At 71.2% G+C, this 912,209-nt stretch carries 848 protein-coding genes, 10 tRNA genes, 12 pseudogenes and 2 riboswitches (2 of these 872 only partly in view); of the genes and pseudogenes, 370 read left to right on the top strand and 500 right to left on the bottom strand.

From position 1 onward, the window contains the following. From HNR22_RS24110 to HNR22_RS24080, 7 genes are all read right to left on the bottom strand, one after another. Positions 1–398 carry the beginning of a hypothetical protein gene (locus tag HNR22_RS24110; protein WP_179782249.1) on the bottom strand. The gene continues 661 nt to the left of window position 1, outside the view, so the window shows 398 of its 1,059 coding nt (coding positions 1–398); its start codon is at positions 396–398; the stop codon falls past the left edge of the window. Between the two features lie 251 nt (positions 399–649). Next, positions 650–1,315, bottom strand: coding sequence for a deoxyribonuclease V (gene nfi, locus HNR22_RS24105; RefSeq protein ID WP_343060051.1), 666 nt, complete (start codon positions 1,313–1,315; stop codon positions 650–652). Positions 1,316–1,470: 155 nt separating this feature from the next. Beyond that, positions 1,471–1,764 carry a hypothetical protein gene (locus HNR22_RS24100; RefSeq protein WP_179782247.1) on the bottom strand — a complete coding sequence of 98 codons (294 nt, stop codon included), beginning with the start codon at positions 1,762–1,764 and terminating at the stop codon, positions 1,471–1,473. Between the two features lie 198 nt (positions 1,765–1,962). Beyond that, positions 1,963–2,346, bottom strand: coding sequence for a hypothetical protein (locus tag HNR22_RS24095; protein WP_343059946.1), 384 nt, complete (start codon positions 2,344–2,346; stop codon positions 1,963–1,965). Positions 2,347–2,402: 56 nt separating this feature from the next. Beyond that, complete coding sequence (locus HNR22_RS24090) at positions 2,403–6,872, bottom strand: toxin glutamine deamidase domain-containing protein (protein ID WP_179782245.1); 4,470 nt, start codon at positions 6,870–6,872, stop codon at positions 2,403–2,405. 15 nt (positions 6,873–6,887) lie between these two features. Then, positions 6,888–7,220, bottom strand: a complete 333-nt coding sequence (locus tag HNR22_RS24085; RefSeq protein ID WP_179782244.1) for a hypothetical protein — start codon at positions 7,218–7,220, stop codon at positions 6,888–6,890. After that, positions 7,217–7,639, bottom strand: coding sequence for a YbaB/EbfC family nucleoid-associated protein (locus tag HNR22_RS24080; RefSeq protein WP_179782243.1), 423 nt, complete (start codon positions 7,637–7,639; stop codon positions 7,217–7,219). Before HNR22_RS24080 ends, HNR22_RS24085 begins: the two co-directional genes overlap by 4 nt. A 79-nt stretch (positions 7,640–7,718) precedes the next feature. Here HNR22_RS24080 and HNR22_RS24075 point away from each other — a divergent pair, with 79 nt between their 5' ends. Further along, positions 7,719–8,966 carry an SUKH-3 domain-containing protein gene (locus HNR22_RS24075; protein WP_179782242.1) on the top strand — a complete coding sequence of 416 codons (1,248 nt, stop codon included), beginning with the start codon at positions 7,719–7,721 and terminating at the stop codon, positions 8,964–8,966. A 4-nt stretch (positions 8,967–8,970) separates the two neighbouring features. On the opposite strand, the gene HNR22_RS24070 is transcribed toward HNR22_RS24075, so the two are convergent. The 6 genes from HNR22_RS24070 to HNR22_RS24045 all read right to left on the bottom strand — a co-directional run bounded on the left by HNR22_RS24070 (position 8,971) and on the right by HNR22_RS24045 (position 14,326). Beyond that, complete coding sequence (locus HNR22_RS24070; protein WP_179782241.1) at positions 8,971–9,642, bottom strand: RlpA-like double-psi beta-barrel domain-containing protein; 672 nt, start codon at positions 9,640–9,642, stop codon at positions 8,971–8,973. A 58-nt stretch (positions 9,643–9,700) separates the two neighbouring features. Continuing rightward, positions 9,701–10,378 (bottom strand): M15 family metallopeptidase, encoded by a 678-nt coding sequence (locus tag HNR22_RS24065; RefSeq protein WP_179782240.1) that lies wholly within the window; start codon positions 10,376–10,378, stop codon positions 9,701–9,703. After that, positions 10,375–11,505 (bottom strand): D-alanine--D-alanine ligase, encoded by a 1,131-nt coding sequence (locus HNR22_RS24060; protein ID WP_179782239.1) that lies wholly within the window; start codon positions 11,503–11,505, stop codon positions 10,375–10,377. The genes HNR22_RS24065 and HNR22_RS24060 overlap by 4 nt, the downstream gene beginning before the upstream one ends. Beyond that, on the bottom strand, positions 11,502–12,527 hold the full coding sequence (locus HNR22_RS24055; protein ID WP_246380996.1) for a threonine ammonia-lyase: 1,026 nt from the start codon (positions 12,525–12,527) through the stop codon (positions 11,502–11,504). Before HNR22_RS24055 ends, HNR22_RS24060 begins: the two co-directional genes overlap by 4 nt. A gap of 72 nt (positions 12,528–12,599) precedes the next feature. Further along, positions 12,600–13,664: a sensor histidine kinase gene (locus HNR22_RS24050; protein WP_343059945.1), complete on the bottom strand. Its 1,065-nt coding sequence runs from the start codon at positions 13,662–13,664 to the stop codon at positions 12,600–12,602. Beyond that, positions 13,661–14,326, bottom strand: coding sequence for a response regulator (locus HNR22_RS24045; RefSeq protein WP_179782238.1), 666 nt, complete (start codon positions 14,324–14,326; stop codon positions 13,661–13,663). Before HNR22_RS24045 ends, HNR22_RS24050 begins: the two co-directional genes overlap by 4 nt. 236 nt (positions 14,327–14,562) lie before the next feature. On the opposite strand from HNR22_RS24045, the gene HNR22_RS24040 reads away from it, so the two are divergent. Genes HNR22_RS24040 through HNR22_RS24030 form a run of 3 tightly spaced genes read left to right on the top strand, consistent with a single transcriptional unit; the run spans position 14,563 to position 17,735 of the window. Further along, complete coding sequence (locus tag HNR22_RS24040; protein ID WP_179782237.1) at positions 14,563–15,846, top strand: GAF domain-containing protein; 1,284 nt, start codon at positions 14,563–14,565, stop codon at positions 15,844–15,846. 39 nt (positions 15,847–15,885) lie between these two features. Then, the gene (gene adh / locus HNR22_RS24035; RefSeq protein WP_179782236.1) at positions 15,886–17,391 is read left to right on the top strand and encodes an aldehyde dehydrogenase; all 1,506 of its coding nucleotides are present in this window, start codon (positions 15,886–15,888) and stop codon (positions 17,389–17,391) included. Beyond that, complete coding sequence (locus tag HNR22_RS24030) at positions 17,391–17,735, top strand: DUF779 domain-containing protein (protein WP_425488074.1); 345 nt, start codon at positions 17,391–17,393, stop codon at positions 17,733–17,735. The genes adh and HNR22_RS24030 overlap by 1 nt, the downstream gene beginning before the upstream one ends. A gap of 167 nt (positions 17,736–17,902) precedes the next feature. Here HNR22_RS24030 and HNR22_RS24025 read toward each other — a convergent pair whose 3' ends face one another. From HNR22_RS24025 to HNR22_RS24000, 6 genes are all read right to left on the bottom strand, one after another. Beyond that, positions 17,903–18,694 (bottom strand): G5 domain-containing protein, encoded by a 792-nt coding sequence (locus HNR22_RS24025; RefSeq protein WP_246382676.1) that lies wholly within the window; start codon positions 18,692–18,694, stop codon positions 17,903–17,905. Between the two features lie 257 nt (positions 18,695–18,951). Continuing rightward, positions 18,952–19,761: an ABC transporter permease gene (locus HNR22_RS24020; protein WP_343059944.1), complete on the bottom strand. Its 810-nt coding sequence runs from the start codon at positions 19,759–19,761 to the stop codon at positions 18,952–18,954. Continuing rightward, positions 19,758–20,666, bottom strand: coding sequence for an ABC transporter permease subunit (locus HNR22_RS24015; protein WP_179782234.1), 909 nt, complete (start codon positions 20,664–20,666; stop codon positions 19,758–19,760). The genes HNR22_RS24020 and HNR22_RS24015 overlap by 4 nt, the downstream gene beginning before the upstream one ends. Next, on the bottom strand, positions 20,663–21,817 hold the full coding sequence (locus tag HNR22_RS24010) for an ABC transporter ATP-binding protein (protein ID WP_179782233.1): 1,155 nt from the start codon (positions 21,815–21,817) through the stop codon (positions 20,663–20,665). Before HNR22_RS24010 ends, HNR22_RS24015 begins: the two co-directional genes overlap by 4 nt. Positions 21,818–21,821: 4 nt before the next feature. Continuing rightward, a complete protein-coding gene (locus HNR22_RS24005) occupies positions 21,822–23,006 on the bottom strand; it encodes a polyamine ABC transporter substrate-binding protein (protein WP_179782232.1) in 1,185 nt (394 codons plus the stop codon). Positions 23,007–23,263: 257 nt separating this feature from the next. Then, entirely contained in the window at positions 23,264–23,635 is a 372-nt protein-coding gene (locus tag HNR22_RS24000) for a DUF3499 domain-containing protein (RefSeq protein WP_088946295.1), read from the bottom strand. Positions 23,636–23,788: 153 nt separating this feature from the next. On the opposite strand from HNR22_RS24000, the gene HNR22_RS23995 reads away from it, so the two are divergent. Continuing rightward, positions 23,789–24,238: a metallopeptidase family protein gene (locus HNR22_RS23995; RefSeq protein ID WP_074316962.1), complete on the top strand. Its 450-nt coding sequence runs from the start codon at positions 23,789–23,791 to the stop codon at positions 24,236–24,238. Positions 24,239–24,373: 135 nt separating this feature from the next. Here HNR22_RS23995 and HNR22_RS23990 read toward each other — a convergent pair whose 3' ends face one another. The 6 genes from HNR22_RS23990 to HNR22_RS23965 all read right to left on the bottom strand — a co-directional run bounded on the left by HNR22_RS23990 (position 24,374) and on the right by HNR22_RS23965 (position 30,937). Next, on the bottom strand, positions 24,374–24,631 hold the full coding sequence (locus HNR22_RS23990) for a WhiB family transcriptional regulator (RefSeq protein ID WP_007455784.1): 258 nt from the start codon (positions 24,629–24,631) through the stop codon (positions 24,374–24,376). Between the two features lie 458 nt (positions 24,632–25,089). Next, a complete protein-coding gene (locus tag HNR22_RS23985; protein ID WP_179782231.1) occupies positions 25,090–25,419 on the bottom strand; it encodes a phospholipase in 330 nt (109 codons plus the stop codon). Positions 25,420–25,438: 19 nt separating this feature from the next. Further along, a complete protein-coding gene (locus tag HNR22_RS23980; RefSeq protein WP_179782230.1) occupies positions 25,439–26,836 on the bottom strand; it encodes a DUF4331 domain-containing protein in 1,398 nt (465 codons plus the stop codon). Positions 26,837–26,887: 51 nt separating this feature from the next. After that, positions 26,888–27,166 (bottom strand): hypothetical protein, encoded by a 279-nt coding sequence (locus HNR22_RS23975; protein WP_179782229.1) that lies wholly within the window; start codon positions 27,164–27,166, stop codon positions 26,888–26,890. Between the two features lie 161 nt (positions 27,167–27,327). Beyond that, positions 27,328–29,838 (bottom strand): bifunctional FO biosynthesis protein CofGH, encoded by a 2,511-nt coding sequence (locus HNR22_RS23970; RefSeq protein ID WP_179782228.1) that lies wholly within the window; start codon positions 29,836–29,838, stop codon positions 27,328–27,330. Between the two features lie 160 nt (positions 29,839–29,998). After that, the gene (locus HNR22_RS23965) at positions 29,999–30,937 is read right to left on the bottom strand and encodes a hypothetical protein (protein WP_179782227.1); all 939 of its coding nucleotides are present in this window, start codon (positions 30,935–30,937) and stop codon (positions 29,999–30,001) included. A gap of 98 nt (positions 30,938–31,035) precedes the next feature. On the opposite strand from HNR22_RS23965, the gene cofD reads away from it, so the two are divergent. Together cofD and HNR22_RS23955 are read left to right on the top strand one after the other, a co-directional pair. Beyond that, positions 31,036–31,983, top strand: a complete 948-nt coding sequence (gene cofD, locus HNR22_RS23960; RefSeq protein ID WP_179782226.1) for a 2-phospho-L-lactate transferase — start codon at positions 31,036–31,038, stop codon at positions 31,981–31,983. Beyond that, complete coding sequence (locus HNR22_RS23955; protein ID WP_179782225.1) at positions 31,980–33,065, top strand: coenzyme F420-0:L-glutamate ligase; 1,086 nt, start codon at positions 31,980–31,982, stop codon at positions 33,063–33,065. Before cofD ends, HNR22_RS23955 begins: the two co-directional genes overlap by 4 nt. 12 nt (positions 33,066–33,077) lie before the next feature. Here the strand turns inward: HNR22_RS23955 and HNR22_RS23950 are convergent, their stop codons facing one another. Beyond that, entirely contained in the window at positions 33,078–34,076 is a 999-nt protein-coding gene (locus HNR22_RS23950; protein ID WP_179782224.1) for a winged helix-turn-helix domain-containing protein, read from the bottom strand. A gap of 289 nt (positions 34,077–34,365) precedes the next feature. Then, positions 34,366–35,415 carry a hypothetical protein gene (locus HNR22_RS23945; protein WP_179782223.1) on the bottom strand — a complete coding sequence of 350 codons (1,050 nt, stop codon included), beginning with the start codon at positions 35,413–35,415 and terminating at the stop codon, positions 34,366–34,368. Between the two features lie 39 nt (positions 35,416–35,454). Between HNR22_RS23945 and HNR22_RS23940 the strand changes: the two genes are divergently transcribed. After that, positions 35,455–36,060 carry an NUDIX domain-containing protein gene (locus tag HNR22_RS23940; protein WP_179782222.1) on the top strand — a complete coding sequence of 202 codons (606 nt, stop codon included), beginning with the start codon at positions 35,455–35,457 and terminating at the stop codon, positions 36,058–36,060. Here HNR22_RS23940 and HNR22_RS23935 read toward each other — a convergent pair. Together HNR22_RS23935 and HNR22_RS23930 are read right to left on the bottom strand one after the other, a co-directional pair. Then, positions 36,029–37,120 (bottom strand): mannose-1-phosphate guanylyltransferase, encoded by a 1,092-nt coding sequence (locus tag HNR22_RS23935; protein WP_179782221.1) that lies wholly within the window; start codon positions 37,118–37,120, stop codon positions 36,029–36,031. The genes HNR22_RS23940 and HNR22_RS23935 overlap by 32 nt on opposite strands. A 63-nt stretch (positions 37,121–37,183) precedes the next feature. After that, complete coding sequence (locus HNR22_RS23930; protein WP_179782220.1) at positions 37,184–38,329, bottom strand: glycosyltransferase; 1,146 nt, start codon at positions 38,327–38,329, stop codon at positions 37,184–37,186. A 152-nt stretch (positions 38,330–38,481) separates the two neighbouring features. Here HNR22_RS23930 and HNR22_RS23925 point away from each other — a divergent pair, with 152 nt between their 5' ends. Further along, a complete protein-coding gene (locus HNR22_RS23925; RefSeq protein WP_179782219.1) occupies positions 38,482–39,171 on the top strand; it encodes a TIGR03089 family protein in 690 nt (229 codons plus the stop codon). Between the two features lie 172 nt (positions 39,172–39,343). Here the strand turns inward: HNR22_RS23925 and HNR22_RS23920 are convergent, their stop codons facing one another. Further along, positions 39,344–41,353, bottom strand: coding sequence for an acetoacetate--CoA ligase (locus HNR22_RS23920; protein ID WP_179782218.1), 2,010 nt, complete (start codon positions 41,351–41,353; stop codon positions 39,344–39,346). A gap of 142 nt (positions 41,354–41,495) precedes the next feature. Then, positions 41,496–42,014, bottom strand: a complete 519-nt coding sequence (locus HNR22_RS23915; protein ID WP_179782217.1) for an acyl-CoA thioesterase — start codon at positions 42,012–42,014, stop codon at positions 41,496–41,498. A gap of 23 nt (positions 42,015–42,037) precedes the next feature. Between HNR22_RS23915 and HNR22_RS23910 the strand changes: the two genes are divergently transcribed. Continuing rightward, positions 42,038–42,709 carry a hypothetical protein gene (locus HNR22_RS23910; RefSeq protein ID WP_179782216.1) on the top strand — a complete coding sequence of 224 codons (672 nt, stop codon included), beginning with the start codon at positions 42,038–42,040 and terminating at the stop codon, positions 42,707–42,709. Positions 42,710–42,762: 53 nt separating this feature from the next. Here the strand turns inward: HNR22_RS23910 and HNR22_RS23905 are convergent, their stop codons facing one another. After that, the gene (locus tag HNR22_RS23905; protein ID WP_425488113.1) at positions 42,763–44,061 is read right to left on the bottom strand and encodes a multidrug effflux MFS transporter; all 1,299 of its coding nucleotides are present in this window, start codon (positions 44,059–44,061) and stop codon (positions 42,763–42,765) included. Positions 44,062–44,382: 321 nt separating this feature from the next. On the opposite strand from HNR22_RS23905, the gene HNR22_RS23900 reads away from it, so the two are divergent. From HNR22_RS23900 to HNR22_RS23875, 6 genes are all read left to right on the top strand, one after another. Further along, positions 44,383–44,937: an RNA polymerase sigma factor gene (locus HNR22_RS23900; protein ID WP_343059940.1), complete on the top strand. Its 555-nt coding sequence runs from the start codon at positions 44,383–44,385 to the stop codon at positions 44,935–44,937. Further along, positions 44,934–45,731 carry a cupin domain-containing protein gene (locus HNR22_RS23895; protein WP_179782215.1) on the top strand — a complete coding sequence of 266 codons (798 nt, stop codon included), beginning with the start codon at positions 44,934–44,936 and terminating at the stop codon, positions 45,729–45,731. The genes HNR22_RS23900 and HNR22_RS23895 overlap by 4 nt, the downstream gene beginning before the upstream one ends. A gap of 34 nt (positions 45,732–45,765) precedes the next feature. Further along, positions 45,766–46,566 (top strand): ABC transporter ATP-binding protein, encoded by an 801-nt coding sequence (locus HNR22_RS23890; protein ID WP_179783700.1) that lies wholly within the window; start codon positions 45,766–45,768, stop codon positions 46,564–46,566. Then, positions 46,563–47,948: a hypothetical protein gene (locus tag HNR22_RS23885; protein WP_179782214.1), complete on the top strand. Its 1,386-nt coding sequence runs from the start codon at positions 46,563–46,565 to the stop codon at positions 47,946–47,948. Before HNR22_RS23890 ends, HNR22_RS23885 begins: the two co-directional genes overlap by 4 nt. After that, complete coding sequence (locus HNR22_RS23880) at positions 47,945–48,559, top strand: hypothetical protein (protein ID WP_179782213.1); 615 nt, start codon at positions 47,945–47,947, stop codon at positions 48,557–48,559. The genes HNR22_RS23885 and HNR22_RS23880 overlap by 4 nt, the downstream gene beginning before the upstream one ends. A 222-nt stretch (positions 48,560–48,781) precedes the next feature. Then, entirely contained in the window at positions 48,782–50,410 is a 1,629-nt protein-coding gene (locus HNR22_RS23875) for a GAF domain-containing sensor histidine kinase (RefSeq protein WP_246382674.1), read from the top strand. 3 nt (positions 50,411–50,413) lie between these two features. Here the strand turns inward: HNR22_RS23875 and HNR22_RS23870 are convergent, their stop codons facing one another. Then, entirely contained in the window at positions 50,414–51,052 is a 639-nt protein-coding gene (locus HNR22_RS23870) for a response regulator (protein ID WP_088946276.1), read from the bottom strand. Between the two features lie 189 nt (positions 51,053–51,241). Here HNR22_RS23870 and HNR22_RS23865 point away from each other — a divergent pair, with 189 nt between their 5' ends. After that, positions 51,242–52,210 carry an Acg family FMN-binding oxidoreductase gene (locus tag HNR22_RS23865; RefSeq protein WP_218906655.1) on the top strand — a complete coding sequence of 323 codons (969 nt, stop codon included), beginning with the start codon at positions 51,242–51,244 and terminating at the stop codon, positions 52,208–52,210. A gap of 183 nt (positions 52,211–52,393) precedes the next feature. Beyond that, positions 52,394–52,987 carry a DoxX family membrane protein gene (locus HNR22_RS23860; protein ID WP_179782211.1) on the top strand — a complete coding sequence of 198 codons (594 nt, stop codon included), beginning with the start codon at positions 52,394–52,396 and terminating at the stop codon, positions 52,985–52,987. Positions 52,988–53,068: 81 nt separating this feature from the next. On the opposite strand, the gene HNR22_RS23855 is transcribed toward HNR22_RS23860, so the two are convergent. Continuing rightward, positions 53,069–54,238: an acyl-CoA dehydrogenase family protein gene (locus HNR22_RS23855; RefSeq protein ID WP_179782210.1), complete on the bottom strand. Its 1,170-nt coding sequence runs from the start codon at positions 54,236–54,238 to the stop codon at positions 53,069–53,071. Between the two features lie 251 nt (positions 54,239–54,489). Here HNR22_RS23855 and HNR22_RS23850 point away from each other — a divergent pair, with 251 nt between their 5' ends. Together HNR22_RS23850 and HNR22_RS23845 are read left to right on the top strand one after the other, a co-directional pair. Continuing rightward, positions 54,490–55,917 carry a nucleotide sugar dehydrogenase gene (locus HNR22_RS23850; protein ID WP_179782209.1) on the top strand — a complete coding sequence of 476 codons (1,428 nt, stop codon included), beginning with the start codon at positions 54,490–54,492 and terminating at the stop codon, positions 55,915–55,917. Between the two features lie 148 nt (positions 55,918–56,065). Further along, the gene (locus HNR22_RS23845) at positions 56,066–60,961 is read left to right on the top strand and encodes an SCO7613 C-terminal domain-containing membrane protein (protein WP_179782208.1); all 4,896 of its coding nucleotides are present in this window, start codon (positions 56,066–56,068) and stop codon (positions 60,959–60,961) included. 148 nt (positions 60,962–61,109) lie between these two features. On the opposite strand, the gene purE is transcribed toward HNR22_RS23845, so the two are convergent. The 7 genes from purE to mca form a co-directional block, all read right to left on the bottom strand. Continuing rightward, positions 61,110–61,601, bottom strand: a complete 492-nt coding sequence (purE, locus tag HNR22_RS23840) for a 5-(carboxyamino)imidazole ribonucleotide mutase (RefSeq protein ID WP_179782207.1) — start codon at positions 61,599–61,601, stop codon at positions 61,110–61,112. A gap of 26 nt (positions 61,602–61,627) precedes the next feature. Next, positions 61,628–62,803 carry a 5-(carboxyamino)imidazole ribonucleotide synthase gene (locus HNR22_RS23835; protein WP_179782206.1) on the bottom strand — a complete coding sequence of 392 codons (1,176 nt, stop codon included), beginning with the start codon at positions 62,801–62,803 and terminating at the stop codon, positions 61,628–61,630. Positions 62,804–62,925: 122 nt separating this feature from the next. Next, entirely contained in the window at positions 62,926–64,962 is a 2,037-nt protein-coding gene (locus HNR22_RS23830; protein WP_179782205.1) for a DUF255 domain-containing protein, read from the bottom strand. A 119-nt stretch (positions 64,963–65,081) separates the two neighbouring features. Continuing rightward, entirely contained in the window at positions 65,082–65,969 is an 888-nt protein-coding gene (locus HNR22_RS23825; protein ID WP_179782204.1) for a hypothetical protein, read from the bottom strand. Positions 65,970–66,082: 113 nt separating this feature from the next. Continuing rightward, a complete protein-coding gene (locus HNR22_RS23820) occupies positions 66,083–68,614 on the bottom strand; it encodes a putative bifunctional diguanylate cyclase/phosphodiesterase (RefSeq protein WP_179782203.1) in 2,532 nt (843 codons plus the stop codon). A 179-nt stretch (positions 68,615–68,793) separates the two neighbouring features. Beyond that, positions 68,794–69,087, bottom strand: coding sequence for a hypothetical protein (locus HNR22_RS23815; RefSeq protein WP_179782202.1), 294 nt, complete (start codon positions 69,085–69,087; stop codon positions 68,794–68,796). Between the two features lie 48 nt (positions 69,088–69,135). After that, a complete protein-coding gene (gene mca, locus HNR22_RS23810; protein WP_179782201.1) occupies positions 69,136–70,017 on the bottom strand; it encodes a mycothiol conjugate amidase Mca in 882 nt (293 codons plus the stop codon). A gap of 203 nt (positions 70,018–70,220) precedes the next feature. Here mca and HNR22_RS23805 point away from each other — a divergent pair, with 203 nt between their 5' ends. Together HNR22_RS23805 and greA are read left to right on the top strand one after the other, a co-directional pair. Then, positions 70,221–70,661 carry a DUF4307 domain-containing protein gene (locus tag HNR22_RS23805; RefSeq protein WP_179782200.1) on the top strand — a complete coding sequence of 147 codons (441 nt, stop codon included), beginning with the start codon at positions 70,221–70,223 and terminating at the stop codon, positions 70,659–70,661. A 156-nt stretch (positions 70,662–70,817) separates the two neighbouring features. Then, positions 70,818–71,315 carry a transcription elongation factor GreA gene (greA, locus tag HNR22_RS23800; protein WP_179782199.1) on the top strand — a complete coding sequence of 166 codons (498 nt, stop codon included), beginning with the start codon at positions 70,818–70,820 and terminating at the stop codon, positions 71,313–71,315. 61 nt (positions 71,316–71,376) lie between these two features. On the opposite strand, the gene ilvA is transcribed toward greA, so the two are convergent. The 4 genes from ilvA to HNR22_RS23780 all read right to left on the bottom strand — a co-directional run bounded on the left by ilvA (position 71,377) and on the right by HNR22_RS23780 (position 76,530). Further along, on the bottom strand, positions 71,377–72,597 hold the full coding sequence (ilvA, locus tag HNR22_RS23795; RefSeq protein ID WP_179782198.1) for a threonine ammonia-lyase: 1,221 nt from the start codon (positions 72,595–72,597) through the stop codon (positions 71,377–71,379). Between the two features lie 183 nt (positions 72,598–72,780). After that, positions 72,781–74,190: an amidase gene (locus HNR22_RS23790; RefSeq protein WP_179782197.1), complete on the bottom strand. Its 1,410-nt coding sequence runs from the start codon at positions 74,188–74,190 to the stop codon at positions 72,781–72,783. 12 nt (positions 74,191–74,202) lie between these two features. Then, complete coding sequence (locus HNR22_RS23785; RefSeq protein ID WP_179782196.1) at positions 74,203–75,345, bottom strand: cystathionine gamma-synthase; 1,143 nt, start codon at positions 75,343–75,345, stop codon at positions 74,203–74,205. A 135-nt stretch (positions 75,346–75,480) separates the two neighbouring features. Beyond that, the gene (locus tag HNR22_RS23780) at positions 75,481–76,530 is read right to left on the bottom strand and encodes a hypothetical protein (RefSeq protein ID WP_179782195.1); all 1,050 of its coding nucleotides are present in this window, start codon (positions 76,528–76,530) and stop codon (positions 75,481–75,483) included. Between the two features lie 118 nt (positions 76,531–76,648). Here HNR22_RS23780 and HNR22_RS23775 point away from each other — a divergent pair, with 118 nt between their 5' ends. From HNR22_RS23775 to HNR22_RS23760, 4 genes are all read left to right on the top strand, one after another. Continuing rightward, the gene (locus HNR22_RS23775) at positions 76,649–77,071 is read left to right on the top strand and encodes an HIT family protein (protein ID WP_179782194.1); all 423 of its coding nucleotides are present in this window, start codon (positions 76,649–76,651) and stop codon (positions 77,069–77,071) included. A gap of 75 nt (positions 77,072–77,146) precedes the next feature. Further along, positions 77,147–77,809 (top strand): peptide-methionine (S)-S-oxide reductase MsrA, encoded by a 663-nt coding sequence (gene msrA, locus HNR22_RS23770; RefSeq protein WP_141907926.1) that lies wholly within the window; start codon positions 77,147–77,149, stop codon positions 77,807–77,809. A 366-nt stretch (positions 77,810–78,175) separates the two neighbouring features. Then, positions 78,176–79,105, top strand: a complete 930-nt coding sequence (locus HNR22_RS23765; protein WP_179782193.1) for a ribonuclease Z — start codon at positions 78,176–78,178, stop codon at positions 79,103–79,105. Beyond that, the gene (locus HNR22_RS23760; RefSeq protein ID WP_179782192.1) at positions 79,102–79,611 is read left to right on the top strand and encodes a GNAT family N-acetyltransferase; all 510 of its coding nucleotides are present in this window, start codon (positions 79,102–79,104) and stop codon (positions 79,609–79,611) included. Before HNR22_RS23765 ends, HNR22_RS23760 begins: the two co-directional genes overlap by 4 nt. 152 nt (positions 79,612–79,763) lie before the next feature. On the opposite strand, the gene HNR22_RS23755 is transcribed toward HNR22_RS23760, so the two are convergent. Together HNR22_RS23755 and HNR22_RS23750 are read right to left on the bottom strand one after the other, a co-directional pair. Then, complete coding sequence (locus HNR22_RS23755; protein WP_179782191.1) at positions 79,764–81,134, bottom strand: cystathionine beta-synthase; 1,371 nt, start codon at positions 81,132–81,134, stop codon at positions 79,764–79,766. A gap of 71 nt (positions 81,135–81,205) precedes the next feature. Then, positions 81,206–81,562: a YkvA family protein gene (locus tag HNR22_RS23750; RefSeq protein ID WP_179782190.1), complete on the bottom strand. Its 357-nt coding sequence runs from the start codon at positions 81,560–81,562 to the stop codon at positions 81,206–81,208. Between the two features lie 150 nt (positions 81,563–81,712). Here HNR22_RS23750 and HNR22_RS23745 point away from each other — a divergent pair. The 3 genes and pseudogenes from HNR22_RS23745 to HNR22_RS23735 form a co-directional block, all read left to right on the top strand. Next, positions 81,713–82,794 (top strand): annotated as a pseudogene (locus HNR22_RS23745) (SGNH/GDSL hydrolase family protein); the annotation flags it as partial. Next, on the top strand, positions 82,786–83,574 hold the full coding sequence (locus HNR22_RS23740) for an SGNH/GDSL hydrolase family protein (protein WP_343060050.1): 789 nt from the start codon (positions 82,786–82,788) through the stop codon (positions 83,572–83,574). The pseudogene HNR22_RS23745 and the gene HNR22_RS23740, both read left to right, overlap by 9 nt. A gap of 77 nt (positions 83,575–83,651) precedes the next feature. Then, the gene (locus HNR22_RS23735; protein ID WP_179782187.1) at positions 83,652–84,914 is read left to right on the top strand and encodes an acetyl-CoA C-acetyltransferase; all 1,263 of its coding nucleotides are present in this window, start codon (positions 83,652–83,654) and stop codon (positions 84,912–84,914) included. A 2-nt stretch (positions 84,915–84,916) separates the two neighbouring features. Here the strand turns inward: HNR22_RS23735 and HNR22_RS23730 are convergent, their stop codons facing one another. The 4 genes from HNR22_RS23730 to HNR22_RS23715 all read right to left on the bottom strand — a co-directional run bounded on the left by HNR22_RS23730 (position 84,917) and on the right by HNR22_RS23715 (position 87,234). After that, positions 84,917–85,237, bottom strand: coding sequence for a hypothetical protein (locus tag HNR22_RS23730; RefSeq protein ID WP_099850602.1), 321 nt, complete (start codon positions 85,235–85,237; stop codon positions 84,917–84,919). A gap of 88 nt (positions 85,238–85,325) precedes the next feature. Then, on the bottom strand, positions 85,326–86,084 hold the full coding sequence (locus tag HNR22_RS23725) for a Bax inhibitor-1/YccA family membrane protein (protein WP_179782186.1): 759 nt from the start codon (positions 86,082–86,084) through the stop codon (positions 85,326–85,328). A gap of 145 nt (positions 86,085–86,229) precedes the next feature. Further along, a complete protein-coding gene (locus tag HNR22_RS23720) occupies positions 86,230–87,045 on the bottom strand; it encodes a Bax inhibitor-1/YccA family membrane protein (protein ID WP_179782185.1) in 816 nt (271 codons plus the stop codon). Positions 87,046–87,153: 108 nt separating this feature from the next. After that, positions 87,154–87,234: transfer RNA gene (locus HNR22_RS23715), tRNA-Leu, on the bottom strand. A 101-nt stretch (positions 87,235–87,335) separates the two neighbouring features. Between HNR22_RS23715 and HNR22_RS23710 the strand changes: the two genes are divergently transcribed. Continuing rightward, positions 87,336–89,195, top strand: coding sequence for a DUF6311 domain-containing protein (locus tag HNR22_RS23710; protein ID WP_179782184.1), 1,860 nt, complete (start codon positions 87,336–87,338; stop codon positions 89,193–89,195). A gap of 170 nt (positions 89,196–89,365) precedes the next feature. Here the strand turns inward: HNR22_RS23710 and HNR22_RS23705 are convergent, their stop codons facing one another. The 13 genes from HNR22_RS23705 to HNR22_RS23645 all read right to left on the bottom strand — a co-directional run bounded on the left by HNR22_RS23705 (position 89,366) and on the right by HNR22_RS23645 (position 101,219). Beyond that, entirely contained in the window at positions 89,366–90,697 is a 1,332-nt protein-coding gene (locus HNR22_RS23705; protein ID WP_179782183.1) for an FAD-dependent oxidoreductase, read from the bottom strand. Positions 90,698–90,799: 102 nt separating this feature from the next. After that, positions 90,800–91,360, bottom strand: a complete 561-nt coding sequence (locus HNR22_RS23700) for an LPXTG cell wall anchor domain-containing protein (RefSeq protein WP_425488112.1) — start codon at positions 91,358–91,360, stop codon at positions 90,800–90,802. Between the two features lie 46 nt (positions 91,361–91,406). After that, the gene (locus HNR22_RS23695; RefSeq protein ID WP_179782181.1) at positions 91,407–92,849 is read right to left on the bottom strand and encodes a DUF58 domain-containing protein; all 1,443 of its coding nucleotides are present in this window, start codon (positions 92,847–92,849) and stop codon (positions 91,407–91,409) included. Further along, on the bottom strand, positions 92,849–93,856 hold the full coding sequence (locus HNR22_RS23690; protein WP_179782180.1) for an AAA family ATPase: 1,008 nt from the start codon (positions 93,854–93,856) through the stop codon (positions 92,849–92,851). The genes HNR22_RS23695 and HNR22_RS23690 overlap by 1 nt, the downstream gene beginning before the upstream one ends. Next, positions 93,856–94,440, bottom strand: coding sequence for a hypothetical protein (locus tag HNR22_RS23685; protein WP_179782179.1), 585 nt, complete (start codon positions 94,438–94,440; stop codon positions 93,856–93,858). Before HNR22_RS23685 ends, HNR22_RS23690 begins: the two co-directional genes overlap by 1 nt. Continuing rightward, the gene (locus HNR22_RS23680; protein WP_179782178.1) at positions 94,433–95,221 is read right to left on the bottom strand and encodes a DUF4129 domain-containing protein; all 789 of its coding nucleotides are present in this window, start codon (positions 95,219–95,221) and stop codon (positions 94,433–94,435) included. Before HNR22_RS23680 ends, HNR22_RS23685 begins: the two co-directional genes overlap by 8 nt. Before the next feature lie 21 nt (positions 95,222–95,242). Beyond that, complete coding sequence (locus HNR22_RS23675; protein ID WP_281374190.1) at positions 95,243–95,983, bottom strand: uracil-DNA glycosylase; 741 nt, start codon at positions 95,981–95,983, stop codon at positions 95,243–95,245. Beyond that, positions 95,976–96,662 (bottom strand): dienelactone hydrolase family protein, encoded by a 687-nt coding sequence (locus tag HNR22_RS23670; protein WP_179782177.1) that lies wholly within the window; start codon positions 96,660–96,662, stop codon positions 95,976–95,978. The genes HNR22_RS23675 and HNR22_RS23670 overlap by 8 nt, the downstream gene beginning before the upstream one ends. A 199-nt stretch (positions 96,663–96,861) precedes the next feature. Continuing rightward, on the bottom strand, positions 96,862–97,590 hold the full coding sequence (locus HNR22_RS23665) for an LppU/SCO3897 family protein (protein WP_343059939.1): 729 nt from the start codon (positions 97,588–97,590) through the stop codon (positions 96,862–96,864). 130 nt (positions 97,591–97,720) lie between these two features. Next, on the bottom strand, positions 97,721–98,728 hold the full coding sequence (locus tag HNR22_RS23660) for an HAAS signaling domain-containing protein (protein ID WP_179782176.1): 1,008 nt from the start codon (positions 98,726–98,728) through the stop codon (positions 97,721–97,723). Continuing rightward, positions 98,725–99,057 (bottom strand): PadR family transcriptional regulator, encoded by a 333-nt coding sequence (locus tag HNR22_RS23655; RefSeq protein WP_179782175.1) that lies wholly within the window; start codon positions 99,055–99,057, stop codon positions 98,725–98,727. Before HNR22_RS23655 ends, HNR22_RS23660 begins: the two co-directional genes overlap by 4 nt. Before the next feature lie 166 nt (positions 99,058–99,223). Beyond that, complete coding sequence (locus tag HNR22_RS23650) at positions 99,224–100,156, bottom strand: Ppx/GppA phosphatase family protein (protein ID WP_179783695.1); 933 nt, start codon at positions 100,154–100,156, stop codon at positions 99,224–99,226. A 22-nt stretch (positions 100,157–100,178) separates the two neighbouring features. Continuing rightward, positions 100,179–101,219, bottom strand: coding sequence for an ArsR/SmtB family transcription factor (locus HNR22_RS23645; RefSeq protein WP_179782174.1), 1,041 nt, complete (start codon positions 101,217–101,219; stop codon positions 100,179–100,181). A gap of 110 nt (positions 101,220–101,329) precedes the next feature. Between HNR22_RS23645 and HNR22_RS23640 the strand changes: the two genes are divergently transcribed. Continuing rightward, positions 101,330–102,208: a CE1 family esterase gene (locus tag HNR22_RS23640; protein ID WP_343059938.1), complete on the top strand. Its 879-nt coding sequence runs from the start codon at positions 101,330–101,332 to the stop codon at positions 102,206–102,208. A gap of 1 nt (position 102,209) precedes the next feature. On the opposite strand, the gene HNR22_RS23635 is transcribed toward HNR22_RS23640, so the two are convergent. The 4 genes from HNR22_RS23635 to eno are packed head-to-tail and all read right to left on the bottom strand — an operon-like array spanning position 102,210 to position 105,283. Continuing rightward, on the bottom strand, positions 102,210–102,746 hold the full coding sequence (locus HNR22_RS23635) for an amino-acid N-acetyltransferase (RefSeq protein WP_179782173.1): 537 nt from the start codon (positions 102,744–102,746) through the stop codon (positions 102,210–102,212). Further along, positions 102,743–103,300, bottom strand: coding sequence for a DUF501 domain-containing protein (locus tag HNR22_RS23630; protein ID WP_179782172.1), 558 nt, complete (start codon positions 103,298–103,300; stop codon positions 102,743–102,745). Before HNR22_RS23630 ends, HNR22_RS23635 begins: the two co-directional genes overlap by 4 nt. 28 nt (positions 103,301–103,328) lie before the next feature. Further along, a complete protein-coding gene (locus HNR22_RS23625; protein WP_179782171.1) occupies positions 103,329–103,967 on the bottom strand; it encodes an FtsB family cell division protein in 639 nt (212 codons plus the stop codon). Positions 103,968–103,999: 32 nt separating this feature from the next. After that, positions 104,000–105,283, bottom strand: coding sequence for a phosphopyruvate hydratase (gene eno, locus HNR22_RS23620; protein ID WP_088946234.1), 1,284 nt, complete (start codon positions 105,281–105,283; stop codon positions 104,000–104,002). Between the two features lie 213 nt (positions 105,284–105,496). Between eno and HNR22_RS23615 the strand changes: the two genes are divergently transcribed. Continuing rightward, complete coding sequence (locus tag HNR22_RS23615) at positions 105,497–106,189, top strand: hypothetical protein (protein ID WP_179782170.1); 693 nt, start codon at positions 105,497–105,499, stop codon at positions 106,187–106,189. Then, the gene (gene nudC / locus HNR22_RS23610; RefSeq protein ID WP_179782169.1) at positions 106,186–107,025 is read left to right on the top strand and encodes an NAD(+) diphosphatase; all 840 of its coding nucleotides are present in this window, start codon (positions 106,186–106,188) and stop codon (positions 107,023–107,025) included. The genes HNR22_RS23615 and nudC overlap by 4 nt, the downstream gene beginning before the upstream one ends. Positions 107,026–107,047: 22 nt before the next feature. On the opposite strand, the gene HNR22_RS23605 is transcribed toward nudC, so the two are convergent. From HNR22_RS23605 to mfd, 4 genes are all read right to left on the bottom strand, one after another. After that, positions 107,048–108,667, bottom strand: coding sequence for a DUF885 family protein (locus HNR22_RS23605; RefSeq protein WP_179782168.1), 1,620 nt, complete (start codon positions 108,665–108,667; stop codon positions 107,048–107,050). A 99-nt stretch (positions 108,668–108,766) separates the two neighbouring features. Further along, positions 108,767–109,777 carry a nucleoside triphosphate pyrophosphohydrolase gene (locus tag HNR22_RS23600; RefSeq protein WP_179782167.1) on the bottom strand — a complete coding sequence of 337 codons (1,011 nt, stop codon included), beginning with the start codon at positions 109,775–109,777 and terminating at the stop codon, positions 108,767–108,769. A 2-nt stretch (positions 109,778–109,779) separates the two neighbouring features. After that, positions 109,780–110,580, bottom strand: coding sequence for a hypothetical protein (locus HNR22_RS23595; protein WP_179782166.1), 801 nt, complete (start codon positions 110,578–110,580; stop codon positions 109,780–109,782). 92 nt (positions 110,581–110,672) lie between these two features. After that, positions 110,673–114,314: a transcription-repair coupling factor gene (gene mfd, locus HNR22_RS23590; RefSeq protein WP_179782165.1), complete on the bottom strand. Its 3,642-nt coding sequence runs from the start codon at positions 114,312–114,314 to the stop codon at positions 110,673–110,675. A gap of 655 nt (positions 114,315–114,969) precedes the next feature. Here mfd and HNR22_RS23585 point away from each other — a divergent pair. Then, on the top strand, positions 114,970–115,884 hold the full coding sequence (locus HNR22_RS23585) for a cyclase family protein (RefSeq protein WP_179782164.1): 915 nt from the start codon (positions 114,970–114,972) through the stop codon (positions 115,882–115,884). A gap of 36 nt (positions 115,885–115,920) precedes the next feature. Here the strand turns inward: HNR22_RS23585 and HNR22_RS23580 are convergent, their stop codons facing one another. Beyond that, a complete protein-coding gene (locus HNR22_RS23580; RefSeq protein ID WP_179782163.1) occupies positions 115,921–116,961 on the bottom strand; it encodes a S66 family peptidase in 1,041 nt (346 codons plus the stop codon). A gap of 71 nt (positions 116,962–117,032) precedes the next feature. Between HNR22_RS23580 and HNR22_RS23575 the strand changes: the two genes are divergently transcribed. Both HNR22_RS23575 and ppc read left to right on the top strand, forming a co-directional pair. Then, positions 117,033–118,085, top strand: a complete 1,053-nt coding sequence (locus HNR22_RS23575) for a hypothetical protein (RefSeq protein ID WP_179782162.1) — start codon at positions 117,033–117,035, stop codon at positions 118,083–118,085. 129 nt (positions 118,086–118,214) lie between these two features. Continuing rightward, entirely contained in the window at positions 118,215–121,001 is a 2,787-nt protein-coding gene (ppc, locus tag HNR22_RS23570) for a phosphoenolpyruvate carboxylase (RefSeq protein WP_179782161.1), read from the top strand. A 58-nt stretch (positions 121,002–121,059) separates the two neighbouring features. Here the strand turns inward: ppc and HNR22_RS23565 are convergent, their stop codons facing one another. Then, positions 121,060–121,890, bottom strand: a complete 831-nt coding sequence (locus HNR22_RS23565) for a hypothetical protein (protein ID WP_179782160.1) — start codon at positions 121,888–121,890, stop codon at positions 121,060–121,062. A gap of 54 nt (positions 121,891–121,944) precedes the next feature. Between HNR22_RS23565 and rmuC the strand changes: the two genes are divergently transcribed. Both rmuC and HNR22_RS23555 read left to right on the top strand, forming a co-directional pair. After that, positions 121,945–123,108, top strand: coding sequence for a DNA recombination protein RmuC (gene rmuC, locus HNR22_RS23560; protein WP_179782159.1), 1,164 nt, complete (start codon positions 121,945–121,947; stop codon positions 123,106–123,108). Positions 123,109–123,257: 149 nt separating this feature from the next. Continuing rightward, a complete protein-coding gene (locus tag HNR22_RS23555) occupies positions 123,258–126,554 on the top strand; it encodes a S8 family serine peptidase (RefSeq protein WP_179782158.1) in 3,297 nt (1,098 codons plus the stop codon). Between the two features lie 67 nt (positions 126,555–126,621). Here HNR22_RS23555 and HNR22_RS23550 read toward each other — a convergent pair whose 3' ends face one another. Continuing rightward, positions 126,622–127,065, bottom strand: coding sequence for a hypothetical protein (locus tag HNR22_RS23550; RefSeq protein WP_179782157.1), 444 nt, complete (start codon positions 127,063–127,065; stop codon positions 126,622–126,624). A gap of 40 nt (positions 127,066–127,105) precedes the next feature. Beyond that, the gene (locus tag HNR22_RS23545; protein ID WP_179782156.1) at positions 127,106–128,092 is read right to left on the bottom strand and encodes a 4-hydroxy-3-methylbut-2-enyl diphosphate reductase; all 987 of its coding nucleotides are present in this window, start codon (positions 128,090–128,092) and stop codon (positions 127,106–127,108) included. Positions 128,093–128,235: 143 nt separating this feature from the next. Here HNR22_RS23545 and xseA point away from each other — a divergent pair, with 143 nt between their 5' ends. Together xseA and HNR22_RS23535 are read left to right on the top strand one after the other, a co-directional pair. After that, a complete protein-coding gene (gene xseA, locus HNR22_RS23540; RefSeq protein ID WP_179782155.1) occupies positions 128,236–129,450 on the top strand; it encodes an exodeoxyribonuclease VII large subunit in 1,215 nt (404 codons plus the stop codon). A gap of 45 nt (positions 129,451–129,495) precedes the next feature. Then, a complete protein-coding gene (locus HNR22_RS23535; protein WP_030328827.1) occupies positions 129,496–129,717 on the top strand; it encodes an exodeoxyribonuclease VII small subunit in 222 nt (73 codons plus the stop codon). A 40-nt stretch (positions 129,718–129,757) separates the two neighbouring features. Here HNR22_RS23535 and HNR22_RS23530 read toward each other — a convergent pair whose 3' ends face one another. Both HNR22_RS23530 and HNR22_RS23525 read right to left on the bottom strand, forming a co-directional pair. Beyond that, positions 129,758–130,609: a hypothetical protein gene (locus HNR22_RS23530; RefSeq protein WP_099850542.1), complete on the bottom strand. Its 852-nt coding sequence runs from the start codon at positions 130,607–130,609 to the stop codon at positions 129,758–129,760. Between the two features lie 208 nt (positions 130,610–130,817). Further along, positions 130,818–131,465 carry a DUF4245 domain-containing protein gene (locus HNR22_RS23525; protein WP_099850541.1) on the bottom strand — a complete coding sequence of 216 codons (648 nt, stop codon included), beginning with the start codon at positions 131,463–131,465 and terminating at the stop codon, positions 130,818–130,820. Between the two features lie 159 nt (positions 131,466–131,624). Between HNR22_RS23525 and glpX the strand changes: the two genes are divergently transcribed. Then, positions 131,625–132,656, top strand: coding sequence for a class II fructose-bisphosphatase (gene glpX / locus HNR22_RS23520; RefSeq protein ID WP_088946216.1), 1,032 nt, complete (start codon positions 131,625–131,627; stop codon positions 132,654–132,656). Between the two features lie 2 nt (positions 132,657–132,658). Then, positions 132,659–133,624, top strand: coding sequence for a DMT family transporter (locus HNR22_RS23515; protein WP_425488111.1), 966 nt, complete (start codon positions 132,659–132,661; stop codon positions 133,622–133,624). A gap of 62 nt (positions 133,625–133,686) precedes the next feature. Here the strand turns inward: HNR22_RS23515 and HNR22_RS23510 are convergent, their stop codons facing one another. The 6 genes from HNR22_RS23510 to HNR22_RS23485 all read right to left on the bottom strand — a co-directional run bounded on the left by HNR22_RS23510 (position 133,687) and on the right by HNR22_RS23485 (position 139,021). Continuing rightward, a complete protein-coding gene (locus HNR22_RS23510; RefSeq protein ID WP_179783693.1) occupies positions 133,687–134,655 on the bottom strand; it encodes an NAD(P)/FAD-dependent oxidoreductase in 969 nt (322 codons plus the stop codon). A gap of 105 nt (positions 134,656–134,760) precedes the next feature. After that, positions 134,761–135,414 carry a rhomboid family intramembrane serine protease gene (locus tag HNR22_RS23505; protein WP_179782153.1) on the bottom strand — a complete coding sequence of 218 codons (654 nt, stop codon included), beginning with the start codon at positions 135,412–135,414 and terminating at the stop codon, positions 134,761–134,763. Positions 135,415–135,529: 115 nt separating this feature from the next. Continuing rightward, complete coding sequence (locus HNR22_RS23500; RefSeq protein ID WP_179782152.1) at positions 135,530–136,207, bottom strand: aggregation-promoting factor C-terminal-like domain-containing protein; 678 nt, start codon at positions 136,205–136,207, stop codon at positions 135,530–135,532. Positions 136,208–136,481: 274 nt separating this feature from the next. Then, complete coding sequence (gene phoH2, locus HNR22_RS23495; RefSeq protein WP_179782151.1) at positions 136,482–137,897, bottom strand: RNA 5'-3' helicase PhoH2; 1,416 nt, start codon at positions 137,895–137,897, stop codon at positions 136,482–136,484. A gap of 412 nt (positions 137,898–138,309) precedes the next feature. Then, on the bottom strand, positions 138,310–138,645 hold the full coding sequence (locus HNR22_RS23490) for a hypothetical protein (RefSeq protein ID WP_088946210.1): 336 nt from the start codon (positions 138,643–138,645) through the stop codon (positions 138,310–138,312). A gap of 31 nt (positions 138,646–138,676) precedes the next feature. Then, positions 138,677–139,021 carry a hypothetical protein gene (locus HNR22_RS23485; RefSeq protein ID WP_030328857.1) on the bottom strand — a complete coding sequence of 115 codons (345 nt, stop codon included), beginning with the start codon at positions 139,019–139,021 and terminating at the stop codon, positions 138,677–138,679. 264 nt (positions 139,022–139,285) lie between these two features. On the opposite strand from HNR22_RS23485, the gene HNR22_RS23480 reads away from it, so the two are divergent. The 3 genes from HNR22_RS23480 to otsB all read left to right on the top strand — a co-directional run bounded on the left by HNR22_RS23480 (position 139,286) and on the right by otsB (position 141,137). Next, a complete protein-coding gene (locus HNR22_RS23480) occupies positions 139,286–139,729 on the top strand; it encodes a helix-turn-helix domain-containing protein (RefSeq protein ID WP_179782150.1) in 444 nt (147 codons plus the stop codon). Positions 139,730–139,891: 162 nt separating this feature from the next. Continuing rightward, a complete protein-coding gene (locus HNR22_RS23475; protein ID WP_088946208.1) occupies positions 139,892–140,245 on the top strand; it encodes a hypothetical protein in 354 nt (117 codons plus the stop codon). A gap of 67 nt (positions 140,246–140,312) precedes the next feature. After that, on the top strand, positions 140,313–141,137 hold the full coding sequence (otsB, locus tag HNR22_RS23470) for a trehalose-phosphatase (RefSeq protein ID WP_179782149.1): 825 nt from the start codon (positions 140,313–140,315) through the stop codon (positions 141,135–141,137). A gap of 35 nt (positions 141,138–141,172) precedes the next feature. Here otsB and HNR22_RS23465 read toward each other — a convergent pair whose 3' ends face one another. From HNR22_RS23465 to HNR22_RS23450, 4 genes are all read right to left on the bottom strand, one after another. Next, positions 141,173–141,943, bottom strand: a complete 771-nt coding sequence (locus HNR22_RS23465; RefSeq protein ID WP_179782148.1) for an isoprenyl transferase — start codon at positions 141,941–141,943, stop codon at positions 141,173–141,175. Positions 141,944–141,974: 31 nt separating this feature from the next. Next, on the bottom strand, positions 141,975–143,117 hold the full coding sequence (locus HNR22_RS23460; RefSeq protein ID WP_179782147.1) for a geranylgeranyl reductase family protein: 1,143 nt from the start codon (positions 143,115–143,117) through the stop codon (positions 141,975–141,977). Between the two features lie 585 nt (positions 143,118–143,702). Then, positions 143,703–144,560, bottom strand: coding sequence for a hypothetical protein (locus HNR22_RS23455; protein WP_141907893.1), 858 nt, complete (start codon positions 144,558–144,560; stop codon positions 143,703–143,705). A 37-nt stretch (positions 144,561–144,597) separates the two neighbouring features. Next, entirely contained in the window at positions 144,598–146,442 is a 1,845-nt protein-coding gene (locus tag HNR22_RS23450) for a phosphoenolpyruvate carboxykinase (GTP) (RefSeq protein ID WP_179782146.1), read from the bottom strand. A gap of 438 nt (positions 146,443–146,880) precedes the next feature. On the opposite strand from HNR22_RS23450, the gene HNR22_RS32070 reads away from it, so the two are divergent. From HNR22_RS32070 to HNR22_RS23435, 3 genes are all read left to right on the top strand, one after another. Continuing rightward, complete coding sequence (locus HNR22_RS32070; protein ID WP_179783692.1) at positions 146,881–147,417, top strand: GtrA family protein; 537 nt, start codon at positions 146,881–146,883, stop codon at positions 147,415–147,417. 63 nt (positions 147,418–147,480) lie between these two features. Then, on the top strand, positions 147,481–148,185 hold the full coding sequence (locus HNR22_RS23440) for a GtrA family protein (RefSeq protein WP_179783691.1): 705 nt from the start codon (positions 147,481–147,483) through the stop codon (positions 148,183–148,185). Continuing rightward, the gene (locus HNR22_RS23435) at positions 148,182–148,853 is read left to right on the top strand and encodes a MaoC/PaaZ C-terminal domain-containing protein (RefSeq protein WP_179782145.1); all 672 of its coding nucleotides are present in this window, start codon (positions 148,182–148,184) and stop codon (positions 148,851–148,853) included. The genes HNR22_RS23440 and HNR22_RS23435 overlap by 4 nt, the downstream gene beginning before the upstream one ends. Positions 148,854–148,898: 45 nt before the next feature. Here HNR22_RS23435 and HNR22_RS23430 read toward each other — a convergent pair whose 3' ends face one another. Further along, complete coding sequence (locus HNR22_RS23430; RefSeq protein WP_179782144.1) at positions 148,899–149,471, bottom strand: PH domain-containing protein; 573 nt, start codon at positions 149,469–149,471, stop codon at positions 148,899–148,901. 175 nt (positions 149,472–149,646) lie between these two features. Then, positions 149,647–150,522 (bottom strand): biotin--[acetyl-CoA-carboxylase] ligase, encoded by an 876-nt coding sequence (locus HNR22_RS23425; protein ID WP_179782143.1) that lies wholly within the window; start codon positions 150,520–150,522, stop codon positions 149,647–149,649. An 84-nt stretch (positions 150,523–150,606) separates the two neighbouring features. On the opposite strand from HNR22_RS23425, the gene HNR22_RS23420 reads away from it, so the two are divergent. After that, a complete protein-coding gene (locus tag HNR22_RS23420; RefSeq protein ID WP_179782142.1) occupies positions 150,607–152,190 on the top strand; it encodes a carboxyl transferase domain-containing protein in 1,584 nt (527 codons plus the stop codon). Between the two features lie 19 nt (positions 152,191–152,209). Here the strand turns inward: HNR22_RS23420 and HNR22_RS23415 are convergent, their stop codons facing one another. The 4 genes from HNR22_RS23415 to HNR22_RS23400 all read right to left on the bottom strand — a co-directional run bounded on the left by HNR22_RS23415 (position 152,210) and on the right by HNR22_RS23400 (position 155,475). Continuing rightward, positions 152,210–153,064 carry a hypothetical protein gene (locus HNR22_RS23415; RefSeq protein ID WP_179782141.1) on the bottom strand — a complete coding sequence of 285 codons (855 nt, stop codon included), beginning with the start codon at positions 153,062–153,064 and terminating at the stop codon, positions 152,210–152,212. Then, positions 153,057–153,557 carry a sigma factor-like helix-turn-helix DNA-binding protein gene (locus HNR22_RS23410; protein WP_179782140.1) on the bottom strand — a complete coding sequence of 167 codons (501 nt, stop codon included), beginning with the start codon at positions 153,555–153,557 and terminating at the stop codon, positions 153,057–153,059. Before HNR22_RS23410 ends, HNR22_RS23415 begins: the two co-directional genes overlap by 8 nt. Positions 153,558–153,619: 62 nt before the next feature. Further along, a complete protein-coding gene (locus HNR22_RS23405) occupies positions 153,620–154,603 on the bottom strand; it encodes a ketopantoate reductase family protein (RefSeq protein WP_179782139.1) in 984 nt (327 codons plus the stop codon). A 128-nt stretch (positions 154,604–154,731) separates the two neighbouring features. Further along, the gene (locus tag HNR22_RS23400) at positions 154,732–155,475 is read right to left on the bottom strand and encodes a M50 family metallopeptidase (protein ID WP_179782138.1); all 744 of its coding nucleotides are present in this window, start codon (positions 155,473–155,475) and stop codon (positions 154,732–154,734) included. Between the two features lie 101 nt (positions 155,476–155,576). On the opposite strand from HNR22_RS23400, the gene HNR22_RS23395 reads away from it, so the two are divergent. Both HNR22_RS23395 and HNR22_RS23390 read left to right on the top strand, forming a co-directional pair. Then, positions 155,577–156,122 (top strand): Uma2 family endonuclease, encoded by a 546-nt coding sequence (locus HNR22_RS23395; protein ID WP_179782137.1) that lies wholly within the window; start codon positions 155,577–155,579, stop codon positions 156,120–156,122. Between the two features lie 124 nt (positions 156,123–156,246). Continuing rightward, a complete protein-coding gene (locus tag HNR22_RS23390; RefSeq protein WP_099850502.1) occupies positions 156,247–156,999 on the top strand; it encodes a GH25 family lysozyme in 753 nt (250 codons plus the stop codon). A gap of 83 nt (positions 157,000–157,082) precedes the next feature. On the opposite strand, the gene HNR22_RS23385 is transcribed toward HNR22_RS23390, so the two are convergent. Together HNR22_RS23385 and HNR22_RS23380 are read right to left on the bottom strand one after the other, a co-directional pair. Further along, a complete protein-coding gene (locus HNR22_RS23385; RefSeq protein WP_179782136.1) occupies positions 157,083–157,310 on the bottom strand; it encodes a hypothetical protein in 228 nt (75 codons plus the stop codon). Between the two features lie 65 nt (positions 157,311–157,375). Continuing rightward, the gene (locus tag HNR22_RS23380; RefSeq protein ID WP_179782135.1) at positions 157,376–159,367 is read right to left on the bottom strand and encodes a serine/threonine-protein kinase; all 1,992 of its coding nucleotides are present in this window, start codon (positions 159,365–159,367) and stop codon (positions 157,376–157,378) included. A gap of 90 nt (positions 159,368–159,457) precedes the next feature. Between HNR22_RS23380 and HNR22_RS23375 the strand changes: the two genes are divergently transcribed. The 6 genes from HNR22_RS23375 (at position 159,458) to HNR22_RS23350 (ending at position 164,177) form a co-directional block, all read left to right on the top strand. Further along, a complete protein-coding gene (locus HNR22_RS23375; protein ID WP_179782134.1) occupies positions 159,458–159,652 on the top strand; it encodes an acyl-CoA carboxylase subunit epsilon in 195 nt (64 codons plus the stop codon). A gap of 88 nt (positions 159,653–159,740) precedes the next feature. Continuing rightward, the gene (locus HNR22_RS23370) at positions 159,741–160,199 is read left to right on the top strand and encodes a hypothetical protein (RefSeq protein WP_179782133.1); all 459 of its coding nucleotides are present in this window, start codon (positions 159,741–159,743) and stop codon (positions 160,197–160,199) included. Next, the gene (locus HNR22_RS23365) at positions 160,196–161,563 is read left to right on the top strand and encodes a hypothetical protein (RefSeq protein WP_343059937.1); all 1,368 of its coding nucleotides are present in this window, start codon (positions 160,196–160,198) and stop codon (positions 161,561–161,563) included. The genes HNR22_RS23370 and HNR22_RS23365 overlap by 4 nt, the downstream gene beginning before the upstream one ends. A 2-nt stretch (positions 161,564–161,565) precedes the next feature. Continuing rightward, on the top strand, positions 161,566–162,699 hold the full coding sequence (locus HNR22_RS23360) for a S8 family serine peptidase (protein WP_179782132.1): 1,134 nt from the start codon (positions 161,566–161,568) through the stop codon (positions 162,697–162,699). Between the two features lie 159 nt (positions 162,700–162,858). Continuing rightward, positions 162,859–163,527 carry a Maf family nucleotide pyrophosphatase gene (locus HNR22_RS23355; RefSeq protein ID WP_179782131.1) on the top strand — a complete coding sequence of 223 codons (669 nt, stop codon included), beginning with the start codon at positions 162,859–162,861 and terminating at the stop codon, positions 163,525–163,527. After that, the gene (locus tag HNR22_RS23350) at positions 163,524–164,177 is read left to right on the top strand and encodes an O-methyltransferase (RefSeq protein ID WP_179782130.1); all 654 of its coding nucleotides are present in this window, start codon (positions 163,524–163,526) and stop codon (positions 164,175–164,177) included. Before HNR22_RS23355 ends, HNR22_RS23350 begins: the two co-directional genes overlap by 4 nt. 149 nt (positions 164,178–164,326) lie before the next feature. Here HNR22_RS23350 and HNR22_RS23345 read toward each other — a convergent pair whose 3' ends face one another. The 3 genes from HNR22_RS23345 to HNR22_RS23335 all read right to left on the bottom strand — a co-directional run bounded on the left by HNR22_RS23345 (position 164,327) and on the right by HNR22_RS23335 (position 166,872). After that, on the bottom strand, positions 164,327–165,082 hold the full coding sequence (locus tag HNR22_RS23345) for an ABC transporter permease (protein ID WP_088946186.1): 756 nt from the start codon (positions 165,080–165,082) through the stop codon (positions 164,327–164,329). Positions 165,083–165,176: 94 nt separating this feature from the next. Further along, positions 165,177–166,136, bottom strand: coding sequence for an ATP-binding cassette domain-containing protein (locus HNR22_RS23340; protein ID WP_179782129.1), 960 nt, complete (start codon positions 166,134–166,136; stop codon positions 165,177–165,179). A 124-nt stretch (positions 166,137–166,260) separates the two neighbouring features. Continuing rightward, entirely contained in the window at positions 166,261–166,872 is a 612-nt protein-coding gene (locus HNR22_RS23335; protein ID WP_179783689.1) for a PadR family transcriptional regulator, read from the bottom strand. A 139-nt stretch (positions 166,873–167,011) separates the two neighbouring features. On the opposite strand from HNR22_RS23335, the gene HNR22_RS23330 reads away from it, so the two are divergent. Then, positions 167,012–168,763, top strand: a complete 1,752-nt coding sequence (locus HNR22_RS23330) for an ATP-binding protein (RefSeq protein ID WP_179782128.1) — start codon at positions 167,012–167,014, stop codon at positions 168,761–168,763. A gap of 74 nt (positions 168,764–168,837) precedes the next feature. On the opposite strand, the gene HNR22_RS23325 is transcribed toward HNR22_RS23330, so the two are convergent. Then, positions 168,838–169,731 (bottom strand): LysR family transcriptional regulator ArgP, encoded by an 894-nt coding sequence (locus HNR22_RS23325; protein WP_179782127.1) that lies wholly within the window; start codon positions 169,729–169,731, stop codon positions 168,838–168,840. 69 nt (positions 169,732–169,800) lie between these two features. Here HNR22_RS23325 and HNR22_RS23320 point away from each other — a divergent pair, with 69 nt between their 5' ends. Together HNR22_RS23320 and HNR22_RS23315 are read left to right on the top strand one after the other, a co-directional pair. Then, positions 169,801–170,397, top strand: a complete 597-nt coding sequence (locus HNR22_RS23320) for a LysE family transporter (RefSeq protein WP_179782126.1) — start codon at positions 169,801–169,803, stop codon at positions 170,395–170,397. An 82-nt stretch (positions 170,398–170,479) separates the two neighbouring features. Continuing rightward, positions 170,480–171,919 (top strand): GuaB1 family IMP dehydrogenase-related protein, encoded by a 1,440-nt coding sequence (locus HNR22_RS23315; RefSeq protein WP_099850479.1) that lies wholly within the window; start codon positions 170,480–170,482, stop codon positions 171,917–171,919. A 113-nt stretch (positions 171,920–172,032) separates the two neighbouring features. Here HNR22_RS23315 and HNR22_RS23310 read toward each other — a convergent pair whose 3' ends face one another. Next, a complete protein-coding gene (locus HNR22_RS23310; protein WP_179782125.1) occupies positions 172,033–172,590 on the bottom strand; it encodes a TetR/AcrR family transcriptional regulator in 558 nt (185 codons plus the stop codon). A gap of 83 nt (positions 172,591–172,673) precedes the next feature. On the opposite strand from HNR22_RS23310, the gene HNR22_RS23305 reads away from it, so the two are divergent. Genes HNR22_RS23305 through HNR22_RS23290 form a run of 4 tightly spaced genes read left to right on the top strand, consistent with a single transcriptional unit; the run spans position 172,674 to position 177,457 of the window. Then, positions 172,674–173,120 carry a DoxX family protein gene (locus HNR22_RS23305; protein ID WP_179782124.1) on the top strand — a complete coding sequence of 149 codons (447 nt, stop codon included), beginning with the start codon at positions 172,674–172,676 and terminating at the stop codon, positions 173,118–173,120. A gap of 25 nt (positions 173,121–173,145) precedes the next feature. Continuing rightward, positions 173,146–173,628, top strand: coding sequence for a MarR family transcriptional regulator (locus tag HNR22_RS23300; protein ID WP_179782123.1), 483 nt, complete (start codon positions 173,146–173,148; stop codon positions 173,626–173,628). Next, the gene (locus HNR22_RS23295) at positions 173,622–175,355 is read left to right on the top strand and encodes an ABC transporter transmembrane domain-containing protein (protein ID WP_179782122.1); all 1,734 of its coding nucleotides are present in this window, start codon (positions 173,622–173,624) and stop codon (positions 175,353–175,355) included. The genes HNR22_RS23300 and HNR22_RS23295 overlap by 7 nt, the downstream gene beginning before the upstream one ends. Continuing rightward, the gene (locus HNR22_RS23290) at positions 175,352–177,457 is read left to right on the top strand and encodes an ABC transporter ATP-binding protein (protein WP_425488073.1); all 2,106 of its coding nucleotides are present in this window, start codon (positions 175,352–175,354) and stop codon (positions 177,455–177,457) included. The genes HNR22_RS23295 and HNR22_RS23290 overlap by 4 nt, the downstream gene beginning before the upstream one ends. 39 nt (positions 177,458–177,496) lie before the next feature. On the opposite strand, the gene thrS is transcribed toward HNR22_RS23290, so the two are convergent. Then, positions 177,497–178,729, bottom strand: coding sequence for a threonine--tRNA ligase (gene thrS / locus HNR22_RS23285; protein ID WP_343060049.1), 1,233 nt, complete (start codon positions 178,727–178,729; stop codon positions 177,497–177,499). A 508-nt stretch (positions 178,730–179,237) separates the two neighbouring features. On the opposite strand from thrS, the gene HNR22_RS23280 reads away from it, so the two are divergent. From HNR22_RS23280 to HNR22_RS23265, 4 genes are all read left to right on the top strand, one after another. Further along, positions 179,238–179,858 (top strand): VTT domain-containing protein, encoded by a 621-nt coding sequence (locus tag HNR22_RS23280; RefSeq protein WP_179782120.1) that lies wholly within the window; start codon positions 179,238–179,240, stop codon positions 179,856–179,858. Between the two features lie 44 nt (positions 179,859–179,902). Beyond that, entirely contained in the window at positions 179,903–180,271 is a 369-nt protein-coding gene (locus HNR22_RS23275) for a type II toxin-antitoxin system RelE/ParE family toxin (RefSeq protein ID WP_099850468.1), read from the top strand. After that, complete coding sequence (locus HNR22_RS23270) at positions 180,268–180,600, top strand: helix-turn-helix domain-containing protein (protein WP_141907871.1); 333 nt, start codon at positions 180,268–180,270, stop codon at positions 180,598–180,600. The genes HNR22_RS23275 and HNR22_RS23270 overlap by 4 nt, the downstream gene beginning before the upstream one ends. Before the next feature lie 138 nt (positions 180,601–180,738). Further along, positions 180,739–181,389, top strand: a complete 651-nt coding sequence (locus tag HNR22_RS23265) for a DUF998 domain-containing protein (protein ID WP_179782119.1) — start codon at positions 180,739–180,741, stop codon at positions 181,387–181,389. A 51-nt stretch (positions 181,390–181,440) separates the two neighbouring features. Here HNR22_RS23265 and HNR22_RS23260 read toward each other — a convergent pair whose 3' ends face one another. Then, a complete protein-coding gene (locus tag HNR22_RS23260) occupies positions 181,441–182,844 on the bottom strand; it encodes an NAD(P)H-quinone dehydrogenase (RefSeq protein WP_088946173.1) in 1,404 nt (467 codons plus the stop codon). A 106-nt stretch (positions 182,845–182,950) separates the two neighbouring features. Here HNR22_RS23260 and HNR22_RS23255 point away from each other — a divergent pair, with 106 nt between their 5' ends. Further along, a complete protein-coding gene (locus HNR22_RS23255) occupies positions 182,951–183,406 on the top strand; it encodes a gamma-glutamylcyclotransferase family protein (protein WP_030486670.1) in 456 nt (151 codons plus the stop codon). A 75-nt stretch (positions 183,407–183,481) separates the two neighbouring features. Here HNR22_RS23255 and HNR22_RS23250 read toward each other — a convergent pair whose 3' ends face one another. The 4 genes from HNR22_RS23250 to HNR22_RS23235 form a co-directional block, all read right to left on the bottom strand. Then, entirely contained in the window at positions 183,482–184,393 is a 912-nt protein-coding gene (locus HNR22_RS23250; protein WP_343059936.1) for a GNAT family N-acetyltransferase, read from the bottom strand. Positions 184,394–184,501: 108 nt separating this feature from the next. Next, a complete protein-coding gene (locus tag HNR22_RS23245; RefSeq protein ID WP_179782117.1) occupies positions 184,502–185,236 on the bottom strand; it encodes an SCO6745 family protein in 735 nt (244 codons plus the stop codon). A gap of 104 nt (positions 185,237–185,340) precedes the next feature. Further along, complete coding sequence (locus HNR22_RS23240) at positions 185,341–186,366, bottom strand: hypothetical protein (protein WP_179782116.1); 1,026 nt, start codon at positions 186,364–186,366, stop codon at positions 185,341–185,343. A 4-nt stretch (positions 186,367–186,370) separates the two neighbouring features. Beyond that, entirely contained in the window at positions 186,371–187,003 is a 633-nt protein-coding gene (locus HNR22_RS23235) for an MBL fold metallo-hydrolase (protein ID WP_179782115.1), read from the bottom strand. Between the two features lie 93 nt (positions 187,004–187,096). On the opposite strand from HNR22_RS23235, the gene HNR22_RS23230 reads away from it, so the two are divergent. Further along, positions 187,097–188,071, top strand: coding sequence for a DUF4349 domain-containing protein (locus HNR22_RS23230; RefSeq protein ID WP_179782114.1), 975 nt, complete (start codon positions 187,097–187,099; stop codon positions 188,069–188,071). Here the strand turns inward: HNR22_RS23230 and HNR22_RS23225 are convergent. Beyond that, on the bottom strand, positions 188,025–189,287 hold the full coding sequence (locus HNR22_RS23225; RefSeq protein ID WP_179782113.1) for an amidohydrolase: 1,263 nt from the start codon (positions 189,285–189,287) through the stop codon (positions 188,025–188,027). The two genes, HNR22_RS23230 and HNR22_RS23225, sit on opposite strands and share 47 nt — an antisense overlap. A gap of 439 nt (positions 189,288–189,726) precedes the next feature. Then, positions 189,727–191,310: an acyl-CoA mutase large subunit family protein gene (locus tag HNR22_RS23220; protein WP_179782112.1), complete on the bottom strand. Its 1,584-nt coding sequence runs from the start codon at positions 191,308–191,310 to the stop codon at positions 189,727–189,729. A gap of 206 nt (positions 191,311–191,516) precedes the next feature. On the opposite strand from HNR22_RS23220, the gene HNR22_RS23215 reads away from it, so the two are divergent. Together HNR22_RS23215 and HNR22_RS23210 are read left to right on the top strand one after the other, a co-directional pair. Then, positions 191,517–193,586 carry a protein kinase domain-containing protein gene (locus HNR22_RS23215; RefSeq protein ID WP_179782111.1) on the top strand — a complete coding sequence of 690 codons (2,070 nt, stop codon included), beginning with the start codon at positions 191,517–191,519 and terminating at the stop codon, positions 193,584–193,586. Between the two features lie 48 nt (positions 193,587–193,634). Beyond that, positions 193,635–195,302 (top strand): phospho-sugar mutase, encoded by a 1,668-nt coding sequence (locus tag HNR22_RS23210; protein ID WP_179782110.1) that lies wholly within the window; start codon positions 193,635–193,637, stop codon positions 195,300–195,302. A gap of 182 nt (positions 195,303–195,484) precedes the next feature. Here the strand turns inward: HNR22_RS23210 and HNR22_RS23205 are convergent, their stop codons facing one another. Together HNR22_RS23205 and upp are read right to left on the bottom strand one after the other, a co-directional pair. After that, a complete protein-coding gene (locus HNR22_RS23205; RefSeq protein ID WP_088946163.1) occupies positions 195,485–196,162 on the bottom strand; it encodes a GOLPH3/VPS74 family protein in 678 nt (225 codons plus the stop codon). A 73-nt stretch (positions 196,163–196,235) separates the two neighbouring features. Beyond that, entirely contained in the window at positions 196,236–196,868 is a 633-nt protein-coding gene (gene upp, locus HNR22_RS23200) for a uracil phosphoribosyltransferase (protein WP_179782109.1), read from the bottom strand. Positions 196,869–196,991: 123 nt separating this feature from the next. Here upp and deoC point away from each other — a divergent pair, with 123 nt between their 5' ends. From deoC to HNR22_RS23150, 10 genes are all read left to right on the top strand, one after another. Then, on the top strand, positions 196,992–197,951 hold the full coding sequence (gene deoC, locus HNR22_RS23195) for a deoxyribose-phosphate aldolase (protein WP_179782108.1): 960 nt from the start codon (positions 196,992–196,994) through the stop codon (positions 197,949–197,951). A gap of 6 nt (positions 197,952–197,957) precedes the next feature. Then, positions 197,958–199,388, top strand: a complete 1,431-nt coding sequence (locus HNR22_RS23190) for an aldehyde dehydrogenase family protein (protein ID WP_179782107.1) — start codon at positions 197,958–197,960, stop codon at positions 199,386–199,388. Further along, positions 199,381–200,205 carry an aldehyde dehydrogenase family protein gene (locus HNR22_RS23185; protein ID WP_088946159.1) on the top strand — a complete coding sequence of 275 codons (825 nt, stop codon included), beginning with the start codon at positions 199,381–199,383 and terminating at the stop codon, positions 200,203–200,205. Before HNR22_RS23190 ends, HNR22_RS23185 begins: the two co-directional genes overlap by 8 nt. 319 nt (positions 200,206–200,524) lie before the next feature. Further along, positions 200,525–200,995, top strand: coding sequence for a BlaI/MecI/CopY family transcriptional regulator (locus HNR22_RS23180; RefSeq protein WP_179782106.1), 471 nt, complete (start codon positions 200,525–200,527; stop codon positions 200,993–200,995). 10 nt (positions 200,996–201,005) lie between these two features. After that, a complete protein-coding gene (locus HNR22_RS23175; RefSeq protein ID WP_179782105.1) occupies positions 201,006–201,911 on the top strand; it encodes a M56 family metallopeptidase in 906 nt (301 codons plus the stop codon). 298 nt (positions 201,912–202,209) lie between these two features. Beyond that, the gene (locus tag HNR22_RS23170) at positions 202,210–203,460 is read left to right on the top strand and encodes a cytochrome ubiquinol oxidase subunit I (RefSeq protein WP_179782104.1); all 1,251 of its coding nucleotides are present in this window, start codon (positions 202,210–202,212) and stop codon (positions 203,458–203,460) included. Between the two features lie 10 nt (positions 203,461–203,470). Beyond that, the gene (locus tag HNR22_RS23165; protein ID WP_179782103.1) at positions 203,471–204,478 is read left to right on the top strand and encodes a cytochrome d ubiquinol oxidase subunit II; all 1,008 of its coding nucleotides are present in this window, start codon (positions 203,471–203,473) and stop codon (positions 204,476–204,478) included. After that, entirely contained in the window at positions 204,475–206,151 is a 1,677-nt protein-coding gene (gene cydD / locus HNR22_RS23160) for a thiol reductant ABC exporter subunit CydD (RefSeq protein WP_179782102.1), read from the top strand. Before HNR22_RS23165 ends, cydD begins: the two co-directional genes overlap by 4 nt. Further along, positions 206,148–207,938, top strand: coding sequence for a thiol reductant ABC exporter subunit CydC (gene cydC / locus HNR22_RS23155; RefSeq protein ID WP_179782101.1), 1,791 nt, complete (start codon positions 206,148–206,150; stop codon positions 207,936–207,938). Before cydD ends, cydC begins: the two co-directional genes overlap by 4 nt. Positions 207,939–208,007: 69 nt before the next feature. Continuing rightward, complete coding sequence (locus HNR22_RS23150) at positions 208,008–208,712, top strand: permease prefix domain 1-containing protein (RefSeq protein ID WP_179782100.1); 705 nt, start codon at positions 208,008–208,010, stop codon at positions 208,710–208,712. Between the two features lie 51 nt (positions 208,713–208,763). On the opposite strand, the gene HNR22_RS23145 is transcribed toward HNR22_RS23150, so the two are convergent. Then, positions 208,764–209,105, bottom strand: coding sequence for a PadR family transcriptional regulator (locus HNR22_RS23145; protein ID WP_179782099.1), 342 nt, complete (start codon positions 209,103–209,105; stop codon positions 208,764–208,766). A gap of 160 nt (positions 209,106–209,265) precedes the next feature. On the opposite strand from HNR22_RS23145, the gene HNR22_RS23140 reads away from it, so the two are divergent. Both HNR22_RS23140 and HNR22_RS23135 read left to right on the top strand, forming a co-directional pair. Next, positions 209,266–210,216: a DNA primase gene (locus HNR22_RS23140; RefSeq protein WP_179782098.1), complete on the top strand. Its 951-nt coding sequence runs from the start codon at positions 209,266–209,268 to the stop codon at positions 210,214–210,216. Between the two features lie 39 nt (positions 210,217–210,255). Then, the gene (locus tag HNR22_RS23135; RefSeq protein WP_179783687.1) at positions 210,256–212,805 is read left to right on the top strand and encodes a transposase; all 2,550 of its coding nucleotides are present in this window, start codon (positions 210,256–210,258) and stop codon (positions 212,803–212,805) included. A gap of 245 nt (positions 212,806–213,050) precedes the next feature. Here the strand turns inward: HNR22_RS23135 and HNR22_RS23130 are convergent, their stop codons facing one another. The 4 genes from HNR22_RS23130 to HNR22_RS23115 form a co-directional block, all read right to left on the bottom strand. Next, positions 213,051–213,644: a GTP-binding protein gene (locus tag HNR22_RS23130; protein ID WP_007455465.1), complete on the bottom strand. Its 594-nt coding sequence runs from the start codon at positions 213,642–213,644 to the stop codon at positions 213,051–213,053. A gap of 1 nt (position 213,645) precedes the next feature. Further along, on the bottom strand, positions 213,646–214,020 hold the full coding sequence (locus HNR22_RS23125; protein WP_124820399.1) for a DUF742 domain-containing protein: 375 nt from the start codon (positions 214,018–214,020) through the stop codon (positions 213,646–213,648). Positions 214,021–214,121: 101 nt separating this feature from the next. Further along, positions 214,122–214,526 carry a roadblock/LC7 domain-containing protein gene (locus HNR22_RS23120; RefSeq protein ID WP_030329023.1) on the bottom strand — a complete coding sequence of 135 codons (405 nt, stop codon included), beginning with the start codon at positions 214,524–214,526 and terminating at the stop codon, positions 214,122–214,124. Then, on the bottom strand, positions 214,523–218,128 hold the full coding sequence (locus HNR22_RS23115) for a nitrate- and nitrite sensing domain-containing protein (protein ID WP_179782097.1): 3,606 nt from the start codon (positions 218,126–218,128) through the stop codon (positions 214,523–214,525). Before HNR22_RS23115 ends, HNR22_RS23120 begins: the two co-directional genes overlap by 4 nt. Before the next feature lie 502 nt (positions 218,129–218,630). On the opposite strand from HNR22_RS23115, the gene HNR22_RS31480 reads away from it, so the two are divergent. Further along, the gene (locus HNR22_RS31480) at positions 218,631–218,924 is read left to right on the top strand and encodes a hypothetical protein (protein ID WP_231927210.1); all 294 of its coding nucleotides are present in this window, start codon (positions 218,631–218,633) and stop codon (positions 218,922–218,924) included. Between the two features lie 3 nt (positions 218,925–218,927). Here the strand turns inward: HNR22_RS31480 and HNR22_RS23105 are convergent, their stop codons facing one another. After that, positions 218,928–220,001 (bottom strand): adenosine deaminase, encoded by a 1,074-nt coding sequence (locus HNR22_RS23105; RefSeq protein ID WP_179782096.1) that lies wholly within the window; start codon positions 219,999–220,001, stop codon positions 218,928–218,930. Between the two features lie 105 nt (positions 220,002–220,106). On the opposite strand from HNR22_RS23105, the gene HNR22_RS23100 reads away from it, so the two are divergent. Beyond that, positions 220,107–220,976, top strand: a complete 870-nt coding sequence (locus HNR22_RS23100; protein WP_179782095.1) for a putative RNA methyltransferase — start codon at positions 220,107–220,109, stop codon at positions 220,974–220,976. A gap of 2 nt (positions 220,977–220,978) precedes the next feature. On the opposite strand, the gene HNR22_RS23095 is transcribed toward HNR22_RS23100, so the two are convergent. The 11 genes from HNR22_RS23095 to HNR22_RS23045 form a co-directional block, all read right to left on the bottom strand. Continuing rightward, entirely contained in the window at positions 220,979–221,659 is a 681-nt protein-coding gene (locus tag HNR22_RS23095; protein ID WP_099850418.1) for a DUF4272 domain-containing protein, read from the bottom strand. A 110-nt stretch (positions 221,660–221,769) separates the two neighbouring features. After that, the gene (locus tag HNR22_RS23090; protein WP_179782094.1) at positions 221,770–223,053 is read right to left on the bottom strand and encodes a thymidine phosphorylase; all 1,284 of its coding nucleotides are present in this window, start codon (positions 223,051–223,053) and stop codon (positions 221,770–221,772) included. Positions 223,054–223,198: 145 nt separating this feature from the next. Then, on the bottom strand, positions 223,199–223,903 hold the full coding sequence (locus tag HNR22_RS23085) for a cytidine deaminase (protein ID WP_179782093.1): 705 nt from the start codon (positions 223,901–223,903) through the stop codon (positions 223,199–223,201). A 173-nt stretch (positions 223,904–224,076) separates the two neighbouring features. Continuing rightward, on the bottom strand, positions 224,077–225,357 hold the full coding sequence (locus HNR22_RS23080) for an ABC transporter permease (protein ID WP_179782092.1): 1,281 nt from the start codon (positions 225,355–225,357) through the stop codon (positions 224,077–224,079). A gap of 3 nt (positions 225,358–225,360) precedes the next feature. Next, entirely contained in the window at positions 225,361–226,731 is a 1,371-nt protein-coding gene (locus HNR22_RS23075; RefSeq protein WP_179782091.1) for an ABC transporter permease, read from the bottom strand. Next, positions 226,728–228,275 carry an ABC transporter ATP-binding protein gene (locus tag HNR22_RS23070; protein WP_343060048.1) on the bottom strand — a complete coding sequence of 516 codons (1,548 nt, stop codon included), beginning with the start codon at positions 228,273–228,275 and terminating at the stop codon, positions 226,728–226,730. Before HNR22_RS23070 ends, HNR22_RS23075 begins: the two co-directional genes overlap by 4 nt. Before the next feature lie 249 nt (positions 228,276–228,524). After that, positions 228,525–229,592: a BMP family lipoprotein gene (locus HNR22_RS23065; RefSeq protein ID WP_179783686.1), complete on the bottom strand. Its 1,068-nt coding sequence runs from the start codon at positions 229,590–229,592 to the stop codon at positions 228,525–228,527. Positions 229,593–229,869: 277 nt separating this feature from the next. Then, on the bottom strand, positions 229,870–230,211 hold the full coding sequence (locus HNR22_RS23060; RefSeq protein WP_179782090.1) for a hypothetical protein: 342 nt from the start codon (positions 230,209–230,211) through the stop codon (positions 229,870–229,872). An 87-nt stretch (positions 230,212–230,298) separates the two neighbouring features. Further along, positions 230,299–231,228, bottom strand: coding sequence for a sugar ABC transporter permease (locus HNR22_RS23055; RefSeq protein ID WP_179782089.1), 930 nt, complete (start codon positions 231,226–231,228; stop codon positions 230,299–230,301). Beyond that, complete coding sequence (locus HNR22_RS23050; RefSeq protein WP_179782088.1) at positions 231,225–232,865, bottom strand: ABC transporter permease subunit; 1,641 nt, start codon at positions 232,863–232,865, stop codon at positions 231,225–231,227. Before HNR22_RS23050 ends, HNR22_RS23055 begins: the two co-directional genes overlap by 4 nt. Continuing rightward, the gene (locus tag HNR22_RS23045) at positions 232,865–234,115 is read right to left on the bottom strand and encodes a sugar ABC transporter substrate-binding protein (protein WP_179782087.1); all 1,251 of its coding nucleotides are present in this window, start codon (positions 234,113–234,115) and stop codon (positions 232,865–232,867) included. Before HNR22_RS23045 ends, HNR22_RS23050 begins: the two co-directional genes overlap by 1 nt. A gap of 199 nt (positions 234,116–234,314) precedes the next feature. Between HNR22_RS23045 and HNR22_RS23040 the strand changes: the two genes are divergently transcribed. The 3 genes from HNR22_RS23040 to HNR22_RS23030 all read left to right on the top strand — a co-directional run bounded on the left by HNR22_RS23040 (position 234,315) and on the right by HNR22_RS23030 (position 237,582). Further along, positions 234,315–235,361 carry a LacI family DNA-binding transcriptional regulator gene (locus HNR22_RS23040; protein WP_099850406.1) on the top strand — a complete coding sequence of 349 codons (1,047 nt, stop codon included), beginning with the start codon at positions 234,315–234,317 and terminating at the stop codon, positions 235,359–235,361. A 32-nt stretch (positions 235,362–235,393) separates the two neighbouring features. Beyond that, positions 235,394–237,028, top strand: a complete 1,635-nt coding sequence (locus tag HNR22_RS23035; protein WP_179782086.1) for a glycoside hydrolase family 13 protein — start codon at positions 235,394–235,396, stop codon at positions 237,026–237,028. Positions 237,029–237,210: 182 nt separating this feature from the next. After that, positions 237,211–237,582: a VOC family protein gene (locus HNR22_RS23030; RefSeq protein WP_179782085.1), complete on the top strand. Its 372-nt coding sequence runs from the start codon at positions 237,211–237,213 to the stop codon at positions 237,580–237,582. Between the two features lie 42 nt (positions 237,583–237,624). On the opposite strand, the gene HNR22_RS23025 is transcribed toward HNR22_RS23030, so the two are convergent. From HNR22_RS23025 to HNR22_RS23000, 6 genes and pseudogenes are all read right to left on the bottom strand, one after another. Further along, positions 237,625–238,062: a hypothetical protein gene (locus HNR22_RS23025; RefSeq protein ID WP_091394593.1), complete on the bottom strand. Its 438-nt coding sequence runs from the start codon at positions 238,060–238,062 to the stop codon at positions 237,625–237,627. A gap of 81 nt (positions 238,063–238,143) precedes the next feature. Next, on the bottom strand, positions 238,144–238,530 hold the full coding sequence (locus tag HNR22_RS23020) for a GntR family transcriptional regulator (protein ID WP_179782084.1): 387 nt from the start codon (positions 238,528–238,530) through the stop codon (positions 238,144–238,146). After that, positions 238,530–239,456: a YhjD/YihY/BrkB family envelope integrity protein gene (locus HNR22_RS23015; RefSeq protein ID WP_179782083.1), complete on the bottom strand. Its 927-nt coding sequence runs from the start codon at positions 239,454–239,456 to the stop codon at positions 238,530–238,532. Before HNR22_RS23015 ends, HNR22_RS23020 begins: the two co-directional genes overlap by 1 nt. Positions 239,457–239,535: 79 nt before the next feature. Then, positions 239,536–240,105: a 2'-5' RNA ligase family protein gene (locus tag HNR22_RS23010; protein ID WP_179782082.1), complete on the bottom strand. Its 570-nt coding sequence runs from the start codon at positions 240,103–240,105 to the stop codon at positions 239,536–239,538. A gap of 24 nt (positions 240,106–240,129) precedes the next feature. After that, on the bottom strand, positions 240,130–241,155 hold the full coding sequence (gene trpS / locus HNR22_RS23005) for a tryptophan--tRNA ligase (protein WP_179782081.1): 1,026 nt from the start codon (positions 241,153–241,155) through the stop codon (positions 240,130–240,132). Positions 241,156–241,359: 204 nt separating this feature from the next. Continuing rightward, positions 241,360–242,334, bottom strand: a pseudogene (locus HNR22_RS23000) (hemolysin family protein); the annotation flags it as partial. Positions 242,335–242,582: 248 nt separating this feature from the next. Between HNR22_RS23000 and galE the strand changes: the two are divergent. Next, complete coding sequence (galE, locus tag HNR22_RS22995; RefSeq protein ID WP_246382650.1) at positions 242,583–243,512, top strand: UDP-glucose 4-epimerase GalE; 930 nt, start codon at positions 242,583–242,585, stop codon at positions 243,510–243,512. Next, the gene (galK, locus tag HNR22_RS22990) at positions 243,509–244,678 is read left to right on the top strand and encodes a galactokinase (RefSeq protein ID WP_179782078.1); all 1,170 of its coding nucleotides are present in this window, start codon (positions 243,509–243,511) and stop codon (positions 244,676–244,678) included. Before galE ends, galK begins: the two co-directional genes overlap by 4 nt. Before the next feature lie 280 nt (positions 244,679–244,958). On the opposite strand, the gene HNR22_RS22985 is transcribed toward galK, so the two are convergent. From HNR22_RS22985 to HNR22_RS22950, 8 genes and pseudogenes are all read right to left on the bottom strand, one after another. Next, the gene (locus HNR22_RS22985) at positions 244,959–246,287 is read right to left on the bottom strand and encodes a sulfate adenylyltransferase subunit 1 (protein WP_425488072.1); all 1,329 of its coding nucleotides are present in this window, start codon (positions 246,285–246,287) and stop codon (positions 244,959–244,961) included. Next, a complete protein-coding gene (gene cysD / locus HNR22_RS22980) occupies positions 246,287–247,198 on the bottom strand; it encodes a sulfate adenylyltransferase subunit CysD (RefSeq protein ID WP_179782077.1) in 912 nt (303 codons plus the stop codon). The genes HNR22_RS22985 and cysD overlap by 1 nt, the downstream gene beginning before the upstream one ends. Positions 247,199–247,273: 75 nt before the next feature. After that, positions 247,274–248,104, bottom strand: coding sequence for an inositol monophosphatase family protein (locus HNR22_RS22975; protein ID WP_099850392.1), 831 nt, complete (start codon positions 248,102–248,104; stop codon positions 247,274–247,276). A 135-nt stretch (positions 248,105–248,239) separates the two neighbouring features. Beyond that, positions 248,240–248,854 carry an aminoacyl-tRNA hydrolase gene (pth, locus tag HNR22_RS22970; RefSeq protein WP_218906615.1) on the bottom strand — a complete coding sequence of 205 codons (615 nt, stop codon included), beginning with the start codon at positions 248,852–248,854 and terminating at the stop codon, positions 248,240–248,242. A gap of 71 nt (positions 248,855–248,925) precedes the next feature. Next, positions 248,926–249,624, bottom strand: a complete 699-nt coding sequence (locus HNR22_RS22965; RefSeq protein WP_179782075.1) for a 50S ribosomal protein L25/general stress protein Ctc — start codon at positions 249,622–249,624, stop codon at positions 248,926–248,928. Between the two features lie 344 nt (positions 249,625–249,968). After that, complete coding sequence (locus HNR22_RS22960; protein WP_030329105.1) at positions 249,969–250,949, bottom strand: ribose-phosphate diphosphokinase; 981 nt, start codon at positions 250,947–250,949, stop codon at positions 249,969–249,971. Positions 250,950–251,007: 58 nt separating this feature from the next. Continuing rightward, a pseudogene (gene glmU, locus HNR22_RS22955) lies at positions 251,008–252,621 on the bottom strand (bifunctional UDP-N-acetylglucosamine diphosphorylase/glucosamine-1-phosphate N-acetyltransferase GlmU). 110 nt (positions 252,622–252,731) lie between these two features. Then, positions 252,732–252,803, bottom strand: a tRNA-Gln gene (locus HNR22_RS22950). Between the two features lie 371 nt (positions 252,804–253,174). Between HNR22_RS22950 and HNR22_RS22945 the strand changes: the two genes are divergently transcribed. Continuing rightward, positions 253,175–254,140 (top strand): acyl-CoA desaturase, encoded by a 966-nt coding sequence (locus HNR22_RS22945; protein WP_179782074.1) that lies wholly within the window; start codon positions 253,175–253,177, stop codon positions 254,138–254,140. Between the two features lie 223 nt (positions 254,141–254,363). After that, entirely contained in the window at positions 254,364–255,077 is a 714-nt protein-coding gene (locus tag HNR22_RS22940) for a TetR/AcrR family transcriptional regulator (RefSeq protein ID WP_218908216.1), read from the top strand. A gap of 56 nt (positions 255,078–255,133) precedes the next feature. On the opposite strand, the gene HNR22_RS22935 is transcribed toward HNR22_RS22940, so the two are convergent. From HNR22_RS22935 to HNR22_RS22910, 6 genes are all read right to left on the bottom strand, one after another. Further along, entirely contained in the window at positions 255,134–255,610 is a 477-nt protein-coding gene (locus HNR22_RS22935; RefSeq protein WP_179782073.1) for a DUF4383 domain-containing protein, read from the bottom strand. Positions 255,611–255,814: 204 nt separating this feature from the next. Further along, positions 255,815–256,270, bottom strand: a complete 456-nt coding sequence (locus HNR22_RS22930; protein WP_179782072.1) for a DUF4383 domain-containing protein — start codon at positions 256,268–256,270, stop codon at positions 255,815–255,817. A 100-nt stretch (positions 256,271–256,370) separates the two neighbouring features. Further along, positions 256,371–258,179 carry an ABC-F family ATP-binding cassette domain-containing protein gene (locus HNR22_RS22925; protein WP_088951421.1) on the bottom strand — a complete coding sequence of 603 codons (1,809 nt, stop codon included), beginning with the start codon at positions 258,177–258,179 and terminating at the stop codon, positions 256,371–256,373. A gap of 120 nt (positions 258,180–258,299) precedes the next feature. Then, positions 258,300–259,250, bottom strand: coding sequence for a 4-(cytidine 5'-diphospho)-2-C-methyl-D-erythritol kinase (locus tag HNR22_RS22920; RefSeq protein WP_179782071.1), 951 nt, complete (start codon positions 259,248–259,250; stop codon positions 258,300–258,302). A gap of 87 nt (positions 259,251–259,337) precedes the next feature. Continuing rightward, positions 259,338–260,207, bottom strand: a complete 870-nt coding sequence (gene rsmA, locus HNR22_RS22915; RefSeq protein ID WP_179782070.1) for a 16S rRNA (adenine(1518)-N(6)/adenine(1519)-N(6))-dimethyltransferase RsmA — start codon at positions 260,205–260,207, stop codon at positions 259,338–259,340. A gap of 46 nt (positions 260,208–260,253) precedes the next feature. Next, complete coding sequence (locus tag HNR22_RS22910; RefSeq protein WP_179782069.1) at positions 260,254–261,153, bottom strand: TatD family hydrolase; 900 nt, start codon at positions 261,151–261,153, stop codon at positions 260,254–260,256. Between the two features lie 75 nt (positions 261,154–261,228). On the opposite strand from HNR22_RS22910, the gene HNR22_RS22905 reads away from it, so the two are divergent. Continuing rightward, a complete protein-coding gene (locus HNR22_RS22905; RefSeq protein WP_179782068.1) occupies positions 261,229–262,467 on the top strand; it encodes a hypothetical protein in 1,239 nt (412 codons plus the stop codon). Positions 262,468–262,513: 46 nt separating this feature from the next. On the opposite strand, the gene metG is transcribed toward HNR22_RS22905, so the two are convergent. Next, positions 262,514–264,316 (bottom strand): methionine--tRNA ligase, encoded by a 1,803-nt coding sequence (metG, locus tag HNR22_RS22900; protein ID WP_179782067.1) that lies wholly within the window; start codon positions 264,314–264,316, stop codon positions 262,514–262,516. Between the two features lie 581 nt (positions 264,317–264,897). On the opposite strand from metG, the gene HNR22_RS22895 reads away from it, so the two are divergent. After that, positions 264,898–265,629: a hypothetical protein gene (locus tag HNR22_RS22895; protein ID WP_179782066.1), complete on the top strand. Its 732-nt coding sequence runs from the start codon at positions 264,898–264,900 to the stop codon at positions 265,627–265,629. 41 nt (positions 265,630–265,670) lie between these two features. On the opposite strand, the gene rsmI is transcribed toward HNR22_RS22895, so the two are convergent. Further along, positions 265,671–266,519, bottom strand: a complete 849-nt coding sequence (rsmI, locus tag HNR22_RS22890; RefSeq protein ID WP_179782065.1) for a 16S rRNA (cytidine(1402)-2'-O)-methyltransferase — start codon at positions 266,517–266,519, stop codon at positions 265,671–265,673. A 132-nt stretch (positions 266,520–266,651) separates the two neighbouring features. On the opposite strand from rsmI, the gene HNR22_RS22885 reads away from it, so the two are divergent. From HNR22_RS22885 to HNR22_RS22875, 3 genes are all read left to right on the top strand, one after another. Beyond that, complete coding sequence (locus HNR22_RS22885) at positions 266,652–268,313, top strand: dolichyl-phosphate-mannose--protein mannosyltransferase (protein ID WP_246382648.1); 1,662 nt, start codon at positions 266,652–266,654, stop codon at positions 268,311–268,313. Positions 268,314–268,716: 403 nt separating this feature from the next. After that, on the top strand, positions 268,717–270,000 hold the full coding sequence (locus HNR22_RS22880; protein ID WP_179782063.1) for a VWA domain-containing protein: 1,284 nt from the start codon (positions 268,717–268,719) through the stop codon (positions 269,998–270,000). After that, positions 270,000–270,782: a peptidase gene (locus tag HNR22_RS22875; protein WP_179782062.1), complete on the top strand. Its 783-nt coding sequence runs from the start codon at positions 270,000–270,002 to the stop codon at positions 270,780–270,782. The genes HNR22_RS22880 and HNR22_RS22875 overlap by 1 nt, the downstream gene beginning before the upstream one ends. Positions 270,783–270,827: 45 nt before the next feature. Here the strand turns inward: HNR22_RS22875 and HNR22_RS22870 are convergent, their stop codons facing one another. Next, complete coding sequence (locus HNR22_RS22870; RefSeq protein WP_179782061.1) at positions 270,828–271,097, bottom strand: hypothetical protein; 270 nt, start codon at positions 271,095–271,097, stop codon at positions 270,828–270,830. A 199-nt stretch (positions 271,098–271,296) separates the two neighbouring features. Here HNR22_RS22870 and HNR22_RS22865 point away from each other — a divergent pair, with 199 nt between their 5' ends. Further along, complete coding sequence (locus HNR22_RS22865) at positions 271,297–271,953, top strand: 4'-phosphopantetheinyl transferase family protein (RefSeq protein WP_179782060.1); 657 nt, start codon at positions 271,297–271,299, stop codon at positions 271,951–271,953. 457 nt (positions 271,954–272,410) lie between these two features. Then, complete coding sequence (locus HNR22_RS22860) at positions 272,411–272,989, top strand: DUF4352 domain-containing protein (RefSeq protein WP_179782059.1); 579 nt, start codon at positions 272,411–272,413, stop codon at positions 272,987–272,989. Positions 272,990–273,054: 65 nt separating this feature from the next. Here the strand turns inward: HNR22_RS22860 and HNR22_RS22855 are convergent, their stop codons facing one another. Both HNR22_RS22855 and HNR22_RS22850 read right to left on the bottom strand, forming a co-directional pair. Further along, on the bottom strand, positions 273,055–274,074 hold the full coding sequence (locus tag HNR22_RS22855; RefSeq protein ID WP_179782058.1) for a hypothetical protein: 1,020 nt from the start codon (positions 274,072–274,074) through the stop codon (positions 273,055–273,057). 109 nt (positions 274,075–274,183) lie between these two features. Next, the gene (locus tag HNR22_RS22850) at positions 274,184–275,269 is read right to left on the bottom strand and encodes a Gfo/Idh/MocA family protein (RefSeq protein WP_179782057.1); all 1,086 of its coding nucleotides are present in this window, start codon (positions 275,267–275,269) and stop codon (positions 274,184–274,186) included. A gap of 70 nt (positions 275,270–275,339) precedes the next feature. Here HNR22_RS22850 and HNR22_RS22845 point away from each other — a divergent pair, with 70 nt between their 5' ends. Both HNR22_RS22845 and HNR22_RS22840 read left to right on the top strand, forming a co-directional pair. Next, the gene (locus HNR22_RS22845; RefSeq protein WP_179782056.1) at positions 275,340–276,086 is read left to right on the top strand and encodes a hypothetical protein; all 747 of its coding nucleotides are present in this window, start codon (positions 275,340–275,342) and stop codon (positions 276,084–276,086) included. Positions 276,087–276,204: 118 nt separating this feature from the next. Then, positions 276,205–277,026: a hypothetical protein gene (locus HNR22_RS22840; protein WP_179782055.1), complete on the top strand. Its 822-nt coding sequence runs from the start codon at positions 276,205–276,207 to the stop codon at positions 277,024–277,026. A gap of 95 nt (positions 277,027–277,121) precedes the next feature. Here the strand turns inward: HNR22_RS22840 and HNR22_RS22835 are convergent. Then, a tRNA-Ala gene (locus HNR22_RS22835) sits at positions 277,122–277,193 on the bottom strand. Positions 277,194–277,359: 166 nt separating this feature from the next. Continuing rightward, the gene (locus tag HNR22_RS22830; RefSeq protein WP_179782054.1) at positions 277,360–277,785 is read right to left on the bottom strand and encodes a winged helix-turn-helix transcriptional regulator; all 426 of its coding nucleotides are present in this window, start codon (positions 277,783–277,785) and stop codon (positions 277,360–277,362) included. 138 nt (positions 277,786–277,923) lie between these two features. Between HNR22_RS22830 and HNR22_RS22825 the strand changes: the two genes are divergently transcribed. Both HNR22_RS22825 and HNR22_RS22820 read left to right on the top strand, forming a co-directional pair. Further along, a complete protein-coding gene (locus HNR22_RS22825) occupies positions 277,924–278,412 on the top strand; it encodes an SRPBCC domain-containing protein (RefSeq protein ID WP_179782053.1) in 489 nt (162 codons plus the stop codon). 85 nt (positions 278,413–278,497) lie between these two features. Next, complete coding sequence (locus HNR22_RS22820; protein ID WP_179782052.1) at positions 278,498–279,061, top strand: NADPH-dependent FMN reductase; 564 nt, start codon at positions 278,498–278,500, stop codon at positions 279,059–279,061. A gap of 383 nt (positions 279,062–279,444) precedes the next feature. Here HNR22_RS22820 and HNR22_RS22815 read toward each other — a convergent pair. The 6 genes from HNR22_RS22815 to HNR22_RS22790 form a co-directional block, all read right to left on the bottom strand. Continuing rightward, a tRNA-Ala gene (locus HNR22_RS22815) sits at positions 279,445–279,521 on the bottom strand. 357 nt (positions 279,522–279,878) lie between these two features. Continuing rightward, positions 279,879–280,661 carry a divisome protein SepX/GlpR gene (gene sepX / locus HNR22_RS22810; protein ID WP_179782051.1) on the bottom strand — a complete coding sequence of 261 codons (783 nt, stop codon included), beginning with the start codon at positions 280,659–280,661 and terminating at the stop codon, positions 279,879–279,881. A 200-nt stretch (positions 280,662–280,861) separates the two neighbouring features. After that, positions 280,862–281,512 carry a GNAT family N-acetyltransferase gene (locus HNR22_RS22805; RefSeq protein WP_099850333.1) on the bottom strand — a complete coding sequence of 217 codons (651 nt, stop codon included), beginning with the start codon at positions 281,510–281,512 and terminating at the stop codon, positions 280,862–280,864. A gap of 109 nt (positions 281,513–281,621) precedes the next feature. Further along, the gene (locus HNR22_RS22800) at positions 281,622–282,935 is read right to left on the bottom strand and encodes a molybdopterin molybdotransferase MoeA (protein WP_179782050.1); all 1,314 of its coding nucleotides are present in this window, start codon (positions 282,933–282,935) and stop codon (positions 281,622–281,624) included. Continuing rightward, entirely contained in the window at positions 282,932–283,894 is a 963-nt protein-coding gene (locus HNR22_RS22795) for a UTP--glucose-1-phosphate uridylyltransferase (RefSeq protein ID WP_179782049.1), read from the bottom strand. The genes HNR22_RS22800 and HNR22_RS22795 overlap by 4 nt, the downstream gene beginning before the upstream one ends. 9 nt (positions 283,895–283,903) lie before the next feature. Next, the gene (locus HNR22_RS22790; RefSeq protein ID WP_179782048.1) at positions 283,904–286,216 is read right to left on the bottom strand and encodes a diguanylate cyclase; all 2,313 of its coding nucleotides are present in this window, start codon (positions 286,214–286,216) and stop codon (positions 283,904–283,906) included. Between the two features lie 112 nt (positions 286,217–286,328). On the opposite strand from HNR22_RS22790, the gene HNR22_RS22785 reads away from it, so the two are divergent. The 3 genes from HNR22_RS22785 to HNR22_RS31475 all read left to right on the top strand — a co-directional run bounded on the left by HNR22_RS22785 (position 286,329) and on the right by HNR22_RS31475 (position 288,374). Next, positions 286,329–286,979 carry a 5-formyltetrahydrofolate cyclo-ligase gene (locus tag HNR22_RS22785; RefSeq protein ID WP_425488071.1) on the top strand — a complete coding sequence of 217 codons (651 nt, stop codon included), beginning with the start codon at positions 286,329–286,331 and terminating at the stop codon, positions 286,977–286,979. 62 nt (positions 286,980–287,041) lie between these two features. After that, complete coding sequence (locus tag HNR22_RS22780) at positions 287,042–287,455, top strand: FmdB family zinc ribbon protein (protein WP_179782046.1); 414 nt, start codon at positions 287,042–287,044, stop codon at positions 287,453–287,455. 256 nt (positions 287,456–287,711) lie between these two features. Further along, positions 287,712–288,374: a flagellar biosynthesis protein FlgA gene (locus tag HNR22_RS31475; protein WP_246380993.1), complete on the top strand. Its 663-nt coding sequence runs from the start codon at positions 287,712–287,714 to the stop codon at positions 288,372–288,374. A 21-nt stretch (positions 288,375–288,395) separates the two neighbouring features. Here HNR22_RS31475 and HNR22_RS22765 read toward each other — a convergent pair whose 3' ends face one another. Next, positions 288,396–288,578: a hypothetical protein gene (locus HNR22_RS22765; RefSeq protein WP_088952184.1), complete on the bottom strand. Its 183-nt coding sequence runs from the start codon at positions 288,576–288,578 to the stop codon at positions 288,396–288,398. A 131-nt stretch (positions 288,579–288,709) separates the two neighbouring features. Here HNR22_RS22765 and HNR22_RS22760 point away from each other — a divergent pair, with 131 nt between their 5' ends. Next, positions 288,710–289,102, top strand: coding sequence for a hypothetical protein (locus HNR22_RS22760; RefSeq protein WP_179782045.1), 393 nt, complete (start codon positions 288,710–288,712; stop codon positions 289,100–289,102). A gap of 18 nt (positions 289,103–289,120) precedes the next feature. Here the strand turns inward: HNR22_RS22760 and HNR22_RS22755 are convergent, their stop codons facing one another. Further along, positions 289,121–289,603 (bottom strand): DUF2231 domain-containing protein, encoded by a 483-nt coding sequence (locus HNR22_RS22755; RefSeq protein WP_179783683.1) that lies wholly within the window; start codon positions 289,601–289,603, stop codon positions 289,121–289,123. A gap of 203 nt (positions 289,604–289,806) precedes the next feature. Between HNR22_RS22755 and HNR22_RS22750 the strand changes: the two genes are divergently transcribed. Further along, on the top strand, positions 289,807–290,235 hold the full coding sequence (locus tag HNR22_RS22750; protein ID WP_179782044.1) for a Fur family transcriptional regulator: 429 nt from the start codon (positions 289,807–289,809) through the stop codon (positions 290,233–290,235). Positions 290,236–290,295: 60 nt separating this feature from the next. Then, positions 290,296–291,159, top strand: coding sequence for an oxygenase MpaB family protein (locus tag HNR22_RS22745; protein WP_179782043.1), 864 nt, complete (start codon positions 290,296–290,298; stop codon positions 291,157–291,159). Between the two features lie 20 nt (positions 291,160–291,179). Here the strand turns inward: HNR22_RS22745 and HNR22_RS22740 are convergent, their stop codons facing one another. The 11 genes from HNR22_RS22740 to HNR22_RS22690 form a co-directional block, all read right to left on the bottom strand. Further along, the gene (locus HNR22_RS22740) at positions 291,180–292,100 is read right to left on the bottom strand and encodes a PD-(D/E)XK nuclease family protein (protein ID WP_179782042.1); all 921 of its coding nucleotides are present in this window, start codon (positions 292,098–292,100) and stop codon (positions 291,180–291,182) included. Between the two features lie 43 nt (positions 292,101–292,143). Then, positions 292,144–292,758: a MarC family protein gene (locus HNR22_RS22735; protein ID WP_179782041.1), complete on the bottom strand. Its 615-nt coding sequence runs from the start codon at positions 292,756–292,758 to the stop codon at positions 292,144–292,146. Positions 292,759–292,798: 40 nt separating this feature from the next. Further along, on the bottom strand, positions 292,799–293,671 hold the full coding sequence (locus tag HNR22_RS22730; RefSeq protein WP_179782040.1) for a PHP domain-containing protein: 873 nt from the start codon (positions 293,669–293,671) through the stop codon (positions 292,799–292,801). A gap of 57 nt (positions 293,672–293,728) precedes the next feature. Continuing rightward, positions 293,729–294,904: a hypothetical protein gene (locus HNR22_RS22725; RefSeq protein WP_179782039.1), complete on the bottom strand. Its 1,176-nt coding sequence runs from the start codon at positions 294,902–294,904 to the stop codon at positions 293,729–293,731. Positions 294,905–294,987: 83 nt separating this feature from the next. Further along, positions 294,988–295,779 carry a SigE family RNA polymerase sigma factor gene (locus HNR22_RS22720; RefSeq protein WP_179782038.1) on the bottom strand — a complete coding sequence of 264 codons (792 nt, stop codon included), beginning with the start codon at positions 295,777–295,779 and terminating at the stop codon, positions 294,988–294,990. 103 nt (positions 295,780–295,882) lie between these two features. Beyond that, positions 295,883–296,758, bottom strand: coding sequence for a PH domain-containing protein (locus HNR22_RS22715; RefSeq protein ID WP_088951386.1), 876 nt, complete (start codon positions 296,756–296,758; stop codon positions 295,883–295,885). Between the two features lie 6 nt (positions 296,759–296,764). After that, on the bottom strand, positions 296,765–296,923 hold the full coding sequence (locus HNR22_RS22710; protein ID WP_172862153.1) for a hypothetical protein: 159 nt from the start codon (positions 296,921–296,923) through the stop codon (positions 296,765–296,767). A gap of 116 nt (positions 296,924–297,039) precedes the next feature. Beyond that, positions 297,040–297,717 carry a DUF6758 family protein gene (locus HNR22_RS22705; RefSeq protein ID WP_343059932.1) on the bottom strand — a complete coding sequence of 226 codons (678 nt, stop codon included), beginning with the start codon at positions 297,715–297,717 and terminating at the stop codon, positions 297,040–297,042. A 79-nt stretch (positions 297,718–297,796) separates the two neighbouring features. Further along, positions 297,797–298,420 carry a TrmH family RNA methyltransferase gene (locus tag HNR22_RS22700; RefSeq protein ID WP_141912352.1) on the bottom strand — a complete coding sequence of 208 codons (624 nt, stop codon included), beginning with the start codon at positions 298,418–298,420 and terminating at the stop codon, positions 297,797–297,799. Between the two features lie 51 nt (positions 298,421–298,471). Beyond that, a complete protein-coding gene (locus HNR22_RS22695; RefSeq protein WP_179782037.1) occupies positions 298,472–299,008 on the bottom strand; it encodes a hypothetical protein in 537 nt (178 codons plus the stop codon). Positions 299,009–299,100: 92 nt separating this feature from the next. Then, positions 299,101–299,616: a MaoC family dehydratase gene (locus HNR22_RS22690; protein ID WP_088951384.1), complete on the bottom strand. Its 516-nt coding sequence runs from the start codon at positions 299,614–299,616 to the stop codon at positions 299,101–299,103. Between the two features lie 547 nt (positions 299,617–300,163). Here HNR22_RS22690 and trxA point away from each other — a divergent pair. From trxA to HNR22_RS22675, 3 genes are all read left to right on the top strand, one after another. Continuing rightward, a complete protein-coding gene (gene trxA / locus HNR22_RS22685; protein WP_030329190.1) occupies positions 300,164–300,526 on the top strand; it encodes a thioredoxin in 363 nt (120 codons plus the stop codon). Between the two features lie 151 nt (positions 300,527–300,677). Next, the gene (locus tag HNR22_RS22680) at positions 300,678–301,118 is read left to right on the top strand and encodes a hypothetical protein (protein ID WP_179782036.1); all 441 of its coding nucleotides are present in this window, start codon (positions 300,678–300,680) and stop codon (positions 301,116–301,118) included. Next, the gene (locus HNR22_RS22675; protein ID WP_179782035.1) at positions 301,115–302,050 is read left to right on the top strand and encodes an HTTM domain-containing protein; all 936 of its coding nucleotides are present in this window, start codon (positions 301,115–301,117) and stop codon (positions 302,048–302,050) included. Before HNR22_RS22680 ends, HNR22_RS22675 begins: the two co-directional genes overlap by 4 nt. Here HNR22_RS22675 and HNR22_RS22670 read toward each other — a convergent pair. Further along, positions 302,014–302,433, bottom strand: a complete 420-nt coding sequence (locus HNR22_RS22670; protein WP_179782034.1) for a thiol-disulfide oxidoreductase DCC family protein — start codon at positions 302,431–302,433, stop codon at positions 302,014–302,016. The two genes, HNR22_RS22675 and HNR22_RS22670, sit on opposite strands and share 37 nt — an antisense overlap. A 92-nt stretch (positions 302,434–302,525) precedes the next feature. On the opposite strand from HNR22_RS22670, the gene HNR22_RS22665 reads away from it, so the two are divergent. Both HNR22_RS22665 and HNR22_RS22660 read left to right on the top strand, forming a co-directional pair. Next, positions 302,526–304,592: an intein-containing Rv2578c family radical SAM protein gene (locus HNR22_RS22665; RefSeq protein WP_179782033.1), complete on the top strand. Its 2,067-nt coding sequence runs from the start codon at positions 302,526–302,528 to the stop codon at positions 304,590–304,592. 24 nt (positions 304,593–304,616) lie between these two features. Then, entirely contained in the window at positions 304,617–305,024 is a 408-nt protein-coding gene (locus HNR22_RS22660) for a CoA-binding protein (RefSeq protein ID WP_179782032.1), read from the top strand. A gap of 48 nt (positions 305,025–305,072) precedes the next feature. Here HNR22_RS22660 and HNR22_RS22655 read toward each other — a convergent pair whose 3' ends face one another. After that, on the bottom strand, positions 305,073–306,269 hold the full coding sequence (locus HNR22_RS22655) for an acyl-CoA dehydrogenase family protein (protein ID WP_179782031.1): 1,197 nt from the start codon (positions 306,267–306,269) through the stop codon (positions 305,073–305,075). A gap of 177 nt (positions 306,270–306,446) precedes the next feature. Here HNR22_RS22655 and HNR22_RS22650 point away from each other — a divergent pair, with 177 nt between their 5' ends. After that, positions 306,447–306,986 (top strand): DUF4190 domain-containing protein, encoded by a 540-nt coding sequence (locus HNR22_RS22650; RefSeq protein ID WP_179782030.1) that lies wholly within the window; start codon positions 306,447–306,449, stop codon positions 306,984–306,986. 28 nt (positions 306,987–307,014) lie between these two features. Here the strand turns inward: HNR22_RS22650 and HNR22_RS22645 are convergent, their stop codons facing one another. Continuing rightward, a complete protein-coding gene (locus HNR22_RS22645; RefSeq protein WP_141907811.1) occupies positions 307,015–307,920 on the bottom strand; it encodes an SDR family NAD(P)-dependent oxidoreductase in 906 nt (301 codons plus the stop codon). A gap of 117 nt (positions 307,921–308,037) precedes the next feature. Here HNR22_RS22645 and HNR22_RS22640 point away from each other — a divergent pair, with 117 nt between their 5' ends. Further along, positions 308,038–308,574: a DUF4190 domain-containing protein gene (locus tag HNR22_RS22640; RefSeq protein WP_179782029.1), complete on the top strand. Its 537-nt coding sequence runs from the start codon at positions 308,038–308,040 to the stop codon at positions 308,572–308,574. A gap of 46 nt (positions 308,575–308,620) precedes the next feature. Here HNR22_RS22640 and HNR22_RS22635 read toward each other — a convergent pair whose 3' ends face one another. Next, a complete protein-coding gene (locus HNR22_RS22635; protein WP_179782028.1) occupies positions 308,621–309,577 on the bottom strand; it encodes an HpcH/HpaI aldolase/citrate lyase family protein in 957 nt (318 codons plus the stop codon). A 128-nt stretch (positions 309,578–309,705) separates the two neighbouring features. Between HNR22_RS22635 and HNR22_RS22630 the strand changes: the two genes are divergently transcribed. Together HNR22_RS22630 and HNR22_RS22625 are read left to right on the top strand one after the other, a co-directional pair. Beyond that, positions 309,706–310,530 carry an SDR family NAD(P)-dependent oxidoreductase gene (locus HNR22_RS22630; RefSeq protein WP_179783680.1) on the top strand — a complete coding sequence of 275 codons (825 nt, stop codon included), beginning with the start codon at positions 309,706–309,708 and terminating at the stop codon, positions 310,528–310,530. A 10-nt stretch (positions 310,531–310,540) separates the two neighbouring features. Then, complete coding sequence (locus HNR22_RS22625) at positions 310,541–310,816, top strand: hypothetical protein (RefSeq protein WP_238646495.1); 276 nt, start codon at positions 310,541–310,543, stop codon at positions 310,814–310,816. A gap of 11 nt (positions 310,817–310,827) precedes the next feature. On the opposite strand, the gene HNR22_RS22620 is transcribed toward HNR22_RS22625, so the two are convergent. Continuing rightward, positions 310,828–311,787, bottom strand: a complete 960-nt coding sequence (locus HNR22_RS22620) for an EamA family transporter (protein ID WP_179782027.1) — start codon at positions 311,785–311,787, stop codon at positions 310,828–310,830. A 106-nt stretch (positions 311,788–311,893) separates the two neighbouring features. Here HNR22_RS22620 and HNR22_RS22615 point away from each other — a divergent pair, with 106 nt between their 5' ends. Further along, positions 311,894–312,613, top strand: coding sequence for an HAD family hydrolase (locus HNR22_RS22615; protein WP_179782026.1), 720 nt, complete (start codon positions 311,894–311,896; stop codon positions 312,611–312,613). Positions 312,614–312,621: 8 nt separating this feature from the next. Here the strand turns inward: HNR22_RS22615 and HNR22_RS22610 are convergent, their stop codons facing one another. Together HNR22_RS22610 and HNR22_RS22605 are read right to left on the bottom strand one after the other, a co-directional pair. Next, positions 312,622–313,131: a hypothetical protein gene (locus HNR22_RS22610; RefSeq protein WP_088951370.1), complete on the bottom strand. Its 510-nt coding sequence runs from the start codon at positions 313,129–313,131 to the stop codon at positions 312,622–312,624. A 58-nt stretch (positions 313,132–313,189) separates the two neighbouring features. After that, entirely contained in the window at positions 313,190–314,059 is an 870-nt protein-coding gene (locus HNR22_RS22605; protein ID WP_179782025.1) for a PhzF family phenazine biosynthesis protein, read from the bottom strand. 33 nt (positions 314,060–314,092) lie between these two features. Between HNR22_RS22605 and HNR22_RS22600 the strand changes: the two genes are divergently transcribed. The 3 genes from HNR22_RS22600 (at position 314,093) to HNR22_RS22590 (ending at position 317,247) form a co-directional block, all read left to right on the top strand. Further along, entirely contained in the window at positions 314,093–315,379 is a 1,287-nt protein-coding gene (locus HNR22_RS22600) for a magnesium transporter MgtE N-terminal domain-containing protein (RefSeq protein ID WP_179782024.1), read from the top strand. Further along, on the top strand, positions 315,372–316,022 hold the full coding sequence (locus HNR22_RS22595; RefSeq protein WP_179782023.1) for a DUF1003 domain-containing protein: 651 nt from the start codon (positions 315,372–315,374) through the stop codon (positions 316,020–316,022). The genes HNR22_RS22600 and HNR22_RS22595 overlap by 8 nt, the downstream gene beginning before the upstream one ends. Positions 316,023–316,098: 76 nt before the next feature. After that, positions 316,099–317,247, top strand: a complete 1,149-nt coding sequence (locus tag HNR22_RS22590) for an Mrp/NBP35 family ATP-binding protein (protein WP_179782022.1) — start codon at positions 316,099–316,101, stop codon at positions 317,245–317,247. A gap of 668 nt (positions 317,248–317,915) precedes the next feature. Here HNR22_RS22590 and HNR22_RS22585 read toward each other — a convergent pair. Further along, positions 317,916–318,338, bottom strand: a complete 423-nt coding sequence (locus HNR22_RS22585) for a twin-arginine translocase TatA/TatE family subunit (protein ID WP_088951365.1) — start codon at positions 318,336–318,338, stop codon at positions 317,916–317,918. 76 nt (positions 318,339–318,414) lie between these two features. Then, entirely contained in the window at positions 318,415–319,989 is a 1,575-nt protein-coding gene (locus tag HNR22_RS22580) for a S1C family serine protease (protein WP_425488110.1), read from the bottom strand. Positions 319,990–320,288: 299 nt separating this feature from the next. Here HNR22_RS22580 and HNR22_RS22575 point away from each other — a divergent pair, with 299 nt between their 5' ends. Next, positions 320,289–320,858: an O-methyltransferase gene (locus tag HNR22_RS22575; protein ID WP_088952177.1), complete on the top strand. Its 570-nt coding sequence runs from the start codon at positions 320,289–320,291 to the stop codon at positions 320,856–320,858. 5 nt (positions 320,859–320,863) lie between these two features. Here the strand turns inward: HNR22_RS22575 and HNR22_RS22570 are convergent, their stop codons facing one another. Next, positions 320,864–322,339 carry a M17 family peptidase N-terminal domain-containing protein gene (locus tag HNR22_RS22570; protein ID WP_179782021.1) on the bottom strand — a complete coding sequence of 492 codons (1,476 nt, stop codon included), beginning with the start codon at positions 322,337–322,339 and terminating at the stop codon, positions 320,864–320,866. A 143-nt stretch (positions 322,340–322,482) separates the two neighbouring features. Then, complete coding sequence (locus HNR22_RS22565; protein WP_007455245.1) at positions 322,483–322,650, bottom strand: DUF3117 domain-containing protein; 168 nt, start codon at positions 322,648–322,650, stop codon at positions 322,483–322,485. 190 nt (positions 322,651–322,840) lie between these two features. Here HNR22_RS22565 and HNR22_RS22560 point away from each other — a divergent pair, with 190 nt between their 5' ends. From HNR22_RS22560 to HNR22_RS22545, 4 genes are read left to right on the top strand one after another with little or no spacing between them, the layout of a single operon-like run. Next, entirely contained in the window at positions 322,841–323,659 is an 819-nt protein-coding gene (locus HNR22_RS22560) for a PaaX family transcriptional regulator (RefSeq protein ID WP_088951363.1), read from the top strand. Positions 323,660–323,663: 4 nt separating this feature from the next. Continuing rightward, positions 323,664–324,455: an enoyl-CoA hydratase-related protein gene (locus HNR22_RS22555; protein ID WP_179782020.1), complete on the top strand. Its 792-nt coding sequence runs from the start codon at positions 323,664–323,666 to the stop codon at positions 324,453–324,455. 59 nt (positions 324,456–324,514) lie between these two features. Further along, positions 324,515–325,813 carry a DUF1800 domain-containing protein gene (locus HNR22_RS22550; RefSeq protein ID WP_179782019.1) on the top strand — a complete coding sequence of 433 codons (1,299 nt, stop codon included), beginning with the start codon at positions 324,515–324,517 and terminating at the stop codon, positions 325,811–325,813. Between the two features lie 14 nt (positions 325,814–325,827). Then, on the top strand, positions 325,828–327,069 hold the full coding sequence (locus HNR22_RS22545; RefSeq protein WP_179782018.1) for a DUF1501 domain-containing protein: 1,242 nt from the start codon (positions 325,828–325,830) through the stop codon (positions 327,067–327,069). A gap of 10 nt (positions 327,070–327,079) precedes the next feature. Here HNR22_RS22545 and HNR22_RS22540 read toward each other — a convergent pair whose 3' ends face one another. Further along, positions 327,080–327,703, bottom strand: coding sequence for a hypothetical protein (locus HNR22_RS22540; RefSeq protein ID WP_179782017.1), 624 nt, complete (start codon positions 327,701–327,703; stop codon positions 327,080–327,082). A 13-nt stretch (positions 327,704–327,716) separates the two neighbouring features. Next, positions 327,717–328,298 carry a DNA-3-methyladenine glycosylase I gene (locus HNR22_RS22535; protein ID WP_179782016.1) on the bottom strand — a complete coding sequence of 194 codons (582 nt, stop codon included), beginning with the start codon at positions 328,296–328,298 and terminating at the stop codon, positions 327,717–327,719. A gap of 138 nt (positions 328,299–328,436) precedes the next feature. Between HNR22_RS22535 and HNR22_RS22530 the strand changes: the two genes are divergently transcribed. Beyond that, positions 328,437–329,330 carry a sterol desaturase family protein gene (locus HNR22_RS22530; protein WP_179782015.1) on the top strand — a complete coding sequence of 298 codons (894 nt, stop codon included), beginning with the start codon at positions 328,437–328,439 and terminating at the stop codon, positions 329,328–329,330. On the opposite strand, the gene HNR22_RS22525 is transcribed toward HNR22_RS22530, so the two are convergent. After that, the gene (locus HNR22_RS22525) at positions 329,275–329,772 is read right to left on the bottom strand and encodes an SRPBCC family protein (protein WP_179782014.1); all 498 of its coding nucleotides are present in this window, start codon (positions 329,770–329,772) and stop codon (positions 329,275–329,277) included. The two genes, HNR22_RS22530 and HNR22_RS22525, sit on opposite strands and share 56 nt — an antisense overlap. Continuing rightward, positions 329,769–330,371 (bottom strand): DivIVA domain-containing protein, encoded by a 603-nt coding sequence (locus tag HNR22_RS22520; protein ID WP_179782013.1) that lies wholly within the window; start codon positions 330,369–330,371, stop codon positions 329,769–329,771. Before HNR22_RS22520 ends, HNR22_RS22525 begins: the two co-directional genes overlap by 4 nt. Before the next feature lie 155 nt (positions 330,372–330,526). Here HNR22_RS22520 and folP point away from each other — a divergent pair, with 155 nt between their 5' ends. Further along, entirely contained in the window at positions 330,527–331,396 is an 870-nt protein-coding gene (gene folP / locus HNR22_RS22515) for a dihydropteroate synthase (RefSeq protein WP_179782012.1), read from the top strand. A 67-nt stretch (positions 331,397–331,463) separates the two neighbouring features. On the opposite strand, the gene ndhC is transcribed toward folP, so the two are convergent. Further along, entirely contained in the window at positions 331,464–331,841 is a 378-nt protein-coding gene (gene ndhC / locus HNR22_RS22510; protein WP_088951356.1) for an NADH-quinone oxidoreductase subunit A, read from the bottom strand. A 129-nt stretch (positions 331,842–331,970) separates the two neighbouring features. Here ndhC and HNR22_RS22505 point away from each other — a divergent pair, with 129 nt between their 5' ends. The 3 genes from HNR22_RS22505 to HNR22_RS22495 all read left to right on the top strand — a co-directional run bounded on the left by HNR22_RS22505 (position 331,971) and on the right by HNR22_RS22495 (position 336,563). Further along, on the top strand, positions 331,971–333,395 hold the full coding sequence (locus HNR22_RS22505; protein WP_179782011.1) for a hypothetical protein: 1,425 nt from the start codon (positions 331,971–331,973) through the stop codon (positions 333,393–333,395). 293 nt (positions 333,396–333,688) lie between these two features. Then, positions 333,689–335,536 carry a 2-oxoacid:acceptor oxidoreductase subunit alpha gene (locus HNR22_RS22500; RefSeq protein WP_179782010.1) on the top strand — a complete coding sequence of 616 codons (1,848 nt, stop codon included), beginning with the start codon at positions 333,689–333,691 and terminating at the stop codon, positions 335,534–335,536. After that, a complete protein-coding gene (locus tag HNR22_RS22495) occupies positions 335,529–336,563 on the top strand; it encodes a 2-oxoacid:ferredoxin oxidoreductase subunit beta (protein ID WP_179782009.1) in 1,035 nt (344 codons plus the stop codon). The genes HNR22_RS22500 and HNR22_RS22495 overlap by 8 nt, the downstream gene beginning before the upstream one ends. A 66-nt stretch (positions 336,564–336,629) precedes the next feature. Here HNR22_RS22495 and HNR22_RS22490 read toward each other — a convergent pair whose 3' ends face one another. Then, positions 336,630–337,274 (bottom strand): FMN-dependent NADH-azoreductase, encoded by a 645-nt coding sequence (locus HNR22_RS22490; protein WP_246380992.1) that lies wholly within the window; start codon positions 337,272–337,274, stop codon positions 336,630–336,632. An 82-nt stretch (positions 337,275–337,356) separates the two neighbouring features. Here HNR22_RS22490 and HNR22_RS22485 point away from each other — a divergent pair, with 82 nt between their 5' ends. Further along, the gene (locus HNR22_RS22485; RefSeq protein ID WP_179782007.1) at positions 337,357–337,836 is read left to right on the top strand and encodes a MarR family winged helix-turn-helix transcriptional regulator; all 480 of its coding nucleotides are present in this window, start codon (positions 337,357–337,359) and stop codon (positions 337,834–337,836) included. A gap of 36 nt (positions 337,837–337,872) precedes the next feature. Here HNR22_RS22485 and HNR22_RS22480 read toward each other — a convergent pair whose 3' ends face one another. Next, positions 337,873–338,886, bottom strand: a complete 1,014-nt coding sequence (locus HNR22_RS22480) for an NAD-binding protein (RefSeq protein WP_179782006.1) — start codon at positions 338,884–338,886, stop codon at positions 337,873–337,875. A 176-nt stretch (positions 338,887–339,062) separates the two neighbouring features. Between HNR22_RS22480 and HNR22_RS22475 the strand changes: the two genes are divergently transcribed. Together HNR22_RS22475 and HNR22_RS22470 are read left to right on the top strand one after the other, a co-directional pair. Beyond that, positions 339,063–339,560, top strand: coding sequence for a helix-turn-helix domain-containing protein (locus HNR22_RS22475; protein WP_179782005.1), 498 nt, complete (start codon positions 339,063–339,065; stop codon positions 339,558–339,560). 136 nt (positions 339,561–339,696) lie between these two features. After that, entirely contained in the window at positions 339,697–340,296 is a 600-nt protein-coding gene (locus HNR22_RS22470) for a ClpP family protease (RefSeq protein WP_179782004.1), read from the top strand. Positions 340,297–340,306: 10 nt separating this feature from the next. Here the strand turns inward: HNR22_RS22470 and HNR22_RS22465 are convergent, their stop codons facing one another. From HNR22_RS22465 to HNR22_RS22455, 3 genes are read right to left on the bottom strand one after another with little or no spacing between them, the layout of a single operon-like run. Beyond that, positions 340,307–340,966: a response regulator gene (locus tag HNR22_RS22465; protein WP_179782003.1), complete on the bottom strand. Its 660-nt coding sequence runs from the start codon at positions 340,964–340,966 to the stop codon at positions 340,307–340,309. Continuing rightward, the gene (locus HNR22_RS22460; RefSeq protein WP_179782002.1) at positions 340,963–342,117 is read right to left on the bottom strand and encodes a sensor histidine kinase; all 1,155 of its coding nucleotides are present in this window, start codon (positions 342,115–342,117) and stop codon (positions 340,963–340,965) included. Before HNR22_RS22460 ends, HNR22_RS22465 begins: the two co-directional genes overlap by 4 nt. Next, positions 342,117–342,953 carry a CPBP family intramembrane glutamic endopeptidase gene (locus HNR22_RS22455; RefSeq protein ID WP_179782001.1) on the bottom strand — a complete coding sequence of 279 codons (837 nt, stop codon included), beginning with the start codon at positions 342,951–342,953 and terminating at the stop codon, positions 342,117–342,119. Before HNR22_RS22455 ends, HNR22_RS22460 begins: the two co-directional genes overlap by 1 nt. Before the next feature lie 240 nt (positions 342,954–343,193). Between HNR22_RS22455 and HNR22_RS22450 the strand changes: the two genes are divergently transcribed. Together HNR22_RS22450 and HNR22_RS22445 are read left to right on the top strand one after the other, a co-directional pair. After that, on the top strand, positions 343,194–343,961 hold the full coding sequence (locus HNR22_RS22450; protein WP_179782000.1) for a hypothetical protein: 768 nt from the start codon (positions 343,194–343,196) through the stop codon (positions 343,959–343,961). A 132-nt stretch (positions 343,962–344,093) separates the two neighbouring features. Next, the gene (locus HNR22_RS22445) at positions 344,094–344,444 is read left to right on the top strand and encodes a DoxX family protein (protein WP_179781999.1); all 351 of its coding nucleotides are present in this window, start codon (positions 344,094–344,096) and stop codon (positions 344,442–344,444) included. A gap of 143 nt (positions 344,445–344,587) precedes the next feature. Here the strand turns inward: HNR22_RS22445 and HNR22_RS22440 are convergent, their stop codons facing one another. The 6 genes from HNR22_RS22440 to HNR22_RS22415 form a co-directional block, all read right to left on the bottom strand. Further along, positions 344,588–345,790, bottom strand: a complete 1,203-nt coding sequence (locus tag HNR22_RS22440; RefSeq protein ID WP_343059928.1) for an MFS transporter — start codon at positions 345,788–345,790, stop codon at positions 344,588–344,590. Between the two features lie 904 nt (positions 345,791–346,694). Then, complete coding sequence (locus tag HNR22_RS22435) at positions 346,695–347,195, bottom strand: hypothetical protein (protein WP_179781997.1); 501 nt, start codon at positions 347,193–347,195, stop codon at positions 346,695–346,697. 71 nt (positions 347,196–347,266) lie between these two features. Then, the gene (locus HNR22_RS22430; RefSeq protein WP_179781996.1) at positions 347,267–348,436 is read right to left on the bottom strand and encodes a 5-methylcytosine restriction system specificity protein McrC; all 1,170 of its coding nucleotides are present in this window, start codon (positions 348,434–348,436) and stop codon (positions 347,267–347,269) included. A gap of 3 nt (positions 348,437–348,439) precedes the next feature. Next, complete coding sequence (locus HNR22_RS22425) at positions 348,440–350,641, bottom strand: MrcB family domain-containing protein (protein WP_246382635.1); 2,202 nt, start codon at positions 350,639–350,641, stop codon at positions 348,440–348,442. A gap of 622 nt (positions 350,642–351,263) precedes the next feature. Continuing rightward, the gene (locus tag HNR22_RS22420) at positions 351,264–351,683 is read right to left on the bottom strand and encodes a very short patch repair endonuclease (protein ID WP_281374178.1); all 420 of its coding nucleotides are present in this window, start codon (positions 351,681–351,683) and stop codon (positions 351,264–351,266) included. Between the two features lie 8 nt (positions 351,684–351,691). Further along, positions 351,692–352,792, bottom strand: a complete 1,101-nt coding sequence (locus tag HNR22_RS22415) for a DNA (cytosine-5-)-methyltransferase (RefSeq protein ID WP_218906597.1) — start codon at positions 352,790–352,792, stop codon at positions 351,692–351,694. A gap of 152 nt (positions 352,793–352,944) precedes the next feature. Between HNR22_RS22415 and HNR22_RS22410 the strand changes: the two genes are divergently transcribed. After that, positions 352,945–354,942 carry an ATP-binding protein gene (locus HNR22_RS22410; RefSeq protein WP_179781993.1) on the top strand — a complete coding sequence of 666 codons (1,998 nt, stop codon included), beginning with the start codon at positions 352,945–352,947 and terminating at the stop codon, positions 354,940–354,942. Positions 354,943–355,796: 854 nt separating this feature from the next. Here HNR22_RS22410 and HNR22_RS22405 read toward each other — a convergent pair. Then, positions 355,797–356,471 (bottom strand): GmrSD restriction endonuclease domain-containing protein, encoded by a 675-nt coding sequence (locus tag HNR22_RS22405; protein WP_179781992.1) that lies wholly within the window; start codon positions 356,469–356,471, stop codon positions 355,797–355,799. Between the two features lie 560 nt (positions 356,472–357,031). Here HNR22_RS22405 and HNR22_RS22400 point away from each other — a divergent pair. The 5 genes from HNR22_RS22400 (at position 357,032) to HNR22_RS22380 (ending at position 360,838) form a co-directional block, all read left to right on the top strand. Next, the gene (locus HNR22_RS22400; RefSeq protein WP_151496921.1) at positions 357,032–357,265 is read left to right on the top strand and encodes a hypothetical protein; all 234 of its coding nucleotides are present in this window, start codon (positions 357,032–357,034) and stop codon (positions 357,263–357,265) included. Positions 357,266–357,274: 9 nt separating this feature from the next. Beyond that, complete coding sequence (locus HNR22_RS22395) at positions 357,275–358,369, top strand: WXG100 family type VII secretion target (RefSeq protein ID WP_179781991.1); 1,095 nt, start codon at positions 357,275–357,277, stop codon at positions 358,367–358,369. A gap of 4 nt (positions 358,370–358,373) precedes the next feature. Next, entirely contained in the window at positions 358,374–358,646 is a 273-nt protein-coding gene (locus HNR22_RS22390; protein ID WP_179781990.1) for a hypothetical protein, read from the top strand. Between the two features lie 700 nt (positions 358,647–359,346). Further along, positions 359,347–360,129, top strand: a complete 783-nt coding sequence (locus HNR22_RS22385) for a hypothetical protein (RefSeq protein ID WP_179781989.1) — start codon at positions 359,347–359,349, stop codon at positions 360,127–360,129. A gap of 43 nt (positions 360,130–360,172) precedes the next feature. Further along, positions 360,173–360,838 carry a vWA domain-containing protein gene (locus HNR22_RS22380; protein WP_179781988.1) on the top strand — a complete coding sequence of 222 codons (666 nt, stop codon included), beginning with the start codon at positions 360,173–360,175 and terminating at the stop codon, positions 360,836–360,838. A 466-nt stretch (positions 360,839–361,304) separates the two neighbouring features. Here the strand turns inward: HNR22_RS22380 and HNR22_RS22375 are convergent, their stop codons facing one another. Next, positions 361,305–361,772 (bottom strand): NUDIX domain-containing protein, encoded by a 468-nt coding sequence (locus tag HNR22_RS22375; protein WP_343059926.1) that lies wholly within the window; start codon positions 361,770–361,772, stop codon positions 361,305–361,307. A gap of 24 nt (positions 361,773–361,796) precedes the next feature. Next, positions 361,797–363,020, bottom strand: coding sequence for a helix-turn-helix domain-containing protein (locus HNR22_RS22370; protein WP_179781987.1), 1,224 nt, complete (start codon positions 363,018–363,020; stop codon positions 361,797–361,799). Between the two features lie 368 nt (positions 363,021–363,388). On the opposite strand from HNR22_RS22370, the gene HNR22_RS22365 reads away from it, so the two are divergent. Both HNR22_RS22365 and HNR22_RS22360 read left to right on the top strand, forming a co-directional pair. Continuing rightward, positions 363,389–363,661: a hypothetical protein gene (locus tag HNR22_RS22365; protein ID WP_343059925.1), complete on the top strand. Its 273-nt coding sequence runs from the start codon at positions 363,389–363,391 to the stop codon at positions 363,659–363,661. Between the two features lie 455 nt (positions 363,662–364,116). After that, the gene (locus tag HNR22_RS22360) at positions 364,117–364,842 is read left to right on the top strand and encodes a GntR family transcriptional regulator (protein ID WP_179781986.1); all 726 of its coding nucleotides are present in this window, start codon (positions 364,117–364,119) and stop codon (positions 364,840–364,842) included. A gap of 4 nt (positions 364,843–364,846) precedes the next feature. Here the strand turns inward: HNR22_RS22360 and HNR22_RS22355 are convergent, their stop codons facing one another. Next, on the bottom strand, positions 364,847–365,305 hold the full coding sequence (locus tag HNR22_RS22355; protein WP_179781985.1) for a hypothetical protein: 459 nt from the start codon (positions 365,303–365,305) through the stop codon (positions 364,847–364,849). 152 nt (positions 365,306–365,457) lie between these two features. Between HNR22_RS22355 and HNR22_RS22350 the strand changes: the two genes are divergently transcribed. From HNR22_RS22350 to HNR22_RS31470, 7 genes are all read left to right on the top strand, one after another. After that, entirely contained in the window at positions 365,458–365,886 is a 429-nt protein-coding gene (locus tag HNR22_RS22350; protein ID WP_179781984.1) for a hypothetical protein, read from the top strand. 82 nt (positions 365,887–365,968) lie between these two features. Further along, positions 365,969–366,283 (top strand): hypothetical protein, encoded by a 315-nt coding sequence (locus tag HNR22_RS22345; protein WP_246380987.1) that lies wholly within the window; start codon positions 365,969–365,971, stop codon positions 366,281–366,283. A gap of 38 nt (positions 366,284–366,321) precedes the next feature. After that, complete coding sequence (locus tag HNR22_RS22340) at positions 366,322–367,701, top strand: FtsK/SpoIIIE domain-containing protein (protein WP_218906595.1); 1,380 nt, start codon at positions 366,322–366,324, stop codon at positions 367,699–367,701. Then, positions 367,698–368,327 carry a DUF2637 domain-containing protein gene (locus HNR22_RS22335; protein ID WP_179781982.1) on the top strand — a complete coding sequence of 210 codons (630 nt, stop codon included), beginning with the start codon at positions 367,698–367,700 and terminating at the stop codon, positions 368,325–368,327. The genes HNR22_RS22340 and HNR22_RS22335 overlap by 4 nt, the downstream gene beginning before the upstream one ends. Further along, on the top strand, positions 368,324–370,105 hold the full coding sequence (locus HNR22_RS22330) for a replication initiator (RefSeq protein WP_179781981.1): 1,782 nt from the start codon (positions 368,324–368,326) through the stop codon (positions 370,103–370,105). The genes HNR22_RS22335 and HNR22_RS22330 overlap by 4 nt, the downstream gene beginning before the upstream one ends. A gap of 38 nt (positions 370,106–370,143) precedes the next feature. Next, positions 370,144–370,314 (top strand): helix-turn-helix transcriptional regulator, encoded by a 171-nt coding sequence (locus HNR22_RS22325; protein WP_377522382.1) that lies wholly within the window; start codon positions 370,144–370,146, stop codon positions 370,312–370,314. Further along, positions 370,311–371,690 (top strand): tyrosine-type recombinase/integrase, encoded by a 1,380-nt coding sequence (locus tag HNR22_RS31470; protein ID WP_179781979.1) that lies wholly within the window; start codon positions 370,311–370,313, stop codon positions 371,688–371,690. The genes HNR22_RS22325 and HNR22_RS31470 overlap by 4 nt, the downstream gene beginning before the upstream one ends. A gap of 86 nt (positions 371,691–371,776) precedes the next feature. Here HNR22_RS31470 and HNR22_RS22315 read toward each other — a convergent pair whose 3' ends face one another. The 5 genes from HNR22_RS22315 to HNR22_RS22295 all read right to left on the bottom strand — a co-directional run bounded on the left by HNR22_RS22315 (position 371,777) and on the right by HNR22_RS22295 (position 376,415). After that, complete coding sequence (locus tag HNR22_RS22315; RefSeq protein WP_179781978.1) at positions 371,777–373,702, bottom strand: DNA/RNA helicase domain-containing protein; 1,926 nt, start codon at positions 373,700–373,702, stop codon at positions 371,777–371,779. Positions 373,703–374,029: 327 nt separating this feature from the next. Beyond that, positions 374,030–374,308: a hypothetical protein gene (locus tag HNR22_RS22310; protein WP_179781977.1), complete on the bottom strand. Its 279-nt coding sequence runs from the start codon at positions 374,306–374,308 to the stop codon at positions 374,030–374,032. 218 nt (positions 374,309–374,526) lie between these two features. Then, a tRNA-Arg gene (locus HNR22_RS22305) sits at positions 374,527–374,599 on the bottom strand. Between the two features lie 314 nt (positions 374,600–374,913). Next, a complete protein-coding gene (locus HNR22_RS22300; protein ID WP_179781976.1) occupies positions 374,914–375,909 on the bottom strand; it encodes a hypothetical protein in 996 nt (331 codons plus the stop codon). 8 nt (positions 375,910–375,917) lie between these two features. Further along, positions 375,918–376,415, bottom strand: a complete 498-nt coding sequence (locus HNR22_RS22295; RefSeq protein ID WP_179781975.1) for a sigma-70 family RNA polymerase sigma factor — start codon at positions 376,413–376,415, stop codon at positions 375,918–375,920. Between the two features lie 336 nt (positions 376,416–376,751). Here HNR22_RS22295 and HNR22_RS22290 point away from each other — a divergent pair, with 336 nt between their 5' ends. Next, positions 376,752–377,141, top strand: a complete 390-nt coding sequence (locus tag HNR22_RS22290) for an STAS domain-containing protein (protein ID WP_179781974.1) — start codon at positions 376,752–376,754, stop codon at positions 377,139–377,141. Between the two features lie 173 nt (positions 377,142–377,314). Next, entirely contained in the window at positions 377,315–378,544 is a 1,230-nt protein-coding gene (locus tag HNR22_RS22285) for a trypsin-like serine peptidase (RefSeq protein ID WP_179781973.1), read from the top strand. A gap of 66 nt (positions 378,545–378,610) precedes the next feature. On the opposite strand, the gene HNR22_RS22280 is transcribed toward HNR22_RS22285, so the two are convergent. Further along, positions 378,611–379,900, bottom strand: coding sequence for a cellulose binding domain-containing protein (locus tag HNR22_RS22280; protein ID WP_179781972.1), 1,290 nt, complete (start codon positions 379,898–379,900; stop codon positions 378,611–378,613). A gap of 519 nt (positions 379,901–380,419) precedes the next feature. Here HNR22_RS22280 and HNR22_RS22275 point away from each other — a divergent pair. Beyond that, entirely contained in the window at positions 380,420–381,676 is a 1,257-nt protein-coding gene (locus tag HNR22_RS22275; RefSeq protein ID WP_343059922.1) for a PP2C family protein-serine/threonine phosphatase, read from the top strand. On the opposite strand, the gene HNR22_RS22270 is transcribed toward HNR22_RS22275, so the two are convergent. Continuing rightward, positions 381,677–382,042 carry an anti-sigma factor antagonist gene (locus tag HNR22_RS22270; RefSeq protein ID WP_179781971.1) on the bottom strand — a complete coding sequence of 122 codons (366 nt, stop codon included), beginning with the start codon at positions 382,040–382,042 and terminating at the stop codon, positions 381,677–381,679. A gap of 199 nt (positions 382,043–382,241) precedes the next feature. Here HNR22_RS22270 and HNR22_RS22265 point away from each other — a divergent pair, with 199 nt between their 5' ends. Beyond that, complete coding sequence (locus tag HNR22_RS22265) at positions 382,242–382,649, top strand: ATP-binding protein (protein WP_179781970.1); 408 nt, start codon at positions 382,242–382,244, stop codon at positions 382,647–382,649. Positions 382,650–382,682: 33 nt separating this feature from the next. Here the strand turns inward: HNR22_RS22265 and HNR22_RS22260 are convergent, their stop codons facing one another. The 10 genes from HNR22_RS22260 to HNR22_RS22220 all read right to left on the bottom strand — a co-directional run bounded on the left by HNR22_RS22260 (position 382,683) and on the right by HNR22_RS22220 (position 394,316). Then, complete coding sequence (locus HNR22_RS22260) at positions 382,683–383,891, bottom strand: low temperature requirement protein A (RefSeq protein ID WP_179781969.1); 1,209 nt, start codon at positions 383,889–383,891, stop codon at positions 382,683–382,685. A 46-nt stretch (positions 383,892–383,937) separates the two neighbouring features. Beyond that, positions 383,938–384,339, bottom strand: coding sequence for a GTPase (locus tag HNR22_RS31035; protein WP_218906591.1), 402 nt, complete (start codon positions 384,337–384,339; stop codon positions 383,938–383,940). Between the two features lie 29 nt (positions 384,340–384,368). Beyond that, positions 384,369–385,091 carry a GTPase HflX gene (gene hflX / locus HNR22_RS31030; protein ID WP_218906589.1) on the bottom strand — a complete coding sequence of 241 codons (723 nt, stop codon included), beginning with the start codon at positions 385,089–385,091 and terminating at the stop codon, positions 384,369–384,371. Between the two features lie 145 nt (positions 385,092–385,236). Next, a complete protein-coding gene (locus HNR22_RS22250) occupies positions 385,237–386,382 on the bottom strand; it encodes an alanine racemase (RefSeq protein WP_179781968.1) in 1,146 nt (381 codons plus the stop codon). Continuing rightward, positions 386,379–387,977: an IucA/IucC family protein gene (locus tag HNR22_RS22245; RefSeq protein WP_179781967.1), complete on the bottom strand. Its 1,599-nt coding sequence runs from the start codon at positions 387,975–387,977 to the stop codon at positions 386,379–386,381. Before HNR22_RS22245 ends, HNR22_RS22250 begins: the two co-directional genes overlap by 4 nt. Continuing rightward, positions 387,974–389,602 carry an IucA/IucC family protein gene (locus HNR22_RS22240; protein ID WP_179781966.1) on the bottom strand — a complete coding sequence of 543 codons (1,629 nt, stop codon included), beginning with the start codon at positions 389,600–389,602 and terminating at the stop codon, positions 387,974–387,976. The genes HNR22_RS22245 and HNR22_RS22240 overlap by 4 nt, the downstream gene beginning before the upstream one ends. Beyond that, positions 389,599–390,768 (bottom strand): ATP-grasp domain-containing protein, encoded by a 1,170-nt coding sequence (locus tag HNR22_RS22235; RefSeq protein ID WP_179781965.1) that lies wholly within the window; start codon positions 390,766–390,768, stop codon positions 389,599–389,601. Before HNR22_RS22235 ends, HNR22_RS22240 begins: the two co-directional genes overlap by 4 nt. 31 nt (positions 390,769–390,799) lie before the next feature. After that, positions 390,800–392,356: an MFS transporter gene (locus tag HNR22_RS22230; protein WP_179781964.1), complete on the bottom strand. Its 1,557-nt coding sequence runs from the start codon at positions 392,354–392,356 to the stop codon at positions 390,800–390,802. Next, on the bottom strand, positions 392,353–393,609 hold the full coding sequence (locus tag HNR22_RS22225) for an MFS transporter (RefSeq protein ID WP_179781963.1): 1,257 nt from the start codon (positions 393,607–393,609) through the stop codon (positions 392,353–392,355). Before HNR22_RS22225 ends, HNR22_RS22230 begins: the two co-directional genes overlap by 4 nt. Beyond that, on the bottom strand, positions 393,606–394,316 hold the full coding sequence (locus HNR22_RS22220) for an SIP domain-containing protein (protein ID WP_179781962.1): 711 nt from the start codon (positions 394,314–394,316) through the stop codon (positions 393,606–393,608). The genes HNR22_RS22225 and HNR22_RS22220 overlap by 4 nt, the downstream gene beginning before the upstream one ends. Before the next feature lie 81 nt (positions 394,317–394,397). On the opposite strand from HNR22_RS22220, the gene HNR22_RS22215 reads away from it, so the two are divergent. Then, complete coding sequence (locus HNR22_RS22215; RefSeq protein ID WP_179781961.1) at positions 394,398–394,958, top strand: GNAT family N-acetyltransferase; 561 nt, start codon at positions 394,398–394,400, stop codon at positions 394,956–394,958. 42 nt (positions 394,959–395,000) lie between these two features. Here the strand turns inward: HNR22_RS22215 and HNR22_RS22210 are convergent, their stop codons facing one another. Both HNR22_RS22210 and HNR22_RS22205 read right to left on the bottom strand, forming a co-directional pair. Continuing rightward, the gene (locus HNR22_RS22210) at positions 395,001–395,702 is read right to left on the bottom strand and encodes a DUF305 domain-containing protein (protein ID WP_218906587.1); all 702 of its coding nucleotides are present in this window, start codon (positions 395,700–395,702) and stop codon (positions 395,001–395,003) included. Next, complete coding sequence (locus HNR22_RS22205; RefSeq protein WP_179781960.1) at positions 395,699–397,588, bottom strand: sigma-70 family RNA polymerase sigma factor; 1,890 nt, start codon at positions 397,586–397,588, stop codon at positions 395,699–395,701. Before HNR22_RS22205 ends, HNR22_RS22210 begins: the two co-directional genes overlap by 4 nt. A 311-nt stretch (positions 397,589–397,899) precedes the next feature. Between HNR22_RS22205 and HNR22_RS22200 the strand changes: the two genes are divergently transcribed. Further along, the gene (locus HNR22_RS22200) at positions 397,900–398,085 is read left to right on the top strand and encodes a hypothetical protein (protein WP_179781959.1); all 186 of its coding nucleotides are present in this window, start codon (positions 397,900–397,902) and stop codon (positions 398,083–398,085) included. 224 nt (positions 398,086–398,309) lie between these two features. After that, positions 398,310–399,116 carry a SigB/SigF/SigG family RNA polymerase sigma factor gene (locus HNR22_RS22195; RefSeq protein ID WP_179781958.1) on the top strand — a complete coding sequence of 269 codons (807 nt, stop codon included), beginning with the start codon at positions 398,310–398,312 and terminating at the stop codon, positions 399,114–399,116. 20 nt (positions 399,117–399,136) lie between these two features. Here HNR22_RS22195 and HNR22_RS22190 read toward each other — a convergent pair whose 3' ends face one another. Both HNR22_RS22190 and HNR22_RS22185 read right to left on the bottom strand, forming a co-directional pair. Then, entirely contained in the window at positions 399,137–400,204 is a 1,068-nt protein-coding gene (locus tag HNR22_RS22190) for a DUF2855 family protein (protein ID WP_179781957.1), read from the bottom strand. A 68-nt stretch (positions 400,205–400,272) separates the two neighbouring features. Next, positions 400,273–401,487 carry a PP2C family protein-serine/threonine phosphatase gene (locus tag HNR22_RS22185; protein ID WP_343059921.1) on the bottom strand — a complete coding sequence of 405 codons (1,215 nt, stop codon included), beginning with the start codon at positions 401,485–401,487 and terminating at the stop codon, positions 400,273–400,275. Positions 401,488–401,761: 274 nt separating this feature from the next. On the opposite strand from HNR22_RS22185, the gene HNR22_RS22180 reads away from it, so the two are divergent. Next, positions 401,762–402,793 (top strand): ice-binding family protein, encoded by a 1,032-nt coding sequence (locus HNR22_RS22180; RefSeq protein ID WP_343059919.1) that lies wholly within the window; start codon positions 401,762–401,764, stop codon positions 402,791–402,793. Positions 402,794–402,849: 56 nt separating this feature from the next. Here the strand turns inward: HNR22_RS22180 and HNR22_RS22175 are convergent, their stop codons facing one another. The 8 genes from HNR22_RS22175 to HNR22_RS22140 all read right to left on the bottom strand — a co-directional run bounded on the left by HNR22_RS22175 (position 402,850) and on the right by HNR22_RS22140 (position 410,162). Further along, entirely contained in the window at positions 402,850–404,340 is a 1,491-nt protein-coding gene (locus HNR22_RS22175; RefSeq protein ID WP_179781955.1) for a glycoside hydrolase family 130 protein, read from the bottom strand. Then, on the bottom strand, positions 404,337–405,341 hold the full coding sequence (locus tag HNR22_RS22170) for a glycosyltransferase (protein WP_179781954.1): 1,005 nt from the start codon (positions 405,339–405,341) through the stop codon (positions 404,337–404,339). The genes HNR22_RS22175 and HNR22_RS22170 overlap by 4 nt, the downstream gene beginning before the upstream one ends. A gap of 44 nt (positions 405,342–405,385) precedes the next feature. Beyond that, on the bottom strand, positions 405,386–406,522 hold the full coding sequence (locus HNR22_RS22165; protein ID WP_179781953.1) for a glycosyltransferase: 1,137 nt from the start codon (positions 406,520–406,522) through the stop codon (positions 405,386–405,388). A gap of 117 nt (positions 406,523–406,639) precedes the next feature. Beyond that, positions 406,640–407,644, bottom strand: a complete 1,005-nt coding sequence (locus tag HNR22_RS22160; RefSeq protein ID WP_179781952.1) for a glycosyltransferase family 4 protein — start codon at positions 407,642–407,644, stop codon at positions 406,640–406,642. Beyond that, on the bottom strand, positions 407,641–407,814 hold the full coding sequence (locus HNR22_RS22155; RefSeq protein ID WP_179781951.1) for a hypothetical protein: 174 nt from the start codon (positions 407,812–407,814) through the stop codon (positions 407,641–407,643). The genes HNR22_RS22160 and HNR22_RS22155 overlap by 4 nt, the downstream gene beginning before the upstream one ends. Positions 407,815–408,122: 308 nt before the next feature. After that, the gene (locus HNR22_RS22150) at positions 408,123–409,154 is read right to left on the bottom strand and encodes a medium chain dehydrogenase/reductase family protein (RefSeq protein WP_179781950.1); all 1,032 of its coding nucleotides are present in this window, start codon (positions 409,152–409,154) and stop codon (positions 408,123–408,125) included. An 87-nt stretch (positions 409,155–409,241) separates the two neighbouring features. Then, entirely contained in the window at positions 409,242–409,784 is a 543-nt protein-coding gene (locus tag HNR22_RS22145; protein ID WP_179781949.1) for a TetR/AcrR family transcriptional regulator, read from the bottom strand. Positions 409,785–409,829: 45 nt separating this feature from the next. Continuing rightward, a complete protein-coding gene (locus HNR22_RS22140) occupies positions 409,830–410,162 on the bottom strand; it encodes a nuclear transport factor 2 family protein (RefSeq protein WP_179781948.1) in 333 nt (110 codons plus the stop codon). A 127-nt stretch (positions 410,163–410,289) separates the two neighbouring features. Here HNR22_RS22140 and HNR22_RS22135 point away from each other — a divergent pair, with 127 nt between their 5' ends. Continuing rightward, positions 410,290–410,799 carry a winged helix-turn-helix transcriptional regulator gene (locus tag HNR22_RS22135; RefSeq protein ID WP_179781947.1) on the top strand — a complete coding sequence of 170 codons (510 nt, stop codon included), beginning with the start codon at positions 410,290–410,292 and terminating at the stop codon, positions 410,797–410,799. Here the strand turns inward: HNR22_RS22135 and HNR22_RS22130 are convergent. Next, positions 410,784–411,665, bottom strand: a complete 882-nt coding sequence (locus HNR22_RS22130; protein WP_179781946.1) for a helix-turn-helix domain-containing protein — start codon at positions 411,663–411,665, stop codon at positions 410,784–410,786. The two genes, HNR22_RS22135 and HNR22_RS22130, sit on opposite strands and share 16 nt — an antisense overlap. Positions 411,666–411,797: 132 nt before the next feature. Between HNR22_RS22130 and HNR22_RS22125 the strand changes: the two genes are divergently transcribed. Beyond that, complete coding sequence (locus tag HNR22_RS22125; protein ID WP_179781945.1) at positions 411,798–412,664, top strand: oxidoreductase; 867 nt, start codon at positions 411,798–411,800, stop codon at positions 412,662–412,664. Between the two features lie 34 nt (positions 412,665–412,698). Here HNR22_RS22125 and HNR22_RS22120 read toward each other — a convergent pair whose 3' ends face one another. Beyond that, a complete protein-coding gene (locus HNR22_RS22120) occupies positions 412,699–413,604 on the bottom strand; it encodes a LysR family transcriptional regulator (protein ID WP_179781944.1) in 906 nt (301 codons plus the stop codon). 79 nt (positions 413,605–413,683) lie between these two features. Between HNR22_RS22120 and HNR22_RS22115 the strand changes: the two genes are divergently transcribed. Beyond that, positions 413,684–414,514, top strand: a complete 831-nt coding sequence (locus HNR22_RS22115; RefSeq protein WP_179781943.1) for an NAD(P)-dependent oxidoreductase — start codon at positions 413,684–413,686, stop codon at positions 414,512–414,514. Further along, complete coding sequence (locus HNR22_RS22110; protein WP_179781942.1) at positions 414,511–414,918, top strand: Rid family hydrolase; 408 nt, start codon at positions 414,511–414,513, stop codon at positions 414,916–414,918. Before HNR22_RS22115 ends, HNR22_RS22110 begins: the two co-directional genes overlap by 4 nt. 49 nt (positions 414,919–414,967) lie before the next feature. Here HNR22_RS22110 and HNR22_RS22105 read toward each other — a convergent pair whose 3' ends face one another. Next, positions 414,968–416,437: an MFS transporter gene (locus tag HNR22_RS22105; RefSeq protein WP_343059917.1), complete on the bottom strand. Its 1,470-nt coding sequence runs from the start codon at positions 416,435–416,437 to the stop codon at positions 414,968–414,970. Positions 416,438–416,619: 182 nt separating this feature from the next. Here HNR22_RS22105 and HNR22_RS22100 point away from each other — a divergent pair, with 182 nt between their 5' ends. Both HNR22_RS22100 and HNR22_RS22095 read left to right on the top strand, forming a co-directional pair. Beyond that, entirely contained in the window at positions 416,620–417,099 is a 480-nt protein-coding gene (locus HNR22_RS22100; protein ID WP_179781941.1) for a winged helix-turn-helix transcriptional regulator, read from the top strand. A 205-nt stretch (positions 417,100–417,304) separates the two neighbouring features. Next, on the top strand, positions 417,305–418,555 hold the full coding sequence (locus HNR22_RS22095) for an HNH endonuclease signature motif containing protein (protein ID WP_179781940.1): 1,251 nt from the start codon (positions 417,305–417,307) through the stop codon (positions 418,553–418,555). 491 nt (positions 418,556–419,046) lie between these two features. On the opposite strand, the gene HNR22_RS22090 is transcribed toward HNR22_RS22095, so the two are convergent. From HNR22_RS22090 to HNR22_RS22070, 5 genes are read right to left on the bottom strand one after another with little or no spacing between them, the layout of a single operon-like run. Then, positions 419,047–421,260 (bottom strand): DUF8189 domain-containing protein, encoded by a 2,214-nt coding sequence (locus tag HNR22_RS22090; RefSeq protein ID WP_179781939.1) that lies wholly within the window; start codon positions 421,258–421,260, stop codon positions 419,047–419,049. A 45-nt stretch (positions 421,261–421,305) separates the two neighbouring features. After that, on the bottom strand, positions 421,306–423,393 hold the full coding sequence (locus HNR22_RS22085) for an alpha-galactosidase (RefSeq protein WP_179781938.1): 2,088 nt from the start codon (positions 423,391–423,393) through the stop codon (positions 421,306–421,308). Further along, the gene (locus HNR22_RS22080; protein WP_088951314.1) at positions 423,390–424,211 is read right to left on the bottom strand and encodes a carbohydrate ABC transporter permease; all 822 of its coding nucleotides are present in this window, start codon (positions 424,209–424,211) and stop codon (positions 423,390–423,392) included. Before HNR22_RS22080 ends, HNR22_RS22085 begins: the two co-directional genes overlap by 4 nt. Further along, positions 424,211–425,128, bottom strand: a complete 918-nt coding sequence (locus HNR22_RS22075) for a carbohydrate ABC transporter permease (RefSeq protein WP_088951313.1) — start codon at positions 425,126–425,128, stop codon at positions 424,211–424,213. Before HNR22_RS22075 ends, HNR22_RS22080 begins: the two co-directional genes overlap by 1 nt. 1 nt (position 425,129) lies before the next feature. Next, positions 425,130–426,425 (bottom strand): extracellular solute-binding protein, encoded by a 1,296-nt coding sequence (locus HNR22_RS22070; protein WP_179781937.1) that lies wholly within the window; start codon positions 426,423–426,425, stop codon positions 425,130–425,132. A gap of 159 nt (positions 426,426–426,584) precedes the next feature. On the opposite strand from HNR22_RS22070, the gene HNR22_RS22065 reads away from it, so the two are divergent. The 8 genes from HNR22_RS22065 to HNR22_RS22030 all read left to right on the top strand — a co-directional run bounded on the left by HNR22_RS22065 (position 426,585) and on the right by HNR22_RS22030 (position 433,742). Then, entirely contained in the window at positions 426,585–427,331 is a 747-nt protein-coding gene (locus tag HNR22_RS22065) for an SDR family NAD(P)-dependent oxidoreductase (RefSeq protein ID WP_179781936.1), read from the top strand. Positions 427,332–427,366: 35 nt separating this feature from the next. After that, the gene (locus HNR22_RS22060) at positions 427,367–428,077 is read left to right on the top strand and encodes a FadR/GntR family transcriptional regulator (protein WP_088951310.1); all 711 of its coding nucleotides are present in this window, start codon (positions 427,367–427,369) and stop codon (positions 428,075–428,077) included. Beyond that, a complete protein-coding gene (gene dgoD, locus HNR22_RS22055; RefSeq protein ID WP_179781935.1) occupies positions 428,074–429,219 on the top strand; it encodes a galactonate dehydratase in 1,146 nt (381 codons plus the stop codon). Before HNR22_RS22060 ends, dgoD begins: the two co-directional genes overlap by 4 nt. After that, positions 429,213–430,052, top strand: coding sequence for a hypothetical protein (locus HNR22_RS22050; RefSeq protein WP_179781934.1), 840 nt, complete (start codon positions 429,213–429,215; stop codon positions 430,050–430,052). Before dgoD ends, HNR22_RS22050 begins: the two co-directional genes overlap by 7 nt. A gap of 11 nt (positions 430,053–430,063) precedes the next feature. Further along, the gene (locus HNR22_RS22045; RefSeq protein WP_179781933.1) at positions 430,064–430,684 is read left to right on the top strand and encodes a bifunctional 4-hydroxy-2-oxoglutarate aldolase/2-dehydro-3-deoxy-phosphogluconate aldolase; all 621 of its coding nucleotides are present in this window, start codon (positions 430,064–430,066) and stop codon (positions 430,682–430,684) included. After that, entirely contained in the window at positions 430,681–431,622 is a 942-nt protein-coding gene (locus HNR22_RS22040) for a sugar kinase (protein WP_179781932.1), read from the top strand. The genes HNR22_RS22045 and HNR22_RS22040 overlap by 4 nt, the downstream gene beginning before the upstream one ends. Before the next feature lie 20 nt (positions 431,623–431,642). Further along, a complete protein-coding gene (locus tag HNR22_RS22035) occupies positions 431,643–432,521 on the top strand; it encodes an SMP-30/gluconolactonase/LRE family protein (protein ID WP_179781931.1) in 879 nt (292 codons plus the stop codon). Between the two features lie 117 nt (positions 432,522–432,638). Beyond that, on the top strand, positions 432,639–433,742 hold the full coding sequence (locus HNR22_RS22030) for an L-dopachrome tautomerase-related protein (RefSeq protein WP_179781930.1): 1,104 nt from the start codon (positions 432,639–432,641) through the stop codon (positions 433,740–433,742). A 17-nt stretch (positions 433,743–433,759) separates the two neighbouring features. On the opposite strand, the gene HNR22_RS22025 is transcribed toward HNR22_RS22030, so the two are convergent. Further along, positions 433,760–434,512: a dienelactone hydrolase family protein gene (locus HNR22_RS22025; RefSeq protein ID WP_179781929.1), complete on the bottom strand. Its 753-nt coding sequence runs from the start codon at positions 434,510–434,512 to the stop codon at positions 433,760–433,762. Positions 434,513–434,675: 163 nt separating this feature from the next. Here HNR22_RS22025 and HNR22_RS22020 point away from each other — a divergent pair, with 163 nt between their 5' ends. Together HNR22_RS22020 and HNR22_RS32105 are read left to right on the top strand one after the other, a co-directional pair. After that, positions 434,676–435,080 (top strand): hypothetical protein, encoded by a 405-nt coding sequence (locus tag HNR22_RS22020; RefSeq protein ID WP_179781928.1) that lies wholly within the window; start codon positions 434,676–434,678, stop codon positions 435,078–435,080. Beyond that, positions 435,077–435,352: pseudogene (locus HNR22_RS32105) on the top strand (SAV_915 family protein); the annotation flags it as partial. The gene HNR22_RS22020 and the pseudogene HNR22_RS32105, both read left to right, overlap by 4 nt. A 59-nt stretch (positions 435,353–435,411) precedes the next feature. On the opposite strand, the gene HNR22_RS32100 reads toward HNR22_RS32105, so the two are convergent. The 8 genes from HNR22_RS32100 to HNR22_RS21980 form a co-directional block, all read right to left on the bottom strand. Further along, positions 435,412–435,525: a hypothetical protein gene (locus HNR22_RS32100; RefSeq protein WP_484502654.1), complete on the bottom strand. Its 114-nt coding sequence runs from the start codon at positions 435,523–435,525 to the stop codon at positions 435,412–435,414. Positions 435,526–435,593: 68 nt separating this feature from the next. Continuing rightward, positions 435,594–436,274 carry a response regulator gene (locus HNR22_RS22010; protein ID WP_179781926.1) on the bottom strand — a complete coding sequence of 227 codons (681 nt, stop codon included), beginning with the start codon at positions 436,272–436,274 and terminating at the stop codon, positions 435,594–435,596. Continuing rightward, positions 436,271–438,820, bottom strand: coding sequence for a DUF4118 domain-containing protein (locus HNR22_RS22005; protein WP_179781925.1), 2,550 nt, complete (start codon positions 438,818–438,820; stop codon positions 436,271–436,273). The genes HNR22_RS22010 and HNR22_RS22005 overlap by 4 nt, the downstream gene beginning before the upstream one ends. A 74-nt stretch (positions 438,821–438,894) precedes the next feature. Beyond that, positions 438,895–439,776, bottom strand: a complete 882-nt coding sequence (locus HNR22_RS22000) for a potassium-transporting ATPase subunit C (RefSeq protein ID WP_179781924.1) — start codon at positions 439,774–439,776, stop codon at positions 438,895–438,897. Next, positions 439,776–441,971, bottom strand: coding sequence for a potassium-transporting ATPase subunit KdpB (gene kdpB, locus HNR22_RS21995; RefSeq protein WP_179781923.1), 2,196 nt, complete (start codon positions 441,969–441,971; stop codon positions 439,776–439,778). The genes HNR22_RS22000 and kdpB overlap by 1 nt, the downstream gene beginning before the upstream one ends. Positions 441,972–441,991: 20 nt before the next feature. Continuing rightward, positions 441,992–443,647: a potassium-transporting ATPase subunit KdpA gene (gene kdpA / locus HNR22_RS21990; protein ID WP_179781922.1), complete on the bottom strand. Its 1,656-nt coding sequence runs from the start codon at positions 443,645–443,647 to the stop codon at positions 441,992–441,994. Next, positions 443,647–443,736: a K(+)-transporting ATPase subunit F gene (kdpF, locus tag HNR22_RS21985; protein WP_036390805.1), complete on the bottom strand. Its 90-nt coding sequence runs from the start codon at positions 443,734–443,736 to the stop codon at positions 443,647–443,649. The genes kdpA and kdpF overlap by 1 nt, the downstream gene beginning before the upstream one ends. A gap of 449 nt (positions 443,737–444,185) precedes the next feature. Then, positions 444,186–445,226 (bottom strand): TRM11 family SAM-dependent methyltransferase, encoded by a 1,041-nt coding sequence (locus HNR22_RS21980; protein WP_179781921.1) that lies wholly within the window; start codon positions 445,224–445,226, stop codon positions 444,186–444,188. 72 nt (positions 445,227–445,298) lie between these two features. Between HNR22_RS21980 and HNR22_RS21975 the strand changes: the two genes are divergently transcribed. After that, positions 445,299–446,156: a zf-HC2 domain-containing protein gene (locus HNR22_RS21975; protein ID WP_179781920.1), complete on the top strand. Its 858-nt coding sequence runs from the start codon at positions 445,299–445,301 to the stop codon at positions 446,154–446,156. 9 nt (positions 446,157–446,165) lie between these two features. Here the strand turns inward: HNR22_RS21975 and HNR22_RS21970 are convergent, their stop codons facing one another. From HNR22_RS21970 to HNR22_RS21960, 3 genes are all read right to left on the bottom strand, one after another. Next, entirely contained in the window at positions 446,166–446,840 is a 675-nt protein-coding gene (locus HNR22_RS21970; protein ID WP_343059915.1) for a CGNR zinc finger domain-containing protein, read from the bottom strand. Next, positions 446,833–447,681 (bottom strand): MBL fold metallo-hydrolase, encoded by an 849-nt coding sequence (locus tag HNR22_RS21965; protein WP_179781919.1) that lies wholly within the window; start codon positions 447,679–447,681, stop codon positions 446,833–446,835. Before HNR22_RS21965 ends, HNR22_RS21970 begins: the two co-directional genes overlap by 8 nt. Positions 447,682–447,820: 139 nt before the next feature. Continuing rightward, the gene (locus HNR22_RS21960; protein WP_179781918.1) at positions 447,821–448,474 is read right to left on the bottom strand and encodes a TetR/AcrR family transcriptional regulator; all 654 of its coding nucleotides are present in this window, start codon (positions 448,472–448,474) and stop codon (positions 447,821–447,823) included. A 177-nt stretch (positions 448,475–448,651) separates the two neighbouring features. On the opposite strand from HNR22_RS21960, the gene HNR22_RS21955 reads away from it, so the two are divergent. The 8 genes from HNR22_RS21955 to HNR22_RS21920 all read left to right on the top strand — a co-directional run bounded on the left by HNR22_RS21955 (position 448,652) and on the right by HNR22_RS21920 (position 456,634). Next, complete coding sequence (locus HNR22_RS21955; protein ID WP_179781917.1) at positions 448,652–449,818, top strand: acyl-CoA dehydrogenase family protein; 1,167 nt, start codon at positions 448,652–448,654, stop codon at positions 449,816–449,818. After that, positions 449,808–451,022: an acetyl-CoA C-acetyltransferase gene (locus HNR22_RS21950; protein ID WP_179781916.1), complete on the top strand. Its 1,215-nt coding sequence runs from the start codon at positions 449,808–449,810 to the stop codon at positions 451,020–451,022. Before HNR22_RS21955 ends, HNR22_RS21950 begins: the two co-directional genes overlap by 11 nt. A gap of 14 nt (positions 451,023–451,036) precedes the next feature. After that, positions 451,037–453,193 carry a 3-hydroxyacyl-CoA dehydrogenase NAD-binding domain-containing protein gene (locus HNR22_RS21945; RefSeq protein ID WP_179781915.1) on the top strand — a complete coding sequence of 719 codons (2,157 nt, stop codon included), beginning with the start codon at positions 451,037–451,039 and terminating at the stop codon, positions 453,191–453,193. A gap of 92 nt (positions 453,194–453,285) precedes the next feature. Next, positions 453,286–454,374: a CaiB/BaiF CoA transferase family protein gene (locus HNR22_RS21940; protein WP_343059914.1), complete on the top strand. Its 1,089-nt coding sequence runs from the start codon at positions 453,286–453,288 to the stop codon at positions 454,372–454,374. Positions 454,375–454,485: 111 nt separating this feature from the next. After that, the gene (locus HNR22_RS21935; protein WP_179781913.1) at positions 454,486–454,935 is read left to right on the top strand and encodes a YbaB/EbfC family nucleoid-associated protein; all 450 of its coding nucleotides are present in this window, start codon (positions 454,486–454,488) and stop codon (positions 454,933–454,935) included. 4 nt (positions 454,936–454,939) lie between these two features. Continuing rightward, positions 454,940–455,281 (top strand): WXG100 family type VII secretion target, encoded by a 342-nt coding sequence (locus HNR22_RS21930; protein WP_088951283.1) that lies wholly within the window; start codon positions 454,940–454,942, stop codon positions 455,279–455,281. After that, positions 455,259–456,344, top strand: a complete 1,086-nt coding sequence (locus tag HNR22_RS21925; protein ID WP_179781912.1) for a WXG100-like domain-containing protein — start codon at positions 455,259–455,261, stop codon at positions 456,342–456,344. The genes HNR22_RS21930 and HNR22_RS21925 overlap by 23 nt, the downstream gene beginning before the upstream one ends. 14 nt (positions 456,345–456,358) lie before the next feature. After that, positions 456,359–456,634 (top strand): hypothetical protein, encoded by a 276-nt coding sequence (locus tag HNR22_RS21920; RefSeq protein WP_179781911.1) that lies wholly within the window; start codon positions 456,359–456,361, stop codon positions 456,632–456,634. Positions 456,635–456,646: 12 nt separating this feature from the next. Here HNR22_RS21920 and HNR22_RS21915 read toward each other — a convergent pair whose 3' ends face one another. Continuing rightward, on the bottom strand, positions 456,647–457,489 hold the full coding sequence (locus HNR22_RS21915; RefSeq protein WP_179781910.1) for a cytochrome c oxidase assembly protein: 843 nt from the start codon (positions 457,487–457,489) through the stop codon (positions 456,647–456,649). Continuing rightward, positions 457,486–457,968: a DUF2243 domain-containing protein gene (locus HNR22_RS21910; protein WP_179781909.1), complete on the bottom strand. Its 483-nt coding sequence runs from the start codon at positions 457,966–457,968 to the stop codon at positions 457,486–457,488. Before HNR22_RS21910 ends, HNR22_RS21915 begins: the two co-directional genes overlap by 4 nt. A 184-nt stretch (positions 457,969–458,152) precedes the next feature. On the opposite strand from HNR22_RS21910, the gene HNR22_RS21905 reads away from it, so the two are divergent. The 3 genes from HNR22_RS21905 (at position 458,153) to HNR22_RS21895 (ending at position 461,172) form a co-directional block, all read left to right on the top strand. Next, a complete protein-coding gene (locus tag HNR22_RS21905) occupies positions 458,153–459,418 on the top strand; it encodes a DUF2786 domain-containing protein (protein WP_179781908.1) in 1,266 nt (421 codons plus the stop codon). A 147-nt stretch (positions 459,419–459,565) separates the two neighbouring features. Further along, positions 459,566–459,922: a YciI family protein gene (locus HNR22_RS21900; RefSeq protein ID WP_218908175.1), complete on the top strand. Its 357-nt coding sequence runs from the start codon at positions 459,566–459,568 to the stop codon at positions 459,920–459,922. Continuing rightward, entirely contained in the window at positions 459,919–461,172 is a 1,254-nt protein-coding gene (locus HNR22_RS21895) for a DUF6596 domain-containing protein (RefSeq protein ID WP_179781906.1), read from the top strand. Before HNR22_RS21900 ends, HNR22_RS21895 begins: the two co-directional genes overlap by 4 nt. A 5-nt stretch (positions 461,173–461,177) precedes the next feature. Here HNR22_RS21895 and HNR22_RS21890 read toward each other — a convergent pair whose 3' ends face one another. Continuing rightward, on the bottom strand, positions 461,178–461,762 hold the full coding sequence (locus HNR22_RS21890; protein WP_179781905.1) for a helix-turn-helix domain-containing protein: 585 nt from the start codon (positions 461,760–461,762) through the stop codon (positions 461,178–461,180). A gap of 88 nt (positions 461,763–461,850) precedes the next feature. Here HNR22_RS21890 and HNR22_RS21885 point away from each other — a divergent pair, with 88 nt between their 5' ends. Further along, on the top strand, positions 461,851–462,483 hold the full coding sequence (locus tag HNR22_RS21885; protein WP_179781904.1) for a class I SAM-dependent methyltransferase: 633 nt from the start codon (positions 461,851–461,853) through the stop codon (positions 462,481–462,483). 55 nt (positions 462,484–462,538) lie between these two features. Here the strand turns inward: HNR22_RS21885 and HNR22_RS21880 are convergent, their stop codons facing one another. The 7 genes from HNR22_RS21880 to HNR22_RS21850 form a co-directional block, all read right to left on the bottom strand. Then, entirely contained in the window at positions 462,539–464,056 is a 1,518-nt protein-coding gene (locus HNR22_RS21880; RefSeq protein ID WP_179781903.1) for an alpha/beta hydrolase, read from the bottom strand. A gap of 125 nt (positions 464,057–464,181) precedes the next feature. Beyond that, a complete protein-coding gene (locus tag HNR22_RS21875; protein ID WP_179781902.1) occupies positions 464,182–464,451 on the bottom strand; it encodes a hypothetical protein in 270 nt (89 codons plus the stop codon). Beyond that, entirely contained in the window at positions 464,448–464,795 is a 348-nt protein-coding gene (locus HNR22_RS21870; RefSeq protein ID WP_179781901.1) for an ArsR/SmtB family transcription factor, read from the bottom strand. The genes HNR22_RS21875 and HNR22_RS21870 overlap by 4 nt, the downstream gene beginning before the upstream one ends. A 162-nt stretch (positions 464,796–464,957) precedes the next feature. Further along, complete coding sequence (locus HNR22_RS21865; protein ID WP_088951272.1) at positions 464,958–465,131, bottom strand: CsbD family protein; 174 nt, start codon at positions 465,129–465,131, stop codon at positions 464,958–464,960. 74 nt (positions 465,132–465,205) lie between these two features. Next, complete coding sequence (locus HNR22_RS21860) at positions 465,206–467,461, bottom strand: heavy metal translocating P-type ATPase (RefSeq protein WP_179781900.1); 2,256 nt, start codon at positions 467,459–467,461, stop codon at positions 465,206–465,208. 12 nt (positions 467,462–467,473) lie between these two features. Beyond that, a complete protein-coding gene (locus tag HNR22_RS21855; RefSeq protein WP_179781899.1) occupies positions 467,474–468,445 on the bottom strand; it encodes a hypothetical protein in 972 nt (323 codons plus the stop codon). A 13-nt stretch (positions 468,446–468,458) separates the two neighbouring features. Then, positions 468,459–468,668: a heavy-metal-associated domain-containing protein gene (locus tag HNR22_RS21850; RefSeq protein ID WP_179781898.1), complete on the bottom strand. Its 210-nt coding sequence runs from the start codon at positions 468,666–468,668 to the stop codon at positions 468,459–468,461. Between the two features lie 98 nt (positions 468,669–468,766). On the opposite strand from HNR22_RS21850, the gene HNR22_RS21845 reads away from it, so the two are divergent. From HNR22_RS21845 to HNR22_RS21835, 3 genes are all read left to right on the top strand, one after another. Further along, complete coding sequence (locus HNR22_RS21845; protein WP_179781897.1) at positions 468,767–469,063, top strand: metal-sensitive transcriptional regulator; 297 nt, start codon at positions 468,767–468,769, stop codon at positions 469,061–469,063. 303 nt (positions 469,064–469,366) lie between these two features. Next, positions 469,367–470,737 carry a YibE/F family protein gene (locus tag HNR22_RS21840; RefSeq protein ID WP_179781896.1) on the top strand — a complete coding sequence of 457 codons (1,371 nt, stop codon included), beginning with the start codon at positions 469,367–469,369 and terminating at the stop codon, positions 470,735–470,737. Positions 470,738–470,903: 166 nt separating this feature from the next. Beyond that, positions 470,904–471,034, top strand: a riboswitch (cyclic di-AMP (ydaO/yuaA leader). A gap of 4 nt (positions 471,035–471,038) precedes the next feature. Then, the gene (locus HNR22_RS21835; protein WP_179781895.1) at positions 471,039–472,058 is read left to right on the top strand and encodes a VldE C-terminal domain-containing protein; all 1,020 of its coding nucleotides are present in this window, start codon (positions 471,039–471,041) and stop codon (positions 472,056–472,058) included. A 56-nt stretch (positions 472,059–472,114) separates the two neighbouring features. Here HNR22_RS21835 and HNR22_RS21830 read toward each other — a convergent pair whose 3' ends face one another. Continuing rightward, positions 472,115–472,843 carry a carbonic anhydrase gene (locus HNR22_RS21830; RefSeq protein ID WP_179781894.1) on the bottom strand — a complete coding sequence of 243 codons (729 nt, stop codon included), beginning with the start codon at positions 472,841–472,843 and terminating at the stop codon, positions 472,115–472,117. Between the two features lie 227 nt (positions 472,844–473,070). Here HNR22_RS21830 and HNR22_RS21825 point away from each other — a divergent pair, with 227 nt between their 5' ends. Continuing rightward, positions 473,071–473,406, top strand: a complete 336-nt coding sequence (locus tag HNR22_RS21825) for a helix-turn-helix transcriptional regulator (protein ID WP_179781893.1) — start codon at positions 473,071–473,073, stop codon at positions 473,404–473,406. A 51-nt stretch (positions 473,407–473,457) separates the two neighbouring features. Further along, complete coding sequence (gene mycP / locus HNR22_RS21820) at positions 473,458–474,690, top strand: type VII secretion-associated serine protease mycosin (RefSeq protein ID WP_343059913.1); 1,233 nt, start codon at positions 473,458–473,460, stop codon at positions 474,688–474,690. 79 nt (positions 474,691–474,769) lie between these two features. Here mycP (HNR22_RS21820) and HNR22_RS21815 read toward each other — a convergent pair whose 3' ends face one another. From HNR22_RS21815 to eccCa, 3 genes are all read right to left on the bottom strand, one after another. Next, complete coding sequence (locus HNR22_RS21815) at positions 474,770–475,048, bottom strand: WXG100 family type VII secretion target (RefSeq protein WP_088951261.1); 279 nt, start codon at positions 475,046–475,048, stop codon at positions 474,770–474,772. A 25-nt stretch (positions 475,049–475,073) separates the two neighbouring features. Then, entirely contained in the window at positions 475,074–475,382 is a 309-nt protein-coding gene (locus tag HNR22_RS21810; RefSeq protein ID WP_088951260.1) for a WXG100 family type VII secretion target, read from the bottom strand. Positions 475,383–475,588: 206 nt separating this feature from the next. Further along, positions 475,589–479,554: a type VII secretion protein EccCa gene (gene eccCa / locus HNR22_RS21805; protein WP_179781892.1), complete on the bottom strand. Its 3,966-nt coding sequence runs from the start codon at positions 479,552–479,554 to the stop codon at positions 475,589–475,591. Positions 479,555–479,719: 165 nt separating this feature from the next. On the opposite strand from eccCa, the gene eccD reads away from it, so the two are divergent. Further along, the gene (gene eccD, locus HNR22_RS21800; protein WP_179781891.1) at positions 479,720–481,117 is read left to right on the top strand and encodes a type VII secretion integral membrane protein EccD; all 1,398 of its coding nucleotides are present in this window, start codon (positions 479,720–479,722) and stop codon (positions 481,115–481,117) included. A 16-nt stretch (positions 481,118–481,133) separates the two neighbouring features. Here eccD and HNR22_RS21795 read toward each other — a convergent pair whose 3' ends face one another. Next, on the bottom strand, positions 481,134–482,318 hold the full coding sequence (locus HNR22_RS21795; RefSeq protein ID WP_179781890.1) for a type VII secretion protein EccE: 1,185 nt from the start codon (positions 482,316–482,318) through the stop codon (positions 481,134–481,136). 160 nt (positions 482,319–482,478) lie between these two features. Between HNR22_RS21795 and eccB the strand changes: the two genes are divergently transcribed. The 8 genes from eccB to HNR22_RS21755 all read left to right on the top strand — a co-directional run bounded on the left by eccB (position 482,479) and on the right by HNR22_RS21755 (position 488,990). Next, a complete protein-coding gene (gene eccB / locus HNR22_RS21790; protein WP_179781889.1) occupies positions 482,479–484,014 on the top strand; it encodes a type VII secretion protein EccB in 1,536 nt (511 codons plus the stop codon). A gap of 89 nt (positions 484,015–484,103) precedes the next feature. Continuing rightward, positions 484,104–484,472 carry a hypothetical protein gene (locus HNR22_RS21785; protein WP_179781888.1) on the top strand — a complete coding sequence of 123 codons (369 nt, stop codon included), beginning with the start codon at positions 484,104–484,106 and terminating at the stop codon, positions 484,470–484,472. Then, positions 484,465–485,748 (top strand): WXG100 family type VII secretion target, encoded by a 1,284-nt coding sequence (locus HNR22_RS21780; protein ID WP_179781887.1) that lies wholly within the window; start codon positions 484,465–484,467, stop codon positions 485,746–485,748. The genes HNR22_RS21785 and HNR22_RS21780 overlap by 8 nt, the downstream gene beginning before the upstream one ends. A 206-nt stretch (positions 485,749–485,954) precedes the next feature. Further along, positions 485,955–486,311, top strand: a complete 357-nt coding sequence (locus HNR22_RS21775; RefSeq protein ID WP_179781886.1) for a hypothetical protein — start codon at positions 485,955–485,957, stop codon at positions 486,309–486,311. 154 nt (positions 486,312–486,465) lie between these two features. Beyond that, complete coding sequence (locus HNR22_RS21770; protein WP_179781885.1) at positions 486,466–487,263, top strand: hypothetical protein; 798 nt, start codon at positions 486,466–486,468, stop codon at positions 487,261–487,263. A gap of 33 nt (positions 487,264–487,296) precedes the next feature. Continuing rightward, the gene (locus HNR22_RS21765; protein WP_179781884.1) at positions 487,297–487,638 is read left to right on the top strand and encodes a YkvA family protein; all 342 of its coding nucleotides are present in this window, start codon (positions 487,297–487,299) and stop codon (positions 487,636–487,638) included. A gap of 31 nt (positions 487,639–487,669) precedes the next feature. Then, complete coding sequence (locus HNR22_RS21760) at positions 487,670–488,077, top strand: pyridoxamine 5'-phosphate oxidase family protein (protein WP_179781883.1); 408 nt, start codon at positions 487,670–487,672, stop codon at positions 488,075–488,077. Between the two features lie 268 nt (positions 488,078–488,345). Continuing rightward, positions 488,346–488,990, top strand: a complete 645-nt coding sequence (locus tag HNR22_RS21755; protein WP_179781882.1) for a C39 family peptidase — start codon at positions 488,346–488,348, stop codon at positions 488,988–488,990. 10 nt (positions 488,991–489,000) lie between these two features. On the opposite strand, the gene HNR22_RS21750 is transcribed toward HNR22_RS21755, so the two are convergent. Continuing rightward, positions 489,001–490,410 carry an FUSC family protein gene (locus HNR22_RS21750; RefSeq protein ID WP_246380984.1) on the bottom strand — a complete coding sequence of 470 codons (1,410 nt, stop codon included), beginning with the start codon at positions 490,408–490,410 and terminating at the stop codon, positions 489,001–489,003. Between the two features lie 83 nt (positions 490,411–490,493). On the opposite strand from HNR22_RS21750, the gene HNR22_RS21745 reads away from it, so the two are divergent. Continuing rightward, positions 490,494–491,099 carry a hemerythrin domain-containing protein gene (locus HNR22_RS21745; protein WP_179781881.1) on the top strand — a complete coding sequence of 202 codons (606 nt, stop codon included), beginning with the start codon at positions 490,494–490,496 and terminating at the stop codon, positions 491,097–491,099. Between the two features lie 70 nt (positions 491,100–491,169). On the opposite strand, the gene HNR22_RS21740 is transcribed toward HNR22_RS21745, so the two are convergent. Next, complete coding sequence (locus HNR22_RS21740; RefSeq protein ID WP_218908168.1) at positions 491,170–491,340, bottom strand: antitoxin; 171 nt, start codon at positions 491,338–491,340, stop codon at positions 491,170–491,172. A 225-nt stretch (positions 491,341–491,565) separates the two neighbouring features. Between HNR22_RS21740 and HNR22_RS21735 the strand changes: the two genes are divergently transcribed. After that, complete coding sequence (locus HNR22_RS21735) at positions 491,566–492,669, top strand: AI-2E family transporter (protein WP_179781880.1); 1,104 nt, start codon at positions 491,566–491,568, stop codon at positions 492,667–492,669. On the opposite strand, the gene HNR22_RS21730 is transcribed toward HNR22_RS21735, so the two are convergent. Beyond that, the gene (locus tag HNR22_RS21730) at positions 492,670–493,323 is read right to left on the bottom strand and encodes a dienelactone hydrolase family protein (RefSeq protein WP_179781879.1); all 654 of its coding nucleotides are present in this window, start codon (positions 493,321–493,323) and stop codon (positions 492,670–492,672) included. 171 nt (positions 493,324–493,494) lie between these two features. On the opposite strand from HNR22_RS21730, the gene HNR22_RS21725 reads away from it, so the two are divergent. Then, the gene (locus tag HNR22_RS21725; protein ID WP_179781878.1) at positions 493,495–493,674 is read left to right on the top strand and encodes a hypothetical protein; all 180 of its coding nucleotides are present in this window, start codon (positions 493,495–493,497) and stop codon (positions 493,672–493,674) included. Positions 493,675–493,721: 47 nt separating this feature from the next. Here the strand turns inward: HNR22_RS21725 and HNR22_RS21720 are convergent, their stop codons facing one another. From HNR22_RS21720 to HNR22_RS21675, 10 genes and pseudogenes are all read right to left on the bottom strand, one after another. Beyond that, a complete protein-coding gene (locus tag HNR22_RS21720) occupies positions 493,722–496,094 on the bottom strand; it encodes a glycosyl hydrolase family 65 domain-containing protein (protein WP_179781877.1) in 2,373 nt (790 codons plus the stop codon). Further along, entirely contained in the window at positions 496,091–496,894 is an 804-nt protein-coding gene (locus HNR22_RS21715; protein WP_179781876.1) for a beta-phosphoglucomutase family hydrolase, read from the bottom strand. Before HNR22_RS21715 ends, HNR22_RS21720 begins: the two co-directional genes overlap by 4 nt. A 59-nt stretch (positions 496,895–496,953) precedes the next feature. Beyond that, on the bottom strand, positions 496,954–497,418 hold the full coding sequence (locus HNR22_RS21710; protein ID WP_179781875.1) for a DUF4442 domain-containing protein: 465 nt from the start codon (positions 497,416–497,418) through the stop codon (positions 496,954–496,956). 64 nt (positions 497,419–497,482) lie between these two features. Further along, positions 497,483–498,478 (bottom strand): hypothetical protein, encoded by a 996-nt coding sequence (locus HNR22_RS21705; RefSeq protein ID WP_179781874.1) that lies wholly within the window; start codon positions 498,476–498,478, stop codon positions 497,483–497,485. Positions 498,479–498,572: 94 nt separating this feature from the next. Continuing rightward, positions 498,573–499,874 carry an ATP-binding cassette domain-containing protein gene (locus HNR22_RS21700; RefSeq protein WP_179781873.1) on the bottom strand — a complete coding sequence of 434 codons (1,302 nt, stop codon included), beginning with the start codon at positions 499,872–499,874 and terminating at the stop codon, positions 498,573–498,575. A gap of 133 nt (positions 499,875–500,007) precedes the next feature. Beyond that, positions 500,008–502,218, bottom strand: coding sequence for a bifunctional glycosyltransferase/CDP-glycerol:glycerophosphate glycerophosphotransferase (locus HNR22_RS21695; RefSeq protein WP_179781872.1), 2,211 nt, complete (start codon positions 502,216–502,218; stop codon positions 500,008–500,010). 15 nt (positions 502,219–502,233) lie between these two features. Continuing rightward, positions 502,234–504,195, bottom strand: coding sequence for a DUF5941 domain-containing protein (locus HNR22_RS21690; RefSeq protein WP_179781871.1), 1,962 nt, complete (start codon positions 504,193–504,195; stop codon positions 502,234–502,236). Then, positions 504,192–504,797: pseudogene (locus HNR22_RS21685) on the bottom strand (ABC transporter ATP-binding protein); the annotation flags it as partial. The gene HNR22_RS21690 and the pseudogene HNR22_RS21685, both read right to left, overlap by 4 nt. A 142-nt stretch (positions 504,798–504,939) precedes the next feature. Continuing rightward, positions 504,940–505,767, bottom strand: a complete 828-nt coding sequence (locus HNR22_RS21680; protein WP_179781869.1) for an ABC transporter permease — start codon at positions 505,765–505,767, stop codon at positions 504,940–504,942. Between the two features lie 72 nt (positions 505,768–505,839). Continuing rightward, the gene (locus tag HNR22_RS21675; RefSeq protein WP_179781868.1) at positions 505,840–507,210 is read right to left on the bottom strand and encodes an L-serine ammonia-lyase; all 1,371 of its coding nucleotides are present in this window, start codon (positions 507,208–507,210) and stop codon (positions 505,840–505,842) included. A 654-nt stretch (positions 507,211–507,864) separates the two neighbouring features. Here HNR22_RS21675 and HNR22_RS21670 point away from each other — a divergent pair. Continuing rightward, positions 507,865–508,074, top strand: coding sequence for a PspC domain-containing protein (locus HNR22_RS21670; RefSeq protein WP_088951236.1), 210 nt, complete (start codon positions 507,865–507,867; stop codon positions 508,072–508,074). A gap of 696 nt (positions 508,075–508,770) precedes the next feature. Here HNR22_RS21670 and HNR22_RS21665 read toward each other — a convergent pair. From HNR22_RS21665 to pdxH, 7 genes are all read right to left on the bottom strand, one after another. After that, the gene (locus HNR22_RS21665; protein WP_179781867.1) at positions 508,771–509,574 is read right to left on the bottom strand and encodes a DUF4230 domain-containing protein; all 804 of its coding nucleotides are present in this window, start codon (positions 509,572–509,574) and stop codon (positions 508,771–508,773) included. Between the two features lie 156 nt (positions 509,575–509,730). Continuing rightward, positions 509,731–510,894 (bottom strand): acyl-CoA dehydrogenase family protein, encoded by a 1,164-nt coding sequence (locus HNR22_RS21660; protein WP_179781866.1) that lies wholly within the window; start codon positions 510,892–510,894, stop codon positions 509,731–509,733. A gap of 44 nt (positions 510,895–510,938) precedes the next feature. Next, on the bottom strand, positions 510,939–511,244 hold the full coding sequence (locus HNR22_RS21655) for a type II toxin-antitoxin system VapB family antitoxin (protein ID WP_030329612.1): 306 nt from the start codon (positions 511,242–511,244) through the stop codon (positions 510,939–510,941). 187 nt (positions 511,245–511,431) lie between these two features. Next, complete coding sequence (locus HNR22_RS21650) at positions 511,432–512,034, bottom strand: nitroreductase family protein (RefSeq protein ID WP_179781865.1); 603 nt, start codon at positions 512,032–512,034, stop codon at positions 511,432–511,434. Then, on the bottom strand, positions 512,034–512,963 hold the full coding sequence (locus HNR22_RS21645; protein WP_141907684.1) for an aldose 1-epimerase family protein: 930 nt from the start codon (positions 512,961–512,963) through the stop codon (positions 512,034–512,036). Before HNR22_RS21645 ends, HNR22_RS21650 begins: the two co-directional genes overlap by 1 nt. Before the next feature lie 18 nt (positions 512,964–512,981). Further along, on the bottom strand, positions 512,982–514,280 hold the full coding sequence (locus HNR22_RS21640; RefSeq protein WP_179781864.1) for an MFS transporter: 1,299 nt from the start codon (positions 514,278–514,280) through the stop codon (positions 512,982–512,984). Further along, a complete protein-coding gene (gene pdxH, locus HNR22_RS21635) occupies positions 514,277–514,906 on the bottom strand; it encodes a pyridoxamine 5'-phosphate oxidase (protein ID WP_179783668.1) in 630 nt (209 codons plus the stop codon). The genes HNR22_RS21640 and pdxH overlap by 4 nt, the downstream gene beginning before the upstream one ends. A 279-nt stretch (positions 514,907–515,185) precedes the next feature. Here pdxH and HNR22_RS21630 point away from each other — a divergent pair, with 279 nt between their 5' ends. The 3 genes from HNR22_RS21630 to sepH all read left to right on the top strand — a co-directional run bounded on the left by HNR22_RS21630 (position 515,186) and on the right by sepH (position 518,891). Further along, entirely contained in the window at positions 515,186–516,292 is a 1,107-nt protein-coding gene (locus HNR22_RS21630; RefSeq protein ID WP_030329620.1) for a citrate synthase 2, read from the top strand. A gap of 206 nt (positions 516,293–516,498) precedes the next feature. Beyond that, positions 516,499–517,626, top strand: a complete 1,128-nt coding sequence (gene serC / locus HNR22_RS21625) for a phosphoserine transaminase (RefSeq protein WP_179781863.1) — start codon at positions 516,499–516,501, stop codon at positions 517,624–517,626. Between the two features lie 185 nt (positions 517,627–517,811). Further along, entirely contained in the window at positions 517,812–518,891 is a 1,080-nt protein-coding gene (gene sepH, locus HNR22_RS21620; RefSeq protein ID WP_179781862.1) for a septation protein SepH, read from the top strand. Positions 518,892–518,946: 55 nt separating this feature from the next. Here the strand turns inward: sepH and HNR22_RS21615 are convergent, their stop codons facing one another. Both HNR22_RS21615 and HNR22_RS21610 read right to left on the bottom strand, forming a co-directional pair. Further along, entirely contained in the window at positions 518,947–519,777 is an 831-nt protein-coding gene (locus HNR22_RS21615; RefSeq protein WP_179781861.1) for an alpha/beta fold hydrolase, read from the bottom strand. A gap of 37 nt (positions 519,778–519,814) precedes the next feature. Further along, positions 519,815–520,480: a DUF4097 family beta strand repeat-containing protein gene (locus HNR22_RS21610; protein WP_179781860.1), complete on the bottom strand. Its 666-nt coding sequence runs from the start codon at positions 520,478–520,480 to the stop codon at positions 519,815–519,817. A gap of 238 nt (positions 520,481–520,718) precedes the next feature. Here HNR22_RS21610 and HNR22_RS21605 point away from each other — a divergent pair, with 238 nt between their 5' ends. Then, complete coding sequence (locus HNR22_RS21605; protein WP_179781859.1) at positions 520,719–521,480, top strand: helix-turn-helix domain-containing protein; 762 nt, start codon at positions 520,719–520,721, stop codon at positions 521,478–521,480. Positions 521,481–521,493: 13 nt separating this feature from the next. Here the strand turns inward: HNR22_RS21605 and thpR are convergent. From thpR to HNR22_RS21580, 5 genes and pseudogenes are all read right to left on the bottom strand, one after another. Further along, positions 521,494–522,077: pseudogene (gene thpR, locus HNR22_RS21600) on the bottom strand (RNA 2',3'-cyclic phosphodiesterase). A gap of 7 nt (positions 522,078–522,084) precedes the next feature. Continuing rightward, a complete protein-coding gene (locus HNR22_RS21595; RefSeq protein ID WP_179781858.1) occupies positions 522,085–522,594 on the bottom strand; it encodes a hypothetical protein in 510 nt (169 codons plus the stop codon). Between the two features lie 161 nt (positions 522,595–522,755). Beyond that, the gene (locus tag HNR22_RS21590; RefSeq protein WP_179781857.1) at positions 522,756–524,039 is read right to left on the bottom strand and encodes an MFS transporter; all 1,284 of its coding nucleotides are present in this window, start codon (positions 524,037–524,039) and stop codon (positions 522,756–522,758) included. 73 nt (positions 524,040–524,112) lie between these two features. Then, positions 524,113–524,562, bottom strand: coding sequence for a MarR family winged helix-turn-helix transcriptional regulator (locus HNR22_RS21585; RefSeq protein WP_172862146.1), 450 nt, complete (start codon positions 524,560–524,562; stop codon positions 524,113–524,115). A 116-nt stretch (positions 524,563–524,678) separates the two neighbouring features. Continuing rightward, positions 524,679–526,157, bottom strand: coding sequence for an NCS2 family permease (locus HNR22_RS21580; RefSeq protein ID WP_179783666.1), 1,479 nt, complete (start codon positions 526,155–526,157; stop codon positions 524,679–524,681). An 88-nt stretch (positions 526,158–526,245) separates the two neighbouring features. Between HNR22_RS21580 and HNR22_RS21575 the strand changes: the two genes are divergently transcribed. After that, positions 526,246–526,491 carry a DUF2530 domain-containing protein gene (locus HNR22_RS21575; RefSeq protein ID WP_179781856.1) on the top strand — a complete coding sequence of 82 codons (246 nt, stop codon included), beginning with the start codon at positions 526,246–526,248 and terminating at the stop codon, positions 526,489–526,491. 35 nt (positions 526,492–526,526) lie between these two features. On the opposite strand, the gene HNR22_RS21570 is transcribed toward HNR22_RS21575, so the two are convergent. Beyond that, positions 526,527–527,348 (bottom strand): DUF3027 domain-containing protein, encoded by an 822-nt coding sequence (locus HNR22_RS21570; protein WP_179781855.1) that lies wholly within the window; start codon positions 527,346–527,348, stop codon positions 526,527–526,529. A 106-nt stretch (positions 527,349–527,454) separates the two neighbouring features. On the opposite strand from HNR22_RS21570, the gene HNR22_RS21565 reads away from it, so the two are divergent. Beyond that, positions 527,455–529,056: an MFS transporter gene (locus HNR22_RS21565; protein ID WP_179781854.1), complete on the top strand. Its 1,602-nt coding sequence runs from the start codon at positions 527,455–527,457 to the stop codon at positions 529,054–529,056. Beyond that, positions 529,053–529,703 (top strand): futalosine hydrolase, encoded by a 651-nt coding sequence (locus tag HNR22_RS21560; RefSeq protein WP_179781853.1) that lies wholly within the window; start codon positions 529,053–529,055, stop codon positions 529,701–529,703. The genes HNR22_RS21565 and HNR22_RS21560 overlap by 4 nt, the downstream gene beginning before the upstream one ends. A gap of 1 nt (position 529,704) precedes the next feature. On the opposite strand, the gene HNR22_RS21555 is transcribed toward HNR22_RS21560, so the two are convergent. Further along, positions 529,705–530,559, bottom strand: a complete 855-nt coding sequence (locus tag HNR22_RS21555) for a helix-turn-helix domain-containing protein (protein ID WP_179781852.1) — start codon at positions 530,557–530,559, stop codon at positions 529,705–529,707. Between the two features lie 629 nt (positions 530,560–531,188). Here HNR22_RS21555 and HNR22_RS21550 point away from each other — a divergent pair. Further along, complete coding sequence (locus HNR22_RS21550) at positions 531,189–532,037, top strand: 1,4-dihydroxy-6-naphtoate synthase (protein ID WP_179781851.1); 849 nt, start codon at positions 531,189–531,191, stop codon at positions 532,035–532,037. Here the strand turns inward: HNR22_RS21550 and HNR22_RS21545 are convergent. Further along, complete coding sequence (locus HNR22_RS21545; protein ID WP_088951221.1) at positions 531,998–532,384, bottom strand: cold-shock protein; 387 nt, start codon at positions 532,382–532,384, stop codon at positions 531,998–532,000. The genes HNR22_RS21550 and HNR22_RS21545 overlap by 40 nt on opposite strands. Before the next feature lie 27 nt (positions 532,385–532,411). Beyond that, positions 532,412–533,035, bottom strand: a complete 624-nt coding sequence (locus tag HNR22_RS21540) for an HAD family hydrolase (protein WP_179781850.1) — start codon at positions 533,033–533,035, stop codon at positions 532,412–532,414. Positions 533,036–533,119: 84 nt separating this feature from the next. On the opposite strand from HNR22_RS21540, the gene HNR22_RS21535 reads away from it, so the two are divergent. Next, positions 533,120–535,603 carry a helicase-associated domain-containing protein gene (locus HNR22_RS21535; protein WP_179781849.1) on the top strand — a complete coding sequence of 828 codons (2,484 nt, stop codon included), beginning with the start codon at positions 533,120–533,122 and terminating at the stop codon, positions 535,601–535,603. A 46-nt stretch (positions 535,604–535,649) separates the two neighbouring features. Here HNR22_RS21535 and HNR22_RS21530 read toward each other — a convergent pair whose 3' ends face one another. Beyond that, a complete protein-coding gene (locus tag HNR22_RS21530; protein ID WP_179781848.1) occupies positions 535,650–535,886 on the bottom strand; it encodes a hypothetical protein in 237 nt (78 codons plus the stop codon). 98 nt (positions 535,887–535,984) lie between these two features. Beyond that, positions 535,985–536,872: a L,D-transpeptidase family protein gene (locus HNR22_RS21525; protein WP_179781847.1), complete on the bottom strand. Its 888-nt coding sequence runs from the start codon at positions 536,870–536,872 to the stop codon at positions 535,985–535,987. A gap of 172 nt (positions 536,873–537,044) precedes the next feature. Here HNR22_RS21525 and HNR22_RS21520 point away from each other — a divergent pair, with 172 nt between their 5' ends. Beyond that, positions 537,045–538,724 (top strand): DNA repair helicase XPB, encoded by a 1,680-nt coding sequence (locus tag HNR22_RS21520; RefSeq protein WP_179781846.1) that lies wholly within the window; start codon positions 537,045–537,047, stop codon positions 538,722–538,724. Between the two features lie 214 nt (positions 538,725–538,938). Here the strand turns inward: HNR22_RS21520 and HNR22_RS21515 are convergent, their stop codons facing one another. Further along, a complete protein-coding gene (locus tag HNR22_RS21515) occupies positions 538,939–540,204 on the bottom strand; it encodes a glycosyltransferase (protein WP_343059908.1) in 1,266 nt (421 codons plus the stop codon). A 4-nt stretch (positions 540,205–540,208) separates the two neighbouring features. Continuing rightward, positions 540,209–540,793 (bottom strand): tetratricopeptide repeat protein, encoded by a 585-nt coding sequence (locus tag HNR22_RS21510; protein WP_179781845.1) that lies wholly within the window; start codon positions 540,791–540,793, stop codon positions 540,209–540,211. 371 nt (positions 540,794–541,164) lie between these two features. Here HNR22_RS21510 and HNR22_RS31735 point away from each other — a divergent pair, with 371 nt between their 5' ends. Together HNR22_RS31735 and HNR22_RS31730 are read left to right on the top strand one after the other, a co-directional pair. Continuing rightward, positions 541,165–542,565: a hypothetical protein gene (locus HNR22_RS31735; RefSeq protein ID WP_218906577.1), complete on the top strand. Its 1,401-nt coding sequence runs from the start codon at positions 541,165–541,167 to the stop codon at positions 542,563–542,565. A gap of 703 nt (positions 542,566–543,268) precedes the next feature. After that, complete coding sequence (locus HNR22_RS31730; protein ID WP_218906575.1) at positions 543,269–543,511, top strand: class I tRNA ligase family protein; 243 nt, start codon at positions 543,269–543,271, stop codon at positions 543,509–543,511. A gap of 126 nt (positions 543,512–543,637) precedes the next feature. Here HNR22_RS31730 and HNR22_RS31460 read toward each other — a convergent pair. Beyond that, positions 543,638–543,787, bottom strand: a pseudogene (locus tag HNR22_RS31460) (zinc metalloprotease); the annotation flags it as partial. Here HNR22_RS31460 and HNR22_RS21495 point away from each other — a divergent pair. Continuing rightward, positions 543,786–543,953 (top strand): annotated as a pseudogene (locus tag HNR22_RS21495) (hypothetical protein); the annotation flags it as partial. The pseudogenes HNR22_RS31460 and HNR22_RS21495 sit on opposite strands and share 2 nt — an antisense overlap. A 129-nt stretch (positions 543,954–544,082) precedes the next feature. On the opposite strand, the gene HNR22_RS31725 reads toward HNR22_RS21495, so the two are convergent. From HNR22_RS31725 to HNR22_RS21475, 5 genes are all read right to left on the bottom strand, one after another. After that, positions 544,083–544,208, bottom strand: a complete 126-nt coding sequence (locus HNR22_RS31725) for a hypothetical protein (RefSeq protein ID WP_281374174.1) — start codon at positions 544,206–544,208, stop codon at positions 544,083–544,085. 199 nt (positions 544,209–544,407) lie between these two features. Next, complete coding sequence (locus tag HNR22_RS21490) at positions 544,408–544,674, bottom strand: hypothetical protein (RefSeq protein ID WP_179781843.1); 267 nt, start codon at positions 544,672–544,674, stop codon at positions 544,408–544,410. A gap of 7 nt (positions 544,675–544,681) precedes the next feature. Further along, positions 544,682–548,965: a polymorphic toxin-type HINT domain-containing protein gene (locus HNR22_RS21485; protein WP_179781842.1), complete on the bottom strand. Its 4,284-nt coding sequence runs from the start codon at positions 548,963–548,965 to the stop codon at positions 544,682–544,684. Between the two features lie 783 nt (positions 548,966–549,748). Further along, positions 549,749–550,702 (bottom strand): zinc metalloprotease, encoded by a 954-nt coding sequence (locus tag HNR22_RS21480; RefSeq protein WP_179781841.1) that lies wholly within the window; start codon positions 550,700–550,702, stop codon positions 549,749–549,751. A gap of 157 nt (positions 550,703–550,859) precedes the next feature. Continuing rightward, complete coding sequence (locus HNR22_RS21475; RefSeq protein WP_179781840.1) at positions 550,860–551,612, bottom strand: TIGR03089 family protein; 753 nt, start codon at positions 551,610–551,612, stop codon at positions 550,860–550,862. 142 nt (positions 551,613–551,754) lie between these two features. On the opposite strand from HNR22_RS21475, the gene HNR22_RS21470 reads away from it, so the two are divergent. Next, positions 551,755–552,843 (top strand): hypothetical protein, encoded by a 1,089-nt coding sequence (locus HNR22_RS21470; RefSeq protein ID WP_179781839.1) that lies wholly within the window; start codon positions 551,755–551,757, stop codon positions 552,841–552,843. Positions 552,844–553,095: 252 nt separating this feature from the next. Here HNR22_RS21470 and ligD (HNR22_RS21465) read toward each other — a convergent pair whose 3' ends face one another. After that, the gene (gene ligD / locus HNR22_RS21465) at positions 553,096–554,007 is read right to left on the bottom strand and encodes a non-homologous end-joining DNA ligase (RefSeq protein ID WP_179781838.1); all 912 of its coding nucleotides are present in this window, start codon (positions 554,005–554,007) and stop codon (positions 553,096–553,098) included. Then, complete coding sequence (gene ligD / locus HNR22_RS21460) at positions 553,997–554,938, bottom strand: non-homologous end-joining DNA ligase (RefSeq protein WP_179781837.1); 942 nt, start codon at positions 554,936–554,938, stop codon at positions 553,997–553,999. The genes ligD (HNR22_RS21465) and ligD (HNR22_RS21460) overlap by 11 nt, the downstream gene beginning before the upstream one ends. 85 nt (positions 554,939–555,023) lie before the next feature. Here ligD (HNR22_RS21460) and ku point away from each other — a divergent pair, with 85 nt between their 5' ends. The 6 genes from ku (at position 555,024) to HNR22_RS21430 (ending at position 560,375) form a co-directional block, all read left to right on the top strand. Next, entirely contained in the window at positions 555,024–556,052 is a 1,029-nt protein-coding gene (gene ku / locus HNR22_RS21455) for a non-homologous end joining protein Ku (protein WP_179781836.1), read from the top strand. 73 nt (positions 556,053–556,125) lie between these two features. Next, on the top strand, positions 556,126–556,764 hold the full coding sequence (locus tag HNR22_RS21450; RefSeq protein WP_179781835.1) for a DUF4241 domain-containing protein: 639 nt from the start codon (positions 556,126–556,128) through the stop codon (positions 556,762–556,764). Between the two features lie 110 nt (positions 556,765–556,874). Then, a complete protein-coding gene (locus HNR22_RS21445; protein WP_179783664.1) occupies positions 556,875–557,594 on the top strand; it encodes an FKBP-type peptidyl-prolyl cis-trans isomerase in 720 nt (239 codons plus the stop codon). Positions 557,595–557,783: 189 nt separating this feature from the next. Next, the gene (locus tag HNR22_RS21440) at positions 557,784–558,608 is read left to right on the top strand and encodes an SCO6745 family protein (RefSeq protein ID WP_179783663.1); all 825 of its coding nucleotides are present in this window, start codon (positions 557,784–557,786) and stop codon (positions 558,606–558,608) included. Positions 558,609–558,640: 32 nt separating this feature from the next. Then, positions 558,641–559,294, top strand: a complete 654-nt coding sequence (locus HNR22_RS21435; RefSeq protein ID WP_088951208.1) for an HAD family hydrolase — start codon at positions 558,641–558,643, stop codon at positions 559,292–559,294. Between the two features lie 70 nt (positions 559,295–559,364). Continuing rightward, positions 559,365–560,375 carry an NADPH:quinone reductase gene (locus tag HNR22_RS21430; protein ID WP_179781834.1) on the top strand — a complete coding sequence of 337 codons (1,011 nt, stop codon included), beginning with the start codon at positions 559,365–559,367 and terminating at the stop codon, positions 560,373–560,375. 188 nt (positions 560,376–560,563) lie between these two features. On the opposite strand, the gene HNR22_RS21425 is transcribed toward HNR22_RS21430, so the two are convergent. After that, positions 560,564–562,213: a fatty acid--CoA ligase gene (locus HNR22_RS21425; protein ID WP_246380975.1), complete on the bottom strand. Its 1,650-nt coding sequence runs from the start codon at positions 562,211–562,213 to the stop codon at positions 560,564–560,566. Positions 562,214–562,269: 56 nt separating this feature from the next. Here HNR22_RS21425 and HNR22_RS21420 point away from each other — a divergent pair, with 56 nt between their 5' ends. Then, positions 562,270–562,761 (top strand): NUDIX domain-containing protein, encoded by a 492-nt coding sequence (locus HNR22_RS21420; protein ID WP_179781833.1) that lies wholly within the window; start codon positions 562,270–562,272, stop codon positions 562,759–562,761. A gap of 18 nt (positions 562,762–562,779) precedes the next feature. Here the strand turns inward: HNR22_RS21420 and HNR22_RS21415 are convergent, their stop codons facing one another. After that, positions 562,780–563,814 (bottom strand): aldo/keto reductase, encoded by a 1,035-nt coding sequence (locus HNR22_RS21415; RefSeq protein WP_179781832.1) that lies wholly within the window; start codon positions 563,812–563,814, stop codon positions 562,780–562,782. Between the two features lie 127 nt (positions 563,815–563,941). Here HNR22_RS21415 and HNR22_RS31015 point away from each other — a divergent pair, with 127 nt between their 5' ends. Beyond that, positions 563,942–564,574, top strand: coding sequence for a TetR/AcrR family transcriptional regulator (locus HNR22_RS31015; protein WP_218906571.1), 633 nt, complete (start codon positions 563,942–563,944; stop codon positions 564,572–564,574). A gap of 26 nt (positions 564,575–564,600) precedes the next feature. Here HNR22_RS31015 and HNR22_RS21405 read toward each other — a convergent pair whose 3' ends face one another. Both HNR22_RS21405 and HNR22_RS21400 read right to left on the bottom strand, forming a co-directional pair. Then, positions 564,601–566,277, bottom strand: a complete 1,677-nt coding sequence (locus tag HNR22_RS21405; protein ID WP_179781831.1) for an MDR family MFS transporter — start codon at positions 566,275–566,277, stop codon at positions 564,601–564,603. Positions 566,278–566,445: 168 nt separating this feature from the next. Beyond that, positions 566,446–566,985, bottom strand: a complete 540-nt coding sequence (locus HNR22_RS21400) for a type 1 glutamine amidotransferase domain-containing protein (protein WP_179781830.1) — start codon at positions 566,983–566,985, stop codon at positions 566,446–566,448. A 145-nt stretch (positions 566,986–567,130) separates the two neighbouring features. Here HNR22_RS21400 and rfaE2 point away from each other — a divergent pair, with 145 nt between their 5' ends. Further along, a complete protein-coding gene (gene rfaE2, locus HNR22_RS21395; RefSeq protein WP_179781829.1) occupies positions 567,131–568,978 on the top strand; it encodes a D-glycero-beta-D-manno-heptose 1-phosphate adenylyltransferase in 1,848 nt (615 codons plus the stop codon). Further along, on the top strand, positions 568,975–569,853 hold the full coding sequence (locus tag HNR22_RS21390) for a glycosyltransferase (protein WP_179781828.1): 879 nt from the start codon (positions 568,975–568,977) through the stop codon (positions 569,851–569,853). Before rfaE2 ends, HNR22_RS21390 begins: the two co-directional genes overlap by 4 nt. A 1-nt stretch (position 569,854) precedes the next feature. On the opposite strand, the gene HNR22_RS21385 is transcribed toward HNR22_RS21390, so the two are convergent. The 3 genes from HNR22_RS21385 to HNR22_RS21375 are packed head-to-tail and all read right to left on the bottom strand — an operon-like array spanning position 569,855 to position 572,018. Beyond that, positions 569,855–570,961, bottom strand: coding sequence for a glycosyltransferase family 9 protein (locus tag HNR22_RS21385; RefSeq protein ID WP_179781827.1), 1,107 nt, complete (start codon positions 570,959–570,961; stop codon positions 569,855–569,857). Positions 570,962–570,969: 8 nt separating this feature from the next. Then, positions 570,970–571,515 carry an Hsp20/alpha crystallin family protein gene (locus HNR22_RS21380; RefSeq protein ID WP_179781826.1) on the bottom strand — a complete coding sequence of 182 codons (546 nt, stop codon included), beginning with the start codon at positions 571,513–571,515 and terminating at the stop codon, positions 570,970–570,972. Continuing rightward, on the bottom strand, positions 571,515–572,018 hold the full coding sequence (locus HNR22_RS21375; RefSeq protein ID WP_179781825.1) for a DUF2231 domain-containing protein: 504 nt from the start codon (positions 572,016–572,018) through the stop codon (positions 571,515–571,517). The genes HNR22_RS21380 and HNR22_RS21375 overlap by 1 nt, the downstream gene beginning before the upstream one ends. A 165-nt stretch (positions 572,019–572,183) precedes the next feature. Here HNR22_RS21375 and HNR22_RS21370 point away from each other — a divergent pair, with 165 nt between their 5' ends. After that, positions 572,184–572,801, top strand: coding sequence for an MSMEG_1061 family FMN-dependent PPOX-type flavoprotein (locus HNR22_RS21370; protein WP_179781824.1), 618 nt, complete (start codon positions 572,184–572,186; stop codon positions 572,799–572,801). 12 nt (positions 572,802–572,813) lie between these two features. Here the strand turns inward: HNR22_RS21370 and HNR22_RS21365 are convergent, their stop codons facing one another. Together HNR22_RS21365 and HNR22_RS21360 are read right to left on the bottom strand one after the other, a co-directional pair. Continuing rightward, the gene (locus tag HNR22_RS21365) at positions 572,814–573,362 is read right to left on the bottom strand and encodes a DUF4240 domain-containing protein (protein WP_343059905.1); all 549 of its coding nucleotides are present in this window, start codon (positions 573,360–573,362) and stop codon (positions 572,814–572,816) included. A 51-nt stretch (positions 573,363–573,413) separates the two neighbouring features. Next, on the bottom strand, positions 573,414–573,818 hold the full coding sequence (locus HNR22_RS21360; RefSeq protein ID WP_179781823.1) for a VOC family protein: 405 nt from the start codon (positions 573,816–573,818) through the stop codon (positions 573,414–573,416). Positions 573,819–574,122: 304 nt separating this feature from the next. On the opposite strand from HNR22_RS21360, the gene HNR22_RS21355 reads away from it, so the two are divergent. The 6 genes and pseudogenes from HNR22_RS21355 (at position 574,123) to HNR22_RS21335 (ending at position 578,958) form a co-directional block, all read left to right on the top strand. Continuing rightward, positions 574,123–574,767 carry a methyltransferase domain-containing protein gene (locus HNR22_RS21355; RefSeq protein WP_179781822.1) on the top strand — a complete coding sequence of 215 codons (645 nt, stop codon included), beginning with the start codon at positions 574,123–574,125 and terminating at the stop codon, positions 574,765–574,767. A gap of 83 nt (positions 574,768–574,850) precedes the next feature. Beyond that, entirely contained in the window at positions 574,851–575,708 is an 858-nt protein-coding gene (locus HNR22_RS21350; protein ID WP_179781821.1) for a patatin-like phospholipase family protein, read from the top strand. A 429-nt stretch (positions 575,709–576,137) separates the two neighbouring features. Beyond that, a pseudogene (locus HNR22_RS32065) lies at positions 576,138–576,389 on the top strand (tetratricopeptide repeat protein); the annotation flags it as partial. Then, complete coding sequence (locus HNR22_RS31715) at positions 576,387–576,578, top strand: hypothetical protein (RefSeq protein ID WP_343060047.1); 192 nt, start codon at positions 576,387–576,389, stop codon at positions 576,576–576,578. The pseudogene HNR22_RS32065 and the gene HNR22_RS31715, both read left to right, overlap by 3 nt. 8 nt (positions 576,579–576,586) lie before the next feature. Then, positions 576,587–577,852: a glycosyltransferase gene (locus HNR22_RS21340; protein WP_179781819.1), complete on the top strand. Its 1,266-nt coding sequence runs from the start codon at positions 576,587–576,589 to the stop codon at positions 577,850–577,852. A 371-nt stretch (positions 577,853–578,223) separates the two neighbouring features. Continuing rightward, positions 578,224–578,958, top strand: a complete 735-nt coding sequence (locus tag HNR22_RS21335; RefSeq protein WP_179781818.1) for an LPXTG cell wall anchor domain-containing protein — start codon at positions 578,224–578,226, stop codon at positions 578,956–578,958. 340 nt (positions 578,959–579,298) lie between these two features. On the opposite strand, the gene HNR22_RS21330 is transcribed toward HNR22_RS21335, so the two are convergent. Both HNR22_RS21330 and HNR22_RS21325 read right to left on the bottom strand, forming a co-directional pair. After that, positions 579,299–579,940, bottom strand: a complete 642-nt coding sequence (locus tag HNR22_RS21330) for a nucleoside monophosphate kinase (RefSeq protein WP_179781817.1) — start codon at positions 579,938–579,940, stop codon at positions 579,299–579,301. A 294-nt stretch (positions 579,941–580,234) separates the two neighbouring features. Beyond that, positions 580,235–580,311 (bottom strand) — tRNA-Thr (locus HNR22_RS21325). Positions 580,312–580,455: 144 nt separating this feature from the next. Between HNR22_RS21325 and HNR22_RS21320 the strand changes: the two genes are divergently transcribed. Next, complete coding sequence (locus tag HNR22_RS21320) at positions 580,456–582,231, top strand: metallophosphoesterase family protein (protein WP_343059904.1); 1,776 nt, start codon at positions 580,456–580,458, stop codon at positions 582,229–582,231. 125 nt (positions 582,232–582,356) lie between these two features. Here the strand turns inward: HNR22_RS21320 and HNR22_RS21315 are convergent, their stop codons facing one another. From HNR22_RS21315 to tmk, 6 genes are all read right to left on the bottom strand, one after another. Beyond that, positions 582,357–583,196 carry a PSP1 domain-containing protein gene (locus tag HNR22_RS21315; protein ID WP_179781816.1) on the bottom strand — a complete coding sequence of 280 codons (840 nt, stop codon included), beginning with the start codon at positions 583,194–583,196 and terminating at the stop codon, positions 582,357–582,359. 312 nt (positions 583,197–583,508) lie between these two features. After that, positions 583,509–584,189 (bottom strand): hypothetical protein, encoded by a 681-nt coding sequence (locus tag HNR22_RS21310; protein ID WP_179781815.1) that lies wholly within the window; start codon positions 584,187–584,189, stop codon positions 583,509–583,511. Further along, positions 584,189–584,494 carry a hypothetical protein gene (locus HNR22_RS21305; RefSeq protein ID WP_179781814.1) on the bottom strand — a complete coding sequence of 102 codons (306 nt, stop codon included), beginning with the start codon at positions 584,492–584,494 and terminating at the stop codon, positions 584,189–584,191. Before HNR22_RS21305 ends, HNR22_RS21310 begins: the two co-directional genes overlap by 1 nt. Position 584,495: 1 nt before the next feature. Continuing rightward, a complete protein-coding gene (locus tag HNR22_RS21300; protein WP_007454690.1) occupies positions 584,496–584,825 on the bottom strand; it encodes a YbaB/EbfC family nucleoid-associated protein in 330 nt (109 codons plus the stop codon). Positions 584,826–584,970: 145 nt separating this feature from the next. After that, positions 584,971–586,233: a DNA polymerase III subunit delta' gene (locus HNR22_RS21295; RefSeq protein WP_179781813.1), complete on the bottom strand. Its 1,263-nt coding sequence runs from the start codon at positions 586,231–586,233 to the stop codon at positions 584,971–584,973. Next, complete coding sequence (tmk, locus tag HNR22_RS21290) at positions 586,233–588,332, bottom strand: dTMP kinase (RefSeq protein ID WP_179783660.1); 2,100 nt, start codon at positions 588,330–588,332, stop codon at positions 586,233–586,235. The genes HNR22_RS21295 and tmk overlap by 1 nt, the downstream gene beginning before the upstream one ends. A 308-nt stretch (positions 588,333–588,640) precedes the next feature. Here tmk and HNR22_RS21285 point away from each other — a divergent pair, with 308 nt between their 5' ends. Next, positions 588,641–589,849 carry an amino acid deaminase/aldolase gene (locus tag HNR22_RS21285; RefSeq protein WP_099849979.1) on the top strand — a complete coding sequence of 403 codons (1,209 nt, stop codon included), beginning with the start codon at positions 588,641–588,643 and terminating at the stop codon, positions 589,847–589,849. A gap of 32 nt (positions 589,850–589,881) precedes the next feature. Here HNR22_RS21285 and HNR22_RS21280 read toward each other — a convergent pair whose 3' ends face one another. Beyond that, positions 589,882–590,487 carry a TetR/AcrR family transcriptional regulator gene (locus HNR22_RS21280; RefSeq protein ID WP_179783659.1) on the bottom strand — a complete coding sequence of 202 codons (606 nt, stop codon included), beginning with the start codon at positions 590,485–590,487 and terminating at the stop codon, positions 589,882–589,884. 226 nt (positions 590,488–590,713) lie between these two features. Between HNR22_RS21280 and HNR22_RS21275 the strand changes: the two genes are divergently transcribed. Further along, complete coding sequence (locus tag HNR22_RS21275) at positions 590,714–592,030, top strand: D-arabinono-1,4-lactone oxidase (RefSeq protein WP_179781812.1); 1,317 nt, start codon at positions 590,714–590,716, stop codon at positions 592,028–592,030. Between the two features lie 8 nt (positions 592,031–592,038). Here the strand turns inward: HNR22_RS21275 and HNR22_RS31710 are convergent, their stop codons facing one another. From HNR22_RS31710 to HNR22_RS21240, 8 genes and pseudogenes are all read right to left on the bottom strand, one after another. After that, positions 592,039–592,170: a hypothetical protein gene (locus tag HNR22_RS31710; protein ID WP_281374173.1), complete on the bottom strand. Its 132-nt coding sequence runs from the start codon at positions 592,168–592,170 to the stop codon at positions 592,039–592,041. Between the two features lie 25 nt (positions 592,171–592,195). After that, positions 592,196–592,612 (bottom strand): annotated as a pseudogene (locus HNR22_RS32060) (GDSL-type esterase/lipase family protein); the annotation flags it as partial. Between the two features lie 450 nt (positions 592,613–593,062). Next, entirely contained in the window at positions 593,063–595,906 is a 2,844-nt protein-coding gene (gene topA, locus HNR22_RS21265) for a type I DNA topoisomerase (RefSeq protein WP_179781811.1), read from the bottom strand. Positions 595,907–596,345: 439 nt separating this feature from the next. Continuing rightward, positions 596,346–597,068, bottom strand: a complete 723-nt coding sequence (locus tag HNR22_RS21260; RefSeq protein WP_179781810.1) for a hypothetical protein — start codon at positions 597,066–597,068, stop codon at positions 596,346–596,348. Further along, positions 597,059–597,601 (bottom strand): hypothetical protein, encoded by a 543-nt coding sequence (locus HNR22_RS21255; protein WP_179781809.1) that lies wholly within the window; start codon positions 597,599–597,601, stop codon positions 597,059–597,061. The genes HNR22_RS21260 and HNR22_RS21255 overlap by 10 nt, the downstream gene beginning before the upstream one ends. Before the next feature lie 102 nt (positions 597,602–597,703). After that, on the bottom strand, positions 597,704–600,064 hold the full coding sequence (locus HNR22_RS21250; RefSeq protein WP_179781808.1) for a sodium-translocating pyrophosphatase: 2,361 nt from the start codon (positions 600,062–600,064) through the stop codon (positions 597,704–597,706). A 320-nt stretch (positions 600,065–600,384) separates the two neighbouring features. Beyond that, positions 600,385–600,819: an ATP-binding protein gene (locus HNR22_RS21245; RefSeq protein WP_172862142.1), complete on the bottom strand. Its 435-nt coding sequence runs from the start codon at positions 600,817–600,819 to the stop codon at positions 600,385–600,387. Then, positions 600,819–601,175 (bottom strand): STAS domain-containing protein, encoded by a 357-nt coding sequence (locus HNR22_RS21240; protein WP_179781807.1) that lies wholly within the window; start codon positions 601,173–601,175, stop codon positions 600,819–600,821. Before HNR22_RS21240 ends, HNR22_RS21245 begins: the two co-directional genes overlap by 1 nt. A 188-nt stretch (positions 601,176–601,363) precedes the next feature. Between HNR22_RS21240 and HNR22_RS21235 the strand changes: the two genes are divergently transcribed. The 3 genes from HNR22_RS21235 (at position 601,364) to HNR22_RS21225 (ending at position 604,765) form a co-directional block, all read left to right on the top strand. Further along, complete coding sequence (locus HNR22_RS21235) at positions 601,364–603,736, top strand: DEAD/DEAH box helicase (RefSeq protein ID WP_179783658.1); 2,373 nt, start codon at positions 601,364–601,366, stop codon at positions 603,734–603,736. A gap of 98 nt (positions 603,737–603,834) precedes the next feature. Beyond that, on the top strand, positions 603,835–604,044 hold the full coding sequence (locus HNR22_RS21230; protein ID WP_088951168.1) for a hypothetical protein: 210 nt from the start codon (positions 603,835–603,837) through the stop codon (positions 604,042–604,044). Between the two features lie 142 nt (positions 604,045–604,186). Further along, a complete protein-coding gene (locus HNR22_RS21225; protein WP_088951167.1) occupies positions 604,187–604,765 on the top strand; it encodes an LURP-one-related family protein in 579 nt (192 codons plus the stop codon). A 339-nt stretch (positions 604,766–605,104) separates the two neighbouring features. Here the strand turns inward: HNR22_RS21225 and HNR22_RS21220 are convergent, their stop codons facing one another. The 9 genes and pseudogenes from HNR22_RS21220 to HNR22_RS21180 form a co-directional block, all read right to left on the bottom strand. Next, on the bottom strand, positions 605,105–605,512 hold the full coding sequence (locus tag HNR22_RS21220; RefSeq protein WP_179781806.1) for an Rv3654c family TadE-like protein: 408 nt from the start codon (positions 605,510–605,512) through the stop codon (positions 605,105–605,107). Continuing rightward, positions 605,512–605,907: a TadE family type IV pilus minor pilin gene (locus HNR22_RS21215; protein WP_179783657.1), complete on the bottom strand. Its 396-nt coding sequence runs from the start codon at positions 605,905–605,907 to the stop codon at positions 605,512–605,514. Before HNR22_RS21215 ends, HNR22_RS21220 begins: the two co-directional genes overlap by 1 nt. A 47-nt stretch (positions 605,908–605,954) precedes the next feature. After that, entirely contained in the window at positions 605,955–606,122 is a 168-nt protein-coding gene (locus tag HNR22_RS21210) for a DUF4244 domain-containing protein (protein WP_081883916.1), read from the bottom strand. A 23-nt stretch (positions 606,123–606,145) separates the two neighbouring features. Further along, a complete protein-coding gene (locus HNR22_RS21205; protein ID WP_179781805.1) occupies positions 606,146–606,787 on the bottom strand; it encodes a type II secretion system F family protein in 642 nt (213 codons plus the stop codon). Continuing rightward, positions 606,784–607,476: pseudogene (locus tag HNR22_RS32055) on the bottom strand (type II secretion system F family protein); the annotation flags it as partial. The pseudogene HNR22_RS32055 and the gene HNR22_RS21205, both read right to left, overlap by 4 nt. 623 nt (positions 607,477–608,099) lie before the next feature. Then, positions 608,100–609,311: a TadA family conjugal transfer-associated ATPase gene (locus tag HNR22_RS21195; protein WP_179781804.1), complete on the bottom strand. Its 1,212-nt coding sequence runs from the start codon at positions 609,309–609,311 to the stop codon at positions 608,100–608,102. After that, the gene (gene ssd, locus HNR22_RS21190; protein WP_179781803.1) at positions 609,308–610,411 is read right to left on the bottom strand and encodes a septum site-determining protein Ssd; all 1,104 of its coding nucleotides are present in this window, start codon (positions 610,409–610,411) and stop codon (positions 609,308–609,310) included. The genes HNR22_RS21195 and ssd overlap by 4 nt, the downstream gene beginning before the upstream one ends. Before the next feature lie 221 nt (positions 610,412–610,632). Next, positions 610,633–611,643 carry a CU044_5270 family protein gene (locus tag HNR22_RS21185; protein WP_179781802.1) on the bottom strand — a complete coding sequence of 337 codons (1,011 nt, stop codon included), beginning with the start codon at positions 611,641–611,643 and terminating at the stop codon, positions 610,633–610,635. Further along, on the bottom strand, positions 611,643–612,197 hold the full coding sequence (locus HNR22_RS21180) for an RNA polymerase sigma factor (RefSeq protein WP_343059901.1): 555 nt from the start codon (positions 612,195–612,197) through the stop codon (positions 611,643–611,645). The genes HNR22_RS21185 and HNR22_RS21180 overlap by 1 nt, the downstream gene beginning before the upstream one ends. 340 nt (positions 612,198–612,537) lie before the next feature. Between HNR22_RS21180 and HNR22_RS21175 the strand changes: the two genes are divergently transcribed. The 5 genes from HNR22_RS21175 (at position 612,538) to HNR22_RS21155 (ending at position 617,418) form a co-directional block, all read left to right on the top strand. After that, a complete protein-coding gene (locus tag HNR22_RS21175) occupies positions 612,538–612,927 on the top strand; it encodes a hypothetical protein (protein ID WP_179781800.1) in 390 nt (129 codons plus the stop codon). Positions 612,928–613,653: 726 nt separating this feature from the next. Further along, a complete protein-coding gene (locus tag HNR22_RS21170) occupies positions 613,654–614,460 on the top strand; it encodes an HAD-IB family hydrolase (protein WP_179781799.1) in 807 nt (268 codons plus the stop codon). 173 nt (positions 614,461–614,633) lie between these two features. Beyond that, complete coding sequence (locus tag HNR22_RS21165; protein ID WP_179781798.1) at positions 614,634–615,530, top strand: hypothetical protein; 897 nt, start codon at positions 614,634–614,636, stop codon at positions 615,528–615,530. After that, a complete protein-coding gene (locus HNR22_RS21160; protein WP_179781797.1) occupies positions 615,527–616,891 on the top strand; it encodes a methyltransferase in 1,365 nt (454 codons plus the stop codon). The genes HNR22_RS21165 and HNR22_RS21160 overlap by 4 nt, the downstream gene beginning before the upstream one ends. After that, positions 616,786–617,418 carry a TetR/AcrR family transcriptional regulator gene (locus tag HNR22_RS21155; RefSeq protein ID WP_179781796.1) on the top strand — a complete coding sequence of 211 codons (633 nt, stop codon included), beginning with the start codon at positions 616,786–616,788 and terminating at the stop codon, positions 617,416–617,418. Before HNR22_RS21160 ends, HNR22_RS21155 begins: the two co-directional genes overlap by 106 nt. Before the next feature lie 7 nt (positions 617,419–617,425). On the opposite strand, the gene HNR22_RS21150 is transcribed toward HNR22_RS21155, so the two are convergent. Continuing rightward, positions 617,426–618,172, bottom strand: coding sequence for a Fic family protein (locus tag HNR22_RS21150; protein ID WP_179781795.1), 747 nt, complete (start codon positions 618,170–618,172; stop codon positions 617,426–617,428). Between the two features lie 359 nt (positions 618,173–618,531). On the opposite strand from HNR22_RS21150, the gene acs reads away from it, so the two are divergent. The 5 genes from acs to HNR22_RS21125 all read left to right on the top strand — a co-directional run bounded on the left by acs (position 618,532) and on the right by HNR22_RS21125 (position 627,950). After that, on the top strand, positions 618,532–620,496 hold the full coding sequence (gene acs, locus HNR22_RS21145; protein WP_179781794.1) for an acetate--CoA ligase: 1,965 nt from the start codon (positions 618,532–618,534) through the stop codon (positions 620,494–620,496). Positions 620,497–620,764: 268 nt separating this feature from the next. Then, the gene (locus HNR22_RS21140) at positions 620,765–623,560 is read left to right on the top strand and encodes an immune inhibitor A domain-containing protein (RefSeq protein WP_246380966.1); all 2,796 of its coding nucleotides are present in this window, start codon (positions 620,765–620,767) and stop codon (positions 623,558–623,560) included. Between the two features lie 332 nt (positions 623,561–623,892). After that, positions 623,893–626,325 (top strand): immune inhibitor A domain-containing protein, encoded by a 2,433-nt coding sequence (locus tag HNR22_RS21135; protein WP_179783655.1) that lies wholly within the window; start codon positions 623,893–623,895, stop codon positions 626,323–626,325. A 59-nt stretch (positions 626,326–626,384) separates the two neighbouring features. Then, entirely contained in the window at positions 626,385–626,912 is a 528-nt protein-coding gene (locus HNR22_RS21130; RefSeq protein WP_179781792.1) for a hypothetical protein, read from the top strand. Positions 626,913–627,017: 105 nt separating this feature from the next. Then, complete coding sequence (locus HNR22_RS21125) at positions 627,018–627,950, top strand: alpha/beta fold hydrolase (RefSeq protein ID WP_179781791.1); 933 nt, start codon at positions 627,018–627,020, stop codon at positions 627,948–627,950. Positions 627,951–627,954: 4 nt separating this feature from the next. Here the strand turns inward: HNR22_RS21125 and HNR22_RS21120 are convergent, their stop codons facing one another. Together HNR22_RS21120 and HNR22_RS21115 are read right to left on the bottom strand one after the other, a co-directional pair. Beyond that, positions 627,955–628,320: a hypothetical protein gene (locus tag HNR22_RS21120; RefSeq protein ID WP_179781790.1), complete on the bottom strand. Its 366-nt coding sequence runs from the start codon at positions 628,318–628,320 to the stop codon at positions 627,955–627,957. Next, positions 628,317–631,205, bottom strand: a complete 2,889-nt coding sequence (locus HNR22_RS21115; protein WP_179781789.1) for an SseB family protein — start codon at positions 631,203–631,205, stop codon at positions 628,317–628,319. The genes HNR22_RS21120 and HNR22_RS21115 overlap by 4 nt, the downstream gene beginning before the upstream one ends. A 152-nt stretch (positions 631,206–631,357) precedes the next feature. Between HNR22_RS21115 and mycP (HNR22_RS21110) the strand changes: the two genes are divergently transcribed. Continuing rightward, positions 631,358–632,581 (top strand): type VII secretion-associated serine protease mycosin, encoded by a 1,224-nt coding sequence (gene mycP / locus HNR22_RS21110; protein WP_179781788.1) that lies wholly within the window; start codon positions 631,358–631,360, stop codon positions 632,579–632,581. Positions 632,582–632,666: 85 nt separating this feature from the next. Here mycP (HNR22_RS21110) and HNR22_RS21105 read toward each other — a convergent pair whose 3' ends face one another. Further along, complete coding sequence (locus HNR22_RS21105) at positions 632,667–632,960, bottom strand: WXG100 family type VII secretion target (RefSeq protein ID WP_179781787.1); 294 nt, start codon at positions 632,958–632,960, stop codon at positions 632,667–632,669. A gap of 22 nt (positions 632,961–632,982) precedes the next feature. Next, the gene (locus HNR22_RS21100) at positions 632,983–633,303 is read right to left on the bottom strand and encodes a WXG100 family type VII secretion target (protein ID WP_179781786.1); all 321 of its coding nucleotides are present in this window, start codon (positions 633,301–633,303) and stop codon (positions 632,983–632,985) included. Between the two features lie 365 nt (positions 633,304–633,668). Between HNR22_RS21100 and eccE the strand changes: the two genes are divergently transcribed. From eccE to rarD, 4 genes are all read left to right on the top strand, one after another. Further along, positions 633,669–635,507 carry a type VII secretion protein EccE gene (eccE, locus tag HNR22_RS21095; RefSeq protein ID WP_425488109.1) on the top strand — a complete coding sequence of 613 codons (1,839 nt, stop codon included), beginning with the start codon at positions 633,669–633,671 and terminating at the stop codon, positions 635,505–635,507. Between the two features lie 61 nt (positions 635,508–635,568). Next, positions 635,569–635,955 carry a phage holin family protein gene (locus tag HNR22_RS21090; RefSeq protein WP_088951145.1) on the top strand — a complete coding sequence of 129 codons (387 nt, stop codon included), beginning with the start codon at positions 635,569–635,571 and terminating at the stop codon, positions 635,953–635,955. Between the two features lie 112 nt (positions 635,956–636,067). Next, on the top strand, positions 636,068–636,565 hold the full coding sequence (locus HNR22_RS21085; protein ID WP_179781785.1) for a GNAT family N-acetyltransferase: 498 nt from the start codon (positions 636,068–636,070) through the stop codon (positions 636,563–636,565). Next, positions 636,562–637,497, top strand: coding sequence for an EamA family transporter RarD (gene rarD / locus HNR22_RS21080; protein ID WP_179781784.1), 936 nt, complete (start codon positions 636,562–636,564; stop codon positions 637,495–637,497). The genes HNR22_RS21085 and rarD overlap by 4 nt, the downstream gene beginning before the upstream one ends. Before the next feature lie 61 nt (positions 637,498–637,558). Here the strand turns inward: rarD and HNR22_RS21075 are convergent, their stop codons facing one another. Together HNR22_RS21075 and HNR22_RS21070 are read right to left on the bottom strand one after the other, a co-directional pair. After that, entirely contained in the window at positions 637,559–638,269 is a 711-nt protein-coding gene (locus HNR22_RS21075; protein WP_179781783.1) for an anti-sigma factor family protein, read from the bottom strand. Further along, the gene (locus HNR22_RS21070; protein ID WP_088952145.1) at positions 638,266–638,781 is read right to left on the bottom strand and encodes a sigma-70 family RNA polymerase sigma factor; all 516 of its coding nucleotides are present in this window, start codon (positions 638,779–638,781) and stop codon (positions 638,266–638,268) included. Before HNR22_RS21070 ends, HNR22_RS21075 begins: the two co-directional genes overlap by 4 nt. A 226-nt stretch (positions 638,782–639,007) precedes the next feature. Here HNR22_RS21070 and HNR22_RS21065 point away from each other — a divergent pair, with 226 nt between their 5' ends. After that, positions 639,008–641,134: a PhoX family protein gene (locus tag HNR22_RS21065; RefSeq protein WP_179781782.1), complete on the top strand. Its 2,127-nt coding sequence runs from the start codon at positions 639,008–639,010 to the stop codon at positions 641,132–641,134. 138 nt (positions 641,135–641,272) lie between these two features. On the opposite strand, the gene HNR22_RS21060 is transcribed toward HNR22_RS21065, so the two are convergent. After that, entirely contained in the window at positions 641,273–642,055 is a 783-nt protein-coding gene (locus HNR22_RS21060) for an IclR family transcriptional regulator (protein ID WP_088951141.1), read from the bottom strand. 154 nt (positions 642,056–642,209) lie between these two features. Between HNR22_RS21060 and HNR22_RS21055 the strand changes: the two genes are divergently transcribed. Further along, positions 642,210–643,439, top strand: a complete 1,230-nt coding sequence (locus tag HNR22_RS21055) for an MFS transporter (protein WP_099849923.1) — start codon at positions 642,210–642,212, stop codon at positions 643,437–643,439. On the opposite strand, the gene HNR22_RS21050 is transcribed toward HNR22_RS21055, so the two are convergent. The 26 genes from HNR22_RS21050 to paaA all read right to left on the bottom strand — a co-directional run bounded on the left by HNR22_RS21050 (position 643,415) and on the right by paaA (position 672,536). Further along, positions 643,415–644,500, bottom strand: coding sequence for a polyprenyl synthetase family protein (locus tag HNR22_RS21050; RefSeq protein WP_179781781.1), 1,086 nt, complete (start codon positions 644,498–644,500; stop codon positions 643,415–643,417). The two genes, HNR22_RS21055 and HNR22_RS21050, sit on opposite strands and share 25 nt — an antisense overlap. Positions 644,501–644,590: 90 nt before the next feature. Then, positions 644,591–646,144 (bottom strand): NADH-quinone oxidoreductase subunit NuoN, encoded by a 1,554-nt coding sequence (gene nuoN / locus HNR22_RS21045; protein WP_179781780.1) that lies wholly within the window; start codon positions 646,142–646,144, stop codon positions 644,591–644,593. Continuing rightward, on the bottom strand, positions 646,141–647,676 hold the full coding sequence (locus HNR22_RS21040) for an NADH-quinone oxidoreductase subunit M (protein WP_179781779.1): 1,536 nt from the start codon (positions 647,674–647,676) through the stop codon (positions 646,141–646,143). Before HNR22_RS21040 ends, nuoN begins: the two co-directional genes overlap by 4 nt. Before the next feature lie 64 nt (positions 647,677–647,740). Continuing rightward, the gene (nuoL, locus tag HNR22_RS21035; protein ID WP_179781778.1) at positions 647,741–649,666 is read right to left on the bottom strand and encodes an NADH-quinone oxidoreductase subunit L; all 1,926 of its coding nucleotides are present in this window, start codon (positions 649,664–649,666) and stop codon (positions 647,741–647,743) included. A 12-nt stretch (positions 649,667–649,678) separates the two neighbouring features. Next, positions 649,679–649,996, bottom strand: a complete 318-nt coding sequence (nuoK, locus tag HNR22_RS21030; RefSeq protein ID WP_088951135.1) for an NADH-quinone oxidoreductase subunit NuoK — start codon at positions 649,994–649,996, stop codon at positions 649,679–649,681. After that, positions 649,996–650,766, bottom strand: a complete 771-nt coding sequence (locus tag HNR22_RS21025) for an NADH-quinone oxidoreductase subunit J (protein WP_179781777.1) — start codon at positions 650,764–650,766, stop codon at positions 649,996–649,998. The genes nuoK and HNR22_RS21025 overlap by 1 nt, the downstream gene beginning before the upstream one ends. Then, positions 650,763–651,404 (bottom strand): NADH-quinone oxidoreductase subunit NuoI, encoded by a 642-nt coding sequence (nuoI, locus tag HNR22_RS21020; protein ID WP_088951133.1) that lies wholly within the window; start codon positions 651,402–651,404, stop codon positions 650,763–650,765. The genes HNR22_RS21025 and nuoI overlap by 4 nt, the downstream gene beginning before the upstream one ends. 1 nt (position 651,405) lies before the next feature. Then, a complete protein-coding gene (nuoH, locus tag HNR22_RS21015; protein ID WP_179781776.1) occupies positions 651,406–652,758 on the bottom strand; it encodes an NADH-quinone oxidoreductase subunit NuoH in 1,353 nt (450 codons plus the stop codon). Beyond that, complete coding sequence (locus HNR22_RS21010) at positions 652,755–655,262, bottom strand: NADH-quinone oxidoreductase subunit G (RefSeq protein ID WP_179781775.1); 2,508 nt, start codon at positions 655,260–655,262, stop codon at positions 652,755–652,757. The genes nuoH and HNR22_RS21010 overlap by 4 nt, the downstream gene beginning before the upstream one ends. Then, entirely contained in the window at positions 655,262–656,578 is a 1,317-nt protein-coding gene (gene nuoF, locus HNR22_RS21005) for an NADH-quinone oxidoreductase subunit NuoF (RefSeq protein ID WP_099849910.1), read from the bottom strand. The genes HNR22_RS21010 and nuoF overlap by 1 nt, the downstream gene beginning before the upstream one ends. Then, on the bottom strand, positions 656,575–657,744 hold the full coding sequence (gene nuoE / locus HNR22_RS21000; protein WP_179781774.1) for an NADH-quinone oxidoreductase subunit NuoE: 1,170 nt from the start codon (positions 657,742–657,744) through the stop codon (positions 656,575–656,577). The genes nuoF and nuoE overlap by 4 nt, the downstream gene beginning before the upstream one ends. Continuing rightward, a complete protein-coding gene (locus tag HNR22_RS20995) occupies positions 657,741–659,066 on the bottom strand; it encodes an NADH-quinone oxidoreductase subunit D (protein WP_179781773.1) in 1,326 nt (441 codons plus the stop codon). The genes nuoE and HNR22_RS20995 overlap by 4 nt, the downstream gene beginning before the upstream one ends. Positions 659,067–659,121: 55 nt before the next feature. After that, a complete protein-coding gene (locus HNR22_RS20990; protein ID WP_179781772.1) occupies positions 659,122–659,859 on the bottom strand; it encodes an NADH-quinone oxidoreductase subunit C in 738 nt (245 codons plus the stop codon). Beyond that, positions 659,856–660,533, bottom strand: coding sequence for a NuoB/complex I 20 kDa subunit family protein (locus HNR22_RS20985; protein ID WP_030486262.1), 678 nt, complete (start codon positions 660,531–660,533; stop codon positions 659,856–659,858). The genes HNR22_RS20990 and HNR22_RS20985 overlap by 4 nt, the downstream gene beginning before the upstream one ends. Before the next feature lie 14 nt (positions 660,534–660,547). After that, a complete protein-coding gene (locus tag HNR22_RS20980; RefSeq protein WP_007454588.1) occupies positions 660,548–660,913 on the bottom strand; it encodes an NADH-quinone oxidoreductase subunit A in 366 nt (121 codons plus the stop codon). A 135-nt stretch (positions 660,914–661,048) separates the two neighbouring features. After that, positions 661,049–662,326, bottom strand: a complete 1,278-nt coding sequence (locus HNR22_RS20975) for a geranylgeranyl reductase family protein (RefSeq protein WP_088951125.1) — start codon at positions 662,324–662,326, stop codon at positions 661,049–661,051. A gap of 139 nt (positions 662,327–662,465) precedes the next feature. Then, the gene (locus HNR22_RS20970) at positions 662,466–662,690 is read right to left on the bottom strand and encodes a hypothetical protein (protein WP_179781771.1); all 225 of its coding nucleotides are present in this window, start codon (positions 662,688–662,690) and stop codon (positions 662,466–662,468) included. Positions 662,691–662,777: 87 nt separating this feature from the next. Next, the gene (locus HNR22_RS20965) at positions 662,778–663,488 is read right to left on the bottom strand and encodes a demethylmenaquinone methyltransferase (RefSeq protein WP_088951123.1); all 711 of its coding nucleotides are present in this window, start codon (positions 663,486–663,488) and stop codon (positions 662,778–662,780) included. A gap of 165 nt (positions 663,489–663,653) precedes the next feature. Next, positions 663,654–664,952 carry a cell wall anchor protein gene (locus HNR22_RS20960; RefSeq protein ID WP_179781770.1) on the bottom strand — a complete coding sequence of 433 codons (1,299 nt, stop codon included), beginning with the start codon at positions 664,950–664,952 and terminating at the stop codon, positions 663,654–663,656. 419 nt (positions 664,953–665,371) lie between these two features. Beyond that, entirely contained in the window at positions 665,372–666,562 is a 1,191-nt protein-coding gene (mqnC, locus tag HNR22_RS20955; RefSeq protein WP_179781769.1) for a cyclic dehypoxanthinyl futalosine synthase, read from the bottom strand. A 149-nt stretch (positions 666,563–666,711) separates the two neighbouring features. Beyond that, complete coding sequence (locus HNR22_RS20950; protein WP_179781768.1) at positions 666,712–668,547, bottom strand: FG-GAP-like repeat-containing protein; 1,836 nt, start codon at positions 668,545–668,547, stop codon at positions 666,712–666,714. A 330-nt stretch (positions 668,548–668,877) separates the two neighbouring features. After that, complete coding sequence (gene paaE / locus HNR22_RS20945; RefSeq protein WP_179781767.1) at positions 668,878–669,987, bottom strand: 1,2-phenylacetyl-CoA epoxidase subunit PaaE; 1,110 nt, start codon at positions 669,985–669,987, stop codon at positions 668,878–668,880. Beyond that, positions 669,984–670,460, bottom strand: a complete 477-nt coding sequence (paaD, locus tag HNR22_RS20940) for a 1,2-phenylacetyl-CoA epoxidase subunit PaaD (RefSeq protein WP_179781766.1) — start codon at positions 670,458–670,460, stop codon at positions 669,984–669,986. The genes paaE and paaD overlap by 4 nt, the downstream gene beginning before the upstream one ends. After that, positions 670,454–671,179 carry a 1,2-phenylacetyl-CoA epoxidase subunit PaaC gene (gene paaC / locus HNR22_RS20935; protein ID WP_179781765.1) on the bottom strand — a complete coding sequence of 242 codons (726 nt, stop codon included), beginning with the start codon at positions 671,177–671,179 and terminating at the stop codon, positions 670,454–670,456. Before paaC ends, paaD begins: the two co-directional genes overlap by 7 nt. After that, a complete protein-coding gene (gene paaB / locus HNR22_RS20930) occupies positions 671,176–671,460 on the bottom strand; it encodes a 1,2-phenylacetyl-CoA epoxidase subunit PaaB (RefSeq protein ID WP_179781764.1) in 285 nt (94 codons plus the stop codon). Before paaB ends, paaC begins: the two co-directional genes overlap by 4 nt. Continuing rightward, on the bottom strand, positions 671,457–672,536 hold the full coding sequence (gene paaA / locus HNR22_RS20925; RefSeq protein ID WP_179781763.1) for a 1,2-phenylacetyl-CoA epoxidase subunit PaaA: 1,080 nt from the start codon (positions 672,534–672,536) through the stop codon (positions 671,457–671,459). The genes paaB and paaA overlap by 4 nt, the downstream gene beginning before the upstream one ends. A gap of 370 nt (positions 672,537–672,906) precedes the next feature. Here paaA and HNR22_RS20920 point away from each other — a divergent pair, with 370 nt between their 5' ends. Together HNR22_RS20920 and HNR22_RS20915 are read left to right on the top strand one after the other, a co-directional pair. Continuing rightward, a complete protein-coding gene (locus HNR22_RS20920; protein WP_179781762.1) occupies positions 672,907–673,899 on the top strand; it encodes a hypothetical protein in 993 nt (330 codons plus the stop codon). Continuing rightward, positions 673,899–674,861 (top strand): serine hydrolase, encoded by a 963-nt coding sequence (locus HNR22_RS20915; protein WP_179781761.1) that lies wholly within the window; start codon positions 673,899–673,901, stop codon positions 674,859–674,861. Before HNR22_RS20920 ends, HNR22_RS20915 begins: the two co-directional genes overlap by 1 nt. A gap of 67 nt (positions 674,862–674,928) precedes the next feature. Here the strand turns inward: HNR22_RS20915 and HNR22_RS20910 are convergent, their stop codons facing one another. The 3 genes from HNR22_RS20910 to HNR22_RS20900 are packed head-to-tail and all read right to left on the bottom strand — an operon-like array spanning position 674,929 to position 677,832. Next, a complete protein-coding gene (locus HNR22_RS20910; RefSeq protein ID WP_088951111.1) occupies positions 674,929–675,780 on the bottom strand; it encodes a menaquinone biosynthetic enzyme MqnA/MqnD family protein in 852 nt (283 codons plus the stop codon). Beyond that, a complete protein-coding gene (locus HNR22_RS20905) occupies positions 675,732–677,204 on the bottom strand; it encodes an MFS transporter (RefSeq protein WP_179781760.1) in 1,473 nt (490 codons plus the stop codon). The genes HNR22_RS20910 and HNR22_RS20905 overlap by 49 nt, the downstream gene beginning before the upstream one ends. A gap of 43 nt (positions 677,205–677,247) precedes the next feature. After that, on the bottom strand, positions 677,248–677,832 hold the full coding sequence (locus tag HNR22_RS20900) for an ArsR/SmtB family transcription factor (RefSeq protein ID WP_179781759.1): 585 nt from the start codon (positions 677,830–677,832) through the stop codon (positions 677,248–677,250). Between the two features lie 364 nt (positions 677,833–678,196). On the opposite strand from HNR22_RS20900, the gene HNR22_RS20890 reads away from it, so the two are divergent. Next, complete coding sequence (locus tag HNR22_RS20890) at positions 678,197–680,380, top strand: HelD family protein (RefSeq protein ID WP_218906563.1); 2,184 nt, start codon at positions 678,197–678,199, stop codon at positions 680,378–680,380. Here the strand turns inward: HNR22_RS20890 and HNR22_RS20885 are convergent. Genes HNR22_RS20885 through HNR22_RS20870 form a run of 4 tightly spaced genes read right to left on the bottom strand, consistent with a single transcriptional unit; the run spans position 680,369 to position 682,652 of the window. Further along, entirely contained in the window at positions 680,369–680,980 is a 612-nt protein-coding gene (locus HNR22_RS20885) for a hypothetical protein (RefSeq protein WP_179781758.1), read from the bottom strand. The two genes, HNR22_RS20890 and HNR22_RS20885, sit on opposite strands and share 12 nt — an antisense overlap. Further along, the gene (locus HNR22_RS20880; protein ID WP_099849887.1) at positions 680,977–681,324 is read right to left on the bottom strand and encodes a YbaB/EbfC family nucleoid-associated protein; all 348 of its coding nucleotides are present in this window, start codon (positions 681,322–681,324) and stop codon (positions 680,977–680,979) included. The genes HNR22_RS20885 and HNR22_RS20880 overlap by 4 nt, the downstream gene beginning before the upstream one ends. 9 nt (positions 681,325–681,333) lie before the next feature. Then, positions 681,334–682,260 carry a WXG100 family type VII secretion target gene (locus HNR22_RS20875; protein ID WP_179781757.1) on the bottom strand — a complete coding sequence of 309 codons (927 nt, stop codon included), beginning with the start codon at positions 682,258–682,260 and terminating at the stop codon, positions 681,334–681,336. Then, positions 682,257–682,652 (bottom strand): type VII secretion target, encoded by a 396-nt coding sequence (locus HNR22_RS20870; RefSeq protein WP_179781756.1) that lies wholly within the window; start codon positions 682,650–682,652, stop codon positions 682,257–682,259. The genes HNR22_RS20875 and HNR22_RS20870 overlap by 4 nt, the downstream gene beginning before the upstream one ends. A 131-nt stretch (positions 682,653–682,783) precedes the next feature. Between HNR22_RS20870 and HNR22_RS20865 the strand changes: the two genes are divergently transcribed. The 5 genes from HNR22_RS20865 to HNR22_RS20845 all read left to right on the top strand — a co-directional run bounded on the left by HNR22_RS20865 (position 682,784) and on the right by HNR22_RS20845 (position 686,275). Next, complete coding sequence (locus HNR22_RS20865) at positions 682,784–683,422, top strand: transporter (protein WP_179781755.1); 639 nt, start codon at positions 682,784–682,786, stop codon at positions 683,420–683,422. Further along, positions 683,419–683,730: a transcriptional regulator gene (locus tag HNR22_RS20860; RefSeq protein WP_179781754.1), complete on the top strand. Its 312-nt coding sequence runs from the start codon at positions 683,419–683,421 to the stop codon at positions 683,728–683,730. Before HNR22_RS20865 ends, HNR22_RS20860 begins: the two co-directional genes overlap by 4 nt. Next, complete coding sequence (locus HNR22_RS20855) at positions 683,727–684,668, top strand: ABC transporter ATP-binding protein (RefSeq protein WP_179781753.1); 942 nt, start codon at positions 683,727–683,729, stop codon at positions 684,666–684,668. Before HNR22_RS20860 ends, HNR22_RS20855 begins: the two co-directional genes overlap by 4 nt. A 10-nt stretch (positions 684,669–684,678) precedes the next feature. Next, positions 684,679–685,416, top strand: a complete 738-nt coding sequence (locus tag HNR22_RS20850) for an ABC transporter permease (protein WP_179781752.1) — start codon at positions 684,679–684,681, stop codon at positions 685,414–685,416. 94 nt (positions 685,417–685,510) lie between these two features. Then, positions 685,511–686,275: a VOC family protein gene (locus tag HNR22_RS20845; RefSeq protein WP_179781751.1), complete on the top strand. Its 765-nt coding sequence runs from the start codon at positions 685,511–685,513 to the stop codon at positions 686,273–686,275. Here HNR22_RS20845 and HNR22_RS20840 read toward each other — a convergent pair. From HNR22_RS20840 to HNR22_RS20825, 4 genes are all read right to left on the bottom strand, one after another. Beyond that, positions 686,225–687,079 carry an ABC transporter ATP-binding protein gene (locus tag HNR22_RS20840; RefSeq protein WP_343059899.1) on the bottom strand — a complete coding sequence of 285 codons (855 nt, stop codon included), beginning with the start codon at positions 687,077–687,079 and terminating at the stop codon, positions 686,225–686,227. The genes HNR22_RS20845 and HNR22_RS20840 overlap by 51 nt on opposite strands. Positions 687,080–687,150: 71 nt before the next feature. After that, on the bottom strand, positions 687,151–688,212 hold the full coding sequence (locus HNR22_RS20835) for a FecCD family ABC transporter permease (protein WP_179783651.1): 1,062 nt from the start codon (positions 688,210–688,212) through the stop codon (positions 687,151–687,153). Between the two features lie 134 nt (positions 688,213–688,346). Further along, positions 688,347–689,276: an ABC transporter substrate-binding protein gene (locus HNR22_RS20830; RefSeq protein ID WP_179781750.1), complete on the bottom strand. Its 930-nt coding sequence runs from the start codon at positions 689,274–689,276 to the stop codon at positions 688,347–688,349. Between the two features lie 85 nt (positions 689,277–689,361). After that, positions 689,362–689,484, bottom strand: a riboswitch (cobalamin riboswitch). A 143-nt stretch (positions 689,485–689,627) separates the two neighbouring features. Beyond that, positions 689,628–691,508, bottom strand: a complete 1,881-nt coding sequence (locus tag HNR22_RS20825) for a M14 family metallopeptidase (protein WP_179781749.1) — start codon at positions 691,506–691,508, stop codon at positions 689,628–689,630. A gap of 211 nt (positions 691,509–691,719) precedes the next feature. On the opposite strand from HNR22_RS20825, the gene HNR22_RS20820 reads away from it, so the two are divergent. Then, positions 691,720–693,057, top strand: a complete 1,338-nt coding sequence (locus HNR22_RS20820) for a C39 family peptidase (protein ID WP_179781748.1) — start codon at positions 691,720–691,722, stop codon at positions 693,055–693,057. 76 nt (positions 693,058–693,133) lie between these two features. On the opposite strand, the gene HNR22_RS20815 is transcribed toward HNR22_RS20820, so the two are convergent. From HNR22_RS20815 to mqnE, 3 genes are all read right to left on the bottom strand, one after another. After that, complete coding sequence (locus HNR22_RS20815; RefSeq protein ID WP_179781747.1) at positions 693,134–693,430, bottom strand: DUF4229 domain-containing protein; 297 nt, start codon at positions 693,428–693,430, stop codon at positions 693,134–693,136. A 73-nt stretch (positions 693,431–693,503) separates the two neighbouring features. After that, a complete protein-coding gene (locus tag HNR22_RS20810; RefSeq protein WP_179781746.1) occupies positions 693,504–693,941 on the bottom strand; it encodes a hypothetical protein in 438 nt (145 codons plus the stop codon). A gap of 23 nt (positions 693,942–693,964) precedes the next feature. Beyond that, positions 693,965–695,134: an aminofutalosine synthase MqnE gene (mqnE, locus tag HNR22_RS20805; protein ID WP_088951092.1), complete on the bottom strand. Its 1,170-nt coding sequence runs from the start codon at positions 695,132–695,134 to the stop codon at positions 693,965–693,967. Positions 695,135–695,371: 237 nt separating this feature from the next. Between mqnE and HNR22_RS20800 the strand changes: the two genes are divergently transcribed. From HNR22_RS20800 to HNR22_RS20785, 4 genes are all read left to right on the top strand, one after another. Further along, positions 695,372–696,931, top strand: a complete 1,560-nt coding sequence (locus HNR22_RS20800; RefSeq protein ID WP_179781745.1) for a C40 family peptidase — start codon at positions 695,372–695,374, stop codon at positions 696,929–696,931. Between the two features lie 114 nt (positions 696,932–697,045). After that, positions 697,046–698,698, top strand: coding sequence for a hypothetical protein (locus HNR22_RS31705; protein ID WP_179781744.1), 1,653 nt, complete (start codon positions 697,046–697,048; stop codon positions 698,696–698,698). Between the two features lie 197 nt (positions 698,699–698,895). Beyond that, positions 698,896–700,857 (top strand): DEAD/DEAH box helicase, encoded by a 1,962-nt coding sequence (locus tag HNR22_RS20790; RefSeq protein WP_425488070.1) that lies wholly within the window; start codon positions 698,896–698,898, stop codon positions 700,855–700,857. A 98-nt stretch (positions 700,858–700,955) separates the two neighbouring features. Continuing rightward, positions 700,956–701,576 (top strand): putative glycolipid-binding domain-containing protein, encoded by a 621-nt coding sequence (locus tag HNR22_RS20785; protein WP_179783649.1) that lies wholly within the window; start codon positions 700,956–700,958, stop codon positions 701,574–701,576. A 15-nt stretch (positions 701,577–701,591) separates the two neighbouring features. Here the strand turns inward: HNR22_RS20785 and cds1 are convergent, their stop codons facing one another. The 3 genes from cds1 to HNR22_RS20770 are packed head-to-tail and all read right to left on the bottom strand — an operon-like array spanning position 701,592 to position 704,055. Then, a complete protein-coding gene (gene cds1 / locus HNR22_RS20780) occupies positions 701,592–702,683 on the bottom strand; it encodes an L-cysteine desulfhydrase Cds1 (RefSeq protein ID WP_179781743.1) in 1,092 nt (363 codons plus the stop codon). A 32-nt stretch (positions 702,684–702,715) separates the two neighbouring features. After that, a complete protein-coding gene (locus HNR22_RS20775) occupies positions 702,716–703,546 on the bottom strand; it encodes an SDR family NAD(P)-dependent oxidoreductase (RefSeq protein WP_179781742.1) in 831 nt (276 codons plus the stop codon). 50 nt (positions 703,547–703,596) lie between these two features. Continuing rightward, a complete protein-coding gene (locus HNR22_RS20770; RefSeq protein ID WP_088951087.1) occupies positions 703,597–704,055 on the bottom strand; it encodes an Lrp/AsnC family transcriptional regulator in 459 nt (152 codons plus the stop codon). Positions 704,056–704,325: 270 nt separating this feature from the next. On the opposite strand from HNR22_RS20770, the gene HNR22_RS20765 reads away from it, so the two are divergent. Further along, the gene (locus HNR22_RS20765; RefSeq protein ID WP_007454516.1) at positions 704,326–704,592 is read left to right on the top strand and encodes a BldC family transcriptional regulator; all 267 of its coding nucleotides are present in this window, start codon (positions 704,326–704,328) and stop codon (positions 704,590–704,592) included. Positions 704,593–704,692: 100 nt separating this feature from the next. On the opposite strand, the gene HNR22_RS20760 is transcribed toward HNR22_RS20765, so the two are convergent. Next, positions 704,693–705,322: a UbiX family flavin prenyltransferase gene (locus HNR22_RS20760; protein WP_088951086.1), complete on the bottom strand. Its 630-nt coding sequence runs from the start codon at positions 705,320–705,322 to the stop codon at positions 704,693–704,695. Between the two features lie 162 nt (positions 705,323–705,484). Here HNR22_RS20760 and HNR22_RS20755 point away from each other — a divergent pair, with 162 nt between their 5' ends. Then, on the top strand, positions 705,485–706,447 hold the full coding sequence (locus HNR22_RS20755) for a terpene synthase family protein (RefSeq protein ID WP_179781741.1): 963 nt from the start codon (positions 705,485–705,487) through the stop codon (positions 706,445–706,447). Positions 706,448–706,481: 34 nt separating this feature from the next. Here the strand turns inward: HNR22_RS20755 and mqnP are convergent, their stop codons facing one another. Continuing rightward, complete coding sequence (gene mqnP, locus HNR22_RS20750) at positions 706,482–707,393, bottom strand: menaquinone biosynthesis prenyltransferase MqnP (RefSeq protein WP_099849853.1); 912 nt, start codon at positions 707,391–707,393, stop codon at positions 706,482–706,484. Further along, positions 707,393–708,853 (bottom strand): menaquinone biosynthesis decarboxylase, encoded by a 1,461-nt coding sequence (locus tag HNR22_RS20745; protein ID WP_099849851.1) that lies wholly within the window; start codon positions 708,851–708,853, stop codon positions 707,393–707,395. The genes mqnP and HNR22_RS20745 overlap by 1 nt, the downstream gene beginning before the upstream one ends. 268 nt (positions 708,854–709,121) lie before the next feature. On the opposite strand from HNR22_RS20745, the gene HNR22_RS20740 reads away from it, so the two are divergent. Beyond that, positions 709,122–709,991 (top strand): alpha/beta fold hydrolase, encoded by an 870-nt coding sequence (locus HNR22_RS20740; RefSeq protein WP_179781740.1) that lies wholly within the window; start codon positions 709,122–709,124, stop codon positions 709,989–709,991. A 35-nt stretch (positions 709,992–710,026) separates the two neighbouring features. Here the strand turns inward: HNR22_RS20740 and HNR22_RS20735 are convergent, their stop codons facing one another. Beyond that, positions 710,027–710,581, bottom strand: a complete 555-nt coding sequence (locus tag HNR22_RS20735) for a carboxymuconolactone decarboxylase family protein (RefSeq protein WP_179781739.1) — start codon at positions 710,579–710,581, stop codon at positions 710,027–710,029. 97 nt (positions 710,582–710,678) lie between these two features. On the opposite strand from HNR22_RS20735, the gene HNR22_RS20730 reads away from it, so the two are divergent. Then, entirely contained in the window at positions 710,679–711,155 is a 477-nt protein-coding gene (locus tag HNR22_RS20730; RefSeq protein ID WP_179781738.1) for a MarR family winged helix-turn-helix transcriptional regulator, read from the top strand. Positions 711,156–712,199: 1,044 nt separating this feature from the next. On the opposite strand, the gene HNR22_RS20725 is transcribed toward HNR22_RS20730, so the two are convergent. Together HNR22_RS20725 and HNR22_RS20720 are read right to left on the bottom strand one after the other, a co-directional pair. Then, on the bottom strand, positions 712,200–712,388 hold the full coding sequence (locus HNR22_RS20725; protein WP_179781737.1) for a DUF397 domain-containing protein: 189 nt from the start codon (positions 712,386–712,388) through the stop codon (positions 712,200–712,202). Further along, positions 712,379–713,185, bottom strand: coding sequence for a helix-turn-helix domain-containing protein (locus HNR22_RS20720; protein ID WP_179781736.1), 807 nt, complete (start codon positions 713,183–713,185; stop codon positions 712,379–712,381). The genes HNR22_RS20725 and HNR22_RS20720 overlap by 10 nt, the downstream gene beginning before the upstream one ends. 507 nt (positions 713,186–713,692) lie before the next feature. Between HNR22_RS20720 and HNR22_RS20715 the strand changes: the two genes are divergently transcribed. Further along, positions 713,693–713,902: a hypothetical protein gene (locus tag HNR22_RS20715; protein ID WP_179781735.1), complete on the top strand. Its 210-nt coding sequence runs from the start codon at positions 713,693–713,695 to the stop codon at positions 713,900–713,902. A 177-nt stretch (positions 713,903–714,079) separates the two neighbouring features. On the opposite strand, the gene ccsB is transcribed toward HNR22_RS20715, so the two are convergent. Genes ccsB through hemL form a run of 6 tightly spaced genes read right to left on the bottom strand, consistent with a single transcriptional unit; the run spans position 714,080 to position 720,105 of the window. Continuing rightward, entirely contained in the window at positions 714,080–715,051 is a 972-nt protein-coding gene (gene ccsB, locus HNR22_RS20710; RefSeq protein ID WP_179781734.1) for a c-type cytochrome biogenesis protein CcsB, read from the bottom strand. Next, positions 715,051–716,706 carry a cytochrome c biogenesis protein ResB gene (gene resB, locus HNR22_RS20705; RefSeq protein WP_179781733.1) on the bottom strand — a complete coding sequence of 552 codons (1,656 nt, stop codon included), beginning with the start codon at positions 716,704–716,706 and terminating at the stop codon, positions 715,051–715,053. The genes ccsB and resB overlap by 1 nt, the downstream gene beginning before the upstream one ends. Further along, positions 716,706–717,545 carry a cytochrome c biogenesis CcdA family protein gene (locus tag HNR22_RS20700; RefSeq protein WP_179781732.1) on the bottom strand — a complete coding sequence of 280 codons (840 nt, stop codon included), beginning with the start codon at positions 717,543–717,545 and terminating at the stop codon, positions 716,706–716,708. Before HNR22_RS20700 ends, resB begins: the two co-directional genes overlap by 1 nt. After that, a complete protein-coding gene (locus HNR22_RS20695) occupies positions 717,545–718,114 on the bottom strand; it encodes a TlpA family protein disulfide reductase (RefSeq protein WP_179781731.1) in 570 nt (189 codons plus the stop codon). Before HNR22_RS20695 ends, HNR22_RS20700 begins: the two co-directional genes overlap by 1 nt. Further along, positions 718,114–718,761 carry a histidine phosphatase family protein gene (locus tag HNR22_RS20690; RefSeq protein ID WP_179781730.1) on the bottom strand — a complete coding sequence of 216 codons (648 nt, stop codon included), beginning with the start codon at positions 718,759–718,761 and terminating at the stop codon, positions 718,114–718,116. Before HNR22_RS20690 ends, HNR22_RS20695 begins: the two co-directional genes overlap by 1 nt. A 6-nt stretch (positions 718,762–718,767) precedes the next feature. Continuing rightward, positions 718,768–720,105: a glutamate-1-semialdehyde 2,1-aminomutase gene (gene hemL / locus HNR22_RS20685; protein WP_179781729.1), complete on the bottom strand. Its 1,338-nt coding sequence runs from the start codon at positions 720,103–720,105 to the stop codon at positions 718,768–718,770. Between the two features lie 178 nt (positions 720,106–720,283). Here hemL and HNR22_RS20680 point away from each other — a divergent pair, with 178 nt between their 5' ends. Further along, positions 720,284–720,619: an STAS domain-containing protein gene (locus tag HNR22_RS20680; protein WP_088951070.1), complete on the top strand. Its 336-nt coding sequence runs from the start codon at positions 720,284–720,286 to the stop codon at positions 720,617–720,619. Between the two features lie 14 nt (positions 720,620–720,633). Here the strand turns inward: HNR22_RS20680 and HNR22_RS20675 are convergent, their stop codons facing one another. Together HNR22_RS20675 and HNR22_RS20670 are read right to left on the bottom strand one after the other, a co-directional pair. Next, positions 720,634–721,188 carry a response regulator gene (locus tag HNR22_RS20675; protein ID WP_099849829.1) on the bottom strand — a complete coding sequence of 185 codons (555 nt, stop codon included), beginning with the start codon at positions 721,186–721,188 and terminating at the stop codon, positions 720,634–720,636. Continuing rightward, positions 721,185–725,552: a HAMP domain-containing protein gene (locus HNR22_RS20670; RefSeq protein ID WP_179781728.1), complete on the bottom strand. Its 4,368-nt coding sequence runs from the start codon at positions 725,550–725,552 to the stop codon at positions 721,185–721,187. Before HNR22_RS20670 ends, HNR22_RS20675 begins: the two co-directional genes overlap by 4 nt. 341 nt (positions 725,553–725,893) lie before the next feature. Here HNR22_RS20670 and HNR22_RS20665 point away from each other — a divergent pair, with 341 nt between their 5' ends. After that, positions 725,894–727,969 (top strand): SpoIIE family protein phosphatase, encoded by a 2,076-nt coding sequence (locus HNR22_RS20665; protein ID WP_179781727.1) that lies wholly within the window; start codon positions 725,894–725,896, stop codon positions 727,967–727,969. An 18-nt stretch (positions 727,970–727,987) separates the two neighbouring features. Here HNR22_RS20665 and HNR22_RS20660 read toward each other — a convergent pair whose 3' ends face one another. Further along, positions 727,988–729,346, bottom strand: a complete 1,359-nt coding sequence (locus HNR22_RS20660; protein ID WP_179781726.1) for an FAD-binding oxidoreductase — start codon at positions 729,344–729,346, stop codon at positions 727,988–727,990. 96 nt (positions 729,347–729,442) lie between these two features. On the opposite strand from HNR22_RS20660, the gene HNR22_RS20655 reads away from it, so the two are divergent. Together HNR22_RS20655 and HNR22_RS20650 are read left to right on the top strand one after the other, a co-directional pair. Then, positions 729,443–731,539, top strand: coding sequence for a prolyl oligopeptidase family serine peptidase (locus tag HNR22_RS20655; RefSeq protein ID WP_179781725.1), 2,097 nt, complete (start codon positions 729,443–729,445; stop codon positions 731,537–731,539). A 169-nt stretch (positions 731,540–731,708) separates the two neighbouring features. Then, complete coding sequence (locus HNR22_RS20650; RefSeq protein ID WP_088951065.1) at positions 731,709–731,894, top strand: hypothetical protein; 186 nt, start codon at positions 731,709–731,711, stop codon at positions 731,892–731,894. 16 nt (positions 731,895–731,910) lie between these two features. Here HNR22_RS20650 and HNR22_RS20645 read toward each other — a convergent pair whose 3' ends face one another. From HNR22_RS20645 to HNR22_RS20630, 4 genes are all read right to left on the bottom strand, one after another. Beyond that, positions 731,911–733,434, bottom strand: a complete 1,524-nt coding sequence (locus HNR22_RS20645; RefSeq protein ID WP_179781724.1) for an FtsX-like permease family protein — start codon at positions 733,432–733,434, stop codon at positions 731,911–731,913. Then, complete coding sequence (locus tag HNR22_RS20640; RefSeq protein WP_179781723.1) at positions 733,431–734,132, bottom strand: ATP-binding cassette domain-containing protein; 702 nt, start codon at positions 734,130–734,132, stop codon at positions 733,431–733,433. The genes HNR22_RS20645 and HNR22_RS20640 overlap by 4 nt, the downstream gene beginning before the upstream one ends. Beyond that, entirely contained in the window at positions 734,129–734,665 is a 537-nt protein-coding gene (locus tag HNR22_RS20635) for a helix-turn-helix transcriptional regulator (protein ID WP_179781722.1), read from the bottom strand. Before HNR22_RS20635 ends, HNR22_RS20640 begins: the two co-directional genes overlap by 4 nt. A 153-nt stretch (positions 734,666–734,818) precedes the next feature. Further along, the gene (locus HNR22_RS20630) at positions 734,819–735,400 is read right to left on the bottom strand and encodes a TIGR03086 family metal-binding protein (RefSeq protein WP_179781721.1); all 582 of its coding nucleotides are present in this window, start codon (positions 735,398–735,400) and stop codon (positions 734,819–734,821) included. 31 nt (positions 735,401–735,431) lie between these two features. Between HNR22_RS20630 and HNR22_RS20625 the strand changes: the two genes are divergently transcribed. Then, the gene (locus HNR22_RS20625) at positions 735,432–736,229 is read left to right on the top strand and encodes a helix-turn-helix domain-containing protein (RefSeq protein ID WP_179781720.1); all 798 of its coding nucleotides are present in this window, start codon (positions 735,432–735,434) and stop codon (positions 736,227–736,229) included. Positions 736,230–736,241: 12 nt separating this feature from the next. Here the strand turns inward: HNR22_RS20625 and HNR22_RS20620 are convergent, their stop codons facing one another. From HNR22_RS20620 to HNR22_RS20595, 6 genes are read right to left on the bottom strand one after another with little or no spacing between them, the layout of a single operon-like run. Further along, entirely contained in the window at positions 736,242–737,780 is a 1,539-nt protein-coding gene (locus HNR22_RS20620; protein WP_179781719.1) for a SpoIIE family protein phosphatase, read from the bottom strand. A gap of 4 nt (positions 737,781–737,784) precedes the next feature. After that, positions 737,785–739,146, bottom strand: coding sequence for an ATP-binding protein (locus tag HNR22_RS20615; protein ID WP_179781718.1), 1,362 nt, complete (start codon positions 739,144–739,146; stop codon positions 737,785–737,787). After that, on the bottom strand, positions 739,143–740,165 hold the full coding sequence (locus HNR22_RS20610; RefSeq protein ID WP_425488069.1) for a SpoIIE family protein phosphatase: 1,023 nt from the start codon (positions 740,163–740,165) through the stop codon (positions 739,143–739,145). The genes HNR22_RS20615 and HNR22_RS20610 overlap by 4 nt, the downstream gene beginning before the upstream one ends. Continuing rightward, complete coding sequence (locus tag HNR22_RS20605; protein ID WP_179781717.1) at positions 740,153–740,572, bottom strand: ATP-binding protein; 420 nt, start codon at positions 740,570–740,572, stop codon at positions 740,153–740,155. Before HNR22_RS20605 ends, HNR22_RS20610 begins: the two co-directional genes overlap by 13 nt. Then, entirely contained in the window at positions 740,569–740,979 is a 411-nt protein-coding gene (locus HNR22_RS20600; RefSeq protein WP_179781716.1) for an STAS domain-containing protein, read from the bottom strand. The genes HNR22_RS20605 and HNR22_RS20600 overlap by 4 nt, the downstream gene beginning before the upstream one ends. Continuing rightward, positions 740,979–741,839 (bottom strand): STAS domain-containing protein, encoded by an 861-nt coding sequence (locus HNR22_RS20595; RefSeq protein WP_179781715.1) that lies wholly within the window; start codon positions 741,837–741,839, stop codon positions 740,979–740,981. Before HNR22_RS20595 ends, HNR22_RS20600 begins: the two co-directional genes overlap by 1 nt. Positions 741,840–742,003: 164 nt before the next feature. Between HNR22_RS20595 and HNR22_RS20590 the strand changes: the two genes are divergently transcribed. After that, the gene (locus HNR22_RS20590) at positions 742,004–742,360 is read left to right on the top strand and encodes an STAS domain-containing protein (protein WP_179781714.1); all 357 of its coding nucleotides are present in this window, start codon (positions 742,004–742,006) and stop codon (positions 742,358–742,360) included. Between the two features lie 11 nt (positions 742,361–742,371). Here HNR22_RS20590 and HNR22_RS20585 read toward each other — a convergent pair whose 3' ends face one another. Continuing rightward, positions 742,372–743,652: an MFS transporter gene (locus HNR22_RS20585; RefSeq protein ID WP_425488068.1), complete on the bottom strand. Its 1,281-nt coding sequence runs from the start codon at positions 743,650–743,652 to the stop codon at positions 742,372–742,374. Between the two features lie 134 nt (positions 743,653–743,786). On the opposite strand from HNR22_RS20585, the gene HNR22_RS20580 reads away from it, so the two are divergent. The 4 genes from HNR22_RS20580 (at position 743,787) to HNR22_RS20565 (ending at position 745,749) form a co-directional block, all read left to right on the top strand. After that, complete coding sequence (locus tag HNR22_RS20580; RefSeq protein ID WP_179783646.1) at positions 743,787–744,467, top strand: FCD domain-containing protein; 681 nt, start codon at positions 743,787–743,789, stop codon at positions 744,465–744,467. A gap of 39 nt (positions 744,468–744,506) precedes the next feature. Continuing rightward, on the top strand, positions 744,507–744,965 hold the full coding sequence (gene mscL / locus HNR22_RS20575; protein WP_179781713.1) for a large conductance mechanosensitive channel protein MscL: 459 nt from the start codon (positions 744,507–744,509) through the stop codon (positions 744,963–744,965). An 82-nt stretch (positions 744,966–745,047) separates the two neighbouring features. Further along, positions 745,048–745,299 (top strand): hypothetical protein, encoded by a 252-nt coding sequence (locus HNR22_RS20570; protein ID WP_030332357.1) that lies wholly within the window; start codon positions 745,048–745,050, stop codon positions 745,297–745,299. A gap of 78 nt (positions 745,300–745,377) precedes the next feature. Next, entirely contained in the window at positions 745,378–745,749 is a 372-nt protein-coding gene (locus HNR22_RS20565; RefSeq protein WP_088951050.1) for a hypothetical protein, read from the top strand. A 67-nt stretch (positions 745,750–745,816) separates the two neighbouring features. Here HNR22_RS20565 and HNR22_RS20560 read toward each other — a convergent pair whose 3' ends face one another. After that, a complete protein-coding gene (locus tag HNR22_RS20560) occupies positions 745,817–747,133 on the bottom strand; it encodes a benzoate/H(+) symporter BenE family transporter (protein WP_179781712.1) in 1,317 nt (438 codons plus the stop codon). A 57-nt stretch (positions 747,134–747,190) separates the two neighbouring features. On the opposite strand from HNR22_RS20560, the gene HNR22_RS20555 reads away from it, so the two are divergent. Then, the gene (locus HNR22_RS20555) at positions 747,191–747,751 is read left to right on the top strand and encodes a helix-turn-helix domain-containing protein (RefSeq protein WP_179781711.1); all 561 of its coding nucleotides are present in this window, start codon (positions 747,191–747,193) and stop codon (positions 747,749–747,751) included. A 5-nt stretch (positions 747,752–747,756) separates the two neighbouring features. Here HNR22_RS20555 and HNR22_RS20550 read toward each other — a convergent pair whose 3' ends face one another. Continuing rightward, entirely contained in the window at positions 747,757–748,797 is a 1,041-nt protein-coding gene (locus HNR22_RS20550) for a LuxR C-terminal-related transcriptional regulator (protein ID WP_179781710.1), read from the bottom strand. A gap of 63 nt (positions 748,798–748,860) precedes the next feature. Here HNR22_RS20550 and HNR22_RS20545 point away from each other — a divergent pair, with 63 nt between their 5' ends. The 7 genes from HNR22_RS20545 (at position 748,861) to HNR22_RS20515 (ending at position 754,956) form a co-directional block, all read left to right on the top strand. Continuing rightward, complete coding sequence (locus HNR22_RS20545; RefSeq protein ID WP_099849794.1) at positions 748,861–749,580, top strand: PP2C family protein-serine/threonine phosphatase; 720 nt, start codon at positions 748,861–748,863, stop codon at positions 749,578–749,580. Positions 749,581–749,683: 103 nt separating this feature from the next. Next, positions 749,684–750,022, top strand: coding sequence for a PadR family transcriptional regulator (locus tag HNR22_RS20540; RefSeq protein WP_179781709.1), 339 nt, complete (start codon positions 749,684–749,686; stop codon positions 750,020–750,022). Beyond that, complete coding sequence (locus tag HNR22_RS20535) at positions 750,019–750,864, top strand: ATP-binding cassette domain-containing protein (protein ID WP_179781708.1); 846 nt, start codon at positions 750,019–750,021, stop codon at positions 750,862–750,864. The genes HNR22_RS20540 and HNR22_RS20535 overlap by 4 nt, the downstream gene beginning before the upstream one ends. Further along, on the top strand, positions 750,861–751,553 hold the full coding sequence (locus tag HNR22_RS20530; RefSeq protein WP_179781707.1) for an ABC transporter permease: 693 nt from the start codon (positions 750,861–750,863) through the stop codon (positions 751,551–751,553). Before HNR22_RS20535 ends, HNR22_RS20530 begins: the two co-directional genes overlap by 4 nt. 92 nt (positions 751,554–751,645) lie before the next feature. After that, positions 751,646–752,836: a GNAT family N-acetyltransferase gene (locus tag HNR22_RS20525; protein ID WP_179781706.1), complete on the top strand. Its 1,191-nt coding sequence runs from the start codon at positions 751,646–751,648 to the stop codon at positions 752,834–752,836. A 54-nt stretch (positions 752,837–752,890) separates the two neighbouring features. Next, positions 752,891–753,640: a ZIP family metal transporter gene (locus HNR22_RS20520; RefSeq protein ID WP_179781705.1), complete on the top strand. Its 750-nt coding sequence runs from the start codon at positions 752,891–752,893 to the stop codon at positions 753,638–753,640. Between the two features lie 134 nt (positions 753,641–753,774). Continuing rightward, positions 753,775–754,956, top strand: a complete 1,182-nt coding sequence (locus tag HNR22_RS20515; RefSeq protein WP_179783645.1) for a hypothetical protein — start codon at positions 753,775–753,777, stop codon at positions 754,954–754,956. A gap of 108 nt (positions 754,957–755,064) precedes the next feature. Here HNR22_RS20515 and HNR22_RS20510 read toward each other — a convergent pair whose 3' ends face one another. Then, on the bottom strand, positions 755,065–756,147 hold the full coding sequence (locus HNR22_RS20510; RefSeq protein WP_179781704.1) for an NAD-dependent epimerase/dehydratase family protein: 1,083 nt from the start codon (positions 756,145–756,147) through the stop codon (positions 755,065–755,067). 160 nt (positions 756,148–756,307) lie between these two features. Next, positions 756,308–756,610: a hypothetical protein gene (locus tag HNR22_RS20505; protein WP_179781703.1), complete on the bottom strand. Its 303-nt coding sequence runs from the start codon at positions 756,608–756,610 to the stop codon at positions 756,308–756,310. 158 nt (positions 756,611–756,768) lie between these two features. Between HNR22_RS20505 and HNR22_RS20500 the strand changes: the two genes are divergently transcribed. Beyond that, positions 756,769–756,840: transfer RNA gene (locus HNR22_RS20500), tRNA-Lys, on the top strand. 186 nt (positions 756,841–757,026) lie between these two features. Here the strand turns inward: HNR22_RS20500 and HNR22_RS20495 are convergent. Beyond that, positions 757,027–757,752, bottom strand: coding sequence for a DUF4839 domain-containing protein (locus HNR22_RS20495; protein WP_179781702.1), 726 nt, complete (start codon positions 757,750–757,752; stop codon positions 757,027–757,029). A 186-nt stretch (positions 757,753–757,938) separates the two neighbouring features. Here HNR22_RS20495 and HNR22_RS20490 point away from each other — a divergent pair, with 186 nt between their 5' ends. The 5 genes from HNR22_RS20490 to HNR22_RS20470 all read left to right on the top strand — a co-directional run bounded on the left by HNR22_RS20490 (position 757,939) and on the right by HNR22_RS20470 (position 765,349). Continuing rightward, positions 757,939–758,841: an SdrD B-like domain-containing protein gene (locus HNR22_RS20490; protein ID WP_179781701.1), complete on the top strand. Its 903-nt coding sequence runs from the start codon at positions 757,939–757,941 to the stop codon at positions 758,839–758,841. A 205-nt stretch (positions 758,842–759,046) separates the two neighbouring features. Continuing rightward, on the top strand, positions 759,047–759,817 hold the full coding sequence (locus HNR22_RS20485; protein ID WP_179781700.1) for an IclR family transcriptional regulator: 771 nt from the start codon (positions 759,047–759,049) through the stop codon (positions 759,815–759,817). A 304-nt stretch (positions 759,818–760,121) separates the two neighbouring features. Next, on the top strand, positions 760,122–761,552 hold the full coding sequence (locus tag HNR22_RS20480; RefSeq protein WP_179781699.1) for an extracellular solute-binding protein: 1,431 nt from the start codon (positions 760,122–760,124) through the stop codon (positions 761,550–761,552). Positions 761,553–761,677: 125 nt separating this feature from the next. After that, a complete protein-coding gene (locus tag HNR22_RS20475) occupies positions 761,678–763,585 on the top strand; it encodes an ABC transporter permease (RefSeq protein WP_246380961.1) in 1,908 nt (635 codons plus the stop codon). A 177-nt stretch (positions 763,586–763,762) separates the two neighbouring features. After that, positions 763,763–765,349: a hypothetical protein gene (locus HNR22_RS20470; RefSeq protein ID WP_179781697.1), complete on the top strand. Its 1,587-nt coding sequence runs from the start codon at positions 763,763–763,765 to the stop codon at positions 765,347–765,349. Between the two features lie 474 nt (positions 765,350–765,823). On the opposite strand, the gene HNR22_RS20465 is transcribed toward HNR22_RS20470, so the two are convergent. From HNR22_RS20465 to HNR22_RS20450, 4 genes are all read right to left on the bottom strand, one after another. Then, positions 765,824–766,474 (bottom strand): dihydrofolate reductase family protein, encoded by a 651-nt coding sequence (locus HNR22_RS20465; protein ID WP_343059895.1) that lies wholly within the window; start codon positions 766,472–766,474, stop codon positions 765,824–765,826. Positions 766,475–766,622: 148 nt separating this feature from the next. Then, complete coding sequence (locus HNR22_RS20460) at positions 766,623–767,390, bottom strand: hypothetical protein (RefSeq protein ID WP_179781696.1); 768 nt, start codon at positions 767,388–767,390, stop codon at positions 766,623–766,625. Positions 767,391–767,449: 59 nt separating this feature from the next. Continuing rightward, positions 767,450–768,346: a helix-turn-helix domain-containing GNAT family N-acetyltransferase gene (locus tag HNR22_RS20455; protein ID WP_179781695.1), complete on the bottom strand. Its 897-nt coding sequence runs from the start codon at positions 768,344–768,346 to the stop codon at positions 767,450–767,452. A 10-nt stretch (positions 768,347–768,356) separates the two neighbouring features. Next, a complete protein-coding gene (locus HNR22_RS20450) occupies positions 768,357–769,520 on the bottom strand; it encodes a low temperature requirement protein A (RefSeq protein ID WP_179781694.1) in 1,164 nt (387 codons plus the stop codon). 175 nt (positions 769,521–769,695) lie between these two features. On the opposite strand from HNR22_RS20450, the gene HNR22_RS20445 reads away from it, so the two are divergent. After that, positions 769,696–770,160 (top strand): hypothetical protein, encoded by a 465-nt coding sequence (locus HNR22_RS20445; RefSeq protein WP_179781693.1) that lies wholly within the window; start codon positions 769,696–769,698, stop codon positions 770,158–770,160. Between the two features lie 90 nt (positions 770,161–770,250). Here the strand turns inward: HNR22_RS20445 and HNR22_RS20440 are convergent, their stop codons facing one another. Continuing rightward, positions 770,251–772,650, bottom strand: coding sequence for a glycoside hydrolase family 65 protein (locus tag HNR22_RS20440; protein WP_179781692.1), 2,400 nt, complete (start codon positions 772,648–772,650; stop codon positions 770,251–770,253). Between the two features lie 170 nt (positions 772,651–772,820). Here HNR22_RS20440 and HNR22_RS20435 point away from each other — a divergent pair, with 170 nt between their 5' ends. Beyond that, positions 772,821–773,450, top strand: a complete 630-nt coding sequence (locus HNR22_RS20435) for a phosphatase PAP2 family protein (protein ID WP_179781691.1) — start codon at positions 772,821–772,823, stop codon at positions 773,448–773,450. Between the two features lie 5 nt (positions 773,451–773,455). On the opposite strand, the gene HNR22_RS20430 is transcribed toward HNR22_RS20435, so the two are convergent. After that, positions 773,456–774,133 carry a prepilin peptidase gene (locus tag HNR22_RS20430; protein WP_179783643.1) on the bottom strand — a complete coding sequence of 226 codons (678 nt, stop codon included), beginning with the start codon at positions 774,131–774,133 and terminating at the stop codon, positions 773,456–773,458. 797 nt (positions 774,134–774,930) lie between these two features. Between HNR22_RS20430 and HNR22_RS20425 the strand changes: the two genes are divergently transcribed. The 10 genes from HNR22_RS20425 to HNR22_RS20380 are packed head-to-tail and all read left to right on the top strand — an operon-like array spanning position 774,931 to position 782,458. Next, positions 774,931–775,497 carry a hypothetical protein gene (locus tag HNR22_RS20425; RefSeq protein WP_179781690.1) on the top strand — a complete coding sequence of 189 codons (567 nt, stop codon included), beginning with the start codon at positions 774,931–774,933 and terminating at the stop codon, positions 775,495–775,497. Then, complete coding sequence (locus tag HNR22_RS20420; protein WP_425488067.1) at positions 775,491–776,453, top strand: hypothetical protein; 963 nt, start codon at positions 775,491–775,493, stop codon at positions 776,451–776,453. The genes HNR22_RS20425 and HNR22_RS20420 overlap by 7 nt, the downstream gene beginning before the upstream one ends. Positions 776,454–776,493: 40 nt before the next feature. Beyond that, positions 776,494–777,153: an SAF domain-containing protein gene (locus tag HNR22_RS20415; RefSeq protein WP_179781689.1), complete on the top strand. Its 660-nt coding sequence runs from the start codon at positions 776,494–776,496 to the stop codon at positions 777,151–777,153. Positions 777,154–777,155: 2 nt separating this feature from the next. Next, positions 777,156–777,956, top strand: a complete 801-nt coding sequence (locus HNR22_RS20410; protein WP_179781688.1) for a CpaE/TadZ family protein — start codon at positions 777,156–777,158, stop codon at positions 777,954–777,956. Next, a complete protein-coding gene (locus HNR22_RS20405) occupies positions 777,946–779,481 on the top strand; it encodes a TadA family conjugal transfer-associated ATPase (RefSeq protein WP_179781687.1) in 1,536 nt (511 codons plus the stop codon). Before HNR22_RS20410 ends, HNR22_RS20405 begins: the two co-directional genes overlap by 11 nt. A gap of 4 nt (positions 779,482–779,485) precedes the next feature. Continuing rightward, positions 779,486–780,385, top strand: coding sequence for a type II secretion system F family protein (locus HNR22_RS20400; RefSeq protein ID WP_179781686.1), 900 nt, complete (start codon positions 779,486–779,488; stop codon positions 780,383–780,385). Next, positions 780,385–781,254 carry a type II secretion system F family protein gene (locus tag HNR22_RS20395; protein WP_179783641.1) on the top strand — a complete coding sequence of 290 codons (870 nt, stop codon included), beginning with the start codon at positions 780,385–780,387 and terminating at the stop codon, positions 781,252–781,254. The genes HNR22_RS20400 and HNR22_RS20395 overlap by 1 nt, the downstream gene beginning before the upstream one ends. A 24-nt stretch (positions 781,255–781,278) precedes the next feature. Beyond that, positions 781,279–781,482, top strand: coding sequence for a hypothetical protein (locus tag HNR22_RS20390; protein WP_179781685.1), 204 nt, complete (start codon positions 781,279–781,281; stop codon positions 781,480–781,482). A gap of 5 nt (positions 781,483–781,487) precedes the next feature. Further along, complete coding sequence (locus HNR22_RS20385; protein WP_179781684.1) at positions 781,488–781,937, top strand: TadE/TadG family type IV pilus assembly protein; 450 nt, start codon at positions 781,488–781,490, stop codon at positions 781,935–781,937. Then, complete coding sequence (locus tag HNR22_RS20380) at positions 781,934–782,458, top strand: TadE/TadG family type IV pilus assembly protein (RefSeq protein ID WP_179781683.1); 525 nt, start codon at positions 781,934–781,936, stop codon at positions 782,456–782,458. The genes HNR22_RS20385 and HNR22_RS20380 overlap by 4 nt, the downstream gene beginning before the upstream one ends. Before the next feature lie 23 nt (positions 782,459–782,481). On the opposite strand, the gene HNR22_RS20375 is transcribed toward HNR22_RS20380, so the two are convergent. Then, on the bottom strand, positions 782,482–782,934 hold the full coding sequence (locus HNR22_RS20375) for an HIT family protein (protein ID WP_179781682.1): 453 nt from the start codon (positions 782,932–782,934) through the stop codon (positions 782,482–782,484). A 12-nt stretch (positions 782,935–782,946) separates the two neighbouring features. Between HNR22_RS20375 and HNR22_RS20370 the strand changes: the two genes are divergently transcribed. Beyond that, on the top strand, positions 782,947–783,369 hold the full coding sequence (locus HNR22_RS20370; RefSeq protein ID WP_179781681.1) for a hypothetical protein: 423 nt from the start codon (positions 782,947–782,949) through the stop codon (positions 783,367–783,369). Between the two features lie 14 nt (positions 783,370–783,383). Then, positions 783,384–784,445, top strand: a pseudogene (locus HNR22_RS20365) (LysM peptidoglycan-binding domain-containing protein); the annotation flags it as partial. A 684-nt stretch (positions 784,446–785,129) separates the two neighbouring features. Here the strand turns inward: HNR22_RS20365 and HNR22_RS20360 are convergent. Continuing rightward, the gene (locus HNR22_RS20360; RefSeq protein ID WP_179781680.1) at positions 785,130–785,984 is read right to left on the bottom strand and encodes a Rieske 2Fe-2S domain-containing protein; all 855 of its coding nucleotides are present in this window, start codon (positions 785,982–785,984) and stop codon (positions 785,130–785,132) included. A 176-nt stretch (positions 785,985–786,160) separates the two neighbouring features. Here HNR22_RS20360 and HNR22_RS20355 point away from each other — a divergent pair, with 176 nt between their 5' ends. Further along, positions 786,161–786,961, top strand: a complete 801-nt coding sequence (locus tag HNR22_RS20355; protein ID WP_179781679.1) for a crotonase/enoyl-CoA hydratase family protein — start codon at positions 786,161–786,163, stop codon at positions 786,959–786,961. A gap of 1 nt (position 786,962) precedes the next feature. Here HNR22_RS20355 and HNR22_RS20350 read toward each other — a convergent pair whose 3' ends face one another. The 9 genes from HNR22_RS20350 to HNR22_RS20310 all read right to left on the bottom strand — a co-directional run bounded on the left by HNR22_RS20350 (position 786,963) and on the right by HNR22_RS20310 (position 801,480). Further along, positions 786,963–790,661, bottom strand: a complete 3,699-nt coding sequence (locus tag HNR22_RS20350; RefSeq protein ID WP_218906549.1) for a discoidin domain-containing protein — start codon at positions 790,659–790,661, stop codon at positions 786,963–786,965. 190 nt (positions 790,662–790,851) lie between these two features. Beyond that, positions 790,852–793,239: a discoidin domain-containing protein gene (locus HNR22_RS20345; protein ID WP_179781678.1), complete on the bottom strand. Its 2,388-nt coding sequence runs from the start codon at positions 793,237–793,239 to the stop codon at positions 790,852–790,854. 140 nt (positions 793,240–793,379) lie between these two features. Next, positions 793,380–795,008: a glycoside hydrolase family 13 protein gene (locus tag HNR22_RS20340; protein WP_343059894.1), complete on the bottom strand. Its 1,629-nt coding sequence runs from the start codon at positions 795,006–795,008 to the stop codon at positions 793,380–793,382. 140 nt (positions 795,009–795,148) lie between these two features. Beyond that, positions 795,149–796,036 carry a carbohydrate ABC transporter permease gene (locus tag HNR22_RS20335; RefSeq protein ID WP_088950972.1) on the bottom strand — a complete coding sequence of 296 codons (888 nt, stop codon included), beginning with the start codon at positions 796,034–796,036 and terminating at the stop codon, positions 795,149–795,151. A gap of 11 nt (positions 796,037–796,047) precedes the next feature. Next, a complete protein-coding gene (locus HNR22_RS20330; RefSeq protein ID WP_179781676.1) occupies positions 796,048–797,004 on the bottom strand; it encodes a carbohydrate ABC transporter permease in 957 nt (318 codons plus the stop codon). Positions 797,005–797,091: 87 nt separating this feature from the next. Beyond that, positions 797,092–798,471, bottom strand: coding sequence for an ABC transporter substrate-binding protein (locus HNR22_RS20325; protein WP_179781675.1), 1,380 nt, complete (start codon positions 798,469–798,471; stop codon positions 797,092–797,094). 333 nt (positions 798,472–798,804) lie between these two features. Further along, complete coding sequence (locus HNR22_RS20320; protein ID WP_179781674.1) at positions 798,805–799,809, bottom strand: substrate-binding domain-containing protein; 1,005 nt, start codon at positions 799,807–799,809, stop codon at positions 798,805–798,807. Beyond that, complete coding sequence (locus HNR22_RS20315; protein ID WP_179781673.1) at positions 799,790–799,969, bottom strand: hypothetical protein; 180 nt, start codon at positions 799,967–799,969, stop codon at positions 799,790–799,792. The genes HNR22_RS20320 and HNR22_RS20315 overlap by 20 nt, the downstream gene beginning before the upstream one ends. A gap of 35 nt (positions 799,970–800,004) precedes the next feature. Next, a complete protein-coding gene (locus tag HNR22_RS20310; protein ID WP_179781672.1) occupies positions 800,005–801,480 on the bottom strand; it encodes an FAD-dependent oxidoreductase in 1,476 nt (491 codons plus the stop codon). A 91-nt stretch (positions 801,481–801,571) separates the two neighbouring features. Here HNR22_RS20310 and HNR22_RS20305 point away from each other — a divergent pair, with 91 nt between their 5' ends. Continuing rightward, complete coding sequence (locus HNR22_RS20305) at positions 801,572–802,648, top strand: serine hydrolase domain-containing protein (RefSeq protein WP_179781671.1); 1,077 nt, start codon at positions 801,572–801,574, stop codon at positions 802,646–802,648. Here the strand turns inward: HNR22_RS20305 and HNR22_RS20300 are convergent, their stop codons facing one another. Further along, complete coding sequence (locus HNR22_RS20300) at positions 802,649–803,974, bottom strand: FAD-binding domain-containing protein (RefSeq protein WP_179781670.1); 1,326 nt, start codon at positions 803,972–803,974, stop codon at positions 802,649–802,651. It lies immediately after the preceding gene. After that, positions 803,971–804,894 (bottom strand): squalene/phytoene synthase family protein, encoded by a 924-nt coding sequence (locus HNR22_RS20295; protein WP_179781669.1) that lies wholly within the window; start codon positions 804,892–804,894, stop codon positions 803,971–803,973. Before HNR22_RS20295 ends, HNR22_RS20300 begins: the two co-directional genes overlap by 4 nt. 65 nt (positions 804,895–804,959) lie before the next feature. Between HNR22_RS20295 and HNR22_RS20290 the strand changes: the two genes are divergently transcribed. The 9 genes from HNR22_RS20290 to HNR22_RS20250 all read left to right on the top strand — a co-directional run bounded on the left by HNR22_RS20290 (position 804,960) and on the right by HNR22_RS20250 (position 811,746). Next, a complete protein-coding gene (locus HNR22_RS20290) occupies positions 804,960–806,102 on the top strand; it encodes a polyprenyl synthetase family protein (protein WP_179781668.1) in 1,143 nt (380 codons plus the stop codon). A gap of 28 nt (positions 806,103–806,130) precedes the next feature. Beyond that, the gene (gene crtI / locus HNR22_RS20285) at positions 806,131–807,612 is read left to right on the top strand and encodes a phytoene desaturase family protein (RefSeq protein WP_179781667.1); all 1,482 of its coding nucleotides are present in this window, start codon (positions 806,131–806,133) and stop codon (positions 807,610–807,612) included. Next, positions 807,609–808,229, top strand: a complete 621-nt coding sequence (gene idi, locus HNR22_RS20280) for an isopentenyl-diphosphate Delta-isomerase (RefSeq protein WP_179781666.1) — start codon at positions 807,609–807,611, stop codon at positions 808,227–808,229. The genes crtI and idi overlap by 4 nt, the downstream gene beginning before the upstream one ends. Next, a complete protein-coding gene (locus tag HNR22_RS20275) occupies positions 808,219–809,163 on the top strand; it encodes a MerR family transcriptional regulator (protein WP_179781665.1) in 945 nt (314 codons plus the stop codon). Before idi ends, HNR22_RS20275 begins: the two co-directional genes overlap by 11 nt. A gap of 76 nt (positions 809,164–809,239) precedes the next feature. Continuing rightward, positions 809,240–810,028: a polysaccharide deacetylase family protein gene (locus HNR22_RS20270; protein ID WP_179781664.1), complete on the top strand. Its 789-nt coding sequence runs from the start codon at positions 809,240–809,242 to the stop codon at positions 810,026–810,028. A gap of 154 nt (positions 810,029–810,182) precedes the next feature. Continuing rightward, positions 810,183–810,255, top strand: a tRNA-Glu gene (locus HNR22_RS20265). A 31-nt stretch (positions 810,256–810,286) separates the two neighbouring features. Then, positions 810,287–810,360, top strand: a tRNA-Asp gene (locus HNR22_RS20260). Between the two features lie 102 nt (positions 810,361–810,462). Beyond that, a tRNA-Phe gene (locus HNR22_RS20255) sits at positions 810,463–810,536 on the top strand. A 688-nt stretch (positions 810,537–811,224) separates the two neighbouring features. Next, on the top strand, positions 811,225–811,746 hold the full coding sequence (locus HNR22_RS20250; protein ID WP_246380958.1) for a DUF488 domain-containing protein: 522 nt from the start codon (positions 811,225–811,227) through the stop codon (positions 811,744–811,746). On the opposite strand, the gene HNR22_RS31445 is transcribed toward HNR22_RS20250, so the two are convergent. Beyond that, positions 811,712–812,083: a hypothetical protein gene (locus HNR22_RS31445; protein ID WP_246380957.1), complete on the bottom strand. Its 372-nt coding sequence runs from the start codon at positions 812,081–812,083 to the stop codon at positions 811,712–811,714. The two genes, HNR22_RS20250 and HNR22_RS31445, sit on opposite strands and share 35 nt — an antisense overlap. Positions 812,084–813,353: 1,270 nt before the next feature. Between HNR22_RS31445 and HNR22_RS20240 the strand changes: the two genes are divergently transcribed. Beyond that, entirely contained in the window at positions 813,354–814,904 is a 1,551-nt protein-coding gene (locus HNR22_RS20240) for an ATP-dependent nuclease (RefSeq protein ID WP_218906545.1), read from the top strand. Between the two features lie 537 nt (positions 814,905–815,441). Here HNR22_RS20240 and HNR22_RS20235 read toward each other — a convergent pair. Next, positions 815,442–816,884, bottom strand: coding sequence for a tyrosine-type recombinase/integrase (locus HNR22_RS20235; protein ID WP_179781663.1), 1,443 nt, complete (start codon positions 816,882–816,884; stop codon positions 815,442–815,444). A gap of 803 nt (positions 816,885–817,687) precedes the next feature. Continuing rightward, positions 817,688–818,878 carry a hypothetical protein gene (locus tag HNR22_RS31700; RefSeq protein WP_179781662.1) on the bottom strand — a complete coding sequence of 397 codons (1,191 nt, stop codon included), beginning with the start codon at positions 818,876–818,878 and terminating at the stop codon, positions 817,688–817,690. 165 nt (positions 818,879–819,043) lie between these two features. Between HNR22_RS31700 and HNR22_RS20225 the strand changes: the two genes are divergently transcribed. After that, positions 819,044–819,568 carry an SRPBCC family protein gene (locus HNR22_RS20225; RefSeq protein WP_088950959.1) on the top strand — a complete coding sequence of 175 codons (525 nt, stop codon included), beginning with the start codon at positions 819,044–819,046 and terminating at the stop codon, positions 819,566–819,568. A gap of 13 nt (positions 819,569–819,581) precedes the next feature. Here HNR22_RS20225 and HNR22_RS20220 read toward each other — a convergent pair whose 3' ends face one another. Beyond that, positions 819,582–820,289: a DUF2786 domain-containing protein gene (locus HNR22_RS20220; protein ID WP_088950958.1), complete on the bottom strand. Its 708-nt coding sequence runs from the start codon at positions 820,287–820,289 to the stop codon at positions 819,582–819,584. A 127-nt stretch (positions 820,290–820,416) separates the two neighbouring features. On the opposite strand from HNR22_RS20220, the gene HNR22_RS20215 reads away from it, so the two are divergent. Further along, positions 820,417–820,857 (top strand): hypothetical protein, encoded by a 441-nt coding sequence (locus HNR22_RS20215; protein WP_179781661.1) that lies wholly within the window; start codon positions 820,417–820,419, stop codon positions 820,855–820,857. Positions 820,858–820,914: 57 nt separating this feature from the next. Here HNR22_RS20215 and HNR22_RS20210 read toward each other — a convergent pair whose 3' ends face one another. Then, positions 820,915–821,304, bottom strand: coding sequence for a hypothetical protein (locus tag HNR22_RS20210; protein WP_179781660.1), 390 nt, complete (start codon positions 821,302–821,304; stop codon positions 820,915–820,917). A 155-nt stretch (positions 821,305–821,459) separates the two neighbouring features. Between HNR22_RS20210 and HNR22_RS20205 the strand changes: the two genes are divergently transcribed. After that, on the top strand, positions 821,460–822,803 hold the full coding sequence (locus HNR22_RS20205) for an ABC transporter substrate-binding protein (RefSeq protein ID WP_179781659.1): 1,344 nt from the start codon (positions 821,460–821,462) through the stop codon (positions 822,801–822,803). A 63-nt stretch (positions 822,804–822,866) separates the two neighbouring features. On the opposite strand, the gene HNR22_RS20200 is transcribed toward HNR22_RS20205, so the two are convergent. Both HNR22_RS20200 and HNR22_RS20195 read right to left on the bottom strand, forming a co-directional pair. After that, on the bottom strand, positions 822,867–823,610 hold the full coding sequence (locus HNR22_RS20200) for an enoyl-CoA hydratase-related protein (protein WP_179781658.1): 744 nt from the start codon (positions 823,608–823,610) through the stop codon (positions 822,867–822,869). Beyond that, complete coding sequence (locus HNR22_RS20195) at positions 823,607–824,464, bottom strand: 3-hydroxyacyl-CoA dehydrogenase family protein (RefSeq protein ID WP_179781657.1); 858 nt, start codon at positions 824,462–824,464, stop codon at positions 823,607–823,609. The genes HNR22_RS20200 and HNR22_RS20195 overlap by 4 nt, the downstream gene beginning before the upstream one ends. A 175-nt stretch (positions 824,465–824,639) precedes the next feature. Between HNR22_RS20195 and HNR22_RS20190 the strand changes: the two genes are divergently transcribed. Further along, complete coding sequence (locus tag HNR22_RS20190) at positions 824,640–824,927, top strand: hypothetical protein (protein ID WP_091396025.1); 288 nt, start codon at positions 824,640–824,642, stop codon at positions 824,925–824,927. Between the two features lie 50 nt (positions 824,928–824,977). Here HNR22_RS20190 and HNR22_RS20185 read toward each other — a convergent pair whose 3' ends face one another. After that, a complete protein-coding gene (locus HNR22_RS20185) occupies positions 824,978–825,757 on the bottom strand; it encodes a methyltransferase domain-containing protein (RefSeq protein WP_179781656.1) in 780 nt (259 codons plus the stop codon). A gap of 54 nt (positions 825,758–825,811) precedes the next feature. Between HNR22_RS20185 and HNR22_RS20180 the strand changes: the two genes are divergently transcribed. Then, positions 825,812–826,201, top strand: coding sequence for a PPOX class F420-dependent oxidoreductase (locus HNR22_RS20180; protein WP_179781655.1), 390 nt, complete (start codon positions 825,812–825,814; stop codon positions 826,199–826,201). 82 nt (positions 826,202–826,283) lie between these two features. Here the strand turns inward: HNR22_RS20180 and HNR22_RS20175 are convergent, their stop codons facing one another. Both HNR22_RS20175 and HNR22_RS20170 read right to left on the bottom strand, forming a co-directional pair. Next, on the bottom strand, positions 826,284–826,493 hold the full coding sequence (locus HNR22_RS20175) for a BldC family transcriptional regulator (RefSeq protein ID WP_007073996.1): 210 nt from the start codon (positions 826,491–826,493) through the stop codon (positions 826,284–826,286). A 251-nt stretch (positions 826,494–826,744) separates the two neighbouring features. Beyond that, positions 826,745–827,584 carry a DUF8083 family protein gene (locus HNR22_RS20170; protein ID WP_088952124.1) on the bottom strand — a complete coding sequence of 280 codons (840 nt, stop codon included), beginning with the start codon at positions 827,582–827,584 and terminating at the stop codon, positions 826,745–826,747. 193 nt (positions 827,585–827,777) lie between these two features. Here HNR22_RS20170 and HNR22_RS20165 point away from each other — a divergent pair, with 193 nt between their 5' ends. Further along, on the top strand, positions 827,778–828,860 hold the full coding sequence (locus HNR22_RS20165) for a Glu/Leu/Phe/Val family dehydrogenase (RefSeq protein WP_179781654.1): 1,083 nt from the start codon (positions 827,778–827,780) through the stop codon (positions 828,858–828,860). Between the two features lie 302 nt (positions 828,861–829,162). Continuing rightward, positions 829,163–829,378 carry a DUF3073 domain-containing protein gene (locus HNR22_RS20160; RefSeq protein ID WP_179781653.1) on the top strand — a complete coding sequence of 72 codons (216 nt, stop codon included), beginning with the start codon at positions 829,163–829,165 and terminating at the stop codon, positions 829,376–829,378. A gap of 136 nt (positions 829,379–829,514) precedes the next feature. Here HNR22_RS20160 and amcA read toward each other — a convergent pair whose 3' ends face one another. The 5 genes from amcA to HNR22_RS20135 form a co-directional block, all read right to left on the bottom strand. Beyond that, entirely contained in the window at positions 829,515–829,742 is a 228-nt protein-coding gene (gene amcA / locus HNR22_RS20155) for a multiple cyclophane-containing RiPP AmcA (protein ID WP_088950950.1), read from the bottom strand. Continuing rightward, a complete protein-coding gene (gene amcB, locus HNR22_RS20150; RefSeq protein ID WP_343060044.1) occupies positions 829,723–830,814 on the bottom strand; it encodes a cyclophane-forming radical SAM peptide maturase AmcB in 1,092 nt (363 codons plus the stop codon). The genes amcA and amcB overlap by 20 nt, the downstream gene beginning before the upstream one ends. Positions 830,815–830,940: 126 nt before the next feature. Next, a complete protein-coding gene (gene purM / locus HNR22_RS20145; protein ID WP_141912148.1) occupies positions 830,941–832,095 on the bottom strand; it encodes a phosphoribosylformylglycinamidine cyclo-ligase in 1,155 nt (384 codons plus the stop codon). Between the two features lie 59 nt (positions 832,096–832,154). Continuing rightward, positions 832,155–833,693, bottom strand: coding sequence for an amidophosphoribosyltransferase (gene purF / locus HNR22_RS20140; protein WP_179781651.1), 1,539 nt, complete (start codon positions 833,691–833,693; stop codon positions 832,155–832,157). A 167-nt stretch (positions 833,694–833,860) separates the two neighbouring features. Then, complete coding sequence (locus HNR22_RS20135) at positions 833,861–834,214, bottom strand: sterol carrier family protein (RefSeq protein WP_343059890.1); 354 nt, start codon at positions 834,212–834,214, stop codon at positions 833,861–833,863. A 161-nt stretch (positions 834,215–834,375) separates the two neighbouring features. Here HNR22_RS20135 and HNR22_RS20130 point away from each other — a divergent pair, with 161 nt between their 5' ends. Continuing rightward, positions 834,376–836,448 carry a hypothetical protein gene (locus HNR22_RS20130; RefSeq protein ID WP_179781650.1) on the top strand — a complete coding sequence of 691 codons (2,073 nt, stop codon included), beginning with the start codon at positions 834,376–834,378 and terminating at the stop codon, positions 836,446–836,448. A gap of 173 nt (positions 836,449–836,621) precedes the next feature. Here the strand turns inward: HNR22_RS20130 and HNR22_RS20125 are convergent, their stop codons facing one another. From HNR22_RS20125 to purS, 4 genes are all read right to left on the bottom strand, one after another. Then, positions 836,622–837,377, bottom strand: coding sequence for a 2-phosphosulfolactate phosphatase (locus HNR22_RS20125; protein ID WP_179783635.1), 756 nt, complete (start codon positions 837,375–837,377; stop codon positions 836,622–836,624). A gap of 4 nt (positions 837,378–837,381) precedes the next feature. Beyond that, complete coding sequence (purL, locus tag HNR22_RS20120; protein ID WP_179781649.1) at positions 837,382–840,048, bottom strand: phosphoribosylformylglycinamidine synthase subunit PurL; 2,667 nt, start codon at positions 840,046–840,048, stop codon at positions 837,382–837,384. Positions 840,049–840,115: 67 nt separating this feature from the next. Continuing rightward, positions 840,116–840,799, bottom strand: coding sequence for a phosphoribosylformylglycinamidine synthase subunit PurQ (purQ, locus tag HNR22_RS20115; RefSeq protein WP_179781648.1), 684 nt, complete (start codon positions 840,797–840,799; stop codon positions 840,116–840,118). Further along, positions 840,796–841,059, bottom strand: a complete 264-nt coding sequence (gene purS / locus HNR22_RS20110; RefSeq protein ID WP_030491392.1) for a phosphoribosylformylglycinamidine synthase subunit PurS — start codon at positions 841,057–841,059, stop codon at positions 840,796–840,798. The genes purQ and purS overlap by 4 nt, the downstream gene beginning before the upstream one ends. 355 nt (positions 841,060–841,414) lie before the next feature. Between purS and HNR22_RS20105 the strand changes: the two genes are divergently transcribed. After that, positions 841,415–842,098, top strand: a complete 684-nt coding sequence (locus HNR22_RS20105; RefSeq protein WP_179781647.1) for a S1 family peptidase — start codon at positions 841,415–841,417, stop codon at positions 842,096–842,098. A gap of 24 nt (positions 842,099–842,122) precedes the next feature. Then, complete coding sequence (locus HNR22_RS20100; protein WP_179781646.1) at positions 842,123–842,686, top strand: YbjQ family protein; 564 nt, start codon at positions 842,123–842,125, stop codon at positions 842,684–842,686. 137 nt (positions 842,687–842,823) lie between these two features. On the opposite strand, the gene purB is transcribed toward HNR22_RS20100, so the two are convergent. The 4 genes from purB to HNR22_RS20080 form a co-directional block, all read right to left on the bottom strand. Beyond that, the gene (gene purB, locus HNR22_RS20095; protein ID WP_179781645.1) at positions 842,824–844,248 is read right to left on the bottom strand and encodes an adenylosuccinate lyase; all 1,425 of its coding nucleotides are present in this window, start codon (positions 844,246–844,248) and stop codon (positions 842,824–842,826) included. A gap of 61 nt (positions 844,249–844,309) precedes the next feature. Further along, complete coding sequence (locus tag HNR22_RS20090) at positions 844,310–846,682, bottom strand: hypothetical protein (protein WP_179781644.1); 2,373 nt, start codon at positions 846,680–846,682, stop codon at positions 844,310–844,312. After that, positions 846,675–847,691, bottom strand: a complete 1,017-nt coding sequence (locus tag HNR22_RS20085) for a glycosyltransferase family 2 protein (RefSeq protein WP_179781643.1) — start codon at positions 847,689–847,691, stop codon at positions 846,675–846,677. Before HNR22_RS20085 ends, HNR22_RS20090 begins: the two co-directional genes overlap by 8 nt. A 156-nt stretch (positions 847,692–847,847) precedes the next feature. Then, on the bottom strand, positions 847,848–849,140 hold the full coding sequence (locus HNR22_RS20080) for an acetyl-CoA C-acetyltransferase (RefSeq protein ID WP_179781642.1): 1,293 nt from the start codon (positions 849,138–849,140) through the stop codon (positions 847,848–847,850). Between the two features lie 55 nt (positions 849,141–849,195). Between HNR22_RS20080 and HNR22_RS20075 the strand changes: the two genes are divergently transcribed. The 7 genes from HNR22_RS20075 (at position 849,196) to HNR22_RS20045 (ending at position 856,227) form a co-directional block, all read left to right on the top strand. Continuing rightward, entirely contained in the window at positions 849,196–850,551 is a 1,356-nt protein-coding gene (locus tag HNR22_RS20075) for a 3-oxoacyl-ACP reductase (protein ID WP_179781641.1), read from the top strand. Positions 850,552–850,631: 80 nt separating this feature from the next. Continuing rightward, the gene (locus HNR22_RS20070) at positions 850,632–851,507 is read left to right on the top strand and encodes a MaoC/PaaZ C-terminal domain-containing protein (RefSeq protein ID WP_246382540.1); all 876 of its coding nucleotides are present in this window, start codon (positions 850,632–850,634) and stop codon (positions 851,505–851,507) included. Between the two features lie 80 nt (positions 851,508–851,587). Further along, positions 851,588–852,340 carry an NUDIX hydrolase gene (locus tag HNR22_RS20065; protein ID WP_141912133.1) on the top strand — a complete coding sequence of 251 codons (753 nt, stop codon included), beginning with the start codon at positions 851,588–851,590 and terminating at the stop codon, positions 852,338–852,340. After that, the gene (locus tag HNR22_RS20060; protein ID WP_179781639.1) at positions 852,337–853,308 is read left to right on the top strand and encodes a protein kinase domain-containing protein; all 972 of its coding nucleotides are present in this window, start codon (positions 852,337–852,339) and stop codon (positions 853,306–853,308) included. The genes HNR22_RS20065 and HNR22_RS20060 overlap by 4 nt, the downstream gene beginning before the upstream one ends. A gap of 9 nt (positions 853,309–853,317) precedes the next feature. Further along, complete coding sequence (locus tag HNR22_RS20055; protein ID WP_179781638.1) at positions 853,318–854,277, top strand: hypothetical protein; 960 nt, start codon at positions 853,318–853,320, stop codon at positions 854,275–854,277. Continuing rightward, complete coding sequence (locus HNR22_RS20050) at positions 854,274–855,536, top strand: adenylosuccinate synthetase (RefSeq protein ID WP_179781637.1); 1,263 nt, start codon at positions 854,274–854,276, stop codon at positions 855,534–855,536. The genes HNR22_RS20055 and HNR22_RS20050 overlap by 4 nt, the downstream gene beginning before the upstream one ends. Positions 855,537–855,606: 70 nt before the next feature. Then, the gene (locus HNR22_RS20045) at positions 855,607–856,227 is read left to right on the top strand and encodes a DedA family protein (protein ID WP_179781636.1); all 621 of its coding nucleotides are present in this window, start codon (positions 855,607–855,609) and stop codon (positions 856,225–856,227) included. Between the two features lie 12 nt (positions 856,228–856,239). Here HNR22_RS20045 and HNR22_RS20040 read toward each other — a convergent pair whose 3' ends face one another. Together HNR22_RS20040 and HNR22_RS31895 are read right to left on the bottom strand one after the other, a co-directional pair. Next, positions 856,240–856,881 carry a response regulator gene (locus HNR22_RS20040; protein WP_179781635.1) on the bottom strand — a complete coding sequence of 214 codons (642 nt, stop codon included), beginning with the start codon at positions 856,879–856,881 and terminating at the stop codon, positions 856,240–856,242. Further along, positions 856,878–858,029 carry a histidine kinase gene (locus tag HNR22_RS31895; protein WP_179781634.1) on the bottom strand — a complete coding sequence of 384 codons (1,152 nt, stop codon included), beginning with the start codon at positions 858,027–858,029 and terminating at the stop codon, positions 856,878–856,880. Before HNR22_RS31895 ends, HNR22_RS20040 begins: the two co-directional genes overlap by 4 nt. 170 nt (positions 858,030–858,199) lie before the next feature. On the opposite strand from HNR22_RS31895, the gene HNR22_RS20030 reads away from it, so the two are divergent. Further along, positions 858,200–858,865, top strand: coding sequence for a DedA family protein (locus HNR22_RS20030; RefSeq protein WP_246380946.1), 666 nt, complete (start codon positions 858,200–858,202; stop codon positions 858,863–858,865). Here the strand turns inward: HNR22_RS20030 and HNR22_RS20025 are convergent. Next, a complete protein-coding gene (locus HNR22_RS20025) occupies positions 858,840–859,478 on the bottom strand; it encodes a TetR family transcriptional regulator (RefSeq protein WP_179781632.1) in 639 nt (212 codons plus the stop codon). The genes HNR22_RS20030 and HNR22_RS20025 overlap by 26 nt on opposite strands. 67 nt (positions 859,479–859,545) lie before the next feature. On the opposite strand from HNR22_RS20025, the gene HNR22_RS20020 reads away from it, so the two are divergent. The 3 genes from HNR22_RS20020 to HNR22_RS20010 all read left to right on the top strand — a co-directional run bounded on the left by HNR22_RS20020 (position 859,546) and on the right by HNR22_RS20010 (position 862,973). After that, complete coding sequence (locus HNR22_RS20020; protein WP_179781631.1) at positions 859,546–859,998, top strand: SCP2 sterol-binding domain-containing protein; 453 nt, start codon at positions 859,546–859,548, stop codon at positions 859,996–859,998. A gap of 1 nt (position 859,999) precedes the next feature. After that, complete coding sequence (locus tag HNR22_RS20015; RefSeq protein WP_179781630.1) at positions 860,000–861,214, top strand: acyl-CoA dehydrogenase family protein; 1,215 nt, start codon at positions 860,000–860,002, stop codon at positions 861,212–861,214. Between the two features lie 196 nt (positions 861,215–861,410). Continuing rightward, positions 861,411–862,973, top strand: a complete 1,563-nt coding sequence (locus HNR22_RS20010; protein ID WP_179781629.1) for an AMP-binding protein — start codon at positions 861,411–861,413, stop codon at positions 862,971–862,973. Between the two features lie 47 nt (positions 862,974–863,020). Here the strand turns inward: HNR22_RS20010 and purD are convergent, their stop codons facing one another. The 3 genes from purD to HNR22_RS19995 form a co-directional block, all read right to left on the bottom strand. Beyond that, positions 863,021–864,271 (bottom strand): phosphoribosylamine--glycine ligase, encoded by a 1,251-nt coding sequence (gene purD / locus HNR22_RS20005; RefSeq protein ID WP_179781628.1) that lies wholly within the window; start codon positions 864,269–864,271, stop codon positions 863,021–863,023. A 90-nt stretch (positions 864,272–864,361) separates the two neighbouring features. Continuing rightward, positions 864,362–865,300 carry a type IV toxin-antitoxin system AbiEi family antitoxin domain-containing protein gene (locus HNR22_RS20000; protein ID WP_343059886.1) on the bottom strand — a complete coding sequence of 313 codons (939 nt, stop codon included), beginning with the start codon at positions 865,298–865,300 and terminating at the stop codon, positions 864,362–864,364. A 183-nt stretch (positions 865,301–865,483) separates the two neighbouring features. Next, positions 865,484–866,773, bottom strand: a complete 1,290-nt coding sequence (locus HNR22_RS19995; RefSeq protein ID WP_179781627.1) for an adenylosuccinate synthase — start codon at positions 866,771–866,773, stop codon at positions 865,484–865,486. A 124-nt stretch (positions 866,774–866,897) separates the two neighbouring features. Here HNR22_RS19995 and HNR22_RS19990 point away from each other — a divergent pair, with 124 nt between their 5' ends. Together HNR22_RS19990 and HNR22_RS19985 are read left to right on the top strand one after the other, a co-directional pair. Next, positions 866,898–868,016: a diacylglycerol kinase family protein gene (locus tag HNR22_RS19990; RefSeq protein ID WP_179781626.1), complete on the top strand. Its 1,119-nt coding sequence runs from the start codon at positions 866,898–866,900 to the stop codon at positions 868,014–868,016. A 93-nt stretch (positions 868,017–868,109) separates the two neighbouring features. Beyond that, positions 868,110–870,314, top strand: coding sequence for a chromosome partitioning protein (locus HNR22_RS19985; protein WP_179781625.1), 2,205 nt, complete (start codon positions 868,110–868,112; stop codon positions 870,312–870,314). Between the two features lie 45 nt (positions 870,315–870,359). Here HNR22_RS19985 and HNR22_RS19980 read toward each other — a convergent pair whose 3' ends face one another. Beyond that, a complete protein-coding gene (locus HNR22_RS19980; protein ID WP_179781624.1) occupies positions 870,360–870,788 on the bottom strand; it encodes a DUF3151 domain-containing protein in 429 nt (142 codons plus the stop codon). A gap of 248 nt (positions 870,789–871,036) precedes the next feature. On the opposite strand from HNR22_RS19980, the gene HNR22_RS19975 reads away from it, so the two are divergent. Then, complete coding sequence (locus HNR22_RS19975; RefSeq protein WP_179781623.1) at positions 871,037–872,230, top strand: SLOG cluster 4 domain-containing protein; 1,194 nt, start codon at positions 871,037–871,039, stop codon at positions 872,228–872,230. Between the two features lie 49 nt (positions 872,231–872,279). Here HNR22_RS19975 and fbaA read toward each other — a convergent pair whose 3' ends face one another. Together fbaA and HNR22_RS19965 are read right to left on the bottom strand one after the other, a co-directional pair. Beyond that, complete coding sequence (gene fbaA / locus HNR22_RS19970; protein ID WP_112677486.1) at positions 872,280–873,305, bottom strand: class II fructose-bisphosphate aldolase; 1,026 nt, start codon at positions 873,303–873,305, stop codon at positions 872,280–872,282. 135 nt (positions 873,306–873,440) lie between these two features. Then, complete coding sequence (locus tag HNR22_RS19965) at positions 873,441–873,824, bottom strand: phage holin family protein (protein ID WP_088950923.1); 384 nt, start codon at positions 873,822–873,824, stop codon at positions 873,441–873,443. Between the two features lie 123 nt (positions 873,825–873,947). Here HNR22_RS19965 and HNR22_RS19960 point away from each other — a divergent pair, with 123 nt between their 5' ends. Together HNR22_RS19960 and HNR22_RS19955 are read left to right on the top strand one after the other, a co-directional pair. Beyond that, the gene (locus HNR22_RS19960; RefSeq protein ID WP_179781622.1) at positions 873,948–874,160 is read left to right on the top strand and encodes a hypothetical protein; all 213 of its coding nucleotides are present in this window, start codon (positions 873,948–873,950) and stop codon (positions 874,158–874,160) included. 146 nt (positions 874,161–874,306) lie between these two features. Further along, a complete protein-coding gene (locus tag HNR22_RS19955) occupies positions 874,307–875,872 on the top strand; it encodes an LPXTG cell wall anchor domain-containing protein (protein ID WP_179781621.1) in 1,566 nt (521 codons plus the stop codon). 118 nt (positions 875,873–875,990) lie between these two features. Here HNR22_RS19955 and HNR22_RS19950 read toward each other — a convergent pair whose 3' ends face one another. Beyond that, positions 875,991–876,140 (bottom strand): hypothetical protein, encoded by a 150-nt coding sequence (locus HNR22_RS19950; RefSeq protein WP_179781620.1) that lies wholly within the window; start codon positions 876,138–876,140, stop codon positions 875,991–875,993. A gap of 129 nt (positions 876,141–876,269) precedes the next feature. On the opposite strand from HNR22_RS19950, the gene HNR22_RS19945 reads away from it, so the two are divergent. After that, positions 876,270–877,091, top strand: coding sequence for a VTT domain-containing protein (locus tag HNR22_RS19945; protein ID WP_179781619.1), 822 nt, complete (start codon positions 876,270–876,272; stop codon positions 877,089–877,091). 173 nt (positions 877,092–877,264) lie between these two features. Here HNR22_RS19945 and HNR22_RS19940 read toward each other — a convergent pair whose 3' ends face one another. The 9 genes from HNR22_RS19940 to HNR22_RS19900 form a co-directional block, all read right to left on the bottom strand. Further along, positions 877,265–877,642, bottom strand: coding sequence for an ArsR/SmtB family transcription factor (locus tag HNR22_RS19940; protein ID WP_030332125.1), 378 nt, complete (start codon positions 877,640–877,642; stop codon positions 877,265–877,267). 57 nt (positions 877,643–877,699) lie between these two features. Then, a complete protein-coding gene (gene pyrE / locus HNR22_RS19935; RefSeq protein WP_179781618.1) occupies positions 877,700–878,239 on the bottom strand; it encodes an orotate phosphoribosyltransferase in 540 nt (179 codons plus the stop codon). Between the two features lie 169 nt (positions 878,240–878,408). Next, positions 878,409–879,218, bottom strand: coding sequence for an SDR family NAD(P)-dependent oxidoreductase (locus HNR22_RS19930; protein ID WP_179781617.1), 810 nt, complete (start codon positions 879,216–879,218; stop codon positions 878,409–878,411). A 10-nt stretch (positions 879,219–879,228) separates the two neighbouring features. After that, entirely contained in the window at positions 879,229–879,885 is a 657-nt protein-coding gene (locus HNR22_RS19925; RefSeq protein ID WP_343059885.1) for a hypothetical protein, read from the bottom strand. Positions 879,886–879,957: 72 nt separating this feature from the next. Then, positions 879,958–880,722 carry a hypothetical protein gene (locus HNR22_RS19920; protein ID WP_179781616.1) on the bottom strand — a complete coding sequence of 255 codons (765 nt, stop codon included), beginning with the start codon at positions 880,720–880,722 and terminating at the stop codon, positions 879,958–879,960. Between the two features lie 92 nt (positions 880,723–880,814). Next, positions 880,815–881,420, bottom strand: a complete 606-nt coding sequence (locus tag HNR22_RS19915; RefSeq protein ID WP_179781615.1) for a DUF4178 domain-containing protein — start codon at positions 881,418–881,420, stop codon at positions 880,815–880,817. A 143-nt stretch (positions 881,421–881,563) separates the two neighbouring features. Continuing rightward, positions 881,564–881,944 (bottom strand): hypothetical protein, encoded by a 381-nt coding sequence (locus HNR22_RS19910; protein WP_179781614.1) that lies wholly within the window; start codon positions 881,942–881,944, stop codon positions 881,564–881,566. A 100-nt stretch (positions 881,945–882,044) separates the two neighbouring features. Then, positions 882,045–884,636: an ATP-dependent chaperone ClpB gene (gene clpB, locus HNR22_RS19905; RefSeq protein ID WP_179781613.1), complete on the bottom strand. Its 2,592-nt coding sequence runs from the start codon at positions 884,634–884,636 to the stop codon at positions 882,045–882,047. An 85-nt stretch (positions 884,637–884,721) separates the two neighbouring features. Then, positions 884,722–885,366, bottom strand: a complete 645-nt coding sequence (locus HNR22_RS19900) for a TetR/AcrR family transcriptional regulator (RefSeq protein WP_179781612.1) — start codon at positions 885,364–885,366, stop codon at positions 884,722–884,724. Positions 885,367–885,450: 84 nt separating this feature from the next. On the opposite strand from HNR22_RS19900, the gene HNR22_RS19895 reads away from it, so the two are divergent. From HNR22_RS19895 to HNR22_RS19880, 4 genes are all read left to right on the top strand, one after another. After that, positions 885,451–886,587, top strand: coding sequence for an epoxide hydrolase family protein (locus HNR22_RS19895; protein WP_179781611.1), 1,137 nt, complete (start codon positions 885,451–885,453; stop codon positions 886,585–886,587). Between the two features lie 254 nt (positions 886,588–886,841). Beyond that, complete coding sequence (locus HNR22_RS19890) at positions 886,842–887,342, top strand: cation:proton antiporter regulatory subunit (protein WP_030332098.1); 501 nt, start codon at positions 886,842–886,844, stop codon at positions 887,340–887,342. A 5-nt stretch (positions 887,343–887,347) separates the two neighbouring features. Further along, a complete protein-coding gene (locus HNR22_RS19885) occupies positions 887,348–888,553 on the top strand; it encodes a cation:proton antiporter (RefSeq protein ID WP_179781610.1) in 1,206 nt (401 codons plus the stop codon). A gap of 142 nt (positions 888,554–888,695) precedes the next feature. Continuing rightward, positions 888,696–889,127: a hypothetical protein gene (locus HNR22_RS19880; protein ID WP_179781609.1), complete on the top strand. Its 432-nt coding sequence runs from the start codon at positions 888,696–888,698 to the stop codon at positions 889,125–889,127. Positions 889,128–889,207: 80 nt separating this feature from the next. Here the strand turns inward: HNR22_RS19880 and HNR22_RS19875 are convergent, their stop codons facing one another. The 5 genes from HNR22_RS19875 to dnaK all read right to left on the bottom strand — a co-directional run bounded on the left by HNR22_RS19875 (position 889,208) and on the right by dnaK (position 893,951). Beyond that, positions 889,208–889,402 carry a hypothetical protein gene (locus HNR22_RS19875; protein WP_179781608.1) on the bottom strand — a complete coding sequence of 65 codons (195 nt, stop codon included), beginning with the start codon at positions 889,400–889,402 and terminating at the stop codon, positions 889,208–889,210. Positions 889,403–889,537: 135 nt separating this feature from the next. Continuing rightward, on the bottom strand, positions 889,538–889,978 hold the full coding sequence (locus HNR22_RS19870; RefSeq protein ID WP_179781607.1) for a heat shock protein transcriptional repressor HspR: 441 nt from the start codon (positions 889,976–889,978) through the stop codon (positions 889,538–889,540). A 30-nt stretch (positions 889,979–890,008) separates the two neighbouring features. Next, on the bottom strand, positions 890,009–891,190 hold the full coding sequence (gene dnaJ, locus HNR22_RS19865; protein ID WP_179781606.1) for a molecular chaperone DnaJ: 1,182 nt from the start codon (positions 891,188–891,190) through the stop codon (positions 890,009–890,011). Positions 891,191–891,275: 85 nt separating this feature from the next. After that, positions 891,276–892,034 carry a nucleotide exchange factor GrpE gene (gene grpE / locus HNR22_RS19860; RefSeq protein WP_179781605.1) on the bottom strand — a complete coding sequence of 253 codons (759 nt, stop codon included), beginning with the start codon at positions 892,032–892,034 and terminating at the stop codon, positions 891,276–891,278. Between the two features lie 48 nt (positions 892,035–892,082). After that, on the bottom strand, positions 892,083–893,951 hold the full coding sequence (gene dnaK / locus HNR22_RS19855) for a molecular chaperone DnaK (RefSeq protein ID WP_179781604.1): 1,869 nt from the start codon (positions 893,949–893,951) through the stop codon (positions 892,083–892,085). A gap of 220 nt (positions 893,952–894,171) precedes the next feature. On the opposite strand from dnaK, the gene HNR22_RS19850 reads away from it, so the two are divergent. Genes HNR22_RS19850 through HNR22_RS19840 form a run of 3 tightly spaced genes read left to right on the top strand, consistent with a single transcriptional unit; the run spans position 894,172 to position 898,976 of the window. Then, complete coding sequence (locus HNR22_RS19850; protein WP_179781603.1) at positions 894,172–896,013, top strand: ABC transporter; 1,842 nt, start codon at positions 894,172–894,174, stop codon at positions 896,011–896,013. Then, entirely contained in the window at positions 896,010–897,695 is a 1,686-nt protein-coding gene (locus HNR22_RS19845) for a GTPase (RefSeq protein ID WP_179781602.1), read from the top strand. Before HNR22_RS19850 ends, HNR22_RS19845 begins: the two co-directional genes overlap by 4 nt. Positions 897,696–897,752: 57 nt before the next feature. Then, a complete protein-coding gene (locus HNR22_RS19840) occupies positions 897,753–898,976 on the top strand; it encodes a hypothetical protein (protein ID WP_179781601.1) in 1,224 nt (407 codons plus the stop codon). Positions 898,977–899,078: 102 nt separating this feature from the next. On the opposite strand, the gene HNR22_RS19835 is transcribed toward HNR22_RS19840, so the two are convergent. Together HNR22_RS19835 and HNR22_RS19830 are read right to left on the bottom strand one after the other, a co-directional pair. Next, positions 899,079–899,702: a phosphatase PAP2 family protein gene (locus HNR22_RS19835; RefSeq protein ID WP_179781600.1), complete on the bottom strand. Its 624-nt coding sequence runs from the start codon at positions 899,700–899,702 to the stop codon at positions 899,079–899,081. A 65-nt stretch (positions 899,703–899,767) separates the two neighbouring features. Further along, the gene (locus HNR22_RS19830; RefSeq protein WP_179781599.1) at positions 899,768–900,727 is read right to left on the bottom strand and encodes a hypothetical protein; all 960 of its coding nucleotides are present in this window, start codon (positions 900,725–900,727) and stop codon (positions 899,768–899,770) included. 522 nt (positions 900,728–901,249) lie between these two features. Here HNR22_RS19830 and pdhA point away from each other — a divergent pair. The 6 genes from pdhA to HNR22_RS19800 all read left to right on the top strand — a co-directional run bounded on the left by pdhA (position 901,250) and on the right by HNR22_RS19800 (position 910,359). Continuing rightward, the gene (gene pdhA, locus HNR22_RS19825; RefSeq protein WP_179781598.1) at positions 901,250–902,425 is read left to right on the top strand and encodes a pyruvate dehydrogenase (acetyl-transferring) E1 component subunit alpha; all 1,176 of its coding nucleotides are present in this window, start codon (positions 901,250–901,252) and stop codon (positions 902,423–902,425) included. Then, positions 902,425–903,414: an alpha-ketoacid dehydrogenase subunit beta gene (locus HNR22_RS19820; RefSeq protein ID WP_179781597.1), complete on the top strand. Its 990-nt coding sequence runs from the start codon at positions 902,425–902,427 to the stop codon at positions 903,412–903,414. The genes pdhA and HNR22_RS19820 overlap by 1 nt, the downstream gene beginning before the upstream one ends. 5 nt (positions 903,415–903,419) lie before the next feature. Beyond that, entirely contained in the window at positions 903,420–904,883 is a 1,464-nt protein-coding gene (locus tag HNR22_RS19815; protein WP_218908071.1) for a dihydrolipoamide acetyltransferase family protein, read from the top strand. A 218-nt stretch (positions 904,884–905,101) separates the two neighbouring features. Further along, the gene (locus HNR22_RS19810; RefSeq protein WP_165435866.1) at positions 905,102–905,239 is read left to right on the top strand and encodes a hypothetical protein; all 138 of its coding nucleotides are present in this window, start codon (positions 905,102–905,104) and stop codon (positions 905,237–905,239) included. A gap of 342 nt (positions 905,240–905,581) precedes the next feature. After that, complete coding sequence (locus HNR22_RS19805) at positions 905,582–908,302, top strand: LppU/SCO3897 family protein (RefSeq protein ID WP_179781595.1); 2,721 nt, start codon at positions 905,582–905,584, stop codon at positions 908,300–908,302. A gap of 218 nt (positions 908,303–908,520) precedes the next feature. Next, positions 908,521–910,359: an NHL domain-containing thioredoxin family protein gene (locus HNR22_RS19800; protein ID WP_179781594.1), complete on the top strand. Its 1,839-nt coding sequence runs from the start codon at positions 908,521–908,523 to the stop codon at positions 910,357–910,359. A gap of 32 nt (positions 910,360–910,391) precedes the next feature. Here the strand turns inward: HNR22_RS19800 and HNR22_RS19795 are convergent, their stop codons facing one another. The 3 genes in view from HNR22_RS19795 to HNR22_RS19785 are tightly spaced (each overlapping or abutting the next) and all read right to left on the bottom strand, a layout consistent with a single transcriptional unit that may run on beyond the window. After that, a complete protein-coding gene (locus HNR22_RS19795; RefSeq protein WP_179781593.1) occupies positions 910,392–911,141 on the bottom strand; it encodes a LamB/YcsF family protein in 750 nt (249 codons plus the stop codon). Further along, positions 911,125–911,988, bottom strand: coding sequence for a 5-oxoprolinase subunit C family protein (locus HNR22_RS19790; RefSeq protein ID WP_179781592.1), 864 nt, complete (start codon positions 911,986–911,988; stop codon positions 911,125–911,127). Before HNR22_RS19790 ends, HNR22_RS19795 begins: the two co-directional genes overlap by 17 nt. Continuing rightward, positions 911,985–912,209, bottom strand: the final stretch of a protein-coding gene (locus tag HNR22_RS19785; protein WP_179781591.1) for a 5-oxoprolinase subunit B family protein. The gene runs 432 nt beyond the window's last position; 225 of the gene's 657 nt are visible here — the last part of the coding sequence; its start codon lies off the right edge, out of view — the gene reads right to left on this strand; its stop codon occupies positions 911,985–911,987. Before HNR22_RS19785 ends, HNR22_RS19790 begins: the two co-directional genes overlap by 4 nt.

Below are 912,209 nucleotides of genomic sequence, written 5' to 3'. Positions count from 1 at the left end.
CCCGCGGCGAACGCCACCCGGTACCGCACCGTGATGCCCTTGCCCTTGCACAGGGTCGGTTTCGCCGGCGACGTCTGCGCGGTGGCCACCGTGCCGCCACCACCCGAGACACCCACCGGCAACCAGCGACCGCCCGCGTTGACCTCGACCTTCACCTGGTCCGGCTGAAGACCCTCCAGGCGCAGACCCAGCGCGGTACGCAGCAGGACGCACCCATTGGTGCGCTTGCGCACCGCGATGTTCACCCCCTGCGGAGAACCGCCGGCGGCGAAGCTGCTGGCCGCACCCACCCGGACCGAGTCCTCGTCGGCCAGCGCCGGTGACGCACCGAGCATCACCAGGCCGCCCACCAGACCGCAGACCGCCGCGAGCTGTGCCGCGCGTCGACGCACCGTCATGATCACCTCGCCGTTCTCCCCGGGTGGGGTCCGCGGGTCAGGCTACTACCGGCCCACCTACCCCACCGGTCATAGAGCGGCCCGGATGTGTGCGGCGTTACGGTTTACGGCCCGGCCCGCCGACCTGCAAAAAGGTCGCGCAGGTCCGGCCGGAGCGCGTTCCGACCGGCCCGCCGGGCGCGATCAGTCGGCGTGCCCGGTGGGGTCGGGTCGGCGTGCGCGGTGCGGTCGGGTCGGTGTGCGCGGTGCGGTCAGTCGGTCTGCTCGGCGCTGGCGAGGGCGTCGCGGCTGAGTCGGTCGGCGGTGCGGGTGGTCTCCGGCAGCCGGTAGCGCTGGGCCAGCGCGAGCACCCGCGCTGTCGCGTTCTCCAGGCCCATCCGATGCCCGACGCTGACGAAGACCGGCTTCACCCCGTCCTGGGTCCGCAACACCCGTCCGACGACGTCACCGCCGTCGCGCAGCGGCGACCAGGCACCCCGCTCGGCGGCCGGCGGATCCCACGTCCCGACCAGCGGCGTCTTCCCCACCCCGATCGCGGGCAACCCGGTGACCACGCCAAGGTGGCAGGCCAGCCCGAACCGCCGCGGATGGGCCAGCCCGTGCCCGTCGCAGACCAGCAGGTCGGGCAGGACGCTCAGGCGGTCCAACGCGGTGAGCAGCGCGGGCAACTCACGAAAGGCGAACAACCCCGGCACGTAGTCGAACGCGGGCTCTCCCACGCTGACCGCGGAATCCACCACCTCCAACGTCCCGGCGTCCAGCACCGTCACGGCCGCCGCCAAGAGGTCACCACCCTGGCCGTACGCGACGTCCAGGCCGGCCACCGTCGCGGGCGCGCTGGGCCCCGGCCCGACCAGGTCGACCAACGGCCGCAACTCCTCCTGTACGGTCACCGCCTCCGCCACGCTGCCCGGCACCACGACACGGCTCAGCGCCGTTTCCCCCAGAGCCGCCGCTCGGCCCGGCGCCGCCGCTCGGCCCGGCGCCGCCCCCGGGCGTGATCCACTCGACTTCATGAAAATCGGGCTATCCGACAGACCCGGATGCCCCGGTTTCACCAAACCGGAGTCGATCACCCTCGGCGCGAGCCATCGGCGCGTGCCACGGTGGCGTCGTCAGTCGAGATGCTGCCCTGACCCGCGTCCGTGGAGCTGACATCTCGCCCCGCCGCCCCGTCGACGGGGGTGCCACCGGTCCGACGCCTGGTCGCACCGAAGGCGACCGCGAAGACAACCCCGAGGGCGACACCGAAGGCCACCCCGCCCTTCGAACCGAACACGGGAATGCCGACAGCCAGACCGATCATGAGGCCGACCGGCCATGCCCAGAGGTTGGACTTGGTGCTCTCCGTACCGGGTCTCGCCATGCGTCGATGTTATTCGGCTCTGCCACTTCCCCGCCCGCGCCGCCTGCTTTCCACGACAGCGGCGACCTACGTTCGGTCCGGCGAGGCCCAACCGGTCGCGGGCCTGCTCGATCCACCGGCCGTCCCCGTGGGCGCCGCTGCCCAGCCCCACGGTCGTCACCGACCCGCCCTTCCATCGATCCGCTCGCGGAGCAACGCCTATTTCGCTCTAGCTATATCGGGATCCGCGCCCGGATCACCGGCCGCGCGAAGCTGCTCCTCGAACATCACGAAGGTTCGCTGCCGAATCCCGTGAATGAGGGCTCGTTCCTTCGACGTCAGGTGACGATCTTCGGCCTTCGCCACATCCCTGACCGCCTGTATCGTCTCGTAGAGCGCGAATATCGGGCCGTTGCCCTCCAGATAGTGAGCCCGAAAGCGCTCCACCTCCTGCACGAACTCCTCAGGGGTACGCCGAAAAACCTCTCCACCGACATCGAAGACAATCTCGCTGAAGATGTCGTTCTTCTCATGCCAGCCGCCGGTATCGATGGAAACCCTCCATACCCTGGCACCACCGTCGGGAGTCGTCACGATCTTCACCGGTGACTGGTAATAGAGGTAGTAGGACGGGAGCACCAAGCCCGGCATTTGGACCATCACGTGTCCCCTTCATAGGTCGATTGCAATGCCTGCCAGAACAGCTGTTGTTCCCGTCGGAGAATTCCATCCGCGATGGCTCCCTCGCGCGGCGTCAGCGCACGACCCTCGGCTCGGGCCAAGGCCTGCACATCACGGCGAACCTCATACAACGCATGCTCCCAGACCGCCACCGCGTCGAGCGCCGCCAGGTGCAGCCGGAACTCGGCCATGTGCCCGTTCCCCATCCGCAGTACGAGTTGCACGTCCCGATAGCCGCTGTCCTGCGGGGATATGAACCGGTCGCGGCAACTCACGATGACGACGTTTGGATGATCCCGTACTCGTTCAAGCGCCGCGTACAGGTCATCGAGGTTGCGGAACTCGACTTTCGCACCCGCCAGATCGAGCAACTTGGACGCGTCGCCCTGATACTTGTCCACCTTGTCCTCGGCACGGCGACGGTCCTTGGGCTGGGAACGCCAGCCCGGCTCGCCGACACGTCGATCACCGACCTGGGCCAGGGACATCGCCAACTGATTCAGCTCGGTCTGGGCGACCGCTGCCGCCGCGTAGAGGCTGTCCAGGTAGTGCTGCCGATATGAAGGGTCAGCCTGACGGCGGTTGTCGAATCCCGGTTGGTTCGCCGAATCATCCGGCAGTCGAATACTCGCGCTGATCCGCCGCTGGTCGTCGGTAAGCGGCGTCGGCTGGGGCTGGTCCGCAACCCTGCCGGTCGCCGTCTCCAACGCCACGGCCTCCGACCGGGCGACGTCTTCGAGCACCTCGGCGAGGACGTCGATGGCCTGCTGATGACCAGCCAGGTGATAGAGAGTCAACGGGCGTGCGGTCAGCGAGTTCGCGAGTTCGGGTGCCGACAGGATCAGGCGTGCCAGGTCTGGACGCCGCACCAACTGCCGGGTCAGACGCTCGGCCAGTTCGGGCTCGTTGGCGGGCGGCTCCCTACGTGCGTGATCGAGCATGTCGCGGACACGGCCGTCGGCGAACAGCTGCGCCACATCCCGGGCCGACGACTCGTCCAGGTCGGGTACCAGACGACGGAGCGCAGGTGGGTCGATCGCCGCCGCGAAGTCGGCTGGACTCACTCCGGCCGCGAAGATCTCATCCAGGCTGCCTGCCGTCGAGACGACACGGGCCGGGCCACTCATCGAGGGTTGGTCCCGAACAGTGCTGGACGAGGTGTCGACGGGCTCGGCGTCACCCACGTCTGCCGAGCCCGGGCCGTCCAGCAGTAGGTACATCCGGTTGATGTACGGGTCACCGTGGCCGCCGTTGTCGTCCGTCGACGGATGGTCGGGCAGGTCGGGGCGCTCGCTGAACCGGCCCCGGGGCAGCCCGCCGAGCGGCATCGGTCGCCCGTCTCCGCTCAGCACCAGCGCGTCGATGCCCACCACATCGGGATACAGGGGATGGTCCCGGACCACCGCGTTCTGCGGGTCGACGTAGAGCACTGTGCCGTTCTGGTTGAGCGCCACCCAGGCGTGGGAACCGCCGTGCGGCCACTCGGTGACCAGGAACGCGTAGCTGCCGTGGCCTCCCAGCAGCAGTTGGTCGCGCAGGTTGCGGTAGCCCCGGTCGGCGGCCTGCCGTGCCTGCTCGGCGTACGGACGCTGGCCGGACGGCGGGGCGAGGAGTTGCTGGAAGCGCCCGCCGGTGACGTCCTCCACCCGGCCTGGGCCGCCTGCCTCGCCGCGGATCGGGCGCCGGATGTCCCCGTCCAGGTACCCGTCGAAGGTACGCGGCGCCGACACCCGTGGCCGCCCGTGCACCCAGGTCTCGAACAACGACAGTGTGCAGTCCAGGCAGTTGATGCCCCGGGTGGCGTCGGCTGCGGGACCTCCGTCGTTCAGCAGCCGGAACCAGCCGCCCCGGCGGGGGTCGGCGGTGCGGGTGATGGTGCCGTCCGACTCGCGGGGCATCTGCCGTTCGACGTCGACCTGGTGCAGGGCGAGCGGTGGGCGCAGTCCCCCGGGCCGCCCGTACGGCCGGGAATCGTCGATGGGCGGGGGCACGTCGTCACCGGTGAGCCGGGACGGCCCGGCAGTCTCCACAGCGCCGAGCGCGAGCGCGCCCACGTCCCTGTTCGCGTGCTCGAAGGTGCCGGCGCCGAGGTCCACCACCGGCGGCGCCGTGGTGCCGGCCAGCACCGCGTCCGCGAGGTCACGCCATTGGGCGTACGCGCGTGTCTCGTCGTTCGCGGCCCGCTGCCAGCCGTCGGCCCACTGTCGGTGACCTGCTCGGTGCAGCTGTCGGGCGTAGGTGGCGTACTCGACCGCCCGGCGATCGTGCTCCGCGGCCCGGGCGTGCAGTCGGGTGGCCTCCGCCTGCCGACGGTTGTTCTCGAAGCCGGTCCGTTGCGACTCGTAGTGGCCCTGGTAGCGCCGCCGCTCGGCGGCTTCCGCCTCGGCGGCCCACTGCGCCGCGTACCAGTCGTCGGGGTCGGTCGCCGGTACGACCGGATCGCCGAACGCCACCTCGACGGGAATCGACGCCCTGCCCCGGGCGGGATGGTCGGTTGGGCGCGCCTCCCGTGTCGGGGAGCGCGGCGGCACGGCGGATCGGCCCAGCACTGTCGGGGTGCCCGGCGGGCGGCTGGTCGTGCTTGGGGCAGCGAAGGAGAACGGCGTTGTCGGGCCGACGGTGGTCGTCGGTGGTGGCGCGCCGGCCGACGGAGACCACGTGACCGGGCCAGCGGTGGGGGTGTGCGGCGAACTGCCGGGCGTGACACCGGGGGCCGGTCCGCTGCTCGGCTCGAGGGTCCCGGCCACAGGTGCGGTCACCGAAGAAAGCCGCGTATCGGTGCCCGACGACGAGAGCCGCGAGTCAGCAACCACCGACGAGAGCCTCGGATCCTCAACCGCCGACGAGGACCTCGGATCAGCAGCGACCGACGAGACCGTCGGTTCGGCCGCGACCTGGTGTGTTGCGCCCGCCGCCTGCGACAGGGGCCCATCCGTCGACGGCGTCGGCTCGATCGGGCGCAGCGAGCGGTCGACGGCGTCCACGTCGGACACCGCGCCCGATGAGGATGGTGACGACACGTGCAGCTCGGCGGCAACCGCGGGCAGGTCGGAGGCGGCGACGGACGGGCCGGTCACCCGCGACGGATGAACGCCCGGGTCCGTCGCCATCTCGGCGGGCGGCGGCGTCGGCTGGTCCGGCGACGTGGCGGCGACTGCCGTCGCCTGCACCACCGGCGACGAGATCTCCCCACTCGCACCAGCCGAAGGCACCACACCCGCCGCAGAAGCCGCACCCACGGAAGACGCCGCACCCACGAAAGATGCCGCACCCGAAGACGAGGCCGCGTCCGAAGAAATTGCCCCATCCACAGAAGACGCCGCACCCACAGAAGCAGCCGCGCCCGAAGAAGACGCCGCCCCCGAGAGAGCCGCATCCCCCGACACCCCCACGGACGGCAGCGACGGGCTGGCGAATGATGCCCCGGCGAGGGCGTTGGCCTGCGCGTCGAGTCGTGCCCGTAACGCGTGGTCGGTCTGGCCGGTCGCCGAGCCGGTGGCGCCGGACGCGGCAGCGCGTGCCACGTCCTCCATCGAGGTGAGGCCCTGGCCGGTGGCCAGGCTGGCAGCGCTGTCGGCGAGCACCTCGCCGGTCATCTCCCGCCCCAGGTGCTCTCCGATCCGGGCCGCCCGCCCGGTGGCGTGCCGGCCCAGGACGGCAAGCGGAGCCACCGCCCCGCCGGCGAGCCCGCCGACCGCGGACGCGCCGAGGTCGGTCATGTCCAGGCCGTGCGTCCGCCCGGTGGAGTTCTGGTACGCCTGGGTGGCCAGGGTGACGCCACTCTCCTCGGCCGCCTCCTCCAATCCTCCACGGGCGGCCCGCTTGGCGAGCCCTCGCACGCCACCCCGGGTGACCTCCTTGGCGGCCCGTTCGCCGGCCTCCTTGAGCCCGTGTCTGAGGGACTTGCTGGCCAGTTGACCCATCAGCCGCTTGAAGATCTGCTGGATCAGCAGCCGGGTCGCGGTCATCGCCGCGCCGGCGGCGGGGGTTGCGGCACCGGCGGTCAGCACCGCCGCAACCGCCACCGAGAGCAACTCGATGACCAGGATGCCCAGCTCGATCCAGACTTCCAGCTTGGCGCCCTCGATGTCGCAGCCGCACTCCTCGACCAGCCGGCCCAGGTCGGCGGTGACCGCGAGCAGCACGGGCAGCGGGGCGTCGGCACCCTCGGCGATCCCCCGCCAGGCCGCCACGAACGCCGCGTCGACGGCCCCGACCCCGCCGTACCCGTTGTGCACCTCGGCAGCGGCCGCGGCGGCGTCGGTGTGCGGGCCGGCGAGCACGGTGGCGACTTCGTACCACTGGTCGGCGACGTCCCAGACGGCCCGCTCGTTGCCCTCCGGCCACTGCACCCCGACCACCCAGTCGAGGGCCTCGTAGATCCAGCCCGGAACGTCCCACGGTGCGTGGTCGAGGGGGTGCGGGATCGGGCTCGGCAGCACGCTCATCGGGATCGTCGGCCGTCAGCGCTGGTCGGTGACCCGACCGAACCGGGCGGCGCTGGCCCCGTCGGTCTGCACGCTCGCGTCGACCGCGCGGACCACGTCGCCGCCCAACTCGGTGAGCTGGTGCCCGACGCCCGCCCAGGCCCGCAGCACGGTCTGCTCGATCGCGCGGTAGTTGCGCTCGAACGCGGCGCCGATGTCGTCGCGGCCCCATGGCCGGGCACCGCTGGCAGCCTCGATCGCCCCGCCTTTCGCCGCTCGACGGGCCGTGACCGCCTCGCCGGCGAGCGCCAGGTCGGTGCCGCCCCGACGCGCCCGGGACGGATCGAGCCAGAGCTGCCCGTCGGTCATGCCGTCCCCTCACGCCTGCCGAGCACGGCGTCGGCCCGGCCGAGCAGGGCCGCGTAGTCGCCGGTGCGCAGGAAGTCCATCGAGCCGGAGCTGGCCGGCACGGTCTCGGCGATGAGGTCGCGGGTGGCGTCGGCGGCGGCGGTCGCGGCGGTCCGGATCGTTTCGGTGATTTTTCGGCCGAGTGCCCCGGCGTCCCGCTCGCGGTAGACGGCGGGCGTCAGCTCGACCTCGATGACCTCGCCCCGGGCACCGACCGTGGCGGTGACCTGCCCGTCGGCCGACCGGCGAGTCACCCGCAACTCGGCGAGCCTCGTCTGGAGGGTGTCCAAACCGGACCTGAGCTGCTGATATTGCCCGTACACATCATCGAACCGGGCCCGTAGCTCGCGGTTGGCGTGCCGGTCCACCTGTTCGCTCACCGCCGCCCCTCCCGTCACCGTCGGTAGAGCAGCACCATACCGGCTGCCATCGATCCGTGTAGTCCGGTAGTTTCAGTGCGTGATCGACCGTCAACAGGCCGAGCAGCTCGCGGCCACCTGGGCCCGCCGCGACTCGCAGCGCCTCGGGCACGAGTGCACAGCGATGGTCGACGAGTTCGACCTCGGCTTCGTCATCACATCGGTCGTGCCGACCGAGGTGCGTACGGTCCCGGGGGACCTGCCGACGACGGTCATCGACAAGCAGACCGGCAAGGTCACCACCTGGCCGCGGGTGCCGAGCGATGTGGTGGCGGATCTGTACCGACGCAGCCGTCCCACCGGGCCGGCCTCTCCCCGCACCGTCGACCCGTCGAGTCTGCTGGCTCGGGAGATCCACCGGGCAGCCACCCCGAACACCGCCGCCCACCTGGCGCTCGACGGGCGGATCTGGACCGCCCAGGGCACCAAGGCCGACGTCCCGCTCAACCATCACCCGCTGGTCCGCAGCTATCTGGACCAGCTACCCCCGGGTGACCTGGTTCGGGGCGGGGAGGCGCACGCCGAGCTGATCGTGGTCTCCGACGTCCTGCACGAGTACGACCACCGCCGGGCCGCCGAGGGCATCGCGCCGATGGGTCGGGCCGAGGCGGCGGCGCTGCTGGAGGGCGCCCGGTTCGAGATCTTCCGGATCCGGGAGCCGGGTGATCCGGCTGGTGGCCCCGCCGAGCTGCCCTGCGACTCGTGCATCACCTTCCTAGTTCGCGCCAACGTCCTGCCGGAGTCGGCTCGGGCGTACACCGAACCCTGGCGTGCGCCGGCGGCAACCGACCCCGATCCTGGGCGCTTCCCGGCGGAGGTCGCCAACGCGCTGGTCGCGGCCGGGTGGCGACCACACATCGGGGACCAGATCATGGCCGCCGCGGCCGTGCGGGACGTCACCGCCGTGTCGGGGCTGACCCATCAGCACACGGTCTTCCCCGCCGCCGTGGAGGCGCTGACCGCGTTCCCCAGCCTGGTCGGCGCGCGGCGCGGGCGGGGCGAGCAGGTGTGGATCTCCCGTTTCGACATCCGCCCGCACACCATCGCCCACACCGCCGACACCCTCGCGGACTTCGGCGCGGTCCTCGGCGTACGCCTCTTTCCGATCGGCACCGAGCAACAGGACAGCATCCTCGCGGTGGACGAACGCGGCAGGGTCTTCGCGCTCGATCAGGCCGGCGAGTGGTTCCTCGGCGACTCCATCGACAGCGCGCTGACGACTCTGCTGCTGGGCCGCGCACCGGCCCGGGTCCGCGACGACGGCACCTGGTCGGCCGAGCGAGTCTGAGGCGTCAGCGGACGACCTCGACCGTGTTGCGGCGGATGAGGTTCTTGCCCGGCTCACGAATCTGCGCCATCGCGGCATCGTTGAGCAGCACGCAACTGCCCGACGGGCCGGTCACCGTCACCGTCGTCACCCGGTTGTTGTCCAGGTTGGTCACGCGCAGCCGGGTGCCCACCGGGAACTGCCCACTGGTCGCCGCAGGCGCCCCGACCTCGGCGAAGAAGGTGATCGGCCCCGAGCAGACCGAGCGGGGTGCCGGACCGGGTGCGCCGGGGGACGCGACGCCGGGACGGACCGTGCCGGCAGCGGGCTGCCCGACCGGTGCCGCTCCGTCCAGCCGCTCCACCACGTTGCGGCGGATCACGTTCTTGCCCGGCTCCCGGACCAGCTCCATGGCGGCGGCGTTGAGCAGCACACAGCTACCCGACGGGCCGGTCACCGTCACCGTGGCAGCGCGGTTGTTGTCCAGGTTGGTCACCCGCAACCGGGTGCCCACCGGGAAGCGGTCGCTGGTGGCCGCCGGCGCACCGCCCTCCGCCGAGAACGTGACCGAGCCGGAGCAGACGGACGACCGTGCCGGGGTGGTGCCGGCGAACCCGAAGCTGGTCCCCACCGCCACACCCGCCGCGGCGACGACCGCCACGGTCGCCGCCAGCACGTGCCTGCGCTGCACCCTCATCGCCGTCACTCCCGTCCTCGGTGGTGTCCTTCACTCACCTGGTACGGACGGGAGGGCGCTACCGTTCAGCCGGAACGGGTATCGATCGTGCGACGGCCAGGTCCACCGGCCCGTACCGGGTGCGCGGCGCCCCGGTGATCAGTGCCCAGTAACGGTCCCCGTACGACCAGTGCCACCACTCGGTCGGGTAGTTCACCATCCCCGCACCGCCGAGAGCGTCCACCAGGATCTGCCGGTGTCGGCGGGCGGTGCGACCGATCGTGGGTGCGTCGGTGAAGCAGGCGTCGGCACTGTCCTCCGGGGTCGCGTCGATGGCCGTGCCCAGGTCGAGCTCCACCCCGTCGTCGGTGCACAGCGTCAGGTCGACCGCCCCACCGGTGCTGTGCGGGGCCACGTCGACCGGTGAGACGAACTTGGTGGTTTCCCGGTGCAGTCGCTGCGGGGGCCAGTCCGGGTGCCGTCGGCGCAGCTCGTCCCGGTAGCCGGTGAAGATGGCCAACTGCGCCTGGTACGGGCGGTAACCCTCGACGACCAGCAGGCGCAGGCCGGCGGGCAGGGCACGCTGCGCGGCCAGCAGGCGGTCCACCACTCCCGCGCGCAGCCTGGCGTACGCCCCGGCGGGGTCGGCCGCGCGGCCGTCGAGGCGTAGCTCCGGCAGCGCACGCAGGTCCACCAGCGGGTCGCCGTCGTCGGAGCTGGGCACGGCCGCCACCCGGGGATCGGAGAGCAGGATCATCGGGCGTTCCCCACCGGGGTCGCCGGCCGTTCGGCGTGCCGGACACGGGCCAGCTCGACGAGGCGGTCCACCACCTCCCGGTAGCCGACGCCGACGGCCGCCCACACCTTCGGGTACATCGAGTGCGCGGTGAAGCCGGGCATGGTGTTCAGCTCGTTGACGTACACCTCACCGGTCGTCTCGTCGTAGAAGAAGTCCACCCGGGCCAGGCCCCAACCGCCGATCGCGGCGAACGCGCGCAGCGACAGCTCCCGAACCCGCGCTGTCACCTCGTCCGGCAGCGCGGCGGGGACGATCATCGGATCGCTGTCGCCGAAGTACTTCTGCTGGTAGTCGAACCATCCACCGGCGACCCGTACCTCGCCCACCGCCGACGCCTCGGGACGCCAGCCACCGAGAACCGCGCACTCCAGCTCCCTGCCGGTGACCCCCTGCTCGACAATGACGAGCTGGTCGTGGCGCAGCGCCTCCTCCACGGCGGCGGCCAGGTCGTCGCCCTCGCCGACACGAGAGATGCCGATCGAGGAACCCATGCTGGCCGGCTTCACGAAGAGCGGCCGGCGCAGCCCGACGACCAGCTTCTCCGGGTCGTCGGCCGCACGGTAGGTGTGTGCGTCGAACGCGACGTACGGGGTGACCGGAACGCCTTCGGCGCGCAGCGCCCGCTTCATCGCCACCTTGTTCATGCCGACCGCCGAGGCGAGGATGCCGCAGCCGACGTACGGCACGTTCAGCGACTCCAACAGCCCCTGCACCACACCGTCCTCACCGAACGGGCCGTGCAGCACCGGGAAGACCACGTCCAGCTCGGCGTGCACCGCGCCGGGGGCGTTGCCGGCGCACACCTGCACGACGCCGGGACGCGGCCCGGCCCGCAGCTCGACCGACGGCCCGGAAACCACCAGGCGGTCGTCGATGGCCCGCGCACCGGCCGGCCGGTCGCGCAACTCGGCCAGCAGCGCGTCGGGCAGCAGCCGGAACCCGCCGCTGCGGGTGACACCGATGGCGACCGTGCGGTACCCGCCGCCGGCGAGCGCCCGGGCCACGCCGAGCGCGGACGCGCAGGACACCTCGTGCTCCGCCGACGGTCCACCGAACAGGATTCCGATCCGGACAGGCGCGCTCACGCCGCCATCCCCTCGACAGTCGTCACCGTGGCGGACCGCTGGGTGGACAACCGGGCCACCACTGACGCCTCCACGTTCCCGCCGGTCAGCACCACGCCGACCGTCCGCTGCCGACCGGGGCCCACGCGCTCTTCGCCGGCGAGCCGGAGCGCGCCGGCCAGGCCGGCCGCACCGGACGGCTCGGCGAGCACCCTGAGCTCCATCAGGATCAGCCGGAACGCCGCCCCGATCTCGTCGTCGTCGACCCGGACGACCCCGCGCAGCACGTCGCGCACGATGGCGAACGGCAGCTCACCCACGCAGGACGGCCGCAGCCCGTCCGCGATCGTGGGCACCGGCGCGACCGGGACGCGAACACCTGCCGCCAGGCTGCGGGCGAGCGAGTCACAACCGACCGGTTCCACGCCGTACACCTCGATGCCCCTGCCGGCGGCGGCCAGGCACGCACCGGCCACCCCGCCACCACCACCGACCGGTACGACCAGCGCGTCCAGCGGTGTGCCCGCGCGCTCGGCCTCCTCGATCAGCTCCAGGCTGGCCGTGCCCTGCCCGGCGATGACGTCCGGGTGGTCGTACGCGTCGACGACCGGGTGACCGCTCTCGTCGCTGAGCCCGTCGACCACCGCCGCCCGCTCCGCGACGTCGGTGCCGGCGAGCACCACCCGCGCCCCCGCCGCGCGGGCCCGGTCGACCTTCGTCGTCGCCGCGTCGACCGGCAGCACCACGGTCCCCGTGAGCCCGTGCTCCCGGGCCGCCAACGCCACCGCGATCGCGTGGTTGCCGGTGCTCTGCGCGATCACCCCGGTGTGGCCGGAGGCGGCGAGTCGGCCGACCGCCCGCAGCGCGCCCCGCATCTTGTACGAGCCGCCGTTCTGGAGGTTCTCGGCCTTGAGCAGGACTCGAGCACCGGCCAGACCGTCGATCACGGGGGACCGCAGCACGGGTGTGCGGATCACCCGGCCGGCCAGCCAGCGGGCGGCCTCCTCGACATCGGCCCGAACCTGGCCAACGGTGTGTGACAACGTTTTTCTCCTTTCGGGCACACCACAGGCGGGATCCAGCGGTACGCGGGACCCCGGAAGGTGGGTGGAGCGCTAGGTCACATTGGGTAGTTGGACGTCGACCCGCAGACCGCCGTGTTCGGCGGGCCGGGCCGCGATGATGCCTTCGTGCGCCTGGGTGATCGAGCGGGCGATGGCCAGCCCCAGGCCGGCGCCTCCGCCCTGCGAGGTTCGGTCCCGGGCGAGCCGTCGGAACGGCTCGAAGAGGCCGGCCACCGCCTCGGCCGGCACGGGCTGGCCGGTGTTGACCACGGTCAGCGCGGGCGCGCCGCTCACCGCGACGGTCAGCGAGCCGCCGCGCCGGTTGTACTTGATTCCGTTCTCCACCAGGTTGGTGACCAGGCGCTCGAGCAGCACCCGCTCGCCGACGACGACCCGGGGTGCGAGATGGGTGTCGATGGTGACGCCGGCCTCCCGGGCGCGGTCCTGGTACCCGGCGAGCACCGCCTCGACGATCGTGTCCAGCCGCTGCGGGATCCGCGAGCGCAGGCCCTGGTCGCTCTCGCTGAGTGCGAGCAGGCCCTCGATCAGCCGTTCGTTGCGCTCGTTGGTCTCCAGCAGCTGACTGGTCAACAGCTCCAACTGCTCACTGGTGAGCGCCTGGGCCATGCCGACCTCGATCAGGGTCCGCTGCACCGCCAGCGGCGTACGCAGCTCGTGCGAGGCGTTCGCGGCGAACCGTCGCTGCCCCTCGTATCCGGCGGAGACTCGTTCCATCATCTCGTCGATCGCGCGGGAGAGCTGGGCCAGCTCGTCCCCGCCGCGGGGCCGGATCCGGTGACCGAGGTTCTGCGGGCCGAGGTGTCCGATCGGTCCGACGAGGTCACGGACCGGGCGCAGGCACCAGGCCGCACCGAACCAGAGCGCCACCAGGGCGGCCACGGTGACGAGCAGCACGGAGAGCAGGGGCAGCACGAACGCCCCCGGGCGCACGTCGGCGCAGGTCGAGAGCAGACCGGGCACCGGCAGGTCGCAGAGCTGCTGCCCCCAGGTCCAGGTCACCCCCGACACCCACTTGCCCATGGTCGGCAACAGCGGCCCGGCCAGCAGTGCCAGCAGGCCCACGAGCAGCACCCGACGTCGGGGCGTCCAGGTCACGCCGTCCCGCCGATGCGGTAGCCGGCCTTCGGCACGGTGTGGATGACCGCCGGGTCGCCGAGCTTCTTGCGCAACGTCATCACGGTGACCCGCACGGCGTTGGTGAACGGGTCGGCGAACTCGTCCCAGGCCTGCTCCAACAACTCCTCGGCGCTGACCACCTGCCCGTCCGCGCGCAGCAGCACGTGCAGCACCGCGAACTCCTTCGGGCTCAGCGCGAGCGGGCGGCCGTCCCGGGTGGCCACGTGTCGGCCCACGTCCAGCACCAGACCGTCCTGGGCGAGCACCGGTGGCAGTGCCGGCGCGGACCGTCGGCCGAGGGCCTGCACCCGGGCGACCAGCTCGGCGAAGGCGAACGGCTTGGTCAGGTAGTCGTCGGCGCCGAGACCGAGACCCTCCACCCGGTCCCGGATGCCGGCCGCGGCGGTGAGCAGCAGCACCCGGGTGCCGACCTGTGAGTCGGTGATGCTGCGGCAGACCTCGTCACCGGTGTGCCCCGGCATGTCCCGGTCGAGCACCGCGACGTCGTACCGGTTGACCCCGATCCGCTCAAGCGCGCCGTCACCGTCGTAGCAGACGTCGACGGCCATCGAGAGGCGGCGCAGCCCTTGGGCCACCGTGTCCGCCAACAACCGCTCGTCGTCCGCCACCAACACCCGCACGTGTCCGCTCCCCCGAGTTCCGCTTGCCCGCATACCGTCGCAGGCCCGGGTTAAGGGTTCTGTAAGGACCCGCAAAAGCCATCCTCCACGGCAGCGACCAGTGGACAAACCATCGCAACCCTCGCCCTGCCGGCTTCGTCCCGGGCCGCGCCGTCTGCGCCCAGGGGTCCGGCGGCCACGGCGGTTGGCGATCGAGGGTGAGCTGCGTCACGATGGGGGCCGAGGAGGTCGCCCTGATGGCTGACCCGTGGCTCGCCCTGGAGTTCGGCGTCGATCCGGCGGAACGGATCGCGCAGGTCGGTGCCGCCCACGAAGCCTTCCTCACCGCCGGCGCCGCGCCACACCGGGTGCGGGACGTGGTGCGCCGCTCCTGGGAACGCTCGGCACGACTCAACCCCGAGGCCACCCCACCTGTCGACCTGGCCGACGACGTCCTGGCCGCGTACCGGGCCGTTCACCCGTTGGCCCGGGTGCTGCCGCTGTTCCGGGACCTGCTCGGCGGCATCGCCCAGGACGGCGCGCACCTGATGGCGGTCTGCGACGCGGACGGGCGGCTGCTCTGGGTCGAGGGGCACCCGGGCGTGCTCCGGCACGCGGAGCGGATGAACTTCGTGCCCGGCGCCCGCTGGGACGAGACGCACGCCGGCACCAACGCGCCCGGCACCGCGCTGGCCGTCGACCACAGCGTGCAGATCTTCGCCACCGAGCACTTCAGCCGCCCGGTGCAACGCTGGACGTGCGCGGCCGCGCCGATCCACGACCCCGCCACCGGGCGACTGCTCGGCGCGATCGACATCACCGGCGGGGACCACCTGGCCAATCCGCACAGCCTGGCCCTCGTCCGTGCCACCGCCCGGGCGGCCGAGGCGCAGCTCGCCGCCGACCAACCGGTGGAGCCCGGCGTCACCACCGTGACCGCGCTCGGTCGCGACGAAGCGGAACTGCGGGTCGACGGCCGGCGGATCCGACTCGGTCGCCGACACAGCGAGTTGCTGGTGCTGCTGCTGCACCACCCGGAGGGACGCACCGGCGTTCAGCTCGGCCTCGACCTGTACGGCGACGACCGACTGCACCCGGTCACCCTGCGCGCCGAGCTGTCCCGGTTGCGCCGGGTGCTCGGCCTCGAGCTGCTCGACTCCCGCCCCTACCGGCTGCGCGGCACCGTCCGCGCCGACTTCACCACCCTCGCCCACCGGCTGGACCAGGGCGACGCGGCGGGCGCGCTCGACGCGTACCCCGGGCCGTTGCTGCCCGGCTCGGACGCGCCGGGAGTGACGCGACTGCGCCGGCTGATCGACGGTCACCTCCGCGCGGCGGTGCTGGCCACCGCGGACCCGGCGCTGCTCGCGGCGTGGACCGCGACGCCCGCCGGCGCCGACGACCTGCTCGCGTGGCAGGCCCTGGCGCGGGCGTTGCCGGTGGGCGCGCCGCGTCGGCCCCTCGCCCTCGCACGCATCGACCAGCTCACCAGGGAGTACGCGTTGGAGCGCGCAACGTTCCTGCAACGTCCGCGAAACTAGCCTTCCCGCCGTCATCCCCCATCGACGGCGGAGGTCACCATGACGCGCTACGACGCGCCCACCCACTGGCAGTCCCGTTACGACCACTACATCGGCGGCGAGTACGTCAAGCCGCACGGCGGCGCCTATTTCGAGAACCCCACCCCGGTCACCGGGCAGACCTTCACCGAGGTCGCCCGCGGCACCGCCCCCGACGTGGAGAGGGCCCTGGACGCCGCGCACGGCGCCGCCGACGCGTGGGGGCGCACCTCGGTGGCCGAACGCGCGCTGATCCTCAACCGCATCGCCGACCGCATGCAGGAGAACCTGGAGTCGCTGGCCATCGCCGAGAGCTGGGAGAACGGCAAACCGGTCCGGGAGACCCTCGCCGCCGACATCCCGCTCGCCATCGACCACTTCCGCTACTTCGCCGGGGCGATCCGGGCCCAGGAGGGCTCACTCGGCGAGATCGACGACGACACCGTCGCGTACCACTTCCACGAGCCGCTCGGCGTGGTCGGGCAGATCATCCCCTGGAACTTCCCGATCCTGATGGCCACCTGGAAGCTCGCACCGGCGCTGGCCGCAGGCAACGCCGTGGTGCTCAAGCCGGCCGAGCAGACCCCGGCGTCCATCCACTACTGGCTGTCGCTGGTGGCGGACCTGCTGCCGCCGGGCGTGCTCAACATCGTCAACGGTTTCGGCGTGGAGGCCGGTAAGCCGCTGGCCTCCTCGGCCAGGGTCGCGAAGGTGGCCTTCACCGGTGAGACCACCACCGGGCGGCTGATCATGCAGTACGCCAGTGAGAACATCAAACCGGTCACCCTGGAGCTGGGCGGCAAGAGCCCGAACATCTTCTTCGATGACGTCAGTCTTGCTGCGGATGATTTCCTGGACAAGGCGCTCGAAGGCTTCACCATGTTCGCGCTCAACCAGGGCGAGGTCTGCACCTGCCCGTCCCGGGCGCTGATCCAGCAGGGCCACTACAGCGACTTCCTCGCGGCGGCGGTTTCTCGCACCGAGCAGATCGTGCAGGGGCACCCCTTGGACACCGACACGATGATCGGGGCGCAGGCCTCCAACGACCAGCTCGAGAAGATCCTGTCCTACCTGGACATCGGCCGGCAGGAGGGTGCTCGCGTGTTGACCGGCGGCTCCCGCGCCGACCTGGGCGGAGACCTGTCGGGCGGGTACTACGTTGAACCGACCATCTTCGAGGGCGACAACTCGATGCGGATCTTCCAGGAGGAGATTTTCGGCCCGGTGGTCTCGGTGACCTCCTTCGCCGACCTCGACGACGCTGTCAAGACCGCCAACGACACCCTGTACGGGTTGGGTGCCGGCGTCTGGACCCGGGACATGAACACCGCGTACCGGGCCGGGCGGGCCATCCAGGCCGGCCGGGTGTGGACGAACTGCTACCACGCGTACCCGGCGCATGCCGCGTTCGGCGGGTACAAGCAGTCCGGCATCGGCCGGGAGAACCACAAGATGATGCTGGAGCACTACCAGCAGACCAAGAACCTGCTGGTCAGCTACTCCACCAAGAAGCTCGGCTTCTTCTGATGCCGGTCGTCTCCGTCACCCCCGCCGCGGCCGAGCTGATCCGGTCGCTGCGGGGGCGGCACGGCCCACTGATGTTCCACCAGTCCGGCGGCTGCTGCGACGGCAGCGCCCCGATGTGCTACCCGGCGGGCGAGTTCCGTACCGGCTCGTCCGACGTCCTGCTCGCCGCGCTGGCCGTCGACGGGGTGCCGGAACCGGTCGAGTTCTGGATGTCGAAGTCCCAGTGGGAGCTGTGGAAACACACGACGCTGACCATCGACGTGGTCCCGGGTCGAGGCAGCGGCTTCTCCCTGGAAGCACCCGACGGCGTCCGCTTCCTCATCCGCTCCCGCCTGGCCGCCTAACCTGGCCGCCTGACCTGAGCGCCGACCCGGGCGGGCCGGGCTGCGGGGTCGCTCGCATGCACGAGCGTGATACCTGTGAGGAATAAATATGACTCACAGGTATCACGCTCTTCACCCAGTCTCCGTCGCGCGAGATGACAATGCGTGATCGCAGGCCGTGCCGCGGGTCAGTCGCAGGCTGTGCCGTCGCCGTCTCGGTCCAGGTCGTAGATGTCGTCGCCGGTCACTCTGATGGGTCCGCGGACGTAGGCCGGGCCGTTACCGTCGCCGCCCGCGCAGTCCACGTCGCTGGCGATCGGGACGCAGCCGCTGTAGTTGGGGTCGCACTTCGACTGGGCCTTCTTGGTGCCGACGGCTACGACCTGCGTGACCGGCTGCTTCGTCACTGTGGACTTGACCAGCTTCCTGGCCGTGCGCACCCCGTCCGTGGTGGTCACCTCGTACGTCAGGGTCCGTACGCCGTTCACGCCCTTGGTCCGGACGACGCGCTTGCCCTCGGCGAGGGTCGCGTCCTTGACGGTCCGCTCGGTGTAGCGCACGGTGGCTCGCTCCGTCTCGGTCGTCACCCGGACGACCGGCGTGGGCGCGACCTGAGACGGGGACACGGCGCCGGCCGGGGTCGGCGAGGCCGGCACCGCGTCGCTGGGGTCCGGCGTGGCGGATGCGGCGGCGAGCGGCGAGGCGGCCTGGGCGTCGGAACCCTCGGTCGGCTCGGCGGGCGCCGCCACGATGGGCTGCTGTGCCTCGGCGGCCGTACCGGTCCTGGTCGGCTCCGGCTCGCCGGCCAGCGCGCCGATGATGGCGGCGCCGGTGCAGCAGAGCAGCAGGACCGACAGGGTCACCGAGCCGAGGATCGCGGCGGCCCGGCGGGCGGGGCTGGCCCGGCGGAACCAGTTCGGTCGGGGCGCCGGAGCGGACGACGGCGCGTACGGCGGGCCAGGATTCGGCGGTGGTTGCATCGTCACGGCGATGAGTGTCGTCGCAAACACTGCGCGCAATATCATCCGTCGCGTTGGTCACCTGCGCCGTTCGCCGCGCACCGGTGATCCATGGGCGCTTCCTCGTGCGACGAGACGGCACCTGGGAGGACCCTCCAGGTCGGCCGGTCGGGGCCGATCGTGCGGCTAGATTTGCCAACAAGCGTCGCAAATCCCCACCCACCGTGCCGTCGCGCGGTCGATCACCGGTGGGCGACAGTGGATGTGTCGAAATGCCGTCAGCGGGCGGGTTCAGCGGTGCGACGGGCCCGTCGACCGCGCAGCGAACTGAGCCCGACCAGCAGCAGCGCGACCGCGAACATCGCGGTACCGATGACGTTGACCTGCGGCGGGATGCCCCGCTGGGCGGCGCCCCACACGTACATCGGGAACGTGACAGTGGTGCCGGCGTTGAAGTTCGTGACGATGAAGTCGTCGAAGCTCAGCGAGAACGCCAGCAGCGCGGCGGCCACGATGCCGGGCAGCACCAGCGGCAGGGTGATCCGTCGGAAGGTCTGCCACTCGCTGGCGTAGAGGTCCATGGCGGCCTCCTCCAACCGCCGGTCCATCCCGGCCAGCCGTGCCTTCACGGTGACCACCACGAAGGACACACAGAACATGACGTGCGAGACCACGACGGTCCAGAAGCCCTGTGGCACCCCGGCGGACGCGAAGAGGGCGAGCAGCGACGTGCCCATCACCAACTCCGGGGTGGCCATCGACAGGAAGACCAGCACGTTGATCGCGGACCGGCCACGGAAGCGGTGCCGCACCAGGGCGAACGCCATCAGGGTGCCGAGCACGGTTGCGACCACGGTGGCGAGGAAACCGATCTGCACGCTGCGGACCACCGCGTCGCACATGTCCGAGGTGGCGCACGGCTGACGCCAGTTGTCCACTGTGAACTCGTTGAAGTCGTACGACAGCCGGCTCGACGGGCGGTTGAACGACAGGGCGGCCACCACCAGGATCGGCAGCGCCAGGTAGCCGAGGACCAGCAGCGCCACGATCATCACCCAGCGGTCTGCCAGCCAACGCCAGAGTCTCACCGCACCCCCTCGGCGCCGGCCCTGCGCAGCCAACCGAAGACCAGCGCGAGGATCGCCGCCATCAGCAGGACCGACAGCGCGGCACCCTGCGGGTAGTCCAGCCGGACCAGGAACGCCGAGTCGACGACGTTGCCGACCATGTACTCGTTCGGGGTGCCGAGCAGCTCCGCGTTGATGTAGTCCCCGCTGGCCGGGATGAAGAACAGCAGCGCGCCAGCGACCAGGCCGGGCATGGACAGCGGCAGGGTCACCCGCCGGAACGCCTGCGTGGGGCTCGCGTACAGGTCGCTCGCCGCCTCCAGCAGCCGGCGGTCGAACCGCTCCAGGCTTGCGTACAGCGGCAGCACCAGAAACGGCAGGAAGGTGTACGTCAGGCCGAGCACCACCGCGAACGGGGTGGCCAGCAGCCGGCCGTCCGGGGCGAGCAGGTGCACGTCACGCAGCAGGCCGACGAGCACCCCGTTGTCCGACAGGATCGTCTTCCACGCCAGCGTGCGGACCAGGAAGCTGGTGAACATCGGCGCGACCACGCACACCAGCAGCAGGTTCTTCCAACGACCGGCCTTCTGCGCGATCGCGTACGCCAACGGGTAGCCCAGCAGCAGCGCCAGCAGCAACGCCAGCGCGGCGTAGCCGAACGAGCGCAGGAACTGCGGCCAGTACGCCTGCAACACGTCCGCGTAGTTGCCGACTGCCCAGGTCATCGCGTACCCGGTGGAGAGCGAGCCGCCGGGGTCGTAGAGGCTGGCTGCGGCGAGCTGCCCCAGCGGCACACCGAAGAAGATCAACAGCCAGGCCACACCGGGCAACACCAGCAGGTACGGCAGGAGCCGGCGCCGCCCGGACCGGGCTGCCGGTGGCGCGGGCGGCGGCTGCCCCGGTCCGGTGGGAGCCAGCAGGGTCACGACGACGCGCCCACCGGCTGGTCCGGCACCACCGGGACCGGCCGTTCGGTGTCGACGGCGTCCCGGGGCAGCAGGAACGCGTGCCGTGGATCCCAGCACGCCACGGCCGCACTGCCGACCGCAATCCGCGTCGACGTCCCCGTGTTGGCCGCGAACACCGACAGCTCGGTGCCCCAGCCGGTGCGCAGCAGGTACTGCGTGCTGACCCCCAGGTAGGAGGCGTCGGTGACCACACCGGTGACGTGCTGATGACCCACGGGCACCTGGTCGGCGGAGCCGACCAGTCGCAGCTTCTCCGGGCGTACCCCCAGGTGGACCGGGCCGTGGTCGGCCCGGGACCGGCCGGCGGGCACCGAGAAGCGCGCGCCGTGCGCCGTCACCACGACGTCGCCGCCGCTGGCACCGCCGGCCTCGCCGGCCAGCAGGTTGGAGCGGCCGAGGAAGTTCGCGACGAACGCGGTGGCGGGAAACTCGTAGATGTCGGCGGGTGCGCCGAGTTGCTCGATCCGGCCGGCGTTCATCACCGCGACCGTGTCCGCCATTGTCATGGCCTCCTCCTGGTCGTGCGTGACGTGCACGAAGGTGATGCCGACCTCGGTCTGGATGCGCTTCAGCTCGATCTGCATCTGCCTACGCAGCGTCAGGTCGAGGGCACCCAGCGGCTCGTCGAGCAGCAGCACCTGCGGCCGGTTGACCAGCGCACGGATCAGCGCGACCCGTTGCTGCTGACCGCCGGAGAGCTGGGCCGGGCGGCGGCTGCCGTAGCCGTCGAGCCGCACCAGCGACAGCATCCGGTTGACCTCGTCGTCGACCGAACGGATGCCGCGTCGGCGCAGCCCGAACGCCACGTTCTCGAAGACGGTGAGGTGCGGGAAGAGCGCGTAGCTCTGGAAGACGGTGTTGACCGGTCGCTGGTGCGGACGCAGCCGGCCGATGTCCCGGTCACCGAGCAGCACCTGACCGCTGGTCGGCTCGTCCAGACCGGCGATCATCCGCAGGGTGGTGGTCTTGCCGCAGCCGGACGCGCCGAGCAGCGCGAAGAACGAGCCCTGGGCGATCGTCAGGCTGAGGTCGTCGACCGCGGTGAGGGTGCCGAACCGTCTGGTCAGGTTGGCCAGGCGCAGATCGCCGGCGGGTGTTTCACGCGCCATCCCGTCACGCCCCGATGACCTGCTGGAACTTGCCCTCGTACTCCTTCTCCTGCTTCTCGTCCAAGGCCATGAACAGCGTGGACTTCGACAGCAGGGCCTCGTCGGGGAAGATCAGCGGGTTGGCCGCCAGCTCGGGGTCGATCTTCTCCATCTCGGCCTGTGCGCCCTTGACCGGGCAGATGTAGTTGACGTACGCGGCGAGCCTCGCGGCGACCGCCGGCTCGTAGTAGTAGTTGATGAGCTGCTCGGCGTTCGCCTTGTGGGTGGCCTTGTTGGGCACCATCATGTTGTCGCTGTAGAGCATCACCCCGGAGTCGGGCGCGACGAACCTGATCTTCTCGTCCGCGCCGGAGAGCTGGACGACATCACCGGACCAGCCGATACAGGCGGCGATGTCGCCCTTGGCCAGGTCGGGTGCGTAGTCGTTGCCGGTGAACCTGCGGATCTGCCCGGAGTCGACGGCCTTCTTGAGCATGGTGAGCGCGTCGTCGAACTGCGCGCTCGTGAAGTTGGCCGGGTCGTGCCCCGCCGCCCCGAGAAGCAGGCCCATCGTGTCGCGCATCTCGCTGAGCGCGGTCACCCGGCCCTTGAGGTCGGGGCGGGTGAGCAGCTCGTCGACCGTCCGCAGCTCTTTGGTGACGTTGCCGTTGTACGCCAACCCCGCGAGGCCGGACTGCCACGGGATGGAGAGCCGGTTCTCGGTGTCGAAGGACCGGTTGAGCAGCGACGACAGCAGGTTGGCCCGTACGTTCGGGATGTTCGCCGGGTCGAGCTTCTGGATCCAGCCGAGCCGGCTCATCCGGGCCGCCATCCAGTCGCTCAGCACGATGATGTCCCGGTCGGTGCTCCGGCAGGCGGCGAGCTGGTGCTGCACCTTGCCGAAGAACTCGTTGTTGTCGTTGATGTCCTCGGTGTAGGTGACCGCGATGCCGGTCTTCCGGACGAACTCGTCCAGGCTGGGCCGCTTGGACTCGTCCTTTTCATCCACGTCCAGGTACTGCGGCCAGTTGGAGAAGACGAGCTTGCGCTCGGTGCCGGACAGGTCCTCGCTGACGCAGCCGGCCTCGGTCTGCTGTGCACCCTTGGTGCCACAGCCGGCAAGGCCGCCGCCCAGGGCCAGCAGGGCAGCCGAGCCGAGAGTGCCGCTGAGTAGTCCACGCCGGGAGAGGGGCCGCAGCGGAGTACGCATCACTTTTCCTCAGGGGTCGGTGCCGTGGACGACTGACACGATGACAAACCGGCAGCACCGGAAGAGCATCGGGGCCGACGCTTCACTTCCCGTGCAGGCGGCCGTCACGCTGCGCCGCTCGACTTGATCCACTCGCCGTCCGGCAAGCTTGATCCACTCGCCTTCCAGGAATCCGGGGTGTCTGCCCGCGCGGACACCGCGCTTTCCAGGAACCCGAGTGGATCAACACCCTGAGGGGCCGGTGGGAGCCGGGGAGGTCAGTGGTTGGGCGGGATTACGCGGAGGTGGCCTCGCCGGCCGGTCTGGTTCGGGTTCTCGTGGTGCTGGCCCGGGTCCGGGGGGCGAGGGGCGGGGGCCGGGCGGGCGGCTTCGCGGACCGCCTCGGCCAACGCGACCAGATCGTCCGTGGTGGGCGGCGGCGGCTCGAACTCACCCTCGTGGCGGACCACGTCCCAGCCACGCGGTGCGGTCAGGCTGCGGGCGTGCGGCTCACACAGGTCGTACGTGTGCGGCTCGGCGAACGCCGCCAGCGGCCCCACCACCGCTGTCGACTCGTTGTAGACATAGGTCAATGTGGCGACCGCTTGCCGGGGGCAGCCGTTACGGGAGCAGCGCCGTGGTGACCTCACAGGCGGCAGGGTATCTCCATTACCGGGTCCGGCGCATCGCTTCGCGTTGCGACACGCCCGTCGTGGTGATCACAGTTGCCCGTCCTGGGCGCGCCGCGCCAGGTGAGCGGCGCTGCCGCTGGCGAGCCCGGCGCGGGCGCTACCCTTTGCCTCATGACGAGCCCGGAACACCGCCGCCCCGGCTCCGGCCGGCGTGCGCACCGTGACCGGCACGGGCGCGGCCTGCGCGGGCGGCTGGTGCCGGCCACCGTGCCGCTGGCGCGGACCAAGGCCGAGGTCTTCGACGACCTGGTCCTGGACACCGTGGAGACGCTGGAGCGTCGGTTCGCCAAGGAGCTGGCCGGGGTCGAGTTCGCCGTCGAGGACGTCCCGCCCGACCTGAACGTGTACGACTCCGACGTGCTGGAGGACGGCGAGGTCCCGCTGGCCCGGCTGCTGCCCGGCCGCCCGGGCCGGCAGGAGGTGCCGCCGCGGATCGTGCTGTACCGGCGGCCCCTGGAGTTCCGGGCGATGGACCGTGAGGACCTCGCCGATCTCGTGCATGACGTGATCATCGAGCAGGTGGCGAACCTTCTCGGGGTCGACCCCGACGAGCTGGCCTGAGCGGTCCCCCCGCGAGCCAGGCCGAGCAGTCCCCCGCGCGCCAGGCCGAGCGCGCCCCCGCGCGCCGGACTGCGACTCGGTCGGGCAACCTGCCGGGCGAGTCGGGCGGCCCCCACCGCCCCGACCTCGCACCGCTCAGGCGGCCCGCCGCTTCAACTTGCGCCGCTCCCGCTCGGAGAGCCCACCCCAGATGCCGAACCGCTCGTCGTGACCCAGAGCGTATTCAAGGCATTCCGTCTTGACCTCGCAGCGCGAACAGATCCTCTTCGCCTCGCGGGTCGAGCCGCCCTTCTCGGGAAAGAACGCCTCGGGGTCGGTCTGCGAGCACAGCGCTCGCTCCTGCCACTCCGGCGCGTTTCCGAGCAGGTCGGCCACCTCAAGCTGGCCGTCCATCAAATGCCTCCTTGTCGCGCACCGGCGTCATCGCCGCTGCAACCCCCCACGCGAAAGGCGTGCTTGTCCGTCCGGTCCCGTTTTGTTGCGTTCCGCGCGAACAACCCCATTCAAATTACACGCGTGTAATGCGTGCGCCGTCAAGCCAAACTTGATAATGGAGTCGCCCTCCCGACACCCCCGGACGGCCATTCGGGCCGTCCAGCCTCGCAACCTGCCCTATCGATTCAGACCCCGGCCGAGTAACGCCCTCTCCGGCGAGTTGCCCGACTTTTCTGCCGTGGCGCTTCCCTGACGAGTCACCGCCAGGACGGCGCCAGCCACCGTCACCGCCAAGCTGATCTTGGTGGGGGACAGGTTAACGCGGCACGGCGCAGACTGCCCGTCGAGCTGCGGGCAGCATGTGCGCCCCGTCCACGATGTGGACGGGGCGCAGTGGCGAAATCGGTGCGACGAGGTCAGCTGGCGACCCCGAAACCGCTGCTGGGCCACACGAACTCGGCTATCCCTCCACCATGGACAGAAACCGTGCCGACCGACGTCTGGTCGTCCCACCAGACGGTATAAATTCCGGACGGCAGATCGGGATAGACCGCAGTGTGGAACGAGCCGTCCCGCACCCGACGCTCACGCACCGCCGAGTGGACCCGTCGATCGTCCTCGCGGCTGATCTCGATCTCCCGACCGCGCAGATCCGGACTCGTGTAGACGATCAGGGCACCGGTGTCGCCGCCCAGATCGAGGACGACGCTCCCGGTCTCCGACGGCCCGTACGCGTGCTCGTGCATGCTGCGCTCCCCCGCGCCGTCAGGACGCGACCGACGGCGGGTTGTTGAACCCGTCGTACGGCGTACCGAGGTAGGGGAAGTTTCCGAGGAACGGCGCGGTCACATCGGCGGCGCTCAGCCCCGGGGTGACCGCGGCGGCCGCCGCGTCCGGTCGGAACGTCTTGTCCACCAGCGGGACGGTCACCCCGGCGATGGCCCGCAACGCGATGCTCACCACGTCGTCGCCGACGCGCCGACCGTTCGGGAAGCCGGCCAGGTCGCCACCGAGCACCCCGAACCGGTCCGGCTGCCGGGTCGGTGGGATCGCGGTGTTCAGCCGCAGCATGTCGGCCTGCACGTCGCCGGTGGTGTTGGTGAAACCGTCGATCAACCCTGCCGGTATGCCGGTGAGCAGGATCGCCACCAGGTCGGCGCGGGCCTTCCTGGCCTTGCTGAGCTTGTCCAGGTTGGGGAAGACGTCCGGGTAGAGCGCCGGCAGCAACGCGGCCAGTTCCGGCTGCTCGACGAACTGCGCGAACCGCTTGTCCTCCGACGGCGGCAGCGAGTTCCACAGGTCCTTCTTGGACATCGGCACGATGACCTCGTTGAACAGTGGATTGCCCAACCGGGAGACCTGGGTGAACGGTCCGGTGGCGGTGTCCGCGGCGCCCCGGTCGCCGAGCACCCGCACCTGGCGGCGCGACGCCGACGTCCACACCCCGATCACCGAGGCCCGGTCACCGGCACCGTAACGGTTGGCACTCCGGCGGACCCGGCCCAACGGCACCTGCACGGCGATGCTGTGCACGTTCATCCGGTCGGTGGCGTTGACCGGCTCCCCCTCGGCCTTGAAGATCTTCTTGCCGGCGACGTGCAGCTGTTGGAACGGCCGCAACGTGCCGAGGTCGAAGATCGCCCCCAGGTCGACGAAGAAGCCGTCCGCGCGCTGCCCGGCGAAGACCCGCTCCCCGGTGGAGAGCGAGTAGGTGGCCTGCCGCACCAGCTCGGAGTACTTCGGGGTGGACAGCGGGCCGACATTGCACGGCGGGCAGGGCAGCTTGTGGGCCAGCCGGTGCTCCCGGCCGTCGGCCACCCGGGTCAGGCTGTAGAACTGCCGCCGGTTCCAGTTCTCGCTGTCCAGCGAATCGATCGGGCCGGTGTTGTAGAGAAAACTGTTCGGATTGGTGATCTCGGTGGTGAATTCGAACCGGTAGGTGACATCCGGGCGACCGTCGCCGTCGTTGTCGATATGGATCTCGTAGCGCACGTCGTCGCCGAACTCGAAGAAGTTCGGGCCCCCGGAGGGGAGCTGCAACGGTACGTAGTTGGCGATCAACGTGACCGTGTCGCGCTTGTCGGGGCTGACGAACGCGTACAGGTCGGAGCTGTCGGCGACCGGATCCTTGGCTATCTCCGGGGCCTCGCGGTGGGAAGACATGGCGGACCAACCTCACTGGGCGGGGGCAGGGTGGCAGGGCGGGGTGCCGGGTCAGCGCCGGGCGGCGCGCCGCAGCCGGTCCGCCAGGCCGCGGTCGCGTACCTCGACCCGGGCCTCGCCGACGAAGATGTCCATCGTTCCGGAGTCGGCGTCCCGCAGGTGCACGACGATCGGTTCGTCGGCTCGTCCGGCCGAACCGGGAGCGTTCTGCGCGGCCGACAGGCCCGGCACGGTGAGCGCGGCGGCGCCAAGGGTGGCGCTGGCCGCGGCGGTCAACGTCTGCCGGCGGGTCAGTCGCGGCCACTGCCGCTTGCGCTGATCACTGGTCATGGGCAACCTTTCCGGCGGCGGCGCGAACGCGCCCGCGGAGACGGACGGGTCCGGTGCCGTCTACCGACGCCGCCCGGCCCCGTGGGGACACCGGCGGCGGTCCTCGCCGCAACCGCCGCCGGCACCGCGTGGTACGGCCGGCGGCGGGGAAAGGTTCGACGTCAGGGCCGGGCGTGACCGTACGCGGTCGACCGCTTGCGCGCCGGCCGCCCGGCCGCCGTCGCGATGGCCCGCAACTGCTCCTCGGTACGCGCCGAACCGTTGCCCGAGCCGGCCATCCGGGAGATGGTCTCCTCCATCAGCGTGCCGCCCAGGTCGTTGCAGCCACCCTGGAGCATCGCGACAGTGCCCTCGTCACCCAGCTTCACCCAGGAGCACTGGATGTTGTCGATCCGGCCGTGCAGCAGCAGCCGGGACATGGCGTGCACCACCCGGTTCTCCCGCCAGGTCGGCCCGGGTCGGGCGATCCCGGCCAGGTAGATCGGGGCGTTGGTGTGCACGAACGGCAGCGCCACGAACTCGGTGAACCCGCCGGTGCGGTCCTGCACCCCGGCCAGCACCCGGAAGTGCGCCAGCCACTGCCCGGGGTGGTCGACGTGGCCGTACATCATGGTGGAGCTGGACCGGATGCCCAGCTCATGGGCGGTGCTGACCACGTCGACCCAGGCGGCGGCCGGGAGTTTGCCCTTGGTCAACACCCAGCGCACGTCGTCGTCGAGGATCTCCGCGGCGGTGCCCGGGATGGTGTCCAGCCCGGCCTCGCGCAGCTGGGTCAGCCAGTCGCGGACCGGCACGCCGGCCTTCGCGGCGGCGGTGACGATCTCCATGGGCGAGAACGCGTGTACGTGCATCTCCGGCACCCGGGCCTTGATCGCGCGCACGATGTCGGCGTACCCGGTGACCGGCATCTTCGGGTCGATGCCGCCCTGGAGGCAGACCTCGCTGGCACCGAGGGTCCACGCCTCCTCGGCCCGGTCGGCGACCTGGTCGACGGAGAGCCGGTACGCGTCGGCGTCGCGTTCACGCTGCGCGAAGGCACAGAAGCGGCAGCCCACGTAGCAGACGTTGCTGAAGTTGATGTTGCGGTTGACCACGTAGGTGACGTCGTCGCCGACCGCGTCCCGGCGCACGTCGTCGGCGAGCCGGCACAACTCGTCGAGTGCCGGACCGTCCGCGCCGAACAGCGCCAGCGCGGCGTCGGTGTGCGCGGGCTCCAGCAGCGCGGCGGGGTCGTCGGCGGCGAGCCGCAGCCCGGCCCGCAGATCGTGGTCGCCGGCGGAGGCGGCCGGGCCGGCCGTCACCTTGGTGGCGACCTCCGCCCAGTCCCCGTAGACGCTGTCGAAGTCGCCCCGCCGGTCGTCGGTCCGACCGGTGGTGTCGATGGTGGTGTGCAGGTCGGTCCGCCCCCCGAAGACCTCCTCCGGCTCCTGCCAGGGGTGACCCTGCGGCATGGCCGACTCCACCGCCATGCCGGACGTCGGATCGGCCAGCGCGTTCACGTGCGGCAGCAGCCGAGGGTCGAGCCACGGGTCGCCGGCGCGCACGTACTCCGGGTAGATGGTCAGCCGCTCCCGCAGCGTGAACCCGGCCAGCTCGGTGTGCCGGGCCAGCTCCTCGATCTGCGGCCACGGGCGTTCCGGGTTGACGTGGTCCGGGGTGAGCGGGGAGACGCCACCCCAGTCGTCGATGCCGGCGCGCAGCAGCAGGTCGTACTCGCCGGCGATGAGGTTCGGTGGGGCCTGGATCCGGGCCTTCGGGCCGAGCAGCAGCCGGGCCACCGCCACCGTGGCGGCCAGGTCGTGCAGCTCCGCGTCCGGCATGCCGCGCATCGCCGTGTCCGGCTTGGCGCGGAAGTTCTGCACGATCACCTCCTGGAGGTGGCCGTACTCCCGGTGGGCGCGGCGGATCGCGAAGATCGCGTCGACCCGCTCCGCGGGGGTCTCCCCGATGCCGATCAGGATGCCGGTGGTGAACGGCACGCCAACCCGGCCGGCGTCGTCGAGCACCCGCAGCCGGACCGAGGGTTCCTTGTCCGGCGAGCCGAAGTGCGGGCCGCCCGGCTCGGACCAGAGCCTGGTCGCGGTCGTCTCCAACATCATGCCCATGCTCGGCGCGACCGGCTTGAGCCGTTGCAGCTCCGACCAGGACAGCACACCGGGGTTGAGGTGCGGCAGCAGGCCGGTCTCCTCCAGCACGGCGACCGCGCAGGCACGCAGGTAGTCCAGGGTGGAGTCGTAACCGCGCTCGTCCAGCCAGCTGCGGGCCGCCGGCCAGCGCTCCTCCGGCCGGTCACCCAGGGTGAACAGGGCCTCCTTGCAGCCCTGCGCGGCTCCCGCCCGTGCGATCGCGAGGACCTCGTCGCGGTCCAGGAACGGCGCCGGCAGCCGGTGCGGCACAGTCGCGAAGGTGCAGTAGTGGCAGCGGTCCCGGCAGAGCCGGGTCAGCGGGATGAAGACCTTCTTGGAGTACGTGACCACGCCCGGCCGGCCGGCCTCACGCAGCCCGGCGTCCCGGATCCCCCCGGCGACCCGGAGCAGCTCGTCGAGCGCGTCACCACGAGCGGACAGCAGCGCGGTCGCCTCGTCGACATCCAGCGCACGCCCGGTCGCGGCCCGGCCCAGGGCCCGCCGCACGCTCGCGTCGCTCGGGCCGGAGTGGGTGCGATCAACCATCCGCTCAGCCTATGCGCAGCGCGAGCCCGGCCCACCAGTCCCGGCCCGCACCGTGGGAAACGGCACGCGTCCGCCCTCTTGATCACTTGATGCTCAGCAGCTCAGCAGACTCCCTGACGACTACTGAGCATCAAGTGATCAAGAACCCGCCGGGCCCCGGTCAGCGGGCTTGGTCGGGGTTGTCGCCTGGCTTCAGCTGCTGGGTGCGGTCATTGTCCGTGTCGCCGGGGCGGGAGATGACCTCGGTCGGGTCCGCCGACTGGCGCGGGATGGCCTGGGTGGGGTCGGCCGACGGCGGCTGCCCGAACGGCGGCGCGGCGGGCGACGGCGGCGCGGACTGGGGGGCCGGGTTCGCCGGAGGCGCGGACTGCGGCGCAGCCGCGAACGGCGGCGCGGACTGCGGGTGCGGCGGCGCGGACTGGGGTGCCTGGAACGGCGGGGAGGGCTGGCCGTACTGGCCGGGGTACTGCGCCGGCGGGTAGCCACCGGGCTGACCGGGGGTCTGCCACCCGCCTGCCGGCTGGCCACCGGGCTGCCCCTGGGCCGGCCAACCACCCTGCTGCTGCGGCCAGCCTGGCTGCGCCTGGCCGTAGACACCGGGCTGGGGCTTGGGCCGCGGCACGTAGTAGTGGGCACGCCAGACGGTGTAGACCACCCAGGCGGCGACCGCGAAGATCACCATCCAGGCGAACCGGGTGAGCACACCGAGGAGCGCGTCGAGGATCTCGGCCTCGGCCAGGCGCCCGACCGTCCAGATCAGCATGGTCAGCGTGCCGAAGAGCGCGCTGACCGCGTACTCGGCGAGGGCCACCTGGGTGATCAGCTTCGCCTTCGGCAGCACCGGTGAGACGTGCGTGGCCAACAGCACGGCCAGCAGCGGGAGGACCACCGCCTCCACCCCGATGAACGCGTAGAAGGCGCTGCCCGCGCGGTCGGTGAAGGAGCTGTAGTCGTTCGGGGCGATCAGCCGGAGCAGGCCCACGAAGAGGAACACCGCGTTGGCGCCGAGCAACGCGAGCGCAGCGAGTTCGCGTAGTGGCTTGGTCAGCTGACGGGCCTTCGTCGCGTCGGTCGACGCGGGCTCGGCGGGGCTGGTCACGAGGTCCCCCTCGGGGCATGAACGGACAGGGCGCACGTGAGCCTAGTCTCTAGGGCCACCGGCGGACCGGAGGCGTCACGTGCGCGAGGATGGTCGACATGCGCATCGTGGTTCTGGCCGGCGGCATTGGCGGCGCCCGGTTCCTGCTCGGCGTCCGGGCGTACGCCCGGGAGGTCGGCGCGGAGGTGACCGCCGTGGTCAACGTCGGCGACGACCTGTGGCTGCACGGGTTGAAGATCTGTCCCGACCTGGACAGCGTCATGTACACGCTCGGCGGCGGCGCCGACCCGGAGCGGGGCTGGGGTCGGGTCGGCGAGAGCTGGACGGTCAAGGAGGAGCTGGCCGCTTACGGAGCGCAGCCGACGTGGTTCGGCCTCGGCGACAAGGACATCGCCACCCACCTGGTGCGTTCCAGCATGCTCAACGGCGGCTACCCGTTGAGCGCGGTCACCGAGGCGTTGTCCACTCGCTGGGAGCCGGGCGTACATCTGCTGCCGGCGACGGACGACCGTCTGGAGACCCACGCGGTGGTCGAGGACGAGCAGGGCCAACGGGCGATCCACTTCCAGGAGTGGTGGGTGCGGTACCGCGCCGACATTCCCACTCAGCGCTTCGTGTTCGTCGGCGCGGAGACGGCGAAGCCGGCTCCCGGTGTGCTGGAGGCGATCGGCTCGGCCGACCTGGTCCTGGTCGCGCCCAGCAACCCGGTGGTGAGCGTCGCGCCGGTGCTGGCCGTGCCGGGGCTGCGTGCGGCGGTGGCCGACAGCCCGGCGCCGGTGGTGGGTGTCTCACCGATCATCGGCGGCGCTCCGGTGCGGGGCATGGCCGACCGCTGCCTCGCCGTGCTCGGTGTCGACTGCAGCGCCGCCGGCGTGGGCCGCCTGTACGGGGGCCGGCCGGACGGCGGTCTGCTGGACGGGTGGCTGGTAGCCGAGGAGGACGCCGGCGCTGTGGTGCCCGGGGTGACGGTCCGCGCGGTGCCGTTGCGGATGACCGACGAGGCGGCGACTGCGGCCATGGTCCGCGCCGCGGTGGAGTTGACATGAGGCTGGAAATCCTGCCGGTGCTCGGCATCGGCCACGTGACCGAGGGTGACGACCTGGCGGCGGTGATCGCGACCGCCGCGCCGTGGCTGCGCGACGGTGACGTCCTGGTGGTAACCAGCAAGATCGTCTCCAAGGCGGAGGGACGGCTGGTGGACGTCCCGGCGGACGGCCCGGAGCGGCTGGCCGCCCGGGACGAGGTCCTGGCCGGTGAGACCGCCCGGGTCGTCGCCAGCCGGGGGCCGACCCGGATCGTGCAGACCCATCACGGCTTCGTGATGGCGTCCGCGGGGATCGACGCGTCGAACGTGGACAAGACCCAGCTGGTCCTGCTGCCTGTCGATCCGGACGCGTCGGCGCGGGCTCTGCGCGAGGCGCTGCGGGAGCGCTACGGCCTGGATCTGGCCGTGATCATCAGCGACACCATGGGCCGGCCCTGGCGCAACGGGCTCACCGACGTGGCGCTCGGCGTGGCCGGAATGCCGGCCATCCGGGATCACCGCGGTGAGGTGGACCCGTACGGCAACGAGTTGCAGTTGACCCAGATGGCCGTGGTGGACGAGCTGGCGGGCGCCGGCGAGCTGATCAAGGGCAAGTGTGACCAGGTCCCGGTCGCGGTGGTGAGGGGCTACCTCTCCGCGACCGGACCGGATGACGCCGGAGGTGCGCGGGCGCTGATCCGCGACGCCGCGCAGGATCTCTTCTCGCTCGGCACCGCCGAGGCCCGTGCCGCCGGGCTCACCGACGCCGCCATCCTGGCCGACGCTCTCGGCCCGACGCCGGCCGACCTGACCGCGGTACGCCGGGCGATCGACGCGGTCGCCGAGGTCGTCGCCCCCGGCACGGTCTTCACCCTGGTCGACGAGGCGGAGATACGCGCCGGTCTGGTCGCCGAGATGCCGGGGTGGCCGGAGGGCGCCGCCCTGGTGCTGGGCTCGGCCCCGACGCCCGTCGAGCCGATCGGTCTGGTCCGCTTCGGCGCCGACCTGCACCGACTGCGCGCCGCCCTGGCCGCCGAGGGTGTCGGGTCGACCCTGTTGCCGCCACCGCCGGGCAGCCCGGCGAGCGCCGCGCTCGCCTTGTGAGAGACGGCCGGGTCAGGCGTCCAGCATGGCCCGGCCGAGCGGCGTCAGCGTGTGCAGCACGCTGTTGCGCTCCCGGTGGCTGACCAGCAGGCCAGCGTTGCGCAGCACCGTGGCGTGTTGGCTGGCCGCCGCCGGTGAGATGTTGAGCTGACGGGCGACCTCGCCGGTGGTGGAGCCCTCGTCGGTGGCCTGCAACACCGCCGCCCTGGTGCGGCCGAGCAGCGCGGCGAGCGAGTCGCGGGGAGCATCCGACGGGGTCGCCGCGATGCGGTCGGCCGGTGCCAGCCCGCCCAGCCGGTCGACCGGGTAGACCAGCACCGGTGGCAGCGCCGGGTCGAGCAGTGCGACCGGCGTGCTCGCGCAGAAGAACGACGGCACCAGCAGCAGCCCTCGGCCGTCCAGGTGCATCTCCCGGTTGTGCGGGTAATGGCGGACCTCGAGCACCCCGCCCTCCCAGCGCATGGCCGGCCGGAGGCTGGTGAGCAGGCCCTCGACACCGCCGTCGAGCAGCGCCCGGGCCCGGCGGGCCCGGTCCGCCGCCACCGCGGCCTGGATCCGACTCCAGTACGGGTTGATCGCCAGCGACCGGTACTGCTCCATCGACTCGGTCAGGTGGTGCAGCACCTCCACCTCGCCCCGGGCCAGCGCGGCGGCCGAGGAGGGCAGCTGATTCTCGGCGGCCAGCACGGTCAGGTCCCGGTGCAGCAGCTCGGTGGGGGTCCGGCGGAGCGCGTCCAGCCCGGCCTCGAAGCCGTCGACGCTGTCGTACGGGGTGAGGAAGTCCGGGAAGTAGCCACGTGGCGGGTTCAGCGCGAACAGCAACCGGAGCTGCTCGGAGGCGACGTCCTGACGCAACGCTTGGGACACGGTGCGCCGCCAGTTGGCGGTCAACGGGTCGCGGTTGCGGCCCTGCAGCACGTGCAGGCTGAGGACCAGCTCCCAGATCGGGTCCGCAGCCGGCGCCAACCGGGTCCGGAGGATGTCCTCCCCAGAAAAGTGGATCTTCAGCATGGAGCACTCCTGAGTCCCCGGCAGGGGGATGCCGGATGACCGTTCGACTCTACCTGGACGGCACTAAACTCCATCTTTAAGCCTGGGCTGAAAAACCTCGACGTCCACGGGGCGGGTTCGGCATGCTCTCAGTGCCCGAACAGGTGCCGGCGCGTCCTCGACGCTCCCGGTGCCAGGGCGCCGGGCCCCGGGGAGGCCCCGGTGATCGGGCGGCACCACGAGGGTCTGCGGCCCTTGCTCCGCAGAGGTGCCGTCCGGTCATCCCGCCCCCCGCATCATCCCGCCCGGCTCAGCCGACCCAGAGCGCGACCCGGTGGTCCTCGTCCGTGACGTAGAACGGCCGCCCGTCCAGCTCGGCCACCCCCTCGACGTGGTGGAACGGCGCCAGGTCCGCCACCAGCTCCCCGCCGAGCCGGCACGCGTCGTCCGACCCATCGTCCAGGAGACGGAAGCGGACGTGTCGGGAGGTGACGTCACCCCCGCCAGGGTGGTCGTCGAGCAGGACCGATCCCTTGCCCAGCGCGTCGATCGAGCCGATCACGGCCGCGTACGCGCCGTCCGCCGCCGGGGTGATCGCCCGGAAGCCGGTCAGCTCCCCGGGCGGGGTGACCCCGGTCAACACGTAGGTACGCAACGCCCGTGGCCACGAGGGCTCGGCCGTGAACATGCCCGGCACATCGGCCACCTCGACCAGGACCGGCTCACCGGCCTCGGTGACCGGGAAACGCAGACCGAGCAGCACCGTCCCGGCCGGGGTGAAGGCCGCAGCCTCCACGTTCAACGGCAGGTCGTCCGGGGTGAGGCGACTCACCCAGCTCTTCTCCCGGGCGGTCCCCCTGGCCAGGGTTTCCACGATGAACCGGGCCCGCACCCGTTCCCCCGGAGGCAACAGGACCAGCGGCGACCCGGCCAGGGCGTCGTTCACCGCACGGTGCAGCCGGAACGAGTTGCGCACCACGTGCACCGGGAGCGGCCCGGCGGCCGCCGCGTCGTCCTCGCGGAACCGGGCCACGAAGGCACGTCGGGGCCGCAGCGGGCCACCCTTCGAGCCGAAGTGGGAGCCGAAGACGTACACCCAGCCGTCGTGGTGGGCGAGCGCCTCACCGTCCTCGGTCCGCCCGTTCTCCGCACCGGCGTCCGCCAGCACGTGCCGGGCCGTCCACTCGCCGTCGTCCAGCTCCAGCAGCAGGGCGAGGCAGCGCTCCACCGGCCCCTCGTCCAGCACGGTCCAGAAGCCCCGCCGGGCACCGTACGCGCGCAGCAGCGCCGCCGACCGCACCGGCAGCAGATCACTGGCCTCGTTGCCGGCCACCACGAATTCGACGAGTCGCAGGGTCACCGGGCCAGCGTACGGAGCACCCGCTCGTACAGTGACGGGGTGCCCGACACCACGATCACAGGACCCACCGCTTTCGAGACGTACGCCGCGCTGCACGCCGATGCCACCGCCCTGCTCGAAGGCTGGCAGCCCACCAGCCCGGACGCGGCCGTCGCGCGGGACCGGACACTCCGCCTGCTCGGCGCCGGCCCGGTCGCGATGAGTCGGCAGCACCGACCCGGGCACATCACCGCGAGCACGCTGGTGCTGGACGCCACCGGCTCGCGGGTGCTGCTCTGCCTGCACGGCAAGTTCGGGCGTTGGGTGCAGCTCGGCGGGCACTGTGAGCCGACCGATGAGACCCTGGTCGCCGCCGCGCTCCGCGAGGCCACCGAGGAGTCCGGGATCGCCGGCCTGCGCATCGACCCGGTGCCCATCGACGTGGACGTGCACCAGGTGCAGTGTCAGGGCGGGTCCCTGCACCACGACGTCCGGTTCGCCGTGCTGGCCCCGCCCGCCGCGGTGGAGCAGGTCAGCGACGAGGCCGAGGAGCTGGGCTGGTTCCCGCCGGACCAGCTGCCCGAGCCGCTGGCCGGCGGGACCGTGCAACTCGTCGCGCCGGCCCTCGCAGCCCTCAGACGTAGCCCTCTTCGCCTCGCTCCTTGAGCTCGTCGACCAGGGCCTTGACATCCTGGGCCCGGTCGCGGGGGCAGACCATGACCGCGTCCGGGGTGTCCACCACGATGAGGTCGCGCAACCCGAGGACGGCCACCAATCGCCCCGACTGCGGCACGACCACCATGTTGGCGCTGTCGCGCAGCAGCACACCCGGCTTGGCGTCGGTGCCGAGCACCACGTTGCCCGCGTCGTCGGTCGGCAGCACCTCACCCAGGGTGTGGAAGTCGCCGACGTCGTTCCAGCCGAAGTCGCCCGGCACTGTCGCGACGCGACCCGCCGTGGCCGCGCCCTCCATCACCGCGTAGTCCACGGAGATCTTCGGCAGGGTCGGCCAGATCGCACCGAGAACCTCGTCCTGCTCGGGGGTGCCCCAGGCGGCGGCGATCGCGGCCACACCGGCGTGCAGCGCCGGCTGCTGGCGGGCCAGCTCGGCGAGGAAGACGTCCACCCGCCACACGAACATGCTCGCGTTCCACAGGTACCGGCCCGAACGGACGTACGCCTCGGCGACCTCGGCGCCCGGCTTCTCCTTGAACTCGGCCACCGGCCGCCACGGCGTGCCGTCGGTCACCTCGCCGGTCTCCAGGTAGCCGTAGCCGGTCTCCGCCCGCGTGGGGGTGATCCCGACGGTCATCAGCATGCCCTGCTCGGCCCCGCGAACCGCCTCCTGGACCGTGCGGACCCAGCTCTCCGGGTCGCGGATCAGGTGGTCGGCGGCGAAGCTGCCCATCACCGCGTCCTGGTCGCGTACCGCGATCACCGCAGCGGCCAACGCGATCGCCGCGCAGGAATCCCGGGGGGAGGGCTCGACCAGGATGTTTTCCTCCGGCAGACCGGTCAGCTGCCGAGCCACCGCCGCGACGTGCGCGGCACCGGTGACCACAAGGGTCCGATCCGGTGTGGTCAGCGGGGCGAGCCGTTCCACGGTCGCCTGGAGCAGCGAGGCGCTGGTGCCGGTGAGCGGGTGGAGGAACTTGGGGTGGCCGGCGCGGGACAACGGCCACAACCGCGTGCCGCTGCCACCTGCTGGAATGACCGCATAAAGCATCCGCACATCATGCCCGACGGACCTGCCGGAAGTGGCATGGGTCACCAGCCGGGCCCCGGAGGGTCAGGAACTGGCGCGACTCCAGGCGGCGATGTGCACCTCGGCGCTGGACTCCCAGGTGAACTCCTTCGCCCGGTCGAACCCCGCCTTCGCCAGCGACAGCCGCCGCTGCTCGTCGTCGAGAAGGGCGGCCAGGTCGGTGGCGATCTGCTCCGGGTCCTCGGAGGTGTAGGCGACCGCGTCGCCGCCCACCTCGGGCAGTGAGAGCCGGGGAGTGGTCAGCACCGGGGCGGCGCACGCCATCGCCTCCAGGATCGGCAGCCCGAAACCCTCGCCGTAGGACGGGTAGGCGGCGACCAGCGCGCCACCGAGGAAGCCAGGCAGGTCGCCGTAGCGCAGGTAGCCGGGGCGCAGCAGGCGCAGGTGCGACGGGACCTCGGCGACAGCGCGGTCGATGTCGTCGTCGTGCCCCTGACCACCGGCGATCACCAGGGCCGGCGGGTCGACGCGGTCGGCCACCGCACGCGCCCAACCACGGATCAGGTTGGGGACGTTCTTCCGTGGCTCCTTGGCCCCGAGGAACGCGACGTAGCTGCTGTTGCCCAGCCCCAGCCGGGCCCGCACGCGGGCCTTCTCCTCCTCGGTGGGCGCGTGGAAGGCAGCCTGGTCGACACCGTGGTAGGCCACGTCGATGCGTGTCGGGTCGGCGTCGAGCAGCCGGATCAGCTCGTCCCGCGTGGCCTTGCTGGGCACGATCACCCGGTTGGCGCGGCGCAGCGAGGTCTTGATGGCACTGCGGAAGAACGTGCGGCGGGACTTGTCGTAATGCTCCGGCTCGGTGAAGAACGTCGCGTCGTGCACGGTGACCGTGACCGGGCACCCGGCCCGCAGCGGGCAGGTGTAGAAGGGCGAGTGCAGCACGTGCGCGCCCACCTGCTGCGCGAGCAGCGGCAGGCCGGTCTGCTCCCACGCGAGCCGGGCCGGGCGGTGCGCCACGGCGGCCGGAGCGGGGATGATCTCCGCGCCGGGCAGCATCCGGGTGTAACGCTCCAGGTCGGTGCGGAGACTGACCACCGCCAGCTCCACCCCCGACCCGCACACCTTGCCGAGGGCTCCGAGCAGACCGTCGACGTATCGACCGACACCACCACGGTCGGCGGGGACACTCGTGGCGTCGATGAGCACGCGGGGCGGGCGACCGGCGGTCACGGGGCGACTCCTTGCACTGGCGTCTGTGGGGAAAAACACTCCGGGGGTCAAGCCTACGCCGGGGCGCGGCAGCGGCGCTGACTGCGACCCGACGGTACGCCGACTTGTCATCGTCAACGAGTACGGCCGGCGGCGGCGTATCGTTCGCGCCGATGGCCGACAACATTGCCCGGGTGTTCGCCGACGCGATCGCGACCGACCCGACCAGACCGCTGCTCACCTGGTACGACGATGCCAGTGGTGACCGCACCGAACTTTCCGGCACCACCCTGGCGAACTGGGTGGCGAAGACCGCCAATCTCCTCGTCGACGAGGTCGGCCTCGCCGCGGGCACCCCGGCCGGCGTGCTACTGCCGCCGCACTGGCAGACCGCGGCGGTGCTGCTGGGTTGCTGGTCGGCCAAGTTGAACGTGGTGGACACACCGGGTGACGTGGACGTGCTCTTCGCCGCCGCCGACCGACTCGACGAGGCGCAGTCCTGGTCCGCCGACGAGCGCTACGCCCTCGCGCTGGCCCCGCTCGCCGCCCCGCTACGGCAGGTGCCGCCCGGGTTCGCCGACTACGTGGTGGAGGTACGCCGACACGGCGACCACTTCACCCCGCAGCCCGGTCCGGGCCCCGCCGACGCGCGACTGCTGACCCGTGCCGAGGCCCGTGCTGCAGAGTTGGGCATCGAGCCCGGCGCGCGGGTCCTGGTCGACGCCACCCGCCACCCCGACCCGGTCGACTGGCTGCTGGCCCCGCTGACCCGGGCCGCCACCGTGGTCCTCTGCGCCAACCTCGACAAGGCTCGGTTGCCCAGCCGCCAGGCCACCGAAAAGGTCACCCAAACCCTCCCGTAACCACCCCGCCCCGGCCCCGGCCCCGGTTGATTGGGGTCGATCATGGAGTTGTGGTGGGCAGTTGATACGCCGATGCCGGTTTTGTGGGGCACCACAACTCCATGATCGACGCGAGCGGGGGGCGGGCCGGGGGCGAGCGGGGCGGGCCGGGGGCGGGCGGGGGGAGGAGCTGTCAGGCGGGCGTGTTGTCTTTTGCTCGGCGTTGGGCCAGGGCTGCGAAGGCCGTCAGGGACTCGGGGTTGGCCAGGGCACCCTTGGCCGCGGCCTGGTCGACCGGGACGCCGGTGAGGATCTTCTTGACCGGCACCTCCAGCTTCTTCGCCGACAGGGTGCGGGGCACCGAGCGCACCTGGTGGATCTCGTCGGGCACGTGCCGGGGTGAGAGCGCGGTACGCAGTTCGCGACAGATCTTCGCGCGCATCGGGTCGTCCAGCTCCAGGCCCTCGGCCAGCACCACGAAGAGCAGCAGCTCACCGGCGCCGCCCTCGTCGTCCTCCAAGTGCACGACGACCGAGTCGAGCACCTCGTCGAGCCCCTCGACCACCGAGTAGAACTCGGCGGTGCCCAGCCGCACCCCACCGCGGTTGAGCGTGGCGTCGGAGCGGCCGGTGATCACGCAGCCGCCCCGCTCGTTGATGGTGATCCAGTCGCCGTGCCGCCAGACGCCCGGATAGACGTCGAAGTACGCCTCGCGGTAGCGGGTGCCGTCCGGGTCGTTCCAGAAGCCCACCGGCATGCTCGGCATCGGTTCGGTGATCACCAGCTCACCCAGCTCGCCGATGACCGGGGTGCCGTCGGCGGAGCGGGCCTCCACCTTGGCGCCCAACGCACGGCAGGCGATCTCACCGGCGTACACCGGCAGCAGCGGCACGCCGCCGACGAACCCGGTGCACACGTCGGTGCCGCCGGAGAGCGACTGGAGCTGGAGGTGGTCGCCCACCGTCTCGTACACCCATTCGAAGCCCTCCGCGGGCAGCGGCGCACCGGTGGAACCCACACCGCGCAGCGCCGACAGGTCGGCGACGTCCCGGGGCACCAGCCCGGCCTTGCGGCAGGCCAGCAGGAACGGCGCGGAGGTGCCGAAGTACGTGGTGCCGGTCTCCGCCGCCAGCCGCCACAGCCCACCCAGGTCGGGCTCGGCCGGCCGACCGGGCTCCGCCCGGACCGCCGGGTTGCCGTCGAAGAGCACGATGGTCGCGCCCACCGCCGGCCCGGAGACCAGGAAGTTCCACATCATCCAGCCGGTGGTGGTGAACCAGAAGAACCGGTCGGCCGGGCCCAGGTCGTGGTGCAGGGCGAGCATCTTCAGGTGTTCCAGCAGGATGCCGCCGTGGCCGTGCACGATCGGCTTGGGCAACCCGGTCGTGCCCGAGGAGTAGAGCACGTACAGCGGGTGGTCGAACGGCACCGGCGTGAACGTCAACGGCTCGTCGGTGGGCGCGGCCAGCTCCGCCCAACCCAGCACGCCCTCGGGCACGGGGCCGGTCGGGTCGAGGTAGCCGATGCTGACGGTGTGCCGCAGCGACGGCAGGGCCGCCCGGATCGCGGCGACCTCGGCGCGGCGGTCAACCGGCTTGTCGCCGTAGCGGTAACCGTCCACGGCGACCAGCACCGTCGGCTCGATCTGCTGCCACCGGTCGGTGACACTGCGGGTGCCGAACTCGGGCGCGCAGGACGAGAAGATCGCACCCAGGCTGGCGGTGGCCAGCAGCAGGACGTACGTCTCAGGAATGTTCGGGGCGTACGCCGCCACCCGGTCACCGGCGGTGACGCCGAGCCGGCGCAGCCCGGCCGACACCCGGCGGACCTGCTCGCGCAACTCCCCGGCGGTCAGCGTGACGGGCACTCGGGTCTGCCCGTGCGCGATCACCACCGGGTCGTCGTCGACCCGCCCCGGCATTCGCAACACGTTCTCGGCGTAGTTGAGCGTGGCCCCGGGGAACCAGCGGGCGCCGGGCATCCCCCGCTCGGCCAGGGTCGCGGTCGGCGGGGTGTGCGCGACCACCTCGAAGTGGTCCCAGATCGAACGCCAGAACCCGTCCAGGTCGGTGGTCGACCAGCGCCACAACGCGTCGTAGTCGGCGAAGTCCAGCCCGCGGTGTTCCCGCAGCCAGCGCAGGTAGCCGCCGATCCGGGAATGCTCGCGTACGTCCGCCGGCGGCGCCCACAGCATGTCACCCACTGCTTCACCCTCCCCTGGCCCGGCACGACATTGTGAATGGGCCGTGGCGCCATCTTGCCCTACCTCGAAGCGCCATTCTGCGCACCGGGTGCGCCCACCGACGCGTGCCCACCCCACACTGCACCCACCCACCTCATGTGGGTCAGCCCGCGCGGTGTGCCTGGATGGCGCGACGGCGGGCGAGGCGGTGGGCCCGGCGGATCTCCGCCTCCTTGTACCGACGCTCGTCCTCCGCCGTCTCCGGCAGCACCGGGCGGACCATCCGCGGAGCCCCGCCCACGTCCACACCGACGAACACCAGGTACGCGGTGGCCACCCGAACCGCCGCGTCCTCGGCCGAGTCCCACCGTTCGGCGACCACCCGTACGCCCACCTCCATCGAGGTCTGGCCGGTCCAGTTCACCTGGGCGTGGGCGTGCACGAGGTCGCCGACCCGGACCGCCTCGGAGAAGACGATCTCGTCGATCGCCGCGGTGACCGCCGTTCCGCCGCTGTGCCGGGCCGCGGCGGCACCCGCCACGTCGTCGACGAACTTCATCAGAACCCCACCGTGCACGGTGCCGTACAGGTTCACGTCCACGGCAGTCATGATCTTGCTCAGCGTGACGCGCGAGTACGACGTCGGCTTGCCGATCGGAGCGGCGGAGAGGTGCTCAGTCATGTCGAAAACGGTACGGTGCGCGGATGCGACATCTCTGGAGCTTCCTCGCCGGGCTGGTGGTGGCGCCCATCACCTGGGTGCTGGTCACACTCGGGCAGGACGGGTCGAGCCGGACAGTCGACCGCTGGGTGGAGACCGGCACGTTCAACACCGCGAACCTGATCGAGCCGGCCGTGTACCTCGCCGTCGGCGGAGTCCTGCTGGGCCTGATCGGCACGCTGCGCTTCTCGCCGCTGGGCCCGCTGGTGGCCGGGTTGCTGCTGGTCACGCCGTACGTCGGGATGTTCGTGGCGCCCTTCGCGGTGCGGGACGCGATCCCGCACGAGTGGAAGATGCTCGGCGATCCGTTGCCGCTGCGGCTGCCGGTGGAGAACGGCACGCTTTTCGTGATCGGTCTGCTGCTGCTGATGGCGACCTTCAGCGGGCAGCGGTGGCGGCAGTGGCCACGCGCGGCGACCGAGCCGACCGCGACGCCGACCCCCGTGGCCGACGGAGGCCCCCGCAACGACGACTTCACACTGACCGACTGGCCGTCCCCCACGCCCGCTGAGCGCGACACCGCGCCCCTCACTCTCGGTTACCCGGCCTATTCGACACCGACCGAGCCGCTGCCGCGCCGGGTGGGCGGCGAGTCGCCCTGGTCCGCCCCGCCGCGCGGTCAGTCGCGCCCCGAGGACACCACCGAGATCCGCTGAAATCGTCGGGCGGGCCGGGTGACCGGCCCGCCCGCTGTCTGCCGAAACACGCCCTAGTGCAGCGCGACCGCGAGGTCCGGGTCGACAGTGCCCAGGCTGGCGCGGGGCACGACGAAAAGCATGACCAGCAGCGAGGCGGCCATGCCGCCCGCGATGACGATCGCCATCGGCACGCTCCCGGTGCCGAACAGGCCCGCCAGTGGCGCCGACAACGCACCGATGCCGAACTGCACGGCGCCGAGCAGCGCAGCGGCGGTGCCCGCTGCCTCGCTGTGCCGGCTCATGGCCAGCGCCGGGGCGTTCGGCATGGCCAGGCCGGTGGCGGCGAGGACGAGCCACAGCGACGCGAGCAGGGTGCCCAGACCACCGAAGCCGGTCGCGGCGAACATCACCAGCAGCAGCCCCGCCGCTGTGCCGGCGATCAGGGCGCTGACCAGGATCTGCTGCGGGGTGAAGCGGCGCAGCAGCCGGACGTTGAACTGGGTGGCCGCGATCAGGCCCACCGCGCCGGCCCCGAAGGCCAGGCCGAACTCCTGCTCGTCGAGGCCGTACTCCCGCTGGAGAACGAACGACGACCCGGAGACGTACGCGAACAGGGCCGCCATCGCCAGCCCGGCGACCAGCACCAGGCCGACGAACGCCCGGTCGTTGAGCAGCCCCCGGTAGTCGCGCATGGTGGCGCCGATCCCTCCGTGTCGCCGACGCGCCACCGGAAGGGTCTCCGGGAGCTTCAGCGCGGCCACGACGATCAGCAACGCGCCCAGCACCGCCAGCGCCGCGAAGACGCCCCGCCAGTCGGTCCAGCTCAGCAGGCCGCTGCCCAGGGTCGGCGCGAGGATGGGCGCCAGACCCATGACCAGCATCAGCCGGGAGAAGATCCGGGCGAAGGAGGCTCCGCTGAACAGGTCGCGGACGACGGCCGTGGCGACCACGGTGGCGGCCGCCACGCCAAGACCCTGGAGTACGCGCAGCGCGCCGAGCACGGCGATGTTGGGCGCGAAGACGCACAGCACGGAGGCCACGATGTGCGCGACCAGCCCGGCCAGCAGCGGTACGCGTCGTCCGACCACATCGGAGAGCGGCCCGATCAGCAACTGGCCCAACGCCAGGCCGACCAGCGTGCCGGTCAGGGTCAACTGCACCGCGGTCTCGGTGGTCTGCAACCCGGTGGTGATGGCGGGCAGCGCGGGCAGGTACATGTCGATGGTCAACGGCCCGATCGCGATCAACGCACCGAGCACGAGGACGAGTTGTGCCCGTTGACGATTGGTCATCAGGTCACCGGGCAGGACCTCCTCGGTGGGGTCTCCCACCTGGGTGCCGGGGCCGGTCTTGTCCACCAACTGCTTCATCATCTCGGTCTCTCTGCGGAAGCGGATGCGTCGTCACGTGCGGTGCTGGGGCGTCACCGCGTCCACAGATCTCGGCGGGCGCGGTGCGGGGTGCCCGCCCATGGAGGCGAGGAAGTGACGAGGCAGGGGTCGTGGTGGGGGTGGCCGGGTGCGGCGATCACCCGAAGGTGATTCTCTCGCTCGCCAACGCCCCGCAGGCGAACGACGTTCCCGGTGTGTGGGGTGTCACGCCGCGCCGGTCGGGCACGGACACGGCCGAAATGTGACGACGGCCACAGCCGGGACAGAACCGGAGCGGGGGTACGCGTCGTCTTGCCTGACGTGAGACGAAGTCTGGACGGATTCGACGAGGGCGAGCTGCTCCGCCGCGTCGGCCGGGGTGACCGGCGCGCGTTCGACGCGCTGTACCGGCGTACCGCCCCCTGGCTGACCACCCGACTGCGCCGGCGCTGCGCCGACGAGGACATGGTGGCCGAGGTGCTGCAGGAGACGTACCTGGCGGTCTGGCGCTCGGCCGGCAGTCAGGCGCAGTCCTCCTCCACCTCCGGCAGCGCCGTCGGCTGGCTGTGGACGATCGCCGCACACCGGCTGATCGACGCGTTCCGCCACCGGGCTCGACGTGAGCGCATCCCGTCGGTGCAGACCTTCGAGACCGTGGCCCCGGCCGCCGAGGACGAGGCACTGGCCGGCGGGATGGACGCCAACCTCGAACGGGCCCTGCACGCGCTACCCCCGGAGCTACGCCAGGTGCTCCGCGCGATGGTCCTCGACGGGTTGACCGCCCGGGAGACGTCGCTGCTGCTCGGCATGCCGGAGGGGACCGTGAAGACCCGCGCGCGACGAGCCCGCATCGCACTCCGGGAGGCGCTGTCATGACCACTCATCCCACACCCGCTCTCATCTCCCGGTACGCGTCGGGCGGCGTCGGCGTCGACGACGCGACCGTCTGGGCGGTGGAGGCACACCTGGAGGTCTGCGCCGAGTGCCGAGCGGTGCTGACCGGTGCTGTCGACCCGGGCACCCGAAACCTGCTGGACCGGGTGGCCGACGAGCTCGCCGCCGGGATCACCGCCGGCCCCGGCCCGGTGCGTCGTCGGCGGCTGCCGCGTACCGGGATCGCCGCACGGGTCCTGCCCTGGCTGGCCACCGCCGCCGGGCTGATGCTGGCCGCGGTGCTGTTCGAGAAGACCTTCGCCAGCCTGCCGTCACTGGTGCTGCTGATCGCGCCGGTCGCGCCGCTGGTGCCGGTTGCCGCCGTCTGGAGCCGGCGACTCGACCCGGCCTGGGAGCTGACGGCCACCACTGCGCGCACCGGCCTGCCGCTGCTGATGCGCCGCACGTTGGGGGTGCTGATCGCGGTCGTACCGGTGCTGGCCGTGGCTGGCTGGGGCACCGGGCACTCCGTCGGCCTCTGGTTGCTGCCGGCGCTGGGCTTCACCGCCGGGACGTTGGCGCTGGGCACGGTGGTGGGCGTCGACCGGGCCGCGGTCGCGCTTGCGGTCACCTGGTCCGCGGGCGTGGTGGCGCCGAGCCTGGCCGGCGGGCAGCTCCCGACCGTCCTCACGGGCAACAGCCTGCCCGGGTGGGCGGTCACCACCGTGGTGTTGACGGCCGTGCTGCTCGTACGGGCCCGACGACGGCCGCGGGAACTCAGCAGGACCTTCCGATGACGACACCGAGCCGGGACCGAATGGAGACCTCATGATGCGTACGGTCAGCGTGGCGGAGACCAGGCCGTCAACCCACCCGTGGGCGGTGCACGCCGAGAAGTTGCAGGTCCGGGCCGGCCGACACCTGGCGGTCAACGAGCTGGACCTGACGTTGGGCACCGGTGTGCACGGGCTGCTCGGCCCCAACGGCGCCGGCAAGACGACGTTGATGCGCGCGCTGGCCACGGTGGTCAAGCCGTCCGCCGGGCGACTGACCCTGCTCGGCGAGGACGTCACCGCCAGCGCGGACCTGCGCCGGGTACGACGTGGCCTGGGCTACCTGCCGCAGCACTTCGGTTTCTACCCGCGCTTCACGGTCCGGGAGTTCGTCGAGTATCTGGCCTGGCTCAAGGAGATGCCGAAGACGGTCATCCCCGCCGCGGTGCAGCGGGCCATCGAACGGGTCGGCCTGGCCGACCGCGCCGACTCCCGGATGAAGACGCTGTCCGGCGGGATGCTGCGCCGCGCCGGCATCGCCCAGGCGATCGTCAACGACCCGGAGGTGCTGCTGCTCGACGAGCCGACGGTCGGCCTGGACCCCGAGCAGCGCCTCGACTTCCGCGAGCTGTTGCGCGACATCGGTCTGGACAGCTGCGTACTCGTCTCCACCCACCTGGTCGAGGACGTCGCGGTGGCCTGCACCGACGTGGTGCTGGTCAGCGAGGGTCGGCTGGTGTGGCAGGGCAGCGCCGACGAACTGGCCCGGCAGGGCGGCACCGACGACGCCGGTGACAGCGCCACCGAACGCGGTTACTCGTCGCTGCTGCGCGCCCACCGTGGCCGGGTGTCGGCATGACCGGGCGAATCCTCCGCATCGAGCTGCGCCGTTCGGCTGCGCTGAGCATCGGCCTGCTGCCGTTGGTGACCGGCGCGGTGCTGCTGCTCACGTCCACCCAGTTCTTCGTCGGGCGGTGGATGCAACTGGCGATCTTCTCGCGGTCGATGCTCATGGTGGCAGTGCCATTCGCGCTGGCCGGCGGAGCGTGGCTGGGCCAGCGTGACGCGCGTTACCGGGTCAACGAGTTGTTCGCCAGCACCGTCCGGCCGCGCTGGCAGCGCGTCGTCCCGGCCGCCAGCGCGCTGGCCGTCGCGGTGGCGACCGCGTACGTCCTGGTGTTCCTCATCGCGGCCGGATGGGTGGTCCCGACGGCGGGATACTTCCCGGCCAGTGCGATCGTCGTCGCCGCGGTGGGCATCCCGGCGCTGGTCGCCGCTGGTTGGCTCGGCATGGCCGCCGGCCGCGCCGTGCCCCGGGTGGTCACCGCACCCATCCTCGCCGTGGTCGGCTTCGTCCTGGTGGGGTTGGTCCCGGATCTCGTCACGATGGCCCACACCGACGCGAGTTTCACCAGGGTCCGGCCGGAGCCGTCGGCGCTGCTGCTCGTACCGACCTTCAACGGCCTGGACGACTTCCAGACGATCGCGACCCGGGTCAGTCTGCTCCAGACGCTGTGGCTGGTGTCCCTCGCCGCGACCGGGCTGCTGCTGCTCGGCGCGGTCCGCCGCCGCGCCATCGCGTTCGCCGTGCTTCCGGCGGTGCTCGGCGGCGCGGTCGCCGTACCGCTCCTGCCCGTCGGCGGCACCCGCGGAGCGGCGGTCGTCGACCCGGTCGCCATCGAGCTGGTCTGCGACGACGACGGCCCGCAGGTCTGCGTGACACGGGCGCACGCCGTGTTGCTGCCCGACGTCGTCGGCACCGCCCGCCAGGCACTCGGAATGATGGCGGCGAAGCTGCCCAACGCACCCGTCCGGGCGGTGCAGTCCCGACAGATCGCCTACTGGGGAGGGGTGGGCGTGAGCACGACACCGACCCGGCACGCCGACGACACGATCGTCTTCGACGCGCCCGAGATCGACCCCGCCGGCCGCGCCGACCTGTCCGACGGCTACTTTCTGCCGTCGCTGCTCGAGGCCGCCTGGCGGCAGGACTGCGGTGACCAGGCGGAGCCCGACGAGGAATTCCTGGCCCGAACTGTCGCCACAGCCTGGCTGAGCGGCCAGCCGCCAACCCCGCAGCGCTGGTGGGAACCGGCGGACATCGAGCGGGTGCAGAGCGCCTACCAGGCGCTGGTGAGCTTGCCGCAGGCCGAGCAGCGAGATCGGATGGCGGCGGCCCGCACGGCGGCAATGGACTGTCGCAGCGACGGCCTCCTGGCGATCCTGGCGGAGAAGCCATGAGATGGCTGCGGCTGCACCTGCGGTCGCGCCGCGTCCCCCTCGCGCTCGGCAGCGCGACGGCGCTGATCACGCTGGCCTGGGTGTTGTCGCTGGTATACACGGACTCGACCACCATCAACGCCCGGACCGCGAGCCTCACCATCATGTTGGCGGTGGCCGCGTTCGGCGCCACCCTCAACGGCGCGGACGACGCCCTCGACCACACCGCGTCGGTCAACTGGCCGCTTCGACGTGCCGGTCACCTGCTCCTCGCCGGTGCCGCGATCACCGCCCTGCTGTCACTCAGCACGCTCACCGACGCGCGTTACGAGCCACTCGCCCTCGTGCTGCGCAACACCGCCGGCCTGCTCGGGCTGACCGCCCTCGGCACCGCCCTGGTCGGCGCCGCACTGTCGTGGATCGCCCCGCTGATCTGGACCCTCGTCGCGGTCCTGCCCGTCATGGGCCCCAGCGGGGACGTGCGGACGCAGGTCGCCAGTTGGCTCATCCAGCCCGCCGGCACCACCGCCGCCACCGTCTGCGCCACAGTGCTGGCGGTGACGGGCCTGCTGGCGTACGCGCTGCGGGGCGGCCCGCTGCGACCCGTCACCGAGACAGCCCCCGACCGGTGAACGAACCCGTCGGTTGTCCGGCACACCGGACCACGGGTGGCTGTTGCCCGGTCACCTGACCGGCGGTACACCGCGTCCGTTGGCTGCCCGTAGCATCAGGGGATGGATGCCTCGCACGTTGCTGACGACGGGCGCCACAGGTCCGAGGACGACCAGCGCGACGTCCCTCTGCTGGGGTTGAGTCCGCTGTCGCGGGTGCGTCTGGACGAGTTGCTGCAGGAGATGCTCGTACGGGTCGGCGAGGTCGTCACCAGTCGTGAGCGGCTGCGTGCTCTGCTCGACGCGGTGGTGGCGATCGGCTCCGACCTCGATCTGCGCACCACGTTGCACCGCATCGTCGAGGCCGCGTGTGAGCTGCTCGACGCCCGCTACGGCGCGCTCGGTGTGATCGGCCCGGACCGGCTCCTGACGGAGTTCATCACGCACGGCATCGACGCCGATCTGCATGCCCGGATCGGCGACCTGCCGCACGGTCGGGGTGTGCTCGGCCTGCTGATCGCCGACCCGCGGCCGGTGCGGATGCCGGACATCACGAAGCATCCCCAGTCATATGGTTTTCCACCGAACCATCCTCCGATGCACAGTTTCCTCGGCGCTCCGATCCGGATCCGGGATCAGGTCTTCGGCAACCTCTACCTCGCGGAGAAGCGGGGAGCCGCCGAGTTCACCGAGGACGACGAAGAGATCGCCGTCGCGTTGGCGGCCGCTGCCGGCGTCGCGATCGAGAACGCCCGGCTGTACGCCGTCGCCAACCGTCGTGAGCGTTGGCTGGCCGCCACCGCCGACATCACCAGTGTGCTGCTGGGCGAGGTCCGCCGCACCGACGCGCTGGGCCTCGTCGCCCGCCACGCCCGCGAGGTCGCGGACGCCGAACTGGTGCTGGTCCTGCTCTACGACGAGGAGGCCGGCCAGTTCACCATCGAGGTCGTCGACTCGATCGACGGCGCGGCTCCCCCGCTGGTCGGCACGGTGCTGCCGGCCGCCGAGACCACCTTCGCCGCCTCGGTGACGGACCGACGACACACGGTCGTCGAGAGTCTGGCCAAGGCGGCACCCTGGCTCGCACCGGTCACCGACGGCCCGGCCGTCGTGTCCCCGCTGTCGGCGGGCGAGACCCTGCACGGCGTCCTGGTCGTGGCGTACCCGGCCGGTCAGGTGCGGCAGAGCGACGACGACGTGCCACTGCTGGCCAGCTTTGCCGCGCAGGCGGCGCTCGCCATGGAGCGCGCCCGCGCTCAGGAGGAACGGGAACTCCTCGTCGTCCTGGAGGACCGTGAGCGGATCGCCCGTGACCTGCACGACGTGGTGATCCAGCGGCTGTTCGCCACCGGGCTGCAGTTGCAGAGCAGCGCGCCGCTGATCGCCCGGCCCGAGGTCAGCCAGCGGATCAACGCCGCAGTCGACGAGCTCGACTCCACGATCCGGGACATCCGGCGTGCCATCTTCGAACTACGGACCCCGATGAGCGCGGCCCTGCGGACCGAGATCCGCGACGCCGTGGACGCCGCCGCCAGTTCACTCAGGTTCCGGCCGGCACTCGAGATCTCCGGACCGATCGACAGTGCCGTGCCGGACGCCGTACGCCCGGACCTGCTCGCGGTGCTCCGGGAAGCGTTGTCCAACACGATCCGACACGCGCACGCGAGCCAGGTCAAGGTGCTGGTCCAGGTCAGCGGGCCAAGACTCACCCTCATTGTCGACGACGACGGGGTCGGCACGAGCCCCGACGCCGCCCGCGGTGGCCTGGTCAACCTGCGCGAGCGTGCCGCCGGCCTGGGTGGTGAATTCGCTGTGGAACCCGCGCAACCTCGCGGCACGCGCCTGTGCTGGAGCGTCCCGCTCGGCGACTGACCGTCAGGGGTGCGGGCGGAGGAGCCGGGTGGCCAACACCGCAGCCTGCGTACGCCGTTCCAGCCCCAGCTTCGCCAGCAGGCTCGACACGTAGTTCTTGACGGTCTTCTCCGCGAGGAACATCTTTCCGGCGATTTCCCGGTTGGTCAGCCCCTCGGCGACGTACCCGAGGATCCGGCGCTCCTGCTCGGTCAACATCTCCAGCTCGCGCGGCTGCTCGACGCCGTTGCGGATGCGCTCCAGCACCCGCTGGGTCACCGCCGGGTCGAGCAACGACTGGCCGGCCGCCACCCGGCGGACCCCGTCGACGAGGTCGGTGCCGCGGATCTGCTTGAGCACATATCCGTCGGCTCCCGCCATGATCGCCGCGAACAGCGCCTCGTCGTCTTCGTACGAGGTGAGGATCAGACCCCGGATCGACGAGTCGACGGTGCGAACGTCCCGGCACACGTCGATTCCACTGCCGTCGGGCAACCGTGCGTCGAGGATCGCCACGTCCGGCCGCAGTGCCGGGATGCGCGCCGTGGCCTCCCGTGCCGACCCTGACTCACCCACCACTTCGATGTCGCCGGCGGCGTGCAGCAGGTCGGTCAGACCACGGCGGACGACCTCGTGGTCGTCGAGGAGGAACACACGGATCATCCCCCCTTTCTACAGGTGCGGCTCCGGTGGACACAGGGCCGAAGGTCCCGTCACCCGCGGACGGGCAGGGACCGGGGGCCTGACGCCTCGGGACGTCCGGCCCTGCCGGTCCAGCCCGGCCACGGCAATGGTGAGAGCTGGGCCGGACCGAGCTGACCTGCATCTCTGTGCCGTGAAGGATGTGCCGCGATGATCAGCACCACGTTCACTCCTGCCGGGCTTCGCTCCGCCGTGGCCGCAGCGATTCGGGCGCCGTCGCTGCACAACAGTCAGCCCTGGCGTTTCCGGCTCTCCGACGGTGGCATCGAGGTGCGGATCGATCCGGACCGGCTGCCGCAGGTCAGTGATCCCAACCGCTGGGCGGCACGGCTCAGTTGTGGCGCCGCCGTGTTCAACCTTCGCCTGGCGCTCGCCGTCGCGGGCACTCCGGCGGAGGTCCGGCTCCGTCCGCATCCACATGATCTGGATACCGTGGCCCTGCTGGTCCCGGCGCGTCCACGGCCCGCCACTCCGGCCGAGCAGGACCTGTATTCCGCCATCTCCCGACGGCACAGCAACCGCAGGCCGTTCTGGCCGAACCCGGTAGCGGCGGACGCCCGGTGGCGTCTGATCGAGGCCGCCCGGGCCGAGGGGGCATGGCTGGAGATGGTCATTGGAGCGGGCGCGGTCCAGACGGTCGCCGAGATCGCCCGCAGCGCCAACCGGGTGCTGGAACGCGACTGTGCCTACCGGGCTGAGCTGACGCGGTGGATCCGTACCTCGCCCGCCGGTGACGGTATCCCGGTCGAGGCGGGCGGGCCGGTCCCCGAACCGCAGGACCTCCTTCCCCAACGGGCCTTCGGGGTACGCACCCGCGCCCCCGGCCGGGACTTCGAACCTGAACCACTCGTCGCTGTACTCGGTGTCCAGGGCGACAGCGCCACCGACCAGATCACCGCCGGCCAGGCGCTGCAACGCGTGCTCCTCACCGCCACCGACAGCCGCCTCGCCGTCTCCATGCTGTCCCAGCCCATCGAGGTGCCCCGAGCCCGCGAACAGCTGCGACTCGCCCTCGGCAGGTACGGCGCGCCTCAGATGGTCATGCGGATCGGGTACGGGCAACCAGGTGGGCCTTCCGCCCCTCGCCGCGGCGTCGACGAGACGATCGACCTCGCCTGACCGCAGGTCCCCGAGCCGCCCGGGTGTCACGTGTCGCTCGTGGGAGCAGGACAGAGGTCCCACCGGACAGGGATTTGGTCCCGTCGCATCGATGCCGTGTGGTCCTACTGGCGCCGCGCCGGTTGCCGTGAACTGTAGTTGAGCGCCGGCCGACCAAGGCTGGCAGCAAAGATGGAGGATGCCATGAACGCCATCGTCCCCCCGCGTCTCGACAGGACTCCCCGCAGCGCGTCGGGGACCGAGCCGGCGGCAGGCACCACCGGCACGCCGGCCACCGGTGGCGGTGCCACCGCCCGGACAGTGGCCAGGTACGCCTGGTTCGCCGCCCGGATCGGGATGGGCTTCACCTTCCTGTGGGCATTCGTCGACAAGCTGTTCGGCCTGGGCTACGCGACCCCGGACGGCAAGGGCTGGGTCGACGGCGGCCACCCCACGAAGGGCTTCCTCGCTGGAGCGGAAGGGCCCTTCGCCGGCTTCTACCACAACCTCGCCGGCACCGCGTTCGCCGACATCGCCTTCATGGTGGGCCTGGCCGCCATCGGCGTCGCCCTGCTGCTGGGCATCGGGATGCGAATCGCCGCCGGAGCCGGTGCGCTGATGCTCATCATGATGTACACCGTCGTGCTGCCTCCCACGACCAACCCGGTCATCGACGACCACCTCATCCTGGCCGTCCTGCTCATCGGGATCGCCGCCGCCGGAGCGGGCGCCACCTTCGGCCTCGGCCGCTGGTGGGCCAGCACTCCTCTGGTCCGGAGACTGCCCTGGCTCACGTAGTCGCCACATGACGAAGGCCGGCACCGCCTCGGCGGTGCCGGCCTTCGTCATGTCACGTCAGGAACCAGGCGGGAGAAGAACCTAGACGAGACCGTTGAGCAGCTGCCGTGCCATGACGATGCGCTGCACCTGGTTGGTGCCCTCGTAGATCTGGGTGATCTTGGCGTCGCGCATCATCCGCTCGACCGGGTAGTCCCGCGTGTAGCCGTAGCCGCCGAGCAGTTGCACCGCGTCGGTGGTGATCTCCATGGCGGCGTCCGAGGCGAAGCACTTGGCTGCCGCGCCGAAGTAGGTCAGATCCGCGTCGCCACGCTCCGACTTGCCGGCCGCCGCGTACGTGAGCTGCCGGGCCGCCTCCAGCTTCATGCCCATGTCGGCGAGCATGAACTGAATGCCCTGGAACTCGGCGACGGCCTTGCCGAACTGCCGGCGCTCGGCCACGTACCCCTTGGCGTAGTCGAGCGCGCCCTGCGCGATCCCGACGGCCTGCGCGGCGATGGTGACCCGGGTGTGGTCCAGGGTCTTCATGGCGGTCGCGAAGCCGGTGCCCTCCGCGCCGATGATCCGGTCGGCGGGGATCCGCACGTTGTCGAGGTAGACCTCACGGGTCGGCGAGCCCTTGATGCCGAGCTTCTTCTCCGGCGCGCCGAAGCTCACCCCGGCATCGGACTTCTCGACCACGAAGGCCGAGATGCCCCGGGACCGCGCGGACGGGTCGGTGACGGCGAAGACGGTGTAGAACTCCGACACGCCGGCGTTCGTGATCCAGCGCTTCACCCCGTTGAGCACCCAGTGATCCCCGTCACGTACCGCCCGGGTGGTCATCGACACCGCGTCGCTGCCCGCCTCCGGCTCGGAGAGGCAGTACGAGAACATGGCCTCACCCGCCGCCACCGGCGTCAGGTAGCGGCGCTTGAGCTCCTCGGAACCGGACAACAACAGTGGCATCGTGCCAAGTTTGTTCACCGCCGGGATCAGCGAGGAGGACGCGCACGCCCGGGCGACCTCCTCGATCACGATGGCGGTGGCCAGCGCGTCAGCGCCCGCGCCGCCGTACTCCTCGGGAATGTGCGGTGCGTGGAAGTCAGCCCCCCTCAGCGCGTCGTAGGACGCCTTGGGGAACTCTCCGGTCTCGTCGGCCTCGGCGGCGTGCGGCGCCACCTTCGCCGTGCAGACCTCCCGGACCGCGTCCCGGATCGCCACGTGCTCCTCGGGCAACCGGTAGACGTCGAACGACTCGCCTGCGGCCATGTCGGCCCCTCCCCTTCACCGCTATCATGCGCAGTCTGTGACGACTCCTGACCGCCGACCGCGCAGACTGAAGACTAGCGACTGCAGTTCAGGTGATGTTACCGGCGCGTAGGTATGGGCATGCGGGTGCACCCACGCCGCTGGGTGATGATGGAGGACAGACAGTTGAGCCACCCCTCCGGTGCCCCGCCCAGGCGCCGCAGCAGAATGCGACGCGACGACGCGCCGCCAGTGCGAGCGGAGAAACAGGCGTGACGATCCCCTATCCCACCATCCAGCCGACCCCCGCCATCGCCGCGGTGACACCGCCCTCGGGCGCTGCTCGGCCGCGGGTGACGTTCCTGGGGACTGGCTACCTCGGTGCGACGTACGCCATCTGCTACGCCGAGCTGGGCTACGACGTGCTCGGTTTCGACGTCGACGCGGACAAGATCGCGATGTTGAACGCCGGTCAGGTGCCCATCCACGAACCCGGCCTGGACGAGCTGCTGCGGCGCAACCTCGCCGCCGGACGCCTCCGGTTCAGCACCGACATCGCCGAGACCGCCGAGTTCGGTGACGTGCACTTCATCTGCGTCGGCACCCCACAGCGGGCCGACGGGATGGGCGCCGACCTGTCGTACGTCGAGGCGTCGGTCACCAGCCTCGCGCAGCACCTGACCCGCAAGGCACTGATCGTCGGCAAGTCCACCGTGCCGGTCGGCACCGCGGACTGGGTGGAGCAGCTCGTCGGCAAGCACACCCCCGGCGACCTTGACGTCGAGGTGGCGTGGAGCCCCGAGTTCCTCCAGGAGGGCTTCGCCGTCGACGACGTCCTGCGCCCCAACCGCATCGTCGTCGGTGTGAAGAGCGAGTGGGCCAACGGCATGCTCTACGCCGCGCACAAGGGCGTGTTCGACCTGGCCGCCACGGAGGACCGCGAGGTGCCCCTGGTGGTCACCGACTTCGCCACCGCCGAGCTGGTCAAGGTCGCCGCGAACGCCTTCCTGGCCACCAAGATCTCCTTCATCAACGCGATGGCCGAGGTCTGCGAGGCGTCCGGTGGCGACGTCACCCAACTGGCCCGCGCGATCGGGTACGACCCACGGATCGGCAACCGGTTCCTCCAGGCCGGCCTCGGCTTCGGCGGCGCCTGCCTGCCCAAGGACATCCGCGCCTTCCAGGCCCGTGCCCAGGAATTGGGCGCTGGCGAGGCGCTGCGCTTCCTGCACGAGGTCGACCTGATCAACCTCCGCCGCCGTACCCGGGTGCTCAACCTCGCCGCCGACCTGCTCGGCCGCCGCTCCGGGCCGGCCGGCCCGGACTTCTCCGGCACCCGGATCGCCGTGCTCGGTGCCACGTTCAAGCCCAACACCGACGACGTCCGGGACGCCCCGGCGCTCGCCGTCGCCGCGCTGCTGCACAAGGCCGGCGCGGAAGTGCACGTGTACGACCCGCAGGGCACCGAGAACGCCCGCCGGGCGGTCCCCGAGCTGACCTACGAGGCCGGCATCAACGAGGCCGTCGCCGGCGCCGACCTGGTCTGCGTCCTCACCGAGTGGGCCGACTTCCGCAACGCCGACCCGGTAGCCCTTGGCGAACTGGTCAACGGCCGCAAGGTGGTCGACGGCCGAAACTGTCTCGATTCGGCACTGTGGACCCAGGCCGGCTGGGAGTACCGGGGCATGGGCCGCCCCTGACCGCACGACCTCAACCGGCCGGCCACCGAGCATTCGGTGGCCGGCCGGTGTCGTTGTTTGCCCCGGACCCGCCGACAAGAGTCGAAATCCGCGCCAGCTTTGGGCATGCTGCGACAGTGGATGTCCACAGTGCGGGTGGAGGGGTGTCGTGGCGACCTTTCAATGCTCCTCGTGCGGTCGGGAGATCAAGCCGGCCGTCCGATGCCCGCACTGTGGGGCTGATCAGCCGCAGTGGGTCGAACACCTGGCGGACATCGAGCGTTCGATCGCGGAGATGAAGGCGCGCGACGCCGCCATCGCCCGCGAGCAACGGCAGATCGCCGCCAAGATGCAGGCCGCGCTCTTCCAGCGCGACATCCTCGCCCATGCCGGCGAGGAGCGACTCAAGCAGGCCACCCGGCCACGTCGGGTGCTGCGCCGCCGTCCCGGCCGGCGGCCACCGACCGCCACCAACGGAGCGCCGCCCCGGGTGCCCCGGCAGAACACCCCGCCCGCCCCGGAGGACCCGCCGCCGCCCCCGCCCCGGGCGAGGTGGCTGGACGCGGACGACCCGGAGCACCCGCCGGAGGCCTCGTCGCGCGAGGTGCAGAACATCCCCCTCGGGCTGGGCGCGCTGCTGCTCGGGGTGGCCGCGGTGGTCTTCGCCGCGGTGGCGACCAGCTCGATGGACGCGGTGGCGCGGCTCGGCATCCTGCTCCTGGCCACCGTCCTGATGCTGCTCGCTCCGCCGGCACTGGCCCGGCGCGGGCTCACCTCGACCGCCGAGACCATCGCCGCGGTCGGGCTGCTGCTGGTGCCGCTCGCCGGCAACGCCCTCTGGGCGGTGGACCGGATCGGCACCGGCGGCGGCTCCGCCACGGTCTTCAGCGGAGTGATCTTCGCGGTCACGGCAGCCGTCGCATTCGGCTACGCCCGTTTGACGGGTCTGCGCGCACCCCGCTTCGCCACCGTCCTCGCCGCGCAGCCGGTGCTGCCGCTGCTGGCGTACGACCAGATCACCGGGCCGGGCGGCTGGGCGCTGGTGCTGGCGCTGGTCGCCCTCGTCGACCTCTGGCTGGCCCGCTCCGGCGTGGCAGTGGAACGCCCCGTCCGGCAGGACCTGCCGGTGCCGGGCACCACGTCGGCGCCCCGCCAGCGCAGCGCTGAGAGCCGACCGGAGGGCGACCCGGAGGAGGCCGGCGAGCTGATCGACGCCAGCGCGGGTTCCACCGACACCCGGCCGCTGCGCCCGGTGCCCGGGCTGCGCGAGCTGACGTGGTTGCTGCACGCGGTGGCGGTCGCCGTCGCCCTGGCGTACGCGGTCACCGCCCTGCTGCGGGCGCAGACGGTGCCGACCGCGACCGGCGCCGGGATGGTGCTGCTGCTGGCCGCCGCGGTCGGGCTGGCCGGCGCGCTGGTGCTGCGTCGACCACCGCTGCCCGACGTCGCGGCCGGCATCGTCACCCTGGCCGTGATCGGCGCGCTCAGCCGAATCGCCTCGGTGGCGCTGCCCGACCGGGCGCTGCTGCTGATCGCGGTGGTCATCACGGTGACCGGGCTGGCGGTGCGCGCCGTCCCCGAGACCGCCCGGCGTGGTCCACAGATCGCCTCGGCGGTGGCGCTCACCGTCAGCGGTGTGGTGGTCGCCGGAGGCGCGCTACGCGCCGGGGTGGCGCCGGTCCGGGCGGCGCTGCCCGCCTGGGGCGCCGACCTCAACCGCTACCCGGCCGAGCTGGCCGCCGCGGTCGGGCCGAACACCTGGCAGCTCGCGGGCGCCGCATTCCTGCTCACCATCGCGGCGGTGCTGGCGCTGCCCCCGGAGATCCGCCGCGAGTTCGCGGTCGCCGGCGCGGCGCTGACCGCACTCGCCGTTCCCGCCTCGTTCGGTCTCGGCTGGGCGGCGGCACCCTGGCCGATGGTGATCACCTCGATCGGCATCGGCGTCATCGGGCTCTCCGCCCGCACCGACCGGGCCGCGGTGGCACACGCCGTCGGGGCGGCCGTGGTGGGCCTGTTCGGTGCCGGCGCCAGCCTCGCCAGCCCCACCCTCACCGCCGCGGTCCTCCTCACCCTGTTCGCGGCCGGCACGCTGGTCGCCCTGGCACCCCGGGTCCGGATCGCCTCGGCCGCCTCCGACACCGTCACCGCCTGGGCGGCCGGAGGCGCCGCGTTCGCGCTACCCGGGGCCGTGGCCGCGTTCGTGGCCGCCACCATGCCGACCGACCCGACCCCCACCCCGGCCAGCCTCCGGGAGGTGACCGTCCCGGTTCTGGCCGCCAGCTTCCTGGCGGTCTGCGTGACCCTCGGCTACGCCGCCGTCGTGCAGGTCTCCCAGCGCCGCATCCCCGCGCCGCTGTCGGTCGGCACCGGGCTGGGCGCGCTGCTGGTCACCGCCGCCGCGTTCGGCGCACCCGGTGCGACAGTCGCCGACGCCTGGGTCGGCGCGCTGCTGCTGGTCGCGGCGGTGTTGCTTTTCCTGGCCCCGTCGATCGACGCCGGCCGACGCGCCGACCTCACCCTGGACGGCTCGGACCTGGCCGCCGCCGCGGTCACCACCGCCCTGATCGCCACCCTGGTGCGGATCGGGGCGGTGCTCGCCCCGGGTGGGCAGTTGGCGGCGGCCGCCGCGCTGGTCCTGGTGGTCGCCGTGGGTGCACGCACCATGCCGGAGGAGTGGCGACGCGGGCCGATCCTCGGCCTCGCCGTCGGCGGTGCCCTCATCGGCGTACTCGCGGGCTGGTCCGCGGTGCGCGGTGGCGTCGGTGTGCTCGCCACACCCGGCCCGATCTGGAAGGGCGACCTGAGCGGCTGGCCCGCCGCGCCGGTCGGCGGCTCCACCTGGCAGGCACCGGTCGCGCTGGCGCTGTTGGCCGTCGCCGCAGGCATCCTGCTCCCGCCGCCCTGGCGGTGGGACGTGTCCGGCGTGGCGGCGGTGCTCGCCACGATCGGCGCCCCGGCCGCGTTCGACCTGGCCTGGTGGTCGCCGGTCCTGATCGGCGGGATGGTCGCCACCGTGTACGGCATCGCCGCGGTCGCCACCGAGGAGGCCCGCGCGGGCCTGTCCCGGGCCACCGTCGCCGGGGTGGTCGCGTTGCACGCCGCCGGAGCCGGCCTGGTCCGACCCTGGACCACGGCGCTGGCCCTGGGCAGCATCGCGCTGATCGGCGTGGTGGTGGCCGCGCTGGCCCGTGTGCTGGCCGGCCCGCAGGTGACCGACATCGAGACCGAGGGGATGCCACCGCACCTGGCGCAGATCGGCGGTGCGGCGATCGGCGCCGCGTTGCTGGCCCTTCCCGGCTCGGTGGCGGCGCTGGCCGCCGAATTCGACCACTCGGCGGAGGTGGTGCTGACCGCCGCGCTGGCCGCGTCCAGCCTCGGCCTGGCCGCCGTGGCCGCGGTCCGCCGGGAGGTGCCGCAATATCTGCCCTGGGTCAGCGCGGCGGTGGTGGGCGGTGCCAGCATCAGTGCCCTCGCCGCCATCCCCACCGGCCTCGCCGCAGGCGTCTACGCGGCCGCCGCCGCCCTGCTCGGCGTGCTGGCCGAGCTGATCCGCGCCGCCACCGTGCCGCCCACCGGCGCCGCCCAGCCGGTCCGGCGTTGGGCGGTACGGCTCGACGGCGCACTCCGTCGACTGCCGGACGACCCGGAGCGACGGAGGTGGCGGTTCAACCCGGCCGCCGGCGCGTTGGCCGCGGCGGCCCTTCCGACCGCCCTGGCGCTCGCCTCGATCACGCCCGCGCTGGTCACCGCCCTGGTCGAGCCGCACCGCACACTGACCAGGATCTGGCAGGGCCCACCACCGGAGCTGCTCACCCCACCGCCGGACGTGGTCAACCCGACCCACGTGCTGACGGCCCTGCTGCTCACCGCGACCGCCGCGCTGGCCGCCACCGGGTTCAGCGGTGGGCGTCGTTCCCGGGCCGTCCCGGTGGTGCTGCCCGGAGCAGCCGTCACCCTGCTGATCGCGCCCACCGCGCTGGGCTGGGGCTGGCCGGCCAGCACCGTCGCCGCGCTCTCCGTCTTCACCATCGCGATGCTCGGTCTCGCGCTGACCCCACCGCCGCCGCTGGCCGAGCGGGCCCGCTCGCTGCGGCTGGCCCGGGTGCTGGTGTTCGCCATCGGTCTGGCCGGTGGCAGCGCCGGGCTCGCCGGCAGCCTGGCCGACCGGCAGTTGACCCTGTTCACCCTCGGCAGCGCCGTCGGGGTGGGCGCGGTCGGGGCGTTCTTCGGCACCACCCAGCGAGCGCGCATCCTCGGCTGGCTCTTCGCCTCACTCATGGCGCAACTCTTCGTGCTCACCGCCGGGCTGGTCGCCGGGCTGGCCGCGGTCTGGTCCGCGTTCGGGGTGCTCGCCGTCGGAGCGGTCCTGCAGGTGCTCGCCGCGACCCTGCCCCGGCTGCGCCGCCCCGAGGCGCAGCGCGAGGCCTCCACTGTCGAATGGAGCGGCTACGCTGCGGCGCTGATCGCCCTGGCCCTCGCTTTCGACTCGCCCCGACACATCGCCGCCCTGCTGGCGGCCTGGGGTGCGGTCCTCGGGGTGGCGGCGACCCGACCCGGTCGCCGGCCGGTGGAACGCCGCATCCTGTTCTGGGCCGTGGTGGTCTGCGAGATCACCGCGTGGTGGATCCTGATGCGGGTCGCCGACGTGGCGCTGCCCGAGGCGTACACGCTGCCGTTCGCCGCCCTGGCCCTGCTCGTCGGGGTGTTGGAGCTGCGCCACCGACCGGACATGAGCAGCTGGGTGGCGTACGGGCCGGCGCTGGTCGCCGCCTTCGTACCGACGCTGGCCATCGTGCTGGCCACCGAGTCCAGCACGCTGCGGCAGATGCTGCTGCTGCTCGGCGCGGTCGCGGTGCTGATCTTCGGCTCGTCCACCCGGCAGCAGGCGCCGGTGATCGTCGGCGCGTCGGTGACCGCGATCACCGCGATCCACGCCCTGTTCAGCCTCGGCCCGTGGCTCGCGCTCATCCCGGTCGGCATCCTGCTGCTCGTGCTCGGCGCGAGCAACGAGCGCCGCCGCCGCGCCCAGGAACGCCTACAGACCGCGCTACGCGGCATGAGATGAATCGGAGGGTCACGGCGGCCCGAGTGAGTGGGCGCGGCGAGTGGTCCGGGGGTCGATCATGGAGTTGTGGTGGGTGACAAAAACCCCCAAGGTGCCTTCTTACCGGCACCACAACTGCGTGATCGACGGAGCTGGGGTCTGACGCGAGCTACGGGAGGGTTGCCTGGAGGGCGGCTTCCTTGCTCGCCACCAGCTTCTCCAGGTCCTGCTGGTAGGTCGTCATCCTGGCGCGCAGGCCGTCGTCGTTGGCGCCGAGGATCCGTACGGCGAGCAGGCCGGCGTTGCGGGCGTTGCCGATCGACACGGTGGCCACCGGGATCCCGGCCGGCATCTGCACGATGGACAGCAGCGAGTCCATGCCGTCCAGGTGCTTCAGCGGCACCGGCACGCCGATCACCGGCAGTGGCGTCACCGAGGCGACCATGCCCGGCAGCGCGGCGGCACCACCAGCCCCGGCGATGATCACCTTCAGACCCCGGTCGGCGGCGTCCCGGCCGTACTCGATCATCGCGACCGGAGTCCGGTGCGCCGAGATCACCCGCACCTCGTACGCCACGCCGAAGTCGTCCAGCACCTCGGCGGCGGCCCGCATGGTCGGCCAGTCCGAGTCGCTGCCCATGATCAGCCCGACCGTGGTCACTGGGGTCTCCTTCTCGACCGAGGTGGTCACTCGTGCCCCTCACGGAGCCAGCGCGCGGCCCGCGCCGCGCGTGCCCGTACGTCGTCCAGGTCGTCGCCGAGCACCGTGACGTGCCCGACCTTCCGGCCGGGTCGCACCTGCTTGCCGTACAGGTGCACCTTGGCGCCCGGCTCGGCGGCGAAGAGGTGGTGCAGCCGCTCGTCGATCGACATTCCGCCCGGCTCTCCGCCGAGCACGTTCGCCATCACCACCACCGGCGCGGTCAGCGAGGTGTCGCCCATCGGGTAGTCCAGCACGGCCCGCAGGTGCTGCTCGAACTGCGAGGTCCGGGAGCCCTCGATGGTCCAGTGCCCGGAGTTGTGCGGGCGCATCGCCAGCTCGTTGACCACGATCGCGGGGCGGCCAGCCTCGTCGCGCACCTCGAACAGCTCCACGGCCAGCAGGCCGATCACGCCGAGCGCGGTGGCCAGGTCGATGGCGAGCTGCTGGGCGGAGACCGCCAGCTCCTCGTCCAGGCCGGGCGCCGGGGCCAGCACCTCCACGTTGATGCCGTCTCGCTGCACCGTCTCGACCACCGGGTACGCGGCCACCTGACCGAACGGCGACCGGGCGACCTGCACGGCCAGCTCCCGGCGCAGGGGCACCCGCTCCTCGACGATCAGCCGGGTGCCGCCGGCGAGCAGCGTTGCTGCCAGCTCGCTGGCCTGGGTCGCGTCGTCGACCATCCACACGCCCCGGCCGTCGTAGCCGCCGCGCGCCGCCTTGAGCACCACCGGCCAGCCGACCTGCTCGCCGAAGTCGACCAGGTCGGCGGGCTCGCCGACCGGCCGCCACACCGGGTTGGGCGCGCCCAGCTCGGTCAGGCGTTCCCGCATGACCTGCTTGTCCTGGGCGTGCAGCAGCGCGTCCGCCGGCGGGTAGAGGGTCACCCCTTCCGCCGCCAGCGTGCGGATGTGCTCCGAGGGCACGTGCTCGTGGTCGAAGGTGACGACGTCGCAGCCCTTGGCGAAGGTGCGCAGGGCGGCCAGGTCGGTGTGGTCGCCGTACTGGACGTCGGCGGCGACCAGCGCCGCGCCGTCGTCGGGGGCGGTCGCGAGCACACGCAGTGACTGGCCGAGGGCGATCGCGGCCTGGTGGGTCATCCGGGCCAACTGGCCGCCACCCACCATGCCGACAACAGGCAGACCGGTACGGGAATCCATAGCGCGGCCAGCCTATCCGGGCCATCGGCACGCCCACCCGGAGGGCCGGCACCCGCGCCGCCGACCCGGTCCGGAGACGGCCGGTGCCGGGAGCGCGGGCACTACAGGGCGTCGCGGCGCGCTCAGCTGAGCTCGGCGACCAGCTCCTCGACCGAGGTGACCGGCCGCTGGCAGACGAACCCCCGGCAGACGTACGCGGCGGACCGCCCGTCGACCAGCGGACGGTCGGCGAGCAGCGGCACGCCGGGCTGGTCCGGTTGCCCGGCGACGACCACGGCCCCGGGCGGGGCGTGCCGTCGAGCCGCGGCCACCAGGGGATCGCCAGCCGGGTCGTCGGTCACCACGGCGATCTCGTACGGCCCGGAGAGCAACGCCTCACCGACCATTGCCGCGTAGCCGGTGAACCGGGGGTGCTTACCGACGATCGGCGCGACAGTGGCGAGCGCCGCCTCGGCGGCCTCCCGGTAGCGCGTCTCCCCGGTCAGCGCGGAGTACGCGACCAGCCCGGCGACCAACGCCGACCGGCCGGACGGGGTGGCGTTGTCGGTCGGGTCAGCGGGCCGGGCCACCAGCCGCTCCGCGTCGTCGGCGGTGTCGTAGAAGGCGCCGCCGGGGGCGGCGAAGTGCGCCAACGCGGTGTCCAGCAGGTCGCCGGCCAGCGTGAGCCAACGGCCCTCGCCGGTGAGCTGGTGCAGCGAGCAGAAGGCCTCGGCCACGCAGCCGTAGTCCTCCAGGACGCCGGCCGGCTCGCCAACCTTGCCGTCCCGCGAGACCCGGCGCAGCCGGCCGTCCACCACATGCACGCTGGCCAGGTGCTCGGCGGCATCGCGCATCGCACCGTCGGCGACGATCGTCACGCCGTCCATCAGGTTGGCGTCCTCGTCCTGCGGAGACGCGTACAACGCGGCCACCTGGAGGAACTCGACGATGGCGGTGATCGCCAGGCCGTTCCAGGCGGCCACCACCTTGTCGTCGCGGGCCGGCTGCGGCCGGGTGTCGCGGGCACTGAGCAGCCGCCCGACGACCTGCTGCCAGCGGGCCCGCACCTCGGGTGCGGCGTCGTCGACGTCCCGGGCGAGCTTGAGCACGCTCGTGCCGTGCTCAAAGGTGCCCTCTTCGGTCACGGCGAAGAGGTCGGTGGCCCAGCGGCCGTCCTCCTCACCCAGCGCCTCGACGAGCTGCTCGGGTGTCCAGGCGTAGGTGAGCCCCTCGACGCCCTCGGTGTCGGCGTCCAGCGCGGACGCGAAGCCCTCGCCCGGCCGGTGCAGCTCGTCGGCGAGGAAGCGGGCGGTGTCCCGCGCCACCCGCCGGGCCAGCGGGTCACCGGTGAGCCGCCACAGCTGGGTGTAGAGCCGCAGCAGCAACGCGTTGTCGTAGAGCATCTTCTCGAAGTGCGGAACCGTCCAGTGCGCGTCCACCGAGTATCGGGCGAAGCCGCTGGCGAGCTGGTCGTAGATGCCGCCACGGGCCATCGCCTCGGCGGTGTGCCGGGTGATCTCCAGGCTGCGCGGGTCGCCGGTGCGCTGGTGGTGGCGCAGCAGGAAGAGCAGGTTCATGTGCGGTGGGAACTTCGGGGCGCCCCCGAAGCCGCCGTTCGTGGCGTCGTACTCGCTGGCCAGCCTGCCGGCCGCGGCGTCGAGCAGCGGCGCGTCCAGCGGGGCGGTGGGACCGCCCACGGCCTGCGCGCCGCCGATCGCCTCGACCACTGCGGCGCCCTGGCCCAGCACCGCCTCGCGCTGCTCCCGCCAGGCGGTGGTGACCGACTGGAGCAACTGGACGAAGTTGGGCCGCGGGAAGTAGGTGCCGCAGAAGAACGGGGTGCCGTCCGGGGTGGCGAAGACGGTCATCGGCCAGCCACCCTGGCCGGTCATCGCCTGGGTCGCGGTCATGTAGACCGCGTCCACGTCCGGGCGCTCCTCACGATCCACCTTGATCGACACGAAGTTGTCGTTCATCAGGGCGCCGACCTGCTCGTTCTCGAACGACTCGTGCGCCATGACGTGACACCAGTGGCAGGCCGCGTAGCCGACCGAGATGAGCACCGGGACGTCCCGCCGTTTCGCCTCGGCGAACGCCTCGTCCGACCAGGGCCACCAGTCGACCGGGTTGTCCGCGTGCTGGAGCAGGTACGGGCTGGTGGCGTCGACGAGTCGGTTCACGCACACGACCATAACCAGCCCCGGCGCGGACCGCGCGGGCTCCACCCGGACGGTCCACTGCCCGAGGGCCCCGCGACGGGACCGGCAGGCCCGGGCCAGCAGGCCCGGGCCGGCTCCCGTCAGCCCTTCTTCAGCCGGACCACCGCGGTGTCGGCGTCGCTGACGAAGACGTCGTACGTCGTGTCGTAGGAGCTGGCGTTGGCGGACACCGTCACGGCACCCCGCCGGAACGGGACCGAGGTGAACGAGGGCGTGCTGGACGTCCAGGCGACCGGCGCGCCCGGGGTGCAGGCCACCTCCGCCCGGACGATGCCCTCGGCACGCTGACCGTGCCACGTCTGGGTGACGCCACCCTCCACGTACACGGTGGCCGGTGCGGTGCAGGTGACCGTGCCGTGCACCGTCACCTCGCCGGCCCCGGTGTCGATCGTGCCCGAGAGGGCCACCTCGACCCCGACGGCGAGCACCGGCGGCGCCGGCGGGTTCGCGACGTGCACCTCCCCGCGGGCCGAGCCCGTGCTGTAGTTGCAGCGCTGCTCGAAGGTGGCGTCGAACCGCTCCAGGTAGCCGTACGGACCCCAGGAGATGTCGGTGACGGTGAGCGAACCGGTCTGCCCGAACGAGCAGATCTGGTCGTTGCCGGTCAGGGCGATGCCGGGTAGTGGGCTCTCATAGGTGTTCTCGGTGGCGCCGGTGTAGGTGCCCACGGCCAGCGGTTGGCCAACGGGCGCGCTCAGCTCGATCGTCCAGGGACCGGCGGGTGGGTCGAAGACCTGGACGGTGAGGTGGTTCGTCGTGCCCCAGACGTTGAAGCCGTCACCGGAGGCGGTGGAGAACTCCACGCTCTCGCCCTGGGTGATCGGGTCGTCGGCGTCACCGGTGACCACCAGCGAGGCGGACTGCGGCGCCCTGGCCGATGCGGGAGCGGCGGCGGCCACCGTGCCGAACACCGCGACGGCCAGCGCGAGCGCCGGGGCGAGGATGGAGCGTTTCCCGGAGAGTCGCATGATGTCCCTTCGAGAGAGGGCGCAGACGATCGACACATCTGCACAGCTCAATCGACTGTAGAGGGTCGGCGGGCGGCTGACTGCCCCATCCGGGACCGGCGAGTGCGGGACGGTCAGGAGGCGCCGTCGGCGCGCAGCCGGAACACGTTCGACTCCGCCGAGTCGCGCAGCGACCCGAGCACCGCGCCGATCTTGTCGGCCGGCATCGGCTTGAAGAAGTGGTAGCCCTGCGCGGAGGTGCATCCCAGCTCGGCCAGGGCCATCCGCTGCTCGGCGGTCTCCACCCCTTCGGCGACCACACGCAGCCCCAGCTCGTGGGCGAGCCCCACGGTCGTCCGTACGATCGCCGCCGCCTCCGGCGAGTCCGTCATCCGGATCACGAACGAGCGGTCCACCTTCAACTCGTCCACGGTGATCCGGGTGAGGAAGGTCAGCGACGAGAAGCCGGTGCCGAAGTCGTCGACCGCGAGCTGCACGCCCATCGACCGGAGCGTGGCCAGCACCTCGTCGATGACCTCCAGCTCACTCATCACCACCGTCTCGGTGATCTCCAGAACGAGCCGGTGCGGCGGCACCTGGTGGCGGCGCAGCGCGTCGGCGATCTCCGCCGGCAGCCGGGGGTCGAGCAGGCTGCGGGCCGACAGGTTGACCGAGATCGGGATGTCCAGCCCTTCGCGCGCCCAACTGGCGGCCACGCTGAGCGCCTTGTCCAGCACGTACCGGGTGAAGGTGCCGAGCTGCTCGCTGTTTTCCACCGGCCGGATGAAGTCGGCCGGGCTCAGCCACCCGCGCCGGGGATGCTGCCAGCGGATCAGCGCCTCCACGCCGGTGGGCGCACCCGTGGCCAGGTCGACCGCCGGTTGCAGCGCCAACACCAGCTGGTCGTCGACCAGGAGCGCCTCGCGAAGCTCGGCCAGCAGGGCGAGCTGGTCGGTGCTGGCCGCGTCCCGACTGCCGTCGTACACGGCGACGTTGCCGCCGCCCTCCTTGGCCTGGTACATCGCGATGTCCGCCCGGCGCAGCAGCTCGGTCAGGTCGGCGGTGCCGGCGTCGGCCACCACCACCCCGACGGAAACCTCGATCGACATCCGTACGCCGGCCACCTCGGTCGGCGCCGCCAGCCGTTCGGCGATCTCGCGGGCCTGGCGCAGCGCATGGGCCATCGGCGCGGCCCGGTCACCGAGCACCGGCACCGCCGTGAGCAGCATGGCGAACTCGTCGCCACCGAGCCGGCCGAGCAGGTCACCGGGGCGGACCAGCGCGTCGAGCCGGTTCGCGGTCAGCCGCAGCAACTGGTCGCCCGCGGCGTGACCGAGGGTGTCGTTGACTTCCTTGAACTGGTTGATGTCCAGCAGGAGCAGCGCCACCGGGTGATCGTGTGCGAGCTGCCGCAGCGACTGGTCGCCCTTGCCGAGCATCGCCGCCCGGTTGGCCAGCCCGGTGAGCGGGTCGTGCACCGCCTCGTACGACGAACGGGCGGTCACCAGCCGCAGCTCACGGTGGGTTGCGGCGTCGTGCAGCGCGGCGGCGAGCGCGTCGCCGAACGCGGCCACCGCGTCGCGCTCCCGCGCGGTGGGTGGGGCCGAGCGGGGGAACCGCACCCGCAGCCGACCGACCGGTGCGGCGCCGACCGACAGTGCCCGGCTCAGCTCGTGCTCGTCGGGCTCCGACTGGTCCGGTGGGTCCGTCTCGCGGTCGACCAGTTGACCGCCGGCGTCGCCCCGGTACCGGTGCCACCGGCCGTCGGCCCGCGCCACGTCGACGTCCACCAGCTCGGCGTTGAACAGCGTCAGCCCTCCGGTGACCGCCGCGGTGGCCACGCCGCGCTCGTCGAGCTGGTTGAGGGCCGCGGTGGCCTCGGCGAACGCTCTCCAGGTGCGGCGCTCCTGATCGGAGCGCAGCCGGTAACGGTAGGTCTGTTGCAGCAGCCAGAGCAGCGGCGGCAGCAACAGCAACCAGCGCGGGTCGAGTTCCAGGAGGGCGACCACGACGAGGCCGACCGCCACGTTGCCGACGAACATCAAAAGCTTGCCGCGCAGCGCGGCGAGCAGCGGCGGCCCGATCGGCAGGCCGTGCCGCAGGCCCAGCGTCACACCACCCAGCCAGGCGGTCACCAGGAGATAGGTCACCGACCCGGCAATCACTGCCAGCGCGAGCTTCGGGGTGGGCGGGGCGAGCAGCGGTCGCCCGAGTGCGGTGGTCACGGAGACGGCCAGTGCCGATGCTGCGGCGAGCGACGCGGCGATGCGGACGAGCTCCAGGACCGGGCGGCGGTCGTTGTGCAGCGAGAGCATCGTCCAGGCCAGCCCGGTGCCGAGCAGAGTGGCGGACGGGAGCCAGCCGGCGGGAGTCAGGTAGAGGCAGACGATCAGCGCGGCCTCGCCCCAGGTGATGCTGACCATGCCCGCGGACGAACGGAACCGCAGTCGGGCGAGCTGGGCGAGAGCGAGGACGGCGACGGCGATGCCGAAGCGGGCCGGACCGCCGAGGGGGTCGTCAACCGGCAGCCTGGCCGGCAGGGTCAGCCCGACTGCGGCGGCGGCCACGGCGGTCAGCGCGACGGCGGCGGTGAGCACCAGCAACCGGACCGGTGTGCCCCGCACCCCGAGCCGGTCGAACGAGTCACCGGCTGGACCGGAGGTCATCGACCTCCCCCGTCAGCCGACCGACCGACGTTGCGGTGGGCGGCCGCTGCTGTGCTGGTCATCGGCGCCCCCTCCCGCACACGGCTCGGAGACTTTTGGTCCCCCCGGCGGAAGGCTAAGCCAAACCGGGTGGCCGCAACAGGGGGCGACCAACCGGTTAGGCGTGATTCATGCGCGGACTACCCGTTCCGCTGCTGCTGGTGCCCATTGGGAGCGCGCGTGGATGAATCACGCCCCCCGGTCCCGTCTGTCGGATCGACGACTGCCGCATCGGTCCTGGTCGGGTCGGTCGGCCCCGCCTGCTGCGGAAACCGGTCGGGCAGGCGGCGCAGCCGAGCGTTCATGTTGCGGATCAGCAGGATGGTCGCGGTGGCCAGCAGCAGGATGAGGAAGAGGCCCATCGGCCCGGCCAGACCACCCGTGCGGGTGTCCCCGAAGTTGTTCTCCGCGAGCACCTGGGCAGCGGTCAGCATGGCGTTCCTCCGATGTGCGGTTGGTAACCAGGGTAGACCCGTCGGAAATCAGCGTGCGTGGGCCGTCTCCCGCACGCCGGCGAAGAGATCCGACTCGGGCAGTGGGCTGTCGACCATCGAGCGGGCCAGCTCGTAGTCCTCGGTCGGCCAGGCGCGCTGCTGCAGCTCCATCGGAACCTGGAACCAGAAGCCGTCCGGGTCGACCTGGGTGGCGTGGGCGCGCAGTGCGTCGGCACGAACCGTGAAGTAGTCGGCGCACTCCACCCGCGTGGTGATCCGGGGACCCTTGTCGGGCCGGTCCTCCCACCGCTTGAGCCACTCCTCGTAGGGCGACTCCAGACCGGCGGCCAGCATGCCCTCGTGCAGGGCCATGATCTTGCCCTTGGAGAAGCCGATGTCGTAGTAGAGCTTCAACGGCTGCCAGGGCGCGCCCAGCTCCGGGTAGCGCTCCGGGTCACCGGCGGCCTCGAACGCGGCCATGGTCACCTTGTGGCACATGATGTGGTCCGGGTGCGGGTAGCCACCCTCTTCGTCGTACGTGGTGACGACGTGCGGACGGAACTCGCGCATCAGGCGCACCAGCGGCCCGGCGGCCACCTCGACGTCCTGCAGGGCGAAACAACCCTCGGGCAGCGGCGGCAGCGGGTCACCCTCGGGCAGGCCCGAGTCGACGAAGCCGAGCCACGCCTGGTCGACGCCGAGGATCGCCCGCGCGGCGTCCATCTCGGCACGCCGGATCTCGGCGATGTTGGCCCACACGTCCGGCCGGTCGAGCTTGGGGTTGAGCACACTCCCGCGCTCGCCGCCCGTGCACGTCACGACGAGGACGTCCACCCCCTCTGCGACGTACTTCGCCATCGTCGCTGCGCCCTTGCTCGACTCGTCGTCCGGGTGCGCGTGCACGGCCATGAGACGCAGTTGCTCTGCCAACTTCGGCGCTCCTCGTCTGTGCCGGACGGTGGACCCGACCGGGCTCGACCGGCTGACCTGCCGGGATCTTTCCTCACCGCACCCCGGTCGTCGGTCAGCAGCGCGGGCATGACCTGCCATTCCTGCCGCTGGACCGGGTGGGAGGATGGGACTCTGTCATTCTTGCTGATGCCGCCGACAACAACGCCAGGAGATACCCGCCGGTGACCGAGACGCACGCCACAATTTCACGAGGTGCTCCGGTTTTCCCGGCCGGGCGCTACGGCCGCCGCCGCGCACCGGGGGGACGGCTGCGACGCACGTTGCTGGCGGCGGTGGTGCTGCTGGCGCTCGTGGCCACGCTGACCGTGATCTCCGTCCGGCTCTACCGCCAGTACGGCGACCCGGTCTACGACGCCCAGGTGATCACCTACACCGACATTACGGACAATCAGGTGCTGGTCGACTTTCGGGTGACCGTGCCGTCGGGCGGATCGGCGGTCTGCCTGCTGCGTGCCCGGGACCGCGCGGGCGCCGAGGTGGCCCGCGAACAGGTCACGGTGACCGCCGAGCCCGGCAGCCGGCACGTGACGACCCGGCACCGCCTGGCCACCACCGCACGGCCGTTCATCGGTGAGGTCATGCGCTGCCGACCGGTGTCCTGACCTGCCATAACAGCCCCGGCCACGAGGGCTGGGAAGCACCTACGCGCGGTGTCGGATCCGGGCACCGGCGGTGATGGTCAGCACCCTGTGTCGTACTGCACTGGTAACTTGGTAGTTCACCTGTCAGCCAGCCACGCACAACTGAGGAGAACGCCTGTGTCCACTGGCAACGAGGCGCCCGCCACCTGGCTGTCGCAGGACGCGCACGACCGCCTCCAGGCCGAGCTCGACGAGCACATCGCCAACCGCCCGGCCATCGCGGCCGAGATCAACGCTCGGCGCGAGGAGGGTGACCTGCGGGAGAACGGCGGCTACCACGCCGCCCGCGAGGAGCAGGGCAAGGCCGAAGGTCGCATCCGCTACCTCCAGGAGCTGCTGCGCACTGCGAAGGTCGGCGAGGCGCCGACGGCGGACGCGGTCTCGCCCGGCATGGTCGTGACGATCTACTTCGATGACGACACCGACGACACCGAGACCTTCCTGCTCGGTTCGCGGGAGATCGCGGCCACCACCGACCTGACCGTCTACAGCCCCGAGTCGGCACTCGGCAAGGCGATCCTGGGCGGTCGGCCCGGGCAGACCTGCACCTACACGGCCCCGAGCGGCGCCGACATCAAGGTGACCGTGGTCAGCTTCGAGCCGTTCTCCGGCTGATCGGCGGCGGCCCTACGAGCCGCTCCCCAGCACCGCTTCCGAGGCGTGGCACCCACCGGTGTCACGCCTCGGCGGCGAAAACCACCTGGTAGCCACTGGCCCGCAGGGCGCTGATCAGCGTGTCCGAGTGCTCCACGCCCCGGGTCTCGACCGACAGCGCCACCTCCACCTCGCCGAGGCCGAGGTGTGGGTTGGCCCGCTGGTGCTCCACGTCCACGACGTTGGCCCGGTGCTCGGCGATCTGGCTGAGCAGCGACGCGAGTTGTCCCGGCCGGTCCGAGCAGCGCACGGTCACCCGCAGGTAGCGCCCCGCGGCGGCCAACCCGTGCTCGATCACCCGCAGCATCAGCAACGGGTCGATGTTGCCGCCGGACAGCACCGCGACCACCGGTGTCTCCACCTCGACCACGCCCGCCAGCAACGCGGCGACGCCGACCGCCCCGGCCGGCTCGACGACCTGCTTGCCGCGTTCCAGCAGCATCAACAGGGCCCGAGAGATGTCCTCCTCGGAGACCGTGACGATCTCGTCGACGAGTTTGCGCACATGGTTGAAGGTGATCTCCCCCGGCCGACCGACCGCGATGCCGTCGGCGATGGTGGAGAAGATGGGCAGCCGGACCGGCTCCCCGGCCACCAGCGAGGGCGGGAACGCCGCTGCACCGGCGGCCTGGACGCCGATGATCCGGACGTCCGGTCGCAACGCCTTCGCGGCCACCGCCATGCCCGAGATCAGCCCGCCACCACCCACCCCGGTGATGATCGTCTTCACCTCCGGGCACTGTTCGAGGATCTCCAGCGCCACCGTCCCCTGACCGGCGATCACGTCGGCGTGGTCGAACGGGTGGATCAGCACCGCGCCGGTGCGCTCGGCGTACGTGTGCGCGGCGACCAGCGACTCGTCGACGGTGTTGCCGGCCAACTCGACCTGCGCGCCGTACCCCTTGGTGGCTGCCACCTTCGGCAGCGGCGCGTTGACCGGCATGAAGACGGTGGCGTGCGTGCCGACCAGGCCGGCGGCGAGGGCGACGCCCTGCGCGTGGTTGCCCGCGCTGGCCGCGACCACCCCGCGCTCCCGCTCCGCGGCCGACAGCCGGGAGATCCGCACGTACGCGCCGCGCACCTTGTACGAACCGGCACGCTGCACGTTCTCGCACTTGAGCCAGGTCGGCCCGCCCAGTGCCGCGCTGAGCGGGCGGGAGGGCTCCAGCGGAGTGGTCCGGATGACGCCGGCGAGCAACTCCCGTGCGGCCCGCACGTCGTCGAGACTGACCAGTTCCGTCATGCCCCGATCGTGCCACCCGCCTCCGGAGTCCTTTGCGGCGACACCGGCCTCGACCGGTGCCTCACCCCGGCCCGGTGCGCTGATCCACTCGACATCCCTGATATCGCGGTATCCACCACACTGTGATGGCGCGATATCAGGAAGCCCCGGGTCCGCGCGATGATGCGCGCACATCGTAGACGATCATGCGGTGGCCGGCGACCCCGTTCCGACACGGGGATAGCCGGGGGCGTGGCGCACCCACGGGGCGGCCATCTCGAACTGGCCGGCCACACCGAGCAGCAGCAGCTCCGAGCCGGGCGGACCGACCAGTTGCACGGCGACCGGCAGGCCGTCCGGGCGCCGACCCACCGGCACCACGACCGCCGGCAGGCCGGCGATGTTCCACGGAGCGGCGTACGGGGCGTACCGGATGTTGGCTGTCATGTTCACCCGCCAGGACCGGTCCGACCAGCGGGCCGCCTCGGGCGGCGCGGTGGCCAGCGCCGGCGTGAGCAGCAGGTCGACCGAGTGGTCGGTGAAGAAATCGACCGACCGTTGCCGCCACGCGGCGCGGTCGGCCTCCCGCACGTAGCCGCGGCGCTGCGCCCACTCTCCCAGGGCGACGTGCCGCCGGGTACGCCGTTGCAGGCCACGCCGGTCCAGCCCGGAGGCCCGGACGTCGGTGGCGGCGGCGGCGAACCAGGTGGCGATGCCCTGAAGGCCGAGCGCGGTGGGGTAGACCGGGTCGGCGGGGACCGTGTCGTGCCCGGCGGCGGCGAGAAGCCGGCCGGCGGCGGCGACCGCGTCCCGGTTCGGCGCGTCGGGTGCGACACCGCGCACCGGCGAGCGCAGCGAGACGCCCACCCGCAGCCGCTGCGGCGGGACCAGCTTCTCGGGACGCCGGCCGGCGAGCACCGAGAAGCCGACCGCCGCGTCGGCGACGGTGCTGGTCAACATGCCGTGCTCGGTGAGGCCGAACCAGTCGTCCGCGCCGAGCTGACAGGGGACCACGCCGCGACCGGGCTTGAGCCCGACCAGGCCGCAACAGGCCGCGGGGATCCGGATCGAACCGAGGCCGTCGTTGCCGTGCGCGATCGGCACCAGCCCGGCGGCCACCGCGGCGGCCGCACCACCGGAGGACCCGCCGGGGGTACGCGTGCTGTCCCACGGGTTACGGGTCACCGCGCTGTCGTCGTCGGTGAGAGCCCACAGCCCAAGCTCCGGCATGCGGGTCACGCCGAGGATGACCGCGCCGGCCCCGCGCAGCCGACGCACCACCTCGTGGTCGGCCTCGGCGACGTCGCTGCGGGCGGCCGCCGACCCGTTCCAGGTGGGCAGGCCGGCGACCGGAGTGTTCTCCTTGACCGCCACCGGCACCCCGGCCAGCGGCAGGTTGGCCAGGTCCTCCTGCTCGTCGACCTTTTCCGCCTCGGTGATCGCCTCGCCGCCGCGAACGGCGCGGAACGCGGCCAGTTCGCGGTCGGCTCGGGAGATGTACTCGAGGTGGTCGGCGACGACCTGGGTGGCCGAGACGTCACCTCGGCGTACGCCCCGGGCGATCTGCTTGGCGGTCGCCCCGACCCAGGTCGCCTTGATGTCCTGCACGGCCATCCTCCCCAGCGGTCAGCCCAGCGCCTGCTCCAGATCGGCGAGCAGGTCGTCGACCGTCTCGATGCCGACAGACAGTCGCACGAGATCGCCGGGAACTTCAAGCGGCGAGCCGGCAGCACTTGCGTGTGTCATCCGACCCGGGTGCTCGATCAGGGATTCCACGCCGCCCAGCGACTCGGCGAGCACGAAGAGCTTGCTGCGGTTGCAGATCTCGACGGCGTGGTCCTCACCACCGGCGGCGCGGAACGAGATCATGCCGCCGAACCGGCGCATCTGCTTCGCGGCCACCTCGTGACCGGGGTGCGAGGGCAGCCCCGGGTAGATCACCTGGGCCACCTTGGCGTGCCCGTCGAGGTACGCGGCGAGCCGCTCGGCGTTGTCGCAGTGCCGGTCCATCCGTACCCCGAGGGTCTTGATGCCGCGCAGCGTGAGCCAGGCGTCGAACGGGCCGTTGATCGCGCCCATCGCGTTCTGGTGGTAGCGCAGCTCCTCGCCGAGTGCGGCGTCGGCGACGACGAGCGCGCCACCGACGACGTCGGAGTGCCCGCCGATGTACTTGGTGGTGGAGTGCACCACCACGTCCGCGCCGTGCGCGATCGGCTGCTGGAGGTACGGCGAGGCGAAGGTGTTGTCGACCACCAGCAGCGCGCCCGCGTCGTGCGCCACACCGGCCAGGGCGGCGATGTCGGCGATGCCGAGCAGCGGGTTGGTGGGCGTCTCCAGCCAGACGATCTTCGTGCGGCCGGGCTGCACCGCCGCCCGGATCGCGTCCGGGTCGGAGACCTTGGCCGGGGTGAACTCCAGGCCCCAGCGCTGGGCGACCCGGGCGAAGAGCCGGTACGTGCCGCCGTACGCGTCGTCCGGGATCACCACGTGGTCGCCCGGCTGGCACACGGCCCGCAGCAGGGTGTCCTCCGCCGCCAGGCCGCTGGCGAAGGCGAGCCCGACCGGTCCGCCCTCCAGCGCTGCCAGGCACTCCTGGAGCGCGTCGCGGGTCGGGTTGCCCGAGCGGCTGTACTCGTAGCCGAGTCGGGGCGCACCGACGGCGTCCTGCGCGTACGTGCTGGTCTGGTAGATCGGTGGGATCACCGCGCCGGTGCGGGCCTCAGGGTCCTGGCCGGCATGGATGGCGAGCGTCTCGAAGCCGTGGTTCATGCTGGTGAGGCTAATCCCCCGTCCCGAGGACTGGAACGGAACCTGTCCCGCCATCTCGTTTTCGCTCCCCGCGGGGCCGGACCGGATCGCATGGTCCGGCCCCGCGCGCCGGCCCGTGCTGGGCCGGTGGGCCGGTCAGCCGGCCGGAACGGGCAGGACGTGCAGGGTGGCCGGGTTGGCCCCGGTCCAGTCGTAGGAGACCGCATAGACCCGGGCTCCGTTGGGCGCCCAGGCCAGCGCGCCGGGGCTGAGTTCGTCGCCCAGCTCGAACTGGGCCAACGCGGTGCCGTCCGGCCGGAAGAGGAACACGTCCGGCGCGTAGGTGGCGTCCGCTCCGGCGGCGATCCTGCTGCCGTCGCGGGACACTTCGACGGCATTCGGGTACGCACCGGTCTGGTAGGTCGCCGAGGGGGTGCTGATGTCGGCGAACGGGAACGCCTGCACCTCGTACGGGGCACCGGAGGCGGTGAAGACGGTGGTGCCGGTGGGGTCGAGGGCGATGTCGCGCAGGTTGCTGCCGACCGCCATGAATTCGTTGGCCCTGGGCGCGCCCAGGGTGCCCCCGGTCCCGATCTCGTACGCATAGACCGATGCGGGGCTCAACCCCGTCTGCCCGGCCAGCAGCACCGAACGGTTCTGGCCGGCGGCGGCCAGCAGCGGGGCGCCGTAGTAACTCGAACCGGTGGACAGCCCGGTGGTCACCCGGGCCGGCTGGCGTCCCAGGTCGATCCGGCCGATGTTGCCACCCCACTGGTCGCAGCCGTAGCCGAACCACAGGTACCGGCCGGTCAACGCCAGCGACGACGGGCACTCGCCCGCGCCGGTGTCGTAGCGGGCCGACTCGATCAGGGAGCCGGTGTCGAAGGCGGCGATGGCGTTGGCGCTGGGCAGCGCCACGTAGAGGGTCTGCCGGTCGGCACTGAGCAGCAGGTCGGTGGGGCCGGGCAGGTCGGCCAGGGTGCCGACGAGTGCGCCGGTGGCGCTGGTCACCACGACGTCGGTGGAGGAGCGGCCACCGCTGACGAAGACCCGGTCACCAGCCGACACCACGTCGGCCACCTGGGTCAGCGGCAGCGGGGTGGCGGTCGGCGTGGCCGCCGCCACGGCGGGGCCCGGGAACGCGCCGGTGAGCAGCCCGGCGGTCAGTGCCGCCAGGGCCACGGTGGCGCCTCTTCTGGTCTGCAAGGTTCGTCCTTTCGGAGCACAGTCACACCTGCACTGATCCATTTCGATAGATGAGTACCACAGTCGGTGCGGGCGTGGGGGGCCCGCGCGTCGCCGGCCCGCCGCCTAGCCTGGGCGGATGAGCGGGTGCGTGTTCTGCGGGATCGTGGCGGGTGAGGTGCCGGCGTTCCGGGTCGCCGACACTCCGGACGGGGTGGCGTTCCTGGACACCCGGCCGGTGTTCAAGGGGCACGTGCTGGTGGTGCCCCGGGTTCACCTGGTGACCCTCGCCGAGTTGCCGTCCGACCTGCTGCCCGGCTACTTCGCGCTGGTCCGGCGTCTGGCGGTGGCCGTGGAGAACGGTCTGGGGGCCGGTGGGACGTTCGTCGCGATGAACAACAAGGTGTCCCAGTCCGTGCCGCACCTGCACACCCATGTGGTTCCGCGCACCAAGGGCGACGGGTTGCGGGGCTTCTTCTGGCCGCGCACCCGCTACGAGGACGACGCCGAGGCCCAGACGTACGCGGACCGGGTCGCCGCCGCACTCCCGGGCGGGGCCTGACTCACACCGGCGCGGGTAAGGAAGGTGGACCCACCGGTGTTACACGCTGGGAGAGGTACGAGAGGAGATCCCCACGTGTTTTTGCGCCGTATGAACGCCGAGATGGTTTCGCCCGACCAGGCCCTGCCGGGCCGTCCGATCGCCATGCCCGTCGCCGACCGCCACGAGGTGCTGGGCACCCCGCTGAAGGGCCCGTTCCCGGAGGGCCTGCAGGTCGCCGTGTTCGGGATGGGCTGTTTCTGGGGCGCCGAGCGGTTGTTCTGGACGCTGCCCGGTGTCTACACCACCTCCGCCGGCTACGCGGGTGGCGTCACCAGGAATCCGACGTACGAGGAGACGTGCTCCGGCCGCACCGGGCACGCCGAGGTCGTCCAGGTGGTGTACGACCCCAGCAAGATCACTTACGAGGACCTGCTGAAGGTCTTCTGGGAGAACCACGACCCGACCCAGGGCATGCGCCAGGGCAACGACGTGGGCACCCAGTACCGGTCGGCGATCTACACGACCACCGACGAGCAGCGGGCCATCGCGGAGTCGTCCCGGGACGCGTTCCAGCCGATCGTGACGCGCGCCGGCAAGGGTGAGATCACCACCGAGATCGCCCCGCTCGGCAGCTACTACTTCGCCGAGGACTACCACCAGCAGTATCTGGCACCGACCAAGAACCCGAACGGGTACTGCAACCACGGCCCGAACGGGCTGAGCTGCCCGGTCGGCGTGGCCCGTGTCGCCGGCTGACCACCGCCACCTGCACCAGCATGATGCCCGGCCGCCGATGAGGCGGCCGGGCATTCCCATCTGACCGTGTGATCGAAATCCGTTGCCGAGCCCGCCGAGAACTCGATAACGTGGCCGTACACGTGAAGGGAGGTGGTCCAGACTTGTATAGCAATCGGACTCGTGAGGTGGCTGTCAGCTAGCCGCTGTCCTCGACAGTGATCGGCCCGCCGCAAGGCGGGCAACAGCACCATCGTCGAGACCGTGTGGCAGCGGTGCGGCGAATCCACGACAGCCACCCGACCCCCGGGGTGCCGGCCAAGTCCAGCCGGCCCGCGCAACAGCGCGGAGCGCCCCGGGGGTCGCTCCATATCCGGAGGACCGGCGATGTCCATGCGCGAGCTGGTGGTGCTCGGGACGGCCAGCCAGGCGCCGACCCGTCAGCGCAACCACAACGGGTACGTGTTGCGCTGGGACGACGAGGTGATCCTCTTCGACCCGGGTGAGGGCAGCCAGCGTCAGCTCCTGCACACCACTGTCACGGCCACCGACCTCACCCGGATCTGCGTCACCCACTTCCACGGCGACCACTGCCTCGGCCTGCCCGGCACCATCCAGCGACTCTCCCTGGACCGGGTGCCGCACCCGGTCGCCGTGCACTTCCCGGCCGGCGGGGCCGAATACTTCGCCCGGCTCCGGCACGCGACCTCCTTCTACGAGACCGCCGAACTCCAGGTCACCCCGATCGAGACGGACGGGCAACGGATCGCGCTGAGCTGCGGCACGTTGGAGGCACGCCGACTGCGGCACCCCATCGAGACGTACGGCTACCGGCTGGTCGAGCCGGACGGCCACCGGATGTTGCCGGAGAAGCTGACCGCGTACGGCATCGCCGGGCCGGCTGTCGGCGAGCTGATTCGCGTCGGGCACCTCGACCTCGACGGACGTCGCGTCACCCGCGACGAGGTGAGCGAGCCCCGGCCGGGGCAGCGGTTCGCGTTCGTGATGGACACCGGCCTCTGCGACGGGGTGTACGCCCTCGCCGAGCACGCCGACCTGCTGGTCATCGAGTCGACCTTCCTGGAGTCGGAGGCCGCGCTCGCCGCCGAGGTCGGCCACCTGACCGCGGCGCAGGCCGCCCGGGTGGCGACCGAGTCCGGGGTACGCCGGCTCGTGCTCACCCACTTTTCCCAGCGCTACTCCGACCCGCGCCGGTTCCACGACGAGGCACGTGCGCACTTCGACGGTGACCTGATCATCGCCGAGGACCTGACCGTGGTGCAGCTCCCACCCCGCCGGGTAGCCTCGGCCGGATGACCGTCACGCTCCGCCCAGCAACCGGTGACGACCTGATGGCGGTGGGCGCCCTGCACCAACGCTCCCGGGTCGCCACGTACTCCTCGTTCCTGCCGGCCGAGGCGCTGGCCGACCCGACGCCGGAGGCGATGGGGCGGTACTGGGTCGAGCGGTGGCAGTGGGAGCGGGACACCCACCGGATGTTCGTCGCCGAGCGGGCCGGGACGCTGGTCGGGTTCAGCTACCTGGGCCCGGACGACGAGGACGACCTGGTGACCGGGCTGCTGAACGCGATCCACCTGGACCCTGCCGAGCAGGGCCGGGGCGTCGGCCGCGCGCTGATGATGGACGCGCTGGACGCCATGCGGGCGCGAGGATGGCAGCGGGCGGCGCTCTGGGTGCTCCGGGACAACGCCCACGCCCGCGCCTTCTACCAGCGCGGCGGCTGGACCCCGACCGGAGCGGAGCGTGTGGAGCGCATCGGCCCGGCCCCCACACTCCAACTGCGCTACGCCCGCCCTCTCTGAGCAGTCCTCGCCCGCGCCTTTGCTCTGCTTACCAATAAGCACCAGCGGTGGACCGCGACCGTGACCGTGGGTGGTGCGTATGCGTATGCAGAGCAAAGGGCGCGACAGGGTGGCCTGGCGCCCCGCCCACAGGCGGGGCACCAGGACGGGACTCAGTGGGCGCCGAGGTGGGACAACAGGTCCTGGCGGGTGAGGACGCCCTTGGGCTTGCCGTCGACCAGGACCAGCGCGGCGTCGGACTTCTCCAGCAGGCCGACGGCCTCGCTGACCGGCTGACCGCCACCGATCATCGGCAGCGGGTCGCCCATGTGCCGCTCGATGGTGTCGTGCAGGTGGGCCTGGCCGGTGAAGAGCGCGTCGAGCAGGTCCCGCTCGGCGATCGAGCCGGCGACCTCACCGGTCACCACCGGCGGCTCGGCCTTGAGCACCGGCAGCTGCGAGACGCCGTACTCGCGCATGTAGTCGATCGCGTCGCGGACCGTCTCGGTCGGGTGCACGTGCACCAGCTCGGGCAGCCCGCCCGGCTTGCTGGCCAGCGCGTCGGCCACCGTCGGCTCGGCGCCGGAGTTGTCGAGGAAGCCGTACCGGGCCATCCACGAGTCGTTGAAGATCTTCGAGAGGTAGCCCCGGCCGCCGTCCGGCAACAGCACCACCACCACGTCGTCCGGGCCGGCCTTGCGGGCGACCTCCAGCGCGGCGACCACCGCCATCCCGCAGGAGCCACCGACCAGCAGCCCCTCCTCGCGGGCCAACCGCCGGGTCATCTCGAAGGACGCCTTGTCGGACACCTCGACGATCTCGTCGGCGACACCCTGGTCGTACGTCTCCGGCCAGAAGTCCTCGCCGACGCCCTCCACCAGGTACGGACGGCCGGTGCCCCCGGAGTAGACCGAACCTTCCGGGTCCGCTCCGATGATGCGCACCCGACCCTCGGAGGCCTCCTTGAGGTAGCGCCCGATGCCGGAGATCGTGCCGCCGGTGCCCACACCGGTCACGAAGTGGGTGAGCCCACCCTCGGTCTGCTTCCACAGCTCCGGGCCGGTGGTCTCGTAGTGCGAGCGCGGGTTGGCCGGGTTGCTGTACTGGTTGGGCTTCCAGGCGCCCGGGATCTCCCGGGTCAGCCGGTCGGAGACGTTGTAGTACGAGCGCGGGTCCTCCGGAGCGACAGCGGTCGGGCAGACCACCACCTCGGCGCCGTACGCCCGGAGCACGTCCTGCTTGTCCTGGCTGACCTTGTCGGGGCAGACGAAGACGCACTTGTAGCCCTTGAGCTGGGCGACCAGGGCCAGCCCGACGCCGGTGTTGCCGCTGGTCGGCTCGACGATGGTGCCGCCGGGCTTGAGCAGGCCGGCGGCCTCGGCGTCCTCCACCATCCGCAGCGCGATCCGGTCCTTCACCGAGCCGCCCGGGTTGACGTACTCCACCTTGGCCAGCACGGTGGCCTGGATGCCCTCGGTGACGTTACGCAGACGTACCAGCGGGGTGTTGCCGATCATGTCGACGACGTTGTCGTAGTACTGCACGGTGTGCCCTTCGTTGCGGCGCCGGCGACCGCGGCCGGGCAGACGTTTCCTCGCGTCCAGCGTACGTGCCGTCAGGGCACCAGCCCCCCGGGGATGACCGAGCTGCGGCGGGCTTCCCACTCCAGGAAGCGATCGGTCTCGGCGAGCACGCTGCCGGCCAGCCACGTGATCATGACCGCGTCGTCGGCGAGCCCGAAGATCATCAGCGGGATCTCCGGCAGCAGGTCGATCGGCGAGACGATGTACGCCGTGGCGGCGGTCATCAGGGCCAGCCGCAGGCCGCCGTCGTACTCCCCCCTGGTGGTGGCCCGGATCATCCGGGGCAGCGCGGCCAACCGCGTGCCCAACGAGGGCCCACCGCGGGCCCCAGCTGCCAGTGCCCGCGCGAGGGCCGTGAACGCCGCGCTGCGCTTCAGTGTCTTCCCCATCGTCGCGCTCCTCTCCGCCGGATCAGCGTGGCGGGTCGGCGCAAGTCGGCCGGCCTCTCCTGGACAGATACCCCGTCGCGTCGGTTTCCAGGCACCGGAGTGCCGTCGCGACGACAGCGGCGTGTCGGGCCGGCGCGATAATGTCGTGGTATGGGGGTGGCTGATTCCGCCGTACCCGGCGGAGAGCACTGGCGGCAGGCCCGGCGGTTCGCCCGCCTGGCGGCCATCGGGACGGGCGCCACCGCGGCGGCCGCGGTGGCGACCGGCGGGGTGCTGCTCGGCCAGGCCCGGCAGGCCCGACGCACCATCCCGATGGCCGAGGCACCGCCGCCACGCTGCGACGGGATGTACGGCGCGAAGTTCCCCGGCCCCACGCTCACCATGGTCGTGCTCGGTGACTCCTCGGCGGCCGGCTACGGGGTGCACCGTCGCCGGGAGACACCTGGCGCGCTGCTCGCCACCGGCCTGTCCCGTCGGCTGCAACGACCGGTGCGACTGCGCCGCTTCGCGGTGGTCGGTGCCATCTCCTCGGTGCTGCGGCACCAGGTGGAGGCGGCGCTGGAGTGCCGCCCCGACATCGCGGTGATCCTCATCGGCGGCAACGACATCACCAACCGCACCCCGCGTGGGCTGGCGGTTCGCTACCTGGTCGAGGCGGTGCACACGCTGCGTGACGCCGGCTGCGAGGTGGTCGTCGGCACCTGCCCCGACCTGGGCGCGATCCGCCCGATCCAACCCCCGCTGCGGTGGCTGGCGCACCGGTGGAGCCGCCAACTCGCCGCGGCCCAGACGGTCGCGGTGGTCGAGGCAGGCGGTTGGACGGTCTCCCTCGGTGATCTGCTCGGCCCCCGGTTCACCGCCGAGCCGACCCGGATGTTCGCCTGGGACCGGTTCCATCCCTCCGCCGAGGGGTACGCGATGGCCGCCGCGGCGCTCCTGCCGACGATGCTCTCCGCGCTCGGCGCGGGGCAGGAACGACGGGCCACACCGACCCGGGGCGAGGGCGTACGGTCGCTGCCGGAGGCCGCGCAGCAGGCGGCCCGGCACGCCGGCACGGAGGTCAGCGGCACCCAGGTCCGGGGCCGCGACCGAGGGCCGGCGGGCCGGTGGGCGCAGTTGCGCCGGCGGGCGTTCTTCGGTGTCGGTGCGGTGCCGCAGCACGGATCCGCCTCGGACACGTCGACAGTGGAGGGACTGGCATGAACGAGCGCAGCGAGCGGGGCGTGATCTCCGGCCTCGCCGGCCGACTGGGCCGGGCGACGGCGTTCTCGCTGCTCGCCGGCACCGTGGGCGGCGCTGCCGTCCTGGCCGGCGAGGCGTTCGTGGCCCGGCACCGGCGGTACGCCCAACCAGAGCTGGGGCTGGCCCTGCGGGCCACGATCGGCCGGGCTGGGGCTCCGCCGTTGCGGCTGGTGCTGCTCGGTGACTCGTCAGCGCTGGGCGTGGGCGTCGACCGGCTCGAGGACACCATCGGCGGGCAGTTGGCCAACCTGCTCGCCGAGGGCCCGACCGGCCGGCGGGTGCACCTGTCCAGCGTCGGCGTCTCCGGGTCCCGCTCGACCGACCTGGCCACCCAGGTGGCCCGGGCCCTGCTCGGTGAGCGGCCCGACGTGGCGCTGATCCTGATCGGCGCGAACGACGCCACCGGGCTGCGCCGGCCCGTCGACGCGGCGGCCTATCTCGCTGCCGCGGTGCACCGCCTGCGGGAGGCGCGGGTCGAGGTGGTGGTGGGCACGTGCCCCGATCTCGGCGCGGTGCGTGCCATCGCGCCTCCTCTGCGCCAGGTGGTCGGCTGGTCCGGGCGTCGGATGGCCCGTGCGCAGACCACGGCCGTGCTGGATGCTGGCGGCTCGGTGGTCGACCTGGGCACCGAGACCGGGCCGGTGTTCCGGGCCGACGCGGGGACGCTCTGCCACGACGGCTTCCACCCCTCCGCCGACGGTTACCGGGTGTGGGCGCACGCGCTGCTGCCCGCCGTCGCCGCCGCCGCGACGGTCGCCACCCGGCGCTAGATCGTTCCCGGTCAGGGTGACATTTCCCGCCGCGCCGGCTTCTTCCGCGCATGTTACCGGCGGGTTAACGTTGGTCCATGCCGATTGAGTCGTCCCGCGACGCCGTCATCGTCGCCACCGCCCGCTCCCCCATCGGCCGGGCGCACAAGGGGTCCCTGCGCGACGTCCGCTCCGACGACCTCGCCGCGACCATCGTCCAGGCCGCCCTGGACAAGATCCCCCAGCTCGACCCGACCACGATCGACGACCTCTACCTCGGGTGTGGCCTGCCCGGTGGCGAGCAGGGCTTCAACATGGCCCGGGTGGTGTCCACACTGCTCGGTCTGGACACTGTGCCCGGCGCCACGCTGACCCGCTACTGCGCCTCGTCGTTGCAGACCACCCGGATGGCGATGCACGCGATCCGGGCCGGCGAGGGTGACGTGTTCGTCTCCGCCGGCGTGGAGATGGTCTCCCGCTACGCCCGGGGCAGCTCCGACGGGCTGCCTCCCGAGGCACAGGCCCTCGTCGGCGGCGGCTGGGAAAACCCGCGCTTCGGCGCGGCCGCCGAGCGCTCGAAGCGCCGTGCACAGGGCGGCGCCGAGGTGTGGACCGACCCGCGTGAGGCCGGTGAGCTGCCCGACATCTACCTGACCATGGGGCAGACCGCGGAAAACCTGGCCCAGGTTCACGACGTGAGCCGCGCCGACATGGACGAGTTCGGCGTACGCAGCCAGAACCTCGCCGAGAAGGCCATCGCCGACGGCTTCTGGGCCCGGGAGATCACCCCGGTCACCACGCCGAACGGCACCGTGGTGAGCACCGACGACGGTCCCCGTGCGGGCGTCACGCTCGACGCGGTCTCCGGTCTCAAGCCGGTGTTCCGCCCGGACGGCCGCATCACCGCGGGCAACTGCTGCCCGCTCAACGACGGCGCGGCCGCCGTGGTGGTGATGAGCGCCCAGCGGGCCGAGGAGCTCGGGCTCACCCCGCTGGCCCGGATCGTCTCCACCGGTGTGACCGCCCTGTCGCCGGAGATCATGGGCCTCGGCCCCGTCGAGGCGTCCCGGCAGGCCCTGAAGCGGGCCGGCATGACCATCGACGACGTCGACCTCGTGGAGATCAACGAGGCGTTCGCCGCGCAGGTCATCCCCTCCTATCGCCAGTTGGGCATCCCGGAGGAGAAGCTGAACGTGATGGGCGGCGCGATTGCGGTCGGTCACCCGTTCGGCATGACCGGCGCACGGATCACCGGCACCCTGCTCAACGCCCTGGAGTGGCACGACAAGACCATCGGTCTGGAGACCATGTGCGTGGGCGGCGGCCAGGGCATGGCCATGGTGCTCGAGCGGCTGAACTGACCTCAGAGCGCGCTGCGGGTCGCCGCCACCTCGGCGGCGGCCCGGGCCAACGCCTCTGCCCCCGGGTCGGCGGCCAGCAGGTCCGCTGTCACCACCCGTAGCTGATCGGGCAGGGCCAGGTCGTTGTCGAGCCGGGGCACGACCCGACGCGGCTCTCCCTCGGCGTCGGCGGCCAGGTTGGCGATCTCCTGCACCAGACGGTGCACCAGGTCGGCGCGGGACACGTTGCCGGCGGTCGCGATGGCCGACCAGCGTGGCTGCTGCCAGTGCACGATCTGACGGACCAGCAACTGCATGGCCTTGTCCAACTCCGCTGCGCTCATCGCCGCCGAGTCTACGGCCGGCCGGCGCGGAGCCCGAGATAGACTCGATTACCCGGGAAACCGCGACCCGGACATCCCGGCGGGCTGGTCAACGGCGCAGATAACTGAGCAGCCGCAGCAGCTGCCAGTAGAGGAAGACCAACCCGGTGAGCAGGCCGAACGCGCTCAGCCACGCGTACCGGCGGGGTCGACCGTCGCGCACCGAACGCTCGACGAGGTCGAAGTCGAGGATGAAGCTGAACGCCCCGGCGATGATGGCCACCACCGAGAAGGCGTACGGCAGCCAGCCGACCTGCCCGCTGACGCTGTAGACCTCCAGCCCCGGTCGCCCGGAGATCAGGTACGACACCAGGTTGACGACGCTGAGCACGGCGATGCCGAGCAACGTGCCGATCACCAGGCGAGCCAGCCGGGGCGTAGCCCGGATCACCCGGGCCCGGTAGAGCGCCGCCATGCCGAGGAAGACGCCGAAGGTGCCGGCCACCGCCTGCACCACGATGCCCGGATAGACCTGCTCGAACGCGCGACTCGCCACCCCCAGCAGCAGGCCTTGGAGCAGGGCGTAGCCGACGATCGGCACCGGGTTGGTGATCCCCCGCAGCGAGATGACCAGGACCAGCGCGATCGACGCGAGGGCGCTGCCGGCCAGTGCGGCACCCAACCAGGCCACGTCGGGGATCACCACCCAGGACACCGCCGCGGTCGCGCCGGTGACGACCAGCAGTCCGACGGTACGGACCACCACGTCGTCGACCGTCATCGGCTCGACGTCGCGGGAGCCGAGCACCCGGGCCTCCACCCGGCCGGTCTCGTCCAGCCGGTTGAGCACCGGGTTGTTGCTGCGCACCGCCGCCTCCTTCGCCCGCGTACCCCTCGCAGTCACTCTGCCCCGGGCGGCCCGGCGCTGGCGGCGAAACGGCGGGCCCGGTGCGAACGACGGCGCCCGCCCCCGCCAGAGCGGGAGCGGGCGCCGGTCGGCAGCGCGGACGAGGTCAGTCGTCGCCCTGGAAGTAGCTCAGCATGCGCAGGATCTCGATGTAGAGCCAGACCAGGCTGACCAGGATGCCGAACGCGGCCACCCAGGAGTAGCGCTGCGGCAGGCCCATCCGGACGCCATCCTCGATCTCCTTGAAGCTGAGCACGAAGCTCAACGAGGCGACCACGATGCAGACCAGGCTGAAACCGATCGCCAGCGGGCTGCCGTCACGCAGGCCCGTGTTGACGCCGAACATGGCCAGCACGAAGTTGATCAGCATGACGGCGAAGAGGCCGACCATCACCGCGATCATGCCCTTGACGAAGGCCGGGGTGGCCCGGATGACCTTCGCCTTGTAGAGCATCGCCATCAGGAAGAAGATGCCGAAGCTGGCCACCGCGGCCTGGAGCACGATGCCGTCGTAGCGCGTCTCGAACGCCTTGCTCACCATGCCGACGAAGACGCCCTCGACGAGCGCGTACGCGATGACGAGTGCCGGGTTGGCCATCCGGGAGAACGAGATGATCAGGCCAAGGACCAGGCCGACCACCGCCGCGCCGATCCAGGCGGTGCCGACCAGCGAGTCGGGCACGAGCACCCAGGCGGCCGCGGCGGTGATGCCGAGGATGCCGAGCAGAGCGACCGTCTTGACGACCACGTCGTCGACGGTCATGGGCGCCACGGTGGGCGGCGCAGCCGGGTAACCGGCCTGGGACGGGTACTGCTGGGGAATGCCGGGCTGTCCGTACGGCCCGGCCGGGGCGTACCCGGCGGAGCGCTCCCGCTCGGCCGCTTGGCCGAGCCGGGCGAGCACCGGGTTCGAGGTCTTCACTGTCTGGCCTCCCTCAGGGGGTCGTTTGCACGTGAACGTGCCCTCCAAGAGTAAACGGCGCAGCCAAGTCCTGGTGATCACGAATGAGAATGCGTGGGAGCCGACCGGTGCCCGGGGCGGGGGTCGAACCCGCACGCCTTTCGGCAGCCGCTTTTAAGGCGGCCGTGTCTGCCTTTCCACCACCCGGGCGGGTGGCACCGGCGCGCCGACACGCACGATGCAATGTCACCGTAGCGGGTCTGCGGCGACCCGACGTACCCCGTGGGGCCGGTCACATTAGGGTCGATGCCGTGAGCAGCGCAGCCCCCACGGCCCCCGACGCCGCCCCTGAGCAGGCCTTCCGCCTCGCCGATCAGGTCAACCGCCGGCCGCAGGCCGTTCGGCTCCTGGCCGCCGTCCGTCGGCACCGGCTGGATCTGCTGGCCGCTCTGGTCTGCGCGGTGCTGGCTGGCTGGGTCACCCACGGGTTGTGGCCCGACCCGGCTGGCCGCACGCTCGCCCTCAATCCGGAGGACCAGGCCCTCTACGAGTGGTTCCTGGCCGTCGACGCCCGCGCGCTGCTCGGCGACTTCGGCCTGCTCACCGACCGACTCAACGCCCCCGACGGCGTCAACCTGATGACCAACACCTCGGTGATCGCGCTCGGCATCGTCTTCGCGCCGGTCACCCTGCTGCTGGGCGCGCCGGTCACCTTCGCGCTGCTCGCCGCCGCCAACCTCGCCGGTACCGCCTTCGCCTGGTACCTGCTGTTCCACCGGACGCTGCGAGCCCGCCGGCTCGCCGCCGCGCTCGGCGGAGGGCTCTGCGGGTTCGGCCCGGGCATGATCTCGCAGACCAACAGCCACCTGCACATGACCGCCCAGTGGCTGGTGCCGGTGATCGTCTGGCTGGTGGCCCGACTGCTGCGGGCATCCGACCCGGGGCCAACGACTCTTGACGGGGCCGGTCGCGGCCGGTCGCCCGGGCCCGATCGCCGGCGGATGCTCACCTCGGCGGCGGGACTGGCCGCCGCGGTCACCGCGCAGGTCTTCATCGGCGAGGAGGTGCTCTTCCTCGCCGCCGTCGTGCTGCTGGTGATGGCGATCAGCTACGCCGTGGCGGACCGGGAGCTGGCCCGGCGGGCACTGCCCGGCTTCGCCGGTGGGCTGGCGGTCGCCGCCGGGCTCGCCCTGCTGGTGCTCGGCTACCCGCTGTGGTTCCAGTTCGCCGGCCCGCAGGGGGTCGCCGACGGAATGTTCACGCCGGCCTACTTCTCCGCCGACCTGAGCAGCTGGTGGACGATCTCCCCCCTGTCGGTGGCCGGCAGCGACCAGTCCGCCCGGCTGACCACCGGCCCGGCCGAGTACAACACCTTCCTCGGCTGGCCCCTGCTGCTGGTCTCCGCGGTCTGCGCGATCTGGGTCGGGCGACGTCGACTGGTCCTCGCCTGCGTCGTGGCGGGCCTCGTGATGGGTGCGCTCTCGCTCGGCCCGGAGGTGGTGCTCGGCGGCACCAGGACAGCGCTGCCCGGCCCGTACGCCCTGATCGGCGGGCTGCCGGTGGTGGACGGCGCGTTGCCGATGCGGTTCGCGCTGGCGTTGCTGCCGATCATCGCGACGCTTCTGGTGCTGGCGGTCGACCGGGCTCTGCGCAGCACCGGACGGGCACGGCGGCTCGTGCCCCTGGCCGTCGGCGCGGCACTGCTGCCGATCTTCCCGACCCCGCTGCCGACCGCCGAACGACCCGCCGTGCCGGAATTCGTCAGCGGCGGCCACTGGCGGCAGTGCGTACGCCCCGGCGGGGTGCTCGTCCCGGTGCCGTTGCCCACGCCCAAGGAGCCCTGGCCGATGCGCTGGGCAACCACCGCCGACGCCGCCTTCGGTCTGCCGGAAGGGTTCTTCATCGGCCCGTACGGGCGGGGTGGCACCGCGGCGATGGGCACCTTCAAACAGCCCACCTCGGCGCTGCTGGCGGACGTCGCCCGGCGCGGTGACCAACCGGCCATCGGCGACGAGCAGCGCCGTCAGGCCGCACGGGACGCGGAGTTCTGGGGTGCCTCCTGCATCGCGCTGGCCGACGACGCCCCGCACGCCGAGAGTCTGCGCACGACCCTGGAGCAGCTCTACGGCCCCGCCACCCGGATCGCCGACGCCTGGATCTGGCGCGTCTGACGCCCCCCGTGCGAGCCTGCCCCCCGGGTCGATCATGCAGTTGTGGTGGGTGACAAAGCGCCCGGCGTGGAACCACCGGCACCACAACTCCGTGATCGGCGGGGTGGGGACCTTGCCGGCGCAGAAAAGGGCCCCTCCCGACCGGGAGGGGCCCTTTCGCAGACCTGAGATCAGACGCGCGGCGCGCCGACCGGCTGGGACGCCTCGACGAACTCCTCGCGCGGGTCGTGCAGCTGCCCGAGGGCGACCACCTCACGCTTGAGGACGAACGCCAGCGTCCAGTCCACCACCACCCGGACCTTGCGGTTGAACGACGGGATCCGGCTCATGTGGTACGTCCGGTGCATGACCCACGCCGGCCAGCCGGTCATCTTGATGCCGTACACCTGGGCGACGCCCTTGTGCAGGCCGAGGCTCGCGACGCTGCCGACGTGCTTGTGCTTGTAGTTGACCGGCTCACGGCCCCGGATCACGGCCGTGATGTTGTCGGCCATCCGGGCGGCCTGGCGCACCGCGTGCTGGGCGCTCGGCGAGCAGAAGTTACCCGGCTCCTTGGTGAGGTCCGGCACGGCGGCGCAGTCTCCGGCGCTCCACGCGCCCTCGACCACCTGGTCGCCGTCGACCACCTGGAGAGTGGGCAGGCAGGTGATCCGCCGACGGTCGTCGCGCGGAAAGTCGGTCGCGTCCAGCATCGGCGACGGCTTCACGCCGGCCGTCCACACGATCGTGTCGGACCGGAAGCTGTCACCGTCGGAGAGCTTGACCACCCCGTCGACGCAGGACTCGAGCCGGGTGTCCAGCCGGATGTCCATGTTCCGCTTCATCAACTGCTGGACGGTGTAGGCGCCCATGTCCCGGTCGACCTCGGGCAGCACCCGCTGGGTGGCCTCGACCAGCACCCAGCGAACCTCGTCCTGCTTGAGCTCCGGGTAGTAGCGCAGGGCGTCGCGAGCCATGTCCTCCATCTCGGCGAGCGCCTCGATGCCGGCGTACCCACCGCCCACGAAGGTGAAGGTCAGCGCCGCACGACGGACGTCCGGATCGGGCGTGGCCGCAGCCACGTCGAGCCGGTCCAGTACGTGGTTGCGCAGGTAGATCGCCTCGCCGATGGTCTTGAACCCGATGCCCTGCTCGTGCAGGCCGGGGATCGGCAGAGTGCGGGAGACCGAACCCGGCGCCACGATCACGTGGTCGTAGGTGATCTCCCGGGCCGGGCCGCTGATCGGCTGCACGGTGGCCACCTTGCGGCCGTGCTCGATCCGCGTGACAGTGCCGGCCACCATCTTGCAGCGACGCAACTCCCGCCGCAGGGGCACAACGGAGTGCCGCGGGGAGATGTTGCCCGCCGCCGCCTCGGGCAGGAACGGCTGGTAGGTCATGTGCGGCTGGGGATCCACCACCATGACCTCAGCCTCACGGGAGCTGAGCTTCTTCGACAGGCGCAGCGCCGCGTACAGACCGACGTGCCCGGCACCCACCACAAGGATCCGCTTCGGATTCACGTTGTCTATCTTTCCCCGGCCGGCTCAGGTAATCCCGCTCGCGGCCCCCATCTGTGACGGAGCACAACCCGTGTGACCTGCGTAACCCTCAGGTCGCAGCGGTCACCGTCGTCGCAGGAGCCAGCCCAGCAACGCTGCCGTACCCACCGCCAGCAGCAGACCCAGCACCGTGACCCACTGGTATCCGGCTTCCCCACCGGTGTCCGCGGCCTGCAACAACAGCACCCCCAGCACTGCGGTGCCCAGCAGGACGGCCGCCGACCGCAACAACCACCGGGTGACCATCTCGGGGTCCACCACCGCGTCGTAGGGCAACAGCGCGGCCAGCGCGCAGAGGGTGTGCGCCAGATAGAGCAGGGCCGCGAGGGCGAGAAGACGCCAGAGGGCGACCGGGCGGCCGTACCCGTCGGTGGCGAGCAACCATCCACCAACCGTGACCAACGCCGTGAACGTCGCCCAGACCCGGCGCGGGCCGAAAGCCGGCAACAGGGCGGCGACAGTCAGGAACAGGATCGGTCGACCGGACAGCACCTCAGCGGGGAAGGCGAGGGCGAACCCGGCAAGCACTGTGACGAAGATCCCGGCCCGAACCAGCAGCGGAGCGGCGCTGATCCGGCTGACCGCATTCTGAAAGGACCGGACCCGCCCGGCGACAACGTCGATCATCTGCGCCTCCGCTCGTTCGCGACAGCGGGGCTCGCAAGCTCACTCACCGGCCACCCACCCTCGGGGCCGTCGCCAGCCGCGCCACGTCCCGCAGCACCTGGTCCAGGCTGCCGGCGCCGGCCCAGCGCACCACCGGGACACCGTGCTCCCGGAGCTGCCCGATCATGATCTCCCGGTCCAGACGCCACAGCCGGTACGCCACCTCGGCCCAGCCCCGGTCCTTCGGTGACGGCAGGTCGGTCGGCAACGTGTCGACCGCCACCACGAACCGGCCGGCCCGAGTGAGCCGGGCGAGCATCTGCGCCGACCGTTCGTCCAGCAGCGGGGTGAGCACCACCACCAACGCGTCCGAGGAGAGCAGTTGCGGGCCGAACACCTGGTCGTACGGCTCATGGGAGGACGACGTCACGCGTACGTCGAGCAGCCACTCCAGGACGGTCAGGTACTGCCGTCGCCCCGCCGCCGGTCGCAGCCGACGGGCCGACGGGCCGTACTCCAGAAGGGAGACCCGGTCGCCACGGTGCAGGTAGTGCTCGGCGATCGCGGCAGTGGCCCGGACGGTGGTGTCCAGCACCGAGGCGGCGCCGTCCACCCCACCGGAACGGCCGGCCTCGGCGAGCACGTCGAGCAGCACCACCACCTCCGCGTCACGGTCGGAGAGGGTGGCCGCCACGTGCAACTGCCGGGCCCGCAACGACACCCGCCAGTCGATACGGCGCAACCGGTCCCCGGGAGCGAAGATGCGTACGCCGGCCAGCTCGCCGCCCTCACCGGGCCGCCGCGAGTGGTGCGCCCCGACGAGGCCGGCGGCGCGGGGCATCGCCTCCACCGCCTCGAACGGTTCGGTACGCGGGTACACCCGCACGCGGACCGGCTCGATGATCACCGCGCGGGAGACCAGCAGCCCGCCCGCCGTCGCGACCCGGGCACCGGCCGGGCCGACCGGGTGCCGGCCCCACCGCAGGGCACGGCCGACCAGTTCGAGGTCCACCGCCGACCCGGTGGGCACCGACGTCACGAACGGCCGATCGGCGGCGGAACGGCTCGCGCCACTGGCCGGATCCTGGCCGCCGGTCGGCGTCGTGGCCGCGGGTGGCACGTCGGCGGCGGCCCCGTCCCGGGCGAAACCGGCCCGGAAGATCCGCAGCCACGGCGACACGCGGGTACGCAGCACGACCAGGTCGTAGTCGACCGTGTCCGGGTTGCCGACGCTCACCGCCGCCGTCACGTCACCGCCCTCGACCAGCGGTCCGTCGTCGCCCGGGGTGATCCACACCTGCGGCAGCGCCGTGGGGCGTCGGCGCAGCGCGTACGCGGTGCCCAGCGCGAACGGGGCAGCCAGCACGATCAGGTCGACCCGCCCCAGCAGCACCCCCGCCACCAGCAGCAGGCCGGCGAGCAGCACCGCCCGGCCGAGCGCCGGGGTGGGTGCCCAGCCGGCAGCCGGTTCCGGCTCGGTGGATCTCGGCACGGTCGGTTCGGTCATCAGTGCCGGGGCCCGCCGGCGGCGTAGCTGGGCAGGGCGCCGCTGGCCGGGGCGGGAGTCGCTTCCAGCACCTCGCCGACCACGAACGCCGGGTCGACCCGGCGCAACCACATCTCCGGGCGCAGCGTGATCCGGTGGGCCAGGGCGGGTGCCGCGACCTCCTTGACGTCCTCCGGCACCACGTAGTCGCGTCCACCGAACACCGCGCGCACCCGGGCCAGCAGCAGCAGCGCCAACGATCCGCGAGGCGAGGCACCGACCAGCACCGACGGGTGCTCCCGGGTCGCCGCGGTGAGGGACACGATGTACCGGCCGATGGAGTCCTCCACCACCACGTCCTCCAGGGCCGCCTGCATGGCCCGCAGCGTTGCCGCGTCGACGACCGCCTTGATGTCCGCCTCCTCGCGGCGACGGCTCATCCGACGGCGCAGCACCTCCCACTCCTCTTCGTGCTGCGGGTAGCCGAAGGAGACCCGCAGCAGGAACCGGTCGAGCTGGGCCTCAGGCAGCGGGTACGTGCCCTCGTACTCGATCGGGTTGGCCGTGGCCAGCACGTGGAACGGTTCGTCCAGCTTGTAGGTCACACCCTCCACCGAGACCTGCTTCTCCTGCATCGCCTCCAGCAGCGCGGACTGCGTCTTCGGCGGCGTCCGGTTGATCTCGTCGGCGAGGAGCAGGTTGGTGAAGACCGGGCCGGCCCGGAAGGTGAAGTCCCCGTTGCGCTGGTCGTACAGGAACGAGCCGGTGACGTCGGCGGGCAGCAGGTCGGGGGTGAACTGCAACCGGCGGAAGTCCAACCCGAGCGCCTGGGCGAACGAGCGCGCGGTCAACGTCTTGCCCAGCCCCGGCAGGTCCTCCAGGAGGACGTGCCCGCCCGCGAGGATGCCGGCGAGGACCAGCTCCAACGCGTCCCGCTTACCGACCACGACGGTGCCGACCGCGTCCAGGACCGCCCGAGCCAGATGGCCGACCTCGGCAGGGGCAATGGTCCGGTCCACGTCGTTCATCAGATCTTCTCCAGTTCGGCGACGATCACCGCGAGGTCGCGCGGCGACGGGGTGCGGCGAGGCGGGGTCTCCAGGAACGTCCACAACCGGTCGCCCAGCAGGGCGCGGGCGCGGGCCGGATCCGACTCGCGGGTGACGCCGTGCTTCAGGCGCATCCGCTCGTCGGCCAGTTCACCGATGCGGGGCAGGACCACCCCGCTGAAACGTTCGGGCCGGGTGTTGGACCAGTCCAACGGCCATTCCCAGCGGTTGATCGCGCTGCGCAGCGCGTCCCGGGCAGCCCAGTTGTAACTGCCGTCCTCCTCACCCGACACGGTTCGGGAACCAGCCGGCGGCGGCGGTGGCGGCGCGAGCAGGGCGGTGACCCGGCGGACGGCCAGCACGGCCAGCACCCCGGCGATCAGCACGGGCAGCGAGACCTGGAGGCCGACCGCGCGCAGGCCGACGAGCAGCACCGCGACCACCGCGGCGGCCCACGCGAGCGAGCGCAGCACCGGGCGGACGCGGGAACCGCGCGCCTGCGGGCCCGCCGGCGCCGCCTCCTCCTCGAACGCGAGCAGGTCGTCGATGCTGGTGCTACTCATGCGTCACCACCGCGGTGAGTTCGCCGCGCAGTCGGCGCAGCGCGGCGCGGGCCTGGTCGCGGGTGCGTTCGTCGACCGGGCGGGTCGCGTACCGGGCCTCCCGGTAGACGTGCGCGAACTCGTTCAGCACATCGGTGCTGACGATCGCCGGCACGCCGGCCTCCGGGTCACCGCGCAGGAGCCGGCTGACCAGGTCGGTGGGGGTGTCCCCGGCGAGCCGTGGCACACCGGCCGCGGCGGCGGCCTCCTCCAGGCGTACCCAGCAGGCGATCACCGCCACCCGGGGGTCGGTGTCCCGGTCGTCGAGTTCCACCAGGCCGGCGTCGAGGGCCGCGACCACCTCCCGGGCGGTGCCCTCGGCGCTACGCCGGGCCCGCTGCGTCGGCAGCGTCCGGGTGGTGCGGCGCAGCGCACCCCGGATCAGAATCCAGGTCAGGTAACCGAGGGCGGCGAGGATGGCCAGCCCGAGCAGGACCATCGCCACGGTGGCGATCCACTGCGGTATGTGCGCCTGGGTGGCCTCACCGGCGTCGCGCGGCTCGACCGGAATGGACGGCGACGGCTCGACGGTCGGGTACTCGGGCACCCAGGGGACGTTGTCCGCGGCAGGCGGGATCCGGCTGGCCCCGATCGACGAGTGGGCGGACGCCAGCGCCGCACCGGCGAGCAACGCGGCGACCGCGCCGACCGGCCACCACCGGCGAAGCAACCCGAGGGCCGGGCGCAACACCCCCGGCTCGGCGGCAGGGGACGGCGTGGGCGGGCGTGTTCCGTCTGTCATCGCCACCGCCCCACGCGTGTCTCAGTCCACCCCGGCCAGCTGTTTAGCCTGGCCGAAGACGTCGTCCAGCATCTCTGGTGTCAGCCGCCCGGTGAAGGTGTTCTGCTGGCTGACGTGGTAGCAACCCAACAGGTCCGGAGCGTCCGTGTCGGACCAGTGTGCCCCATGACCGAACGCCGGTCGCGGGCTGGGCGGGCGCAGCCCGTACACCTGACGGAGCACCGGCCACCACGCGGCCCAGGCGAACGCGCCGAGCGCGACCACGACGCGCAGCGTGGGCCGGATCAGCGTGACCTCCCGGTGCAGCCAGGGTGCGCAGGTGTCCCGCTCCTGCGGCGTCGGCTTGTTGTCCGGAGGCGCACATCGGACGGCCGAGAAGATCCGGATGTCCCGCAGGGCGAGCCCGTCGTCGGCGGCGACGCTGGTCGGTTGGTTGGCCAGCCCGGCTCGGTGCAGCGCGGCGAACAGCACGTCGCCGGACCGGTCACCGGTGAAGATCCGGCCGGTGCGGTTGCCGCCGTGCGCGGCGGGAGCCAGCCCGAGGATGGCGATCCGCGCGTCGCCGGTGCCGAAACCCGGCACCGGCCGGCCCCAGTATTCCTGGTCGCGGAAGGCGGCCCGGCGGGTGCGGGCCACCTCCTCCCGCCACCGGACGAGCCGGGGGCAGGCAAAACAGTCGCTGACGCCCGCGTCGAGGTCCGCCAGGTCGGCCGCCCGCGCTGCGCGGGCGACCACCTCCTCCGGGGTACGCGACTCAGCCAAGCTTGGCCCGGAAGAGTTCCAGGGTGCGGGCCCAGGCGCTGGACGCGGCGCGCTGGTCGAACGCCTCCGGCCGGTCGTCGTTGAAGAAGGCGTGCGAGGTGCCCGGGTAGTCGTAGAGGTGACAGTCACCGCCGGCCTCCTCGATGGCCCGACGGGCGGTCTGTACGCCCTCGGCGGCCGAGGTGCCGTCCTCTTCGGAGCAGTGGATGACCGCGGCCTTGCCGGCGTAGTCGGCCCAGTCGGGGCGCATCGACTCCCACGGCAGCACGGGATAGAAGCCGGCGGTCGCGACGATCCGCTCGGAGATGGTGGCTGACCAGAGGGCGAGGCTGCCACCGGCGCAGAAGCCCACGGCACCGACCTTACCGGTCACCTCCGGACGCTCCGCGAGATAGTCGGCCGCACCGGCGATGTCCTTGGCCGCCTCGTCCATCCGCATCGCCATCAGCAGCCGCTGCGCCTCGTCCGGCTCGCTGGTCGTCTCACCGTGGTAGAAGTCGGGCGCGAGGGCGACGAAACCAGCCTCGGCGAACCGGTCCGCCACCGACCGGATGTGCGGGACGAGGCCCCACCACTCCTGGATGACGATGACGGCGGGGCTGGCCATGCCGCTGGCGGGTATCGCGAGATACCCCTCGCTCATGCCCCCGTTGCTGCGGTAGCTCACCATTTCGCCCATGGGCCGTCCTCCTAGCGGTCAGTCATCGTTGGCTGGTCGCCCAGTGGTCCTACGTGCCGGTAGCCTGCCACGCCACGCGGCCCTCCGGAAGACGCCGGAACAGTGGCATTCACCTCCTGTTCGCCGGCCGGTGACTGCGGGTACGCCGACGGCGGCGGGGTCTGCTCCCGCCGCCGTCGATGCTGGCCTGGCGCGCCGGTCAGGCCTTCTTGGTCAGACAGAGCACGTAGCCCGACTTGCCCGGCTCGATGCTGGAGAAGATGTAGCCCTCTTCGTCATTCTGGAAGAACGAGTCGCAGGCGGTGCCGGCCTTGGCCTGCGCCTCGCTCTGGTCGTTCACCCGACCGACCACGGTGTACGCCGCGTCGGTCGAGGTGCACTCGACGACCTTGGCGCCGTCGGCCTTCTCCTGCTTGGTCCCCGTGATCTCCGGCAGCTCGGCGATGCAGTCGCCGGCCTTGGCGTCGGCGGTCGCGTCCTTGTTGAAGTAGCCGCCGATCGCCGAGGCGACGCCGAACTTCAGGCCGGCGACGACGACGATCGCGAGGATCGCGCCGACGATGCCCAGAGCCTTCCTCGTACCGGACTTCTTCGTCTCCGGCTCGGCCGTCGCCGTGGCGGTCGCGGGCGGCACGGCCGCATCCGACGTGGCCGCCTGCGGGTCGGCCGCACTCGACGTGGCCGCCTGCGGGTCCGTCGTATTCGGCGTGGCAGCCTGCGGGTCGGCGGCACCCGACGTGGCCGCCTGCGGGTCCGCCGCCTCCGGCTTGGCGGCCTGTGGATCGGCCGTTCCCGGCTTCGCCGCCAGCGGCTCGGTTGCATCCGACGTGGCCGCCTGCGGCTGGGCCGGCGTCGGCTGCGGCGTCTCGACGGCCGGCTGGGGTGCTGCGGCGTCGGGCGCGGAGGGCGGTGCGACCTGGTCTGACACGGGGGGTCCTTCCGAGGGGTTGATGAGCAGACGACACCGTAACGATCATTGATTTACGGTGCCGTCCCGCTCGCCTCGTCCGTTCAGTTATTTCCCAGCTTCGGCAGCATGATCCAGTTCACACTGCGACTCAGCTCGTCGGAGTCGGAGTCGGTGCGTCGCTCGGCGTCACGGTGCCGCCGGCCGTGGGCTGGCCGATGGGCGTCGGCGTCGGCGTCCCGGTCGGGCCGGGTGTGCTGCTCGGGTCCGGCGTGGTGGTGGGCGGCGCGGGGGCAAGGGGCGCGCCCGGCGCCCGGGGCCCGAACGGCGCCTGCTCCGGGCAGTACGGGTAAGGCCGCAGCAGCGGGTTGCCGTACTCGTCGATGCGGCCACCGCAGTCCGGGTAGCCCAGCCGGATCGGATTGCCGTTCTGGTCGAAGAGCCGGGCGTTCTCCACCAGCCGGCCCTCACTGTCGTAGACGAATACGTCCCGGATCTGGCCGTACTGGCTGTCGACCGAGGTCTGGTCGTAGTAGTAGTCGTTGTCGCGCCAGCTCTCGGCGTCGACCAGCCCGGCGAGCGCGAAGACCACCAGCACCGCGCCGCTCACCTGAACCGCCGAACGCGGCCAACGGGTCAGCCGGGCGGACTGGCGGCCGATCCAGATGGAGGCGAGCACGAAGCCGACCAGCATGATCAGGCCGGCGAGCAACTCTCCGCCGACCCTCGGCAGCAGCCCGGAGTTGCCGCCGCTGGTGACCACGGTGACCAGCATCGCCGCCAGGTAGCCGCGCAGCACCCACCAGCCCGGGCGCAACAACCGGAGGAAGTCGCTCGCCGTCTCGTACCCCAGGGGTGGGCCCAGCCGGGTGTCGATCACGCGCAGGCGGCTGCGGACCCGGGCCAGCGCGGCGGCGACCCGCTGGTCGAGATTCCGCCCACCGCCCGCGGCGGCGCCGGCTGCGGCGCGCAGCTCGGCAGCGTACGTCTCGGGCTCGCCCAGTCGCTCGACGAGAGTGCCTTCGGCTTCGGCGGCGACCTCGGTGAGGTGGTCGGCGAGATCCTCGGTCAGCTCGTCGCGTTGGGTGGGTGGCAGGTCGGCCAGAGCGGCCCGGACCCGCGCCACGTAGTCGGTGATCTCCTGCTCCGTGACGGTCATGCCGCCATCCCCCGATCGTCGAGCAGACTGTCCATGGTGGTGGCGAACGAGCGCCAGAGCTTGCCGGAGCGGGTCAACTGGTCACGCCCCGCGGCGTTGAGTGAGTAGTACTTGCGGTGCGGCCCGGATTCGCTCGGCACGACGTACGTGGTGAGCAGGCCGGCGGCGAAGAGGCGGCGCAGCGTCCCGTAGACCGAGGCGTCGCCGACCTCCTCCAGGCCGGCTTCGCGCAACCGGCGCAGAATGTCGTAACCGTAGCCGTCCTCCTGTCGGAGCACGGCCAGGACGGCCAGATCGAGCACGCCCTTCAGCAACTGTGTGGTGTCCACGCATTGCAGACTAGTGCGCATTGCGCAGTAGCGTCAACGATTCCGCCCCGACACGCAGGCGAGGTGCGAAGGACGTGGTCCTACCGAGACTTGATCGACTCGACTTTCTGGAAATCGGGGCATCCGCTCTGCTGGGACACCACGACTTTTCAGGAAAGCGAGTCGATCAAGTGGCCAGGCTCCAGGCGATGCCGTCGAGGATGTCGTGCTCGGAGGCGACCACCGACGGCATCCCGGCCCGCTCCATGATCACCCGAAGCACCAGTGCGCCGGCGCCGATCACGTCGGCCCGGCCCGGGTGCATCACCGGGTTCGCCAACCGCTGCTCACGGGTCTGACTCAGCAGGTCCGCGGTCACCTGGGCGACCGCCTCGTACGACACCCGGGCGTGGTGGATGCGCTCCGGGTCGTACTCCCGCAGGCCCTGAGCGAGGGCGACCACGGTGGTGACCGACCCGGCGAGACCGACCAGGGTTGCCGCCTCGCGGCCCGGCACCACGGCGAGCGCCCGGTCGACGGCGGCCGCGACGTCGGCCTGCGCGGCGGTGACCTGCCCAGGTGTCGGCGGGTCACCGGGCAGGTGCCGCTCGGTCATCCGGACGCAGCCGATGTCCACCGAGATGGCCGCGCGCACGCCGGCGGCCCGGTCACCGACCACGAACTCGGTGGAGCCTCCGCCGATGTCGACGACCAGGAACGGCGCCTTCGCGTCGGCCGGGAGCCCGCGCACCGCGCCGGTGAACGACAGCCGGGCCTCCTCGTCGCCGGTGACCACCTCGGGCGCGACACCGAGGGTGCGCTGCACCATCTCGGTGAAGTCGGCGGCGTTGGCGGCGTCGCGGGAGGCCGAGGTGGCACACATGCGGACCCGCTCGGCGCCCAGCTTCTCGATGTCGGCGGCGTACGACGCGAGCGCCACCCGGGTCCGTTCGATCGCCTCCGGTGCCAGCCGACCGGTGCGGTCCACACCCTGGCCGAGCCGGACGATCTCCATCCGGCGGGTCAGGTCGACCAGCGGCGCCTGCGGCCCGGCCGACTCCCCGGGCAGGTCGGCGACCAGCAGTCGGATCGAGTTGGTCCCGCAGTCGATGGCCGCCACACGCGTCGTCACGGCAGCAACCTTACGGCAGGGCGGGCGGCCACCCGGCTTCCTGGGCGGGCGACGGACCCGCCTTGGACGAGTCGCCCGGCAGGCCCCGCAGCAGGTTCGCGCCGAGCGCCGTCAGGTGGTGTCGGACGGCCCCGCCCTCCCGCTCGCTGGCCACCAGGCCGGTGGCCCGCAGCGCGGTGGCGTGCTCCGAGGCGGAGGAGAGGCTGATCCCGACGGCCCGGGACAGCACTGTGGTGGTCATCCCACCCGCGGTCGCGAGTTCGCGCAGGACCAGCGCCCGGGTGGCGCCGAGCAAACGGCCGAGTGGATCGCCCTCGGCGGTGGCCGCGCGCGGAGGCATCAGCGCCGGGTAGACGAGCAGGATCGGGCGATCCGGCTCGACCAGCACCCGGGGCCGGGGTCCGGCCAGCGGGGAGGGCAGCAGGATGAGCCCGTGGCCGGTGCCGGGCAGATCCCCGTCCCACCACGTCCGCACCTCCAGCACCGGCTCCCGCCACCGGATCGCCGGGTGCAGGCCCGCGAAGAGGCTGGCCAGGCCGTGCTGCGCCAGCCGTTGACTGGCGCAGGTCACCTGCTGGCGGTACGCGGACACCAGATCGGACCAGTGCGGCGCGAGGACGGCGTCGAACCAGGTGCGGACGGCCCCGCCGAACAGGTCCAGCATCTCCGGGTCGGCCGCGGCGAACCGCCGCCGCAGCGGGGTGGCGGTGACGTCCGCGTACGCCGCGCCGACCTCGGCGCGTACCCGTCGTGCCGGGGTCGCCTGGATCGCCTCCAGACCGGCGGCGACCGACTCCACCCCGGCGAAGGGGGTGACGAAGTCCGGCAGGCGCCCCCGTGCCGGCAGCAGGTGCCGCAGGATCGCGGTGGCGGCCTGGGCGGCTCCCGTGCTCTCCAGCGCCGCCGCCCGCTCGGCCAGCGTCGGGGCCATCGCCGCCACCGTCGGATCCCGCAGCCACTGGCCGGCCAGCAGTGCGGTGCCGACCGGGTGCAGTCGGTCACCGAACCGCACCCGGCAGAGATCCGCCGGCCCGAGATGGAGGCGAAGCATGGGAAACAGCCTGCCGTCCTTCGCCCAGGACCGAAAGGGTTGATCCACGATCCGACCGCCTCCAGGGTGGACGGCGAGGTCGACGGGGGGTGGCCGGCGTGCGGCGGACGGTGGCAGTGTTGACGGGGCTCTGCCTCATCGTCGTGGCCGCGGCTTGTGGTGAGCGGGGGCAACCTCCGTCGGCCCCGACCGCCGCACCCTCCGCGTCGACCGAACGCCCGGCGGCGGGCGACCACGAGCTCACCCTGACGCACAACGGGGTCGAGCGCGCCTACCTGCTGCACGCACCGCCCGGCTATGACCCGGGCAGGCCGTCCGCGCTGGTCATCGCGCTGCACTTCTATCCCGGGACGGGCTCTGCGATGCGGGAGCTGGCGGGCCTGGACGCCAGGGCCGACAAGGACAACGTGCTGGTCGCGTACCCCGACGGGGTGGGCGGAGGCTTCAACGCGCTGGTCTGCTGCGGCAGCCAGGACGACGTCGGGTTCCTCACCGCTCTCACCGGCCACCTGGTGCAGACCTGGCATGCGGACCCGAACCAGGTCTTCCTCACCGGCATCTCCAACGGCGGCGACATGAGCTTCCGGGCGGCGGTGGAGAGCACCGGCACGTACGCCGCGATCGGGGTGGTCAGCGGCGGCTACAGCGGGAAGCTGACCACGACCGACAGCTACGTGCCGAAGAGCCCGGTCTCCGTGATCACCTTCATCGGCGGCCAGGACCGGTACGCGTCGACCTTCCAGACCGGCATGCAGACCTGGCAGCAGCGGCTCTCCTGCCGGCCGAGCCCGAAGGCGTCCGGGGTGCCGGGTGTGACGCACACGGTGGCGAGCTGCGCGGACGGCAGCGAGGTCAGTGTCTACACCCTGCCCGAGATGGGCCACAGTTGGCCGGGGGCGACAGCCGGTCAGCTCGCCGCGTCCTCCGCCGGGCTGTCGGCCACCGACCTGATGTGGGAGTTCTTCGCGACGCACCCCCGCAAGGCCTGACCTACAGGCGCAGCAGCATCCGGGTGTTGCCCAGCGTGTTCGGCTTCACGCGCTCCAGGTCCAGGAACTGCGCGACACCCTCGTCGTACGAGCGCAGCAACTGCTCGTACACCTGGCGGGGCACCGGTGCGCCGTCGATCTCCTGGAAGCCGAACGCGCCGAAGAACCGCGTCTCGAAGGTGAGCGCGAAGATCCGGGCCACGCCCAGCTCCCGGGCCGCGTCGATCAGCTCCCCCACCAGCCGGTGCCCGATCCGCTGCCCCCGGTAGGACGGGTCCACCGCGACCGTGCGGATCTCGGCCAGGTCCTCCCACATCACGTGCAGCGCGCCGCAGCCCACCACGACGCCGTCGTCGGCGCGGACCGCCACCCGGAACTCCTGCACATCCTCGTAGAGGGTGACGGTGGCCTTGCTCAGCAGCCGACGGTCGTCGGTGTAGGTGTCCACCAGCCGCCGGATGCCCCGTACGTCCCCGGTGCGGGCCCGCCGCACCACGATCTGACTCTCGGGCGCCGAGGACCCGGCCGGCGCGCTCATTCGCCCGCCGGGACGTCCACGCACGGACCGGCCGACCACCACGGCTCAACCAGCGCCAACGTCTCGTCGCCGAACGGGTTCACGCCCGGGCCGGCGCCCAGGGCGTGCCCCAGGTGCACGTGCAGGCACTTCACCCGGCCCGGCATCCCGCCGGCCGAGATGCCGGCGATCTCCGGCACCTCACCGACCGCCTCGCGGCGCGCGAGGTAGTCCTCGTGCGCGGCACGGTAGTGCGCGGCCAGCTCCGGGTCCGTCGTCAGCCGGGCCGCCATCTCCTTCATCAGCCCCGCCGACTCCAGCCGGCTGCACGCCGCGGTGGCCCGGGGGCAGGTCAGGTAGAAAAGCGTCGGAAACGGGGTGCCGTCGGCGAGGCGGGGGGTCGTCTCCACCACGTCCGGGAGGCCGCACGGGCATCGGTGGGCGACCGCCCGGGTGCCCCGGGGCGTCCGGCCGAGCTGCGCGGCCACCGCGGCCAGGTCGGCCTCCGTGGCCGGCTCCCGTTGCGGCAGAGGTACGGAATCCGCCGCCGGCTCCGACGGTGGTACGACAGTCACTGTCTCTCCTGGTGCGTTGATCGGTGGATCACTTGCCCGGCTGCTGGCTGTCGGCTGCCTGCACGCTCGACCAGAGCGTGTCGTACCAGGTCGACGGCCCCGCCGGGGCGGCGGAACCGGCCGACTTCCCGGCGTCCCGGGCGGCGCCCTCCGGGTCGTGCAGCACCACCATCATCTTCTCGCCCGGCTCGCCCATGAAGAACCGCTCCCGAGCCTGCGTCTTGATGTACGCCGGGTCGTTCCAGTTGGCGGCCTCGGCCTCGAGCTTGGCGATCTCCGCCGCCTGCACCGCCTGGGCCGCCTCCATCCGCTCGATGTCGGCCTGCTGGTCCAGGTAGACCCGGACCGGGTACGTGTAGGCCAGCGCGAGCGCGATCAGGACCGCGAACAGCACTGTGGCCCGGCCGGTGAAGCGACGGGGGTGGGGCGCGGCGAGCCGCTTCACACCGGCGCCGGCGGCGGTACGCCGAGCGGCGGCCGGACGATTCGCCGAGCGAACGCCCTCGGCACCCCGGGCAGCACCCGGCGCCCGACCAGCGGCGCGGGGGTCGGCGCGTACGCCGGCCTCCCGGACCGATCCCCGCGTGGCGCGCCCGCCACCCGGCCGACCGGACTGACCCGGCCGGCGGGCGGGACGCTGACCACCCGGTGTGCGGCGCTGCTGCATCGTCACACCCCTCCCCCGAGGCTTCGCGCGTCTCAGGCCGAACGGTAGCGCGGGAACGCGCCGGCGCCGGCGTAGCGCGCCGCGTCGGCCAGCTCCTCCTCGATCCGGAGCAGCTGGTTGTACTTCGCGACGCGGTCCGAGCGGGCCGGCGCGCCGGTCTTGATCTGGCCGCAGCCGGTGGCCACCGCCAGGTCGGCGATGGTGGTGTCCTCGGTCTCGCCGGAACGGTGGCTCATCATGCACTTGAAGCCGGCCCGGTGGGCCAGGTCCACCGCGTCCAGCGTCTCGGTCAGCGAGCCGATCTGGTTGACCTTGACCAGGACCGCGTTCGCCGACTTCTCCGCGATGCCGCGGGCGATGCGCTGCGGGTTGGTCACGAACAGGTCGTCGCCGACGATCTGCACCCGGTCGCCGATCGAGGCGGTCAGCGTCTGCCAGCCGCTCCAGTCGTCCTCGGCCAGCGGGTCCTCGATCGACACGATCGGGTAGTCACCGGCCAGCTTGGTGTAGTAGTTGCTCATCTCCTCGGCGGACTTCGCGGAACCCTCGAAGGTGTAGGTGCCGTTGTCGAAGAACTCCGTGGCCGCCACGTCGAGCGCGAACACGATGTCGGTGCCCAGCCGGTAACCGGCCTTCTCGACCGCCTCGGCGATCAGGTCCAGGGCCGCCGCGTTGGTCGGCAGGTTCGGGGCGAAGCCACCCTCGTCGCCGAGCCCGGTGGACAGGCCCTTCTTCTTCAGCACCGACTTGAGGGCGTGGTAGACCTCCGCGCCGGAGCGCAGCGCCTCACGGAAGGTGGGGGCGCCGATCGGGGCGACCATGAATTCCTGGATGTCGACGTTCGAGTCGGCGTGCGCGCCACCGTTGAGGATGTTCATCATCGGCACCGGCAGGAGGTGCGCGTTCGGGCCGCCCAGGTAGCGGAAGAGGCTCAGCTCGGCGCTGCCGGCGGCGGCCTTCGCCACCGCGAGGGAAACCCCGAGGATGGCGTTCGCGCCCAGCTCCGACTTGCTGTCGGTGCCGTCGATGTCGAGCATCTTCTGGTCGATGAGCCGCTGCTCGCTGGCCTCGTACCCGATGATCTGGTCGACGATCTTGTCCTCGACGTTGGAGACCGCCTTCTCCACGCCCTTGCCCTGGTAGCGGTCGGCGTCACCGTCGCGCAGCTCGATCGCCTCGAAGGCGCCGGTGGAGGCGCCGGAGGGCACGGCAGCGCGGGCCACCGTGCCGTCGTCCAGGCCGACCTCGACCTCGACCGTCGGGTTGCCCCGCGAGTCGAGAATCTCCCGGGCGACGATTCCCTCGATGGTTGCCACTGAGTCGCTCCTCGTTGTTGTGATCCGGTCCGTGGGTGGGCCGCGACGGTGCGGCTGAGGCAGGTGTTGAACGCAGCGTATCGGGCGGCGCGAACGGGCACGGCGTCGCCCGCGCACCCGAGTCGGCCCGCACTGACGGACATTCCCGGATTTCCGGGCGTCAACCGGCAACGGGTTTGCGCTGCGCGGACCGGATCCACCAGGCTGGTCGCCATGCCCGCCGCCTCGACCACCCTCCGCATGCTCGCCGTGTCGGTCATCGCGTCGCTCACGGTCACCGGCTGTCAGACATTCGAGGACGCTGGCGTCGCCATGGGTCGCTCGGAACTCGTCAACGACCTCGCCGCCCGCCTCGACCGCGCGCTGGAGTTGACCTACTCGGCCGACTACCAGTTGCCCGGCGGCCAGAGCGCCGCGATCGTGCAGGCGCAGGACCCGGCCCGCTCCGCGTACACCTACCCCGGAGGGCGACTCACCGTCACCCCCGAGGCCGTCACCCGGTGTACGACGACCGGCGCCCGCCCGCAGTGCACGCTTGTCGCCCCGCCCACCCCGGGCAGCAAACCCACAGTGACCCTCTTCGGTGAGGCCAACCAGCAGGGCCTGGTCACGCCGCCGGTGGTGATCGGGCTGCTGAGCGCCGCCGCGCTCGACCCGCAGGCGGTCATCAAGCAGAGCGACACCACCGTCGCCGGGCACCACGCCGCCTGCGTCGAGGTGCAGAGCTCGTCCAGCGACTTCACCGCCTGCGTGACCACCGAGGGTGTGCTGGGCAGCTTCACCGGGCCGGTCGACGGCAAGCCGATGGAGCTGGCGCTGAGCCGCTACTCCGCGACCGTGGACAAGGACGCGTTCGACCCGCCGGCCGGTGCCGGTGTCGTGGACCGCCGCCCCGGCGGATCGTGACCGTTCCGACGGCCGGGTTCCTGCCCGGTGCCGATCGGGCTCGACCGCCCGCCGCCGGTGACCTGGCCCTGCCGGTGACCGGCTCGAAGCTGCTGACCAGCGTCGACGGCCGACCACTGCGCGTTGCCGACCTGCCCGCCGACACCGACTGGGTGCCGCTGGGCACCCTCGACGGAGTGCCCGCCTGGGCCACCGACCTCACCACCACCGATGCCCTCCCCGGCCGGGCGCGCGGCTGGGCGTCGCTCGCCGCCGACGTGCCGGAGCCGCACGCCACGCTCGCCGGCCGGGCGTTGGCGGTGGTGACGTGGCGGCGTACCCACCGGTGGTGCGGCGCCTGCCGAGCGGAGCTGGCCGACCTGCCCGGCGAGACGGCCCGCCGGTGCCCCGACTGCGGCCTGTACGTGCCGATGCAGCTCTCCGCAGCGGTCCTGGTGGCGATCACCCGGCCCGGCCCGGCCGGTCACGCCGACGAGCTGCTGCTGGTCCGGCACGCCACCGGGCCGACCGGGCTGTGGGCACTGGTGGCCGGCTTCGTCGAGGCCGGCGAGACGCTGGAGACGGCGGTGCACCGGGAGGTCGGCGAGGAGGTCGGGTTGCCGGTCGACCGGCTGGCGTACTTCGGCAGCCAGCCCTGGGCGATCTCCGGCCCCGGCGTGCTGCTCGCCGGCTTCACCGCCCGTGCCGCCGACCCGCAGGCCGAGCCGGTGGTCGACGGGCGGGAGCTGACCCAGGCTCAGTGGTTCGGCGTGGATGCGCTGCCGGCGCAACTGCCGCCCGCGTACTCCATCTCGCGCTGGCTGATCGACGCGACGGTGAGCGCCGCGCGACGGTGACCGGTGCAGGCGCCGCTGTTGCTCAGACCCCGAGGAGGGTGCGCAGGTGGCGCGGGGGTGGGCAGTCGTGGGCGAGCATCGCGTCGTGCCAGTCGCGCACCGACACGCCGTCCGGGCGGGCGGCGGCGATCTCAGCCATTTCGCTGTACCCGACGAAGTAGGTGGAGAGCTGGGTGGAGGTGAGCAGCGACCGGCGCCACTTGCCGGCCGCCTCGCCCTCCTCCTGGAAGCCGCGCCCGGTCATCAGCGCCATCGCCTCGGCCTCGGGCAGGTCGTCGGCGTGCACCAACTGGTCGAGCAGGGCGTTGATGGTCATCCGGAGCTGCATCTTGAGCTGCTGCAACCGCACCGGCAGACCGCCGTAGCCGAGGCCGGTCATCAGCTCCTCGGTGTAGACCGCCCAGCCCTCGATGAACGGGCCGGACTCGGCCAGGGCCCGGACGCGGGTGCCACCGACGTAGCGGCGGGCGTGGGCGAGCTGGAGGAAGTGCCCCGGCATCGCCTCGTGCACGGTCAGGTTGCGGATCATGTGGTCGTTGTACTCGCGGTAGAACGACTCCACCCGCTGTGCCGGCCAGTCCGACGGGGTGGGCGCGATGCAGTAGAAGGTGGGCACGGCCGCCGTCTCCAGCGGGCCGGGCGCGTCGCAGTAGGCCACCGCGACACCCCGGGCGAACTCCGGCATCTCCTGGATCACGCACCGGTCGTCGACCAGGGTGACCAGGTCGTGCGCGCGGACGAAGTCGGTCGCCTCGTCCAGGGTCACCCCGGCCAGGTCGACGATCGTCGCGTCGTCCGGGTGCTCGGCGGCGAGCAGGTCCAGCGCCCGGCGGACGGCCGCGTCGTCGGCCGGGCCGCCGACCAGCTCGACGGCCGCCTCGCGGATCTCCGCGGTGACCCGGTCCAGGTTGGCCCAGGCGCGGCGCTGGATCTCGGCGGCGCCCAGCTCGGTGTCGAGGGTGTGCCAGAGCCGGGCCTCCCAGCGGCGGCGGCCCAGCCGGGGGTCCCGCCCCGGGCCGGCGTCGGCAGCCAGGCCGGCGCGCAGCCACGCGACGAACTCCTCCAGCGCGGCGATCGCCGCCGTGGCCGCCGGCTCGACCCGGCCGAGGGCGCTCGGGGCCTGGGCGAGCAGCGGCGGCAGCTCGTCGCGGATCAGCGCGGCCGTGCCGGCGAACTGGCCGACCGCCGTCTCCGCGTGGATCCGCGGCATGTCCCGCAGCGTCGCGCGGGCGGTGGCGAGGGCGTCCGGTACGGCGGCGAGCCGTCCTGCCAACTGGGTCAGCCGCACCTCCGCCGGGGCGTACGGGCGGGCCAGCAGCGGGTGCAGGAGCGCGCCGGGGTTGTGGCGCAGCGGATCCCACTCGTGCGAGCGGATCTCGGTCAGCTCGAACAGCTCCCGGTCCACGAATGAGCTGAGCAGCGCGTGGTCGACCTGCTCCTCCACGTCGAGCGAGTCCGGGTCCAGTTCGGACAGGGCGTTGGCCGCGTCGGAGAGCATCGCCCGGTCGGCGGCCAGCGCGTCGACGGACAGGTCCGGCAGCCGGTCGTCGAACCGGTGATCCCCGGCAGCGGTGGCAACCCCCGGCCGTGACTCCAGCAGTGCCTCGACAACCCGCTCAGCTAGTACCCCAAACGCCTCCACCCGGACCACCCTACCGACCGGCCCACCCACTGCCACCTGTTACGTCGATCATGAAGTTGTTGCCGTTGACCTCGGCGTGTCGTGGCAACAACTTCATGATCAACGCGGGTCTGGGGGTTGGGGGGTGGGGGTTTCGGCGGGTGGGCTTTCGGCGGTTCGGATGGCTTCTGCGTAGGCCAGGGTGGCGCGGCGCAGGGCCGCTTCCGGATCGATGCCCGCCTCGCGGGCCGCCGCTACCGTGGCCAGGAGGCTCGCGCCCAACCTTGCTTCGGCGTCCACCTGGGTGTCTGCCAACGGCGGTGGGACCTCGATGCCCCTGCGGGCGGCGCGCTTCAGGATCTGCGCGGCCAGGGCCAGAGCGGGCTGACTCAGGGCCACGCCGTCCAGCACCGAGTCGCGTGCCTTCTCGGCGCGCTTGATCCGCTCCCAGTTCTCGGTGATGTCCTCCAGAGTGCCCGCCTCGGCACCGGCGAAGACGTGCGGATTGCGCCGGATCATCTTGTCGACCAGGCCACCGGCCACGTCGTCGATGGTCCACCGCTCGTCCTCGGGCAACTCCTCGGCGAGCCGCGCGTGCAGCACCACCTGCAACAGGACGTCACCCAACTCCTCGCGGAGCGCATCGGTGTCGTCGGCGCTGATCGCGTCGTACGCCTCGTAGCTCTCCTCCAGCAGATAACCGGCGAGGCTGCGGTGCGTCTGCGCGCGTTTCCACGGGTCGCCGCCCGGCGAGGCCAGCCGGTCCATCACGGCCACCGCGTCGAGCAGTCGGGCGCCCGGCGGATCCCACGAGCCGTACATCAGCTCCATCTCGGCCAACCCCGGCTGCCGGGCCAACCGCAGACCCAACTCGCGGGCCAGCGCCTCGTCGCCCGCCGGGCCGGCCAGCCACACCACAGTGCCGTGCGTCGCCACCGCATCCAGCAACGGCTGCGTCGCCGGACCCTCCACCACCGTGACCTCGGCGCCCGCCTGGCGCACGGCCGTGACCAACTCGCTCTCCGCGCCGGTCAACACCGGGTGCTGGCGTACGACATCCCAGGCCGCGGAGGTCAGCAGGCCGGCGGGCAACCGGGGTGAGGTGACCAGGAGGACGATCCGTGCCGACATGCTCAGCTGGCCGTGCCCTCAGTGCCTGGGCCAGCGTCCGGGGCAGCGCTCGACGGCGCTGAATCAGGGCTGGAGATGTCGGTGACCGGACCCTCCTCGTTGATGTACGGCAGCGAGTAGAAGACCAGCGTCTGGCCCGTGCTCACCACCGACGGCACCCCGACCGCCCGATAGCGCGGGTTGATCGAGACGTCGACCCGGCCCGCCTCCTCCTCCAGCGCGGCGCTGAGGGCGGTGGCGCTGCGGACGAAACCCCCATCGCCGAACGCCTTGCGGACATCCGCCACGGACATTCCGCCCTGGATCGCCCCGGTCTTCGTGAGGGCCTTGTAGACGGCCATCAGCGAGTCGTCGCTCAGCTCAGCCGGCGGAAGCTGCTGGTTGAGCACCTGCAGCAGGTCGATCCACTCGCCCCAGAGCTTGGCGTACTCGGTGCTGGCCGGCACCCGCAGGTTCTGCTCGAGCTGCTCCGGAGTTATCTCGTCGGGCACCTGGACGTTCTTCGCGGCCGCCACCCGCTTGCCCAGATCCAGACCGACCAGCAGGTTGACCACGTCCTGGCGGGTGACCGCGGAGCGCAACTGCTCCGGCGAGGGCGTCGCGCCCGCCTGCACAGCCTCCTGCCGGACCGCGTCGCCGTACTTCGCCTGCACGTCGTCGTAGATCGCGTCGACCCGCTCCAGGGAGTACGTGGTGTCACCGACGTACGCGGCGACGTTCGGTGCGGACTTCCCGCAGGCAGCGAGGGAGAGGACACCCAGGGCCGCGACGCTGGCGGCGGCGATCACACGGCGAGCACGCATGCCCGTCACTCTCTCATGCCCTCTCCCGTGCTGTGACGGCCCCCACCTCACCGAGCTTCCAGTTCACCGCAGCGCGTCACCTGGCCCGCGCCTCAGCTGGCCGCGACGGCGAGCGGGGCGGGGGCACCGAGCACATCGGAGAGCAGCTGCGCGCACCACTGCAACAGCGCCTGGTCACGCAGCGGCTCCCCGCCGATCCGACGGGTGCTCGGCCGAGGCACGCTGACCTGGTCGGTGGCCTGCTTGTAGACGGCGTCCGGGTGGTAGCGCTTGAGCCGCATCTGCTTCGAATCCGGCAACGGCAACGGGCCGAACCGCACGTGCTTGCCCTGCATCGACACGTCGGTGAGGCCGTACCGGCGGGCCAGCAGGCGGAACCGGGCCACCTCCACCAGGTTCTGCACCGGCGCCGGCGGCTCGCCGTACCGGTCGGTCATCTCGGCGACCACCTCGCGCAGCCGCTCCTCGTCCCGCGCCTCGGCGAGCTTGCGGTACATCTCCAGGCGCAGCCGCTCCACGCTCACGTAGTCGTGCGGCAGGTGCGCGTCGATCGGCAGGTCGATCTTGACGTCGGGCTCGTCCTCCGACCGCTCACCCTTGAACGCGGAGACCGCCTCGCCGACCATCCGCACGTACAGGTCGAAGCCGACACCCTCGATGTGCCCGGACTGCTCACCGCCGAGCAGGTTGCCGGCACCCCGGATCTCCAGGTCCTTCATCGCCACGTACATGCCGGCGCCCAGCTCGGTGTGCTGCGCGATGGTCGCCAGCCGCTCGTGGGCGTGCTCGGTGAGCGGCTTCTCCGGCGGGTAGAGGAAGTAGGCGTACGCCCGCTCCCGGCCCCGGCCGACCCGACCACGGATCTGGTGCAGCTGGGCCAGGCCGAGCAGGTCGGCCCGCTCCACGATCAGCGTGTTGGCGTTGGGGATGTCGATGCCCGACTCCACGATCGTGGTGCAGACCAGGACGTCGAACTCCTTCTCCCAGAAGCCGACCATGACCTTCTCCAGCGCGTCCTCACCCATCTGGCCGTGCGCCACCGCGACCCGCGCCTCGGGCACCAGCTCCCGCAGCCGCCGCGCCGCCCGGTCGATCGACTCGACCCGGTTGTGCAGGTAGAAGACCTGCCCGTCGCGGAGCAGCTCGCGGTGGATGGACGCCGCCACCTGCCGGTCGTCCTGCGCGCCGACGAAGGTGAGCACCGGGTGCCGCTCCTCCGGTGGGGTGGCGATGGTGGACATCTCCCGGATGCCGGTGATCGCCATCTCCAGGGTGCGCGGGATCGGAGTGGCCGACATGCTCAGCACGTCGACCGACGCGCGCAGCGTCTTCAGGTGCTCCTTGTGCTCGACACCGAAGCGCTGCTCCTCGTCGACGATCACGAGCCCGAGCTGCTTGAACCGGGTCGCGGTCTGGAGCAGCCGGTGGGTGCCGATGACGATGTCGACGGTGCCGTCGGCGACCATCTCCAGCGTCCGCTCGGTCTCCTTCGGGGTCTGGAACCTCGACAGCTGCCGGATCTGCACCGGGAACTGGCTCATCCGCTCGGCGAACGTGTTGTAGTGCTGCTGCACCAGCAGCGTGGTCGGCACCAGCACCGCCACCTGCTTGCCGTCCTGCACGGCCTTGAACGCCGCCCGGACCGCGATCTCGGTCTTGCCGTAGCCGACGTCGCCGCAGATCAGCCGGTCCATCGGGACGGTCTGCTCCATGTCCCGCTTGACCTCGTCGATCGCGGCGAGCTGGTCGGGCGTCTCCTGCCAGGGGAAGGCGTCCTCCAACTCCCGCTGCCAGGGGGTGTCCGGGCCGAACGAGTGGCCCTTGGACGCCTTTCGGGCGGCGTAGAGCTGGATGAGCTGCGCGGCGATCTCCCGCACCGCCTTACGGGCCCGGGCCTTGGACTTCTGCCAGTCCGAGCCGCCCATCTTGTGCAGGGTCGGCTGCTCACCGCCCACGTAGCGGGAGAGCTGGTCGAGCTGGTCGGTGGGGACGAACAGGCGGTCGCCGGGCTGACCCCGCTTGCTGGCCGCGTATTCGATCACCAGGTATTCGCGGCTGGCCCCGTTGACGGTGCGCTGCACCAGCTCGACGTAGCGGCCGATGCCGTGCTGCTCGTGCACCACGTGATCGCCCGCCTTCAGCTCCAGCGGGTCGATGGTGTTGCGCCGCCGGCTCGGCATCTTGCGCATGTCCCGCGTCGAGGTGCCCCGACCGCCGGTCACGTCGTTGCCGGTCAACAGCACGAAACGGGACGCCTCGTCGACGAACCCGCTGCTCAGCGCGCCGCAGGTGACCACCAGCTCACCGGCGACCGGCGCGGTCGGCACCTCCTCGGTCAACCGGGCGCCCAGCCCGGCGTCGCGCAGCACCTCCACCGCCCGCTGGGCGGGGCCGTGGCCCTCGAAGACCAGCGCGATCGACCAGCCCTCGCCGGCCCAGCGCTTGAGGTCGTCGACCACTCGGCTGGTCTCGCCGTGGTAAAGCGGGGCCGGCTGGGCGGCGAGGGTCACCGCGATGGCGTCGTCGGGGGTGACTGCGGCCTGCTCCGGCGCGTCCTCCCAGGGCTGCCGCGTCTCGGCCGTGTCCGACTCCACCAGGCCGAACGGGGACAGCGTCCACCACGGCTGGCCGAGTTTGCCGGCGGTGGCGCGCACCTCGCCGAGAGTGCGGAAGGCGGCGGCGCCGACGTCCACCGGGGCCTGGCCGCCGACCGCGGCGGCGGCCCAGCTGGCCTGGAGAAACTCCTCCGAAGTACGCACCAGGTCGTGCGCCCGGGTGCGGATCCGCTCCGGGTCGCAGAGCAGCACGTGGGTGCCGGACGGCATCGCGTCCAGCAGCAACTCCAGCGAGTCGGGGCCGACCAGCACCGGCGCCAGCGACTCCATCCCCTCCACCGGGATGCCCTCGGCCAGCTTGTCGAGGATCTCCGCCAACTCGGGGTGCTGCTCGGCCAGCGCGGCGGCCCGGTCACGGACCGCCGGGGTCAGCAGCAACTCCCGGCAGGGCGGTGCCCACAGCAGCGGAACCTGCTCGATGGTCCGCTGGTCGGCGACGGCGAAGGTGCGGATCTCCTCCACCTCGTCGCCCCAGAACTCGACCCGGGACGGGTGCTCGTCGGTGGGCGGGAAGACGTCCAGGATGCCGCCGCGCACGGCGAACTCCCCGCGCTTGGTGACCAGGTCGACCCGGGCGTACGCCATGTCGATCAGCCGACGGGCGACCTCCTCCAGGTCGGCCTCCTCACCGGCGGCGAGCTGCACCGGCTCCAGATCGCCGAGCCCCTTGAGCTGCGGTTGAAGCAGCGAACGGACCGGAGCCACGACCACCCGCAGCGGCCCGGTGCTCCCGTGCGCGTCGGCAGCCTCCGGGTGCGCCAACCGGCGCAGCACGGCCAGCCGTCGGCCCACCGTGTCCGAGCGTGGCGACAGCCGCTCGTGCGGCAGCGTCTCCCAGGAGGGGAAGACCACCACCTGCTCCGCCGGCAGCAACCCACCCAGCGCGGCGGCCAGATCGTCGGCCTCCCGGGTGGTGGCGGTCACCGCGAGCACGGGTCGCCCGGCCCCACCTGCGGTGCCGTCGGGGTCGGCCGCGACCGCAGCGACCGCGAACGGGCGCAGCGCCGCAGGGGCGGTGATGTCGAGGCCGTCGACCTGGGCGGCACCGGAGCGCGCCAGGTCACGCGCCCGGGTCAGCCCGGGGTCGGCCAGGGCGGCGGAGAACAGACCGGTGAGCAAGGGAATCCTTCCCGGGGAGTCGACGCACACGACGGCGGCCCCTCGTCCAGCCGGACGGGGGGTGCACGACGACAAGCCTATCCCCGTCCACCGACACACACCCCCTTCCGCCCAGGTCCACGCCGCGCGGCGCGCGGCACCCCGCCCGCCCACCCCTCGACCCAGCTCCACGCCCCGCACCCAGGCCCGCGCACGCCCCTCCGCCCAGGCCAGCGCCCCACACCCCACGGCCCGCACCCCGCGACCCGCGCCCCGCGCCCCGCGCCCCGCGCCCCGCGCCGGGCACCCTGACCCAAAGTCCGCGCCACGCCCGCGCGGGCCCGTGACCCACCCCAAGATCCACGCAACTTCGGGGAAGTTGCTGCTTCCGGGGCGCGGCAGGCAGCAGTTTCCCTGATGTTGTGCGGATCTTGCTCGGCGGGAGCGCGCGGACGCACGCGCGGGGCGATCCGTCGCGCTGCTGCCTTCGGCGGGGGCAACACCGATCAAGATCGTGCTCGATCCAGGATGTAGTGGTCTCGGCGTCGGCGGATCGCACTCTTTCCTGGATTGAGCACGATCTTGGAAAGGTTGGAGCCCGAGCCCTGCAGCCCGAGGCGGCTGAAAACGGGAGGTAGATCTTGACCGGTGGCGGCTGGCATGGTCGGGTTTCGGGGTGGATGAGCAGCGGCGGGCACAGTTCGACGCGGAGGTGAGCTTCGCCAACGGCGGCGGGCTGCGCACCGAGGGGTTCCGGCTGGACATCCCGGGTCGGGAGATCAGCGACGACGACCTGGCGGCGTTGTTCGTCCGGCACCTCGGGTTGCTGATGGTCGCCGAGGTGCGGATCAGCGCGAAGACGATCATCGAAGAGCCGCACAAGGGCGGCCGGGGCGTTGCCGTCGACCGGCCGTCGACCGGCCGCAGGCTGGTCGAGCTGAGCCACGTGATCAGCGAAGGCATGACCACCCTGCCGGGCTGGCCGGGGCCCCGGATCACCGACTGGCTGACCTTCGCGGCATCTCGCGAGCGGTACGCGCCGGGCACCGAGTTCCACGTGGCGCGGATCGACCTGATCGCCAACACCGGCACGTACGTGGACACTCCCGCCCATCGTTGGGCCGGCGGCGACGACCTGACCGGGGTGTCGCTGGACAACCTCGCCGACCTGCCCGGGGTGGTGGTCCGGGTGCCGGCCGGCGTTCGGGCCGTGGACCGGTTGATGCTGGCCCCGTACGAGGTGGCCGGACGCGCCGTCCTGCTGCACACCGGGTGGGATGCGCACTTCGGCACCGAGCGGTACGCCGCGCCGGAGGCGCCGTACCTGACCGGGGACGCCGCCCAGGCGCTGGCCGACGCGGGCGCGACCCTGGTCGGCATCGACTCGATCAACATCGACGACATGAGCCCGGCGGCCGAGGGTCAGCGCCCCGCACACAGCACGCTGCTCGCCGCCGGCATCCCGATCGTGGAGCACCTGACCGGCCTGGACGCGCTGCCCCCGACCGGGTTCCGGTTCACCGCGGCCCCACCGAGGGTGGCCGGCATGGGCACGTTCCCGGTCCGGGCCTTCGCCGTCGTCAACCCCTGACGTCACCCGTGGCGGCGGCAACGCGCGGCCAGCCGGTCAGTAGCGCACCGAGATCCTGCGCGCGACGGCGTCCACCCGGATCTCCCCGCCGTACGGGATGATCAACTGCGGGTCGGTGTGACCGAGGTCGACGTCGAAGACCACCACCGCGTCCGGGTTGTACGGCGCGAGCGCGCGGGTGATCGCCTCCCGCTGGGCGTCGCCCCACGCCTGCCGTTCCGGCACCGACAGCGGCTTGGCGCGGTCCCAGGCCTTGGGGCGGCCGACGACGATGGCCGGGAAGGCGGCGAGCAGGCCACGCTCCCCCATGTTCCGCACGATCCGGAACACCTCCTGCGCGCCGGGCATCTCCTGGGAGGTCTCGACGAGAAGCACCGACCCGTCCAGCTCGGCGGCGGTGGGCACCCGGTCGGTGGCCAGCAACCAGTGCAGGATCTCCAGGTTGCCGCCCCAGGTGCGCCCCAGCACCTCCCGCTGCGGGCCCTGCCAGCGCCAACCCGCGCCGGGCAGCATCTCCGGCTCGTGGGCCAGCGTCTCCGGCTCGGTCCACGGGTTCGGCCGGTCGCCCCATTCATGGGCGGGCGTCAACTCGTACCAGTCGGTGGTGAACAGGGCCGCGCGCAGCGAGGCGAAGGTCAGCGGGTGCGGCGAGCCGGGCCGGCCGAGATGCACCAGCACCGACCCACCGTGGTAGGCGACGATGCCCAGCCGGTAGAGGTGGTTGAGCACGTTGGTGTTGTCGGAGTAGCCGAAGTAGGGCTTGGGGTTGGCCCGCAGCACGTCGTCGTCGAGGTGCGGGGTGACCGTGATCAGGTCGTCGCCGCCGACCGTGGCGAGCACCGCGGTGATGGTCGGGTCGGCGAAGGCTGCGGTCAGGTCGCGGGCCCGGTCACGCGGGTCCGCCCCCAGGACCCGGGTGGTCGGATACTCCACCGGCTCCAGGCCGAACTCTTCGCGCAGCCGGCGCAGACCCAACTCGTACACGTGGGGAAAGAGGGCTGGCAGGCCGGCGGAGGGTGAGACGACCGCGACCCGGTCGCCCGGCCGGGGTTTGGGCGGGTATTTCAGCGACACCATGATCGAACGCTAACGGTCCGGCCAACCGGTTTCCGCCCTGCCGATCACAAAACCGGCCATAGGCTCGCAAGGTGGACAACGCATCGCAGGGCCGAGACCGGGACTGGGCGCCGCGCAGCATCGGGTTGCTTCTCGGCACGCTGGTGCTCGCCACCGCGTTCATCGCGGCCTACGTCGGCGCACTGCACCAGCCCACACCCCGCGACCTGCCGGTCGGCGTCGCCCTCGGCGACCAGCGCGCCCAGGCGACGCTCGACGCCGTGCGCGGTCAGACCAACATCATCAAACCAGTCGGGTACGACGACGCGAGCGCCGCCGAGCACGGGCTGCTCAGCCGCGCGGTGTACGCCGTGCTCAGCACCGGCCCCGACAACGGCCTGCTCCTCACCATCGCGAGCGCCTCCGGCCCCTCCGCCACCAGCGCGATCAAGGAGGTGCTGACCACCGCCGCCACCCGCAGCGGCACCCCGCTGAAGGTCGTCGACGAGGTGCCGGTCACCTCGGCCGACCCGCGCGGGGTGGTGCCCTTCTACCTGAACGTCGGCTACGTGCTCGGCGGCTACCTCGCCTCGACCGTGCTCGGGATATCCGCTGGCACGACCCCACGTACGGTGCGGCGGGCCGGGCTGCGCATCGCCGCCCTGGCCGTCTACAGCGTGCTGCTCGGCATCGCCGGCGCGGTCGTGGTCGGACCGGTGCTGGACATCTGGCACCACGACGTACCGACGATCGCCGCGATCGGCGCGCTGGCCGTCTTCGCCGCCGCGATGTTCGCCAGCGCTATCCAGGGCTGGCTCGGCGTCGCGGGCACCGCGCTGGTCATCCTGCTTCTGGTGGTGCTCGGCAACCCCGGCTCCGGCGGCATCTACGCGCCCGAGTTCCTGCCCGGCGTGCTGCGCGGCATGCACCGGTGGAACATCCCCGGCCTCGCCAACGACCTGAGCAAGGCGGCGGTGTACTTCGACTGGCGATCGGCGGGCTGGCCGGCCTTCGCCCTCGCGCTCTGGGCGGTGCTCGGCGGGCTGGGTCTGCTCGGCGCGAGCCTCGTCCGCGGTCGCCGGACCGTCACCTCCGACTCCGGCCCGACCCGCCCCGGCCCCGCTCCCGTCGGCGACGGTGGTTGAGATCACGTCCGAAAACACCGTTCCAGGGGCACTGGATCGCCCGGGGGTCCTCCAGACATCCGGTGCACGCGGATACCATCCAGTGAGTCGGACAGCGCTGTCCTTCGTACCCACGTAAGGGAGCGCACCGTGACCGATCAGCACGACCACGACGGCCCCGACGCCGCGCTGCGTGCCGACATCCGCCGGCTCGGCACCCTGCTCGGGCAGACTCTGGCCCGCCAGGAGGGTCGCCCACTGCTCGACCTCGTCGAGGAGATCCGCGCCCAGGTCCGCACCGACGCACCGGCGGCCGCCCAGCGCCTCGGCGGGCTCGACGTGACCACCGGCACCAAGCTGGCGCGCGCCTTCTCCACCTACTTCCACCTGGCCAACATCACCGAGCAGGTGCACCGCGCACGGGATCTGCGCCGCCGCCGCGCGGTGCAGGGCGGGTGGCTGGACCAGGCGGCCAAGATGATCGCCGAGCGCGGGGTGCCCGCCGAGGAGATCGCCAACGCGGCCCGCCGGTTGGCGGTCCGTCCGGTCTTCACCGCGCACCCCACCGAGGCGGCCCGCCGCTCGATCCTGTCCAAGCTGCGGGCGATCGCCGACGAGTTGGACACCGAGACCGCCAACGCGATCCTCTACGGCGCCAGCGATGAGGGCCCCGCCAACCGCCGCCTGGCCGAGCTGCTCGACCTGATGTGGCAGACCGACGAGCTGCGGCTGGACCGGCCGGACCCGACCGACGAGGCCCGCAACGCCATCTACTACCTGCGCGACCTGTACGCCGAGGCCGCCCCGCAGGTGCTCGACGACCTGGCCGACACGCTGCGCACCCTCGGCGTGGAGACCTCGCCGACGGCCCGGCCGCTGAGCTTCGGCACCTGGATCGGCGGTGACCGTGACGGCAACCCGTTCGTCACCCCGGCGGTCACCCGTGAGGTGCTGACCATCCAGCACGAGCACGGCATCGCGGCCACCGAGAAGGCCATGGACCACCTGATCAACGAGGTCTCGGTCTCCCGCCGGCTGCGCGGGGTGTCCCTGGACCTCTCCGCCAGCCTCGCCGCCGACCTGGACGCGCTGCCCGAGGTGGCGACGCGGTTCCGGCGGGTCAACGCGGAGGAGCCGTACCGGCTCAAGGCGCGCTGCGTGAAGGCGAAGCTCGCCAACACCCGGCAGAGGCTGCGCCAGGGCACCGCGCACGTACCGGGCCGGGACTACCGGGGCTCCGCCGAGCTGATCGCCGACCTGGATCTGCTGCGCGCCTCGCTGGCCCGCAACTCCGGGCAGCTCACCGCCGTCGGCCGGCTGGCCTCCACCATCCGTACGGTGTCCGCGTTCGGCCTGCACCTGGCCACGATGGACGTCCGGGAGCACGCCGAGGCGCACCACGCGGTGCTCGCCCAGCTCTACGAGGCCGTCGGCGAGGTCTCCGACTACCCGGCGCTGACCCGCCTGGAGCGCACCAAGCTCCTCGCTGACGAGCTGACCGGCCGCCGGCCGCTGTCCACAGCGGACACGGCGCTGTCCGAGCCGGCCCGTAAGACGTTCGACGTGTTCAGCACCATCCGGGAGGCACAGGACCGGTTCGGCTCCGAGGTGATCGAGTCGTACATCATCTCGATGACCCTGGGTGTCGACGACGTGCTGGCCGCCGTGGTGCTGGCCCGCGAGGCCGGCCTGGTGGACGTGCACAGTGGGCGGGCCCGGGTCGGGTTCGTGCCGCTGCTGGAGACCCCGGCCGAGTTGAACGCCGGCGGCGAGCTCCTCGACGAGTTGCTGTCGCTGCCCGCGTACCGGGCGTTGGTGAGCGCCCGGGGCGACGTGCAGGAGGTCATGCTCGGCTACTCCGACTCCAACAAGGAAGCCGGGATCACCACCAGCCAGTGGTCGATCCACCGGGCGCAGCGCGCTCTGCGTGACGTGGCGGCCCGCCACGGGGTGCACCTGCGGCTGTTCCACGGCCGGGGCGGCACTGTCGGTCGCGGCGGCGGGCCGACGCACGAGGCGATCCTGGCCCAGCCGTACGGGACGATGGACGGCGCGATCAAGGTGACCGAGCAGGGCGAGGTGATCTCCGACAAGTACACCCTGCCGTCACTGGCCCGGGAAAACCTGGAGCTCACCCTCGCGGCGGTGCTCCAGGCGACCCTGCTGCACACCGCACCGCGGCAGCCGGCCGAGATGTTGGAACGCTGGGACGCGACCATGGACGTGGTCTCCGAGTCCGCGTTCCGCTCCTACCGGTCGCTCGTCGAGGACCCGGACCTGCCGGCGTACTTCTGGGCGTCCACCCCCACCGAGCTGCTCGGCGCGCTCAACATCGGCTCCCGGCCGGCGAAGCGCCCGAACACCGGCGCGGGCCTGTCCGGTCTGCGGGCCATCCCGTGGGTGTTCGGCTGGACGCAGACCCGGCAGATCGTGCCGGGTTGGTTCGGCGTCGGCTCCGGCCTGGCCGCCGCACGCGAGGCCGGGCTGGCGGACGTGCTGGCCGAGATGCACCGCAACTGGCACTTCTTCCGCACGTTCCTGTCGAACGTCGAGATGATGGTGACCAAGACCGACCTGAGCATCGCCCGTCGGTACGTCGAGACGCTGGTGCCGAAGAAGCTGCACCCGATCTTCGAGCAGATCGAGCAGGAGTACGAGCTGACCAAGCGGGAGCTGCTGGCGGTCACCGCCTCACCCGCCCTGCTGGAAAACTCGCCGGTGCTCCAGCGCACCCTGGCCGTCCGCGACACCTACCTGGAGCCGCTGCACCACCTCCAGGTGGCGCTGCTGCGGCAGTACCGGGAGTCCGGCGCCGCCGGGCGGGCGGTGGCCACCGCGCCGGGTGGCCGACGCGCGCCGAGCGACGGCACCGCCCTGGAGCGGGCGCTGCTCACGACGGTCAACGGCATCGCCGCCGGAATGCGCAACACCGGCTGATCAACCCGAACGCGAAGCAGGCCCCGGTCGTCACGACCGGGGCCTGCTTCATCGGAGGTCAGAAGTCGCCGCCGCCGAAATCGCCGCCACCGAAGTCACCGCCGCCGAAGTCACCGCCACCGAAATCGCCGCCTGCGTAGTCGCCGCCGCCGAAGTCGCCGCCCTGGTCGCCGCCGCCGAAGTCGCCGCCCTGGTCGCCGCCCTGGTCGCCGCCGTCGGCGCCCTGGTCGACGCCGTCGCCGAAGCCCTCCTGGTAGCCCTCGTCGTAGCCGTAGCCCGGGTCGGCGAAGGCGGGCGAGAACAGCGCGTCGGCGATCAGGATGCCGCCGAGCACACCGGCGCCGGCACCCAGCGCCGTCTTCCACCAGGGCGTCGAATACCACCCGGCCGGCACCGGCCGACCCTGATAACGCCCACCGGGGTAGTAGTAGGGCGTTTCCCGGCCGGGCTGGGGGCCCGCCCGGAACGTCTGCCCCTGCACGTCGACCTCACGCTCCTTGGTGAGCTGGCCCACGCCACGGGCGGCGGCCAGCGCCGGCACCTCGGGGCCCGGGTCGATGCCCAACGCGGTACGCGCCGCCCGGATGTACGCGAGCCCTTCCAGGGCGGTCTCCCGAGCCAGCGTGAACTGGTGCGGCGTACGCGCCTGCTCCAGCTGTGAGCCGGCCGCGTTGTAGCGCTCACCGGCGTCGGACAGCGCCTGGCGTACCGCCGGCTCTTCGCCGTGCAGGTTCATCAACTGGCCGCCGAGACGCTCATACCACCGTTGCGCCTCCGCGCGGGCGTCGCCGAGCTCGGTACGCCTGCGGGCGCCGGCCTGGGCGCGGATGAGCGCTGCGGCGCCCAGTGCGCCGACCAGCACCACTGCGAGGCAGAGCACAAGTTCCATGTCATCGAACGTACCCCCGGGTGTCACGTCATATCCGTCTGGCAAGCTCCGGTGATGGACGTCTCGACGCTGCTTGTGGTGATCGTGTGCCTCGGCGCCGGCGGGGCGGTGGGCTGGCTCGCGGCCCGGTCCCGGTCGGCGGCCGACATCGCCCGCCTGGATGCCACCCTGGCCGCCACCCGAGAGGGTGAGGGCCGGCTGGAGCAGTCCATGCGTGCCCTGAGCTACGAGGCCACCGCGCAGTCCCAGGAGGCGGTGGCCCGCGCGGTCGCCCCGCTGCACGACTCCCTGCGCCGCTACGAGCAGCGGGTGGCCGAGCTGGAGCACGACCGGGTCGACGCGTACGCCGAGCTGCGCGAGCAGGTCCGCTCGATGAGCGCCGTCTCCGGTGAGCTGCGCACCGAGACCAAGCAGTTGGTGGCGGCGCTGCGGGCGCCACAGGTGCGGGGTCGCTGGGGCGAGCACCAGTTGCGCCGGATCGTCGAGGCGGCCGGGATGCTGGAGCACTGCGACTTCTCCGAGCAGGTCACCGCCGACAACGACGGGCAGGTTGTCCGCCCCGACCTGGTGGTCCGGCTGCACGGCGGCCGATCGGTGGTGGTGGACGCCAAGGCGCCGTTCGACGCGTACCTGACGGCCATGGAGTCCCGCGACGAGCGCGGCCGGGATGCCCACCTCGACGCGCACGCCCGGCACCTGCGCGGGCATGTCGACGCGCTGGCCGCCAAGTCATACTGGTCGGCGTTCGACAACTCGCCCGAGTTCGTGGTGCTGTTCGTCCCCGCCGACCCGTTCCTCGACGTCGCGCTCCAGCGTGACCCGTCGCTGCTGGAGCACGCCTTCACCCGCAACGTGGTGCTGGCCACGCCGGCCACACTGGTCGCCCTGCTCCGCACGGTGGCCTACTCGTGGCGGCAGGAGGCGCTGGCCCGTAACGCCCTCGCGGTGCACACCCTCGCCCGCGAGCTGTACGGGCGGCTCTCCACCCTTGGCGATCACGTGGGCAAGCTCGGGTCGTCGCTGGCCGGTGCCGTGACCGCGTACAACCGTGCGGTCGGCTCGTTGGAGGCGCGGGTGCTGGTCAGCGCCCGAAAGCTCGCCGAGCTGGGGGTGTCGGACGAGGAGTTGGCGACGCCCCCGCAGGTCGAGTTGGCGCCCCGGCAGCCGCAGGCGCCTGAACTGGCCGAATCGGCCGGTGACGAGGTCTCGACCCGCTAGTCAGTCATGTGACAGTGCGTGGGCTCGCATGTCACGAAGTGGTCACAAGGGACTTGCCGGTAGTGACAGTGCTCACCAGCACCCCGAAAGATTTTGCTCACCCACGTGCCCTGCTCCCTGAGGGCCCTGTTCTCTGGAGGAAAGAGAACGTGAGCAAACCCCGAAATCTGAGCCGGCGTACCTCGGCCGCGCTCTTCGCGTCGGTCCTGGCGACGAGCGCCTTGACCGTCGTGGGTGGTGCCGCCACAGCGGCCGCCGCTCCCGTCACTACACCGGACGCTTCCCCGGCCACCGCCGCCGAGACGCTGGGCGCTCACGACGCCAAACTGCTCGGTGAGGCCAGGGCCAAGAAGGCCCCGACCGTCACCCTGATCGTCTCCACCGAAAAGGGTGAGGCGGGCGTTGTCGCCGACGGCCTCACCAAGCTCGGCGGCACCGTCAGCCAGCGGCAGGACAAGGTGGGCTTCCTCCTGGCCAAGGTCCCGACCGACAAGGCCCTCGCGGCGGCACGGCTCCCCGGCGTCTCGGCCGTCGACCTCGACGAGGTCGTCAAACTGCCGGACCCGACCCCGGAGCAGACCACCACCGGCACCGCCGGCGCGCGGCAGGCCACGGTCGCGGCACCGGGGGCGGCCACCCAGGCGTCGAACCCGTACATGCCGACCAACGAGACGGGCGCTGTCGCGTTCACCGACGCCCACCCGGAGTGGGACGGCCGGGGCGTCACGATCGGCATCATGGATTCCGGTGTGGACCTCGCGCACCCGGCGCTCCAGCAGACCACCACCGGCGAGCGCAAGATCGTCGACTGGGTCACGGCCACGGACCCGTTGGAGGACCTGACGTGGCGTCGGATGCAGGCCGAGGTCACCGGCCCGTCGTTCACCATCGCGGGCGGCACCTGGACGGCACCGGCCGGCACGTACCGGTTCAACCAGTTCAGCGAGTCCGTCACCGCCGCCAGCGACGCACGGGGTGACGTCAACCGCGACGGCGACACGACCGACGTCTGGGGTGTGCTCTACGACCCGGCCACCAACAACATCTGGGTGGACGCCAACCAGAACCGCAACTTCACCGACGACGCGATGATGCGGCCGTACAAGGAGAAGTACGACATCGGTTACTTCGGCACCGACAACCCGGCGACCGCAGTCGCCGAGCGGCAGCCGTTCGTCGTCGAGTTCCGCAAGAACGTGAACACCGAGCCGATCGGGCTCCCGGGCACCTACGACTACGTCAACATCGGCATCGTCGAGAGCACCCACGGCACCCACGTCGCCGGCATCACCGCCGCCAACGACATGCTGGGCAACAACGCCTTCGACGGCGCGGCTCCCGGTGCCAAGCTGGTCTCCGCCCGTGCCTGCTCCTGGGGCGGCGGCTGCACCGCGGCGGCCCTCACCACCGGCATGGTCGACCTGGTGGCCAACCGCGGGGTCGACATCGTCAACATGTCGATCGGCGGGCTCCCGGGCCTGAACGACGGCAACAACGCCCGGGCGAACCTCTACAACGAACTGATCGACACGTACGGTGTGCAGCTCGTGATCTCGGCCGGCAACTCCGGCCCGGGCCTCAACACCGTCGGCGACCCGTCCGTCGCCAGCAACGTGATCAGCGCCGCCGCCAGCATCAGCAAGGACACCTGGCTGGCCAACTATGGCTCGGTTGTGCGGAAGAAGAACGCACTGTTCAACTTCTCCTCCCGTGGCCCGCGCGAGGACGGCGGCTTCAAGCCGAACATCGCCGCCCCCGGCTCCGCCATCTCCACGGCACCGACCTGGCAGCTCGGCGCCCCGGTCCCCGAGGCCGGCTACGCGTTGCCCCCGGGCTACGCGATGCTGAACGGCACGTCGATGGCCTCCCCGCAGACCGCCGGAGCCGGCGCGTTGCTGCTGTCGGCTGCCAAGGCCACCGACCGGGGCGTCAGCCCGGCGGCGCTGCGGCGTGCGTTGTTCAGCTCGGCAAAGCCGATCGCCGACGTGCCGACGTACGCGCAGGGCTACGGCATGGTCAACGTGCCGGGCGCGTGGAAACTGCTGCGCCAGGGCGTCGAGACCCGGTCGTACGTCTCCGACGCGCCGGTCTGCAGCCCGCTGTCCGGTCAACTGACCATCTGGGACGGCGTGAAGTTCGTGCCGAACCCGGGTCGGGGCACCGGCGTCTACAACCGCTGCGGCTCGGCCCAGGGTGGCCACAAGGCCGGGCAGAGCAAGACCTACCCGGTCAAGATCACCCGCACCAGTGGCCCGGCCGGCACCATCAAGCACAACGTCACGCTCCAGGGCAACGACGGCACGTTCAAGGCGCCGAAGACGGTTGCGCTGCCGCTCAACAAGACCGTCACCGTCTCCGTCACCGCCAAGCCGACCGCCGAGGGCGTGCACGGCGCGATCATGAGGATCGACGACCCGGCCACGAACGTGGTCGACTTCGAGGTCTCCACAGTGGTCGTGGTCTCGAACGACGTGAAGAAGCCGACCTTCTCGTACGCCAACGAGGGTTCAGTCGACCGGAACGGCTTCACGTCGTACTTCGTGACGGTGCCGGAGGGTGCCAAGGCCCTCCAGGTGAACCTCTCCGGGATCGCCACCGGGTCGCAGACCCGGTTCATCGCCATCAACCCGCTGGGTGTGCCGACGGAGGCAACCACCAGCACCGTCTGCTACACCAACTTCTCCGACGTCAACGTCTGCAAGCCGCAGGAGCGGGACTACCAGAACCCACTTCCCGGCGTCTGGGAGATCGAGGTGGAGTCGCGGCGGACCTCTCCGGCAATGAACAACCCGTTCAAGCTCCAGGCACGGGTGCAGGGCCTGACGGTCGAGCCGGCGCTGGTCGAGCTGCCCAGTGTCAAGGCCGGCGAGCCGACCCCCGTGAGCTGGGACGTCACCAACGCCTTCGGCCCGGTCTCGGTCAGCGGCCGCAGCGGCGCGCTGACCGGCGTGCGCACCGAGCGTCCGACCATCACCGAGGGTGGCCCCAACCAGGAGTGGACCGTCGAGATCCCGGCCGGGACGTCGACGTTCACCGCCCGGATCGGCAACCCCGCCAACGGGGGCTCCGACCTGGACCTGTTCGTCTACCGGGGTGACGCCGAGGTCGGCCGGTCCGCCGACGGTGACTCGGAGGAGGCGGTGACGCTGACCAACCCCACGGCCGGCACCTACCGCGTCGTGGTGGAGCCGTACGGGGTCGACGGGCCGGGCACCAGCACCGCCTACGACTACTACGACGCGTTCGCGTCCGCCTCGCTGGGCACGATCACCGCACCGGCCGTCGCGGTGCCGCTCCTGCACGGCGAGTCGACCACCATCACCGGCACAGTGACGGCGGTGGCGGTTCCGGCCGACGGACGTCAGCTCTCCGGTGAGCTGGCGATCGTCACGAACGAGGGTGCGGTCGTCGGCCGCGGCACCGTCTCCATCGGCGCCGTGAACTGATCCGTCCGTAACACCTACAGGAGCCCGTCCCCGAGTTCGGGGACGGGCTCCTTCGCGTTCGGAGGTGTCAGGTCGGGCGGGCGGCCGTCACGACGAACGGGGTGCCCTGCTGGCAGGTGGTCATCATGCCGGGCTCGGCCCGACCGGTGACCTCGACCCGCGCACCGGGCGTCAGCACGTCACGCGGACCGCCGACGAGCAGGTAGCCGTCGAGCAGCACGCAGTTGGGCTCCACGCCGCCCTGCACGGTGCCGGTCAGGGTGGTGGCACCGACACCCGGGGGCGTGCTGGGGCCGCCGGGCTTCGGTGGTTTCGGAGTCTTCGGGCCCGAGGGCGGGGTGGGGTCGACTGTCGGCGGCAGGGCGGTCGGGTCGGGCGTGGGCTGGCTGGTCACCGGCTGCGCTCCCGTCGGGGTCGGGCTGGGTGTGCCGCCTCCGGTGCCCTGGCTGCCGCAGGCACTCAGCGCCACGCAGACGGCCAGCACGGGAACGGCGAGCCGAAATGTCCTCATGCCTGATCTGACGTACGCGGGGCCGAGTTCGTTCCCGTGTTCAGCCGCGCGCCGCCGCGGCCTTCATGTCCCGCTTGAGCTCCTGCGGGAGCGAGAACGTGAGCCGCTCGTTGGCGGTGGTGATCTCCTCGACGTCGGCGAAGCCCCGTGCGGCGAGGTGGGTCAGCACGTCCTGGACCAGGTCGTCCGGCACGCTCGCGCCGGAGGTCAGGCCGACAGTGGTGGCCCCCTCCAGCCAGGCGTCGTCGATCTCGTGGACGAAGTCGACCAGGTGACCGGCGCGCGCCCCCGCGTCCAGGGCGACCTCGACCAGACGAACCGAGTTCGAGGAGTTCGTCGAGCCGACGACGATCACCACGTCACAGTCGGCGGCGATCTCCTTGACCACGTGTTGCCGGTTGGAGGTGGCGTAGCAGATGTCGTCGCTGGGCGGGGACTGGAGCAGCGGCAACCGCTGCTTGAGCCGGGCCACCGTCTCCAGCGTCTCGTCGACCGAGAGCGTGGTCTGGGACAGCCAGACCACCTTCTCCGGATCGCGGACGGTGACCTTGTCGGCGCCGTCCGGACCATCCACCAGCTGGATGTGCGCGGGGGCCTCACCGGCGGTGCCGATGACCTCTTCGTGCCCCTCGTGCCCGATGAGCAGGATGTCGTAGTCCTCGGCGGCGAACCGCTTCGCCTCGTGGTGCACCTTGGTGACCAGCGGGCAGGTCGCGTCGATCGCCTTCAGCGAGCGCTGCTTCGCCTGCTCGTAGACCTCGGGAGCCACGCCGTGCGCGGAGAAGATGACGGTGGACCCCTCCGGCACCTCCTCGTTCTCCTCCACGAAGATCGCACCCTGGGCCTCCAGGGTCTGCACGACGTGCTTGTTGTGCACGATCTGCTTGCGCACGTAGATCGGAGCGCCGTAGAGCTTCAGCGCCTCCTCGACGGTCTGCACCGCACGGTCGACGCCAGCGCAGTAGCCGCGCGGCTTCGCCAGGAGCACGCGCTTGCCGGTCCGGGGAGTCGCCTCAGCCTCAGTCACCCGTCCATCGTACGTGCCGACAACCCCACGGCCACCGGCCCACGACCCCCGGACTGACCCGGTGATCAAGAGGTTTGCGTCAGAAACGCGCCCGATGCTGACGCAAACTTCTTGATCACCGCGAGGGTCCGTAGGGTGGGCGGGTGACCGAGGGGGCGCGGAGCAGCGCGGAGGAGCCTTGGCCCGTGCGGGTGGTCAGCCAGAAGGTGGGGGCATGGATCGCCAAGCTGGGCTGGGTGTGGGTGGACGGGCAGGTGGCGCAGATCAGCCGCCGGCCCGGGGCCAGCACCGTCTTCCTCACCCTGCGTGACCCATCGGCCGACCTGAGCCTGACCGTCACCACCAACCGCGACGTACTGGACGCCGGCGCGCCGGAGCTACGCGAGGGCGCCCGCGTGGTGCTGCACGCCAAGCCGGAGTTCTACGCCGCCCGGGGCACGCTGAGCCTGCGGGCCGACGAGATCCGTCAGGTGGGGCTCGGTGAGCTGCTGGCCCGGCTGGAGAAACTCAAGAAACTCCTCGCCGCCGAGGGGCTCTTCGACCGCGCCCGCAAGCGCCGGCTGCCGTTTCTGCCCGGCCGGATCGGGCTGATCACCGGTCGCGCGTCGGCGGCCGAGCGGGACGTGCTGACCAATGCCCGGCGGCGCTGGCCCGCTGTGGAGTTCCGCACGGTCAACGTGGCAGTGCAGGGCCCCGCCGCGGTGCCCGATATCGTCGCGGCGCTGAAGGTGCTCGACGCGGACGAGAGCATCGATGTGATCATCATCGCCCGGGGCGGTGGCGGCATCGAGGACCTGCTGCCCTTCTCCGACGAGGCGCTGTGCCGCGCGGTCTTCGGCTGTCGTACGCCGGTGGTCAGCGCGATCGGCCACGAGACGGACGCGCCATTGATCGACTACGTGGCCGACGTCCGTGCCTCCACCCCGACCGACGCGGCCAAGCGGGTCGTCCCCGACCTCACCGAGGAGGTACGCCTCATCGGCCAGGCCCGCTCCCGGCTGCAACGGGCGGTCCGCAACCTCGTCGACCGGGAGACGCACCGGCTCGACGGGCTGCGGTCCCGGCCGGTGCTGGCCCGCCCGCAGGTGATGGTGGAGCATCGGGCCACCGAGCTGGCCGCGTTGCGCCAACGGGCCGGCCGCTGCCTGGATCACCGGCTCACCGCCGCCGAGAATGATCTGCGCCACACGCTGGCGCGGCTACGCGCGCTCTCCCCCGCCGCCACCCTCGACCGGGGATACGCGATCGTGCAGCGGGCGGACGGCCATGTCGTCCGCGCGGCGGCGGACGTCGGGAAGGGCGACCCGCTGCGGGTACGGCTGGCCGACGGTGAGCTGGCCGCCACGGTGGATGGCTGAGTGGCGACACGGTGACCTGGGAAGCGGTGTGTGGAGATGGACGCGATGACTGACGACACGAAGGCCGGGCCGGACGAGCGGCTCAGTTACGAGCAGGCCCGCGCCGAGTTGGCCTCGGTGGTTGAGCGGCTGGAAGCCGGCGGCACCTCCCTGGAGGAGTCGCTGGCGCTCTGGGAGCGCGGCGAGGCGCTGGCGGTGATCTGCCAACGGTGGCTGGATGGCGCGCGGGCGCGGATCGACGCCGCCCGGCAGGAGCCCGCTTCCTGACGGCGGGCGGGGCGGCCGGAGCCGCCCCCACCCGCGTACGTCAGTTGAACAGGCTGTACAGCTCGGCCGGAGCTTCGACGACCTGGTCCGCCGGCGGCTTCTGCGCGGCGGTGGCGGTGCCGTAGTCGGAGTACGTCATCTTGATCTCCTGGGCGGCGGTCTGCCCGGCGGCCGGCAACTGCAACACCAGCTCGCTGAGCCGGCCCTGCGGGTCCACCTTCGCGGTGAACGGGACCGTCTTCGCCTGGGTGCCCAGCGCGGCGATCGTGGCGGCGTTCAGTGAGCCCGCCTCGGCGGCCTTGGTGACGTCGATGGTGCCGGCGTACGCGCCGGTGCCGGTGCTGCGTACCTCGGTGATGCCCTGGGTCAGCACTGCGCTGCCGGCCGGGTCGACCTTGTCGAAGTCGAAGCCGAGGTTGCGGTTGCCCTTGATCCGGGCCTGGTCCAGGTGCTGGTACTTACCGAGGTTGAGCTGCTTGATGGCCGGCAGGCTGTTGGCGGTGGGGCCGGTCAGCTCCAGCTTGACCCAGCTGTCCGGCTTGTAGTGGATCACGTCGAGCTTCATCGCCAGGTCGGACGAGGGCCCGCCGATGGCGATCTTCATGGCCGCGCTCTGGCTCGGCTGGTGCACCTGCCCCTCCACCGTCGAGCCGACGGCGGTGAGGGCGAACCGGAAGTTGCCGTTGCTGATCTCCTTGGTGGAGTCGAGCAGGGCCTGCTTGGCGTCGCCCGGCACGGGCGTACCGCTGGCCGCGCTCGGCGCGACGGAGGAACTCGCCGTCGGGGACGCGGTCGATCCGGCGGTGCCGGTCGTCCCGTCGCCGCAGGCAGCCAGGGCGGGCGTGAACAGAGCGGCGGCTACCAGGCCGGCGCCGAGTCGTCGAACAGTCATACGTGTCTCCCAAGGGGGTCACCCGACGACCTGGGCGGCGCCGGAAACCGGGCGACGCAGCAGCACCGTCGGCTGCGCCGCGCGACCCGGGCCGAGCAGTGCGCCCGGATCACTCCCTCTCTGTTCCCTGTTGACGGGTCGGACAATCACCCTTCTGTCCGGTTGCCCTTTCCGGCCACCACCAGGGCCGTCGATCGGCCGAGCCCGCTCAGCGCAGCGAACCGGCCAGTTCGCGCAGTTCGTTGTCCCGGGCATCGCCGATCACGATCACCGTCCGGGTCGGTTCCAGCAGCACCAGCGCCTGCTGGTTTCCCCGGGCCGTGTAGAGCTGCCAGGTGCGCCCGCCCAACTCGGTGGGGCCCTGGGGTTGACCCTGACTGGTCAACTCCGCGGGGAGCAGCCGCTCCGCCGGCACGTTGCTCTGCAGGAGTTGGACGCCCCGCCCCTCCGGCGTGAGGTAGCCGAGCCGCAGGTTCGCGCCGCCCTCGACGGTCTGGTAGCGGGCGCTGACCGTCGACCAGTCGGAGCCGAGGCCCTCCGGTTGGCTCACCGGAAACACGTTCGCCGACCGGGCCTGCTCGATCGCGGGGGCGGGATCGACTGTGGTGGGCTCGTCGCCGCCGAGAAATCCCCGGTAGAACGCCAGCAGGAGGGCGATCGGGACGAGCAGCACCAGCAACGAGATCGCCATGTCCTTGGGCGAGCGCTCGGACTTGCCGGATTTGAGCGGAGGCGGTGGCGTCGGATCGGTCGCGGCGGGCTCACCACCGGGGCCGCTGGGGACGTCGACCGGCGGCTGACCGTCGGGCGGCGTGCGGTCGGCGGGTACGCGGTCGGCTGGCTGTGCGGGTTCCACCCCACCATCTTCGCAGCCGCCCGACCGGCGGTATCCGGGCCATCACCGCCCCGCGCCGAGCCCGGGTCGGCCATCGTGTGAGGATCAGCGACAAAGCCGGCAGTGGGGGCCTCCCCAACGTCGGTCGTCCCCGCACCGTCGCGAGGAGGAGTAGCCGTCATGACGAACACCAGGACGCGGATCCCACAGGATCTCGACCGAAACCTTGCCCTCGACCTGGTCCGGGTCACCGAGGCCGCAGCGATGGCCGCCGGCCGTTGGGTGGGCCGGGGTGACAAGGAGGGCGGCGACGGAGCCGCTGTCGACGCGATGCGCAAGCTGATCAACTCGATCCAGATGCGCGGCGTGGTGGTGATCGGCGAGGGCGAGAAGGACAACGCCCCGATGCTCTTCAACGGCGAACACGTGGGCGACGGCACCGGCCCGGAGGTGGACGTCGCCGTCGACCCGGTCGACGGCACCACCCTGATGAGCAAGGGCATGCCGAACGCCGTGGCGGTGCTGGCCGTCTCCGAGCGGGGTGCGATGTTCGACCCCAGCGCCGTGTTCTACATGGAAAAGCTCGCCGTCGGGCCGGTGTACGCCGACGTGATCGACATCAATGCCGGTGTGGCGGAGAACCTGCGCCGGATCGCCAAGGTCAAGGGCACCGACGTCTCCGAGGTGACCGTCTGCGTGCTGGACCGGAGCCGCCACGACGACCTGGTCGCGCAGATCCGCCGGACCGGGGCGGGCATCCGGTTCATCTCCGACGGTGACATCGCGGGCTCCATCGCGGCCGCCCGGGGCGAGTCGGATGTCGACGTGCTGATGGGCATCGGCGGCACCCCGGAGGGCATCATCTCCGCCTGCGCGTTGAAGTGCATGGGCGGTGCGATGCAGGCCAAGCTCTGGCCGCGCGACGAGCAGGAGCGGGAGAAGGCGATCGCCGCCGGGCACGACCTGGACCGGGTGCTGAGCACCGATGATCTGGTAACTGGCGACAACTGCTTCTTCGTGGCGACCGGGGTCACCTCCGGGGATCTGCTGCGCGGAGTGCGCTACCGGGCCGGTGGCGCCTACACGCAGTCGATCGTGATGCGCTCGAAGAGCGGCACCATCCGGGTGATCGACTCGTACCACCGGTTGGAGAAGTTGGCGCTCTACTCCGCGATCGACTTCGACGGTCGTCCGCTGGCCGAACAGGAGTGACCATCACCGACACAGCGACCCCACCGGTCCTGTCCGCCACCCGCCGGATCACCGGTGTCGCGCTGGCATCGATCTCCGGGGTCGCCGTGGCGGTGCAGTCCCGCATCAACGGCGAGCTGGGGGAACGCCTGGCCGACGGCTTCGCGGCCGCGGTGGTCTCCTTCGGCGGCGGCCTGGTGGTGCTCCTGGTGCTGGTGCCGCTCACCCCCGGCGGACGGCGTGGCCTGGTCGCGTTGCGGGGCGCGCTCGCGAAGGGCACACTGCGGCCGTGGCAGTGCCTCGGCGGGATGTGCGGGGCGTTCCTGGTGGCCTCCCAGGGCCTGACCATCGGCTCGCTGGGCGTGGCCGTCTTCACCGTGGCGGTGGTGGCCGGCCAGAGCGGCAGCAGCCTCGCCGTGGACCGGGCGGGGATCGGACCGACGGGCCGGCAGCCGGTCACCCGACAGCGGCTCGCCGGTGCGGTGCTCACCGTGCTGGCGGTCGGCCTCGCGGTCGGTGACCGACTCAAGGACCCGGGCATGTTGGCGCTGGCCCTGCTGCCCCTGATCGCCGGGGTAGGCACCGCCTGGCAGCAGGCGGTGAACGGTCGGGTCCGGGCGGCGGCCGACAGCGCGTTGACCGCCACGCTGGTCAACTTCTTCGTCGGCACTGTCACCCTGCTCGTGGCGTTCGCGATCGACCTCGCGGTACGCGGCTGGCCGACCGGTCACCTCCCCACCGAGCCGTGGCTCTACCTGGGCGGGCCGATCGGCATCGTGTTCATCGCCATCGCCGCGGCCATCGTGCGCTTCACCGGAGTTCTGCTGCTCGGTCTGGCCACCATCGCCGGCCAGATCGTGGGAGCGGTCCTGCTGGACCTGGTCTCGCCCACGGCCGCCTCGCACCCCGGCCTGAACACCCTGCTCGGCGCCGCGCTTACCATGGTGGCCGTGTTGATCGCCGCGCTGGCGCCGCCCGCCAGGCGCTGACCGCGAAGCGCCAGGCGCCGTCCCGATCCGGACACGAGCCGGTCTGTCGCCGGCATCGAAAGTCAGCCGGCGTCGGAGGAGTGCCCCGGGAAGAGGTGCGCGCTCGGGTCGATGGCCACGGCGGCGTTGTTGACCGCCGTGGCGGCCTCGCCGAAGCCGGTCGCGATCAGCCGGACCTTGCCCGGGTATTCGGTGATGTCACCCGCCGCGAAGACCCTCGGCAGGTTCGTCGCCATCGCGCTGTCCACCAGGATGTGCCGGCGGTCGAGCTGTAGCCCCCATTCGGCGAGGGGCCCCAGATCGGCGGTGAAGCCGAGGGCTGCCACCACGATGTCCACCGGCAGTGTCTCGGCCGCACCGCCGCGTACGGTCACCTCGGCGCCGGTCACCGTGCCGTCGCCGATCAGCCGGCTGACCTCGGCGTTGACCACCACCCGCACCGGCAGGGACAGGACCCGGGCCACCGTCGAGGCGTGCGCCCGGAACTTCTCCCGTCGGTGCACCAGCGTCACCGAACGCGCCAGCGGCTGTAGCGCCAGCGCCCAGTCGAAGGCGGAGTCGCCGCCACCGACGATCAGCACGTCCCGGCCGGCCAGCTCGGCGGGCTCGGTGACGAAGTAGACGATCCCGGAGCCGGGGGCGCCGTCGGCGCACGGCAGCGGCCGAGGACTGAAGCTGCCGAGCCCGCCGGTGACCACGACTGCGCCGCAGCCGAGCTGCTCGCCGCCCGCCAGGCCGAGCACCGGACGCCCATCGGCGTACGAGAGTTTCTCGGCGCGCGTGCCGAGCAGGTACTGCGGATTGAACGGGGCTGCCTGGGCGACCAGGTTGGCCACCAGGTCGCGACCCTTGATGGCGGGAAAGCCGGCCACGTCGAGGATCAACTTTTCCGGGTACATCGCGGTGACCTGGCCGCCCGGTTCCGGCAGCGCGTCGATCACCGCCACCGACAACCCCCGAAACCCGGCGTAGTACGCGGCGAAGAGACCGGCCGGACCGGCCCCGATCACGGCGACATCGACCTCACGCATGGCGTACCGTCGCTTTCCGCTCACGGATCAACGCTTGCTGATCTCGACCGTAGGCGGGCGATGACGGTCCGGCAAGCACGTCCCAGAGGCGCGCCGGGGAATCGGTCAGGGCAGGCGGAGTGTGTCACCCGAGTAGTCCGGCCCGTCCACGGTCGGCCGCCGCCGGCGGAACAGGATCGCCGCGACCACCCCGCCGAGCAGCCCGAACAGGTGACCCTGCCAGGAGATCCGCTCGTCGGTGGGGAGGATGCCGACCAGTTGCCAGCCGTAGAGCAGGCCGACCAGGAGGAAGACGGCGAAGTTCCACCAGCTGCGCTCGACGATGCCCCGGGTGAGCAGGATGCCCAGGTAGCCGAAGATGACGCCGCTGGCACCGACCACCACCGAGTTGGGTGAGCCGGTGAACCAGACGCCGAGCCCGCTGACCAGGATGATGACCAGGGTCGACCAGAGGAACCGGCGGGCTCCGGCGGCCAGGACGAACGTGCCCAGCAGGATCAGCGGGATGCTGTTGCTGTAGAGGTGGTCGAAGCCGTGGTGCAGGAACGGGGAGAAGAAGACCCCGTCCAGCCCGTCGATGCGTTGCGGGATGATGCCGGCGGTGGCGTCCAGGCCGAACGCGAGGCCCTGGTCGACGGCCTCGATGAGGAAGAGGAACGGGACCACCGCACACATGGCGACGAAGGCTCGGCCGAGCGCGGCGTAAAACGCCTCGGTGCCGAACCGGAAGGGGTCGCCGCTTGGCGGGTGCAGGGTCACCGTACAACTGCTATCAGCAAAATCGGCCTACCGCCACTCGCGTCCCGGCTGAGCAGCCCGGCGTACGCGCGACGGCGGGGCAGGTGGTCGCCCACCCGCCCCGCCGTCGACGTCGTCAGTAGTGGCCGTTGCTCTGGAAGTAACCCCAGGCACCGCAGGGCGTCTTGTACCTGCCCTTGATGTAGCCCAGCCCCCACTTGATCTGGGTGGCCGGGTTGGTCCGCCAGTCGGAGGCGACCGTACCCATCTTGCTGCCCGGCAGGGCCTGCGGGATGCCGTACGCACCGGACGAGGAGTTGGCGGCCTTGTGGTTCCAGCCGCTCTCCTTGGTCCAGAGCTTCTCCAGGCAGGGGAACTCGGAGATGCCGAAGCCGGCGTCGATCATCATGGCGCAGCCGGTCTTGCGGTTGCCGCTGTACTCCTCGCAGGACGCCGGGATCGGCCCGGTGTACGGCTTGGCGGGCGCGTTGGCGGCATCGCGCTCGCGCTTACGGGACGCCGCGGCGGCCTCCGCCTTGCGGGCCCGCTCGGCGGCTTCCTTGGCGGCCTGTGCCGCACGCAGCTTGGCCTGGTATTCGGCGGCCCGCTGCTGGGCGAACTTCACCTGGTGGGCCGACTGCCGCTCGCGCTGGTACGCGAAATCGGCCCGGTCGACCTCGACGCTGACCTGCTCGGCCAGGCCCTGTTGCTGGGTTTCACGGTCTTCGCCCAGATAGAAGCCGCCGGCTACGCCCACGGAGAGCAGCGCCACGGCGGCTGTACGGGCACCCAACCGGCTCCACAGCCGACTCACGAAGTGGTCCCTTCGTCGGGGGCAAGGACGCGGCGCGGCCGGCCACAGGTGGGCCGTCAGCCGTGCCACGAGCGCCCCGACCGGTTGCCGGTCGCGCCGACGCACCGACCGCCGCCGATGCCGTCCGTCTCAGGACGAACGATCACCGACGATGCTCATGGTGCGTGGACGCTCGTGGGACACGATTGCGCACAGTGAGGCTGATGGGAAACCAACCGACCTGTTTGTGATCTGTGCCACATCTAGAATGCGGACAAACCCCTTCATAACGTCATCAGATCGGGATGTCCTCCAGAAGATCCGTCACCATCGCGGCGATCGGCGACCGCTCCGAACGGCTGAGCGTGACGTGCGCGAAGAGCGGATGCCCCTTGAGCGCTTCGATGACGGCGGTCACCCCGTCGTGTCGGCCGACCCGCAGATTGTCCCGCTGGGCCACGTCATGGGTGAGCACCACCCGGGAGCCCTGCCCGATCCGGGACAGCACGGTCAACAGCACCCCGCGCTCCAGCGACTGGGCCTCGTCCACGATCACGTAGGCGTCGTGCAGGCTGCGTCCGCGGATGTGGGTCAGCGGCAGCACCTCGAGGATGCCCCGCGAGGTGACCTCCTCCAGCACGTTCTCGTGGACCACCGCGCCGAGCGTGTCGAAGACCGCCTGGGCCCACGGCGACATCTTCTCCGACTCGGAGCCCGGCAGGTAGCCCAACTCCTGGCCGCCGACGGCGTACAGCGGGCGGAACACGATCACCTTCTTGTGCCGACGGCGCTCCATCACCGCCTCCAGCCCGGCGCAGAGCGCCAACGCCGACTTGCCGGTGCCCGCCCGACCGCCCATCGACACGATCCCGATCGACTCGTCGAGCAACAGGTCGAGGGCGATGCGCTGCTCGGCCGAGCGGCCGTGCAACCCGAAGGCCTCCCGGTCGCCCCGGACCAACCGGACCGACTTGTCCGGCAGCACCCGACCGAGCGCCGAACCGCGCCCCGAGTGCAGCACCAGGCCGGTGTGGCAGGGCAACCCGGCCGCCTCGTCGAGGTCGAGCGTCTCGCCGGCGTACAGCGACCCGATCTGCTCCTCGGTCAGCTCCATCTCGGACATGCCGGTCCAGGTCGGGTCGCTGGCCTGACCGTGGCGGTACTCGTCAGCGCGCAGGCCGACCGAGGCCGCCTTGACCCGCAGCGGCATGTCCTTGCTGACCAGGGTCACCTCCCGGCCCTCGCCGGCGAGGTTGAGCGCGACGGAGAGGATCCGGGCGTCGTTGCTCTCGGTGCGGAAACCGGGTGGCAGCACCCCGTCGTCGGTGTGGTTGAGCTCCACCCGCAGGGTGCCGCCGGCGTCGTTGGCGGGCACCGGCGTGTCCAGCCGGCCGTGCCGGACCCGCAACTCGTCGAGCATCCGCAGCGACTGCCGGGCGAACCAGCCCAGCTCCGGATGGTGCCGCTTGCCCTCCAGCTCGGTGATGACCACCAGGGGCAGCACCACCTCGTGCTCCGCGAACCGGTGGAACGCCGCCGGATCGGAGAGCAGCACGGACGTGTCCAGGACAAAGGCCTGGCCGGCTGGTCGCGGCTCCTTCGGGTCGGCCGGCGCGGCGGCCGCCGTACGGCGGCTCCTGGTGGCTCGGCGGGTCGTGGCAGTCGCGGCCGGGGTCTGGTCGGCACCGGCGGTGGTACGGCGAGTCGTCACAGGCCTGCTCCGACGGATGGGCACCCGCCACCCGTGTTCCGCCTCCTCCGGTGCCCGGGGACACGGGGTCGGATGCGGAACCCCATGCGCGAGGTCGCAGATCCGGGCGGACCGGCTGGCTCGGGAGAACCCCGTGCCATGCCTAGACGCTAGCCCCGCCGGACCCTTCCGGCTAGAGGTCGGACGTGGATCTCCCAAGTCGGGTGTGCGCACACCGGTTGGTCGGGGTCCTCAGCAGCGCGGATGCCGGCGGTGGGCGCGGCGGAACCGGCCGGGATGCATGCCCCCTGCGCGCATCCCGGCCGGTGGGGCCACCGTCACCGGTCTGACGGGGCCCGACGGTGCGTGTCCGCCGCGGACGACGCACCGCGTTCGTGGCGTCGGTCGGCGGGTGTGCGCCCGCCGACCGACCTCAACCGGTACGTCGGACGAGCGTGCCGGTCGGGTGCCGCCCGGTGATCGGGGCGGCCGGCGCGGTGAACGACGAGCCGGTGTACGTGGTGCCCGGGCGGGCGACGGTGCTGGCCGAACGGGTCACGCTCGCCGGGGCGACCGACAGGGCCGAGGCGATCGCCGCCTGAGCGTCGCGGCGACGCCTGTTCCAGGCACCCCGGTCACCGTCGAAGTAGCCCTGCCGGTAACCGAAGCGGTAGCCGATGCGGTAGCTGAGCTGCCCGTGCAACCGGCCGGCCGCATAGCTGGTGGCACCGAGCACCAGAACGAGGAAAACCGCGAGGAAAGGGCTCATCGGGCAGCTCCGGCCCGGCCAGGACGGCAGGTCATCGCTCCTCCGGCTCGATGGTGGTGGGATCCGCGACGAGCAGCCGGTCCAGGTCGTCGGTGCTGACCTCCTCGACCAGCTCGACGCTGATCCGGCAGCCGTCCAGCACGACCTCGGCCACCGAGGACCTGCGGATCTCACCGCCGGCGTCGTAGACGCGGACGCTCAGCTCAGGGCAGCCGAGATGGGTACGCCAGGCGTTCCACTCGGCGCGATCGCCGACGCTCAGCGACAGGTAGCGGCAGCCTCGGGCCAGGTAGAGGCGCCAGGGGGCGGTCAGCCCCGCGGCCACTCCCTCGGCGATCAGCCCGAAGGCCTGGGCGCGGGTGGCGAGCTCGGTCACCACACCCCCTTGGCACCGGAGGCGTGACGCATGTGAGCAGCAATCGTCTCATGCACGAGACACACCGTAGATTGTCCCATGGGCGTGACAGTATCAGCTTTTCGTCCGCTTACCTTCGCCACTACGGGCATCTATTCTGCCCGCGTGACACCCCTCAACAGTGAAGCTGAATCGTTTACCGGAAACCCGAAGATCCCGTCACGTCTGCGTGACAGTGGCGAGCCGGCGCGCGCGCCCGTCGCTGGCTGGACGTACCGTCACGGGGTGACCGAGACGGCCAATGCGCGGAAGATCGCCTTCGCCACCTTCGTCCGACGCGCCCTGGACGAGGCACGGGCGACCCGGGCCTGGAGTGGCACCGAGGTGTCCCGGCGCACCGGCGTCTCCCGGCAGACCATCAACCGGTGGGTCCGGGGTGACTGGGCCAGCGACCCCGAGGCCGAACGGGTGGTCGCCTTCTGCGAGGGCCTCGGGTTGAATCCGGCCGCCGCCTTCGCCGCACTCGGTTGGGACCGCACCGCGGCCGGCCCCCGCACAGGTCAACCCGCCCCTCCGATGGACCCGGATGTCGAGGCACTGCTGCGCCGACTGGTCGACCCGAACGTGTCGGACGCGGAGAAGTTCCACATCCGGGAAACCATCAGATACCTCGCATACCGCCCAACGTTGCCGGTCGATGTCCGTAAAAGGGGCAATCAAGCAGGGTAGTTCCTCAGATAGCGAAAGAACGCCTGGTCGGGTTCATTCGTTTACCTCCGGGGCAGGAACGGGCACGCTAGCGTCCCTATTCGTACTGCTTGGGCTCGTCATCGGCGGGGGGACGGGACAAGGCCGAACCTAGCCCTGCGGGACAGAAGGAGGGGTCTGTCCATGACCCTGAAGTGGTTGGCAGTCGTGGTCGCAACGGTGTCGTTGACACTGTGGGCGACCGGCAACGTGGTGACCCTCGCGGTCGAGGGCGGGCAGCTTCCACTGCTCGTCAATCTCTTTGCGCTCGTCACCGCCGGCACCGCGGTCATCCTGGCCGTCGTCGCCGAGCTGCACGAGCGTCTCGACAACCGGATCAGCGCCCTCACCGAGTTTCTGGTGGCACGGCTCAACGAGATCGAGAACCACACCGGTGATCGCAACACCGGGTTCGTGGAGGGCTACCTGTTGAGCCATGGCCAGGAGGCGGCGGTGGTGCCGTTCGGCCGGCGCGGACGAGGAGCCGCCGAACGCTGATCTCGTACCGCCGAACGGGTCCGCTCGGCCAGGAATGAGCCCCCATCGCCGGGGTACGCTGACGCGCGTGCCGCCGTTGAATCTGGGCAATCAGCAGCCGAGAACCCCGTTGAACGCCGACCAGGCCTGGCGGACCACCGCCAGCCGGGCGGCCGGGACCGTGCTCTTCTTCGACTTCGACGGCACCCTCGCGCCCGTCGACGACGATCCGACCGCGGTGCGCCCGGCGCCCAAGGTGCTGGCCGCGATCGAGGCGTTGGCCCCCATCGTGCAGCGGGTCGCGATCGTCTCCGCCCGGCCCGTCGAGTTCCTCCGGGATCAGCTCGGCGGGCTCACCGGCGTGGACCTCTACGGCCTCTACGGCTTGGAGCACAGCCACTCCGGCGGGGAAACCGTCACCGAGCCGGCCGCGCTGCCCTGGGTGCCGACCATGGAGGAGCTGGCCGACCAGGCCCGGGCGGAGCTGCCGCCCGGCACGCTGGTGGAGTACAAGCGGCTTTCCGTGGCGTTGCACTGGCGTACCGCCCCGCAGCTCGGCTCCACGGTCCAGCAGTGGGGGCAGGCGCAGGCCGACCGGCTGGGGCTGCGGGTGCAGGCCGGGCGGATGGTGCTGGAGCTCAAGCCCCCGGTCGACCGGGACAAGGGCATGGTGATCGGCGAGGCGATCAAGGGTGCCACCGGCGCCTGGTACTTCGGCGACGACGTCTCGGACATCAAGGCCTTCGCGGCGCTGCGCACCCGCGCCGCCGCCGACCCGGACTTCGTCGGTGTCTGTGTGGCCGTGGCCAACCCGGAGACCGGTCAGGAGGTGGCGAACGCCGCCGACCTGACGATCGAGTCCCCGGCAGCGCTGGGTGACTTCCTCACCCGGGCACTGACCCACCTGCCCTGACCGATCGGGGCGGCGACAGCTCTGTCGCCGCCCGGTCAGACGCCGTAGCGGCGTTGTCTGGTGGCGTACGAGCGCAGGGCCCGCAGGAAGTCGATGTGCCGGAAATCCGGCCAGTTGAGCTCGCAGAAGTAGAACTCCGAGTGCGCGGACTGCCAGAGCATGAAGCCGGACAGCCGCTGCTCGCCGCTCGTGCGGATGACCAGGTCGGGGTCGGGCTGGCCACGGGTGTAGAGGTGCTCGGCGATGTGCTCGACGTCCAGCACCTCCGCCAGTTCCTCAAGCGTGCCGCCGGTGGCGGCGTGCTCCAGCAGCAGTGAGCGGACCGCGTCGGTGATCTCCCGGCGACCGCCGTACCCCACCGCGATGTTGACCTCCGCACCGCCGGTGCGCTCACGGGTGCGCTCCTCGGCGCCTTTGAGCGCCGCCGCGGTCTGCGCCGGCAGCAGATCGAGAGCCCCGACGATGCGCAGCCGCCAGGGGTTGCCCTCCTCCGCCAGCTCCACCGCCAGATCCTCAATGATCTTGAGGAGTGGGTCCAGCTCACTCGCCGGACGGCGCAGGTTGTCGGTGGCCAGCAGATAGAGGGTGACGTGCCCGATGCCAGCCTGGTCACACCAGCCGAGCACATGCTTGATCTTCGCCGCGCCGACCCGGTGCCCGTCGTTCGGGTCGACGAAGCCCATTTCCTTCGCCCAACGGCGGTTGCCGTCGCACATCACCCCGACGTGTCGGGGCACCGGCTTACCCGCGAGCTTCGCCGTGAGCCGGCGCTCGTACACGGAGTAGATAAGGTTCCGCAGCGTCATCACCTAGCAGCGTAGCGACCCTTCGGCCAGATCACTGCCTCGGAGCCCCATCCCCGCCGGGCAGACCGATTCCGATCATCGCCAGCGTGCGAGCGGTGAGGCGTCCGTCACCCAGTCCCAGCTCGACCACGTCGTAGAACACCCGGTCGTCCCGGCGGGCAGCCCGGACCGCCGCATCCACCACCCGACGTCGCCGGGCCAACCAGGCCGCGACCGAGCTGTGTCGCAGGTGGGTGCCCAGGCGGCGGCGCAACCCGTGGGCGTAGCGCTGGGCGGCCGTCTCCGGCGCCTGGGCCGCTGCCGCCCCGGCCAGCGCACCGGAGAGCAGCGCGTAGAAGATACCCTCCCCGGTGAATGGATTGATCAACGACATCGCGTCCCCGGCCAGCAGCGTGCGCCCCTGACCCGGTGACGGCCGGTGGGTGGACAGCGGCAGGTGATGGGCGCGCAACGCGGTCACCGTCGCCAGGTCGGTGCCGGGCAGCAGCGCGGCCAGCCGGTCCAGCAGGTACGCCCGGCTCAACGGCTCACCGCGCAGCACCTCCCCGTACCCGACGTTGGCCCGCCCGTCACCGATCGGGAACGACCAGGCGTACGCCGGCCAGCGGGCTTTCGAGGTGACGATGAGCTGCTCGGACGGGCCGGGCAGCGCCGGGGCGTACCCCCGGATGGCCAGCGCCAGGTGCCGGTCGGGATTCTGCGGGTGGCCGAGCGCGCGACGGACCACCGACCCGGCGCCGTCCGCGCCCACCACCACCCGGCCGGACAACTCGCCGTCGAGCACCACCCGGTCGGCGCGCGCCTCGAGCTGGCGCACGGTATGCCGGCGCAGTTGGGCGCCGGCCGCCACTGCCGCCGCCACCAGTCGGGCGTCGAAGACCTTCCGAGGCACGGTGTACGCGGGCCGGGGCAGCGCCCGAGCCACGGCGACCCCGCCCGGCGCGATCATCCGCAGCGCGGGCAGCGGCGCGTAGCCCTCCACCGCCTCGGTCACCCCCAGCTCGGCGAGCACGTCCACCGAATGCGCGGCGATCCCGTCGCCACACGCCTTGTCCCGGGGAAAGTCGGCCCGGTCCAGCAGCAGCACGCTGGCACCCGCCCGCCGCGCCGTCAGCGCGGCGGCCGCCCCGGCCGGCCCCGCTCCCACCACCACCACGTCGAACTCGTCGCTCACCGCGCCTCCCTCCGACCAACGCGGCGCGCCCGTGCCGTTCCCGCACCGCCCCGACGATCCACCCGCGCCGCCCACGCCGACCGTTGTGACCGACGCCACCCGCCATCCTGCCCTCTGTCCGCTCGTGCGGGCCGCACCCGCACGGCGCTGACTTCCTGCCGTCCGGAACGCGAAAGCCTCCGCCGCAGTCCAGGCGTGGTTAGAAGGGGCCGCTCATGCAGGGAGGCATCAGCGCCGCGGAGGCGGGCCCACCTGTCCAACAGCCTGTAGACCTGCCCCGAATGTGGGGCATCGGGCAGGGCCCCGGACGGCGCGGACACAGATGCGGGCCATCGGGCAGGGCCCCGGACGGCGCGGACACAGATGCGGGCCATCGGGCAGGGCCCCGGACGGCGCGGACACAGATGCGGGCCATCGGGCAGGGCCCCGGACGGCGCGGACACAGATGCGGGAGCGGGGACAGGCGCGGGTGCCGGCGCGACTCCAGCGCGGGCCGCCCCATGTCTGGGGCAGCTCTACAGCAGCTGTCACTACCTGGTCGGGGCCGAGGGACGGCGGCCAGCCGGGCGCGGGATGGTGCCGCGGTCAGGCCGGGGCGACGTCGTCCGCGCGGGAAGCCCGGCGCAGGCCGTAGAGGGCCAGCCCTGCCGCGGCGAGCAGTGGGCCGCCGTCGCGGACCAGGCCGTCCACGCCCAACAGCCACCAGCACAGCGGCAGGTCCACCGCGAGTACGGCCACCGTGACGACGACCAGCAGCCCACGCGCCCAGTCCTTGCCCCGCATCAGGAACGCGGTGCAGAACAGCACCGCGTAGCTGGCGGCGATGCCAGCGCCGAACCAGAGCAGCACGGCCGGCACCGCGGTCAGCCGCCCGTCCAGGATGGAACCTCCGGCCACCAGGGCCGGCACCAGCATCAGCGGGCTGTAGGTGAACGCCGCCACCCGGCTGGTCAGCAGCCAGGCGCTCGCCTGCGGTCGGCGGGGAGGGGTCTCCCGCCAGGAGATGCCGGCCCGGTCGATGACGAGGCGTGGACGGTGCCGGACCAGGTGCCCGGCCAACGCCGACGAGCGGTAGAGCAGCCAGACCACCGCGGCGCAGAGCGCCGTGAGGATGGCGAAGCCGAGCAGGCCGGGCAGCGGCGGCACCCCCTGCCGGGGCACGATGAGCCGGCCGACGGCGAAGATCGTGGTGACCGCGAGGATCAGCCCGAACGGGCGGGCCACCGTGCGGCCCTTCCGGACGTGCCCGATCAACAGCAGGAAACCGAACGAGCGCAGCATGGCCCAGCCGGTCCGTACGGCCAGCCCGAAACCCTGCTCCGGGGCGTACCACCAGTTGAGCAACTCGACCACGACGGTGGCCGCCGCCGTCGTCGCGAGCAGGATGGTGAGCACCCGGACGGCGGACGGCCGCCGGACCTGGGTCTCGGCGGCCGTCCTCATGGGATCCGATGTTGCCCGCAGGGGGCGCTCCTCACACCTACCGCTGCGGCTGTGCGGCGTCGAGGCGCGCGCGCAGCGCGTCCAGCTCGGCCCAGAGCACGCCCGGCAGCTTGTCACCGAACTTCTCGAACCACTCGGTGATCATCGGCAGCTCGTTGCGCCACTCGTCCGGGTCGACCTTCAGGGCGATCCGAACGTCCTCCGGGGTCATGTCCAGGCCCTCGACGTCCAGCGCGTCCGGTGCGGGAACCATGCCCACCGGCGTCTCGACCGCGTCGGCGGTGCCCTCGATCCGCTCGACGACCCACTTGAGCACCCGGGAGTTCTCCCCGAAGCCCGGCCAGAGGAACGAACCCTCCGGGTCCTTACGGAACCAGTTGACGTAGTAGATCTTCGGCAGCTTCGCCTCGTCGCCGTCGGTGCCCTTGCCCATCTCGATCCAGTGCCGGAAGTAGTCCCCGGCGTTGTAGCCGATGAACGGCAGCATCGCCATCGGGTCCCGCCGGACCACGCCAACGGCGCCGGACGCGGCAGCGGTGGTCTCCGAGGAGAGCGTGGCACCCATGTAGACGCCGTGCACCCAGTCGCGGGCCTCGGTCACCAGCGGGATGGTGTCCTTGCGGCGGCCACCGAAGAGGATCGCGTCGATCGGCACGCCGTTCGGGTCGAAGTACTCGTCGGCGAGGATCGGGCACTGGGTGATCGGGGTGCAGAACCGGCTGTTCGCGTGCGAGGAGAGGCCCTCGCTCTCCGGCGTCCAGTCGTTGCCCTTCCAGTCGATCAGGTGCGCCGGCGGCTCCCCCATGCCCTCCCACCAGATGTCACCGTCGTCGGTGAGGCCGACGTTGGTGAAGATGGAGTTGCCCCGGTCCAGGGTGCGCATGGCGTTGGCGTTGGTCTTCCAGTCGGTGCCGGGTGCCACACCGAACAGCCCGTACTCCGGGTTGACCGCGTAGAGGCGGCCGTCCGGGCCGAACCGCATCCAGGCGATGTCGTCGCCGATCGTCTCGACCTTCCAACCCGGGATGGTCGGCTCGACCATGGCCAGATTGGTCTTGCCGCAGGCCGAGGGGAACGCACCGGCGATGTGGTAGGTCTTGCCCTCCGGCGAGGTGATCTTGAGGATCAGCATGTGCTCGGCGAGCCAGCCCTCGTCCCGGCCCATCACGCTGGCGATCCGCAGCGAGTAGCACTTCTTGCCGAGCAGCGAGTTGCCGCCGTAACCCGAGCCGTACGACCAGATCTCCCGGGTCTCCGGGAAGTGCGAGATGTACTTGGTCTCGTTGCACGGCCAGGCGACGTCCTGCTGACCCGGGGCGAGCGGAGCGCCGATCGAGTGCAGCGCGTGCACGAAGTCCGCGTCGTCGCCCATCGCCTCGAGAACCCGGGTGCCCATCCGCGTCATGATCCGCATCGAGGCGACCACGTACGGGCTGTCGGTGATCTCAACACCGAACATCGGGGACTCGGCCTCGACCGGGCCCATGACGAACGGGATGACGTACATCGTGCGACCGCGCATCGAGCCGCGGTAGAGATCGGTCATCGTCCGCTTCATCTCCGGCGGCGACATCCAGTTGTTGGTGGGGCCGGCGTCCGCCTCGTCGACGGAGCAGATGAAGGTGCGTTCCTCGACCCGGGCGACGTCCGTCGGATCGGTACGCGCGTAGAACGAGTTGGGCTTCTTCTCCGGGTTCAGCCGGATGAGCGTGCCGGCCTCGACCAGCTCGTCGGTGAGGCGGCGCCACTCCTCGTCGGACCCGTCCACCCAGACCACACGATCGGGGGTGGTCAGTTCCGCGACCTCACGGACCCAGGCGAGCAGTTTCGGATGGGACGTCGGGGCCTGATCAATACCCCGCACAACAGCCGGAGCAACCATGACACATCTCCTTGTGGTCGACGCTGACCGATCTATGGGATGCACGAGACTCAGCGGCGCGATGCGTCGCCTTCGTGGAAACCTGGGATTGGCCTCAGCGTAAACCGGGCAGCCTTCCGAGTCAGTGGGACTGGTTGTGAAGAACTGCACAAGGTACGGCGACGCTGCGGCATCACGAGCTGATACCCGCTTTCCCGCGCAGTTTCACGCAAATCTTGTTGTGCACCCCGGCGGACGCTTGTTGCGGTCGGACCGTGACCTGCCCCGCCGACCGGTGCGTGGATTCCCCTTCCGGGACGCGTCAGTCCTCCCAATTGGTTACGCTGCGTTCAACGGTTTCGCGCAGGGTGATGGGCTCCTTCGAGCGACCACGCCCGCTCGCCGTTGCTACCCCTCTGACTGGTCGGCAGCCGGTAGGCTCCCTCCGTGGCCGCCACGATGACCGGGGAGCAACCGGGACCCCGGCAGACCCGACGGGGCCTGGTCGGCAGACTGCTGGACCGCTTCGGCCACCTCGTCCGCGAGATGAGCAAGTTCGCCACAGTGGGTGGGATCGCCTTCCTCATCGACTTCGCGCTCTTCAACTACCTGACGAGCAGTCGCGGCGTCGAGGAGTTGACGGCGAAGACCATCTCCACCGTGATCGCGGCCTCCGTCGCCTTCATCGGCAACCGGTTCTGGACGTGGCGACACCGTCAACGCAACAACCCGGCCCGTGAGTACGCGCTGTTCTTCCTCTTCAACGCGGTCGGCCTCGGCATCGCGGTGGCCTGCCTCGCGCTCAGCCGGTACGGGCTCGGCAGCATCTGGCCGTCCGTGTTCCAGACGCGTCTGGCCGACAACGTGGCCAGCTACATCGTCGGCACGGGGCTCGGCACGCTGTTCCGATTCTGGTCGTACCGGCGGTTCGTCTTCGTCGAAGCGGGAACCCCGACCCTTCCGCAGGTGAAGCCCGAGCGTGACCACCGAGCGTGACCTGCCGCCCACCTCGTTCGGCCGGTGATCACCGGCCGCACCAACTGCCCTAAGGTGTTTCGCATGCGTCTTGTCCGTCTGCTGCCTGAGCGCTGGCAGAAGTTCATCCACGAGGCGCTCAAGTTCGGCATCGTCGGCGGCATCAACACTGTCATCAATTACGCGGTGTTCAATGTCCTTGCCCTGACCGTTTTCGTCAATGGTCAGTTGAAGGCGACCGTGATCGCGACCATCGTCGCCACGATCACGTCGTACCTGATGAATCGGCACTGGACGTACCGCGATCGCCCGAAATCGGCACTTCGCCGGGAATACGTCCTGTTCTTCCTATTCAACGGCGCCGGCCTGCTCATTGAGCTTGGTGCCGTGGCCGCGGCCAAGTACGGCCTCGGCGTACACGGCCTCCTGGCACTGAACGTGGCCAAGACCGTCGGTGTCCTGCTGGCCACCCTGTTCCGGTTCTGGTCATACCGGACCTTCGTCTTCCAACCCGTCGCACCGGTCGAGGAGGAGACGAAGCCCGACTCCACCCGGCACGGCATCCCGCGCGACGAATGGGACACCATGGCGGAGATGGACCCGGTCGCTGAGCTCGCCGAGTCCGTGTCCGAGCTGGAGGAAGCGGAGTCCGTGCAACGCGGTGACCTACCGCCCGGCGCACCCACCCAGGGTCGGCCCACGCGGCTGAGCGTCAGCCCCGCCGCCGACCTGGACGCGGAACTCGCCGCGGAACTGCACGTCGGCACCCGCCGCTCGCCCCGCCGGTGACGACACCCGCCGCGCGCTCCGGCACCGGGCAACCCGCCGAGCTGTTCTTCGAGGATCTCGTCCCGGGGCTCACCGTCGATCTCGGCGTGGTCACCGTGGACGGCGACGAGATGGTCGCCTTCGCCCGCCGTTTCGACCCGCAGTGGTACCACGTCGACCCCGATCTGGCCGGGGAGAGCCGGCACGGCGGGTTGATCGCGAGTGGTTTCTACACGGTCAGCCTGTTCATGCGCGCGTACGTCGACCACCTGCTGTCCCGGGCGGCCGCGGACGCGTCCCCCGGCCTGGAGGAGCTGCGCTGGCTCGCTCCGGTGCGCGCCGGGGACCGGCTCGCCGTCCGGGTCGACGTGATGGGCGCCCGGCCATCCACCGCCCGCCCAGGGCTGGGCACCGTCAGCCTCACCGGCACCATGCTCCGCCTCGGCCCGGACGACCGGCCCGAGCAGGAGGTGCTGCGGACCCGTTTCCGCGGCTGGTTCGCCGCCCGACCGACCGAGGCCGAACCAGCCGGCCCGGCCGACTCCCCCGAGGCCGACCTGCCCGACCACGGCCCGACCGGCGCCGACCAGCCCGCGAGCGACCCAGCCGAGACCGAGCCGGCCGAGACCAGCCCGGACGGGCCCGAACAGCCCGAAGGCGGTCCGGAGAAGGCCGAACCACACGACTGACCCGCCCCGACTCCGGCCAGGGCGGGCGTCAGTCGGTGCGGACGATCAGGTCGTGGTGTCGCGCAGCGGCTTTCCCTCGCGCATGTCGGCGAGGATGTCGCGCATCTCCCCGTCGCCCAGCGAGTGCTTGTCGTGCTGTGCCTCGACCAGCTCGTACAGGGTGGTCTGCACCCGACCGACCCCTGGCACGTCGGCGAGCACCGACTGGCCGCGCTCGCCGGCCGACTCGATGGTCAGCGTGCCGCAGCCGAGCAGCCGCTCGAAGAAGTGCTGGTTCATCGAGTGGTCGTTGATCCGGGTGAGTGGGAGGTCCCGCCGGTCCCGGGAGAAGACACCCTGCTGGAGCAGCACGCGCTCGTTGGTGAACAGGTAGTGGGTGGTACGCCAGACCAGGAACGGCCACAGACCGAGCCAGAGCACCGCGACCAGGGCGATCACGCCGATCACGGCGAGCGCGATCGAACCGCCGCTGCTCTCGGGCAGCAGGAGCACGCCGACCACCACCGCGGCGATGGCCAGCACCAGCACCACGATCGGCCGAACCAGTGCCTTCCAGTGCGGATGCAGGTGCAGCACGACGTGCTCGTCCTTGGTGAGCACGTCTTCTGGAAACGCCACGGGGAACCTCCAACGCCTTCTTCTCGACGCGCAGACGGTAAACCCCCCAGGGCCCACCACAACATCCGCCACGCGGCCCCCACCCCGCTCTTCCCGATCTTGCGCGTCGGGTCGCCGCCGTGCGGCTCTCGCCCGCCGAGCGTGGGCGGCGACCGCGGGATCGCGGGAAGATGGATCAGCGCAGGTGGAGGACGTCGCCAGCGGCCAGGGTGCGGGTGGCCGTCGGGGTGGCCACCTGAAGCTGGCCGTCCCGGTCCACCCCGGTGGCGGTGCCGGTCAGAACCTCCCCGTCGGGGAGCAGGACGCGAACCTCACGACCAACCGTTCCGCACGCCGCCAGGTAGGCGTCGCGCAGGCCGCTGGCCACCGCGTCGCCGCCCGCCGAACGCCAACGGTCGTACCACTCGGCCACCGCGCGCAGCAGGGCCCGCAGCAGCGGGTCCCGGTCGGTGGCCGCCGCGCCGGCTAGCTGCAGCGAGGTGGCCGGCAGCCCGGTCGGATTGACCGGCAGCTCGTCGGCGCGCAGCGTCACGTTCAGCCCGATGCCGAGCACGATGGCCGGCGGTTCGTCGGGCGAACGACCCGGCACCACCTCGGCCAACACGCCCGCACACTTCGCGTCGTCGATCAGCAGATCGTTGGGCCACTTCAGGGAGGCCTCCAGCTCGGCCAACCGGGCCACCGCTTCCACCAGCGCCACGCCGGCCAGCAACGGCAACCACCCGTACCCCGTGGGTGGCACCGGCAGCCAGCCGCGGTCCGGCACGGCCTCGCCGGGTCGCAGCAGCACGCTGGTGGCGATGCCGGCACGCGCCGGCGACTGCCAGACCCGACCGCGCCGGCCACGCCCGGCGGTCTGCTGTTCGGCGACCACGACCAAGCCCTCGGGCTCGCCGGCCCGGGCGGCCTCGGCCACGTCGGCGTTGGTGGAGCCGGTCTCGGCGCGCAGCTCCAGCCGGGCCCACGGCCCGTTCGGCGCGACCAACGCGCGGCTCAGCCGGGCCGCCGACAGCGGCGGGCGATCCAGATTGGTGTACGGGGAGCCCGACATTCCGCCAGCCTACGACGGTCGCCACGGCGGCACTGAGGCGTACTGCACAGCGGCACCGACCTGAACCATCGTTATATTCCCTGGGTGACTACCGAGACCGGGACCAACATCCACAGCACTGCTGGCAAGCTGGCGGACCTGGAGCGCCGGGTCGACGAGGCGGTGCACGCCGGCTCGGCCCGCGCGGTCGAGAAGCAGCACGCGCGCGGCAAGAAGACCGCCCGCGAGCGGATCGAGATGCTCCTCGACGAGGGCTCCTTCGTCGAACTCGACGAGTTGGCCCGGCACCGGTCCACGGCCTTCGGGCTGGAGAAGAACCGCCCGTACGGCGACGGCGTGGTCACCGGCTACGGCACGGTGGACGGCCGACAGGTGTGCGTCTTCGCCCAGGACTTCACGGTCTTCGGTGGCTCGCTCGGCGAGGTCTTCGGCCAGAAGATCGTCAAGGTGATGGACCTGGCCATGAAGATCGGCTGCCCGGTGGTCGGCATCAACGACTCCGGTGGCGCGCGCATCCAGGAGGGCGTGGTCTCGCTCGGCCTCTACGGTGAGATCTTCTTCCGCAACGTGCGGGCCTCCGGCGTCATCCCGCAGATCTCGCTGGTGATGGGGCCCTGCGCCGGCGGCGCCGTCTACTCCCCGGCGGTCACCGACTTCACCGTGATGGTCGACCAGACCTCGCACATGTTCATCACCGGCCCCGACGTGATCAAGACGGTGACCGGCGAGGATGTCGGCATGGAGGAGCTGGGCGGGGCACGCACGCACAACTCCCGCAGCGGCAACGCGCACTACCTCGCCACTGACGAGGAGGACGCGGTCGACTACGTCAAGGCACTCCTGTCGTACCTGCCGTCGAACAACCTCGACGAGCCGGTGGTCGTCGAGGCTCCCGCCGACCTGACCGTCAGCGACGAGGACCGGGCGCTGGACACGCTGATCCCGGACTCGGCCAACCAGCCGTACGACATGCACACGGTGATCGAGCACGTCCTCGACGACGGGGAGTTCCTGGAGGTCCAGCCGCTCTACGCGCAGAACATCGTGGTCGGCTACGGCCGGGTCGAGGGACGACCGGTGGGCGTGGTGGCCAACCAGCCGATGCACTTCGCCGGCACCCTGGACATCGCCGCCTCGGAGAAGGCCGCCCGGTTCGTCCGCACCTGCGACGCGTTCAACATCCCTGTGCTGACCTTCGTGGACGTGCCCGGCTTCCTGCCCGGCACCGGCCAGGAGTGGGACGGCATCATCCGCCGGGGCGCCAAGCTCATCTACGCGTACGCCGAGGCGACCGTCCCCAAGGTCACCGTGATCACCCGCAAGGCGTACGGCGGGGCGTACGACGTGATGGGTTCCAAGCACCTCGGCGCGGACCTGAACTTCGCGTGGCCGACCGCCCAGATCGCCGTGATGGGCGCGCAGGGCGCGGTGAACATCCTCTACCGCTCCGAACTGGCCGGTGCCGACGACCCGGCGGCGGTCCGGGCCGAAAAGATCGCCGAGTACGAGGACACCCTGGCCAACCCGTACGTGGCGGCCGAGCGCGGGTACATCGACTCGGTGATCCCCCCGCACGAGACGCGCACCCAGATCGTCCGGGCGCTACGCATCCTGCGCACCAAGCGCGAAACGCTGCCCCCCAAGAAGCACGGCAACATCCCGCTCTGAGCCCACCCGACGGCAGGGGTCAGCAGGGTGGGTTGGCGGCGGCGCACATCCGGGCTGCCGCCGCCACGGCGAGCTGGCGGAGTTTCGCCTCGGTGCCGTCGTCTGCGATGCGGAGCAGCGAGACAGTGTCGCCGACCCGGACGACGGCCAGGAGGGTCGGCTGCGGTGTGTTGCCGAACGTCTGCCCGGTCTGCACGTCCCGAGGGGCTGTGAACGAGTCCCGCAGGATGGCGGCGTCGTCCCCGGCGAAGCCCCTCTGCACCACCGCCCACCGGTGGATCACCTCCACGGTGTGGGTGCTGTCTACCGTCTCCCACTGCTCGATGCTTCGCCACTCCGCGCACGGCGCGACCAGGTCGTCCAGACTGGTGAAGAGCTGTCGAGCCGTCTCGGGTGCCAGCCTGAAGAGATCCTGCACGACCAGTGCGTCGCCCGGCACGAGGACGCCCTGAGTGGGTTTCCGCATGAGGGTCTGAGAACGGGACAGGATGGACATCTGCCAGCCGTCCGATCGCCCCTGGCTCGTCCGGCATTGGCCAAGCATGTCCTCCAGCCGGACCGGCTCGCCCAGCCCTGCCTGGCTGAGCTCCACGTAAACAGGCTGCGGGAGGTCGGCCGGCTGCAGCAGGGCGTCGGTGGTGATCTCGTGCCGGGTCGGCGAGGCCGAGGCGGCCGGCTGAACCGGCGCCGGGGACGTCCCCGGCGCGGCGACCGCCACGGCGGAGAACCCGGCGAGAGCCAGCACGACCGTGGACACCACGATCCTGCGCTGGCTGCGGCGACGGGCTCGGGCGCGGATCTCATCCGGGCTGGGCCAGCGCACGTCGAGCAGGTCCCGCCGGACGTGTTCGACGAAGGTCGGTTCGTCACGCATCGGTGGCCTCCTCCAGGTCAGAGACGGCGAGCAGATCGGCGAGCGCGGCGCGCCCCCGGGAGAGTCGAGCCTTGACCGTGCCCACCGGGGCCGCGGTCTCCCGTGCCACCTCGGCGACCGGCATGCCGACCAGGTAGTACAGGGCGATGGCGACGCGTTGTTCCTCGGGCAGCAGACGCAGGGCGGCGACCACCTCGACGGTGTCGGTGCCCGGGCCGGGGACGGTCTCGACGGCCCCGTGTCGCAGGTACGCGCGAGCCCGGCTGCGCAGGCTGCGCCACCGGCTGACCGCGATCCGGCTGGCCACCACCCGTACCCACGCCTCCGGGTCGTCGTACGCACTGATGGTCGTCCAGCGCTGCCACGCCCGGATGTACGCCTCCTGCACGGCGTCCTGCGCCTCGCCCCGATCGCCGGTGAGGGCGTAGACGAACCCGAGCAGCCGTTGCCGGCTCCCCCGGTAGAACTCGTCGAACCCGTCGACGTCCGGCACCCGCTACCTCCCCGTGTCGGTCGCAGGGAACACGCGCCGGGCAGGGTCGTCGGTTGCCCCGGTCAGGCGATCATCTTCTCCAGCTCGACGAGCGGGAACGCGCCGGCCGCGATCCGCTCCCGGACCGCCCGGCGTACGGCCCGCTGGACGGCGACGTTGACCGGTGTCGCCACGCCGTGCAGCCGGCCGAGCAGCGCGATCTCGCCGTTGAGGTGGTCGACCTCGGTCGAGCCGGTGCCCCGGGCCAGGCTCTGCCAGGTGGAGCCACCCGAGCGGGCCTCGCCGTCGACCGGGCGCTGCCCCACCAGGTCACCGCGCTCGGCCTTCTCCTCCTCCGGCGAGGTGTGCGCGATCCCGGCGGCGGCGAGCGCGGCGACACCTTCGGCGCGTACCCGCTCGGCCAGCGCGTCCGGGATGCCCTGCCCGAGCAACGCCTGGAGGCCGTTGCCGAGGTTGCTGAGCAGCTTGCCGTACTTCCAGCGCAGCACGTCCGCGCGCACCGGGGCGACGAAACCGGCGGCGTCCAGATCCGCGGCGATCGTCCGGTCGGTGTCGTCGGCGCCGCCCGGGTAGCGGCCGATGTGGAGCATCCCGGGGTGCGGGTGACCGTTGGCCACGACCACTCCCGGGTCCAGATGGGTGGCCGGCAGCCAGACGCAGATCGGATGCACGTCGGCGAAGAGGCGCAGCGCGGTCCGCTCGTTCGCCACCCCGTTCTGCGCGGTCACCAGCGGCAGCCGCTCGCCCGCCGTACCGCCGCCGGCCACGGGCGCGTCCACCCAGGCGGCCAGGGCACCGGCGGTGTCCTGCGACTTGACGGTGAGGACCAGCACGGTGTCCGCTGGCAAGGGCCGGTCGTCTGGGCCATCCACGGCACTGAGCCGGGCGGTGACCTCGCCGTCGGGCCGCCGCAGCGTCAGACCCCGCGCGCGGATCGCATCCAGGTGGGCACCCCGGGCCACCAAAGTCACGTCCCGGCCAGCCTGGTCCAGCAGTACGCCGATGGTCCCGCCAACCGCACCCGCGCCAATGATCACGTATCGCATGGACTCATTCTGCCCGCCCGCAGCCCGCACACCGCCGTCGATCATGGAGTTGTGGTGCCTGGCTGCGGGGGTTTCGCGGCTTTCGCGGCCCACCACAACTCCTTGATCGACCCGGACGGAGGCGGGGGTTAGAGCGTCAGGCCCGCATTGGTGAGGATCTGGCCGGTGAGGAGCAGGGCGCCTGTGATCAGGGCGGCCAGGTTGACCAGGACGAAGACGGTCACCCAGAAGAACGCCGGAAACGGGGTCAGCCCCGCCAGCTGGTCGGCGTCGGAGGCGGGCATCCCACCCCGCGATCGCAGCCGTTGCAGCTCCACCACCGGTCGCACCCCGCCGAGCAGCAGGAACCACACTCCGGCGTACGCGAACGCGGCCTGCACCTGCGGGATGGCGTACCAGGAGACGGCGAACACCAGCGCGCCGGTGACCAGCAGCGACACCACGCCGAAGGCGTTGCGGATCATGACGAGCATGGCGAGCAGCAGCGCCACAGCGACCCAGAGCAGCAGGGTGATCCGGTTGCCGCCGAGCAGCCAGGCACCGGCCAACCCGACCAGGGGCGGGGCGACGTATCCGGCAAGCAGGGTGAGGATCATGCCGGGACCGGTGGGGCGGCCGGCGGAGAGCGTGAGCCCCGAGGTGTCCGAGTGCAGCCGGATGCCGCGCAGCTTGCGACCGGTGAGCAGGGCGACGAGCGCGTGCCCACCCTCGTGGGCGATGGTGATGGCGTTACGGGCGATCCGCCAGGGCAATCGGGTGGACACCACCACCAGCGCGACGGCCGCGGTGATCAGCACCAGCAGCGGGGGCGGGTCCGGCTGCGCGCCGAACAGCGTGTCCCACTTCTCGCCCAGCCCGTCGATCGACATCATGGGGCGCGAGCCTACCGGCGGCGTTCCGTGTCGCTCCCGGGGCACCGGCTCGTATCCTGTGAGACTGATCGGGCGGCGAGTGAAGCGGGAGGTGAGCGCCGATGAGTGCCGAACCCCTGGGACACCACGTCGGGCTCTGGACCGAGGCCGACTACTTCGCCCTGGGTGAGACCCCGGACCGGATCGAGTTGCTCGACGGGAGCCTGATCGTGAGCCCTGCCCCGAGCAAACGGCACCAAGTGGTGTCGCGGCGCTTGGCCAACCACCTTGAGGTAGCGACAGGCGATCTCCTCGTCTTCGAGGCGGTCAACGTTCGACTCGGGGTGGATCGGATCGTCATCCCCGATGTGGTTGTCGCGGACACCGACGACGAGGGCACGGCGGTGGAGGCTGCCGAGGTGGTGCTCGTCTGCGAGATCGTCTCGCCCGGCAACGCCGCAGCCGACCGGCTGGTGAAGATGCAGCTCTACGCCATTGCGCGAATCCCCTGGTATCTGCTGGTCGAGCAGGACGGGGACGGTCACTCGTTACGGCTGTTCCGGCTGGACGGTGAGCACTACGTCGAGGACCAGGTGGCCAAGCCGGGCGAGACGCTGACCGTCGTCGAGCCGTTCCGCTGGCAGCTCGACCCGGCCACCCTGCGCTGAATCGCCCTCCCCCGGCCACAGGTCTTCACGACCCACCGATGAAGCTTTTTTCTGCCCGCCTTGTGATCTAGGGCACTTATCTCCAAAGATGGTTGTCGATAGAGCCACGTCCTTGGAGGCACTCATGGCCCGTACCCGATCATCGCTGCGCCGCGCACTCGCGGCCGGCCTCACCGTCCTCGCCACCGCGGCGGCGGCCCTGGTCGCGACCGCCGGACCGGCGGCCGCCGCCACCACACCCGGCGTCGACGTGTCCCGCTACCAGGGCAGCATCAACTGGACCAGCGTCCGCAACGCGGGCATCCAGTTCGCCTTCATCAAGGCGACCGAGGGCACCAGCTACAAGGACCCGAACTTCAACGCGAACTACGTCAACGCGTACAACGCCGGGGTGATCCGCGGGGCGTACCACTTCGCCCGGCCGAACATCTCCGCCGGCTCCACCCAGGCCAACTACCTGGCCTCCAACGGTGGCGCCTGGTCGGCGGACAGCCGCACCCTGCCGGCGGCCCTGGACATCGAGGGCAACCCGTACGCCGGCGGCTACTGCTACGGGCTCAGCACGACCGGAATGCGCAACTGGGTGCAGGACTTCCTGAACACCTACCGCGCCCGCACCGGCCGGTACGCGGTCATCTACACCACCACGAGCTGGTGGAACCAGTGCACCGGCAGCTGGACCGGCCCGTGGGCGAACCACCCGCTCTGGCTGGCCCGCTGGTCGAGCACGCCGGGCGCCCTGCCGGCCGGCGCATCGGTGTGGAGCTTCTGGCAGTACACCAGCACCGGGGCGGTCTCGGGGATCAGCGGCAACGTGGACCGCAACTACTGGAACGGCGACCGGAGTCGGCTGATCGCGTTGGCCAACAACACCTGACCGGGCCGTTGGCGGCAGCGGGATCGACGGTCACCACACGGTCGACAATCGGTCCGGCTGCCGCCACACACGCCGGCTACGGGTCAGGCCCGCCGCCGGCTCAACGCCGGCACCACAGCTTCCTCGCGAGCCAACGCTCCCCTGCGGGTGAGCCGCCAGGCGGCCACCCCGAAACCGGCAACGATCACGACGCCGAACAGTGCGATGAGCGCCGGAATCCCCATGGTGACCAGCAGCAGAATCGCGTCGCCGAGCGCGACGAGCATCCACAGTGCCAGCCGAGGCCGGGTGTCCCTCCGTCGGTAACCCATGTCGTGCCTCCCTCCGTCGTCGAAGGTCAATTACCCAGGACGACGCAAGGTCATGCGAATCAGTTTCAGTCCTGGCGGTCGGGCACGAATCCCTTGGCGATGCGGTCGAAGTTGGGCAGGTTGGCCTGCCAGTCCTTCTCCGCGATCTCCCACCGCAGGGCGTAGCCGCGGTTGCTGGCGGTCACGAACCCACGGTTACGGACGTGGATCCGCTGCCCGTCCCGGGTCTCCAGCCACTCCCAGTCCCCGCAGGTCTTCCAGAAGTCACAGCTTTTGATGCCGAGGTTCTGGTAGTTGCTGACGAGCCGCTTGCGGTTCGGCTCCTGCTCCCGCCAGTCGGCGACGGCGTCCTTCTTCGGGTTGGGGGTCCACTGCACGAGCAGCTTTCCCGGGCCGTTGGACTGATTGAAGACCACCGTGACGTTGTCGACCTGGCTACGCACCCAACCATCCGGGATCGGCAGGGCGAAGCCGGTCGGGTCCTTGTGCAGCTTCCAGCCAGCCGGCAGCGCGTTCGGGTCGACCGAGGGCGTGGCCGACGGCGTCGGACTCGGGGCACCCGTGGTGGGCGGTGGCACCGCCGGAGCGGTGGTCGGCGGCGGTGCGGACGTCGCGGCGGCCCCGGTCGGGTTGGCCTGCGGGGTCTTGTCGTCACCCTTGCTGAGCAGCGGCACGATCACCACGAGGCCGACCAGCAGCAGCGCGACCAGGGCCCCGATGAGCACGTTGCGTCGGGTGTTGCTCGGCTTCGTACCGCCGTACGTCGGCACCGCCGCGCGACCGGCCGGGCTCACCGGCGGCATCAGCGACGTCGGCGTCGACGGCTTGCGCTGTTCCGGAGCCACCGGCGGGCCGTCGACGACAGTCGGCTCGTCGTCGGGGGTGGTCGTACCGTCGCCGGTGTTCGTCGTACCGTCGCCGGTCGTGCCGCCCGTGGCCGCGACCTTCGCGGTCGGCTCGGCATCGGACGGGCGGTCGATCGTGGCGGTCGGCTCGGCCGGCACCGCGGCGGTCGGGTCGACGTCGTCCACACCGGACGGAACGACGGCCGTCGGCGTGGCATCGGCGGCGGAGGTCGTGGCAGCGGCGGAGGTCGCGGCGGCGGCCGGCGGCGGCGACACCGGCCGGTCGACGCTCTCGGCAGGTCGCGGTGCCGGCACCACCGGCAGGCGCGGCTCGCGCGGGCCGTTCGGCCCAGGCCGGCGTACGCCATCGAGCAGTGAGATCCCGCGCGCCCGCTTGCCCCCGGCGCGGCGCAGCAACCGCTCCGCCACCTCGGCGGTGATCCGCTCGTTCGGGTCCTTGCGGAGCAGCCCGTTGAGCACGGCCTTGAGCGGGCCGGCGTTCTTCGGCGGCGGGATCGGCTCGGTGGCCAGCGCGGCCAGGGTGCCGATCGCCGACGGCCGAGCGTACGGCGACTTGCCCTCGACGGCCGCGTAGAGCGTCGCGCCCAGCGACCACAGGTCGGCCTCCGGCCCGGCGGTGCCGTCGCGGGCACGCTCCGGGGAGATGTACGCCGGTGAGCCGAGAACCATGCCGGTGCGGGTCACATTGGGGTCACCCGGGATCGTGGCGAGACCGAAATCGGTCAACACCACCCGGCCGTCCTCACCGAGCAACACGTTGCCCGGCTTGACGTCGCGGTGCATGACGCCCGCCTTGTGCGCGGCGCTCAGGGCGCCCAACACACCGAGGCCGATCTCCACCGTGCGAGCCACCGAAACCGGGCCGTCTTCGGCGAGAGTGTCCTGCAACGACTTCGACGCCACGTACTCCATGACGATCCACGGATCGCCATCGGTGCGCAGCACATCGAAGATGCGCACGACATTGGCGTGGTTGAGCCGGGCGATGGCCCGGGCCTCCCGCAACGAGCGCTCCCGCATCTCGCGGCGCTCCTCGTCGGTGAGACCGGGAGGCGGCACCAACTCCTTGATGGCGACGTCCCGGTGCAGCACCTCGTCGCGCGCCTTCCACACCCGGCCCATGCCGCCCTGGCCGAGCGGCGACAGAAGCCGGTATCGGTCAGCGACAAGTTGGGGAAGCGCGTTCGACATCGGTGAGACGGTACCCGGACCCGCCGACGCTCACACCGCCGGCACGCCACTGTCCGCTTCACGCAACTTCGCGCCGCGTACCCTGGCGTCATGTCTGCCGAAGAGCCGCTGATCCGGGTCGTCCGCGGCGTGCCCACCGCCGAGGAACTGGCCGCCCTCGTCGGGGCGATCGTCGTCCGCTCCCGCCCGGCCACGGCCCCCGCACCGGCGACCACGTCCGCCTGGGCGCGCAGCGGTCGACCGGCCAGCTCCGGCGGGTGGCGCGCCGCCGGCCTGCCCCGCTGACCCGACCCGCCCGGCGGGGGCTGCCAGGGGCACGCCCAGCCGTTACCCTCACTCAGGGAAGCGGTGCCGTCACAGGTAGGGAGGATCCATGATCCCCGAAGAGGCCCGGCCAGCGCCCTGGCTACGCGGTTACGGCGGCATCGAGGCCGACATCAGCCAGCTCCGCGACTTCGCCGACCGGCTCGCCGCCGAGGTCGAGAGCAACTACGCGCCGCACCTGTCGTACATCGCCGAGGACATGTCCGCCAAGCTGCCCAACCCGTGCGACGCGTTCGTCGAGCTGGTCACGTTCCTGCACGCGCACCACGAGACGCAGCAGGCCACCGCCGACATGGTGTACGCCGTCCGGGGCGCCACCGGCCACCTGGCCGCCGCCGCCGATCGGGTCGCCACCCACTACGCCGACAGCGACGCCTTCACCGCCGCCCGCGTCGTCGACGTCCAACGGGCCCTCGCCGACCCGAGCACCGTCCTGCCCGGCCGCCCGACGCCCATGCTGACCGACCCGACCGGCCCCGACGCCGAAGGGCCGGTGGTGCTGCCGTGATCGAACGGGGCACCGGCCGCACCTCCGGCCTCACCGACTGGCAGCTCATGGACGTCAACAGCATGTGGGCCTGCCTGCACGACCACGACACCGCCAACCACTGGAAACAGGTCGCCGGCTGGCGCAAGGTCTGCGACCTGGCGCAAATCCACCTCGGCCGCCTCCAGGAATACCGGCGCGGGCTCGCCGAGGCCTGGCCACCCGAGACCAGCGCCGCCTCCAGCACGTACCTCACCGAACTCGACCAGCTGATCGACAAGGTGCGGCGCACCCACGACGCCGCCGCCGCGAACTACACCGCCCTGTCCGCCGCCACCCAGGCCATCGGCACCACCCGCGCCGCGCTCAGCAAGCTCTACGAGGAGTACGCGGCCAAGCTCCAGCAGAAGCAGGCGTACGACTCGATGGCCGCCGACCCGAAAGCCGTGATGGGCAACCGGGTCACCGAGGCGCCCGTTACGGATGGCGAGCTGGAACGGCTGAACTCGCAGGCACGGGCCATGATGTTCAGCCTCAGCGGAGAACTACAACAAGCCCAAGCGGCGCTCCAAAAACCACCAGCAGTGCGATCCCCGATCCAATCCGGTGATCCCGATGCATTAAGCGCAACGCCTTTGGCGCCGACCATCCCACCGATCGTCGCAGTTCCGATGCCGACGAGCGGCGGCCTCGCAGCCCTCAGATATCCGGTAGCCGACGCGGCAGCACCTGTTAGCCAGCCGCAAGGCGTAGGACCAGTACTCGGAAGTGCGGGAACCGGACTAGCGAGCAGCCCTGCCGCGAACAACACTGGAGCCACAGCTACCCCAACATCCTCCGTCTTGAATCCGGGAAGCGGAATGCCCCCCGGAGCACCGATCCCATCTCACCCGGCAGCAGGAATGAGTTCGCGAAGCCAATCGCCAAGCGGAAGCCTAGATCGACCTTCGGCCCAGCCGCCGACGCCGCCACTGAAATCAACGCCTCCAGGCGGAATAATTGGCGGCGTTCCTGGCACGAACGGTGGCTTGGTGGGGCCAAACGCCACTCAGCCCCGCAGAATTAATCCAATTGGTGGGGTAATTGGCGGTGGCGGCGCTGGCACCGGCCCCGCCGGAGGCGCAGGATCTCGCCCAGGCAGTGGCCGAACCACCCCCCTGCACGGTGGCCTCACTCCGATTGGCGGCGCGCCTTCTCTAGGCAGCAGTACAGGTCCTGGGTTTCCTGGACGGCATCGCCAAACTGAGGAATTCGACGACGCGACGGCACGCCTTTGGGATCCAGACAATCCATGGGAGACTGACCACGGGGTCAATCCTGTCCTCCGCCCCGCTGACGAGCAAGGACCAACCGATCCTGGTCCGGCCATTGGCTTCAATCGTTAAGAATGCGACCTACCTGGGTGCTAGTGGCGCTATTGGCAACGTCAATAGTTTTGCCTGCTTCTACCGACCCACCAGGCGCCAGTGCTCAAATTCGGGCAGAGCAGTGGCACCTCGACTATCTGAAGACGGCCCAAGCCCAGAGCATAAGCCGCGGCAATGGCGTGGTCGTCGCCGTGCCAGATACCGGCGTCGATCCACACCCCGACCTGAGCGACAATTTGCTCGCCGGGACAGACATAATTGCCGGCGGGAACGGCGACGGCCGCAAAGACTTAGACAGCCATGGAACGTCGATGGCCGGGCTTATAGCCGCTCACGGACAAGGAAAACTCGGAGCGCTAGGCATAGCCCCAGAAGCCGAGGTTTTGCCAATTTATAGCTCGCCCCCTGACGGCGCCGGCGACCCGGACAGTTTGGCAAAAGGTATCGAATACGCCATCGCGAACGGCGCGGACATAATCAGCATTTCGTCTGTCGGCGCAAGCAGTTCAAGATTGCGCCAAGCAATTCGAGCCGCCCTCGACGCAGACATTATCGTTGTAGCTGGCGTTGGCAATCTTCCTCGCGATCAGACCGTTGGATATCCGGCAAGTGAAGCCGGTGTAATAGCCGTCGGTGGCGTTGATCGCACTGGATTCCACGCGCCAATCTCGGTGACCGGGCCGGAGATCGACGTGGTCGCTCCCGCGGTCGATATCTACAGCACCAGTTACGACGGAAAGTACTCGAAGGGCACTGGCACATCGAGCGCGACGGCGATCGTGGCAGGGGCGGCTGCCTTGATCAGGTCGAAGTACCCCTATCTGCCCGCGCGTGAGGTAGCGCACCGGCTGACTGCGACCGCCGTCGACAAGGGTCCGCCTGGGCGTGACGACGAGTACGGCTATGGCGTGATCGACCTGGTGGCGGCACTGACGGCAGACGTCCCGCCGCTGGGGTTTGAATCCGCTAGCGCGCCGGCCGGTGCTGGCCAGTCGACGACGGTGGCCGGGCGGCGGCCGGGTGATGGTGGCAGCGGCGCGACGGCACGTGGCCTGGCCACTCTGGGCGTGATCGTGGCTGCCGGGGTCGCTTGGGCGGTGGTGGCGCGGCGTCGGCGCCGCAGTGATGATCCGCCGCCCAGAATTAGTCGCTGATCGGGCTGCGGCAGGCTGATCGACTCGGATTTCTTGATGTCGCGGTATCCAGGCCAGCAGGACACCGCGATTTCAAGGAACACGAGTCGATCAAGAAAGCCGAGGTGGTCACGGTTGGTCTTGGGTGGTGGTGGAGGGCTTGGCGGTAACGTCGGGCTTGTGTCTGACTCTTTGCCGCTCCGCCTCGTGCTCGCTTCGGCGAGCCCTGCCCGTCGTAAGTCCCTCCAGGCCGCTGGCATCGAGCCGGACGTGCTGGTCAGCGGGGTGGACGAATCCCTGGTGGTGACCGACCGGGCCGAGGAGTTGTGCCTGGAATTGGCGCGGCTCAAGGCCCAGGCGGTGCTGACCCGGCTGAGCCCGGCCAACGATCAGCGGACGCTGGTGATCGGCTGCGATTCGGTGCTGGCGTTCGACGGGGAGATCCTCGGTAAGCCTGCGGACCCGGCGGATGCGACCAGGCGTTGGCTGCGGATGCGGGGGCGCAGCGGTGTTCTGCACAGTGGGCACTGCCTGATCGACGTGGTCGCCGGGCGGCGCGCGGAGGCGGTCGCCTCGACGACCGTCCACTTTGCCGACATCAGTGACGACGAGATCGCCGCATACGTGGCCAGTGGCGAGCCGCTGGCCGTGGCCGGAGCGTTCACGATCGACGGGCTCGGCGGGGCGTTCGTGGAGCGGATCGAGGGTGACCCGGGCACGGTGGTCGGGTTGTCGATGCCGCTGCTGCGCCGCCTCCTGGCCGAACTCGATCTGCGGATCACCGACCTCTGGACGAAGGTCGCGCCGGGCGGCCAATCTGTCGAGCCACTCGGTAACGTCCGGTCATGACCACCAAGTCGATCCCGCTCACCGATGAGCTGCACGCGTACCTTGTCGCACACGGCGCTCCGCCGGACGAGATCATCCAGGACCTGGCCGAGGAAACCCGGTCGGTGTTGCCGGAGCACGCCTCCATGCAGGTGGCCCCGGAGCAGGCGGCCTTCCTGACCTTCCTCACCCGACTCCTCGACGTGCGGCAGGCCGTCGAGGTCGGCACGTTCACCGGGCTGTCGTCGCTGGCGATCGCCCGTGGGTTGCCCGACGGTGGGAAACTGACCTGCTTTGACGTCTCCGAGGAGTTCACCGGCATCGCCCGGCGCTACTGGGCGCGTGCCGGTGTGCAGGACCGGATCGACCTGCGGACCGGCCCCGCCGGGGAGACGTTGCGGGAGTTGCCGCACGAGCGCCACCTGGACTTTGCGTTCATCGACGCCGACAAGACGGGCTACCCGGTCTACTGGGCTGAGCTGGTGCCCCGGATGCGGCCCGGTGGAGTGATCGCGGTCGACAACGTCCTGCGCGGCGGGCGGGTCCTCGCGCCACAGAACGAAGGCGACCGGGCCATCGCCGCCTTCAACGACGAGGTGCTCGCCGACGTACGGGTGGACCCGGTGATGCTGCCGATCGCGGACGGCCTCACCCTCGCCCGGGTGCGCTGAACGGCGATGATCCACTCGAGTTCCTGGAAGTCGCGGCATCCCACGCGGTAGGACACCCCGACTTCCAGGAAACCGAGTCGATCAAGGGCAAGCAGGCAAGCCAGGCAGCCAGGCCAGCGCCAGGCAGGCCAGCGCCAGGCAGGCCAGCGTCAGCGGACGCTGCGGGCGAACTGGCGGGCGGCCCAGTAGACGCCCAGCACGGCGAGCACCGCCGTGATGCTCAGGCCCTGCCAGACCTTGTCGCTGCCCAGGTCACCGGCGAACAACGCGCGGGTGCCGTCGACCGCCCAGGAGAACGGGTTCCAGTCGGCGATGCCCTGCAACCAACCGGGCGCGAACGTCAGCGGCAGCAGGATGCCGGACAGCAGCAGCACCGGCTGCGCCACGGTGTTCATCAGCGGGGCCAACGCGTCCTCGCTCTTGACCTTGAGCGCCACGCCGTAGGAGACGGCCGAGGTCATGAGGGCGATGAGGGCGAGCATCAGGTACGCCAGCAGCAGGTCACCGATGAACACCCGCAGGTCGAACAGGAGCGCCAACAGGGTGATGATGACGGCCTGCACGAGAAGTGAGACCACGTCGCGCAGCGAGCGGCCGAGCAGCAGGGCGAGTCGGCTGATCGGGGTGACCCGTGAGCGTTCGATGACCCCGGCTCGCAGCTCGGCGATGAGGCCGAACCCCTGGAACAGGCCACCGAAAATGGCCAGCAGGACGAGCAGACCGGGTACGAAGATCTTGTAGGCGGCGGCCTGGGTGGGTGCGTTCAGGGCTGGCTTGAGCAGCGGGGCGAAGAGCAGCAGGTACATCACCGGCTGGAAGACGCCGACGAAGACCCAGACCGGGTTGCGCAGCAGCAACTGGGTCTGCCGCTGGAAGATCAGCCACGTGTCACGGGCGAATTTCATGAGAAGTCTCCGGATGGTCAGGACTCGCGCAGCGAGCGGTGGTCAGGACTCGCGCAGCGAGCGGTGCGGGTAGAAGAGCCCGGCCCGCTGCTGGTCAGGACTCGCGCAGCGAGCGGCCGGTCTTGGTGAGGAAGACGTCGTCCAGGCTGGGTCGGTGCAGCTCGATCGAGCGCAGCTCCAGGCCGGCGTGGTCGAGTCGGCGCAGCACCTGCGGGATGGCGGTGGCGCCCTCGTCGACGTAGAGGCGCAGGCCGCCCTCGTCGACGGTCTCCAGTTTGTTGACGTACGCCTCGCCGTCCAGCGACTGGGCTGCCTGTGGGGTGGCGGCCAGGTCGAGACCGACCAGCACGACGTCGCCGGAGATCTCCCGCTTGAGCTCGGCGGGGGTGCCCTCGGCCACGATCTCGCCGTTGTCCATGATCGCGATCCGGTCGCAGAGCGCGTCGGCCTCGTCCAGGTAGTGCGTGGTGATGAAGACGGTCATCCCGTCGTTGCGCAGCCGCCGGATCTCGTCCCACATGTGCGCGCGGCTCTGCGGGTCGAGGCCGGTGGTCGGCTCGTCCAGGAAGACGATCTTCGGTTCGTGGATGATGCCGAGCGCGATCTCGACCCGCCGGCGCTGACCACCGGAGTAGGTCTTGCACTTGCGGTCGGCGTACTCGGTGAGCTGGAAGGCGTCCAGCGCGCGGGCGGCGCGGCGCTGCGCGTCGGCCTTGCTGATGCCGTACATGCGGGCGTGCAGCACCAGCTCCTCGCGGGCGGTGGACTCGTCCCAGGTGCTGCCGCCCTGCGGGACGTAGCCGATCCGTCGGCGCACCTCGGCCGGGTCCTTCCGCAGGTCGGCGCCCGCGATGGTGGCGTCGCCGCCGTCCGGCTCGATCAACGTGGCGAGCATCCGCAGGGTGGTGGTCTTGCCTGCGCCGTTCGGGCCGAGGAAGCCGAAGATCTCGCCCTCGGCGACCTTGAGGTCGACGCCCCGCACGGCGTCCACCGTCTTCGTCTCTCGACCCGCGCGGGAGCGGAAGGACTTCCGCAGCCCCCTGGTCTCGATCATCTCTGCTCCTGGTCGGTCGGGCCGGGTCGAAGCCGGCCGTCAAGTGGGACGACGCCGGACGGCGCACTCCCCCCGCTGTGCCGACAGCAGGCTAACGCGATATAGCTTCCTTAGTCAACGTTGATTATTCCGGTTGTGCTTCGCGTCGCCCATCGCCGTTGCGCCAACCTGACCAACCATCCGCGTTCTCCAGTTCAGCAGGCAGGTACGACACACCGGATTCGATGCGTTCCGCGATCCGTTCGCACCAGGTCATCTCCGCTTCCGCTCGCGCCGACCACAGCTCGAACATCCACCCGACGTGCACCGGCCTGGTGTTGCGCACCCAGTCCGAGCCAAGCGAGGCCCGCATCGACTCGATTCCGGCTCGCAGCAGGTTGGCCCGGTTGCGCAGGGCCGCCGCCGCCTCGGGCCGGGGCATCGCGGGCAGGAAGGAGAAAGCCGCCGTGAACGGGTCGATCGGCTCGGAGAAGTTCCACCAGAGGTTGCGCAACAACGTCTCGAACTCCTCCTCTCCCTTGGGTGTGACCTCGTAGGTGGTGCGGGCCGGGCGCGCACCGACCTGTTCGGTGGCGACGGCGCGGAGCAGGCCTTCCTCGGTGAGCTTGCGCAGGGCGTGATAAATCGATCCAGGCTGCACGTTCGCCCACTTGTCGGCGCTCCAGCTCAACAGCTCGCGGCGCACGTCGTAGCCGTGCACCGGCTGCATCCACCGCACCAGACCGAGGATCATCATCCGAGTTGAAGACACCCGATAAGCGTAATAGCCAAGTTTTACTAATGTCAGTGCCACATCCCACACTGAGCGATCGTTAGGGTCGGCAGGGTGGCCGATACACTCCCCGTCAGTAACCTGCCCGGGAGGAGCCACGAAGGTGCGCAAGGTACTCATCGCGAACCGCGGCGAGATCGCCGTCCGGGTGATCCGTGCGTGCCGCGACGCCGGTCTGGACAGCGTCGCCGTGTACGCGGACTCCGACCGTGACGCCCTGCACGCCACCCTCGCGGACGAGGCGTACGCGCTCGGTGGCGACAGCGCGACCGAGACGTACCTGCGCATCGACAAACTGCTCGACGTCGCCGCCCGTGCTGGCGCCGACGCCGTACACCCGGGTTATGGCTTCCTCAGCGAGAACGCCGACTTCGCCCAGGCGGTCATCGACGCCGGGCTGACCTGGATCGGTCCCACCCCGCAGGCGATCAGGGACCTGGGTGACAAGGTGACCGCGCGGCACATCGCCCAGCGCGCCGGCGCTCCGCTGGTGCCGGGCACCCCGGACCCGGTGGCCAACCCGGACGAGGTGATGGCGTTCGCCGTCGACCACGGCTTGCCGGTCGCCATCAAGGCCGCCTTCGGTGGTGGTGGACGCGGCCTGAAGGTCGCCCGGACGATGGAGGAGATCCCGCAGCTCTTCGAGTCGGCCACCCGGGAGGCGGTCGCGGCGTTCGGCCGGGGCGAGTGCTTCGTCGAGCGTTACCTGGACAAGCCCCGGCACGTCGAGGCGCAGGTCCTCGCCGACCAGCACGGCAACGTGATCGTGGTCGGCACCCGGGACTGCTCGTTGCAGCGTCGGCACCAGAAGCTCGTGGAGGAGGCTCCCGCGCCGTTCCTCACCGACGCCCAGCGGGCCCAGATCCACGACAGCGCCAAGGCGATCTGCCGCGAAGCCGGTTACCACGGCGCCGGCACTGTCGAATACCTGGTCGGCGTGGACGGCACCATCTCCTTCCTGGAGGTCAACACCCGACTCCAGGTCGAGCACCCGGTCACCGAGGAGACCGCCGGCATCGACCTGGTCCGCGAGCAGTTCCGGATCGCCGACGGTGAGAAGCTGCGGATCACCGAGGACCCGACGCCGCGTGGGCACTCCATCGAGTTTCGGATCAACGGCGAGGACCCGGGCCGCAACTTCCTGCCAGCCCCGGGCACGGTCACCGCACTCCGGCTGCCCACCGGCCCGGGTGTGCGGGTCGACACCGGCATCTCGGCCGGCGACGTGATCGGCGGCAACTTCGACTCGCTGCTCGCCAAGGTGATCATCACCGGTGAGACGCGGACCGAGGCGCTGGAGCGCGCCCGTCGCGCGCTGGACGAGATGGTCCTCGACGGCATGGCCACCGCGCTGCCGTTCCACCGGCTGGTCGTGCGGGACGAGGCGTTCACCGCCGAGCCGTTCAGCGTGCACACCCGGTGGATCGAGACGGAGTTCCACAACACCGTGCCGCCGTTCACCGCCGCCGCCGGCGCCGCCGAGGCGCCGGCCGAACGCGCGACCGTCGTGGTCGAGGTGGGTGGCAAGCGCCTCGAGGTCAGCCTCCCCGCCAGCTTCGGCGGGAGTACGACCACCGCGGCACCCGCCTCCCGCAAGGCGAGCCGGCGCGGTGGCGGTGCCAAGGCCGGCGCTCCGGTCGGCGGCGACACTCTCGCCTCACCGATGCAGGGCACCATCGTCAAGATCGCAGTGGCGGACGGCGACACCGTGGCCGAGGGCGACCTGGTGGTGGTGTTGGAGGCGATGAAGATGGAGCAGCCGTTGCACGCCCACAAGGCGGGCACGGTCAGCGGGCTCGCGGCCGAGGTCGGTGCCGTGATCACCGCCGGCGCGGCCATCTGCACCATCGCCTGAGCGGCTGCCCGGAAGACCTCTGACGGCCGCGACGGGCGATCGGCCCGACGTAGCGGGTGAGACAGGGTCGGCGGTCAGCGCAGGCTCTCGGCGGTGACCGCGCGGACGGCGGCGGTCAGGGCGTTCAGCACGTCCGACTCCAGTCGCCAGTGCTGCCAGTAGAGCGGGACGTCCAGGTATCGTCCCGGCGCGAGGTCGACGCAGCGACCGGCGGCCAGGTCGGCCTCGGCGATCTGCTCCGGCACCATGCTCCAGCCCAACCCGAGCCGGACGGCCTCACTGACGGCCGGCACCGACGGCACGTAGTGCAGCGGCGGGTCGAGCGGTCGGCCCGCCACCGCACGGATGAAGCGGTGCTGCACCCGGTCCTTCCGGTCGAAGACGATCAGCGGCGTGACCGCCAGCGCGGACGCGGTGAGACCTCCGACGAAGTGGGCCGACGCGAACTCCGGTGTGGCCAGCGCGCGGTAGCGCATGGCCCCGAGCCGCAGCACGCGGCAGCCCTGCACGGCCTCCCGCTGGGCGGTGACCGCCGCCGTCACCGAACCGTCCCGGAGCAGCTCGGCGGTGTGGTCCTGGTCGTCCTGCCGCAGGTCGAAGGAGAGCTCGGCCAGCTCCGGCAACCGGGCGAGCGCGGCGGGGAACCAGGTGGCCAGTGAGTCCGCGTTGACCACCACGGCGACCCGGACGCGGCCACCACCGGCCAGCGGGCCGCGGGCGTCGGCCAGTGCCTCCCGTTCGAGCAGCGTGAGCTGGCCGGCCAGGCGCAGCAGCGGGCGGCCGGCGTCGGTCGCCACACATGGTCGGGCGCGGCGGACCAGCACCTGGCCGACGGTCTCCTCCAGTGCCTTGATCCGTTGGCTCACCGCCGACGGCGTGACGTGCAGCAGCCGGGCCGCCGCGTCGAAGCTGCCCTCCGCCACCACCGCGGCGAGCGTCCGCAGCTGCGTCGAGTCGAGACCGTTCATCAGCAGAGCTTAAGTTGCGTCAGAATCTTTAGTTGGACTGGTGGCTGTCGACAGCTTTAGCGTCGATCCGTGCTCACCTCCGCCGTCGCCGGCTTCTCGATCTCCATCGCCCTCATCGTCGCCATCGGCGCCCAGAACGCCTTCGTCCTGCGTCAGGGCCTGCGCCGCGAGCATGTCGTACCCGTGGTGTTGACCTGCGCCGCGTCGGACGCGCTACTGATCATGGCGGGCGTCGCCGGGGTCGGCACGCTGGTGACGGGTCGGCCGGGCCTCCTGGCGGCGATCCGGTGGGGCGGTGCGGCGTTCCTCCTCTGCTACGCGGCGCTCGCCGCCCGCCGCGCGCTGCGTCCCGGCGCCCTGTTGCCCACCGAGCGGCCGCCGGCCACGTTGGGGGCGACCCTGCTCGCCTGCGCCGCCTTCACCTACCTGAACCCCCACGTCTACCTGGACACCGTGCTGCTGCTCGGCGGGGTCGCCCAGCAGCACCCGCACCGGTGGGTGTTCGGTGCCGGAGCCGCCCTGGCCAGTGGGGTCTGGTTCACCGCCCTCGGCGTCGGCGCGCAGCGCCTCGCGCCGCTGCTCGCCCGTGCCGGCGCCTGGCGGGTGCTGGACGCGGTCATCGCCGTCGTGATGGCCGGGCTCGCCGTGGCGCTCCTGGTGGGCTGACCAGCTCTGACGCGGCGTCGACGGGAGTGTTTTCCACGACCACCGGCGGCGGGACGCTCCACGAGCGGGGATGATGGGCCGAGTGCGGTTCCTACACGGCGCGGCTCCCGCGCACGACCTGACCTATACCGACGTCTTCATGGCGCCGGCCCGCTCCGACCTGGGCTCCCGGCTCGACGTCGACCTTTCCACCAGCGACGGCACCGGCACCACCATCCCCCTGGTCGTGTCGAACATGACAGCGGTCGCCGGCCGGCGGATGGCCGAGACGGTGGCCCGCCGGGGCGCGATCGCGGTGATCCCGCAGGACATCCCGATCGAGGTGGTGGCGAATGTCGTCGCCTGGGTCAAGCAGCGGCACCTGGTCTACGACACGCCGATCACGCTGGGCCCGACCGAGACCGTGGGCGACGCCATCCACCTGCTGCCCAAGCGCTCGCACGGCGCGGTGATCGTGGTCGACGACGCCGGTCGGCCGATGGGCGTGGTCACCGAGGCGGACACCACGGGCGTGGACCGGTTCGCTCAACTGCGGCACGTGATGTCCACCGAGCTGCACACCGTGCCGGCGGACGCGGACCCGCGTACCGGTTTCGACCTGCTCTCGGCGGGCCGTCGCCGGCTCGCTCCGGTGGTGGACGCCGAGGGCCGGCTGGTCGGGGTGCTGACCCGGCAGGGTGCGCTGCGCGCGACCCTTTACACGCCGGCCGTGGACGACCGCGGTCGGCTTCGCATCGCCGCGGCGGTCGGCATCAACGGTGATGTGACCGGCAAGGCCGCCGCGCTGCTGGAGGCGGGGGTGGACACGCTGGTCGTGGACACCGCGCACGGCCACCAGGCGCGGATGATCTCGGCGCTTCAGGCGGTCCGCAAGCTGGATCCGGGGGTGCCGGTGGCGGCTGGCAACGTGGTCACCGCCGAGGGGGTACGCGACCTGGTCGAGGCCGGGGCGGACATCATCAAGGTCGGCGTCGGGCCGGGCGCGATGTGCACCACCCGGATGATGACCGGCGTGGGTCGGCCGCAGTTCTCCGCCGTGCTCGACTGCGCCGCTGCCGCCCGCGAGTTGGGCCGGCACGTCTGGGCCGACGGCGGGGTGCGGCACCCACGGGACGTGGCGCTCGCGCTCGCCGCCGGGGCGTCGAACGTGATGATCGGCTCCTGGTTCGCCGGCACCTACGAATCCCCCGGTGACCTGTACACCGACGCGGACGGCCGGCGGTACAAGGAGAGCTTCGGGATGGCCTCGGCCCGGGCGGTCAGTGCCCGTACCGCCGACGACAGCCCGTACGACCGGGCCCGCAAGGCGGTGTTCGAGGAGGGCATCTCCTCGGCCCGGATGCACCTGGACCCGGCGCGGCCCGGCGTCGAGGACCTGATCGACGAGATCATCGCCGGGGTGCGCAGTGCGTTCACGTACGCCGGCGCACGGGACCTGACGCAGTTCCACGACCGGGCAATCGTCGGCGTGCAGAGCGCCGCCGGCTTCACCGAAGGAATGCCCCTCCCCACAAGCTGGTAACCCCACCACCCACCACCCACCACCCGGGTCGATCATGGAGTTGTGGTGCCTCACAGAACGGGCAGCGACGGGCGAACCGCCCACCTCAACTCCATGATCGACGCTGGGAGGGGCTAGGGAGCCAGGCGGCGGAGGACTTCGCGGGCTGCCCTGCGGGGGTCGTCGCCCACCCGATCGGGCAGCGCGCCGGCCAGCCACAGGGTGGCGAAGCCGTGCGCGATCGACCAGGCGGCGAGCGCGTCACGGTCGGTGTCACCGGGGGCGCCACCGGTGGGCAGGGTGGCCACCCCGGAACGGAGCGCGGTGCCGGAGCGCTCCCGGGCCGCGATCAGCTCGGCGTCGTCGGCCCGGTAGAGCTCGGGCCGGAACATCACCTCGAAGTACGCGCGGTGCGTGACGGCGAAATTGACGTACGCGACGCCGGCCTCCAGCACGTCGTCCGCGTCGATGAGCTTCTGCGCCAGCAGGTCGAAGCCCTGGGCGGCAAGCGCGGTGAGCAGGCCCGCCTTGTCGCCGAAGTGGTGCGTGGGTGCGGCGTGCGAGACACCGGCCCGACGGGCGAGGTCGCGCAGACTCAGCGCGGCGGGCCCGACCTCCTCGATGGCCTCCAGAGCTGCGGCGAGCAGGGCGCGGCGCAGGTCGCCGTGATGGTACGCACGCGTCTCGGTCATGCCCCAATCCTATCTTGTCATTGACAAGATGTTCCTCGGGCACGCAATCTTGTCACTGACAAGTTCCGCCGAGGAGGTTTTTGATGGCACCCCTGATCGCTCTGGTCGTCGGCACCGCGCTGGCCCGACTCGCCGGCCTGGCCGGCATCTCCGCGCTGGACGGTTGGCATCCCGCACTGCGGGTCGGGCTGGCCGTGATGTTCACGCTGACCGCCGTCGCGCACTTCGTCGGTCAGCGCCGAGCAGGCCTGATCGCCATGGTTCCGCCGCGCCTGCCCCGCCCGGATCTGCTGGTCACGCTCACCGGCGTGCTGGAGCTGGTCGGCGCGGTCGGTTTGCTGATCCCGGCGACCGCCCGGGTGGCGGCGGCCGGTCTCGCCCTGCTCATGCTGGCGATGTTCCCGGCCAACGTCTCGGCCGCCCGCCGGAGGCTGACCCTCGCCGGGCGTCCGGTCACCCCGCTCGCGCAGCGCACGGTCCTGCAGATCGTGTTCGTCGCCACCGCTGCGGCAATTTCGTTTGGCCCCTGACTATCAGGGGGCTAATCTACCCGTCGTGGAACTCGTGACCCTCCAGGACGTGCCGCTCGGCCGACTGCTGGTGGTGGCCGGGCACCTGGTCGGGCAGCGGTGGAACCGCTACCTCGCCGAGGAGCACGGCCTCACCCAGGCCGGCATGGTCACCCTGATGACACTCGCCCGACACGGCGAGCTGCCCCACCGGGAGGTCGCCGAGAAGGGCTTCGTGCGCCCGGCGACCCTCACCGGCATCGTGGACACGCTGGCCCGGGAGGGGCTCGTCGAGCGGCAGCGCGACGACAGCGACCGACGCAGCGTCCGACTCGCCCTCACCCCCGCCGGGCGGGAGCGGGTGGCCGCGCTCAGCGCGCTGATGCACTCCGGACGCCCGCTCACCTCGGTGGACGCCGACCCGGAGAAGGCCCAGGTGATCCGCGAGTTCCTGTTGGAGGTCATCGGCAGCGGGGACGACCCGCGGATGACCGGCCGCCCCACCGAACCGAAGGATCCGGCGTGCTGATCCGACTGCTGCGCAGCCAACTGCGCGACTACCGACGACCGCTGCTGGCGGTGGTGCTGCTCCAGTTCGTGGGCACCATGGCCTCGCTCTACCTGCCCAGCCTCAACGCGGACATCATCGACAAGGGCGTGGCCCGGGGCGACACCGACTACATCGTGCACACCGGCGGCTGGATGCTGCTTGTCAGCCTGGTCCAGATCGTCTGTTCGATCGCCGCCGTCTACCTCGGCGCCCGGACCGCGATGGGCTTCGGCCGGGACGTCCGCGCCCGACTGTTCTCGCACGTCAACCGCTTCTCCGCCCGCGAGGTGGCCCGGTTCGGTGCACCGTCGCTGATCACCCGCAACACCAACGACGTCCAACAGGTGCAGATGCTCGTCCTGATGAGCTGCACCATGCTGGTCGCCGCCCCGATCATGAGCGTCGGCGGCGTCTTCATGGCGCTGCGCGAGGACATCGGGCTCTCCTGGCTGATGCTGGTCAGCGTGCCGGTGCTGGCCATCACGCTCGGCGCGATCATCCGCCGGATGGTGCCGGGCTTCCGGCTCATGCAGACCCGGATCGACACGGTCAACCGGGTGCTGCGCGAGCAGATCACCGGCATCCGGGTGGTCCGCGCGTTCGTCCGCGAGCCGTACGAGACGGACCGCTTCGGCGTCGCCAACGCCGACCTGACCGCCACCGCACTGCGGACCGGCCGGTTGCTGGCGTTGATCTTCCCGGTGGTCATGCTGGTGCTGAACGTCTCCAGCGTGGCGGTGCTCTGGTTCGGCGCGCAGCGGGTGGACGCCAACGCGATCCAGGTCGGCGCGCTCACCGCGTTCCTGCAATACCTGATGCAGATCCTGATGGCGGTCATGATGGCCACCTTCATGCTGATGATGGTGCCCCGGGCCGCGGTCTGCGCCGAGCGCATCACCGAGGTGCTGGACACCGACTCCTCGGTGGTCCCCGCCGCCGAGCCGGTCACCGACCTGCCCACCCGAGCCGAGTTGGAGCTGCGCGGGGTGCGCTTCCAATACCCGGGAGCGGTCGACCCGGTGCTGCGGGACATCTCCTTTCGGGCCACCCCGGGCACCACCACAGCGATCATCGGCAGCACCGGCGCCGGCAAGACGACGCTGCTGTCCCTGATTCCCCGTCTGGTCGACGTCACCGGGGGCGCGGTGCTGGTCGACGGAGTGGACGTGCGGGAGTTGGCACCGGACGAGCTGTGGCGGCGCATCGGCCTGGTGCCGCAGCGGCCGTACCTGTTCACCGGGACGGTCGCCAGCAACCTGCGGTACGGCAACCCCGACGCCACCGACGAGGAACTGTGGACGGCGTTGGAGATCGCCCAGGCCCGGGACTTCGTGGCCCAGATGCCGGGCGGTCTGGAAGCACCGATCGCCCAGGGCGGCACCACCGTCTCCGGTGGACAGCGGCAGCGCCTGGCCATCGCACGGGCGCTGGTCCGGCAACCGGAGATCTACCTCTTCGACGACTCGTTCTCCGCGCTCGACCTGGGCACCGACGCGCGACTGAGAGCGGCACTGCGGCCGGTCACCGCGCAGTCCGCAGTCGTGATCGTCGCCCAGCGGGTCTCCACGATCATCGACGCCGACCAGATCATCGTTCTTGAGGACGGAGGGGTCGTCGGAGTGGGACGACACACGGAGTTGTTGGAGACCTGCCCGACGTACGCCGAGATCGTGGCCTCCCAGCAGACGGCGGAGGTGGCGGCATGAGCGAGCCCGACAACACGCGCACCCCGGCCGTACCCAGTCAGAAGCCGGCCGGCGACGGACGGACGCCGGATGACACCGCGCAGCAACCCGGCGGGGAAACCGCGCCGGAGACCGGCGCTGGCGCGCCGACGCCGAAGCGGCTGCCACCCGGCGGTCAGCGCGGTGGCCCGGGATGGATGAGCGCCGGGATGCCCGCCGAGAAGTCGATGAATTTCGGGCCCTCGGCCCGCCGGTTGCTCGGCCGACTGCGCTCACACCGGCTGCACCTGGCCGCGATCATCACCCTCGCGGTGGTGAGCGTCGGGTTCAGCGTCGCCGGGCCGAAGATCCTCGGCCACGCCACCGACCTGATCTTCACGGGGGTGATCGGCCGGCAACTGCCCGCCGGCACCACCGCCGACCAGGCCGTCGCCGCAGCCCGGGCCAGCGGCAACGACAGCTTCGCCGACATGCTGGCCCGGATGGACGTGGTGCCCGGGACGGGCATCGACTTCAACGCCCTGAAGCGGGTGCTGCTGCTGGCCCTCGGGCTGTACCTGGCCGCGAGCCTGCTGTCCTGGTGGCAGGGCTGGCTGCTCAACGGCGTGGTCCAGCGCACCGTGCTGCGGCTGCGCGCCGAGGTGGAGGAAAAGCTCAACCGGCTGCCGCTGCCCTACTTCGACCGTCAGCCGCGCGGCGAGCTGCTGAGCCGGGTCACCAACGACATCGACAACATCTCCACCAGCCTCCAGCAGACCCTCAGCCAACTGCTCACCTCGCTGCTGACAGTGGTCGGCGTGCTGGCCGTGATGTTCTGGATCTCGCCGCTGCTGGCCCTGGTGGCCCTCGTCGCGGTGCCGCTGTCGGTGCTGGTCACCCAGCGCATCGCCAAGCGTTCGCAGAAGCAGTTCATCGCCCAGTGGACGCACACCGGCGAGCTGAACGGCCAGATCGAGGAGGCGTACACCGGTCACGAGCTGGTGAAGGTCTTCGGCCGGCAGCGTGAGGTGGAGGCCGCGTTCCACGCGAAGAACGACGAGTTGTTCCGCGCCAGCTTCGGGGCACAGTTCATCTCCGGGATCATCATGCCGTCGATGATGTTCATCGGAAACCTGAGCTACGTGGCGATCGCCGTGGTCGGCGGGCTGCGGGTCGCCTCCGGGACGATGAGCCTCGGCGACGTGCAGGCGTTCATCCAGTACTCCCGCCAGTTCACCCAGCCGCTCACCCAGCTCGCGTCGATGGCCAACCTGCTCCAGTCCGGGGTGGCCTCGGCCGAGCGGGTGTTCGCGGTGCTCGACGCCGACGAGCAGACGCCCGACCCGGTCGAGCCCGCCCGGGTCGTCGACCCGCACGGTCGGGTCGAGTTCGAGCACGTCTCGTTCCGCTACGAGGAGGACAAGCCGCTGATCGACGACCTGTCGCTGGTCGCCGAGCCGGGGCACACGGTGGCCATCGTCGGCCCGACCGGCGCCGGCAAGACCACGCTGGTCAACCTGGTCATGCGCTTCTACGAGCTGGACGCCGGCCGGATCACACTCGACGGGGTGGACATCACGACGATGCGCCGCGACGACCTGCGCGGCCGGATCGGCATGGTGCTCCAGGACACCTGGCTCTTCGGCGGCACCATCCGGGACAACATCGCCTACGGGCGGCCGGACGCCACCGAGGAGGAGATCCTAGCGGCGGCTCGGGCCACCTTCGTGGACCGGTTCGTGCGCAGCCTGCCCGACGGTTACGACACCGTCATCGACGAGGAGGGCAGCAACGTCAGCGCCGGCGAGAAGCAGCTCATCACCATCGCCCGCGCATTCCTCGCCGAACCGTCCCTGCTGATCCTCGACGAGGCCACCAGCTCGGTGGACACCCGCACCGAGGTGCTGCTCCAGCGGGCGATGGCCGCGCTGCGTTCGGACCGGACCAGTTTCGTCATCGCGCACCGGCTCTCCACCATCCGAGACGCCGACCTGATCCTGATGATGGAGAACGGCCGGATCGTCGAGCAGGGCACCCACGAGCAGTTGCTCGCCGCCCATGGCGCGTACCACCGGCTCTACCGCTCCCAGTTCACCGGCGCCGTGGTCGACGAGGAACCGGCCGCCCAACCGGCGTCGGTCTGAGGTCGGGCGGCCGTGCGCGCGAGACGATCGGTGGGCGGGTCAGTCCGACGGCAGCAGGTCGGTCGCGCGAGCGGCGACCTGCCCGCCGATCAGGGCGAGCGCGGCTTCGGCGGGCATGGGGTCCAGGGCACGGCCGCCGCGCAGGCGCAGCGCGAGGCGACCATCGGCGGCCTCCCGGGCGCCCAACACCCCGAGGTACGGGACACGACGGCGGGCCGCGTCCCGGATCCGGGCACCCAGCGAGCCAGCCGCGTCGACCTCGACCCGCAGGCCGGCGTCGGCGGCCCGCCGGGCCAGGTCCGCCGCCGCGTCCGCCTGACCGTCGTCGACCGGCAGCAACACCAGCTGGACGGGCGCGTACCAGGCCGGGAAGGCGCCCTCGTGCACCTCGATGAGGTACGCGAACAGCCGCTCCATGCTGCCGACCAGGCTGCGGTGCAGCATGACCGGCCGATGCCGGCTGCCGTCGGCACCGGTGTAGGACAGGTCGAACCGCTCGGGTTTGTCGAAGTCGAGTTGGATGGTGGAGATGGTCGACTCCCGCCCGGCCGCGTCCACGATCTGAATGTCGATCTTCGGTCCGTAGAAGGCGGCCTCCCCGGGCGCCTCGACGTACGCCATCCCGGCCAGCGCGGCGCGGAGCAGATCCTCCGCGCGGGCCCACTGCGCGTCGTCGCCGACGTACTTCTCGCCCGGCCCGCGCAACGACAGCCGGAACCCGGCCGGGCGGACGCCGAGCGCGGCGTGCGCGACACGGATCAGACCGAGGATCTCCGCGACCTCCGCGCCCACCTGCTGCGGCGCGCAGAAGGTGTGCGCGTCGTTGAGCGAGATGGCGCGTACCCGGGACAGCCCACCGAGCACCCCGGAGCGCTCCGAGCGGTACATCCCGCCCAGCTCCGCGATCCGCAGCGGCAACTCCCGGTAGGAGCGGCCCCGGGCGCGGAACACCAGCGCGTGGTGCGGGCAGAGCGCCGGTCGGAGCACGAACTCGTCGTCGGCGCTCAGCCGCATTGGCGGGAACATGTCGTCGGCGAAGTAGCCGAGGTGCCCGGAGAGTTCGAAGAGTTCGCGTTTGCCCAGCGGCGGCGAGTAGACGTGCTGGTGGCCGGAGCGGCGCTCCAACTCCCGGACGTACTCCTCGACGGCGTGCCGGGCGGCGGCGCCGGCCGGCAGCCAGATCGGCAGGCCGGCGCCGGCCAGCGGATCGGAGACGAAGAGGTCCAGCTCACGGCCGAGCCTGCGGTGGTCGATCATGTCGGGCTCCTGGATCTGGTGCGACCCGGAGGCGACCTGGACACCGAACGCCGCGCGGCCATCCGGGGCGGATCGCCCCGGGGCCTGGTCGACGGTGGTTACGTCAGAGCGGCGCGCCGGGGACACCCGGCGTCGTGGTCACCACTACCGCACTGCGCATGCCGCGACGCTACGTCTCAGGCGGTCGAGGACGCACCTGAATTACGACCGTGGGAGGGCGGGCAGGGGGTGGGCCGCCGGCGCGGGACCCGCCGGCGGCCCTGGCGGCCCGAAACGTCAGGAACGGGGGACCCGACGGGCGTGGCCGCGCCGACAACGGTACGCCGACGAACGCCGATCCGCCGACCGCTCCGGGACGGGTGGGACGGTCACCGGACCCGTCACCCGAGGCCGGTTCGCCTCGTTGTACCTGGGTGGCCTGGCCGTGTCGACGGTCACGACGAGCCAGGGCCGTCCATGGTGACGGCGGACACGCCGTCAGGCTCAAGACACCCAATCGGCCGCATCCGGCGAGGTGGCAGGCGTGCCCGAACTACTGACTGACGTCGCATCGCCGACGTGGGCGTACCTGGTGCTGCTCGCTCTGCTGATCGCGGACGCCTTCGTCCCGGTGATCCCCACCCAGATCGTCATGATCACCAGTGGAGCCCTCACCGTCTACGGCGGGCTCAGCCTGCCGGTCACCATCGCCGTCGGCGCGCTCGGCGTGTTCGCCGGCGACCTGGCCTGCTACCTGCTCGGGCGCAGCGCACCGGACCGGCGGCCACCCCGGCACGCCGAGGTGAGCCGCGCCCGCCGGGTGGCCAGCCGGGTCACCCAGGGGCTGCGGCAACCCGGGCCGCTGGTCATCCTGCTCTGCCGGTTCGTGCCCGGCGGCCGGATGGCGGCCTGCTTCTCGGCCGGGCGCAGCCGCTACCCGTACCGCCTGTTCGTGCTCTACGAGGCGGTCGCCGCGTCGGGTTGGGCCGCCTACGGCGCGATGGTCGGGCACCTGGGCGGCACCGCGCTCACCGATTCGGCCTGGCGGTTGGCCATCATCGCCACCGCCGCCGCGGGCGGGTTCGCGGCAGCCGGATGGGCGATGACAGTGGTCAGCGCCCGCCACGCCCGCGCCGCCGCCGCAGTCGAAGTCCCCATCGACTGAGTGTCGCCAGACCAACGGGTATAAGCTGTGCTTATATCGACTGCATGTGGGACGTCAAACTTCATCCTGAGGTCGAGGAGTGGTTCCTCAACCTCTGTCGGACGGATACCGCCAGCGCCGACCTCATCAGCGAGGCCATCGACCTCCTCGCCGAACACGGGCCGGCACTCGGGCGTCCCCTCGTCGACCGCCTCAAGGGCAGCGCGTTCCACCACATGAAGGAGCTGCGACCTGGCTCGGCTGGTTCCACGGAGGTTCGCATGATCTTCGCATTCGATCCCGTACGAGAAGCTGTCTTCCTGGTCGCTGGCGACAAGTCAGGTCAGTGGCAGAGTTGGTACAAGACGGCGGTGCCGTTAGCGGACGACCGCTTCCAGGAGCACCTCTCCAGCCTGAAGGAAACGCAAAGATGACCGGTGGAGCTGATTGGCGGGACGTCAAGGCGAAAGCTCGGGAGCTCGATCCGTCCTGGGAACATCCGGACCGGGCTGCCCGGCGGGCTCAGCAGCGTGAGCAGATGCTGGCATCGGTGAGCGGCGCGCAGCTGGCAGAGATCCGCAAGCAGCTGGGGATGACACAGACCCAACTAGCTGAAGCGGCGGGGTTGTCCCAGGCGAGGATCAGCCAGATCGAGAATGGCGAGCACACCAGCCTGGAAACCCTCCGCGCCTACGTCACCGGCCTGGGCGGTCACCTCGACATCGTCGCCCGCATCGGGAACATCCACCTGAACGTCGCTTGACCTGGTGTAGGTCATCTCAGGGCTCGGAGATTGCGGCCGCACGGGACCAGTGACGCCGTTGCCTAGGGGTGGTCCCGGGGAAGGATTTCGGTGGCTGCCCCGGATCCGGCTGGGGTGTCCGCGGCGACAGGCTGAGGCATGCCTGTTACCCGGAGTACCGGCCTGCTGGCCCTGGGCGGGATCGCCCTGGCGGCGCTGCTCACCGTGATCGGCCACCTCGAAGTCAACGACGACCTCAACCCGTGGGCGTTGACCATCAGCGACTTCGCGGTCTCCGACCGGGGCGGCGTCATCGACATCGCCATGGTGGTGCTCGCGCTCGCCACCGTGGCGTTGCTGTACGGGCTGCGCCGCCCCGGCCCACCCCGATCGCGCTCGGGTCGAACGGCCGAACTGCTGCTCGGCGCATGGGTGGGTGGACTGCTGCTGGCCGCCGTGGTGCCGACGAACGAGCCGGGCACCGCCATGACCACGGCCGCCTACCTGCACCGGTACGCCTCGGTGGTCGCCTTCCTGGCACTCCCGGTCAGCGGTTGGCTGCTCGCCCGCCGGCCGGCCCTGGCCCCCACCGCCCGGACGCTACGAACCCTCGTCCTGCTCAGCCTCGCCCTGGCGGCGGCGATGATCTGGTCCGCCTACCCCGGCGACCGGATGCTCATCGGCCTGGCCGAACGCCTCCTCATCCTCACCGAGGTAGCCGTCCTGGCCACGGTGGCGGTGGCCCAAACCCGGGCCATCGCAGTCGATCATGCAGTTGTGGTGCCCCACAAAAGGGGCCTGACCGCATGAACCAGCCACCACAACTCCATGATCGACCCGGGCGGGGGCGGGGGCGGGGGCTTACTCCAGCTCGTGGAGCATCAGCTGGCGTGCTGCTTCGGTGATCGAGCCGGAGAGGCTCGGGTAGATGGTGATGGTCTGGGCCAGCTCGTTGACCGTCAGGTTGTTCTCCACCGCCATGGTGATGGGCAGGATCAGCTCGCTGGCCTTCGGGGCGACAACCACACCGCCGATCACCTGACCGCTGGCCGGACGGCAGAACAGCTTCACGAAGCCGTCCGAGAGGTCGTCCATCTTGGCCCGGGCGTTGCCGGACAACGGCAGCATCACCTGCCGGGCCGGCACCTTGCCCGCGTCCACCTCGTCCTGCGAGACACCCACGGTCGCCAGCTCCGGGTCGGTGAAGACGTTCGCCGCGACGGTCCGCAGGCGCAGCGGGCGAACCGCCTCGCCGAGCGCGTGCCACATGGCGATCCGGCCCTGCATGGCGGCGACACTGGCCAGCAGCAGCACGCCCGTGCAGTCGCCGGCGGCGTAGATGCCGGGCACGTTGGTCCGGGAGGCCCGGTCGACTGTCACGTAGCCGCCCCGGCCCAGCTCCACCCCGTACTCGGCGAGGCCCAGGTTCGCCGTGTTCGGGATCGATCCGACCGTGATCAGCGCGTGCGACCCGGTCACCTTTCGGCCGTCGGAGAGCTCCACCTCGACACCGTCGGCGGTACGCCGAACCGCGTCGGCCCGGGAGTTGTTGAGGATCTCCATGCCCCGGTTGCGGAACACCCGCTCGATGGCGGACGCGGCGTCGGCGTCCTCGTGCGGCATCACCCGGTCCCGGCTGGAGACCAGGGTGACCTGGACGCCCATCGCCAGGTACGCGCTGGCGAACTCCGCGCCGGTCACACCGGAGCCGACCACGATCAGGTGCTCGGGCAGCTCCGGCAGGTCGTACACCTGGCGCCAGGTCAGGATGCGCTCACCGTCCGGTACGGCGGTGGGCAACTGGCGGGGTGTCGAGCCGGTGGCCACCAGCACTGTCGACGCGGCGATGGAGTATTCCTCGCCCCCGTCGGCGGGGGTGACGACGACCCGGTGGGTGTGCCCGAGGGAGTCCTCGCCGAGCCGCGCGGTGCCGGCCACGAAGGTGACGCCCGCCTTGAGCAGCTTGGCGTGGATGTCGGCGGACTGCGCCAACGCCAGCCGCTTGACCCGCTCGTGCACCGCCCGGGCGTCGACGGTGACCGCCTCCAGGCCGTCCGAGTGCACCCCGAACTCCTCGGTGTCGCGGTAACCGGTCACCACTTGCGAGCTGGCGATGAAGGTCTTCGACGGCACACAGTCGGAGAGCACGCAGGCTCCACCGGCACCGTCTGCCTCCACCACGGTGACATCGGCGTCCAGCTGGGCGGCGACCAGAGCCGCCTCGTACCCGGCCGGCCCCCCACCGATGATCACGATCTGGCTCACAGCGTTCGCCCTTCGTCCATGCTCACAGTGACTTTCTTCTCCTGAGCGCATTCGACACGCACTGTCGTATTCTCCCCCACCCGTCCGCCGGGCTATCGTCATCGCCGTGCGTCATCACGCCGCCTACGGCTCAAATCTCGACCCTGCCCGGATGCGCGCCTACTGTCCGCATTCGCCGATGGTGGGCACCGGCTGGCTGGAAGGCTGGCGGCTGACCTTCGCCGGGGCGGACGTGATCGGCTGGGAGGGCGCGGTGAGCACCCTGGTCGAGTCTCCCGGTGACCGGGTCTTCGTGGCGCTCTACGACATCCACCCCTACGACGCGGGCCAGCTCGACGAGCTCGAGGGGGTGACCGCCGGCACGTACCGCAAGCTGCACGTCCGGGTCTCCACCCTCGACGGGGACGTGACCGCGTGGATCTACGTCTTCAACGGGTACGAGGGTGGCCTTCCGACCTCGTGGTATCTCTCCGAGATCGCGAACGCCGCCGAGAAGGCGGGCGCCCCGGACGACTACGTCACCGAGCTGCGGGCCCGCCCCACCGGCACCGCGTCGGCGTAGCAGCGCGTATCGCACACTCCCAGTCTGCTACCGCCGTCGACCGGATCCCCGGTCGGGCCCGACCGGGGTCGTCAATCACACACCGGCGGCCGGGACGGAAAGCTCGTACATGTCGGTCCACAGGATTTCCCGCAGGCCCACCGACTCGTACAGCGACAGCGGGGCGGTCGGGTTGGTGAGGTCCACACCCAGACCGACGGACTGCCGCCCCTTCTCGGCGTAGCGGGCGAAGGCGCGGCGCAGCAGCGCCGCACCCACACCCCTGCGACGGTACGCGGACAGCACCGAGAGACTCTTCACCCAGCCCTGCTGCTGGTCGAGCGCCTGGTCCGAGGACTGCAACGCGCCGACCGCCACCCCGTCCACCTCGGCGACGAACCACTCGTCCCAGGCGTTCAGGTCACCGATCCGGGCCCGCCACCGCTCGTACGACACCGGCTCGTGATCGGCGGTGTCGGCGAAGGCGGTCTCGGTGATCCGGTGGAACTCCCGCAGGTCGGCCTCGTCGTCGGGGCGTACCTGCCGCACCGTCACACCGGACGGCCGGGCGGGCTGCTCGGGCAGGTCGGTCAGCGGCCCGCTCATCCGGACGTACCTCTTGACCAGGGTGAACCCGACCTCGCGCAGGCTCCGTTCCCAGTCACGTTCCGGCGCGAAGACCGCGCAACGGACGGTGAGCGACGGCAGCCCCCGCTCGGCGGCCCGCTCGGCGACCCGGTCCAGTTGTCGGGCCAGCAGCGGCGCCCGGACGGTCGCGGCGCGTACCGGGTCGACGTAGATCTCCACGAACTCCCGGCCGACCCCGGTGGGGTTGTCCACCGTCGCCCAGCCAACCACGTCGCCCTCCGGGTCGACCGCCAGCCAGGAATCCCGGGCCGGGTCGAAGTAGGGGGCGGTCAGTGACGCGGCGACGTCCTCGGCGTCGAAGTCGGGATGGCCGATGGCGAAGGTGTCGGCGGCGTGCACCACCGCCAGGATCGCGGGCACGTCGTCGAGGGTGGGCCTGCGCGTTGTCCAACCAGCGGGAAGAGTCACGGCAGAACATCCTGGCAGCCCACCTCGTCGGGCGCCCCCCATTTTTCGCTGGCGGGAGGCTCAGGCGAGGTGGGCCCGGGTGCGGTGCAGCAACTCGACCAGCTCGTTGCCGTCGGCGGGGCCGAGAGCCGTGAACGCCGGCGCGGCCAGTCTGTTGGTCACGGCCTCCGCCCAGAGCCGCCGACGCACCAGCGGCCCGATCGGCGGGTACGGCGGCGACCAGCCGCAGGCCACCGCCCCGGCCTCCCCCTCCGGCCCGGACAGCACGGCCTCCAGCGGGGTCATCCCGGCGGCGCGGACCGCCAGGAGGTAGGCGCCGGTGAAGTGTTCGCGGAGCAGCCGCAGCCCGGCGGCGGTGCGGGCGCCCGGGGAGAGGTCCGGCAGGGGCATGGCCCGCCAGGCGGCGAAGAGCGGCATCCCGCTGGCATCCGCGGCGACCACCGCCCGCTCGACGAGTGTCGCCAGGCGCTCGGTGCCGGGCAGAGCGCCGAGCTGCTGCGCCCCCCACCGACAGCACTCGGCGAGGCTCGCGGCGGCCACCTCGAACGGGGGCACGACCCGGCCTGCCGCGTCCCAACCGTCGGCGACCGCGTCCGGGGCGATGAAGCCGAGAGCGGCGGCGGCCGTCTCGGCGTGCACATCGCCGAGGGCACCGGCCCGGCCACCGATGTAGAAGGCCCAGCCGGAGATGCCGAGCAACCGGGCCCGGCGCAACGTGACCGGGTCCCGGCTGAACGCGTCGCCGAGGTCGAGCACGACTGGCTTGCTGGCCGCGGCGGCCTGTTCCGGGGTCATTCGCGCGCCACCGTCGACCAGCCCGGCCCGTCGCCCACGACGACGCCCCGATCCGGGGTCACCCGCCGTGGACGGTCCGCACACCCGTAGTCGTCCATCGATGGTCAGTCTGCCGCGCCAGAGCCCCCGTCCGCATCCCCCTCTTCGGCCGCCAACGCCTCGATGGCCGCCTCCACCTCACCCGCACGCCGCCGAGCCACGGTGACCGCTCGCTCGGCGGAACGCCGAGCGAGCTTGGCCCGGCTGAGATCCTGCTCGGCGACCGCCCGCCGTCGCTCCAGCTCGGCCAGCTCGGCCTCGATCGCGTCGAGTACGGCAACGCCGTCCCGCTCCTGCCCGGTCGCCTCGGTCAGCTCGGCCTCGACGCGCTTCTGGTCGGCCTGGGCCAGGGCCAGCTCCCGGTCCAGGGCACGGCGCTGCCGGGCCCGCTCGGCGCGGGCCGCCCGCTGCGCAGCACGCTCGGCCTGCTCGGCTCGCTCCGCTGCCCGATCCTTGCGGGAGGCGGCCCGGTCGGTGACCGGTGCTGCCCCGTCCGCGCGGGTGGCCGGCTCGGGGCGCGCCCGCTGGGAGCCGGGTCGGCGGGCCGGGCGCTCCTCCTCCGGCTCTTCGTCGTCGCCGGTGACCAGCCGCAGTTGTGGGCGGGGCACCTCGCCGAAGCCCGCGTAGCTGGCCGCCCGGAGCAGGCGGCCGGCCCGGACCTGCTCGGCGACCTCGGCGTCGGAGAACGCCGCGTTGAGGGTCGCCTCCACCTCGGCCAGTGGCAGCCGACCCGCCGGTGGCGCGTCCGGCTCCGCCGCGGCGAGCTTGCGGACCTCGGCGACCAGGGCACCGACCACCGCCCGACGCTGCGCGGACAGCTCCCGCAGCCGGGGGCCGCGCAGCTCCCGCTGGGCGGTACGCAGCTCGTCGGCGAGCTCGACCAGGTCGGCGACCAGCTCGGGGCGTCTGATGGCGAGCAGGTTCACCAGCCAGGCGGCCACCGTCGGGCGACGGAGCCGGGCCAACTGTCGCGCGGTGCTCGGGTCGCCGGAACGGCGGGCGTCGGACACGGCGGCGTCCCGGGCGGCAACGAAACGGTCCGGTGGGGTGCGGTAGAGCTGCTGCACCAGCTCCGTCGGGGGGCCGGGCATCGGGTCAGACGTCCACCCGGCTACCGGGCTCCAGTCGCTGGTACTCGGTGCCGGACATCGCCGTGTACTGCCGGTTGAGCACACCCAGCCCGTTCTCGTTGAGCAGGGCGTCGTGCAGGGCGTACGCGCGCCGCGGCGCGACAGCCCGAATGAAGTCGAGCACCTCGGAGAACTTCGACCAGGGGGCGTGGATCGGCGCGAAGAGCGTGTCGACGGGTGTCTCGTCGGGCACCACCAGCGAGTCGCCCGGGTGATAGACCACGTCGTTGATCAGGTAACCGAGGTTGTCGATCACCGGGAGGTCGGGGTGGATCACCGCGTGCCGCCCTCCGTACGCGCGGACGGCGACCCCGGCGGCGGTGAACGACTGACCGGCGGTGACCGGGTGCAGTGCCTCGGCCGCGTCGCCCAGGGCCTCGGCGAGCGAGGCGGGACCGTGGATCGGGAACGGTTGCCGGTCGAGCTGCAGGCGCACCGCCGCAAGGTCGAGGTGGTCGGGGTGCTCGTGGGTGATCAGCACCGCGTCAGCACCGTCCAGAGCCACCGCTGGATCGCTGAACATGCCGGGGTCGATGACGAGCACTCCCCCGTCGTGCTCCACGCGGAGGCAGGAGTGGGCGTACTTGGTGAGCCGCATCGTGACTCCTCGATTATCGAATCGTGACGTCCTCAGCGCAGTCTGCCGGAACCAGCCGACGCGTGCGCAGCGTCCGAGCTATCGCCACACCGGATGACGACGATGGGAGCGGGGATGGACGGAAAGGTGGTACGACGCCACGGCACACTGCTGGCGGCGACGGCGCTGGCGGCGACGCTGGTGCTGACGGGATGCGGCGCCGCCGACGACAGCGGGTCGAAGGACACGGCAGGCCCAGCGGCACAGGCGCCCGCGGCAAAGGGCGGCGAGGCGAACAGGGACGCCGCCTCCGCAACGGACGCGGAGGGGGCGGCCGGGGCCGGCGCAGCGGACCTGCGGGTCGACCAACGGGCGATCATCTACACCGGAACGATGCGTGTGCAGGTGGACGATGTGGACGCGGCGGCCCGCGAGGCCACCGCCGTGGCCACTCGGGCCGGTGGCTTCATCGGGGGCGACCAGCGGCGCAGTGCCGACGCCGACGCGGTGGCGGAGTTGCAGTTGCGAGTGCCGGCGCCGAAGTTCGCCGGCGTGGTGGAGGAGATCGCGAAGCTGGGTCGACAGCAGAGCCGGGAGATCAACACCCAGGACGTCACCGAGGAGACCGTCGACCTGGACGCCCGGATCACCAGTCAGCGGGCCCGGGTGGACAGCGCCCGGCGGTTGCTGACCCGCGCCACCTCGATCACCGACCTGGTGTCGTTGGAGAACGAGCTGGGTCGCCGGGAGGCCGACCTGGCGTCGCTGGAGGCCAAGAAGCGACGCCTGGCCGACCTGACCGCCCTGTCCACGATCACCGTGTCGCTGGCCGGTCCGGCCGCCAAGACCGCCGGGGAGAAGGCCGAGACCGGCTTCCTGGTCGGGCTCAAGGGCGGCTGGAAGGCATTCGTCGCCTCGTTGACCGTCCTGCTGACCGTGCTGGGCGCGCTGCTGCCGTGGCTGGTGGCGCTCGGCGTACCCCTGGGGGTCTTGCTGGTGGTGTTGCGCCGGCGGCGGAAGACCCCGGCTCTGGTCGGTCCGGTCAGCGCACCGCCGCCGCCAGTGCCCGCAGCGCGGTCTGCACCATGACGCGTACGCCGGCCGGGATGGCCCGCTCGTCCACGTCGAAGCTTGCGCGGTGCAGGTCGACGTTGGGGCCGGAGCGGCCCACGCCGAGGCGGGCGAGGGCGCCGGGGACGTACTCCAGATACCAGGAGAAGTCCTCGCCGCCCATGCTCTGCGGTGTCTCGGCGATCCCTTGCGGGCCGAGCGCGGCGCCGGTGGCGGCGGTCAGCACCTGGATGGCCCGCGAGTCGTTGCTCACCGGCGGCCGGCCGCGCAGGTATTCCAGGTCGACCGTGGCGCCGGTCGGGGCGATCACGTCCCGGACGACCTGAGCGACGATCTTGGGGGCCTGCTCCCAGGTGTCGCGGTCCATCACCCGCAGGGTGCCGGAGGCGCTCGCCTCGGAGGGGATGACGTTGTAACGGGTGCCGGCCGAGGCGTGGCCGAAGACCAGCAGCAGGCCACTGTTGGCCGGCACCCGGCGGCTGACCAGGGCGGGCACTTCGGTGATCAACCGGCCGAGCGCGTCGACCAGGTCGACCGTCAGGTGCGGACGGGCGGTGTGACCACCCGGCCCGGAGAGCCGGACCGTGACGTTGTCGGCGGCCGCCGTGATCGGGCCGACCCGCAGGCCGACCTGTCCCACCGGCAGGTTCGGGTCGCAGTGCAGCGCGAAGATCTGCACCACGTCGTCCAGGCCGCCGGCCTCGATGACCTCCAGCGAGCCGCAGGGCAGGATCTCCTCGGCCGGCTGGAAGATCAGCCGGACCCGGCCGTCCAGCTCGCCGAGGTCGGCGAGCTGGGCCAGCAGCATGCCGACACCGAGCATGATCGTGGTGTGCACGTCGTGGCCGCAGGCGTGGCAGACGCCCTCCACGGTGGAGCGGTACGGCACGTCCTTGATGTCGTCCAGCGGCAGGGCGTCGATGTCGGCGCGGAGCGCGACGACCGGGCCGTCGGGGCGGCCGTCGATGTCGCAGATCACGCCGTTGCCCTTGGGCAGCAGCCGAGGGTGCAGCCCGGCCAGCGAGAGCTCCCGGGCGATCAGGGCCGCCGTCTCGAACTCCGTGCCGGAGAGCTCGGGGTGCGAGTGGAGGTGACGGCGCGTGGCGATGAGCCCCGGTACCCGGAGGGCGAGGAGGTGGTCCAGGTCGCGGGGCAGGGGCTGGGACCCGGGTGGCGTCTCCGGCCAGGACGACGCCAGCTGGCCACCAGTGGGCAGCGTCAACGCACTCGTCACGTCGAATTCTCGATCACTAGAGATGGATGGATCATCGGGGACAGCAGACAGCCTAGACCTCCGGCGGTGACGCTGCGCAACCTCGTTACGGTGATGATCAGACCGCGTAGCGTCACGTATGCCCTGCTGAGGGCGCTCGGAGATGTGCGGGACAGCAGGTAGATCGTGCTCGAATGCCGTCATGCGCCCCTCACCTCCTACAACGCGTAACCAACCGTGACGGTCGCGAATCCGGGTGCCACTCCGGGACCCTGTTGCAAATTGTCGCATTAGTCGGGGTGGTGAACTGACACTCCGACAATTAGCCGACCACACTCCGCGACGACCGGATAAGGACGCTCACACGCACGCGTCGACCACGGGCGCACACTGTGTGCGTCCGTGGTCGAAGGGGTACCCGCTGAACCGGACGGACACACGCCGTCGCGGCCGGCGACGGTCAGAAGCGATCGGTGGGCCGGTACAACCCCCACACCTCGCGCAACGTCCCGCAGACCTCACCCACTGTCGCCCGGGCCCGCAGCGCCGCCTTCATCGGGTAGAGCACGTTGTCGGTGCCCTCGGCAGCGGCCCGCAGATCCGCGAGGGCCCGGGTCACCTCGTCGGCGTCCCGCTCGGAGCGCAGCCGCGCCAGCCGGTCAGCCTGGGCCGCCTCGATGGTCGGGTCGACCCGCAGCGGCTCGTACGGCTCCTCCTCGTCCACGGTGAACCGGTTGAGCCCGACCACCACCCGCTCGCCCGAGTCGATCTCCTGGGCGATCCGGTACGCGGACTGCTCGATCTCCCGCTTCTGGAACCCGGCCTCGATCGCGTCGACCGCCGAGCCGTGGTCGGCCACCCGCTCCATCAACTCGACTGCGGCGGCCTCGATCTCGGCGGTCATCGCCTCCACCACGTACGAGCCGGCGAACGGGTCGACGGTGGCGGTCAGGTCCGTCTCGTACGCCAGCACCTGCTGGGTCCGCAGCGCGAGCCGGGCCGCCTTCTCGGTGGGCAGGGCGATCGCCTCGTCGAAGCTGTTGGTGTGCAGCGACTGGGTGCCGCCGAGCACCGCGCCCAACCCCTGCACCGCCACCCGGACCAGGTTCACCTCCGGCTGCTGCGCGGTGAGCTGCACGCCGGCGGTCTGAGTGTGGAAGCGCAGCATCATCGACTTCGGATCCTTGGCGCCGAAGTCGTCGCGCATCAGCCGGGCCCAGATCCGCCGGGCGGCGCGGAACTTCGCCACCTCCTCCAGCAGTGTGGTGCGGGCCACGAAGAAGAACGACAGCCGGGGCGCGAAGTCGTCCACGGCGAGCCCGGCGGCCAGCGCCGCACGGACGTACTCCACGCCGTTGGCCAGGGTGAACGCGATCTCCTGCGCGGGCGTCGCGCCGGCCTCCGCCATGTGGTAGCCGGAGATGGAGATGGTGTTCCACTTCGGCACCTCCTTGCGGCAGTAGGCGAACGTGTCGGCTACCAGTCGCAGCGACGGCTTCGGCGGGAAGATGTACGTCCCCCGGGCGATGTACTCCTTGAGGATGTCGTTCTGGATCGTGCCGTTGAGCGCCGTGCCGGGCACCCCGTTCTCCTCGGCGACGAGCTGGTAGAGCAGCAGCAGCACCGAGCCGGGCGCGTTGATGGTCATCGAGGTGGAGACCTTGTCCAGCGGAATGTCGGCGAAGAGCAGCCGCATGTCCTCGATGGAGTCGATGGCGACGCCCACCTTGCCGACCTCGCCGTGCGCGATCGGCTCGTCGGAGTCGTAACCCATCTGGGTCGGCAGGTCGAAGGCGACCGAGAGGCCCATCGTGCCGGCCCGCAACAGCTGGTGGTACCGCGCGTTGGACTCGGTGGCGGTGCCGAAGCCGGCATACTGGCGCATGGTCCACGGGCGGGAGGTGTACATCGTGGGGTAGACCCCCCGGGTGTACGGGAACTCGCCGGGGCTGCCCAGCCGGGAGTCCAGGTCCTCCGGAAGGTCCGCCTCGGTGTAGACGCCGTTGATCGGGAAACCGGACTCGCTTGACCGCCGTTCACTCATCCCCGGATGGTAGGACGCCTGGCCACACCCTCGCGTGAGGGATACCGCACACTGCGTCCCGACCGGTCGACACCAGGTGAACGACAGGGCACGTTCTGTCGACTTCGATAAACGTCCGTCGCGTCGGCTTTCGCATCGGGCGTCGGAACCAGCAAGATAGGGGGGTTGTGTCCCAGCCCCCCTCGATTTCCCCCGGTGGCTTTTCTGTGACTCAGATCCCGACGTGGAGCGGCGGACCAGTTAGTCCCGCCAACGGACGAGCGGCGCCCGGCACCACCATTGGTGGCCGGTACTCGCTGCGGTCCTCGGTGGGCAACGGCGGCATGGGCACGGTGTGGCGTGCCACAGACACCCTGCTGCGCCGTGACGTGGCGGTGAAGGAGGTCGTCCTTCCTCCGGGTCTGGCCCCCAGCGACCGCGACGCCATGTACGAACGCACCCTGCGCGAGGCCCGCGCCGCCGCCGCCATCCAGCACCCCGCCGTGGTGCAGGTGTACGACGTGGTCACCGAGGCCGGCCGACCGTGGATCGTGATGGAGCTGCTGGACGCCCGCAGCCTCGCCGACATGGTGATCGAGGACGGTCCGGTGGCACCCCGAGCCGTCGCCAAGATCGGCATCGCGCTGCTCGGCGCGTTGGAGGTCGCACACGCGATCGGTGTGCTGCACCGGGACGTGAAGCCCGCCAACGTGCTGATCTGCACCGACGGGCGCTGCGTGCTGACCGACTTCGGGGTCGCCCGGATGCCCACCGACGTCCAGCTCACCACCCCCGGCATGGTGCTCGGCTCACCGCACTTCATCTCGCCCGAGCGCGCCATGGGCCAGGAGTTCGGGCCGCCGAGCGATCTCTTCTCGCTGGGTGTGACGCTCTACACAGCAGTCGAGGGACGACCCCCGTTCGACAAGGGCGACCCGATCGAGACCATGCACGCCGTGGTCGAGGACCCGCCCGCCCCGCCGCAGCGCAGCGGCCCGCTGACCCGCGTGCTGATGGGTCTGCTGGAGAAGGACCCGGCCCGCCGGTTGGACGTGCACACCGCCCGGGCCATGCTGCGCGAGCTGCTCGCCGGCCCGTTGGGCAGCACCGCGACCGCCGTGCACTCGGTCACCGACCCGTACGCCGTGGTGCCGGTGCAGCAGCGTCCGGTGCCCGTCCTGCCGCCGCCCCAGCCGGAGCCGAAGCCGGACAGCCAGATCGGTGGGCCCGCCATGCTGGCCCCGGGTGAGTCCCTGACCGACCGGCTGGCGGCGCTGAGCCGGGGCGAACGCCCGGAGCCGACCGGCACTGCCGGCGCCACCGGGCTCGACGAGACCAGCGCCGACGCGTTGGCCGGCCCGCTGCACACACCCACCGGCGCGATGCCCCCGCCCGGCCGACAGTCCGCTGGGCGCGCCTACGGCGGCAACGCGGACGCCACCCAGCGGGTGGACGCCGGCGCGCACCCGGACGCCACCCAGCGGGTCACCTACGGCAGTCCGGCCGGTGCCACCCAGCAGGTCGGCTACGGCGGCGCACCGGAGGCCACCCAGCGCATCGGCGGCACCTACGGCGGCGGCAACCAGTGGTCGGTGCCGGGCACCGGCCAACCCTGGGCCACGTCGCCCGCCGCTTCCGCCGGTGACGGCGGCGGCGCTCTGGGCAAGGTCCGCGCCACCGGTGGCCAGCTCGTCAGCACCGTCAAGGGCTGGCCACGCAAGGTGCAGCTCGCCGCGGCCGGCGGGTTGGCCGTCGTGCTGCTGCTCACCGTGGTGGCGCTCTCCGGCGGCGACGACGCCCCGCCGAGCACTCCGCAGGCGCAGCCCACCCCGTCCACCGCGGCGGCGCCGACTGTCGAGATGCAGGAACACGCCGCCCGCGGCATCCAGCTCATGGTGCCGAAGGGCTGGAAGAAGGCGACCGGGCCCTCGTACACCGACTACATCGACCCGGAGGACAGCGGCCGCAAGGTCCGCATCATCACCGAGAAGTGGTCCAGCAGCTCCACCCGTTGGGCGGAGACGGCCGAGAACGGTCTCAAGACCAGGAGCACCTCCTGCGTCAAGCCGTACAACCAAGTCAGCACCACCGAGACCGAGCTGGCCAGCAAGCCGGCCGCCGAGTTCGAATACACCTGCGGCGAGGGGGACGCCATGCGGCACGGCGTCTGGCGTGGCGTGGCCGAGGGCGGCAAGGCGTACTCGTTCTACCTGACCTCGACGGACACCAAGTTCGCGGAGAGCAAGCCGATCTTCGACGAGATGGTGCGGACGTTCCAGCTCACCGGGGACGGCTGAGCCGGAGGGAACCGACAGCGGTGATCCGCCGCCGTGCTATCAAGGGGCATGGCGGCGGACACGACTGACATCGACGACATTCGCGAGCAAGCCCGGCGCTGGCTGGCCGACGACCCCGACCCGGCCAGCCGGGACGAGCTGACGGCGGTGCTCGACCGGCTGCCGGCGAGCGCGCCGGAGCTGGCCGACCGGTTCGCCGGCCCGCTGACCTTCGGCACCGCGGGCCTGCGCGGCCCACTGCGGGCCGGCCCGAACGGAATGAACCTCGCCGTGGTCACCCAGGCCGCTGCCGGCCTGGTCGGTTGGCTCGCGGCCCAGGGTGGCACCGGCCCCCTGGTGATCGGGTACGACGCTCGGCACGGCTCCCGGGAGTTCGCCGAGCGCACCGCCCAGGTGGCCACCGGGGCGGGTCGACCGGCGCTGCTGCTGCCCCGCCCGCTGCCCACCCCGGTGCTGGCGTACGCGGTGCGCCACCTCGGCGGAGTCGCCGGTGTGATGGTCACGGCCAGCCACAACCCACCCCAGGACAACGGCTACAAGGTCTACCTCGGCGCGGAGCTGGGCGGTGAACTGGGCTGGGGCGCGCAGATCGTGCCGCCCGCCGACGCCGGCATCGAAGCGGCCATCCGATCGGTCGGCCCGCTGGCTGAGGTGCCGCTGGGCCCACCCGGGCAGGTGCTCGGCGACGACCTGACCGCCTCGTACGTCGAACAGGCCACCGCCGTGATCGACCCGGACGGGCCACGGGACCTGACGGTGGCGTACACCCCTCTGCACGGGGTGGGCGCGGCGGTGCTCACCGCCGCCTTCGCCCGCGCCGGTTTCCCGGTGCCCGGCGTGGTCCCCGACCAGGCCGAGCCGGACCCGGCGTTTCCCACCGTGTCGTTCCCCAACCCGGAGGAGCCGGGGGCGGTGGACCGGCTGATCGCCCTGGCCGACTCCACCGGCGCGGACCTCGCCATCGCCAACGACCCGGACGCCGACCGTTGCGCGGTGGTCGTCCGTGACGGGCACGACGGCTGGCGGATGCTGCGCGGCGACGAGGTGGGGGTGCTGCTCGCCGACCACCTGATGCGGCGCGGGGTGACCGGGCTCTACGCGACCACCATCGTGTCCTCGTCACTGCTGCGCGCGATGTGCGCGGCCCGCGGCCTGGCCTACGACGAGACGCTGACCGGCTTCAAGTGGATCGTGCGGGCCGGCGGCGGGAGCACTCCCCTGGTCTTCGGCTACGAGGAGGCGCTCGGCTACTGCGTCGCACCGGCGCACGTGCGGGACAAGGACGGCATCACGGCGGCGCTGACAGTGGCCGAACTGGCCGCCGGCCTGAAGACACAGGGTCGGACACTGACCGACCTGCTCGACGAGTTGGCCGCCGAGTTCGGCGTGCACCACACCGACCAGCTCTCCGCCCGGGTGGACGACCTGCGGGTGATCACCGACGCGATGGCCAGGATCCGGGCGGACACCCCGACGACCCTGCTCGGTCAGCCGGTGGACAGCGTCCGGGACCTGCTGCCCGAGTCGGACGTGGTGATCCTGCGCACCGCGGCGGCCCGGGTGGTGATCCGGCCCTCCGGGACCGAGCCGAAGCTCAAGGCGTACCTCGAGGTGGTGGAGCCGGTCGTGGACGGTGACGTCCAGACGGCCCGCAGCAGGGCGGCGTCAGCCGTCGCCGCGCTCCGCGCCGAGGTCAGCGCTGCCCTTGGCATCTGAACCCCGCAGCGCCCACCCATGACCGTTCCGCCCTTTGCTCTGCACCCGCGGACGCGCCATTGAACGAACAGCGGTCCTCCGCGCCCGACTCCTGCCGGAGGCCCGGCAGCGTGGTGCCTGGGTGGGTGCAGAGCAAAGGGCCCGTCGAGCGGGGCCCGAGAGTCAGCGGCGGGGGCCGACGGTCAGCGGCGGGGGCCGAGGGCCTGGTCGACGGCGCGGCCCAGGGCCGCGACGACCAGGCCGACCGACGGGCGGACCACCGAGTCGTCGGTGCTCACCTCGCCGGAGAAGCCGGCGCCGGTGGCGATCGCCTCCAGCCTGCGGCGCGCGTCGGCGGCGGTCTCACCGTCCACCCCGAGCGCCGACTCCATCCGCAGCACCACGACCAGAGTGGCCAGCGCGGCGGTCCGCTCGTCCGGGGCCGCCGCGCCGGTCAGGGCCTCGGCCAGGCGCTGGCGGGTCTCCGCCTCGACGGAGGCGTCCACCACCGGGTAACGGTGCACGTGGATGAAGCCCAGCTCGGTCTCGTCGACGTCCCGGACCACACCCTGGCTGCACAGGTCACCGAGGATCCGGTCCCGCAGGCCGTGCCGCAGGCGCTGCACCCAGGAGGCCGGGGTGTGCGGGGTGTCGGCCGCGATCCGGCTCAGCACCTCGTCGGCGACCGGTTCGCCGGTCGGCGTCGGGTCGGCCACGGTCAACGACCCTTCGGCGTACGCGATCCGGCCGGCGATGGCCAGCTCGACCAGCACCGCGGCGGCCATGCCGAGGTCCAGGCTGATCCGCGGCATGGTCGCCTTGCCGGTCGTGTCGTCGTAGGCGAGAAGCAGCAACTCCTCGGCGAGCGCAACACCAGTCATGGCCGGAGACGCTAGCGGGTCCGTGCACGTCGCGCACGGACCCGCCGGACCCGGCACCGACCGGGTAACGCCATCAGAACCGGGGCATGCCGCCGAACTGGCGGTCGCCGGCGTCCCCGAGCCCGGGGACGATGAACATGCTGTCGTTGAGCCCCTGGTCGATCGAGGCCGTGACCAGGCGCAACGGCAGGCCGGAGCGTTCCAGCCGCTCGATGCCGACCGGGGCGGCGAGCACGCAGAGCACTGTGATGTCGGTGCAGCCACGGTCGGCGAGCAACCGGCAGGAATGCTCCAGCGAGCCGCCGGTCGCGAGCATCGGGTCGAGCACCAGCACCGGCAGCCCGGTCAGGTCGCGGGGCAGCGACTCCATGTACGCGCGCGGCTCGTAGGTCTCCTCGTCGCGGGCCAGGCCGACGAAGCCCATCGAGGACTCGGGCAGCAGGCCGAGTGCGGCGTCCGCCATGCCGAGGCCGGCCCGCAGCACCGGCACCAGCAGCGGCGGGTTGGCCAGCCGGGTGCCCTCGGCGCCGGTGACCGGCGTCTGCACCTGGTACCGCTCGACGGGGAAGGAGCGCGCCGCCTCGTACACCAGCATGGTGGTCAGTTCGTGCAGCGCCGCCCGAAACGTCGAGGAATCGGTGCGCGCGTCCCGCATGGCGGTCAGCCGAGACTGGGCCAGCGGGTGGTCAATGACGTGTACGTCCACGATCGCTCAACCTACCGGTCCGTTCGGCGCGGTGGTGTCGGTGCGGTCGGACCAGCGACGCCGCTCACGCCGGGCCCGCCGTGACCAAGATCACTGAGCCGTCCGGTGCGTAGACTTCTCGGCATGACGGCGACAACGACGTCGGCCCGGTCGGAGCTCTCCGAGCTGGGACGATCCGAGACCGCTCTGCGGACCTTCCTGCACGGGCTTCCCGGCGTGGACCAGGTCGGCGCGGAGCAGCGGGCGGCACAGCTCGGCACCCGATCCATCAAGACCACCGCCAAGGCCCAGGCGATCGACCTGGCGATCCGGATGGTCGACCTGACCACCCTGGAGGGAGCGGACACCCCGGGCAAGGTGCGCGCGCTCGCCGCGAAGGCGCTGCGCCCGGACCCGGCCGACCCGTCCTGCCCGCACGTCGGCGCGGTCTGCGTCTACCCGGCAATGGTTCCGTACGTCGCCGAGGTGCTGCGCGGAAGTGGTGTGCACCTGGCGAGTGTGGCGACGGCGTTCCCCTCGGGTCAGGCCCCGCTGGAGATCAAGCTCGCCGACGTCCGGGCCGCCGTCGCGGCCGGTGCCGACGAGATCGACATGGTGATCAACCGGGGCGCGTTCCTGGCCGGGCGCTACCAGGAGGTCTACGACGAGATCGTGGCCACCAAGGAGGCCTCCGGGGACGCCCACCTCAAGGTGATCCTGGAGACCGGCGAGCTGGCCACCTACGACAACGTGCGGCGGGCCTCCTGGCTGGCCATGCTGGCCGGCGGCGACTTCATCAAGACCTCCACCGGCAAGGTCCCGGTCGCGGCGACACTGCCGGTGACCCTGGTGATGCTGGAAGCTGTCCGTGACTTCCGGGCGGCGACCGGGCGGCAGGTGGGCGTGAAGCCCGCCGGTGGCATCAAGACCACCAAGGACGCGATCAAGTACCTGGTGATGGTCAACGAGACCGTCGGCCCGGACTGGCTCGACCCGGACTGGTTCCGCTTCGGCGCGTCCAGCCTGCTCAACGACCTGCTGATGCAGCGCACCAAGCTGACGACCGGCACCTACTCCGGTCCCGACTACTTCACCCTGGACTGATAGCCGATGTTCGAATACGCCCCCGCCCCCGAGTCGCGCTCGGTGGTGGACCTCAAACCCTCGTACGGGCTGTTCATCGACGGCACGTTCGTCGATCCGACCGACGGTGGCAGCTTCAAGTCGATCAACCCCGCCTCCGAGGAGGTGCTGGCCGAGATCGCCGAGGCCGGCGCTCAGGACGTGGAGCGCGCGGTGCGTGCCGCCCGCAAGGCGTACGACAAGGTCTGGGGTCCGATGCCGGGCCGGGACCGGGCGAAGTACCTGTACCGGATCGCCCGGCTCATCCAGGAGCGCTCCCGCGAGCTGGCCGTCCTGGAATCCCTGGACAACGGCAAGCCGATCCGAGAGTCCCGGGACGTCGACCTGCCGCTGGTCGCCGCGCACTTCTTCTACTACGCCGGCTGGGCCGACAAGCTTCCGCACGCCGGTTTCGGCCCCGACCCGCGGCCGATCGGTGTGGCCGCGCAGGTCATCCCGTGGAACTTCCCGCTGCTCATGCTGGCCTGGAAGATCGCCCCGGCGCTCGCCGCGGGCAACACGGTGGTGCTGAAGCCCGCCGAGACCACGCCGCTCACCGCGCTGCTCTTCGCCGAGATCTGCCAGCAGGCCGACCTGCCGGCCGGTGTGGTCAACATCGTCACCGGCGCCGGCGACACCGGCCGCGCACTGGTCGAGCACGCCGGCGTCGACAAGGTCGCCTTCACCGGCTCCACCGAGGTCGGCCGGGCCATCGCCCGCTCCGTCGCCGGCACCAGCAAGAAGCTCACCCTGGAACTGGGCGGCAAGGCCGCCAACATCGTCTTCGACGACGCGCCCATCGACCAGGCCGTCGAGGGCATCGTCAACGGCATCTTCTTCAACCAGGGGCACGTCTGTTGCGCCGGCTCCCGACTGCTGGTGCAGGAGAACGTGGCCGACCGCGTGCTGGAGTCGCTGAAGCGGCGGATGGCCCAGCTCCGGGTCGGCGACCCACTGGACAAGAACACCGACGTCGGCGCGATCAACTCGGCCGCCCAGCTGGAGCGGATCCGCGAGCTGTCCGACGCCGGCTCCGCCGAGGGCGCCGAGCGCTGGTCACCGCCGTGCGAGCTCCCCGACCGTGGCTTCTGGTTCGCGCCCACCATCTTCACCGGGGTGACCCAGGCCCACCGGATCGCCCGCGAGGAGATCTTCGGCCCGGTGCTGTCGGTGCTCACGTTCCGCACGCCGGCCGAGGCTGTCGAAAAGGCCAACAACACGCCGTACGGGCTGTCTGCCGGCATCTGGACCGACAAGGGTTCCCGGATCCTGTGGATGGCCGACCGGCTTCGCGCCGGTGTGGTCTGGGCCAACACGTTCAACAAGTTCGACCCCACCTCGCCGTTCGGTGGCTACAAGGAGTCGGGTTACGGTCGCGAGGGCGGCCGGCACGGGCTGGAGGGCTACCTCAATGTCTGAGCGGGTCGCGGTACGTAAGACGTACAAGCTCTTCATCGGCGGGAAGTTCCCGCGCAGCGAGTCGGGACGGTCGTATCTCGTGCAGTCCTCGAATGTGTCACTGGCCTCCCGCAAGGACGCCCGGGACGCGGTGGTCGCCGCCCGCGCCGCCGTGAAGGGCTGGGCCGGCGCGACCGCGTACAACCGGGGTCAGATCCTCTACCGCGCCGCAGAGATGCTGGAGGGCCGCCGCGAGCAGTTCGTCGCCCTGGGCGTGCCCGGCGACGAGGTGGACGCCGCCGTGGACCGCTGGGTCTGGTACGCCGGCTGGGCCGACAAGCTCGCCCAGGTGTACGGCGGCGCCAACCCGGTCGCCGGCCCGTACTTCAACATCTCCGCGCCCGAACCGACCGGCGTGATCGCCGTCGTCGCCCCCGAGCGCCCGGCGCTGCTCGGCCTGGTCAGCGTGATCGCCCCGGCGATCGTCAGCGGCAACACGGTGGTCGTGGCGGCATCGCCCTCCGAGCCGCTGGCGGCGGTGACGCTGGCCGAGGTGCTGGCCACCTCCGACCTGCCCGGCGGGGTGGTCAACATCCTCACCGGCGCGATCACCGAGACCGCGCCGGCGTTGGCGGCGCACATGGACGTCAACGCGATCGACCTGACCGGGGTGACCGACACCGCGCTCGCCACCGACCTCGAGGTCAGGGCTGCGGAGAACCTCAAGCGGGTGCTCCGACCGGCCCCGGCCGACCACGACTGGTCCGTCGACCCGGGTCTGGCTCGAATGACCGCGCTGCTGGAGACGAAGACTGTGTGGCATCCCAAGGGGGTGTGAGTTCTTCCTCGGCCTTGTGGTTTTCCGGGGGAGCCCGCCCACTCCGGGCGGTCAGGCTTGATCCCTGCGTGGGCGGGCTCCCCCGGAAAACCTGACGTGGGCCCGGTTCGTCCGTGGGTCAGCTCACGGGTTCTGCCTCGGGTCGGTCCGCCGGTCCTGGTCGGCGATCATGGGGTTGGCGGGGGGTTTGATCTCGCTTGGCCCGGTCAACGTCATGATCACCGCTGGGTGGGGCGGGGTTGGGGCTGGGTGGGGGCTGGGGTGGGGTGGGGTGGGCTCGGGGGCGTGGGGGGTCTACTACCGGGGGTAGGATTGCTTCGTGACTCGGTTGGGCGATCTTGAGCGTGCGGTGATGGACGTGTTGTGGGACGTGGTCCCCGGCACGTCGGACGGTGTGACCGTGCGCGAGGTGGCCGACGCGCTCGACGGCCGCGAGTTGGCGTACACCACTGTGATGACCGTGCTGGACCGGCTCGCCGGCAAGGGCATGGTGCAGCGGGAGCGCGAGGGTCGGGCCTGGCGGTACCGGCCGGCGGCAAGCCGTGAGGCGCACATCGCCCAGCTCATGCTCGACGCCCTCGACCTGGGCGGCAGCCGCGACGCCGCACTCGTGCGGTTCGCCCGCTCGGTGACCGGCACCGAGGCCGAGGTGCTGCGGGCGGCCCTGGGGAGCGAGGCCGGCCTGACCGGTCCGGGTTCCACCGGCGGCGACCCGGGCGACACCGAGCTGACCGACCGCCTGGACGGGCCGACGGGCCGGCGAACCGCCGGCGAGGCAGCGGAGCGGTAGGACGCACGCCATGGCGTACGCCGTGCACTTCGCCGCCACCATGCTGGCCTGCTACCTGACAGCTCAGGTGCTGGCCCGCTCCACCTGGACGTGGCGCAGCCCCCGGGTGGCGATCATCTGCTGGCAGGCCGTCGGGTTGGCGCTGGGTCTCTCGGCGATGGGTCTGCCCATGGCGCTGGGGCTGAGCGCGTACGACCTGCCGACCGGCAGCGCGCTGCTCGCCCTGGCCAACGACCTCGCCCACGGCACACTGCCGATCGGGGTGAACACCTTCCACCTCGCCGGCGTCGGGGTGGGCTTCGGCATCGGCGCGGTGCTGGTCGCCACGACCGTCCGCAGCATCCACGGCACCGTACGCGCCCAGCGCCGGCACCGGGATCTGCTCTCCCTGGTCGCCCGGGACGACCCGGCCGCGCCCGGCGCGCTGGTGCTGGATCATCCGAGCGCCGCCGCGTACTGCCTGCCCGGGGTGAAGCCGCAGGTCGTGGTCAGCGCCGGCACACTGAGCCTGCTGGACCGCGCCGAGCTGGCCGCGGTGCTCAGCCACGAGCGCGCGCACGCCCACGAGCGGCACGATCTGGTGCTGCTGCCGTTCACCGCGCTGTGCCGGGCGTTGCCGTGGTTCGGCTGGGTCCGCGACGCCCACGAACGGGTCGCCCTGCTGGTCGAGATGCGCGCCGACGACAAGGCGTGTGAGCTGCACGCCGAAGCGCCGCTGGCCGGAGCGCTGCGCCGCTTCGCCGCCGCCGGTCACCGGATCACCCCGGCCGGCGCGCTGGGCATGGGCGACCGGGATCTCGACGTACGGGTCCAGCGCCTCCTGGTCACCGACCGGCCGCCCCGGGTGCTCGGCGCCACCGCCCTCGCGGTGGCCAGCACGCTGGTCGCCCTCCCGATCACCCTCTTCCTGTCCTGACCTGACCCCAGCACCCCACGCCCCACGCGCCACGCGCCGGGCCGCCCCGCCGCCGCGCCCCATGCGCGCCGAGCCCCGCGCCCGCCTTCCGATCCCAAGATCGTGCTCGATCCAGGATCCAGTGGCATCCCACGGCCGACGAGGCCACTACATCCAGGATCGAGCGCGATCTTCCAAAAGCCACGACTACTACGCGATGTCGTAGACTCTTCTACGACATCACGTAGTAGACAGACATGTAGCGAAGCTACGTGTAGGGTGGCTACGACAAGGGAGCCAACACTACGGAGAGCCGGCCATGGACACCCTGCTCCTCGCCCGCCTGCAGTTCGCCACCACCACCTCGATCCACTTCCTCTTCGTGGTCGTCACGCTCGGGCTGGTCACCCTGCTGGTCGGGATGCAGACCGCCTGGGTGCTCACCGGCAACCCGAAGTGGGAGCGACTGACCCGCTACTGGGGCCAGCTCTACGTGATCAACTACGTGCTCGGCATCGCCACCGGCATCGTGATGGAGTTCCAGTTCGGTCTGAACTGGAGTGGCCTGTCGCGCTACGTCGGCAACGTCTTCGGCGCGCCGCTGGCCATCGAGACGCTGGTGGCGTTCTTCCTCGAATCCACGTTCCTCGGGATGTGGATCTTCGGCTGGCACCGGCTCGGTAAGGGTGTCCACCTCGCGCTGCTCTGGGGGGTGGCGATCACCGCGTACGCCTCGGCGTTCTGGATCATGGTGGCCAACTCCTGGCTGCAACACCCGGTCGGCTACGAGGTGCGCGACGGCATCGCCCACCTCACCGACTTCGGCGCGCTGCTCACCAACCCCAGCCTCGGCATGGCGTTCGGGCACGTGGTCTCGGCCGCGATGCTGGTCGGCGGGATGCTGATGGCGGCGGTCAGCGCCTGGCACCTGATCCGGCGTACTCCCGACTTCGTGCTCTTCCGCACCTCGCTGCGGATCGGCCTGGTCACCTCGGCGCTGGCGATCACCATGGTGCAGGGCTTCGGCTTCGCCCAGTTCGGCCCGGTCGGCGCGGTGCAGCCCACGAAGTTCGGCCAGGGCCCGGAGGGCCAGGCGTTGATCGCCGAGTGGACCACCCGGTTCGGCCCCGGCGACTACACGCCGCCGGTGCTGGCCAGCGTCGGGCTGGGCTTCATGATCCTGATCGGCTTCACCCTCGGCTGCGTCTGGTTGCTGCTTCCCCTGCTCTTCCGGGACTGGATCATCCGGCTGCGCTTCCCGCTCTGGCTGGTCCTGCTCGCCCTGCCACTGCCGTTCGTCGCGGTGATCCTCGGCTGGATCGCCCGTGAGGTCGGCCGCCAGCCCTGGGTGGCGTACGGGCTGCTCCCCACCGACCAGGCGGTCTCCCCCGTCGGCGCTCCGGTGATGCTCGCCTCGCTGATCGGGTTCAGCCTGCTGCTCGGCACCCTCGCCGTCACCAACTGGGTGCTGCTCGCCCGGCACGCGGCGCGGGGCGCGGCCGACCCGGCACTCGGCCGCCCACCTGCGCCGCCGAACGAGTCGACCCACCCCGAACCCGCCCTCATCTGAGGAGTAGACCGTGGACCTCGCCTGGTACGCCCTGCTCGGCCTCTTCTTCGCTGGCTACCTGGTGCTCGCCGGCTACGACTACGGCGTCGGGCTGTTGCTCGCCCGCGGTGGCGGCCCCGCTCTGCGGAGGGAGGCGCTCACCGCGCTCGGCCCGTTCTTCCTCGGCAACGAGGTCTGGCTGGTGGCCGCCGTGGGCATCCTCTTCGGCGCGTTCCCGGTGCTGGAGGGCGAGTTGCTCGCCGGCTGCTATCCGGCAGTGGCCGGTGCCCTGGTCGGCGTCATCCTGGTCACCGTCGGGGTGCAACTGCGCAGCCGGCCCACCGACGAACGGGTCCGCGCGCGTTGGGACCGCGTCGTGATGATCGGCAGCGCACTCGCCGCGGTGGGCTGGGGGGTGGTGCTCGCCGCGCTGCTCCAGGGCGTGCCCCGCCAGGCTGACGGGCACGTCGCCGGGGTGTCGCACCTGGCCACCCCGTTCGCAGCCGCCGTCGGGCTGGCCATGGTCGCACTGGTCGCGGTGCACGGAGCGACATTCCTCGCGCTGCGCCTGTCGACCGACGCCGCCGCCGTGGTCGGCCGCACGGCCCGCCGGCTGGTGCCGGTGGCGCTCACCGCGGTCGCCCTGGCCACCGTCGTGGGCCTGCTCTCCGCCCGGGTACGCGACGCCGTCCAGCGGCCGGCGGTGGCCGTACTCCTGCCGGTGCTGCTCGCGGCGGCACTGCTGGCGGCCCGCGCGGCGCTGGCGCGGCGGCGGCCGGGGTGGGCTCTGGCCGCCACCGGCGCGGCCCTGGCGCTGCCGGTGGTGCTGGTCGGGGCGGCTCTCTGGCCCTACGTTCTGGTGTCCACGACCGACCCGGGCGCTTCGCTGACAGTGACCGACGCCGCTGCGAGCGCACCGACGCTGCGGCTCCTCGGCTGGGTGGCGCTGCCGCTACTTCCGGCCCTACTAGGCTTCCAGGCGATGTGTTGGTGGGTTTTCCGAGGACGGACCGACGGCAGGGCACCGGTGTACTGGTGAGACGCCGTCCGTTCGACCCGCGTCTGCTGCGCCGGGTCCCTGCGGCCCGGCGCGATCTTGCCGTGCTCGCGCTCCTGGGTGTGCTCGCCGCCGGGTTGATCGTCGCGCAGGCCACCGCCCTCGCGGCGGTGCTGGCCACCGCGATCGACGGTCGACTGGATCGGCCGGCGCTGGGCGCCTTCATGGTCGCGGTCGCCGCCCGCTCCGCGCTGGTCTGGGCGCAGGGCACGGTCTCCGCGCGGGTCGCCGCCACGGTCAAGGCGACGCTGCGGGCCGACCTGCTCGGCGCGGTCGGCCGACATGGCCCCGGCTGGGTGGCCGGGCAGAGGGCCGGGCAGATCGCCACCCTGGCCGGGCGCGGGCTGGACGCGCTGGACGCCTACTTCACCGGATACCTGCCTCAGCTGGTGCTCAGCGTCACGGTGCCGCTGGCGGTGCTCGGCCGGGTCGTCTTCGCCGACTGGAGCTCGGCGGTGATCATCGCGGTGACCCTGCCGCTGATCCCGGTCTTCGGCGCGCTGCTCGGCTGGCAGGCCCAGGCCGCCACCGAACGGCAGTGGCGGCGACTCTCGCTGCTCGGCGGACACTTCCTGGACATGGTCGCCGGGTTGCCCACGCTGCGCGCGTTCGGGCGGGCACGGGCACAGACCGAGGTGGTGCGCCGGATGGCCGACGGGCACCGCGTCGCCACCATGAAGACCCTGCGGATCGCGTTCCTCTCCGCGCTGGTGCTGGAGCTGGTCGCCACCCTCTCGGTGGCACTGGTCGCGGTGCCGGTCGGCATCCGGTTGCTCGGCGGCGGGCTGGCCCTGCAGACCGCGCTGCTGGTGCTGCTGCTCACCCCGGAGGCGTACCTGCCGCTGCGGGCCGCCGGCAGCCGCTTCCACGCCAGCATGGAAGGGCTCGCCGCGCTGGACGAGGCGCTGACCATCTCGGTCGCGCCCACCGCGCCCCGGGCAGCCGAGGGCGCCACCGTCCCCGACGCGCGACGTGACATCCGGTTCGAGGGGGTGACCGTGGCGTACGAGCGGACCACCGCCCTGCGTGACGTGACCCTGACCATTCGAGCCGGCGAACGGATCGCCATCATCGGGCCCAGCGGCGCGGGCAAGAGCACGCTGCTCGGCCTGCTGCTCGGCTTCGTGACCCCGACCAGCGGCCGGATCACAGTGGACGGGGCCGACCTCGCCACCGCCGACCCGGACGCCTGGCGTCGGCAACTCGCCTGGGTGCCGCAGCGGGCTCATCTCTTTGCCGCCTCGCTGGCCGACAACATCCGGCTCGGCGCACCGGACACCACGCCCGACGCGCTCGCCGCCGCGGTGCACGACGCCGCTCTGGACGACGTGGTGGCCGGCCTGCCGGACGGCCTGGACACCCTGCTCGGCGAACGCGGCCACGGGCTGTCCAGCGGGCAGCGGCAGCGGGTCGCGCTGGCCCGGGCATTCCTGCGAGCCGCGCCGGTGGTGCTGCTCGACGAACCCACCGCCCGCCTGGACACGGCGGCCGAGGCGGTGGTGCTCGACGCCACCCGCCGCCTGGTCGCCGGGCGCACCGCGCTCCTGGTCGCGCACCGACCGGCGCTGCTCGCCGACGCCGACCGGATCCTGCGTGTCGAGGACGGTCGGGTCACCGAGTTGACGCCCGAACCGACTCAGAAGGCGGCCCGATGAGCGCGGAACACGGGCCGGAGGCGGTCGCCGGCGTGCCATCGGCCGGGCGGACCGCCGCCGAGCGCGCCGTGCTGCGACTGGCCCGCCCGTACCTGGGTCGGCTGGTCGGTGCCGGGCTGCTCGCGGCCGCCACCGAGTTCGCCGGGCTCGCCCTGATGGCCACCGCCACCTGGCTGTTGATGAGTGCCGCCGGCCAGCCTCCGCTGGACCGGCTCACCGTGGCGATCGTCGCGGTCCGGGCGCTGGCGATCAGCCGTGGCGTCTTCCGCTACACCGAACGGCTCGCCGGGCACGACGCGGTGCTCCGCATGATCACCGATGTCCGGGCCCGGGTCTTCGCCACCCTCGCCGCCCGGCGTGGCACCGCGCACCGGTCGGGGGACGTGCTGAGCCGGCTGGTCTCCGACGTCGAGGCCGTCCAGGACCTGCTGCTGCGGGTGCTGGTCCCTGGCTCGGCGGCGGCCCTGGTCGGTGTGCTGGCGGTCGGCGTGGCGGCGCTGATCTCACCACCTGCCGCCGGTGCGCTCGCCGTCGGGCTGCTGGTCGCCGGAGTGGCGCTGCCCGCACTGGCCACCGCGGTCACCCGCCGCAGCGCGGCCCAGGTGGCCCCCCTGCGCGGCGCACTGGCCACCGACGCGATCGACCTCACCCACGGCGCAGCCGACCTGGCCGCGTTCGGGGCCACCGACGTCACGCTGCGCGCCGCCGCGCAGCGGGCCCGCCGGCTCGCCCGCCTGGAACGTCGGCTGGCCGCCACCGGGTTCGCGGTGGACGCGGCCGGGGTGCTGACCGCCGGGCTGACCGCCGCGGCGGTGGTGCTGGCAGCGCTGGCCGCCGACGTGTCGGGGGTGCTGGTGGGTGTCCTGGCCGTCGGCGCGCTGGCCGCCGTCGAGGTGACGCTGGCACTGGTCACGGCCGCCCGACAGTGGACGCAGTTGCGGCCCGGTCTGGCCCGGGTGGCCGACCTGCTGGACGCCGGCACGCCGGCTTCCCCGCCCACGGCCGGCATGACGGACCTGGTCGGCCCACACGAGCTGCGCTTCGTCGACGTGACAGTGCGGTACCGGGCCGGTGCGGCACCCGCCCTCGACGGCGTCAGCCTGGACCTGCCACCAGGGCGGAGGATCGCGGTGGTGGGCCCGAGCGGCGCCGGCAAGAGCACCCTGGCCGCCGTCCTGACCGGCACCGTCCAGCCGGTGTCCGGGCGGGTCACCCTCGACGGTCACGACCTCTCGGCGTACGCCGAGGAGGCACTGCCCCGGGCGGTCGGCGGCCTGCTGGCCGAGGCGTACGTCTTCCACGCCACGGTGCGGGAGAACCTGCTGCTCGGGCGGGCCGGGGCCGACGAGGAGGCACTGACGGCCGCCACCGCCGCCGCGGGCCTGCTGGAGTGGGTACGCGCCCAGCCGGCGGGTTGGGACACGCTGGTCGGCGAGGAGGGCGGGCAGCTCTCCGGTGGTCAGCGGCAGCGGCTGGCGCTCGCCCGGGCCCTGCTCGCCGCGCCGCCGGTGCTGGTGCTCGACGAGCCCACCGAAGGTCTTGATCCGGCCGCCGCCGACGCGGTGCTCGCGTCCACTCTCGCCGCCACCCCCGCCGGGCACTCGGTGCTGCTGATCAGCCACCGGCTCAGCGGGCTGGCCGAGCTGGACGAGATCGTCGTCCTCGACGGCGGTCGGGTGATCCAGCGCGGCCGGCACGCCGACCTGGTCGCCGGCCCGGGCTGGTACCGGGACCAGTGGTTGCTCCAGGCTGCGGCCGAACGGGGTTACCTGGCCCTCGCCCCCTGACCGGGGCTCGGGGACGGACCAGGGTTCTCCCCGACGTCAGGGCTCCCTGGTCCGTGGCAGGGTGGTGCCATGCCGCACCGTGAGGACGTGTTGGTCGACGAGCACCTGCGGGAGTTGGCCGCCCGGTTGCAGGGGCCGACGCGACTCAAGGCCGACCTGCTGACCGAGGCCCGGCACGGGCTGCTGGACGCCGTGGAGGCGTACCGGGAGAGCGGCTTGCCGTCCACGGAGGCGCAGCGCCGGGCCGTGGTCGAGTTCGGCTCGCCGGCGCTGGTTCTTCCTTCCTGGCAGGCCGAGCTGGCGGTGGGCGCCCTGCGCGGGCTCTCCCTGCGGATGCTGGCGATCGCCGGGGTCGGGGTGGTCGCCGGGGATCTGACCTGGCGGGGGTCGAGCTGGAGCAGCGGCCCCCGTCCACCGGCCGGCTACCAGCTGCTCGCCAGCTCGGTCGACTGGATCTGGATGGGTTCGCTGCTGCTCGCGGTGGCCGGTCTGCTGGTGGTCGCGGTGAGCGCCCGTTCGACACGTCCGGGTCTGGCCCTGGCGCAACGCGCGGTGGGCGCCGGCCTGACCGCCATGCTGGCTCTCGCCATGATCGCCGGCTGTGCCCTGTTCGCCTGGTCGATGACTCTCTGGGACGACGCGCTGCGGTGGCCGCCGATGATCATCGGTGCGGTGCTGGTGGGCGGCGCGTACTTCTCGCTGGCCCGTGCGGTGCGCGGCTGGCTGCAGGCCACCGCCCGCCGAGCAGAGTCGCTCGCCGGCGTGGCCAACTGAGCCATGTCGCCGGTGTCCCGGTCCCGCCGGTGGTCGCCAGCTCGACCGGGGTCAGGCCGGGGTGGTGGGCGGGCTGCCGGGGTCGAGGAACCGGCCGACGGTCAGCTGGAAGTCGCGCCAACCCGCGCGCTCCCCGGCCAACGCTCGCCGGCCGGAATCGGTGAGCTGGTATGTCCGTCGTTCCCTGCCGTTGACAGTGCTCCAGGTGCTCGCCACGTGCCCGGCGCGTTCCAGCCGGCGCAACGCCGGATAGATGGTGCCGGTGGGCAGATCCAGAGTGCCGTCGCTGCGCGCGCGCAACGCCTCGATAATGGCGTAGCCGTGCAGCGCGCCCTGTTCGAGAACGGCGAGCAGCAGAGCGTCGAGGTGGCCGTGCAACGCCTGGGCCTTCATACGTAGCTACGCTACTTGTCGAACGGCCGGTTCGCCAGCGCCCACCACCAGCAGGTCGAATCCGTGCGCCAGGCGGCCATCGGGGTGCGGGCATCGGTCACCCCGGGCCGCCGACTAGGGTATGTGCCCAGAGTCACTCGCCGGTCAGAGACCCCGGCGGGTGGGCAACCCGAAGCACACGGAGGTCAGCGTGGCCCGCCAGTCGCCCCAACGGCCCGACGCCGACGAGCCCGAGCTCGACGACACCACCGGCGCGGTCGAGCCAGATGAGACCGACGGCCCCTCGGCCTCGGTCGACCGTGCACTCTGGGACGAGCTGCGCATCGACCCGGTGGAGATCGCCCTGCCCGCCGGCACCGGCTTCACGCTGCGCGCATACCGGCCGGCCAGCTCGCTGACCCCGACCGACGTGACCGAGCGCGACCTGGACGACCCGTTCCTCGCCCGACGCCAGGTCATCGAGGAGGAAGAGGACGACGAGACCGTCGTCATCCTCGACGAGGACCTGGCCGAGGAGTTCGCCGACGACGAGGACGAGTCGAAGCGCCGCCGACGCGACGGCGCCGCCGACACCGACTCGGACGACGACGAGGCCGACGAGGACGCCACGGACGAGGCGGACGACGAGGAGGTGCCGGTCTTCCTCAGCCACCAGGGCAAGCTGCTGCTGTTCAAGACCCCCGAGTCGTTGGTCAGTTTCATCCGGTCCGGCGCGCCCAACGATCTGTCCCAACTGGACAGCTGGAATGAATTGTCCGAACGGGTGGAGCCCGCGGATATCGCGCCCCTCGACGAGGACACCTACGAGCTCGACCTCGTCGTGGAGAACCTGCGCGGCGGCCACGACTCCTGGGATTCGACCCTGCTGATCGAGGCCGGCGAGGTCGCGCGTGACCTCTCGTACGCATTGCGGCTGCCTGCGGTACTCGACATGCTCTCCGCCGGCTCCAGCCTCGACGACCTGGACGAGGCGCTGCGTGCCACCGCCAACGGTGGGATCGGCGCTTTCATGGGTCGGCGGCGGCTGAAGAAGATCGGTGCGCAGACCGCGAGTTTGGGTTGGCGCACCATTGTCGGCAAGATCTCTGCGGTGGTGGACTGGCGCGACTGACCCGCACCGGGGAGCATCAGTTGCTGGCAGAGGAAAGACCTGTCCCGGGAGGAGGACGACGCCGTGGCGCTCGTGCGCGTTTACTGCGGTCTGGCCTCGGCGGATCCGGCTGACCGACCGGCCTCCGCCGGTTCGACGCTGACGTCCGCTGTGGTCGACGACGCAGGCCGTCTGCTGCATGTCTGCGAGATCAGCGACGAGGCCGCTGGCTACGCCCAGCTCGTCGCGCTGCTCGTGGAGCGGTCGGGCGGGCCGAGCGGTGCGGCCATCGCCGCCGACAGCGACGACCACACGGTCATCTCGCTGTTGAGCGCTGCGGGTCGGCCCCTGGCGATCGCCGACGACGACTCGGTGGACGACTTCGCCGAGCGGTTCGCCGACGACGACTCCCTGGAGGAGATGCAGTCGCCTCCGGCCGAACGACGGGCCGTCGGCCTGGCCCGCGCGTTGCAGGCGGGCGCGCTCTCGGCGGTCACCCTGCCGGCACCCCGGGATCTCGCCGGCTACAAGCAGGTGCTCGCCGCGCACGCCGCGCTGGCCACCGGCCGGCACTCCGCCGCCGTGGCGCTGCGCGAGGTTCTGCGCGAGCTCTACCCGGCGGCCCTGCGTGCGTACCCGGACCCGGCCGAGCCGGTCTCGCTGGCCGTGCTGGACGCGCTGCCCGAGCCGGGCATGCTCGGCGGCACCGTCGCCCGGGGCCGCGAGGTGTCGGTCGCGGCGGACGCCATCGCCGCGCACCTCGCCGCCGACGGGGTGGCCGACGCCGACGAGATCAACGAGGCGGTCACCGCTCTGCGGGTCGCCATCTCGGAAACGCCGCGGCGCGCCGCGGTCAACCGGGCGCTCACCTCAGCGGTGGCCGAGACGGTCCGCCAGGCCGTCGCCTCGGTTCGGGCCTGCGACGCAGGCTGCGAGGCCCTGGTCAGTGCGCTCGGCTCACGGGTGACCGCGCCTGCCCAGGCACCCGGCCGCCGTGCCGCCGCCCGCCGTGGCGAGTCGGTCGGCGAGCTGAGCGGGCTGGCCGGCACCGGCACCCGCCGTGGCGAGCCAGCCGGTGAGCCGACCGGGCTGGCCGGCACCGGCGCCGGGCTGCGGTCGCTCCGGCCCACCCCGGCCGCCGACCCCGCACCCGCCGTCGGGCGACGCAGCCGCCCCGAGCCGATCCCCGGTAACGCGCCGCTCGCGTCGCCCCGCCCACTCGGGCCGCCCCCGGTCGCCCCGGCTCCGGTCACGCCGCCCCCGGTCGCGCCCGCGCCGATGGCCCCGGCCGCCATGGCCAAGCCGCCGTCGTCCACGTTCCCCGACCGCACCGACCCGGCGCCCAGCCGGATCGACGGTCCGACCAACCGACCGGTCTCCTCGCCGCCGCCCCCGCCGCCCGGGATCACCCCGATCGCACCGGCACAGCGCGGCATGGTGCCTCCGGCCGAGGCGGGCGAGCCGTTCCGGCCGACGCTGACCACCGCCGCGATCAACAACGCGCGGGCCGAACGGCAGCGGACGGTCATCCCGCCCCGCCCCAAGACGAACGGCGAGCCCCGGCCGAGTCACCTGCAACGTCCGGTGGACGAGCCACCCACGGGCGGGTTCAGCGCCACCGATCTCAGCATCCCGGTGCCGACTCCCCGTCCTGGTCAGGAGCCCGCCGCACCCCCCGGTTCCCGCGCCAACTGGCCGCTGGTCAACAACCCGGAGGACCCTGCCGACAGCTCGCCGAACAACCCGGTGGCCTCCCCGTACGGTGGCAGCCGCGGCATCGAGGCCCCGACCGACCCGGGTCGGGCCGACGGTCGGGTCACCCCGCCCTGGTTGGCGGACGACCTGCCGCAGGAGCCACCCATGCTGCGGCTGGTCGAGCCACCGCCACTTGCTGACCGGGCGCTGCGCGAGGGGCTCAACCCGCCTGCGGACGCGCACCTGGAGACGCCGCCGCTGCGGCTGGTCGACCGGGAGCTGGCCGCTCGCGGCGGCCGACCGGCCGCTCGGCCCGACCGTGCCGCCGAGCACCGTCCGCCGCCGCCGATGGAGCACCGGACGCCCTCGCTGGAGCCTCGCACGCCCTCGCTGGAGCAGCGGACGCCGCCGATGGAGCGCCGGACGCCGCCGTTGGAGCGCCGGACGCCGCCGGTCGAGCACCGTCCGCCACCGGTCGCCGACGAGGGTGACGGCGACCTGCTGATCTTCGCGCAGGCCAAGTCAGCCTGGTTCGTCGGCCAGGCTGAGGAGTCCGACCTGGACTGGTCGACCACGGCCGACACCGGCTGGCAGGCCGCAGAGCAGGCCGCCCGCCCCGCGGTCGGCGCCGAGACCAACGCCGGGCTGCCGAAGCGCGTGCCTCAGGCCAACCTGGTCCCTGGTTCCCCGCTGCGCGAGGAGCGCCCATTGCGGATAGTGCGCGATGCGGCAAGCCTCGCGGAGAACACCACCGGCTACTTCCGTGGTTGGCGTCGCGGCCAGGAGATCGGCGGTTTCGCGGTGGGCGGTCGACCCGGTCGCGAGGCGGCCGGTGGCTGGGACTTCAGCCGCGACCACGGCGACCGCGACGACGACCGGGAGTACGAGTACCGCTCCGCCGGTTACCAGTCCTGACCCTCGCTACACGCGACAGCGCCCTCAGTCAGCTGACTGAGGGCGCTGTCGCGTGTGGAGACGTGGCCCCTGGACGCGGCAACGCCGCCTCTCGAAGCCCTCAGCTCGAACGACCCAGGGTGCGGGGGCCGGTGGCTTCCGGGGCCTCAGGAGACGGCGTAGGGCGCGCGCCGACGTGGGCTGTCGGCGAGCAGGGTGCAACTCCCGGTGGCGGCCAGAGCCACCACCGGGGTGCGGCGTCCCGATCAGGCCGGGGCGACGGCGCGCGTACGGCGCATGGTGAGCACGTACTCGACCAGCGAGATCAGCACGTGCTTCGTCGACTCCCGGTTACGGGCGTCGCAGGCCACCACCGGCACATCGCTCGAGATCGCCAAGGCGTCCCGAACGTCCTGCGGGTCGTGGTACTGCATCCCGTCGAAGCAGTTGATCGCCACCAGGTACGGGAGGCGTCGGTGCTCGAAGAAGTCGATCGCCGCGAAGCAGTCGGCCAGCCGGCGAGTGTCCACCAGCACGACCGCGCCGATCGCACCCCGAACCAGTTCGTCCCACATGAACCAGAATCGGGTCTGACCCGGCGTACCGAACAGGTACAGGATCAGGTCACGGTCGATCGAGATCCGGCCGAAGTCCATGGCCACCGTGGTCGTCGTCTTGCCCGGCACCTGCCGGGTATCGTCGACGCCCACGCCGGCGGAGGTCATGATGGCCTCGGTGGTCAGCGGCGTGATCTCCGAGACCGAGCCGACCAGCGTCGTCTTACCGACGCCGAATCCACCGGCGATAACGATCTTCGCCGACGTCACGCGGCCGCTCGGGTTCGGCGGGCGGTGCGACATGTCAGAGCCTGCGAAGTCCACTCAGCACCCTCTCCAGCAGTTCAGTGCCCACCGCGTCGTCGGAGTCGTCCAGGATGGTCGGCTCGTGGACCGCGACCAGGCCGTCCGTCGCCATGTCGGCGATGAGCACCCGGGCCACACCGAGCGGGAGCTGCATCCGCGCCGCGATCTCCGCGAGCGATTGCACGCGTCCGTCACACAGCGCGGCGATGTACTGGTGTTCGCGGCCACCACCGTTGCCATTGGCAGCGGTGCGGCCGCGCACCGTCGTCTCGACGAGCGCCTCCAGCGCGATGTCGAGCCGGGGACGGGTACGGCCACGGGTCACGGCGTATGGACGGACCAACGCTCCGGTCGGTTCGTCACGATCGGCCATCTCGCCGCTCACCTCCTTCGTACCCGTTACCGGCTCCCACCGGTGAAGCCCGTCGTTGTCGTTGTTGCGTTCGTGCCGACCTCACGATCGGCGGCGAGGCGTCAGCCCAGCATGCCCGCAGCCGCACGCGGCTGCGGAGTCAGTGCGTCGCCCACCCGGTCGACCAGCAGCGCCATCTCGTAGCCGACCTGGCCCACGTCGGAGCTGCGGGCGGCCAGCACGGCGAAGGACGAGCCATCCGAGATGGACATCAGGAACAGGAAGCCATTGTCCATCTCCACGACGGTCTGCAACACCGCGCCTCCCTCGAAGCAGCGGGCTGCCCCCTGGGTCAGGCTGACCAGACCCGAGGAGATCGCGGCGAGCTGGTCGGCCCGATCGCGCGGCAGGTCCCGTGACGACGCCAGGAGGAGGCCGTCGGCCGAGACGGCGACCGCATGAGCGACACCGGGCACCCGGTCGGCGAAGTTGGCCAGCAGCCAACCAAGATCCTGCGTAGTTGTCATCCTTCTTGCTCCTTCTGCCCGCTCCCGGCCACCGGGCCTGAGCCAGACTGCGAGGATTGCCCTCCCGGAGTTGCCTCCGGGCTGGTCGGGTTGTCCGAGGTGCTACGCCCTCGCTGCACGCCCCGGTGGTAGGCGGAGAGCAGGCCACGGACCGCCTCCGGGGAGCGCCGCTGGACCGAGGTGGTGGGCTTCTCCACCGCGCCCGGCACCAACTGCGCCATCGGCTTGCGCTTCGGCAGGCCGGTCGTGGTGGTCTCGCTCACCGGCACCGCGCCGGCCGCCGCCGAGGCAGCACGCCAGCCGTCGTCGGCAGCGGTCTGCCAGCCGTTGGACTGCGGTTGGGGCCGGCGGTTCGGCAGGCTCTCAGCGAGGCTCGGGCGACCGCCCTCGTTCGCTGTGGAGCCGTTGTCCCGCGGCGCTCCTCCGGCCGTCGGAGTGTCTGCCATCGGTGTGTTACCTGTCGTCCCGGGTGGTGTCTTGTGGACTGCCCGACCGGTGGCCTCGACCGTAGCGAACTGCTGGGTCGCGGTGTCGCCGTTCGTCGCCGGCTGCGCGCCGGGTGCCGCCTCCTCCGAACCCGGACGGCGGGTACGGAACCAAGCCGACTCGAGCTCCCGGAAGATCGGCAGCTCCATCGTCTCGTCCGCGTACCGCTGGCGGTTCTGCGCCTGCGGTTGCTGCGGTGCCGGCCGACTCTGCGGAGCCGGAGCCGGAGCCGGAGCAGGAGCCGAGGGCCGAGGCGGAGGCTGGGCTGCTGCGGCCGGCTGTTCGCCGGGTCGCGGGACCCGCGGCAGCTCCGTCGTCATGTCCAGGGCTGCGGCGAGCCGCTCGGGCACCGGCGGCGCCGAAGCGTCGCGGTCGCCACCCGGCACCGGCGGCCAGGCCGGCGGCGCGGGGGTGCTGGGCGCCTGCGCGGGCGGGGCCGACCGGGGCGCGAACCCGGCGAACGACTGGCTGGAGGCGGGCGGCACCGAGTAGGGCTGACCCGAATACGGCTGGCCGGACGCCGGCGAGGCCGACACGGGCGACGCGGACACCGGCGGACCGGCGTACGGCTGCCCGGAGGCCGGGGCCGCGGACACCGGCGGACCGCCGTACGGCGCACCCGAGTAGGGCTGCCCGGAGTACGGCTGGCCGGAGGCCGGCGAGGCGGAGACCGGCGCGCCGGAGTAGGGCTGAGCGGAGACCGGCGGCGCCGAGTACGGGTGTGCCTCGGGGCTGCTGGGCAGCTGCCGTGGAATCGACGGCTGCTGGCCGGAGGTCGGGCTGTCGTCTCCGGCGCGACGCTGCGGCAGCGGGTCGATCGGCTGGCCGTTGGCGGGCCGCGGGGTGAACCCGTCACCACCGTTGACGCCGTTCGTCCCGGCTGCGCCGGTCAGGTCGGACCAGGCCGGCATCGAGCGGTAGCCACCGGTGTTGGCGGGGGTGCCGGCACCGTTGCGCGAGGCGGGCTCGAACGGCCGACCGCCGAGGGTGACCTGGTTGCCGGACTCGCTCGGACGAGGGCCGTTGCCCAGCGCTGGCAGCGCGCCGAAGGCCGGTGCGGGCCCGTTCTGCTGAGGGCCGCCAGCCGAGGGCAGGGCCGGGGGCTGCTGCACCCGACCGGAGAGCGCCCGGGGCACCAGCACCGAGGTAGGCAGGGTCACGTCCGCGACGGTGCCACGGTCGGAGCCGGGGCGCAGCTCCACCCGGACGCCGTGCCGGGACGCCAGTCGGGCGACCACGACCAGGCCCATCATCCGGGAGACGGCGACGTCCACCTGCGGCGGCGTCGCGAGCCGCTCGTTGAGGTCGTGCAACTGCTCGGCGCTGATGCCGATGCCGCGGTCCTCGACGTAGAGCGAGGCGCGGTCGCCGACCCGACGGGCCTCGACCATCACCTGCGAGTCGGGCGGAGAGAACGCGGTGGCGTTGTCGAACAGCTCGGCGACGAGGTGCACCAGGTCGTTGACCGCGTGCGCGGCGACCTCGATGTCGCGGTCGATGACGCCGAACTCGATCCGGGTGTAGTGCTCGACCTCGGACTGCGCGGCGCGCAGCACGTCGATGAGCGCGGCCGGCTCACGTTGCACACGGGTGGAGTCGGCACCGGCGAGCACCAGCAGGTTCTCGTCGTTGCGGCGCATCCGGGTGGCCAGGTGGTCGAGCTGGAACAGCTCGGCCAGCCGGTCCGGGTCCTCCTCGCCGCGCTCCAGCCGGTCGAGGTGCCCGATGAGGCGGTCGACCAGGATCTGTGAACGGCGGGCCAGGTTGACGAACATGGTCGCGACGGAGGCGCGCAGTGCCGCCTGCTCGGCGGCCGTACGGACGGCTTCCAGGTGGACGGCGTTGAACGCCTCGGTCACCTGGCCGAACTCGTCCCGGCTGCGGACCGGCAGTGGCTCGGCGATCTGGTTGGCCAGCTGCACCGGGGAGAGCTGCCCGACGACCTGCGGGTCACGCAGTCGGGCAACCGCCTGGGGTAGGCCGTACTGGGCGACGGAGAGCGCACCCTGCCGCAGCTCACGAAGTGAACGGGCCATGGAGCGGGCGACCAGGTACGCGAAGAGGATGGCCAGCAACAGCATGCTGAGCAGCAGGCCGGTCTCCAGGAAGACCTGGCGCTGCACGTCCGAGCGGAGGCTGTTGGCCTCGTCGACCACTTCGCCGTCGAGCTTGGTCTCGACGTTGCGGATCAGCTTGGCGTTGGCCGTCATGGCGGCTTCCCACTGGTCCGGCCCGAACGGCGCGTTTTTCATGTCGCCGGTGGTGTTGCCGTCGATCCAGCCGGTGTAGTTCTGTGCCTCCCGGCGGTCGCCGCCCGCGACCGTCTGGTCGTGGAACTTCGCGTCGTCCGGGGTGGCGACGGCCTTGAAACTCTGCAGCGCCTGCTGCTGGCCGGTGCCGCTGGCGATGTAGTCGGTGCGCAGCGCCGGAGTGAGGCGCTTGCCGCCCTTCACGCCCAGCGCGCGGTGCACGACGACCCGGCGTGCGGCGAGGAACTCCTTCTCGCGGGCGACCGCCGCGGCGGCGCGCATCCGGTCGCTGAGTTCGTTGTTGCCGGCGAGCTGCGTGGCCGAGTCGCGGATGGCGAGCAGGTCACTGATCAGACCCTCGTACGCCTGCACGGTCTCGGTGAGCGCGAGCTTGCCGTTGAACACCTGGCTGCGGATGCCCGACAGGTCCTGCAGGTTCTGGTCGATGCCGTCGAGCAGACCTTCCAGGCTGCTCGGCAGGTCCTCGACCTCGGCACGCTGCTGCCGGTAGGGGGCCGCCTCGCGGTCCACCCGGGAGGTCACCCGGTTGTAGGCCTCCTGGTACTGCGCCGTCGGCTGCGTCCCGTCCGCCCCCAGCAGCAGCACGGCGGCGGTCCGCTCGTCCTGCAGACTGTCGACCAGGCTGCCTGAATAGCTCGACAGGTTGGCCAGGTCGCCGGCTCGGTTGGCATTGTTGAGCGTCTCCACGTGGTCGACAAGACCACTGGTGCCCACCACGACCGTGGCGATGGTCGGCACGATCATGATGAGACCGAGCTTGGACCAGATCGGCATGTCCCGGAGCCGGCTGGCCGGCCGGCGCAGCCGCGACAGGAAGGAGCCCGCCGTCTTTGGCCGTTTGCTCACAACACCGCCCTCGCGATTACAGCTTCAACGCGTTGCCCCGGGCAACGCCCAGCGACCGACCCGGCGGGTCGGACCCCCGAGATTCCATCACGCCGGTCGGCAAGAAGAAAGCCCAGGTTGTCACCGGCCGAAGGTGTGATGAGATGTTGATGCGATTTGATAGCAGTCCGTCTGGCCGGAGTAACTGAAGGTAATGGAACATCCGCACCGCGTTGTCCTGCTCGCCGGTCCTTCCGGCTCCGGAAAGTCGTACATAGCGCAGCAAACCGGTTTACCGGTGCTCTGTCTGGACGACTTCTACAAAGACGGCGATGACCCTACGTTGCCGCGCCGAAACGGCCAGGTGGATTGGGAATCCCCGCAGTCCTGGGATGCCCCCACCGCTGTGGAAATCATTGCCCGACTTGCTCGGGAAGGCCGCGCCGATGTGCCGGTTTATGCGATCGGCGCAGACCGACGGGTGGCCACCCGGACATTTGATGTCGCCGGATCGCCACTTTTCGTGGCCGAAGGGATCTTCGCCGCCGAGATCGTCGAGGAATGCCGTCGCCGTGGGCTGCTCGCCGGGGCGTACGCGTTGCGCCGACCGCGCGGGGCGACCTTCCTGCGCCGGCTCGCCCGGGACCTGTCCGAGCAGCGCAAGGCCCCCCGGGTGCTGGTCCGGCGCGGCGTGGCGCTGCTCCGGGCCGAGCCCGCGATCCTGCGCCGACAGACCGGGTTGGGCGCGGAGGCGGCCCGCGCCAGGGAGGTGCTGCGCCGGGTGGCCGGCCTGCTCGCCGGCCACCCGCACGGCTGATGGTCAGGCCATCAGCTTGGCGTACGCCGGCTTGATCACCTCGTCGATGATCCGCAGTCGCTCGTCGAACGGGATGAAGGCGCTCTTCATCGCGTTGATGGTGAACCACTGCAACTCTTTCCAGCCGTAGCCGAACGTCTCCACCAACAGCGACATCTCCCGTGACATGGAGGTGCCGCTCATCAGCCGGTTGTCGGTGTTGACCGTGGCACGGAAGCGCAGGTCGCGCAGCAGGCCGATCGGGTGGTCCGCGATGGAGGCCACCGCGCCGGTCTGCACGTTCGACGAGGGGCACAGCTCCAGGGGGATCCGCTTGTCCCGGACGTACGCGGCCAGCCGGCCGAGCGTGCCGTCCGGGGCGATGTCGTCGACGATCCGCACCCCGTGGCCGAGCCGGTCCGCTCCGCACCACTGGATCGCCTGCCAGATCGACGGCAGACCGAATGCCTCACCCGCGTGGATGGTGAAGTGGAAGTTCTCCCGTTGCAGGTACTCGAAGGCGTCCAGGTGGCGGGTGGGCGGGAAGCCCGCCTCGGCGCCGGCGATGTCGAAACCGACCACCCCGGCGTCCCGATGGCGCACGGCCAGCTCGGCGATCTCCTGGGAGCGGGCGGCGTGCCGCATCGCCGTGAGCAGGGTGCCCACCCGGATGCTCAGGCCCGCCTCGACGGCCTGGGCGGTGCCCTCGGCGAACCCGGCCAGCACCGCCTCGACCACCTCGTCCAGGCTGAGATCCTGCTCCAGGTGCTGCTCGGGGGCGAAGCGCACCTCGGCGTAGACCACCCCGTCGGCGGCCAGGTCCAGGGCACACTCACGGGCCACCCGCCGCAGCGCCGGCGCGGTCTGCATGACCGCCACCGTGTGCGCGAACGTTTCGAGGTAGCGCTCCAGGGAGCCGGAGTCGGCCGCGTCCGCGAACCAGCGTCCGAGCGCGTCGGGATCGGTGGCGGGCAACTCGTGGCCCACCTCCGCGGCCAGGTCGACGATCGTCGCCGGCCGCAGCCCGCCGTCGAGGTGGTCGTGCAGCAGGGCCTTCGGAACCTTGACGATGTCCTCGTACCGGATAGTTGCGACCATGCTCAGACCCTAGTCAGCACCCCCGGCGGACCGGGACAGGGCCGCCGGGTGTCACGGCCTCCGATCCGGTGCACGCCTAGACTGAGCGGATGGAGTGCGCCTGACGTGGACCCCCGCATCCTCGACCGGCTGCGCTGCCCGGTCTGCGGCGAACACCTGGGGCAGGCCACCGACACGAGCGCGCTGCGCTGCCCGCGCCGGCACAGCTTCGACATCGCGCGCCAGGGCTACGTCAACCTGCTCACCGGTCGGGCACCGCACGTCGGCGACACCCCCGAAATGGTCGCGGCCCGCGCGGACTTCCAGGCCGCCGGGCACTACGACGTCATCTCGGCCGCTCTCGCCGCTGCCGCGACGGAGGCGGTGGCCCGGCTCGAACCGTCGGTGTCCGACGTCGGGGCGTACCCCCTGGTGGTGGATGCCGGCGCCGGCACCGGCCGGTACCTCGGCGCGGTGCTGGCGGCGTTGCCGGACGCCGTGGGTCTGGCCCTGGACGTGTCCAAGCCAGCGCTGCGCCGCGCCGCCCGCGCGCATCCCCGGGCCGCCGCGGCGCTCGCCGACACCTGGCAGCGGCTGCCCGTGGCGGACGCCTCGACGGCCGTGCTGCTGAACGTCTTCGCCCCGCGCAACGGCGCCGAGTTCCACAGGGTGCTCGACCCGGCCGGGACGCTGCTGGTGGTCACGCCCGACACCGACCACCTCGCCGAGTTGGTGGACGCCCTCGACCTGCTGCGGGTGGACCCGGACAAGGCGGACCGGGTGACCGGCAGCCTGGGCGGGCACTTCACCCCGGTCAGCTCGGCGGTGCACCGGGCGGAGCTGGCCCTGACCCGCCCGGAGGCCGCCAGCCTGGTCGGGATGGGCCCGAGCGCCTGGCACACCGACCCGGGCGCCCTCGCCGACCGGCTGGCCGCCCTGTCCGAGCCGGTTCGGGTGACCGTCGCGGTCCGGGTGGACGCGTACCGGCCCCGCTGACCTCAGGTGGAGAGGTCGACCTCTTCCCAGCCGGGGGGCTCGTCGTGGTACGGCCCGCGCAGGATCACCGCCCACTCCAGAGCCCAGCGCCGCTGCCCGATCGCGTTCGCGTCGACCAGGCCCGGTGCCCTCCGACCGTCGCGCTCGGTCTCCAGGTACGCCCAGTCCAGGCAGTAGTGCAGGTCGAGCAGGGCGGCCGCGTCCGCCGGGTGCTGTGGCGCAGTGAGGATCCGCGAGCGCCAGTGCGGAAAGGTCTCCCCCTCGGCGATGTGCGGCAGCCGCTCGACCAGCCGCTCGTCCACGGCCAGGGTGGGGTCGAGCTGCTTGCTCAGCCCGAGCACCCAGGCCAGCGCGAACAGCGCGTCGTGGTGCAGCACGAACGAACGGTGGTCACCCTTGCCGCCCATCACGAACTGCCATTCCGGCGGGGTGACCATCTCGACCAGGTGTGAGCCGAGCAGCCAGCTCATCGCCGCCTGCGGGGGCATCCCGAAGCAGCGGGCGAGGATCAGATGCAGCACCGCGATCCGCGCCTCGATCTCCGCCGTGGGGCGCAGTTCGATCCGGTCGCCCGGCTCCCAGACGAGGGGAAACTGGGCCGGCGGCAACGGCAGGCCGAGCCGGGACAACTCGTCCAGGCTCGCCTCGCGCACCTCACGTGGGTCCGGGGCAGCAACGGTCACGGCGGATCTTCCTGTCTGCTCGCGCCGGCGCAAGGCCGGTTGTCCCCCCTTGGCCTGCGACAATAGCGCTCCCAGGTGACCGACACCACGCCGCCCCGACCCGGGCTCGATCAGCCGATGCGCTCGATGACCAGCGGCGTCGTCGCGGGGGCGGTCGGCGCGATCCGTACCGCGTCGGCGGCCTCGGCCAACGCCGCCGGGATTCGCGTCGCGTCCTCGGCGCGCAACTCGTAGAGGGCGTCACCGGCCCGCACCGCGTCACCCGGCCGCTTGTGCAGGACCACACCGGCCGGCACGCTGACCGGGTCCTCCTTGCGGGCCCGGCCCGCGCCGAGCCGCCACGCCGCAACCCCCATGGCGTACGCGTCGACGGCCGCGACGTGTCCGTCCCGCTCGGCACGGACGACCTCGACCTCGCGGGCCTCGGGCATCGGCGCGTCCGGGTCGCCGCCCTGCGCCCGGATCATCGCCCGCCAGGAGTCCATCGCCCGGCCGTCGCGCAACGCCGCCGCCGGGTCGGCGTCCGGCAGGCCCGCGGCATCGAGCATCTCCCGGGCCAGGGCGAGGGTCAGCTCCACCACGTCGGCCGGGCCGCCACCGGCCAGCACCTCGACCGACTCGGTCACCTCGACGGCGTTGCCGATCGCCAGCCCGAGCGGGGTGGACATGTCGGTGAGCAGGGCGACCGTCCGGACGCCGTGCGCACCGCCCAACTCGACCATGGTGCGCGCCAGCTCGCGGGCCTGGTCCACGGACTTCATGAAGGCACCCGAGCCGACCTTGACGTCGAGGACCAGAGCGCCGGTGCCCTCGGCGATCTTCTTGCTCATGATCGAGCTGGCGATCAGCGGGATCGCCTCCACGGTGCCGGTCACGTCGCGCAGCGCGTACAGCTTGCGGTCGGCGGGAGCGAGCCCGGTGCCGGCCGCGCAGATCACCGCGCCGACCTCGTCCAGCTGGGTGATGAACTCTTCGTTGCTCACCGTGGCCCGCCAGCCCGGGATGGACTCCAGCTTGTCCAGCGTGCCGCCGGTGTGCCCGAGACCTCGGCCGCTCAACTGCGGTACGGCAGCGCCGCACGCCGCCACCAGAGGGGTGAGCGGCAGAGTGATCTTGTCGCCGACGCCGCCGGTGGAGTGCTTGTCGACAGTCGGTCGGCGTACCGCCGAGAGGTCCAGCCGCTCACCGCTGGCGATCATCGCGGCGGTCCACCGGGCGATCTCCGGCCCGGTCATGCCGTTGAGCAGGATCGCCATCGCCAGCGCGGACATCTGCTCGTCGGCGACAACCCCCCGGGTGTACGCGTCGACCACCCAGTCGATCTGCGCGTCCGACAGCACCCCGCCATCCCGCTTGACCCGAATGACGTCAACAGCAGCAAAACCACTACTCATCAGAAGATCTTTTCTAGTCGAATGCGGCACCGACGCACGGCCGGTTACCACGACGAGGCCGGGGCCGACCGTGCCCGGCGGAGGGATCAAGCCTGACCGCCCGGAGCCGGGCACGGTCGGCCCCGGCCCCAAACAGCAACCACAATCAACCCCAGCGAACCGGGATCTCCAAAGGCGGCTCACCCTCGCCGGCCCAGAAGATGGTGCCGGTGGCGTCCACCACGACCACCCGGGGCGTCCGGGCCAGGCCCCAGGTGATCGCCTCGGCCGGGTCGTCCCAGCTCGGCGCCTCCTCCAGCACTCCGGTCTCGGCGCCCGCGTCGTCGCCGGCCGACCGCTCCCAGTACGCCGTCCAGACCTGCTGGCCGGCGGACATGTCCGGGTGCACGAAGACGGTGCCGCGCCCGCGCCAGGCGGCCAGTCGCTCCGGCACCACCGGCACCGGCGTCTCCCCGGTGACCGCCTCCAGGTCCTCCACGCCGAAGGCGTGCGGTAGCAGCTCGGCCATCCGCAGCGGGCGGGTCTTGCTCTCGATCAGGCACTCGGCCCCGCCGTGTTCCCAGAGCAGCTGCCGACAGCGGCCGCACGGCATCAGCGGCTCACCCGTGGCGTCGACGCAGGAGAGCGCGACGAGTCGCCCGCCGCCGGTGGCGTGCAGGCTGGAGACCACCCCGCACTCGGCGCAGAGCGTCACCCCGTACGCGGCGTTCTCCACGTTGCAACCGACCACGATGCGGCCGTCGTCGACCAGCGCCGCCGCGCCGACCGGAAACGTCGAGTACGGCGCGTACGCGTGCCGCATCGCCTCGGTGGCGGCGGCACGCAACCGCGCCCAGTCAATGTCGGTCATGCCGCCATTCTGCCCAAGCAGCGCAGGTCAGCAGCGGGCAGGGCCGGGTCACCCCCGAAAAAGCGCCCCGACCCGCCTGCCCCGTCGATCATGCAGTTGTGGTGGGCGGCAGGTGAGGCTTCGCCACTTTTGTAAGGCACCACAACTCCATGATCGACGAAACCGGTGGCCGGTCAGCCCTTGATGTACGGCTTGCCGTCGGCGGCCGGTGCGCGGACCCGGCCGACCAGCCCGGCGACCGCCAGGATGGTGGCCAGGTAGGGCAGCATGGCCAGGAACTGGCTGGGGATCGAGCTGCTGATCGCGCCCAGGTAGGTGGCGAGCTGGTCGGCGAAACCGAAGAAGAGCGCGGCGAGCAGCGCACCGGTCGGGTTCCACCGGCCGAAGATCAGCGCGGCCAGTGCGATGAAGCCCTTGCCGCCGATCATGTTCTTGGTGAACGAGTAGAGCGCCAGCGTGTAGGACGCTCCGCCGATGCCGGCGACGACGCCGGCCAGCAGCACGTTGCGGTAGCGGACCCGCAGCACCTTGACGCCGAGCGTGTCGGCGGCGATCGGGTGCTCACCGACCGAGCGGGTGCGCAGACCCCACCGGGTGCGGAAGAGCCCGATGTGGATCACGAGCACCAGCAGCAGCCCGAGGTAGAGGAAGATGTTGCCGCGGAACAACGCCGGCCCGAGCACCGGGATGTCCTTGAGCAGCGGGATCTCCCAGTTGCTGAAGCGGGGCGCGCTGTTGTATTTCGCCGCGTCGGTCTGCATCAGCCGCTCGTAGAGGAAGCCGGTGACGCCGACCGCCAGCAGGTTGAGCACGATGCCCATGACGACCTGGTCGACCAGGTAGCGGATGGCGAAGACGGCCAGCAGCAGCGAGATGAACGCGCCGCCGAGGGCGGCGGCGACCAGACCCACCCAGACGCTGCCGGAGATGCTGCCGAAGAGCGCGCCACTGAAGGCACCCATCAGCAACTGGCCCTCGATGGCCACGTTGACCACACCCGAGCGTTCGCAGAGCACCCCGGCGAGCGCACCGAAGATCAGCGGCAGGGCCAGGATGAACGTGCCCCGGATGATGTTGACCAGCGGCATGAAGTTCTGCCCGGCGGGCGCGGCGGAGACCTGCCAGCAGAGGAACGAGAGCACGAAGCCGACCAGCCCGATGCCGAGCACGGCGATGAACCACCGCTTCGGCACCCCGGCGAGCAGCGCCGCGCCGGCGGCGATCGCGATGATCCCGAACAGGATCGCACCGATCGTGCCGTTGATCTCCAGTGCGGCACCGGCCGCGTCGTCGCTGAGCGTGAACCGGGCCTGCTGGTTGGTGGCGAGCGCGCCGAAGAGCACCGCGGCCAGCAGGCCGAGCCCCAGCAGCGTGAGGCCGACCTTGCGGCTACGGGTCCAGAAGCCCTCGTCGACCGGGGCGACCGCGATGTCGGGGACAGCCATGGTGGACATGAGTTACCAGCCCTTCGCCAGGCTCGTCTGCAACCGGGCGGCGCGCGCGGCCCGGAGCTGGAAGATCGCCTTCACCAGGGCCGGCGCGGCGATGAAGATGACGATCAGCGCCTGGAGCACTGTCACCAGCTCCAGCGAGATCCCGGAGTACGACTGCATCCGGTTGCCGCCGGCCTGCAACGCCCCGAACAGCAATGCGGCCAGCAGCACTCCCCAGGGCTTCACCCGCCCCAGCAGCGCGACCAGGATGCCGTCGAAGCCGATCTGCGCGACCACCAGCGGGGTCAACGCGCTGGCGGTCGAGCCCAGCACCATGTTCGAGCCGCCGAGGCCCGCCAGGATGCCGGCGAAGACCATGATCAGGATGTACGTCCGCGTGACGCTGATGCCGGCGGTACGGGCGGCGTCCGGGTTGGCGCCGACCGCCCGCAGCTCGAAGCCGAGCGTCGAACGGTTGAGCAGCCAGGCGACTGCCCAGGTGGCCAGCACGGCGAGCAGGATGCCGGCGTGCACCCGCAGGTTGTCGCCGAGCAGTCGGGGCAGTTGGGCGGAGGTGTCCACCGCCTTGCTGATCGCGTCGGTGCGCTTCGGGTCCTGCACGCCGTTCTGCACGATCAACCAGGTGAGGAAGTACGTGGCGACGTAGTTGAGCATGATCGTGTTGATCACCTCGTGCGCGCCGGCGCGGGCCTTGAGGATGCCGGGGATGAAACCCCAGATCGCCCCGCCCAGGGCGCCGGCGAGCACCGCCACCAGCAGGTGCAGGCCGGGCGGCAGGGGCAGCAGGAAGCCGGCCAGGGCCGCCATGATCACGCCGATGGTGGCCTGCCCCTGGGCGCCGATGTTGAAAAGGCCGCCACGGAAGGCCAGCGCCACCGACAGACCGGTGAAGACCAGCGGCGCGGTGTAGGTGAGCGTCTCGGAGATCGGCGCGAGAACGGCCTGCCAGCTGCCGGTGCCGTTCACCCAGCCGGAGAACGCCTCGGGGTCGAAGACCGAGCCCTTGAACAGGTTCGCGTACGCCTCGCTGACCAGAGTCCAGCTGGAGTTGATCGCGTCGGACGGGCGGGAGGTGATGTACGAGTACGTGGACAGCACCGCCGGATCAGAAATGATCATCAGCACCGCGCCGACCACGATAGCCAGCACCAGCGACAGCAGGGTCACCGTGAAGGTGTTGGCCGCCCAGAGGTTGTCCATGAACAACCGGCCCAGACTCGGCTTCTGCTCCGGCTCCGGCTTGGACGCCGGGCCGCCCGGCTCGGTCGCCACCTCGGCCCGTTCGGTGTTGCCGAGCGCGTTCTGCGCGGCCTGCGCCTCGCTCGCCGGCTCCTTGTCCGGCGAGCCGGACTGCGGGGTTGGGGGGTTGGTCATGCCTCGTCCTCGCTCGCGGAACCCGGGCCGCTCGCCGGGCTCCCGTCGGTGGCCGGCCCGTCGCTGGGCACGGCGTCCGTGGTGCGCTCGTGGGCCACGTCCGGGCTGATGCCGGCCATCAGCAGGCCGATCTCCTCACGCGGGGTGTCCGGGCCGACGATGCCGATGATGCGACCGCGGTACATCACCGCGATCCGGTCGGCCAGCCCGATCACCTCGTCGAGCTCGCTGGAGACCACCATGACGGCGGTGCCGATGTCCCGCTCGCGGATGATCTGACTGTGGATGAACTCGATCGACCCGACGTCGACGCCACGGGTCGGCTGGGCCGCGATGAAGAGCTTCAGCGGCCGGGACAGCTCCCGGGCGACGATCACCTTCTGCTGGTTACCGCCGGAGAGGGTGCCCACCGACGCGTCGGCCGATGACGTGCGGACGTCGAACTGCTCGATCCGCTCCTTCGCCGACGCCGCGATCGCGTCCGGCTTGAGCGCGAGCCCGGCACCGAACGGCGGTCGGTCGTAGATGTCCAGCACCAGGTTCTCCGCGACGCTGAACTCCTTGATCAGGCCGTCCACGCTGCGGTCCTCGGGCACGTAGCCGACACCCGCGCGGAGCACCTTCTTGGGCTTCCAACCGTCGATCCGGTCGCCGACCAGGCTGACCGTGCCGGCGAGCACCGGCCGCAAGCCCATGATCGCCTCGATCAGCTCGGTCTGACCGTTGCCCTGTACGCCCGCCACGCCGAGCACCTCGCCCGCGCGCACGGTCAGGTCAACCCCGTCGACCGCGCGGATCTGCCGGTCGTCGTCGACGACCAGCCCGGTCACCTCCAGCACCGGCTCACCGGGAGTGGCGGGGGCCTTGTCCACGGTGAGCCGGACGTTGCGCCCGACCATCATCGCGGCCAGCTCGTCCCGGCTGGCGTCCGGCGAGGCGGTGCCCACGGTCTTGCCGCGTCGGATCACCGTGATCCGGTCGGCGATGGCCTTGACCTCGCCAAGTTTGTGGGTGATGAAGACGATCGACTTGCCGGCCGCCTTGAGCGACCGCATGACCGTCAGCAGTTCCTCGGTCTCCTGCGGGGTGAGCACGGCGGTCGGCTCGTCCAGGATGAGCAGGTCGACGTCGCGGGTGAGCGCCTTGACGATCTCGACGCGCTGCTGGATGCCGACCGGCAGGTCCTCGATCACGGCGTCCGGGTCGACTCGCAGGTTGTAGCGCTCGGACACCTCGGTGACCTCGCGCCGGGCGCGTCGGCGGTCCAGGAAACCGGCGATGCCGCCCCGGACCTGCTCGGCGCCGAGCATGATGTTTTCGGCGACGGTGAAGACCGGCACCAGCATGAAGTGCTGGTGCACCATGCCGATCCCGGCACCGATCGCGTCAGACGGGCCCTTCAGCTTCAACGGCTTGCCGTCGACCAGGATCTCGCCCTCGTCGGGCTGGTAGAGCCCGTAGAGCACGTTCATCAGGGTCGACTTGCCCGCGCCGTTCTCGCCGAGCAGGGCATGAATCTCTCCAGGCTCCACCGTCAGGTCGATGTGGTCGTTGGCGACCAGATCACCGAACCGCTTGGTGATGCCGCGCAGTTCGAGTCTCAGCGCAACCTCCTGGAGTGCGAGCGATGGTGCAGCCTAGCTGCCGTCAACCTGGCCGGAGCGGCCCGGTTGACGTGGTGCGCGATCGGCCGCTCCGACCCCACGGTCACCCGCAGGGCCGAAGCGGCCGATCGGTCGTACCTGTCCCCCGCCGACCTCCCCGATGATCTCACCGGAGGAGCCGGGCGGTTGTCACTTGGTCGGCTGGGCCTTCGAGGTGACGGTGATGGTGCCGGCGGCGATGTCCGCCTTGATCTTGTCGACCTCGGCCTTCAGCTCGGCCGGAACCTTGCTGTCGAAGTCGTGGTACGGGGCGATCGAGACACCGGTGTTGGCCAGGGTGCCCACGAAGCCCGGGTTGGCCTGCAGCTTCTCGCCACCGGCGGCCTTGAGCACGGCCTCCTTGACGGCCTCCGGGATGTTCTTGACCACCGTGGTGATGATGGCCGAGCAGTCCGGGGTGCTCTCGCAGCCGTCGACGTCCACCCAGATGGTGCTGTACTTGCCACCCGAGGCCTTGGCCGCGGCGGTCGTGCCGAGACCTGCGCCACCGGCGACCGGCATGATGATGTCCGCACCCTGGGCGACCAGCGCGTCGGAGACCTTCTTGCCCTCGTCCTGCTTGGCGAAGTCGTTGGTGAAGGAGCCCTTCTGGGTCTCCTTGTTCCAACCCAGCGCCTGGACGTTCTTCTTCTTGGTGGTGTTGTAGTACGTCACACCGTCGACGAAGCCGTCCATGAAGATGGTCACCGGCGGGATCGGCAGGCCGCCGTACGTGCCCACCTTGCCGGACTTGCTCATCCCGGCGGCCAGGTAACCGGCCTGGAACGCGGCCTGCGCGGTGTCGAACTGCATCGGGTAGACGTTGGCGTCACCCGGGTTGGCGTCGACGATGCCGAACACCTGGTTCGGGTTGGCCTTGGCGATCTTCGAGGTGGCGTTGGCCATCAGACCACCGACCGCCAGGATGAAGTCGCACTTCTGGTTGACGTACTGCGTCAGGTTCGGCTCGTAGTCGGCCTCGGCCTTCGACGCCACGAACTTGGTCTCGATGTTGCTGTTGGCGGCCTTGGCCTCCTCGAGACCCTTCCAGGCCGAGGTGTTGAACGACTTGTCGTCGATGCCACCGACGTCGGTCACCATGCAGGCGCTGAACTTCTTGCCGCCACTGCCGGCGTTGTTGTCATCATCGGGGGCCTCGCCACAAGCGGCGGCGGTGAGCACGAGCCCACCCGCCGCGACGATCGAGGCGATCCGCATCCCACGCACCGAGCGCAAGACGTCTCCTTCCCATTGCACACCGCGCCTAGTGCGGTGGCAGCCCATCAGCCGACCTGCGGTGTGCCGCCGGCTGTCCCACGTTACGGACGGGAGCGTACGCCCGCGCCCACCCACCGGCCGACAATCGTGCACGACTGTTGAGCGCCTGTTACCCGGGTGTAACCCTTGCGTGGGGCACGTCACTCTTCGTGCTGGTAAGCAAGCGACACGGCGTCCGTAACGTCCGTTTTCCCGGGGGCGGCCCCCTCCCCGGACGTTACCGCCAAAAGACCGCGACCGCCGCGTTGACCAGCGTCAGGCCGACGATTGCCAGGAAATGACCCCGGTGTACCGCGTCCCGCTTCCGGGAGAAGAAGACCATGACAAAGATCAGCAGCGCGATCACCAACTTTGTCACAAGCTTTGCGGGCGCCGGCTCGTCACCGTCGCGCAGCGGGGCGGACAGGCCGAGCCCGGTCAACAACTGGATCACCGCCCCCCAGAGCATGGCGGGGTTGATCCGGAGCCGACCGCTGATGTATTGAGCGATCGATCCGCCGAGCAGCAGGGCGAACCCGATCAGATGGACGTAGAGAAGGATGAGTCTGAGAGCTTCCACACCGCCCATCCTCTCCCATCAACGACACTTTGTAGTAGTGGGGTGGGCCGGTCGGCGCGTCCAGGCCGACCGACCACGGTCGACGACCTATCCCTTCACGGCGCCGGAGGTGAGACCGGAGACGATGTACCGCTGGAGGAACTGGAAGACCAGTACCGTCGGGATCGCGGTCAGCAGGGTGCCGGCCGCGAAGATCCCGAAATTGGTGTTCCGCTCGCCGCCCTGCAACATGCCCCGCATGCCGACCGCGAGGGTCTTGGCGTCCGTGTCGGTGAGGAAGACGCTCGCCATCAGGAACTCGTTGATGGTGTTGATGAAGGCGAGCAGCCCGGTCACCGCGAGGATCGGCGCCACCAACGGCAGCATGATCCGGAAGAAGACCTGGGCGTGTGAGGCGCCGTCCATGGTGGCCGCCTCGTCCAACTCCCGGGGCAGGGTGTCGAAGAAGCCCTTCATCAGCCAGGTGTTCACGCCCAGCGCGCCACCCAGGTAGAGCAGCAGCAGGCCCCACGGCGTGTTGAAGCCGATCTCCGGCCACAGGTCGGTGATCGTGCCGAAGATCAGGAAGATCGCAACGATCGCCAGGAACTGCGGAAACATCTGGATCAACAGCAGTGACAGCAACCCCACCCGTCGGCCCTGGAACCGCATCCGGGAGAAGGCGTACGCCGCGAGCGCGGAGAGAAAGACCGAGGCGAACGCGGCCCCACCGGCGATGAGCAGCGAGTTCAGAAACCAGTCAGCGAACTCGGTGCGCGCGAACAGGTTCCCGAAGTTCTCCAATGACACCCCGCCGGTCGGCACCAACTCGGTGGACGACAGGGTGCCGAGCGGATTGAGCGCCGCCGAGACGACGAACACGAGCGGAAAGAGACTGAACAGCACGCCGAGCAGGCCGACCAGGTGCCGCCAGCCGACCTCGGCGAACCATCGCTTCTTCCGCTTGCCCCCGTTGCGGTTGACCGCCGCCCGGCCGTCCGCGCCGCCCGTGACGGCGGCGCCGGTGAGCATGGTCATGCGTACACCTCCTCCTGTTGGCGGGTCCGCCGGAAGCTGACCGCCGACACCACCGCGACGATGGCGAAGATGAACAGCGAGATGGCCGCGGCGAAGCCGAACTGTGCGGCCTGCCCGCCGAACGCCAGCCGGTAGGTGTAGGTGATCAGCAGGTCGGTGGCGCCGTTGCTGGGGTTGTCCGCCGGGAACGGCGCGCCCTCGGTGGTCAGGTAGATCGCGTTGAAGTTGTTGAAGTTGAACGCGAACGACGAGATCAGCAACGGTGAGAGCGCGACCAGCAGCAGCGGCAGGGTGACCGCCCGGAACGACTGCCAGCGCGACGCCCCGTCGACCGAGGTGGCCTCTGTCAACTCCCGTGGGATGGCCTGTAGCGCGCCGGTGGCCACCAGGAACATGTACGGGTAGCCGAGCCAGAGCTGCACCAGGATCACCGCGGCTCGGGCCGACCAGTCCTGCCCGAACCAGTCGACGCTGAGCCCGAACAGATTGTTGATCAGCCCGAAGTCGGTGTTGAACATGTCCCGCCAGACCAGCAGCATCGCGAAGGACGGCATGGCGTACGGCAGGATCAGCAACATCCGGTAGAGATTGGTGCCCCGCACTCGGGGCGAGTGCAGCGCCAGGGCGATCACCATGCCGAGGATGAACGTGCCGCCGGTGGAGCCGATGGCAAAGGCGAAGTTCCAGATCAGCGTGCCGAGGAACGGCCCGGAGATCCGCTCGTCGGTGAGCACCCGGGTGAAGTTGGACAGCCCGACGTTCACCTTCCAACCCTGGGCCAGCCGCTCGCCGTCGACAGCGACGAACGCGCCGACCTCGCCGTCCGCGGTCCAGGTCTTGCCGCTGTCGCTGTCCTTGACGCAGTCGCAGCCGGCGTCGTACGCCCGGACGGCCTTGCCCTCGTACGCCCGGGACAGGCCGGACGAGCGCAGCGCGCCTCCGGCGGTCGGCACCACCAGGTTCGTGATGTCCTTGCTGCGGGCGCTGGCCTGGCCGAAGTTCAGCACGGTGTAGCCGTCGGCCGCGGTGACCTTTCCGCTGGGGCCGACGGTGGCCGCGCCGGGATCGAGCGGGCGCAGGCCCCCGGCGTCGCCGACGGAGACCGTGTCGGTTCCTGGCGTGGTGATCAGGAAGACCAGGGCGCCGGTGGCCGGGTCGCCCTTGGTGGCGACCGACAACGGGTACTGGGTGGACCCCGGGACCTGCTTGACCGAGGAGCTCTGGATCGCGACGATCGCGTCGTCCTTGCTGCCGCGGTGGCCGTCGCCGAAGTTGGTGAAGGCCGTGCTCGCGGTGTAGAGCACCGGCACGACCTGGAAGGCGATCAGGAAGAGCGTGCCGGGGACAAGGTACTTCGCCGGGACGTGCCGGCGGCCCAGGTAGAGATAGAACAGTGCGGTGGTGGTCAGCACCAACACCGTTAGCCCGACCCACTTCTCGGCCGCCACGAGCGGGAAGGCCGACCAGATCGCGATCCCGGCCACCAGGCCGAGCAGGATCACCTTCGCGGCGAGGCCGGCCGCGGTGATCGGCGCGTGGTTCCGCGCGGTACGGGAGGTGCGCGGGGACCCGGTGCGGACGGGCCCCCGGCCCGGGGCCTGCTGGGCAGACCCCGGGCCGGACAGCGGTGTGCTCATTACTTGATCGAACCGGCGATCGTCTTGCCGGCCGCGGTAATCGTGCTGGTCGGGTCGGCGCCGCCGATGACGGCGGCCTCGGCCTTGCCGAACGGGTCCCAGATCGCGGCCATGGCCGGGATGGCCGGGAGCACCTGGCCGTTCTTGCCGGCCTCGATGAACTTGGCCAGGTCCGGGTCGCTGCTCTTGACCTGGTCCAGCGCGGCGGTCAGCGCCGGCGGGCGCGGGTCGGCCTGGTAGAGCGCCACGGCCAGGTCCGGCTTGGTGACGTAGTTCGCGACGAACTCCTGGGCGAGAGCCTTGTTCTTGCCCTTGGCCGCCACGTAGAAGGACTGGACGCCCACGAACGGCGCGGCCGCCTTGCCGCCGGCGAAGCCGGGAACGGCGGAGACGTCGTACGTGATGCCGGCCTTCTTCACGTCGGCGGTGGCCCACGGCCCGGAGACCAGGAAGGCGCACTTCTTGCCGGTGAAGGTGGCGGTCGAGTTGGTGTCGGCGATCGAGCGCTTCAGCACGCCCTCGCCCTTCTCGCCGAGCGCGGCGATCTTCTTGAACGCGGCGACCGACTCCGGCTTGCCCACGCCCAGGTCCTTCGGGTCGTAGTCGCCGTTCGCGGTGGTGCCGAAGAGGTAACCGCCGGCCGAGGTGTACAGCGGGTAGATGTGGTACGCGTCGCCCTTCTGGCCGACCTGGAGGCAGAGCGTCTCGGTGACCTTCTTCTGCGCCTTGAGCTGCTTGCCGGTGGCGACCAGGTCCTCGATCGTCTTCGGCGCCTCGGGGGCCAGTTCGGTGTTGCGGATCAGCGCCAGGTTCTCCTGTGCATAGGGCACGCCGTAGAGCTGGCCGTTGAACGTGACGGCCTTGACGGCGGTCTCGTTGAAGGCGGCCTTCTGCTCGTCGGACAGCTGCACCGGGTCGATGGCACCGTTCTGGACCAGGTTGCCGATCCAGTCGTGCGCGCCGATCACCACGTCCGGGCCGCCGCCCTGGCTGGACACGGTCACGAAGTTGTTCTGGAGGTCCTCGTTCGGGACGGCCTGGACCTCGACGGTGACGCCGTTCTCCTGACCGAACTTCTCGGCGAACGGCTTGATGGCGGCGGTGCGCTTGTCGTCCGCCCAGATCACCAGTTTGCCGCCGGCGGCCTTGGGGGTTTCCTTCGTGGCCGGCTCGTCGCTGTCGCCACCACAGCCGGAGGCGGCGAGCGCCAGGGCGAAGAGGGCGACCACACCCGCGGTACGGATGCGCATCGGTACTCCTGTCGTCATGGCGGGTCCGCCGGGGGAAGGGCGGCCCGCCAGTGGGAAGCTCTGGAAGTTCTTGCCATCCGGCGCAGGGAAGCTGCGCCGCTGCTCTCGCATGTTGCGGGGACGTTAGCAAGAGGTTGCAAGTAATGGAAGAGCTTGCAAGACACCCCGCAAGAACTTGCCAGTGGGCTAAAGTGCCGCCATGCGCGCTCGACTGTCCGACATCGCCCAGCAGGCCGAAGTCAGCGAGGCCACGGTGTCGCGGGTGCTCAACGACCGCCCCGGCGTGGCCCCGGAGACCCGGCAGGCCGTCCTGACCGCCCTCGACGTGCTCGGCTACGAGCGCCCGGCCCGACTGCGCAAACGCAGCGCCGGGTTGGTCGGCCTGGTGGTGCCGGAGCTGGACAACCCGATCTTCCCCGCCTTCGCCCAGGTCATCGAGTCGACCCTGGCACAGAGCGGTTTCACGCCGGTGCTCTGCACCCAGAGCGCCGGCGGGGTGACCGAGGACGAGTACGTGGAGATGCTGCTGGACCGGCAGGTCTCCGGGATCGCCTTCGTCTCCGGCCTGCACGCCGACACCGCCGCCAACCACGACCGCTACCGGGCACTGCTCGCCCGACCGTTGCCGGTCGTAATGATCAACGGGTACGTGCCGGGCATCGGCGCCCCCTTCGTCTCCTGCGACGACCGGGAGGCGGCCGAGCTGGCCGTCGCCCACCTGGTCGCGCTCGGGCACCGGCGGATCGGCCTGATCACCGGCCCGGACCGGTTCGTTCCCGTGCAGCGCAAGGTGGCCGGTTGGCGCTCGGCGATGACGCGCCTGGCCGGCGTCGCCGAATCCGATCTGGGCCCCCTGGCCGAGCTGTCGTTGTTCGGTGTGGAGGGTGGCGAGGCGGCGGCCGGTCGACTGCTCGACCGCGGTGTCACCGGCGTCGTCTGCGGCTCCGACCTGATGGCTCTCGGAGCGGTCCGAGCGGCCCGCCAACGTGGCCTCAGCGTGCCCGGTGATCTCTCCGTGGTCGGCTACGACGACTCACCGCTGATGGCCTTCACCGACCCGCCACTGACCACCATGCGGCAGCCGGTCATCGCGATGGCGGTCGCCGCCGTCCGGGCCCTGGTCGACGAGATCAACGGGCACGGCGCCCCGCACTCGGAGTACCTGTTCCGGCCGGAGCTGGTGGTGCGCGGTTCCACCGCAGTCGTTCCAAGTTCTGCGCGACTGTCTTACGCAAGATCTGCTTGACTCTTGCAGCAGCGGGCCGGCATATTGCTCGGATGATCAGCACCACCACCCCGCCGCACACCACCAAGGACGACTGGTGGCGCTCCGCGGTCGTCTACCAGGTGTACGTCCGCAGCTTCGCCGACAGCGACGGCGACGGCGTCGGTGACCTCCAGGGCATCCGGCAACGCCTGCCGTACCTGCGCGACCTCGGGGTGGACGCGCTCTGGCTGACCCCGTTCTACACGTCCCCGATGATCGACGGCGGGTACGACGTCGCCGACTACCGCGACGTCGACCCGATGTTCGGCACCCTCGCCGACTTCGACGCCATGATCGCCGACGCGCACACCCTCGGCCTGCGGATCATCGTCGACCTGGTGCCCAACCACACCTCCAGCGCGCACCGCTGGTTCACCGCCGCCCTCGCCGCCGGCCCCGGCTCGCCGGAGCGGGCCCGCTACCTCTTCGCCGACGGCCAGGGCCCGCACGGCGAGCTGCCGCCGAACGACTGGGAGAGCATCTTCGGCGGCCCGGCCTGGACCCGCGTCGCCGACGGCCAGTGGTACCTCCACCTGTTCGACCCGGCCCAACCGGACCTGAACTGGCGCCACCCGGAGGTCCGCGCCGAGTTCGAGGACGTGCTGCGGTTCTGGCTGGACCGGGGCGTGGACGGGTTCCGCGTCGACGTGGCACACGGCATGATCAAGGCGGACGGGCTGCCGGACGTCGGCTTCAGCACGATCACCACCGGCCAGCGCCAGGTCGAACTGCTCGGAAAGGGCCGGCTGCCCTACTTCGACCAGGACGAGGTGCACGAGATCTACCGTGCCTGGCGGCCCATCCTGGACAGCTACCCCGGCGGTCGGATGGCGGTCGCCGAGGCGTGGGCCGAGACCCCGCAACGGCTCGCCCGCTACGTCGGCCCGGACGAGTTGCACCAGGCGTTCAGCTTCGACTTCCTCGACGCCACCTGGACGGCCGACTCGTTCCGCAAGGTGATCGACACCGCGTTGACCGAGTCGACGGTGGTCGGCGCACCGACCACCTGGGTGCTCTCCAACCACGACAAGCAGCGACACGTCACCCGCTACGGCGACGGCGTCGAGGGGTTGCGCCGAGCCCGCGCCGCCAGCCTGCTGATGCTCGCCCTGCCCGGCAGCGCCTACCTCTACCAGGGTGAGGAGCTGGGCCTGCCCGAGGTTCTCGACCTTCCCGACGAGCTGCGCCAGGACCCGGCGTTCCTGCGCACCGGCGAGAGCCGCGACGGCTGCCGGGTGCCACTCCCGTGGAGCGGCGACCTGGCCCCGTACGGCTTCGGACCGGCCGGCAGCGAGGCGAGCTGGCTGCCCACCCCCGCCACCTGGCGGGCCCTCTCCGTCGACGCGCAGAGCGGAGTACCCGGCTCGACGCTGGAGCTGTACCGGGCCACGCTGCGAATCCGCCGCGACCATCCGGCGCTGGCGGTCGACGCCGGCGGGGTCACCTGGCTGGAGAGCGGGCCGGACGTGCTCGCCTTCTCCCGCACCGCCGGCGAGACCGTGCTGACCTGCGTGGTCAACCTCAGCGGCGCGCCGGTCCTGATCGACGGGTACGGTCAGCCACTCGTCGCCAGCGACACGCTCACCGAGCAGGGCTCCGGCCACCTGCTGCCGGTCGACGCGGCAGCCTGGTTGGAACGGCGCTGAGCGGGTAACTCGTTTTCGACCTGGTCGTCCGTCGTGCCCCGCGCCAACGGGCGACTGGGCTACCAACCCCTTGTGGTGGGGGGTGAGGTGGCGCTGGCGCCACGCGGAGTCCGCTCCGCGTGGCGCCGGTGTCCGTCCGGGCCCGGAGTGTTCACCGCCGTCGCCGTGGGTACCGGAAACCCATGGGCGTACGGATTGCGCAGTGCACACTCGACGTCGAGGACATTGACCTGATGGTGTCGTTCTGGTCGGCGGCCCTCGGCTACGACATCGAGCAGGGCGACGACGGCAGCGCCAAGCTGTGGCCCCCGGGCGACCCGTCCGCCACGGCGCCCACCCTCTGGTTGCAGGGCTCCGGCACCGGCAAGCGGGGCAAGAACCGTCTGCACCTCGACCTGGTCGCCGACACCGACCCGCAGACCGAGGTACGGCGGCTGATCGACCTCGGCGCGCGGCATGTCGACGTCGGTCAGACCGGCACCGAACAGTTCACGGTGCTCGCCGACCCCGAGGGCAACGAGTTCTGCGTGCTGGACTCCGCACCGACCCGCTGACCGTCTCCCGGGGTCGCTCCGACCCGCTGACCGTTCCCCGAGTCACTTCGCGGTGAGCAGCGCCGCGATCCGGGTGAAGCCGGCGCGCACCTCGGCCTCGTCCGGCGGCTCGGCGGGTTCACCGTGCCCCGCCTCGTCGGCGGCGGCGTCCAACTCCTCGTCGATCACGTCCTCGAAGTCACCGTAGAGGTCGGCCCCCTCCACCTGACGGGCCTCGTCCTCGGCGGCCACCTGCGCGGCGGCGATCTCACTGCGGATCTCGTCGGCCGACAACGCCGGCAGCAGCGGCTCCACCACGGCCATCAACTGCTCCTCGGCCACCACCGCCTCGGCCAGCGCCAACGCGTGCGGCCGCTCGTACGGCCCGCAGACCACCGGCTCCCACTCGTCGAGGTCGCCGAGCGGACCGAAGGTGATGATCCACGGCAGGCCGAGAAGCGGTGAGTCCGCCGGCAGGTCCAGAGTCATGAGTGCGCCCACCGGCTCATCATGGTCCGCAAACGCGAGCCACGACGCCTTTCGGCTCAGTTACCGCCCGTCCGGCGGTCGATCAGCGGCCGGTCAGCCGGGGCGGGCGGCGTCCAGGGCGGCACGGACCAGAGCGAGCGCGGTGGCCGGCGCCACGCCGAGCCGAGCCGCCTCGGCCGCGTACCCGGCCGCCGCCCGCTGCAACCGGTCGACGGCGTCGTCCCGGCCAGGGGCGACGAAGGTGCCGTTGCGCCCTCGGGTCTCCAGCAGCCCGGCCGCCTCCAACTCCCGGTACGCCCGAGCCACCGTGTTCGCGGCCAGCCTCAGATCGGCGGCGAGCTGCCGGACGGTGGGCAGGCGGCTGCCGACCGGCAACCGGCCGTCGCCGATCATCTCGGCGAGCTGCCCGCGTACCTGCTCGTACGGGGGCACCGACGAGTCCGGGTCGACCGAGATCAGCACGTGGGCACCTTCCGTCATCAGCCCCCACCGCCCGGCGTACCGGGGTCGGTGTCCTCGTCGGCCGGCTTGGGCGGGGCGGCGGCCTCCGCCAGGTCCACCACCCGCCCGTTCGAACTGGTCGCGAGCAGTGCCGCACCGAACAACACCAGCTGATTGAGCAGGTAGAGGTAGAGCAGCAGACCAACCGCGCCAGCCACCACGGTGTACGCCGGATTCCGCTCGGTACGCACCACGTAGTAGCGCCCGACCGTGTTCAACAGCGTGATGCCGATCGCCACCACCAGCACCACCGGACGAAGCCGGGACCGGCTCATCCGCAGCCGGGGCACCGCGAGGAGCAACGCGGTGGCGAGCACCGCGTTGACCAGCACGCTGAGCACCGCGCTGATCGTGGTCAGACCGACCGACCCGGTGCTGCGCAACAGGAACCGCAGCACCGACTCCAACGCGTCCACCGCCGCGACCGAGACGCCGAGCAGCACGAAGATGCCGATCATCACGCCCAGGTCGACCAGCCGCCGGATCACCAGGTTGCCCGGCTGCTGGTTGAGCGAGTACATCAACCTCTGCGAGGACCGGATCGCCTCCACCCAGCCGATCCCGGTGAAGACCAGGATGACCAGGCCGACCACCCCGACCGTGCCGCTGGAGTTGGCGATCTGCTGGGCGTCCAGGAACGGCAGATTCTCCTTGAGGAAGTCGGCCGCCGCCGCGCTGACGTCGTCGTTGTCCTCAAGGATCGCGCCGAAGATGGAGTACGCGACCAGGGCGAGAGCGAACACCGCGAAGAAGCCGTAGTAGGCGATCGCTGCGGCCAACCGCCCGGCCAGCACCTCGGCGTACAGGGCGCCGGCCCGCCAGACGTGGTCGAAGAGCCCCGACCGGCGGCGCGCGGCGCTCACCCAGCGGTCGATGCCCGCCTCGATGCGGCCGATCACGTTCACGCGATCATCCTCGCCGATCTCCCACCGCCGTCGTGGCAACCGGCTCCCGAAGCTCGCCGATCGGCGCGTCGCCGACGGCTCAGTCGCCGAGGCGGAAGTCCCGACGCGGCTGCCACCGGGCCTCCCCGCTGTGCGAGAAGAGGGTGAACGCGTCGACCTGGAACATCGCGGAGAAGTCGGCCAGATCCTCGTACACCTTGTCCAGGGCCTCCGGCGCCACGTCCTGCGCCACGGTGACGTGCGGATGGTACGGGAAGCGCGCCTGACGCTGCAGACCTGGTGCCGCGGCGATCGCGGCGGCCAGCAGTTCACACTCGCTGATCCCGGCGGCCACCGCGACGAACACCACCTGGGTGACCGGACGGAACGTGCCGGTGCCCCGCAGGTGCAGCGCGAACGGCAGGTGCCCGGCGGCGACGGCGGCCAGGTGCCGCTCGACAGCGGGCAGGTTGGCCGTCTGGATCTCGGTGGGCCCGAGCAACGTCACGTGCGCGGGCACCGCGAGCGGGTCACCGGCCTCGACCCGCCGCCGGGTGAGCTGGGCACCCCACGGCTCGGGAATGTCCACCGCGATGCCGATCTGGATGGTGTCGCCGGTCGGCGAAACCCCGCCACTGCGATCCACGCTCCGCGCCGCCCCTCCGGCCACCGACCCGTCCACCTGTCCCGCGAGCTACTCGCCACGAACGGGCGGGAAGAACCCCACCCGCTCGTACGCGGACCGCAGGGTCGTCGCGGCCACCGCGCGGGCCTTCTCCGCGCCGCCGGCGAGCAGCTTGTCCAGCTGCGCCGGGTCGTCGAGGTAGCCGCGGGTGCGCTCCTGGATCGGGCGGACGAAGTCCGTGACGACCTCGGCCAGCTCCTTCTTGAGGTCGCCGTAGCCGCGGCCCGCGAAAGCGGCCACCAGCTCGTCGATGCTCCGACCGCTCAGCGCCGAGTGGATGGTCAGCAGGTTGGACACACCCGGCTTGGTCTCGGTGTCGAAGACGATCTCGCGACCGGTGTCGGTGACCGCCGACTTGATCTTCTTCGCGGATCGGGCCGGATCTTCCAGGAGGTCGATGATGCCGGCCGGCGAGGACGACGACTTGGACATCTTCGCCGTCGGGTCCTGAAGGTCGGTGATCTTGGCAGTGTCCTTCACGATGTGCGGCGCCGGGATCGTGAACGTCTGGCCGAACAGCGAGTTGAACCGCTGGGCCAGGTCCCGGGAAAGCTCCAGGTGCTGCCGCTGGTCCTCGCCGACCGGCACCGCGTTGGCCTGGTAGAGCAGGATGTCGGCGGCCTGCAGGATCGGGTAGGTGAACAGCCCGACGCTGGACCGGTCGTTGCCGTGCTTCTGCGACTTGTCCTTGAACTGGGTCATCCGGCTGGCCTCACCGAAGCCGGTGATGCAGCCGAGCACCCAGGCCAGCTGCGGGTGCTCGGGCACCTGCGACTGCACGAACAGGGTGCTGCGATCCGGGTCGAGCCCGACCGCGAAGAGCTGGGCGGCGGCCACCCGGGTCCGTTGGCGCAGCAACGCCGGGTCGTGCCCCGCGGTGATGGCGTGCAGGTCCACCACGCAGTAGAACGCGTCGTGGGTCTCCTGGAGCGCCACCCAGTGCCGTACCGCGCCCAGGTAGTTGCCGAGGTGGAACGAGTCGGCCGTCGGCTGGATACCGGAGAAGACGCGGGGGCGGGCGGGAACGTCGGACATGGCGATAATTCTGTCAGCAACCAACCGGGTCCGTCATGACGGGCCGGCGGGTCGGCCGCGGCCCGCCGATGTCGGGCTGCTGACCTCGCGTGGTTCGCCCGCGCCGACCCGGCGCGTCGGCCCGACCGCGACCCGGCGCTGCTGTCCGCCCACGGCCTCCCGCGCCGGCCCGGAGCCGCCGCCCCGAGCCGCCACGCTGTCCGGCTCGTGACGTTGCTCGGCCGGGCGGACGGCGGAGACCGCGAGCCGGGCCACCCTGCGGCCGTCCAACGCGAGCACCCGCAGCAGGCACCCGCCCGTCCTGCCGACCGGGTCGGGCACGTCGCCCTCGTAGGGTTCACCGGGCACCGGAACCTCGTCCCCGTCCACCGGAAGCCGGCCCAGCGCGGCCATCACGAACCCACCAACCGTCTCGTACGGCCCGGCGGGTAGTGCCACCCCGGTCCGTTCGGCGAAGTCGGCGAGGTTGAGACGGCCGTCCACCACGGCGGGCAGGCCGGCGCGCACCGGGTCCGGGGTGGCGTCGTACTCGTCGTGGATCTCGCCGATCAGCTCCTCGATGAGATCTTCCAGGGTGACGATCCCGGCGGTGCCGCCGTACTCGTCGACCACCACGGCCAGGTGCTGGCCCTCCCGACGCATCTCGGTCAGCGCGGGTAGCACCCGCTTGCTGCCGGGGAGCCGCTTCACCTCACGGGCCAACTGACCGACGGTGACGCACGGGTCGGCGTCCGGGCGCAGCAGCACGTCACGGAGGTGCACGAAGCCGACCACGTCGTCGTGGGTGCCGTCGGTGACCGGGTAACGGGTGTGCGTTTCGGCGCGGACCAACCGGGCGGCCTCGGCGATGGTCAGCCGCGCCGGGAGGAAGACCACCTCGGTGCGCGGCATCATCACCTCGCGGATCAGGCTCGCACCGGCGACCAGGACCTCGTCGATGATGTGCCGCTCGTCCGGGTCGAGCACCGTGTTCGCCGCGACCAGGTCCCGCAGTTCGGCTTCGGAGATGCGCTCCCGGCCGGCTGCCGGGCCCGCCCCGAGCAGATCGGTGACGAGTCGGGTGGCACCATCGGCGGCGCGGACCAGCACCCGGGCGACGGCCCGGGCGAGCGGACCGGGGTCGCGGCGGGGCGGCACCCGCACGCGTCGCCGGAGCCCGGTACGGGCCGCTTCCCGCATGACAGAGATGGTAGACACCGTTGGCCCGCCGCACCGGGGATCGCGCGGCGCGGACCACAGATGTTCGGCTCTGTTTAATCGTGAGAGATTATGATGGGATGGGGATGACAGCGGCGTCGGCGACGGTGCCGGCCGTCGTCTTAGGGTGATCACGAAGGGCCACGTCCCGGGCGGGCCAGGCAGGAGGCAACGACGTGAAACTGCTCGTCACCGGGGGCGCCGGCTTCATCGGCAGCGTGGTGACCCGGATGCTGCTCGACGCGGGCCACCAGGTCGTCGTCCTGGACGACCTGCGCACCGGTCACCGCGAGGCGCTCGCGCCGGACGCGACCCACGTGGAGGCGTCCATCCACGACGCCGCCCGCATCGTCACCCCGGACGCCGGCTTCGACGGCGTGCTGCACTTCGCCGCCCTGATCGCCGCCGGGGAGTCGATGGCCAAGCCGGAGCTGTACTGGCAGAACAACACCGTCGGCACGCTCGCCCTGATCGACGCGGTCCGGGCCGCCGGGGTGCCGAGGATGGTCTTCTCCTCCACCGCCGCCGTCTACGGCAACCCCACCGAGCTGCCCATCGGCGAGACAGCGGTCAAGGCGCCCACCAACACGTACGGCGCCACCAAGCTCGCCGCCGACATGGCGCTCACCTCCGAGGCCATCGCACACGGGCTGGCCGCCGTCTCGCTGCGCTACTTCAACGTGGCCGGCGCCCACCTCGACGGCGACGTCCCGCTCGGCGAGCGGCACGACCCCGAGACACACCTCATTCCCATCGCGTTGGAGGTCGCCGCCGGCCGGCGGGAGAAGCTCCAGCTCTTCGGCGACGACTACCCCACCGTCGACGGCACCTGCGTCCGCGACTACATCCACGTCGCCGACCTCGCCCGGGCACACCTGCTCGCGTTGGGCGCCGCCACCGCAAGCCAGCACCGCATCTACAACCTCGGCAACGGCAACGGCTTCAGCAACCGCCAGGTGGTCGACGTGGTCCGCGAGGTCACCGGGCAACCCGTGCCGGTCGAGGTCGCGCCGCGCCGCGAGGGCGACCCCGCCGAGCTGGTCGCCTCCTCCGCGCTGGCCCGCGACGAGCTGGGCTGGGTGCCCGAGAAGCCGACCCTGCACGACATGGTCGGCGACGCCTGGACGTTCTACCGCGCGCACGTCCTGGAGCAGTCATGACCAACCCCACCGGCGACGTCGCCGAGCGGGCCGCCGAGGGTTTCACCAAGCAGTACGGCGGCACGGCCACCGGCCGCTGGGCGGCTCCCGGCCGGGTCAACCTGATCGGTGAGCACACCGACTACAACGAAGGGTTCGTGCTGCCCTTCGCGCTGCCGCTGCGGACCGTGGTCGCCGCCGACCGACAGGACGGCGACCAGTGGACGGTCTGGTCCGAGCTGTCCGGCGAGACGATCACCTTCGGCGCGGACGACGTCGCCGAGCCGGGTCGGGTGACCGGCTGGGGCGCGTACGTCGCCGGGGTGGTCTGGGCGCTCCGCGAGGCCGGCCACCCGGTGCCGGGTGCCCGCCTGGCGATCGCCTCCGACGTGCCGCTCGGCTCCGGCCTCTCCTCCTCGGCGGCACTGGAGTCAGCCGTGCTGGCCGCCCTGCTCGACCTCGGCGGGCTGGAGCTCTCCCCCGAGCTGCAACCCCGGCTGGCGCAGCGGGCGGAGAACGTCTACGTGGGCGCGCCGACCGGCATCATGGACCAGTCTGCGGTGATCCGCTGCCGCGCCGGGCACGCCCTCTTCCTGGACTGCCGGGACGAGTCGGTCGAGCAGATCCCCTTCGACCTGGACGCGGCCGGGCTGGCGGTGCTGGTCATCGACAGTCGAGCGCCGCACCGGCACGCCGACGGTGAGTACGCTGCCCGCCGCCGCTCCTGCGAGGCGGGGGCCAGCGCACTCGGGGTCACCGCGCTGCGGGACGTGGGTGTCGACCAGCTCGACACCGCGCTGGCCCAGCTCGACGACGAGGAGACCCGGCGACGGGTCCGGCACGTGGTCACCGAGGACCAGCGCGTACTGGACACGGTGGCGCTGCTCCGCGCCGCCCGGGTCCGCGACATCGGCCCGCTGCTCACGGCCTCGCACGTCTCGATGCGCGACGACTTCGAGATCACCGTGCCGGAGATCGACACCGCGGTCGAGGCGGCGTTGTCGGCCGGCGCGTTGGGTGCCCGGATGACCGGCGGCGGCTTCGGCGGCTGCGTGCTCGCGCTGGTCGAGGCCGACAGAGCCGACGAGGTCGCCGCAGCCGTCACGGCCGCGTACGCCGAGAGCGGATTCACCGCCCCCGGCACCGTGCCGGTCCTCCCCTCCCCCGGAGCCACCCGCCTCCCCTAACCCCACCCCACCCACCCCCAGCCCACCCACACGGGTTGATCAAGAGGTTTGCGTCAATTCGAGCCCGGATCCTGACGCAAACCTCTTGATCACCGGCAGGGCGTGGCAGGGCTGAGCAGGGCAGGGCAGGGCAGGAAGATCGTGCTTGTTCGTGGAAGTAGTGGCCTCGCGCGTCGGGCGAGGCCACTACTTCCTGGATCGAGCGCGATCTTGCCGGCCGCCGCCGGCGGGCGAGCAGGCTGGCGAGCGCGGGCGAGGCGGGGGTTGGGCTGGGGTTCGGTTAGCTGGCTTCGACGATCATGGCGGCACCCACCGTGCGGTTGGTGGTCTCGTCGATGATGACGAAGCCCCCGGTGGTGCGGTTACGCCGGTATTCGTCGGCCAGCAGCGGCACCGTCGTCCGCAGCCGCACCCGACCGATCTCGTTGAGCCGCAGCTCGTCGGCCGACTCGTCACGGTGCAGCGAGTTGATGTCCAACCGGTAGTGCAGCCCGCGAACGATGGCCCGCGCCGACCGGGTGGTGTGCTTGATCGCGTACCGGCCGCCGACCCGCAGGGGGGCCGTCTCGTCCATCCAGCAGACCATCGCCTCGATGTCCTGGGCCACCGCCGGCGCGTTGTTCGGGCGGCAGATCAGGTCACCCCGCGAGATGTCGATCTCGTCGGCCAGTCGTACCGTCACCGACATCGGCGGGAAGGCCTCCGCGACCGGCCCGTCGGCGGTCTCCACCGCGGCGATCCGGCTGGTGAAGCCGGACGGCAGCACCGTCACCTCGTCACCCGGCTTGAGCACGCCGGAGGCGACCTGACCGGCGTAGCCGCGGTAGTCGGTGACAGTTGTCGACTGCGGGCGGATCACGTACTGCACGGGGAACCGGACGTCGACCAGGTTGCGGTCGCTGGCGATGTGCACCCGCTCCAGGTGGTGCAGCAGCGACGGGCCTTCGTACCACGGCATGTTCTCCGAGCGGGCGACGATGTTGTCGCCGCGCAACGCGGAGATCGGCACCACGGTCAGGTCCGGTACGTCGAGCTTCGCGGCGAACGCGGTGAACTCGTCGGCGATCCGCTCGTAGACCTCCTGCGACCAGTCCACCAGGTCCATCTTGTTGACACAGAGGACCAGGTGCGGCACCCGCAGCAGCGAGCACAGGAACGCGTGCCGGCGGGACTGCTCGACCAGACCCTTGCGCGCGTCCACCAGGATCAACGCCAGGTCGGCCGTGGACGCCCCGGTGACCATGTTGCGGGTGTACTGGATGTGCCCCGGGGTGTCGGCGATGATGAACTTGCGGCGCGGGGTGGCGAAGTACCGGTACGCGACGTCGATCGTGATGCCCTGCTCCCGCTCGGCGCGCAGACCGTCGGTGAGCAGGGCCAGGTTGGTGTATTCGTCGCCGCGGGCCGCGCTGACCGCCTCCACCGCCGCCAACTGGTCGGTGAAGAGCGACTTGGTGTCGTAGAGCAGCCGGCCGATCAGGGTCGACTTCCCGTCGTCCACGCTGCCGGCGGTGGCGAACCGCAGCAGGTCCATAGCCCGGGCCTCCGGCCCGGCCCCGGTAACAGCCCGGGTCTCCGCATTCGCGGACGCCGCGATCTCGGTGCTCATCAGAAGTAGCCCTCCCGCTTGCGGTCCTCCATGGCGGCCTCGCTGACCCGGTCGTCACCACGGGTCGCGCCGCGCTCGGTGATCCGGGTGGCCGCCACCTCCTCGATGACCTTCTCCACGGTGTCCGCGTCGGAGCGGACCGCGGCGGTGCAGGAGGCGTCGCCCACGGTGCGATAGCGCACCTGCGCCTTGAACCGCTCCTCGCCCGCCCGGGGTCGGAAGAACTCGTTGACCGCGTAGAACATGCCGTCCCGCTCGATCACCTCACGCTCGTGCGCGTAGTAGATCGAGGGCAGCGGGATGCGTTCCCGGGCGATGTAGTGCCAGACGTCCAGCTCGGTCCAGTTGGACAGCGGGAAGATCCGGATCGACTCGCCAGGGTGGTGGCGGCCGTTGTACAGCGACCACAGCTCCGGTCGCTGGTTCTTCGGGTCCCACTGGCCGAACTCGTCGCGGAAGCTGAAGACCCGCTCCTTCGCCCGGGCCTTCTCCTCGTCGCGGCGGGCGCCACCGAACAGCGCGTCGAAGCGGTGCTTCTCCACCGCGTCGAGCAGCACCGGTGTCTGGATCCGGTTGCGCATGCCGTCGCCGGACTCGCGGACCATGCCGTTGGCCAGGGCCTCCGGCACGCTCGCGACCACGAGCTGCAACCCCAGCTCGGCTACCCGCTGGTCGCGGTATTCGAGGACCTCGGGGAAGTTGTGCCCGGTGTCGACGTGCATGACAGGGAAGGGGATGTTGGCCGGGGCGAACGCCTTCTGCGCCAGCCGCAGCATGACGATCGAGTCCTTGCCGCCGGAGAAGAGCAGCACCGGGCGTTCCATCTCGGCGACGACCTCGCGCATCACGAAGATGCTCTCCGCCTCCAGGGCGTCCAGGTGGGAGACCCGGTACGCCGCAGGGGTGGTCATGACGCCAGCTCGATTCGCTCGCTCATCCGATTTCCAGACCTTTCCGGTCGGGCATGTCAAGAAAGTGCGCTCAGGCTACCCGGAATGTCTCTGCAGCGCTGCAAGCAACCGGGTGGCGAGATCCTTGCGGCAGACCAGGAGGTCCGGCAGGCGCGGATCCGCCTCGTTGTATCTCAGCGCAGATCCGTCGATCCGGGAAGCGTGCAGTCCGGTGGCCGTCGCCACAGCCACCGGGGCAGCCGAGTCCCACTCGTACTGCCCACCGGCGTGGATGTACGCATCCACCTCGCCGGTGACGACGGCGGCGATCTTCGCTCCGGCCGAGCCCATCGGCACCAGGTGCGCCCCGACGTCCTCGGCCAGGTCGGTGAGGAAGACCGGCGGCCGGCTCCGGCTCGCCGCGAGGCGGATCTTCCGCTCGCCGGCTGTCGCCGCCTCCACCGTCATCGGCGGGTACGCCGGCGGGTAGTCCGTGCCCAGCACCCGGTGCTGGGCCGGCAGCCCGACGGCCCCGGCGACCAGCCCGTGCGGGCTCGGCGCGCGACGCGCCCAGAGCGCCACGTGCACCGCCCAGTCCGAGCGGCCCTCCTCGGAGAACTCCCGGGTGCCGTCCAACGGGTCGATGATCCACACCCGGTCCGCTGTCAACCGCGACACCGCTCCGGTGTTCACCTCCGCCGCCCAGGCCAACCGCGAGCCCTCGTCCTCCTCGGAGAGCACCGCGTCGCCCGGCCGCCACTTCGCCAGCTCCGTGCGGATCAGGTCGTGCGACACCTTGTCCCCGGCCGACTTCAGCGCGCCCGCGTCGGCGAAACCCATCTCCGTCCGCAGGTCGAGCAACGCCTGCCCGGCCCGGGACGCCAACCATCGGGCGAACGCGCCATCGATCATCGGAGGACTTGTCATCTGTCCGCTCCCGTCGCCTCGCCGCGACCCGTGCCCGCACGGACCGATTCGCCACGACCCGCGTCGACGGTCGCGACACGCCGAAAGGCGCAGACTACCGGCCCGCCGTTTCCGATCCGGTACGCCCCGCCCGGCTCAACTGCCGTGGTAGAGGTTCTGCGTCGGCTCCACGCCCTTGACGATCACCGACTCCACCACGTCGGCGGCCCGGTCCACCAGGAAATCGACTTCCTTGCGCTCCGCCGCGCCAAAATCCGACAGTACGTAATCCGCCGGATCCTGCCGCCCCGGCGGTCGACCGACGCCGAACCGCACCCGGGCGTAGTCCTTCGTGCCCAACGACTTCGACATCGAACGCAGGCCGTTGTGCCCGCCCTCACCGCCGCCGAACTTGATCCGCACCTGACCGAACTCGATGTCCAGCTCGTCATGCACCGCGATCACCTGCGTCGTCGGCACCTTGTAGAACTGGGCCAGAGCCGCCACCGGCCCACCCGACAGGTTCATGTACGTCAGTGGCTTGACCAGCACCAGCTTCGGTCCACCGAACCCCAGCCGCGCCTCGGCCACCTCGGCCACCGCCCGCTTGTGCCGCCCGAACCGCGCGCCGACTCGCCCGGCCAGCAGGTCAGCCACCATGAACCCGACGTTGTGCCGGTTCCCGGCGTACTCCCGACCGGGGTTGCCCAGGCCGACCACCAACCACGGCCACGCCTCGTCCGTCACGACCCTGTCCCTCCCGACGTCCATCGCACCGACTCCCGATACGCCGACAGGCGCCCCCGAACATCCGGGGACGCCTGTCGCACAGTACGAACCGATCAGGCCTCGGTGCGCGCCTCGGTGGTCTCGGCGCCCTCGGCGGCGGCAGCGGTGTCCGCGCCCTCGGAGCCCTCGGTGGTCTCGCCGACCTCGGCCTCGGCCTCGTCGGTGGCAACCTCGACCTCGGGCAGCGTCGCCTCGAGCTGCTCGGCGGTGGGGGCGGCGGTGATCGACGCGACGGTCAGCTCAGAGTCGACGGCCAGCTCGACGCCGGCCGGCAGCTCGACGTCACCGGCGGTCACCAGGGTGCCCGGCTCCAGGCCCTCGATCGACGCCTCGAGGTGGTCCGGAACCTTGGTGGCGTCGGCGGTCACCGAGAGGGTGTCGTGGTCGTGCACGATCAGGGTGTCCCGTGCGGCCTCGCCGGTCAGCTGGACCGGAACGTCGACGGTGACCTTCTCGCCCCGGCGAACCAGGATCAGGTCGACGTGCTCGAAGGTGTCGCGGATCGGGTCCCGCTGAATCGCCTTCGGCAGCGCGAGCACCTGGGTGCCGTCGGTGATGTCGATCGCGAAGAGCTGGTTGGCGCCGCCCTTGCGGATCGCGGCGGCGAACTCCCGGGACGGCAGCGCGATGTGCTTGGGCTTCTCGCCGTGGCCGTACAGCACGGCAGGCACCTTGCCGGCCCGGCGGGTACGGCGGGCACCACCCTTGCCGAACTCGGTGCGGGGCTCGGCGCTGATCTTTACCTCGGACACGGGGAAACTCCTGATGCTTTTCGCTGCGGCGGCTTGTCGTCTTGCGGTGCTGGGGCGAGGGGCTCGCTGGGGCTCATGCGTCATGAACGACTGCCCGGAGCACCGCGTCGATGACGGTGCCTCCGTGCGGCGCTTTTCAGCGGCCCGCCGGGCACCCTCGCCGTGGCAACCGCACCAGTCTACCCGAGCTGTTTCCAGGGTTTCCGGCAGTCCCCGTTCACGGCTCCAGACCGGCGCGCCGGTGGTGCTCCCACCAGCGCGCCGGCCCCGTTTCCACTAGTTTGACAGCCCCGCCTGCACCGACGCGGCGAGTGGCGGAAACGGGGCTCACCGACGCGCGATGCTCAGCTCAGGCCGCCGAAGAGGGTCGTCACCGAGCCGTCGTCGAAGACCTCCCGGATCGCCCGCGCCAGCAGCGGCGCGATCGACAGCACGGTCAGCTTGTCCAACTGCTTCTCCGGCGGAAGCGGCAGGGTGTTGGTCACCACGATCTCGCTGATCGAGCTGTTCTTCAGCCGCTCCGTGGCCGGGTCGGACAGCAGCGCGTGGGTGGACGCGACCACGATCTCCGCCGCCCCCGACTCCTTCAGGATGTCGGCGGCCTTGGCGATCGTGCCACCGGTGTCGATCATGTCGTCGACGATCAGGCAGACCCGGCCCTCCACCTCGCCGACCACCCGGTTCGCCACGACCTGGTTCGGCTTCATCGGGTCACGGGTCTTGTGGATGAACGCCAGCGGGCAACCGCCCAACCGGTCGGTCCACCGCTCGGCCACCCGCACCCGGCCCGAGTCCGGGGCCACCACGGTCATCGGCCGGCCGGCGTACTTGTGCTCCACGTACTCGGCCAGGATGTCCATGGCGAAGAGGTGGTCCACCGGGCCGTCGAAGAAGCCCTGGATCTGCGCGGTGTGCAGGTCGACGGTGAGGATGCGGTTCGCACCCGCGGTCTTCAGCAGGTCGGCCACCAGCCGGGCCGAGATCGGCTCCCGACCCCGGTGCTTCTTGTCCTGCCGTGCGTACGGGTAGAACGGCAGCACCACGGTGATCCGCTTGGCGGACCCCCGCTTCAGCGCGTCCACCATGATCAGGGTCTCCATGACCCAGGTGTTCACCCCGTGCGTGACGGACTGCACCACGAAGGCGTCCGAACCACGCACCGAGTCCTTGAACCGTACGAAGATCTCGCCGTTGGCGAACTCGTACGCGTCGGCCGGGGTCGGCGCGACGCCGAGCACCTCGCCGATCTCCTTGGCCAACTCCGGAAAGCCACGTCCGGAAAAGAGCATCAGGCTTTTGCGGTTTTCGGCGACGATGCTGCCCATGGGCCCGTCTGCTCCCGTTTTGTCGGCGGTACCCGACCCGGTGGTGGTGGGTCGGGGACTATTCGGTTGCAGTATCTCCCGAGCCGGATGCGCCGCCCACCGTCTCGGTCACCCCGTGGATTGCCTCACTGTCGCTTGCGGTGCCGGGTGCCTCCGACGCACCCTTCGCGTCGCCGGCCGGCTACGCACCCTTCGCATCGCCGTTCGGCTGTGCACCCTCCGCATCGCCGGCCGGCTGCGCACCCTTTGCGTCCTGGGCCCGCTGCGCCGCCTCGGCCGCAGCCGTGCCGGCGCGACGCTTCACGACCCAGCCCTCGATGTTGCGCTGACGTGCGCGGGCGACACCCATCGCGCCCGCCGGGACGTCGTCGACGATCACCGAGCCGGCGGCGGTGTACGCCCCGTCACCCACCTCGACCGGCGCCACGAACATGTTGTCCGCACCGGTGCGCGCGTGGCTGCCGATAACGGTGCGGTACTTGTTGACGCCGTCGTAGTTGACGAAGACCGACGCGGCGCCGATGTTGGTCTGCTCGCCGATCGTCGCGTCGCCCACGTAGGTCAGGTGCGGCACCTTCGAGCCGGCACCGATCTGCGAGTTCTTCACCTCGACGAACGTGCCGACCTTCGCCTTCTCGGCCAGCCGGGCCGCCGGCCGCAGGTACGCGTACGGCCCGACGCTGGCGCCCGCGCCGATCTCGGCGCCGACGGCGTGGCTGCGGACCACCGACGCGTCGGGGCCCACGATCGTGTCGACCAGCGTGACGTCCGGCCCGATCAACGCGCCCTCGCCGACCACCGTGCCGCCGCGCAGCTGGGTGTTCTGGTCGACCACCGCGTCGCGGTCCAGAGCCACCGTCACGTCGATCCAGGTGGTCGCGGGGTCGAGCAGGCTCACCCCGGTACGCATCCACGCCTCGTTGACCCGGTCGCGCAGCAGCCGGCGCAGCGTCGCCAGCTCCACCCGGTCGTTGCAGCCCAACGTCTCGACGTGGTCGTCGGCCACGTGCACCGCGACCGGCTCACCGGCCGAGCGGAGCAGACCGAAGACGTCGGTCAGGTACTCCTCGCCCTGGTCGTTGTCGGTGGAGAGCTTGCTCAGCGCCTCGCGCAGCCGTACCGCGTCGAACGCGTAGATGCCGGCGTTGATCTCCCGGATCGCACGCTGCGTCGCGTCGGCGTCGCGCTCCTCGACGATCTGCTCCAGGCGGCCGTCGGCGTCCCGGACGATCCGACCGAGCCCGGTCGGGTCGGGCACCTCGGCGGCCAGCACGGTGGCTGCCGCGGCGGCCTGCTCGTGCGCGGTCACCAGCGCGCCCACCGTCTCGGGTCGCAGCAGTGGCACGTCTCCGTTGATCACCACGACGGTGCCGGCGCCGTCCGGGACGGCGTCCAGGGCGATCCGCACGGCGTGCCCGGTCCCGAGTTGCTCGGCCTGGAGCACGGGCGTGGCGTCCGGGGCGACCTCGCTCAGGTGGGCCCGGACCTGGTCGGCGCCGTGCCCCACCACGACGACTGTGCGGTCCGCGGCCAGCGGCGCGGCGGCGCTCAGCACGTGACCGAGCAGCGTCCGGCCGAGCAGCGGGTGCAGCACCTTGGGCAGTGTCGACTTCATCCGCTTGCCCTCACCGGCGGCGAGAACGACGACGGTACGAAGGTGGGGCTGGGGCACGACGTGGCTCCCGTCGGGACGGCGGACACTCTCGCGGTCATGCTAACCGCGAGGCCCGGCCTGTCTTCCTCTTACCCCCACCGGCCCCTAAATAGGACGTAGATGGGCAGCTCGGCCGCCAGGGTTCGAACCTGAAATACGGGTACCAAAGACCCGGGTGTTGCCAATTACACCACGGCCGATCAGCGACGCGAGCACGTCGCATCGGGGGGATGAACATCCCGCCGCTACACCTTAGCGTCCCTGCCGTCGGACGCCATCGTTCATCCCGCCGCGGAGCGGGGGCGACGTGGGAGCTCGGGCGAGAGCCTGGGACGGGGCGCCCGATGATCAACCCGGTTCCCAGGATGTCGGGGAATCGCGGGTGCCGGGATACCGCGTTCTCAGCGAACGCGACGGACGACGCCGCCCTACTCGCCACGATGGCACCTGACCTGCGGCTATAGGCGGCCACGTGAGGGGATTTCGAACTTCCTCGTGCGATCTACGGTGCCGTAAGTTACGGTGACGTAGGCGTAGCTTTGTGATCGTAACCATCCCCCTGCGAGGTCCCATGTCCACTGCTCTGCTCGATCCCAACACCGCCGGATCCGGCCCCAAGCCACTCACCGACGGCAGCCAGTCCTCCGGCATCCTGGCCGCCCTCTGGGCTTTCGTGGTGATCCCCTTCGTCGCCCTGCTGGTCGCCGTGCCGGTGGCCTGGGGCGGCTGGCTGGGCTGGACCGACGTGGTCATCGGCCTGGTCTGGTATGTCGTCTCCGGGCTCGGCATCACCGTCGGCTTCCACCGCTACTTCACCCACGGCTCGTTCAAGGCCAAGCGGTGGCTGCGGGTGACGCTGGCGGTCGCGGGTTCCCTGGCAGTGCAGGGCGAGATCATCCAGTGGGTCGCCGACCACCGCCGACACCACGCGTTCTCCGACATGGAGGGCGACCCGCACTCGCCGTGGCGCTTCGGCACCAGCTTCTGGGCGTTGACCCGAGGCCTGTTCCACGCGCACGTGGGCTGGCTGTTCCGCCGGGAGCTGTCCAACCGTGCGCGCTTCGCTCCGGACCTCATCGCCGACCGCGACATCAGCCGGGTCGACCGGCTCTTCCCTGCGCTGGTGGCCGTCTCGCTGCTCGGCCCCGCGCTGATCGGCGGCCTGGTGACCTGGTCGTGGCAGGGCGCGCTGACCGCGTTCTTCTGGGCCGGGCTGGTCCGGATCGGTCTGCTGCACCACGTCACGTGGGCGATCAACTCGGTCTGCCACGTCTACGGCGAGCGCCCGTTCGCAATGCGTCAGGGCGACCGAGCGTCCAACTTCTGGCCGCTGGCGATCCTGTCGTTCGGCGAGAGCTGGCACAACCTGCACCACGCCGACCCGACCAGCGCCCGGCACGGTGTCCTGCGGGGTCAGGTGGACATCTCCGCCCGGGTCATCTGGCTGTTCGAGAAGGTCGGCGCCGCGACGCAGGTGCGCTGGCCAAAGCCGGAGCGCCTCGCCGCGAAGCTGGTGAAGCCGGTCGCACCCCGGTAAAACCGGGCGGTGCGCCGAGATGTCGCCTGGCAGGATGGCCGGGTGACCGAGCCACGCGGGGGGACCGGACGGCTCGGCAGACGGGGAGCCGGGCCCGATCCGGGTACGGTCGGACGGCGCGGCAGGGCGGTCGCACGCCCGACAGTGAGGCGACGACGTGAACGGGCACAGCGGAGGCACCATTCCACGGCAGGGCGTCACCGAGCGCCAGCGAGGCGGCGACATGCCCGAGGTCAGTGACGGCGATGCTGCCGGTGCCGGCGGCCGACGGGTGACGCCGCCGGCCCCGGCCCCGGCCGCGACAACCAAGGCCAAACCCACCTCCCGGGTCCGCATGTCGGCGGCCCAGCGGCGGGAGCAGTTGATCGCGACCGGCCGGCAGCTCTTCGCCGAGCGCGGGTTCGACGCCACCTCGATCGAGGAGGTGGCGGCCCGCGCCAAGGTCTCCAAGCCGGTGGTGTACGAGCACTTCGGCGGCAAGGAAGGCCTGTACGCGGTGGTGGTGGACCGCGAGGTCCGCGCCCTGCTGGACCGGATCACCACGGCGCTGACCGCCGGGCACCCCCGAGAGCTGCTGGAGCAGGCGGCGTTGGCCCTGCTGGGCTACATCGAGGAGGACGCCAGCGGCTTCCGGGTGTTGGTCCGCGAGTCGCCGCTGATGTCCGGCACTGCCAACTTCAGCAGCGTGATGAACGATGTGGCCCACCAGGTCGAGCACATCCTGGGCGCCGAGTTCAAGAGCCGCGGGTACGACCCGAAGCTCGCCGAGCTGTACTCGCAGGCGCTGGTCGGCATGGTGGCACTGACCGGGCGCTGGTGGCTGGAGGTCCGCAAGCCGCGCAAGGAGACGGTAGCGGCGCACCTGGTCAACCTGGCCTGGAACGGGTTGTCGCACCTGGAGGCGAAGCCGACGCTGATCACCAGCCGGCGCCACTGAGCCCAGGAACGACCGGTGCCACCGAGGCCGGTGAACGGCGGTGCCACTGCGCCCGATCAGCGGCGGTGCGCGTCGGCCACCGGGTGTTTGCGGCGCTCCAACTCCGCCTCTGCGTGCTCCGGTGGGCCGATCTTGTCGTAGAGGCCGGTGCCGAGCAGGATCAGGCCGAACAGCATCGACACCACCACTGTCGACATCGAGAAGTTGAGGAAGTTCGCCTCGGTCTGGAGCACGGACATCATCAGGATGCTGGTCACCAGGAACACGACACCGGCGATGAGGTTCATGTAGTGGCCGAGGTTGCTGCGCCGGGACGCCCCGATGATCAGGACGACACCGAAGATCACCGAGGCGAGCGAGAAGGCCAGGTTGGTCCGGAGTCCGAGGGCCCAGGTGCTGCTCCGGGCGAAGAGCGGGTCACCGATCGTCTCCGCGACGCCCCAGACGCCGAAGACCAGGATGTAGACGCCGATCAGACCGGACAGGACCCGGTAGAGCGGCCGTGCCGGATGGTTCACCGGAAAGTGCGGCATGCCGAGACCCCCTGAATCAACCGTTTCAGGAGGATTGTCGCCCAGGCAGAGCCGACTGTCCGGAAAACCACAATGGCGGAAGGTCCGCCGCAGACCGGACCAGGTCAGGTTTTCGCCGGAGCCCGAGCTGCGCAGGGATCAAGCCTGACCGCCCGGAGCAGCTCGGGCTCCGGCGAAAACCACCACCGCAACCAAGGAGGAACCTCAGAGAACGAGACGAGCCTTCTGGAACGCCTCCGCCTCATCCTCGGACCCGACCTTGCCGTACATGCCGACCATCAGCAGCACCAGGGAAGCCGACAGCACCACGATCACGGTGGTGATGCTGAAGTTGAAGATGTTGGCGTCGGTCCGGATGAACGCGAGACCGGCCAGGCCGATCACCATCAGGGCGTACGCCAGCCACTGGTTGATCGCCACGTCGATGTTGCGGCCGAGCGCCGTGCCGACCAGCACGACGATCCCGAACAGCACGCTGAGCAGCGAGAAGCCGAGGTTGGTGCCCTGACCGAGGACCCGGGTGTCGTCCTGGGCGAGGATCTCGTCGCCCATGCTCGCGATGATGCCGAGCACACCGAAGACCACCAGGTACAGACCGGTCAGCCCGCCGATCGCCCGGTAGATCGGCCGCGCGGGGTGGTTGACGGGGGTGTGTGCCATGTCTGTGTCTCCAACGCCGTGGGGTAGGTGTCGCCGACGATTGTCTCGCATGTGGCGGTGTGACGCCGCACACGGTCCTCGCCCGGCGTGCCTGGCCCGGTCAGCTCTCCGGCAGGTCCTCGGCGAGGGTCATCCAGCTCTCCTCGATCCGCTCCCGCTCGGCGCGCAGATCCTTGAGCTGGGTGTCCAACTCGGCCACCCGGGCATAGTCGGTGGCGTCCGCCGCCAGCTGACCGAGCAGCGTGGTCTCGCGCTGGTCGAGTTTGCCGAGCTGCCGTTCCAGCCGGCTCAGCTCCTTGCGGGCCTGGCGGACCTCGGCAGCGGACATGCCACCCGCGCTCGGGCCGGTGGGAGCGGCGGTCGGGTTCACGCCGACCCGGGGGGCGGAGCCGGCCCGCTCCGCGGTCCGGGCAAGGTACTCGTCCACCCCGCCCGGCAGGTGCACCAGGCGACCGTCGCCGAACATCCCGTACGCCGTGTCGGTGACCCGCTCGATCAGGTAGCGGTCGTGGCTCGCCACGATGATCGTGCCGGGCCACGAGTCGAGCAGGTCCTCCAGCGAGGCGAGGGTGTCGGTGTCGAGGTCGTTGGTGGGCTCGTCGAAGAGCAGCACGTTGGGCTCTCCGGCGAGCAGCCGCAGCATCTGCAACCGGCGGCGTTCCCCACCGGAGAGGTCACTGACCGGGGTCCAGAGTCGGCGGTCGTCGAAGCCGAACACCTCGGCGAGCTGCGCGGCGGAGACCTCCCGGTCACCGAGCTGGACCCGGCGGGCGACCTCCTCGACGGCTTCCAGCACCCGCAGGTGCCCGGGCAGCTCGGTGAGCTCCTGGGAGAGGAACGCGGGCCGCACGGTGGAGCCGGTGCCGAGGCGGCCGCCGTCGGGGCGGGTGATGCCGGCGAGCATCCGCAACAGCGTGGTCTTGCCGGCGCCGTTGGCGCCGAGGATGGCGATCCGGTCACCGGGGCCGACCAGCCAGGTGACGTCGCGCAGGATCTCCTTGGGGCCGGCGTGCAGCTCGACGTTCTCCAGGTCGTACACCTGCTTGCCGAGCCGTGAGGTGGCCATGCGCTGCAGGGACATGGTGTCCCGCGCTGGCGGCACGTCGGCGATCAACGCGTTCGCGGCGTCGATGCGGAACTGGGGCTTGGACGTCCGGGCCGGCGGGCCACGGCGCAGCCAGGCGATCTCCTTGCGGAGCAGGTTCTGCCGGCGGGCCTCGGTGGCGGCGGCGACGCGCTCGCGCTCGGCGCGGGCGAGGGTCCACGCGGCGAACCCACCCTCGTAGGCGCGAACGGTCTGGTCGGCGACCTCCCAGGTGGTGGTGCAGACCGCGTCGAGGAACCACCGGTCGTGGGTGACCACGACCAGGGCGCCCTTGCGGCCGACCAGGTGCCGGGCCAGCCAGTCGACACCGCCGACGTCGAGGTGGTTGGTGGGCTCGTCGAGGATGAGCAGGTCGGAGTCGCGGACGAGCAGCGCGGCGAGCGCCACCCGGCGGCGTTCGCCACCGGACATCGGGCCGACCGGCTGGTCGAGGCCGAGGTGCGGCATGCCGAGGCCGTCGAGGATGCCGCGGACGCCGGCGTCGCCGGCCCACTCGTGCTCGGCGCCCATGCCCTCGTTGAGCCAGGCGGTGCCGAGCACGACGTCCCGGACGGTGGCGTCGGGGGCGAGCGTGAGCTGCTGCGGCAGCCAGAGCGCGCGCAGGTCGCGGCGGTGCGTCACCCGGCCGTCGTCGGGGTCCTCCTGCTTGGTGAGCAGCCGCAGCAGGGTGGACTTGCCGGCGCCGTTGAGGCCGACCACGCCGATCCGGTCGGCGTCGTCCAGACCGAGCGAGACGTCCGTGAGCAGCCGCCCGGCGGCGCCGTACCCCTTGGACACCCGGTCCAGATTGACGATGTTCGCCACGTTCCACCCTTCATGATCAAGGCGTCCCGGTGCCGGCGGGCACCTGGACGCCTGCCTCAAGGGTACGCGGACGCCCCGGACGCCCGCGCCGCGCGCCCGCAGGCCGGGTGGGACGACCCGTCAGCCGATGCGGGCGCCGGCGACCGGCCCGTGCGCGACCCGCGCCTCCCGGCACACACCCGCGGCGTTCAGCTCGGCGGCGATCCGCTCCGCGTCGGCCGCGTCGGCGGTGAGGAACACGCAGGTCGGGCCGGAGCCGGAGACGATCCCGGTGAGCGCGCCGGCCGCCTCGCCGGCCTTGAGGGTGTCGGCCAGCGCCGGGCGCATGGCCAGGGCGGCGTCCTGAAGATCGTTGCCGAGCGTCCGGGCGAGCACCCGGGGGTCGCGCTGACGCAGCGCGCCCAGCAACGCGTCGGTGGAGCCCAGCGGGGCGCCGGCGGCGCCGGAGTCGCGCAGCCGGTCCAACTCGCGGTACGCGGCCGGAGTGGAGAGGCCCCCGTCGGCGATCGCCACCACCCAGTGCCAGGAGGTCGGGCGGGCCAGCACGGGGCTGATCGCCTCGCCCCGGCCGGTGCCCAGCGCGGTGCCACCGTAGATCAGGAACGGCACGTCGGAGCCGAGGTCGACGGCGATCCCGGCCAGCTCGTCGCGGGACAGCCCGGTGCCCCAGAGCGCGTCGCAGGCCACCAGAGCGGCAGCGGCGTCGGCGCTGCCGCCGGCCAGCCCACCGGCGAGCGGGATCTGCTTGCGCAGGTGCAGCCGGGCGTGTGGCAGCACGCCCGCGTACCCGGCGAGGGCGTGCGCGGCGCGGATCACCAGGTTGGTGTCGTCCAGGGCCAGCTCGCCGGTGCCCTCACCCTCCATGGTCAGGGCGAGGGTGTCACCCCGACGGGCCGTCAGCTCGTCGTAGATCGAGATGGCGTGGTAGATCGTGTTCAGCTCGTGGTAGCCGTCGCGGCGCAACGGGCCCACCCCGAGGTGCAGATTGACCTTCGCGGGCACCCGGACCTTCACCGGCCCGATGGACCCGCGTCGCTCGTCCTCGCCGTCCGGTCGCCAGGCCTCGGTCACGGGGTGAGGTCCCGCACGCGCAGGCGGATGTCGAAGGGGTTGGCCACAATCTGCTCCTCGGCGTCCTCGGCGGGCACGGGCGTCAGCCTACTTCGCGGCCGGCGTACCGACCGGAGCCGACGCGGCGATGGCGGCGAACTGCTCGACGGTCAGTGACTCCCCCCGGGCGCCGGGGTCGACGCCGGCCGCGGTGAGCGCGGCGGCGGCCCGGTCCGCGCTACCGGCCCAACCGGCGAGCGCGGCGCGCAGCGTCTTGCGCCGCTGCGCGAACGCCGCGTCGACCACGGCGAAGACCCTTTCCCGGGGTACGTCGGTTCGGGGCGGTTCGTGGCAGGTGAAGGCGACCAGACCGGAGTCGACGTTGGGCACCGGCCAGAACACGTTCGGCGGCACCTTGCCGGCGCCCCGGGCGTGGGCGTACCAGGCGAGCTTGACCGACGGGATGCCGTACACCTTGGAGCCGGGACCGGCGACCAGCCGGTCGGCGACCTCCTTCTGCACCATGACCAGGCCGTGCCGCAGGGTGGGCAGCACGGCGAGCAGGTGCAGCACCACGGGCACGGCCACGTTGTAGGGCAGGTTCGCGACCAGCGCGGTCGGCGGTGGGTCGGCCAGCTCGGCGGCGTCGATGCGCAGGGCGTCCGCGCGGTGCACGGTGAGCCGGTCGGCGTCCGCCCCGGCGTGCCGCGCGGCGGTCTCCGGCAGCGCCCCGGCGAGCACCGGATCGATCTCCACGGCGTGCACGTGCCCGGCGACCGGCAGCAGCCCCAGGGTCAGCGAGCCGAGGCCGGGGCCGACCTCCAGGGCCACGTCGTCGGGGGTGAGCCCGGCGGCGGTGACGATCCGGCGCACGGTGTTCGGGTCGTGCACGAAGTTCTGGCCCAGCTTCTTGGTGGGCGCGACGCCCAGCCGGGCGGCGAGTTCCCGGATCTCCGCCGGGCCGAGGAGACCGGTCATGCCTGGCAGCGTAGCGGCGACGTCGGGGCCGACCGTCGGCCCGGGCTCACCACGGCCCGAAGGCACGGTCGCCGGTGGCGGAGATGGCCGCGCACAGCTCGTCCAGGTCACTGCCGGTGGTCGCGGCGAGCGCGCGGACGGTCAGCGGGATCAGGTACGAGGCGTTCGGCCGGCCGCGGTGCGGCGTCGGGGTGAGGTACGGGGCGTCGGTCTCCACCAGGATCTGGTCGACCGGGGTGAGCGCGGCGGCCTCGCGCAGCGCGGTGGCGCTGCCGAAGGTCACGGTGCCGGCGAAGCTGAGCAGGTAGCCTCGGCGGACGCACTCGCGGGCGAAGTCGGCGTCACCGGAGAAGCAGTGCAGCACCACCCGGTCGGGAGCGCCCTCGTCGTCGAGGATCCGCAGCACGTCCGCGTGCGCGTCCCGGTCGTGGATGACCAACGCCTTGCCATACCGCTTGGCGATGGCGATGTGCGCCCGGAAGCTCTCCTCCTGCGCGGCACGCCCCTCGTCGCCGGTCCGGAAGAAGTCCATCCCGGTCTCGCCGATCCCCCGGACCCGGTCGCGGGCGGCCAGCGACTCGATCTGCCGCAACGCCTCGTCGAGGTCGGCGAGGCGGGGCGCCTCGTTGGGGTGCAGCGCGACGGTGGCCAGCACCGCGGGATACCGGTCGGCGGTGTCCGCGCCCCACCGGGAGGAGGCGACGTCCACGCCCACCTGGACCAGCCGGTCCACGCCGACCTTGGTGGCCAGCGCGATCGCCGTGCCCACCGGGTCGTCGGATGGCCCGCCGCCGGGCACGCCGGCCTCGCTGACGGTGATGTCCAGGTGGGTGTGGCTGTCCAGCACCGGCCGGGGCAGCGGCTCAGGGGCGGGCGGAAACTCTCCGGCCCGCCGGGCGGCACGCTCTCGGCGGGATTCAGTGGGCTCGCTCATCAGCGACAGCATCACACACCGGGCCTGGCCATCTGCCCGCCACCCGACGTTCACCTCGACTACGCCGCGCGACTCTACCGTCGCCGGGTGAGCGAGCTCAGCAGTCCCGCCAGTGAGCGCACCGGGCTGCGCGTGGCGTTCGGCGGCGGCGTGTACCCGGCCGAGGAGATCGCCCGGGGCGCCGCGTACGAGCTGTTCAGCGCCGAGGAGGTGGCCGGCTTCGAGCGGGCGCCCCGACCGGGCAGCGCCCTGCCGTGGCGCCGGTTCGTGCACGTCACCGAGGCGAGCGCGGTGCACGGGGCGACCGAGCCGGCCGAGGAGCCGGAGACACCGCTGATGATGCCGGCGCACCGGGAACGCGGCTGGACGCACGTACACCAGCTCAGCCAGCAGCCCTCCGCGGCGGGCGACCCCGTCCTGACCGCGGTGCGTGCCTCGGCGGTGGTGCGGCGGGGCACCAGGATGGTGAAGGTGCTCTCCGCCCGGCAGCTCGCCGGGTACGTGCGGGGCTGGCTGCCGCACGGCTTCTGTTACCGCGAGCACGACGTGGCGCACCTGCGTACGCCGACGGCGACCACGGTGTTGCGCACCGACGGCGACGTCGGGCGGGACGGTTCGGACGTGGCGTACGCGCTGCGCTGGCGGGCCGCCGACCCGGGCGACTACGACGTGCCGGTGGGCGAGGCGCACCGGGGGCTGACGGCGCTGGCGTCCCGGGACCGGCTGGGCCCACCGGTGCTGGGCACCGGTTTCGTGCCGAGCAACGGCCAGCTCATCCCCGAGTTCATCACCCGGGACTTCGCCGACCTGCCGATGCCGGCGAACGCCACCCTTCTCGCCTACCCCGCCGAGGGGGTGGAGGTGGTGCTCTACAGCTACCAGGCCGAGCAGCGCGCATGGCTGCGGATGGTGGGCCCGCAGTGGCGGCACCTGCTCGCCGCGGTGCCGGGCCTCTCCCCCGACCAGGAGTACGTGCCGACCGGCGACGCCCCGCGCTCCACCCAGTTGGTGGGCCTCTACGGCGACACGGAGTACGAGGCGGTGGCCGACCTGCCCGGCGGGTTCCGGGTGTTGGCCATGACCAGGGCGGCCCGCTACCCGGTGGACGCGGTGGCCCGCCGGCTCCGGTTCGCCCAGTGGCGGGGCGTGCCGTGCCTGGTGCTGCGCGAGGAGGCCGGCTGGTTGCGGCTGCGGCTGCGCTTCCCGGACCCGGACACCGTGGTCGCCACCGGCGCGCAGTGTCACGACCGAGGCATCTACGAGACCTGGGCACCGGGCGCCGAGGTGAGCGACGACCAGGTGATGGACACCCGTTACGTGATGTGACGCCCCCCCGGCGGCCGGATGCCCTGCCGCCGGGGGCGGCGTGCGTTCAGTCGGCCAGTCGGGCCAGCTCCTCGTCGACGATCGACGGGTCGAGCTTGCGGAACACCGGCTTCGGCGCCGCCAGCGGCCGGCCCGCCTCGATCGACACCGACTCCCAGCGCGCGCCGACGGTGTAGTCCCCGGTGAGCACCGGGTACGACGGACCGCCGTCCAGGTCGTCGACCTGCTCGATGACGGGCATCGGCGCGTGCACACCGGTGCCGCCGAGCAGCTCGTGCACCTGCTGAGCCGAGTGCGGCAGGAACGGGGTGAGCAGCGTGTTCGCGTCGCTGATCACCTGGAGGGCGACGTGCAGGATGGTGCCCATCCGGGGCTTGTCCGCCTCGCCCTTGAGCTTCCACGGGGCCTGCTCGGACAGGTACCTGTTGGCCTCGGCGACCACCCGCATGGCCTCACCGATGGCCTGCTTCTGGCGGTGCCGACCGATCAGGTCGCCCACTGTGGTGAAGCCGGCCCGAGCGGTCGCGAGCAGTGCCTCGTCGGCCTCGGTGAGCCCGGCCGGGTCGACCGGCGGGATCTCGCCGAAGTTCTTCGCCGCCATCGAGACGCACCGGTTGACCAGGTTGCCCCAGCCGGCGACCAGCTCGTCGTTGTTGCGGCGGAGGAACTCGGCCCAGGTGAAGTCGGTGTCGTTGCTCTCCGGGCCGGCGGCGGCGATGAAGTATCGCAGCGCGTCGGCGTCGTAGCGCTCCAGGAAGTCACGAACGTAAATGACCACCTTGCGGGACGAGGAGAACTTGCGCCCCTCCATGGTCAGGTATTCGCTCGACACCACCTCGGTGGGCAGGTTGAGCCGACCCAGCTCGCCCGGCGCACCGTCGCGGGAGCCCTCACCGGAGTATCCGGAGAGCAGCGCCGGCCAGATGACCGAGTGGAAGACGATGTTGTCCTTGCCCATGAAGTAGTAGGACCGGGCGTCCTTGCCCTCACCGTCGGCGGACCAGTACTGCCGCCACGCCTCCGGGTCGCCGGAGCGGCGAGCCCACTCGATCGAGGCGGACAGATAGCCGATCACCGCGTCGAACCACACGTAGATCCGCTTGTCCGGCCGGTCCCGCCAGCCGTCCAGCGGGATCGGCACGCCCCACTCCAGGTCACGGGTGATCGCCCGGGGCTGGAGGTCGTCGAGCAGGTTGCGGGAGAACCGCAGCACGTTGGGCCGCCACCCCTCCCGGGTGTCCAGCCACTGCCGCAGCACCTCGGCCAGCGCGGGCAGGTCCAGGAAGAAGTGCTCGGTCTCGACGAACTTCGGGGTCTCCCCGTTGATTCGTGACTTCGGGTCGATCAGGTCGATCGGGTCGAGCTGGTTGCCGCAGTTGTCGCACTGGTCGCCCCGGGCGCTGTCGTACCCGCAGATCGGGCAGGTGCCCTCGATGTAACGGTCGGGCAGGGTGCGGCCGGTGGACGGGGAGATGGCGCCCATGGTGGTCTTGGGCACGATGTAGCCGTTGCGGTACATCCCCTCGAACAACTCCTGCACCACCGCGTAGTGGTTGCGGGTGGTGGTGCGGGTGAACAGGTCGTAGGAGAGGCCGAGACCGTGCAGGTCCTCGACGATCACCCTGTTGTACCGGTCGGCCAGCTCGCGCGGGGTCACCCCGTCGGCGTCGGCCTGCACCTGGATCGGGGTGCCGTGCTCGTCGGTGCCCGAGACCATGAGCACGTCGTGGCCGGCCATCCGCATGTACCGGGCGAAGACGTCGGAGGGAACGCCGAAACCGGAGACGTGGCCGATGTGGCGGGGGCCGTTGGCGTACGGCCAGGCCACTGCCGCGAGAACGTGACTCATGAGCAGCAAGCCTAGTGACCCGCCCGGGGCGCCCGCGAACCAATGGGGGGTGCCGGGCCGGCGGACCGGGCGGACCACCTCCACCATTGGTCCGATTTGTCGCCGACACGCGGTCGAGCTGCCCGTTCCGCCTCCCGGACGGGTGTGCAATGAACGTCGTGACTGGCAGACGAGCGGCACGGGACCACGAGGACCGTCGCACCGGCCCGACGGTCGACGACGACAGTGGCCCCGACCCCGCCTCGCCCCGCAGTGCCGGGGTCGCGCCCCAGCCCCGATTGGTGCCCGGAGCCGACCCGGGTTCCGCGTCGCGCCCCAGTCCCAGCCCGCGACCGAGCCCCGCCCCACGGCCCGGGGCCGACCGACACGAGGAGCCGCAGGCCACGTCGTCGGGGCAGGCGGTCACGTCGGGGCGGGAGGAGGCTGCGGAGCTCGCCGTCACCCCGGCCCGGCCCACGCCGGGCGCGCCGGTACCCACCCCGGCCCGGCCGACCCCGCCGGCACCCGTACCGAGCCCGGCCCGACCCGGCTCACCGGGCCCCCCGGTCGGCTCGGCACCCGCCGCCACGGAGGCCGTCGAGATGGAACCCACCACCGGCGCGCCGGTGGACGCGGTGCCGCGTCGAGTGCCCGTCCGCCAGCAGAGCCGCCTGCAACGGGAGGGCCGGTCCGACGGTGACACGCCGGACGACGATTCTGCCTTCTGGGCGCCGATCGAGGAGGTGCACTGGGACGGCACCCCGGTGCGGGAGGACCCGGAGCCGTCCCGGGACCGCGGCTTTCGCCCGGTGGGCCGCCGGGCACCGAGCCGTACGGCCCGACCGCCCGATCCGCTGCCCGGGCTCGCCGCGCTGGTGACGCTGAGCCTGGTGGCGGCCTTCTTCGCCTGGGTCAGCGCCGGCCCGTTCTGGCTCGCCGTCGGGCACGCCCGGGTGGGCACTGTGATGCTCGACGGCTGCACCGGTGACGGCCTCACCCAACGGTGTCGGGGCACGTTCACGGCCGACGACGGGCGGTTCATCGCGCACGGCGTACGGGTCAGCGGCGTACCCGCCGGGGAGAACGCGAGCGGTACACCGGTGCCGGCACGGATGACCGGTCCGGACGCCGGCACCGCGTACGCGGACACCGGAGTGGGCCGACACCTTCGCTGGCTGCCCGGTCTGCTGGTGGTGCTGGCCTGCACGGCCGGCATCGTCCGGTGGACCGGGTCGGCGCGGCTGCCCGGCCGTCGGCACCGCCGCTGGGCCGTCACCGCGGCCATCGCCGGCCCCGTGCTGATCACCGTCGGCTTCCTGGCCTCCGCCTGGTGAACGCACCGCCCGGTGAACCCCGGCACGGCCGGGCGCCGGGGTCAGCTGTGCACGATGGTGTAGACGTCGCGCCGGCGCAGCGCGTACTCGGTGGCGACGTCGGTGATGGCGTCCCGGCGGGACCGGCCGGCGGCCTCCCGCTCGGCGACGGCCGCGCGCAGGGTGTCGTCGTCGGGGCGTTCCGGGGCGATCACCGGCGCACCGGCCACCACCAGGGTGATCTCGCCCCGCGGGTCTCCCTCCGCGGCCCACCGGGCCAGCTCGCCGAGGGGGCGGCGGAGCACCTCCTCGTAGGTCTTGGTCAGCTCCCGGCAGAGCGCGGCCGGCCGGTCCGCGCCGAACGCGTCCGCGAGGTCGGTGAGAGCCGCACCGATCCGGTGCGGGGCCTCGAAGAAGACCAGCGTGCGTTCCTCGGCGGCGAGCGCGCGCAGCCGGGTTCGCCGGGCGCCGGGGGTGCGGGGCAGGAAGCCCTCGAAGCAGAACCGGTCACAGGGCAGCCCGGAGACCGCCAGCGCGGTGGTGACCGCGCTGGGCCCGGGGGCGACGGTGACCGGCGCCCCGACGTCAAGTGCGGCCCGGACCAGCCGGTAGCCGGGGTCGGAGACGCTCGGCATCCCCCCGTCGGTGACCAGTGCCACCACGTACCCGCCGAGGATGACCTCGACCAGCTCGGGGGTGCGCCGCTCCTCGTTGCCCTCGAAGTAGGAGACGATCCGGCCGCCGACCGTGATGTCGAGGTCGCGGGCCAGCCGGGTCAGCCGGCGAGTGTCCTCGGCCGCGACCACGTCGGCGGTGCTCAGCACCTCCCGGAGTCGGGCCGAGGCGTCGGCGGGGTTGCCGAGCGGGGCACCGAGCAGGATCAGGCGCCCAGCTTCGGACTTTTCACCCACGAATTCGTCTCCTTCATCGACAGCGAATACCGGTATCAGGGACGACGGGCGCCACAGGACACCTTGGCAGCCTACGATCGCCGGGTGACGAGTGCGTCGACAGCGCAGAGCCCGAGTGCCGAGCCTGCCAAGATGGTCGAGGTGACGGGCGAGCCCAGCCCCACCCAGGAGCCGACGGCACCGAGTGCCGGTGGCGGTGGCGCGTCCGCCGTGCTCCGGCGAAGGTTCGCCACCGTCGACAGCCAGGTGGACCGGTTCTCCTGGCTAGCCACGGCGGTGGTGGTGGCCATCGCGGCGATCCTGCGCTTCGTCGGGCTGTCCAGCATCAAGACGAAGATCTTCGACGAGACGTACTACGCCAAGGACGGCTACGGGCTGATCAGCCGGGGCGTCGAATGGAACTACAAGGACAACGTCCCGTCGTACGTCGTGCACCCACCGCTGGGCAAGTGGCTCATCGGCCTCGGCGAGTGGGCCTTCGGCTATCAGGACGCCGAGTCGAAGGTCTCCGTTCCCGGGCACCTGCTCACCACCACGCCGGAGTTCGGCTGGCGCTTCTCGGCGGCCGTGATCGGCACCCTGTCGGTGCTGCTGCTGGTCCGCATCGGTCGGCGGATGTTCCGCTCGACGGTGCTCGGCTGCGCCGCCGGCCTGCTACTCGCCCTGGACGGCTTCCACCTGGTGCTGTCCCGTACGGCGCTGCTCGACATCTTCCTGCTCTTCTTCGTGCTGGCCGCGTTCGGCGCGCTGGTGCTCGATCGGGACGCCCGCCGTCGCCGCTGGGCGCGGGCGCTGGACGACGGGCTCGACCCGAGCCAGCCGGGCCGTGCCGGCCGGCCGCCGACCGGTTGGCGCACCTGGCCGTGGTGGCGGTTGGCAGCCGGGGTGTTGATCGGCTGCGCCTGCGCGGTGAAGTGGAGCGCTCTGTACTTCGTGCCGGTCTTCGCGTTGCTGGTGATCCTCTGGGAGGTCGGCGTCCGCCGCTCGGCGGGGGTCCGCCGGCCCTGGCGGGACACCCTGCTCGACGAGCTGCCCTGGCTGGTCCTCGCCGGTGTGCTCATGCTGGCCACCTATGTCGCCACCTGGTCGGGCTGGCTGCTCACCGACGACGGCTACTACCGGCTCGCGTCGGCCTACCCGAGCGCCCCGCTCAGCGACCGCCCGGTGATCGGGCCGCTGATCAACCTCTTCGAGTATCACCGGGCGGCGTACGGCTTCCACGCCCAGCTCGACGACGCGCACAAATACCAGTCGTGGCCGTGGCAGTGGCTGCTGCTCGGCCGGCCGGTGGCGTTCCACTGGTCCGGTGACGGCGCCTGCGGCGCACCGACCTGCGCCTCGGAGATCCTGCTGCTCGGCACCCCGCTGCTCTGGTGGTCGTTCCTGCCCGCCCTGGCGGCGCTGGCCTGGCTGGGCCTGGCCCGCCGGGACTGGCGGGCCGGCGCGATCCTGCTGACCGTGGCGGCGGGGCTGCTGCCCTGGTTCTGGTTCGCCCTCGACGGCCGCACGATGTTCTCGTTCTACGCCGCGCCGGCACTGCCGTTCCTGGTGCTTGCCGTGGTGTACGTGCTCGGCGCGCTGATCGCGCCCGCCGGGGGTGACGTGGGTGAGGTGGCGCCGCTGGTGCCCGGCGACCCGAGCTACGAACGTCGACTGGTGGGCAGCATCGCGGCCGGGGCGTACGTGCTGCTGGTGGGGCTCTGCTTCGCGTACTTCTATCCGATCTTCGTCGGCAAGGTGATTCCGTACTCGGACTGGCTGTCCCGGATGTGGCTCGACGGTCGGTGGATATAAGCACCGACAGGCGACGCGCCGCACAGCGCGACGGAGAAGGGCCCGCACGCCGAAGCGTGCGGGCCCTTCTCGACCCTGCGGGCACTGTGACCGTGCGGGGCCTTTCGACAAAGACGCGCGCCCCGATCGCCTGCCACGGGGGAAGCGGGCGATTGGGGCGCGCATGAAGAGCTTAACCACCGCACACCACCGGCACAACGGGTCGACTTGGGTCAGATTTCCGACCAATGGTGGCCGGGCCGACGCCCACCCCCCTGCAGTTGACCGAGGGTGACCTGGCGTGGACCCAGAGCGCGGAAACGCCCGGTCGGAGGCGGTCATCGACCTGGTTGGAGGTGCCGGGGGTCCGATCCACGCCCCACCCAGACGATCATCCAAAGTGGATCTCACTACACTGCGGGCCGTGATCAACTTCAGACGATCGACGGCGGTCCTTCTCGGGCTGCTGGCGACCACCGCACTGGCCGGGCCCGCCCCGGCGCAGGCCGACGAGGAGCCGGTACCCGAGCCGCCCCGGGTCGAGCTGGTGCTCGACGTCAGTGGCTCGATGCGCGCCGCCGACATCGACGGGCGCAGCCGGATCTCCGTTGCCCAGCAGGCCTTCAACGAGGTCGTTGACGCGCTGCCGGAGGAGACCCAGCTCGGCATCCGGGTGCTCGGCGCGACCTACCGCGGCAAGGACAAGAAGGTCGGCTGCCAGGACACTCAGCAGATCGTGCCGGTAGGCCCGGTGGACCGGTCCGCGGCCAAGGCTGCGGTGGCGACGCTGCGGCCGACCGGATTCACACCGGTCGGCCTCGCACTGCGCTCCGCCGCGGAGGACCTGGGCCGAGGGGCCACCACCCGACGGATCGTGCTGATCACCGACGGCGAGGACACCTGCGCCCCGCCGGACCCGTGCGAGGTGGCCCGGGAGCTGGCCGCCCAGGGCACCAGCCTGGTCGTCGACACCCTCGGTCTGGCCCCCGACGAGAAGGTCCGCAAGCAGTTGCTCTGCATCGCCAGCGCGACCGGCGGCACCTACACCGCCGCGCAGAGCGCCGAGGAGCTGACCGGACGGATCAAACAGCTCGTCGAGCGGGCCGGCGACACGAACACCCGCGCCCCGACGGTGGTCGGCGGCACGAACGTCTGCGACTCGGCGCCGCTGCTCGCCCCCGGCGTCTACGCCGACCGGGAGGCGTTCTCCGAGCACCGCTACTACCGGGTGCCGGTACGCCCCGGGCAGGAGCTGCGCGCGTCGGTGAGCATCGCGCTGGACCGACAGGTGAACCGGGACTACGGGGTGCTGCTGCGGGCCACTGCGGCGGACGGCCGGGAGCTGGTTCGCGGCGCGGACGCCGGCAGCGGGCGGGCCGACGTGCTCTCCGCCGGGCTGCGCTGGTCGGCCAGCGCCGACGACGAGGATGCCGCGAAGGCCGAGGAGAGTTCCGCGCCGGTCGTCGAACCCACCACCGTCTGCCTGGTGGTGAGCAACTCGTTCGCCCCGCGCCCGGGCACCGCAGCCACCCCGGGCATGCCGGTGGAGTTGACCATCGACGTGGTCGCCGCCGCGCCCGCACCGGACGGCCCGGACCTCGGTCGAGGCTGGGTGCTGCTCGCCCTGCTCACCGTCGCCGGGCTGCTCACCGGCCTGATCGCCGGGCTGCTCACCCGCTGGTGGGTCGCCACCTGGAGGGAGAACTGATGCGTACCGCCGTGTTCCGATCGCTGGCGGCGCTGCTCGCCGCCGGCGGGGCCGCGCTGCTCCCCGCCTCGGCCGTCGCCGCCCCGAGCCCCTCCCCGGGCGCCACACCGGTGAACCGGGCCGGCACGTCGTTCCTCAGCGCCACCCCGATCGCCGCGGGGCAACCGGTGCGGGTGGATGCGTCGATCGGCGACCACCTCTACTGGGCGTTCCCGGCGAAAGCCGGCCAGGTGCACGAGATCGCCGCCACCGTCACGTTCGCGAAGGGGCGCAGCGGTGCCTCCACCTGGACGGTCGACGTGTTCGACGGGCTGCGCCGGCGGCAGGCGTGCACCGCCGGGGCACAGACCCCGACCGTGGACGCGAAGGCGTCGAGCGTGGCGCTGGGCTGCACGTTGCGCGAGGTACGACCGTGGGCGGAGCCCTGGTCGGCCGATCCACTGCCCGGGACGTACGTCATCAGGCTCTCCGTGATCGATCTGCCCGAGCCGGATCTGGGCGCACCGATCGACGTGGACCTGCTGGTCGGCACGGTCGCCGACCGGGGCGCCTCGGCCGACGACGGTGAGTTGGCCGCGCCGCTGGTGCCGAACACCAAGGCGGGCACGGTGCTCAACGCCGTACCCGTGGCGGACCCGGAGGCTGGCGACGAGGGTGACTCGCTGGCGGACCGGTTGCCGGATCTCGGCTCGCGGTGGGTCTGGACCGGCATCGGCGGCGTGCTCGCCGCGGTGGCCGGCGTGGTCGGCTTCGCGGCGACCCGGCGGCCCCGGCGTCGCTGAACCGCCCCGTTGGTGGCCCCGCCCGAAGGTGGGGCCACCAGCGGTTCAACCCCGGCGGGAGCCGCGTGGCAACCAGCCGATGAACCGATCCTGGAGCGACATCACCGGCGCGGCGCGCAGATCCTCCGTGGCGGCGGCGAGACAGGAACCCAGATAGACGCTGAGCATCGCGCGGTCACTCCCGTACTCCGCCAGCAGCCGGCTGCGCTTCGTCGCGCACGGCCACTCGTCGCCGCAGGAGCCGCAGCTCCAGCAGGGGGTCTTCGGGGCGTGATCGTCCACCCGCACCCCCGACCGTTCCGCACCATCGGTCATCGCACGTCCTTCCAGATGTCCACGGGACTGGCGGCTGTCCTACCCGACCAGTTCTTGATGGTGGTCCCCCCGGAGCCATCAGAGAGGGACGGCACGTCCCTCCGGTGTTACATCTTTGCGGTACCTTCTCCCGTCGTGGGAGTCGGAAATTTGACGGTTGACAGGATTCTCCACTGCTACCGGTCAGTAGGCCGTCGCCATGCGTGACCTTTTGCCGTCAATAGTGGCCGTGGCCGTGGCCGGGCCGGACGACTGGGTCGGCGAACTGCTCCCCGCCGAGCAGGCGTGCCTCAGCGAGCGGGCCGTGCAGACCCGTCGGCGGGACTTCGCCGCTGGCAGGGCCTGCGCCCGCCGGGCCATGACCGGTCTCGGCCTGCCACCGACCGCCGTGCCGGCCGCCCCCGACCGCGCGCCCGTCTGGCCGGCCGGGGTGGTCGGCACCATCACCCACACCACCGGCTACTGCGCCGCCGCGGCGGCGCTCACCACCGATGTCCGGTCCGTCGGAATGGACGCCGAGCAGCACCACGAGGTCGACCTGGGAGTACGCAGAATGGTGCTGCTGCCCGAGGAGGATGCCCTCTGCGCACGGCTGCCCGGCGGCACCTCCTGGCCGGTCGTCCTGTTCAGCGCCAAGGAGACCGTCTACAAGGTGTGGTACCCGGTGGTCGGGACGTGGCTCGGCTTCCGTGACGCCCAGCTCGACGTCGACCCGGACGCCGGCACGTTCACGGCCCGCATCGCACCGGCCCGGGTGGACGCCGCGACGGTCGAGGCTCCGCCGACAACCATCGTCGGCCGGTTCGTGGTCGCCGACGGGCTGGTCCGCACCGCCGCAGTGCTCCCGCTGGGCTGATTCCCGGACACCGTCCATGGTGACCGGACCGGAGCGAGGGTCGCCGCAGACGGTGGGACGGAATCCGGCGCGGCGACCGGGCGATCGGCCACGCACGGTAGCGTCGGCGGGTTCCCGAACCGCACGTACCGAGGCGTCAAGGAGTACGGTGACCCACCCCCAGCCCCCCGCCGGGCCGCAGGACCCCCAGCACCCGAACCCGGAGCCACCGACGCAGTCGTCCCCCGCGACACAGCCGCAGTCCATTGTCGACACGGCGGCCCCGCGGACACCACTGCCGCCCAGCCCGTGGTCGGCAGCGGGTAGCGCGTCGCAGCCGCCGTTCTCGGGCACCGCGTACCCGACGGCTGGCGGTGGGTACGTCGGCGCTGGCGGAGGTTACCCGGCATTCGGCGGGCCGGGTCATCCACTCCTCGCACCGCCGGCAGCGCCGACGCAGGGCTCCAAGAAGACAGTCGTGGCTGTCGCCGTCACCGCGGCCGTTCTCACCCTCCTCAGCTGCGCCGGCGGCATCGTGGCGGTCGTCATCGGCGCCAACCGGGCCGCGCACAAGGTGACCGAGGCACGCCCCACCCCCGCGGTGACCCAGGGCGCCGCCCAGCCGTCGGCCAAAGCTCCCTCGTCGACGGCCAGCGGCGACACTCGCAACATGGCACCCGGAGACACCCTGGTCATCGATGGTGACGGCGGCACCATCGAGATCACCGTGACGAAGTTCAGCACCGCCACCAAGCCGTGCGCTCCATACGGCCTCAAGCCCGACGAGGGCATGTACGTGATCGCCGACGTGACGCTGACCGTCACCAAGGGCACGGCTTCGGCGAACCCGCTCTTCTTCGAGTGGGTCGCCGCCGACGGCACCGAGGCCAACGCGATCGCCGGGGCCTTCTCCGGGTGCGGCAGGCCGATGCCCCCCGCCGACGACCTGACCGCCGGCACCATGCGCACCGGCAGCGTGGTGTTCGACGTACCCGACACCTCGGGGGTGCTGGAGTACCAGCACAGGTTCGAGACCGCCGGTTCCTGGAAGCCGTGACGCGCTGACACGACGTGGGGCCGGCCCCGACGGGCCGGCCCCACATTGTTGAGCGAGTCGGTGGGTCAGCAGCCCGTCCAGCGCACCGGGGTCACCCGGTCGGCGAGGACGTTGCGGAACCCGACGATCGTGCCCGTGTCGGAGATGGACCGCGCACCGACGCCCACCCCCTCACCGCCGCCCGGCAGGACCCGGGAGGTGGTACCCCTGGCAACGCGGTCATCGCCCACCACGACACCCTTGGCGTTGACGTCGTTCAGTGCCGGCATCTCCGGGTCGAGCAACGTGTACGAGCCGTTCCGGAGGTCCCACCGCACCCTCGTCGAGCCGGTGTCGTCCAGCCACACCTGGCCGATCGCCCAGCGGCCGGCCGCCGCGGTGACTGTGGTCGACCCGGCACCCGGGACCGTGAGCGCGTCGATCCGGCCGTTCGATCGGCGGACCCAGCCGTTCCAGTCTCCGAACGGCCCGGCGCTACCGACAATGGTCCCGTTGTCCGTGATCCCACTCGGCTGGGCGTTGACCGGGGCGTCGAGCACCTCGACCGTGCCCGGACGGGCAGCCGGCCAGCGCAGCCCGACATACTCCCCGTCGACGATGTCCGAGCCGTAGCCGACGATGTCACCGGCATCGTTGATGGCGGAGACGAAGATGCCGGTGGACGGCAGCACCGGCAACTGCTCGAGCTTGCCGTCGCGGTAGATCCACGGCTGGCCGATGCCGGTGCCCGGCGCCGAACCGTTGCCGATCACGACGCCGTCGGCGTTGACGTCGACCGGCTCAGCCATGGGCGGCACCTCGACTTCGGTGACCCGCTGCCCGTCCCAGAACAGCAGCAGGTACTGGTTGTCGATCTCGCCACGCCGAAGGGCGGTGCCCGCGACGTAGCGACCCGTCGGGTCGACCGCGTTCGCGTCGGCGCGATAGGTGTCGGCCGGGTACGGCAGCGTACTGATCTTGCAGGCGCGCAGAGCCGTTCCGCCGGGCGCGGCGGTCGCCGACCCCGAGACCGCTACGCCGAGAGAGGTGGCCAGCAGACCGGTGGCGGCGGCTGCGAGCATCCCGCGTCGAATGCTTCGATTCATCCTTGCTCCCCGTGATCGACCCGAGCGCTTCCGGGCGTTGACTGATACGGGTTGCACGGCTGAGTGGGTTTCACGGTTGCGGTGTGTCGGGGACGGGACAGATGCGCGCCTACCCCGCCCACGCCTCGGCGTCGGTGACGACCGGCCGGTCGGTGCGTACCGATTCTTCGATGGCGAGGCTGACCAGGTGGTCCTGGCAGGCTTCGGCGAGGGGGTACGGGGCAGGGCCCTCCTCCCGCGCCCACGCACCGGTGCGGGCGACGATGTCGGCCACCGCGATGTCGTCGTCGGACATTCCACTGCCGACGAACGGGTTGCGATAGACCACGTCGCCGTCGAAGCTGATGTGCTTCAGGTCGAGCCCCTCAAGGTTGAGGTCGAGACCGGTCTGGCGTCGCATGAGGAATGACTCCACCGGCGTGGTCGGGTCGACCAGTCGGATCACCCGGTCGTCCACCAGCTCACCGCGCGAGCCCCGCACCACCAACCGGCGGGTCCGCAGCGGGTTCCACCACTGGTTGTCGGTGAAGTCGTACAACCCCATCCGCCCGCCGAAGTCGATTGTCGCGAGGGTAGTCGAGAGCTGCTGCGGGGTGTCGTCACCGCTCCAGCCGGCTGGCGACAGCGGGTTGGCCAGCGGCGCGACGAAGGCACGCGCGCTGACCTCGGCGCTCTCGTGACCAATCCCGAGCAGGCCACGGATCAGCGACACCGCGTGGTACAGGTGGGTGGAGGAGATCTGCACCGACGTCGGCTCGCCGAGCACCCCGGCGCGGACCACCGCCAGGCGGGCCGCGTGCCCCGGCATCAGCAGGTACTGCTCGGCCACCTGCACCAGACCGCTGCCGCCGACGTCCGCCCAGAGTGAGCGCAGCCCGGCCAGGTCGGGAGCGGGTGGCGTCTCGGCGAGCACCGGTACGCCGGCCGCGACCAATTCGCGGGTCACGTCGGGCGTCACGGGCCAGGGCACCGACACGATGACGAAGTCCGGTCGCTCGTGGGCCAGCAACTCGGCCGTCGTACGGAAGGTCCGTACGCCCCACTCGGCCGCCACCTCGGCACCCCGCGCTTCGGTGCGCGTCACCACCCCGGTCACCCGCATCCGATCGGGCAGCAGTCGGGCCAGTCGCAGGAAGAACTCACCCCGCCAGCCACTGCCGACGATGCCGAACCGGGTCTGGGCAACCGATGCCATCTGGGCTCCTCCCATCGAGATCCGGATGCTAACCCGCTGCGGGACCGCCTCCTTGACTACCGTTGCGCTGGTGACCACCGAGCCGTTCCGAGCAGCACCCGTGTCGGCGGCCATCGAGGTGATCGAGCCTCGACCATCCCTCGACTACTACCTGGTCCTCGCTCAGCACGGCGACCGCGGCCCGGCCGACGGTCCAGAAGGGATCGTCGTCGAGGAGTTCCGTCGCCACCACGACTTCTCCACGACGGGCCTGGACAGCGCGGGCTGGACGCCGGGCACCGGTTGGTGGAGTTCCGCGTCGCTGAGCCGCGGCATGCGCACCGACCCGGATGTGCTCGTTCGGGTGCTCCCCACCTGGCGTCGCGAGGCCGAGAGCGTCTACCGCACGCTCGGGGGCGGGCACCTGCCCGACGAGACAGTGCTCCGGACGTACTTCCGGGATCACCAACCGATCGCCAGCGCCCCGCCGCTGCGGCTCGGTCCCGCACAGCCACCGGCTGGCTTCCACGAGCGGCGCGTGTACCGCGTCCTCTTCGCCAAGGATCTCCGGGCCGAGCAGGTGACAGACCTCCAGGCGGCCTGGCAGGCGCCCGGCGACGGCACCCGCGCATCGGTCGCGAGCGGTCATCTCGACCGGGGTGATGACCGGTTCGCCTGGGACCTTCGACGGGTCGGCCACACCCTCGCCTGGGCCCTCGACGTGACCGTCCTGCTGAGGACCGCCAACGCAGAGGCGGTGGGTCCGACCCTGTCCGACCTGACGAACGTCCTGCGGGAGCACGGTCTCATACCGGTGACGACCGAGCGCTTCTCCTAGCTAGGTGCTCTGGAGCACGAAGAACACGTCGACCACCTGCCGATCCGAGGGGACCCGGGAGCAGCGGATGCTCACGTACGATCCGTTTCCGCGTGTTCCGGCAGGGGGGACGGAAGCTGTGCAGACGGACGAACGGCTCGCCAGGAGCAATGGCAGCGAGGATCACGTCGGCCGTCACCGGAGGGTCGTCGGCACGGCGATGGGCGTCACCGTCGCCCTCGCGCTCATTGGCGGCGTCCTCCTCAGCCGCCGCGTGCCGGACCAGGCCACGACCCAACCCCCGTCCGCGAACACGGTGCCGGCCGCAGTGCCGCCCGTGGCGTCGGCCATCGGCTGGAATGCCGCGCTGGTCGCCCGCGACGACACCACCATCACCGTGTACGCCAGCGTCGGCGACGCGCGCTGCAAGGATCTCGTGCAACCACAGGCCTCGGTCACCGAGCAGACGGACACCCAGGTCGTCGTCGCGGTGAGCGGTCGCATCGTCGACGCCACCGACTGCTCGGTCAGCGGCACCAGGGTGCCCCTCGTCGTGTCGCTTCAGAAGCCCCTCGGCGGTCGACTCCTCCGCGACGCCACCAGTGCGCTGCCACCACCGGCCTTTTCCGAGCGTGAGCTGCCGGACCTGGCCTCCGACAAGAGGTGGAGTCCGCATTCGGGTCACTGCGACGAGGGCTTGTGTCAGGGCTACAACGGTCCGAACGGCTCGACGCTGTTCGCGGGTGCGGGCCGCACGGTCGGAGGGGCGTCCTCGGCAGCCGTCGGCACCGTCTCCATCGGCTCACGCGAGGGCACCATCACCGGCAGGCCGGAAAGCTCCTGGCAGGTGCGGTGGGAGGTCGGGGACGTGACGTACTCGCTGCGGCTGACGCCCAGCGAGGGTGAGACGTTCAGCCTGAAGCAGTTTCGGGCAGAACTCGCCAGGCTGAGGTGGACCTGACCTGGCGAGCTGATTGACCCCAACCCGCCGACCGTTGCCGTGCAAGATCGAAAAAGGCCCGTCTCCGACTAGCGGAAACGGCCTTTGAGCTGGGGTGGAGCTGAGGGGATTTGAACCCCTGACCCCCTCGATGCGAACGAGAGGCTGGCTGCCTGTCCGAGCAGGCCCGAGCGGCGCTCACCACCAACGCGCGAAGGGGCGGCGGCGTGCCGCCGATCGAGTGGATCGGCGTCGGTGTCGCTCAGCGGTCAACGCCGAGCGGCCGACCGCGGCCGGTACGGGAGAACGGTCGACTGGATTCGCGATGCGGCGGTCGCGAATGACAGGTCGCGGCTATGCGTGGGGCGAGGCGGCCGTCTTCGCGGCCGGTGTCTGGTCGAACTCGTCGCGGTTGCGGACGATGTCGCCCTGGTGGCTACGAACCCAGTGCACGAGTCCGTCCACGGCCTCGCTCAGTGAGCGGCCGAGCGGTGTCAGGGCATATTCAACCCTCGGAGGTACTTCCGGGTACGCGGTCCTGGTCACCAACCCGTCGCGGGTGAGGGCGCGCAGTGTCTGGCTGAGCATCCGCTGGGAGATGCCGGCGACCTGCTCGTGCAGCGCGGTGAAGCGCAGCGGGCCGGACGCCAGGACCGTAATGGTCAGCAGCGTCCACTTGTCGCCCACCCGCGCCAGCACGTCGCGGACGAGCTCGATCGTCTGGACGCAGTCCGGCGCGACCCCGCGCTGCGCGAGGTCGGCACCACGCAAGTGCGTCATGGCTTTGTTCCTCATGCGTCGGTAGCTGACTTTTAAGTGCGTATCGGAGAGCCGGACTAAAACCCGTGGACGCACGTTTCTTACTGATCGTAACTGACGTGCGGCCACCCTTCGTGGTCGTGACAGCGGGAGGACAGCATGGTCCGGCACGACACCTTCACGATCTCGCGGCACCTCGACGTGCCATCGGGCGAGGTCTTCACCGCGTTTGCCGACACCGCGATCAGGCGGCGGTGGTTTCGGCTTCCCGGCAGCGAAGCTTCCTACGAACACGACTTCCGGGTGGGCGGAGGCGAGACGGCGCGCAGCATTTACACCGGGCTGGACACCGCGCCCGAACGGCTGGAGTACCGGTCGCGATACATCGACATCGCGGGCACCCACCGGATCGTCTACGGCTACGAGGCCGTCGTCGACGGCGAACTGCGATGGACCTCGCTGGTCACCGTTCGGCTCGACGCCGAAACGGACGGAACCCGCCTGGAATGGACCGAACAGGTGACGTTTCTCAGATACGAGGGCGACGGCAGTGTGGACCTGGCGCACCTGCGCGGCGCAAGCGTGCTGCGGCTGAACGGCCTCGACGCGGCGCTGCGATCCGGACGTCGGCGTCAGCAACGGCAGTGAAGCGCGTGTCGGATCGAGGTACTGATTCGCGCGGCACAAGTTTTCGACCGTCAGTAATCATCGGATCAGCAGGAACGGACGACGCATGACGAACATCGGGATCATCCTCGGCAGTACCCGGCCCGGCCGGGTCGGTCACCAAGTGGCCGAGTGGGTAGCTGAGCAGGGCGGCCAGCACGACGGCATCGATGTCGAGTTGGTGGACATCGAGGACTACGGTCTGCCGATCTTCGACGAGCCCCAGTCACCGCTACTCGGCTCCTACTCCCACGCGCATACAAGGAAGTGGAGCAACAAGATCGCCGAGTTCGACGGATACGTCTTCGTCACCCCGGAGTACAACCGATCGATCCCAGCGGCGCTGAAGAACGCCATCGACTACCTCTACGGCGAGTGGAACAACAAGGCGGTGGGCTTCGTCTCCTACGGCAGCAACGTCGGCGGCGCCCGCGCGGCCGAACACCTGCGCCTCATCACGGCAGGTCTTCAACTCGCCGGCGTACGCACCCAGGTCAGCCTGTCACTCGCCACCGACTTCGCCGGCTTCACCACGTTCACCCCCGACAGCCGCCACAACACCGTGCTCCACCAACTCTTCACCGAGGTGACCGCTTGGGCCGACGCGCTCGCACCACTGCGCCGACCCTGACCACTCAGACCGCTCACGATGACGGTCAGGCCGCCGCCCAGGCGATGGCCTGACCGCCCCGACAGCCTCCGCAGACGGATCCAGATACTTGACTAACCAGGGCGATGAATGACGGAGAGTGCGTGACCGCGAATGTCGTGGCCGGGATGACCCCGGCCGTGGCCCTGTTCCGGTCGTTGGCGGATGAGACCCGGCTGCGGATCGTGCAGCGGCTCGCTGGGCACCTCACGTTCGGGCCACCGCCGCCATCGAACTCAGCCGTTCGGCTTGGGTTCTGCAGCCCCGTACCACGGTCTGGGGCTCCGTCCGGCGGCCAAACGACGGTCAAACGATCAACGGCGGGTTCCCGTCGAACGAGAACCCGCCGTTGACCTGCTGCTTCGTGGTGGAGCTGAGGGGATTTGAACCCCTGACCCCCTCGATGCGAACGAGGTGCGCTACCAGTCTGCGCCACAGCCCCCCACCGGCGAACCGGCTTCGGTCCCACCCGGCTTACACCGGGCGGGCCGGCAGCAAGGCTAACAGGTCGTCGGTCCCCACCGCGAATCCGCCCCCGGCGCGGCGCTCCACCCCTCCGGCTTGATCGACTCGCCTTCCTGAAAATCGGGGCATCCGGGACGCCACGACACCCCGACTTCCAGAAACCCGAGTCGATCAAGCCGGGAGCGCAACCGGACCAGGCCGAGTCGGACCAGGCCGCGCCAGGCCAGGCCGCGCCTGGCCAGGCCAGGCCACGCCAGGCCAAGCCAGGCCGCGCCAGGCCAGGCCGCGCCAGGCCAGGCCAGGCCACGCCAGGCCAGGCCACGCCGTCGGCCCGTCAGGCTCCTCGGCCGGCCTCGTAGGGGCGTCCGCGTAGGCCACCCGAGCGCCGGTACGAGACCGACCCACCGTTGACTGCCGCCGGCAGGTCTCCCGGGCGGTCCAGGCCCATTGCGGCTCGGCGTACCCCCTCGCGCTGGGCGGCCAGGCGGCGTTGCGCCTCCCGGCGGGCCGCTGCCCGGCGGGCCTGTTCCCGGCGCACCTCGGCCTGTCGGGCGGCCAGCCAGGCCGCCTCGCGGGCTCGCGCGCGGCGGCGGCGACGCCCCGCGAGGGCCTGACCGCGCAGGTGGACGACGTACGTGGCCAGGAGCAGGAAGGTGACCGAGAAGCCGATCCAGAAGCCGGGGCTGACGAACAGCACGCCGACCAGCTCGACGACGTTGAGGAGCAGCAGCGCGGCGAGCACCCGCCGGCGCCGGTACACGGCGGGGGTGTGCTGTCGGCGCGGCGGCGGGCGGCGGCGGGACCGCTTGGGTGCGGGTGGCACGGCGCGCAGCCGACCGGAGCGGCGGGCGGCCGGGGGCGCGGAGACCGGCGCACCCAACACACCCGTAGTCGCATTCTCACTCAGGGTGACGATCAGGGAGCGCGGTGGGTGGACGGGTCGCCGTCCGGGCACAGTGCGGCGTCGTCGGCGGCGCTGGAGCACCCGCGCCGTCGACTGCGCCCGCTCCGCCACCAGCCGCTCGGTGGCGTCGTACCGGCGGACCAGCGCCGGGGCCAGGGCGAGCAGGCCGGCGGCGGCGAGGACGGCGAGGAGCACCGAGGTCGGCACCCTCACCCCTCCCGTCACCGAATTCGTCGCAACCGCCACCGGACCGCAGGATCTTCCACCGATCGCGCCTTGGTGCGTGGATCGTCCGGCCGGGGAGCGCTTGCCGCAGCTTGCAGTTACTTGAGGTTACGGCGCGCCGACCGGGATGCCACCGCGCCGCGCCGATCCCGTCTGTGGGACGGCGCTGCGGAAGCGGGGAAATCCTCCTACCGGGCGTCGGCGCGTACCCGGTGCCAGCGGGCCAACAGCCCGCCCTCGGCGGCGATCTCCTCGCTCGTCATCGCGTATCCGATGTGGTCACGCCAAGCGCCGTCGATGTGCATGTAGCGCACGTGGTACGACTCCTCGCGGAAGCCCAGTTTCTCCACCACCCGTCGGGACGGCCGGTTCTCCGGACGGATGTTGACCTCCACGCGGTGCAGCCCTCCCGGGCCGAACGCGTGGTCGACGGCGAGCGCGAGCGCTGTCGGGATCACACCTCGGCCGGCGACCCGGGCGTCCACCCAGTAGCCGACGTAGCCGGAGCAGAGCGCCCGCCGCACGATGCTGCCCACGTTGATGTGCCCGACCAGCCGGTCCCGGTCGGCCTCGCGCAGACAGACCGCGAACGGCATTCCCTCACCCTCGCGGGCGGAACGACGCTGGTCACGGTGCACCCAGCGGAACGCGGCCGGCGAGTTGAGGTCGTCCCAGGCGCCGGGCAGCGACGATTCCCAGGGTGCCAGCCAGGCCCGGTTGGCCCGCCGTATCTCCGACCATGCCGCCGCGTCGGAGCGCCGGTAGGGCCGCAGCAACACCGGGCCGTCCGCCAACTCCACCGGCCAGCCCGGTGCCCGCGGGGGTCCGAAGAGACTCACCCGCACAGTCTCCCGCGCGGGACCGTGTCGCGCGCAAGTTGACCCACCGCGTGGACCCGATGACCGCGCGGCGCCCGAGGGGCCAGCCGGCGGATCGACCGGGTCACCGTCACCGGCGGCGGTCCAACAGCAGGACGTCCACTGTCGAACCAGCGGCGGCCGTGGTGACCCGCTCGCCGAGCACCAGCAGGCCGTTCGCCTCGGCCAGCCCGGAGAGCGTGAACGGCCCACCGCTGAGAGGCTGGACCGTGTATCCACCGCCGCGTCGCTCGGCGACGTGCGCCGGTCGGAACTCGCGCAGCCCCGTCGGCGACGAGACGGTCTCCAGCAGGTGCGCGCGCACACTGGGTCGGAACACCGGCTCGGCGCCGGCGAGCAGTTGGATGGCGGGGCGGGCCAGCACCTCGAAACCGATCAGCGCGGCGCCCGGGTCGCCGGGCAGGCAGACCACCGGCACCTCCTCGGCGCCGACGGTGCCGAACCCGAGCGCGGTGCCGGGATAGAGCGCCACGTCGGTGAACGTGACAGGCCCGGCCCGGCCGCCCTCGCGGCGGGACAGGATCCGGCGCACCATGTCTCCGGGGCCGGTGCCGGTGCCCCCGGTGGTGATGATCAGGTCGGCGCGCAGGGTCTGGTCCTCCAGCAGCCCGCGCAGCCCCTCCGGGTCGTCGTCGCAGATCCCCACCCGGTACGCCAGTGCGCCCACCTCGGCCGCGGCGGCGGTCAACGCGTGCGAGTTCGCGTCCACCACCTGCCCGGGCTGACTGCCCCGACCCACGTCGACCAGTTCGTCGCCGGTGGCCACGATGACCACCCGTGGGCTGGGCCGGACCACCACGTGCCCGATACCGGTGGCGGCGAAGACCGCGACCAGGGCCGGCGAGACGTACGTGCCGGCGCGCGCGAGCAGAGTGCCGACGGGCAGTTCCTCACCGGCTCGGCGCACCCCGTACCCCCGTTTGGGGGTGCGGAAGATCTCCACCGCGGCCATGCCCTGGTCGGTCCACTCCACCGGAACCACCACGTCCGCGGCGACCGGCAGCGGCGCCCCGGCGGCCACCGAGAAGCACGAACCCGGGGTGAGCCGGACCGGCCGCCAGCTCGCGGCACCCAGATCGCCCACCACGTTGAGCCGGATGCTCCGGCCGCCGGGCGTGCCGGAGGGGGCCGGGACGTAGCTCGGGCCCCGCCCCCCTCCGGAAATGTCCTCCCAGCGGGCCGCGTAGCCGTCCACGGCAGCCTGGTCGAAGGCCGGGAAGGCGTGCGGCGCGACGACGTCCTCGGCGAGGACGTTGCCGTGCGCCTGGGTGAGGTCGAGGTCGAGTGGCGGCAGCGCGCGTAACCTGCGCAGCACGCTGCCCAGGTAGTCGGCGAGCGGCGTCAACTCGTTCGCGGCCGCCTCGGCGTCGGCCGTCGCGGTCATGTACCAGATCCGCCCGCCGCGTCGGCCTTGACGAAGTCGGCCAGCCAGGAGCGGAACTCGCTGCCCAGGTCCTCGCGCTCGGCGGCGATCTGCACCACCGTCTGCAGGTAGCCCAGCGGCATGCCGGTGTCGTAGCGGGTGCCCCGGTAGACGATCGCGTGCACCGGGGTGCCCTCGGTGCGCAGCAGCTCCATCGCGTCGGTCAGCTGGATCTCGCCGCCGCTGCCCGGCTTGGTCCGCCGGATCGCGTCGAAGATCTTGCCGGGCAGCACGTAGCGGCCGAGCACCGCGAGGTTGCTGGGCGCGTCCTCCGGCTGCGGCTTCTCCACCATCCCGGTCACCTTGACGACCTCACCGATGTCGGTCAGCTCCGACTCGGCCGGTTCGACGGAGGCGATGCCGTACCGCTTGGTCTCGGCCGGGTCGACCTCGAAGAACGCGAGCACCACACCGCCGGTGCGGGCCTGCAGCTCCAGCATCGCCGGCAGCAGCGGCTCCGACGGCTTGACGAACTCGTCACCGAGCAGCACCGCGAAGGGCTGGTCGCCGACGTGCGACTCGGCGTACCCGACGGCGTGGCCGAGCCCGAGCTGCTCGGGCTGCCGGACGGTGTAGATCTCGGCCAGCTCACTGGGGCGACGCACGGCGGCCAGCCGCTCGGCGTCACCCTTCTCCTCCAGCCTGGTCTCCAGGTCTGGGCGACGGTCGAAGTGGTCCACCATCGACGTCTTACCCCGACCGGTGATCAGCAACACGTCACCGATGCCGGCCTGGGTGGCCTCCTCGACGATGTACTGCAGAACCGGCCGATCCACCACCGGCAGCAGCTCCTTGGGCACCGCCTTGGTGGCTGGCAGGAACCGGGTGGCCAGTCCGGCGGCCGGGATGACGGCCTTGACCGCCAGGGGACGGCCAGTTGCGGCGACCGTCGATGAGGGGTTCGCTGAGTGCTCCGACATGCCGCGAGACTATCGGCCACGGCTCTGTCGCGGCGGGTGTGGCCCAGAAGACGCGCCGCCACCCGGCCCCGGCCGGGCGGCGTCCGGGCCGGCCCGCGCCCCGCCGGTCGCGCTGTCCGGGCCGTCGCCGGCCGGTTCCGGCCGTGCGTGCGCCGCAGATGATTCCGGTACGCCCACAGCCGGCTCCGACCGGGCGGGCCCGCCCGGCTCCCGGATGACCTGCGCGGGCTGACCGGCGCGCGGCAGCCCGTCGGGTGGACTGACCGCGCAGGCGAGCACCGGTATCTCCCGCGTCGGCACGTCCGGGCGCACCTCGGCGACCCGGTACGTGTCGCGGCCGGCCGCCTTGGCCGCGTAGAGCGCATCGTCGGCGGCCTCCAGCACCTCCCGCCCGGTGCTGCCGTTGTCCGGGTAGACGGCGATGCCCACCGACACGGTCACCAGGACCGGCCCTGCGTACGCCTCGACGGCGATCGGCGTCTCGCGAACCGCCGCGCCGAGTCGCTCGGCCACGATCGCCGCGCCCCGCGCGTCGGTCTCCGGCAGCAGCAGCACGAACTCCTCACCGCCCTGCCGGAAGGCCAGGTCGACCTCGCGGATCTCGCCGCGCACCCGCCGGGCGAACTCGGCCAGCACGGTGTCCCCCGCAGCGTGCCCGTACGTGTCGTTGACGTCCTTGAAGCGGTCGAGGTCCATCGCGAGGATGCTGAGCATCCGCCCGAACCGGCTGGCCCGTTCCACCTCCCGCCGGATCGACTCGCCCAGGTAGCGGTAGTTCCACAGCCCGGTGAGCGGGTCGGTGAGCGAGAGCCGCTGCGCTTCCTCGTGCACCCGCACGTTGTCCACAGCCACGGCCGCGTGGCCGGCGAAGGTGCGCAGGGTGACCAGGTCGTCGTCATCGAACTCGTCGGCGCCCAGCCGGTCGTACAGGGCCAGCACGCCGAGTGCCCCCGCCGCGCCGGCCTCGTCGCCGGACCCGCCGAGGGTGGGCGCGGTGCCTCCGCCCGGGGCCGCGAACGGCACCGCGACGTACGTGCGGCAGCGCGGCTCACCCGACGGAACCTCGGTCGGCTCCACCCTCCCCCGCTGTGGTTCGCCGGTGGCGGCGACCGCACCGACCACACCGACCCCCACCGGCACCCGGAGCGTCGACGACCCGTCCGTGTCGCCCTCCGGCCACCGCCCGTCCAACCCCTCGGTGCACTGTGCGACAAGAACCCCGCCCGCCTCCACCAGCAGCACCGCGCCGGCACGCGCGCCGGTCGCGCCGATGGCGCTGCGCAGGATCACCCGCAGGATGCGTTGCAGGTCGTGCGTGCTGGCCAGGGTGTCGCCGAGCACGGCGAGGTGCCCGCGAAGCTGGTCGCGGTTGCTGGTCAACGCCGCGACGTAGGAGCCCGTCTCCCGGGTCATCCGGTTGAACGCGGCGGCCAGCCGACCCAGCTCGTCGCGGCTGCGGACCGGCACGCGGGCGGTCAGGTCGCCCTGGGCCACCCGGTCCACCGCACCGGCCAGCTCCACCAGCGGCCGGGTGGTCACCCGGGCCAGCCGCCAGGCGGTCAGCACGGCGAGCAGCCCGGCCAGCACGACCACCCCCACCAGCGTGGCGTGCAGCCCCGGCGGCCGTTCACTGGGCACGGAGAGCACCAGTGGCAGCGGCTGCGCGTCGGACGGCCCGATCCTCCGCACGTACCGGCCCTCGGTGGTTTCGGTGACCCGCTCGCCCTCGACGGTGCTGGCGGCGGCCAGTACCGCGTCGCGTACCTCCCGGGACTCGGTGGTGTGGGTGACCCGCGCGGCGCTCGCTCCGCTGTCGAGCAGGGTGACCGCCACCCCGGTCACCGCCGCCAGCCGGGCCACGAAGGCCGGGTCGACCAGTTGCGCGGCGGTCACCGTGCCTCGCAGCGTGCCGGCGCGGTCGCGCAGGTCGACGTGGGCGGCCAGCGCCCGGACGGGGCTGGCCGGACCGGTGGCCGAGCCGGAGCAGTCCCGCCACGGGGTCGGCGGCGCGCCCGGCGAGACGTAGCTGACCTCGCCGGTCAGGTCGGTGATCAGCACCGCGGCGGCCAGGCCCCGACCGACCAGTTGGGCGGCGCCGACGGCCGGCTCGGCGGTGAGCGCCACCGCGTCGGCGGTGGCCCGCAGCTGCTGGCAGAGCGCGTCGACCGAGGTACGAACTGTGGACGCCGCCACCGCTAGGCGCTCGGTGGAGCGGCTGCGGTCGACGGCCGCGACCGTGGAGGCGACGAACAGCGCGCCGAGCAGGACCGGCCCGAGCACCACCACGAGGAAGGCTGCTGTCAACCGCCCGCGTAGCGTCACTCGGTCCCCCCGGAAGTTCCGCCTCCGTTGCTTGCGATGCTGACACAGTGCAACCGTGGGAGAGGCGTTGCGTCAGGAGTGTTGCGTGCCGGAATTTTCTTATGAAGCGGAAGTGACCCGTACGGCGAAGCGGGAAGCCCGCGCCGACCTGCTCGCCCGCCGCCGCTCGCTGCCCGGCCCCACCCGGGCCGCCGCCGCCGGGCGCGTGCAGGCCGAGCTGGTCGCCCTGGTACGCAGACTGCGCCCGCGCAGGATGACGGCGTACGTGCCGGTCGGCTCCGAACCGGGCGGCGCCGACCTGCCGGAGGCACTGCGGGCGGCGTTGCCCACCGACGCCCAGCTGCTGCTGCCCGTGCTCCTCGACGACCTCGATCTGGACTGGGCGGCATATACCGGGCCCGAGGACCTGATCGCCGCGGGTCGGGGCATGCGAGAGCCGACCGGCGCCCGCCTCGGGGTGGCCGCCGTGGCGGACGCGGAACTGGTGGTCGTACCGGCTCTCGCGGTCGACCATTACGGCCGGCGACTCGGACGCGGCGGCGGCTCGTACGACCGCGCCCTCGCCCGGGTGCCCGAGTCGACGCTGACCGTGGTGCCTCTGCACGACGGGGAACTGGTCGAGGCGCTGCCGGCGGAGGCACACGACCGGCTTGTCCGCGCGGTCGTCACACCCGCCGACGGGGTGCGTACGCTTGACGGCGGCCCGGGTGCGGCGCATGGTGTCGCGCCCCACACGTCCGCTGGACGAACCCGGGCCGGATGACGCACCATTGGCACTCGAATACGTCGAGTGCCAATTGGCTGAGCCCAGATCCGGAGGAGAACGTGCCCACGTACCAGTACGCCTGCACCACGTGCGGTCAGCAGCTCGAGGCGGTGCAGTCCTTCTCTGACGAGCCGCTGACCGAGTGCCCGGCGTGTCAGGGGCGGCTGCGCAAGGTCTTCAACTCGGTCGGCATCGTCTTCAAGGGCTCGGGCTTCTACCGCACCGACTCGCGGGCGTCCGGCTCCGAGACGACGGCCGGCGGCACGGCCACCAAGCCCGGCAAGTCCGAGTCGTCCTCCGGTGAGGGCTCGGGGTCGTCCGGTTCCTCCTCCTCGGGGTCGGGTTCGTCTTCCGGTTCGGGGTCGTCGTCCTCGGGTTCGTCGTCCGGTGGGTCCTCCGGTGGGTCCTCCGGTGGCTCGCCGTCGGGTGGGTCGAGCGGCGGCAAGGCCCCTGCGGCCAGCTCCGCGTCCTGACCCCGGCGGCATGACCCGTGATCCACTCGGGTTCACGGAAACCGGCCTGTCCCGGCGCCCTGACACCCCGAGTTCCGTGAAGTCGAGTCGATCAAGGCCGCTGCCGTAGCAGACCGGGCCGGCCGGTGGGCGTTGTCCACAGGCCGGCCGGTTATCCACAGGCGCTGGCCGACGGTCGACCAACTGCGGTTGGAACGGCCTAACCTGCCGCCGAGGGTGTCGCTGCGACGTCCTCGGACGGGAGGCGGCAGCAACGATGGGCGATCCAGATTCCGCGCGGGCGTTGCGTCCGCTGCGCCGGCTCACAGTGCCGGGCGGGCGCACCCTGCTCCGGGCCGGTCTGGTCGCCGTGCTGCTCGGCCTGGCCGCTGCCGTTCTGCACACCCCGCCCAGTTGTCCGCCGACGGCCGAGCCATCCCGTGCGCCGACGGGCACCGACGGCACGGCCGGGCGGTTCGACGAGGGCGGGCCGACCGACCCCGGTGGGGCAGTGTCCACCGACGACAGCGATACGGCCGGGCCGCCGCCAACCCGCGCCACCGCCGGGGGCAGCTCGACCACCGGCAGCGGCACCGCCGGAGACGGCAGCACTGGCAGGGACGGCACGACCACCGGGAGCGGGAGGACCAGCCCGCTGCCGCTGCCCAGTGGCGCTGTGGGGGTGCCGGTCCGATTGGCCGAGCCGGCCGCGCTGGCGGTGGCCCGCCCGGGGACCCGGGTCGACCTGCTCGCCGCGACACCGGGTGGGGCGGGCACCGAGGCGACGTTGCTCGCGCCCGCGGCGCTGGTGCTGGACGTGCTGGGCGCCGACGTGACCGACGGGTCCTCGGCGCTCTACCTGGCGCTCCACCCCGACCAGGCGAAACGCGCCGTCGGGCTGCCCGAGGGCACCCGGTTCGCCATCGTCGTACGCGGTTGAGCGCTCACCGCACCAGCGGGGTCACTCCCAGTGCGGAGGGCGTTCGGCGAGCAGCCAGTCGTCGTTGCCACCCGACCGCTCACCCCAGCCCCGGTCGGTGTCGTCGGAGGTCTGCTCGGGCAGCACCACGAAGTCTTCGCTCAGGTCGACGGTGCGGTCGTCGTCGTCGCGTACGCCCTGCTTGCCGGGGTCCTCGGTGCTCACGAGCGGCAAGACTAGCGCAACCGGGTGCCTCCACCGCGTCGTTGACGGTCGGATCCTGGGCAGGGTCGCCGACGGTGGCACGCCGGTGAGAAACGACCCGCCCGCTCCCCACGTTGGTAGCGTCGGACGGCGTGACGACCCCCAGCGGTGGCAGCACCCCGGACGACTACTGGCGACGGCCCGGCACCGGTGCCGATGCGGTGCCGAACCATCCCCCCGCCACGCCGCCGGGCGGACACACCAGCCCACCGCCGAGCGGGCCCGCCGACCCAGCCCCGAGCGGACACGCCAGCCCACCCCCGAGCGGGTACGCCGGCCCGCCGCCGAGCGTGCCGCCGCCGAGTGGTTGGCGTCCACCCGTACACCTGCAGCCGGCACCGCCGCGGCGGCTACCGCCGCAGGACATGGCCGACCTGGACGCGGCCGAGCAGCGTTCGCAGCGGGTCACCTACGGTTTCGGCGCGGCGGCCGCTGTGGTGCTGGTGGTCCTGGTCTGCCTGCTCTGCTCGCGGGTCATCTTCTAGAGCGGCGGGCAGAGCAGGTCAGAGGGTGGTGCCCCAGACGGCCTCGGCGCCGCTGTGCCCGGTCAGGTAGACGTAGACCAGGGCGGCGATGGACAGCGCCACGACCGCCACCGCCAGCACCGGGGTGACCAGCGCCGGCAGTTGCGGCACCCGGGGGTGCCCGCTGGTGACGACCAGCAGCAGGATGGCCCCGATTCCCAGCGGCACGACAATGCGGAACAGGATGTCGCCGTAGCGGGAGTGCTCGAAGATCTGGTCGAGGATCTGCCCCTGGAAACCCCGGGCGACCAGCGCGTCGGTGAACACCTCTCCCGACTTGACGGCCACGAAGGCGGTCACCGGTGCGGCCACGGCAAGGAGACCCAGGGCCCAGTCCAGCCGGTGCCGCCACCGTGGCAGACCGACGTACGCGATGGCCAGCACCGCCAGCAGCGGCACGAACACGACGACCGCGTGGACCACCAGGACGTGTGCCGGTAGACCCAGGATCTCCTCGAACATCGAACCCTCCAGGTGGATCACGGTCAGGGGGTGGTCAGCGTACGGTCCGCCGATCGTCCCGAGGCTCTCGACCGGAGACACGTGCGACGCGGCCATCGGGTTCACCGTCCCGGGTCGTGAGCACGATCCTGCCGTGCTGTGTCGGTGGCCACCCGGGCCCGGCGACGGTTGTCGATGCTGGTCGCGCGTGCTGTCATTGGCCAATGTCCGGTGCCGAGGAGCTGCTGCGATCGAAGGGCCTACGTGTCACGCGGCCACGCCTCGCGGTGCTCGACGTGCTCGACGGCGGCGGTCACCTGGAGGTCGACGAGATCACCCGGCGGGTCCGTGAACGCCTCGACTCGGTGTCCACCCAGGCGGTCTACGACGTGCTGGGTGCGCTGTCCCGGGCCGGGTTGTCCCGCCGGATCGAGCCGGCCGGCAGTCCCGCGCGTTACGAGGCGCGCGTTGGCGACAATCACCACCACGTGGTCTGCCGGGGCTGCGGCGAGATCGCCGACGTCGACTGCGCGGTGGGCAGCGCGCCGTGTCTGGAGCCGAGCGTGTCGCACGGGTTCGAGGTGGACGAGGCGGAGGTGACCTTCTGGGGTCTCTGCCCGGGCTGCCGGGCTCGTCGCTCCGCCGACGTCTGAGCCGCCGGCACCGACGGGACGTGCCCGACGAGGCCGGGGCGACCGTGGCACTCTTGGACGGTGGACTCCGATGACCTCGGCCTCTTCGGTCCGGGTTCGGTCACGTGGAAGGTGCACGAGGAGCCGATCCTGATCGTCGCGGGCCTGCGCTCGCTCTACCTCCAGGCGTTGCATCCCCGGGCGATGGCCGGGGTGGCGCAGAACAGCAACTACCGCGCGGACGCCTGGGGCCGCCTGGCCCGCACCGCCACGTACGTCGAGACCACCGTCTACGGGACCACCGCCGAGGCGGAGACGGCCGGGGCCCGGCTGCGCCGGCTGCACGATCGGCTGCGCGCCACCGATCCTCTCACCGGCGAGGAGTTCCGGATCGACGAGCCGGACCTGCTGCGCTGGGTGCACGTCACCGAGGTCGAGTCGTTCCTCAGCACGGCCCGACGGGCCGGGCTGCCGCTCACCGACGAGGAGGTGGACGGCTATTACACCGAGCAGCGCCGGTCCGCCGCTCTGGTCGGCCTGGACCCGGCCACCGTCCCGGGCACCGCGGCCGAGGTCGCGGAGTACTACCGCGCCGTACGGCCGGAGCTGCGGATGACCCGGGAGGCCGCCGAGACGGCGATTTTCCTGACCGCCCCGCCGCTGCCGTGGAAGCTCAGCCTGCCGGCCCGGTTGGGGCTCAACCTCGGCCCGCCGCGCTGGGCGTACCTGGGGATCGCCGGCACCGCGTTCGGACTGCTGCCGGGGTGGGCGCGTCGGATGTACGGCGGGCTCGGCCTACCCACCACCGCCCTGTCGGCGGACCTGTCCGTGCGCGCCCTGCGGCTCGCGTTCGCCGCCGTGCCCCGTCGCTATCTGGAGGGGCCGTTGATTCTGGCCGCCAAGGAACGGGCCGCGCGTCACGCTGCCACCACGTTGGCCGGCTGACCCGGCGCCGCCGCCGGAGGTCAGCTGTCGGTGTGCCGGTCCACGGCCGCCCATGGCTCCTTGCCGGGCACCTGCGCGCCGGTCGGGCAGTGCCGCCGGAAGTCACACCAGCCGCAGCGCGGGCCGGGTGCCACCGGGAACGCCTCGTCCGCGTCGGCGCCGTCCGCGACCGCCCGTTCGGCGGTCATGATGTCGCGGGCCGTCTCCTCCGCGCGGGTCAACTGCCGGGCCAGCGACTCGACGGTGTGGTCGTGGCCGGCGACCGTGCCGGTCGGCAGGTGGTGCAGCTCCACCCGACGGCACGGCCGTCGGAACACCCGCTCGGCCGCGTACGCGTAGAGCGCCAACGCCTGCGAGCCGCGCGCGTCGTCGGTGTCCAGCCCGCTGCGACCGGTCTTGTAGTCGACGATGACCAGCTCCGGCCCCTCTGGCCCGGGCCGGGAGTCGATCCGGTCGGCGCGACCGTTGAACGCCAGCACGGCGGTCTTCACCGCCACCACCCGCTCCACGCCGAGCGGGTCGGAGTCGGCCTCCAGCGTCTCGACGTACGCCTCCAACCAGCCCAACGCCCGCCGGTAGGCGGCCCGCTCCTGCTCGTCGTCGCGATAGCCCTCGCGGACCCAGGTGCCCTTGAGCAGGGTGGCCAACGCCTCAGGGCGACGCCGGTCGGCGGGCAACGCATACCAGTTCTTCAGGGCGGTGTGCACGCTGGCGCCGAGCGAGTTGTGCGCCCACGGCGCGCCCTTGGGTGGCGTCGGCCGGTCGACGTAGGAGTAGCGGTAGCGACGCGGGCAGTCCGCGAACGCGCCGAGTTTGCTCGGTGTGCAGACGAACAGGCGCTCCGGCATGCCCTCGAAGCCGAGCTGCTCGGCGTCGCCGGCGCGCTGCCGCGGGGCCCGGCCGCCGGCGGCGGGCCGCCCCGCTGATGAGGATCGTCGCACGCCTGAAATCCTGCCATCCCCCTCCGACATCGGGCGCGTGCCGTCAGGCCATGTTCACGTACTGCGTGACGAAGGCGGCCACCGCGTCGGCGATGAGCTGCACGGCGATCGCGGCCAGCAGCAGGCCGGCAATCCGGGTCAGCACCTCGATCCCGCCCGGCCGGAGGATCTTCACGATGCCGCCGGAGAAGCGCAGGACGATCCAGACGGCGACCATCACGGCGAGGATCGCCACGGCGATGGCGCTGAACTCTCCCAGTCCGTCGGCCTGCTGGACGAAGAGCATGGTGGCCACGATGGCACCCGGGCCGGCCAGCAACGGCGTGCCCAGCGGCACCAGCGCGATGTTGGAGGTGACCTGCTGGCTCGGGTCGTCGGCCTTGCCGGTCAGCAGCTCCAGAGCGACGAGCACGAGCAGCAGCCCACCTGCTGCCTGCAACGCCGGCAGGTCCACGTGCAGGTAGTCCAGCAGGGTCTGCCCCGCCACCGCGAAGACCACGATCACGCCCAACGCCAGCGTGACGGCCTGCCAGGCCGCCCGGTTACGGTCGCGGGCGGGCAGCGGGCCGGTCAACGCCAGGAAGATCGGCATCATGCCCGGCGGGTCGGTGATCACCAGCAGGGTCACGAAAACCTCGCCGAACAGCTTCAGATCCACGTGATCAACCTAGCCGCGCCGAGATTCCCCAAAATGGGGATCAGCCGGAAGCGACCTCGGTCACGCCTTCGGCGACGATCCGCTCGTACGCCTCGACGCCGGTGCTGAACTCGCCGAGCTGGACGGTCTTGTGCGTGCCGTGGAAATCCGAGGAGCCAGTGACGAAGAGGCCCAGGTCGGCGGCGAGCGCTCGCACGTGCGCACGCTCGGCCGGGCTGTGGTCCTCGTGGTCGGCCTCGAGCCCGGCCAGCCCGGCGGCGGCCAGCTCGGCGATCAACTCGTCGGGCACCACCCGGCCGCGTCGGGTGGCCCGGGGATGGGCGAAGACCGGCACGCCGCCGGCCGACCGCACCAGCCGGATCGCCCGGAACACGTCGATGTCGTCCTTGGGCAACCGGTACCGCTCGCCCAGCCAGTCCGGGCCGAACGCCTCCCGGGTGCTGCCGACCAGGCCGATCCGGATCAGTGCCTGGGCGATGTGCGGCCGGCCCACCGTGCCGCCGCCCGCTCCGGCCAGGATGTCCGGCCAGCTCACGTCGATGCCGTCGGCGCGCAACAGCGCGACGATCCGTTCTCCGCGATGTTCCCGGGCGGCCCGGACCCGGGCCAGCTCGGCGACCAGCTCCGGGTGGTCCGGGTCGAACAGGTACGCCAGCAGGTGCAGCGGCACCGCCGGCTCGGTGCCGGACCAGCGGCAGGACAACTCCGCCCCCCGGACCAGGCGTAGTCCCGGCGGCAGCGCGCCGACGGCCGGCGCCCAGCCGGCGGTGGTGTCGTGGTCGGTGATCGCCAGCACGTCCAGCCCGGCCTGGGCGGCCGCGCGGACCAGCTCCGCCGGGGTCAGGGTGCCGTCGCTGGCCGTCGAGTGGGTGTGCAGGTCGATCCGCGGGGCGGCGCCGGTACGCGAGGTCACCGCCCGACGCTACCCAGGGATAACCGAGCCCGCCTCGCGAAGGTCATCCCGACCGCGTCAAAAGCTGTTCACCAGGACCGGCCGCTCCCCGGCGGGCAGGCCGGGCACCGGCTCGGGTCTGGCGGGCTCCCCTGCCCATACCCGGGCGGGGTCGACCCGGACCAGGGCACCGGCCTCGTCGAGGTAGGAGGCGTGGGAGTCGTTGTTCCAGACGACCGTGCCAATCATCGGCGGCCCGGCCGGAACGGCGGTCGTGACCGGGCCGAGTTGCCGCAGGTCGACCAGGAGGGCCCGGTCGGCCCTGCCCACCCGTCCGTTCACCAGCAGCCACCGTCCGTCGGCGGAGATTTCGCCGACGCCGTCCTGGCTGAGGTCCGGCCCGCAGCCGGAGTCCACCGGGGTCAGGTGGCGCGTCGGGTCGAGCACGGCCAGGCAGGTCCCGCGCGGGTCGGTCGCGGCGATCTGACCGACCAGCCGCCCGTCGGGCAGCGCTCCGTAGACGTGGAGGGTCTGTCGGTCGACGGTCGCGGGCAGCGGCCCGGCGCCGGGCCGCCAGAGGGTGTGGCCGGTGCCGGCGGGGTCGAGTCGGACCAGCACGTTGTCACCGACGAACCGGACGGGCTCCGCGCCCGTGGGCGTCGGCGTGCGTACCGCGCCGATGAGCTGGGTGCCGACCACCCCCGCCACCAGCAGGTCGCCGCCGTCACGCCAGGCGACCTGGCGGCTGTCCGGTGCCAGGACGATGGGGCCGGCCCCGGCCAGCAGGACCTGCACCAGGCCGTCGTTCTGCACCACCCAGAGGGATCGGCCGGCGGTGGTCGCCGTGCCGACCACCAACCAACCGGTACCGCCGGGCAGGAGCTGGGCGTGTTCGGCCGGCCCGACGTCGGGTAGCACCAGCCGCTTACCGTCGGCGCTGACCAGCGTCTCGCTCACCAGCAGGGACGCGGACGTTCCGGGCGAGGGACCGGGGCCCGGGGCGCTGACCGTCGGGATCGGCCGGCTGGACGGGTCCGGATCACCGATCACCACGATGGGCGTGCCGTCGCGCCTGGTCTCGGCACCGAGCTGGGCCATCCCGGCGCTCAGCAGCACGGTGACGGCCGCCGCGAGGGTAAGGCCGGTTGCGGTGCGCCGACGACGGATCCGGTTCGCGCGGCGGATCGCCTGACCCGCCGGGTCGGCTACCAGGGGGCGGGCAAGGGCGACCTGGTGCGAGAGGGTCTCCCGCACCGCACCTTCCAGCTCGTCAGGCCGCACCTGGTTAGAACGCCGAGGGCCGTCCGTCAGGTTGTCGGACCGGCCGGGGAATCCGCTCACTGCTGGTCCCCGGAGCCCGTGCCGACGGGCACGGCCGCCGGGGCGGTGGGCAGCACGAGCGGCGGGCCGATCGGACGCGGAGCGACCGGGCGGGGCGCGGCCGGGTGGGGAACGGCTGGCTGGGGAACGGCTGGGCTTTCCGCCTGCCGGGGTCGGCGCGTCGCGGCGGCACCGGTGGTCGGGTGCTGCCCGGCCGGGGCGCCACGTCGGGAGGCGCCGGCAGCGGCCGGACGACCGGTGGCAGTCGGTGGCGCTGGCCGGCCGGCGATGCCGGCAGCGGCGGCGAGCTCCGGTGCGTCGGCTCCCAACCGTCGACGCAGCGTGGCCAGGGCTCGCGACGCCTGGCTCTTCACCGTGCCCGGTGAGATGTCGAGCATCGCGGCGGTCTGCGCCTCCGACATGTCCTCGTAGTAGCGCAGCACCAGCACCGCCCGCTGCCGGTTGGGCAACTCCCTGAGGTGCCGCCACAGCAGGTCACGGTCGAGCTGCTGCTCGATCTCGTCGACACCGGCGCGTTCGGGCAGCACCTCGGTCGGGCGTTCACCGTGCCAGCGCCGCCGCCACCAGCTCGTCGACGTGTTGACCATCACACGCCGGGCGTACGGCTCGACCGCCTCGATCCCACCGAGCCGCTTCCACGCGAGGTAGGTCTTGGTCAGTGCCGTCTGAAGCAGGTCCTCGGCCGTGGCCCAGTCTCCGGTGAGCAGATAAGCGGTGCGCAGGAGCGCGGCGGAGCGGGCCGCGACGAACTCGCGGAACTGCTCCTCCAACGAGTCCCTGCTCGCCACCGCCCACCTCCACACCCCGGTTGTCCTGGCAGAGTGCCACGTCAGAGGCGTTCCGGTCCATGACGAAAGGTGCGCACTTACTCCGATGTTCGGTCGAAAACCTTCACGCCCCGTCGTCGGCCTTGGCCTCGTCGGCTTCCTTGCCGAGCCGCGCCTCGACCGCCTGCGGCTCGTACATCTCCTCGACGACGCGCAGGTAGAGCTCGTTCGGGTTGGGCAGGTTCTTGATCTCGCGGAGCGCCTGCTCCTGGCCGGCGGACTCCAGCACGAAGGTGCCGTAGTTGAGCGCTCGGCCGGTCGGGGTCTGCTCATACTTCATGTCGGTGACCCGGACCAGCGGCATCATGGCCACCTTGCGGGTGACGATGCCGTTGACCACCATGACCCGCTTGTTGGTCAGGATGAAACGGTCATACCACCAGTCGGCGACCTTCCACGCCACCCAGCCCATCACCGCGAACCAGAGCAGCACGGCGATGGTGGTCAGCGCACCGACGTCCTGCCCGGCGAGGAAGCCGGAGAGGTAGCCGAGCACGAAGGTCGCCGCGACACCGATCAACAGCGGGTTGGTGAGGTGGATCCAGTGCCGCTTCCACTCACCCCGGTAGCGCTCGGTGGGGAAGAGATAGCGGGCCACCAGCGAACTGGGCTCGTCTTCCAGCGGAAGCACCCGCCGGGGAGTCGAACCGGTCGCGTCGGCGCGCAACCCGGCCAGCTCGTCCTCGGAGATCTGCGGCGGCTGGTAGCTCGCCTCCGGATCACGGATCCACCCTCGACCGGAGCGACCCTGGCCGGCATAGCCGGGCCCGTCGCCATAACCGACGTCGTCCGAAAGGGACGGACCGTCGGAAAGACCGGGCCCGGCCCCGTAGCCCGGGCCGTCGTCGGGCCCGATCCTCGGGATCGGCTCGGTGTCACGCTCGCGGCGTTCCCGGTCGGGGTCGTCCGGGTCGAAGGGTGGACCGGAGGGGCTGCCCATCGGCGGCTAGGCGACGAGACTGGTGAAGAAGTCGCCGAACCCCTGGGCGATGTCCATGACCCCGCCGCCGAGTGACTTGAACACATCCGCCGCAGAGTTTGGCCGGTAGGCGACGAAGAAGATCAAGAATGCGATTCCGGCCCAGGTGAGGACCTTCTTGACCATGGCGGGCCATCCTCTCGCGCGGCGCCGGGTCCCATTACCGCAGCGGCACCCAGAGTATCAGTGTGGCGTCGTACAGTGAATATCTGCGTCCGTTCTCCGTCAAACCGGGAGACTTGTCAGGCTCTCCCAGGTAAGTACGGGGACGGTGCGCCGTACACGAGCTCGGGGGGAGTCCACTCGGTCAGGTCGTGTAGGACGACGTCTTCCGCGAGCAGGTGACCCGCACTCGCCGGCCAGGCTATCGCATGGAGCCACATTCCCCGAGCTTCGCCGGCGTACGCGCTTCGATCCGTTGGAGAATTCACCAACCACAGTGGAGTCGGATGCCCGGCGACCCTGATCCTGGCCTGCCCGACGTGGTCGGGGTGACCTGGCCCCGGGTCGGTCAACGCGTCCACCAGTTCCGGTCCCGGGTCCGGCCCGGCCAGTCCGGCGAGTCGCGTGCCCAGGCCGACACCCGGCTCCTCGGCCACGAAGACCAGATCGGCCGGACCACCACCGAGCGGCGCCGGGCCCGCGCAGGCCACCGCGGTCGCCCGCACTCCCGTCCGGTCGTCCCCGGCGTACGCCACCCCGGTGAGGGTCCAGCCGGGCAGCAGCGGCCACGGGCACCACAGCGGCGTTCCCGGCGAACCGGCGGTCGCGGTGATCCGCTCCACCACGCTCGCCACGATCTCCGCTCCGATGTGCTCGGGCACGTGCAGGGGCGGCACCGGGCCGCAGCGCAGACACCTCGAGTCGGTGTGCATCAGATCCGGCGCCCGCACCGGGCCCCCGCATCTCGGACAACTCACCGCGACACTCACATCCCCACCGTTCTCCGGTACCGCCGGCCCGTCAAGCGGGAACGTCCGATTCGGCACCCCGGCGCGGTCAGTCCGGCGGAGGGCCGGCGTGGGCACGAATCCAGGCGTGCATCGCGATACCGCTGGCCACGCCCGCGTTGATCGACCTGGTCGAGCCGTACTGGGCAATGGAGTAGAGCTGGTCGCACGCGGCGCGGGCCGGCGCGGACAGCCCCGGTCCCTCCTGGCCGAACAGCAGTACGCAGTCCCTGGGCAGGGTGCCGGTCTCCAACGGGCGCGACCCCGGCAGGTTGTCGATGCCGAACACCGGCAGCCGGCGCTCGCCCGCCCAGGCCACGAACTCCTCGATCGTCTCGTGATGGCGCACGTGCTGGTAGCGATCGGTCACCATCGCACCGCGCCGGTTCCACCGTCGCCGTCCGACGATGTGCACCTCGGCGGCGTTGAACGCGTTGGCGTTGCGGACCACGGTGCCGATGTTGAAGTCGTGCTGCCAGTTCTCGATCGCGACGTGGAAGCCGTGCCGGTGCCCGTCCAGGTCGGCGACGATCGCCTCGTGACGCCAGTAGCGGTAGCGGTCGACGACGTTGCGCCGGTCCCCCTCCGCCAGCAACTGCGGGTCGTAACGGGGGTCGTCCGGTGGGGTTCCCGGCCAGGGGCCCACACCCACCTCAAGCTGGTCGTCGGTCACGGTCATCAGAGGGTACGGACCACGTCGGCGCTCGGCGCGACGACCTGCCGGTCAGCCCAGTCCGAGCGCGGCGCCGAGCCGGCCCAGGAAGCGCCGGTCCGCCGGGCTGATCGCGTGGTCCGGCCGGCGTTCGCCGGGGCTGGGCACCGCGCGGCAGACGCGGGCCGCGACCGACTGCACCCACTGGCGGTACGCGGCCGAGTCGGCGGGGTCCGCGCGTCGCCCCAGCACCCGGCTCGCTGCCCGGCAGGCCGCCAGCAGGTCCACCAGATCGGTGAGCCGCTCGACGGGCTGCGGGGCGCCGTCGTGACGGGCGTAGATCGCGGCGACCACCGCGCGGACCAGATCGCTGTCGGAGGCCCGGCCTGCGGCTACGGCATCCAGGCCGGCCAGACCCGCCAGGACACCGCGTTCCGTGCGGCCCGGCCCCGGTGCCGCCGCGGCCACGAGAACCCGGCCGGGCAGACCGGTGAGCAGGTCCCACTCGGCGGCGGAATAGACAGCTGTGGTCAAGGGTGCGGCTCGGCGGCCGGCAGAGGGCGGCTCTCCGGCGACGGAGTGGCTCATCGAAACCTCCATCGCCAGCATATGCCCCGCAATGGGAACAGGGCTCCTTCCCCGGCAGAACCCGCTGCGGGGAAGGAGCCCGGAGGCTCGCGGCGGCCGACTCGCGGCGACGCTCAGCGCGGCTCGGGGAAGCTGGGCCGCTCCGGATCCACTCCCTCGGGAACGGCGCTGGCCGCGTACTCCCGTTTGGGGACCATGACCTTGCGCCGGAAGACGCAGACCATCGTGCCGTCCTGGTTGTAGCCGCGGGTCTCCACCGACACCACGCCCCGGTCGGGCTTGGAGCCCGACTCACGCTTGTCCAGCACCGTGGTCTCGCCGTAGATCGTGTCGCCGTGGAAGGTCGGCGCGACGTGCCGCAGCGACTCGACCTCCAGGTTGGCGATCGCCTTCCCACTCACGTCGGGCACCGACATGCCGAGCAGCAGGGAGTAGATGTAGTTGCCGACCACCACGTTGCGCTTGAACTGGCTGGCCGTCTCGGCGTAGTGCGCGTCCATGTGCAGCGGATGGTGGTTCATGGTGAGCAGGCAGAAGAGGTGATCGTCGTACTCGGTGACGGTCTTGCCCGGCCAGTGCCGGTAGACCGCGCCGACCTCGAACTCCTCGTAGTAGCGGCCGAACTGCATGCTGGTCCCCTTCGACGGGTGGCGATGGAGTTCGGCACAGCATGCCTTACCGAAGGTTAAGGCGACCGGCGGGGCGCGACGGCGGCGGAAAAGTCACACCGGTCACTCAAAACGGGGGGAGACGCAATGAGCGGCGGGGCCCTCCCCGGCACCCGCCGCCCACGCTCTGATGCCGAGAAGTGTGCCCTACGACAGCGTAGGTTCGACAGAGATCGGCGTCACATTTATCTTTTTGTAACACTACTCTCAGTGACGGTTCGGAGGGTGATCAGCGATCTCTGCAGGCCGGATACCTGCTTGTCAAGGCTCAAGTTACCGATTCGTACTGCTCAATCGGGTGGATCTCCCTGGAAACGCTCCCATCACCGCTGGTCACGCAAGTGCGTCGTGCATTTGCGTTCCGCAGGCCGGGACAGACAGACGTTGGTCGATGACCCTCAGGTCCCCTGCCAGCACGGAGACGTTTCGTGCCCGACCGCCCGGGAATTCGATACGGTCAGCCCTGGTTCTACGGGACGTAGACAAACCGCGGTGATCGGAGAGTGCAATGGCAACCGTTGAGCTGACCTCGGCGAACTTCGACGAGGTGACCGGCAACGACGGCATCGTCCTGGTCGACTTCTGGGCCGACTGGTGTGGTCCGTGCAAGCGGTTCGCCCCGGTCTACGAGCGCTCCTCGGAAAAGCACCAGAACATCGTGTTCGGCAAGGTCGACACGGAGGCCCAGCAGGAGCTGGGCGCCAAGTTCGACATCCGGTCGATCCCGACGATCATGGCGATCCGCGACGGCGTCATCGTCTTCGCCCAGCCGGGCGCCCTTCCCGAGTCCGCACTCGAGAACCTGATCGAGCAGGTCGAGGCGCTGGACATGGACGACGTCCGTAAGCAGCTGGCCGAGCACAACCACTGAGTCGCCCACACGGCGACACGCGAGGCCGGGCCCGGTGCGGGCCCGGCCTTCGTCGTACCGGAGGCGCGCGCATGATCACCTTCCTGGGCAGGCCGAAGTGGCCGTCGGTGGGACCCGGGGCAGCCGGTACATCCCGTATCGTCACGACCCGATGGAGACCCTGACCACCCGCGGGCGCGTGACCCGGCTCGGCGCGACCGCACTCGGCCTCGCCCTGCTGCTCGTCGGCACCTTCTGGGGCAGCGACGACGACTTCCCGTTCGGCCCGTTCCGGATGTACTCCACCTCGAATCCGCCGAACGCCCCCGCACCGGACACCCGCGTCGAGGGGGTGAACAGCTCCGGGGCGGTCATCGACCTCGACCAGGACGCGACGGGCATCCGTCGCGCCGAGATCGAGGGTCAGCAGGCCCGGTACGCCGCCGACCCGACGCTGCTCACCGAGGTCGCCGACGCGTACGCCGAACGCCACCCCGACGCCCCCGCGCTGGTCGAGGTCCGCATCGTCATCCGCTGGCACGGCATCCGCGCCGGTCGACCGACCGGGCAGCACACCGACCAGACCGTCGTCCGCTGGCAGGCAACCCGATGACCCGCTGGTTGACCGAGGCCGTGCCCCGGGGCCGGGTGGCCGCCTTCCGGACCGTGATCTACCTCTTCGTCGCCGCCGACCTGGTGATCTTCACCCCCTGGGTGCGCACCCGGGTCAGCGTGCCCGGCGACCTCTACCAGCCGCTGCTGATCGGCCGCCTGCTCCCCCTACCGACGCCGACGGCGACGCTGGTGGCGGTGATCTTCTGGTTGTTGCTGGCGCTCGCACTCCTCGCCGCGACCGGACGGGCACCCCGCGTGCTCGGCTGGGCGGTCTGCGCGCTGTACCTGGAGTGGATGATCATCGCGATGAGCTACGGCAAGGTCGACCACGACCGGTTCGGGCTGCTCGTCGCGCTGGCCGTGCTGCCCACCGCCGGCCGGGCCCGGCACGGCGACGCCACCCGCACCGAGGCCGGCGGCTGGGCCCTCCGCGTCACCCAGATCGCGGTGATCTGCACGTACTTCCTGGCCGCCTTCGCCAAGCTGCGCTTCGGCGGCCTGGACTGGCTGACCGGCTCGGTCCTGGCCCGGGCGATCATCCGGCGCGGCACCGACCTGGCGGACCTGATCGCCCAGGTGCCGTACCTGCTGATCGTCGCCCAGTTCGGCATCGTGGCGTTCGAGCTGCTCAGCCCGGTGGTCTTCTTCCTGCCACCGCGCTGGCGACACGCCATGGTCGGTTTCTTCTACTCGTTCCACGTGGTCACCATCGCGACCATCACGATCTCGTTCGCGCCACACCTGGCCGCGATGACCAGCTTCCTGCCGCTGGAGCGGGTCCGCCCGCTGGTCTGGGCGCGCCGGCTCATCGGCCGTGGTCCCACCGCGCCCAGGTCGACACCACCTGATCAGACCCGGGTTGGCGCCAGTGCGGCGTCGTCGCCGCTCGGCGATCAGGCCCCGGTCGTCGGGCGTCCCGCCGGGCCGTAGAGCCGCTCACGGGCTTCCTGCGGCAGTGCACAGGCCGCCGTGCCGCCCGGCAGGCGGTGCCGGTTGCGCGCCACCCAGCGGTACACCGGCCAGGCCCCGGCGCGCACCGGCGGGAACCGCAGGCCCGCCCCGGCGATCCGCCAGACCAGGCCACTGTCGGCGAGCAGCTTCGCGATGGCATCCGGACCGGCGGCACGTGCGCCGTCCGCCCCGACCCACTGCACGGCCTCCTCGCACTCGGCCACGGTCAGGCCGAGCGCGTCCAGATCGGTGAACTGCCAGGGCACCACCCGCGCCGTGGTGGGGATCCGGCGTTCGATGAACTCCGCACAGGTCGTGCAGAACGCGCAGTCACCGTCGTAGACGAAGGTCGACGTCTCCATGCCGTCCATCCTCCCCCGCCGGACCGCCGATCACTCACTGGTGTCCGGCGGGTCACTTGCGCGTTGCTAGTACACGTGTTCGAATAGTGCCCATGCGCTGGGACAACCTCACCGCTCCCCCGGTCGAGGGAGACCCCGAGCGGGCAGCGCCAGCGACGCCACCCCTGCCGCTGGCGCTGCCCGGCGCCATTGCCCGCACCTTCGACACCCCTGAGTTCGCCGGGATGACCTTCTACGAGGTGCAGGCCAAGTCCGTCCTCAACCGCGTGCCCGGTCAGTCCCGCGTGCCCTTCGAGTGGACCGTCAACCCGTACCGTGGCTGTTCTCATGCGTGTGTTTACTGCCTGGGCGGTGACACCCCGATCCTGATGGCGGACGGCCGCACGAAGCCGATCAGCGAGCTGGAGCCCGGCGACCGCATCTATGGGACCGAGCGACGCGGCGCATACCGCCGATACGTCGTCACCACCGTGCTGGACAAATGGTCCACCGTGAAGCCTGCGTACCGGGTCACCTTGACGGACGGCACCACGCTCATCGCCAGCGGTGACCACCGGTTCCTCTCGGATCGTGGCTGGAAGTACGTCACCGGGACGATGCAGGGCGCCGGTCAGCGCCCCTACCTGACCACCAACAATCGCCTGATCGGCACGGGCCGTTTCGCAGCCGGGCCGAAGGAGTCACCCGACTACCGTCGGGGCTACCTCTGCGGCATGGTCCGGGGGGACGCACATCTCGGCACCTTCTCGTACTCCTACGGGGTTGTGCATCGGTTCCGCCTGGCGCTGGTCGACGACGAGGCGTTGAGCAGGAGTGAGCGTTACCTTGCCCAGGAGGGCATCGAAACGAAGCGCTTCTCGTTCACACCGGCCAGCGCTACCCGCCAAGCCCTGTCTGCCATTCGCACCTCCAAACAGCGGAACATCGAGAGGATCACCGGGCTGATCCAATGGCCGGTCAGTCCCAGCGACGAATGGCGGCTCGGCTTCCTGGCAGGCATCTTCGACGCCGAGGGCAGCTGCAGCAGGGGCATCCTGCGCATCAGCAACAGCGACGACGCGATCCTCGACCAGACGACGGAGGCGCTGCGCCGGTTCGGGTTCACCTGCGTGCTCGAAGACCCCGGGCGACCCAACCGTGTGCGGGAGGTCAGATTGACCGGGGGTCTTCCCGCCCGGCTTCGGTTCTTCCACCTGACCGACCCGGCCATCACCAGGAAGCGCTCGATCGAGGGCGCCGCACTGAAGTGCAAGGCGGACCTCAGGGTTGTCGACATTCAGGCGCTCGGGCTGGAGCTGCCGCTCTGGGACATCACCACCGGCACCGGGGACTTCATCGCCGACGGGGTGGTGAGCCACAACTGCTTTGCCCGCAACACGCACACGTACCTCGATCTCGATGCCGGTGCGGACTTCGACCGGAAGGTGATCGTCAAGGTCAACGCCGGTGAGCTGGTCCGGCGCGAGTTGGCCGCGCCGAAGTGGCGGGGCGCGCACGTGGCGATGGGCACCAACGTCGACTGCTACCAGCGGGCCGAGGGCCGCTACCGGCTGATGCCGCAGATCATCGCGGCCCTGCGGGACTTCGCCAACCCGTTCTCGATCCTCACCAAGGGCACGCTGATCCTTCGCGACCTGCCCCTGCTGCGTCAGGCCGCCGAGGTCACCACAGTGGGCATCTCCTTCTCGGTGGGGTTCGTCGACGAGCAGCTCTGGCGTTCCGTCGAGCCGGGCACGCCGCATCCTCGCCGCCGGCTGGACGCGGTCCGGGCGCTCACCGACGCCGGCTTCTCCGTAGGGGTGCTGATGGCCCCGATCCTGCCTGGCCTCAGCGACAGCGACGAGTCGATCGACGCCACCGTGTCGGCGATCGCCGCAGCCGGCGCGACCAGCGTGACCGCCCTGCCCCTGCACCTGCGTTCCGGCGCCCGGGAGTGGTACGCGCACTGGCTCGCCCGGGAGCACCCGCACCTCGTGCCCCGCTATCGCGAGCTCTACCGGGCCGGTGCGTACGCCCCGCAGGCGTACCAGCGGGAGTTGACCGCCCGGGTGCGGATCGCGGCACGCCGGCACGGGCTGCACCGCGGCGAACGGGGCGACAACCGCAGCCTGCCCGAGCCGCCGCCACCGCCGGCGGCAGAGCAGTTGACTCTGCTCTAGTCGGCGCAGAGCTACAGTCGGCGGGTGCGTACCGCTTCGCAGATCCTCGCCGACTCCGCCGTGATCGCCGTCGTGGGTGCGTCCCGCGACCCGTTGAAGGCCGCGCACGGCGTGCCGTTGCAGATGCAGCAGCACGGGTGGCGCATCATCCCGGTCAACCCGACAGTCGACGAACTGTTCGGGGAGCGGGCGTACAAGTCGCTGGCCGAAATCCCGCACCCGGTCGACCTGGTGGACGTGTTCCGGCCGGCGGCCGACGCCGTGCAGGTGGTCCGGGACGCGGCGGCCATTGGTGCCCCGGCGGTATGGCTACAACTGGGCATCGTCTCGGCCGAGGCGCGGCGGATCGCCGAGGAGGCCGGCATGGACTACGTCGAAGACCGCTGTCTCATCGTCGAACGCGCCGCCGCCGGCCTCACCCGCCTCGCCTAACCCGAACTCCGCCCCGCCCCCGCGCCACGCCGATCATGCAGGCGCGGATCAGAGCTTGTACTCCTTGAGCAGGCCGCGGGAGATGATGGTCTTCTGGATCTCCGAGGTGCCCTCGCCGATGAGCAGGAACGGGGCCTCCCGCATCAGCCGCTCGATCTCGTACTCCTTGGAGTAGCCGTAGCCGCCGTGGATGCGGAACGCCTCCTGGACGACCTCGGCGCAGTATTCGGAGGCGAGCAGCTTGGCCATCCCGGCCTCCACGTCGTTGCGCTGGCCGGCGTCCTTGAGGCGTGCGGCGTTGACCATGAGGGCGTGCGCGGCCTCGATCTTCGTACCCATCTCGGCGAGCTTGAAGGCGATCGCCTGGTGCTTGGCGAGCGGCTGGCCGAACGTCTTGCGCTGCTGGGCGTAGCTGACCGCCAACTCGAAGGCGCGGATGGAGATGCCGCAGGCGCGGGCGGCCACGTTGACCCGGCCCACCTCGATGCCGTCCATCATCTGGTAGAAGCCTCGGCCCACCTTGTCGGCGCCACCGAGGATCGCGGAGTCGGGAACGGTCACCCCGTCGAGGACCATCTCGGTGGTCTCGACGCCCTTGTAGCCCATCTTTTCGATCTTGCCGGGGATGGTGAGGCCGGGGGCGGTCTCGCCGAAGCCCGGCTCCTTCTCCAGCAGGAAGGTGCTCATGTTGCCGTAGACCGACTCGGCGCCGGTGTCGGTCTTGACCAGGGTGGCCACCACCGAGGAGTACGCCCCGTTGGTCAGCCACATCTTCTGGCCGTTGAGCACGTAGTTGTCGCCGTCGCGGACGGCCCGGGACTTGATCGCCGAGACGTCGGAGCCGGTCTCCGGCTCGGACATGGAGAACGCTCCGCGCACCTCGCCGGTGGCCATCCTCGGCAGGAGGCGGGCCTTCTGCTCGGCCGAGCCGTGCTGAGAGATCAGGTACGCCACGATGAAGTGGGTGTTGACGATGCCGGAGATCGACATCCAGCCCCGGGACAGTTGCTCCACCACCAGCGCGTAGGTCAGCAGCGACTCGCCCAAGCCGCCGAACTCCTCATCGATGGTGAGGCCGAACAGGCCCATCTCGCGCATGCCGTCGAGGATGTCGGTGGGGTACTCGTCGGCGTGCTCCAGCCGCTGGGCGTGCGGAATGATCTCCTTGTCGGCGAAGTCCCGAACGGTCTCCAGGATCGACTGTTGCACATCGGTCAGGCCGGGCGTCTGGGCGAGTCGAGCCATCACAGCCTCCGGGGATCCGCGCACTACTCATGGGTAACTGAACGCTGGGTCAGTATCGGTCTCCGGAGCCGACGAGGCCAAGGTGACCAGTCCACACAACCGCTGTGAAAAGGTTCACCGCTGCGGGTAGCGTCCGGCAAGAGGGACTTTTCCGGCACCGGCAGGAGGAGGACAGCTGTGAGCTACCCGCCGCCGTCGGGCCCACCATCAGACGAGCAGCCACCGTCACCCTACGAGCCACCCCGGGACCAGTCGCCGTACGCGCCGCCGCCGGCCGGCCAGCCGCCGTACGCGCCACAACCGGACCAGCCAGCGTTCGAGCTGCCGGCGGAACGCTCACCGTACGGGCCACCTGCGGACGATCCGTCGCCGTACGGGCAGCAGGGGCCGCACCAGTCGGGGCACTGGAGCCAGCAGCCGCCGTACCCCCCGCAGGGCCCCTACGGTCAGTACGGCCCACCGCCCTCCGGGCCGGGTCGGGGCACCAACGTGCTCGCGATCCTGTCGCTGGTGTTCGCCTTCGTGTTTCCGCCGGCCGGTGCCGTCCTCGGCCACGTGGCCAAGCGGCAGATCCGCACCAGCGGCGAGGAGGGTGACCAGCTCGCCACCTGGGGGTTGATCCTCGGCTACGTCTTCACCGGGCTCACCCTGCTGGCGTGCTGCGGCTGGCTGGCCCTCGTGGCCCTGGGCAACACCGGCGACAGCGGCGGCTACTGACCGCCGGCCAAACCGGCGCCGACCGCGGTCAGCGGAACCGGGCCTCGCGGACGCTGTTGCCGCCGTCCACCACCAGCATCTGGCCGGTGATGTACGAGGCGGCCGGCGAGCAGAGGAAGCTGATCGCGGCGGCGACCTCGTCCGGAGTGCCCGGTCGACCCACCGGCGTGCCCAGCCCCTGCTTGATCTCAGCCATCGTGGACGCCGCGGTGTAGATGGTGCCCGGTGCGACCGCGTTCACGGTCACGCCGTCGGCGATCATCTCCATCGCCAGGGCCCGGGTCAGCCCGACGACGCCGGCCTTCGCCGCGGCGTACGCGGCCTCGGTGGGCAGGGCGTTGACCGGGCCGGCGGTGGCCGACAGGTTGACGATCCGACCCCAGCCCCGCTCGGCCATCCCCCCGATGAACGCCCGACTGCACAGGAACGCGGTGGACAGGTTGCGGTCGATCTCGCCGCGCCACTCGTCGTAGGTCAGCTGGGCGACCGGCCGCAGCACCCCCTGGCTGGCCCGGCTGGCCAGGCCGGCATTGTTGACCAGCACCTCGACGTCGCCCAACTGCTCGGCGACCGCGTCGGCCAGCGCGCCGACCTCCGACTCGTCGGTCAGGTCCGCGACGAAGCCGGTCACCCCCAGCTCGCCAGCGCGTTCGTGGATGCGCCGGGTGGTGGAGACGATGGCCACCCGGGCGCCCAGGTCGGCGAGTCGGCGTGCCGTCGCGTACCCGATGCCGTCCGGGCTGCCCGCGCCGGTCACCAGGGCGACCCGCCCGTCGAGCCGCATGGTCACCGGGTCGGCCAGCGCGACCGGCTCGTCGGGGCCGGGGCCGCCGGCCGGCGTGGCCGCGCGGGCACGTCGAGCCCCGCCCGGGCGGCTGACGTCCCGTCTGGGTCGGCTGCCGGAGCGGTCCGCGGCGCGCGCGTCGAATGCCATGTCGAGATCCTGCCCGTTACGACCGGCCCGAAGCAACGCGGCACCCGGGAGCGGGGGCAACGGTTTTGGTCACCCCTGGCTACCCTGACGGCGCACCCGACCTGACGGAGAGATCGCATGACCAACCCCCCGCCCTCTGGCGGCTGGCACGACCCGGCGTGGTCGGGACAGCAGGCCGGCGACCCCACCCTCCCGGTGAGCAGTCAACCCGCACCCACCCAGCCGATCGCAGTCAACCCTTACGCGCCGACCGACCCGTACGCGGGCGGCGCGCCGCAGATACCGACCCAGCCCGGCCCGTACGCGGCCACGCCCGGTTACCCGCCGCCTGGCTACCCGGGTTACGGGTACCCGCCCGCGCCGAAGCAGAACGGCCTGGCCATCGCCGCGATGGTCGTCTCGATCATCGGCGCCCTCGGCCTCTGCGGCTACGGCCTCGGTGGCTACATCGGCGCGATCGGCGCGATCCTCGGCCACGTGTCCCGTAAGCAGATCAGGGAGCGCGGCGAGGGCGGCGAGGGCTTCGCCACCGCCGGCATCATCGTCGGCTGGGTCGCCACCGCACTGGCGGTGCTGGCCACCATCGTCATCGTGATCTTCATCGTCTGGGCCGCGAACCAGGACCCGTCCAGCTTCGAGAGCAGCACCTACTGAGTTCGACGAGCCGCCCCCGGATGCGACCCGGGGGCGGCTCGGCCGTTCACTCGCCAGGTGGGGTGAACGACGACGTACGGCTCATTCCGGCGGCCCGGCCCTTCGCGGCGACCACGAGCGCCATCTTGCGGGACGCCTCATCGATCATCTCGTCGCCGAGCATCACGGCGCCCAGCTTGCCGCCGGCCTCCGAGGTGTAGTGCTCGTACGCGTCGAGGATCAGCTCGGCGTGGTCGTAGTCGGCCTGCGCCGGCTGGTAGACCTCGTTGGCGGCGTCGATCTGACCCGGGTGCAGCACCCACTTGCCGTCGAAGCCCAGCGCCGCCGAGCGCTTGGCCACCTCGCGGAACCCGTCGACGTCCCGGATCTGCAGGAAGGGGCCGTCGATGGCCTGCTTGTCGTGCATCCGGGCGGCCATCAGGATCCGCATGAGGATGTAGTGGTACGGGTCGCCCGGGTAGTCCGGGATCAGCGCGCCGACCACCAGGGACTTCATGTTGATCGACGCCATGAAGTCGGCCGGCCCGAAGATGATGGTCTCCACGCGCGGCGAGGCGGCGGCGATCGCGTCCACGTTGACCAGCCCGGCGGCGTTCTCGATCTGCGCCTCGATGCCGATCCGGCCGACCTCCAGGCCGAGCGTCTTCTCGATCTGGGTGAGCGTCAGGTCCAGCCACTGCACCTGGGCGGCCGTCTGCACCTTCGGCAGCATGATGCAGTCCAGGTTCGCGCCGGCGCCCTCGACGACGTCGATGACATCCCGGTAGGTCCACGGGGTGGTCAGGTCGTTGACGCGGACCACGCGGGTCTTCCCGGCCCAGTCCCCCTCGTTGAGCGCGGCCACGATGTTCTTGCGCGCGTCCGGTTTGGCCAGCGGCGCGACGGCGTCCTCCAGGTCGAGGAAGACCTGGTCGGCCGGAAGGCCCTGCGCCTTGCCGAGCATCTTGACGCTGGAACCCGGTACGGCGAGGCAGGACCTGCGGGGGCGACCGACTGCGGCCATGGATGCGCTCCTTCCAGCGTCCGGCGGGCATGCCGACGCCACCTGACGACAGAGTTGAGAACTTAACGATCCCAAAGGGCGTTGTGACGCCACGGTAACCTCGCGCCATGACCGGGGTGAATGGACCTGTGGAAGATCTCACTGGGCGTCGACTGGTGGTGGTGACCGGGGCCAGCTCCGGCATCGGGTTGGCCGCCGCCGTGCACCTGGCCTGCCGCGGTGACCAGGTCGTGCTGGTCGGGCGGGACCCGGCGCGCCTCCAGGCCGCAGCGGAGCGGGTACGGGAGAACTCGGGCGAGCGTCCGGAGTTGTTCCGAGCCGACTTCGCGGTCCTCGACGACGTGCGCCGGCTCGCCGAGCAGTTGCGGGCCGCGTACGACCGGATCGACGTGCTCGCCAACAACGCCGGTGCCATCGCGCTGCAACCACTCACCACCGTCGACGGCTTCGAGATGTCGATCCAGGCCAACCACCTGGCCCCGTTCCTGCTGACCAACCTGCTCGCCGACCGGGTGGGCCGGATCGTGGTGACCGCCTCCGGTGCGCACCGCTTCGGCGCGCTCGACCCGGACGACCTGAACGCGCCACTGCGCGGCTACCGGCCGACCGGCGCGTACGGCACCAGCAAGCAGGCGAACATCCTGTTCACCGCCGAGGCGGCCCGACGCTGGCCGGAGATGTCCGCGTACTGCTTCCACCCGGGGGTGGTGCGCACGAGGTTCGGCAACGACAGCAGGGTGGTCGCGTTCGGCATGCGGTTCATGCCGTTCCGCAGCCCGGAGAAGGGCGCCGAGACCCTGGTGTGGCTGGCCAACCAGGACCGCTCCCGGCTGGCCAACGGCGGCTACTACGCCGACCGCCGCCCGCGTCGGCCGTACCGCAAGGCCAGCGATCCGCGGCTCGCCGCCCGACTCTGGGAGGTGAGCGCGAAGGCGGTCGGCATCGCTGGGTAGCGTGGCCGCCATGCTCACTCTCGTCGCACTGGTCGAGTACGCATCCGGGGCCGAGGCCGCCGGGCAACGCTACGAGGACGCCGTGCTGGCCTTTCTCGGGCGGCACGGCGGCCAGCTGGAACGGCGGCTGCGTGGCACCGACGGGCAGACCGAGGTGCACGTGATCCGGTTCGACGCCCGCGCCGGCTACGAGTCGTTCCTCGTCGATCCGGAACGGGCCGCGCTGCGCGCCGCTCTCGGCGAGACCGCACCGACCACCCGGGTCATCGAGGTCCACGAGGTCTAGACAGGTCTCACTCAGTCCCTCAGCGGTTCGGCGTCGGCGGGCAACGGGGTGGGCGGCGCGGCTCGGCGGCCGGCCCGGGCGCCGCCGAGCACCACCACCGCCACCCCGGCCAGCAGCAGCGCCATCCCGAGCAGCGCGTACGGGCGGGGAACCTGACCCAGCCAGGCCCAACCGAGCAGGGCGGCGCCGGGCGCCTCCAGCAGGATCAGCACGCTCACCGTGGTCGCCGGGATCTTCTTCAGCGCGTAGTTGAACATCGAGTGCCCGAGCAGTTGGGCGCCGACCACCAGGGCGAGGATGGCCAGCCAGGTCCGACCGTCGAACCCGGTCAGCCGTACGCCGCCGATCAGGCACATGACCAGCAGGAGCAGTGAACAGATCCCGTAGCAGATGGTGGTGTAGGTGGTGGTGCTGATGCTGGCCCGTGCCCGCTCACCGAAGGCGGTGTAGACGGCGGCGAACATGCCGCCGGTCAACGCCAGCACGTCGCCGAGGACGGCCCTGCCGGAGACCCCCACGTCCACCCCGGTGGCGATCGCGGCGCCGCCGACCGCCACCGCGATGCCGATCCACACGATCCGGGGCAGTCCACGCCCCTGGGCGCGCGCGATCAGCCCCTGCCAGACGGGCTGGGTGGCGACCAGGGCGGTGGACGTGGCGACCGAGGTGAGCTGGGCGCTCGGCACCCAGGTCGCGAAGTGGCCGGCCAGCGCGACCCCGGACAGGATGCAGAACAGTCCCTCCCGCCGGCCCACGCCGGTGGTCAGCCTGCGGAACTCGGCGCGACGGCGGGCCAGCGCGAAGGGGGTCAGCACGGCCACCGCGAGCAGGTTGCGCCAGAACGCGATGGCCAGCGCGGGTGCGGCGGCGTATGCGATCAGTGGCGCGGACGACGACACGGCGACCACGGCCAGACCGACCGCGCCGGTGGTCAGCGGATCCAGGGACGGCCGGGGTGAAGGTGGGGACACGGGACGTAATCCTCACACGTATGACGGACAACACGCACGGTCATCACTCCGTTACGATCACGCGGGTCCGCGCCGCCAACCCCCGACCGCCCGGAGGCGCTCCCCCATGCCCACCTACCAGGCGGTGCTGTTCGATTTCTTCGGCACCCTCACCCGTTCGGTGCAGCGCGGTGTCGCGCACGCCGACACCGCCGAGCTGCTCGGATGTGACACCGACACGTTGACCGAGGTGCTGGACCGCACGTACTACGAGCGGGCCACCGGTCGACTCGGCAACGCGGAGGCGACCCTTCGGTGGGTGTGCGCCCAGGCCGGCGTACACCCGAGCGACACCGCGGTGCGCGCGGCCGTGGCATCCCGGCACCGGGCGGTCCGCGCGGACACCTGGCTGCGGGCCGACGCCGTGCCGGTGCTGGCGGCCCTACGCCAGCGCGGCCTGCGCACCGGCGTGATCAGCGACTGTACGCACGAGCTGCCGGCCTTCCTGCCACAGCTCGCGGTCGCCCGGCTGCTCGACGTGCGGGTCTTCTCGGTACAGGTCGGACGGTGCAAGCCGGACCCGGCGCTCTACCTGACCGCCTGCCAGCGGCTCGGGCTCGCCCCGGGCGACTGCCTGTACGTCGGTGACGGCGGCAGCCAGGAGTTGACCGGCGCCGAGCGGGCCGGAATGACCGCGGTTCGGCTCGCCGCGGCGGACCTGGCCACGCACATGGTGTTCAACGCCGACCTGGACTGGCGCGGCCCCACACTCGGCACCCTGCGCGAGGTGCTCGCCCTCGTCGACGTCGACGCCGAGGTGGTGGGCGCCGGTGGCCGGGCGGGTTGACGCCCCGATCAGCGGCGACGCACCCGGTGCAGACGGAACGGCTTGCGGGTGGCCCGGACGGCCGGGGTGGGTCGAGGCGGCTCGGCCTGCGCGTCGGCCGGCAGGTCCGCGCCGGCCAGCGGCGTTCCGGCCGGGGTGAGCCGGTTGACCGCGCATCCGTCGGCGGCCCATCGGGCCACCAGGTCAGCGGTCGGGCCGGGCGCGTTGAGACGCTTCGCCGCCACCAGCGGCGCGGTGGTGTCCCACGCCTCGGTGCCCGGCTGCACCCGGCTCACCTGGGCCGACCAGGTGACGATCCGACCACCGTGGTCGCCACGCAGGGAGACCTGCGCCTCGGTGGCGTCGGCCAGACCCGGCGCTGCCTGCTCGCCCGGCCCGCTGACCACCAGGAGAGCGCCCTCCAGTGGGGCGCACCAGAGCGCGAGCGCCGGCCCACCGGAAACGCTGACCCAGGCCACTGCAGCCTTCTTCATCGCCTCGTCGACCAGCGGCGTCGATCCACGCGCGTCGTCAGTCACCCTCGCATCCTGCCGCACCTCGGCCGCTGACGTGTAGGCCGCCGCCGCTTTGGTGTGGTCAGCCCACGAACGGCGGCACCGCGATCTCACCGCGCGCCACCGGCATCACCTGACCGGCGACGGTCGCGCCGACCGCCACACCGTTCGCCGCGGTGACCGTGCAGGCAAGCGAGGACGGGCGGTTGATCTCCACACCCTGACGGACCGCGTAACGGGACAGCCCCTCGGCCGGCAGCAGACCGCTCGCCACCAGCCAGACACCGAGGCCGAGGGCCGCCGAGCCGGTCGCCGGGTCCTCCGGGACACCCATCCCCGGCACGAAGACCCGGGCGTGCGCGGTTTGCGTGACGGCGTCCCAGGAGAAGACGCTGACGTGCGACACCCCATAACGCTGCGCCGCCGTCGCGTTCACCCGCGCGCGGGCCACCGACTCCGGACGCACCGGGAGGTACGGGAACTCCAGACCGCAGCCGGCGACGCGGGGAGCGGGCCCGATGTGGTCGTCCGCGACCAGCCCGGCGATCTCCAGCAACGGCTCCGGGTCCAACTCCGGCCCGAGAGTCGGCGTGCCCCCGGTCAGCGTTGCCCCCGACGCGCTCACCTCGATCGGCAGCACCCCGGCCCCGCACTCCTGGGTGACCTGCCCCACACCGAACATGCCCCGCCGGCTGGCGGTGACCGCCGCGCCGACGCTCGGGTGCCCGGCGAACGGCAACTCCTCCACCGGGGTGAAGATCCGGGCCCGGTAGGTGACGCCGGCCTGGGTAGGTGGCAGCACGAACACCGTCTCGGACAGGTTGAACTCCAGCGCGAGTGCCTGCATCTGCTCGGTGGCCAGCGCCTCAGCGCCGAACACCACAGCCAGCGGGTTGCCGGCGAACGGGCGGTCGGTGAAGACGTCCACGATCTCGTAGGCCAAGGTCGACATGTTGATAAACACTAGGCGCTTAGGCTGGTGCCCGTGAGCACGCCGACCCGGGTCTACATCGCCCGTCTCGCCGGAGTCGCCGTCTTCGACCCGAACGGTGACCAGGTGGGCCGGGTTCGTGACGCCGTGGCACGGCTGCGGGCGACCAAACGGCCCCCGGAGGTGGTGGGCCTCGTCGCCGAGATGCCGATGCGCCGTCGGATCTTCCTGTCCATCAACCGGATCACCTCCATCGACGCGGACGCCGTCGTGCTGGGCTCCGGCACCCTCAACCTGCGCCGGTTCGAGAAGCGCCCGAACGAGCTGCTGGTGCTCCAGGAACTGCTGGACCGACGGGTACAGCTCGACCCGGGCGGCCAGCCCGGCGCCGTCGTGGACGTCGCGATGGAGTGCAGCCGAGGCGGCGAGTGGTCGCTGACCCGCGTCGCCGTACGGGAGCAGACCGGTCGGCTCAGCCGCCGCGGCCACCTGCACCAGGTCGAGTGGGACCGGGTTCGGGGGCTCAGCGGCATCGCCGACAACCGGGGTACGGCCAACCTGCTCGCCGTCCTGGAGGACATGCGCCCGGCCGACCTGGCAAACGCGCTTCAGGACCTGCCCGACGCCCGGCGCAACGAGGTCGCTGCCGCGCTGGACGACGAGCGGCTGGCCGACGTGCTCAGCGAGCTGCCCGAGCACGACCAGGTGGAGATCCTCGCCGCCCTCGACCGGGAGCGGGCCGCCGACGTCCTGGAGGAGATGGACCCGGACGACGCCGCGGACCTGCTCAACGAGCTGCCCCCACCGGAGCAGGACGTGCTGCTGGACCTCATGGAGCCGGACGAGGCCGACCCGGTGCGTCAGCTCCTGAAATACACGCCCGGCACGGCGGGCAGTGTGATGACCTCGGAGCCGGTCATCCTGCCGCCGGACGCCACCGTCGCCGAGGCGCTGGCCCGGATCCGGGAGCCACAGCTCTCCCCCGCCGTCGCCGCGCAGGTCTTCGTGACCCGGGCGCCGCAGATCACCCCGACAGGCCGCTACCTGGGCATGGTGCACTTCCAGGCGCTGCTGCGTGAACCGCCGGCCGACCTGTTGGGCAAGGTGGTGGTCAACGACATCGACCCGCTGCGCCCCACCACCCCGTTACCGGAGATCACCCGTCGGATGGCCACCTACGACCTGGTCGCCATGCCGGTGATCGACCGGAGCAACCGGCTGGTCGGCGCCGTGACCGTGGACGACGTGCTGGACCACTCGCTGCCTCGGGACTGGCGGGACCGCGACGCCCTGACCGGCCCGGGCACCACCGACGCGGGGCTGGACGGCACGGATGGCTGAGCAGCGGCGGAACGAACGGCTCGACCAGCCACGCGAGCCCCGGGGCATCAAGCTGCCCCGGTTCGACGCGGAGGCCTTCGGCCGGTGGTCCGAGGGCATCGCCCGGGGCATGGGCACCGCGAACTTCATCGTCGTCATGACGGTGGTGATCGCGATCTGGTTCGTCTGGAACACGTTGGCTCCGGTGGACCTGCGCTTCGACCCGTACACCTTCACGTTCCTGACGCTGGTGCTGTCGTTGCAGGCCAGCTACGCGGCGCCGCTGATCCTGCTGGCCCAGAACCGGCAGGCCGACCGCGACCGCGTGGCCCTGGAGGAGGACCGGCGGCGAGCCACCGCGCAGAAGGCGGACACCGAGTACCTGGCGAGGGAGATCGCCGCCCTGCGGATCGCGTTGGGTGAGGTGGCCACCCGCGACTTCCTCCGCTCCGAGCTGGCCCGGCTGGCCGAGGAGTTGGACGAGGCGGGGCAGCGCCGGCAACGGCTGGAACGCCGCCAGCAGGACAAGGACATCCGGCAGGAGAAGCGCGGCAGGCGACCGACCGACGGTGTCGGCCTGGACGAACCACGCGACGACCTGGACGGCGACTTCGCCCGGGACGCCCGGCCGGACGGCACCGGGCCGCGCCCAGCGGACAGCTGATCAACGGGTCATCGATTGGCTCACACCGCCCCGGCCAGCGGCGGCAGCGGATGCCCCGCGACGTAGCATTGCGGGCATGTCAGCACCCGTGAGCACCGTCGAGGACGCGATCCAGGCCGCCCTGGCCACCGTCAACGACCCGGAGATCCGCCGGCCCATCACCGAGCTGGGCATGGTCCGCTCCGCCACGATCGCTGCCAGCGGCGTCGTACGCGTCGAGCTCCTGCTCACCGTCGCCGGCTGCCCGCTCAAGGACAAGCTGCGTACGGACATCACCACCGCGGTCGCCGCCGTGCCCGGCGTCACCGGAGTCGAGATCGACTTCGGTGTGATGAGCCCCGAGCAGCGGCAGTCGTTGCAGTCGCAGCTGCGCGGCGGAGGCGCCACCGAGGAGCCCGTCATCCCGTTCGCCCAGCCCGGCTCGCGCACCCGGGTGTACGCGGTCGCCAGCGGCAAGGGTGGCGTCGGCAAGTCCAGCGTGACTGTCAACCTGGCAGCGGCCCTCGCCGCCCGCGGGCTCTCCGTCGGCGTCGTCGACGCGGACATCTACGGCCACTCGGTGCCCCGGATGCTCGGCACGGAGGCGCGGCCCACCCGCGTCGAAGACATGATCATGCCGCCGCAGTCGCACGGCGTGAAGGTGATCTCCATCGGCATGTTCACCTCCGGCAACGCCGCAGTGGTGTGGCGCGGCCCGATGCTGCACCGGGCGTTGCAGCAGTTCCTGGCCGACGTCTACTGGGGCGACCTGGACGTGCTCCTGCTCGACCTGCCCCCGGGCACTGGTGACGTGGCCATCTCACTGGCCCAACTGCTCCCCAACTCGGAGATCCTGATCGTCACCACCCCACAGACCGCCGCCGCCGAGGTGGCCGAACGGGCCGGTGCGATCGCCCTGCAGACCCACCAGCGAGTGGTTGGCGTCATCGAGAACATGTCCTGGCTGGAGCTTCCGGACGGCTCACGGATGGAGATCTTCGGTGCCGGGGGTGGCACGGCCGTCGCCGAGTCGCTGAGCCGGACCATCGGCGCGCAGGTGCCGCTGCTCGGGCAGATCCCGCTGGACACCCGGGTCCGCGAAGCCGGTGACGCGGGCAACCCGATCGTGCTGGCCGAGCCGGAGTCCCCGGCCGCGCAGGCGCTCAACTCCGTCGCCGACCGGCTCGCGCTGCGCCGTGAGTCGCTGCTCGGCAAGCCGCTCGGCCTCAAGCCCGCCGGGCGCTGACCACCACGACACCGCCAGCCCGTCGACCGCTGTTGGCCGGCGGGCTGAGTCGTGTCCGCGGATAGGTGGTCCAGCCAGGACGCGGTCGGCGTGGCCGGCACGGCCCGCGTGGCCGCGTGGCCGGCATGACGGCGTGGCCGGCATGACGGCGTGGCCGGCATGACGGCGTGGCCGGCATGACGGCGTGGCCGGCATGACCGCGTGGCCGGCATGACCGCGTGGCCGGCATGACCGCGTGGTCAACTCGGGTTTCAGGAAGTCGGGGTATCACACGCCGTTTGATAGGCCGACTTTCTGAAACCCGAGTTGACCAAGGCGAGCGCCGGACCGCACGAGCGCCGGGCCAGTCTGGAGGGGGCCACGCGGTGCGAGCCGCACGACCACATAGCCAGTACGGCCGCGCGGGGCATGGTCAACTCGGGTTTCAGGAAGTCGGGGTATCACGCGCCGGTTAAAGGCCGGTTTCCTGAAACCCGAGCTGATCAAGGCGAGGGGCAGGCCGCGCGAGCACGAGCGCAGGCCGAGCCGAGCGCAGGCCGAGCCGAGCGCAGGCCGAGCCGAGCGCAGGCCGAGCCGAGCGCAGGCCGAGCCGAGCGCAGGCCGCGCCGAGCGCAGGCCGAGCCGAGCGCAGGCCGAGCCGAGCGCAGGCCGAGCCGAGCGCGGGTCGGTCAGGTGGCGTCGTCGTAGCTGACGCGGGGGGCCGGCGCCGAGGGGCTGGTGGTGGCCGTGCCGGGCCGGGCGCCGTCCGACCGCAGGTCCGCAGAGCTGGCCACGTCCTTGAGGTCGTCGTGCACGCTGCTGACGTCCGCGCGCAGGTTGTCGTAGACGCCCTGCAGCGGCTTACGGATCGCCGCCTCGTCCTCCTCGCTGAGGAGGTGCTTGCGAATGAACGCCTTCGGGTGCAGGTCCTCCAGCTGGATGTCGGTGCCCAGCTCGCGACTCAGGTCACCGGTGGCGTTGCGGGCCATGTTGCGCAGGTTGCGCACCAGCCGCAGGCCGTCGGTGATGACTGCGGGCAGCCGGTCACCGAAGATCAGCAGCGCCAGGAGCAGCAGCGCTCCGATTTCCCACCAGTTCAGGTTGTCGAGCATCCCGCTGGCCTCCTCTCGGCGTCAGCAGCAAGACTACGCACGCCGGGAGGCGTTCGGGCAAGGGGTGAGCCGCTGTTCACTTCGCGTCCGCGGCGAGAGTTACCGAGGTGTTCTGCCGGTCGGAGCCCCGCCGGAACTCGACGGTCACCACCGATCCCGGCGCGTACTTGCGTACCAGCGCGGTCAGGTCCGTCGGCTCGGTCATCGGCCGGCCGTTGATTTTGAGGATCACGTCGCCGACCTTCAACCCGGCGCCGTCCGCCGGGCCGGACGGCTCCACCTGCGCCAGCCGCAGGCCACCCCCGAGAGCTCCGGTCGGGCCGTCCACGCGGGCGCCGATCACCGTACGCCGGGCCTTGCCGGTGCCGATGATGTCCTGGGTCACCCGCTTGGCCTGGTTGATCGGGATGGCGAAGGCGAGGCCGATGTTGCCGGCCTCCTGCCCCTCGGCGACCAGTGACTTGATGGTGGAGTTGACCCCGACCACCCGCCCGGCGCCGTCGACCAACGGCCCGCCGGAGTTGCCGTGGTTGACTGCGGCGTCGGTCTGGATCGCCGCGTAGTAGCGCACCGGCCCACCCGGTTCACCGGCCTGCATCGTCCGGTCCAGGGCACTCACGATGCCGGCGGTGACCGTGTTGGCCAGCGAGAGCGGTGAGCCCATGGCGAGCACCGGGTCGCCGACGGCCAGCGCGTCGGAGTCCCCGAACTCCACCGCACGCAGGCCGGGACGACTCACCTTGATCACCGCGATGTCCGATTCCGGGTCCTGACCGACGATGGTCGCCGGCGCGGTGCTGCCGTCGTTGAAGACCACCGAGGCTTTGCCGGTGCCGCCGGCCACCACATGGTCGTTGGTGATCACATGGCCGTCGGCGGTGGCGATGAAGCCGGAGCCCTCACTGGTGCCGCCGAGGCTGCTCACCCGCACGGTGACCACGCTGGGCAGGACCCGCTCGGCGACACCGGCCAGTGACTCCGGCTTGCGCTGGGCCAGTGCCGGGGCTTCCGCCGGCGCGCCGCCGAGCACCGTCCCGCCGGCCCCGCCGCGCACCGCGAACGCGTAGCCGAGCGCGCCGCCGAGGGTGCCGGCCAGCAGAGCGGTGAGTACGGGGATGAGCAGCAGGTGACGCAATGTCGGTCGGCCCGGCGCGTCCGGGTCGGTGACTGCCTCGGGCTCGGTGCCGGCCGCCACCACGCCGGGCACCACCACCGCGGTCGGCGCCGCTGGGTCCCGCCACGGATCGGCAAGCGCGTCCGACCACCAGGGCGACGCCCCGACGGTGCCGGACGTGCCGGGTCCAGGCCAGCTCGGCGACGCCCCAACCGAGCCGGACGTACCAGGTGCGGGCCAGGGCGAGGCCCCGGCCGGGCCGTACGTGCCAGGTGCGGGCCAGGACGACGCCCCGGCCGGGCCGTACGTGCCAGGTGCGGGCCAGCTCGGCGAGGGCCCGACCGTCGGCACAGCAGCCCCGGGCGTCGTCGGCGGGTGCCCCGGTGCCGGCCCGCCGGCTGCCGGCACGATGGGCACGTTGCCAGCCCCCGGCGTGGTGGGCGATCCCGCCGGAGGGGTCCCTGCCCCGGGCGGTCCCGCCGGGGTCTCACCGCCCCGGCGCCAGTCCCAGCCGTCGGTCACGTCGGTGCCTCCCAGTCCGTCCCCGGATCCCGCGCCGCGTCGCCCGGCCACGGGCCGGTTCGGTCGCGGCTGACGGGATACCGCCTCCAGGATTGCACGGATGCCCGCGATGGAGTCACCGCTTGCGCCGGTGATCGCAACAGGCGGAGGCGCGGCTGCGCCTCATGACGGTCGCCTCTACGCTCACAGTGCCAACCCGCCCCCGCACCACGCACCGCCCCCGGAGGTGCCCCATCGCCACGGTCGCCGGTTCCGGCAGTTCGACGGCACAGGCTCAACAGTTCGCCGAGTCGTACGTCACCGAGGATCTCGTTCTGCGCACCGCTCGCAGCCTGGCCCGGGAGGTGGGCCTCGACGCGGTCACCCCCGGCGCGGGGGCGGCGCTGCGGCTGCTGGCCGCTGCCGGCAACGCCCGCGCCGTGGTGGAGATCGGCACCGGCACCGGGGTGAGCGGCGTCTGGCTGCTCCGCGGCATGCGCGCCGACGGCGTGCTCACCACCATCGACGTGGAGGTGGAGCACCAGCGGATCGCGCGACGGATCTTCGCCGAGGCGGGCTTCGCCGCCGGCCGTACGCGGATCATCACCGGTCGCGCGCTGGACGTGCTGCCCCGGCTCGCCGACGGCGCGTACGACCTGGTCTTCGTGGACGCGGAGGCGACCGGCTTCCACGCCTGCGTGGAGGCGGCGCTGCGGCTGTTGCGCCCGGGGGGCGTGCTCGCGCTCAACGGTGTGCTGGCCGGTGGCCGGATCGGCGACCCGGCGGCTCGGGACGCGGAGACGGTGACCGTCCGCGAGACGATCAAGGCGGTCCGGGAGTCGGAGCACTGGATCCCCGCTCTGCTTCCGGTCGGCCACGGGGTGCTCGCCGCGGTGAAGTGCTGACCTGGTCAGTCGACGCTGGCCAGCCAGCGCAGCAACCACCGGACGCCCCAGCCGGTGGCGCCTCGGCTGACCTCGGCGTGGTCGCCGTCCGCCCAGGACGGGGCCGACATGTCCAGGTGCAGCCAGCGGTCGCGTAGGTCGCCGGTGAACTCACGCAGGTAGAGGGCGGCCAGCACCGAGCCGGCACCCTGTGCCGGCGCGCTGTAGAGGTCGGCGATCTCGCTGCCCAGGTATTCGACGTAGTCACCGTGCAGCGGCATCCGCCACACCGACTCGCCGGCCGCTTCGGCCGCGGCCCGCACGTCGGCGGCCAGCTGGTCGTTCTCGCTGTACAGGGCGGCGGTGCGCTTGCCCAGGGCGACAGCGTTGGCACCGGTGAGGGTGGCCAGGTCGAGCAGCAGGTCCGGCTTGAGCTGCTGCACCGCGTACGCGAGGGCGTCGGCAAGGACCAGCCGGCCCTCGGCGTCGGAGTTGGTCGTCTCGCTGGTCGTGCCGCCGTAGTGCCGGACGACGTCGCCGGGGCGGAACGCGGAGCCGCTGACCATGTTTTCGGCGAGCGGGGCCAGCGTGGTGATCCGGACCGGCAACCGCAGCGTGGCGGCGCCCAGGGTGGCGGCGACGACTGCGGCCGCGCCGGCCATGTCCTTGCGCATCAGTTTCATCGCCGGCACCGGCTTGATCGAGATGCCGCCGGTGTCGAAGGTGATGCCCTTGCCGATCAGCACCACGTGCGTACGCGCGTCGGCGGGGTGCCAGTCCAGTTCGACGAGTCGGGGGCCGCTGGCCGAGCCGCCGCCGACGGCGAGGATGCCGCCGAAGCCCTCGGCGGCCAGTTCGTCCGGGCCACGGACCCGCAGCCGCAGGTCCGGCAGGTCGGCTGCGGCGGAGGCCACCTGCTCGGCGAACCACTGCGGGTTCTTCAGCGAGCTGGGGGTGTTGGTCAGGTCACGGGCGAGGTGGGTCATCGCCGCAGTGGTCTGGGCCGTGGTGACGATGGCCTCGAACGCACCCGGGTCGGGGAGCAGCAGATCGACGCTGCTGAGCGCCGGTGCGGTGCCGGCCTCGGTCATCCGGAACCGGTACGGGCCGAGCAGCAGCCCCTCGGTGAACCCGCGGACGTCGGCCGGAGTCACGTCGGCCGGCAACGCGATGGTGATATGGATCTCATCCGCAGCGGACCGAGCCAGGGCCGCGCCAGCCGTCCGCCAGGCCGCCTCGTCGCCGTCACCGATGCCGAGCAGCAGCAGCCGGCCGGGAGTACGCCCGGGGCGGAGCTGGGTGTGGATCTCACCGGCCCGTCCGCTCAGTCGGGCCGCCGGCACCAGCGCGGCGGCCTCGTCGGCCGTGCCGTCCGGGGGTGCCACGGCGGTCGAAACGGGCTCGGCCGAGGCGTCACCTCCCGCTGCCGCGTCGGCGGTACGAACAGGCAGGACGAGCACGTCGAGCCGGTCGGGCTCGGCGATCAGACGGATGGCGAGCACGCGGGACCGTACCTCCAGGAAAGTGTCGCGGAGCGGAACCGAGCCCGCCCGCGCTGATGAAGACCCTGAGCCACCGGCGTTACCGGTGGCTCAGGGTCGCAAGAACGCTCCGGGCGGCGTGAGCCGCCCGGACCACTCCTTACTCAGCCGGCCGCTGCCTTCAACGCGTCACCGAGCGCGTTGGCCTCGTCGGGAGTCATCTCGACGACGAGCCGGCCACCGCCCTCCAGCGGGACCCGCATGACGATGCCCCGCCCCTCCTTGGTGACTTCCAGCGGACCGTCGCCCGTCCGCGGCTTCATCGCCGCCATGTTGTCTCCCCTCAGACCTACACCAGGGTCGGTGGGTTGCCCCACAGCCACTTCGTCACGACCACCCGCAACGGTCACGGGGGTGTCGACCAACGATTTTCCCTGATGAACACCGCCGGACCCAAACCGGAGCAGCATTGATGTAACAGCATCTAGCTTATCTTGAGAAGGCCTGTCACAATGTGCGGTCATGCAGGCACGGTCGGCACTCTTCGACCTGTACGGCGACCACCTCCGTCCGAGGGGTGGCCGTGCACCGGTTGCTGCCCTGGTCAAGCTGCTGGCGCCGCTGGGAATCGCACCGCCAGCCGTTCGCACCGCAGTGTCTCGGATGGTGCGCCAGGGCTGGCTGGAGCCACTCCGATTGGTCTCCGGACCGGGATATTCGATCACACCGAAAGCAGCCCGACGACTCGACGAGGCAGCGGCCCGGATCTACCGGACCGGCCGGGTCACCTGGGACGGCCGGTTCGATCTGCTGGTGCTGGAGGCCCCCGGCTCCCGACGGGACCGGCAGCGGCTCGCCTCCAACCTGAGCTTCCTCGGCTACGGCACGCTCGACGAGCAGACCTGGGTCGCCACCCGCCCCGCCGAGGACGTGGACCTGCTCCTCGCCGAGGCCGGCATCCGGTTCGAGCGGTTCACCGCCTCGCACTTCGCCGGCACCCCGGGCGCGATGGGCGTGGTCCGGCGGGCGTGGAACCTCACCGAGATCGGCCACGCCTACGAGCGGTTCGTCGCGGACCAGCGCCCGCTGCTCGCGGCGGTCACCGTGCGCAGCAGCGACGAGGAGGCGTACGCGACCCGGTTCCGGCTCGTGCACGCGTGGCGTACGTTCCTCTTCCAGGACCCGCAGCTGCCCCCGGCGCTGCTGCCCGAGCGCTGGCCCGGCACCGCCGCGGCCAGTTTCTTCGACCGACACGCGGCACGTCTGCGTCCGGCCGCCGACCGGTACGTCGAGCAGTGCCTCGACGCCGGCAACCGCCTCGTCCGACAGAAGGGTCGTTAGACACGTGACCGAGCCGCTGCTGGTCGACCGGACCGACGCCGTCGTCACCCTCACGCTGAACCGGCCGAACGCGATGAACGCGCTCGACGTGGCGCTCAAGGAGGCGCTGCGGGACGCGCTGGCGGAGCTGGAGACCGACCGGTCCTGCCGCGCGGTGGTGCTGGCCGGGGCGGGCGGATCGTTCAGCGCCGGTCAGGACCTGCGCGAGCACGTGTCGACCCTGGAAAACTCCGCCAGTGACCCGCTGGGCACCGTGCGGGCGCACTACAACCCGATTGCCGCCCGGCTGGCCAACCTGCCCAAGCCGGTGATCGCCGCGGTCCGTGGGATGGCCGCCGGGGCAGGCGCGTCGCTGGCGTTCCTCGCCGACATCCGCATCGGCGGCCCGACGACCAGCTTCCTGATGGCCTTCGCGAAGGTCGGCCTCGCCGCCGACACCGGCGCCTCCTGGACGCTGCCGCGACTGGTCGGCCACGCCAAGGCGGTGGAGCTGCTGATGCTGGCCGAGCCGGTCCGCGCCGAGGAGGCCTGCCGGCTGGGGCTGCTCAACCGGCTGACCGACGACGACGAGCAGGTGCTGCCGGCAGCACAGGAGTTGGCCGCCCGCCTCGCCGCGGGCCCCACCGTCGCGTACGGGGCGATCAAGCGGCAACTCTCCATCGCCGACGCCGGCACCCTCGCCGACGCCCTCGCGGCCGAGGCGCAGGCCCAGTCGATCTGCGGTGCCACCGCCGACCACCGCGCGGCCACGCTCGCCTTCGTCGCCAAGCAGAAACCGGTCTTCGAGGGACGCTGAACCCGATTCGGACGCCGCCCTTACCGTCCTCGAACACGGGCCGCCTAGCGTCGGCCGGTATGAGCGATCGTGAAGCGGTGGCGCACCTGCTGCGCCGGGCCACCTTCGGGCCGACCGCCGACGAGGTGGACGCGGCCGAGCGGGCCGGCCCGGCGGCGACAGTGGACCGCCTGCTCGCCCCCGGTCGGGCCGACCGTGGTGCGGCGGCCACCCCACCGCCGGCGCTGGCCGCGGACCCGTACGCCCGGCTGACCGACGAATCCACCCGGGAGCAGCGGCAGCAGGCCAACGCGGAGCGCCGTGAGCAGGTCCAACAGGTCACCGGGTGGTGGCTGGACCGGATGGTGGCCGCCGAGGACGGGCTGACCGAGAAGCTGCTCTTCTTCTGGCACGGGCACTGGGCGACCAGCGCTCAGAAGGTCAAGTCCGCGCGGACGATGCTGGGCCAGTTGGAGACGCTGCGCCGCCACGGGCGGGGGCCGCTGGGCCCGCTGGTCGCGGCGATGGTGCGCGACCCCGCCCTGATCATCTGGCTGGACGGGCAGAAGAACACCCGCAAGGCACCGAACGAGAACCTGGCCCGCGAGCTGATGGAGCTGTTCACCCTCGGCATCGGCAACTACACCGAGGCGGACGTGAAGGCCGGCGCGCGCGCCCTGACGGGCTGGGTGGTCGACCGGCGCACCGGTGTCGCCCGGTTCGAGGCCAGGCGGCACGACCCCGGCGAGAAGATCATCCTCGGGCAGAGTGGCCGGTTCGACGCCGAGGCGTACGCCGGGCTGCTGGCCGCCCAGCCCGCGGCGGCGACCTTCGTGGCCGGGCGGCTCTGGTTCCGCTACGCGGGCACCGAGGTCCCGGCACCGGACGGCCTGGCCGGCGCGGACACCGGCGCGACCCTGCGCGCGCTCTTCTCCGCGCCGGCCTTCGCCCAGTCCCGGGGCACGCTGGTCAAGCAGCCGGTGGATTGGCTGGTCGGTGCGCTACGCCAGCTCGGCATCCGGCCCTCCGCCCTGCCCGAGCAGCAACGCAAACAACTGCTGGCCGGTCTGAACGCGCTGGACCAGGTGCCGCTGCGACCGCCCAGCGTGGGCGGCTGGCCCGCCGGGGCGGCCTGGCTGACCACCTCGTCGTTGCAGGCCCGGCTGCGCACCGCCGGGATGCTCGCCGCCGCAACGGCACCAGCGGTGCTGGCCCGGCTGACCGCCGCGCCCACCGCCGGCCGACCGGACGCGCTGGCCCGACTGCTGGTGGTCGACGGCTGGAGCGCGCGCACCCGTGCCGCCCTCACGCCGCTGGCCGGCGAGCCCCGCAAGTTGCTGGCCGCCGGCCTGGTCAGCCCCGAATACACAGTCAGCTGAGCGGAGGAGTCGACATGGACACCCTGACCCGACGCAGGTTCCTGCTGACCAGCGGGGTGGTCGGCGCGGGCGCGCTGGCCGCCGGAGCCGGCGCGTACAGCCTGCGGGACCTGTTGGACACCAGCGGGGACCGCGATCCGCAGGCCCGCACGCTGGTGCTGGTGACCCTCTACGGCGGCAACGACGGGCTCAACACGGTCATCCCTTACGGCGACCCGGCCTACCGGGCGGCCCGCCCCGAGCTGGCGTACCCGGACGGGGAGGTGCTGCGGTTGGACGACGACTTCGGCCTCAACCCGGCGCTGGCCGGCCTGCACCAGCGCTGGTCCGGCGGCGGGCTGGCGATCGTGCGCGGGGTCGGCTACCCGAAGCCGGACCGCAGCCACTTCCGGTCGATGGACATCTGGCACACCGCGCAGCCGGACCGGCCGGGAAACACCGGGTGGCTGGGCCGTTGGCTGGACTCCGCCGGCGGCGACCCCCGGCTGGCGGTCTCCTTCGAGCCGGCACTGCCGCCGCTGCTGGCCGGGGCGCAGAGTGCCGGCGCCGCCGTGCCGGTGACCGAACGGAAGGCCGCGAAAGGCCTGTCCGCGGAGACGCTGGCCGCGCTCGCCGCCGCCCAGGCCGGTGAGTCGGCGGCCCGGAGCCGGGCCGCCGCCTGCTTCGCCGACCTGCGGTCGGTGGACGAGATGATCCGCGAGGTACGCGACGCCGCCGACCCGGACACGGCCGACCCGGACGGCGAGCAGGCACCAGCGACGGCGACGGGCGGGGCACGCACCCCGCTGGACGCGCAGCTGGACCTGGTCGCGCAGTGCGTCGAGGCGGGAGTGTCCACCCGGGCGTTCTCGGTGTCGCTCGGTGGCTTCGACACGCACGCGGACGAGAAGCAGTTGCAGGCGGTCCTGCTCGGTCAACTGGACCGGGCGTTGACCGGCTTCGCCGACCGGATGAGCCGCACCGAGGCAGGTCGGAAGGTGGTGGTGGTGGTCTACTCCGAGTTCGGCCGCCGCGTACGGGCGAACGCCTCGGACGGCACCGACCACGGCACCGCCTCGGACGTGCTGCTGCTCGGCGCGGGCGTACGCGGCGGTTGGCACGGGGCGGCGCCGAGCCTCACCGACCTCGACGACGGCGACCTGAAGTTCACCACCGACTTCCGGGACGTCTACGCCACACTGCTGGAACGGGTGCTGGACACCGACCCGGGCCCGATCCTCGCCGACTGGCGGGGCCGCCTGGACAAGCTGTTCTAGGACACCGGCCCTAGTCGTCCTCTTCCGGGTCCTGGTTGGCCTCCGCGCCCAGCACGAACGCCTGCATGGCCAACTCGTCGCCGGCCGGCGACACGAAGGCGGGCAGCTCGCGCGGGCCCAGCTCCTGCACGTAGGACCAGAACAGGCGGACCGCCTCGGCCGGTGTGCCGGCCTCGATCGGCAGGTCGAGGCTCACCAGCCAGGTGCGCCGCGCCGGGGGCGGGCCGAGCTGGTCGGCCAGCGCCCGGAAGGCCGCCGGCTCCAGCGCGGTGACCGGCCCGTCGAGCGTCAGCAGGTCGGCCGGCGCCGGCTCGTCGAAGGCCCTGCGGGTGTACGCCACGACGAGCGTCCCCGGCTCGACGTCGGACTGCGGGTCGTCCGGGTCTTCCCGGTGGCGCTGACCCGTCGCGGCGACCCGGCCGAGCGCCACCAGCCGTGGCGGCGCGTCGACCAGCACGGCCACCTGGTCTCCCGGCCCTGGCCGGGAGACGTCGGTCAGCCCGGTCAGCTCCAGCGTGTCGTGGTGCACGAGCCGCTCGGCCTCGTACCGTTCGGCTGGCAGCAGCACGGCCCAGGTGCCCAACCCGTCGGCACGGCCGGGGCCACCGGCCCGGTACGCGGTCTCGGTCGTCATGTCTGCCATCTCATCATGTCGCCGGTGGGAGGGTGACGTGACAGCCGACGATGTGATCGTCGACCATGCCGGTGGCCTGCATCAGCGCGTACGCGGTGGTCGGACCCACGAACCGGAAGCCGCGCTTCTTGAGCGCCTTGGCCATCGCCGTCGACTCTCCGCTGATCGGCGCCAGCTCGGCGAACGAGGCGGGACGGGCCGGCCGGCGCTCCGGCGCGAAGGACCAGAGCAGCGCGGACAACCCCTCCGGCAGCTCCAGTGCGGCGCGGGCGTTGGCGATCGCCGCCTCGATCTTGGCCCGGTTACGGACGATGCCCGCGTCGGCCAGCAGCCGGGTCACGTCGGCATCGCCGTATCCGGCGACGGTCGGGAGGTGGAACTCGTCGAAGGCCAGCCGGAACGCCGGGCGCTTGCGCAGGATGGTCAACCAGGACAGGCCTGACTGGAACGCCTCCAGCGTCATCCGCTCGTAGAGCGCGTCGTCGCCGTGCAGCGGCCGCCCCCACTCGGTGTCGTGGTAGACGGCGTAGTCCGGGGTGCTCGACCCCCACGCGCAGCGCGCCAGGCCGTCGGCGCCGATCACCAGGTCTGTCACCTCGTACACGCTAGGGCATCGCACCGACAGCCCATTGCCACCGGCCGCTCGGCTGCCTATGGTGCTTGTTACCGACCGGTAGCGCGGGGCCACCCCAGCGGTGCGCCCCGACCGGCGACGGCGAGCGGAGGCCGCGCGATGAAGGAATTCCCGGACGTCATCGCCTGGTCGATCCCGGCCTTCGTGCTGCTCATCGTGCTGGAACGGGTCTCCTACCTGCTGCACCGCGACGACGACGAGGTCGGCTACGGCGGCGCCGACACCGCGACCAGCCTGGCGATGGGCCTGGGCAGCATCTTCACCGACCTGCTCTGGAAGGTGCCGATCGCCGCGGCGTACGCGCTGCTCTACGCGTTCACCCCGCTGCGGGTGGCCGAGGTCTGGTGGACCTGGCCACTGATCCTGCTCGCGCAGGACTTCTTCTACTACTGGTCCCATCGCGGCCACCACGTGATCCGCATTCTCTGGGCCTCGCACGTGGTGCACCACTCGTCGCAGCGGTTCAACCTCTCCACGGCGCTGCGCCAACCGTGGACCGGGCTGACCAGTTGGGTCTTCTACATCCCGCTGATCCTCATCGGCGTACACCCGGCGGTGGTCGCGTTCTGCGGCTCGGTCAACCTGCTCTACCAGTTCTGGATCCACACCGAACGCATCGACCGCATGCCGCGCTGGTACGAGGCGGTGTTCAACACCCCGTCGCACCACCGGGTGCACCACGCCTCCCAGGGTGGCTACCTGGACCGCAACTTCGGCGGCATCCTGATCGTGTGGGACCGGCTCTTCGGCTCGTTCGCCGCTGAGCGGGAGCGCTGCGTGTACGGCCTCACCAAGAACGTCGGCAGCTACAACCCCGTCCGGGTGGCCTTCCACGAGTACGCCTCGATCGCCCGGGACCTCCGCGCCGCGGCGACCTGGCGGCACCGGGTCGGGCACCTCTTCCGAGCGCCGGGCTGGCAGCCGGCACCGGGCGCGGTCAGGGCAGTTGGCCCTGCTCGACCAGACGGGCGAACCTCTTCAGCGCCTGGCTGAGGCCGAGCTTGGAGCCGGGCCAGAGCAGCGGCCAGGCCAGTCGACCGGCCCGGCCGCCCGGCAGGTGGAACCACTCGTGCCAGACGACCTGGGTGCGGGCCCGGCCCAGCTGGGTGCAGCGCAGCACGCCCGGGCCGCGCAGCAACTGACCGTGGTGCACCACGCCGATCTCGTACGGTTCGTCGACCCGGACCACCCGCATCTCGTCGCGCAGCGTGGCCCGGCCGACCGCGGTCACCGCCTCGATCCGGCTGCCCTCGCGCCCGTCACCCTCGACGACCCGGACACGGGTGAACGGGATCCAGTCGGACTGGCGCTCCCAGGCGAGCAGCGCGGCGAAGACCTGCTCCGCCGGGGCGTCGACGATCACCGTGGCGGTCACCTCACCGGCGCCGGGTTGGGCTGCCTCCCGAAGATCGTCAGCGCCTCCCGGGTCGGTCACGCCGACTCCGACCGGACCACCACGTCGCGCTGGCCGGTGCCGTCGGCGGACGCGCCGGCGGTCTGCTCACGATGGCCGTCGGTCGGCTCACGGTCGGCCGGCTCACCGTCGACCGGGGCCACACCGTCGGAATCCGCCGGGGACGACGTGGCGGCGGGCAGCGGGCCCGCGCCGGAACCCACGACGTCGGTCGATGACGCGTCGTCGTCCGGGTCGGCCACGTCCGCGTTCGTCGCCTTGCTGGCGGACTGCTCACGGGCCTGGCGCAGCGCCTCCGCGTCGTCGGTGCGGCCTTCACGCAACGCGGTGACCTCCGCCTCCAGTACGCCGATCAGCTCGGACTTGTAGCCGATGTCGTAGGCGGCGCGGCGCATCGCCTGATCGACCTGGGCCATCCGGTACCCGCGCAACCCGGTGTCGAAACGGACCGCCCCCACGTCGGATTCGCGCAGCGGGCGGGTGCCCGGCAACGCCACGGCCTGGGAATCCGGTTCGGTGGGCACCAGGCCGGGATCACGGCCGCTGACCAGCACCGTCACGCCGAATATCACCGCCGCGACGGTCAATGCCACGACCAGAAGGAGCAGAAGCTGACCCATGTACTGATCGTGGCATGGCAGGCGGCCAGGAGCGACCCCGCCACCCGTTCCGATCATGATCGGTGCGGACTCCCGCCCACGGTTCTCCTCCGTCGACCGACTAGCGTCGGGACCGGCCGACGCGGCGGCGACGGCGCGGACTCTCAGGAGGCGGCATGGCGGGGGCGCTTCGGCTGGGTGGGCGCACGTTCGCCCCCGGCGAGCTGGTGGTGATGGCGATCATCAACCGCACGCCGGACTCGTTCTTCGACCGGGGGGCCACCTTCGCCGCCGACAGCGCCCTGCGCGCGGTGGAGCGGGCGGTGGCCGAGGGCGCGGCCATCATCGACATCGGCGGGGTCAAGGCCGGCCCCGGCGCGGACGTGGGCGCCGCCGAGGAGATCCGGCGCACGGTGGACACCATCGCCGCCGTCCGGGCCGCGTTCCCGGAGGTGGTCATCTCCATCGACACCTGGCGCGCCGAGGTGGCCACGGAGGCGGTGGCGGCCGGCGCCGACCTGCTCAACGACACGTGGTCGGGTGCCGACCCGGCGCTGGCCCGGGTGGCCGCGCAGACCGGCGCGGGCCTGGTCTGTTCGCACGCCGGCGGCCTGGTCCCGCGGACCAGGCCACACCGGGCCGCCTTCGACGACGTGGTCGACGACGTGGTCGCGACGGTGACCGGGCTCGCCGAGCGCGCGGTGGCGGCAGGGGTACGCCCCGACGGCATCCTCATCGACCCGGCACACGACTTCGGCAAGAACACCCGGCACTCCCTGGAGATCACCCGCCGACTGGACGAGTTGACCGCGACCGGCTGGCCGGTGCTGGTGGCGCTCTCCAACAAGGACTTCGTCGGCGAGACGCTGGACCTGCCGGTGGCCGAACGACTGGAGGGGACGCTGGCCGCGACGGCGGTGTCGGCCTGGCTGGGCGCCCGGGTCTTCCGGGCCCACCAGGTCGGCCCCACCCGCCGGGTGCTGGACATGGTGGCCTCGATCCGGGGTGACCGACCGCCGGCAGCGACCCGCCGGGGGCTGGCCTGACCGGTCGTCGCCGTAACCGACCGCGAACGGTCGGGCGGGCCGCCACGATCGCCGGAGGTCGCGACGCTCAGGTCCAGCGGAGGATGTTCCTGCGCCAGGCATAGAGGATGCCGAGCGCGAGCACCGCCACGAACACCGCCATCTCCACCACCGTCACCAGGCCGAAGCCCGGCCGGTCGAAGACCACCGCCCAGGGGAAGAGGAACACCGCCTCGACCGCGAACAGCACGTACAGGTACGCGTACACGTAGTAACGGATCTGCATCTGTGCCCAGTCCGCGCCGACCGGGTCGAGCCCGCACTCGTAGCTGGTCCGCTTGCCGGGCGGGTCGGCCGGACGCGCGGGACGTAACACCCGGTTGGCCGAGAACGCCGTAACGAAGAACAGGACGCTGGCGAGCAGTAAGAGCCCGAGCGTCGCGTACGAGCCCAGGTATCCGGTCACAGTTCGGGAGCCTACCGTCCGCCCGGAGGCGTCGTCCCAAACACGTTACGGATTTGTTTCCGGACGGGACTAGTGCACCAGGGCAACTGTTACCGAATACTGGACCCCCACCCACGGCACGGAGGACAGATGGCCCGCGTGAAGGCAATGCCCGGTCTCCGGGCGGAGGTGCGGCGAACCGCGCCCTCGCTGGCGGCCGCGCTCGCGCTCGGCCTGCTCGCGGCGCTCGCCGTGGGACCGACCGGGGCCAACGCGGCGACGCCGGAGCCGGTCGTGATGGTGACCGACCCGGTCAGCGAACCGGAGACCACCGCGTCGCAGGATCCGCCCCCGACCGAGGAGCCGACGGATCCGTTGCCCACCGACCCGGCACCGGAGACCACCGCACCCGCGCCGGAGACGACGCCACCGCCACCGGTGACCACCGCCCCGGAGGTGCCGCCGGCACCGACCACCACCGCGCCCGCGCCCGGCGGACCACCGACGGCGGTGCCCCCGGTCGCGCCGCCACCCCCGGTCCCGCCGGTCCGTCCGCCTCCCCCGGGCTCCGCGGCGCCCCCGCCGAGCCCGTTGGGCGTCCAGGTCACCACCGAGGACGTCACCCTCACCGAGGCCTACTGGAACGCCGCCAGCACGGCCGCCACGTTGCAGGTCACCGTCAACAACACGGGCACGACCGCGCAGCGGATCCGACTCTCGTACACGCTGCCGGCCGGGCTGACCGACGTCGGCACGAAGGGCTGCACCGCCGCCGGCAACGGCACGTACCGCTGTGGGGCCTGGACAGCCGAGGCGGGCGTACGGTTCAGCGCCCTGCTCCGCCTGCGGGTCGACGGCACCGCGTGGAAGCAGATGCCGCTCGCCGGCTCCGTCCAGGTCGTTGCGGACGCGCCGGGAGTGCCCGGGGAGGCAAAGGACGACCAGGGCTTCGCGGTGCTCTTCCCGCCCGGCCCGCCGGCGCCCGGGATCGCTCTCGCCGCCGACGAGGTGGCCTTCGACATCAGCGGCGCCGCCAGCACCCTCGCGCTCCGGCTGGGCAACACCGGCGCGGTGGACGCCGCCGGCCGGGTCGAGGTCGTGCTGCCACCCGGTGTGACCGTTCCGACTCCGCCACCCGGCTGCGTGGCGGTCGACCCGACCCGGACCCGCTGCGACGCGGGCCTGGTGGCGGCGGGTAAGACCGCCGAGTTGCGGCTGCCGGTGGAGGCGACCCCGGAGGCCCAGCGGGAGGCGCCGTTGTCCGGGGCCGTGATCGGCCAACTCGACCCACGCAGCGGCGCGACCCGGCAACTCCAGATGAGCTTCCGGATCACCGCTGCGGCCGCGCTGGCCACGCCGGTGGTCTCACCGCCCGCACCGACCGGTTCCCAGGGCGTACTCCCCGGGGGTGCTGCCAACAACGACGGCGGGATGACCTCGGTGCAGCGCACCGCGATCATCCTGATCGTGGTCTCCGCGCTGCTGGTGGTGCTCGCCCTCACCCTGGCCACGATCTCGCTGCGCCGCCGCCTCAACGGCCCGGCGCCCGGGCCCGCGCCCAACCCGGTCGAGTGATCGCTCGGCGACCCCGCCGCACCCGGTCGGGGTCGCCGTGGTGATCCGGTGGTGATCTGAATTACGGCGGGCGGGGCGTAACACCGTAAACCGGGGCAATCTGCAGCGGATAGGGGTCCCAGTCGGCGGACCTCCGGGGATGGTTAGGGCTCCCTTAGACGTAGGCTCTCAGGTGAGGTACGACAGCGGCCGGACCAGCCTGGGCGGTGCGGTGACACGTTGCGTCAAGGAGGTTCCGTGGCCGGGCAAGGCGAGGTTCTGCGAGCCCCGCAGTCGCGAACGAAGGTGGCACAGTGACCAAGCAGATCCGTCAGCTCGACCGGGTGGTCATCCGATTCGCCGGTGACTCCGGCGACGGCATGCAGCTGACCGGCGACCGGTTCACCTCGGAGACGGCGCAGCTCGGCAACGACATCTCCACGCTGCCAAACTTCCCCGCCGAGATCCGGGCTCCCGCCGGCACCCTGCCCGGTGTGTCGAGCTTCCAGGTGCACTTCGCCGACTACGACATCCTCACACCGGGCGACGCGCCCAACGTGCTGGTGGCGATGAACCCGGCGGCCCTCAAGGCCAACCTGGCCGACCTGCCGCGCGGCGCGGACATCATCGTCAACACCGACGAGTTCACCAAGCGCAACCTCGCCAAGGTGGGCTACCAGGCCAGCCCTCTGGACGACGACTCGCTGGCCGGTTACGTCGTGCACCCGGTGGCGCTGACCTCGATGACGGTCGGTGCGCTCGCCGCGTACCAGGTGTCCAAGAAGGACGCCGAGCGGTCGAAGAACATGTTCGCCCTCGGCCTGCTCTCGTGGATGTACTCCCGGCCCTTCGAGTCGACGCTGCGCTTCCTGGAGCGCAAGTTCGCGGCCCGTCCGGAGCTGGTGGCGGCGAACGTCGCCGCCTTCAAGGCCGGCTGGAACTTCGGCGAGACGACCGAGGACTTCGCGGTCCGCTACGAGGTCAAGCCGGCGAAGATGAAGCCGGGCACCTACCGCAACATCACCGGCAACGCGGCGCTCTCGCTGGGGCTGGTCGCCGCCGGGGTCCGGTCCGGGTTGCCGGTCTTCCTCGGCGCGTACCCGATCACGCCCGCCTCCGACATCCTGCACGAACTGAGCAAGCACAAGCGCTTCGGCGTTCTCACCGTGCAGGCCGAGGACGAGATCGCCGCGGTCGGCGCCGCGTTGGGCGCGTCGTACGGCGGCTCGCTCGGCGTGACCACCACCAGCGGTCCCGGTGTGGCGCTCAAGAGCGAGACGATCTCGCTGGCGGTGGCGCTGGAGCTGCCGCTGGTGATCGTGGACGTGCAGCGCGCCGGCCCGTCGACCGGCATGCCGACCAAGACCGAGCAGGCCGACCTCAACATGGCGCTCTACGGCCGGCACGGCGAGGCGCCCGTCGCGGTGATCGCACCCCGGTCGCCGTCGGACTGCTTCTTCGCGGCGCTGGAGGCTGCGCGGATCGCGCTGACCTACCGCACTCCGGTGATCCTGCTGTCCGACAACTACGTCGCCAACGGTTCGGAGCCGTGGCTGCTGCCCGACGTGGAGTCGCTGCCCGACCTGCGGGTCGAGTTCGCCACCAAGCCCAACGGCGAGGACGGCACCACCTTCCTGCCCTACCTGCGCGACCCGGAGACCCTCGCCCGCCCGTGGGCGATCCCCGGCACCGCCGGGCTGGAGCACCGGATCGGCGGCCTGGAAAAGGCCGACAAGACCGGCGACATCTCGTACGACCCGGCCAACCACGACTTCATGGTGCGGACCCGGGCGGCCCGGATCGAGACGATTCCGGTCCCGGACATCGAGGTGGAGGACCCGGACGGCGACGCCCGGGTGCTGGTCCTCGGCTGGGGCTCGACGTACGGGCCGATCGGCGCGGCCTGCCGCGGGGTGCGCCAGCGTGGGCTGTCCATCGCCCAGGCACACCTGCGGCACCTCGCCCCGATGCCGGCCAACCTCGGTGAGGTGCTGCGCTCGTACGACAAGGTGGTCATCCCGGAGATGAACCTGGGTCAGCTCGCCCACGTCATCCGGGCCCGCTACCTGGTCGACGCGATCAGCTACAACCAGGTCCGCGGCCTGCCGTTCACGTCCGCCGAGCTGGAGACGACGCTGGAAGAGGTCCTGAAGAATGTCTGAGCCCGTCGCCCTCAAGCTCACCGCGAAGGACTTCAAGTCCGACCAGGAGGTGCGCTGGTGCCCCGGCTGCGGTGACTACGCGATCCTGGCGGCCATCCAGCAGTTCATGCCGGAGCTGAACATCCCCCGGGAGCGCACGGTCTTCGTCTCCGGGATCGGCTGCTCGTCGCGCTTCCCGTACTACATGAACACGTACGGCATGCACTCGATCCACGGCCGCGCCCCGGCGATCGCGACCGGCCTGTCGGTGTCCCGGCCGGACCTGTCGGTCTGGGTGGTCACCGGCGACGGCGACGCGCTCTCCATCGGCGGCAACCATCTGATCCACGCGTTGCGGCGCAACGTCAACCTCAAGATCCTGCTGTTCAACAACCGGATCTACGGTCTGACCAAGGGTCAGTATTCTCCCACCTCCGAGGTCGGCAAGGTCACCAAGTCGACCCCGGCCGGCTCGGCGGACGCCCCGTTCAACCCGCTCTCGCTCGCCCTCGGCGCGGAGGCCAGCTTCGTCGGCCGGACCATCGACTCGGACCGCAAGCACCTCCAGTCGGTGCTTCGGGCCGCCGCCGAGCACGAGGGTTCGGCGTTCGTGGAGATCTACCAGAACTGCAACATCTTCAACGATGGGGCGTTCGAGCAGCTCAAGGACCCATCCACGCGGGACGACTACCTGATCCGACTGGAGCACGGCCAGCCGATCACCTTCGGGGCCGACGGGCAGTTCTGCGTGGTGCACCCGCCGGGTGGCTTCGGCCTGGAGGTCCGGGAGACCAGCTCGGTCAGCCCGGAGGAGATCGTCGTGCACGACGCGACGGTGACCGACCCGGCGTACGCGTTCGCGCTGTCCCGGCTGCCCGGCCTTGACCTGCGCAACACCCCGATCGGTGTGTTCCGCTCGGTGGACCGGCCGTCCTACGACAGCGTGGTGCAGAGTCAGCTCGCGGCCGCCAAGGCGACGGTCACCGAGACTCCCGAGCAGCAGCTCGCCGGTCTGCTGGGCAGCGGCGACACGTGGACCATCCTCTGATTCGTCCGCACTGACGAGAGCGGCCGTCCCGAACCCGGGGCGGCCGCTCTTCGTACCGGCGCTGCCTCAGCGCTGGGCGGTGGCCGGGGTCCAGAGGTTGTCGATCTCCTTCTCGGCCGCCTCGAGGCTCGCCTCGTGCAGCGGGATCAGCTCGGCCATCGCCGGTACCGCGGGCGCCAGGGTCAGCTCCGCGCTGATGAAGCGCGGCTGCAGGCCGGTGAGCGACAGGCCGTGCGGGAGCCACGGCTCGGCGTGGTCCCAGCCGTTGCGCGGGGTGCCCTCGCCATAGCCGCCACCCCGGCTGGCCAGCACGATGAAGTCGCAGCTGCCGAGCAGGCCCTGCTGGGTCGTCGGGTCGTACGCCAGGCCAGCCACGATCAGGTGGTCGACCCAGGACTTGACGCTGCTGGGGGCGCCGTAGTTGTAAAGCGGCAGCCCGAGCAGCACCGCGTCGGCCTGCTTCACCTCGTCGATCAACCGCTCGCTGAGCTGCCAGGCTTCGCGCTGCTCCGGGGTGTGCTGGTCCGGTGGCGTCATCCGGGCCTGGGCGGATGCCGGGCTCAGGTGCGGCAGCGGCTCGGCCCCGAGATCTCGGTAGGTCACCGTTCCGTCCGGATGGGCGGCACGCCAGGCCGCAGCGGCACGGGCGGTGAGCCGCCGGCTGACCGACAGCTCGCCCTGGATGCTCGAATCGATATGCAGCAGGTGCATCATTCCCCCTCTAAGGATCGTCTGCGAAGCACCAACTATTTATAGCAGTCAGATGTTCCATCTGCTCGGTAGACTGGGTCACATGTCCGCCCAGCCGCTTGATTCGTCGGAGCACCGCTCGGGCGCACTGCTGGACCACCTCGCCCGGCGGATGCGACTGCGGTCGGAGTCGGTGCTGGCGCCGCTGGGCCTGCGACCACGGCATCTGGTCGCACTCACCGTGCTGCGCGACGGCGGTGGCTCCAGCCAGCAGGCGCTCGCGAGCACCCTGGAAATGGACAGCACGAACATCGTCGGGCTACTCAACGACCTGGAAGCGAAGCACCTGGTCGAGCGTCGACGCTCACCCGAGGACCGCCGACGACACGTCGTCGAGTTGACCGAAGACGGGGCGAAACACCTCAAAGAGGCCGAATGCGCCCTAGCGGGTGCTGAGGACGAGGTGCTGGCCGCACTGGAACCCGCCGAACGGGAGACGCTCTACGAGCTGCTCCGGCGGGCCGTCTCCGCGACACCGGTCATCTGCACCGAAGCGCTCCGCGCGGACGTCGACAACTGCTGACGGGGCGACGACAGACGGTCAGGCCGTCGCAGGCGGTCAGGCCGTCGTCGCCGACTGGGGGCGGTCGTCGCGTACGTGCACCAGCATGTCGCCGGTCTCGATCACCGCACCGGCCCGGTCGGCCAGGCTGACCACCTTGCCCCGCCGCACCAGGGCGATCACCAGTGACTCCAGCTCGCGCGGCGAGCGACCCACCTCGCTCCGCTCGGCCGAGCGCATGGCCAACGCCATGCCCTGACCGGGAGTGAGCAGATCCTCCACCACGTCGATCAACGGCGGGGCCGAGGTGGACAGACCGAGCAGCCGGCCCGCGGTGGCCGAGGAGACGATCACGTGGTGCGCCCCGCTCTGCTTGAGCAGCGGGGCGTTCTCCGCCTCCCGCGCCGCCGCGATGATCCGGACCTGCCCGGCGGTGAGCTGCCGTACCGTCAGCGCGACCAGCACCGAGGCGTCGTCGCTGTCGGTCGCGATGATCACGGCCTTCGCGTTCTTGACGTGCGCCTCGTTCAGGACGGACGACCGGGTCGCCGAGCCCTCGATCGCCACCAGCCCGGCGGAGGTGGCCTGCCGCAGGGCGGCGGCGCTGCGCTCCACCACCACGATCCGCGACCGGTCCAGACCGTTCTCCATCAGGGCGGAGACTGCGCTGCGCCCCTTGGTGCCGTAGCCGCAGATGATGACGTGGTCCTTCACGCTTCTCCTCCACCGCGACAGGCGACGGCCGGTCCGGTACTGCTCGGTCAGAACTTCCAGGGTGGTGCCGACCAGGATGATCAGGAAGATCACCCGGGCGGGGGTGATGAAGAGGACGTTGACCAGCCGGGCCGACGGCGCGGCCGGTGTGATGTCGCCGTAGCCGGTGGTGGAGAGCGACACGACCGCGTAGTAGAAGCAGTCGAGCAGGGTGAGGCCGTCCTCGTTGACGTCGCGGTAGCCGTCCCGGCCCAGGTAGACGGCGGCGACCACGGCGAAGACCAGGCCCAGGGCGGCGGCGAGCCGTAGGCTCAGCGCGCTCAGCGGGCCCCGGCGTTGCGCGGGGAAATGGATCACCGTCGAACCTGCCCCGCCAGCGTCGCCTGCACGCCCACAACATAGCGGGTGCGGCGAACATCGCACCTCGGGGTCGCTCGCGGACAACCGGCGCGGGCCCGCACGGGACCGCCTGGACAGCCCAGGACAGGCATGATGAGGGTGTTCCCGACGACGACCGCGAAAGTGAGGCCGGCATGTCGTTGCTGCGACGAGTCATCGGCGGAGTGCTACGCCGCCACCGGCAGCGTCAGGGCCGCACGCTGCGCGAGGTGGCTGCATCGGCCGGCGTCTCGGTGCCCTACCTCTCGGAGGTCGAGCGGGGCCGGAAGGAGGCCTCCTCGGAGGTGCTGGCGGCGATCTGCCGAGCGCTCGGCATCAGCCTCGCCGACCTGCTCGGCGAGGCCCGCGACGACATGCGCCGGGTCGAGCCCCGCCTCCCGGCCGCGCCGCGCGCCGCGCTTACCCACCTGGAGCGGGCCGATGCGACTCGGCGCGAGATCGGCAACGCCACCCTGCTGGTGGGTCCACGCATCGGCGGGTTCGTCCTGCACCACGGGCCGGTGGCGAGCGAGCCGGCCCTCAGCGTCGCCGGAAAAGCCTCCGCTGGCGGCTCGCGCCCCGGTCCGCGTACCGCCGCCCTGACTGACGGCGCACAGACCCGGCTGGGCCTGCGGCGGCTGACCGCCGCGTAGGCCGCGCCGGTTCTGCCGTCGGCGGATCTGCCGGCGGCAGAATCACTGGGCCCGCCACCACCGCCGCGCGCACGCTGAAGACGCCGGTCCCCCGGGCGGTCCCATCGCCCGCCGGCACGGCGGAAGGCGGCGACACATGATCGGGTACGGCGTACGGATGCTGGACAGCGCACAGCCGTCCTTCGGTGACCAGGTGTTCGAGCGGCTGCTGCGGGAGCGCATCGTCTTCCTCGGCACCGAGGTGACGGAGGAGTCGGCCAACCAGATCTGCGCGCAGATCCTGTTGCTCGCCGCCGAGGACGCCAAATCGGACATCTACCTCTACATCAACTCGCCGGGCGGGTCGGTCAGCGCGGGAATGGCGGTCTACGACACGATGCGCTACGTCCGCAACGACGTGGCCACCCTGGCGCTCGGCTTCGCCGGCTCGATGGGGCAGTTCCTGCTGTGTGCGGGGGCGGCCGGCAAGCGGTACGCGCTGCCGCACTCGCGGATCATGATGCACCAGCCCTCCGGTGGAATGGGCGGGACCGCTTCGGACATCACCATCCAGGCGGAGAACATGCTGCACGTGAAGCGGACGATGCAGGAGCTGATCGCCCAGCACAGCGGACGGACGCTGGACGAGATCCAGCGCGACTGGGACCGGGACCGCTGGTTCACCGCAGAGCAGGCCCGGGAGTACGGCCTGGTCGACCAGGTGCTCAGCCGAGCCGAGCAGCTGCCGGCGGCCTGACGCCTGACTCCTACGTCACCAGACCCGCGCGGTAGGCGTAGACCACCGCCTGCACACGGTCGCGCAGGTCGAGCTTGGTGAGAATGCGCGAGACGTACGTCTTGACGGTCTCCTGGCTGATCACCAGCGTCGCGGCGATCTCGCTGTTGGACAGGCCGTCGGCGATGAGGCGCAACACCTCCAGTTCACGCGGGGTCAGCCCGACGTCGTCCGGGGTGCCCTCGGCGGGACGGATCCGGGCCGCGTACCTGCCCACGAGCTGTCGGGTCACCTCGGGCGCCAGCAGCGCGGCACCGCTCGCGACGGTGCGGATGCCGTGCAGCAGTTGGGCTGGCGGGGCGTCCTTCAGCAGGAATCCGCTCGCTCCCGCGCGCAGCGCCTCGTACACGTACTCGTCGAGGTTGAACGTCGTCACCACGAGCACCTTGACGGGCTGGGCCACCCCGGCGCCGGCCAGCAGGCGCGTCGCCTTGATGCCGTCGAGCACCGGCATCCGTACGTCCATCACGACCACGTCCGGATGCAGCCGCTCGGCGAGGTCGACCGCGGCGCGTCCGTCGCCGCACTCACCCACCACCTCGAGATCGGGCTGAGCGCCGATGATGGTCGCGAAGCCAGTGCGGATCAGCGCCTGATCGTCGCAGACCAGCACCCGGATCGGCGCCGTCATGACGGGTTACCGGTGGGAATGCGGGCATGCACGACGAAGCTGCCGTCCGCGTGTCGTCCCGCGCTGAACTCGCCACCCAGCACGCCGACCCGTTCGCGCAGTCCCGCGAGGCCGCGTCCGCTCCCGCCGGGGCCCCCGGAGTACGAGCCCGAACCTTCGGTGCTGACCTGCACAGTGGTCTCCCTCTCGCCGTGGTGGACGTGAACAGTGGTGCGGCTGCCGTGCGCGTACTTGAGGGCGTTTGTCAGCGCCTCCTGCACCACCCGGTAGGCCGCGACCTCGGCACCGCCGGTCGTTTCCGCGGGGCTGCCGTCCTCGGTGAACTCCACCGGCTGACCTGCCTGCCGGGCCTGCGCCACGAGGGCGTGCAGCTCGCCCACGGCCGGCGTACGCGGATCGGTGCTGTGGTCGGGATTGAGCAGGTCGAGCAGGTTCCGCAGATCGGTGATGGCCCGGCGGCCGGTGTCGGTGATGGCGGTCAGGGTCGTGTCGAGGCGATCCGGGGCGGTGGTCAGGTAGCGGGCCGCCTCGGCCTGCACGACCATCGCCGTCACGTGGTGGGTCACGACGTCGTGGAGTTCGCTCGCGATGCGGGTGCGTTCGGCGGTGCGGGCGGTCAGGGCGACGTGGCGGCGGCGTTCGGCTTCGACGGATCGGGTCTGTCGCAGCCACGCTCCGACGCCCCAGGCCAGGATGAGCAACAGGTAGAACGTGGCGAACCCGGTCACGCCTTCGGTCGCCCCCTGCCGGTCGAGAGCGACGGCCAGCGCCACGTATGCGGCGGAGGCCAGGACCATGGTGGTACGTCGACGACGTTGCACGTGTGCCCCCGCGCTCATCAGCGCGATGGCCAGCGCGGAGCCCGCAACCGTGTGATAAGCGCGGAGCTGGTCGAGCGCGAAGCCGACCGACACCAGGGCGAGGCAGAGGGCCGGCCACCGTCGGCGGACGGCGAGCGGGAGGCACTCCAGAGCGATCACCAGGACGGTCAGCGCGTCGAACGGACGACCCGGCAGGTCGCCGAGCTGCGTACCGTGGTTGCGCAACGCCGGCACCACCGACGCGAGAGCGAGCAGCAGCGCCACCGGGAGATCCCGGACCGTGACGGGCCACCGCCGCCACGAGTCCGGGACCGTCCGAAGGTCGATCATCAGGAAACCGTAGCCGGCACCGATTCGGCACCGGCCGCCTTACGGCGACGCGGGACGATGTGACCCCGACGGTGAGCCATCCACATGAACGCCACGGTCAGCGCCACACCCGCCGCCACCGTGTACAGGCTGCCCTCCGGCCCGAAGTCGCCGCCGGTGACCAGAGCCGGGCCCGACATCGTGGTGTCCAGCAGGCCCTCGGACTCGCCGTTCCCGGAGACCACCACGCTGAAGATGCCACCGGCGGCGAAGTTCCAACCGAAGTGCAGGCCGATCGGCACCCACAGGTTGCGGGTGGCGGCGTAGCAGGCAGCGAGCATGAATCCGGCCTCGACCGCGATGGCAACCGCGCCCCACAGGCTGGCGTCCGGGTTGAGCAGGTGCATCAGGCCGAACACCACTCCGGTCAGCAGCAGCGCGACCCAGGTGCCCGTGCGTTCCTCGATGACGCGGAACAGGACGCCGCGGAAGAGCAACTCCTCGGTCACGGCGGCGGCGGCCATGAACCCGAGCAGCGCCACCGCGCCGGTCACCGAGCCCAGCCCGTTGATGTCGTAGTCGCCGACGAAGGCGATGTTGACGATCACCGCCGCAAACATCGCGAACCCGATCAGTGCCCCTCGGGTGATCCGAGCGCCGGCTCCGGACCGAGCCAACTCAGTGACCGAGCGGCGCTCGGTACGCCGAACCACCCACCCGTAGACGAGGGCCGCGACCACGGCCGTCGACAGACCGAGGAGCAGGGTGAGCAGATCGTTTCCCTCCACCGCGGCGATGGCCTGGCCACCGACGAAGGTGACCGCCGCAACGGCCACGAGCTGCTTCAACAGGCGCATGATGGCTCCTTCAACGAGGTCCGCGGCGGGAGCGCTGCGGCCACGTCAAACGCTATGGAGCCACCGGTCAGGAATCGTCACCGTGCGGTGGACACTTGCGGGTAGCTCGCACGGGGGACAAGCACCCGCACAGTTGTTCGGGTCGGTCGCCCCACCCTCGTCACCTTTCGATCCGGCGATCGACGCGGACGGATGAGCTCGGGCAAAATCGGGTAGCGACCGCCCGTTAGGGTCACGTCTATGCGTCGACTGATCCCAGCTCTCTCGATTGCCCTCGCCGTGACCCTCGTCAGCGGCTGCGGCACCAATTCCGGCGACCCGGCGGCGTCCTCGTCCTCCGCCGCGCCCGCAGCGTCCAAGGTCGAGCCGACCGCCGCCGTCAAGCAGGGCATGGACCGCAGCCTCGCTGGCACGCTCACCATGGATGCCTCGGTCAAGGCCGGCAACCAGTCGATCACCATGAGCGGAAAGATGGACCCTGCCGCCCGCACGCTGCACGTGACCGGCAAGGCCCCGGAACCGATCGAGGCGCGGCTGATCGGGGATGCCGCCTACCTCAAGTCGGACTCGCTCGACGGCGAGAAGCCGTGGATGAAGATCGACCTCACCAAGCTCAGGCCGAACAGCTCGTTGCGCCAGTCCTTCGACCTGAAGTCGCAGACCGGCCTCATCGGCGGCGTCGTGTCCGCCCAGGAGGTGGGCGGCGGTCGGTACACCGGCGTCGCCGACCTGGAGAAGGCCGCCGCGGCGGCCGGCAGCGAAGCCGGAATGCGGGAGGGCCTCGAGTCGACCGCCAAGCTGGCGAAGGACCCGAAGACGGTCCCGTTCGAGGCGACTCTCGACGCCGACGGACGACTCACCGCGCTCTCCTACACGATCGCCACGAAGACGCTGGGTGACCTCGTCACCGAGATGCGCATGAGCGACTTCGGCAAGCCCGTAACGGTGGACGTGCCGCCCGCCAGCGAGACCGAGGCGGCGTCCGAGGAGATGTACAAGTTCCTCTGACCGGTCGACGGGTGGGCTGCGGGACACCCGCAGCCCACCCGCCATTGTCTGTGCGTCAACTCACAGCGCCGCCGGTAACAATCCGTTGGACCAGCCCGTCCTTGAGGCAGCACAAACCACAAGGGAGGGCACATGTACGCCGCCTATGTCACGATCACCATCCTCGCCTCGGTCTTCACCGGAGTCGCCGCCGTCACCTACCTGATCGGCCACGACTATCCGAAGGCCCAGATGGACATGAAGCGCCTGCCACGGGCCTGGATGCCACGGTTGGGCACGGCGTTGGCAGCCGGTTCGTTGGGGCTGCTGGCCGGGTTCGCCGTGCCGCTACTGGGGACACTCGCCGCCGCCGGCCTGGTGGCGTACTTCGTCGGCGCGCTCATCGCGCACCTGCGGGTGGGTTCCCGCCAGCTCGTGGGATGGGCGGTGTTCTTCTCCACCTCGGTGGCGGCGCTGGTCCTGAATCTCGTCCACCACTGGTGATCCGCCACGAGCCTGAGGACGCTCGGCGCGGTGACGTATCCGCTGCCAAATGGTCTTCGGCAGATCTTCGGTGTACCGCAGCCAGTCCGCTTCCTTTGATGTGTGCGCTCAGAGAAGACGAAGAGGCGCTCATCGAACCGTGATCACGATCCTCGGCTGGAGTAGGAGCGGGCGAGCTCGTCCTCGACGAAGGCGGGCTTGGCCAGCGTGAACGCCGGGATGGCCGCCACGAGGGCGACGGCGAGCAGAAACAGCAGCGGCAGGGTCCATCCGCCGCTGCTGTCGTGCAGCAGCCCGACGAGCAGAGGACCGAGCGCGCCGAGCGCGTACGCGATCCCCTGCACGAAGCCGCTCAGCGCGACGGTGCCGCCCTGGGTTCGGGTGCGTACGTTGATGAGTACGAGGCTGATGGGAAACAGGATCGAGCCCGAGCCGATGAGCAGCACCCAGAGCAGTGTGAGTGTCGCGGGCGCGAGCAGCAGGCCGAGGTAGCCGAGCACGAAGCTGGCGGTACCGGCGGCGATCAGCTGGCTGACAGCGCGCAGCCGCGCGACGAGCAGAGGTGCGATGAGCGCGATAGGGGCGCTGATGATGCCGGTAACGGCGAGCAGCACACCGGCTTCGGTCGGCGTCGAGCCAGCGATGTCGCCGAGGATCTCGGGCAGCCACGCGAAGCACGCGTAGGTAAGGATCGTGCTGGTCGAGAACAGGACGGTGATCGACAGGGCCACGCGTGACCGCCACAGTCGCGTGACGAGGGTGGTGGGCGGGGACTCGACGGCGTCGGCGTCCGAGAGTCGTCGGCGACGCTCCCGCGTGATGATGACGAGCCACGGAACGAGCGCGACTACCGAGGTCGCCGCCCATATGCCGAGCGAGAACCGCCATCCGACCTGCTCGGCGACCGGGGCGGCGACCGCGGCGGGCAGGGCCGTGCTCACCCCCAGGATGCAGACGTAGGTGGCAGTCAGCAGCGTTATCCGGTCGGGGAAGTAGCGCCGCACGATCGGCGGCAGCAGCACGTTGCCGATGCCCGTGCCGGCGAGCGCGACGACACTGCCGACGAGCAGCACCGCGTAGCCCGGGGCGGCTGCGCGCACGAGATGGCCGAGGGTCATGAGCAGCAGCGCCAGCACGATGCCGCCGTCGAGGCCGATGCCGCGGGCGACGCGCGGCGCGACGAACCCCGATACCGCCAGCAGGATCGGTGGCAACGTGCCGAGCAGCCCGACGCCGATGTTCGATATCGGGATGTCCACCCGGATGTCGCCGATGATCGGCGACATCACCGCAACCGTCTGGCGCAGGGTGAGCGCGACAAGCACGATGCCCAGCAGCGCGGCCACGCGTCCCGCCCACAAGGTAAGGGGTTTGACCGCAGGCATCCCCTTACCATAGTGCTCCAGGCGGGATCGCGATCATCACGGTTCGATGATTCTCAGCGCTCGCGGCAAGGCGGCTGACGGCTTGCGAGGGCTCGGTGGATCAGGCCGGCTCAGTCGTCGCCCGCTGACTTTGCCGGCGGGCTCGGCACACCGGTGCGCCTGGCAGCCTCACGGAGGCCCGCAGAGAAGCGCCAACGATGTCGCTTCCTGCGGAAGCGGTGAGGCCACGCGTAGTTCCAGATCAGGGAGGTGATCTACGTTTCGCCTGGTGCCCCCGGCAGGATTCGAACCTGCGACACACGGTTTAGGAAGGCGACAGCGGCAGTCTCACCACTGTGGCCGCCACCTGCACGCCTGGGATGTCTTCCGGTACTCCGCGTCAAGATCATTGCACGCACTCTGCACGAGGGCGCTGCGGACGCCCGAGGACGGCCGGAGGCCGCCCGCAGGGCGATCCGCAAGCGCGCCCACTCTGTATTGCAAAGATCATGACCAGTGTCGGCTGGCGTCGGTGGTTGCCGCCGGCCTGCTCATCTTGTCGCCTAGCGTCGACCTTGGGCTGGACCCGTTGGCAGGCTTGGCTGTAAGGATGGGCGTACAAGCCACGGCCTCTTCGTCCCGAACGCGGGTACGAGCCCCCGTTCCTTGCCGGCCGTTACCGTCTTGCACCGCTCAGCAAGGTTCTACTGCCAGCGTGTGTCGTCTGCGGCCAGCCACTGGTGGCCCTCTCGCTGCCTCCTTGCTGCCCCTCCACTGCACTCCGGGAAATCCTGCGGATAAGGGCGCCAGTGGCCATAGGCGGAGACACCGTGTCCGGCCGGATGACCGGCGAGGGCCGGAACGGAGGGCTTCGGTGCGTGGAGGCTTAAGGGCTGGGTGCGAGACTGCGGACCTTGTCCTCAACCCACTCGCGGGCAACCGGGTGCAGGAGATCCCATAGGATCTGTCGATCGTTTGGCTTGAGGTACTCGCCGTTGCGGAAGCGGCGCACTTCTCCGAAGGGTGCCCGGCCGGACCACCGCTTGTCTATGTACACTCGGGCGCCGTCAATCCACCATTCACGGGGTAACCGCCACAACAACCCGTCGCAGTAGTGGGCGGTGCCGCCGGGCTCCTTCTGCGGGTAGGGCAGATCGTTGAACACGATCAGCCCGGCGACATGCCCGTAGGATCCATCGGCGCGGTAGATCCATCCCACCGTGCCGGGTCCTATCCGATTGAGGTGGCAGGCGACGCTCCAGCTCCCAGGGTTGTAATCCCAGGTGAGCAGGTCGTACTCGCGGTGCGACACCTTTGACCAGGCAGACTGCGGTGTGGGATGAGGGTTGTTCCCTAGCAGTACATCGTTCAACCGCGCGTTGCTCAATGCTGCTCCTTTCATCCGGCTTCCAGCTGCAGGGCGATGTCGGCGAGGGCATCGCGACGAGCGCGGGAGCCTCAGCTCCCGGCTGTGGCGACCCCGTCGTCCGAAGGCGCAAGGGGTGCGAAGCTGGGCGTTACGCCGAGCACATGCACGGCCTTGTTACCGACGGTGACGGTCAGTTTGGGGGCTGCAACGGGGTAGACAAGTGTGCTGTGTTGGAGGCCCAGCCGCTCGCAGTAGGTGACCATCTGGTAGATGTCGCCGCGATCGGGAGTTGAGCCGGGCCACTTGTACTTGGCGTCGTAGAGGGCGACAAGCTCGTCACCGTTCCAGACGGTGGCGTCAGCTTCGGCAGTCTGGCCATCGTTCGTCAGTTGGAAGCGGTGGGGCGCGTCGACCCGATGCTCGGGCCACTGTTCGGCAAGCCATTGGCTGACGTAGGCCTCCCATACCTTCGGCATGAAGAACAGAAGTGAGCCGCTGGCGAGGCCGGTCGAGCGTGGTGCCAAAGACTGGGACCGCAGGATGGCTTCGGCGAGCGCAAGTGCCTGCTGGTAGCGGCGCGTGAGGTTGGTGAGCGTGATGCGCCCGACGTCCTCGGCGCGTATCGGTGCGCGAGTCACACGGACGAAAGCGGGCACCAATCGGGCAAGACGGGTGCTGACTTCTCGGGCCAGGGGGACCCGAGTGAGTGTGTCGAGTGCGACCGCGAGGGCCTGGTTGACGGGGACGTTAGTGATCAGGTGCCGGCCGACGGTGACAAGCCGGTCCGGCCGGGCGGCGAGACGCCCAAGGTGGTACGCGGTATCAAGGCGTCCCGGGTAGGGAGGCCGCTGGTGTCGGATCCGCTCGTAGCCCTTCGCGAGGCCCTGTCCGACGAGGGATTCCAGCTCGCGGGAGAAGGCCAGGGCGATTGCCTCGGTCAAGAAGGTCTCAGCATGTGCGTCGACCCGAAGTTTGTCTGCTCGGATCGGATGCCGGGCCGATCGGCGGATGAGTTCGATCACGTCCTCGAATGGGAACCGGCTGCGAAAGTCGATCCAGCGGCCAGACGGCAAGCCTAGACGCCCGACGTACGGCCCTGGGGTGACTTCATAAACGCCGGCCGCGTGGGTGGGGGTTAGTGCGTGAAGCACCCGGGCATCGGTCCGGTCGCCTGTAGCGGAGCGAACCAGGCTGAGGAGGTAGTCGAGGTCGCCCTGGTCGAGGCTTAGCTTGGTTGGGCGATACTCGATGACCTCCACAGTTCACGCCTCCTCGGACAGGAGCTTCGTTACCTGCGCGTCGAGCTTGTCGAGGTACGAGCGGTGCTCGAACCAGTACTCAGCCAGGTACGGGAGCAACTCGTAGCGCCATACGCGATACAGGCCCTGCGCCGTCCCGTCCTCGCCCATCCAGTAGGAGTGACCCGGCGAGAAGTCGGCGTTGTCCACTCCTTCCTGAACGATGTCGAAGAACTTCAAAACGAGGTCTGCCTGCTCGCCCCTGTCCGCGACTACGAGGTGACTTTCCAGGACGCCCTTGCTGGGGCGCATCTCGAAGGCGTGGAAGCGTCGACGGAGGGCGAAGTCGACGAGCGCAAGGCTCCTGTCGGCGGTGTTCATCGTTGCTAACACGACGACGTTGTCCGGGACAGAGAACTTCTCCTGCGAGTAGGGCAGCACCAACCGCTTGCCGCGGTACTCGAGGAGGAGCATCAGTTCGCCTAGGACGGCGCCGAGCTCAGCCCTGTTGATCTCGTCGATGATCAAGATGTAGGTGCCGTCCTTACCGCGGGCTCGGTCACAGAAGAGCCTGAACACGCCGGGCCGGACCCGATAGCTAACGCCTCCACCATCCGTCTGGGCCTCAGGTCGTAACCCTTCAAGGAAGTCTTCGTAGGAGAAGGAGGGGTGGAACTGGACAGTCTCCACCTCACCTGTGGCTCCTGCGAGGTGGCGTGCGAGCTGTTCGGCGACGAACGTCTTCCCGGTGCCGGGCGGACCGTAGAAGAGTGCCTGCCGCTTCTTCCCTCGGAGCAGGGCGACCCACTCCTCAAGCTGTTCCTGTGGCAGGTGGGTTGCGGCTGCAACGTCAGCCAGGGGGTACTCGTGTCGTTCTGCCTCTCCCGCGTACTCAGGCTCGTCGGCTGTGTCGGCAACCAACGATGCGATCTCCGCAGCGGGACTCGTCGACTCCTCATCGGCGGCGCGCGCCGCCTCCGACAAGACAGCGTCAATCTCCTGGGGCTGCAGGTTGAACTCCTTGGCGAAGTTCAGCGCCGCCTCGCAGTAGCGGAGGTACCGTTCGGACCCGCCGCCCCTGTTCTTTGGCTCGCTCAAGCGATGAAGTGCGACGAGCCCGCGGTGGGTGATCTGTAGCCACATGGCATACCGGGTCGGATCCCGCAGATACATCAGCATCGTCGGGTACGAACGCCCGGCGCCCGGGAAGGCTTGGGTCTCTCTAAGAATCTCGTCGACGTACTGGAGCGCCTCGCCCTCCGGGCGGCGCCATAGGCGATCCGTCCAATCGTTGAACTTGTCGAGGGGATCGACGAGTCGCTGCATGGCGGCGCCAACAAACGCGGGGCTGAACCGGTTGTGGCGCAGGACGCCGCCCCACTCGCCTGTGTTGAACAGCGCGCCCAGCGCCAGCGCCTGCTCGGCGCTCATCTTGCCGCTGAACTCGTTCAAGAGCTCACGAGCCTGCTGCTCCGCCGCCTGGCGCGAGCTGACCAGGGTCGGGCCGTAGACCTGCCGAACCCACGCGATGAAGGCCGGCGCGTCACTGAGCGGGGGTCGTGTAAGGGGCTGGTCCGCGGCCGCAACCTGGACCGGCTGCATCGCCTGCCCCGACGCCTCGTACAAGACCTTCAGGAGCTCGACCATCCGCTTCAGATCAGTACCCAGCCTCACACCGCTGGACAGGCTGCCGCGGTCGTAGCGAATCGCGAAGACATTCCCCCGCTCATACCCGCGACCAAGGCCCTCGTCCGCAAGATCGATCTTCGGGAGCAGCCCGGACTGGTCGTATGGGCTGCGTGCGAGCGTTGTGCGTGCCCAGTGAACACGGTCGTAAAGCTGCTCGGGCGGCCGCATCGTGAACTGGCCAGGCACTGTCGTGCCCTGGTTGAGGGAGAGGTAGACCGCGGAACCATCGAACGCGAACAGGTAGACGACGTACCAGCCATCGGTGGCTCTCGGTGAGCGCGACTTCGAATACACCCTTATCCAGGGCACCCGCGTCTTCAGCCCGGTGCCATCCCGCCCCTCGACCCGTAGATCGAAGGGAGGTTGGCTGAAGAGAGCGTCGAGCTCGGCTCGAACCAGTGCTGGTCCCTCCTGCCGCACGAGCACTCCCCGGCGCTGCATCTCGGGAGTGTTCCCACTCGACCAGCCCGGCTGAAGCCGCAAAATCTCATCAAACAGACGGCTTAGCTGGCGCTGATCCTCGTTGCTGTCGGTCATGGTCACTGAATGCTCCCCCACCACCTCGCGACGGACCTGCCTTGCATTGCTGTCCTAGTCGGCCGATATCAGCCGATGGGAGCGGCCCACATCTGCACCTACCTGATATCCAGTGCAGGTGCTCATTCCACCGCTGTGCCGATCTCGACGCAAGGCATGGTCAAGCTTTCGCCGGTGCCCCTGACCTGCTCGCCGCATCGCCTGCCACCGGCGAGGAACCAGGTCGCCCGTGGGTGCGCTCGACATCAACATCATTTGGGCAGTTGCGGGTGTACCTCAGTCGGCAGAGGACGCGCCAAGCGGAGCTCTTCAACATCACGAGCAAAGGTCGCGCCGCTTCGCACAGCTCTGCACCCTGACCCCACAGCCAACCTCTGATCCGTAGCTCTGGGCAATACAACCCCTTTCGGCCGTCTCCGCTGCAACACGGCCAATGACCGCCGGAGCAGGGTGGCTACAGGCGGGTAGGTTGCTGTACTTCCGTGCTGTACTGCCATATCGCTCGCGAGCCCTTACCCTCATCCGGGAAACTCGTTTCCCACCAAGCGCATGTCCGACCACACCGAGGTCATGCAGTGCTATGCGCTCTGCGCTGTCAACGCGGAGCGTCTCATTGCGCGGACTAACCCAGTCGAACCAAGTGGGCGATTTGTTCAGCAGCAATAAATGGGTCTTCGTGCTCCCAGACGCGAATCACCCTCCATCCGGCGGATCGGAGGGCTGTTGTTGTATTCTCGTCCCTTGCCTTATTCGCTGCAATCTTCGATGCCCAGAAGAATGAATTTGTTCGCGACAAGGTAAAGTGTTCTGGGCACCCGTGCCAGTAGCACCCATCAAGGAAAACCGCCACCCGCGCACGCGTAAAAACCAAGTCTGCTGTGCGCCGAAGGCTTGGCAGGGGCCGATAGTTCACACGGAACCGCAAGCCGAGCCCGTGGACCGCCGAGCGGAGCTTCAGTTCGGGCTTCGTATCGCGCGATTTGTTGGCCTTCATGCTCGCGCGAGTCGCGTCCGACGAGGCCCAGGACGTTGCCCTGCTCATTCGTCACCTCATGAAAGAAGTGCCTCGCGGGCGCCACGAGTGTGCTCTTGAACGAATCTCGGTGGAATCGCGTTACCGATCATGGCCGCAATCCGCTCCTTACCTGCAGCTGGAGCGAATTGATAATCCGGCGGAAACGACTGCAATAGCGCTGCTTCCCGCAGCGTAATCGCCCGGTGTTGTTCTGGATGAAGAAAGCGGCCACGGGAAGGATTGTGACAGCCTGTCGTTATAGTCGGAGCCGGTTTATCCCAAGCCATCCGGCCATAGACGTCCCGGAATCCGGTTGTCTTCTTGTGACATGGTAGCTGACGCGACAGGGCCAGGTCTGTCCTGCTTCCGCCATCGAGAGGGATGCTGCGGATTAGCTCGGTTACCTTTTGGCTGCGCCGCTCCGGCATGTCATGCAGTGCGTCGCCCGTGTTGCCTGGCACCGGGAGGTCGCCTATTGCATCTCTTACAGTGGCGACGGGTCGGACGATGAAACTCGAGAGTATCGGTCCGTCGCGCGAAACCAGAAGCACAAGCCGACGTCGCCTCTGCGGTACCCCATAGTCCGCGGCATTGAGAATACGGTAGCCGTCATCTGCTGGATACCCGAGTTCGATCAGCCCTTCAATGAGGTGAGTCATCCTTCGGTCGTCGGCCAACGCCGGGACGTTCTCAAGCAAAACCGCCTTTGGCCGCAACTCCCTGACGAACCGAAGGTAGTCGTAGATGAGGTCGTTGCGTTCATCCAGCACATCCCGTGTCCGGTTCAAGGTGCGCAAGTGCGAGAAGCCCTGGCAGGGCGGGCACCCGGCGAGGAGGTCGAGCTCCCCAGGCCGCAGGCGGACGCTTGCCAGCAGCTTCGATGCATCGAGTGTGCGGATGTCCGAATTCCAGAGCCGAACCTTAGGGTGGTTCAGGACGTAGCTTTCACCAGCAGCCCTGTCGAACTCGACTGCGCCGAGGACCCGGAAGCCACCATCCTGAAGGCCCTGCGTGAGACCACCAGCCCCGCTGAAGAGATCGAAGGCTGTCAGGCGGCGCCGGCTCCTCAGTCGACGACTGGGAGCAACATCGCGTGGCTGGTCTTCGACTGAGCCTGTCACAGGCGCTGTGGTCACGTTGACAGTCTGCCAGGACAGCCTCTTTTGCGCGATCACCCGCAGGCGGCGGTCGGAGGCACGTTCGGCCGAGGGGCACAGTAGACGGACGGCGCCGAGCAGGTGGCGCTACGGTCTGTTGAGGAAGCCTCTCACACCGTAATCTGGCAGCCATGACTGCCCCTCCACTCGTGCGCCCACGCGACTTCAGGATCCAGGTGATGGGTCGGACGCTAGAGCACCTTGGCGTCCAGATGTACAAGCGGCGCGACGCCGCACTCGCCGAACTCGTCGCAAATGCGTGGGACGCCGGAGCGACAGAGGTGTCAGTCACGCTACCGTACCCATCCTTATACGACGCCTCAACGAGTTCCGTAGTCATCTCCGACAATGGTCACGGGATGAGCGATGAGGAAGTCGAGGACGCGTACCTCGTCATCGGCAGGAATCGCCGAGCGGAAGGGCATGCCGAGACTGGTGCGCGGAAAGTGATGGGCCGCAAGGGAATTGGCAAGCTTGCCGGCTTCGGCCTCGCGCAAAGCATGCGGCTTGAAACCTGGCGCGAAGGCGTTCTAACTTCCGTAGCGATTAATGCAAGCGACCTCAAGACCGATGCGCGCAGCGTGGCTAACCTCAGCCTGCCCGGCGCAATCGGCCCCGTGCCAGACGAGATCCCCTTCGCGTCCGGCACACGGATTACCCTGAGCGGCCTTAAGCATGTCACCGCCATGGATCCGCAGGACTTGCGGCACAATCTGGCTCGGAGGTTCAGCCGGCTGGTCCGGGGTAACATGGCCATCATCGTGAACGAGCAACTAATCGATGACGCCCCCCTGACTTATACCCATCGTGAGCCGGCGGAGGGAGAGTCGGAGGAAAGGCTAGACGAGAGCTGCACGGTACGCTGGTGGGCCGGATTCAGCGAGACGGTACTGAACAAGGATCTTCAAGGTTTCGCCATTTTGGTAAGGGGAAAGACTGCGCAAGCTCCCCCTTTCTTCTTCAACGTGGAGAGCACCGCTTCGGGGCAGCACGGCACTAAGTACCTGACCGGTGTCATCGAGGCCGATTTCCTGGATGACGGCACAGATGATGAGAGTGATCGCATCTCGACGGATCGTCAGGAAGTGGACTGGGCGGACCCCGGCGCGCAGGCGTTGAAAAAGTGGGGCGACGCCCTCGTCCGCAGGCTCCTCATTCAACACGCCGATCGAAGGGGCAAGAGGGCGCAGGCCAAAGTCTCCCAGAACCCTCTCCTTTCTCAGCGTCTGGACGCGCTAGACAAGCCGTCACGCGAGCAAGCTAAGAAGTTCATCAATCAACTAGGTTCATCCGACGCCAGCTTGGAGAAGGTGGAACCTCTGGCCGATACAATCATCCGCGCATACGAGTATCGTCAATTCCACGACTACATCGAGCAGATTGACGAGATTTCGGATGACCCTGACGAGCTGGAACGAACCCTCGAATTACTTAGAGGATGGAAGGTTCTTGAGAGCCGGGCAGTTCTCGAAGTGGTTAAGGGGCGCATCGATATTGTCGATAAGTTCTACCATATGATCGTTGAGGACGCTCCCGAGACTGCGTCCTCGCTCAGTCGAGACAACATGCACGACCTTATTGCGGATTACCCGTGGCTGGTGAACCCGGAATGGCAGGTCTTCGCTGAGGAAAAGCGCATCACTACTCAGTTGCGTGAGTGGGGGACTGAGGACATTGCCGACCCCGAGGATAGAAGCCGCTACGACTTTCTCGCATTGGCTGGCGACGGACAGATCATTGTTATCGAGATTAAGCGCGCGGGACATGCAGTTGAGCTGAAAGACTTGCATCAGATCGATTCGTACGCCGGCAAACTGCAGCAAGCTCGCGATAACGTCCACATGGCGTTCATCACTGGCGACAAGTACGCCCTTCCCGATCGACAGCTGAGGAACTGGCGCGACCGGGATGACATCGACCTTTTGACCTGGCGCGAGATTCACGAGCGGACTAAGAGCTTCTATGAGCATTACCGTGCCGTTTTAGAGGGTGACGTTCGCAACGACGACTTCGATCGAAAGGCACGTGAGCTGGCTCGTACCCGGTCAGTGCTTGACACCGCTGCTTACCGGGGAACCGTGCGGAAGGAAGGGATCGGCCCGCAAGACGTGAACCACGAACAGTCATAGGCGCGAGGATCTGTCATCCCGTCCGCCGCCGACCCACACACCGTGGAGCGGGCCAGGGCCAGGGTGACAAGGTGGAGCGCCCTACCGGACGAACGACCTTGTCACCCTGGCCCTGGTCTGCTCGGCTTGCCTGGGTCGGCGGTGGACGGGATGACAGCCCCCAACCACCCACTCACCAAAACCGTTCGGCAACTTCATCCTGGAGTCGTCTGGCCCCGCCGGAGGCAGCTCTAACCCTGTCCCCTCCCTAACCTCCCGCCCTCCCACCTCCCTCCCCCTGCCCTAGGGTCTCAGCGACCCCTGGCCGCTGCACGGCAACTCCGGCTGCCCGTTTGTGCCTGCCGGTCTTCGCGCGCCTTCGGATCGCTGAGAACGGGTAGAGGCACGGCCGCCCGACCGCGGTCTTCCGGACTCGTCACCGGGTCACCTCACTGACCCAGGGGTGACGCGCGGGGCGGGGTGTGGGGTTCGGGCCGGCTGACTTTCCGCCCCGGCGCCGTAGGCGGCCGGGGCGGCGGCTCCGTCAGGAGCCGGTTACCGCGCCCCGCCCCGCGCCGCGCGGAGCGCCTTGATCCTGAAGAGAGCATTTCGGCAATAAGGTTCGCCCGGCTCTCGAGCCACGTCTCAGGCCGCCGAACGGTTCAGGGGTGCTCGGCACTGTGATCAGCCTCGTGGCCTTCCGATACCGCTGGCTCGGAATGCTGGCTGTGTCAGGCATTGCCGTGGCTACCCCATCGAGAGCGCAGAACCAGACACGTAACGGGCAACGCTCCCCGTCGCGTCGGGTCCAATGGAGCGCGACCCAGCCGGCCTGCCTGCATCGTTGGCGTGGCCGGCCGGGTAGCGCGCGTTGGTCAGGAGGAACAGGTGTTGAGCATGCTCTGTAGCGCGGACTTCTCCGATGACTGCAGGGTGAGGCTCCAGCTGTACTTCACGGTGATCCACATTTTGCTGTAGGTGCACCGGTACGACGACAGGGACGGCTGCCAGGTGGAAGGGTCCTGATCGCCCTTGGACTGGTTGACGTTGTCCGTCACTGCGATCAACTGCGGGCGGCTCAGGTCGTTAGCGAAGCTCTGCCGACGGCTGGTCGTCCAGGAGTTGGCTCCAGAGCGCCACGCTTCGGCCAGCGGCACGACGTGGTCGATGTCAACGTCGGAGGCGGCAGTCCAGGTCGCTCCATCATATGGGCTGTACCAGCGGCCCGAGGTGGCCGCACAGGAGCTGTCAACGACGACGGAGGCGCCGTCACGCTTGAGGACCTGCTCGCGGGTGTTGCAGCTACCACTGACCGTGATCCAGTGCGGAAACAGGTCACGCGAGTAGCCACTGGTCGAGCCCTGGGCCGCCACGGTCAGGGCGTTGAGCTGCGATTGTGCTGTCGCTTTGGACGGGATACCGGGAGGTACGGCCGAGGCCGGCTGCACATTCACGACGGCTAGGCAAGTCCCCACGAGAGCGGCCACCGCGATAGCAGCGGCGCGGTGCATGGCACGCCAGGAGGAAGCGACAGGGGATGCGATCGGCATGAGCGGCAGCCTTTCGTCAAGGGGTGGACGGCAACCGTCTCGACCGATCATGTCGATCGAAGGTCATGCCCGTAAAGGGCATCCGTCCAGTCATTGAGTATTTGGCATATCCGGACCCTCGCACCCCTCAGTAACCGACGACGCTCCCATCCAGCATCGATGGTGTCGACTCTCAGACGAGATCAGGCGGCCCGACACCTTGACGAACGCTGCCTCATCCGCAGGCGGCTGCAGTGAGCGTCAAACGTTATCGACGGGCAGGTGCGAGAACTTGTCCGTCGACTCATTGGGTCCGGCCCGCGTCAAGGCTCACGCCGCCTTGTTGCTGCCCCGTGTCCGCTCGATCGGTCTCAACTGCTCGCACCACAGGTGGTGCATGGGTGTGGCCTTACACAGGGCAGCGGAGCCGTGACAGTCAATGTATCTTCGGCGGCATGGGTGGGGGTCGGAGGTCTGGTAGCCGTGACAGACGGCGGCAGGTCAGTGAGGGTGAACGCGCTGCTGCGGCGGAGGCATACCGCACGTCGGTCTCTCGATTGCAGCACACCGCTTACCGGAACATGCGACAGACCGTCGCCTACGCCACGATCTTCGTCGCGGTCATGGCAACCTGGATGATCTTCATCGGCCAACCCACGCCGACGACCTTCCCGTGGTACGCAATCTCGATCCTCAGCGGTGCGTGCGGGCTTTCCACCTACGTCGTTCGAGAGCCGCGTCCACGGCTCTATGTGCTCGCCGCCGCCGTCGTCCTGGCCGTCGTGGGCGTGACCGGCATTTTCATCACGGACTAGACGGCACCGATGACGCTGTCCGTCGAGCCGCAAGCGTTGGTCAGCTTCGCCCGCCAGCTCGACCGTGCCGCCATCGACGTGTGGGCAATGCGCAACTACCTCAACCGTCACGCCGACGTCGCGACCGGAGGCGAGCAGATTGAGATCGCCAAAGCCGCGCACGAGCAGGCGGTGGAGGTCATCAACGGCACGCTCAACCGACTCGCCTGTCTTCTAGAGAACTCTGCCCCCGAGCTGCGGGCCGCCGCTGGCTACTACCGCAAGACCGACCTGGCCAACGCCGACCGCCTTGACCGCACCCTGCCGCCAGCAGGCGACCGTTGCATCACAGCCCTTGAACTGGAACTGGCGAACAACCCTTGCGTCCCCGCGAACTTCGTCGACGTTCGCGACGTACGCGGCCACCTCGACATCCCGGGCGACCCAGACAAGCCCGCGAACTCGCTCGGCTGGATGGACTACATCAGCCCAGCGAGTTGGCTCAATGAAGTGTTCAACCACGTCTTCGGCTTCGACCCCATCGGAAGGCTCCAGAGTCAGGTCTCCGGGGACTGGGAGGCCCTGGCCAAGATGGCACCCGTCGTCGACGACATCGGTGGCGCCCTCCATGACTTGGCCTACAACGTCCAGTCCGGCACCACCACCCTGCGCCCGCTCTGGCACGGCGTCGCCGGCGACGGAGCGTTCCGCTACTTCACGACCATCGCCAATGCCACCGCCGACCTCCACACTCCCCTGTCCGCCATCAGCACGGCTTACCGGGAGATGGCTGACGCTGTTTGGTCCGCCGGGGAAGCCCTCGGCGGGGTCGTCAAGAGCCTCATCGACGCTGCCATCATCACCGGCCTTGCCGCCGCTGCTGGCACCGCAACCTCGGCCACCGGCGTCGGTGCCCTCGTCGGTTACGGCGTCGCAGCCGCCGAGGTTGCCAACATGTTCCGGCTCTGGGCCGAAGCAACCAAGCTCTGCCAGCAGATCGCCGCCGCTGTCCTCGCCTTCCGCGCTATCCTCACCCGCGAACTCAGCGGCCTCGACGCCGTAGCCCTCCCCGCGCTCCCCGCCGGCGGCCGCTATGACCACCCCCTCGTCGACGCTAAGGCATGAGCACATGGACGACCTAAAGGACATCACTGGCGGCGACGAGGAACAGGCCCAAGCCCTGCGCCAGATCCTGGATCAGCTAGCCCGCAGCGATAACCCTCTACTTCGCGAGATGGCCTCCGCAGTCCAAGATGGCCAACTGACCCTGCGCCAGGCAACGACCAGCCCGACCTACGGCACCGAGCTGACTGCGCCTTTTCAGACCTTTTGGAACGAGTACCAGAAGATGACCCCAGGAGAGCGGGAGGACCTCGTCTTCCGCTCCCGACCGCCAAAGTGACGCCTCGGTTAAAGCATGTGCGCGTCATCCGGCGTCGTCCGTCCGCGTTCGCGGCTTCCGGGCGGATTGCGCACTCATCCGCCAACGGGCTCTCTCGTCCGCGTCGGTTGCTGTCACCGCTGCTGCCGATCGGCGAGAGGGCGAGCAGTCCTGCCGTCGTCGCAGTGGGACCTGTTCGCTGCCTTACCGCTGACTCCGCTTGGCTTGAGCGCCCACTTACCGTGCGTCGGCTACTGGTGCGCGACTGCCTGCTGCGCATCACAGCCAACTGGGGTCGGGTGAGGATGGGGGATGCTCGAAATTCTTAACCCGCGGAACCAGTCTCCATTCGCGGCGGGAAACCATGGTTCGGAGGGGTAGCAGGATCTACTCTGTGCCATGCGGCATTCCACTGTGATTGAGGCCCGCCGGCCCGACTGGAGGCACGATGGACGCAAGCCCATGGATCCCGGTTGCGATCTCAGGCCTGGCACTTCTCGTGAGCGGCGGGGCGTTGGCTGTCAACTTCGCAAGTCTGCGATCATCTGGACCCCGCGTCATCCTTGGTGAGCATAGTCTTACCCGGCACGATACTGAGTACTGGCTCGAGCTCCACATAGCCAACGCCGGTAGAAGTGATGTCGACATCGAGGGCGCTTGGGCTCAATGGCTCGGTTCATGCACCACGGACCTACCAGTCCGGCTAGCGGCAAACTCCTCGATGAAGCTGCTTTTTAGGGGGAGCCTTCCGCCGGATCAGTATTCGCGCGGATCCTTCTCGGCAATTGTGGGCCTTGGCAACGGGCAAACCGCAATCAAACGCATCAAGCTCAGCGAAACGCAACTAAGCAGCCTAACAGTCTTCCCCGCCTCCAACGACCGTCCAAACACATCGGCTGGGATTCCAGCCATGCGTCTTGCTCAGTCAGACGGAATCGAAAGTCCTACTTCCTACGCGACCCTTCCAACAACCGAGAATAGGTTGCAACTACTGCTGCTTCACACCGGCGAGAGCGGCCATCACCAGGCAGTAGAATTGCAAAGCCAGATCTCTCCCCTACTGCGAACCTATGATATAAGTATGGATTTGGGTACGGACGTGCTCGGTGTCGATCCCCTGCAGGTCGCCCGGCGAAAGATTCTCCGAAGTGACGTGATTCTAGTGCTCGTTGACGAGAGTTGGCCCGGGTGCCTATCCAAGTCTCAAGGTATAGCAGGCCGGGATCACGCCAAAGAAGAAGCGTTTTTGGTTGCACTACGCCTGTCCTTGGCGCCCGAATTACATACAATCCCCGTTCTTGTCGCCGGAGCACGGCACCTACGAGCTAATGAGTTAGACGATGATTTGCAGGGGCTTGCCCTGCGCAACCCCGTCGATCTATCCGGCGACGACCACACGAGCAACCTGCAAAGACTCTTAGAACATCTCTCACAGCATGCGGAGAAGCCTCAGCCAACGGTCGAAAGACCTAACAATTTTCGAATGTCAATCGATTACGTCTAATGCATCTCATTGCGTTCTGGCCGATTAGCGAGACGAGCCTACGATGAACCAACTCAGCAGATTGCCGGTCTATCTCGCCATAGACGTTTCTTATTCGATGAATCACCTGATAGACGGTGTGAACGAATCGCTCGCCGGAGTGTTCGACCGTTGGGCTGCGGATCCGCTTGTAGCCCATAAGCTAGCCGTTTGCGTCGTCTCATTCTCCGATATCCCACACATCGAGCGCCCGCTTTCCACCATCGCCGAAAACGCCGACGCGCCCGCTCTATCAGTTCGCGATGGAACCCGCTACCGTGAAGCCTTCGACCTGCTTAAGAGCCAGATCGAAGTTGACATTGGCGACCTCAAGGGCCGCGGATTTAGTGTGTTCCGCCCTACGATTTTTTTCTTCACGGACGGCAATCCGACTGACACGGGTTGGCAGCAGGCGCTACATGAGCTCACAAATGACGAATACCGCTACCATCCAAATATAGTCGCCGTCGGAACCGGTTCCGTAGATCCCCGCATAATCCAAAGGATTGCAACCAAGCCTGATTTTGCATTCCTTGCTCTACTTGACTCAAATCCCCTGGAGGCAAGTTCTTCATTTTTGATCGAATTAGGCAAATCCGTTGCCAGATCGACGTCAAGCGTGGGCCAGGGGAAGACTGAGCTTAGGCTCAATCTCCCCGACAACTTCGTCACCGTCGATGTAGCCGAGTAGGCACACGGTTGAGGCTGGCCCGCGTCCTAGATGAGCCTCAAGACACCTTGTGAGCCACTGACATAACCGTTCATGCCGGTGGCGTGAAAGCGCTTCACTGTTCCGCTTTCACGTCTGACTACCGCCTGGTCCGGGGGGGACCGGTGGGATCGGGCTGCCATTCTTAGTGGCTGGTTGACGACGTTTGGCTCCCGTGTGCCCCAGACCGGTAGAACTGGGCAGCAGTGACTCCCCCCGTTAGGTGCTACTGCATCGGCCCATCACGTTGCGAGCATGTCCAGCCCACCGAACAACCGGTTAACTGTCTGTCATTCTGCGCGGCCCTCCGGGCTTCGCCGCTTCCGCGCCGCCGCCGGGCGTTCTTCGCGGCCAAAGCGGAGCGGTAGCGGAAGTGCGGGCAGCGCGCCCTGCCGGCGGGCGCGTGCGGCCCGTCAAGGCCACCTTGAAGACGTACCAAAAATCTGAGCTAGAGGGCCTTGCCGTGCTCCGCATAGGTGGCGTTGCCGCGATTACGTGCGGCGATTGCTGTGCGAAGTCTGCGGGTGAGCCGAGGCGGTCCGTACTGATCCAGGTCGTCTGCTATCACGTAGCGCCACTCGGTGAGTTCACCATCCGCGAAGTGGATGGCCTGTACTTGCTCCGTAGTGAGAGTTCCGGCGTCAAAAATGAAGAGGAGCTTGTCTCCTTCGTGCTCCGCCGGCGCCCAGTCAACGACGAGCATGGGGCCAAGCGCCGCGGTTAAGCTCAACTCCTCCTCGATCTCACGCAAACACGCCGTACGTGGTGACTCGCCGGGTTCAACGTAACCGCCGGGGATGTCCCAGTGCTTCTTATAGCTCGGGCGTACAAGGAGCACGCGACCTTCATCGTCGAGGAAGAGGGCGCCGGCGGCGACGCGTGGGGTTGCCATGGGTGGCATCTCGTTGGCCGTCACCAGGGCAGCCTAGATGGGCCGGGTTCAGTCGAGCACCTTGAGTCGCTGGGCCAGGCCGACCAGTTCGGCCGAGGGCTTGCCTCGTTGGCGGCGTATCCAGGTCAGGGCGAGTTGTCTGCTGAGGAAGTGGTGGCGAACTTGCTCGGGTGCCATCTGTTCGACGTCAAGGATGACGGCCTGGGCGTCGTCGACGCGGTTCCACGAGCTGTAGGCGCGGGCGACTTCGAGGGCGTGCCGTACCCGACGCTCCATCGGTAGGCCGGAGGTGTCCACACGCGGGCCGAGATCGATGGCGACTTGGAGGTCTCCTAACTCGGCAGCCGTGGCCACGCGGTGGATGGCAACGTTGGTCGGGCCGAAAGCGGTCCAGAGGTGGTTGGCATCGGCCCCGAGCTGACCGGCCGCGTGATCTGCGGCGGCGAGGAAGGTGCGGGTGGTGGCGGCGTCGTTGGATCGGGCGGCGGCCATCGAGCCGGACAGGAGCAGGGTTCCGTAGACGGAGAGCAGCGCTGGTGTCGCGTGCTTGAGATGGGGCTCAAGGTAGCCGGCGGCGTCTTCGGTGAGGCGTACGGCTTCGGTGTAGCGGCCGGTGGCGTGCAGGGCATGGCCGACGGAGCGGAACAGGGAGCCGGTGACGAGCGGGTCGCCGGTGGGGCGGACAGCGGTCAGGCCGCGGTCGGCGGCGATCCAGGCGAGGTCGCTCTCTCCGAGCTTAGTGAGCTGGGTGGCGGCGAGTTGGTACGTCAGGCCGAGGAGGCGGCGGGCCTGGTCCTGGCCTTCACCGTCGTAGTGGTCGGCGGCGGCTTGGGCGCGGTGCAGGAGGTCGGGCAGGCGGCCGGTGACGTACCCGAATCGGGAGTCTTGGTAGGCGTTCCAGAGAGCGCCTATCTCCTCCCTGAGTACAACGACGCTTGATGGCTCTGTCTGCGTGCCGACGCCGAATGGGCCGAGGGCGCGGTAGTTCATCAAGGCGGCGCGGAGGGCGGGGACGGTCATGGTGCCGCTGTCGCTGGTCCAGTCGAGTATCGAGGGTTCGCCGAGCAGGTCGCCGAGGGACACGTCCAGGACTTCGGCGAGGGACTTTATGACGGAAAGCCGGTCCAGCTCGATCCGGTTGTTCTCGATCTTGCCCAACCAGTCGGCGGTGCGGCCGATGAGTCCGGCTAGGACTTCTTGGGACAGGCCCCGCCGGTAGCGGTACCAGGCGACGCGTTCGCCGATGGTCAGAGTATTGGTTGTTCCGGGCACCCGTTCACTCTCTCCCCTCGGTCTGCCGCGACCCCGGAAGGATTTTCCGGGTTGCTGGGCGGTAAGTGGCACAACCTGTCTGCATGACGGGGCTGAACGTATCGACTAACTGCCAATCCTGCTCGGGCGCAGGCTGGAAGTACACCCTTGCCCGCACCGCTATCCGGGCAGTCGGGCGTGGTTCGGAGCGGACCCGATCCCTAGCCCGTCGGTCCTGCCTGGACTGCGCCGGTTCCGGTCGCTCGGCGACCTGCTGAGGCTGGCCCGGGATGGGTGCTGGGGTGGAGCCGCGACCCAAACGGCGGCCCGTCAATGGCCCGCCCGCCTCGGCGCTTCGCACACCGACGCCACGCCGGCCGGGTGTCCCCGTGCCGGGTGACTTGGTGCTGATTGATGGTCGGGCGTCGGTGCAATTCGGCGGCAACCGGGTGCTGTGGCTGCGGGTCAGCTCGGTTTGCGACAAGCCGACGTATCACGGCTGGGTGTGGCTGACCGGCTACTCGATAGAGATGCCGACTGGTAAGGCGCTGGCACGGCGTGAGGTGTTCGTGCAGATCGCCGGCCTTCATATCCAGGGACGTACGACCGAGAGCGGGCCGCCTCGCAATGTGGCGCCGGTGATGAGGAGACGCGGTGTTTGACGTTCGGGTGCGGCTCGGCGCGGTGCTGGAGATCGGTGCAGCCGATCGTCTCCTGCCGTCGGACGGGCCGGTGACGTTGTGGGTGACGGGGGTTCGGCTGGTGGCTCATTGTCCTTCGGACGATGAGTGGATCTGGGTCGAGGGGGTCAGGCTCGGTCCGTCTGGCCGCCATGGTCGGCAGGCGCGGATCCTGGTGCGCGCAAGCTTCCTGCTACCTGAGGGACCGCTGGATGACCACACATCTGCCAGTAGCCCTGCGTGACCAGCCCCGGACTGCTCAGGCGCAGCTTGACCAGCACACCCGCCAAACGGCGGGGGCGCTACATCGTCTGCGGTGAGAAGCGGACAGCTTGAATCCATCAAGGCTGCCTAGATAGGTTCTACCTGTCCCGCAAATGCTGACAAGTGACTGGTCCTGTATTTACTAGTTACCGACCCAAGGCTGGGTGCCACTGATGGCGTACGAGGTTCCGACGCCGAAATACCTGCGCGTGTTGAACACGCTGCGGAAGCGCATCGAAGATGGCGACTACATCCCCGGCGCGGCGCTGCCATCGGAAAACCAGCTCTGCACGGAGTTCGGGGTATCCCGCCCGACGGTGCTCAAGGCCCTCGGCATCCTCAAGCAGGACGGCTGGATCGAGTCGCAGCAAGGCAAGGGCAGCTTCGTGCGCGGCAGGCCCGCTTCCGGCCGTACCTCACCTGACTACGCCCGCGATGCGGTGGAGCTGGACGAGACCGGAGAGACGGAGATCCTGCACGTCGGCCCGGTGCTCGCCTCGCCGCGCATCGCAGCGGAGTTGCAGATCCCGGAGGGCACGCCGGTCTACGAGCGGCGCCGTCGGACCGTCTCCGAGTCGGGACCGGTGGACTTGGTCGCGACGTTCGTGCCCGTGGACATCGCGGTCGGTACCGAGATCACCAAGCCGGAGCCGATCCCGGGCGGCCTGCTTGACCTCATTGCCCGCCACAAGGGCCTGCGGGCTGACTACGCCACCGAGCGCATGACCGCCCGTCGAGTCAGCGAGGTCGAAGCTGAGGCGTTGGCCGTGCCAGCCGACGAATCGGTGATGAGCGTCGTCATCACTATCCACCAAGCATCCGGTGACCCGATCATGACGTCGGTACTGGTGATGCCGGGTAGCCGCCACGAGATCGAAGACACCTACGCCCTGTCCTGACTGGTCAGGTCCACAGATCGCCGTAGAAGTCCTCGTCATCGTCGGCTGGCGGTAGCGGCGTCCGCCACCACAGCTCGATAAGGAATTCTTCGGTGTCGGCCTGGTGGACCCGGACGCCGTAGACGCCGGCTCCCTGCGGAAGCGTGATCCCCACCGCCCCTCCGGCGGCAATCAACTCGACAACCAATTCTCCGGTAGGGCAGTGCAGCTCAAGCTCTCGACATCCGTCCCAAAAGCCGCCGTCCGATGCGGGCTCGCTGGCCCAGACCCGTAGCTCAAGTCCGACCTTGGGCGGATACGAGGAGGCTGGGACGGTGATCTGGTAGGTGGACGCGCCGGCCACCTGGCCCTGCGCGTCTCGTAGCGACTCGTTGTCGTCGCCGGCATCGCACCATACGTCCCGCAGCACGAAGAAGCCGTAGGAGATGCTCAGGGCGGCGCGGTGGACAGCGAAGGGCTTCACGCCTCCAGAGGCTGGCATCACGGTCCGACACTCCTATGTGAACGCATCTCGCCGAATCCTTGCTTGTACTTACAAGCTGACGTAACTTGTTAGCTCAACCGGTTGTCAGGAAGGCAACTGGTGATGCTAGGAGGCTGCCCCAAGTGGTTCCGATGACGTTGAAGGTGCCGGTCCCGTCCGAGTACGTCTTCCCCGCTGGGGCGCTTTGCCTCGGTGTCTCGCCGCAGATCGATTTTGAGCGGCGTGGTGAGGCGGACAACCAGGCCCGGGACAAGGAAACCGGGGAGCGGGTGTGGGTGGTGCGGGTGATGGACCTGGACCCGGAGGCGGGAAAGTTCGGCCGGTCGACTGAGGTGAAGGTGAAGGTGGTCGCGCCGCAGCAGCCGGTGCCGCCACCGTCGACGGTGCCGGGTTACCCGCCGGCTGTGGAGTTCGAAGGCTTGACCTTGACCCCGTATGTGGATTCGCAGCGGTGCAAGCCGGGGCGGTCTTCGGGTGACTGCCGCTCCCGGATGGCGTACTCGCTGCGGGCTAGCGCTATTCGTCCGGCCTCGGTGGTGCCGGGTTCGGTGGCTGCCTGACCTTTGGTGTTTGGCGCGCGGGGCGGGTCGTTTCCCCGCCAAGAGTCCCGGCCCGCTCCCGCGCTCTCCCATCCCTCGTCTGATGAAGGAGGGCGTGATGCCCACCGTAGTTCACCCTGCCCTGATCGTTGCCGTGCCGCTGCTGGTCGGCGCGCTGCTGATGGTTTTCCGCCCCCACCTGGCCGGCCTGCGACACGCCTATCGGGAGGTGGAAGCGGCGATCCGTTCTGCGCTGCGGCTGCCGCCGGCTCTCGGCTCGGTCTCGGCGATCCGTTGCCCGCGTTGCTGCCGGTGGGTGAAGCCGCGCCGGTTTGACCTGCGCCGGATGTCGTGCCGGTCCTGCGTCTCGACGCTGGGCCGTGGCCGTCGTGGTCAGGGCGGTGACGTGTGCCTCTGATCAACATCATTCCGGGGGACAAGATCCCCGTGGCGCCGATGAACGTGCGTCTTCCCGCGTGGCGGGTTCCGGGCTGGCTGCTGGTGTTTTGGTGGCTGGGTCGGGGTCTGTTCCGTCTCGCCGTGCTGGCGGCCCGCTACTGGTGGATCACCGTGCCTGGGGGCCTCGCGCTGTGGGTGCGGGTCGAGTTCAGTGGCCTCGTCTTGGCCGGCGTCGTCGCGACGGTTGCCGTTGGCTGTGTGGCCTGGTGGCGGTGGCACCCGTCGTCGTGGCTGCGATTCGGCTGGTACCCGCTCGTTGCTCGGGTCCGCGCCCTGGTGGTCTACCGGCCTCGGTGGGCGTCGGTCATGGCCACCTGCGGGTTGGCGACGGTATTCGGCGGTGACCGGTATGTGCCTCGGCTGCTGCGGGTGCGCTGCGACCGGTGGGGCGATGAGCTGACCGTGCGGATGCTGCCGGGCCAGATTCCCGACGACTGGGGGCAGGCCGCGGAACGCCTTGCCTACGCATTTCGCCTGCCCACCGGTCAGGCCCGCTCGACGGACCGGCCGGATCGGGTGGTGGTCCGCTTGATGCGCCGCGATCCGCTTGCCGGCATCGTGGCGCCGCTACCGGCGGGCAACGTTCCGGACCTGGACGGGCTGCCACTCGGATTCAGGGAGGACGGGCAGGCGTACCGGTTGCGGCTGGCCGGTTCACACGTCCTCATCGCGGGAGCGACCGGTGCGGGCAAGGGATCGGTGCTGTGGTCCCTGATCCGCTCCCTGGCCGGCGGCATCCGCTCCGGGCTTGTCGAAGTGTGGGCGTTCGACCCTAAGGGCGGCATGGAGTTGGCGGCGGGGGTGCCGCTGTTCGCCCGGTTCTCTTACGACGACCCCGACGGTATGGCCGGCGTTCTCGACGAGGCCGTGAAGCGAATGCGGCTGCGGGCGGCCCGGCTGCGGGGGGTCACTCGCCAGCATGTACCGACGGTGGAGGAGCCGTTGCTGGTCCTGGTCGTCGACGAGTTGGCGGCGCTGACGGCGTACATCACCGATCGGAAGGTCCGCGACCGGATCAAGGAAGCCCTCGGGTTGCTGCTGTCGCAAGGCCGAGCGGTCGGGGTGCACGTGGTCGCGGCGTTGCAGGACCCGCGTAAGGACGTGTTGCCGTTTCGGGACCTGTTCCCCACCCGCATCGGGCTGCGGCTGACCGAGCCGGAGCAGGTGGACATGGTCCTCGGCGACGCCGCCCGCGACCGGGGCGCGCTGTGTGACCGCATCCCCGAGTCGACGCCCGGGGTGGGGTTCGTGGTCCTCGACGGCGTCCGCGAACCCGTCCGGGTGCGATTCGCCTACCTCACCGATGACGACATCCGCGAGCTGGGCCGCGACTACCGCCGACTCTGCGACACCGACGACGAGGGGATGACCCGGTGAAGACCAAGGCAGACCGCGCAGAGAGCCTGGTCCTGGTGCTCATCGTCCTGACCGTCGGCGGGCTGGCCGGAGCGGCGTCGTTCACCCACGTGCACGACTGGACCATGGCCAACTCCCCGCCGGGTACCGGTGACTGGTTCGGCTGGGCCAACGCCGCCATCTCTGAACTCCTACCCCTCGCCGCGCTACTCACGATCAGGCGGCGGCGCCGCACCGGCGGGCCGATCGGGTACCCGATGTTCCTGCTCGTCTGCGCCGTGGCCCTGTCTCTGTCCGCGCAGCTCGCCGTGGCCAAGCCGGGCGTGTCCGGGGCGCTGCTGTCGGCCGTGCCGGCGCTGGCGTTCCTCGGCCTGTCCAAGCTCATCTTCTCCACCACCCCAGCACCCGTCGACAAGCCGGGCGACGCCAGCAAGTGGGGTGACGCCCCGCCCGGCTATAACCCGGCCGACGACCGGCCATCGGTCGACAAGGACCAGGCGGTGACCGTCGCCGTGGAGGCCACCGACAAGCAGCCTCGCCCGGTCCCCATGACGGCGGTTCAGCGTCGGCCAGGACTGGTGCCCGTGCCAGCGGCTGCCTTCACGCCCCGCAACAGCAACAGCTTGGCCCTGGAGCAGAACCGGTGAGCCAACTCGAACTCATCCCCACCACGCCCGTCGAGCAGCCCCGCCCGGGATCCAGGGCCGACCGGCTGCGTAAACCCCTCGCTAAGGACGCGCTCAAGCAGCTCGCCGAACAGAACGGCGTCTGCGTCCGGCCCCTGGCCTTGCGGCGCACCGACACCACCACCGGCCTCACCGAGGTCGTCGAAGTGCCTTGCGGCGCGACCCTCGCCGTCAACTGCAAGCCCTGCGCAGAGCGGGGCCGACGGCTGCGCATTCAACAGATCCGCGAGGGCTGGCACCTCGCCGATGAACCCGCCGTGCGCCCCGACAAGCCCGGGGAAGACGTCCTCGCCTTGGTGCGGGTCCGGGCGCACCTGGAGTTCGAACGCGAAGCCGTGCAGTACCAGCCAATGACTCCCGACGAGCGGGCCGCCCACCTGGCCGAAATCGACGCCGCGATAGCCGAGCTGGACGAGGCCCTTGGCGAAACCAGCCTGCGCGGGCACCTCACGCCCAAGGATCGCGACGAGCGGCCCCGACGCAAGCGGTCCACCCGGCGGCGGCAGGACTCGCCGGACCTGCCCCGGCTGCCCGTGGACCCGCGCACCGTCGGTCGCGCCTACTCCGGCAAGGCGGGAAAAACTCACCGGCCGTCGATGCTCGTCACGCTCACCCTCGGCTCACACGGGCCGGTGCACTCCCACCTACGGCGCGGCGCCTACATCGCCCCGTGCGAATGCGGCCAGCGCCACGGCCCTCATGATGACGTGCTCGGCACCCCGGTCGACCCGACCAGCTACGACTACCGACGGGCAGCCCTGGACGCGATCCACTTCGCCCGCGTCCTGGACCGGTGGTGGCAGAACGTCCGCCGCGCCGCCGGCTGGAACCTCCAATACGCCGGAGCCGTCGAGCTACAACGCCGCCTCGCCCCACACGCCCACTTCGCCATCCGGGGCACCCTCCCGCGCCGGCTGCTCAAGCAGATCGCGGCGGCCACCTACCACCAAGTGTGGTGGCCGCGGTTCGACGAACTGGCCTACGGGGTCGACAAGCCGCCAGTCTGGAACGTCGACCGACAGGCGTACGTCGACCCGAAGACCCGCGAGCCGCTGCCCACCTGGGGTGAAGCACTCGACGCGTTAGAGGAACCCGACACCCGACCCGCCTACGTGGCCCGGCTTGGGCGTATCGACGCGCGGGGCATTGAGCAGGGCACCAAGGACGCCGAACGGTCGATCCGCTACGTCACCAAGTACGTCACCAAAGACCTGACCGACCAGGCGAGGCCCCGCTCTGACGCGCAGCAGGCTCACTTCGACCGGCTGCACGCCGAACTGTCCGTGCTGCCGTGTTCACCGACCTGCGCAAACTGGCTGCTCTACGGCGTCCAGCCGGACGGGGTCAAGGCGGGCTTGACCCCCGGCCGGTGCACCGGGAAGGTCCACCAGCGCTCCACCCTCGGCTTCACCGGCCGACGCGTGCTCGTCTCCCGCCAGTGGTCCGGCAAGACCCTCGCGGACCACCGCGCCGACAACCGCGCCTGGGTGCGGGCCATCCTCGCCGGGGGTATGGCCGACACCGAGGATCACGACCAGGCGGCCGATGACGCGGACGGATCAAAGCGGTACCGGTTCGAACTCGCCCGACCCGAAGACCCCGACGTGCCGCCTCTGGAACACCGCCTCCTGCGCGCGATATCCGCCCGCATCCGCTGGCGAACAGACCTCGACACCGCACGAATACGAACAGCCGTCACCGCAAAGGCAACCGCCGCTCCCCTCTCCCCTGCCACTTGATCCTCTGGAGGACAAAACCCCTTATGGAAAGTGAGCTGTTGACCGTTCCGGAAGTCCTCACCGTGCTCAACGGCGTGTCGCGGCGGACCTTTTACCGCTGGCGTGAGCTGGGCATCGCACCGGAGTGCATCAAGCTGCCCAACGGTGAGTTGCGCATCGAACGGCGTGACCTGCGGGCCTGGCTGGAACAGCACCGGGAGGCGGCGTGAAGTCGCGCGAAGTGCGGATCAGAGGTATTCAGGTCAACGCGCTGACGGGCCGTAAGAAGTCATACACCGTTCGGTGGGTGGTGGGGACGGGGCCGAAGTCGCGGACGTTCGGCACCCGGGCACTGGCGGACAACTTCCGGTCTGACCTGATGCAGGCCGCGAACCGGGGCGAGGCGTTCGATGGCGACTCGGGGTTGCCTGAATCGATGATGGCGCCGGTCGCGTCGGTGAGCTGGCTCGGCTTCGTCCGCCGGTACGTCGACATGAAGTGGCCGGGCGCGGCGGCCAAGTCCCGAGAGAGCACGACGGATGCGCTGGCGACCGCGACTGTTGTACTGGTGCGCGACCTGGCCGGGCAGCCGGACCCGGCGCTGCTGCGGCGGGCGTTGCGGGAGTGGGAGTTTCCGCCCGCGTCTCGACAGCTCGACCGGCCGGCGGACATCGCCGCTGCGCTGCGATGGCTCGACAAGGCGTCCCTGCCGTTGTCGGCGCTGGCTGAGGCCGCGGTGGTACGTCCGGCGTTGGACGCTCTCGGGCTGACGTTGGACGGGCGGCCGGCGGCGGCGTCGACGACCAGACGGCGGCGCTCGGTCTTCTACAACGTCCTTCAGTACGCGGTCGAGCTGGAGCTGTTGGACTTCAATCCGGTCGACAAGCTGCGGGTCCGGTCGAGCCGGCGGAAGGTGGCCGGAGAGGTGGATCGCCGGGTCGTGGTCAACATCCGCCAAGCGCGGGAGCTGCTGACCGGGGTGACGTACGTCGGCCAGCGCGGCAAGAACGGCCGGCGCGGTGAGCGCCTGCTCGCTTTCTACGCCTGCCTCTACTTCGCCGCGCTGCGGCCGAGTGAGGCGCTGGGCTTGCGGGAGCGGGACTGCCATCTTCCGGCGACCGGCTGGGGCCTGCTGACGGTGGAGAAGTCGCGGCCGGCAGCCGGGAAACGCTACACCGACAGCGGCGAGGTGCACGACGATCGCGGGCTCAAGCACCGGGGCGACACCGAAGCGCGGGAGGTGCCGATCCCGCCGGAGCTGGTGGCGATCCTGCACGCGCACATCGACCGGTTCGGCGCCGGTGCCGACGGGCGGCTGTTCCGCAGTGATCGGGGCAATGTGGTGGCTTCGTCGACGTACTCACGGGTCTGGGAGGAGGCGCGGACGCTGAGCCTGACCCCCGACCGGGTGGCCTCTCCCCTGGCCGGCCGTCCCTACGACCTGCGGCACGCCGGGGTGTCGCTCTGGCTCAACGCCGGGCTGCCGGCGCCCGAGGTCGCGCAGCGCGCCGGGCATTCGGTCGACGTGTTGCTCAAGGTGTACGCGAAGTGCCTAGACGGGGACCGCAGCCGGATGAACGAACGGATCGAGGCGGCGTTGAGTTGAGTTTTCGCCTTGCTGATCGGTAACTGTCCGCGGCAGCAACCACAACAAGATGGCGCCTCGTATGAACTCCTCGAGAAAGGCGAGCCTCAGACCTTCGGGACCCCTAGGTCAGCGAAGAGCTGCCTGGTCGCCGGATCGACTGAATAGATCACCGTACCGCGCAGGGACCGAGTCATGAGGACGCCATAGGCGTTACGGATGGCGCGTGACAGTTCTTCTTCGTCCTGGATTCGGCTGGCTTTGCTCCGCACGTGCTCGCGGTGCACCCTCCAAGCAGCCTCGCACCAGGTGAGGTCGGGGCCCAGGATCACTCCACCCCAGTCATATTCGAGGCCCTGTGCGGTGTGGACACACCCGATCTGTCCAAAGCCCCCGGCTTCGGTCGCCCAATAACGGCGCTTCGGCACGCCAGGAGTCTTGTGGTTGTCACCGGCGTTCCAAGGGCGGGCCCAGCCCTCCTCCGGCGTCACGTCAGGGAAGGTCCCGGTGTCATCGGTCCAGTCCCAGCACATCCCAGCACTCATCCGTGCGCTGGCACCCGAAGCCTCCTTGCCCTGCAGAAACTTCTCCATCTGGGCAGCGCTGTCGGCGTAGTAGAGCTCGAAGGGCTCTGGATCCGAGTCGGCGTCGGGATTCCAGCGCACCGGATCGCCAGCCATCAGGCGCTGGATCCACGTGTCGTACGTCGCACTTCCCACTGCGCGCAAGACGCGATCCAACATCACGGGAACGACCTCCGCCCCTAGGCGCTGGATCTCATGAACAAGCGCCTCGGGGGACCAGATCTCCTCAGCGAAGAGGCGCTGGTCCCCATCGATGAAGAAGACGGGCACCCTGGCACGGGTGACAACCACTGAGACCGACGATTCACCCGGACGCATAGCGAAGGAGCCGGTCATCGGACGCTCCGTGAGCCGGTGCGCCTCGTCGCACAGGATGAGATCCAGCTCGTCGGCAGCGGGGCGATCGGCGATCCTGTTCAGCGTCTCGAAGGCGGCACCACGCCCCCTGGACGCACGCCTGAAGGTCTCGCGTGAGGCGATCCCACCTGACACATACCGCGCCTCGTAGCCTTCCCCGAGCGCCTCGCCCAGCAGGGTGAGCGCGACAAGAGATTTCCCACTGCCCGCTCGGCCGCTCACGACGAAGACCCTCTTCGCGCCGGACGAGGGCCTTTCCCGGACCAAGCTCATGACGTCATTGACGGCTTGTAGTTGGTTCTCCACCAGGCTGAACCGCGAATATCCGCTGATGATGGCACCCGCTTCGTCGGCGAGTAGCGAGTTCAAGCGCCGCCGCTCGAGAAGTGCCTGCGCCGCCGCCTCGCCCGGCGCGGCGCTGAAGTGGTTCTTCAGAAACGCCCGGAGGTCGGAGGGCTGCCGGGCCGTGAAGGTCGGGATCCCTTGGCACGGAGCAACCCTGCTGATCCATTGGGCGTCCTGGTGCTTCAGGTTGTGCAAGTAGGACGCGCCGACGAGGGTGACGTAGCGGTCGTCGAACATGCTGTGGTGCCTACGGATTGAAGTGAGGTTGTCTCGCACCTGAATCGCCGGATGCTTCTTATGTTTCCCGTAACTCGGAACGTAGACCCGATCGATGGCGCATCGCTCGCACAGGTGCCCGCCGCCGTTGGACGCACACGAACCACAGTCGGGTGCTGATGCGTGAGGCCGTTCGACGATACTCCACTGCTTCAGCTCGATCGCGGCATAGCTCAAGCCATCCACGGGATGCCGACCCGCGAGGACGACGTCAACGGGATTCATCGCCGGATCCACGCGGTACTCGACGAACATCCACACCTGGCCAAGGCCGGAATCAACGAGGGCAGTCGCAACTTCGTAGAGGCTCTCCCGCCACGACTCCACGTCGCCTCTGGAGGGATCCAGCCCTCGCGGATGCGCCTCGCGGTAGCACTGCTCGATCTTCCCGACCAACCGATCGCGGTTCCGCACCAGCTCCTCGGCGGGCCAGTACGCCTCCAGCGGCGCCCACGCGCTTCCAGTTGCCACTACCTGAGTCCATTCGCCCAACGTCAGCTGGAATCCCGCCGCAACCAAACACCATGGCACTCGCAGCTAGGGACCTCTCGATCGACCACGATCGCAGAGGGCAGCATCCCATCCAGTGAATGGGCCGACAAGGGGTTACCACCCCGCCGGAGTCATGCAGAGCGAGCGTGGCGCCGCCGTGACGGAAGTGGTCTCGCCCTCCAGCGACCCACCCCGGAGGTGGTCGCCGGGTTGGCACCCATGGTGACCTACACGCGCCGTATGAACAGGTGCGGGACGTTACCCAGAACGCAACTGTGAGCGGGATCGAATGCGTTGAAGCCGGGCTCAGCCGAGCATGCCGCGCCGCTCCCGGAACTCGGCGAGCCAGCCGAGCACCTGCGTGTCGTCATGCAGGTACGGTTCGCCCTGCCCGTGGCGCAGGTCGATGCCGGCAAGGATTCCAAGCGCCCACCGCACAGCTTCGTCAACTTCGACGTCCTCCGGGCCCCGCATGAGATCGGTGGCCCAGCGGTCGACCTCGTCACGCGACTGGCTGCCGTCGAGGATGGCCACGAAGCGGTCCACCACCTCGGCGGGGTCGGGCGGCGCCGGTTTCGCGGACATCACGGCCACGATCCTGCCAGACGGCACGCGGCCACAGGCGCTCGACGGAGGGTCTCCGAGCTGGGTGAACGGTCCTCTTCGAGCCATCAAGATCGTTGCACGTACTCTGCACGGACGGCTGCAAATAGCGGCTCAGGGCGGCATTCGGCTGCACAGGTCGAGCGATCGACGCGGAGACGCATCCGCAGCTCAATGGTCGTTTTTGCTGATCTTCGAGGTGCCCCCGGCAGGATTCGAACCTGCGACACACGGTTTAGGAAACCGATGCTCTATCCCCTGAGCTACGGGGGCGCGAGCGCCTAGTCTAGCGACCTGGGGTTCACCTGGGGTGGCAGGGAGTGGCCCACGTTCACCCACGTTCCCCGCACCCCGTTCTTGCAGCCCAGGAGCACGCCTGGAGCACACGAACCCTGGTTTGCGACCGGCGGGCGCCGCGGTGCCCCGCGTTGGCACCGGTTCACCCGGTTGCCGTGCTCCAACTTCGTCGCAAGGGGCTTGCCCTGAAGAGACGCGTGACTCGGGGACATGAGCAGGTCGCGGCATAGGCGCGGTCCGTGCGCGCCGTCCAGGTGGTGCGGACGGCGCGCACGGTGCGGGATCGAAGGTCAGAACCTGCCGGCCTTGATGTCGGCCACCGTCGCGCGGGAGACCTTGAAGGTTCCCGCGAAGGAGTCTCCCGTCTCCGGGTAGTCCACCTTGGAACTGATCGGTACCCCGTTCTGGGCGTTGATGATCAGCACGTGTTGGCTGTCGTCCCCAAACACCCTCGCGGTGAGGGTCAGGGTGGGCTGCCCTCCGGTCGTCGAATCCACGACGGTGACATCGGGGATGGTGGAGATCAGGCGAAGCACGCCCGCCCGTACCTTCGGGTCCCCTCCCCCTGCGGAGAGCACGTCGACGCTGTTGACCCAGAGGTGGTTGGCGGCGATGTTCTCCCGGTCCTCATCGGTAAGCGGCGACGGGTTTGCGACCCCCTTCTGCCGAAGGATCTCCATTCGGTCCTCCTCGGCGCCGGCAGGGGGCTTTCCCTCGTCGTACACCGAGTTGATCATTTGCTCACGGGCTTTGGCGAGGTCACCGGTTGCCGCGTACCGAGCCGCCGCCACCCCACGGGTGTGGAAGCCGTTGCCGAGGTTCTCGCCACGAGCGATCACCCGTGGGAGTTCTTTCCTGGCCTCTGTGTAGTAGTACTCGCCGCTGTCGGTGTACAGGTGGTACCGGGTACGAGATGGCACGGTGCCCCGACGGACATCGACCTTCTCGATGATCAGCGACGCGTCGCCCGGCAGTGCGGCGTTGTCTGCGGTGAGGTTGGTTGCCAGCGACACGAGCTTGGTGGTGCCTGCCGGTGCCAGGGAGGCGGCCCCGGCCTGATTGTCCGGGCCGGTCGGAGCCGGGGCCGTGCCGGGTCCCGTGGCCATCGGCAGGGCCAGCGCGAGAGCGGCCACGGCCGCGACGCCACCGCCGGCGGCCAGGCCGAGCACCTGGCGCTTGCGTCGCCGGGCTCGGCCGCGCTGCTCGATCGCCTCGACCGGGCGATCCATCTGTACGTCGGAAAGGGTCTGTCTCACCACGTCCCACACCTCATCGTCGTTCATCATCGAATCTCCTAACGGACTGCGGGCGCGAGCTGCGCCCGCAGGGTTGCGGTGGCACGGGACAGATGGACGGCTACGGTTTGGGCGGAGATACCCAACACTGAAGCCACGGACCTGGTGTCCAGGTCGAGCCAGATACGTAACACGACGACCTCACGCTGCCGCCGCGGCAGCCGGCGAACGGCGGCCAGCAGGGCGTCATTCGTGTCGAGGTCGTCCTCGATGAGAGACGCTCGCTCGTGGCCGTCGAGGGCCACCTCCCGCCGGCGTCGCCGCCACCAGGACACCCGGATGTTGAGGGCGGTGCGCACCACCCACGCCGCCGGTGCCGGATGCTGGTTCAGCTGTGGCCAGGAAGCCCAGGCTCGCGCGTACGCCTCAGCGACCAGATCCTCGGCCAGCGCGCGATCGCCCGTACCAGCTAGTACGGCGCGCAAGCAGTTGTCTCGGGACCGCTGATAGAAGTCCGCGAAGTCCTTCCGTTCTCGTTCCACACGGGGTTTACGCATCAGCGCCCCGATCCATTTACCCCCACGGAAGAATTTTCCGTTGATCATGAGGCTGGCAGTGACAAATGTGGTGAACCCTACGCGAACCCCATGATCGACGGGGTAACAACCGGAGCCGTTCTCGTCACGCTGCCGGGCAGGCGTGAGCGGGCTCCCTTGGGGTAGGAACACGCCACGGGTCAAGACATGCGCCCTCCAGCCCCCCGCATCGCATCTCGTGTCGCTGCGGGGGGCCTGCCGTTGCGGAGCGGAGGCGACATGTGGAAGACCGGCACATCTGGTGAGCGCGCGGGCCGTCGATCGAGTCGAGGGCCGGACCGGGTCGGGGACCAGGTCATGTCGTTGTCCCTGACCTGTGTGGGTTCGGCGAAGCTGATCAACGTCTCCGGTGAGATCGATATGAGTAACGCGCACCTGCTCACCGAGTTGGTGGCGTGCGCCTGCCACTCGTCCGCGCCGCCGGTGATCACGGTGGACCTCTCCGCGGTGCGGTTCTTCAGCGCGCACGGCGTCAGCGCGCTGCTGGAGGCACAGCACATCGCGGTGACGACCGGAGCCGCGTTCATCCTGCGCGACCCCGCGCCGTGCGCCACCTACCTCCTCGCCACGTCCGGTGTCCTCGGGGACTTCCGGCTGAACCGGGGTGACGGACACCGCCCCCGTCCGCGATCGACGACAGTCGACCTGGTGACACCTGCGCGGGGCGACTCCCTGACCAGCGGCTGATCCTGGCCCTGGTCTGGCTGTCACTACCTGAGCCGCACCGACGGTCGGTGAGACGGTCCGTGGGGTCGGGTGACAACAGACGCAGAAAAGATAGATAGATTTGCATGTGTCTTTGGCTTCCGGTATGAAGGCTGCAAGCACGTCTGGGTGCTGGTTCTTCGGGAGGAGCGACGATGAAACATGCCCTGCGCCGCCTACGAACGGTGGCCGTCGCGCTCGGCGCCGGCACACTCGGGCTGAGTTTGCTGTCGGTACCGGCCGCCGAGGCGTACTCGGTTCAACCACTCGCACCGCAATCCCAGCGGGCACCCGAATCAGACCAGTTCTCAGCCGAGGGCGTCACCACTGTCGGCGAACTCCGGACCATCGACGGCTCGCTGTCACACTCGCAGGAGGGCGGGAAGCAGATCATCCGGCACCCCGGCGCGTCGTACGTCAAGGTGCACTTCAGCTCACTGCGCCTGGCCGACGGCGAGTACGTGACCGTGTCGAGCCCCGACGGTCGGGAGAGCTACCGGTACGACCGCCACCTGAACCGGGCGACCGGCGCGGACTACACCACCGACGGACAACCGGGCTTCTGGGCGATGTCGGTGGACGGCGACACCGCGGTGGTGACGGTGCACAGCAGCCGATCCTCCCGCACCAGCGCCGCGACCATCGACCGGTTCTGGCGCGGCTACGACGCCACCGAGATCAAGCAGCACAACTTCACCACGCAGTCCGTCTGCAGCACCGACGCCCGCCGCGACGTGGTCTGCTACCAGACCAGCCACCCCAACGAGTACGCCAAGGGCAGGGCCGTGGCGCGGCTGCTGATCAGCGGTGGCGGGATGTGCACCACCTGGCGGGTCGGCAACACCAACCGCATGCTGACGAACAAGCACTGCTTCTCGACGCAGTCCGCTGTCAGCGGCAGTGAGATGCAGTTCAACTACCAGTGCGCCACCTGTGGCGGCTCGAACCCGGGCGCCGGCACCAAGGTCAGCGGCGCCACCCTCTACAAGGTGAGCAGCGGCGGCTCCAGCCAGCTGGACTACACCCTGTACTCGGTGAACAACTTCGCCAACATCCAGTCGTTCGGCACCCTGTACCTGGCGACGACCGCCACCACCACCGGCACCCGGATGTACGTCCCGGGCCACGGAGACGGGAACCCGAAGCGACTGTCGATCTACGAGGACACCCAGAACGGCGCGACGTGCACAGTGAAGAACGCGAACTACAACACCTACAACATCAGCTACAGCTGTGACACCTCCGGCGGCAACTCGGGTTCGCCGGTGCTGAACGCCAGCCACCGGGTGATCGCCCTGCACCACCTCGGCGGTTGCCCGTCGAACCAGGGCGCGAAGGCACACCTGATCTACAACGAGATCGCCAGCCTGATCGACAACGGCTGACGACCGACGCCAACGGACGGCACAGGGCCCGGAGCCAGCTGGCTCCGGGCCCTCCTTCTGCCCTGCTCAGGGGCTGGTGCAGGTGACGTTGCCCGGTGGGGTGGCGCCGTCGCCGGTGGCGGTGAACCCGAACGTGGTCGAGGCGTTCGCGCCCAACGTGCCGTTGTAGGCGGCGTTCCGCACGGTGACGCTACCGGTGGTGCCCGTGTTGGTGCCGCTCCACAGGCTGCTGATGGCCTGGCCGCCGGCCAGGGTCAGGCCCACGGTCCAGCCGTTGAGTGTCGTGGCGGTGGGGTTGGCCACTGTCACCTCGCCCTGGAAGCCACCGGGCCAACTGTTGACCGCCCGGTAGGTGGCGGCGCAGGTGCCCGGCTCGCCGGTCGGTGGCGGGGTGGTCGGGGGCGGGGTGGTGGGCGGCGGGGTGGTGGGCGGCGGAGTCGTGGGTGGCGTGGTGGACTCGAACTGACTGAAGAACCGCCAGATCTCACCCGAGGTCCACGTCCGGGAGTCGTTCGGGCTGCCGGACCCGTCGACGGGGCTGGGCGTGTGGTCACCGTCGAACGCCGCCCACTGCACCGGGTAGCCGGCTCGACATCCGGTGTACGCGGTGGTGATGTGGGTGAGGCTGCCTCGGCTCGGCTCGCGCGGGCTCTGGGCGGTGCAGCCGTTGTTGCGGACGAACGTGTCGCGCAGTTGCCGACCCTGCGAGATGTTCAGCACGCTGTCGAAGGTGCCGTGGATGCCGAAGTAGGCGACGGGCTGGGTGCCGCCGTTGCATCCGCTGAGGTTGGCGCCGGACAGGACGGTGACCGCGCGGATGACGGTGGGCCGGGCGCAGGCCACCGCGTAGCTCATGGCCCCGCCATAGCTCCAGCCCAGCGCGAAGCGCTGGGTCGTGTCGACGCAGAGGTCGTTCTCGATCTGTCGGGAGATGTCGTCGAAGAGGGTCAGGTCCCGACCGTTGGTGTTGGCCCAGCCGGCGTTGAGGCCCTGCGGCGCGACGAAGATGGTGCTGTTGTTCGACAGCGGCTGAAGCCCGTAGTAACCCGCCGAGGTGACGTTGTTGGCCGAGCCGTTCAACCAGTGGAAGCCGAAGATCAGTCGGTAGGGGTGGTTCCGGTCGTACCCGTCCGGGATCCGCAGGTTGTAGGTACGACTCTGTCCGCTGCTCTGGATTGTGCGAGTTCCGCTGGTCAGCGTGGGGGCTTTGCCGCAGCCGGCGGTCGCCGCGAGGGTGCCGTTGGTGGCGGCGACCGCTGTCGCACCGAAGCCGCCGCTCAGTGCGCCGCCGGCGGTGGCCGCGAGGAGAAGTGCCGCGGCCGTGATGGATGGGAGGAGATACCTGCGTTTCGGCATTGCGTGACTCCTTGCGATTGGACGTCAGTTGCCGGTGGTGGTGCGATGCCGATCGCCCGCGGTCCACCTGGTCCAGATGCCGGGTCGCGCCGAGAGCTGCCTGCGGCGGGGTGTCGGAGCTGGGCATGCGGCCGGAGCGATGTGGCCCGGCGACTGTCTGGGGCCGCCTGGCATCGACAAAATGGCCCGGACCGGCCACCGACCGGAGGAAGGACGGCGGAGGGAGATGCCCTCGGCGTGTCTTCGCCGGCTGGCTCGGGTGACCGGGAGCGTGCCCTTCGCTCCCCGGCGCCAAAGATAGCATGTTATCGATAACATACTGAGCCCGGAGGATCCGCGGAGGGGGTCGCAGCGGCCCGGCAGGAGCAGTTTGCGTTAACAAGCACGACGTACTTGACGACGCCAGTAGGCGTGCGGCCGCCCATCCTTCGGCTGGACCCGCCCTGGACGGGGCCGTCGAGCCTGCTGAGATGATCCTCGTGCTCGGCGATGGTCGTTCGGGTCTCGTAGGCTCCACGAGTGACGAGCAGTCGAGGGCGGATCATGGCCGGTGTTTTGGAAGCGGCGGAGAACGCCTCGCCGGTTGAGGCGGTTGAGGCGGTCACCCGGGAGCTCGGTGTGGCGCTGGGGGCGCGTACGGTCGCGTTTCTGATCGCGGACCTGAGCGGTCGGGCGCTGGTCCGGTTGACTCATGCGCCGCTCGCCGGTGCCGGTGCGGGACGCCGCGACGCCGATGAGGTCGCCGTCGTGATGCCGTTCGACGGGGGTCCGGCCGAGCAGGCGTTACGCACCCAGACGGCGCAGGTTGTTTCGCAGCCTGAGGGATGGATGGTGTTGGCGCCGGTGACCGATCGTGGTGAGGCTATCGGTCTGCTGGAGATGATCCTGCCGGACGAGCCAGCTCCGCGGACGCTGGAGGAGATCGGCCGTACGGCGCACATGTTGGCGTTCGTGGTGATCGCCAACCGGCGGTACACCGACCTGTTCGAGTGGGGGCAACGCACGACCCCGTTCACCCTGTCCGGGGAGATCCAGCGCCGCCTGCTGCCCGCCTCGTTCACCTGCGAGGGCAGTGCGTTCACCCTGTCCGGCTGGCTGGAGCCCGCCGCCAGCATCGGTGGGGACACCTTCGATTACAGCCTTGCCCGCGACGTGCTGCACTTCAGCGTCACCGACGCGATGGGCCACGGGGTGGCCAGCGCGCTGACGGCCACGCTGGGCGTGGGCAGTCTGCGCAACAGCCGCCGCCGTGGGGTTGGTCTGGTGGGGCAGGCCGAGTCCGCGAACGCCGACCTGACCCAAAACTCCGTCGTGCCCGGCAGTTACATCACCGCGGTCCTCGGCCGCGTCGACCTGCGCACCGGGGGGTGCGCGCTGCTCAACGCCGGGCACGTGCCGCCGATGCTGGTACGCGACGGGAACAGCCGCGCATTGCCGCTTCCGGCCGGCTTCCCACTCGGCATGTTCGCCGAGGCCGACTACCGCGCGGGTGAGATCACTCTGCAACCCGGCGACCGTCTGGTGGTGGTCACCGACGGCGTGCGGGAGCGCAACGCCGCCAATCTGGATCTGCCGAAGATGTTGCAGTTGATCATCGATCTGCACCCGCGCGAGGCTGTCCGGGCGTTGGCCGACGCCGTACTTGAGGTCGGCGGACCGACTCTGGCCGATGACGCCACCCTGTTCATCCTCGACTGGCACGGCGGGCACAACGAGGACCGGCGCAGCAGCGCCGGCGCTGACCAGGCGCGCGCCAGCACTGCGCTGCCGGACTGACTACCGGCCCGTCTCGTCGTCCGTCCGGGAAACATCGGCCTCAGCGGCCGGCACGCTCTCATAGGCCTGGATCACCCGGTCCACCGAGGTGATGGTCAGGACGGTGCGCACGGCGGGCTGCGCCGAGGCGAGGCTCAACCGGCCCCCGACCTCTCGCAACGCCTTGAACATCAGCACCAGCGCACCCAGGGCGCTGGAGTCCATGAACCGCACCCCGGCCAGATCCACCACTATCTGGCGGTCACCGGCCTCGACCAACCGTTGCAGACCCTCCCGCAGCTGCGGGGACGTCGCCATGTCCAACTCGCCGTGCACCTCAAGCACGGTGCAACCACGGCCCGGCCGGACCGACAACGACAAATCCACAACACCCTCCCACACCGACGGTCCCGCTTACCCTATTTCGCCGACGGACTAACCGCCCCCGGGCGAGGGTACGTCGAGTCACCTCTCTGACCGTTTCGCCACCGCGGCCCCGGGTAGTGCTGATCACAACCGGGAGAACCCGACCTGGGTGTTCAGAGCGGTCCGGCGGTGAGGCACGAGCCGGGGGAGGAACTGCCCGATGCGGGTGACCATGACGCTGTCGCTGCCGCGCCAACCGTCCTCGGTGACGCGCGCCCGCCATGTCCTCACCACCCTGCTGAGCCTCACCGACGCCACCGAGGACTCCCGCGGTCACCTCGCCGTGCTGATCAGCGAGGCATGCGCCAACGCCGTGGTGCACGCCGATCCCGGCAGCACCGTCGACATCGCCATTGTCATCGACGACGACAGCTGCCTGCTAGAGGTCGGTAACCGTGGCAGCACCCCCGACGCCGGCGTCGGACTCGATGCGAGACTCCCCGCCCCGCTCACCGTGGGTGGCCGTGGACTGCCCCTGATCGCAGCACTCGCCGACACGGCCGCCTTCGTCGCCGGGCCACCGGATCACGTGCTGCTACGCATCACCAAACACCTCGCCAACACCTGACGATCACCCGGGCATCCACCTGATGTCGCCCGCTCAGGCGTGAGGTGTCGGTGTCTCCGGTGGGTGGGCGACGGAGTGGCGGGCATCAGCCACGGCAACACCCAACAGGACCGCGGCGGCGGCGAGGGAGGCGATCAACGCGCCGGTGAACGCGAGCGGCACAATGAGCGCCACCAGGACGAGGATCCCGACGATGCGCCGTCGGGAGACCCGGTTGAACACCACCCACTCCAACCGGATGCGCCCGAAGAGGAACAGCGCCGGGCCTCCCAGGATCACCACCACCCATGCCAGGTACGGCCGACCGAGGGCATGGTGCTGCACGATCTCGTAGCCGATCGCCGTCGCGAGGATGCCGAACACCATGACGATGTGCGCGGCCCCGGCAACCCGGCCAAGCACGATCCGGTCGGTCACCGCGTCCAGCGCCTCGCCGAGCATCTCCCCTGAGCGGTGGAAGTAGACCCGCCACACCAGGACGGTGGTGACGAACGCCGTCATCAACCCGATGGTCGTCGCGACCGTGACCGGCGCGTTGGTGTAGCCGATGCCGAGAGCCAGGACACTCTCCCCGAGTGCGATGAGCAGCAACTGCTGATACCGCTCCGGCAGGTGCCGGCTACGCTCGACCGCCCACGCGCTCGCGAAGCGGTTCGGCATCCCGGGCACGGGCCATCCGAGCCGGGCAGCGACGAGGTCGACGACTATCGCCAGACCCCACAGCGTCGCCCGCCACTGCTCCTTCGTGAGCCCACCGCCGATCCACAGGATCGCCGAACCCGCACTCCAGATCGCCGTGCGGGTGTACAGCAACCGGACGGTGTCACCGACCGGCAGCGTGCGGATGAGCAGCAGGGGCCGCCCGACCTGGAGGAGCACGTACGGCACCGCGAAGGCCAGGCCGCGTCCGTAAAAGGCGTACGGCAGGGAGGTCGACATGATCAGGATGCCGAGGGCACTCGCCAGCACCATCAGCTGGATCAGCCGCTGCCGAGGATCGAAGCGGCTGGTGATGTGGCCGGTGGTGGTCCAGAGCCACAGCAACGGCAGCGCCAGGACCACGGTGTCGGACAACGACGCCCAGCGGACGGTGACATCGTCACTGGACAGCGATGGCACGATCCGGCTGACCACGCCGTTGAGCGCGAACACCAGCACCAGGTCGAAGAACAACTCGAGGAAGTTGGCCTGGCCGGCGCTCTCCCGGCCGCCCGGCGCGCCACGTCCTCGATCGCCGCCCACCTGGCCATGCTCCCGCAGGTCGGGCGCCCCTGATCACCGTTCGGCGTCAGTAACGTACCCGCCGTGCGAGTTCGACGCGGAGGTGGTCGATGCCGGCTCCGGTGCGCGCGGAGACCGGGACGGCGTGGGGGTGGACCCGGCAGAGCGCGTCGACCCACTCCGCGGGCGCAACGTCGATCTTGTTGAGGACCAGGAGCTCGGGAACATCGCGCGCGCCGATCTCGTGCAGCACGCCGTGCACGGTGGTGATCTGGTCCAGTGCGTCGGGGGCGGAGGCGTCGACCACGTGCAGGGCCAGGTCGCTGCGGGTGACCTCCTCCAGCGTCGAGCGGAACGCGTCGACGAGCTGGTGGGGCAGGTGCCGCACGAAGCCGACGGTGTCGGTGACGGTGTAGGTCAGGTCGCCGGTGCTGATCCGGCGGACGGTCGGGTCCAGAGTCGCGAACAAAACGTCCTGGACCTGGGCGTCGGCGTCGGTCAGCCGGTCAGCCGGTTGAGCAACGCCGACTTGCCGGCGTTGGTATAGCCGGTGATCGACACCGAGGGCACCTGGTTGCGCGCGCGGCGGCTGCGGGTGCGCTCGCGGCGTCGGGCGAGTTCGGAGGCGTTGCGTCGCAGTCGGGTCGCCCGCTGCCGCAGCGTGCGGCGCTGGGTCTCCAGCCGCATCTCACCGGGACCCCGGACACCCATGCCGGCGCCACCGGCCGTCCGGCCGCCACCGACGCGCGACATTGTCCGGCCGCCGCCGCGCAGGCGGGGCAGCTGGTACGCGATCTGCGCCAGTTCCACCTGCACGCGGCCCTCGCTGGTTCGGGCGTGCTCGGCGAAGATGTCCAGGATCAGAGCGGTGCGGTCGACGACGCGTCGGCCGACGCGCTCCTCCAGGTTGCGCACCTGGCCGGGGGTCAGTTCGCCGTCGGCGATCACCAGGTCGGCGTGTGCGCGTTCGGCCAGCGCGGCCAGTTCGTCGACCTTGCCGGACCCGACGTAGGTCGCCGGATCGGGGTGGGGGCGGCTCTGCACCACCTCGTCCGCGACGGTCAGGCCGTCGGTGGCGGCGAGCCGGCGCAGCTCGGTCAGCGAGGTCTGCGAACCCGGCCCGCTGTCGGCCGCGCCGTCGTCGCGTACCGCCACCAGCACCGCTGTGGGATGCTCCCCTCCGGTGCCGACGTCCGGGCCGAGCAACCAGGATCCCGCCATTGTCCCCACCACCTCGTCTCGGATGCCGCCTACCCTGGCTCCGGCCGACCATGCCCTGGCTACCACGCCGGTCTCGCCGAAACGGTGTCCCGCCGAGTGGAAGCCGTGCGACTGCCCCAGGTAACCGGTGGGTAGGAGATCCTCTTCAGGACGGCGTTCCCCCGGCCGCCCACTCGGCTGCCACCTCGTCCGGATCACCGGTGCGGAACAGCGGCGGATCGTGCAGCAGGAAGTCTCGGTGGCTGATGTTCCAGGCGTACGCCCCGGCCATCGCGAAGGCCAGCACGTCGCCCACCCCGATCGGCCCGGCAGTGGCCGACCGGGACAGCACGTCCTTCGGGGTGCAGAGCTGCCCGACCACGGTGACCGGTCCCCCGTCGGTACGCACGCCGTCGACGCCGCGCCGTCGGTGTACGCGGAACGGCTGCGCGTGCCCCTTCGCCGCCGGTGTCCGCAGGTGGTGGGTGCCCCCGGCCACCACCACGAACCACTCGCCGTAGGAGCGCTTCACGTCGATGACCTCGGTGAGGTACGCCCCGCAGTAGGCGGTGACCGACCGGCCCGGCTCGATGCGCAGCCGCACCCCCGGGTACGCGTCGAGGACGCCCGCCAGTGCCTGGCCGTAGCCGACCCAGTCGAATCGCCCCGCCGGGTCGGTGTAGTCGACGGCCATGCCCCCGCCGACGTCGACCTCGGCGGCCCCGACCTCGGTGACCGCCCACTCGACCACGGCGGCGGCGACCGCGCCGGCGAGAGGGGCGTCCAGCCCGCTGGCCAGGTGGGCGTGGATCCCGCGTACGTCGATGCCGGCGGGCGGCTGTCGGGCGCACTCGACCGCGTCGGCCAGGTCCATGCCGAACGGGCTGGGCCCGCCACCCATGACCAGGCTCGCGCCGGGCGCGTCAACCGGCAGGTTCACCCGCAGCAGCACCTGGGCCGAGATGCCCGAGGCGCTGGCCAACGCGCCGAGTCGCCGAAGCTCGGCGGGCGATTCGACGTGGATGCGGTGCACCCCGGCGGCGAGGGCGGCGGCGAGGTCCGCGTCGGTCTTGCCCGGCCCGGCGTACGCGGCGGGGGCCCGCCCCGGCAGCACCTCGGCCAGCCTGCGCAGCTCGCCACGGCTCGCGGCCTCGAACCCGTCGACGACCGGGGCGAGGGTACGAAGCACACCGGGGTCCGGGTTGGCCTTGACCGCGTAGAGCAGATCCACCTGCCGGGGCAGCGCCGCCCGGATGGCCCCGGCATGCGTGGCCAGCGCGTCGAGGTCGTGGACGTAGACGGGTCGCGTCACCGTGGCCCGCCCAGCGGGTTGGGCACCGGCACGAACGGCGCGGCCCGGTCCGCGTCGCGCCGCCACCGGACCAGCAGGTTCGCCTTGGCCGGCAGCGGCTCACCGTTCAGCAGCGAGCGCAGCTCGGGTGGGTCGTCCAGTTCGGCGGCGACCGCCTCGACGACGGCCCGCAGCTCCTGCCACAGCCGCCGTTCGGTGCCTGGTCGCGCGTCGGCGAGTGCGCCGCAGATGCCACCGAGGTGATTGACGAACAGGCAGTAGACGATCCGGTGCCGGGCGTCCAGGGGGCCGTAGCGGACCTGCGCGGGGACACCGTCCGGCCAGGCCGTCCAACGCTCGGCGTCGAGTTTCACCCCCTCCAGGTCGCGCAGCAGCATGCGTACCGGGCGGCGGTCGCGGTCGAGCACGACGACCACGTTCTGCAGGTGCGCCTCGTGCACGACGCCGTGGCTGAGCCAGCAGCGCAGCACCGCCGGCACCAGCAGCCCGACGTACGCCCGCCACCAGGCCACCGGGTCGGGTGTCACCAGTGGCGTGGCGGCCAGCGCCGCCGCGAGCATCGGGGTGTCCCCCGGGCGCAGGTGCGGGCGCAGGCCGCTACGCAGGATCGTCCCGTACGCCTCGTCCGGGCCGGGAACGTCGACAGTGCGGTAGGCGGGTTCGGTGAGCAGCCCGACCCCGTCCGGCATCGGCACCCGCGCCAGCAGGTCGGTCAGGGCCACAGCGCCGGTGAGCTCGTAGCGGGCGTTCTTGCGCAGACAGTTGGTGATCCGTACGTGCAGGCTGGTCTTGACGAACAGGTCGGCCGCCGGGGCGTAGAGGGTGCGGACGCTCGCCGTCGGCCGCACCGGCACGCCGGCCTCCCCCAGGTCCCGCAACCGGGGGTGCGTCGGCGGGATCAGTGACAGCTGCCAGGGATGCACCGGCAGGACACGGTGCCCGCGCGGGGGGCGGGGCGGGTCGAGGGCGGCCACGAGCGCGTCGAACGGCCCGGCGCCGGCGGCCAGGTCATCCGGTACGGCGAGCCAGTGCAGCCGGAACGACGTGCGCAGCTCCGGGGCGTACGCCCGCCAGCTCTCCGGGTCACCGCTGCGCCACTTCGGGGTGGGGTGGTGCGGGTGGCCGAAGACGAGTGACTGTTCGGAGTCGACGTACGCGTCGATGGCGGGCTCGCCGGTGGGCGTCGGGTCCTCGGTCGGCCGGTCGGCCAGCAGCCGGGCCACGGTGTCCCGGCTGGCCTGGACCTGCTCGACGAACTCGTCGTTCGCCAGGCCGGTGCGGGTGGTGAGTTCGGCCGCGACCAGGCTGGCGAGCCCGTCCGCGTCCAGGTCGACCCACCGTCCGTTGTCGGTGCGCCGCTGCACCGGGCCGGTGTAGCGGTGCGCCCCGAGCGGCGAGTGTCGCGCGACCCCGCAGCGCACCGTGACGCCGAGGTGCCGCAGCAGCAGATGCGCGGCACCGTCGACCACGGTCGGGCCGTCGTCCGGCGGGGTGAGTTCGCGGACCAGGCAACCGAAGATGGCGTGGGCGGTGGCCAGGTCGGCGAGCTGACCGGTCTCGGTGGCCGGGCGGGAGCGCAACTGGGCGCTCGTCATCGTGTCTCCCGGAGGTAGTTCGGGCCGGTACGCAGGTAGTACTTGTTGATGTCGGCGCATCCCAGCCGCTGTTTGGGCAGCAGGGTGCCGGCGGTGAGCATCGCCTTGATGGGCAGGTGGGCGGCCCCCAGGACCCGGTCGGTGAACGTTCGTGCCGCTGGTCCGTCACCCCACCGGTCGCGGGCGGCGGCAAGCCGGGGTGCCAGCGCCTCGGCGGGTGACGGCACGGGCAGCCCTCGGGCGGCCAGCGCGACCAGGGGTGCGGCGGCGGCCAGGTGCAGGGTGATGGTGATGAACACGTCGGCCAGCTCCTGCGGGTCGCGCGCCCACATCCGGTCGTCGTCGAGGGTGAGCCCACCCGGGCCGCCGTGCCGCGGGTCGAGGCGGGCCCCGTCGTTGTCCTTGTAGAGCAGGCCGACGGTGCCGTCGGGGTGCACCAGCAGGTGGATGTTCTGCGGGTGCGCCTCCAGCGCGATCCCGTGGCGGAGCCAGAGGAAGACGTGCCAGTCGAGCAGCAGGTCCAGATAGGACTCCAGCAGCGCCCCGGGCCGCTCGGGGCTGATCCGTTCGAGGACCGTTGCCGCGACCGGGTCCGGTGCGGCGAGGGCCGCGACCGGCACCACGTGGACGCCGGCCAGATCACCCGGGAATCGGCGTAGCAGGAAGCTGCGCCGCTCGTCGCCGCCGACGTGCGCCCAGGTGCTCTCGTCGACGTGCCGGATCCGTCCGGCGAAGGTGGGTTCGGCGTTGGCGATCCGGTCGAGCAGCGCGGCGACGGCCGCACCGTCGGCGAGCGAGCCGGGGCGCAGCGTGCGCCGGTTGCGGGCGCCGAGGCTCGCGGTCGGCAGCGGCAGCTTGAGGTGCAGGTACGGGTGATCGTCGAGCGCCACCGTCCGCATGGAGAGGGTGGGCCGTACGGTGATCGCCGGCAGGTCCGTGACCGGTAACGCGTCGCGCTCCGCGGTGATCGGGTGCGCCGGCAGCAACAGCTGATCCGGTCGTCGTGCGCGTGGCCACCAGGACGGGAGTTGGCCGGTGAACTGGACGTCCTCGGCGGGGACGGTGTACCAGCGCAGCGCGAAACGCGGGGCGTGCTCCGGGGCGTACCGGAGGAGGTCGTCGTCTCCGAGACCGTGCCGGCACCGGTCGGTGGGGTAGACCGGGTGGCCGTGGTGGGCGGCGAGCACGTCGTCCAGGAGCGCCGCCGGCAGTCCCGTCGGGGTGCTGGCGCGTTCGGCGGCAACCTTGGCGAGCACCCGCGAGCGGTGTCGGGCCGCGAGCCGTCGGGCCCGCAGGTCAGCGCGGCACTCGACGCTGAAGTCCCGCCAGCCGGCCTCGGCCTCGGCGTTGCAGTGCGGGGTGAGCAACCTGAGCAGGCCTTCCACCGTGTCCGTGCGGTGGGTGTCGCCGCCGCCGTCGAGCAGCAGCACCATCGGTGCGGCGCTGCGCAGGGCCTGCTGGAACCCGTCCGCCCGGACCGGGATCCGCAGCAGGCCGGCGGGGTGCGGTGCCTCCCACCAGTCGGACCCGTCCGGTCGGCCGGTGCTGAGCAGACCGAGGTGATCCTCGCGCAGCAGGGCGTCGAGGACCCGGGTGAACACCTCCCGCTCGCAGTCGTCGCTCACTCGACGATGGTCCACTGGAGGTCGCCGCGGAAGGCGGCCAGCGACTGCCGGACCATGCCCTCGTCGGGGCCGATCCCGTGCAGCACGGCGAGGTAGTCGCGGTTCGTGCCGGTGTGCTCGGCGGTGCGCCCCACCTCGCGCAGCGGATGGCAGCCAAGCCGGACATCACAGTGGACGGTGTCCAGCCGGCCCGGCGCGGCGACCAGGCGGCCGGAACGCTCCGCGCAGACGTACTCGACCTGGGCGTACCGGTCGACGGTGGCGGGGAGGTCGAGGGCGGCCAGGGGCTCACCGAGGTGCAGCCGGATGACGTGCTCGAACAGCGGCACACCGAGCAGCTCGGAGAGGATCAGGTCCATCCGATCGCCGATGAGCCGGTAGTTCACCTCGATGAGCCGGACCCTGCCGTCGGCGATGACGTACTCGGTGTGGCAGGCGCCGAAGCCGACCCCGAGCGCGTCGAGCCGCGCCCGAAGCTGGGTGGACTCCTGCTCCGCCGGAGGCGACCAGGCGAGGCTCTCCTCGGTGAAGGTCGGTGGCGGCCCGAGGCCGGTACGCCAGCCGCCGAGGGAGGCCAGCGCCGTGCCGTCGCCGAGGGTCTCGAAGGTCCGCAGCTCGCCGGGGAGGTACTCCTCCACCACCAGGGCCACCTCCGGCCGACGGCCACGGATCTCGGCGATCCGGGCGACCAGCTCGGCATGATCGATCACCAGGTACGCGTCCTCGCTGGCCACCCCCTCGCGGGGTTTGACCACGGCGGGAAACATCCCGTCCGGCACCTGCGGTGCGGCACCGGGGTCGACGGTGACGGTGCGTACCAGATCGAGGCCCGCAGCCGCGATCGCCCGGCGGGCCGCGGCCTTGTCCTTGCAGAGACGGGCGGCGTCGGGATCCTTGCCGGGCAGACCGAGCTTCCGTGCGGCGATCGCGGTGGCCTCCTGAAGGTGGTCGCTGTTGGACACTAGCGCCACCGGCCGGGTCGGTGCCGTCGCCGCGACCACAGCTGCCGCGTCCCGGACCGCGCAACGCGCCACCGGCACGCCCGCCGGCCACTCCGCCGGTCGGTCGGTCAGCACGGTGGCCGACAGCCCGAGCGACGCCGCCGCGGGGAGAAACCCCTCCAGCACGGCGTCGGTGGGGTTGAGCGCGGTCAGGTACAGCCGCATACCGCCTCCGTCGACTACGACGATGTCGTGATTAGGGTAGCCTACCCTTATTAGGCGGTTTGGGGCGGTCTGCCCGGTAGAGCAGTCCGGCGGCGACCAACCCGCCGATCAGCACCGCGGCAGCGCCCGCCAACTGTCCCGTCTCCAGCGCCGAGGCGAAGGCGACAGTGACGGCCTCCCGCTCGGCACCGTCGCGAGCGGCGGCCAGGGCGGCGGGAAACGATCCGGCGCCGGCCAGGGCTGCCGGCAGCAGGGCGGCGAACCGGGCGTTCAGCACGGCACCCAACACGGCGATGCCGAGGCTGCTGCCGACCTCGGTCATGGTGCCGTCGACACCCGCGCCCGCGCCGGCCTTCTGCGCCGGGATGGCGCTCATCACGGCCTCGACGATGGCCGGGTTGGCCAACGCGCACCCGACACCCATCACGAGCAGCCCGGCCAGCAGCACCCCGTACCCGTCGGACGGGAAGAGGGTGATCAGCGCGAGACCGCCCGCGAGCAGCGTCATACCGATGGCGATGGCGGCGGACAGGCCGAGCCGACGGATCACGACCGCGACCGCACCGCTGACGTTGAGCAGCACGATGGACAGCGCGAAGGGCGCCATCCGGAGACCGGCTTCCCAGGCGGGATAGCCGCGGACGAACTGCAGATGCTGGGTGAGCAGGAACAACGCGCTGGTGGCGCCGAACGTGATCAGCACGACCCCGGAGATCGCGCCCACGAACCGCCGGTCCTGGAAGAAGTGCATGTCCAGCATGGGGTGCGGGATCCGCCGCTCCCAGCGGACGAAGAACCCGAGCAGGAGTACGCCGACAGCCGCCGCCCCGAGCACCTCAGCCGACGTCCACCCGTGCTCCGGCCCAGAGATGATCGCCCAGACGACCGCGGTCAGGCCGGCGGTGGAGAGCGCCGCGCCCACCACGTCCAGGCGGCCACCGGCCGGGTCACGGGACTCGGGTATCAGCGCGCGAGCGACGAACAGGCAGACCAGCACGATGGGCACGTTCACCAGGAAGATCGCGCCCCACGGCAGATGCGCGAGGATGGTGCCGCCGATCGGTGGCCCGACGGCGAAGCCCAGCGCGCTGGTGGCCGCCCAGATGCCGATCGCGCGGGACCGCTCGGCGGTGTCGAAGACCTGCATCGCGACCGCGAGCGTCGAGGTGATCAGCAACGCGCCACCGACACCCATGCCGGCCCGGGCCGCGATGAGCTGCCCGGTGGTGCTGGACAGCCCGGCCGCCAGCGAGCCGAGACCGAACAGGACGAGCCCGGTGAGCAGCATCCGGCGACGCCCGTACCGGTCGGCGGCGCTGCCGGCGGTCAGCAGCAACCCGGACAGCACCAACGCGTACGCGTTGATCATCCATTGCACGTCGGCGGTGCTGGCGCCCAGCTCGGTGGTGAGCACCGGCACCGCCACGGTCAGCACGGTGTTGTCCAGCACCACCACGAGCTGCGCGACGCAGAGCACGGCCAGGATCAGCCACCGCTGCGGCGGTCGCGCCGAGGCTGTGGCGCCGTTGGCCGGCTTGGTGTCGCTGGCCGGCTCGGTGGTGTCGCTGGCCGGCTGAACGGTGGTCACGCCACGGCCTTCACGCCATCCACCGTCGGGTGCGCCGCCGTCGAGCCGACGGGACCGGGCCTGCGGGGGAATCGCCGCTGGTGGGCGAGGCCGAGGACGACACCCGCGGCCACCAGCACGATGGCCGCGATCGCGACCGGCGGGTAGCCGACCCCGTCGGCGGCCGCGAGACCGATGGACGCGGCCACGAACGAGCAGACCAGGCCGAACGACGACAGGACGGTGAAGTCGGTGCCACCGGTGTCGGGGCGCGAGTAGTCCATGTTGACGGTGTAGAGCACCACGTTCGCGATGGTGTAGGCCACCATGAAGCAGCAGAGAGCGGCGACCGTCCCGCCGAGTGGGGCGCGACCGTTCATCAACGGCAGCAGCAGCAGCGTCGACACCGTGAGTGCCACGCCGCCGACCACGAGCACGCCGCCGCGCCCGAACCGTCCGATGCCGAGCCCGGCGACCAGACCCGCCACGATGGCCGGGACGCTGGTCACCACTCCGGTGACCACGCCGATCCGGCCCAACGACCATCCCGCGTCGACCAGGGCCGGCGTCACCAGCGCGTACGCCATCCCCGCCCCGACGTAGACCAGCGGCACCACGCCGAACGTCCACCACCGGCAGCCCGGCTGGCCGAACACCGACAGCAGTGCCCGGTAGGCCGTGCCGACCCTGTCCACCCGGTCGGTACGCGGAGGTTCCCGGAACCGCCACACGACCAGCAGGCCGACCGCCGTCATCGCGGCCAGCAGGCCGATCGCCGCCGCCCAGCCGAACTGGTCGTAGACCAGGACGCAGGCGCCGCCGCCGAGCAGGTTGCCGAGGTAACTCGCGGCGACCTGGATCCCGTTACCGGTCCCCCGGCTCGACTCGGCGAGCATCCGGACCGCTACGGCGTCCACGGCGATGTCCTGCGTGGCGGAGAAGAAGACGTACGCGGCGCAGATCGCGACGATCGGGCCGAGCGCGTCGGCCGGGTCGGTGAACGGCAGCAGCGCCAGCAGAGCGAGCACCAGGGCGGTCTGGAGCACGAGCAACCAGGATCGGTAGTGGCCGCGGTGTCGCGAGCCGTACCGGTCGAGGATCGGCGCCCAGAGGAACTTGATGGGCCAGATCAGGCCGACGATCTGCAACAGGGCCAGCGTATCCAGCGAGGTGCCGCCGTCGCGCAGGATGGCGGTCAGTCCGACGGTGATGAAACCGACGCCGAGGTACTGCGTGACGTACAGCGCGGTCAGGGTGCCGAGCCGACCCTTCATGCGGCTTTCCAGTAGCCGAGGGAGGTCACCCGGTCCTTGTCGACACCCAGCGTTCGCCGGATGTGTCGGGTGATGCCACGGGTGGTGGCCGCCTCGCAGGCCACCCAGTAGTGCCCCGCGCCGCTGGTCGGCAGGGCCGCGCAGACCGTGTCGACCAGGTGTTGACCGGCGTCGCGCCGGGGCACCCAGGTGACGTCGTGGTGCGCCCGGGCCCGCAACGCGAGAGCCTTCTCGCCCTCGTGGGCGTACTCCAGCCACACCGTCGCCGGGATGTCGGCGCTGGCGTCGAGCAGGCTGTTCACCGCGGGCAGGGAGGCCGCATCGCCGACGAGGTAGAGGTGCTCGGGCGCCGGGTCGGGCAGGTCGAAGGCGCTGCCCTGGACGGTCGCGCTGATGGTGTCACCGACCTGGGCGGTGGTGGCCCAGCGGGCGGCGCAGCCGTCGTGGATGGCGAATTCGAGGGTGAACCGGCCGGTGGACGGGTCGGGATCCACCAGTGTGTACGCGCGCTGGTGTGCCCGGCCGTCGTTGTCGAACCACAGCCGGATCCACATCGTGGGGTGTACCCCGCACGCTTCCAGCAGGCCCCCACCGTCCAGGAGGAGCCGCTGATAGTGGCCGTCGATCGACTCGGTGCCCAGCACGGTCAACCGAAAGTCCCGGCCTCCCATGGCCTTGAGGACCAGGGCCTCCCAGTTCCGTTTCACGCACCCCTCCAGGTAAGGTCATCCTTGGTTAGGGGAGGTTAACCTAAGTCGCGCCCCGGATGGAACAGAGGACAGCGCCCGATGACGTACCTGGAGAAGATCGCCGGTCTCGGTGAGTTGTCATTGGTGACCGTCGACCCCGACCGGCACGCCGCCCTCCTGCACGGCTGGGTCACCCAACCTCGAAACTCGTTCTGGGGCATGGGTTCGCACACCCTGGAACAGGTACGCGAGATCTACGCCTTCGTGGACAGCCTGCCGACGCACCACGCGTACCTGATCATGGTCGACGCGGAGCCGGTCGGCCTCTTCCAGACCTACCAGCCCGAGGCCGACCCGGTCGGCGAGCGCTACCGCGTGCAGTCCGGTGACATCGGGATGCACCTGCTGCTCAGCCCCGACCGGCGCCTCGCCCGCGGCCTCACCAACGTCGTCGGCCCGGCCCTCGCCCGCTTCCTGTTCCGAGACCCGACCGCCCAGCGGATCGTGGTCGAGCCGGACGTCCGCAACCACCTCGCGCTGCGCCGACTGGAGATCGAGGGGTTCACCCTCGACTCGGAGATCGACATGCCGGACAAGCGAGCCCAGCTGGCGTTCCTGACGCGCGACCGGTTCGAGGCGAACCACCCGACGCCGGCCTGAGCACCGGCGCGGCGGCATCGGTCGGTCTTCTGCGCGGCATGCTCAGTCGACCTGCGGGGTTCCGGTCGCGCCGGGCTGAGGGTCCAGTGCGCTCAACTCGGCGGCCCGGGCCCGCTGGATCCGGCCGGCGAGCGCCTTCAGCTCCGGGCTGCCCCCGGCGGTCTGCTCGCCCCGGCACAGCACCATGGTCTGCGCGAGGTGCGCCCGCACCAACGCGGCGGCCCGGGACGGCACCTCGGTATCGGGGGCGGCGCGCAGCTCGGCGAGGCTCGCTTCGGTGACCATGCCGGGCATCTGATGCCCCTCGTGGATGTTCTGCTCCGCGACGTTGCCTGCGGCCAGCAGCCCGCGCAGGTCTCGCAACTCGGCCTGGTGAGCAGCGCGGAGGTCGTCGAGCAGTGCCCGCAGCGACGGGTCCGCGGCCGCCGACCGGGTGTCGACGTGGTCGATCAGCGCGAGCGCACCCTCGTTCATCGGAATGAGCAGTTGGATGAAGGCGTCGTCGGTGCTGTTGAGCACCACCGACGCGGTCGGCGCCGGACCGGCCGGCGGGGATGCGGCCGACGGGGATGCCGTCGGAGAGGATGCGGTCTGGTCGGTGCGGCCCCAGCCCTGACTGAGGCCGACCGCCACCGTTGTCACGACCAGGGTCGCGACGACGCCGACGGTCCGCCCGGCGCGGCCACCGAACGCCGGGCTTCTGGTCGTGGTCGGCTGCCGGTCCACCGGTGCGTCGCCGCTCAACGGGCGGCCTGGAACGCGCGACCGACCACTGTCGCCTCGGTGCCGTTGCTGAACAACCCGGACCGGTCCTTGTCCGTGGCGGGCAGGCCGAACCACGCGTACCGCTGCACATAGGACAGTTGGCCGAGCATGGTGGTGGCCGCGGTGAGGAAGGCCGCCTGCTGCTCCTGACCGGGGAACTGTGCGCCGCCGCCGTCGAAGCGGATCAGCGCGAACTCGGTCAGCCAGATTGGCTTCCGGTACCGCTGGTAGACGGCCTGGAGATACTGCCGGAGCTGGTCGACCGCCGTGCTGGTCGTGAAGTCGGCGCCGAACCAGTGCAGGGTGATGAAGTCGACGCGGTGGCCGCGGGCCTGAGCGCCGGTCATGAACCTGTCCAGCCAACCCTGCGGATCCGGCCCGCCCCAGGCGACCGCGGGGCTGCCCAACCTGCTGCCCGTCGCCATCAGTTGCGGCCACAGGTCCAGCGCCTGCTCGACGGTCATGTTCGCCTGCTCGGGCATGTCCGGCTCGTTGAAGGTGAGCAGATCGGGCCCCGCCGCCCTGGCCCGGGCCAGCTCCGTGGCCGTGACGTTCTCCGCACTGCGGATCATGGGCACGAACGTCACACCGCGCGGCGTGCTGATCCCCGGGTGCTGGGTGCCCCAGGTGTAGTACCAGCCGGCCTTCGAGTTAGCCAACGCCTGGCTGGCTCCGGCGAAGTTCCACACTCCGACGCCCTTGCGGGCGGAGCTGACCGCCGGGACGACCGGAGCCTTCGACGAGGGGCGTGCGCTCGGTGACGGTGCGACGCTCGGGCTGGCCACGGCGGTGGGCGCGGCGGGCGGCGGAGCAGCCCACGAGGGCGCTGGTGGATCCTCCGGCAGGATCACCACCGCCAGGGTGATGGCGAGAACGGCCGCTGCCACCCCGGCGGCGAGGGACGGGACCAGGCCACGGGGGCGGTTCACCGCGAGGTCGACGATGCTCGGGCCACCGCCGCCGTCGGAGGTCACACCGCCGGGCGGGGTCGTCCCGGCGGTGTGCCCGGCCGTCGGGCCCGGGGGGTGGTATCCGACGGCCTGCGCGGCAGCCGGGGGTGCGGCCGCGCTCGGAAGGTGGGCGCTCAGACCCGCCGGCAACGGCAGCATCGGCAGACCGGCGAGCAGCCGGTCGATCGGTAGGAGCGTGGAGCCCAGTCGCCCACAGAACGCGCAGTCGCGGACGTGTCGGGCCAGCCTCTTGCGCCACAGCGGGCTGGGAGTGCCGTCCCACTCGCCGCTCACGGCGCGCAGGTCCGGGCAACCGGGGCGGGCACCGAGCGCGCGTACGACACCCCGGGCGCTCTGAATCTGCTCCTTCATCCGGTGGATCCGCACCGCGACGTGCCCGGGTGGCAGCCCGAGCGCGTCGGCGACCTCGGCCCGGGTGATCTCGCCGGTCTCCTCCAGCCACCACAGCGACAGCAGCTCCTGGTCGTCCGGGTCGAGCCAGCGGGTCGCCTCGGCGACCTCGCGACGCTGATCGGTGAGGCCGAGCCGGAGGATGGTCATCCCCGCGAAGTCGGAGGCCGGGTCGGGCACGTTGTGGATCGCGTCGAGCCCGGCGTCGCGGTTGAGCGCGAGACGTCGGCGCTGTTCCCAGTCGCGCACCTGACGGATGGCGATCGCCACCAGCCACGAGCGGTATGCCGCCGGGTCGTTGAGCGCGGGCAGGTACCGGATCACCCGTACCAACGTCTCCTGGACCACGTCGTCGACGTCGGCGTGACCGCGCAGCGCACGCCCGACGATGTTGTAGACCAGCGGGAGCGAAGCCGCGACGACGTCATCGAGGGCGCGCTGGTCGCCCTGTCGGGCCGCGACGACCAACCCGACATCGGGTAGTGCTCGACCGGCTGACGACATGGGTGTCACTCCTTGTGTGCTCGTCCGCGCGGCACCCGCGCTGCGCGGTGACCGCCCTCAAGATCGGAGACTGGCAGCACCGGGTCGGATTACAGAATTCTCGGCTGCTGGCGGAGCGGACGCGACCCGAGGCCCTCGTCGGCGCATGAGGGGTGCCGACGGCGGGTATGGTGCGGGGTGTCGGTGTCGCCGGGCGTCCGCCCGTGCACGAGGCACCTGATCGGGCGCCAGTGTGAGCGCCGCACGTCACGAGGTCGCACGGCGAGAGCCGGGGCCCGGACGCACTCCTTGATGGAAGACAGGAATCCTGCATGACATCGAACGACAATGCTCGACCGGCCCTGTTCCTCGCCACGTCGAACTCCGACGTGCTCGACGAGTCGATGGCGACCTTCGACGGCAGCGAGGAGGCCATGCTGCGGCTGCGCCACCCGTTCGCGGTCAAGCCGGCCCAGCAGGCCCCGATCGCTGGCGAAGAGCCCGATCAGCGCGGCTGATTCGGCGCGCCCACACCTGCTCAACCTCATACTTTCGGCTAGTAATTATTCAAACGTTCGGGTAGTGTCCGGGTCATCAAGTGAACGACATGACGCGGCGGCGAGGCCCGTGCTCGTGGCCTTGCGACAGCGCACCTTCGCCCGTACGTGCGCCCCGGCGTCAGCCGGTTCGGAGACCCTTCCGGTCGACTCAATCGACGGGCAGTGCGGGAAGGACCACTCCCATGGCCGTCATCGTCGAAACCGCGACCAGCACCAGCAGCGACCAGCGGCGCAGTGAGCAGAGCCCGGAAGACCTCCTGGCCGCCCTGGCGGCGACGGGGGTCGACGACCCTCGCCGCCCAGCCCTGCGGGACCGCACCATCGAGGCGTGGCTGCCGCTCGCCCGGCACCTCGCCCGCCGCTACGGCGGTCGCGGCGCGCCCGACGACGACCTGGCCCAGACCGCCTCGGTCGGTCTCATCAAGGCCGTGGACAACTTCGACCACAGCCGAGGTGTCGACTTCGCCGGGTACGCCATCCCCACCATCATCGGCGAGATCAAGCGATACTTCCGGGACCGCACCTGGGCGATCCGGGTGCCCCGCCGCCTCCAGGAGCTACGCCTGTCGATCAGCGCGGCGAACAGCGTCCTGACCCAGACCCTCGGTCGCTCGCCGACCGTGGCCGACATCGCGTCCTACCTGGCGGTGACCGAGGAGGCCGTGCTGGAAGGGCTGGAAGGTGCGCGCGCCTACCGGGCCACGTCGCTGTCCACCCCGATCGGGGCTGACGGCAGCCGGGAGCTCTCGGACACCATCGGCGGCGAGGACCACGAATTCGACCTGGTCGACATCCGTGTCGCCCTCGGCCCGGCCCTCGCCACGCTGCCGGAGCGCGAACAACAGATCCTGAGCCTGCGCTTCCACGGCAACCTGACCCAGGCCGAGATCGCGGATCGGATCGGTGTCTCGCAGATGCACGTCTCGCGGCTGATCACCCGCTCGTTGGCCACGCTGCGTCGCCACCTCACCGACGACAAGGCGTACTGACAGTCGGCGTCGTCAACCGCTCACAGTTGGACGACGTGACCCACCCGCGGCGGCGTACGACCGGCGAGGACGTCGGCCCAGGCCTGTTGCAGGGCCTCCGGCCCGACACCCACCTGGACGTCGAGCCACCCGCTGACCACGGCGGTGAAGCGCTGCCAGGCCTCGGTGAACCGTTGGTCGAGCCCCTCGCGACCCCAGTCCTGGCCGCGCTTGCGCATCTGGACCGGCGCGAAGAACACCTCCTCCGCGGCGTCGGCGTTCGGTGTCTGGTTGGTGAGCCCGACCGCGATGTCCCGGACCAGCCGGTCGCCGAGATGCTGGCGCAGGGCGGCACGGGTCGACGGCGTGCCGGACAGGTCGAGGTAGACGGTCGGGATCGTGTCGAGGGCGCTGATGTCGTCGTACGGGACGACCTCGTCGTAGCAGCCGAGTGACCGGGTGAAGGCCAGGTTGCCGGGCGAGGTGAGCCCGACCAGGCGCGGCCCGCGACCGCGCAGTTCGAACGCGGCGGCGTACGCGGTCTTGCTCGACGCCGATGACATCAGGAGGGCCTCGGCACCGTAGAAGCCGTTGTCGACGACCTGGTCGGCCAGCATGAACGAGGTGAAGAACAGCGGCCGGAACAGGATCAGCAGGTCCTCATGGTCGGCCTGGTACGCCGGGTCGCCGGTGGTCGACCGGTACGCGTTGTACGGCGACGGCAACTCGGCCCGGTGCGGGCTCGCGTCGCGGAACCCGGACGCGTCCACCCGGTCCGGCCGCACCACGAGGTGCCCCGCGGGAGGCAGGTAACCGTAGACCCGCTGCCCCACCTCGACACCCGCAACCGTCGAGGCGACCACCTCGGCGAAACCCCAGAGCGGCGGGAGGCCCCACTGCGGCCCGAGCCCACGGGCCGCCGGCGGAAAGAACTCCCAGTAGCGCATCGCGTCGCCGAGCACCGCGTAGGTCACGTTGTTGGCGGTGAGGCCGACGCGGTCCACCCGCAGCAGCGCCTCGCCATCGACCACCTCGGGCGTGGCGCCATCGACGAGCGTGCTCCGCCCGAGGTCGTCACGCGCCACGGCGAAGGTCCATGAGTCAGCCATGAGGTGACGCTAGACAGCGCCACAACCAGAGACAAGTGCACTGCGAGTGCAAAATCCCACTGGTGCGGTCAGTGGCGGTTCGCCGCGAGGTCACGGAGGTGCGCGAGCGGCAGGTGCGGCGGCCGCCACTCCACGAACAGCGCCGTCGCGTCGTCCTGAAGCTGGTCGTCCTGGTACCCGACGACGGCGCGTACCAGGCGACGCATCGTCTCCGGGCTGGGCAAGCCGTCGTTGAGGGCCCGGTTGACGAAGTCGACCAGCCGGTCCAGCCCGAAGTGCTCACCCTCGGCGCTGCGCGCGTCGGTGATGCCGTCGGTGTAGGCGAGGATGCGGTCGCCCGGGTGCAGATCCTCGACGTGCACCTGCGGGCGGTGTGGGGTCAGATGACCCAGGCCGAGCGGCAACGCGGTCGGCCCTGGCAGCTCACGAATGGCCTTGCCGTCGCGCAGCAACATCGCACCGGGGTGACCCGCGTTGATCGCGCTCAGACGGCCGGTCCGGCGGTCCAGTTCGAGGAGCAGCCCGGTCGCGAAGAAGTTCGGGTGCTCGGATCGCACCCACCGGTCGATGCTGATCGCCGTGTCGACCAGGTCGAGGCCACACCGGCGGGCGTTGCGGTACGCGCTGACGACCAGCGAGGCCAGGGTGCTCGCCTTGATGCCGTGACCGCACGTGTCGAAGAGCCCCACGCTGAGCACGTCGTCGTTGAGCGCGTAGTCGAAGATGTCGCCGCCGACGTCGTAGCACGGTTCAAGGATGGCGGTGATCACCAGGTCGTCGGTGGCGAAGGTCAGCGGTGGCAGCAGGCCCCACACGATCTCGGCCGCGACCTGCATCGGGAGCCGGCGCCGCATCCGCTCGACCACGTCGCCGTAGAGCCGGCGGTTGACCAGGATCTGGGCGATGGTGACCGCCACCTCCCAGGCCGGCCCGTCCAACGCCTCGTCGGCGGCCGTCGGCGCGACGATCTCCAGCACGCCCATCCGCTCGCACCCGAGCAGCAGTGGCACCCAGACCCGATCCGGGTTGTCGGGCGCGCGCTGGATGTCGAGGGTGGTGAAGGCCCGGCCGGCGAGGGTCGTCTCGATCGACAGCTCGTCCCGGACGAGACCCGCACCGAGCAGTGGCACGAGAAGGGACTGCGTGTAGTCGGCCAGATAGATCACGATCTCGGTGGCGTCGATGGCCGGAGCCGCACGGGCGACCAGCTGAGACAGCTCATCCGGCCCGCCTTGGGGGGCGTGGAGCTGCAACCAACGCACCACCTCACCGACGTCACCCACGCTCCACCTCCCCCCGAGTCCTCCCCGTTCACGGGAGCACGTAGTGCGACGAGCGGTGACGCTACCTTGCCCCGCCGTGTTCCTCGCGCGCCGATCGCCCATGCCCTGCCCGTTGACTGCGCTTTCGCCACAGCAGTCTCATCCCTCTCAAGGATTCAGCGGCTTTTGCGTAGTAATTGTGTAAAAGTCCGATTGAGCAACCTCTGTGGTCGGCGTGGTCTCCAGCCGCCGCACAACTGGCGTCCGGTGAGATGCCTTCGTGAAAGGGCACGGCGTGACAACCAAACTATTCAGCCAGCCGAGACGCGCGGCCCTGTCCGCGCTGACGGCCATCGCCGCCAGCGGCACAGTCGCCGCCGTGCTGCTCTTCAGTGGCACCGGCGCGAGCGCCGCCGAAGCACCGGTGGGCCTGGGAACGGCCGCGAACTTCTCCGTTTTGGCCGGCTCGACCGTCACCAACACCGGGCCGAGCTTCCTCGCCCAGAGCCTCGGCGTCAGCCCTGGCAACACTGCGCCCGGCTTCCCGCCGGGAATCGTGGCCGGAGAGATCCACCTCGGCGACGCCGTCGCCCTACAGGCCAAGAACGACCTGACAACCGCCTACAACGATGCCGCCGGGCGGACGCCCTTCACCAACCTGCCCGCGGAACTGGGCGGCGCCACGCTGACCCCCGGGGTCTACCGGCTCGGCGCGGCGCAACTGACCGGAGCCCTGACGCTCAACAGCCAGGGCGACCCGGCGGCGGTGTTCATCTTCCAGATCGAGTCGACCCTCATCACCGCGTCCAACAGCAGCGTCGTGTTCATCAACGGCGCGTCGCCCTGCAACGTCTACTGGCAGGTGGGTAGCTCGGCCACGATCGGCACCGGCACCCGGTTCATGGGCAACATCCTGGCCCAGACCTCGATCACCATGAACACCGGCGCGACCCTCCAGGGCCGCGCCCTGGCGCAGACCGGCGCTGTCACCCTCGACACCAACACCATCAACGCCCCCGTCTGCCTCCAGCCGACGGGAACACCCACCCAGACCCCGACCGGCACGCCGACCGGCACGCCGACGGGCACTCCGACGGGCACTCCGACCGGCACCCCGACCGGCCAACCCACCGGCACACCGACGGGCCAGCCCACGGGCACGCCGACTGGTCAGCCCACGGCAAAGCCCACCCGCACGGCGCTGCCCGTCACTGGCGGCAGCGGCGGCAGCTCCCTGCTGCCCGTCCTGACCGGAATCGGCAGCGTCGCCGTCGCCACCGGCGCAGCCTTGCTGCTCCTCTACCGTCGCCGGACGTCCGACTCCTGACCGATGCGCCCCGGCGGCCGGTGACCAACCGGCCGCCGGGGCAGCACCGTCGACGTTCATCCGTCGCGGTCAATCAATGGTGGAGCCTGCACCATCGCGCTGAGCAGCGCGGGCACCGACACGGTGGCGAAACCAACCCGGGCGTCACTCGCCCCGTACGGCACCCACAGCTCACCGTCGTGAACGAGTGCCCCGCAGGAGTAGACGACGTTGGGAACGTACCCCTCCCGGTCGTTCTCGTCGGGTGCCAGGAGCACGCCGGGCAGGTGCGCGACGACCCGCTCCGGTCTGTGCAGGTCGAGCAGGAGCGCGCCGATCGCGTACCGGCGCATCGGCCCGACCCCGTGGGTCAGGACGAGCCAGCCGGCGTCGGTCTCGATGGGAGATCCGCAGTTGCCGACCTGGATCAGCTCCCAACTCTCGCCCGGTGCGTGCAGCGGGGCCGGAGCCTGCCAGCGGTTGTCGCCGTCCAGAGTGGTCAGACCGATGGTCTCGCCGTCGGCGCGGCACAACGCCAGGTGCCGGCCGCCGACGGTACGCGGAAACAGCGCGATCCCCTTGTTCCGGGCACCCGGCCCGCGCATCGGGGTCATCTCGAAGCGGCGCAGGTCACTGCTGACCAGCGCACGGGTGGCGATGCTCCGGCCGTCGTAGGCGGTGTAGGTGGCCCTGTACACCGGCCCGGACTCGTCGACGAACCGGACGAACCGCGCATCCTCCATGCCGTTGCTCTCTGCCGGGGTGGCCGGCCAGAGCACCCGTTGGTGCAGGGCCGTGTCGGCGGGAAAGGCCGTGGCGTAGCTACCGGCGTTGGTGCGACGCAGTTGTTCGAGGGTGCCCAACCCGGTGCTGCGAGAGAGCAGATCGGGTGGCAGGTTGGCGAGCACCCGCTCGAAGGTGACCTCGTCGTACCACTCGGGCAGGGCGTCGAGCACCGTGGCGGCGACCTCGTTGTCGCAGTCCTCCTCGGCCAGGCCGGCGACGAGCAGGTCCCGACGGTGCCGTACGCCCACCCGCTGTCCGACGGCCAACGGGCCGGGCCGGTCGGCGACCGTGAGCTGCCGCCCTGGTCCGAGGACCGCGGTGGCGAACCCGATGGAGGACACGTGCCCCTCCCCGACCTGGCGCAGGCTGACAGCGACGCGAAGTTGCCCGGTGCCGAGTTCGGTCTGGTCTGGGTGGGCCACCATCGACGGGTTGCAGAGGGCGGCGGCCTCGACGGCGTACTCGTGGCTGAAGTAGGCGCCGACCAGCAGCCGGCTGGTTGGCGAGAGGTCCCGGGCCCGCGCGGCCCGGTGCCGGACCAGGTCGTAGTGGTGGTGGAACGTGCCGGCCAGGTCGCGGTGCCGGGCGCCGAAGCGGTCGAAGGTGTCCCGCAACAGCCGGCCGGTCTCCTCCTCGCCGAGGCGCGCGACCCGGTCGATGAGTGCCCGCGCGCGGGTGCGTACCACCGCGGCGTCCTCACCCGGGACGAAGAGCTTGATGATGACCCGGCGTGGGTCCGGGGTGAGGGTGACGTCCTGACGGACGGCCAGACTCCGGGTCACGACCACCGCCGGGCGTGCTGCAGGGTGGAGATGAGCGCGAGGGTGGACTCGGCGCCCTGGTTGAGGTTGGGCCCGTGCGCGGTCAGCCCGTCGTAGCCACCGCCGGTCGCCGGATCCCACATCGGCGTGCCGAGGTCGTTGTCACCGAGGAACCACCCGACCGCCTGCCGCACGCCGGCGTCCCACCCGGGGTCCCCGGTGACCGTGGCAGCCGTGGCGCAGGCGTCGGCGAAGGCGGCGACCTCGATCGGCTGCTGGTCGTGGTGCAGTCGTACGGCGCCGCGCCGCCACCCCCCGGCGGGTACGACCGACAACCGCCCGTCGCGGAGCTGGGCCTGGTGCAGCCAGGTCAACATCCGCAGGCCGTCGTAGAGAGGTGGACCACCCTCGCGAAGCTGGCTGGCGGCGATGACCACCTCGGCGAGGGCCGCGTTCGCGTAGGTCAGCTCCTGCCGTGGCCACGGCCAGCGCGGGTCGGACCCCGCCGGGCCGACGGTGCTGGCCGCGTCGGCGAGCAGGGACGCCGCGGCGACGTGGCCCGGGTGACGGCGGAGCACCTCGGCCGCGCCCAGACCGGCGAACGCCATCGTGTGCGGCGCCTTGGCGCGCCGGGTGGCACCCCGGCTGAACGCCATCAGCGCCTCCTCGCGTACCCAGGGCGCGGGGCTGCGGGCGACGGCGGTGCCCAGGCCCCACAGCGCCCGACCCCACCAGTCGCCGAGCCCTGGTTCGTCGGCCCAGCGCCGGTCGTGCCCGAGTCGATTGTGGAACGCGCCGTCGATGTCCTGCGCGTGGGTCAGGAACGCCAGGTAGCGCTCCGCGAGCCGGAGCAGCTCGTCGCTCGGCTCCGGCTCGCGGCTGACGACCACCAGGCCGCGAGCCACGTCGTCGGTGCAGTAGCCGTGCTCGCGGCGGACGATGGCGTGCCGGGCATGCTCGAACAGACCGGTGTCGTCACTCAGTCGGGCCAGGTGCGCGAAGCTCGGCGCGGGCGCCGTCACCCAGCGTCCACCCGTCGCGGTCGGGGGGTGTCCGGTGGTCGCCGTCACGCCGGCACGGCGCTGACGGCAGGCGAGCGGGCGGCCAGCAGCTCGTCAGCGAGGGTGCCGTAGCGGGCCGCCACCGCCGGCCACCGCAGGTCCGCAGCCAGCGGGCGGACCCGCCCGGCCAACCGGGCGGTCAGGCCCGGCTCGGTCAGGACCCGCCGGATCGCCTTGGCCAGCGCCGCCGGGTTCTGATGGGGTACGACCAGACCGGGCCCACCGGTCAGCAGCTCGACGGCGTGCGGGAACGCCGTCGCCACGACGGGCACCCCGGCCGCCACCGCTTCGATGAGGACGCCGGAGGTGACCTGTTCGCGGGAGTCGTAGGGCAGGACGACCACGTCGGCGGATCGGATCAACCGGCCCAGTGCCTCCTGGTCGTGGTAGATGTCCTGGTAGTCGACGGAGTGCCCGACCCCCAACTGTGCGCCAAGCTGGTGCAGCCCGGCCCGGTACGCCTCACCGTGGTGCTCGATCACCTTCGGGTGGGTCCGCCCGGCGACCGTGTAGGTCGGAGTCGGTTCCAGATCCTGCAACCGGGCGAGGGCCCGCAACGACCACTCGATGCCCTTGCCCGGACCGATCAGTCCCCAGGTCAGCAGGTGCGGGCGGGCACGCCGGTCAACGGGTACACCGGCAAGCTCGGCGGCGCCGTGCGGGATGACCGTCACCTTGCCCGCTGGCACGGCGTACCCGACGAGCAGCCGGTCCCGGGCGGTGTCGGTCATCGTGACGACCGCCCCGGCGGTGGCCACGATCTGCTCCAGCAGGGATTTCTGCCGGGCGGAGGGCTGGCTGAGGACGGTGTGCAGGACCACGATGCTCGGCACGCTGAGGCGCCGCAGCAACGGCAGGACCTCCTCGCCGTCGGTGCCGGGGTAGATGCCGTACTCGTGCTGGACGATCGCCACGTCGTACGCGTTGAGGGCGGCCGCCGCGTCCCGCCAGCCGGCCGGGTCACGCGCCGACCAGGTGTGCACGACCCCGGGCACGGGCCGTTGGTCGTCGCCGTGATCGGTGACCCGGACGATGCCGCCGTGGGTGCCGTCGGCGGTGAGCTGGGCGGCGAGGGCGGCGTTGAACGTGGCCAGGCCGCACCGGGTCGGTGGGTGGGTGCTGAGGAATCCGTAGCTGGGCATGAACGTCGTGCCTTCCGGTTGTCGGCCACCACAGGAGTACGCGGTGAGCCTCACGCGGGAACGGCGCACGCCGGTCAGCGTGTGTGACCGGCGGAACGAAAGAGGTGTGCGGTTCAGTCAGTTACGAACGAGCTGGTCGTAGACCGCGAGATAGTCGGTGACCATCCGGTCCGCGCTGAAGCGCTTCAAAGCCTGCGCCCGGCACCCCGCCCGATCGAGGTCGGCGGCCCGGGTGATCGCCTCGACGGCCTGGTCGACGGTGTGGACGAGGAGGCCCGTCACCCCTTCGTCGACCACCTCGGGCATGGACCCCCGCTGATATGCAACGACCGGGGTGCCGCAGACCATCGATTCCACGACCGACAGCCCGAACGGCTCGTCGAAGGCGATCGGGTGCAGCAGCGCGGTGCTCGAACCCAGCACCTCGGCACGCCGTCGCGGGCCCACCGACCCGAGGAAGACGACCTGGTCACCGTCGATGTGCGGTGCCACCTCTTCGGCGAAGTACCGCTCGTCCTGCACGATCCCGCAGATGGTCAGCGGCCGGCCGGCACGGCGGGCGATCTCGATAGCGGTGTGGGTGCCCTTGTCCGGGTGGATCCGGCCGAAGGCGGCCAGCCCAGGGCCAGCCTTGTCGGTGAACGGCAGGCCGCCGACGTCGACGCCGTGGTAGACCGTGGCAACGTAGTCGAGCTCCGGCGCCCGGTCGGCGTCGGAGATCGACACGTACGACGAGCGGGCTCGGCCGTAGGCGGGCAGGATCCCCGCGCCGGAGAAGCCGTGAACCGTGGTCAGCAGCGGTGCACGGCAGTGTTCCGCGAACGCCAGGGGCAGCCAGTCCAGGTGGCTGTGCACCACGTCGAACTGCGCCGAGCGGGCCATCGCGTGGGAGACGTGCATCGCCTCCCACACCCGACCGTCCATGTCCGGGTCGTCCGCGTACCCGCGTGGGCAGACTCCGTCGAGCTGGGCGGAGGTGACGGAGTCCAGTGTCGCGAAGAGCGTCACATCCACGCCGCGGCTGACCAGGCCCTCGGCTAGCAGGCCGGTCACCTGCTCCCACGGCCCGTAGTGGTGCGGGGGCGTACGCCAGGCGACCGGTCCGAGCAGCGCAACCCTCAAGGGGAGGACGCGTCGACGAGATCAGCTGGGTTGAGGTGCAGGGTGGCGAGCAGCCCGGTGTGCTTCGCCGGGTCCACGCGCTCCGGCAGCTCGCGCTCGACCCAGTCGGCCCGGGCCTGCTGGCCCCGGTCGCGAAGTGCGGTGACGATCCTGTCCCTGGCGATCCTCATCTGGTGCTCCCCCTGGTTGGGTGTTCAAAACGATCATTCGCACGGACAGTGGTGTGCATGCGTGCGTCGGATCCGGACCACCAACTGTTCCGACCGCGATGACTGCGGAACCCGACGGCCGGCACGTGCTCGGCGATCGGCCGACACGGCCAAAGAGTCGCGGCGACGGGGATGACGATCGGTAACGCCCCTGACGGGCTGGTGGCGACGGCGTCTGGCGGCCACCGGGATCCCGGGCGACATGTCCACCGTACGCCCTCGGGGCCCTCGACTGCATACGCACCGGTTGCCGGACACGTGCGTGATGGTCAGGGCTCCAGCACCACCTTGCCGGCCCGGCTGCGGGTCTCGGCGAAAACCAGTGCGGCGGAAACCTCGCTGAGCGGGTAGCGGGCGGCGATCTGCGGCACGATCACTCCTTGCCGCAGCAGGTCGAGCACGATGCCGAGGTCGGTGCGCAGACGACGCCGGAACGCAGTGCGGCGGGTGAGGTGACCGGCCCAGAAGTTGTAGAAACCGGCCCGGTGGCCGTTCGGCAGCGCGTTCCAGGTGTAGAGGCGGGTCAGCAGCTTCACGAAGACCCACACGACCGACTGGCCGGAGCCCACGGCGGCGGCGTTGCCGTAGACGACCAGCTTGCCGCGCGGGGCGAGCAGGTCGTACGAGGTGCGTACGCCCGGGCCGGCGACCGGGTCGAAGACGGCGTCGACGCCACCCGGCGACAGCTCGCGGACGCGCGCGGCCATGTTCGGGTCGCGGTAGTCGAGCGGTTCGACGCCGAGTTCGCGCAGCGCGGCGTGGTGCCGTACGGCAGCGGTGCCGATGACCCGCAGGCCGAGGTGGCGTCCAAGCTGGACCAGCACGGTCCCGACGCCGCCGTTCGCGCCGTGCACGAGGATGGTCTGGCCGGCCCGCAGGTCGGCGCCCCGCACCATCTGCCAGGCGGTGACCCCGTTGACGACGACGGTCTCGGCCTCGGCGGGGTCGAGGCCAGCGGGTACCGGGGCCAGGGCGTCGATGTCGACCAGTGCGTGCGAGGCCCAGCCGCCGGTCTTGGTGACCGCCGCGACCCGGGTGCCGACGAGTGAGTTGTCGCCGCCGGGACCGACCGCCCGGACGGTGCCGACGAGGTCGTAGCCGGGCACGAACGGGAACTTCGGCTGGCCGGGGTAGAGGTCGTGGCGCATCTGCTGCTCGGCGAACGAGATGCCGGTGGCCTCGACCTGGACGAGCGCCTGCCCCGGGGCCGGGGTGGGCATGGGACGGCGGCGCAGCCGGAGGCCGTCGGGCTCCACCACGCCGGGCAGCACCACTTCGGTGATCATCGCATCGATCGTCATCCGATTTCCTTTGTTTGTAAGTGTGCACTCACACACTTCGCGCCGTGAAAAAGTGGGCCGCAGGCGCGGCCCAGGTCGTACGTCGGGTCAGGGGTGGCGAATGCCGTCGGTCAGGGCGCGAGCCCACGGTTCGGAGACCTGCTCCAGACCGGCGGTCACGATCAGGTGGCAGAGCTGGCCGTACGCGAAGAACTGCTGCACCTGTGCGTCGCTGGCGCCGGCCCGGCTCTGCACGAGGGTGGCGACCTGCCGGTAGCCGGCCCGCACCGCCTCGGCGATCTCGGGGATGTCGGTGACGGCCTGCGCCTGGACCTGGAAGAGCAGGAGATCGCGGTCGGCGATCAGCTCCGCGTAGGCGTCACCCATCACCTCGAGGATCTCCTCCGGGCTGTCGCCCGTGGCGCGCTCCGCCCCCGCCTCGATAGCCGCGGCGATCCGGTCGAAGCACGCACCGGCCGCCGCCACGAACAACCCGAGCTTGCCGGAGAAGAGCCGGAAGACGTACGCCTCGGAGATGCCGGCGGCGGCGGCCACGGCGGTGACCGGGGTGGCGTGGAAGCCGGTGCGCGCAAAGGCCGACACCGCGGCGTTCAGGACGGTGACCCGGCGGGCCTCGGCGGTCGATCGCATGTTTGTAAGTGTGCACTCACAAACAACTGTCGTCAACCCTTGTGGTCAGGGCGCGATGCGCAGCGCCCGGATCGCGCTCTCGTCGTAGTCACTGAAGCGGTAGCGGAGCCCGGCGAAGGGACTGCCGGGAAAGTCGCCGGTGATCGTCGCGGTCACGATCGCGCCAGCGGGAGTCTCCTCGATGTCGGTGATCTCGTACGACACCAGCGGCACGGCTCGACGCCACCGGCGGATGGCCTCGATGCCCCGGTACTCGGTCGACTCGTCCTCGACCACGGCGTCCTCGGCAAAGAGGCCGAAGTAATCCTCCGAGTCAGGCTGGCCGGCGAGCTCGAAGTAGCGGCGGATGATGGCCGGTGCGGCCTGGGTGGCGGTCATGGTTCCGCGTTCCTCCCGGACGTGGCTGGGCAGCAGGAAGCCGACGTCGTGAGGACGTCGTATAGTTACTGCTGAAATAGCACCTACTGACTTCGACACTAGCACCGACTCGGAGAGGGGCACACCCGTGGCAGGGAAGATCCGGCTGGAGGACCGCGAATGCCCGCTGTCCAGCGCTCTGGGGCACGTGGGCGAGTGGTGGACGCTGCTGATCCTGCATGACGCCTTCGACGGCTACACCCGGTTCGATCAGTTCCAGGCCAACCTGGGCGTCTCGTCCAGCATCCTGACCAGCCGACTCAAGACCCTGACCGGGCAGGGGCTGCTCGAACGACGCCGCTACCAGACCAGGCCCGACCGCTACGAGTACGTCCTCACCGACCTCGGTCGCAGCCTGCGGCCCGTCGTCGTCGCACTCGCCGCCTGGGGCAACTCACGCCTCGACCCGAGCGAGCGCAGCATGATCCTGGTCGACCGGAACACCGGCGTGGAGGCCGACCCGGTGATCGTGGACCGCAGCACCGGGCGGCCGCTCGACGCCGCCGACTTCGTCTTCGCCGCCGGCCCGGCCGCCAGCGAGGCCATGCGCAAGCGCTACGAGCACATCCCTACCGAGTCAGCTCACTCCGACGGGTAGAGCCGGGCCGGGTCACCGGGCCGGAGACTGTCCGGGGTGTCGTCCCGGCTGCTGGCGGCGATCGAGCCGAGCAGCGCCAACGAGCGCGCGGACTCCGTACCCGGCTCAGCGTGGTAGATCACCAGCAGTTGCCCGTCGGCGCCCGCCACCGCGAGCTTGTCGCAGTACAGGTCGAGATCACCCACCTCGGGATGACGCAGCCGGCTCACCACGCCCTCCCGCCGACGCACCTCGTGACGCGCCCACAACCGGCGGAAGCAGTCGCTCTTGAGTGACAGCTCCCCCACCAACGCCGTCAACCGGGGGTCGTCGGTGGCCCCGCCCGAGTCGGCGCGCATCTGCCCCACCACGCTCTGCATCGCCTGCCGCCAGTCGCGGAACAGCTCCCGCTCGGCCGGGTCGAGAAACACCGCGCGTAGCCGGTTGGCGCCCGGGGCGAGATTCGGCGACAGTGCCCTCGCCATCGGGTTCGAGGCGAGGATGTCGAGGTAGCGGTTCTGCACGAAGGCCGGCATGTCGAGCTGTCGCAGCAGGTGCAGGATGCTGGCCGGCACCCGGTCAGCGGCCGGTCGGGCGGCCCGGCGCGACCGCGCACGGCTCAGCCCGATCATGTACGCGGTCGCCTCCGGGTCCAACCCCAGCACCCCGGCCAGGGCATCGAGGACCTGCACCGACGGATGCCGTTCGCGGCCCTGCTCCAACCGCAGGTAGTAGTCGGCGCTGATCCCGGCCAGCATCGCCACCTCCTCGCGCCGCAGCCCCGGCACCCGGCGCAGGCCCACTCCCGGGCCGAGCCCGACGTCCTCGGGCCGGGTCTGCTCCCGGCGGGCACGCAGAAAGTCGCCGAGCGGGTTCGTCGCGTCCATGAGACCGACGGTAGATCGCCGGGCCGCCCGGTGACTGGCTGTGTCACTACCAGGAACAGCTCGCCCTGCCGGCCGGCCGGCAGCCGACGCACAGTCGACGCATACCCACTCCGATCACGGATAGAGGACGACATGAGCGAGAACCTTCCCGGCGGGTCCCTGACCCTGGCTGACGGCCTCACCCTCAGCCGGATGGGCTACGGGGCGATGCAGTTGGCCGGCCCCGGTGTCTTCGGCCCGCCCCGCGACCGCGAGCAGGCGCTCGCCGTGCTCCGCGAGGCCGTCGACCTCGGTGTCCGGCACATCGACACCAGCGACTTCTACGGCCCGGTGGTGGTGAACGAGCTGATCCGCGAGGCGCTGCACCCGTACCCCGAGGATCTGCACCTGGTCACCAAGGTCGGCGCGCGCCGCGGCGCCGACCGCTCCTGGATCCCGGCGCTGGAGCCGGACGAACTGAAGGCCCAGGTCCGGGACAACCTCCAGCACCTCGGCCTGGACGTCCTCGACGTGGTCAACCTGCGGGTCGGTGTGGCGGAGGGCACCGGCGACGATCCCCTCTCCGAGCAGTTCGGCGCCCTCGCAGAACTGCGGCAGGAGGGGCTGATCCGGCACCTCGGGCTCAGCAACGTCACGCTCGACCAGCTCACCGAGGCCCAGGCCATCGCCCCGGTGGTCACTGTCCAGAACCTCTACAACCTCGCCAACCGGCAGGACGACGCCCTGGTGGACCGGTGCGCGGCGGAGAACATCGCGTTCGCCGCGTTCTTCCCGCTCGGCGGGTTCACGCCGTTGCAGTCCGACACGCTCAACAATGTGGCCGCCCGGGTGGGGTCGTCGCCCCAGCAGGTCGCTCTGGCGTGGCTGCTGCAGCGCTCCCCCACCACCGTGCTGATCCCGGGCACCTCGACGCTGGCGCACCTGCGGGAGAACATCGCCGCCGCCGACCTGAAGCTGCCGGCCGACGCGATCGAAGAGCTCGACACCATCGGCGGCTGATGCCGGGACGTGGACCGCCGCACGGCGGTCCACGTCACCCGCCCGCTTCGCTCAGGCCCGCCGCCCGGTCCAGATGAGTGAGGAACCGCCGCACCGCCGGTGGTCGGCTCCGCCCAGCGACTGTCGCGGCGAAGATCCGCCGGACGGACACGTCGTCGGGGTGCAGACGGAGCAGGGTCAGGTCGGACGGAGCGGCGCGCACGGCCAGGGCCGGCACCAGCGCGACGCCCAGACCCGCCGCGACACAGCCCAGCTTGCCGGTCCACTCGGCCGCGACAATGTCGATCCGCGGGCGAAAACCCGCCGGTAGGGTCGCTCGCAGCAGAGTCTCCTCGGCGGTCGCCGAGCCGGCGATGAACGACTCATCGGCCAGGTCGCGCAGGCGGATGGTCCGCCGGTGGGCGAGCCGATGCGTCCGGGGAACGGCCACCAGAAGCGTCTCGTCGACGAGGTGGTGCAGGTCGAACTGGTCGCCGTCGAATGGCTGGTCCGACGCGGCGCTCACCACGGCGACGTCGGCGTCGCCGTCGACCAGGCGCTTCAGCAGCCCGGGCGTGAGCCCTTCGACCAGCGACAGGGCCACCGCGGGATGGTCGGACCTGAAGCTGGCCAGAGCACGTGGCACAAGCGCGGCGACCGCCGTGGGGAACGCGCCGACCCGCAACCGGCCGGCGGACAGGTCGCGCAGCGCCGCCAGGTCCCGCCGGGCGGTGTCCAGCCGGTCGAGCACCGCCTCGGCGTGGCCGAGCAGGCAACGGCCCTGCTCGGTCAGGGCGACACCGCGCGGCAGCCGGTCCAGCAACGGCGACCCGGTCTCGGCTTCCAGCGCGGCGATCTGTCGGGACACCGCCGACTGGGTGTAGCGCAGGCTGCGGGCCGCAGCCGTGATGGAGCCGTGCTCGGCGACGGCACGGAAGACCTGGAGCGCGTTCAGCTGCATCGTGACATGCTCCCGCAGCATGGCAGCAATGCGTAACAGTCGCTAGTGGCATGGCTTCCCGCGCCCTAGCGTTGGCGACATGTTCGAGATCGCCCTGTTGGGTACGGGCACGATGGGCACCGCGATCGGCCGTCGGTTGCTGGCCACCGGCCATCGGCTCACCGTCTGGAATCGCACGTCCGCCCGCACGGCACCGCTCGTCGACGCCGGGGCGCGCGCCGCCGGCAGCCCAGCCGAGGCGGTCCGCGACGCCGACGTGGTGATCACCATGCTCACCGATGCGGTCGCCGTCCGGCACACGTTGGTCGACACCGGTGCGGCACTGGCGCTGCGGCCGGGCACCCCCGTGATCGAGATGTCCACCATCGGTCCCCGGGCCGTGGCCGAACTGGCCACGCTGCTGCCGGCGGGAGTACCGCTGGTCGACGCTCCGGTCGCCGGCAGTGCCGGAGCTGCCGAGACGGGCCAGCTCGTGGTGTTGGTCGGCGGGGAAGAGGGGGTCGTCGAGCGGATCGCCCCGCTGCTGGGGACGTTGGGCACCGTCCGTCGCTGCGGCGGCTCCGGCCGGGGCGCCGCGTTGAAGCTGGTGCTCAACACCGCGCTGATCACTGCGGTCACCGCGGTCGCGGACGCGCTCGCCGTCGCGGACGCCGTCGGCGTCGACCGACGTACCGCGATCGATGCACTTGGCACCGGGCCGCTCGGCGGCGCGGTCGCCCGGGCGACCGCCACGGACGCCGCGTTCGCCGCCGCCCTGGCCGCCAAGGACGCCCGGCTCGCCCTCGACGTGCTCGGCGACGCGCCAGCGCCCCTGCTGCGCGCCGCCGCGTCGGCGTTGGCGGCCGCGCGCCATCCGGAGGGCGACATCGCCCGTCTCACTGACACCGCAGCATCCGAGGAGAAGCAGTGAACCTGACCCTGGACAATCCGACGACCGTCGCCGCGCCGTTCGGCGACCGGTTCGCTCACGTCGCCCGCCTCGACCTGCCAGGGGGCGCGCTGCTGATGCTCTCCGGTCAGGTCGGGGTGGACGACGCCGGCGCGGTGGTCGCACCGGGCGACGTGCGGACGCAGTCCGAACGGATCTTCGAGTTGATCGGCGCGCTGCTCGCGGCGCACGGCGCCACCTTCGCCGACGTGCTGCACGTCCGGACGTTCCTGACCGACCTCGGCGACCTGGCCGGCTATGCGGACGTCCGCAACCGCCACTTCGGGCAGACCAGGCCCGCCAGCACCACCGTCGAGGTGAGCCGGCTATTTCTCGACGGCGCGGTGCTGGAGGTCGAGGTCACCGCGGCCGTGACCACGGCTTGACCGCCATCGGCTGATCTTCGTGGCGATCGGCGCAGTCGGCGCGCTGGCCTCAGTGCTGGTGCGGCCTGTTGCGGACGAGGGCGAGCGTGAGCACGGCGGTGACGAGGAAGACGATGCCGTTGACCCGCAACCCGGCCTGGACGCCGGAGGTCATGGCTTCGGCGATCGCCGCCCGGACCGGGTCGGGCAGCGGCTGGTCGCCGGTGACACCGGCGGCCACCGCCGCCTGCACGGCGCCACGGGTGGGTTCGCCGACCTGGTGCGCGGCCAACCGGTCGGGTAGGTCGGCCAGCATCGTGGTGGTGAGCAGCGTGCCCAGCAGGGACGTGCCGAGCACGGAGCCGACCTGTCGGGCGGCGTTGACCGCCCCGGAGGCCATCCCGGCCTGCGCGGGCGCGACGCTGGCCAACGCGGCGGCGGTCGCCGGGGCCACCACCAGGCCGCCTGCGGCACCGAACAAGGCGAACAGCGGCCACCGGTGACCGAACGACGCGGTGGGACCCTGAGCCGCCAGGCCGAAGCTCGCCACCGCACCGAGGACCAGGCCGAGGGTGAGCGGCGCTTTGAAGCCGGTACGACGGATCGCGCGCCCGGCGCCGAAGGCGACGACCACGTAGGCGCCGAAGAGCACCAGCATCCGCCAGCCGGTGTCCAGCGGGCTGAGTGCCTGGACACGTTCGTGGAAGAGGACCAGCAGGATCGCCACGCCGGTGAAGCCGAACAGCGACACCGCGGCGACGACCATGACGGCGCTGAACGACGCGGACCGGAACAGCCGTACGTCGAGCATCGGCGCATCGGAACGCAGCTCGACCAGGACGAACGCGACAAGCGCGGCAGCCGCGGCGATCCAGCCCACCGTCACCACCGGGCTGGTGTAGCCGTCCTTGCCGCCCTGGATCAGGGCGTAGACGGCCGCGGCGATGGCGACGGTGCCGAGCAGCAGGCCGGGTACGTCGAGTCGGCCTGCGCTCGGCCGGGACTCGGCCACGCCGATGGCGGCGACGACGAGGGTGACGACGCCCAGCACGATCGTCGACAGGTAGACGCTGTGCCACGCGTAGTGCTTCAGCAGGGTGCCGGCGATGAGCGGGCCGATCGCGAGCCCGATGCCGGAGGCTGCTGCCCACGCGGTGATGACCTCGGTACGGCGGTGCGGGTCGGTGAAGGTCGCGCCGAGGATCGCCAGGCTGTTGGGCAGGATCAGGGCCCCGCCGAGGCCGGCGACCAACTGCCCGACGATCACCCAGGCAACGGTGGGGGCACCGGCCACCACGGCACCGCCAACGATCATGGCGAGAATGCCGGCGCCGAACATGCGCCTGCGTCCGTAGCGGTTGCCGAGGGTGGCTGCGGACAGCACCACGCTGGCCACGACCAGGGTGTAGGCGCTGGGGATCCAGATCACGGTGGTCGGGTCCACCCGAAGATCGCGCTGGATGGTCGTCAGGGCGGAGACCGTCGCGGTGATCTGGAGGAACGTGATCATCGCGCCCAGACACATGGCGATCAGGGTCACCGGGCGGGAACCGCGAACGGACCTGGCGGTGGCCGGCGCGGGTGCGGATGCGGTCGGGGCCGTGGTGTTGGTTGTCACTGGTGTCCTCGATGCTTGTCGGGCTGACTTGCGTTCGCATAAGCCAGCGACGGTAAAGTGAACCATCTGGCTAGCCTTTACGCAAGTCAGGTACGCTGGACGGCATGGAGGACCTCCGAGAAGATCGCGACTCCTGGTCGAGCGAGAACTGCTCGGTAGCCCGGGCGATGGACATCGTCGGCAGCAGGTCGACGGTCCTGATCATGCGCGAGGCGCTGCTCGGCACCCGCCGCTTCGACGACTTCGTCCGCCGGGTCGGCGTCGGCGAGCCCGCCATGGCCGCCCGACTCAAGGAAATGGTCGCCGCCAACCTGCTCGAACGCATCCCCTACCGGGAGCCGGGTCAGCGCACCCGCCACGAATACCAGCTCACCCGCAAGGGCCACGAGTTGCTGCCCGTGATCACCGCACTGCGCAACTGGGGCGACACCTGGGCCGCCGACGATGCCGGCCCGTCCGTCGTCGCCACCCACCACGACTGCGGTGAGCCGGTCCGCGCGGTGCTCCGCTGCGCGGCCGGCCACGAGATAGAGGACGGCGACATCGACATCGCCGCCGGCCCGGGCCTGATCCGGCGCAGCTGACGGCCGAGGCGCCGACGACCCGACGAGGCCGACCCATCGGGCCGGACGGGCCCGACCGGCTTGATGGCCAAGGCCGCTGAGCCGGGCTCGATCTGGCCCGGCCTAGGGGCCACCCGCCCGAGGCCCTGACCGGACCAGCGGTGCGCTGCCACCCAATCGATCTTGATCACTGAAAGTTGTCGTACACCTGTTCTAGTGTCTTGGCATGGTTGAGGAGTTGGCGCAGGCAGACGACGCGGTCGCTGCCTGCGTTGACGACGCCACCTGGGCTCTCGCCGACGATGAGCTGGTCGCGGCGCTCGACGCCGCGCACCGCCTGGAGCAACGCCTCGCCGCCGTCACGCTCGCCCTGGTTCGTGAGATCGACGGTCGAGGCACCGCCCGGGCGCAGGGCGCGTCCAGCACCGCGGTCTGGCTGCGTGAGCGACTGCGCCTCACCGTTCCCGCTGCCCGCCGGCTCGTCGACCTCGCCGCCGCACTGGACACCGGCAACCCCGGGATACGACAAGCGTTGGCCGATGGGCGCATCACCCTCGACCAGGCCCGGGTCATCGCCGACACCGTCACCACCGTGCACACGTCGGCCGGCGCCCAGGTCGCCGACAAGGCCGTCGGTGTGCTCACCGACTGGGCCGGCCAGTTCGACCCCACCCTGCTGCGCAAACTCGGCACCCGCATCCTCGACCACGTCGCCCCCGATATCGCCGACGCCGCCGCCCAGGCCGCACTGGAAGCCGACGCCCGCCGAGCCACCCGCGACCGCCACGTCACGATTTCCGCGCTGGCAGACGGCCGACTCCGACTCACCGGCATCCTCGACAGCGAAACGGCCGGCCTGCTGCGCGCCGCGATCGACCCGCTGACCGCCCCGTCCGGCCCCGATGACCAGCGCTGCGCCGGGCAGCGCCGTCATGACGCCCTCGCCGACCTCTGCCGGCTCAGCCTGCGCACCGGGGAGCTACCCGAACACGGCGGCGATCCCGCGCAGATCATCGTCACCACCAGCTTCGACGCCCTCGCGGGGCAACTCCGCGCCGGCACCCTCGACACCGGCCTGCACCTCACCCCGAAAACGGTGCGCCGACTCGCCTGCGACGCCGCGATCCTGCCCGCCGTGCTCGGCGGCACCGGTCAGGTCCTCGACGTGGGCCGACAACGCCGCCTCATCACCGGCCCGCTGCGCCGCGCCCTCGTGCTCCGCGACGGCGGCTGCGCCTTCCCCGGCTGCGACCGCCCACCCCGCTGGTGCGACGCCCACCACATCCACCACTGGGCCGACGGCGGCCCCACCAACCTCGACAACGCCGTCCTACTCTGCGGCCACCACCACCGACACCTCCACCACAACGACTGGACAGTGCGACTCAGCGACGACAACCACCCCGAGTTCATACCGCCCGCCTGGCTCGACCCCGACCAACTCCCCCGCCGCAACCACTACCACCGACGGACATAGACACGACCAGCCGGCGCTGAGCGCACTGTCACCACGCAGCCGGATCCAGGTAGCCCCACGCGACAAGGCCGGGGCCCCGGATGACGCCGCGCCCTCGGCGGCACCGGCACGGTGGTGCAATGGCGCAGGCCGGCGCTGGGCGAGCCCAAACCGCTGCGGGCCACGCTCCCGCACGCGGACAACCAGACCATCCCGCACTCAGACACCAGGCCACCAGGCCACCAGGCCACCAGGCCACCAGGCCACCAGGCCACCAGGCCACCAGGCCAGGGTGCGCCGATGCCGGAGCTCGTCCCGGCCTGACGCCGACCCGCCCGAGCCAGGGCGACCCGGGGCGAGACGCGCCGACGAGGATGCGCCGACGAGGATGCGGGAGCCGACGCCGCCTGAGCAGGCCGGGATGGTGCAGGCCGGGATGGTGCAGGTCGGGATGGTGCAGGTCGGGATGGTGCAGGGTGGCGGGCCGCCCAGCGACGGCCCGCCACCGTGGATCAGAGGACGACCTGGTGCACCCGGTTGTCCACGCCGCGTACGGCCAGCCAGGCACTGCCGTTGGCACCGGCGGCGGCCCCGGGCGCACCCCGGAACGCGTCGGTCGCGAATTCACCGCGCCGGAACCAGCCACCCCAGGCGCCGTCGGCCAGGTTGCGCTGCCAGAGCCGGTTGTCGGCGGCCAACGAGAACAGGTAGACCCGGCCGGACGTGGCGAGCAACGTCGGGCTGCCACTGGTGGTGCCGCCCAGGTTGGTCCAGGCGGACCAGGTGGTGCCGGTCCGGCTGCTCCACCACACCTCGTCGGTGCGGCTGCGGACCGCCACGTGCAGGACGCCGGCGTCGTCGACGACCGCGCTCGGCCGACCGTAGAACGGTCGGTCCTCGGGAGCGCCGACGCCGGTCCAGCCGGTGCCCGGGGTACGGGACCAGAGCTTGCCGTCCGCGCCTCGGGCGACGAGCGTCCACTGGGTCGGGCTGGTCCAGGCCACCGTGGGCGCGTCGGTCAACGTACCGCCGAGGCTGCGCCACGGGCCCCATTTTCCGTTGGTGTAACTGCGCTGCCAGGCCGCGTTGTCGGTGCCACGGACGAAGACGTCGAGTCGCCCACCGGCGGAGCCGTACGCGGCCGGCTGGCCGAGGATCCGGCCACCGACCGGGCCGCCGAGCGAGGTCCAGCCGGTGCCCCAGGTCGCGCCGGAGCGGGTGTTCATCGCCAGCGCACCGGAGGCGTCGCGGACGAAGGCGGCGGCGTGCGTGTCGTCCACCCGGACCAGCGCCGGGCTGGCGCTGGCGGTGCCGCCGAGGTTGGCGCTGGCGACCTGGTCGGTGCCGGTCAGACCGAGCATGGCCACCCCGTGCGCCGGCACCTCGACGGTGTACGAGCCGGTGAACGGCTGGGCTCCGGCGGTGCCGGGTTGGGCGTCCACGTCAGCGCGGGACCACAGGTCACGGACGCGCACCGACCCGCCGAGGGCTACGTCGGCGAAGGTCACCGTGATCTGCTGGGCGGTGTCGTGCCGGTTGAGCAGCGCGACGGCCCGCTTGCCGGAGCCGGTGAGCACCTTGCTCCAGACCTGCGCGTCGGTGCCGGTGTCGGCGACCTTGACGCCCTGTCGGACCAGCGGGTCCTGGTCCACCGCGATGATCTCCGGGTTGATCAACGCCGAGATCATCTCCGCCGGCAGGCCACGCGGGTCGGAGCCGATCACCAGCGGCGCGGCCATGATGGCCCACATGCCGAGCTGCGTCTTGGACTCGTCCAGGCTCAACTCGTACCCGCCGTCGGGCAGCGGGCGCATCGGCAGCAGGTAGTCCGGGTCGTTGTAGTGCCCCGGCCCGGTGGCCGCCGGGTGGTACGCGTTGACATCCATGTTGCGCAGCACCCACGGGTACGCCCACTGCGGGCTCGGGTCGGTCAGGCCCACGTCGGTGTACGTCCGCCAGGAGTCGGCGATGGTGGGCGCGTACGTGTAGCTCCAGGTGGAGAGCTGTTCCGGGGTGTACGGGCCGCCACCCCAGTCGGAGCTGACCGGGTTGCAGATGTTGAGCAGCATCGGCCGCGGCGACTGGCGTACCGCCTCGGCCAGCTCACGGAAGGTGGCCTCCGGGTCGAGGCCGGCGGCCCGGCCGCAGAGCCAGTCGGCCTTGAGCGCGTCGAAGCCCCAGCCGGCGAACTGGGCGACGTCGGCACGGTAGTGGCCGTTGCTGCCGAGCCCGCACTGCCCCGGCAGGTACGGGCCGGCGTCGGTGTAGATGCCGGCCTTCATCCCCTTGCTGTGGATGTACGCGGCCAGCGCGGCCATTCCGCCGGGGAAGCGGGCGGGGTCGGCGACGAGCTGGCCGGCCTCGTTGCGCGGATTGGGCGCGGCCCAGTTGCCGTCGATCCAGACGTAGGTGTAGCCGGCGTCGCGCAGACCACTGTGGACCATGTGGTCGGTGACGGACCTGACTTCGGCCTCGGTGGGATCGCCACCGAGGCCGAAGTAGGTGTTCCAGCCCTGGTAGGGCGTCGGGGCGAGCCCGCTGTTGAAGAACGTCGGGGCGCCCTGGTCCTCCGCGCCGGTGGCGGCCGGGGCGTGGCCGGGACGGCCGGGCCCGTGGCCGACCTGGGGTGGGTCGGCGTGCGGTGGGCCGGCCAGTGCCGGCGTCGGGCTGGCCAGGCCCAGGCCGAGCACGGCCAGAGCAGCGGTCAGCGGTCGGTTCAGGCGCATGGAGGTACTCCTGTCCCTCGGGGGTGGGGTGGTGGTGCTCCGGCCTCAGTCGCGGGTCAGCACGATGAGGTCGGCGTCATGGGTCGGGCTCCACCGCACGGGCAGGCCGACCGCGGCGAGGTGACTGCCGGAGTAGTGGCGGTCGCCGTGTCGGTAGCGGGCCCCCGGGTCGAGGCCGCGCAGTGGCAGCCGCACCGGGCGCGACGGCAGCAGGCCGGCGCCGTCGAGCCGGCCGGTGTGCCAGGCCAGGACGACCACCCGGCGCTCGTCGGGCGCCGTGTACTGCACCGCGCAGCGGGCCTGGTCGGGTCCACCGATCAGGTGCACCTCGCCGTGCGTGACGACGTCCCGGATCTGCTTGTACCGGGCGATCCAGCCGGTCGCCTCGGCCCGTTCCTCGGGAGTCCAGGCCCGGATGTCCGCGCCGATGCCGAGCACACCGGCCATCGCCAGGACGAACCGGAACGCAAGCGTTCGCGGTCGACTGTCGAACAGGCCGGGCGCGTCGGTCACCCAGGAGCTGAGCAGGTGCGGGGCGTTGGCGTGCAGGAAGCCGTACTGGATGGCCAGCCGGTCGAGTGGACCGGTGTTGTCGCTGGGCCAGAACACGTCGGCGCGGGCGGCCATCGCCAGGTCGGTCCGCGCACCGCCGCCGGCACAGGCCTCGATCAGCACACCGGGGTGGTCCCGGCGCAGCCGCTCGTAGATCCGGTGCAGGTTGGCGACGTGGGCGCCGTCCAGGTCGAGCGGAGCGACACCGCCCGGCCGGCCCGGCTCGGTACGCGGTCGGTTGAAGTCCCACTTCAGGTAGTCGATGTCGTACCGGCGCAGCAGGCCGTCCACTGTGGAGTGCACGAACTCGGCGACCTCTGGTCGGCCCAGGTCGAGCAGGTACTGGTTGCGCACGGGGGTGAGCGGCCGACCGTCGACGGAGTAGACCCATTCCGGGTGTTCGGCGTAGAGGGTCGACCTCGGGTTGACGCACTCCGGCTCGACCCAGAGCCCGAAGTTCAGCCCGAGTGCGCGGACGTCGGCGATGAACGCGTCGAACCCGGCGGGGAACTTCGCCGGGTCGGGCGTCCAGTCACCCAGCCCGGCGGTGTCGTCGTCGCGGCCGACGAACCAGCCGTCGTCCACCACGAACGTCTCCACGCCCAGGTCGGCGGCGATCCGGGCGAGCGCGAGCTGGCTCTCCGCCTCGACGGCGAAATAGGTGGCCTCCCACGAGTTGTAGAGCACCGGGCGCGGGGTGAGCCGGTCGGCGGCGAGCAACCGCTGGTGGGTGTGCCAGACCCGGGCCAGCCCGTCCAGGCCGTCCGGGCTGTACGCCCCGGTGACCACCGGCAGGGTCAGCACCTCGCCGGGGGCCAGCGTCAGCGGGCCGTCGACCAGCTGACGGCCGGCCCGGATCCGGGTCAGCCCGCCGGTGTCCCGCTCCGCGCTGATCTCCCAGGAGCCGGTCCACGACAACCCCATCCCCCACGCCGAGCCGGCCGGGTCCGCGGTGTCCCGCACGGCCAGCCAGGGCACGTGCAGATGCCCGGGTACGCCCTGGGAGCTGCCGATGCTGAAGGTGCCGTGGCCCAGCTCGACGTGGGAGAGCTGGAACTCCTGCGCCCACTGCCCCCACTGGTGGCTGAGCAGCGCGCCGTGCGGAGTCGGTACGCAGAAACCGCCGGACCCGGCCCGGACCACCCGCAGCGGGGCAGAGCCGTCGTTGGTCAGCTCGACCCACCGCTGCACCACGTCCGTGCCGGCGGGCACCCGGTAGTGCACCGTGGCGCGCAGCCCGGTCACCGCGTCGGCGAAGTCGACGGCCAGCTCCCGCTGGTCGGCATCGACCCGTACGCCGGTGTGCGCGAAGCCGATCCGGCGCTGCCCCGTCACGGTCTCCACCACCAGGTCGGCGCCGGTGAACGGCCGGTCGGCGTCGGTGGCGTACTCGATGGGGGCGGCGTCTCCGGCGGTGAGGAACGGCACCGGGCCGTCGTAGGCGACCGGCGACGGCCCGTCGGAGACGCCGTGCGGCCCCCACGCGACCAGTTCCAGCCAGCGGCCGTGCGCCGGCACGGTCACTGTGTACTCGGTGTGCGTGCCGCGCAGCGTCCAACGCTGCCCGGCCGCGGCGGTCACTTGACCGCTCCGAGCGCCAGGCCGGAGACGAAGTGCCGCTGGAAGCGCAGGAAGACCGCGACGGTGGGGACGGCCGCGATGACAGTGCCGGCGGCGATCACGTTCCAGGACGAGACGAACTGCCCCTGGAGGGCCAGCAGCGCCGGGGTGACCGGCATGTTGTCGTCGGTGCGCAGCACGGTGATCGCCCAGAGCAGGTCATTGAAGATCCAGGTGAAGGAGAGCGCCCCGAGAGCGGCCAACGCCGGCCGGGTCAGCGGCAGCATCACCCTGGTGAAGATCTGCGCCGTGCCGGCGCCGTCGATCGTGGCCGCCTCCTGGATCTCGCCCGGCAGGTCCCGCATGAAGCCGTGCAGGACGAAGGTGTAGAAGCCGAGCCCGAAGCCGACCTGCACCGCGATCAGCGCCCAGAGCGTGTCGTACAGGCCGGTCAGCTCGCTGAACTTCGCCACCGGGATGAGCAGGATCTGCGGTGGCAGCAGGTTGCCGGCGAGCATCAGCAGCAGGATGGTCCGCCGGCCGGGGATCCGGAAGCGGCTCAGCGCGAACGCGGCCATCGCGGCCAGCCCCAGGCTCAGCGCCACCGACGGGACGGCGACCAGCATGCTGTTGATCAGGGCGCGCAGCTCGCCGCCGTCGGTCCACGCCTGCCGGTAGGTGTCCAGCGTGAACGACCGGGGCAGGCTGCCCACACCGTGCGCGGCGATGTCGTCGAACGACCGGGTGGACATCACCACGACCCAGAGCACCGGGCCCAGCCAGAGCAGCGAGAGCAGGATCATGCCGGTGTGGAAGGCCCCGGTACGGAGCTTGTTCATCACGCTTCCTCCCGGAACGCGCGGACCAGGTAGCCGAGGATGACGGCCAGCGCGAGCACGAAGATCACGACGGCGATCGCGGAGGCGTAGCCCAGCCGCAGGCTCTGGAACGCGGTCGAGTACATGTAGGTGCTGAGCAGCTCCGACGAGTGGTACGGCCCACCCTTGGTCAGCGACCAGACGATGTCGAACGAGCGCAGCGAGTCGATGACGATGACCGACAGCACGACGGCGTTGACCCCCTTGAGCTGGGGGATCGTGACGTGCCGCAACCGCTGCCAGGCGTTGGCGCCGTCCATCCGGGCGGCCTCGTGCAGCGCCGGGTCGATCGCCTTCAGCCCGGCCAGGAACAGCACCATCACGTAGCCGATCTGCCGCCACAGGGCGGGCAGGATCACCGCGTACAGGGCGGTCTGCGGGTCGGCGAGCCAGGGCCGGATCAGGTGCTCCAGCCCGACGGCCCGCAGCAGCGTGTCGGCGATGCCGTCCGGCTGGTAGAAGACCCGCCAGACCAGCGCGGTCACCACCAGTGAGAACACCACCGGGGTGAAGAGCGCGGCCCGGTAGAAGCCGACCCAGCGCCGCTCCTTCTGCAGGACCAGCGCCATGCCGAAGCCACCCAGCACGGAGAGGCCGCCGAAGAGCACCAGCCAGATCACCGTGTTGACCAGGGCACCTCGGAAGGTGGCGTCACCGGCCAGCTCGACGTAGTTGTCCGTGCCGACGAAGGTCGGCGACGACATGCCGTCCCAGCGGGTGAGGGAGAACCAGAAGCCCTGGAGCGCCGGCCAGAAGACCCAGATGCTCTCGACCGCGAACGGCACGAGGACGAACGCCACCAGCAGCGGCGACAGTCGAGCCGACCGTCGCCGCCGCCGAGTGGGGGTGACCGAAGTCGTGGAGATCGTTGCTGTCACGTCAGCCCTTGAAGACCTTCTCGGCGCCGGCCTGCCACTCCCGCAGGATCGCGTCGATCTGGTCCGGCTTGTCGATGAACTTGGTCAGTGCGGTGTCCGCGGTCGGCTGGAGTGCGTCACTGGAGTCCCGGTTGAAGAACTGGGTCAACTCCTTGGCCTCGTCGAGCATCGCCTTGCCCTTGACCACCAGTGGCGAGTCGGACGCCTTCGCCCCGGGGTTGGCCGGCAGGACGATGCCGGAGCTGGCCTTGACGTACGCCTCCTGGGCCTCGACCCCGGAGAGGTAGCTGAGCAGGGCCCTGGTGCCGGTCGGGTTGGCGGTCTTCGCGCTGGCGAAGAAGCCGTCCGTCGGGGCCTCCTCCGCCAACGGCACCGCCGGGTCGATGATCGGGAACCGGAAGAAGTCCAGGTCACCGAGGGCGTCCTTCGGTGCCGCGTCGGCGAAGAACGTCCCGATCAGGAACATGCCGGTCTTGCCGGCCAGCAGCGCGGTGGTCGCCTCCTGGAACGGGTACGCCTTGCCCTTGGGGTCGAAGTAGGGCAGGGCCTCGCGCCAGCGGGTGAAGACCGCCTTGACCTTGGGGTCGTCGAAGCGCTGCTTGCCGGCGAGCAGCTCGCGGTGGAACGGCGCGCCGTTGATCCGGATGTTGAGGTAGTCGAACCAGGCCGAGGCCACCCACGGGGTGTCGCCGAGGCCGATGCCGATCGGCGGGATGCCCTTGCTCTTCAGCGTCTCGCACAGCGCCAGGAAGTCGGTCCAGGTCTTCGGCTCCTGCACGCCCCACTTGGCGAAGTTGGACTTGCGGTAGAAGAAGCCCCACCAGTAGTTGTTCATCGGCACGAAGATCTGCTTGCCGCTGGCATCGGTGGAGAGGGTGCGCAGCGACTGGGGGTAGTCGCCCAGCGACTTCCAGACGTCGGAGACGTCCAGCAGCAGGTTCTTGCTGGCGTAGTCGTTGGCGACCGAGCCCGCGTACCAGGTGTAGAGGTCCGGCGGGTTCGCCGAGGTCAGGTACGTCGGCAGCTGGGTCCGGAAGGTCTCCGAGGCGATCGTGTTGAGGCTCGCCGTGCCCTTGCCCTGCGCGTTGAAATTCTCGATCAGCTTCTCCATCGCGGCCTTGGCCTGCGGCGAGGAGAGGTTGGACTGGATGGTGACCGCGCCCGAGCCGTTGCTCGTCGTCGGCCCGCTGGCGGAGCTGGCGCACGCGCTGAGGAACGAGCTGGCGCCGAGCGCGCCCATGCCGGCGAGCCCAAGGTGACCAAGGAATCGCCGGCGACCGGGGTCGAAGTCGCTCACGGAGGTATCCCTTCCTCTACGACACGCAGCGTCACTGCGCAGTGTGTCGTCCATGTGAATGCTGTGACGAGAAGGTTGCATCGGCCGTCGCCGGCTGTCAAGATATCTTCGTAATTAATGATTAGATGAGATCAGGGCGAGGGTCAGGTGGATCAGCCTATGCGTCGGCTAGAAGGCAAGAACGCGCTGGTCACCGGCGCTGTGGGCGGGATCGGCGCGGCCATCGCCCGGCGGCTCGCCGCCGAAGGTGCGGCCCTCGCGCTGCTCGACGTCCAGGATCCGACCCCGCTGGCCGACGAACTGACCGCCGCCGGTCACCGAGCACTGTCCGTAATGGGCAGTGTCAGCGAGGAGAGCGACTGGGCGGCTGCGGTGTCGGCGGCACGAGCGAGCCTCGGCCCGATCGACATCCTGGTCAGCACCGCGTACGCCGTGCGGGTCGCTCCGGCCCACGAGACGAGCCGGCAGTCCTGGGACGACCAGCTCGGCGTCAGCCTCACCGGCTCGTTCCTCGGCGTCCGCGCCTGCCTGGACGACCTGCGGGCCCGCTCGGGCGCGGTGGTGCTGATCTCCTCGGTGCACGCGCTGGTCGGGCTGCCCGGCCGACCCGCGTACGCCGCGGCCAAGGGCGGCCTGGTCGCGCTCGGCCGCCAACTCGCCGTGGAGTACGGCCCACAGGTGCGGGTCAACACCGTGCTGCCCGGGCCCATCCTCACCGGCGCATGGGCCGACGTGTCCGAAGAGGACCGGCAGCGTAGCGTCGCCGAAACCGTGGCGAAGCGCTTCGGCACGCCTGACGAGGTGGCCTCGACAGTCGCCTTCCTCGCCTCACCGGACGCCGCCTACATCACCGGCGCGAGCCTCGTGGTGGACGGTGGCTGGACAGCGGTGAAAGCCTCGGCCTGAGAGATCGATACCGACCAGCGAAAAGGCCAGGAGCATTGGCACAGTACGCACGCCGCGGCGTCCACGGGCAGACCGTCGAAGCGATCGCCCGTCGCATCCTCACCGGCGAGATCGCCGTCGGCGCGACCCTGAACATCGTCGCGTTGCAGGAGGAGTTCGGCGTCAGCCTGACGGCGCTACGCGAGGCGCTGAAGGTCCTCTCCGCGAAGGGCATCGTCGACGCCCGGCAGAAGCGCGGCACCTTCGTGCGACCCCGCGCGGACTGGAACCTGCTCGACGGTGACGTGATCCGCTGGCAGTTCGCCGAGGGCCCCGACGAGCGCCTGCTCGAAAAGCTGCACGAGGTACGCGCCATCATCGAGCCCGCCGCCGCGCGACTGGCCGCCACCCGTGCGACCGAGGACGACCTGGCCGCCCTCGATCAGGCACTCGCCGAGATGACCGACGCCATCGGTGATCCCGCCGCCGCCATCGCCGCCGACCTCGCCTTCCACCGCGCGCTGCTCGCCGCCACCCACAACGAGCTGTTGGAGCGGATGGAGGTGGTGATGGAGACGGGGCTCGCCGAACGGGACCGGCTGGTGCACGGCGGTGACGCCCACGACGACCCGGTGCCCAGCCACCGTGCGGTGGTCGACGGGCTGCGCGAACGGGACGAGACGGCGGCCGAGACCGCCATGCGTGAGTTGCTGGACAAGGCCGTCCGCGACGTCGAGAAGGCACGGGGACGAAGGGGCAGTCAGTGAAGATCGAGCGGATCGAGACCTTCCTGGTCGCGCCACGGTGGCTGTTCTGCCGGGTGGAGACCGACGACGGGTTGGTCGGGTGGGGCGAACCGGTGGTGGAGGGGCGCGCCGAAGTGGTGCGCAGCGCCGTCGAGCTGCTCGCCGAATACCTGATCGGCGCCGATCCACTGCGCATCGAGCAGCACTGGCAGGTGCTCACCAAGGGCGGCTTCTACCGGGGCGGCCCGATCCTCTCCAGCGCGGTCGCCGGCCTCGACCAGGCACTCTGGGACATCGCCGGGCAGGCGTACGGCGCGCCGGTGCACGCACTGCTCGGCGGACCCGTGCGCGACCGGGTGCGGGTCTACTCGTGGATCGGCGGCGACGAGCCGGACGAGGTGGCCGACGCCGCCGCCGCGCAGGTCACCGCCGGTCTCACCGGCGTCAAGATGAACGCCTGCGGGCGGCTCTCCCCCATCCCCACCTCCGCCGAGGTGGACGCGATCGTCGGCCGGGTCGCCGCAGCCCGCGAGGTGCTCGGCCCCGACCGGGACATCGCGCTGGACTTCCACGGCCGGGCCGGGATGGCCGCCGTACGCCGGATCCTGCCCGAGCTGGTCTCCCTGCGCCCGTTCTTCGTGGAGGAGCCGGTCCTGCCCGACCAGGCCCACCACCTGCGCGACATCGTCGCCAGCACACCGATCCCGGTGGCCACCGGTGAGCGGCTCTACGGCCGCTCCGAGTTCCTCGGCCCGTTGCAGGCCGGAGTCGCCGTGGTCCAGCCGGACCTGTCGCACGCGGGTGGGATCTCCGAGGTCCGCCGGATCGCCGCGCTGGCCGAGACGTACGGCGCGTTGCTCGCCCCGCACTGCCCGCTCGGCCCGATCTCCCTGGCAGCGAGCCTCCAGGTGGCCTTCGCGACGCCGAACTTCCTGATCCAGGAGCAGAGCATCGGCATCCACTACAACGCCGGTTCGGAGTTGCTGGACTATTTGATCGACCCGGAGCCGTTCCGGTTCGTGGACGGACACATCGCCCGCTTCGGCCGACCCGGCCTGGGCATCACTGTGGACGAGGCGGCGGTCCGCAAGGCCGCGCAGACCCCGCACACCTGGCGTAACCCGGTCTGGCAGCACGCCGACGGGTCGTTCGCGGAATGGTGACCGGCGCGACGCCGGTGCCGCTGCGGGTGGCGTACGACGCCGCGCACGGCGGCCGGTGGACCAGCCTGCACGGCGGCGGTCGGGAATGGCTCTGGCGCGGCCCGGAGCCCGGCCGCCACGAGGTACGCCCCGACGACGCGTTCGTCGACGCGGGCGGCTTGGAGGAGTGCCTGCCCACCGTGCGCGGCCGACCCGACCACGGCGAGGTGTGGTCGCGGCCCTGGCGCAGCGCTGGCCCCGACACACTGGTGATCCAGCGGCCGACGTTCACCCTGACCCGCCGGATCAGCGACGACAGCGGTGTGGTGGTGGCCGATTACCGGCTGGCCGCCGATCCGGGGTACCGGTTCGTCTGGGCCGCGCACGCCCTGCTCGGCCTCTCCCCCGCGGCCCGCCTCGACGCGCCCGCCGGCACACCGACCCGGCTGCATCCGGAGGCCGCCGCGTTGCTGCCACCGGGCACCTGGCCGGCCGGCGCCCCGTGGCTCAACGGGCCGTGGCCGTCCCCGGCCGGCCTGACACTGGACACCCTTGGAGCCGACGACGGCACCGCTGTCGGCGCGGTGCTGCTCGACTGCCCCCGCGTCCAGGTGATCGACGACGCCGACCGGCTGACCCTGGAGCTGGAGTGCGACGGCCAGCCCCGCAGCACCGCCCTCTGGCGCAACCTGGGCGGCTGGCCGGCCATCGCCCCGTACCGCAGCCTCGGTGTCGAGCCGATGCTGGGCGCCGCCTTCGACCTGGCCGACGCCGGCCCGGCCGACGCGGCTGTCGTACCCGCCGCCGGTGAGGTCGCCTGGCGACTCACCATCTCCGCCCACCGCACCCCCTGAGGACATCCGCGATGAACCTGCTCGACGAGTTGCGTACCCATCGGCTGCTGGCCATCGTGCGCGGCCCCGACCCGGCGGCGGCGCTGACCGCCGTGCTCACCCTGGCCGAGAGCGGCGTCGCACTGGTCGAGGTCTCGCTCACCAGCGCCGACGCGCTCGACGTCATCCGACGTGCCCGGGCCGCCCTCGGGCCTGACTACGCCCTGGGCGCGGGCACAGTGCTCAGCGCCGAGGACGCCCGCGCGGCGGCCGACGCGGGTGCCGCCTTCCTGGTCACCCCGGCGATCGCCGCCAGCCTCGCTGAAGGTGGCCGGCTCGGGTTGCCGGTGCTCGCCGGTGCGCTCACCCCCACCGAGGTGGTGCAGGCCAGCAGCGGCGGGGCCACCGCGATCAAGCTCTTCCCGGCCTCCCTCGGTGGACCCGACTACCTCGGCGCGCTGCGTGACCCGTTCCCCGGCACCGCGTTCGTACCGGTCGGTGGGGTCGACGCGGGCGGCGCGCGACAGTACCTGGACCGGGGCGCGGTCGCGGTCGGCGTCGGCTCCCCGCTGCTCGGTGACGCGGTTCGCGGTGGCGACCCGGCGGCGCTGCGCGAGCGCGCCGCGGCCTTCCTCGCGGCGGTTCGGCGATGACCGACCTGCTCACGCTCGGCGAGACGATGGCGGCCTTCCGCACCACCGGGCCGCTGCGGTTGGGCGGCACCGCCGGGATCTCCGTCGCCGGGTCCGAGTCGACGGTGGCGATCGGGTTGGCTCGGCTCGGCCACCACGCCGCCTGGATCGGGGTCACCGGCACCGACGAGCCCGGCGAGCTGATCCGCCGCACGCTGCGCGCCGAGGGTGTCGACCTGCGCTGGTCCCGGGTCGACCCGACCGCTCCGACCGGCCTGATCCTCTTCGAGAACCGGGTCGCCGACATCAACCGGGTCACCTACCACCGCGCGGGCTCCGCCGGCTCCCGGCTGCGCCCGGTCGACGTGACCCCGGCCTTCGACGCGCCCGGGCCGCCGCCCCGGCTGCTGCACGTCACCGGCATCACCTGCGCGCTCGGCGTCGAGCCGTACCAGGCGGTGGTGGAGGCCGTCCGGCGCGCCCGCGCGGCCGGCACCACCGTCTGCCTGGACGTCAACCACCGGCAGCGGCTCTGGTCGGTCGCCGAGGCGGCCGACGCGCTACGACCGTTGCTGCCCTCGATCGATCTGGTGGTCGCCTCCGACGACGAGCTGGCCGTGCTGACCGGCGCCTCCGACCCCGTCCCGGCGCTGCTCTCGGCTGGCGTGACCGAGGTCGTGGTCAAGCACGGCGCCGGCGGAGCGACCAGCCACAGCGCGACCGGTGTCGTGCACCGTCCAGCCCGGACGGTTCCGGTGGTGGATACCGTCGGCGCGGGCGACGCCTTCGTGGCCGGGCTGCTCTCCGGATGGCTCGACGGAGCCGACGTCCCGGCCCGGCTGGACCGGGCGGTCACCACCGGGGCGTTCGCGGTGGCCACCCGGGGCGACTGGGAGGGCCTGCCCGACCGGGCCGAGCTGGCGCTGCTCGACCATGGCCCCGGCGGTACCGTCCGCTGACGACCCTTTGGAGGAGCACCATGGAGCTGACCGAGCCGACCATCTGGAGCACCGACCGGTTGGAGCTGGGCGAAGGGCTGCGCTGGGTCGACGACCGGCTGGTCCTGGTCGACCTGCTGGCCGGGCGACTGCTGGAGACCGACGGCGACGCCCCGACCCCGCTGCGGGAGCTGCGCCGCCTCGACGTCCCGCTCGGCGCGGTCGCCCCGGTGGCCGGCCGCCCAGGTGACTGGCTGGCGGCCGCCGGGACCGGCATCACCCTGCTCACCGCCGACGAGCCCCGACCGGTCGCCGACCTGGTGGGTGACGCAGCCGAGCCGACCCGGATGAACGACGCGGTCGCCGACCCGCACGGCCGCTTCTGGGCCGGCAGCATGACGTACGCGGCGGTGCCCGGCGAGGGCACGCTGTACCGGCTCACCCCGGGCGCGGCACCGGTGCCCGCGGTGACCGGACTGACCATCCCGAACGGGCCGGCGTTCGACGCCGCCGGCACCACCATGTACCTGGCCGACACGCCACGCGGCGAGATCGACCGGTTCACCGTCGACCCCGCGACCGGGGAGCTGAGCGCACGGGAGCCGTTCCTGCGGATCTCCTCCGCCGACGGCGGCCCGGACGGCATGACGGTGGACGCGGCCGGCCATCTCTGGATCGCGCTGTGGGGAGGCTCGGCGGTACGCCGCTACCGTCCCGACGGCACCCTCGACCGGGAGATCCGGCTACCGGCGAAGCAGCCGGCCGGCATCTGCCTGGGCGGCCCCGAGCTGCGCCGACTCTTCGTCGGCACCGCCCGCGTGGGGCTGGACACCGCCGGCCCGGCGGACGGTGCGCTGCTCGCGGTGGACGTCGAGGTCCCCGGCCTGCCCGCCGCGGGAGCCACCGCGCCACCGAGCTGACCGCGGGCATAGCTGACCGCAGGCATATCGGACGCCGGGGCGGGAATAGTCCCGCCGAAGCGGGACAGCGGGCCGACTGACAGGGGGCGGGACGATGAGCACCGTGGGGCGGGAGTCATGAACGGGCCGGTCGGCGACGAACCGGTCGGCGAGTTGGAGCTGGTGCACACCTTCACCGGCCCCATGCCGACCGGGGTGAGCGTCTCGCACCAGGGCCGGATCTTCGTCAACTTCCCGAAGTGGGGCGACGAGGTGCCGGCCACCGTCGTCGAGCTGCGCGACGGCCAGGAGGTGCCCTACCCCGACCAGCAGTGGAACGACCCGTCCGGCGACGACGACGCGGGCGCGTTCGTGTCGGTGCAGAGCATCGTGGTCGACCCGGCCGACCGGCTCTGGGTGCTGGACACCGGCAGCCCGATGTTCCAGCCCACGAAGCCGGGCGGCCCGAAGCTGGTCCGGGTCGACCTGGACACCGACACGGTGGCGCAGGTGATCACCTTTCCGGCGGACGTGGCGCTGCCGACGACGTACCTCAACGACGTCCGCTTCGACCTGCGGCGGGGCGAGGCGGGGGTCGCGTACATCACCGACTCGGCGGCCTCCGGACCGAACGGGATCATCGTGGTGGACCTGGCCAGTGGAGCCTCCTGGCGACGGCTGCACGACCACCCGTCCACCAAGGCGGAGCCGCTGACGTCGTTCCGCCCGGTGGTCGAGGGCCGGCCGTTCCTCGAACGCCCGGCGGACGGCCCACCGAAGCCGGTGAGCATGGGCTCCGACGGCATCGCCATCTCCGCCGACGGCACCCGGCTCTACTACTGCCCGTTGGCATCCCGGCGCCTGCACAGCGTGTCCACCGAGGCGCTGGCTGACCCGGGCGTCACCCAGGAGGCGGTCGCGGCGACAGTCGTCGACGAGGGCGACCGGGGCACCGCCTCGGACGGGTTGGAGAGCGACGACGCGGGGCGGCTCTACCTGACCTCGTACGAGCACAACGCGGTGCTGCGTCGAACGCCCGACGGCGAATACGAGACCCTGGTCCACGATCCGCGGCTGCTCTGGCCGGACACCATGTCGGTGGCCACCGACGGGTACCTCTACGTCACCGCCAACCAACTGCACCGGCAGGCGCAGTACCAGCGGGGCCAGGACCTCCGGCGCAAGCCGTACGCGCTGTTCCGCACCCGCATCGACGCCGGCCCGGTGCTGCTGCGCCGCTGACCGGGCCGGCGCGCTCGTCAGCTCGCGGGCAGGGTGCGGTCCAGGAGGTCGAACAGGGCGGCCCAGTGACGCTCGGTGGCCTTCTCGTCGTACATCGGGGTGTCGGCCATGGTGAAGCCGTGGTGGGCGCCCTCGTACACCTCGGAGCGGTGGCGTACGCCGGCGGCGTCGAGCGCCTGCTCCAGCGTGGCGATCTGCTCGGGCGTCGCCGACTGGTCGGCGTCGGCGTGCCCGAAGTACACCTCGCCGGTGATCGAGCCGACTCCCCGGTGGGGGCTGTCCGGCGCCTCGGTGACGAGGTGCCCGCCGTGGAAGCTGGCGACGGCCGCGATGCGGTCGGGGTGCGCCTCGATGGCCCGCAGCGCGTTGGTGCCGCCCAGGCAGTAGCCGGTGATCGCGACCGGGCCCGGCCGGACGTCGTCGCGGGCGGCCAGGAAGTCGAGGTACGCGGCGGTGTCCCGGCTGATCACCTCGGGGGTCAGCGCCTGGGCCAGCGGTGCGATCTTCGCGAAGAGCGCGCCGCGCTGGTCGGCCTCACCGAGCCGGGACAGGTCGAACAGCGGTGCCCGGCCGCCCCGGTAGAACAGGTGGGGCGTCAGCACCAGGTAGCCGCGCTCGGCGATCCGCTCCGCCATCTCCACCAGGCGCGGGCGCGGCCCGAAGGCATCCATGAAGAGCATGACCGCCGGGAACGGGCCGTCCGCGTCGGGCCGGATGAGGGACGCGTCCGCCACTCCGTCACTGGTCGGGATGTCCACCGTCGTCTGCACAGGAGCCTCCTCGTACGCCGATCTTGGTCCGTCCGGACGTTACTCCCCGTGTCGGTGCCCCGGCCTGGCAGCCGCGTGAACGCGGCGTCAAGAATTGGCGGTGACCCGTCGAAAGCGCGTATCGACGGGCGCTCCGCCGCCGTCCGGTGGTGACGATGGGTCCATGAGTCCTTGGCGGATGACACGCTGGGAACGCGGTGGACCACCACCCGGCATCGACACCGGCCCCGGCGAGCCCCCGACCAGCACGGAAGAGCCGGTACGGCGACACGAGGCGCTGGTCAGCGTTCGCCTCGGCCCGTCCGCGCCCGGCAGCCACCTGGTGGAGTACCTACGGCACGAGCCCTGCGCCGTCGACGCGTGGTGGATCGCCGCCGACGTCGACGCCGTGGTGCGGCTCTCCGCCGACAGCATGACTGTGCTGCACCGCGCGGTGGCCGACCTGCGCCGCCGCGCCGGGGTGGAGGTCGCCGTGGCCAACTACATCCTCCGCGCGCTCGACCTGACCACGCCGGCCGACCCGCGTACCGGGAAGGACGCCCCGGCGTGGGCGGTGTCCGCCGCATGAGCCGCCCCGCCGACGACCGCTTTCGTTCGGAAAGGACCAACCCGACCATGGACGAGGCCCCGACAATTTACGCCGTTCCGGTGCGCGATCTGCCGGGACGGCTGGTGCGGACGGTGCGGACCGGCCGTACGCCACAGGGGCAACGGGTGGGCATCGCCTTCACCCGCCCCGAGCTGCTGGCCACCGCCATGGGCGCCGACCAGCAGTGGGAGGAGCTGTGCGAGTCCGCGCTGCGCGGCATGCTGCGCCCGCTCGGCATCGACGTGATCCAGGTCGACCCGCTGCTGGTGGCGCCGCCGCTGGATCCGAAGACCGTCGCCCGTCCGATCAGTCAGGCGCGGACGAAGCGCACCGCGTCGGCGACCACGTGGCCGTTGGTCTCCTCGGTGCGGATCAGCACGCTGCCGTCGGTGCCCGCCGTGAACGGGTAGGTGCCCAGCGGCACCCACTGGCCGCCGGACTGCCGCTGGTCGACTGCGCCTCTTCAATGTCCACAGGCGGGTGTCAACGGGCTCAAGGGCGGTAGCGGTAGCCCATTCCCGGCTCGGTGATGAGGTGGCGGGGCCGGGCCGGGTCGTCCTCCAGCTTGCGCCGCAGCTGGGCCAGGTACTGCCGCAGGTAGTTGGTCTCGTTCTGGTATTCCGGCCCCCACACGTCCTGGAGGAGCTGACGCTGGCTGACCAGCTTGCCGGGGTGCCGCAGCAGCTTCTCCAGCACGCTCCACTGGATCGGGGTCAACTTGACCTCGGTGCCGTCGTCACGCCGCACGCTGTGGTCGGCCAGGTCGACGGTGTGCTGGCCGATCCGCAACGCCGGCACCGCCTCGCTGGGCCCACCGAGACGACGGGTGACGGCACGGATGCGGGCCAGCAGCTCCTCCACCCCGAACGGCTTCGTGACGTAGTCGTCGGCGCCCGCGTCGAGCGCCGCGACCTTGTCCTCGCTGCCGGCCCGACCGGAGAGCACGATGATCGGCACGGCGGTCCATCCGCGCAGGCCGCGGATCACCTCCACCCCGTCGATGTCGGGCAGACCGAGGTCCAGCACCACCAGGTCGGGCGGGTGGTTGGCGGCGGCCTTCAACGCGGCGGCGCCGGTCGCGGCGACGTCCACGTCGTACCGGCGGGCCCGCAGGTTGATCCGCAGGGCGCGCAGGATCTGCGGTTCGTCGTCGACGACCAGGATGCGCGTCATTCCTGCGACCCCTCCGAGCTGGTCGGCGCGGCGGGCAACCGCAGCACCATGGTGAGCCCACCGCCGGGCGTGGTCTCCGGGGTGATGCTGCCACCCATCGCCTCGGCCAACCCCCGGGACAGGGCGAGCCCGAGACCGACGCCGGTCTGGTTGTCCCGGTCGCCGAGGCGTTGGAACGGCAGGAAGACGTGCTCCCACTGCTCCTCCGGGATGCCCGGCCCCCGATCGATCACCCGCAGCTCCACCTGGCCGGCGTGCGCGCTGGCGGTGATCGTGGGCGGCTGGTCCGGCGGGCTGTAGCGCAGCGCGTTGGCGACGATGTTGACCAGCACCCGTTCCAGCAGGCCCGGGTCGGCGGTGGCGGCCGGCAGGTCGGCCGGGATGTCCGTGCCGACCGTCGCGGCCGCCGGGCCAAGTTCGTCAAGCGCCAGGGGTACGGCGTCCTCCAGGCCGATCGCGGTGGCCGTGATGCCGAGGACCCCGGCCTGGAGCCGGCTCATGTCCAGCAGGTTGCCGACCAGCCGGGCGAGCCGGTCCAGCGACTCCTCGGCGGTCTCCAGCAGCTCCGCACGGTCGGACTCGTCGAACTCGATGTCGTGGCTGCGCAGGCTGGTCACCGCCGCCTTCGCCGACGCCAGTGGCGTACGCAGGTCGTGGCTGACCGCGGCGAGCAGCGCGGTGCGCATCCGATCCGCGGCGGCCAGCGGCCGGGCGGTGGCGGCCTCCTCGGCGAGCCGCTCCTGGCGCAGCGCGACGGCGGCCTGGGCGGCGAACGCCTCGACGATGCGCCGGTCGGCGGCCTCCAACCGTCGACCACAGAGCACGACGGTGATCCGGTCGTCGACCGGTACGGTCGTCTCACCGCCCTCGGGCGTGCAGGGCGGGCTCTCGCCGACGCTGGCCACGACACACCAGGCGTGTTCCTCGCGGGCCCGTTCGGGGCGCCCGCTGGCGTCCTCGGCCAACTCCAGGACGCTCACGGCGCGCAGCCCGAAGGTCTCCCGGAGCTGTTCCAGCAGTGCGGGAAGCGGGCGTTCGCCGCGCAGCACGCCACCGGCGAGGGCGGCGAGGGTCTGCGCGTCGGCGGCGGCGCGGGCGGCCTCCCGGGTGCGCCGGGCGGCCACGTCGACGACCCAGCTCACCGCCAGCGCCACGGCGACGAAGACGGCCAGGGCGAGCAGGTTGTCGGCCTCGGCGATGGTCAACGTGCGGTACGGCGGGGTGAAGAACCAGTTGAGCAGCAGCGAGCCGCCGAGCGCGGCGACCAGCGCCGGCCACACCCCACCGACCAGCGCGACGCCGACGACCCCGGCGAGGAACAGCAGGATGTCGTTGGTCAGCGTCAGGTCGGGCAGTGTCCTCAGCAGCAGGGTGAGCAGCGGCATCCCCAGCGCGGCCAGACCGAAGCCGAGCAGCCGTCGACGCCGGGACAGCGCCGCCGGCACGGCCATGGCTCGACGGCCCTTGCCGGCCTGCTTGTGGGTGACCAGGTGCACGTCGATCGACCCGGACAGCGCTGTGGTGGTCACCCCGACGCCCCGGGCGAAGATCTGCGCGAGGCGACCCCGCCGGCTGGCGCCGAGCACGAGCTGGGTGGCGTTCACGCCCTGGGCGAAGTCCAGCAGCGCGGCCGGCACGTCGGTGCCGAGCACCTGGTGGTAGGTGCCGCCCAGACTCTCCACCAGCACCCGCTGGCGGGCCAGTTGGGCCGGGTCGGCGCCGGCCAGGCCGTCGCTGCGGGCCACGTGCACGGCGAGCAGGTCGGCGCCCTTGCTGCGGGCCGCGACCCGGGCCGCACGCCGGATCAGCGTCTCACCCTCCGGGCCACCGGTCAGTGCCACCACGACCCGTTCCCGGGCCTCCCAGGTGGCCGCGATGCCCTGCTGGCTGCGGTACCGGTCGAGCTGCTCGTCGACCTTGTCGGCCAGCCAGAGCAGTGCCAGCTCACGCAGCGCGGTGAGGTTGCCGACCCGGAAGTAGTTGCCCAACGCGGCGTCGATCTTGTCGGGTCGGTAGATGTTGCCGTGCGCCATCCGCCGGCGCAGCGCCTCGGGGGTCATGTCGACCAGCTCGACCTGTTCGGCGGCGCGGACGATCTCGTCGGGCAGGGTCTCCCGCTGGGTGGTGCCGGTGATCTGCGCGACGACGTCGTTGACCGACTCGAGGTGCTGCACGTTGACCGTGGACAGCACGTCGATCCCCGCGTCGAGCAGCTCCTGGACGTCCTGCCAGCGCTTGTCGTGCCGGGAACCGGGCACGTTGGTGTGCGCCAACTCGTCGACCACCGCGATCTCCGGGCGGCGGGCCAGCACGGCGTCGAGGTCCATCTCGGTGAACTCGACGCCCCGGTACTCCATCGTGCGGCGGGGCACCTGCTCCAGGTCGGCGAGCATCGCAGCGGTGTGCTCGCGGCCGTGGGTCTCCACGAAGCCGATCACCACGTCGGTGCCGCGCGCGGCCCGCCGCTGGGCCTCCTCCAACATGGCGTACGTCTTACCGACGCCGGGGGCGGCCCCGAGATAGATGCGCAGTTCTCCGCGTGGCACGGGGACCATCCTCCCTGGTCAGATCGGCGGGCGGGGCCGCGCCCGGTGGACACGGCCCCGCCTGCGGGGCGTGCTCAGCGTGCGGGGAACTGCTTGTCGAGGGCGAGGTTGAGCTCCAGCACGTTGACCCCCGGCGCGCCCATGAAGCCGAGCCCGCGCCCGTCGGTGTGCTCCTTGACCAGCTTGCGGACCGCCGCCGGGTCCGCGCCGCGCTCGCGCGCGACCCGGTTCACCTGCAACTCGGCGTACGCCGGGCTGATCTGCGGGTCGAGACCGCTGCCGCTGGCGGTGACCGCGTCGGCGGGCACTGCCGGCTCGGCGGGCGCGTCGCCGCGGATCGGGGTGACCACCCCGCCGGCGGCCACGTAGTCCTCGCCGGGCTGGGCCGGCTCCACCGCGACACCCTCGTACTCGGTGACGAACGGAGTGGCCGGGGCGGCCTGGTTGACGCTCACCACCCGGGTGACCGGGCCGGTCAGACCGTCGGCGCGGAAGACGGCGAGCACGGCGCCCACCCCGTCGTCCGTGCAGTAGGGGCGCCTGCCGTCGACGCCGTCGATCTCGCCGACGGACTTGCTGCGCCCGCACACCTGGGTGAGCAGGCTCTCGCTGGACTCCTCCGGGTCGGTGGCGATGGTGTCGACCACGCTCTCCGGGCCCAGGTTGCTGGCCGAGGTGGACGTCGGGTCGTAGCCGTCGCCAGCGGCGGAAGGACGGGACTGGAAGTAGCGGGCGATCGGGTTGCCGTCCGCGTCGGTGAAGGACTGGCCGACCAGCGCGCTGCCGACGGTCGTGCCGCCGGACACGATCAGCGAGCCGTCGGCCTTGTGGTTGAGGCCGGGCAGCTGGCCGAGCGCCACCAGGGCCAGCGGGTAGACCAGGCCGAGCAGCACCGTGAAGACGAGTACGGCGCGCAGGGCGGCGAGGTGTTGGGCGATCCAGGTCGGTAGGCGCATCACGAAATCCCCGGGATGAACTGGATGAGCAGGTCGATGAGTTTGATCCCGATGAACGGCACGATGATGCCGCCCAGCCCGTAGGCCAGCAGGTTGCGGCTGAGCAGCTTCGACGCGGCGGCCGGCCGGTACCGCACGCCCCGCAGGGCGAGCGGGATCAGCGCGATGATCACCAGGGCGTTGAAGATGACCGCGGACAGGATCGCCGACTCCGGGCTGGACAGCCGCATGATGTTCAGCGCGTCCAGGCTCGGGTAGAGGCCGGCGAACATGGCCGGGATGATCGCGAAGTACTTCGCGATGTCGTTGGCGATGCTGAACGTGGTCAGCGCGCCACGGGTGATCAGCAGCTGCTTGCCGATCTCCACGATCTCGATCAGTTTGGTCGGGTCGGAGTCGAGGTCGACCATGTTGCCGGCCTCCTTGGCGGCCGACGTACCGGTGTTCATCGCCACCCCGACGTCGGCCTGGGCGAGCGCCGGCGCGTCGTTGGTGCCGTCACCGGTCATCGCGACCAGCCGGCCGCCCTCCTGCTCCCGCTTGATCAGCGCGAGCTTGTCCTCCGGTGTGGCCTCGGCCAGGAAGTCGTCCACCCCGGCCTCGTCGGCGATGGCCTTCGCGGTGCGCGGGTTGTCACCGGTGATCATCACAGTCCGGATGCCCATCCGGCGCATCTCGTCGAACCGCTCGCGCATGCCGGACTTGACGACGTCCTTGAGGTGGATGACGCCGAGGGCGCGGGCGGGCTCACCGTCGACGTGCTCGGCGACCACCAGCGGGGTGCCGCCGGTGCCGCTGATCGCGTCCACGATCTCGCCGACCTGTTCGGTCGGGTGGCCGCCGTTCTCCCGTACCCACTTCATCACCGCGGCGGCGGCACCCTTGCGGACCCGGCGGGCCGTGCCCACCGCGCCAGCGTCCACGCTGGCGTCCGGGGTCAGGTCGACGCCGCTCATCCGGGTCTGCGCGGTGAACGGTACGAACGTGGCGTGCGGCATCACGCCGGGCTCCCGCTCGCGCAGCCCGAACTCGTTCTTCGCCAGTACGACCACCGAGCGCCCCTCCGGGGTCTCGTCGGCCAGGCTGGACAGCTGCGCGGCGTCGGCCACCGTCGCGGCGTCGACCCCCTCGACCGGGACGAACTCGGCGGCCTGCCGGTTGCCCAGCGTGATGGTGCCGGTCTTGTCCAGCAGCAGGGTGTTGACGTCACCGGCCGCCTCGACGGCCCGGCCGCTCATGGCCAGGACGTTGCGCTGGACAAGCCGGTCCATGCCGGCGATGCCGATGGCGGAGAGCAGCGCGCCGATGGTGGTGGGGATCAGGCAGACCAGCAGCGAGACCAGCACAACCCCGGTGACACCGGAACCGGTGATCGCCCCGCTGTCCGGCGCGGCCGCCTGGTACGCCTTGGAGAAGATCGCCAGCGGCTGAAGGGTGACCACGGCCAGCAGGAAGATGACCGTGAGCGCGGCGAGCAGGATGTTCAGCGCGATCTCGTTCGGCGTCTTCTGCCGGTTGGCGCCCTCGACCAGGGCGATCATCCGGTCGATGAAGCTCTCCCCCGGCTTCTGGGTGATCTTCACGATGATCCGGTCGGAGAGCACCTTGGTGCCACCGGTGACCGCGCTGCGGTCACCACCGGACTCCCGGATGACCGGGGCCGACTCGCCGGTGATGGCTGACTCGTCGACGCTGGCGATGCCCTCGACGATGTCGCCGTCGCCGGGGATGATGCCACCCGCCTCGACGAGCACGATGTCGCCCTGACGCAGCTCGGGCGCGGGCACCGCCTCGTCGCGGTAGGTGTTGGCCCGCGCGCCGGGCTTCCAGTCGATCAACCGGGTGGCGATGGTGTCCTGCTTGGCCTGCCGCAATGCGGCGGCCTGGGCCTTGCCCCGGCCCTCGGCGACCGCCTCGGCCAGGTTGGCGAACACCACGGTCAGCCAGAGCCAGACGGTGATCGCCCAGGCGAACACCGACGGGTCGGTCACCGCCAGGACGGTGGTGAAGGCCGCACCGACCTCCACGATCAGCATCACCGGGTTGCGCCACAGCGTGGTCGGGTTGAGCTTGCGTACCGCGTCCGGGAGGGACCGGATGAGCTGCTTGGGGTCGAGCAGGCCCCCGCCGATCCGGTTGCCCTGGGTGGCGGGCGTGCCGGGGAGTTGCTCTGTTGGGGCGGACGTGACGGACATGTCCTCGTTCCTCATGATGGTCAGAGCCCCTCTGCCAGCGGGCCGAGCGCCAACGCGGGCAGGAAGGTCAGCGCGACGAGAACCACGGTGACGCCGACGACCATGCCGATGAACAGCGGTCGGTGGGTCGGCAGGGTGCCCTCGGACGCGGGGGTGGGTGCCTGGCGGGCCAGCGAGCCGGCCAACGCGAGCACGAAGATGATCGGCAGGAACCGGCCCAGCAGCATGCACAACCCGAGCGCGGTGTCCCACCAGGTGGTGTTGACAGTGATGCCGCCGAACGCGGAGCCGTTGTTGTTGCTGGCCGAGGTGAACGCGTACAGCACCTCGGAGAGGCCGTGCGGGCCGACGTTGAGCGCCGTGGAGTTGTTGCCGGTGGCGAACGCGGCCGCCGTACCGGTCAACACCAGGATCGGCGTGATCAGGAAATAGAGCGAGGCGAACTTGATCTCCCGCGAGCCGATCTTCTTGCCCAGGTACTCCGGGGTACGGCCCACCATCAGGCCCGCCACGAAGACCGTGATCACCGCGAGGATGAGCAGGCCGTACAGCCCGGAACCGGTGCCGCCCGGCGCGACCTCGCCGAGCATCATGTTGACCATCGTCATCATGCCGCCGAGCGAGGTGAACGAGTCGTGGAACGAGTTCACCGCACCGGTCGACGTCAGCGTCGTGGCGGCGGCGAAGGTGGCCGAGTTCGAGACGTCGAACCGCACCTCCTTGCCCTCCAGGGCCGCGCCGACCGCCTGCGGCACCGTGCCGTGGCCAGTCAGCTCGAAGATGTTGGTGATGGCGACGCTGGCGACCGCCAGGATGCCCATCACCGCGGCGATGGCGTAGCCCTGCCGGTTCTGCCCGACCATCCGGCCGAAGACCCGGGGCAGGCTGAACGGGATCAGGAAGATCAGGAAGATCTCCAGCCAGTTCGTCCAGCTGGTGGGGTTCTCGAACGGGTGGGCGCTGTTGACGTTGTAGAAGCCACCGCCGTTGGTGCCCAGCTCCTTGATCACTTCCTGGCTGGCGACCGGACCACCGGTGATGGTCTGGGTGCCGCCGGTCAGCGTGCTCACGTCGGTGCCGCCGGAGAGGTTCTGCACCACCCCGCCGATCATCAGCGCGATGGCGCCGAGCACGGCGATCGGCAGCAGGATCCGCAGCGTGATCCGGGTCAGGTCGACCCAGAAGTTGCCGACCTGGCCGGTCCGGCTGCGGGCGAAACCGCGGACCAGCGCGACAGCCACCGCGATGCCGACCGCCGCCGAGACGAAGTTCTGCACCGCGAGGCCGGCCATCTGGACAAGGTGGCCCATCGTCGACTCACCCGAGTACGACTGCCAGTTGGTGTTGGTCACGAAGGACACGGCCGTGTTCCACGCGCCGTGCGGCACCACCGGGTCGAAGCCCAGGGACAACCACAGGTGGTTCTGCACCCGCTGGAACAGGTACAGGAACAGGATCGAGACCGCGGAGAACGCCAGCACGCTGCGGGCGTACACCCCCCAGGTCTGCTCGGCGGCCGGGTTGACCCCGACCAGCCGGAAGATGCCCCGCTCGACCCGGGACTGCTTCGTGCCGGCGACCGCCCGGAACATGTAGTCACCGAACGGCTTGTAGACGGCGACGAGGGCCGCCACCAGCGTCACGATGAAGATGACGCCCGCTGTTGTCATGGTCATCAGAAGCGCTCCGGAAACAGCAGGGCGAACACCAGGAACGCGCCCAGGACGATCGCGAGCACCAGACCGACGGCGTTGACCGCGTTCACAGCTTCTCCACCGCCCGGACCACCAGGGCGAGCACTACGAACAGCACCACCGTCAGGACCACGAACACCACGTCAGACACGCTGACTCCTCATACCGGAAAGGTTCGTCGCGACCGCCTTCCGGTCGCGCCGGGCAATCAAAGCCCCACCACCCACCGGCCGGCAGGGGTCATAACGCGACCATGACGGAGCCGAACCTTTTCTTGACGTGGTTTTCACACCCGCCCACTGAACAGGTGAAATGCGGCACAGGCCCTCGACGGCCCGCGAGGTCAAGACCAGTTGTCCGCCCCCTTTGCTCTGCACCTGCGGAGGCACCAGCTACAGAGCGTGAGTGTCGCCTCCGCGGGTGCAGAGCAAAGGACATACGAGAGAGACCATGCGCGACCCGGATGGGTGGCGCATGGCGCGGGCGGGGCGAGGCCGTTCAGGCCGGGCGGCGGGCCGGGTCAGGCCGGGCGGCGGGCCACCAGCACGTCGCGCATGATCGACTGGTCGACCCGGTGCCGCAGCGCGCGGTAGGGCTCGGCGTCGACAACGGTCAGGCCGGCGTCGGCCAACGCCGCCGCCGCGTCCTCGCGGCTGGCGACGTGGGTGTTCCAGGAGATACCGAGCGCACCGCCGGGACGCAGCAACCGCGCCCAGACCGGCGCGGCGTCCGCGAGCAAGGCCAGCGGATCACGGGTCAGGCCCTTCTCGGCCGTACGGCTGCCGTGCTGCACGCCGTACGGCGCGTCGGCGACGACCAGGTCGACGGTCTCCGGGCGGAAGAACTCCGCGGAGCGGGCGGTATCGGCGTTGACCACGTCCAGCAGTTGGGTCTGACCGGCCTTGTGCTCCTCGCGGGTCGGAGCCAGCTCGATCCGCACCCGCCGGCCGACCACCTTGCGCTCCCGCCGCACCGGCCCGGACTCCAGCACCCGGTGCTTGACCCGCTTCTGCTTCAACCAGGTGGTGATGAACGCCCGGTACGCCTCGACGTCCTTCTGGTCGCGCTCCACCCCGGCGGCGTCGAAGCCGTACATCAGCGCCTGGTTGAGGGTGGTGCCCCGGCCGCAGAGCGGGTCGAGCACCCGGAACCGCCGGCTGGTCATCTCGGTGGCCCAGTCCGAGGCCAGCAGGGTGACGTTGAGCAGCAGCTTGGTGAACTGCTCGTTGGTCTTGCCCGGGTACTTCTGGATGGTGAGCAGGTCGTCGTCGTAGCGGTCCAGCCGGCTCCACTCGATCGGGCGCAGCAGCTCACCGACGATCTCGAACAGCGCGTACCCGGCGGAGAGGTTGCCCAGGACGGTCAGGTCCCGCTCGGTCAACCCGTCACCGGTGAAGGTGACGTAGGAGGCCCCACCGACCACCTCGGTGTCCAACTCGCCGATCTGGCCGTCGAGGGCCGAAAGGCCGAAGATCTCCAGCTCGGCCCGGGTGAGGTCGATGGCGGAGCGGGCGTACACCCGGTTGGTGGCGGGCAGGATCAACAGGCCGTAACGCGTCATGATCGGGCGAGTATTCCACAACAGGCCCCGGTCACCGGGAACCGGAGCGGCCCCCGGAGCGACTACCGGTACATGGGGTGTGAGCAGTGGCGGGAGGTCCTGTCCGCGCAGTTGGACGGGGAGGAGACCGCCGCCGAACTGACGGCGGTGCAGGGGCACCTCGACGGGTGTGCCGATTGTCGGGCCTGGTTCACGGCGGCGGCCGCGGTGACCCGTCGGGTTCGTACCCGTCTGGTCACCGACGTGCCCGACCGGACCGAGGCGATTCTGGCCGCCATCGCGGCGGCCCCGGCCCGCCGGCCGTGGTGGCGGCGAGGTGGGTTGGTCGCGCGCGGTCGGTCGGTCGCCGGGCTGCGAGCGGCGTTCGGGCGCGGCAAGCTGGTCGCCGGGCTGCGAGCGGCGCTCGGGCTGCTCGGCGCGGTGCAGCTGGTGCTCGGGCTGGCCCAGGTGGGCCGGGGCGCCACCGGCGATCACCTGCACCCCACCGGTCAGCACCTGTGGCACGAGTCAGCCGCCTGGAACGTGGCGGTGGGCGCCGGCTTCCTCTTCGTGGCGGTGCGTCGCAGCCCGCCGGCCGGGCTGCTGCCGATGCTCAGCGCGTTCGTCGGCACCTTGCTGCTGCTGTCGGTCAACGACCTGGCCACCGGCTCGGTGGGCGGCGAGCGACTGGTCAGCCACGGCTTCCTGGTGGTCGGCTATCTGATCACCGTGCTGCTGTCCCGGCCCGGTCTGCGCCCCGGTGGGCCCGCACCGCAGCGGCAACCGACGCCGTCGCGCTGGCGGTTCGGCACCGACGAGGTCGACCGGCCGTTGCGGGTGGTCCGCGCCGAGTCGTACCCGGCGCAGGCCGCCGACCGTTACGCCGCCCCGGCAGCGCGTACCGGCCGACCCACGCGCAGCGGCCGGGCCGACAAACGCCGCGCCGCCTGACCGGCCAGGTCAATCCGCTTGCCGCTGGCGTGCGCGGTGGGCGCGCAGGTTGGTCGGGTGCCCGCAGACGCGCACGGAGTGCCACACCCCGCTGTTGTTGCGCGAGCGGTCGTAGAACGCCACCCGGCAGCGAGGGTTGCGGCAGGTCTTGATCCGCCGCCCGAGGTCGGCGAGTTGCGCCTCGAACAGCGCGGCGAGAACGAGCGAGATCAGAAGGTCGGCCCCGACTCCGGCGGGGTCGAGGTGGACGGATCCGTTCCGATCGAGTCGGAGGGTGGCACCGCTGGTCCGAGACCCAGTCGGGACACGGCCGGACGCCCCGGTGGCGGGTTGCCCAGGTTCAGCCGGGACGTTGAGTCTGGCGTCGATCTCGTCCCGCAGTTCCTCGCGGAAGATCCGCAGCGCTCGGAGTCCCGCAGCGTCAAGCGTCACGTCGGGTGCCGGCCGGCCGGTGGCCGTCGACCACTGGGCGACGGCCTGCTGTGCCCACTCCGTAGCACTGGTGAGGTCGTCAAGGAGGTCCGCCTGCCGTGGCACGCCAGCCGAGATCGTGTTGAGCAGATCCTGGACGAGCCCCAGGCCGCCTGGAGCCTGGTCCAGGTCGTATCTGGCGGTGGCGATCCACGGCGCGACCACCACACCTGCCGCGCGGTCGGGAACCGAGGGCACCATGAGCTCACTCACCGAGCAGGGCGAGCGCCCCGTACCAGGCCGGTCCCGGATTCACCCAGTCTGGGTAGAGCCGCACCATCTCATCGAAGAACTCTCGGGCGGTCGGCTTCTCGGCCAGCAGCCGCTCCACGTTCAGCAGGTAGTTCCGGGTCTGATCGATGCTGGCCGGGTCGTCCGGGCGGTCCCGGTTCTTGTGGCCGGCGACGACTGCGCGGGGCGCGAGCGCCTCGACGCGGTCGAGAGCCTTGAGCCATTCCCGCAGGCCACCGTCGACTGTCTCCACGATGTACTGATGAACCCCGTTGTAGACGACGTCACCGGCCACCACGAGGCCGATCGACGGGACATGCAGAACTGTCGTCTGGTCGGTGTCGGTGTGCCCGGTCTCGACCGGCTGGACGAGGTTGCCCTCGAGCAGGAATCCTTCGGCCGGCACGGGCACGGCGTCGACCGGCGTTTCCGGAATCAGGCCAGGGAAGACCTGGTCGAACAGCTGACTCCGCCCGACGGTGGCCTGCTGGTGCATGACGTCGATGGTGCCGGGCGTCGCGTAGGTGACGGCTCCGGGGAAGCGCTTGACCAGCTCCCCGGCGCCGAACCAGTGGTCGCCGTGCCCGTGGGTGGCGTAGATGTACGTCAGCCGTTTGCCCGACTGCGCGATCCAGTCACCCACCTTCGCGATCTGCTCGTGAGTGAACGGGGGATCCACGAGGAGCGCCTCCTCGGCCCCGAAGATCAACGTGGACGAGATCGGGTTCCAGTGGATCCGCGAGCCGTCCGGCATGCGCTGGTTCCCCGCTCGAACCGGACCGTCCGAGACGAAAACCTCGTAGGACAGGGCGGATGGGTTCATGCGTCCCCCTCGGTGATGTGACGAACCAGGTGCCGCAAGCTCTGGCGTACCCCTGGATCGGTGAAATAACCATAGCTCGTATGCCTATTTCACCCGCGCCATCGCTTCCATGGCCTGCGTCACCCACCCGTGTCAGGTCCTAGTCGGAAGGCACCGCCGGCCGGGTCGGACCGTCATCGGCGATGACCTGCGGGATGACCTGTTCGACGATGGTCAGCAGGGTGGTGGTGAGCAGCAGGTGCACCTGGGTGCGGGTCAGCGCGCCACGCTGTAGCCACTCCCGGGCGGTCGACGTCGCCAACCCGCAGTACGCCCGCACCATGCCACGAAGCTCCTCGTGGTGCGCGGCCTGGCCCGCCAGCCCGACGGCGACGAGCATCCGGTCCGCGGCGACCTCCTCGGCCTCGGCGAGCACCCGCTCGACATCGGCGTCGCCGCCCATCCCCCGGGCGGTGACGGCGGCGAGCCAGGAGGTGCTGTGCCGGGACACCACGTCGAGGAACCAGGTGACGCTGGCGTCGACCCGGGTCCGCAGGTCCCCCTTGGGCAGGCGCTCCACGGCGACCTCCGGGATGGTCACCATGACCCGGACGACCTCCAGGTAGAGGTCCTTCTTGGCACCGAAGTAGTGGTTGACCAGGCCGCGAGCGACACCCGCCTCGCGGGCGACGTCGGTGGTCGACACGTCCGCGTACGGGCGTTCGCCGAACAGCCGGACCGCACAGGCCAGGATCTGGCCGCGCCGGGCGTCCGGCTCCAAACGGCGGCGGCGCGGTGCGGTCTCGACACTCATCTGCCCGACCCTATCGGCAGCCCACAGGTCAGCACTTGATCAACTCGGTTTCCTTGAACTCGGGCTGTCCCGCGCCGAGGAAAGCCCGCCTTTCAGAAATCCGAGTCGATCAACCCGCGCCCGCCCATGGATCTCGACTTATTGACATGCCGCCAACAGCGCGCGAGGGTGGTGCACATGCCGACGCCCCCACTCGACGGTTCCCCCTCGCCCTGGCGCGAGCCGGAGCACGACGACCTGGCCGACCTGGCCCGCACCTTCTTCACCAAGGAGGTCCTGCCGCACGCCGAGCGTCTTCAGGAGCAGGGCCACCCGGACCGTGAGCACTACCGGCGCGCCGGTGAGCTGGGGCTGCTCGGCCTGTCCGTCCCGGAGGAGTACGGCGGCGGTGGCGGTGGGTTCACCCACGAGGCCGTACTGCTGCACGAGCAGGCGTACACCGGGGAGAGCAGCCTCGGGCTGGCCGTCCACAGTGGCATCGTCACCGGTTACCTGGTCGCCTACGGCAGCGAGGAGCAGAAGCGGCGCTGGCTGCCCGGCCTGTGCAGCGGTGAGCTGGTCGGCGCGATCGCGATGACCGAGCCGGACGGCGGCTCCGATCTCCAGGCGATGCGCACCCGGGCCGTCCGCGACGGTGACGACTACCTGGTCACCGGAGCGAAGACGTTCATCACCAACGGCGGTCTGGCCGATCTGATCATCGTGGCCGTGAAGACCGACCCCGAGCAGCGGGCGGCCGGCGTCTCGTTGCTGGTCTGCGAGGTGACCGGCGACCCCGAGGGCTTCCGCCGGGGCCGGCTGCTGTCCAAGATCGGGCTGCACGCCAACGACACCGCCGAGCTGTTCTTCGACGAGTTCCGGGTACCGGCGGCCAACCTGCTCGGCGGCGCCGAAGGGCTGGGCTTCATCCAGCTCATGCAGCAACTCCCGCAGGAACGGCTGGTGATCGGCGTCGGCGCGGTCGCGGCCATGGAACGGGCCGTCGCGCTGACCGTCGCGTACGCCAAGGAGCGCACCGCCTTCGGCAAGACCCTGATGGGCCACCAGAACACCCGGATGGTGCTCGCCGAGTGCGCCACGCGCACCCGGGTCAGCCGGGTCTTCCTGGACGACTGCATCGTCCGGCACAGCCACGACGACCTGGACGTGGCGACCGCGGCGATGGCGAAGTCCTGGCTCACCGACGGGCAGTGCGAGGTCATCGACCGGTGCCTGCAACTGTTCGGCGGCTACGGCTACACGACGGAGTACCCGATCGCCCGGATGTACGCCGACGCCCGCGTTCAGAAGATCTACGGCGGCACCAACGAGATCATGAAGGAGCTGATCGCCCGTGCCCTCTGAGGCGTACGTCTATGACGCGGTCCGCACCCCGCGCGGACGCGGCCGGGACACCGGCGCGCTGCACGGGGTCAAGCCGATCTCCCTGGTGGTCGGCCTGATCGACGCGTTGCGTGAGCGCAATCCCGGCCTGGACGTCGGTCGGCTGGAGGATCTGCTGCTGGGCATCGTGACTCCGGTCGGCGAGCAGGGCGGCGACCTGGCACGGGCTGCCGCCCTGCTGGCCGGGCTGCCCGACGAGGTGGGTGGGGTGCAGCTCAACCGGTTCTGCGCCTCCGGGCTGGAGGCGGTCAACTCCGCCGCCGCGCGGATCCGCTCCGGCTGGGAGCACCTGCTGCTCGCCGGCGGGGTGGAGTCGATGTCCCGGGTGCCGATGGGCTCCGACGGCGCGGCCTGGGCCACCGACCCGCAGACCGCCCTGGCCACGTCGTTCGTGCCGCAGGGGGTCAGCGCCGACCTGATCGCGACCCTGGAGGGCTTCACCCGCGACGACGTGGACGGCTACGCGCTGCGGTCGCAGGAGCGGGCCGCCAAGGCGATGGCCGGCGGGTACTTCGCCCGCTCGGTGGTGCCGGTCCGCGACGGCAACGGGCTGGACATCCTCACCGTCGACGAGCACCCGCGCCCGGAGACCACCCGGGAGGCGCTTGCCCGGCTCACCCCGTCCTTCGCCACGATGGGTGAGGCGGCGGGCTTCGACGCGGTGGCGTTGCAGAAGTTCCACTGGCTGGAGGCCATCGAGCACGTCCACCACGCCGGCAACTCGTCCGGCATCGTGGACGGCGCGGCGCTGGTGCTGATCGGTTCGGAGCAGGTGGGTCGGGATCTCGGCCTCACCCCGCGCGCCCGGATCGCCGGCGCGGCGGTCACCGGCGCGGACCCGACGCTGATGTTGACCGGCCCGATCCCGGCCACCCACAAGGCGCTCGCCGTCGCCGGCCTGACCCTCGACGACATCGACCTGTTCGAGATCAACGAGGCGTTCGCCGCGGTGGTGCTCAAGTACGTCCGCGACCTGGGTCTCGACCCGGACCGGGTGAACGTCAACGGCGGCGCGATCGCTCTCGGCCATCCGCTCGGCGCGACCGGAGCGATGCTGCTCGGCACCGCGTTGGACGAGTTGGAGCGCCGCGACCTGCGCCGCGCCGTGGTGACCCTCTGCATCGGTGGCGGCATGGGCGTCGCCACCGTTCTCGAGCGCTGCTGACCCAGAGGACGACCATGACCACCACCATCCGGTACGACCGCGGCGCCGACGGCATCGTCACGCTCACTCTGGACGACCCCGACCAGTCCGCCAACACCATGAACCGGGCGTATGCAGCCTCGATGAGCGCGGTGCTCGACCGGCTGGAGGCCGAACGCGACGACGTGACCGGCGTCATCGTGACCAGCGCGAAGTCGACGTTCTTCGCCGGCGGTGACCTGCCCGAGATGATCCGGGCCACCCGCGAGGACGCGCCCGCGCTGGCGGAGCTGCTCGGCACCATCAAACGGGACCTGCGCCGCCTGGAGACACTGGGCCGGCCGGTGGTCGCGGCCGTCAACGGCTCCGCGCTCGGCGGCGGGCTGGAGATCGCGCTCGCCTGCCACCACCGAATCGCGCTGGGCGCTCCCGGCAGCCGGCTCGGGCTGCCCGAGGTGACCCTGGGTCTGCTGCCCGGGGCCGGCGGGGTCACCCGGACGGTACGGATGCTCGGCCTGGCGGGTGCGCTGACCACAGTGCTGCTCACCGGCCGGCGGATGCGCCCGACCGATGCCCTGGCCGCCGGCATCGTGGACGAGGTGGTCGCCACGCCGACGGAACTGCTGGACCGCGCGCGGGCCTGGATCGCCGCGAACCCGCGTCCCAGGCAGCCGTGGGACCGACCGGACTATCGGATGCCCGGTGGCATCCCGGCGAGCCGTTCGCTGGCCGCCCAGCTGCCCGCCTTCCCGGCCACCCTGCGCAAGCAGCTCAAGGGTGCCCGGCTGCCCGCGCCCGAGGCGATCCTGGCCACCGCCGTCGAAGGCGCACAGGTCGACCTGGAGACCGCCCTGACCGTGGAGACCCGGCACCTGATCGGCCTGCTCACCGGGCAGGTCGCCAAGAACATGATCGGGGCCTTCTTCTTCGATCTGAAGGCCGTCAACGGTGGTGCCGCCCGACCGTCCGTCGACGTTCCGCCGGTGCGGCGGGTGGCGGTGCTCGGCGCCGGCATGATGGGGGCGGGCATCGCGTACGTCTGCGCCAGTGCCGGTATCGACGTGGTGGTCAGGGACGTCACGGCGGAGGCCGCCGGGCGGGCGCGGGAGCACGCCGAACGGTTGCTGGCCCGCAAGGTGCGCAAGGGTCGCGCCACGGAGGCGGACGCCCGCGCGGTGCTGGACCGGATCACCACCACCGACCAGGTGGACGCCCTCGCTGGATGCGACGCCGTCATCGAGGCGGTCTTCGAGGACCCGGCGCTGAAGAAGGCCGTGTTCGCCGAGGTGCTGCCGGTGCTGGCACCCGACGCGCTGATCGCCTCCAACACCTCCACCCTGCCGATCACCGGGCTCGCCGCCGGTGTGGACCGCCCGGCCGACTTCATCGGCATGCACTTCTTCTCCCCGGTGGACCGGATGCCGCTACTGGAGATCGTGGTCGGTGAACAGACCGGTGACGCCGCGCTGGCGCGGGCGTTCGACCTGGGTCGGCGGATCGGCAAGACCCCGATCGTGGTCAACGACGGCCGGGGCTTCTTCACCAGCCGGGTGATCGGCCGATTCATCGACGAGGCGGTCGGCATGGTCGCCGAGGGTGTTCCCGCCGCCTCGGTGGAGCAGGCCGCCCTTCAGGCCGGCTACCCGACCGGGCCGCTCGCGCTGGCCGACGAGGTCAGCCTCACGCTGATCCAGCGGATCCGCCGCCAGTTCGAGGCGGCCAGCGAGGAGTTCCTGCCGCTGCCGGCGCACCGGCTCGTCGACGAGCTGGTCGACGCGTACGAGCGGCCGGGACGTGCCGCCGGGCGCGGCTTCTACTCCTACGACGACGGCACCCGCGGTCGGCTGTGGTCCGGCCTTGCCGACCTGGCCACCGACGCTGGTCGGGCGGTGCCCTTCACCGACCTCCAGGAGCGGATGCTCTTCGCCGAGGCACTGGACGCGCTGCGCTGCCTCGACGAGGGCGTGCTGCGGACCGAGACCGACGCCAACATCGGCTCGATCTTCGGCATCGGCTTCCCGGCCTGGACCGGAGGGGTGATCCGCTACGTCCGGCAGTACGCGGGCGGCCCGGCCGGCTTCGCTGCCCGCGCCGCCGAACTGGCCGACCGCTACGGCGACCGGTTCACACCCCCCGCCGACCTGGTCGACCGGCTGGCCGCCCGTCCCGCCGAACCGGCCGGCGTCGCGTGACGGCCTCCTGGCCGAACCCCGGCGGACCGGCCGCGGCCGAAGACCTAGGCACCGCAACGGGCGGCTCGACGCGCGGCGGGCCGCTCGCCGGGGTGCGGATCGTCGAACTGGCGAGCCTCGCCCCGGCGCCGTTCGGGTGCATGGTGCTCGCGGACCTCGGCGCGGACGTCGTGCGGGTGGACCGGCCGGGTGCTCCGGGTGCGGGACGCCTGGCAGCGCCGACCGGCGGCCCGTTGCAGCGCGGCCGGCGGATCACCACGCTGGACCTGAAGTCCCCGGCCGGCGTGGCGGGCCTCCTGCGCCTGGCCGAGCGGGCGGACGTGCTGGTCGAGGCGTACCGGCCGGGGGTCGCCGAGCGGCTCGGCTTCGGCCCGGAGGTGTGCCAGGCCCGCAACCCCAGGCTGGTGTACGCGCGGATGACCGGCTGGGGTCAGGACGGCCCGCTGGCAGCCCGCGCCGGGCACGACATCGACTACATCGCTGTCGCCGGGGCGTTGGAGCCGCTGGGACGCGCGGGCGAGCGCCCGTACGCGCCGATGAACCTGCTCGGCGACTTCGGCGGAGGCGGCATGCTGCTCGCCGTCGGCGTGCTGGCGGCGCTGCTGGAACGGGAACGCTCCGGTGTCGGCCAGGTGGTCGACGCGGCGATGGTGGACGGATCGGCGCTGCTCACGTCGTTTCTGCACGGGCTGCTGGGCACCGGCCTGTGGGCGGCGCCGCGCGGGCGCAACATGTTCGACGGCGGTGCGCCGTTCTACGACACGTACGTCACCTCGGACGGCGGCTTCATGGCCGTCGGCGCGATGGAACCGGCCTTCTACGCCGTACTGCTCGCGGGCCTCGACCTCGCCGACGACCCGGATCTGCCCGCGCAGTACGACCCGAGCGGCTGGGACGAGCTGCGGCGACGGTTCACCGAGCGGTTCGCCGAGCGAACCCGGGACGAGTGGACGGCGGTCTTCGCCGACCTGGATGCCTGCGTCGCGCCGGTGCTCGCCCCTGGTGAGGCGCACCAGCATCCGCACAACGCCGCCCGGGGCACGTTCGTCGAGGTCGGTGGTGAGATCCAGCCGGCGCCAGCGCCACGCTTCGACCGGACGCCGACTGCCCGACCGGCCCCCGCGCCGGACCCGGAACGGGACGTCCTGCCGGTCGAGGAGATCCTCACCGGGTGGCAGTGAAGCCCCTCATCTGCGCCGTCCACACGGGACATTCGGGGCCGCGAACGTGGTGGCCGCGTTGGTACTGTCGCCTCCCGAGGGGAAAGGACCGCGAATCGCAGGGGGACGAACATGGCGAGTGCGATCGATCCGTCCGGCCTGAGCCGGTCGCTCGAAGAGGCGATGCGCCTGCTGAGCCAGGCCACAGCCACCACCTCGGCGCGGCCGGACGCCGACGACGATCGGGCCGTACCGACCGCCGAGCAGATGGTGGGGCGGGGCGTCGGCGGTGACGGCCTCGTTGAGGCGGAGGTTTCCGCATTCGGTGGCCTGCGCAGCCTCGTGATCGACCCGAGCCTGTCCCGCGCTGGCACCAGCGCGATCGCCGAGTACGTCCTGGAGGCGGTCCAGGCGGCCCAGGCCGATGAGCGCGCCCGACGTGCCGAGCTGACCGCGGCGGCTGGTGCCGACGGCGCGGCCCTGACCGAGCAGCTCGAACGGGTCTCCGAGGACGCGTTCCGCGGGTTCCAGCGGATGATCGGCGACCTCGACGCGGTGACCCGTCGGATGGATCGACGCTGAGTCGATGCCTGACGGGATTGAGGTCGACCTCGACGCTCTCCGTGCCGCAGCGGATTCGCTCGCGGCCACCGGCCAGCAACTCGGGGCGGAGGTCAGCGGTCTTGAGTCGACGGTGAACGGGGCGGGTAATCCGTGGGGCGCCGACGAGGCGGGCTCTCTCTTCGGCGCCGTCTACGTTGAGGTACTGACGCACGCGCTGGACGTGTACCGGTCGATGGCCGACCAGTTGTTGGAGGCCGCCGCGAACCTCGATCAGGGGGCCGACGCGCACGAGGCGACCGACACCGCGAACGCCGAGCTCTTCACCAGGATGGAGCTGCCTCATGGGTATGCAGCTACCTCCTGAGCTGGCCGAGGCTCTGGGCTGGGTCGGTTTCACCTGGCCGATGGCCGACGAGGAGTTGTTGTTCGAAGCGTCGCAGATGTGGTTCGCGTTCGCCGGTCGGCTGCGTACGGCGGTTGGTGAGGCGCAGGCGGGCGCGGCGAAGGTCGGCGCGACCAACCGCGGGGAGGACGTCCGCGCGTTCGAGCTGGCCTGGAACGGCGAGGAGGGTGCACCGCGCCGGATGGAGGACGGCGCGGAGGCGGCCGAGCTGATCGGCATGGCGTTGCTGGTGATGGCCATCATCACCCTGACGCAGAAGATCCTGGTGATCATCCAGCTGGTGATCCTCGTGGTGCAGGTGGCGATCGCGCTGGCGGCCGCGGCCCCCAGCCTGGGTGCCTCGCTGGCCCAGATCCCCGTCTCGATCGGCCTGGCGAGGATGGCGATCCAGCGGATCATCAAGGAGATCGTCGAGCGGGTCGTCAAGGAAATCATTCCGCGTCTGCTGAAGCGGGCGAAGACGCTGCTGCGCCGATTCATCCGCAAGGGCGGAGGGCGTAAAGGCCCGGGGCGGCCCGGCGTGCCCGGTCCGCACACGACGCCCCGCTATAACCACACCCAGCCGATGCTCGACAAGTACCGCAACGAGCACCTGCCGGGAGGGCACTTCCCGACGGCCGTGCGCCGGCTCAGTCCGGAGGAACTCGAACAGCACCGGGTGTTCTTCGACAGCAACGGCGTCCTGCGCAGCGCGAAGAACGGCGAGCCGTTCGACACCGCGAGCGCCCAGACAGTCTTCAGTGGAGACGGTCGAGCGATCTTCGTGATGGACCGGAACGGCAACCTGTACGCCTCCAACTACCAGAAGGTGGGCGACTTCCACCACTCGACGCTGGGGAACGGGCAGCCGGTCGCAGCGGCGGGCGAGCTGGTCGTGAAGGACGGTATGGTCCAGCAGGCGACGGCGCGCAGCGGTCATTACCAGCCCGATGTGAGCCACATGGCCAACCTCGACGCCGAGTTCAAGCGAAACGGCCTCGGCGACGTCCCGATCCTGGGCTGGGACGGCAGTCAGATCTTCTAGGGGAGTGGACGAGCATGGACACGGACAGTTGGAAGGGCCACGTCAACGGGATCCTCTACGGGATCCAGTTCGACCGGGCGCTCGACGACACGGTGGTGGCCCGGGTCGCCGACGGGGTGGTCGGCGGGCTCTATCCGGGAGGGCGGGCCGAGACGCTGGACGCGCTCGAGCAGGCGCTGCGCTACTCGGGCCCGCTCAACGACCAGGCCGAGACGCACCACAGCGAGGAAAGCATCCGCGAGTTCCTCAGCCGGCTTGTCACCGCCCTGAACGCCCGCGCCGCGAGTTGAGCACCGATCGCGTCAGGGAGCAGCCTTCTCTGCGGCGACCGGCCTGATCAAGCCGGGCGCCCGGGTCGGACAACGGCGGGCCCTACGTCGGTACCAGCTCGCGAAGAGGGCGATGGCGAGAAGCAGTTCGGCGACGTCCCCGCCGTAGTACATGAGTTGGGCGGCGGAGCGGAACGCCGACGCGTCCGGGTCGGTGAGGCCGGGCGGCAGGGTCTCGGCGTTCGCGTACAGGTACTTGGCCAGCACGGCGTGACCGGCCGCCGCCCCCAGCAGCGCGCCCACCCGTACCGCCAGGCCGGGGCGACGCGGCGCCGGGTCCGGCCCGGCCAGGGACCAGGCGAAGAGATAGCCGGCGGCGACATAGTGCAGGTGCAGGGCGTGGTGCAGCGCAGAGTGCCGTTCGGCCGCCGCGTACAGCGGGGTGAGCAGCACCAGCGCGAGCCCACCCGTGCTGAGCAGCGCGGCGGTGACCGGGTGCGCGATCAGGTGCAGCGGGCGGGCGCGCAGCAGCCGGCCCACCACCCGGCGTACGGGCGGCGGGGCGAGCCGCAGCAGCAACGTCACCGGGGCGCCGAGCACCAGCCCAAGCGGGGCCAGCATGCCGAGCAGCAGGTGCTGCGCCATGTGCCCGCGCGGATCGTCGGGGAGTTGACCCAGCGGCCCGACGGCGACCGCCAGCAGGGCGCAGCCGACCAGCCAGGCGGCGGTGCGCCGGTGGTCCCAACCCCGCGGGTCGCGTACGGCTGCCAGCAGGTAGCCGACGGCCAGCAGCACGACCGGGAGCAGCGGGAACCAGCTCGGGCCCTCCGCCACGTGCCCGCCGTGCGCGAACGCGGGCGGCCCGGCCACCGTCATCGGCGGGCGTCGCCCGGCCGCCGGGACCGGGCCCACCACACCACGGCGGCGCCGGCCAGCAGCAGCACCGCGCCGGACGCGATCCACACGACGTCGTACGGCAGCAGGTGTACGCCGTAGCGGATCTGGTGCAGCCGGAGCACCTTGTGGTCGACGACCCCGTCGAAGACCTGGAACCCTCCGGCGCCGAGCAGGAATCCGCCCCAGGCCAGCCGGGTCGACAGGGCACGTCGTCGACGCAGGTCGGCGAACCAGAAGAACCCACCGACCAGGATGATCACCTCGGCGGCGTGCAGCAGCCCGTCGGAGAGCAGCGCCACCGAGGGGGTGGACCGGTCGTAGAAGTGGTGCCACGCCAGCAACTGGTGGAAGACGATCTCGTCCACCGCAGCCATGATGGCGATGCCGATCAGGACGCCGACGAGCGTGGAGGAACGTACGTCGGCGGTGCGTGCACTCGGCAGGCTCGAATCGGCCACCACACACCTCGCATCCACCTCGGGTCAGGTCGGAACTACCCCGAACATGTCGAAACATGCCCAGTCACCGCCGCCGCGGGCCATCCCCGTTTCACGACTCCCGCACCACTAGCGGCATGATCATGCAGCCTGAAGGGGCAGCGAACGCCGAGCCGAGCAACCAGAGCCCGAGAAGGAGGTGCCCGTGCCGGACGCGGACGAACTCGTCGCCAACGCACTCGCGGCGGTGCGCGGCACCGACGTACGGCAGGCCGAACGGCAGCTGGACCAACTGATGGTCGGCACCGGCGCGGCGGACGGCACCACGGCGGTGGACGCGGCCCTGCTGCGTCGCCTGGTCCGCGCGCTGGGCCGGCTCTGGCCGCGCGGCTGGCAGCCGGTCGACGTGGACCGGATCACCAGCCGGCGGCTCGACGCCCGCGCGGCGCGGCTGGTCCGCGAGGCGATGGCCGCCCAACGGCGTGAGCAGGCAGAACCGATCCCAGCCTGGTGGGACGACCAGCTACGCGAGTTGACCGCCGAGGTCCGGGACGACGGCCATGACGTGCTGGCTACCTGGACCGCCGCGGAGGGGCTGGACCGGGCGGACGCGCTCCGCGCGGCCGTGGACACTCTCGCGCTGGTGGAGAGCCTGCCGCCGATCGCGGTGCTGCGCCCACCGCCGGGCACCACCGGCGCGCTCACCGCCCGGTCGGCGGGCACGACGCGCAGCGGGTCGCCGATGCTGGACCGGGTCCGGGCGCTGCTGGCGAAGGCCGAGTCGACCACCTTCCCGGCCGAGGCGGAGGCGTTGACCGGTAAGGCGCAGGAGCTGATCGCCCGGCACAGCATCGACGAGGCGCTGCTGGCGGCCGGGTCGGAGCGCGGCGACGTGCCCGGCGGGGTACGCCTGAGCACCGACACCCCGTACGCGGGGGCGAAGGCGCTGCTGGTGCAGGAGGTGGCGGCGGCGAACAGGTGCGAGGCGGTCTGGTCCGACGATCTCGGCTTCGCCACCGTGCTGGGTTGGCCGGCCGATCTGGTGGCGGTGGAACTGCTCTACACGTCGCTGCTGGTCCAGGCCACGGCCGCGATGCTGCGCGGGCGCGCCGAGCGCCGGTCGGGATCGGGGCGGCGCACGAAGGTGTGGGACGAGTCCTTCCTCAACGCGTTCGCGCTGCGGATCGGCGAGCGGCTGCGTGCGGCCACCGAGGCGGCGACCGACGCGGCGGACCAGGCGTCGGCCGAGACGGCCGGGGCGGAGCGACTGTTGCCGGTGCTCGCCGCCCGGGGCGAGGCGGTCCGGGAACGACTGGACACCCTCTTCCCCGGGGTGACCCGGCACCGGCTCAGCGTCCGGGACGCCGAGGGCTGGTCCTCCGGCACGTCGGCCGCCGACCGCGCCTCGTTGGACGTCGGCGGCGGGCGTAAGCAGCCCCGACAGGTGCCCGGCCGGCCCGATCGCCGCTGACCCGACCGGCGTGGGACCACCACCGGCGAAGTTATCTGCGATTTTCTTCGGTACGCCGTAGGGAACGGGTTGTCCGCTCCGACCCTCCGGTGAGCCGCGCCCCGACCGGGGGTGCGACCAGAGCTGAGGAGCACCGCCGTGAAGTACATGCTGCTGATCTGGAACCGGCCCGGCTTCACCGAGGAGCTGACCGAGCAGGACCGCACCGCCCTCTTCGGCGAGGTCGACGAGATCATGAAGGAGCTGACCGAGACCGGCGAGCTGGTCGACGGCCAGGCGCTGGCCAACCCGTCGCAGACGTTGACGGTCCGGCAGATCGACGGCAGCACCGAGATCGTCGACGGGCCGTTCATGGAGAGCAAGGAGCAGTTCGCCGGTTACCTGACCGTCGAGTGCGACAGCCCGCAGCGGGCCGCCGAGATCGCGGCCCGTTGGCCGGACGTCCGTTACGGCGGCGCGATGGAGGTCCGCCCGGTGATGGAGCAGGCCGGGACGGAGATGTGACCGAGGACCGGACGGTCGAGGATCTGCTGCGCACCCTCGCGCCGCAGGTCCTCGGCCTGCTGGTCCGCCGGCACGGCCAGTTCGACCGGTGCGAGGACGCGGTCCAGGAGGCGCTGCTGGCCGCCGCGACCCAGTGGCCCGGGCAGGGCGTACCGGACAACCCCCGCGCCTGGCTGCTCACCGTGGCCACCCGCCGGCTCACCGACGAGTGGCGCAGCGAGAGCGCTCGCCGGGACCGCGAGGTGGCGGTGGCGCTGCGCGAGCCGGCGTACGCCCAGGTGGTGCCGGCTGCCGACGCGGAGCCCGCGGTCCCGGCCGCGGACGACACCCTCACGCTGCTGTTCCTCTGCTGCCACCCGGCGCTGACCGGATCGGCGCAGGTGACGCTCACCCTGCGCGCGGTCGGCGGTCTCAGCACCGCCCAGATCGCCCGGGCGCACCTGGTGCCGGAGGCGACGATGAGTCAACGGATCCGCCGGGCCAAGCAGCGGATCGAGGCCGCCGGGGCCCGGTTCACCATGCCCGAGCCGGCCGAGCGGGACGAGCGGCTGCGGTCGGTGCTCCGGGTGCTCTATCTGATCTTCAACGAGGGGTACACCGCGTCGAGTGGCCCGGACCTGCACCGGGCCGAGCTGACCGGCGAGGCGATCCGGCTGGCCCGCGTCCTGCGCAGGCTGCTGCCCGACGACGGCGAGGTGGCCGGACTGCTGGCACTCATGCTGCTCACCGACGCGCACCGGGCGGCCCGGCTCGGCCCGGACGGGGAACTGGTGCCCCTCGCCGAGCAGGACCGCACCCGATGGGACGCGGCCGCCATCGCGGAGGGGATCGCGCTGATCACCGAGGCGTTGACCTGGTCGCCGCCGGGCCCGTACCAGCTCCAGGCGGCGATCGCCGCCGTGCACGCCGAGGCGTCGACAGCTGCGGAGACGGACTGGCGGCAGATCGTCGCGCTCTACCGACTGCTGGCCCGGATCGCGCCGAACCCGATGATCACCCTCAACCAGGCGGTGGCGGTGGCGATGGTGGACGGGCCACGGGCCGGGCTCGCCCTGCTCACACCGTTGATCGCCGACGAGCGCACGGCCGGGCACCACCGGCTCGCCGCCGTCCGGGCGCACCTGTTGGAGATGGCCGGGGACGCCGAGGCGGCGCGGGAGGCGTACCTGGCCGCGGCACGCGGCACCACGAGCCTGCCCGAGCAGCGGTATCTGGAACTGAAGGCCGGCCGACTGGCCGGGCAGCGCTGAACTGGTCAATCGGGCTTCGGGGCGGCGCGGACGTGCGCGCGTTCGCCCTGCTTCCCGATCAGGCTGAGGAACTCGACGGGGCCGGAGCTGGTGGCCCCGAACCAGTGCGGGGTGCGGGTGTCGAACTCGGCGGCCTCCCCGGGCGTGAGGACGAGATTGTGCTCGCCGAGGACCAGTCGCAGCGTGCCGTTGAGGACGTAGACCCAGTCGTATCCCTCGTGGGTGCGCAGGTCGGGTTCGCGGTCGTCGGCGCTGGCCGGGAGCACGTACTTGTAGGCCTGGATGCCCCCGGGCCGCCGGGTCAGCGGCAGGATGACCGATCCGTCGCTGCACGTGATGGGGCGCAGGTTGATGCGGGGATCGCCGGTCGGAGGCGCGCCGACGAGCTCGTCGAGCGTCACGCCGTGGACGCGGGCGAGCGGGAGGAGTTGCTCCAGCGTGGGGCGACGCAGGCCGGCTTCGAGCCTGGACAGGGTGCTGGCGGAGATGCCGGTCTCCGCGGCGAGGTCGGTGAGTGTGATGTCGCGGCGGAGCCGAAGGTGCTTCAGTCTCGGTCCGACAGCGTCCAGGGTGCGGTCCGGCTCGTCCATGCCGCCAATTTTGCCATTCGGCAAGAACCTTTGCGGCTCGGTGGGCGGGCCGGTCACAGTCGCTACCGAGACGCGAAGGAGCAGGTAGATGACCGAGCAGCACGAATTCGACAAGGGCTACTGGGATCGGCACTGGCACCAGGCGCACCATGATCATCCCGGTGCCGTCGGCGCGGCTCCCCCGCACCCGTACCTGGCCCGTGAGACCGCCGGCCTGACTACCGGCACGGTGTTGGACGCCGGCTGCGGCACCGGCACGGAGGCGATCTGGCTCGCTTCACACGGCTGGCAGGTCACCGCTGTCGACATCGCATCCGCTGCCCTCGCTCTCGCCGCCGGACGCGCGGCGGACGCCGGGGTGCCCGAGCGCGTGCGGTGGGTGGAGGCGGACCTGACGACCTGGGAGCCGGGGACGCAGTTCGATCTGGTGACGACGCACTACGCGCACCCGGCGATGCCGCACCTGGCCTTCTACGACCGCATCGCCGGGTGGGTGGCGCCGGGCGGCAGCCTGCTGATCGTCGGGCACCTGCACACCTCGGAAGCCACCGGGCACGGCCACCACCCACCGGAGGAGGCATCGGTCACCCTCGCGGACATCACCGCCGGCCTGGACAGCGCCACCTGGGAGATGGTCACCGCCGAGGAGCACCGCCGCTCGGTGCCCGGCCGGGAAGTCCCGCTGCACGACGTCGTCGTCCGCGCCACTCGACGCCGCTGAACCCGCCGCTGCCGGCCGTCGGGCGAACCTGACCACCCGACGGCCGGCGGCACTGTCACACGTCGGGGTCGACGGCCGGGCAGCTGGCTCCGCGGGCGGGCACCAGCTGATCCATCAGGTAGGCGTCGACGGCCCGCTCCACACAGGGGCTGCTGCTGTAACTGCCGTGCCCCCACCCCTGGTAGGTGAGCAGAGCGCCGTGCCTGCCCAACTGCCGGGCCACCGAGCGGGCCCAGTCGTACCCGCTCGCCGGGTCGTGCACTGTGGCGGCGAGCAGCAGTGGCACGTCGGTGCGAACCCGCAGGCGGTGCTGCGGGTTGGCGACCGGCGTCGGAGTGCCCAGGCAGGTGACGAGCGCGAACAGGGCCGGCGGATATCGCAGGTCCGGTGCGAGCAGGGCCGCCCGGCGCACGTGTGCGGCGTACTCCCGGTAGTCGCGGACGGGCAGGCTCCAGTCCTGGCAGAAGACCGCGAAGGGGTACGGCGCGACGGCGTCGACCGTCGTCGTGGCGTCGGCCGGGGGCGCTGTGGCCGGCGAGGCGGCCGCGTCCATCCTGCCGAGCCAATCGGCCAGCCCCGGCCACCGCCACGTGTCGTAGAACTTCTTGTGGGTGAGCCGGGCCAACTCGAACGGGGTCAGCACCACCCCGGCCCAGTCCGGGTCGGTCAGCGTGCCGCGCTCGGCCCGGGCGCCCAGCCCGGCCCAGATCGCCCGGACGTCCCGTCCGTTGAGCCCGCAGGCGGTGGACCGGTCACACCAGGCGACGAACTCGTCGAACGCGTTCTCCGCGGTGACCGCCTGACTGTCGAGGAAGGCGCGGGTGCTGCCGACGCTGTGGTCCATCGCGGCCTCCAGCACGACGGCCCGGACCCGGTTCGGGTACAGCTCCGCGTACCGCTGCCCGAGCAGCGTGCCGTACGAGCTGCCGTGGAAGGTCAGCTGTCGCTCGCCGAGCGCGGCGCGGACCGCGTCCAGGTCGCGGGCGGCGCTGGTCGTGTCGACGTGGTCGTAGAGCGCCCCGGTGCGGGCCCGGCAGTCGGCGCGCAGCAGCGCGTTGCCGGCCACTGTCGCGTCGAACTGGGCCTGGTCGGCGATCAGCTGCGGTTGCCGGGCGAGCAGGTCCCGTGCGCAGATCACCGGGTGGCTGCCGCCGGTGCCGCGTGGGTCGAAGCTGACGATGTCGAACCGGCGGCGCAGGTCAGCACTGAACCGGGAGCTGCCGTTCACCACCCGGTCGACCCCGCTGTCGCCCGGCCCGCCGGGACCGAAGACCAGCGCGCCCTTGCGGGTGGCCTTGTCGGCGGCCCGGCGAGCCAACGCCAGGTCGAAGCGCTCACCTCGGGGCTGGTTCCAGTCCACCGGCAGCGACAGGGTGCCGCACTCGGGCTCGGACTCGGGCTCGGACTCGGGCTCGGGCTCGGCCTCGGCCTCCGAGTCGGCGGCACACGGCCGCCAGTCGATCGTCGGACCGGGCTGTGGTCGAGCGGCGGCGGGGCTCGCCGGGGTCAGGCCGGCGGCCGTGAGGGCCAGGGCGACCGCCCAGCCCACGGCGGATTTGCGTACGCGCAGCATGAGGTGCTGTCCTCTCCTCGAAGGAGCGTTACCGGTGAAGCTCGCCCACTGGGCGAGGTGATGCTGCTTCCACCCGGGCCGTCGAGTAGCCGCTCGACGGTCCGGGGCCTTCTGCTCTCAGCGGGTCACTCGACCTCGCGCAGGACGCGCTCGAGCGTGGTCATCCGGGTTTCCATCCCGCCGAGCCGCCCGTCCATCGCCGCGAGCAGTCGGGCGTTCTCGGCCTGGGCCTGGGTTGCCGTCTCGGCCAGTCGGCGATAGTCGTCCGCGCGGGCCAGTTCGAGCCGGGTCCGGCGGGTCTTGGCGAGCTGGACGACGGTCACCGTGAACACGCTGATGATCAGGGCGAAGATGCCGATCGCGCCGACCACCTCGGTCCAGTCGTGCTCGCTCATCGGCCCGCTCCCGGCTGCTCGGCCGAGTCGGGCACGGTGAGCGTCTCGACCGCCGCCGCGATGACCTCGGGGGTGAGTGTGAGCACGAACGGCGTCACCTCGTAGTAGTTCATGGCCTTCCCGTCCTTCGACAACTCCAGGTTGGCGGTGACCAGCCCGGCCGCCGCCAGCTTCCGTAGGTGGACCTGCAACAGCGCTCGACTGATGCCCAGTTGCCGGGCCAGCCCGCTGACGTACGCACGTTCGCGGGTCAGCGCGGCGACGACGCGCAGCCGGTGCGGGTTGGCCAGGGTGGCCAGCACCCGGACCAGGTCGTCGCCGGTCGGCGGTGAAGCGCTGCTCATAACCCTCCCTCGCAGGTGCCAATGGAAGTTAGCAGGTAAAGGCGTGCGGCGGTGGGGGCCGGAGCGGAATCAGGGGGATCTCAGGGTCACGGGAAGACCCGGACACACAGCAACGCCGGGCCGGTGATGATCACCGGCCCGGCGTGCGATGTGCGTCGTACGTCAGCTCTTGAAGGCGTCCTTGATCTTCTCGCCAGCCTGCTTGAGCTTGGCCTTGGACTGGTCGGTGCGACCCTCGGCCTCGAGCTGCTCGTCGTCGGTGGCCCGACCGGCGCCTTCCTTCAGCTTGCCGGTCGCGTCCTCGGTGGCGTTGTTGATCTTATCGTCGATACCCATTGCCAACCTCCATTGCAAGCGTCGCTACAACACCAGCAATACCCCGGCCATCACCGGTCCAACCATCCTCCTCGTCACAGTCCGCGATCGGCGGTGGCCGGACGGAACCGTCGCAGCCGCAGACTGTTGGCCACCACGAAGACCGAGGACAGCGCCATCGTGGCACCGGCGATCATCGGGTTGAGCAGCCCGGCGGCGGCCAGCGGCAGGGCCGCCACGTTGTAGCCGAAGGCCCAGAACAGGTTGCCCCGGATGATGCCGAGCGTGCGTCGGGACAACCGGATGGCGTCCACCGCGGCGTCCAGGTCACCCCGGACGAGAGTGAGGTCGGACGCCTCGATCGCCACGTCGGTGCCGGTGCCCATCGCCAGCCCGAGGTCTGCCTGGGCCAGCGCCGGGGCGTCGTTGACCCCGTCGCCGACCATCGCCACCGACCGCCCCTCGGCCTGGAGCCGCTTGACCACGTCGACCTTTCCGGCCGGCAGCACCTCGGCGATCACCTCGTCGATGCCCACCTCGGCGGCGACCGCACGGGCCACTGTGGTGTTGTCCCCGGTCAGCAGGACCGGAGTGAGCCCCAGCGCGCGCAACCGGGCCACCGCCGCGCGGCTGGTCGGCCGCACCACGTCGGCGACCGCGAGCACGCCCCGGGCCTGCCCGTCCCAGCCGGCGACGATCGCCGTACGACCGGCGGCCTCGGCGTCGCGCACGGCCCACTCGACCTCCGGCGGTACGTCGATGTCGTGCTCGCGCAGCAGCCGGGCCCGACCGACCAGCACGACAGTTCCGTCGACCGTGCCGGTCACGCCCAGGCCTTCGAGGTTGCGGAAGCCGGTCACCGGGGGCAGTGCGCCGGACTCGGCGGCACCCGCGGCGACGGCACGGGCGATCGGGTGCTCGGAGGCGGCCTCCACCGCGCCGGCGAGCCGGAGCAGCTCGGCCCGGTCCTCCCCGCTCGCCGGCACCACGTCCACCAGCGTCATCCGGCCGGTCGTGACGGTGCCCGTCTTGTCCAGCACCACGGTGTCCACCCGGCGGGTCGACTCCAGGACCTCCGGCCCCTTGATGAGCACACCGAGCTGCGCGCCCCGGCCGGTGCCGACCAGCAGCGCGGTCGGGGTGGCCAGGCCCAGCGCGCACGGGCAGGCGATGATCAGGACGGCCACGGCGGCGGTGAACGCGGCGGTCGGGCCGGCTCCGGTGCCGAGCCACCAGCCGAGGGTGCCGACGGCCAGCGTGATGACGATCGGCACGAAGACGCCGGAGATCCGGTCCGCCAGCCGCTGCACGGCCGCCTTGCCGCTCTGCGCCTGCTCGACCAGGTCGGCCATCCGGGCGAGCTGGGTGTCCGCGCCGACCCGGGTCGCGGTGACCACCAGTCGGCCGCCCGCGTTGATGGTGGCGCCGACCACGCCGTCGCCGGGGCCCACCTCGACCGGCACCGACTCTCCGGTGAGCATGCTGGCGTCCACGGCGGAGGTGCCCTCGTCGACCACCCCGTCGGTCGCGATCTTCTCCCCGGGACGCACCACGAACCGGTCACCGACGACGAGCCGGTCCACCGGAATCAGGGTCTCCACCCCGTTCCGCAGCACCGCCACCTCCCTGGCGCCGAGTTCGAGCAGGGCGCGCAGGGCGGCACCGGCGGTCCGCTTGGAGCGAGCCTCGAAATAGCGACCAGCCAGGATGAACACCGTCACCCCGGCGGCCGCCTCCAGGTAGATGTTGCCGGCGCCGTCGGTGCGGGTGATGTCGAAGCGGAACGGGTGCGTCATCCCCGGCATCCCGGCGTCGCCGAGGAAGAGCGCCCAGAGCGACCAGCCGAACGCGGCCAGGGTGCCGAGCGACACCAGCGTGTCCATGGTCGCCGCGCCGTGCCGCAGATTGGTCCAGGCGGCCCGGTGGAACGGCAGCCCACCCCAGACCACCACCGGGGCGGCCAGGGTCAACGACAGCCACTGCCAGTAGTCGAACTGCCAGGCCGGGACCATCGCCAGCAGGACCACCGGCACGCTCAGTGCCACCGACACCCAGAGCCGGGTACGCGGACCCTTCAGCGGGTCCACCGACTGTTCTTCGGTCGGCAGGCTGGGCAGTGCGGCCGTGTAGCCGGTCTTCTTCACGGTCTCGATCAGGTCGTCCGGCGTGACGGCGTCGGCGTACCGGACGGTCGCCTTCTCGGTGGCGTAGTTGACGGTGGCGCTCACGCCGTCCATCCGGTTGAGCTTCTTCTCGATCCGGGCGGCGCAGGCTGCGCACGTCATGCCGCCGATCGCCAACTCGATCCGGTTCGGCGCCTCGGGTAGTGGTCTGCTGCTGGTGGTGGTCATCGTCTGGTCCCGTCAGTTGTGCCCGTGCCCGGGGGTGCCGTGGTCGGCGCCCCCGGTCGGTGCGGGTCCGCTCGGGTCGCCCCCGGTGGGTGGGGTGTCGGCCGCTGGAGTGCCGGCCGCTGGGGTGCCGGCGACGACGGTGAACTCGGCGGTGTGCACCGCCCCGCCGTGCCGGAAGTCGAGGTAGAGCCGGTAGCTGCCAGCCGACGGCACCTCGGCGAGGAAGGTGACCGCCGGGCCGGGTCGGGTCCGCCCGTCGCCGGGAGCCCCGTCCGGGTGCACATGCAGGTACGCCAGGTCACCCCGGCGCAGGGCCACCAGGTGCCCGTACGCGCCCAGGTAGGGCTCCAGGTTGGTGACCGGCTGCCCGCCCCGGCTCACCGTCAGGGTCAGCGGTGAGGTGCGGCCGGGCTGCGGCGAGCCGGTCAGGGTGACCGTGTAGCCGTCGACAGTGGTGCTGGTCGAGGGGGCGGGCAGCGGCCGTTCGGTCAGCTCACCGGGGACGGTCACGTCCACCCCGAGGGTCAGCGGCTCGCCCCCGGTCGGGGTGAAGTCGGCGAACGCCCGCCACTGCCCGGCGCCGGCCAGCGGGGTGTCGACCCGCCAGGTGCCGTCCGGTGCCAGCTCGGGGTGCACGTGGCGGAAGCCGGAGAGGTCCCGCCGGGCGACGATCAGGTGCATCTGCTTGTCGTGCGCCACGTCGTACCGGGTCACCGGTTGACCGTCCGGCCCGGCGATCCGGAAGGCGAACTCGTCGGCCGGGGCGTCGACCGGTTCGAGGGTGTAGCCCCGGTCGGAGACGAGCAGGCCGCCGGGGAGCCGGTCGGTCGTCTCGTCGTGCTCGTCCGTCGCATGGGTGGCGTCGCCGTCGTGCCGGCCCTCGACCACCGGGGCGCGGTCGACGACCCGGCCGATCCCGTACGTCGTGCCGAAGACCGCCGCGAGGCCCACGGCGAACCCGGCCAGTCTCGTCACGGTGCGCATGCCCGCCCTCCCATCACGCGTCGACGAGGTCGTAGCCGGCCTCGTCGACGGCAGCCCGGACAGCTGCCGGGTCCAGTGGCTGGTCGCTGCTGACGGTGACGCGGCCGGCCGCGAGATCGACCTGGACGTCCTGCACGCCCGGGATCGCGCCGACCTCGGCGCTCACCGCGCTGACGCAGTGCCCACAGGTCATGCCCTGCACCTGGTACGTCGTGTTGACCATTGGAACGCCTCCCTGAACGAATTACCCGTACCCGGTGGGGGTATCCCACCTGAAGGCGACCGTACCATACCCCCCAGGGGTACGCTATTCTGGATCGCATGACCGCACCCACCCCGATCCGCGGGTACACCGCCAGCAAGGATCAGCTGCTCATGCGGCTCCGCCGCGTCGAGGGGCAGGTCCGCGGCATCGAGAAGATGGTCGACGACGACCGCTACTGCATCGACGTGCTCACCCAGATCTCCGCCATCCAGGCCGCACTCGACAAGGTGGCGCTGGGGCTGCTCGACGGGCATGCCCGGCACTGCATGCACGAGGGTGCGGCCGAGGGCCGGGCCGACGAGATGGCCACCGAGATGATGGCGGCGGTCGGCCGGCTGATGAAGCGCGGCTGACGCCCCTCAGTCCGGCGCCGGCACGCGGGCGGTTCGACCGACGACACTCCGTCACGACCTGCGCCCCCGGGCCGGGCTGGTTAGCATTCCCCACGATGACCCCCCGCATGCCGCTGCACGAACGGGCACCGGCGTCGCCACCTGGTGGCGTCGCTCCTGGCCGCCCGGGCCGGGCACTGACCATCCGTGATCGGGTGGTCGCCGGTCAGCGACCCGCCGCGTCTCCCGCCGCGATTCCGCAGTGCGGATGAACCGACCGGCCCACTGACACGTACCCCGCACCGGATCGTTGGGAGTCTCGCCTTGGGTTCCGACCACACCCGCCCCGCTCCGTCCGCCCCGCCCCGGGTCCGGCGGATCCTCATCATGACGGTGGTGCCCCTCTTCGTGGCCACCGTGCTCGCGGCACTGCTGCTCTGGCCGCGCGGTGGGTCACCGGAGACCGACGGCGGGGCCGGCGTGCCGCGCTTCCCCGGCACGGTGACCCGGGTGGTGACCGAACCATGCCCGCCGACGCCGTCGAGCCCGGAGGGCACACCACGCGTCGGCGGCGGGCCGTGCGGCACTGTCGACGTCCGGGTGGACGACGGGCCGTCCGCCGGCCAGCAGGTGCAGACACCCGTGCCCGACGGGCCAGGCGCACCCCGGGTCGCGGTCGGCGACGAGGTCATCCTGGTCGAGCTGACCGATCCCACCGATCCCACCACCAGCAACTGGAACATCGCCGAGCACCAGCGCGGCACCCCGATGCTGTGGTTGGCGGTGGTCTTCGCCGCGGCGATCGTCGCGTTCGGTCGGTGGCGGGGTCTGGCCGCACTCGCCGGGTTGGCGGCCAGCTTCGCCATCCTGCTCACCTTCGTGCTGCCGGGCATCGGCGCCGGCAAGTCGCCCCTGCTGGTGGCGGTGGTCGGCGCCGCCCTGATCATGTTCGTGGTGCTCTACCTGACGCACGGGGTCACCGCACAGACCTCGGTCGCGGTGCTCGGCACCCTGGGCAGCCTGGTGCTGACCGGCGTGCTCGCCACCATCGCCACGGCGGCAACCCACCTCACCGGCTTCGGCAGTGAGGATGCCACCACGCTGTCGATGTTTCAGGGCGACGTGGACCTGCACGGTCTGCTGCTCGCCGGGATCATCATCGGCTCGCTCGGGGTGCTCGACGACGTGACGGTCACCCAGGCGGCCACCGTCACCGAGCTGGCACACGCCAACCCTGGCCTGACCCGGTTGCAGCTCTACCGCGCCGCGACCCGGGTCGGCCGCGCGCACATCGCCTCCACTGTCAACACCATCGTGCTGGCGTACGCGGGCGCGTCGCTGCCCCTGCTGCTCCTGCTCACCGCCGACGCGCGGCCGATCGGGCAGATCCTCACCAGCGAGTTCCTCGCGCAGGAGATCGTCCGCAGCGCGGTCGCCACCCTCGGCCTGATCGCCGCCGTGCCTCTGACCACCGGGCTGGCCGCAGTGGTGACCGCGGCCGGGCGCGCGGACGCCACACCGTCCGCCGACGCTTCCGCCCCGCGACCTCAGCCGGACCGGGCGGAGGCACTGGCCGCACTCATCTCTCCGCGAGCGGGTCGCCCCGACGAGCCGGAACCGACGCGGATCCCACCCCCATCCACCGCCACCGACGGGTGGCCAAAGTCGAACAGGAGCACGGATACGGCATGGTGACACTCCTCAGCGTGACCAGATCGGACCTCCACCCTGAGAACCACGTCACTGGTCACTCAACGCTATGGCGAAATGACGCTTTTGGTCGGCATCCAGGCGTAGCTCACCCGGCCGACTCTCGGGTAACCTCGCTGCCGGTTACCGATGAAGGCGCGAAGCGGCGCCTGCGGTGCCACCGCCCAATCGCCAACCGGCGAATCGGGGACCCAGGTACGTGGGGTGAATCCGCGTCAGCGGTAGGGGCCACTTCCGCCCCGAACCCGTCAGCTAACCCGGTCGGCGGTCGACGGAAGGGAACATTGTGACGGCACCCCTACGCCGCTGGTTGACACCCGTGGTGGCCGTGATCGCCGCATTGACCGTGCTCGCCGGGCCCCTCCCGGCCCACGCCGCCCCGACGACACCCACACCGTCCGGGCACGAGGAGGACGGCGAGCCGCAGCTGCTCACCGACGTCATCGAGCAGGCCAACCGCGACTACTCCGCCGCCAAGTCCCAACTGGACAAATCCAAGAAGCGGCAACTGGAGTTGGCGCTGGAGGTCGACCGGGCCAAGGCCGACCTGGACGCGCTGACCCCACAGGTCGGGCTGATCGCCGCCCAGTCGTACCGGACCGGCCGGATCGGCGCGCTCGCAATGCTGCTGGAGAGCAAGGCTCCCGACGCCTTCGTCCAGCGCGCCGCGGTGCTCGACGAGATGAACATGGTCAACGAGAAGAAGCTCGCCGAGGTCAACGCGGCTAAGGCCCGCGCCGAGCAGGCCAAGCTGCTCCTCGACGCGGAGGTCCGCGAGCAGCAGAAGCAGGCCGCCCTGATGGCGAAGCGGAAGAGCGAGGCGGACAAGGCGCTCTCCCTCGTCGGCGGCAAGGGCTTCACCGGCGGTCTGGTGGACGCCACCTCGAAAGTCGCCAAGATCGGCCCGGGTCGCACCGCCGACGGCGACTGGAAGCCGCAGTCGTGCAGCGAGAATGACCCGACCACGTCCGGTTGCGTCACGCCCCGCACCCTGCACGCGTACAAGGAGGTCAAGGCCGCTGGCTACAACCGGTTCGTCGGCTGCTACCGCTCCGGTGGGCCGTGGGAGCACCCGAAGGGCCGTGCCTGCGACTGGTCGCTGCAGAAGAGCGGCTTCGCCCCGTGGCACAACGATGACACCCGGAGGTACGGCAACAACGTCGCCGCCTTCCTCATCCGTAACGCCGACCGGCTGGGCATCTACTACGTGATCTGGAACCGGCAGATCTGGTTCCCGGCGACCGGCTGGAGTTCGTACAGCGGACCGTCGAACCACACCGACCACGTCCACATGTCGCTGCTCTGACCCGCAGGACCCTCGCCGAGGGCCGTTCCGCGTCGCGCGGAGCGGCCCTCGTCGCGTCAGGCGGCGGCGGGCGCGGCCGGGTCGAGGGGCCCGGCCTCCCCGTCGAGCGTCGCGAAGCCGGCCGGCACGGCGGCCACCGGGCGGACCGCTCCGGCGGCGAGCCGGTACGACACACCCACCACCGCGCACCGCCCCTGCGCCACCTCGTCGGCCAGAACCGGCGACTGCCCGAGCAGCGTCTCGACGGTCTGTGCGATGTGGATGTCGACGATGCCGTCGATGTCCTGCACACCCTCGGCCTCGGCACGGCGCAGGCTGGGCAGCACCGCGTCGACCACCGCCCGCAGGTGCCCCTGAGGTTGGGTGCCGGTCGTGGCGACCTCCCGGGCCGCCTGCACCGCACCGCACGAGTCGTGCCCGAGCACCACCACCAGCGGGGTGCCGAGCACGGTCACCGCGTACTCCACGCTGCCGAGCACCTCGGGGCCGGCGGTGTGGCCGGCGGTGCGGACCACGAACAGGTCGCCCAGCCCGCGGTCGAAGATGATCTCGGCGGCCAGGCGGGAGTCGGAGCAGCCGACGATCACCGCGAACGGGTGCTGCCCGTCGGCCACGGCGGCCCGGTGGCCGGCGTCCTGGTTGGGGTGGCGAGGGGCACCGCCGACGAAACGCCGATTGCCGGCGACCAACTCGGCGTACGCGCGGGCCGGCTCGCTCAGCGCCGGGGCCCGGTCGGTGGTCCGCTGCGGGCCCGGCTGTCCGGCGGGCGTTCCGGAGTGACTCATCCCCGCACCTCGTCTCGACGCATCTGACCTGGTCAACCGGCTCTTGAGCCGGGCCGGCGGCGGGCGCTGGCTCGGCTTTTACGGTCACACGCACCGTAAGATGCGTCAAGGTATACGTGATATGGATTTCATACGTTGACCTCAGCTCGCCCCTGGGTAACGCACCTCGGGTAGGGCCGACGAGACTCCTCGAGGGCAGGGTCGGCATCCGGAGAGGCGGTCACACGATGACGAAGACGGCGGCGGGCGACACCGGTGGTGGGCGGAACTGGACGTTCCTCACCAACCACGGGCACGTTCTGCTGGCCATCGCCCGCGACCCCACCGCCCGGTTGCGGGATGTCGCCGCCGAGGTCGGCGTGACCGAACGTGCCGCGCAGGCGATCGTCGCCGACCTGGAGGCGGGCGGATACCTGCATCGCACCCGCGTCGGGCGGCGCAACGAGTACACCCTCAACCCGTCCGGTCGGTTCCGTCATCCGGCCGAGGCCGACCGCCAGGTCGGTGCCCTGCTCGCGCTGTTCGCCGATCCGCCCACCGCGGAGGTCGGCCCCCAGGCCTGACCCTCGGTCGCCGGGCCGCTGCCCGACCGGGCACAGCGGTAATCTCTGCGGGTGCGCGAATGCCCGCCGTTGAGCACGACCACCCTGTCCCGTCGTCCCGTCACAGCGGTCCTCAGTGGAGCGCTGGCGGCTCTGCTCGGCGCCGGCCTGGTGGCACCGACTCCGGCAGCCGCGGCAGCGCCCTCCTGCGGCCCCGCCAGCGAGGAGAGCCTGACGGAGATGCCATGGGCGTTGCGCCGACTTGAGCCGTCCTCGGCGTGGCCACTGTCCCGGGGCGCCGGCGTCACGGTGGCGGTGATCGACTCCGGGGTCTCCGCGACTCATCCGCTGCTCGATGGTCAGGTGCTCGAAGGCCGCGACTTCAACGATCTGCCGGCCCACCAGGGCCAGTGCGACCTGGTCGGGCACGGCACGATGATCGCCGGCATCATCGCCGGCCGGGAGGGGACGGGCGTCCCGTTCAGCGGCATCGCCCCGGCTGCCCGCATCCTCCCCGTCCGGGTCCTGCCGGATCTCAAGGACACCAACGACCCTGAGCTCCCCGGGCAGATCGCCGCGGCGATCGACTGGGCGGTCGAGCAGGGCGCCGACGTCATCAACCTGTCCCTGACCACCGTTCCCGGCCCCGAGCTGACGGCCGCCGTCGAGCGTGCCCTGGCCAAGCGGGTGGTGCTGGTCGCCGCCGCCGGCAACCGGCAGGAGGGCCAGCAGGACAGACCTGGCTACCCGGCCGCGTACCCCGGGGTGATCGCCGTCGGTGGGGTCGACGAGCAGGGCGGTCACGTGGGCAGCTCGATCAGCGGTGACTACGTCGACATCGCCGCACCGGGGTTGAACATCATCGGGCCGGCACCGCAGGGAGCCGGCTACCGGGGCGAGCCGAACGGCGGCACCAGCTACGCCGCCGCGTACGTCTCGGGGGCGGCCGCGCTGGTCCGGGCCGCATACCCGGACCTCAGTCCACAACAGATCGCCGAACGGCTGGAACGCACGGCCGACAACCCGCCGGAAGGCCACAACGCCGACATCGGCTACGGCATGGTCAACCCGTACCGGGCGGTGTCGAGCCTGCTGGGCACCCGGACGAACCCGCCCGCCGGCGCCCTCCCGATGCCCGCGGCGCAGGACGACCCGCTGGGCTGGCAACGCCCCGCCGCGATCTGGGCGGCGGCGGTCGGCGGCCTGCTCACCGTGCTGCTGCTGGTCGCGCGACCGATCGTCACCCGTGGTCGCCGACGGGGCTGGCGCCCGGGCCGGCGCACCGACTCACCGGCTGCCGGCTGACCGACGCCGCCGCACCGAGGCCAGACACAGTGCGGCTCCGGCCCGGATCAACCGGACCGGAGCCACCCCGCCGAATGCCTCAGCCCCACACCTTCGAGTTGCTCATCTCGGTGGTGAGGTAGTTTTCCCGGGCGATGCCGACGGCGCCGCCGATCTCGTTCAGGATGCGGTTGATGTCCTGGACCGCCGCGTCCCACTTGGCCTGGTGCTGCTCGTAGGCAACCCGGTCCTCGCCGTCCCAGTGGAGCTTGGTCAGCATCGACCGCAGCGTGTCGAGCTTCTCCTCGAGGGTCTTCGAGATGGCCTGCATCTGCTGGTTGCTGCTCTCGAGGACCGCATAGTCAACTTTGATCGTCACGATTTCCTCCTCTGCTGGCTGCGGATCACGGGTTGAGAGCAGAGTGGAACTTGTCCAGCATCTGCTGCTGCTCTTCGTCGTTGACCTGGTGCGTCGTACCCGACTTGTCGAGCAGATCGGCGATGTTGTCCATCGCCGTCAGCAGCTTGCTCGTGTCTTCGCTCCAGCGCGTCATCAGCGACTGGAAGCCCGTGGACGCCTGGCCCTTCCATGCCATGGCCAGGTCGTCGACCACGTTCCAGAGCTTCTTCAGCTCGCCGTCAACCTCGCTGCGCGTGGACCGCACGTCACTCGCGGCGGTATGCAGAGTCGCTGCTTCGACCTCGAACGCCATGCCTCACACCCTTCCGTCATGTTGTGGTGGCGGATTCGCCGCACCCCTCCCCCGCGGCAAGGCAGCAACACCCCACCGACGGACACTCCAGTGAAGACCGTAGCGGAAGCGAACCAGCCCTCGCAGCCCTGACCGACGACGTCCGATGGATGGTGGTGAATCGGACCTGAGCGGCCGGTCACCTCACACCGGACGGCGGACACCGGTCAGGACGGCTCCGCCCAGGCGGTCTGGATCAGTTGCTGACCATCACGCCGTCGGACGAGGGTGCCGCGACCAGGCGGCTGCGGGCTCGGCCGCAACGTCCCGAAGACCGCGCCCTCCTCCCGGTTGCCGGACATCAGCAGGCCTGGTGAGTCCAGTTCGCGCAACCGTTGCAGCACCGGCTCGTAGAGCGCCCGGGACACCCCGCCGACCCGACGCGTGATGACCAGGTGCAGACCGATGTCGCGTGCCTGCGGCAACAGCTCCTGCAGGGCGCTGAGCGGATTGCTGCCGCCGGAGGCGACCAGGTCGTAGTCGTCCACCAGGATGTACAGGTCGGGGCCCTTCCACCAACTGCGGTCGCGCAGCTGGGCGGTGGTCACGTCCGGGCCGGGCAGCCGGTTGGACAACGCGCTGCGGATCGAGCCGAGACCCTGCGCGAACGCCTGGTTCGACGGGGCGTAGTCCAGCAGGTGATCACCCTCGACCGCACCCAGCAGACCACGCCGGTAGTCGGCGATCACCAGGCGGGCCTGCGCCGGCGTGTACCGCTCGGTGATGCCCCGGGCGATCAACCGCAGCAGGTTGGTCTTGCCGCACTCCGCGTCGCCGAAGACCGTCAGGTGCGGCTCGTTGACCAGGTCCAGGTAGACCGGCGCGAGCGCCGACTCGTTGACACCGATCGGCAGGCCGGGTGCCGACCGGTCGATGAGCCGGGCCAGCTCGGCCACCGGAAGCCGGCGCGGCAGCAGCCGCACCTTCGGTGCCGGACGCCCCGGCCAGTTGGCCGCCACGTGCCCCGCCAGGGACAGCGACGCCTCACTCAGGTCGTCGATGTCCCGACGACCGTCGATGCGCGAGATGGCCGTGAGGAAGTGCAGCTTGTCGCGCGTCAGACCGCGACCGGGCGACTTCTCCGGCACGTTCGTCGCCGCCCGACGATCGATCTCGGACTCCGACGCGTCACCGAGGCGCAGCTCCAGCTTGGTGCCGAGCAGATCCCGCATGTTGATCCGGATCTCGGCCCAACGCACCGCCGTGAGCACCACGTGCACGCCGAAACCGAGACCCCGGTTGGCCAGCGTGGTGATCGTCTGCTCCAGCTCCTCGTACTCCTGGCGCAGCGTGTTCCAGCCGTCCACCACCAGGAACACGTCGCCGAACGGGTCGTCCGCGAACTCACCGGCGGCCCGGCGACGACGGTAGCTCGCCACCGAGTCGATGCCGTGCTGGGCGAAACGCGTCTCCCGGTCGTCCAGGACGGCGACCACCTCGGCCACCGTCCGGCGGACCGCCTCGACGTCCCGACGACCGGCCACCCCCGCCATGTGCGGCAACCGGTCGAGACTGCGCAACGCGCCCCCACCGAAGTCCAGGCAGAAGAACTGCACCTCACGCGGCGTGTGGGTGAGTGCCAGCGAGGCGAGCAGCGTACGCAGCATGGTGCTCTTGCCACTCAGTGAGCGGCCGACGATGACCACGTTGCCGCCGGCGCCGGCCAGCTCGACCATCATCGGGTCACGGCGCTGCTCGTACGGGCGGTCCACCACGCCGACCGGTACGGTCAGCCGCCCCCGCCCGGGCCAGGACGCGGTGCACAGCCCGTAGGTCGGGTCGACCGCCAGCGCGCCGAGCAGCTCGCCGAGGCCCGGCGGATCGGCCAGCGGTGGCAGCCACACCTGGTGGGCGGGACGCCCTCGACCCTTGAGCTGGTCGATCAGCACGTCGAGCATCGCCACGGCCTTGCCGTCGGCCGGTTGCTCCGGCTCGGGCGTGGTGGCCACCGGCACCTGCGGGACCTGGGCCGGAACGAAGTCGAGGCCGTACGGCACGATCCGCCGCTGAACCAGCGCCTGGGACGCCGAGGCCTGCTGCCCCGGCGCCCGGTACGCCCCCGACACGTACGCGGCCCGGAACCGCAGCATCGTGCTGGTGTCGGTCTTCAGGTAACCGTGACCGGGCGCGTTCGGCAGCTCGTACGCGTCCGGGACACCGAGCACGATCCGACTCTCCACCGCGGAGAAGGTACGCAGACCGATCCGGTACGACAGGTGCGTGTCCAGACCGCGGAGCTTGCCCTCCTCGAGTCGCTGGCTGGCCAGCAGCAGGTGCACGCCGAGCGACCGGCCCAGTCGGCCGATCATCACGAACAGGTCGATGAAGTCGGGCTTGGCGGCGAGCAGCTCGCTGAACTCGTCACAGATGATCAACAGGCTGGGCATCGGGGCGAGGGGCTCGCCGGCCGCGCGGGCCTTCTCGTACTCGAAGCGGGAGACGTAGTTGCCGGCCGCCCGCAGCAACTCCTGCCGGCGCACCATCTCGCCGGCGAGCGCGTCGCGCATCCGGTCGACCAGCGGCAGCTCGTCGGCCAGGTTGGTGATGACCGCGCTGGTGTGCGGCAGCGCCTCCAACGAGGCGAACGTCGCACCGCCCTTGAAGTCCACCAGGACGAAGTTCAGCTCCTCCGAGGAGTGGGTCACCGCCAACGCGGCCACCACCGTCCGGAGCAGCTCGGATTTGCCTGATCCGGTCGCACCGATCACCAGACCGTGCGGGCCCATGCCCTCGTGCGCCGACTCCTTGAAGTCGAGCTCGACCACGTTGCCGTCCGGGCCGACACCGAGCGGGATGCGCAGCCGGTCCCGGTGGCCCCGCGGTCGCCAGGTGTTCTGGACGTCCACCGTCGCGGCGTCACCCACACCGAGCAGGTCCGGTAGTTCCATGCTGCGGGCCAGCGGCTCCTCGCTGCTGGTCTGCTGCTGGGAGAGCCGGTACGGGGCGATCTGCCGGGCCAGCCCCTCGGCGGCCTCGGCGCTGAGCTGGTCAGGTCGACCCAGCGGCGACGACGAGGTGCCCCGGACCAGATCGAGCGAACGTCCGTCAGCCACGTCGAGGCAGAGCAGCCAGCGGCCCGCGTCGCGCGGCACCGTCCCGGAAAGGTCGATCACGGTGGTGCCGAGCAGCCCCGGCCCCACCAGTTGGCAGGTCGGCGAGATCTCTCCACCGTCGATGACCACGACCAGGTGCGCGGCGGTGGTCAGCGGCTTGGCCTCGGGGGCGAACCGGGGCCGCCCCGCCAGCTCACCGGCCAGCGCGGCCTCGGCCTCGGCCAGGCTGGCGAAGACCAACCGGCGCGCGCCGGCCGCGTCCGTACGGGCGCTGTGGTGGGCGTGTGGCAGCCACTTGACCCAGCCCCAGGACGGCTGTCGGTCCGGAGCGGCGACCACCGCGACCACCAGGTCGTCCGGTGCGTGGAAGGTGGCCAGCTGCCCGAGCGCCGCCCGGGTCAGGTTGAGCACGGGCTCGCGGTCGCCGCGCAGCACCACCCGGCTGAACGCGCGCACCGACAGGGCGGTCGGCAACTCGGGCACCGTGGAGTGCGCGCGGACGAACCGGCGGAGCGCGATGGCGCTCATCGGCTCCAGGTCCTCCACCGGCTTCGTCTCCGGCGGGACGATCTCCACGGCCAGTCGCTGCGGGCCGAGGGCGATCCGGGTCTCACCGAAGTCGTCCTCGGTGATCCGCCGCTCCCAGAGGCGACGGGACGCCGCGATCGACCAGAGCGCGTCGGGCTCCGGGTGCCGCCAGGCCATCGCGGCCCGCTGCTGCTCAGCGGCCCGCCGGGTGCGCTTGCGCATCTGGGCCAGGTAACGCATGTAGTCGCGGCGGTCGGCGTTCAACTCGGCCTTGTCCTTGCCACCGCTGTTGGCGAGTGAACCGATCGCCATGCCGAGCATCGAGACCCCGAAGAGACCACCGGCGACGTACGTCATCATGCCGCCGCCCTTGCCGGCGTAGAGGAAGGCCATCGCACCGACCCCGCAGAACATCGGCAGGATCATGAGCAGCTGCCCCATGCCGCGGGGCGTCGGCTCCGGCAGCTCGGGAGGCGACTCCAGCAGCACCTCGCCGCGCGGCAGGGCGGGCCCCGGCTGACGCGGGAGCCGGCGGAACACGACAGTGCTCACGGCTGTCTCCTCCCCAGAAGCGGCCCTGATGACGTGCCGCCGCGGACCGGAGCCCGCGGGTGGGCATCGTACGTGCCCGCCATCGTAGGTAATCTGCCGTGGGCGCGGTGGACCCGGACGCAGCATCGCGGCCAGCCGATCACAGACGCACACCTGGAGGCCACTGTGGCGACGAAGACGGCGACCGGTGGTCTGAGCCGGATCACCATCGTGGCTCCGCGTACCCGGATGGACCTGGCGCTGCCGTCGGACGTCCCGATGGCGGACCTGCTGCCCACCCTGCTGCGCTACGCGGGTGAGGACATGGCCGACGAGGGTGCGCGGCACGGCGGCTGGGCTCTGTCCAGACTGGGCGGTGCACCGCTGGACGGTGGGCGTACGGCTGCGCAGCTCAGTGTCCGTGACGGTGAGGTGCTCTACTTCAATCCGCGGTCCGCCGCCGCTCCGGAGATCGTCTTCGACGACGTGGTGGATGCGGTCGCCACCGCGACCAACCAGCGCCCCGGTGCCTGGCAGGTCGGTGCGACCCGGTCCTTCGCGGTGGTCTTCGCGGCGGCGGCGCTCGGCGCAGGTGCGGTGGCCGCGCTCTTTGCCGGCCCGCCGCACCTGCCCGGTGCGGTGGCCGCCCTGCTGGTCGCGGTGGCGTTGCTGGTGGGTGCTGCGGTGCTGTCCAGGGCCGCCGGCGACAGTCAGACCGGCGCGGTGCTGGCCATCGTCGGTCTGGTGCACGCCGCCACCGGCGGCCTGCTGCTGCTCGCCGGTGATCGCCCGCTCACCGAGCTGGCCAGCCCGCACGTGCTGCTGGCGGCGACCGCCGCGGTGGTCGCCGGGGCGGTGGCCGTGCTGGCGGTCGGTGACCGGTACCCCCTCTTCTTCGCCGCGATCGGGGTGGGGGCCGCGACCGGCCTGGGCGCGCTGCTCTGCCTGGTCTTCGGCCTGGACGCGCCGGCGGCCGCGGCGGTGGTGGCCGCTGTGGCGTTCGGCGTCGTGCCGGCGCTGCCGATGATGGCCTACCGGCTGGCGAGACTGCCGGTGCCGTCGATCCCGACCGGCCCGGAGGACCTGAAGACCGACACCGAGTCGGTGGACGGCCGGCAGGTGCTGCAGCGCAGCGAACGCGCCGACCAGTTCATGACCGGTCTGCTGTGGACGGTCTCGCTGCTGGTGCTCGGCGCGCAGCTCGTGCTGGCCCTCGACGGACGCCTGCCGGCGGTGCTGCTGTGCCTGGTGCTGGCGCTGCTGTCGCTGCTGCGGGCCCGACCGCTCCTGGGTCGCGCGCAGCGCACCCCGGTGCTGCTGGCCGGCACCGTCGGGCTGGGCCTGGCCGCTGCGGCCATCTTCGCCGACGGGTCGCTGTCGGTCCGGCTCGGTCTGATCCTCGGCGGGCTGGTGCTGGCCGCCGTGGTCAGCCTGATCTACGGTCTGAGCGTCGCCGGCAAGCGCATCTCGCCGGTCTGGGGCCGCCTTCTCGACATCGCCGAGATCCTGCTGATCATCGCACTGGTCCCGCTCGCCTTCTGGGTGTGCGGCCTCTACGGCTGGATCGTCAACCTCCGGCCCTGACCGCCCGCGTCGGTCCCTACGGTTGCGGGCGGGTGGAGACCCCCAGCGCGGACGCGGCCGGCGCGGTGGCGTAGACGCCAGGACCGTGCTGACCGTCCAGGGGGCGGGTGGTCATGCCCGTCCGATGGGCGACGTCACGTACCACCTTGACCAGCGCCTCGACGTGGTTGTCCATCGCGGCGACCCGCAGCAGCGGAGCCGCCACCCGACCGTCCACCGACACCGTCGCGGCAACCGTGTGCGACGGCGCCGAGGTCGCGGTGATCGCGTCGACGAGCGGGCCGAGTGGCGCGTCCGTTCGACCCCGCAGGGTCATGCACCGGTGGGTCCAACCGCCGCCGCGCAGCCCTCGCCAGGTCTCCGTCGGCGCCTCCGGGCCCAGATCCAGACCGGCGGCCGAGACGACGGCCGCGCGCAGCTCCTCGCGGCCCAGCGGCCGATGCGCCAGACCCGCGCTGGTCAGCGCCTTGCCGAGCCGACCGATCCCGGCGGCCACGGTCCGGTGCACGCCGGGCAGCCCGCCACCCCGGCTCACCGCCTCGACCCGCGCGTCGCTGACGGTGAGCCGCAGCGCCACCCAGACTGTCCGGTGCGCCGCCGGCGGCGCACCGGGTGCCGGGTACCAGACCAGGGTGTGTGCGACGACCTGGGCCCGGGAGACCGGGGCGCTGAAGTCCGTGAGCACCCCCAGCACCTGATCCACAGTGGAGGCGTGAGCGGAGCCGACCGTCGTGCCGCTGGCGGACTGCAACGCGACAGCGGCGAACCACCCCTGAGCGTCCTGCCCGATGCCGAGGCGGGTCCCCCGGTCGGTCAACTCGATGAAGCTCAACTCGGGGGCGAGTGCGACCAACCGCGGGTCGCTGGCTGTGCCGCCGGTCAGCGCCGCCGACGCGCGCTCGCCGCGACGTCGCATCCGTCGGCGCAGCAGCAGATCCTCGAACCACCAGCGGCCACCCCGGCGGGCGAAGGCCGCCAGGACGACCAGCACCGCCGCGCCGCCCGCCACGGCGAGCACCCAACCGGGCCCGGCCGATGCGGCCCAGACGCCGACCACGCACAACTCCAACACGACGAGCTGCCCGACCAGCACCGGGCCGACCCGTCCACGGCCGGACCGGTCGGCCGGCGGTGTCGACCGCGTCGCAACGGTGGACGGGTCCGTGGCCGCTCGGGCGGGTCGTGCCTGAACCTGCGTCATCGCTGACTGTCCCTCCTGCACGTACGACTCTGCGCCGGGTCGGTCCGGTGCCGGCCACGAACGGTGGTCCCGAGGAACCCCGGTCGGCCCCTTATCGTAGGGAAGCCCGCGACGGCACCCCGACCTGATCGTCGCGGATCCACCCCGCCGGAGGTAAGTCATGCGGACCCGCCGCGATCAGGTGCAGGCGTACCGCTTCGTCACCCGCCGGATCGTCTCCGCGTTGCTGTCGGGCGATCCGGAGACCACCAACCTGCCGATGCGGCGCCTCGGCATGGCTGTCTTCGGCAGTGTGATCACCGCGGCCGTCGTGCTCGGTGGCGTCGGTGCCTACGGACAGTTGACCGGGAACACCGCGCCGCTGAACGACCAGACGCTGGTCATCGAACGGGAAACTGGCGCGACGTATGTCTTCATGAGCGGGCAGCTGCATCCGACGCTCAACTACGCGTCGGCCCGCCTGATCCTCGACAAGCCCGACGCCGAGGTGCGGACGATGTCCCAGGCGGCACTGCGGGACCGTCCACGCGGGTCGACCCTCGGCATCGTCGGGGCGCCGGACGCTCTGCCGGACCGCAAGTCGCTGACCGGCCTGCCCTGGTCGGTCTGCGACGTGCCCGATCCGGTCGACCCGCAGCGCTCCCGCACGCGGCTGGTGATCGACCGGGCGCTGCCCGGCGGCGTGCCGCTCGGCGACCGGGCGGTGCTGGTCGTGGTGGACGATCAGAAGTACCTGGTCACCAACAACATCCGACTTCAGGTGCTCGGCGGAGACCAGACGATCACGGCGTTGAAGTTGCCCGGCGCCGCGCAGTTGCGGGTCGGGCAGCAACTGCTCAACGCCGTACCGGCCGGGCCACCACTGCGCAAGCCGTCGCTGGCCGGCGAGGGCGAGTCCAGCACCCGGATGGTGGCCGGCCGACCGGCCACAATCGGTCAGGTGTTCAGCGCGGCCGGGCGGCACTACGTGCTCACCCGGGAGGGCCTCGCGTCGATCAGTGAGATCACCGCCCTGCTGATGGTCGGCGGCGGCGGTCAGATCACCGACATCACCCCCAACCAGGCGGGCGAGCTGTATGTCGAGCAGCGCGTCGAGGAGGAGGGGCTGCCGAAGACGATGCCCGCCTTCCACCCGGCCACGTCGGGTCGGACCGCCCTCTGCGCGACGTACCGGGCGAGCAGCTCCGGCGGCCCTCCGACCACGACCCTGGAGGTCTTCGACCGGGTGCCGAACGAGCTGACCGCGACCGATCCAGGCGCGGTGCCGGTGCCACAGACCAGGCGGGACGCCGTACGCACCGCCGAGGCGGTGCTGATGCCCGGCGGCAAGGGCGTCATCGCGCAGGCCTCGCCGGGTGCCGGGACCAGCGGTTCCGGTGCCGCCGGTTCGACGATCTACCTGATCAGCCCGCAGGGCATCCGATATCCGCTCGGCTCGGCGGAGACGCTGGCGGTGCTCGGTTACGGCGGGGTCACTCCGCTCGCGGTGCCCGGTTCGCTGCTCGCACTGATCCCGACCGGGCCCACCCTGAAGCGTGCGGACGCGTTGTCGGTCTTCTCGCCCGACGGGTCGGCGGCGGCCGCATCTCCGGCCGGACCGGCGCCGTCTCCTCCGACCAACGGCGCGGCGCCGCCGACCGGTGGGGCGGGCGGCGGGTCGCCAGGTGCCTCGGGATCGACCGGGGCCGACGGCTGAGCAGCCGTGACGGGTCGCCCCGCGTCGCACTGGTGGACTAACCTGAATGTCGCTGACGGTTGTCAACCAGAACGACGGGGATGTTTGCCATGACCGGGCGTACGGAAGTCGATCTGCTGTCCCTTGAGGACTTCCACCTGCATCTGGCGTCGCGGTTGAGCCAGGTGGAGTCGGTGCTGCGCAAGCTCAACACCGAGATGCAGTGCCGCCCACCCGCGTTGGGGTCGTTCTTCGACGCCACCGACAAGGCGCGCCGCTACAGCGAGGTCCATCAGTCCTATGTGGATCAGGCCGAGCGCGTGCGGCAGGCGGTGCTCGCGGCACAGCAGGCGACGAGCACGATCCTGAGCAACTACCGCACCGCCGAGGCGCGGAACGCGGCCAACGCCACCGATGTCACCGCCGCGCTGACCGGGGTCGACCGGGCGTTGCAGCCGAAGGAGGACGGGCGTGTCTGACTACACCCAGCGCTACCAGGGCAGCAGCCACCAGCAGCTCTATGACGGTGTGATGGCCGGCCAGCCGGAGCAGATCGAGGGTGTGGCCGCCCAGTGGGCCGAGCTCAAGGGCATCCTGGACGGTCTCAGCCGGGAGTTGAGCGGCGACCTGGAGAAGCTTGGCAACACCTGGACGGGCTCGGCCGGCCGCGAGTTCCATCGGCGACTCAGCCTGATCGTCGCCCACACGGACGCGCTGAGTGACGGGATGTCCGGCGTCAAGCAGGGGCTGACCATGATGGCCGAGCATCTGCGCACGGCCCGCAAGCAGGCCGAGAGCCCGGAGGAGACCGACGACAACGACAAGGCGTTGTCCGGCGCGGCCAAGGGTGCCATCACCTTCGGTCTGCCGGGCGCCGTGGTCATGGGCCTCACGGGTCACCAGCAGGACAAGGAAGAGCAGGAGAAGGCCCACCAGCGGATGGTGAACCTGGTGGCCAGACTGGCCGACGGTTACGAAATCTCCGCCTACGACCGCGTGGTCGACCCGCCCCTGCCGGATCCGGACACTCCCGACACGGTCAGCAAGGACCCGACGTCCCCGCGGAGCGTTCCGAGTATCGCCACGGCGACCGCCGGGCCCAGCAGCACCGACGTGACCGCGCGCACCGGCGACGCGACCATCGCGAGGCCCGACCGCGCCGCCGCTCCGCCGGTCACCGGGGGCGGTTCGTTCCCCGACCAGAGCGTCCCCGGCACCGGTGGGGCGCCGACCATCGGCAGCGGCACGATCGGCGTCGGCAGCGATGTCGATGTCCGCGGCACCTCACTCGCCGGGGCGGACCCGCTGGTCGGCGGCGCGTTGGTCGCTGGTGGTGCCGCCGGGCTGGCTGGCCTGTCCGGGCCGAGCACCGTGACCGCTGGCGCCGGCACCGGCCCCGGTCTGCTCTACGGCGCGCAGGGCGGGGCGCCGGCCGGCGGGGTCCTCCGCACCGCCGCGCTCGCCAGTTCGGGCAGCACGCCCACCACGTCGGCTCGTCCGACCGGTGCGGCCACCCCGGCGGACAGTCGCTCCGCCAGCGGGATCGGGCGCAGCATCGACGGCCAGCGTGGCGGTCGTGCAGGCGCGACCGGCAGCGGCCGCGGGGCGGGCGGCAGCGGTTCCGGCGTGCTCGGAGGGCGGGGTCGACCTCAGGAGGACGACTCCGATGAGCGGCTGACCTGGTTGACCGAGGACGAGATGGTGTGGCGCGACGGCGACAACGCAGCGCCGCCAGTGCTCGGCGCCAGCGACTGACCGAGATCCGCCACGGGCGAACAGTCGCCCCCGGCGCTGCCGGACGAACGACACGGGGTGCCCCCGACCGGACCCGCTCCGGCCGGGGGCACCGCCTTTCCCAGGTCTCGATATGCGTCGTCCACAGTGCGCATGGTGGTGGCGGTCACGGCAGAACCGACGGTCGCCGTGCTGCGGCGCGCCGGGTCGGGCGATAGGTTGGTCGGGTGTCGTCCGCAGCCTGTGTCCGCCCAGCCCGGTGGGCTGTGCTGCGGTCACTGCGCGAGATGACCCGCCTGGCTGTCACCGCGCTGGTGCTCGCGGTCGGCCTCGGTGGCGCTCTCGCTGCGACCTCACCGCCCGCCCCGACGTCTGCGCGACCGAGCGCCGTGAGCAGCCGGGTGGCCACCGTCCGCCCCGATGCCGTGCCGGCCGCCGAGCGCACGGGCCAGCCCGCTGTCCCGCCCGCCGGCACGGTCGACACCGTCGCCGCGCCCGGTCCGGTCACGGCGGTCCCGGGGCGCGCCTCGGCCATCGATCCCGGGCGTGGCACCCCGGCGCGGCGCGGCCCGCCCACTCGCTGATCCAGGCCCGGCTGTCCCCGGAGCCCGGATGCGGGTGATCCGTCGCGGCACCTGAGTCGCCGCCGACGGCACGATCCCACCTCCCGGCCGACCGGCACCGTCGGGCTTCTCCTGACACCCGTCGATACCCGCCTTCGAGCGCGAGGTGCTGATCATGCAAACCGTCCTCTCCGCCGTCCTGCCCGACCTGTCCCGAGCCGCCGTCATCTGGCTGAGCCTGCTCGCGGTGGTCGGGGTCGCCGTCGCCGCTCTCCTGCTGCGGCCCGGTCGACTTCGCCTCGACCCGGTCGCCCGGATCCGTCGCGCGGCCATGCCGAGCCAACTCGAACACGCGCAGGAGGAACGGGAGCAGAGCCGCTACGCGCAGGAGGTCGCGGTGGCCGCGGAGCGGGCGACCACCACCGCGCAGCGCCGCCGGGCGGAGTGGGTGGCCGCGCAGGAGGCGGTGGAGGCAGCCTGGCTGACGTACGAGGCGGCCGAGGCAGCCGTGCGACGGCTCGCCGCCGCGGCCGCGATGCCGCTGCCGCTCACCGCCCGGACCCCGGCGGAGTACGTGGACCGTGAGCGCTACCTGCACCGTGCCGCCCTGGATGCGTACTGGCGGCGGGAGTTGTCGGTGGAGCAGCTCAGTGAGGTCTTCGCGCACAGGGACGGCTGGGATCCGCGGCTGCACCCGGTCGAGCAGGAGCTGGTGCTGCAACGGGCGATCCGCGACAACCTGGCGGCCCGGCACGCCGCCGCCCGTGAGCAGGAGCAGGTTGCGTGGCGGGCGGCGGAGTTGGCAGTGGCGGCGGCTCGCAGTCTGCGCGAGGAGGCCCACGCCGCCACCGGACGGCGGGTCGCGGAGTCGGCGTCGGTGTTGCCGCTCAGCGAGGTTGCCCGGCCGGCGGTCGACCAGACCCGGGAGAACAAGGTGACCGCTCGCGGTCGGGCGACGGTGCCCGCGTTCTGAGCCGTACGGCGTCGGGTGGGTTAGCGTGACGGCATGTCCCGACAGGCGTGGGTGCTCGTGGTGGTCGCCGGCATCCTGGCGGTCGCCACACTGGTCGGCGCCGTGGTGCTCGCGGTGCGCGTGGTGCGTACGCGACGGATGTTGACCGGGCTCGGCGCGGGCGGCAAGTTCGCCTTCTACGGGGCGCTGATCTACACGATCTTCCCGGTCGACGTGCTCCCAGACCCGATCTACCTGGATGACATGGGTGTCCTGGCCGCCGCGCTGATCTACCTCACCCGGCTGGTGCACCAACGCCGGGCGGCCGGTCGACAGCTGCCCGGTCAGCCGGACGCCCTGCCGGATCGGGACCGCGCCCACCGTCGCGTGCCATGATCGGGGTCGGTTCGGCGGACAGGGGACGGGCATGGCGGGCGATCATCGACTGGATGTGCGCGATGAGCGCGTTGTCGCCTTCTGCGCGGAACGGCACCTCGCGACGCTGACCACCCTGCGTGCCGACGGCACCCCGCACGTCGTACCGGTCGGGGTGACCCTCGACCCGGCGGCCGGGCTGGCCCGGGTGATCACCTCCGGCGCGTCCCGCAAGGCCCGTCAGGTGACCGCTGCGGGCCCGGCGGGCGCGGCAGTGGCCGTGTGCCACGTGGATGGCCGCCGCTGGCTGACCATCGAGGGCCGCGCGGTCCTGCGGTCGGATCCCGCCTCCGTGGCGGAGGCCGAGCGTCGCTATGCCGAGCGGTATCGGACCCCCCGTCCGAATCCGGAGCGGGTCGTCATCGAGATCACCGTGACCCGGCTCCTGGGGAGCCTCTGACCCCCACCGTGTGACGAGTCGTCCGGACGGGTCGCGCTCAGCGCAGCGGGGTTAGCCGGAATCCCTCCCGGCCGGCAGCCGTTGCACCTGATCGCGACGCCCGCGCCCGCGGCCGGCGGAATGCCGGCCGGAGCAGGGCTGTTGTGTCCCCGGTACGCCAGTGGCCCAAACCGCCGCTGGTCGTCGCCCCCGTGATGAGCCGAGCGCCATTCCCGGTGCTGCGCCCTCCGCCTGTCGGAGGCGCCAACCCCCGAACGGAGACTCGACCATGAACCCGATCGTCCAGAAGAGCGGTCTGTCCGTCGTCGGCCTGCTCGTCGCCGGCGGTTGCGCCCTCGGCCCCGCGGTAGCCGCCCAGGCCGCCCCGGCGCCTTCGGCGTCGACCTCGTCGAGCCAGACCGAGCGCTCCGCCGAGCGGGTCCTCGGCATCGACTACCAGGCCCAGCCCAACTTCTACTACTGCGGCCCGGCCGCGACCCGGATCGCGTTGTCCGCACAGGGCAAGGCGCTCTCCCAGGACGAGGTGGCCAAACTGCTCGGCACCACCGAGGCAGGCACCGCCTCGGCCCTGGACACCACCCGGGTGCTGAACGAACTGACCGGTGGCAAGTACCGGACCACCGAGATTCGTGACTCCGTGGCCCGGCCCGACCAGGTCGAGCAGTTGCGCCGGGACGTACTGGCCGCGGTGGACGCCGGCCGGCCGGTGGTGGCCAACATCAAGGGCACGACCGTCGACACCGACGGCAACCCGCACTCGTACGAGGGTGGCCACTACCTGACCCTCGTCGGCTACCGCGACGGTGGGGACAGCATCCGGGTCGCCGACCCGGCCGACCCGACGCTGGGCGAGTACTGGATGAGCCTGCCGAAGGTCGCCAACTGGATCGCCGAGCGCGGTTACTCCTCCTGATCTGACGGTGTCACCGGGCCGGTCTCCCCTGCGGGGAGGCCGGCCCGTTCGCCATCCGCATCCGGGCGGCCAGGTGCGCGCGCCGACGAGCTCGCAGGGCCCGCGTCGGCCGGACGCGGTGCAGTTGTCGCCGGACCAGCGGGTGCACGGCCGCCTCACCGGCGCCGGCGGCCCTCCGCACGATCCGGTTGGCGTCGTCGGGTTCACAACCGCACGCTCGGAGCAGGTCGCTGGCCGCGGTACGCAGCCCGGTGACCAGGGACTCGCCGAACGATTTGACCCCACTCGCAGCAGCCCGCCCGGCCAACTCGGCACACTCCTCGATCAACCGGAGAGTGCGTCGTGGGTCGTCGCCGACCCGGCACTCCGTACGCATCTCCGCCACCGCCTGACCCAACCGGGTCATCGCGTCCGGAAGCTGCTGCGGGATCGGCTCGTCGTACTGGAGGGCGGTCGACGACCAGCGGGCCAGGGCGCGGGTGTCCAGCAGCAGCCGTTCGAGGTGACCCGCGCTGCGGGCGTACCGGTGGTACTGCTCGCGGCGGTGCCAGCGGACCGGGGCGAGCGTCACCACCTCCTCCGCCCCGCTCAACGCGTCGTGCAGCCTGCTGACGTCGTCCTCGGTGCCCCGCAGCCGATCCAGGACGCGCAATGTCCGGTCCCCGTCGCGGTCCCGCAACCCCTGCGCCAGCTCAGCGAGCTGCTCGCAGAGAACCGCGAAGATCGGCGCTGCGGCCCGGTCCAGGACCCGCAACGGGTTCACCGGCAACAACAGCGCGACCACCACAAGGCCGACCGCCCCGCCGACGAGCGCGTCGAAGATCCGGGGCAGCTCCAGGCCACGTTCCATCGGGGCCAGCGTGGCGATCAGCACGGCGGTACCGCCGGCCTGACCGACCAGCGGACCGCCCCTCCCGGCCACCAGCAACGCGACGGCGATGGCCAGGGCGACCACCACACCGGTCTGCCACGGGCCGGAGCCCAACAGGAAACGCAGCGTGTCGCCGATGATGATGCCCAGGGCCACGCCACCCAGCAGCTCGAACGTGCGTCGGGCCCGCTGGCCGATGGCGGTGGCGATCGTACCGACGGCGGCCGCGGGTGCGAAGACGTGCGATCCCTGCCCGAGCAGCTTCTGGGCGAGCAGGGCGGCGATCGCCGCGGCCAGCCCCGCCTGGATGGAGATCACCAGGGTGACCTCCCACTGGCGGGCCCGGATCCGGCCGGCCTGTCCGCCCCGGTGTCGCGCCCGCTGGACGGCCTGACCGCTCCGCTCGGCAGCCTCGCCGAACCGCGACCGGTCGCGGTCGGCGGGTGGGCGGTCGTCGGCCATGGCGGCGCTTACCCCGGCCACGGCGGCGCAGTCGTGCCGATCCGGCACCACCGCCACCAACGGCCCCACCTGGATCCTGCAACGCATCGTCGTCCGTAGGTTTGTGCAGCCCCGTCGGGGTACCAGGGCCTCACACCTCCCACCGATCCGCAACCGGTAAGGGGCCGTACATGAGCAACCCGCAGAACGACGACCACCACGACGTCGTCGACATCCTGGTCGCCGACCACCGTGAGGTCGAGGCCCTCTTCGTCGAGTTGGAGACCGGACAGGGCACCCTCGAACACCGCCGCCAACTCGTCGACGTCGTGATCGCCGAACTCGTCCGCCACTCGGTCGCCGAGGAGGCGTACGTCTATCCGATCGCCCGCAAGGCGCTGCCCGACGGCAATGAGATCGCCGACCGCGAGATCGCGGAGCACAGCGACGCCGAACGGACCATGAAGGAGCTGGAGTCCGTCGACCCGTCCGACCCGCGCTTCGACGAGTTGCTCGCCCACCTGATGAGCACGATCCGCGACCACGTACGCGAGGAGGAGAACGAACTCTTTCCCCGGCTGCGCGCGGCGACCGCCCGGGAGGAGCTGATCGAGGTCGCCGACAAGGTGACGGCGGTCAAGGAGATCGGCCCGACCCGGCCGCACCCGGGAAAACCGCACCACCCGCCGGCGAACAAGCTGCTCGCTCCGGGCATCGGTCTGGTGGACCGGCTGCGCGACGCGTTGAGCGGCCGACCCACCTCCATGGACGAGCTACGCGAGGAGCAGCAGCGCTGAGCGCTACGACGTCCACACAGAACGCTCCCGGGTCGCCGACGGCGCGGCGGCCCGGGAGGCGTCTGGCGAATCAACGGACCTGGTCGCCCTCACCGGTGCGCGCCTGGGCCTGGTCGACACCCTTGTCGATCTTGTCGTCGTACTTGCCGCCGGTGCGCTTGTCGGCCATGTCGCCGGCCTTCTCCATGCCCTGGTCGACCTGCTTGTCGTGCTTGTCCGCGAAGTCCTTGGCCTTGTCCATGAAATCACCCACGGTGCTCCTCCTCCGGTCCGGTTGCTCCTGATTGCCTTCCCTCGGGCGGACAGCGCAAACGCCGTCGTCCCGGACGCGGTTGGCGAACATCCGCCCGGGGCACGCCGAGCGGCGTACGATCCGCGCGGGCAGCGGCCAGCGCGCAGTTGGAGCGATACGGGTGTCGGCGCAGGACCGGCTGGGTACCGACTCGCCGAGATCGAGGAGGCCGACATGGCGGCAGAGGATCCCGGAGCGACAACGAGCGGCGCCGGGCCGCGCCAGTCGTGGGCGGCGCTGCCCTGGCTGGTCCGAACCGCGGTGTTGTGGAGCGCCTGCCTGGTGGTGATCGTCGCCGGGCTCTACCTGCTGGGCAAGATTGCCGTCCTGCTGGCGCCACTGGCCATCGCGCTGGCCGCCACCATCTTCCTCACCGCGCTGCTCGACCCGGTGCTGCTCCTGCTGCGTCGGCTGCGTCTGCCGGCGGCACTGGCCGCGCTGTGCACCGTACTTCTGCTGCTCGGCATCCTGGTCGGCGTCGGCGCGTTGGTGTGGAACCTGACCGCCAGTCAGTTCGACCAGCTCAGTCAGGAGTTGACGCAGGGCGTCGAACGCAGTCGGGACTTCGTGACGTCGACGCTGCCGGTGACGGAGGCGCAGCTGGACCGGCTGGTGGACCAGGCCCGGCAGGGGCTCAGCGGCAGCTCGCCGGACCCGGTGGCGGGCGCCCGGACGGCCACCGAGGTGTTCGGTTCCGCACTGCTCGCCCTGGTGCTGCTCTTCTTCCTGCTCAAGGATGGCCGGTCGATGTGGCACTGGCTGGTGTCCCGGATGTCCGGCGCGACCCAGCCCGTGATGGCCGAGGCCGGCCGGGCCGGGTGGCAGACCCTCGGTGCCTACAGCCGGGGCACCATGTTGATCGCCGCGATCGACGCGCTCGGCATCGGGCTGGCTCTGGTGGTGCTGCGGGTGCCGCTGGCCCTGCCGCTGGCTCTGATCACCTTCCTCGGCGGGTTCGTGCCGATCATCGGGGCGACAGTGGCCGGTGCGGTGGCGGTGCTGGTGGCGCTGGCCGCGAACGGCCCCACCACCGCGCTGCTCACCCTCGCCGCGGTGATCGCGGTGCAGCAGATCGAGGGCAACCTGCTGGAGCCGCTGGTGATGAAACGGCAGGTACGGCTGCACCCGGCGGTGATCCTGGTGGCGGTCACCGCCGGCACGCTGATCGCCGGGATCGCGGGTGCCTTCGTCAGTGTTCCGATCACCGCCGTCCTCTGGCGCGTCATCGACACCGTCCAACAGCGCCGTGCGACCTCGACTCTCCTGCCGGCGGAGTGATCACCGGCTGAGATGTGTGGTGAACCAGGTGCCAGCCTGGTAGGCGACCTGCTCCAGGGTGCCGGGCTCCTCGAAGAGGTGGGTGGCCCCGGGGATCACCCGCAGCTCGCCGATCTCCCCCAACTCGGCCAGCGCCCGCTCGTTGAGCGTGATCACTTCCTCGTCCAGGCCGCCGACCAGAAGCAACGTGGGGGTACGCACCTGCGCCAGCGCTTCCCCGGCCAGGTCGGGCCGGCCGCCCCGGCTGACCACGGCACCCACCCGATCCGCCCGGGACGACGCCGCGACGAGCGCGGCGGCGGCCCCGGTGCTGGCGCCGAACAGCCCGATCGGCACGTCACCGGCGGGGCGTTGCACCGCCAACCAGTCGACGATCCCGGCCAGCCGACTGGCCAGCAGCCCGATGTCGAACCGGAGTTCCGCGGTGCGGGCGTCCACCTCGTCCTCGGTCGGCGTGAGCAGGTCCACCAGGACCGTGCCGAGCCCGCGACCGTTCAGCGCACGGGCCACCGCCACGTTGCGCGGGCTGTGCCGGGAGCTGCCGCTGCCGTGTGCGAACAGCACGACACCAACCGGCTGAGCGGGGAGCATCAGGTCAGCGGGGAGTTGGGCGTCGCCGACCGGAATGGCCACCGTGCTGCGTTGCTCGTCCATGCCCCACCTCCGTGAGTTCGCCTACGGGCCGGGGTACCCCGCCGGCCGCGCCGCACGCACGCCGACGGCCGCGCCGGCGGGCCGCGTTTGCCCACAGGGGCGCCGGGTACGCGACGAGTGACCGCAGACCGTGTCGGCGCAGCCGCGCCCCGACGGATCGCGAGGATCGCCATGGCCAAGCAGCAGATTTCCCGGCAGCAGCAGATGACCGAGCGGGCCCAGCGTGAACAGGACACCGAGCGCAACCAGGACTTCGGGGACCAGGCCGCTTCGGCCCGGCTGCCCGACGATCCCAAGGCGGCTGCGCCCCGGGACGCGATCGGACGCCCGTCGACCGGCGAGCCGGTCTGACAACTGACGCGAGGCGGTCGGGGCGGGAGCGACTCCCGCCCCGACCGTCACTGCTCGCGCTCGGGCAGCCGCAGCAGTGGTGACCGACCCGGTGGCTGCTCCGGCGCGGGGCCGGACGGCTCCGCCGGGGGCACCGGCACCGTCACCGGCTCGTCGCAGGTGACCCGTAGCAACTGGTCGTGGTGGCGCAGTTCGACCACGTCGTCCGGGCCGCCGTGGCGGAGCGAGTAGGTCGTCTGGTGTGGTCGGACATCCACCCGCAGCGACAGCCCCCGCCACTGCAGGGAAAATTCCAACCGGCTGAGTCGGCTGGAGAGCCGGGGGGCGAAGGAGAGCTCGCCGTGGTGGTCGCGCAGGCCGCCGAACCCGCTGACCAGGGCGAGCCACGCGCCGGCCAACGACGCCATGTGCACGCCGTCGCGGGTGTTCTCGTTGAGGTCGTGCAGGTCCATCAGCGCGGCTTCGCGCAGGTAGGTGTGCGCCAGCTCAGGGTGGCCCACCTCGGCGGCGAGCACCGACTGGGTGCAGGCCGACAACGACGAGTCGCGTACGGTGCGGCGCTCGTAGTAGAGGAAGTTGCGCACCTTCTGCTCGGGGGTGAACGCGTCCCCCCGCCAGTGCATCGCGAGGACCAGGTCGGACTGTTTGACCACCTGTTTGCGGTACAGCTCGAAATACGGGTAGTGCAAGAGCAGCGGGTACTTCTCCGCCGGCGTGTGGGTGAAGTCCCATTCCTGGAGCCGGGTGAAGCCCTCCACCTGCTGGTGGACCCCGAGCTCCTCGTCGTACGGGACGTGCATCGAGGTGGCCGCGTCCCGCCAGCTGGCGGCCTCCTCGTCGGTGACTCCGAGGTGGAATGCGTCGTCCCGGTAGCGCATCACCACCTCGGCGGCAGCGAGCAGGTTCCGCTGGGCCATCAGGTTGGTGTAGACGTTGTCGTTCTTCACGGCCGTGTATTCGTCCGGGCCGGTGACGCCGTCGATGTGGAACTGCCCGTGCCGGTCGTGGTGGCCGATCGAGCGCCACAGTCGGGCGGTCTCGACCAGCAGTTCCAGCCCGATCTCCCGTTCCATCTGGGTGTCCCCGGTGACCATCACATAGCGGCGCATGGCATCGGCGATGTCGGCGGCGATGTGGAAGGCCGCCGTGCCGGCCGGCCAGTAGCCCGACGATTCCGGCCCCTCGATGGTCCGCCAGGGGAAGGCGGCACCCCTGAGGTTGAGCGTCTCGGCACGCTCCCTCGCCGAATCCAACGTGCTGTGCCGCCACTGGAGAGCGCTGCGCACCGCGCTCGGCTGGGTGTACGTGAGCACCGGCAGGACGAACATCTCGGTGTCCCAGAACGCGTGCCCGTCATAACCGGGGCCGGTCAGCCCCTTCGCCGAGATCGGCCGCTGCTCGGCACGGGCACCGGCCTGAAGCACATGGAAGAGACCGAACCGGACCGCCTGCTGCACCTCCGGGTCGCCCTCGACCAGCACGTCGGACGCATCCCAGAACGCGTCGAGGTAGTTGCGCTGCTCGCGGTGCAGGCCGTCCCAGCCGTCCAGCCGGGCCCCGGCCAGCGCCGCGCCGACCTGGTCGCGCAGTGCGGGCAGCGACCGCCGGCTCGACCAGCTGTACGTCAGGTACTTGACCACCCGCAGCTTCTCGCCGGGCTTGAGCACGCAGGCGATCGTGGTGCGGACCCAGTCCTGGTAGCCCTCGGACTCGATGGTGGTGTGGTCCGGGCCGTGGACCTCGTGCTCCATGGCGGCGGCCACCCGCAGCCCGGAGACCTTGGTGCGGTGGATCAGCTGCCCACCGTCCGGGGTGGTCAGCTCCTCCTCGGCCTGCAGGGGTGACTCCAGCACCGCCGCCACCCGGGGGTCCTTGCTCTGCGCGGGCAGCGACTCGTTGGCCACCAACTCGGACTGCACGATCAGCCGCAGCGGGCCGTCGACGGCCTCCACCTCGTAGCTGATGGCGGCGACCGACCGTTGGGTGAAGGAGACCAGCCGGGTGCTGCGGACCTTCACCTCCCGGCCGGCCGGCGAGCGCCAGTGCACCTCCCGGTGCAGGGTGCCGGCTCGCAGGTCGAGGACCCGCTCGTGGGCCAGCAACTCCCCGTAGCGCACGTCGAGCGGCTCGTCGTCGACGAGCAGTCGGATCAGTTTGCCGTTGGTGACATTGACGATGGTCTGCCCGGACTCGGGGAAGCCGTAGCCCGCCTCCGCGTACGGCAGTGGTCGCAACTCGTAGAACGAGTTGAGGTAGGTGCCGGGCAGGCCGTGCGGCTCACCCTCGTCGAGGTTGCCGCGCAGGCCGACGTGCCCGTTGGAGAGCGCGAAGACCGACTCCGACTGGGCCAGCACGTCCATGTCGAGCCGGGTCTCCCGGACGTGCCACGGCTCGACCGGATAGGCCCGCTCCCGGATCACGCGGAGCCTCGTTCGCCGGCGGGGTGGGCGGTGGCGGCACGGGGCGGCGCCGGCGGGTCGGCGACGGCGAGCAGCTCGGCGAGGTCCTGCACCACGATGTCGGCGCCGTGCGCGAGCAACTCGTCGGCCTGCCCGACCCGGTCGACGCCGACCACGTAGCCGAAGCCTCCGGCACGTCCGGCGGCCACCCCGGAGAGCGCGTCCTCGAAGACGGCGGCCTGTGTCGGGTCGACGCCGAGCACTGTGGCCCCGGCGAGGAAGGTGTCGGGGTGCGGTTTGCCACGCAGCCCCTGAGCGCGGGCGACCAGGCCGTCGACCCGGGCCTCCAGCAGCGGTTCGAGCCCTGCGGCGGCGACCACCTCACCACCGTTGGCGCTGGCCGTCACCACGGCCCGGCGCAGCCCGGCGGCGCTCGCCGCCTCCAGGTAGTGCACCGAGCCCGGGTAGACCTCGACGCCGGCGGTGCGGAGGCGTTCCAGCAGCAGGACGTTCTTGCGGTTGCCCACGCCGTTGACGGTGTCGGCGTCCGGCGGGTCGTCCGGGCTGCCCTCGGGAAGGACTATGCCGCGGGAGGCGAGGAACGAGCGGACGCCGTCGGCGCGGGGTCGCCCGTCGACATAGCGGTTGTAGTCCGGACCCGGGTCGAACGGTTGGAAGGGCTCGCCGGAGACGGTGGCACGCTGCCGGAGAAACTCGTCGAAGGTCTGCTTCCAGGCGGCGTTGTGCACACGGGCGGTCTGCGTCAGCACACCGTCCAGATCGAAGAGACAGGCGGTCACGTGAGCAGGTAGGCCCAGCACGGTACGAATCTATCCACCCCGCTGGGCCCGCAAACCCGTTTCCGCCGCCCTGGCGCGCCTCAGTTCGGCCGCAACGTCCAGATCACGGTCATCGCCGAGGTCGGCTTGCCCTCCTCGGTCGCGATCTCCACCTCGACCGGGAACTCCGGCCGCTGACCGGACTCCAGCTCCTCGATCACCTCGAGCGCCGACCGGCCGAGCCGCGCGGTGGCCAGCACCGGGCCCATGGCGAGCTTGCGGTAGGCGATGTCGGCCCGGACGGCGAGCGGCACAGCCCGGTCGAACAGCTGCCCGAAGGCGGCCAGCACGACCGCGCCGGAGGCCGTCTCGCCGAGGGTGAACATGGCACCGGCGTGCGGGCCGCCGATGTGGTTGTGGGTGGCCGGCGAGTCGGGCAGTCGGACGACCGCCCGCACCCCACCCTCCGCCTCGGGTGCCACCTCGACGAATTCGAGGCCGAGCGTACGAGCGAAGGGCACCGCTTCCAGCATGCCGGCCGCCACCTGGCGGGAGTCGATGGTCATGGCCTGACGTTACTAGCCGGTAACCAGGCCGGCAACCAGGGGTTTCCCCCCGCCCGACCGGTGCTCAGAGGTTGGCGATCGTCCGCAGGATCTCCGCGTAGAAGTTGCCGTCGATGCTGCGGAAGAAGGCGAAATCCTGGCCCGGGTCACCGAAGAACGGACGCAGCGTCCACGCCAACTGGGTGCCGACGAAACCGAAGAGCAGGATCCAGATGTAGAGCAGGGTCATGCTGGCCGGCCGCTGCGACGGGTCGCCGCGCCGGACGGGCGGGCCGCCCCACGGGCGTTGCGCCACCAGGGCGCCCGGAGGGAACGAGGCGCCCGCCGGCTGGCCGGCCCACTGCGCCGGAACGTGCGCCGGAACCGGCGCGGCGGTCGCGGCGCCGTTCGACGTCGACTCGGCAACCGCGGCCCCGGCCGGCACGGCCACCGGCTCGGCACCCTGACCGGCGGCCGGGGTCGCTCCGGCGGGTACGGCGGCCGGCACAGCCTGGACCGGGGCCGGGGCGGCCTGGACCGCGACCGGCGCGTTGGCCGGGGTGTGGGCGGCCTCCGGCGCGAGCAGGCCGTGGTCGTTGAGCACCTGCATCCCGCCGGTCAGGAAGCGCAACCCGACCACTGCCGACAGGGTCAGGATCGCCACGTTGAGAAGCTTGAAGAACCCGTAGTCGGGCGCGGTGATCAGGAAGAAGAGGCTGATCGGCGCGAACGCCACGGCGAGCATCGAGGTGACCGTGATCGCCACCATCACCAGCGCCAACGACTGACGCACCGACAGCCGGGCGCCGAAGACCAGGTTGAACAGGTAGAGCGTGGGCAGGCAGATGGCCAGCGTGACCAGGAACAGCAGCGGCAGCTTCAGCGCGGAGGTCAGCGCCATCAGCGGGCTGTGGAAGGCGCCCAGCACCGCCCCGTAACAGGCCAACGCGATGGCGGAACTGCTCAGCATGCGCCCGGTCAGCGCGTTGAGGTCACGCTCGGCCACGATCTGCTGCCAGATGCTCCCGCGATCGCGCAGGATGCGCTCGATGACGAGCGGGCTGGGACGGTCACCCGACACGGGTGCACCCCTCTCGGTGGTCTTTCACTGTGGACTGGGTGCGCAGACGGTAGGACACCGGACGGCGGGCCCGCCACCCCGCTCCGGCGAGTCGTCAGCGCCAACCCACGTCGATCCGGGCGCCACGCTCGTCGAAGAAGTGCAGCGCGTCCATCCGGACCGAGACGGCGAGCGGGTGACCGGCGCTGACCGCCGGGTACGGCGCCAGCCGCACCGCCAGCTCCGCCGGACGGCGATGGTGCCGGCCCGGGTCGGGAAGGACACTGGTCTGGGTGCCGCCGCCGCTCGGGGCCTCCTGCGGCTCCACCGGCTTGCCGGTGAGGCGCTGCATCACCGAGCCGAACCGACGCAGGCCGCGCTGACCGACCGGCGGCGATTCGACCGGCGCACCCATCTCGTCGACCACGACCGCTGTCGCACCGATGTCGAGGAACGCCAGCGACTCGTGCCCGTGGTGCTCCAGGTAGCGGATCCGCCCCCGCAGCACGTCGCCGGGGCTGTCCGGGGCGACCGGGGTGAGTGCCTCGGCCCGCATGCCGACCACGATCCGCTCACCGTGGTAGTGCGCCACCGCCCGACTGCGGATGTCGTTCCAGGGCAGGTAGAGCGACTGGTCACCGAGGTTCAGCGTGACGTACCGGTCGAGGTGGACGTAGACGGACGCCTCCAGCAGGTTCATCCGTGGGCTGCCCAGGAAGGCGGCCACGTAGAGCGTCGCCGGCCGGCCGTACACCTGGGTGGGTGTGCCGACGTCCTGGAGCACGCCGCGGCGCATGATGGCGACCCGGTCGGCCATGGTGAGCGCCTCGGCCTGATCGTGGGTGACGTAGACGGTGGTGACCCCCAGCTCCCGGGTCAGGCCGGAGATCTCCGCGCGCAGCTCGGCACGCAGGCCGCTGTCCAGATTCGAGAGCGGCTCGTCCATCAGGAACAGGCCGGGCCGGCGGACGATCGCCCGACCCATCGCCACCCGCTGCCGTTGGCCGCCGGAGAGCTGGCCCGGCTTGCGGGCCAGCACGTCACCGATGCCCAGCGCGCTGGCCACGTCGCTGACCCGCTCGTCCCGCGGCTCCTGCTCGATTCCCGCAAGACGCAGTGGAAAGGCGATGTTGTCGCCGACGCTCATGTGCGGGTAGAGCGCGAAGTCCTGGAAGACCATTGCGATCTTGCGGTCGCGCGGAGGCAGGTCGTTCGCCAGCTCCCCGTCGAGCAGCACCGCGCCCTGGGTCGGATCCTCCAACCCGGCGATCATCCGCAGCACCGTCGACTTGCCGCAGCCGGACGGCCCCAGCAGCACCATGAACTCGCCGTCGGTCACATCAAGATTGATGCTGTCGACTGCCAGCGTGCCGTCCCTGAAGACCTTGCTCACGTCCTTGAGCGTGACGGTGCTCACCGTCGTCCCCCCCAGCTCGTCTGCCGAACCCCACAAGACTGTGACCAGGATCATTGGATCCGCACATCGGGTAAACGTCTCATGTTCGACGGATGACGCCGCAATTACACGACAAAGGAGACGGACAGCGCGGTCAGCAGCGCGAAGATCGCCCGCTCGGCTCCCCCAGGAAAACCTCGCGCACCACCCGTTCCGCCGCGTGCCCGTCGTCCAATGTGCAGAACCGGCCCCGGAAATGCTCGCGGGCCTTGGTCGCCGCGTCCGAGCGCACCGCGTCGGTGCGGAACAGGTCGACCAGGTCGGCGAAGGTGGTGGCCACCGCGCCCGGCGGTTCGGCCGTCACGTCGAAGTAGACCCCTCGGGCCAGCCGGTACGCCTCCCAGTCCGGGGTGTAGAGCACGATCGGCCGGTCCAGCACCGCATAGTCGAACATCGCCGACGAATAGTCGGTTATCAACACGTCAGCGATCAGGTAGAGATCCTCCACCTGTTGGTGGCCGCTGACGTCGCGAACCCGTTCCCAGTCCACCGGCCGACCGGGGCGACGGTCACGGTCGTGGAAGTAGTGGCTGCGCATCAGCAGCCGACCCGAGTCACCCAGCGCCCGCACGAACCGGTCCGGGTCGAACGGCGGCCGGTAGCCGGGAAGGTGCTCCCGGTGCGTCGGGGCGTACAGCACGACCTGCTCGTCGGGGCCGACGCCGAACTCCGCGCGCAGCCGACGCACCTCGTCCGGACCCGCCGTCACCAGGCGGTCGTTGCGCGGGTAACCCACCTCCAGAGTCGTGTACGTGGCCGGGTACGCCCGGTCCCACATCTGGGTGGAGAAGCTGTTCGCGCTGACGCTGTAGTCCCAACGGTCCACCCGGCGCAGCAGCCCGGCGAAGTCCATCCGACCCGCGCCGATCGGATAGCGCTGCTGGTCCAGCCCCATCACCTTGACCGGGGTGCCGTGGTGGGTCTGCAGGTGCACCTGCTCCGGCCGCTTGCGGACGAAGTCCGGAAAGTTGACGTTGTTGACCAGCCACCGGGCGCGGGCGAGGACCCGGTAGTACGCCGGCGTGCCGGCGACCACGTACTCCACCCCGGCCGGCACGCTGTCCACCCGGTCCCGGCGCACGATCCACACGCCGCGCACCCCCGGCGCCAACGTCCGCGCAGCCTCGTAGATCGCCGCCGGGTTGCAGGAGTAACCCCGGAACCAGTAGGCGGCGTACACCGCGAGCGTCGGGTCGACCGGCCGACGCAACTCGGCCCGGTAGTACTCGCGCAGCAGCCCGTCGCGGGTCAGCCGGGCACCGCGGCGCGCGACCGGGCCGACCCGACGCCGGGCGGTGCGGGTCTGCCGACGGGCGGCGTCGCGGGCCCGGCTGGCGGCCCGCAACGCACTGAAGGTGCGCCAGCGGCCCGACGCGACGAGCCGGTGTTTGATCCCCTCCACCCCGTCCGGCACCGGATAACCGCCGGCCGGCAGCCAGCGCTCGTAGTCGGCGGTGATCTGCGCGAAGAACGCCGGTCGCAGCTCCGGGGCGATCCGCTGGCCGTTGCCCAGCACGGTCAGGTAGTGCCAGATCATCCGCTCGAAGACCGCCGGCCGCAGGGCGTCCGTCGCCGAGCCCCAGGCGTCCATCAGGTGGAAGACCCGATGCCACTGTGGGAAGACCTCGAAGTGCCGGTCACCCCGGGTCCGGGTGATCGCGCCGGCGCGGCGTTGCCGGTAGTTGACGCACACCCGATCGAGTACGCCGATCCGCTGCGCCGCCATCAGCACCGGATAGCTGAACGAGACGTCCTCGTACCAGCCCGGCGCGAAGCGCAGCCCCAGGTCGGCCAGGAACTCCCGGCGGACCAGCCGGTTCCACGCGGTGTGCAGCAGGTGCATCGCCTCCGGCCGGTCCCGCAACCGGAAGGTGTCCGCGCCGGGCGACTCCGGGAACACCTCCGCCATCGCGCTGCGAGTCGCGGTGTCGTTCCAGTGGGTGCGGACGTGGTCGACCAGCAGCACGTCGGGACGGGTCGCCCGCAACCGCTCGGCGACCTCGGTCAGGCACTCCGGCGCCAGCCAGTCGTCGCCGTCGAGGAACCACACGTACTCCCCGACGGCCCGGTCCAACCCGATGTTGCGGGCTGGACCGAGGCCGACGTTGTCCGACAGCCGAACCGAGCGGACCCGCTGGTCGCGGGCCGCGTACTCGTCGATGATCTCGCCGCTGGCGTCCGGCGAGCAGTCGTCGACGGCGATCACCTCGATGTCGGTCTCCGGCTGACCGAGGACGGAGTCCAGACATTCACGCAGGTATCCCTGCACGCGGAAGGCCGGCACCACGAAGCTGATCAGGGTCATCCGGCCGTCCCTCCGTCAGTGCGGCGCGGCACCTCCAGCGCCCACCGGCGCGACCGACGCCCGCGCGCTACGGGCCGGTCGCACGAACCAGGCCAGGACGACGCTCACCACGAAAACCACGAGAAGGTACGCACCGAGTGTAGCCAGCCCGATACCCACCATGCCGGCAATCGCCGCGAGGGCCAGCAGCGCCGAGCGCACCTCCCAGCCCAGCGTGAACGCGTGCAGCGGCGGTGCCGCCTGCCGCTTCTCCAGCCGGGCCGTCAGGTCGTAGTGATGCACGGTGAGCACGAAGACGTACCCGAAGATCAGCCAACCCGGCGCCTCACCGACCACCCCGACCGCGATGGCGAACAGGTACTCGGCGGCCCGCAACGCCGCGGGCACCAGCCAGTCCAGCGGACCGTTGTGCGCGGCCCCCGCGCCGAGGCCGCCGACCAGCAGCACCAGCAGCGCCACCGGCACCGCCCAGCGCAGCCCGTCCGGCGAGTCGCCCCACAGCGCCGCGACCAGCAGCACCGCCGGGCCGAGCGCGGCGATCACCGCCAGCGTCAGCGGCCCCATCGGGCGAACCACCGGCAGCCAGCGAGCCAGCGGGCCGTCGTCGCGGTGCAGGGTCGCGTCGACCGTGTCCAGCACCGGCACCCACATCCAGCGGGCCCGCAGCGTCCGCAGCGCCCCGGTGTACGCGAACGCCAGCACACCCCAGACCAGGACGGCGATGAGGCTGACCAGCGGGTTGAACAGCGCAACGGTCAGCGCAATCAGCGCCCACCGCTCGCCGATGGGGAAGACGACGGTCCGCTTCAGCCAGTACGACAGCGACCCGGTGTCCGCCTGCACACGGGTCGACGCCGCGTTGAGCCGGTCACCGATCCCGCCGCTGGCACCCGCCGCCGCTCTCGGCCGCCGGGCCGCCTCGTCGTGCAGCACCCCGTACCAGGTGTCGGTCATGTGCCGGACGGTCTGCAACGTCATCGCCGCGATCGCGAGCGCCCAGCCGTTGCCCAGCCCAGCGTGGCTCACCCCGAAGCCCAGCCCGGCGTAGACCAGGTATTCCTTGGCCCGGTCCGCCATCGTGTCCAGCCAGCCACCCCAGGCGCTGAAGTGCCGGGTGTAGCGGGCCAACTGGCCGTCCACGCAGTCCAGCACGAAGCCGAGGTAGAGCAGCACCGCGCCGCCGACCAGCGCGGGTCGCCCACCGACCCCGAACAGCACCGCCGCGGCCAGCGCGAACAGCACCGAGATCGCCGTCACCCCGGTCGGGGTGAGCCGGAGCCGGGCCGCCCACCGGACCACGTACGGGGACCAGGTGCTGACGAAGTAGGTGGAGAAGAAGTCGTCCTTCTCCTTCACCGACAGCCGCAGCTCGGCGCGGTCCTCGTCGACAGCGGTCACCGCCGCCTCGGCAGCGGTCAGCTCGTCCTCGTCCTCGACCCGGCGGGCGACGAGCAGGCGTACCCGCTGGGCGAAGATCAGGGTGCCGAGCGCCGCGAGACCCGCGAACAGCCGGTCCACGGCGGACCCGGGGCCACCCGCTGCGGCGCGGGCGGCTGCGGCGAGGGTCGGCAGGTCGTCCACGCCGACCCGCAGCGCGCCGCCGAACACGCCGGTGGCGTCCCCGTCGAGGGCGTCCAGCGCACCGGCGTCGACCACCTGGCCGCGTTCCTCCCGCACGGCCGTCCGCCCGGGCACCGGCGGGTCGCCCAGCACCAGCGCCACCGTCGGCCCCATAGGGCTGGTGGCCAGGTGCCGCAGCACGGCGGTGTGCGCCACCAGGTCGGTGCCGGTGACCAGCACGGGGGCGGTGGCGGTGGCGACCAGCGCGGTCAACTCGTCGAGGGTGGCGGCGAAGCGCACCTCGTCGGCTCCCGCCCGGCGCAACTGGGCCGCCAGGCGGTCGGCCAGCGGCTCACCGGTCGCGGTGGTCAGGCCCGCTGCCGGCGACCCGGCGGCGAGCACGATCGCGAGCGTCACCGCGGGACCGCGGCGTGGTACGCGTCGAGCGCCTCGGCGATGGTGCCGTCGAGCGTCAACCGGCCCGCGTCGAGGTACAACCCCCGACGGCAGAACCGGGTCAGGTCCTTTTCGTTGTGTGACACCAGCACCAGCGTGCGCCCCTCCCCGAGCAGACGATCAATCGTCGCGTAACACTTCTTGCGGAACTCCGCGTCCCCGACCGCGGTCACCTCGTCCATCAGCAGGATCGGGTGCGGCAGGTGCGAGATGATCGCGAAGCCGAGTCGCACCTTCATGCCCGACGAGTAGTGCCGGACCGACGTGTCGATGGCCCGCTCCACCTGCTCACCGGCGAACTCGACGATCTCGTCGAAGTGCCGCTTCAGGTAGCCCGTCGACAGCCCGTGCAGCCCACCGACCAGGTGCAGGTTCTCCCGCCCGGTCAGGTCGTTGGAGAAACCGGCGGACAACTCCAGCAGCGGTGCCACCGCGCCGTGCACCCGGATGTCGCCCTCGTCGGGGATGAGCACCCCGGCGATCAGCCGCAGCAGGGTGCTCTTGCCGGTGCCGTTGCGGCCGATCACGCCGACCGTCTCGCCGGGCTCGATGGTGAACGACACGTCCCGCAACGGCCAGAACTGGCCGGGCAGGGCACCACGTGCACCCCGGTGGATGAACAGCTCCCGCAGGCGCAGTTGACGGCGGCGGTTCCGGACGAACCGGATGCCCAGGCCGTCGGCCTCGATGATCGGCGTGGCCACGTCAGAGTTCCTTGAGCACGGCAGGTTCCAACCGGCGGAACGACCACCAGCCGGCGGCCAGCACCAGCAGACTGCCGAAGACAGTGGTGGCGAGCAGCCGGGCGTCCGGGAACTCGTCCGGGTACCAGATCGCGTGGTGCAGCTGGAAGATCCCGACCAGGGGGTTCAGCTCGTACACCACCTTCAGCCAGCCGGGCAGGCCGGATTCTCGGACCAGGCTGAGCGGATAGATGATCGGCGTGGCGTAGAAGAGCACCCGGATGATCAGCCGCATCAACCGTTCCACGTCGCGCATCAGCACGTTCCAGGCGGACAGCAGCAGGGCGAGCCCGGTCAACAGGACGGCCTGGACGGCCACCGCGAGCGGCAGGGAGAGCAACGACCAGCCGGGGTGGATCCGACCGTGCACCGCGTAGATCACCGCGATGGCGATCAGGATCGGCAGGCCGGCCGCGTACTCGGCGAACCGACCGGTGACCCGGCCGATCGGGAAGACCTGACGCGGCACGTTCATCGTGGTGATCAACCGGGACTGGCCGGTCAGCGCGTTCGTGGCCTCGCTCAGCGCCGAACTGGTCCACATCCAGGCGAAGATGCCGGTGATCAGGAACAACGGGTACGACCCCGCCGCCTCGCCGAGATGCCGGCCGGTGTCGCGGGAGTAGAGCACCCCGAACACGAACCAGTAGATGGCGCCCATGCCGAGCGGCTCGATCAACGACCAGAAGTAGCCCAGCACCGACTGCTGGTACTTGACCGCCAGGTCCCGTCTGACCAGGATGCGCAGCGAGTTGCGGTGCGACCACAACGCCGCGACGCCAGAGGTCACCGCGAGCCTCCCGCCTCCTGAAACGGACGACAGGTTAGCAGTCGGTGAACGAATGCCCCGAATCGACCGGACTCAGCACTCGATCACGTTGACGGCCAGACCGCCACGCGCCGTCTCCTTGTACTTGACCTTCATGTCGGCGCCGGTCTCCCGCATGGTCTTGATGACCTTGTCCAGCGACACCTTGTGCACACCGTCGCCGCGCAGCGCCAGCCGGGCGGCCGTGATCGCCTTGATGCTAGCCACCGCGTTCCGCTCGATGCAGGGGATCTGCACCAGGCCACCCACCGGGTCGCACGTCAACCCGAGGTTGTGCTCCATCCCGATTTCGGCCGCGTTCTCCACCTGCTCCGGGGTGCCACCGAGCGCCTCGGCCAGCCCCGCCGCCGCCATCGAGCACGCCGAACCGACCTCACCCTGGCAGCCCACCTCCGCACCGGAGATCGAGGCATTCTCCTTGAACAGCACCCCGATCGCGCCGGCCGTCAGCAGGAACCGCACCACACCGTCGTCGGACGCCCCCGGCACGAACCGGGCGTAGTAGTGCAGCACCGCCGGGATGATCCCGGCCGCCCCGTTGGTCGGCGCGGTGACCACCCGGCCACCGGCGGCGTTCTCCTCGTTGACCGCCAGGGCGAACAACGTCACCCAGTCCATCACGTGCAGCGGGTCGGGCGTTCCGGCGTCCGCCTCCAGGCCGCGCCGCAGCTCCGCCGCGCGCCGCCGGACCTTCAACCCCCCAGGGAGTACGCCGTCGCGCTCACAGCCGCGCTCCACGCACTCCCGCATCACCCGCCAGATCTCCAGCAGGCCCGCCCGGATGTCCGCCTCGCTGCGCCAGGAACGCTCGTTGGCCAGCATCACCTCGCTGATCGACAGACCGGTGCGGGAGGTGACGTCGAGGAGTTGCGCCCCGGTCAGGAACGGATATTGCACCCGCGTGCTGTCCGGCTTGATCCGGTCCGCGCCGGCCGCGGCCTCGTCCACCACGAAACCGCCACCGACGGAGTAGTAGGTGCGGCTGCGCACCTCGGCACCGGTCCCGTCGTACGCCGCGAAGGTCATCCCGTTCGGGTGGTACGGCAGCGACCGGCGACGGTGCAGCGTCAGGTCCCGGTCCGGGTCGAAGTCGATCTCGTGCGCGGCCAGGATGTTGATCCGCCGCTCGGCCCGGATCCGCTCGACCCGAGGACCAACGGTGTCCGTGTCGACAGTCTCCGGCGACTCGCCGGACAGCCCCAGCAGCACCGCCGGGCCACTGCCGTGCCCGTGCCCCGTGGCGCCCAGCGAGCCGAACAGCTCAGCCTGCACCCGTGCGACGTCGCTGAGCAGCCCGTCGGCCTTGAGCCCGCCAACGAACGTACGCGCGGCCCGCATCGGCCCCACCGTGTGCGAGCTGGACGGCCCGATGCCAACGCTGAAGAGGTCGAAAACACTGATCATGGCCGCGCTTCCTCGCCGTCGTCCCGGCGTACGGGACCCGGTCGGGTCGTGACCGCCGGTCTGGCGGCCCCGCTCGTGACCGTCCGGGGTATGGGTGCCGGTCACCCGGGGTGTGGGTGGCCGATCTTCCAGCCTACCCGCCCAGCTCAACGCCCACCCGGCCACCGGGACGCGAGCACCTGACCGCCGTCTCGCGGCCATTGCAAGATCACGCTCGATCCATGTTCCAGTGGCCTTGGCCCGTCCCCGAAGCCCCTACATCCAGGAACGAGCGCGATCTTCACCGGTCCCGCCGAACGCGGCGGTCGGGCACGGCACGGGCACGGGCCGGCGGCGGGGGCGGCGGGCGGGCGCGGGCGGGCGGGCACGGGCCGGCGGCGGGGGCGGCGGGCGCGGGCGGGCGCGGGCGGCGGGTGGGCGGCGGGCGGCGCGGGCCGGCGGCGGGCCGGCGGCGGGCCGGCGGCGGGCGGGCGCGGGCGGGCGGGGGCGGGCGGGTGGCGCGGGTCGTGGGGAGGCGTCAGCGAGGGGCTGCCCGGGTAAAGCACCTACGGGTCCACGGGTCGCCGCTCATCCTCGGGACCGAGGGCGAGGTGGCCACCCCCTTCTACCGTGGATTGCAGACGCGGCGCACTGCCGCAGAGTGGGAGTACGACGATGAGTCGCAAACTGGTCCGGCCCCGCGAGGGGCGCATGCTCGCCGGTGTCTGCGCCGGCCTCGGTCGGCGGTTCGGCATGTCCGCCGGGATGGTCCGGCTGCTGTTCCTGCTGTCCCTGCTGCTGCCCGGCACCCAGGTGATCGTCTACCTGGTCCTCTGGGTTCTCATGCCGAATGAGGATCGCTACCTGGCCTCCACCCAGCACTGACCCCCGCCCCTCAAGCGCGCCGCGCCACCGGCACCGACGTCGAGGCGACATCGCGTCCGGGAGGCCACTACAACCTCGTTGTAGTGGCCTCCCGCACGTTCAAGGCCCCTATTTCCATGAACTTGCGCGCAGAAGCGCGCACCCAGCTCCATCCGAAAACGCCACCCCGACCAAGCCCCGCCCCGCCACCCCGCCTCGGCATTGATCCACTCGGGTTTGCTGATTCCGCGGTGTCCAGGTCCCGGTGATACCCCGGATTCAGCAAACCCGAGTCGATCATGGCGCGCACACGCCGCTCGGCAGAGGGCGGGCCTGCCCGACAGCACGAACCGCCACGAGAGGCGGTGGACGGACGAACGGCAGGACGAACGGCAGGACCCACGACTCAGACGCGCTGCAAGCCGCCGGCGAGACGGCAGGCGAATGCCGACGGCGACCGCCAGCGGCGACTGCCAGCCGCGAATGCCAGCGGCGCCCGTCAGCGACTGCCGACGGCGACCGTCAGCGGCTGCCAGCGGCGACTCACACGGCGACCGCCAGCGGCTGCCAGCGGCGACTCACAGCGGCCGACAGCGGGGGCTGCCAGCGGCGACCGCCAGCGACGACCGCCAGCGACGACTGCCGACGGCCCCGGTGGAGAAGCGCCCGCTCCGACGGACGTCGGGGCGGGCGCTTCTGCGTACGGGGTGTGGCCGGTCAGGGAGCCGTGTAGGTGACCGTGATCTGTTGGTAGCCGAGGGAGCGCAGCAGCCCCTCCAGCATCTTGCGGGTGTTTTCCTCGGCTCGGGCGGAGAGACCGCTGTCGCGGGCGGCGGCGGTGATCCGCTCCTCGGCGAGCTGGTAGACCTGCTGCTGCCGGTTGGGGTCGTTGCCGACCAGGTCACCGAGCCGGTTGAGCAGACCGCGCTGCTCCGCGAAGACGTAGCTCTTTTCCATGTCGAGGTTGGTCTCGCCGAGCTGCGGGGCGGGCAGTTTGATCTCGACGGACTTGCCGTCGGCAGACTGGACGACGGCACCCTCACCGATCTTGGTGAAGTCGACGTACGCCTCGACGCTGCCGGCCCCGACGAACAGGGTGCGCTCGTTGAGCAGGAAGTCGGGAACGTTGCGCCTGTCGTTCTGGGTGTCGACCACGACCTGGAAGTTGCCTTCGGCGGCCACGTAGCGGCTGAGGTCCTGGATCGACTTCAGCAGTGGTGGCTGGCTGCGGTCGGTCTGCTCCTTGGCGAACGGGTTGCGGAACTCCGGCAGGATGCCGGTCGCCTGGATGCCGAGCAGCACGACCACGGCCAGCGCGGCGGCGCCGAGCAGCAGGAGCAGGCCACGGGCCGCGCCACCACCACCCGTCGGACCACCGCTGCCGCCCGTCGGGCCACCGGGGCCGCCCGGTGTGTCCATGGTCGGCTCGGGTGTCGCGGCCGACCGCTCCTTGAGATCATCGCCGGTCGGGTAACCGGGAAACTCCCTCGTGGGCTCGTTGATGCCAGCGTCGCGGGCCATCACGCTCACCGTCCTCGTCAGACACGTCGTCTGTCAATGACGGTACGGCCCCCGTACGACAGCCGCGCGTCGAGCGGCCGGAAAGCACAAACGGGCAGGTCAACACGGTCAGGTCAACACGGGCAGGTCACGCGCGCGCAGGTCAGCACGGGCAGGTCACGCGAACGCGGAGAGGCCGGTGAGCCGCTGCCCGACGACCAGCTGGTGGATCTCCGAGGTGCCCTCGTACGTCAGCACGCTCTCCAGGTTGTTGGCGTGCCGCATGATCGGGTATTCGCCGGAGACACCGTTGGCACCGAGGATGGTGCGGCACTGCCGGGCGATGGCCAGGGCCTCCCGCACGTTGTTCAGCTTGCCCACGCTGACCTGTTCGGGTCGCAGCCGGTGGGTGTCGGCGAGCCGGCCGAGGTGCAGCGCGAGCAGTTGCCCCTTCACCAGCTCGACGGCCATGTCGGCGAGTTTCGCCTGGGTGAGCTGGAAGCCGGCCAGCGGGCGACCGAACTGGGTGCGGGTGGTGGCGTACGCCAGCGTGGTTTCCAGGCAGTCACGGGCGGCGCCGACAGCGCCCCAGACGATGCCGTACCGGGCCTCGGTGAGACAGCTCAGCGGCGCCTTGAGCCCGGTCGCCTCGGGCAGTCGGGCGTCCGCCGGGAGCCGGACGTCGTCGAGCGCGATCTCGCCGGTCACCGACGCGCGCAGCGACATCTTGCGGCGGATCTCCCGGGCCGTGACACCGGGCGTGTCCATGGGTACGAGGAAACCCCGCACGCCCTCGTCGGTGCGCGCCCAGATCACCGCGGCGTCGGCGATCGGCGCGTTGGTGATCCACATCTTGGCGCCGGTGAGCACCCAGTCGTCGCCGTCGCGGCGGGCGCGGGTGGTCATCGAGGCGGGGTCGGAGCCGTGGTCCGGCTCGGTCAGGCCGAAGCAGCCGATCGCCTCGCCGGTGGCCATCGACGGCAGCCAGCGTTGCTTCTGCTCCTCGCTGCCGTAGCGCCAGATGGCGTACATGGCGAGCGAGCCCTGCACCGAGACGAGCGAGCGGAGGCCGGAGTCGCCGGCCTCCAGCTCCTGACAGGCCAGGCCGTACGCGACGGCAGAGGCGCCAGCGCAGCCGTAGCCGGTGAGGTGCATGCCGAGCAGGCCGAGCTTGCCGAACTCCCGGGCCAGTTCGCGGGCCGGCACCTGGCCCTGTTCGTACCAGTCGGCGACGTGCGGGCGCACCCGGTCGTCGACGAGTTGGCGGACGACGTCGCGGATCTGTCGCTCTTCGTCGGTGAGCGACGGGTCCAGATCGAGCAGGTCCAGCACAGCGGTCATGGACGCCACCCTAACGAAGGTTCAGCGAGCGACAGAAGGGCTCGTCACTCGATCGGCTCGGAGAGCACCAGCACCCGGGCGTGGATCTGGTTGCGCTGCTGCAGGGCGGCGCGTAACGCCCGGTGCAGCCCGTCCTCAAGGTAGAGCCCGCCGTTCCACTGCACGACGTGCGGGAAGAGGTCACCGTAGAAGGTGGAGTCCTCGGCGAGCAGCTTGTCGAGCGCCAACTCCCGCTTGGTGGTGATCATCTGGTCCAGGCGCAGTGGCCGGGGCGGAATCTCCGCCCACTGCTTGAGCGTCAGATTGTGCTCCGGATAGGGACGCCCGTCCCGGACCGCTCTGAAGATCACGACGGCACGCTCCCCTCCCCGTGGCCGGGCCGACCGACGGCGCCGAGCCGGGCCGCGGCGGGCACCGCGCGGCGCGGCACCGATGACCGTGCCAGCCTAGCCGCCCAGCGCACGACGCGTTTCGCTCCCTGATGTCAGTTTCGCTACCGGTCGTCCGATCCTCAAGCGGACAAACGGGACGGGCTGCTCAACTCCACCGGCCGCGCCGCACCACCTCGTCCATCGGACGACGCCCCCGGCGCAGCGACGGTGACCGATGGTCTGGCGCCCGGTAACCGATTGTGACGGCACCGACGGGTTGGTACTCCTCCGGCACGCCGAACGCGTCGCGGTAGGTGGCGAGTTGCTGCGGCGGAATGCCGAAGAAACAGGCCCCCAGCCCCTCGTCCACGGCGGTGAGCAACATCAGCAGCGCCGCGAAGCCGGTGTCCACGTGCCAGTACGGCACCGGCCAACGATCGGTGGAACGGTCCGTCCACCCCTTGTCCGGCTCCGCGTACCGCCGCAGGTAGGCCGACTCGTTGGCGTGCGGCACCACGATCAGCGGTGCCCGGCGCATCCCGGCCAGCCAACGCTCCCGCCCACCGCCGTCCGGTGTGGTGGCCGCCCAGAACCGCTCCCGGTCGGCCGGCTCCTCCAGGACCAGGAAACCCCAGCCCTGAGCGAACCCGGCCGACGGTGCGCGGACCGCGTGGTCGAGCAGCCGGTCCACCACGTCGGGCGGGACGGGGCGGTCCGGGTCGTAGTTGCGCACCATCCGCCGACGCCGGACGACCTCGGCGAACTCCATCAGGCCCCGGGCCGGATGCCCCAGGCACCCCGCCAGGTTGTAGCAGGCTTGAGCGTGAGCACGTCCCGGCCCGAGCGGAACGCGTCCGGCGGGCAGGTCATCGGCTCGATCGCCACCGAGCGGCGGTGCCGGTCACCGGTGAGCGCGTCCCCGGTGAAAACCTGCCACCAGCCGAACTCCGCGTCCGCCCAGATGCTCACCCCCGCCGAACCGTCCGGCGCGGACAGGCTCACCGACGAGCCGCCGTCAGCGTCGCGGATCACCTCGCCGAAGCAGAGATCCAGCTCGGCGGCGCCGATCCGGCGCGGGCTGGTCCAGTCGTACTCGGTCCCGGCCACCGGGGTCGCGCCGACCGGCAGCAGCCGACCGTCCACCAGCAGCCGGGTACGGGTCGGAAGCCGCATGACCAGGTCGTCGACCGCGACGCCGGGCAGTTGCAGGTACGGGTGCACGGAGAAGCCGAAGGGCGCGGCCTCCCCGCCGATGTTGGTCACCTCGTGCTCGGCGCGCAGCCCGTCCGCGCCGACGCTCCACCGGCTGAGCAGCCGCAACGGCCACGGGTAGCCGGGCTGCGGCGGCAGGTCGTAGCCGAGGGTCACCGCGGCCTCCGACTGCTCCAGCAGACGCCACGGCACCCAGTTGACCAGCCCGTGGATGGCCACGTGCCGCTCCGGCTCGGTCAGCGGGAGCTGGAGCGCCCGCTCCCCGAACGCGTAGCGGCCGTCGCGGATCCGGTTCGGCCAGGGTGCCAGCACCTGCCCGGCGCAGCCGGGGCACACCTCGTCGGTCTGGTACCCGTCGACCAGGTCGACACCGTCGTGCCGGTACGTCCGGAGCCCACCGCCCACCTCCACGATGACGGCCTCGTGACCGGCGGCGGAGATGGTCCACTGGGCGCCGGAGAAGGGGCGCTGATCGGGGCTTTCCATGCCGGCGACCCTAACCGGTCAGGCTCGGTCGTTGCTCGACGCGGTAGTGGCCCGGTAGCGCAGCAGTGCCGGGAACGCCACCGCGAGCACGACCACGAGCACCGCCGAGGCGAGCCCGCCGGCCACCCAGGCCACCCCGCCGCCGAACCCGGCGGCCATGGTGCCGGCCCGGAGGTCGCCCAGGCGTGGGCCACCCGCCACCACGACCGTGTTGACGCCCTGGAGCCGGCCGCGCATGCGGTCCGGTGCGTAGACCAGCAGCATCGACTGGCGCAGCACCGCGCTGATCAGGTCGGCGGCGCCGGCGACGGCGAGCAGCGCGACCATCAGCCAGAGCTGCTGGGCCAACCCGGCCGCGGCGATCGCCAGGCCCCAGCCGACCACCGCGAGCACCAGGCCGAGCCCCTGCCGACGGAGCCGGCCGATCCAGCCGGAGGTCAGCCCACCGATCATCGAGCCGATCGCGATGGCGCTGTAGAGCAGCCCGACCGCCCCACCACCGCCGAACCGCTCGTGGGCGATCTCCGGGAAGAGCGCCCGCGGCATGGCGAGGATCATCGCGATCAGGTCCACCCCGAAGGACAGCAGGAGTACGGGTGTGGTGGCCAGGTAGCGGAATCCGTCGACGACACTGGCCAGGCCGGCTCGTCGGGCCTGACCGTCGGCGCTCGGCTCGGGCGGCAGCGAGGGCAGGCGCAGCGCCGCCCAGAGCATCGCGGTGAACAGCACCGCGTCCACTCCGTACGCGATCGGCAGGACCACTGTGGTGTCCGGCGACGCGGCGAGGATCAGGCCCGCGGCCAGCGGGCCGGCCACCGAGGCGGCGGTGAAGGTCGTGTAGTTCAGGGTGGTGGCGGCCGGGACGAGGTCGTCCGGGACCAGTCGGGGCAGCATGGCGCTGCGAGCCGGCGAGCTGATCGCGAACGCCACCGACTGCAACGCCATCAGCGCCAACAGGAGCACCGGGCTGCCCACGTTCAGCAGCGCCTGGACCAGCAGCCCGAGGGTTGATGCCCAGAGCAACAATGAGCCGCCGAGCAGCACCGCACGGCGGTCGCGGGCGTCGGCGACCGCGCCGCCCCAGAGCCCGAAGACCAGCAACGGTACGAAGGCCGCCACGCCCAGCAAGCCGACCCAGAGGGAGTCCCTGGTCAGGGCGTACATCTCCACCGGCACCGCGACGGCCGTGAACTGGAAGCCGAACATCGCCACGGTGTTGCCGAGCCAGAGCCGTCGGTACGCCGGCACGCGCAGCGGGCGTACGTCGAGAGCCCAGCGGCGCGCTCCGCGCGGCCGAGCCTCCTGCACACCTGTCACGGCGCCAACCGCTCGACGATCCAGCCGCCCTCATCGAGGCGACGGAAGCGGAGCCGATCGTGCAACCGGCCGGCCCGGCCCTGCCAGAACTCCACCGACTCGGGGTGGACCCGCAACCCGCCCCAGTGCGACGGCGTCGGGATCACGTCCTCGTCGGCGAACCGCTCGGTCACCTCCCGGTAGCTCTCCTCCAGCTCCGCCCGGCCCGACACCACCTGCGACTGCGGGCTGGCCCAGGCGCCCAGCTGGGAGCCGCGCGGCCGGCTGGTGAAGTACGCCTCGCTCGTCGCGCGGTCGACGGGCTCGATCCGCCCGGCGACCACCACCTGGCGCTGCATGGGAAACCACGGAAAGACCAGGCTGGCGTACGGGTTGGCGGAAGCCTCGACGCCCTTGCGCGACAGGTGGTTGGTGAAGAAGACGAACCCCTCGGGGTCGTACCCCTTCAACAGCACCGTCCGACCGCTCGGCCGACCGGCCGGGTCCGCGGTGCCCACCACCATCGCGTTCGGTTCGGGTAGCCCGAAGGCCACCGCGTCGGCGAACCAGCTGTCGAACTGGGTGTGCCAGTCGGCGGCCAGGTCAGCCTCGGTCAGGCCCAGGTCCGCGGCGTACTCGTTACGCATCGCAGCCGGGGCGGGTGTGTCACCCGTCACGTGCCCACTCCTTCTCGGCGGCCCCGCCAGCGCCCTCCCGCGCTGGCCAGCACGCACTGCCCAGTCTCACCGAGTGGAGCGGAGAATGCGCGTCCGGGGATGTCGCGTGCAGCACAGTCGCAGCGGGTCGCGTATCCCTTACTCAGCAGGCAAGATGTGGCGAACACATCCCTGAGGGTCGCCTAAGGCGCCCGGCCGACCGGGCCGGATGAGCTGTTCGGGCGCACCGACCAGATCCAGGAGAGCGACATGGCCGATTTCAAACCCGGGCTGGAGGGCGTCGTTGCCTTCGAGACCGAGATCGCCGAACCTGACCGTGAGGGCGGCGCGCTGCGCTATCGCGGGGTCGACATCGAGGATCTGATCGGGCAGGTGTCGTTCGGAAACGTCTGGGCGCTGCTGGTGGACGGCCGCTTCGGGCCGGGCCTGCCGCCGGCGGAGCCGTTCCCGGTGCCGGTGCACTCCGGCGACATCCGCGTCGACGTGCAGTCCGCGGTCGCCATGCTGGCCCCGTACTGGGGGCTCAACCAACTGCTGGACATCTCCGACGAGCAGGCCCGCGAAGATCTCGCCCGGGTGTCGGTGACCGCGCTCTCCTTCGTCGCCCAGTCCGCCCGGGGCCTCGGCCTGCCGGCGGTGCCGCAGAAGGAGATCGACAAGGCGCAGACCATCGTCGAGCGGTTCATGAAGCGTTGGCGTGGCGAGCCCGACCCGCGCCACGTCAAGGCCGTCGACGCGTACTTCATCTCGGCCGCCGAGCACGGCCTGAACGCGTCCACCTTCACCGCCCGCATCGTTGCCTCCACCGGGGCGGACGCGGCGGCCTGCATCTCCTCCGGCATCGGCGCCCTGTCCGGCCCGCTGCACGGCGGCGCACCGTCCCGGGTGCTCAGCATGCTGGAGGCGGTGGAGCGCAGCGGCGACGCCGAGGGTTACGTCAAGGGCGTCCTCGATCGCGGTGAGCGGTTGATGGGCTTCGGCCACCGCGTCTACCGCGCCGAGGACCCGCGCGCCCGCGTGCTGCGGCGCACGGCCAAGGAGCTGGGCGCGCCGCGCTTCGAGATCGCCGAGGCACTGGAGAAGGCCGCCCTCGCCGAGTTGCAGGCCCGCCGCCCGGACCGGGTGCTGGCCACCAACGTCGAGTTCTGGTCGGCCGTGGTGCTGGACTTCGCCGAGGTGCCGGCGCACATGTTCACCTCGATGTTCACCTGCGCGCGGATGGGCGGTTGGAGCGCCCACATCCTGGAGCAGAAGCGCCTTCAGCGGCTGGTGCGCCCGTCCGCCCGCTACGTCGGCCCGGAGACCCGCAAGCCGTCCGACGTCGAGGGCTGGGCCGCCATCCCGCACGGCGTCTGAGTGACACGTTGGGGCCCTTTCTCGACGCCTGTCGTCGAGGAGGGGCCCCTTTCGTTCCTCTGGGCGCGCTGAAGACGCCGGGGTGTGGCGAAGGCCTCAGACCTGCCCTCGGGGGCCCGGCTTCCACCGATGGGTCCGGGTGCGAGGATGAGGGCCGGCAGTGTCGCCGGGCCCGCCCTCGCCCTTGCGGAAGGATCTTCAAGACCGTGGCTGACGCACCGACCATCCGGATTCCCGATGACATCAAGCCCGCCGACGGACGTTTCGGCTGTGGCCCGTCCAAGGTCCGCCCAGCGGCGGTGTCCGCCCTTGCCGAGGTCGCGACGAGCTACCTGGGCACCTCGCACCGGCAGAAGACGGTCCGCGACCAGGTGGCGCGGCTGCGCTCCGGCATCGCCGATTTCTTCTCGCTGCCCGAGGGTTACGAGGTCGTGATCGGCAACGGTGGCACCACCGCGTTCTGGGAGGTCGCCACCTTCGGCCTGATTCGTGACCGCGCCCAGTTCGCCAGCTTCGGCGAGTTCGGCGCCAAGTTCGCCAAGTCGGTCAAGGACGCGCCGTTCCTGGGCGAGCCGACCGTCCGCAAGGCCGACGCGGGCAGCGCGCCGACGCTGGTCGCCGAGTCCGGCGTGGACGCGTACGCGACGCCGCAGAACGAGACCTCGACCGGTGTGGCGGTCCCGATCAGCCGGGTGGCCGGCGCGGACGAGGGCGCGTTGCTGCTGGTCGACGCGACCTCCGGCGCGGGTGGCCTGGAGGTCAACGTCGGCGAGACCGACGTCTACTACTTCGCCCCGCAGAAGTGCTTCGGCTCCGACGGCGGCCTCTGGCTGGCCCTGATGTCACCGGCCGCCCTGGACCGGGCCGCCGAGATCAAGGCGTCCGGGCGCTACATCCCCGCCTTCCTCGACCTGGTCACCGCGATCGACAACTCGCGGCTGGAGCAGACCTACAACACTCCGGCGCTGGCCACCATCTTCCTGGCCGCCGAGCAGACCGACTGGATGAACGCGCAGGGTGGCCTGGCCTGGGCGGCCAAGCGCACCGCCGAGAGCGCCGCCACGGTGTACGGCTGGGCGGAGCGTTCCAGCGTGGCCTCCCCGTTCGTCGGTGACCCGGCACTGCGCTCCAACGTGGTCGCCACGATCGACTTCGCCGACGAGGTGGACGCCACCGCGATCGCGAAGGCGCTGCGCGCCAACGGCATCGTGGACACCGAGCCGTACCGCAAGCTCGGCCGCAACCAGCTCCGGGTGGCGCTGTTCCCGGCTGTCGAGCCGGCCGACGTCGAGGCGCTGACCGCGTCCATCGACTACGTGGTCGAGCGGCTCTGACGTTCGTCACGGTCGGTGTCGGTAGAGGCCTCCACCGACACCGACCGTGATCATTGCCGCAGCTCAGTCACGACATGCGGGGTGTCGCTTCCCCCACCCCGAGACAGATGCGCGTACGGTGGTCCGAGACGCCTGGGTGGCCGACTCGTGGCGTGCGGCCAGCGAAGCGGGACGGAGGCAACGCTATGCGCCCAGTACGCTTCGTCGCCCTCTCCGAGGACGGCCATGCTCTGGTTCTCGCCGACGAGGTCGGGCGGTTGCTCGCCCTGCCCATCGACGAACGGATCTCCGGCGCGCTGCACGCGGAGCCCGGTTCGCCGCCGCTCGCGGCGGCGCCGACCGCAGCTGATCCGATTCCCTCACTGTCCCCTCGGGACATCCAGGCCCGCATCCGCTCCGGCGAGTCCGCCGAGGATGTCGCCCGGATCGCCGGCGTGCCGGTCGACCGGGTGTTGCGATATGCCGGCCCGGTCCTCCAGGAGCGGGCGATGCTCGCGCAGCACGCCCGCCGCACCCGCCTCAAGGGAGCGGAGAAGCCCACCCCGCTCGCCGAGGTGGTCAACGGTCGGCTGAGCCAGCACGGCATCGACACCGAGAAGATCTCCTGGGACGCATACCGGCGTGATGACGGCACCTGGCGGATCATCGCCACCTGGCCGTCCGGCAAGGCCACCGCGCAGGCCATCTGGGATCTCGACAAGACCCGGCAGTCGGTCGCCCCGCACGACGACATGGCGCAGTATCTGTGCGCCGAGCGGCCCACGCCGATCCTCGGTCAGGAGCCCGCACCGGAGCGGGGCGGGCATGCCCTGCCCGGTCCGTCGCGCGGTGAGCCGAGCCGAGGTGGGCACGGGTTGCCGGCGGCGTCCGAGCACCCGCGTCCCGGTCGGGATCCGATCCGCGCTGGCCGCGATGCGCTGCTCGCCTCACTGGACCGCCCGCTCGGCGCCTCGTCGGGCCGTGGTCTGGAACCGCGTACCCCGGCTGCTCTGGCCGGCTCGGACGCGCCCCGCCAGCGGCCGGTCGGCGGGGGTGCCGCCGCGTTGCTCGGCGGCGGCCAGGGGTCGGCCTTCGACGACGACTCGGACGCGCCCAAGGAGGTGCCGGCCGTGCCGTCGCTGGCGGTGCTCCGGCCCCGCCGGACGGGCGCTGCGGCAGCCGCCGCCGGCGAGTCCACCGATGCGAACGGTAAGCCCCGCAAGCGGCTGCCGAGCTGGGACGACGTGCTCTTCGGCAGCGGTCCGGCCGCACGCGAGTCCTCCTGACGCTTCGCGTTGGCGGGTGGCGGTTCGCCACCCGCCGACGCGAAACACGTGAGCCTCATCGACGGTCTTCGGCGTCCCCACGGTCGAGGCCGGCGACTTGGCGTACGGCCTCGGCGACGGCCGGGAAGTCCTTCTTGAGGATCGCACCGTGGTTGCTGGCGACCTTCGCCCCGATCTGGATGTGCGGGTTCCGGGCGGTCACCGCGTCGAGGCTGGCGCGGATCTGTTCCTGCTCGTCACCGCGGCTCCCCAGGGACGTCCCGGAGGCGACCACGTACCGCACCGGCACGGTGATGGTGTCCAGCACGGGGCCCAGCTCGCGCTCGCGGGAGAGCCTGCCGAGCTCGATGTTGCTGTCGGCCATCTGGTCGGCGTTCATCCGAGGGGTCAGACCGGTCGGACGCAGCAGCGGCATGAAGAGGTTCATCCGTCGGAACATCTTGCGGATCCGCTGCGCCATGGCCTCGTCGAGCCAGTCGTGCGGGAACGCGCCGTCGACCAGGACCGCGCCCACGGCACGCTCCGGGTTGCGGCTGGCCCAGTGCGCCCCGACAACCGCTCCGTAGGACCAGCCCACCACGAGCGCGCGGTGCACCCCCCGGGCGGCGAGGACGGCATCGACATCCCGGACGACCGCCTCGAAGGAGTAGTCCGCTGAGCGCTTCGACTTCCTGCCGCGAGCCCGCTCGTCGTAGGTGATGTGCCGCCACCCGGTGCCCAGTTCGGCGATGACCCGCCGCCAGTACCCCTGGGTGGCGAACTGGCCGTTGAGGTAGACCACGGGAACCCCGGGACCGCCGGTGTCGGTAACGGCCAGGGCCGTGTCGTCGACCGGCACCATGCCGGTCCAGGACGAACTCGTCGCGGAAGCGTTGTTCATTGGCATGTCTGCACTCCTGGTCGCGTCGGGGTTTCGGTCGGGATCAGAGGCTGCGGGCGGTGATGTCGCCGTGGGAGGTGGTGGCGCGGATGTCGAGTGCGGTGGTGCCGTCGTTCCTGAGGGCGTTGCTGACCCGGCCGTGGCCGGTGCCGGCGTCCAGCGCGGCCGACACGCCTGCGGCGGCGCCGACCGAGATGTCGCCGGACTGAGTGGTCAGCACGACGGTGCCGTGCACGGCTTCGGCGATCCGGATGTCGCCCCTCGCCGTCCTGATCTCCGCGGGGCCGGTGAGCCGGCCGACCTCCACGTCGCCGTCGATCGCGGTGAGGCGCACGCTCGCCGCCTCGTCGATCTTGATCTGGCGGTACGCGCCGTCGAAGGTGACGTCGCCGAGACGCCCGACACCACGCAGCTCGGCGCTGGCGGCCTTGGCGTCGACGCGGGATTCGGCAGGCAACCGGACGGTGACCTGCACGGATCCGGAGGAACCGACGAGCGGGTTGCCGGGTGTCGCGGCCGTGATCCGCAGGACGCCGTCGGCGTACGCGACGGTGGTCTGCTCGGCGGCCCTGGTGTCGCGGCTCTTAAAGGGGTCGGTCGGCAGCACCTCGACCGTCGTGTCGGCGCGGTCCGCGGCGATGACCTGGATGCGCCCGGCGGGGATGTTCAGGATGGCGGAGATGGGGGCGGGGGTGTCGAACGTCTTCATCATGCTCTCCCGTGTTCGTACAGCGTTTCTGATACAGGAAACGCTACGTTGCTTTCCACAGAGCGGCAATGCGTCCGTTGCACCGACGTGACGTTTTCCCAGTTGAACCCTCTGGTTTCGTTGCAACGAGCCAGAAGATAACGCAACGGCCGCCATCGGCTGTGTTGCAATGAATCAGAAGTGAACGCTATGGTGGAGGCGCTACGGGCCGCCACGAAGGATCACCAGGGAGACCGCGATGCCGGGAGGCAGACTCACCCAGCAGGAGCGCCAGCAGATCGCGCTGGGGCTGGTCGACGACCTCCCCTACGCGGAGATCGCCCGACGACTCGACCGTCCCACCTCGACGATCACCCGCGAGGTGATGCGCAATGGCGGCCCGCTGGCCTACCGCGCGGACCTGGCCCACCGCGCCACCGAACGCCGCGCCCACCGACGCAGGTCGGCCTCCTCCCGCACGACGGAGTCAGTCCCCCAGCCCCACGGCCGTGACGCCGAGGCCGTGGCCGCGTACGAGGAAACGTTCACCACCGTCCTCATGGCGTCGGGTCTGAGCAAGATGGCGGCCCGTGTGTTGACCTGCCTGTTCACCACCGACTCGGGCAGCCTCACCGCGTCCGAGCTCGCTGGGCGCCTCCAGGTCAGCCCGGCGTCCATCTCCAAGGCGATCACCTTCCTGGAGGGTCAGAGCCTGGTCCGCCGCGAACGCGACGAACGCCGCCGTGAGCGCTACGTCGTCGATGACGAGCTCTTCTACCAGGCCACGATCGCCAGCGCCCGGGCCAACGACCAGCTCGTCGAGACCGCACGGCAGGGCGTCGCCCTCCTCGGCTCGCACACCCCGGCCGCCGCCCGCCTGGAGAACATCGCCCGCTTCCTCGACTTCATCAGCGAGAGCATCATCCGCTCCGCCGAACAGGCCCGCGAGGTTCTCCACAGCAGACCCAAGGCGGCCACTGCCGAGCCCGGTCCGGACCAGGATCAGCCGGGGTCGCCCTGAGGAGGGTGCCGGGTCAGAGCGGCCAGGCGGCGAGCCGGTCGTAGCGCGATGGTCGCGAGTCGAGGTGGCTGCGTATCAGCAGCAGCTCGGTCGCCGGCCACTCCGGTCCCTGGTAGTCGTCCAGGTCGGTCTGGTCCGCCTCGATGTCAGCCAGGTCCATCCGATCGCCCGGCCGGGCCACGGTCAGGTGCGGGCGGAACGGCCTGGCGTCGTCGCACGGCAGCCGGGCCTGCCGCAACCGCGACCGGACCAGCCCGGCGAGCACGTGCAGTGCCTCGACCTCGCCTCGCAGGCCCACCCAGAGCACAGTGGACCGCCCCTGACCGAACCGACCACCGCCACCGAGGCTGCACCGGGGCAGGGCGTTCCGGCCGTCGCGGAACCACTCGGCAGCCAGCCCGAGCGCGCTCTCCACCTCGACCAGCCGGGCCGCCTCGACGTCGCCGAGGAAGGCCACTGTGACGTGCAGATGGGCCGGATCGGCGAGCCGGACGTTGATGCCGGCGGCAGCCGCTGCGGAGACCGTAGTCGCGCGACCTGCCCGCCGAGGTGGTCGACCGACTCGGGGGGCGGGTAGACCGCGACGAAGAGCCGCAACCGTCGCTCAGCGGTGCCGTTGCCGGTGCCCGGCCCGAGCCGCCGGCAGGGTCAGCCCGGCGGCGTGCAGCACACCCTCCACCCGGACCCGCTCGATCTCCTGGTCGACGCCCTCCAACTCACGAAGATGCTCGGTGATGCCGAGGGCACGGCAGGCGAGGCGAAGCCGGTCGTCGTACGCCTGGAGCAGCGCGCCGTGCCAGACCATCGAACGGCCGGTGCCGCCGAGCCGCTGACCGCCGAGGCGGCGCAGGTCGGCGGCGAGTTGCTCCAGGGGCCGACGGTCGGTGCGGTCGAACTGGCTGAGGTCGATGTCCCGGGTCAGCGCGTCGGCCTCGATGGCCCGGTCGAGGCGCGCGATCGTCCGTTTCTCCCGCCGGCGATCACGCCACTCGGACCAGCCGCAGACCACCCGGTCGAGGATCTCGTCATAGCAGAAGAGCAGGGCGAGTGCCGCCGGAAGACTGGCCACGGCGAGGAACGCCAGGGCCAGCATCAGCGCGCGTCCGACTCCCACGTATCGACGCTAAGCCCCATCGTGCCGCCCCGCCAGCGGTTTGCCCGCATCCGCGTCATCCGCTCAAGAGGGCGCGTGCGGCTCGGACCCCGGTTCCGGGCGGTGCCCGAAAGGGCCCCTTGTCATGCGAAGTCCGATGACGAGGGGCCCTTCCGGACAGCTCAGCAGTCGGTGGACGTGACGTAGAAGCGGGGCATCGGCAGCACCCGGAAGCGCAGCCGGGCACCGGAGCGGCGCAGCTGCCAGGTGAGGGCGATCAACGCGGCGGCCAGCGAGATCAGCCCGCCCATCCAGATGCTGGCACCGGCACCGAAGTGCTCCGCGACCCAGCCGATCAGCGGCGCGCCGACCGGGTTGGTGCCCAGGAAGACCAGCACCCACAGCGCCATCACCCGGCCCCGGAAGGCCGCGTCCACGCCCAACTGGACCCGCTGGTTGGCGGCCTGGGCGAAGAAGACCATGAAGAAGCCGGTCGGCACCAGCAGTGCCACGACCAGCCAGTACGTCGAGGCGAGACCGACCAGAGTGCCGAAGCTGGCGCAGGCGATCGCCGCGCCGAGCACCAGCCAGACCGACGGCCGGCTCCGCCGACCGGTGCCGCTGAGCGCGCCGCCGAGCGCGCCCACGGCCAGCGCCGTACTGAACAGGCCGAAGGAGGCAGCGCCGGTGTGGAAGACCGTCTTCGCCAGCGCGGCCAGGGTGAGCTGGAAGTTGAACAGCGACATGCCGATCACCGACATGACCGCCATCGGTAGCAGCAGGTCGGGGCGGCGCGACACGTACCGCAGCCCGTCGATGACCCGTGCGGACGCCCGCTCGTCGCGCGGCAGCAGGGCGTCGCGGTGCAGGTCCGCCGTACGCATCCGGACCACGTTGACCAGGGGCGCGACGGAGCTGAGGGCGGTGAAGAGGAAGACCGGGCCCACGTCGAAGGCGGCGATCGCCAGGCCGGCGACGGCCGGGCCGACGATCCGCGCCGAGTTGAACACGGCGGCGTTCAGCGACAAGGCGTTGGGCAGCAGCGGCGTGCCGACGAGTTCGGAGACGAACGCCTGACGGACCGGGGTCTCCACGGCGTTGGCCGTGCCGAGCAGTGCGGCGAAGGCGAAGACGTGCCAGAGCTGCACCAGATCGGTGAGCACCAGCACGGACATGCCGAGCGCCAGCACGGTCCAGAACGCGTTGGCGACGAAGAGCAGCACCCGCTTGTCGTACCGGTCGGCAAGCCGGCCGGAGAGCAGGGTGAGCAGGAGCACCGGGGTGAACTGACAGGCGGTGACCACGCCGAGCGCGGTGGCCGAGTTGTTGGAGAGCTCAAGGACGAGCCAGTCCTGGGCAATGAACATCATCCAGACGCCGATCAACTTGATCAGCTGTCCGGATGCGAAGAGGCGGTAGTTACGGACCTGCAGGGACTGGAACATCGTGCTCAACTTGGCCTGCACTCTTCGTGCGCCTCCTTAAGGACGTACGCGTCATCGACAGGTGACGGCACGGACCCGGTGGCGCGGGCGCGGCTCAGGCGCGAGCGAGCTGCTGAAGAATCTGGGCAGCCCTCTGCAGGGTCTCCCGTTCGTCCTCGTCGAGGGCGGCCAGCCGGTGGGCCAGCCACTCGTCGCGGGCCCGCTCGAACTGGTCGAGCACGGCCTGCCCTCCTTCGGTCGCCGCGAGGATGACCTGCCGGCCGTCGGTCGGGTGGGGTGTCCGCCGCACGAGGCCGCGGTCCTCCAACTTCCCGACGATCTTGGTCATCGTCGGCGGCTGCACCCGCTCCACGTCGGCCAGTTCCCTGGGCGTCAGCGCGCCGGCCAGCCGCAGGCTGGTGAGCGCGGAAACCTGGGTGACCGTGAGGTCGCCGACCGGTCGGGCCTGGCGGACCCGCCGGTTGAGTCGGGTGATCGCATCACGCAACTGGGGAGCCAGTTGCGCCGGTGGCACGCGTTCCGCCGTCACCGTCCGCTCCATCACGTTAGTTAGCTTAACTAATGAGCCTGGCTAACGACATCCGTTATGACCAGGCTCACGAGGACGTTGGTGCTGTTCCGGGCGGGGAATCCCGTTCGACTCCCCGCCCGGAACGCACGTCAGAGCACCAGGGACTCGATCGGCCCGCGCAGGAAGTACAGCACGAACAGCACGGCCACCCCGTACAGCAACGGGTGGACCTCCCGGGCCTTACCCCGGGCCAGCTTCACCACCACGAAGGTGATCAGGCCAGCGCCGATCCCGTTCGAGATCGAATAGGTGAACGGCATCAGCACGATGGTGAGGAACGCCGGGATGGCGATCTCGTAGTCGGACCAGTCGATCGTCCGCACCGCTGTCATCATCAGGAAACCGACCACCACCAGGGCCGTCGAGGCCGCCTCGAACGGCACGATCACCACCAACGGCGCCAGGAACATCGCCAGCAGGAAGAGCACGCCGGTGACCAGGCTGGCCACGCCGGTCCGGGCACCCTCCCCGACACCGGCGGCACTCTCGATGTACGACGTGTTGCTGGAGGTGCTGGCCGCGCCACCAGCCGCCGCGGCGATCGAGTCGACCAGCAGGATCTCCTTGGCCCGGGGCGGGGTGCCCTGCTCGTCGAGCAGGCCGCCCTCCTGGCCGACCGCCACCATCGTGCCCATGGTGTCGAAGAAGTCCGTGATCAGCAGCGTGAAGACGAACATCAGCACGACCAGCCAACCTGCCCGGCCCCACGAGTCGAGCACGTTGAACTTGCCGAGCAGCGACAGGTCCGGCAGGTCCACCACCGTCTTCGGCAGCTCCGGCACGTTCAGCGACCAACCCTTGGGGTTGGGCTGACCGTTGACGAACGACGGGCCGATGTTGCCGATCGCCTCCACGATCACCGCCAGCACGGTCGAGGCGAGGATGCCGATCAGGATCGCGCCCCGTACCCGGCGGGCCACCAGCACCAGCGTGATCAGCAGACCCACCACGAAGACCAGCATCGGCCAGCTCACCAGCTTGCCGCCGATGCCCAGACCGACCGGGACGGTGGTGTTGGCGGCGTCCGGGATCCGTCGGACGAAACCGGCGTCCACGAGACCGATGATGGTCAGGAACAGACCGATCCCGACCCCGATCGCGGTCTTCATCTGGGTCGGCACCGCGCGGAACACCGCGGTCCGCAGACCGGTCAACACCAGCACGGCGATGATCACACCCTCGATCACCACCAGGCCCATGGCGTCGGCCCAGGTCATCTCGGGGGCGATCTCGTACGCCACCAGCGCGTTGACACCCAGACCGGCGGCGAGCGCCAGCGGGAACCGGCCCACCACGCCCATCAGGATGGTCATCAAACCGGCGACCAGCGCGGTCCCGGCAGCCAGCGCGGGAATAGGAAGGGTCTTGCCGTCACCGTCGACGGCACCACCCAGGATCAGCGGGTTGAGCACCACGATGTACGCCATCGTGAAGAAGGTCGCCAGGCCACCGCGTACCTCGCGGCTCATCGTCGAGCCCCGGGCGGAAATCTCGAAGAACCGGTCGAATCCGTTACGCGGGTGAGCGGGGTCGGGAGGGGTGCCGTTCTCGGGCGGCGCTACTGCCATCAGGTCCTCGCAGGTGATCTTCCGGTTGTCGCGCGCATCGTCCCAGATCACCGACGGGCAGGGGAAGTAGGTCGCGTACGCTTGCCGAATGCCGAACGAGCAGCCACCGCGGCCCGCACCACTGGACCCGCCGATGGTGCCGTTCGCCCTCGCCGGGCTGGCCGCCTGGGCGGTTGCCGGGCTGGTCCTGCTGATCTTCTTCCGGGGTTGGCTGACCGACCACGGTCACCAGAACTGGCTCTGGACCTGCCTCGCCGGGTTCCTGTGGGGCTTCCCGGGCCTCGCCGTGATGATGCGGCATGACGCCAACCGACGACGCCGCCGCGCGCGCTGACCCGGCCACGCACCGGGCCACCCCGGTGCGAACGATCAGGAGTGCCCGTACGGCTCCGCCGGCTCGGCGGCTTCCACCGAACCCGGGGCGCGGCTGACCGACATGGCCTCCACCGCGCTGTCGTCGTACACCGTGGGTAGCTCTTCGACAGCGGTCTCGGCCGCCTCGATCAGCGTCTCGGAGTGGGCGCCGCAACCGTGGTCGGCGCTCACCACCCGGCCGTCGTCGGGGGCGTAGAAGTTGCCGCACGCCCCGAATGCCTGCCGCATCGCACCGGCCAGCGGCAGGTAGAAACCGCAGGTGCCACAGCGGGCGGCGGCCGGCGCGGCAGCGGAGATGGGCGCGGCGGGACCATGGTCGCCGTCATACCAGCGCTGCGCCGCCTCCATGCGGCCCTCGCGGGAGAGCACGCGCGCCCGACCGAGGCCCAGCTCCCACGCCGTCTCCTCCACCGCCGGGTCGTCGGAGAGCAGGTAGCCGGGGACCAGGCGGTCGTCATCCGGTGAGGTCGGCAGCAGATCGCCCGGACCCAGGTCGCCCGGCTTGAGCCGCTCCTGCCAGGGCAGCCAGCCGGGCGCGAGCAGCGCGTCGGAACCGGGCAGCAACACCGTCTCGCAGATGGTCACGGTCTTGCTGCGTGACACCCGGGTGACGGTGACCGCCCACCGCCAACCCCGGTAGCCGGCGAGGAGGCATTCGAAGTAGTGGGTGACCAGCCGTTCACCCTCGGCCACAACCTGCAGGTGATCGCCGACATCGTCGGCGTCGACCTCGGTGATGCCAGCGCGGGCCACCTCGACGGCGGCGGCGCAGACCTGGTCGAGACGGGCGGCACGGGTGGAGACAGGCCTGGTCACCTAACCATTGTTCCCTATGCGCCTCGCAGGGGTGACAGGGACTCCCGGGGAACCTTTCCCCGCAGTGGTGCGGCGTACCCGGATCAGATGGGCGAGGATGGTGGACATGCCGTCGTACTCCCGCTCCGGGCGATCCGTCCTCGGGCGGACCGTCGGCACCGGCATTCGCGCCGTTCGTCTGCTGCTGCGTGGTTCGCTGGGCAGCGGCCGCTGGGTGACCCGCCGGGCCGGCAGCGCCCGGGCCCGGGGCGCCGGTGGCGAGGTCGGCATGGTCCGCCTGTTCGACCTGCACGCGCTCTCCTGCGCCGGCGACACCCTGATCGCCATCGGCCTGGCCGGCACGATCTTCTTCAACGTGCCGCTGGGCGAGGCCCGCAGCAAGGTCGCCCTCTACCTGCTGGTGACCATGGTGCCGTTCGCCATGCTCGCCCCCGTGGTGGGCCCGCTGCTGGACCACTTCCGGCACGGCCGTCGGTACGCGCTGGCCGCGACGATGCTGGGCCGCGCCTTCCTGGCCTGGTTGATCTCCGACTACATCCACGGCTTCGGGCTCTATCCGGCCGCGTTCGGGGTCCTCGCGCTGTCCCGGGCGTACGGCGTGGCCCGGTCCGCGGCCGTGCCCCGGTTGTTGCCGGAGGGGCTCGGCCTGTCCCAGGTGGGTGCCCGGGCCAGCGTCTACGGCACGGTCGCGGGTGCGCTGGTCGCGCCGATCGGGTTGGCCGCGTTCTGGTTCGGGCCGCAGTGGCCGTTGCGCGTCGCGTCGGTGATCTTCCTGGTCGGCATGGTGATCTCCCTGCGTCTGCCGCCGAAGGCCGATTCGGAACCACCGGAGCGGGTCCCCCGGCCGCTGCGCGCGTTGGGCCGCCGGCGGGGCGATCGGCCGCTGGGCCGAGGTCGACCCGCCGGCCGTTTGGTGATCGCGTCGCTGATCGGTGCCGCCACACTCCGCGCGGTGTACGGCTTCCTGCTGCTCTTCCTCGCCTTCGCGATCAAGAAGGGCGACCTGACAACTGTCGCTTTCGGGCGGGATCTGGGCGCCGAGTGGGCGTTGGGTCTGGTCGGCGGGGCGCTCGCGGTCGGCACCTTCCTGGCCACCGCCATCGGCACCCGGCTGCGCATCCACCGGCCGACCGCCATCCAGTCCAGCAGCATGATCATCGTGGCCGGGGTGGCGGTGCTCGCCGTCATCCAGTTCTCGCTGGTGATGGTCGCCCTGCTCTGCCTGGTCGCCGCGCTGGTCAGCGGGATTTCGAAGCTGGCCGTGGACGCCTCGATCCAGGAGCGCATCCCGGAGCGGCTGCGCGCGAGTTCCTTCGCCCATTCGGAGACGGTGCTGATGCTCGCCTTCGTCGCCGGTGGAGGGTTGGGGCTGGTCCCGTTCGACGGTCGGATGGGCATCGCCGTGGCCGCCGGGGTGGGCGTCCTGGCCGCGATCCGGGGTGTGCTGGTGGCCGCCCGGCTGCGCGGCGAGAAGCTGGCCGGCCGGCCGCTCGGCGACGACGAGCTGACCGAGGACGAGCCGGCCGACGAGCCCGGGGATGTCGCGCCCACGTCGCCGGCACCGGCCCAGGCCAGCTCTCCGCAGTACGACGATCCCAGTCTGGCCCCTCCGGGCTACCACATCTACCGCCCGTCCTCAGCGGTCGGCGGCCCGGGTGGCGGGGCGGACGACGAGACTCGCCGCGAGTCCCCCGGCTCAGTCTCGTGACCGGTCTGCTGGTGGTGACCGCCGTACCAGCCGAGGCGGAAGCCGTCCGCGCCGGTCTCACCGACCCCACCGTGACCGTCACCCCCGTTGGCGTGGGCCCGGCCGTCGCCGGTGCCGCCACCGCCCGGCTGCTGGCGCTGGCCGAGGCCGCCGGCCGCCCGTACCGTGCCGTGGTCAGCGCCGGCGTGGCCGGCGGCTTCACCGGGCGGGCCGAGGTCGGCGACACCGTGCTCGGCACCGCCAGCATCGCCGCCGATCTGGGTGCCGAGTCACCGGACGGTTTCATCCCCGTCGCCGAGTTGGGCATGCCGCCCGCGATGCTGGGTGTCGGCGGCGTGGTGCCGACCGACCCGAGTCTGCTGGCGGCACTGCGGGCCGCCCTCCCGACGGCCACGACCGGGCCGGTGCTCACCGTCAGCACGGTCACCGGCACCGCCGCCAGCACCGAGGAGCTGCGCCGGAGGCATCCGGAGGCGGTCGCCGAGGCCATGGAGGGGTACGGGGTGGCGGTCGCCGCCGCCCAGGCCGGGGTGCCCTTCGCCGAGCTGCGCACCATCTCGAACCCCATCGGCCCCCGCGACAGGGACGCCTGGCGGCTGCGCGAGGCCCTCACCGCCCTGACCGCGGCGGCCCCGGCGCTGCGCTGAACTACGGCCCCGTAGGACGGACTTCGAGGGTGAGCGCCGACGGCCGGCCTGCCTGTAGCTCAAACCCGCAGGCGAGCAAAAAGACGACGTTGCCACCGTCGGCTATCGCGTGGACGGTCCGGATGTCAGCGACTGCCATCTCGCTGGCCAGCAGCTCGATCAGCTGACGCGCGATGCCCAGGGTCCGGAGGCCGGGCGCAACGACGACGCCCTCCAACACCAGCTCACGTCGGTCGCCCCAATCCTCGGCGCGGAGGAGGTCCAGGCTTCGTTCATGGGCCCTCAACTCACCGACCGGCCCGGCCCCGGGCAGCTCGGCGAGAAAGCGCCACGACGTGGCTGGCAGCCCTTCGAACGCGCGCCGAAAGCGCACCCGGGCCCGCGCCTGGTTCCGCACCCGCCGCTGGTCGCGTCGCGCTCGATCGAGGTCGTAGGTCAGCTCCGGGACGCGTACCGGCCACAACCGCTGCGGGAGCGTGTAGGAGTGCACCCACCAGGCGCCGGGCCAGTCCCTCAGGGTCAGGACTCGACGGACGTCGAGGTGCGCTGGGTAGCGGCGACCGGCCTCGTCCCGCAACTCGTCCCACAGCTCGTGGTCGGGCGCCTGCGGTGACTCGTCAACCGCCGCGGAGGAGGGGGCGTCGGGGAGTTTGAGCACGAGCTCACCGCCGGCCGCGCGGACCAGCCGCTCGACCGTGCGGAACGCTGGCCCGGCACCCTGCCCCGCCTCGATGCGAGCCAACGTGCTCTTCGGGATCCCCGACTGCTCGGCCAGCTCGCGCTGGCTCAGGTCGGCACGTCGACGAAGATCCCGCAGGGTTGCCCCCACGTCGATCGCACCCTTGTCGGCAGCCACCCGTCCATGGTTTTCCGCTCAGCTCGCGCCGTCAACAGCATCCGCCCACCTGTGGATAACCCTGTGGACAGCGTCTCTGCCGCTGTGTACATCCCTTCGTCAGTGCCTGTAGAGCTGCCCCGTGAGTGGGGCAAGCGTGAGTGGGGCAAGAGGGTGCACCGTGCCGGGACGGCCCAGCCCGGCCCAGCCCGGCACGGTCCAGCCCGGCTCAACCCAGCCCAGCCCAGCCCGGCTCAACCCAGCCCAGCCCCGGCTCAACCCAGCCCGGCCCGGCCCGGCCCGGCCCGGCCCGGCCACAGCACGGCACGGCACGGCACGGCACGGCCACAGCACGGCACGGCCGGCGTGGCACGGCCACAGCACCTTGCGGACGCCGGCGCGCCCCACAGACGGGGCAGCTCTACAGGGAGCAGAGGTGACACCGAGCCCGACGACGGCTCGCGGACAATCGGCCGCCGGGGACAGGCGGCGGCCGGGGACAGGCGGCGGCCGGGGACAGGCGCCGGCCCGGGGCCTGGCGGCAGCCCGGGGCCTGGCGGCGACTCGCAGACAGGCGGCGAGTGCCCGGCAGATCACAGGCGCCGGACCGCGGCGACCGCGTGGCGAGGGCCGGGGCTAACGTGAGGGACGTGGCGCTCTCTCTGGCGATCTCGCCCTGCCCCAACGACACGTTCGTCTTCCACGCGCTCGTGCACGGGCGGGTGCCCGGCGCGCCGCCGGTCGAGGTGACGTATGCCGACGTGGACGTCACCAACACGGCGGCCGAGCGGGGCGCCTTCGACCTGGTGAAGGTGAGTTTCGCGGCGCTGCCCTGGCTGCTCGACGACTACCACCTGCTGCCCTGCGGTGGCGCGCTCGGTCGTGGCTGCGGCCCGCTGGTCCTTACCCGGGGCGATCGCGACGGCGGGCCGGACCGCACCGACCTGACCGGCGCCACGGTGGCGGTGCCGGGTGACCGGACCACCGCGTACCTGTTGTTCCGGCTCTGGTCGGCCGGACGACCGCCGGCCCGGATCGAGGTGGTTCCGTTCCACGAGATCATGCCGGGCGTCGCGGCTGGCCGCTATGACGCTGGGCTGGTCATCCACGAGGCCCGGTTCACCTACCACAGGCACGGCCTCAGCGCGCTGGTCGACCTCGGTGAGTGGTGGGAGGCCGACACTGGCCTGCCCATTCCGCTCGGCGCGATCCTGGCCCGCCGCGGCGCGGTGGACCCGGAGGCCGCGGCCGGCTGGGTCCGCGAGTCCGTCCGGCAGGCCTGGGCGGACCCGGCGGCCAGCCGGGAGTACGTGCTGGCGCACGCCCAGGAAATGGAACTCGACGTGGTGGACCGGCACATCGGCCTCTACGTCAACGAGTTCACCGCGGACCTGGGCGAGGCTGGTTTCGCCGCGGTGGCGGCACTGCTCGACCGGGCCGCCACCGCCGGGCTGGTGCCTCAGACCTCCAGCTCGTTCGCCACCGCGTGGACCAGCTGAGCGATCTTCTGCGCGGTCTTCTTGTCCGGGTACCGGCCCCGACGCAGGTCCGGCTGGACCTTCGCCTCGAGCAGCTTGATCATGTCCTCGACGAGGCCGTGCAGTTCCTCGGCCGGTCGACGGCGCAACTCTGCCATCGACGGCGGCGCGTCCAGCAGTTTGACTCCCATGGCCTGTGCGCCCCGGCGGCTGTCCACCACGCTGAAGTCGACCCGCTGGCCACCCTTGAGGTCGGTGACACCCGCCGGCAGCGCCGCCTTGGACAGGAACACGTCGCCGCCCTCGTCACTCGTGACGAAGCCGTATCCCTTGGCCGTGTCGTACCACTTCACTCGACCCGTAGGCACCTGAAAACCCCTGCTTCACTTGAGCCGCTACTGCTCCAAGGCTAGCTGGATCATGTCGTCGAGCGCCGCCGGGAATTCGGTGAGGTCGTTCAACACGACTTCCGCGCCTGCCGCGCGCAGCTCGTCCGGAGAGCACGGGCCGGTCGCCACGCCGATCCCCGGCACCCCGGCCACCCCCGCCGCCACCATGTCCGCCACATGGTCGCCGACGTAGTGGGTCGCGTCGTGCTCCCGCAGGGCGGTCGCCTTCTGCTCGGCGAACAGGTCACCGGCCAACTCGTCGACGGTGAGACCGAGGTGGTCCAGGTGCAGCCGGGCCAGCCGGCCCATCTTCGCTGTGACGACCAGCACACGGCCGCCCCGGGCCCGGATGGCGTCGATGGCCTCCCGCGCACCCGGCAGCGGGACCGTCGGGGTGATCGCGTACGCCGGGTACAGCTCGCGGTACGCGCGGACGGCCGACTCGACCTCTCCCGGCGGGAACCAGTGCGCCAGCTCGGTGCGCAGCGGCGGCCCGAGCCGGGACACCGCCAGGTCGGCGTCCACCGGCACGCCCGTCCGCGCGGTCAGCGCCTCGAAGGTCGCGGCGATGCCGGGGCGGGAGTCGACCAGGGTCATGTCGAGATCGAATCCGACGGTCAGTGCGGGCATGCCGAGAAACGTACCCGGCGACACCTGCCCAGCCGAACGTCCGAGGGGCGCGGAAGCCCGGTGCCGGGCTAGCGTGGAAAGACGATGACCACCTCACTCGCCGACCACCTGCGGTCGCTGCCCGACGAGTCACTGGCCGCGCTCCTCCAGCTGCGGCCGGACCTCGTCGTGCCCGTGCCAGCCGACGTCTCCGCCCTGGCCATCCGGGCCCAGTCCCGGGTCTCGGTGGCTCGTGCGCTGGACGGGCTGGACCAGTTCACCCTCCAGATCCTCGACGCCGCCCGCCTCACCCGGAACCCGGACGACGGCACCACGGCCACCGACACCGTGCTCGCCATGGCGACCGCAGGGCCGCAACCGCCGGCCCCGACCGCCGTCCGGGCCGCCGTGGGCCGGCTGCGCGCGCTCTTCCTGCTGTACGGCCCGGAGCACGCCCTGCAGGTGGTGCCAGCCGTCGACGAAGTCGCCCCGTACCCCGCCGGGCTCGGCCGACCGGCCGCGGAGCTGGACCCGCGCACGGCCGCGCTCTGCGCGGACCCGGCGAAGCTGCGGCGGACGCTGCTCGCCGCCCCGCCCTCGGCCCGGGCGATCCTGGACCGGTTGGCGGCCGGCCCGCCGGTGGGCAGCGTGCCCCCGGGCGCGTTGCAGGCACCGCCGCTGGGGGCGGAGGACCCGGTGCTCTCCGACCCGACCAACGGTGGTGCTCCGGCCGGCTCCCCGGTGCGGTGGCTCGTCGACAACCGGCTACTGGTCTCCGTGACGACCGGGTCGTCGACGGCCGCCGGCACTGTGGAGCTGCCCCGCGAGGTCGGTCTGCTGCTGCGCCGTGACAGCGGCCCTCTCGGGCCACTGCGCACCAGCCCACCGCCGGTGGCCGCCGCGCCCCGCGAGCCGAAGGCGGTCGACTCGGCCGGCGCCGGGCAGACGATGGAGGTGGTCCGGCACACCGAAGGGCTGCTGGATCAACTCGCCGACGAGCCCGCGCCGGTGCTGCGCTCCGGTGGCATCGGCGTACGGGACCTGCGGCGGCTGGCGCGTACCGCCGGGCTGGACGAGCCGACGACCGCGCTGCTGCTGGAGGTGGCGTACGCGGCGGGGCTGGCCGGCGAGCTGGAGATACCGGGGGCGACCACCAGCCGGTACGGGGCGGATCAGCAGGTGCTGCCGACCGGCGGGTACGAGGTGTGGCGGGCCGCCTCCCTGGCCCAGCGGTGGGAGCAGTTGGCCCGAGCCTGGCTGACCATGACCCGGCAGGTGGGGTTGGTCGGCCGCCGGGACGACCGGGACCGCCCGATCACCGCCCTCTCCGCGGAGGCCGAACGGGCGGGTGTGCCGGCCACCCGGCGGGCGGTGCTCGGCGTGCTCGCCGATCTGGAACCGGCGACCGCGCCCGCGCCCGAGGAGGTGCAGGACCTGCTCGACTGGCGGGCGCCGCGCCGCAGCCGGGGCCGGGACGCCGCCCACCGGGAGGTGCTGGCCGAGGCCGCGCAGTTGGGCGTCACCGGGCTGGGGGCGCTCACCTCGTACGGTCGGCTGCTGCTGGGTGACCTGACGTCGACCGACGAGCGGGGCGGCGACCCGCTGGGCGTGCACGCGGACGTCGAGAGCGGTGACCCGTCCGATGTCGCCCGGGCGTTGGACGCACTGCTGCCCGCCCCGGTCGACCACTTCCTGGTGCAGGCCGACCTGACCGTTGTGGTGCCCGGCCCGCCCGAGCCGGCGCTCGGCATCGAGTTGGAGGCGATGACGGAGCTTGAGTCTGCCGGCGGGGCCAGCGTCCATCGGGTCACCACGGCCAGCGTCCGGCGGGCACTCGACTCCGGCTACACGGCCGACGACCTGCACGACGTGTTCCGGCGACGATCGCGTACTCCGATTCCGCAGGGCCTCACCTACCTGGTGGACGACGTGGCCCGAAAGCACGGTGGGCTGCGGGTCGGCCTGGCCGGGGCGTACCTGCGCAGCGACGACGAGACGCTGATCAGCGAGGTGCTGGCGGACCGGCGGCTGGAGTCGCTGGCGCTGCGCCGGCTCGCGCCGACGGTGCTGTGCACGCAGTACCAGGTCGGTCGCCTGCTGGGTGCGCTGCGCGACGCCGGGTACGCCCCGGTGCAGGAGGACGGCACCGGCAGCACCGTGCTGACCCGGCCGCGAATCCGACGGGCCCCGCCTCGGGTTTCGGTGACCACCCGGACACTCGATCCGTTGGCCGCCCCGAAGCTGCCCATGCCCCGGCTGCTCGGGGTGGTGGAGCACATCCGGCGCGGTGACGCGGCGGCGCGGGCGGCCCGACGGGCACCGGCGGTGGTGCGCGGCGGTGCGGCAGGGCTGGGCGGTGGCCCGGTGCCGGCGCACACGCACAGCGAAGCCCTGGCGGTGCTCCAGCAGGCGGTACGGGACAAGGCGCTGGTCTGGGTCGGTTACGTCGACGCGCACGGGGCGACCGCGTCCCGCCTGGTCAAGCCGGTCTCGATCGGTGCTGGCTATCTGCGCGCCGAGGACGAACGGACCGAGATGCTGCACACGTTCGCGCTGCACCGGGTCACCGCGGCGGTGCTGGCGGACTGATCGGCTCGGGTCGGACCGGCCGACGGCGCGACGCGGGCGCTGTCGGTCAGCGGCGGCTGCGGCGAAACGTGCCGACCACCGAAATGATCAGGAGCAGCGCGAAACCGGCGCCGGCGGACTCCCCGACCGAGTCGACGAAGCCCTGCCGCAGCACCAGCCAGCCGAAGAGGAACCACCCGACGAGGAGCGTCGCGGCGACGGCGTACGCGATCACGGTCCCGCGGGACACCTCGTCGGGTGGTGCTTGCTCATACTCCGCGATCACGTCACGGTCGACCGTCATGCCAAGCCTCCCCGCCCGGTCCGGCCCTGGACTCCCAGCGTGACACTCGTTGGACCGGTCGGACAGGGGGTTATCCCCCGCGATTCGCCGTGTGTCGCTCAGGTGCCGGGGCGGCGGCCGATCAGCACCACCCGGGTGCCGACCTTCCCCAGCTCCCACATCCGGACCGCGTCGGCGTGCAGGAGGTTGACGCAGCCGTGCGAGCCGATCGGCTTGTCGTGCAGGTAGGTGGTGGTTTCGTGGAAGCCCATGCCCTGGGTGAAGTGCTGCCAGTAGGGCAGCCACACCTCGTACGGGTCGGACCACTCCTTGGGATTGCGGAAGTTGACGGTGAACGTGCCGGCCGGGGTGCGGTAGCCGGACATGCCGGTGCGGGTCACCGTCGGCTCCATGATCACCTTGCCGCCGCGCATCGCCCAGACGGTCTGCCGGGTCAGGTCCACGCAGAACGTCGTGCCCGCGCCGGCCTTGCAAGCGGCCGGGTCGGTGGTGGCGAGGCGTTGGGCCACGTCGTACGTGGTCGGTCCGGCGCGACCCTCGACGGGGCGAATGCCGTACCTCTTCTGGAACTTCTTGATCGCGGCGCAGTCGGCGGCGGACTGCCGGCCGTCCACGGTCACCGTCCCGAACCCGCCCAACCGGGCGAGGTAGGTCTCCACCTCGCGCTGGTGCTGGCCCTGCGGACAGCCGGCGACGGTCGGCGTGCCGGTGCTGGGGGTCGGCTTCGGCGTTGCGCTGCGCGTGGGTTTCGGCGTCGGGGACCGGGTTGCCTTCGGCGTGGGGCTGGGCGCGGCCGGCGTGGGCCGGCCGCGCTGGCCCGCGCCGGGCGTGTCGCTCGCCCCCGTTGCCTGGTCCGCCGCACCGGCTGGGGCGGCTCCCCCGCCACCACTCCCGCCGGACTGCGGATCGAACGTGCACGCACCAGCGCCGACCAGCACGACCACCAGCAAGGCGACCAGCCGGGAGGTGCTCCGAACACACTTCATGGCAGCTCCCCCTACAGTCGTCCCTTTGCTAGACGTTCGTGAGTGCCGTCCCGGTTGCACCTGGTGAGCATCTTTCTTCCGACAGCCGGCACCGTGCAACACTGGATGGTCGGCCAGCAGCGGGTATGCGACCCGCTTGGGCCGGACGGCCAACCGAGGAGAGGACGCTCGCGTGAGCGGTGGACCACTGATCGTGCAGTCGGACAAGACCCTGCTGCTGGAGATCGACCACCCCGACGCGCAGGCGTGCCGGATGGCGATCGCACCGTTCGCCGAGTTGGAGCGCTCGCCGGAGCACGTGCACACCTACCGGCTGACCCCGCTGGGCCTGTGGAACGCCCGGGCCGCGGGGCACGACGCGGAGGGTGTGGTCGACTCGCTGCTCAAGTACTCCCGCTACCCGGTGCCGCACGCGCTGCTGGTCGACGTGGCCGACACGATGGACCGCTACGGCCGACTCCAGCTCGCCAACGACCCGGCGTACGGGCTGGTGCTGCGCGCGCTGGACCGGCTGGTGCTGATCGAGGTGGCCAAGAGCAAGAAGCTCGCCGGGATGCTCGGCGACAAGATCGACGACGACACCATCCGGGTGCACCCGTCCGAGCGTGGCCGACTCAAGCAGGCGTTGCTCAAGCTGGGCTGGCCTGCGGAGGACCTCGCCGGTTACGTCGACGGTGAGGCGCACCCGATCGAGCTGGCCGAGGCCGGCAAGGACGGGCGCAAGCCGTGGACGCTGAGGTCGTACCAGCGGGAGGCCGTCGAGGCGTTCTGGGCCGGCGGGTCGGGTGTGGTGGTGCTGCCCTGCGGCGCCGGCAAGACCCTGGTCGGCGCGGCGGCGATGGCCGAGGCGAAGGCGACCACGCTGATCCTGGTCACCAACACGGTCGCCGGCCGGCAGTGGAAGCGGGAGCTGATCGCCCGCACGTCGCTGACCGAGGAGGAGATCGGCGAATACTCGGGCGAGCGCAAGGAGATCCGCCCGGTCACCATCGCCACGTACCAGGTGCTCACCTCGCGGCGCGGCGGCGCGTTCACCCACCTGGACCTGTTCGGGGCCCGCGACTGGGGCCTGGTCATCTACGACGAGGTGCACCTGCTGCCCGCGCCGATCTTCCGGTTCACCGCGGACCTGCAGGCCCGCCGTCGGCTGGGCCTCACGGCGACTCTGGTACGCGAGGACGGCCGCGAGGGTGACGTCTTCAGCCTGATCGGCCCGAAGCGGTACGACGCGCCGTGGAAGGACATCGAGTCGCAGGGCTGGATCGCCCCGGCCGAGTGCACCGAGGTCCGGGTCACCCTGACCGACGCGGAGCGCATGTCGTACGCGACGGCGGAGGCCGAGGAGCGCTACCGGATGGCGGCGACCGCTCGCACGAAGCTGCCGGTGGTCAAGGCACTGGTGGACCGGCACCCGGACGACCAGGTGCTGGTGATCGGCGCGTACATCGACCAGCTGCACCAGCTCGGCGAATATCTCGACGCGCCGATCATCCAGGGTTCGACCACCAACAAGGAGCGGGAGCGGCTGTTCGACGCGTTCCGCACCGGGGAGATCCGCACGCTGGTGATCTCGAAGGTCGGGAACTTCTCGATCGACCTGCCCGAGGCGGCGGTGGCGATCCAGGTGTCGGGCACGTTCGGGTCGCGCCAGGAGGAGGCGCAGCGGCTGGGTCGGGTGCTGCGGCCGAAGGCCGACGGCCGCCAGGCGCACTTCTACACGGTGGTGTCCCGGGACACGATCGACACCGAGTACGCGGCGCACCGGCAGCGCTTCCTCGCCGAGCAGGGGTACGCGTACACGATCGTCGACGCCGACGACGTCCTCGGCCCGTCGCTGCCGTCGTTCGACTGAGCGCCGCGCGCGACCTTGATCGACTCGGTCTTCAGAAAGCTGCGGTGTCCGAGGCGCGTTGATGCCCCGTTTTCCTGAAAGCCGAGTCGATCAGATTGACCAGCCTGCGTAGGCCGCTCCAGAACGTCTCGGTGAACATCGGGTCGGACGTTCCTGCTGCCGTGGGGCGTCCTGCCCTGGCCGGAGGCCGCAGGGCCGTGTTTCGGCGGTCGGCTCAGATCGTCAACAGGCCTCCGTTGCGGGTCTCGTCCTTCACCGCGATCAGGTTCGCCACGACGTACGGGATGTTGTTCGCCTGGTGGAAATCGCTCGGGAAGTACGTGCCCAGGCGAGACACCTGGAATCGGCAGCGGATCTCCGGCACGAAGCGTGCGTACTGGTCGTTGGTGAAATACCAGAACGAGTTCTCGTTGTAGAACGCGACGTGCGTCGGGTCCTGGTACGCGCCCCGTCCGTCCGAACTGGGCGTCAGGGACAGCAGCAACCCGTTCGGGGCGAGGACCCGGTACAACTCGTTGAAGATCCCGATCTTGTCCGGGATGTGCTCCAGGAAGTCGACCGCCCGGATCACCCCGACGCTGTTGTCCGGCAGGTCGATCCCCTTCGTGACGTCACAGACGATGTCCACGCCGTCCCCGGCACGGCGATCCAGCCCGAGGAACCCCTCCGGCTTGTTGTACGCCGCTCCCATATCCAGGGCCAGCAGGTCCCGCCGTTTCGCCCAGGCCAACGCGTTGAACTGGATGTTACGGTCGTAGATCTCCACGGACCGCCGCTGGATGCGCGCGTTGACCTCGGGGTCGCGCTGGGTGTTCCGGGTGTGCATCCGTTGCAGGTAAAGGCACTTGGGGATCTGGTGGAACTCGGCCGCCTGGTACAGCCGGCACATCAGGTCGAGGTCGTCGGCCACGTCGAGTTCCTCGTTGTAGCCGCCCACCTTCTCGTACAGATCCCGTCGGAACGCCCGGACATGGTTCGGGGCGTACCAGATGTAGCTGACGTTGTGCGGCGTCGGCTCCAGCGAGTAGCAGGCCAACACCTCACGCCCGTCGACCCGCTCGTCGCGGTAGCGCCACCCGTGCGCGGCGGCGAACCGCGAGTCGTCCCGGCTGCCGTCCTCGCTGATCTGCGCCGTGTCGCTGTAGACGAAGCCCGCCCCGGGGTTCGCGTCGAAGGCGGCCACCACCTCCGCCAGGCAGTCGCTGCTGAGCAGGTCGTCGTCGTCGAGTTCGACGAGGATGTCCCCGTACGCCTCGGCGCAGGCCTGTCGCTTCACCGCACCGACACCGGACAGCCCGTCGCGCACCAGGAGGCGGATCCGTGGATCGTTCGCCTCGGGGCGCCACCGGGTGCCCTGGTTGAGAATGACCACCCATTCCCAGTCCGCGTACGTCTGCGCCAGCAGGGACTGCAGACAATCGTCCAGGAAGCGGGTTCGGTTGCTACCCGTGAAGACCGTGACGTGTGGCGCCTTCACCACGCGATCATCCCTTTGTCTTCTGCGGGCGGAAGTCCTCGGGGACCGCAGACGCCAGCTTCGGATCTGCCTTGATCGCCGACGCGAACGCCTCCCGGGCGCCCGTCCGGTCCTGCTGCTTGACGAGCATCAACCCCAGCCGCAGGTAGGCCGTGGAAGCGCCCTCATCGGCATCGACGATCTTGCGATACAACGCGACCGCCTCGTCCGGCTTCGCCTCCTCCAACAGCATTGCCTTGTTGTAGAGGGCGGGCCGGTAGGAACCGTCGATCTGCAGCGCCTTGTCGTAGTCCGCCACCGCTTCGTCGGTTGCGTTACGCGACTGGGCGAGGTAGCCGAGGTTGAACCAGGCGAACTTGTTGTCCCCCTGAAGCGCGACCACCTTCTCGAAGGTTGCCTTCGCCTCGTCGGACTTGCCGGCCTGCCCCTGCTCGATACCTTGCTGGAGCAGGACCTTCGGGTCCCCCTGCCCGGCCCCTGGAGCGACGGTCCCGCCGGATTCCTTCGCCATGGGCGTCTTGTCGTCACTGCACGCACCCGCCCCAGCCAGCAACACAGAGCCGCAGGCAAGTGTGCCGAACACCTGTCGCATTCTCACTGTCTTCCTCTTCCTGTCGATCATTCTGGGCGTGCTTGCCCCGATCACGACGTGCCGGGCGCGCAGATGACGTAGACAAGGCCGGGTTCTGGCTCCAGGAACTGGGCCTGCCATCCGACCGGCGTACCTCCTACTACGATCGGGGCATCCACGTTCACGCTCCCGTTCGTGACGTAGCCGCCGCCCGTCGCCACTTCGCCGGTGGGGCAGCTGACGGTTTGGAAGCCCGTCCCAGGCTCATCAGAAGATTCGACATGAACGCCCGCTAAGACGCCCTGGGCACCCTGGGCACCCTGTGGGCCCTGCGGGCCCTGGAAACCCTGCGCACCCTGCGGACCGGCCTCGCCCTGCGCGCCCTGCGCACCTTGCGGACCGGCCTCGCCCTGCGCACCCTGCGGGCCGACGGCGCCCTGCGCACCCTGGAAACCCTGCGGGCCCTGCGGACCGGGCTCGCCTTGCGCACCCTGCGGGCCAACGTCGCCCTGCGCACCCTGGAAACCCTGCGGGCCCTGCGCACCCTGAGGACCGGCCTCGCCTTGCGCACCCTGCGCACCCTGAGGACCGGCCTCGCCCTGCGCACCCTGCGGACCAACGTCACCCTGGGCACCCTGAGGACCGGCCTCGCCTTGCGCACCCTGCGGACCAACGTCGCCCTGCGCACCCTGGAAACCCTGCGGGCCCTGCGCACCCTGCGGACCGGCCTCGCCCTGCGCACCCTGCGCACCCTGCGCACCCTGCGAGCCCTGAGGACCGGCCTCGCCTTGCGCACCCTGCGGACCAACGTCGCCCTGCGCACCCTGGAAACCCTGCGGGCCCTGCGCACCCTGCGGACCGGCCTCGCCCTGCGCACCCTGCGCACCCTGCGAGCCCTGAGGACCGGCCTCGCCTTGCGCACCCTGCGGACCGACGTCGCCCTGCGCACCCTGCGGACCGGCCTCGCCCTGCGCACCCTGCGAGCCCTGCGAGCCCTGCGAGCCCTGCGAGCCCTGCGAGCCCTGCGGACCGGCCTCGCCCTGCGCACCCTGCGCACCCTGGAAACCCTGCGGGCCCTGCGCACCCTGCGGACCGGCCTCGCCCTGCGCACCCTGCGGACCGGCCTCGCCCTGCGCACCCTGCGCACCCTGCGGACCGGCCTCGCCCTGCGCACCCTGCGGACCAACGTCGCCCTGCGCACCCTGGAAACCCTGCGGACCCGGCGAGCCGGTCACACCCTGTGGACCCTGCTCACCCTGGAAACCCTGCGCGCCGGTAGCGCCCTGGAAGCCACGTGGGCCACGCGGACCACGCCCCCCGCGTTCGCCCTGCGGACCCTGCGGGCCCTGCGGGCCCTGCGGACCCACCTTGCCGTCATCATGGCGGCGCCGACCCGGCCCCTGGTCCTGCCACTGCCAACCCTGCGGATCGGACCATCCGTCGGGGCCGCCGTCCCGCACGAGGGTTGCCCCGGGCTGCCACGCCTGCGCCTGCCCGAACGGCCCGGGCGTGCCCTGGTAGCTGCGCTCGGCGCGGGCCTTGTGGACCACCTCGGCCGCCTGAGCGGGAGTGACGCCGGTGGTCATCCCGGCCACGATCAACACGGAGCTCAAACCCGATGCGGCCTTGATGTGCCTAGGACCCACCAGCGGCTTACGTTCCGAATTTTCCCTCATGTCCCCTCCACCGGAACGGGTCGGCACATCGCGAGACCTCCCAGGACGCGCAGGAGTCACAATATCGGCGGTACTACTCAATACAGGGCAAACGTAGTTTTCACCCCAAATCCCTAGGGACCACCCAAGGCGGGTCTACCCGTCGGGCATCGCTTCCGCACGGTGGTGTGTGTCAGACCCTGGCCGACCGGCGTGCCGATGCATCCACGGCATGGACCCGGACCCGCTCTTCGTCGACGAGGGTGACCTTGACGCCGCCCGCACCCTGGTGGAGTCAACCGACCGCGCCGAACTGTTCCTATATCCCGGCGGTCGGCACCTAGTTCGCCGGCTCCGCCCTGCCGGCGTGCGAACCGGCGGCTGCCGCCCTGCTCAGCCAGCGGTTCCTCGACTTCCCCACGACCTCTTGAGTCGCCAGAACTGACCGCCGGTCCGCAAGCGGTACGCCCACCACGGCCGCTCCGGCGCCCGACCACGGTCCCGTGAGGACAGGACGCGCGGCTGCGCCAGCTACCCGCGCCCGGCCGGGACCGTGCCGGGCTTGCCCAGGGCAGACCGACTTGGCGGCAGGCGGGGCGACCGTCCGATCCGGTACGACCGGCTGAGGCTCGCCCGGCGAGAAACGCCGAGATAGGAACGGTGGTGTGCTCCCGGCCGTGATCGCTCCGCGTCCGGACACGCCGAACCACAACGGACGCGAACTCGGCAACCTGGACCTCTGGCGGCAGGAGCGAATTTTCGACAAGTTGCGCGGGGCCAACGTTGGCGGCCCGAGATTCAGCTTCATCGACGGACCGGTCACGGCCAACAAGATCTCGGCGTGCACGCCCGCGGCCGGGCACTCAAGGACGTCTTCCAGCGGTACAGGGCGCTGCGCGGCTACCACCAGCGCTACCAGAACGGCTACGGCTGCCAGGGGCTCTGGATCGAGGTCGGCGTCGAGAAGAAGCTCGGGCTCAATTCCAAGCCCGAGATCGAGGCGTACCGGCGAGCCAAGTTCGCCCGTTCGCCCGTTCGCCAGCTGACCCGCGCACGGATCGTCGGGCCGACCCGACCAGGCTGACCGGCACGACGTCGGGGTTGGGCAACGTGAGGATCGAGAGAATGTCCAGGCTCCACCCGGAAGGGTGAAGCAGACGGGCCGGCGGGTCGCCGCAGAGCGACCTGCCGGCCCGTGACGTCCAGTGCGCTATCCGGTGCCGCCAGCGCGGAACGCCACCCAGGCCTCGCTCATCCGGTCCGCCTGGCCCGCGGTAAACATGTCCATGCAGGAGTCCTGCGTGTAGTCCACGAAGTTGTGGATCGGGTCCAGCCCGGGTGCGGTGCAGGTGTCGGCGCCGAGGGCCGACGGCCGGCAGGCGCACTTCTACACGGTGGTCTCCCGGGACACCATCGACACCGAGTACGCGGCGCGCCGGCAGCGCTTCCTCGCCGAGCAGGGGTACGCGTACACGATCGCCCACGCCGACGACGCCCTCGGCCCGAAGCTGCCAACCGTCGACTGACCCGCGCGGGCCGGTGATCGACCCGGTTCTCAGGAAGTCGCGGTGTCCGGGGCAGGCTGACGCCCCGGTTTCCTGAAAGCCGAGTCGATCAAAGCGCTGCGAGGGCGCGCCGCTCGGACCGACCCGGCGTTACGACGTGGGCGGTGGGCAGCGGCCCGGAAGGGTGACCACGCCGGGGCGGTGGTCGAAGGTGTCCATCGTGAACGACTCGTCCAGCTCCGGGTCGAAGAGGTTCTGCAGGCCGAACTGCAACACCTGCCACCACCGGCTCGAGTCGCGCTGGTCGACGGCTCCACCGGACGGGTGATGGCCAGACAGCGCACCGGCCCGGGACCAGCAGCGGTCCCGGGCCGGCGTAGAGCGAAACTGATGGTGCAGGGCTCGACCACCATGAAGGAGCGACAGAAGCCCTTCGACGCGTTCCGCTCAGGTGAGCTGCGCACGTTGGCCAGGATCAGGCCTTTGATCTATAGCGAGCCAGCACCCTGTCGCCCATTCGATCCACATCACCAATCGAAGAAAGTGGATTCATGTCAGCATCGAAGACCTCCAACATCGTCCGAGAATCAGGCATCGGGACACCGACCGCCTGACGAAAGACCATGAGGAAATTAAATGGCGTCAGCACGAATTCATCTTCATCCCGAAGAAATTCAACGATCTTGGAGAGCGCCACCCCCGCCATTACCATACGTCTAACTTCGGCCGACGTCTCCTCCACTTGGGCCCTACCTTCCGAACTTCAGTTCAACGTCTGTGTATTTGCCAGGCGACCCAACTAGACGTTGGACGGTAACCTTCGTAAAGCCATTCCTTGTCGCCATCTTTCCGGTGTAGGTCTCGACAGCCGCGCTCTCGGAAGACCAACCCTGCCCGGTCAGCTTGTTAAACGTATTTAGATTGCTGGGCATCGCGGGAATCCACTTGGCCTCAATGGCAGTCACGTTACTCGGACCGAAAAAGCTCATCATATCCGCAAACATCTGGGCACCGCCTGGAGTCGTCGGGCCCGTCTCGACCGCGAAGCTCACTATTCCATTTTCGTCCATCTTCGCAAGGATGCCGCCTTCACGCCCACCATAAGTGTTAACGTATTCGACAACTTCGCAACCTGGAGTGTTGTGCACCAAGACGGGAGTCGTTCCAGCCAACACGTAGTACGTGTGATTACGACTCACTGTTAGGTTGTACATGGACTCGGCGGCGGCGAATCGAGTCACCTGGGCGACACGAGCGGCACCACCGGAGGGCGACGCCAGGTCAGTGCCGGGCATAAGAAGGCCCGCGTCGATCCACTTGTGGGCCGACGGCACCCAAAACGGATGGCCGTCCGTCGTATGAATCGTTTCGGACCGTCCGTCCGCTCCCGTCACCAGCAGATCGGTCATGGCGACATCGAGGTTGCGATGGGTCGCGGTGACCGTGTCCGGGGTGACGCCGCCGACGGCCGGGTCGGTCGACAGAACCTGGTCGCCCTTCGCCACGTCGGCGATCGGCTTGTTGGAGCCGTCCGCCATGAGCACGCGGGTCCCGGGGGCGAAACTGTTGACGCACCCCTTGAACTGCCGGACCAATCGCTCGATGGCGCTGTCGTACACCTTCGCCGCAATCGCCTCGCGTTCGAGGAATCCCGCGAACCGGGCGGCCTCAAGCCCGGCAACCGTGCCGCCGACGGTGGTGACGACGCCACCGGCACGTATGCCGTAGAGCGTCAGGAACGTCGACGTGTCGAGCGCGCCGATGAGCGAGGGCGCAATGAGCGGAGTCGTGGCGTCCAGGGCGACCATGCAGACCGCACTGCAGGAGATGGTCAGCTCGGGCAACGCGGCCAGGCCGACGCCGAGCAGGATCCCGATTCCGCCGGCCACGAGCGTCGGGTTCAGGTGATACTTGTCGGCGAGGTACTGGATGCCCTCCCCGAGCAGTTCCAACCCGGCGGTGTATCCGAGTGCCTTGACCTCCCACCCGTCACCCGGACCATTCGCGACGCAGGATGTGTAGCCCGAGCTGGTGTTCGGCTGGTAGTCCAGCCGCACCTGCGGGTGGAGCTTCTCGCAGGTCGGGCCGTTCTTCCACTCCCGGTAGAGCATCTTCGCGAAGTCGTTGACCGGGTTGGTGATGAGGTAAGAGCAGAGCCGGTAGCCGGCCGGGTTGTTCTCAAAGTCCGTCGCGCACTGCTCGTCCCGCTGCCGGACCGTCTCCTCGTACTCACCCTGGGCCTTGTCGACGTACGCTCTGATCGCGGCATTCGCGGCGGCAATGGCGGCATCGCGGTCCTTGCCCGCCTGCACCGCCGACGCCATCGCCTCGGAGGCGGAACGGTATGCCCGGGCAGCGCTGGAAACCGCCTGCTGCTCCGAGAGTGTCGCCTGCGCAGCCGAGACCGCCGCGCTCTCCGCGGACGCGTTCGCGCTGGCCGCCGCCTGCCTGGCGGTCGCCGCCGCCGCAGCGGCTCGGGCCGCGGAGGCCGTCGCGCTGTCCGCGGACGCCTTCGCCTGCAGCGCGTACCCTCGCGCCTGGTTCGACGATTCCACCGCCTGTTGCGCGTACGTCGCCGCCTGTTGCGCATCGCGCCGCGCGGTGGCCGCGACGGCCTGCGCCTCCTGGGCGTCCTGAAGGGCAGTGGTGGCGACGCGGAACGCCTGTGCCACAAGGGCGCTGACGACGGCGTCGTGCTTGGCCGAATCCTGGTCGGCCTGCGCTGCGGAGAATCGCCCGGTGGCCAGGAACTCGTGTGCGGCTGCCTTGGGGGCGTCCAGAGCGACCTGAGCAGCCGCCCTCAGCTCGGGCCCACTCTCCGGGTCGCTGAGGATCCGATTGATGGCGATCCGGTCATCGGCAGCGAGGGCGTCGTACTGCCCACGGTCGATGACCTGACGGAGCTGGGCGCCGTCGTTGGAGTCGAGCGCCGCCTGGGCGCGCTGGACGACAGTGCCGTGTCCGGCCGCGCGCGCCGTCGCCAAGATCTGGTTGACCTTGAGACGGTCGTCGATGACTCGGCCCGGATAGTCCTTGCTGGCGAGGAAGCGCGCCACATCGGCATCCGTACCGGCCAACGCGGTCTGGGCGGCCTGACGCAGCCCGGCGGTGTCGCCGTTGACAGCGATCGTCCCCGCCGTGATCCGGTCGTCCTGCCCGGCGGCGACCGCCAGGTCGGTCCGGACGAAGTTCATCGCCATGTCGTCGTCGCCGCTCAGGGCCTGCTTGGCGGCCTCACGACTCCACGTTCCGGTCGCCGACAGCAGCGTCAGGGCAACCTTGCGAGCGGCCAGAACGGCGGTCGCGGCCGGGGTGGCGGGGTTGACCGCTTCGGCGATGAGTCGGTTCGTCTCCGCACCGCGTTGTGCTGCCTGATCCGCGTCGCGACGGGCCCGCTCCTGCTGCTGGGCCTCGGCGGCACTCGCGTCGATCGCAGTCTCGTCGGCCTGCTCGAAGGTGATCTGGATCCGGTCGGCGTCGGCGGTCCGTGCCGCGTCGTACACGACCTTGGCCTGGTTGGCGGCATCGGACGCGGCCAGTGCGGCCGCACTCGCGGCGTTGGCGTGCGCCGTGGCCTGCGCCGCCGCCACCGCGGCGTCCCCGGCATGGTCGGCCGCTTCGTTCGCCGCCCTGGCCGCGGCCCGGGCATTGTCGGCAGCCCGCAGGGCCGCAGCGCGGGACGCGTCGGCAGCGGTGGCGGCTGCCGCGGCGAACTTCACCGCACTCTGCGCCGCCCGGGTGGCGCGATTGGCTGCGGCCCGGGCCTTGCCCGCGGCGGCGCGCGCCTCGCTGGCATCCGCCCCCGCCTGCACGGCGTAGTCGCCGCTCTCCAACGCGGCCGCCGCGGCCGCGTTCGCCGCCGTACCGGCGTTCGCCGCCGCCTGCGCGGCGGTTCCAGCCTTGCGAGCAGCGGTGCCTGCCTGCTCGGCGGCGACAGCCGAATCGGCGGCCTTGTCGGCGATGAGGTTCGCCGCCTCCGCCGCCTTGCGCGCGTCTGCCGCCTTCGTCGCATCGGTCGCGGCGTTCGAGGCGGCTCGGTAGGCGGCCGAAGCCGCCTTCCCGGCCATGGCAGCGGCCCAGGCGGCGCGGGCGGCGGCGTTGGACGCCTGCCGCGCCGCGTGCGCGGCGTCCTGGGCCGCGGAAACGGCAGCCCTGGCTGCACGGGCCGCATTGCCGGCGGCGACGGCCGCCTGCTTCGCCGCGACTGCCGCTGCGGTCGCGTCGTTCTTCGCCGCAGCGGTGGCCTGCGCCGCCGCCTGCGCCGACTTGCGTGCTTCCTCGGCCGCTCTGGCCGCCCGCTCGCCCGCTTCCTTCGCCGCGTCGGTCTCCTGCGCGGCCTGCTGGCCGGCGCTGGTGGCCGCGTTCACCAGATCACTGATCGTCGCCGTTTCCTCGTCCCGGGCGGTGGCCACAGCCCAGTCGACGTCGATGAACTGCGTCAGCGCGCTGGCGGTGCCGATGCCCAGAGCCCGCTGGGCCGCCGCCTTCACCTCTGGACCACCGGCCGCCAACAGCTGGTTGACCCGGAGCCGCTGATCGGTCTGCCAGGGGGTCCGCCAACCCGAGTCCAGGAACGTCTGGTAGGCCTCTGCCGTACCCGCGTCCAGCGCCTTCTGGCCGGCAGCGCGCAGCTGGGTGCCGCCGGTCGCCATGATCTGGTTGACCCGGACCCGCTGGTCACCCTCCCACGGTTGCCGCCAGCCGGATTCCAGGAAGGCACCCAGAGCAGCCGGGTCGGAAGAGTCGAGAGCCACCTGGGCGGCCGCGCGGACGGATGGTCCACCGGCAGCCATCATCTGGTTGACGCTGACCCGATCGTCGACCGGTGCCCGTTGTGGCCACACCGTTTGGAGAAAGGCGCACACCTGGGCCCCGGATCCGAGCAGCGCCTTCTCGGCCTCCGGTCTGACGGTGGTGCCGCCATGCTCGAAGGCCAGCAGCACCTGGGTCCGATCACAGACCGGCTCGGCCGCGGCGGCCGGCTGCAGCGGCAGAGTTGGCCCGCCGATGCTCGCCGCCACCAGGACCAGCACGCTCAGCAACCATAGTGTTACCCGCCCGCTCGTCACGCGCGCTGCCTGTCGTTTCATTCGTCTATGCCCCCGTTGCATAGTTCGGCCGGCCCCGAAACTTCGATCACACCGGATGTCACATGGGACGCACAGATGTGCACCCCGATGAGCAATGAACCGTCAACTGAACGCCCGGACTGCAGCCACAGCAGCGATGTTCGGCCAACTAAAGCAGAGTGATCGGATCCGCGCCGCCCCTGCCGATGCCGAACGTTCAGGCCGGGTGGAAGCGACAGAGACGCTTCTCGACCACACAGCGCTTCCACAAGGGACCTCGGGCGTCGCGGCATGTGGAGCACAGACGGCATCGACAGGAGGGCATCTGGACAGGGCAGATGCCGATGCGACGGAACGGGGCCGACCACCGTCATTTGGCCCGTCCGACCCGATCTAAGGACCCCGGGTCACCCGCTCGGCGGCGACGATCCGTCCCGTCTTGCCGGTTCGAGGTTGGCGCTGATCACCACTGACGCGCCTGTCGGGCAGCGGCGAGCAACCGCTTCAGCGGCTGCTCGTACTCGGCGGCGTCAACCAGCAGTCTCACCGGCGCGCAAGGCCAGCATCGTGGCGACCTCCGGACGGTGAACACCCCCGCGCAGCCTTGATCGACTCCGTTTGCTGAAAGACGCGGTGTCCGAAGCACGCCGATACCCCGCCTTCCGGGAAGCCGAGTTGATCAACGGCAGGACGAGGGGCCGACGAGTCGCATGCAGCGACCCGCCGGCCCTGACGCCCACCAGAGGGCTAGCCGGCGCGGAACGCCACCCAGGCGTCGCTCATCCGGTCGGCCTGCCCGACGGTGAACATGTTCATGCAGGAGTCCTGCGTGTAGTCCATGAAGTTGTGGATCGGGTCCAGCCCGGGTGCGGTGCAGGTGTCCGCGCCCACCGGGCAGTCGAACTGCGGGGCCGCCTCGCGCGGGGTGTCCGCGACGAAGTCGCCGGACGCGGAGCAGCCGTGCGCGAAGGTGTGCTCCAGCATCAGCCAGTGCCCGACCTCGTGCGTCAACGTGTCGCCGAGGGCGTACTTGCCGGCCGTGCCGCCCGGCATCGACTCGTCGAGCATCACCACGCCGTCGATGTAGTCGCGGCCGTTGTTGTAGCCCTTCGGGAAGTACGCCCAGCCGAGGAGCCCGCCGCCGATGTTGGCCGCGTACACGTTCAGGGTCTCCGAGTCGCCGGTGTACAGCGCCTTCTTCATGTCCCGCTCGTTCTTGCCCGGCTCGACCGTGTACCAGGCGCTGTTCACCGTCCACGTGGTGTCGACGAGCGAGAACCGGAACGGCGTGTCGGCGGCGTCGCCCGCCGTACGACCCGCGAACGAGTCGTTGAGCACCGTCATCTGCGCCGCGATCAGGGTGTTCCACCTGGTCGTCTCGGCCGGGGTGAGCGGGTGGTCGGAGACCATGTGGAAGACCGTCGGGATGGTGACGCTCCCGTTGGGCAGACGCGGCGCGTCCTTGATCACGCCGTAGGCGTTGGCTTCGTTCTTGGCGTACAGCCCCGGTTCCTTGGCGGTGGCACCCTCGGCGAGCCGGGCGGCGCCGTGCGCGTCGGCACCCGGTTCGCAGGCCGCGACACCGGGGGAGGCGGTCGTGGGGGCGGCCGTGGCCAGCGCCCCGGAGGCGCCGCCGGACGCCAGGAACGTGGCGGCGGTGGCGGTGAGGACCGCCAGTCGGAAGGTCGATCTCCTGTGCATCGGTGCACCTTTCAGTGAGGGAGCGGTGCGCTGTCGATGACGTCGTCGTTCGGGTATGAGAACATGCCGACGGCATCGACAGAAGACCCTCTGAGCAGGGCAGATGCCGATGTAACGGAACAGGGTCGGCCGGCGCTGTTTGGCCGGTCCGGCCCGATCAGAGGACCCGGGTCACCCGCTCGGCGGCGACGATCGCGTCCCGCCGCGCCGGGTCGAGGTTGGCGCTGATCACCACTGACGCACCGGCCGAGAGCGGCGCGAGCAACCACTTCAGCGGCTGCTCGGTCTCGGCGGCGTCGACCAGCAGTCGGTCGCCGGCGCGCAGGTCCAACATCGTGGCGAACTCCTGGGCGAGCGCACCCCACTGACCGTACGTGGTGCCGTCCGCTGTGGCCGGATCCGACGGGCGGATGGCGGTGTGGTCGGGGGTGGCGTCGCCTTGGCGGAGCACCTCGGCGGACCAGTCCAGCCAGCCCAACGGCACGTCGTCCAGCCGCCCCGGCCCGGTGCCGACGAGATAGCGGTGCGTCGCGTCCGGCACGTCCTCCAACCAGTCGTCCTGCCGCTCGGGCGTCACGAAGACCGCGTCGAACGGCCGGTCGCCGCCCGGTTCGAGCACCGCCAGGCCCGCGGTGGCGCGCGGTCGGAACGACACCGCCAGGCCGGAGGCCCACGCGCCCAACAACACCACGGCGGTACGCCAATGCGGAGGCAGCAGGACCGCTACGCGGCTGCCGGGGCCAAGCCCGCAGCCGTCGCGCAGGAGGCTCGCGCTGCGCGCCGCCCAGGCACCGACCTGCTGTGCGGTCAGGTCGACGCGCTCGCCGGTCGCCTCGTCGCGGTAGCTGAGCAGCGGATGTTCGGCGTCGGCGGGTCGGGCCGTCAGGTCGGCCGTGACGGTCGGCTGCATCTCCACGCTCCCCGGGTCGACGTCGGCACCACCCTACTCAACGACTTTGGTCGCACCGGTCGTCGGCCGATGGCCGTATCGGGCGACCGGGTGGCCCGTGCACGGTGCAGGTGACCCCCGAGACGCCCGTCGAGGAGCGCCGATGCCGACCGAACCAGATCCCGTCACCGCCGACCGTCCCGCCGCCGCCGACCGCCCGATCGCCGCTGACCGACTGCCGCTGCGCCGGCGGCTCCTGCCGGTGCTCGCGTTGCTCCTGCTCGCGCCCTGGGCGGCCGAGTGCTCGTGGGGTGGCTTCGCCATTGACGATTTCCTTCCGGTGCTGATCTTCCTGGGCCCGATGTACGGCGGGGCGGCGATCCTGATCCGGGAGATCGCCCGGCACCTCGGCGCGGGCTGGCCGACGATCGTGCTGCTCGCCGGCGCGTTCGGCGTACTCCAGGCCGGCCTTGTCGACCAGTCGCTGTTCAACCCCGACTACCTCGACGACACCCAGTACGCCGACACCCGTGCCGCCGCCGAGGCGACGCTGGTGCCCGGGCTGGAGTTCAGCCTCCGGCAGGCCTTCGACTACGTGGGCAACCACATCGTGCTGACCATCTGCGCGCCGATCGTCCTCGTCGAGTCGTTCCTCGGGGCGGATCGCCGACTGCGGCCGTGGCTGGGCCGGCCCGGGCTCGCCATGATCGGCGTGATCTACCTGCTCGGCAGTCTGCTGATCTTCTCGGACAGCAGCGGCCGGAAGGACTTCCTGGCCAGTCCGCTCCAGCTGACCTTCGCCACGGTGCTGGTCCTCGCCCTTGTCGCAATGGCGCTGCTGCCCCGCTGGCGTCGTCCGCGTCCGGCCGGGGTCCGTCGAGTGCCGCACCCACTCTGGGCGGCCCTGCTGGTCGTCCTCGTCCGAATCGGTGCCGACCTGGCGCCCGGCTGGGCGGGGGTGGCCATCGCGTTGGGGCTCGCCGCTGCCGTCGGAGCGCTGATCGTGTACTGGTCGTCAGGCAACGGTTGGGGGCAGCGGCACGTGTTGGCCGCCGGCACGGCGGGCCTGGTCACCGCCGCCGCGTTCGCGTACCTGGTGCCGCCCTACTCACCGGCGAGCCCGGCAGCGGCCCTGGCCGGCGACGTCGCGGTCACCGTCATCACGGCCACCCTGGTCCTGGGTGCCTGGTGGCGGCTGCGCGCTTCGCCGCCGCCCACCTCGCAGCGGGCAACGTCCAGTCACGTACGGTGACCTCGGTGCCGGTCAACCAACCACCCCACCTCACAGCCTTTGCTCTGCTTACCTATATGCGACGCACACACTCCGCTAGGAGGGTTTTCACCCCTCGACTGCGCGTCCTTCATGAAGTCCCAGTTCAACGCGGTGTTGCGTATAGGTAAGCAGAGCAAAGGTGGTGGGTGGCCCGTGTGGGCCGTCGAGACCTATAACGCTCTGTTGTGGATAGCGCCCGCACCCCTCCCGGGTATCCGTTGTCACCTGGCGTCAGACCGGCAACTCCGGGCCACCGTCGAGCAGGGGAGCAAGCAGGTCGTCGTACTCCTCGACCCGCGCCAGGACCTCGGCGGCGGTGAACTGGCGGACGGCCGGCTTCCGGCCGCGGGCGCCGGCCTCGACCTCGTCCCAGGTCAGCGGCGTCGACACGGACGGCACCGACTGGGCGCGCAGCGAGTACGGCGCGACTGTGGTCTTCGCCGCGTTGTTCTGACTCCAGTCGATGAAGACCTTGCCCGGGCGGAGGTTCTTCGCCATCTTCGACACGATCAGCTTCGGGTGGGCCTTCTCCAACTCCTGGGCGATCCGTCGGGCGTAGTCGGAGACGAGATCCGACGACTGGGTGCCCGCGATCGGGCAGCAGAGCTGCATGCCCTTCTTGCCGGAGGTCTTCGGGTACGAGTCGATCCCGTCGTCGGCGAGCCGGTCACGCATCAGCACCGCCACCGGACAACACTCGGCGAGCCCGGCCGGCGGCCCCGGGTCCAGGTCGACGACCATCATGTCCGGGTGCTCGCCGACCTTCCACTGCGGCGTGTGCAGCTCCAGGGCGGCGAGGTTGGCCAGCCACACAAGCGTGGGCAGGTCGTCGGCGACCACGTAGTCGATGGTCTCCCGGCCCTTCGTCGACCCGGGGGCGGGCAGGTTCTCCACGCGCACCCAGTCCGGGGTCGAGGCCGGTGTGTTTTTCTCGAAGAACGACTTGTCGTCCACGCCGTTGGGAAAGCGGATCCGGGTGACCGGTCGGTCCCGCAGGTGCGGCAGCAGCACCGGGGAGATCCGGGTGTAGTAGTCGATCACCTCACCCTTGGTGAAGCCGGCCGCCGGGTAGAGCACCTTGTCCAGGTTGGACAACTCCAGCGGGCGGCCCTCGACGTCCACTCGTAGCCGATCAGCCGGCATCGTCGACCTCCTCCGGGGGTTTGTCCGGGCGCAACCGCAGCACCCGGGGGAAGCGCAGTCGGCCGTCCGGGGTGCGCTGGCCGTACTTCACCTCCACCACCACCCGGGGTTCTACCCAGATGGCCCCCCGGGCATCCTCGCGCGGCACACCGGGCGCGAACGGGGACGCGCCGGACCGCAGCGGCTCCAGCTCGGCGAGGAGCTGCCGTTCGATGGCGGCGCCGATCCCGCCACCGACCCGACCCCGGTAGATCAGCCGGCCGTCCGGGCCGGGCACCCCGACCAGCAGCCCGCCGATCCGGCGCGCGCCCGGCCGCCAACCGCCGATGACGAAGTCGCCGGTCACCTCCAGCTTGACCTTCACCCAGTCCGGTGAGCGCACCCCCGGGCGGTAGACGGCCCCGACCCGCTTGGCCATCACGCCCTCCAGGCCGTGCTCACCGGCCGCCTCGTAGGTGGCCGGCCCGTCGGCGAACGTCGGGGGCACCGCCCACCGGGCGCCGCCGAGCGCGAGGGCTTCCAGTGCCTCCCGGCGGCGCTCGTAGGGCCAGCCGGTCAGGTCGTCGCCGTTCCACCGGAGCAGGTCGAAGATCATGTACGTCACCGGCATGACCGCCGCCAACCGGGCCGCCTTGTTCCGGTCCCGCACGTGCATCCGCTCGGCCAGCGCGGTGAACGACGGTTGTCCGCTCTCGCCGAGCAGCACCACCTCGCCGTCGAGCAGCGCGTCGTCGACCTGCTCGGGCAGGGTGGCCAATTCCGGGTACGCGGCCGTGATCTCCACGCCGGAGCGGGCATACAGGTGCTGACCACCATTGGAGATGTCGGCGAGCGCGCGGACCCCGTCCCACTTGAACTCGTACGCCCAGCCGTCACCGGCCGGGAGCGGCCCGGTCATCGCGAGCATCGGCTTGAGCGGCGCGCCAGGCACGACCCGACTGTAGTAGCAGGCCGAACAGCTCGCGTCCGGTTCTTTCGGATGCGAGCATGGTCGATACCGGGGAAGGGAGCGCAGGATGCGTGCCATCTGGAAGGGAGCCGTGTCGTTCGGGCTCGTCTCGATCGGGGTGAGGCTCTACTCCGCGACCGAGGAGAAGGACATTCGGTTCCACCAGGTGCACCGGGAGGATGGCGGTCGGATCCGCTACAAGCGCACCTGCTCGGTCTGCGGCGAGGAGGTCACCTACGACGACATCGCCAAGGGCTACGACATCGGCGGTGGCGAGATGGTGATCCTCACCGACGAGGACTTCGCCGACCTGCCGCTGACCAGCTCACGAGCCATCGACGTGTTGGAGTTCGTGCCGGCGGAGCAGGTCGACCCGATCCTCTACAACAAGGCGTACTTCCTGGAGCCGGAGGGCGCGGCGACCAAGCCGTACGTGCTGCTGCGCGACGCGCTGATCGACTCGGAACGGGTGGCCATCGTCAAGGTGGCGCTGCGTCAGCGGGAGCAGCTCGCCACGCTGCGGGTCCGTGAGGGTGTGCTGCTGCTCAACACCATGCTCTGGCCGGACGAGATCCGTACCCCGGATTTCGGTTTCCTCGACGAGGACCTGAAGGTGCGCCCGCCGGAGCTGGCGATGGCCAGCTCCCTGATCGACTCGATGACCGGTGAGTTCGAGCCGGACGTCTTCACCGACGACTACCGGGCGGCGTTGCAGGAGGTCATCGACGCCAAGGTGGAGGGTCGGGAGGTCGTGCAGCCGGAGGAGGTCGAGGAGGCCCCGGCGGCGGCCGTGGATCTGATGGCGGCGTTGAAGGCATCGGTGGAGCGCGCCAAGGCCGCCCGCGGTGAACAGCCCGCCCGTGCTGGTGGCGGTGGTGGCGAGCCGACGCCCATCTCGTCCGCCCGGTCCGCGCAGAAGGCAGCCGAGAAGAAGGCGGCCAAGGCGCCCGCGAAGAAGACCGCGGCGAAGAAGACCGCCGAGAAGAAGGCGACCGAGCCGGCGAAGAAGACAGCCGCCAAGAAGACCGCCGCGAAGAAGGCGGAGCCGGCGAAGAAGACCACCGCGCGCAAGACCGCACCCCGCAAGAGCGCCTGACCGTACGGCAGCGACGGCGGTGTCCGCCGGGCCGGGTACGCTCCGCCGGCCGCTGGCCACCGGAGGAGCCCCCATGCCGTACACCCCTGATCTGGACCGGTTGCTGACGCCCGGTGCCCGCTTCACCGACCAGCACGGCGGATACCTGATCGAGGTCCACCCGGTGGGCGACGTCGTGTTGCCGACCGGTCAGGTGGTCGGGTGTGACCCGCTGGTCTGCCCGGAGGCCGAGCCGTTCACGGTGGCCGTGCCGCCCGGTCGGCATCCCGCCCGCGCCTGGGTGGCGGTGGTGCTACGGGAGGACGCCGAGGTGGACCGGCGGGTGGCTGCCCTGGAGCTGGTCGTCTCGGACGAGCCGACCACCCGTTGGGAACTGGCCGTCGCGGGCGACCAGGACGTCGCGACGCTCGGCGCGGACGACTACTTCGGGTACGGGGTAGACGCTGGCGCGGGCACCCTCGCCGACCCGACGGCGCTGGCAGTTCTGGAGGACTGGGACGAGGACCGGGTCGAGGAGGTCTTCATCCCGACGGAGCTGCCCGCGTCACCGGTCCCGGGGCTGATCACCGCCGTCCTGGACGAGGCCACCGGTGCCAACGTCGTCACCGTGGCCACCGGTTGGGGAGACGGTTGCTACGGCACCTGGATCGGTCGCGCCGCCGACGGTCGGGTGACCTCGTTCGTGACCGACTTCATGGTCGTCCCGGAATAACCGCCCGCGAGGCCCCGCAACTGCCTCGCTGGGCGATCCGAGGCGTCCGCGGCGGGCACGGTGGGCCGCGATGCGGGTACCGTGTGCGTCGGCTTTCCCCCCGGCACTGGGTGCCGGCCACACCTTCGCAGCAGGGAGTCGACGACGTGAGCGAGCGGACGCAGCAGAACCGGTCGGCGGGCGACCAGAGCCCGGCGACCAAGTCGGGCCGCCGGCTGGCGGCCCAGCTGGCGGCGAAGAAGGCTGCCGACGCGAAGCGACGTCGCCAGGCGTGGGCGGGCGGCCTCGCCGGCGTCGCGGTGATGGCGCTGCTGATCGGCGGTTTCGTGTGGATCGACCGGAACCGGAGCGACGACAAGCCCGCCAACCAGGCCGGCGCGACCCCGTCCGCCGCCGCACCGGCCGCGGACGCCCCCACCGCGCCCCCCGCACCGCAGCTGCCCGAGGGTTCCGACCCGGCGCTGGGCAGCAAGCCGACGGTGGCGAAGGGCACTGGCGACCTCAAGAAGCTCGCCGTCACCCCGCTGATCAAGGGCAAGGGCGCGGCCGTGCAGAAGGGCCAGACGATCACCACCAACTACGTGGGGGTGTTCTTCAAGGACGGCAAGGAGTTCGACTCCTCCTGGAGCAGCGGGCAGCCGGCCACCTTCCCGATCGGCGTCGGTCAGGTCATCCCCGGCTGGGACCAGGGCCTGGTCGGCGTGACCGTGGGCAGCCGGGTGCAGCTCGACATTCCGGGCGAGCTGGCGTACGGCAACGACGAGGCCGCCGCCGGTGGACGCCCGACCGGTCCGCTGCGCTTCGTGGTGGACGTGCTCGCCGCCCAGTGACCTGCCTGAATCGCCCCGGTTGTCCCCCGGTCGCGATGGAGTTGTTCACATGGGGCTTCCGACCCGTTACCCAGCGGCAGTAGGTTCGGCGTCACCCCGGGCGGTTCGCCGCCCGGGGTGAGCATCCGGGACCGGGACACGGAGGTGCATGTGACGGCGCTGGACGAGGCTGGACGAACTGCCCGCCTGATGTGGGTGCACTTCGAGCCGGTGCACGCCGTCACCTACTTTCACCCCCGGGCGCGGGCCGCGTACGAGGCGGTCGGGCTGCGCGGCTACTGGCGGGGTTACTTCGCCGGCCGGTCCGCTCCACTGGGCGCCACCGAGGCGGGTCCGGTGATCGCCGCCTTCTTCTCGTTCGCGCCGCCGATGGTGACCCGGGCGCTGCCTGCGGTGTGGCGGTTGGCGACCCCGCAGGAGGCGCTGCGTGCCCGGCTGACCGGCGCGGTGCAGGCTCTCGCGGAGCTGACGTACGAACTGCCGGAGACGCACCTGGCGGAGGCCGCCGATCTGCTGGAGCAGGCCGCGTCGGCGGCGCAGACGGCAGGCCGGGTGCTCGGCGCCGCCAACGCGGCGCTGCCGATCGGGGAGTATCCGCTGGCCCGGATCTGGCAGGCCAGCACAACACTGCGCGAGCACCGGGGCGACGGGCACGTGGCGGCGCTGGTGGCCGCCGGCCTGGACCCGGTGGAGACGCTGGCTTACAAGGTCGCGGTGGACATGTCACCGGTGAACCTGCTGGGCCGGGGCTGGTCCGAGGAGCAGTGGCACGCCGCCCGCGAGCGACTCACGCAGCGGGGCTGGCTGAGCGGAGACGGCACGGTTACCGACGTCGGCCTGGCCGGGTTCGAGGCGGTCGAGGAAGCCACCGACCGGGCCGCCGCGCATCCGTGGCAGGCGCTCGGCCAGGACGGCACGGACCGGCTTCGGGAGCTGCTGGAACCCATCGCCCGGTCCTGCCACACGTTGATCCCGGCGGGAAGCCCGATCGGGCTGCCCGCACTGCCCGGCTGACCGGGCACCCGCCCATCGGGCAGGATGGGCCCGTGGCGGATGCGGTGGTCTTCGACCTGGACGGCGTGATCGTGGATTCCGAGCCGGTGTGGGAGGAGGTCCGCCGGGCGTACGTGGCGGCGCACGGCGGGACGTGGCAACCGGACACGCAACGTCGCCTGATGGGGATGAGCACCGGGGAGTGGGCCCACTACCTCAGCGGCGAGTTGGGCGTCGACCGCACGGCCGAGCAGGTCGCGAGCGAGGTCGTCGAGGAGATGACCCGACGCTATCGGGACCACGTACCCCTCATAGACGGCGCCGATCAGGTCGTCCGCCGGCTCGCCGCGCGCTGGCCGCTGGGGCTGGCCAGCTCGTCGCCGACCCGGCTGATCGAGGCGGCACTGGCCGCCACCGGCCTGACCGACGCGTTCGGCGCGACCCTCTCCACCGAGCAGACCGAGCGGGGCAAGCCCGCACCGGACGTGTACCTCAGCGTCGCGCAGCGCCTCGGCGTCGACCCGGCCCGCTGCGTCGCGGTGGAGGACTCGTCCAACGGGGTGCGCTCAGCGGCCGCGGCGGGTATGCGGGTGGTGGCGGTGCCGCACGGTTCGTACCCGCTCGACCCGGACGCCGCCCGGCTGGCCGTGGTGACGCTGGGAGCGATCGGTGAGCTGACCCCGGAGCTGGTGGACGACCTGGGTTGATCGAGGCTGAGCGGGGTACCGCAGCCGGCGGTGCTCGGCGCGGATGCCGCGCATGGTGAGGAGATCACGGATGAAGGCCATCGTGTACGAGCGCACCGGCGACCCTTCGGTGCTGGAGCTGGTCGACAGGCCGGTGCCGGAGCCGACTGCGGGCGAGGTTCTGGTGCGGATGGCGGTCGCGGGGGTGAACCCGACGGACTGGAAGTCCCGCCGCAGCTCCCCGCCGAACGGGTGGCAGATTCCCGGGCAGGACGGCGCGGGGGTGGTGGAGGCGGTCGGCGAAGGGGTCGACCCGGACCTGATCGGTGAGCGCGTCTGGATCTGGGAGGCCGCCTGGCAGCGGCCGTGGGGCACGTCGGCGGAGTACACGTTGGTGCCGGTCCGGCAGGCGGTACGCCTCGGTGACGCCCCGTTCGAGCTGGGAGCCGCCCTGGGCATCCCGTTCCTCACCGCGCACCGCTGTCTGACCGCCGGCGAGTTCATGCCGGACACGCTGCGCGCCGGTGCGCTGGCGGACCACACAGTGCTGGTGCAGGGCGGGGCCGGCGCGGTGGGCAACGCCGCGATCCAGCTCGCCCGTTGGGCCGACGCCACGGTGATCGCCACGGTGAGCAGCGCGGAGAAGGCGCAGCTCGCGGCGGCGGCCGGCGCCTCCCATGTCATCAACTACCGGGAACAGGACGTGGTCCAGGAGGTCCACAGGATCGCCCCCGACGGGGTCCACACGGTCGTGGAGGTCTCCCCCGCCCGCAACGCCTCGGTCGACGTGCAGGTGCTGCGGCACGGCGGCGCGGTCTGCATGTACGCCGACGACGGCGGGGACGAGGTGAGCATCCCGATCCGGGCGATGATGGTGCCGAACGCCCGGTGGCAGTTCGTGCTGGTCTACACGGAGCCGAAGGCGGCCAAGGCGCAGGGTGTGAAGGACGTGGCGGCGGCGGCCAGCCAGGGTGGGATCCGGGTCGGTGCGGACGCCGGCCTGCCGCTGCACTCCTACGCCCTGGCCGAGACGGCGGCGGCGCACCAGGCGGTGGAGGACTCCGCGGTGGGCAAGGTGCTCATCACCACCAGCGACGCCTGATCGGGTCGCTGACCACCCGATTTCCCCGTCATCAGGACAGAGGCGAACAAGTTTCGCAACAATGACGGTGCGGGTAACCCCGCGTGGAACGGGCGGCCCCGGCGCGGTGCGAACGCCGGGGCCGCCCCCTGGGGAGGGATCTTCAGGAGTTGCCCCTGCCCCAACAGGCGACAGTGCCTGGGAAAACGTTACGGGGCTGTCAGCTCCCGGACAGTCAGCTCACCCTCGGCGTACTGCGAACGGACGACCTTCTTGTCGAACTTGCCCACGCTGGTCTTCGGCACCGCGTCGATGAACGCCCAGCGCTCGGGCAACTGCCAACGCGCCACCGAGCCGGCCAGGAAGTCCCGCAGCTCCTCGGCGGTCACCGAGGCGCCCTCCCGGACCACAACGGTGGCCAGCGGTCGTTCGTCCCACCGCTCGTCCGGCACACCCACCACACATGCCTCCAGCACCGCCGGGTGGCCCATCAGCGCGTTTTCCAGCTCGACGGAGGAAATCCATTCACCGCCGGACTTGATCACGTCCTTGGCGCGGTCGGTCAGCGTGATGTAGCCGTCCGGCGAGAGGGTGCCCACGTCGCCGGTGCGTAGCCAGCCGTCGCGGAACTTCTCCTCGTCCGGGGCGTCGTCACCGACGTACCGGGCGGTCACCCACGGCCCACGGACCTCCAGCTCGCCCACGGCCCTGCCGTCGGCGGGCAACGGCTCGGCCGACGGGCCGACGATCCGCGCCTGCACCCCCGCCGGCACCCGCCCCTGGGTGTAGCGGTAGCGCCACTCCTGCTCCCCGGTCGCACCGGCGGGCGGACGCGAGACCGACCCCAGCGGGGACATCTCGGTCATCCCCCAGGCGTGGATCACGTCGATGCCGTGCCGCTCGTCGAACGCGTGCATCAGCGCCGGCGGGCAGGCCGAGCCACCGACGATCACCTCGGTGAGCGAGGACGTGTCGACGTCGTGGCTGTCCAGGTAGGCGAGCAGATCGGTCCAGATGGTCGGCACCGCCCCGGCCAGGGTGGGCCGCTCGGCCGCGATCATCTCTGCGATCGGCGCGGCCTGGAGGAACCGGTCCGGCATGATCAGCGACGCGCCGGAGAGGAAGGCCGCGTACGGCAGGCCCCAGGACATCGCGTGGAACATCGGCACGATGGCCAGCTCCCGGTCGGTCGGCCCGAGACCGAAGCCCTCCGGCATGCAGACCTGCAACGAGTGCAGGTAGATGGACCGGTGCGAGTAGGCCACGCCCTTCGGGTTGCCGGTGGTGCCCGAGGTGTAGCAGAGGGCCGCGGCGTCACGCTCGTCCACCTCGGGCCAGTCGTACACCTCGGGCCGGTCGGCGAGCAGCGCGTCCCAGTGGTGCACGGTGATCCGGTCGCCGGCCGCAGCCACCAGCGGCGCCGGGTCGCCACCACCGACCACCACCACGTGCCGCACCGTGCTCAGCTCGCCGATCACCCGGGCCAGCAGCGGAATGAGCGTGCTGTCGACCAGCACCACCCGGTCCTCGGCGTGGTTGGCGATGTAGACGACCTGGTCGGGAAAGAGCCGGATGTTGAGCGTGTGCAGCACCGCACCCATGCTCGGCACCGCGAAGTAGGCGACCAGATGCTCGTTGTTGTTCCACATGAAGGTGGCGACCCGCTCGTCACCGGTCACCCCGCACTCGTCGCGCAGCGCGTGTGCCAGCCGGGCGGCGGTGCGACCCACCTCGGCGTACGTCATTCGGCGGGGCTCCGCGCCGGTCCAGGTCACCACCTCGGCCATGCCGTGTACGCCTGCGCCGTGGTCGAGGATCCGGGAGACCTGAAGGGGGGCGTCCATCATCGTGCTACGCATGGGTAACAAGCTAGTGTCGGCGGTCACACGTTGGGAACCCCCGTAAGTTGTCGCAGGTGAGCATCTCCTGGGCCGACTCATACGTAGGGCAGTTACGCGCGATCGCCGGAGACCGGACGCTGATGTTCGTCGGCGCTCGTGCCGTGGTCAACGACAACGCCGGGCGGATCCTGCTGATCCAGCGCTCGGACAACGGGCAGTGGGCCATGCCGGCCGGTGCGATGGAGCTGGGTGAGTCGATCGCCGACTGCGCGGTCCGCGAGGTCCGCGAGGAGACCGGGTTGCGCGCGCTGCGGGTCTGCGCGTTCGCCCTCTACACCGGCCCGGACCGGACGAGCACCAACATGTACGGGCACACGTACCAGGTCTTCACGACGGCGTTCAAGGTGGAGGAGTGGGACGGGCAGCTCGCCCGGGTCACCGACGAGACCACCGACGCCGGCTTCTTCCCCCGGGACCGGTTCCCCGCCCCGCTCTCCGCCTCGGTCGCCGAAACGCTGGCCGATCTGGACGTCTTCGAGCAGACCAACCGGCTCATCCTCAAGTAGGGCGGCCCCCGGGTCGCCTTACTGCGGGTAGCGCTGCCCGGCGAAGAACCCCTCCTGGATCCAGTTCGGGTACGCGACCGGCAGCTTGGTGGCCTCGTCCAGCTCGGTGAGGTCCTGCTCGGTCAGGGTGAGATCCGAGGCGGCGATGTTGTCGACCAACTGCTCGTGCTTGCGCGCACCGACGATCACGCTGGTCACGGCCGGCCGGGACAGCAGCCAGGCCACCGCCACCCGGGCCGGGCTCACCTCGTGCCGCTCGGCGACACCCTTGAGCACGTCGACCACGGCGAAGGCGTGCTCCCTGTCGAACGGGGTGAAGCTGGCGTAACCGGGCTGGGCGCTGCGCGCGCCGCTGTCGGCGACGGCGCCGTCCCGGCTGACCTTGCCGGAGAGGAAACCACCGGCGAGCGGGCTCCACACGGTCAGCCCGACGCCCGCGTCGAGCGCCATCGGCACCACGTCGCGCTCCACGTCGCGGCCCAGCAGGGAGTAGTACTCCTGCACCGAGACGAAGCCGGCCAGCTTCTCCCGGGCGGAGATGCCCAGCGCCTTGGACATCTGCCAGGCGGCGAAGTTGGCGGCGCCGATGTAGCGGACCTTGCCCTGCCGGACCGCGTCGTCCAGCGCCCGCAGCATCTCCTCCATCGGGGTGACCTGGTCGAAGTTGTGGATCTGATACAGGTCGATGTGATCGGTGCCCAGCCGGCGCAGGCTGTCCTCCAGGTTCTGCATGATGTGCAGCCGGGAGGTGCCGACGTCGTTCGGGCCGGGGCCGGTCCGGGAGTGCACCTTGGTGGCCAGCACCACGTCGCGGCGCCGCTTGCCGAGCGCCTGGCCGAGCAGTTCCTCGCTCTCGCCGTCGCTGTAGCCGTCTGCGGTGTCGATGAAGTTGACCCCGGCGTCCAGCGCGGTGTCCACCATCCGCTGGACGTCCGGCAGCGCCAGCCCGCCGAGGGTGCCCCAGAGGGGGTGTCCGCTGCCACCGAAGGTCATCGCGCCGAGCGAGATCTCCGAGACGTACACCCCGGTGGTGCCCAACAGTCGGTACTTCACGTGTTGCTCCTCGCGGTGCGGGGGTCGGAGGCCGCGGTCGGGCGCTCCCTGGTCAGAGTGTCGGACAGTGTGTCCGGCAACGAGCGTACGTCGCCCACCCCGCACCCGCCCACCTAGGATTCCGGCTATGCCTTCGATCACCCGCCGTCGCCCGCGCAACCCCGATGGGCGGGCCGCCGTCGAAGCGCGGGTGCTGGCGGCCACCGAGCGACTCCTCCAGGAGGGGATCCGCTTCACCGACCTCGGCGTGCAGCGCATCGCCGCCGAGGCCGGGGTGGCGCGGTCGACCTTCTACACCCACTTCCGGGACAAGAGCGAACTGCTCATGCGTCTCGCCGGCACCATGCGGGAGAGCTCCTTCGGCCGCACCGGCGAGTGGAACCCCGCCGGGCCGGGCGATCCGCTCGCGTCGCTGACCGAGATCTTCGCCGACGTGATCCGGATATACCGGACACACGCTCCGGTGCTGGCGGCGGTCAGCGAGGTCGCCGCGTACGACGAGGTGGTCCGGGAGTACTGGGCGGCGGGGCTGGAACAGTTCGTGGCGCGCACCGTGCAGGTGCTCCGCGCCGAACAGGAGGCCGGGCGTACCCCTGCGAGCATCGACGCGGTGACCGCGAGCCGGCTGATCGTGATCGGCGGCGACCGCTTCCTCGCCGATCACGTCAGCGCCACCTCGGCCGACCCCGACACCGACGCGTCGGCTGCGAGAGAGTTGGCCGCGACCTGGTGGTACGGCGTCTACCGCCGCCCCGCCTGACCGACCCGGACCGACACCGACCTCGCTCAGATCATCGTCTGGGACTTGGCCTCCATGTCGGCGGCGGCCTCTTCCTTGGACTCGCGGGTCAGCGGCTTGCCGCCCGATGCCGGGGCCTCACCGCCGAGCGGGTCGGCACCGCCGGTCGCGCCCTGCGGGCCGGCGCCCCGCAGTTGCGTGTTGGGCAGCGTCAGGGTGACCACCACCGCCACGATGGCGATCAGACCGGCGGTCAGGAAGACCATGTCCAGCGCGTCGACGAAGGCGCCCTGGATGGCCGCGCGGACCGGCCCCGGGAGGGCCAGGATGGTCGCCGGGTCGTTGATCGAGATGTTGGTGCCACCACTCGCCGCCACGGCGGCCTGCTCCTGCGGCGGAAGCTGCGCGATGGCACCGGGCAGCCGGTCGGAGAGCCCGCTGGCCAGCCGGGACGACAGCACCGTGCCGAGGATCGCCACCCCGAACGAACCCCCCAGTGACCGGAAGAAGGTCGCCGAGGAGGTGCCGGCCCCCAGGTCGCGTACGGAGACCGCGTTCTGCACCGCCAGGATCAGCGACTGCATACACAGACCCAGCCCGACGCCGATCACCACCATGAACCCGAACGCCACCCAGAGGGAGGTGGCCACCTCCAGTTGGGTGAACAGGAACATGCCGACCAGCAGGGTCACCGAGCCGGCCACCGGAAACCACTTGTACCGGCCGATCCGGGTCATCGCGCGGCCGGTCAGGATCGAGGTGATGATGATGCCGGCCATCATCGGCAGCATCAGCAGACCGCTGCGGGTCGGCGAGGCGCCCTTGACGATCTGCAGGTACAGCGGGATGAAGATGATCGAACCGAACATCACCAGACCGATGATGAGCAGTGCCGAGTTGGCCAGCGCGAAGGTGGCGCTCCGGAACAGTCGCAGCGGCAGGATCGGCTCGGCGACCCGGGCCTCCTGGAGGACGAAGAGCACCCCCAGCACCGCACCGACGACGAAGAGCCCGATGATCACGCCGGAGCCCCAGGCGTACTCGTTGCCACCCCAACTCAGCGCGAGCAGCAGCGAACTCACCCCGGCTACCAGCAGGCCGGCGCCGAGCCAGTCGATCGAGTGGTCCCGGCGTTCGAAGGGGATCAACCGCATCACGTGGTAACAGACCACGATGGCCAGGATCGCCAGCGGCACGTTGATGTAGAAGATCCACCGCCAGTCGGTCTCCGCGAAGTAACCACCGACCAGCGGCCCCGCCACCGACGAGATCCCGAAGACGGCGCCGAACAGACCCTGGTAGCGACCACGCTCCCGGGGCGACACCACGTCCGAGATGATGGTGAACGCGAGGGTCAGCAGACCACCGGCTCCGAGGCCCTGGATGCCCCGGGTGACGATCAGCTGGGTCATGTTCTGGGACAGCCCGGCCAGCAGCGACCCGACCAGGAACGTGCCGATCGAGAAGAGGAAGACCGGTCTGCGCCCGTACAGGTCGGCCATCTTGCCGTACAGCGGCGTGGACGCGGTCGAGGCGAGCAGGTACGCGGTGACCACCCACGAGTAGTGGTTGATCCCGCCCAGCTCGCCGACGATGGTCGGCAGGGCCGTACCCACGATGGTCTGGTCGAGCGCGGCCAACAGCATGCCGGTCATCAGACCGAACATGAGCAGCCGAATCTGCTGACGATTCAGCACCGGCGCGCCGGAGGCTTCGGTGGTCATGTGGCCTTCTATCCCGGACAGCGCGGAACATGCGCCCAACCACAAAAAACCCACCCCACCCGGACCCCATCCGGATCGTTGATCATGAAGTTATCGTCACGACACGCCGAGCTGGAGGGCGATAACTTCATGATCAACGGGGACTGGGCGGGGTGGGGTGGGGTTTCGTTAGGCGGCGAAGGTTTTTGTGATCTCTGCGCAGAAGGCCGGGAGGTCGTCGGGCTTTCTGCTGCTGGTCAGGTTGCCGTCGGTTACGCATTCCTCGTCGACCCAGGTCGCGCCCGCGTTGGTCAGATCGGTACGCAGGGTGGGCCAGGAGGTGATCCGTCGGCCCCGCACCACGTCCGCCTCGATCAGCGTCCACGGGCCGTGGCAGATCACCCCGACGGGCTTGCCCGCGTCGAAGAACGCCTTCACGAACCGCACCGCGTCCGGGTCGCCACGCAGGAAGTCCGGGTTCGCCACCCCACCGGGCAGCACCAGAGCGTCGTAGCCAGCGGCGTCCGCCGTGTCCGCGGTCACGTCCACGTCGTACGTCTTCGACTGGTCCAGATGGTTGAAGGACTGGATGGAGCCGGGCTTGAGCGAGACCAGCTCGACCGTCGCGCCGGCGTTCTCGACCGCCTCGCGCGGCTGGACGTACTCGACCTCCTCGACGCCGTCAGCGGCCAGGAAGGCGATCCTCTTGCCCTGCAGTTGCGCTGCCATCTCGGTACATCTCCTTTCCGGGGTTACCTCAGTTCCCTTCCCGACCCGGAACGCCCGAAACAGGTCCGACAGGTGCGGAACCGCCGAAGGCCGGACCGAGCGTCGCGCAGGTTTGTCCCGGAGGGCGGTGGGGACCCGGGGAGGCATGGCAGGAGCAGCAGCGGAACAGCGCCGGCTGGCCACCGTCGTGGAGAGCTGGCTCGGGCGCCCAGTCCTGATCGTCGGTGATGCCATGTTGGACGAATGGCGCTTCGCCGACTCCGACCGGCTCTGCCGAGAGGCACCAGCTCCGGTCCTGACCCTGCGCAGGCGGATCTCCGCCGCCGGTGGCGCCGCGAACACCGCGGTCAACGTCGCCGCCCTGGGTGGCCGGGCGGTGCTGGTGGCACCGGTCGGCGCCGACGTGGCCGGCGACGAACTGCACGACTGTCTGGACCGCGCCGGCGTCTGGGACCGGACGGTCAACCTGCCGGGACGGCCCACCCCGGTGAAGCGGCGGATGCTCGCCGGCAACCAGATCCTGCTGCGCGAGGACTCCGGCGACCCGGACGACGCACTCGACCCGGAGGGCGTGACCCGGCTGCTCACCGCCCTGAGCTGCGCCACCGAGGAGCTGCGCGCCGCCGCCGGTGGGGAGGCACCGACCCTGGTGGTCTGCGACTACGGCCTGGGTGCGCTGCCCGCGCCGGTCCGCGCGTGGCTGGTCGAGCAACGCGAGCGGTACGCCACTGTCGCGCTGGACGCCCACGACCTCGCCGACTGGCGGGGGCTCGCGCCGACCGTCGTCACCCCCAGCTTCGCCGAGGCGACCCGGCTGCTGGCCCGGGCCGGCGGCACCAGCCGGACGACCACGGGGACCGGACTGCACCTGGAACACCCCGACGGCGACCCGGCCGACGGACCGTCCGAACTGACCGTCGGCGCCGCACCCGGTGGGGTACGCGCCGACGACAGCACCGCCGACCCGACGCCGGAGCCGTCGCCGGCCGATCGCCCCGGGCCGGTCGGTGAGCCCGTTCCGGGCGAGGGTCGGGTGGCCCTCACCGGCGACGGTCTCAGCGTCACCGGCACCGGCGTCACGGTCAACACCCAGGCCGGCGAGGGCGTCGACCGGGCCGTCCTGGCCGAGTCGCGGCTGGCCGAGTTGCGCGCGCACACCGGCGCCGACGTGGTCGCGGTGACCCTGGACACCGAGGGCGCGGTGGTCGGCGGCGCCGACGGGGCGCCGCGACGCAGCCACAGCACCCCGGTCCCGGCGAGCCACGCCGTGGGGGCCGGTGACGCGTACCTGGCGGCGATGACGTTGGCGCTGGCCGCCGACGCGCCGCTGCCCACCGCCGCCCAGCTCGCCCAGTTGGCGGCCACCATCACCGTCTCCGACACCGGCACCTGCGTGTGCCGACGGGAGGACCTGCTCACCGCGCTCGAACAGCGGACCGAGTCCACGGGCCATGCCGCACTGGTCGACACCGACGAGTTGGACGCGATAGTCGCCGAGTACCGCGAGGCGGGACGGTCGGTGGTGTTCACCAACGGCTGCTTCGACGTGCTGCACCGAGGGCACGTGCGCTACCTGGAGCAGGCCCGCGCGCTGGGCGACCTGCTCATCGTGGCGGTCAACTCGGACGGCAGCGTACGCCGGCTGAAGGGCACCGACCGTCCGGTGAACCCGGTCGAGGACCGGGCTGCCCTGCTCGCCGCACTCGCCTGCGTGGACCACGTCGTGGTCTTCGAGGAGGACTCGCCCGCCACGCTGATCGAAGCGGTACGGCCGGACGTGTACGTCAAGGGCGGGGACTACCCACCGGAGCTGGTCCCGGAGGCACCGCTGGTGCGCCGGCTGGGCGGCCAGGTGCGCACCCTGGGGTACGTGCCGGACCGGTCCACCTCCGCGATCATCGAGCGGATCAGGTCACACAGCCAGGATCCGTCGGCGCACCCCGTCGACCGGGAGCCCGACCCGTCGCTGAGCACCCGCACCCAGGCGTCGTGAACCGCCCCCTCGTCCTCGGCACGCCGGAGGAGTTCCGCGCCGACCGGCTGCTCGACGTGCTGATTCCGACCCGGAACCGCCCCGCCGAGCTGGCGGTCACCCTCGGCGGGCTCGCCGCGCAGGACGGCGTACCCGGTTTCGGGGTGGTGGTCAGCGACCAGTCCGACGGAGATCCGGCGTACGCGCATCCCGCCGCAGCCACCATGGTCCGGGCGCTGCGTCACCGGGGTCACCCGGTGCTGCTGACCCGTCGGCTGCCCCGACGGGGGTTGGCCGAACACCGGGCGTACCTGCTCGCCGCCTCGGCCGCCCGTTACGTCCTCAGCCTCGACGACGACATCTGGTTGGAACCGGGGGCGGTGCACCGGCTGATCACGGCGATCGGCGAGCTGGGCTGCGGGTTCGTGGGCAACGGCGTGCACGGGCTCTCGTACGCCGACGACGTGCGGCCGGAGTCGCACGGGCACTACGAGGAATGGATCGGCCCCCCGACACCGGAGCGGATCCGCCCGGACACCCCGGAGTGGAACCGCGCCCGGATCCACTCGGCGGCCAACCTGCTGCACATCACCCAGCACTTGGCGCTGCCTCCGGGGGCGTGGCGGGCGTACAAGGTCTCCTGGATCGGCGGGTGCGTGCTCTACGACCGGGCCAAGCTCGTCGACGCCGGTGGCTTCGACTTTTGGCGTCGGGTGCAGGAGAAGCACCAGGGTGAGGACGTGGCCGCGCAGCTCTCGGTGCTGGCCCGGCACGGCGGGGCGGGCATCCTGCCCAGCGGCGCGTACCACCTGGAGTCCCCCACCACCGTCACCGACCGGGACGTGGAGGCGTGGGAGGTCGTATTGGCCGACGAGGACAGCCCTCAGCCGGCCTGAACTACGGGGTGAGCAACTCCCGGGCGGCTTCCAGCACCTCGATCACCGGGACGTCAGCCACGAAGGAATCCTGGTGCGGGCACTCGCCGTCGCCGGGCCGGTGCGGGTAGATGCCCGGTGTGCAGTCCACCCCACAGACCGGGCAGTGCACCATCCAGGAGCAGATCGGCCGGTGCCGGCCGCGCAACGGATTCGCCGTGTTGATCAGGTTGCCGACCCAGAAGATGCCCACCGTGGGCGCGCCCACCGCGGCGGCCACGTGCAGCGGGCCGGTGTCGTTGGAGACGACCAGCGCGCAGTCGGCGTAGCAACCCAGTAGCCCGCCGAGGCTGAGCGTGCCCACCTGTGGCCGCACCGGCACCCCGGCCGCCGCGACGACGCGGTCTACCACCTCCTGCTCGGAGGGTGTGCCGGTGACCAGCACCTCGTAGCCGTCGCCGTGCAGCTCACGGGCCACCTCGGCGAAGCGTTCGGCGGGCCAACGTCGGCGGGTGTCGCTGGCTCCCGGGTGCAGCGCCACCCGGGGTCGGCTCGCCGGGCCGAGCACCCGGGCTGCCTCGGCCCGGTCGGTGTCGGTCACCGCCAGCGTCGGCACGATGGTGGTCGCCGGTGCTCCCACCAGCGCCACCACCTCGAGGTAGCGGATCACCTCGTGCTGGTAGTAGACGTAGCGCAGCCAGCGGTCCAGCGGCGGCGCGTCGTCGGCGCGCAGGCCGACCGTCACCCGGGCACCGAGGCGACCAATGATCGGGTTGGAGTTCGCGCCGCCACCGTGGATCTGCACCGCCAGGTCGAAACCCTCACGCGTCGCAGCGGCCAGGAAGTCGTCCATCGACGAGTCCGCCTCGCCCGGGTCGGGCGCACGAATGCCGGGTGCCGGCGGCACCACCAGCACCCGGTCCACCGGGCCGGGCCGGTCGCGCCAGAGCTTCGCGTGCCACGGCGCGCCGAGCAGCACGATCTCCGCCGACGGGTACGCGGCACGCAACGCCTCCAGCGCCGGCAACGCGAACACGAAGTCGCCAAGTGCGTTGGCGCGCAGCACGGCGATCCGCCGCACGTCGGGGAGGCGCTCGGCGGTCGGGCCGAGCAGAGCCGGGGTGACCACGCAGGCCGCTACGGCCGGTCGATCTCGGTGTCCGGGCGGTGCAACTCCCGGTCCGCGGCGGGATCGGCCGGCATCGGCGTACCAGTGGAGAAGTCGCCGGAGCGCGGCCCGGTGCGACCGACGGTGATGGTGCGCGGCGCGGGCCGGGTCGCCCGGGGCAGGCGGACCCGGAGCAGGCCATGGTCCATGACCGCGTCGATGGCTTCCGGGTCGACCCGCGACGGCAGGTTGATGCGGTACTCGAAGCCCCGCGTCTCGAAACCGCCGGGGATGCCCTGGTCGGCGTTGACCTCCGCCTCGGAGCGGGCCCGCACGCACAGTTCGAGGTCGTCCAACTCGACCGCCACCTCCTCCGGTGCCACCCCGGGCAGCCGGACCACGACCTCCCAGCCGTCGGCGGTCTCGCTCAACTCGACGTCGGACGCGCCGGCCCGGCCGCCGACCAGGCGACTCAGCTCGGAGCGCAGCGACTGAAGCTCACCCATCGGGTCCCAGCCCTGCTGCCGGCCGCCCCGCCAACCCCGGCCGAAGCCGCCGGACTGCTGCTCGCTCATCACACATCTCCGATCCGCTGAACGGCCGCGGGCGGCCGTAGGGAGCTGGGCGCGTCCAGGCCGGCATCGCGGTCGACGCCCACACCGAGCCGGTCGACCAGCTCGCCGCCGAGCCAGGCGCTGATGCCGAGGATCGCCAACGCGACAATCTCGACGACGAGCAACGCGCCGCCAGCGGCGCGGGAGTCGGCGTTGAGCCGGACCACCCAGATCGCGGCGAAGAGCAGGATCACCGCGAGGTTGGCCCCGGCGTGCAGCAGGCCCACCCGCTTGGCGCGGGTGCCCGTCGGGATCGCCAGCAGGTCGAACGAGCCGGCCACCGCGGCCAGCAGGCCGCCGACCAGGCCGACGGTGATGTTCCAGTACGCGACCTCGCCGAGCAGGTCCGGCCCGCCGACGGTGTCCACCACGTCGAACAGCACCGCCGTGGCCAGCAGCGCGACCGGGAACATGACCAGCATCGGATGGACTGGGTGACCCAGCACCTTGAGTCGGCTCTCCATCTCCCGGCCTCCACTGATCGGCGTCCTGCGAACGGTCTCGTGCGGTGGGCGCGTCGGATGAGGCCGTACCCCCGGCAACCGGGCACAAACCTCGCGCTGGTCACGGCGGCCTAGGCTGACAATGGCGGGGCCCGCCAACGGGTCAACGCCTGAGGGAGGATCAACGTGACGGTGGAGATCACTTCGCACGAGGAGTTACGCGAGCTGCTCGGCGTGCCGACCGCGCGGGCCGTCGACAAGGAACGCACCCGCCTGCACGAGCGGGACCGCGAATGGCTCGCCGCCTCGCCGTTCTGCCTGGTGGCCACGGCCGGCGCGGACGGCAGTTGCGACGTCTCCCCCAAGGGCGACCCGGCCGGGTTCGCCCTGGTGCTGGACGACAGGACCGTCGCGCTGCCCGAGCGGCCCGGCAACAAGCGGGCCGACGGCTACCGCAACATCCTCGACAACCCGCACGTCGGGCTGCTCTTCCTCATCCCGGGGCGGACCGACACCCTGCGGATCAACGGGCGCGCCCGTCTGGTGAGCGACGCGCCCTGGTTCGACGACATGGTGGTCAAGGGGCACCGCCCGGTGCTCGCCGTGGTGGTGGAGATCGAGCAGATCTTCTACCACTGCGCGAAGGCGTTCCTGCGGTCCGCGCTGTGGCAGCCGGAGACCTGGCAGCCCGACGCGCTGCCGTCCCGAGCACGCCTGATCAAGGAGGTCGAGGCGCCGGTGGAGAGCCTCGAAGACCTGGAACGGCACTACGGCCCGGAGTACGCCACGAAGATCTACGTCTGATCGCGGACCAGATCAGGCCGACCAACCGGCAGGGTTGCCGAACGACTCCCGGGAGATGCCGGAGCCGGTCTCCGGCCATGAACCAAACCGGTCGTTGTGCAGATGGGCGAAGAAGTAACACATGCTTTCGCACTCGGCGTCCGGCAGGGCCATGGCGGGATCGGCGCAGACCGCCTCGTAGTAACCCCGGCCGAGCGCGACGATGAAGCCCCGGCAGTAGAGGAAGCCATCGTCTGACCCGTCGGTCACCTCGTGGACATCCTCCCGATCAATGTCGTGCAGCTTGCGCTCCACCACCCGGTCGAGGTCCGTCAACTCCGGCCCGGTCAGCTCGGCGCACAGGTGCCCGAGCCGGTCCAGGAACCGGTCCAGCCAGTCGTCCATCGCGTAGGACGGGGCGTCGTCGCCGGCATCGTCGGCGGGGTCGCGCTCGACGAGGGCCCGCCGCAGCGCCAGGGGCTCGGGGCCCAGCTCGGCCCACGCCGCCTCGATGAGCGACCACAGTCGGGCCTCGTCGGCGGAGGTGGGCATGGTCGGCGGGGCATCGGTGGTCACGGTCACCGCCGGACCGTATCGACCACCACCGACACTTCCGGTCGCCTGGCGGCAGGCTCACTCCGGGGCGGTCGACACCATCCACAGGTGACCGTCCGGATCGGCGAACACCGCCGCGTACCCCCAGGGTTGGGCTTGCGGCTCGGTGACCACCTCGCCGCCGGCGGCGCGCGCCCGCTCGACGATCGCGTCCGCGTCGGCGGGCGAGGCGACGCCGAGGCTGAGCACGCACTCGCTCTGCCCCCGCGCGGCGACCTCGTGCCGGCCGATCACCCAACGGAAGCCCCCGGTCGGGACCAGCATCAGCCGCAAACCGTCGTTGACCACGAACTGCAACGGCTCCGGGAGGCCGTCGTCGGCCAACTCACCGACGGCGTCGAGGCCGAGACCGTCGCGATAGAAGCGGTACGAGGTGGCACGGTCGGCGATGGGCAGGCTGACGGTCACCGGTACGAAGGTCATGGGCGGACGCCTCCAGATCGTCGGACGGGCACCGGGCAGGATGAGCGCTTCGGGCCCGGTCCGCGGAGTCACGATAAGACGTGGCGGCCGATGTCGCCGCTCCTTCATCCTGCGCGGAGCCGGCCGACCAACGACTGCCGGGCAGGGAAGGACGACGAGTTGGAAAGGCACCGCTGGATCACGACGGGCTACGCGCATGGCTCCTGGCTCACCCGATTGGGAGGGTGTCGTCTGGCATCACCCGGACGGCCGGATGGCGAAGCTGAAGCGTCGCGACTTTCCCGTCTGATCTAGCGTCTCCGGGGTGGACGTTGACGGCTGGTTGGCAGACACCCGCACCTCCTACGACACCGTCGCGGCCAGCTACGCACACCTGGTGAGCGGCCTGCTGGCGGAAGCTCCGCACGAACGGGCGGCTCTGAGGCTGTTCGCCGAGCTCGTGGACGGCGTCGGTGGTGGGCCGGTCGCGGATGTGGGCTGCGGGACGGGCCGCATCACCGCCCACCTGCGCACGCTCGGCGTCGATGCCTTCGGGATCGACCTCTCACCCGGGATGATCGCCGTGGCCCGCCGCGATCATCCCGGCCTGAGGTTCGAGGTGGGCTCGATGACCGATCTCGACCTGGCCGACGGGTCGGTCGCCGGCCTGATCGCCTGGTACTCGCTCATCCACATCCCGGACGACCAGCTCGGCGCGGTGTTCGCGCACTTCCGGCGGGTGGTGCGTCCCGGTGGTCCGCTGCTGCTCGGCTTCCACGTGGGCGACGAGACGACGCTCAAGACGGCGGGCTACGGCGGCCACCCCATGAAGGTGCACGTCCATCGCCGCCAGCCGGCCCAGGTGGCGGCCTGGCTGCACGACAGCGGATTCCGGGTCGAGTCACAAACGACTCTCACCTCACCGGAGAGCAGGCTCGGCGGCATCATCTTCGGACGACGAGAGCCCTGATCATCGTTGCCGGCGCTCCGTGACCCCTGCTAACCTGAAACTGCGAACGCTGTTAGCGGTTTGCCGACCTGAATGAGGAACTGATGACGGACGACGCGCGGCCCGTCTGGGTGCTCGGTGGCGGCGGAGTGACGGGCATCGCCTGGGAGGTGGGCGTCCTCGTCGGACTCGCGGACGAGGGGGTGACCGTGACTCCGGAAGCAGTACTCATCGGCACGAGTTCCGGCGCTGTCGTGGGCGCCCAGATCGTCAGCGGAGCTCCGCTGGGCGAGCTCTACGAACGTCAACGCCAGGGCGTGGCCCACGAGACCTCGACCGCACTGAGCCTCCTTCACCTCCTGCGCCTCGCCCGAGCGCAACTGTTCGCCCGGAGCCCCGAGCAGGCCGCTCGCCGCCTCGGTCGCCTCGCAATCGCCACGTCCACCCCCGACCCGTCACGACAACGCCGGATAGCTGAGGCCCGCCTGCCGAGTCACACCTGGAAGGACGCGGACCTGCGCATCGTCGTCGTCGACGCGGAGTCGGGCAGCAGCCGCACCATCACCCGGCACGACGGTGTCTCCCTCGTGGACGCCGTCGCCGCGAGCTGCGCCATGCCGCTCTCCAGCGCGCCGGTGACCATCGACGGCCACCGGTACATGGACGGGGGCATGCGCTCGACTCTCAACCTCGACCTCGCTCCCGGGGTCGGCCCGGTGGTCGCCCTCGCGCCCAGCACCGCCGCCATCGGGCCGTGGGCGCGCATCGCGAAGCAGCGAGCCGCACTGGGCGAAACCCGCCGGGTGGAGCTGCTCCTGCGGGATCCAGCGTCCAGACGAGCGCAGGGAACGAACGTGATGGACAGATCCGTCGTGCCCGCGCTGGTCGCCGCCGCCCGAGACCAGGGTCGGCGCGAGGCGTCACGGGTGGCTGCCGCACTGGCCACGACCAGCCACTCGTAGGCTGCACGGCTCATCACGCAGCGGCCCGACAACCAACCCGAGCCGGTCAAGTAGCGGCTGTCCAGACTGCTGCCACCACCGGCAGCGCCGACCTTGTCCGCCGCGGCAGATCCGCTGGCGCATCGAACCCGGCCTAGCTGGGGCCGCCATCGGCGAGAAACATCAGGCCGGCGGTGGCCGCGACCCCTAGCGCCCAAGGGTTCGTTGAGGCGCGCCGGCGCGGTGGTGACGTCGTCGACGGGCCCGCCGCAATCGAGCCTGTACGCAGTGCTTCGTGCGCTCGCGCGCCGAGCAGCGTGCAAACCCGCTCGTACCTGCCCAGGCACACGCCGCCGCGACGGAAACGGCGACGCGGGGCCAGACCCGCCAGTCCTACGGAGATCGAATCGTCAAACGCGCTGAGCAGGTCAAACCCAAGGTGTCGAGCAGGGCCAAGCCGGCAACATCGACGCGGCGAAGGCCACCTTTGAGAAGGTGCTTTCCACCGAGGCCGACAACAAGTTCGCCTGGTTCAACCTGGGCTTCATAGCGCAGTCGCGCAACCAGCCCGACGAGGCGATCGGCAACTACGACAAGGCATTGGCGGCTGACGCCGACTACAAGCCAGCCCTTTACAACAAGGCCATTGTCTTGGAGAGCAAGGCTCCGACGACGTCGATAGACATCTACCGCAAGCTCGTGTCGATCGACGACAAGTCGTCAACCGCCTACCTCCGGCTCGGCATGTTGCTGTCCCAATCCGGTGACGAGGGAGCGGCGCGGGACGCCTTCAAGGCGGCAATCCAGCTGGACAAGGGGCTCACTTCAGCGGTTCCGGCGAAGTACCGCGCGACCCCTGCCCCTCGGTCCTCGACACCGGCGGGTAGGTGATTACCTCAATGCGTACACCGCGCGTAACGGTCTTCACGGGGAGCAATCGCACCCGTTTCATCGACGAATGCTCCCGATCATTGCTCGCGCAGACCTTCACCGACTGGGAATGGGTGGTCATTCTCAACCAGGGGTCTCGTTGGCGGCCCGAGACGCAGGACGACCGAATTCGCCTCATTGTCCAGGACAACCTGAACGGCGTTGGAGCAGTGAAGGGGTACGCCTGCGCCCAGGCTGCCGGAGAGATCCTGGTAGAGCTTGACGACGACGATCTGCTCAGTAGCGACTGCCTGCAACAAATCGTTGACGCCTTCGACGCCAACCCGGCGGCGGGGTTCGTCTACAGCGACACCGCACAGATCCAGGAGGACGGCGGCCGCTGTGAAGACCGCTTCGCGAGTTCATTCGGCTGGCGGCACTACGACGAGGAGGTGGACGGCCGCGACGTGCTGGCCTGCCGTGCATTGCCGCCGACGCCGCACAATGTGAGCTACATCTGGTACGCCCCCAACCATGTGCGAGCCTTCCGCCGGGACATCTACGAGAAGGTCGGCGGATACGACGAGTCACTCGACGTGGCGGACGACGCCGACCTTATGGCTCGGATCTACCAGGTGAGCGAATTCCATCACATTCCCAAATGCCTGTACCTGCAGCGCATGCATGCCAAGAACACGCAGCGCGTTCCAGATCTCAACGCCCGCATCCAGCAGCGTACTGTGGAGATCTACGACCGAAATATTCAACAGAATGCGCTGACCTGGTCGCGGCGACAGGGACTTCTGGCGCTCGACCTGGGTGCCGCTCACAACAAGCCGGAAGGGTATGTCGGCCTGGACTACCACGACGGGCCGGGCGTCGACATGGTCTGCGACGTGACGAAGGGAGTCGACCTTCCGGACAACAGCGTCGGGGTAATTCGGGCCGTCGATTTCCTGGAACATATCCCGGACAAAATCGCACTGTTCAACGAGTTGTACCGACTGCTCGCGCCGAACGGGATGCTGTTGTCGCTGACACCCAGCACCGACGGCCGGGGCGCCTACCAGGATCCGACGCATGTGGCGTTCTACAACGAGAACTCGTTCTGGTATTTCACGGACGCCACCTATTCTCGATTCGTACCTGAAATCAAGTGTAGATTCCAGGCGTCGCGCTTGGTCACCTACTTCCCGAGTGAATGGCACAAGACACACAGCATCCCGTACGTCTCAGCGAATCTCATCGCGATCAAGGACGACGCCCTCCGCAACGGCGGCCCGTTGAAAATATGACTGGGGGTGGGGTGACGTTTTCGCTGGGGTGATCTCGTACCACCGCTGCCGCAGCTGCCCGCCCCCTGGAGCTGACTCCACCGGTCCGTACGGTGCCGGCGGGCAGGTCCGGGAACGACCCTCGACTCCCGCTCGGGCGGGCACGGCGGGGACCATCCGGCGCCTCGGCCCATCTAAGTCCGCCCAGCTTACAAAACCTCCCAACGACATGATCCAGGCAATGGGCCTTACATCCCTTGTGGAGGGATTTGAGCAGGGACGCCGCGCCGCGGGTTACTCAGCGCAGTCGAGGACGTCCATCTAGGTCTTGCTCTTCCGCTCGCTGACGGTAATATCTCCATGTTTTTGCTTGCAACGGGGAGGAAGACCACATGCGATGGAAGGTCCCGGCTGGCGCCCTATTGGCGCTGGCCTTTTTGATTCCGGCGGCACCGGCGATGGCTCAAGTCGAATCGCCCGGGCTGAACGCGGCCTGCCAGACGGTCGAGCGCAAGGTGCACAAGGACATCCGCAAGCTTCTCGCCGCCATCGACCTGGATACCGCCACCACCGTACAACTGCGGGTGTTGACCGCCCAGATCCTGGCCGATGCAAACGCCAACAAGTTTCCCGTTCTGCCTGGCGTAATACAGAAGCGACTGGATGGCACCACGGATGATCTCCGCGCTTTCCTCAAGACGGACGTGCAGAAGGCCTGGTTGACGGATCTGCGGATCTCGGTGGTCCGGACGTTGACGGACGCCGGCCCCAACGTCAAGGCGGCCACGCAAAAGGTGCTCGACGAGGGTGAGATCGATGCGTATCTGGCTTACCTGAACGACGGCCTGTACGCCGCGCGTGCGCTTGACTGCGCGTCTCAGCCCACGCCGACGCCGACGTCTCAGCCGACGCCGAGCGCCACGCCCAGCGCCACGACGACCGTTGCACCGACCCCCACTTCCTCCGCCAGCCTGGGCGCTCCCGGCGGCGAGAACGGTGAGGGCGGTGGGCTGCCCGTGACCGGTGCCAACACCGCAATCGTGGCCGGCGTTGGCGGTGCGCTTCTGCTCCTCGGCGGCGCGGGCTACCTGATCGGACGCCGACGCCGTTCCAGCTTCGTGGCATAGACACCCGATCGCGCCCGGTTCGATGCTTCATCGGGCCGGGCGCGATCGCGCTGTTCTGACGAGGTTCGTCCGACCCAGCCATGACGCTCCTCAGTAGCGACGCCCAGGTTCCGGTTAGGAGGTGGGAGGCACCCACCGGCCGAACCTCATGTCGTCAATGCGGTCGCCGCGGAGCATTCCGGTGTCGACGGCTTCCAGCTCGCTAAGCGAGACCTCGGGGAGCTGTCCGCCGCCCGCTGGCCACGGTCTCCCGAGTCCGTTCTCGTTGCGGTCACCGATGCTGTCGGCATCGATCGCCCCGGACGGGTGTTCGCCGGTCCGGTTGGACCCGCTTGTGTGCTCAACTCCGCTCAAGTCGACTGGTCAGCTCGGTCACGATCTCTTCTGTTGAGCGGGTGGCGTCGACGTTGATCAAGGAGCCTGCGGCGCGGTAATGGGCCAGGACGGGGGCACTGTGCTTGTGGTAGACGCTCAATTGATGTGCGACGGCGGCAGGGGCGTCGTCGTCACGATGGAACACCTTGCTACCGCACCGGTCGCAGACGCCTTCGACGAGCGTCGGTAACGACTCGATGTGCCAGATCTTCCCGCAGCCCCGGCACGTGCGGCGTCCAGTCAAACGCCGCGTTGCCTCGGCATCGGCCAGGACAAGCTCGACCGCTTGAATCCCCAACGTCTCCATCGACCGCATCACCGACAGCGTCGGGAACTCCGTCCAGTAGACGAAGCCGCCGACCGCGTCGGGCTCGCCAAGCCGGCGCTGCACGATCGCGGCGATGAGCTCGGGCGCTGGAAGCTGTTCGGCGTTCATGCTTCGACGCAGATCGTCGCCGAGCTCCGATCCCGCACGCACCGCTGACTGAATCGCGTCCCGAATGGAGATCGAGGGAAGCCCGAGCCGCGCGGCAAGATGATCGGCCACCTCAGCCGTCTCCGCACCAGGTGACCCGATCAAGACCAGCCTGGTCTCCGCCAACGCCACGGCTCGATCCTATTCCGCTGGAGTCGATAGCACTTGACCCACCGACCCCACACTGCCATGGGATCTCTCGAGCTTCCCTGGCCTGGCGTCGCCCCCACCTGTGGCCAGGCATCGCCCTGGACCGGCTGCTCCAGCTTTCACACGAAGGTCGCGCGGGAAGCTGCGGCACAACTGGAGGGGCGCTGTGGTCCGGTGAGTAGGGGTCTGCTGCTCACTTGGCTGCTCGGCCTGAAGACGGCAAGCAAAAGGCCCAGGTCATGATCGGCGTTCAAGCCGGTGACCTGGGCCTTTCCATGGAGCCGCCTGACGGAATCGAACCGTCGACCTACGCATTACGAGTGCGTCGCTCTAGCCGACTGAGCTAAGGCGGCAACGATCAGCAAGTGTACGGCACCACCCGCCCTCCGCTCGAACGGGATGCCCCTGGCGGTCCCGCCGTCGCCAACCGGACATCGGCCGCCATCTAGCCGTTTACCGGACAGCGGGTGATCGAATGCGGGACTACGCTGCGGCGGGTGAGCGACGAACGCGACGATTCCCCCCAGCAGGAGCGTCCTGCCCGCCCCCCGGGTGGCGAGCAGGAGCGTCCTGCCCGCCCCCCGGGTGGCGAACGCGCCGCCCACCGTCCGCGTAGCACCGACCCGCTGGAGCTGGGCTTCACGCCGCGCAAACCGGTGCCGTGGCTGGCGCCGTTCCTGCTGATCAGCACCGGCATCCGTACGCTGCTGGCCGTGCTCTTCGGGGCTTACCTGGACAAGCGCGAGTTGCAGAACGCGTTCGGCGACGACGTCTTCCGCCAGGTCGGGCCGGACGGCGGGCTGTGGCTGGACTATGTTGCCGACCTGGGCGACGGCTTCAACGCCACGTACTCGGTGGCGTACCTCCTGGCGCAGCCGGAGCTGACGGTGGACGGGCACCGGTTGGCCCGGGCGCAGACCCTGGTGATGGGTGGCGACCAGGTGTACCCGTCGGCGGCCTACGCCTCGTACGAGGACCGGTGCAAGGGCCCGTACCAGGCCGCGCTGCCGGTGGCACCGCCCGAGAAGCCCACACTCTTCGCGGTGCCGGGCAACCACGACTGGTACGACGGACTGACCGCTTTCCTGCGGTTGTTCGTCCGCTCCCGGGACCGGAACTTCGCCGGGTGGCGCACCGGGCAGTCACGGTCGTACTTCGCGGTGGAGCTGCCCGCCGGCTGGTGGCTTCTCGGCGTGGACGACCAGTCCGGCTCGTACCTGGACGACCCGCAGTTGGCCTACTTCGACGAGGTCGCCCGGCAGCTCGGCCCGGAGTCGAAGGTGATCATCGCGGCGCCGGCACCGACCTGGGTCAAGGCGGCCGACAACCCCACGGCGTACGACTCGATCGACTACTTCATCCGGACGATCATCGACCCGACCGGGGCACGGGTGCGGCTGCTGCTCTCCGGCGACCTGCACCACTACGCCCGCTATTCCGGGCCGGACCGGCAACTGATCACGTGCGGCGGCGGCGGGGCCTATCTCTACCCCACGCACAAGCTGCCCGAGCGGATCGAGGTCCCACCGCGGGACACGCTGGCCCGCCGGGCCAGCTCGGCCCAGCCGTACGACCTGGTGGCCCGTTACCCGGACGCGGCGCGCTCCCGGCGCTACGGCTGGGGCATCTTCACCCGGCTGCCGTTCCGCAATCCCGGCTTCACCACTCTGCTCGGGACCCTGCACACCCTGCTCATGCTGGCCATGGCGGGCGCCACCGCGAACTGGGCCGACAGCACCAATCAGCGGCTGTTCAGCGTTCCGCTGGTGTTGATGGTGCTCGTGACGGTGCTGGCGGCGATTCTGTTCGCCAAGCCGCCCAGCGCGAGCGGCAAACGCCACGCACGGCACGGCATCCTGGGCGTCAGTCATGGCGTGGCGCATGTGGCCCTGGCGGCGGCCGGCACCTGGGTGTGGTTGGCGCTGCCGTTCTACGACTGGCCGTGGCCGCTGCCGGCGGTCGCCGCAGCGGTTCTCTACGGCCCGGTGATCGGTCTGGTGGCCAGTCAGCTGGTGGCGGCGTATCTGTTGGTGGCGGGTTCGTTCGGGGTGAACGTCAACGAACTCTTCGCCGGGCAGGGCATTGAGGACTCCAAGGTGTTCCTGCGGATGCGCATCGACCCGGACGGCACGCTGACGATCTACCCGATCGCGGTGGACCGGGTCTCCCGCGACTGGCAGGTGAACCCCGACCAGGCCCCCACCCAAAGCTGGCTGACCCCGAAAACCCGCCTGATCCCCCACCTACCGGAACCCCCCACAGTCCTGCACTGACCCCCTCCCACCCCCTCTCCTTCCGTTGACCATGAAGTTGTTGCCCCGACACGCCGGTCTGGTTGGCAATAACTTCATGATCAACGGGGACAGGGACAGGGGTGGGGGTGGGGGTGGGGACAGGGTCAGGGGGTGTAGTGCTGGTCGTGGGCCTGGCGGGGGGCGCAGACGGAGGCGCGGGAGCAGGAGCAGCGGGAGCCGTCGGCGTCGAGCCGGACCGTCACCGCGTCGCGCGGAACGCTGTGGCCGACCACCCGGCCGTCGCCCTCGGGTGTGGAGACCCGGCTGCCGACCGCCGGGGCGGTCTCCTGGAAGCGCTGGTACAGCGGATGTTCGTACTTCAGGCAGCACATCAACCGGCCGCACGCGCCGGAGATGCGCAGCGGGTTCAGCGGCAGGTCCTGGTCCTTCGCCATCCGGATGGTCACCGGCTCGAAGTCGGTGAGGAACGTGGCGCAGCACAGGTCCCGACCGCAGGAGCCGATGCCGCCCTGCACCCGCGCCGAGTCGCGGGCGGAGAGCTGACGCAGCTCGACCCGACAGTGCAGGGTGGCGCCGAGGTCACGGACCAGGGAGCGGAAGTCCACCCGGTGCGGGGCGGTGAAGTAGACGGTGCTGCGCTCGCCGCCACCCTCGGTGGAGCCGAGCACGTGGTCGACGGCCACCACCTTCATCGGCAGGCCGTGCGAGCGGATCAGCCGTTTCGCGGCGACCTTGGCCTCGGCCTTGCGGCGACGCAGCGCCTCGTCCCGGCGCAGGTCGTCGTCGGCGGCCAGCCCCACCAGGCGGGGAAACCCGTCGGTCTCCTCGGTGACCCACTGGGCGGCCCACACGCACTCCGCCACCTCAGGCCCGTCGTCGGTGGGCACCAGCACCTTGTCGCCCACCTGTGGGCGCAACTCGCCGGGGTCGAGGTAGTAGAGGCGCCCGTACCGGTTGAAGCTGACCGCGCAGAGCATGCCCATCCCCCCACCCTACGACGGTCCCGGGCCGAGAGGCACGTCGGCCGTCGCCGGACGACTACGCCCCGCTGCCATTCACGACCGTCGACTTGACCTATTGCCGGGCGGCCCGTCGTGCCGTTGCTCCTCGCCCGGACGGTTGATTCCGTGCCGGGGCACGAGACAAGACGCACCCCGGAGGCGTTGAGTGGAGGCATACCTGCGGGGGGTGCAGGGGGAAGACCACGGCGTCGCCGTGGGGCCGGCTCAGGTCAGGCGCCCGCGAGCGACGCCGTGGCCTGTCCGGGACCCGGTGGGCCCCGGCCGGGGATCTGGCTACCAGCCGACACGGGTGGGCTGGTCGTAGCGGGGTCGCCCGTCAACCGGCGGCCGCCACGCAGCCTCGGCGAGGCTCGGCGCCCACTGACGCAGCAGCGTCTCCGCACCGTCGTACGCGACGCACAGCACCGCCAGCACCCGCGCGCCGATCTCGGCAGCGTCGGCCACACCCGGCCCGATCGGCCCGGGGCGTGTCGACACACCAGCGGCGGTGGCGGCGACCACGGCGACCGCCTCGGCCGAGCGGAGCACGTCGGCCAGCGTCCGGGCGAGCGCGAGACGGCTGCCCTCCACCCAGTCGGCGAGGGCATCGGCGTAGCCGGCCGTGGACTCGAGTCGCCCGACCAGGCTGTCCGGGCCCTCGTCGAGGTGGCGCAGCAGTGCCGCCCGCTGCTGCCCGTACGCGGTGGCGGCCGGGCCGGACCAGAGCACCCCGTCGGTGAGCGCGGCGGAGACGTCGTCGTATCCCCGGACCAGCCGGCGCACCGCGTGCCCGGCGCCGGCGAGCGGCGCGGGGTGGAGGTCGAGGAAGCCGCGGACGGCGTCGCCCGGCAGCACCTGCATCCGGCGCAGCAGCGGCCAGACCCGGTGCCCCTCGGGGACACCCGCGGCGATCAGCGCGTCCACCCGGCGCAGCAGGTCGAGGCCGGGCTCGGCGAGCCGGTCCAGCGCGTCCATCAGGGCTCCCCGGCGAGCCGGCGGCGGGCCGCCCGGTCGACTTCGGCATAGCGGTCGGCGGCCTCCCGCACCGCCGCGGCGGCGGCGGACAGTCGACCGGCGGCGGCGCGGGCCTCGCGGGCCCGGTCGTCGGTGGCGGTGGTCCACTGCCGGTGCAGCGCGCGACCGATCTCGCCTGGGCGACCCGGGGCGTCGGTGCCGAACGCGGCCTGGGCCGGGTCGGTGGCGGTGACGGTGCGCGAAACAGCGGTGAGCGTGGCGCTCGCCTCGTCCAGCCGGGCGGAGAGCGCGCGCAGTGTGTCCATCTCAGGCTCCCGCGAGCGGTCGGTAGGCGGCGAACGTCTCGTTGTGCAGCTTTTCCCGGGCCCACTCGGCGGCATCGGCCGCCGCGGTGACCGCGGCCTGCACGGAGCCGGCCACATCCCGAGGGCTGCGGGTGTGCAGCGGCCCGAGGAAACGGACGTCGGTGATCCGCCCACCGGCGGTGACCACCACCTCGACCAGACCGTCCGGCGACCGGACGGTCACCTCGACGGTGGACACCGCCTGGTCGAACTCGGCCTGGAGGGACTCGATCCGGCGGTAGCGCCGCACCGCCTCCTCGATCCAGGCTTCGTCGATCTCCCCCCGCGGCATCGGCCGACTCCTCCCGGGTGATCCATCACTCAGCGTGCTGCCACCGTCACCACGGCACACCGGACCGTACCGCACAGCAATTGCGCGTGTCGATGCCTGTGGATGACCAGTCCGGCCAGCGGGACCAGGCCCCCGAGGGTGCGGGTCAGCCCTTCCAGAGGGCGAGCATCATCGCCTCGACCGCGATCCGCGGTTTGACGTTCGCCTCGATCGCCGCGCGGCAGGCGAGCACGGCCTCCAACCGCCGCAGCGACCCCTCGGCGTCCCACTTCTGCGCGCCAGCGCCGGCCAGCGCGGCGGTGTCGGTGTGCACCGGGGCGACGGGCGCGCGCAGCGCCATGGTGAGCGCGTCCCGGTAGAAGCCCGCCAGGTCGACCAGCGCCCGGTCCAGGGCGTCCCGCTGGGCCCGGGTGGCCCGCGACTTCTGCCGCTTTTCCAGCTCCTTGAGCTGGCCGGCGGCACCCCGGATCGCACCGGACGCGCCCCGCCCGGTGCCGCCCGCGCCGAGTGCGGTCTCCAGCGACGCCCGCTCGGTCGTGTCGGATTCGGTGACCGACGCCTCGGCCTCCGCCTCGGCCGCCTCGATCAGCGCGGACGCCGCGTCGAACGCCGCGCCGACACCGGTCAGCCGGCGCGGCACCGCGAGCACCGCCTCGCGCCGCTTGCGGGCCTCCGGGTCGCGGGCCAGGCGGCGGGCCCGGCCCACGTGCCCCTGCGCGGCAGCCGCCGCCCACTGCGCCACGTCGGGCGCGATGCCGTCCCGACGGACCAGCACCTCGGCCACCGCGGTGGCCGGCGGCTGCCGCAGGGGTACGACCCGACAGCGCGACCGGATGGTCACCGAGATGTCGTCCGGGTGGGTGGACGGGGCGCAGAGCAGGAAGACCGTACGCGGCGGAGGCTCCTCGATCGCCTTGAGCAGCGCGTTGCCGGCGGCCTCGGTGAGCCGGTCGGCGTCCTCGATGACCACCACCTGCCAACGCCCGCCGGACGGGGTGCTGGCCGCGCGGAGCACCAGCGCGCGCATCTCACCGACGCCGATGGAGAGCCCTTCCGGCACCACCAGTCGGACGTCGGCGTGCGTGCCGCCCATCGTGGTGCGGCAGCCGGGGCACTCGCCGCAGCCGGTGCCGTGCACGCACTGGAGTGCGGCGGCGAAGGCGCGGGCGGCGACCGAGCGGCCGGAGCCGGGCGGCCCGGTGAAGATCCAGGCGTGCGTCATCCCGGCGGACGGGTCAAGAGCGCCGGTCGCGGCGTCGTCGGCCGCCAACGCGTCACCGCTGACCGGGCCGGCGGCGACCAGAGCGGTCGCGCCAGCACGCAGCACGGCGGCTGCCGCGGCTGCGGCGCGCCGCAGCTCGACCACCGCCTCGTCCTGACCGACCAGGTCGGCGAAGACGTCCGGCATCAGGTCTTGTGCTCCATCGTCACCAGCTCCGCGTCGGATAACTCGGGCTGCACCGACGTGTCCGGGCCCTGCGCCGGCCGGGGGTGCACGATGCCGCCCGGCTTGCCGAGCATCTCCTCGACCCGGCGGACCACCTGCCGGTTGATCTCCTCGACCGACCGGGACGCGTCGAGCACCAGGTAACGCTTCGGGTCGGCGGCGGCGAGGTCCAGGAACGCGTACCGGACCCGCTCGTGGAAGGCGACCGACTCGGCCTCCAGCCGGTCGGTGCCGGTGTTGCGTGAGGCCACCCGGGACAGGCCCGTCCTCGGCTCGACGTCCAGCAGCACCACCAGGTCGGGCTTGAGCCCGCCGGTGGCCCACGAGGACAGCCAGGACACCTCGTCGACCGGGAGTGTCCGCCCCGCGCCCTGGTACGCCAGGGACGAGTCGACGTACCGGTCGCTGATCACCACGCCGCCCCGGACCAGCGCGGGCCGGACGACGGTGGCCACATGGTGTGCCCGGTCGGCGGCGTAGAGCAGCGCCTCGGCGCGCGGTGACGGCGCGTCGTCGCCCGAGGTGTCCAGCACGAGAGACCGGATCCGTCGACCGACGCCGGTCGCACCCGGCTCGCGGGTGACCACGACCTCGCGTCCGTGGCCGCGCAGCCGCTCGGCGAGCGCGGTGAGCTGGGTGGACTTGCCCGCGCCCTCGCCACCCTCGAAGACCACGAAGAGCCCGGCGGAGACGAACGGCTCGGCCGGCATCAGCGGACGGCCCCGGATTGATCCCCAGAGGTCGGCGAGGACCGGCACGCCCTTCTTGTCGTCCATCTGGCCGAAGGCGCTGATCCCGGCGAAGATGCCGGCGGCGCCGGCGGCGAGCAGCAGCAGCCGGGTCGAGGAGATGGAGATGCCGAGGTCGGCGATCGTCAGTTTGCGGGAGCCGCCGACGCCGACCAGCACGCTGCTCAGCCCGATGGCCAGGATCAGCACCAGCCGGGTGCCGATCTGCACCACCGCGAAGACCCGGCCGCGCACCTCGTCGGCCACCTCGCCGCCGAGAAGCGTGGTGCCGGCCAGGAAGGCCATTCCGGCGCCGGCGCCGACCAGCACCGCGCCGACGATCGCCATGGACAGGTGGATGGCGAAGGCGAGGGTCATCACGGCGGCGCTGGCCAGCACGATGCTCATGCCGAACCAGCGACGCCGGGACATCTCCTTGACGACCATCGGGCCGAGCCCGATGCCGAGCGCCAGGCCGACGAAGATGGCGCCGAAGAGCAGTGAGAACGCGGCGTCACCGGCGCCCAGCGAGTTGGCGAAGAACTTTGCCGTGCCGACCACGATGCCGCCGCCGGCGAACGCGCCGAAGATGCCCAGCACCAGACCGCGGACGAGCGGTGTCTGGCCGATGTACTTCCAGCCCTCGGAGAACTGCCGGAACATACTCTGCTCGGAGCGTTCGGCCTCACCGCGCTGCGCCTCGCTGATCTCCTTGATCCCGAATGCCACCACCAGTGCGGTGGCGAGCCGGGAGAAGGCGTTGAACCAGAGCGCGAGCTGGGCCGGCTCGGCCCAGGACGGCAGGTCGCCGCCGACGGCACCGCGGACGCCACGGTCGAGAACGGCGAGGCCGATGGCGGCGGCGACCGGGGTGAGGCCGTACGTGGTGATCAGGGTGAGCTGGTTGGCCGCCTCCAGCCGGGCCCGCGGGATCAGGTTGGGGACCGCGGCCTCCTTGGCCGGGATCCAGAGCAGGGTGAGCGACTCGATCAGGAAGGTGGCGATCAGCGCCCAGCCGACCACCAGGCCACCCGCGGCACCGGAGAGGGCATAGAGCGGAATGGAGGCGAAGAGCACGAAGCGCAGCAGGTCACAGATGACCATCGTCCAGCGCCGGTCGAACCGGTCGGCGAAGACGCCGGCCACCGGGCCGAGCACCAGCGCGGGCAGCAGCCGGATCGCGGTGACCCCACCGAACGCGGCGCCCTGGGCGGTGCTGCCCTGCACCTGCGAGGCGGCGAACAGGGCGGTGGCCAGCAGGCCGAGCCAGTCACCGAAGGAGGCCGCGCCGAGCACGATCCAGAGCCGCCGGAACGGCCGGATGCGCAGCACGGAGCGGATCGCGGCATAACCGGACGGATCAACCTGGCCGCCGTTGGGCTGCTTGGCGGCGTTGCCCGCCTGGTCGCCCGAGTGCGACACGCCGGGCGACTCGCCGCTGTTCTGGCTTTCGATGGCCGTACCTCCACGTGCCGGCCCATCGCTGGGCACCTCCGGTGGAACACTCTAGACCCGGTGGGGGGCCACCCCACGGGCGACATTCTCCTGCTCGCTGAGCCTAGGCCGCTGGAGGTACCGGCCGCAGCCCGGACGTACGCGAGGGTATTTCGCATTCTTCGTCGGACAGTTAGCGTGCACACGTGGCCATCGAAAGCGACAAACTTCGCGAGCGCCTGGATCGGGCGACCGCACACCTCGACCCGCCGTACGCGGTGGTCGACCTCACTGCCTTCGACGCCAACTCGGCCGCCCTGGCCGACCGCGCCGCTGGCAAACCGGTCCGGCTGGCGAGCAAGTCGGTCCGCTCCCGAGAGTTGATCAACCGGGCGCTCGCCCGACCCGGCTGGCGGGGAGTGATGGCGTTCACCCTGCCCGAGGCGATCTGGCTGGTCCGCGCCGGTGTCAGCGACGACGTGCTGGTCGCGTACCCGAGCGTGGACCGGGCGGCACTCGCCGAGCTGGCCGCCGACCCGGCTCTGGCCGCCGCGATCACCCTGATGATCGACGGCACCGGGCAGCTCGACCTGATCGACGACGTGCGCGCCCCCGGGCAGCGCGCCGAGCTGCGGCTCTGCCTGGATCTGGACGCCTCCTGGCGGCCGATGCGCGGGCGGGTGCACGTCGGCGTCCGCCGCTCACCGGTGCACAGCGCACGGGCGGCCGCCGCGCTCGCCGCCACCGTCGCCGGGCGGCCGGGCTTCCGGCTGGTCGGGCTCATGTCGTACGAGGCGCAGATCGCCGGCCTGGGCGACGCGCCGCCGGGGCAGACGCTGCTGGCGGGCGCGATCAGGCTGGCCCAACGCGGGTCGTACCGCGAGTTGCTGGCCCGCCGGGGTGCGGCGGTGGCCGCGGTACGCGAGCACGCCGACCTGGAGTTCGTCAACGGCGGCGGCACCGGCAGCGTGGCGGCCACCAGCGCCGATCCCGCGGTCACCGAGGTCACCGCGGGATCGGGCCTGTACGGGCCGACGCTGTTCGACGCGTACCGCGCCTGGCGGCCCACCCCGGCGGCGTTCTTCGCCTGCGCGGTGGTCCGCCGGCCGACGCCGGAGTTGGCGACGGTGCTCGGCGGCGGCTGGATCGCCTCCGGCCCGGCCGCCGACAGCCGGTTGCCCCGACCGTGGCTACCGGCCGGGCTCAAGCTGGTCGGCAGCGAGGGCGCCGGCGAGGTGCAGACCCCGTTGTCCGGCGCGGCCGCGGCCACCCTCCAGGTCGGCGACCGGGTGTGGTTCCGGCACGCCAAGGCTGGTGAGCTGTGTGAACGGGTCAACGAGCTGCACCTGGTCGAGGGGGACGCGGTGGTGGCGACCGTCCCGACCTACCGGGGTGAGGGGCAGGCGTTCCTCTGACCTGCCGCCCGCCCCGGGCCGGCGAGCACGGCTCAGGCGGGCTGGGCCACCTCGACCGGTTGCTCGGCGGTGGCCCGTTCGCTGTCCGGGCCGTCGACCTGGCGATGCAGGTATTCCCGGATCAGGGCCTTCGCCTCGAGCAGCACCCGCTCGTCGCCGTCGGACCTGCGCCGGAACGCGAGTTTGATCAGCGCGTCCGCCGCCTCGACCGCGATCTCCAGGACGAAGCGCAGCTTCGGTACGTCGGTGAGCCCGAAACGTTCGGTGAGCACCCGGGCCAACTGGTCGGCGATCACGCCGTTGTTGTCCCGCTGCTCGTCGAGCAGGTGCAGGTCGACCACGTCGCCGAAGTGCAGGGTACGGAAGCCGGGCACGGTGCGGTGCATCGTGATGTACTCGTCGATCCCCGCGTCGACGCCGTCCCACCAGTGGGTCATCTCGTCGGAGGCGAACCGCTCGTCGAGGCGCTGGAGGTAGGACTCCATGGTGCGCAGGGTCAACGCCTGCACGATCGCCCGTTTGTCCGGAAAGAACTGGTAAACCGACCCGATCGCCACTTCGGCTCGTTCGGCGAGCAGGGTCGTGGTCAGCCCCTCGTACCCCACCTCGTCGACGAGTTCGGCGCAGGCATCCAACATGCGCTGTACCCGCGCGACACTTCGACCCTGCACCGGTACGCGGCGCAGCGGCCCGGTCGTGGCGGCTGGTGTGGACACTCGGCGCCACCCCCCTTCGACGGATGAACATATCTCCACGTCACGAGTCCGTGACTACCGGTACAACGAGCGGATCGCAATTGCGGTATTTACCAGGTACAACGTTCCTGATATGAAGTCAGTTCATATTCATGAATGAGGAGCGCGCATGGCCGGCACCGCATCGCTCACCGCCAAATGGTCCAACTGGGCCGGCAACCAGCGTGGCAGCGCCACCGCCATCCTGCGCCCAGGCTCGCCGACCGAGGTCGCGGAAGCTGTCCGATCGGTCGCGGCCGACGGCGGTCGGATCCGGGTCACCGGCAGCGGCCACTCCTTCACTGCCGTCGCGCTCGCCGACGACCGCCGGATGGAACTGTCCGAGCTGGACAGCACCGTCAGCGTCGACGTCGCCCACCGCCTGGTCACCGTACCGGCCGGAATGACTCTGCACGCGCTCAACGGCCTGCTCGCCCGGCACGGCCTCGCGCTGCCCAACCTCGGCGACATCGACGCCCAGACCGTCGCCGGGGCGATCTCAACGGGCACCCACGGCACCGGTGCCGGCTACGGATGCCTGTCCACCTTCGTCGAGGCGATCACCCTGGTCACCGGCACCGGCGAGGTGCTGCGCTGCTCCGCCGACGAGAACCCCGACGTCCTCGCCGCCGCCCGGGTGTCACTCGGCGCGCTCGGCGTCCTGGTCGAGGTCACCCTGCGCTGCGTGGACGCCTTCGTCCTGCACGCCCATGAACGACCGGCCGAGATGGCCGACGTGCTCGGCGACCTGCCCACCCTGATCGGCGGGCACGACCACGTCGAGTTCTACTGGTTCCCCTACACCTCCCGGGTGCAGGTCAAGACCAACGACCGGGTCCCCGCCAACGACCGGCCACTGCCCCGCTGGCGCGGCTGGTTGGACGACGACTTCCTGTCCAACACCGTCTTCGCGGGCGCCTGCCGGCTCGGCCGGGCCATGCCCGCGCTGGCACCGGGAATCAGCGCGGTCTCCGCCCGCGCCCTCACCGAACGCCACTACACCGGCCGCTCCGACCGGGTGTTCTGCACCCCGCGTCGGGTCCGCTTCGTGGAGATGGAGTACGGCCTGCCCCGCGAGGCGCTGCCCGAGGCGCTCGCCGCCCTCCGGCGGATCGTGGACGGGCTGCCGTTCAAGGTGCTCTTCCCGGTGGAGGTGCGATTCACCGCCGCCGACGACATCTGGCTCTCCCACGGCTACGGGCGGGACAACGCCTACATCGCCGTGCACCAGTACGTCGGCATGCCGTACGAGCCGTACTTCCAGGCCTTCGAGAAGGTGGCCGCCGAGCTCGGCGGTCGTCCGCACTGGGGCAAGCTGCACTACCGCGACGCCGCCTCGCTGGCCGACGCGTACCCCCGCTTCGCGGACTTCCAGGCCGTCCGCGACCGGCTGGACCCGCACCGGGTCTTCACCAACCCGCACCTGACCCACGTCCTCGGAGTCTGACGGCTTCGCTAGAGCGCGAGGTCGTCCAGGTTGACGGCAGCGGCCATGGCCTCGGCGCCCCTGTCGTTCAGGTGCATGCCGTCGCCGCTGTCCAGCGCGGGGGTGGATGTGGTCGGGGGCGTGTGGGTCCGCGACGGCACGCTCCACGTCGAACACGGCGTCGAAGGTGTCCGTCGTACGGATCCACTCGTTCACCTCGCGCCGGACGGCAAGGCCCTCCGGCGTGCTGATCTCGGGGCCGGCGCCCGCGAACGGACCGATGGTGGCGGCGAGAATCCTCAGGCCGGCGCTGTGGGCACGGTCGGCCAGAGCGCGGAAGCCCTCGACCAGGTCGTCGGCGGTGACGGGGGGTTCGCCCAACATGCCGGGAAGACCCAGGTCGTTGATGCCGAAGTGGACCAGAACGTGGGTCAGCGCCGGTATCGAGAGGACGTCCCGGTCGAAGCGTGCCAGCGCGTGTTCGCCGACACCGTCACGCAGCAGGCGGTTCCCAGCGATGCCCTGGTTGACGACCCAGCCGCGCTGCAGCCGCCGGTTGAGAAAGTCGACCGGGTCGGTGACGGCTTCTTCGCCCGACGGCACGACACCGCGCTCGGCGCCGCCGAAGGTGAGGACCGCCCGCCGGTCGCCGACGGCGACAGTGGCGGCCCCGATGGTCAACGGAGTACGGCCGTAGCGGTTCGTCAGCCGTACCCGGAACGCCTCCCCGCCGCCGGCCAGGTGCAGCACCTGACGAACGGTCTGGTCGGCGAAGCCACGGGGTTCGCCGAACTGGAGCGGCTCATACGGGCTCAGCACCCCGGTACGGAACCCGGCGATCCAGATCACGGCTGGGTTATGGCAAAGATCTGTGACGCGAGGCACGGCACCCGTGCCGTGCCTCGCAGCCCGCCAGAGATCTTGGACAGTTTCCGTTCAGCGCGGACGGAAACTGTCCAAGATCTCCGGAACCGGACACGCCGCTGGCCGGCACCCGGAGTTCGGGGTGCCGGCCAGCGGTCGGTGGTACGGAAAGTCAGCTTGGGAGCAGTGTCACTCCGTGCTGGTGGCAGCCTTACGCGGGGCGGCCTTCTTCGCCGGCGCCTTCTTGGCCGCCGCCTTGGTGGTCGTCGCCTTGGCCGTCGTGGTCTTCTTCGCGGCCGTGGACTTGCTGGCAGCGGCCGTCTTCTTCGTCGCCGTGGCCTTCTTGGCGGGAGCCTTCTTCGCCGCCGCCTTCTTCTTCGGCGCCGGGCCCTTCGCCCGCTTCTCGGCCAGCATCTCGGATGCTTCCTCGATGGTCAGCGCCTCGGGAGTCTGCCCGCGCCGCAGCGACGCGTTGAACTCGCCGTCGGTGACGTACGGGCCGAACCGACCGTCCTTGATAACCATCGGCTTCTCGGTCGCCGGGTCCACGCCCATCTCGCGCAGTGGCGGCGCCGCCGCCCGCCGTCCACGTGCCTTCGGGGCGGCCAGCAAGGCCAGCGCCTCGTCCAGCGTGACGGTGAACATCTTGTCCTCGGAGTCCAGCGAACGGAACTCCTCACCCTGCTTGACGTACGGGCCGTAGCGGCCGTTGTTGGCGAAGACCTCGACGCCGTCCGGCGCGACACCGATCAGCCGGGGAAGGCTGAGCAGCTTGAGCGCCTCCTCCAGGGTCAGCGAGTCCGGCGTCTGCGTCCGCAGCAGCGACGACTTCCGCTCACCGCTGGACACGTACGGGCCGAACCGGCCGGACTTGAGCACGATCGGCTCGCCGGTCGCGGGGTCGTCGCCGAGCTTGCGCTCGCCGCTGCCACCGAGGAACAGCTCGTGCACCTTCTCCGGCGTCAGCTCGTCCGGGGCCAAGCCCTCGGGGATCGGCGCCCGGTCGCCCTGGGAGCCGCCCTCCTCGCCCTCGGCAGCCGGTGCCGGCTGCTCACCGCCGGGCAGTTCCCGTTGCAGGTACGGCCCGTACCGGCCGACCCGCACCACGACCTCACGGCCGTCGTCGTCGGTGAAGAGCGGGATGGAGTTGACGCTGCGGGCGTCGATGTCGCTGAGGTTCTCGGTGACCAGCTTCTTGAGCCCACCGGAGCGGGCGATGTCCTGGTCACCGGCACCGTTGGAGCTGCCGAAGTAGAACGCGGTGAGGAAGTCGACAGCGGCGTGGTCACCGCCGGCGATCTCGTCCAGCTCGTTTTCCATGGTGGCGGTGAAGTCGTAGTCGATGAGGCGGGGGTAGTGCCGCTCCATCAGCCCGATCACCGCGAAGGCCAGGAAGGTCGGGATCATCGCCTGGCCGCGCTTGGTGACGTACCCCCGGTCCTGGATCGTCTGCATGATCGACGCGTAGGTCGACGGGCGGCCGATGCCCAGCTCTTCCAGGGCCTTGACCAGCGACGCTTCGGTGTAGCGCGACGGCGGCTGGGTGTGGTGGCCCTGCGCGGCCAGCTCGTCGGCGGTCAGCGGCTGGTCCTTGACCAGGGTCGGCAGCCGGCGCTCGGCGTCCTCGGCCTCGGCGTTCTCGTCGTCGCTGGACTCGACGTACGCGCGCAGGAAGCCCGGGTCAGTGATCGTCTTGCCGGTCGCGCCGAAGTCGGCTTCCTCCTGGGAGGTGGAGACCGCCCGGATCCGTACCGACACGCTGGAGCCGACCGCGTCGGTCATCTGCGAGGCGATGGTCCGCCGCCAGATCAGCTCGTAGAGCTTGAACTCCTCGGCCGACAACTCCTTGGCCACGTCACCCGGGGTGCGGAAGTTGTCCCCCGCCGGGCGGATCGCCTCGTGTGCCTCCTGCGCGTTCTTCACCTTGCCGGTGTAGCGACGCGGCTCCGGCGGCACACTGCGCTCGCCGTACAGCTCGACGATCTGCCGGCGGGCCGCCGAGATCGCGGTCTCCGACAGGTTCACCGAGTCGGTACGCATATAGGTGATGTAGCCGTTCTCGTACAGCCGCTGCGCGGTGCGCATCGTCTGCTGCGAGGACAGGCGCAGCTTGCGGGCCGCCTCCTGCTGGAGGGTCGAGGTGATGAACGGCGCGTACGGGCGGCGACGGTAGGGCTTCTCCTCGACCCGGGTGACGGTGAACGGCCGTCCGTCGAGTCGGGCCGCGAGACCCCGGGCGCCACTCTCGTCGAGGTGGACCACCCCGGCGCCGGCCCGGACCCGACCGGTGGTCGGCTCGAAGTCCTTACCGGTGGCGATCCGGTCGCCGTTCAACGCGATCAGGGTGGCGTTGAAGGCGCGCGGGCCCTCGCCGGCGTTGGCCACGGCGAGAGTGGCCAGGATGTCCCAGTATTCGGCGGTGCGGAAAGCCATCCGCTGCCGCTCCCGCTCGACCACGATGCGGGTCGCCACGGACTGCACCCGGCCGGCCGAGAGCCTCGGCATGACCTTCTTCCACAGCACCGGGGAGACCTCGTAGCCGTAGAGCCGATCGAGGATCCGCCGGGCCTCCTGGGCGTCGACCAGGTCGCGGTCTATCTCCCGGGGGTTGGCCACGGCCGCCTGGATCGCCGGCTTGGTGATCTCGTGGAAGACCATCCGCTTGACCGGGACCTTGGGCTTGAGCGTCTCGACCAGGTGCCAGGCGATCGCCTCGCCCTCGCGGTCCTCATCGGTCGCCAGGAAGATCTCGTCGACTTCCTTGGCCAGCTTCACCAGTTTGCTGATCTGCTGCCTGCGGTCGGCCGAGACGACGTAGAGCGCCTGGAAGCCGTTGTCGACGTCCACGCCGAGGCGGGCCCACGACTCACCCTTGTACTTGGCGGGCACGTCGGCGGCGTTGCGCGGCAGGTCGCGGACGTGACCGAAGCTGGCCTCCACGACGTACCCCGGGCCAAGGTAGCCCGAGATCGTCTTGGCCTTCGCCGGTGACTCGACGATGACCAGACGGGTGGTTCCAGCTTCGCTTGGCACGTCTCTCCCCGACCTCACTCCTGCTCGTGGCCTTCCGGCGCCCGGACAGCGACCGCTTTCGACCCCGCCGTCGCACCGGCGGTCCGGATGTCCAACGTAACGCGCCGCCCGCGTTTCGGGTTTCGCGGGCCGCAATCCGCTTCAACGCGGCGGTGGACGCCGCCTCGCCGCGTTCGGCACTGCCGGACGGCGCCACCGTACACCGTGGGTAGGGCTCGAAGCGGGTCACTGTGACGATGGCGGACTGACGGCCGAGGTCCGACCCGCCCGTTTTCCGCCTGGATCAACCCGCCAGCTGTCCGGCACCGGACACGGAAAGCCCGCCCCCGCCCGCGTCGATCATGGACTTGTGGTGGGCGTTTTAACCCCGGACGAGAAGTACGTCCACCGCCACAACTCCAAGATCGACGGTGTGGGGCGGGGCGGGGCGGGGCGGGGGTTAGGTTGGCCAGGCTTCTGGCGGTGCCGCTCGCGGGGGTTCGCCGACCAGCTCGGCCAGCCGGGCGAGGCGGCGGCGGCCGGTGATCCGGTAGGCGGGGCCACCCTCGTTCGGGCTTAGGAGCGTGCCCGCGAGCCCGGCGGCGGCGAGCGCCACCCCGATCGGCTCCCAGCACTCCTGGTCGTTCGCGCCGAGCCGCAGCAGATAAGCATCCGGAGGCTCCGGCGTCCCGGCGGCGGCGAGCCACAGCCGCAGCCGCCGGCCGGTCAGGTGGAAGGTGGCCGGCGGGCGTAACGCCTGCCCGTGCAGCCACGCAGCCGCGAGCGGCTTCAACACCCGGGTGTACGACGTACGGACGGCGTGTCGCTCGCCCTCGGTCGGCTCCCAACTCGCCGCGAGCCCACGCGCCGCCAGTTCGGCGACGAGCACGTGCACCCGCCACGCGGCGTCCACCTGCACCGAGAGACGGGCGGTGCCCCCCATCCGGACAACCTCGCCCGGCCCGGCGAGCAACCCGGCCAGGTCCGCGACCGTTGGTTCGGCCGCCTCCGCGCCGAAGAAGACCAGTTGCCGGCCCGCCTCGTCATCCTGGGCAGGAGGAGGACCGTTGCGAGGCGCGCCGCCGCGCCGCCGGGCGGGTACGGGCGCGTCCGACTCGGGCGCGGGAAACAGCGCCGGGGGCGGCTCTGCCTTCCCGGTGTCACCGAGCCCGCTCAGCGACACTCCGGCACCTCGTCGAAGGCTTGTTTCAACTCCTCGGAGTTGAGCTTGCTGGTGTCCAGCGCGCTGGCGTCGTACTCCTTGTTGAGGGTCTCCACCGCAGCCCGCACGCCGTCGTAGAAGGCGGTCGGCTCGCCGGTGCCCAACCCGTCGATGGTGTCCCGGGCGCGACCGTAGGCGTCCCGCATCTTCCCCAGTGAGCTGGCGAAACCGGCGGAGATCGCCTCGCCGTTGTCGGTCTCCGGGACGCCCGCCTGCTCCACCTTGCGGCGGGCGGTCTCGCTGGCCTTCTCGGCCCCACCGAAGAGCCGCACCAGGTTCTCCTTGGCCTGCGCGGGCGTGGTCTGCGCGGTCATCTGCTCGTCGGTGCTGCTGGTCAACTTGCTGATCTCGGAACGCCACGGGGTGAGCGCGCCGCAGACCGAGGCCGCCCAGGCCCGCGGGCTGGGACCCCCGCCGCAGCCGGCGAGCACGACGACGATCGTGGCCAGGACCACCGTGAGCTTTCCGGCGGCAGACGCCCGGCACGTACGCATGCGTTGCAGCGTACGGCCTTTGGCCAGGTGTGGCACCGGTCCGGACGGCCGGGGTCCCCGGCCGACGCGGACGTCGACCGGGGACCCCGGGCCGTTGACGGGTCAGGCGTTGACCGTCTCCGGACGGTGGTCGGTGCTGCCGGCGCCGGTGTTGCCGTCGGCGTCGGAGTCGGACATCGCGATGCCCTTGCGCTTGCTGAACACCACCGACGCCACGATGATCAGCGTCGCGACCAGGGCGATACCGACCCGCAGGCCGACGTTGCGCTCGTCGCCGACGCTCCACGCCACCACGGCGGGAGCGATCAGCAGCGAGACCAGGTTCATCACCTTGATCAGCGGGTTGATCGCCGGACCGGCGGTGTCCTTGAACGGGTCACCGACGGTGTCGCCGATGACCGTTGCGGCGTGCGACTCGGAGCCCTTGCCGCCGTACGCGCCGTCCTCGACCAGCTTCTTGGCGTTGTCCCAGGCCCCACCGGAGTTGGACAGGAACACCGCCATCAGGGTGCCGGCACCGATCGCGCCGGCCAGGTACGCCGCGAGCGCGCCGGGCCCGAGGCCGAAGCCGACCGCGATCGGCGCCAGGATGGCGAGCAGGCCGGGGGTCATCAGCTCGCGCTGCGCGTCCCGGGTGCAGATGTCGACGACCTTGCCGTACTCCGGGCGCTGGGTGCCGTCCATGATGCCGGGCAGTTCACGGAACTGCCGGCGGACCTCCATGACCACGGCGCCGGCCGAGCGGGACACCGCGTTGATGGCCAGCCCGGAGAAGAGGAAGACCACCGCCGCCCCGATGATCAGGCCGACCAGGTTGCGCGGGTTCGCCACGTTCAGCGCGTTGAGGATCTCGTTGCCGACGTCGCCCACGCCAGCGGTCGCGTACGCGCTGCGGAGCGAGTCGGTGTACGAGCCGAACAGCGCGGTCGCCGCGAGCACCGCCGTGGCGATCGCGATGCCCTTGGTGATCGCCTTGGTGGTGTTGCCGACCGCGTCCAGCTCGGTGAGTGTGCGAGCGCCGTGCTCGTCGAGGTCACCGGACATCTCGGCGATGCCCTGGGCGTTGTCGGAGATCGGCCCGAAGGTGTCCATCGCGACGATCACGCCGACCGTGGTGAGCAGGCCGGTGCCGGCCAGTGCCACCGCGAACAGCGACAGCGTGATGGAGCTGCCGCCGAGCAGGAACGCACCGAAGACGCCGGCGCCGATCAGCAGCGCCGAGTAGACGGCCGACTCCAGGCCGATGCTGATGCCGGCCAGGATCACCGTCGCCGCACCGGTCTGCGAACTCTTGCCGATGTCCTGCACCGGGCGCCGGTTGGTCTCGGTGAAGTAGCCGGTCAACGCCTGGATCGCGGCGGCCAGCACGATGCCGATGACAACCGCGCCGATGGCCACCAGTCGCGGGTTGCCGGGCGCGTCGGTGAGCCCGCTGTCGAACTCGCCGAAGGTCGCCGGGAGGTACGCGTAGGCGGCGATCGCCACCAGCACCGCGGAGAGCACCGCCGACAGGTAGAACGCCCGGTTGATCGCGGTCAGGGCGTTGCGGTCGGACGCGCGCAGCCGGGTGATGAAGACGCCGACGATCGCGATCAACACACCGATGGTGGAGATGATCAGCGGGAAGACCAGGCCCTCCTCGCCGAACGCGGCACGGCCGAGGATCAGCGCGGCGACCAGCGTCACCGCGTACGACTCGAACAGGTCGGCGGCCATGCCGGCGCAGTCACCGACGTTGTCGCCCACGTTGTCGGCGATGGTGGCGGCGTTGCGCGGGTCGTCCTCGGGGATGCCCTGCTCGACCTTTCCGACCAGGTCGGCGCCGACGTCGGCGGCCTTGGTGAAGATGCCACCGCCGACCCGCATGAACATCGCGAGCAGCGCGGCGCCGAAGCCGAAGCCCTCCAGCACGGTCGGCGCGTCACCCCGGTAGAGCAGGACGACCAAGGCGGCGCCGAAGAGGCCGAGGCCGACGGTGAAGAAGCCGACGACGCCACCGGTCCGGAAAGCGATCTTCATGGCCGCCTCGCGGCCACCCTGTCGCTCCCGGGCGGCGGCGGCCACGCGCAGGTTGGCGCGGGTCGCCAGCCACATGCCGGCACCGCCGATGAACGCGCTGAACAGCGCGCCCACCACGAAGAAGAGTGAGCGGCCGATCTTCACCGCGAGCTCACTGCCATCGGTGTCGTGCACCGGAAGCAGGAAGAGCAGCACGACGGCGATGACGACGAAGATCGCCAGGGTGCGGAATTGACGGAGCAGGTAGGCCGAGGCGCCCTCCTGGACGGCCCCCGAGATCTCCTGCATCTTTTCGGTGCCCTTACCGGCGGCCAGCACCGTTTTCGTCAGGGCGGCAGCGAAACCGAGCGCCACCAGCGCGACAACCGCGGCGATGACGACGTAGGTGACATTGCTTCCGGTAAGGGAAAGCCCGCCGCCGTCGGCGGCCAAGGTCTCGGACATCTGTGTCCTCCTGTTACCGAACAATCGCGCCGGTGAGTGGAGACGCACTGACCGACGCCTGGATGCGGACTCGCAAGCGCGCGCCAACCCACCAGCGGACCAGCGATGACCACCCATACCCGCTGGCTGCGGGATGGGTCACTTGCTGACAACCCGGGTACTGTAGCCCTCCGCAGTGTTGGAGGTCACACCCAGGTGGCACCGTGTCGCGATGATCTTCGTCGCTGTGTTATGAAACGAAATCTGATATAGGGCCCGATCCATGCAAAGAAGGCCGCATCCCCCCAGCTGGGGGGATGCGGCCTTCGAACGGGAACGGGTCAGTGGCCGACCGGCCACACCATCCGCACCTCGGTGCCGATGCCCTCGTCGACCGGGCGCACCTGCAGGTCCTCCACGAAGCCGGCGAGCAGCGCGAAACCCACGCCGGTGGTCAGCGCCTCGTCGGTGAGCGACTCGTTGGCCAGCTCGTCCGGCGGCAACGCGGTCAGACCGATGCCAGCCTCGATCGGCGCCCGGTCCACCACCCGCACCGCGTACGAACCGCCGTCGGACATCTCCACCAGCACCGGGTCGGCCAGGCCGTACTGCCGGTGCAGGGCCACCGCCCGGGTGCACGCCTCGCCGATGGCCAGGCGCACCTCGTCGAGCAGGTCCTCCCGGACCCCGGCACGGCGGGCGACGGCGACGCCGACCAGGCGGGCGGTGCGCACGTGCACCGGGGCGGGCGAGAACGAGAGCTTGACTGTCGCCATCACGCGCCGGCGCCCGCCGAGTCGGCGCTGATCGCCGCGTCGACAGTCGGGTGCAGCGGAAAGACCTGGTCCAGCGCGGTGATGCGGAAGATCTTGAGCAGTGGCTCCTTGTCGCAGACCAGGGCGAACGAACCGCCGGCCGAGCGCAGCCGCTTGAGCGCGCCGACCAGCACGCCCAACCCGGTGGAGTCGAGGAAGTCCACCCGACCGAGGTCGACCACCACGTGACGGGCGCCACCGTCGATCAGTTCGAGGAGTCGTTCGCGGAGCCGGGGCGCGGTGTAGACGTCCACCTCACCACCGACCTCAAGCACCGTGTGCTCGCCCACGGTGCGCGTCGCCAGCGACAGCTCCATCGGTCCTCCTCGCCAGAGCCGTAAACTCTCGTGGGCATCTAACCACTACCGCCTGCGCGGCCTGCGGACGCCAGTGGAGGCTTCCCCTTACCCCGGTGTCCGACTTTTCATCTCCGAACACCAGTGCGAGAGTGCAGGGCGTGACCTCCAACGACTTCAGCACGGCGCATCCCGCGTCGCGCCCTGAGCTGGAGTCGTCGTCCGCGGCCACCGTATCCGCTGGTCCCAGCCTCGGGCCAACGCCGGCCGACCTGCTGCGCCGGCTCCGGGCCCGGGGTGCCGCCGACCCGGTTACCCACGTCGAACGGGTGCCGGCCCGCCCCGGGGTGCCCGCGCCGTGGCCGTCGTGGGCCCCGCCGGAGCTGCGCGCCGCGTTCGCCCGCCGCGGCGTGGTCGCGCCCTGGCAGCACCAGGCCCAGGCGGCCACCCTGGCGTACGAGGGTGAGCACGTCGTGGTCGCCACCGGCACCGCGTCCGGCAAGTCACTGGCGTACCAACTGCCGGCGCTGGCCACCCTGCTCGCCGACCCCCGGGCCACCGTGCTCTACCTCGCGCCGACCAAGGCGCTCGCCGCCGACCAGCTGCGGGCCGTCGCCGCGCTGGAACTGGAGGGGGTACGCCCAGCCTGCTACGACGGGGACACTCCGCGCGCCGAGCGGGAGTGGATCCGCCGGCACTCCCGGTTCGTGCTGACCAATCCCGACATGCTGCACCACGGCGTCCTGCCCGGGCACGCCCAGTGGTCCGGTTTCCTGCGCCGGCTCGCGTACGTGGTGATCGACGAGTGCCACACCTACCGGGGGGTGTTCGGCTCGCACGTGGCGCACGTGCTGCGTCGGCTGCGGCGGCAGTGCGCCCGGTTCGGGTCCACCCCGGTCTTCGTCCTCGCCTCGGCGACCTCCGGTGACCCGTCGACAGCGGCTGGACGGCTGACCGGCCTGCCGGTGACGGCGGTCACCGAGGACGCGTCGCCGCGCGGCGGCGTGACCTTCGCGCTCTGGGAGCCGCCGCTGCTGCCACCCGACTCGGGCCCCTCCACCCCCGTGCCACCGCAGTCGACCGGCGACCACGACGACCTTCAACAGGTCCGCCGGTCGGCGCTGCGCGAGACCGCGGACCTGCTCGCCGACACGGTCGCCGAGGGGGTACGCACACTCGCGTTCGTCCGTTCCCGCAAGGGCGCCGAGGTGGTGGCGGCCAACGCGCGCCGGGCGCTGGACGACGCGGTCCCGGGGCTCGGCGACCGGGTGGCCGCCTACCGGGGCGGTTACCTGCGCGAGGAGCGGCGCGAACTGGAACGGGCGCTGCTGCACGGCGACCTGCTCGGCCTGGCCTCCACCAACGCGCTGGAGCTGGGCGTGGACCTGATCGGGCTGGACGCGGTGCTGATCTGCGGCTACCCGGGCACCCGGGCGTCACTGTGGCAGCAGGCGGGCCGGGCCGGGCGTTCCGGCCAGGAGGCCCTCGCCGTGCTGGTGGCCCGGGACGACCCACTGGACACCTACCTGGTGCACCACCCGGAGGCGATCTTCGGCGCGCCGGTGGAGGCGACGGTGCTCGACCCGGCCAACCCGTACGTGCTGGCACCGCAGCTCGCCTGCGCCGCGTTCGAGGCCCCGCTCACCCCGGCTGACCTGGCGCTCTTCGGTGACGGGGCGAAGGAGGCCGTCGACCAACTGGTGGCCGCCGGGGCGCTGCGGCAGCGGCCCACCGGCTGGTACTGGCGGCACCGGGAGCGGCCCGAGGTGGACCTGCGCGGGGAGGGCGGCGCCCCGGTCTGCGTGGTGGAGTCGTCGACCGGCCGGCTGCTCGGCACCGTCGACGGTGGCTCCTCGCACTTCCTGCTGCACTCCGGCGCGGTCTATCTGCACCAGGGCGTCTCGTACGTGGTCGACGATCTCGACCTCGTGGACGGGTGCGCGCTGGTGCACGCCGAGGAGCCGGACTGGTCCACCCACGCCCGCGACGTCACCGACCTGTCCGTGGTGTCGGTGCGCTCCTACGTGGACGCCGGGCCGGTCGGCATGTTCCTCGGCGAGGTGGACGTGACCAGTCAGGTCGTGTCGTACCAGCGGCGGCGGATCGCCACCGGCGAGGTGATCGACACCCGGCCACTGGACCTGCCCGCCCGGGAGCTGCGCACGGTGGCGGTCTGGTTCACCCTGTCGCCGCAGTCGTTGACTCTTGCCGGGGTCCAGCCAGCCGACGTGCCCGGTGCGCTGCACGCCGCCGAACACGCCGCGATCGGCCTGCTGCCGCTGATGGCCACCTGCGACCGGTGGGACATCGGTGGGCTCTCCACCGCCGTGCACCCGGACACCGAGGCGCCGACCGTCTTCGTCTACGACGGGCACCCGGGTGGCGCCGGGTTCGCCGAGCGGGCGTACGGAACAGCGTCGGCGTGGCTGCGGGCCACCCGGGACGCGATCGCGGAGTGCGGCTGCGAGAGCGGCTGCCCGTCCTGCGTGCAGTCGCCGAAGTGCGGCAACGGCAACAACCCGCTTTCCAAGCCGGACGCCATCCGGGTGCTCGACGTGGTGTTGGCGAACCTGCCCGAGTGAGCAGGTTGCATGAATCGACTCGGCGCGGGGCACAATGTGTGGGAGCGCTTCCATCGATGCCTTTGTTGCTGATCGCCCCCCGTGCCCGAGGAGAAGCCGTGGCCGACACCATCGCTGAGACCGTCGACCTGCTCTACACCATCGACCAGGACAAACTCACTCTCGACCAGCAGATCGCGCTCGGAACCGCGCTGGCCGCCCTCGCTCAGGCGGAACGGCTGGAGCAGATCAACGAACGGCTGCGCGTGATCCACCAGGTGCTCAACACCTGGGCGCTGCGCGCCGCGACCACCGCCGACGGCCGCTGATCCTCCATTCCCGGTCGGCACGGGCACCGGGATGCGGGGCGGTCGCCTGGCCGCCCCGCATCCTGTGATCATCGATGGCGGGGAACGCGACGGTTGTCGGGCTGTGCGAGACTCCGGCGCACGAACCCCCTGAGGAGATCAGATGCAGCTTGACAACTTGCAAGGTCAGCACCAGTTCCACATCCGGCAGCGACTGCGCATGATGGTCAACCAGTACGAGGTCCGGGCCGTCTCCCCGGACGGCACCGAAGGCGAGCTCTTGGCGTTCGCGCAGCAGAAGCGGCTCGCCTTCAAGGAGCAGGTGACGATCTACACGGACGACTCGAAGCAGCAGCCCCTGCTCGGCTTCAAGGCCCGCCAGCGCATCGACCTCGGCGCGACGTACGACGTGACCGACGCGGCCGGCAACCCGATCGGCCTGTTCCGCAAGGACTTCGCCCAGTCGCTGCTGCGCTCCACCTGGCACGTCGAGCAGAACGGCCTGCCGCAGGTGACGGGCCAGGAGCGCAGCATGCCGGTGGCGCTGCTGCGCCGGTTCGTCGACTCGCTGTCCTGGTTGCCGTACCACTTCGACTTCACCGCGGGCGGCCAGCCGGTCTTCACCGTGGTCAAGAAGTGGGGCCTCCGCGACAAGTACATCGTCGAGGTGCAGCACCCGCAGATCGACCGTCGCCTGGTCATCGCGATGGCCGTCGCCCTCGACGCGCTCCAGGCCCGCTGACCCACCCGGCCCGCCTGGCCACCCGTTCCTCGGCCGCTGGCCGGGACGCGGCTCTCAGCCCTGATCCCGGCCAGCAGGTCGTCGGCAGATGCGGCGCGGCTCGCCGGCTCCTGCCGGCGCGCTCGGCCCATCTGCCGCTCGGCGTGCTGGCCCGCTCGGGCCGCCCGCTCGGGAGCCGTGGGCCCGTCCCGCCGACGGTCTCCATGCCCGCTCGAAATCCCGGCGGGGAACCCGAGCAGTCTGGGTCCCTTTGGAGCTGATGTCGCGAACGCATCGCGCCTGATGTCGTAAACGGTTCAGCTCCACAGCGCTTGTCGACGCGCTGCCCAGCCCATCTCGTCAGCTGCGCACCGGGCCGGCGCGGGCCGTCGAGGTGGCGACCCGGGTCAGGCCGGGAAGTGGCGTGAACGTCACCTCGACGGTCACCAGCACGTCCGGTCCGTCGAGGTGACAGCCGACCAGCCGAGCAGCGTTGCGCCTGACGATGTCGGCGGCGGATGCGCAGGCCACCGCGTCGCCGTCGAGCGCCTGGGCAGCTCCGGCCAGCGCGCCCAGATCGGCCGCCACCATCGCCCGCTGACCGGCCATGCCGGCGGCGGCGATGGCGGCACCGAACATCCCGAACAGCACGAAGACCAGCCCGATCGCCAGCAGCAGGACGGTTGCACCACCCCGCTGCGCGTCCGACGGCCCGTCATCGGGTCGCGCAGCGTCCGGTCCGTGGCCGAGACGGTTTTGCCAACCCATCACCAATCCCCCTCGGCAGCCCCTGGTTCCACGGCTGCGACTGCGGTCGCGACCACGGTGACCCGTGGTAGCCGGCCGCCCAACGTTCGGACGGGCGCACGTACCGTCGCCTGCACCCGGTTGCCGTCGACGGACACCGTCACCGACGCCCCCGGCGGTGCCGCACGCCCGGCCGCCGCGCTGCCGTCCCCGCCTCGGGCGGCGGCCAGCGCCGCCTCCCGGGCCGCGTGCAGGCAGCCGGCCTGTGCGGTGACGGCGTTGACTGCGGTCAGGCCAGCCAGCAGGAGCAGGAGCAGCGCCGGCAGGCCGGCCGCCAGTTCGGCGGTGAACGACCCACGGTCCCCACCAGCGGCGCGTTCGACGAAGCGGGCTCTCCGCTCGCCGCCACCTACCAGCCCGGGGATGCCCGACCTTGGACCGCGACCGGCCTGCCGGCGCCCGGTCACTTCAGCGCCCGGTCGATGACGGCGGTCAACGCCGACTGGACGTTGCCGGAGGTCAGCACCTTCAACAGGATCCCGGCGAAGGCGACCGCCGCAAGCGTGCCGACGGCGTACTCGGCCGTGTTCATCCCGGCGTCGCCGCGCAGGCGGGCGATCAGTTTGCGCATGACTGTTCCCTTTCTCGATGGGGTCAGAGCACGTCGCCGAGAACGGCGACGATCACCGGCACCAGGCCGGCGAGAATGAACGCCGGCAGGAAGCAGAGCCCCAGCGGCAGGACGATGAGCACGCCGGCCCGGCGTGCCGACGCCTCGGCGGCGGTGGCACGGTCGGCGCGCAGGTCGTCGGCGAGCCGGGTCAACGCACCGGCCAGGGCGGCACCACTGTTGGCTGAGCGCAAGGCCGCCGCGGTCAGCCGCTCCGCGCTAGGGATCCCGTCCAACGCCGACCACGCCTCCGGCGGGCCACCGCCGAGCAGCAGCGTGCGGCCGACCCGGGCCAACCGGCCGGCGAGCGGTCCGTCGAGCGCCTCGGCGACGGCCAGCACCGAGCGATCCACCGGGGCCCCCGCCCGCATCGCCGCAGCCAGCAGATCAGCGGCGAGCGGCAGGTCGGCGGCCTCCTGGACCCGCCGCTTGCGCTCCGCCGGCGGCTCGATCCGACGTAGGAGGAAGTCCAGCAGGAATGCGGTCGGGACCGCACCGAGCAGCCCGAACCACCCTCCGACGACCACGGCTACGGCGAGCCCGGACAGAGCCGCGGCGAGCCGGATGGCGTCCGGTCGTCGGCCGCTGACCGAGTCGCGTCGAGTCGCCGGGACCCGGGACGTCATCCGGCCCGTCCCGGTGCCGCGCCGAGCCGTTCCGCCCAGAGGAGGCCCACGACCTGCAGGGCGACCGCGAGAACGGCACAGGCTCCACCGACCCTGCTGTGCAGGAGCACTGCCACCGGGTCGACGCCTATCCCGTACCCGAGGGCGATCCCGCCGACCGGCAGCGCCGCCAGCAACCAGGCCGTGGCCCGGGCACCGGCCGCCTGTGCCGCTGCGGCGGCCAGACCTCGGTCGGTCGCCCGAGCGTCGGCCTCGATCCGCTCGACGAGTTCGGCGAGCGGCGCGCCGGTCCGGTCCGCCAGTCGCACCGCCGCTGAGGTCAGCTGGCGCAGCCGGTCCGACTGCCCGGGACCACCGGCGGCGGACTCAAGCGTGTGCGGGACGGGCAGGCCGGCCCGGAGGTCCGCCGCGAGGCCACAGAGTTGGTCCAGCCCACGTCGTCGGACGTGCTCGGTGCGCTGGTTCGTCCGCCACCGCAACACACCGCGTACGGCCAGCGTGCCGTAACTGGCCAGCGCGACAGCGGCCACCGGACCGCCGACCATCGCACCGACGCCGCCTCCCAGGAGGCTGACCAGCGGTAACACGCGTGCCCTCGATCGCACGGCAGGCGCCGCCGCGACAGCACTCGGCCCAACGGCTGCCATGTCGGCCAGGTCGGCGGCCGTCATCTCCGCCGGGTCGCCATGGTCACGGCGGTCGACGTCGCCGCGCCCCTCGGCGCCGAACACGGCACCTCGACTGTCCGCCTCCACGTTGGTGCGATCAGCGGTCGGCGCAGCGCCTGGGACGTCGACCCCGCGGTCGGCTGCCACGCCTACGCCGTCGATCGCAATCGCGGCCACCGACGTGCCGCCCCCACGTCCCGCGTCGGTGGTCGTGACCTCCGGCCCGGCGGTGCCGGCCGGACGCCGAGGATCCCGACGGATCGGCGGACGCGTCGGCCCCGCCGGACCCTTCGACCCCACCGACCCACCCGGCGCCCCGGGCCAGCTCGGTCTCCCGGTGATGTCCCGGGCTGGCCAGCCGAGCGCCGTCCGTCTCGTGCTCGAACCCACGCCGGGTTGCGGCTGGTACGCCATGCCGACCGGACGACCCGAGGTCAGCGAGTCGCCGGCCCCGTCGACCGGCCCGTCCAACGTGCGACCGAGTTCCCGGATCCACTCCACCAGTGCGTCGTCCGGATCGGGACCGGCGCTCCCACGTCCCGGCGTCAACACGCGACGTCGGCGGGACCGGATGGTCTGCACAGGCCACGCCACCAGGGCAGCGGCGACCAGGAGCAGCGCCGCCACCAGCAGCGCCCCGCCGGTCATGCCGGACCTGCCGATCCGGGCCACGGCTCGCTCAGGATCGGCGGCACCGTCACCCCGCGCGTCCGCAGCAGCGCTCCGAGTGCACGGGCGGCCAGCCCGAGCCCGCCGCCGCGCACCCAGGCAGGCACAACGGTCACCAACCGATCCGGCCCCTCGGGCAGCAGCAGGCAGACCGACTCGAGGACGCGCCCCTGGTCGCCGCGTCGCACCTGGAACAGCACCTGCAACGCGGCGGCGACCTGGGCGTGCAGCGCGGCGCGGGGTAGCCCTCCCAGCATGCCCAGCGCCTCAAGTCGGGCCGGCACGTCGGACGGGGTGTTGGCGTGCAGCGTGCCAGCGCCTCCGTCGTGGCCGGTGTTGAGCGCGGCCAGCAGGTCGACCACCTCACCGCCCCGGCACTCCCCGACCACCAGCCGGTCCGGGCGCATCCGCAGCGCCTGCCGGACCAGGTCTCCGAGGCTGACGACCCCCGATCCCTCCACATTGGCAGTACGCGCCTGAAGCCCCACCACGTGCGGATGCCCCGGACGCAACTCGGCGGCGTCCTCCACGAGCACGATCCGCTCGGTGGCCGGCACCATCCCCAGCAACGTGTTGAGCAGGGTGGTCTTGCCTGACCCGGTTCCGCCGGTCACCAGGTACGCCAGCCTGGCCGCGACGACGGCGGAGAGCAGCGGTGCCACCGGTCGCGGCACGGTGCCCTGGCGCACCAGCTCATCGAGCGTGAACGGCCGGTGCCGGAAGGTGCGCAGGGACAGGTACGGGCCCTCGGTCGCCACTGGTGGCAGCACGGCGTGCAGTCGAGTGCCGTCGGGGAGCCGGGCGTCCGCGTACGGAGACCCGTCGTCGAGCCGGCGGCCGGCGCTGGAGATCATTCGCTGCGCCAACCGGCGGACATCCTCCAGCGAGCCCACCGGGACCGCGACCTGTTGCAGCCCCGAGCCACGGTCGACCCACACTCGGGTCCCGTTGACCAGGACGTCGGTCACCTCGGGGTCGGCGAGCAGCGGGGCCAGCGGCCCCGCGCCGACGAGGTCGTCGTGCACCCGGTCGGCGATCCGCAGCACGGCGGTGTCGCCGAGCACCGCGGCGGTGGGTTCGGCCCGTACCGCGGAGACGATCGCCGCCGGTGTGACCGGGGTGGTGGCGGAGGCGATGCGCTGCCGCACCCGGGCGGCAATGCCGCTGTCCTCCGGCCGGCCGGTCATGCCGCACCCGTGGCCGGCGCACCGGTGAGGTCGGCGACGATCCGTTGGCAGAGCGCGGCCAACGGGCCCTTGCCCGCGGCGGCTGGCGCCTCGCCCCGTTCCAGCCCACGGCAGAGCCCCGGCTCGGGGCGCAGCGTGCCAGCCAGTGGGAGGCCAAGAGCCCGTGCCACCTCGGTCGCACGCAGCCGGCCCGGGGCGGGACCGCGCACCACCACCGAGAGCGCGGCGCAGTGCGGGGCCGCGGCGGCAACGACACGAGCGGCCGCAGCGGTGGCGCGCAGCTCGGCCGGGACGACGACGAACGCCTGGTCGGCCGACTGCAACGCCACCACGGCCGCGTCGTCCAACTGTCGGGGCAGGTCGACCACCACGAAGTCCCGCCCACGACGGGCGGCATCCACGGTTGCCGCCATCGCCGCCACTGGCAGCGGCAGCATCTCGCCGCGGTCCCAGGAGAGCACCACCAGGTCACCTCGGCTGGGCAGAGCCTGCACGAGCGCCGGGGCATCGACCCGCCCATCGGCACCGGTGAGGGACGGCCACCGCAGCCCTTCCAACTGCTCCCAGCCCAGCACGAGGTCGAGGCCACCACCGAGCGGATCGGCGTCGACCAGCAGGGTGCGCAGCCGGGCCCGGGCTGCGGTCACGGCGAGACCACCGGCCAGCACGCTCGCGCCGGCACCGCCCCGACCACCGAAGACCGCGACGATTCGAGCGCCGACGCCGTCCGGACGGCCGGGACATTGCTCGGCGAACCGATCCACCAGCCACGGCTCCGCGGTGGGCAGCACGGCGACGTGTTCCGCCCCGATCAGCTCAGCGATCCGCCAGCCCGGATCGAGCTGACCGGCCCGGCCGACAAGCACCAGCCGGGGCCGCTGCGGCAACCGGGCGCGCAGACACGACTGCGCCTGATCGGCGCCGAGCAACACCAGCGGCGCGGGAAGCCAACGGGTACGGGCGGCCGCCGGATCGCGGGCGAGGTCCACCTCCGTCCCGCCTGCGGCGGCGAGCCGGAGCACATCATCGAGCAGATCGTCATCGCCGGTGACGACCAGCGGAAGCCGACGGATCGGCGGAACGGAGGTACGGGGTGGCATCGCGGCCTCCAGCGGTCGGGCTCTGGTATGCCGCCGACCCTGCTCGAAAACCGCTCCGCGAGCCGCCCTGACCGCGTCGCCTGTGGACAACTTCGTGGGCTGTGGACAACGCCCGCCGAGGCAGTTGATCTGCTACGGGCGCGGGCAACTCCGCAGCTCCTGCCGCTGTGGGAAAAACAGCGGGGCCGCCCCCCGGAGGGAGCGGCCCCGCAAATGGGTGGTCAGCCGGGCTGATTTGTCCAGGCCGCATCGAGGATCACCTTGTACGAGCTGATCCGCACCGGCGACAGCGTCAACCGCTCATGGGCGAGCAGTTCGCCCGTCTTCGGATCGAAGACCAGGAGAGATTGCCCCTCGTTCTCGCGGTCGTCGAAGGTGACGGCGACCCCGTTCCGGCCGGCGCGGTCCGTGACCTGCCCCCGCCAGCGGAAGCCGGGCACGTCGGCGAGGACCCGCAGGATCGCCGCTCGGGTCGCACGCGGTACGACGTACCGCCCGTAGAGCGTGCCGACCTCCTTGCTCGCCGCCCCCGGGCCGTACTCGACCTTCAGCAGTTCCCGCAGCTCGGACGGGACGGCCGACGGGGCCCTGAGCTCCCTGGGCGGCAGCGGAATGACGCTCGCTGCGGGGGTGCCGGTGGCTGCTGGTCGGGCAACGTTCTCGCGCTGCCAGTAGTCCCGGGACTCCTGGTCGGGGTACTGCGGCTCAAGTTCGGTGCTGACCTGGTTACCGGTCCCGTCGGCGGCCTGCCAGACCTTTGTCTCGCGAGCGAAGGCCACGTGGTGGCGGCCGTCGGCAGACGTCATCACCGGATCGCCCCACAGCTTCGTGTGGTGATACATGTAGCGACCGCTCTGGTGGTCGTACGCCGCGTCTTTGATCTTGTTGGCCAGCATGCGCAGCTGCGGGCCGGCCGGCGGCGGATCCGCGTCGAACTGGTACGCGACCGGCACGAGCACCGACCCCGCTGCCGCCGGCGGCTCGCCGGGAGCGTCCGATGCAGGCTCGTCGAACGGCTGGAGGACCGCCACGGCACCGGCCGCGACCGCCAACGTCCCGGCCGTCAGGACCAGCCGGCGCGTCGGGCGTACGCGACGGCGCCCGGCGACCGTCTCGGTGGCGTCGGCTCGGTCGATCAGTTCGCGCGCCAAGACCAGCGGCGGCTCGATGGTGGCGTTCCGGGCTGGGTCGACCGGGCCGAGGAGAGTACGGGTTCGCTCTGCTCCGAACATCACAGATCCTCTCGAATGGTCACCAACATCGGGCGGTGCGGGGACCGAGCGGGCCGGTCCGACATCGCTTCGGCGAGACGGCGGCGGGCACGATGCAGGCGCACCGCCGCGGTCGCCCGGGTACAGCCGAGAACCTGGGCCGCCTCGGACACCGTCAACTCCTCCCAGCCGATCAGCCGGAGGATTTCCTGATCGAGTTCGCTGAGGACGGCCAGGGCGGCCCGGACGTCGGCGACCCCGACGGTCGTGTCGGCGCCTGACGAGCCGGGCACCCGCGCCAGGTCAACATCCGTGATCGGCAGGACATCGGGGGTGCCACGCCGCGACCGCCACTGGTTCGCCAGCAGGCGCCGCGCCACCCCGTACAGCCAGGGCAGGCTGCGGTCCGGCACCTCGCCGCGACGCCGCCAGGCGACGACGAAGACCTCCTGTGCGAGCTCAGCGGCCGCGTCGCCGTCCGCGAGTCGGCGTAGGCCGTACCTCACGATGTGCGCGTACTCGGCGGCGTAGAGGCTGGTGAACCAGCCCTCGTCCTGCCTCTTCGGTGGACCCACCCGAACCCCCATTGCCTCGGCGACTCTCACTCTGCTTTATGTCGCTGAAGACCCGAGGATTACCGCTCTGCCGGTGGCCGACCTTGCGCTCCGCCGGGCGGGAAGCGGGTCGAGCAGCGCGTCGTCAGCAGCCGCGCTGACACGCCCAACAGGCTCTCTCATCAGAAACCACCTGACCAGCCACAACGCCGGCGAGACAATCACGGCGACCGCAACGGCCAGCAATTTCAGGAAGATCACAGAAAATCCCAAGCTTTGACGCTGGCGAATTCGATACTTGCGCTCTCAACTTTCCCGGTGGTAACTTTCATCGACCGATTCCTCTGGGAAAGAGAGAACTGTGCGACTGAAAACCCTCGCCCTCGCCCTGTCCACCGCAGGCCTGCTGGCTGCCATCCCCGCCGCGCCGGCCTCAGCCGACGGGCCGTGGCCGGACGAGGAGCCGTGGCCGCCCGGCAACTGTCAGCAGGGCACTTTCTGCGCCTGGCCGAACTGGGCTCCCGTGAATTCCGGCCCCACGGAGACCCCGTCCCTGGTGACCACCGGCCCGTGGACCGGCAGCGCCCCGACGAAAACCTTCTACAACTACACGACCGCGAACGTCGAATTGGAATACCACCACGCATGGCAGGACGACTCGACGGTCATCACGCACTGCGCCACCCCGCGCGGCAACATCTTCTACCTTCAGGTAATCGTGACCAAGGTAAATTGGCACGGTTCCTGCTAGCGCTTCGCAATGAGGAAACCGCGCCGCCGTTCATGGTCGCGGATGCGGTGCAGCTTGCCGGCGGTCAGGTTCAGAGCGGCGAACCCGTGCCGCACACCCGGGTCACGGGCGTAGGCGGCCCGTAGTCACACCGACCGGCCGACACGCCCGCCCCGGTCGAAGTTGCAGGTTCAGCGGCCCTGATTCATTCCGCGCCGGGCGATGAGCAGATCCAGTCTCGGGTCTGCTCATCGTTCCGTCTCGGCGCGCAGGTTAGCGACACCTGGACGACCACGCCGCCCACAGCCCGCTGGCTCGGCGGCCTTTCTGCTGCTTTCCAACCGCACAAAACGCCGTCCGCAAACGGCCTGGCCGGCCAGCGGACGGCCTGCGACCAGCGGTGGAGCGTTTCCAGCAGAAAGGGACGACCCCCGTCGGGGGGAGACGGGGGTCGTCGAAAGGTTCGGCTCCGGGGGGGTCGAGCCGAACCACTCAGCGGTCACGGGGGGTGCAACCGCTGAGGGTCTTGTCTGTTTTCGGAGATGTGAAAACTCGTCGTACGGACAAGTCTGCCTGAGCGGGCCCGTCACGTCGAGTGGTGCCGTCTCCACTCACTGCGAAAATCTCTTCGCAGAGTGTGAGCACGGTCACGCGGAGCGGAGGTGGTGGTGCCTGCCCGCAGGTCTGAGGGGTGGCCTGACCCCGGGCACCCGCCGACGATAGACCATCCGGCTAGACTTTCGCGCCGTGGGCCGAAGTGCCGCTTTCTTCGATCTGGACAAGACCGTCATCGCCAAGTCGAGCGCCCTGGCGTTCGGTCGCCCGTTCTACCGGGACGGGCTGATCACTCGACGTGACGTGGTCAAGTCGGCGTACGCGCAGCTGATGTTCCGGCTGGGCGGCACCGACGAGCAGACCATGGCCCGAACACGGGACTACCTGGCCGCGCTCTGCAAGGGCTGGCAGGTGGAGCAGGTCCGCCAGATCGTCGCGGAGACGCTGCACGAGCTGATCAACCCTTACGTGTACGCCGAAGCCGCCGTCCTGATCGCGGAGCACCAGGCGGCCGGGCGGGACGTGGTCCTGGTGTCGGCGTCGGGCGAGGAGATGGTCCGGCCGATCGGCGAACTGCTCGGGGTGACCGACGTGATCGCCACTCGAATGACGGTGCGCGACGGCCGGTACAGCGGCGAGGTCGAGTTCTACGCGGCCGGCCCGAGCAAGGTCGAGGCGGTCAACGAGTTGGCCGCCGCCCGCGACTACGACCTGGCCGACTCCTACGCCTACTCCGACTCGTACAGCGATCGCCCGCTGCTGGAGTGCGTCGGCCACCCGAGCGTGGTCAACCCGGACCGGCAGCTGCGCAAGCTGGCCTCGGAGAACGCGTGGCCGGTGCTGGAGTTCCGGCACCCGATCCCGCTGGGCCGTCGCCTGCGGGAGCGGCCCGCCGTCCCGGTGGCCGCGGCGGCGCTCGGCGTTGGGGTCGGTGTGGCCATCGGGATCGCCTGGTACGGCCGGCACCGTCGCACCCGCACCGCCGCCACCACCGCCTGAGCCTGACCAGGCCGGCAGGGCGCATCAACCAGTACCCGCCCGTCGGGGCGACGATGAAGGCCGTCCAAAACCACACCACCAGCGCTCTCGCTCCTGCCTGAGCGCCGGATTGAGCGGTCGCTCAAATAGCCGTACCCTCCGTTTAAGCGACCGCTCAACACGGGGAGTTTCGGATGGATCATGACGATGAGTCGGCACCGCAGCGGACGAGTGCACACTGGACCCTGGCCGGCCTGATCGCGGTCTTCGGACTGGTCCTCTTCGTCGGGGTGGTTCGCGAGGGCAACGCCGACAGCGCCGTGCTCTTCGTGGCGCTCCCGGTACTCCTGGCGGCAGGGCTCGCGCTCACCCCCCGCCGGACGGCCCACGGCCAGGTCTTCGCGGCCACCACGGTGGCCCTGCTGCTCGCGGCGGTGGCACTGCACGAGGGCGCGGTCTGCGTCATCCTGGCCGCCCCACTGGTCTACGGGGTGGCACACGGCGCCACCGCGCTGATCCGCGCCCTGCGGGAGGCCAACCGGCCGTACGCGATCATCGCCGTTCCGCTGCTGCTCCTGCCCGGCCTGGAGGGCAGCGGCATCGCTCCCCGGGTCGACCCGGAGCAGACGGTCGAGGTGGCCCGGGTCGTCGGGCTCCCCGTCGACCGGGTCGCCGACCGGCTCGCCACCGGCCCCCGCCCGACCGCCGTCCGGTCCGCGCCGCTGCGACTCCTGGGCGTGCCCACGCCCGGCCAGGTCAGTGGCGACGGGCTCGATGTCGGCGACCGGTGGATGTTCGGCTACCACGGCAGCGCGCACGGCCCGGGCGGCCACCTGCTCGCCGAGGTGGAGACCGTCGCGCCGGGGCGGGTGGGCTTCCGTTTCGTCGAGGACAGCTCCATCACCGCACGATGGTTCACCTGGCAGCACGCGGAGCTGACCTGGCGGGCGATCGACCCAGGGCACACCGAGGTCCAGGTCCGGGTCGACTACACGCGGGGACTGGACCCCTCCTGGTACTTCGGCCCGGTGCAGCAGGTGCTGCTCGGTGCCGGCATGCGGCACCTGCTCGACATGTTGGCGCTGCGGTGACGGTCGCCCGCTGGTTGAGCCTGGCACTGCCGCTCCTCGCCGTGCTCGCCGTCGGCGCGCGGGAGCGGGACCGGGCCGTCCGGGCTGCGGCGCTGCTGGCGTTCCTGACCGCCGGGATCGGCATCGCCGCGCTGCACGAGGGCGCCGGCCTGGCCGACTGGTACGCCTTCGCGCCGGTCGACGGGTCGTACCGGGGGATGCCGGTGGACCTGTGGATCGGCTGGGCCGCCCTCTGGGGTCCGCTGCCGGTGCTGCTGCGCCGGGTGCTGCCGCTGCCGGTCGCGCTGGGTCTGCTGCTCTGGGTCGACGCGGTGGCCATGCCGGCGCTGCACCCGCTGGTCAGCCTCGGCCCACACTGGCTGGTCGGGGAGGTGGTCGGGCTGCTCGCGGTGGCCCTGCCCGCCCAACTGCTCGGTCGGTTCTGCGCCGACGGCCGGCACCTGGGTGCGCGTACGTTCCTGCAGGTGGGCGTCTTCAGCGCCCTGCTGCTCTGGTTCGTCCCCACGCTGGCCTTCGAGTTCGGCGACGGGTCGTGGGCGGCACTGACCGAGTTGGACCGCGCCAGGATGCTGGTCGTCGCGCAGTTCGCCCTGCTGGCGGCCACGCCGGCGCTGGCTGCCGTCGCGGAGTTCGCCGCGCGGGGCGGCGGTACCCCGTACCCGTGGGACCCGCCGCGTCGTCTGGTCACCACCGGCCCGTACGCCTACCTGGCCAACCCGATGCAGGTCTCCGCCGTGGTGTTGCTGCTGTTCACCGCGGCGGTCACCCGGAGCGTGGCCCTGGTCCTCGCCGCAGCGTCGGCGTGCGCGTTCGGAGCAGCCGTGGCCGGGCCGCACGAGCAGCACGACCTACGGGTGCGCTACGGCGTCTCCTGGCGGTCCTACCGGCGGCAGGTGCGCGACTGGTGGCCTCGGTGGCGGCCGTACTCCTCCGGGCCGCCTGCGGTGCTCTGGCTGGACGACGACTGCGGGCCCTGCGCGGCCACCTGGCGGATGTTGGCCCGGCGACATCCGGTGGGGCTGCGGATCCGGCCCGCCCGGCAACACGAGCACGTGCTGTGGCGGGCGGAGTACGTGGGCGGCGACGGTCACACGGACCGGGGGGTGGCCGCCGTCGCCCGCGGACTCGAACATGTCCACCTCGGCTGGGCGTTGGTCGGCTGGACCCTGCGACTGCCCGGGGCCACCTGGCTCGCCCAACTGGTCACCGATGCGATGATCGCAGCGCCGCACCCGGCCCGCCCGGAAGGAGAGCCATGTCCGACACCAAGCAGCGTCTCCTCGACGGCACCATCGCCGCCATCCGCGAGCACGGCATCGCCGGCGTCTCCGCCCGCACCATCGGTGCCGCCGCCGGAGTGAACCAGGCACTCGTCTTCTACCACTTCGGCACTGTCGACGACCTGCTCTCGGCGGCCTGCCGGGCCAGCACGGCCGAGCGGGTCGAGCGCTGGTCGACGCGGCTGGCCTCGGCCGGGTCGCTGCGCGAACTGCTCGCCGTCGGGCGGGCGCTGCACGAGGAGGAACGCCAGCTCGGCAATGTCACCTTCCTGGCCCAGATGTTGGCGGGGGCGCAGGCGGACCAACGGATGGCGGCCCCTACCGCCGGGGCGCTTCAACTGTGGGTGGACGAGATCGAGGCGGTGCTGCGGAGGCTGCTCGCCGGGTCCCCGTTCGCCGAGGTGGCCGACGTGCCCGGCCTGGCCCGCGCGGTCTCTGCCGCGTTCATCGGGCTGGAACTCTACGACGGGGTTGACCCGGCGGGCGCCGACCAGGCGATGGCAGCGCTCGACCAGCTCGCGCTCCTCATGGAGATCGTCGACGACCTCGGGCCGATCGCCCGCCGGGCGCTCCAGGCCAAGGTCAACCGGGCGACCCGACGGGACTGATCGCGGCTCAGGTGGCGGCGAGGATCTCGTCGCCGATGACGGTGAGCTGGTCGGCGCCGACCTCGACGGCCGCCATGTAGTGGCGCAACCAGGAGCGCAGCCCGTCCGGGGTGCCGGTGGCGAAGGCGCCGGCCGAGCCGACGTACTCCGGCTCCCGCTCGCGGTGCCCGACGTCGACGGCGAGCAGGCCACGCGGGTCGAGGCCGCTGGCGAGCAGCACCAGCCGGGCGGCACCCCGGGCCACCACGCCGGACGGCCCGGCGAACGGACGCAGGTTCAACAACTCCCCGTGTACGACGGCAGCCAGCACCAGCGGCGACACCTTCGTGCCACCGGCGACCAGTCCGGCAAGCCCATCCAGCCGCGTGGCGACCACGGGATCGGCCACCGGGCGGCCGAGCTCGGCTTCCGGCACCAACTCCCGGGCGGCGAGGACGTGCAGCTTCGCGAGAGCCTGCCGGGGGGCCTTCGGCCAGAGTTCACTCAGGCCGGGCAGCGCCCCGGCGACCCGCAGCGCCCCCTGGAGCAGCGGGTCGGTGACCGTGCCGGCGCGGACCGCCTCGCGTTCGTGCACGGCCCCTTCGAGGGCGGCGCTGGCCACTGCGGAGCGCAGGCTGACCTCGGCCGCGACCTGACCACCGTGCCGGCGCAGCGCGCGGTGCCCGAGCGCCTGGTCGAACCGCTCGCGAGCCTGCTCGACAGCAGCGGCGATGTCGGCGAGCGCGAGCAGCGGGGCGAGCGGATCGGTGGTCACCCCCGTCACGCTAGCGACCCCGCCCGGCCGGTCGGGCCGCACCCGGCCGCAACGCGACCCGGACCACCCACCCCGGGCGCACACCGGAGCCGGCGCCCAGCCGCGGCGTCCAGCCCGCACCCCACCCGAGTCGACGTCTCGCCTTGATCAACACGAGTTTGGTGAATTCGGGGTATCCCATCGGCTCCGACACCGCGATTTCAATAAACCCGTGTTGATCAAGGCCGCCGGGCGCGTGGTGAGGGCCGCTCGGCGCGAGGGGGCGGGCAGCGGTCGCCCGTCGAGGGTCCCCCGACTACCCTCGTGCCAACGCAGGTCACCCCGAGGACCAGGTCACCCCGAGGACGAGGAGTCACGGCATGAGCGAGGCATTGGCAAATCTGCTGAACGAGACGCGCCAGTTCCCCCCGCCGGCCGAACTTGCCGCGCACGCCAACGTCACCGTCGACGCGTACGCCGAGGCCCAGACCGACCGGCTCGCCTTCTGGGCGAAGCAGGCCGACCGTCTGGCCTGGTCGAAGAAGTGGGACGAGGTGCTCGACTGGTCGAACCCGCCGTTCGCGAAGTGGTTCGTGGGCGGGCAGCTCAACGTGGCGTACAACTGCCTCGACCGGCACGTCGAGGCGGGGCTCGGCGACAAGGTCGCGATCCACTGGGAGGGCGAGCCGGGCGACACCCGCACCCTCACGTACGCCGATCTGCACGAGCTGACCTGCCGGGCGGCGAACGCGCTCACCGACCTGGGGGTGACCGCCGGCGACCGGGTGGCGATCTACCTGCCGATGATCCCGGAGGCGGCGGTGGCCATGTTGGCGTGCGCCCGGGTCGGCGCGGCGCACAGCGTGGTCTTCGGCGGCTTCTCGGCCGACTCGCTGAGCAACCGCATCCAGGACGCCAGCGCCAAGGTGGTGATCACCGCGGATGGCGGTTACCGGCGGGGCAAGCCGTCGGCGCTGAAGCCCACAGTGGACGAGGCGGTCGCGAACAGCCCGTCGGTGGAGCACGTGCTGGTGGTCCGCCGCACCGGCGAGGACGTCGCGTGGTCGGACAAGGACCACTGGTGGCACGAGACGGTGGAGACCGCGTCGCCCGAGCACACCGCTCAGCCGTTCGACTCCGAGCACCCGCTGTTCATCCTCTACACCAGCGGCACCACGGCCCGGCCGAAAGGCATCCTGCACACCACCGGCGGCTACCTCACCCAGGCCTCGTACACGACGCACGCGGTCTTCGACCTGAAGCCGGAGACGGACGTCTACTGGTGCACGGCGGACATCGGCTGGGTCACCGGGCACTCCTACATCGTGTACGGGCCGCTCTCCAACGGCGCCACCCAGGTCATGTACGAGGGCACCCCGGACACCCCGCACAAGGGCCGGTTCTGGGAGATCGTCGACAAGTACCGGGTGAGCATCCTGTACACCGCGCCCACCCTGATCCGCACGATGATGAAGTGGGGCGAGGACATCCCCGCCGGCTTCGACCTGTCCTCGCTGCGCCTGCTGGGCAGCGTCGGTGAGCCGATCAACCCCGAGGCCTGGATGTGGTACAGGCAGTACGTCGGCCGGGGCGAGCTACCCGTGGTGGACACCTGGTGGCAGACCGAGACCGGCGCCATCATGATCTCCCCGCTGCCGGGTGTGACCGCGGCCAAGCCGGGTTCGGCGATGACCCCGCTGCCGGGCATCGTGGCCGACGTGGTGGACGACCAGGGCCAGTCGGTGCCGAACGGTGGTGGCGGCTACCTGGTGCTGCGCGAGCCGTGGCCGTCGATGCTGCGCACCATCTGGGGTGACGACGACCGGTTCATCGACACGTACTGGTCGCGGTTCGAGGGCATGTACTTCGCCGGTGACGGGGCGAAGAAGGACGACGACGGGCACATCTGGCTGCTCGGCCGGGTGGACGACGTGATGCTGGTGTCCGGGCACAACATCTCGACCACCGAGGTGGAGTCGGCGTTGGTGTCGCACCCGTCGGTGGCCGAGGCGGCGGTGGTCGGTGCGACCGACCCGACGACCGGTCAGGCGATCGTCGCGTTCGCCATCCCGCGCGGCAGCACGGACATCGCCGGCGAGGCCGGTGAGCAGCTCATCGCCGACCTGCGCAACCACGTGTCGAAGACGCTCGGCCCGATCGCCAAGCCCCGGCAGATCATGCTGGTGGCGGAGCTGCCGAAGACCCGCTCCGGCAAGATCATGCGCCGGTTGCTGCGGGACGTGGCGGAGAACCGGTCGCTGGGCGACGTCACCACCCTGCAGGACTCGTCGGTGATGGACCTGATCTCCTCGGGGATGAGCGGCACCAAGTCCGACGAGGACTGACGGCAGGCGTACACATCGGAGGGTGGCGGTCCGTGCGGACCGCCACCCTCCGTCATTTTCTTACGGGTACGGCACGCACGGCCTGGCCAGTGTCACATCGGTCGGTCGGTGGAGCCGGGGGAGCTGAACGGACACACGAGGCGGACCACCCCTGTCCTTTCGGCCGGTTGTGATTTAGGTTCACGCAGGTTGGCAGAGTTCGACGCTCATCGCATCGATGGTCGGCCACGCCAACGTCCTCCTCCCCATGCCCGAGAAATGGAGCGGCATGAACCACAAACCGCAGTCCGGGGCGCGCCGACGACTACTCGTCGCGCTACCCGCCATCGCCCTCGCGGCCACGTCACTGACCGTGACCGGCAGTGCGGCGGCCCAGTCGTCCTCCCCCACCCCCCGGGCGGTGATCGGGGCCGACGAGCACTACATCAACTACGCCGAGCCCGAGGTGCAGCCGGACACCACCGGCCGTGAGGTCAAGGGCAAGGGTGGCGTCTACACCCCGGCCGTGGAGTCCGCGCGCGAGTTCGACCAGAAGCACGCCCGGGGCAACCCGGTGACCGCGCGGCAGCTCGCCAAGGACGAAGCCCGGTCGCTCAAGACGGGCAAGAACCCCCGGCAGTTCAAGAAGTCGCCGACCACCCAGACGGCGAAGCTGCTCACGCTGCTGGTGGAGTTCAACGACAAGGCCAACGACGACTTCACCGGCGTGATGGTCCCGAAGACGGTGTTCGAGGACCGGACGTGTGTGCCCGGCACCGTGCAGAACGGCCCGAAGCACAACAACATCCCGAACCCGGCGACCCTGCCCCACGAGGACAACAACTCGATGTGGGTGCCGGACTTCTCGCCGTCGCACTACAACAAGATGCTCTACAGCAAGAAGGGCATCACCGAGCGGGTCCGCACCGACCTGCGGGGCCCGGACGGCAGGAAGGGTGTCGACCTCTCCGGCCGCACCATGCACAACATGTACCTGGAGATGTCCAAGAACGCGTACACGGTGGACGGGCAGGCCAGCCCGTGGATCACCGTGCCGCACTCGGAGGGCTGGTACGCCGCCAACCGCTGCTTCCAGGACGAGACCGGCGCCTGGGTCCCCGGCCGTGAGCAGTCCATGAACGGCCACCCGGACAACCCGGCCGGCGCGGGCCGCCTGGCGACCGACGCGATCGACGCGCTCGTCGCGAAGGACCCGAGCTTCCCGTGGGCCGACTACGACATCGAGGACCAGGCCGACCGCGACGGTGACGGCAACGTCTACGAGCCGGACGGTGTGATCGACCACCTCGTGCTGGTGCACGCCGGTCAGGGCAAGTCGCGCGGCGGCGGCGCCGAGGGCGTGTACGCCGTGTGGGCGCACTCCTCCACGGTCGCCGGTGGTTACACCATCCCGGGCACCAACCTCAAGGCGTCGAACTACATCGTGCAGCCCGAGGACGCCGGTGTCGGGGTCTTCGCCCACGAGTTCGGCCACGACCTGGGCCTGCCGGACCTCTACGACACGTCCGGCAACGCCGACTCCGACGTGGACTTCTGGGACCTGATGGCCTCGGGATCGCACTCCGGTGAGATCTTCCAGGCGCTGCCCACGCACATGGGCATCTGGGACAAGTGGGTGCTCGGCTGGGCCGACCCGCTGACCATCCGCCCCGGGTCGAACCCCCGCGAGGTGAAGCTCGGCCAGACGTCGCGTACCCCGATCGACTCCGAGGACGGCATCAAGGTCGACCTGCCGGACAAGGTGACGACGCTGGCCACCCCGCACAGCGGCACCAAGATGTGGCACAGCAACAACGACCAGGAGTGGGCCGACGTCAAGCTCAGCCGCTCGGTCGACGTGCCGGCGGCAGCGGACTCGAAGTTCTGGATGTGGAACAACTACATCATCGAGGAGGACTGGGACTACGGCTTCGTCGAGCTCTCGACCGACGGCGGTACGACCTGGACCGAGCAGAAGGTGTACGACGAGGGTGGCACTGTGGTCACCACGCCGGACGGCTACCCGGACCCGAACGGCCGGATGAACGACTTCGGCGGCAAGAAGTACGGCCTGACCGGCAGCACGAACGGCTGGCGCCACGACTACGTCGACCTGTCGGCGTACGCGGGCACGACCGTGCAGCTGCGGTTGCGCCAGGCCACCGACGAGGCGTTCGAGGAGCGCAACTGGTTCGTCGACGACTTCTCGGTCACCGGCGGCGGCGCCACCACGTGGAGTGACGACGTCGAGGGCGGCGCCAACGGCTGGACGGCCACCGGTGGCACCTTCGTGGACACCACCGGCGGGGGCTGGAAGATCTCCAGCGGCACCGAGGTCCACGCCCAGTTCTACCTGGCGGAGTGGCGCAACTTCGACGGCTTCGACAAGGGCCTGAAGTACGCCTACGACACCATCTACTCGCACGACGCGTGGAAGGTCGACCGGATCTCCTACAACGCGCCGGGCATGCTGGTCTGGTACCGGGACAGCGCTCTCGGCGACGTCAACCACGTCACCGGGCAGATGACCGCGCTGCCCAGCTACGGCGCGAAGGGTGGGTTGCTCATCGTCGACTCGCACTTCGACCCGTACCGACGTACCGGTGAGGCGGCGGTGAAGGACCCGTCGGTGACGGACAACCTGCCCAGCCGTCCGCAGTCGGCCAACGCGGCCTTCTCGCTGAACAAGACGTACCCCTTCACCGAGTGCCTGGAGGCGGCGGACGAGCCGTACAGCGCGTACTGCACGAAGTTCAAGGCGCAGGCGCCGGTGAAGAGCTTCACGGACGCCAAGACCTGGTACCCGGGCATCGAGATGCGCGACGGGGCCCCGTACGCGCGGGACAACGACGCCTCGGTGGTGGTGCCGTCGCGGAACAACGCGCCGTACACCACCCGGGTCACCCACCCGGACGGCAGCCCGGCACCGGAGTTCTACGGCACGACCCTCGGCGGTGGCGCGATCGTGCTGGGCACCGGTAACCCCGGCGACCAGGGCGTGAACTACGGCGTCTCGCTCACCATCAAGAAGGCGGCACGGGACAACTCGTCCGCCACGATCTTCGTCACCCCGGCGAGGAAGTAACGGTTTCGCGCATCAACAACTGATGGTGGGGCCGGTGGCGGAGACGCCGCCGGCCCCACTGTCGTACATCGATCAAGCTGATCGAAATGAATCGTTGTATACGACGGTTTCGGCGTCCTCGCTGGTCAGCGTGGCTGCTGAAGCCCGGGTGTGTGACGGTGAAAAGCATTCCCAACAAAATCTTGCAACAAATCGACGCGTGCATCTTCCCACCCGTCCCGGCAGTGTCTATGTTCACCATTGGTCCCACTAGTGGGATCGATCTCCCACCGGCCCGTACCCCCGTTGGGTCGGTTCCCTCACACCGGAGGTACCACGTGCGCAAAGTCGCAGTGGGTCTGCTCGGGCTCTCACTGACGGCGACAGGCCTGGCTTTCGGCCCGTCCGCCTCGGCGGCGCCTCAGCCCAAACTGCCGGTAGCAGCACCGGCCGCTGCCGAACCGCAGGCGTTGCAGGACGAACTCCCCGACAAGCTCGAGGACAAGCGCCGCGCGTTGCGTCAGCAGGGTCTCAGCGATGTGCTGAGCGGTCGCAGCAAGCCGATTCAGCGCAACGGAAGCACTGTCGTCAAGGTCGGTCAGGTCGGCAAGGCGGGCACCAACGCCAACGCCCGTTCCGCAGCCGCCGCCCAGCCGACCCAGGATCAGTACGTCGAGCTCCAGCGGGAGCGCACCGACAAGATCTTCGTGATCCTGGCCGAGTTCGGTGACGAGCGACACCCGTCCTACCCGGACAAGGACATGAACCCGGACATCGCCGGACCGGCGACGTTCGACGGTCCGCTGCACAACAAGATCCCGGAGCCGAACCGGGCGGTCGACAACTCCACCATCTGGCAGCCGGACTTCAGCCCGGAGCACTTCCGCCAGATCTACTTCGGCACCAACCCGGGCGACGAGTCGCTCAAGCAGTACTACGAGGCTCAGTCCTCGGGTCGCTACACCGTCGAGGGTGAGGTGACCGACTGGGTCAAGGTCCGGTACAACGAGGCCCGCTACGGTCGTTCCGACGACCCGAAGGCCGACGACGACCCGACCGGCGACCCCGCCGTCTGCGGCGACAACGTCTGCTCGAACACCTGGGCCCTGATCCGCGACGCCGCGAACCAGTGGGTCGTCGACCAGAAGGCCAAGGGCCGCACGGACGCGCAGATCGCCGCGGAGATGAAGTCCTTCGACCAGTGGGACCGCTTCGACTTCGACGGTGACGGCGACTTCAACGAGTCGGACGGCTACATCGACCACTTCCAGATCGTCCACTCCGGCGGCGACCAGGCCGACGGTGACCCGCAGCAGGGTGAGGACGCCATCTGGAGCCACCGTTGGTCGGCGTTCAACAGCTCGCCCGTGGGCCCGCCGAACTTCCCGATCGGCGGCACCCAGATCGGCAACACCGGCGTCTGGATCCGCGACTACACGATCCAGCCGGAAAACGGCGGCCGCAGCGTCTTCTACCACGAGTACGGCCACGACCTGGGCCTGCCGGACGACTACGGACCGGCGGACAACAACAACGAGCACTGGACCCTGATGGCCCAGAGCCGGCTCGGCGCGAAGAACGACCCGGCCATCGGTGACCGTGGCGGCGACCTCGGCGCGTGGAACAAGCTCCAGCTCGGCTGGCTCGACTACGAGGTGGTCGTGGCGGGGCAGAAGCGCACGCTGGACCTCGGCCCGCAGGAGTACAACTCGGAGAAGGCACAGGCCGCCGTGGTGGTGCTTCCCCAGCGGGAGTACACGTTCAACTACGGCGCACCGTTCGAAGGATCGAAGCAGTACTTCTCCGGTAACGAGGACGACCTCGACAGCAAGATGACGAGGACGTTCGACCTCACCGGCAAGTCTGCGGCGGCGATGTCGCTCAAGGGCAAGTACAGCATCGAGGCCGGCTACGACTACCTCTACTTCGAGGCGTCGACCGACGGCGGTCAGACCTGGACCGACCTGGACGGCACGGTCGGCGGCAAGCCGATCGGCGTCGACGGCGCAGGTCGTCCGGCCCTCGCCGGCAGCAGCAATGGCGCCTGGGCTGACATCAACATCCCGCTGACCTCGGTCGCCGGCAAGGTGGCTCAGGTTCGCCTGCACTACGTCACCGACGGTGGTGTCTCCGAGGGCGGCTTCTTCGGTGACGCGATCACCGTGACCGCCGACGGTCAGACCGTGCTCAGCGACGGTGCCGAGACCGACGCGGGTTGGGCTCTGGAGAAGTTCGAGGTGGTCGGGGCGACCTACACCCGGCTGTTCGACAACTACTACATCGCCGGCAACCGGTCGTACGTCTCGTACGACAAGTACCTGAAGACCGGCCCGTACTTCTTCGGCTACGCGAACACCCGCCCGGACTGGGTGGACCACTACGCGTACCAGGAGGGCCTGCTCATCTCGTACTGGAACACGCGGTTCTCCGACAACAACACCGCTCCGGTTTCGCCCAGCAACCCGGGTGGTCACCCGGGTGAGGGTCGGAACCTGTACATCGACGCGCACCCGCGCCCGATCTACAACCTGACCGGTGCTCCGTGGCGCGCCCGGGTCCAGGTGTACGACGCACCGTTCAGCCTCAAGAAGGCTGACTCGTTCACGCTGCACCTCAACAGCCAGCCGCAGTACATCCGCGGTCAGGCCGCTGAGCCCGTGTTCAACGACACCAAGAAGTACTTCTACGAGGAGCTGCCGAACCACGGCGTCAAGCTCCCCGCAGCCGGTGTCAAGATCGAGGTCAAGGAGCAGAACGGCACCTCGATGAAGATCCGGATCAGCTGACCACTGATTCAGCAACACCCAGCGGCGCCCGGGCGGGTCACCTGCCCGGGCGCCGCGCTTTGTCCCATCGACAGGCGGAACCCGGCGACCTGCTGGAACGTCCCATCACCGTGCACCTCCCCTCACGCGTCACCCTCCTCGCCGCGCTCCTTCTGCTGCCCCTGACCGCGTGCGCCGACCCGGAGGGCGCCGGTCCCCTGGCTGCTCCCTCGGCTTCCGACACCCCGACGGCGGACGCACCCACCCCCGGCGCACCCAGGCCCGCCCAGCCCGCAGCCCCGCCCTCACGGGCCTTCACGCCGCCGCTGTCGCGCACACTCCCGCCATCCATCGGCACTCCGCCAAAGCCGCCCAAGCCGACACCGCCGACCGACCTACGAGACAGCGGCCTGATCGCGGGCCACATCACCCGGGGCGGTTCCGGCCCCTGCTACGGCCTCGTGGCCGAGGACGGCCGCGCGTACGCCCTGCACGGCCCGGGTGCCGGCAACCTGACCGAGGGAAGCTTCGTCACCCTCCGCGTCGTCTCCCGGTCGTCCGACATCGACTGCGGCCCGGGCATCCGCGTCAGCATCGTCGCGCCGTGACACAGCGACCCGCCACCTACCGCCGGTAGGGGACAACCCGGGCTTCTCCCTGTTCAACGCGACCACCGGGGCCGTCAGCGGCAACCGGGCCCTAGGCTGTCTGCCATGACCGACCAGCGCGGCGGAGCCGTCGACGAGTCCTGTGTCCTCACCGAGGGGCCGTGGACGCACCGCTTCGTCGGCGCCAACGGCAGCCGGTTCCATGTGGTCGAGGCCGGCACCGGCCCGATGGTGCTCTTCCTGCACGGCTTTCCGGAGCACTGGTGGGCGTGGCACCAGATGCTCCCGGCGGTCGCCGACGCCGGCTTCCGGGCGGTCGCCGTCGACCTGCGCGGTTACGGCGCCAGCGACAAACCACCCCGGGGGTACGACGGCTACACCCTCGCCGCCGACATCGCCGGATTGATCCGGGCGCTCGGTGAACGGTCGGCGACGATCGTCGGCAGCGGCCTCGGTGGCATGGTTGCCTGGACGGTGGCCTCGTTCCACCCGTCCCTGGTCCGCCGGCTCGTGGTGCTGGGGGCACCGCACCCGCTGCGGCTGCGCACCGCCACCTTCGCCGACCCGCGCGGGCAGTTCGCCGCCTCCACCCTGGCGCTGAAGTTCCAGCTACCCCGCTACGAGCACGTGCTGACCCGGGACGGCGCGGCGGCCATCGGGGAGATCCTGCACCGCTGGGGCGGGCCGCGCTGGGTGGCCGGGTCGGACTTCGAGGCGTACGCCGAGCGGTGTCGGGAGGCGATGTGCATCCCGCAGGCCGCGTTCTGCGCCCTGGAGGGATACCGCTGGGCGTTCCGTTCGCTGCTGCGGCTGCACGGCTACCGGTTCATCCGCCTCATGCAGAAGCCGCTGTCCACTCCGACCCTGCAACTGCACGGCGCACTGGACGTCGCCTCCTTGCCGCGCACCGCCCTGGGCTCCGGCCGCTACGTCGTCGCCCCGTACGAGTGGCGGCTGCTCGACGGGGTGGGGCACTTCCCGCACCTGGAGGCACCGGAGCTGGTGCTCGGCGAAATCCTGCGCTGGGCCAAGACCTGACCGGTCAGACCCGCTGCTCCCGCAGGTCGGTGACCTCGGCGGCCGGTGCCCAACCCTGGTAGACGCCGAAGTCGAAGACCTCCAGCCGCATCGCCTCCGCCACCGGCCAGCGGCCACCGGTGTATTCCACCCGCAGCCAGGCGTCGTGCTCGCCGAGCACGATGAATGGCTGCCCCTGCCACGTGCAGGTGGTGCGCACGTACGCCAGATCCTCGATGTCGCTCGCCGGTAGCACCCGGACGTACCGGCCCGCGCGGACCTCCTCGAAGCCCTCGCCCGGCTCGGGCTGGTAGAGGCGGACGTTGTCGCCGTCCGGGCTGGCCTGGTATTCCCGGCCCTGCCAACGGGCCACGTAACCGTCGCGCATCACGCCTCCCCGACCCGTCGCCAGACCACCGCGTCGGTGTCGAGCTCTGCGATGACCCGCTCGGTGCCGTCCGCACCGACCCGCCACAGCTGCGCGCCGTGCGGGAGGCGCGCGCTGTCCACCTTGAACTCGGCCACCACGTCGCTGCTCTCACCCGGGGCGAAGCCGTTGCCCCGGAACGGCGGGCGCTCGATGACCCAGCCCTCCATGGCCCGCATCGCCGGCTCGTTCTGACCGCCGTACGGGATCCGGTAGAGGCTCGGCCGGTGCGCCGGCCAGCGCAGCACGTAGATCTCCTCGGCGTCGCGGGAGAACGGGGATCCGGGGTAGCTGAGGCCGAGCGCGTCGTGCACCTGAGCCGGCGTGGTCAGGTGCGCCAGCTCACCGGCCCGGTGCACGAAGCCGGAGACCCGGTCGTAGCCCCGATCCAGGTAGTAGGCGAGCTGGCTGGGCGCGATCGCCTTCTGCATGACAGTCGGTCGGGTCGGGTCGACAGCCGCCGGAGCGTACCGGGGGCGGGCGGCGGGTTCCGCCACGGCCGGCGCCTCCTCCTGGTCCACCTCCAGGTCGTCACCGAGCCCGACCTCGGCAGCCCAGTTGGCCAACGCGATGATCTGCTCGCCGGGCAACTTGGCACCGACCGGGGTGCCCGGGTTGACGGCGAACGACCAGTCTTCGTCCGGCCAGCGCCGGATCAGTTGGGCGAACTTCACCCGGACCGTGTCGACGTCGCCCTCGAAGTGGTCGGCGAGGCGCTCCGGCGACGTGTAGACCACCACGTACGTCTCGCCGTCGAGTTGTGCCGTACGCCAGACGAAGCCCGCATCGCCGGGGCGGCTTCCCCGCAGCGATTCGGGTGCCGCCGGCAGCAGGACACGGGCCAGCAGCAGGGTGGACAGGAACGTGTCGGTGCTGCCGGAGCCGGCGGCGCCGAGCAGGTCCTCCTCGACCGTGTTGGCCGGGTCGAACTCGACCACCGCCGGTTCGTCGGCCGGCGGGCGCTGCCCGTCACCGCCCTCGTTGGTGGCGCTCTCGCTGGTCGGATCCGTGCTGGTCACGCCGACCGACGGGCTGTCGGTGTCGGCGCGGTCGGCACCGACCGGGTCGCCGGCGCGGACGTCGGTGTGCACACCGCCCACGTCGCCGTCCTCCGCCGGACCTGTGGGGCGGGCGGTGGACGGGCCCGGGGCGGGGTGCGCGGGGACGAACGACGCCGGACCGGACGGGCGGGGACCGGCAGACGACGGCTCGAACAGACCCGGCCCGGAGTGCGTCGTGCCGAACGGTGGCGGGGCGGTCTCGGCGGGGCGGGGCCCTCGGGGAGGGGCGGCCGGGCCGCTGGTCTCGACCGGGTCGGTGAGGTCGCGGGACTCGATGATGGTGCCCTCGATGACGATGGGCGTGAAGCCGCGGCGCGGTGCGGGCGGACCGGAGACCGGTTCCGCGGCCGACACCTCCTCCACCGGGGCGAACCGGTTCGGCAGGTCGCGGGGAATCGCCTGGGTCTCGTCCGCCGGCGGGCTCGGCCGTGCCGACGACCGGGTCGCCGGGGACTCACCGGTCATCCGGAAGGCGCGGGTGACCTCCTCCGCCGCCGGGTCGGGCCGGCGGGGAGGCAGCGGCTGGGTGACTTCCTCACCGGGTGCCGGTGCGCGTACCCCTCGGGACGTGCCGAGGTCGCCCGCCGGCTGCCGAAGTGGCCGGGTGGCGTCCGGATCCGCCATCGGGAAGGCCCGGGTCGCGTTCTCGTCGGCGGGCCCGTCGGCGGGACGGCGGCGTGGGAACGGCTGGCTGCCTCGCCCGAAGCGCGTCGGTGGTGCCGCCCGGTCGCCGGGGCGGCCCCCACTCGCGTTCGGGTCCGCTGCCCGGTCCCGGACGGGGGTCGGTTCGAAAAAGGAACGTCGAGCGGCCTGGGGACCGCCGTTGCCGTTGCCCCCGGTCAGGCCGTCGTCGCCCGGCCGGTCCGCCGCCGGCCAGCCCGCGCCGGGCCTCGACTGGTCGGCAGTGGGACGTTCGGCGGGCGTCAAGGGTGCGAACCGGGACGGGCGAGCGGAGCGGGGAAGGGCGCCGGTGCCCGGCAGGCCGGGTCGCGGCGGCTCGGTCGGGGGGCGCTGACCGGCGGCCGGCAGGTTCTCCTCGCCGGGTCGGCGGGACGGATCAGCGGGGCCGGGCGTCCAGGGCGCCGGGGCAGCGACCCGAGGCGACACACCCTGCGGGGGCCTCCGAGGGGAGACCGACGCAGAGGGGACCGCAGCGGGCGGCACCGCAGCGAGCGGGCTCGGGGCGAGCGGGCTCGGCGCAGGCGGAACCGGGGCAGGCCGACCTGGGGCGGCCGGGGCCGGCGGGACCGGCGGGACCGGCTCGGACCCGGGCGACGACGTACCCGCCCCGGAGGGCCGACCAGCGGCTGGTGCGGTGTCCCGGCCGGGCGGGCCGGTCCGGCTGCGGGCGAGGGTTTCGACCCGCTCCAGGCGGGCGCGGGCACCCATGGCGCGGCCGGGCAGTCGCACGTCGCCACGGGAGAGTTGAGCCACGAACCAGGCCGGCAGGTAGCCCTCGATCGGCAGACCGGGGTTGACCGCGAGCCACCACTCGTGGTTTGGCCAGCCGACGGCGAGGTCGGCGAAGGGGACACGTCGGTTGCTGCCGGGGTGATCGCCGAGGCAGGCCCGCAGTGCGGCCGCGGAGGTGAAGGCCAGGACATGCGTCCGGCCGCCGGTGGTCCAGGTGCCCCAGCCGGCAGGTGGCTGGCCGGGTTGCGTCGGGGCGGCGACCGGCAACAGCAGATCCGTGCGGGACAGGAGTCGGAAGTAAAGCTCCTGGTCGTTGGCGCGCAGCGCGTCGCGCATCGCCACCTCGGCCTCCGTGGCCGGCTCCCATGCGGTCACGGCCACCTCCCCTTCCGAGAACAGGCCACAGGTATCGCGTACAACCTACAAGGTGGTACCAAGATCACAATGGCTGGCCGTCGGCGGCCCGCCGGGGCGCGGATGAGGCGATAACATCCCGTCCCGGAGCCGACACGATACGGAGGCTGTCGATGTCCCGATCGATCGCGCGCCCGGTCCTCGCAGGTCTGGCCGCCGGCCTGTTGACCGTACCGGGCCTCCCGACCGTCCCCACCACCGCCAGGCTCCGTGCGGCACCGGTCTGTGCGACCCCGCTCGCCCCGGCCCGACCGGTCACGGCAGCACCCTGGCCACAGCAACGGTACGACCCCGCCCGGCTCGCGCCGCTGGCCACCGGCGCCGGGGTGACCGTCGCGGTGGTCGACTCCGGGGTGGACCGGGCGCACCCCCAACTGGCCGAACGCGTGCTGGCCGGCACCGACCTGCTCGACCCCGGCGGGGACGGCAGTCGGGACTGCGCCGGGCACGGCACCGGCGTGGCGAGCATCATCGCGGCGACACCCCGCGCAGGGGTCGCCTTCCACGGTCTCGCACCGGATGCCCGGATCCTGCCGGTGCGGGTGAGTGAGCAGCAGGTGGTGCAGGGGCGGGAATCGGGGCGAACGGTCAGCGCCGACGAGTTCGCACAGGCCATCCGCTGGGCCGTCGATCACGACGCCGACGTGGTGAACCTGTCCGTGGTGCTGTACGCGGACGACCCGGAGGTCCGCTCGGCCGTGCGGTATGCGGTCGACCGGGACGTGGTGCTGGTGGCCGCCGCCGGCAACCTGCACGACAGCGGTGACCCTCAACCGTTTCCCGCCGGCTACGACGGGGTGCTCGGCGTGGGGGCGATCGGGGCGGACGGTGGACGGGCGACGTTCTCGCAGACCGGGCCGTACGTCGACCTGGTCGCGCCGGGCAGCGAGGTGCTGACCGCCGCCCCCGGCGCGGGCCACCATCAGGTCGAGGGCACCAGCTACGCGGCACCCTTCGTGGCCGCCACCGCCGCGTTGCTGCGCCAGTATCGACCGGAGTTGACCGCCGCCCAGGTGGCGGAGCGGATCATCGCCACCGCCGATCCAGCTCCCGGCGCGGGCCACGGCGGCGGGTACGGCGCCGGCGTGCTGAACCCGTACCGGGCGGTCACCGAGACCAGCGGCAGCCGTGCGGGGGGCCCTCGACCGGTCACCGCGCTCGCCGACGACCGGCCCGACCCGGCGGTGCTCGCCCACCGGGCCCGACGGGCGACGGCACGGGACCGGGCCCTGCTGGTCGGTGCGGTGGTCGGCACGACGGCGGCCACCGTGGTGCTGCTCGCCCTGGTGCTGCCCCGTGGTGCCCGCCGACGCTGGCGCCCAGCCGGCCAGGCCTGATCCGACCAGCCCACCGCCCTGGCCGCCGCGTGGCGGCGGCCGGGGCACCGACCTGGACATGGTCAGCGCTCCCGGCCCACCGCGCTCACTGGAACAGCCCGGCGTTTTTCTTTTCGGTGTCCAGATAGTCGTTGGCGGAGTCGCCCACCGCCAACTTGATGTCCCGCAGCATCGCCTGGAGGTCCTGCGAGGCGGAGCGCCACCGCGCCTGCCGCTGCTCGTAGGCCTCGCGGGCCTCGCCCGTCCAGCTCGCCACCAGTGGAGCGGCGTCCCGCTCAAGCTGACCGAGTTGCGAGTCGAGCCTGTTCAGGGCCTTGTGGATGTCGGCGCCGGCCTGCTGAAGCGCGGCGAAGTTGACGACCAGCACACCATGGTCCATCGGATGTCCTTCCCGGGCGGGATCAGAGCGGCAGCTGGATGCCGCCGCGGTTGGTGCCGGCTACCCGGCTGGCCACCTCGTCGTCGGAGGCGTCGTACTGCCGGCCGGCGGTGCGGATCGCGCCGGCGGTCTCCCGCAGCGCCCTGTGCAGCACCGCCTGGTCCTGTGACCACTGCTGCTTGACCTGCTCGAACGATCGGCCGCCTGCGCCACGCCAGGCCTGCTGCAACACCTCCAGCTCGGCCAGCAGGCCGGTCAGCATGGACTGCAACGACTGGTCCACCTGCTCGAACTTCGCGGCGGTCTGCTGCATCACCGCGGCTTCTGCCTGCGTCTGGGACACCCCGATGTCACCTCGTCTCTCTGATCGCGCCTGGCCCTCGAACGCGCCCGCCCTGGGGGCGCGTCGTTCGCTTGGCCCGGTCGTCGAGCACTGAGACACGGGTCAGCGACGAACTCCGTGGCTGACGGTAGCGATCCCGTAGCAGTTCTGCTACCCCCCGCCTCTCCCCTGTGGACAACCACGGCAGCCATCGGTCACTTACGATGTGCTGCAGCCACGTCGCGGCGCGTGACGGGCCGTCCGAGGGCGGCCGACCGCCCGACCCGGTCCCGACTGATCGAGGAGGCGCGGTGCCGGCGATCACCACCGGAGGGCCGCACCCGGCGACACCGGTGAGGTCAGGGCCGGGTGCCGTCCCCCGGGCGATCGGGCCGGGTGCGCCGGGCCAACCCCCCGACCGCAGCCCAGGCTCGGCCGATCAGCGCGCACCGCGTCGGCGCTCGCCGTTGCGCCGCTGGGCGTCGCCCGCTCCGCGCACCCGTGCAGGGGTGCGGGCCGGTCAACTGGTCGCCACGCAGGTCGCGACGGCGCTCGTCCTCACCGCCCTCGGCCGGCCCGCACCGGTCACCGCGGCCGCCGCACTGGTCGCGGTGCTGCTGGTGGCCGTCGCCGTGCTCCGGGTCCGGGGCCGGTGGCTCTTCGAGTGGTTGGGCACCGCCGCCGGGCATCTGACCCGTCGTCGGGAGCTGACCGGGCCGGCCGGAGCGGCCGACCTGCTCGACCTCGTCGCACCTGGCACCGTCGTCCAGTCGACCGAGCTGACCGGCGGGCCCGCGGCGGTGCTGGAGGACACCGAGGGCATGGTGGTGCTCCTGGAGCTCGGGGACCCCGGCGATCTGCTCGGCGACGCGTCCCGGGCCATCCCGGCGCCGTCCATGTTGCTGCCCCAGACCGGGCCGCACACGCCCCCGCTGCGGGTCCAACTGCTGTTCAATGGATCACCGGCACCGGTGCCGGCCGCGGGTGGCACCGTCGGGACGTCGTACCGGCAGCTCACCGACGGGCGGCTCGCCGGGCGGGAACGGGCGGTGCTGGCGGTACGGGTGCTGCGCGTCGACGGCTGGTCCGAGGAGGACCTGCGCCGGGTGCTCGCCGGCACCGTACGCCGGATCGTCCGCCGGCTCGGGTCGCTGACCGCGCGGCCGCTCGGCGTGCCGGCGGCGCTGTGCGTCCTGGGCGAGCTGGCCCATCACGACGGCGACCGGGTCCGGGAGTCCTGGCCGGCGCTCCGGTCCGGCACCCTGATCCAGGCCACCTTCCGGCTGATCCGGTGGCCGGAAGGCACAGGTGCACGGCGGCTGGTGCCCCGGCTGCTCGCGCTCCCGGCAACCGCGACGACGGTGTCGATCTCCGCAGGGCCGGCGCCGGTCGCCGGCGCCGGGTTGCCGACCGAGCTGACCGTACGTCTGGCCGCTCAGACGGCGACCGAGCTGACCGTGGCCGCCGAGGCCCTGGAGCGCCTGGTGAACGACCTGGGCGGGGAGCTGCGGCGGCTCGACGGCGCACACCTGGGCGGGCTTGCCGCCACGCTGCCGTTGGCGTTGACCACCCGGGAAGCGCAGCCCCGCCCCGCACTGGACGACTGGGATCTCACTCTGGGCGATGCCGGGATGATGGTCGGCACCAACCGGCACGGCGGGGCGGTCACCGTCCGACTGTTCCGGCCGGAGAGCACCCGGGTGCTGCTGGTCGGTGGGGTGCGCGCCGCCCAGTTGGTGTCCCTGCGCGCCCTGGCGCTCGGTGCCCTGGTGGTCGTGCAGACCTCCCGACCGCGCGCCTGGGAGCCGTTCGTCCGGGGGGTGGGCGCACCGGGCGGGACGATCCCGTTGATCCCACCCGGTCGACCGGTGGCCGACGGGGTGGGCAGCGCGCTGCGCCCGTTGCTGCTGGTCGTCGACGCCGGGTCGGTGCCGGCCGATGCCGAGCCGGGCCCGCCGTGGCGCGCCACTCTGGTGGTACGCGACGAGCTGACCCCAGCGGACGTGGACGCGTTGAGCCGGGTCGACCTGGCGCTGCTGCAACCGCTGAGCGTCGCCGAGGCCGCGCTGGCCGGCACCGCGCTGGGGCTGGGTGGGTCGGCCGAGTGGTTGACCCGGATCCGGGACGACATGGTGGCCGTGGTCAACCGGCGGGCGCTCCGCTGGGCTCTGCTCTCCCCCACGCCGATCGAGTCGCAACTGATCGGGCGTCCGGCGCGCGGCTGATCCGCCGTGGTGGTCACCTGGCGGGTTACGTGGGTGCGTGGTCCGTGGCACGATCCCCGCCATGGGTTTTCTGAAAGGTCTGCTGATTCGGCTGGCCAGCACAGCGCTGGCTTTCTGGCTGGCCACACTCCTCATTCCGGGCATCTCTCTGGAGTCGAACTCCGCTGGAGAGACGGTGACCACGCTGCTCCTGGTGGCGGTGATCTTCGGCGTGGTCAACGCGGTTCTCCAGCCGCTCATCAAGACGGTCGGCTGCGGCTTCTACCTGCTGACCCTCGGTCTCATCGCGCTGGTGGTGAACGGGCTGCTGTTCCTGCTCACCAGCTGGATCGCCGACCAGGCCGGGCTGCCGTTCACCGTGGACGGTTTCTGGCCGGCCGCTGTGCTCGGTGCCCTCTTCGTGAGCATCGTGACCTGGATCCTGGGCGCCGTCCTCGACCGGGACTGACCGCCGAACGCACCGGCCCGCCCGGGGCTCCGGCCGGGGCCCGGGCAGGCCGGTGACCAGAGTTCGGGAATTGGCCGGCACGGGTCCCCACCTGGGCGGTTAGCGTCGCATCGTGTTCACGCTGACCCGCACCGACGGCTATCTGCTCAGCACCGACCCGGCCCTGCTCGACCTGGGCCTGGTGCACCACTGGTTGTCCACCGACGCGTACTGGGCACTCGGACGCGACCGGGACACCGTCGACCGGGCGTTCGCCGGCTCCCTGCCGTTCGGCGTCTACCGGCCCGAGGACGGCTGCCAGGTCGCGGTGGCCAGGGTGGTCACCGACCGGGCCACCTTCGCCTGGCTCTGCGACGTGTACGTCGACCGCGCCGCCCGTGGTCGCGGGTTGGGCGGGTGGTTGGCCGGCGCGGCCCGCGACCACCTGGACGAGCTGGGCGTACGCCGGATCCTGCTGGCCACGAACGACGCACATCAGGTGTACGCGCGGGTGGGCTTCACGCCGCTCGACGTGCCCGAGCGGTGGATGAACCTCGACCGGCGAATCCCGGTGACCCCGGTCACCGGAAAGGAACAAAGGGACGGTACGCCCCTTACGGTGGAGGCGTGACGCCTCTCCGCCTGGGATACCTCTACGGCCTCGGCGCGTACCTGCTCTGGGGTTTCTTCCCGCTCTACCTGAAGCTGTTGCGGCCCGCCGGCCCGCTGGAGATCCTGGCCCACCGGATCGTCTGGTCGGTGGTGTTCGTGGCCCTGCTGCTGGCCGCTCTGCGCAACGTCGGCTTCCTGCGGGCGCTGCTGCGTCGGCCCTGGGCGATGGCCGGGATGGTCGCCGCCGCCGCGCTGATCGCTGTCAACTGGGGCACCTACATCTACGGTGTCAATTCCGACCGGGTGGTGGAGACCGCGCTCGGCTACTTCATCAACCCGCTGGTCGTGGTGCTGCTCGGGGTGACGGTGCTGCGGGAGCGGCTACGCCCGGCGCAGTGGGCGGCGCTGGGGATCGGCGCGTCGGCGGTCGCGGTGCTCACCGTGGACTACGGCCGGTTGCCCTGGCTGGCGTTGACCCTGGCGTTCAGCTTCGCCGGCTACGGCCTGGTCAAGAAGCGGCTGGGGCTGCCGCCGGCGGAAGGGCTCTTCGTCGAGTCGGCGGTGCTGGCGCTGCCGGCGCTGGGTTACCTCGCCTGGCTGATGGCGAGAGCCGATTCGACGTTCGGGCACGTCTCGGCCGGGCACACCGCACTGTTGGTGCTGGCCGGTGCGGCCACGGCGATCCCGCTGCTGATGTTCGCCGGGGCGGCCAACCGGCTGCCGCTGAGCAGCCTCGGCATGGTCCAGTACCTGGCACCGATCCTTCAGCTCGGCTGCGGCGTGCTGATCTTCCACGAGCCCATGCCACCGGCCCGCCTCGCCGGCTTCGCGCTGGTCTGGCTCGCCCTGATCGTCTTCACCGCTGACGCGGTGCGCAACTCCCGCCGCACGCGAGCGCACCGACCCGAACCTACGGTCGATCATGGAGTTGGGGTGCCCGCCCGGCCATAGTTCGGGGGATTTGTCACCCACCACAACTCCATGATCGACCCCGGCCCGCGGGGCGGGGCGGTCAGGGGACTGCGTAGGTGAGGAGCGGGGTGCCGTCGGCTTTCTGCAGCTCCACGCTGGCCAGCTCGGCATCGGTGAACCTCGTGGCGCCGGTGAAGCTGAGGTCGTCACCGGGGGCCGCGAGCCAGGAGCCGATCTGCTCGGTGGCGCCGTTCGGGCCTCGCGCCACCAGCCGGAACGGGTACGCCTTGCCGTAGCTCGTCCGCGCGTCGTACCCGCACCGCATGGTCACTCGGGTGCCCCACTTGGTGCCGACCAGCCCAATGTCGGCGTGCACCGGCCCGGCCGCCGCCACCGGCCGCATGGCGACCATCGACACCTGCGGGCCAGGGGTGCCCTGTGCCGTCGGGGGCGGTGCGACCGGTCGGGGCAGCGCCGCGGCGGTACCGACACCGACGACTAGGGCCAGCCCGGCGGCGGCCAGTGTGGTCAGCGCGTACCGTCGGCGGTCCGCCGAGCGTTCCCGCCTCCGGCGACGTCGGGCCTCCTCGATCAGCGCGGGCACCCGGGGCGGGGCCGGCGGCGGCAGGATCTGCTCCAACCCCGCCGGGTCGAGACGCCCCAGCAACCCGGGCAGGACGGCGATCTCGGCGACCGCCTCCCGGCAGGAGGCGCAGCCGGAGAGGTGCCGCTCGTAGGCCGCCCGCTCAGCGGGGGCCAAGGCGCCCAGCACGTACGCGCCATCGTCGTACGCGAACTCGCACTGCGTCATCCCGTCACCCCCATCTCGGCCAGCACCAACCGTAGAGACCGCAGCGCGTAGTGGGTGCGGGACTTCACGGTCCCCGGCGGTACGCCCAGCCGGGATGCCGCCTCGGCCACCGACCGCCCTTGGTAGAAGCACTCGACCAGCACCTCGCGGTGGGTCGGGCTGAGCCGGTTCAGCGCCTCGGCGACGGTCCACGCCTCCACCGCCCGCTCGGCCTCGTCGATCACGTCCGGCGGTTCGGGCAGATCGTCGGTGAACACCTCGCCGACCCGGGTGGACCGCCGCCGCCAGGCGTCGATGGCCAGGTTCCGGGCCGTGGTGAACAACCAGGACCGCACCGAACCGCGCTGCGGGTCGAGGGATTCCGGGTGTCGCCAGGCTCGCAGCAGCGTCTCCTGCACCAGGTCCTCGGCGCGCTGCCGGTCCCCGTTGACCAGCCGCAGGGCATGGGCGTACAGCGCCTCCGCGTGCTCGTCGTGCAGCGCGCGCAGCAGTTGGGCGTCGTGGTCGCTGATGGCGGTCTCCTCGCTTCCGGCGCGCGTCCGGCGGTGCGTTCGCTCGGGAATACGTGCCGTCACGCCGATCGGTTCAGCCCGAGGTCAGACCGGTTGCGTGCCGGTTGCCGCCCGCGAAGGTGTTCATGCCCGGTTCACACAGTGGCCGACGTGCGCTCACCACGTCCTCCTAGCGTCCGGCGGGTACGCCGCCTGTCGTGCCACCGACTCCCTGGAGGCTTCTCCCATGAGCGACCGCCCCCGGCTGCTCCCCCTGTTGACCGGCACCCGCCATGGCACCCGCGACGCCATGACCTGTCTGTACCGCTGCGGAAACGCCTGTGACCACCCGGTACCGAACACCTCCGACAACGCGTACTTCGGTGACGTGGTGAACGCCGAGGTCACGCGGCGCGGCGTGGTCCGGGCCGGGGCGGTCGGCGCCCTGGTCCTCGGTTTCGGCGGCGCGGCGGCCGGGGCGCTCGCCGGCGCGGCCCCCGCCATGGCCGCCCCCACCACCCCGGACGTCCCGGAGGCCTTCGGCTTCGGTCGTCCCAGCACCGGTGTCGGCAGTGGCGCGCTCACCTTCAAGCCGATCCCACCGAACAAGCTGGACACCCTGGTCGTGCCGAACGGCTACGACCACGCCGTGGTGATCAAGTGGGGTGACCCGGTGCTGCCGGGCGCGCCGGAGTTCAACCTGCACCACCAGACCGCCACCGCGCAGTCCAAGCAGTTCGGTTACAACAACGACTTCGTGGGCGTGCTGCCGCTGGACAAGCAGGGCAGGCGGGCGCTGCTCGTGGTCAACCACGAGTACACCAACGAGGACCTGATGTTCCCGGCCTTCCCCGGCCTGGACGGGCTGTCGGTCGAGCAGCTGCGCACCGCCATGGCCGCGCACGGCATGTCCGTGGTGGAGCTGGAGCGGGTCGCGGGCACCGGGCAGTGGAAGCCGGTCGACAAGGGCCCCCGGGCGTACAACCGGCGGGTCACCGCGCTGAGCACCAAGTTCGACCTGACCGGCCCGGCCGCCGGCTCCGCCTGGCTGAGGACCGCCGCCGACCCGAAGGGTCGTACGGTCGTCGGCACGTTGAACAACTGCGCCGGTGGCGTGACACCGTGGGGCACGGTGCTCTCCGGCGAGGAGAACTTCAACCAGTACTTCGTGGGCGCCGACGCCGCCCCGGCCGAGCTGAGGCCGAAGCTGGACCGCTACGGCATCAGCACCGCCAGCCGCTACCCCAGCGGCAGTCGCAAGTGGGAGCGCGCCGACGAGCGCTTCGACCTGGCCAGGCACCCCAACGAGGCGCACCGGTTCGGTTGGATCGTCGAGATCGACCCGTTCGACCCGGAGAGCCGCCCGCGCAAGCACACCGCGATGGGCCGGTTCAAGCACGAGGGCGCGAACGTGATCGTGGCCAGGGACGGCCACGTGGTCGCGTACATGGGCGACGACGAGCGGTTCGACTACCTCTACAAGTTCGTCTCGGACCAGAAGTTCATGAAGGGCAACTCCTGGGCTGCCCGCAAGCACAACCTGACCCTGCTGGAGTCCGGCACGCTCTTCGTGGCGAAGCTCGACCAGACCAGCGCCGCCGAGATCGACGGCACGGGCAAGCTCCCCACCGACGGCGCGTTCAACGGCCGGGGTCGCTGGGTCAAGCTGGTCAGCGGCAACCGGTCGTTCGTCGAGGGCATGACCGCCGCGGACGTGCTCACCTTCACCCGGCTCGCCGGCGACAAGGTCGGCGCGACCAAGATGGACCGCCCCGAGGACGTCGAGCCGAGCCTGCTCACCGGCAAGGTGTACGTGGCGCTGACCAACAACACCAACCGGGGTGTGGGCAGCAACCCGAAGGCCGACGAGGCCAACCCTCGGGTCGCCAACAAGCACGGGCAGATCCTGGAGCTGGTCGAGGACCGTAACGACAACACCTCGGAGACCTTCGCCTGGTCGTTGCCGATCGTCTGCGGCGACCCGACCGACGCGTCGACCTTCTTCGCCGGGTACGACAAGACCAAGGTCTCCCCGATCTCCTGCCCGGACAACGTCGCCTTCGACGCCACCGGCAACCTGTGGATCTCCACCGACGGCAACGCGCTGGGCAGCAACGACGGCCTGTTCGCCACCGCCGTCGAGGGCCCGGAGCGGGGTCACCTGAAGCAGTTCCTGACCGTGCCGCTCGGCGCGGAGACCTGCGGCCCGTTCATCACCGGCGACAACCGGTCGGTCTTCGTCGCGGTGCAGCACCCGGGCGAGATCACCGGCGCGTCGGTGGAGAACCCGGCCTCGAACTGGCCGGACGGCGACTACGCCAAGCCGGGCGTGGTGGTCACCTGGCGTCTCGACGGCGGCCCGGTGGGCAGCTGACGCCACACCCGCGGCCGACCGGCCGCTGACGTTGCCCAGCCGGCCGACCGGCCGCTGACGTTGCTCAGGCGGTCCGGCGCTGGACCGCCGCGAGAGGCCCTCTCCCAGATCGGGAGAGGGCCTCTCGCCCGTGGTGCGTCAGTTGTCGGAGGCGATGCCGTCGGCGACGCTGCGGGCCACTGTGAGCAGCTTGGCCCGCACCACCCGGGCGGAGGTCATCATCTCGCTGGCCGGCAACGCGCAGGCCAGCACGACACGGCGTTCCATGTCCTTGTCCGGCGCGACGAGCACCGCCGCGCAGGCCACCCCCTGTCGGAACTGGCCCATCTCCAACTGCATGCCGCGCCGGTCGCCGGCGGCCAGGTCGGCCTCGAACGTCTCGGTGGTGGTCAGCGTGGCCGTGGTGAACGGGCGCATGCCGTACTCCCGCAGGTAGCGGTTGCGCTGGTCGACCGTGAGGGTGGCGAGCAGCGACTTGCCGAGGGCTGTCGCGTGCGCCCCCTCGTCGAAGCCGGGGACCAGGTCCTCCAGGTAGGGCGAGCGGTGCCCCTCGGCGACCGCCGTGAGGGCCACCTGACCGCCGACGAAGCGACCCAGGTAGTGGCTGTAGCCGGTGTCCAGTGCGGCCCGCCGCAGCGTCTCACCGACCGCTGGCGGGCCCCGGAACGCGGTCACCAGCTCCCGGTAACGGTCGGCCACCTCCAACCCCACGATGTACGTGCCGTCCTCGCGACGGATCACGTAGCCCTCGTAGGCCAGGGTGCGGACCAGGTGGTAGGTCGTGGCCACGGTCAGCTCGCACCGTCGGGCGATCTGCTTGACGGTCAGGCCTTTCGGGGCGCGACCGACCGACTCCAGCACCCGCAGCGCTCGGGACACGCTGCGGATCAGGTCCGAAGGTTCTGCCAAGGGGTCGCGCACAACCACCTCCGCCGCCGGGGACTTACACCATATGAAAAACAGGCCCGGTGCGAAATGCCTGTTCGGGTCGAGGATGCCAGATCACCATCCACTCGTTGTGCCCCGACCATCACCGGGAGTGGTCTGAGCGAGTCTCACGTAGGTTTGCCGGACGATGACCAACAACGCCATCACCCCCGACCCGACCGTCGCCCCCTCCCACCCGATCAGGGCGAGCGCCGGCGCAGTGGCCACCACCGTGGCCTGCGTACTCCCCGTCTTCCTGCTCGGTGGTCTCGCCGTGCAGATGGGCAGGGACCTCGACTTCTCCCCGGCCGGCCTCGGCCTGGCCGTGTCCGTCTACTTCGGGGTCAGCGCGCTGGCCTCGGTGCCCTCCGGTCGCCTGGTCGAGCGGTACGGAGCGGCCCTGGTGGCCCGCTGCGGCATCGTGCTGGCCGCCGGGTCGATGCTGGCCGTGGCGGCCTTCGCCCGGTCGTACCCGGTGCTGGTCGGGTTGCTGGCGCTCAGCGCCGCCGCGAACGCGCTCGGCCAGTTGGCCAGCAACGCCGCACTGGCCCAGCACGTGCCGGCCCGACGGCAAGGGCTGTCGTTCGGCGTCAAGCAGGCCGCCATCCCGGTCTCCACACTGCTGGCCGGGGCGGCGGTGCCCACCATCGCGCTGACCGTCGGCTGGCGCTGGGCGTTCGTGGCGGCGGCCGTGGTCGCGACGATGACGCTGGCTGCCGTACCCCGGCAGGTGCCCCTCCGGGCGCGGCGGGCCGGCGCGACGCGCGCTGGCCGGGCCACGGCGGCGTTGGTGGTGGTCGGCGCGGCGGCGACGTTGGCCGCGGCCGCAGCGAACGCGCTGGGCACCTTCCTGGTGGACTCCGCGGCGGCCCGGGGCATGTCGCCGGGCCTCGCCGGCCTCACCCTGACGCTGGGCAGTGCGATCTGCGTGACCGCGCGGGTGGGTGCCGGCTGGCTCGCCGACCGCCGCGTCACCGGTCACGTCGCCGTCATCGCCGCGATGCTGGTCGTCGGCGCGGCCGGGCTGGGCCTGCTCGCGTTGACCGGCCCGGTGCCGCTGGTGGCCGGCGTGGTGCTCGGCTTCGGCCTGGGTTGGGCCTGGCCCGGCCTGATGACGTTCGCGGTGGTCCGGCTCCACCCGCAGTCACCGGCCGCCGCCACCTCGATCACCCAGACCGGGGTGTACGCGGGCGGCTGCCTCGGCCCGTTGACCCTCGGCCCACTGGCCGCCCACCTCGGCTATCCGGCCATGTGGACCGCCTCGGCGGTGTCCATGCTGCTCGCGGCCGTCCTCATGCTCTGCGGCGGCCGCCTGTTGACCCGCGTCGCCAGTGCGGCGAGCCGGGGCGACGATCAGCTGGTGCGGTCGGCGATGTAGTCGCAGAGCGATTCGAGGGCGTGCCGGGACGGGCTCTCGGGCAACGGGGCGAGGCGCGCACGGGCGTCCTCGGCGTAACTGCGCACGGTCTCCCGGGCACGCTTGAGCGCGGGGCTCTCGCGCAGCAGACCCAACGCCTCGGCGTGCAGCGCGTCGTCGGTCAGCGGGCCGGTCGCCAGGATCTCCCGCAGTCGCACCGAGGACGCGTCGGAGTCGTCCGCCGCGCGGGCGTAGAGCACCGGCAGGGTCGGGACGCCCTCGCGCAGGTCCGTGCCGGGCGTCTTGCCCGACTGCACCGACTCGGAGGCGATGTCGAGCAGGTCGTCGGAGAGCTGGAAGGCGACGCCGATCGTCTCGCCGTACCCGGCGAGGGCCTCCACGTGCTCGGCCGGCGCGCCACCGAACATGCCGCCGAAGCGTGCCGAGGTGGCGATCAGCGAGCCGGTCTTGTCGGCGATCACGTTGAGATAGTGGGTCACCGGGTCGTCGCCGGCGCGCGGCCCGACCGTCTCCGCGATCTGGCCGTGCACCAGCCGGGCGAAGGTGCGCGCCTGCAACCGGACCGCCTCGGGGCCCAGGTCCGCGGCGATGTCCGCCGCACGGGCGAAGAGATAGTCGCCGACCAGGATCGCGACCGAGTTGGTCCAGCGGGAGTTCGCGCTCGGCGCGCCCCGGCGAACGGCGGCCTCGTCCATCACGTCGTCGTGGTAGAGGGTGGCGAGGTGAGTGAGCTCCATCACCACGGCAGCCGGGACCACCTGCGCACCCGTGGGATCACCGAACTGCGCACCGAGCGCCACCAGCAGCGGCCGGAAACGCTTGCCGCCGGCCTCCAGGAGGTGCCGGGCCGCCTCGGTGACGAACGGGTCGGCGCTGGACACACTGGCCCGCAGCTCGACCTCGACCGTGTCCAGCAGACCCAGCACGGACGCCTCGACGCGGGGATCGGCGAGGTTGAGGCCGAGCGCGCCGAACTGACTCGTGCTCGCCCGACCCCGCCGACCGCCGGAGCCGGAGGCACCTGAACGCTCGCCCGCCGGATTCACCACACCATCAACCATGCCACACCCGTTCGACCTGCTCCGGGTCGGGGATACGCACCGGGGGCCGGCACGTGAACACGCGCCGGCCCCCGGTGATCGATCCTTCGGTCATCGCACGAATTCGGCAGCTCCGGTGGCCAGATCGAGCAGCGGCGCCGGGGCGATGCCCAGCACCAGAGTGGCCAGCACACCGATCATCAGCGCGGCGGAGGTGAGCCCGCCGGGCACCATGACGGTCGGGGTGGACTCGCCCGGCTCGGAGAGCCACATCATCACCACGACCCGCAGGTACGGGAACGCCAGCACCATGCTGGTCAGCACACCGGCGATCACCAGCCAGGCCTGACCACCCTCCAGGGCCGGCCCGAAGATGGCGAACTTGCTGGTGAAGCCGCTGGTCAGCGGAATACCGGCGAAGGCCAGCAGGATGAAGGTGAACAACCCGGCGAAGAACGGCGACCGTCGACCCAGCCCGGCCCAGCGGGACAGGTGGGTGGCCTCCCCGTCGGAGTCCCGCACCAGGGTCACCACCGCGAACGCGGCCAGCACCGAGAAGCCGTACGCGACCAGGTAGAACATCGTGCCGGAGAGCCCGTCGCGGCTCGGTGCCAGCACGCCGACCAGCAGGTAGCCGGCGTTGGCGATCGAGGAGTACGCGAGCAGCCGCTTGATGTCGGTCTGGGTGACCGCGAGCACGGCACCGATCAGCATGGTCAGCACCGCCACCGCGCCGAGGACCGGGGTGAAGTCCCAGGAGGCGTCGGTGAACGCGACGTGGAAGACGCGCAGCAGGGCACCGAACGCGGCGACCTTGGTGCAGGCGGCCATGAAGCCGGTGACCGGGGTCGGTGCGCCCTGGTACACGTCCGGGGTCCAGACGTGGAACGGTGCCGCAGCGGCCTTGAAGAGCAGCCCGATCGAGAGCAGTGCCATGCCGGCGAAGAGCAGCACCTGGCTGGCCGGGGACTCGCTCACCGCCGCGTGGATGGTGGCGAAGTCGACGCCGGCCGTCCGGCCCGGGATGCCGGAGGTGAAGCCGTAGATCAGGGCCACGCCGAACAGGAAGAACGCGGAGGCGTACGCGCCGAGCAGGAAGTACTTCATCGCCGCCTCCTGGCTCAGCAGACGCCGGCGACGGGCCAGTGCGCAGAGCAGGTAGAGCGGAAGGGAGAAGACCTCCAGCGCGATGAACATGGTCAGCAGGTCGTTCGCCGCCACGAAGATCAGCATGCCGCCGATCGCGAACGTGGTGAGCGGGTAGACCTCGGTGAGGCCGTTGCGCCCCTCGGCCTGCCGCCGGTCGTCGGCCGACTCGGCGGTCACCGCGGCCTGGGCGACGAACGCCCCGCCCCGCTCGACCGAGCGGTCGCCGATCAGCAGCAACGCCATCGCCGCCAGCACCAGGATCGCGCCCTGGAGGAACAGCGTCGGCCCGTCGATCGCGAGCGCCTGGCCGGCGGTGATGATCCGCTCATCGGCGTTGAGGACCACCATGGTCAATGCCGCGAGGACCGCCAGCAGAGCCAGCGTCAGCTGCACCACGTGCCGCCAGCGCCGGGGCACGAGGGCCTCGACGAGCACGCCGAGCAACGCGGTGCCCAGCATGATCAGGATCGGGGAGAGCGCCGCGTAGTCGATCGACGGCAGTTTCAACTCGGTCACTTTGCCGCCTCCTGGACGGTGCCGCCCACGGACGGCGCCGGGTCGGTTCTGCCGATGTCGTCCATGGTCGCCTGGACGGCCGGGTTGATCACGTCAGTGACCGGCTTGGGGAAGAAGCCGAGCAGCACGATCAGCGCGATCAGTGGGGCGACCACGACCTTCTCGCGCAGGTTGAGGTCCTTGCGCATCCCGTCGACCTCGGTGAGAGCCGGGTTGAGCGTGCCCTGGGTGGTGCGCTGCACCATCCACAGCACGTACGCGGCGGCCAGGATGATGCCGAGCGTGGCGATGATCGCCACCGGCTTGTTCACCGTGAAGGTGCCGATCAGCACCAGGAACTCGGAGATGAACGGCGCCGTGCCGGGCAGTGCGAGCGAGGCGAGACCGGCGAAGAAGAGCACACCGGCGAGCACCGGGACCAGCTTGCCGGCGCCGCCGAAATCGCTGATCAACGACGAGCCACGCCGGCTGATCAGCATGCCCACCACCAGGAAGAGCAGACCGGTGGCCAGCCCGTGGTTGAGCATGTAGAGCACCGCGCCGGTGCCGGCCTGGGTGGTGAAGGCGAAGATGCCCACCCCGATGAAGCCGAAGTGCGCGATCGAGGTGTACGACACCAGCCGCTTGAGGTCGTTCTGGCCGACCGCCAGCAGCGCGGCGTAGACGATGCCGATCACGCCCAGCGCCAGCGCCCACGGCGCGAACCACTTCGACGCCTCCGGGAACAGCGGCAGGCAGTAGCGCAGGATGCCGAACGTGCCGACCTTGTCCAGCACACCGACCAGCAGTGCCGCCGCGCCCGCCGGGGCCGCACCACCGGCGTCGGGCAGCCAGGTGTGGAACGGGAAGAACGGCGCCTTGATGGCGAACGCGAGGAAGAAGCCGAGGAACAGCCACCGCTCGGTGCCGGTGCTGATGTCGACCTGGGACAGCGCCTGCCAGTCGAAGGTCTTGCCACCGACCACCCACAGGCCGATCACCGCGGCCAGCATGAACAGACCGCCGACCAGCGAGTAGAGGAAGAACTTCACCGCCGCGTACTGCCGCTGGTGGCCGCCGTAGCTGCCGATCAGGAAGTACATCGGGACCAGCATGACCTCGAAGAACACGTAGAACAGGAAGACGTCGGCGGCCGCGAAGACACCGATCATCGTGCACTCGAGGACCAGCAGCAGCGCGAAGTAGACCGGCACCGACCGCTTCGACGACTCCGCGTCGTGCCAGGAGGCCAGGATCACCAACGGCACCAGCACCGCGATCAGCATCAGCATCACCAGCGCGATGCCGTCGGCGGCGAAGGTGAAGCTGACGCCCCAGTTCGGAATCCACGAGTACGACTCGCGGAACTGGAACCGGTCACCGCCTGCGTTGAAGCTGACCCACATCACCACCGAGAGCACCAGCACGAGCAGCGACCAGGCGAACGCCACCTGCTTGGCCAGCTCCGGCCGGTGGCGCGGCAGGAAGGCCACCACCAGGGCGCCCACCAGCGGCGCCACGGTGAGCACCGAGAGGAACGGGAAGTTGGACATTATGCGGCCTTACCTCCGTCGTCACTGCGTGGTCCGCCGGCGGGGGCGGCCGGGAACAGGTCGATCACGCCAACCACCCGGCCTGCACCGCCAGGAACGCCGCCATCACCAGCAGCGCACCGGCCAGGATCGAGGTGGCGTACGAGCGGACGAAGCCGGTCTGCATCCTCCGGAGCCGACCCGAGCCACCGCCGACCGCGGCGGCAAGCCCGTTGACCAGCCCGTCGATGCCCCGGTTGTCGAGGTACACCAGCGCCCGGGTGAGGAAGATGCCCGGCTTCTCGAAGACGGCTTCGTTGACCGCGTCGGTGTAGAGGTTGCGCCGGGCGGCGGTGACCAGCACCCCGGCCGGCTGCGGCGCGGTGGCCGTGCCGGCCCGGAACAGGATCCAGGCGAGCCCGGCACCGAGCACGGTGACCAGCAGCGACAGGGTGGTGATAACCGCGTGCGAGAGGACCGCCTCGTGCTCCCCGTGCTCGCCGCCCAGACCAGCGGTGGCCGTCAGCCAGTCCGGAACGGACGTGGAGAGCAGGAAGCCGGCACCGACCGAGCCGACCGCCAGCAGGATCAGCGGGATCGTCATCAGCTTCGGCGACTCGTGCGGGTGCTCGATGTCCTCGGTCCACCGCTGCGGCCCGTGGAACGTGAGCACGAACAGCCGGGTCATGTAGAACGCGGTCAGTCCGGCACCGAGCAGCGCCGCACCGCCGAAGAGCCAGGCGGTCCAGTCCTCCCGCTCGAAGGCGGCCACGATGATCGGCTCCTTGGAGAAGAAGCCGGAGAACGGGAACATGCCGATGATGGCCAGCCAACCCATCATGAAGGTCAGCCAGGTGATCTTCATGTGCTTCGAGAGGCCACCGAAGCGGCGGATGTCGACCTGGTCCTTCATGCCGTGCATCACCGAGCCGGCGCCCAGGAACATGTTGGCCTTGAAGAAGCCGTGCGCCAGCAGGTGCACGATGGCCAGCGCGTACGCGCCACCGCCCAGGCCGACGCCGAGGAACATGTAGCCGATCTGGCTCACCGTCGACCAGGCGAGCACCCGCTTGATGTCGTCCTTGGCCGCGCCGATGATGCAGCCGATCAGCAGCGTGAGCGCGCCGACGCTGACCACGACGAGCTGGAGCGTCGAGTTGGCGGAGAAGATCGGGTTGGACCGGGCAATCAGGTAGACGCCCGCGGTGACCATGGTGGCCGCGTGGATGAGCGCCGACACCGGGGTCGGGCCCTCCATCGCGTCCGGCAACCACGCCTGGAGGGGGAACTGACCGGACTTGCCGGCCGCACCGAGCAGCAGCAACAGGCCGAGGACCAGCACGGTGGTGCCGGTCAGCGCGCCGACGCCGTTGAACACCTCGTCGTACTGGGTGGTGCCCAGGGTGGCGAACATGATGAAGATGCCGATGGCCAGGCCGGCGTCGCCGACCCGGTTCATCAGGAACGCCTTCTTGCCGGCGGTGGCCGCGCTCGGCCGCTCGGTCCAGAAGGAGATCAGCAGGTACGACGCCAGACCGACGCCCTCCCAGCCGAAGTAGAGCATCACGTAGTTGTTGCCGAGCACCAGCAGCAGCATCGCCGCGACGAACAGGTTGAAGTACGCGAAGAACCGCCGACGGCCCGCGTCGTGCGCCATGTACTCGACCGCGTACAGGTGGATCAGGAAGCCCACCCCGGTGATCAGCAGCACGAAGACCGCGGCCAGCGGGTCGAACAGCAGGCCGAAGTCGACGCGCAGGTCACCGACCGCGATGAAGTCCCAGAGGCTCAGCTCGACCGACTTGTTCTCCAGGCCACGCAGCTGGAAGAAGAAGGACAGGCCGAGCACGAAAGCGGCGCCGATGGCGGCAACACCCAACCAGTGCCCCCAGCGGTCGGCCCGCCGGCCGAGCAGCAGCAGGATGGCCGCGCTGAGCAGCGGGATCGCCACCAGCAGCCAGACGCCCCCGAGCAGCCCCGTGGCCTGGGCGTATTCCACAGTCTCTTCCACCGGTGGACCCCTCTAGTACTTGAGCAGGTTGGCGTCGTCGACACTCGCCGAGCGTCGCGTCCGGAAGATGGACATGATGATCGCGAGCCCGACCACGACCTCGGCCGCCGCCACCACCATCACGAAGAACGCCATGATCTGGCCGTTGAGGTCACCGTTGATCCGGCTGAAGGTGACCAGCGTCAGGTTGGCGGCGTTGAGCATCAGCTCCACGCACATGAACAGCACGATCGCGTTGCGCCGGATCAGCACCCCGGCTGCGCCGATGGTGAACAGCACCGCGGCGAGCACGAGGTAGTAGGTCGGCTCGACCGAGAAGAACGTTCCCATTACTTGTCCGTCCCCTTCAGCGAGGTCTCCTCGGCGGTCAGCTCGCGCTGCGGAAGGATCGCCGGGGTGCTGCGGTCGGTCAGGCGGCCGTCGGGCAGCCGGGCCGGGGTGGCCACCGAGGACGAGGTCGCGAAGACGCCGGGGCCCGGCTTCGGGCCGGGGTAGTTGCCCGGAGCGAAGCGTGCCTTCATGGTCGACACCTGGTCGACCTTGTCCTGCTTACGCCGCTCGACGTGGGCCAGCACCATGGCACCGACCGCCGCGGTGATCAGCAGCGCCGAGGTCAGCTCGAACGCGAAGACGTACTTGGTGAACAGCAGTCGGGCGATGCCCTGCACGTTCCCCTCGGCGTTGACCTGCTCCAGGCCGACCGCGCTGGTCCGGTCCAGCGCCTGGTACAGGCCGGTGCCGACCAGGCCGGCGAAGCCCAGGCCGAGCACGATCGCGGCGACGCGCTGGCCGCGCAGCGTCTCGATCAGGGAATCCGTGGAGTCCCGACCGACCAGCATCAGCACGAAGAGGAACAGCATCATGATCGCGCCGGTGTAGACGATGATCTGCACCATGCCGATGAACGGACCGGCCTGGAGGACGTAGAACACGCCCAGACAGAGCATGGTCAGCACCAGCCACAGCGCCGAGTGCACGGCGTTGCGCGCGGCCACCATCCCGATCCCGCCGAGCAGCGCGAGCGGGGCGAGGATCCAGAAGGTGACCGCCTCGCCGGTGGAGACCGAACCCGCCGCGGCGAGCACCGTAGACGTGGTCATGCTTCCTCTCCCTTGCCGGCAGCCGCGCGCTGGGCGGCCTGCTCGGCCCCCGGGAACGTCACGCCGGGGTGCTCCTCGACCTGGTAGCGGCCGGGACCCATCGGGGACGTCTCCGCACCGGCGGAGGTGCCCGGGTTGTCCAGCGCGCCGACGTAGTAGTCCTTCTCGCTGTCACCCAGCCGCATCGGGTGCGGAGGCTGCTCCATGCCCTCCAGCAACGGCGCGAGCAACTGCTCCTTGGTGAAGATCAGGTCCTGCCGGTTGTCCCGGGCCAGCTCGTACTCGTTGCTCATGGTGAGCGAACGGGTCGGGCAGGCCTCGATGCACAGCCCACAGAAGATGCAGCGGGCGTAGTTGATCTGGTAGATGCTGGCGTACCGCTCACCCGGCGAGAAGCGCTGCTCGTCGGTGTTGTCGCCACCCTCGACGTAGATCGCGTCCGCCGGGCAGGCCCAGGCGCACAGCTCGCAGCCGATGCACTTCTCCAGGCCGTCGGGGTGCCGGTTGAGGATGTGCCGCCCGTGGTAGCGCGGCGCCGACACCGGCGGCTTGAACGGGTAGTCGGTCGTGACGACCTTCCTGAACATGTGCGAGAAGGTGACACCGAATCCCTTGAACGTTCCGGTGATCGCGCCCACGTCACACCTCCCTGGAGTCCGAGCCGGCAACGATGTTGGCCGGCTCCCGCTCGGCGACCACGCGCGTGATGCGCGGGCTCGGTGGTACCTGAAGATCCATCGGTGGCAGCGGGAAGCTCCCGTACGGCCGGTTGTCGACCTGTTCCTGAGCCGTCGGCTTCGGCTGCGGCCGGCGGCTGGGCCAGAACAGCGTGGCGATCAGCAGCAGGCCGGCGGGGATGCCGACCGCGATCACCTTGCCGCGGGTGTCCCAGTCCTCGATGGAGCGCAGGCCCGACAGGACCAGGATCCAGACCAGGTTGATCGGCAGCAGCACCTTCCAACCGAGGCGCATGAACTGGTCGTAGCGCAGTCGGGGCAGCGTGCCGCGCAGCCAGACGAAGACGAAGACCAGCGCGATCACCTTGCCGAAGAACCACAGCATCGGCCACCAACCGGAGTTGGCGCCCTCCCAGATGGTGATCGGCCAGGGCGCCCGCCAGCCACCGAGGAACAGCGTGGTGGTGACCGCGGACATGGTCACCATCGCGACGTACTCGCTGAGCATGAAGAGCGCGAACTTCAGCGAGCTGTATTCCGTCATGAAGCCGGCGACCAGCTCGGACTCGGCCTCGGGCAGGTCGAACGGCGCCCGGTTGGTCTCACCCACGGTGGCGATGAAGAAGATGATGAAGCTGGGCAGCAGCAGGATCGCGTACCAGCCCGGCGCCGGGATCTCGGTGCCGAAGATGGTCAGCCGCGTGGCGTCGCCCTGGGCGGCGACGATCCCGCTGGTGCTCATCGTGCCGGCGGTCATGAAGACCGCCACGATGCTCAGGCCCATGGCGACCTCGTAGGAGATCATCTGGGCGCTCGACCGCAGACCACCGAGCAGCGGGTACGTCGAGCCGGAGGCCCAACCACCCAGCACGATGCCGTAGACGCCCATCGACGAGCAGGCCAGCAGCAGCAGCACCGCCACCGGCACGTCGGTGACCTGCAACGGCGTGTGGTGGCCGAAGATGCTCACCATCGGGCCGAAGGGCACCACCGACAGCGCGGTGACCGCACAGATCACCGAGATCGTCGGGGCGAAGAAGTAGACGACCTTGTCGGCCGCCTTCGGCAGGATGTCCTCCTTGAAGGCCATCTTCAGGCCGTCGGCGAGGGTCTGCAGCAGGCCGAACGGGCCGACCTGGTTGGGGCCGGGCCGCACCTGCATGTAGCCGACCACGCGCCGCTCGAACCAGACACCGAGCAGGGTGGCCAGCAGACCGAAGGCGAACGCAAAGACGATCTTGCCGAGAACCAGCCACCACGGATCCCGGCCGAAGTCGGCCAACGTCGGATCCTGGGCCAGGACGATCGGACTCACTGGTTACCCCCGGAGTTGAGGAGCGGACCCGGGAGACCGGTCTCGTCGGCCGCCACACGCCCGGCCGGAACGACCGCGCTCGGTGCGGGAACGGAGATCCGGACGACAGTGCCGGACGTCGCCCCGAGGCTGCGTCGCACGGTCGAGCCGGGTGAGTTGGTCGGCAGCCAGACCACGCCGTCCGGCATTTCGGTGAGCTCCGCCGGCAGGGTCAACGCCCCCCGGTCGGTGCCGACCGTGACCGCGTCGCCGTCGGCGACACCGAGTGCCTCGGCGGTGCCCTTACCCAGCCGGACCACCGGCGGGCGGGCGGTGCCGGCGAGGTTCTCGTCGCCTTCGGTCAGGCTGCCGAGGTCCACCAGTTGGTGCCAGGTGGCCAGCACGGCCTCCCCGGCACCCGGGTGCGGCACCCGGCCCGGCGCCACCGACGGTGCGGACGGCCGGGACGTACGCGTCGCCGGCAGCGTGCCCAGCTCACGACGCACGCTCGGCACATCCGCCGTGCCGAGCCGCACGTCGAGCAGCGCGGCCAGCGCGTCGAGCACCCGACCGTCGGTCATCGCGGCGGTGTTCAGCACGGCCTCGAACGGGCGCAGCCGCCCCTCCCAGTCCAGGAAGCTGCCGGCCTTCTCGACCACCGGGGCGACCGGCAGCACCACGTTCGCCCGGCGGGTCACCGCGCTGGCGCGCAGCTCCAGACTGACCAGGAACGGCACCGCGTCCAGGGCGGCCTCGGCCAGTCGCGGGTCGGCCAGGTCGGCCGGGTCGACGCCGCCGACGACCAGCGCGCCGAGCTGCCCGTTGGCCGCCGCGGTGAGGATGCCGTCGGTGTCCCGCCCGGCCTGGCTCGGGATCACCCCGGCCGGGATGTCCCACGCCTCACCCAGCTCGGCGCGGGCGGCCGGCTCGGTGACCAGCCGTCCACCGGGGAGCAGGTTGGGCAGGCAGCCCGCGTCAACCGCACCGCGGTCACCCGCGCGCCGCGGCACCCACACCAGCTTCGCGCCGGTACGCCGCGCCACGTCCGCCGCGGCGGAGAGCCCGCCCGGCACAGTGGCCAGTCGCTCGCCGACGATCAGGATCGCGCCCGGTGCGCTGAGCGCCTCGGTGACCGTGGCGTGCTCGGCGAGCACGCTGGCCTCCTCGCCCGGCACGACCCGGGCCAGCTTGGCACCGAGCTTCTCCAGGCCGCGGGTGGCGAACGGCGCCAGCGCGTACACCGTCAGGGTCTTCTTCAGGTACGCCTTACGCAGCCGCAGGAAGAGGATCGGGCACTCCTCCTCCGGCTCCAGGCCGACCAGCACCACCGCCGGCGCGTTCTCCACGTCGGTGTAGGTGACGTCGGTGACCCCGGCGACCGAGCTGGCCAGGAAGTCGGCCTCCTCGCGGGAGACCGGCCGGGCCCGGAAGTCGATGTCGTTGGTGTTCAGGGCGACCCGCGCGAACTTCGCGTACGCGTACGCGTCCTCGACGGTCAGCCGGCCGCCGGTGAGCACCGCCGTGCCCTGCCCGCTCTCCCGAGCAGTGTGCAGGCCCTCGGCGGCCACGGTGAGCGCCTCGCTCCAGGACGCCTCGCGCAGCTCACCGGTGTGCTCGTCGCGGACCAGCGGGGTGGTCAGCCGGTCGGCGGCCCGGGTGTACTGGAAACCCCACCGGCCCTTGTCGCAGTTCCACTCCTCGTTGACCTGCGGCTCGTCGCCGGCCAGCCGGCGCAGCACCTTGCCGCGCCGCCAGTCGGTGCGCTGCCCGCAGCCGGCCGAGCAGTGCTCGCAGACGCTCGGGCTGGACACCAGGTCGAACGGGCGGGCCCGGAAGCGGTACTGCGCACCGGTCAGCGCGCCCACCGGGCAGATCTGCACGGTGTTGCCGGAGAAGTAGGAGTTGAACGGGACGTCACCGGCGTCGCCCTCTTCGCCGTACGCGTCGTCCCGGTAGATGTTGATCTCCTCGGCGGACGACCGGCCCATCAGGTCGATGAACTTGTCGCCGGCGATCTCCTCGGAGAACCGGGTGCACCGCTGACAGAGCACGCACCGCTCGCGGTCCAGCAGCACCTGGCTGCTGATCGCCATCGGCTTCTCGTACTCCCGCTTGTGCTCGTGGAAGCGCGAGTCGGTGCGGCCGGTGGACATCGCCTGGTTCTGGAGCGGGCACTCACCGCCCTTGTCACACATCGGGCAGTCCAGCGGGTGGTTGAGCAGCAGCAGCTCCATCACCCCCTCCTGCGCCTTCTTGGCCACCGGGGAGGTGATCTGCGTACGCACGACCATGCCGTCGGCGACGGTCTGGGTGCAGGAGGCCACCGGCTTGCGCTGGCCCTCCACCTCGACCAGGCACTGCCGGCACGCGCCGGCCGGGGCCAGCAGCGGGTGGTCGCAGAACCGGGGGATCTCGGTGCCCATCTGCTCGGCGACCCGGATCAGCAACGTCCCCTTGGGGGCGGTGACCTCGACGCCGTCGATGGTGAGCGTGACGGTCTCGGTCTGCTTTGCTACGTCGGTCATTAGTGGGCTCCCACCAGCTGCTTGTCCGACAGCTTCGGCGCGGTACGTCCCTCGATGTAGTCGAGGTAGTCCTGCTTGAAGTACTTCAGTGACGAGGTCACCGAGCTGGTGGCGCCGTCACCCAGGCCGCAGAACGAGCGGCCGAGGATGTTGTCGCAGGTGTCCAGCAGGGTGTCCAGGTCCTCATGGGTGCCCTGACCTGCGAGGATCCGCCGGTAGACCCGAACCATCCAGTAGTTGCCCTCGCGGCACGGGGTGCACTTGCCGCACGACTCGTGGTGGTAGAACTCCAGCCACCGGTACGTCGCGTAGACCGGGCAGTCCTGGTCGGAGAAGATCTGGGTGGCCGTGGTGCCCAGGATCGAGCCGGCCGCCGCCACCCCCTCGAAGTCCAGTGGCACGTCCAGGTGCTCGGCGGCGAGCAGCGGCGTCGACGAGCCGCCCGGGGTCCAGAACCGCAGGTTGTGACCGGGCTGCATCCCGCCGGCCAGCTCCAGCAGCTCGCGCAGCGTGACACCCATCGAGCACTCGTACTGGCCGGGGTTGACGATCCGACCGGACAGTGAGTAGATCATCGGCCCGGAGGACTTCTCGGTGCCCATGCTCTTCCACCAGTCGGCCCCACCGAGCACGATCGGCGGCACGCTGGCGATGGTGCCGACGTTGTTCACCACCGTCGGGCTCGCGTACAGACCGTGGGTGGCCGGGAACGGCGGACGCAGCCGGGGCTGCCCCCGGAAGCCCTCCAGCGAGTCCAGCAGCGCCGTCTCCTCGCCGCAGATGTACGCCCCGGCGCCGGAGTGCACCACCAGCTCCAGGTCGTAACCGCTGCGCAGGATGTTCCGGCCGAGGTAGCCCTTGTCGTACGCCTCCTGGACCGCGTTGCGCAGCCGACGCGCGGCGTGCACCGCCTCGCCCCGGATGTAGATGTAGGCGCGGTTGGCCCGGATCGCGTACGACGCGATGATCACGCCCTCGACCAGCGCGTGCGGGTCGTGGGTCATCAGCGGCAGGTCCTTGCAGGTGCCCGGCTCGCCCTCGTCGGCGTTGACCACCAGGTAGTGCGGCTTGCCGTCGCCCTGCGGGATGAAGCCCCACTTGAGACCGGTGGGGAAGCCGGCGCCACCCCGGCCGCGCAGCCCCGAGTCCTTGATCAGCTGGATCAGGTCGTCCGGGTGGGCCTTGAGCGCCTTGCGCAGTGCGGCGTAGCCGTCCAGTTGCTCGTAGGTGCCGATACGCCAGGCGTCCGGCGACAGCCAGCGCTTGGTCAGCACCGGCGTCAGCTTGGCCACGGTCTCCGGGCGGGGAGTGGTCACTTCTGGGCCCCCGTTTCGTTCGCGTCCGCCGGTCCGGCGCCGTCGGCGTCCGTGCCAGCCTTCGCTTCGGTGAGGTTGCGCTCCTGCGCCCCGGCGTCGTCGCCGGCGGGCTTGCCGTCACCGGCCGGCGCGTTGGCCGCCACACCGGCGGCTTCGGCCGACCGTGCGTCGCCAGCCTCGGGCGCGGTGCCGGTGCCGTCCGTGGGGACCTTGGTGCCAGGGGCGTCCGGCACCGCCGTGCCCGCGTCCGGCTGCCGGGTCTCCGCGGTACGCACCTGCGGCGACTTGTCGTCCGGTGCCTTGACGTCCCGGGTGGTGCTGCCGCTGGCGGCTGCCGGCTTCGCCGACTCGCCGACCCCGGCCGCCCCCGTCGGGGCGGACGCCCCGTCGCCACCCTTGACCGGTGCCGCGCTGGCCTCGACGGGCGCCGGCTTGGCGGCCTCCGCCTTCGCCTTCGCCTCAGCGGCGGCCTTGTCGGCCTCGGCCTTGCTGCGGATCGGGGTGCTCGGGTCGAAGCCCGGCACCGAGACGCCGTGCTCCTGCGCCAGCCGCAGCCCGCGCAGGGTGGGCTCGCCCGGCCCACCGTCGGCGACCGCGCCCTCGCGCTCGTCGGCGAAACCGGCGAGCTGCACCGCCATTTCCTTGAGGGTGCAGAGCCGGGCACCGCGGGTCGGCATCGGCCGCCCGCCCGCCCGCAGCTCGTCGACGACACCGACCGCGGTGGACGCGTCCACGCCGTCGAAGAAGTCGTAGTTGACCGTCATCACCGGGCCGTAGTCGCACGCCGCCAGGCACTCGGCGTGCTCCAGCGTGATCGTGCCGTCGGCGGTCGTCTCGTCGTGCCCGACGCCCAGGTGCTCGGAGAGGGTGTCGTAGACCTCCTGGCCACCGAGCACGTTGCACATGGTGTTGGTGCAGACGCTGACCAGGAAATCACCGGTCGGCTTGCGCTTGTACATCGTGTAGAAGGTCGCCACCGCGCCGACCTGGGCCTTGTTCAGCCCCAGAACCTCGGCGCAGAACGCGACCCCGGCCGGGGAGACGTACCCCTCCTCGGCCTGCACCAGGTGCAGCAGCGGCAGCAACGCCGAGCGGGACCGGTCCGCCGGGTAGCGGGCGATGATCTCGCGCGCCCGCTCCCGGGTCTCGTCAGTGAAAGTCGTCATCGGTCACAACCACCCATCACGGGGTCCAACGAGGCACCGCCGGCGATCACGTCGGCGATCAGACCGCCCTCGGCCATCGCCGGGAGGGCCTGGAGGTTGACGAAGCTGGGCTCGCGGTAGTGCACCCGGTACGGCCGGGTGCCACCGTCGGAGACCGCGTGCACGCCCAACTCGCCCCGGGGAGCCTCGATGGCGACGTACACCTGGCCCGGCGGAACCCGGAAGCCCTCGGTCACCAGCTTGAAGTGGTGGATCAGCGACTCCATCGACTGACCCATGATCTTCGCGACGTGCTCCAGCGAGTTGCCCATGCCGTCCACGCCGATGGCCAGCTGCGCCGGCCAGGCGATCTTGCGGTCGGCGACCATCACCGGGCCCGGGCGGAGCCGGTCCAGGGCCTGCTCGACCAGCTTCATCGACTCCCGGATCTCGGCGAGCCGGACCTGGTAGCGGCCCCACACGTCACCGTCGGGGTGGGTCGGCACGTCGAACTCGTACGTCTCGTAACCGCAGTACGGCATGGTCTTGCGCAGGTCCCAGGCGAGACCCGCGGAGCGCAGCACCGGCCCGGTGATGCCGAGGGCCACGCAGCCGGTCACGTCCAGCACCGCGACGTTCTTCGTCCGCTCGGTCCAGATCGGTTGGCCGGAGAGCAGGTCCTCGTACTCCTTGAGCTTCTTCGGCATCATCTTGAGGAACTCGCGGATCTTGACGACGGCCTCGTCCGGCACGTCCTGCGCCACACCGCCCGGCCGGACGTACGCGTGGTTCATCCGCAGACCGGTGATGGTCTCGAAGATGTCGAGGATGTACTCCCGCTCGCGGAAGCCGTACAGCATGATCGAGATCGCGCCCAGCTCCATGCCTGTGGTGGCCAGCCAGACCAGGTGCGACGAGATCCGGTTGAGCTCCATCATCAGCACGCGGATGGTGGTGGCCCGCTCGGTGATGTCGTCGGTGATGCCCAGCAGCTTCTCGACGGCCAGGGCGTACGCCGTCTCGTTGAAGATCGGGGCGAGGTAGTCCATCCGGGTCACGAACGTCGAGCCCTGAACCCAGTTGCGGTATTCGAGGTTCTTCTCGATGCCGGTGTGCAGGTAGCCGACGACGGACCGGGCCTCGCGGACCGTCTCGCCCTCCAGCTCCAGGATCAGCCGCAGCACCCCGTGCGTGGACGGGTGCTGCGGACCCATGTTGACGACGATCCGCTCGTCGTTGATCGGGTCGGTGCCCGAGACGATGGTGTCCCAGTCCCCACCGGTGACGGTGAAGACCCGACCCTCGTCGGTCTCGCGCTCGCTGGCGTAGTTCGACGTCGTCACAGTGCCGGCCCTCCGATCGCGACTGCGGGGCTCCGCTCCGCTGCACTCCTCGCGCTCACTGGTACGACCTCCGCTCGTTCGGCGGCTGGATCTCCGCGCCCTTGTACTCGACGGGGACGCCGCCGAGCGGGTAGTCCTTGCGCTGCGGGTGGCCCTCCCAGTCGTCCGGCATGAGGATCCGGGTCAGGTTGGGGTGGCCGTCGAAGACGATGCCGAACATGTCGTACGCCTCGCGCTCCTGCCAGTCCGCCGTCGGGTAGATGGCGGTCACGCTGGGCAGGTGCGGGGCCTCGACGGAGACCGCGGCCTCCAGCCGGACCCGCCGGCGGTACGTCATCGAGGTGAGCAGGTAGACCACGTGCAGCCGACGTTCGTCGGCGCCCAGGTAGTCCACGCCGGACACCGACGAGCACAGCTCGAACCGCAGCGCCAGGTCGTCGCGCATCACCTGGCAGACCTCGGCGATCCGTTCCGGGCGGATGTGCAGGGTCAGCTCACCCCGGTCGACCACGACCTTCTCGACCGCGTCGCCGAAGGCCGGGTACGCCTCCTCCAACGCGTCGCGGACCTCGTCGAAGTAGCCCCCGTACGGCCGGGACGCCTCCTCGATGGGCTGGCGCTGGCGGACCAGGCCGCCGTAGCCGGACACGTCGCCGGTGCCCTGGTTGCCGAACATCCCGCGCCCGGCCGGGCTGGCCGGCGGGTACTCGGCCGGGGCGGTGCTGCTGGCGCCGACCGGCGTCACCGGGACCGGCACTCCGCCGTCGTTGGGCTTGTCCGTGGGTGAGGTCATTTGGGGCCTGCCTGCGGGTGGAGGTGGTTCTGAGCGTTCATCCAGTTCTCGATCCGCAACTGCTCCTCGCGGCCCTCGCGGACCGCCCGGGTCCACTCGGCACGCCGGGCCTTGTCGCTGCGGTACGAGGAGGGCATGGAGCCGTAGGGCACGACCGGAACGTCGCCGCGCTCCTGGCGGGCAGCCAGCATCTTGCGGCCGTTCGGGCCCAGCGGCTCATACATGATCTTCTCGCGGAGCTTGAGGATCGCGTCGATGAGCATCTCCGGCCGGGGCGGGCAGCCCGGCAGGTACATGTCGACCGGCACCACGTGGTCGACGCCCTGCACGATCGCGTAGTTGTTGAACATGCCGCCGCTGCTGGCGCAGACGCCCATCGAGAGCACCCAGCGGGGCTCGGCCATCTGGTCGTAGATCTGGCGCAGAACCGGGGCCATCTTCTGACTCACCCGGCCGGCCACGATCATCAGGTCGGCCTGCCGGGGCGACGCCCGGAAGACCTCCATGCCCCAGCGGCCCATGTCGTAGTGCGGACCACCGGCTGCCATCATCTCGATGGCGCAGCAGGCCAGGCCGAAGGTAGCGCCCCACACGGACGACTTCCGGGACCAGTTGACCAGCTTCTCCACCGAGGTGAGCAGGACGCCGGCGGGAAGCTTCTCCTCGATGCCCATCTGACGTTCCTTCCTCAGTCCCAGTCCAGGCCGCCGCGCCGCCACACGTAGGCGTACGCAACGAAGACCGCGACGATGAACAGGACCATCTCCACGAAGCCGAAGATCGGCAGAGCGTCGAACGAGACCGCCCAGGGGTAGAGGAAGATGATCTCGATGTCGAAGACGATGAAGAGCATCGCCGTCAGGTAGAACTTGATCGGGAACCGGCCGCCGCCGACCGGCTGTGGGCTGGGCTCGATGCCGCACTCGTAAGCCTCGAGTTTGGCTTTGTTGTAGCGACGGGGACCCGCGAAGCGGGCGGCGCCGACGGAAAACAGCGAGAACGCCGCGGCGAGGGCGAACAGCCCGATGATCGGTGCGTAAGGCGAGAGCGACATCGTTTTCTCCTGCTCGTCCTTCCCTGCCCTCGGTGCTTGACGAAAATCACACTATTCACGTCCCTCGCAGTGGCAGTCGGCGGGGGTCGATCTTTGTCGGCGTCGGGGCTGTGACCAGCACCGATGCCGTCCTACTTATACGGCTGGAGCTGCCTTCGTCATCGCGTTGATGACCCGGTCCATCGCATCCCCGCCACGCGGGTCGGTCAGGTTGGCCAACAGCTTGAGGACGAAACGCATCAGCGTCGGGTGCGGCATGCCGTGTTTGGTGGCGATCCGCATGATCTCCGGGCGGCCGATCAGTTTCACGAAGATGCCGCCCAACCGGTAGTAACCGCCGAGTCGGGCCTTCAGCTCGTTCGGGTACGCCATCAGCGCCCGCTCCCGCTCCGGGCCGGCCGGCCGGGCCAGAGCCTGGACGATGGCCTCCGCGGCCAGTTCGCCGGACTCCATCGCGTACGCGATGCCTTCGCCGTTGAACGGGTTGACCATGCCGCCCGAGTCACCGACCAGCAGCACGCCACGGGTGTAGTGCGGCACCCGGTTGAAGCCCATCGGCAGCGCGGCGCCGAGGATCGGGCCGTCGGCGTTGGTCTCGTCGGTCATCCCCCAGTCCTCGGGGGTGTTGGCGAGCCAGTCGGTGAGCAGCCGGCGGTAGTTGGTCTTGCCGAACGCCGAGGAGGAGTTGAGCACGCCGAGACCGACGTTGACCCGACCGTCGCCCAGGCCGAAGATCCAGCCGTACCCGGGCAGCAGGTTGTCGCCGCTGTCCTTGCTGCGCAACTCCAGCCAGGACTCCAGGTAGTTGTCGTCGTGCTTGGCCGGCGAGCGGTAATAGCGGCGGACGGCCACGCCGATCGGCCGGTCCTCCCGCTTGGCCAGCCCGAGCGCGAGCGGGAAGCGGCCGGAGACCCCGTCCGCCGCGACGACCAGCGGGGCGTGGAAGGTGGTCGGCTCCTTGCCCGGCCCGACCTCAGCCTCGACGCCGGTGACCCGGCCGTCGCCGTCGAGCACCGGGCCCAGCACGTTGACGTTGGTCCGCAGCTTGGCGCCGGCGGCCACCGCCTGCCGTGCGAGCAGGTCGTCGAAGTCGAGTCTCGTACGCACGAGGCCGTAGTTGGGGAAGCTCGCCAGCTCCGGCCAGTCCAGTTCCAGGCGCACCCCGCCACCGATGACCCGCAGGCCGCGGTTGTGCAGCCAGCCCGCCTCGGGCGAGGTGTCCACACCCATCCGGATGAGCTGACGGACGGCGCGCGGGGTCAACCCGTCGCCGCAGACCTTCTCCCGCGGGAACTCGGTCTTCTCCAACAACAGCACCCGTACGCCGTGCCGGGCCAGGTGGTACGCAGTAGCTGATCCACCGGGACCGGCGCCCACGACAATGACGTCGGCGTCGTGTTCCACCGGGGTCATTCGCGCCTCCTCCCGCACGCTCGTGAAATGCTTCACAAGCCAGACGGGACGAGTGTATGACCGGCGTCATACCAGCGCAGGATCAGGGGTACCTAACTCGCCGATGTGACAGTCCCCGACCGTCCACAGCAGTCAGGTGTCAGGCCGAGCTGGAGGCGTCCAGCCCCGCATCGACCCGGATTGCCTCCGGCAGATGCTCACGGAGCGCGCCACCCGCCGCCCGGTCCAGTGCCGCCAACACCTCGGCGACCACCTGCCGGACCTCCACCGGGTCGGCCCCTGCCAGATCGCGCAACTGCGCGATGAGTTCGGCCGCGTCGTCGTCGGTGGCGGCCACCGGGTCCGCCGGGTCTCCTCCGGTCATGCGATCGAGCGTACGGGGCAAAGTGGACTAAAGACCGATATTCACGAAACCTGAATAATGTCCGTGCCGTCCCGTACCGGTCGTGGACTACTCGCGGATGCCCCGATGCAGGGCCACCACACCACCGGTCAGGTTGCGCCACGCCACTCGTCCCCACCCGGCCGCGGCGATCCGCCCGGCAAGCGCGGCCTGCGCCGGCCAGGCCCGGACCGACTCGGCGAGATAGACGTACGCCTCGGGGTTGCTCGACACCGCCCGGGCGACCACCGGCAGCGACCGCATCAGGTACGACAGGTAGACCGTCCGGAAGGCCGGATTGACCGGGGTGCTGAACTCGCAGACCACCAGCCGCCCGCCCGGCCGGGTGACCCGGGCCAACTCACGCAGGGCGGCGTCGGTGTCGTTGACGTTGCGCAGCGCGAAGGAGATGGTCACCGCATCGAAGCTGGCATCGGCGAACGGCAACCGCAGCGCGTCGCCGGCCAGCAGCGGCACCTCGGGCCGGGCCCGCTTGCCGGCGTACAGCATGCCCAACGACAGGTCGGCACCCACCGCGTACGCCCCGGACTGCGCCAGCTCCCGCGTCGAGACGCCGGTGCCCGCACCCACGTCCAGCACCCGCTCACCCGGCCGCAACCCCAGTGCCGCCCGGGTGGAGCGACGCCACGAGCGGTCCTGACCCAGCGAGATCACCGTGTTGGTCAGGTCGTAACGCTCCGCCACGCCGTCGAACATCGCGGCGACCTCGTGCGGCTGCTTGTCCAGACTGGCTCGCTGGCCCTGCGGGGTACGGCTCACCCCTCCACTCTGCCAGCCGGCCGCCGAGCGCCGCCATCTGGGTGCGGTGCCGTCGCACGGGTACGCGAAAGGGCGGGGTGGTCGCCCACCCCGCCCTCACGTCGTGCCAGGTCCGCCGCCGTTGCGCCTCGTGTCGAAGCGCCTCTGGTCAGCGGCGCGGTGTCGTCAGTCGGTCGACTTCTCGTCGCCCGGAGCGACCAGGACGACCTTGCGCCGGCGGGAGAGCACCAGCAGCGCCCCGCCCACGAGCAGGATGATCGCGCCGATGCCGCCGATCAGGCCGACCTGCACACCGGTCACCGGCAACCCACCACCGCCGGAGCCACCGCCACCGGCACCCGGCGACGTGGTCGTGCCGGGCGTCGTCGTGCCACTCGGGCTCGGCGTGCCGTCCGGCGTCGGCGTGGCGGTGGGGGTCGGGGTCGCGGTGGGCGTCGGGGTCGCGGTGGGCGTCGGCGTGGGGGTCGGCGACGGCGGCGCGGTCAGGTCGACGAAGACGTCGAAGATCGCCTGGTTGTCACTCTCGTCGACCTCGGTGAAGGCCTTCCGCTGGGCGCTGGTCGCCGGTTCGGGCTCCTCCTCGGACTGACCCGTCGCCGCGTCCAGACCGTGCGCGACCAGCTCACCAACGCGCAGCACCGGCTGGGTGACGTTCACGCCGACCGTCACCTTGATGTCCGCCGTGTAGTACTCACCAGGCAGGATCACCGCGCCGTCGTCCTGGCAGAGCGCCTGGGCGACGCCGCCGAAGGTCTGCGCGACGCAGGTGTCCGGCAGGGTGGCGAAGGTGACCCCGGCCGGGAGCGTGAGCACGTAGGAAAGGCCGGTCGCCGTTTGACTGCCGTCGTTGTAGACCGCCCAGTCCAGTGGCACCGTCTCGCCGCGCCTGACCGGCCGGAGGTCGGGGTCGTCGCCCTGGACGCCGTTCACCACCACGTTCGCGTTGACGTCCTGCACCCAGCTGGTCAGGTCGTAGCCGGGCTTCGCGACGGTGATGTCGTGCTCGACCGTGTTGTCCTTACGGTGGGGATCGGCGGTGGCCGACCTGATGGTGACCACCAGCGTGCCGGCCTCACCACGACCACCGGTGGAGAAGAGCGGGACGCCGAAGTCTTCGCTGGTGCCGGCGGGCACGTCGCCGAGCTGGCAGGTGAAGGTCCTGCCCTTGACCTGGCAGCCGTCGGGCACCGCGACCCCGACCAGGCCCTTGCGCAGGTTGCTGGTGTCCACGGTGTAGCTGACGCCCTTGGCGGCGACCGTGCTCCGGGTGTTGTCGACCAGGAACTTGAACGGCTTGGCCTTGGCCGCGTCGACGCCCTCGGCCAGCTCGTAGCTGAGCGGCACCAGTGCCAGGTCAGCCTGGTCGGCGGCCTGTGCCGGGGCGGCCACGGTGGCCAGGCCACCGGCCGCGAGCAGAGCCACAACGCCAGCGCGCGCCAGGGTCGAGCGGTGGAACGCTGTCATCAGTCCCCCGGGGGTAGGGAAGAAGAATGGTTGCGGAACGGAGCGGACGCTATCGAAGGTCGATCTCTTACGCCAGCGGGCGAGGGTGTTTTCATCCGTCCGGCCCGAGCTGCGCAGACGCTACGGGCGGGATGGTCACCCATCCCGCCCGTACCGCCGTGCGTTATATGAACGACCCTCAGCGGGCCGATGGAGGACAGCCCACAGCCATCAGACCATCTGCCACCAGTACCGTCGTGCCGTTCTCGGCGACCGACTGTGGCAACGGATACGAGGCGCGACGCTAGCCGTCGACGATCATCTCCACCAGCCCTGACCGGGCAGCCTGACGCTGCGGCGACGGGGACCACCCGTACCGCCGGGACGACGCGGCAGGAGCATGAGCCCCGGTCAGCCGAACGGCCCGACGTCGACCCGCGTCAGTTGACCTCGACCAGCGGCAGGGCCTTGCCCGCCCCGCCGCCGGGCAGCGCGATCGAGGAGAAGTGCGAGACCACCCGCTCGTCGGTCGGGTCGTCGGCCGGCGTGTGGTGCACGGCGAGCCGGTTGTAGAGGGTGTCGCGCTGCGCGGGGATCCGGTCCGCCGAGCGGATCATGCCGATCAGCTCGTGCAGGTTGGAGCGGTGCCGGGCACCGGCGGAGGAGATGACGTTCTCCTCCAGCATGATCGAGCCGAGGTCGTCCACGCCCATGTGCAGCGAGAGCTGCCCGACGTCCTTGCCCGTGGTCAGCCAGGACGCCTGCAGGTGCGGCACGGTCTCGAAGAAGAGCCGGGCCACCGCGACCAGCCGCAGGTATTCCAGCGTGGTCGCCTGGGTGCGGCCTTTGAGGTGGTTGTTCTCCGGCTGGTACGTCCACGGAATGAAGGAGCGGAAACCGCGGGTGCGGTCCTGCACGTCACGGATCATGCGCAGGTGCTCGATCCGCTCGGCGTGCGTCTCACCGGTGCCCATCATCATGGTGGCGGTCGACTCGATGCCCTGCCGGTGGGCCAGCTCCATGACCTCCAGCCAGCGCTCGCCCGACTCCTTGAGCGGCGCGATGGCCTTCCGCGGCCGCTCAGGCAGCATCTCGGCGCCAGCGCCGGCGATCGAGTCCAGACCGGCGGTCTTGATCCGGGCGATCGCCTCGTCCAGGCTCACCCCGGAGACCTTCGCCATGTGCAGGATCTCGCTGGGGCCGATCGAGTGGATGACCAGCTGCGGGTACGCCTGCTTGACCGAGGAGAACAGCTCCTCGTAGTACTCCACGCCGTAGTCCGGGTGATGCCCGCCCTGGAGCATCACCTGGGTCGCGCCCAGCTCGACCGCCTCGCCGCACCGGCGCAGGATTTCCTCGGTCGGGTGGGTCCACCCTTCCTTGTGCTTGGGCGCCCGGTAGAACGCGCAGAACTTGCACGCCGTCACGCAGACGTTCGTGTAGTTAATGTTGCGGTCGATCAGGTACGTGACGACGTTGTCCGGGTAGCGCCGCCGGCGCACCGCGTCCGCCGCCTCGCCCAACGCGTGGAAGGGCGCCTCGGTGTAGAGCAGCAGCGCCTCCTCGGGCGTGATCCGCCCGCCGTCCGCGCCGCGCTGCAGGATGTCGTCGATCTCCCGGCTCACCGTCACGCCCCGAGCTTACGCCGAGCTACCCGGACGGCTCAGCGCAGCCACCTGCCGGGATGCTCGCCCCGGCGCGAGTGATCCGGTCACCCCGGCAGGCACCCGGCCCCAGCCTCGGGTGAGGCTGGGGCCGGTGCCGTTCGGTGCGCGTGGGATCAGAAGATGCGCAGGATGTCGGCGGAACCCCAGTTGCCCTCCCCGCGGGGCGGCTGACCCGAGACGTAGAGCTTGTCATCGGCCGACAGATCACCGGTGGCCCGGAAGCTCGACAGGCTCCCGACCGACTGCTGAGCGACGAGGTCGGTCCGGCCGTCCCCGGAGAAGTCACCCACCATGATCCGCGGCCGGTTCGCGGCGCTCCAGTTCGCGCCCACCTGCCGGTACGGCCCGGGGAAGAGAACTGTGGTCAGATCGCCGGTCGACCGGTAGGCCCGAAGGGTGCCGTCGGCGCTCTGGGCCACCAGATCGGTGATCGCGTCGCCGTCCACGTCGCCAGGCAGGATGCGCGGGATGGCACTGCTCGTCCAGCCGGTACCGACCACCTTCGCCTGCTGCGTCGACGGGAAGAGCCGCAGGTTGGCGGAGAGGTCCCCGCTCGACGGGTAAGCCTTCATCGAGCCGTCCGCGTACTGCGCGATGAGGTCCGTGCGTCCGTCACCGTTGAAGTCGCCGGTCAGGATCCGGAGCACCGCCGTCGCTGTGAAACCGCTGCCCACGTCGCGAGGCGCGCCGGAGAAGAGCCGCCCGTCGGCGGAGAGATCGCCGGTCGAGGCCCACACCCGCAGCGTCCCGTCGGCCAGCTGCGCGAGCAGGTCCGTCCGCCCGTCACCGTCGAAGTCACCCGGAAGGAGCTGTGGAATGGCCGAGATGGTGAAACCGTTGCCGACCACGGCACTCGCACCCGCGAAGAGTTTGTAGTTGGCGGACAGGTCACCCGTCGACGCCCACGCGGTCAGGGTGCCGTCGGCGACGCCCCCGATCAGGTCCGACCGGCCGTCGCCGTTGAAGTCACCGACGAGCACTCGCGGGCGGGTGGCCGCCAACCATCCGCTGCCCACGTACGGGGCCGCCGTCGGCTCGGGATAGACAGTGCCGGACAGGTAGCTGCTCGGGAAGAGCCGGAGCCGGCCGTCGGCCGGTTGCGCCAGCGCGTCGGCACGGCAGTCGCCGGTCCAGTCGCCGAGGATGGCGATGCTGCCCTGGTTTCCCGGCACGGCGGTCCCGCCACCCGCGTTGCAGGTGGACACGCTGTGCTGGCGGACCCAGGCCGCCAGGTCGTCGGTGCGCGCCTCGACCGCGTTCCGACGGGTCTCCGTCTCGCCCAGGCAACCGCCCTGCCAGGAGGTGTCGTGCAGGGCCACCAGCTGCGGGGTGCCGCCGCCCAGGCGGACGGTGGGCCCGCCGGCGTCGCCCCGGCAGGTCGTTGGGCCGCCGCTCTCCGGGCTGATGTCGATGCCGGTCGCCGACACGGCGTCCGCCGTGACGAGCACCCCGTGCAGCTTGTCCGGCACCCATTCGGTGGCCGTACGGCCGAAGCCGAGCGCCTGGAACGTCTCACCTGCGGCCGGTGCCGTGGTGCCGAGGACGACGGGCGTGACCCCGACCGCCCGCCCGGCGAGCCGGAGCAACGTGACGTTGCGGCTCGGATGCGGCACCACCCAGGTGGCCCGACGGACGTGACCCGCACTGCTGGTCAGGTCGAGCCGCCCCACCGTCACCGTGATCGGCTTCGCCGGGGCCCCGGTCACGACCGGCGCACCGGTGGCGCTCAGGCAGGACTTGGTTGTGATCACGTACTGCGGTGCCACCAGCGCGGCGGAGCAGCCGCTGACGCCGTCGAATGACACCTTTGCCGCGAAGGCGAAGGTGTCATCGGTGATCGGCGTGCCACCACTGACCGCATGCGCTGGTGTGCTGGCGACCAGGCCTGCCCCGGCCAGAGTCACCACCCCGGCCAGCAGCGCGCGCCAGCGCCCTGATTGTCGACCCACTCGATTGCCCCCGTTCAATCAAACGTGCCGTGCCCGGGCGAACGGGCACGGCACGCGGAAACCTGACTGTCGAGCGTGCGACGACGCGCCGCTCCGATGCCAGGCGTTGACGATCGGCAATATACGCGATCGAATTGAGATCCACTATCCCTCGTGCGGCAGCGCTGTCAGGCGTGCGATCGACCGTTCAGGTCGGCCCGCCTGCACGGGCGGTCGAAGGCGCAGCGGCCCAAACCACGCGCAGGTACGCCTCCCACCACGAAGCCGACCGGGTGCTGCCCCCGGTGACCTCGGCGAACCGCTCAACGAACTACCGGCTGTTCGGCGCCGTCATGCGTCGTAGTCGACAGTCAGCTTGTCGGTCGTCGGGCTGGACTGGCAGGTCAGCACGTAGCCGGCGGCCAGCTCGTCGGGCTCCAGGGCGTAGTTGCGGGCCATCGTGACCGCGCCGTCCACGACCTTCGCCTTGCAGGTCGAGCAGACACCACCCTTGCAGGCGTACGGCAGCTCGCCGCGCACCTTCAGCGCGGCGTCCAGCACCCGCTCCTCGCGACCCATCGTGAAGCTCGACGAGCGGCCGTCCAGCACGATGGTCACCTCGGCCCCGGCGCCCACCTGGTCGGTGGGTCGGCGGACCGGCTCCGGCGGCGCGTCGACGTGGAACAGTTCGGTACGCACCGCCGACTCGGGGAGCCCACGCGCGGTCAGCACGTCCCGGACGTCGACCACCATGCCGTACGGGCCGCAGAGGAACCATTCCTCGACCAGGTCGCCCGGCACGATGCTGCCCAGCAACCGGCCCAGCCTCTCGGCGTCGATGCGCCCGGAGAGCAGCGGTGACTCGCCCTGCTCCCGGGAGAGGACGTGCACCAGGTGCAGCCGGGTCGGATAGCGGTCCTTCAGGTCGGCCAGTTCCTCGGCGAACATCACAGTGTTCGCCGTGCGATTGCCGTACACCAGGGTGAACGTGCTGGCCGGCTCGACGGCCAGGGCGGTCGCGACCAGCCCGAGCACCGGTGTGATGCCGGAGCCGGCGACGACCGCGCCGTAGTGGCGCACCCGGTCCGGCGCGAAGGCCGTCGTGAAGGTGCCCAGCGGTGGCAGCACCTCGACCGTGTCGCCGCCGCGCAGCGCCCCACAGGCGAACGCCGAGAACGCGCCGCCGGGGATCTCCCGCACCCCGATCCGCAACCGGCCGTGCCGGGTCAGGTCGTCGGGGGTGGAGCAGATCGAGTACGACCGGCGCACGTCCGAGCCGTCCTCGGCCACCCGCCGCACCGTGAGGTGCTGGCCCGCCTGGAACGCGAACGTGTCCCGCAACTCCTCCGGTACGGCGAACGTGACCGCCACCGAGTCGTCGGTGAGCCGGTCGACGGCGGCGACCGACAACGGGTGGAAGGCCGGCCGGCGACGGACCGGGCGGGTGATGGTGACAGTCACAGCGCCTTCAGATGGTCGAAGGGTTCGGAGCAGGAGCGGCAACGCCACAGCGCCTTGCACGCGGTGGAGCCGAACCGGCTGACCTGCTCGGTCTCCGGCGAACCGCACTGCGGGCAGCGGACCGCGAGGGTCAACGACACCACGCCGGCGGCCGGCACCGGGGCCGGCGGGGCGATCCCGGCGGCGGCGAGCTTCGCCCGCCCACGGTCGGAGATCCAGTCGGTGCTCCACGGTGGGCTGAAGACCGTGCGGACCTCGGCGTCGGCGTGGCCCGCGACCGCGAGCGCGCGGCGGATGTCGGCCCGGATCACGTCCATCGCCGGGCAGCCGGTGTAGGTCGGGGTGATGGTGACGGTGACCCGACCACTGGCCGGATCCTCCTCGACCGCCCGGAGGATGCCCAGCTCATCGATGGTGATCACCCGGATCTCCGGGTCCACCACCGACGCGGCCGCCTCCCTGGGGTTCACCACTGCGCTCCGGGGTGGGCGCGGTGCAGCACCTGCATCTCGGCGAGCAGATAGGCCAGGTGCTCGGTGTGCACGCCGGTTCGTCCACCGGCCGGCGCCCAGCCGCTTCCCGGCAGGGTGAGCGTCGCCTCGGCCAGCACCGCGCCGACGGTCTCGTCGAACGCCGACCGCAGGGTGGCCGGGTCGACCGGCGCCGCCGGGTCCGCGGCGAACAGCTCATGGGTGTACGGCCACACCTGGTCGACGGCGGACTGCATGCGACGGTGCGACTCCTCGGTGCCGTCGCCGAGCCGCTTCACCCACAGCGCGCCGTGGTCGAGGTGGTAGGCCGACTCCTTACGCGCCTTCGCGCCGATCGCGACCAACCGCTCGTCCGCGCAGCCGGCCAGCGCCGTGTACAGCGGCAACTGGTACGCCGCCAGGAAGAACAGCTTCGCCATCGTCACCGCGAAGTCGCCGTTGGGCAGCTCGACCAGGAGCGCGTTGCGGAACTCGCGGTCGTCGCGCAGGTACGCCAACGCGTCCTCGTCCCGACCCGCGCCCTCCAGCTCGCCCGCGTACGACAGCAGCAGGCGGGCCGCGCCGAGCTGGTCGAGGGCGATGTTGGCCAGCGCCACGTCCTCTTCCATCTCCGGCGCGCGGGTGGTCCACTCGGCCAGACGCTGCGCGGCGATCAACGCGTCGTCGCCGAGGCCGAGGGTGAAGTCGAAGGGCCCGTTCACAGGTGGGCCACCCCGTCCGGCACCTCGTAGAAGGTGGGGTGGCGGTAGACCTTGTCGGCGGCCGGGTCGAAGAAGGCGTCCTTCTCGTCCGGGCTGGACGCGGTGATCACGCCGGCCGGCACCACCCAGATCGACACGCCCTCCTGGCGGCGGGTGTAGAGGTCCCGGGCGTTGCGCAGGGCCAGCTCGGCGTCGGGGGCGTGCAGGCTGCCGACGTGGGTGTGCGACAGCCCGCGCCGCGCCCGCACGAAGACCTCCCACAGAGGCGAGTGATCCGTCATGCCGCTACCTTCTCCCGCTGTTCTGCCCGCTTCGCGGCGTACGCCGTGGCGGCCTCCCGTACCCATGCGCCGTCGGCGTGCGCGGCCCGGCGGTGGGCGATCCGTTCCCGGTTGCACGGCCCGTCGCCGGAGATGACCCGCATCAGCTCGTCGTAGTCCGGCTGGGTGTAGTCGTACGCCTGCCGCTCCTCGTTCCAGCGCAGGTCCGGATCGGGAATGCGCAGCCCGAGGATCTCGGCCTGCTGGACGCACATGTCGACGAAACGCTGCCGCAGGTCGTCGTTCGAGAAGCGCTTGATCTTCCAGCCCATCGACTGGGCGGAGTGCGTGGAGTCGCCGTCCGGCGGGCCGAACATGGCCAGGGACGGGTACCACCAGCGGTCCACCGCGTCCTGGGCCATCGCCTGCTGCCCCGGGGTGCCGTGCGCCAGGGTGTGCAGGATCTCGTAGCCCTGCCGCTGGTGGAACGACTCCTCCTTGCAGACCCGGATCATCGCGCGGGCGTACGGGCCGTAGGAGCAGCGGCACAGCGGCACCTGGTTGACGATCGCCGCGCCGTCCACCAGCCAACCGATCGCGCCCACGTCGGCCCAGCTCAGGGTGGGGTAGTTGAAGATGGAGCTGTACTTCTGTCGCCCGTCGAGCAGCAGCCGGACCAGCTCGTCGCGGCTGATGCCGAGGGTCTCGGCGGCGGCGTAGAGGTAGAGGCCGTGGCCCGCCTCGTCCTGCACCTTGGCCAGCAGGATCGCCTTGCGCTTGAGTGACGGCGCCCGGCTGATCCAGTTGCCCTCCGGCTGCATGCCGATGATCTCGGAGTGGGCGTGCTGGGCGATCTGCCGGATCAACGTCCGGCGATACGCGTCGGGCATCCAGTCCCGTGGCTCGATCTTCTGCTCGGCGTCGACGACCTCGGCGAAGTACGCCGCCAGGTCCTCGTCCGGGGCGGGGCCGCCACGCCGTCCGCGCGCTGCCGCCGCGCGAAGCTCGGCCTCGGCGGCCTCGACCTCACCCAACAGGCCGCTGCCGGGGGCGTCGTCCGGGGCGCCGTTCGGGGCGGAGAAGTCGTTGCCATACATGACGCTAAGTGTTACAGCTTGCGCCACGTTGCACCAGGGGGTGTAACAGGAATCCGAGGATCCTATCCGTAACGGAATGAGCGCTTTGCGTCACCTGGGTCGCCGGAAGGTGACGTGACTTAGGCCACGAAACAAAGGTGAATCCCCGCAAGAAACGCATACCGGTCCCATATCGCGTCTTTATGGCGGCGTGCCTAGTGTCGGACTCTGGCGGGTCCGGCAACCGGACGTAGACTTTCCGCCGTCACACCGATCGGCTTCAAACGATCGCCGTACGACAGAGGCCACCTCCCCCGGCCTCGGCGATCAGCCGGTTTGTCCGGACAACAAGCCGGTCCCCCCGGCCCTGACACCTGGAGCTCACCCACTCATGCGATCTCGCGTGACCATGGTGCTCGCCATCACGGCGGTCCTGCTCGGCGGCGTCCTACTGGTCCCCGCCGCGTACGCCCGCCTCTCCGACGGCGACAGCAGCGGAGTCGGAGGCGGCGGTGCCGCCTCGACCGTCGCCGCGCCCGCGCCCACCCCGCCGCCGCCGCCCACGCTGGCGGCCGGACCGGTGTCGGTGAGCTTCCGGGGTGAGTTCTTCTCGTGGGCGCTGCTGGATCGGCAGACGGGCACGATCTCCGGATCGCCGAACATGACCGCGACCAGCTCCACCGAGTCGATGATCAAGGCGTGGATCGTCTCGGACTACCTGCGGCAGCTCAAGGACAGAGAGCCGCCCGCGGCGATGAAGGAGATGGCTCGAGTCGCCATCGTCGACAGCAACGACGGGGCGGCCAACAAGGTCCACGCCGCTGCGGGGGGTTCGTACAAGCCCTCCACGAGCAGCACACCCGACGCGGTGATCCAGCGGGCGATCACGATCTGCGGGCTGACCGACACCAAGCGCGGCAACGTCAAGCCGTACACCGGGTACTGGAGCTTCACCCGGATGTCCCCCCGCGACGCGGTCCGGCTCGGTGACTGCATCGCCGACGGCAAGGCCGCCGGCCCCAAGTGGACCAAGTGGGTGCTCGACCAGATGAGCAAGGTCCAGGGCACGACCGCCAAGAAGGACCAGAGATCAGACTCCGGCGGTGGACGCTGGGGGATCATCGACGGTCTGCCCAAGTCGATCACCGCGCAAGGCCCGGTCAGCATCAAGAACGGCTGGACCCCGATCAACTACGACGGCAACTGGCACGTCAACTGCCTTGCCGTCAACGACAAGTGGAGTCTCGCGGTGATGCTGCGCTACCCGCAGAGGAGCGGTCTGGACTACGGCGCGAAGGTCTGTGCCAGCGTGGCCACTCAGCTGGTCACCCCGCAGCCCGGTGCCGCGCTCAAGGTGCCGCAGCAGCCGGTCGGGAAACTCTGATGGCCGGCAACCGTCGGGCCACCCGGCGCGAGGGCGCTGACGCGTCCCCCCTTCGGCTGGTCGCGATCGCGGTCATCCTGATCGGGCTGGTGCTGGTGTCGCTGCGGCTGCTGCCCGGGTCGCCGTTCGAGTCGTCCGCCGCCGCCAAGTGGGGCAACGCCGGCACGACGACCAGCGACCGGTCCACCGGCAAGCCCACCGACCGCAGCGCCCGCCAGCCGGCCCCGCCGTCGCCAAGCCCCAGCCCCTCGCTGGCACCGCTGCCGTTCGCGGCCAAGGACCTCGACCTGGACATCGAGGGCTGGTACGCCTGGAGCGTGCTGGACCGCCGGACCGGGCAGATCATCGGCTCCAAGAACATGGGCGAGACCAGCACCACCGCCTCAATGATCAAGTCGTGGATCGTCGCCGACTACCTGCGTCGGGCAGCCGACGCCGGGCAGACGCCGAGCGACGCGAAGCTCGCCGACGCGACGCGGATCATCCGGGACAGCGACAACACCCGGGCCGAACAGTTCTACAACCTGGTTGGCCGGGACGCCTCGATCAAGCGGCTGATCTCCATGTGCAAGTTGACGGACAGCAGCGTCGCCCCCGACAAGGGTTGGAGCCGCACGGCTCTCTCCCCCCGGGACACCGCCCGCCTGGGCAACTGCATCGCCACCGGCACCGCTGCCGGGCCTAAGTGGACCAAGTGGCTGCTCAACGAGATGAAGCTCGTGCGCGGCGCCGGTGACTTCGGCATCCGCAAGGCCTTCCCGGCCGCCGAGCAGAAGCAGATCGCCATCAAGAACGGGTGGATCGACCGGACCAGGGAGCAGGAGATGCACATCAACTGCCTGGCCATCGGCGACACCTGGACGATGGGCGTGATGGTGAAGTATCCGATCGACAAGGGCTACGACTACGGCATGAAGAACTGCGAGAAGATCACCGAGGCGCTGCTCCGCCCCGGTGCCTGAGCCGCGCCGGCCCCGACCGGCTGCTCAGCCGGCTTGCGCCGGCTGAGCAGAGACCCCGGCCGGCTGCTCAGCCGGCGAAGAACTCCGGGCCGCCGTCCGGCAGCGCCGGGGCCTCGCCGATGGCGGTAGCCCGTCGGGCCCACTCGCGCAGCCCGGCGACCTGACGGTCGCCAAGGGAGAAGTCCAGGGTCCGGAAGTACGTGGCCAGCGTCTCCGCGTCGAACGTCTCCCAGCGGGCCGCCGCCTCGGCGACCTGGTCCAACTCGGCCAGGCAGAGGTCCCGCGAGCGCAGGAACGCCTCGTGCACCTCCTTGACCATGCCCGGATGGGCGGCGGCGAAGTCGCGGCGGACCGCCCAGACGGCGAAGACCATCGGCAGTCCGGTCCACTCCCGCCACGCCTGCCCGAGATCGGTGACGGTCAGGCCCCGCTGGGGCGCCTCGTAGTACGCCCGCAGCGCCACGTCACCGATCAGCACCGCGGCGTCGGCCTCCAGCAGCATCTGGGTCAGGTCCGGCGGGCAGCGGAAGTAGTCGGGCCGCACGTTGTACTGCTCGGTGAGCAGCAGTTGAGCCAGCATGACCCCGGTCCGCGAGGTTGAGCCGAGCGCCACCCGGGCGCCGTCCAGCTCGGCGAGGGGTCGGGTGGAGACCATGTTGACCGAGAGCACCGGCCCGTCGCTGCCCACCGCCAGATCCGGCAGGAGCAGAAGCTCGTCGGCGTGCTTCAGGTACTCCAACAGGGTGATCGGGCCGATGTCGAGGTCGCCGGCGACCAGCGCGGCGCTCAACCGGTCCGGTGAATCCTTGTGCAGGTCGACGTCGAGCAGGGCGCCGGAGCGCATCAGACCCCAGTAGATCGGCAGGCAGTTCAGGAACTGGATGTGCCCGACCCGCGGGCGTGCGATGCGCTCAGCCATGACCCGACCGTATCCCCGGCCTCCGGATCCGGCTCGGCGGGCCGACCCGAAGTGGTCAACCCCGCATTCGCTCCGCCTGGTTGTGGGCACTGCGGTCCGTCCGGGTCGGCCAGCGATTGCCGTCGTACCGCCGAGGCCACGACCGGCACGAGGACCAGCACCACCAGCAAACCGGCCGCACCGGCGCCGGCGATCAGTGGCCTGGGCGGTACGACCGCGAGCAACGCCCCGCCGACCAGAAACCCCGCCATCGAGCCACCCTGCACCGCCGCGCCATAGCTGGCGTACGCCCGAGCGCGCATCGCCTCCGGCACGCGGCGAGCGGTGAGCAGACTGGCGAACACGTTCTCGCCGCCGTTGGCCGCGCCACCGACCAGCCACAGCGGCACCAGGAGACTCGCCGCCGGCACCGTCGCGGCGAGCAGCACCATCAGGCTGCACACGACCAGCGTGGCCAGCACACCACGTACCAACGCACCGTCGTCGTCGAGCCGCTTGGCGAGGCGCGCGGCGAGCCAGGTGCCCGGCAGCATGCCGGCCAACCACGCAGCGCTGACCAGGCCGTACGTGGTGGCTGAACCGTTCAGCGTCTCCCGAATGAAGAAGACCTCGATCACGTTGATGCCGCCGATCGCCGCGACCACCGCCGCGGTACTCACCACCATGACGAGCATCAGCGGGTCCCGGCGCAACTGCCAGCCGATCTCCGTACCCCCTCCGCCGAGGGCGGCCGCGCCCGCCCGGGTGACCTGGCCCGGCGGGGTGACCTGGCCCGGCGGGGTGACCTGGCCCGGCGGGGTGGTGGCGCCGTCTGGGCTGCGGTGGCCGGTGGGAGCGGCGGCAGGCCGTCGACCGCCGCGACGAGTCCGCAGCAGCAGGCCCGCGACCACGAGCGCCAGGTAGCTCGCGGCGTCGATCAGCAGCGGTACGCGGGTGCCGAACTGCCCCACCAACAGGCCGGCCAGCACCGGGCCGCCGAGCGCGCCGAGCGAGACGGCGGTCTGACTGATCGCGCTCGCCCGTGGCAGGTCGGCCGGACGGACCATCGCCGGCAGTAGCGCTGCCAGGCACGGCTGGGTCACCGCGAGTCCGCAGGCCAGCAGAGTGACGAGCCCGACCACCAGGACCGGGTGGTCGACGACGGCGAGGAGCCCGCAGATCGCGGCCTGCGCCAACCCGATGGTCACCAGCAGGGTACGGCTGTCCACGCGGTCGGCGAGCCGGCCAGCGAGCGGGGCGAGCACCACCAGGGGCAGGGTGGCCGCCAGCAGCAGCCCCGACACGGCGAGCCCTCCGGCGCCGGCACCCTGCAGGGCAAGCGCCAACGCCGTGGCGGCGAGGAAGTCGCCGCAGATGGTGGTGCCTCGAGCCGTGGCGGCGAGCCAGACATCCGACCAGCGCGACTCGACAGTTGTGAAGGACATACTTCGAAAATATTACTTCACAACTGATGGGCGCAACCCCCATCTATGCCAGCGGCACCGTCCGGTAATGCACGGCGACACTGCGCGCCCCCGGCGGCGGATCAGCGTGACGCCGCCGCGAGTGGTACGGCCTGAGCAGCGCCAGAACCGCCTCGTTCAGCCCGGCCAACTCCTCGGCGGTGAGCAGCAGCAGCGAGTCGTTGAACAGCGCCTTGTCGTACCACTCGGCGGGCTCGTCCCCGGCGCGCCGCGACCAGTCCCGAATCCGCTCAATCCCCCGGACCGCGTGCGCCTCCGCCAACGCCTGCTCCGCCGCCCGCGCGGCGGGTCCAGCCTCGCGGCCCGCGTCGACCATCCAACTCGCACTCACCACGCGCCAGACCCGCTCGCGCGCGTCGCCCCGACTCGGCGCCTGCTCGACCAGGCCGAACTTCGCCAGCGCCCGCAGGTGGTAACTGGTCGCACTCGGCGACAGCCCGGCGATCTCCGCGAGCTCGGTGGCGGTTCCGCCGCTCTCGCGGCTGCTCAGGTGTTCCATGATCGCGATCCGGGCCGGATGGGCCAGGGCCCGCATCACCTGCGGGTCACTGATCGTCATCCGGCGCGCATCGGGACGGGCCTCGGTCATAGGCCCATGATCCCGGCAGCTCCCCCAACCTGCCATCACCGGTGGGGCAGAATCACCGGCTCCTCCCAGTGATCGACTCGGCTTCCTGGAAACCGGGGCATCGCACGGACCCGGACACCGCGACTTCATGAAAACCGAGTCGATCACGGCGCGGGCGTACGGCGCGGGCGTACCGCGACACGCCATCTCGTACGGATGGTCGCATGGGTAATTCGGTGGAACGGACGGGCTCGGGAGCGTAGGGTTGCAGCCCGCTTGACGGCCGAGGTGAGCTGCACCGGAACGGACGTCTTCGCGCCGGGCGGCCGGCCATCCGCCCCCGGACACGCGAGCGCGCAGCAGATGTGAACGATGGGACGTCAGCATGCCCGCACTTGACCTCGACACCCACCTCGACACGGATCTGGCCGCCGAACGCACGCACCTCGCAAACTCGCGGGCAGCGCTACGCCGGATGCGGGAGCGGGCCGAGGCCCTCTTCTCGACCGGTGACCAGGTTGCCGGCGACGCGTACGCGGCCGAGACGCTGGGTCGCACCCTGGCCCGCCGGGTGGCCGAGCTGGCGGACGACCCGACCACGCCGCTCTTCTTCGGTCGCCTCGACTTCGCCGGAACCACGGACCGCGAAACCACCGACAACGAGGTCATCGGCAGCGGGACCGCCGACGGCCGCCCGGCGTTGGGCGCAAGCCCCAACGCCAACGCCAACGCCAACGCCAACGCCAACGCCAACGCCAACGCCAACGCCAACGATGATCATGAAGGTCGGCGGTACCACGTGGGGCGGCGGCACGTCACTGACGAGCTTGGCGAGCCGTTGGTGCTGGACTGGCGGGCACCGGTCTCCCGGTCGTTCTACCGGGCCAGCGCGCGGGATCCGCAGGGCGTGGCGGTCCGGCGGCGGTTCGGGTTCAGCAACGGGGTGCTGACCAGCTTCGAGGATGAGCGGTTGGATCGGGGCGAGGAACTCGGCACGACCAGCCGGATCCTCACCGCCGAGATCGAACGACCGCGCGTCGGGCCGATGCGGGACATCGTCGCGACCATTCAGCCGGAGCAGGACGAGCTGGTCCGGGCCGACCTGGCCGACTCGATCTGTGTGCAGGGTGCGCCGGGGACCGGCAAGACGGCTGTCGGCCTGCACCGGGCCGCGTACCTGCTGTACCTGCATCGGGAGCGTCTGCGACGGGCCGGTGTGCTGATCGTCGGGCCGAACCGGGCGTTCCTGTCGTATATCGCGGCGGTGCTTCCGGCGCTCGGCGAGGTCGAGGTCGAGCAGGCCACGGTGGAGGACTTGATCTCCCGGGTGCCGGTTCGGGCGGTCGAGGAGCCGACGGTCGCCGCGCTCAAGCACGACGTACGCATGGCGAGCGTGCTGCAACGCGCGGTGCGGGCACAGATCGGTACGCCCACCGAGTCGATCACCGTGTCCGACGGTTCGTTCCGGTGGCGGATCGGGCTGGAGCCGTTGCACCGGATCGTCGAGGAGACCCGTCGGGAAGGTCTGCCGTACGGCACCGGCCGGGAGCGGGTCCGGGCGCGCGTGGTGAGCCTGCTGCAACGGCAGGCCGAGGCCCGTCGGGCCGAGTCGCCCGGTGATGCCTGGCTGCGTCGGATGAGCCGCTGCCGCCCGGTGGTCGACTTCCTGGACGCGGTCTGGCCGGCACTCACCCCGGAAGGGCTGGTGCACGGCCTGCTCTCCGACCCGGGCCGGCTGGCCGCAGCGGCGGACGGCCTGCTCAGCGACGCAGAGCAGGCGTTGCTCGTCTGGGCGAAGCCGGCTCGCACCCCCAAGGCGACCCGCTGGACCGCCGCGGACGCCGTGCTGATCGACGAGGCGACCGGGCTGCTGGAACGACCCTCCGGGTTCGGGCACGTGGTGGTGGACGAGGCGCAGGATCTCTCCCCGATGCAGTGTCGGGCCATCGCCCGGCGCAGCGAGCACGGCTCGATCACCCTCCTCGGTGACCTGGCCCAGGGCACCGCCCCGTGGGCGGCCACGGACTGGAAGGAGTCCCTCGCCCACCTGGGCAAGCCGGACGCCGTGGTGGTCCCGCTGACGATCGGTTTCCGGGTGCCCGCCGCGGTGGTCGCGTTCGCGAACATGCTCCTTCCGGCGCTCGCGGTGGACGTACCGCCGGCCGAGTCGCTACGGCACGACGGTGGCCTGGACGTGCGTACGGTGACCGATCTGACCTCGGCGACGGTGGCGGAGGTGCGCGCGGCGCTCGTGCACGACGGCTCGGTCGGTGTGATCGCCGCGGACGACGCGGTCGACGGGTTGCGCGCCGCTCTGGCCGATGCCGGTGTCGCGACCGCGACCGCCGACGACGTGGCGGCCGCGCAGCGGGTCACAGTGGTGCCCGCGACGCTGGTGAAGGGCCTGGAGTACGACCATGTGGTGGTGGTCGAGCCGGCCGCGATCGTCGCGGCCGAACCGCGCGGGCTGCACCGGTTGTACGTGGTGCTCACCCGAGCGGTGTCCCGTCTGGCGGTGCTGCACGTTGCGCCGCTGCCCGCCCCTCTCGTCGGCGGGTCAGCGGGCTGACAGGGCCGCCGCGATCTCCCGCAGGGGGCGGCCGGAGTCAGCCAGTGGCACGTGGAACGACAACCACGACCCGTCGGCAAAGTCGATCCGCAGCCGCTTCCAGTTCAACCGGTACCGGCCGACCCGGGCGGTCACGGCCGTGCGCGGCACCGACCCGAGCAGCTCGATGTCGGCCTGCGCCCGTTCGTCCGCCGCTGAGCTGGAGAGCAACCCGACCGGTGCTGTCGCGCCGACCAGCAGCCGCTGGTCGGTGACCCCCAGCACGATGTCGCGGACGCCGGAACCCTTCGCCGCCACGGTCAGGGCGTGGTGCAGCAGGGAAGCCTGCGAACCTGGTTCGCCTCGACCTCCGACGCCGAAGAAGAGCCAGTCGACGGCGTCGTCCGCTCGACCGAAGGTGATGTTCGGCGACAGCACGTTGAGCAGGGCACCCAGGAAGCCCGGCCCACCCGGGGCGGGTGGCGCCGACGGCTGCGGGGGCGCCGCCGGGGTCAGCCCTCCGCCCGCTCGGACCCGGGCCACCGCACGCACCTGCTCTCCGGCCGCTAGCAGCCGGGTGATCCCCTCGACGTACCGCGCCTGACTGCCGTCGACCGTCATCGGCGCTCCTCGTGGTCGCCGGGCCGGCGCGGGCCGGCACCTGGCTCCCCGATGACCTCACCGACCAGCTCCCGGACCTGGGCCGCAGCGGCCTCCTGCGCCCGGTTGGCGGCCGCGGTGAACTCCTCGGCCAGGCTGTAGGAGTCCAGACGCATCGCCCGCGCGTTCAGCTCCGCAGAAACGATCTTCCCGTCGGCGGCGGCGGTGACGCGCACCAGGCCGGAGTCGCTCACCCCCTCGGCGCTGGTCTGCTCCAGCTCCGCCATCCGGTCGGCGAGCTGCCGCTGCCAACCGTCCAGGTTGCGGGCCAGCGCCTCGATGCGGTCCAGGGCGGGGAAGGTCATGGCTGCCTCTCAGTTCACGATGGAGTCGAAGACATTCTGCACACTCTTGGTGTAGGGGCCCAGGTCATCGCTGTACGTGCCGTCCACAAGGTAGTTGCGGTCCTTCTGCCCGTCGGAGATGTCGTGCAGGCCCACACCGGTGTCCAGCAGTGCGCCGCCGAAGCCGGGGATGTTGACCGGCGAGACCTGGTTGATGACGAACTTGCCGGGAAAGAGAGTCTTGAACTTCTCGATCTGGAAGGCACGCCCCTCCGGCGTCCAGCCACCCTTGGTAAGCAGCTTGTACTGCTTTTTCCGCTTCTTGAGCTCCATGACGGTGTTGGCGTACTCGCGCAGCTGCCCGGCGACTTTGCCCAACCGGGTGGCGAGGCGGGTGAGCACCTCGGCGAACCGGGCGACGATCTTGACCATCCGACCCACGGTGGTGGCCAGCCGGGCCAGCACCCGGACCACCGTGGCGGCCAGCGAGACGCCGGCGCTCAGCGCCGCGGCCACGGCCGCGATGATCACCTCGGTGAGGAACCAGAGCAGGAACTCGAGGATCAGCTCGACCAGCAGGTTGAACGCGTCGACCGCCGCGTTGGCCGCCTCGACCAGCACGTCCTTCGTGCCGTCGAGCCCTCGGGCCAGCTCCTCGATCGCCTTCTCCACTGACTCCATCGAGGCATGGAAGCTCTCTGCGGCGTCGCCCTTCCAGTTGCCGCGCAAGCGGGCCCGGTCGGCTATCTGGTCGCCTGCGATCTCCCGGACCGCCGCGCCGGTGTCCAGGCAGACCTGCGCCGCCCGCATCAGGTCGTCCGGTTCACCGGCGACCAGTTCCAGCAGTTGCTCGAACGGCCAGAGCACCGCGTTGGAGAGCGGCTTGAAGGGCTCCGGAGTGCCCGACACGATCTGCTCGAAGTAGGTCTTGTTGCGGTGCAACGCCTCCGTGCTCACGCGGGCACCGGCCCGCTCGGAGCGCTGGTGCCGCCCGACCAGGGGCCGGGGGCGATGACGTCGGGAGCTGGCGGGCGGCCGGGCACGAACATGTCGGTGTTGGCCACGTCGGTGCCGGTGTAGGCACCGGCGGTGTCGCTGACCCCCTCCGCGATGTCCGCCATCATTTCGGCGCCGTCGGCGAGCCCCTGCAGGCACGCCTCGAACTGCTCGGCGTACGCGGCTGCGAGGCCGAACGACGCCGGCATCACCCCGAACGCGTGCCGAGGTACGTGCCCGTCGCCAAATGAACGGTGCAGCTCGCGGAAGCGGGCCGCCCGGTCGTTGGACGTCTTGGCGAACGCCGCCAGCGCCTCCGGCTGGACCTCCAGGTCTCTGCTCGGGCTCGACACGGACCCTCCCCTGTGTCCTGTGCGACCGGTCAGCCGCCACGGTTCACCACCATAGGCACTGCGCGCCGCTGTCGTAACCCGGACGTCGAGCGGGACACCGCGTTGGGACTTTGCATCGTAAAGTAGTTTGTGTGGACGTAGACGATGACCTTCCGCCCGCCGACGCGGCAGCGGCGCTCCGGCTGATCCAGGACCAGCGGTCCGCGACGGCACGGCGCCTCGATCCCGACGCCCGCCTGCTCTACTGGCCCTGGGGAGTCGCCTGGCTGGTCGGTTTCGGGCTGTTCTTCCTGCGGTTCTCCCCCGACGACCGGGAGCTGCTCCGGCTGCCGAGCTGGCTGCCGCTGACCGTTCTCTTCGCGCTGCTCCTGGCTGCCGGAGTGATCCAGGCAGTGGTCAGCACACGGGCCTACGGCCAGGTGATCGGTGACTCCGCCCAGCGTGGGCGCTGGTACGGGTGCACGTGGGCCCTCGGCTCCGTGAGCATCTACGCGGGGCTCGGCCGGATCTCCGAGCACCTACCGGACGATCTGGCGGGTCTGGTCTGGTCAGCGACCGCCGTCGGGCTGACCGGCGCGCTGCACATGGCCGGTGGCGCGATCTGGCTGGATCGGGACCTTTTCCGGCTGGGCGTCTGGATCAGCGTGATCAACCTGGCCGGTGTGTTTGCCGGGCCCGGCTGGCACGCGCTGGTCATTGCGGTGGCCGGCGGCGGCGGGATCCTGGTCGCTGGCGCGATCGCCCGACGGCGACAGCGACACCGCCGATGAGCGAGCTGGACCCGGTCATCCACGCGCAGGCCCGGCTGCGGGTGGTCGCCAGCCTCTCTGCTCTCGGCGACGGCGACCTGATCGCCTTCCCCCGGTTGCAGGAACTGCTCGCGATGACCGCCGGCAACCTCTCCGTGCACCTGCGCAAGCTCGAGGACGCCGGCTACGTGGAGATCAGCAAGACCCACCGTGGACGCACCCCGGCAACCCTGGTCCGGCTCAGCCGGCGGGGCCGGCTGGCGTTCGAGGAGTACACCGAAGCCATCCGCACCCTGCTCGACCCCACCCCGTCGAAGGAGCAGTCATGACCCTCGCCCGCGCCGACCAGGCCAGTCGCCGGTACGGCGACGTCCTCGCCCTCGACCGTGTCGACCTGGACGTCCGGGCCGGTGAGCTGGTCGGCCTGCTCGGGCCGAACGGCGCCGGCAAGAGCACACTGATGAACCTGCTGGTCGGCCTGCGCCGCCCCAGCTCGGGACGGGTCGAGCTGTTCGGCGGCGACCCCCGCGACCCGGCGAACCGGCGGCAGATCGGGGTCACCCCGCAGGAGACCGGCCTGCCGGGCACACTGCGCGTCCGTGAGGTCGTCGACTTCGTCTCCGCGCACTACCCGGACCCGGTGCCCCGCGGTGAACTGCTCGACCAGTTCGGCCTGGGCGACCTCGCCCGACGGCAGACCGGAGGCCTCTCCGGGGGCCAGCGCCGCCGGTTGGCGGTGGCTTTGGCATTCGTCGGCCGACCCCGACTGGTGCTGCTCGACGAACCGACCACCGGCCTGGACGTTGCCGCCCGGCACACCCTCTGGGAGGCGATCCGCGCGTTCCATGCCGACGGCGGCACCGTGCTGTTGAGCAGCCACTACCTGGAGGAGGTGGAGGCGCTGGCGCACCGGGTGGTGGTGATCGGGCAGGGCCGGGTGCTCGCCGACGACACCGTGGACGCCGTGCGCGGCATCGTCGGCGTACGCCGGGTCAGCCTGGTCGCCGACCACCTGCCCGACCTGCCCGGCATCGTGCGCACCGAACGCATCGACGGCCGGCTGCACCTGCTCACCACCGACGCCGACGAACTGGTCCGAGCGCTGGTCACGGCCGGAACGGCCTTCACCGACCTGGAGGTACGACCGACCTCGCTGGAGGAGGCGTTCCTCGCCATCACCAGCGGGGGCGCGCCCGCCGGGGACCAGCCGGCCACCGAAGGCCGAGCCGCCACCGCCGCTGCCGGCGGCCAACCCACCACAGTCTGAGGAGGCCACCGTGCAGCTCGCCCTGGTTCACGCCCGCTACCAACTACTGGAGATCATCCGGATCCCGGTGGCCGTCGTCGGCAGCGCCTTCTTCCCGGCCGCCGCCATGATCTTCTTCGTGGTGCCGTTCGCCGGCGAGGACTCGGCCGGTGCCACCTACGCCACCGCGTCGATGGTCACCTTCTCGGTGATGAGCGCCAACATCTTCCAGTACGGCGTCGGCGTCGCCGAGGACCGCGACCATCCCTGGGACCCGTACACGCGAACCTTGCCGGCCGGGCCCGCGCCCCGGTTCGCGGGCCGGGTGCTGGCCGGCCTGGCACTGACGTACCTCTCGCTGATCCCGGTCGTGGTGATCGGCGCGACGCTGACCGCGGCCCAGATCACCCTGCCGGCCCTACTGCTGACCATCGGCACCGTGGCCGTCGTCTCGGTGCCGTTCACGCTGATGGGCCTCGCGATCGGCTACTCGCTGCCCAGCAAGGCGGCGATCGTCGTGGCGCAGGTCGTCTTCCTGCCGCTCGCATTCGGTGGCGGCCTGCTCTCCGCGCCCGGTGACGCACCGGGGTTCATCGAGACGATCGCGCCGTTCCTGCCCACCCGGGGCGCGGCCGAGCTGATGTGGTCGGCGGTCGGCAAATACCGCGTCGAGCCGCTGGCGATGATCATGCTCGGCGTCTGGGTGGTGCTGCTCGCGGCGCTCGCCGGCTGGGCGTACCGACGGGACGAGGGTCGCCGGTTCAGCTGACGATTCGTCCGTTTCCGCCCCGGGCCGCGGCGGGACGGTGCCAGGATTCCGGCAGGGGGTCGCCGTGACCACCCGGGCCGAGAGGGGTCTTGACGTGAGCACCGTCCCGCCGGGTACGCCCTGCTGGGCCGACCTGGCCACCCCGGACCTGACCGAGGCGCGGCGCTTCTACCCGGAGCTGTTCGGCTGGACCGGCCGGGTGACACCGGAGCCCGAGGCGGGCGGCTACACGGTCTTCCTGCTCGACGGCAAGCCGGTGGCCGGGGCCGGGCCACCGGCGATCCCGGACCAGGTGCCGATCTGGTCGACGTACCTGGCCACCGACGACGCGGAACTGGTCGCCGGCCGGGTCGAACGGGCCGGCGGGCAGGTCGTCGTGCCGCCGTTCGAGGTCTTCGACCGGGGCTGGATGGCGGTCTTCGCCGACCCGGCCGGCGCCACGTTCAGCGTCTGGCAGCCGCTGGCCATGGCCGGCGCCGAAGTGTTCAACGTGCCGGGCGCGATGAGCTGGAACGAACTGGTCACTCCCGACCCCGAGGGCGCGAAGGTCTTCTACGAGCTGGTCTTCGGCTGGCAGCCGGACGACCAGGCGGTGGGCCCCATGACGTACACCGGCTGGCGGCTCGGGACGCAGATCGTCGCCGGGATGATGCCGCCGCTGGCCGACGACTTCCCGGCCGACCTGCCCGCGTACTGGACGGTGTACTTCGCGGTGACCGACGCGGACGCCGCCGCGGCCCGCGCCGCCGAGCTGGGCGGAACGATCCTGGTCCCGCCCCGGGACATCCCGGCGGGCCGGTTCGCAGCCCTACGCGACCCCCAGGGTGCCCTCTTCTCCGTCATCGACCTCGGCCCCTGACCTGGACGACCTCGCGCGGGGGCGGACCGGGACCACCAGTGGGCCGTGGGTGCCGGGGACCACCCGGACGCTGGCCCGGTAGTGGGTCGCCAGCAGGTGCTCGGTCAGCACCTCGGACGGGGTTCCGGCGGCCACCACCTGACCGCTGGCGAGCATCACCATCCGGTCGGCGTACTCGCCGGCGAGGGAGAGGTCGTGCATCGTGGCGAGGACGGTCAGGCCGTGCTCGCGGCGCAACTGGTCGACCAGTTCCAGCACCTCCTGCTGGTGCCCGATGTCGAGTGCGCTGGTCGGCTCGTCGAGCAGCAGCAGCGTCGCGCCCTGGGCGAGCGCCCGGGCGAGGAACACCCGCTGTCGTTCGCCTCCGGAGAGGGTGGCCAGCTCACGGCGGTGGAAGCCGGTGAGGTCCAACCGGCCGAGCACCTCGTGCACGGCGTCGAGGTCGGCGGTCGACTCCCGCCCCAGTGTGGGGATGTACGGGGTGCGGCCGAGCAGCACGTAGTCCAGCACCGACATGCCGGGCGGCACCACCGGCGACTGTGCCACGGTGGCCACCACCCGGGCGCGGTCCCGGCGGCGCAGCGCGGTGCTCGCCGTACCGAACAGGGTGATCACCCCCGGCGCGGGCAGCAGGCCGCCGACGGCGCGCAACAGGGTGGACTTGCCGGCGCCGTTCGGGCCGATCACGGTGACCCACTCGCCGACGGCGACGGTGAGGTCGACGCCGGTCAGGATCGGTGTGCCGCCGAGGTCGACGTGCAGCCCGCGCACCTCGACGGCCGGCACACCGCCGTCGCCACCCACGGACGAAAGACTCCCGGACGGAAGACCCCCGGACGGAAGACCGCCGGACGGGCCGGCGGCGGGCTCGCGGCTCACGTGAGCACCCGTCGGGCGGTCCGCAGCACGATCACGAAGAACGGGCCGCCCAGCAGGGCGGTCACCACCCCGATCGGCACCTCGGACGGAGCGGCGACGGTGCGGGCCACCACGTCGGTCAGCGCCAGGAACGCACCGCCGAACAGCAGTGACAGCGGCAGGATCGCCCGGTAGCTCGACCCGGCGAGCAGCCGGACGGTGTGCGGCACGATGATGCCGACGAAGCCGATCAGGCCGGTCGCGGAGACCGCCGCGGCGGTGCCCAGGGAGGCTGCGGCGATCAACAGGTAGCGGGTGCGTTGCGGGTGCAGGCCCAGACTTCTCGCCTCGTCGTCACCGACCGCGAGGACGTCCAGCTCGCGGCGGTGCAGCAGCACCACCACCGTGGTCAGAGCGGCGTACGGCAGCACCAGCAGCACGTCGTGCCAGCCGGCGGTGGCCAGCCGGCCGAGCAGCCAGGAGTAGACCGGTTGGATGCTGTCGGAGTGTCGTTGCAGCAGGTACGTCTGCCCGGCGGAGAGGAACGCGGAGACCGCCACTCCGGCCAGGATCAGCATCGCCGGTGAGCCGCCGCGCCCGCCGGCCGCGCCGAGCACGTAGGTCATCGTGACGGCGAGCAGTGAACCGGCGAACGCGGCCAACGGGATGGTCATCGGCAGCCCGGAGATCGCACCTTGCCGGCCGGCACCGCCGAGGGCGATCGCCGCGGTGACCGCGAGGCCGGCGCCAGCGGCCACGCCCAGGAGGTACGGGTCGGCGAGCGGGTTGCGGAACACGCCCTGGTAGCAGCCACCGGCGAGGGCGAGCAGCCCGCCGACCAGCAGGCCCAGCACCACTCGGGGCAACCGCAGCTCGGTGACGATCGCGATCTCTCGCTCGGAGAGGCCGCTGTCGAGGTGCACCCCCGGGATCAGGTTGAGCAGCTCGGCCGCGACGCTGCCGGCGGGCAGGCTGACCGGGCCGAGCGACACCCCGGCGACGAGCGCGACGAGCACCGCGAACACCCCGGCGACCAGCCATCGCTTGCGCAGCCCGGCGGGCCGGGCTGTTGACGGCAGCCCAGCGGGCCGCGACGCGGACGGCGGTCCGGCGGACCGGGCCGCGGGAAGCGGCCCGGTCACCGAGCCGTCTTTCGTTCGCGACTGCGGGGCTCGCAAACCCGGCTCACTCCTCGCTCACCGACGGACGACGGTCACGCGGGCACCCTGGCGACCGCGTCGATGATGACCCGGAGCAGGTCCACGACCCGCGGCCCCCAGCGGGAGGCGACGTCGTCGTCCAGTGCGATGACCTGGTTGTTCTTCACCGCGGTGAGCCCGGCCCAGCCGCTGCGCGCCTTGACCGAGTCGGCGTTCTGCTGGCAGCACTTGGAGTCGGCCAGGAAGACGAAGTCCGGGTTGGCCTTGACGATGAACTCCTGGGACAGCTGCGGGTAGCCGGCGTTCTTACCGTCCGCGTCGGCGGGGTCGGCGATGTTGGTCAGACCGACCTGGCTGTAGAGCGTGCCGATGAAGGTCTTGCTGGTCGCGCTGTACAGCTCGGGGCCCAGCTCGTGGTAGTAGGTGAGCTTCTCGGCGCGCTGCGGCAGGTCCTTGACCAGCTTGGCGATGTCGTCCTTCATCCGGCTGGCGACGTCGGTGGCCTGGTCGGCGTGCCCGGTCAGCGTGCCCAGTTCGGTGATCTGCCGGTACGTGTCGTCGAGCGTGGTGGCCGCCGGGGTCTGGTACACCGGGATCTTCAGCTTGCCGAGCTGCTCGACGATCTTGTTGCGGTCGTCGGAGAGCACCACCAGGTCGGGGTTCTTACCGGCGATCGCCTCGGCGTTCGGCTGGAAGGCGGAGAGGTCGCTCTTGGGAGCGTCGGCCGGGTAGTTGGACTGGTCGTCGACGGCGGTCACCTGCGGGCCGGCACCGATCGCGAAGAGCATCTCGGTGGCGGTCGGCGACAGCGCGACGATCTTCTCGGGGCGCTTGTCGAGGGTGAGCGTGCCGACCGTGACCGGGTACGCGGCGGCCGCGGTGCCGGTGGTCGGCTTGTCGTCGGCCTTCTCGGCGCAGGCGCCGAGGGCTAGCGCGGCGACCGCGAGGGTCGCGGCGAAGAGCCGAGGGGTACGTCTGAACATGGGGCCTCCTGTCGGTCGAGGAGTGTGGTGCTTCGCCGACAGGGACTTTCGTACGCCCGCCCACGAGGCGCCCTTCCTCGAGAGCGCGTATCGCGACCGATCCGCAGGCGACCTGGCTCGTCCCCACCGTCGGGTGGGGCATCACAGTTGCGGGACAGCGCCGGGTTTAGCACCGGCTTCGCTGCGGACTGGTCGGTAAGACGGTAGCGCACCGCCGGGACGTGCCGGATCGATCAAGGGGCGATCGGTGCCGGACGATCGGAACCGCGACACAGTAGGGATATGTCCCGTATCTGGAGGCTCGGGAGCGGGTGGTGGGGCCCCGCCGGGGCGGAGCGGGACCCCACCCGATCAGGAGGACGTGATGGTGACGTTGTCCACAGCCGCCTCGACCAGGCTGGCGCCGGAGGCATCCGCCGCCTCGACGAGGATGCGGACCGACTGCCCGGCGTACGGGGTGAGGTTGAGGTTGGCAACCGCCCAACTCCCGTTGCGGTTGGTCGCCGCGCCGGCCTGGGTGAGCAGCGCGGTGGTGCCGCCGTTGTGCACGACACTCACCCGCAGGTAGTCCGCCGACGAGGCGTTCGAGCCGTGCGCCAGATACCAGGCCAGCGAGAGATTCAGTGTGCCGGACGACGGCAGGGTCACCGCCGGGGACCGGGCACTGGTCACGCCGCCGTCGAGGTCGTAGTCACCCGCCGCCGAGCCGGCGAGCCGGCCGGTGACCAGGTCGTTGGATCCGGCGTACGGGGTGAGCTGCTTGGCGCCGGAGGACGTGGTCGCCTGGGCGGCGCCCCGCTCGAACGCGCCGACGGTGGCGGTGTCGGTGCCGGACGGGTTGATGGTCCAGCCGGTGGCGGTCTCGAAGGTGTCCGACCAGACCGTGGTGCCGCCACCACCGCTGCCGCAGTACTGCGCCTGCTTGCCGATGGCCCGGTACGGGCAGTCGGCGTACTCGCTGAGCAGCAGCACGGCCTCGCGGTTGCGGCTGGTCTGCGCGGGGATCACCTCGTCGGGCGGGTAGAAGCCGCCGCCGCCGGACGAGCCCGGGTACATCTCGAAGGTGTACGCCCAGATGTTGTGGGTGGCCCACATCCAGTCCAGGCTGTCCCCGTCGGTGATGTAGAGGTCGCTGGACTGTTCCGGGGTGTAGTTGTTGGTCGCCGCCATCTGCTGGCCGATGGTGGCGAAGGTGTTGTACTGGTCCGCGTTCATGCCCGTCGCGGTGTTCGCCGTCGTGTAGCCGTACGGCCAGAGCACCAGCTGCGAATACGTGTGGAAGTCGATGTTGGCCTTGATCTGCTGCACGCCACCGACCACCCGACCGTTGACGAAGTTGCGCAACGCCTGCGTTTCCGGGGCGGAGAACGCCGACGGCCCCCGGTAGGTCTCCGACGAGGTGGAGCCGGACGAGCCGCCGCAGCAACCCCAGTTGTAGCCCCAGTTGCGGTTCAGGTCGGTGCCGACGTTGGACGAACCACTGTTGGGCTGCCGGTTCTTGCGCCAGGACCGGTACGACCCGGTGGCGATGTCGTACTCGCTGCCGTCCGGGTTGACCGTCGGCACGATCCAGATCTCCCGACCGTTGACGATGTTGGTGATCCGGGAGTCGGAGCCGTAGCTGTCGGTGAACAGGTTGAGCAGGTAGATCGCCATCTCGACGGTCAGGTGCTCACGGGCGTGCTGTTGGGAGTTGAACAGGATCTCGGGTTCGTTCTCGTCGGTGCCGACGTTGTCGGAGATCTTCACCGCCATAAGGTCGCGGCCCTCGTACGACGAACCGATGCTGATCTTGCGGGCGATCGCCGGATGGTCGGCGACGACCTGGTTCACGACGGCGGTCAGTTCCGCGTAGTCGTGGTAGTTGGAGTCGGCGGGCGGGAAGGCCATCGTGCCGATCTCGCCGGCGCCGCGCTCGGCGTTGGGTGGCGGCGCCAGCGGTTCCAGCCGGAAGCCGAGCTTGCCGATCGCGGCGGCCTCACCCGCGGTCGCCGAGATGTGCAGCACGCCGTGTTCCGAGTAGTCGATGGCGGCTCCGGTACGGGCCACCGCGTTGCGGTCGGCGAGGGTCCGGGGCCCGAGCACCCGGTAGCTGGCGGCGGCCGGCTCGGTGGACCGGTCCGGTGCGGGTCGGGCGGCGACCGGACCAGCGGCGACGGTGACGATGCCCAGCCCGGTGACGACGGCGAGCACCAGGACGCGGCGGAGAGGGATGGGCGTGCGGAGGGCCATGGACTACCTCCTCGATGAGCGGGAGATCCCGCTTGGTGAAGGACACTTCACCACCTGTCACATGGTCATATCAATATCCTTCGCTGCCTTGTCCATCCCGAGCCGATCATCCCGGCGGCAATGATTTTCCACTCAGGAACATCTGGCGAAACTTCCCTCCAAGCGGAAAACTGACCAACGACGATGCCCCTCTCGACACCGCGGAGCACCCATGGCCAGATCCCGCCTGCACGCGGCCGCCCTCGCCGGCGTCACCGCGCTCACCCTGCTCGCCACCAGCGCGCCCGCGACGGCGGCCCGCCCGCCCGCCGCCACCCACGACGAGCAGATCACCTTCCAGGACTGGTCCGGGCCCGCCGACTGGCACCGGGGCAGCCGGTCCGGCACCCGCGTGGTGCCCGGCGCCCGAGCGGGCCTCACCCTCGCCCGTCCGGCCGGCACCACCGAGTACGCCGACCCGCACACCGGCACCACCCGCACCTGGGAATACGGCACCTGGACCTCGCCGGTGACCCGGATCGGGTTCGACGCCAGCGAGTTGATCGCCTCCTGGAACGCGGAAACCCCCGCCGGCACCTGGATCCAGGTGGAGATGCAGGGCAGCTACACCAGCGGCGACCAGACCCCGTGGTACGTGATGGGTCGCTGGGCGTCCGGCGACACCGACATCAAGCGGACCAGCGTCAACCGGCAGGGTGACCCCTGGTCGACGATCTGGACCGACACCTTCAGCATCGACGACGCCACCGCCGGGGTGCTGCTGCGGTCGTACCAGCTGCGGCTGACCCTCTACCGGGCACCCGGGCAGACCGCCGCACCGGTGGTGCGGATGCTCGGCGCGATGAGTTCCACAGTGCCGGACCGGTTCACCGTGACCCCGAGCGCCGGGCACATCGCCTGGGGCGTGGAGCTGCCGGTGCCGCGCTACTCGCAGAACGTGCACTCCGGGCACTACCCTGAGTACGACGGCGGCGGCGAGGCGTGGTGCTCACCCACCTCCACGGAGATGGTGGTCGAGTACTGGGGCCGCAAACCCTCGGAGGCCGACACCTCCTGGGTGGACCCGACCTACCCCGACCCGACGGTCAACCACGCGGCCCGGATGACCTACGACTACGCGTACGACGGTGCCGGCAACTGGCCGTTCAACACCGCGTACGCGGCCAGCTTCCCCGGCCTGGAGGGCCGGGTGACCCGACTGCACTCTCTGGACGAGCTGGAGCGCTTCATCGCCGCCGGCATCCCCGTCGTGACCAGCCAGTCCTTCCTCGCCAGTGAGCTGGACGGGGCGAACTACGGCACCTCCGGGCACCTGTTCGTGGTGGTCGGCTTCACCGCCGACGGCGACGTGATCGTCAACGACCCCGCCTCGTCCAGCAACGACGTGGTGCGCAACGTCTACAAGCGCGCGCAGTTCGAGCAGATCTGGCTGCGGACCAAGCGCACCAACGCCAGCGGCGGCGTCTCCGGCGGCTCCGGCGGCATCGCGTACCTGATCAAGCCCACCTCGAAGCCCTGGCCCAAGGTCCCCGGCTCCACCAACTGGTAACCCAACCCACCCAGTGCGCCGTTGATCATGAAGTTATTGCTCCGACACGCCGAGTGGTCGGGCAATAACTTCATGATCAACGCGGAGTATCGGGGCCTTCAGCCGGGCGGGTGGGGTTGGGGTTGGGGTCGTCTTCGCCGGCCAGGGCGGTGCGGAGGCGCTCCTTCTCGGTGCGCCGGCGCTCGGCGGCGGTGCCGATCTCCTCGGCCATCTCGTCCCGCCAACCGCGCAGCAGGAAGAAGGAGAGCGCGGCGGAGAAGGCCAGCGCCAACATCAGCTTCAGGAACACGTTCATGTCGATCAGCCAGAGGCCCGCCAGCACGGCGACGAACAGCCCGATCCGGCCCAGCGTGTACTTGAGCGCGGCGCTCACCCGTACCACTCCGTTCTCTCCGTCGCCCGCCGATGTCGGCGGGAGGGTCGATCCGCCCGGCGGGCGGTCGCGGTCAGCCGGTTCGGCGGGACAGCCAGCGGACGCCCGGGAACCAGAGGGCCGCGTACGCCACGGTGAACGCCGCCGCTGCCAACGCGCCGGAGAGCAACGGTGGCAACCCGGAGCCCAGACCGGCGATCAGCAGCCCGACGAACACCCCGACGGCGGCGGCGACCAGCGCCGCCACCACCCGGGCCGCGCCGAACTCCCAGGCCCGGAAGTCATCCCAGAACAGCCACGCCGGCAGGATCACCGCCAGCCAGCCGTTGGTGTGCCCGAAATCACTGGCGCCGATCGAGGCGAACGCCCAGTCGAACAACACCAACGCCAGCACGCCGATGACCAGGCCAGCCAGGCACACCCCGAGCAGATCGCCGAGGGTACGGATGCGCCCCTCGGCGTCCCGGCGGGGAAACCCACTCTGCTGCTCAGGTTCGCGTTGCTCGGTCATCGACTGCGAGGGTACGTGGTGGCTCAGGCCCAGACCTGCTGCGGCTCGGCGCGCCGCTCGGCCAGCGACGGGGCCTTGTCGTACTCCCGGACCACGTTGTAGCGGGTGTCCCGCTCGACCGGCTGGAACCCTGCGTCCCAGATCAGGTGCAGCAGGTCCTCGCGGTGCATCGTGTTCGGGGTGCCGTACGAGTCGGCGTCGTGCGTGATCTTGTATTCGACGACGGAGCCGTCCAGGTCGTCCACGCCGAAGTTCAGCGAGAGCTGGGCCACCGACAGCCCGTGCATCACCCAGAAGTTCTTGACGTGCGGCACGTTGTCGAAGAGCAGCCGGGAGACGGCGAACGTCTTCAGCGACTCGGCCGGCGAGGCCATCGTGGTGCGCGCCTGGATCCGGTTACGGATCTTGCCGTCCGCCGAGTCCACGAAGTCATGCTGGTAGCGCAGCGGGATGAAGACCGCGAAGCCCCCGGTCTCGTCCTGAAGCTCACGCAGCCGCAGCACGTGGTCGACCCGGTGCCGGGGCTCCTCGATGTGGCCGTACAGCATCGTCGCCGGGGTCTTCATGCCCTTGCGGTGCGCCAGGGCGTGGATGCGCGACCAGTCTTCCCAGTGGCAGGCGTGGTCGACGATGTGCTGCCGGACCTCCCAGTCGAAGATCTCCGCGCCACCGCCGGTCAGCGACTCCAGGCCGGCGTCCATCAGCTCGTCGAGGATCTCGTCGGCGCTCAGACCGCTGATCTTCTCGAACCACTGCACCTCGGTCGCCGTGAAGCACTTGAGCTTGACGTTCGGCAGCGCCGCCTTCAGCTCGCGCAGCACCTTGGGGTAGTAGCGCCAGGGCAGGGTCGGGTGCAGGCCGTTGACGATGTGCAGCTCGGTGAGCTGCTCATCCTCCATCTCCTTGGCCTTGCGGACCGCCTCGTCGATGCGCATCGTGTATGCGTCCTTCTCGCCCGGCTTGCGCTGGAACGAGCAGTACGCACAGGACGCCGAGCAGACGTTGGTCAGGTTGAGGTGCCGGTTGACGTTGAACATCACCCGGTCACCGTTGAGCTCGGTGCGCTTGTGGTGCGCCAACCGGCCCAGCCACGTCAGGTCGTCGCTGTCGTAGAGGGCGACCCCGTCCTCCCGGGTCAGCCGCTCACCGGCGTACACCTTCGCTTCGAGCTCACGCTTGAGTCCGGCGTCCATGGCACGTCCCTTCCACCTGCGGTCCTCGTCGAGCGTACGTCGGGACGCCGACAGCCACGGCGGCACGGTCGCCGGCAGCGATCCACTTCACCAGACTCTCAGCCTCCTGTAACCCGGGGATGCATCGACATCACTGCCGCCGTGCGGTAAGACAGAACGGGGCGGAACCACACACTGGTACCGTCCCGACCGCCGCGCCCACCAAGCGCGGTGACGGACTGCGGGACGGGGAGCGGAATGGTCGACAGCGGGCGCGGGCGACGGCAGCGACGACGGAGCCCGGTGATCTCGCCGGTGCTGCGTCCGAAGCTCTGGGCCGCCCTGCTCGGCGCGATCGCCGCGGCCGTGCTGTCCACCCCCGCGTACGCCGAGCCCGGACTGCCGACCACCGTTCCGGACACCGGTTCCCGCCCCGCGGTGACCGGTGCGCTTCAACTGCCCGGTGGCGCTCCCATCGCCGGTGTCCCGGTCCCGCCGGTGGTCAACGTCGGCACGGGCCCGCTGGCCGCCGCCATCTCCGCCGGCGAGGCCCAGGTCGGCGCGCTCGGTGAGACGCTGTTGCTGACCAAGCAGAAACGCATCGACGCCAAGGCGCAGCTCGACGCGGCCGGCAAGACACTGGCAGCCGCGCAGGACGCCCTGCTCCGGGCCCAACAGGCGGCCGACGCGGCCGCCGCCGACGCCGTCAAGGCAGCTGCCGCGCTGCCGGACAGCGACCTCGCCCAGGACATCCGCGAGCTCAACCGCCTCCAGCAGATCACCCGGGGCCAGAAGGTGGACGGCGGCACCACCGGCGTGGCCGGGGAGCTGTCCCGGGCCCGCAGCAACGAGCAGCTCGCCTACCAGGCGCACGCCGCCGCCAAGACCCGGGTCGACTCCGTCGAGGCGGAGTTCACCGCCGGCGAGGCATCGCTCCGCACGGCCGAGGCGAGCCTGCTCAAGTTGCGCCGCGACAACGCCGCACAGCTGATCGAGATCGAGCGTCAGCAGGAGGCCGCCGAGCAGCAGATCGGCGCCGGCTACGTCTCCAACCAGAACATCAGCGGCATGGCCGCCCACCCGCGGGCACTTGCCGCGGTCCGGTACGCGCTCGCCCAGCTCGGCGACCCGTACAAGTGGTCCGAGGAGGGGCCGAACCAGTTCGACTGCTCCGGTCTGATGTGGGCGGCGTACCGGTCTCCCGGCGCCGACTACTTCGACCTGCCCCGGGTCTCCCGCGACCAGTACGCCGCCACCCGGGCGCGGACGGTGCCGCAGAGCGCGCTGCTCCCCGGCGACCTGCTCTTCTTCGCCTCCGGCAGCAGTTGGACGACGATCCACCACGTCGGCATGTACATCGGCAACGGCAAGATGGTGCAGGCGCCCACCACCGGCGACGTCGTCAAGATCTCGGTCGTCAGCTGGTCCCGCCTGTACGCGGCGACCCGGGTCATCGGCGCGGTGCCGGGACCGATCGTGTCGATCCCGACCCCACCGGTCACGACGCCCAGCGTGCCGCCCACCGTGAAGCCGACGCCCACCCCGACGAAGTCGGCTACCCCGACACCGACGGCTTCGGCCACGCCGAAGCCGACCGACAGCGCGACGCCCACGCCGAAGCCGACGCTGACGCTGACGCCCACGCCGACCGGGAGCACCTCGCCGAGCTCGTCAGCCACCCCGAGCAACACGCCGTCGACGCTGCCCCCGCCACCGACCAACGCCCCGAGCAGCTCGTCACCGGCGACCACTCCGAAGGCCACCACGAGCGCGTCGGGCGGCGACAGCCCGTCGGGCAGCCCCAGCACCGCTGGTTGATCCGCCACGACCGGCTCCGGCTGTCCGGTCGGGGCGATCTGTGGCACCGTGACAACCAGGCACATCCGACTCGACGTCACGGGTCCGGGTGCGAGCATGGCGCGGAGGGCGGAGATGGCCGAGCAGAAAGATCCGGCGGAGACTGTCGACCCTGTGGTCGACCAAGCCGACCCGCCAGGGCTCGGCACCGGCGACCCGGTGTCTCCCACCGAGGCCGCCCCGGTCGACCCTCCCGCAGCCCCGGCCGCCACCGGCACAGCTTCGGCCGCCAGCGGCACGGCCTCACCCGCTGCCGGCACGGCCTCGGTCGCCACCGACACAGCGCGGGCCGCCAGCGGCACGGCCAGGACCACCACTGACGACACCCCGTCCCCCCGTGGCGACTCAGCCGACACCGCGCCCGCCGACGCCGACGCGGCCGACGCCGACGCGGCCGACGCCGACGCGGCCGACGCCGCTTCCGACGGCAGCGGCGTCGACACGGACGGTCCCGCCGTCGGCTCCGGGCAGGCCGCAACCGCCGACGCCCGCCCGGACCAACCCGCCGCACCGGTACGGGCCAGGGCCAGCGTCGCCACCGCCGGGGCCCTCCGCAGTGACCTGCCGGTCAGCGCCCCGGTCACCGCCACCACCTATCGTGCGACCGGCTCGGCCAGTCCGGCCGACGTGTCGTTGCCCGGGCAGCGGAACGACTCGGCCGCTCCGGCCCGGGCCAGCGCCACGGTTCCCGGCAGCAGCCGGGTCACGGCCGGTGCCATCGGCACCCCGACCTCCCGGGGGAGCACGCCCACCGTCTACGGAGCCGGGCCGGTGAACCCCGAGCCGCCCGAGCCGGCGCAGCCACCGGAGCCGGCCCAGCCGCCGGAGCCGTCGACTCCGGAACCGGAGCCGTCACCCACGCCACCCGGCCCCGGGCCGACCCAGCCGTCACCACCCGAGCCGGAGCCCGCGCCGGATCCGGGGCCGTACCCGCCCGGCCCGATGCCGACGCCAGGGCCCCGACCCACGCCGCCGCCCGGTCCGGTTCCGCCCGTCCCGGGTCCACCCGTGCCGCCGCCCTCGCCGGTGCCGCCCATCCCGGGCCCGCCCTCGCCGCCCATCCCGGGCCCGCCCGTGCCGCCGCCCGGTCCGCCGGTGCCCGCGCCGCCGGGTCCACCGGGCCCGATGCCGGCACCGCCGTTTCCGCCTCCGCCGGCGATGACCGACACGCCCGGCGTACGAGCGACCGCATCGGTTTCCGCACCGCCGGCCGGATGGCAGTCCACCGCCCAGGCGACCCGCCCCGCAGCGGGCGGCGGCTGGGCCGAGGCACCCGTCTCGGCACCGCCGGTGCCGGCGCCAGCGCTGCCGAGCTGGCCGCCGTCCAGCGTCGGCACTCCCCCGTCGACGGGCAGCGCCGCCGGAAACTCCCGATTCACCGGACCGCCCGCAGGCCCTTCGGTCAGCTCCGAACAGGGCACGGCCGGCGCTCGTGGTGGGCGACACAGTGGCGGCACCGACCTGGCCGGAACCGTCTACGGCAGCGGCGACGGGCCGGGTTTCACCACGATCGCGATGCCCGCCAACGCGGTGGAGAACTCCGGCTCGCTGACCGGGCACATCCTGGCCCAGGGCTGGGCCGACACGCCGTCCGAGCGGCGCAGCAACGCCAAGGTCATGATCGTCCTGGCCGCCGCTCTGGGGCTTTTGGTCGCGATCAGTGTCATGATCGTCCTGCTTGCCGGCGACGCCTTGGACGGTCTGGTCGGCGGCGCGCTCAACGGGTGAGTCATCGGGCGGGCGTGATGGTGAGTCCGCCCACTACCGCCGGACAACCGACTGGCGGGTTCGCCGGACCGCCGTACACTGGCATAGATCACTGACCCGGCGCGCGTGGTGTGCGCCCATGGGCGATCTTGCGGGCGATCCGGCGGCACAGCCGCGGCAGGCCATCGCGAAGATGCGCCCCGCTCGAAAGGCATTTGTTGACCACCTCTGCTGACCCCAGCATCGTTACGTCCGTTTTCCACTCAACCCCGGCGACCGACACCGCCTCGGAGCCGCTCGACGCCGCTCTGAGCGAGGCCGGCACCGCGTCGGCGACCGCCGCACAGCCGGCCGAGTCCGCGCCGGCCGAGTCCTCCGCACCGGTCGACTTCGCCTCCCTCGGCCTGCCCGAGCCGCTGGTCCGCGCGCTGGCACAGCAGGGCATCACCAGCCCGTTCGAGATCCAGCGGGCCACCGTGCCGGACGCGCTCGCCGGCCGTGACGTGCTGGGCCGCGGGCAGACCGGTTCGGGCAAGACGCTCGCCTTCGGTCTGCCGCTGATCGCCCGGCTGGCCACCCGCAACCGGGCCCGGCCGATGCGCCCTCGCGCGCTCATCCTGGTTCCGACCCGGGAGTTGGCCATGCAGGTCAACGACGCCCTGTTGCCGCTGGGCAAGGCCGTCGGCATCTTCCTCAAGACCGCCGTCGGCGGTGTTCCGTACGACCGTCAGATCGACGCGCTGCGGCGCGGCGTGGAGATCATCGTGGCCACCCCCGGCCGGCTCGGCGACCTGATCGAGCGGGGCATCTGCCAGCTCGACGACGTCGAGGTCACGGTGCTCGACGAGGCCGACCAGATGGCCGACATGGGCTTCCTGCCCGAGGTGACCGAGCTGCTGGCGAAGACGCCCGCGAACGGTCAGCGGCTGCTCTTCTCAGCCACCCTGGACGGCGACGTCGACGCGTTGGTCCGGCGGTTCATGACCGACCCGGTGACCCACTCCACCGCGCCGTCGACCGCCTCGGTGTCCACCATGGACCACCACATGCTGTTGATCCCGCCGCACGAGAAGTTCCCGGTGGCGGCCTCGATCGCCGCTCGGGACGGTCGGACCATGGTCTTCGCCCGCACCCAGCTCGGCGTGGACCGGCTGGTCGAGCAGCTCGCGGCGGTCGGCGTACGCGCCGGTGGGCTGCACGGCGGCAAGACCCAGCGGATGCGCACCAAGACTTTGGCCGAGTTCCGTGAGGGCCGGATGAACGTGCTGGTCGCCACGGACGTGGCGGCTCGGGGCATCCACGTCGACGGTGTCACCCTGGTGCTGCACGTCGACCCGCCGAAGGACCCCAAGGACTACCTGCACCGCGCAGGGCGTACCGCGCGGGCTGGCGAGTCCGGCGCTGTCGCCACGCTGGTGCTGCCCAAGCAGCGCCGCACCACCCTGGCGATGATGGAGAAGGCCGGCGTCGCGCCGGCCGAAACCCGGGTCCGGGTCGGCGACCAGGCGTTGGCCGAGTTGGTCGGTGCCCGGGAGCCCAGCGGCGTCCCGGTTCGTCTCGAGGCGGAGCCCCGGGGCTACGGCGACCGCTCCGGCGGCTCGCGTCGGTTCGACGACCGTTCCGGCGGCCCGCGTCGGTTCGGTGACCGCACGGGCGGCGAGCGCCGCTACGGCGATCGACCCACCGGTGAGCGTCGCTACGGCGACCGGCCGCAGGGTGATCGCCAGTACGGCGACCGCCCCCAGGGCGAGCGCCGCTACAGCGACCGGCCGCAGGGCGACCGCCAGTACGGCGACCGCCCGACCGGCGAGCGCCGCTACAGCGACCGGCCGCAAGGTGACCGCCAGTACGGCGACCGCCCCCAGGGCGAGCGCCGCTACGCCGACCGGGACACCCGGGGTTACGGCGACCGGCCGCAGGGCGAGCGCCGGTTCGGTGACCGCCCGCAGTTCGGCGACCGGGACGGCCGGCCGACCGGCGAGCGGCGCTTCGGCGACCGGGACGGCCGGGGCGACCGGCCGACCGGTGACCGGCGCTTCGGGGACCGCGACACTCGGGGTGGTTTCCGCCCGGAGAGCCGTGTTCGGGACGACCGTCCCCGCGACGACCGGCCCCGTGAGGACCGTCCGCGTGACGACCGGCGCGGTTTCGGCGGGCGACCGCCAGCGCGTACCCACTGATCCACCGAACGCCGTCGCGGAGCCCAGGCTTCGCGGCGGCGTTCGCGCATGCCCTGCCGATGTCCTCCTGGTCGCGTAACGTCCGGCTCATGCCGACCATGCCGAAGACGATCTTCTGGTCCCGGACGGACACCGCCGGCAGCGAGCAGGTGCTGCTCGACGACAGTCGCGGGTTGGCGGCCCGGGGCACCCTGCTCGCCGTTGACCCGATCCCCTGGACCGCCCGTTACCAGCTGACCACCGCGCCGGACTGGACCACCACCCGGGTCGAGGTCGAGGCGGAAGGGCTGGGCTGGCTGCGCAAGGTGACGCTGGAGCGGGCGACGGACCGCTGGCGGGTGACCACCGCCGAGCAGGGCGACCTGGACGCCGCGCTGGTCGCGGCCGGTCATCCCCGGGCCGGCCTGCCGGGCACCGACGACCCGGACCGGCTGGCCGACGCGCTCGACGTCGACCTGAGCGGCTCACCGCTGTTCAACTCCCTGCCGGTCCACCGGCTGGGGTTGGCCGCCGAGCCGGCCGACCTGGCACACCGGATCACTGTCGCCTGGGTGCTGCTGCCCGGTCTGGAGGTGGTGGCGGCGGAGCAGATCTACAGCGGGCTCGGGCCGGGCCGGGTGCGCTTCGCCAGCGGCACCTTCACCGCCGACATCGATCTTGACGACAGCGGCTTCGTGGTGCGCTACCCCGGGCTTGCCGAGCGGATCGACCCGCGCTGACCGCGCCCGCGTGACTCAGACGGGCCAGGTGCCGCTGGTCAGGAAGCGTTCGATCGTGGCCAGGTAGGGCGTCAGGTCGAGGCCCTGGGCGGCCACCCAGTCGTCGGCGTAGTACGTGTCGGCGTAGCGGTCGCCCGGGTCGCAGATCAGGGTGACCACCGAGCCGGTCCGGCCCTCGGCGAGCATCGCGGCGATCAGGCCGAACGCACCCCACAGGTTGGTGCCGGTGGAGCCGCCCACCCGGCGGCCGAGCACCGCTGAGCCGGCACGCATGGCGGCCAGTGACGCGGCGTCCGGCACCTGGACCATCCGGTCCACCACCGAGGGCAGGAACGACGCCTCCACGGCGGGACGGCCGATCCCCTCGATCCGGGAGCCCTTTCCGGTGCGCACCGACCAGTCGGCGGCCAGCCAGGCCGGGTAGAACGCCGAGTTCTCCGGGTCGACCACGCAGAGCTTGGTGGCGAGCCGGCGGTACCGGGCGTACCGGCCGATGGTCGCACTGGTGCCCCCGGTGCCGGCGCCTACCACGACCCAGGTGGGAATCGGGTGCCGCTCAAGCTCCAACTGGGCGTAGATCGACTCGGCGATGTTGTTGTTTCCCCGCCAGTCGGTGGCCCGCTCGGCGTAGGTGAACTGGTCCATGAAGTGCCCGCCGGAGTCCTCGGCCAGCCACCGAGCCTCGACCACCACGCTTGCGGGGTCGTCCACCAGATGGCACCGGCCGCCCTGGAACTCAATCTGCGCGATCTTCTCGGGCGAGGTGGAGGCCGGCATCACCGCGATGAACGGCAGCCCGAGCATCCGGGCGAAGTACGCCTCGGAGACCGCCGTGGAGCCCGAGGACGCTTCGACGATCGTGGTCTGCGGCCCGATCCAACCGTTGCAGAGGCCGTAGAGGAACAGTGAGCGGGCCAACCGGTGCTTCAGCGAGCCGGTGGGGTGGGACGACTCGTCCTTGAGGTAGAGATCGACCCCCCAGGAGCGGGGCAGCGGGAACGGCAGCAGGTGGGTGTCGGCCGAGCGGTTCGCGTCCGCCTCGACGGCGGCGATCGCCTCCGTCACCCAGGTCCGGCTGGCATCGTCGCAGCGGTCGAGATGAGTCACGCTCGGAAACGTAGCAAGCAGGCCAGCGGTGGTCAGCGCCGGTCCGGCGGCGTGCTCCTACGGTGTTGGCGGCGCTGACCTGCGCGGCCGGCGGCCTGGACGATCGGGGTCAGCGCGACGGCCAGCCCGGGTAGGACGTCCAGCAGGCGCACCTGCGCTCCCCGCCACCGGGGCAGGCTGACCACCGGGCGGGGTCGGCGGGCCAACCGGACCGCCCGGGCGGCCACCTGTTGCGCGGTCAGCATCGACCCGGTGAACGAGGCCACCGCCCCCGGGTCGTCCAGCCGGTCGTGCAGCATCGGCGTCCAGATGCCGTCCGGGCAGAGGCAGGAGACGTGCACCCGCCGGTACCCGGCCATCCGCAGGTCGGACAGGGTGCCGAGGCTGAACGCCAGCAGGGCGTGCTTGCTGGCCGCGTACACCGTCTCGCCGGGCGCGGCGATCAGCCCGGCCAGCGAGACGACGTTGAGCACGTGGCCGTGACCTTGCGCGCGCATCACGGCCAGCGCGGCGAGCGTGCCGTTCATGGCGCCGAGGGCGTTGACGTCGAACACCCGCTGACGGGTCGGGCCGTCGTGCTCCCACGACGGCCCGGTGACCAGGATGCCGGCGTTGTTGACCCAGAGGGCGAGCTCGCCCCGGCCCGCAGCGGTCGCGGCGACGGCGGCGCAGGCGCCCTCGTCCCGGACGTCCAGGGCCGCCGACCAGCCGCCGAGGGGTGCCGCGGCGGAGGCGACCGCCGCCGGGTCGAGGTCGGTGAGCAGCACCGACCAGCCGTCGGCGTGCAGCGCGGTGGCGATGGCGCGGCCGAGGCCTCCGGCAGCGCCGGTCACCACGGCCACAGGACGCACCGGCGGGGTCATCGGCGCACGCTACCGCCGGCGGGGCGGGCGACACCAGGGGTACGCGGCGGTCAGGCCGTGGGCGGGCCGACCGGCTGCGGGCGGTTCTCCCACTTCGTGGAGAGGGCGATGGCAGTGCGGGTGGAGGCGACCCCGGGGGTGCGGTTCAGCCGCACGATCAACTGCTCCAACTCGGCGATCGTGCCGACCCGCGCCTTGAGCAGGAAGGACTCCACGCCGGCCATGAAGTAGCAGGACTCGATCTCGGGCAGCACCCGCAGCGACTCGAGCATGTCGTCGCTGTCGGCGCCGGAGTCCTCGACGATGCCGATCAGCGCGGTGACGCCCAGCCCGATTGACTCCGGGGCCACGTCCGCTCGGTAGCCCCGGACCACGCCGCTGCTCTCCAGCTTGCCGACCCGTTCGTGCACGGCCGGGGCCGAGAGGCCCACCTGTCGGGCCAACTCGGCGTACGAGAGGCGAGCGTTGCCGCGCAGCAGGTCGACGAGGTTCAGGTCGATGGCGTCCACAGAGAGTGACCCTAACCGCTGAGGCATAACGCGAGGTGTTCGGCATCCGTTGGACTGAGCGGTGAGTCACTGTTCGCAAACCGCCGGTCAAGGCAGAGGTAGCACCAGTACCATTACTAACTCCCCACTCAGTGCATTTTTCGCGTTTGGGCGGACAGGCCATGTCCCTGGTGCTGTAATTGCCATACGTCCCTCATGACGGCTCTGGGCTACGCACCAGCCGGGGGCAGTGTGTTCAGCCGGGGGCTTCGTCGACGCGAGGAGGGGGCTGTGGACACTGGAGATCGCCTGCTGACACCGGGTGAGGTCGCCGCGCTGTTTCGGGTAGACCCGAAAACTGTGACGAGATGGGCGGCGGCCGGCCGGATAGGAAGCATCCGGACTCCAGGCGGGCATCGCCGGTTTCGGGAATCCGAGGTGCGAGCCCTGCTTGAGGGGGAGGGCATGCTGGACGAGGTGGATGAGGTCGGAAAGCCACGCAATGTGGGGCCGGCCGCATCCACGGGGCCGGGTCCGGCCAACGCTGGCATGTACTGAACTGGTGCGGACAACGCTACGCGGACCGGACACCAGTCCGGTCCGCGTCCCGCTACGACCGACGAGCGGTGTGGCGGCACGAATTGAGCAGTAGGCCGGCTCAGGTCCGGGTCGCGCCGAGCTGCCCGGACCACCGACGGAACAGGGTGTGTGGGACGCCGAGCGCGTCGAGCACCTTGCCGGCCACGAAGTCGACCAACTGCTGGGCGGTGGCGGCGGCGCCAGCCCCGTAGAAGCCAGGGCTGGCCGGCAGCACCACCGCGCCGGCGTCGTGCAGCGCGATCAGGTGCTCCAGGTGGCTGCGGGTCACCGGTGTCTCCCGGGGGACCACCACCACCGGGCGGCGTTCCTTGAGGTTGACCTCGGCGGCGCGCTGCAACAGATCCTTGGAGAGCCCGATCGCGATCCCGGCGCAGGCTGCCGTGCTCGCCGGGACCACGGCCATCCCGCGTACCCGGTAGGAGCCGCTGCTCGGCCCGGCGGCCAGGTCGCCGGCCGGCCAGTGCCGCACATCCGCCCCGGTCAGGTCCCGGTCGAGCCAGGCGGACAGGTCCTCGGCCCAGTGCCCGTCGCGGAACGATCGGCCGGTCTCGTCGAGCACGGTGAGTCGTGCCGCGCGGGACACGATCAGGTCCACGGGCTCGCCCGCGTCGAGCAGTCCGCCGATGACGGCCGCCGCGTACGGCGTACCGGAAGCGCCGGAGACTCCGACCACCCATGGTTCGCGCATGCCCCCAGCCTGCCTGGTCCGGCCGGGCGCCGTGCCGTGGCCCCCCGCCCTCGCCCCTCCGCCGTCCTCCCGGCCCGCGACGGACATCATCGACAGCCGATTTCTGACATGCTCGGATGGGGGGAAAACCTCTGTGCGGCAACCGGAGGGACGGTACGACCGATGACGGTGGCGGCAGCCCGCGCACTACGTGCCGAGTGTCCCCTTCCCCCGCGGTGCTCGCCGCATGCCGAGGCGACCCAGGAGTGGCTGGCGGGCTGGGTGCGCCGCTTCGACCTGCCGCTGGACGACGACGAGCTGTCTCGGCTGGATGCCGGTCGCATCGCCTGGTACGCGGGTCGGCTCTACCCGGACGCCAGCGCCGCCGACCTGCGTACGGTCGCCGCCCTCTGGACGTGGTTCTTCCTGCTCGACGACGCCTGCGACGGACCGCACGGTGCGAGTGGCGCGGACGTCGCTGCCTTGCGGGACGGCGTGCTCCACGTGCTGCGCCACGGCCCCGGCGCCCGCACGCCAGGGTTCCGGGGACCGCTGCGCCGGATGCTCGCGGACGCCTGGCAAGCGCCGCGTGCCCGGATGCCCCCGCCCTGGCAGCAGCGCTTCGCCGACGCGGTCGCCCACCACCTGGCAGGCGACCGGACGGAGGCGGAGAACAAGACCAGGGGCCACGTCCCCGCTGTCACCGAGTACGTTGCGCTGCGCCGCGCGACCTCGGCGGCGTACGTGTCGTACACCATGATCGAGTTCGTGACCGGTCACGCGCTGCCAGACCCCGTCTACCACCACCCGGCGCTACGGGCGCTGGCGGCAACCGGCAACGACCTGCTCTCCTGGTTCAACGACCTGGTGTCGTTGGAAAAGGACCGGGTCACCTCGGGCGGGCACAACCTGGTGCTGGCCATCGCACGGGAGCAGCGCCTGCCGGACGAGCAAGCCGTGGAGGCGGCGGTGGCCCGCTGGCGCACGGCGATGGGCCGATTCATGGAGCTGCGAGCCACGATCCCGTCCTTCGGCCCGGAGCTGGACCGGGCGGTGGCCGCGCACGTCGAGGGAGTCGCCCGCTCGGTGCGAGGGACGATCGACTGGTCGATGGAGAGCGCCCGGTATTCGGCATCCCGGAGCTGACGGGTCGAAGGGTCCGCCGATGAGGACGCAGGCCCTAGGCGCGCAGCCCCAGCCGCACCACAAGATCGAGCAGGGCGAAGACGAACAGCGCGATGCCGACGAAACCGTTGGCGGTGAAGAACGCCCGATTGACCTTGCTCAGGTCGGTCGGCGTGACCACCAGGTGCTGGTAGCCGAACGCGACAGCGGTCAGCACCAGCCCGATCCACCAGAGCCAGCCGAAGCCGATCAGCGCGCCGAACCAGACGAACAGCCCGAAGGTCACCACGTGCGCGACAGTGGAGGCGTGCAGGGCGAAGCGCCGACCGTACCGGGCCGGCACGCTGTGCACGCCGATCTCCTGGTCGATCTCGGAGTCCTGGCAGGCGTAGATCAGGTCGAAGCCGCCGATCCACAGCCCGACCCCCACACCGAGCAGCCAGGCCGGCCAAGAGCCGTCCAGGGTGCCGGTGACGGCCAGCCAGGCGCCGACCGGGCCGACGGCCTGGGCGATCCCGAGGATGGCGTGCGGCCAGTTGGTGAACCGCTTGGCGTAGGGGTAGACGACCAGTGGCACCACGGCCAGCGGCGCGAGCACCAGGCAGAGCGGGTTGAGCAGGGCGGCGGCGGCGAGGAAGACCACCAGCGCGACGGCCGCGCCGGTCCAGGCCGTCCGCACGCTCACCGCCCCGGTCACCAGTTCCCGGCCGGCGGTACGCGGGTTCCGCGCGTCGATCCGCCGGTCGAGGATCCGGTTGGCGGCCATCGCGAACGTCCGCGCCCCGACCATCGCCACGGTGATCAGCAGAAGGTCCCACCAGCGCACCCGCCCGCCGTTGACCTGCATGGCGCTCAGCGCCGACAGGTACGCGAAGGGCAGCGCGAACACCGAGTGCTCGATCGCGACGAGCTTGAGGAAGGACTTGACCCGGCCCGGCTTCTCGGCCGGTGCGTCGAGGACGGCCATCAAAGCCCGTACTCCTTCCAGCGCTTGTCGACCAGGGCGGTGACTTCCGGGCTCATGCGCATCTCCTCCGGCCAACCGCGGGTGTAGCCCTCGGTGGGCAGCTTGCGGGTCGCGTCGACGCCGGCCTTGCCACCCCAGAACTGCTGGTACGACGCGTGGTCGAGGTGGTCGACGGGCCCTTCGGTGAGCAGCAGGTCGCGGCCGTAGTCGACGTTGCCGAAGGCGCGGAAGGCGACCTCGTTGTAGTCGTGCACGTCGCAGTCCTCGTCGACGATCACGATGAGCTTGGTCAGCGACATCATGTGCGCGCCCCAGATCGCGTTCATCACCTTCTGGGCGTGCTTCGGGTACCGCTTGCGGATCGACACGATCGCGCAGTTGTGGAACACCCCGGCGGCGGGCAGGTCGTAGTCGACGATGTCCGGGATCAGGAAGCGCAGCAGCGGCGCGAAGATCCGCTCGGTGGCCTTGCCGAGACCGTGGTCCTCCTGGGGCGGCTGCGACGTGACGATCGAGTGGTAGACAGGGTCGCGCTGCATGGTCATGCACTCGATGTGCATCACCGGGAACGGCTCCACCGGGGTGTAGAAGCCGGTGTGGTCGCCGAACGGGCCCTCCGGCAGCCGCTCACCCGGCTCGATGTAGCCCTCGAGGACGATCTGTGCGTGCGCCGGCACCTGCAGCGGCACGGTCAGGCAGTCGACCATCTCGACGCGCTCGCCGCTCAGGAACCCGGCGAACAGGTATTCGTCGATGTCGGCTGGCAGTGGCGCGCTGGCCGAGTATGCGACGGCGGGGTCGGCGCCGATGGCGATCGCCACCGGCAGGCGCTGCCCGAGCCGCTCAGCGACCGCGTGGTGCGCCGTGGAGTTCTTGTGGATCTGCCAGTGCATGCCGATGGTGTTGCGCGAGTGCTGCTGGAGCCGGTAGAGCCCGAGGTTGCGCTTACCGGTCTCCGGGTGCTTGGTGTGGGTCAGCCCGAAGTTGTGGAAGATCCCGCCGTCACCCGGCCAGATCTGCAGGCCCGGCAACCGGTTGAGGTCGACGTCGTCGCCGCGGTAGACCACCTGCTGGCAGGGGGCCGTCTTGACCTTCTTCGGCGGCATCGACTTGAGCTGCATGACCTTGCCGAGCCCGCCCATCATGCCCGAGAAGCCCTGCGGCAGCTCCGGCTTGAGCAGCTCGCCGATGCGCGCGCCGATCTCGTCGAGGTTCTCCACCCCGAGGGCCATCGCCATGCGCTTCTCGGTGCCGAACAGGTTGATCGCCACCGGCATGTCGCCCCGGGTCGGGCGCTCGAAGAGCAGCGCGGGGCCGCCGGCCCGCACCGTGCGAGTGACCACCTCACTGATCTCCAGGGTGGGGTCGACCGGGACGTCGACCCGGCGCAGCTCCCCCGCGCGCTCCAGCGCCGCGAGGAAGTCCTTGAGATCGGTGTACGGGAAGCCACGAGCCGCCATGTCGCCAGTCTCCCGCACGGGGTACCGAACGGCCCAAGCCGGGTGCTGTGACACTCGCGATGACCCAGTCGGCTGCCGGTCAGGAGGCTCGGCCCGCATCTTGATCCACTCGCGTTTCCGGAAGTCGGGGTGTCCACTGACCCGGGATGACCCGACTTCCTGAAACGCGAGTGGATCAACGGTCAGGACGCAGAACTCGCAGGCATGGTGGGCGGTCGAGCGGGTAGCCGGGCAGCCGGCGGCGGGCAGCCGGCGGACGGAGGCGGCGATGGACGCGGAGCGGGTTCCGGCGGGGTTCACCGAGCAGCGGGCGCGGGTCGGCCAGATCTCCATGAACTACGTCCGTGGCGGCAGCGGCCCACCACTGGTCCTGCTGCACGGGTATCCGCAGTGCTGGCACATGTGGCGGAACCTGCTGCCCGAGTTGGGCCGATCCTTCGACGTGGTCGCACCCGACCTGCGCGGCTTCGGGGGCAGCGACGCCCCGGCCGGCGGGTACGACAAGAAGACCGTCGCCGCCGACCTGCACGGGCTGCTCGACCAGCTCGGCCTGGTCAGTGACCTCCGGTTGGTCGGGCACGACCTGGGAACCATGGTGGCGTACGCGTACGCCGCCGCCCATCCGCAGCGGGTGAGCCGGCTGGCGCTCACCGAGGCACCGATCCCCGACGAGACCATCTACACGTTCCCCGCGCTCACCTCGGCCGGACCCGGTGTGTGGAACTTCGGCTACTTCTCGATCGGCAACGGGCTTCCGGAGGAGTTGGTGCGTGGGCGGGAGTCGCTCTGGGTGGACAAGTTCACCGACGCCCTGATGGTGCGCAAGGGCAGCATCGCCGCCCCCGACATCGAGGAGTTCGCCAACCATCTGCGCGACCCGGCGCATCTGCGGGCCAGCTTCGCCTACTTCCGTGCGTTCGAGCAGGACATCGCCGACAACGCGGCGTACCGGGACACGAAGCTGACGATGCCGGTGCTGGCCGTCGGCGCGGCGGCCAGCCTCGGCGGGCAGGTCGCCGAGCAGGTTCGCCGGTACGCCGACACTGTCCGCGGCGAGGTGATCGAGGACTGCGGGCACTGGTTGTACGAGGAGCGCCCGGACGAGATGCTCGCCCTGCTGCGGGACTTCCTGGTGTGAGCCTGGGCAGCGACCCCGTCGCCGCCCGTCAGCGGTCAGGCTGCGGGCGTCCAGGCGTGGGCGGACAGGGGCGGGTCGAGCGGCGCGCGGGTGAGCCGGTTGGCGAAGGTGGACATGGTGTACGCGCCGACGCCGAGCACCACGTCCAGCGCGTGCCGGGGCTGGTAGCCGGCGGTCAGGAAGTCGTGCAGCTCGTTGTCGGGCACCGCGCCCCGGTGCTTGAGCACAGCCAGCGTAAATCGGCGCAGTGCCTCCAGTCGTGGGTCGGGCAGCTCGGCGTCGGAACGCAGCGCGGCGATCAGCTCGGGGGTCGCGTCGAGTCGGGTGAGCGTGCCGGTGTGCAGGGCGACGCAGACGTGGCACTCGTTGGTGGTGGCGACGGCGAGGACGACCACCTCCCGCTCCAGGGGCGTCAGATCGGTCTGCTCGAAGCCCGCGTTGGCGGTCAGGAAGCCGGCGAGCAGTTGTGGTGACTCGGCCATCAGCGCCACCGGGGTCGGCAGCCAGCCGAACCGGCCCTGCACCCCCTCGATGGCCCGCCGGGCGGCGGCGGGTGCGGTTTTGGCGGTGTGCTCGGTGAAGACGGACACGGTTACCTGCTTTCGACAGCGTCGGTCGGGAGGGTCAGCGCCACATCCCGTAAGATAGTCAACGTGGTTGACGAAATAGTAAACGTGGTTGACGAACATGGCAACCGCTGATCCCGCGCGCCCCGGGTTCCACCTGCCACTGCTGCTGCTGGCGGGCTTCCGGACGCTGATCGACGACCTGCACTCCGAACTGGCCCGGGAGGGGCATCCGGAGCTACGGCCTCTGCACGGGTTCGTGCTCCAGGCCGTCGGCGCGGACGGCACCACCGCCACCGAGCTGGGCCAGCGGCTGGGCATCTCCAAACAGGCCGCCGGCAAGACGATCGACCGGCTGGTCGCCGTCGGCTACCTGGAGCGGGCCGACGATCCCGACGACGCCCGACGCCGGCTGGTCCGGGTGACACCGCGCGGTGCCGACGGGCTACGCCGCTCGGCCGAGATCTTCGACCGGCTGCGCGCCCAGTGGGCCGACACCCTCGGCCCGGACCGGGTCACCGCCATGGAGGACGACCTCCGCACGATGGCCTCGGCCAACTGGTTCCGCGTCGACATGCCGGGCTGGTTCGGCGGCTGACCGCGCCAGGTGACGCACGGCGGACCGGCACCTCGATGGACGTCCGCGACCAGGGCTCAGCAGGATGACGCTCTGGGCGGTGAGGCCGAGGACCATCCGCCGCACGCGTCATGCACCTGATCGACACCAAGCCGCCGATGTGGCGGTCGCCGGGCGACCCGGACCGGGTGCTGCGAGGCCTGGAGCCGCCCAGCTCAGCGGACGACCAGGGCGTGCGGGCCCGCACAGCGGAGGACCAGGGCGTGCGGGCCCGCTCAGCGGAGGACCAGGCGTGCGGGCCCGCTCAGCGGAGGATCAGGGCGTGCGGGCCCGCTCAGCGGAGGATCAGGGCGTGCGGGCCCGCTCAGCGGAGGACCAGGGCGCGCGGGCCCGCTCAGCGGAGGACCAGGGCGCGCGGGCCCGCTCAGCGGAGGACCAGGGCGCGCGGGCCCGCTCAGCGGAGGACCAGGGCGCGCGGGCCCGCTCAGCGGAGGACCAGGGCGCGCGGGCCCGCACAGCGGAGGACCAGGGCGCGCGGGCCCGCACAGCGGAGGACCAGGGCGCGCGGGCCCGCACAGCGGAGGACCAGGGCGCGCGGGCCCGCACAGCGGAGGACCAGGGCGCGCGGGCCCGCACAGCGGAGGACCAGGGCGCGCGGGCCCGCACAGCGGAGGACCAGGGCGCGCGGGCCCGCACAGCGGAGGACCAGGGCGCGCGGGCCCGCACAGCGGAGGACCAGGGCGCGCGGGCCCGCACAGCGGAGGACCAGGGCGCGCGGGCCCGCACAGCGGAGGACCAGGGCGCGCGGGCCCGCACAGCGGAGGACCAGGGCGCGCGGGCCCGCACAGCGGAGGACCAGGGCGCGCGGGCCCGCACAGCGGAGGACCAGGGCGCGCGGGCCCGCACAGCGGAGGACCAGGGCGCGCGGGCCCGCACAGCGGAGGACCAGGGCGCGCGGGCCCGCACAGCGGAGGACCAGGGCGCGCGGGCCCGCACAGCGGAGGACCAGGGCGCGCGGGCCCGCACAGCGGAGGACCAGGGCGTGCGGGCCCGCACAGCGGAGGATCAGGGCGTGCGGGCCTGCTCGACGAAGGCCCGCCACGCGGCCGGCGTGAAGGTCAGCAGGTCACCGTCGCGGTCCTTGGAATCGCGGACGTGCACCCGGCCGGGCAGATTGTCGGCGACCTCGACGCAGGCGCCACTGTTGTTGCCGCTTCGGGTGGACTTGTGCCAGCGGGCTCCGGTCAGATCCATGGCTTCACGATCTCCTCGAGCAGGTCGATGGACTGCTGCCGGGGCAGCGCGTCACTGCGCAGACTCTCCCACCTTCCGAGCAGGGTCGCCACCTCGTTGATGTCGTCCACGGCGGTGCCACCGGTCTGGTTGTCGAGGAAGCCGAGCCAGCTGCCGTCGGCGGTGCGGCCGAGGATGAACGGCCCGAAGAGGCCGGCGTGCAACCCCACCCCCTGCGGCAGCACGTGCACGCTGATGTGCGGACGGCGGGCGCATGCCACCAGGTGCCGGAGCTGCTCGGCCAGCACACCGGCGCAGCCCTCCGCGAAGCGTTGCAGCGCGGCCTCGTCGATCACGGCGGTGAGCTGCGGCGGGTGCTCCCGGTCGAGGATCGCCTGCCGTTCCAGCCGGGCGGCCACCAACTCCTCGACCCGGTCGACGGTCAGCCCCAGGTCGAGCCGGAACACCGCACGGGCGTAGTCGGCGGTCTGCAACAGCCCCGGAATCATCGTCGCCTCAAAGCAGCGCAACTGGGTGGCGACCCGCTCGACCTCCAGCCAGGGGCGGAACCAGACCGGCTCGCCGTCACGCCGGCCCAGCTCGCGCAGCGAGACCAGCAGACCACCGGTGTCGAGCACCTCGTCGGCCCGGGTCAGGTAGGCGAGGTTGGGCGCCGCCTGCCCCAGCTCGACCGCCGACACCATGGACGGCGAGTAGTGCGCCCGTTTGCCGTACTCCTCCTGGGTCAGCCCGGCCGCGAGCCGCGACCGCCGGAGCTGATCCCGGATCAGTGCCGCAGTGGACACCACTGTGGTCATCACGCCCGCCTTCCGCCGTCGATGAAGAGTCGCGTCGACCCGTCTGCCGCAAGGTAGCGAAATCGCGACGCTGCGTCAGCACACGACGCGGATATCGGGGTAACGCGAGCACCAGTGAGGCTCACGTCGGTCGCGGGGCGGCGTACGTTTCCCGCGTTGCGGCCCAGGTCCAGACCGACCCGACGCCGCGGCAGCCGCATTTCGGATATCCGTGGCAACGCCAGCACCCGCCGGGGCACACAGTGCGTCGCGTGCGGCCTAGATCCACTCGACTTTCATGAAATCGGGCTTTCCTGCGGCTGGGATAGACCGATTTCACGAAACCCGAGTGGATCACCATGGCGAACCACCGTGACGAGCGGCGTGGCGGCGGAGCGGCGTGGCGTGGCGGCGGAGCGGCGTGGCGGCGTGGCGGCGTGGCGGCGTGGCGGCGTGGCGGCGTGGCGGCGTGGCGGCGTGGCGGACCACCGTGGCGGAACGGCGGGAGCCGGGTGCAGGGTGGTGGGTATGTCGGATGCCTACGTCGTCGGCGACCCGGACGGGTTGTCGCCCCTGCTGGTCGCGCTTCGCGACACCATCGCCCGGGAGCTGCACGCCCAACTGGCGCTGCGTGGTGAACGGATCGAGCTGGCCGACCTGCCGGAGGTTTCCTACCAGGTCACGGTCCAGGTCGAGCGGGCGCTGCACGCGTGGCGGCCGGGCGACAGTCCACAGTGAAGGTCCGTTCCGACGGCGAACGACGCCCGATCTACTGATCGAGAACTGTCATAGGTGATCTTTAGGATCAGGGGTGCCGGTCGGGCCCGGGGCGGAGCAGCCCTGGCTTCTTCCGACCGGCTCACCCCTCACCAAGGACGGACGAATCCGTGACCGGCCCGCACACCGTTGTCCAGGTCAGTCCAGCCCACCGTACGAGTGCAGGCCGGTGAAGAAGATGTTCACGCCGAACAGGTTCATCAGCATGGTGAGGAAGCCGAGCACCGCGAGCCAGGTGGCCACGTTGCGCTTCACGCTGGGCGTGGCCCGGGCGTGCAGGTAACCGGCGTACACGACCCAGGAGATGAACGCCCAGGTCTCCTTCGGGTCCCAGCCCCACGGCCGACCCCAGGCCGCCTCGGCCCAGATGGCACCGGCGATCACCGCGAAGGTGAAGATCGGGAAGGCGAAGGCGTGCAGCGTGAAGGTCAACCGCTCCAGCCCGACTGCGGCGGGCAGCCGCTTGGCCAGGGTGTACGGGAAGCTCCGCTTGCCGTTCTCGTACCCGTTGCGCATCAGGAAGCCGACCGCAGGCACCGCACCGAGCAGGAAGATGCCGGACGCGAACACGATGGTCGAGACGTGGATGATGAACCAGTACGAGTTCAGTGCCGGCACCAGTGGCACGATCGGCACGTACAGCACCAGCTCGGCGGTGGCGACCAGCAGCACCATCACCAGCGTGAGGAACAGCCCGAGCTTGCGCAGCGACGGCCGCTTCCAGAGCACCACCAGCCAGGCCGCGACCCCGATGAACGTCACCGTGAGCACGAACTCGTACATGTTGCCCCACGGCATCCGGTCGGCCGCGAGGCCACGGGTGACCAGGGCCGCCAGGTGCAGCACGGCGGCGACCGCGGTGGCGCCCACCCCGATCAGGCCGGCGAGGCGGGCCCGTCGCGCGGAGCGGTCGGCCCCGGGCTGCGACGGAGCGGGCGCGGGCGGCGTCGGCACGATGCCGCCGCCGGCACCCACCAGCTCGCGCACCGGAGCCGCAGCGGCGACCCGGGTACGCGCGTTGCCCAACGCGTACTCCACGGCGTGACCGATCATCGCGACCAGGTACGCCAGGATCGCGAAGGTCACCAGATTGTCGGAGAGTGCGGACATCACTCGGCTCCTTCTCGCACGCCGGCCCGGTCACTGGAGTCAGCGCCCGTGCTGGCCCGCTCAGCCGCCCGTTCGTCGCCGTTGACCTCGGCGATGAGCTGGGCGAACTCGTCGGCGAACCCTGGATAGTCGGTGCGCGGCAACCCACCGGCCTCCATCAAGCTACTACCGCCCGTCGGAGATCCTTCCGCCGGGTCGGCCGGCACCACCCGGAAGAACACCCGGCGGCGTCGCCCGAACAGCGAGCCCATCAGGCCGACCAGCAGGAAGCCGCAGCTGATCAGCAGCGGCGTCGCGCCGGGGTCGTGTCGGATGGAGAGGGTGACATACCGCTCGGTGCCCAGGAACTCGACGGTGGTGCCGTCGTCCAGCTTCCAGGTCTCGCCCTTGCGGAGCAGCTTGGTGCCGACCTCCTGGACCTTGCCGGTCCGCACCTGCCGCTGGTCGAGCTGGTAGACCGAGCCGGGGATGCCGGCGTCCAGGCCGAGGTTGCCCCGGTAGGCGACCAGGTTAAGCGCCGGGTTGCGCTCGGTCGGGTACTCCGAGCGGACGAACGGCGCCTGCTCGGGTGCGGTGGGCAGGTAGATGCCGGTGAACGCCATCTGCTCGTCCGGTGCGCGCTGGCCGGTGGCCGGGTCGACGTTCGCGTCCGGGAAGGCGGCCAGCCCCTCACTCGTCAGCCCCATGTCGCCGGTGGTGAGGAACGGTTCGTCGCTGATCTGGCTGTTGCCGAACCGGTCGGTGTAGCGGATCACCGGGGCGTACCCGTGGCCGAGCAGGTAGACGCTCGCGTCGGCGAGGCGCAGCGGCGAGTTCACCGAGAAGTTGGCGCTGCGGGTCGGCTCGTCCGGGCCGTCGACCGTGACCGTGGCGTTGAAGAACTCCGGCTGACCGGACGGCAGGAACCGGGCCTCGAAGTCGTCCAGCCGCAGGCAGAAGCGGGGCAGGTCGGCGCTGTCCACCTGGGGGCCGAGTTTCGCCTCGGCGTACTGCTGCCGGGTGTTGCAGAACGCGTTGTCCGCGCCCGCCACCAGCAGCCGGTTGCCGCTCCAGCCGTACCACGAGCCGAGGGCGACGCTGATCAGCACCGCGATCAACGACGTGTGGAACAGCAGGTTGCCGGTCTCCTTGAGGTAGCCCTTCTCGGCGGAGACCTCGTCGCCACGTACCTCCACCCGCCAGCGACGCTTGCGCAGCACCTCGGCGATCGCCGCCGCGCCGCCGGGCGGGGCGGGCAGCACGGTGTGCTGCGGCAGCCGCGCCATCCGCTTCGGCGCGGCCGGCGGCCGGGACCGCAACGCCCGGACGTGGTCCCGCAGTCGGGGCGTGATGCAGCCGATCAGGGAGGTGAAGAGCAGCAGGTAGATCGCGGAGAACCAGACCGAGCCGAAGACCTCGAAGGCGCCGATCCGGTCCAGTCGGGGGGCCCAGTCCGGGTGGTCGACGAAGTACTCGTTGACCTTCTCCGGGCTGATCCCGCGCTGCGGCAGCACCGAGCCGGGGATGGCCGCGATCGCGAGCAGGAAGAGCAGGATCAGCGCCGTACGCATGCTGGTCAACTGCCGCCACGAGTTGCGCAGCAGCGCCAACAGCCGATTCGGCCGACGGCGTGGCGCCGGCGCCACGGTCTCCGGCCGGTCGTCGACGACCGTCATCAGATGCTCACCTCGCCCACCCCGACGGTGGTCTGCAACCAGATCACGAAGCTCTGCCATCCGCCGGTGACCAGCGCGAGGCCGATCAGGATGAGCAGGGCGCCGCCGACCCGGGTGACCCAGCGGCTGTTGCGCCGGACGGCGCGGAAGACCCCGAGCAGGCGTTGGAAGCCCAACCCGAAGACGATGAACGGTATCCCCAACCCGAGGCAGTACGCCACGGCGAGCACCACGGCGCGGTCACTCTGCCCGGAGGCGGTGGCCATGCCCATCACCGCGCCGAGGGTGGGGCCCGTGCAGGGCACCCAGCTGAGGGCGAAGACCGCGCCGAAGACCGGTGCGCCGAGCAGCCCCGCCGACGGCAGCCGGGAGATCCGGAACTCCCGTTGCAGGGCGGGGATCATCCCGAGATAGCCGAACCCGAGCACGATGATCAACGCGCCGACGACGATTTCGAGCTGCCGCTCGTACTCGAAGAAGACCTGGCCGATGCCGGCGAACAGGATCGCCGTGGCGACGAAGACGGCGGTGAAGCCGGCGATGAAGAGCAGCGTGCCCGCGAGCACCCGGCCCTTGACGGCACCGACCTGGACGATCCGCTCCCGCACCGCCACATTCCCGCCGCCACCGTCGGGCTCGACCGGGGTGCCGTCCGCCGCCGGACGCGGCGCACGGCCTTCGAGGTCGGAACCGGCCAGGCCGGTGACGTACGAGAGGTAACCGGGAACGAGTGGGAGCACACACGGGGAGAGGAAGCTGACCAGGCCGGCGAGCGCCGCCGCGCCGATGGCGAGCAGCAGCGGCCCGCTCAGGGCCAGCTCCCGGAAGGTCTCGCCCATCAGTTGGGCGCCGGTTTCTCAGCCGCGATCCGCTCGACGATCGGTTGCAGGCCCTCCTGCTTGACGGCGGCCCGGATCACCGAGGCGATCCGACCGTCCCGGTCGAGCACCACCGTCGCCGGCACACTGTTCGGCGGGATGTCCAGCGCGAGCGCCGTCTTGCTCGACGGGTCGAACAGGCTCGGGTAGGTGACCCGGCCCTTCTCGAACGCCTTGGCCTTGTCCCGCGAATCCTGGACGTTGATGCCGAGGAAGGTCACCCCGGAACCCTTGGTGGCCTGGTAGACGGCCTCCAGGTCGTCCGCCTCGGCACGGCACGGCGCGCACCAGGAACCCCAGAAGTTGACCACGACCACCTGCCCGCGAGCCTGGCTGACGTCGTAGGTGCCGCCGAGAAGCAGCTCGCCAGCGACCTTCGGGGGTGCGGAGCGCTGGTCCGGTGCGCACTCGAAGATCCCGTCGGTGGTGGTCGTGCAGGTCTTCTCCTGCCCCTTCGACGACGTGCAGCCGACCAGCGCCACCGCGGCGACGGCGGCGAGCAGACCGGCGGTCCACCTCCGGGCGTTCATCAGGCCCCCTTGGCCGTCCGGGCGGTCGCGGAGAGAGCGATCAGGTGCGCGGCCGGCTCGCTGTAGCCGATGCCCACCACCTTCGCGTCGTCGAAGTGGAACGAGGTCAGGCTCGCCAGCCCACACTGCCGCTTGCGCGGGTCGTGCCAGAGCCGCTTGCGCTCGACGTAGCGGCGCAGCGTCCAGATGGGGAGCTGGTGCGACACCAGCACCGCCTCGCGCCCCTCGGCGGCGACCCGGGCGGCCTGCACGGCGGCGAACATCCGCTCGGCGATCACCCGGTACGCCTCGCCCCAGGACGGTGTCACCGGGTCGCGCAGCACCCACCAGTTGCGCGGGTCCCGGAACGACCCGTCGCCCGGCGACACCTTCTTGCCCTCGAACCAGTTGGCGCTCTCGATCAGCCGCTCGTCCACCCCGACCGGGAGCCCGAACTGGGCCGCGATCGGCTCGGCGGTCTGCTGCGCGCGCTCCAGCGGACTGGCCACCACGTGCACGATCTCCCGGTCGGCCAGGCCCTGCGCGGCGGCCTTGGCCATCTGCACACCCAGCTCGGAGAGGCGGAAACCGGGCAGCCGACCGTAGAGAATCTGGTCGGGGTTGTGCACCTCGCCGTGCCGAAGCACGTGGACCACCGTCTTGCTCAAGGCTTTCTACCCCCCGTGACCAGCCGCTGCCGCCGCATTCGCCGCCGTGGGCAGCGCGTCGGCGATGTGCTCCAGAGCGGCGTCGTCGATCGCCGCCGACACGAACCATGACTCGAACGCGCTCGGCGGCAGGTAGACGCCGGCGGCGAGCATCGCGTGGAAGAACGCCTTGAACGCCGGCACCTGCTGGGTGCGGGCGCTGTCGTAGTCGACCACGTCGGCGTCCGTGAAGAAGATCGAGAACATGCTGCCCGCGTACGACAGTCGGTGCGGGACCCCGGCGGCGCCGAGCGCGTCGGACGCCAGCTTGCCCACGACGGCGGCCGTGTCGTCGAGCTTGCGGTAGAGCGCGTCGTCGGCGAGACGCAGCGTGGCCAGGCCGGCAGCGCACGCGAGGGGGTTACCGGAGAGCGTGCCGGCCTGGTAGACCGGGCCGGCCGGGGCGAGTCGCGCCATGATGTCCGCACGCCCGCCGAAGGCGGCGGCGGGCAGGCCACCACCCATGACCTTGCCGTACGTCCACAGGTCGGCGTCGGAGGCGTCGAGGCCGTGCCACCCGGCGCGGGACACTCGGAACCCGGTCATCACCTCGTCCACCACGAGCAGTGCGCCGTGCGCGTGCGCGATCCGGGCGAGCTGCTGGTTGAAGCCGTCGCGGGGAGCGACCACACCCATGTTGCCGGCCGCCGCCTCGGTGATCACCGCTGCGATGTGCGGGCCCTCGGCGGCGAAGGCCTCCTCGACGGCCCGGATGTCGTTGTACGGCAGCACGATCGTCTCGCTGGCCGCCGCACCGGTCACGCCGGGCGAGTCGGGCAGGCCCAGGGTGGCCACGCCGGATCCGGCGGCGGCGAGCAGGGCGTCGACATGCCCGTGGTAGCAACCAGCGAACTTGATGATCTTGGAGCGGCCGGTGAAGCCGCGAGCCAGCCGGATCGCCGACATGGTGGCCTCGGTGCCCGAGTTGACCAGGCGAACCTGCTCCATCGGGGTGCGGTCGACCAGCTCGGCGGCCAGCTCCACCTCACCCGGGGTGGGAGTGCCGAAGCTGGTGCCCCGGGCGGCGGCAGCCTGCACGGCCTCCACCACCTCCGGGTGGGCGTGCCCGAGGATCAACGGACCCCAGGAGCAGACCAGGTCGACGTAGCGGCGGCCGTCGGCGTCGTACAGCCACGGGCCCTCCCCACGGACCATGAAACGTGGGGTGCCGCCGACCGCCTGGAAGGCGCGCACGGGGGAGTTCACCCCGCCCGGCACGATGGCGCGGGCGCGGTCGAACAGGGCCTCGGAGGCCGGCGCCTCGGCCGGGTAGCGGCCGGATCCGGCTGGAAATATGTCGGTCACGATGCCGCCATTGTGTCAGCGGCGAACGGCCCACCAGCAGCCACCCCGCGGTGGGGTTACCAGGCTCACCTGTGGCCGGCACCCGCCAGCAGCGTCGACATGCGGGGGGCTCGGCCTGGACGGCGACGGCTCGCGGCCTCAACAGGCCGGACCGGTTGGATCGCGCTAGGCTGACCGGGTGGATCGTGCTGAGCTGTCCATCACGCTACACCGGACGGGTGACGAAGCTGTGCTTCGCCTGGCCGGTGAGATCGACATGCTCACGGCCGCGCAGCTCTCGACAGTGGTCAACGAGGTGCTGGCCGACCCGCCGCCGAAGATCGTCCTCGACCTCGGCGGCGTCACCTTCTGCGACTCACAGGGCCTGGGCACCCTGGTCGTGCTCAGCCGCAAGGCCAGCCACGCGCAGAGCCTGCTGATGCTGACCCACGTGGGTGACTTCCTCATCCGCGTCCTGGACATCACGGGCCTCCGCAGCGCCCTGATGATCCGCAACGACCAGCCCACCGGCTGACCCGTCCCGCCGCGTCAGGCGGTGTTGCCCCAGCGGGCCTGCTCCAACATGCTCACCGCCCGGTCACGGGCCTCCCCGTCGTCGGACCGCAGCAGGGTGGTCGCCTCGTCGACCGCGTCGGTGAGCCTGCGCCACTGCGTGTCACGCTCCCGGACCAGGTCGGACTGGGCGGCCAACTGCCGGGTCTTCACCCACAGCTCGACGAAGACCGACACCTTGGCGCGCAGCACCCACGGGTCGAACGGCTTGGTCAGGTAGTCCACCGCGCCCACCTGGTAGCCCCGGAGAGCGAGCTGGGCGTCCCGGTCAGCGGCCGTCAGGAAGATGATCGGCACGTGCCTGGTCCGCTCACGGCGCTTGATGTGGCTCGCCGTCTCGAAACCGTCCATGTCCGGCATCTGCGCGTCGAGCAGGATCACCGCGAAGTCGTCCACCAGCAGCTGCTTGAGGGCCGCCTCACCGCTCTCCACCGCCACGGACTGGACCGGCAGGCCCTGGAGGATCGCCTCCAGGGCCGTCAGATTCTGCCGCCGGTCGTCCACGAGCAGCGCCTTGGCCATCTGGGTCACGAAGTCTCCTCGGTCCGGCTGCCGTTGATCCAGGACGACATCAACTCGATCAGGTCGTCCAGGTCGACCGGCTTGGTGATGTAGTCGCTGCCCCCGGCAGCGAGCGCCGACTCCCGGTCACCCGGCATCGCCTTAGCCGTCAGGAACACCACCGGCAGGTCGGCGAAGCGGTGGTTGCGGCGGATCTGGCGGGTCGTCTCGTAGCCGTCCTGGTCGGGCATCATGGCGTCCATCAGCACGATGTCCACCTCCGGATGCTCGGCCAACAGACGGACACCGTCCGCTCCGTTGTCCGAGTACAGCACGGTCATCCCGTGCAGCTCCAACGCGCTGGTCAAGGCGAAGACGTTGCGGACGTCGTCGTCCACGATCAGCACGGTGGCACCATCCAGTTGGCGGGTCGCCGGTGCCTCCGGCCGCTCCGACAACAGCTCCAGCGGCGGCATCAGCAGCGACGACGGCAGACCGGCGCGCTGCGGAGACGGAGTCTGGGGCGCGACCACCGCGTCCGGAGCCAGCACCTGCGGCACGAACAGGGTGAACGTCGAACCCTGACCGGGCGCCGACGACACGGTGATCGTGCCGCCGATCAGCCGAGCAAGATCGCGACTGATCGACAGGCCCAGGCCGGTGCCGCCGTAGCGGCGGCTGGTCGTGCCGTCCGCCTGCTGGAACGCCTCGAAGATGATCGACAACTTGTCGTCGGAGATGCCGATCCCGGTGTCGATCACGGTGAACGCGATGACCTGCTGGGCGTTGGTCAGCGCCGGCACGTCGAAGACCGCGTTCTCCGCCGCCGGGGCGATCCGCAGCGTCACCGCACCGTTGTCGGTGAACTTCACCGCGTTGGAGAGCAGGTTGCGCAGGATCTGCTGCAACCGCTGCGCGTCGGTCACCAACGCCGGCGGCAGATCCTTGCTGACCCGCACCTGGAAGTCCAGGTTCTTCTCCTCGGCCTGCGGCGCGAACGCCTGCTCGACGTAGCCGCGCAGCTCGGCGAAGCGGATCTCGGTCGGCTCGACGTCCATCCGGCCCGCCTCGATCTTGGACAGGTCGAGGATGTCGTCGATCAGGCGCAGCAGGTCCGAGCCGGACCCGTGGATGGTCCGGGCGAACTCGATCTGCTTCGGGCTGAGGTTCTGCTCCGAGTTCTCCGCCAGCAGGCGGGCCAACAGCAGCAACGAGTTCAGCGGCGTACGCAGCTCGTGGCTCATGTTGGCCAGGAACTCGGACTTGTAGGCCGAGGCCCGGGTCAGCTGCTGCGCCTTCTCCTCCAGGCCGAGTCGGGCCAGCTCGATCTCCCGGTTCTTCGTCTCGATGTTGCCCTTCTGCTCGGAGAGCAGAGTGGCCTTCTCCTCCAGCTCGGCGTTGGTGCGCTGCAACTCCGCCGACTGTTCCTGCATCTCGTGCGCCAGCCGCTGCGACTGGGCCAACAGCTCCTCCGTACGCCGGTTGGCCTGGATGGTGTTGACCGCGATGCCGATGGTGAGCACCAGCCGCTCCAGGAACGCGAGGTGCAGGTCGGAGAAGGCGGACACGCTGGCGAACTCGATCACGCCGAGCAGCTCGCCCTCGAAGAGCACGGGGAGCACCACCAGGTCGGACGGGGGCGTCTCGGCCAGACCCGAACGCAGGGTGAGCCGGCTGTTCGGGGAGGCGCTGACCCGGATCGTGCGGCGGGACAGCGCGGTCTGCCCGACCAGCCCCTCGCCCGGCCCGAAGGTGACGTCGTTGCCCCGCGCCACGTACCCGTACGAGGAGGTCAGCCGCAGCCGCATGCTGCCGTCGGTGTCGTCGGCCAGGAAGAAGGCACCGAGCTGGGCTTCGACCAGCGGGGTCACCTCCGTCATGATCATGCGGCAGACCTCGCCGAGGTCGCGCTGGCCCTGCAACAGGCCGCCGATGCGGGCCAGGTTGGAGTCCAGCCAGCCCTGCTCGGCGTTCTTCTTGGTCGTCTCCCGGAGGGTGACGATCATCTGGTTGATGTTGTCCTTCAGCTCGGCGACCTCGCCCTGCGCCTTCACGGCGATCCGCTGGGTCAGGTCACCCCGCGTCACCGACGTGGACACCTGGGCGATGGCCCGCAACTGCGTGGTCAGCGTCGAGGCGAGCTGGTTGACGTTCTCGGTGAGGTCCCGCCAGGTGCCGGAAACACCCTTCACCTGCGCCTGACCGCCCAGCTTGCCCTCGATGCCGACCTCACGGGCGACCCGGGTCACCTCGTCGGCGAACGACGACAGCTGGTCGACCATCGTGTTGACAGTCGACTTGAGTTCCAGGATCTCGCCCTGGGCGTCCACGGTGATCTTCTGCGACAGGTCACCCTTGGCCACGGCGGTGGTCACCGAGGCGATGTTGCGGACCTGGCTGGTCAGGTTCGACGCCATCGAGTTCACGTTGTCGGTCAGGTCCCGCCAGGTGCCACTGACGCCCTTCACCTGCGCCTGACCGCCGAGCTTGCCCTCGGTGCCCACCTCACGGGCCACCCGCGTCACCTCGTCGGCGAACGACGACAACTGGTCCACCATCGTGTTGACGGTCGACTTCAGCTCCAGGATCTCGCCCCGCGCGTCCACCGTGATCTTCTGCGACAGGTCACCCTTCGCCACCGCCGTGGAGACCTGCGCGATGTTGCGGACCTGGGCAGTCAGGTTCGACGCCATCGAGTTCACGTTGTCGGTCAGGTCCCGCCAGGTGCCGGCGACGCCGCGTACCTGGGCCTGGCCGCCGAGCTTGCCCTCGGTGCCCACCTCACGGGCCACCCGGGTCACCTCGTCGGCGAACGACGACAACTGGTCCACCATCGTGTTGACGGTCGACTTCAGCTCCAGGATCTCGCCCCGCGCGTCCACCGTGATCTTCTGCGACAGGTCACCCTTCGCCACCGCCGTGGTCACCGAGGCGATGTTGCGGACCTGGCTGGTCAGGTTCGACGCCATCGAGTTCACGTTGTCCGTGAGGTCGCGCCAGGTGCCACTGACGCCCTTCACCTGCGCCTGACCGCCCAGGTTGCCCTCGGTGCCCACCTCACGGGCCACCCGGGTCACCTCGTCGGCGAACGACGACAACTGGTCCACCATCGTGTTGACGGTGTTCTTCAGCTCCAGGATCTCGCCCTGGGCGTCGACCGTGATCTTCTGCGACAGGTCGCCCTTCGCGACGGCGGTGGAGACCTGGGAGATGTTGCGGACCTGGCTGGTCAGATTGCCGGCTAGCTGGTTGACGTTCTCGGTTAGGTCCCGCCAGGTGCCGGAGACGCCCCGCACCTGGGCCTGCCCGCCCAACTTGCCCTCGATGCCCACCTCACGGGCCACCCGCGTCACCTCGTCGGCGAACGACGACAACTGGTCCACCATCGTGTTGACGGTGTCCTTCAACTCCAGGATCTCGCCCTGCGCCGCCACCGTGATCTTCTGCGACAGGTCACCGCGCGCCACCGCCGTCGACACCTGGGCGATGTTGCGGACCTGGGCGGTCAGGTTCGACGCCATCGAGTTGACGCTGTCGGTCAGGTCCTTCCACGTGCCGGCCACGTTCGGCACCTCGGCCTGGCCGCCCAGCTTGCCCTCGGTGCCCACCTCGCGGGCCACCCGGGTCACCTGCTCGGCGAAGAGCCGCAGCGTGTCGGTGAGGTAGTTCATCGTGGCCGCCAACTCGGCGACCTCACCGCGCGCGCCCACCGTGATCTTCTGCGACAGGTCGCCCTTGGCCACCGCCGTCGCCACCTGCGAGATCGACCGCACCTGGCCGGTGAGGTTCGACGCCATGGTGTTCACCGAGTCGGTGAGGTCCTTCCAGGTGCCGGCGACGCCCCGAACGTCGGCCTGGCCCCCCAACTTGCCCTCGGTGCCGACCTCACGGGCCACCCGGGTCACCTCGTTCGAGAACGAGGACAACTGGTCGACCATCGTGTTCACGGTGCGCCCGATGCGCAGGTACTCACCGCGCAGCGGCCGGCCGTCGATCTCCAACGCCATGTGCTGGGACAGGTCGCCGTCCGCGACCGCCACGATGACCCGGGCGATCTCCGTGGTCGGTCGGCCCAGGTCGTCGATCAGCGAGTTGATCGCCCGCTGCCCCTCCGCCCAGGAGCCGTCCAGCCCCTCGTCGTCCAGCCGCTCGGTGAGCCGGCCGTCGCGACCGACGATCCGGCTGATCCGCCGCAGGTCCAGGTGATGCCGCTCCTGGAGCGAGACCACCTCGTTGAAGGCGTCCGCCACCTCACCCGCTTTGCCGGCGCGGCGGGGAAGCCGGACCTTCAGGTCGCCGCGACCGATCCGTCGCAGTGCCTCGGTCAACTCACCGAGGAGCGCCTCGTGGTCGGGCGCGGACGGATCCGCCACCGACTGCTTCGCCGTGGTCATCATTCCTCGCTCAACTCGGGGGGCGCCGGTCCGTGCGGACACACCGGCACCCCATATTGTGCCCGCGCGAGCCGTAGTGCCAGGGTGCGCGACCCGCCAGGTGGCCCGGATCGCCATCCGGACCGGCTCGACGGAGGCCGATCCGGCACAGCCCGCCGCAGACCTCGCAGCGGTGCCGAACCCGCCCGACGGACGCATACCGGTGAAGGGTGCGCTGGCCGGAAGGGGCCCCTGCTCTACTGGAAGCGTTGATACGGTGCGTGCGCTTCCTCCGTCACGGAGGGAGGCGCGACAAGGTGATCAGCTTGGCACCCGGCAGGGGGACGGTGGAGGATACGGGGGTGTCAGCCGAGGCGGGGCCCGCGACGGCCGGGGCCCGGGACGGGGCGGTCCGGCGTGTCCGCCTGCCCGCAGACCGTCGTACGCCGGCCGCCGCCCGCGCCGTGGTCCGCTCGGTGTTGACCGAGTCACACCTCGACGAGCTGGCCAACGAGGCACTGCTGCTCACCACCGAGCTGACCACCAACGCCGTGGAGCACGCGCGCACCGAGTTGGACATCGAGGTCGTCGCCGACGAGATCGGGCTGACCGTCACCGTCTCCGACTTCGCGCCCGGCTCCGGTGACGAGCTGACCGTCGGCGCCCGCAACGACTCCACCGAGATCAACGAGGTCTCCGAGCGGGGCCGGGGCCTGCTGCTGGTCGACCACTTCGCCAGCCGCTGGGGCACGACGTACCTGCCCACCGGCAAGGGCGTCTGGTTCCGGCTGGACCGTCCCGGCACCGAGCCGCCGGCCGAGGGCACCGCGGCCGGCGGGTCGACCCCGGCCAGCGCCGGGCCCGCCACCAGCGCGGACGGGTCCGCGCCGAGCGCCAGCGCGATGAGCGAACTCATGCAGACCGCCCCCGACCTGTACGCGGACGACCCGCTGCCCGACTTCGCCACCAACCTGCTCAGCCGCGTCGCCGAGATGGTGGGCGCGGCCGGGGGCTCGATCCGCCTCGACCGGGGCGACGGGCAGGGCCGTCAGGTGTTGGCCCGCTTCGGTCGGCCGCCCCGCCCCGGCAGCGACCTGCTCCGGGTGCCGTTGACGGTGCACCGCCCGTACGCCGGGGAGCTGGAGCTGGACGCGGCGCCGTCGGCGTACGCCCGGCCGTTGGCGGTGCTGACCGCCGAGCGGCTGTCGCTGCACCTGGAGAACGACCGGCTGCGCAGGACCGACATCCGCCGGCAGGTGTGGCTGACGTTCCTGGCCGAGGCCAGTGAGCTGCTCGCCCAGTCGCTGGACGTCGACCTGACCATGGCGCTGGTGCCGCAGTTGGTGGTGCCGCGGCTCGGCCAGTGGTGCGCGGTGCACACCACCGACGAGTGGGGCCGGCTGCGGCTGGCGGCGGCCAGCCACGCCGACGAGTCGATGCTTCCGCAACTGCACAAGGTGCTGGCGGAGACCGGGCCGGATTCGATCCAGGCTCGCCTGCGCGAGGCGTCCCGCAGCGCGGCGCAGATCCCCCTGGGCGGCCCGATGGAGGGTTTCGCGGTGCCGCTGATCGCCCGCGGGCAGCGGCTCGGCACCCTGGCGGTGGGGCGGCACCAGCGACACCGGCACGACCCGGACGAGGTCGCCGTGTTGGAGGACGTGGCCCGCCGGGCCGCGCTGGCGATCGAGAACGCCCGGATCCACGCCGAGCGCCGCCGCGTGGCGCAGACGCTCCAGCAGTCCCTGCTGCCACCGGTGCTGCCGCTCGTGGACGGGATCGGTTTCGCTGCCGAGTACGTCCCGACCGGCGACGACGCCGAGGTGGGCGGCGACTTCTACGACGTGGTGCCGCTGCCCGACGGGCGTTGGCTGGTGGTGATCGGCGACGTCTCGGGCAAGGGTGTCCAGGCCGCTGCGGTGACCGGGCTGGTCCGGGACGTGATCCGGGTCCTCGTCGGCGACGGCAAACCGCTGCCGGAGGCGTTGGCGCGGCTCAACGAGACGCTGGTCGAGCGGGGTGGCGGCCGATACTGCACGTTGGCGCTGGCGGCGGTCGGGCCGGGCGCGGGCGACCAGCTGGACGTGTCGCTGCACCTGGCCGGACATGACCGGCCGGTGCTGCTGGCCGGTACGGGCGGCGCGGGGTTCGTCGGCACCGGCGGCACCGCACTCGGCCTGCTCGACACGATCACCTCGCCGACCGCGAAGATCGCGCTCTCGCCAGGCGACTCGCTGATCTTCTACACCGATGGCGTCACCGAGCGCCGGCGGGGCCGGGAGCTGTTCGGCACCGACCGACTGCGGGACGCGGCAGCGCCCCTGGCCGGTTATTCAGCCGACGTGGTGGCCGCCCGGCTGCGCGCCGCCGCGATCAACTTCTCGGTCGAGCCACCCCGGGACGACATCGCCATCCTGGTGCTCCGCAACGACGCGACCTGACCGACGTTTGCGGCAGACTCACAGACCGCCGGGGAGGCGCCCGGGGGCGAGGCGGTGTTCCGGATCGAGGTGCTCCTTGGCGGCCCGCAGTTGGGCCAGGCCGGCCAGCTCGCCCCACAGGTCGACGGACCTCCGGACAGCCGTCGGCGCGGAAACCACCACGCAGCGACCCTGCCGGGCCAACAACACCCCTCGGACGGCGGCCAGGATGGACGCCACCCGATCGGGGGCCATCGCCCCGGGCAGTGCCGCGTGCACCACGCCCAGACCGGCGGACCCACGCACCGGCACCGGGGCGCCGGCCGCGTCGCGCAGCGCGTAGACGGCGGCGTGCAGGTCACCGATCGGCACCTCCAGGCGCAGCGCCGTGTCGCCGGGCGCGAACGGGTAGCGACGCCACCACGTCGGGGCGGAGTGGGCGATCGTCGCCTCCCCGTGCAGCAGGCCGACCAGGCGCTCGGCGCGTTCGGTGACGTCGGCGGGGCCGCCCTCCAACAGCACCACCAGGCTGCCCGCCCGGGACGGCGCACCGGCCCGGCCGGACATCGACGGGTGACGCTCCCGGGCGGTGGCCGCCGGGTGACCGGGCGGGTAGGGGGTGCGCGGCCGTGGCGTGCCTCCGGGCAGGTCCAGCTCGATGGCCGACGGCTCCAGCCGGGCGGCGAGGATCGTCCGGACCAGGTCGTGCACCTCCAACGGTGTCCACACCGGGCGGGACACCCAGAGTCGGCTGGCCGGCACCGGCTGCACCCGCATTGTCGCCGAGACCAGCACACCGAGCGCGCCCTGGGAGCCACAGAGCAGCCGGGCCAGGTCGAGCCCGGGCGCTCCACCCCCGGCGCTCACCAGCTCACCGTCGGCGGCGAGGTAGCGGACACCGAGCAGTTGGTCGCACGGGCTGCCGTGGCGGTGGCGCAGCGGGCCGGCCTCGCCCGCGGCTAGCACCCCACCGAGGGTCGCGCCAGGTGAAGGAGCGTCCATCGCCAGCCGCTGCCCGGTGCGCTCCAACGTGGCCTGCACCGCCCGCAGTGGGGTGCCGGCGCCCACCTCGGCCACCATCGCGCCGACCGGCTCGTGGCCGATGCCGGCCAGCCGGCCGGTGTCGAGCATGATGTCGACCTGCACCGGCGTGGCACCCCAGTCGATCTTCGTGCCGGCGCCTCTGGGCACCACCGCCAGGTCGTGCGCGGCAGCCAGCCGCAGCACCTCGGCAGCGGCGTGCGGGCCGCCCGGCACCGCCACCCACCGCGCCGGCCGCCCCGCCACCTCGTCGGCCGGCCCACCCGGCCGGGAGAACGGCGGGCCACAGATCGCCGCCAACCGCCGGGTGATTTCGAGGGCTCCGGACCGGCCGAGGGAACTCGCTGCTGCCGCCATGGCGCTCATCGTACATGTGTTCGAAAGCCGTGGTAGAGGCTATCGGGATGCCGCTGGTCCGGCGTACAGCGGGTGCCGGCCGGTAACGTGGCCGCCGTGACCACCGAGACTGCCCCGCCCGCGGCGAAGCGGGTGCCCAGCGAGCGCACCCACCACGGCGACACCGTCGTCGACGAGTACGCCTGGCTCGCCGCCAAGGACGACCCGGAGACGATCGCCTACCTGACCGCCGAGAACGCGTACACCGACACGCGTACGGCGCACCTGGCCGAGCTGCGCACGACGCTGTTCGAGGAGACCCGCCAGCGCACCAGGGAGACCGACCTGTCCGTGCCGACCCGCAAGGGCGGGCACTGGTACTACACCCGGACGGTCGAGGGCCAGCAGTACGGGGTGCACTGCCGCCGCGCGGTCCGCGACGGCGAGATCGAGCCACCGGTCAGCGCCGACGGCGCCCCGCTCGACGGCGAGGAGGTGCTGCTCGACGGCAACCTGCTGGCCGAGGGGCACGACTTCTTCTCGCTGGGCGCGTTCGACGTCAGCCCGGACGGTCGCTGGCTGGCCTACTCCACCGACTTCTCCGGCGACGAGCGGTTCACCCTGCGCGTGAAGGACCTGACCACCGGCGAGTTGCTGCCCGACGAGGTGCCCGACACCTTCTACGGCACCGCCTGGTCGACCGACGCCTCGGTGCTGTTCTACGTGACAGTGGACGAGGCCTGGCGGCCGAACCGGGTCTGGCGGCACACCGTCGGCTCGGCCGCTGCCGACGACGTGGTGGTCCACCAGGAGGACGACGAGCGGTTCTGGGTGGGCGTGGAGCTGACCCGGTCGGAGAAGTTCGTCCTGATCGACATCCACAGCAAGGTGACCAGCGAGGTGCTGGTGATCCCCGCCGGCAACCCGACCGGCGCCCCGGCCGTGATCGCCCCCCGACGCCAGGGCGTCGAATACGCGGTGGAGCACCACGGCCACCGTTTCCTGATCCTGCACAACGACGGTGCGGAGGACTTCGCGCTGGCGTTCACCTCCGCGGACGCGCCGGGCGACTGGGTGCCGGTCATCGAGCACACCCCCGGCACCCGGCTGGAGGCCGTGGACGCCTTCGCCAACCACCTGGTCGTGTCGCTGCGCACCGACGGGCTCACCGGGCTGCGGGTGTTGCCGGTGGGCAGCGACGACTCGTACGACATCGACTTCCCCGAGCCGCTGTACAGCGTCGGTCTGGACGCCAACCCGGAATACCGCACCGGGCAGGTCCGCCTGCGGTACTCCTCCCTGGTCACCCCCGACTCGGTGTACGACTACGACCTGGTCACGCGGCAGATGGTGCTGCGCAAGCAGAAGCCGGTGCTACCCGGCCCGGACGGGCGGCCGTACGACCCCGCCGAGTACGAGCAGCACCGTGACTGGGCACTCGCCGACGACGGCACCCGGGTGCCGATCTCGCTGGTCTGCCGCGTGGGCACGCCCCGGGACGGCTCGGCGCCCTGCGAGCTGTACGGCTACGGCTCGTACGAGGCCAGCATGGACCCGTGGTTCTCGGTGGCCCGACTGTCCCTGCTGGACCGGGGCGTGGTCTTCGCCGTGGCCCACATCCGGGGCGGTGGAGAGCTGGGCCGGCGCTGGTACGACCAGGGCAAGATGCTGACCAAGAAGAACACCTTCACCGACTTCGTCGCCTGCGCCCGACACGTGGTCAAGGCCGGCTGGACGGCCAGCGACCGGCTGGTCGCGCGGGGCGCCTCGGCCGGCGGCCTGCTGATGGGCGCGGTCGCCAACCTCGCGCCGGACGCCTTCACCGGGATCGTCGCGCAGGTGCCGTTCGTGGACGCGCTCACCTCGATCCTCGACCCGTCGCTGCCGCTGACCGTCACCGAGTGGGAGGAGTGGGGCAACCCACTGGAGGACCCCGAGGTGTACGCGTACATGAAGTCCTACACGCCGTACGAGAACGTGACCGCTGTGGACTACCCGGCGATCCTCGCGGTGACCAGCCTCAACGACACCCGGGTGCTCTACTCCGAGCCGGCGAAGTGGATCGCCCGGCTGCGGGCCGTCGCCCCGGGCGGCGACTACCTGCTCAAGACCGAGATGGGTGCCGGGCACGGCGGTCCGAGCGGTCGCTACGACGCGTGGCGCGAGGAGGCGTTCATCAACGCCTGGATCCTGGACCGGATCGGCCGCGCCTGACCCGTCGGGTCGGCATGATCGCGCTCGATGGTGGGAGTGGTCCCCTCGGCGGCTCGGGGAGGCACCACTTCCGCGATCGGGCGCGATCATGAGTGGGTCGCGCGTGTGCGAGCGCCGCGCGGCCCGGAGTCCCCGGGCCCGGGCCGATGTCGGGGCCTAGACTTCCGGGGTGACCGGGACCACGGATGGTGACGGCGGGGCCGCCGAGGACGTCCGCCGGCCGAGCGTCGCGGCGGTGGCGCGGGATCGCCGGGTCTGGTTGATCCTCGCGGTCGTCGCCGGTCTTCTGGTCTGCTGCTGCTCGGCGGTGGTGGGCACGCTGGTGGCACTCTCCTCCGGGCTGCTCACCGCCTGACCGGGCGCGCGGTGGCTCAGGTCATGCGCAGCTCGTCCAGGGCCGTGCTGGCGCGCAGGAAGAGCAGGCCGACACCGACCGTCACCAGCACCGCCGCCAGAGCGCCGGCACCGAGCCAGGCCAACTGCTCCAGGGGTACGGCAATGGCTCGCTGGATCGCGGGGGCGTACACGATCCGGGTGTACTGCTCGCGGGTGGCCGGGTCGTCACACAGCGCGGCCGTGGCGTCGCAGATCTCCGTCGACGAGACACCCGTCGACACCTCGCCGACGAGTCCCCGGCCGAGCATGGTGCCCACTGTGAGCGCGAGCAGGATCGCCGGCACCGCCGGGGCCAGCGCCTGCCAGGCCACCGAACGGCTCAGCGTCGCTCGGGGCACCCCGGTGGCGACCAACGCCGCGTAGGCGCGTCGGCGGGCGACGATCCCCTCGACCAGCGCGACGATCAGCCCACCCGTCGCGATCAGGATGGCCACCGCGACCGCGGCATCGACCAGGTTCATGGTGGACAGATAGAACGGATCAGCGCCTGCGTCCACCCCGGCGAGCCGGTTCTGCTCCCGGTCGAGCTGGTCCTTGGTGGCGAAGTAGGCGCGCTGGGCGGCCGCACCCCCGCCGAAGATCAGGGCGGCGAGCAGCGCCGCGAACGTGCGGCTGCCCGCCCACGGGTCGGCCATCAACCGGCCCGCCGCGAGCAGCGCCGCGGGCCGGCGGGCGTGCCGACGCAACAACCGCCCGCAGTTGTACGAGATCCAGCCGGTGCCGATCACCACCCCGATCATCGCCGCGAGCGCACCCACCGCGAACAGCAGCGGCACCAGCCAGCCGAGCAGCTCGTCCTTGCCCTTGAGTTGGTAGGTGGCCGGACGGACCGCGAGGAACGAGGCCAGGCCCAGCCCGATCAGGAGCCCGGCCCACGGGCCGGGACCGCGCTCGCGGGCGGCCTTGCGGCTCACCCCGAGCGGGCTCATGGTGACCGTACGCAGCATCAGGGCGGTGGCCAGTGCCGCGATGACCGGCAGGCCGAGCACCACCGCGGCCACCGCTGCGGGCGACGGCAGCACATCGGTCGGCAGGGCCAGCCGACCTTGCGCGTCCGGTCGGTGCAGCACCTCGCGGCCGACCAGGTAGGCACCCAGCCCGACCAACGTGCCGAGCAGAGCGGCCATGCCGGTCTCCAGCACGGCCAACCGGGTGACCTGGCCGGGGGTGGCGCCGGCGAGCCGGATCGCCGCCAGCCGGCGATCCCGTGCGGGTGCGCCGAGCCGCGCGCACTGGCCGGCCAGCGCCAGAACCGGAATCATCAGCATGAGCAGCGCGAACGCCGTCCCACCGCGCAACCCGGGCTCCCGCAGCAGCGCGTTGTGGTACTGCTCGGACTGCGCCCAGGCGTCACCGGGGGGTTTCTCGATGGCCAGCACGGTGAGCGCCGCGAGCCCGGCCAGGGTCGCCAGCAGGGCACTGAGGGCGGTGAGCACCACCCGGGCGGTGTCGGTGCGGCTGCCGGCGAGCGCGAGCCGGACCAGCGTCGCCGGTCTCACCGGGCGCCACCGGCCATCGGCACGTCGAGCCCGAGGCCCGTGTGGTCCACCAGGCCGTCGCGCAACACGATCTCCCGATCGGCGTACGCGGCGATTCGCGGCTCGTGGGTGATCAGCACGACGGCGGTGCGCTGCTCACGGGCGAGCCGGACCAGATGGGTCAGCACCTGCTCGCCCGCGAGCGTGTCCAGCGAACCGGTCGGCTCGTCGGCGAAGAGCACCCGTGGCTCGGTCACCAACGCACGCGCGGTGGCGCACCGCTGCTGCTGACCACCGGACATCTCACCCGGCCGGAGGTCGGCCACCTCCCCCACACCGAACCGGTCCAGCCAGGTCAGCGCCGCCGTCCGTGCCTCTCGCCGCCCCGTGCCGGCGAGGAGCAGAGGCAGTGCGACGTTCTCCGCCGCGGTCAACTCGGCGACCAGTTGGCCGAACTGGAACAGCACCCCGAACTCGGTGCGTCGCAACCGGGAACGGGCCGCCTCCGACCAGGTGTCGATGCGCTGCCCCCGCCAGGTGACCTCGCCGGCGTCCGGCCGGAGGATCCCGGCCAGACAGTGCAGCAGGGTCGACTTTCCGCAGCCGCTCGGGCCGGTGACGGCGACGATCTCACCCTCGGCCACGTCGAGTGTCACGCCGCGCAGCGCGGGTGTCGGGCCGTACGCCCGGACCACGCCGCGAGCCTGGAGTTGCGTCACGGATGCACCTCCCGGTGCCAGTCGGCGACCCGGCCCAGAGTGGCGTGCAGCCACCGCAGGTCCGCGTCGAGGTGGGCGATCGCGAAGTCGGCCGCGACCACGTCGCTGAGAGTGGCGGCCGGGTCGGCCTTCACCGCGGTCAGCTCACGCAGCCGTGCGGTGTGCGCGGCGCGCTGGGCGATCAGGTAGGACCGGGCACTCTCGACGTCGGCGACCAGGAGCGCCACCACGACCTTGGCGAAGAGGGTGCTGGCCACGTACGGCATGGGTGGTTCCACAGTGGTGAGCCACTGGTCGAGCGCGGCTCGCCCCTGGTCGGTCAGCGCGTACGCCGTGCGATCCGGCCCGGCCGCGCGGTCCTGCCCGGCGGTGACCACCAGGCCGTCACGTTCCAGGCGGCCAAGGGTGGCGTAGACCTGCCCGAAGGCCAGTGGTCGAGCCCTGGGCAGCCGCTCGTCGTGCGCACGCTTCAGCTCATAGCCGTGCCGGCTGCCAGCAGCCAACAACCCGAGCAGAACATGCGACGTGGACACACCCGCAACTATTCACCGAGCGAATACCCAAGTCAACAACCCACCCCACCCCCACCCCTCGGTTGATCATGAAGTTATTGCCACGACACGCCGTGGAGACGCGCAATAACTTCATGATCAACGGGCGGAAGGGGGGTGCGGGGTGGGGTGGGGTTAGGGGGTTTGGGGCCAGGTGGGGGTGCGGCCGGTCCGGGTCAGCAGGTGGGCCAGCTCGGGGGTGGGGGTTGGGGGTGCGGGGGTCGACACGGGCTCGGCGAAGACGCCCATCTTGCGGGCGGTGGGGCCCAACTGCTCGACCAACCCGTGCAGCTCGGCGACTGCCTCCGGGGCCGGCTGGTAGGGCTGGCCGGTGGCGACGGCGAGGTCCCAGCCGTGCACGGTCAGGTCCAGCAGGGCCATGCCGCCGACGACGGTCTGCGGCATGCCCATGCCCGGCGACACACCCTCCAGGGTGGACGGGTCCGACCAGGCGGCCACCAAGCGACCCGTCTCCGCCTCGAACCGGTCCCGCCAGCCGTCGCCCAGGTGGTCGGGCTTCTCGGCCCACTCCACTGGCCGCTTCACGGCCAACTCCTGGAAGTTGACCACCACCTCGAAGAGGTGGTTGAGCAGATCACGGACCACGTAGTCGCGGCACGGGGTGGGCAGATCGAACTGGTCGTCGGCGATGCCACGCACCACGTCGACGGTTCGCGGCGCGGCAGCCGCCAGCAGGTCGCTAGTCTGAGTGGTCATAGGACCAGCGTATGAGGGTGGTCTTGAATAAATGCGACAGCGACCGCGTGGCGACAGCCGGGGGATCCTCGACCCCGGGCGGATGCTGCGCGAGGTGCGCTTCCGTCGGCACCTGCCGGCGGAGCCGCTACGGCGGTGGGTCGAGCACTACTGGTTGATCGACTGGGAGTTGAGCACACCGTTCGAGCAGCGGGTGGTGCCGCACCCGGCGGTGAACGTGGTGTTCCGGCGGGACGGCGACGGGCCCGAGTCCGGCGAGGTGGCCGGGGTGGGCCGCGACCTGTTCCGGATCACGCTCACCGGCACCGGCCGGGTGGGCGGGGTGCAGTTCCGCCCCGGCGGCTTCCACGCGTTCTGGCGCCAGCCGATCAGTGAGCTGACCGGCCTCCGGGTGCCACTGCCCACGGGCCGGCTGGCACCCCCCGACTTCCCGGTGTGCGCGGCCGCCGACGACGAGCGTTGCCGCGCCATGGACGCCCTGCTCACCGCCTGGGACCCAGCGCCGGACCCGATGGGCGACGAGGCCATCCGGCTGACCGAGGCGATCCGCACCGACCGGACGGTGCTGCGGGTCGACGACTTCGCGGCGCGGCACGACCTTCCGGTCCGCCGGTTGCAGCGACTCTTCCTGGAGTACGTGGGGGTCGGGCCGAAGTGGGTGATCCGCCGCTACCGGCTCCAGGAGGCCGTCGAGCAGGCCGCCGGCGGCCCACTGGAATGGGCGGCCCTCGCCGCCGACCTTGGTTACAGCGACCAGGCCCACCTGGTTCGCGACTTCACCGCCGTTGCCGGGGTGTCACCCGCCGCGTACGCCCGCTCGGTGCACTGAGGCCGCACCGGCTCAGCGGCGGCGCAGGACGACCACGGCGACGTCGTCCTGGATCTCCGGTGGGGCCAACTCGACCAGCAGCCGGGAGCAGAAGCGGTCCAGGTCGTCGTCGACAGTGGCGCAGACAGCGGCGAGGGCTGCCAACCCTTCGTCGATGGTCGCGTCCCGCCGCTCGATCAGCCCGTCGGTGTAGAACACCAGCGTGGCCCCGGCCGGCACCACGAACTCCAGGTCGTCCGGGCGAGGTGCGCGGACGCCGAGCAGCGGCGCGGAGTGCTGCACGAACTCGACCTTGCCGTCCATGCTGAGCACCGGCGGAAGATGCCCGGCGCTGGCCAGGCGGACCCGGCCGGTCGGTGGGTGCAGCAGAAGCACGCACAGTGTGGCGATTTCGTTGGGCAGCAGGGTCCGCATCAGCTCGTTGACCCGGTGCAGGATCTCGCCAGGCTGGTGCCCCTCGACCGCGTACGCCCGCACCGCGTGCCGCAGCTCGGCCATCACGGTCGCCGCGTGCAGCGAGTGGCCGGCCACGTCCCCGATCGCCAGCAGCAGGTGCCCGTCGAGCATCACCAGTTCGTAGAAGTCGCCGCCCACCTCGGTCTGTGCGCTGGCCGGCTCGTAGCGCACCGCGAGGTCCAGGCCGGCGACGGTGGGCAGCCCGCGCGGGAGCAGGCTGCGTTGGAGGGTGACCGCGATCCGGTGCTCCTCGTCGAACGAGCGCTGCCCCTCCACGGCTGCCGCCACCGCCTGAGCGAGCTGCTTGAGCACCGGGGTCCGCGCGGTCTGGGTGGCGGTCGGAACCACCACGTACAGCGGGGCGCGGTCCTCGCGCAGCCGGGCGGCGGCGACTGTCACCGTGTCGTCCGTCGGCCACTCGACCAGCGCCCAGCTCTGCGGGGTCTGCACCCGGACCGTGGCGCCGGTCGGCACCCCGGTGTCGTCGACGACCCACGGCACCACTGTGGCCACCGCGCCGGGGCCGGCGCAGATCCCCGCGAGGCAGTCACCGTCGAAGGTCTCGGCGATCACTGCCGCCGGGCTCTTGAAGATCTGCGCGGCGCCCTCGGCGGCGGCCTCCAGCAGACGCGCGAAGGTGGGTGCGGCGTGCACCGCCACTGTCGTGTCGGCCAGCCCGAGCAGCCGCTCGGCGAGCAGCTCGGCGCGTTGCCGGGCCTGGTAGTAGCGCAGGACCGCCCGGGTGGTGGCGATCAGCTCTTCCGGCTCGATCGGCTCGGTCAGGTACGCGTCCGCACCCCGGGTCAGCCCCTGGGCTCGGTCGGCGACGTCCACGGCGTGCGCCGACACGTGGATCACCGGCATCGCCGGATGCCGGGCCTTGATCTGTTCGCAGACCTCGTACCCGCTCAGGTCCGGCAACCGGACGTCGAGGACGACCAGGTCGATGCGGTCCACCTCGACCCGAGCCAGCGCCTCGGCGCCGTTCTCGGCCTCCAGCACTGTGAACCCGGCCCGGGTCAGCCAACTGACCAGCAGGTAACGCTTGGTACGACTGTCGTCGACGACCAGGATGGTTGTCGGCATGCCGTCCATGCTGTCACGCCCCGCCGGTGGGCAGGGAGACGGTGAATGTGCTGCCCCGGCCCGGCCCGCTGGTCAGCTCCAGCGTCCCGCCGAGCAGTGTCACCAACCGCCGGGCGTACGGCAGGCCGAGGCCCGTGCCACCGACCCGGGTGGCGCCCGGCACCTGGTAGAACTCCTCGAAGATCCGGTCGTGCAGCTCGGGGGCGATGCCCGGCCCGGTGTCGGTGACCTCGAAGTTCCAGCGGTCGCCGTGCCGGCGGGCCCGCAGTCGCACCTCACCGCGCTCGGTGAACTTCAACCCGTTGTGCAGCAGGTTGCGCAGCACCTGGCCGAGCAGCACCTCGTCGGTGCGCAGCAGTGCCGGCCCGGCCGGCTCCTCGACCACCAGCTCGACCTCCGGGCGGGTGGCCAGCGCGCGCAGTGTGCCGCGCAGTTGACCGAAGACCGGCCGCAGGTCGACGTCCGTCAGGTCCGGTTCGATCCGGCCGGACTCCGCCTTGGCCAGGTCCAGCAACTCGTTGACCAGGTTGAGCAGATCCGCCGCCGAGGAGCGGATCAGATCGACCTGGCGGCCCTGCTCGTCGGTGAGCGGATCGGAGGCGGAGTCGGTGAGCAGCCGCCCCAACCCGATGATCGCGGTGACCGGGGCGCGCAACTCGTGGCTCACGTTGGCGAGGAACCTGCTCTTCGACTCGCTCGCCGCACGGAGCTGGGCCGACTTCTCGTCCAGCTCGGCGTAGAGGGCGACGACACCGCGGTTGGTCTCCTCCAACTCCTCGGTGAGCTGGTTGTAGAGCGCCAGCACACCCCGGTTGGTCTCGGCCAGTTCCTCGTTGAGGACGGCCAGCTCGTCGCGCTGGCTGCGCACCTCGTCGAGGGCGGCGATGAGCTGCCCGTTCTGCACTGTCAACTCGTCCAGCGCGCTGGACGGCGCGGTACGACCGAGTTCGGCGCGGAACTCGGCGAGCCGCTCCGGGGTTGGCGTCGGCGCGCTGGCCGGAACTCGTCGGGACATCCTCACGACCGTAACCCCCCCGACGGTCGACACGCTCAACGTGTCGACCAGTCGGGACACCGCGCCGGACTGCGGCTGGTAGCGGCCGTCCGGGAGCGGAGCCACCGGGGCCAGGTCGGCGACCAGGTGGAACCGGCCGTCGGCACCCGCGTCGATGTGGAAGGAGACGTCCGCACCGCCGGTCGTCCGCAACAGGTCCCGGGCGACCTCGCTGAGCGCGGTGGCGATCCGAACCTGGTCCTGGTGTTCCAGACCGACCACCGCCGCCACCTCGCGGCCCCGCTGGCGGATCACGAAGATGTCCTGCTCGACCCGCAGCGCCATCTGCAACAGCGGCAGCGCGGCCGGCTCGCCGGTCATGTCCAGGACCTCGCGACCAGTACGCAGGCGTCGTCACGTCGCACACCCGCGTCGCGCAGGAGGGTCGCCGCCATGACCAGCGGGGATCGCTCCGCCAGGCCCGGGTAGTCGGCCAACCGCCAGCGGTCGACCACCCCGTCGCTGTGCATCACCAGTCGGGCACCCGGAGCGAGTGGGTAGTCGTACTCCCGGATCGTCGGCCGCTGGTGACCGGCGATGCCGGGCAGCGACACCAGCCCTCGCCGGTGACCGTCGCCCTCGACGACGACGCCGGCGATGTTTCCCAGTCCGGCGTAGTGCAGCACACCGGCCGTCGGTGCCAGCTCGGCGACCGCGAGCGCCGCGCCACGGGTGTGCGACATGCTCCGGTGCAGGTGACCGACCACCACCGCCGGTGGGCCGGCCGGGGCGTCCCGGAACGCGGCCAGTGCCGCTTCGGTGGCGGCAGCGGCCAGCGGGCCGTGCCCCAACCCGTCGCTGACCAGCACCTGGTGCCGTCCGTCGGCGACCCGGACGGCGTACCCGTCGCCGCTGACCGTCTCACCGGTCAACGGTCGGGTGAGGGCGCCGGCCCAGGACGGCCGGGCCGGCTCCGCCGGCCAGACCTGCACGGCGAGGACGGTGCCCTTGCCCGGCAGGGAATATCCGTCGAACCAGCTGGCCTGCCGCACGATGGCACCCAGACCGATGCCGAGGGTGCCGGTGGTGGAGTGCCCGTCCTGGGACGAGACGGTCAGGTCGGCCATGCCGGGCCCGGAGTCGATGGCGATCAGTTCCACGCCGGCCTGCCCGGCACGGCGCACCGGCCGGAGCAGCAGCACACCCTCGTCGGCGTGCTTGACCAGGTTGCTGGTCAGCTCGGCGGCGACGATGGCCAGGTCGGCGATGCGCGCCGCACCCATTTCGACCTGCGCACCGAGGCGCTCGGCGGCGCGTCGGACGGCGCTCGCCGCGCTGCTGGCCTCCACCCGGAACCAGATGCCACTGTCGGTAACCGCCTCGGCGTTCACCGGGACCACTTGGTGACCGTGATCCGCGTGCCGGTTTCGGGAGAAGTCTCGATCTCGAACTCGTCGACCAGCCGGCGGGACCCGCTCAGCCCGAGGCCGAGCCCGCCGCCGCTGGTGTAGCCGTCGGTCATGGCCAGATTCAGATCGGCGATGCCCGGCCCGGAGTCGGCGAAGACGATCCGGACGCCCTTGCGTCGGCCGTTGTCCACGGTCGTCACCTCGACCGAGCCGCCACCGCCGTACACCAGGGTGTTGCGGGCCAACTCGCTCGCCGCGGTGACCACCTTGGTCTGGTCGACGAGGGACAGCTTGACGGCCACCGCAACGGCGCGAACCAGCTGCCGGACGCGCACCACGTCCTCGTCGCTCTGGATCGCCTGTGCCTGCGGCTGGCCCAGGTCGAGGCCCGTGGTCACGGCGTGGCCGTCTCGGCGTCCGGATCGTCGTCGAGCTGGTCATCGAGCTCGTCGGCGTGGGCAGCCGCGATCAGCTCCATGCCGCGTTCGACGTTCAGCGCGGTACGGATGCCGTTCAGCGACAGCCCCAGTTCGACAAGGGTGATGGCGACGGCTGGGCGCATCCCGACCACCACCGTCTCCGCGTCGAGCACCTTGGAGATCGAGGCGATGGTGGAGAGCATGCGCCCGACGAAGGAGTCGACGATGTCCAGCGCGGTGATGTCGATGATGACGCCGTGGCAGCCGGTGTCCACGATCCGCTCGGCGAGATCCTCCTGGAGCTGGACGGCCGTCTGGTCGGACATGTCCAGCTGGATCGAGACGAGCAGGATGTCGCCGATCTTGAGGATCGGAACGCGCTCCATCAGATGCCCCGACGCGGCTGGCGACGGGCGGTTTCCACTCCGCTGAGCCGCAGCACGTGACGCAGCGCGTCAGCGAGGCTCGCCTTGGTGGCGATGTCGCCGAACTCGATGCCGAGCGCGACGATGGTCTGCGCGATCTGCGGGCGGATGCCGGAGATGATGCAGTCGGCGCCCATCAGCCGGGCGGCCACCACGGTCTTCAGGATGTGCTGGGCGACCTGGGTGTCCACCGCCGGGACACCGGTGATGTCGATGATCGCGTACGGGGAGCCGGTGTCGACCAGGGTCTGGAGCAGCCGCTCCATCACCACCTGGGCCCGGGCCGAGTCCAGGGTGCCGACCAGCGGAACGGCGACCACACCTTCCCAGAGCTTGACCACCGGCGTGGAGAGTTCGAGCAACTGCTCGGCCTGGTCGGCGATCAGGCTCTCCCGGGTGCGGACGAAGCTCTCGAAGGTGAACAGGCCCATCTCGTCGACCAGCTTGGAGAAGGCGACGAAGTCGTGCAGCGCGGTGGCGCCGCCGGCCTCCTGCACCAGCTCGGCCAGCACGTCCTTGAGCGCGAAGATGCTGATCGTGGTCTCGGCGGCCGAGAAGCCCTGCCGGGCCCGACCACGGGACAACTCGGAGAGCGCGGCCCGCAACTCGGCCGCGTTCTCGCCGGCCAGGTCGATGTCACCCTGCTCGCCGGTGGCGACGATGGCGTTGTGCAGATCCTGGACCTGACGGCGCAGCTCGGCCTGGCTCAGCCGGCCTCGCAACGAACTGGTGACGATCTCGGTCCATCGAGTCGTGACCCGCTCGGCCTGCCCGCTGAGCAGCGCGGCGAGACGGTGACTTTCTTCGGTGCTCAACGCCATTTGGAACCCCCTTGACCTGGACCGGGCGGACTCTATCACCGGGACCTGATCAACTACTTGCCCCGTAGCAACGGAATGACGTCGGCCACCGGATCCCGGCTCCCCTTCTGCGTACGACCCCGGTCGTGGGATACCGTTCCCCCCATTAACAGGAGGTCTGGCGAATGTCCTTGACGGTGCACACGGAACAGCGCGGCGACGTGGTCGTCGTGTCGGTCGCGGGCGAGCTGGACATGGCCACCGCACCGCAGCTTCAGGACCAGATCACCGACCTGCTCGACAAGGGCCGCAGCCGGCTGGTGTTCGACCTGGCGGACGTCTCGTTCTGCGACTCGACCGGGTTGTCGGTCTTCGTCCGCGCCAAGAACAGCTGCGACGAGGCTGGCGGCGTGGTCCGGCTGGCCGCACCGCAGCGCGGGGTGCTGCGCATCCTCGAGGTGAGCGGGCTGGTCGAGGTGCTGCACACCTACCCCACGGTGGATGAGGCAGTCGCCGGCGAATCGACGCCGGCTTCCTCCTGACCGCTGTGGTTTCACTCGTCCTCGACGTAGCGGGGACGAGCGATCGCCATGCCCGCAATGGTCTGCACGGCGAGGGCACCCAGCAGGAACCCGATCGGCGCGGTCCAGCCCCCGGTCACCTCGTAGAGGATGCCGACCATCAGCGGGCCGAGAGCGGCGATCACGTACCCGGTGCTCTGCGCGAACGCGGAGAGCGCGACGGTCCCCTCGGCGGTGCGGGCACGTAGTCCGATGGCGGTCAGGATCATCGGGAACGCGCCCTGCCCGATTGCCAAGAGGGCGACCCAGAGCAGCGCGGCGCGGTGCGGCGCGAGGGCCAGACCCAGGTAAGCCAGCGTCGACGCGGTGGTCAGCCCGAGCACCAGCGGGCGCAGGCTCCCCAGCCGGCCGGCCAGGGTGGGCATCAGCAGCGCGATCGGCACGCCGAGCGCGGTCACCCCGGCGAGCAGCAGCCCGGCCGACTCCGGCTGGTAGCCGGCATCGCGGAACAACTGGGCCAGCCAGCCCATGATCGCGTACCCACTGAGCGACTGCGCCCCGAAGTAGACGGCCATCGCCCAGCCGAGCCGGGTGCGCGCCGGGCGAACCCGCACCGGCGCTGCGGCGACCGCCGTCGGGGTCGCCCGCCGCGCGCCCGCCCGGGTCCGCAGCGCCAGCGGCACCCACGGGAGTACGGCCACCGCGGCCATCGCGGCCCAGACGCCGAGCCCGGCCCGCCACGACCCGAAGGCGTGCGCGATCGGCACCGCGGAGGCGGCGGCCACCGTCGTGCCCACTGTCAACGCCATCGTGTACGCGCCGGTGACCAGGCCGGTGCGGTGCGGGAAGTGCTGCTTGACGAGCATCGGCAGCAGGATGTTGGCGACCGCGATGCCGGACAGCGCGAGGGCGCTGGTGAGCACGAAGACCCAGGTCGAGTCGGTGATGACGCGGAGCACCTGACCGACGGCGAGGGCGAGCATGGCGACCACCAGCACCCGGGCCGGCGCCACCCGGCGGACCAGCCACGGGGTGAGCGCGCCGAGGCCGGCGAACGCGATGGTCGGCAGGGTGGTGACCAGGCCGGCGGTGGCGCCGGAGAGGCCCAGCCCGTCGCGGACCTCGTCGAGCAGCGCGCCGAGGCTCGTCACCACGGCACGCAGGTTGAGCGCGACCAGCAGCATCCCGACCAGCACGAGCGCGCCACCGGTAGCCGGGTGCGTCCGTCGACCCGTGTCGGGGTCCCGCGGCGGGCGAGGGTCGACGGCGACGGGAGCGGGCGGCGCCGGAGCGGCGGTCGGTGGCGGGGTCATGGCCTCTAACCTACAATCATGGGATGAATTTGGGACCGGTGATGTAACCAGTGCCACCGTCGGTTGATTTCCCCTCGGCGCCGCCGGTGCCGCCCCCCGGCCAGCCCGCCGTGCCGCCCCCCGGCCAGCCCGCCGTGCCGCCCCCCGGCCAGCCCGCCGTGCCGCCTCGCGGCCACCGCGTCCGGCAGACGACCGAGCAGCTCCGCGCCCGGATCCTGGGCGGTGAGTGGCCGGTCGGCGGGCGCATCCCCACCGAGCCGCAGCTCGTCGCCGCGCTGGGCGTGGGGCGCAACACGGTCCGCGAGGCGGTCCGAGCCCTGGTGCATGCCGGGGTGCTGGAGTGCAGGCAGGGCTCCGGCACGTACGTGGTGTCCACCGACGAGCTGGCACCGGTGGTGGCCCGCCGCCTCGGCGACGACCGGATGACCGAGGTCATCGAGGTACGCCGGGCCTTCGAGGTGGAGGCCGCCCGGCTCGCCGCGCTGAGGCGTACACCGGAGGACCTGGCGGCGCTCGACGGCGCGCTCGCCGAGCGCGAGGCCGCCTGGCACGGCGGCCTGGTCGACGCGTTCGTCGAGGCCGACGCGGCGCTGCACACGGCGGTGGTCGCCGCCGCGCACAACGCCATGCTCGCCGAGCTGTACGCCTCGGTCGGCACAGCCCTGCGCAGCACGGTCGCCGAGGCGATGGGAGGCGCGCTCACCCCAGAGCGCTACGTCGACCACACCCGACTGGTCGAGGCGATCCGGGCCGGTGATCCCGGCCGGGCCGCGCTCGAAGCCGGCGCTTTTCTGGAACCCGCCGAACGGGCATAGGTTGTGCCGGACAGAAAAGCGGACACCTCAGGAGTACGAATGCTCAAGGGCTTCAAAGACTTCATCATGCGCGGCAACGTCGTCGACCTGGCGGTTGGCATCGTGATCGGCGCCGCGTTCACCGGCGTGGTCACCCAACTCACCAAGTCGTTCCTCGAACCACTGATCAAGGCAATCGGTGGGGGCAGCGGTCTCACCGCCGGGAAGTGGACGATCAACGACCAGATCTTCGACTGGGCGGCCTTCATCAACGCCCTGATCACGTTCGTGCTCACCGCCGCGGTGCTCTACTTCTTCGTGGTGTTCCCCATGAACAAGCTGGCCGAGCGTCGGCAGCGGGGCGAGGAGCCGCCGCCAGCGGCGCCGAGCGAGGAGGTCAAGCTGCTCACCGAGATCCGGGACGCGCTGGTTTCCGCCGGTCACACCACCCCGGGCCAGCAGCGTGGGGCACTGGACGACGTGCTGGGCCGCCGGACCGAACCCCCGGCGCCGCGCTGACCCGAACGAGATGCACATCGGCCCCTGCGGGATTCCCGCAGGGGCTGCATCTTCTCGTACGTGTGTTCGATAGAGTCCCGCCATGGAGCAGCGAAAGCACTGGTGGAACGGGAAGTGGGGGCGACTGGCCCGGCGGGACGTCTTCCTGCGGGTGGACGCGGACCGGTGGCACGTCGAGCAGCGGGCCGGCGGCGCGGAGGGCATCTCCCGGTTCTACGAGTACGGCAGTGCGGACGAGGCCGAGGACACCGTCCGGGCGCTTCTCGACGGCCCGGACACCTGGCGGGAGCTGTCTCCACGCCCGCCGGGCGGTTGGACCCTCCCGAACACCTGAGCAACCCGGACGCTGCCCGGGCTGCGGGTCGGGCGGTGACGGCGTTTAGCGGCGTATCGCCCTGGGAACCGCGGTGGGATGGACCAGCAGGACGAGCAGCAGGCGACCATCTCGCGGATCACCACCGGGATGCCGGTGATCGACTCAGCCGGCACCGAGGTCGGGACCGTGGACCTCGTCCAGCGGGGAGACCCCAATGCGGTGACCGTCCAGACATCGACCGCCGACCCGGGCAGCAGCCTGGACGAGCTGATCGAGGCGACCGCCGTCGAGGAGCCGGACGTCCCGGCCGACCTGGCGGCGCGGCTGCTGCACAGCGGCTACCTGAAGGTCTCGACCGAGTTGACCCGCACGGGCGCGGTGTACGTGCCGGCCGACCGGATCGGGTCGGTGGCCGACGGCCGGGTCCTCCTCGCCGTCGGTGTGGCCGACCTGCCGCCCGAGGAGTAGCCCCGCCACCCTGATCGACTCGGGTTCAAGGAAATCGGGGCGTCCGGGGCCTTAGGACACCCCGATTTCATGAACCCCGAGTGGATCTTTCCGGCGCTGCGAGCGCGGGCTGGTCCGGCGTGATGGGGGTGGGTCGCCCCAGCGCAGCGGGGTCGGGTCGCCCCAGCGCGGCGGGAGCGGGCTGCTCCGGCCCAGCGGCGGGAGCGGGCTGCTCCGGCCCGGCGGCGGGTGGGCGGCGGCGGCGGAAGAGCAGCAGCATCAGGCAGCCCGCGACCAGGCCCCAGAACGCGCCGCCCACGCCGATCAGCGTCACCCCGGAGGCGGTCACCACGAAGGTGACCACTGCGGCCTCCCTGGTCTCCGGGTCGGTCACCGCCGAGGCGAGCGCGGTCGCGAGGGCGCCCAGCAGAGCCAGCCCGGCGACCGCCTCGATGAGGATCGGCGGGGCGACCGCGACCAGCGCGGTGGCCACGCCGGCACCCAACCCGAGCAGGGCCAGCCCGACGCCGGCGGTGACCGAGGCGACCCACCGGCGCTCCGGGTCCGGGTGCGCGTCGGGGCCGGCGGCGAGCGCGGCGGTGATCGCCGCGAGGTTCACGGCGTGCCCACCGGCCGGGGCGGCGAGCAGACTGGCCAGGCCGGTGGCCCGCAGAGCGGCGCCGAACGGCGGCCGGTAGCCGTAGCCGACCAGCACGGCCATGCCGGGTACGTTCTGCGCGGCCATGGTGACCAGGAACAGCGGGAGGGCCAGCCCGACCAGCGCGGACGCGTTCCAGGACGGCGCGGTCAGCGTGACCGACGGGACCAGCGCGGCACCGGTCAGACCGGCCGGCGGCGTGGTCAGCGCGATCGCCGCCACCGCCACGACCAGCGCGCCGGGCACCGCCCAACGGCGGGCGAACCGGTGCAGGAGCAGCCAGCCGACCACCACCGGCCCGGCCACCAGGGGCAGTTCGACCAGCGCGCGGACCGGGGCGGTGCACAGCGGCAACAGCACCCCGGCGAGCATGGCGCCGGCCACCGGCTTGGGAATGGCGGCCACCGCGCGGCCGAGTGGTGGGAACAGCCCGGCCGCGACAACGAGCGCACCGGAGACGAGGAAGGCGCCCACCGCGACCGGCCATCCGCCCGGGGGCGGCCCGGTCGCGACCAGCAGCGCCGCGCCCGGCGTGGACCAGGCCACGCTCATCGGTATCCGGTGCCGCCAGCCCAGCCAGGCGGCGGCGAGCCCGCACGCCACGCAGAGGGCCAGCAGCCCGGAGGCGGCCTGCGCGTCCGACGCGCCGGCCGCGCGGAGCCCGGCCAGCACGACGGTGAACGAGCTGGCGAAGCCGACCAGCGCGGTGACCACACCGGCCAGCACCGGTTGCACACGTCCGGTCATTCCCACCCTCCCCGGCCGTTCCGTTTACGGAACGGCAGCGTGTAGCACGATAGCCGGGTGCCGCACCCACCACCAGCCCGCCGCCCGGACCTCGATGTCGACCCCGCCGTCGTCGGTCGACGGGTCCGCGCGCTGCGCGAGGAGCGGGGGATCTCGCTGTCCGCACTCGCCCGACTCGCCGGCGTCGGAAAGGCCACCCTCTCCGGCCTGGAGCACGGCACCCGCAACCCGACCCTGGAGACGCTCTGGGCGGTCACCGCGCAACTCGGCGTACCGCTGACCGCCGTGCTGGCCGAGCCGTCCGACGAGCCCACCGTGCACGGCGTCGCGGTCAGCGCCACGCTGCTGGAGGTGTTCACCGACACCGACGCGACCTACGAGCTGTACCGGATGCGGGTCGCACCCGGGCCCGGGCAGCTCTCCCCCGCCCACCAGGCGGGCGTCACCGAACACCTCACCGTCTTCGCCGGGGTGTTGCGCGCGGGCCCGGCCGACGCGCCGCTGATCGCCTCGGCCGGCGGTCACCTCCGCTGGGTGTCGGACGTGCCGCACACGTACGCGGCGGTGGGTGACGAGGAGGTCGCCGCCAGCCTGCTGCTGCGCTATCCGCGCCGCTGATCGCCTCAGTCCACCGGGGCGGGCACCGGCGGCCGGCGGCGTACCGCCCAGAGCGCGACCTCGGTCCGCGACGCCGAGCCGGTCTTGCGCAGCAGGTTCGACACGTGCACGGTGACCGTGCGCACCGAGATGCCGAGCGCCTTCGCGACCTGCTTGTTCGACATCCCGTCGACAAGGCAGCCCAGCACCTCGACCTCCCGGGCGGTCAACTCCCTGTCGACCGCGGCCACCGGGTCCACCGCCGCGATCGGTTCGACCGGTGGGCGCGGCTCGGGCAGTCGCCGGAGCAACGCCTCCGGCCCGTCTCCGGCGTGTGCGGCCAGCAACTCGGTCAGCGCGTACGGGTTGCCGCCGGTGCACCGCCAGAGCGAGGCGACCAGCCGGTCGGACGGGTCGCAGCCCTCGTACACCTGGGTGAGGACCTCGGCGACCTCGGCCTGGCGCAGCGGGCCGAGGTGCTGGCGCACGGCTCCCCGGACCCCACTGAGCCGGGCAAGCGCACGACGGGTCAGCTCCGGCGCCACCGCGTCGGCGGCCGGCCGGCTGGCCACCACCAGCAGGGCGGGCAGCTCGGCCACTGTGGCCAGCTCGCCGATCAGGTTGACGCTGGCCGGGTCGAGCGCGTGCAGGTCCTCCACCACGAGCACGGCCGGGCCGGCGCCGACCAACAACTGGACGGTACGCACGGCGAGGCGCAGCAGGGTGCCGGGCGCGTACCGCTCCCGGGGTGCGGTGGGCTGCTGGGCCAGCCACGCCAGCGCGTCCGGCGGCAGGGCGAGTCGACCGGTGTCCCGCCCGGTGAGCACGGCGGCCAACCAGTCGTACGGGGCCGGGCCGTGCACCCGGGCGGCCCCGGAGAGGATCATCGCGGGACGAGGCGTGAGGGCGTCCACAGCGGCGGCGACCAGCAGACTCTTGCCCACTCCCGCCGCGCCGGTGATCACCGCGACGGTCGGCGTCGAGCGGCCGGCCGCCGACACGACGGACCACGCGCGGTCGAGCTCGGCAAGCTCGCCGGCGCGTCCGACCATGGACACCGGCATCATTTCTCAACCCTACGCAGTAGTGCGTAGAGACGAAGGCAGGGTCTTCTTGGCAAGCTTGACCCCATGACGCTGATCCTCCGCTCGGTCATCCTCAACGACATCGGCTTGGTGCGCACCAACAACGAGGACTCCGCCCTCGCCGGTGACCGCCTGATCGCCGTCGCCGACGGCATGGGCGGGCTGCCCGCGGGCGAGGTGGCGAGCGAGATCGTGATCCGGATCCTGGACGAGCTGGCCCCGCCCACCGAGCCCGACGCCGCCGCCGACGCCCTGCGTGCCGTGGTCAGCACCGCCAACCAGCGCATCCACGCCGCCATCACCGTCGACCCGACCCGTGACGGGATGGGCACGACGCTCACCGCGGCACTGCTGGCCGGGGAGACGCTGGTGCTGGCCCAGGTCGGCGACTCCCGCTGCTACCTGCTGCGCGACGCGGAGCTGACCCAGCTCACCCGGGACGACACGTTCGTGCAGGCGCTGGTCGACCAGGGCACGCTCTCCCCCGACCAGGCGCGTCACCACCCGCAGCGGTCCCTGGTGACCCGGGCCGTGCAGGGCGCCGACACCCCACCGGCGATCGGGGTGCTCACCGTGGTCCCCGGCGACCGACTGCTGCTGTGCAGCGACGGGCTCTCCGACTACGTCGAGGACGAGGCCATCGCGGCGGCGCTGGGCATGTACGCCGACCGCCAGCAGTGTGGTGAGCAGTTGGTGAAGCTCGCGCACCACGCCGGCGCACCGGACAACGTGACAGTCGTCGTCTCCGACGTCGTCGCCCGCTGACCTCGCGGACCTGTTCGACGGTTTCGCGGAACCGGCCGGACAGGATCCGGTCGACCCAAGTAGGTAGTTGTGCCATCTAGGTTGCGCCGCTACTGTCCGACCCGTGGATTCCGACCGGCGCGGGCAGTGGCTGCGGGGGGTGCTCGACATCTGCGTGCTGGCCCTGCTGTCCGACCGCGAGTCCTACGGCTACCAGCTCGCCCAGGCGCTCGACGCCGCGGGCGTCGGGCCCATCCAGGGCGGCACGCTCTATCCCGTGCTGCTGCGCCTGCAGAAGACCGGCCTGGTCACCGCACAGTGGCGGGAGGGCAGCGCCGGGCCGGCCCGCAAGTACTACCGGCTCACCGACGACGGGTACGCGGCACTCCGCGCGGGCGGCAGCGCCTGGCTCACCTTCGTCCAGCCGGTGAACGACATCGTCACGAAGGGGGTCACCCGGTGAACGCCGACGATTGGCTGCGAACGCTCACGGTCGAGCTGCACCAGCGCCGGGTCGCGGCGGACGCCGCCCGGCACGTGGTCGCCGAGGCGGCCACCCACCTGCGCGAGGGTGGTGGCGACCCCTGGGTCGTCTTCGGTCCACCCGAGCAGTACGCGGGCGCCGTCGTGGAGAGCATCGGCACCGCGCCCGGACCGCGCCCCGGGCCGGTCCGGCTGCACGCGGCGGGCATCACCAAGCGGTACGGGCGGCGAACGGTGCTGCACGACGCCACGCTGACCGTCCGGGCCGGACAGATCGCCGCCGTCATCGGTGCGAACGGCTGCGGCAAGAGCACCTTCCTGCGGATCTGCGCCGGCCTGATCTCACCCGACGCCGGTGAGGTGACCGTCTCCGGACAGCTCGGCTACTGCCCACAGTCCGGCGGCACCGCCGACTTCCTGCTCCCCGACGAGCACTTCGTGCTGGTGGGCGCCGGTCAGGGCGTGTCCCGGGGTCCCGCCCGCCGGGCCGGTCGGGCGGCAGCACGCCAGCTCGGTTGGGAGGCGGGCGGGGACGTGCAGGCCCGCCACCTGTCCGGCGGCACCCGGCAGAAGCTCAACCTGACCATGTCCACGCTCAGCGCCCCGGACGTGCTGCTGCTCGACGAGCCGTACCAGGGCTTCGACCAGGGCACCTACGTCAACTTCTGGGACCAGCTCAGCCGACTGCGCGACGGCGGCGCGGCGATCGTCGTGGTGACCCACCTGCTCAACCAACTTGACCGGGTGGACATCGTGCTCGACCTGACACCTGCACAGGACGCCGGGTGGCACGCGCCCGGCGTCCAGGGAGGCCACCCGTGAACCGGCTCCTGACCGTCGCCGAGATGACCCTGCGGGAGCTGCTGCGGCGTCGGGGCGTACTCCTGCTGTTGTTGTTGATGCCGTTGACCTTCTACCTGATCCGGCGGGACGCCTACCTCGGGCAGTCGGTCCGGTCGCTGCTCCTCGGCGTGGGTTGGGCGGTGAGCACCGCCGCGCTGTTCGCCACCACCGCGGCTCGGGAGTTGGAGCCGCGGCTGCGGCTGGCCGGTTACCGTCCACATCATCTCTACCTCGGCCGGGTGCTGGGCCTGTGGACAGTGGGGCTGGTCATCTCCGTGCCGTTCTTCCTGCTCCCCATGATCGACGGCGCGGACCTGCGGTACGGCGGCCTGGCCGCCGCGCTGCTCTGCTCCGTCGCGGTGGCGGCGCCGTTCGGGATGCTGATCGGCGCGCTGCTGCCCCGCGAGATGGAGGGGACGCTGCTGCTGCTCACCGTGGTCACGGTGCAGATGTTGATCGACCCGGCCGGGTCCGGGGCGAAGTTGACGCCGTTCTGGTCGACCCGGGAGATCGCCACCTGGGCGGTGGACCACACCGACCAGGGCTACCTCTCCCGTGGCGTGCTGCACGGGCTCGCCGTGACCGTCCTGCTGGTCGTCGGTGTGGCCGCCGTGGTCAGCGTCCGCCTGCGCCGCCGCCGGCACCTGCGGCACCTGCCGGTCGGATGACCGGTGTGCCGGCCGGCGTCGAGCGCCGCGCCGGTGGCACGGATCCCGCCAATCGGGTTGCTGCGACCTGTACGGCAGGCTGAGATGGGCGAATGACCATCCGCCGGGTGACCGCCGACGACCGTCTCACCACCAGCTTCCCGCTGGCCGCGTACGCCTTCGAGTCCTCGCCGCTCAGCGCGGCCCGGATCGACGAGTTCCGCGACTACCTGCCCTACCAGGAGGGCAACCGGACGCTGATCGCCGAGGAGGGCGGCGCAACGCTGGCCGCCGTCTCGGCCATTCCGATGCGGCAGAACCTGCGCGGGGTGGTGCTGCCGATGGCCGGTGTCGCCGGGGTGGCGACCCACCCGCTGGCCCGCCGGCAGGGGCACGTCCGGACGCTGCTGCACCAACTTCTCGACGAGATGCGCGACGAGGGGCACTCGCTCAGCGCGCTCTATCCGTTCCGTCCCAGCTTCTACGCCCGGTTCGGCTACACCGGGCTGCCCAAGCCGCGCCGGGTCACCTTCACCCCGGCCAACCTGGGGTCACTGCTCCGGGTGGACCTGCCCGGCGAGGTGAGCTGGGAACGCATCGCCGCCGGCTATCCGGCGTGGCGGGCCTTCACCGAGCGCAACCTCCAGGAACGACACGGCTTCTCGATCTTCCCGGACTACCGGGCGGTCGGCATGCGCGACCGGGACGAGTACTGGCTGATCACCGCCCGGGTGGGCGGGGAGGTCACCGGCGCGGTGACGTACCGGATCGACGAACACGGCGGCACGCTGCACGGCAACGAGCTGCTGGTCGCCGACCCACTCGCGCGGGCGTTGCTGTTGCAGTTCTTCGCCCGGCACGTCGACCAGATCGACCGGGTCACCGTCCAGGTCCCGCCCGACGAGCTGCCGGAGCTGTGGCTGACCGACCTGGACGTGCACGTCGAGGCACGGACGGCAGTGCCGGGTTCCTCGGCTCCGATGGCCCGGCTGCTGTCGCTGGACGCGTTGCGTGGGCTGCCCGCCGGCCCCGGCCGGGTACGGGTCGAGCTGACCGGGGACCGCTGGCTCGCCGGCACGCACCTGCTGGACGGCACGACCGGCGCGCTGGAGCTGGTTGGCGACACCGCCGACCGCACGCCGACCGCCACCCTCACCGCAGCCGGGCTCTCCGCCCTCGCGTACGGGGTGCTGGACCCGGCCGAGCTGCCGTTGCGCGGTCTGGGTGAGGTGCCGGTGGACGCCGCCACGGAGCTGCGCGGCATCTTCCCCCGCCGGGTGCCGTATCTCTTCGCCGACTTCTGAGCCTTCCTCACGATCGGGTTTGTCGCCCCGGCGGGCGTGGGTAGGGTCCCGCGAATGCCGGAGTGGTTACAGGCGGGTGGGTGGGGGCTGCTGGCCGGGTCGGCTCTGCTGGTCGGGGCGGCGGTCGGCTGGTTCGCTCGGGTGCCGCAGCGCGTCACCGCGTCGATCATGGCGTTCGGGGCGGGGGTGCTGCTCTCCGCCGTGTCGTTCGAGTTGATCGCCGAGGCACACGACCAGGGCGGCCTGCTGCCCACCGCGCTCGGCGCTGCCGGCGGAGCGGTCGTCTACACAGTGGCCAACGTGGCCCTCGCCCGGCACGGCGCCCGGCACCGGAAGCGGTCCGGCGACCAGCAGCCCTCCGAGAACGAGCAGCCCGGCTCCGGGTCGGCGATCGCCGTGGGCGCACTGCTCGACGGCATACCGGAATCGGTGGTGATCGGCGCGAGCCTGCTCAGTGGCGGCGCGGTCAGCCTGGTCACGGTGGCCGCGATCTTCCTCAGCAACGTGCCGGAGGGCCTGTCCAGCGCGGCCGGCATGCGACAGGCCGGCCGGACCCGGCGGTACGTCTTCCTGCTCTGGACCGGGATCGCACTGATCAGCGGGGTCGCGGCGCTGCTCGGCAACACGTTGCTGGGTGGTGCCCCGCCGGAGGTGCTGGCCGGGATCACCGCACTGGCAGCCGGCGCGATCCTCGCGATGATCACCGACACCATGGTTCCCGAGGCGTTCGAGGACGCGCACCTGCTGGTCGGTCTGGTCACGGTCGCCGGCTTCCTGACCGCGTTCGCCCTCTCCCACAGCTGACCACCGAACACGCCGCCACAAGCGGCGCGGCGGTCTGCGGGCGGGCGGGCGGCGGGCGTGGCTTAGCGGTGCATTAATCCGGCCTGGCGGATTCGTCGTGATGCCGTCGCGACTCCTAGCATCACCGGGTGCGCATGACGTCGCTTGCCGCTCTGGTCGTCCTCGGTGTCGCCACCGCGACCCTGCCCGCCTGCGCGCCCAATGACCCGGCCCCCACCTTCGAGGCCGGCTCGTCCGCTTCGCCAATGGCCCCGACCAGCGGCCAGGGCGAAGCACCGGAGGCCCGCGACGGCCTCGGTGGCCCAGGGGCCAGCGCGAGCCCGAAGCCCGCCGAGAAGGTCCTCGCGGCCGGCAACCCGAACGGCAGGGCCAGCGTGCCGGCGGAGGCCCGGGCGGTGGACACCTCGAAGCCGACCCGGACCGTCGGCACCGGCACCCCGGCGAGCTGCACCTCCGCGGCGGTCGTGAAGGCCGTCGCGGCCGGCGGTGTCATCACGTTCAACTGCGGGCCGGCCCCGGTGACGATCAAGATGACCGCCACCGCGAAGGTCCGCAACGCCAACGGGCCGAAGGTCGTGCTGGACGGCGGCGGCACTGTCACGCTGAGCGGCCAGGGCCAGCGCCGCATCCTCTACATGAACACCTGCGACGAGGCCCAGGGCTTCACCACCTCGCACTGCCAGAACCAGGACCACCCGCAGCTCACCGTGCAGAACCTGACGTTCGCCGACGGCAACTCCACCGGCGACAAGGCTGAGGGCGGCGGCGGTGGGGCGATCTTCGTCCGCGGTGGGCGGTTCAAGGTGGTCAACTCGCGCTTCGTCCGCAACCGCTGCGACCGTACCGGCCCCGACCTGGGTGGTGCGGCCATCCGGGTGCTCAGCCAGCATGAGAACAAGCCGGTGTACGTGGTGGGCAGCACCTTCGACGGCGGTTCCTGCTCGAACGGAGGGGCCCTGAGCAGCATCGGCGTCTCGTGGGTGGTGTTGAACAGCCTGCTCAAGAACAACGAGGCGATCGGCAGCGGCGCCAACCCGGCCAAGTCCGGCACGCCGGGAGGCGGCAGCGGTGGCGCGATCTACTGCGACGGCAACGAGTTCACCGTCCGGATCGCCGGCACGATCATCGAGAACAACAAGGCCAACGAGGGCGGCGGTGCGGTCTTCTTCGTGAGCAACAACCGCACCGGCACCATGAAGATCGAAAACTCGACCCTGCGCCGCAACCCGAGCGGCAAGTTCGAGACCCGCGGCTTCCCCGGCATCTTCTTCCTGGGTGCCCAGAACCCCACAGTGACCGCATCCAAACTGACCTGATCCGCCCCGCGCTGCGCGTCCGCGCTGGTGATCAAGAGGTTTCGGTCACCGGGGCCGCGTTTCCTGACCGAAACCTCTTGATCACCGCTGCCTACCGGCGGGTTGGGGTCAGTAGGGGTTGCCCTGGCCTGGGGGGCGGGCTTCGAGCAGGGCGGCGGGGCGGCCGGGCAGGTCCCGTGCGCCGGACATCGGTGGGCTTCCCGTGTGGGCGCCGTCGGCCATTCCGGCGAAGAGCTCCTTGAGCGCCGTGAGGGCGCTGATCGTTGGCTGCCAGCCCAGCTCAGTCTCGGCGCGCTCGCTGGACATCAGCGGGGCGTTCAGACCCAGCTCCACCCAGCCCGCGTCGACCGGCTGTAGCCGCGCGCGCCAGGTCAGCGCCGCCGCGACCCGCAGCACCGGCGCGGCGACCGGCACCGTCCAACCGTGGAAGTGCCGGGCCACCAGCTCCGGGGTGAGCACCGGGTCCGCGGCGACGTTGAAGGCGCCGCGCGCATCACCCAGCACCGCCCGGGTGTACGCGTCGGCCACGTCATCGGCGTGCACCGCCTGCATCCGCAACCGGCGGTTCGTCGGCACCAGCGGGATCCGCCCGAAGCGCAGCAGCCGCACCGGTGCCAACGGGCCGAGGAAATAGCGGGTGATCTCCGTGCCCGCGGCCCGCTGGAAGATCAACCCGGGTCGCATCCGCACCACCCGCAGTGCCGGGTGTTCGCGCTCGACCCCGTCCAGCAGCGCCTCCACCTCGGCCTTGTGCTCGCTGTACGACGAGCCGGGCACACCGGTGGCCGGCCACCGCTCACTGATCGGATGGTCCTTCGGACCGGACGCGTAGACGCCGACCGACGACGCGTACACCAGAGCCGGCACACCGGCCCGGACCACCGCGTCGATCACCGCCCGGCTGCCGTCGACGTTGGTCCTCCGCAACACCCGCTGGTCGTGGCTGGGCTGGATCTGCCAGGCCAGATGCACCACCGCGTCCGCACCGGCGAACACCTCGGCGAGCTGCCCCGCCGCGCCCGGCGCGCCGATGTCGCAGGAGTGCCACTCAACCTGGTCGTACGGCTCGCCGGCATCCGGGCCGGGCAACCGCCGGACCACCCCGGCCAGCTCCACACCCCGCTCCCGGCGCAGCCGCCACAGCAGCGCCGTACCGACGTTGCCGCTCGCCCCCACCACCACGATCCGCATGCCCGACCCCGTACCCGCCCAGCAGCAGCTCAACCGCCCACCCACGCGGTTGGCGCGCCCGGCGTGCCCGGCGTGCGTGGCGGTCTTGATCCATTCGGCTTCCTGAAAGTCGCGGTATCCCGGCGGGCACGACAGCCCGACTTCCGGAAACCCGAGTCGATCAAGGGCGAGGAGAGTCCCGGACCCAGCCGTGCTTCTCCGTCCCCCGCCGGCCGGTGGTAGCGGCCAGGCAACGCGGGCAGATCCAGCCCACCGCGTCAGCCTCCGTGAGCACGTCGGTGCCCGAGTAATCGAAGGGCACATGCGGGAATCGACGCAGTCGGGTCCGGCTCAGAGCCAGGCCGCACACGGTCTGGTTCTGACCGGGCCGCCAGGCATGCACCTCGCCACCCGGCTGGCGTACGCCGTCCGGCCCGATCTCCTCGCCCGACGCCGCCACGGCCGGGATGCTGCTCGCCCTCATGCCCATCCCGGTTCCCCACCGTCGCCTGATCAACCTCACCCCGCCGGGCCTTTCGGTGACCGGGTGGTGATCAGGCGAGCGCCGGCTGACGGCAGGCATCGACGGCCGGCCGGAAGCCGAGAGTCGCCGCCGCTCACCGTCGGGTAACCTGAGCGCGCGGGCCGCTAGCTCAATGGCAGAGCTGTGGACTTTTAATCCATAGGTTCAGGGTTCGAGTCCCTGGCGGCCCACTTCTCCGCAGCTCAGCGACCCCCTGCGGGCCGCTGTTGCCACGAGTGTGGCCGGTGGAGCAGCGAAGCGCAGCAGTAGCCGCTTACCGGTCCAGCGTGCCCAGCGGATCACGGCCCGGCCGTGACGTGTCCGCCTAGGTGATCACCCGGCAAGCTGGGCAGTGATGACGCCGCTGCCCATCTTGACTACCGGACTTCCGTCGAGACCGGGTCGAGGAAGAAGAGGCACTGGGCGGGTTTGAACTCGCCTACCTCGGCGACGAAGCGGAACTTGGCGCCTACGCCAACGGTGGCGGGGATCTGCTTGCCGGTTAGTTTCAGGTCAAGGATGTTGACGTCCTCGTACTTGAAGGCCGGGCCGACCGTCGTGTTCGGCCCCTTGTCGCCTGGTCCCAGAAGGAAGTCGTAGCGGGTGTCGTGGTCACCGCGGGGCACCATGTTCACGATCGAGCCGTTGAACGCGACCGTCTTACCCTCGTGCCTGGTCGCGAAGGCCAGGTTCGCGTCGTCGCAACTGTCCGCCTTCAGCAGCGCGGCGAACTCCGGATTGTTCTGCGGCGTGATCACGTCAGTGGCAGCCGACTCAACAGCGGTCGGAGCCGGCATAGCAGACGGTTTCTCACTCACAGCAGCCGTCGACTTGTCTGACTCGTCCTTCTTTTCATCTCCGCCGCTGAGTGCAGAGGCGGTGCCGATGACGACGGCCAGGATCACGAGGACGGCGGCCGCCGCGCCGATCAGGAGCCACGGCTGCGGCTTCTTCGGCCGACGGAAGTCGACGGTGGAGCGAAGCGCGCCTGGGGCCTGTTGCACGAGCTCCCAGCCATCCTTCTGCATCTTCGAGATGACCCAGCCGTCGGTGCCGCGAACTGGCCGTACGGTCTTGTACTCATACTTGATCTCGTCGGCCATGCGGCTCCGCGCTCCCTGAATGGACTGCTCACACCAACTGCCTGGCGCAGCATAAAAGACAGGCACAACTGACACCGGCTCTGTGTAACGCCGGAGTGATCGACGACGCCGGATGAGTGGAGATCCTGATCTCCAATACGGCCTTCACTCTCCTGGGAGGGCCGTCACCTGCGACGTGAGGAACCTATGCGCCCTCGTTCCCTTTCCCGCTCGATCCGACGTACCTTCTCCACCTCGCTGGCCACCCTTGCCCTCGTCGGGGGTGCGGCGGCGCTCGCTCCGGCCGACGCGGTGGCGGCCGGGCGACTCCAGCCCGATCTGGTCGTCGAGTTGATGATGACCAACGTGCTGAACCCGGCGGAGGGCGAGACCTTCTACGCCCAGATCGACATCCGGAACAACGGCACCGGCGCGTCGGACCCGATCAGCGCCACGGTCGCGGTGCCCGTCGGGCTCAGGACCACGACCCCGTCGGTCGGTGACCCGGGCTGGACCTGCACGGCAGTGAGCACGACGAGCTACACGTGCTCGCATCCGCAACTGGCGGCTGGCGGTCGGGCGAGCCGGCTGTCCGTGCCGTTCGTCGTAACCGGCGCGGCGCCGGGCAGCAAGGTGCCCATCACCACGAGCATCACCCCGCAACGCCGCGAGGCGAACACCGACTACAACACCGGCTCCGTCACGGTGGCGATCTCGGGTACGTGCGTCATCCGCGGCAGTGTGTGGCACGACCTTGACCGGGATGGGCAGCGCGAGGCGGATGAGCCGGCCATCGCCGGTGGCCCGGACGGCGTGTTGGACGTGCGTTTGTGGAATCGGCAGGGACAGGCAATTGGCGGTGGCTCGGCCACCGTCAACCCGGACGGAACCTGGTCGATCACCGCCCGCACCGAGGTGCTGTACGAGGTCCGGTTGGAGGCAGCCGCCACCTACGGCCGGACTGTCGCAGATGTGGGTGACGACGCTACGGACTCGGACATCGTGACCTCGTACCAGTTCGAGCCGACCCTGCTCGTCGCCAGCGCGGAATTCGAGGCCGTGCACGACGGAGAGTACGTGGTCGACGCCGGCCTGGTCAGCCAGAGCTGAGCCCCTCGCCGCCCGCCCGAGATGTTTCGGGCGGGCGGCGATCCGGACAGACAGCAGCGGCTGTTGATCGCCGCGCTGTCCAGACAGCTCCAATCGACGACGAGTTCGGCCCCTGGCGCCGGGAGCTGGCGCAGTTATCCTCTTCAGGTGCCGGCCCGTGTGGAGATCGTTGACATGGGTCCGGCACTGCGAAGGGACTATCGACATGCCCCGTGTGGTACCGGCGGTCATCCGCGCGCTCGACGTCCTCGAACTGTTCCTGGACTGCCCCCAACTGTCGGCCCGCCAGGTGATGGAGCGGCTCGACCTGCCCCGTACCACCGTCCACGAACTGCTCGTCACGCTCGAGGCTCGCTCGTACCTGATCTCCGTTCCGGGCCAGCCGGTGCAGTATCGGCTGGGCATGCCGCTGTTCCAGCTCGGCGCGGCGTTCGCCGGCCGGCTTGACCTGGTTCGCGAGGCGCAGTGCGTCGCGCGGGACGTGGCCGCCGCCTGCGACGAGGCGGTCCACGTGGCCGTGCTCGACGGCGCCGATGTCATCTACCTCGTCAAGTTCGACAGCACGCACCCGGTTCGGATGGTCTCCGCGGTCGGGCGGCGGCTGCCGGCCCACTGCACGGCGGTCGGCAAGATCCTGCTGTCCGCCCTCGATGAGGCCAGCCTGGACGACGTCCTGACGAAGGGCGACCTGCCGGGCATGACGCCGGACAGCATCACCGACCCGGACCGGCTCCGCGAGCATCTCGAGCGTGTCCGCGCTGACGACGTCGCGGTCGACATCGGTGAGTCTGACAGCGCCATGCGCTGCGTGGCTGCGTCGATCCGAGACCACTCCGGCACCACGATCGCCGCCATGAGCCTGTCCGCGCCGATCATTCGCTGGACCCCCGAGGCGCACGTGGAGTGGACCGGGCTCGTTCGCGAGGGCGCTGCCGCGCTGTCGGCCCGGATGGGTTACCGGGCCCTGCCCCGATAGCCCACCTCCCGTTTTCGGTTCGAAACACCATCGAAACATTGACATTCTTCTCCTGGCTGTTCTAGCGTCGCGACCACTTGATGCGGTATTTCGAACTAAGTTCGAAATTTCGAACGGCGGTGGTCCCGTGGCCCGACCGAACTGGAACATCAGCGCCGCTTTCTCGGCCCGGTCCCCGATCGCCTCATTGCACTGACCGATGCGGGCGACGCGCATCCGTGGTCGCCGTCATGAAGACACACCTGTTGCACGAGCTACGCCCTCGGCGTGCCGTGCTACGGGGACTTGAAGGAGGCGAATGTCAATGGAAATCAATCCGGCCTGGTCACGGCGCGGCTTTCTGGGGATGGGAGTCGGGGTTCTCGGCGCAGCCGGCCTGGCCGCCTGTGGCGGCGACTCCGACTCGCCCCCGAAGGTGCAGCCGGAGGTTCCGCAGGAGCTGATCGACGCCGCGGCGGCGATGAAGGGCTCCTCGATGGGGATGCTGTCGCAGAAGCTGTACTCGACGGCCGCGAACGACGCCCTCGACAGCTCGATCAAGAAATTCGCCGACACCACCGGCACGAAGATCGAGAACAGCCTGGTCCAGGCCGACGCCGGTGACGTGGTGGCCAAGATCCACGCCGAGGTCAAGGGTGGGGTGGCTCGTGACCTCGCGTTCATGACCGACTCCCGCTTCGTCGCGCAGTTCCAGGCGCTGGGCGACCTGGAGGACGTGACGGACGTCGTCCAGGCGCTGACCGCCAAGTACGGCGAACCCTGCGCCGAGGCCAAGAACTTCTGCGTCTTCGACGGCAGGTGGTTCGCGATCCCGTACCACTTCATCGGTATCGGGTCGTTCCTGCGCAAGGACTGGATGAAGGACAAGGGCATCACCCCCAAGGACATCTACAGCTGGGAGGAGCTGCGCGACCTCTGCCTGGAGATCTCCGACCCGGCCAAACGCCGATTCGGCTGGGGCATGACGGTGAACCGGTCGGGTGACGGCAACGGCATGATCGAGGCATTGATCAACGCCTACGGCGGGTCGATCGCCTCCAACGACGGCCGGAAGGTCACCTTCAACTCCCCGGAGACGGTGCAGGCCGTGACCTTCCTGGGCGACATCTACACCAACCCCAAGTACAAGCCGATGCTGCCGCCCGGGGTGGCGAGCTGGACCGACACCAGCAACAACGAGAACTGGCTCGCCGGGGTCGTCGGCTACACCCGCAACCAGTTCAGCGTCTACGCCGACTCGAGGACGAAGAAGAACCCGGTGTACGCGAACACCCACGTGTTCTCCGACTGCATCGGGCCGGCGACCAACAACCCCCTGTTGCTCGGCCAGTCGCAGGGGTTCGTCGTCTTCAAGGGTGCCAAGAATCCCGCGCTCGCCAAGCTTCTGGCGCAGTACCTGGTCAGCGCGCCGGCGCTGCTCGGGGTGGCGAAGGAGGCGCCCGGCCTGGTGATGCCCGCCTGGGAGAAGGTCTGGGACGCCGACCCGTTCTTCACCAGCGGCGACCCGGCGTTCCCGATGCTGCGCAAGATCACAGAACTGTCGCTGCCGCTGAACACGAAGAACGGCCTGGCCTTCCCGCAGAAGGCCAGCGCGGGCCAGCAGGCCGTCGGCGCGGCCTACGTCCTCACCGACATGATGCAGCAGATCGTCCAGGGAACGGCGCCGGCGCAGGCCGTGACGACCGCCCACGCGAAGATGGTGCAGATCTTCAACCAGCAGGGGCTGCCGCAGTGAGCTCGGTCCGTCCTGCGCGGGTCCCGGCGGCGAGGAAGTCCCCGCCGCCGGGACCCGGCTCTCTCACGGCAACCCAGCGGCGGCTTGGTCGTGACTGGCGGCTGGGCGCACTGTTCCTGGCGCCCATGGCCGTGCTGGTCGGCAGTCTCGTCCTCGTGCCGATCGCCCGGTCGATCGTCACCAGCACCACGGAACGGCACGGGCAGGACACCGTGTTCGTCGGCCTGGACAACTACCTCGCCCTCGTCGGCGACGAGCAGTTCCACACGGGCGTCGTGAACTCGTTCGTCTTCACCGCGTACGCCGAGATCTTCAAGGTTGTGCTGGGGTTGTCCGCGGCCCTGCTGCTGCATCATCGGCGTCGCGGTCGGGCCCTGCTGACCGGGTTGCTGCTCGTGCCGTGGGTCGTGCCGACGGTGGTGACGGCGTTCAGCTGGCGCGCGCTGCTCGACCCGATCTTCGGCAGCGTCAACACGCTGCTCACCGCCACCGGGATCGGGCCGCTGCTGGCCAGCGCGCACCTGGTCGACAGCTGGCCCGCAGGCTGGCTGTCCGACCCGTCACTGGCCATGCCGTCGGTGATCCTGGTCAACGTCTGGAAGGGGGTGCCGTTCTTCACCGTGTGTTTCCTCGCCGGGTTGAAAGCCATCCCGGCGGACCTCTACGAGGCGGCGACCATCGACGGCGCCTCGTCGTTGCAGCGGTTCACCAACGTGACGCTGCCCGGGCTGCGCCACGTGCTCACCGTGACGGTGACCCTGTCGTCGATCTGGACGTTCAACAACTTCGACCTCGTCTGGTTGCTGACGCAGGGCGGCCCGGGCGACGTAACGGCGCCGTACGTGCTCGTCGCGTACTCGAAGGCAATCTTGCAGTTGCAGTACGGCGCCGGCGCGGCGGTCACGCTCGTCATGCTGCCGGTCATCGGTGGGCTGGTGTTCGTCCTGGTCCGGTTGTTGCGCCAGGACACCAACATCAGACTGCCCCGGCGACGCCAGGCGGCGTGGCGGATCGGGGCTCGGCGGTGGGCCGGGACGGCTCGCAAGGCGCTGCCGTGGGTCGTCACGGCAGTGGTCACCGGTCTGCTCTTCTGGGCATCGCCAGAGATCTTCTGGAAGGCGGCGGTGGTCCTCGGAGTGATTCTGCTGATCGCGGTGGCGGTCGGTCGGGTGGTCTCGACCCTGCAGTCCCGGGGCGGTCGACGGTCGTCGTCGGCGGTGTCGGGTCTGGGGTCCTGGGTCGCGCTGGCCGGGTTGCTCTTCTTCGTGCTGGGCCCGCTGTACTGGATCGCCGTCACGGCCTTCAAGTCCGAGGGCCAGGTCGTCATGCGCACCGACGACCTCTGGCCGACGCCGTGGACCCTGGAGCAGTTCGGTGCGTTGTTCGACAACCAGCCCTTCGGCCGCTGGTACCTCAACACGCTGCTGGTGTCCGCGGCGTCCACGGCGGTGGCACTGGTCTGCGCCGCCCTGGCGGGTTACGCGCTGGCCCGGCTGCGGTTCCGCGGTGCGCAGGGCTTCACCGTCACGGTGCTGCTCACCTACGTGATGCCGGGTGCGCTGCTGTTCATCCCGCTGTACCAGATGCTCATCGGCGCACGGCTCACCGACTCGTTGTGGTCCCTGGTGGTGACGTACCCGACCTTCACGCTTCCGTTCGCCACGTGGCTGCTGGTGGGGTATTTCTCGTCGATCCCCGTCGAGCTGGAGGAGGCCGCGCTGGTCGACGGTTGTAGCCGCGTCCAGGCGTTCGGGAAGGTGGTGCTGCCGCTGGCCAAGCCAGGGCTGCTGGCGGTCGCGCTCTTCACCCTGACCAACGCCTGGAACGAGTTCCTCTTCGCCTTCGTGTTCATCACGAAGGACGAATACAAGACGCTGCCGGTGGGGATGCAGTCGATGATCGCCGGAGACGTCGTGCCCCAGGGACAACTCGCCGCGGCGTCACTGCTCGTCAGCATCCCCGTGGTCGTCATGTACGCCTTCGGGCAGCGCTTCCTGACCGAAGGGCTCACCGCGGGCGCGGTGAAGGGCTGATCGGGTAGATCCGGCCGCTCGGTGCCGTCACCGTGCCGCACGAAACAGCCAAAGAACGCACGAGACAGCGCAAGACAGTCCTTTGACCATGAACGGCCCTGACGAATTACGGTTGCGCGCCACAGCTATTCTCGGCGGAAAATCCATCGAGAAATCTTGTTACACGGGGGATGGCACATGACATCTTCGCGCCTCCGCGCGCTAGTCACGACCGTGGCCGCCGCCGCGCTCGCCCTGTCGATCACCACACCGGTGATGGCGGCGCCGGCTGCCGGCCCGGTTCTCGAGATCACGTCGATCGCCTTCGACCGTACGCAGGTCGACGCCACACAGGACTTCGCTGTCGCCCATCTCAGCTGGACGATCACCGACCGGGCCGCCAGGGCCCAGCGGGTCAGCGGCGCGGTCGAGCTGCGCCAGTTCGACGGGGACCAGCAGATCGGTCAGCCCCGCACGGTCACGTATGACCTGGAATGGGGTCGGGCGCAGATCGGGGGTTCCGGGACCGCACAGGAGTCCACCTACTCCTACGAGTTCGTGGTGCCGCGCTACTCGTCCGCGGCCCAGACGGTCTGGCGGGTCACGAAGGTGACCATCGCCGACGATGTTGCCCATGCCCGCACGGTGCGCGACCCGGGCCCGGCGGCGCTCACCGTGACCCAGCTCGTCGACTCCGAGGGGCCACTCGCCGAGCAGTTCTACTTCGACTTCGACCAACCGCGCGGCTTCTACGACGACGGCTCCGGGGTGACGTTGCGCTACCGGGTAAGTATCGTCGACGAGTCCGCGTTCAAGAAGGGCAAGATCACGCTCACCGGCCCGGGCGGTAATCGGGTCACCTCCTCGTTCCAGGTCACCCAGAGCGGTTCGCAGTGGTCCTGCAACGGTGAGACGGCCTGGGAACTGACCAGGGTCACCTGTCCTGTCTCGGTCGCCATGCCGGCCGGCTCGCCGTCCGGCACGTGGCGGGTCTCCCGGCTCGACCTGACCGACAGTTGGGGCAACACCCGGGCCGACACCTCGCCGGATGGGCCGGCTCCCGTCCAGGTGAGCCGCAACGACGTCGTCAGTGCGTCGGACTTCGCCCTCACCGTGCCGCAGGTGAACAGCTGGCGCGGGCCGGCGTCGACGGCGCTCACCTTCACGCCGCGCGGTGTGGTCGGCGGCCTGACCTCCGTCGACGTCGACCTTGACTCGTGCTCGCAGCCGTCACGCACGCCGGTGGTGGGTGACGACGGCACCGTCTCGGTGGAGATCGTCGTGTCGTCGGGCTGGGCCCGCTCCTGCACGGTTCGCGGGGTCAAGCTGACCGACGAAGCGGGCAACGTCGCGTTCTACGGCACGGCCTATGGCGCTCCCGACCTTGGCATCACCATCACCCAGGTGCCCGACGAGAAGGCGCCGGTGGTGCTCTCGGCGACGCTGCCCAAGGCGACGTGGACACAGCAGGAGACCGAGGACGCGTGGGGCCTCGGCTTCGACGTCACGTTCGAGGTGGACGAGTTCGCCCCTATCACGGGGTTCAGTGCGACGATCTACGACAGCACCGGAGCCCCGAAGGGCGGCATGTACGGCGGTGAGCACGACGACGGCAGCGGTGTCCTCCACCTGGCGGTGTCGACCGACCGGCTGGAGCCCGGGCAGTACACGATCGGCTTCTCGCTGAACGACGAGGCCGGGAACACGAGCATGTGGAATTATCCGAACAACGCCGGGAACCCGATCCCCAACGGGCCACTGGTCCTGACCGTGGTCGCCGACTGACCTCCGGTCCGGTCCGGTCCGGCCCGTGTGGCCTGGCCGGGCCGGCCCGGGGGTCAGTCGCCGTGACTCGAGAACGCCCATCCTGGTACGCACCGCCCGGTACGTGTCCGGGTCCTCGCGCCAGTCGGCGGGGATGAAGCGGCCGTATCCGGGAGGACCGCGCCGGGTGCCAGGACCTGCTTCGCGGCGGTCTCGTACAACGCCTGCGCCACCTCGGTGAGGTCTTCGGCACCGTCGTCGACGTCGAGGATGTCCAGCAACAGCGCAGCGGCGTCGTCGCCACGGCCCCACTAGGCGACCCTGGCCAGCAGGCGGTCGCCGCGCAGGGCCACCCACATCCACTCCGGTCGGCGGCGCTTGTCGGCGAGGTCGTCGTCGAGCTCGTGGTTGATGGTGTCTACGGCAGGCGGTTGAACAGGGGAATCTCGTCCGGCCCGGTGATGGGACGGATCGTGACGCCGCCGGGGGATGTGCTCATGCCGGCTCGTTCCCGGTCTGTGCGCGCGTGTAGGTGAGGAAGAGAGCGCCACTGTCCAGAACGGTGTGGTCGGTCAGGCGCCAGGTGGTGGGCGCGAAGACGGCGTCGCGGCCGAACAGCGGGATGCCGGCGCCGATGGTCAACGGGGCAAGCTTGATGATCAGCTGGTCGATCTCGGGGTAGAGGGCACCGGCCAGGGCGCCACCGCCGATCACCCAGACGTCCCTGCCGTCCTGGCGCTTCAGCTCTCGTACGGTGGCAACGGGGTCCTCGGCGATGACCTCGACGGCCGGGTCCGGGCTGCCACCCAGCGTGCGGGAGAACACCAGGTGGCGCAGATGCGGGTACGCGTCGGTGACGCCGGCCTTCACGCCCACCTCGTAGGAGTGGCGTCCTTCCAGCACGGTGTCGAACCGGCTGCCCTGGTCGGTGATGCCGAACGCCTGCCGGGCCGGACCGGGCAGGGTCTCCGGATATTCGCCGACGAGGTGGCGCAGGTAGTCGTCCGGGATGGGCCAGAAGCCGTCGGGGCCGGTGGGGTCGGCGCCGTCGGGACCGGCGATGAAACCGTCCAGGGTGGCGGCGATGTAATACACGAGCTTGCGCACGACGATCTCCTCGTTCAGGGTGCCGATGCTGTTCCGCACCGACGTCCTCAGCCTGCCCGGCGGGCCCCCGGGCTACAAGATCACATCTGGCAACGTGCCATAACTCTTCGCTGATGCGTGGATCGGTGACAGTGATGGAACTCCGCCACATCGAGATCTTTCTGACCCTGGCGAGGAAAGGTCTGCGCTAGCCGACGGCCAGCCACACCAGGAAGACAAGCCCGACGAGCAGCCCTGTCGCACCCCACATCCGGTACGACGAAAGTTCGCCCCTCAGCTCGCCGGCCAGCGGAGTCGCGGTGCCGGGAAGTTCCGGGAGAGACGAGGGTCGGAACACCACCGCGCCCACCCGCCCCTCCGACACGGGGACAGAACTGCTGGCCCGTCGCCCCGGAATGCCGCTGCGAAGGGGCAGCCAGGCCACGACCTCGACGGTCCCGGCCGGCACCGCGACGTCGTACGGATCCCACCCGGGCAGCCGGTGCTCGATCCCCTCGACCACGACAACCGGCTTGGTGTCGTCGGCATAGGCGTTCGGGTCAAGCCACCACTGGGGCTTGACCGGGATAATCCGCAGCACGCCCTGCCCGGACGCGACCGGAATCGTGGCAGATACCGCTTCCATCGCCACCAACTCGCGTATCACACCCGGGGTGAGGGCCTTGCTACGTACGAAGAACAGCTTCTCGAACAGATCGGGCCCCAGCACGACAGCGAGAAGGCAGTACGTGAAGAAGAACGCCCCGCCAACTGCGGCAAGACGCCCGAGCATGCCGAACAATCTGCCAACAAGCGGGATGTCGTTGGAGAGGTCGGCCAACACCCAGAAGCCGAGCGTCAACGCTCCAAAAACGCCGACGACGCCCACCATGCCGACGAGGCCGCCGCCGAGGAACCGCCAACGGCTCCCAGCGGCGTCACCTTCCACTCCTGAAACCGTAACGATGGTCGGCAAGGCGGTACGCGACCCACCGACGACTGGCGCCCCCCGTTCACGATGCCGGCAGTTCGCCGTCACCGTCGCAGCTGTTTTTCGAACCAGTGGTGGGCGTAGCGCTCGGTGTTGTACGCCTCGATCTCCCGGTAACCGGCCGCCCGGTACATGGCGATCGCCTCAGTGAGGTTGCGGTTGGTGTCCAGCCGTACGGCCGTCGCGCCACGCTCGGCGGCATACCGTTCCAGCTCGCCCAGCAGCCGCCGCCCGACGCCGAGCCCGCGTACGGCGTCGGCCACCCACACGCGTTTGATCTCGGCGGGCGCGTCGGGGTGGAGTTTGACCGCGCCGCAGCCGATCGGTTCGGTGCTGAGGGTGGCGAGCAGGAGCACGCCGGCGGGCGGGACGAGTGCCTCGTCGTGAAGCGGGTTGCTCAGCGCCGGGTCGAACCCGTCGTCGAAGCGGCGGGCGATGTCCCGGGCGTACGCGCGCAGGCAGGCGCGGGCCCGCGGGTCGCTCGGCGGGCACGCCTCGATGACGACCATCGACCCGACGAGGAGGCGTTCGACCTCGGCCATGGCGGCGACGAGTCGTTCGCGCCGGTGCTCGCTGAGCGGTTCGAGGATCGAGGTGGCGAGGTCGTCCGACCGCTCGTCGAGGTCGACCCATGCCGTACGGCCGGCGTCGGTGAGCGTGGCCGTGCGGACCCGGCCGTCGCCGCCGGCCTGGTCGGCCGGCCCGACGGTGATCAGGCCGTCGTTCTCCAGGGTGCGCAGGAGTCGGCTGAGGTATCCGGAGTCCAGGCCCAGCCGGGCGCGTAGCGCGGCGACCTCGGCGCCGGCGGGGCCGATCTCCCAGAGCAGGCGGGCCTGCCCGAGGGGTCGCCCCTGGGCCATGTACTCGTCATCGAGCGCACCCACCCGTTGGGTGACCGTCCGGTTGAACCGCCGTACGGCGGCGATGAGCGTGGAGTCCATAAGCCTGACTTTAGTCAGAGGTTCGGACGCGGCGGTAGGAGAGGATGCCGGCGTGGTCCAGGACGACCACAATGAGCACCACCACGGTGGCGACCGCGCTGACCGTCAGCAGCGGCAGTCGCAGGACGGCCGTGCCGACGGCCAGCACGAGCAGGGCCACCACCCGCGGCCAGGAGAGCCGTCGGTGGATCGACAGCGAGAAGAGGATCCGCCCGACGAGGAACAGCATCGGACCGCCCAGGATGACGACGGCCGCGGTCATGTCGGCCGCCTCGGTGGGGTGGGCGATGCTCAACTCCGCCCCGACGGCGGTGACCACCAACCCGGCGATCATCACGAGGTGCAGGTATCCGGTGATGACGCCGAGGCGGGACGGGTCGGCGTGCTCGATGGCCGGGCCCAGGCGCTGGCCGGCGGGCGTCACGTAGAGCAGGCCGGTCAGCACGGCGGTGGCGAAGACCAGCAGGAAGGCAGCGGTCTGCGGGAGGTCGAGGTCGGTGCCGGCGTACGACAGACCGGCGACGAGGACGAGTTCGCCCAGCGCAATGATCATGATTTGCTGGTACCGCTCGGCGAAGTGCTCGCCGGCGAGGTGCAACTCCTGCCCACTCGTCCGCCCGAGCCGGGGGGTGGGCCAGCCGATGCGTGGGCCGGTGACGTCGAGGGCGAGGGCGAGCACCCAGAGCGGCACCCGCCACTCCGGCAGGAACCCACCGACCAGCCACGGTACGGCGGAGACACCGAACCAGCAGAGGATCCGCACCGCCCTCTTCTGGCGGGGGTGACCGCGCAGCGCGAACGCGGTCACCGTGCCCCGGGCGATGTGGACCGCGACGTACGCGCCGGCGAAGAGCAGGCCGCGCCCGTCCAACGCCTGCGGGATCGCCACCCCGGCCAGCAGGCTGCCCAGCGCGGCGCCGACCAGCAGCCACCGGACCAACGGGCTCTCCGGGTCGTACCAGTCGGCGAACCAGGTGGTGGTCACCCAGATCCACCAGACCCCGGCCAACAGCAGTGCGGTACGCAGTGCGCCGGCCAGGGTGAGGTCGTGCAGCAGGTGCCCCGCCAGTTGACTGAGGGCGAGCACGAACGCCAGGTCGAAGAAGAGCTCCAGGAACGAGGCGCTCAGCGGGGAGTCACTGCCCCGCAGCAGCCGTTCGGGCCTGCTCGCCATCGGCGCTCCTCCCGGTGGCACGCACGCCCTGCGTCCGTCGTACCACCCGAGGCCGGTCGACGGAGCCGAAAACGTCTGGGCGACGACCCGCTGGCCCTTCGTGTCGTTGATCCGGCAGCGCCCATGGTCGTCGCTGACCACGGTGGGGGCACCGACTCAACGAGGAGGGACGCCGATGACCGCTCAGCGGGAGACCGTGCAGGTCGATCACGACCTGTTCCGCGCCGTGTACGACTCACCCGCATCACTGCCCGGCCGACACCGCTGGACCACCCCGGAGTCGGACGTCCGGCGGCTGGAGAAGCTGCTCGGCATGCCGGCGCGCAGCATCGGCGCCCCGCTCTGGGTCAGCGGCGACGATCCGGACTGCCCGAAGTGCGGCCGACGGGTCACCTGGTACGACATCGTGTCGTCGGCGCTCTCCGGCCTGCACGACAAGACCATGATCGCCACCGTCATCCTCGGCGAGCGCAAGTACGTCAACACCGAGATCCCGGACGCCATCGCCGGCGTGCGCTGCGCCGACTGCCACACCGCGATCGACGGCTTGCGCAGCTTCAAGTGCCACAACTGGGCGTACGCCTTCGAGGAGTTGGAGGCCGTCCGCGAACGGATGGCCGGCGGCCTCCCGCCGACCTGACCGAGCCGTCGGCCCCTCCCGTCGGCCCGGCACCGGGCCGCCGTCACCGGGCCGGCGGTCCGAGCTGATGCGGGAGTCGGTCGAGGCGGCTCAGCCGGCCGAGCGACGGGTGGGACGGCGGCCGGGCGGGGAGGGCGGCTCCGGCCCCGGGTCGGGCACCGGGGGCATCGGCCGGGTGACCGGCTCCGCGCCGGTGACCCGCACCGACTCTCCGTGGTGCCGCAGCTCGACCTCGATGTCGGCGGCGGCGTCGGGCAGTTCGTAGCGGGCCTCGGTGGGGGTCAGCGTGACCCGCAGCCGGTGGCCGCGCCAGCGCAGGCTGAAGGCCAACCGGTCGATCCGACGCGGCAGCCGGGGGTCGAAGGAGAGCACCGCCCGGTCGTCGCGCAGCCCGCCGAAACCCTGCACAAGGGCCAGCCACGCACCGGCCAGCGAGGCCAGGTGCAGCCCGTCGGCGGTCTTGTCCCCCAGATCCGCCAGGTCCTGGAGGACCGACTCGGCGAACAGGTCGTACGCCAGATCCAGGTGCCCGACCTCGGCGGCCAGCACCGCCTGCGGGGCGGCCGACAGCGACGAGTCGCGGACCGTGCGGGCCTCGTAGTAGGCCAGGTTGCGGGCCTTCTCGGCCGCGGTGAACTCACCGGGGCAGAGCTGCATGGCGAGCACCAGATCGGCCTGCTTGACCACCTGCTTGCGGTACAACTCCAGGTACGGGAAGTGCAGCAGCAGTGGGTAGTCGTCCTCGCTCGTGTTCGCGAAGTCCCACTCGGGTTGCTGGGTGAAGCCGGCGGCCTGCTGGTGCACCCCGCGCTCGTGGTCGTACGGGACGAACATGGCGTCGGCGGCGGCCCGCCAGCCGGCCACCTCGTCGTGGTCCACGCCGAGCCGACCGGCCACGTCGGGGTGACGCTCGGCGGCGTCCGCCGCTCCCCGCAGGTTGCGCTTGGCCATCAGGTTGGTGAAGACGTTGTCGTTGACCAGCGCGGCGTACTCGTCCGGGCCGGTCACGCCATGCAGGTGGAAGTCACCCTCGTCCGACCAGTGCCCGAAGCCGTGCCAGAGCCGGGCGGTCTCCGCCAGCAGCTCCAGCCCCGCCTCGGCGAGGAACTGCTGGTCGTCCGTGGCCGCCAGGTAGCGCAGCACCGCGTCGGCGATGTCGGCGTTGACGTGCAGCGCCGCGGTGCCCGCCGGCCAGTAGCCGGATGATTCCCGGCCGCCGATGGTGCGCCACGGGAAGGTGGCGCCGGTCAGCCGCAGTTCGCGGGCCCGTTCCCGAGCCTCCGGAAGGTGGGCGTGCCGCCAGGTCAGCGCCGAGCGGGCCACCGCCGGGGCCAGGTAGGTGAGCACCGGCAGGACGTAGCTCTCGGTGTCCCAGAGGACGTGCCCGTCGTAGCCGTTGCCGGTCAATCCCTTCGCCGAGATGGTCCGGCCCGAGTCCGGGCGGCCGGCCTGGATCAGGTGGAACATCCCGAACCGAACCGCCTGCTGGAGATCCTGGTCGCCGTCGAGCTGCACGTCGGCGACCTGCCAGGCCGCGTCCAGGGCGGCACGCTGGTCGGTGAGCAGAGCGTCGAAGCCGTCCGCGCGGGCCGCGTCCGCCTCGGCGACGACCAGGGCCGCCAGCTCGTCGGCCGGTGTCCCGTCGACCGATGCCCACTCGTACGCGGCGAACTTCGTCAGCCGCAGCCGCTCCCCCGGGTGCAGGCGACCCGTCACGGTCAGCCGGACCCGGTCCGGGGTGCAGTCACCGGCGGTGGTGAGTGTGTCCGGCCCGTCCAGCAGGTGACTGACCGCGACCGCGACGCGCTGACCGCTGCGCTCGGTGCGGTGCACCAGCATCCCCTCGAGGCCGGTCGCGCTGTACGACTCGGCGGTCAGCGGGTCGGTGGGCACCGAGGCGGCCCGGGGGTCGTCGGAACGCTCCGGCACCGTCTCATTGGCCAGCAGGTCCGAGCAGACCCGCAGCTCGACGGGGGCGCCCAGCGGTTCGACCTCGTACCGGACGGCGGCCACCGGGCGACGCGGCAGGGACACCAGCCGGGTGCTGCGGATGCGCACCGCCCGCCCTGCCGGGGAGATCCACTCGGTTTCCCGGCGCAGCACACCGTTGCGCAGGTCGAGCACCCGTTCGTGGCGGCGCAGCGTCCCGGTCCGGATGTCCAGCGGCTCGTCGCCGACCCAGAGCCGGATCAGCGCGGCGTTCGGCGCACTGATGACGGTGTCGCTGGCCTGCGGAAACGCGTACCCCTCCTCGGGGTAGGTCAGCTCCCGGCGCTCGTGCAGGCCGTTGACGTAACTGCCCGGCATCCCGCAGGGTGCGCCCTCGTCGAGCACACCACGCCAACCGACCCACCCGTTACCCAACGCGAAGATCGATTCGGTTTCGCCGAGCCGGTCCAGATCGGCCTCCGTACGCCGAATCTGCCAGGTCTGGTCGTCCACCGTCCCGGTAACGGGCGGCGGTTGGTCGGTGGCCGAACTGGTGTGCACGAAGCCTCCTGTGGATGCCGACGTCCTTGACCAGCCAAGCAGAGCCGGCTGAACGAATCCTGGACGAAGGTCGTGAAGCCGACCTGACCTTCGACGGCTGCCATGCCCTCTGCCGTGTTCCTAGGGTGTCCCCCAGGTGAACAAGGTATGAACGTGAAGTGAGGTGATGCATGGTCCACAACGGCAGCATGGACGTTCCGGAGATCAGCGCTGAGTGGTACGACGATGTCGTCGACGCCGCCGCCCGCAGCCCAGAACCGGTGCAATGGTTCGTCGGACACGCCACCGAGGGGGTGATCCTGCTGCTCGGCGTGCTGCTGCTGATGGCCGCGCTGAGCCGCCGTGGCGGCGGCCCGCACGACCGGGCACTCGCGCTGATCGCGCCGGTGCCGGCCCTCCTGGCGTACGTGGGCAGCGAATGGTTCAAGACTGTGGTGGACGAGGATCGCCCCTGCCGGACGATCGGGCGGGCGATCATCGCGGGCGTCTGCCCACCCCCGGGTGACTGGTCGTTTCCCAGCAACCACGCCACCGTGGCCGGCGCGCTGGCGGTCACCACGCTGCTGCTCTCCCGCCGGCTCGGTCTGATCGCGCTGCCGCTGGCCGCGCTCGGCGCCTTCTCCCGGGTCTTCGTGGGAGTGCACTACCCGCACGACGTGGTCGCGGGCGTGCTGTTCGGCGCCTTGGTCGCCGTGGTGGCAACCCCGCTGCTGGCCCGAGCCACCGCCGAGGTGCTGCGCCGCCGCGCCGACCGCGCCGACAGCCCGGTTCCCAAACTGGCGAGCCGCTCCCGCCCCTGACCCGGTCAGAGTGCCAGTGCGAGGGCACCTACCGTGCCGAGGAGCAGGAACGGGCCGAACGGCAGGTGCGTGCTCCAGCGGGCGCGCCGCGTGGCCAGCAGAGCCAGGCTCACCAGGGCGGACAGCCCGAAGGCGAGCAGCAGCCCGAGGAGCAGCGCCGGCCAGCCGTACCAGCCGAGCAGTGCTCCCACACTCAGCGCCAGCTTGGCGTCGCCCAGCCCGAAGCCGCGACGACCGAGCAGCAGCGTGGTGCTGGCGAAGAACAGCGCCAGTCCTGCGCCGCCGATGACGGCTCTCAGCCAGTGCCCCGGCTCGGCGTCGAGCGCGGCGACGCCGAGCAGGAGCCAGGTCCCGGCTGCCGCCGGCAGGGTGAGCCGGTCCGGCAGCCGGTGCACGGCCAGGTCGACGAAGACCGCCGGGATCGTCCAGCCGAGCCACCAGGCCAGCGCCGGGAGCGCCCCGCCCGAGGGACCGACCAGGGCCAGCAGCACCACAGCGGCGAGCAGGGCCAACTCGACAGTGCCCGGTGGCGGCCCGGCCCGCGCCCGGCAGCGACCGCACCGGGCCGCCGGGCCGAGCGCCGGCCAGGGCCGGGTCAGGCCGAGCGGCGCGCCGCACGCTTCGCAGTCGGTGCGGCTGGGCATGCCCGGGGGTACGGCGTAGCGCAGCGCGGCCATCCGCATCAGTGGACCGATGGCGAGGATCGCGAGCACGGTGGCGAGTCGGGCGCGGGCCCCAGCCGGAACGCGCTGCGCGGTTGGTGAGCGATCCGGAGGGGGCGCTGCCCGGTCAGCGGGGTTCGTCGTGTCGCCGGTCGGTGGGGATGCCGGGCTCCGGTCGGGTGGGTTTTCCCGCCCCGGGACGGCTGCCGGGGGGCCGGTCAGCGCCATGCCACGTCCGTGTCGTCCGGGTGCTCCCCCGCGAAGGTGAACACGGATCGTGATGGAACGATCGCTGTGGTGTAGCGAATGGCGCAGAAAGCGACCTTGCCGCGCGGCCCTCGGACGGTGCTTTCGACCGGCCTCCCAGTGGGCGTCTCGTCGGAGGAGGTGACCCTCCGACGGATCGGCAAGTCCGCTGGGATGCCGGGATGAGGCCGCGATGTCCTACTCCCGGGACCGGCGACGGGACGTACCGGACCCCACCCGTCCCGACGACGCCAGGTCTTCGACGAACCCCTGCTCGGCCACTGCCTCGGGCGCAGTGCGGACACCCGCCACCACCACCTGTCATCACTGAGAGTGTTCACTTGAATTACCTCTGTTGCATCGGCGAACGTCAGCCTATGCTCGCCCCTTGGGTGTGACGCAAGCCTCACCTCGACAACCGGAAGACACAGGACCTTGCATTTGTAGAAGATCCGTAACGGTGAATGCAGAAGCGCAATGAACGACTCCGGATGTGCTGATCCGGGCGCGCTTCCGCATGCCCGGCGGCGGTGGACCGACACCGCGCGGGGCGACCACGAGGAGGCTCGACGGTGCGCGGACGGCAGCTCAGACGAGCGGCAATCTGCCTGCTGGCGGTCGTAGCGGCGGTGCCGGTCACCGCCTGCGCCAGCGGACAGGAGTCGGTCGGACGACCGGCGGCAGCCCGTGAAGACGGACAACCGGCCGATCCCGACGCGGAACGAAGAGCTGCCGAAAAGGCGGCCCTCGACGCGTACTCCGGTTATCTCGCGGCCTCGCGAACGGCGAGTGGGCGCAGTGACCCACGCGCGCCGGAACTCGCCCGGTATCTCGCTGACCCACTTCTCAGTCGGGTCCAATTGTCCATTCGCGACGCTAAGGAGCACGGCGCCATGCGTACCGGGACGGTGAAGTCCGACCCGACCGTGACCGCGGTCAGCCTCGACGCGAAGCCGGCGACCGTGGAGATCCAGGACTGCCTGGACACGACCGGCTACCGACTGGTCTACGCGAAGGACAAGCGCGTGGTCCCGGGCAGCGGGGGCGGCAAGCACCTCTCCACCGCCACCGCGACCCGGTATCCCGACGGCCGCTGGCTGATCAACTACGGCGCGACGCACCGGGATCAGCCGTGCTGACGTGGCAGGAACGCGTCGCTCCGACCCGTACGCGTCGGGCTGGCGCCACCTGGCGGGCGATCGCCGGGATCGGCCTCGCGCTCCTGTTGGTGGCCGGCGCGACCCCACCGGCCGCCGCCGCTGGCCGCGCCGACCCGGGAGCCGGCTGCCCACCCGACCAGCCCGACTGCAGCGTGTGGGACGACGAACCCGGCAACCCGGGTGACCCGGGCGGCGGCGGTGACGACGGTGGAGACGACGGCGGCGGTGGCGGAGGCGGAGGCGTCTGCCGGTGGGACGGGCGGACCATCCCCTGCTACGACGAGTTCAAGGGCTGGTTCAGCAGCAGCGACGGCTGCTACTACAAGCTGGCCTCGCCGCAGAACGAGGCACCCGAGGGCCAGCAGTGGTACGTGCAGACCTGCAACGGCGGCGCCGACGTGGGCAATCGGAACATGGTGCTGCGGGCCGAGCCGCCACCCGGTTACGGCGCGCCGCCCAACCCGGAGGAACTCGCCCGTCGCGCCCTGGCGTCGATCAAGCTGCTGCCGGCACCGCTGAAGGTCGCGCCTCGCAAGGGCATCGGCCCCGGCCTGGTCGGTCTGCCGGTCTGGATGTGGGCGGACCCGGGCGAGAACTACTTCGGCCCGTTGACCGCCAAGGCGACCGACCGGGACGTGACCGTCGAGATCACGGCGAAGGTCGACCGGACCGTCTGGGACATGGGCAACAAGGAGACGGTCACCTGCTACAGCGCGGGCACCGAGTACAAGCGCGACGGCGAGCGTGCGGGCGGCACCTCCCCGACCTGCGGCTACGACAACGGCTACCAGAAGGCCGGCACGTACCGGATCAGCGCCACCACGCACTGGAAGGTGACCTGGCGCGGCGGTGGCCAGACCGGAGAAATCCTGGTGACCCGCCGCAGCGGCATCGTGCAGATCCAGATCAACGAGCTTCAGGTGGTGACCCGGTGAGTCAGCCCAGTGTGCGAGCCCCGCGAACGGAGATGACGCAGTGAGCCTCGCGACGCGCAACGGAACCGGGTCGGTCGACGCGCCGGTCACCCCACCGACGGTGGTCCGGCAGCGCCGGGTCCGCCCGGGGTTGCTCGGTCTCGCCGTACTCCTGATCGCCCTGGGTGGCCTGGGCGCGGCGTTCGCGGTCACCTCGGTCCGGGCCACCGGGAGCTACCTCGCGGTGGCTCGGCCGGTGGAGGTGGGCCGCGAGATCAGCGCCGCTGACCTGGTCAGCGTGCAGGTCGCCGGCGGTCAGGGGTTGCGCCCGGTGCCGGCCGGCCGGCTCGACGAGGTGATCGGCAAACGGGCCGCGGTGGCGCTGGTCCCGGGCACCCTGCTCACGCTGGGGCAGGTCACCGACGACCCGCTGCTCGGCCCCGGCCAACAGCAGATCGCGCTCGGTCTGAAGACCGCCCAGGTGCCGGCCCGCGAACTGCACCCCGGTGACAAGGTCCTGCTGGTCAGCACACCGGACAACAACGCCACCGGGGACGCGGCCACAGCGAGCACCCGGTTCACGGCCACTGTGATCGACATGGTCAGCCCGGCCAACGACGACAAGGTCCTGTACCTGGCGCTGCCCACCCGCGATGTCCCGGCGGTGGTGGCGCTCGCCGCACAGGAACGGCTCGCCGTCGTGCTGACCGAAGCGGCCTGAGCATGGCGATCATCGCGCTGGTGTCCGCGAAGGGTTCGCCCGGCGTCACGACCTCGGCACTGGCCTGCGCGCTGGCCTGGCACCGGCGGCTGGTGCTCGCCGAATGCGATCCGGCCGGCGGCTCCATCCTCGCCGGATACCTCGGCGGTCAGCTGGACGGCCCGCGCGGCATCGGGGAGCTGGCCGTCGGTGAGCTGCGCGACGGCAACCTGGAAACCGCGTTCTGGTCCCAGCTCGTCGACCTGGACGCGCCCCGTCGGGAACGCCTGCTGCTGCCTGGGCTCGTCGACCCGGCCCAGGGCGGCAGCGTCACCCCGCTCTGGCAGCGCTTCGCCGACTACTTCGACGCCCTGGACCGTGGCACCCCCGGCTACGACGTCCTGGTCGACTGCGGCCGGCTGCACGTCAACGGGCCACCGTGGCCGGTGCTGCGGGCCGCGTCGGTGGTGCTGCTGGTGACGGGGGCGCAGCTGCCGGACCTCTCCGGCACGCGGGCGGTGGTCACCGCTCTCCAACGGGACTTCGCCGAGCACCGGGTGCCACCGGGCACCCTGCGGCTGCTGCTGGTCGGCGACGGGCACGGGCGCACCGAGATCAGCCGCGCCCTGAAACTGCCGGTGATCGCACGGCTGCCGCACGACCCGCGTACCGCCGGGGTGCTCGCCCTGGGCGGCACCGTCCGCGCCGGACGGCCGCTGATGCGCGCGGCGGCCGCGCTGGAGGTGCCGATCGGCGCGCTGCTGGAACGGCGGCGGGCCCGGCTGGCGTGGCCTGTGCAGCAGGGGGTGCCGGATGCGGTTTGAGCCGGTCTCCACCGACCCGCGCCAGCAGCCGCCGGGCGTCACCTCCACCGTGCCGCCACTGACCCCGTCGAACGGGCGACACCAGCAGGCCGGGCCGATGCCGCAGTCACCGCCCACGGCCACGGCACCGCCGGAGGCGGCACCCCGGATGGACTTCCAGGTGGTCCGGGAGCTGCGCCGGGAACTCACCGAACGGCTCACCCTGTGGCAGCGCGGCCGGGAGTTCACCGTCGACGAGGAGGACACCGAACGGGCGCGGCTCGCCGTCGGGGTGGTCGCCGCGTACGCCGACTCCGTGCGCCGGGCCGGCACACCGATGGCCGCCGGTGAGGAACGTCTGCTGCTCGACCAGGTGACCGCCGAGTTGGTCGGGCTCGGCCGGCTACAGACCCTGTTGGTCGACGAAACCATCGAGGAGGTGCACATCCTCGGCTGCGACCAGGTGCGCATCACCCGGCACGGCGGCGGGGTGGACTGGGCCGAGCCGATCGCCGACAGCGACGCCGAACTGGTGGAGATCCTCCAGGCGGCGGCCCGCCGGGCGGGCGCGACCGAGCGGTCCCTGTCCACAGTGAAGCCGACCCTCGACCTGCAACTGCCCGACGGCAGCCGGCTGGCAGCCGTGTTCCTGGTCAGCCACCGCCCGTACGCGGTTATCCGCAAGCACAACACACTGGACGTGAGCCTGGACGACGTCGCCGGTTCCCGAGGCGACCTGGACGAGATGATCGACCCGCTCCTGCGCGACTTCCTCCGCGCGGCGATGCGCGCCGGGCTGAACATCATGGTCGCCGGGTTGGCCGGCGCCGGGAAGACCACGATCATCCGGGCGCTGATGAACGAGATCCCGCCGGACGAGCCGTACGTGCTGCTGGAGGAGAGCCGGGAGCTGTTGCCGGCCCGCCGTCGGGAACGGCACCGGGCGGTGATGAGCTTCGAGGCCCGGGAGGGCCATGGTGAGCGCGGCTTCGACGGCCGCCCGGCCGGTGAGGTGACCATCGCCGACCTGATCCCGTTGTCGCTGCGGATGGGTGTGCTGCGGATCATCGTGGGTGAGGTGCGGTCCCGGGAGATCGTTCCGATGCTCCAGGCGCTGACCACCAGCCGGGGCTCGATGTGCACCATCCACGCCCGCACGGCGGCAGGCGTGGGTGAACGGATCGTCGAACTGGCGTTGGCGCACGGCCGCGAGATGACCGTCGACCAGGCCCGCCGCATGGCCGGCAACGCCCTCGACCTGATCGTCTACGTCACCGTCGAGGACGAGACCGCGATCGGCGGGCGTAAACACCGGTTCGTCTCCCACGTGGAGGAGGTGATCGGCGCCGGCGAGGGCGGCCGGATCACCACCACCACGGTCTTCGGCCCTGGCCCGGACGGTCGTGCGGTCCCCCGGCACCTGCCGGAGCGGGTGCGTGACCAGTTGCTGCGGGTGGGTTACGACGTACGGCTGCTGACCCGGTGGATCGAGGCCGGCGCCGGTGCCTGGCGGCGACCCCGGCAGACCCGACTGGCCCGGCGGTGACCTGATGTTGAGCCTGGAGTTGATCGCGGTGGTCTCCGGGGCCGCCTGTGTGGCCGGACTGCTGCTGGCCGTGGTGGCACTGGTCGGCACCCGACGGCCTCGCGGGTCCCGCCCCGGTGGCGGTTCAGGTCTCGATCGACTGTGGCGTGGGCCCGGCGGCACGCCCTCCGAGCAGCGGTCCTACCAGGCACTGCTGCTCGCCGCGTTGGTCGCGGGGGCGTTGGCGTTCCTGCTGACCGGGCTGCCGGTGGTGGGTCTGCTGGTGGCGGTGGCGGTGCCCGGCACCCCGTGGCTGTTCGGGGTGGGTAAGGCCGAACAGCGGGCGATCGCCCGGATCGAGGCGGTCGGAGAGTGGACCCGACGCCTCAAGGACGTGTCCAACACCGGGCAGGGCCTCCAGCAGTCGATCATCGGCACGATCGGCAGCGTGCCACCCGGCGTCGAGGACGAGGTACGACTGCTCGCCGCCCGTCTGCAGGCCGGCTGGGTGGCCCGCTCGGCGCTGCTGGCGTTCGCCGACGAGATCGCCGACCCGGTCTGCGACCAGGTGGTCGCGGCGCTGATCCTGCACCTGTCCGACCGGGGTGAACGACTGGGTGACGTGCTCGGCTCGATCGCCAGCGCGGCGTCCGCCGAGGTCGCCACCCGCCGGGAGATCGAGGCCAAGCGCACCCAGCCCCGGTTCGCGGTCCGCTTCCTCACCGGAATGACCCTGGCGACCCTGGCGTACGGGCTGATCAACACCGAGTACATCAAGCCGTACGGCACCCCGGTCGGCCAGGTGGTGATGGCCGCCCTCGGTGCCGCCTTCATCGCCCTGCTGGCCTGGGTGCGGTCGATGAGCCAGCCGCAGCGGCCGGCCCGGTTCCTACCGGCGCCCGACCCGAGCGAGGTGATCGCGTGATCGTCAACTGGCAGTTGGCCATCGCGGTGTGTGGTGGTGCCGGGGTCGGGCTGGGCGTGTTCCTGGTGGTCCGGGAACTGGTGCCGGCGACCCCGGCGCTCGGGCCGGCGCTGCGTCGACTGCACCAGCCGCCGGGCAGCGGCCTGGTCGCCACTCCCGCCTCCCGCCGGCTGGACTCGCTGACCGGGCTGTCCCGTTGGCTGCGCCCGCCGCATCGGCAGCTCGCCCTGATCGGGCAGACCCCCGAGCAGTACGCCCTGTCGGTGCTGCTCTCCGCGCTGATCGGACTGGCCACGCCGACCCTGCTCGGGGTGGCGCTGCTGGTGCTCGGCGTCTCGTTCCCGATCGTCATACCGGTGCTCGGCAGTCTCGGCCTGGCGCTGCTGGGCGCGTTGCTGGCGCACCGCGCCGTGGTGACCAAGGCCGACGCCGCCCGGGACGAGTTCCGCCAGGCGGTCTGCACCTACCTCGATCTGGTGGCGTTGCAGCTCTCCGCCGCACACGGACCGGTGCAGTCGCTGGAGCGCGCCGCGGCGGTCTGCGACGGCTGGGTCTTCGATCGACTCCAGGAGTCGCTGCGCATCGCCCAGATGCAGATGCACGCCCCCTGGGACGAGTTGCGCGACCTCGCCGACAAGATCGGCATTCCGGAGCTGGGGGACGTCGGCGCGATCATGCGCTCCTCCGGCAGCGAGGGCGCGCAGGTGCACGAGACCCTGCGCAGCCGAGCCGACTCGCTGCGCGACCAGATCCGCACCGACAACCTCGCTCGCGCCGAGGGGATCACCAGCCGACTCGACATTCCGGGCGCACTGCTCGTCTTCGTGCTGCTCGGTTTCGTCGTCTATCCGTTCATCGCCCGTATCTGACCCCACCCCCTGAAGGAGCACGCCATGTCCATCCTCAGCTACCTGCACGTGGTGATGACGACGCGCCTGGCCGAGCTGCGCCGCGACGGCGAGCGCGGCGACAGCCCGGTGCCCACCGCGGTGATCATCTTCGGGCTGGTCTTCGTCGCCATCACTGTCACCGGCCTGGCCCTGAGCAAGGCCAACGACTGGATGACCAGCATCCCGAACCACGTGAACCCCAAGTAGCGGGCATGCGCCGAGCCGCAATGCCGAGGTGGCGCCGGACGGTCACCGCCGTCCGGCGCCACCTGGCGGCCGGCGACCGGGAGCGAGGTGCCAACCCGGTGGAGCTGGCCGTGATGATGCCGCTGATCCTGGTGCTGCTCTTCGCCTCGATCCAGATCGCGGCCGTCTTCCTCGCCCGCTCCACCGCGTTGAACGCCGCGCAGAGCGGCGTCAACGCCCAACGGACGTACCAGGCGAGGGACGGCGTCGGGGTGGACAGCGCCACCCGCTTCCTGAAGGCCGCCGGCGGCTGGCTGGTGGGTTGGGACAAGACCGGCCCGACCTGCGTCGTCATCAACGACGACACGGAGGTGACCTGCACGGTGAGTGGCCGATCCCTGTCGGTGGTGCCGGGCGTGGACTTCGCCGTGCGGCAGACCGCCCACGGGACGGTGGAGAGGGTGACCACACCATGAACCGCACTGCCGAGCGGGGCTCGGTCTCCATCGAGGTGGCGGTGCTCGCGCCCGCGTTCATCGCGCTGATGGTGCTGGCCGGTGTGGTCGGGCGCACCGCGCTGGCTGCGGAGGCCATCGATGCCGCCGCGCACGACGCCGCCCGCGCCGCCTCGATCTCGCGAAGCTCGAGAACCGCCGAGACCGCCGCGCTCGAAGCCGCCCGGCAGCAACTGGACTGGTACGGCCTGGCCTGCACCAACGAGCTGGCACCCTCGTTCAGCGGCACGGTGGCAGGCGAGCCCACCACCTTCGACGTCGCCTTCAGCAGCGCGGTCGGTCAGAACGCCACCGTGACGGTCGAGATCATCTGCGAGGTGTCCTTCAAGGACATCTCGCTCGACATCCTGCCCGGCATGACATCCGGGAAACAGATCAAGTCGAAATTCACCTCGCCGCTGGACCGATACCGCGGCAGGGCCCTCGGGCCCGGGGCGGTGGGCGTGGGTTCCGCGCCGGACGCGAGTGCGGGTGGCGTCTGATGAACGCCGACAGACAGTCGGGCCTATCCGCCGACGCGGTCCAGCTCGGCACTGAGTGCCGCCGCGAGGTCGTCTCGTCGCTGCTCGTCGACGTGCTGCTCCTCCGGTGCGCCCAGGTAGGCGAAGACGCGAGGGCCGCGCCGGTCCGCGGGGAGGTCCGGCATTCGAGGCACGACGTGGAAGTGCACGTGGGCGAAGCCCTCCTTCTCGGCGAACTGCACCACGTAGGTCTTGGCACACCCGGTCACCACGTGCAGCGCCCGGGAGAGCCGGACCTGCCAGGTGCCGAGGCTCGCCGCTTCGGCATCGGTGAGGTCGGCGATCGACGTCACGTGCCGGCGCGGGACGAGTATCAGCCAGCCCGGCAGGGCCGAGTCGAAGGCGTGGGCAACCCGCCAGTGGTCGTCGGCCGCGACGAGCTCACGTGGCGGCAGCGAGCCGAGCCGCTCGTTGTTGTGGCAGGTGAAACAGTCCATCGTCGAACACTAATGCCTTCGCACGGTGAGCACGGCCGGGTGAGCATCTTCCTCGCGGTGACGATGATCGGCGTACTGGCCATCATCGGCCTCACCTACGACGGCGCCGGGCAGTTACGCACCCTGCAAACTGCCGAGAACCTGGCCGCCGAGGCGGCCCGGACCGGCGGTCAGGCCATCGACCGGGCCGTCGCCATCGAGGGCGGGCCGAAGCGGATCAAGGAGTCCGAGGCACGCGTGGCGGTCGACAGGTACCTGGCTGCCGCAGGCGTCTCCGGCCACACCGTGAGCTTCCCCGTGGTCGGCGGCGAGACCCTGATCCGGGTGACCGTCCCGATCACCTATCACCGCACGATGCTCGGGCTGTTCGTTCCCGAGAAGACCGTCACCGTCACCGGCGAGGCGACCGCGCGAGCCATCACCGCAACACCGTAGGAAGGAAGGCAGCCATGCCCGTATCGGGTGGGTCCGTCGTACGACGGACCGGACGGATCCTCACCGGCATCGGCGCCCTGGCCGTGCTGTGCGCTCTGCTGGTCGGCGCGCCGATCGCGCTCCTGGCCTTCGCCGGAAACCCGCTGCCCGATCACCTCCCCACGGTCAGCGAGGTGGGCACCGCGCTGACCAGCCGCGACGACGGCCAACTCTTCCTGCGCGCCCTGGCTGTGGCCGGCTGGTTCGGCTGGGCCACGTTCGCCTTCTCCGTCCTCGTCGAGTTGGGGGCACAGAGCCTGCGCCGACCGGCGCCGAAGTTGCCCGGGATGGGCCGCCAGCAGAAGGCCGCCGCCGCGCTGGTCGGCTCGGTCGCGCTGATCCTCGTCGCCAGCCCGGCCGCCGCCAGCGCCGCTGCGGTCTATGGCGCGCCGGCGTACACCGTCGCACCGGGTGCCAGTGCCCTGGCCGCGCCGGCCCGCGCGGGTGCGACACCCGACACGGCGGCTCCGCTGGCCCGCAGCGGGCCACTCGGGTTGGCCGGGACAGAGCGGGCCGCATTCGGCGGCTCTGCGGCGAACAACGAGGCCGCGCCGGTGTACCGGGTGGCGCGGGGCGACTACCTCGGTGAGGTGGCCGAGCGTTACCTGGACGAGTTCGGCGACTACCGACAGCTCGCCAAGCTGAACAAGCTCGACGACCCGGACCGGATCCGCCCCGGCCAACTGCTCCGGCTCCCCACCGAGGCCGCCGACCAGGGGGCCCGGCAGCACGCCACCGGCCGCCTGGTCGACCGACCCGCGGTGCCCAAACCGCCCGCGCCTCGGCCGGCGCCCGAGCGGGCCGCACCGGAGCGGGTGGACCCGGCACCCCCCAGCGGTACGCAGTCAGCAGGCCAGCCACCCGCCATGACCGTCGGCGCAGCCCGAGCGGGCACGGCCGACCGGGTGAATCGACCGCTGGCGGTCTCCGCCGTCCTGGCCGTGGCGAGCATCGTCGGAGCGCAGATCGGTGCGGTGCTGGGCCTGCGCCGACGCCCGGCGACCGCCGGCGCGACCCCCCGACTGGCCGCCTCCTCGCGCAAGCCCCGAGGCAGCACGTCGCGAAGCGCAAGCGGCACATCGCGAAGCACGAGCAGCGCGGAGCGGGGCGCCAGCAGCACTGGCCGCAGCACAAGTGCCACCCGGCGGACCGCCGGCGGAGCGGGTGGCAGCGGTGCGGCCTGGGCCGCCAGCCGGGCAGCCGCAGCCATCGAGGCTCCGACATCGCCGGCCGGTCGGACCGCGACGAGCGTCAACGGCACCGGCCTGCGCGGCGCCGGCCTCCGCGGCAGCGGGCTGGAGCCTTCTGGCGTGCCGGACCCTTCTGGCGTGCCGGGTCGGGGCGGTGACGACGGTTGGGCTGGTGACGGTGGCGAGGGTGGGCTGTTCACCGGCGGGCACGGTCTGGATTCGGTACCGGACGGGCCACCGGTCGGCCGCCACCGGCGCAGCGGAGCCGGACAGGATCGGGGATAGCCGGACCCTGCACGATCGAGACCCGGCCCGATCGAGACCCGCCCGAGCTGGTGTCTCCGTCGCCCCGGCGACCCTCGCAGCAGGCCCGGAGGCGCGGTATCCGGCGAGCGATATACCTCTGAGTCATATTCATGACTCAGAGGTATAAGCGTTGAGAGCACAACCGCCGCCCGGGCGCGGAGCAGCACCACCGCCGCGACCTCGGCGTCGCGCAGCGCCAGGGCAGGGAAGCCCGGGTACGGCCGATCAGGGCAGGCGGGTCTGGAGTACGCCGTCCTGGATCCGGGTGGGCAGGATCTGCTGGTCGTTGCCGGACGGTCCCTGCACGACCTCGCCGCCGTTGAGCCGGAACGCGCTGCCGTGCCACGGGCAGACCACGCAGGCGTGACCGTCGATCTCCTGCACCTCACCCTCGCCGAGCGGACCGCTCTGGTGCGGGCAGCGCTCCAACATCACGGTCACCTCGTCACCGTGCCGGTAGAGGATCACCGAGATGTCGTCGTCCACCTCTCGGGTGATCAGGGTGCGCTGCGGCAGCGTCGCCATGTCGGCCAACGAGTGCCAGCCGTCGGTCATCCGGTGCAACTCGGAGATGCTCTGGTTGACCTGCGCCCCCTGCTTGTAGGCGAGGTGCCCCCCGATGTAAGCCCCCAGGCTGACGGTGGAGAGCCCGAGGAAACCGAGGGCGCGCCCGACGCCGTGCCGGCCGGACAGCCGTGCGGCCAGTGACCCGGCGTACAGCGTCAAGCCGACGGTGTTGGCGGCGGCGTGCACCAGGCCGACCCGGCGCTGGTCACGGGCGAGTGCCGCCCAGTCGTTCAACCCGGCGATCGCCGCCGGCAACGCGCTGGCGGTGCCCAGGCCGACCAGCACGGTGGCGGGTCGGCGTTGCCCGGGCATCAGGTCCAGTACCGCGGCGCTGATCCACGCGCCGACCGGCACCTGCACCATCGCCGGGTGCAGCGGATGCCCGAGGGTCACCCCGTGCAGCAGGTCCCGCAGCCGCCGCGGACGCAGCGTGCTCAGGACCACTCGCTGCAACCGGTCACCCGTCCGGTCGAGGCTGGATGCCTGCTCAACTTTCGTCAAAAGTGCTCGCACCCGTACCGACTTCCCGGCGAAGGGGGTCGCAAACCGGTCTCGGGCGACAAATTCGTCACTGAGCGCGATCTTGCGGTTGCTGCCCCGGCAAACCGCCCACGCCTGGCCGAACCAGGGCGGCGGCGACAAGATCGACGGGGATTGTGGGTGCGGGACGGTACGGGCATGCTGAGTCGATGGGTGTACGGGTGGAGCGTGCCGGGCCGGTGACGACCGTCGTGCTGGATCGGGTGGCTGCTCGCAACGCCGTCGACGGGCCGACGGCTCGGGCGCTGGCCGACGCCTTCCGGGCCTTCGAGGCCGACCCCGACGCGGCGGTGGCCGTGCTCTGGGGCGCCGGTGGCACGTTCTGCGCCGGCGCCGACCTCAAGGCGATCGGCACGCCGAGCGGCAACCGGGTCGAGCCGGAAGGGGACGGGCCGATGGGCCCGACCCGGATGGCGCTCAGCAAACCGGTGATCGCGGCGATCTCCGGGTACGCGGTGGCGGGCGGCCTGGAGTTGGCGCTCTGGTGCGACCTGCGGGTCGCCGAGTCCGACGCGACGCTCGGGGTGTTCTGTCGCCGCTGGGGAGTGCCGCTGATCGACGGCGGAACGGTCCGGCTGCCCCGGTTGATCGGCGAGAGCCGGGCGATGGACCTGATCCTCACCGGCCGCCCGGTGCCGGCCGACGAGGCGTACGCGATGGGGTTGGTCAATCGGTTGGTGCCACCCGGCCAGGCGCGGGCCGCGGCCGAGGAGTTGGCGGCGGCGATCGCCCGGCACCCGCAGACCTGCCTGCGCAACGACCGGGCGGCGCTGCTGGCCGGTGCGGGGCGAGGAGAGCCGGAGGCGCTGGCGACCGAGTTGGCGTACGGGATGGACTCGCTGGCCACGGACGCGGCGGCCGGCGCGGCCCGGTTCGCGGCGGGCGCCGGCCGGCACGGCACGATGCCGCCGGGAGAGGGGACCCTCCCGGCGGCACCCGGTGCGAGCTGAATCAGTTGCGGTTGATGGTGAAGGTTGACGTGGGGTTCTGGATGTCCACCGCGTTGTTGCTCAGCCGCAGGTTGTTGAAGGTGACGGACCCGACGGCCGGCCCCTGCCCGGCCTCCGGCATCGGGTTGGCCCAGACGGCGAAGCCGGACTTCGCGTCGTAGGCGTCCCCGCTCTTACGGGCCCCGCTGATCGAGATGTTCGTGAAGACCGTGTCGGTGATCGGGTTCTGCGGCTGCCCGCCGACGTAGTTGGTCTGGAACATGATGCCGCTGTAGGTCGGATCGACGATGTCGACGTCGCTGACCCGGATGCCCTGGAACACCTTCGAGGCGGAGAAGACCCAGATCGCCGGGAAGGTCTGCGAGCCCCAGAAGTGCCCACCGGCCCGCACGATCGAGATGTTCTCGAACCGGGTCGGCGGGTTGGCACCGAAGCCGTTCATCGGGTAGCCGAAGTCGAGCGAGCTGATGGTGATGCCCGAGTAGACCAGGGTGTCCGCGATGTAGATGTTGCGGAACGTGTTGCCGTAGCCGCCGTAGACGGCAACACCGGCGGCCCGCCAGGTCAACGTCGACGTCAGGTTCTCGTAGACGTTGTCCCTCATGTCGGCGCCGCCCGCGTCGATCGCCGAGAACAGCGCGAAGCTGTCGTCGCCGGTGGCCCGGGCGTCGTTGTTGCTGACCAGGTTGTTGGTGCTCCCGTTGGTCATGTTGATGCCGTCGGCGAACATGTTGCGGATCCGGGAGTTCTTGATCGTCATGTAGTCGGTGTTCGCGCCCCAGTAGAGGCACACCATGTGCTCGTTCCAGATGTTGTCGATCACGATGTTCGACACGTTGGAGAAGTCGAACACCTTGCCCGGACCGTCGATCCGCGAGGTGTAGTTGCCGAAGTAGGCGAAGTTCTTGAAGGACGAGTTCGCCGCCGAGTTCTCGGCCCGGAAGCCGATGTCGGTGTTGTCCTGCCCCGACGGCGCGTTGAACCGGGTGTACCAGGGGCCGGCGCCGGTCACCTGGACCGCCTTGCCGTACACCTGGAACTTCGACGAGGTGGAGTAGTTACCGGCCGGCAGGTACACCCCGATCAGGTTGCCGGTGGTGTCCATCCGCACCCGGTCCAGGGCGTTCTGCACGTCCTGGTGGGTGAAGCCGGTCGGCGTGGTGTAGCGCGCCGGGTCCGGGTTGGCGATCGGCGCCACCTGCTCCGTGTTGATGAAGTCGATGGCGTACGTGGTGGTGTTGGCCGGGTCCTTCTGGAGGCGGATCTTGCTGCCGGCCGGGACGGTGGAGTTGAGCATGACGTTGGCTTCGTCGTAGATGTGCCGCGGCCCGCCCGCGCTCGGCGAGTTGCCCGGGCTGGTTTCGTTGCCGTAGAGCCAGGCGTACCGGGACGTCAGGTCGATGGCCTTGTGGAACGTGCCGTTGACGTAGACGTTCAGTGTCGAGTTGATCCCACCGCCGCCCGGGGCGTCCGGAATGGAGAAGCGGGTGACCAGCGTGTTGGTGCTGGCCCGGGTGGTGAACTCGACGTAGCTGCCGGTCGAGTTGAGGGTCACCGCCCGCCGGCCGGACGCCTCGCCGGCCAGGTCTCCGACCTCCCGGTTCGGCCCGACGACGCTGGCGCCGCCGCCGACCGCGCCGTCCTCGGCCTCGTACATGTCGTACGGCATGTTGGCGCCGCGACCGACGAAGAGCGGGCGGTCACTGGTGTTGTTGGCCTGCTTGACCGGCAGCTCGTTGCCGTCGGCGGCGAGCACCACCCGGACGGTGTACTTGCCGTTCGCGGCGGTCCAGGTGCCCAGGTTGATCGGGCCGACCGTGGCACCAGCGTTGATCACGCCGGAGTACGAGCCGGTCAGGGTACGGACCACGCTGCCGGACTCGTTGAGCACGGTCAGGGTGATGCCGTGCGCACCGGACGCGGAGGCCTGGTTGCCGGCGTTGCGGATGGACACGGAGAAGGTCACCGTGTTGCCCGCCGACGGGTTGCCCGGCGACCAGGCGACCGCCGAGGCGACCAGGTCGGAGCTGGCGACCGCGGCGACGACCAACGGGCTGGGGTTGGTGTAGCTGTTGTTGGTGTCGTCCTGCTCGACGACTGTGTTCGACTCGTCGACCTTGGCGCTGAGCGGGTAGCTGCCCGAGTCCCGGGTGCCGATGCTGGCGCTGACAGTGGTCGAGGCGCCGGCCGCGAGACCGCCGACCGATGCCGTACCCACCCGGGTGGAGCCCAGGTAGAAGTTCACGTTGGTAGCGCCGGAGGCCGCCGAGCCGGCGTTACGCACTGTCGCGGAGAGCGTGATGGTGCTGGTCTCCACGGGTGCGGACGGGCTGAACGACATGCCGGTCACGGTCAGGTCCGGGTTCGGCGCGGGGGTGCCGAAGACCTGGAACTCGGCCACCTGCCCGGCCGGGGCGCCGGTGTTCGAGGCGATCGAGAGCCGTACGTCGGCAGCGGCACCGGAGACCGGGATGGTCACCGTGTTGCCGCTGCCCGGGCTGAAGGAGTAGTTCGCCGCGCCCACCAGCGTGGTGAAGGACGACGAGCCCTGGTCCCGGCCGAGAACTGTGATGTTCTGCGTACGCGCACCCCACGCCGAGTCCGGGTTCAGCTTCACCACGACCTGGCTGAGGCTGGCGTTCGCGCCGAGCTGCACGGTCAGCGTGCTCGGGTTGCCGTTGCCCTCCCAGTAGGTGGCCACGTTGTTGTCGTTGGCGTTGGTGGCCACGAAGGTGTGCACGTACCCGGAGGCGGTGATCGGCTTGCCGATCGCCAGGTTGGAACCGGTCGGCGGGTTGCCGGTGCCGGTCCGGGTCACGGTGTTGCTGTTCGCCGACTGGTTGCCGGCCGCGTCCTTGGCCCGCACGTAGTAGGAGACCGTGGTGCTGGCCGACTGGCTGTCGGTGTACGTGAGCGTCGAGCCGTTGACGCTGCCGCGCAGCGCGCCGTTGGCGTAGACGTCGTACCCGGTCACCCCGACGTTGTCGGTCGACGCCGACCAGGTGAGCCGGATCTGCCCACTGGCCGGCTCGGTGTACGCCAGGTTGCCGGGGACGCTCGGGGCCTGGGTGTCGGTGTTGCCGGCGGCGCCGTAGACCTCGACCTCGGAGAGCTGGGCGGCCGGCCAACCGGTGTTGCCGGTGACCTGCACGCGTACGTAGCGGGTGCTGGCGGCGGTGAAGCTGACCGTCGCGGTGTTGCCGCTGCTCGGGTTGAACGTGTAGCCGGCGGACGCCTTCAGGGTGGTGAAGGACGAGCCGTTGGTGGAGCCGAGCACCGACAGCGTCTGGGTGCGGGTCTGCCAGTCCGACGCGGGCGGCAGCTTGAGCACCACCCGGTCCACGCTGACCGTGGCGCCCAGGTCAGCCTGGATCCACTGCGGGAAGGCGTTGTTGGCGCTCTCCCAGTAGGTCGAGGCGTTGCCGTCGTTGGCGTTGCTCGCCACGTAGTTCTGGTTGTAGCTGCTGGCGGTCATGGTGGCGGACAGCCCGGCGAGCATGGCGACGCGGGCGGCGGCCGCGACCGGGTCGGCCACCGGTGCCGCACTGGCCGCCGCGGGGGTGACGACCGGTGCGGTGACGAGGAGCATCCCGGCGAGCACGCTGGAGAGCAGCCGCCGGCGGCCGGAGCGGGTGGTGCCGGGGACGGGAGTGGGCGCGCCGGTCGGCGGCGTGCCTCGTCTGGTGCCGTTTCTGGACATGGGGTCGCTACACCTCTTTCGGGGGTGGGTGTGGGTGCGTTGCCCGGCGACGGGTGCAGGGGTACGCCCGTCGTTCCGCGACAGGTGGGGGACGGTGCGGGTTGGGGGACGGGGTGGGTGGCCGGCGCCGCGTTGCGTCGGACCGCCCGGACCGGGGAGCCCCCACCCTGGGCGGGCGGGGGCACCCGGCCTAGCTGGAATAGACCTCGAACTCGCTGAGCTGACCGGCCGGCCAGCCGGTGTTGCCGGTGACGGTCAGCCGCAGGTACCGCTGGCTGGTCGCCGTGAAGGTCACGGTGACCGTGTTGCCGCTGGCAGGGTTGAAGGTGTAGCCGGCGGACGCCTTCACCGTGGCGAACGTCGAGCCGTTGGTGGAGCCGAGCACCGACAGTGTCTGGGTGCGCGTCTGCCAGGCCGATGACGGTGGGAGCTTCAGCACGACCCGGGACACCGTGCGGTTGGTGCCCAGGTCCACGGTCAGCGACTGCGGGAAGGCGTTGTTGGCGCTCTCCCAGTAGCTGGCCGCGTTGCCGTCCACCACGTTGCCCGCCGTGTAGCTCTGGTTGGCGCTGGTCGCGGTCGCCGGCCGGTTCAGGGCGAGGTTTCCGCTGGTGGGAGGCGGGGTGGTCGGGGGCGGAGTCGTCGGGGGCGGAGTGGTGGGCGGCGGGGTGGTGGGTCCACCGCCCCACTGCGGGTTGGGCCACGGACCGCAGTACGGGGTGGGCGTGTACCAGCCGGAGTTGCCGCTGCCCTGGGTGATCTGGAAGCCGCCGCCCACGCAGTTGTGCATCGGGTTGCTCTGCGCGATGTTGGTGGCCCGCACGTTCGTGAAGGACACCTGGCTGGGTGCCTGCACCTGGAGCGCGTACGTGCCGGCGCCGTCGATCCGCACGTTGCTCAGGTTGATGCCGCTGGTCTGGCCCTCGATCCAGTGCAGCGCGGCGTACGAGCTGTCCAGGATGTCGGTGTCGGTGATGTTGACGGTGGCCTGCTGGAACGCCTCGTTGAGTGCGGAGAACCAGATCGCGCCGACCCCGAAGTTCCAGTTGTAGTCCGAGTTTCCGTTACGGATCAGCGTGTTCCGGGCGATGGTCCAGGTGCCCCGGACTGCGGTGTCGCCCTGCACACCCGGGTAGCGGTTGGCCACGTGAATGCCGCCGCCGTTGGTCACCGAGTCGGCTGTCACGTTGTCGGTGATCTTGATGTCCCGGCCGCCGTAGCTGACCAGATGGTTCGCCAGCAGGGTCACACCGATGGTGTTGTGGGTGAAGGAGTTGTTGACGTTCGGCACGCTCTGCGCCCACATCGCCAACGCGTCGTCGCCGGTGTTGCGCACGAACGTGTTGGTCACCGTCGAGTTGGTCACACCGGTGTGGAAGTTCACCCCGTCCGCAGTCTGGTCCAGGATCCGGCTGTTGCGGATGGTGAAGTTGTCCATCGGGCCGTCCATCCACGCCCCGACCTTGGTGTTCTCCAGCCAGAGGTTGTCGACCACCGAGTTGGTCATCGCCCCGCCCAGGGCGTTGACCTGGTCGTCGTCGATCCGCTCGCGGATGTCGCCGATGATGGCGAAGTCCCGCAGCGTGACGTTGCGGCTCGGCCCGTTCGCCTCGTGCGCGCGGACCGGGCTGGTGTAGCCGCCACCGGGGACGTACTTGCCGTAGATGCCGACGGACCTGTTCCGGTCGGTGGGGTGCCGGCCACCGAGCACCGAATACCAGGGCCCGGCGCCGCGCAGTGTCACCCCGTCGACCACCACGTGATCCCAGAGGGTGAAGGTCCCGGTCGGGATCCAGACGGCCCTGCCCTGGGCCTTGCCGGCGTCGACCGCCGCCTGGAACTTGGCGGTCGAGTCGGCCGCGCCGCTCGGGTCGGCGCCGAAGTCGGTGACCACGTCGAGCACACCGGCGGGCTTCGTGATCGCGGGGGCGACCAGCTCGAAGTCGGCCAGGTCGATGGTGAACGTGGGCGACTGCGCGGTCGAGGAGACCTGGAGCCGGATCTTGGTGCCGGCCGGCTGGGTGCTGCCGAACAGCGCCCGGGTCTCGTCGTAGAAGTGGTGCGGGTTGGTGTCACCCGGGTTGTTGTTGAACGGGTATCCGCCGTAGTACCAGCCGTACCTCGACGTCACCGGGACCGACTTCAGCAGCGACCCGTTGGCCCGCAGGTCGATGGTGGCGTCCCGGCCGGTGCCGGACGGGCTGTCGGGCAGGCTGTACCGGAAGGTGACCGCGTTCGCCGGCGCGGTGAGGGTGAACTCGACGTACTCGCCGACGGCGTCGAGGGTGACCGCCTCCCGGCCGGACGCCTCGGACGGCAGCGTGCCGTAGCGCCGGTCCGGGCCGATCTTCGAGCCGTTGTGGGCGGCCTCCTCCGCCTCCTGCTCGATGAACGGGACGGTGGCGCCTCGATTGGGGATGTCGAAGGGGGACAGTCCGGCTGCCGAGGCCGGCGTTGCGGTGCCGGTGACCGCGAGAGCGGTCACCGTTGTGGCGGCGAGCACTGTGGCGGCAATGGCGGCCAGCCCTGCCCGGGTCGGGTGTCGGTGGTGCGGGGTGCCGGTGGTGTGGTTGGCCATGAGCTGCGCTCTCCCTTTCGTCAGGCAGGCCAGGTCCCCCCGTGTCGGTGCGGCGTGGCGCGTCTCCCCCTCGTTCTCCTTTCCTTTGGTGGCGTGGTGCCGGCGGCCGGGACGGGCCGCCGGCACCACGGCGAGCAGAGTCAGGTCAGCCCGGGTCCGTCCGCCGCTCGCGGTCCGTCCGCCGATTCGGTGGTACGCAGCCAGACCGCGGTGTCGGACGGCAGCAACCCGTCGTCGAGTGGCCCGCTGGCCAGCAGCAACCGTCCCTGGGCCGGCATCGGAACCGGCGTGTCGGACAGGTTGACGAGGCAGGTGAAGCCACCGCCACGGCTGAAGGCGAGCACCCCGTCCGGGGCGGGCAGCCAGGTCAGCTCACCGTCACCGAGCGCCGGGTCGGCCTTTCGAGCCCGGATCGCCGCCCGGTACAGCTCCAGCATCGAGGCCGAGTCGCCGGTCTGCGCGCTGGCCGTCCGGTCCTTCCAGTCGGCCGGCTGCGGCAGCCAGGGCGCCGCGGCACCCTCGGGGCTGAACTCGAACGGCGGCTCGTCCCCGGCCCACGGCAGCGGTACGCGGCAACCGTCCCGACCCGGGTCGATCCGGCCGGACCGTTCCCACATCGGGTCCTGACGCAACGCGTACGGGATGTCCTCGACCTCGTAGAGGCCCAGTTCCTCGCCCTGGTAGACGTAGGCGGCGCCGGGCAGCGACAGCGACAGCAGCGCGGCGGCGCGGGCCCGGCGGGTGCCCAGCTCAAGGTCGGTGGGGGTGCCCTCGCGCTTGGCGGCGAAGCTGAACCGGGTGTCCGCCCGACCGTAGCGGGTGACGTGCCGGGTGACGTCGTGGTTCGAGAGCACCCAGGTGGCCGGCGCGCCGACCGGCGCGTGCGCGCTCAGCGTCCCGTCGATGCTCTCGCGCAGCGCCGAGGCGTCCCAGGCGCAGCCGAGGAAGTCGAAGTTGAACGCGGCGTGCAGCTCGTCCGGGCGCAGGTAGTTGGCGAACCGCTGCCGGTCCGGCAGCCACACCTCACCGATCAGGGCCCGCTCGCCGGGGTAGGAGTCGGCGACCCGCCGCCAGCCCCGGTAGATGTCGTGCACCCCGTCGAGGTCGTGGAACGGGTGCGGGTGGTCCGGTCGGACCTCGGGCAGCTCCCCGTCCTTGACCAGGAGCCCGGCCGAGTCGACCCGGATGCCGTCCACGCCCCGGTCGAACCAGAACCGCAGGATGTCCTCGAATTCCGCCCGTACCCGGGGGTGGTCCCAGTTGAAGTCCGGCTGCTGCGGGGCGAACAGGTGCAGGTACCAGTCACCGGGGGTGCCGTCCGGGTTGGTGGTGCGGGTCCAGGTCTCGCCGCCGAACTCGCCGATCCAGTCGGTGGGCCGCTGGTCGCCGTTCGGGCCCCGGCCCGGCCGGAACCAGAACAGGTCCCGCTCGGGCGCGCCGGGCCCGCCGGCGAGCGCCGCCTGGAACCAGGGGTGCGCGTCGGAGCAGTGGTTCGGCACCACGTCGACGATGGTCCGGATGCCCAGCTCGTGTGCCTCGGCGATCAGCGCCTCCGCCTCGGCCAGGCTGCCGAAGACCGGGTCGATGTCGCGGTAGTCGGACACGTCGTAGCCGGCGTCGGCCATCGGCGAGGGATACCAGGGACTGAACCAGATCGCGTCGACGCCGAGCGCGGACAGGTGGTTCAGCCGGGACCGGATGCCGGCGATGTCACCGATGCCGTCGCCGTTACCGTCGGCGAAGCTCCGGGGATACACCTGGTAGATCACGGCTCCACGCCACCACGGACTTCTGTCAGCTGTGGACACGAGCACCTGCTTTCTGCGTCAGTACGTCGGCGGGTTCGCCGGACCTGGATATTTGTCGGGCGAACGGTCGTTGTTCGCCGCGCGGAAGGATGCGCTGGTGGCTATCCCTTGATGCTGCCCGTGGTCAGACCGGACATGATGTTCCGTTGGAAGATCAGGAAGATGATGACAGTCGGGATCGCGGCGATGACCGACGCGGCGATCACCACGTTCATCGGTGTGCCGCCGGCGAAGGTGTAGATGCCGACGCTGACCGTCCGGGTCTCGGGCGAGGGCATGACCAGCTTCGGCCAGAGGAAGTCCTTCCACACCGCCGTCACGGCGAAGATCGACACGACGCCGAGGATGGGGCGCGACAGCGGCAGGATGATCGACCAGAGCGTGCGCAGCGACGACGCCCCGTCCATGAGGGCCGCCGCCATCAGCTCCTCGGGAATCGAGTCGAAGAACCGCTTCAGCAGGAAGATGTTGAACGCGTTAGCGACCATCGGCAGCCAGATCGCGAACGGCGAATCCAGCAGGTTGATGTGCAGGATCGGCAGGTCCAGCACTGTCACGTACTGCGGGACGATGAGGACCATCGCCGGGATCATCAGGGTTCCCAGCATCAGGGCGAGAATCGTGTTGCCGAAGATCGGTCGAAGCTTGGACAGCGAGTACGCGGCCGCGCTGTCGAAGACCAGTTGGAACAGCACCGCGCCGATGGCGTAGTAGAACGTGTTGAACAGCAGCTTGGCGAGGGCCAGGTTGTTCCACGCGTCGATGTAGTTCTGCGGCTGGGGATCCTTCGGGAACAGCGAGGGTGGGGTCTGCGCGATCTCCTGGCCGGACTTGAGCGCGCCGGTGACCATCCAGTAGAGCGGTCCGAGGAAGACGAGCGTGAACCCCGCCACGACGACGATCAGCAGCGTCCAGTAGATGACCTTGCCGCGCCCCCGGCTGAGCTGGGAGTGGGAGATGAGGGTCCGGGTTCCGGAATCCTGTGCCATTCCTCGCCGTCCTAGTCCTGTTTCGCAGTCAGCCGCACGTACACGGCGGAGAAGCCGGCCAGCACCACGAGCATGATCACGCCCAGGGCGGCGGCGCCGTTGAGGTCGTTCTGGAAGAACCCGTGCTGGTAGATGAGGTACGCCACCGAGGTCGCCGAGTCCTCCGCGCCCGCCCCGTTGGCGAGGATCAGTGGCTCGATGAAGAGCTGCATCGTGGCGACGATCTGCAACATCGCCAGGAGCGCGAGGATCAGCCGGGTCTGCGGGATCGTCACGTGCCGGATCCGGCGCCAGATCCCGGCGCCGTCGAGCTCGGCCGCCTCGTAGAGCTCGCCGGGGATGTTCTGCAACGACGCCAGGTAGATCAGCACCGCGCCGCCCATGTTCATCCAGGTGGAAGCGATCACCATCGCCGGCATCGTCATCTCGGGCGACTGCATCCACTGCGAGGTGGGCAGGTGAAGGGCCTTGAGGATCGCGTTGAAGAGCCCGGCCTCGCTGGGGTCGTACGCGTAGAACTTGAAGAGGAACAGCGCCGAGGCCGGCGGCAGCATCACCGGCAGGTAGACCAGGATCCGCAGGTACCCCTTGGCGTGGCGGAACTCGTTGAGCAGGATCGCCACGAAGAACGGCACCGCGTAGCCGAGGACGAGCGCGAGCGCCGTGAAGTAGAACGTGTTCTGCCAGGCCGTCCAGAAGCTGGGGTCGGCGATGATGCGGGAGTAGTTGTCCCAACCCACCCAGGTGGTCTCGCCGCGCCGGGTCCGCTGGAAGCTCATGACGATGCCGCGGACCATCGGGTACCAGGAGAAGACGACGAAGCAGAGCACCGCGCCGATCAGGAACGCGTGCCCGGTGAGGTTGTCCCGTACCTTGCGGCCGAGGCTCGTACGCTGCGGCCTCGCCGAGTACGGCGACGGCGGACGGCCCGCTTTCCGAGGGATCGGCGGGACGGTGGTGATCGCCAAGGCAACTCCTGGGTGAGTCGGTGACGTCGTCGATGTGGCGTGGACGGTGTGGGGGCCGGGTCGGCGTCCCGGCCCCCACACGCTCGGTCAGCTCTCCGCGGTGAGGAGCTGGTTGACCTTCTCCTCGGCGGTCTTGAGCAGGGCGTCGATGTTCGAGTTCGGGTTGGTCAGCACACCCGACATCGCGGCGTCGAGCACCGCGTAGATCGCCTGCGCGTTGCGCGGCTCACCCTTGATCGGCACCGGGGTCGCCTCGAAGATCGCGAAGTTCGTGGTGTCGACGTTCGCGTTCGCCTTGCGCAGCTCGAGTTCCTGCTTCTGCGCGTCGCTGCCGTTGGCGAAGAGCAGCGGCTGGGGCAGACCCACCGGGTAGTTCTGCGGCTTGGCCCGGACGTAGTCGAACTGGCCCTTGCCCGGGGTCAGCTTCTGGTACGCGATCCACTTCATGCCGGCCTTGACCTGCTCGGGGGTGAGGTCCTTCTTGAAGAAGTAGCCCTCGCCGCCACCGAGCGTCCCCTTCGCCAGACCGTCCTGGCCGGGCAGCGGGCTCATCGCCCAGTCCTGGAACTTGCCCTGGAATTGGCTGACGATCGCCTGGGTGCTGTCCGGCGCGCCGATGAACATGCCGACCTTGCCCGCGCCGGCGTTGGTCAGCAGGTCACCCCACTGGAGCAGTTGGCGGGCACCCATGCTGTTGTCGCCGTACCGCATGTCCTTGAGGTTCTGCAGGACCTGCTTGCCCATGGGGTTGTTGAAGTCGGCCTTCTTGCCGTCGGCCGTGAGCACCTGGCCACCCTGCGAGTAGAGCAGGGAGGTGAAGTGCCAGCCGCCGGTGTTGCCGGCGCTGTACTCCGAGTAGCCGGCGATGCCGTTGCCGAGCGCGGAGATCTTCTTCGCGGCGGCCCGGACGTCGGCCCAGGTCTTGGGCGGGTTGCTGGCGTCGAGGCCGGCCTGCTGGAACAGGACCTTGTTGTAGACCAGGCCCATCGAGTAGTTATCCACCGGAACGGCGTAGAGCTTGCCGCCGTCGGTGAAGACCTCCTTGAGCGCCGGGTCGACGCTGTCCCAGGTCGGGATCGTGTCCTTGTTGGCGTACTGGCTGATGTCCATGGCCTGACCGGAGTCGAGCACCTGCTGGAGATCGGTCATGTAGCCGTAGAACACGTCCGTGACGGTGCCGCCGGCGAGGCGGGCGGTGAAGTCCGGCGGGTTGTTGCACTGCTCGCCGACGCTGACACTCTTGATGACGATGTCCGGGTTCTGCTTCTGGAACTCGGCGACGTCGTCGTTCCAGTTCTTCAGCAGCTCTTTCTGAGCGCCGACCGGCTGGCAGTCGACAGTGATGGTGACCTTGCCGCCTGCGGTCGCGTCCTTGTCGTCACTCTTCGTGGAGCATGCCGTGAGGCTGAGCCCCAGGCCGGCCACGAGCGCAACCGCCGCAGCCTTTCGGTATTGCGGTACGGACATCTGTCCATCCCTTCGGGAACGGGTGTCTCCAATGACCTTCGCTGATCTGCGGTGATGCGACCTGACGCCCAGTAGCTGCGTCGGAGCCAGGTGTGAGTGGAGTCACTGTAGCGTGGGGGACTCATTTCGGCAAGGTATCGACCCTGTCCCGAAAGGACACGACGTGACGACGGCAGATGTTGGCAAACACTTGAAAGCAGCCAGATATGTAGGCCTTTGGTCCCTTATGGCGGGGCATTCGGCGAGGTCGATGTCGCTCCCGACGAGCAACGACGAAAACGGCCGCCGACCGCATGGAGCGGTCGACGGCCGGAGCGTCGTCTGGTGTGGTGCCTAGCGACCCGGGGCGGGAGCGGTCGAGCCGCGTACCACCAGCTCGGGCTCGAACAACAACTCGTCGTGCAGCACGCCGGCGCCTTCGATCTGGGTGACCAGCAGATCCACAGCGGCCTGCCCCATCGTCTCGATCGGCTGCCGGACCGTGGTCAACGGCGGGTCGGTGCAGGTCATGAACGCGGAGTCGTCGAAGCCCACCACCGACACGTCGGCCGGCACCGAGCGACCCAGCCGCCGGGCCGCACGGATCGTGCCCAACGCGAGCACGTCGCTGGCGCAGATGATGCCGGTCACGCCACGCTCGACCAGCTTCGTCGCGGCGACCCGCGCACCCTCCATGGAGAAGCTGGAACGCTCGACGCACTCGGCGTCACCCTCGTCCCAGCCGGCGGCCCGGATCATCGCGTCCAGCTTGCGCCGGGACGGCACATGCCCCTCCGGGCCGAGCACCATCCCGATCCGTTCGTGCCCGAGTGAGCGCAGGTGCCCGTACGCCTGCTCCACCGCCACCGCGTCGTCAGTGGAGACCCGGGGAAAACCCAGCTCGTCCACACCCGCGTTGACCAGCACCACCGGAAGCCCTCGGTCGGTCAGCCGACGGTAGTGGTCGTGTTTGGCGTCGGCGAGCGCGTACGAACCACCCGCGAAGATCACGCCGGAGACCTGGTGGTCGAGCAGCATCTCCACGTAGTCCATTTCGGAGACACCGCCGATGGTGCGGGCGCAGAGAGCGGGGGTGTAGCCGCGCTGCGCGAGGGTCCCGGTGACGACCTCGGCCAGCGCCGGGAAGATCGGGTTCTGCAACTCGGGCAGCACCAGCCCGACCAACCGGGCGCGCTCGCCGCGCAGTTTGGTCGGCCGCTCGTAACCGAGCACGTCCAGCGCGGTCAGCACGGCGGTGCGGGTCGCCTCGGAAACCCCGTCGCGGCCGTTGAGCACCCGGCTGACGGTGGCCTCGCTGACGCCGGCCTTCTTGGCAACTTCAGTCAACCGCTTGGTCACGGCCGCAATCGTACGTCACCAGGATGAAAGAAATGAACAGCAAAGTGGCCGGCGTTTGCTGGCTTGCTGCCGCATTCTTCCGCAATCGACCACCGGTCGTGATCGACTCGGCCTTCATGATGTCGCGGTGTCGAGAGGCCCCGAATACCGCGACTTCCATGAAGGCGAGTGGATCACGCCCGGTGTACGCGGGCGTCAGGACAGGTCGTGCAACGCGGACTCGATGGCCCGGTGGAAGGTCGGGTACGCGTAGATCATGTGCCGGAGCTGGCTCAGCGGCACCGCCGCGTGCACCGCCACGACCAGCGCGGAGAGCACCTCGCCGCCGGCCGGGCCGACCGAGGTCGCGCCGATCAGCACGCCCTGGTCGGCATCCGCGACGAGCTTGATGAAGCCGTCGTCGCCGACCCGGTGGATCCAGCCCCGGGTCGAGCTGCCCAACTTGGTGAAACCGACCTGCACGTTGATGCCACGCTCGCGGGCCTGCTGCTCGGTGAGCCCGACCGCTCCGACCTCGGGATCGGTGAAGGTCACCCGGGGCAGCGCGCGGTAGTCGGCTCGCGGGACGGTGCCGGCCGACCCACTCGACCCGCTGGCGGCCAGCGAGCTGGACGCGCCCATCGCACCGCCGACCACGCTGGAGGTCCCGCTGGCGTCCGCCCCCGCACTCGCCTGCCGGGCGCGGGCCAGGATGTCGGCGATCACGATCCCGGCCTGGTACATGGCGATGTGGGTGAAGGCGCCCTCGCCGGTGATGTCGCCGACCGCCCAGACCTGGTCGGTGACGTGCAACCGGTCGTCGACCGGCAGGTAGCGCTGGCTGTCGTCCAGGCCGATCGTGTCCAACCCCAGCTCGGTCAGGTGGGCCTTGCGCCCGGTCACCACCAGCAGACGGTCGGCGGTGAACGCCGAACCGCCGCTGCCGCGCAGTGTGAACCGGGTGCCGTCGTGCTCGACCCGTTCGGCGCGTACCCCGGTGTGGATCTCCACGCCGTCGGCGCGCAGCGCCGCGGCGGCGACCTCGGACGCTTCCGGTTCCTCGACGGCCAGCACCCGGTCGAGCGCCTCCACCACCGTGACCCGGACCCCGAAGCGGGCGAAGACCTGTGCCAGTTCCAGACCGATCGCGCCGCCGCCGAGCACCAGCAGCGACTCCGGCAGCTCCTCGACCTCGATCGCCTGGTGGTTGGTCCAGTACGGAGTGTCGGCCAGGCCGTCGATCGGGGGCACCGACGGACGGGTCCCGGTGCCCAGCACGACCCCGTGCCGGGCCTGGAACACCTGGTCACCGACGCGGACCCGGCCCGGGCCGTCGAGGCGGCCACTTCCCCGGACGAGCCGGCCGCCCAGACCCGTGAACCGGTCAGCGGCAACCGTGTCGTCCCAGGTGTCGGTGGCCTCCTCGCGGATGCGCTTGGCCACCGGCGCCCAGTCCGGCTGGACCTGCGCCGTCCCGGCCAGCCCGTCGACCCGGCGCGCCTCGGCGAGGGCGTTGGCCGCTCTGATCATCATCTTGCTCGGGATGCAGCCCCAGTAGGGGCACTCCCCGCCGACCAGGTCCCGTTCGATGCCGACGACGCTCAGGCCGGCCTCGGCGAGCCGCTCGGCCACCTCCTCGCCGCCGACCCCGAGCCCGACCACGACCACATCCACCAGCTCCGGCTCTGCCACCCCGACAGCATCCCCCAGCGACACCAGCCCGACCACCGGGGTCGGAGAAAAGTCGGCACCCTCACCGGTCCGGGACGCCTACCGTTGCGGGATGCACGCACGCTTCGCACCGGTCCGGGACTGCTTCCACGACCTGCTCACCTCCGGCCGGGAGACCGGTGCCGGCCTGGTCATCTGGTACGACGGCCAGCCCGTCGTCGACCTGATCGGCGGAACTCGGAACGCTGCCGGTCCGGACGGTGAGCCGTGGCGGCCGGACACGCTCGTCAACGTCTACTCGGTCGGCAAGCCGGTGGCCGCGCTCTGCCTGCTGATGCTCGTCGACCGGGGGCAGGTGGACCTCGACGCGCCCGTCGACCGGTACTGGCCGGAGTTCCGCACCCCCGCCACCGTGCGACAGGTGTTGTCGCACACCGCCGGGCTGCCGGCCTTTCCGGTACCCCGGCCGGCCACCGCAATCGCGGACTGGACGCTGCTCACCAGCGACCTGGCCGCCGCCGACCCCGAGTGGGCGCCGGGTTCGGTGGCCGGGGAGCACGCCTGGACGTACGGGCACCTGGTGGGCGAGGTGGTGCGTCGGGTCGACGGGCGCTCGGTGGGCCGGTTTCTGGCCGAGGAGATCGCCGACCGGTGGCAGCTCGACCTCGGCTTCGGGCTGGCCGACGCGGATCAGCGGCGCTGCGCCGACCTGCGCTACGGCGACCCACAGTGGCCGGCCCGCAAGCTCGGTGAGCCAGGATCGCTGCGGGCGCGCGCGCTGGGCAACCCGGCCGGAGGGCTGGACCTGGCCGTGCTGAACAGCCCGCTCTGGCGTGCTGCCGAGATGCCCGCGGTCAACCTGCACGCCACCGCCTCCAGCCTGGCCCGGCTCTACGCCGGTCTGCTGGCCGGTGGTGTCCTGGACGGTGTCCGACTGTTCAGCGCGGAGTTGCTGGCGGAGGCGACCCGGGTCCAGTACGACGGGCCGGACCTGGTGTTGGACCGCCAGGTCCGGTGGACGCTGGGCATGCAGTGGGAGCCGGACGGCAGTTGGGGCATGGGCGGCATCGGCGGCAGCAGCGCGTGGGCCGACCCGGAGCGCGGTTACACCTTCGGGTACGCCACGGCGCACCTCGCCGAGCACGACCGGGTGGACGAGCTGGTCGAGGTGTTGCACTCCTGCCTCTGATCAGCGCAGCCAGACGGGGTCGGTGCCCGGCACCGAGAGCGGCGGCGGATAGTCGAGCGTCTGGCGGAGCGTGTCGGGCAGTCGCCACGGTTGGTGCACGGCCTTGCCCCGCACCTTCGCCAGCTCCGGCACCCACCGGCGCACGTAGTCGCCGTCCGGGTCGTACCGTTCGGCCTGCCGGACTGGGTTGAACCCCCGGTACGGCTTGGTGTCGTTGCCGGTGCCGGCGACCCACTGCCAGTTGCCGGAGTTGTTGGCCACGTCCCCGTCGAGCAACCAGCGGAAGAAGACGGCCACCCCGGGTCGCCAGTCCTGCCCGAGGTGCTTGGTCAGGTAGCCGGCGGTGATCAGCCGGGCCCGGTTGTGCATCCAGCCCTGCGTACGCATCTGCCGCATCCCGGCATCGACGATGGGCATGCCGGTCCGACCCTCGGCCCAGGCCGCCAACGCGTCGTCGTCGTAGCGCCACTGTTCGGTGGCGCCCCGCCGGTACGCCGACGTCGAGATCTCCGGGAAGGCGGCGGTGACCTGGTAGTAGAAGTCCCGCCAGCAGATCTGCCGGACGAACGGCCCGGACCGGTCCCCGGCCCGGTTGGCCACGGCCAGTGGGGACACGCAGCCGAACCGCAGGTACGGGCTGAGCCGGGACGTGTCGTCGCCGGCCATGTCGTCGTGCTGATCGTCGTAGCGGTCCAGGTCGGGCAGCCAGTCGGTGAGCCGCTGCCGGGCAACCCGCTCGCCGCCGACCGCCGCTTCCGGCGAGTCCCCGACCGGCGGCTCCGGCAGGTTTCCCACGCTCACCCCGCCGGGCAGCTCCACCCGGTGCGGCGCGGCCAACTCCGCACGCCACTGACTGGCCGCCCAGGCCCGGTGGTAGGGGCTGAACACCCGGTAGTGGTCGCCGCCGCCACCGGGCCGCAACGCTCCCGGCTCGACCACGGTCAGGCCGGGAAACAGTCGCAGGTGCAGCCGGTGCCGCTCACACTCCGCGCGTAGTCGTCGCTCGCGGCGCCGGGCGTAGTGGCTGACGTCGGCGGAGAGCGCGACGGCGGTGGCGTCGACCTCGCCGGCCAACCGGATCGTCTCGGCCACCGGGTCGCCGTGGCGTACCACCAGGTCACCGCCGCGCTCGCGCAGCTCGGCCCGCAGTTCAGCGAGCGCCTGGTGCAGAAACCGGGTGCGGTTGGCCGACAGGGCGGCCAGTGCCGGGTCGAGCACGTACAGCGGAACCACCCGGTCGAAGGCCGCGCAGGTGGTGGCCAGCGCCGGGTGCTCGTGCACCCGCAGGTCGCGGGTGAGGAGCACGATCGCGGTGCTTGCGGTCACCGGGTCTGCGGGTGGACCGTCGGTCCGGGGATGGTGACCGGCGTACCGGTCGAGGTGAGCAGAGCCCGTGCGGCCACCGCCATCCGTCGCCGCTGCGGCACCAGTGCCCGCCGGGTGAAGACGTCGTAGTCCTGCGCGGCCACCTCGTCGAGGATGCCGCCGTACAACGCGTACGCGGTGCGCATGCAGGCCTGCGAGGCTGGCGCCAGCATGGTGATGCCCGGCGCGGCGGCGGCGTAGTGCGCCTGGGCGCGGGTCACCTCGTACTCGATCAGCTCGCGGGTCCGGGGCGTGCCGCGGCCCCGGGCGCAGGCCTCGGCCAGCTCCTCGCGGGCGACGCCGAACTTCGCCAGGTCCTCGTCCGGCAGGTAGGTGCGGCCCCGGTCGAGGTCCTCGGCGACGTCCCGGATGAAGTTGGTGAGTTGGAACGCGAAGCCGAGCTGCCGCGCCGGCTCCCGTGCCGCCACCGGGTCGGAGGTGCCGAGGATCGGCAGCATCATGGTGCCGATGACCGCCGCCGAGCCCTCCATGTAATCGAGCAGGTGGTCGTACGTGGGGTACGAGGTGACGGTCAGGTCCATGGCCATGCTCTTCAGAAACGACGCAAAGTCGTCCCGGTCGAGGTCGAAGACGGCGATGGTGTGCAGCACGGCCGGCAGCAGCGGGTCGTCGACCGACGCACCGTGCAGGCCGGACACGAATCGGCTGGCCCAGTCGTCGAGGCGGGCGGCCCGCTCGACCTGCGGTAGGTCCTCGGTGCGGTCGACGATCTCGTCCGCGTACCGGGTGAACCCATAGAGAGCGTGCACATGTCGTCGTTTCCATGCGGGGAGCAGCCGGGTGGCGAGATAGTAGGTGCGGCCATGGCGTTTGTGCAGCTCACGGCACCGGTCATAGGCAGCGGTGAGATCAGTGTCCACCGGCCCTCCTTATTTTATCGACGCACCAATCGACGCAACTCGTAGCCTAGGGTACGCTCAGTCGCATGGCCAACGACGCAGTTGCGGGCAATGCGACCCGTGTGGCGCAGCGGGGGCCGGGGGACGGTGACGATCCGGTCCGCGCCGTTCTGGCCGCGTACACCCATGACCTGATCACCGCGGTCGATGAGACCCTGGCCACCTTCCTCACCGCCGAGGTCGACTCCCTCGCCGAGATCGACATCTCGATGGGCCGCTTCGCCGCCACCGCGCGGGAAGCCGTCCTCGTCGGCGGCAAGCGGATCCGCTCCACGTTCGCCTACTGGGGGTGGCGCGGGGCGGTCGGCGGCACCGAGGCACTCCCACCCGTCCTGCCCGCGCTGGCCGCGCTGGAGCTGCTGCACACCTTCGCCTTGGTGCACGACGACGTGATGGACGCGTCCACCACCCGCCGGGGCCGGCCAACGGCACACGTCGCGCTCGCCGAACAGCACATCGCCGCAGGCCACCGGGGTGATCCCGGTCGATTCGGCGAAGCCGTCGCCGTGCTCATCGGTGACCTCTGCATGGTCTGGGCCGATCGGTTGCTGGCCCAGGCCACAGTGCCGTCGGCCCGGCTGCTCGAAGTGCGGCGCTGCTATGACCAGATGCGGGTGGAGACGGTCGCCGGGCAATATCTCGACGTGCTCGGCGAGAACGACCCGGCGAGCTGGTCGGTCGACCGGGCGCTGCGGGTGGCCCGCTACAAGACCGCCAGCTACACCGTCCAGCGACCACTGCTCTTCGGGGCCTGCCTGGCCGGGGTGCCCGTCGACGACGCGCTGGTCTCCGCGTACACCCGCTATGGCCTTGCCGTCGGCGAGGCGTTCCAGCTCCGCGACGACCTGCTCGGCGTCTACGGCGATCCCGCCGACACCGGCAAGCCGGCCGGCGACGACCTCCGCACCGGCAAACCGACCACGCTGCTCATGCTGGCCCGCGAGCTGTCCACGCCCGCGCAGCTCCGGGCGATGGATCGGGCCGGCGACGGGCCGGTCGACCGGCTCGCCGAGCTGGTCGTGGAGACCGGCGCGGTGGCCCGGGTGGAGCGGATGATCGCGGAGCGGGTGAGCGACGCGCTGGCCGCGCTCGACGCCGCACCCGTGGACCGGACGGCGCGGACCGCGCTGACCGGGCTGGCCACCGCCGCCACCAACCGGCGGGCCTGATGAGCGACTTTCTGGAAGAGGTGGTCACGTGCGGACGGTGACAGGACGGACGGACCGGGTGGTGGTCGTCGGGGCCGGGCTGGGCGGGCTCGCCTGCGCGCTGCACCTGGCCGGCAGCGGCCGGCAGGTGACAGTGCTGGAACGCGAGCTGGTGCCGGGCGGGCGAGCCGGCCGACTCGGGGTCAACGGCTACGAGTTCGACACCGGCCCGACCGTGCTCACCATGCCCGACCTGATCGCCGAGGCGCTCGGCGCGGTCGGTGAGGAGCTGCACGACTGGCTCGACCTGACCCCGGTCGACCCTGCCTACCGGGCGTACTACCCGGACGGCTCCACGCTCGACGTGCTCACCGACACCACCCGGATGGCGGCGGAGATCTCCCGGGTCTGTGGGCCGCGCGAGGCCGACGGCTACCTGCGTTTCGTCGACTACGCGCGGGAGCTGTGGCGCCTGGAGCGAGCCGACTTCATCGACCGCAACCTGGACGCGCCTACCGACCTGATCACCGGCAACCTCCTCAAGCTGCTCGCCAGCGGAGCCTTCCGGCGCCTCCAGACGAAGATCAACCAATTCTTCCGGGACCCGCGTACCCAGCGGATCTTCTCCTTCCAGGCGATGTACGCCGGCCTCGCCCCGCACGACGCGCTGGCCATCTACACGGTCATCGCGTACCTGGACTCGGTGGCCGGGGTCTACTTCCCGCGCGGCGGCATCCACGCGGTCTCCAAGGCGATGGCCGGCGCGGCCGAGAAGCACGGCGTGCAGATCCGGTACGGCACCACGGTGACCCGGGTCGAGACCGCGAACGGCCGCGCCACCGGTGTGCTCACCGCCGACGGCGAACTGGTGCCGGCGGACGTGGTGGTGCTCAACCCCGACCTGCCGGTCGCCTACCGGGACCTGCTCCCCGCCGCCCCGCAGCGCCGGCTCACCTACTCCCCGTCCTGCGTCGTTCTGCACGTCGGCTCCCGACAGGGATATGAAAAGATCGCCCATCACAACATCCACTTCGGACGCGCGTGGAAGGGCACCTTCGATGAGGTCATCCGGCGGGGCGAGCTGATGACCGACCCGTCGCTGCTGGTGACCAACCCGAGCCGGACCGACCCGTCGGTGGCCCCACCCGATCGGCACACCTACTACGTGCTGGCTCCCGTGCCGAACCTGCACCGAGCCCCGTTCGAGTGGCGCGGCGACCTGACCCGGCGCTACAGCGATCAGCTGATCGGCACCCTGGAGGAGCGCGGCTACGTCGGCTTCGGTGCTGGCGTCGAGGTGCTGCGGGCGATCACCCCGGCCGAGTGGGAGGACCAGGGCATGGCTGCGGGCACGCCGTTCGCCGCCGCCCACACCCTCTTCCAGACCGGCCCGTTCCGCCCGTCGAACCTGCACCGCAAGCTGTCGAACGTGGTCTTCGTCGGCTCCGGGACCCAGCCCGGCGTCGGCGTACCGATGGTGCTCATTTCCGGCAAGCTCGCCGCCGGTCGGATCACCGGGGAAGGCCGATGAGCAGCCGCGAGGACCACCTCGTCGAGCTGGTCGACGAGAACGGCGAGGCCCACGGCGAGACGACCGTCGCGGCCGCGCACCAGCCTCCGGGGCAGTTGCACCGTGCCTTCTCGGTGCTGCTGGTGGACTCGGACGGCCAGGTGTTGCTCCAGCGGCGCGCCGCCGTCAAGACCCGGTTCCCGCTGCGCTGGGCCAACGCCTGCTGTGGCCACCCCCAGCCCGGCGAGTCTCTCGCCGAGGCGGCCAACCGGCGACTACGCGAGGAGTTGGGCGCGGGCCCGGTCGAGCTGACCGAGGTCGGCGTCTACGTCTACTACGCCGAGGACCCGGCAACCGGTCGAGTCGAATTCGAGTACGACCACGTGCTGCGGGGCGAATTTCTGCCCGGAGCCCCGCTCCTGCCGGACCCGGACGAGGTCGAGGAGCTGCGGTGGGCCGATCCGACCGCGCTGGAAGCCGAGCTGGATATCGACCCCCGGTCGTACGCGCCCTGGCTGGGCGGGGTGGTGAACCGGCTGCTGCACCCCTCGGGCTCCGCGTCCGGAACACCCGGCCTGGCCGTGACCCCGCCTGGTCTGTCGGCGGATGACTCGGCGGAGCGGTCGGGTGGTCGATGAGGCGCTGAGCGCGGGCGCGGTCGCACGCAGGTTGGGGGTCGCGGTGACGACGCTCCGCACCTGGCACCAGCGCTACGGGCTCGGGCCCAGTGAGCACATCCCCGGTCACCACCGCCGGTACACCGCGACCGACCTGGCCCGTCTCGAAATCATGCGACGGCTCACCGCCGAGGGGGTGAGCCCCGCCGAGGCGGCTCGCTGGGCTCGCCAGGCACCGGATCCGACGCCCGCCGGCACCGCCGGCACCGTCCGGGTCCACCCGTCCGCCCGCGACGGCGGTGGCACCATCCCGGTCGGCCGCGCCGGCCCGGCAGCCCGTGGTCTGGCCCGCGCCGCCATGCGGCTGGACGCGGCGGCGATCAGCGAGACGATCGCGCACGCCCTGGCCACCGTCGGGGTCGTCGCCACCTGGGAGGGTCTACTGCGCCCGGTGCTCGCCGGCATCGGCGAACGCCACGCCGCCACCACCGGCCTGATCGAGGTGGAACACCTGGTGTCCCGCTGCGTCTCGGAGGCTCTCGCGGCGGCCAGTCGGGCCAAGGTTCCCACCGGTCCGGCCCGGATCCTGCTCTCCTGTGCGGACGAGGAGCAGCACACCCTGCCACTGGAGGCGTTGGCCGCCGCGCTCGCGGAGGCCGGGATCAGTTACCGGATGCTCGGCGCCCGGGTGCCGGTGGCCGCTCTCGTGGAGGCGGTCAACCGGACCGGTCCGGCTGCCGTGGTGCTCTGGTCGCACACCCGGGCCACCGCCGACCCGGCCCAGCTCAGCGCGTTGCTCGCCGCACCCCGCCGCCCGTTGTTGGCGCTCGCCGCCGGCCCCGGCTGGCGTGCCGACACGCTGCCCGCCGGGGTGGTGCGGCCGGTCGACCTGGCCGAGGCGGTCTCGCTCGCCGTCGCGGTCCGTGACTCCCTGGACCAGTCGAGGCGTGACTGATCGCACTGTTGCCCGGTGACCGCGTGAACTACCGTCGGGCGGGTCCGCCTACCCCGACCCCTCCGGGAGCGAGCAGATGCGAGCCCGCGCCGTCCTGGCGTCCGTCCTCGCCGTGGCACTGGTCTTGTCCGGCTGCGCGGGGCCGGACCACACCATCGCGCCCGCCGGCGCGCCGCAGCCGGTGGAGTCCACCACTGCGCCCACCCCCACGCCGTCACCGCATCCCACGGTCGCCAAGCCGCCCAAGCCTCCGCTGCGGCCGCTGCCGGCCAAGCTCCCGGCCGGCCTGCGGCGCAACAGCGGCGTACGCCCGGTGGTCCTGACCTTCGACGACGGGCCCAGCCCAACCTGGACGCCCAAGGTGCTCGACCAACTGCGGGCAGCCAAGGTGACCGCCACCTTCTGCGTGGTGGGTCGCGAGGTGCAGCGCCATCCGGAGCTGGTCCGACGGATCGCCCGCGAGGGGCATCAGCTCTGTAACCACAGTTGGCGGCACGACCTCGACCTGGCCCGACGGCCCGTCAACGAGATCAAGGCCGACCTGGAACGCACGAACAAGGCCATCCAGGCAGCGGCACCCGGCGCCAAGGTGTCCTTCTATCGGCAGCCGGGCGGCCGGTGGACGTCGGAGGTGCTGGCGGTGGCGAAGGATCTCGGCATGCACCCGCTGCACTGGTCGGTCGACCCCCAGGACTGGGACAAGCCGAACGCCGCCACGATCGGCAAGCGGATCCACACCGCCGCCCGCCCCGGCGCCATCGTGCTGCTGCACGACGGGGGTGGCGACCGGGCCGCGACGCTCGCCGCCTGCCCCCACCTGATCGCCGACCTGAAGAAGCGCTTCGGCATCACCAAACTCCGTTAGACCGGCTTTGACCTGCGGTTATGACTCTCCCGAAGCCCTTGCGGATACCGATTTTGTCGACCGACCGGGCATCACGTATGCTTTCCAAGCCTCCGGCGGGGCCGGATGGGAGCAAGTCCGCTTGAAGTTGCGAGTGTGCAATGATGGCGGGGCCGCCCTCATCGTCTAGCGGCCCAGGACGCCGCCCTTTCAAGGCGGTAGCACGGGTTCGAATCCCGTTGGGGGCACGACCGGCGCAAGTCGGAGCAACACAAGCTAGGTCCTGTGGAGCAGTTGGAGTGCTCGCCGCCCTGTCAAGGCGGAGGTCGCGGGTTCAAGTCCCGTCAGGACCGCAGCGCTGACGCCGCGCCTCGCGCGGCGTTCTGCGTATCGGAGCAGGTCGCCCTGCCACCGGTTCGTCCGGTTGCCGGGTAGCATGAGCCGAGCAGCGATACGGCCAGGTAGCTCAGTTGGTACGAGCGTCCGACTGAAAATCGGAAGGTCGGCGGTTCGACCCCGCCCCTGGCCACATAGCCTTTCGCCGGGCTACAAGAGCGGTGACCAGCGGAAACGCGGTCACCGCTCTTCTTTTTGTCCGCTTCATTCATTGATGGAAGTCAGCCCAACCATGAGCCCCTCGTGAGCCCAAGGGCTCAAGTGCGCGAGACATGCCGCGTCGATCTAACTGAAGGTGAGCAGAGGGGCACGGTTAGATCCCGTCTACGCTTGTAGACTGCACTTGGATGTGAGGGGGATCACCGGCGGCGAGAACGTGACCGCTGCCCCATCGGCCAGCGACTGCCAAGCCATCGAGAGGACAGGAGGCGACCGTGAACCGTGATGAAGCTGTCCGGGCAGCACAAGAACCCATCGACTGGTCAGGTGCACACCTGGAGCCCGCGTCGCGCAAGGTGACCATGGTCTACTCAACCCGCCTACCTGACGATCTTTCTCGATGGTTGGTAGAGGAAGCGAGCCGTCGAGGCACCAATCCATCGGTGATGCTGCGGGGTCTGGTCGCTGACGGAAAGCGCGCCGCGGCAGAAGACAGGGTGGTCACGGTCCGCCTATCGGACCTACACCGGGCGATCAGCCATGTCACGGAGGGAACGGCGTGTGACCGCTAGAGCTACACCCCACGCGCTTTTCTGCTCTTACTGCGAGTCTGCGGCCCTCCAACGTGGCAGGCTGGGTAATCGGTGGCAAGATCGCAGACGATGCCGGAAGTCGTCGCTACCGCGGAGAGCGTGGCAGGGCTGAGGATGAAGAGCCAGGTACTTGCGCAGCCGACCGGTTTGATCGGAGTTGGCTACCAGGGGCGCGATATTGCCAGCTTCGCGGACGGACTCGCCGAGGCGCAGTTCAGTCGGCTCGTGGATGTACGACTCACTCCTTTATCGCGTAAACCGGGCTTCAGTAAGACAGCCTTGACCCGCGCGCTTGCCGCCGTAGGCGTTGCGTACGAACACCGGCCTGAGTTGGGTAACCCCAAGAGCAACCGCGCAGGCTTCGCCGGCTCGCCAGCCGAGCTTGCCGAGGCCCGCCATGTCTTCGCCGCGCTACTAAGCCGACCGGAGGCCGCTGGTGCGCTCGACGCCTTAGCTGCTGCCGGGGCTGCCGAGCGGGTGGCGGTGCTGTGCTTCGAGGCCGATCAGCACCGCTGCCACCGAGACGTGGTGCTTGCAGAAGCTGTTCGGCGGTCAGTTAGCGTTCGGGGTAGTAGACGCCCAGCACACTGAAGACGTGCCGTCGTTTGGCCTGGTTGCCGACGTAGAAGGCGACGTCGCGCTTGGGCGCGCACATCATGTCGAGGAACTTTTTCTTCAGTTCATCGCGTGCTTCCTCGTCCGAGCAGTGGCTCAGACGTCGTTGGAGCGCCACGAACTCCCAGTCCAACAGGCCCTGCTCATGCCCCCGGCAACGCCTGTCCCAGCATCGATATCGATAGGCGCCCCGGAACCTCGGCGCCTCCAGTGGTGTTCGGTCCTGGTCATCAAGGAGGTCGAGCTGGTTGACGTAGGCGTCGATCTTGCGTTGTTCCTCTTTAGTCCAGCCCTCATGCAGCCTGATCTTCAAGTCCCCAACCTCGCACGGTTGCACTAGGGCCAAAGACTGGCTGTCCGCCGTGTTCCGCGCACCCTGGTTGAGTTGACACATCGAAGGTTGGACGTACGTATCCAGCCAGGTCCTTCGCTGCTTCCAAGGAGGTAGGCGCCGCTCTCTTACAAGTGTCCCCATTAGTGGCCGCCAACTCTCGCGCCGCTGGTCACCTCCCCGCGCCGGGATGGCGTCTACGCTGACGATGTCGTACTTGTCGAACTTCTCCGTCGAGTCGAGATAGCGGAAGTTGATCGGGTAGAGGCGGACCCATCCCGGATGCTCAAGCTCCGCCCGCACCCCTGCTACACACACCGTCTCCCCGTACCTCTCTGACGGATTTGGTGCAGCTTTGACGGTTACGAGTACACGCAGCCGTACGACTTCGTCGCTGGCAGGCTTTGGATTCACCTCTTCACCTGTTGGTCCGAAGAGTGATAGTTGAGCCACCCGACACCCCCAGATTCCACGCGATGCCTGCACGCACCCCTTTCGATGGCACCACAGAATGTGGTCTTGCGGAAGCTCGGAGTCACTGACTTCTCTCGGCTGAGCTCCCGCCCGGCAAGCTGCCGCTACGTGGTCTGAGGGATTTCGGCAGCGGGGTGCTTCACTCAAGCCCAGGCATGTCGGGTAGCCGACAGGAGCGGGATCAGCACTTGACCTCGATCCCCGCGGGATGAATAACTCAAATTGGTCATTTCTAACAGGCGGCCATCGGCGAAAATCCAGATACCGCGTTGCGACAAGAGATGATCATCTTTGGTGTGATAGACCCACTCGTGTGTCACTGGCGGACAGCAGCGCCAGTACGGAAATTTCCTGTGACGAGGTGACCAGCGTGCGTCTTGAGTCAGTCCTGGTGTCCGGCTTCCGAAGCTTGGCGCTAGTCGGCCCTATACCGCTGGGGGCACCTACAATCCTCACGGGCCATAATGACGGGGGAAAGACAGCTACCCTCGATGCAATCGGGTTTCTACTCGGCCCCTATACGCTCCAGAACGCGGACCGCTCCTTTCTTCGAGCCGCAAGCACGCCAACTAACTCCGCAGAGATCGAACCCTGCGATCCCCTGCCAGGCGCCCAAGAACCGTCAGTTGATGGCGGGGATCGGGTTGACCACACTTGGGTCGAAGGATCATTCACCCTCAGCCCGCTGGAGCAAAGCCAACTGGGCTTACCCCCAGTCGCTCGCATACGCCGGAGCACCTTGGGTAACTGCTCGCCGCTACTCGAAGTCTTCAAAAGAGTGCCGGCGGATTTGGAGCTGAGGAACCTACCAAGCAAGAAAATTGCCGAACTGCGTGAGTTAGCGGAGAAGTTTTCGGTTCCAATCGACAAGACTCCGACCAATAAGCAGGCTTGGCTGGACCTACTGGAACAGTTCTCTCGCGAGCGGCCTCACGTCGATGGCTGGGTTACTGCTTCGCCGGCCGTCGAGGAGCGGCTGCCACGTCTTCTCCGATTCGGCGGCGAACAGACCTCGGTCGACACTGCGGTCAAGACGATCTTGAATGCTCGATATAAGGGGCATCTAGAAGACCCAGACCTCAACGTCAGAGTTCGTGAGCTTGAGACGGAGCTGAGCGAACGCTTGCAGGCGGATGCAACCGAGCTGTGCGAGCACATCAAGCAACGCTGCCCAGACCTCGTCCAGGTAGAAGTTTTGCCCACAGTCTCCTTTTCAAGCGGCTTCAAGTCCGCGCAGCTTCGCCTCGCTCGAACAGACGGCGAAGCCGTCGCTGTGGATGCCGCCGGGGCAGGCCGAGCCCGACGGATCAGCTTGGCCGTCTGGGAATGGGCTAGCGAGCTCCTGAGGAATGAGACCGAAGCCCCGCCCTCCGCGCTGGGAGCAGGGCCTTGCTCACGCCCGGATCATGTTCTAGGCGAGAACCCGGATACCGAAGACGAGACCAACTCAGATGTCCTGATCGCCTACGACGAGCCGGACACGCATCTGGACTACTACCACCAGCGCCGCGTAATGCAACTTATTCGGGAACAGTGCGCCCTTCCGCAAGTCCGCATGATCATTGCTACGCACTCTATGAACTTGATTGACGGCGTTGATATCTCCTCCATCGTTCATCTCACATTGGTTGATGATCGCACCGTCATGGAGCGCCTGGCGGACGACTCGGGGCACGAGGAGGTCGACCGCCACCTCTCTGGCATCGCTACGGCGCTAGGGCTGCGCAACAGTGTATTGCTGCACGAGCGGCTATTCGTAGGTGTTGAGGGGCCGACGGAGCAACAATCATTGCCCGTGCTCTTCCGCTTGGCCGCGGGAATACCACTGCAATCCGCCGGGATCGCGCTCTGGGCATGTAATAACAACGAGGGCGCCCTGATGTTTGCAAAGTTCCTCGCGACCCACAACCGACGTGTAGCCCTCGTCATCGATGCAGACAGCCGCGAGAAGCAGAAAATCTTTAGCGACGATAAGATAAAGCAATACGGCCTTGATCCCGACAAAGACAGGTTCATGATCGGCGGTGACGACCGAGAACTGGAGTATCTGTTCTCGGACGAACAGTGGGCCACTACCGCCAATGAGAATTGGCCGAGAACCGACGGGAACGCGTGGACCCCTGAGCTGATCGCAGAGAAGCGCCAAGAGAAGAAGTTCAGCGATGCTCTCCTGAATGAGTTTAAAACCGAGAGCATGGAGGGACCGCAGCGCAAAGCCGAGATGGTTTACGATCTGGTTGCGACGCTCCAACGTCCGGAGGACGTTCCAGAGGAACTACGCGACGTCTTTACTGCGCTGATCGATTTGGCCAATCCGCCCGATGCGTGATGCACGCCGTGATCGCATGCGCGCGAGACGCTGCTGCGATGTCGGCGTCGTCCACGTATGCAACCCGGCACCCCTGGTCCACCGCTGTCCATGAGAGCGCTGCTCGACGCCACACCACCGACATCCGTTCGGGGCCGGCGCAGTCGCGTGTCGAACCTGGTAGTGCACGGCGGCAGCCATCGCATACCTCCAAGAGCCGACTGAGTCAAGAATGACACGGGGGTACGACATCTTCCAGCCGTCCAGAAGGATCGATCCTAATTTCTTCATCGTCCGCAATGTGGACAAAGCCCCTGAAACGCCGGAAGGGTGCTTTCCGGGGGGAAGTTCGATCTTGATGCGCGAAGCGACTACGACATCAGGGCATTCATGATGAGGAAGCTTTGGGTGCCGCTCCGGGTTGCGGGCTACTGCAACAGTGGGTCCACTACGCTCAGTCCGCCCGTTGGGTGCTGCGCATCGCGTAGCGACGGACTGAGTGTAGTGGGCCTGTCAAGCCGTCGCATCCCGCGCCGGAGAACGTGCTGTCCGGACGACCTACTCGTCTTCGCCCAGGTTCTCCTCTTGGTCGATGTCGTCCTCGTCGGCAACCTCTTCCGTGGCCGGCTTCGAGCGCATCCCGGCTAGGGCAGCAGCTGCCTCCTCGTCTGAGTCCGGCATCAGGTGGCCGTAGATCTCGCTGGTAATTGCTAGGGTGGCGTGTCCGAGCCGGCGTGACACAACCAGCGGTGGCACGCCCCGAGCGAACATCCACGTCGCACACGAGTGGCGCAGCCGGTGCGGGCCGCCGTCGGGAACCTCCAGACGGAGTACCTCTGGACAGTCACAGTCCGATACCGCATCTGGGTCCGGCCCGATGTGATTGACGCACCGGTTCCATCCCGGCGACAGCCACGCCCCGCAGGGTTTGCCCTGGTCGTTGGTTCCGCCGTGGTCTCGGCACCGGCCCTTTAGCCCCGGAATTCGCTCGCCGCGCATCCCGGGCGGATGCGACGGGCAGCGCTGCGCTTCGACCATCGCCGGGCGCCACACCCGGTGGTAGAAGTTCGAGTAGTCGATCATCTGGCCCTCGTCGCCGCAGAAGACCAGGTCCCCCTTTTTCTTCCCGTTCAGTAGGGGCTTGAGTTCCTCGAAAAGCTCCATGCCGACCGTCAGCTCGCGTCGGCGCCGGCCCTTCGTAGTGCCCAGGTACCGCTCGGCGCCGAGACCGCTGCGCTTCCACGCCCGGTAGATGCGCACCTTCGGTTGCGGTTTGTCCGCCGATGGGGCGACGATGTGCTCTGTCGCGACCGCGGTCGCCTCGGACCACCGGGCGCCGGTGTAGGCGAGGAAGTTCAGCAGCGGGTGCCACTTCTTGTCGAACCGCTCGCGCAGTAGCTCGAAGTCGTCGTGGGCGAAGGCCCCAACCTCATCCTCGCCGGTGTCATCGTCGGCAGTCTGGTTGCGGACGAAGTCGGTGTCCTTGCAGGGGTTACGGTCGATGTGACGCGCCCGGATCGCTGCATCCAGGCACTGCTGCAGCAGGGAGAAGTCTCGGGTGATCGTGGTGTTCTTCGCACCCTCGGCCCTGCGACGGTTCACCCATCTTCCGACATCGAGCGCCGTGATCTGACCCAACGGCATGGCGCCAAAGGCGGAGTTGATGTGATCACGAAACTGCTGCTGATAGGTTGCCCGGGTGCCTGGTGTGATGCGGGTGATGGCACCGAGCCACTCATCGAACCATCTCGCGAGGGTAGGGGTATCCGGCATCGAGTGGTCGATGGATGGTCCGAGGATCTCGTCCTCCACCTGCCGGGCTGTCCACGAGTGGCGGTGTCCCTCGGCGATGTCCCGGGCGCGCTTTGCCAGCTTCTCCGTCGACCAGGTAGTGGACTGGTAGGAGGGCTTCCCGTTCGCATCCCGGATCAGCCGGCCGCCGCTGTCGCATAGCCGCCAGGCCACCCGATAACGCCCGGACCTGGGTTCGATCTTCGCCACTGCACCTCCGTCGACGCCTTGTGAGCCCAAAGGGCTCGCAATGAGGAAAAGACGCAGTGTAGCGTCACGCTGCGTAGATTTTGTTTCATAATAAATCGGTTTAAACAGCCACACACCCGCCAATCGTGGGACTGGCTAAACACATATGAAAGTCGGAAGGTCGGTGGTTCAGCCCCATCCCTGGCTCTAGCCTTCGGTCGGGCTACAGGGCGGCGGCCAGCCAAAGGCCGTCGCCGCCGTCCTTCAGCCGAGCGCGCACTGGCGATCTGCTAGGTACCCTCAAATTTGAGGCTGAGCTGCACACCGCCCCCTTCGGCTTCGCGCCCCCATGGGGGCGCTGAAAGCGATAAGGGTGCGGCCTACTGTCACGTTCTGTAGAAGTTGATACATAGGAAGTCCGGACAAACGGCTATTGGCGCTGGCTAGGAAATCAGTTCACTGCGCACTGAAAATCGGAAGGTCGGCGGTTCGACCCCGCCCCTGGCCACATAGCCTTTCGCCGGGCTACAGAGGTCCCCACCAGCGGAAACGCAGGTGGGGATCTTGCTGTTTACGGCTGTGGACCGGCCCGTTACCGGTGTGATCCACTCGACTTCCCGGAAATCGGGGCATCGGAAGCTGCGGAATACCGCGCTTTCCTGAAAAGCGAGTCGATCATGCCTGGGCCACGCGCGGATCGGTCGCGGGGATCGGTCGCGGGGATCGGCCGCGCGGATCGGTCGCGGGGATCGGTCGCGGGGATCGGCCGCGCGGATCGGTCGCGGGGATCGGCTGCGCGGCGTCACTGGTCCGGTTGCGCGGCGTCACTCGTCTCGGTGCCCCTGTTGGCGGTGCTGCGCCACGCCGCTCTGGATCGCCTCCCACACACTGCGCCCGGCCTGCCGCAGGGTTTCCCCCGCCTGCTCGGCGAGTTGCGCCGCGCTCTGCGCCCCGCCCAGCAACCCACCACCGCCGTCACGATCGCCGGACGGGCTGGGCCCGGGGCCAGCCGACTGGTCAGGTCGGTTCCCACGCTCCCCGGTAGACGACCCCGCCGGACCCTCGGCGTCCCGCTCCGCGCCGGCCGGCCGTTTTCCCTCACCCGGGGCTGCGGCCCGCTGCCCCTCGGGGTGGTGCCGCTCTCCGTGCCGCCGCCCCTCAGCGTGGCGTGGCTCCTCGTGCGGCCGGCCTTCCGCAGCCCGGCCGCCCTGCGGTGCGCCGGACTCCGGCTGCGACTTCTCGCCCGACCCGGGGCCACCAGCTTGAGACCCGGGTCCGCCCGCACTGGGTCCCGGACCTCCGGCATGGGGCCCAGGGCCCCCGGCGCCCGCCCTCTCGCCACCGGGCCCCGCCCCAGGCCGACCCGGACCAGCCCCGGGCCCACCACGCACCGCCTCTAACCGACCAGAACCCGAACCTTGCCCACCCGGACCCGCTCCTGGCCCACCCGGACCTGCTCCTGGCCCACCCGGACCCGGCCGACCCGCACCCGGCTGACTTGCATCCGGTCCCGGACGACCGGGGCCCGGCTGGGCACGGTCGGCGACGGGCCCGGCCGCACCCGCTTGCTGACCAAACTCCTGGAGTACGCCGTTGGAGCGCCGCGCCGCGGCCCTGACCTCAGCGGCTCCTGCGGCCAACTGCTGCGCGCTGCGGTTCACGTCGTCGACGGTGGTGGCGGCCGTCCGGGCGAGCGCCTCGATGATCTGCGGGTTGGTGTCGAGTGTGTCGAGCGCCCGGCCCAGGATCCTGGTCAGCTGCTCCAACCGCACCCGCAACTGCGCCTCGGCGTGCACCCCGTTGATGTCCAGCTCGCCGCCGTTCAGGTGCACCCGTACGCCGGCGTCGACCTGGAGCAGGTTGGCCACCCGGGCCCGCAGCGACAGGTCGGCGTCCAGGCCGTCGACGGCCAGCCGGATCGAGTCGACGGAGACCTTCGGGATGTCGAGCAGGACGTCGGGGTCCCCGCTCTCGACGTTCCGGTCCGGCCCTCGCTGTTGCGCACTCTCGCTCATGATCTCCCGCCCCGCCTGCACACCGTCCCGGTCGTCCGGGCGTTCGGCGCGCTTACCCGCTTTCCGGCGGGGCATCCCGTCCGTGACGAGTCGGCGACCCTCTGTCTGGAACCGGGCACCGCGCGAAGCTGCACACGCGGGCATCAGCCGGTATGGTCCGGGCCTATGGGACAGGAAATGACTGATCCGGCCGACATCCGGCAGGACGTCGACCGGTTCTCCCTACGGTGCAGTCTCCTCGTCCCGGGCGCCGCCGAGCACGCGTTCGCGGTGTTCACCGACGAGCTGACTGACTGGTGGGTCACCGAGTACACCTGGTCCGGCCCGGACGCGCTCGCGGAGCTGGGCATGGAGCCGCGCGCCGGCGGGATGCTCTACGAGATCGGCCCGTACGGTTTCCGCGCCGACTGGGGTCGGGTTCTCACCTGGGATCCACCGCGGCGGCTGGTCTTCGTCTGGCAGATCGGCCCGGACCGGGCGCCGGTGCCGGACCCGGCCCGGGCCAGCGAGGTCGAGGTGCTGTTCCTTCCCGAAGGGCCGGAGCGCACCCGGGTCGAGCTGGAGCACCGGCACTTCGACCGGCACGGCGAGGCTGCCGAGGGTTACCGCAAGGCGCTCACCGCCGGCTGGCACGAGCTGCTCACCCGCTACGTCGCCACGGTGTCACGCGGCCCCGGCACTTCCGCCTGACGAGCGCACGGAGTCACCGACCGAGCTGCCGGTCGCCAGCGGAGCGGCCGCCGAGGTCCCGACCTCCCAGGTTCGCGCGTTGGCCGGCCTCCGCTCCCGAACCGAAGCCGGTGCCACCGAGCCGGCGCGGCGGTGCGGTGCGCAGCCGTGGGTATTCCTCGGTGAGCCGTCGCTGCACCCGGTCGGACCGGTCGGCCAGCACCAGCGCCACCGACGGCGTGCCCGACTCGCTGGCCGCCGCCGTCTCGGCCGCCCAGAGCCGACCCCCGATCACCTCCGCGAAGCCGGCAAGCCAGGAGCGGCGGAAGGCGGCGGGGTGGTCGTCCGCCGGCACGGCGGTGGCGGCCAGGCCGTGCGCCGCCTGCACGAGCAGTGAGGTGAAGAGCAGGTCGACCCGTTCCAGGTCGCTGGCGAAGCCGAACAGGTGCAGCGCGAAGCCGTTGCCCTGCCGGCGGCGCACGCAGCGGCAGCGCAGTGGCTCGGCGACCGCGGCGAGCAGGCCGACCTTGTCGCGGGCGTACGGGGCGACGATGTCCAGCACCCGGTCACCGACGGGGTCGGTGGTCGGGTCACGGACGGCGAGCAGCGCCCGGTCCACCCCGTAGCGGGCGATCAGCTCGGTCGCCTTGGCGGTGAACGCGGCGGCCTCGGCGGGCGTGCAGGCCGGGTCCTCGGCCTGGGCCAGCAGCTTGCGCACCTTGCTGAGCATCGCCTCGGACATGCCTACAGAGCTACCACACGGGCCGGACATCACCGGGGTCACGCCGACATTGATCGATAAGTATCATCGTCACGATCGGATGATCAGTCCAATACGGACGGTCAGCCACCCGCTTCCGGAGGCACGCATGTCATCCCCGACCGCTCGCCTGTTCGCCGTCGCCACGGCCACCACCATGCTCTTCGCCGGCACACCCGCGCAGGCGGAGCCGACATCACCGACCGCACCGGTCAGCTCCGGGACGAACGCGTTCGCCCCGCTCGCCACCTGTTACGGCGGGGCGGTCCGGTCGTACTTCGAGACGGGCCGCTACGGCGGCTCGGCCGGCCAGTACCGCACCACGACCCGCTGCCGCGACATCAACGTCCGCAACGCCAGCGTGTACGCCACCGAGGCGTGCGTGATCTTCGTGGACAAGACGAGTGCCTGCAACTACTGGACCTACCTGCCGGCCAACTCAGGCTGGATCACGGTGGCGACCGACGTCCGGGACGGGGTCAACTTCCGAGTCCGCTTCGAGAACCTGCGCTACGAGTACGAGCCGCTGATCGCGTACCACGCGTTCTGAGGGGTCCGCGCGGTCGCGGCGTCCGCCCCCCGACGGACGCCGCGAGCCGGCTTCCGGTCACCCGGCGCGGCTGCGCAGGGTGGCGATCGTCGAGCCGGCGAGGGTGAGCAGGCAGTCGGGCAGCAGCCCGTCGGCTGCCGCGGCACCGAACAGCGCCTCCCCGGTCGGCTCGTCCCGGTTGGCGTACGCGCTGACGAAGCGGGCCACCCAGCGGGTGTCGTACTCCGCCTGGTCGATTCCCGGGAAGTCCAGGGCCGCACCGCTGGCCGCCGGCGCGTCACCGAGCATCGTCGCGGCCAGGCACCACGCGACCCCGTACGCGCCGCTCAGGCCGGCCCGGTCGACGACCGCGTCGAACGCTCCCGCCACCGCTTCTCCATCCCCGTTCAGCGCCGAGTGGAGCACGGCGGCCGCGTCGTCGAACGTCTGCTGTGGTAGGTCCGTCACCCAGCGCACAGTAGGACGCGTGGTCAAGGCCCCCGACAACCGTCACTGTCCGTGTTCAAGGCGAGCTACCTGCGCATTACGCCACCTCCACGGTCCCGCCGCCGGCCTCGGCACGCTAATGTGCGCAGCGGACCTTCGCCGGAGGAAGGACGACCATGCTCGTATCACGCCGCTCGCGGGTGGCCTCACTGGCTGCCTGCGCGACGATCCTGCTCGCCACAAGCGCTTGCGGGGATGACAAGGCCAAGGAGACCAGCGCCCAACAGGTGCGCCTCTACGGCACGGACGGCAACATGCTCAACACCTACCCCGCGGAGTTGAAAGAACGCGCAGGTCTCGTGGACGGGATGAAGGGCACCACGCCACTCGTCCCGCTACCCGAGGACTTCAAGAGCCGGCTACGGGCCGTCAGTCCGGCGCTGACGGACTACGTGTACTCGGCCGAGACGTACGACGCGGTGGTGATCGCCGTGCTCGCCGCGCAGCTGGCCGGAAGCACCGACCCGGCTGCCATCGCGAAGCAGATCGTCGCGGTGACCAACGACGGGCAGCGCTGCGAGGACCCGGTCAGCTGCCTCACGCTGGCCCGCAACGGCCAGGACATCGAGTACCGCGGCGTCTCGCTGACCCGCGCGGGCTTCACCGACAAGGGGGAGCCGGCCACCGCGAGCTACGCCACGCTGACCTTCGACGGGCAGCAGATCAACGACGGCAAGACCGAGTTCGTCGGCGCGGGCATCGAGTCGGCGGCGAGCACCAAGACGCCGCCGAAGCCGAAGAAGCAGCGCCCGGGCGGCGACCCCGAGCAGGAACCGTTGATCCTGGGCGGTCTGCTGCCGAAGACCGGTGACCTGTCGATCGCCTACCCGCCGATGGCCGCTGGCGCCGCGCTGGCGATCAAGGAGATCAACGCCGCTGGCGGCGCACTGGGCAAGCCGGTGACGTGGCTGGACGGTGACGACGGCACCAACCCTGAGGTGGCCAAGGCGACGGTGGCCAGGCACGCGACGGCTGGCGTCAGCGTGATCATCGGCGCGGGTGGTTCGGGCATCTCCCGGGTCGTGCTGCCGGACGTGGTGCAGGCCGGGAAGATTCTCTTCTCCCCGTCGAACACCGACAGCAGCCTGACCGACGTGGACGACCAGGGCCTCTACTTCCGCACCGCCCCGCCGGACAGCCTCCAGGGCCGGGCGTTGGCCGACGTCATCCTCCGCGACGGCTCGCAAAAGATCGTCATCGTGGCTCGCAAGGACTCCTACGGTGAGGGCCTCCAGGGCACCGTCCGGGACGAGCTGGAGAAGGCCGGTATCGCTGCCGATCGACTCAAGCTGCTCACGTACGAGCCGCCGGCCGACGCCAAGGCGGCACCCGTCGACTTCAGCCGGGGCGCGAAGGAGATCAAGGACTTCGGCGCGGACGCCGTGCTGATCATCGGCTTCGGCGAGTCCGCCCAGGTGATCCGCGGCCTGGCCGACGCCGAGGTGCAGATCCGGCAGTAGCACGACCACAGGCACACGAAGGCCGCACCGGCGCTCGCCGGTGCGGCCTTTCGTTTCGAGGAGTCACCGCGGCCGGCGGCGCTCCAGGAAATCGGTCATCCGTCGGTGCTTCTCCTCGTCCTCGAAGAGCACCGCCTGACTGACCAGGTCGAGCTGCGGATGCGCGGCGGCGGGCGCGTCGACCGCGAGCTTGGTCAGCCGCAGCGCCAGCGGCGAACCCAGGGCGATCTCGTCCAGCAGCGCGTGCGCCACAGTCAGCAACTCGCCGGGCTCGTCCACAACCCGGTTCACCAGGCCGATCCGCAGCGCCTCCGCGGCGTCCACCCGCCGGCCGGTGAAGAGCAGCTCCTTGGCCCGGCCCTCACCCACCAACGCGGGCAGCCGGTGGGTCGCGCCAGCGCCGGCCAGGATGCCCAACCGCACCTCCGGCTGGCCGAAGACCGCCCGCGCCGTGCACACCCGCAGATCGCAGGCGTACGCCAGCTCCGCGCCACCGCCCAACGCCGGGCCGTCGACGGCGGCGACGGTGGGCATCGGCAACGCCCGGATCCGGGCGAAGGCAGCGGAGTTGATCGCGGCGAGGGCATCGGTGCGGCCCCGTTCACGAAGCTGGCCGATGTCCGCGCCACCGGCGAAGATGCCCGCCGCGCCACCGGTGAGCAGCAGCAGCCGGGGACGCGCCTCCAGCTCGGCGCAGACCTGGTGCAGCTCGGCGATCAACTCGGCGTCGATGGCGTTGCGCTTCTCCGGCCGGTCCAGGGTGACCACCAGCCGGTCCGGCCGCTCTTCGATCCGCAGCCCACTCACTGCTTGGCACCTCCGTCCCACCGATAGAAGCCCTGCCCCGACTTCTTCCCCAGCCGCCCGTCGGCCACCATCTCCACGAGCAGGGGCGGCGGTGCGAAGCGGTCGCCGTACGCGGCCTGGAGGGTGCGGGCGATGTCCAGCCGCACGTCGAGGCCGACCAGGTCGGTGAGTTCCAACGGCCCGACCGGATGCCGGTAGCCGAGCACCATGGCCTTGTCGATGTCGGCCGGGCTGGCCACCCCGTCGGCGACCATCCGGATCGCCTCCAGCCCGAGGGTGACCCCGAGCCGGGAGGTGGCGAAGCCGGGCATGTCGCGTACGACGACGGGGTCCTTGCCCAGCCGGCCGGCGAGCGCGACGGCCGCGGCGGTGGTCTCCTCGGCGGTGGCCGGGCCGACCACGATCTCCAGCAGCGTCATCGCCCAGACCGGGTTGAAGAAGTGCAGGCCGAGGAAGCGCTCGGGCGCGTCCAACCCGGCGGCCAGCTCACCGATGGCGATGCTGGAGGTGTTGCTGCCCAGCAGCGCGGGGCGCAGCGCGGCGGCGTCCCGGAGCACCGCACGCTTCAGATCGAGGCGCTCCGGCACCGCCTCCACGATCACCTCGGGGGCGGGAGCGACGTCGGCGAGCGTGGGACGCAGCGTGACCTGCTGCCGGTTCGCGGCGGCCTCGTCGGCGCTGAGCTTCCCGCGCTGCACCGCCCGCTCCCACAGGTCGGCGAGCCGGTTCAGCGCGGAGGCGCCCCGCTCGGGGTCCACCTCGACCAGCTCCACGGCGTGCCCGGCCCCGGCCGCCACGTACGCGATGCCGAGCCCCATCGTGCCGGCACCGACGACCACGAAACGATCGCTCATCACGCCTCCCTGTCCCGCCCGTCGGCGCGCGGGGTCCCCGCCACGCCGACCGGGGTGTTCCGCCCGCTCCGCTCGCTCATGGTGCGACCCTAGACAGCTCGACGACCCGGCTCATGCGTGGGGGAGCGCGGGATCGGGTAATGACGGCCCGTCAACCGAGGGAAGGACCACCGAGATGAGCCAGGCACCGGAGAGCGTCACTGACGGGGAGATCGTGGAGACCCGGGGCGACGAGCGGGTCGAGCTGCTGCGCGCCGACACCAACAACGACGGCAAGACCGACGTGTGGGTGGTGGACACCGACGGCGACGGCAAGGCCGACCTGTTCCAGTTCGACACCGACGGCGACGGCAAGGTGGACATCACCATGGTCGACATCGACGAGGACGGCCAGCCGGACGAGGTGGTCGACGGCGACGGCGGCCTGCCGCCCGAGCAGCTTCCCCCGACCGTCCAGGTCTGAGCCGTACGACGGCCCCTGCCCTCCGCGATGCGGAGCGCGGGGGTCGTCGCTCAGTCGGCGAGCCGCAGGGTGGCCAGGTAGTAGGGCTTGTCGCGGTCGTCCACATCGGTCAGCCGCCAGCCGGTGCCGTGCACCAGCGAGGCGAACTCCTCCGCCGAGCAGACCAGATAGTCGAACCACTCGGTGCTCAGCTCCCGGTAGCGCAACCGGAGCCGGAGCTGGCCGCCGAGCCGACCCCGACTGCGGTTGCGCTCGTGGTAACTCGTGTGCACCGGGTCCCGGGTGCCGTACGGGTCTGTGCCGTGCGCGATGATCTGCGCCCCCGGTCGGGCCAGCGCGGCGAGCGCGGCCAGGAACCCGGGGGCACGCTCCCGCCCCTCGAACAGCCCGAGGTTGTTGCCGAGCAGCAGGAACGTGTCGTACCGCTGCCCGTCCGCGACGTGCGTGTCGACGGTGCCGTGCACCAGCCGCCGGACACCGCGACGCCGACTCACGGCCAGCGCGCCCGCGGAGGTGTCCAGCCCGGTGACCGGTACGCCGCGCTCCTGGAGCCGCAGGGCGATCCGGCCGGCGCCGGTGCCGATGTCCAGCGTCTCGCCGCGGGCCCGGTCCACCGCGCGGTGGTCGTACGGCTGCCAGTCCTGCGGACCGTCCAGATAGTGGGCGGCCGGCGCGCCGTTGATCAGACCGTCGTCCCGCTCGATGATCTCGATGACCGGCCGGGGCAGGCGCCCACCGACCAGCGGTCGAGGGCCCACCCCGCTGGCCACCGCGAGCGTGTCCCGCAGCAGTTCGCCGACCACGTCACCGATTCGAGGCTCAACCGTCACGACGTTCACGCTATCTGTCCACTCAGCGGCCGGTAGCGGCCGTATCCTGGCGGCGTGACCACGTTGGACCGGCTGTCGGCCGAGAAGTACATCCTGCTCACGACCTTCCGCAAGGACGGTCGAGCGGTGCCGACCCCCGTCTGGGCGGTACGAGATGGTGAGGCGTTGGCGGTCTGGACCCGGGCCGACTCCGGCAAGGTGAAGCGGATCCGCCACAACGGTGAGGTGACAGTGGCCCCGTGCGACGTGCGGGGGCGGCCACACGGGGCGGAGGTGCCAGCCCACGCGACGATCTACGGCAACGGCGACACCGGTCGGGTGCGAGACCTGCTCAAGCACAAGTACCGCCTGCTCGGTCGACTCAGCCTGCTCGGCAGCCGGCTTCGGCGCGGCGAGGGCGGCACGGTCGGCATCCGGGTGACCCTGACCGAGACGCGGAGCTGAGACGCGGCGGCGGTCACTGGAGGACATGGAAAGGGGCGGCGGATCGAGATCCGCCGCCCCTTTCCGGAAAACTATTGCCGCTTCAGTCGCCCTGCCGCTGCTGCGGGATCTGACCCTGCAACAGCGCCCTGACCTCCGACTCGCGGTATCGACGGTGGCCACCCAGGGTGCGGATGGCACTGAGCTTGCCAGCCTTGGCCCACCGGGTCACCGTCTTCGGGTCGACACGGAACATCGACGCCACCTCGGCCGGCGTGAGTAGCGGCTCTGGTTCGTGCGTTCGCGATGCCATCGGTCACTCCTCCACATGTATAGACATCGGCCGGGGTCCCGCCGGCCGACGCGTCTCCCATGGTCCGGCTAGTCCCCGATGTCCGACATGGGCCGAACGGATGAAGGTCCCTAGACGGACGGATGAACCATGCCCGATTTTTACGACTTTTACACGGCAGAAAGTACCTTATTCGGACTCATGATCACGGTTCGTGATGCGTCAACTACGAGCATACCTCACCTTGGGAGCGCTCCTCGGGCGATATGCCCCTAGTTGCACCGCTCCAGCAACTGCACCGCACGCCACCGCGCCACCAACGTGTCGTACGCGGCGGACGCCTCCTCGGCCTCACCGCGCGACAGCCCCGCGAGGCCGGTGGCGACCAACTCGGGCGAGTCGTCCGCGGTGAGGGTCTCGTCGGAGAGCAGGTCGACCAGGCCGCCGTAGTCCAACTCGACCACCGAGCGCGGATGGAACTCCTCCAGCCAGCGCGCCGCCTCCTCCACCGCCTCGGTGATCGGCGCCTCGCCCACAGACTTGCGCAGCACCGACAGCGCCCGTGAGGACCGGCGACGGGCCTTGGAGATCTCGGTCCGGTAGCGCAGCGCCCGCCGGCCCGGCTGGGTGACCAGGTCCCGCTCGGCCGGCTCGAAGAGCACGAACCACCGCAGAGGCACCCCCCAGGTGGCGATCTGCTCGTGCACCCGGGGCACCCCGTGCTCCAGCACCCGGGCGCCGCTGCGCCAGTCGTCGACGACCGCCCTGGCCTGCCCGGCGAGCACCGGCGGCACGAAGGCGTCGGCGAGCACCGAGGGCACCCCGTCCCGAGCGCTGAGCGCCGCCTCAGCGACCCGGATCCGCAGGTTCCATGGGCAGACCAGCAGGCTGTCGTCCGTCTCCAGGACGTACGCCTCCTCCGGCAGGTCCGGCAGCCGGGTCCAGCCCGCGCCCAGCGCCTCGATCACCGCCGTCCGCTGTCGGCCGGGCCCCTCGACCGGGGCCACCGCCCGCCCCTCGGAGACGTAGCGGCGCCAGTAGCTCTGCCGGTCCCGGTCGAAGGCGGTCAACGGTTCGTACACGCGCAGGTAAGAAGCGAAGAGCGACGGCACGGCGCGATCCTCCCACGAACCACAGCCGTACGCGGTCAGCGGCCGGACCACGCGCGCCGCAACGTGGGACGGCGGCGGCGCGTCGAGCACCCTCAGGGCGGCCGATACTAGGCTCGATCTCACCGGCAGCATCCCCGCCGGGGTTCACCAGGTCCGCGTCCCACAAGGACGCACACCACTCCAGGAGCCAACCATGGGCGTATTCGCGAGCACCGACGATCCGGTATCGACCGGTCACGAACAGGTCGTTTTCTGCCAGGACAAGCAGAGCGGCCTGAAGGCGATCATCGGGATCTACTCCACCGCGCTGGGGCCGGCGCTCGGCGGCACCCGCTTCTACCCGTACGCCAGCGAGGACGACGCTCTCGCCGACGTGCTCGACCTGTCGCGGGGGATGGCGTACAAGAACGCGCTCGCCGGACTGGACCTGGGCGGTGGCAAGGCCGTCATCTGGGGTGATCCGGAGCAGATCAAGAGCGAGGCGCTGCTGCGCGCGTACGGTCGCTTCGTGGAGTCGCTGGGCGGTCGCTACTACACCGCGTGCGACGTCGGCACCTACGTGGCGGACATGGACGTCGTGGCCCGGGAGACCCGCTACGTGACCGGGCGCAGCGTGGAGCACGGCGGTGCCGGCGACTCGTCGATCCTCACCGCCTGGGGTGTCTTCCAGGGCATGCGGGCCGCCTCCGAGCACGTCTGGGGCACCCCGAGCCTGCGAGGCCGCCGGGTCGGCGTCGCCGGTCTGGGCAAGGTCGGCAAGTACCTCACCGGCCATCTGCTGGAGGACGGCGCCGAGGTGGTCGCCACCGACGTCAACCCGAAGGCGCTGGCCTGGGTGCGCAGCAACCACCCGCAGGTCAGCCTGGTGGACGACGCCAGCGCGCTGGTCGCCGCGGACATCGACGTGTACGCGCCGTGCGCGCTGGGCGGCGCACTGAACGACGACACCGTGCCGGCGCTGCGCGCCAAGGTGGTGACCGGTGCGGCGAACAACCAGCTCGCCCACCCGGGCATCGAGAAGCTGCTGGCCGACCGGGGCATCCTCTACACGCCGGACTACGTGGTCAACGCCGGCGGTGTGATCCAGGTCGCCGACGAGATCGAGGGCTTCAACTTCGACCGCGCGAAGCTGCGGGCAACCCGGATCTACGACACCACCCGCGAGATCCTGAGCCTGGCCGACGCCGAGGGCGTGCCGCCCGCGGTCGCCGCGGACCGGCTGGCCGAGCGACGGATGGCGGAGGTCGGCCGCCTGCGGGCGATCCACCTGCGCTGAGCATTCCCGGAGGCGGATCGACGGGATCCGCCTCCGGGCCCCCTGTGCCGGCGTGGCTCGGTAGGCTGAGGGCCGGATCGAATTTTGATGCGGTTTGTCCGGTGTCACGGGCGCTAACCGTTCCGCCCCTTACCCGGTACACTGGGTGACGGCCGGATCGACGCGACGCGCAGAGCCGGCTGACGGTAACCCGAGGTGCCGAACGATGGCATCCCCATGTACCGTAAGAGCCACGAGAGATGCCTGACGTCATCGGGGCCCGCCTTCGGGCTGCCCCGCATTCTGTGCGAGGGGGTCGAGCCATGGGGCGCGGCCGTGCTAAGGCCAAGCAGACAAAGGTGGCCCGGGAGTTGAAGTACCACTCCCCGAACACCGACCTCACCGCCTTGCAGCGCGAACTGGCGGGTGCTGGTAAGTCTGAGCACCACTTCAACGACGACTCTAAAGAGCTCGTCGACGACGATGATGAGGATCACGCGGACGACGATCCGGATCCCTGGGTCCGTCCGGCCCGCTGACCTCTCGACGCAGCTGAGCACGCGGTGTACCCGCGTGCTCACGCACGTCCCGTGCAGGTGCAGTTGCCGACGATCAGGGGCCTGACCCGACCGGAGTTGTTCCGGCCGCTCGACAGGCCCCTGTTCACGGCTCCCGTCAGCGCGGGCGGTTGTTCCAGTTGTAGAAGGTCGGGATGTTCTCGAAATGGTTCCAGGCGCAGACCGCGCTGGCACCATCGCCGCCCGACACCTCCGAGCGCAGCCGCCGGGCGTCCTCCGCCTCCTGTAGCAGCGCGACGAGCGCAGGGGCCGCCTCCCGCACCCGCTCGTTGACTCCGTCATCCGCCTCGCGCTCAGGCCGCCGGTTACTGGTGCTCTCGGGCATGCTCCAACACTCCATCCAATAGGCGGATCTTGCTGTTTCGGCAGTGCTCGGTCTCCGTACCGTCAAAACGCCCCAGCTCGAAGTAACGGTTGGCCGCGTGGCCACCGCCACAGAAGCCGAAGTACGGGCAGGACACCCGACAGGCCTCCACCCCGACCAGGAACTCCCCCACCCACGGGGTCGCCGCCGCTCCGCCGAGAATCTCCGCCAGCGGAGCGTGCAGGACGTTGCCGCTGCTGAAATCGCCGTAGCGCGGGTCCGTGAAGCCCGCCAACTCCGGGGACAGCACGGTCACCGAGCCGTCGTGACCGATGGTCGGGATCGGGTCCAGTTGGCGGGGCAGCACCCCGTCAGCCGAGTTGTCGAGCACCGCCGCGGCGTAGCGCAACGTCCACTCGACCTCGCGGAGGTGGATCCGGGGTTCACGGCGCCACGCCGCGACCAGCTCCGCCCAGAACGCGGTCACCGCTGAGGAGTCGTGACGGTTGTCCCGGGTGTTGACCCCCTCCGTCTCCTCGATGTTGATGCCCAGCACGTCGCAGCCCAGTTCGAGGAAGTAGTCGTACAGCTCGGTGGCGAGCCCCGGGCCCGGCTGGGACACCACGGCCAGGGCGGAGAAGGGCAGACCATGACGGCGCAGCGCCGCGACGCCGCGCAGGATCCGGTCGTACGCCGGCTGGCCGCCCCGGTTGACCCGGTCGCCGTTGCGGGCCCGCGGGCCGTCGACGCTCACGCTCACCCGCATCTCGTGCCGGGCGAAGAAGTCGCACCAGCCATCGTCGATCAGCGTGGCGTTGGTCTGCACGTGATGCTCGACCTCGGGGTCGAACGGCGCCATCAGGTCGGCCAGGTGCTCCCGGCCGGCCGCCAACGGCTCGCCGCCGTGCCACACCACCGAGAACCGGCCGGCCGCCGCCCACGGGTTGACCGCCGCCGCCACCGCCTCGGCCACCGCCACCGGCATCCGCTGATCGGTGGCCCGAAACGGCAGATAGCAGTACGCGCAGTCGAGGTTGCAGAGGGTGGTGGGCTGCATGACGACGTACGACGGGACGGTGGAAAGACCCCGCATCCCGCTGAACGACTGTCCCCGAGCAGCCATCGCCCTCCTCCGCCAAGCCTGAGCCCTTCAGGCTAGGCGGCATAGGCCACTCGGGTGAAGCCCTGATCAGGTGTCCGTATGATCACCAAAACGTGATCATCCTCGGGTGTGCTGACCAACCATCTGCACGTTGCCGGTGCCCTCGATGATCTCGCCGGCCTGCCACGCCTCGACCCCACGGCCGGTCAGCGTGGCCAGCGCCCGGTCGGCGTCCTCGGCCGACACGATCGCGAACATGCCGACGCCCATGTTGAAGGTCGACTCCATGTCCTGGTCGTCGATCCGACCCTTCGACTGGATCAGGTCGAAGATCGGCTGCGGCTTCCAGGTGGAGCGGTTGACCACCGCGTCGACGTGCTCGGGCAGCACCCGGACCAGGTTGCCGGGGATGCCGCCGCCGGTGATGTGGGACAGCGCGCGCACCTCCGCCTCGGCGATCAGCTTGAGGCAGTCCTTCGCGTAGATCTTGGTCGGGGTGAGCAGCTCCTCACCCAGGGTCCGCTGCCGACCGAAGTCGTCGATAACGATGTCCAGGCGCATGCGGGCCGCGCCGAGCAGCACGTGCCGGACCAGCGAGTAGCCGTTGGAGTGCAGACCGGAGGAGCGCATGGCGATCACCACGTCGCCCACCTCGACGCGGTCCGGGCTGAGGATGTCGGCCTCCTCGACCACGCCGACACCGGTCGCGGAGATGTCGTACTCGTCCGGGCGGAGCACGCCGGGGTGCTCGGCGGTCTCCCCGCCCAGCAACGCGCAGCCGGCGTAACGGCAACCGTCGGCGATGCCCGCCCCGATCTCGGCGACCTTGTCCGGGACGACCTCGCCGGTGGCGATGTAGTCGAGCAGGAACAGCGGCTCGGCGCCGCAGGCAACCAGGTCGTCCACGACCATGGCCACCAGGTCGATGCCGACCGTGTCGTGGATGTCCATCTGCTGAGCGATCACCAGCTTGGTGCCCACCCCGTCGGTGGAGGACGCCAGGATCGGGCTCTTGTACTTCTTCGTGTCCAGCCGGAACAGGCCAGCGAAACCGCCAAGGTCACCCATCACCTCGGGCCGGCGGGTCTGGCGCACCTTCGACTTGAGCAACTCCACGGCGCGGTCGCCCGCGTCGATCGAGACCCCGGCGTCGGCGTACGAGACCGAGCGTTTGCGCGCCTGACGGCCGGCGCCGGCCGTCCAGGGCTGGCGGTCGCCGCCGGCGCCGGTCGGGCTGCTTCCTGCGCCGTTGCGCTCGGACACGTGCGTCACGGTTCTCCCCTTTGGTTCTCGGTGCCGCGCCGGCGGTGGCCGGGCCGCGCCGGTTGGTGCTACGGGCGGTTTGCGGTAACGCCACCCGGAGTGGCGACGAACGAGCCGTTGGTGTGCGGGGCTTCCGGCGCCGAGTTGGCGACCCGTCGACCCACCCCTTCGAGCACGTGCTTGCCGATCAGGTTGCCGGCCGGCAGCTCGATCGGGTACTCCCCATCGAAACACGCCCGACACAGCCTGGTCTTCGGCTGCTCGGTCGCGGCGATCAGGCCAGGAAGCGAGACGTAACCCAGCGTGTCGGCGCCGATGGAGCGCCGGATGCCGTCGTTGTCCAACCCGTTGGCCAGCAACTCCGCCCGGGTGGCGAAGTCGATGCCGTAGAAACACGGCCAGCTGACCGGCGGCGAGGAGATCCGGACGTGCACCTCCAGCGCCCCCGCCTCACGCAACATCCGCACGATGGCGCGCTGGGTGTTGCCGCGCACGATCGAGTCGTCCACGACCACCAACCGCTTGCCCCGGACGTTCTCCCGCAGCGGGTTGAGCTTGAGCCGGATGCCGAGCTGACGCAGGGTCTGCGACGGCTGGATGAAGGTGCGCCCCACGTACGGGTTCTTCATCAGGCCGGCGCCGTAGGTGATGCCGGACGCCTCGGCGTAGCCGATCGCGGCCGGAATGCCGGACTCCGGCACACCAATGACGAGGTCCGCCTCGATCGGGTGCTCCTTGGCCAACTGCCGGCCGATCTGCACCCGCGTCGCGTGCACGTTGCGCCCGGCGATCGTGGCGTCCGGGCGGGCAATGTAGACGTACTCGAAGAGACAGCCCTTCGGCTCCGGCGCGGCGAACCGGGTGGAGCGCAGACCGTTCTCGTCGATCGCGATCAGCTCGCCGGGCTCGACCTCGCGCACCACGCTGGCGCCGACGATGTCCAGTGCGGCGGTCTCACTGGCCACCACCCAGCCACGCTCCAAGCGGCCGAGCACCAGCGGGCGGACGCCGTGCGGATCGCGGGCCGCGTAGAGGGTCATCTCGTCCATGAAGACGAAGCTGAACGCGCCACGCAGCTGCGGCAGCACCTCCAGTGCGGCCGCCTCGACCGACAGATCCGGTCGGCTGGCGAGCAGCATCGTCACCAGGGAGGTGTCGTTGGTCGAGCCGTCCGCGACGAGGCCGCGCTCGGCGACCTCCTTCTCCAGCTCGGCGGTGTTGACCAGGTTGCCGTTGTGAGCCAGCGCGATGGTCGTGCCGGAGGTGGTCGACCGGATCGTCGGCTGGGCGTTCTCCCAGTTCGACGCGCCGGTGGTGGAGTAGCGGGCGTGCCCGATGGCCAGGTGGCCGCGCAGGCTCGCCAGGGTCGGCTCGTCGAAGACCTGGGCCACCAGCCCGAGGTCCTTGTAGACCACCACGCCCGAGCCATCGCTCACCGCGATGCCCGCCGCCTCCTGGCCGCGGTGCTGCAGGGCGTAGAGGCCGAAGTAGGTCAGATTGGCAACCTCTTCGCCGGGGGCCCAGACGCCGAAGACGCCACAGGCATCCTGGGGGCCAGGTCGTTGGGGGTCAAGGTCGTGGCTCAGCCGGCCGTCGCCTCGGGGCACCTACCGCTCCCTCATGCTGGTCTGGACCGGCCGGGCGGGATCACGGGCGGATCCACACTTCTCTGCCGGGACCACTGTCGTCGCCTGACAGTGTACGCGAATTGCTGTCAATACAGATAGTCACGATTCCTGCGCAGGCCGTCACTGTGAGTGGGACTCGGAGATAATTAGAGGGGCAGATACGCCGAGAGGTCCGCACGGACACCACTCATCTGGACGCGACCCTCGGCGACTGCCTCGACCCACTCGATCCTCCCGGTCGCCAACCGCAACCAGGTGTCGGGAGCCATCTCGACGACGTTTGGTGGGTTTCCCCTGGTGTGTCGAGGTCCGGGTACGCACTGGATCGCCCCGTATGGTGGGACGCGCACCTCCACCGATCGGCCGGGGGCGCGCTCCGCGAGGACGGCCAACAACGACCGGACCGCCTCTCGGAACACCGGCCGTTCGGGCGTACGCCCCTCGTCAAGCGCCAACAACGCCGCCGTAACGGCAGCGGACTTACTGTGCGGAGAGGACACGACGGGACGATACGACCCGCAGGCCAACTACCTGACGCTGGCCCTGGGTCGCGCCGATCCGGTCGGACAAGGCATAGTTGCCGACGGCGTATTCGAACCGTGATGATCCCCGGCCCGGCGCCCCGCCGGTCAGAGGGAAGTCAGCCCGGAAGGCGGTGGACGTGTCAACACACCGACGTGCCTGGAAGCAGCGGGCCGGTGTGGTCGTAGCGCTGGTTGCCGGCGCTCTGCTCGCCGTCCCCGCCACACCAGCCATGGCCGCAGATGTCCAAGTTTCCCCCGGCTCCGTCACCGTAAACGCCGGAAGCGATGCCACGGTCACCGTGCGCGTCAACGGCGGTAACGAGGACAAGGAAAAAAAGGGAAAGATCAGTCTCTCTGGTCTGCCGTCCGGCGTCAGCTGCGCCAGCGGTTGCGGCGATTTCGACTTCCCTGGCGGCCTGGGCAACCCGTCAAAGACGGTGCTGGTCAGGATCGCGGCCAACGACAACGCTGGCGACGCGACAGCAACGATCACGGTCGCTGTTGAGGCCGATTCGGGCCCGAACACGGCCCCCGTCGCGCTGACGGTCAAGGGCAAGGCCGCCGCGCCGCCGCCGACCAAGCAGACCGTGCAGTCGGTCTCCGGCAAGGTGGTCGCGCAGGCCGACAGCAAGGCCGTGCCCAACGCGGTGGTCATGCTGCTGGACAGCACCGGCAAGACCTTCGACACCACCAGCGACGGCAGCGGCAACTTCCGCTTCACCGGCACCACGGCCAACCCGATCGCACCGGGCCGGATCGACCTGGGTGCGACCTTCGACAACGTGGTGGCCCGCAAGACCATCAACGCCGCCGCCGGGCAGTCCATCACCGGGCAGCGGATCAGCCTCGCGATCAAGGTCGAGACGACGCCCAGCCCGACTCCGTCGGCCAGCACCGAGGCCACTCCCACCGAGGAGGCGACCGATGAGGGCGCCGAGGACCAGGCCTCCGAGGACCCCAGCCCAGGTGCCGCGGCGAACGCCTCGAACAACGAGGACAGCGGCGGCGGCATGGGTTCGTACCTGATCATCCTGCTCGGCGGTCTTCTGGTGGCCGCTGGCGTCGGCACGATCGTGCTGCTCTGGATGAAGCGCAGGGAGAACGGCGACGACGACGACGCCCCTGCGGCGGCTGGCGGCGGCGGTCCGGTCCCACCTGCGCGGGGCGGTTTCCGTGGCGCCGAAGAGACCCGGGTGGTCGGTGGACGGCCCGGCGGCGGGGCGGACCCGACCATGGTCGGCGGCGCGGCGCTGAGCGATGCGCCGACGATGATGCACCGCCCGGTGGTCGACGACGTTCCGCCGGACCCGTACGCTGCGCCGGCCCAGGCGTACGGCGGTGCGGGCCAGCAGGGCTGGGGCGGCGCCGGTTACGGCGACGAGCCAGCACCGGGCGGGTACAGCGGCTACGGCAACGCCCCCTCGTCGGGTGGTGGCTACGGCAACGCGCCCGCCTCCGGTGGCGGCTACGGCAACGCGCCCGCCTCCGGTGGCGGCTACGGCACTCCGGCAGGTCCCGAGGGCGCGTACGGCGCTGGCGCGGCCGGTGACGGCTACGGCGCCGCACCCGGTTCCGGCGCTGGCTACGGCGGCGCACCGGCCTACGGCAACGCTCCGGCCTCCGGTGGCGGCTACGGCAGCCGTGACTACACCGCGCCGGCCGGGACCACTGCCTACCCGCCGGCTCCCGCTGGCGGAGCGGCCTACGGCGAGCGGTACGACGAGCCGACCGGCCGTTACACCGGCGACAACACCCAGTACCCGGCTCCGGCCGACCCGTACGCGACCGGTGTCTACCAGCCGGAGCAGGGGCAGGGGTACGCCCAGCCGGACCCGGCCCCGTACGGCGGCCGGGCAGCCGAGCCGACCGGCGGGTATGGCGGTCAGCCGGCCGGCGGCTACGACCAGGGTGGCTACGGGCAACAGGCCGGTGGGTACGACCAGGGCGGCTACGGCCAGGAGCCCCCACCGCCACAGCAGCGCGGCGGCTACGACGACCGGGGCTACGACCAGGGCGGCTACGGCCAGCAGGCCGGTGGGTACGACCAGGGCGGCTACGGCCAGGAGCCCCCACCGCCACAGCAGCGCGGCGGCTACGACGACCGGGGCTACGACCAGGGCGGCTACGGCCAGCAGGCCGGCCGGGCCCGACCGGAAACCCCGCCGGCGACCGAGCGGGGCGGTCGACGCCTCGACTGGCTGGACGACTGACCGACCACAACGCACGGAAACGGCCACCCGGATCCACGGGTGGCCGTTTCGTTTCGTCATGGCGTCAACCCTCGGAAGATCCACTCGCGTTTCAGGAAATCGGGGCATCGCCCGGACCTGGACACGCCGATTTCCTGAAAGCCGAGTCGATCACCGCCGACGGCGGGCCTCGTTCAGGCGGCGGAGAAGACGCCCTGGCTCAGCACCGGGACCACAGTCGACACGCCCACCTGGACGGCGACGTCCACGTCCCCGGCGAAGCCGCTCTCGGTCAGCTCGCGTCCGGAGACGCTGCCGCGCACCGCAGCCGGCACGTCGGGGGTGCTGGCCAGCGCGGCGAGCGCCATGGCCGCCTCCACGGACAGCCCACCCGGCACGCCGGAGAGGGCGTCCAGCACCGAGGCGGCGCCGAGTTGGTCCTCCACCGACGGGCGCAGCGAGCCGTCCGGCCACTGCTCCCCCGAGGCGATCACGCCGATCGGGGCGTCGAGTGTGCCGTACCCCTGGCGGCGCAGCCAACGCCCGACGGCGGGTGCGTTGCGCAGACACGCCGCGACCACCGGCAGGCCGGTGGCGCTGGCGGCGGCGCTGATGGCGGAGCCGTTGGGTGAGGGCAGGACCAGGTCCGCCACCACCGGCGCGGTGCTCAGTGCGGCGGGCGACAGCGACCACGGATGCTCCGCGCTCACCCGTCGCCGCCCCACCGCAGCGGTCGCGCCGACCCGCACCGCGTAGTCCGCGGCCTGTTCACCCCAGGGGAACGGGTGCACCCGCATGCCGCGGGCGACCGCCACCTCCACCGAGGTGGTGAACGACAGGACGTCCACCACCACCAGTGCCGCGCAGACCCGTCCGAGCTCGGCCGCCCCGGTCAGCCCCCAGTCGAACCGGGCGCCGGAACCGGGTTGGCCGTGGACGGCGGCCGCCAACGCCTCAGCGCTCGTCAGGCGACGGCTCGGCGACACCGGGGTCAGACTCGGCGGCGGTGCCCGGCTGCTCCGACTCGATCGGCTCGACGGCACCGGTCTGCGGGACCGGCCCGAACGAGGCGATCGGCTCGGAGACCACCTCTGCGGGATCGACCGGCTCGGCCTCCACGACGGGCAGCGGGACGGCCTCGACCGCACCCGCCACGCCGGCGGCCGGCGCGGGCACCTCGACGGCGGCGGAGCCCCCGAAGAGGCGCGGCAGCGTCTCCGTGTGCGCGGTACGCAGCTCGTCCAGGCTGATCCGGAACTGGCCGTGCACCTCCAGCGCGCCGCCGGACGGGTCGGTGACGCCGATCAGCTCGAACGGCACCCCCCGCTCGGCGCAGAGCGCCGCGAACGCCTTGTCGTGGCCGCGCGGCACCGAGACCAGCGCCCGGGTGGCGGACTCACTGAACAGGTAGACGAACGGCATCGAGCCCTCGGTGAACTGCTCCGGCACCGCGACCCGCGCACCGACGCCGCGCCGCAGGCAGGACTCGACCAGGCTCTGGGCGAGACCGCCGTCGGAGAGGTCGTGCGCGGAGGCCAGGTGACCGACCCGGGCCGCCTCGGCCAGCAACTCGGCGAGCGCCTTCTCCCGGGAGAGGTCGACCTGCGGCGGGATGCCACCGAGGTGCTCGTGCGTCACCCAGGCCCACTCCGAGCCGGACAGCTCCACGTTGGTCTCGCCGAGCAGGTAGAGCTGGTCGTGGTCGCCACCGGCGCGCGGCACGAAGCCCATCGGCACCCGGTCGGCCACGTTGTCCAGCACACCCAGCACGCCGACCACCGGGGTCGGGTGGATCGGCGCCGCGCCGGTCTGGTTGTAGAAGCTGACGTTGCCGCCGGTCACCGGGATGCCCAGCTCCAGGCAGCCGTCCGCCAGGCCGCGCACGGCCTCGGCGAACTGCCACATCACGCCCGGGTCCTCCGGGGAGCCGAAGTTGAGGCAGTCGGTCACGGCGATCGGCTTCGCGCCGGTCACCGCCACGTTCCGGTACGCCTCGGCCAGAGCCAGCTTGGTGCCGTTGTACGGGTCCAGTCGGGCGTACCGGCCGTTGCCGTCCACCGACAGCGCCACGCCGAGCCCGGTGCGCTCGTCGATCCGGATCACGCCGCCGTCCTCAGGCTGGGCGAGCACGGTGTTGCCCAGCACGTAGCGGTCGTACTGCTCGGTGACCCAGGTCTTGTCGGCCAGGTTGGGCGACGCGATCATGCGCAGCACGGTCTCCCGCAGCGCCTCCGGGTCGGCCGGGCGGGGCAGCGTCTCGGCCCGGTCGGCCTGGAGCAGGATCAGGTCGGCCGGCTCGCGCATCGGTCGGGCGTAGACCGGGCCGTCGTCGACCAGCGAGCCCGGCGGCACGTCGACGACCAGGTGGTCCTGCCAGGTGATCAGCAGTCGACCCGGGCGGCCGTCCGGCTCCGGTGCGGTGACCTCACCGATGGCGGTGGCGAGCACGCCCCACTTCTCGCAGGTCTTGAGCACCGCGTCGAGCTTGTCCGGCTCGACGACCAGCAGCATCCGCTCCTGCGATTCGCTGGCCAGGATCTCGTGCGGGTCCATCGAGGGCTCGCGCAGCGGAACCCGCTCCAGCCAGACCCGCATGCCGGTGCCGGCCGCCGCGGCGGTCTCGGTGAGCGCGCAGGTCAGCCCGGCACCGCCGAGGTCCTGGATGCCGGCCACGAGCTGGGCGTCGTACAGCTCCAGGCACGCCTCGATCAGCAGCTTCTCGATGAACGGGTCGCCGACCTGCACGGCGGGACGACGGGCTTCGCTGCCCTCGTCGAAGGTCGCGCTGGCCAGCACCGACACACCGCCGATGCCGTCCCGGCCGGTCTTGGCACCCATCAGCACCACGACGTTGCCGGGACCGACAGCGGCCTTGTTCTGCAGCCGGCTGACCGGAAGCACACCCAGGCAGAGCGCGTTGAGCAGCGGGTTGCCCTGGTAGGAGGGGTCGAAGACCAGCTCGCCACCGATGTTGGGCAGGCCCAGGCAGTTGCCGTAGCCGCCGACGCCAGCGACCACGCCGGTGAGCACCCGGGCGGTGTCCGGGTGGTCGGCCGCACCGAAGCGCAGCGGGTCCATCACGGCGACCGGGCGGGCACCCATGGCGAGGATGTCCCGGACGATGCCACCGACACCGGTCGCCGCCCCCTGGTACGGCTCGACGAAGCTGGGGTGGTTGTGCGACTCGACCTTGAAGGTCACCGCCAGCTCGTCGGAGATCTGCACGACACCGGCGTTCTCACCGATGCCGGCGAGCAGCCGGTCGCTCTGCGGGGCCTTCTCACCGAACTGGCGCAGGTGCACCTTGCTCGACTTGTAGGAGCAGTGCTCGCTCCACATGATCGAATACATCGCGAGCTCGGACTGCGTGGGCCGGCGGCCGAGGATCTGCCGGATCCGGTCGTACTCGTCGTCGCGCAGACCAAGCTCGGTGTACGGCTGAAGCTCGCCCGGGGTGCCATCGGCGCGCGGAACGGTGTCCACGCCCTCGGTCCAGACGGCGGGAGCCGGCTGGGCGGGGGCGGTGGGTGCCACGGGCTGCGGCAGGCTGGGCTCCGCCGGCTGCGACGGGGCGGAGTACGCCTCCGGGGTGTCGCGTACCGGGTCCGGATGGGTGGTCATGACCTCTCCTCGCTGCGCTCGTGCCCGCCAGGCCGGCGGTTGAGCAGACCGATGATCGTGTCGCCGGTCACGCCGGCGCCCCCACCAGGTGCTTGAGGACCGACGTGAAGAAGCCGAGGCCGTCCAGCGAAGGGCCGGTGAGCGCCTCCACCGCGTGCTCGGGGTGCGGCATGATGCCGACCACGTTGCCAGCGGCGTTGGTGATCGCGGCGATGTCGCGCTGAGACCCGTTGGGGTTGCCGCCGACGTAGCGGGCGACCACCCGGCCCTCGGCTTCGAGCTGGTCCAGGGTCGCGGTGTCCGCGACGTAGCAGCCCTCGCCGTTCTTGACCGGGATGAGCACCTCCTGGCCGGGCTGGAACGCGTTGGTCCACGCGGTGCCGGCCGACTCGATGCGCAGGACCTGGTCCCGGTTGCGGAAGTGCAGGTGCTGGTTGCGGGTGAGCGCGCCGGGCAGCAGGTGCGCCTCGCACAGGATCTGGAAGCCGTTGCAGATGCCGAGCACCGGCAGACCGCCCTGGGCGGCGTCCACGATCGTCTCCATCACCGGGGCGAACCGGGCGATGGCGCCACACCGCAGGTAGTCACCGTAGGAGAAGCCGCCGGGCAGCACGACCGCATCGACGCCGTGCAGCTGCGGGTCGCCGTGCCAGAGCCGGACCGGCTCAGCGCCGGCGATCCGGACCGCTCGGGCCGCGTCCCCGTCGTCCAGCGAGCCAGGGAAGGTGACCACACCGACCCGGGCGGTCACGAGCGGGCGTCCGCGGTCTCGTCGGCCTCGACCAGGCGGACGGTGAAGTCCTCGATGACCGGGTTGGCGAGCAGCTTGTCGGCAATCTCCCGAGCGCGGTCCAGGTCCGGTTCACCGGTGAACTCGATCTCGATCCGCCTGCCGATCCGAACCGAGGCGACGTCACCGACGCCGAGCCGGGGCAGCGCGTTTGCGACGGCCTGGCCCTGCGGATCGAGGATCTCGGGCTTGAGCATGACGTCGACGACGACGCGAGGCACTGGGCACTCCTGACTGTGTACGCAGTTGGGTGCCGACCCACAACGGGCGAGCGCAGCCAGCGTACCTGGCAGATACGGCCGCGGACGCACCGGCCGCCTGCAGTTCAAGCAGTGATCAACATTACCGGCGCTCCGAGCGGCTCCACAGGCGGGGCAGGTGGCCTCAGCAGGGCATACACGGCGCAACGGGAGGCTGAATCGTTACATTGGCGATCCTCAATCAGGTCCTTGATAACGGCCGGCTCGGGCCCTACTGTACATCGACGTAAGTCGATTCAGGCGGCAGAGGGGACCTCCCGCTGTCGCCATCCACACCCGGCGACCCCGGGTCCGCCCCGCCCAAGGAGTCCACCCGATGCGCATCCGCCCCCTGCTCGCCGTACTCAGCATCGCGCTGGTCGGAGCCCTCGGCACCGCGTCCGGCGCGTCCGCCGCCCCGCCCGGCCCGCAACCCATCATCGGCGGCACCACCGTCTCGTCCGCCCCCTGGGCGGCGGCGGTCATGAGCAACGGCTCGTTCACCTGCTCCGGCAGCGTGATCTCCCCGCAATGGGTGCTCACCGCCCGGCACTGCATCAGCGGCACCATGTCCGTCCGGGTCGGCAGCGTGTACCGCTCCTCCGGCGGCGTCACCCGTACGGTCAGCGCCACCTACACCCGCAACGACCTCGCCCTCATGCGGCTCTCCAGCACCGTCAGCACCTCGACGGTCAGCCTGGCCAACAGCAACCCGCCCCTCAACTCGACGAACTCGATCTACGGCTGGGGCATGACCTGCTACAGCGGTTGCTCCGCGTCGAGCCAGCTGAAGACCGCCACCGTGCGGGTGACCAGCAACAGCGTCACCGACGCGTACGGCGGGCAGGCGATCCGGAGCACCGAGATCAGCGGCAACGCGTGGCGGGGCGACTCGGGTGGCCCGCAGTTCTACAACGGCCAGCAGGTCGGCGTCGCCTCCACCGCCGACGGGCAGAGCATCCAGAACTACGGCAGCGTTGCGTACAACCGGGCCTGGATCACCTCGGTGGCCGGTGTCTGACGGTTAGCGCCCGGTGCGGCGCGGATGGTCGGCGTCGTGCCGGCCGTCCGCGCCGCGTCGTTTTGCAGCATCCGATCAGGTGAACAATGCACCCGATCGGGTCACGCCACTCCTGACAGCATCGGAAACGTGCTGGTCGTGACGACAGAGCAACTGCCCGGCTACGAGATCCGCCAGATTCTCGGTGAGGTGGTGTCATCGATGGCCAGGACGCGCAACCCGTACCGCGAGGGGGTCAAGAACCTGCGCGGTGGCGCGTACGACCCGATGGCTCCGGACAACCTGACCCGGTGGCGCACCGACTCGGTGGCCCGGCTCGGCGAGGAGGCCCTGCGGCTCGGCGCGAACGCGGTGATCGGCATGCGGTTCGACAGCCGGGACTGCGGTGAGATGTGGATGGAGATCTGCGCGTACGGGACGGCCGTGGTCGCCGTACCCAAGATGCCCGAGGTCATGCCGGCCGACCAGCCGGCGGTCGCCGCGGAGACCGCGGAGGTAGCGGGCTTCACCGGGTCGCCCGGCGGCATCGCCGAACCGGCCAGCGCACCCAACCTCCGCACCGCCGCCGAAACCCCAACCGGCGAATAACCCACCACCTCACGCACCCACCCACCCAGGCCTCCACCTCAGCCCTGTTGATCATGAAGTTATTGCCTGCTACATCGGCGTGTCGTGGCGATAACTTCATGATCAACGGACGACAGGGGCGGGGCTGCGGGTTGGGGTTAGAGGATGGGGGGCGGGCTGTAGGTGGCGGCTTCGGGGTGGGTTTCGACCACCTTGGTGATGCGGCTGGTTACCGCTGCCACCTGGGCTTGGGCGGCGCCGACGAAGGCGGAGCGGTCGGCGACCAGGGTGTCGATGTCGGCGCGGGACAGGCCGAGTCGGCCGTCCGCTGCCAGCCGGTCGAACAGGTCGTTCTCCGGCGAGCCCTTCTCACGCATCGCCAGGGCCACCGCGACCGCGTGCTCCTTGATCACCTCGTGCGCGACCTCGCGGCCGACGCCACGCCGGACCGCCGCCACCAGGATCTTCGTGGTGGCCAGGAACGGCAGGAACCGCTCCAGCTCCCGGTTGATCACGGCCGGGTACGCGCCGAACTCATCGAGCACGGTGAGGAACGTCTGGAACAGCCCGTCGGCGGCGAAGAACGCGTCCGGCAGGGCCACCCGACGGACCACCGAGCACGACACGTCGCCCTCGTTCCACTGGTCGCCGGCCAGCTCGCCGACCATCGACAGGTAACCCCGGATGATCACCGCGAAGCCGTTCACCCGCTCCGACGAGCGGGTGTTCATCTTGTGCGGCATGGCGCTGGAGCCGACCTGGCCCGGCTTGAAGCCCTCGGTCGCCAGCTCCTGGCCGACCATCAGCCGGATCGTGGTGGCCAGCGACGACGGCGCGGCGGCGGTCTGGGCCAGGGCGGCCAGCACGTCGAAGTCCAGTGAGCGCGGGTAGACCTGCCCGACGCTGTTCAGCACGCGGGAGAAGCCCAGGTGCTCGGCGACCCGCCGCTCCAGCTCGGCCACCTTGTCGGCGTCGCCGTCGAAGAGGTCCAGCTGGTCGGCGGCCGTGCCGACCGGGCCCTTGATCCCCCGCAGCGGGTAGCGGGCGATCAGGTCCTCCAGCCGCTCGTACGCGATCAGCAGCTCCTCCGCCGCCGACGCGAAGCGCTTGCCCAGCGTGGTCGCCTGCGCCGCCACGTTGTGGGAACGGCCGGTCATGACCAGGTCGGTGTGCTCGTACGCGAGGAAGGCGAGCCGGGCCAGGGTGGCCACGACGCGGTCCCGGATCAGCTCCAGCGAGGCGCGCACCTGGAGCTGCTCGACGTTCTCGGTGAGATCCCGCGAGGTCATGCCCTTGTGCACGTGCTCGTGCCCGGCGAGCGCGCTGAACTCCTCGATCCGGGCCTTCACGTCATGCCGGGTGACCCGCTCCCGCTCCGCGATCGAGGCGAGGTCGACCTGGTCGAGCACCCGCTCGTACGCCTCGACCACACCGTCCGGCACCGCGACGCCCAGATCCCGCTGGGCGCGCAGCACGGCGAGCCAGAGCCGCCGCTCCATCCGGACCTTCTCCTCCGGAGACCAGAGGGCGACCAATTCGGGCGAGGCGTACCGGTTGGCCAGCACGTTGGGGATCGTCGTCACGTACCTCATTGTCCCGCACCCGCCGACCGGCACCTGGACCGGGCCGGGCTCCCCGAGGCGGTCAGGAGCCGCCGACGTCGTAGACGGTGACCGAGCCGGCGACCAGCCGAACCTGAGCCAGCCGGGCCAGCTCCGGCGACACCGCGCCCGCCCTGGTGTCGGCGAACAACCATCGGACCCCGTGCCGTGTGCGGAGGCGGTCCAGGTCGGCGGCGGTCGGCGCGGTGAACACGCCGTCGTTGAGCGCGAGCAACTCCTGATCGGGGAAGTCCTGCCGGGCGTACCCCAGGTTGTCGACGCCGTGCGCGGCCACGACCGCGTCGGTGTAGCCCCAGCTCTCCACCACCGTCCGGTGCCCGCCCAGCCCGGTCACCCAGAAGGCCCGGGCATCGCAGTGCGGGGTGGTCCGCACGGGACGGCAGTGCACGTTGGTGGCGACCACGTCGTCGTCGGCGGCGTGTTCGTCCAGCCAGAGCGCGGCGCGCATCTCGTCGACGGTCAGCGCGTACGGCTGCGGGCCGGTCGCCGGCACCGGCTCGGCCAGCACCGAGCGGACGACTCCGCCGACCGCGACGGCGGTGCTGGCGCCGAGCATCGCTGCGGTGACCCCGGCCACCGCGATCGTCGCCGCCCTCCGCCGTCCTCCCGGTGCGGGCACCCGGCGACGCCACAGGGCGGCCACCCCCACGGCGAGCGTGGCGGCCACCACGACGAACAGCACATACCGGAGCGCCGAGGCACCGAGCACCAACAGCCAGCCCTCGATGGTCCGCGTTGGGGGACGGGCGATCCTCGGCAACGCGAAACCCACCACCGTGCCGGCCGTGGCGAGCGCCGTCACCGCGCCGGCCACGGCGGGCACCACCAGCACCGGCCAGGGTGCCCGGGCCGCGGCGAGCGCCCAGACGGTCAGCACCGCACCGACCGGGATGACACCCATCCAGAAGTAGATCTGGCTGATCGACGGGTGCTGGAAGACCCAGGTGGTGGCGGCCCCGGCGAGCACCGTGCCGGCGAGCAGCCAGACGGCCGGATCGGCCCGGTGCCCACTGTCGACGAGCATGCTCATGCCCACCCACCGGGGTGCCTGGCCCAGCACCCACCAGGCGACCACGGCGAGCGCCAGCAGCCACCCGAGTACGCCGCCGTCGTTGATGCCCGGCGGCAGCGGCGCGTCCGGCCAGATCCCGTCACCCCCGCCGAGGGTCTCGGCGTACGGGGCGATGAAGTGCAGCAGCGCCAACGCCTGTACCCGCAGCGTGGACGCCCCACCGCCGGCGAACAGCCGGAACCCGAGCGCCATCGCCGCCACGAGGCAGGCCAGCGCCACCAGGGCCGGCCGTGGGACCCGCCGCTCCCACCACCAGAACACGGCCGCGGTGAGACCCAGGCCGGCGATCAGCGGTGGCAACGCGCTGGACTTCGCTCCCGCGCAGACCAGGCCGAGCGCCGGGACCAGCGCCCAGGCCGGGCCGAGGGAGCGCCCCCGGGCCACGTCGACGCAAAGCCCGGCGAGCAGCAGCAACGGCACCAGCACGTACGTCTGGGACGGGCTGCCGTACGACAGCGGCATCTCACCGGACACGCCCACGGCCGAGCCGAGCGTGAGCGTGCTGCCGACGAAACCAGCTACGGCGACCACCGGACCGGTCCAGACGACACCGCTCAGGTCGCGGGCGAGCCCGGCCGCGAGCACCACCGCCGTGCCGACCACCGGCACCAGCCAGAGTCGCAACAGCACCACCGTCGGCGCGATGCCAGTGATCATGCTGCCGCTGGCGATGTGGGCGTCGGAGAGGTAGTGGTAACGCAACTCCTCCCCCGCGACGTGCGGCAACTCGAACGGCATCGCCCGGGTCAGCTCCTGCACCAGACCCAGGTGGTAGAGCACGTCCTGGTAGTAGCCACCGGACACCGGAGGCAGGGGGACCATCCGCCACTGGACGTACCCCCAGGCCAGCACCACCAGCAGCGCCGCGCCCATCGCCCAGTGCCAGGCGACCGGCAGCGGGCGCCGCTCGCCGACCCGCCAGTGCCGGCGCAGCCCGGGAACGGCGGCGAAGGCGGCGAGTACGGGCAACGGCCACCACCGCAGCAGGGACTGCTGGCCGGTCGCCGCGGCCGACGCCCAGAAGACGATCTCGAGCAACAGGCCGGTTGCCGCCCCGTGGGCGAGGTCCTCCGGGAGGTTTCCCCGACTGCCGCGTACCGCGCGGTGCACCAGGGTCCCGGGGAGCACCAGGGCGAAGATCCAGTACGCGGAGAACCGGGCGAGGTCCGCGACCGGCACCCCGCCGCGCGACCAGACCAGGAGCAGGGCGGCGACGACGAGCGCCCACGGGAGCGTCGTGAGGCTCGGCAGGAGAGGGTTCCGACGCGACGCCGGGGCCGGGGCTGGGCTGCCGGTCCGCTCGGCCAGCAGGGTGTCAGCCACGGGCGCCGACCACCGGCCCGAAGTCGGCCCGCTTCTCCGCCACCGTCTCGGCGGCCGGCACCTCGTCCAGCGAGTCGAACCCGACGTGGAAGGCGGGTCGGTTCTGCACGGTGGCGTAGATCCGCCCGACGTACTCGCCCAGCAGACCGAGGCAGACCAACTGCACCCCACTGAGCAGCAGCACCGCGACGAACATCGAGGTCCAGCCGGGGATCGTGGCACCGGAGACGTGGACGACCACGCCGAACACGATCAGCGCGAGGCAGAGCAGGAAGCTCGACATTCCCAGCCAGGTGGCCAGTCGCAGTGGCGCGGCGGAGAAGTTCGCCGCGCTCTCCCAGGCCAGGGCCACCATCCGGCGCAACGGATACTTCGTCTCCCCGGCGGCCCGCGCCGCGCGGTCGTAGCGCACCTCGGCGCTGGGGAAACCGAGCGACGGCACCAGCAGCCGGTAGACCGGGGCCCGTTCGGGCAGCCGGCGCAGCACCTCGACGACGTCGCGGCTGAGCAACCGGAAGTCACCGGCCTGGGCGGGCAGGTCGGCGCCGACGAGCCGGCGCATCACCCAGTAGTAACCGCGGGCGGTGTTGCGCTTGAAGACCGTGTCGGTGCTGCGGTCGGCGCGGACGCCGTAGACCACGTCCACACCGTCCTCGCGGGCCACCCTGAGCATCTCGGCGATGGTCTCCGGCGGATCCTGGAGGTCGGCGTCGAGGCTGACGACCCACTGGCCGCCGGCCCGGTGCAGACCGGCGGTCAACGCCGCCTGGTGGCCGCTGTTGCGCCGCAGCCGGAGCACTCGGAGCTGTGGCCAGTCCCGGCCGTGGTCGAAGAGCACCGACACCGTGTCGTCCCGGCTCCCGTCGTCCACGGCGACCACCTCGTAGTCGACGTCGAGCGCGTCCAGCACCGGCCGCAGCCGGGCGACCAGGGCCGGGATGACCGCGGTCTCGTTGAACATCGGGATGACCACCGAGAGGGTGGTCGTCCGTGGGACGACGGACTCCATGGTGATACGGCCCCGTTCCGCACGCAGGAGTGATCGATTCCGCGCCCCGGGGCGCGGCAGCGATCACCGTTGCGCGGCGAACTCTCCGCCAGCGGGCCGGCTACTGAACAGACCGTTAACGTCTGTCGGCAGGTGCTCCGGTAAGGGACGTTCCGCTCAACGCTCCAGAATGGCGGTCACACCCTGACCGCCGGCCGCGCAGATGGAGATCAGCCCGCGTCCGCTGCCCCGCTCGGCCAGGAGCTTGGCCAGGGTCGCCACGATCCGCCCGCCGGTGGCGGCGAACGGGTGTCCGGCGGCCAGCGACGAGCCGTTGACGTTGAGCCGGTCGGTGTCGATCGCGCCCAGCGGCGTGTCCAGGCCGAGCCGGTCCTTGCAGAACTCCGGCGACTCCCAGGCGGCGAGGGTGGCCAGCACCTGGGACGCGAACGCCTCGTGGATCTCGTAGTAGTCGAAATCCTGCAACGTCAGCCCGGCGCGGGCCAGCATCCGGGGCACCGCGTACGCGGGGGCCATCAACAGCCCCTCGTCGCCGTGCACGAAGTCCACCGCTGCCGTCTCCGACCAGCTGAACCAGGCCAGCACCGGCAGGTTGTGCGCGGCCGCCCACTCCTCGCTGGCGAGCAGCACGGTGGACGCCCCGTCGGTGAGCGGTGACGAGTTGCCGGCGGTCATCGTGGCCTGCTCGGCGTCCGGGCCGCGGGTGCCGAAGACCGGCTTGAGCGAGCCGAGCTTCTCCACGCTGGTGTCCGGGCGCAGGTTCGCGTCGCGGGTCAGCCCCAGGTACGGCGTCATCAGGTCGTCGAAGAAACCCCTGTCGTACGCGGCGGCGAGCCGCTGGTGCGAACGCAGGGCCAGCTCGTCCTGGGATCGCCGGTCGATCTGCCAGCGCACCGCGGTGCGGGCGGCGTGGTCGCCCATGGACAGGCCGGTGCGGGGTTCCGCGTTGCGCGGGATCTCCGGCTTGAACGGCTGGAGTGGGCGCAGCTTCGCCGCGACCTTGAGCCGTTCGCCCAGCGTACGGGCCGAGTTGAGCTTGAGCAGCGTCCGGCGCATCTCCTCGTTGACCGCGAGCGGCGCGTCGGAGGTGGTGTCGACGCCGCCGGCGATGCCCACGTCGAGTTGACCGAGGGCGATCTTGTTGGCGACGAGGATCGCCGCTTCCAGGCCGGTGCCGCAGGCCTGCTGAATGTCGTACGCCGGGGTGTGCGGGTCGAGCCGGGAGCCGAGGACCACCTCGCGGGTGAGGTTGAAGTCGCGGGAGTGCTTGAGCACCGCGCCGGTCACCACCTCACCGACGCGCTGCCCGGCCAGCCCGTACCGGGCGATCAGGCCGTCCAACGCGGCGCCGAGCAGGTCGGCGTTCGACGCGTCCGCGTAGCGCGAGTTGGAACGGGCGAAGGGGATGCGGTTGCCCCCGATGACCGCGACCCTCCGGATGCTCTGCACGATCCGCCTCCTCGACATGTGTTGCTCGAACCCTACTCGCCAGTAGGCTACGCCTATGACCGACAGGTACGCGAGCTTCGTCCAATCGACTGCCGGCCGCACGCTGGTCAAGCGACTCGGGCTGCCCGACCCGCCCCGTCTGCGCCGGCACTCTCCCGGCGACCCGCTGCTGCCCGGGCCGGCCCTGCTCGGCGCGGCCACCGGCGGCCGGCTCGCCGAGCCGGTCGGCAGGATCCTGACCGCCGCCGGGGTCGAGCTGGCCGACCCGGCCGCCAGCGCAGGACCCCAGGACCGCTTCGGAGCCCTGGTGTACGACGCCAGCGGCATCACCGACTCCGCCCAGCTCCGCCAGCTGTACGACTTCTTCCACCCACAGGCCCGGGCCGTGCTGCCCGGCGGTCGGGTGATCGTGCTGGGCACCCCACCGCAGGAGTGCCCGACGCCCCGCGAGGCGACCGCCCAGCGCGCCCTGGAAGGTCTGGTGCGCAGCATCGGCAAGGAGTTCGGTCGGGGCAGCACCGCGCAGCTCGTCTATGTAACCCGGGCCGAGGACGGCGTCCTCACCAGCCTCGAGTCGACGCTCCGGTTCCTGCTGTCCGGGCGGTCCGCGTACGTCTCGGGTCAGGTGATCCGGGTCGGCGGCGGCGAGGCGACCGCCCCGGCCGACTGGGACCGCCCACTGGACGGGCAGGTCGTGCTGGTCACCGGCGCCGCCCGGGGCATCGGCGCTGCGCTGGCCCGGGTGCTCGCCCGCGACGGCGCACAGGTGGTGGCACTGGACATCCCGGCCGCCGGTGACGCGCTGGCCGCGGTGGCGAACGACATCGGCGGTACGGCGGTGCAACTCGACCTGACCGCACCGGACGCACCGACCCGGCTCGCCGATCACCTGGCCAGCCGACACGGCCGGGTCGACGTGGTGGTGCACAACGCCGGTATCACCCGGGACAAGACGCTCGGCCGGATGGACGCCGACCGGTGGGACCAGGTCATCGACGTCAACCTCTCCAGCCAGGAACGCATCAACGACGTGCTGCTGGAGCGGGGGCTCATCCCGACCGGCGGGCGGATCGTCTCGGTCTCCTCGATCGCCGGGATCGCCGGCAACCGGGGGCAGACCAACTACGCCACCAGCAAGGCCGGCGTGATCGGCCTGGTCGACTCGCTCGCCCCGGCCCTGCGGGAGCGGGGGATCAGCGTCAACGCGGTGGCCCCGGGCTTCATCGAGACCCGGCTGACCGCGCGTATCCCGCTGGTGGTCCGCGAGGCGGGCCGACGGATGAACAGCCTGGCCCAGGGCGGGCTTCCGGTGGACGTGGCCGAGACGATCGGCTGGTTGGCCTGGCCGGCCAGCGGTGCGGTCAGCGGAAACGTGGTCCGGGTCTGCGGCCAGAGTCTGCTGGGGGCGTGATGGGCACTTGGAGGCAGCCAGACGACGACCTCTCCCTGCACGAGCTGATCGACGGCCCGACGGAGACACTGTCGGCGGAGATGCGGGCCGCGGCACTGCGGCCGGAGCCCGCCGGCCGTGACCGGGTCGAACTGCCTCGGATGCCGGCGGCCGGGGCGCTCTACCGGCGGGCGTTGCTCGGCGCGCTGCCCGGCCTGGGCGGCGGGCGGCGCGGCACCGGCGTGCCGGGCGTCGAGTTGGCCGTGGGCGGGGTGAGCGTCGACCGGGCGCACCTGGCCGCCTACGACCGGGTCTGCGGGTTCCGGCTCACCGATCGCCTGCCGGGCACGTTTCCGCACGTCATGGGCTTCCCGCTGACCCTGCGGCTGATGACCGCGCCGGACTTTCCCATCCCACTGATCGGTCTGGTGCACGTCGGCAACCGGATCACCGTGCACCGCCCGATCACCGCCGACGAAACCCTCGACTTCACGACGTACGCGGAGAACCTGCGCCCGCACGACCGGGGGCGTCAGGTGGACGTGGTGCTGGTCGGCTCGGTCGCCGGCGAGAAGGTCTGGGAGGGTGTCTCGACGTACCTGGGTCGGGAGCGCAAGCCTGGCGTGGGCGACCGCAGTGGACGCCCCGAGCCGCCGGCGGGCACGTCCCGCTGGCGGGTGGAGCCCCGCGTCGGCACGGAGTACGCGCGGGTGTCCGGGGACCACAACCCGATCCACACGTCCCGGGTCGGGGCGCGGCTCTTCGGCTTCCACCGGCCGATCGCGCACGGCATGTGGAGCAAGGCGCGCTGCCTGGCCGCACTGGGGAACCGGCTGCCGGACGCCTACACCGTCGAGGTCACCTTCAAGCTTCCCGTCCCACTTCCGAGCACTGTGAGTTTCGCCCTCCTGCCGGACGGCGGGTTCGCCCTGCACGACTCGCGCGGCCGACCGCACCTGGCGGGTCTGGTGCGCTGACGGGCACCCCTCTTGGCAGGGGCGCTCGCATGCGCTAAGTTGTTCTCACAGCGAGATGTTCTCAGAATGAGAGAGACGCGATGAACGAGCAGGAGTTCCTGGCCGCGTACGACCCCCGGGCCTATCCGTCGGTCGCGGTGACCGTCGACGTGGTGGCGCTGACCATCCGCGACGACGCGCTGCACCTGCTGCTGATCCGGCGCGGCCAGGCACCCTTCGAGGGGCACTGGGCGCTGCCCGGTGGGTTCGTCCACCCCGACGAGGACCTGACCGCTGGCGCCCGACGCGAGCTGGCCGAGGAGACCGGGCTCGGCGGCGAGGGGCTGCGCCGCGTACACCTGGAGCAGTTGGGCAGCTACGGCGCGCCCGACCGCGACCCGCGGATGCGCGTCGTCTCGATCGCCCACCTCGCGTTCGCCCCCGACCTGCCGGACCCGGCCGCCGGCACCGACGCCGACGAGGCGATCTGGCTGCCGGTGACCGCGCTGACCAGCCGGCAGCTCGCCTTCGACCACGGCCGGATCATCGACGACGCGCTGGAACGGGCCCGGTCCAAGCTGGAATACACGCCGCTCGCCACGCGCTTCCTCGCCGCCGAGTTCACCATCAGCGAGCTGCGCGCCGTCTACGAGACGGTCTGGGGTCACCCGCTGCACGCCGGCAACTTCCACCGCAAGGTGCTCTCCGTGCCGGGCTTCGTGGAGAGCACCGGCGCCAGCACCGAGCGCGGTGGCGCCCGGGGCGGCCCGCGCGCCCGGCTCTACCGGGCCGGCGACGCCCGACTGCTGCACCCGGCTCTGCTGCGCCCCGCCCGCGAGGAGACGGTGCGATGAGGACGGCGGAGGCCATCGCCCTGGTCGCGGCGGCCCGCACCGACGCCGACCTGTTCGGCGCGGACCAGCCGGCCCGCCGCTACCGCGAGCTGGTCGCGGCCCTGCACCCCGACCGCCTGCCGGCCGACCCGGCGGTACGCGCCGAGGCCACCGACGCGTTCATCCACGTCACCACCCGGTGGCAGGCCCGGCAGGTCACCGTTCTCGGCGACTACCGGCTCGGCGCGCCGGCCCACTCGGGTGACCTGGCCGACCTCTACGACGTCGGCGCCGACCGACTGCTCAAGCTCCCCCGGCGGCCCGCCGACAACGACCTGATGGCCCGCGAGGCACACGCCCTGCACACCATCGCCGAACGCGGCGACCCGCGCTACCTGCCGTACGTGCCCCGGCTCGTCGACGAGTTCCCGCACCGCGACGCCGCGACCGGCGCCGAACGGCGGATCAACGTGCTCGCCACCGCGCCCGGCCTGCACGACCTCGACGAGGTGCGGCGCGCGTACCCCGACGGGTTGGACGCCCGCGACGTGGCCTGGATGTGGCGGCGGCTGCTGGTGGCGCTCGGCCTGGCCCACAGCGCCGGCATCGTGCACGGCGCGGTCCTGCCGCGACACGTGCTGATCGAGCCGGACGCCCACGGCGTGGTGCTCATCGACTGGTGCTTCTCCGCACCGATCGGCGGCACGATCCCGGCGATGGTGCCCGGCCAGGAGGACTGGTATCCGCCCGAGGTTTTCCAGAAGCGGCAGTGCGGACCGGGCACCGACATCTGGATGGCCACCCGCTGCATGACCTCGCTGCTCAACCGCCACGCGCCCCGCGAGCTGCTCGACTTCGCCCAGGGCTGCCGGCACCGCTTCCTCGCCGACCGTCCCGACGACGCCTGGCGTCTGCTGCGCGAACTCGACCAGGTGCTGGACCGGCTCTACGGGCCGCGCACCTTCCGACCCTTCACCCTCACCCCCTAAGGAGCTGTCATGGGCAGTGGAATCTGGTCCACCGACGTGTACGACGCCGCCGACCGCTACCGCCGGTCCACCGGCAGGAGCGCGTTCTCCTACAGCGACAGCGGGGCACGCACCGTGCACCCCGCGCTCGACCCGCGCGACGCGATGCGCGAGAGCCGCGACTCCGGCGAGCACCCGCAGTCCACCCCCGTCGCGGTGCTCTTCGACGTGACCGGCTCGATGCGCACCGTGCCGCGCGTCCTGCAGACCAAGCTGCCGCAGCTCCTCGGGCTGCTGCAACGGCAGGGCTACGCCAGCGACCCGCAGATCATGTTCGGCGCGATCGGCGACGCCACCTGCGACCGGGTGCCGTTGCAGGTGGGCCAGTTCGAGTCGGACAACCGGATGGACGACGACCTCGGCCGGATCGTCCTCGAAGGCGGGGGCGGCGGGCAGATGAGCGAGTCGTACGAGCTGGCCATGTACTTCATGGCCCGGCACACCGCCACCGACAACTGGGAGAAGCGCGGCCGGCGCGGCTACCTGTTCATCATCGGCGACGAGCTGGCGTACCCGCAGGTGAAGGCGCGGGAGGTGGCCCGCCTGATGGGCGACGACCTGACCGAGGACGTACCGCTGCGGCAGATCTTCGACGAGGTGACCCGCCGCTGGGACACCTACTTCCTGCTCCCCGCCGGCAGCCACTACGCCGGCAACGCCAAGGTGCTCGACTTCTGGCGGGGCCTGCTCGGGCAGAACGCCGTGGTGCTCGACGACCTCGACGCCGTCTGCGAGACCATCGCGCTCACCATCGGCCTCGGCGAGCAGGCCATCGACCTGGACGAGGGCCTGCGCCACCTGGACCACGCCGGTTCCAGCGCCACCGGCACCGTCTCGAAGGCCCTGGCCCGCCTCGGCCGGGGACGGCGGGCCGAGGTGTCGACGTTGCCCGCGTTCACCGACACCACCGGCGGGGTGACCCGGCTGTGAACCACGTGGCGGTGGTCGACCTCGGCTACGGCGACGCCGGCAAGGGCACGGTGGTGGACTGGCTCTGCGCCACCCGGCCCGTGCACACGGTGGTCCGCTTCAACGGGGGCGCGCAGGCGGCACACAACGTCGTGCTGCGCGACGGGCGGCACCACACGTTCGCGCAGTTCGGCGCCGGCACCTTCCATCCCGGTGTCCGTACGCACCTGTCGCGGCACGTCGTGGTGGATCCGCTGGCGCTGGCCACCGAGGCCGACCATCTCGCCACGGTCGGGGTGACCGACGCGCTCGACCGACTCACGGTTGACGGGGGCGCGCTGCTCGCCACCCCGTACCACCGGGCCGCCAACCAGGCCCGGGAGATCGCCCGGGGAGCCGACCGGCACGGCTCCTGCGGGCTGGGGGTGGGCGAGACCGTCGCGTACGGTCTCGCCCACCCGGACGACGCGCCCCGGGTCGCCGACTGCCGCAGCCCGGCGCTGCTGCGTCGGCGGCTGACCGCCCTGCGGGAGCGGCTGACCGCCGAGCTCGGCCCACTGGACGCGCCACCGGTCGAGGACTGCCTGCCCGCGTTCACCGGGTTCGCCGGGCGGGTCGCGATCGTCGACGGGAGCTGGCTCGCCGGGGCGCTGCGCGCGGGGACCTGCGTCTTCGAGGGGGCGCAGGGGGTGCTGCTCGACGAGTGGCACGGCTTCCACCCGTACACGACGTGGAGCACCACCACGTTCGCCAACGCCGACAGTCTGCTCGCCGAGGCGGGCCAGCCCGGCGACGCGACCCGGATCGGAGTGCTCCGGGTCGTCACCACCCGGCACGGGGCAGGTCCGCTGGTGACCGAGGATTCGAGCCTGCCGCTGGCCGATCCGCACAACCCGACGAACCCGTGGCAGGGCCGGTTCCGGTTCGGTCACTTCGACGCGGTCGCCCACCGGTACGCCCTCGATGCAGCCGGTGGGGTCGACGGCCTGGCGGTGACCCACCTCGACCTGGCCGGTCCGGGCCTGCGGATCTGCCGCCGGTACGACACCACCGACCGGCTCACCCCCGGCCCGCCCGGTGACCTGGACCGGCAGGCAGCGCTCACCGCCCGTCTGCTGCGTTCCCGCCCGGTCTACGACGACCCGCCGACGGACTGGGCGGCGGCGGTCAGCGCGGAGTTGGGCGCGCCCGTGGTGCTGACCTCGCACGGCCCCACCGCCGACGACAAGACCGCGCACGGTCCGCTGCTCGCCCCACCGGCGCTGATCGGCGCCGGCTGACGCGCGAGACCGGAGGGGGTGATCCGCCGACTCGGCCACCGGGCGGCTCGTACCCCGCGAGCATGGGGGCATGGACGCCCTGCTCGACCTCCTCCGTGGGACGGTCACGTCGCCGTGGGTGTACCTGCTGATCTTCGGGCTCACCGCGGTCGACGCGTTCTTCCCCGCAGTGCCGGGCGAGGCGGCGGTGATCACCGCAGGGGTGCTCGCGGCGAGCGACGGGCACCCCAGCCTGACCCTGGTGATCGTGAGCGCCGCCATCGGCGCGCTGGTCGGCGACCACATCTCCTACGCCATCGGTCGGGGCGGCGGCGCGCACCGGCTGGCCCGGCTGCCCGACGGCAGCCGTCGGCGGGCCAGCTCCGAGTGGGCCCGGCGCGCGGTGGACCGGCGCGGCGGAATCATTCTGACCACCAGCCGGTACGTGCCGGGCGGGCGAACCGCAGTCACCCTGACCATGGGCGCGGTGCGCTATCCCCGCCGGGCGTTCCTGCTGTACGACAGCATCGGGGCGGTCACCTGGGCCCTGTACTGCGGGCTGCTCGGCTACTTCGGTGGGCTGGCCTTCGAACGCGACCCGGTGAAAGGCGTGCTGGTCGGCGTGGGGCTGTCGGTGGCCGTCACGTTCGGCCTGGAGGGGATCCGGTGGCTGCGCCGCAGGGCACACCGCCGCCCCGCCGACCGACGTTGACGGCCACACATGTCACAGCAGGTCGGCGTCGTGCACCAGGATGGCCAGTTGCACTCGATTGCCGGCCTGGAGTTTCGCCAGCGCCCGACTGACGTGTGCCTTCACGGTGGCCTCGCTCATGGTCAACCGTCGGGCGATCTCCGCGTTGCCGAGGCCGCGCGCCACCTCCCGGACGATCTCCAGCTCGCGCGCGGTGAGCGGGGCGAGCCGCTGCCGGGCCGTGTCCCGACGGGCCGGACCACGCTCGGCGAACGAGCTGATCAGGCGCCGGGTCACCGTCGGGGCGAGCATCGCGTTCCCGGCAGCCACCGTACGGACGGCGGCGGCCAGCTCGCGGGGCGGAGTGTCCTTGAGCAGGAATCCCACCGCCCCGGCCCGGAGCGCCCGGTGCACGTACTCGTCGAGGTCGAAGGTGGTCAACATGATCACCTTCGGTCCGGCGGAGACCACCTCGGCCGCGACGGTCAGCCCGTCGACGCCCGGCATCCGCACGTCGAGCAGCACCACTTCAGGTCGTAACCGGTGGGCCTGCTCCAGCGCGCCGGCAGCGTCCGCCGCCTCACCGACGACAGTGATGTCCTCCGCCGCCTCCAGGATCAGCCGCAGACCGGCACGGACCAGTTGCTCGTCGTCGACCACCACCACCCGGATCACGCCGCACCCCCCAACGGGATCAGGGCCCGGACCAGGAACCCGCCGTCCACCGGTCTGGCCTCCAGCCGGCCGCCGAGCAGCTCCACCCGCTCGCGCAGCCCGAGCAACCCCTGGCCGGCGCCGGGCAGCGCCGCCCCGCCCTCGGAGGGACCGTTCCGGACCATCACCTCCAGCCCGTCGGGCAGGTAGTGCAGGCCGACGACCGTCTCGGCGTCGGCGGCGTGCTTGCGCACGTTCGTCAACGCCTCCCGGACCACGCGGTAGGCGGTACGCCCCAGCGTCACCGGTAGTGCCGTCGGCACGCCCTCGTCTCGCCGGGACACCCGCAGCCCGGCGGCGCGGGACTCCCCGATCAGCTCGTCCAGCGCGTCGATCCCGCGCTCCGGCACCACGGCCGGACCGGCCTGTCGCAGCACGCCCAGCACCTCGCGCAGGTCGGTGAGCGCCTGCCGACCGGTCGTCCGGATCAGCGCGGCGGCCTCGACTGTCGCCGGGTCTGCGGCGGTCACCTCCAGCGCCCCCGCGTGCACGACCATCAACGAGACCCGGTGCGCCACCACGTCGTGCATCTCCCGGGCGATCCCGGTCCGTTCCTCGGCACGGGCCCGGTCGGCGCGGGCCTCCTGCTCGCGTTCCAGTCGCTCGGCCCGGTCCCGCAGTGCGGCGACGGTGTCCCGGCGCGCCCGCACCCAGAGGCCGAAGACCAACGGGAGGCCGACCAGACAGGCGGCGAGAAGCAGCACGTTGCCGGTGGTGGCGGTGGTGATCCGGCGTGTGCCGCCCACTTCCAGCCCGACCAGCACCCCACCTGCGAGCACCAGGGCCGCGGCGGCGAGGAAGCCGGCGAGCCGTCGACCACGTAGCCGCAGACCCGCCTGGTACGAGGCGACCACCCCGGCCGCCGCAGCGGCGAGCACCAGCCAGCCCACCGCCGCGGCCAGGAACAACGGCCAGCGGCGCGTGCGGATCGTGCCGGCGGCCCACCCCGAGGCCACCGCGAGGACCAGCGCGACGACGCCCGGCAGTGGTGAACGGACGCCGATGTCACCGGTCGAGCTGGCCCAGACGGCTGCCGCGACGGTGACGGCGAGCAGCACGGAGGCGTACCGCTGGACGGCCCGCCGGACGGCGACGGCGCTGGAGGCCACGCAGCGAGCTTAGGGCGCTGCGGACGGATCGGGCCCTCCCGCGCAGCCAGACCGGGGTGGGGTGAGGGTTGACCCCGAGCCGCCGTCGGGGCCGGATGCGACCTAAGTAGTGGTGCCCGTCTGACCACTGGCCGATGGCGGGAGCCGCAGCCCACACCAGCATCAGGATCATGGATCTACTCGACCTGCTGCACGAGACGATGTCCTCGCCCTGGGTCTACCTGGCGATCTTCGCGATCGCGGTGCTCGACGGCTTCTTCCCGGTGGTGCCGAGCGAGACGGCGGTGATCACCGCTGGAGTCTTCGCAGCCTCCGGCGCGCCGTACCTGCCGGCGGTGATCCTGGTGGCCGCCGCCGGGGCGCTGGTGGGCGACCACGTCTCGTACGCCATCGGGCGGGGCGGTGGCGCGCGGCTGCTCGACCGACTGCCGCCCGACGGTCGACGCCGGGCCGCCATCGACTGGGCCCGGCGGGGAATCGCGACGCGCGGCGGGCTGATCCTCACCGTGGCCCGCTACGTGCCGGGCGGCCGGACCGCGGTCACCCTCACCATGGGCGCGGTGCACTATCCCCGCCGACGCTTTCTGGCCTTCGACGCGCTCGCCGCCGGCTCGTGGGGGCTCTACTCGGCGCTGGTCGGCTACGTGGGCGGGCTGGCCTTCGAACAGGACCCGTTGCGCGGACTCCTGCTCGGCCTGGGCCTCGCACTGACGGTGACGCTGATCGTCGAGGTGGTGCGGTGGCTCCGCAACCGCCGCCGTACGGCGCGGGCCGGCGAGCCGGGCACCGACGCTGTTCCCGCCGGGGCCGTCAGTCGGTCGGCGGACGCCAGGTGACGCCGTGCAGCAGCTGGGCGGCACCGAGCCAGGCCACGTTCATCATCCGGGTGGCTGTCTTCTCCGGGTCGGCGTCCGGGTGGTCCGCGAGCCAGTCGGCCAGCGACTCGGTCGCGCCGACCAGGGCGTACGCGACGACCTCCAGGTCGACGGCGGTGATCTCACGGCCCTCGGCGCGCAGCGCGTGGTCGAGCATCCCGGCGACCACCTCGACCAGCCGGGCCCGCATGGCGGCCAGCTCCCCGGCGAACGGCTGTTCGCCCCGGGCCTGCCGGTAGAGCACCGCCCAGCCGTCCCGGTGTGCGCCCACGAAGCCGAAGAACGCCCGCAACCCACGCCAGAGCCGCTCGTCGGCCGGCAGGTCGGGGGCGGCGGCTCCCGCGATGGCCTGCATCATCCGGGTGCCCTCCCGGTGCAGGCAGGCGACGAAGAGCTCCTCCTTGGTGCCGAGGTACGCGTACACCATGGGCTTGGAGATGCCGGCGTCCTCCGCGATCTCGTCCATGCTGGCGGCGTGGAAGCCGCGACGGGAGAAGACCTTCACGGCCGCGTCGAGCATCTGCTGCTCGCGGACGGCGCGTGGCAGGCGCTTGAAGGCGGGGACGGTGGACACCTTGCGAGCATACCTACTCGTGCGTAGGGTTACGCACGAGTAGCCAATCTTTCGGAAGGCACACCTGATGACTGACTTCGACCCGGCCACCTTCGCCAACGTCGGCCCCAAGGAGTTCGCCCAGCTGGTCAAGTCCACCCCGGACGACAAGATCGCTCAGGTGATGTCCGGTGACATGCGCGACAAGGTCCTGGGCGAGGTGTTCGGCCGGATGCCGTCGCTGTTCCGCGCGGACCGGGCCGGCTCGACCAACGCGGTCATCCACTGGGTCATCACCGGTCGCCCCGACGGCGGCAGCGACACCTACGAGGTGGTCATCGCCGACGGCACGTGCGTCGTGAACGAGACCCCGCAGCACGACCCGAAGCTGAGCCTCACCATGGGCCCGGTCGAGTTCCTGAAGATCGTCTCCGGTGGCGCCAACCCGGTGATGATGTTCATGACCGGCAAGCTGAAGGCGAAGGGCGACCTGGGCCTCGCCGCCAACATCGCCAACCTGTTCGACATCCCCAAGGCCTGACATGGCTGAGTTCTCGCTTGACCTGACCGAGGAACAGCGGGATCTACGCGACTGGGTGCACGGCTTCGCCGCAGAGGTCGTGCGCCCGGCCGCCGCCGAGTGGGACGAGCGCGAGGACACCCCGTGGCCGGTGATCCAGGAAGCCGCCAAGGTCGGCCTCTACGGCTTCGAGTTCCTCGCCACCTGCTGGGCCGACCCGACCGGGCTCTCCCTGCCGATCGCCAGTGAGGAACTCTTCTGGGGTGACGCCGGCATCGGCCTCTCCATCTTCGGCACCTCACTCGCCGTCGCCGCCATCTACGGCGCCGGCACCCCCGACCAGATGGTCGAGTGGGTGCCACAGTGCTTCGGCGACGTCGACTCGCCGGCCGTCGCCGCGTTCTGCACCAGCGAACCCGAGGCCGGCTCCGACGTCGGCGCGATGCGCACCCGGGCCGTCTACGACGAGGCCACCGACGAGTGGGTGCTCAACGGCCAGAAGGCGTACGCCACCAACGGCGGGATCGCCGGCGTGCACGTGGTCACCGCCTCCGTCGACCCCACACTCGGCTCCCGAGGCCAGGCGGCGTTCGTCGTACCGCCAGGCACCCCCGGCCTGGCCGCCACCCGCAAGCTGCGCAAACTCGGCCTCCGCGCGTCACACACCGCCGACGTCTTCCTCGACGACGTACGCGTGCCCGGCCGCTGCCTGCTCGGCGGGCGGGACGCCCTGCTGGAACGCCTCGACCGGGCGCGCTCCGGGCAGCGGGCCAGCGGACAGGCCGCGATGCGCACGTTCGAGCTGTCCCGACCCACGGTGGGCGCGCAGGCGCTCGGCGTTGCCCGGGCCGCCTACGAGTACGCCCTGGACTACGCGAAGGACCGCGTCCAGTTCGGACGACCCATCATCGAGAACCAGGCGGTCGCGTTCGCGCTGGCCGACATGCGGATGGAAATCGACGCGGCACGGCTGCTGGTCTGGCGCGCCTCGTGGATGGGCCGCAACAACCGCCCGTTCACCGCGGGCGAGGGCTCGATGTCCAAGCTCAAGGCCGGCGAGGTGGCGGTGTCGGTCACCGAGAAGGCGGTGCAGTTGCTCGGCGGGGCCGGCTTCCTGCGCGACCACCCGGTCGAACGCTGGTACCGGGACGCCAAGATCTACACCATCTTCGAGGGCACCTCGGAAATCCAACGACTGGTGATCTCCCGGGCGATCTCCGGGATGCAGATCCGCTGACCGCCGTCGGCCCGGCGCCTCTACAAGGGGGTCGGGCCGACGGTGGCCCGGACTCCACGATCTGTGCCGTCTTCGTCACCCCGCGCCGACGCCAACTGGGCCTTCAGCCACCCCCAGTGCATGATCAAGGAAGAAGCCCCTGATGGACGGGCAGGTCACTGCCCCGTCCGCGCACCACCCCTAGGAGGTCTGCGGCATGGACCTGCCGTTCACCGTCGCCACCCTGACCCGTCGCGGACTGCTCACCCCCGGCAACCCGGTCCGGATCGCCGCGCAGCTCAACGCCCTGCGTACCTGGGGGTGGAGCCTGGCTGGCGAACTGCGCCAGGCGGCTGCCCGGGACCCCGGCCGCGTGGCGGTCATCGACGAGGACGGCGTCGAGCTGACCTACCACGACCTGCTCGACCGGGCCGAACGGATGGCCAGGTCGATGCGGGCCGGGCTCGGCGTGCAGGCCGGCGACCGGATCGGCGTGCTCTGCCGCAACCACCACGGGCTGATCGAGACGATCGTCGCCGCCACCCTGCTCGGCGTCGACGCGGTGCTGGTCAACACCGGGCTCTCCGCGGCCCAGCTCGGCACCGTCGCCGAAGAGCAACAGCTGCGACTGCTGGTGCACGACGACGAGTTCGCCGAGCGGGTCCTCGGACTCCCCGCCGAGCTGCCCCGGCTCGACGAACGCGCCCGCGAGGAGCTGGTGGCCGGCGCACTGCCGGGTGACCTGCACCCGCCGGAGCGGGACGGCCGGATCATCGTGCTCACCTCCGGCACCACCGGTACGCCCAAGGGCGCCCGTCGTCGCACGCCGAGCGGCTTCGGCCCGCTGGTGTCCATCATCGGCCGCATCCCGCTGCACACCAGGGACCGGGTGATGATCGCCGCACCGATCTTCCACACCTGGGGGTTCGCCGCCCTCCAGGTCTGCTTCGCCCTGCGGGCCACCATCGTGCTGCACCGACGCTTCGACCCGGCCGCCACGCTCGCCGCCCTGACCGCCAACCGGTGCGACGCGCTGTTCGCCGTACCCGTGATGGTGCAGCGACTGATGGAGGTGCCCCCGCCGGACCCGCGCCCCCCGCTCAAGGTCGTCGCGGTCAGCGGCTCCGCCCTGCCCGGCGGGCTGGCGCCGAAGTTCATGGATGCCTATGGCGACGTCCTGTACAACCTCTACGGCTCCACCGAGGTGTCCTGGGCGTCCATCGCCGACCCGCAGGACCTGCGCCAGGCACCCACCACCGCCGGTCGGCCGCCGCACGGCACCCGGCTGGCAATGCTCGACGACGACGGCCAGCCGGTGCCGACCGGACGGGTCGGGCGGATCTTCGTCGGCAACGAGATGCTCTTCGAGGGCTACACCTCCGGTGCCAGCCGGGAAACCCGCGACGGTCTGCTCGATACCGGTGACCTCGGCCGGCTCAACGCCGACGGGCTGCTCTTCGTCGACGGACGGGCCGACGACATGATCGTCTCCGGTGGAGAGAACGTCTTCCCCTCCGAAGTGGAGGACCTGCTCGCCCAACTGCCGCAGGTTCGCGAAGTGGCCGTGATCGGCGTACCCGACCCCGAGTACGGCCAGCGCCTGGCCGCGTTCCTCGCCCTGCACCCCGACGAGACGCTCGATCCCGATGCGGTACGCGAGTACGTCCGGCACTATCTCGCGCGCTTCAGCGTCCCCCGGGACGTGATCTTCGTGAAATACCTGCCCCGCAACGCCACCGGCAAGGTGCTCACCCGCGAACTGCGCCGCTACTTCGGCTGAGGCGCCGCCCAGCCGACGGTCCAGCGGCTGCTCAGCCCGGCGGCTGCTCAGCCCGGGATCGTGATCCGGCCGTCGATGGCGGCGGCGGCGATGTCGGTGCGATGCTGCGAGCCGGCCAACTCCACCCCGTCCACCAGCGCGTACGCGGCGTCCCGCGCAGCGGCCAGATCGGAGCCGGTGGCCGTACCGCAGAGGACCCTGCCTCCGGCGGAGAGCAACGCGCCGTCGCTGGCCCGGCGGGCGGTGCCCGCGTGGATGATGCCCGGCCGGTCCGCGCCGGTGATGACGTCGCCGGTGCGCGGCGCGGCCGGATAGCCCGCGGAGGCGAGCACCACGGTGACAGCGCTGCCGTCGCGCCACCGCAGCGGCGGGTGTTCGGCCAGCGTGCCGGTGGCAGCCGCGTGCAGCAGCCCGCCCAGCGGGGTCTCCAGCAGCGCGAGCACCACCTGGGTCTCCGGGTCGCCGAAGCGCGCGTTGAACTCGATCACCCGGGGGCCGGCCGCGGTGATCGCGAGGCCCACGTAGAGCAGACCGGCGAACGGGGTGCCACGGCGGCGCATCTCCGCGAGCGTCGGGTGGACCACGTCGCGCATGACATCGTCGACCAGGCCGGGCGGTGCCCAGGCCAGCGGCGCGTACGCCCCCATGCCACCGGTGTTCGGCCCCGTGTCACCATCGCCGAGACGCTTGAAGTCCTGAGCCGGCAGCAGCGGCAGCGCCGCCTCGCCATCGGTCACCACGAAGAGGCTGACCTCCGGGCCGTCCAGGAACTCCTCGACCACGACCCGGCCACACTCGTTCGCGTGGGCCAGCGCGGCGGACCGGTCGTCGGTCACCACCACGCCCTTGCCGGCGGCGAGTCCGTCGTCCTTCACCACGTACGGGGCGCCGAACTCGTCCAGCGCCCGCGCGGTGCTCTCCTCGTCGGTGCAGACGTACGCCCGGGCGGTCGGTACGCCGGCGGCGGTCATCACGTCCTTGGCGAACGCCTTGGAGCCCTCCAACTGCGCGGCCGCACCGGATGGACCGAAGACGGCGATGCCCTTGGCACGGACAGCATCGGCCACCCCGGCGACCAGCGGTGCCTCCGGCCCGATCACCACCAGGTCAGCGGCAGTCTCCACGGCCAGCGCCGCCACCGCCGCCGGATCGGAAGCGTTCACGGCCCGCAACTCGGCCACCGAGGCGACACCCGGATTACCAGGCGCGGCAACAACCGCGGAAACAGCCGGATCCGCCACCAACCCGAGGGCGAGCGCATGCTCCCGCCCACCACCACCAACCAGAAGAACCCGCACGACCGAGATCCTACTGTCCCCCACCACCGGTGCTGTTGATCATGAGGTTAGCGGGCCTTTTGGTGATCCACTGACCCGTCAACCTCATGATCAACGAGAACGGGCGGCGACGAGTGCCTGGCGGACCGTCCAGGGGATGTAGTCGGGGCGGAGGGTGTCTTGCCAGGTGAAGCGCAAGACGGTCCAGCCGGCGTTGACCAGGCGATTCTGGCGGCGGCGGTCGGCGAAAGCGGCCTCTACGGTGGCGTGCGGGTCTCGGCCGTCGGCCTCGGCGATCACCTGCGGTCCGCGCCAGCCCAGGTCACCGATGCCGAGCAGGTATCCGTCGTCGTCGCGCACCTCCAATTGAAGGGCATCTGGAGGCACGCGGCCGTCAACGCAGCGGAGCCGGGTACGCGTCTCCAGCGGCGACTGAGCCCGACCGTCCGCCTCAGCCAGATAACCGCGTGCCGCGATCGCGCCACGCCGGCCCCTGATCAACACTGCGATGGCCGCCAGGCATTCGGTCGTGATCAATCCCCGGTTGAGCGCGGAGTCGAGCACGGAGACCGCAGCATAACGGCGCTCTCGCAGGATGATCTCTGCGACGGTCAGCCGTGGCACAGTAGCCGCGATCCCGTTCACCTGCACCACCTTCCCCGGAGGGTGTTCGAGCTGGTGCAGCACGATCGCGGGGTCCGACACCCGTGTCCGCTTGGCCGCCCTGCCCGGCAGCGCCACGTGGATCTCGTCACCACGCGGCAGACCGGCAATGCCGTGCAGCTCAGCCGCTGTGCCGAACACCGCGTGAGCCTGCGGGCCCAACGAGAGCACAGCGGCGCGGACACGACACTGACGGGCGGGCGATTCGATGGACCGGCTGCGGACCAGATAGACCGCTCGTGCGAGTGGTCGCCACCGCCCGACGGTCACCAGATGGTCGATGTCGTGTCGACTGAATCCGGCACGCAACGCCTGCGCCCGAGTGATCAGGCCATCCTGGCCGCTGGCGATGACGCGTACGAGGTCTGTGCGATCCACGACGACCACGCTGACCGCTCACCAGCCACCCCACCACCCCTGTGGACAACTCTGTGGACAACACCCGCCAGCCCTGCCGTCGATCATGGGGTTGACGGGGCATTCGTAGATCGAACACTCCGTCAACCTCATGATCGACGAGGGAGTGGAGTGGGGTGGGGTGGGGTGGGGGTGAGAAGCAAGCCCACGGGGTTAGGGGAGGAGGGGGTGGAGGACCACGTTTTCGTCTCGGCCTGGGCCTACACCTACGACGCTCACCTTGGCGTTGCAGAGTTCCTCTACCCGGGCGATGTAGCGACGGGCGTTCTCCGGCAGGTCGGCGGCGGTCCGTGCCTTGGTGATGTCTTCCCACCAGCCGTCGAGCTCCTCGTACACGGGCTTGGCGTGGTGGAAGTCCGTCTGGCTCATCGGCATGTCGTCGACCCGGACGCCGTTGATCTCGTAGCCGACGCAGATCGGCACCTTGGGCATGCCGGTGAGCACGTCCAGCTTGGTGATGACCAGGTCGGTGACACCGTTGAGGCGGCAGGCGTACCGGGCGACGACCGCGTCGAACCACCCGCACCGGCGCTCCCGCCCGGTGGTCGTGCCGTACTCCGCGCCGATCTTGCGCAGGTGGTCACCGTTGGCGTCGAACAACTCGGTCGGGAACGGTCCCGCGCCGACCCGGGTGGTGTACGCCTTGCTCACCGCGATGACCTTGCTGATCGCGGTCGGCGGGATGCCGGCACCCACGCAGGCACCACCGGCGGTCGGGTTCGACGAGGTCACGAAGGGGTACGTGCCGTGGTCCATGTCGAGCATGGTGGCCTGGGCACCCTCCAGCAGGACCGTCTCGTCCCGGTCCAGCGCGTCCCAGAGCATCGCCCGGGTCTCCGCGATGTACGGCTTGAGCCGCTCCGCGTACGCCAGGTACTCCTCGACGGTCGCCTCAAGGTCGATCGCCTTGCGGTTGTAGACCTTGAACAGGATCTGGTTCTTCTCGCGCAGCGCGAGTTCCAGCTTCTTGCGCAGGATGCCCGGGTCGAGCAGGTCCTGCAGGCGGATGCCGATCCGGGCGACCTTGTCGCCGTACGCCGGGCCGATGCCCCGGCCGGTGGTGCCGATCCGGGACGAGCCGAGGTAGCGCTCGATCACCCGGTCCAGCGCCCGGTGGTGCGGCATGATCAGGTGCGCGTCACCGGAGATCCGCAGTCGGGACACGTCGACGCCACGCTCGGCCAGGCCGTCGATCTCGGCGAGCAGCACCTTCGGGTCGACCACCACACCGTTGCCGATGACGATCATCGCGGTCGGTGAGAGCGCGCCGGACGGCATCAGGTGCAGCGCGTACTTCTGGCCGTCCGGGGTGATCACCGTGTGGCCGGCGTTGTTGCCGCCGGAGTAGCGCACGACGTAGTCGACCCGCTCACCCAGCAGGTCGGTAACCTTGCCCTTGCCCTCGTCGCCCCACTGAGCGCCAAGGAGCACGATCGCTGGCATCTTTTCCGCCTCCAGAAGGCTCGGGTGCCAGGTGGCGACCGGTTGGCGAGCCCGGGGTGTCAGGTTAACAAGTAGTGACGGCGCGGCCGGCAGGGGTCGCGTCGAGAGGCAGGAGGCTCCTTCCGTGTACGACGTGGTGCTGCTCACCCTCGGTTCGGAGCGGGACGCTCCCGGGGGCTGTGGCAGCGGCGGGGCCTGCTGCGGCGGTGCGGCCGAGGCCGCCACCGACCCGACGAGCCAGACCGACAACGGCCAGACCGACACCGGTCCGACGAAACCGACCGAGACCGGCCAGACCGACACCGGCCAGGCCGACACCGGCCAGGCACCCCAGGCCCAGGCCGGCGGTGACACCGAGCGGTGCGCCACCGAGCGGCCACGGGTGCCGGTGCTGGCCTGCGCCGACGCGCTGAACGCCCGCGGCGCCCGGGTGGAGATGGTCACCGCACGCTCGGACGCGGAGATCGACGCGGTGCTGGCCCGGCTCGACGGTCCGGCCCGGCCGGACGGGCTCACCTGGCCGGACCCGGACGGCAAGACCCGGCTGGTCGTCGCGACGGCCAACGACGGGCAGTTGCGCGCCGTGCTGCGCCGGCTGGTCCGGCGGTACGCCCCGGCGCCGAGCAAGCGCCCGGCGGATCTGCCCGGCAACCGCACCCTGCCCGACCTGCCACCGGTGGGCGTACTCCCGCTCGACCCGGCCCGTGGCGGCACCCACCGCGACCTGGCCGCGCAGCTCGGGCTGCCCCGTGACCCGACGGTGGTGGCCGCCGCGGTGTTGGACGGCACGCCGCGCCGACTGGACCTGCTGCGCAACGACGGTGGCTCGGTGACGCTGGACGGCGCGTTGCTCGGTGCCGCCGACGACGCCGGGCGGCCGCTGCACTGGCGGGCTCGGGTGGAGGTCGACGACACCATCCTCACCGACGGTGATGAACCACTACTGGCCTGCGCGGTCGCCAATGCCGGCGGGTACGCGACGCTCGACGACGTCACGCTGCTGACCGCACCGGACCCGGCCGACGGCCAGGTCGAGGTCGCGGTTGCCGTGCCGGTGGTCGTCCGCTCGACGTTCGGCCGCAAACGGGTACGCCTCGAAGTTCGGCGGGCCCGTGGCCGGGCGGTTTCGGTGCTGCCCAGGGAGGGGAAGGTGCCGTACCTCGACGATGGTGTCGAGGGCGAGCTGACCCGGAAGCGCTCCTGGTGGGTCGAGCCGGGTGCCTGGGCGGTCTGGTCGATCTGATCTCGGCGGCGCGGAGCGGCCAACCTCGGTTGCGCCGCCCGCCCCTCGCGGGCGGATGCGCCTATCCTCGCAGGAGGACTGGGGAGGGCCCTAATGGACGAGAACGCCGACCGGGCGCAGGCGCACGGCCAGCAGCCGGTGCCGGAGCGGGACATCGAACCACTCTGGCCACCGGATCCGACCGACCGGGGCGCGGGGACCGTCGTACCGCCCTGGGCGGCGGTCGCCGAGCAGCGGGGCGCACCGCCGTCGGCCGCGCCCGGGCCGGTTACGCCGCCGGTGGCGGCGCCGCCGATCAGCCGGCCGCCGGTCCCAGGACAGCCCGGAGCTGCCCCGCTGCCGCCACCCTCGCCGTCCGACTACCCGTCGCTGAGCGGAGCCGTTCCGGCACCCGGGGGTTGGGGCGCCGGCGGCGCGGCCGGCGGAGGGTCGGGCTGGGGGCCGCCGCAGCCGAGTTGGCCACCAGCGGCCGCTCCGACCGCCGCGGCGACACCGCCCGGTCCACCCGCGACGGGCACGCCGCCGGCAACGGGTACGCCGCCGGCGGGCAACGCTCCGGCGGGCAACGGCGTCCCGGGCGGCACCGGGGTTCCTCCGGCACCGAACACCGCCTTCGGGCCGGCGGACAGCCAATCCGAGGGGGCGAGCACCGCAGCCGGCGCGACGCAGGCGCAGCCCGTTGACCGCGGTACGGCCGCCGTCAACGTCCCGCCGGTCAACCCGGGCGGTGTCGACCTGGACCTGCCGTTCACCCTGGACAATCCCACCACCGGTGCCCCGCCCACCGGCCGCGCCACCGTGCCAGAGCCCACCGGCCGCACCGCAGCCGCAGAGCCCACCGGCCGCACCGCCCCGGCAGCTCCGGCGACGCCGGATTCCGCGACGGCCGGACCAGCGCCGCAGGCTGGCGGGACCGGGGAGGACGGGCCCGCTGCTGGAGCGGCACGACCGGCCAGTGAGTCGCCCTGGGCGTATCCGCCGCAACGGCCGGCCGGCGCAACCGCACCGACCCACGACGAAGGCGCCACCGCGACGCCCCCGATCCCGGCCCCGCCGCAGCCGCACTCCGGCGTCCCGCAGGCCGGCCCCGGTCAGACCGGCCAGTCGTTCGACCCGGCGATTCCCGGTCAGGCTGGCTCGACGCCGATCCCACCCCCGCCCGACCTGACGCAGTTCAGCAACCTGCCGCCGCAGGTTCCCCAGCAGGCCGCACCGCCCGGGCCGTTCCCGCCGTCCCCCGGCTGGTACCCACCGCCGTGGCAGCAGGGCCCGCCCGGCGTACCTCCTGGTCAGCCTTACCAGGAGGCCGAGGGGGTGGCCCAGGTGCCGACCACCGGATACCCGGACGCGAGCTGGACGCCGGAGTCCACGGCGGTGCCGACCGCCGAGGACTTCAGCAAGCGCCGACAGGTCCGGCCCGCCGACCCGGTGGCGACCATGGGCGTACGCGCGGTGGTCAACAAGATGGGGCTGCTCCGACTCTCTCCCGGGCGGCACGAGCAGGAGCTCAAGCGGGACATCGAGATGGTGCGCCGCAACTTCGGCGGGCTGCGGCAGGTGACGGTGGTCAACCCGAAGGGCGGCGCCGGTAAGACGGTGGCCATCCTGCTGCTCGCGATGACGTTCGGTCAGAAGCGCGGTGGCTACGTGCTGGCGTGGGACAACAACGAGACCCAGGGCACCCTGGGGATGCGCGCCCAGCAGGACTTCCACTCCCGCACGGTGCGGGACATGCTGCGTGACCTCGGGCAGTTCCAGGGCGCGCACGGGCGGGTCGGCGACCTGTCGCAGTACGTGCGCTCGCAGGGCGAGGGGATGTTCGACGTCCTGGCCTCGGACGAGTCGGCCACGGGTGGCGAGATGTTGACAGCGGCCGCGTTCGCCGAGATCCGCGAGGTGGTCAGCCGGTTCTACAAATTGATCTTCGTGGACACCGGCAACAACGTGCGGGCGCAGAACTGGCAGGCCTCGATGGACGCCACCGACCAGTTGGTGGTCACCATGTCGGCCCGTAACGACTCGGCGGAGACGGCCGCCCGGATGCTCGACCACCTGGAGCAGAGCGGCCGGCAACGGCTGGTCCGCCAGGCGGTGACCGTGGTGTCGATGCCGCCGTCCCGTAAGGAGATCGACCTGCCGGCCATCCAGGAGCACTTCGCGGCCCGCACCCGGGCGGTGCTGCTGGCCCCGTACGAGCGGCTCATCGACACGGGTGAGCCGATCCGGTACGGCGGGCTCTCCTCGGCCACCCGGGACGCCTGGCTGAAGATCGCCGCCGCGGTTGCCGAAGGGTTGTGAGCCGCCGACGGCCGGCCCGATGTCGGGCCGGCCGTCGGATCGGGGTCAGTTGCTCGCGAGCGCGTCCGCCGCTGCCGGGTCGCAGTCACGCAGGAACTGGGCGCAGCGGGCTGCCTCGTCGGCCTCGCCGATCTCGTCCGCAGCTCGGGACAGCACGTAGAGGCAGCGGAGGAAGCCCCGGTTGGGCTCGTTCGACCACGGCACCGGGCCGTGCCCCTTCCACCCGCTGCGGCGCAGCTGGTCGAGGCCCCGGTGGTAGCCGGTGCGCGCGTAGGCGTACGCGGTCACGACCTGGCCCTGCGCGAAGGACCGGGCCGCGAGCTCCGCCCAGGCCGCGCTGTAGGTGGGAAAGCCGGCCGCCACGCTGGCGAACGCCTCATCGGTGCCGGCCTCCTCAGCGGCAGCCAGGGCGGCGTCGGCCTCGGCGTTCGCGGGCAGGCGGGTGGCCGGTGGCTCTGGCAAAAGGTTCTGCATCGCCCCATTCAACCCGCTGGACAGGGCGACACGCGAGCGGGTCGGCCGACACGTTCCGCTGAACGGCTGAGGAGTTGGTCACGCCTGCGGCCTATGCCGCTGCCAGGTGTTTTCCATTACAACTAATGGTCCGGAGCCTCCCCAGGAACCGGTAACGCAGGAGTCCGGTGGCCACGACCACCGGGCTCCTGTCGTTCCACCCCGGGCCCGAGGTTTGGCCGCCCCCGGTGCGGGGGCAGGATGGCCCGGTGCCGACCCCACCTCCTGCGGACGTCATCGAGCCGCACCTGCACGCGGGCGAAATCCAGACCCGGGACGAGTTCGACCGCCAACTGGCCACCGGCCGGCTGAGCGGGCTGACCGTGCAGGGCCTGCGTCTCGACCTCGCACCGGTGCCCGACCTGACCGGCGTCGACGTCGCCGGCACCCTCTTCGTGGGCTGCCGCTTCGCGTCCCGGGACGTCGGCGCCGACCTGGTCCGACGCGGCGCGAACGTGGTGCCGCCGTTCTCGGGGCTGCCGTACCCGACCCAGCCGACACACCTCTACACCCCCGAGGACCTGGCCGAGGGCTTCGCCGAGGGTGGGTTCACCGGGATGTACGACACCCGGGTGTACGACCACTACCGGGCGCACGGCGGCGCGCTGCCGGACGTCAAGGAGGCGCTGGGTCAGCGGCTGCACGACCACGGCGTGGACAACGCGTTGGCCGACGCCACCCGGGCCTGGCTGGCCGGGCACGGGCCGCAGTCGGTGGTGGGCATCATGGGTGGGCACGCGGTGCGGCGCGGCAGTCCCGCGTACCGGATGGCGGCAGTGCTGGGTTGGGAGCTGGCGCGGGCCGACCGCCTGGTGGTGACCGGCGGCGGTCCCGGGGTGATGGAGGCGGCGAACCTCGGCGCCTACCTGGCGGACCGGCCGGCGACCGACGTGACGGCGGCGATCGACCTGCTGGCCACCGCACCGGACTTCACCGACCACCACCGGTACACGGCCACCGCGCTGACGGTCCGGCAGCGGTACGCGGGCGTTCCCCGGCAGCGTGGCGACGACCTGGGCTGGGCGCGAGCCGGTGGGCTGGCCATCCCGACCTGGCTGTACGGGCACGAACCGGCGAACCTGTTCGCCGGGCGGATCGCCAAGTACTTCTCCAACGCGATCCGGGAGGACACCATCCTGCGACTCGCCCGGGGCGGCATCGTCTTCGCGCCGGGGCGGGCGGGCACGGTGCAGGAGGTGTTCCAGGCGGCGACCAAGACCTACTACGGCACCGACGGGGCCAGCGGCGCGTACATCTTCCTGGACCGCGCGTACTGGACCGTGGAGTTGCCGGTGGAGGCGCTGTTGCGTCCGCTGCTGGCCGCGTCCCCGTTCGGTGACCTGTCGTCGACGATCCACCTCACCGACGACGTTCGCGAGGCCGTCCGCCTGTTGACGGCCTGACGACAACGGCCGGCCCCCACCAGGGGAGCCGGCCGTCGGTGGTACGTCGTTACTTGGTCATCGTGGTGCCGGTGGAGCGAAGGTGCTCGCACGCCTCGACGACCCGGGCGGCCAGGCCAGCCTCGGCGGCCTTGCCCCAGGCACGCGGGTCGTACTGCTTCTTGTTGCCGACCTCGCCGTCGATCTTCAGCACGCCGTCGTAGTTGCGGAGCATGTGGTCCGCGACGGGCCGGGTGAAGGCGTACTGGGTGTCGGTGTCGATGTTCATCTTCACCACGCCGTAGTCCAGGGCCTCGCGGATCTCGCTCAGCAGGGACCCCGAGCCGCCGTGGAAGACCAGGCTGAGCGGCTTGTCCTTGCCGTACTTGGCGCCGACGGCGTCCTGGATCTGCTTGAGGATCTCCGGACGGAGCTTGACGTTGCCCGGCTTGTAGACGCCGTGCACGTTGCCGAAGGTCAGCGCCGCCATGTAGCGGCCCTTCTCACCGAGGCCGAGCGCCTCGACCATGGCCAGGCCGTCATCGGTGGTGGTGTAGAGCTTGTCGTTGATGGCGTTCTCGACGCCATCCTCCTCGCCACCGACGACGCCGACCTCGATCTCAAGGACGATCTTGGCCTTGGCGGCCTCGTCGAGGAGCTGGGCGGCGATCTCCAGGTTCTCCGCGACCGGCACGGCCGAACCGTCCCACATGTGCGACTGGTACAGCGGCTCCTCGCCGCGCTTCACCCGCTCCTGCGAGATGCCCATCAGCGGACGCACGAACTTGTCCAGCTTGTCCTTCGGGCAGTGGTCGGTGTGCAGGGCGATGTTGACCGAGTACTTCTTGGCCACCTCGTGCGCGTACGCGGCGAACGCCACCGCGCCGGTGACCATGTCCTTGATCGACGGGCCGGAGAGATATTCGGCGCCACCGGTGGAGACCTGGATGATGCCGTCGCTCTCCGCGTCGGCGAAGCCCTTGAGCGCCGCGTTCAGCGTCTGGGAGGAGGTCACGTTGATCGCGGGGTACGCGTACCGGCCAGCCTTGGCGCGGTCCAGCATCTCCGCGTAAGCCTCGGGGGAAGCGATGGGCATGTTAACGCTCCTTACTTACCACTCTCGGCCGTGCTGGCCGCTGTTGTTCATTTGTGCGCCGGACCGCGCTGTCCTCCGCCCGGCAGTATCCCGTAGGTGAGGTGTGGCGGAACAACCGACCCGGGTGCTAGCCGTTCACCGGCGGTCCAGGTTGTCCGGCACGATGACGCTGATCAGCCAGGTGACCACGGTCATCACGATGGCTCCCCAGAACGCGGCCCAGAAACCGTCCACCTGGAACGGCAGGTCGAGCCCGCGGGCGATCCGGTCGGTGAGCAGGAACAGCAGGGCGTTGACCACGAGCGCGAACAGGCCCAGGGTCAGCAGGTAGAACACGCAGCCGACGACCTTGATCAACGGCTTCAGCACGGCGTTGATCACGCCGAAGATCAGCGCCACCACGATCAGGGTGAGCGCGGTGTTGCCACCCGAGCGACCGTGCACGTCGACACCGGGCACGATCAGGGTGGTTATCCACAGAGCGACCGCGGTGATCGCCAGTCGAATGAGGAAGCCCACGGCACCATCCTGGCATCGGCTCGCGTCGTCGAGGGCTGATTCCGCCTACTCCGCTTCCGGGCGCGGCGCCGGCGCAACCCGTACGGTGGGTGGGAACCGTGCCCCGAGACCCCGGGAGGGACGATGGGTCAGCCCGACGAGGACTTCATTCCCGGCGACCACCTCGCCCCGGACGAGCGCGACCCCGAGGCCGATTCGGCCGACGCGGTCGAGCAGGCCACGGTGGTCGACCCCGCCGACGCAGACGGCGAGCCCCAGCGCGGCCTCGAGGTCGACGACTGGGATGCGATGGAGCAGGCCCGGGTGGTCACCGGCGACGAGGACGACTACCGCTGACCCCGTCGCGGGGTCGGCTGTCCGTTGCATCAAACCTGCTCAGCCGTTCGGGTCGTTAGACAGTCGTCGATCCGACAGGGCTGTCGGAGGAGCCGGGGTCTGCCTAGGTTGGAGGGGCGCCACCTGCATCCCACGGGAGGACCCCCATGCTCAAGCATTCGCTCCGCTGCCTGGTAGGGCTCGGCGCCGCCGGCGCGTTGGTCGCCGCCTCCGCCACCCCGGCCGTCGCCGCTGCCGAAATCGAGCCCTACTTCCAGGACACCACCCTGGCCGTCGGCTCGACAAAAACCAACCGCCTGCTCCTGTACGCCGACGAGCCGACAACCCTCAACGACGTCTCCGTGCGGTACGACTACCGCTCCCTCACCAACAAGATCACCATCGCCCCCGCCGATGGGCAGGAGTGCACCGCACCGGAGCCCGGCGTTCTCGTCTGCGAGGAGCGCTACGGCGTCTCCCTCAGCGAGCTGCCGCCTCTTGGCAGCGGGATCCACCGCGGCGTGACCCAGCAGGTGAACATGGCCGCCACCCAGGACGCACAGGTCGGCGACTCTGGCGACGTCGTGGTCAGCTTCCAGGCGGCCGGCGGGCAGCGGGGCAGCTACACCTCGCAGGTCCGCATCGGCGAGGGGGTGGACCTGGCCGGCGGGCCGTTCACCACCCACTCCTCCAAGCCGGGCGGAAAGGTCAGCGTGCCGCTGGCCGTGTCCAACGCCGGCAAGAAGACCATCACGGGCTTCGTCGCGGTCTTCGACCTCTCCTACTCGATTCGGACCAGGGACAGGTTCAGCAACTGCCTCTACTCCGACGACCACCTGATCTCCTGCGAGTTCGACGAGGAGATCCCGGTCGGCGAGGGACTGTCCACGACGCTGAACCTCGAACTCGCGAAGGACACCTACGCACCCACCAACCAGGCCGGCTACGCCGAGTTCATGACCAAGGCCGACTTCGAGGACCTGACCCGCGTACGGGAAGCCGTCGGCAGCCGAGCTGCCACGGCCGGCAACGGTCCGAAGCTGACCCTGGCCGAGGCACCCATCCGGGCGCGGCAGGCCGACCAGACCGACGTCGGCCCGGGCTACGACTACACGGGTTGGACCATCAAGGTCACCGGCAGGAACGGCACCGACCTCGCGGCGATCGGCGACGCGCTCAGGGGCAGGGCCGGTGCCGTCGTCACGGCCACCGTCGGATTCCGGAACAACGGCCCGGCGACGCTCGACAAGGTGAACGCGGACTGGGAGGCCGCCACCCACACGGTCGTCGAGCTGCCGCCCGGCACCACCGCCGTCGGGGTTCCCGCCAGCTGCCAGCTGCGGGCGGGCACCCGGACGTACCAGTGCGCCTCGGAGATGCTCCTGGTGGCCGGGAAGACGTACACCGTGGAGTTCCGGCTGCGCATCGACAGGGTCATCCCCAACGCCCGGGGCGCGGTCCTGGTCAACGCGCCCTGCGAATGCCCCGCCGGCGGCAGCTTCGAGGACGACATAAAACCGGCCAACGACAGGGCCACGATCGTGGTCAACGCGGCTCAGGGCGGTGGCGGTGGCCAAGGCAGCGGTGGCGACAGCAGCGGTGGTGGCGGTGGCGCACTGCCCATCACCGGTTCCCCCACCGGCCTGATCGCCGGCATCGGTGGCCTGCTGCTCGTCGCCGGCGTGGGCGTCTGTGTGCTCGCCCGGCGGCGAACCAGCCGCTTTGTCGCCTGACCCGTCCGACCGCGACGGTGCCCCTCCGACCCCTATCTGGCCGCCGGGGGCACCGCCGCGATCCGTCCGGATCGCCATTGAGCGTCACCGCGCATCGCAACAGCGTGGCCGGTCGCCGTCACCGGGCAGGGTTGACCTGCTCGGGGTGACGGGCCACCCAGTCGCCGAGCCGATCCTCGCGCAGTGCGGTCAGGAACTCCGGGGCGAGCTTCGGGTCGGCCTGCACGAAGCGACTGGGCCCGGTGGGCTCGCCGACCGGCAGACGCACGAGAGGACGCGTCCGGGTCCACGGTGCGACATCGGTCGAGCCGTTCGGACCCCTGCACGTGGGTAATGCGCTGGCGGGTGGTGAGGTGCCGGTCCGGCGCGGCCCGAGGCCTGGGCTTCGGTACCCTTTGTGGCCGTGGACACAGCTGAGCAGACCCGCGCTCTCGTGGAGAGCGTCGCCCTGAACCCGCTCGACCCCAAGGAACTGTTGCAGACCTTCGGGCTGATCGGCGTGTGGGTGATCCTCTTCGCCGAGACCGGCCTGCTGGTGGGCTTCTTCTTCCCTGGCGACTCGCTGCTGTTCCTCGCCGGCGTGGCCTCGTCGCCGGTGGCGGACGCGATCTTCGGCGACGGCACCCGGCTCTCGCTGGCCGGCCTGCTGATCGGTGGACCGATCTGCGCGATCGTCGGCGCCCAGTTGGGGCACTGGCTCGGCGCCCGGTACGGCCGGCCGATGTTCGAGCGGCCGAACTCCCGACTCTTCAAGAAGGAGTACGTCGAGAAGGCCGAGTACTACTTCCAGAAGTTCGGCCCGGCGAAGGCCGTGGTGCTGGCGCGCTTCATCCCGATCGTCCGGACGTTCCTCAACCCGGTCGCGGGTGCACTCGGCATGCCGGCCCGGAAGTTCCTGCTCTGGAACATCGTCGGTGCGGTGCTCTGGGTGGACGGCATCCTGCTGATCGGCTACCTGCTGGCCGAGCAGATCTACCAGGCCATCGGCGACAAGATCGACCACTACATCCTGCCGGTGGTGGCCCTGATCATCGTGATCTCGGTGCTGCCGATCTTCTTCGAGTTCCTCCGCGACCGGCGCGCCCGCAAGCGCGGCGAGGCGGTTGCGGTAGTTGCCGCGGCCAGCGCCGCCGGCGCGGTGGAGGCAGCCCGCGAGGCGTTCGACCACGACGGACACCAGCACGGCCGCCATCGCCCGGAGCACGGCCAGGACCGCTGACGTCCCGGTACGACGACGACGGCCGGCCCCCTGGTGCGGGGGTCGGCCGTCGGCATGTCGGACCCGGCCTCCGGCGGTGCGGCCGGGGACGAGCAGGTGTCACTCACCGATGGCGCCACCCCTGGCTCGCCACCGGACGCCGTCCCGGCGCGGGACGGCGTGCAGCGCCTATTTCAGCGGGCCTTCTTGGTGGCCCGCTTACGCGGCGGGGTCAGCAGGTCGGCGATCGTCGCGATCGCACTCGGGACCAGGCTGTAGTACGCCCAGACACCGCGCTTCTCCCGCTGCAGCAAACCGGCCTCGGTGAGGATACGCAGGTGATGACTGACCGTCGGCTGAGAGAGGCCGAGTGGCGCCGTCAGGTCACAGACGCACGCCTCGCCCTCGGGGGCCGACTGGATCAGGCTGAGCAGCCGCAACCGAGCAGGATCAGCAAGGGCCTTGAGGACCCCGGCGAGACGCTCGGCATCGGCACGTTCGATCGGCTCGCCGTTAAGCGGCGAGATCTGAGGCATAGTCATTTCGGCCAACGCAGTTCCCACGTATTCCATCCTTCCACCAGCAGCATCGATCCGCCTGCATATCAGCAGATCCGAATCGGCAAACTTTTACGCCACAAGGCCGAGGTCAGCCAACGTATAGGCCGCCCGGTATGGCAATCCGGCGGCTCGCACCGCGTCGCCGGCGCCTCGATCAACAATAACCGCCACGCCTACGACTTCCGCCCCGGCCTCACGAAGTGCCTCGACAGCGGTCAACACACTTCCGCCTGTCGTCGACGTATCCTCCACCGCCAACACCTGACGGCCGGCCACCTCCGGTCCTTCGATCCGCCGTTGCAGACCGTGCGCCTTGCCCGCCTTGCGCACCACAAAGGCGTCCAGGGCCCGACCGGTCGGAGCGGCGGCATGCAGCATCGAGAGCGCGACAGGATCCGCGCCCAGAGTGAGGCCGCCGACGGCGTCGTACTCCCAGTCGGCGGTGAGGTCGAGCAACACCCGGCCGACCAGAGGAGCGGCCTGGTGATGGAGCGTGACGCGCCGCAGATCCACGTACCAGTCTGCCTCGCGCCCCGAGGAGAGCACGACCCGTCCGTGGACCACAGCCAGGTCGGTAATGAATTTACGCAGGTCGTCGTGGTCCCCCATGGCGATAGAGGTTACTGCGCAAGTCTGAACGCCGTGTGTGGGGTCCACCCTGATCAGCCCGGCGGGGCACCGATGGTTGGCGATGTTCGACTACGCTCAGCAACTGGCCCGATAGCGGCGCGCCAGCACCGCCCCGACGACCTACGGGGCCTGGTGGGCCGGTCGAGGCTCAGTGCTCGTCGCGACCGATCCGGCCGCGGGTGTCCCGGGCGACGGCCTGGAGCAGCCGGCGGGGGGCGTGCCGCATGCCGGCGACGACCATCTTGTACTTCCATGCCGGGACGCTGACCATCTTGCCTTTGCGCAGGTCACGCAGGGCTTCGTCGACCACATCCTCGGCCCGCAGCCACAGCCACTCGGGCGTCTTGGACATGTTGATGCCGGCCCGTTGGTGGAACTCGGTGCGGGTGTAGCCGGGGCAGAGGGCCATCACCCGGACGCCGAACGGGCGCGCCGAAAGGCCGACGGACTCGCTGAAGTTGGTCACCCACGCCTTGCTGGCCGAGTAGGTCGAGCCGGGCATCGCCGTGCCGAAACCGGCGACCGAAGAGACATTTATCACTGCCCCATTCCGTCGTTCGGTCATCGGTCGCAACGCCGCCAGGGTCAGCCGCATGACCGCGTGCACGTTGAGCCGCAACAGGCGCGCCTCGTCCTCTGCCGTGGAGCGGAGGAACGGTTTGTTGAGGCTGATGCCGGCGTTGTTGACGAGCAGGTGCACGGGGCTGCCGTCGGCGAGCCGCCGCTCCACGACGGCGCAGCCGTCGTCGGTGGACAGATCCGCCGGGATCGTCTCCACGGGGCGGCCGGTGGTGGAACCCAACTCGGTGGCCAGCTCGGTCAGCCGGGCCGTGTCCCGGGCGACCAGCACCAGATGCCAGCCGTCGGCGGCCAGTCGCCGGGTGAACGCCGCGCCGATGCCTGCGGTGGCCCCGGTGATCAGAGCCCGCCGCTCGGCAGTCGTGGGGTCGAGCGTCACGGAGTGGTCCTCACCTGGGCGGGTACGGGGGCGCGGGCGGCGGCTGGTGCGGGGCGTGCGGGAACGCCGGTGGTGCGGGTGGGACGGTCGGCGCGGTCGAGCGGTGGCGACCGAACCAGGCGTTCGCCGCCGGCAGGGCCAGCAGCGTAGCTACTACAAGGTAACCGAGCCCCTGCGCGACGGAAAGCCCGGCGTTGAGCGGAATCCACCACGACGGGTACGCGTCGCCGATCAGCCCCAGCAACTCGGCGACAGCCTGCTCACCGGAGCCGAGTTGCAGTGGTGCGGCTCGTTCGCCGATCAGCACCGCCACGCTGCAACAGCCGGCGAGCAGGCCAAGCCCACTGACGACCCAGGTGGCAACCCGTGCGCCGTTGCGACCGGCCAGCAGCCCCAGGGCCAGGCCGGCGAGCACCGGCGCGGAGAGAGCGGCCACCACCGCAGACAGCACCGCGGACGCGCGGAGCAGGGTCACCACGTCGTCGATCTGCTCCGGGCTGGCCGAGGTGTCCCGGGCGGCGGTGCGGAACGCGTCGACGGTCCCGCCCAGCACCACCAGGTCGACCACGGCGTACGCGAGCGCGGCGACCGCCATCACCAGCAGCACGCCCGCAGCCATCGGGACGACGGCGGGCCGGCGGGCCGGTGCCGATTCCGGGTACGACACGACGAATCCCTCCGGTAGGCGTCGGGTTGCAACCTACTCGGAGGGATCGTCGGCGTCGTGCTTATCTGTCGGTCAACTCGTCGACGGCGGGGTTGACCCCGGACGGTCCGCCGGCGGCGTGTCGTCCGGCCGGTTCGTGGCCGGTGGCGGTGGGTAGCTCGGCTCCCCACTCGACTGCGGGTAGCCGGGCTCACCGGACGACTGCGGGTAACCGGGCTGACCCGGAGCCTGCGGGTAGCTGGCCCCCGGGGTCGGCGGTTCCCACCCCGCGGTCGGCTTGCGGAAGAACGCGTTCGCCTTCGGCATCGCCAGCAGGATCAGCGCCGCGAGCAGCGCGATCAGGCTGATCACGCCGAGCAGCAGGCTCACCGCGGTGGCCCAGGAGGGCAGGGCCTCCTCCAACCGGCGCTGGACCTCTTCGCTGCTCGGCCCGTTGGCACCGGTGTCTCCACCGGCGGTGAAACCACCGGCCGCATTGCTGAGCAGGCCACCACCCACGCAGCAGACCATGATGCCGCCGACGATCCAGGTGGTGATCCGGGCACCGTTGCGGCCCTGGTTGTTGAAGAGGGCCAGGACGCCCAGCACGACCGCGAGCAACAGCACCAGAATGGCGCTGCCGAGGCCGATGGCGTAGAAGACGTCACCCACCTGATCGGCGTTCTCGACGTTGCTGCCCGCGTACGCGTCACGAAGGGCGTCGCGCGTCTTACCGATGGTGCTGAGCGTGATGATCAGACTGATCACCTGGCACGCCAGGAACAGGAAGAGCAGGTAGCTGGAAATCGACACAATGGATGGCCGCTGACGGGCCGGCGTGCTCTGGGAATCGACCACGATTCTCCTTCCCTAAGATCGCGCCCACACCGTATCGACAACAAGCCAGTTCGGCATGCCGCGTCGACCCCGCGCGTCCCGCCCGGTTCGGCTCAGTGCTCCTCGGACGTGGGACGGATCGTCAGGTCGACGGGGTCGAGCAGGTCACCGCGGGCGACCCGCCAGCCCTCTTCGCCGTACGCCTCGAAGGAGAGCCGCGCGGCGCCACCCGACTGGTAGTCGTGGTAGCGCATCGTCCCGGCCGACGGCAGCCCGGTCTCCCCGGTGGCGGTGTAGCGCGCCTGCCCGGTCTCGGCCCACGTGTAGCGCCGGCCGCCGAGGTCGATGGTCGGGGCCCCCGGGGTGACGGTCGCGCCCGGCTCGGCCGTCCACAGCACCAGCTCCAGTTCCGGGCCGTCCTCCACGGAGAGCCGGTGACGGGTGCCGGAGCCGTCGTCGAGCAGGTGCTGCACCCAGCTCCAGTCCCCCTCGACCAGGCGGACCGTGCCACTCACCACGTACTCCTGGTCCTGGATCCGCACCCGGTCGCCCAGGGCCAGGCGGAGCGGGCCGCCGCCCGGCGTCCCCGCCGCACGGCCGGGTGGCAGGGTGCCGTCGGGCCGGGCCGCGGCTCGCAGCCGGGCCCGCACGACGATCACGACCACTACCGCCACGAGTACGGCAAGGGCCACCACCAGGTACACCGCTGACCCGCTCACCCGACCACCTCCCCAGGTACGTCGGCGCAGACGGTAACAACCGCGGGCACGATCCGGACCCGTACCGTGACGGACAGCTCAGCTACCGACGGCACCCGTGATGTCGCCCGGTGTGCACCCTCGCACCGTGGATGGCGGATGACTCACGCCGCAGAGAGGCGCTGGGTGGCGTAGTTCCCGATGGTTTCGCGGTCCATCACGCAGCCGACGAAGGTGGTGAACTCGCTCGGGTCGTCGCGCAGCGACGTCCAGGCCGCTCGGGCCGCCGCCGGGTCGATCCGTTCCAGCAGCGTCGCCGCGTACGCCCGGCCGGCGGGTGTGCCGTCGGCGAGCACCCGGTCGAGCTGGCGGCGTACCTCCTCGGGGTGGTCGTCGAGGGCGGCCTCGACCCGCTGGTACGCCTCGGTCACCGGCAACAGTTTGCCGGCGAAGCCGACCCCACCGAAGGCAAGCGTGTCGGCCGCGACCAACGTGTCGACGTCCGCACCGAGTTCCCGCTCCCAGGCCTTGCGCATCCCGAACATGCCCCCACCCTTTCCCCGCCGGCCTCCACTCCACCCTGTTGATCAAGAGGTTTGCGTCATGAGAAGACAGCGCCATGACGCAAACCTCTTGATCACCGTGTCAGGCGGGGGTTACCGCCAGGGCGTTGGTGGTGGTGTTCAGCTCTACCTTCACCGTTTCGCCGTCGCGGATCTGGCCGGACAGGAGGGCCTTCGCCAACTGGTCGCCGATTGCCGTCTGGATCAGGCGACGCAGCGGGCGAGCGCCGTAGATCGGGTCGTAGCCGTGCTCGGCGAGCCAGTCCCGAGCGGCATCGGTGATCTCCAGGCCGAGCCTGCGGTCGGCCAACCGCCGCCGCATCCGGTCCAACTGGATGTCGACGATCGAACGCAGATCGTCGCCCAGCAGCGAGGCGAAGACCACGATGTCGTCCAGGCGGTTGAGGAACTCCGGCTTGAAGTGCGACCGCACCACGGCGAGGACGCCCTCCCGGCGCTGCTCCTCGGCCAGGGTCAGGTCGCTGATCACCGACGACCCGAGGTTGGACGTGAGGACCAGGATGGCGTTGCGGAAGTCCACCGTGCGGCCCTGACCGTCGGTGAGCCGACCGTCGTCGAGCACCTGGAGCAGCACGTCGAAGACGTCCGGGTGGGCCTTCTCCACCTCGTCCAGCAGGATCACCGAGTACGGTCGGCGGCGCACCGCCTCGGTGAGCTGGCCGCCCTCGGTGTAGCCGACGTAGCCGGGCGGGGCGCCCACCAGGCGGGCGACCGAATGCTTCTCGCCGTACTCGCTCATGTCGATGCGGACCATCGCCCGCTCGTCGTCGAAGAGGAACTCGGCGAGGGCCTTGGCCAGCTCCGTCTTGCCGACACCCGTGGGCCCGAGGAAGAGGAAGCTGCCGGTCGGGCGATCCGGGTCGGCGATTCCGGCCCGGGCACGGCGTACCGCGTCGGAGACCGCGCCGACCGCCTCGGCCTGGCCGACCACCCGGCCGCCCAGTGACTCCTCCATCCGCAGCAGCTTGGCTGTCTCGCCTTCGAGCAGGCGGCCGGCGGGGATGCCGGTCCAGGAGGCGACCACCGCGGCGATGTCGTCCGCGCCGACCTCCTCCTTGAGCATGGCGCCGTCGGCCTGGAGCTGGGCCAGCTCCTCCTCGGCCTGCTTCAGCTCGACCTTGAGGGCGGGGATGCGGCCGTAGCGCAGCTCGGCGGCGCGCTCCAGCTCACCGTCGCGCTCGGCCCGCTCGGCCTCGCCGCCGAGGCGCTCCAACTCCTCCTTGGCGGTGGAGAGCTTGGTGATGTGGCTCTTCTCCGTCTGCCAGCGCTCGGAGAGCACGGTGAGCTGCTCGCGCTTGTCGGCCAACTCCTTGCGCAGCCGCTCCAGCCGCTCGGCGGAGGCGGCGTCCGGCTCCTTGGCCAGCGCCATCTCCTCGATCTCCAACCGGCGGACCGCCCGCTCGATCTCGTCCACCTCGACCGGCCGGGAGTCGATCTCCATCCGGAGCCGGGACGCGGACTCGTCGACCAGGTCGATCGCCTTGTCCGGCAGGAACCGGTCGGTGATGTAGCGGTCCGACAGTGTTGCGGCGGCAACCAGCGCGGCGTCGGTGATCCGTACGCCGTGGTGCACCTCGTAGCGCTCCTTGAGCCCCCGCAGGATCCCGATGGTGTCCTCGATCGTCGGCTCGCCGACCAGCACCGGCTGGAAACGGCGCTCCAGAGCCGGGTCCTTCTCGACGTGCTCGCGGTACTCGTCCAGCGTGGTGGCGCCCACCATCCGCAGCTCACCACGGGCCAGCATCGGCTTGAGCATGTTGCCGGCGTCCATCGAGCCCTCGCCCTTGCCGGCGCCGACGACGGTGTGCAGCTCGTCGAGGAACGTGATGACCTGCCCGTTGGAGTTCTTGATCTCCTCCAGGACGGACTTGAGCCGCTCCTCGAACTGCCCCCGGTACTGCGCGCCGGCGACCATCGCGCCAAGGTCGAGCGAGATCAGCTTCTTGTCGCGCAGCGACTCGGGCACGTCACCGGTGACGATCCGCTGGGCCAGTCCCTCGACGATCGCTGTCTTGCCGACGCCGGGCTCACCGATCAGCACCGGGTTGTTCTTCGTACGCCGGGAGAGCACCTGGATGACCCGGCGGATCTCGGAGTCACGGCCGATGACCGGGTCGATCTTGCCGTCCCGGGCGCTGGCGGTGAGGTCGACGCCGTACTTGGTCAGGGCCTGATAGGTCTGCTCCGGGTCGGCGGTGGTGACCCGCCGGTCGCCACCCCGCACGGTCGGGAAGGCCGCGACCAGGGCCTCCTCCGTGGCACCGGCTGTCTTCAGCGCACCGGACACCGCGCCGCCCACCCGGGCCAAGCCGGCGAGCAGGTGCTCGGTGGAGGTGTACTCGTCGCCCAACGGTCGGGCGATCTGCTCGGCGGCGCCGATGGCGTTGACGAACTCCCGAGCCAGGGTCGGCTCGGCGATGCTGGAGCCGCGGGCTGCGGGAAGGCCGTCGACCGCGCGCTGGGCGGCCCGGCGCAGCTCGGTCGGGTCGGCCCCGACGGCGCGCAGCAGACCGGTGGCGGTCGAGCCGTCGGTGTCCAGCAGTGCCAGCAACAGGTGCCAGGGCTCCACTGTGGCGTGACCACGCTGGTTGGCCAGCGCGACGGCGCCCGTGATGGTTTCGCGGCTCTTGGTGGTGAGTTTTTCGGTGTTCATGGGCTCCCCCGGATCGGCGTTGTCCACTGAATTGGACACAACCAGAGTTGAGCGTATTCCGCTCAACCTTAGCGCGTGATGCCCATCACTCCCGTCGCCGCCACCGCCAGTCGAACTCTCCCGCCGCGGGCGGTGGGCCGGGCAGCGGGTCCGTGGCCGGCCCGGTCGACAGACCTGCCAGCAGCACCGCGAGCTGGCGTCGGCGCAACTGCCCGGTGCGCTCCGAATCGGGTACGCGCACCGCGGCGCACGCCTCCAGCAGCAACCCCAGATCCTGTACGACCGCGTCCGGGCGCAGCCGCCCGCTGGCGCGGGCCCGCTCGAACAGGGCGGTGGCCAACTCGTTGGCGCGCATCGCGTCCCGACCCATCTCCTCGGTTGGAGTGAACGTGCCGGCCAGGTGGACGGTGAGCGAGTGCACGTCGGCGTCGACCACCCGGGCCAGGAAGGCGCTGAACGCGGTCCAGTCGTCCGGCTCGGCGAGGGCGGCCTCGGCCTCGGCGACGTACCGGCGCAACCCGTCGTGGCAGAGCTGGCGCAGCAGATCCTCCTTGCCCGCGTACCTCCGGTACAGGGCACTGATGCCGACCCCCGCGCGTTCGGCGACGGCGGCGATCGGCGCCTTCGGGTCGTCCAGGAAGACCACGCGGGCGGCTTCGAGGATGACCTCGTCGTTGCGGGCGGCCTGGGCGCGGCGGCCGGCCAGCGTCTTTCCGGGGGAATTCGGCATGACCTCAGACTACCAGTGGAACGGATCATTCCGGTCTGCTACTCTGATTGCAGAACGAAACATTCCGTTCCGAAGGAGCATCAGATGACCGGCACCGCGATCCGCCCGTTCCGCGTCGAGATCCCGCAGACCGCACTCGACGACCTGGCCGACCGGCTGGGCCGCACCATCTGGCCCGCCGACCTGCCCGGCACCGGCGACTCGTACGGGATGAGCATCGACCGGGTCCGCGCCCTCGCCGAGCGGTGGCGGGACGGTTTCGACTGGCGCGCCGTCGAGACCCGCCTGAACGCCCACCCGCAGTTCGTCACCGAGATCGACGGCGAGCAGATCCACTTCCTGCACGTCCGGTCGACCCGGCCGGACGCCACCCCGCTGGTGCTCACCCACGGCTGGCCCGGGTCGGTGCTGGAATACCTCGACGTGATCGCCCCGCTCACCGAGCCGACCGACCCGGACGCGCCGGCCTTCCACGTGGTCATCCCGTCGCTGCCCGGCTTCGGCTTCTCCGGCCCGACCCGCAGCGCCGGGTGGAACCGGCACCGCACGGCCCGCGCCTGGGCCGAGCTGATGAACCGCCTGGGGTACGCCAGCTACGGCGCGGCCGGCAACGACGCCGGCTCGATGGTCGCGCCGGAGTTGGGCCGGATCGACCGCGACCACGTGCTCGGCGTCCACGTCACCCAACTCTTCTCGTTCCCCTCCGGCGACCCGGAAGAGTTCGCCGGGCTGTCCGAGGCGGATCAGGCGGCGCTCGGGCACCTCCAGTGGTTCTACGAGAACAAGTTCTCCTTCAACCAGGTGCACAGCCAGCAGCCACAGACCCTGGCATTCGGCCTGGCGGACTCCCCGGTCGGGCTGCTCGCCTGGAACGTGCAACTCTTCGACGAGAGCCTGGACGCGGACTTCATCCTGGCCAACGTGGCGCTCTACTGGCTCACCGGCACGGCCGCCTCGGCGATCCGCTTCTACTGGGAGGACGCGCACGCCGAGGAGTCACCGACCGGGCCGACCACCGCGCCGACCGCGCTGGCCATGTTCCCCGGCGACTTCCAGTCCATCCGCCGCTTCGCCGACCGGGACCACGCGAACATCGTCCGGTGGACCGCGTACGACAACGACGTCGATGGCCGCGGTGACGTCGGCGGTCACTACGCCGCCCACCAGGCCACCGACGTCCTGGTCGCCGACATCCGGGAGTTCTTCGCCAGCCTCCGCTGACCACGACGAACTCCGGTGCCCGCGCCCGTTCCACCGGGGGCGGGCACCACCACGTCCCGCCCCTCTGCGCGCCCCGGCCGACCCGGCCCGGTTGATCCACTCGGGTTTCAGAAAGTCGGGGTATCCGGACCGCCAGGACACCGCGACTTCATGGAAACCGAGTCGATCATGGTCAGTTGGACGTGTCGGGGCTGGTCGGAGGGCCGAGGGCTTCCAAGATCTGCCTTCTGTTCACGAAGCGGTAGCCTTGGTGGGTGCGAGTACGTGTCGAGCAGACCGCTTTACCCGGGATCGGGGTACGCCACGATCTGGTGACGGAGTCAGGACGCCGTTTGGGCGTCGTCTCCCACCGCAATGGCCGCCGTGATCTCGTCCTGTACGACCCCGACGATCCCGACGCCTGCCAGTCGGACATCCCGCTGACCGACGACGAGGCTGAGGCCCTGGCCGACATCCTCGGCGCGTCGCTGATGCTCGGCCAGCTCTCCGGGCTGCGTGAGCAGGCCGCCGGTCTGCTCACCGAGCAGATCGCCATCACGGCCGGGTCGCCGTACGTCAACCGGAAGCTCGGCGACACCAAGGCGCGTACCCGCACGAGCGCCTCCATCGTGGCGGTGCTTCGCGAAGGCGAAGTCATCGTTTCGCCACTTCCCTCCTTCCGCTTCGCGGCCGGCGACGTGGTGGTCGTTGTCGGGACCCGACGGGGTCTCGACGGCGTGTCCGCCATCCTCGCCGACAGTGACCCGGACGGCTGAGGCGGATGCACGATTCCACCACTCTGCTCGTCGAAGTCGGCGCGCTGCTGCTGCTGCTTGGCGTCCTCGGTCGGCTCAGCCGCCGGGTAGGCCTGTCCCCCATCCCTCTCTACCTGTTCGCCGGGCTGGCGTTCGGGCACGGCGGGCTGCTTCCGCTCGCCGCCAGCGAGGAGTTCTTCGCGGTCGGCGCCGAGATCGGCGTCATCCTGCTGCTGGTGATGCTCGGCCTGGAATACTCGGCCAACGAGCTGGTCGGCAACCTCCGATCGGCGGCCCCGGCCGGGCTGATCGACGGCGTCTTCAACGCGCTGCCCGGCGCGGCGTTCGCCCTGCTGCTCGGCTGGGACTGGGTGGCCGCCCTGGTGCTCGGCGGCATTACCTGGGTCTCCTCCTCCGGCGTGATCGCCAAGGTCCTCGCCGACCTGGGACGACTCGGTAACCGGGAAACCCCGGTGATCCTCTCGGTCCTGGTGATCGAGGATCTGGCGATGGCGCTCTACCTGCCGCTGGTCACCGCCGTACTGGCCGGCACCGGTCTGCTCGGCGGCGGCATCGCACTCGCCGTCGCGGTGGGCACGGTGCTGCTGGTGCTGGTGGTCGCCATTCGGTACGGCCACCTCATCTCGTCCGCCCTGTCCGCGAAGGATCCGGAAGCGCTGCTGCTCGGCGTACTCGGCCTGACCCTGCTGATCGCCGGGCTCGCGGCGAAGTTGCAGGTGTCGGCGGCGGTCGGCGCGTTCCTCGTCGGCATCGCGCTCTCCGGCCCGGTGGCTCACCACGCGACCGAGTTGCTCTCCCCCCTGCGGGACCTGTTCGCCGCTGTGTTCTTCGTCTTCTTCGGCCTGGTCACCGACCCACGGGACATCCCGCCGGTGCTGTTGCCGGCGCTCGCGTTGGCCGTGGTCACCATGGCGACGAAGACGCTCACCGGCTACCTCGCGGCGCGTCGGGTGGGCATCGCGGAACCCGGCCGATGGCGGGCCGGCCTCGCACTCGTACCCCGAGGTGAGTTCTCCATCGTCATCGCCGGACTCGCGGTGGCCGCCGGGAGCGTCGAGCCGCGGTTGGCCGCCCTGGCCGCGACGTACGTCCTGATCACCGTGGTGACCGGGCCGATCCTCGCCCGGCTGCCGGACTTCCCGTGGTTCAAGCGGTGGCTGCGCACCCGCGCGGCGGCCCAGCGGGCGGCACCGGTCCCGATCCACGACTGACCGCGCAGCCCCGACCCCAACGGTTGCTGAATTGCTCCCCACGGGGACTACCGCAGCACTCGACGGCGGGTTACCGTTTCGCCCCAGCAGCCAGGGTCCGCAGGCAGCGCAGCCAACGCGGGCGAGAGCGGAAGGTCGGCCGGTGAGCGTGCAGGAATCGACGTTCCACGGCTTCGCCAACCCCGTCGATCCGAGTCCGGCGGAGTTGCGAGCTTGGGCGTACCAGCCTGATTCGGTGCCGTTGGCTTCGATGCCGCCCGACTGGGACCTGCTGGTCTCCGGTGATCGACTGGTGTTGACGCTCTTCGAGTTGGCGATGGACCCGTCCTGCCCGGCGCGGCGGTTCGCGTTGCACTGCCTCTACATCTACGCGGCCGACGGCATCCGGACGAACTTCCGGGCCCACCCGAAGCGTCGCTTCCGCAAGCTCGTCGAACAGGCCGAGCGTGACGGCGACGAGCTGATGAAGATCTGGGCGCACAACGGCCGGGTGCTGCTGGCCCGACCGGATCTCTTCGTCTACCGGGACTGGTGCGAGGGCGGCCTGGTCCGCGAGAACCGCCGCCTCGGCTGAGGTAGCGTCCCGGCCCGCACTCTATTGACGCGAACGGGCCGGGACCCCCCGTGGGTCCCGGCCCGCACGTCGGTCACCGGTCAGTCCTGCCGCCGTTCCGTCTCGGCTCGGTCCTTCTCGCCGCCGTGGTCGTCCCGGCTGGCGAACCGACCCCCGACGACCCGGTCCCGGTAGGTCCCCTCGGTCACCTTGTCGAACTTCTTGCGGACGGTCTCGGCCAGTTCTTCCAACCGTTCTTCCGCCTGCTGGGCAACCTTCTTCGCCGGCTCCGCCATCGCTCCCCCTCGCCATGCCGGTAGGTCCGTATTAAGCCGATTGGACCGTATCGACAGGCTAACCGAAGCGGCCCGGACCGCGCCGGGAAATCCGGTACGGTCCGGGCCGAAAGACAGCGCGGGGTGAGCGGTTGGTCAGCGATCGGGCATGCGGCGAGGTCGCCAGACAACCAGCGCGGTGGACGTGCGGTTGGTCGGCACCAGGTCCCGACCCGGGAAGCGGGCCAGCGACTCCAGCTCGGCCACCCGGCGGTACGCGGCGTCCAGCTCCGCCTCCAGTCGGGCCACCCGCTGCTGCGCCTGCTCCAGCAGCCGCTCCAACCCGATGATCCGCTTGACGCCGGCCAGGTTGATCCCGTCGTCCTGACTGAGCCGCTGGACCTCGCGCAGCAGCACCACGTCGCGCACGCTGTACCGACGTCCGCCACCAGCGGCCCGGCCGGGCTGCACCAGCCCCAGCCGGTCGTACTGCCGCAGGGTCTGTGGGTGCATCCCCGCCATCCGGGCCGCAACCGAGATCATCAGAACCTTGGCCTCGTAGGCAGGGTCACCCGAACCGATGAACTCGCCCGACATGCCGCTCACCTCCGCGTCCACTCCATCGGACTAACTGACCCGACGCACCCGAGCGTCGAGATGTTCCCGGGCCGCCGGCGGGCTCTGCTCGGCGAACGCCTCCAGTGCCGCGCGCGCCTCGTCCGACAGTCGGGCCGGGACAACCACGTCCAACGTGACCAGCAGGTCACCGGCCTGCCCGTCGCGGCGGACCACACCCTTGCCGCGGGCCCGCAGCACCCGCCCGCTCGGCGTCCCGGGCGGAACCCGCAGGGTCACCGCGCCGTCGAGCGTGGGCACCCGCAGGTCCGTTCCGAGCACGGCCTCCGCGAAGGTCACCGGCACGGTCAGCGTCAGGTCGTCACCGGTACGCCCGAACAGCTCGTCCGGCCGAACCTTGACCTGCACGAAGAGGTCACCAGCAGGGCCGCCGCGCTCGCCTGGCTCACCGCGCCCGGCCAGCCGGATGCGCTGACCGTCGGCCACCCCGGCCGGGAACCGTACGTTCATGGTGCGGGTCTTGGTGACCCCGCCGCTGCCGTGGCACTCCGGGCACTTCTCCTCGACCACGGTGCCGACGCCCTGGCAGTTGCGGCACGGCTCGGAGAAGCTGAACGCACCCTGGTCGCGGGTGGTCACCCCGGCGCCGTGGCAGACCGTGCAGGTACGCGGCTGGGTGCCGGGCTTGGCCCCGTTGCCGTGGCAGGTCTCGCAGACTCCGGGGGCGCGCAGCGTCAGGGGCAGCGTCACCCCGCGTACGGCGTCACCGAAGTCCAGTGCCACCTCGGTCTCGACGTCCCGACCACGGGCCGGACCGCGCGGGGCGGCCTGCCCACCGGCCTGGCCACCGGTGAAGATCGAACTGAACAGGTCCTGGAAGCCGGCACCGCCGAAGCGACGGTCGCCGCCTCCACCGCCGCCGAACATGTCGGAGACGTCGAACGGCATGCCACCCGGCTGGCCTCCGCCCCGGGCGCCGCGCCGGAACGCTCCCGAGCCGAACAGCGAGCGCATCTCGTCGTACTCGCGACGGCGACCCGTGTCCGACAGGACGTTGTAGGCCTCGGACGCGGCCTTGAACCGCTCCTCGGCCTTCGGGTCGCCCGGGTTGTGGTCCGGGTGCGACTCCCGGGCCACCTTGCGGTACGCCTTCTTGATGTCATCCGCGGAGGCGGCCTTGTCCACGCCGAGCACGGCGTAGAAGTCCTTCTCGATCCAGTCCTTCGAACTCACCGGTCCACCCCCTCTCGACCCTCGAGGCCCGGCCGTCCCGCCCACCGCTGCGCGGTGGACGGGACGGCCCGGTCACTGTCTCGCACTATTCCGGATCCGCGACCGCGACCAGCGCGGGGCGCAGCAGCCGCTCACCGAGCTGGTAGCCGCGCCGCATGACCTGAACGCAGGTCGGCTCGCTGACGTCGGCCGAGGTCTGGTGCGCAACCGCCTCGTGCCGGGTCGGGTCGAACGGGTCGCCCTGCTCGCCGAAGGCGTTCAGGCCGAACTTGCCCAGCGCGGTGGTGAGCTGTTCCGCCACCGTGCCGAACGGCCCGACCAGGTCGCCGTGTTCCCGGGCCCGGTCCAGGTCGTCCAGGATCGGCAACAGCGCGGCCAGAACCGAGCCGGTCGCCTGCTCCTGCACCAGGCTGCGGTCCCGGTCGACCCGCTTGCGGTAGTTGGCGTACTCCGCCGACACCCGCTGCAGATCCCTGGTGCGCTCGTCCAGCTCGGCCCGGAGCGCCTCCAGCTCGGCGCCGAGCGAGGTGCCCGCGCCGCCGCCGTCGACCGGCTGCGCCGGGGCGTCCACCACCGCCGGGCCGGATGGTTCCGGACCGTCGGTGGCGTTGACCTCGACCTCGATCTCGTCGACCACCACCTCGGCGTCCTCGACCAGGCCCTCGGCCGGTACGCCGGTCTCGGCGTCGGCTGCGGTGCCCTCAGGCTCCGACGTGTCGACGAGCTTGCGGTTGTTGCGGATGACGACCCGCTCCTTGTCGCCGGTGGTCGGCTCCGTGGGCGCGGAGCCACCCGGCGTCGACCCGGTGTCGGCCGGGTCGGCGGCTCGTGGCTTCTGCGTCATGCGGCTACCTCATCCCCTTCGCCGTGGATACGTGTCCGAGGCCGGTGGTCACTTCTTGCCGTCCTCGTCCACGATCTCCGCGTCGACCACGTCGTCGGCCCCACCGGCCTGCGTGCCGGTCGCACCGGTCGCGCCGGTCGCACCCGGGCCGGGCTCGCCACCGGGCTGCTGGCCCTGCTCGGCCTGCTGCGAGTAGAGCAGCGAACCGGCCTGCTGGGAGACCTGCGCCAGCCGCTCGTGCGCGGACTTGATCTTCTCGATGTCCTGGCCACCGAGGGCGCCACGCAGTTCGCCGAGCGCCTCGTTGAGCTGCTCCCGGTTTTCGGTGGGCAGCTTGTCGCCGCTCTCGGCGAGGAACTTCTCGGTCTGCCACTGGAGCGCCTCGGCCACGTTGCGGGTCTCGGCGTCGTCGCGGCGGCGCTTGTCCTCCTCCGCGTGCTCCTCGGCGTCCCGGCGCATCCGCTCGATGTCGTCCTTCGGCAGCGAGGAGCCGCCGGTGATCGTCATCTTCTGTTCCTTGCCGGTGCCCAGGTCCTTGGCGTGCACGTTGACGATGCCGTTGGCGTCGATGTCGAAGGCGACCTCGATCTGCGGCACGCCGCGCGGCGCCGGCGGGAGGCCGGTCAGCTCGAAGGTGCCGAGCTTCTTGTTGTAGGCCGCGATCTCACGCTCACCCTGGAAGACCTGGATCAGCACCGACGGCTGGTTGTCGTCCGCCGTGGTGAAGACCTCGGAGCGCTTGGTCGGGATGGTGGTGTTGCGCTCGATCAGCTTGGTGAAGATGCCGCCCTTGGTCTCGATGCCCAGGCTCAGCGGGGTCACGTCGAGCAGCAGGACGTCCTTGACCTCACCCTTGAGCACACCGGCCTGGAGGGCGGCGCCGACGGCGACGACCTCGTCCGGGTTGACGCCCTTGTTGGGGTCACGACCGGTGAGCTGCTTGACCAGGTCGGTCACGGCGGGCATCCGGGTCGAACCGCCGACCAGGATGACGTGCTCGACATCGGAGATCTTGATCCCGGCGTCCTTCACGGCCTGCTCGAACGGGCCCTTGCAACGGTCCAGCAGGTCCTGCGTCATCCGCTGGAACTCGGCGCGGCTCAGCGTCACGTCGAGGTGCAGCGGGCCGGCCGCGCCGGCGGTGATGTACGGCAGGTTGATGTTGGTGGTGGTGGCGGCGGACAGCTCGATCTTGGCCTTCTCGGCGGCCTCACGGAGGCGCTGAAGGGCCATCTTGTCCTGACCGAGGTCGATGCCGTGCTCACCACGGAACGTCTTGACCAGGTGGTCGATGATCCGCTGGTCCCAGTCGTCGCCACCGAGATGGTTGTCACCGCTGGTCGACTTGACCTCGATGACACCCTCGGCCAGCTCCAGCAGCGACACGTCGAAGGTGCCGCCGCCGAGGTCGAAGACCAGGACGGTCTGCTCCTTGGAGCCCTTGTCCAGCCCGTACGCCAGGGCGGCCGCGGTCGGCTCGTTGACGATCCGCAGCACGTTGAAGCCGGCGATCTCACCGGCCTCCTTGGTGGCCTGGCGCTGGCTGTCGTTGAAGTAGGCCGGAACGGTGATCACCGCGTCGGTGATCTGCTCGCCCAGGTACGCCTCGGCGTCCCGCTTGAGCTTCATCAGCGTCCGGGCCGAGATCTCCTGCGGGGTGTACTTCTTGCCGTCGATGTCGACGGACCAGTTCGTGCCGACCTCGCGCTTGACCGACCGGATCGTCCGATCCGGGTTGGTCACTGCCTGACGCTTGGCGACCTCGCCGACGAGCACCTCGCCGTTGCGGGCGAACGCGACGATCGACGGAGTCGTCCGCGACCCCTCAGCGTTGGCGATGACGGTGGGCTCACCGCCCTCGAGAACGCTGACGCAGGAGTTCGTCGTGCCGAGGTCGATACCGACCGCACGTGCCATGTTCGCTTCCTCGCTTCGTAAGGTTGTGCAGGTGACGGGCTCTGCCCGCGGCTGCCTGGCGAGCACCGCCCGCAGCGGGCCCCACCACAAGTTGAGTGAACTTGACTCAATAGTGCCACGCGTTGGCGAATCGTCAAGTTGGGTTGAGTCAACCCGACGCAACCTACCCGTTATTACCGTCCGGTTGTCTTCCCTTGCATCGGTCGGGCACGCTTTAGCGGTGACGACGCACGGCGATTCCGCCACCCGTTCCGGCGCGCCCGCCGTCGCATCCCGCACCGGCCCGCCGGACGCCGCGGAGGAGCCGCCCGCCACCACCGGGGACGACAGCCTCCCCGGCGCGCTGACGGGCCTCCGGGAGGCGATCGGTGCGACCCGGTACCCCCTCGCGCTGCCCTCCGCCGGGTCCGCCCGGCACAACGCCACCGCCCTCACCGACCAACTCGACGACTATCTGCTGCCCCGGCTCGCCCGGCTGGACGCCCCACTGCTCGTGGTGGTCGGCGGTTCCACCGGCGCGGGCAAGTCGACCCTGGTCAACAGCCTGGTCAAGGCCCGGGTCAGCGCCGCCGGCGTGCTCCGGCCGACCACCCGTTCGCCGGTGCTGGTCTGCAACCCGTCCGACGCGGCCTGGTTCCGGCAGGGTGACCTGCTGCCCGGGCTGACCCGCACCACCGAGCCGAGCGAAGATCCGCGCGCCCTGCACCTCGTCACCGCGCCGGCCCTGCCCGCCGGGCTGGCCTTCCTCGACGCGCCCGACATCGACTCGGTGGTCGACGCCAACCGGGCGCTCGCCACCCAACTGCTCGCCGCCGCCGATCTCTGGCTCTTCGTCACCACCGCCGCCCGGTACGCCGACGCGGTGCCCTGGGAGCTGCTGCGCAGCGCCAGGTCGCGGGGCGCGGTGATCGCCATGGTGCTGGACCGGGTGCCCGCCGAGGCGACCGACGAGATCGCCGCGCACCTGAGCGAGATGCTCGCCGAACAGGACCTCGGCCGGGCACCGCTGTTCGTGCTGCCGGAGACCTGGGTCGACGGGCAGGGGTTGCTGCCCGAGGGGGTCACCGCATCGCTGGCCGACTGGTTCGCCCGGCTTGCCGGCGACGCGGACGCCCGGGCGGCGGTGGTCCGTCAGACGCTGGACGGGGCGCTGGCCGCCCTGCACCCCGCCGTCGAGGAGCTGGCCGACGCCGCCGACGAGCAGCTCGCCGCCGCCGACGGGCTGGACGAACGGGTCCGGGCCGCGTACCGGGGTGCCGAGCGCACCGTCGAGCAGGGGCTCCAGGATGGTCGGCTGCTCCGGGGTGAGGTGCTCGCCCGCTGGCAGGAGTTCGTCGGCACCGGCGAGCTGTTCCGCACCCTGGAGGCACGGATCGGCCGCCTGCGGGACCGGGTCGTGGCCGCCGTCACCGGCCGGCCGGCGCCCTCCGTCGAACTCCGCAACGCCATCGAGTCGCAGCTGGTGACACTGCTGCGCGGGGTGGCCTCGGAGGCCGCCGAATCCGCGTACACCGGGTGGAAGGCACACCCCGCGGGCGCCGACCTGCTCGAACCGGCGCTCGCCCACCCGAGCGCCGACCTGCCCGAACGCGCCGAACGGATGGTCCGGGACTGGCAGCGCGGGGTGCTGGAGCTGGTCCGGGTCGAGGGCGGGGACAAGCGGTTCGTGGCCCGCACCGCCGCGTACGCGGTCAACGCCACCGGGCTGGCCGTGATGATCGCCGTGTTCGCCTCCACCGCGTTCATCCCGACCGGGCTGGAGGTGGCCACCGGGGCCGGCACCACCGTCGCCGCGCAGGCCGTACTCCAGGCGATCTTCGGCGACCAGGCGGTGCGTACCCTCGCCGCCAAGGCCCGCACCGACCTGCTGGACCGGGTGCGGACGCTGCTCGACGCGGAGGCCGACCGTTTCCTGAGCCGCACCGCGGACGCCCGCCCCGCCGCGGACGCCGGTGACGGCCTGCGCCGGGCCGCGGGCCGGGTCGAGCTGGCCCGGCACCGCAGCGGCCTGTCCGCCGCCGGCAACACCCCGCCGGCCGCCGACGAGGAGGGTTTCCGGTGACGAACATCACCGGCCGGGTTCGCGAGGCGTTCCGCGGGGACCAGCGGGTCGACGCCGACGCGCTGATCGCCCGACTGGACGCGGTACGCCGGTTCCTGACCGCTGTCGACGGCCTGCTGCCGGACGCCGAACTGGTGCCCGCGCACACCCTGGTCGAGCGGGCCGGCACCCGACTCGCGCTCTCCCGGGACCACACCGTGGTCGCCCTGGCCGGCGCCACGGGCAGCGGCAAGTCCAGCCTCTTCAACGCGCTGGCCCAGCTGGAGCTGTCGCCGGTCGGGGTCCGTCGGCCGACCACCGGCGTCACCCACGCCTGCGTGTGGGGCCCACTGGAAGGCGCCAACCGCCTGCTCGACTGGATCGGCGTGCTGCCCCGACACCGTTTCGTCCGGGAGAGCGCCCTGGACGCGGACGACGAGACGGCGCTGCACGGGCTGATCCTGCTCGACCTGCCCGACTTCGACTCGGTCCAGCGGTCCCACCGGCTTGAGGTGGACCGACTGCTCGGCCTGGTCGACCAGGTGGTCTGGGTGGTCGACCCACAGAAGTACGCCGACCGGGTCATCCACGACAGCTACCTGCGCGAGTTCCACCGGCATCGCGACGTCACAGTGGTCGTGCTCAACCAGGCCGACCGGCTGCCCCCGGCGGAGGTGCCCCGGGTCCTGGACGACCTGCGCCGACTGCTCGACACGGACGGGCTGACCGGTGTGCCGCTGATGTCCACCACCGCCATCGACCCGGCCGGGATGGTCGGGCTGCGCGGTGCCCTGGAGCGGACCGTCGCCGAGCGGCAGGCTGCGCTGCGTCGGCTCGCCGGCGACGTCGACACGGTCGTCGCCGGGCTGGACGAGCTGGTCGGCTCGGCCCGACCGGCCGGTGGGCCGGACGACTCGACAGTCGATGGCTTGAACCGGGCGCTGGCCGGAGCTGCCGGCGTGCCCGCGGTGACCGAGGCGGTGCAGCAGGCGTACCGGCACCGGGCCGTCGCGGCCACCGGCTGGCCCCTGGTCCGGGGCTGGCGGCGGTTGCGACCCGACCCGCTGCGCCGGCTGCACCTGCCCGGCCCTGCCGACGCGGGGGCCGACCCGGCGGAGAGCCTGGTCGCGGCCACCTCCGTGCCGGACCCGACGGCAGCCCAACGCTCGGCCCTGGGTCTGGCGATCCGCGCGGTGGCCGACCGGGCCGCCGCCGACCTGCCCGCCGCCTGGCCCGGCGCGGTCACCGCCGCCGCCCGGTCCCGCCTCGGCGACCTGCCGGACGCGCTGGACCGCACGATCGCCGGCACCGACCTCGGCCTCGGCCGTCGACCGCTGTGGTGGCGGGTCGTCGGCGGTGTGCAGTGGCTGGTCACCCTGGCAGCCGTGGTCGGTCTGGGCTGGCTGGTGCTCGGCTACGCGCTGCGGGCACTCGGCCTGCCCGCGCTGGACAACCCGATGGTCGGGCAGGTGCCACTGCCGACCCTGCTGCTGCTCGGCGGTCTGCTGGCCGGGCTGCTGCTGTCGGCGCTGACCCGACCGGTGGTGCGCTGGGCCGCCCGGCGTGCCCGGGCCCGGGCCGAGCAACGCCTGACCGCGAAGGTGGCCCGGGTGGGCGAGGAGTACGTGCTCACACCCGTGCGGGTCGTGCTCGGCTCGTACGCGCAGGCACGCGACGCGCTGAGGGATGCCGCCCGCCGCTGACGCTCCGCACGGCTCGCTACCGCTCTGTGTACGCCCCGGGCGGCGTAGGGTCGGAGCATGGCCACGCCTCAGACCCCCTACGACGCGGTGCTGCACGCCGCACGCGACGTGACCAAGCTGGAGTCCGCCCTCGACGCCGAGATGCTCGGCAGCGCGCTGCTGGGCAGTGTCTACGCGATCGCGGAGACCGACCGCGACACCGCCGTACGGGAGTTCGTCACCGGGTTTCTCGCCGCCACAGCCCGTCGCCGGGTCGCGGCCGCGACCACCATCCGGCAGGTCTTCGCCACGCTCGTCCCGGACGCCGAGGGCACCGGCCGGGTGCGGCCGGGCAGCCAGGCACCCACCTGGACCGGCCAACTCGGTCGGGTGCACCTCACCGGCACGTGGGCGTACGGCGACGTCTACGGCGACCAGACGTCCTACCTCGCCACCTTCGCCTACGACGACGCGTCCGGCGGCTCGGAGCACGCGCTGGTGGCCCTGGTGGACCACAACATCGGGATCACCAAGGACATCTTCGTCGGCGGGCCGGCGGAACGGATCCTGGACCAGGTCCGCCAGATGTGCGCGGACGACGAGCTGACCTGGTTTCGCACCGAGAATCCGGCCCGGCTCCGTGGCGAGGTGGCCCGCCATCTCGCGGTGACCGACGAGCTGAGCGAGTTGCCCGGCGAGGGTTCCCTCGCCACCGACCGGGCGCTGGTCGGTGCCCGGCTGGCGCTGCTGCCCACCGCGGCCGACCCGACCGGCCCGGCGGAGGTCGAGCCACTCTCCGCCGCCGAGCGCACCGACCTGGTGCGGCGGTTCCTCGCCGCGCCGGAGGCCACCCGCTTCGGGCTGGATTCCGTCGACGGCCCGGAGCTGGCCTCGCTGCACTTCTGCCTGAGCCTGCTGCTGGACCACTCGGCGACCTTCCCGGATGCCGACCCGATGCGCTGGAGCCCGGCGGTGTCCGGGCTCTTCCTGCTCGACTGGGTGCACCGCCGTGCCGTGCTGGACATGGACGACGCCGCGATGCTGCCCCGGGTGCTGCGTGCCTGGGCGCGGTACGCGTCCCGCCAGCGCGGTCTGCCCGAGGCGGCGGCCACGCGCACCGACGAGGCGATCGAGGAGATGGTGCCGGAGTTCGCTCGCCTGTACTCCACGGGTGAGCGACGCAGCGCCGCCACCGCCGCTGTGGCGCAGCTGATGGCCGACGGCGTGGACCCGGACGACCCGGCCGCCCTGGACGCCTGGATCGAGGCGAACCGGCACCGCCTCGCCGACGACGGGGCCTGACGACACCCGAGGCCGGGCGGCATCGCGCCGCCCGCCTCGGCCCCGGCCGAGCGGCTCGGTCGGCCCAGCGCGCCCGAGACCGGCCGGCGTCTGCGGCCGGTCTCAGCGCAGTGGGCCGAAGACCGCCGCGGCGATCAGCGCGCCGAGCACACCACCGGCGAGCACCTGCGGCACCGTGTGGTCCCTCAGCCGCACCCTGGACCAGCCCACCAACGCCAGCAGCGGCGTAGCGACGAGCACGCGCGTCCCGAACGTCAGGGTCAGGATGACCAGGGTGCCGGCGGACACCGCCGAGTGGATCGACATCTTCCACCAGTGGCTGACCGACACGGCGACCACGAGGCCGACCAGCCCGGCCACCGCCAGCGCCAGCAACGGGCGGGGCGCGCCGAGCACGGCGAGCAGGGCGAGCCCACCCGCGACCGACCCGAGGCCGACCAGCAGCGGCACCCGTCGCTGCTCCCGACGGCCGATGTGATGGTCGGTGAGCCGGCCACGGCGTACGCCGCCGACGATGTAGGCGAACGGGATGCCGGTGACGAAGATCGTGGCGAGCAGACCCCAGACGAGGCCCTGACCCGGGCGGCGTGCGCTGTGCCAGCTCACCGTGATGATCAGCAACGACACGAGCACGGCCGGTGCGGTCACCTCGGTGACCAGCCGGGCGATCCGCCGCCCCGGGCCGGGTCGGCTGGTGACCGGGCGGATTTCGGTACCGCCGCCCACGCCACCCCCTCCGGTTTGCGCCTACCGCCGAACACCGTCGGCACCGGATGGGCCGCGCCTGTTCGTCACCGTACCGCCGGGGACACCGTCGGGTGCGTCGGTCCGGCCAGCGATGCCAGGCCGGCCGCGAACGTCGGGAGATCGGTCGGAGACGACGGGACCGTCGGGCTGGGCCGGCTGGTCGGCACGGCGGGCGTGGTGGGCGGCGCAGGCCTGGTGGCCGGCACGGACCGGGTGCTGGTCGGCGCGGGGGTGGTGACCGGCACCGACCGGGTGCAGGTCGGGACGGCGGTGGCGGTCGAGGCGTCCGTCGGCGTGGAGGTCGGCTCCAGCGTGGAGGTAGGAGTCAGCGTGGGCGTCGGGTCCAGCGTCGGCGACGGATCCAGCGTGGGCGACGGATCCAGCGTCAACGTCGGGGCCGGAGTCGGGCTGGGGCTCGGCGTCGGATCGGGGCCCGGCGGGTCGGTCGGGTCCGGGTCGGTCGGGTCCGGGTCGGTCGGACCGGGGTCGGTCGGCGAACCGGTCGGCGACGACGGGGGGACGGGAGGGGTGACGGCCGGTGAGGTGCCCCGGGGAGGCTTCGGCGCCACCGGCGGGTGCGGCGCCCGCCGGGCGGGCCCCAGGTCGGCCACTGTGGGCCCCGACCCCGGCCCTTCCCGGGTACGCCGGGGAGCGGCGGGCAGCCAGCCGCTGGCGGGGCCGACGCTGGGTGAGCCGGGCGGTGGGAGTTCCGGCTGGCTGGTCATCGGCAGCGGAATCAGCACCGGCCCGACCGACGGGGTCGGGATGAACGGGATGCTGCTGTCCGGCAGCGCGGTGCTGCCCGGGGTGGCGGAGCCGGCGCTGATGGCGGCGAGGATCGGCATGGACGCGGTGCCGGCCAGCAGCGCGACTGTGAGCAGGTAGCCCCGGGTGGGGCCGCCCGCGCCGGGAGCGCGGTGCACGCCGACCACCCGGCGGTAACCGCCGGCGGAACGGTGCCGGCCGAGCGCTGGTGTGCCGGGACCATCACCTGGCTCGTGCACCGCACACCCCTTGTCGTCGAACGTCGGAGGACATGGATGGACGCCGCCGGCCCTGAAGCCGGCAAATAACTCGATAGGCGCGATCCTGCGGGAATCAGCCTTACGTAGTCACCCTCCGTCGTCCAACCTCCACCGCGTGTCGACACGCGGTGCTGACCGAACGGTGACGAATCATCGCCGGATCGCCCTGGAAACGCAGGCCAGCATGATGGCGACAAACGATGGCAAAGCGTGGGGGGTCGGAACGCGGGGCAGGCGTACTGTGGGCGCGCTCACCTGCTCTGCGAATATGGAGCACGACGGCAACGCAGCCGTGACCTCCGCGCACCCTCGCGGCAGGCGCGGTTGAGCGCCGGCACTCCCGATCCGGGTTCGGCCAGAACCCGGTTCACGCCGTGCGGCAACCCCCACCGGGGCTAGGCGCGGCCGCCAGGAACCGGCCCGGCAGCAGCCGGGCAGGCGCACGAGTTGCGCGGCCGGGTGACCCCCCGGTGCCGACGCAGACACGACAGGGAGAGACCGATGGCAAAGGGCGACCCCGGGGGCACCACCCGCAGCAGGCGGCCTGCACCCCGCTCCAAGAAGGGCGCGGCCGGTAATCCGGAGCTGGTGCAGCTGCTCACCCCGGACGGTGAGCGCATCGACAGCGCCACCGGGCCGGACGGCACCGAGTACCGCGTGGACTTCACCGACGAGGAATACCGCGGCCTCTACCGCGATCTGGTGATGGTCCGCAAGCTGGACGCCGAGGCGACCGCCCTCCAGCGCCAGGGCGAGCTGGGCCTATGGGCCAGCCTGCTCGGCCAGGAGGCCGCCCAGGTCGGCTCCGGGCGGGCGCTGCGATCGCAGGACATGGCTTTCCCGACCTACCGGGAGCACGGCGTCCTCTACTGCCGGGGCATCGACCCGATCATGCCGCTGGGCCTGTTCCGCGGTGTCGACCAGGGCGGCTGGGACCCGAACGAGTTCAAGTTCAACATGTACACGATCGTCATCGGTGCGCAGACCCTGCACGCCACCGGTTACGCCATGGGCATCACCATGGACGGCAAGATCGGCAACGACGACGGCGAGGCCGCGATCGCCTACTTCGGCGACGGGGCCACCAGCCAGGGCGACGTGAACGAGGCGTTCGTCTGGGCCAGCGTGTTCAACGCCCCGCTGGTCTTCTTCTGCCAGAACAACCAGTACGCGATCTCCGAGCCGCTGGAGCGCCAGACCCGGGTCCCGCTCTACCAGCGGGCCGCCGGCTTCGGTTTCCCCGGCGTACGGGTGGACGGCAACGACGTGCTGGCCTCGTACGCGGTGACCCGCACGGCGCTGGACAACGCCCGGCACGGGCAGGGCCCGAGCCTGATCGAGGCGTACACCTACCGGATGGGCGCGCACACCACCTCCGACGACCCGACCCGCTACCGGATCGCCAGCGAGGTCGAGTCGTGGCAGGCCAAGGACCCGATCACCCGGGTCAAGGCCTTCCTGGAGAAGCAGCAGATCGCCGACTCGGCCTTCTTCGCCGAGGTCGACGAGCAGGCCCGCCGCGAGTCGGTGCACCTGCGCGAGCGGGTGCTCAACATGCCCAACCCGGAGCCGGTGACGATGTTCGACCACGTCTACCCCAACGGCTCTCCGCTGCTCGACGAGCAGCGCGCGACGTTCAACCGATACATGGAGTCCTTCGAAGGGAGCGCCCACTGATGGCCACGGAGACGCTCACCCTCGGCAAGGCCCTCAACACCGGCCTGCGTCGCGCCCTGGAGACCGACCCCAAGGTCATCATCATGGGCGAGGACGTCGGCAAGCTCGGCGGCGTCTTCCGGATCACCGACGGGCTCCAGAAGGACTTCGGCGACCAGCGGGTGATCGACACCCCGCTGGCCGAGTCCGGCATCATCGGCACGGCGGTCGGTCTGGCCATTCGCGGCTACCGGCCGGTCTGCGAGATCCAGTTCGACGGTTTCGTCTACCCCGCGTACGACCAGATCGTGTCGCAGGTGGCGAAGATGCACTACCGCTCGGGCGGCAAGCTCAGCATCCCCATGGTGATCCGGATTCCGTTCGGCGGTGGCATCGGCGCCGTCGAGCACCACTCCGAGTCACCGGAGGCGTACTTCGCGCACACCGCCGGCCTGAAGGTCGTGACCTGCTCCAACCCGCAGGACGCGTACGTGATGATCCAGCAGGCCATCGCCTCGGATGACCCGATCGTCTTCCTGGAGCCCAAGCGGCGCTACTGGGAGAAGGGTCAGGTCGACCTGGACGCGCCGCTGTCCGAGGCGTACCCCCTGCACTCGGCCCGGGTCGTGCGGCCCGGCACCGACGTCACGGTGCTGGCCTACGGGCCGATGGTGCGGACCTGCCTGGAGGCGGCGACCGCCGCCGCGGAGGACGGTCGGGAGCTGGAGGTCATCGACCTGCGCTCGCTCTCCCCGCTGGACCTGGGCGCCGCGTACGAGTCGGTGAAGCGCACCGGCCGCGCGGTCGTGGTGCACGAGGCGCCGTCCAACATCGGTCTCGGCGCCGAGTTGGCCGCTCGGATCACCGAGGAGTGCTTCTACTCCCTGGAGTCGCCCGTGCTGCGGGTGACAGGTTTCGACACCCCCTACCCGGCCGCCCGGGTGGAGGAGGAGTACCTGCCGGACCTCGACCGGGTGCTCGACGCCGTCGACCGCACCTTCGGCTGGTGATCGACATGTCCCGGATCAAGACGTTCAACCTGCCCGACCTGGGCGAGGGGCTGACCGAGGGCGAGATCCTGGCCTGGCTGGTCAAGGTCGGCGACACCATCGAGCTGAACCAGCCGATCGTCGAGGTCGAGACCGCCAAGGCGGCGGTGGAGATCCCGGCGAAGTGGGCCGGCCAGGTGCAGGCGATCCACCACCCGGAGGGCACCACCGTCGAGGTCGGTACGCCGATCATCGCGATCGACACCGACCCGGGTGCCGGCCCGTTGGAGGCGCCGTCGACCACGGCCACTCCCAGCAGTGACCTGCCCACCCCGTCGGCGGCCTCGCTGGCGGCGGTGGAGGTGGCGCCGGCCGAGGGCATGATCGAGCCCGGCCTGATCGGCGGAGCGGCCCCGGGTGGGCGGACGGCGGTGCTGGTCGGTTACGGCCCGCGTACGACCGCCGCGAAGCGTCGCCCGCGCAAGGGCGGCGTCCCGGCGCAGGCCGCTGCGGCACCAGCTCCGGCGGCACCGGCTCCGCAGCCGGTGGTCGCGCCAGTGGCGGCTCCGGCTCGTAACGGGCAGGCCGCGACGGCGACCGGCGGGCTGGTGCTGGCCAAGCCTCCGGTGCGCAAGCTCGCCAAGGACCTCGGGGTCGACCTCGGCACGGTGACCGGGTCGGGCCCGTTGGGGTCCATCACCCGGGAGGACGTGCAGCAGGCGGCGAGCGGTGCCGTGGCCGAACCGATCGCGACCCCGTCGGTGACGACGAGCGCCGCGAGCTTCGGCACGGACCGCGAGCAGCGCATCCCGGTCAAGGGGGTTCGCAAGCTCACCGCCGAGAACATGTCCCGCTCGGCGTTCACCGCCCCGCACGTGACGGAGTTCCTGACCGTCGACGTGACCCGGGCGATGAAGGCTCTGGACCGACTGCGCGGTCGACGGGAGTGGCGCGACGTACGGGTCTCGCCGCTGCTGCTGGTGGCGAAGGCCGTGCTGCTGGCGGTGAAGCGTCACCCGATGGTCAACTCGACCTGGGCCGGCGACGAGATCGTGGTCAAGGACTACGTCAACCTCGGTATCGCGGCGGCCACCGAGCGTGGCCTGATCGTGCCGAACGTCAAGGACGCCGGCCGGCTCTCGCTGCGGGAGTTGGCGGACTCGCTGAACGGCCTGGTGCAGACGGCCAAGTCCGGCCGTACCTCGCCGGCGGACATGTCCGGTGGCACCTTGACCATCACCAACGTCGGGGTGTTCGGAGTGGACACCGGCACGCCGATCCTGCCGCCGGGCGAGTCCGCGATCCTGGCCTTCGGTGCCGTGCGGGAGATGCCCTGGGTGCACAAGGGCAAGGTCAAGGCGCGTCAGGTCACCACGCTGGGGCTGAGCTTCGACCACCGGATCATCGACGGTGAGCTGGGCTCGAAGTTCCTGCGCGACATCGGCGACTTCCTCACCGATCCGGAGGCGGCGCTGCTCGCCTGGACCTGATCGTTCGCGACGCCAGCCACGGCCGGTGTGCCACGGGTTAACGCCCGGCACACCGGCCGTGTCGTTTGGGCGACGGAAACGTCGGCCAGATCGACTGTTGACCTTTGATTGTTAGGCAGGTGTCCCAGCTCACCTACTAATCGATGGAAGTTGGCCGGGTTCTGCGGTTAAATAGACGCATCAGGGGCTGACAACCGAATAGCTAGGGGGACCCACCAATGAGCATGATCGAGCGAATCCGCAACCACCGCGATGCGACCCGCCGCGCCCGTGCCATCGAGCACGCGCTGCGCTCGGCGAACTCGCCGGCGGTTCGCGAGGAAATCCTCGTCATCGCCCAGCGTCACATGAGCTGACGCTCCTCGACATTCACACCTCCTCCAGATCGATGGCCCACCCGGTCCGCCGGGTGGGCCATCGGCGTTTCCGGCCACCGGCCACCGGGATTCCGCCCTGCCGCAGCGCCCGGTACGGTGGGCTTCGGTCGCCGCCCGCCGACCCGGCAGGGGCCGAGCTGACAGAAGCTGCTCGACACCGACCGGCCACGCAAAGTGACGACCGGTGCTCCTTGGACGGGCCGTGCCACCACCCGATACCGTGCGGGGAGCCGGCACAGCGGTACGCCGGCGACGCCGGCAGCCATGCCGAGGAGACCGATCGGCACCGGCGAGCCGACATGTGATGGAGGAGGCGCACCCATGACGTCCGAGGGCCCGCACCGCCCCGGCCAAGAGCCGGACGAGGTGTCACCGGGCGCCGGCGGACCGGCGCCGTACGGCGACCGCCCGGCGCAGCCGGACAACGGCCACAACGCCGCCAGCCCCGACCTGGGCTGGGCGCCCCCGCCGGCGACGCGGCCCAACCCGTCGACGCCAGCATGGGCGACCCAGTCCGAGCAGCCACCGGCCCCCGCCTGGGGTGCCGCCGCGGCCCCGCAGCCCAGCGATCCGGCGCAGCCCGCCTGGGCGGCCGGCGGCACGAGCGAGCCGCCGCAGCAGCAGCCCGGCGCCTGGCCTGGCAACGACGGCACACCGGCCCCCGCGCAGCCTGCCCCCTGGGCGGCGCAGCAGGGCTGGACGCCGGCCGAGCAGAGCGCACCCGCACCGAACTGGACTCCGGACGCCGCTGAGCAGCCCGAGTGGGTGCAGGCCCAGCCGGCCGCGCGAGGCGCCGCACAGGTTCCTCCGGCCACCGCTGCCTGGCCTGCCCAGGAAGACCCGGCCCGAGCCGGAGGCTGGGGTGGGACGCCGCAGGCCAACCCGCCCGCCGCTGACTGGCACGGCGCCGAGTCGCAGCAGCCCGAGACGCCACAGGCCGGTGGCTGGTCCGGCGGCGCTCAGCAGGACGATGCGGCCGGCAACGGCGGTTGGCCCGCCAGCAACGCCGCCGCGCGCGACGACCAGCCGGTGTGGACGCCGGCTGAGCAGTCGCCGCCGGCCTGGGGCCAACCTGCCGAACCGACCGAGCAGCCCGCCCCCGGGTGGGGACCGGCCGCCCAGCCCGGTTCCGCCCGTGGCGCGGCCCAGGTGCCGGCACCGGCGACGAACTGGCCCAGCCAGGACGACCCGGCCCACTCCGGTGGCTGGGCCGCACAGCAGCAGGCACAACCCGCAGCCTGGAATGACGCCGGCGACGCGCGGCAGGACCAGGCCGAGCAGCCGGCTGCCTGGGGCGGGGCCGAGGGCCGTCCGCAGCAGCCCGACTGGGTGCTCGCACCCCAGGACCAGCCGGCCGAACGGCCGGAGCCGGCCGGGTGGAACCCGGCGGAGCAGAGTGGCCTGCCCGCGCGTGCCAGCGTCAGCGTGCCCGGCAACGACGGCGCGCCCGGCTGGGCCGCCAACCCGGACAACGCGGCGCAGGCCAACCCCGGCGTGCCGGCGGTCGAGCCATGGGCACCCGGTGAGGTGTGGGGACGCGCCGAAGCGGAGGCTTCCGCCCAGGCCCGCGGTGGTTGGGAGGCGGACCGCGGCGACGAGGCACCGGCCTACCAGCCCGGGCCCGCGCCGGGCATCTCGCCCGCGAACGCCGTGCCGCTGCCCCCACAGGAGCAGCGCGTGCCGGGCGCCAGCCTGGCCGCCGCCCCGCCGGCCGACTACGCGCCGCCCCAGGCCCAGTTCGCCCCGATCCCCGAGCAGCCCGCGTACGCCGAGCGGGAGGCCCCGGACGCCGCCGCGCAGTACGAGGCGGAGCCGGCCGGCTGGGGCCGCGCCGGGGACGCTCCCGCCAGCGGCGGCGCCATGGTGCCTGCCCCGCGTACCTCTCCGGAGTCCGGAGCGGGCCGCGCGGTCGTGCCGGTGTCGGAGGCCGACTCGGCGGACGGCGCGGCCGCCCGCGCCACGGCGAGCGCTTCGGTGCCGCTGGCCAGCCGGGTGATGCCACCGACCGACCAGGCCATCCGGCCGACCGGCACGGCGACACCACAACCCCGGGTGTACGGCCGCCCGGCTCGACCCGAGCCGGAGAACGAGCCGGAGCCGGAGGTGTTCCAGGGCGACCCGGGAACCGACCGGCAGGCCGCACCGGAATGGCAGAGCGACTCCCAGCGCCAAGGCGCACCCGAGTGGCAGAACGACTCGCAGCGCCAAGCCGCACCGGAGTGGCAGAACGACTCGCAGCGCCAGGCCGGTCCCGGCTGGGGCGGCGAGTCAGCGGTCGATCCTCGCTTCGACGACCGGCAGCCCGCACCGAACGCGTTCGGTGAGGCCCCGTCGGCGCCGCCGGCGTTCCCGCCCGGTGTGCCGTCCTTCGTCGACACGCCCGGCAACAACCGACCGATGAACGGCACGCGGCCGCACGCCGGTGCCGAACGACCGGTCGACCAGTTCGGCGGCCCCGGGTCGCCTGCCGCTGGCGCCGCCGCGGTGAACGGCGCGTCGGCCTTCGGTGGGTCGAACTTCGGCGGGCCAGGGCCCGGCGGGTCCGGCTTCGGTGCCGGTCCGGCGACCGAGCCGGTGCCGGGCGGAAACTTCCCGCCATCGTTCCCGCCCGCACCTCAGCCCACGTCGTCCTGGGGCCAGGAGGCCGGCCAGTCGGACCAGGGCCGGTTCGACGCGTTCAAGCCGGACGCCGACGAGCCGAAGGCGGAGCCGCCGACGCCGAAGGTCCGCAACGGCCGGGTGCTGGCCGCGGTGCTGATCGCGGCGGTGTTGATCCTGGCGGTGCCGCTCGGCCTGCTGATGCTGCTCGGCAAGTTCGGCGGCGGCGACGACGGTCCGTCGTTCGACCCGGCGGTCGGCACCTGCGTGAAGCAGTCCGGTCAGGGTGGCGCCACGGCGGCGGACTGCGGCGAGGCGGACGCTTTCACGATCGTCTCGAAGGTGGACGTCAAGGAGAAGTGCACCGACACGACGCAGCCGCACGTGGTGCTGCCGGGTGACGGCACCAACCGGGTGCTCTGCCTCAAACCGGCCACGAAGTAGCTCGACCGGCGGCGGGGTTCACGGGCGACCGTGACCCCGCCGTCGTCGTACCACCCGGGCGCTGCCTGATTCGGGCACGTCGTCCCGTTGATCGTTGGCAGCTGAGCAACTCGACACGCTGAGCACCGCACTGCTGAGTTGCCACCGATCGAAATGTTGACTGTCGTCCGGGTCACGACGACCGATACGGAGAAGCCTCGCCGTGGCAGGCTGACAGCATGGGAACGACTGCACGAGTACGGGCTCCAGAGCTGCACGGCCGGGGTTGGCTGAACACCGGTGGACGCGATCTCAAGCTCGCCGACCTTCGCGGCAAGATCGTTTTGGCGGATTTCTGGACGTTCTGCTGTATCAACTGCCTGCACGTTCTCGACGAGCTGCGCCCGTTGGAGGAGAAGTACGGCGACGTGCTCGTCGTGATCGGTGTGCACTCGCCGAAGTTCGAGCACGAGAAGGACGCCGACGCGCTCGCCGCCGCCGTCGAGCGGTACGGGGTGCACCACCCCGTACTCGACGATCCTGAGATGGAGATGTGGCAGCAGTACGCCGCGCGGGCCTGGCCGACCCTGTCGGTGATCGACCCCGAGGGTTACGTGGTAGCCACCATGGCCGGCGAGGGGCACGCCGAGGGGCTGGCCCGGTTGATCGACGAGCTGATCGCCACCCACGAGGCCAAGGGCACCCTGCACCGGGGCGACGGTCCGTACGTCCCGCCGCCGGCGCCGGAGACCGCGCTGCGTTTCCCCGGTAAGGCGGTGCAGCTGCCGAACGGCAACCTGCTGGTCTCGGACTCGGCCCGGCACTCCCTGGTCGAGGTTGCCCCGGACGGCGAGACGCCGGTACGCCGGATCGGCTCGGGCGAGCGGGGCCGGGCCGACGGGCCCGCCGCCGCGGCGACGTTCTCCGAGCCGCAGGGCGTGTGCCTGCTGCCCACGCATGTCGCCGAGGTCGCCGGCTACGACCTGGTGGTGGCCGACACGGTCAACCACCTGCTGCGCGGTGTACGGCTGGAGTCCGGCGAGGTGGTCACCGTGGCCGGCAGCGGGCGGCAGTGGCGCGCCTCGGTCGACGACCACGCCCACGACGCGTTCGCCGTGGACCTCTCCTCCCCGTGGGACCTGGCCTGGTACGACGACAAGCTCATCATCGCGATGGCCGGCATCCACCAGCTCTGGTGGTTCGATCCGATCAAGCGGACCGTGGGCATGTACGCCGGCACCACCGTCGAGGCGCTGCGCGACGGCCCGCTGGCCGAGGCGTGGATGGCGCAGCCGTCGGGGCTCTCGGTCTCGGCCGACGGCACCCGGCTCTGGGTGGCCGACAGCGAGACCAGCGCCATCCGGTACGTGGAGAACGGCGTGCTGGGCACCGCCGTCGGGCAGGGCCTGTTCGACTTCGGGCACGTGGACGGTCCGGCGGAGACGGCGCTGCTCCAGCACCCGCTGGGCGTGTGCGCGCTGCCGGACGGCTCGGTGCTGATCGCGGACACGTACAACGGCGCGGTGCGCCGCTTCGACCCGGCCAGCAACCAGGTCTCCACGGTCGCCGACGGGTTGGCGGAGCCGAGCGACCTGGTGCTCACCCCGGCCGGTGAGGTGCTGGTGGTGGAGTCCGCCGCGCACCGGTTGACCCGGCTCGCCCCGGGTGCCCTGTCGGCGGCGGGTGCCAGCACGGTGGACGGGCCCCGGCACCGCACCGAACGCAAGCCGACCGACGTCGCGGCCGGTGAGGTCACCCTGGACATCGTCTTCACCCCGGCGCCGGGGCAGAAGCTGGACGAGACGTACGGACCGTCGACCCGGTTGGTGGTCTCCGCGTCTCCGCCGGAGCTGCTGGTGGACGGCGCCGGCACGGGCACCGAGCTGTCCCGTCGGCTGGTGCTCAACGGCGAGGTCACCGCCGGGGTGTTGCAGGTGACCGCCCAGGCGGCGACCTGCGACGCGGACGTCGAACACGCGGCGTGCCACCTGACCCGGCAGGACTGGGGCGTACCGGTCCGGGTGGTCGACGGTGCCGTGACCCGGCTGCCGCTGGTGCTCCGCGGCCTGGACGCCTGACGTTCCCGGAGGGGCCTTCGGGGCCCCTCCGGTCAGGCGAACGGGGCCAGCGGGATGTCCGCGTCGATCAGGGTGGCGCGGACCAGCTCGGCGGCGGAAACCGCGCCGGGGGTGTCGCCGTGCAGGCAGATCGAGTCGACCGAGCAGGGGATGACGGTGCCGTCCACCGCCACCACGCTCCGTTCGACGGCCATGCGCACCGCCCGTTCGGCCACCTGCTCCGGGTCGCTGATCACCGCGCCGGGGGTGCCGCGCGGCACCAACGCCCCGTTGGGCAGGTAGGCGCGGTCGGCGAAGGCCTCGGCGACGACCGGCAGGCCCGCGCCGACGGCGAGCTGAGCGAGCGTGGAGCCGGGTAGGCAGAGCACGGGCAGCTCGGGGTCGTACCCGGTTACCGCCGCGACCACCGCCGCCGCCTGGGACTCGTCGGTGCTGGTCGCGTGGTAGAGCGCGCCGTGCGGTTTGAGGTAGCGGACCCGGGTGCCAAACAGCCGGCAGAACGCGTTCAACGCCCCCAGCTGGTAGGTCACCTCGTCGCGTAGCTCGGCGAAGTCGTACGCGATGTGCCGTCGACCGAAGCCGGCCAGGTCCCGGTAGCCGACCTGCGCGCCCACCGCGACCCCGCGCCGCGCGGCGCCCTCGCAGACCCGCCGCATGGTGGACGGGTCACCGCCGTGGAAGCCGCAGGCGACGTTGGCGGAGGTGACGAGGCCCAGCAGTGCTTCGTCGTCGCCGAGTCGCCAGATGCCGAATCCCTCGCCCAGGTCAGCGTTGAGGTCCATGGAATCTGACGGTAGTCCCTGGGCGGGCCTGAGCGAGCGGGGTCACGTCGGTGACCACCCCGATGACGGGGTATCCGCCGGTGGTCGGGTGATCGGCCAGGAAGATCAGGGGTTGTCCGTCGGCCGGCACCTGCACCGCGCCGAGCACGATGCCCTCGCTGGGCAGCTCGCCGGCGACCGCGCGGGGCAGCGGCGCGCCGGCGAGTCGCGCGCCGACCCGGTTGCTCACCGGGCTGACGGTGTACGCGGTGCCGAACAGCAGGTCGAGTGCGGCGGGTGTGAACCAGTCGTCACGAGGACCGAGGCTGAGCATCAGGTGCAGCTCCGGTGGGGGCACGGAGCAGACGGTCAGGTCCACCGGCGCGGGTGCGTCGAGCGGCTCGCCGAGCGGCAGCCGGTCGCCGTCGCCCAGCCGAGGCGGGCCGAGCCCGGAGAGGGTGTCGGTGGCCCGGCTGCCGAGCACCGGCGGCACGTCGATGCCACCCGCCACCGCCAGCCAACTCCGTACGCCCGCACGGGCGGGGCCGATCCGCAGCACCGTCCCGGCCGGCACGGTGAGCGGGCGCCCGGTGTCGCCGCGCCGATCGCCCGCGTGGACGGTCACCTCGGCGCCGGTGACCGCCACTGTGGTGGCCCGGGTCAGCCGCAGCGTGCAGCCGGTCAGGGTGATCTCCAGGCCGGCGGCGTGCTCCGGGTTGCCGACCAGGCGGTTGGCCAGCCGCAGGGCCCCCGGGTCGAGGGCACCGGACCGGGGAACCCCCAGGTGCGCCCAGCCGGGCCGACCCAGGTCCTGCACGGTGGTGAGCGCACCGGCGCGGAGCACCTCGATGACGGACGGGCGGATCATGCCGCGGCCATCCGGACCGGGGTGCCCGGGCCGAGTCGGGCCGGCGGGTCGGCGTGGACGTCGAAGAGGACCAGGTCGGTGCGGCCGACCAGCAGCCAGCCACCGGGTGACGCGCCCGGGTAGATGCCGGCGTACGGGCCGGCGAGGGCGACCGAACCGGTTGGCACCCGGGGGCGGGGCGTGGCCAGCCTGGGCAGCGCCAGCTCGGCGGGGAGCCCGGT

This window comes from Micromonospora jinlongensis (assembly GCF_013410645.1).
GTDB classification, from domain to species: domain Bacteria; phylum Actinomycetota; class Actinomycetes; order Mycobacteriales; family Micromonosporaceae; genus Micromonospora; species Micromonospora zamorensis.
This window is presented reverse-complemented; position numbering and strand designations above follow the sequence as displayed.

What these genes read in the sequence shown, in the direction of transcription:
- HNR22_RS23325 (WP_179782127.1), bottom strand. Translation starts at nt 169,731, where the DNA reads ATGAACGGTCTCGACTCGACGCAGCTGCGGACGCTCGCCGCGGTGGTG.
- HNR22_RS21755 (WP_179781882.1), top strand. Translation starts at nt 488,346, where the DNA reads ATGAACCCGATCGTCCAGAAGAGCGGTCTGTCCGTCGTCGGCCTGCTC.
- HNR22_RS21880 (WP_179781903.1), bottom strand. Translation starts at nt 464,056, where the DNA reads ATGCTGCGCGTACGCAAATCCGCCGTGGGCTGGGCGGTCGCCCTGGCC.
- HNR22_RS20810 (WP_179781746.1), bottom strand. Translation starts at nt 693,941, where the DNA reads ATGACCGAGCAACGCGAACCTGAGCAGCAGAGTGGGTTTCCCCGCCGG.
- HNR22_RS22395 (WP_179781991.1), top strand. Translation starts at nt 357,275, where the DNA reads ATGACGCTGTCCGTCGAGCCGCAAGCGTTGGTCAGCTTCGCCCGCCAG.
- HNR22_RS22505 (WP_179782011.1), top strand. Translation starts at nt 331,971, where the DNA reads ATGGCCCGCGTGAAGGCAATGCCCGGTCTCCGGGCGGAGGTGCGGCGA.
- HNR22_RS24030 (WP_425488074.1), top strand. Translation starts at nt 17,391, where the DNA reads ATGCCGGTCGTCTCCGTCACCCCCGCCGCGGCCGAGCTGATCCGGTCG.
- HNR22_RS21915 (WP_179781910.1), bottom strand. Translation starts at nt 457,489, where the DNA reads ATGACGGTGGCCGGGCCGCCCGCGTTCGCGCACGGCGGGCACGTGGCG.
- HNR22_RS23625 (WP_179782171.1), bottom strand. Translation starts at nt 103,967, where the DNA reads ATGCAGCAGCGCCGCACACCGGGTGGTCAGCGTCCCGCCCGCCGGCCG.
- HNR22_RS23395 (WP_179782137.1), top strand. Translation starts at nt 155,577, where the DNA reads ATGAGTGCCGAACCCCTGGGACACCACGTCGGGCTCTGGACCGAGGCC.
- HNR22_RS22645 (WP_141907811.1), bottom strand. Translation starts at nt 307,920, where the DNA reads ATGGCATTCGACGCGCGCGCCGCGGACCGCTCCGGCAGCCGACCCAGA.
- HNR22_RS20160 (WP_179781653.1), top strand. Translation starts at nt 829,163, where the DNA reads ATGGGGCGCGGCCGTGCTAAGGCCAAGCAGACAAAGGTGGCCCGGGAG.
- HNR22_RS22455 (WP_179782001.1), bottom strand. Translation starts at nt 342,953, where the DNA reads ATGCGCCTGTTGAAGCAGCTCGTGGCCGTTGCGGCGGTCACCTTCGTC.
- HNR22_RS22495 (WP_179782009.1), top strand. Translation starts at nt 335,529, where the DNA reads ATGTCTGAGCCCGTCGCCCTCAAGCTCACCGCGAAGGACTTCAAGTCC.
- HNR22_RS23455 (WP_141907893.1), bottom strand. Translation starts at nt 144,560, where the DNA reads ATGAGGACGGCCGCCGAGACCCAGGTCCGGCGGCCGTCCGCCGTCCGG.
- HNR22_RS20550 (WP_179781710.1), bottom strand. Translation starts at nt 748,797, where the DNA reads ATGATGCCGGTGTCCATGGTCGGACGCGCCGGCGAGCTTGCCGAGCTC.
- HNR22_RS23375 (WP_179782134.1), top strand. Translation starts at nt 159,458, where the DNA reads ATGTCTGCCGAAGAGCCGCTGATCCGGGTCGTCCGCGGCGTGCCCACC.
- HNR22_RS22195 (WP_179781958.1), top strand. Translation starts at nt 398,310, where the DNA reads ATGGCCGTCATCGTCGAAACCGCGACCAGCACCAGCAGCGACCAGCGG.
- HNR22_RS20485 (WP_179781700.1), top strand. Translation starts at nt 759,047, where the DNA reads ATGCCCCGTGTGGTACCGGCGGTCATCCGCGCGCTCGACGTCCTCGAA.
- HNR22_RS22945 (WP_179782074.1), top strand. Translation starts at nt 253,175, where the DNA reads ATGTCCACTGCTCTGCTCGATCCCAACACCGCCGGATCCGGCCCCAAG.
- HNR22_RS21075 (WP_179781783.1), bottom strand. Translation starts at nt 638,269, where the DNA reads ATGACGCAGTGCGAGTTCGCGTACGACGATGGCGCGTACGTGCTGGGC.
- HNR22_RS21155 (WP_179781796.1), top strand. Translation starts at nt 616,786, where the DNA reads ATGTCCGACACCAAGCAGCGTCTCCTCGACGGCACCATCGCCGCCATC.
- HNR22_RS31700 (WP_179781662.1), bottom strand. Translation starts at nt 818,878, where the DNA reads ATGAGCGAGAGTGCGCAACAGCGAGGGCCGGACCGGAACGTCGAGAGC.
- HNR22_RS22800 (WP_179782050.1), bottom strand. Translation starts at nt 282,935, where the DNA reads ATGACCGCGACGGCCGACGCCGAGGCGGCCGCGAACGAGTTGACGCCG.
- HNR22_RS20085 (WP_179781643.1), bottom strand. Translation starts at nt 847,691, where the DNA reads ATGGAGTCCGTCGTCCCACGGACGACCACCCTCTCGGTGGTCATCCCG.
- HNR22_RS22285 (WP_179781973.1), top strand. Translation starts at nt 377,315, where the DNA reads ATGAAACATGCCCTGCGCCGCCTACGAACGGTGGCCGTCGCGCTCGGC.
- mscL (WP_179781713.1), top strand. Translation starts at nt 744,507, where the DNA reads ATGCTCAAGGGCTTCAAAGACTTCATCATGCGCGGCAACGTCGTCGAC.
- HNR22_RS22200 (WP_179781959.1), top strand. Translation starts at nt 397,900, where the DNA reads ATGACATCGAACGACAATGCTCGACCGGCCCTGTTCCTCGCCACGTCG.
- HNR22_RS20620 (WP_179781719.1), bottom strand. Translation starts at nt 737,780, where the DNA reads ATGGACGGCATGCCGACAACCATCCTGGTCGTCGACGACAGTCGTACC.
- HNR22_RS21855 (WP_179781899.1), bottom strand. Translation starts at nt 468,445, where the DNA reads ATGCGCACCGTGACGAGACTGGCCGGGTTCGCCGTGGGCCTCGCGGCG.
- HNR22_RS21730 (WP_179781879.1), bottom strand. Translation starts at nt 493,323, where the DNA reads ATGGACGAGCAACGCAGCACGGTGGCCATTCCGGTCGGCGACGCCCAA.
- HNR22_RS23090 (WP_179782094.1), bottom strand. Translation starts at nt 223,053, where the DNA reads ATGAGTAGTGGTTTTGCTGCTGTTGACGTCATTCGGGTCAAGCGGGAT.
- HNR22_RS23270 (WP_141907871.1), top strand. Translation starts at nt 180,268, where the DNA reads ATGACCGGTGGAGCTGATTGGCGGGACGTCAAGGCGAAAGCTCGGGAG.
- HNR22_RS22545 (WP_179782018.1), top strand. Translation starts at nt 325,828, where the DNA reads ATGGACACCCTGACCCGACGCAGGTTCCTGCTGACCAGCGGGGTGGTC.
- HNR22_RS22020 (WP_179781928.1), top strand. Translation starts at nt 434,676, where the DNA reads ATGAGTCCTTGGCGGATGACACGCTGGGAACGCGGTGGACCACCACCC.
- HNR22_RS20055 (WP_179781638.1), top strand. Translation starts at nt 853,318, where the DNA reads ATGGGCAGTGGAATCTGGTCCACCGACGTGTACGACGCCGCCGACCGC.
- kdpA (WP_179781922.1), bottom strand. Translation starts at nt 443,647, where the DNA reads ATGACCATGACAACAGCGGGCGTCATCTTCATCGTGACGCTGGTGGCG.
- HNR22_RS22130 (WP_179781946.1), bottom strand. Translation starts at nt 411,665, where the DNA reads ATGGACGCGACGAACCCGCTCGGCGACTTTCTGCGTGCCCGCCGGGAG.
- HNR22_RS23635 (WP_179782173.1), bottom strand. Translation starts at nt 102,746, where the DNA reads ATGAGCGCGCCGGCCGGGTCCTCGGCGCCCGAGAGTCAGATCGTGGTG.
- HNR22_RS21745 (WP_179781881.1), top strand. Translation starts at nt 490,494, where the DNA reads ATGAGCAACCCGCAGAACGACGACCACCACGACGTCGTCGACATCCTG.
- HNR22_RS21310 (WP_179781815.1), bottom strand. Translation starts at nt 584,189, where the DNA reads ATGGACGCGCTGGACCGGCTCGCCGAGCCCGGCCTCGACCTGCTGCGC.
- HNR22_RS22400 (WP_151496921.1), top strand. Translation starts at nt 357,032, where the DNA reads ATGCGACAGACCGTCGCCTACGCCACGATCTTCGTCGCGGTCATGGCA.
- HNR22_RS23080 (WP_179782092.1), bottom strand. Translation starts at nt 225,357, where the DNA reads ATGTCCACCATGGCTGTCCCCGACATCGCGGTCGCCCCGGTCGACGAG.
- HNR22_RS23150 (WP_179782100.1), top strand. Translation starts at nt 208,008, where the DNA reads ATGCCGCACCGTGAGGACGTGTTGGTCGACGAGCACCTGCGGGAGTTG.
- paaA (WP_179781763.1), bottom strand. Translation starts at nt 672,536, where the DNA reads ATGTATGGCAACGACTTCTCCGCCCCGAACGGCGCCCCGGACGACGCC.
- HNR22_RS21865 (WP_088951272.1), bottom strand. Translation starts at nt 465,131, where the DNA reads ATGGGTATCGACGATAAGATCAACAACGCCACCGAGGACGCGACCGGC.
- HNR22_RS23765 (WP_179782193.1), top strand. Translation starts at nt 78,176, where the DNA reads ATGTCCATGCGCGAGCTGGTGGTGCTCGGGACGGCCAGCCAGGCGCCG.
- HNR22_RS22280 (WP_179781972.1), bottom strand. Translation starts at nt 379,900, where the DNA reads ATGCCGAAACGCAGGTATCTCCTCCCATCCATCACGGCCGCGGCACTT.
- HNR22_RS23870 (WP_088946276.1), bottom strand. Translation starts at nt 51,052, where the DNA reads ATGATCCGTGTGTTCCTCCTCGACGACCACGAGGTCGTCCGCCGTGGT.
- HNR22_RS21210 (WP_081883916.1), bottom strand. Translation starts at nt 606,122, where the DNA reads ATGCGCAAACTGATCGCCCGCCTGCGCGGCGACGCCGGGATGAACACG.
- HNR22_RS23775 (WP_179782194.1), top strand. Translation starts at nt 76,649, where the DNA reads ATGAGCGGGTGCGTGTTCTGCGGGATCGTGGCGGGTGAGGTGCCGGCG.
- HNR22_RS21165 (WP_179781798.1), top strand. Translation starts at nt 614,634, where the DNA reads ATGGATCATGACGATGAGTCGGCACCGCAGCGGACGAGTGCACACTGG.
- pyrE (WP_179781618.1), bottom strand. Translation starts at nt 878,239, where the DNA reads ATGGGGGACCACGACGACCTGCGTAAATTCATTACCGACCTGGCTGTG.
- HNR22_RS20105 (WP_179781647.1), top strand. Translation starts at nt 841,415, where the DNA reads ATGCGCATCCGCCCCCTGCTCGCCGTACTCAGCATCGCGCTGGTCGGA.
- HNR22_RS22140 (WP_179781948.1), bottom strand. Translation starts at nt 410,162, where the DNA reads ATGACCGCCACCCAGGCCGCACCGGCCATCATCCGCCGCTACTTCGAG.
- HNR22_RS21930 (WP_088951283.1), top strand. Translation starts at nt 454,940, where the DNA reads ATGCCTGACGGGATTGAGGTCGACCTCGACGCTCTCCGTGCCGCAGCG.
- HNR22_RS22380 (WP_179781988.1), top strand. Translation starts at nt 360,173, where the DNA reads ATGAACCAACTCAGCAGATTGCCGGTCTATCTCGCCATAGACGTTTCT.
- HNR22_RS22215 (WP_179781961.1), top strand. Translation starts at nt 394,398, where the DNA reads ATGACGTACCTGGAGAAGATCGCCGGTCTCGGTGAGTTGTCATTGGTG.
- HNR22_RS21765 (WP_179781884.1), top strand. Translation starts at nt 487,297, where the DNA reads ATGTCCCGACAGGCGTGGGTGCTCGTGGTGGTCGCCGGCATCCTGGCG.
- HNR22_RS20670 (WP_179781728.1), bottom strand. Translation starts at nt 725,552, where the DNA reads ATGACCACGGCGAAGCAGTCGGTGGCGGATCCGTCCGCGCCCGACCAC.
- HNR22_RS22695 (WP_179782037.1), bottom strand. Translation starts at nt 299,008, where the DNA reads ATGCTGGCGATGGAGGTTTCGATGAGCCACTCCGTCGCCGGAGAGCCG.
- HNR22_RS20630 (WP_179781721.1), bottom strand. Translation starts at nt 735,400, where the DNA reads ATGACCACTCAGACTAGCGACCTGCTGGCGGCTGCCGCGCCGCGAACC.
- HNR22_RS20885 (WP_179781758.1), bottom strand. Translation starts at nt 680,980, where the DNA reads ATGACGGTCGACGGCAGTCAGGCGCGGTACGTCGAGGGGATCACCCGG.
- HNR22_RS20800 (WP_179781745.1), top strand. Translation starts at nt 695,372, where the DNA reads ATGGTCGACAGCGGGCGCGGGCGACGGCAGCGACGACGGAGCCCGGTG.
- HNR22_RS20450 (WP_179781694.1), bottom strand. Translation starts at nt 769,520, where the DNA reads ATGGCGAGCAGGCCCGAACGGCTGCTGCGGGGCAGTGACTCCCCGCTG.
- HNR22_RS23415 (WP_179782141.1), bottom strand. Translation starts at nt 153,064, where the DNA reads ATGCGTGACGAACCGACCTTCGTCGAACACGTCCGGCGGGACCTGCTC.
- HNR22_RS21825 (WP_179781893.1), top strand. Translation starts at nt 473,071, where the DNA reads ATGACGAAGACGGCGGCGGGCGACACCGGTGGTGGGCGGAACTGGACG.
- HNR22_RS23125 (WP_124820399.1), bottom strand. Translation starts at nt 214,020, where the DNA reads ATGGCCGATCGTGACGAACCGACCGGAGCGTTGGTCCGTCCATACGCC.
- HNR22_RS21040 (WP_179781779.1), bottom strand. Translation starts at nt 647,676, where the DNA reads ATGTCCAACTTCCCGTTCCTCTCGGTGCTCACCGTGGCGCCGCTGGTG.
- resB (WP_179781733.1), bottom strand. Translation starts at nt 716,706, where the DNA reads ATGACGGTCGTCGACGACCGGCCGGAGACCGTGGCGCCGGCGCCACGC.
- HNR22_RS23050 (WP_179782088.1), bottom strand. Translation starts at nt 232,865, where the DNA reads ATGAGCACACCGCTGTCCGGCCCGGGGTCTGCCCAGCAGGCCCCGGGC.
- HNR22_RS23660 (WP_179782176.1), bottom strand. Translation starts at nt 98,728, where the DNA reads ATGACCGTCACGGAGCAGGAGATCACCGACTACGTGGCGCGGGTCCGG.
- HNR22_RS22205 (WP_179781960.1), bottom strand. Translation starts at nt 397,588, where the DNA reads ATGTCGTCAGCCGGTCGAGCACTACCCGATGTCGGGTTGGTCGTCGCG.
- adh (WP_179782236.1), top strand. Translation starts at nt 15,886, where the DNA reads ATGACGCGCTACGACGCGCCCACCCACTGGCAGTCCCGTTACGACCAC.
- HNR22_RS23855 (WP_179782210.1), bottom strand. Translation starts at nt 54,238, where the DNA reads ATGGCCGCAGGCGAGTCGTTCGACGTCTACCGGTTGCCCGAGGAGCAC.
- HNR22_RS20600 (WP_179781716.1), bottom strand. Translation starts at nt 740,979, where the DNA reads ATGGAGCGCGTTCCGATCCTCAAGATCGGCGACATCCTGCTCGTCTCG.
- HNR22_RS21925 (WP_179781912.1), top strand. Translation starts at nt 455,259, where the DNA reads ATGGGTATGCAGCTACCTCCTGAGCTGGCCGAGGCTCTGGGCTGGGTC.
- HNR22_RS21220 (WP_179781806.1), bottom strand. Translation starts at nt 605,512, where the DNA reads ATGGGTTGGCAAAACCGTCTCGGCCACGGACCGGACGCTGCGCGACCC.
- HNR22_RS20195 (WP_179781657.1), bottom strand. Translation starts at nt 824,464, where the DNA reads ATGAGCGATCGTTTCGTGGTCGTCGGTGCCGGCACGATGGGGCTCGGC.
- HNR22_RS22165 (WP_179781953.1), bottom strand. Translation starts at nt 406,522, where the DNA reads ATGCCCAGCTACGGATTCCTCAGCACCCACCCACCGACCCGGTGCGGC.
- folP (WP_179782012.1), top strand. Translation starts at nt 330,527, where the DNA reads ATGGCGGGGGCGCTTCGGCTGGGTGGGCGCACGTTCGCCCCCGGCGAG.
- HNR22_RS20595 (WP_179781715.1), bottom strand. Translation starts at nt 741,839, where the DNA reads ATGGCGTTGAGCACCGAAGAAAGTCACCGTCTCGCCGCGCTGCTCAGC.
- HNR22_RS21980 (WP_179781921.1), bottom strand. Translation starts at nt 445,226, where the DNA reads ATGACGCGTTACGGCCTGTTGATCCTGCCCGCCACCAACCGGGTGTAC.
- HNR22_RS20480 (WP_179781699.1), top strand. Translation starts at nt 760,122, where the DNA reads ATGGAAATCAATCCGGCCTGGTCACGGCGCGGCTTTCTGGGGATGGGA.
- HNR22_RS23915 (WP_179782217.1), bottom strand. Translation starts at nt 42,014, where the DNA reads ATGACTGAGCACCTCTCCGCCGCTCCGATCGGCAAGCCGACGTCGTAC.
- HNR22_RS20510 (WP_179781704.1), bottom strand. Translation starts at nt 756,147, where the DNA reads ATGCGGATCGTGGTGGTGGGGGCGAGCGGCAACGTCGGTACGGCGCTG.
- HNR22_RS21140 (WP_246380966.1), top strand. Translation starts at nt 620,765, where the DNA reads ATGAACCACAAACCGCAGTCCGGGGCGCGCCGACGACTACTCGTCGCG.
- HNR22_RS23240 (WP_179782116.1), bottom strand. Translation starts at nt 186,366, where the DNA reads ATGCCCGGCCCCCCGACGGAGCTGGTGCAGCAGCTCTACCGCACCCCA.
- HNR22_RS24100 (WP_179782247.1), bottom strand. Translation starts at nt 1,764, where the DNA reads ATGGCGAGACCCGGTACGGAGAGCACCAAGTCCAACCTCTGGGCATGG.
- HNR22_RS23990 (WP_007455784.1), bottom strand. Translation starts at nt 24,631, where the DNA reads ATGGACGGCCAGCTTGAGGTGGCCGACCTGCTCGGAAACGCGCCGGAG.
- HNR22_RS22410 (WP_179781993.1), top strand. Translation starts at nt 352,945, where the DNA reads ATGACTGCCCCTCCACTCGTGCGCCCACGCGACTTCAGGATCCAGGTG.
- HNR22_RS23335 (WP_179783689.1), bottom strand. Translation starts at nt 166,872, where the DNA reads ATGATGATCCTCGGTCTGGTGCGGTGGATGCAGCCGGTGCACGGCTAC.
- HNR22_RS22565 (WP_007455245.1), bottom strand. Translation starts at nt 322,650, where the DNA reads ATGGCGGCGATGAAGCCGCGGACGGGCGACGGTCCGCTGGAAGTCACC.
- pdxH (WP_179783668.1), bottom strand. Translation starts at nt 514,906, where the DNA reads ATGCGTAACGAGTACGCCGCGGACCTGGGCCTGACCGAGGCTGACCTG.
- HNR22_RS20205 (WP_179781659.1), top strand. Translation starts at nt 821,460, where the DNA reads ATGCTCGTATCACGCCGCTCGCGGGTGGCCTCACTGGCTGCCTGCGCG.
- galK (WP_179782078.1), top strand. Translation starts at nt 243,509, where the DNA reads ATGACCAACCCCACCGGCGACGTCGCCGAGCGGGCCGCCGAGGGTTTC.
- HNR22_RS22755 (WP_179783683.1), bottom strand. Translation starts at nt 289,603, where the DNA reads ATGTTCGAGGAGATCCTGGGTCTACCGGCACACGTCCTGGTGGTCCAC.
- hflX (WP_218906589.1), bottom strand. Translation starts at nt 385,091, where the DNA reads ATGGCGGGATCCTGGTTGCTCGGCCCGGACGTCGGCACCGGAGGGGAG.
- HNR22_RS23425 (WP_179782143.1), bottom strand. Translation starts at nt 150,522, where the DNA reads ATGTCGGGCTCCCCGTACACCAATCTGGATCGCCCGCCGCTGTCGGCG.
- HNR22_RS31015 (WP_218906571.1), top strand. Translation starts at nt 563,942, where the DNA reads ATGCCTTCGATCACCCGCCGTCGCCCGCGCAACCCCGATGGGCGGGCC.
- HNR22_RS21785 (WP_179781888.1), top strand. Translation starts at nt 484,104, where the DNA reads ATGACCGGGCGTACGGAAGTCGATCTGCTGTCCCTTGAGGACTTCCAC.
- ilvA (WP_179782198.1), bottom strand. Translation starts at nt 72,597, where the DNA reads ATGACGGAACTGGTCAGTCTCGACGACGTGCGGGCCGCACGGGAGTTG.
- HNR22_RS20225 (WP_088950959.1), top strand. Translation starts at nt 819,044, where the DNA reads ATGGGACAGGAAATGACTGATCCGGCCGACATCCGGCAGGACGTCGAC.
- HNR22_RS21240 (WP_179781807.1), bottom strand. Translation starts at nt 601,175, where the DNA reads ATGGAGCTGTCGCTGGCGACGCGCACCGTGGGCGAGCACACGGTGCTT.
- HNR22_RS20585 (WP_425488068.1), bottom strand. Translation starts at nt 743,652, where the DNA reads ATGACCCCGCCACCGACCGCCGCTCCGGCGCCGCCCGCTCCCGTCGCC.
- HNR22_RS19885 (WP_179781610.1), top strand. Translation starts at nt 887,348, where the DNA reads ATGCACGATTCCACCACTCTGCTCGTCGAAGTCGGCGCGCTGCTGCTG.
- HNR22_RS21480 (WP_179781841.1), bottom strand. Translation starts at nt 550,702, where the DNA reads ATGCACAGGAGATCGACCTTCCGACTGGCGGTCCTCACCGCCACCGCC.
- HNR22_RS21360 (WP_179781823.1), bottom strand. Translation starts at nt 573,818, where the DNA reads ATGACCTTCGTACCGGTGACCGTCAGCCTGCCCATCGCCGACCGTGCC.
- HNR22_RS22145 (WP_179781949.1), bottom strand. Translation starts at nt 409,784, where the DNA reads ATGCGATCGACCGCCGAGGCCCGCCGGGTCACCGTCCTGAACGCCGCG.
- HNR22_RS21580 (WP_179783666.1), bottom strand. Translation starts at nt 526,157, where the DNA reads ATGGCAGTAGCGCCGCCCGAGAACGGCACCCCTCCCGACCCCGCTCAC.
- HNR22_RS23465 (WP_179782148.1), bottom strand. Translation starts at nt 141,943, where the DNA reads ATGACGCTGCGGAACCTTATCTACTCCGTGTACGAGCGCCGGCTCACG.
- HNR22_RS20915 (WP_179781761.1), top strand. Translation starts at nt 673,899, where the DNA reads ATGGCCGGCAACCGTCGGGCCACCCGGCGCGAGGGCGCTGACGCGTCC.
- HNR22_RS20505 (WP_179781703.1), bottom strand. Translation starts at nt 756,610, where the DNA reads ATGAGGGCGAGCAGCATCCCGGCCGTGGCGGCGTCGGGCGAGGAGATC.
- HNR22_RS21860 (WP_179781900.1), bottom strand. Translation starts at nt 467,461, where the DNA reads ATGACCACCACCAGCAGCAGACCACTACCCGAGGCGCCGAACCGGATC.
- HNR22_RS21900 (WP_218908175.1), top strand. Translation starts at nt 459,566, where the DNA reads ATGCTGCTGATCTGGAACCGGCCCGGCTTCACCGAGGAGCTGACCGAG.
- HNR22_RS21430 (WP_179781834.1), top strand. Translation starts at nt 559,365, where the DNA reads ATGAAGGCCATCGTGTACGAGCGCACCGGCGACCCTTCGGTGCTGGAG.
- HNR22_RS19795 (WP_179781593.1), bottom strand. Translation starts at nt 911,141, where the DNA reads ATGGACCTCAACGCTGACCTGGGCGAGGGATTCGGCATCTGGCGACTC.
- HNR22_RS21665 (WP_179781867.1), bottom strand. Translation starts at nt 509,574, where the DNA reads ATGGCCCGCGACGCTGGCATCAACGAGCCCACGAGGGAGTTTCCCGGT.
- HNR22_RS20165 (WP_179781654.1), top strand. Translation starts at nt 827,778, where the DNA reads ATGGGCGTATTCGCGAGCACCGACGATCCGGTATCGACCGGTCACGAA.
- HNR22_RS23385 (WP_179782136.1), bottom strand. Translation starts at nt 157,310, where the DNA reads ATGGGTTACCGACGGAGGGACACCCGGCCTCGGCTGGCACTGTGGATG.
- HNR22_RS20045 (WP_179781636.1), top strand. Translation starts at nt 855,607, where the DNA reads ATGGACGCCCTGCTCGACCTCCTCCGTGGGACGGTCACGTCGCCGTGG.
- HNR22_RS23645 (WP_179782174.1), bottom strand. Translation starts at nt 101,219, where the DNA reads ATGCTTCGCCTCCATCTCGGGCCGGCGGATCTCTGCCGGGTGCGGTTC.
- HNR22_RS22750 (WP_179782044.1), top strand. Translation starts at nt 289,807, where the DNA reads ATGTCCGGTGCCGAGGAGCTGCTGCGATCGAAGGGCCTACGTGTCACG.
- HNR22_RS23785 (WP_179782196.1), bottom strand. Translation starts at nt 75,345, where the DNA reads ATGAACCACGGCTTCGAGACGCTCGCCATCCATGCCGGCCAGGACCCT.
- HNR22_RS22490 (WP_246380992.1), bottom strand. Translation starts at nt 337,274, where the DNA reads ATGCACCTGCTGCATATCGATTCGAGCATCCAGGGCGAGCTGTCGGTC.
- HNR22_RS23075 (WP_179782091.1), bottom strand. Translation starts at nt 226,731, where the DNA reads ATGACCAACCCCCCAACCCCGCAGTCCGGCTCGCCGGACAAGGAGCCG.
- HNR22_RS20755 (WP_179781741.1), top strand. Translation starts at nt 705,485, where the DNA reads ATGACGGTGGCGGCAGCCCGCGCACTACGTGCCGAGTGTCCCCTTCCC.
- HNR22_RS22975 (WP_099850392.1), bottom strand. Translation starts at nt 248,104, where the DNA reads ATGACAAGTCCTCCGATGATCGATGGCGCGTTCGCCCGATGGTTGGCG.
- HNR22_RS22470 (WP_179782004.1), top strand. Translation starts at nt 339,697, where the DNA reads ATGATCGGGTACGGCGTACGGATGCTGGACAGCGCACAGCCGTCCTTC.
- HNR22_RS21225 (WP_088951167.1), top strand. Translation starts at nt 604,187, where the DNA reads ATGCAGCTTGACAACTTGCAAGGTCAGCACCAGTTCCACATCCGGCAG.
- HNR22_RS22100 (WP_179781941.1), top strand. Translation starts at nt 416,620, where the DNA reads ATGGAGGACCTCCGAGAAGATCGCGACTCCTGGTCGAGCGAGAACTGC.
- HNR22_RS19895 (WP_179781611.1), top strand. Translation starts at nt 885,451, where the DNA reads ATGACCGGCACCGCGATCCGCCCGTTCCGCGTCGAGATCCCGCAGACC.
- HNR22_RS20375 (WP_179781682.1), bottom strand. Translation starts at nt 782,934, where the DNA reads ATGGACTGTTTCACCTGCCACAACAACGAGCGGCTCGGCTCGCTGCCG.
- HNR22_RS21945 (WP_179781915.1), top strand. Translation starts at nt 451,037, where the DNA reads ATGACCACCACCATCCGGTACGACCGCGGCGCCGACGGCATCGTCACG.
- HNR22_RS20355 (WP_179781679.1), top strand. Translation starts at nt 786,161, where the DNA reads ATGGGTGTACGGGTGGAGCGTGCCGGGCCGGTGACGACCGTCGTGCTG.
- HNR22_RS23730 (WP_099850602.1), bottom strand. Translation starts at nt 85,237, where the DNA reads ATGAGCGCAGCGGAGTTGGACAAGGCCATGCAGTTGCTGGTCCGTCAG.
- HNR22_RS23040 (WP_099850406.1), top strand. Translation starts at nt 234,315, where the DNA reads ATGCGCGCTCGACTGTCCGACATCGCCCAGCAGGCCGAAGTCAGCGAG.
- HNR22_RS20880 (WP_099849887.1), bottom strand. Translation starts at nt 681,324, where the DNA reads ATGACCTTCCCCGCCCTGGACCGCATCGAGGCGCTGGCCCGCAACCTG.
- HNR22_RS21340 (WP_179781819.1), top strand. Translation starts at nt 576,587, where the DNA reads ATGCGTACACCGCGCGTAACGGTCTTCACGGGGAGCAATCGCACCCGT.
- HNR22_RS22895 (WP_179782066.1), top strand. Translation starts at nt 264,898, where the DNA reads ATGGAACCCACCACCGGCGCGCCGGTGGACGCGGTGCCGCGTCGAGTG.
- clpB (WP_179781613.1), bottom strand. Translation starts at nt 884,636, where the DNA reads ATGAACACCGAAAAACTCACCACCAAGAGCCGCGAAACCATCACGGGC.
- HNR22_RS23735 (WP_179782187.1), top strand. Translation starts at nt 83,652, where the DNA reads ATGCCGATTGAGTCGTCCCGCGACGCCGTCATCGTCGCCACCGCCCGC.
- HNR22_RS23170 (WP_179782104.1), top strand. Translation starts at nt 202,210, where the DNA reads ATGGACACCCTGCTCCTCGCCCGCCTGCAGTTCGCCACCACCACCTCG.
- HNR22_RS23690 (WP_179782180.1), bottom strand. Translation starts at nt 93,856, where the DNA reads ATGAACGACGTGGACCGGACCATTGCCCCTGCCGAGGTCGGCCATCTG.
- HNR22_RS20385 (WP_179781684.1), top strand. Translation starts at nt 781,488, where the DNA reads ATGCGCCGAGCCGCAATGCCGAGGTGGCGCCGGACGGTCACCGCCGTC.
- HNR22_RS20490 (WP_179781701.1), top strand. Translation starts at nt 757,939, where the DNA reads ATGCGCCCTCGTTCCCTTTCCCGCTCGATCCGACGTACCTTCTCCACC.
- HNR22_RS22680 (WP_179782036.1), top strand. Translation starts at nt 300,678, where the DNA reads ATGGAGACCCTGACCACCCGCGGGCGCGTGACCCGGCTCGGCGCGACC.
- HNR22_RS23825 (WP_179782204.1), bottom strand. Translation starts at nt 65,969, where the DNA reads ATGCGACTCTCCGGGAAACGCTCCATCCTCGCCCCGGCGCTCGCGCTG.
- HNR22_RS21810 (WP_088951260.1), bottom strand. Translation starts at nt 475,382, where the DNA reads ATGGCGTTCGAGGTCGAAGCAGCGACTCTGCATACCGCCGCGAGTGAC.
- HNR22_RS20545 (WP_099849794.1), top strand. Translation starts at nt 748,861, where the DNA reads ATGACGCTGATCCTCCGCTCGGTCATCCTCAACGACATCGGCTTGGTG.
- HNR22_RS21540 (WP_179781850.1), bottom strand. Translation starts at nt 533,035, where the DNA reads ATGCCCGCACTGACCGTCGGATTCGATCTCGACATGACCCTGGTCGAC.
- HNR22_RS20660 (WP_179781726.1), bottom strand. Translation starts at nt 729,346, where the DNA reads ATGGCGGCAGCAGCGAGTTCCCTCGGCCGGTCCGGAGCCCTCGAAATC.
- HNR22_RS20525 (WP_179781706.1), top strand. Translation starts at nt 751,646, where the DNA reads ATGACCATCCGCCGGGTGACCGCCGACGACCGTCTCACCACCAGCTTC.
- HNR22_RS23865 (WP_218906655.1), top strand. Translation starts at nt 51,242, where the DNA reads ATGATCAGCACCACGTTCACTCCTGCCGGGCTTCGCTCCGCCGTGGCC.
- HNR22_RS19815 (WP_218908071.1), top strand. Translation starts at nt 903,420, where the DNA reads ATGTCCCGGATCAAGACGTTCAACCTGCCCGACCTGGGCGAGGGGCTG.
- HNR22_RS22405 (WP_179781992.1), bottom strand. Translation starts at nt 356,471, where the DNA reads ATGCCGATCGCATCCCCTGTCGCTTCCTCCTGGCGTGCCATGCACCGC.
- HNR22_RS23835 (WP_179782206.1), bottom strand. Translation starts at nt 62,803, where the DNA reads ATGGATTCCCGTACCGGTCTGCCTGTTGTCGGCATGGTGGGTGGCGGC.
- HNR22_RS20985 (WP_030486262.1), bottom strand. Translation starts at nt 660,533, where the DNA reads ATGGGCATCGAGGAGAAGCTTCCCGCCGGCGTCCTGCTCACCTCGGTG.
- HNR22_RS19955 (WP_179781621.1), top strand. Translation starts at nt 874,307, where the DNA reads ATGCTCAAGCATTCGCTCCGCTGCCTGGTAGGGCTCGGCGCCGCCGGC.
- HNR22_RS20350 (WP_218906549.1), bottom strand. Translation starts at nt 790,661, where the DNA reads ATGTCCAGAAACGGCACCAGACGAGGCACGCCGCCGACCGGCGCGCCC.
- HNR22_RS22265 (WP_179781970.1), top strand. Translation starts at nt 382,242, where the DNA reads ATGCGGGTGACCATGACGCTGTCGCTGCCGCGCCAACCGTCCTCGGTG.
- HNR22_RS20515 (WP_179783645.1), top strand. Translation starts at nt 753,775, where the DNA reads ATGACGTCGCTTGCCGCTCTGGTCGTCCTCGGTGTCGCCACCGCGACC.
- HNR22_RS22530 (WP_179782015.1), top strand. Translation starts at nt 328,437, where the DNA reads ATGAAGGAATTCCCGGACGTCATCGCCTGGTCGATCCCGGCCTTCGTG.
- HNR22_RS19790 (WP_179781592.1), bottom strand. Translation starts at nt 911,988, where the DNA reads ATGATCCGCCCGTCCGTCATCGAGGTGCTCCGCGCCGGTGCGCTCACC.
- deoC (WP_179782108.1), top strand. Translation starts at nt 196,992, where the DNA reads ATGACGGCGACAACGACGTCGGCCCGGTCGGAGCTCTCCGAGCTGGGA.
- HNR22_RS23360 (WP_179782132.1), top strand. Translation starts at nt 161,566, where the DNA reads ATGCGACCTACCTGGGTGCTAGTGGCGCTATTGGCAACGTCAATAGTT.
- HNR22_RS23345 (WP_088946186.1), bottom strand. Translation starts at nt 165,082, where the DNA reads ATGAAATTCGCCCGTGACACGTGGCTGATCTTCCAGCGGCAGACCCAG.
- HNR22_RS22190 (WP_179781957.1), bottom strand. Translation starts at nt 400,204, where the DNA reads ATGGCTGACTCATGGACCTTCGCCGTGGCGCGTGACGACCTCGGGCGG.
- HNR22_RS22595 (WP_179782023.1), top strand. Translation starts at nt 315,372, where the DNA reads ATGGCTGAGCAGCGGCGGAACGAACGGCTCGACCAGCCACGCGAGCCC.
- HNR22_RS21830 (WP_179781894.1), bottom strand. Translation starts at nt 472,843, where the DNA reads ATGAGTCACTCCGGAACGCCCGCCGGACAGCCGGGCCCGCAGCGGACC.
- HNR22_RS23235 (WP_179782115.1), bottom strand. Translation starts at nt 187,003, where the DNA reads ATGCGGCTCACCAAGTACGCCCACTCCTGCCTCCGCGTGGAGCACGAC.
- HNR22_RS20700 (WP_179781732.1), bottom strand. Translation starts at nt 717,545, where the DNA reads ATGGGCGAGACCTTCCGGGAGCTGGCCCTGAGCGGGCCGCTGCTGCTC.
- cofD (WP_179782226.1), top strand. Translation starts at nt 31,036, where the DNA reads ATGCGCATCGTGGTTCTGGCCGGCGGCATTGGCGGCGCCCGGTTCCTG.
- HNR22_RS19900 (WP_179781612.1), bottom strand. Translation starts at nt 885,366, where the DNA reads ATGCCGAATTCCCCCGGAAAGACGCTGGCCGGCCGCCGCGCCCAGGCC.
- ku (WP_179781836.1), top strand. Translation starts at nt 555,024, where the DNA reads ATGCGTGCCATCTGGAAGGGAGCCGTGTCGTTCGGGCTCGTCTCGATC.
- HNR22_RS21955 (WP_179781917.1), top strand. Translation starts at nt 448,652, where the DNA reads ATGCCGACGCCCCCACTCGACGGTTCCCCCTCGCCCTGGCGCGAGCCG.
- HNR22_RS22300 (WP_179781976.1), bottom strand. Translation starts at nt 375,909, where the DNA reads ATGATGAACGACGATGAGGTGTGGGACGTGGTGAGACAGACCCTTTCC.
- HNR22_RS20730 (WP_179781738.1), top strand. Translation starts at nt 710,679, where the DNA reads ATGGCAACCGCTGATCCCGCGCGCCCCGGGTTCCACCTGCCACTGCTG.
- HNR22_RS21565 (WP_179781854.1), top strand. Translation starts at nt 527,455, where the DNA reads ATGCCGTCGTACTCCCGCTCCGGGCGATCCGTCCTCGGGCGGACCGTC.
- HNR22_RS22655 (WP_179782031.1), bottom strand. Translation starts at nt 306,269, where the DNA reads ATGGCTCGACTCGCCCAGACGCCCGGCCTGACCGATGTGCAACAGTCG.
- HNR22_RS20960 (WP_179781770.1), bottom strand. Translation starts at nt 664,952, where the DNA reads ATGACAGCGTTCCACCGCTCGACCCTGGCGCGCGCTGGCGTTGTGGCT.
- HNR22_RS22930 (WP_179782072.1), bottom strand. Translation starts at nt 256,270, where the DNA reads ATGGCACACACCCCCGTCAACCACCCCGCGCGGCCGATCTACCGGGCG.
- HNR22_RS23220 (WP_179782112.1), bottom strand. Translation starts at nt 191,310, where the DNA reads ATGAGTGAACGGCGGTCAAGCGAGTCCGGTTTCCCGATCAACGGCGTC.
- HNR22_RS23925 (WP_179782219.1), top strand. Translation starts at nt 38,482, where the DNA reads ATGGCCGACAACATTGCCCGGGTGTTCGCCGACGCGATCGCGACCGAC.
- HNR22_RS20970 (WP_179781771.1), bottom strand. Translation starts at nt 662,690, where the DNA reads ATGACCGGAGGAGACCCGGCGGACCCGGTGGCCGCCACCGACGACGAC.
- HNR22_RS21280 (WP_179783659.1), bottom strand. Translation starts at nt 590,487, where the DNA reads ATGTTGGATGCCTGCGCCGAACTCGTCGACGAGGTGGGGTACGAGGGG.
- HNR22_RS23875 (WP_246382674.1), top strand. Translation starts at nt 48,782, where the DNA reads ATGCTCGTACGGGTCGGCGAGGTCGTCACCAGTCGTGAGCGGCTGCGT.
- HNR22_RS19870 (WP_179781607.1), bottom strand. Translation starts at nt 889,978, where the DNA reads ATGTCGGGCGAGTTCATCGGTTCGGGTGACCCTGCCTACGAGGCCAAG.
- HNR22_RS22050 (WP_179781934.1), top strand. Translation starts at nt 429,213, where the DNA reads ATGGTGACCGGCGCGACGCCGGTGCCGCTGCGGGTGGCGTACGACGCC.
- HNR22_RS20435 (WP_179781691.1), top strand. Translation starts at nt 772,821, where the DNA reads ATGGTCCACAACGGCAGCATGGACGTTCCGGAGATCAGCGCTGAGTGG.
- HNR22_RS20030 (WP_246380946.1), top strand. Translation starts at nt 858,200, where the DNA reads ATGGATCTACTCGACCTGCTGCACGAGACGATGTCCTCGCCCTGGGTC.
- HNR22_RS21305 (WP_179781814.1), bottom strand. Translation starts at nt 584,494, where the DNA reads ATGGACACACTGCGCGCGCTCTCCGCCCGGCTGGACGAGGCGAGCGCC.
- HNR22_RS21255 (WP_179781809.1), bottom strand. Translation starts at nt 597,601, where the DNA reads ATGCGTACGTGCCGGGCGTCTGCCGCCGGAAAGCTCACGGTGGTCCTG.
- purL (WP_179781649.1), bottom strand. Translation starts at nt 840,048, where the DNA reads ATGACCACCCATCCGGACCCGGTACGCGACACCCCGGAGGCGTACTCC.
- HNR22_RS22605 (WP_179782025.1), bottom strand. Translation starts at nt 314,059, where the DNA reads ATGTCGACCTTGGCCTACGAGATCGTGGACGTCTTCACCGACCGCCCG.
- HNR22_RS22465 (WP_179782003.1), bottom strand. Translation starts at nt 340,966, where the DNA reads ATGACGGCGCCGATCCGGGTGCTGGTCTGCGACGATCAGGCGCTGATC.
- HNR22_RS23045 (WP_179782087.1), bottom strand. Translation starts at nt 234,115, where the DNA reads ATGCGCATCCGTACCGCGGGTGTGGTCGCCCTCTTCGCCCTGGCGCTC.
- HNR22_RS21425 (WP_246380975.1), bottom strand. Translation starts at nt 562,213, where the DNA reads ATGCGTAGCACGATGATGGACGCCCCCCTTCAGGTCTCCCGGATCCTC.
- HNR22_RS21335 (WP_179781818.1), top strand. Translation starts at nt 578,224, where the DNA reads ATGCGATGGAAGGTCCCGGCTGGCGCCCTATTGGCGCTGGCCTTTTTG.
- HNR22_RS20910 (WP_088951111.1), bottom strand. Translation starts at nt 675,780, where the DNA reads ATGGCTGAGCGCATCGCACGCCCGCGGGTCGGGCACATCCAGTTCCTG.
- HNR22_RS22040 (WP_179781932.1), top strand. Translation starts at nt 430,681, where the DNA reads ATGACCGACCTGCTCACGCTCGGCGAGACGATGGCGGCCTTCCGCACC.
- HNR22_RS20830 (WP_179781750.1), bottom strand. Translation starts at nt 689,276, where the DNA reads ATGTTCAGACGTACCCCTCGGCTCTTCGCCGCGACCCTCGCGGTCGCC.
- galE (WP_246382650.1), top strand. Translation starts at nt 242,583, where the DNA reads ATGCTGCTCGACGCGGGCCACCAGGTCGTCGTCCTGGACGACCTGCGC.
- HNR22_RS21470 (WP_179781839.1), top strand. Translation starts at nt 551,755, where the DNA reads ATGCCGACCGAACCAGATCCCGTCACCGCCGACCGTCCCGCCGCCGCC.
- HNR22_RS23400 (WP_179782138.1), bottom strand. Translation starts at nt 155,475, where the DNA reads ATGATGTCGATCGACGGGCTGGGCGAGAAGTGGGACACGCTGTTCGGC.
- acs (WP_179781794.1), top strand. Translation starts at nt 618,532, where the DNA reads ATGAGCGAGGCATTGGCAAATCTGCTGAACGAGACGCGCCAGTTCCCC.
- HNR22_RS22690 (WP_088951384.1), bottom strand. Translation starts at nt 299,616, where the DNA reads ATGCAGTTCGGCCGCTACTACGAGGAGTTCGAGGTCGGCGCGGTCTAC.
- HNR22_RS21725 (WP_179781878.1), top strand. Translation starts at nt 493,495, where the DNA reads ATGGCCAAGCAGCAGATTTCCCGGCAGCAGCAGATGACCGAGCGGGCC.
- HNR22_RS23440 (WP_179783691.1), top strand. Translation starts at nt 147,481, where the DNA reads ATGCGTCTTGTCCGTCTGCTGCCTGAGCGCTGGCAGAAGTTCATCCAC.
- HNR22_RS23390 (WP_099850502.1), top strand. Translation starts at nt 156,247, where the DNA reads ATGGCCCGTACCCGATCATCGCTGCGCCGCGCACTCGCGGCCGGCCTC.
- HNR22_RS22520 (WP_179782013.1), bottom strand. Translation starts at nt 330,371, where the DNA reads ATGGGTCAGCTTCTGCTCCTTCTGGTCGTGGCATTGACCGTCGCGGCG.
- HNR22_RS23790 (WP_179782197.1), bottom strand. Translation starts at nt 74,190, where the DNA reads ATGGCCGTGCAGGACATCAAGGCGACCTGGGTCGGGGCGACCGCCAAG.
- HNR22_RS24070 (WP_179782241.1), bottom strand. Translation starts at nt 9,642, where the DNA reads ATGAGGGTGCAGCGCAGGCACGTGCTGGCGGCGACCGTGGCGGTCGTC.
- HNR22_RS21740 (WP_218908168.1), bottom strand. Translation starts at nt 491,340, where the DNA reads ATGGACAAGGCCAAGGACTTCGCGGACAAGCACGACAAGCAGGTCGAC.
- HNR22_RS23760 (WP_179782192.1), top strand. Translation starts at nt 79,102, where the DNA reads ATGACCGTCACGCTCCGCCCAGCAACCGGTGACGACCTGATGGCGGTG.
- HNR22_RS23475 (WP_088946208.1), top strand. Translation starts at nt 139,892, where the DNA reads ATGACCCTGAAGTGGTTGGCAGTCGTGGTCGCAACGGTGTCGTTGACA.
- HNR22_RS23405 (WP_179782139.1), bottom strand. Translation starts at nt 154,603, where the DNA reads ATGCGATACGTGATCATTGGCGCGGGTGCGGTTGGCGGGACCATCGGC.
- HNR22_RS23305 (WP_179782124.1), top strand. Translation starts at nt 172,674, where the DNA reads ATGGCACCCCTGATCGCTCTGGTCGTCGGCACCGCGCTGGCCCGACTC.
- HNR22_RS20785 (WP_179783649.1), top strand. Translation starts at nt 700,956, where the DNA reads ATGCCGAAGACGATCTTCTGGTCCCGGACGGACACCGCCGGCAGCGAG.
- HNR22_RS20270 (WP_179781664.1), top strand. Translation starts at nt 809,240, where the DNA reads ATGCGAGCCCGCGCCGTCCTGGCGTCCGTCCTCGCCGTGGCACTGGTC.
- HNR22_RS21475 (WP_179781840.1), bottom strand. Translation starts at nt 551,612, where the DNA reads ATGCAGCCGACCGTCACGGCCGACCTGACGGCCCGACCCGCCGACGCC.
- HNR22_RS22425 (WP_246382635.1), bottom strand. Translation starts at nt 350,641, where the DNA reads ATGACCGACAGCAACGAGGATCAGCGCCAGCTAAGCCGTCTGTTTGAT.
- HNR22_RS23120 (WP_030329023.1), bottom strand. Translation starts at nt 214,526, where the DNA reads ATGACAACTACGCAGGATCTTGGTTGGCTGCTGGCCAACTTCGCCGAC.
- HNR22_RS20060 (WP_179781639.1), top strand. Translation starts at nt 852,337, where the DNA reads ATGAGGACGGCGGAGGCCATCGCCCTGGTCGCGGCGGCCCGCACCGAC.
- HNR22_RS21645 (WP_141907684.1), bottom strand. Translation starts at nt 512,963, where the DNA reads ATGGAAAGCCCCGATCAGCGCCCCTTCTCCGGCGCCCAGTGGACCATC.
- HNR22_RS23860 (WP_179782211.1), top strand. Translation starts at nt 52,394, where the DNA reads ATGAACGCCATCGTCCCCCCGCGTCTCGACAGGACTCCCCGCAGCGCG.
- HNR22_RS22560 (WP_088951363.1), top strand. Translation starts at nt 322,841, where the DNA reads ATGCAGGCACGGTCGGCACTCTTCGACCTGTACGGCGACCACCTCCGT.
- HNR22_RS23030 (WP_179782085.1), top strand. Translation starts at nt 237,211, where the DNA reads ATGGGCGTACGGATTGCGCAGTGCACACTCGACGTCGAGGACATTGAC.
- HNR22_RS22855 (WP_179782058.1), bottom strand. Translation starts at nt 274,074, where the DNA reads ATGAATCGAAGCATTCGACGCGGGATGCTCGCAGCCGCCGCCACCGGT.
- HNR22_RS21105 (WP_179781787.1), bottom strand. Translation starts at nt 632,960, where the DNA reads ATGGACCATGGTGTGCTGGTCGTCAACTTCGCCGCGCTTCAGCAGGCC.
- HNR22_RS23085 (WP_179782093.1), bottom strand. Translation starts at nt 223,903, where the DNA reads ATGACCGACATTGACTGGGCGCGGTTGCGTGCCGCCGCCACCGAGGCG.
- HNR22_RS21205 (WP_179781805.1), bottom strand. Translation starts at nt 606,787, where the DNA reads ATGACGTCCCGGGTCCCGGCGACTCGACGCGACTCGGTCAGCGGCCGA.
- HNR22_RS21525 (WP_179781847.1), bottom strand. Translation starts at nt 536,872, where the DNA reads ATGAAGTGTGTTCGGAGCACCTCCCGGCTGGTCGCCTTGCTGGTGGTC.
- HNR22_RS22290 (WP_179781974.1), top strand. Translation starts at nt 376,752, where the DNA reads ATGTCGTTGTCCCTGACCTGTGTGGGTTCGGCGAAGCTGATCAACGTC.
- nuoE (WP_179781774.1), bottom strand. Translation starts at nt 657,744, where the DNA reads ATGACGACTTTCACTGACGAGACCCGGGAGCGGGCGCGCGAGATCATC.
- HNR22_RS20990 (WP_179781772.1), bottom strand. Translation starts at nt 659,859, where the DNA reads ATGACCTCACCCACGGACAAGCCCAACGACGGCGGAGTGCCGGTCCCG.
- HNR22_RS21090 (WP_088951145.1), top strand. Translation starts at nt 635,569, where the DNA reads ATGGGTTTTCTGAAAGGTCTGCTGATTCGGCTGGCCAGCACAGCGCTG.
- HNR22_RS23880 (WP_179782213.1), top strand. Translation starts at nt 47,945, where the DNA reads ATGAGATGGCTGCGGCTGCACCTGCGGTCGCGCCGCGTCCCCCTCGCG.
- HNR22_RS21650 (WP_179781865.1), bottom strand. Translation starts at nt 512,034, where the DNA reads ATGGAGTTCGCCGAGGTCGTCCGGCGTCGGCGGATGGTGCGCAACTAC.
- HNR22_RS21250 (WP_179781808.1), bottom strand. Translation starts at nt 600,064, where the DNA reads ATGTCCGAGACCTTGGCCGCCGACGGCGGCGGGCTTTCCCTTACCGGA.
- HNR22_RS20855 (WP_179781753.1), top strand. Translation starts at nt 683,727, where the DNA reads ATGACCCTCGCCCGCGCCGACCAGGCCAGTCGCCGGTACGGCGACGTC.
- HNR22_RS23985 (WP_179782231.1), bottom strand. Translation starts at nt 25,419, where the DNA reads ATGCACGAGCACGCGTACGGGCCGTCGGAGACCGGGAGCGTCGTCCTC.
- HNR22_RS23595 (WP_179782166.1), bottom strand. Translation starts at nt 110,580, where the DNA reads ATGCGTGCTCGCCGTGTGATCGCCGCCGCCAGCGTCGCGGCCCTGGGT.
- HNR22_RS22360 (WP_179781986.1), top strand. Translation starts at nt 364,117, where the DNA reads ATGGCGTACGAGGTTCCGACGCCGAAATACCTGCGCGTGTTGAACACG.
- HNR22_RS23210 (WP_179782110.1), top strand. Translation starts at nt 193,635, where the DNA reads ATGGCGGCGGACACGACTGACATCGACGACATTCGCGAGCAAGCCCGG.
- HNR22_RS22345 (WP_246380987.1), top strand. Translation starts at nt 365,969, where the DNA reads ATGAAGGAGGGCGTGATGCCCACCGTAGTTCACCCTGCCCTGATCGTT.
- HNR22_RS22155 (WP_179781951.1), bottom strand. Translation starts at nt 407,814, where the DNA reads ATGAGGATCGCCAGGGACAGGATCGTCACCGCACTTCGCGACCGGGGC.
- HNR22_RS23105 (WP_179782096.1), bottom strand. Translation starts at nt 220,001, where the DNA reads ATGGTCGCAACTATCCGGTACGAGGACATCGTCAAGGTTCCGAAGGCC.
- HNR22_RS23370 (WP_179782133.1), top strand. Translation starts at nt 159,741, where the DNA reads ATGATCCCCGAAGAGGCCCGGCCAGCGCCCTGGCTACGCGGTTACGGC.
- HNR22_RS22475 (WP_179782005.1), top strand. Translation starts at nt 339,063, where the DNA reads ATGTCGTTGCTGCGACGAGTCATCGGCGGAGTGCTACGCCGCCACCGG.
- ligD (WP_179781838.1), bottom strand. Translation starts at nt 554,007, where the DNA reads ATGCCGGCTGATCGGCTACGAGTGGACGTCGAGGGCCGCCCGCTGGAG.
- HNR22_RS23815 (WP_179782202.1), bottom strand. Translation starts at nt 69,087, where the DNA reads ATGCTGACCGCTGCCCAGGTGCTCGCGGAGAACAACTTCGGGGACACC.
- HNR22_RS19980 (WP_179781624.1), bottom strand. Translation starts at nt 870,788, where the DNA reads ATGCAGAACCTTTTGCCAGAGCCACCGGCCACCCGCCTGCCCGCGAAC.
- HNR22_RS23035 (WP_179782086.1), top strand. Translation starts at nt 235,394, where the DNA reads ATGATCAGCACCACCACCCCGCCGCACACCACCAAGGACGACTGGTGG.
- HNR22_RS20740 (WP_179781740.1), top strand. Translation starts at nt 709,122, where the DNA reads ATGGACGCGGAGCGGGTTCCGGCGGGGTTCACCGAGCAGCGGGCGCGG.
- HNR22_RS20455 (WP_179781695.1), bottom strand. Translation starts at nt 768,346, where the DNA reads ATGGACTCCACGCTCATCGCCGCCGTACGGCGGTTCAACCGGACGGTC.
- HNR22_RS21380 (WP_179781826.1), bottom strand. Translation starts at nt 571,515, where the DNA reads ATGAGCGAGCAGCAGTCCGGCGGCTTCGGCCGGGGTTGGCGGGGCGGC.
- HNR22_RS20345 (WP_179781678.1), bottom strand. Translation starts at nt 793,239, where the DNA reads ATGGCCAACCACACCACCGGCACCCCGCACCACCGACACCCGACCCGG.
- HNR22_RS21400 (WP_179781830.1), bottom strand. Translation starts at nt 566,985, where the DNA reads ATGGCAGCGCAACTGCAGGGCAAGAGGATCGCCTTCCTGGCCGCTGAC.
- HNR22_RS22960 (WP_030329105.1), bottom strand. Translation starts at nt 250,949, where the DNA reads ATGGGCAGCATCGTCGCCGAAAACCGCAAAAGCCTGATGCTCTTTTCC.
- HNR22_RS21315 (WP_179781816.1), bottom strand. Translation starts at nt 583,196, where the DNA reads ATGGGCATGCTCTGCGCGGTCAGCTTCAACCGGTACGGGCGCCTCTAC.
- HNR22_RS23055 (WP_179782089.1), bottom strand. Translation starts at nt 231,228, where the DNA reads ATGACCATGCTCACCGGCGCCGCCGTCACGGGCGGCGCGGACGGCCGG.
- HNR22_RS20445 (WP_179781693.1), top strand. Translation starts at nt 769,696, where the DNA reads ATGACCGCTCAGCGGGAGACCGTGCAGGTCGATCACGACCTGTTCCGC.
- HNR22_RS21920 (WP_179781911.1), top strand. Translation starts at nt 456,359, where the DNA reads ATGGACACGGACAGTTGGAAGGGCCACGTCAACGGGATCCTCTACGGG.
- HNR22_RS21125 (WP_179781791.1), top strand. Translation starts at nt 627,018, where the DNA reads ATGACCGACCAGCGCGGCGGAGCCGTCGACGAGTCCTGTGTCCTCACC.
- pth (WP_218906615.1), bottom strand. Translation starts at nt 248,854, where the DNA reads ATGGACGTCGGGAGGGACAGGGTCGTGACGGACGAGGCGTGGCCGTGG.
- HNR22_RS23905 (WP_425488113.1), bottom strand. Translation starts at nt 44,061, where the DNA reads ATGAAGCAGTTGGTGGACAAGACCGGCCCCGGCACCCAGGTGGGAGAC.
- trpS (WP_179782081.1), bottom strand. Translation starts at nt 241,155, where the DNA reads ATGTCCGACGTTCCCGCCCGCCCCCGCGTCTTCTCCGGTATCCAGCCG.
- HNR22_RS20775 (WP_179781742.1), bottom strand. Translation starts at nt 703,546, where the DNA reads ATGACCCCGCCGGTGCGTCCTGTGGCCGTGGTGACCGGCGCTGCCGGA.
- HNR22_RS23980 (WP_179782230.1), bottom strand. Translation starts at nt 26,836, where the DNA reads ATGTCTTCCCACCGCGAGGCCCCGGAGATAGCCAAGGATCCGGTCGCC.
- HNR22_RS20615 (WP_179781718.1), bottom strand. Translation starts at nt 739,146, where the DNA reads ATGACCGGCGAGCCGGCCGCGCTGCCGCTGTTGCAGATGGCGCTGCGG.
- HNR22_RS31705 (WP_179781744.1), top strand. Translation starts at nt 697,046, where the DNA reads ATGGCCGAGCAGAAAGATCCGGCGGAGACTGTCGACCCTGTGGTCGAC.
- HNR22_RS22635 (WP_179782028.1), bottom strand. Translation starts at nt 309,577, where the DNA reads ATGGCCGCAGTCGGTCGCCCCCGCAGGTCCTGCCTCGCCGTACCGGGT.
- HNR22_RS23310 (WP_179782125.1), bottom strand. Translation starts at nt 172,590, where the DNA reads ATGACCGAGACGCGTGCGTACCATCACGGCGACCTGCGCCGCGCCCTG.
- HNR22_RS22225 (WP_179781963.1), bottom strand. Translation starts at nt 393,609, where the DNA reads ATGAAGGGTCGGCTCGGCACCCTGACCGCGCTGTACGTCACGCAGTAC.
- HNR22_RS21710 (WP_179781875.1), bottom strand. Translation starts at nt 497,418, where the DNA reads ATGACCATCGACTCCCGCCAGGTGGCGGCCGGCATGCTGGAAGCGGTG.
- HNR22_RS22590 (WP_179782022.1), top strand. Translation starts at nt 316,099, where the DNA reads ATGTCAGCACCCGTGAGCACCGTCGAGGACGCGATCCAGGCCGCCCTG.
- paaB (WP_179781764.1), bottom strand. Translation starts at nt 671,460, where the DNA reads ATGACGGATCACTCGCCTCTGTGGGAGGTCTTCGTGCGGGCGCGGCGC.
- HNR22_RS20860 (WP_179781754.1), top strand. Translation starts at nt 683,419, where the DNA reads ATGAGCGAGCTGGACCCGGTCATCCACGCGCAGGCCCGGCTGCGGGTG.
- HNR22_RS22445 (WP_179781999.1), top strand. Translation starts at nt 344,094, where the DNA reads ATGTACGCCGCCTATGTCACGATCACCATCCTCGCCTCGGTCTTCACC.
- HNR22_RS22120 (WP_179781944.1), bottom strand. Translation starts at nt 413,604, where the DNA reads ATGCAGCTGAACGCGCTCCAGGTCTTCCGTGCCGTCGCCGAGCACGGC.
- HNR22_RS21245 (WP_172862142.1), bottom strand. Translation starts at nt 600,819, where the DNA reads ATGGCGACAGTCAAGCTCTCGTTCTCGCCCGCCCCGGTGCACGTGCGC.
- HNR22_RS23955 (WP_179782225.1), top strand. Translation starts at nt 31,980, where the DNA reads ATGAGGCTGGAAATCCTGCCGGTGCTCGGCATCGGCCACGTGACCGAG.
- HNR22_RS19985 (WP_179781625.1), top strand. Translation starts at nt 868,110, where the DNA reads ATGGACGAGAACGCCGACCGGGCGCAGGCGCACGGCCAGCAGCCGGTG.
- dnaK (WP_179781604.1), bottom strand. Translation starts at nt 893,951, where the DNA reads ATGGCACGTGCGGTCGGTATCGACCTCGGCACGACGAACTCCTGCGTC.
- HNR22_RS22035 (WP_179781931.1), top strand. Translation starts at nt 431,643, where the DNA reads ATGGAGCTGACCGAGCCGACCATCTGGAGCACCGACCGGTTGGAGCTG.
- HNR22_RS22585 (WP_088951365.1), bottom strand. Translation starts at nt 318,338, where the DNA reads ATGCTCGACAACCTGAACTGGTGGGAAATCGGAGCGCTGCTGCTCCTG.
- HNR22_RS23020 (WP_179782084.1), bottom strand. Translation starts at nt 238,530, where the DNA reads ATGACGGAAGGTGCCCACGTGCTGATCTCGGTCGACCCGGACTCGTCG.
- HNR22_RS23820 (WP_179782203.1), bottom strand. Translation starts at nt 68,614, where the DNA reads ATGACCTCCGGTCCAGCCGGTGACTCGTTCGACCGGCTCGGGGTGCGG.
- HNR22_RS22540 (WP_179782017.1), bottom strand. Translation starts at nt 327,703, where the DNA reads ATGACGACCGAGACCGCGTACCGGGCCGGTGGCCCCGGCCGTGCCGAC.
- HNR22_RS21850 (WP_179781898.1), bottom strand. Translation starts at nt 468,668, where the DNA reads ATGGTCAACACGACGTACCAGGTGCAGGGCATGACCTGTGGGCACTGC.
- HNR22_RS20010 (WP_179781629.1), top strand. Translation starts at nt 861,411, where the DNA reads ATGGACCTGCCGTTCACCGTCGCCACCCTGACCCGTCGCGGACTGCTC.
- HNR22_RS20760 (WP_088951086.1), bottom strand. Translation starts at nt 705,322, where the DNA reads ATGCGCGAACCATGGGTGGTCGGAGTCTCCGGCGCTTCCGGTACGCCG.
- HNR22_RS23600 (WP_179782167.1), bottom strand. Translation starts at nt 109,777, where the DNA reads ATGTCGGCACGGATCGTCCTCCTGGTCACCTCACCCCGGTTGCCCGCC.
- HNR22_RS19840 (WP_179781601.1), top strand. Translation starts at nt 897,753, where the DNA reads ATGGCCACGCCTCAGACCCCCTACGACGCGGTGCTGCACGCCGCACGC.
- HNR22_RS21575 (WP_179781856.1), top strand. Translation starts at nt 526,246, where the DNA reads ATGCCGAACGAGCAGCCACCGCGGCCCGCACCACTGGACCCGCCGATG.
- HNR22_RS20175 (WP_007073996.1), bottom strand. Translation starts at nt 826,493, where the DNA reads ATGGCATCGCGAACGCACGAACCAGAGCCGCTACTCACGCCGGCCGAG.
- HNR22_RS22640 (WP_179782029.1), top strand. Translation starts at nt 308,038, where the DNA reads ATGACCAACCCCCCGCCCTCTGGCGGCTGGCACGACCCGGCGTGGTCG.
- HNR22_RS22065 (WP_179781936.1), top strand. Translation starts at nt 426,585, where the DNA reads ATGCGTCGGCTAGAAGGCAAGAACGCGCTGGTCACCGGCGCTGTGGGC.
- HNR22_RS21890 (WP_179781905.1), bottom strand. Translation starts at nt 461,762, where the DNA reads ATGGACGAGCCGGACCGCACCCTGGACGCTGTCGGACCGAGACTGAAG.
- HNR22_RS20820 (WP_179781748.1), top strand. Translation starts at nt 691,720, where the DNA reads ATGGCCAGATCCCGCCTGCACGCGGCCGCCCTCGCCGGCGTCACCGCG.
- HNR22_RS23490 (WP_088946210.1), bottom strand. Translation starts at nt 138,645, where the DNA reads ATGAGCCCTTTCCTCGCGGTTTTCCTCGTTCTGGTGCTCGGTGCCACC.
- ccsB (WP_179781734.1), bottom strand. Translation starts at nt 715,051, where the DNA reads ATGTCCGCACTCTCCGACAATCTGGTGACCTTCGCGATCCTGGCGTAC.
- HNR22_RS22045 (WP_179781933.1), top strand. Translation starts at nt 430,064, where the DNA reads ATGAACCTGCTCGACGAGTTGCGTACCCATCGGCTGCTGGCCATCGTG.
- HNR22_RS22865 (WP_179782060.1), top strand. Translation starts at nt 271,297, where the DNA reads ATGCGTGACCTTTTGCCGTCAATAGTGGCCGTGGCCGTGGCCGGGCCG.
- HNR22_RS23680 (WP_179782178.1), bottom strand. Translation starts at nt 95,221, where the DNA reads ATGACAGACGGAACACGCCCGCCCACGCCGTCCCCTGCCGCCGAGCCG.
- HNR22_RS23130 (WP_007455465.1), bottom strand. Translation starts at nt 213,644, where the DNA reads ATGTCGCACCGCCCGCCGAACCCGAGCGGCCGCGTGACGTCGGCGAAG.
- HNR22_RS21055 (WP_099849923.1), top strand. Translation starts at nt 642,210, where the DNA reads ATGACCAACAACGCCATCACCCCCGACCCGACCGTCGCCCCCTCCCAC.
- HNR22_RS20380 (WP_179781683.1), top strand. Translation starts at nt 781,934, where the DNA reads ATGAACCGCACTGCCGAGCGGGGCTCGGTCTCCATCGAGGTGGCGGTG.
- HNR22_RS20405 (WP_179781687.1), top strand. Translation starts at nt 777,946, where the DNA reads ATGCGGTTTGAGCCGGTCTCCACCGACCCGCGCCAGCAGCCGCCGGGC.
- kdpB (WP_179781923.1), bottom strand. Translation starts at nt 441,971, where the DNA reads ATGTCCGTCACGTCCGCCCCAACAGAGCAACTCCCCGGCACGCCCGCC.
- HNR22_RS23510 (WP_179783693.1), bottom strand. Translation starts at nt 134,655, where the DNA reads ATGCGTGAGGTCGATGTCGCCGTGATCGGGGCCGGTCCGGCCGGTCTC.
- HNR22_RS20190 (WP_091396025.1), top strand. Translation starts at nt 824,640, where the DNA reads ATGAGCCAGGCACCGGAGAGCGTCACTGACGGGGAGATCGTGGAGACC.
- HNR22_RS20905 (WP_179781760.1), bottom strand. Translation starts at nt 677,204, where the DNA reads ATGTCCTTCACAACTGTCGAGTCGCGCTGGTCGGATGTCTGGCTCGCC.
- HNR22_RS31475 (WP_246380993.1), top strand. Translation starts at nt 287,712, where the DNA reads ATGGGCGATCCAGATTCCGCGCGGGCGTTGCGTCCGCTGCGCCGGCTC.
- HNR22_RS23350 (WP_179782130.1), top strand. Translation starts at nt 163,524, where the DNA reads ATGACCACCAAGTCGATCCCGCTCACCGATGAGCTGCACGCGTACCTT.
- HNR22_RS19805 (WP_179781595.1), top strand. Translation starts at nt 905,582, where the DNA reads ATGACGTCCGAGGGCCCGCACCGCCCCGGCCAAGAGCCGGACGAGGTG.
- HNR22_RS20980 (WP_007454588.1), bottom strand. Translation starts at nt 660,913, where the DNA reads ATGTCGCTCTCGCCTTACGCACCGATCATCGGGCTGTTCGCCCTCGCC.
- cydC (WP_179782101.1), top strand. Translation starts at nt 206,148, where the DNA reads ATGAGCGCGGAACACGGGCCGGAGGCGGTCGCCGGCGTGCCATCGGCC.
- HNR22_RS20475 (WP_246380961.1), top strand. Translation starts at nt 761,678, where the DNA reads ATGGCCGTGCTGGTCGGCAGTCTCGTCCTCGTGCCGATCGCCCGGTCG.
- HNR22_RS20520 (WP_179781705.1), top strand. Translation starts at nt 752,891, where the DNA reads ATGCCGGAGTGGTTACAGGCGGGTGGGTGGGGGCTGCTGGCCGGGTCG.
- HNR22_RS22090 (WP_179781939.1), bottom strand. Translation starts at nt 421,260, where the DNA reads ATGCGCCTGAACCGACCGCTGACCGCTGCTCTGGCCGTGCTCGGCCTG.
- HNR22_RS20215 (WP_179781661.1), top strand. Translation starts at nt 820,417, where the DNA reads ATGTCATCCCCGACCGCTCGCCTGTTCGCCGTCGCCACGGCCACCACC.
- HNR22_RS21885 (WP_179781904.1), top strand. Translation starts at nt 461,851, where the DNA reads ATGACCGAGCAGCACGAATTCGACAAGGGCTACTGGGATCGGCACTGG.
- HNR22_RS22875 (WP_179782062.1), top strand. Translation starts at nt 270,000, where the DNA reads ATGCGTACCGCCGTGTTCCGATCGCTGGCGGCGCTGCTCGCCGCCGGC.
- HNR22_RS19960 (WP_179781622.1), top strand. Translation starts at nt 873,948, where the DNA reads ATGGGTCAGCCCGACGAGGACTTCATTCCCGGCGACCACCTCGCCCCG.
- HNR22_RS23535 (WP_030328827.1), top strand. Translation starts at nt 129,496, where the DNA reads ATGACTGACGACACGAAGGCCGGGCCGGACGAGCGGCTCAGTTACGAG.
- HNR22_RS20390 (WP_179781685.1), top strand. Translation starts at nt 781,279, where the DNA reads ATGTCCATCCTCAGCTACCTGCACGTGGTGATGACGACGCGCCTGGCC.
- HNR22_RS20430 (WP_179783643.1), bottom strand. Translation starts at nt 774,133, where the DNA reads ATGCGGATGGCCGCGCTGCGCTACGCCGTACCCCCGGGCATGCCCAGC.
- HNR22_RS21975 (WP_179781920.1), top strand. Translation starts at nt 445,299, where the DNA reads ATGGGGTGTGAGCAGTGGCGGGAGGTCCTGTCCGCGCAGTTGGACGGG.
- HNR22_RS21875 (WP_179781902.1), bottom strand. Translation starts at nt 464,451, where the DNA reads ATGAGCGAGCACGACTGGACCGAGGTGGTCGGCGCGATCGGCATCTTC.
- HNR22_RS19820 (WP_179781597.1), top strand. Translation starts at nt 902,425, where the DNA reads ATGGCCACGGAGACGCTCACCCTCGGCAAGGCCCTCAACACCGGCCTG.
- HNR22_RS23685 (WP_179782179.1), bottom strand. Translation starts at nt 94,440, where the DNA reads ATGAGTAGCACCAGCATCGACGACCTGCTCGCGTTCGAGGAGGAGGCG.
- HNR22_RS19875 (WP_179781608.1), bottom strand. Translation starts at nt 889,402, where the DNA reads ATGGCGGAGCCGGCGAAGAAGGTTGCCCAGCAGGCGGAAGAACGGTTG.
- HNR22_RS23275 (WP_099850468.1), top strand. Translation starts at nt 179,903, where the DNA reads ATGTGGGACGTCAAACTTCATCCTGAGGTCGAGGAGTGGTTCCTCAAC.
- HNR22_RS23145 (WP_179782099.1), bottom strand. Translation starts at nt 209,105, where the DNA reads ATGAAGGCCCAGGCGTTGCACGGCCACCTCGACGCTCTGCTGCTCGCC.
- HNR22_RS21050 (WP_179781781.1), bottom strand. Translation starts at nt 644,500, where the DNA reads ATGGTTGATGGTGTGGTGAATCCGGCGGGCGAGCGTTCAGGTGCCTCC.
- HNR22_RS23245 (WP_179782117.1), bottom strand. Translation starts at nt 185,236, where the DNA reads ATGACCCCGGAACAGGCCGCCGCGGCCAGCAAGCCAGTCGTGCTCGAC.
- HNR22_RS23580 (WP_179782163.1), bottom strand. Translation starts at nt 116,961, where the DNA reads ATGGTGTCGCTGAAATACCCGCCCAAACCCCGGCCGGGCGACCGGGTC.
- fbaA (WP_112677486.1), bottom strand. Translation starts at nt 873,305, where the DNA reads ATGCCCATCGCTTCCCCCGAGGCTTACGCGGAGATGCTGGACCGCGCC.
- HNR22_RS20070 (WP_246382540.1), top strand. Translation starts at nt 850,632, where the DNA reads ATGCGGGCCGCGGCACTGCGGCCGGAGCCCGCCGGCCGTGACCGGGTC.
- HNR22_RS24090 (WP_179782245.1), bottom strand. Translation starts at nt 6,872, where the DNA reads ATGAGCGTGCTGCCGAGCCCGATCCCGCACCCCCTCGACCACGCACCG.
- HNR22_RS19800 (WP_179781594.1), top strand. Translation starts at nt 908,521, where the DNA reads ATGGGAACGACTGCACGAGTACGGGCTCCAGAGCTGCACGGCCGGGGT.
- HNR22_RS24040 (WP_179782237.1), top strand. Translation starts at nt 14,563, where the DNA reads ATGGCTGACCCGTGGCTCGCCCTGGAGTTCGGCGTCGATCCGGCGGAA.
- HNR22_RS23910 (WP_179782216.1), top strand. Translation starts at nt 42,038, where the DNA reads ATGCGACATCTCTGGAGCTTCCTCGCCGGGCTGGTGGTGGCGCCCATC.
- HNR22_RS20290 (WP_179781668.1), top strand. Translation starts at nt 804,960, where the DNA reads ATGGCCAACGACGCAGTTGCGGGCAATGCGACCCGTGTGGCGCAGCGG.
- HNR22_RS23065 (WP_179783686.1), bottom strand. Translation starts at nt 229,592, where the DNA reads ATGCGGATCGCCTCGATCGTCGCGGCGGGTGGGCTCGTGCTCACCGCC.
- HNR22_RS23615 (WP_179782170.1), top strand. Translation starts at nt 105,497, where the DNA reads ATGCCCGCCGCCTCGACCACCCTCCGCATGCTCGCCGTGTCGGTCATC.
- HNR22_RS21605 (WP_179781859.1), top strand. Translation starts at nt 520,719, where the DNA reads ATGCCGGGAGGCAGACTCACCCAGCAGGAGCGCCAGCAGATCGCGCTG.
- HNR22_RS22460 (WP_179782002.1), bottom strand. Translation starts at nt 342,117, where the DNA reads ATGATCGACCTTCGGACGGTCCCGGACTCGTGGCGGCGGTGGCCCGTC.
- HNR22_RS22450 (WP_179782000.1), top strand. Translation starts at nt 343,194, where the DNA reads ATGCGTCGACTGATCCCAGCTCTCTCGATTGCCCTCGCCGTGACCCTC.
- HNR22_RS20305 (WP_179781671.1), top strand. Translation starts at nt 801,572, where the DNA reads ATGCACGCACGCTTCGCACCGGTCCGGGACTGCTTCCACGACCTGCTC.
- HNR22_RS22295 (WP_179781975.1), bottom strand. Translation starts at nt 376,415, where the DNA reads ATGCGTAAACCCCGTGTGGAACGAGAACGGAAGGACTTCGCGGACTTC.
- HNR22_RS24085 (WP_179782244.1), bottom strand. Translation starts at nt 7,220, where the DNA reads ATGACCGACGGGCAGCTCTGGCTCGATCCGTCCCGGGCGCGTCGGGGC.
- HNR22_RS22830 (WP_179782054.1), bottom strand. Translation starts at nt 277,785, where the DNA reads ATGACGCACTTGCGTGGTGCCGACCTCGCGCAGCGCGGGGTCGCGCCG.
- HNR22_RS20590 (WP_179781714.1), top strand. Translation starts at nt 742,004, where the DNA reads ATGTCCTTGACGGTGCACACGGAACAGCGCGGCGACGTGGTCGTCGTG.
- HNR22_RS21450 (WP_179781835.1), top strand. Translation starts at nt 556,126, where the DNA reads ATGCCGTACACCCCTGATCTGGACCGGTTGCTGACGCCCGGTGCCCGC.
- HNR22_RS21405 (WP_179781831.1), bottom strand. Translation starts at nt 566,277, where the DNA reads ATGACCACCGAAGCCTCCGGCGCGCCGGTGCTGAATCGTCAGCAGATT.
- HNR22_RS20890 (WP_218906563.1), top strand. Translation starts at nt 678,197, where the DNA reads ATGCCCGCACTTGACCTCGACACCCACCTCGACACGGATCTGGCCGCC.
- HNR22_RS21610 (WP_179781860.1), bottom strand. Translation starts at nt 520,480, where the DNA reads ATGAAGACGTTCGACACCCCCGCCCCCATCTCCGCCATCCTGAACATC.
- HNR22_RS22310 (WP_179781977.1), bottom strand. Translation starts at nt 374,308, where the DNA reads ATGTCCGCGAAACCGGCGCCGCCCGACCCCGCCGAGGTGGTGGACCGC.
- HNR22_RS21750 (WP_246380984.1), bottom strand. Translation starts at nt 490,410, where the DNA reads ATGCGTTGCAGGATCCAGGTGGGGCCGTTGGTGGCGGTGGTGCCGGAT.
- HNR22_RS23380 (WP_179782135.1), bottom strand. Translation starts at nt 159,367, where the DNA reads ATGTCGAACGCGCTTCCCCAACTTGTCGCTGACCGATACCGGCTTCTG.
- HNR22_RS22710 (WP_172862153.1), bottom strand. Translation starts at nt 296,923, where the DNA reads ATGGTCAAGAAGGTCCTCACCTGGGCCGGAATCGCATTCTTGATCTTC.
- HNR22_RS21025 (WP_179781777.1), bottom strand. Translation starts at nt 650,766, where the DNA reads ATGACCACGTCTACGGTGCTCGCCGCGGCGGGTTCGGTCTCCACCGGC.
- idi (WP_179781666.1), top strand. Translation starts at nt 807,609, where the DNA reads ATGAGCAGCCGCGAGGACCACCTCGTCGAGCTGGTCGACGAGAACGGC.
- HNR22_RS21440 (WP_179783663.1), top strand. Translation starts at nt 557,784, where the DNA reads ATGTGGGTGCACTTCGAGCCGGTGCACGCCGTCACCTACTTTCACCCC.
- HNR22_RS20370 (WP_179781681.1), top strand. Translation starts at nt 782,947, where the DNA reads ATGCCTTCGCACGGTGAGCACGGCCGGGTGAGCATCTTCCTCGCGGTG.
- HNR22_RS21010 (WP_179781775.1), bottom strand. Translation starts at nt 655,262, where the DNA reads ATGACCGACGTAGCAAAGCAGACCGAGACCGTCACGCTCACCATCGAC.
- HNR22_RS22030 (WP_179781930.1), top strand. Translation starts at nt 432,639, where the DNA reads ATGAACGGGCCGGTCGGCGACGAACCGGTCGGCGAGTTGGAGCTGGTG.
- nuoK (WP_088951135.1), bottom strand. Translation starts at nt 649,996, where the DNA reads ATGGGAACGTTCTTCTCGGTCGAGCCGACCTACTACCTCGTGCTCGCC.
- HNR22_RS20720 (WP_179781736.1), bottom strand. Translation starts at nt 713,185, where the DNA reads ATGACCACAGTGGTGTCCACTGCGGCACTGATCCGGGATCAGCTCCGG.
- HNR22_RS20220 (WP_088950958.1), bottom strand. Translation starts at nt 820,289, where the DNA reads ATGTCCGAGGCGATGCTCAGCAAGGTGCGCAAGCTGCTGGCCCAGGCC.
- HNR22_RS23935 (WP_179782221.1), bottom strand. Translation starts at nt 37,120, where the DNA reads ATGCTTTATGCGGTCATTCCAGCAGGTGGCAGCGGCACGCGGTTGTGG.
- HNR22_RS20565 (WP_088951050.1), top strand. Translation starts at nt 745,378, where the DNA reads ATGGACCAGCAGGACGAGCAGCAGGCGACCATCTCGCGGATCACCACC.
- HNR22_RS23995 (WP_074316962.1), top strand. Translation starts at nt 23,789, where the DNA reads ATGACGAGCCCGGAACACCGCCGCCCCGGCTCCGGCCGGCGTGCGCAC.
- HNR22_RS23205 (WP_088946163.1), bottom strand. Translation starts at nt 196,162, where the DNA reads ATGACTGGTGTTGCGCTCGCCGAGGAGTTGCTGCTTCTCGCCTACGAC.
- HNR22_RS22350 (WP_179781984.1), top strand. Translation starts at nt 365,458, where the DNA reads ATGACGTTGAAGGTGCCGGTCCCGTCCGAGTACGTCTTCCCCGCTGGG.
- pdhA (WP_179781598.1), top strand. Translation starts at nt 901,250, where the DNA reads ATGGCAAAGGGCGACCCCGGGGGCACCACCCGCAGCAGGCGGCCTGCA.
- HNR22_RS23885 (WP_179782214.1), top strand. Translation starts at nt 46,563, where the DNA reads ATGACCGGGCGAATCCTCCGCATCGAGCTGCGCCGTTCGGCTGCGCTG.
- HNR22_RS21350 (WP_179781821.1), top strand. Translation starts at nt 574,851, where the DNA reads ATGACGGACGACGCGCGGCCCGTCTGGGTGCTCGGTGGCGGCGGAGTG.
- HNR22_RS20075 (WP_179781641.1), top strand. Translation starts at nt 849,196, where the DNA reads ATGACCGACAGGTACGCGAGCTTCGTCCAATCGACTGCCGGCCGCACG.
- HNR22_RS23185 (WP_088946159.1), top strand. Translation starts at nt 199,381, where the DNA reads ATGTCTGAGCGGGTCGCGGTACGTAAGACGTACAAGCTCTTCATCGGC.
- amcB (WP_343060044.1), bottom strand. Translation starts at nt 830,814, where the DNA reads ATGCGGGGTCTTTCCACCGTCCCGTCGTACGTCGTCATGCAGCCCACC.
- HNR22_RS19995 (WP_179781627.1), bottom strand. Translation starts at nt 866,773, where the DNA reads ATGCCAGCGATCGTGCTCCTTGGCGCTCAGTGGGGCGACGAGGGCAAG.
- HNR22_RS20975 (WP_088951125.1), bottom strand. Translation starts at nt 662,326, where the DNA reads ATGACCCCGGTGGAACACGACGCCGACGTCATTGTCGTGGGCGCCGGT.
- HNR22_RS19940 (WP_030332125.1), bottom strand. Translation starts at nt 877,642, where the DNA reads ATGGAATACGTGGGAACTGCGTTGGCCGAAATGACTATGCCTCAGATC.
- HNR22_RS20825 (WP_179781749.1), bottom strand. Translation starts at nt 691,508, where the DNA reads ATGGCCCTCCGCACGCCCATCCCTCTCCGCCGCGTCCTGGTGCTCGCC.
- HNR22_RS23450 (WP_179782146.1), bottom strand. Translation starts at nt 146,442, where the DNA reads ATGGTTGCTCCGGCTGTTGTGCGGGGTATTGATCAGGCCCCGACGTCC.
- mqnP (WP_099849853.1), bottom strand. Translation starts at nt 707,393, where the DNA reads ATGGCCGTCCTCGACGCACCGGCCGAGAAGCCGGGCCGGGTCAAGTCC.
- HNR22_RS20695 (WP_179781731.1), bottom strand. Translation starts at nt 718,114, where the DNA reads ATGAACGCCCGGAGGTGGACCGCCGGTCTGCTCGCCGCCGTCGCCGCG.
- HNR22_RS22675 (WP_179782035.1), top strand. Translation starts at nt 301,115, where the DNA reads ATGACCCGCTGGTTGACCGAGGCCGTGCCCCGGGGCCGGGTGGCCGCC.
- grpE (WP_179781605.1), bottom strand. Translation starts at nt 892,034, where the DNA reads ATGACGCAGAAGCCACGAGCCGCCGACCCGGCCGACACCGGGTCGACG.
- HNR22_RS22670 (WP_179782034.1), bottom strand. Translation starts at nt 302,433, where the DNA reads ATGGAGACGTCGACCTTCGTCTACGACGGTGACTGCGCGTTCTGCACG.
- HNR22_RS23190 (WP_179782107.1), top strand. Translation starts at nt 197,958, where the DNA reads ATGTTCGAATACGCCCCCGCCCCCGAGTCGCGCTCGGTGGTGGACCTC.
- HNR22_RS20625 (WP_179781720.1), top strand. Translation starts at nt 735,432, where the DNA reads ATGCGACAGCGACCGCGTGGCGACAGCCGGGGGATCCTCGACCCCGGG.
- HNR22_RS24065 (WP_179782240.1), bottom strand. Translation starts at nt 10,378, where the DNA reads ATGATCCTGCTCTCCGATCCCCGGGTGGCGGCCGTGCCCAGCTCCGAC.
- HNR22_RS20100 (WP_179781646.1), top strand. Translation starts at nt 842,123, where the DNA reads ATGGTCGGCGTCGTGCCGGCCGTCCGCGCCGCGTCGTTTTGCAGCATC.
- HNR22_RS20400 (WP_179781686.1), top strand. Translation starts at nt 779,486, where the DNA reads ATGTTGAGCCTGGAGTTGATCGCGGTGGTCTCCGGGGCCGCCTGTGTG.
- HNR22_RS22485 (WP_179782007.1), top strand. Translation starts at nt 337,357, where the DNA reads ATGTCCGCCCAGCCGCTTGATTCGTCGGAGCACCGCTCGGGCGCACTG.
- HNR22_RS21295 (WP_179781813.1), bottom strand. Translation starts at nt 586,233, where the DNA reads ATGCCGGACGTCTTCGCCGACCTGGTCGGTCAGGACGAGGCGGTGGTC.
- HNR22_RS23265 (WP_179782119.1), top strand. Translation starts at nt 180,739, where the DNA reads ATGCCTGTTACCCGGAGTACCGGCCTGCTGGCCCTGGGCGGGATCGCC.
- HNR22_RS20065 (WP_141912133.1), top strand. Translation starts at nt 851,588, where the DNA reads ATGAACGAGCAGGAGTTCCTGGCCGCGTACGACCCCCGGGCCTATCCG.
- HNR22_RS22010 (WP_179781926.1), bottom strand. Translation starts at nt 436,274, where the DNA reads ATGACGCGCATCCTGGTCGTCGACGACGAACCGCAGATCCTGCGCGCC.
- HNR22_RS22095 (WP_179781940.1), top strand. Translation starts at nt 417,305, where the DNA reads ATGGTTGAGGAGTTGGCGCAGGCAGACGACGCGGTCGCTGCCTGCGTT.
- HNR22_RS21375 (WP_179781825.1), bottom strand. Translation starts at nt 572,018, where the DNA reads ATGGAGAGCCGACTCAAGGTGCTGGGTCACCCAGTCCATCCGATGCTG.
- HNR22_RS23670 (WP_179782177.1), bottom strand. Translation starts at nt 96,662, where the DNA reads ATGGGCGAAATGGTGAGCTACCGCAGCAACGGGGGCATGAGCGAGGGG.
- HNR22_RS22940 (WP_218908216.1), top strand. Translation starts at nt 254,364, where the DNA reads ATGCCCGAGGTCAGTGACGGCGATGCTGCCGGTGCCGGCGGCCGACGG.
- HNR22_RS23565 (WP_179782160.1), bottom strand. Translation starts at nt 121,890, where the DNA reads ATGGAACTTGTGCTCTGCCTCGCAGTGGTGCTGGTCGGCGCACTGGGC.
- HNR22_RS19810 (WP_165435866.1), top strand. Translation starts at nt 905,102, where the DNA reads ATGAGCATGATCGAGCGAATCCGCAACCACCGCGATGCGACCCGCCGC.
- HNR22_RS22150 (WP_179781950.1), bottom strand. Translation starts at nt 409,154, where the DNA reads ATGACGATCGATGCGATGATCACCGAAGTGGTGCTGCCCGGCGTGGTG.
- HNR22_RS23230 (WP_179782114.1), top strand. Translation starts at nt 187,097, where the DNA reads ATGACGACGATGGGAGCGGGGATGGACGGAAAGGTGGTACGACGCCAC.
- HNR22_RS22820 (WP_179782052.1), top strand. Translation starts at nt 278,498, where the DNA reads ATGACGAACATCGGGATCATCCTCGGCAGTACCCGGCCCGGCCGGGTC.
- HNR22_RS22885 (WP_246382648.1), top strand. Translation starts at nt 266,652, where the DNA reads ATGGTCGAGGTGACGGGCGAGCCCAGCCCCACCCAGGAGCCGACGGCA.
- HNR22_RS24025 (WP_246382676.1), bottom strand. Translation starts at nt 18,694, where the DNA reads ATGCAACCACCGCCGAATCCTGGCCCGCCGTACGCGCCGTCGTCCGCT.
- HNR22_RS20020 (WP_179781631.1), top strand. Translation starts at nt 859,546, where the DNA reads ATGACTGACTTCGACCCGGCCACCTTCGCCAACGTCGGCCCCAAGGAG.
- HNR22_RS23970 (WP_179782228.1), bottom strand. Translation starts at nt 29,838, where the DNA reads ATGGTTGATCGCACCCACTCCGGCCCGAGCGACGCGAGCGTGCGGCGG.
- HNR22_RS22615 (WP_179782026.1), top strand. Translation starts at nt 311,894, where the DNA reads ATGCCCACCTACCAGGCGGTGCTGTTCGATTTCTTCGGCACCCTCACC.
- HNR22_RS22245 (WP_179781967.1), bottom strand. Translation starts at nt 387,977, where the DNA reads ATGACGAGCGCCCAGTTGCGCTCCCGCCCGGCCACCGAGACCGGTCAG.
- HNR22_RS21530 (WP_179781848.1), bottom strand. Translation starts at nt 535,886, where the DNA reads ATGACGGTCGACCGTGACGTGATCGCGGAGTATGAGCAAGCACCACCC.
- HNR22_RS23890 (WP_179783700.1), top strand. Translation starts at nt 45,766, where the DNA reads ATGCGTACGGTCAGCGTGGCGGAGACCAGGCCGTCAACCCACCCGTGG.
- sepH (WP_179781862.1), top strand. Translation starts at nt 517,812, where the DNA reads ATGCGCCCAGTACGCTTCGTCGCCCTCTCCGAGGACGGCCATGCTCTG.
- HNR22_RS22665 (WP_179782033.1), top strand. Translation starts at nt 302,526, where the DNA reads ATGCGCTGGGACAACCTCACCGCTCCCCCGGTCGAGGGAGACCCCGAG.
- mqnE (WP_088951092.1), bottom strand. Translation starts at nt 695,134, where the DNA reads ATGGACGCCGGACTCAAGCGTGAGCTCGAAGCGAAGGTGTACGCCGGT.
- HNR22_RS23975 (WP_179782229.1), bottom strand. Translation starts at nt 27,166, where the DNA reads ATGACCAGTGATCAGCGCAAGCGGCAGTGGCCGCGACTGACCCGCCGG.
- HNR22_RS21615 (WP_179781861.1), bottom strand. Translation starts at nt 519,777, where the DNA reads ATGCCAATGAACAACGCTTCCGCGACGAGTTCGTCCTGGACCGGCATG.
- HNR22_RS21695 (WP_179781872.1), bottom strand. Translation starts at nt 502,218, where the DNA reads ATGACCCTGATCAGCTTCGTGGTGCCGGCCTTCCGCGTGCAGGGATAC.
- HNR22_RS22795 (WP_179782049.1), bottom strand. Translation starts at nt 283,894, where the DNA reads ATGTCGGAGCACTCAGCGAACCCCTCATCGACGGTCGCCGCAACTGGC.
- HNR22_RS20470 (WP_179781697.1), top strand. Translation starts at nt 763,763, where the DNA reads ATGACATCTTCGCGCCTCCGCGCGCTAGTCACGACCGTGGCCGCCGCC.
- HNR22_RS22825 (WP_179782053.1), top strand. Translation starts at nt 277,924, where the DNA reads ATGGTCCGGCACGACACCTTCACGATCTCGCGGCACCTCGACGTGCCA.
- HNR22_RS23750 (WP_179782190.1), bottom strand. Translation starts at nt 81,562, where the DNA reads ATGGGGAAGACACTGAAGCGCAGCGCGGCGTTCACGGCCCTCGCGCGG.
- HNR22_RS21185 (WP_179781802.1), bottom strand. Translation starts at nt 611,643, where the DNA reads ATGTTCGGAGCAGAGCGAACCCGTACTCTCCTCGGCCCGGTCGACCCA.
- HNR22_RS23895 (WP_179782215.1), top strand. Translation starts at nt 44,934, where the DNA reads ATGACCACTCATCCCACACCCGCTCTCATCTCCCGGTACGCGTCGGGC.
- HNR22_RS22850 (WP_179782057.1), bottom strand. Translation starts at nt 275,269, where the DNA reads ATGGCATCGGTTGCCCAGACCCGGTTCGGCATCGTCGGCAGTGGCTGG.
- HNR22_RS20745 (WP_099849851.1), bottom strand. Translation starts at nt 708,853, where the DNA reads ATGGCGGCTCGTGGCTTCCCGTACACCGATCTCAAGGACTTCCTCGCG.
- HNR22_RS21760 (WP_179781883.1), top strand. Translation starts at nt 487,670, where the DNA reads ATGGCGGGCGATCATCGACTGGATGTGCGCGATGAGCGCGTTGTCGCC.
- HNR22_RS21845 (WP_179781897.1), top strand. Translation starts at nt 468,767, where the DNA reads ATGACCGCACCCACCCCGATCCGCGGGTACACCGCCAGCAAGGATCAG.
- HNR22_RS22125 (WP_179781945.1), top strand. Translation starts at nt 411,798, where the DNA reads ATGAGCGAGAACCTTCCCGGCGGGTCCCTGACCCTGGCTGACGGCCTC.
- eccB (WP_179781889.1), top strand. Translation starts at nt 482,479, where the DNA reads ATGCGGACCCGCCGCGATCAGGTGCAGGCGTACCGCTTCGTCACCCGC.
- cysD (WP_179782077.1), bottom strand. Translation starts at nt 247,198, where the DNA reads ATGACCACCCCTGCGGCGTACCGGGTCTCCCACCTGGACGCCCTGGAG.
- rfaE2 (WP_179781829.1), top strand. Translation starts at nt 567,131, where the DNA reads ATGGCAGGAGCAGCAGCGGAACAGCGCCGGCTGGCCACCGTCGTGGAG.
- HNR22_RS21960 (WP_179781918.1), bottom strand. Translation starts at nt 448,474, where the DNA reads ATGAGTGTCGAGACCGCACCGCGCCGCCGCCGTTTGGAGCCGGACGCC.
- HNR22_RS22235 (WP_179781965.1), bottom strand. Translation starts at nt 390,768, where the DNA reads ATGCGGCTGTACCTGACCGCGCTCAACCCCACCGACGCCGTGCTGGAG.
- HNR22_RS23290 (WP_425488073.1), top strand. Translation starts at nt 175,352, where the DNA reads ATGAGCGAGCCCGACAACACGCGCACCCCGGCCGTACCCAGTCAGAAG.
- HNR22_RS23175 (WP_179782105.1), top strand. Translation starts at nt 201,006, where the DNA reads ATGGCGTACGCCGTGCACTTCGCCGCCACCATGCTGGCCTGCTACCTG.
- HNR22_RS22715 (WP_088951386.1), bottom strand. Translation starts at nt 296,758, where the DNA reads ATGGGCAGCCCCTCCGGTCCACCCTTCGACCCGGACGACCCCGACCGG.
- HNR22_RS20715 (WP_179781735.1), top strand. Translation starts at nt 713,693, where the DNA reads ATGTCGGATGCCTACGTCGTCGGCGACCCGGACGGGTTGTCGCCCCTG.
- HNR22_RS24010 (WP_179782233.1), bottom strand. Translation starts at nt 21,817, where the DNA reads ATGGCGCGTGAAACACCCGCCGGCGATCTGCGCCTGGCCAACCTGACC.
- metG (WP_179782067.1), bottom strand. Translation starts at nt 264,316, where the DNA reads ATGAGTCACGTTCTCGCGGCAGTGGCCTGGCCGTACGCCAACGGCCCC.
- HNR22_RS20920 (WP_179781762.1), top strand. Translation starts at nt 672,907, where the DNA reads ATGCGATCTCGCGTGACCATGGTGCTCGCCATCACGGCGGTCCTGCTC.
- HNR22_RS23950 (WP_179782224.1), bottom strand. Translation starts at nt 34,076, where the DNA reads ATGCTGAAGATCCACTTTTCTGGGGAGGACATCCTCCGGACCCGGTTG.
- HNR22_RS20495 (WP_179781702.1), bottom strand. Translation starts at nt 757,752, where the DNA reads ATGGCCGACGAGATCAAGTATGAGTACAAGACCGTACGGCCAGTTCGC.
- HNR22_RS23530 (WP_099850542.1), bottom strand. Translation starts at nt 130,609, where the DNA reads ATGACTGTTCGACGACTCGGCGCCGGCCTGGTAGCCGCCGCTCTGTTC.
- HNR22_RS22115 (WP_179781943.1), top strand. Translation starts at nt 413,684, where the DNA reads ATGTTCGAGATCGCCCTGTTGGGTACGGGCACGATGGGCACCGCGATC.
- HNR22_RS23695 (WP_179782181.1), bottom strand. Translation starts at nt 92,849, where the DNA reads ATGACCGAACCGACCGTGCCGAGATCCACCGAGCCGGAACCGGCTGCC.
- HNR22_RS21870 (WP_179781901.1), bottom strand. Translation starts at nt 464,795, where the DNA reads ATGAGCAGCGCTTCACCGCCGACCGGCGACGACCTGGTCCGGGTGCTG.
- HNR22_RS20570 (WP_030332357.1), top strand. Translation starts at nt 745,048, where the DNA reads ATGGAGCAGCGAAAGCACTGGTGGAACGGGAAGTGGGGGCGACTGGCC.
- HNR22_RS21965 (WP_179781919.1), bottom strand. Translation starts at nt 447,681, where the DNA reads ATGAACCCATCCGCCCTGTCCTACGAGGTTTTCGTCTCGGACGGTCCG.
- HNR22_RS20410 (WP_179781688.1), top strand. Translation starts at nt 777,156, where the DNA reads ATGGCGATCATCGCGCTGGTGTCCGCGAAGGGTTCGCCCGGCGTCACG.
- HNR22_RS23340 (WP_179782129.1), bottom strand. Translation starts at nt 166,136, where the DNA reads ATGATCGAGACCAGGGGGCTGCGGAAGTCCTTCCGCTCCCGCGCGGGT.
- HNR22_RS22385 (WP_179781989.1), top strand. Translation starts at nt 359,347, where the DNA reads ATGAAGCTGCTTTTTAGGGGGAGCCTTCCGCCGGATCAGTATTCGCGC.
- HNR22_RS19910 (WP_179781614.1), bottom strand. Translation starts at nt 881,944, where the DNA reads ATGTTCGGGATGCGCAAGGCCTGGGAGCGGGAACTCGGTGCGGACGTC.
- HNR22_RS20900 (WP_179781759.1), bottom strand. Translation starts at nt 677,832, where the DNA reads ATGACCGAGGCCCGTCCCGATGCGCGCCGGATGACGATCAGTGACCCG.
- HNR22_RS22390 (WP_179781990.1), top strand. Translation starts at nt 358,374, where the DNA reads ATGGACGACCTAAAGGACATCACTGGCGGCGACGAGGAACAGGCCCAA.
- HNR22_RS32070 (WP_179783692.1), top strand. Translation starts at nt 146,881, where the DNA reads ATGACCGGGGAGCAACCGGGACCCCGGCAGACCCGACGGGGCCTGGTC.
- HNR22_RS20315 (WP_179781673.1), bottom strand. Translation starts at nt 799,969, where the DNA reads ATGGAAGTCGCGGTATTCGGGGCCTCTCGACACCGCGACATCATGAAG.
- HNR22_RS24005 (WP_179782232.1), bottom strand. Translation starts at nt 23,006, where the DNA reads ATGCGTACTCCGCTGCGGCCCCTCTCCCGGCGTGGACTACTCAGCGGC.
- HNR22_RS21935 (WP_179781913.1), top strand. Translation starts at nt 454,486, where the DNA reads ATGGCGAGTGCGATCGATCCGTCCGGCCTGAGCCGGTCGCTCGAAGAG.
- HNR22_RS20725 (WP_179781737.1), bottom strand. Translation starts at nt 712,388, where the DNA reads ATGGATCTGACCGGAGCCCGCTGGCACAAGTCCACCCGAAGCGGCAAC.
- HNR22_RS22935 (WP_179782073.1), bottom strand. Translation starts at nt 255,610, where the DNA reads ATGCCGCACTTTCCGGTGAACCATCCGGCACGGCCGCTCTACCGGGTC.
- HNR22_RS21535 (WP_179781849.1), top strand. Translation starts at nt 533,120, where the DNA reads ATGACCACCTCACTCGCCGACCACCTGCGGTCGCTGCCCGACGAGTCA.
- HNR22_RS21195 (WP_179781804.1), bottom strand. Translation starts at nt 609,311, where the DNA reads ATGACCGGCCGGCCGGAGGACAGCGGCATTGCCGCCCGGGTGCGGCAG.
- HNR22_RS21065 (WP_179781782.1), top strand. Translation starts at nt 639,008, where the DNA reads ATGAGCGACCGCCCCCGGCTGCTCCCCCTGTTGACCGGCACCCGCCAT.
- trxA (WP_030329190.1), top strand. Translation starts at nt 300,164, where the DNA reads ATGGCAACCGTTGAGCTGACCTCGGCGAACTTCGACGAGGTGACCGGC.
- HNR22_RS22340 (WP_218906595.1), top strand. Translation starts at nt 366,322, where the DNA reads ATGAACGTGCGTCTTCCCGCGTGGCGGGTTCCGGGCTGGCTGCTGGTG.
- HNR22_RS21660 (WP_179781866.1), bottom strand. Translation starts at nt 510,894, where the DNA reads ATGACCGCTGTGCTGGACCTGCTCGATCTGGACCCGTCGCTCACCGAC.
- HNR22_RS23550 (WP_179782157.1), bottom strand. Translation starts at nt 127,065, where the DNA reads ATGAGGACATTTCGGCTCGCCGTTCCCGTGCTGGCCGTCTGCGTGGCG.
- HNR22_RS21300 (WP_007454690.1), bottom strand. Translation starts at nt 584,825, where the DNA reads ATGCCGCGGGGGGAGATCGACGAAGCCTGGATCGAGGAGGCGGTGCGG.
- HNR22_RS20560 (WP_179781712.1), bottom strand. Translation starts at nt 747,133, where the DNA reads ATGACCGGACGTGTGCAACCGGTGCTGGCCGGTGTGGTCACCGCGCTG.
- HNR22_RS20325 (WP_179781675.1), bottom strand. Translation starts at nt 798,471, where the DNA reads ATGTCCGTACCGCAATACCGAAAGGCTGCGGCGGTTGCGCTCGTGGCC.
- HNR22_RS20015 (WP_179781630.1), top strand. Translation starts at nt 860,000, where the DNA reads ATGGCTGAGTTCTCGCTTGACCTGACCGAGGAACAGCGGGATCTACGC.
- HNR22_RS21770 (WP_179781885.1), top strand. Translation starts at nt 486,466, where the DNA reads ATGCAAACCGTCCTCTCCGCCGTCCTGCCCGACCTGTCCCGAGCCGCC.
- HNR22_RS21795 (WP_179781890.1), bottom strand. Translation starts at nt 482,318, where the DNA reads ATGACGCAGGTTCAGGCACGACCCGCCCGAGCGGCCACGGACCCGTCC.
- HNR22_RS22000 (WP_179781924.1), bottom strand. Translation starts at nt 439,776, where the DNA reads ATGCGCCTACCGACCTGGATCGCCCAACACCTCGCCGCCCTGCGCGCC.
- glpX (WP_088946216.1), top strand. Translation starts at nt 131,625, where the DNA reads ATGACGAACACCAGGACGCGGATCCCACAGGATCTCGACCGAAACCTT.
- rsmA (WP_179782070.1), bottom strand. Translation starts at nt 260,207, where the DNA reads ATGACCGGTCTCCTCGGCCCGGCGGAGATCCGGGAACTCGCCGCCCGG.
- rmuC (WP_179782159.1), top strand. Translation starts at nt 121,945, where the DNA reads ATGGACGTCTCGACGCTGCTTGTGGTGATCGTGTGCCTCGGCGCCGGC.
- amcA (WP_088950950.1), bottom strand. Translation starts at nt 829,742, where the DNA reads ATGCCCGAGAGCACCAGTAACCGGCGGCCTGAGCGCGAGGCGGATGAC.
- HNR22_RS22420 (WP_281374178.1), bottom strand. Translation starts at nt 351,683, where the DNA reads ATGAGCAGGGCAACGTCCTGGGCCTCGTCGGACGCGACTCGCGCGAGC.
- HNR22_RS21675 (WP_179781868.1), bottom strand. Translation starts at nt 507,210, where the DNA reads ATGATCAGTGTTTTCGACCTCTTCAGCGTTGGCATCGGGCCGTCCAGC.
- HNR22_RS22080 (WP_088951314.1), bottom strand. Translation starts at nt 424,211, where the DNA reads ATGAACAAGCTCCGTACCGGGGCCTTCCACACCGGCATGATCCTGCTC.
- HNR22_RS22985 (WP_425488072.1), bottom strand. Translation starts at nt 246,287, where the DNA reads ATGAGCACCGAGATCGCGGCGTCCGCGAATGCGGAGACCCGGGCTGTT.
- HNR22_RS22550 (WP_179782019.1), top strand. Translation starts at nt 324,515, where the DNA reads ATGAGCGATCGTGAAGCGGTGGCGCACCTGCTGCGCCGGGCCACCTTC.
- HNR22_RS20335 (WP_088950972.1), bottom strand. Translation starts at nt 796,036, where the DNA reads ATGGCACAGGATTCCGGAACCCGGACCCTCATCTCCCACTCCCAGCTC.
- HNR22_RS22910 (WP_179782069.1), bottom strand. Translation starts at nt 261,153, where the DNA reads ATGCTGTCGCTGATGAGCGAGCCCACTGAATCCCGCCGAGAGCGTGCC.
- HNR22_RS21735 (WP_179781880.1), top strand. Translation starts at nt 491,566, where the DNA reads ATGGCGGCAGAGGATCCCGGAGCGACAACGAGCGGCGCCGGGCCGCGC.
- HNR22_RS21630 (WP_030329620.1), top strand. Translation starts at nt 515,186, where the DNA reads ATGGCCGATTTCAAACCCGGGCTGGAGGGCGTCGTTGCCTTCGAGACC.
- mycP (WP_179781788.1), top strand. Translation starts at nt 631,358, where the DNA reads ATGTCCCGATCGATCGCGCGCCCGGTCCTCGCAGGTCTGGCCGCCGGC.
- HNR22_RS21670 (WP_088951236.1), top strand. Translation starts at nt 507,865, where the DNA reads ATGAGTCGCAAACTGGTCCGGCCCCGCGAGGGGCGCATGCTCGCCGGT.
- ssd (WP_179781803.1), bottom strand. Translation starts at nt 610,411, where the DNA reads ATGCCACCCCGTACCTCCGTTCCGCCGATCCGTCGGCTTCCGCTGGTC.
- HNR22_RS21510 (WP_179781845.1), bottom strand. Translation starts at nt 540,793, where the DNA reads ATGCGACAGGTGTTCGGCACACTTGCCTGCGGCTCTGTGTTGCTGGCT.
- HNR22_RS22625 (WP_238646495.1), top strand. Translation starts at nt 310,541, where the DNA reads ATGCTCACTCTCGTCGCACTGGTCGAGTACGCATCCGGGGCCGAGGCC.
- HNR22_RS20250 (WP_246380958.1), top strand. Translation starts at nt 811,225, where the DNA reads ATGCCGGAAGTCGTCGCTACCGCGGAGAGCGTGGCAGGGCTGAGGATG.
- HNR22_RS21275 (WP_179781812.1), top strand. Translation starts at nt 590,714, where the DNA reads ATGGCCGGCACCGCATCGCTCACCGCCAAATGGTCCAACTGGGCCGGC.
- HNR22_RS22870 (WP_179782061.1), bottom strand. Translation starts at nt 271,097, where the DNA reads ATGACCGATGGTGCGGAACGGTCGGGGGTGCGGGTGGACGATCACGCC.